At 38.7% G+C, this 922,746-nt stretch carries 729 protein-coding genes, 9 tRNA genes, 1 other RNA gene and 2 pseudogenes (2 of these 741 cut by a window edge); 285 read left to right on the plus strand and 456 right to left on the minus strand.

Features of this window, described 5'->3' with window-relative positions; translation table 11 throughout:
• Window positions 1-10: the start of a transaldolase gene (gene tal, locus R2Q84_RS03445; protein WP_316815131.1), read on the minus strand. 1,097 nt of this gene lie to the left of the window's left edge; the window shows 10 of its 1,107 coding nt (coding positions 1-10); its start codon is at window positions 8-10; its stop codon lies beyond the left edge, outside the window.
• Window positions 11-364: 354 nt separating this feature from the next.
• On the opposite strand from tal, the gene R2Q84_RS03450 reads away from it, so the two are divergent.
• The gene (locus R2Q84_RS03450; RefSeq protein ID WP_316815132.1) at window positions 365-2,746 is read left to right on the plus strand and encodes an LTA synthase family protein; all 2,382 of its coding nucleotides are present in this window, start codon (window positions 365-367) and stop codon (window positions 2,744-2,746) included.
• 59 nt (window positions 2,747-2,805) lie between these two features.
• On the opposite strand, the gene R2Q84_RS03455 is transcribed toward R2Q84_RS03450, so the two are convergent.
• Together R2Q84_RS03455 and R2Q84_RS03460 are read right to left on the minus strand one after the other, a co-directional pair.
• Entirely contained in the window at window positions 2,806-5,430 is a 2,625-nt protein-coding gene (locus R2Q84_RS03455) for a zinc-dependent metalloprotease (RefSeq protein ID WP_316815133.1), read from the minus strand.
• Window positions 5,431-5,633: 203 nt separating this feature from the next.
• Window positions 5,634-5,870: a hypothetical protein gene (locus R2Q84_RS03460; protein WP_316815134.1), complete on the minus strand. Its 237-nt coding sequence runs from the start codon at window positions 5,868-5,870 to the stop codon at window positions 5,634-5,636.
• 192 nt (window positions 5,871-6,062) lie between these two features.
• Between R2Q84_RS03460 and R2Q84_RS03465 the strand changes: the two genes are divergently transcribed.
• Window positions 6,063-6,263: a dodecin family protein gene (locus tag R2Q84_RS03465; protein ID WP_316815135.1), complete on the plus strand. Its 201-nt coding sequence runs from the start codon at window positions 6,063-6,065 to the stop codon at window positions 6,261-6,263.
• 173 nt (window positions 6,264-6,436) lie between these two features.
• Here the strand turns inward: R2Q84_RS03465 and R2Q84_RS03470 are convergent, their stop codons facing one another.
• From R2Q84_RS03470 to R2Q84_RS03480, 3 genes are all read right to left on the minus strand, one after another.
• Window positions 6,437-7,135, minus strand: a complete 699-nt coding sequence (locus R2Q84_RS03470) for an alpha/beta hydrolase (protein WP_316815136.1) — start codon at window positions 7,133-7,135, stop codon at window positions 6,437-6,439.
• 72 nt (window positions 7,136-7,207) lie between these two features.
• Window positions 7,208-7,762, minus strand: a complete 555-nt coding sequence (locus R2Q84_RS03475) for an MCP four helix bundle domain-containing protein (protein ID WP_316815137.1) — start codon at window positions 7,760-7,762, stop codon at window positions 7,208-7,210.
• A gap of 197 nt (window positions 7,763-7,959) precedes the next feature.
• Entirely contained in the window at window positions 7,960-8,790 is an 831-nt protein-coding gene (locus R2Q84_RS03480; RefSeq protein ID WP_316815138.1) for an AraC family transcriptional regulator, read from the minus strand.
• A 113-nt stretch (window positions 8,791-8,903) separates the two neighbouring features.
• On the opposite strand from R2Q84_RS03480, the gene R2Q84_RS03485 reads away from it, so the two are divergent.
• Window positions 8,904-9,815 (plus strand): AEC family transporter, encoded by a 912-nt coding sequence (locus R2Q84_RS03485; protein ID WP_316815139.1) that lies wholly within the window; start codon window positions 8,904-8,906, stop codon window positions 9,813-9,815.
• Window positions 9,816-10,136: 321 nt separating this feature from the next.
• Here R2Q84_RS03485 and R2Q84_RS03490 read toward each other — a convergent pair whose 3' ends face one another.
• The 18 genes from R2Q84_RS03490 to R2Q84_RS03575 all read right to left on the minus strand — a co-directional run bounded on the left by R2Q84_RS03490 (window position 10,137) and on the right by R2Q84_RS03575 (window position 38,858).
• A complete protein-coding gene (locus R2Q84_RS03490) occupies window positions 10,137-11,114 on the minus strand; it encodes a DUF5007 domain-containing protein (protein WP_316815140.1) in 978 nt (325 codons plus the stop codon).
• Between the two features lie 18 nt (window positions 11,115-11,132).
• Complete coding sequence (locus R2Q84_RS03495; RefSeq protein WP_316815141.1) at window positions 11,133-11,810, minus strand: fasciclin domain-containing protein; 678 nt, start codon at window positions 11,808-11,810, stop codon at window positions 11,133-11,135.
• Window positions 11,797-13,332, minus strand: a complete 1,536-nt coding sequence (locus R2Q84_RS03500; RefSeq protein ID WP_316815142.1) for a RagB/SusD family nutrient uptake outer membrane protein — start codon at window positions 13,330-13,332, stop codon at window positions 11,797-11,799. The genes R2Q84_RS03495 and R2Q84_RS03500 overlap by 14 nt, the downstream gene beginning before the upstream one ends.
• Window positions 13,333-13,353: 21 nt before the next feature.
• Complete coding sequence (locus R2Q84_RS03505; protein ID WP_316815143.1) at window positions 13,354-16,767, minus strand: SusC/RagA family TonB-linked outer membrane protein; 3,414 nt, start codon at window positions 16,765-16,767, stop codon at window positions 13,354-13,356.
• Between the two features lie 238 nt (window positions 16,768-17,005).
• Window positions 17,006-18,133: a FecR family protein gene (locus tag R2Q84_RS03510; RefSeq protein ID WP_316815144.1), complete on the minus strand. Its 1,128-nt coding sequence runs from the start codon at window positions 18,131-18,133 to the stop codon at window positions 17,006-17,008.
• A 92-nt stretch (window positions 18,134-18,225) separates the two neighbouring features.
• Entirely contained in the window at window positions 18,226-18,795 is a 570-nt protein-coding gene (locus R2Q84_RS03515) for an RNA polymerase sigma-70 factor (protein ID WP_316815145.1), read from the minus strand.
• Window positions 18,796-18,993: 198 nt separating this feature from the next.
• The gene (locus R2Q84_RS03520; protein WP_316815146.1) at window positions 18,994-20,124 is read right to left on the minus strand and encodes a TlpA disulfide reductase family protein; all 1,131 of its coding nucleotides are present in this window, start codon (window positions 20,122-20,124) and stop codon (window positions 18,994-18,996) included.
• 6 nt (window positions 20,125-20,130) lie between these two features.
• Window positions 20,131-21,378 (minus strand): thioredoxin family protein, encoded by a 1,248-nt coding sequence (locus tag R2Q84_RS03525; RefSeq protein WP_316815147.1) that lies wholly within the window; start codon window positions 21,376-21,378, stop codon window positions 20,131-20,133.
• Window positions 21,365-22,759, minus strand: a complete 1,395-nt coding sequence (locus R2Q84_RS03530; protein ID WP_316815148.1) for a RagB/SusD family nutrient uptake outer membrane protein — start codon at window positions 22,757-22,759, stop codon at window positions 21,365-21,367. The genes R2Q84_RS03525 and R2Q84_RS03530 overlap by 14 nt, the downstream gene beginning before the upstream one ends.
• A gap of 31 nt (window positions 22,760-22,790) precedes the next feature.
• The gene (locus tag R2Q84_RS03535) at window positions 22,791-26,264 is read right to left on the minus strand and encodes a TonB-dependent receptor (protein WP_316815149.1); all 3,474 of its coding nucleotides are present in this window, start codon (window positions 26,262-26,264) and stop codon (window positions 22,791-22,793) included.
• A 184-nt stretch (window positions 26,265-26,448) separates the two neighbouring features.
• On the minus strand, window positions 26,449-27,561 hold the full coding sequence (locus R2Q84_RS03540; protein ID WP_316815150.1) for a FecR family protein: 1,113 nt from the start codon (window positions 27,559-27,561) through the stop codon (window positions 26,449-26,451).
• Between the two features lie 109 nt (window positions 27,562-27,670).
• Entirely contained in the window at window positions 27,671-28,240 is a 570-nt protein-coding gene (locus R2Q84_RS03545; RefSeq protein WP_316815152.1) for an RNA polymerase sigma-70 factor, read from the minus strand.
• Between the two features lie 61 nt (window positions 28,241-28,301).
• A complete protein-coding gene (locus R2Q84_RS03550) occupies window positions 28,302-29,999 on the minus strand; it encodes a putative Ig domain-containing protein (protein WP_316815153.1) in 1,698 nt (565 codons plus the stop codon).
• Entirely contained in the window at window positions 29,917-31,608 is a 1,692-nt protein-coding gene (locus R2Q84_RS03555; protein ID WP_316815154.1) for a right-handed parallel beta-helix repeat-containing protein, read from the minus strand. Before R2Q84_RS03555 ends, R2Q84_RS03550 begins: the two co-directional genes overlap by 83 nt.
• Before the next feature lie 280 nt (window positions 31,609-31,888).
• A complete protein-coding gene (locus R2Q84_RS03560; RefSeq protein ID WP_316815155.1) occupies window positions 31,889-32,365 on the minus strand; it encodes a DUF5018-related domain-containing protein in 477 nt (158 codons plus the stop codon).
• A gap of 25 nt (window positions 32,366-32,390) precedes the next feature.
• Window positions 32,391-34,298, minus strand: a complete 1,908-nt coding sequence (locus R2Q84_RS03565; protein WP_316815156.1) for a RagB/SusD family nutrient uptake outer membrane protein — start codon at window positions 34,296-34,298, stop codon at window positions 32,391-32,393.
• 18 nt (window positions 34,299-34,316) lie between these two features.
• Complete coding sequence (locus R2Q84_RS03570) at window positions 34,317-37,664, minus strand: TonB-dependent receptor (RefSeq protein WP_316815157.1); 3,348 nt, start codon at window positions 37,662-37,664, stop codon at window positions 34,317-34,319.
• Between the two features lie 180 nt (window positions 37,665-37,844).
• Window positions 37,845-38,858, minus strand: a complete 1,014-nt coding sequence (locus R2Q84_RS03575) for a FecR family protein (RefSeq protein ID WP_316815158.1) — start codon at window positions 38,856-38,858, stop codon at window positions 37,845-37,847.
• Between the two features lie 146 nt (window positions 38,859-39,004).
• Between R2Q84_RS03575 and R2Q84_RS03580 the strand changes: the two genes are divergently transcribed.
• Window positions 39,005-39,586 (plus strand): RNA polymerase sigma-70 factor, encoded by a 582-nt coding sequence (locus R2Q84_RS03580; protein WP_316815159.1) that lies wholly within the window; start codon window positions 39,005-39,007, stop codon window positions 39,584-39,586.
• A 69-nt stretch (window positions 39,587-39,655) separates the two neighbouring features.
• Here R2Q84_RS03580 and R2Q84_RS03585 read toward each other — a convergent pair whose 3' ends face one another.
• From R2Q84_RS03585 to R2Q84_RS03620, 8 genes are all read right to left on the minus strand, one after another.
• The gene (locus R2Q84_RS03585) at window positions 39,656-41,461 is read right to left on the minus strand and encodes a metallophosphoesterase (protein WP_316815160.1); all 1,806 of its coding nucleotides are present in this window, start codon (window positions 41,459-41,461) and stop codon (window positions 39,656-39,658) included.
• Between the two features lie 49 nt (window positions 41,462-41,510).
• Window positions 41,511-43,058 (minus strand): RagB/SusD family nutrient uptake outer membrane protein, encoded by a 1,548-nt coding sequence (locus R2Q84_RS03590; RefSeq protein WP_316815161.1) that lies wholly within the window; start codon window positions 43,056-43,058, stop codon window positions 41,511-41,513.
• A 19-nt stretch (window positions 43,059-43,077) separates the two neighbouring features.
• Window positions 43,078-46,473 (minus strand): TonB-dependent receptor, encoded by a 3,396-nt coding sequence (locus R2Q84_RS03595; protein ID WP_316815162.1) that lies wholly within the window; start codon window positions 46,471-46,473, stop codon window positions 43,078-43,080.
• Window positions 46,474-46,577: 104 nt separating this feature from the next.
• Entirely contained in the window at window positions 46,578-47,504 is a 927-nt protein-coding gene (locus R2Q84_RS03600) for a FecR family protein (protein ID WP_316815163.1), read from the minus strand.
• A gap of 72 nt (window positions 47,505-47,576) precedes the next feature.
• Window positions 47,577-48,170 (minus strand): RNA polymerase sigma factor, encoded by a 594-nt coding sequence (locus tag R2Q84_RS03605; protein ID WP_316815164.1) that lies wholly within the window; start codon window positions 48,168-48,170, stop codon window positions 47,577-47,579.
• A gap of 187 nt (window positions 48,171-48,357) precedes the next feature.
• A complete protein-coding gene (locus R2Q84_RS03610) occupies window positions 48,358-48,891 on the minus strand; it encodes a GNAT family N-acetyltransferase (RefSeq protein ID WP_316815165.1) in 534 nt (177 codons plus the stop codon).
• Window positions 48,892-49,113: 222 nt separating this feature from the next.
• Window positions 49,114-49,617, minus strand: coding sequence for a DinB family protein (locus tag R2Q84_RS03615; protein ID WP_316815166.1), 504 nt, complete (start codon window positions 49,615-49,617; stop codon window positions 49,114-49,116).
• 83 nt (window positions 49,618-49,700) lie between these two features.
• Complete coding sequence (locus R2Q84_RS03620; protein ID WP_316815167.1) at window positions 49,701-51,419, minus strand: DUF4157 domain-containing protein; 1,719 nt, start codon at window positions 51,417-51,419, stop codon at window positions 49,701-49,703.
• 159 nt (window positions 51,420-51,578) lie between these two features.
• Between R2Q84_RS03620 and R2Q84_RS03625 the strand changes: the two genes are divergently transcribed.
• Entirely contained in the window at window positions 51,579-52,052 is a 474-nt protein-coding gene (locus R2Q84_RS03625) for a YdeI/OmpD-associated family protein (RefSeq protein WP_316815168.1), read from the plus strand.
• 54 nt (window positions 52,053-52,106) lie between these two features.
• Here the strand turns inward: R2Q84_RS03625 and R2Q84_RS03630 are convergent, their stop codons facing one another.
• From R2Q84_RS03630 to R2Q84_RS03685, 12 genes are all read right to left on the minus strand, one after another.
• Window positions 52,107-52,691 carry a hypothetical protein gene (locus R2Q84_RS03630; RefSeq protein WP_316815169.1) on the minus strand — a complete coding sequence of 195 codons (585 nt, stop codon included), beginning with the start codon at window positions 52,689-52,691 and terminating at the stop codon, window positions 52,107-52,109.
• A 451-nt stretch (window positions 52,692-53,142) separates the two neighbouring features.
• A complete protein-coding gene (locus R2Q84_RS03635) occupies window positions 53,143-54,651 on the minus strand; it encodes a TlpA disulfide reductase family protein (protein ID WP_316815170.1) in 1,509 nt (502 codons plus the stop codon).
• Window positions 54,652-54,673: 22 nt separating this feature from the next.
• Window positions 54,674-56,206: a PKD-like family lipoprotein gene (locus R2Q84_RS03640; RefSeq protein ID WP_316815171.1), complete on the minus strand. Its 1,533-nt coding sequence runs from the start codon at window positions 56,204-56,206 to the stop codon at window positions 54,674-54,676.
• Window positions 56,207-56,218: 12 nt separating this feature from the next.
• Window positions 56,219-56,968, minus strand: coding sequence for a DUF4843 domain-containing protein (locus R2Q84_RS03645; RefSeq protein ID WP_316815172.1), 750 nt, complete (start codon window positions 56,966-56,968; stop codon window positions 56,219-56,221).
• Between the two features lie 11 nt (window positions 56,969-56,979).
• Window positions 56,980-58,419, minus strand: coding sequence for a RagB/SusD family nutrient uptake outer membrane protein (locus R2Q84_RS03650; RefSeq protein WP_316815173.1), 1,440 nt, complete (start codon window positions 58,417-58,419; stop codon window positions 56,980-56,982).
• A gap of 18 nt (window positions 58,420-58,437) precedes the next feature.
• Window positions 58,438-61,830, minus strand: a complete 3,393-nt coding sequence (locus R2Q84_RS03655) for a SusC/RagA family TonB-linked outer membrane protein (protein WP_316815174.1) — start codon at window positions 61,828-61,830, stop codon at window positions 58,438-58,440.
• A 235-nt stretch (window positions 61,831-62,065) separates the two neighbouring features.
• On the minus strand, window positions 62,066-63,187 hold the full coding sequence (locus R2Q84_RS03660; RefSeq protein WP_316815175.1) for a FecR family protein: 1,122 nt from the start codon (window positions 63,185-63,187) through the stop codon (window positions 62,066-62,068).
• A gap of 112 nt (window positions 63,188-63,299) precedes the next feature.
• Window positions 63,300-63,893: an RNA polymerase sigma-70 factor gene (locus R2Q84_RS03665; RefSeq protein ID WP_316815176.1), complete on the minus strand. Its 594-nt coding sequence runs from the start codon at window positions 63,891-63,893 to the stop codon at window positions 63,300-63,302.
• Between the two features lie 254 nt (window positions 63,894-64,147).
• A complete protein-coding gene (locus tag R2Q84_RS03670) occupies window positions 64,148-65,293 on the minus strand; it encodes a glycerate kinase (RefSeq protein WP_316815177.1) in 1,146 nt (381 codons plus the stop codon).
• An 11-nt stretch (window positions 65,294-65,304) separates the two neighbouring features.
• A complete protein-coding gene (locus tag R2Q84_RS03675; protein ID WP_316815178.1) occupies window positions 65,305-66,264 on the minus strand; it encodes a D-2-hydroxyacid dehydrogenase in 960 nt (319 codons plus the stop codon).
• Window positions 66,265-66,365: 101 nt separating this feature from the next.
• Complete coding sequence (locus R2Q84_RS03680) at window positions 66,366-68,729, minus strand: glycoside hydrolase family 95 protein (protein WP_316815179.1); 2,364 nt, start codon at window positions 68,727-68,729, stop codon at window positions 66,366-66,368.
• 498 nt (window positions 68,730-69,227) lie between these two features.
• Window positions 69,228-71,729: a hypothetical protein gene (locus tag R2Q84_RS03685; protein ID WP_316815180.1), complete on the minus strand. Its 2,502-nt coding sequence runs from the start codon at window positions 71,727-71,729 to the stop codon at window positions 69,228-69,230.
• Window positions 71,730-71,979: 250 nt separating this feature from the next.
• On the opposite strand from R2Q84_RS03685, the gene R2Q84_RS03690 reads away from it, so the two are divergent.
• A complete protein-coding gene (locus R2Q84_RS03690; RefSeq protein WP_316815181.1) occupies window positions 71,980-72,648 on the plus strand; it encodes a hypothetical protein in 669 nt (222 codons plus the stop codon).
• Window positions 72,649-72,939: 291 nt separating this feature from the next.
• On the opposite strand, the gene R2Q84_RS03695 is transcribed toward R2Q84_RS03690, so the two are convergent.
• The 3 genes from R2Q84_RS03695 to R2Q84_RS03705 all read right to left on the minus strand — a co-directional run bounded on the left by R2Q84_RS03695 (window position 72,940) and on the right by R2Q84_RS03705 (window position 75,723).
• On the minus strand, window positions 72,940-73,701 hold the full coding sequence (locus R2Q84_RS03695) for a hypothetical protein (RefSeq protein WP_316815183.1): 762 nt from the start codon (window positions 73,699-73,701) through the stop codon (window positions 72,940-72,942).
• Window positions 73,702-73,712: 11 nt separating this feature from the next.
• A complete protein-coding gene (locus tag R2Q84_RS03700; protein WP_316815184.1) occupies window positions 73,713-74,297 on the minus strand; it encodes a hypothetical protein in 585 nt (194 codons plus the stop codon).
• A gap of 346 nt (window positions 74,298-74,643) precedes the next feature.
• Window positions 74,644-75,723, minus strand: a complete 1,080-nt coding sequence (locus R2Q84_RS03705) for a helix-turn-helix domain-containing protein (protein ID WP_162988873.1) — start codon at window positions 75,721-75,723, stop codon at window positions 74,644-74,646.
• 140 nt (window positions 75,724-75,863) lie between these two features.
• On the opposite strand from R2Q84_RS03705, the gene R2Q84_RS03710 reads away from it, so the two are divergent.
• Window positions 75,864-76,055 (plus strand): hypothetical protein, encoded by a 192-nt coding sequence (locus R2Q84_RS03710; protein ID WP_316815185.1) that lies wholly within the window; start codon window positions 75,864-75,866, stop codon window positions 76,053-76,055.
• A 53-nt stretch (window positions 76,056-76,108) separates the two neighbouring features.
• Here R2Q84_RS03710 and R2Q84_RS03715 read toward each other — a convergent pair.
• From R2Q84_RS03715 to R2Q84_RS03725, 3 genes are all read right to left on the minus strand, one after another.
• Window positions 76,109-76,182 (minus strand) — tRNA-Pro (locus tag R2Q84_RS03715).
• A 57-nt stretch (window positions 76,183-76,239) separates the two neighbouring features.
• Window positions 76,240-76,313, minus strand: a tRNA-Pro gene (locus R2Q84_RS03720).
• 57 nt (window positions 76,314-76,370) lie between these two features.
• Window positions 76,371-76,444: transfer RNA gene (locus R2Q84_RS03725), tRNA-Pro, on the minus strand.
• A 599-nt stretch (window positions 76,445-77,043) separates the two neighbouring features.
• Between R2Q84_RS03725 and R2Q84_RS03730 the strand changes: the two genes are divergently transcribed.
• Entirely contained in the window at window positions 77,044-77,472 is a 429-nt protein-coding gene (locus R2Q84_RS03730) for a hypothetical protein (RefSeq protein WP_316815186.1), read from the plus strand.
• A gap of 151 nt (window positions 77,473-77,623) precedes the next feature.
• On the opposite strand, the gene R2Q84_RS03735 is transcribed toward R2Q84_RS03730, so the two are convergent.
• A complete protein-coding gene (locus tag R2Q84_RS03735; protein ID WP_316815187.1) occupies window positions 77,624-79,249 on the minus strand; it encodes an alpha-L-fucosidase in 1,626 nt (541 codons plus the stop codon).
• A 452-nt stretch (window positions 79,250-79,701) separates the two neighbouring features.
• Here R2Q84_RS03735 and R2Q84_RS03740 point away from each other — a divergent pair, with 452 nt between their 5' ends.
• From R2Q84_RS03740 to R2Q84_RS03755, 4 genes are all read left to right on the plus strand, one after another.
• A complete protein-coding gene (locus R2Q84_RS03740; RefSeq protein WP_316815188.1) occupies window positions 79,702-80,523 on the plus strand; it encodes a sugar phosphate isomerase/epimerase family protein in 822 nt (273 codons plus the stop codon).
• Between the two features lie 155 nt (window positions 80,524-80,678).
• The gene (locus tag R2Q84_RS03745; protein WP_316815189.1) at window positions 80,679-81,971 is read left to right on the plus strand and encodes a family 16 glycoside hydrolase; all 1,293 of its coding nucleotides are present in this window, start codon (window positions 80,679-80,681) and stop codon (window positions 81,969-81,971) included.
• Between the two features lie 33 nt (window positions 81,972-82,004).
• Window positions 82,005-84,116 (plus strand): plastocyanin/azurin family copper-binding protein, encoded by a 2,112-nt coding sequence (locus tag R2Q84_RS03750; protein WP_316815190.1) that lies wholly within the window; start codon window positions 82,005-82,007, stop codon window positions 84,114-84,116.
• 32 nt (window positions 84,117-84,148) lie between these two features.
• Complete coding sequence (locus R2Q84_RS03755; protein ID WP_316815191.1) at window positions 84,149-85,120, plus strand: PmoA family protein; 972 nt, start codon at window positions 84,149-84,151, stop codon at window positions 85,118-85,120.
• Window positions 85,121-85,158: 38 nt separating this feature from the next.
• On the opposite strand, the gene R2Q84_RS03760 is transcribed toward R2Q84_RS03755, so the two are convergent.
• Window positions 85,159-86,139 (minus strand): AraC family transcriptional regulator, encoded by a 981-nt coding sequence (locus tag R2Q84_RS03760; RefSeq protein ID WP_316815192.1) that lies wholly within the window; start codon window positions 86,137-86,139, stop codon window positions 85,159-85,161.
• A gap of 135 nt (window positions 86,140-86,274) precedes the next feature.
• Here R2Q84_RS03760 and R2Q84_RS03765 point away from each other — a divergent pair, with 135 nt between their 5' ends.
• Window positions 86,275-86,460, plus strand: coding sequence for a hypothetical protein (locus tag R2Q84_RS03765; RefSeq protein WP_316815193.1), 186 nt, complete (start codon window positions 86,275-86,277; stop codon window positions 86,458-86,460).
• 67 nt (window positions 86,461-86,527) lie between these two features.
• Here R2Q84_RS03765 and R2Q84_RS03770 read toward each other — a convergent pair.
• Window positions 86,528-86,614, minus strand: a tRNA-Ser gene (locus R2Q84_RS03770).
• Between the two features lie 69 nt (window positions 86,615-86,683).
• Window positions 86,684-88,765 (minus strand): HD family phosphohydrolase, encoded by a 2,082-nt coding sequence (locus tag R2Q84_RS03775; protein WP_410478408.1) that lies wholly within the window; start codon window positions 88,763-88,765, stop codon window positions 86,684-86,686.
• 338 nt (window positions 88,766-89,103) lie between these two features.
• Between R2Q84_RS03775 and R2Q84_RS03780 the strand changes: the two genes are divergently transcribed.
• The 5 genes from R2Q84_RS03780 to R2Q84_RS03800 all read left to right on the plus strand — a co-directional run bounded on the left by R2Q84_RS03780 (window position 89,104) and on the right by R2Q84_RS03800 (window position 95,712).
• Window positions 89,104-90,282 (plus strand): acetyl-CoA C-acyltransferase, encoded by a 1,179-nt coding sequence (locus tag R2Q84_RS03780; RefSeq protein ID WP_316815194.1) that lies wholly within the window; start codon window positions 89,104-89,106, stop codon window positions 90,280-90,282.
• Between the two features lie 132 nt (window positions 90,283-90,414).
• A complete protein-coding gene (locus tag R2Q84_RS03785; protein WP_316815195.1) occupies window positions 90,415-91,209 on the plus strand; it encodes a hypothetical protein in 795 nt (264 codons plus the stop codon).
• Window positions 91,210-91,441: 232 nt separating this feature from the next.
• Window positions 91,442-93,214, plus strand: coding sequence for a peptide MFS transporter (locus R2Q84_RS03790; protein WP_316815196.1), 1,773 nt, complete (start codon window positions 91,442-91,444; stop codon window positions 93,212-93,214).
• Between the two features lie 85 nt (window positions 93,215-93,299).
• On the plus strand, window positions 93,300-94,853 hold the full coding sequence (locus tag R2Q84_RS03795) for a peptide MFS transporter (RefSeq protein ID WP_316815197.1): 1,554 nt from the start codon (window positions 93,300-93,302) through the stop codon (window positions 94,851-94,853).
• Between the two features lie 103 nt (window positions 94,854-94,956).
• Window positions 94,957-95,712: a polyprenol monophosphomannose synthase gene (locus tag R2Q84_RS03800; RefSeq protein WP_316815198.1), complete on the plus strand. Its 756-nt coding sequence runs from the start codon at window positions 94,957-94,959 to the stop codon at window positions 95,710-95,712.
• A 4-nt stretch (window positions 95,713-95,716) separates the two neighbouring features.
• On the opposite strand, the gene R2Q84_RS03805 is transcribed toward R2Q84_RS03800, so the two are convergent.
• The 5 genes from R2Q84_RS03805 to proS all read right to left on the minus strand — a co-directional run bounded on the left by R2Q84_RS03805 (window position 95,717) and on the right by proS (window position 100,725).
• On the minus strand, window positions 95,717-96,229 hold the full coding sequence (locus R2Q84_RS03805; protein WP_316815199.1) for a YdeI/OmpD-associated family protein: 513 nt from the start codon (window positions 96,227-96,229) through the stop codon (window positions 95,717-95,719).
• Between the two features lie 241 nt (window positions 96,230-96,470).
• Complete coding sequence (locus R2Q84_RS03810) at window positions 96,471-97,334, minus strand: TIGR02757 family protein (protein WP_316815200.1); 864 nt, start codon at window positions 97,332-97,334, stop codon at window positions 96,471-96,473.
• Between the two features lie 80 nt (window positions 97,335-97,414).
• Entirely contained in the window at window positions 97,415-98,554 is a 1,140-nt protein-coding gene (locus R2Q84_RS03815; protein ID WP_316815201.1) for a cystathionine gamma-synthase, read from the minus strand.
• Window positions 98,551-99,246 (minus strand): hypothetical protein, encoded by a 696-nt coding sequence (locus R2Q84_RS03820; protein WP_316815202.1) that lies wholly within the window; start codon window positions 99,244-99,246, stop codon window positions 98,551-98,553. The genes R2Q84_RS03815 and R2Q84_RS03820 overlap by 4 nt, the downstream gene beginning before the upstream one ends.
• 6 nt (window positions 99,247-99,252) lie before the next feature.
• Window positions 99,253-100,725 (minus strand): proline--tRNA ligase, encoded by a 1,473-nt coding sequence (proS, locus tag R2Q84_RS03825; protein WP_316815203.1) that lies wholly within the window; start codon window positions 100,723-100,725, stop codon window positions 99,253-99,255.
• A gap of 104 nt (window positions 100,726-100,829) precedes the next feature.
• On the opposite strand from proS, the gene R2Q84_RS03830 reads away from it, so the two are divergent.
• Both R2Q84_RS03830 and R2Q84_RS03835 read left to right on the plus strand, forming a co-directional pair.
• Window positions 100,830-101,798: a hypothetical protein gene (locus R2Q84_RS03830; RefSeq protein WP_316815204.1), complete on the plus strand. Its 969-nt coding sequence runs from the start codon at window positions 100,830-100,832 to the stop codon at window positions 101,796-101,798.
• A 20-nt stretch (window positions 101,799-101,818) separates the two neighbouring features.
• Window positions 101,819-103,357 (plus strand): hypothetical protein, encoded by a 1,539-nt coding sequence (locus R2Q84_RS03835; RefSeq protein WP_316815205.1) that lies wholly within the window; start codon window positions 101,819-101,821, stop codon window positions 103,355-103,357.
• A 109-nt stretch (window positions 103,358-103,466) separates the two neighbouring features.
• On the opposite strand, the gene R2Q84_RS03840 is transcribed toward R2Q84_RS03835, so the two are convergent.
• Together R2Q84_RS03840 and R2Q84_RS03845 are read right to left on the minus strand one after the other, a co-directional pair.
• Window positions 103,467-105,299: a UbiD family decarboxylase gene (locus R2Q84_RS03840; protein WP_316815206.1), complete on the minus strand. Its 1,833-nt coding sequence runs from the start codon at window positions 105,297-105,299 to the stop codon at window positions 103,467-103,469.
• Window positions 105,300-105,471: 172 nt separating this feature from the next.
• Complete coding sequence (locus R2Q84_RS03845; protein WP_316815207.1) at window positions 105,472-105,951, minus strand: DNA starvation/stationary phase protection protein; 480 nt, start codon at window positions 105,949-105,951, stop codon at window positions 105,472-105,474.
• Between the two features lie 189 nt (window positions 105,952-106,140).
• Here R2Q84_RS03845 and R2Q84_RS03850 point away from each other — a divergent pair, with 189 nt between their 5' ends.
• The gene (locus R2Q84_RS03850; RefSeq protein ID WP_316815208.1) at window positions 106,141-107,298 is read left to right on the plus strand and encodes a LysM peptidoglycan-binding domain-containing protein; all 1,158 of its coding nucleotides are present in this window, start codon (window positions 106,141-106,143) and stop codon (window positions 107,296-107,298) included.
• A complete protein-coding gene (locus R2Q84_RS03855; RefSeq protein ID WP_316815209.1) occupies window positions 107,288-107,929 on the plus strand; it encodes a uridine kinase in 642 nt (213 codons plus the stop codon). The genes R2Q84_RS03850 and R2Q84_RS03855 overlap by 11 nt, the downstream gene beginning before the upstream one ends.
• 36 nt (window positions 107,930-107,965) lie before the next feature.
• Here R2Q84_RS03855 and R2Q84_RS03860 read toward each other — a convergent pair whose 3' ends face one another.
• The 5 genes from R2Q84_RS03860 to R2Q84_RS03880 all read right to left on the minus strand — a co-directional run bounded on the left by R2Q84_RS03860 (window position 107,966) and on the right by R2Q84_RS03880 (window position 113,528).
• On the minus strand, window positions 107,966-108,622 hold the full coding sequence (locus R2Q84_RS03860; RefSeq protein WP_121271651.1) for a CoA transferase subunit B: 657 nt from the start codon (window positions 108,620-108,622) through the stop codon (window positions 107,966-107,968).
• Between the two features lie 17 nt (window positions 108,623-108,639).
• Window positions 108,640-109,341, minus strand: coding sequence for a CoA transferase subunit A (locus tag R2Q84_RS03865; protein WP_316815210.1), 702 nt, complete (start codon window positions 109,339-109,341; stop codon window positions 108,640-108,642).
• 50 nt (window positions 109,342-109,391) lie between these two features.
• Window positions 109,392-110,495 (minus strand): PQQ-dependent sugar dehydrogenase, encoded by a 1,104-nt coding sequence (locus tag R2Q84_RS03870; RefSeq protein ID WP_316815211.1) that lies wholly within the window; start codon window positions 110,493-110,495, stop codon window positions 109,392-109,394.
• 79 nt (window positions 110,496-110,574) lie between these two features.
• Complete coding sequence (locus R2Q84_RS03875; RefSeq protein WP_316815212.1) at window positions 110,575-112,947, minus strand: endonuclease MutS2; 2,373 nt, start codon at window positions 112,945-112,947, stop codon at window positions 110,575-110,577.
• Window positions 112,948-112,949: 2 nt separating this feature from the next.
• Complete coding sequence (locus tag R2Q84_RS03880) at window positions 112,950-113,528, minus strand: DUF4296 domain-containing protein (protein WP_316815213.1); 579 nt, start codon at window positions 113,526-113,528, stop codon at window positions 112,950-112,952.
• Window positions 113,529-113,598: 70 nt separating this feature from the next.
• On the opposite strand from R2Q84_RS03880, the gene R2Q84_RS03885 reads away from it, so the two are divergent.
• From R2Q84_RS03885 to R2Q84_RS03910, 6 genes are all read left to right on the plus strand, one after another.
• The gene (locus R2Q84_RS03885) at window positions 113,599-114,291 is read left to right on the plus strand and encodes a YggS family pyridoxal phosphate-dependent enzyme (RefSeq protein ID WP_316815214.1); all 693 of its coding nucleotides are present in this window, start codon (window positions 113,599-113,601) and stop codon (window positions 114,289-114,291) included.
• Complete coding sequence (locus tag R2Q84_RS03890) at window positions 114,292-114,756, plus strand: GNAT family N-acetyltransferase (RefSeq protein WP_316815215.1); 465 nt, start codon at window positions 114,292-114,294, stop codon at window positions 114,754-114,756.
• A gap of 31 nt (window positions 114,757-114,787) precedes the next feature.
• Complete coding sequence (locus tag R2Q84_RS03895; RefSeq protein WP_316815216.1) at window positions 114,788-115,591, plus strand: DUF3298 and DUF4163 domain-containing protein; 804 nt, start codon at window positions 114,788-114,790, stop codon at window positions 115,589-115,591.
• A 2-nt stretch (window positions 115,592-115,593) separates the two neighbouring features.
• The gene (locus R2Q84_RS03900) at window positions 115,594-116,868 is read left to right on the plus strand and encodes an aspartate kinase (protein ID WP_316815217.1); all 1,275 of its coding nucleotides are present in this window, start codon (window positions 115,594-115,596) and stop codon (window positions 116,866-116,868) included.
• Window positions 116,869-116,875: 7 nt separating this feature from the next.
• Window positions 116,876-118,060 carry a methyltransferase domain-containing protein gene (locus R2Q84_RS03905; protein WP_316815218.1) on the plus strand — a complete coding sequence of 395 codons (1,185 nt, stop codon included), beginning with the start codon at window positions 116,876-116,878 and terminating at the stop codon, window positions 118,058-118,060.
• Window positions 118,061-118,174: 114 nt separating this feature from the next.
• Complete coding sequence (locus R2Q84_RS03910) at window positions 118,175-121,168, plus strand: DUF2723 domain-containing protein (RefSeq protein ID WP_316815219.1); 2,994 nt, start codon at window positions 118,175-118,177, stop codon at window positions 121,166-121,168.
• Window positions 121,169-121,234: 66 nt separating this feature from the next.
• Here R2Q84_RS03910 and R2Q84_RS03915 read toward each other — a convergent pair whose 3' ends face one another.
• The 5 genes from R2Q84_RS03915 to R2Q84_RS03935 form a co-directional block, all read right to left on the minus strand.
• On the minus strand, window positions 121,235-121,870 hold the full coding sequence (locus R2Q84_RS03915; protein ID WP_316815220.1) for a peroxiredoxin: 636 nt from the start codon (window positions 121,868-121,870) through the stop codon (window positions 121,235-121,237).
• Between the two features lie 74 nt (window positions 121,871-121,944).
• A complete protein-coding gene (locus R2Q84_RS03920; RefSeq protein WP_316815221.1) occupies window positions 121,945-122,889 on the minus strand; it encodes a DUF72 domain-containing protein in 945 nt (314 codons plus the stop codon).
• Window positions 122,890-122,928: 39 nt separating this feature from the next.
• Window positions 122,929-123,522: a hypothetical protein gene (locus R2Q84_RS03925; RefSeq protein WP_316815222.1), complete on the minus strand. Its 594-nt coding sequence runs from the start codon at window positions 123,520-123,522 to the stop codon at window positions 122,929-122,931.
• 238 nt (window positions 123,523-123,760) lie between these two features.
• Entirely contained in the window at window positions 123,761-124,849 is a 1,089-nt protein-coding gene (locus tag R2Q84_RS03930) for a serine protease (RefSeq protein WP_316815223.1), read from the minus strand.
• A 7-nt stretch (window positions 124,850-124,856) separates the two neighbouring features.
• Complete coding sequence (locus R2Q84_RS03935; protein WP_316815224.1) at window positions 124,857-125,423, minus strand: sigma-70 family RNA polymerase sigma factor; 567 nt, start codon at window positions 125,421-125,423, stop codon at window positions 124,857-124,859.
• A 671-nt stretch (window positions 125,424-126,094) separates the two neighbouring features.
• Between R2Q84_RS03935 and R2Q84_RS03940 the strand changes: the two genes are divergently transcribed.
• The 3 genes from R2Q84_RS03940 (at window position 126,095) to R2Q84_RS03950 (ending at window position 128,404) form a co-directional block, all read left to right on the plus strand.
• Window positions 126,095-126,307: a hypothetical protein gene (locus R2Q84_RS03940; RefSeq protein ID WP_316815225.1), complete on the plus strand. Its 213-nt coding sequence runs from the start codon at window positions 126,095-126,097 to the stop codon at window positions 126,305-126,307.
• A 99-nt stretch (window positions 126,308-126,406) separates the two neighbouring features.
• On the plus strand, window positions 126,407-127,753 hold the full coding sequence (gene purB / locus R2Q84_RS03945) for an adenylosuccinate lyase (protein WP_316815226.1): 1,347 nt from the start codon (window positions 126,407-126,409) through the stop codon (window positions 127,751-127,753).
• 99 nt (window positions 127,754-127,852) lie between these two features.
• Window positions 127,853-128,404 carry a NifU family protein gene (locus R2Q84_RS03950; protein ID WP_316815227.1) on the plus strand — a complete coding sequence of 184 codons (552 nt, stop codon included), beginning with the start codon at window positions 127,853-127,855 and terminating at the stop codon, window positions 128,402-128,404.
• A gap of 105 nt (window positions 128,405-128,509) precedes the next feature.
• Here R2Q84_RS03950 and R2Q84_RS03955 read toward each other — a convergent pair whose 3' ends face one another.
• The 5 genes from R2Q84_RS03955 to R2Q84_RS03975 all read right to left on the minus strand — a co-directional run bounded on the left by R2Q84_RS03955 (window position 128,510) and on the right by R2Q84_RS03975 (window position 135,710).
• Window positions 128,510-129,298 (minus strand): inositol monophosphatase family protein, encoded by a 789-nt coding sequence (locus R2Q84_RS03955; RefSeq protein WP_316815228.1) that lies wholly within the window; start codon window positions 129,296-129,298, stop codon window positions 128,510-128,512.
• A gap of 12 nt (window positions 129,299-129,310) precedes the next feature.
• A complete protein-coding gene (locus R2Q84_RS03960; RefSeq protein WP_316815229.1) occupies window positions 129,311-130,465 on the minus strand; it encodes a prolipoprotein diacylglyceryl transferase in 1,155 nt (384 codons plus the stop codon).
• Window positions 130,466-130,496: 31 nt separating this feature from the next.
• Complete coding sequence (gene mtaB, locus R2Q84_RS03965; RefSeq protein ID WP_316815230.1) at window positions 130,497-131,816, minus strand: tRNA (N(6)-L-threonylcarbamoyladenosine(37)-C(2))-methylthiotransferase MtaB; 1,320 nt, start codon at window positions 131,814-131,816, stop codon at window positions 130,497-130,499.
• Between the two features lie 40 nt (window positions 131,817-131,856).
• The gene (locus R2Q84_RS03970) at window positions 131,857-132,426 is read right to left on the minus strand and encodes a UbiX family flavin prenyltransferase (protein ID WP_316815231.1); all 570 of its coding nucleotides are present in this window, start codon (window positions 132,424-132,426) and stop codon (window positions 131,857-131,859) included.
• 611 nt (window positions 132,427-133,037) lie between these two features.
• Window positions 133,038-135,710, minus strand: coding sequence for a TonB-dependent receptor domain-containing protein (locus R2Q84_RS03975; protein WP_316815232.1), 2,673 nt, complete (start codon window positions 135,708-135,710; stop codon window positions 133,038-133,040).
• A 231-nt stretch (window positions 135,711-135,941) separates the two neighbouring features.
• On the opposite strand from R2Q84_RS03975, the gene R2Q84_RS03980 reads away from it, so the two are divergent.
• Both R2Q84_RS03980 and R2Q84_RS03985 read left to right on the plus strand, forming a co-directional pair.
• Entirely contained in the window at window positions 135,942-136,811 is an 870-nt protein-coding gene (locus R2Q84_RS03980) for an AraC family transcriptional regulator (RefSeq protein WP_316815233.1), read from the plus strand.
• Between the two features lie 15 nt (window positions 136,812-136,826).
• A complete protein-coding gene (locus tag R2Q84_RS03985; RefSeq protein WP_316815234.1) occupies window positions 136,827-138,689 on the plus strand; it encodes an alpha-L-fucosidase in 1,863 nt (620 codons plus the stop codon).
• A 9-nt stretch (window positions 138,690-138,698) separates the two neighbouring features.
• Here the strand turns inward: R2Q84_RS03985 and R2Q84_RS03990 are convergent, their stop codons facing one another.
• The 5 genes from R2Q84_RS03990 to R2Q84_RS04010 all read right to left on the minus strand — a co-directional run bounded on the left by R2Q84_RS03990 (window position 138,699) and on the right by R2Q84_RS04010 (window position 143,824).
• On the minus strand, window positions 138,699-139,802 hold the full coding sequence (locus tag R2Q84_RS03990) for an SGNH/GDSL hydrolase family protein (protein WP_316815235.1): 1,104 nt from the start codon (window positions 139,800-139,802) through the stop codon (window positions 138,699-138,701).
• A 134-nt stretch (window positions 139,803-139,936) separates the two neighbouring features.
• The gene (locus tag R2Q84_RS03995; protein ID WP_316815236.1) at window positions 139,937-140,707 is read right to left on the minus strand and encodes an SDR family oxidoreductase; all 771 of its coding nucleotides are present in this window, start codon (window positions 140,705-140,707) and stop codon (window positions 139,937-139,939) included.
• 29 nt (window positions 140,708-140,736) lie between these two features.
• Window positions 140,737-141,864: a DUF4861 family protein gene (locus R2Q84_RS04000; protein ID WP_316815237.1), complete on the minus strand. Its 1,128-nt coding sequence runs from the start codon at window positions 141,862-141,864 to the stop codon at window positions 140,737-140,739.
• Window positions 141,865-141,882: 18 nt separating this feature from the next.
• Window positions 141,883-142,725 (minus strand): 5-dehydro-4-deoxy-D-glucuronate isomerase, encoded by an 843-nt coding sequence (gene kduI, locus R2Q84_RS04005; RefSeq protein WP_316815238.1) that lies wholly within the window; start codon window positions 142,723-142,725, stop codon window positions 141,883-141,885.
• 55 nt (window positions 142,726-142,780) lie between these two features.
• Window positions 142,781-143,824, minus strand: coding sequence for a LacI family DNA-binding transcriptional regulator (locus R2Q84_RS04010; RefSeq protein WP_316815239.1), 1,044 nt, complete (start codon window positions 143,822-143,824; stop codon window positions 142,781-142,783).
• A gap of 145 nt (window positions 143,825-143,969) precedes the next feature.
• Here R2Q84_RS04010 and R2Q84_RS04015 point away from each other — a divergent pair, with 145 nt between their 5' ends.
• Genes R2Q84_RS04015 through R2Q84_RS04025 form a run of 3 tightly spaced genes read left to right on the plus strand, consistent with a single transcriptional unit; the run spans window position 143,970 to window position 146,688 of the window.
• Entirely contained in the window at window positions 143,970-144,704 is a 735-nt protein-coding gene (locus tag R2Q84_RS04015) for a (Fe-S)-binding protein (RefSeq protein ID WP_316815240.1), read from the plus strand.
• A 30-nt stretch (window positions 144,705-144,734) separates the two neighbouring features.
• Window positions 144,735-146,114: a lactate utilization protein B gene (locus tag R2Q84_RS04020; protein WP_316815241.1), complete on the plus strand. Its 1,380-nt coding sequence runs from the start codon at window positions 144,735-144,737 to the stop codon at window positions 146,112-146,114.
• Window positions 146,107-146,688, plus strand: coding sequence for a lactate utilization protein C (locus tag R2Q84_RS04025; RefSeq protein ID WP_316815242.1), 582 nt, complete (start codon window positions 146,107-146,109; stop codon window positions 146,686-146,688). Before R2Q84_RS04020 ends, R2Q84_RS04025 begins: the two co-directional genes overlap by 8 nt.
• A 3-nt stretch (window positions 146,689-146,691) precedes the next feature.
• On the opposite strand, the gene R2Q84_RS04030 is transcribed toward R2Q84_RS04025, so the two are convergent.
• Both R2Q84_RS04030 and R2Q84_RS04035 read right to left on the minus strand, forming a co-directional pair.
• Complete coding sequence (locus tag R2Q84_RS04030) at window positions 146,692-147,933, minus strand: MFS transporter (RefSeq protein WP_316815243.1); 1,242 nt, start codon at window positions 147,931-147,933, stop codon at window positions 146,692-146,694.
• A gap of 110 nt (window positions 147,934-148,043) precedes the next feature.
• Window positions 148,044-148,367, minus strand: a complete 324-nt coding sequence (locus R2Q84_RS04035) for a hypothetical protein (RefSeq protein ID WP_316815244.1) — start codon at window positions 148,365-148,367, stop codon at window positions 148,044-148,046.
• 221 nt (window positions 148,368-148,588) lie between these two features.
• Here R2Q84_RS04035 and R2Q84_RS04040 point away from each other — a divergent pair, with 221 nt between their 5' ends.
• Window positions 148,589-149,329 carry a DUF2625 domain-containing protein gene (locus R2Q84_RS04040; protein ID WP_316815245.1) on the plus strand — a complete coding sequence of 247 codons (741 nt, stop codon included), beginning with the start codon at window positions 148,589-148,591 and terminating at the stop codon, window positions 149,327-149,329.
• A gap of 113 nt (window positions 149,330-149,442) precedes the next feature.
• Window positions 149,443-150,006: a dihydrofolate reductase family protein gene (locus R2Q84_RS04045; RefSeq protein ID WP_316815246.1), complete on the plus strand. Its 564-nt coding sequence runs from the start codon at window positions 149,443-149,445 to the stop codon at window positions 150,004-150,006.
• Between the two features lie 61 nt (window positions 150,007-150,067).
• Here the strand turns inward: R2Q84_RS04045 and R2Q84_RS04050 are convergent, their stop codons facing one another.
• Entirely contained in the window at window positions 150,068-152,263 is a 2,196-nt protein-coding gene (locus tag R2Q84_RS04050; protein ID WP_316815247.1) for a beta-N-acetylhexosaminidase, read from the minus strand.
• Window positions 152,264-152,472: 209 nt separating this feature from the next.
• Window positions 152,473-154,608: a response regulator gene (locus tag R2Q84_RS04055; protein WP_316815248.1), complete on the minus strand. Its 2,136-nt coding sequence runs from the start codon at window positions 154,606-154,608 to the stop codon at window positions 152,473-152,475.
• Window positions 154,609-154,884: 276 nt separating this feature from the next.
• On the opposite strand from R2Q84_RS04055, the gene R2Q84_RS04060 reads away from it, so the two are divergent.
• From R2Q84_RS04060 to R2Q84_RS04070, 3 genes are all read left to right on the plus strand, one after another.
• On the plus strand, window positions 154,885-155,076 hold the full coding sequence (locus tag R2Q84_RS04060; RefSeq protein ID WP_121271601.1) for a cold-shock protein: 192 nt from the start codon (window positions 154,885-154,887) through the stop codon (window positions 155,074-155,076).
• 85 nt (window positions 155,077-155,161) lie between these two features.
• On the plus strand, window positions 155,162-155,497 hold the full coding sequence (locus R2Q84_RS04065) for a DMT family transporter (RefSeq protein ID WP_316815249.1): 336 nt from the start codon (window positions 155,162-155,164) through the stop codon (window positions 155,495-155,497).
• Between the two features lie 25 nt (window positions 155,498-155,522).
• The gene (locus R2Q84_RS04070; RefSeq protein WP_316815250.1) at window positions 155,523-156,893 is read left to right on the plus strand and encodes a hypothetical protein; all 1,371 of its coding nucleotides are present in this window, start codon (window positions 155,523-155,525) and stop codon (window positions 156,891-156,893) included.
• Between the two features lie 26 nt (window positions 156,894-156,919).
• Here the strand turns inward: R2Q84_RS04070 and R2Q84_RS04075 are convergent, their stop codons facing one another.
• The 5 genes from R2Q84_RS04075 to R2Q84_RS04095 form a co-directional block, all read right to left on the minus strand.
• Entirely contained in the window at window positions 156,920-157,822 is a 903-nt protein-coding gene (locus R2Q84_RS04075) for an alpha/beta hydrolase (RefSeq protein ID WP_316815251.1), read from the minus strand.
• A gap of 25 nt (window positions 157,823-157,847) precedes the next feature.
• Window positions 157,848-158,324: an SRPBCC domain-containing protein gene (locus tag R2Q84_RS04080; protein WP_316815252.1), complete on the minus strand. Its 477-nt coding sequence runs from the start codon at window positions 158,322-158,324 to the stop codon at window positions 157,848-157,850.
• A 5-nt stretch (window positions 158,325-158,329) separates the two neighbouring features.
• Window positions 158,330-158,647 carry a metalloregulator ArsR/SmtB family transcription factor gene (locus R2Q84_RS04085; RefSeq protein ID WP_316815253.1) on the minus strand — a complete coding sequence of 106 codons (318 nt, stop codon included), beginning with the start codon at window positions 158,645-158,647 and terminating at the stop codon, window positions 158,330-158,332.
• 128 nt (window positions 158,648-158,775) lie between these two features.
• Entirely contained in the window at window positions 158,776-159,135 is a 360-nt protein-coding gene (locus R2Q84_RS04090; RefSeq protein WP_316815254.1) for a PKD domain-containing protein, read from the minus strand.
• Between the two features lie 118 nt (window positions 159,136-159,253).
• Window positions 159,254-159,330, minus strand: a tRNA-His gene (locus R2Q84_RS04095).
• A 178-nt stretch (window positions 159,331-159,508) separates the two neighbouring features.
• On the opposite strand from R2Q84_RS04095, the gene rnhA reads away from it, so the two are divergent.
• Window positions 159,509-159,982 carry a ribonuclease HI gene (rnhA, locus tag R2Q84_RS04100; protein ID WP_316815255.1) on the plus strand — a complete coding sequence of 158 codons (474 nt, stop codon included), beginning with the start codon at window positions 159,509-159,511 and terminating at the stop codon, window positions 159,980-159,982.
• Between the two features lie 97 nt (window positions 159,983-160,079).
• Here the strand turns inward: rnhA and fbp are convergent, their stop codons facing one another.
• From fbp to R2Q84_RS04115, 3 genes are read right to left on the minus strand one after another with little or no spacing between them, the layout of a single operon-like run.
• Complete coding sequence (gene fbp, locus R2Q84_RS04105) at window positions 160,080-161,165, minus strand: class 1 fructose-bisphosphatase (protein ID WP_316815256.1); 1,086 nt, start codon at window positions 161,163-161,165, stop codon at window positions 160,080-160,082.
• Between the two features lie 21 nt (window positions 161,166-161,186).
• On the minus strand, window positions 161,187-161,678 hold the full coding sequence (locus tag R2Q84_RS04110) for a metallophosphoesterase family protein (protein ID WP_316815257.1): 492 nt from the start codon (window positions 161,676-161,678) through the stop codon (window positions 161,187-161,189).
• 9 nt (window positions 161,679-161,687) lie between these two features.
• On the minus strand, window positions 161,688-162,392 hold the full coding sequence (locus tag R2Q84_RS04115) for a tRNA1(Val) (adenine(37)-N6)-methyltransferase (protein ID WP_316815258.1): 705 nt from the start codon (window positions 162,390-162,392) through the stop codon (window positions 161,688-161,690).
• A gap of 389 nt (window positions 162,393-162,781) precedes the next feature.
• On the opposite strand from R2Q84_RS04115, the gene purL reads away from it, so the two are divergent.
• The 7 genes from purL (at window position 162,782) to R2Q84_RS04150 (ending at window position 174,853) form a co-directional block, all read left to right on the plus strand.
• Entirely contained in the window at window positions 162,782-166,471 is a 3,690-nt protein-coding gene (gene purL / locus R2Q84_RS04120) for a phosphoribosylformylglycinamidine synthase (protein WP_316815259.1), read from the plus strand.
• Window positions 166,472-166,667: 196 nt separating this feature from the next.
• Window positions 166,668-166,904: a hypothetical protein gene (locus R2Q84_RS04125; protein ID WP_316815260.1), complete on the plus strand. Its 237-nt coding sequence runs from the start codon at window positions 166,668-166,670 to the stop codon at window positions 166,902-166,904.
• Between the two features lie 109 nt (window positions 166,905-167,013).
• Entirely contained in the window at window positions 167,014-167,745 is a 732-nt protein-coding gene (locus R2Q84_RS04130; RefSeq protein ID WP_316815261.1) for a head GIN domain-containing protein, read from the plus strand.
• 89 nt (window positions 167,746-167,834) lie between these two features.
• Window positions 167,835-170,303, plus strand: coding sequence for a DUF2339 domain-containing protein (locus R2Q84_RS04135; RefSeq protein ID WP_316815262.1), 2,469 nt, complete (start codon window positions 167,835-167,837; stop codon window positions 170,301-170,303).
• Window positions 170,293-171,207, plus strand: a complete 915-nt coding sequence (locus R2Q84_RS04140) for a hypothetical protein (protein WP_316815263.1) — start codon at window positions 170,293-170,295, stop codon at window positions 171,205-171,207. The genes R2Q84_RS04135 and R2Q84_RS04140 overlap by 11 nt, the downstream gene beginning before the upstream one ends.
• A gap of 191 nt (window positions 171,208-171,398) precedes the next feature.
• Window positions 171,399-173,585, plus strand: a complete 2,187-nt coding sequence (locus R2Q84_RS04145; RefSeq protein ID WP_316815264.1) for a glutamine synthetase III — start codon at window positions 171,399-171,401, stop codon at window positions 173,583-173,585.
• Window positions 173,586-173,671: 86 nt separating this feature from the next.
• Window positions 173,672-174,853: an AIR synthase related protein gene (locus R2Q84_RS04150; protein ID WP_316815265.1), complete on the plus strand. Its 1,182-nt coding sequence runs from the start codon at window positions 173,672-173,674 to the stop codon at window positions 174,851-174,853.
• A gap of 29 nt (window positions 174,854-174,882) precedes the next feature.
• Here the strand turns inward: R2Q84_RS04150 and R2Q84_RS04155 are convergent, their stop codons facing one another.
• The 4 genes from R2Q84_RS04155 to R2Q84_RS04170 all read right to left on the minus strand — a co-directional run bounded on the left by R2Q84_RS04155 (window position 174,883) and on the right by R2Q84_RS04170 (window position 183,670).
• Window positions 174,883-176,124 (minus strand): sugar MFS transporter, encoded by a 1,242-nt coding sequence (locus R2Q84_RS04155; RefSeq protein ID WP_316815266.1) that lies wholly within the window; start codon window positions 176,122-176,124, stop codon window positions 174,883-174,885.
• A gap of 31 nt (window positions 176,125-176,155) precedes the next feature.
• Window positions 176,156-178,606: a glycosyl hydrolase family 95 catalytic domain-containing protein gene (locus R2Q84_RS04160; protein WP_316815267.1), complete on the minus strand. Its 2,451-nt coding sequence runs from the start codon at window positions 178,604-178,606 to the stop codon at window positions 176,156-176,158.
• 27 nt (window positions 178,607-178,633) lie between these two features.
• Window positions 178,634-180,913 (minus strand): GH92 family glycosyl hydrolase, encoded by a 2,280-nt coding sequence (locus R2Q84_RS04165; RefSeq protein WP_316815268.1) that lies wholly within the window; start codon window positions 180,911-180,913, stop codon window positions 178,634-178,636.
• A gap of 207 nt (window positions 180,914-181,120) precedes the next feature.
• Window positions 181,121-183,670: a galactose oxidase gene (locus R2Q84_RS04170; protein ID WP_316815269.1), complete on the minus strand. Its 2,550-nt coding sequence runs from the start codon at window positions 183,668-183,670 to the stop codon at window positions 181,121-181,123.
• A gap of 239 nt (window positions 183,671-183,909) precedes the next feature.
• On the opposite strand from R2Q84_RS04170, the gene R2Q84_RS04175 reads away from it, so the two are divergent.
• The 8 genes from R2Q84_RS04175 (at window position 183,910) to R2Q84_RS04210 (ending at window position 196,799) form a co-directional block, all read left to right on the plus strand.
• Entirely contained in the window at window positions 183,910-185,184 is a 1,275-nt protein-coding gene (locus tag R2Q84_RS04175; protein WP_316815270.1) for a glycoside hydrolase family 71/99-like protein, read from the plus strand.
• A 301-nt stretch (window positions 185,185-185,485) separates the two neighbouring features.
• A complete protein-coding gene (locus tag R2Q84_RS04180; protein WP_316815271.1) occupies window positions 185,486-188,635 on the plus strand; it encodes a TonB-dependent receptor in 3,150 nt (1,049 codons plus the stop codon).
• Window positions 188,636-188,646: 11 nt separating this feature from the next.
• Complete coding sequence (locus tag R2Q84_RS04185) at window positions 188,647-190,491, plus strand: RagB/SusD family nutrient uptake outer membrane protein (RefSeq protein WP_316815272.1); 1,845 nt, start codon at window positions 188,647-188,649, stop codon at window positions 190,489-190,491.
• Window positions 190,492-190,510: 19 nt separating this feature from the next.
• Window positions 190,511-191,224 carry a DUF3823 domain-containing protein gene (locus R2Q84_RS04190; protein ID WP_316815273.1) on the plus strand — a complete coding sequence of 238 codons (714 nt, stop codon included), beginning with the start codon at window positions 190,511-190,513 and terminating at the stop codon, window positions 191,222-191,224.
• Between the two features lie 123 nt (window positions 191,225-191,347).
• Window positions 191,348-192,676 (plus strand): glycoside hydrolase family 71/99-like protein, encoded by a 1,329-nt coding sequence (locus R2Q84_RS04195; RefSeq protein ID WP_316815274.1) that lies wholly within the window; start codon window positions 191,348-191,350, stop codon window positions 192,674-192,676.
• 74 nt (window positions 192,677-192,750) lie between these two features.
• Complete coding sequence (locus R2Q84_RS04200; RefSeq protein WP_316815275.1) at window positions 192,751-194,403, plus strand: hypothetical protein; 1,653 nt, start codon at window positions 192,751-192,753, stop codon at window positions 194,401-194,403.
• 72 nt (window positions 194,404-194,475) lie between these two features.
• Window positions 194,476-195,507: a family 43 glycosylhydrolase gene (locus R2Q84_RS04205; protein WP_316815276.1), complete on the plus strand. Its 1,032-nt coding sequence runs from the start codon at window positions 194,476-194,478 to the stop codon at window positions 195,505-195,507.
• A 26-nt stretch (window positions 195,508-195,533) separates the two neighbouring features.
• Window positions 195,534-196,799: a glycoside hydrolase family 71/99-like protein gene (locus R2Q84_RS04210; RefSeq protein ID WP_316815277.1), complete on the plus strand. Its 1,266-nt coding sequence runs from the start codon at window positions 195,534-195,536 to the stop codon at window positions 196,797-196,799.
• 194 nt (window positions 196,800-196,993) lie between these two features.
• Here R2Q84_RS04210 and R2Q84_RS04215 read toward each other — a convergent pair whose 3' ends face one another.
• The 6 genes from R2Q84_RS04215 to R2Q84_RS04240 all read right to left on the minus strand — a co-directional run bounded on the left by R2Q84_RS04215 (window position 196,994) and on the right by R2Q84_RS04240 (window position 203,946).
• The gene (locus tag R2Q84_RS04215) at window positions 196,994-198,424 is read right to left on the minus strand and encodes a Gfo/Idh/MocA family oxidoreductase (RefSeq protein WP_316815278.1); all 1,431 of its coding nucleotides are present in this window, start codon (window positions 198,422-198,424) and stop codon (window positions 196,994-196,996) included.
• 151 nt (window positions 198,425-198,575) lie between these two features.
• Window positions 198,576-199,019 (minus strand): SRPBCC domain-containing protein, encoded by a 444-nt coding sequence (locus tag R2Q84_RS04220; protein ID WP_316815279.1) that lies wholly within the window; start codon window positions 199,017-199,019, stop codon window positions 198,576-198,578.
• A gap of 123 nt (window positions 199,020-199,142) precedes the next feature.
• The gene (locus tag R2Q84_RS04225) at window positions 199,143-200,105 is read right to left on the minus strand and encodes an SGNH/GDSL hydrolase family protein (RefSeq protein ID WP_316815280.1); all 963 of its coding nucleotides are present in this window, start codon (window positions 200,103-200,105) and stop codon (window positions 199,143-199,145) included.
• A gap of 68 nt (window positions 200,106-200,173) precedes the next feature.
• Window positions 200,174-200,512 (minus strand): hypothetical protein, encoded by a 339-nt coding sequence (locus tag R2Q84_RS04230; protein ID WP_316815281.1) that lies wholly within the window; start codon window positions 200,510-200,512, stop codon window positions 200,174-200,176.
• A 44-nt stretch (window positions 200,513-200,556) separates the two neighbouring features.
• Window positions 200,557-201,429: a hypothetical protein gene (locus R2Q84_RS04235; protein WP_316815282.1), complete on the minus strand. Its 873-nt coding sequence runs from the start codon at window positions 201,427-201,429 to the stop codon at window positions 200,557-200,559.
• A 354-nt stretch (window positions 201,430-201,783) separates the two neighbouring features.
• The gene (locus tag R2Q84_RS04240; protein WP_316815283.1) at window positions 201,784-203,946 is read right to left on the minus strand and encodes a S46 family peptidase; all 2,163 of its coding nucleotides are present in this window, start codon (window positions 203,944-203,946) and stop codon (window positions 201,784-201,786) included.
• 282 nt (window positions 203,947-204,228) lie between these two features.
• On the opposite strand from R2Q84_RS04240, the gene R2Q84_RS04245 reads away from it, so the two are divergent.
• Window positions 204,229-205,452: an ROK family transcriptional regulator gene (locus R2Q84_RS04245; protein ID WP_316815284.1), complete on the plus strand. Its 1,224-nt coding sequence runs from the start codon at window positions 204,229-204,231 to the stop codon at window positions 205,450-205,452.
• Window positions 205,453-205,567: 115 nt separating this feature from the next.
• Complete coding sequence (locus tag R2Q84_RS04250; protein ID WP_316815285.1) at window positions 205,568-206,794, plus strand: ROK family transcriptional regulator; 1,227 nt, start codon at window positions 205,568-205,570, stop codon at window positions 206,792-206,794.
• Here R2Q84_RS04250 and R2Q84_RS04255 read toward each other — a convergent pair.
• The 12 genes from R2Q84_RS04255 to R2Q84_RS04310 form a co-directional block, all read right to left on the minus strand.
• Entirely contained in the window at window positions 206,791-208,134 is a 1,344-nt protein-coding gene (locus R2Q84_RS04255) for an MBL fold metallo-hydrolase (protein ID WP_316815286.1), read from the minus strand. The genes R2Q84_RS04250 and R2Q84_RS04255 overlap by 4 nt on opposite strands.
• Window positions 208,135-208,147: 13 nt before the next feature.
• Window positions 208,148-208,561: a DUF6691 family protein gene (locus R2Q84_RS04260; protein ID WP_316815287.1), complete on the minus strand. Its 414-nt coding sequence runs from the start codon at window positions 208,559-208,561 to the stop codon at window positions 208,148-208,150.
• Window positions 208,562-208,565: 4 nt separating this feature from the next.
• Window positions 208,566-209,123: a YeeE/YedE family protein gene (locus tag R2Q84_RS04265; RefSeq protein ID WP_316815288.1), complete on the minus strand. Its 558-nt coding sequence runs from the start codon at window positions 209,121-209,123 to the stop codon at window positions 208,566-208,568.
• A gap of 21 nt (window positions 209,124-209,144) precedes the next feature.
• On the minus strand, window positions 209,145-209,936 hold the full coding sequence (locus R2Q84_RS04270; protein ID WP_316815289.1) for a sulfite exporter TauE/SafE family protein: 792 nt from the start codon (window positions 209,934-209,936) through the stop codon (window positions 209,145-209,147).
• Between the two features lie 68 nt (window positions 209,937-210,004).
• Entirely contained in the window at window positions 210,005-210,649 is a 645-nt protein-coding gene (locus R2Q84_RS04275; RefSeq protein ID WP_316815290.1) for a Crp/Fnr family transcriptional regulator, read from the minus strand.
• A 12-nt stretch (window positions 210,650-210,661) separates the two neighbouring features.
• A complete protein-coding gene (locus R2Q84_RS04280) occupies window positions 210,662-210,961 on the minus strand; it encodes an RNA-binding protein (protein ID WP_316815946.1) in 300 nt (99 codons plus the stop codon).
• Between the two features lie 68 nt (window positions 210,962-211,029).
• Entirely contained in the window at window positions 211,030-212,298 is a 1,269-nt protein-coding gene (locus R2Q84_RS04285; RefSeq protein WP_316815291.1) for a sugar MFS transporter, read from the minus strand.
• A gap of 362 nt (window positions 212,299-212,660) precedes the next feature.
• Entirely contained in the window at window positions 212,661-212,828 is a 168-nt protein-coding gene (locus R2Q84_RS04290) for a hypothetical protein (RefSeq protein ID WP_316815292.1), read from the minus strand.
• Window positions 212,829-212,924: 96 nt separating this feature from the next.
• Window positions 212,925-213,062, minus strand: a complete 138-nt coding sequence (locus tag R2Q84_RS04295; protein ID WP_316815293.1) for a hypothetical protein — start codon at window positions 213,060-213,062, stop codon at window positions 212,925-212,927.
• 375 nt (window positions 213,063-213,437) lie between these two features.
• Window positions 213,438-213,971: an ORF6N domain-containing protein gene (locus R2Q84_RS04300; protein ID WP_316815294.1), complete on the minus strand. Its 534-nt coding sequence runs from the start codon at window positions 213,969-213,971 to the stop codon at window positions 213,438-213,440.
• A gap of 195 nt (window positions 213,972-214,166) precedes the next feature.
• Window positions 214,167-215,327 carry a hypothetical protein gene (locus R2Q84_RS04305; RefSeq protein ID WP_316815295.1) on the minus strand — a complete coding sequence of 387 codons (1,161 nt, stop codon included), beginning with the start codon at window positions 215,325-215,327 and terminating at the stop codon, window positions 214,167-214,169.
• Window positions 215,328-215,332: 5 nt separating this feature from the next.
• Window positions 215,333-217,897: a TonB-dependent receptor gene (locus R2Q84_RS04310; RefSeq protein ID WP_316815296.1), complete on the minus strand. Its 2,565-nt coding sequence runs from the start codon at window positions 217,895-217,897 to the stop codon at window positions 215,333-215,335.
• A gap of 332 nt (window positions 217,898-218,229) precedes the next feature.
• Between R2Q84_RS04310 and lpdA the strand changes: the two genes are divergently transcribed.
• From lpdA to R2Q84_RS04335, 5 genes are all read left to right on the plus strand, one after another.
• Window positions 218,230-219,618 carry a dihydrolipoyl dehydrogenase gene (gene lpdA, locus R2Q84_RS04315; RefSeq protein ID WP_316815297.1) on the plus strand — a complete coding sequence of 463 codons (1,389 nt, stop codon included), beginning with the start codon at window positions 218,230-218,232 and terminating at the stop codon, window positions 219,616-219,618.
• 210 nt (window positions 219,619-219,828) lie between these two features.
• Window positions 219,829-220,671, plus strand: a complete 843-nt coding sequence (locus R2Q84_RS04320; RefSeq protein WP_316815298.1) for an MBL fold metallo-hydrolase — start codon at window positions 219,829-219,831, stop codon at window positions 220,669-220,671.
• Between the two features lie 177 nt (window positions 220,672-220,848).
• Window positions 220,849-221,178: a YegP family protein gene (locus R2Q84_RS04325; RefSeq protein ID WP_316815299.1), complete on the plus strand. Its 330-nt coding sequence runs from the start codon at window positions 220,849-220,851 to the stop codon at window positions 221,176-221,178.
• Window positions 221,179-221,675: 497 nt separating this feature from the next.
• Window positions 221,676-222,536, plus strand: coding sequence for an RNA polymerase sigma factor RpoD/SigA (locus R2Q84_RS04330; RefSeq protein ID WP_008242129.1), 861 nt, complete (start codon window positions 221,676-221,678; stop codon window positions 222,534-222,536).
• Between the two features lie 152 nt (window positions 222,537-222,688).
• On the plus strand, window positions 222,689-224,137 hold the full coding sequence (locus R2Q84_RS04335) for a glyceraldehyde-3-phosphate dehydrogenase (protein ID WP_316815300.1): 1,449 nt from the start codon (window positions 222,689-222,691) through the stop codon (window positions 224,135-224,137).
• 228 nt (window positions 224,138-224,365) lie between these two features.
• Here R2Q84_RS04335 and R2Q84_RS04340 read toward each other — a convergent pair whose 3' ends face one another.
• A complete protein-coding gene (locus tag R2Q84_RS04340; protein ID WP_316815301.1) occupies window positions 224,366-225,349 on the minus strand; it encodes an aldo/keto reductase in 984 nt (327 codons plus the stop codon).
• A gap of 142 nt (window positions 225,350-225,491) precedes the next feature.
• Between R2Q84_RS04340 and R2Q84_RS04345 the strand changes: the two genes are divergently transcribed.
• A complete protein-coding gene (locus R2Q84_RS04345) occupies window positions 225,492-226,430 on the plus strand; it encodes a M20/M25/M40 family metallo-hydrolase (protein WP_316815302.1) in 939 nt (312 codons plus the stop codon).
• A 2-nt stretch (window positions 226,431-226,432) separates the two neighbouring features.
• Here the strand turns inward: R2Q84_RS04345 and R2Q84_RS04350 are convergent, their stop codons facing one another.
• From R2Q84_RS04350 to R2Q84_RS04370, 5 genes are all read right to left on the minus strand, one after another.
• Window positions 226,433-226,699, minus strand: a complete 267-nt coding sequence (locus R2Q84_RS04350; RefSeq protein WP_316815303.1) for a hypothetical protein — start codon at window positions 226,697-226,699, stop codon at window positions 226,433-226,435.
• Window positions 226,700-226,859: 160 nt separating this feature from the next.
• Window positions 226,860-228,500, minus strand: a complete 1,641-nt coding sequence (locus R2Q84_RS04355) for a S41 family peptidase (protein ID WP_316815304.1) — start codon at window positions 228,498-228,500, stop codon at window positions 226,860-226,862.
• A 41-nt stretch (window positions 228,501-228,541) separates the two neighbouring features.
• Complete coding sequence (locus R2Q84_RS04360) at window positions 228,542-229,150, minus strand: HAD hydrolase-like protein (protein ID WP_316815305.1); 609 nt, start codon at window positions 229,148-229,150, stop codon at window positions 228,542-228,544.
• A 5-nt stretch (window positions 229,151-229,155) separates the two neighbouring features.
• A complete protein-coding gene (locus R2Q84_RS04365) occupies window positions 229,156-229,470 on the minus strand; it encodes a hypothetical protein (RefSeq protein WP_316815306.1) in 315 nt (104 codons plus the stop codon).
• A complete protein-coding gene (locus R2Q84_RS04370) occupies window positions 229,467-230,117 on the minus strand; it encodes an ABC transporter ATP-binding protein (protein WP_316815307.1) in 651 nt (216 codons plus the stop codon). The genes R2Q84_RS04365 and R2Q84_RS04370 overlap by 4 nt, the downstream gene beginning before the upstream one ends.
• Before the next feature lie 121 nt (window positions 230,118-230,238).
• Here R2Q84_RS04370 and R2Q84_RS04375 point away from each other — a divergent pair, with 121 nt between their 5' ends.
• From R2Q84_RS04375 to sucC, 6 genes are read left to right on the plus strand one after another with little or no spacing between them, the layout of a single operon-like run.
• On the plus strand, window positions 230,239-230,868 hold the full coding sequence (locus tag R2Q84_RS04375) for a hypothetical protein (RefSeq protein ID WP_316815308.1): 630 nt from the start codon (window positions 230,239-230,241) through the stop codon (window positions 230,866-230,868).
• Window positions 230,868-231,164, plus strand: a complete 297-nt coding sequence (locus tag R2Q84_RS04380) for a transcriptional regulator (protein ID WP_316815309.1) — start codon at window positions 230,868-230,870, stop codon at window positions 231,162-231,164. Before R2Q84_RS04375 ends, R2Q84_RS04380 begins: the two co-directional genes overlap by 1 nt.
• A gap of 50 nt (window positions 231,165-231,214) precedes the next feature.
• On the plus strand, window positions 231,215-231,529 hold the full coding sequence (locus R2Q84_RS04385) for a hypothetical protein (protein WP_316815310.1): 315 nt from the start codon (window positions 231,215-231,217) through the stop codon (window positions 231,527-231,529).
• A 37-nt stretch (window positions 231,530-231,566) separates the two neighbouring features.
• Window positions 231,567-233,186 (plus strand): DUF4173 domain-containing protein, encoded by a 1,620-nt coding sequence (locus R2Q84_RS04390; protein ID WP_316815311.1) that lies wholly within the window; start codon window positions 231,567-231,569, stop codon window positions 233,184-233,186.
• A gap of 17 nt (window positions 233,187-233,203) precedes the next feature.
• Window positions 233,204-233,959: a ferritin-like domain-containing protein gene (locus tag R2Q84_RS04395; RefSeq protein WP_316815312.1), complete on the plus strand. Its 756-nt coding sequence runs from the start codon at window positions 233,204-233,206 to the stop codon at window positions 233,957-233,959.
• Between the two features lie 41 nt (window positions 233,960-234,000).
• Window positions 234,001-235,191, plus strand: coding sequence for an ADP-forming succinate--CoA ligase subunit beta (gene sucC, locus R2Q84_RS04400; protein WP_316815313.1), 1,191 nt, complete (start codon window positions 234,001-234,003; stop codon window positions 235,189-235,191).
• 30 nt (window positions 235,192-235,221) lie between these two features.
• On the opposite strand, the gene R2Q84_RS25245 is transcribed toward sucC, so the two are convergent.
• The 6 genes from R2Q84_RS25245 to R2Q84_RS04425 form a co-directional block, all read right to left on the minus strand.
• Entirely contained in the window at window positions 235,222-235,377 is a 156-nt protein-coding gene (locus tag R2Q84_RS25245; RefSeq protein ID WP_410478403.1) for an IS3 family transposase, read from the minus strand.
• Window positions 235,378-235,677: 300 nt separating this feature from the next.
• Window positions 235,678-236,637: a BT_3987 domain-containing protein gene (locus R2Q84_RS04405; protein ID WP_316815314.1), complete on the minus strand. Its 960-nt coding sequence runs from the start codon at window positions 236,635-236,637 to the stop codon at window positions 235,678-235,680.
• A gap of 38 nt (window positions 236,638-236,675) precedes the next feature.
• Window positions 236,676-238,547, minus strand: a complete 1,872-nt coding sequence (locus R2Q84_RS04410) for a RagB/SusD family nutrient uptake outer membrane protein (RefSeq protein ID WP_316815315.1) — start codon at window positions 238,545-238,547, stop codon at window positions 236,676-236,678.
• Window positions 238,548-238,565: 18 nt separating this feature from the next.
• The gene (locus tag R2Q84_RS04415) at window positions 238,566-242,000 is read right to left on the minus strand and encodes a TonB-dependent receptor (protein ID WP_316815316.1); all 3,435 of its coding nucleotides are present in this window, start codon (window positions 241,998-242,000) and stop codon (window positions 238,566-238,568) included.
• Window positions 242,001-242,117: 117 nt separating this feature from the next.
• A complete protein-coding gene (locus R2Q84_RS04420) occupies window positions 242,118-243,245 on the minus strand; it encodes a FecR family protein (protein ID WP_316815317.1) in 1,128 nt (375 codons plus the stop codon).
• Window positions 243,246-243,313: 68 nt separating this feature from the next.
• Window positions 243,314-243,892 carry an RNA polymerase sigma-70 factor gene (locus tag R2Q84_RS04425; protein WP_316815318.1) on the minus strand — a complete coding sequence of 193 codons (579 nt, stop codon included), beginning with the start codon at window positions 243,890-243,892 and terminating at the stop codon, window positions 243,314-243,316.
• Between the two features lie 365 nt (window positions 243,893-244,257).
• Between R2Q84_RS04425 and R2Q84_RS04430 the strand changes: the two genes are divergently transcribed.
• Window positions 244,258-244,449 carry a hypothetical protein gene (locus R2Q84_RS04430; protein WP_316815319.1) on the plus strand — a complete coding sequence of 64 codons (192 nt, stop codon included), beginning with the start codon at window positions 244,258-244,260 and terminating at the stop codon, window positions 244,447-244,449.
• Between the two features lie 92 nt (window positions 244,450-244,541).
• Window positions 244,542-245,990, plus strand: coding sequence for an asparagine--tRNA ligase (gene asnS / locus R2Q84_RS04435; protein ID WP_316815320.1), 1,449 nt, complete (start codon window positions 244,542-244,544; stop codon window positions 245,988-245,990).
• 70 nt (window positions 245,991-246,060) lie between these two features.
• Here asnS and R2Q84_RS04440 read toward each other — a convergent pair whose 3' ends face one another.
• Entirely contained in the window at window positions 246,061-247,728 is a 1,668-nt protein-coding gene (locus tag R2Q84_RS04440; RefSeq protein ID WP_316815321.1) for an FMN-binding glutamate synthase family protein, read from the minus strand.
• 77 nt (window positions 247,729-247,805) lie between these two features.
• On the opposite strand from R2Q84_RS04440, the gene R2Q84_RS04445 reads away from it, so the two are divergent.
• Entirely contained in the window at window positions 247,806-248,426 is a 621-nt protein-coding gene (locus R2Q84_RS04445; RefSeq protein ID WP_316815322.1) for an L-threonylcarbamoyladenylate synthase, read from the plus strand.
• Window positions 248,427-248,455: 29 nt separating this feature from the next.
• The gene (nhaA, locus tag R2Q84_RS04450; protein ID WP_316815323.1) at window positions 248,456-249,640 is read left to right on the plus strand and encodes a Na+/H+ antiporter NhaA; all 1,185 of its coding nucleotides are present in this window, start codon (window positions 248,456-248,458) and stop codon (window positions 249,638-249,640) included.
• Here the strand turns inward: nhaA (R2Q84_RS04450) and trpA are convergent.
• The 6 genes from trpA to recR all read right to left on the minus strand — a co-directional run bounded on the left by trpA (window position 249,633) and on the right by recR (window position 254,902).
• Window positions 249,633-250,397, minus strand: coding sequence for a tryptophan synthase subunit alpha (trpA, locus tag R2Q84_RS04455; RefSeq protein ID WP_316815324.1), 765 nt, complete (start codon window positions 250,395-250,397; stop codon window positions 249,633-249,635). The genes nhaA (R2Q84_RS04450) and trpA overlap by 8 nt on opposite strands.
• A gap of 6 nt (window positions 250,398-250,403) precedes the next feature.
• Window positions 250,404-251,585: a tryptophan synthase subunit beta gene (trpB, locus tag R2Q84_RS04460; RefSeq protein ID WP_316815325.1), complete on the minus strand. Its 1,182-nt coding sequence runs from the start codon at window positions 251,583-251,585 to the stop codon at window positions 250,404-250,406.
• Window positions 251,582-252,220 (minus strand): phosphoribosylanthranilate isomerase, encoded by a 639-nt coding sequence (locus R2Q84_RS04465; RefSeq protein ID WP_316815326.1) that lies wholly within the window; start codon window positions 252,218-252,220, stop codon window positions 251,582-251,584. Before R2Q84_RS04465 ends, trpB begins: the two co-directional genes overlap by 4 nt.
• Before the next feature lie 35 nt (window positions 252,221-252,255).
• Complete coding sequence (gene trpD / locus R2Q84_RS04470; protein ID WP_316815327.1) at window positions 252,256-253,245, minus strand: anthranilate phosphoribosyltransferase; 990 nt, start codon at window positions 253,243-253,245, stop codon at window positions 252,256-252,258.
• A gap of 218 nt (window positions 253,246-253,463) precedes the next feature.
• Complete coding sequence (locus R2Q84_RS04475; RefSeq protein WP_316815328.1) at window positions 253,464-254,279, minus strand: SDR family oxidoreductase; 816 nt, start codon at window positions 254,277-254,279, stop codon at window positions 253,464-253,466.
• Between the two features lie 5 nt (window positions 254,280-254,284).
• Complete coding sequence (gene recR, locus R2Q84_RS04480; protein ID WP_316815329.1) at window positions 254,285-254,902, minus strand: recombination mediator RecR; 618 nt, start codon at window positions 254,900-254,902, stop codon at window positions 254,285-254,287.
• Between the two features lie 83 nt (window positions 254,903-254,985).
• Here recR and R2Q84_RS04485 point away from each other — a divergent pair, with 83 nt between their 5' ends.
• Both R2Q84_RS04485 and R2Q84_RS04490 read left to right on the plus strand, forming a co-directional pair.
• A complete protein-coding gene (locus R2Q84_RS04485; RefSeq protein WP_316815330.1) occupies window positions 254,986-256,464 on the plus strand; it encodes a sodium:solute symporter in 1,479 nt (492 codons plus the stop codon).
• A 17-nt stretch (window positions 256,465-256,481) separates the two neighbouring features.
• Complete coding sequence (locus R2Q84_RS04490) at window positions 256,482-257,189, plus strand: TIGR00730 family Rossman fold protein (RefSeq protein ID WP_316815331.1); 708 nt, start codon at window positions 256,482-256,484, stop codon at window positions 257,187-257,189.
• 219 nt (window positions 257,190-257,408) lie between these two features.
• Here R2Q84_RS04490 and arsC read toward each other — a convergent pair whose 3' ends face one another.
• Window positions 257,409-257,756: an arsenate reductase (glutaredoxin) gene (gene arsC, locus R2Q84_RS04495; protein ID WP_316815332.1), complete on the minus strand. Its 348-nt coding sequence runs from the start codon at window positions 257,754-257,756 to the stop codon at window positions 257,409-257,411.
• Window positions 257,757-257,868: 112 nt separating this feature from the next.
• Here arsC and R2Q84_RS04500 point away from each other — a divergent pair, with 112 nt between their 5' ends.
• Window positions 257,869-258,786 (plus strand): bestrophin family protein, encoded by a 918-nt coding sequence (locus R2Q84_RS04500; protein WP_316815333.1) that lies wholly within the window; start codon window positions 257,869-257,871, stop codon window positions 258,784-258,786.
• On the opposite strand, the gene R2Q84_RS04505 is transcribed toward R2Q84_RS04500, so the two are convergent.
• From R2Q84_RS04505 to R2Q84_RS04520, 4 genes are all read right to left on the minus strand, one after another.
• The gene (locus tag R2Q84_RS04505) at window positions 258,776-259,552 is read right to left on the minus strand and encodes a GDSL-type esterase/lipase family protein (RefSeq protein WP_316815334.1); all 777 of its coding nucleotides are present in this window, start codon (window positions 259,550-259,552) and stop codon (window positions 258,776-258,778) included. The genes R2Q84_RS04500 and R2Q84_RS04505 overlap by 11 nt on opposite strands.
• Window positions 259,553-259,605: 53 nt before the next feature.
• The gene (locus tag R2Q84_RS04510; protein WP_316815335.1) at window positions 259,606-261,852 is read right to left on the minus strand and encodes a response regulator; all 2,247 of its coding nucleotides are present in this window, start codon (window positions 261,850-261,852) and stop codon (window positions 259,606-259,608) included.
• A gap of 25 nt (window positions 261,853-261,877) precedes the next feature.
• Window positions 261,878-262,471 (minus strand): TlpA family protein disulfide reductase, encoded by a 594-nt coding sequence (locus R2Q84_RS04515; protein ID WP_316815336.1) that lies wholly within the window; start codon window positions 262,469-262,471, stop codon window positions 261,878-261,880.
• A gap of 180 nt (window positions 262,472-262,651) precedes the next feature.
• On the minus strand, window positions 262,652-263,338 hold the full coding sequence (locus R2Q84_RS04520; protein WP_316815337.1) for an arylesterase: 687 nt from the start codon (window positions 263,336-263,338) through the stop codon (window positions 262,652-262,654).
• A 100-nt stretch (window positions 263,339-263,438) separates the two neighbouring features.
• On the opposite strand from R2Q84_RS04520, the gene R2Q84_RS04525 reads away from it, so the two are divergent.
• The 4 genes from R2Q84_RS04525 (at window position 263,439) to R2Q84_RS04540 (ending at window position 269,513) form a co-directional block, all read left to right on the plus strand.
• Complete coding sequence (locus tag R2Q84_RS04525; RefSeq protein ID WP_316815338.1) at window positions 263,439-264,125, plus strand: ABC transporter ATP-binding protein; 687 nt, start codon at window positions 263,439-263,441, stop codon at window positions 264,123-264,125.
• The gene (locus R2Q84_RS04530; RefSeq protein ID WP_316815339.1) at window positions 264,118-266,700 is read left to right on the plus strand and encodes an ABC transporter permease; all 2,583 of its coding nucleotides are present in this window, start codon (window positions 264,118-264,120) and stop codon (window positions 266,698-266,700) included. The genes R2Q84_RS04525 and R2Q84_RS04530 overlap by 8 nt, the downstream gene beginning before the upstream one ends.
• A gap of 72 nt (window positions 266,701-266,772) precedes the next feature.
• Window positions 266,773-268,779, plus strand: a complete 2,007-nt coding sequence (locus R2Q84_RS04535) for a sensor histidine kinase (protein WP_316815340.1) — start codon at window positions 266,773-266,775, stop codon at window positions 268,777-268,779.
• A gap of 20 nt (window positions 268,780-268,799) precedes the next feature.
• The gene (locus R2Q84_RS04540; RefSeq protein WP_316815341.1) at window positions 268,800-269,513 is read left to right on the plus strand and encodes a hypothetical protein; all 714 of its coding nucleotides are present in this window, start codon (window positions 268,800-268,802) and stop codon (window positions 269,511-269,513) included.
• 65 nt (window positions 269,514-269,578) lie between these two features.
• Here the strand turns inward: R2Q84_RS04540 and guaB are convergent, their stop codons facing one another.
• Window positions 269,579-271,048: an IMP dehydrogenase gene (gene guaB / locus R2Q84_RS04545; protein WP_316815342.1), complete on the minus strand. Its 1,470-nt coding sequence runs from the start codon at window positions 271,046-271,048 to the stop codon at window positions 269,579-269,581.
• 197 nt (window positions 271,049-271,245) lie between these two features.
• Between guaB and R2Q84_RS04550 the strand changes: the two genes are divergently transcribed.
• The 4 genes from R2Q84_RS04550 (at window position 271,246) to R2Q84_RS04565 (ending at window position 279,362) form a co-directional block, all read left to right on the plus strand.
• Window positions 271,246-273,495 carry a S41 family peptidase gene (locus R2Q84_RS04550; RefSeq protein ID WP_316815343.1) on the plus strand — a complete coding sequence of 750 codons (2,250 nt, stop codon included), beginning with the start codon at window positions 271,246-271,248 and terminating at the stop codon, window positions 273,493-273,495.
• Window positions 273,496-273,568: 73 nt separating this feature from the next.
• Window positions 273,569-275,404, plus strand: a complete 1,836-nt coding sequence (locus tag R2Q84_RS04555) for a PQQ-binding-like beta-propeller repeat protein (RefSeq protein ID WP_316815344.1) — start codon at window positions 273,569-273,571, stop codon at window positions 275,402-275,404.
• Window positions 275,405-275,460: 56 nt separating this feature from the next.
• Window positions 275,461-277,464, plus strand: coding sequence for a DUF3857 domain-containing protein (locus tag R2Q84_RS04560; RefSeq protein ID WP_316815345.1), 2,004 nt, complete (start codon window positions 275,461-275,463; stop codon window positions 277,462-277,464).
• Window positions 277,464-279,362 carry a DUF3857 domain-containing protein gene (locus R2Q84_RS04565; RefSeq protein WP_316815346.1) on the plus strand — a complete coding sequence of 633 codons (1,899 nt, stop codon included), beginning with the start codon at window positions 277,464-277,466 and terminating at the stop codon, window positions 279,360-279,362. Before R2Q84_RS04560 ends, R2Q84_RS04565 begins: the two co-directional genes overlap by 1 nt.
• 11 nt (window positions 279,363-279,373) lie before the next feature.
• Here the strand turns inward: R2Q84_RS04565 and R2Q84_RS04570 are convergent, their stop codons facing one another.
• Window positions 279,374-280,648 (minus strand): pitrilysin family protein, encoded by a 1,275-nt coding sequence (locus tag R2Q84_RS04570; RefSeq protein ID WP_316815347.1) that lies wholly within the window; start codon window positions 280,646-280,648, stop codon window positions 279,374-279,376.
• Window positions 280,641-281,885 (minus strand): pitrilysin family protein, encoded by a 1,245-nt coding sequence (locus R2Q84_RS04575; protein WP_316815348.1) that lies wholly within the window; start codon window positions 281,883-281,885, stop codon window positions 280,641-280,643. The genes R2Q84_RS04570 and R2Q84_RS04575 overlap by 8 nt, the downstream gene beginning before the upstream one ends.
• 112 nt (window positions 281,886-281,997) lie before the next feature.
• Here R2Q84_RS04575 and mqnC point away from each other — a divergent pair, with 112 nt between their 5' ends.
• Entirely contained in the window at window positions 281,998-283,122 is a 1,125-nt protein-coding gene (gene mqnC / locus R2Q84_RS04580) for a cyclic dehypoxanthinyl futalosine synthase (protein ID WP_316815349.1), read from the plus strand.
• Window positions 283,123-283,215: 93 nt separating this feature from the next.
• Here mqnC and R2Q84_RS04585 read toward each other — a convergent pair whose 3' ends face one another.
• Together R2Q84_RS04585 and R2Q84_RS04590 are read right to left on the minus strand one after the other, a co-directional pair.
• The gene (locus R2Q84_RS04585; RefSeq protein ID WP_316815350.1) at window positions 283,216-284,067 is read right to left on the minus strand and encodes a ferritin-like domain-containing protein; all 852 of its coding nucleotides are present in this window, start codon (window positions 284,065-284,067) and stop codon (window positions 283,216-283,218) included.
• Between the two features lie 17 nt (window positions 284,068-284,084).
• Entirely contained in the window at window positions 284,085-284,813 is a 729-nt protein-coding gene (locus R2Q84_RS04590) for a ferritin-like domain-containing protein (RefSeq protein WP_316815351.1), read from the minus strand.
• Between the two features lie 210 nt (window positions 284,814-285,023).
• Here R2Q84_RS04590 and R2Q84_RS04595 point away from each other — a divergent pair, with 210 nt between their 5' ends.
• From R2Q84_RS04595 to R2Q84_RS04610, 4 genes are all read left to right on the plus strand, one after another.
• Window positions 285,024-285,803, plus strand: a complete 780-nt coding sequence (locus tag R2Q84_RS04595; protein ID WP_316815352.1) for a LytTR family DNA-binding domain-containing protein — start codon at window positions 285,024-285,026, stop codon at window positions 285,801-285,803.
• A 16-nt stretch (window positions 285,804-285,819) separates the two neighbouring features.
• Window positions 285,820-288,744, plus strand: a complete 2,925-nt coding sequence (locus R2Q84_RS04600) for a two-component regulator propeller domain-containing protein (RefSeq protein ID WP_316815353.1) — start codon at window positions 285,820-285,822, stop codon at window positions 288,742-288,744.
• A 471-nt stretch (window positions 288,745-289,215) separates the two neighbouring features.
• Entirely contained in the window at window positions 289,216-289,401 is a 186-nt protein-coding gene (locus R2Q84_RS04605; RefSeq protein ID WP_015807401.1) for a hypothetical protein, read from the plus strand.
• Between the two features lie 71 nt (window positions 289,402-289,472).
• Complete coding sequence (locus R2Q84_RS04610; RefSeq protein WP_316815354.1) at window positions 289,473-290,591, plus strand: GNAT family N-acetyltransferase; 1,119 nt, start codon at window positions 289,473-289,475, stop codon at window positions 290,589-290,591.
• A 2-nt stretch (window positions 290,592-290,593) separates the two neighbouring features.
• Here R2Q84_RS04610 and R2Q84_RS04615 read toward each other — a convergent pair whose 3' ends face one another.
• The 8 genes from R2Q84_RS04615 to mce all read right to left on the minus strand — a co-directional run bounded on the left by R2Q84_RS04615 (window position 290,594) and on the right by mce (window position 296,267).
• Window positions 290,594-290,923, minus strand: a complete 330-nt coding sequence (locus tag R2Q84_RS04615; RefSeq protein ID WP_316815355.1) for a helix-turn-helix transcriptional regulator — start codon at window positions 290,921-290,923, stop codon at window positions 290,594-290,596.
• Between the two features lie 29 nt (window positions 290,924-290,952).
• Window positions 290,953-292,320 carry a UDP-N-acetylmuramate--L-alanine ligase gene (locus R2Q84_RS04620; protein WP_316815356.1) on the minus strand — a complete coding sequence of 456 codons (1,368 nt, stop codon included), beginning with the start codon at window positions 292,318-292,320 and terminating at the stop codon, window positions 290,953-290,955.
• Between the two features lie 15 nt (window positions 292,321-292,335).
• Window positions 292,336-293,175, minus strand: coding sequence for a 50S ribosomal protein L11 methyltransferase (gene prmA / locus R2Q84_RS04625; protein ID WP_316815357.1), 840 nt, complete (start codon window positions 293,173-293,175; stop codon window positions 292,336-292,338).
• A complete protein-coding gene (gene tpiA / locus R2Q84_RS04630) occupies window positions 293,175-293,936 on the minus strand; it encodes a triose-phosphate isomerase (protein WP_316815358.1) in 762 nt (253 codons plus the stop codon). The genes prmA and tpiA overlap by 1 nt, the downstream gene beginning before the upstream one ends.
• A gap of 57 nt (window positions 293,937-293,993) precedes the next feature.
• The gene (locus R2Q84_RS04635) at window positions 293,994-295,169 is read right to left on the minus strand and encodes a putative sugar nucleotidyl transferase (protein WP_316815359.1); all 1,176 of its coding nucleotides are present in this window, start codon (window positions 295,167-295,169) and stop codon (window positions 293,994-293,996) included.
• A gap of 70 nt (window positions 295,170-295,239) precedes the next feature.
• The gene (locus R2Q84_RS04640) at window positions 295,240-295,488 is read right to left on the minus strand and encodes a type B 50S ribosomal protein L31 (RefSeq protein WP_099437417.1); all 249 of its coding nucleotides are present in this window, start codon (window positions 295,486-295,488) and stop codon (window positions 295,240-295,242) included.
• A gap of 87 nt (window positions 295,489-295,575) precedes the next feature.
• Complete coding sequence (locus tag R2Q84_RS04645; RefSeq protein WP_316815360.1) at window positions 295,576-295,863, minus strand: hypothetical protein; 288 nt, start codon at window positions 295,861-295,863, stop codon at window positions 295,576-295,578.
• Window positions 295,864-295,865: 2 nt separating this feature from the next.
• Window positions 295,866-296,267, minus strand: a complete 402-nt coding sequence (gene mce / locus R2Q84_RS04650) for a methylmalonyl-CoA epimerase (RefSeq protein ID WP_316815361.1) — start codon at window positions 296,265-296,267, stop codon at window positions 295,866-295,868.
• A gap of 126 nt (window positions 296,268-296,393) precedes the next feature.
• On the opposite strand from mce, the gene R2Q84_RS04655 reads away from it, so the two are divergent.
• The 6 genes from R2Q84_RS04655 to R2Q84_RS04680 all read left to right on the plus strand — a co-directional run bounded on the left by R2Q84_RS04655 (window position 296,394) and on the right by R2Q84_RS04680 (window position 302,556).
• Window positions 296,394-297,605 (plus strand): IscS subfamily cysteine desulfurase, encoded by a 1,212-nt coding sequence (locus R2Q84_RS04655; RefSeq protein WP_316815362.1) that lies wholly within the window; start codon window positions 296,394-296,396, stop codon window positions 297,603-297,605.
• A 25-nt stretch (window positions 297,606-297,630) separates the two neighbouring features.
• Window positions 297,631-298,044 carry a Fe-S cluster assembly scaffold IscU gene (gene iscU / locus R2Q84_RS04660; RefSeq protein ID WP_316815363.1) on the plus strand — a complete coding sequence of 138 codons (414 nt, stop codon included), beginning with the start codon at window positions 297,631-297,633 and terminating at the stop codon, window positions 298,042-298,044.
• Between the two features lie 41 nt (window positions 298,045-298,085).
• The gene (locus R2Q84_RS04665; RefSeq protein ID WP_316815364.1) at window positions 298,086-298,412 is read left to right on the plus strand and encodes an iron-sulfur cluster assembly accessory protein; all 327 of its coding nucleotides are present in this window, start codon (window positions 298,086-298,088) and stop codon (window positions 298,410-298,412) included.
• A 78-nt stretch (window positions 298,413-298,490) separates the two neighbouring features.
• Window positions 298,491-300,404 carry a long-chain fatty acid--CoA ligase gene (locus R2Q84_RS04670; protein ID WP_316815365.1) on the plus strand — a complete coding sequence of 638 codons (1,914 nt, stop codon included), beginning with the start codon at window positions 298,491-298,493 and terminating at the stop codon, window positions 300,402-300,404.
• Between the two features lie 128 nt (window positions 300,405-300,532).
• Window positions 300,533-302,254, plus strand: a complete 1,722-nt coding sequence (gene lysS, locus R2Q84_RS04675) for a lysine--tRNA ligase (protein ID WP_316815366.1) — start codon at window positions 300,533-300,535, stop codon at window positions 302,252-302,254.
• Between the two features lie 86 nt (window positions 302,255-302,340).
• On the plus strand, window positions 302,341-302,556 hold the full coding sequence (locus R2Q84_RS04680; RefSeq protein ID WP_316815367.1) for a hypothetical protein: 216 nt from the start codon (window positions 302,341-302,343) through the stop codon (window positions 302,554-302,556).
• A 45-nt stretch (window positions 302,557-302,601) separates the two neighbouring features.
• Here the strand turns inward: R2Q84_RS04680 and R2Q84_RS04685 are convergent, their stop codons facing one another.
• A complete protein-coding gene (locus R2Q84_RS04685; RefSeq protein ID WP_316815947.1) occupies window positions 302,602-303,141 on the minus strand; it encodes a DUF2892 domain-containing protein in 540 nt (179 codons plus the stop codon).
• 153 nt (window positions 303,142-303,294) lie between these two features.
• Here R2Q84_RS04685 and ung point away from each other — a divergent pair, with 153 nt between their 5' ends.
• The gene (gene ung / locus R2Q84_RS04690) at window positions 303,295-303,972 is read left to right on the plus strand and encodes a uracil-DNA glycosylase (RefSeq protein WP_316815368.1); all 678 of its coding nucleotides are present in this window, start codon (window positions 303,295-303,297) and stop codon (window positions 303,970-303,972) included.
• A 77-nt stretch (window positions 303,973-304,049) separates the two neighbouring features.
• Here the strand turns inward: ung and R2Q84_RS04695 are convergent, their stop codons facing one another.
• Window positions 304,050-304,520 carry an Lrp/AsnC family transcriptional regulator gene (locus tag R2Q84_RS04695; protein WP_015807383.1) on the minus strand — a complete coding sequence of 157 codons (471 nt, stop codon included), beginning with the start codon at window positions 304,518-304,520 and terminating at the stop codon, window positions 304,050-304,052.
• A 137-nt stretch (window positions 304,521-304,657) separates the two neighbouring features.
• On the opposite strand from R2Q84_RS04695, the gene R2Q84_RS04700 reads away from it, so the two are divergent.
• From R2Q84_RS04700 to smpB, 3 genes are read left to right on the plus strand one after another with little or no spacing between them, the layout of a single operon-like run.
• Window positions 304,658-305,311: a metal-dependent transcriptional regulator gene (locus tag R2Q84_RS04700; RefSeq protein ID WP_316815369.1), complete on the plus strand. Its 654-nt coding sequence runs from the start codon at window positions 304,658-304,660 to the stop codon at window positions 305,309-305,311.
• 1 nt (window position 305,312) lies between these two features.
• Window positions 305,313-307,184, plus strand: a complete 1,872-nt coding sequence (locus tag R2Q84_RS04705) for an Nramp family divalent metal transporter (RefSeq protein WP_316815370.1) — start codon at window positions 305,313-305,315, stop codon at window positions 307,182-307,184.
• Between the two features lie 23 nt (window positions 307,185-307,207).
• Complete coding sequence (gene smpB, locus R2Q84_RS04710; protein ID WP_316815371.1) at window positions 307,208-307,657, plus strand: SsrA-binding protein SmpB; 450 nt, start codon at window positions 307,208-307,210, stop codon at window positions 307,655-307,657.
• Between the two features lie 23 nt (window positions 307,658-307,680).
• On the opposite strand, the gene R2Q84_RS04715 is transcribed toward smpB, so the two are convergent.
• The 3 genes from R2Q84_RS04715 to R2Q84_RS04725 form a co-directional block, all read right to left on the minus strand.
• Window positions 307,681-308,337 carry a protein-L-isoaspartate(D-aspartate) O-methyltransferase gene (locus tag R2Q84_RS04715; protein WP_316815372.1) on the minus strand — a complete coding sequence of 219 codons (657 nt, stop codon included), beginning with the start codon at window positions 308,335-308,337 and terminating at the stop codon, window positions 307,681-307,683.
• A 100-nt stretch (window positions 308,338-308,437) separates the two neighbouring features.
• A complete protein-coding gene (priA, locus tag R2Q84_RS04720) occupies window positions 308,438-310,939 on the minus strand; it encodes a primosomal protein N' (protein WP_316815373.1) in 2,502 nt (833 codons plus the stop codon).
• 2 nt (window positions 310,940-310,941) lie between these two features.
• Window positions 310,942-311,328: a DUF423 domain-containing protein gene (locus R2Q84_RS04725; RefSeq protein WP_316815374.1), complete on the minus strand. Its 387-nt coding sequence runs from the start codon at window positions 311,326-311,328 to the stop codon at window positions 310,942-310,944.
• Window positions 311,329-311,437: 109 nt separating this feature from the next.
• Here R2Q84_RS04725 and R2Q84_RS04730 point away from each other — a divergent pair, with 109 nt between their 5' ends.
• Both R2Q84_RS04730 and R2Q84_RS04735 read left to right on the plus strand, forming a co-directional pair.
• Complete coding sequence (locus R2Q84_RS04730) at window positions 311,438-313,012, plus strand: hypothetical protein (protein ID WP_316815375.1); 1,575 nt, start codon at window positions 311,438-311,440, stop codon at window positions 313,010-313,012.
• 16 nt (window positions 313,013-313,028) lie between these two features.
• Window positions 313,029-314,459: a DUF5723 family protein gene (locus R2Q84_RS04735; protein WP_316815376.1), complete on the plus strand. Its 1,431-nt coding sequence runs from the start codon at window positions 313,029-313,031 to the stop codon at window positions 314,457-314,459.
• A 30-nt stretch (window positions 314,460-314,489) separates the two neighbouring features.
• On the opposite strand, the gene R2Q84_RS04740 is transcribed toward R2Q84_RS04735, so the two are convergent.
• The 12 genes from R2Q84_RS04740 to R2Q84_RS04795 form a co-directional block, all read right to left on the minus strand.
• Window positions 314,490-315,479, minus strand: coding sequence for a hypothetical protein (locus R2Q84_RS04740; protein WP_316815377.1), 990 nt, complete (start codon window positions 315,477-315,479; stop codon window positions 314,490-314,492).
• Window positions 315,480-315,796: 317 nt separating this feature from the next.
• On the minus strand, window positions 315,797-316,480 hold the full coding sequence (gene tsaB, locus R2Q84_RS04745; RefSeq protein ID WP_316815378.1) for a tRNA (adenosine(37)-N6)-threonylcarbamoyltransferase complex dimerization subunit type 1 TsaB: 684 nt from the start codon (window positions 316,478-316,480) through the stop codon (window positions 315,797-315,799).
• Window positions 316,481-316,515: 35 nt separating this feature from the next.
• Window positions 316,516-316,746, minus strand: coding sequence for a membrane protein insertion efficiency factor YidD (gene yidD / locus R2Q84_RS04750; protein ID WP_316815379.1), 231 nt, complete (start codon window positions 316,744-316,746; stop codon window positions 316,516-316,518).
• A complete protein-coding gene (locus R2Q84_RS04755) occupies window positions 316,733-317,149 on the minus strand; it encodes a ribonuclease P protein component (RefSeq protein ID WP_316815380.1) in 417 nt (138 codons plus the stop codon). Before R2Q84_RS04755 ends, yidD begins: the two co-directional genes overlap by 14 nt.
• Window positions 317,150-317,213: 64 nt before the next feature.
• Window positions 317,214-317,372, minus strand: coding sequence for a 50S ribosomal protein L34 (gene rpmH / locus R2Q84_RS04760; RefSeq protein WP_316815381.1), 159 nt, complete (start codon window positions 317,370-317,372; stop codon window positions 317,214-317,216).
• 111 nt (window positions 317,373-317,483) lie between these two features.
• Complete coding sequence (locus tag R2Q84_RS04765) at window positions 317,484-318,221, minus strand: LytR/AlgR family response regulator transcription factor (RefSeq protein WP_316815382.1); 738 nt, start codon at window positions 318,219-318,221, stop codon at window positions 317,484-317,486.
• Entirely contained in the window at window positions 318,199-319,260 is a 1,062-nt protein-coding gene (locus tag R2Q84_RS04770) for a sensor histidine kinase (RefSeq protein WP_316815383.1), read from the minus strand. The genes R2Q84_RS04765 and R2Q84_RS04770 overlap by 23 nt, the downstream gene beginning before the upstream one ends.
• Complete coding sequence (locus R2Q84_RS04775) at window positions 319,257-319,622, minus strand: DUF4288 domain-containing protein (RefSeq protein ID WP_316815384.1); 366 nt, start codon at window positions 319,620-319,622, stop codon at window positions 319,257-319,259. The genes R2Q84_RS04770 and R2Q84_RS04775 overlap by 4 nt, the downstream gene beginning before the upstream one ends.
• Before the next feature lie 11 nt (window positions 319,623-319,633).
• Window positions 319,634-320,434, minus strand: a complete 801-nt coding sequence (locus R2Q84_RS04780) for a LiaF transmembrane domain-containing protein (protein ID WP_316815385.1) — start codon at window positions 320,432-320,434, stop codon at window positions 319,634-319,636.
• A gap of 205 nt (window positions 320,435-320,639) precedes the next feature.
• Entirely contained in the window at window positions 320,640-321,068 is a 429-nt protein-coding gene (gene mscL, locus R2Q84_RS04785; protein WP_316815386.1) for a large conductance mechanosensitive channel protein MscL, read from the minus strand.
• A gap of 86 nt (window positions 321,069-321,154) precedes the next feature.
• The gene (locus R2Q84_RS04790; protein ID WP_316815387.1) at window positions 321,155-321,334 is read right to left on the minus strand and encodes a hypothetical protein; all 180 of its coding nucleotides are present in this window, start codon (window positions 321,332-321,334) and stop codon (window positions 321,155-321,157) included.
• Between the two features lie 14 nt (window positions 321,335-321,348).
• Entirely contained in the window at window positions 321,349-322,191 is an 843-nt protein-coding gene (locus R2Q84_RS04795; protein ID WP_316815388.1) for an Rpn family recombination-promoting nuclease/putative transposase, read from the minus strand.
• A gap of 488 nt (window positions 322,192-322,679) precedes the next feature.
• Here R2Q84_RS04795 and R2Q84_RS04800 point away from each other — a divergent pair, with 488 nt between their 5' ends.
• From R2Q84_RS04800 to rpoN, 3 genes are all read left to right on the plus strand, one after another.
• The gene (locus R2Q84_RS04800; RefSeq protein ID WP_316815389.1) at window positions 322,680-323,321 is read left to right on the plus strand and encodes a DUF6266 family protein; all 642 of its coding nucleotides are present in this window, start codon (window positions 322,680-322,682) and stop codon (window positions 323,319-323,321) included.
• A 25-nt stretch (window positions 323,322-323,346) separates the two neighbouring features.
• Entirely contained in the window at window positions 323,347-323,985 is a 639-nt protein-coding gene (locus tag R2Q84_RS04805; RefSeq protein ID WP_316815390.1) for a DUF6266 family protein, read from the plus strand.
• Between the two features lie 121 nt (window positions 323,986-324,106).
• Window positions 324,107-325,579 carry an RNA polymerase factor sigma-54 gene (rpoN, locus tag R2Q84_RS04810; RefSeq protein WP_316815391.1) on the plus strand — a complete coding sequence of 491 codons (1,473 nt, stop codon included), beginning with the start codon at window positions 324,107-324,109 and terminating at the stop codon, window positions 325,577-325,579.
• Window positions 325,580-325,584: 5 nt separating this feature from the next.
• Here the strand turns inward: rpoN and R2Q84_RS04815 are convergent, their stop codons facing one another.
• The 3 genes from R2Q84_RS04815 to R2Q84_RS04825 are packed head-to-tail and all read right to left on the minus strand — an operon-like array spanning window position 325,585 to window position 330,594.
• Window positions 325,585-326,604, minus strand: coding sequence for a type IX secretion system membrane protein PorP/SprF (locus tag R2Q84_RS04815; protein WP_316815392.1), 1,020 nt, complete (start codon window positions 326,602-326,604; stop codon window positions 325,585-325,587).
• Window positions 326,605-330,114 carry a PKD domain-containing protein gene (locus R2Q84_RS04820; RefSeq protein ID WP_316815393.1) on the minus strand — a complete coding sequence of 1,170 codons (3,510 nt, stop codon included), beginning with the start codon at window positions 330,112-330,114 and terminating at the stop codon, window positions 326,605-326,607. It abuts the gene before it with no gap.
• Between the two features lie 24 nt (window positions 330,115-330,138).
• Entirely contained in the window at window positions 330,139-330,594 is a 456-nt protein-coding gene (locus R2Q84_RS04825) for a response regulator (protein ID WP_316815394.1), read from the minus strand.
• Between the two features lie 118 nt (window positions 330,595-330,712).
• On the opposite strand from R2Q84_RS04825, the gene R2Q84_RS04830 reads away from it, so the two are divergent.
• Genes R2Q84_RS04830 through R2Q84_RS04850 form a run of 5 tightly spaced genes read left to right on the plus strand, consistent with a single transcriptional unit; the run spans window position 330,713 to window position 337,434 of the window.
• Complete coding sequence (locus tag R2Q84_RS04830; RefSeq protein ID WP_316815395.1) at window positions 330,713-333,028, plus strand: Rv1355c family protein; 2,316 nt, start codon at window positions 330,713-330,715, stop codon at window positions 333,026-333,028.
• Window positions 333,015-333,731 (plus strand): hypothetical protein, encoded by a 717-nt coding sequence (locus tag R2Q84_RS04835; RefSeq protein WP_316815396.1) that lies wholly within the window; start codon window positions 333,015-333,017, stop codon window positions 333,729-333,731. Before R2Q84_RS04830 ends, R2Q84_RS04835 begins: the two co-directional genes overlap by 14 nt.
• Complete coding sequence (locus R2Q84_RS04840; RefSeq protein ID WP_316815397.1) at window positions 333,728-335,947, plus strand: 7TM diverse intracellular signaling domain-containing protein; 2,220 nt, start codon at window positions 333,728-333,730, stop codon at window positions 335,945-335,947. Before R2Q84_RS04835 ends, R2Q84_RS04840 begins: the two co-directional genes overlap by 4 nt.
• Window positions 335,948-335,960: 13 nt before the next feature.
• Window positions 335,961-337,040 (plus strand): hybrid sensor histidine kinase/response regulator, encoded by a 1,080-nt coding sequence (locus R2Q84_RS04845; RefSeq protein WP_316815398.1) that lies wholly within the window; start codon window positions 335,961-335,963, stop codon window positions 337,038-337,040.
• Window positions 337,030-337,434 carry a two-component system response regulator gene (locus tag R2Q84_RS04850; protein ID WP_316815399.1) on the plus strand — a complete coding sequence of 135 codons (405 nt, stop codon included), beginning with the start codon at window positions 337,030-337,032 and terminating at the stop codon, window positions 337,432-337,434. The genes R2Q84_RS04845 and R2Q84_RS04850 overlap by 11 nt, the downstream gene beginning before the upstream one ends.
• Window positions 337,435-337,562: 128 nt before the next feature.
• Here R2Q84_RS04850 and R2Q84_RS04855 read toward each other — a convergent pair whose 3' ends face one another.
• Together R2Q84_RS04855 and R2Q84_RS04860 are read right to left on the minus strand one after the other, a co-directional pair.
• Window positions 337,563-338,198 (minus strand): HAD family phosphatase, encoded by a 636-nt coding sequence (locus tag R2Q84_RS04855; protein ID WP_316815400.1) that lies wholly within the window; start codon window positions 338,196-338,198, stop codon window positions 337,563-337,565.
• A 64-nt stretch (window positions 338,199-338,262) separates the two neighbouring features.
• Window positions 338,263-339,777, minus strand: a complete 1,515-nt coding sequence (locus tag R2Q84_RS04860) for an arylsulfatase (RefSeq protein ID WP_316815401.1) — start codon at window positions 339,775-339,777, stop codon at window positions 338,263-338,265.
• Between the two features lie 195 nt (window positions 339,778-339,972).
• Between R2Q84_RS04860 and R2Q84_RS04865 the strand changes: the two genes are divergently transcribed.
• The 5 genes from R2Q84_RS04865 (at window position 339,973) to R2Q84_RS04885 (ending at window position 348,049) form a co-directional block, all read left to right on the plus strand.
• Window positions 339,973-340,587 carry an RNA polymerase sigma-70 factor gene (locus R2Q84_RS04865; RefSeq protein WP_316815402.1) on the plus strand — a complete coding sequence of 205 codons (615 nt, stop codon included), beginning with the start codon at window positions 339,973-339,975 and terminating at the stop codon, window positions 340,585-340,587.
• A gap of 113 nt (window positions 340,588-340,700) precedes the next feature.
• Window positions 340,701-341,909, plus strand: a complete 1,209-nt coding sequence (locus R2Q84_RS04870) for a FecR family protein (RefSeq protein WP_316815403.1) — start codon at window positions 340,701-340,703, stop codon at window positions 341,907-341,909.
• Window positions 341,910-342,192: 283 nt separating this feature from the next.
• Complete coding sequence (locus R2Q84_RS04875; RefSeq protein WP_316815404.1) at window positions 342,193-345,492, plus strand: SusC/RagA family TonB-linked outer membrane protein; 3,300 nt, start codon at window positions 342,193-342,195, stop codon at window positions 345,490-345,492.
• Between the two features lie 11 nt (window positions 345,493-345,503).
• A complete protein-coding gene (locus tag R2Q84_RS04880) occupies window positions 345,504-347,015 on the plus strand; it encodes a SusD/RagB family nutrient-binding outer membrane lipoprotein (protein WP_316815405.1) in 1,512 nt (503 codons plus the stop codon).
• Entirely contained in the window at window positions 347,012-348,049 is a 1,038-nt protein-coding gene (locus R2Q84_RS04885) for an endonuclease/exonuclease/phosphatase family protein (protein WP_316815406.1), read from the plus strand. The genes R2Q84_RS04880 and R2Q84_RS04885 overlap by 4 nt, the downstream gene beginning before the upstream one ends.
• Window positions 348,050-348,057: 8 nt before the next feature.
• Here the strand turns inward: R2Q84_RS04885 and R2Q84_RS04890 are convergent, their stop codons facing one another.
• Both R2Q84_RS04890 and R2Q84_RS04895 read right to left on the minus strand, forming a co-directional pair.
• Window positions 348,058-350,373: a glycosyl hydrolase family 95 catalytic domain-containing protein gene (locus R2Q84_RS04890; RefSeq protein ID WP_316815407.1), complete on the minus strand. Its 2,316-nt coding sequence runs from the start codon at window positions 350,371-350,373 to the stop codon at window positions 348,058-348,060.
• Between the two features lie 31 nt (window positions 350,374-350,404).
• Window positions 350,405-351,238, minus strand: a complete 834-nt coding sequence (locus R2Q84_RS04895) for a glycoside hydrolase family 16 protein (RefSeq protein WP_316815408.1) — start codon at window positions 351,236-351,238, stop codon at window positions 350,405-350,407.
• A gap of 497 nt (window positions 351,239-351,735) precedes the next feature.
• Here R2Q84_RS04895 and R2Q84_RS04900 point away from each other — a divergent pair, with 497 nt between their 5' ends.
• Window positions 351,736-352,497, plus strand: a complete 762-nt coding sequence (locus tag R2Q84_RS04900) for a hypothetical protein (protein WP_316815409.1) — start codon at window positions 351,736-351,738, stop codon at window positions 352,495-352,497.
• Window positions 352,498-352,587: 90 nt separating this feature from the next.
• On the opposite strand, the gene R2Q84_RS04905 is transcribed toward R2Q84_RS04900, so the two are convergent.
• Window positions 352,588-353,031: a DinB family protein gene (locus R2Q84_RS04905; RefSeq protein ID WP_316815410.1), complete on the minus strand. Its 444-nt coding sequence runs from the start codon at window positions 353,029-353,031 to the stop codon at window positions 352,588-352,590.
• A gap of 193 nt (window positions 353,032-353,224) precedes the next feature.
• Between R2Q84_RS04905 and R2Q84_RS04910 the strand changes: the two genes are divergently transcribed.
• Complete coding sequence (locus R2Q84_RS04910) at window positions 353,225-353,395, plus strand: hypothetical protein (RefSeq protein WP_316815411.1); 171 nt, start codon at window positions 353,225-353,227, stop codon at window positions 353,393-353,395.
• A gap of 107 nt (window positions 353,396-353,502) precedes the next feature.
• On the opposite strand, the gene R2Q84_RS04915 is transcribed toward R2Q84_RS04910, so the two are convergent.
• Window positions 353,503-354,366, minus strand: coding sequence for a DUF808 domain-containing protein (locus R2Q84_RS04915; protein ID WP_316815412.1), 864 nt, complete (start codon window positions 354,364-354,366; stop codon window positions 353,503-353,505).
• A gap of 96 nt (window positions 354,367-354,462) precedes the next feature.
• Window positions 354,463-355,581: a serine hydrolase domain-containing protein gene (locus R2Q84_RS04920; protein ID WP_316815413.1), complete on the minus strand. Its 1,119-nt coding sequence runs from the start codon at window positions 355,579-355,581 to the stop codon at window positions 354,463-354,465.
• 234 nt (window positions 355,582-355,815) lie between these two features.
• Between R2Q84_RS04920 and R2Q84_RS04925 the strand changes: the two genes are divergently transcribed.
• Window positions 355,816-356,289, plus strand: a complete 474-nt coding sequence (locus tag R2Q84_RS04925; RefSeq protein WP_316815414.1) for an isoprenylcysteine carboxylmethyltransferase family protein — start codon at window positions 355,816-355,818, stop codon at window positions 356,287-356,289.
• Between the two features lie 96 nt (window positions 356,290-356,385).
• Here R2Q84_RS04925 and R2Q84_RS04930 read toward each other — a convergent pair whose 3' ends face one another.
• From R2Q84_RS04930 to R2Q84_RS04965, 8 genes are all read right to left on the minus strand, one after another.
• Entirely contained in the window at window positions 356,386-358,623 is a 2,238-nt protein-coding gene (locus tag R2Q84_RS04930; RefSeq protein ID WP_316815415.1) for an alpha-L-fucosidase, read from the minus strand.
• Between the two features lie 145 nt (window positions 358,624-358,768).
• A complete protein-coding gene (locus R2Q84_RS04935; protein WP_316815416.1) occupies window positions 358,769-359,314 on the minus strand; it encodes an RNA polymerase sigma-70 factor in 546 nt (181 codons plus the stop codon).
• Window positions 359,315-359,409: 95 nt separating this feature from the next.
• The gene (locus R2Q84_RS04940) at window positions 359,410-361,416 is read right to left on the minus strand and encodes a DUF255 domain-containing protein (protein WP_316815417.1); all 2,007 of its coding nucleotides are present in this window, start codon (window positions 361,414-361,416) and stop codon (window positions 359,410-359,412) included.
• Between the two features lie 21 nt (window positions 361,417-361,437).
• The gene (locus tag R2Q84_RS04945) at window positions 361,438-362,994 is read right to left on the minus strand and encodes a hypothetical protein (RefSeq protein WP_316815418.1); all 1,557 of its coding nucleotides are present in this window, start codon (window positions 362,992-362,994) and stop codon (window positions 361,438-361,440) included.
• A gap of 29 nt (window positions 362,995-363,023) precedes the next feature.
• Window positions 363,024-363,743 (minus strand): DUF4843 domain-containing protein, encoded by a 720-nt coding sequence (locus R2Q84_RS04950; RefSeq protein WP_316815419.1) that lies wholly within the window; start codon window positions 363,741-363,743, stop codon window positions 363,024-363,026.
• A gap of 23 nt (window positions 363,744-363,766) precedes the next feature.
• Window positions 363,767-365,200 (minus strand): RagB/SusD family nutrient uptake outer membrane protein, encoded by a 1,434-nt coding sequence (locus tag R2Q84_RS04955; protein ID WP_316815420.1) that lies wholly within the window; start codon window positions 365,198-365,200, stop codon window positions 363,767-363,769.
• A gap of 14 nt (window positions 365,201-365,214) precedes the next feature.
• A complete protein-coding gene (locus R2Q84_RS04960; protein WP_316815421.1) occupies window positions 365,215-368,679 on the minus strand; it encodes a SusC/RagA family TonB-linked outer membrane protein in 3,465 nt (1,154 codons plus the stop codon).
• 74 nt (window positions 368,680-368,753) lie between these two features.
• Window positions 368,754-369,827 carry a FecR family protein gene (locus tag R2Q84_RS04965; protein WP_316815422.1) on the minus strand — a complete coding sequence of 358 codons (1,074 nt, stop codon included), beginning with the start codon at window positions 369,825-369,827 and terminating at the stop codon, window positions 368,754-368,756.
• Window positions 369,828-370,020: 193 nt separating this feature from the next.
• On the opposite strand from R2Q84_RS04965, the gene R2Q84_RS04970 reads away from it, so the two are divergent.
• Both R2Q84_RS04970 and R2Q84_RS04975 read left to right on the plus strand, forming a co-directional pair.
• The gene (locus tag R2Q84_RS04970) at window positions 370,021-372,180 is read left to right on the plus strand and encodes a TonB-dependent siderophore receptor (protein WP_316815423.1); all 2,160 of its coding nucleotides are present in this window, start codon (window positions 370,021-370,023) and stop codon (window positions 372,178-372,180) included.
• 6 nt (window positions 372,181-372,186) lie between these two features.
• Entirely contained in the window at window positions 372,187-373,191 is a 1,005-nt protein-coding gene (locus R2Q84_RS04975; RefSeq protein WP_316815424.1) for an ABC transporter substrate-binding protein, read from the plus strand.
• A gap of 40 nt (window positions 373,192-373,231) precedes the next feature.
• On the opposite strand, the gene bioB is transcribed toward R2Q84_RS04975, so the two are convergent.
• A complete protein-coding gene (gene bioB / locus R2Q84_RS04980; protein ID WP_316815425.1) occupies window positions 373,232-374,218 on the minus strand; it encodes a biotin synthase BioB in 987 nt (328 codons plus the stop codon).
• The gene (locus R2Q84_RS04985; RefSeq protein ID WP_316815426.1) at window positions 374,218-374,853 is read right to left on the minus strand and encodes a hypothetical protein; all 636 of its coding nucleotides are present in this window, start codon (window positions 374,851-374,853) and stop codon (window positions 374,218-374,220) included. The genes bioB and R2Q84_RS04985 overlap by 1 nt, the downstream gene beginning before the upstream one ends.
• Window positions 374,854-374,914: 61 nt before the next feature.
• Here R2Q84_RS04985 and R2Q84_RS04990 point away from each other — a divergent pair, with 61 nt between their 5' ends.
• Entirely contained in the window at window positions 374,915-376,429 is a 1,515-nt protein-coding gene (locus tag R2Q84_RS04990; protein WP_316815427.1) for a PLP-dependent aminotransferase family protein, read from the plus strand.
• Window positions 376,430-376,441: 12 nt separating this feature from the next.
• Here R2Q84_RS04990 and R2Q84_RS04995 read toward each other — a convergent pair whose 3' ends face one another.
• Window positions 376,442-376,846: a hypothetical protein gene (locus R2Q84_RS04995; RefSeq protein WP_316815428.1), complete on the minus strand. Its 405-nt coding sequence runs from the start codon at window positions 376,844-376,846 to the stop codon at window positions 376,442-376,444.
• A gap of 70 nt (window positions 376,847-376,916) precedes the next feature.
• A complete protein-coding gene (locus tag R2Q84_RS05000) occupies window positions 376,917-377,489 on the minus strand; it encodes a Crp/Fnr family transcriptional regulator (RefSeq protein ID WP_316815429.1) in 573 nt (190 codons plus the stop codon).
• Window positions 377,490-377,566: 77 nt separating this feature from the next.
• On the opposite strand from R2Q84_RS05000, the gene R2Q84_RS05005 reads away from it, so the two are divergent.
• Both R2Q84_RS05005 and R2Q84_RS05010 read left to right on the plus strand, forming a co-directional pair.
• Window positions 377,567-378,262, plus strand: a complete 696-nt coding sequence (locus tag R2Q84_RS05005) for an HAD family hydrolase (RefSeq protein WP_316815430.1) — start codon at window positions 377,567-377,569, stop codon at window positions 378,260-378,262.
• Between the two features lie 11 nt (window positions 378,263-378,273).
• Window positions 378,274-378,804, plus strand: a complete 531-nt coding sequence (locus R2Q84_RS05010) for an N-acetyltransferase (RefSeq protein ID WP_316815431.1) — start codon at window positions 378,274-378,276, stop codon at window positions 378,802-378,804.
• 139 nt (window positions 378,805-378,943) lie between these two features.
• Here R2Q84_RS05010 and R2Q84_RS05015 read toward each other — a convergent pair whose 3' ends face one another.
• The 5 genes from R2Q84_RS05015 to R2Q84_RS05035 form a co-directional block, all read right to left on the minus strand.
• On the minus strand, window positions 378,944-379,843 hold the full coding sequence (locus R2Q84_RS05015; protein ID WP_316815432.1) for a hypothetical protein: 900 nt from the start codon (window positions 379,841-379,843) through the stop codon (window positions 378,944-378,946).
• A gap of 6 nt (window positions 379,844-379,849) precedes the next feature.
• On the minus strand, window positions 379,850-380,749 hold the full coding sequence (locus tag R2Q84_RS05020) for a DUF6175 family protein (protein WP_316815433.1): 900 nt from the start codon (window positions 380,747-380,749) through the stop codon (window positions 379,850-379,852).
• 1 nt (window position 380,750) lies between these two features.
• On the minus strand, window positions 380,751-381,239 hold the full coding sequence (locus R2Q84_RS05025) for a hypothetical protein (RefSeq protein ID WP_316815434.1): 489 nt from the start codon (window positions 381,237-381,239) through the stop codon (window positions 380,751-380,753).
• A gap of 12 nt (window positions 381,240-381,251) precedes the next feature.
• A complete protein-coding gene (locus R2Q84_RS05030) occupies window positions 381,252-382,202 on the minus strand; it encodes a CsgG/HfaB family protein (RefSeq protein ID WP_316815435.1) in 951 nt (316 codons plus the stop codon).
• A 264-nt stretch (window positions 382,203-382,466) separates the two neighbouring features.
• Window positions 382,467-383,738 carry a LuxR C-terminal-related transcriptional regulator gene (locus R2Q84_RS05035; protein WP_316815436.1) on the minus strand — a complete coding sequence of 424 codons (1,272 nt, stop codon included), beginning with the start codon at window positions 383,736-383,738 and terminating at the stop codon, window positions 382,467-382,469.
• 184 nt (window positions 383,739-383,922) lie between these two features.
• Between R2Q84_RS05035 and R2Q84_RS05040 the strand changes: the two genes are divergently transcribed.
• Entirely contained in the window at window positions 383,923-384,744 is an 822-nt protein-coding gene (locus R2Q84_RS05040; protein WP_316815437.1) for an SDR family NAD(P)-dependent oxidoreductase, read from the plus strand.
• A 10-nt stretch (window positions 384,745-384,754) separates the two neighbouring features.
• Here the strand turns inward: R2Q84_RS05040 and R2Q84_RS05045 are convergent, their stop codons facing one another.
• From R2Q84_RS05045 to R2Q84_RS05110, 14 genes are all read right to left on the minus strand, one after another.
• Complete coding sequence (locus tag R2Q84_RS05045; RefSeq protein ID WP_316815438.1) at window positions 384,755-385,420, minus strand: class I SAM-dependent methyltransferase; 666 nt, start codon at window positions 385,418-385,420, stop codon at window positions 384,755-384,757.
• A gap of 279 nt (window positions 385,421-385,699) precedes the next feature.
• Window positions 385,700-386,917 carry a thioredoxin family protein gene (locus tag R2Q84_RS05050; protein ID WP_316815439.1) on the minus strand — a complete coding sequence of 406 codons (1,218 nt, stop codon included), beginning with the start codon at window positions 386,915-386,917 and terminating at the stop codon, window positions 385,700-385,702.
• A gap of 23 nt (window positions 386,918-386,940) precedes the next feature.
• On the minus strand, window positions 386,941-387,813 hold the full coding sequence (locus R2Q84_RS05055) for a DUF4465 domain-containing protein (protein ID WP_316815440.1): 873 nt from the start codon (window positions 387,811-387,813) through the stop codon (window positions 386,941-386,943).
• A gap of 26 nt (window positions 387,814-387,839) precedes the next feature.
• Window positions 387,840-389,318, minus strand: coding sequence for a RagB/SusD family nutrient uptake outer membrane protein (locus tag R2Q84_RS05060; protein WP_316815441.1), 1,479 nt, complete (start codon window positions 389,316-389,318; stop codon window positions 387,840-387,842).
• 6 nt (window positions 389,319-389,324) lie between these two features.
• Complete coding sequence (locus tag R2Q84_RS05065) at window positions 389,325-392,750, minus strand: SusC/RagA family TonB-linked outer membrane protein (protein WP_316815442.1); 3,426 nt, start codon at window positions 392,748-392,750, stop codon at window positions 389,325-389,327.
• A 345-nt stretch (window positions 392,751-393,095) separates the two neighbouring features.
• A complete protein-coding gene (locus R2Q84_RS05070) occupies window positions 393,096-393,662 on the minus strand; it encodes an RNA polymerase sigma-70 factor (protein WP_316815443.1) in 567 nt (188 codons plus the stop codon).
• A gap of 43 nt (window positions 393,663-393,705) precedes the next feature.
• On the minus strand, window positions 393,706-394,878 hold the full coding sequence (locus tag R2Q84_RS05075) for a FecR family protein (RefSeq protein WP_316815444.1): 1,173 nt from the start codon (window positions 394,876-394,878) through the stop codon (window positions 393,706-393,708).
• 184 nt (window positions 394,879-395,062) lie between these two features.
• Window positions 395,063-395,932: a hypothetical protein gene (locus tag R2Q84_RS05080; protein WP_316815445.1), complete on the minus strand. Its 870-nt coding sequence runs from the start codon at window positions 395,930-395,932 to the stop codon at window positions 395,063-395,065.
• Window positions 395,933-396,265: 333 nt separating this feature from the next.
• On the minus strand, window positions 396,266-397,387 hold the full coding sequence (locus R2Q84_RS05085) for an AAA family ATPase (protein ID WP_316815446.1): 1,122 nt from the start codon (window positions 397,385-397,387) through the stop codon (window positions 396,266-396,268).
• Window positions 397,359-398,066, minus strand: a complete 708-nt coding sequence (locus tag R2Q84_RS05090; protein WP_316815447.1) for an RNA ligase family protein — start codon at window positions 398,064-398,066, stop codon at window positions 397,359-397,361. The genes R2Q84_RS05085 and R2Q84_RS05090 overlap by 29 nt, the downstream gene beginning before the upstream one ends.
• Before the next feature lie 322 nt (window positions 398,067-398,388).
• Window positions 398,389-398,595, minus strand: a complete 207-nt coding sequence (locus tag R2Q84_RS05095) for a hypothetical protein (RefSeq protein WP_316815448.1) — start codon at window positions 398,593-398,595, stop codon at window positions 398,389-398,391.
• Window positions 398,585-399,424 (minus strand): class I SAM-dependent methyltransferase, encoded by an 840-nt coding sequence (locus tag R2Q84_RS05100; RefSeq protein ID WP_316815449.1) that lies wholly within the window; start codon window positions 399,422-399,424, stop codon window positions 398,585-398,587. The genes R2Q84_RS05095 and R2Q84_RS05100 overlap by 11 nt, the downstream gene beginning before the upstream one ends.
• A gap of 415 nt (window positions 399,425-399,839) precedes the next feature.
• A tRNA-Ile gene (locus R2Q84_RS05105) sits at window positions 399,840-399,913 on the minus strand.
• Window positions 399,914-400,037: 124 nt separating this feature from the next.
• Complete coding sequence (locus R2Q84_RS05110) at window positions 400,038-401,219, minus strand: proline dehydrogenase family protein (protein ID WP_316815450.1); 1,182 nt, start codon at window positions 401,217-401,219, stop codon at window positions 400,038-400,040.
• Between the two features lie 96 nt (window positions 401,220-401,315).
• On the opposite strand from R2Q84_RS05110, the gene R2Q84_RS05115 reads away from it, so the two are divergent.
• From R2Q84_RS05115 to aroC, 6 genes are all read left to right on the plus strand, one after another.
• Complete coding sequence (locus R2Q84_RS05115; protein ID WP_316815451.1) at window positions 401,316-401,522, plus strand: RNA-binding S4 domain-containing protein; 207 nt, start codon at window positions 401,316-401,318, stop codon at window positions 401,520-401,522.
• A complete protein-coding gene (aroB, locus tag R2Q84_RS05120) occupies window positions 401,522-402,589 on the plus strand; it encodes a 3-dehydroquinate synthase (protein ID WP_316815452.1) in 1,068 nt (355 codons plus the stop codon). Before R2Q84_RS05115 ends, aroB begins: the two co-directional genes overlap by 1 nt.
• Window positions 402,590-402,983: 394 nt before the next feature.
• A complete protein-coding gene (locus R2Q84_RS05125) occupies window positions 402,984-403,817 on the plus strand; it encodes a prephenate dehydratase (protein ID WP_316815453.1) in 834 nt (277 codons plus the stop codon).
• A 54-nt stretch (window positions 403,818-403,871) separates the two neighbouring features.
• Complete coding sequence (locus R2Q84_RS05130) at window positions 403,872-405,011, plus strand: chorismate mutase (RefSeq protein WP_316815454.1); 1,140 nt, start codon at window positions 403,872-403,874, stop codon at window positions 405,009-405,011.
• Window positions 405,012-405,013: 2 nt separating this feature from the next.
• Entirely contained in the window at window positions 405,014-406,273 is a 1,260-nt protein-coding gene (locus R2Q84_RS05135) for a 3-phosphoshikimate 1-carboxyvinyltransferase (protein ID WP_316815455.1), read from the plus strand.
• 50 nt (window positions 406,274-406,323) lie between these two features.
• The gene (gene aroC, locus R2Q84_RS05140) at window positions 406,324-407,412 is read left to right on the plus strand and encodes a chorismate synthase (RefSeq protein ID WP_316815456.1); all 1,089 of its coding nucleotides are present in this window, start codon (window positions 406,324-406,326) and stop codon (window positions 407,410-407,412) included.
• A gap of 55 nt (window positions 407,413-407,467) precedes the next feature.
• On the opposite strand, the gene R2Q84_RS05145 is transcribed toward aroC, so the two are convergent.
• On the minus strand, window positions 407,468-409,891 hold the full coding sequence (locus R2Q84_RS05145; RefSeq protein WP_316815457.1) for a thiamine pyrophosphate-dependent enzyme: 2,424 nt from the start codon (window positions 409,889-409,891) through the stop codon (window positions 407,468-407,470).
• A gap of 131 nt (window positions 409,892-410,022) precedes the next feature.
• Between R2Q84_RS05145 and R2Q84_RS05150 the strand changes: the two genes are divergently transcribed.
• The 5 genes from R2Q84_RS05150 to R2Q84_RS05170 all read left to right on the plus strand — a co-directional run bounded on the left by R2Q84_RS05150 (window position 410,023) and on the right by R2Q84_RS05170 (window position 413,895).
• Complete coding sequence (locus R2Q84_RS05150; protein ID WP_316815458.1) at window positions 410,023-410,415, plus strand: DUF1573 domain-containing protein; 393 nt, start codon at window positions 410,023-410,025, stop codon at window positions 410,413-410,415.
• A gap of 139 nt (window positions 410,416-410,554) precedes the next feature.
• Window positions 410,555-411,757, plus strand: a complete 1,203-nt coding sequence (locus tag R2Q84_RS05155) for a pyridoxal phosphate-dependent aminotransferase (RefSeq protein WP_316815459.1) — start codon at window positions 410,555-410,557, stop codon at window positions 411,755-411,757.
• Window positions 411,758-411,822: 65 nt separating this feature from the next.
• Window positions 411,823-412,187, plus strand: a transfer-messenger RNA (tmRNA) gene (gene ssrA / locus R2Q84_RS05160).
• 625 nt (window positions 412,188-412,812) lie between these two features.
• Complete coding sequence (locus tag R2Q84_RS05165) at window positions 412,813-413,409, plus strand: hypothetical protein (RefSeq protein ID WP_316815460.1); 597 nt, start codon at window positions 412,813-412,815, stop codon at window positions 413,407-413,409.
• A gap of 192 nt (window positions 413,410-413,601) precedes the next feature.
• The gene (locus R2Q84_RS05170; RefSeq protein WP_316815461.1) at window positions 413,602-413,895 is read left to right on the plus strand and encodes a hypothetical protein; all 294 of its coding nucleotides are present in this window, start codon (window positions 413,602-413,604) and stop codon (window positions 413,893-413,895) included.
• Between the two features lie 170 nt (window positions 413,896-414,065).
• Here the strand turns inward: R2Q84_RS05170 and R2Q84_RS05175 are convergent, their stop codons facing one another.
• On the minus strand, window positions 414,066-415,460 hold the full coding sequence (locus tag R2Q84_RS05175) for an AcvB/VirJ family lysyl-phosphatidylglycerol hydrolase (protein ID WP_316815462.1): 1,395 nt from the start codon (window positions 415,458-415,460) through the stop codon (window positions 414,066-414,068).
• Window positions 415,461-415,471: 11 nt separating this feature from the next.
• On the minus strand, window positions 415,472-418,054 hold the full coding sequence (locus R2Q84_RS05180; protein ID WP_316815463.1) for a phosphatidylglycerol lysyltransferase domain-containing protein: 2,583 nt from the start codon (window positions 418,052-418,054) through the stop codon (window positions 415,472-415,474).
• A gap of 126 nt (window positions 418,055-418,180) precedes the next feature.
• Here R2Q84_RS05180 and R2Q84_RS05185 point away from each other — a divergent pair, with 126 nt between their 5' ends.
• Entirely contained in the window at window positions 418,181-418,753 is a 573-nt protein-coding gene (locus R2Q84_RS05185) for a dihydrofolate reductase family protein (RefSeq protein WP_316815464.1), read from the plus strand.
• Between the two features lie 107 nt (window positions 418,754-418,860).
• Here R2Q84_RS05185 and R2Q84_RS05190 read toward each other — a convergent pair whose 3' ends face one another.
• The 9 genes from R2Q84_RS05190 to R2Q84_RS05230 all read right to left on the minus strand — a co-directional run bounded on the left by R2Q84_RS05190 (window position 418,861) and on the right by R2Q84_RS05230 (window position 431,217).
• On the minus strand, window positions 418,861-419,313 hold the full coding sequence (locus R2Q84_RS05190) for a hypothetical protein (protein ID WP_316815465.1): 453 nt from the start codon (window positions 419,311-419,313) through the stop codon (window positions 418,861-418,863).
• A 78-nt stretch (window positions 419,314-419,391) separates the two neighbouring features.
• Complete coding sequence (locus R2Q84_RS05195) at window positions 419,392-420,456, minus strand: ferredoxin--NADP reductase (RefSeq protein ID WP_316815466.1); 1,065 nt, start codon at window positions 420,454-420,456, stop codon at window positions 419,392-419,394.
• Between the two features lie 7 nt (window positions 420,457-420,463).
• Window positions 420,464-421,888 (minus strand): MFS transporter, encoded by a 1,425-nt coding sequence (locus R2Q84_RS05200; protein WP_316815467.1) that lies wholly within the window; start codon window positions 421,886-421,888, stop codon window positions 420,464-420,466.
• 87 nt (window positions 421,889-421,975) lie between these two features.
• On the minus strand, window positions 421,976-423,319 hold the full coding sequence (locus R2Q84_RS05205; RefSeq protein ID WP_316815468.1) for a TolC family protein: 1,344 nt from the start codon (window positions 423,317-423,319) through the stop codon (window positions 421,976-421,978).
• Entirely contained in the window at window positions 423,316-426,435 is a 3,120-nt protein-coding gene (locus R2Q84_RS05210) for an efflux RND transporter permease subunit (RefSeq protein WP_316815469.1), read from the minus strand. Before R2Q84_RS05210 ends, R2Q84_RS05205 begins: the two co-directional genes overlap by 4 nt.
• Before the next feature lie 20 nt (window positions 426,436-426,455).
• The gene (locus R2Q84_RS05215) at window positions 426,456-427,526 is read right to left on the minus strand and encodes an efflux RND transporter periplasmic adaptor subunit (protein WP_316815470.1); all 1,071 of its coding nucleotides are present in this window, start codon (window positions 427,524-427,526) and stop codon (window positions 426,456-426,458) included.
• A gap of 169 nt (window positions 427,527-427,695) precedes the next feature.
• The gene (locus tag R2Q84_RS05220) at window positions 427,696-429,957 is read right to left on the minus strand and encodes a heavy metal translocating P-type ATPase (protein WP_316815471.1); all 2,262 of its coding nucleotides are present in this window, start codon (window positions 429,955-429,957) and stop codon (window positions 427,696-427,698) included.
• An 85-nt stretch (window positions 429,958-430,042) separates the two neighbouring features.
• On the minus strand, window positions 430,043-430,645 hold the full coding sequence (locus R2Q84_RS05225; protein ID WP_316815472.1) for an AraC family transcriptional regulator: 603 nt from the start codon (window positions 430,643-430,645) through the stop codon (window positions 430,043-430,045).
• A 77-nt stretch (window positions 430,646-430,722) separates the two neighbouring features.
• A complete protein-coding gene (locus R2Q84_RS05230) occupies window positions 430,723-431,217 on the minus strand; it encodes an AraC family transcriptional regulator (RefSeq protein WP_316815473.1) in 495 nt (164 codons plus the stop codon).
• A gap of 357 nt (window positions 431,218-431,574) precedes the next feature.
• Between R2Q84_RS05230 and R2Q84_RS05235 the strand changes: the two genes are divergently transcribed.
• The 9 genes from R2Q84_RS05235 to R2Q84_RS05275 all read left to right on the plus strand — a co-directional run bounded on the left by R2Q84_RS05235 (window position 431,575) and on the right by R2Q84_RS05275 (window position 446,796).
• Window positions 431,575-435,303: a DUF3857 domain-containing protein gene (locus tag R2Q84_RS05235; RefSeq protein WP_316815474.1), complete on the plus strand. Its 3,729-nt coding sequence runs from the start codon at window positions 431,575-431,577 to the stop codon at window positions 435,301-435,303.
• 99 nt (window positions 435,304-435,402) lie between these two features.
• Window positions 435,403-436,029 (plus strand): RNA polymerase sigma-70 factor, encoded by a 627-nt coding sequence (locus R2Q84_RS05240; protein WP_316815475.1) that lies wholly within the window; start codon window positions 435,403-435,405, stop codon window positions 436,027-436,029.
• A gap of 85 nt (window positions 436,030-436,114) precedes the next feature.
• Window positions 436,115-437,224 (plus strand): FecR family protein, encoded by a 1,110-nt coding sequence (locus tag R2Q84_RS05245; protein ID WP_316815476.1) that lies wholly within the window; start codon window positions 436,115-436,117, stop codon window positions 437,222-437,224.
• Between the two features lie 123 nt (window positions 437,225-437,347).
• A complete protein-coding gene (locus tag R2Q84_RS05250; protein WP_316815477.1) occupies window positions 437,348-440,938 on the plus strand; it encodes a SusC/RagA family TonB-linked outer membrane protein in 3,591 nt (1,196 codons plus the stop codon).
• Between the two features lie 11 nt (window positions 440,939-440,949).
• The gene (locus R2Q84_RS05255; protein WP_316815478.1) at window positions 440,950-442,470 is read left to right on the plus strand and encodes a RagB/SusD family nutrient uptake outer membrane protein; all 1,521 of its coding nucleotides are present in this window, start codon (window positions 440,950-440,952) and stop codon (window positions 442,468-442,470) included.
• A 23-nt stretch (window positions 442,471-442,493) separates the two neighbouring features.
• Window positions 442,494-443,786: a M43 family zinc metalloprotease gene (locus R2Q84_RS05260; RefSeq protein ID WP_316815479.1), complete on the plus strand. Its 1,293-nt coding sequence runs from the start codon at window positions 442,494-442,496 to the stop codon at window positions 443,784-443,786.
• Between the two features lie 16 nt (window positions 443,787-443,802).
• The gene (locus R2Q84_RS05265) at window positions 443,803-445,008 is read left to right on the plus strand and encodes a thioredoxin family protein (protein ID WP_316815480.1); all 1,206 of its coding nucleotides are present in this window, start codon (window positions 443,803-443,805) and stop codon (window positions 445,006-445,008) included.
• A 31-nt stretch (window positions 445,009-445,039) separates the two neighbouring features.
• Window positions 445,040-446,200: a TlpA disulfide reductase family protein gene (locus tag R2Q84_RS05270; protein ID WP_316815481.1), complete on the plus strand. Its 1,161-nt coding sequence runs from the start codon at window positions 445,040-445,042 to the stop codon at window positions 446,198-446,200.
• A gap of 59 nt (window positions 446,201-446,259) precedes the next feature.
• Window positions 446,260-446,796, plus strand: coding sequence for a hypothetical protein (locus R2Q84_RS05275; protein ID WP_316815482.1), 537 nt, complete (start codon window positions 446,260-446,262; stop codon window positions 446,794-446,796).
• Window positions 446,797-446,883: 87 nt separating this feature from the next.
• Here the strand turns inward: R2Q84_RS05275 and R2Q84_RS05280 are convergent, their stop codons facing one another.
• Window positions 446,884-447,348, minus strand: coding sequence for an Lrp/AsnC family transcriptional regulator (locus R2Q84_RS05280; protein WP_316815483.1), 465 nt, complete (start codon window positions 447,346-447,348; stop codon window positions 446,884-446,886).
• A gap of 150 nt (window positions 447,349-447,498) precedes the next feature.
• On the opposite strand from R2Q84_RS05280, the gene R2Q84_RS05285 reads away from it, so the two are divergent.
• From R2Q84_RS05285 to R2Q84_RS05310, 6 genes are all read left to right on the plus strand, one after another.
• Entirely contained in the window at window positions 447,499-448,641 is a 1,143-nt protein-coding gene (locus R2Q84_RS05285; RefSeq protein ID WP_316815484.1) for a histidine decarboxylase, read from the plus strand.
• 153 nt (window positions 448,642-448,794) lie between these two features.
• The gene (locus R2Q84_RS05290; RefSeq protein WP_316815485.1) at window positions 448,795-449,379 is read left to right on the plus strand and encodes an RNA polymerase sigma-70 factor; all 585 of its coding nucleotides are present in this window, start codon (window positions 448,795-448,797) and stop codon (window positions 449,377-449,379) included.
• Between the two features lie 82 nt (window positions 449,380-449,461).
• Window positions 449,462-450,607: a FecR family protein gene (locus R2Q84_RS05295; protein ID WP_316815486.1), complete on the plus strand. Its 1,146-nt coding sequence runs from the start codon at window positions 449,462-449,464 to the stop codon at window positions 450,605-450,607.
• 165 nt (window positions 450,608-450,772) lie between these two features.
• A complete protein-coding gene (locus R2Q84_RS05300) occupies window positions 450,773-454,135 on the plus strand; it encodes a TonB-dependent receptor (protein WP_316815487.1) in 3,363 nt (1,120 codons plus the stop codon).
• Between the two features lie 11 nt (window positions 454,136-454,146).
• Window positions 454,147-455,658 (plus strand): RagB/SusD family nutrient uptake outer membrane protein, encoded by a 1,512-nt coding sequence (locus R2Q84_RS05305; protein WP_316815488.1) that lies wholly within the window; start codon window positions 454,147-454,149, stop codon window positions 455,656-455,658.
• Window positions 455,659-455,665: 7 nt separating this feature from the next.
• Entirely contained in the window at window positions 455,666-457,684 is a 2,019-nt protein-coding gene (locus tag R2Q84_RS05310) for a beta-N-acetylhexosaminidase (protein WP_316815489.1), read from the plus strand.
• Between the two features lie 57 nt (window positions 457,685-457,741).
• On the opposite strand, the gene R2Q84_RS05315 is transcribed toward R2Q84_RS05310, so the two are convergent.
• Window positions 457,742-457,915 carry a hypothetical protein gene (locus tag R2Q84_RS05315; RefSeq protein WP_316815490.1) on the minus strand — a complete coding sequence of 58 codons (174 nt, stop codon included), beginning with the start codon at window positions 457,913-457,915 and terminating at the stop codon, window positions 457,742-457,744.
• Between the two features lie 389 nt (window positions 457,916-458,304).
• Between R2Q84_RS05315 and R2Q84_RS05320 the strand changes: the two genes are divergently transcribed.
• The 4 genes from R2Q84_RS05320 (at window position 458,305) to R2Q84_RS05335 (ending at window position 460,921) form a co-directional block, all read left to right on the plus strand.
• Window positions 458,305-458,970 carry a DUF6266 family protein gene (locus tag R2Q84_RS05320; protein WP_316815491.1) on the plus strand — a complete coding sequence of 222 codons (666 nt, stop codon included), beginning with the start codon at window positions 458,305-458,307 and terminating at the stop codon, window positions 458,968-458,970.
• Between the two features lie 2 nt (window positions 458,971-458,972).
• Window positions 458,973-459,611, plus strand: coding sequence for a DUF6266 family protein (locus R2Q84_RS05325; protein ID WP_316815492.1), 639 nt, complete (start codon window positions 458,973-458,975; stop codon window positions 459,609-459,611).
• Window positions 459,612-459,736: 125 nt separating this feature from the next.
• A complete protein-coding gene (locus tag R2Q84_RS05330; RefSeq protein WP_316815493.1) occupies window positions 459,737-460,327 on the plus strand; it encodes a DUF4230 domain-containing protein in 591 nt (196 codons plus the stop codon).
• Window positions 460,328-460,411: 84 nt separating this feature from the next.
• Entirely contained in the window at window positions 460,412-460,921 is a 510-nt protein-coding gene (locus R2Q84_RS05335; protein ID WP_316815494.1) for a hypothetical protein, read from the plus strand.
• Between the two features lie 22 nt (window positions 460,922-460,943).
• Here the strand turns inward: R2Q84_RS05335 and R2Q84_RS05340 are convergent, their stop codons facing one another.
• From R2Q84_RS05340 to R2Q84_RS05380, 9 genes are all read right to left on the minus strand, one after another.
• Complete coding sequence (locus tag R2Q84_RS05340; protein WP_316815495.1) at window positions 460,944-461,108, minus strand: hypothetical protein; 165 nt, start codon at window positions 461,106-461,108, stop codon at window positions 460,944-460,946.
• Window positions 461,109-461,135: 27 nt separating this feature from the next.
• On the minus strand, window positions 461,136-461,588 hold the full coding sequence (locus tag R2Q84_RS05345; protein WP_316815496.1) for a DUF6934 family protein: 453 nt from the start codon (window positions 461,586-461,588) through the stop codon (window positions 461,136-461,138).
• A 954-nt stretch (window positions 461,589-462,542) separates the two neighbouring features.
• On the minus strand, window positions 462,543-463,457 hold the full coding sequence (locus R2Q84_RS05350; protein WP_316815497.1) for a hypothetical protein: 915 nt from the start codon (window positions 463,455-463,457) through the stop codon (window positions 462,543-462,545).
• A 3-nt stretch (window positions 463,458-463,460) separates the two neighbouring features.
• Window positions 463,461-464,729: a hypothetical protein gene (locus R2Q84_RS05355; RefSeq protein ID WP_316815498.1), complete on the minus strand. Its 1,269-nt coding sequence runs from the start codon at window positions 464,727-464,729 to the stop codon at window positions 463,461-463,463.
• Window positions 464,730-464,734: 5 nt separating this feature from the next.
• Window positions 464,735-465,133, minus strand: a complete 399-nt coding sequence (locus R2Q84_RS05360) for a hypothetical protein (RefSeq protein WP_316815499.1) — start codon at window positions 465,131-465,133, stop codon at window positions 464,735-464,737.
• 49 nt (window positions 465,134-465,182) lie between these two features.
• Entirely contained in the window at window positions 465,183-465,389 is a 207-nt protein-coding gene (locus R2Q84_RS05365; protein WP_316815500.1) for a hypothetical protein, read from the minus strand.
• A 92-nt stretch (window positions 465,390-465,481) separates the two neighbouring features.
• On the minus strand, window positions 465,482-466,150 hold the full coding sequence (locus R2Q84_RS05370) for a response regulator (protein ID WP_316815501.1): 669 nt from the start codon (window positions 466,148-466,150) through the stop codon (window positions 465,482-465,484).
• 6 nt (window positions 466,151-466,156) lie between these two features.
• The gene (locus tag R2Q84_RS05375; RefSeq protein ID WP_316815502.1) at window positions 466,157-467,839 is read right to left on the minus strand and encodes a tetratricopeptide repeat protein; all 1,683 of its coding nucleotides are present in this window, start codon (window positions 467,837-467,839) and stop codon (window positions 466,157-466,159) included.
• Window positions 467,840-467,900: 61 nt separating this feature from the next.
• Window positions 467,901-468,053, minus strand: a complete 153-nt coding sequence (locus tag R2Q84_RS05380) for a hypothetical protein (protein ID WP_316815503.1) — start codon at window positions 468,051-468,053, stop codon at window positions 467,901-467,903.
• Window positions 468,054-468,296: 243 nt separating this feature from the next.
• Here R2Q84_RS05380 and R2Q84_RS05385 point away from each other — a divergent pair, with 243 nt between their 5' ends.
• On the plus strand, window positions 468,297-469,148 hold the full coding sequence (locus R2Q84_RS05385; protein WP_316815504.1) for a hypothetical protein: 852 nt from the start codon (window positions 468,297-468,299) through the stop codon (window positions 469,146-469,148).
• Window positions 469,149-469,594: 446 nt separating this feature from the next.
• On the plus strand, window positions 469,595-469,972 hold the full coding sequence (locus tag R2Q84_RS05390; protein WP_316815505.1) for a helix-turn-helix transcriptional regulator: 378 nt from the start codon (window positions 469,595-469,597) through the stop codon (window positions 469,970-469,972).
• On the opposite strand, the gene R2Q84_RS05395 is transcribed toward R2Q84_RS05390, so the two are convergent.
• The 9 genes from R2Q84_RS05395 to R2Q84_RS05435 all read right to left on the minus strand — a co-directional run bounded on the left by R2Q84_RS05395 (window position 469,969) and on the right by R2Q84_RS05435 (window position 479,315).
• Window positions 469,969-470,757 (minus strand): tetratricopeptide repeat protein, encoded by a 789-nt coding sequence (locus tag R2Q84_RS05395; protein ID WP_316815506.1) that lies wholly within the window; start codon window positions 470,755-470,757, stop codon window positions 469,969-469,971. The genes R2Q84_RS05390 and R2Q84_RS05395 overlap by 4 nt on opposite strands.
• Window positions 470,735-472,549, minus strand: coding sequence for a BatD family protein (locus tag R2Q84_RS05400; RefSeq protein ID WP_316815507.1), 1,815 nt, complete (start codon window positions 472,547-472,549; stop codon window positions 470,735-470,737). Before R2Q84_RS05400 ends, R2Q84_RS05395 begins: the two co-directional genes overlap by 23 nt.
• Window positions 472,550-472,566: 17 nt before the next feature.
• On the minus strand, window positions 472,567-473,301 hold the full coding sequence (locus R2Q84_RS05405; protein ID WP_316815508.1) for a tetratricopeptide repeat protein: 735 nt from the start codon (window positions 473,299-473,301) through the stop codon (window positions 472,567-472,569).
• Window positions 473,302-473,303: 2 nt separating this feature from the next.
• Window positions 473,304-474,338, minus strand: coding sequence for a VWA domain-containing protein (locus R2Q84_RS05410; RefSeq protein ID WP_316815509.1), 1,035 nt, complete (start codon window positions 474,336-474,338; stop codon window positions 473,304-473,306).
• A gap of 4 nt (window positions 474,339-474,342) precedes the next feature.
• The gene (locus R2Q84_RS05415; protein ID WP_316815510.1) at window positions 474,343-475,347 is read right to left on the minus strand and encodes a VWA domain-containing protein; all 1,005 of its coding nucleotides are present in this window, start codon (window positions 475,345-475,347) and stop codon (window positions 474,343-474,345) included.
• The gene (locus tag R2Q84_RS05420; RefSeq protein WP_316815511.1) at window positions 475,334-476,314 is read right to left on the minus strand and encodes a hypothetical protein; all 981 of its coding nucleotides are present in this window, start codon (window positions 476,312-476,314) and stop codon (window positions 475,334-475,336) included. The genes R2Q84_RS05415 and R2Q84_RS05420 overlap by 14 nt, the downstream gene beginning before the upstream one ends.
• Window positions 476,315-476,318: 4 nt before the next feature.
• Entirely contained in the window at window positions 476,319-477,194 is an 876-nt protein-coding gene (locus R2Q84_RS05425) for a DUF58 domain-containing protein (protein ID WP_316815512.1), read from the minus strand.
• A gap of 2 nt (window positions 477,195-477,196) precedes the next feature.
• Window positions 477,197-478,120 carry an AAA family ATPase gene (locus R2Q84_RS05430; RefSeq protein WP_410478409.1) on the minus strand — a complete coding sequence of 308 codons (924 nt, stop codon included), beginning with the start codon at window positions 478,118-478,120 and terminating at the stop codon, window positions 477,197-477,199.
• 409 nt (window positions 478,121-478,529) lie between these two features.
• Complete coding sequence (locus R2Q84_RS05435) at window positions 478,530-479,315, minus strand: DUF3050 domain-containing protein (RefSeq protein WP_316815514.1); 786 nt, start codon at window positions 479,313-479,315, stop codon at window positions 478,530-478,532.
• Window positions 479,316-479,550: 235 nt separating this feature from the next.
• Here R2Q84_RS05435 and R2Q84_RS05440 point away from each other — a divergent pair, with 235 nt between their 5' ends.
• Window positions 479,551-480,684 carry a histidine decarboxylase gene (locus R2Q84_RS05440; RefSeq protein WP_316815515.1) on the plus strand — a complete coding sequence of 378 codons (1,134 nt, stop codon included), beginning with the start codon at window positions 479,551-479,553 and terminating at the stop codon, window positions 480,682-480,684.
• Between the two features lie 194 nt (window positions 480,685-480,878).
• Here R2Q84_RS05440 and R2Q84_RS05445 read toward each other — a convergent pair whose 3' ends face one another.
• From R2Q84_RS05445 to R2Q84_RS05460, 4 genes are read right to left on the minus strand one after another with little or no spacing between them, the layout of a single operon-like run.
• Window positions 480,879-484,259: an efflux RND transporter permease subunit gene (locus R2Q84_RS05445; RefSeq protein ID WP_316815516.1), complete on the minus strand. Its 3,381-nt coding sequence runs from the start codon at window positions 484,257-484,259 to the stop codon at window positions 480,879-480,881.
• A 20-nt stretch (window positions 484,260-484,279) separates the two neighbouring features.
• Window positions 484,280-485,380 carry an efflux RND transporter periplasmic adaptor subunit gene (locus tag R2Q84_RS05450; protein WP_316815517.1) on the minus strand — a complete coding sequence of 367 codons (1,101 nt, stop codon included), beginning with the start codon at window positions 485,378-485,380 and terminating at the stop codon, window positions 484,280-484,282.
• 21 nt (window positions 485,381-485,401) lie between these two features.
• Window positions 485,402-486,751, minus strand: coding sequence for a TolC family protein (locus R2Q84_RS05455; RefSeq protein WP_316815518.1), 1,350 nt, complete (start codon window positions 486,749-486,751; stop codon window positions 485,402-485,404).
• A gap of 7 nt (window positions 486,752-486,758) precedes the next feature.
• On the minus strand, window positions 486,759-489,014 hold the full coding sequence (locus R2Q84_RS05460) for an excinuclease ABC subunit UvrA (RefSeq protein ID WP_316815519.1): 2,256 nt from the start codon (window positions 489,012-489,014) through the stop codon (window positions 486,759-486,761).
• A 160-nt stretch (window positions 489,015-489,174) separates the two neighbouring features.
• Between R2Q84_RS05460 and R2Q84_RS05465 the strand changes: the two genes are divergently transcribed.
• Window positions 489,175-490,122: an AraC family transcriptional regulator gene (locus R2Q84_RS05465; RefSeq protein WP_316815520.1), complete on the plus strand. Its 948-nt coding sequence runs from the start codon at window positions 489,175-489,177 to the stop codon at window positions 490,120-490,122.
• 1 nt (window position 490,123) lies between these two features.
• On the opposite strand, the gene R2Q84_RS05470 is transcribed toward R2Q84_RS05465, so the two are convergent.
• Window positions 490,124-491,827 (minus strand): ArnT family glycosyltransferase, encoded by a 1,704-nt coding sequence (locus R2Q84_RS05470; protein ID WP_316815521.1) that lies wholly within the window; start codon window positions 491,825-491,827, stop codon window positions 490,124-490,126.
• A gap of 12 nt (window positions 491,828-491,839) precedes the next feature.
• Window positions 491,840-492,286, minus strand: coding sequence for a GtrA family protein (locus tag R2Q84_RS05475; protein ID WP_316815522.1), 447 nt, complete (start codon window positions 492,284-492,286; stop codon window positions 491,840-491,842).
• A 44-nt stretch (window positions 492,287-492,330) separates the two neighbouring features.
• Here R2Q84_RS05475 and R2Q84_RS05480 point away from each other — a divergent pair, with 44 nt between their 5' ends.
• From R2Q84_RS05480 to R2Q84_RS05505, 6 genes are all read left to right on the plus strand, one after another.
• Entirely contained in the window at window positions 492,331-493,653 is a 1,323-nt protein-coding gene (locus tag R2Q84_RS05480) for a HAMP domain-containing sensor histidine kinase (protein WP_316815523.1), read from the plus strand.
• Window positions 493,654-493,756: 103 nt separating this feature from the next.
• Window positions 493,757-494,974 carry a FecR family protein gene (locus R2Q84_RS05485; RefSeq protein WP_316815524.1) on the plus strand — a complete coding sequence of 406 codons (1,218 nt, stop codon included), beginning with the start codon at window positions 493,757-493,759 and terminating at the stop codon, window positions 494,972-494,974.
• Between the two features lie 202 nt (window positions 494,975-495,176).
• Complete coding sequence (locus R2Q84_RS05490; RefSeq protein ID WP_316815525.1) at window positions 495,177-498,704, plus strand: SusC/RagA family TonB-linked outer membrane protein; 3,528 nt, start codon at window positions 495,177-495,179, stop codon at window positions 498,702-498,704.
• Between the two features lie 4 nt (window positions 498,705-498,708).
• Window positions 498,709-500,169 (plus strand): RagB/SusD family nutrient uptake outer membrane protein, encoded by a 1,461-nt coding sequence (locus R2Q84_RS05495; protein ID WP_316815526.1) that lies wholly within the window; start codon window positions 498,709-498,711, stop codon window positions 500,167-500,169.
• Window positions 500,170-500,194: 25 nt separating this feature from the next.
• A complete protein-coding gene (locus tag R2Q84_RS05500) occupies window positions 500,195-500,878 on the plus strand; it encodes a hypothetical protein (RefSeq protein WP_316815527.1) in 684 nt (227 codons plus the stop codon).
• Between the two features lie 13 nt (window positions 500,879-500,891).
• Window positions 500,892-501,845: a DUF5007 domain-containing protein gene (locus R2Q84_RS05505; RefSeq protein WP_316815528.1), complete on the plus strand. Its 954-nt coding sequence runs from the start codon at window positions 500,892-500,894 to the stop codon at window positions 501,843-501,845.
• Between the two features lie 72 nt (window positions 501,846-501,917).
• Here the strand turns inward: R2Q84_RS05505 and R2Q84_RS05510 are convergent, their stop codons facing one another.
• From R2Q84_RS05510 to R2Q84_RS05520, 3 genes are all read right to left on the minus strand, one after another.
• Window positions 501,918-502,532, minus strand: coding sequence for an RNA polymerase sigma-70 factor (locus R2Q84_RS05510; RefSeq protein ID WP_316815529.1), 615 nt, complete (start codon window positions 502,530-502,532; stop codon window positions 501,918-501,920).
• 133 nt (window positions 502,533-502,665) lie between these two features.
• On the minus strand, window positions 502,666-503,355 hold the full coding sequence (locus R2Q84_RS05515; RefSeq protein WP_316815530.1) for an MCP four helix bundle domain-containing protein: 690 nt from the start codon (window positions 503,353-503,355) through the stop codon (window positions 502,666-502,668).
• Window positions 503,356-503,375: 20 nt separating this feature from the next.
• Entirely contained in the window at window positions 503,376-504,818 is a 1,443-nt protein-coding gene (locus tag R2Q84_RS05520) for an ATP-dependent RecD-like DNA helicase (protein ID WP_316815531.1), read from the minus strand.
• 52 nt (window positions 504,819-504,870) lie between these two features.
• Between R2Q84_RS05520 and R2Q84_RS05525 the strand changes: the two genes are divergently transcribed.
• The 3 genes from R2Q84_RS05525 to coaD are packed head-to-tail and all read left to right on the plus strand — an operon-like array spanning window position 504,871 to window position 506,695.
• A complete protein-coding gene (locus R2Q84_RS05525) occupies window positions 504,871-505,701 on the plus strand; it encodes a DUF3822 family protein (protein WP_316815532.1) in 831 nt (276 codons plus the stop codon).
• Window positions 505,692-506,228: an RsmD family RNA methyltransferase gene (locus R2Q84_RS05530; RefSeq protein ID WP_316815533.1), complete on the plus strand. Its 537-nt coding sequence runs from the start codon at window positions 505,692-505,694 to the stop codon at window positions 506,226-506,228. The genes R2Q84_RS05525 and R2Q84_RS05530 overlap by 10 nt, the downstream gene beginning before the upstream one ends.
• A gap of 5 nt (window positions 506,229-506,233) precedes the next feature.
• Complete coding sequence (gene coaD, locus R2Q84_RS05535) at window positions 506,234-506,695, plus strand: pantetheine-phosphate adenylyltransferase (RefSeq protein ID WP_316815534.1); 462 nt, start codon at window positions 506,234-506,236, stop codon at window positions 506,693-506,695.
• On the opposite strand, the gene R2Q84_RS05540 is transcribed toward coaD, so the two are convergent.
• Both R2Q84_RS05540 and R2Q84_RS05545 read right to left on the minus strand, forming a co-directional pair.
• Window positions 506,690-507,313 carry an NUDIX hydrolase gene (locus R2Q84_RS05540; protein WP_316815535.1) on the minus strand — a complete coding sequence of 208 codons (624 nt, stop codon included), beginning with the start codon at window positions 507,311-507,313 and terminating at the stop codon, window positions 506,690-506,692. The two genes, coaD and R2Q84_RS05540, sit on opposite strands and share 6 nt — an antisense overlap.
• A gap of 186 nt (window positions 507,314-507,499) precedes the next feature.
• Window positions 507,500-508,360, minus strand: a complete 861-nt coding sequence (locus tag R2Q84_RS05545) for an RNA polymerase sigma factor RpoD/SigA (protein ID WP_316815536.1) — start codon at window positions 508,358-508,360, stop codon at window positions 507,500-507,502.
• A gap of 395 nt (window positions 508,361-508,755) precedes the next feature.
• Between R2Q84_RS05545 and pyrE the strand changes: the two genes are divergently transcribed.
• Window positions 508,756-509,415 (plus strand): orotate phosphoribosyltransferase, encoded by a 660-nt coding sequence (gene pyrE, locus R2Q84_RS05550; RefSeq protein ID WP_316815537.1) that lies wholly within the window; start codon window positions 508,756-508,758, stop codon window positions 509,413-509,415.
• A 5-nt stretch (window positions 509,416-509,420) separates the two neighbouring features.
• Window positions 509,421-509,819 (plus strand): SRPBCC family protein, encoded by a 399-nt coding sequence (locus R2Q84_RS05555; protein ID WP_316815538.1) that lies wholly within the window; start codon window positions 509,421-509,423, stop codon window positions 509,817-509,819.
• A 40-nt stretch (window positions 509,820-509,859) separates the two neighbouring features.
• On the opposite strand, the gene R2Q84_RS05560 is transcribed toward R2Q84_RS05555, so the two are convergent.
• Both R2Q84_RS05560 and R2Q84_RS05565 read right to left on the minus strand, forming a co-directional pair.
• Window positions 509,860-510,465, minus strand: coding sequence for a hypothetical protein (locus R2Q84_RS05560; RefSeq protein WP_316815539.1), 606 nt, complete (start codon window positions 510,463-510,465; stop codon window positions 509,860-509,862).
• A 70-nt stretch (window positions 510,466-510,535) separates the two neighbouring features.
• Window positions 510,536-511,906, minus strand: a complete 1,371-nt coding sequence (locus R2Q84_RS05565) for an MFS transporter (protein WP_316815540.1) — start codon at window positions 511,904-511,906, stop codon at window positions 510,536-510,538.
• 122 nt (window positions 511,907-512,028) lie between these two features.
• Here R2Q84_RS05565 and clpB point away from each other — a divergent pair, with 122 nt between their 5' ends.
• Both clpB and R2Q84_RS05575 read left to right on the plus strand, forming a co-directional pair.
• On the plus strand, window positions 512,029-514,623 hold the full coding sequence (clpB, locus tag R2Q84_RS05570) for an ATP-dependent chaperone ClpB (RefSeq protein WP_316815541.1): 2,595 nt from the start codon (window positions 512,029-512,031) through the stop codon (window positions 514,621-514,623).
• A 238-nt stretch (window positions 514,624-514,861) separates the two neighbouring features.
• The gene (locus R2Q84_RS05575; protein ID WP_316815542.1) at window positions 514,862-517,132 is read left to right on the plus strand and encodes a glycosyltransferase; all 2,271 of its coding nucleotides are present in this window, start codon (window positions 514,862-514,864) and stop codon (window positions 517,130-517,132) included.
• Here R2Q84_RS05575 and R2Q84_RS05580 read toward each other — a convergent pair.
• Entirely contained in the window at window positions 517,129-518,613 is a 1,485-nt protein-coding gene (locus R2Q84_RS05580; RefSeq protein ID WP_316815543.1) for a glycoside hydrolase family 130 protein, read from the minus strand. The two genes, R2Q84_RS05575 and R2Q84_RS05580, sit on opposite strands and share 4 nt — an antisense overlap.
• A gap of 378 nt (window positions 518,614-518,991) precedes the next feature.
• Between R2Q84_RS05580 and R2Q84_RS05585 the strand changes: the two genes are divergently transcribed.
• Window positions 518,992-519,597, plus strand: a complete 606-nt coding sequence (locus R2Q84_RS05585; protein ID WP_316815544.1) for an outer membrane beta-barrel protein — start codon at window positions 518,992-518,994, stop codon at window positions 519,595-519,597.
• A gap of 71 nt (window positions 519,598-519,668) precedes the next feature.
• Here the strand turns inward: R2Q84_RS05585 and R2Q84_RS05590 are convergent, their stop codons facing one another.
• A complete protein-coding gene (locus tag R2Q84_RS05590; protein WP_316815545.1) occupies window positions 519,669-522,182 on the minus strand; it encodes a S9 family peptidase in 2,514 nt (837 codons plus the stop codon).
• Between the two features lie 125 nt (window positions 522,183-522,307).
• Here R2Q84_RS05590 and R2Q84_RS05595 point away from each other — a divergent pair, with 125 nt between their 5' ends.
• Window positions 522,308-523,204, plus strand: coding sequence for a polysaccharide deacetylase family protein (locus R2Q84_RS05595; RefSeq protein WP_316815546.1), 897 nt, complete (start codon window positions 522,308-522,310; stop codon window positions 523,202-523,204).
• Between the two features lie 46 nt (window positions 523,205-523,250).
• Here R2Q84_RS05595 and R2Q84_RS05600 read toward each other — a convergent pair whose 3' ends face one another.
• The 3 genes from R2Q84_RS05600 to R2Q84_RS05610 form a co-directional block, all read right to left on the minus strand.
• Window positions 523,251-523,697 carry a 3-oxoacyl-ACP synthase gene (locus R2Q84_RS05600; RefSeq protein WP_316815547.1) on the minus strand — a complete coding sequence of 149 codons (447 nt, stop codon included), beginning with the start codon at window positions 523,695-523,697 and terminating at the stop codon, window positions 523,251-523,253.
• Window positions 523,698-523,700: 3 nt separating this feature from the next.
• Window positions 523,701-524,279 (minus strand): nitroreductase, encoded by a 579-nt coding sequence (locus R2Q84_RS05605; RefSeq protein WP_316815548.1) that lies wholly within the window; start codon window positions 524,277-524,279, stop codon window positions 523,701-523,703.
• 93 nt (window positions 524,280-524,372) lie between these two features.
• A complete protein-coding gene (locus R2Q84_RS05610) occupies window positions 524,373-524,930 on the minus strand; it encodes a hypothetical protein (RefSeq protein ID WP_316815549.1) in 558 nt (185 codons plus the stop codon).
• Between the two features lie 90 nt (window positions 524,931-525,020).
• Here R2Q84_RS05610 and R2Q84_RS05615 point away from each other — a divergent pair, with 90 nt between their 5' ends.
• From R2Q84_RS05615 to R2Q84_RS05635, 5 genes are all read left to right on the plus strand, one after another.
• A complete protein-coding gene (locus tag R2Q84_RS05615; protein ID WP_316815550.1) occupies window positions 525,021-526,646 on the plus strand; it encodes an ABC-F family ATP-binding cassette domain-containing protein in 1,626 nt (541 codons plus the stop codon).
• 400 nt (window positions 526,647-527,046) lie between these two features.
• Window positions 527,047-527,676: an ABC transporter ATP-binding protein gene (locus R2Q84_RS05620; protein WP_316815551.1), complete on the plus strand. Its 630-nt coding sequence runs from the start codon at window positions 527,047-527,049 to the stop codon at window positions 527,674-527,676.
• Window positions 527,673-528,950 (plus strand): ABC transporter permease, encoded by a 1,278-nt coding sequence (locus tag R2Q84_RS05625; RefSeq protein ID WP_316815552.1) that lies wholly within the window; start codon window positions 527,673-527,675, stop codon window positions 528,948-528,950. The genes R2Q84_RS05620 and R2Q84_RS05625 overlap by 4 nt, the downstream gene beginning before the upstream one ends.
• Window positions 528,951-528,972: 22 nt before the next feature.
• Window positions 528,973-529,416 carry a hypothetical protein gene (locus R2Q84_RS05630; RefSeq protein WP_316815553.1) on the plus strand — a complete coding sequence of 148 codons (444 nt, stop codon included), beginning with the start codon at window positions 528,973-528,975 and terminating at the stop codon, window positions 529,414-529,416.
• A 2-nt stretch (window positions 529,417-529,418) separates the two neighbouring features.
• A complete protein-coding gene (locus R2Q84_RS05635) occupies window positions 529,419-529,838 on the plus strand; it encodes a Fur family transcriptional regulator (RefSeq protein ID WP_316815554.1) in 420 nt (139 codons plus the stop codon).
• Here the strand turns inward: R2Q84_RS05635 and R2Q84_RS05640 are convergent.
• Window positions 529,835-530,335 (minus strand): peptidylprolyl isomerase, encoded by a 501-nt coding sequence (locus tag R2Q84_RS05640; protein ID WP_316815555.1) that lies wholly within the window; start codon window positions 530,333-530,335, stop codon window positions 529,835-529,837. The two genes, R2Q84_RS05635 and R2Q84_RS05640, sit on opposite strands and share 4 nt — an antisense overlap.
• Window positions 530,336-530,342: 7 nt before the next feature.
• On the minus strand, window positions 530,343-532,358 hold the full coding sequence (locus tag R2Q84_RS05645) for a thioredoxin domain-containing protein (protein WP_316815556.1): 2,016 nt from the start codon (window positions 532,356-532,358) through the stop codon (window positions 530,343-530,345).
• 50 nt (window positions 532,359-532,408) lie between these two features.
• Here R2Q84_RS05645 and R2Q84_RS05650 point away from each other — a divergent pair, with 50 nt between their 5' ends.
• Window positions 532,409-533,506: a dipeptide epimerase gene (locus R2Q84_RS05650; RefSeq protein ID WP_316815557.1), complete on the plus strand. Its 1,098-nt coding sequence runs from the start codon at window positions 532,409-532,411 to the stop codon at window positions 533,504-533,506.
• Between the two features lie 11 nt (window positions 533,507-533,517).
• Here R2Q84_RS05650 and R2Q84_RS05655 read toward each other — a convergent pair whose 3' ends face one another.
• Window positions 533,518-533,700 carry a hypothetical protein gene (locus R2Q84_RS05655; RefSeq protein ID WP_316815558.1) on the minus strand — a complete coding sequence of 61 codons (183 nt, stop codon included), beginning with the start codon at window positions 533,698-533,700 and terminating at the stop codon, window positions 533,518-533,520.
• 114 nt (window positions 533,701-533,814) lie between these two features.
• A tRNA-Leu gene (locus R2Q84_RS05660) sits at window positions 533,815-533,898 on the minus strand.
• A gap of 227 nt (window positions 533,899-534,125) precedes the next feature.
• Between R2Q84_RS05660 and cls the strand changes: the two genes are divergently transcribed.
• Window positions 534,126-535,577 (plus strand): cardiolipin synthase, encoded by a 1,452-nt coding sequence (cls, locus tag R2Q84_RS05665; protein ID WP_316815559.1) that lies wholly within the window; start codon window positions 534,126-534,128, stop codon window positions 535,575-535,577.
• 14 nt (window positions 535,578-535,591) lie between these two features.
• Here cls and R2Q84_RS05670 read toward each other — a convergent pair whose 3' ends face one another.
• Both R2Q84_RS05670 and R2Q84_RS05675 read right to left on the minus strand, forming a co-directional pair.
• Window positions 535,592-536,017, minus strand: coding sequence for a GNAT family N-acetyltransferase (locus R2Q84_RS05670; protein WP_316815560.1), 426 nt, complete (start codon window positions 536,015-536,017; stop codon window positions 535,592-535,594).
• A gap of 39 nt (window positions 536,018-536,056) precedes the next feature.
• Entirely contained in the window at window positions 536,057-536,974 is a 918-nt protein-coding gene (locus R2Q84_RS05675; RefSeq protein ID WP_316815561.1) for a glycoside hydrolase family 25 protein, read from the minus strand.
• Between R2Q84_RS05675 and R2Q84_RS05680 the strand changes: the two genes are divergently transcribed.
• Window positions 536,973-537,149, plus strand: a complete 177-nt coding sequence (locus R2Q84_RS05680; protein ID WP_316815562.1) for a hypothetical protein — start codon at window positions 536,973-536,975, stop codon at window positions 537,147-537,149. The genes R2Q84_RS05675 and R2Q84_RS05680 overlap by 2 nt on opposite strands.
• A gap of 1 nt (window position 537,150) precedes the next feature.
• Here the strand turns inward: R2Q84_RS05680 and R2Q84_RS05685 are convergent, their stop codons facing one another.
• Complete coding sequence (locus R2Q84_RS05685) at window positions 537,151-538,521, minus strand: dipeptidase (RefSeq protein WP_316815563.1); 1,371 nt, start codon at window positions 538,519-538,521, stop codon at window positions 537,151-537,153.
• A gap of 107 nt (window positions 538,522-538,628) precedes the next feature.
• Here R2Q84_RS05685 and R2Q84_RS05690 point away from each other — a divergent pair, with 107 nt between their 5' ends.
• The 5 genes from R2Q84_RS05690 (at window position 538,629) to murA (ending at window position 545,402) form a co-directional block, all read left to right on the plus strand.
• Entirely contained in the window at window positions 538,629-539,144 is a 516-nt protein-coding gene (locus tag R2Q84_RS05690) for a PH domain-containing protein (RefSeq protein ID WP_316815564.1), read from the plus strand.
• Entirely contained in the window at window positions 539,144-540,679 is a 1,536-nt protein-coding gene (locus tag R2Q84_RS05695; RefSeq protein WP_316815565.1) for a PH domain-containing protein, read from the plus strand. The genes R2Q84_RS05690 and R2Q84_RS05695 overlap by 1 nt, the downstream gene beginning before the upstream one ends.
• A 120-nt stretch (window positions 540,680-540,799) precedes the next feature.
• Entirely contained in the window at window positions 540,800-543,112 is a 2,313-nt protein-coding gene (locus tag R2Q84_RS05700; RefSeq protein ID WP_316815566.1) for an ATP-dependent helicase, read from the plus strand.
• Between the two features lie 253 nt (window positions 543,113-543,365).
• Complete coding sequence (locus R2Q84_RS05705; protein ID WP_316815567.1) at window positions 543,366-544,037, plus strand: DUF4290 domain-containing protein; 672 nt, start codon at window positions 543,366-543,368, stop codon at window positions 544,035-544,037.
• Between the two features lie 39 nt (window positions 544,038-544,076).
• On the plus strand, window positions 544,077-545,402 hold the full coding sequence (murA, locus tag R2Q84_RS05710) for a UDP-N-acetylglucosamine 1-carboxyvinyltransferase (protein WP_316815568.1): 1,326 nt from the start codon (window positions 544,077-544,079) through the stop codon (window positions 545,400-545,402).
• A gap of 209 nt (window positions 545,403-545,611) precedes the next feature.
• Here the strand turns inward: murA and R2Q84_RS05715 are convergent, their stop codons facing one another.
• From R2Q84_RS05715 to R2Q84_RS05730, 4 genes are all read right to left on the minus strand, one after another.
• On the minus strand, window positions 545,612-546,973 hold the full coding sequence (locus R2Q84_RS05715; protein ID WP_316815948.1) for a pyridoxal-phosphate dependent enzyme: 1,362 nt from the start codon (window positions 546,971-546,973) through the stop codon (window positions 545,612-545,614).
• 152 nt (window positions 546,974-547,125) lie between these two features.
• Window positions 547,126-548,217: a DNA-processing protein DprA gene (dprA, locus tag R2Q84_RS05720; RefSeq protein WP_316815569.1), complete on the minus strand. Its 1,092-nt coding sequence runs from the start codon at window positions 548,215-548,217 to the stop codon at window positions 547,126-547,128.
• A gap of 64 nt (window positions 548,218-548,281) precedes the next feature.
• Window positions 548,282-548,908, minus strand: coding sequence for a 16S rRNA (guanine(527)-N(7))-methyltransferase RsmG (gene rsmG / locus R2Q84_RS05725; RefSeq protein ID WP_316815570.1), 627 nt, complete (start codon window positions 548,906-548,908; stop codon window positions 548,282-548,284).
• A complete protein-coding gene (locus tag R2Q84_RS05730; RefSeq protein ID WP_316815571.1) occupies window positions 548,905-550,050 on the minus strand; it encodes a glycosyltransferase in 1,146 nt (381 codons plus the stop codon). The genes rsmG and R2Q84_RS05730 overlap by 4 nt, the downstream gene beginning before the upstream one ends.
• A 161-nt stretch (window positions 550,051-550,211) precedes the next feature.
• Between R2Q84_RS05730 and tgt the strand changes: the two genes are divergently transcribed.
• From tgt to R2Q84_RS05755, 5 genes are all read left to right on the plus strand, one after another.
• Window positions 550,212-551,342, plus strand: coding sequence for a tRNA guanosine(34) transglycosylase Tgt (tgt, locus tag R2Q84_RS05735; RefSeq protein WP_316815572.1), 1,131 nt, complete (start codon window positions 550,212-550,214; stop codon window positions 551,340-551,342).
• Window positions 551,343-552,446 carry an LptF/LptG family permease gene (locus R2Q84_RS05740; protein WP_316815573.1) on the plus strand — a complete coding sequence of 368 codons (1,104 nt, stop codon included), beginning with the start codon at window positions 551,343-551,345 and terminating at the stop codon, window positions 552,444-552,446.
• Entirely contained in the window at window positions 552,446-553,333 is an 888-nt protein-coding gene (locus R2Q84_RS05745; RefSeq protein ID WP_316815574.1) for a DMT family transporter, read from the plus strand. Before R2Q84_RS05740 ends, R2Q84_RS05745 begins: the two co-directional genes overlap by 1 nt.
• A gap of 484 nt (window positions 553,334-553,817) precedes the next feature.
• Window positions 553,818-556,628, plus strand: coding sequence for a hypothetical protein (locus R2Q84_RS05750; protein WP_316815575.1), 2,811 nt, complete (start codon window positions 553,818-553,820; stop codon window positions 556,626-556,628).
• A 3-nt stretch (window positions 556,629-556,631) separates the two neighbouring features.
• On the plus strand, window positions 556,632-556,904 hold the full coding sequence (locus R2Q84_RS05755; RefSeq protein ID WP_316815576.1) for a hypothetical protein: 273 nt from the start codon (window positions 556,632-556,634) through the stop codon (window positions 556,902-556,904).
• An 85-nt stretch (window positions 556,905-556,989) separates the two neighbouring features.
• Here R2Q84_RS05755 and R2Q84_RS05760 read toward each other — a convergent pair whose 3' ends face one another.
• From R2Q84_RS05760 to R2Q84_RS05790, 7 genes and pseudogenes are all read right to left on the minus strand, one after another.
• Window positions 556,990-558,156, minus strand: coding sequence for an O-succinylhomoserine sulfhydrylase (locus R2Q84_RS05760; protein ID WP_316815577.1), 1,167 nt, complete (start codon window positions 558,154-558,156; stop codon window positions 556,990-556,992).
• A 5-nt stretch (window positions 558,157-558,161) separates the two neighbouring features.
• Window positions 558,162-558,578, minus strand: coding sequence for an OsmC family protein (locus R2Q84_RS05765; RefSeq protein WP_316815578.1), 417 nt, complete (start codon window positions 558,576-558,578; stop codon window positions 558,162-558,164).
• A 29-nt stretch (window positions 558,579-558,607) separates the two neighbouring features.
• Entirely contained in the window at window positions 558,608-559,411 is an 804-nt protein-coding gene (gene ispE, locus R2Q84_RS05770; protein ID WP_316815579.1) for a 4-(cytidine 5'-diphospho)-2-C-methyl-D-erythritol kinase, read from the minus strand.
• A 90-nt stretch (window positions 559,412-559,501) separates the two neighbouring features.
• Window positions 559,502-560,458, minus strand: coding sequence for a hypothetical protein (locus tag R2Q84_RS05775; protein WP_316815580.1), 957 nt, complete (start codon window positions 560,456-560,458; stop codon window positions 559,502-559,504).
• 20 nt (window positions 560,459-560,478) lie between these two features.
• The gene (locus R2Q84_RS05780; RefSeq protein WP_316815581.1) at window positions 560,479-561,924 is read right to left on the minus strand and encodes an MBOAT family O-acyltransferase; all 1,446 of its coding nucleotides are present in this window, start codon (window positions 561,922-561,924) and stop codon (window positions 560,479-560,481) included.
• A gap of 85 nt (window positions 561,925-562,009) precedes the next feature.
• Window positions 562,010-562,678, minus strand: a pseudogene (locus R2Q84_RS05785) (Uma2 family endonuclease).
• 21 nt (window positions 562,679-562,699) lie between these two features.
• A complete protein-coding gene (locus R2Q84_RS05790; RefSeq protein WP_316815582.1) occupies window positions 562,700-563,371 on the minus strand; it encodes a Uma2 family endonuclease in 672 nt (223 codons plus the stop codon).
• A gap of 427 nt (window positions 563,372-563,798) precedes the next feature.
• Here R2Q84_RS05790 and R2Q84_RS05795 point away from each other — a divergent pair, with 427 nt between their 5' ends.
• The 6 genes from R2Q84_RS05795 to R2Q84_RS05820 all read left to right on the plus strand — a co-directional run bounded on the left by R2Q84_RS05795 (window position 563,799) and on the right by R2Q84_RS05820 (window position 571,474).
• On the plus strand, window positions 563,799-564,605 hold the full coding sequence (locus R2Q84_RS05795; RefSeq protein WP_316815583.1) for a hypothetical protein: 807 nt from the start codon (window positions 563,799-563,801) through the stop codon (window positions 564,603-564,605).
• Between the two features lie 77 nt (window positions 564,606-564,682).
• Window positions 564,683-565,477 (plus strand): thymidylate synthase, encoded by a 795-nt coding sequence (locus R2Q84_RS05800; RefSeq protein WP_316815584.1) that lies wholly within the window; start codon window positions 564,683-564,685, stop codon window positions 565,475-565,477.
• Entirely contained in the window at window positions 565,474-565,959 is a 486-nt protein-coding gene (locus R2Q84_RS05805) for a dihydrofolate reductase (protein WP_316815585.1), read from the plus strand. The genes R2Q84_RS05800 and R2Q84_RS05805 overlap by 4 nt, the downstream gene beginning before the upstream one ends.
• Before the next feature lie 113 nt (window positions 565,960-566,072).
• Entirely contained in the window at window positions 566,073-569,051 is a 2,979-nt protein-coding gene (secDF, locus tag R2Q84_RS05810) for a protein translocase subunit SecDF (protein ID WP_316815586.1), read from the plus strand.
• A gap of 244 nt (window positions 569,052-569,295) precedes the next feature.
• Entirely contained in the window at window positions 569,296-570,621 is a 1,326-nt protein-coding gene (locus R2Q84_RS05815) for an NAD(P)/FAD-dependent oxidoreductase (protein WP_316815587.1), read from the plus strand.
• Window positions 570,599-571,474 (plus strand): hydroxymethylglutaryl-CoA lyase, encoded by an 876-nt coding sequence (locus R2Q84_RS05820; RefSeq protein WP_316815588.1) that lies wholly within the window; start codon window positions 570,599-570,601, stop codon window positions 571,472-571,474. The genes R2Q84_RS05815 and R2Q84_RS05820 overlap by 23 nt, the downstream gene beginning before the upstream one ends.
• 8 nt (window positions 571,475-571,482) lie before the next feature.
• On the opposite strand, the gene R2Q84_RS05825 is transcribed toward R2Q84_RS05820, so the two are convergent.
• From R2Q84_RS05825 to fbaA, 3 genes are all read right to left on the minus strand, one after another.
• Window positions 571,483-571,908 carry a GNAT family N-acetyltransferase gene (locus tag R2Q84_RS05825; protein WP_316815589.1) on the minus strand — a complete coding sequence of 142 codons (426 nt, stop codon included), beginning with the start codon at window positions 571,906-571,908 and terminating at the stop codon, window positions 571,483-571,485.
• The gene (locus R2Q84_RS05830) at window positions 571,886-572,368 is read right to left on the minus strand and encodes a low affinity iron permease family protein (RefSeq protein WP_316815590.1); all 483 of its coding nucleotides are present in this window, start codon (window positions 572,366-572,368) and stop codon (window positions 571,886-571,888) included. The genes R2Q84_RS05825 and R2Q84_RS05830 overlap by 23 nt, the downstream gene beginning before the upstream one ends.
• Before the next feature lie 113 nt (window positions 572,369-572,481).
• Window positions 572,482-573,561, minus strand: coding sequence for a class II fructose-bisphosphate aldolase (gene fbaA / locus R2Q84_RS05835; RefSeq protein ID WP_316815591.1), 1,080 nt, complete (start codon window positions 573,559-573,561; stop codon window positions 572,482-572,484).
• Window positions 573,562-573,689: 128 nt separating this feature from the next.
• Between fbaA and accD the strand changes: the two genes are divergently transcribed.
• Window positions 573,690-574,535 (plus strand): acetyl-CoA carboxylase, carboxyltransferase subunit beta, encoded by an 846-nt coding sequence (gene accD / locus R2Q84_RS05840; RefSeq protein WP_316815592.1) that lies wholly within the window; start codon window positions 573,690-573,692, stop codon window positions 574,533-574,535.
• Between the two features lie 93 nt (window positions 574,536-574,628).
• Here the strand turns inward: accD and R2Q84_RS05845 are convergent, their stop codons facing one another.
• Window positions 574,629-575,777 (minus strand): cysteine desulfurase family protein, encoded by a 1,149-nt coding sequence (locus R2Q84_RS05845; protein WP_316815593.1) that lies wholly within the window; start codon window positions 575,775-575,777, stop codon window positions 574,629-574,631.
• A 25-nt stretch (window positions 575,778-575,802) separates the two neighbouring features.
• Entirely contained in the window at window positions 575,803-577,191 is a 1,389-nt protein-coding gene (gene glmM, locus R2Q84_RS05850) for a phosphoglucosamine mutase (RefSeq protein ID WP_316815594.1), read from the minus strand.
• A 170-nt stretch (window positions 577,192-577,361) separates the two neighbouring features.
• On the opposite strand from glmM, the gene R2Q84_RS05855 reads away from it, so the two are divergent.
• From R2Q84_RS05855 to R2Q84_RS05865, 3 genes are read left to right on the plus strand one after another with little or no spacing between them, the layout of a single operon-like run.
• Window positions 577,362-578,093, plus strand: coding sequence for a class I SAM-dependent methyltransferase (locus R2Q84_RS05855; RefSeq protein ID WP_316815595.1), 732 nt, complete (start codon window positions 577,362-577,364; stop codon window positions 578,091-578,093).
• The gene (locus tag R2Q84_RS05860) at window positions 578,090-578,653 is read left to right on the plus strand and encodes a phosphatase PAP2 family protein (RefSeq protein ID WP_316815596.1); all 564 of its coding nucleotides are present in this window, start codon (window positions 578,090-578,092) and stop codon (window positions 578,651-578,653) included. Before R2Q84_RS05855 ends, R2Q84_RS05860 begins: the two co-directional genes overlap by 4 nt.
• Entirely contained in the window at window positions 578,653-579,393 is a 741-nt protein-coding gene (locus R2Q84_RS05865) for a ZIP family metal transporter (protein WP_316815597.1), read from the plus strand. The genes R2Q84_RS05860 and R2Q84_RS05865 overlap by 1 nt, the downstream gene beginning before the upstream one ends.
• Here R2Q84_RS05865 and R2Q84_RS05870 read toward each other — a convergent pair.
• The 7 genes from R2Q84_RS05870 to R2Q84_RS05900 form a co-directional block, all read right to left on the minus strand.
• Complete coding sequence (locus R2Q84_RS05870) at window positions 579,390-579,839, minus strand: MarR family winged helix-turn-helix transcriptional regulator (protein WP_316815598.1); 450 nt, start codon at window positions 579,837-579,839, stop codon at window positions 579,390-579,392. The two genes, R2Q84_RS05865 and R2Q84_RS05870, sit on opposite strands and share 4 nt — an antisense overlap.
• Before the next feature lie 11 nt (window positions 579,840-579,850).
• Window positions 579,851-580,009, minus strand: coding sequence for a DUF5522 domain-containing protein (locus R2Q84_RS05875; protein WP_316815599.1), 159 nt, complete (start codon window positions 580,007-580,009; stop codon window positions 579,851-579,853).
• Window positions 580,009-580,950: an exonuclease gene (locus R2Q84_RS05880; protein ID WP_316815600.1), complete on the minus strand. Its 942-nt coding sequence runs from the start codon at window positions 580,948-580,950 to the stop codon at window positions 580,009-580,011. Before R2Q84_RS05880 ends, R2Q84_RS05875 begins: the two co-directional genes overlap by 1 nt.
• Window positions 580,947-581,543 (minus strand): dephospho-CoA kinase, encoded by a 597-nt coding sequence (gene coaE, locus R2Q84_RS05885; RefSeq protein ID WP_316815601.1) that lies wholly within the window; start codon window positions 581,541-581,543, stop codon window positions 580,947-580,949. The genes R2Q84_RS05880 and coaE overlap by 4 nt, the downstream gene beginning before the upstream one ends.
• Complete coding sequence (locus R2Q84_RS05890) at window positions 581,543-582,490, minus strand: YbbR-like domain-containing protein (protein ID WP_316815602.1); 948 nt, start codon at window positions 582,488-582,490, stop codon at window positions 581,543-581,545. Before R2Q84_RS05890 ends, coaE begins: the two co-directional genes overlap by 1 nt.
• Before the next feature lie 119 nt (window positions 582,491-582,609).
• Window positions 582,610-585,033, minus strand: a complete 2,424-nt coding sequence (locus R2Q84_RS05895) for a glycoside hydrolase family 95 protein (RefSeq protein WP_316815603.1) — start codon at window positions 585,031-585,033, stop codon at window positions 582,610-582,612.
• 51 nt (window positions 585,034-585,084) lie between these two features.
• Complete coding sequence (locus R2Q84_RS05900) at window positions 585,085-586,530, minus strand: alpha-L-fucosidase (protein ID WP_316815604.1); 1,446 nt, start codon at window positions 586,528-586,530, stop codon at window positions 585,085-585,087.
• Window positions 586,531-586,785: 255 nt separating this feature from the next.
• On the opposite strand from R2Q84_RS05900, the gene R2Q84_RS05905 reads away from it, so the two are divergent.
• Window positions 586,786-587,667, plus strand: coding sequence for an AraC family transcriptional regulator (locus R2Q84_RS05905; RefSeq protein WP_316815605.1), 882 nt, complete (start codon window positions 586,786-586,788; stop codon window positions 587,665-587,667).
• Between the two features lie 77 nt (window positions 587,668-587,744).
• On the opposite strand, the gene yajC is transcribed toward R2Q84_RS05905, so the two are convergent.
• The 4 genes from yajC to R2Q84_RS05925 form a co-directional block, all read right to left on the minus strand.
• The gene (gene yajC / locus R2Q84_RS05910; RefSeq protein ID WP_316815606.1) at window positions 587,745-588,074 is read right to left on the minus strand and encodes a preprotein translocase subunit YajC; all 330 of its coding nucleotides are present in this window, start codon (window positions 588,072-588,074) and stop codon (window positions 587,745-587,747) included.
• Window positions 588,075-588,095: 21 nt separating this feature from the next.
• Window positions 588,096-588,554 carry a DUF1573 domain-containing protein gene (locus R2Q84_RS05915; RefSeq protein WP_316815607.1) on the minus strand — a complete coding sequence of 153 codons (459 nt, stop codon included), beginning with the start codon at window positions 588,552-588,554 and terminating at the stop codon, window positions 588,096-588,098.
• A 4-nt stretch (window positions 588,555-588,558) separates the two neighbouring features.
• Complete coding sequence (gene nusB / locus R2Q84_RS05920; protein ID WP_316815608.1) at window positions 588,559-589,452, minus strand: transcription antitermination factor NusB; 894 nt, start codon at window positions 589,450-589,452, stop codon at window positions 588,559-588,561.
• A 90-nt stretch (window positions 589,453-589,542) separates the two neighbouring features.
• The gene (locus R2Q84_RS05925) at window positions 589,543-590,631 is read right to left on the minus strand and encodes a Glu/Leu/Phe/Val family dehydrogenase (RefSeq protein ID WP_316815609.1); all 1,089 of its coding nucleotides are present in this window, start codon (window positions 590,629-590,631) and stop codon (window positions 589,543-589,545) included.
• Between the two features lie 112 nt (window positions 590,632-590,743).
• On the opposite strand from R2Q84_RS05925, the gene R2Q84_RS05930 reads away from it, so the two are divergent.
• Window positions 590,744-592,534 carry an ABC transporter ATP-binding protein gene (locus R2Q84_RS05930; protein ID WP_316815610.1) on the plus strand — a complete coding sequence of 597 codons (1,791 nt, stop codon included), beginning with the start codon at window positions 590,744-590,746 and terminating at the stop codon, window positions 592,532-592,534.
• Between the two features lie 69 nt (window positions 592,535-592,603).
• Window positions 592,604-592,933: a DUF3276 family protein gene (locus tag R2Q84_RS05935; protein ID WP_316815611.1), complete on the plus strand. Its 330-nt coding sequence runs from the start codon at window positions 592,604-592,606 to the stop codon at window positions 592,931-592,933.
• A gap of 61 nt (window positions 592,934-592,994) precedes the next feature.
• Here R2Q84_RS05935 and R2Q84_RS05940 read toward each other — a convergent pair whose 3' ends face one another.
• The 35 genes from R2Q84_RS05940 to R2Q84_RS06110 all read right to left on the minus strand — a co-directional run bounded on the left by R2Q84_RS05940 (window position 592,995) and on the right by R2Q84_RS06110 (window position 649,458).
• Window positions 592,995-594,104, minus strand: coding sequence for a TlpA disulfide reductase family protein (locus tag R2Q84_RS05940; RefSeq protein WP_316815612.1), 1,110 nt, complete (start codon window positions 594,102-594,104; stop codon window positions 592,995-592,997).
• Between the two features lie 14 nt (window positions 594,105-594,118).
• Window positions 594,119-595,513, minus strand: a complete 1,395-nt coding sequence (locus tag R2Q84_RS05945; RefSeq protein WP_316815613.1) for a RagB/SusD family nutrient uptake outer membrane protein — start codon at window positions 595,511-595,513, stop codon at window positions 594,119-594,121.
• A 9-nt stretch (window positions 595,514-595,522) separates the two neighbouring features.
• The gene (locus R2Q84_RS05950; protein ID WP_316815614.1) at window positions 595,523-598,909 is read right to left on the minus strand and encodes a SusC/RagA family TonB-linked outer membrane protein; all 3,387 of its coding nucleotides are present in this window, start codon (window positions 598,907-598,909) and stop codon (window positions 595,523-595,525) included.
• Between the two features lie 177 nt (window positions 598,910-599,086).
• A complete protein-coding gene (locus R2Q84_RS05955; RefSeq protein WP_316815949.1) occupies window positions 599,087-600,253 on the minus strand; it encodes a FecR family protein in 1,167 nt (388 codons plus the stop codon).
• A gap of 69 nt (window positions 600,254-600,322) precedes the next feature.
• Entirely contained in the window at window positions 600,323-600,916 is a 594-nt protein-coding gene (locus tag R2Q84_RS05960) for an RNA polymerase sigma-70 factor (RefSeq protein WP_316815615.1), read from the minus strand.
• A 152-nt stretch (window positions 600,917-601,068) separates the two neighbouring features.
• Window positions 601,069-602,274 carry a thioredoxin family protein gene (locus tag R2Q84_RS05965; RefSeq protein ID WP_316815616.1) on the minus strand — a complete coding sequence of 402 codons (1,206 nt, stop codon included), beginning with the start codon at window positions 602,272-602,274 and terminating at the stop codon, window positions 601,069-601,071.
• Window positions 602,275-602,276: 2 nt separating this feature from the next.
• Window positions 602,277-603,467: a hypothetical protein gene (locus tag R2Q84_RS05970; RefSeq protein ID WP_316815617.1), complete on the minus strand. Its 1,191-nt coding sequence runs from the start codon at window positions 603,465-603,467 to the stop codon at window positions 602,277-602,279.
• A gap of 5 nt (window positions 603,468-603,472) precedes the next feature.
• Window positions 603,473-605,161 carry a PKD-like family lipoprotein gene (locus tag R2Q84_RS05975; RefSeq protein WP_316815618.1) on the minus strand — a complete coding sequence of 563 codons (1,689 nt, stop codon included), beginning with the start codon at window positions 605,159-605,161 and terminating at the stop codon, window positions 603,473-603,475.
• Between the two features lie 32 nt (window positions 605,162-605,193).
• Window positions 605,194-605,931 carry a DUF4843 domain-containing protein gene (locus R2Q84_RS05980; protein WP_316815619.1) on the minus strand — a complete coding sequence of 246 codons (738 nt, stop codon included), beginning with the start codon at window positions 605,929-605,931 and terminating at the stop codon, window positions 605,194-605,196.
• A gap of 10 nt (window positions 605,932-605,941) precedes the next feature.
• Window positions 605,942-607,375, minus strand: a complete 1,434-nt coding sequence (locus R2Q84_RS05985; RefSeq protein ID WP_316815620.1) for a RagB/SusD family nutrient uptake outer membrane protein — start codon at window positions 607,373-607,375, stop codon at window positions 605,942-605,944.
• A 10-nt stretch (window positions 607,376-607,385) separates the two neighbouring features.
• Window positions 607,386-610,661: a SusC/RagA family TonB-linked outer membrane protein gene (locus R2Q84_RS05990; protein WP_316815621.1), complete on the minus strand. Its 3,276-nt coding sequence runs from the start codon at window positions 610,659-610,661 to the stop codon at window positions 607,386-607,388.
• Window positions 610,662-610,978: 317 nt separating this feature from the next.
• Window positions 610,979-612,178: a FecR family protein gene (locus tag R2Q84_RS05995; protein ID WP_316815622.1), complete on the minus strand. Its 1,200-nt coding sequence runs from the start codon at window positions 612,176-612,178 to the stop codon at window positions 610,979-610,981.
• Between the two features lie 67 nt (window positions 612,179-612,245).
• On the minus strand, window positions 612,246-612,848 hold the full coding sequence (locus R2Q84_RS06000; RefSeq protein ID WP_316815623.1) for an RNA polymerase sigma factor: 603 nt from the start codon (window positions 612,846-612,848) through the stop codon (window positions 612,246-612,248).
• Between the two features lie 140 nt (window positions 612,849-612,988).
• Window positions 612,989-614,173, minus strand: coding sequence for a thioredoxin family protein (locus R2Q84_RS06005; RefSeq protein ID WP_316815624.1), 1,185 nt, complete (start codon window positions 614,171-614,173; stop codon window positions 612,989-612,991).
• 24 nt (window positions 614,174-614,197) lie between these two features.
• Window positions 614,198-615,394, minus strand: coding sequence for a thioredoxin family protein (locus R2Q84_RS06010; RefSeq protein WP_316815625.1), 1,197 nt, complete (start codon window positions 615,392-615,394; stop codon window positions 614,198-614,200).
• A gap of 67 nt (window positions 615,395-615,461) precedes the next feature.
• Window positions 615,462-616,901, minus strand: coding sequence for a RagB/SusD family nutrient uptake outer membrane protein (locus R2Q84_RS06015; protein WP_316815626.1), 1,440 nt, complete (start codon window positions 616,899-616,901; stop codon window positions 615,462-615,464).
• 10 nt (window positions 616,902-616,911) lie between these two features.
• Window positions 616,912-620,538, minus strand: a complete 3,627-nt coding sequence (locus tag R2Q84_RS06020) for a SusC/RagA family TonB-linked outer membrane protein (protein WP_316815627.1) — start codon at window positions 620,536-620,538, stop codon at window positions 616,912-616,914.
• A 245-nt stretch (window positions 620,539-620,783) separates the two neighbouring features.
• Complete coding sequence (locus tag R2Q84_RS06025) at window positions 620,784-621,950, minus strand: FecR family protein (RefSeq protein ID WP_316815628.1); 1,167 nt, start codon at window positions 621,948-621,950, stop codon at window positions 620,784-620,786.
• Between the two features lie 52 nt (window positions 621,951-622,002).
• The gene (locus R2Q84_RS06030) at window positions 622,003-622,581 is read right to left on the minus strand and encodes an RNA polymerase sigma-70 factor (protein WP_316815629.1); all 579 of its coding nucleotides are present in this window, start codon (window positions 622,579-622,581) and stop codon (window positions 622,003-622,005) included.
• A 92-nt stretch (window positions 622,582-622,673) separates the two neighbouring features.
• Complete coding sequence (locus R2Q84_RS06035; protein ID WP_316815630.1) at window positions 622,674-623,804, minus strand: TlpA disulfide reductase family protein; 1,131 nt, start codon at window positions 623,802-623,804, stop codon at window positions 622,674-622,676.
• A gap of 59 nt (window positions 623,805-623,863) precedes the next feature.
• Window positions 623,864-624,784, minus strand: a complete 921-nt coding sequence (locus tag R2Q84_RS06040) for a hypothetical protein (protein ID WP_316815631.1) — start codon at window positions 624,782-624,784, stop codon at window positions 623,864-623,866.
• A gap of 22 nt (window positions 624,785-624,806) precedes the next feature.
• The gene (locus tag R2Q84_RS06045; RefSeq protein WP_316815632.1) at window positions 624,807-626,264 is read right to left on the minus strand and encodes a RagB/SusD family nutrient uptake outer membrane protein; all 1,458 of its coding nucleotides are present in this window, start codon (window positions 626,262-626,264) and stop codon (window positions 624,807-624,809) included.
• Between the two features lie 12 nt (window positions 626,265-626,276).
• Window positions 626,277-629,792, minus strand: a complete 3,516-nt coding sequence (locus tag R2Q84_RS06050) for a SusC/RagA family TonB-linked outer membrane protein (RefSeq protein WP_316815633.1) — start codon at window positions 629,790-629,792, stop codon at window positions 626,277-626,279.
• A gap of 195 nt (window positions 629,793-629,987) precedes the next feature.
• The gene (locus R2Q84_RS06055; RefSeq protein ID WP_316815634.1) at window positions 629,988-631,181 is read right to left on the minus strand and encodes a FecR family protein; all 1,194 of its coding nucleotides are present in this window, start codon (window positions 631,179-631,181) and stop codon (window positions 629,988-629,990) included.
• A 64-nt stretch (window positions 631,182-631,245) separates the two neighbouring features.
• Window positions 631,246-631,839, minus strand: coding sequence for an RNA polymerase sigma-70 factor (locus R2Q84_RS06060; protein WP_316815635.1), 594 nt, complete (start codon window positions 631,837-631,839; stop codon window positions 631,246-631,248).
• A gap of 179 nt (window positions 631,840-632,018) precedes the next feature.
• Window positions 632,019-634,547 (minus strand): family 20 glycosylhydrolase, encoded by a 2,529-nt coding sequence (locus R2Q84_RS06065; RefSeq protein ID WP_316815636.1) that lies wholly within the window; start codon window positions 634,545-634,547, stop codon window positions 632,019-632,021.
• A gap of 144 nt (window positions 634,548-634,691) precedes the next feature.
• Entirely contained in the window at window positions 634,692-635,813 is a 1,122-nt protein-coding gene (locus R2Q84_RS06070; RefSeq protein ID WP_316815637.1) for an acyltransferase family protein, read from the minus strand.
• 20 nt (window positions 635,814-635,833) lie between these two features.
• Entirely contained in the window at window positions 635,834-637,618 is a 1,785-nt protein-coding gene (locus R2Q84_RS06075; protein ID WP_316815638.1) for a RagB/SusD family nutrient uptake outer membrane protein, read from the minus strand.
• Between the two features lie 12 nt (window positions 637,619-637,630).
• On the minus strand, window positions 637,631-641,203 hold the full coding sequence (locus tag R2Q84_RS06080) for a TonB-dependent receptor (RefSeq protein WP_316815639.1): 3,573 nt from the start codon (window positions 641,201-641,203) through the stop codon (window positions 637,631-637,633).
• A gap of 155 nt (window positions 641,204-641,358) precedes the next feature.
• Entirely contained in the window at window positions 641,359-642,405 is a 1,047-nt protein-coding gene (locus tag R2Q84_RS06085) for a FecR family protein (protein ID WP_316815640.1), read from the minus strand.
• A gap of 71 nt (window positions 642,406-642,476) precedes the next feature.
• Window positions 642,477-643,058 carry an RNA polymerase sigma factor gene (locus R2Q84_RS06090; RefSeq protein ID WP_316815641.1) on the minus strand — a complete coding sequence of 194 codons (582 nt, stop codon included), beginning with the start codon at window positions 643,056-643,058 and terminating at the stop codon, window positions 642,477-642,479.
• Between the two features lie 138 nt (window positions 643,059-643,196).
• Complete coding sequence (locus R2Q84_RS06095) at window positions 643,197-645,962, minus strand: beta-sandwich domain-containing protein (RefSeq protein WP_316815642.1); 2,766 nt, start codon at window positions 645,960-645,962, stop codon at window positions 643,197-643,199.
• 55 nt (window positions 645,963-646,017) lie between these two features.
• On the minus strand, window positions 646,018-646,893 hold the full coding sequence (locus tag R2Q84_RS06100) for a hypothetical protein (protein WP_316815643.1): 876 nt from the start codon (window positions 646,891-646,893) through the stop codon (window positions 646,018-646,020).
• 214 nt (window positions 646,894-647,107) lie between these two features.
• On the minus strand, window positions 647,108-648,127 hold the full coding sequence (locus R2Q84_RS06105; RefSeq protein ID WP_316815644.1) for a cytochrome d ubiquinol oxidase subunit II: 1,020 nt from the start codon (window positions 648,125-648,127) through the stop codon (window positions 647,108-647,110).
• Entirely contained in the window at window positions 648,124-649,458 is a 1,335-nt protein-coding gene (locus tag R2Q84_RS06110) for a cytochrome ubiquinol oxidase subunit I (RefSeq protein ID WP_316815645.1), read from the minus strand. The genes R2Q84_RS06105 and R2Q84_RS06110 overlap by 4 nt, the downstream gene beginning before the upstream one ends.
• A gap of 140 nt (window positions 649,459-649,598) precedes the next feature.
• Here R2Q84_RS06110 and R2Q84_RS06115 point away from each other — a divergent pair, with 140 nt between their 5' ends.
• The gene (locus R2Q84_RS06115) at window positions 649,599-650,402 is read left to right on the plus strand and encodes a hypothetical protein (RefSeq protein WP_316815646.1); all 804 of its coding nucleotides are present in this window, start codon (window positions 649,599-649,601) and stop codon (window positions 650,400-650,402) included.
• On the opposite strand, the gene R2Q84_RS06120 is transcribed toward R2Q84_RS06115, so the two are convergent.
• Window positions 650,399-652,990, minus strand: coding sequence for a M1 family aminopeptidase (locus R2Q84_RS06120; protein ID WP_316815647.1), 2,592 nt, complete (start codon window positions 652,988-652,990; stop codon window positions 650,399-650,401). The genes R2Q84_RS06115 and R2Q84_RS06120 overlap by 4 nt on opposite strands.
• A gap of 160 nt (window positions 652,991-653,150) precedes the next feature.
• Here R2Q84_RS06120 and R2Q84_RS06125 point away from each other — a divergent pair, with 160 nt between their 5' ends.
• The gene (locus R2Q84_RS06125; RefSeq protein WP_316815648.1) at window positions 653,151-653,999 is read left to right on the plus strand and encodes a DUF2911 domain-containing protein; all 849 of its coding nucleotides are present in this window, start codon (window positions 653,151-653,153) and stop codon (window positions 653,997-653,999) included.
• 63 nt (window positions 654,000-654,062) lie between these two features.
• On the opposite strand, the gene R2Q84_RS06130 is transcribed toward R2Q84_RS06125, so the two are convergent.
• From R2Q84_RS06130 to R2Q84_RS06160, 7 genes are all read right to left on the minus strand, one after another.
• Window positions 654,063-654,284, minus strand: a complete 222-nt coding sequence (locus tag R2Q84_RS06130; RefSeq protein WP_316815649.1) for a hypothetical protein — start codon at window positions 654,282-654,284, stop codon at window positions 654,063-654,065.
• 313 nt (window positions 654,285-654,597) lie between these two features.
• Window positions 654,598-656,307, minus strand: coding sequence for a sodium:solute symporter (locus R2Q84_RS06135; protein ID WP_316815950.1), 1,710 nt, complete (start codon window positions 656,305-656,307; stop codon window positions 654,598-654,600).
• Window positions 656,308-656,469: 162 nt separating this feature from the next.
• The gene (locus R2Q84_RS06140; RefSeq protein WP_316815650.1) at window positions 656,470-658,908 is read right to left on the minus strand and encodes a PIG-L family deacetylase; all 2,439 of its coding nucleotides are present in this window, start codon (window positions 658,906-658,908) and stop codon (window positions 656,470-656,472) included.
• A 130-nt stretch (window positions 658,909-659,038) separates the two neighbouring features.
• Window positions 659,039-659,641, minus strand: coding sequence for a hypothetical protein (locus R2Q84_RS06145; RefSeq protein ID WP_316815651.1), 603 nt, complete (start codon window positions 659,639-659,641; stop codon window positions 659,039-659,041).
• A 38-nt stretch (window positions 659,642-659,679) separates the two neighbouring features.
• Window positions 659,680-660,111 carry a DoxX family protein gene (locus tag R2Q84_RS06150; protein WP_316815652.1) on the minus strand — a complete coding sequence of 144 codons (432 nt, stop codon included), beginning with the start codon at window positions 660,109-660,111 and terminating at the stop codon, window positions 659,680-659,682.
• Window positions 660,112-660,175: 64 nt separating this feature from the next.
• Window positions 660,176-660,778: a TetR/AcrR family transcriptional regulator gene (locus tag R2Q84_RS06155; RefSeq protein ID WP_316815653.1), complete on the minus strand. Its 603-nt coding sequence runs from the start codon at window positions 660,776-660,778 to the stop codon at window positions 660,176-660,178.
• A 99-nt stretch (window positions 660,779-660,877) separates the two neighbouring features.
• Window positions 660,878-661,738: an RNA polymerase sigma factor RpoD/SigA gene (locus R2Q84_RS06160; protein ID WP_316815654.1), complete on the minus strand. Its 861-nt coding sequence runs from the start codon at window positions 661,736-661,738 to the stop codon at window positions 660,878-660,880.
• 179 nt (window positions 661,739-661,917) lie between these two features.
• Here R2Q84_RS06160 and R2Q84_RS06165 point away from each other — a divergent pair, with 179 nt between their 5' ends.
• Window positions 661,918-662,385 carry an Lrp/AsnC family transcriptional regulator gene (locus R2Q84_RS06165; protein ID WP_316815655.1) on the plus strand — a complete coding sequence of 156 codons (468 nt, stop codon included), beginning with the start codon at window positions 661,918-661,920 and terminating at the stop codon, window positions 662,383-662,385.
• 135 nt (window positions 662,386-662,520) lie between these two features.
• Here the strand turns inward: R2Q84_RS06165 and R2Q84_RS06170 are convergent, their stop codons facing one another.
• The gene (locus R2Q84_RS06170) at window positions 662,521-664,056 is read right to left on the minus strand and encodes a glycoside hydrolase family 10 protein (protein WP_316815656.1); all 1,536 of its coding nucleotides are present in this window, start codon (window positions 664,054-664,056) and stop codon (window positions 662,521-662,523) included.
• 82 nt (window positions 664,057-664,138) lie between these two features.
• The gene (locus R2Q84_RS06175) at window positions 664,139-664,585 is read right to left on the minus strand and encodes a KTSC domain-containing protein (protein WP_316815657.1); all 447 of its coding nucleotides are present in this window, start codon (window positions 664,583-664,585) and stop codon (window positions 664,139-664,141) included.
• Window positions 664,586-664,732: 147 nt separating this feature from the next.
• Between R2Q84_RS06175 and R2Q84_RS06180 the strand changes: the two genes are divergently transcribed.
• Genes R2Q84_RS06180 through R2Q84_RS06205 form a run of 6 tightly spaced genes read left to right on the plus strand, consistent with a single transcriptional unit; the run spans window position 664,733 to window position 672,781 of the window.
• Window positions 664,733-665,071 carry a hypothetical protein gene (locus R2Q84_RS06180; protein WP_316815658.1) on the plus strand — a complete coding sequence of 113 codons (339 nt, stop codon included), beginning with the start codon at window positions 664,733-664,735 and terminating at the stop codon, window positions 665,069-665,071.
• 30 nt (window positions 665,072-665,101) lie between these two features.
• The gene (locus R2Q84_RS06185) at window positions 665,102-665,842 is read left to right on the plus strand and encodes a response regulator transcription factor (RefSeq protein ID WP_316815659.1); all 741 of its coding nucleotides are present in this window, start codon (window positions 665,102-665,104) and stop codon (window positions 665,840-665,842) included.
• Between the two features lie 4 nt (window positions 665,843-665,846).
• Window positions 665,847-667,202, plus strand: a complete 1,356-nt coding sequence (locus R2Q84_RS06190) for a HAMP domain-containing sensor histidine kinase (RefSeq protein ID WP_316815660.1) — start codon at window positions 665,847-665,849, stop codon at window positions 667,200-667,202.
• Window positions 667,203-667,260: 58 nt separating this feature from the next.
• Entirely contained in the window at window positions 667,261-668,526 is a 1,266-nt protein-coding gene (locus R2Q84_RS06195) for a TolC family protein (RefSeq protein ID WP_316815661.1), read from the plus strand.
• A 7-nt stretch (window positions 668,527-668,533) separates the two neighbouring features.
• Window positions 668,534-669,643, plus strand: coding sequence for an efflux RND transporter periplasmic adaptor subunit (locus tag R2Q84_RS06200; RefSeq protein ID WP_316815662.1), 1,110 nt, complete (start codon window positions 668,534-668,536; stop codon window positions 669,641-669,643).
• 27 nt (window positions 669,644-669,670) lie between these two features.
• A complete protein-coding gene (locus R2Q84_RS06205; protein WP_316815663.1) occupies window positions 669,671-672,781 on the plus strand; it encodes a CusA/CzcA family heavy metal efflux RND transporter in 3,111 nt (1,036 codons plus the stop codon).
• 35 nt (window positions 672,782-672,816) lie between these two features.
• On the opposite strand, the gene R2Q84_RS06210 is transcribed toward R2Q84_RS06205, so the two are convergent.
• Entirely contained in the window at window positions 672,817-673,338 is a 522-nt protein-coding gene (locus tag R2Q84_RS06210; RefSeq protein ID WP_316815664.1) for a hypothetical protein, read from the minus strand.
• A gap of 398 nt (window positions 673,339-673,736) precedes the next feature.
• Between R2Q84_RS06210 and R2Q84_RS06215 the strand changes: the two genes are divergently transcribed.
• Window positions 673,737-674,435: a zinc metallopeptidase gene (locus R2Q84_RS06215; RefSeq protein ID WP_316815665.1), complete on the plus strand. Its 699-nt coding sequence runs from the start codon at window positions 673,737-673,739 to the stop codon at window positions 674,433-674,435.
• A gap of 3 nt (window positions 674,436-674,438) precedes the next feature.
• Here the strand turns inward: R2Q84_RS06215 and R2Q84_RS06220 are convergent, their stop codons facing one another.
• The gene (locus R2Q84_RS06220) at window positions 674,439-676,439 is read right to left on the minus strand and encodes a urocanate hydratase (RefSeq protein ID WP_316815666.1); all 2,001 of its coding nucleotides are present in this window, start codon (window positions 676,437-676,439) and stop codon (window positions 674,439-674,441) included.
• Window positions 676,440-676,482: 43 nt separating this feature from the next.
• Window positions 676,483-678,060 carry a histidine ammonia-lyase gene (gene hutH, locus R2Q84_RS06225; protein WP_316815667.1) on the minus strand — a complete coding sequence of 526 codons (1,578 nt, stop codon included), beginning with the start codon at window positions 678,058-678,060 and terminating at the stop codon, window positions 676,483-676,485.
• Window positions 678,061-678,136: 76 nt separating this feature from the next.
• On the opposite strand from hutH, the gene R2Q84_RS06230 reads away from it, so the two are divergent.
• Window positions 678,137-679,033, plus strand: a complete 897-nt coding sequence (locus R2Q84_RS06230) for a LysR substrate-binding domain-containing protein (protein ID WP_316815668.1) — start codon at window positions 678,137-678,139, stop codon at window positions 679,031-679,033.
• A gap of 3 nt (window positions 679,034-679,036) precedes the next feature.
• On the opposite strand, the gene R2Q84_RS06235 is transcribed toward R2Q84_RS06230, so the two are convergent.
• From R2Q84_RS06235 to R2Q84_RS06285, 11 genes are all read right to left on the minus strand, one after another.
• Window positions 679,037-682,234: a PAS domain S-box protein gene (locus R2Q84_RS06235; protein WP_316815669.1), complete on the minus strand. Its 3,198-nt coding sequence runs from the start codon at window positions 682,232-682,234 to the stop codon at window positions 679,037-679,039.
• A 219-nt stretch (window positions 682,235-682,453) separates the two neighbouring features.
• Window positions 682,454-682,906: a carboxymuconolactone decarboxylase family protein gene (locus R2Q84_RS06240; RefSeq protein ID WP_316815670.1), complete on the minus strand. Its 453-nt coding sequence runs from the start codon at window positions 682,904-682,906 to the stop codon at window positions 682,454-682,456.
• Window positions 682,907-682,972: 66 nt separating this feature from the next.
• A complete protein-coding gene (locus R2Q84_RS06245; protein ID WP_316815671.1) occupies window positions 682,973-683,815 on the minus strand; it encodes a sigma-70 family RNA polymerase sigma factor in 843 nt (280 codons plus the stop codon).
• A gap of 5 nt (window positions 683,816-683,820) precedes the next feature.
• On the minus strand, window positions 683,821-684,342 hold the full coding sequence (locus R2Q84_RS06250) for a TlpA disulfide reductase family protein (protein WP_316815672.1): 522 nt from the start codon (window positions 684,340-684,342) through the stop codon (window positions 683,821-683,823).
• 71 nt (window positions 684,343-684,413) lie between these two features.
• Entirely contained in the window at window positions 684,414-686,738 is a 2,325-nt protein-coding gene (locus R2Q84_RS06255; protein ID WP_316815673.1) for a glycoside hydrolase family 65 protein, read from the minus strand.
• A 13-nt stretch (window positions 686,739-686,751) separates the two neighbouring features.
• Complete coding sequence (locus R2Q84_RS06260) at window positions 686,752-687,768, minus strand: SusE domain-containing protein (protein WP_316815674.1); 1,017 nt, start codon at window positions 687,766-687,768, stop codon at window positions 686,752-686,754.
• A gap of 16 nt (window positions 687,769-687,784) precedes the next feature.
• Window positions 687,785-689,383 carry a RagB/SusD family nutrient uptake outer membrane protein gene (locus R2Q84_RS06265; protein ID WP_316815675.1) on the minus strand — a complete coding sequence of 533 codons (1,599 nt, stop codon included), beginning with the start codon at window positions 689,381-689,383 and terminating at the stop codon, window positions 687,785-687,787.
• Window positions 689,384-689,399: 16 nt separating this feature from the next.
• Window positions 689,400-692,351, minus strand: coding sequence for a SusC/RagA family TonB-linked outer membrane protein (locus tag R2Q84_RS06270; RefSeq protein ID WP_316815676.1), 2,952 nt, complete (start codon window positions 692,349-692,351; stop codon window positions 689,400-689,402).
• A 50-nt stretch (window positions 692,352-692,401) separates the two neighbouring features.
• The gene (locus R2Q84_RS06275) at window positions 692,402-693,979 is read right to left on the minus strand and encodes an alpha-amylase family glycosyl hydrolase (RefSeq protein WP_316815677.1); all 1,578 of its coding nucleotides are present in this window, start codon (window positions 693,977-693,979) and stop codon (window positions 692,402-692,404) included.
• 70 nt (window positions 693,980-694,049) lie between these two features.
• Window positions 694,050-694,874, minus strand: a complete 825-nt coding sequence (locus tag R2Q84_RS06280) for a phytanoyl-CoA dioxygenase family protein (protein WP_316815678.1) — start codon at window positions 694,872-694,874, stop codon at window positions 694,050-694,052.
• Between the two features lie 140 nt (window positions 694,875-695,014).
• Window positions 695,015-695,887 (minus strand): AraC family transcriptional regulator, encoded by an 873-nt coding sequence (locus R2Q84_RS06285; protein ID WP_316815679.1) that lies wholly within the window; start codon window positions 695,885-695,887, stop codon window positions 695,015-695,017.
• Window positions 695,888-696,044: 157 nt separating this feature from the next.
• Here R2Q84_RS06285 and R2Q84_RS06290 point away from each other — a divergent pair, with 157 nt between their 5' ends.
• Genes R2Q84_RS06290 through R2Q84_RS06305 form a run of 4 tightly spaced genes read left to right on the plus strand, consistent with a single transcriptional unit; the run spans window position 696,045 to window position 700,547 of the window.
• A complete protein-coding gene (locus R2Q84_RS06290) occupies window positions 696,045-697,184 on the plus strand; it encodes an alpha/beta hydrolase-fold protein (RefSeq protein ID WP_316815680.1) in 1,140 nt (379 codons plus the stop codon).
• A 27-nt stretch (window positions 697,185-697,211) separates the two neighbouring features.
• The gene (locus R2Q84_RS06295) at window positions 697,212-698,330 is read left to right on the plus strand and encodes a zinc-binding dehydrogenase (protein ID WP_316815681.1); all 1,119 of its coding nucleotides are present in this window, start codon (window positions 697,212-697,214) and stop codon (window positions 698,328-698,330) included.
• Between the two features lie 3 nt (window positions 698,331-698,333).
• Entirely contained in the window at window positions 698,334-699,143 is an 810-nt protein-coding gene (locus tag R2Q84_RS06300) for an alpha/beta hydrolase (RefSeq protein WP_316815682.1), read from the plus strand.
• Window positions 699,144-699,194: 51 nt separating this feature from the next.
• Entirely contained in the window at window positions 699,195-700,547 is a 1,353-nt protein-coding gene (locus tag R2Q84_RS06305; RefSeq protein WP_316815683.1) for an MFS transporter, read from the plus strand.
• A gap of 18 nt (window positions 700,548-700,565) precedes the next feature.
• Here the strand turns inward: R2Q84_RS06305 and R2Q84_RS06310 are convergent, their stop codons facing one another.
• Window positions 700,566-701,021: a hypothetical protein gene (locus R2Q84_RS06310; RefSeq protein ID WP_316815684.1), complete on the minus strand. Its 456-nt coding sequence runs from the start codon at window positions 701,019-701,021 to the stop codon at window positions 700,566-700,568.
• Window positions 701,022-701,138: 117 nt separating this feature from the next.
• Between R2Q84_RS06310 and R2Q84_RS06315 the strand changes: the two genes are divergently transcribed.
• A complete protein-coding gene (locus R2Q84_RS06315) occupies window positions 701,139-701,387 on the plus strand; it encodes a hypothetical protein (RefSeq protein ID WP_316815685.1) in 249 nt (82 codons plus the stop codon).
• 53 nt (window positions 701,388-701,440) lie between these two features.
• Window positions 701,441-702,139, plus strand: a complete 699-nt coding sequence (locus tag R2Q84_RS06320; RefSeq protein WP_316815686.1) for an SRPBCC family protein — start codon at window positions 701,441-701,443, stop codon at window positions 702,137-702,139.
• On the opposite strand, the gene R2Q84_RS06325 is transcribed toward R2Q84_RS06320, so the two are convergent.
• Window positions 702,120-702,590 carry a hypothetical protein gene (locus R2Q84_RS06325; RefSeq protein WP_316815687.1) on the minus strand — a complete coding sequence of 157 codons (471 nt, stop codon included), beginning with the start codon at window positions 702,588-702,590 and terminating at the stop codon, window positions 702,120-702,122. The genes R2Q84_RS06320 and R2Q84_RS06325 overlap by 20 nt on opposite strands.
• A gap of 98 nt (window positions 702,591-702,688) precedes the next feature.
• Here R2Q84_RS06325 and ychF point away from each other — a divergent pair, with 98 nt between their 5' ends.
• Complete coding sequence (gene ychF / locus R2Q84_RS06330; RefSeq protein WP_316815688.1) at window positions 702,689-703,783, plus strand: redox-regulated ATPase YchF; 1,095 nt, start codon at window positions 702,689-702,691, stop codon at window positions 703,781-703,783.
• 192 nt (window positions 703,784-703,975) lie between these two features.
• Entirely contained in the window at window positions 703,976-704,452 is a 477-nt protein-coding gene (locus tag R2Q84_RS06335) for an FKBP-type peptidyl-prolyl cis-trans isomerase (RefSeq protein ID WP_316815689.1), read from the plus strand.
• Between the two features lie 221 nt (window positions 704,453-704,673).
• On the opposite strand, the gene mgtE is transcribed toward R2Q84_RS06335, so the two are convergent.
• The gene (mgtE, locus tag R2Q84_RS06340) at window positions 704,674-706,044 is read right to left on the minus strand and encodes a magnesium transporter (protein WP_316815690.1); all 1,371 of its coding nucleotides are present in this window, start codon (window positions 706,042-706,044) and stop codon (window positions 704,674-704,676) included.
• 263 nt (window positions 706,045-706,307) lie between these two features.
• Here mgtE and R2Q84_RS06345 point away from each other — a divergent pair, with 263 nt between their 5' ends.
• Window positions 706,308-707,531, plus strand: coding sequence for a TCR/Tet family MFS transporter (locus R2Q84_RS06345; RefSeq protein ID WP_316815691.1), 1,224 nt, complete (start codon window positions 706,308-706,310; stop codon window positions 707,529-707,531).
• An 81-nt stretch (window positions 707,532-707,612) separates the two neighbouring features.
• Here the strand turns inward: R2Q84_RS06345 and R2Q84_RS06350 are convergent, their stop codons facing one another.
• The 7 genes from R2Q84_RS06350 to R2Q84_RS06380 form a co-directional block, all read right to left on the minus strand.
• Complete coding sequence (locus R2Q84_RS06350; RefSeq protein ID WP_316815692.1) at window positions 707,613-708,296, minus strand: DUF4998 domain-containing protein; 684 nt, start codon at window positions 708,294-708,296, stop codon at window positions 707,613-707,615.
• Between the two features lie 39 nt (window positions 708,297-708,335).
• The gene (locus tag R2Q84_RS06355) at window positions 708,336-709,529 is read right to left on the minus strand and encodes a DUF5000 domain-containing lipoprotein (RefSeq protein WP_316815693.1); all 1,194 of its coding nucleotides are present in this window, start codon (window positions 709,527-709,529) and stop codon (window positions 708,336-708,338) included.
• A 61-nt stretch (window positions 709,530-709,590) separates the two neighbouring features.
• On the minus strand, window positions 709,591-711,498 hold the full coding sequence (locus R2Q84_RS06360; RefSeq protein WP_316815694.1) for a RagB/SusD family nutrient uptake outer membrane protein: 1,908 nt from the start codon (window positions 711,496-711,498) through the stop codon (window positions 709,591-709,593).
• Between the two features lie 27 nt (window positions 711,499-711,525).
• Window positions 711,526-714,984: a TonB-dependent receptor gene (locus R2Q84_RS06365; RefSeq protein ID WP_316815695.1), complete on the minus strand. Its 3,459-nt coding sequence runs from the start codon at window positions 714,982-714,984 to the stop codon at window positions 711,526-711,528.
• A gap of 22 nt (window positions 714,985-715,006) precedes the next feature.
• Window positions 715,007-715,972: a FecR family protein gene (locus R2Q84_RS06370; protein WP_316815696.1), complete on the minus strand. Its 966-nt coding sequence runs from the start codon at window positions 715,970-715,972 to the stop codon at window positions 715,007-715,009.
• 31 nt (window positions 715,973-716,003) lie between these two features.
• Window positions 716,004-717,410 (minus strand): alpha-L-fucosidase, encoded by a 1,407-nt coding sequence (locus R2Q84_RS06375; RefSeq protein WP_316815697.1) that lies wholly within the window; start codon window positions 717,408-717,410, stop codon window positions 716,004-716,006.
• Window positions 717,411-717,580: 170 nt separating this feature from the next.
• Window positions 717,581-718,144 carry an RNA polymerase sigma-70 factor gene (locus R2Q84_RS06380; protein WP_316815698.1) on the minus strand — a complete coding sequence of 188 codons (564 nt, stop codon included), beginning with the start codon at window positions 718,142-718,144 and terminating at the stop codon, window positions 717,581-717,583.
• 151 nt (window positions 718,145-718,295) lie between these two features.
• Here R2Q84_RS06380 and R2Q84_RS06385 point away from each other — a divergent pair, with 151 nt between their 5' ends.
• A complete protein-coding gene (locus R2Q84_RS06385) occupies window positions 718,296-719,273 on the plus strand; it encodes a lipid A deacylase LpxR family protein (RefSeq protein ID WP_316815699.1) in 978 nt (325 codons plus the stop codon).
• Window position 719,274: 1 nt separating this feature from the next.
• Here the strand turns inward: R2Q84_RS06385 and R2Q84_RS06390 are convergent, their stop codons facing one another.
• The 8 genes from R2Q84_RS06390 to R2Q84_RS06425 all read right to left on the minus strand — a co-directional run bounded on the left by R2Q84_RS06390 (window position 719,275) and on the right by R2Q84_RS06425 (window position 730,631).
• Window positions 719,275-720,519, minus strand: a complete 1,245-nt coding sequence (locus R2Q84_RS06390) for an MFS transporter (RefSeq protein WP_316815700.1) — start codon at window positions 720,517-720,519, stop codon at window positions 719,275-719,277.
• On the minus strand, window positions 720,512-721,600 hold the full coding sequence (locus tag R2Q84_RS06395; RefSeq protein WP_316815701.1) for a zinc-binding dehydrogenase: 1,089 nt from the start codon (window positions 721,598-721,600) through the stop codon (window positions 720,512-720,514). Before R2Q84_RS06395 ends, R2Q84_RS06390 begins: the two co-directional genes overlap by 8 nt.
• Before the next feature lie 27 nt (window positions 721,601-721,627).
• On the minus strand, window positions 721,628-721,825 hold the full coding sequence (locus R2Q84_RS06400; protein ID WP_316815702.1) for a hypothetical protein: 198 nt from the start codon (window positions 721,823-721,825) through the stop codon (window positions 721,628-721,630).
• A 549-nt stretch (window positions 721,826-722,374) separates the two neighbouring features.
• A complete protein-coding gene (locus R2Q84_RS06405; protein WP_316815703.1) occupies window positions 722,375-723,511 on the minus strand; it encodes a TlpA disulfide reductase family protein in 1,137 nt (378 codons plus the stop codon).
• A 38-nt stretch (window positions 723,512-723,549) separates the two neighbouring features.
• Window positions 723,550-724,992 (minus strand): RagB/SusD family nutrient uptake outer membrane protein, encoded by a 1,443-nt coding sequence (locus tag R2Q84_RS06410; RefSeq protein WP_316815704.1) that lies wholly within the window; start codon window positions 724,990-724,992, stop codon window positions 723,550-723,552.
• Window positions 724,993-725,003: 11 nt separating this feature from the next.
• Entirely contained in the window at window positions 725,004-728,702 is a 3,699-nt protein-coding gene (locus R2Q84_RS06415; protein ID WP_316815705.1) for a SusC/RagA family TonB-linked outer membrane protein, read from the minus strand.
• 169 nt (window positions 728,703-728,871) lie between these two features.
• Window positions 728,872-729,981, minus strand: a complete 1,110-nt coding sequence (locus tag R2Q84_RS06420) for a FecR family protein (RefSeq protein ID WP_316815706.1) — start codon at window positions 729,979-729,981, stop codon at window positions 728,872-728,874.
• Between the two features lie 89 nt (window positions 729,982-730,070).
• Window positions 730,071-730,631, minus strand: a complete 561-nt coding sequence (locus tag R2Q84_RS06425) for an RNA polymerase sigma-70 factor (protein ID WP_316815707.1) — start codon at window positions 730,629-730,631, stop codon at window positions 730,071-730,073.
• A 383-nt stretch (window positions 730,632-731,014) separates the two neighbouring features.
• On the opposite strand from R2Q84_RS06425, the gene R2Q84_RS06430 reads away from it, so the two are divergent.
• The 3 genes from R2Q84_RS06430 to R2Q84_RS06440 all read left to right on the plus strand — a co-directional run bounded on the left by R2Q84_RS06430 (window position 731,015) and on the right by R2Q84_RS06440 (window position 735,560).
• On the plus strand, window positions 731,015-732,718 hold the full coding sequence (locus R2Q84_RS06430; RefSeq protein ID WP_316815708.1) for a tetratricopeptide repeat protein: 1,704 nt from the start codon (window positions 731,015-731,017) through the stop codon (window positions 732,716-732,718).
• A 91-nt stretch (window positions 732,719-732,809) separates the two neighbouring features.
• Window positions 732,810-734,507 (plus strand): tetratricopeptide repeat protein, encoded by a 1,698-nt coding sequence (locus tag R2Q84_RS06435; protein ID WP_316815709.1) that lies wholly within the window; start codon window positions 732,810-732,812, stop codon window positions 734,505-734,507.
• Window positions 734,508-734,672: 165 nt separating this feature from the next.
• On the plus strand, window positions 734,673-735,560 hold the full coding sequence (locus R2Q84_RS06440; RefSeq protein WP_316815710.1) for an AraC family transcriptional regulator: 888 nt from the start codon (window positions 734,673-734,675) through the stop codon (window positions 735,558-735,560).
• Window positions 735,561-735,606: 46 nt separating this feature from the next.
• Here R2Q84_RS06440 and R2Q84_RS06445 read toward each other — a convergent pair whose 3' ends face one another.
• From R2Q84_RS06445 to R2Q84_RS06525, 17 genes are all read right to left on the minus strand, one after another.
• Complete coding sequence (locus R2Q84_RS06445; RefSeq protein WP_316815711.1) at window positions 735,607-737,379, minus strand: TlpA family protein disulfide reductase; 1,773 nt, start codon at window positions 737,377-737,379, stop codon at window positions 735,607-735,609.
• A 10-nt stretch (window positions 737,380-737,389) separates the two neighbouring features.
• A complete protein-coding gene (locus tag R2Q84_RS06450) occupies window positions 737,390-738,790 on the minus strand; it encodes a TlpA disulfide reductase family protein (protein WP_316815712.1) in 1,401 nt (466 codons plus the stop codon).
• A gap of 79 nt (window positions 738,791-738,869) precedes the next feature.
• The gene (locus R2Q84_RS06455; RefSeq protein WP_316815713.1) at window positions 738,870-741,392 is read right to left on the minus strand and encodes a zinc-dependent metalloprotease; all 2,523 of its coding nucleotides are present in this window, start codon (window positions 741,390-741,392) and stop codon (window positions 738,870-738,872) included.
• Window positions 741,393-741,428: 36 nt separating this feature from the next.
• Window positions 741,429-743,927 carry a zinc-dependent metalloprotease gene (locus R2Q84_RS06460; protein ID WP_316815714.1) on the minus strand — a complete coding sequence of 833 codons (2,499 nt, stop codon included), beginning with the start codon at window positions 743,925-743,927 and terminating at the stop codon, window positions 741,429-741,431.
• A gap of 30 nt (window positions 743,928-743,957) precedes the next feature.
• Window positions 743,958-745,610, minus strand: a complete 1,653-nt coding sequence (locus R2Q84_RS06465) for a PKD-like family lipoprotein (protein ID WP_316815715.1) — start codon at window positions 745,608-745,610, stop codon at window positions 743,958-743,960.
• A 37-nt stretch (window positions 745,611-745,647) separates the two neighbouring features.
• On the minus strand, window positions 745,648-746,436 hold the full coding sequence (locus R2Q84_RS06470; protein WP_316815716.1) for a DUF4843 domain-containing protein: 789 nt from the start codon (window positions 746,434-746,436) through the stop codon (window positions 745,648-745,650).
• 29 nt (window positions 746,437-746,465) lie between these two features.
• On the minus strand, window positions 746,466-747,932 hold the full coding sequence (locus R2Q84_RS06475) for a RagB/SusD family nutrient uptake outer membrane protein (protein WP_316815717.1): 1,467 nt from the start codon (window positions 747,930-747,932) through the stop codon (window positions 746,466-746,468).
• 4 nt (window positions 747,933-747,936) lie between these two features.
• Window positions 747,937-751,128: a SusC/RagA family TonB-linked outer membrane protein gene (locus R2Q84_RS06480; RefSeq protein ID WP_316815718.1), complete on the minus strand. Its 3,192-nt coding sequence runs from the start codon at window positions 751,126-751,128 to the stop codon at window positions 747,937-747,939.
• A gap of 36 nt (window positions 751,129-751,164) precedes the next feature.
• Window positions 751,165-752,526, minus strand: coding sequence for a RagB/SusD family nutrient uptake outer membrane protein (locus tag R2Q84_RS06485; RefSeq protein ID WP_316815719.1), 1,362 nt, complete (start codon window positions 752,524-752,526; stop codon window positions 751,165-751,167).
• Between the two features lie 10 nt (window positions 752,527-752,536).
• Window positions 752,537-755,683, minus strand: a complete 3,147-nt coding sequence (locus R2Q84_RS06490) for a SusC/RagA family TonB-linked outer membrane protein (protein ID WP_316815720.1) — start codon at window positions 755,681-755,683, stop codon at window positions 752,537-752,539.
• A 192-nt stretch (window positions 755,684-755,875) separates the two neighbouring features.
• A complete protein-coding gene (locus R2Q84_RS06495) occupies window positions 755,876-757,156 on the minus strand; it encodes an acetyl-CoA hydrolase/transferase family protein (protein ID WP_316815721.1) in 1,281 nt (426 codons plus the stop codon).
• Between the two features lie 37 nt (window positions 757,157-757,193).
• Window positions 757,194-757,961 (minus strand): ABC transporter permease subunit, encoded by a 768-nt coding sequence (locus R2Q84_RS06500; RefSeq protein WP_316815722.1) that lies wholly within the window; start codon window positions 757,959-757,961, stop codon window positions 757,194-757,196.
• Window positions 757,962-757,963: 2 nt separating this feature from the next.
• Window positions 757,964-758,668: an ABC transporter ATP-binding protein gene (locus tag R2Q84_RS06505; RefSeq protein WP_316815723.1), complete on the minus strand. Its 705-nt coding sequence runs from the start codon at window positions 758,666-758,668 to the stop codon at window positions 757,964-757,966.
• Window positions 758,665-759,813 (minus strand): nitrous oxide reductase family maturation protein NosD, encoded by a 1,149-nt coding sequence (gene nosD / locus R2Q84_RS06510; RefSeq protein WP_316815724.1) that lies wholly within the window; start codon window positions 759,811-759,813, stop codon window positions 758,665-758,667. Before nosD ends, R2Q84_RS06505 begins: the two co-directional genes overlap by 4 nt.
• Before the next feature lie 86 nt (window positions 759,814-759,899).
• A complete protein-coding gene (locus R2Q84_RS06515; RefSeq protein ID WP_316815725.1) occupies window positions 759,900-760,931 on the minus strand; it encodes a nitrous oxide reductase accessory protein NosL in 1,032 nt (343 codons plus the stop codon).
• A 78-nt stretch (window positions 760,932-761,009) separates the two neighbouring features.
• Window positions 761,010-763,004: a Sec-dependent nitrous-oxide reductase gene (nosZ, locus tag R2Q84_RS06520; RefSeq protein WP_316815726.1), complete on the minus strand. Its 1,995-nt coding sequence runs from the start codon at window positions 763,002-763,004 to the stop codon at window positions 761,010-761,012.
• 16 nt (window positions 763,005-763,020) lie between these two features.
• Entirely contained in the window at window positions 763,021-763,500 is a 480-nt protein-coding gene (locus tag R2Q84_RS06525) for a cytochrome c (RefSeq protein ID WP_316815727.1), read from the minus strand.
• 171 nt (window positions 763,501-763,671) lie between these two features.
• Here R2Q84_RS06525 and R2Q84_RS06530 point away from each other — a divergent pair, with 171 nt between their 5' ends.
• Window positions 763,672-764,925, plus strand: coding sequence for a hypothetical protein (locus tag R2Q84_RS06530; RefSeq protein ID WP_316815728.1), 1,254 nt, complete (start codon window positions 763,672-763,674; stop codon window positions 764,923-764,925).
• A 35-nt stretch (window positions 764,926-764,960) separates the two neighbouring features.
• Here R2Q84_RS06530 and ric read toward each other — a convergent pair whose 3' ends face one another.
• From ric to R2Q84_RS06575, 9 genes are all read right to left on the minus strand, one after another.
• The gene (ric, locus tag R2Q84_RS06535) at window positions 764,961-765,926 is read right to left on the minus strand and encodes an iron-sulfur cluster repair di-iron protein (RefSeq protein WP_316815729.1); all 966 of its coding nucleotides are present in this window, start codon (window positions 765,924-765,926) and stop codon (window positions 764,961-764,963) included.
• A gap of 99 nt (window positions 765,927-766,025) precedes the next feature.
• A complete protein-coding gene (locus R2Q84_RS06540) occupies window positions 766,026-766,355 on the minus strand; it encodes a metal-sulfur cluster assembly factor (protein ID WP_316815730.1) in 330 nt (109 codons plus the stop codon).
• Window positions 766,342-767,634, minus strand: a complete 1,293-nt coding sequence (locus R2Q84_RS06545; RefSeq protein WP_316815731.1) for a hypothetical protein — start codon at window positions 767,632-767,634, stop codon at window positions 766,342-766,344. Before R2Q84_RS06545 ends, R2Q84_RS06540 begins: the two co-directional genes overlap by 14 nt.
• Window positions 767,634-768,446 (minus strand): DUF2249 domain-containing protein, encoded by an 813-nt coding sequence (locus R2Q84_RS06550; RefSeq protein WP_316815732.1) that lies wholly within the window; start codon window positions 768,444-768,446, stop codon window positions 767,634-767,636. The genes R2Q84_RS06545 and R2Q84_RS06550 overlap by 1 nt, the downstream gene beginning before the upstream one ends.
• A gap of 10 nt (window positions 768,447-768,456) precedes the next feature.
• Complete coding sequence (locus R2Q84_RS06555) at window positions 768,457-769,164, minus strand: anaerobic ribonucleoside-triphosphate reductase activating protein (protein WP_316815733.1); 708 nt, start codon at window positions 769,162-769,164, stop codon at window positions 768,457-768,459.
• Between the two features lie 136 nt (window positions 769,165-769,300).
• Window positions 769,301-769,897, minus strand: a complete 597-nt coding sequence (locus R2Q84_RS06560; RefSeq protein ID WP_316815734.1) for a Crp/Fnr family transcriptional regulator — start codon at window positions 769,895-769,897, stop codon at window positions 769,301-769,303.
• Window positions 769,898-769,919: 22 nt separating this feature from the next.
• Window positions 769,920-771,902, minus strand: a complete 1,983-nt coding sequence (locus R2Q84_RS06565) for a TonB-dependent receptor domain-containing protein (protein ID WP_316815735.1) — start codon at window positions 771,900-771,902, stop codon at window positions 769,920-769,922.
• Window positions 771,903-771,945: 43 nt separating this feature from the next.
• A complete protein-coding gene (locus R2Q84_RS06570) occupies window positions 771,946-772,764 on the minus strand; it encodes a FixH family protein (RefSeq protein ID WP_316815736.1) in 819 nt (272 codons plus the stop codon).
• 119 nt (window positions 772,765-772,883) lie between these two features.
• Window positions 772,884-773,258, minus strand: coding sequence for a hypothetical protein (locus tag R2Q84_RS06575; protein WP_316815737.1), 375 nt, complete (start codon window positions 773,256-773,258; stop codon window positions 772,884-772,886).
• Between the two features lie 197 nt (window positions 773,259-773,455).
• On the opposite strand from R2Q84_RS06575, the gene R2Q84_RS06580 reads away from it, so the two are divergent.
• From R2Q84_RS06580 to R2Q84_RS06625, 10 genes are all read left to right on the plus strand, one after another.
• Window positions 773,456-773,878 (plus strand): hypothetical protein, encoded by a 423-nt coding sequence (locus R2Q84_RS06580; protein WP_316815738.1) that lies wholly within the window; start codon window positions 773,456-773,458, stop codon window positions 773,876-773,878.
• A gap of 124 nt (window positions 773,879-774,002) precedes the next feature.
• Entirely contained in the window at window positions 774,003-774,464 is a 462-nt protein-coding gene (locus R2Q84_RS06585) for a YciI family protein (protein WP_316815739.1), read from the plus strand.
• A gap of 200 nt (window positions 774,465-774,664) precedes the next feature.
• Window positions 774,665-775,258, plus strand: a complete 594-nt coding sequence (locus tag R2Q84_RS06590) for an RNA polymerase sigma-70 factor (protein WP_316815740.1) — start codon at window positions 774,665-774,667, stop codon at window positions 775,256-775,258.
• 61 nt (window positions 775,259-775,319) lie between these two features.
• A complete protein-coding gene (locus R2Q84_RS06595; RefSeq protein ID WP_316815741.1) occupies window positions 775,320-776,426 on the plus strand; it encodes a FecR family protein in 1,107 nt (368 codons plus the stop codon).
• 156 nt (window positions 776,427-776,582) lie between these two features.
• The gene (locus tag R2Q84_RS06600; RefSeq protein WP_316815742.1) at window positions 776,583-780,053 is read left to right on the plus strand and encodes a SusC/RagA family TonB-linked outer membrane protein; all 3,471 of its coding nucleotides are present in this window, start codon (window positions 776,583-776,585) and stop codon (window positions 780,051-780,053) included.
• Between the two features lie 92 nt (window positions 780,054-780,145).
• On the plus strand, window positions 780,146-781,477 hold the full coding sequence (locus tag R2Q84_RS06605; protein WP_316815743.1) for a RagB/SusD family nutrient uptake outer membrane protein: 1,332 nt from the start codon (window positions 780,146-780,148) through the stop codon (window positions 781,475-781,477).
• Between the two features lie 9 nt (window positions 781,478-781,486).
• Window positions 781,487-782,173: a DUF4843 domain-containing protein gene (locus R2Q84_RS06610; RefSeq protein WP_316815744.1), complete on the plus strand. Its 687-nt coding sequence runs from the start codon at window positions 781,487-781,489 to the stop codon at window positions 782,171-782,173.
• A 43-nt stretch (window positions 782,174-782,216) separates the two neighbouring features.
• Complete coding sequence (locus R2Q84_RS06615) at window positions 782,217-783,665, plus strand: PKD-like family lipoprotein (RefSeq protein ID WP_316815745.1); 1,449 nt, start codon at window positions 782,217-782,219, stop codon at window positions 783,663-783,665.
• Window positions 783,665-784,816 carry a TlpA disulfide reductase family protein gene (locus tag R2Q84_RS06620; RefSeq protein WP_316815746.1) on the plus strand — a complete coding sequence of 384 codons (1,152 nt, stop codon included), beginning with the start codon at window positions 783,665-783,667 and terminating at the stop codon, window positions 784,814-784,816. The genes R2Q84_RS06615 and R2Q84_RS06620 overlap by 1 nt, the downstream gene beginning before the upstream one ends.
• Window positions 784,813-786,072, plus strand: a complete 1,260-nt coding sequence (locus R2Q84_RS06625) for a redoxin domain-containing protein (protein WP_316815747.1) — start codon at window positions 784,813-784,815, stop codon at window positions 786,070-786,072. The genes R2Q84_RS06620 and R2Q84_RS06625 overlap by 4 nt, the downstream gene beginning before the upstream one ends.
• 163 nt (window positions 786,073-786,235) lie before the next feature.
• Here R2Q84_RS06625 and R2Q84_RS06630 read toward each other — a convergent pair whose 3' ends face one another.
• From R2Q84_RS06630 to R2Q84_RS06675, 10 genes are all read right to left on the minus strand, one after another.
• A complete protein-coding gene (locus R2Q84_RS06630; RefSeq protein ID WP_316815748.1) occupies window positions 786,236-786,589 on the minus strand; it encodes a DoxX family protein in 354 nt (117 codons plus the stop codon).
• A gap of 49 nt (window positions 786,590-786,638) precedes the next feature.
• The gene (locus R2Q84_RS06635) at window positions 786,639-787,394 is read right to left on the minus strand and encodes an SDR family oxidoreductase (protein WP_316815749.1); all 756 of its coding nucleotides are present in this window, start codon (window positions 787,392-787,394) and stop codon (window positions 786,639-786,641) included.
• Between the two features lie 154 nt (window positions 787,395-787,548).
• The gene (locus R2Q84_RS06640) at window positions 787,549-788,868 is read right to left on the minus strand and encodes a TIGR00341 family protein (protein WP_316815750.1); all 1,320 of its coding nucleotides are present in this window, start codon (window positions 788,866-788,868) and stop codon (window positions 787,549-787,551) included.
• A gap of 35 nt (window positions 788,869-788,903) precedes the next feature.
• Window positions 788,904-791,306 (minus strand): multicopper oxidase domain-containing protein, encoded by a 2,403-nt coding sequence (locus R2Q84_RS06645; protein WP_316815751.1) that lies wholly within the window; start codon window positions 791,304-791,306, stop codon window positions 788,904-788,906.
• Window positions 791,307-791,328: 22 nt separating this feature from the next.
• On the minus strand, window positions 791,329-791,796 hold the full coding sequence (locus R2Q84_RS06650; protein WP_316815752.1) for a heme-binding domain-containing protein: 468 nt from the start codon (window positions 791,794-791,796) through the stop codon (window positions 791,329-791,331).
• A gap of 7 nt (window positions 791,797-791,803) precedes the next feature.
• A complete protein-coding gene (locus tag R2Q84_RS06655; RefSeq protein ID WP_316815753.1) occupies window positions 791,804-792,376 on the minus strand; it encodes a DUF3347 domain-containing protein in 573 nt (190 codons plus the stop codon).
• 96 nt (window positions 792,377-792,472) lie between these two features.
• Window positions 792,473-792,961, minus strand: coding sequence for a DUF3347 domain-containing protein (locus R2Q84_RS06660; protein WP_316815754.1), 489 nt, complete (start codon window positions 792,959-792,961; stop codon window positions 792,473-792,475).
• Window positions 792,962-793,068: 107 nt separating this feature from the next.
• A complete protein-coding gene (locus tag R2Q84_RS06665; protein ID WP_316815755.1) occupies window positions 793,069-793,497 on the minus strand; it encodes a hypothetical protein in 429 nt (142 codons plus the stop codon).
• Between the two features lie 79 nt (window positions 793,498-793,576).
• Window positions 793,577-794,140 carry a putative glycolipid-binding domain-containing protein gene (locus tag R2Q84_RS06670; RefSeq protein WP_316815756.1) on the minus strand — a complete coding sequence of 188 codons (564 nt, stop codon included), beginning with the start codon at window positions 794,138-794,140 and terminating at the stop codon, window positions 793,577-793,579.
• A gap of 101 nt (window positions 794,141-794,241) precedes the next feature.
• On the minus strand, window positions 794,242-794,661 hold the full coding sequence (locus R2Q84_RS06675) for a hypothetical protein (protein ID WP_316815757.1): 420 nt from the start codon (window positions 794,659-794,661) through the stop codon (window positions 794,242-794,244).
• 106 nt (window positions 794,662-794,767) lie between these two features.
• Here R2Q84_RS06675 and R2Q84_RS06680 point away from each other — a divergent pair, with 106 nt between their 5' ends.
• From R2Q84_RS06680 to R2Q84_RS06735, 12 genes are all read left to right on the plus strand, one after another.
• Complete coding sequence (locus R2Q84_RS06680; RefSeq protein ID WP_316815758.1) at window positions 794,768-795,454, plus strand: Crp/Fnr family transcriptional regulator; 687 nt, start codon at window positions 794,768-794,770, stop codon at window positions 795,452-795,454.
• Window positions 795,455-795,753: 299 nt separating this feature from the next.
• The gene (locus R2Q84_RS06685; protein ID WP_316815759.1) at window positions 795,754-796,281 is read left to right on the plus strand and encodes a hypothetical protein; all 528 of its coding nucleotides are present in this window, start codon (window positions 795,754-795,756) and stop codon (window positions 796,279-796,281) included.
• A gap of 184 nt (window positions 796,282-796,465) precedes the next feature.
• Window positions 796,466-797,407, plus strand: a complete 942-nt coding sequence (gene metA, locus R2Q84_RS06690) for a homoserine O-acetyltransferase/O-succinyltransferase family protein (RefSeq protein ID WP_316815760.1) — start codon at window positions 796,466-796,468, stop codon at window positions 797,405-797,407.
• A 113-nt stretch (window positions 797,408-797,520) separates the two neighbouring features.
• A complete protein-coding gene (locus R2Q84_RS06695; RefSeq protein WP_316815761.1) occupies window positions 797,521-798,351 on the plus strand; it encodes a helix-turn-helix domain-containing protein in 831 nt (276 codons plus the stop codon).
• 107 nt (window positions 798,352-798,458) lie between these two features.
• Window positions 798,459-799,064: a hypothetical protein gene (locus R2Q84_RS06700; protein ID WP_316815762.1), complete on the plus strand. Its 606-nt coding sequence runs from the start codon at window positions 798,459-798,461 to the stop codon at window positions 799,062-799,064.
• A gap of 822 nt (window positions 799,065-799,886) precedes the next feature.
• Complete coding sequence (locus tag R2Q84_RS06705) at window positions 799,887-800,489, plus strand: RNA polymerase sigma-70 factor (RefSeq protein WP_316815763.1); 603 nt, start codon at window positions 799,887-799,889, stop codon at window positions 800,487-800,489.
• Window positions 800,490-800,587: 98 nt separating this feature from the next.
• Window positions 800,588-801,766: a FecR family protein gene (locus R2Q84_RS06710; protein WP_316815764.1), complete on the plus strand. Its 1,179-nt coding sequence runs from the start codon at window positions 800,588-800,590 to the stop codon at window positions 801,764-801,766.
• A 132-nt stretch (window positions 801,767-801,898) separates the two neighbouring features.
• A complete protein-coding gene (locus tag R2Q84_RS06715) occupies window positions 801,899-805,267 on the plus strand; it encodes a SusC/RagA family TonB-linked outer membrane protein (RefSeq protein WP_316815765.1) in 3,369 nt (1,122 codons plus the stop codon).
• Between the two features lie 6 nt (window positions 805,268-805,273).
• Window positions 805,274-806,701: a RagB/SusD family nutrient uptake outer membrane protein gene (locus R2Q84_RS06720; protein ID WP_316815766.1), complete on the plus strand. Its 1,428-nt coding sequence runs from the start codon at window positions 805,274-805,276 to the stop codon at window positions 806,699-806,701.
• Between the two features lie 33 nt (window positions 806,702-806,734).
• Window positions 806,735-807,511 carry a DUF4843 domain-containing protein gene (locus tag R2Q84_RS06725; protein ID WP_316815767.1) on the plus strand — a complete coding sequence of 259 codons (777 nt, stop codon included), beginning with the start codon at window positions 806,735-806,737 and terminating at the stop codon, window positions 807,509-807,511.
• 23 nt (window positions 807,512-807,534) lie between these two features.
• The gene (locus tag R2Q84_RS06730) at window positions 807,535-809,106 is read left to right on the plus strand and encodes a PKD-like family lipoprotein (RefSeq protein WP_316815768.1); all 1,572 of its coding nucleotides are present in this window, start codon (window positions 807,535-807,537) and stop codon (window positions 809,104-809,106) included.
• Window positions 809,107-809,182: 76 nt separating this feature from the next.
• Window positions 809,183-810,568, plus strand: coding sequence for a TlpA disulfide reductase family protein (locus R2Q84_RS06735; RefSeq protein ID WP_316815769.1), 1,386 nt, complete (start codon window positions 809,183-809,185; stop codon window positions 810,566-810,568).
• Between the two features lie 255 nt (window positions 810,569-810,823).
• Here the strand turns inward: R2Q84_RS06735 and R2Q84_RS06740 are convergent, their stop codons facing one another.
• The 15 genes from R2Q84_RS06740 to R2Q84_RS06810 form a co-directional block, all read right to left on the minus strand.
• Entirely contained in the window at window positions 810,824-812,272 is a 1,449-nt protein-coding gene (locus tag R2Q84_RS06740; RefSeq protein WP_316815770.1) for an ATP-binding protein, read from the minus strand.
• Between the two features lie 503 nt (window positions 812,273-812,775).
• On the minus strand, window positions 812,776-812,898 hold the full coding sequence (locus tag R2Q84_RS06745; protein WP_316815771.1) for a hypothetical protein: 123 nt from the start codon (window positions 812,896-812,898) through the stop codon (window positions 812,776-812,778).
• A 237-nt stretch (window positions 812,899-813,135) separates the two neighbouring features.
• On the minus strand, window positions 813,136-815,685 hold the full coding sequence (locus R2Q84_RS06750) for a family 20 glycosylhydrolase (RefSeq protein WP_316815772.1): 2,550 nt from the start codon (window positions 815,683-815,685) through the stop codon (window positions 813,136-813,138).
• Between the two features lies 1 nt (window position 815,686).
• Window positions 815,687-817,663, minus strand: coding sequence for a hypothetical protein (locus R2Q84_RS06755; RefSeq protein ID WP_316815773.1), 1,977 nt, complete (start codon window positions 817,661-817,663; stop codon window positions 815,687-815,689).
• 2 nt (window positions 817,664-817,665) lie between these two features.
• Complete coding sequence (locus R2Q84_RS06760; protein ID WP_316815774.1) at window positions 817,666-818,730, minus strand: dihydrodipicolinate synthase family protein; 1,065 nt, start codon at window positions 818,728-818,730, stop codon at window positions 817,666-817,668.
• Window positions 818,730-819,746: an NAD-dependent epimerase/dehydratase family protein gene (locus R2Q84_RS06765; RefSeq protein WP_316815775.1), complete on the minus strand. Its 1,017-nt coding sequence runs from the start codon at window positions 819,744-819,746 to the stop codon at window positions 818,730-818,732. Before R2Q84_RS06765 ends, R2Q84_RS06760 begins: the two co-directional genes overlap by 1 nt.
• 15 nt (window positions 819,747-819,761) lie before the next feature.
• The gene (locus R2Q84_RS06770; protein ID WP_316815776.1) at window positions 819,762-820,967 is read right to left on the minus strand and encodes an Nramp family divalent metal transporter; all 1,206 of its coding nucleotides are present in this window, start codon (window positions 820,965-820,967) and stop codon (window positions 819,762-819,764) included.
• Window positions 820,968-820,971: 4 nt separating this feature from the next.
• Complete coding sequence (locus tag R2Q84_RS06775) at window positions 820,972-822,459, minus strand: PQQ-dependent sugar dehydrogenase (protein WP_316815777.1); 1,488 nt, start codon at window positions 822,457-822,459, stop codon at window positions 820,972-820,974.
• A gap of 3 nt (window positions 822,460-822,462) precedes the next feature.
• Window positions 822,463-823,923 (minus strand): BNR-4 repeat-containing protein, encoded by a 1,461-nt coding sequence (locus R2Q84_RS06780; RefSeq protein ID WP_316815778.1) that lies wholly within the window; start codon window positions 823,921-823,923, stop codon window positions 822,463-822,465.
• A 120-nt stretch (window positions 823,924-824,043) separates the two neighbouring features.
• Window positions 824,044-825,513, minus strand: coding sequence for a RagB/SusD family nutrient uptake outer membrane protein (locus R2Q84_RS06785; protein WP_316815779.1), 1,470 nt, complete (start codon window positions 825,511-825,513; stop codon window positions 824,044-824,046).
• Window positions 825,514-825,526: 13 nt separating this feature from the next.
• Window positions 825,527-829,003 (minus strand): TonB-dependent receptor, encoded by a 3,477-nt coding sequence (locus tag R2Q84_RS06790; RefSeq protein ID WP_316815780.1) that lies wholly within the window; start codon window positions 829,001-829,003, stop codon window positions 825,527-825,529.
• A gap of 186 nt (window positions 829,004-829,189) precedes the next feature.
• On the minus strand, window positions 829,190-830,359 hold the full coding sequence (locus R2Q84_RS06795; protein ID WP_316815781.1) for a FecR family protein: 1,170 nt from the start codon (window positions 830,357-830,359) through the stop codon (window positions 829,190-829,192).
• A gap of 74 nt (window positions 830,360-830,433) precedes the next feature.
• On the minus strand, window positions 830,434-831,018 hold the full coding sequence (locus tag R2Q84_RS06800) for an RNA polymerase sigma factor (RefSeq protein ID WP_316815782.1): 585 nt from the start codon (window positions 831,016-831,018) through the stop codon (window positions 830,434-830,436).
• 72 nt (window positions 831,019-831,090) lie between these two features.
• On the minus strand, window positions 831,091-832,362 hold the full coding sequence (locus tag R2Q84_RS06805; protein ID WP_316815783.1) for a glycoside hydrolase family 88 protein: 1,272 nt from the start codon (window positions 832,360-832,362) through the stop codon (window positions 831,091-831,093).
• A 90-nt stretch (window positions 832,363-832,452) separates the two neighbouring features.
• Window positions 832,453-833,478, minus strand: coding sequence for a Gfo/Idh/MocA family protein (locus tag R2Q84_RS06810; protein WP_316815784.1), 1,026 nt, complete (start codon window positions 833,476-833,478; stop codon window positions 832,453-832,455).
• Window positions 833,479-834,118: 640 nt separating this feature from the next.
• Here R2Q84_RS06810 and R2Q84_RS06815 point away from each other — a divergent pair.
• From R2Q84_RS06815 to R2Q84_RS06825, 3 genes are all read left to right on the plus strand, one after another.
• Window positions 834,119-835,534: an alanine/glycine:cation symporter family protein gene (locus tag R2Q84_RS06815; RefSeq protein ID WP_316815785.1), complete on the plus strand. Its 1,416-nt coding sequence runs from the start codon at window positions 834,119-834,121 to the stop codon at window positions 835,532-835,534.
• Between the two features lie 56 nt (window positions 835,535-835,590).
• Window positions 835,591-836,907, plus strand: coding sequence for a Na+/H+ antiporter NhaA (nhaA, locus tag R2Q84_RS06820; RefSeq protein WP_316815786.1), 1,317 nt, complete (start codon window positions 835,591-835,593; stop codon window positions 836,905-836,907).
• Window positions 836,908-836,982: 75 nt separating this feature from the next.
• Entirely contained in the window at window positions 836,983-837,792 is an 810-nt protein-coding gene (locus tag R2Q84_RS06825; protein WP_316815787.1) for a 4-hydroxy-tetrahydrodipicolinate reductase, read from the plus strand.
• Between the two features lie 34 nt (window positions 837,793-837,826).
• On the opposite strand, the gene R2Q84_RS06830 is transcribed toward R2Q84_RS06825, so the two are convergent.
• Window positions 837,827-838,915 carry a mechanosensitive ion channel family protein gene (locus R2Q84_RS06830; protein ID WP_316815788.1) on the minus strand — a complete coding sequence of 363 codons (1,089 nt, stop codon included), beginning with the start codon at window positions 838,913-838,915 and terminating at the stop codon, window positions 837,827-837,829.
• A 211-nt stretch (window positions 838,916-839,126) separates the two neighbouring features.
• Window positions 839,127-840,476: a TIGR00341 family protein gene (locus R2Q84_RS06835; RefSeq protein ID WP_316815789.1), complete on the minus strand. Its 1,350-nt coding sequence runs from the start codon at window positions 840,474-840,476 to the stop codon at window positions 839,127-839,129.
• A 277-nt stretch (window positions 840,477-840,753) separates the two neighbouring features.
• Here R2Q84_RS06835 and R2Q84_RS06840 point away from each other — a divergent pair, with 277 nt between their 5' ends.
• Entirely contained in the window at window positions 840,754-841,128 is a 375-nt protein-coding gene (locus R2Q84_RS06840) for a response regulator transcription factor (protein WP_316815790.1), read from the plus strand.
• A gap of 16 nt (window positions 841,129-841,144) precedes the next feature.
• On the opposite strand, the gene R2Q84_RS06845 is transcribed toward R2Q84_RS06840, so the two are convergent.
• On the minus strand, window positions 841,145-841,369 hold the full coding sequence (locus R2Q84_RS06845; RefSeq protein ID WP_316815791.1) for a hypothetical protein: 225 nt from the start codon (window positions 841,367-841,369) through the stop codon (window positions 841,145-841,147).
• 140 nt (window positions 841,370-841,509) lie between these two features.
• Here R2Q84_RS06845 and R2Q84_RS06850 point away from each other — a divergent pair, with 140 nt between their 5' ends.
• The 3 genes from R2Q84_RS06850 (at window position 841,510) to R2Q84_RS06860 (ending at window position 844,888) form a co-directional block, all read left to right on the plus strand.
• On the plus strand, window positions 841,510-843,093 hold the full coding sequence (locus tag R2Q84_RS06850; protein WP_316815792.1) for a BCCT family transporter: 1,584 nt from the start codon (window positions 841,510-841,512) through the stop codon (window positions 843,091-843,093).
• Between the two features lie 23 nt (window positions 843,094-843,116).
• Entirely contained in the window at window positions 843,117-843,998 is an 882-nt protein-coding gene (locus tag R2Q84_RS06855; protein ID WP_316815793.1) for a universal stress protein, read from the plus strand.
• A 65-nt stretch (window positions 843,999-844,063) separates the two neighbouring features.
• Window positions 844,064-844,888 carry an ion transporter gene (locus R2Q84_RS06860; RefSeq protein WP_316815794.1) on the plus strand — a complete coding sequence of 275 codons (825 nt, stop codon included), beginning with the start codon at window positions 844,064-844,066 and terminating at the stop codon, window positions 844,886-844,888.
• Window positions 844,889-845,254: 366 nt separating this feature from the next.
• Here the strand turns inward: R2Q84_RS06860 and R2Q84_RS06865 are convergent, their stop codons facing one another.
• The 4 genes from R2Q84_RS06865 to R2Q84_RS06880 all read right to left on the minus strand — a co-directional run bounded on the left by R2Q84_RS06865 (window position 845,255) and on the right by R2Q84_RS06880 (window position 848,141).
• On the minus strand, window positions 845,255-846,013 hold the full coding sequence (locus R2Q84_RS06865) for an outer membrane beta-barrel protein (RefSeq protein ID WP_316815795.1): 759 nt from the start codon (window positions 846,011-846,013) through the stop codon (window positions 845,255-845,257).
• Complete coding sequence (locus R2Q84_RS06870) at window positions 846,010-847,074, minus strand: PCMD domain-containing protein (RefSeq protein ID WP_316815796.1); 1,065 nt, start codon at window positions 847,072-847,074, stop codon at window positions 846,010-846,012. Before R2Q84_RS06870 ends, R2Q84_RS06865 begins: the two co-directional genes overlap by 4 nt.
• A 434-nt stretch (window positions 847,075-847,508) precedes the next feature.
• Window positions 847,509-847,580: transfer RNA gene (locus R2Q84_RS06875), tRNA-Arg, on the minus strand.
• 45 nt (window positions 847,581-847,625) lie between these two features.
• A complete protein-coding gene (locus tag R2Q84_RS06880; RefSeq protein ID WP_316815797.1) occupies window positions 847,626-848,141 on the minus strand; it encodes a DUF2911 domain-containing protein in 516 nt (171 codons plus the stop codon).
• 172 nt (window positions 848,142-848,313) lie between these two features.
• Here R2Q84_RS06880 and R2Q84_RS06885 point away from each other — a divergent pair, with 172 nt between their 5' ends.
• Genes R2Q84_RS06885 through R2Q84_RS06900 form a run of 4 tightly spaced genes read left to right on the plus strand, consistent with a single transcriptional unit; the run spans window position 848,314 to window position 853,001 of the window.
• Window positions 848,314-849,618, plus strand: coding sequence for a PAS domain S-box protein (locus R2Q84_RS06885; protein ID WP_316815798.1), 1,305 nt, complete (start codon window positions 848,314-848,316; stop codon window positions 849,616-849,618).
• A gap of 40 nt (window positions 849,619-849,658) precedes the next feature.
• Entirely contained in the window at window positions 849,659-850,132 is a 474-nt protein-coding gene (locus R2Q84_RS06890) for a TspO/MBR family protein (protein WP_316815799.1), read from the plus strand.
• A 59-nt stretch (window positions 850,133-850,191) separates the two neighbouring features.
• The gene (locus tag R2Q84_RS06895) at window positions 850,192-852,474 is read left to right on the plus strand and encodes a patatin-like phospholipase family protein (protein WP_316815800.1); all 2,283 of its coding nucleotides are present in this window, start codon (window positions 850,192-850,194) and stop codon (window positions 852,472-852,474) included.
• Window positions 852,471-853,001: a hypothetical protein gene (locus tag R2Q84_RS06900; protein WP_316815801.1), complete on the plus strand. Its 531-nt coding sequence runs from the start codon at window positions 852,471-852,473 to the stop codon at window positions 852,999-853,001. The genes R2Q84_RS06895 and R2Q84_RS06900 overlap by 4 nt, the downstream gene beginning before the upstream one ends.
• A 9-nt stretch (window positions 853,002-853,010) precedes the next feature.
• Here the strand turns inward: R2Q84_RS06900 and R2Q84_RS06905 are convergent, their stop codons facing one another.
• Window positions 853,011-855,404, minus strand: a complete 2,394-nt coding sequence (locus tag R2Q84_RS06905; protein WP_316815802.1) for a BamA/TamA family outer membrane protein — start codon at window positions 855,402-855,404, stop codon at window positions 853,011-853,013.
• Between R2Q84_RS06905 and R2Q84_RS06910 the strand changes: the two genes are divergently transcribed.
• The 3 genes from R2Q84_RS06910 (at window position 855,395) to R2Q84_RS06920 (ending at window position 856,471) form a co-directional block, all read left to right on the plus strand.
• Complete coding sequence (locus R2Q84_RS06910; protein ID WP_316815803.1) at window positions 855,395-856,144, plus strand: RNA methyltransferase; 750 nt, start codon at window positions 855,395-855,397, stop codon at window positions 856,142-856,144. The genes R2Q84_RS06905 and R2Q84_RS06910 overlap by 10 nt on opposite strands.
• A gap of 48 nt (window positions 856,145-856,192) precedes the next feature.
• Window positions 856,193-856,266: transfer RNA gene (locus tag R2Q84_RS06915), tRNA-Cys, on the plus strand.
• A gap of 28 nt (window positions 856,267-856,294) precedes the next feature.
• Window positions 856,295-856,471 carry a spore protein gene (locus R2Q84_RS06920; RefSeq protein WP_084286839.1) on the plus strand — a complete coding sequence of 59 codons (177 nt, stop codon included), beginning with the start codon at window positions 856,295-856,297 and terminating at the stop codon, window positions 856,469-856,471.
• A 222-nt stretch (window positions 856,472-856,693) separates the two neighbouring features.
• On the opposite strand, the gene R2Q84_RS06925 is transcribed toward R2Q84_RS06920, so the two are convergent.
• A complete protein-coding gene (locus R2Q84_RS06925; RefSeq protein WP_316815804.1) occupies window positions 856,694-857,725 on the minus strand; it encodes a quinone-dependent dihydroorotate dehydrogenase in 1,032 nt (343 codons plus the stop codon).
• Between the two features lie 156 nt (window positions 857,726-857,881).
• On the opposite strand from R2Q84_RS06925, the gene R2Q84_RS06930 reads away from it, so the two are divergent.
• Both R2Q84_RS06930 and R2Q84_RS06935 read left to right on the plus strand, forming a co-directional pair.
• Window positions 857,882-859,795 carry an ABC-F family ATP-binding cassette domain-containing protein gene (locus R2Q84_RS06930; RefSeq protein ID WP_316815805.1) on the plus strand — a complete coding sequence of 638 codons (1,914 nt, stop codon included), beginning with the start codon at window positions 857,882-857,884 and terminating at the stop codon, window positions 859,793-859,795.
• Window positions 859,792-861,060 carry a DUF5103 domain-containing protein gene (locus R2Q84_RS06935; protein ID WP_316815806.1) on the plus strand — a complete coding sequence of 423 codons (1,269 nt, stop codon included), beginning with the start codon at window positions 859,792-859,794 and terminating at the stop codon, window positions 861,058-861,060. Before R2Q84_RS06930 ends, R2Q84_RS06935 begins: the two co-directional genes overlap by 4 nt.
• A 1-nt stretch (window position 861,061) precedes the next feature.
• Here the strand turns inward: R2Q84_RS06935 and R2Q84_RS06940 are convergent, their stop codons facing one another.
• On the minus strand, window positions 861,062-862,546 hold the full coding sequence (locus R2Q84_RS06940) for an alpha-amylase (RefSeq protein ID WP_316815807.1): 1,485 nt from the start codon (window positions 862,544-862,546) through the stop codon (window positions 861,062-861,064).
• A 90-nt stretch (window positions 862,547-862,636) separates the two neighbouring features.
• Between R2Q84_RS06940 and R2Q84_RS06945 the strand changes: the two genes are divergently transcribed.
• Window positions 862,637-863,158: an acyl-CoA thioesterase gene (locus R2Q84_RS06945; protein WP_316815808.1), complete on the plus strand. Its 522-nt coding sequence runs from the start codon at window positions 862,637-862,639 to the stop codon at window positions 863,156-863,158.
• A 200-nt stretch (window positions 863,159-863,358) separates the two neighbouring features.
• Window positions 863,359-863,781 carry a response regulator transcription factor gene (locus R2Q84_RS06950; RefSeq protein ID WP_316815809.1) on the plus strand — a complete coding sequence of 141 codons (423 nt, stop codon included), beginning with the start codon at window positions 863,359-863,361 and terminating at the stop codon, window positions 863,779-863,781.
• On the opposite strand, the gene R2Q84_RS06955 is transcribed toward R2Q84_RS06950, so the two are convergent.
• From R2Q84_RS06955 to R2Q84_RS06975, 5 genes are all read right to left on the minus strand, one after another.
• The gene (locus R2Q84_RS06955) at window positions 863,778-864,182 is read right to left on the minus strand and encodes an EVE domain-containing protein (RefSeq protein WP_316815810.1); all 405 of its coding nucleotides are present in this window, start codon (window positions 864,180-864,182) and stop codon (window positions 863,778-863,780) included. The two genes, R2Q84_RS06950 and R2Q84_RS06955, sit on opposite strands and share 4 nt — an antisense overlap.
• 125 nt (window positions 864,183-864,307) lie before the next feature.
• Window positions 864,308-866,362: a RagB/SusD family nutrient uptake outer membrane protein gene (locus R2Q84_RS06960; RefSeq protein WP_316815811.1), complete on the minus strand. Its 2,055-nt coding sequence runs from the start codon at window positions 866,360-866,362 to the stop codon at window positions 864,308-864,310.
• A 62-nt stretch (window positions 866,363-866,424) separates the two neighbouring features.
• Window positions 866,425-869,748 carry a SusC/RagA family TonB-linked outer membrane protein gene (locus R2Q84_RS06965; RefSeq protein WP_316815812.1) on the minus strand — a complete coding sequence of 1,108 codons (3,324 nt, stop codon included), beginning with the start codon at window positions 869,746-869,748 and terminating at the stop codon, window positions 866,425-866,427.
• Window positions 869,749-870,319: 571 nt separating this feature from the next.
• Window positions 870,320-872,488, minus strand: coding sequence for a cation:proton antiporter (locus R2Q84_RS06970; RefSeq protein ID WP_316815813.1), 2,169 nt, complete (start codon window positions 872,486-872,488; stop codon window positions 870,320-870,322).
• Between the two features lie 17 nt (window positions 872,489-872,505).
• Window positions 872,506-873,069, minus strand: a complete 564-nt coding sequence (locus R2Q84_RS06975; RefSeq protein ID WP_316815814.1) for a hypothetical protein — start codon at window positions 873,067-873,069, stop codon at window positions 872,506-872,508.
• Between the two features lie 92 nt (window positions 873,070-873,161).
• Here R2Q84_RS06975 and R2Q84_RS06980 point away from each other — a divergent pair, with 92 nt between their 5' ends.
• Window positions 873,162-874,253 (plus strand): acyltransferase, encoded by a 1,092-nt coding sequence (locus R2Q84_RS06980; RefSeq protein ID WP_316815815.1) that lies wholly within the window; start codon window positions 873,162-873,164, stop codon window positions 874,251-874,253.
• Between the two features lie 286 nt (window positions 874,254-874,539).
• On the opposite strand, the gene R2Q84_RS06985 is transcribed toward R2Q84_RS06980, so the two are convergent.
• Genes R2Q84_RS06985 through R2Q84_RS06995 form a run of 3 tightly spaced genes read right to left on the minus strand, consistent with a single transcriptional unit; the run spans window position 874,540 to window position 880,262 of the window.
• Window positions 874,540-877,728 carry a multidrug efflux RND transporter permease subunit gene (locus R2Q84_RS06985; protein WP_316815816.1) on the minus strand — a complete coding sequence of 1,063 codons (3,189 nt, stop codon included), beginning with the start codon at window positions 877,726-877,728 and terminating at the stop codon, window positions 874,540-874,542.
• 24 nt (window positions 877,729-877,752) lie between these two features.
• A complete protein-coding gene (locus tag R2Q84_RS06990) occupies window positions 877,753-878,904 on the minus strand; it encodes an efflux RND transporter periplasmic adaptor subunit (protein ID WP_316815817.1) in 1,152 nt (383 codons plus the stop codon).
• Between the two features lie 8 nt (window positions 878,905-878,912).
• Complete coding sequence (locus R2Q84_RS06995; protein ID WP_316815818.1) at window positions 878,913-880,262, minus strand: TolC family protein; 1,350 nt, start codon at window positions 880,260-880,262, stop codon at window positions 878,913-878,915.
• Between the two features lie 271 nt (window positions 880,263-880,533).
• Between R2Q84_RS06995 and R2Q84_RS07000 the strand changes: the two genes are divergently transcribed.
• A complete protein-coding gene (locus R2Q84_RS07000) occupies window positions 880,534-881,625 on the plus strand; it encodes a sensor histidine kinase (protein WP_316815819.1) in 1,092 nt (363 codons plus the stop codon).
• Window positions 881,626-881,635: 10 nt separating this feature from the next.
• The gene (locus tag R2Q84_RS07005; protein WP_316815820.1) at window positions 881,636-882,394 is read left to right on the plus strand and encodes a LytTR family DNA-binding domain-containing protein; all 759 of its coding nucleotides are present in this window, start codon (window positions 881,636-881,638) and stop codon (window positions 882,392-882,394) included.
• A 23-nt stretch (window positions 882,395-882,417) separates the two neighbouring features.
• Here the strand turns inward: R2Q84_RS07005 and holA are convergent, their stop codons facing one another.
• Window positions 882,418-883,443, minus strand: coding sequence for a DNA polymerase III subunit delta (holA, locus tag R2Q84_RS07010; RefSeq protein ID WP_316815821.1), 1,026 nt, complete (start codon window positions 883,441-883,443; stop codon window positions 882,418-882,420).
• Window positions 883,444-883,508: 65 nt separating this feature from the next.
• On the opposite strand from holA, the gene R2Q84_RS07015 reads away from it, so the two are divergent.
• The 3 genes from R2Q84_RS07015 to R2Q84_RS07025 are packed head-to-tail and all read left to right on the plus strand — an operon-like array spanning window position 883,509 to window position 885,065.
• Window positions 883,509-884,168, plus strand: coding sequence for an RDD family protein (locus R2Q84_RS07015; RefSeq protein WP_316815822.1), 660 nt, complete (start codon window positions 883,509-883,511; stop codon window positions 884,166-884,168).
• A gap of 11 nt (window positions 884,169-884,179) precedes the next feature.
• The gene (locus R2Q84_RS07020; RefSeq protein ID WP_316815823.1) at window positions 884,180-884,578 is read left to right on the plus strand and encodes a zinc ribbon domain-containing protein; all 399 of its coding nucleotides are present in this window, start codon (window positions 884,180-884,182) and stop codon (window positions 884,576-884,578) included.
• A gap of 25 nt (window positions 884,579-884,603) precedes the next feature.
• Window positions 884,604-885,065, plus strand: coding sequence for a type I restriction enzyme HsdR N-terminal domain-containing protein (locus R2Q84_RS07025; protein ID WP_316815951.1), 462 nt, complete (start codon window positions 884,604-884,606; stop codon window positions 885,063-885,065).
• Window positions 885,066-885,376: 311 nt separating this feature from the next.
• On the opposite strand, the gene R2Q84_RS07030 is transcribed toward R2Q84_RS07025, so the two are convergent.
• From R2Q84_RS07030 to R2Q84_RS07040, 3 genes are all read right to left on the minus strand, one after another.
• Window positions 885,377-886,753 carry an efflux transporter outer membrane subunit gene (locus tag R2Q84_RS07030; RefSeq protein ID WP_316815824.1) on the minus strand — a complete coding sequence of 459 codons (1,377 nt, stop codon included), beginning with the start codon at window positions 886,751-886,753 and terminating at the stop codon, window positions 885,377-885,379.
• A gap of 80 nt (window positions 886,754-886,833) precedes the next feature.
• Window positions 886,834-889,971 (minus strand): efflux RND transporter permease subunit, encoded by a 3,138-nt coding sequence (locus R2Q84_RS07035; RefSeq protein ID WP_316815825.1) that lies wholly within the window; start codon window positions 889,969-889,971, stop codon window positions 886,834-886,836.
• Window positions 889,972-890,001: 30 nt separating this feature from the next.
• Window positions 890,002-891,126, minus strand: a complete 1,125-nt coding sequence (locus R2Q84_RS07040) for an efflux RND transporter periplasmic adaptor subunit (RefSeq protein ID WP_316815826.1) — start codon at window positions 891,124-891,126, stop codon at window positions 890,002-890,004.
• Between the two features lie 256 nt (window positions 891,127-891,382).
• On the opposite strand from R2Q84_RS07040, the gene R2Q84_RS07045 reads away from it, so the two are divergent.
• Entirely contained in the window at window positions 891,383-892,009 is a 627-nt protein-coding gene (locus tag R2Q84_RS07045) for a metalloregulator ArsR/SmtB family transcription factor (RefSeq protein ID WP_316815827.1), read from the plus strand.
• A gap of 314 nt (window positions 892,010-892,323) precedes the next feature.
• Here R2Q84_RS07045 and R2Q84_RS07050 read toward each other — a convergent pair whose 3' ends face one another.
• From R2Q84_RS07050 to R2Q84_RS07070, 5 genes are all read right to left on the minus strand, one after another.
• Window positions 892,324-894,987, minus strand: a complete 2,664-nt coding sequence (locus R2Q84_RS07050; protein ID WP_316815828.1) for a valine--tRNA ligase — start codon at window positions 894,985-894,987, stop codon at window positions 892,324-892,326.
• Between the two features lie 55 nt (window positions 894,988-895,042).
• A complete protein-coding gene (locus R2Q84_RS07055) occupies window positions 895,043-895,309 on the minus strand; it encodes a Txe/YoeB family addiction module toxin (RefSeq protein WP_316815829.1) in 267 nt (88 codons plus the stop codon).
• Entirely contained in the window at window positions 895,300-895,560 is a 261-nt protein-coding gene (locus tag R2Q84_RS07060; protein WP_316815830.1) for a DUF2683 family protein, read from the minus strand. The genes R2Q84_RS07055 and R2Q84_RS07060 overlap by 10 nt, the downstream gene beginning before the upstream one ends.
• A 320-nt stretch (window positions 895,561-895,880) precedes the next feature.
• The gene (locus R2Q84_RS07065; RefSeq protein WP_316815831.1) at window positions 895,881-899,048 is read right to left on the minus strand and encodes a glycoside hydrolase family 2 TIM barrel-domain containing protein; all 3,168 of its coding nucleotides are present in this window, start codon (window positions 899,046-899,048) and stop codon (window positions 895,881-895,883) included.
• A 380-nt stretch (window positions 899,049-899,428) separates the two neighbouring features.
• Entirely contained in the window at window positions 899,429-901,600 is a 2,172-nt protein-coding gene (locus tag R2Q84_RS07070; RefSeq protein ID WP_316815832.1) for a S9 family peptidase, read from the minus strand.
• A gap of 77 nt (window positions 901,601-901,677) precedes the next feature.
• Between R2Q84_RS07070 and R2Q84_RS07075 the strand changes: the two genes are divergently transcribed.
• The gene (locus tag R2Q84_RS07075) at window positions 901,678-902,550 is read left to right on the plus strand and encodes a DMT family transporter (RefSeq protein WP_316815833.1); all 873 of its coding nucleotides are present in this window, start codon (window positions 901,678-901,680) and stop codon (window positions 902,548-902,550) included.
• Between the two features lie 237 nt (window positions 902,551-902,787).
• On the opposite strand, the pseudogene R2Q84_RS07080 reads toward R2Q84_RS07075, so the two are convergent.
• Window positions 902,788-903,620, minus strand: a pseudogene (locus R2Q84_RS07080) (Rpn family recombination-promoting nuclease/putative transposase).
• 138 nt (window positions 903,621-903,758) lie between these two features.
• Window positions 903,759-904,094: an MmcQ/YjbR family DNA-binding protein gene (locus tag R2Q84_RS07090; protein ID WP_316815836.1), complete on the minus strand. Its 336-nt coding sequence runs from the start codon at window positions 904,092-904,094 to the stop codon at window positions 903,759-903,761.
• A 55-nt stretch (window positions 904,095-904,149) separates the two neighbouring features.
• Between R2Q84_RS07090 and mnmD the strand changes: the two genes are divergently transcribed.
• From mnmD to R2Q84_RS07120, 6 genes are all read left to right on the plus strand, one after another.
• Window positions 904,150-904,827, plus strand: a complete 678-nt coding sequence (gene mnmD, locus R2Q84_RS07095; protein ID WP_316815837.1) for a tRNA (5-methylaminomethyl-2-thiouridine)(34)-methyltransferase MnmD — start codon at window positions 904,150-904,152, stop codon at window positions 904,825-904,827.
• 94 nt (window positions 904,828-904,921) lie between these two features.
• The gene (locus R2Q84_RS07100; protein WP_316815838.1) at window positions 904,922-905,875 is read left to right on the plus strand and encodes an aldo/keto reductase; all 954 of its coding nucleotides are present in this window, start codon (window positions 904,922-904,924) and stop codon (window positions 905,873-905,875) included.
• Window positions 905,876-905,965: 90 nt separating this feature from the next.
• Window positions 905,966-907,078: an AI-2E family transporter gene (locus tag R2Q84_RS07105; RefSeq protein ID WP_316815839.1), complete on the plus strand. Its 1,113-nt coding sequence runs from the start codon at window positions 905,966-905,968 to the stop codon at window positions 907,076-907,078.
• 19 nt (window positions 907,079-907,097) lie between these two features.
• Complete coding sequence (locus tag R2Q84_RS07110) at window positions 907,098-907,394, plus strand: hypothetical protein (RefSeq protein WP_316815840.1); 297 nt, start codon at window positions 907,098-907,100, stop codon at window positions 907,392-907,394.
• A gap of 7 nt (window positions 907,395-907,401) precedes the next feature.
• Window positions 907,402-908,208, plus strand: coding sequence for a nucleoside triphosphate pyrophosphohydrolase (mazG, locus tag R2Q84_RS07115; RefSeq protein WP_316815841.1), 807 nt, complete (start codon window positions 907,402-907,404; stop codon window positions 908,206-908,208).
• 299 nt (window positions 908,209-908,507) lie between these two features.
• The gene (locus R2Q84_RS07120) at window positions 908,508-910,535 is read left to right on the plus strand and encodes a gliding motility-associated C-terminal domain-containing protein (protein WP_316815842.1); all 2,028 of its coding nucleotides are present in this window, start codon (window positions 908,508-908,510) and stop codon (window positions 910,533-910,535) included.
• Window positions 910,536-910,538: 3 nt separating this feature from the next.
• Here R2Q84_RS07120 and R2Q84_RS07125 read toward each other — a convergent pair whose 3' ends face one another.
• The 5 genes in view from R2Q84_RS07125 to R2Q84_RS07145 are tightly spaced (at most 45 nt apart) and all read right to left on the minus strand, a layout consistent with a single transcriptional unit that may run on beyond the window.
• Window positions 910,539-912,920, minus strand: a complete 2,382-nt coding sequence (locus R2Q84_RS07125; protein ID WP_316815843.1) for a hypothetical protein — start codon at window positions 912,918-912,920, stop codon at window positions 910,539-910,541.
• Between the two features lie 16 nt (window positions 912,921-912,936).
• Window positions 912,937-915,726, minus strand: coding sequence for a hypothetical protein (locus tag R2Q84_RS07130; RefSeq protein ID WP_316815844.1), 2,790 nt, complete (start codon window positions 915,724-915,726; stop codon window positions 912,937-912,939).
• 40 nt (window positions 915,727-915,766) lie between these two features.
• The gene (locus R2Q84_RS07135; protein ID WP_316815845.1) at window positions 915,767-918,223 is read right to left on the minus strand and encodes a hypothetical protein; all 2,457 of its coding nucleotides are present in this window, start codon (window positions 918,221-918,223) and stop codon (window positions 915,767-915,769) included.
• Window positions 918,224-918,268: 45 nt separating this feature from the next.
• Window positions 918,269-920,692: a hypothetical protein gene (locus R2Q84_RS07140; RefSeq protein WP_316815846.1), complete on the minus strand. Its 2,424-nt coding sequence runs from the start codon at window positions 920,690-920,692 to the stop codon at window positions 918,269-918,271.
• 44 nt (window positions 920,693-920,736) lie between these two features.
• Window positions 920,737-922,746: the 3' portion of a hypothetical protein gene (locus R2Q84_RS07145; protein ID WP_316815847.1), read on the minus strand. 423 nt of this gene lie beyond the right edge of the window; the window shows 2,010 of its 2,433 coding nt (coding positions 424-2,433); its start codon lies off the right edge, out of view; the stop codon is at window positions 920,737-920,739.

Below are 922,746 nucleotides of genomic sequence, written 5' to 3' on the forward strand. Positions count from 1 at the left end.
TTGTTTCCATGATTCAATTCTCATTTTATAAACCTCTTAGGAGCTTTTAACACATCAATTCCAGAGCTTAAACAGATGTTTTAACAACAATCCCGAATCGAATTAGTTCAAAAAAAATAAACAAAAGTCACCCCCCGGTTGTCGCTTATTTTTTCTATCGTTTTATTACACAAGTCACGGCCCTCAAAAATTGTATTTATGAAATTACTGATCCACGCCCTCCAGCGGACACCGAGTCCCTACTTTGTGCTAAAAATACATCCTTAAGGATATTTTTTGTCAATTCAAAATACTATATATTTGAGAATACCTTTTAATCTAAACGTCAAAGAAATCTCTTTATAAATACATCTAATAATTTGTAATGCTCAAATATTTAATATTTATTACGCTTTTGCTGAACGGCTTTTTAACTAAAGCGAATACCATTGAAATAAGATATCATGCACCAAATGCAACTTATGTTAAGATGATTTGGGGGATAAACTATTGGAAACTGGCAGAAAATAAACCCGCTGGTACCACAATACAAGATAAAGTAATGCACTCTCCTATGGTAAAGGAAGGCGATGATTATGTTTTAAAGCTCGACGTTCCAGATAGCTGTACCATTGAATATCTTTTTCAATTTGCAGAAAAAACAGCCCTGTTTAAAGCGAATGTTGATTTTACAGATCACAACCAACTCGCCAATGAGCGTTTTTATCAACGTACGATTATAGGTAATACTGTTATTAGAATATCACCAGATGTTGACAAATTAAAACCTACCAAACACATTTCTTTGTTAAAATATTCTGTACTGTGTTTCTTAATGATTTCTACCCTGGCATTATTTCTTTTTATTGCTGAAAAATTTTTCATAAAAAAAGCTATTGCTCCTTTAAATCCAAGGGCTTTATTTTTTTCAATTCCCATTGCACTTTTAACCATTCTAATCATAATCAGAGTAATGACTATTGATGAGTTAGGCCGGTTCTTAGCTGCTCCTTTGCTTAGTTTACCCCTGTTATTAAAGGCTTGTCTGCAGGACTTTATATATACGACCATTTTGACAGTTCTCTTTGGAGTTTTATTCTTTATAAAAAAGAACAACCCACGCCCAATCTTATGGACATTTGCGGGCTTTGCCATCATATCTATAGCCATAGCAATTGCAAACATCAAAATAACAGCCTTACTGGGAAGACCTTTTAATTACAGATGGCTATATTATTCTGACTTTTTAATGAGTTCTGATGCTTCAAGAGCAATAAGCGATAATATTGATAAAAGTTATTTGTTTGCTTATTTGGTAATGATTCTTGCCGCAATTCCTTTGGTTTGGCTTATTTATCGGTTGTTGTCTCAGCGTCCAGTCATCACAGTTACTTTTTTAATTCTGGTTTTCAGTACGGCCTGTATTACCCAAACCAATTTATCAGTTGATGAAGGGAAAAAAGAGAATCCGGTTATTTATTTTATTTCCTCCTTATTTCAACAAAATGGTCTATCAGGCATCTATAATAAAAACGTTAACATCGATCAATTTGCCAGAAAGAATAAGAATGTTTTAGAGCCTCAATACGCATCTGCATTTAAAAATTCAAGCATAAAAAATGTGATCATTTTTGTATTGGAATCAGCGGCCGCTGAGTATATTACTCCTTACAACTCTATATATCAAGCCACTCCATTCCTTGATTCCATTAAACATTCGGCTGTACTATTTGATGCCGCCTATGCACATGCCCCTGCAACTAATAAATCGATGGTATCTCTTCTTTGCAGCAGTTACCCGTACCTATCCTATAAGTCTATTACGGCTGAAAAACCGGGTATCAAATGGCCATCCATCTCTTCGGAGCTTAAAAAAGCTGGATATAGAACTTCTTTTTTCAATTCAGGCGACAATCGTTTTCAAGGTGCTGATTCCTTTTTAAAATATAGAGATATTGATGAGATAAAAGATTTTAGACAAAATGCTTGTAATGTGCCTATTTTTTCTGATCCTCAATATGCAAATGAAAATCTTGAAGGAATCACTGACGCCTGTCTGCCTACGGTATTTTTTGATTGGATAAAAAAAGATCATTCTACTCCATTTTTTTCGATGATGTGGACCTACCAGACGCATTACCCTTATTATTCAATAAGTAAAAGGATAAATTTCAATACGAATAATGAGTTGAAGGAAAGATACCTAAATGCTTTACACGATGCAGATAAAACATTACGGGAACTGGTAGAAGGGCTGAAAAAAAGAGACCTTTTAAATTCAACGCTAATTGTTGTCTTAGGCGATCATGGAGAAGCCTTTGGACAACACGGACAAACTTCTCATGCAGGAGGAATATTTGAAGAGAACCTTCGCATCCCTTTGATTTTTATTAACAAGCAGCTTTTTAATGGAGAACATCTAACTAAGGTAGCCGGTATTAGCGATGTGGCTCCTACAATTTTTTCCATCTTAGAAAAACCTATTCCAAATGAATGGCAGGGAGAAAACTTGTTTAGCAAAAACAGAAGGGAAAAAGTTTATTTCTTTACTCCATATTCAGATTGGCTTTTTGGCTGTAGAGAAGGTGATTATAAATTTATTTATAATGCTACAACTAATACCTCTTATTTATACAATTTAAAAACAGATCCACATGAAGCTGTAAACATCGCCAGTGAACAACCAAAATATACTGAAAAACTGAGTAGCGATTTAAATTCATGGATTCAATATCAGATCCAGCATGTAAATTCTTACTTAAAGTAGGTTATTTTATAAAAAAGCCTGAACCATGGGCCCAGGCTTCTTTATACAGCATTGTAATTTTATTTAACTACCAAAGCTTTGTCAATTAAGAAAATCAGGTTTGTACGATGTGCTTTTGTTTGCTCATTTGTTGAAACTGCAGTTCCAAGCTGAGTTTTTATCTTCTTCAATGTGAAAAGTGCTGCTGCTTTACTTGCATTGTCATATCCTCCTGGTGCAGAAACGATACTTGCTGAAGCTTTTACAAATTCAGTTTGCAGATTTTGGCGGAACAGGTTCACATTTGATTTGAGATCTGCTACAAAAATATCATTTGCCAAATCGCTCATTACACTAGCTACAGAATAAGTGTTGCCATAAAGTCCACTATTGTTTATTCTGGTTAAAGTATTTGGATGCAGAATTTGGGCAAGCGTACTCAATTGCATTCCCATAAAAGTATTCTGAGGTTTAAAATCCTCACTAGTTCCAAAGAATCCAAATCCACGCCTTTGAATCTGAAGATAAGGGAACAAAGGAATATCAGCATCAAAAGCATCAGGTGCAAACACATATTTACCCAACAATGCCATTGCCTTTTTTTGATAAGCAACCGGAACAGGGGTAAATGGTGCAACAGTTGTTTGTTGTCCTACAAAACTTCTGTCAACATACACGCCGCCAATAAAACGACTTACTGCTGCAGCCATGCTTTGACGCTGACCATTAAGCTGCAGATAACGCTGACGTAACTCCTGGTAACTCTGACCTGGTTTACTAAAGCGGGATTTTAGCTTTGGCATCATTGTGTTTACCAGCTTAAATCTGTCTTCACCATAAGCCACCATATCGTTTGTCTGATCATTAACGTTCACCCTCGGATCAATCCCGCCCCCAGGACTGCGCATATCATCGGCATCATTACCAAAGGTCAGTTGTGGATCTGTACTGCGACTTAAAATTTTATTTAATCCAGCTTCTTCTTCCGACTCACTAAATGAAGTGTAACCATATTCAATTGCCCATAAATCATACGGCCCTGCTTTAGTAGTATAATAATCACCTTGCTTACTTCGATCACTACTTACATTTATTGCAGGATAATCCATTACAGACCCCTGTAATCCAATTTTACGGGTAAGTGCTACATCATTCATCTGAGCAGGGCTTAGCATTTGACTGGATTTCATATTATGATTAAGCCCTAGCGTATGTCCCATTTCATGCATGATAAGGTAGTACAGGAACTGTTTGTGCATTTCACGGACAGTTTCTGCTCTTTTTGCCTCTGGCATATCCGCATCAAGCGCTTCAATAGCAGTTAACCCCGTCTGATACTGCATACTTAACTCCTGGGCCAATGCACAGGAAGCACTGTGGTTTTTATCAAAACCATGTAAATGATCCGGCTTTGCAGTAACCGCTTCAATTGGATTTTCCCAGGGTAACTTTAATGAGGAATGGCCAGCATTAAACAGGTCATCAGTAACAACCGTACCCGCTCCGGAACGCCATTCAACAGTAATATCAGCGCCTAAAATCTGGCCAGTTAAAGGATTAAAAAAGCTGGGACCTATTGCTCCGTAAGAAGGATAAGCCGACGATACCCAACGGATTACATTATATGCGATATCAGCAGGGTCCCAGCTGGCTGTATCAGACATTTCTTTCATTACCACGGCGTTTTTGAAACCGGCTTTCTCAAATGCTTCATTCCATTTCTCACCTGCCTCTTTTATAATCGGACGATACTCCAATGGAGTCGTATTTTCAATCCAGAAAACAATCGGTTCAACCGGTTCACTTAAGGTCGCTGACGGATCTTTCTTTTTAAGATTCCAGCGACTGATAAAGTCTTTATATGGTGTTGGAGATAAAGAAGTCAGGTTATCTACTTCCGCACCAAAATAACCTACCCTTGGGTCATCACGACGTGGGCGGAAATCATTTTTAGGTACTTCGAGAAAAGAATGCTGCATTTTAACCCTTACATATCGGGCATCAGTGATATCCTTTCCTCCTCCATTCAGCGGTACCGGATTGTCATAAGCAAGCTCCACCACTACATCTGTATTTCCAGGAAATGAACGGATCTTTTGATACTTTGACTTGGCGACATTTAAGTTCCCTAAATTAAACACTGCACCTGGAGGCAATGTTGGAGGAAAAACCGGCTTTACCGGGTCTAATTTATCTCCAAGAAAAAGACCATCAACAGAAATTAAATAACCCACCGAATCTTGTGCGGCAACTTTATCACTATAAAAAACAGCATCTGAAACATCAACATTTGCAACTTTACTTACAGGATTTGATTTATCGTAATAAAAATTTGTATTCTTTTGAAGAAGTTCAATTTTATCATCAGACTTCTGAATATAAAATAACCATGTGGTTCTAATCATATTCTGATTAAGGAACAAGGTGGTTGGCCCGCCCATTGAAAAACTCTGATAAATATAATCTTTACCCAACTGATCTTTTTTAACATACATCTGAAGACTACCCGTTACAGTATCTCTATACATTGTAAAAAGACCATCAATTTTTTTACTGGATTTAATCTTGTCTTTAATACCTGGTTTAGGAGGAACTACCTGGGCTTTCTTTAAGGAATCAGCGGGTAATGCTTTTTTCTTCTTTTGGGCAAAGGCCCCACTGGCCAAAAACAGGACCAGCGATAGTAAAATAATGCTCTTTTTCATCTGGAATAATGGTTCGTTATGGTTGTTAATTTATCTTGTATAGGATTGTTTCAGGCAACAAATGTTACACTACACTAATATACTCATTATCAACAACTATAACTTCCATTTCATGCATCATCTTTTTCTACTTTCTCCGATACTTTTTCTCAATACTTCGCCATAATAATACATTTACGTATTGCTTATTATTGGACATATTGTTAAATCTCAAACTTATTTGCAGGTTTAGAAATTGCTTTAGATGCAATCACTTTCGACTTACCCCAATCCCAATCTTCTCTAAAATCTTCATCTGCATGAAAATAATATCCCTTACCTTTTTTCAGGCCAGGTTTCCCAGTATTAACCGGCTTACTCGTTCTACCTGTAGTTTTCATCTTTTTATAGTCTATTGTTCCCAGCCCTTTAACAATATTGAGAAACAAAAGGTTTGTCATAAAAAACTTTAGCATTTAAAAAAAATAAACAAAACCAATTCCTACTTGTTTTACCATCTCAAAAGTAGCGCTTACTACAAATCACTAAATAGACACTATGGGATATCACGAATGAAAATCTTGTATTGATGCATATTTAGAATGTGCTGCAATATGTAATCAACACTATCTAATTTATAAAAAACAAATATTATGAGTATTGTAAAAGTAATTGAAGTTATCTCTTCATCAGAAAACGGATTCGAAGATGCCGTGAGAAATGCAGTAATTGAAGTATCAAAAACTGTAAAAAACATTGACTCAGTCTATGTAAAAGACTTTAAAGTACATCTTAAAGACAATAAAATTATATCTTATGGTGCCATCTGCAAAGTATCTTTCCGGGTGGAGTAAAATTAATCAAACAAAATTATTTTCCACGTCCCGTCGGTTCACACCTTCCCTCTGCAGTCTCCAACCGCATAAAAAAGAGAGAATATCATCGCTGGAATTCTCTCTTTCTACTGTACCCTTTTATGGACGTTTTATTTGCCGTTTTACCGTTACAAGGGTAAAAATTCTGTATTTTATGCATATACGCTTTCGGCTGCCTTAACAATCATTTCTGCAACAATTTCGGGTTGCGACATAAAAATGACATGGCTTCCCTTAACCTCTTCAACTATTGTATTCGAACGACTATACATGTTTCTCTGAATATCGGGATTGATACTTTTATCCTCAGTTGCAATCAGTCCATAAGACGGTTTAGATCTCCAAGCAGCCTTTGTAATTGGGGTTGCAAAGCCTTTGGCATAAAAAGCCCCTTGAGAAGCATACATAAATTCGGCATCCTCCGCATCTATGTCCGCACAAAAACCTGCATGAAACTTTTCTTTACCGTAATATACAATTCCCTTTTCATCTGGTGGCAAAATACCATTTTCCGGTGCTGGCGGAGCACTTTGAAGCCATTGTAGAGCAGTTTCCCCGCTATCCGGCTGGAATGCTGCGATATAAACAAGAGCTGCTACGTTAGGGTGATTACCTGCTTCGGTAATCACAGCTCCGCCCCAGGAATGGCCGGCAAGAACCGCAGGTCCTTCAATCCTATCAAGTGCTACGTGGGTAGCCAACACATCATCCTCCAGCGAGGTTAAGGGATTTTGTACTACTATTACATTGAAACCTTTTTTTGTCAACTCGTTATAAAGTGCTTTATAACCAGAACCATCCGCGAATGCGCCATGTACTAATACGGCATTCTTAACATTTAAATTTTCCATGTCTTTAATTTCGTTTTGTTTATGGGTGAGATAACAAAACAACAATAAACAACGATCTGTTTTTCAGAGACATTACAATTCTATAAAATCTTTCTGAGATTTAGCAATCAAATCAGGCAGGTTTACTATAAGTGAAAATAGTAGTAAAAAGCAAATGGAAGCTGCCAACACAAGATAGGTTGCAGCTTTCTCTATACCTTCTTGTGCTACAGTATTTTTTCGGACCACAGCATTCATATTCAGCTCTTCAATAATTCTTATTTGCAAACGTGCCTTATTAAGCGCTTCCTGTTTAGCGGGAATGTCTGCCGCCGGGTCTATTATAGTTTTGTAGGCTTGAGAGAGTGCAGTTACCGCCTCCCGCTCCCCTTCTTCAGTGATGTTGTTTCTTTCTTTCTCCAGTTCGAGACTAAATTGCTTAGCCGATACACTAGAAAGGGGTAATGCACTATCATCAAGAACCTTTCTCATCTTTCCCAGGTAACTCAAACTTTCATAATTATCCTTAAGAATGCTTTTTGAACTTGAGGCCATCCTATTCATAAAGTACAGGGAAACTCCTCCGAAAATGAGGACTATTGTAAACAACAATCCAAATGCAAGGCGCAATTTTGTCTTTGCTTTCATGTCTTTATTAATTTAACAGAACTAAATAATATTACACACAAAAACTATGCTGATTTTTTGAGGATTAAGCCCTTAATCTACAGACCCATTCGTCAAATTTAGAACTATTTAGGATGAATTCAGGACCAATGATCACCTCTTTCTGAAAAAACTGAGTCAACTATTCTACAAAATTTGGCCACTCATTGTACCTAACTTTATTTTTTTTCTTTACGATATTGCGTAGGCGAAATCCCCACCCTCTTCCTGAAAAAATGGTAGAAATGGCTCTGGTCACTAAATGAAAATTCATTGGTAATCATTTTCATACTAAAACCTGGGTTTAGAAGTCTTTTTTTGATAAGTTCTATTTTATAGTTACTTAAATATTCGCTGTAAGCAATTCCAAATGACTTCTTAAAATAAGTTCCGAAATATCCAGCCGATATATTAAAATGAGATGCCGTATTTTTAATCTGTACAATTTCGGGATAATATATATTTTCATGTATGTAGGCGGTTAACTCTTCTGGTTTGGCCTGCTGTGCGGTAAGCGAGATATTGATAGAAATCAGATAGTCAATAATGAGCCCAAGAATAGACGTGATCTGACTGTTTATAAATGCTGATGATTCCAAATTGGAACTATTCCTTTTCGTATATTGGAGAAGGTTCTGCATCGTACTCATTAATATTTCCTTGGTATCTCTACAGAATTCCAATTTGATTTCTTTCAATATTTTACATTTCAATAAATTTTCAGGGGACATTTTAAATTGATAAGGGATATAACCACCAAAATAACTATCTGTAAACAGAATAAACAGAAAGCGCGTCTCAAGTTCTATCTCAAAATAATGCTCATCACCTGGACATACTGTAAATAAATCGCCTGCACTATACCGAAAATTAGTATTATTTATAATATGGAGTCCACTACCTTCCAGGATATACACCAGTTCATAATAAGTCTGCCCATGAAAAGGAAGATGGAATGCTTTCTCTTTAAACTCTACTATAGTTAAAGGCTGAAATTGCTTTTTCTTCATAACATACCATTCATACGGATTTCATCAACTGATTATACAAATTCATATAGGCTTTATACCAATAAACACGTACGTAAACATCAGAAATTCGCACGATATCTTGGCAATTTATTATGGTGAATTTTGTAATGATCGCGTTCTGCATATTTGCGGGGTTGCTTTTCAAAAAATATAAATTAATACCTGCTGACGCGCATAAAGGTATAAACACCTGGATTTTATATGTGGCATTACCCGCGGCTTCGTTTAAATATATTCCTTATATAGAATGGTCAGCAAATATGTTATTTCCCATCGCATCAATGATCGTAGTATGGTTAGGAGGATGGTTTTATTCGGAAGTGTTTTGTTCAATTAAAGGTTATAATCAACGCACCAGAAGTTCCATTGAGCTGGCAACAGGGTATAGTAACACTTCCTTCATAGGATTTCCTTTAATAGCCGCCTATTTCGGTGAATCAAAATTGGGCATAGCAATTATATGCGATCAGGCTACCTTTATACTGTTATCAACCGCGGGTATAATATGCGCCATTAAAGGAAACCGAAGTGACAATGAGGGTATAAATACCAAAGTTCTTTTTAAGAGATTCCTTACATTTCCACCATTAATTGGTTGTATCCTAAGCTTAGGACTAAGCTCGTTTATTGATCTAAAATTTACGGAACCATTTTTTGATAAACTTTCGGCAACATTAGGTCCTTTAGCCTTATTTTCTATAGGCCTGCAATTAAACTTTAAGGGCTGGAAAAAACAATCCCTCCAAATTGCTATACCTATATTTTACAAATTACTAATAGCACCAATATTAGTAGTGACATTTCTTTTTTTATCAGGGATAAAGGGAGATATAGCCAAAATAAGTATTTTCGAAGCCGCGATGCCTACATTACTATCAACAAGTATTGTAGCAGAAAGGTATCGACTAAATACAAAACTAATCAATCTTATTATTGGGATTAGCATACTTATAAGCCTGCTTACTACTGCATTCTGGCATTTATTTCTCAATATCTATTTATAAAATAAACCATCCTTTTCCGAACTCTGTCTGGAAAAACGAATAGCAGTCAATACTCTTTTACTACCAGTGATTTTTTGATACCACAAGCGTAAGGAACAGAGTTTGTACTTAATTAGATATTAACTTATACTTAACAGGGCGTTACTAGGGCCTTACTAGGGCTAGGGGGTAAAGCAAGGCCCTAGTAACGCCCTAGTAACGCCCTAGTAATGCCCTACTAATAGCGAAGGCAGACAGCTAACATCATTAACTTTAAAGAAAATCCGTTCTTTACACATTTAGTACAATGTAAAGAACGGATTGATACAGTGATTATAGCGTTTAGATTCGTTTTATTCCTTTAATTTTTACCTGAACAAGATATGTTCCCTCCTGCTTTATCTGAAAGCCGATTGCAGGATTAATATTAAACTTGGTGTTAGGAGGATAGATCGCTTTTGGATTAGTTACTTTTACATAGTTACTTGGTATCCTGTAAAAAATATCAAAAGATCCATACCCGGTAATCTGTTTATAAGGAAAAGGTATTACTTCAAAATTGAGACTCATTTCAGTATCCGTTTTTATTACAGGATTAAATTTCGCGTAAGAATCTAAAGTTGGTCTGTCACCCCGTACTATCAACTCTCCTGCTTTAGGATTGAAAGGAACACCATCCTCATCAACATATTTTACAGTAACATTAGTCCCCTGTCCGGATGTCCTGGTAATGGTAATTTCAACTGGTGGCAATGGCTCGAAAGTAGCTCCTCCATCCTGCAGATAGGTTGCTGAATTCCGGTTAATCGAATAAGGCTGGGATTCTACAAAATCCAGTTCACCAATATTTTTAAAAGTCTTTGCCCCACTTTCATTACTTACCTCAATATCAAAAGTATATTCAGAGCCAGTGGGAATTACGTTGGTTCCACTAGTGAATAAAAACTGGCCACTGGGTAAAAATTCAAATATTGGTTTCGACTTTAACTCTCTGATAGAATTTAAAAGTTCCAGCGTGGTATGTACTTCCGGATCAAATGCTGTCTTATAGACATACACATTCTGGTTCTGATACAATTCATCAGCGCGCTGCTCAGTCCCCTTCTTTTTGATCTGTAACAATTTAATTGTTAATGGAACTGTTGAGCCGTCTCCCTTTAATTCGGAAGTAAGAAATCCATTCTTACCTTTTTCAACCTGAAATGGGGAGCCAACATAGAAAACACTATCGCTCAAAAAACCCACGGTTATTTTTTTGCATCCCGCCCAAATGACAACTGATAATACTAAAGTCATCATTATATATATATATTTCTTCATGAGATTATCTGTTTTTAATTACCAGTAAAACCTGTGGATGTTGTGCAATACATGCAGTACCCCTGTCGTAGTTTGAATATTTGAAGTTTGTGCTAATGCAAACTGATCCTTATTTTCATCAGGATAATTGTCGGGCATCGGATCAGGATCCAGCCCATTTCTCAATTTTACAAGGAATAAAAGCTTTGGTTTTGTACTCACAATATCCAGACTTTCGACTTCAATTAATCTTATGGAGAAGGGCTCATTCGACTTACTGGTAAACAATTTGTTTGATAAACTTAAACTCTCCCGGGTGATCTTGCCATTGAAAAGATGTGAACGCAAAGAATCTCTCAATTCCTGAACGGGCAGGTCGTTAAGCGTATACTTTAAACTCTCATCGTTCATATCCTGCTGAAGCTTTTCCTCTCTTCTTTCAAGTAAAGCTTTAATAGAATAATCAGTTGGGGCGAAAAAAGTAACATTTCCATTAATCTCGTCCTTCATACCAGCCTTATCAATCAATACCAATAGCGTATCAAATAACCGGTTTGTTTTTAAATAATCGTACGTTGTCATGTTTACATGGGGATCATGCAAACTGCCACCTATAATATACTTGTCCTTTTTACAGGATGTTGCCGCAATGGCCATTACAAAAGCCAGAAATAATATATACTTTATTTTCATGTTCTTCTTTTTATAGTTTTCCATTCCAATATTTGTTTTGAACCAATAGCTGATTCTTTTGTAGGATAGATCTTGCTATGGGCCACTTCCAACCTTCCTGGTCAAAACGGCTTTGAGGGAATCGGCCTTCAGTATAGGCAGGCATCTGGTTATTTCTGATCATAACATACCATAACTGCCCTTCGAAAGCGATTTCTCTATAAGTTTCTTCAAAAATCTCAGTTTTCAATTCGCCATCGCCCCCGGTAAAGCCAAGCACATTAGCGCGTTGTCTTACGATATTCAAATCTGTACGTGCGCCCGAAAAATTGCCCAGCAATTCTTTACACTCCGCTCTCAACAACAATTGTTCACCCAATCTGAAAATCGGGATATTACAATCGACCATTGGATTGGTACTGTTTTCCGGATTTCTGAATTTTACATTTTCGGAATTACGTCCCGTGTATTTGGTAAGGATCCAATTCTCTTCGTCGCTTTTGTCAAAATTATAAGCCATACGGGCATCACTACCGTATTGATAAATACCATCCAGTAAATCAACATTTAATACAACTGGCATTTGAAACCTATCCTTTATGTAAGGCTGCATACTTGTTACATAAAAGTATCCATCTCCCAATTGAAATTCATTCTGAACAAGACTGGTAGCAATTTCAAAAATTGCTTCTGAAGAACGTCCTTTGTAAAGCTTATCGAAGTTTGCTGCCGAAACTAAACTATAAGTACCTGCGTTGGTAATAGAATCTATAGATGCTACTGCTTCCGTTAAAAGTGCATTATCCGTGTTTTTATTCAAAAAGTATTTCCAGCGAAGGATGTTTGCTTTTAGTGCAAATACTGCACCTTTATCTGCGCTTACAGAATGATCATTACCAGTTGTAAACTTCAAAAACTTCTGTGCTTTTGCCAAATCAGCCAAAGCCGAATCCAACACAATCTTTTCAGATACACGCGGAAGATTTTCTGACTTAACAGGATCAGCACTATTCTTCAACACCAATGGTACATCCCCCCAAAGCCTAACCATATAAAAATAGTTAAATGCCCTTAAGAAATAAGCTTCTCCTAATATTCTGTTTTTCCTATTGTCAGTAAATAGATTATTTGGCATCCCGTTTACTTTCTGAAGAACAGTATTAGCCATGTTAATGGTTTTATAATAGGAGCTCCAATCTCCCAGATCTTCAAGATAAGGCCCGATAAAGTCGCCTATATTGATCCCGGTTCCATAATAGGTATCACCTTCCACCAAAAAGCTCAACACAAAATCAGAGTTCACTTTATTAAATTGTCCGGTCGAAAGATCTCCGTAACTAAAGTGCGACATATAATGAGTGTATTCACCTCTGAACATAGATTTTCTGGATAGTGAATAAACACCTGCCAATGCAGATATTGCATCGTCCTGCGTTTTCCAGAAAGATCCTTCATAAGGAGCATCTTCAGGTGCAAAGTTTAAGAGTTTCTTACAGGAAGAAAACAGAACAGTTGAAGCTACTATCAATAATAGCATGACGATAGCATATATTTTTTTAGTATTCATCTTTAATAATTCTAATGGTGATTAAAATGTAGCTCTAAAACCTAAAGTGAATTTTCTTGGCAGCGGATACCCATTACCAGAGTATATTCCCAATGCATCAACAGCCTCAACATCCGGCAAATTCGATTTCTGAATTGTGTATACATTATCAATAATTCCATAAACCTGAAGTGTTGTCAGTTTAACCGAGCTCAACCATTTAGCAGGAAACCGGTATCCAAGATTGATGTACTTTATACGTGCATAACTGCCGTCTTCCATATAAGCAGAAGAAAAGGTATTGAACTGATAGTAATAGCTATTGTATGGATTAATATCGGCATAGTCAGCCACATCTCCTGGCTTACGCCAGATAGACAGCTTACTAAGGTCCATTAAACCTTGCGTATAAAAGTTTCCGATTTGCTTATAGTTAGTCAGTAAGTTTGCCACATAAGTATTGTAAACATCTCTACCCAATGCGAAGGAAGTAAATACTTCCATTGAAAAGTTTTTATACGTGAAAGTATTACTGAACCCACCTGTCACTTTTGGATTTGGATCACCCGTTCTAACCAGGTCATTTCTGTCCCACACATCATAATCACCATTCTGATCTATCCATCTATAAGTACCTGCTGAAGCATTTACAGAACCATCCCAGTAAGTAATAGGATCTCCGCTACGTGGGTCGAATGGAACATCACTTTGATTGGCATAAACCCCATTTGATTTTACCTGATAAAACTCATTAATAGGACGTCCTTTAGACAAGATATAAGTAGTACCATTGTAGTCAATAACAATGTCTCTGTTTCCATCCGGAAGTTTAGTGATCTGATTCTTGTTGAAAGACATAATTAAACGTGGATTCCATTGGAAGCTCTTATCTGCTGAGAAAACTTTACCTGAAATATTAAATTCCAGACCTATATTCCTAACCCCCACAGAATTGGTAAAAACTTCATCATAACCACTTGTGGATGGCATTTTAAGCTTAAAGAAAATATCCTTTGTACCGCGGTTATACAAATCGGCAACTACCTGAAGCCTGTTGTTGAAAAAATCGGCATCAATACCAATATTTCCCTGTAATGCCCTTTCCCAGGTTAGATTGTCTTGTGTAACAGTTCCAGGATTATGAGTAATAGCTGTAATACCGTTATAGGTATAAGTATCATTATCCGGATGCAGACTTCCATTTCCTACAAGATATGAATTATAGGGTGCATAAAAATCGTCTGGCAGATTACCGCTGACCCCGAAACTACCTCTTATTTTTAATAAATTGATCCATGATTTGGCTTTGGACATAAAGGCCTCATCTGAAACAATCCATCCGCCGGAAACTGCGGGAAAGTATGCCCAGCGATTGTTTTTTCCAAAGCGTGACGAAGCATCAGTCCTGATGGAAGCAGAGAGCAGGTACCTGGACTTAAAATCATAGTTTACACGACCAAAGAAAGACAAAAGACCTGCCTGCGCATTAGTTGACCTGGTATAATTCATATCAAAATTACCCGGCTTAATTGCATTTACCGTTGATATGGAGTTATTTCCTGTCCCATATCCGCCAACACCGGAATAACCTACATTAATGTAATTAATGGTATTACCTACCAAAAAATTTAAGTGATGATTATCCTTAAGGTTCAGATTGTAGGTTAACATATTATCCAGGTTGAAATTCTGATAATTGGATCGCATTGCATAAGTGTAAAAAACACTATTAGCATCCAATGCACTCGGCCTGAACAGGTCTCTGCTCGAATTGGTCAGTAATAATGAGCCCTGGCTCGTAAATTTCAGGTTTGGTGTAATCTCATAATTGAGGGCAATACTGGCAGAAATGTCATCATTTATGTTTTTATCTTTCGCCAGTTCATATTGTCCCAGATAATTCAAACTGTCTGCCTGGCTAAGCGCAAGCAGAGATGTTGGAAATGCGCTATTACGGATCGGTAGTGGATTGGTATAATCCGCATTCGGATCAGGAATTACCCCTCTTCCTCTTGACCTGTCTGTCCTGGAAGCACGGAATGCCAGATCAATATTTAACTTAGGACTCATCTTATAGCCCATATTGGCAGCCAGGTTATAGCGTTTAAATCCTGTTGATTTAACAATACCTTCTTCGTTGTAATAGTTACCGCTAAGCCGGTAGTTAACATTTTCACTACCTCCAAATGCAGATGCATCTGCATTAATTATTCTTGCCGTCTGGAAGAAAAGCCCCTGCCAATCGGTATTGGCATTAAAAGCCGGGTTCAAACTATCCGTTAAGACAAGAGGAAGGTTGCTCAACTGCTCATAATTACCAAGGGAACCCAGGTAATTCATTTTATACCTGCGCTCTTCTGCACCCACATAGTAAATTTCACTACGTGCCCTGGTAGATAAGCCCGAATAAAAGTTCACATTTACTTGTGGTTTTTCACCATTTTTACCTCTTTTAGTTTTGATAACGACTACACCATTTGCTCCTCTGGAGCCATATATTGACGCAGAAGCCGCATCTTTTAAAACGTCGATGCTTTCAATATCATTCGGATTTATACCCGCTATAAAATTAGTTTGCGTTACATCGGTAAAACTTGATATATCATCATAAGATACCGGCACACCATCAATAATAAACAAAGGGCTGCTTAATGCATTTGCGGCATTCACAGTTCTGCTCATAGAGGTATTTCCACGAACAGTAAATGTTGGCCTGGAACCAGGTTCTCCGGAATAATTCTGAATGTTTACTCCAGCTACCCTTCCCTGCAATAACTGATCGAAACTCGGAGATGGAAGATTCTCGATATCCTTTGCCCTCACCGTTGATACCGCTGCCGTAGATGTCCGTCGCGAAACAGTCTGATAACCGATCACAACAGCATCTTTAAGTACGTTCGGGTTTGGTTGTAATTTTATGGTGATTACATTTTGCTCTCCAACTTTAATCGTTTGAGCGATATACCCCACAAAAGAAACATTGAGCGATGATTCGGGACCTTTTACATTCAGTTTGAACTCTCCTTTAGCATTGGTTTGTGCAGCATTTGATGTTCCAACCTCTTTTACTGAGGCGCCTGGTAAGGGCTGTCCGTTTTCATCCAGTACTCTTCCGGAAATGCTTATTGCTGCAACGGAGAGTTCTCTGTTTTTGTTGTTGCTTAATGCCTGTACAATTAACGTTCGTGTGTCAAGGGAATATTCAAAAGGCTGACCGGAAAAACTTAATTTCAAAGTTTCCTCTAAAGTCGCATCCTTTACATTAATGGTTACTGGCTTAGCAATGGAAATATCTGTTGAGATAAACACCAGATCATAACCTATCTGTTTGGTTATGGATTTCAAGACCTTTTCAAGTGTTGCATTCTTCTCTAACAATGTAACTTTCTTTTGTGCTAAAGTAGCAGCACTCACCTGTAACATTGTCAACAATACTAAAGTTGCTGAGAGTTTCATGGCTAATAGAATTTTCTTTTTCAAATAGGGGATCCTATATGAATTAAAATCATACAATTTCATACATTTGGTAAGTTTGGGTTAATGAAAATGAGCACAGTGTCAGAAGCCGTCTCATCGTCACGTTCGGTTGATAACTTTTTAAATACGAGATATAGAACCAATAATCCACACTCTTAAATGCCAGGGGCGCGACAACGCTCCTGGTTATTTTTTTTGTGAATTACGCTAAGTAAAATTATGGCATAGCGAAAATCCTCCTTCCTTCGACTTTAAATTTAATTTTTCTGGTTAGTTGTAGTACTCTTAAGACTTCAGAAAGGCTTTTAGATCGGGAAATTGACCCTCCGATTTTCATTTGACCAAAGTTGTGATCACAAATAATATCCACGTCATACCATCGTTCCAGCTTATTCAGTACCGTACGCACATCATCCTTTTCAAATACAAAATAGCCATTTTTCCAGGCAATAGCTTCCTCAACATCTGCCTCACTAATCTGAAAATGCAGATCTTCCAATGCAGCTTGTTCACCAGGTTTTAACATACTTCCCGATTTTGAATTTTTCAAGCTGACTTTCACACTTCCTTCCAGCAAAGTTGTCAGGACTGAGGCCTGATTGGAATAAGCATTGACATTAAACTGGGTGCCAAATACTTCAACCTGCTGATTACCACTTAATACTTTAAAAGGCTTATTCTTGTCTTTCGCCACATCAAAATACGCCTGCCCTACTAATTCAACCTTACGTTCATCACTAGCAAACTGAACCGGATATTTTAATGAAGAAGCAGCATCTAACCATACGGTCGTTCCATCGGGCAACAGGATTTGATATTTTCCTCCCCTGGGTGTTGCGATGGTATTGTATTCAATAACCTGTCCGGCCTTTACGTCCTTATTCTTTGGAACTACCGTATAACCAATCTGTCCATTTGCTGTTTTGGCTACCTTTAAGCCTGATTGTATAGCAATTTCTCCGTTCTCCACATCATTTAAACTAATCTTGGTTCCATCGGAAAGGGTCAGCGTAGCCTTGTCAGTCCCCGGGCCGATATTAGCATAGTCATTAGCTATATATTGCTGGTCTTGTCTTACAGAATAATAATAAAAAAATGTAACCGATAAAGTAAACAGGACCAGTGCTGCAATAGAGATGCGTGTCCAAAGACCATTTTTCGTTGGCCTACGGTCAAGGTTTTCCTGAATCATACGGATATCAGTATCATACTCCTCCTCAGACAGTATTTTTTGATTTACAACTTCATGTTTAAGGTACCAGGTTTCCACTAAAGCTTTTTCTTCTTCATTGCAATCACCAGAGAGATACTTGTTCAATAATTCTTTTACTTTCGTTCCTTGCATAAAGATTTAATTAGCCTCTAATTAAAACAAAGACAGGGAACTCAGGCTTAGGGCCCAGATAAAAATAAAAAAAAATTAAAATAATGACTTTTTTAAAAGATCATTGTTGCCAGAATAGAATCAAACTTCAGCTTCAGCACTTTTAAAGCACTATTAATCTGATTTTTAACTGTTTTCTCAGAGAGATTAAGCTGCGCCGCAATTTCTTTGCGGGATAAGTTCGATTTGCGGCTTAACTCGAATACCTCCCTCATTTTAGAAGGTAAGCAAGCGATTTCTTTTTCTATTAAAATGGCGAGCTCATTTTCGCGGACCCGGTGATCAGTAATTGATTCAAACTTATTAAAATCGTCCTGTATACTTACAAAATAATTAGAAGCCACACGCCTATGTGAAATCGTATTTAAAACACGGTTTCTAATAGCACAGTAAAGATATCCAGATAGATTTGTTTCAATGGTAAGGTTTTCACGCTTCAACCATAATGTGGTAAAGAGTTCCTGGATAGCATCCCTTGCTTCTTCCCGATCCTGAAGTTTTGAATATGCATGACTGTATAAAATTGCTGTATATCTTTTATAAATTTCGGTGTAAGCAGCGCGATTGCTTAACCTCAACATAGAGATCAGTTCTGAATCTGAAAATGTACTATATGCTAACATGAAAATCTCTCCCCAGAACTAATGTAACATTTTTTATACAAGTTTTATATTTATCAAATAAAAAAGCTCAAACATTTTTAAGAATGTTTGAGCTTTTTAAAACTTGCATCATTAAATTAGTCGTTGAAATTTCAGGAATATCCTCGAATTCCAATCGAAAAAGGTGGTTGAATGCAATTCAACACAACAATAGTTATTTTACTTGATTACTTCCTTTAATTTCGCTTCCAGTGTTTCAGCTCTCAAATTACTGGCAATGATTCTTCCGTCCGGACCTATTAAATAGTTCTGAGGGATACCTCTAACACCATAAAGTACAGCAGCAGCATTTTTCCAACCTTGTAAGTCACTCAATTGCGTCCATTCCAGTTTATCCTTTTCTATAGCTTTCAACCAATCTTCCTTTTTCCCTGGATTATCTAAGGAAACACCTAAAACCGTAAAATTTTTATCTTTAAATTTATGGAAAGTAGCCACTACATTTGGATTTTCAGCACGACAAGGGCCACACCAGCTTGCCCAAAAATCTAACAATACATATTTGCCTCTAAAATCAGAAAGCTTTACATCTTTGCCATTTACATCGGCCTGGGTAAAGTCCGGAGCAATTGCACCATTAGATGTAGCTTTTGCTGATGCGATCTGCTTTGCAAATGCTTGTCCGGAAGTACTATTTTTAACTGAAGCCGACAGGCTATTAAAAATTGGTTCTACTTCATCCACCACAAACTTTGAGCCCGCAATACTTTTTAATGCCACTAAACTAAAGTATGAACCCGGATTTTTTTTAATATACTCCTTTTGGATCCTTTTCTTTTCGCTGTTAAGGGGTATACTGGTTGCCGTTAAACGTTTAGCCAAACTCCCATCTTTCTTCTCTGCCTCATTTCCAGCAGCCCACTCTTTATCTAAACCTGCCAAAGCCAAAGTTTGTGCAGCAAAAAGCTCATTATAACGCGCGTACTCTACACTCAGTTTAGCCCCCGAAATAGTGGCATTTTTAATCGAGTCCTTTGCTGTTAAAACAATTATACCCTTATCTAAAAACACCGTATAACTGTCCGGATTGTTAGCAGACCTACCTTTTCCATCATGCGAAAGCATCAGTGTTCCGGTACCGGGAGTTGCAACTTTTCCCAGGAACGAAAACTTCCCACCTTTCAGTTGAGCAGAATCAATACGCCCCTTATTCCCCTCATACATATACGTCAAATAAACCTTAGCATTCTTTTTAGGGTTAGCTAATTTCCCTTCTATACTAAATGTATCATTTTGTGCCCAAACCAAAAAAGGGAAAGACATCGCTACTATTAAAATTAATTTCCTCATTGTTTTTTAAGCTTTATTTTTCTGTTCTTCCTTAGCCTTTTGTTTGGCTTTTATACCATTAATCATTTCAATTTGCTTATCTATTGTTTCTGTTGAATCATTATTTTTAATAACCGTCTCACGTATCTGCTTTCCTACTTCCAGTGCTTTATCCAATTGAAAATTTCTCCATAAAATATAAAAATAAGTTTCCAGGTACCTCTGATTAGAACTGCGCTTTAACAAATCCTCCATCCATGTAATTCCCGCAGCACCTTCATTAGGTCTTCCCGTCAAATTACCCAGCAACATAGTTAATGAGGTTGTATAACTGTCATTATTTTTACCATACTTAGCTAAAAATTCAGTTCCACGATCCATATACGCTTTAATATCCTTTTTAGGCTCATAAGCTAAATACACGCTATAAAACATTTCAAACTCATCATAATAAGGATACTTCTTCGCTTTAAATTTTTGCATGGCATTATCATATTCTGCTCGTGTTCCTCTGGCAGCTATACCCTGAAGGTGCCATAAATACCCGTTTGAAATGAAACTATCAACCTCTTTTTTTCCTGCTGATTTATAGTATTGACTTTTATTAGACTCCAGATAACTAAACAACGGAGAGAAAGGTGAGGCACCCACTATTTTAATTAGCTCAAAAGTATTTTTGTCCGTTTTATCCTTATCACTTAATTTGTTAAAATAAGCTGAAAAATCTGTTGCAGCCTTATCATTACGATACGCTTCTTTCAAACGTTTAAAATATTTAAGTACAAAATCCTTATCCCTGTCCCCTGAATCCCATCTTTTGGTGATGGACATCAGATTTTTTTCAGGGTTCAGTGCAGTTTCAGCTAATTCAATTAATCCCTCTGCACTTGGTCCGCCGGCAGCTGAATGAATCATTTCTCCTTCACCGTTTAAGAACATTAGTGTCGGGTAAGCTATTACTTTATACTTTTCTCCCAGCTTAACGCCTTCTCCTTTATCATCACATTGTACTTTACAGTTAATGAACCTGGAATTAAAAAAACTACCAACCTTCTCCTGTGGAAAAACTTCTTTATCCAGCACTTTACAAGGGCCACACCAGGAGGTGTAAAAATCTATAAATACTAATTTACGCTCGGCTTTTGCCTTTGCCAATGCCTGATTTAAATCGTGCATAAATTCAATCCCCTGTGCATGTACGGTCTGGGCCGAACATGCACATAAAATTAAAACAGATAAAAATAACCTCATAGCATCATTTCTATATTCCTTCATAACCTGGATTTTGTATCATTAATTTATTCAGTTCTTTTTCTTTTTGCGGGATAGGCCAAATGAATTGTTTTATCTCTTTTACTGCCGGTTTAAGGGTAAAGATCAAATTGCGACCATCGGTTCCTTTAAGCCGGATAGCAGCAAACCACTCGTACCCATTTTCAAGTCCCATTTCTCTAGCTGCTTCATTAAAAACAACTGTTTGCAGCTCAGCATCAGCAATTTCCGATGCATTTAATATGCCTCCACCAGCACGCAGTCTCAAAACATTAACTGCGTCTACGGCGTTACTCTTTTGGTTTAACCGGGCATAAGCTTCTGCTTTTATCAAATCCATTTCACTGGTGCGCATATAATAAGGCAAACAATTGCCATCCGCTTTATAAAGCTTTGGCACTCTAACTACGTTCGCACCATTAACTACATCAATTCGTTTATAAAAGGAAGCTCTGTTATCGCCGGCAAGGATATTTTCAAATAAAGGAGTTGGTGCAAATGTTCCACCAAACATTCTTACAATACTACCTACATTACTGAATACACCACTTAGCATTTGCTGATCCATGAAACGGGTGAACAGCAGCTCTGTTGAACTATAACCTTTTGAAAAAATGTCGGCATACGCAGCTTCCTTTTTACGTTTTGGATCGTTTAACACTTCATTCGCCAGCGTTATCGCTTTTTCCAAATCAGCATTCGTTCCACGCATCAAATGCACTTCTGCTTTATAAGCTTTTGCCAAAAGTTTGGAAGGTCTGTAAACAGTGGTAAAATCCGGGCCTTTTTCAATTACATGATCAAGGTCTTCAAATAACAGGCGATAAGTTTCTTCAACAGTAGACCTGGCGTAGTTGTTCGTGGATACCTTTGCAGGCTCACGTCTCATCAATGCACCATATTTAGAATTTAAATCCCAAAACTGTCCGTAGTAGCGAAATATATAGTACTGTGCAAAAAAACGCATAAACCTGGCCTCCGCAATAATTTCATTTTTACGGTTGCCAACAAATTTACCGTCGCTAATTTCGGCCGTTTTTTGAATTACCGCATTTGTAGCATTTATAATTTCAGAACATTCATTCCAGCCATCTCCTGTATTAAAAGCATTCAATTCAAGCTGCTCATCAAAAGCTCTGAAGCGACCGGTTGTAAATCCCACCATTTGGCTACCGTTGGAAATATAATTAGCCCCGAACGGAGATGGGTTCATATTTTTTAAAGGTACAAAAGCACCAATTAAAGCAGCCTCGGCACTTGCGCCATCAACGATAGCATTGTCTTCCACTAGACTATGGGGTGGAATTCTATCCAGGTATTTTTCACAAGATGTGGTTACGGCCAACAAACATAAACCTGCCACATACATTATCTTTTTTTTCATTATTTTTCAGTATTAAATGTAAATAATTGAATTAGAACATTAACCTTGCGCCTATTTTAAAGGTGCGTTCATTAGGGTATGAGGAATAATCCATCATACTTCCTTCAATTGGATTTTGGCTAAAACCTTCAACATTATAACCTGGATACTTTGTGAATGTGAACACATTATTAAGTGAGGCATAGACACTTAAACCAGAAATTATTTTTGTTTTCTCTAACAGTTTTCTAGGCACGAGATAAGAAATATTGATCTCCTGAATTTTTAAAAATGACGCATCGTACAACCAAAAATCATTGATTTTATTGGTGTAATAAAGACTCCTAAAAACAGGATATTTAGCATTAGGATTTTCTGGTGTCCAACGGTCTAAAGCTATGACATCGACATTATCAGGTGAAATTGCGTTCATTTGAAATTGAGTTTCACCATATTTCCAATATTTAACCCCTCCCTTTTGGAAAGTCCCTCTAATATCTAACCTTAACCCTTTATACTGTAATGTGGTATTAAAACCACCCCAAAAATCTGGCTGCGTTTTACCGATCACACGACGATCTTCATGAGGATCATCATCTTTACCAGTTCCCGAACTGATATAACCATCTCCGCTCATATCTTTAAATTTGATATCGCCAGGCATAGAAAAAAAGCTTGGTTCCTGGTATTTCCTGTTAGGATCTAAGGCTTCAGCAGCATCCACCTCAGCCCAGTTTTGAAATAAGCCATCAGTTTTATATCCATAAACCAGCCCCAGTGGCTTTCCTTCTTCAATCACATAATAAGACAACCAGGTTTCTCCCGATGTAGTCGACGCCCTGTCAATTCCCAATTTGGTTAGCAAATTGCTATTCTTAGAGATGTTCATTCCAATATCCCAGCTGAACTCACCTTTCTGAACAACCAGGCCATTTAGACTAAATTCGATCCCCTTATTGGTCAAATTACCAAAATTCTGATAAACTGAAGTTACGCCGGTGCTTGGTGCCATTGGGATTCCAATCAGCATGTTTTGAACATTCTTTTTGTAGATATCAATTGATCCCCGGATCCTGCTATTTTGCAGGAGGCCAAAGTCTAAGCCCAGGTTATATTCTGTTGTTGATTCCCACTTTAAATTATCATTACCCAAATCGGTAGGTCTAACGCCAGGCAAGTCCATATAACTAACCCCACTTTGATACTGTGCCCTCCAGTTGTAAGCACCCACTCTGTCGTTCCCCGTTTTACCTGTACTGGCACGAAACTTCAACATATCAACGGTATTTTTTAACGGAGCAAAGAAAGGCTCTTCTGATACGATATATGCGGCAGAAACTGAGGGGAAAAAGCCATACCTGTTTTTTGGTGCAAAACGGGAAGAACCATCAACTCTGAATGAAGAGGTTAATAAATAGCGGTCTTTATATTTATAGTTCAATCTACCATAATAACCAACAGCGGCGGTTTCACTCGCATCTCCAGTTGCCCACTGATATTTTGCAGCTTGCCAAACTTCATTTTGTATTTTATCGTCAGCGAAATTCAGGTAACGCTCTGTTACAGTTTCGAATGAAGTGCTATTCATCTCTGTACCTACAACTGCGGTGATATCATGCTCGTTAAAGGCTTTTAGATAAGTCAAGTAGTTGGTAAAGGTAGAATTGGTATTTTTATTTTGACCATCAATCAAACTTCCTGTGGCATCACTATAGTTTTGCCCCCTTCTTGTGGTTCTCGGATAATATTCTCTTTGATTTCCTAAGCTTAAATAATAATTGTACCTCGTTGTAAATTTAAAATCTTTTAAAAGTTGAAGCTCTGCATACGGACTAACACTTAACACCTTACCTCTTGTTCTATTGGTTACATCATTTGCAAGAATTAAAGGATTATCATATTGATTGACTACCCCATTGTATACATATTTAAAAATATGATAGCTGCCATCGTCATTATATGCAGGAGCATCCGGACGCATTTTGGTAGTAGTTGCGATATCTACAGTTCTATTGGTTTCATTGAAACCACCCATCATACTAAACCCTACTTTTACTTTATCACTAAAGCGTTGGTCGTAATTCATATTTAATGTATTTCTATCGAAATTACTTCCAGCGAGCATCCCATTTTCAATATTCTTTCCATATGAAAATGAATACTGGGTTTTCTGATCACCACCACGCAAAGACAAATAATGGTCTTGCGTAATTGCAGGTTTAATCATCAAATCAACCCAATTTGTATTCCCATTCCCAAATTTGCCCTCAGGCATATACAGTTCGAAATAATTAATGTTATTAGCAGGGTTTCTAAAATTCCTAACAGACTGCTGATCTCCCCTAAGATTAAATCTACCTCTCACATAATTATATAAACCTTCTTCAAAAAGCTCCGTAAACTGATCTCTGTTTAGTGATTTGATTTCATTCTCTAGAGATTTACGGCCAAAATTATAACTGTATGATATTTGAGGTTTTGTATATTGGCTTCCTCTTTTAGTTCTGATTTCAATTACACCTGCTGATGCTCTTGAACCATAAATAGCAGTAGCCGAAGCACCTTTTAAAATATCTAAAGCTTCAATGTCATTTGGATTGATGTCATTCAGATCATAATCTTCAGGCATTGGCACACCGTCAACAACAATTAATGGATTTGCCCCATTGCTAATCGTTGCATCTCCACGAATCCGAATCCGAACCGGGGCACCGGGAGCACTTGAACCACTTAGTACATTTACACCCGACAACTGTCCCTGGATCATGTTCCCAATAGAAATAGCTGTAGAGGACTGTAATACCTTTGGATCAAGACTGGTTACTGCATCAGTTAAATCCCTACGCTTCAAAGTTCCATAACCGGCACTAACGGTTACATTCACATCGTTTAATGTAGACTCATCCTGATCTAAGGTGATTGTTCCCATGTTGGCCTTTGCTTTTAATTCCAGTGGCTTGTAACTGATAAAAGAAACGACGATTGTCGCATCTACTTCGACGTCAGACAAGGAAAACTCCCCATTCTTATCAGTTTGTGTACCTTGTTTTGTACCCTTAACTTTAACTGATGCTCCTGGTAATGCTTTACCATTTTCGTCTACAACCTTTCCTTTAACATCTATTTTTTTTAATAAGCCGGGGTCGACAATTTTCTGCGTAAGCGTTTCCTTCTTTTTAAAAGCAACAATACGGTTATCTATAGAATAGGAAATATCAGTAGCAGAGAAACATGCATCCAATGCTTCCTCAAGACTAACTTCTTTGATTGAAATCTTAATCGGATTTGCTTTATTGATCAGATCGGCATCACCAATAAAATCATAACCACTTTGTATTCTTATTTTTTTAATTATCGTTTTAAGTGAAGCATTGGTTTCTGACAGGGTAATCTTTTGTGCAAAACCAGATGCATTTACCTGCAATAAACCTGTCGTGAGCAAGAGAATAATTAGTCTCATAATGAGTAATAATTTCTTAGTTATAGGCGCATACCTCACTAACCAAGAATGGTAGTAAAATTTCATACATTTGTATTTATTTGGGTTTATACTAATAAGTTATTCGAAAAATTTAATGACGGGTGAATCCAAAAAAACTTCCGGGTGTGTTCGTTGCACACTCGGTTTTTTTATTGAATTACCTCAGCAAATCAGGGAGGTAATTTTATACTCATATTGGTTGGTTTAGGTTATTGATTTATTTAAACTATTATCTGAGAACCGTTATTTTTTTATCTTCAATTTTAAACTTGATTTTTCCTGTTCGTTCTAAGGCATGGAGAACTTCTGAAACATTTCTTGATCTGGAAACCGTGCCAATAAAAGATAAACCAGCAGGTTTTTGTTCGTAAACAATCTCTACGTCATACCATTTAGCTACTTTCATCAGGATACTTTCCAGGTCCTCATCATCAAACATAAAATAACCATTTTTCCAGGCTAAGGCTGATTCGGGATCAACTGTATCGACTTTAATTTTATCTATACCACCTGTAATTGTACTTTGCTGGTTTGGTTTCAGGATTGCAATGTTATTTGTTTGCGCCTGGACAACTTTAACACTGCCTTCAACTAAGGTAGTCTTAATTGCACCCTCATCTGGGTTGGCAGAAATATTAAAGTGTGTACCCAGAACTTCAACTACCTGTCCTACACTTTCGACAATAAATGGCTGTTTTCGATCTTTATGAACTTCAAAATAAGCTTCGCCATTTAAAACCACCTTACGTTGATTAACCCCTGCAAAATTTGCCGGAAATTTAAGAGAAGAAGCTGCATTTAACCAAACTTTTGTACCATCGGGCAATATGAGTTGATACTGTCCGCCACGAGGAGTATTGACCACGAGATCTTTCCCAGTTTGCCCCGATGAGTTGGGGGTGACTAAACTGCCATCGTTGTAAGCCAATTTATCAGCATGAATAACCACTCCAGTTTTTGCATCGCTAAGCGTAATGGTTTTACCATTTGCTAATGTTAGTGTTGCAATATTTTTTCCGGGGGCAACATCATGCTGGCTTAAGCTTAAGTTCGTGCCTCTGTTAGAATTACGAGCGTTATAGAACCAAATACCAGTACCTATTGCGAAAACAATAGATGCTGCAGCGGCAAAACGCGGCCAAAGTAGATATTTACGCGGCTTACCAGCTGGTAACGACTCGGCCAAACGCAGGTGTAAAGCTTCATAGTCTGGCTCAGCAATAGGATCTGGTGTAGCCTTCATACGTTGATTGTACCATCCTTCAAAAATGGCATTTTCCTCGGGGCTACATTTGCCTTCAAGGTATTTTTGCGTAAGTTCCCTGGCTTGCTTAATGTCCATGTGTATTTTAGAGAGTTTTAGTTCCCATATAATACATGACAAAACAGAAATCTATTTGGGGGACAAACGTTAAAAATAATTTAACATTTTAGGAATGGTCCTTTCTATTTTACAAAAATGGCAAAGTAAAATTAGCACCAAATTTACCTCTTAATGCCTTTAGTGCACGGGACACTTGTGTTTTCACGGTTTCATCACCAACACCAAGTTGCTGTGCAATCTGCTTATAAGAAAGCCCTGCTGTTCTGCGCAACTCAAATATTTCTCTCATTTTGGGAGGCAACTTGGCAATCTCTGCTTCTATCTCTGCTTCAAACTCTTTATAACGAACAGCTTCATCTGTAACATAAGCTCCTTTGTTGATGTAGTCTTGCAAAGATTCCATATAAACCTGCTGAAGCTTTCCTTTATTGATCACATTAACTGTACGGTTTCTAACCGAGGTATATAAATAAGCTGATAGAGAGACATTAAAATCTAGCATAGTATGATTAAACCACATACCCGTAAATATATCCTGTACAATATCCATAGCCTGTCCCTCATCATTCAACATTTTTAGCGAATGACGAAATAAAAATGGCCAGTATCTGGTATAAATCTCTGTATAAGCTAACTCATCCCCCTGCTTTAGCAAGACAATCAGTTCCTGATCGGTATGTGCGTTATAAGCAGTCATGAATAATAATCCTAAGTGTAAACTTAGTAAAAACTAACGCAACCGCAATAAATGCTTTTATCTATTTTTTTAAGCGATCAGACGCAACAATAAAAACAACATCACGGGGAGGAACCGAAATCGTATATCCCTTTTTAAAATTTCCAAGATTCTTTTGATGCCAAATGTCCCTTACCCTTAATTGATCGCCTTGCATTCCAGTTTCCCACCACTTTATCTCTACTGCAGCAGGTGTTTTACCCTTGTTGAACAGCCCTATCGCCCTGCTGCCATCTTCCAGTTCCTTAACCATCACAAAAGTATCTTCTGTTCTATTGATCACCGCAGCAGGTTTTCCAAGCGGATCCTGATTAACAGCGATCACTTCCGTATTACAGAGTATATTTAGTGTAAACTCATTTAACCTGGAAAAATCTCCACTGTAAAATAAAGGAGCAGAAAGTAAACACCACAACGACATAAATGAATATTGTTCTGCCGGACTTAATTTTGTCAATTCTGGTATCCTGCTGCCATCGGGATTCCCAACATAACCAATAAGGATGTAATCCAAATCGTTCCAGGCACTGGGCTTTGACCATTTACCAAAATTATCTGCACTTTTTTTAGCGATATCATAAAATTTGCCAACCTGCCCCCCCAGGTCGCTACCTGTTCGCCAGGAATGACCAGCCTCCGGGCCCCATTCCCAAACTTTCCTTCCGTACTGACATAAATTGAAAATGATGTCACGTTTCTGACTTCGAAGTATCGCCCCCATATTAAAATAAGGCTGCTTCATGATTTGCTCAGGTGAAAGGTCAAGGTTCATTCCTTTAATTTCTTTTTCAATGCTGGAATAAGAGCAATAGTCATACTTAAGAAAATCAAAACCCCAATCCGCAAATTGTTTAGCATCCCTCCATTCATAACCAAAGCTACCCGTAAATCCTGCACAAGTAGTTATTCCAGGCGAGGTATATATTCCTGCTTTCAATCCCTTGCTATGGATATAATCGGTTAAACCTTTCATATCTGGAAAGTAACTATTTGGCAAAATGGCCCCGGTGGAATCGCGAGCCGGTCCAATCCTTCCCGGGTCTTTATTTTCCTTCGCATTCATCCAGCAGTCATCAATACTCACATACTGATAGCCTGCATCTGCCATTCCTAAACGTACCAGGTGATCGGCGGCTTCTCTCATCATTTTATCAGTAATACGTTCATAAAACGCATACCAATTGTTCCATCCCATTGGAGGTGTAAGGGCCAATTTGTCACCACTCACAATTTTTAACGGACGAACAGATTTACCGTAATTGTTTTGCGCTGTTATTTCTACTGTAAATTCTCCTTTGCCAACCAATACACCCGTAATTATACCAGTATTTTTATCTAAACTAAGACCAGCCGGTAAGTATTTTACTGCAAATATCATTGGTCTTTTTCCTGTTGTTGGAATCCGATATAAAAACGGATTACCTGGCCTGGCTCCATATACTTTGGGGCCATTGATCTTTGGAACAAGACCAGGTTTAGGTGTACGGATAAGCGCATATTCAGAAGATGCGCCTATAGCCACCGGGATTTTAGTACCCCTGACATAAATGGTATCAGTCTGCTGCTCCATAGCTGCTACCTGATTCGCAACAGCTATCATTGCAAAAAGAAAGATAAAGTTCAGCCTATTAACTTTCTTAATTCCCTTTACCCGCTTCAATATAAATATTTGAGCTTTCTGTAATTTCAAACGGTTTTGCATTCGCGTATCTATTTTCATATTGATTGGATTTTTTTATACTGTTGTTTTGGAAAACGAGTGAATCAATTGAATAGCCATTAATAATCCTCGGGTCGAAAACAATGAAATTATTTTTTTCAATAAGGATATTTCGATTATATCGACTTATTGCTTTTTTAGATTTCTCAATGCCAGGCCCAAATTGTATCACTGCATTTCCCCAAACACCATAATTACAGTTATCGAATATATTGTTGATTATTTTTACATCTCTTACACCAGCTTGCTCATACCAAAACCTGGCATCCCCCTCAAACAGAATCGCTGCCCCAGGCGTATGAAATGTGTTATTCTCAATGAGTATCTTACCTCTGGAGCCAAGCAAAATACCTCGTGCCCTATTTTTTCTTATTATACAGTTTCTTAGTACCACATCAGGCTGGCATTCTACAAGAGAAATAACGTCACCGATTTTCAGTTGTTCAGAAACCTTTTCATCAAAAATGATGTTTAAATACGTTTTGTTCACACTGGAAACATTTTTAACAAATGCCTCAGCATAAGACACCATGCTTGCACTATTCAGGAATTCTACTTTTTCGCCTGCACGAACAAGATCAAAGCCTGCCTGAAGTTCATGTTTTAGTTTAATTTCTATGGATGTTGGAGAAATTTTGCCAGTAACCAATCCATAGATACCATGTATATTTGTAGCATCATCTTTTTGATTCTCGAACAGGCAGTTCTGCATCACAATTTTTCCGCTACACGAAACAAAATGTGTTGCATCGGCCGTAATACTAATCATGCGACCGCTAACTGGCGAAGGTGTTACCCGAACATAATCCAGATCAATATCCCTACTTCTCTGGGCAATCACTCCCATCCCTCCGCAATGAAATATATCGAGGCCAGCTAATTTAATTTGAACACTATGGGTTATAGTAATTGCCGGACAGTCGCGATTTAAGGCACCAAAAACCAGTACATTTCCTGGTGTTCCTTTGATTCCGGGAACAAACAGCCGAACTTTTCTTTCAGCTATTTTTTCAACAATAATATCGGGACCGCAATAGTAATCTTTAGCCATAAATGCTGTTTCCATTTTATTTGAATCAAATTCCAGTAAACTGCTAAATGGGTAAAGCCTCTTTTCCTCATCAGTAAATAACAATCTACTATTTTCGACTTTAAAGGGGAATGTTTCAGAAAATTCTACATCGATGGCGTTTTCATGTACTGCCATTATAATACCTTCACTATGAAACGTCCTTTTCCAATCTATAGAGAAGTTTATTAATTGTATATTTTTTGATCCGTCAATAATAAAGGGGCATATATAGCCGTGAAATACAAATTCTGATCCCTGACCATTGATCACGAGATTTTCAAAACCGTTTAAAGGAAAAACAACACGCTTTAATCCATCACCATTGTTGCTGATAAACATGTATTTTTCAGTTGCTTTATCAGGCCAGAAATTATACTTTCCCTTCGGAAAAATCAGTGTATCTGCCTTGCTTTCCTTACATGCATTCAAAGCAGAAAGAACTGAACTTGTAGCATCGGAACCATCACTTTTAATACCAAAATCAGCTACATTTATGACTTTCTTTTGCGCATTAACATTTCCTGCAATCAGGAACAAAAACACTATAAGGCATTTATTAAAACAATTCATAACAAGACTTACTTCTTTATCTCGAATTTCAAATCTGATTTTAGGTCATCGTTGAACATTTGATTAATCTGAATAATGACACTTACTTTCTATATAAACTAAGTTCATTTGGCTCCCATATCCCTGCCCACAAAGTCCTTTCGGAAAGCTGTTCACATTATAAAATACTTTCCCAAATGTTGCATTAAAAAGAGCCGCTAAAGTTTTAACGGCTCTAATCAACCTAAGTATAAATAAACTAACCTATTTACTTGTTAAATGCAGTCACATTAACTGTCCATACTTTACTTGCGCCATTTGCAGCCTTAACACTGTATTTCAGCGGTTTTGTAGCATCGGTAGGATCGGCTAATGCCGGAGTTCCGTCAATGGGAGCAACAGTAGCAGCCGTTGAAATGTTTAAATAGAACCACAGTTTACTCTGAACTACTTTAGCTCTTTCTTCGGCAGTAAACGTACCTGCCGCTGGAGGTACAGTTATCACTACATTTATTGTCGAACTAGGTTTATTAATAGTTTGCGCAACTGTTAACTTTTGATACGCAACAACTGGCTGGCCATGCATCATCTGACCACTATTAAAACGGTGCTCAACATTTACCAATGTAATTTCATTTCCATCAAATTCCGGGTAATCTGGCAAGTCTTTCTTCAAGCAGGAAGAAAGCATCGTAATTATAAAGGTAGCCACTAAAGCTAAATTCAATTTTATATGTCTTTTCATAATCTTATATATCATAAAATAAATTCTACCATTGAGGATTTTGAGGCCCAAATTTAGGGTTGTTGTCAATGAAGCCTTGTGGAATAGGGAATAAATAGCGTCTCGAAGCATCAAATCTTCGTTGGTTATAGCCGAAGTTGAACGACCCTGTAACTATCGCAAAAGATTTACGGTCTTTTGATATATCTAATACACGGATAGGTTCAGTTAAATTTATAATGGTTCCCCCCGAAGGTGTGCCGTCATTGGCATTTCCGCCATACCTGCCCCATCTTAACAAGCTATAATAAAAATCATTTTCCTGGGTAAGCTCCACCCTTCTTTCTCTTTTATAATCTTTCCATGCATCGGTTAGATTACCAGCGGTAGAGGCAGGCAAAGCACCGTGCATCACACGCGTTTTATTCAAATTTGTTAAAGCATTGACCAAATCTCCTTTCAGTAAATATGCTTCTGCCAAATTCAGATAAACCCTTCCCAGGCGCATACAAACATAATGATAGTCTGTCCTAACCGAATTCAAATAGCTGGGAGCTACATTCGTGTACATTCCTTTTTTGAAATACATATTTGTTACAGTTGAGCCCCAATCACCACCATACACACTAATCCAGCGATTAGCGTTCCCCTTGGTGTTTGTAGTAAACAGTTCATTCGCAAAACGCGAAGAATCGCTAACAATAGAGCTTTTCCATCTGGCATCCCGGTTAACATTTGTCAAGGTCCAGAAATCCTCCGAACTACCGGCTTTTATTCTACCCTGCTTTACTACAACCTCGTCACCGCCCGAGGGAACTTTATCATTAGGGAATCCTCTTCTTGCATAAGGAACACGCACATTTACCCCCTCATCTACAGCAGCAAGATATTGAGAAGTCTGGTTCCATGGCAATACTTTTGTTGGATCTGCCTTGTCAATAACCAGATAATCGTCAGCTAGATTTTGACTTGGAAAGTACTCCGGCCAAAGTTCAAAAGCTACCGGCTTACTAAACAAAGGACTTCCATCAAATTTTTTCACTTTATCATTAGAGATATTTGGAAAAGCATTTTGCATAGGTGTATTTTGGACTATGTTATCTATTGACTTTTTGTAAATCCCAAAAATAATCTCTGCTGATGTGCTTTTAGTCTCATTGAACATTCCCTCGTAATCGCTTTCCAATGCATACCCTCCAGCGATTACCAATTCTGCATTCGTGATAATCTTTTCAAGAAGTGGGTCAGCGGGGTTCACATTAGCTGCCGCAGGATAATTTTTATAGGCTAAGGCTTGCAGACATGCCTCAGTTAAAAAGGCAGCAGCAACATATTTATTGGCTCTTCCCGAAACTTTAGTTGCAGACATATCAGCTACAGCATCTTCTAAATCCTTGATAATATAATTATAACTGTCTGAAGGTGTGGCCACGGATGGCAGTTTAAAATCATCATTTTCAGTTAAAACATCATCTATCCATACAATTCGGCCCGTTTTTCTTGCCACTCCCAGATAAGACATGGCCCTTAAAAATTTACCTTCCGCAATTAACATCTTCTTATCCTCATCAGTTATCCCAGTTGATTCTCCAACTTTTTTGATAATGAGGTTACAACGGCGAATCTCTGCCCAATTGTTAAAATTGTCTAGAATTTTGCTATCACCGTGGTCGTTCCAATCATAGCTATTCGTTAAACTTTCACTAAAGACAGTAAATGCATTTCTTGCAGTACCATCGGTTGCCAGGATGTTTGAAGTTCGAACATCCGGTCCGGGGCCACTACGATAAACATCCATGATTCCATATGTACCATAAATGAATGTCTCAGCATTAGCCTTGGTACTCCATACAACATCTTCTTTTACCTTATCTAAAGGCTCCACATCCAGAACCTTTTTACAGGAACTTATTACGAACGCGCAACCAATTATTACAAATATTTTTATTTTCATCTTGCTAAAAATTAATAATTAAAACCCTGCGTTAATACCTATTGCAAACGTGCGCTGAATGGGATAGCCGTAATTGCTGGTATCCGATTCCGGATCTATAAAATACTTCTGACTCTTTGCTGATGTGAGCAGATTTGTTCCCGATACAAATAAACGCAGCTGCTGGAATGGCCCTTTCTTCAATACACCTTGCGTAAAGTCATATCCCAACTGCAAATATTTTAATCTTATATATTTTGATTGTACCAACCAGAAATCACTTTGCTGGAAGTTATTGTTCCCGTTTATAGATCCAGAAGTGATTGCTCTTGGAAATAACGCATCGGTATTGTCCGGGCGCCAGTAATCCTCCTGAAAGCCATACGTCATTAATGTTGCAGATTCATTTCCTTGTACAGAGCTACCCAGTAAACGGTCTCTTGCACCAGCCCCCTGAACAACAACGTTAAAAGAGAATCCTTTATAGCCTAAATCAAGAGTAATACCATAATTTGAACGAGGGAAAGTATTCTTGCCGATCCTGGTTTGATCATCAGTCGTAATCTGTCCGTCACCATTTGTATCTACATACCTTAAATCTCCCGCAACAACCCCATTAGCCCCTGGTAAACGGGCTCCTGATAATAATTGACCGTTGCTTGTAAAAAAGCCATTGTTAGTATACCCATAAACAGCATTACCATCCGCATCTAACATGAAATTTCCGACTGTGCTGGACCGTCTTCTATAAGGATTTCTCAAATCAGCATCACTATCATCTTTATTACGCTCCCATGCTGTATTAAAATAATTATAGTTAACACCTAGTTTATAAGATAGTGCGCCTAAATTATCTTTCCAGCTAACACTAAAATCAAAGCCCTCTTTTCTTGCTGCTCCTTCATCAAAATTGATAACCGGTAAGCCAATGCCCAATGTTTGGGCAAATCTCGGATCACTTGTTACGTAACCTGTAGTACGTGTATAGAAATAATCTATTGTTGCCGACAACCGGTTATTCAGGGAAGCCATATCTATTCCAAAATCCCTGCTTCCGATTTTCTGCCATGAATACGACTGGCTTGGGATAGATAGCGGTTCAGAAGTACTTTGAACAGCCCTTCCATCAACAATCAAACCTAGTGGATTTACAGAATAAGCCGAAACATATTGAAACGGGTTTACACCATCTTTGTTTCCTAAAACACCATATGAGGCTCTTAATTTCAGGAAATCAAGAATATGTCTGTCCTTTAATGATTTCATAAAATTCTCTTCAGACAGGATGTATCCTCCGGAGAATGCGAAGAAAGTTCCCCACTGCCTGCCAGGAACAAAAAGATAATCACCATCTCTCCTCACAGATGCCTCAATGAAGTATTTTGATTTATAGTCATACGAGATACGCCCCAGTAATGCTGCCCTGGCACTTTCGGCTTCACCACTAAGTAGTTTTCCATTAGTATCAAAAATGTTGATAGATTGGCTTTCTGCCGGTCCGGCTACAAGCTGGTCATATAAAATCTTATAATTTGACCGGGTCACATTCAACATATTAGAATTTGTCTTGTTTTGCTCGTAAACGCCTGTAAAGTCGATGGTATGATCCCCAATCTTTTTATTATAGGTAACATAGCCCTGAAGAGTTGTAGAATTTATTTTACCGCTCAGCACATTCAGACTAGGAGCATTACCATATACAGGGACTCTGCTTCCGATCAAATAACCAGGAGCCAGGAAATCCCAGATCTTTCCGTCGTTATTTAAGGTGTTGTAAACTCCGTTGAACTTAAATTTCAATCCTTCCAAAAAATGTGCGCTGTATTCAAGTCCTAAATTTGCATTGAGCGTATTATTAGTCCCTCTTCTGTAGCCAGACAGGGGATCAAGTTCTCTAACAGGGTTATCCGGTATTGGAGTAGGCAAACCAAATTCATTTCTAGCCAATGCAGTTACACCTTGATTTTGTATATGGCTATAAATACCATAGAAAGTTGAGGCAGCGGCATTAGAAGCTGAGTTAGGAATCACGTTCTTTTCAATAAAACCATCTAAACCAAGCGTTACCTTTAAATTAATTTTTTCTAAATCACTAGTGGTGTTCAATCTATAAGTAGTTCGCCTGTTGTAGTTATTATCTGTTTTCAATATCGTTCCCTGATCGTAATAAGACAAACCGCCATAAAAGCTGATTAATTTGCTTCCACCTGATACAGATAGGTCATGTCTCATCTCAGGTGCGAATTTTTTCATCGTTAAATCTTGCCAGTCAGTATTTGGAAACCTTAATGGATCAGATCCGGTACGATATTTTTCAAGATCTTCAGCAGATATTGGTGCATTCTTTCCCTCATTGACATATATTTTGTTAACTGCCGATTGCTGTTGGAACGAGCTCAATTTTTCACCAAACAAGGTAGGTTGTGAAAAGATCTGGTTATAGGCATAATTAATATTAATCTTTCCATCACGGCCACGCTTAGTAGTCACAACTACAACACCATTAGCCGCCGAAACACCATAAAGTGCAGTAGCAGCAGCATCCTTTAATATAGAATAATCTTCTATATCATTCGGATTCAGGTTTGTGAAATCACTCTCAGAACGGATCACATTGTCAATAACAAATAGAGGCGTACTACCACCGCGGATTGAAATCACACTTTTTGTCCCCGGCGCCCCATTTGTTGCCGTTACTGTAATACCGGGCAAACGACCAGCTACTCCATCATTGATGGATTGTACCGGTAGCTTTGCCACCGTGGCCATATCCAAACTGGAGATTGCACTGGTGGTTTTTCTTTTAGTTGTGGTACCATAAGCCTGTACTACAATTTCGTCAAGGTTGTTACTTGATGGTTTTAATACGACCGTCATAAATGAACCTGAGGCAGGTATTTCCAGTGGCTCATACCCTACAATAGAAAAAACAAGTATTGCATTATTCGGTACACTTAATGCGAACTTTCCTTCTGCATCAGTTGCGGCTCCCCTTTTTGTACCCTTTACCGTTACGCTAACGCCCGGTATAACCATGCCTGTAGTATCCCTGACAACTCCAGATACCGTGATATCATTTGATACTACGCCCTGATTTGAAATGGCTATTAAATCGCCATTACAAACACTAAAGCTAAGCTCGGCATCTTTCAAAATCCGTTTTAATACATCTATAACCAACAGGTCCTTAGCTTCAATCGTTACATTTTTAGATACTGAAACAAAACTTGAACTATACACAAACCGATATTTACTTTGTTTTTCGATAGTCCGTAAAACTTTTTCCAGGGAAGTGTCTTTTACATCAAGAGATATTCTATCCTGAGAAAAAACACCTGCCGTAACATGGAGACAAGTAAGGAACACTAGAAGAAAGGTGAGCTTCATTATTCTAATGATTTTTGAAAACGGCCTTATTTTCAACCGTTTTTGGTGGAAGTAATAATTAATCATATTTTTGTTTTTTGGTTAAGTGAATTTTGACAGCACATTGTTTGCGCAGTAACTGTCATTAATTAATTAATTAATGATCAAAAAATTAAGGGCGGTGGCTTCAACACCGTCCTTTTATTTTGATATAGTGATTGTCTTTTCTTTTATCTCATAGTTAAATTTCGCTGTTTTTTTAAGTGCAATTAATACGTCAACTATACTTTCATTTGTGAATGTTCCAGTAAATTTATAGTTCTTCACTTCCTCGGAAGTAAAAATGATCTGTACATCAAACCACCTTTCGAGAACACCTTTCATGTCAATAAACCTTTGATCAAATATTTCGAGATTATTTTTAGTCCATGCTGTTTCAACTACCGTAGTATCGCGAACCTCCTGGTAGTTTTTAACAATGATGTCCTGAATTTTACCGGCCTTATGATCTGGTTTCAGTTTTTCATTTTTTACAAAAATTACTTTTTGACTCGGCACCATAGTAATGGTCTTTTTGTTATCCGATGTAGGCTGCATATTAATTGAACCCCGAATCAAAGTTGTTTCTGACGTCTCGTCATCGGGATAGGCTTTAACATTAAAAGCAGTTCCCAAAACATTTATGCTAAAGTCGGCAGTATAGACTTTAAAAGGTTTATCTTTTTTATGGGTTACATCAAAATAGGCTTCACCAATAAGGTTTACTTCCCTGGTTTTCTCATTGTAACCATCATTTAGCGTCAGAGAGCTGAGAGAGTTTAACCAAACCACAGTTCCATCACTTAATGTGATTTGCTTTTTCTGTCCCTTTCTGGTTTCGAATTTAACTACTGCCGACGTACTGTTGCTTATCTGATCTTTATGCTGATAAAAGAAAACCACAGCTGTGCTTATGATGATTAGAACGGCAGCAGCTGATATCCAGCGAACGATTGGATTAAGCTTGTATACACTATCCTTTTCCGTCGCGGTCTCCTCTTTCAGTCTGCTATATAAAATTTCGTGGATTTGCGTTTTGTCACCCATCTCTGGCGTCCATTCATAATCCTCCAGTTTATAATCATCCTTAAAATTCTCTAAGAATTCTTTTTCTTCTGGTGAACAATTACCCGACTTATACTTTTCGTAAAGTTCTATAAACTCATTTTTGGACATACATTTATATTTGGTATCACTTATATAGAGCCATTTATATGCTAACACACACATAACTATTTTATATTTTTTTTTGTAACTTTTAGCTAATTATGCAAAGCCTACTTATCAAAAAATAAGCTACTTTTATACATGGGATATTCTGTATGACAAAAAATCTACCTACTGATTCTGAATTATGGGAACAAATACGATTAGATAACAACAAGGCCTTCGAAGTGTTATTTAACCGGCATTGGTCTGCTGTATATACTACCTCCTTCCGTTACTTAAAAGATCAGGAAGCATGTACAGAATTGGTACATGATATTTTCATCAACATATGGCGCAACAGGGGTAGCTTAGAAATTTCTTCATTTAAGAACTATCTTAGTATGGCCTCAAGATATCAGGTTTATAAATTGGTAAGAAAAGGGAAAGCTAATCCGCTTATGTTGGTTGAGGAATACGACACTCTTCCAAACTCAAGCTATGCCCTGAACCTGGGTGAAGAGAAAATCAGCTACCAGGAAATGGAAAGCGACATTGAGATGATCCTCGATAAACTGCCGAAAAAATGCAGGGAAATTTTTATACTGAGTAGATTTGACAATCTATCTAATCAGGAAATTGCCGATAGATTGGATATTTCAAAACGTACGGTAGAAAATCAAATTACTATCGCATTAAGAGCGCTTAGAGTTTCTATTAAAGTTGTAATTTATTCAATTCTCTTTTTCAATATATAACGAAGGAGCCTTTAAATCTTACGATATAAAGGCTCCTTCGTTACAGGCCCAAACCGGCCTTCTATTTGTTTACTTAATAAATTGTTTAACGCTTGATTTTACGTTAACTAATTCAGCTAATTTACCATCCTTAACCGGTATTTTCTTTCCATCAATAGTTAAAATATTCCCATCCCTATATACTGCGGGAATGGTTTTTCCACCTTTAGCATAGTTACCCGGAACAGGTATATCTCCTGCCTGGCCAAACTTAACCGGCGCAGCAAAATCAATAATCCATTCTCCCGTACCTGGACGGAACAATGCCATTTCGGCTCTGCCATTGCCATCATAGTCCGCGGGGACAGGAATATCGCCAGCAACGTGAGGTAATTGAAGCGGAATATTTCCTAGAGCGGTCTGCCACATCGAGTTATCGGTACGGAAAAAACCAACATCCAGTTTACCGTCACCATCGTAATCTGCAGGAACCGGGATACCATTCTTATGACCAAACCTGATATTATCCAATCCATCAAAATACCAGGTCAACGTTGAAGGACGATAAACAGCAACATCGGCAAAACCGTCACCATCCCAATCACCACAAACTGGAATATCACCTGCTTGTCCGAGTAAAACTTCTTTTCCACCTTTAATCAGGAACTTACCTTCTTCAGGTCTGAATACAGCGATGTCTGTTTTCCCATCTCCATCGTAATCAGCTGCCGCTGGAATATCTCCTTCTTTTCCAAATGAAATATTTGCAGCCCCTCCTATTTTCCATTGCCCCTTATCAAAAAAAGTAAGTTCAGTCAATTGATCATTGTCAAAATCCATAAACCTGGCTACACTGGTATGGTGTTGCCAAGGCATTGTAAACTCGCTGTCAGCATCATTTTCTACTTCACCTGTATAAGGAGAAAAAGTTCTGAATTTTAATAAGTCTTTTGACTTTGAAAAAGTAATCAGGCGCATAAGGCCATTACCTCCCTGAGGTCTGCTTTGATAATCGGTCAGGTAAGTCTTAATGATATTACCAGCATAGCCATCCATTCTAAATCCCTCTCCATTATCGCCAACATGACCTGATAACATTAAAAATACATTTGGATAACGTTTAAGTCTATCAAAAATCCGCTGACCTTGTCTGCCAAATTTAGCGAAGCCCTTTTCGTTGGTATTCCTGGTTGCATTATTAGCGATCAGGTAATGACTTACCACAATGACTTTCCTGTCCTTATTTTTTTCGATCAATTGACTCGCCCAATCATTTAGCTTCTCAATATCCTCATCAAAAGAATCATATTCTAAATACAAAGTCATAAACTTTGTTCCCGCAGCGGTGAAAAGATCGTAATGGCTATCATTGTCATTTCTATAATATCCGCCATACCATTTCTTCCCTTTAAAGTGCTTTATACCAAAATACTTATTATACTGAGCTGTTACACCTGTTAAAGGATACTGACTCTTGGTTTGATCATGGTTTCCAACAGCCATTCCATAAGGGATTCCTTGTGGATAGCCTGGTTGAGGTTTTTCCAATCGGTACATGGCTTCGGCTGCATTTACCCATTGCTGTGGTTTTAATTCACCATCATCAGAAATATCGCCCAGGTGAATCACATACTGAATATTTTCCTTTTTCGCATTTTTAGCGATCCAATCTGTCTGGGCAAAAAACATCTCCTTTTTACCGCCATTCTTTTCACTGGTGTAATATTGCGTATCGGGCAATACAGCAATAGTAAATTCATCATTTTCTTCTATTACCTGGTCCGCAGCTTTAGAAATAGTTGTGGCACTACTGGTGAATAAAACTTGCGCAGATAAGAATAGACAAAATGCTCTTCTTACTATATTACTTTTTGATTTCATTGTTTTCGTTAACATATATCTTGTCTTAAAACTTTTCATTATTTACGGATAATTTCCCTGTCTGTTAAAACGGATACCCTGGGTTTTGGCTCATTCCAGGATTTAAGTTTCGCTCAGGCAGAGGAATCGGAAATAAAAACTTGTACAGCTGTATATCAAAGGCATTATTTTCTAAATGGGTATAGGTAGCCTTAGCTTTAACGGCATATGCTTTCATCGTACTCAATCCGTCCTCACTACGCTGCAAATCATGAAAGCGCTTGTTTTCAAATGCCAGTTCAACTCTGCGCTCATGTAAAATTAGTGCTCTGAGTTTTGCCTGATCGGTTTCCTCTGATGGTAATAAACCAGCTCTAAGCCGCACTTCATTCAATGCGGTTAATGGAGATTTCCCCTGCTCATTCTGAGCTTCTGCCAATAAAAGTAAAGCTTCTGCGTAACGGTAGATTGGCCAGTTTACATTAGAGTTATTTGCTGCTACATAAGGACCATGAACATATTTTTTAATAAAGGCTACACTAGCCTTACCAGCTGGTGTAGTGTAGCCTACGGGGCTTTTCACTGCAGTAATTTTCATAATCAAGCTGGCATCATTGGTCCCTTCGGCAATACCAATAGAAGCCTCCAATCGCTTATCTCCCGCTTCATAACTATTGATCAAATCGAACGAAGGCGTGTTCCAGCCAGCTCCACTCGTATTGCTCGGGAATGCCGTACCGGTAATGGGTGCAGTTGATGTGGTTTTAGGCATAAATTGAAACACAAAAGTGTTTGGCTGACTACCCACTGCTGTGCCTTCAAGATACTGTATTTCAAAAATGGATTCTTTACTATTCTTATTACGTGGTGAAAAGGCATCGGCATATTCCATATTTAATCCATACCCCATAGCTGGAAGTGTATTCAATAACGCTTCGGCTTCTGCATATCGTTTTAGGGTGAAATAAACGTCGGCCAGCAACATTGTTGCCGCTCCCTTTGTAACCTCACCTGTTTGAGGAAACTTTGAAACTGGCAATAGCTCATTAACTGCATCTTTTGCATCAGCAATAATCTGGGCATACACCGCTTCTGCTGAGGAGCGGTCTTTAAAAGCATCTTCTGCTTTTATTACTTCTTCCAGGTAAAGCGGAACTCCGCCAAATAAACGAACCAGTTTAAAGTAATTCCAAGCCCGGAGAAATTTCGCCTGACCATCTGCTCTGGTCTTTCCCGCTTCAGTGGCCTTTTTAGCATTGGGTATACGTCCGATGACGATATTGGCACGTGAGATACTTGTATAACAATGATAATATACCGCGTTCACATAATCATTATTGGCATCGTTATTCCAGTCTGATACATTTTCGCGATATACAGTGGCCGTACCACGGTTTACCGGATTAGGAATGTAATGGGTATTATCCGATCGCATTTCTGAAGTATGGTAGTCGTTCACAAGCAGATCGCGTATAGGGACATACGCTGCGATTACCGCCTGTTGCAGTTGATCGTCCGTTTGAAAAAAATTCTCCGGCGACAGAGAGTCTTCGGGAACAAGATCAATAAAACTTTTTTGGCATGATGCACACATCAATAATGTACATATCATGATCATTAATTTATATTTCATAACAAATATTATTCAATGTTTATTTAAAGGTTGCGTTTATACCGAAAGAGAAGGTACGCGGTACAGGATATGCATTTTCATCAACACCTATTCCACTAAGGGCATCTCCACCCGAGAGGCCAATTTCCGGGTTACCCCCACCTGTGTAGCCTGTAATTACAAATGCCTGTTGCACCGAGCCGAAAAACCTCAGATTTTTTAGTAACCGGGTTTCCTTAAGCTTTAAGGTATAACCAAGTGAGATGTTTCTTGCTGTTAAGTAACTACCGTCTTCTACCCATTGACTATTTACAGAGCGACCAATTGCCGTAGTTCCTGTTTTAGTACGCGGGTATATTCCGGAACCGGGATTTTCTTCAGAACGCCATCTATCGGCAGCAGCAGCCAAAGGTACCCGGGAACCGTCAAGATTTGTATGATATGCCCATTTACCAGCGGCAAGTATTTTTCCGCCAACCTGACCAGACATAGCAATATTGAAGTCAAACTGTTTATAGCTAAAACTATTGTTTAAGCCAAAGGTAAATGTCGGTGTGGGATCTCCTATAAAAGTCCGGTCGTTTACATCATCAATAATTCCATCATTATTCAAATCTTTCATTTTCAATGTACCAATATCTGAGGCACCATTGTCCGACAAACCTGTACTTTTATATTTGGCAGAATTGGCCAGATCATTGGCATCTTTATACAGTCCAAGATTTACGAATCCATAAAACTCTCCTAAATGACGACCTACCTGATTGCGGAAATAATCTGAAGAAACGGTATTGTTCCTTCTCAGATAGCCCGGATCAACCAATTTTAAAATGCGGTTTCGTTCAAATGTTAAATTCAGGTTTGTGTTCCATGTTAGCTGACCTGTTGTATTTACCGTATTCACCGTAAACTCATGCCCCCAGAACTTTAGCTGACCTATGTTATACTGTATGTTTGAAAAACCTGAAGCTCTTGGCACTGGTCTGGATTGAATAAGACCAGCTGAAATTTTATTATAGTAATCATAAGAAATGGACAATCTGTTGTTAAACAGCGCCATATCCAATCCAACGTCAAATTGCTTATTTCTCTCCCATGCAAGATCCGGGTTACCTAATGTACCTATGGTTTGTCCTTGCATTAATACCCCATTGAAAAGGTAATTATATTTGACCAATGTTGGAATTGCAGTAAAGTTTCCAAAACTATTGTTTCCGGTTATACCATAGCTTACCCTTAATTTCAACAGGTCAACTTTGGTAAAATCTTCCATAAAAGACTCTTCATTAATAACCCAACCTGCAGACACAGACGGGAAATAACCAAATTTTCTATCGGAACCAAATCTCGATGATCCATCCTGACGAATAGCACCCTGCAGTAAATATTTACCTTTGTAATTATAATTCAAACGTCCAATAGCCGAAAGCATCGAATGCTGTGTTGTTCCACTGGTTCCTGCAGATATAATAGAAGCGGCACTTAAATAAGGAATTTCATCACTCGGGAAACCGGTTCCACTTACAGAGTTGCTTTTCGACTCGTATCTGTGCACCGAATAACCAGCCAGCGCCTCGATATGATGATCATTTAAAAATGTCTTGTTAAAGGTCAGGTAACTCTCGGCAGTGTAAGAAAAATTATCGACTGATGAACTGAGACCTGTTGAGGCTACTGGTGCGGTTGATGAAGTAGACAATGTTATAGACGGAGAAAACTGATTTCTGGTTTCAGCTCCTTTATCTACCCCAAAGTTTGTCTTTAAAGCAAGTCCCGGAATAAATTCGTAATTCAGGTAACCGTTAGCCAATATTCTTGTCGTGATATAATCGTCCTGTGTTTCTAACAACAGTGCAAGTGGATTAACATAAGTAGTCATTCCCGTTGAGAATGCGCCTACAGCGTAACTTCCATCCTCATTGTAAGGCTTGTTGATAGGGCTAGCCTCAAATATACGCTGGTAGAAACCGCCAACACCGTCACTATTTAGCCTGTTGTTATGATCTTTCCTGTAACTTGGTGCGAGGTTAAACCCAATTTTTAACTGATTTCGACTTCCAATACTGATGTCGTTATTGACACGTAGCGACAAAAGTTCTGTATTGGTATTGATCACCACACCATCCTGTTTTTCGTAACCCAGAATTACCGCCGATGAAGATTTTTCCCTGGCCGACAATACGCTTAAACTGTATCGTTGTACAGGTGCTACCCTGGTGGTTAAATCAAACCAATTGGTACCTTCGCCGTATTGTTCTGGATTCCGGTAAATTTCGGGCACCACGGCATTAAATGGCGGTTCATACAACTTAGCATCACTAAACTTTTCTTTCATGAATTGAGCCCATTCGGTTCCATTCATCATATCAGGTCTACTTCGGCCAGCAATCTTTTGCAAGCCTACATTTGCACTAAAATCAATTTTTGGATCTCCAATTTTAGCATGCCTGGTGGTGATCAAAATTACCCCATTTGCTGCTCTGCTCCCATACAATGCGGTTGCAGAAGCATCTTTTAACACTGTCATCGTCTCAATCTCCTCAGGATTGATGTTATTTACACTACCCGTGATTGGTAAACCATCAATTACAAACAATGGTTGGTAATCTGTAGCCAGCGATGCAGCACCACGAATACGGAAAGCAATCCCTCTCCCTGGTTGACCGCTGGTTTGAGCAACGTTTAGTCCGGCTACTTTACCTTGCAGTTGCTGTCCAAACTGCATGACCGGCATATCTTGCAACGGTCTCATTTTAACCTCCGCAATGGCACCCGTAACCTCTTTGCTTTTCTGTTTTCCATAACTAACAGTAACTTCATTTAGCGTGTTACTACCAGTAAATTGAATATTTAACAGGTACGGTTTATCTGCGTCAACGCTGACATTTCCGAATTCGAGCATTTGGTAACCAACAAAAGTTGCCCGAATGGTGTGTTTACCTTCTGGCAAATCCAATGAAAACTTGCCATTTCCATCGGCAACAGCTCCTGATGAACTGCCAACTGCTTTTACTGAAGCACCGGGCATTGGCAGTCCCGTTTCGTCGGTAATTGTACCATAAACCTTTCCTAATCTGATTTTCTTCGTTAATATGATATTTCCCGACGATTCTTTAAAGGTTATTGCCGTACCTTTAAATAAGGTAGACAACACTTCGCGCAAAGGCTGATTATGGAAACTAACCGGTCCTACAATTTTTTCGTTGAAACCCAGGTAATCGCCGTCATAAGCAAACACAAGTTTCGTTGTCGTTTCGATTTTTTTTATCGCTTGCTTTAGGTTTTCACGTCCAAAGGAGATAGCTACTTTAGTATCTAAACCTTGTGCTCTTGCAATAGCCGCGTTCACAGGGAGTAGATTAATGATTAAAAATGTATAGAATGATAAGAGGCTTACTCTAATAAATTGTTTAAAACAATTTTTATGATAATTCATGATTTTAGTTTACTTTACAAGTTCAAATAGTAAATATTGCATACCAGGATTGCCGTCCTTTTATATGCAGATCTTAGGCGGCACTCAAAAGGTTCCGCCTTGTTTTAATAGAGTATCAGATCATTCCCCTCCTTTCTAAACTCGCTATTGTGAAGTTGTTCAATTAATGCAAGTACTTCCTGTTGTGACAGGCTATGAATTATTTTAAGGCTAAACCGATATGTTTTCACCTGTTCGCTACCTGCTTTAATATTCAATCCATAAAGGTTTTTAATGAGTACCGATAGTTCATCAAAGTCAGCCTGTTCCAGATAGGTACTTCCTTGCTTCCAGCTTACAATTTTATCGCTATCAATCTCTTTTAACTGAAATTGATGGTCATTAAGATTATAGAGCAACTGTTGCCCGGGTGTAAGTGTACTCAGTGTTTTGTTGGCCTGAATAACAGCTACTTTTCCTGTAACAACTGATACACTAACTGTTTTAAACTCCTTATAGGCTTTAATATCAAACGAAGTACCTAGTACCTTCACCTGCAATGAACCAGCATGAACTATAAATGGGTGTGCAGCATCTTTTTTAACCTTAAAAAACACTTCACCTTGTTCAATTGAAACCTGTCTTAATTCACCCTTAGTTCCCTTTGGCGTCTTTATTTGGGTATTTGCATTAAGCCAGACGCTTGATCCATCAGCCAGAAGAATCTCCTTAGTTTCTTTGGTGCCTGTACTGTAAACCGAATATTCAATATTCCCCCTGTTTTCTTTTAATACAAAAAATAGCGCTGTGGAAACCAGGATAAGTGAGGCTGCTATACCTGATAGCTGTGTGTACAGTTTTCTTCTCCTGCCTATAGATTTTTCAATATTTTCTAATATTGAACTACGCAATTGTTCCACATCCTTATTGTCAACAGGAGTCTCTTCCCGGGCATATGACCGGTACCAGGCCTCAACAAGTGCGCTTTCAGTTTCGTTCGCCTTTCCAGTTGAAAAACGTTTTAGTATCTTCCTAAATTTTAATATATCCATTTGATTGGTCTTCAGTTGTAAGTAGCTGAAAACGGCAAATGGTACTTTTAATTAAGATAAAGTTTGTATTAACTAATTGTAAAGCATTGCGGCCAGAACGGCCATATACGTAAGATGTTTTTCAGGATATTTCTGTGCAATTACAATTCTTAAACGACGTAAAACTTCTGATATATAGTTTTTTACCGTTTGCTCGGCAAGTCCAAGTGTTCCGGCGATTTCCCGTACAGACAGATTTTCACTTCGAAGCTGATATATTTTTTTTAGCATTTCCGGCATCAGTTCTACAGCTTCTGTCAAAGTCTGCTCCATATCAAGATAGTCGGTCAGAGACTCAATAGAGTCCTCTAAAATATTGATGCGATCAAGGGAATCCTCAAGCAGCACCTGATTTACTTTCTTACTGTTGTAATGACTAATGACACTTAATCGAACGGCACCTTGCAGGTAATTTTCAAGGGGACCTTTTATATTCAGGTCCGATCTTCTTTGCCATAGCTTGATAAAGATTTCCTGAACAATATCTTTGGCAGCATCGTCGCCCCCTAACCTGGCTTTTGCAGACTGAAACAGTCTTTGCCAATATCTATCAAACAAGGTAGTAAAAGCATCCTTATCATCATGCCTTATTAATATCAATAAATCTTGATCTGCTATACTTTCCATCACCTTTGGGCAAAAGTATCCCTCTAATGTTAACGCAATCTTAAATTAACATTACGACGCAGTTTGCATCATTAAAATTACGGAAACGGTGAAGCGGAGAATTGGTAAACTATATTATGCTAGTTCCTTATACTGCGACAAAGTTTGCAGAAAAAGATATATAAATTTAAACGGATCTTTGATCAACCTAATTCATGGATAACGATTTAAAGAAAAAAGTTGTGTTGCAAAGCGATCCGTTCGGATACAATGCGTAAAAGGGAATTTCGCCTACACGCTTCCAGCCATGACTGGCATATAATTTTTCCGCCGGACTACCTGTTGCCGTGTCAAGCACCAATAAAGATTTGCCAGCTTTGACGGCTTCATCTTCAATTGTTTTTAACAGCATCCCTCCAACCCCCTGATTACGTGCATGGCTCAGCACTTGCATCTTTGCCACTTCAGCGCGGTGCGGTTGGTTTTCAGGTAAATCTAAAACTAGTTGAACAGTTCCAATTATGGTATTTGAAATGGTATCCCTTGCTATAATCAAAATTATTTCGCCTTGTTCAACTCTAATTAATACTCTTTTCCAAAAGTTAAGAATTTTCATCTGCGAAACCGGTAACATAAAACCGACAGAAGCCCCACCCTCTACGACATTGGTTGTGAGCTCAACTAATCCGGGAACAAGATTGCGCTGTGAAGTAACCCTTTCGATATAATAAGTCGTTTCCATATTATTTTGTGAGATTTATTTTTTCTTTTACCAAATTAATTTGCTGTTTACTGGACTATCCTGGCCTTAATCATATATTATGTCATCGATAAAATTAAGCGCTCGCGACTATAAACGTTTCCATGCTGTTCATCTTTAACAATAGTAAAGAGGTTGTCCTTTTTTTTCTAAGACAACCTCTAATAAGCAAGTTTGGAAAATATCAGCCTTATTTTACAAAGTTTAGGATTGCTGAGATTCCTCATAAGTAGGACCATACAGAGATGGCACTTTATTTCCCGTCGCCCTGAGGTGCGAGATAAGCTCTCCGCGATGATGATACAAATGATTATAAAGGAATCCCCTGACTACCTGAATCTTCGGCATTGATGGCATAACTGGGTTGCCTCCTGCAGACATTGTCCAGGTATTCATATACTGTGATTCATCAGAATTTTCTATTACAGTCTTTGCTTTTGCAACATTTTCCTCAAACTTTTCCAGGATGTTAGCGGCTTTGCTAATATCACCTTTGTCATAACTATAGGACCCCATATCAAATTCATCCTGTGCAAATGTAGGTCCATACCAGTTGTATACTTCGGCAATATGCGAAGCTAGCTGACCTACCGACCAAAGATGTGGTTGCGGACGGTATTCCAATGCACTGTCCGGAATCATTGATAATAACTTTCTGGTGTTTTCTGCTTCATGCATGAATTCACCGATTAATGCTTGTTTTATCATTTTTATAGTATTTATTACATATAAAAATAAGGATTTTTTTCGTGCACTTATCCTAAAATCATACAATCAGTTTTAGGCACATTTCAAGACTCCGAGTCTTCGTCACTATCGGAATATGAAGAGAAATCGTCATCACTTTCGGAAGACGAGGAAGACGAATCATCATCGTCAAACTTAGGATTAAAGAGATCATTTAGTTGTGTGAAAGCATCTATAGCAAAAGGTACCCATTCCGAAACATTTTTAACAGGAACCCTACGCAACTCCAATACAGCACCTAATTTGTTTTTGTCGTACTGAGATACTCTCGCAGCTCTTGGATCGTCATATAAATTTGTATGCATGTCACCAGCCTTCGTTTTAACACCGAACATATTTCCTATTGTTTCAAGTAAGCTATTGCTTTGTTTTAAAAAATAATCTTCGGCCCCAATTAGATGCCCCCCGCTTGATTGATCATGACGCGCTATATCATCTATAATTGAATCTACTAGACTTTTAGTATCTGTTTTTAATAATAGGTGTACGTCTTTCGTTAAACCACCACCTTCTTTTTTATCAGATTGATAATTTTGAGTGAAACGCGCTGCTAAATACGCTCTAATTTTAGCATACAATTCAGAAGGCCAAATATTGCCATTTTTTATTTTTCCGTATTGCGAATTTATTACTTTATCGGGAATAAACTCTTCTGTTTTAGCCAGAAAAGATATCATCTTTTTTATATCTTTTGATGTTTTTTCTTTTGACCAACCAAATCCCGGCATATCTGCATCGAAATAACCCTTTCCCATTAGTTCCTCTGACTTACTTGCCAAATCAGGACCAAAAGAGGATAGGGCCAAATCAAATGTTACCTGCGGTTGCCCTGAATTATCATTCTCTTTTACGGTAATTCTATGATTTCCGATGTCAATAACGTCTCCTTTAGTTGAATCTTCGACCCTTTTCCCTAAAGTGGCCATTTCCGTAACTGTTCTTGTTAATTCAGACTCATCCGTAAAAAATTCAGTTGTTTCCATCTCCAGATTTCTTTTCGCTCCACTTCCGTCATCACTCAGTTCCCAACCATTTAACTCATCTCCACCCTGTAGCTCCTCCAGGGTAATATCGCTTCTCAACATCTGAAATTCCAACCCAATAAATCTCTGAACAACTGAGTTAGAAAAGGTATTCTTATTCAAACCAACTGATCCCTCCTCATGTGAAGAACCCATCACTCGATTCCCCCCATTCTCATTAGACATAACTTGAATAGCTTTTGCCCCCATTACATCAGCTTCCTTCTCTAAGCCAGCATCATCATTAACATTCACCTTACCTTTCATTTGCATTGTAGGATTTACCCTGCCTTGCTTTTGTTGAACAACATGCCAAGCTTCGTGAGGAAGATGTTTTTCTTGGCCTGAGGCTATATGGATATCCGTTCCTTGTGCATAAGCATATGCTTGTAATTGTGCAGGATTTGCTGAATTATAATGTACCTTTACGTCATCCATTGAATACCCAGAAAGGTTTTCAATTCCAGATTTCAGGTTATCAGGCAATCCCGTATTATTTTCTTTCTTTTGAACAGACTTCCCTTGTTGGACAGAATTGTTGTTAGCATTGTCCTGAAAAGCTTTTAGTTGAGCTACAGCTGGGCTATTATTTGCCATCTCTTGCAGCTTTCTTTGGGCAATCGCTTCAGCTCGATTATCCACAAACGGAAAAGTAGATTCACTGCGGCCTTGTATTGTCGTAACTAAGTTCGTTACAGATTGTTTTTTAATCTCTGGTGTTTTGTCAGCGTAAGTGTTCATAATTTACTTTTCAAGTTTGGTCTATTGCCAATAACATTTGGTTGTGCATAATAAATATAGGAAAAGTTTCGCTTAACCATAAAAACCTCAAATTGATTACATTTGCATTGAATACAGTAAGGGCTCGCCTTTCTTTTTTAATCAAATTCAATATTATATATGAAGCCATTGATTGAAGGTACATTTTTATTGAAAAAAATACCGGGGAAGGGTGGCTGGACATATATTAGACTACCGGGAGTTGACTCAGGTTATAAAGGCAAGTGGGGAACTGTTAAGGTAAGTGGTACAATCGATAATTATGAGTTAACCTCCTACAGTCTGATGCCTATCCGCAACGGAGGATTATTTCTGCCTGTGAAAGCAGAGATCAGGAAAAAAACGGGTAAACAAGAAGGCGACCAGGTACATATTATACTCTACGCGGATGAACAAAATATTCCGGTAGCTACTGCTGAGGACTTACTGTTGTGCTTACAGGACGAACCTGAGGCTCATCAAATTTATATGAGTTATACCGAGGCCGAACGAAAAGCCTTTCTGGATTGGATCGATGAAGCAGCTCTAGACGATACTCGGGTTCAGCGCATTGCACAAACCATAGATATGTTGCTTAACAAACAGAAAAAGTAGTCAGTGGGAAGGGGCATACGGACTATGAACACAGCTGTAATTTTCAATTCATCTTCAGCCATATACTATCACCTTATCATTCCTATTCATCCCAAACCCAAGGGTCACACTTAACGGGAATTTTTTACAGGGTATATCCGTAGGGAACCATTCCCTACCGGTTTCAGACAAAATGAGCAAAGCCTGCTCATCTCCCAAGACAGTAAATTTCTCATGGGGAATCTGTTTAGCAAAAACAGGGACCTGATAATCGGCCATCAATTGATCTGCATACCCCAGCACATCATCTGCGACCAAACCGATTTCACTGATACATTTCACGCTCTCCCCCCTAAATGACAGGTAGGTTTCATATTTCAAGTCATGCCTTGCAATCCATTCCAGCACATTTTGGTTGTTGTCATAAAAATATATAGAATGTGCATTCCATCTTGGGAAATCAACTATTTCCAGTCCATTTACAGATAACAATTTAATTCTGGCTTTCAACCAGATTAGTGCCTCCTTAAACTGATGTCCGGGGATGTTAAATGCAAAGTGATAAACCGGATGTGATACGTACTCATTCTTAACAAAACACAGGACAGAATTTCCGGCATAAAAACTAATGCTATGCTGGCCCTTGTGTCGAATCTTCAACTCTAGACTTTTAGTATAAAATAACTCGGTCTCCTTAAGATGATTAGTACTTAACTGTATTTCTTTGATGTACATCTCTGCAAAAAACTATGTCTTATTTAAATAAATGAGTAGTAATCTCAAGCGTTTCAGCAGATGGTATAATCTATAACAATCTACCTCGTTTTTGGTTCAGAAATCTTTGAACAAACCCCAGTCCATGTTTGCTTAAGCAAGGAAAATGACGTGAAACTTCCCCTTCTTTTAATTACAATTTTCAGCAGATTTTTTGCGCTTCAGGATTTTCGGCAATTTTTTAATTAATCATTCTAAATTATGCCAAACGAACAGTCACAAATTTACCTTAATGCAAAAAAACTATGAAATACGGTGATAAGAAAATAGCTATCCTTCTTTTTACTTTCATAAAAAGAAGGATAGCTATTTAGTCATACTACTAAGTAGTTTGAAATTATTTTAGTGTTTTCTCTAACAATGCTTTTAACTCCACGCTCGACGGACGTGGAGCATCAATTGCAACAATTTTTCCTTCTTTATCAAAAACCATAAAACGGGGAATGGCATTTATTTGATAATTTTTAGCAATTGCCGATGAAAACGCAGCTTCTCCAATTAGCTGTACCCCTCCAAGTTTTTCTGATATAACCATGTCCTCCCATTTTTTCTTATCCTTCATATCATCTATTGAATAACTCACAAACACAACATCTTTTCCTTTCATTTCTTCTTCCAGTTTTTTGAGATGTGGTATTTGAGCCTTACAAGGTGCACACCAGGTAGCCCAAACATCAACCAATACGACTTTACCTCTTAGATTACTTAGTGAAATCACCTTACCCTCAGGAGTTTTCCCTGAAAAATCTGGTGCCACATCGCCGTCACCAACCTTCTTCATATCTAAAAGATGCACCTGAAGCAATTGCTTTTGGACGTCTGTTAAAATATAAGGTTTATAATTCTCCAATTTTTCACGATACAAAGGATCATTCTTTTTTGCAAGCAATAAGTCCTTCTTTAAAAAAATCCAACCCTTAACGGTATCATTCTCAATATTCTCTTTACAAATTTCAGAAAGGGTTTTATTGTTCTTTTTAATTTCACCATTTACTTTAGTTCGATTGAAAACAGATAAATAGTCTGCATAAACGGACAGAAATGACTGACCAAAGTTATATTTAAAAATATCTGTGTTCTTGAAATGCTTAACAGAAGATAACCTTCCGTAAATAGCGGGATACTCTTCATAGGTCGGATACACATACCTACCTATAAAAAGGAAACGGTACATTTCAAATTCAAATTCAGCCTCAGCCAAACCTTTCATCAGGTGGTCAAATGAAGTATTACCAGTTTTAAGTTTTGAAACAAAAGCATTTTTCTGTTTTTCTATTTCAGGTAATAATGGAAAAATGTCCTTATAAGTCCTAACATTTTGGCCATAAGAATTAGCAAATGTTAACGGACGCATAATTTCACTCCACTGCTGTAACTTCTTATTTTCTTTATCGTTTGCAGTTTCTATAGTATAGCCTTCCTCTACAATATCAAGCGTAATTTTCTTTAAGGGTGGACTTGCAACACCATCTCTGGGAGGAGTATCATTTATCCATGAGGTCTCCTTACGCGTTTCCCCTTCTTTTATATGAATAGAAGTACTTTTACCAGCTGTCAGGTATAAACGATAGAGCGGTTTAATACCTTTTCGTTCATCTATGCTGATCATGTAAAATCCACTATATGGAGCGGCAAAATAAAATCCAAAATCACCACCTGCGTCTAAGTTAACCTTTGAATGCAATACTGTATCCCCTTCTCTCACAGTATATAGTGCAATTTTATTAGGCATTTTCTTCATAGAGACCTTCCCCTCTATCATTGCCATTTTACTTTTTTGTGCAAATGTATTTTGTATAAATAGAACAACGAATAACACCGTTGCTATTTTAATTAGTTTTCTCATTATATGTAATTTTAATTATTTCCTAATACGAATTATACAGGTATGTAAAAAGCGAAGGAGAAGTATAAATTATATCTCCGATGTTACCACTACCATTTAATGTCATAACTGGCGTAGCATTAAGATTTCCTGCTGTTTTACCAAACATCCTTACCTTGTAATTGCCACCCAACGATGAGCCAACTAAAATGTAATTAAAAGAATAGGCTGATTCTTCTCCAAACCCATTATATACCTTGTGGCGTATATAAGTAATTGTCTCACCAACTGGAGCAATATATTGTAACTGTTCTACATTGCTGACTAGATTGCGAGACCATAACTGATTACCTCCGACCACAAAATAGATCAAGGATTCGTCATTTACATTACTGGTAATTAAAGTTGCATCATTCAACTTTTCAGTATTCAATATTGGAACAAGACTGGTGACTTTAAAAACTGCTGTACTTACGGTAAAAACACCTAACCTTTTTACGGAAGTAGTTTTATCCTGAAACAATGCAACTCCCTCAGTGTTGGACTTCACACCCATATACAATAATGACTGATTATTTTTATTAGCAGACAATAATGTACCTGGTGCATCTACTACAGACACCAGCATAGAAGATGCTCCAGAGGTTGAAACAAAGGAACTGCTTGTTTCATCAAAAAAATACTGGCCTCCAAACGCATGAGAAAAAAAGTATTTTGATAAATGATAACTATCATTAGTCGTATTCCGTTGTTGAGCTATGTTAAACAAGCCGAGATTTGCAACATTGGACTGCAGTGCATGCAACTGCCCCGCATTCACAAAGAGATATGAACTAGTCCCCGGCCCTATAAAGGTCGGCGATTTAACCACTGGTGCAGGTCCTTGAAACATCCCGTCGAAATCATGAATTTCTAAAAGTGTATTGACATTCAAAACACTAGCACCTTTATCTGTGGTCATAAATAATACTCTTGTAGCTGCCAGCGGATATTCAGGACTTCCATTCACTGTTGATTGGTATTCAGCACTAAAACTAAGATAGCGTGCTTTTCCTTCAACTTGTTTTCCATTTATACTACTAAATACGTTATTCAATTGAGATGAAGGTACAAGAGAAGTTGGGGTTAAATAAAGATCCAGATCAGTTTTAGCACCATTATCCTTTAAAATATACCATCCACGGGTAAACTCTGTATCAATACTGATTGGATAAGTAAACTGCTGCTGAAAGCCGGTTGCTATATTTTTTGCACCAAACACCAGCACATAACTTCCTGGATTTTTTGTAACCACATAATCCAGATTTAAAGTTCTGCCAATCGTATCTGCAGGTAGCTGAGCTCCTCCTTTATTATAAATTGCCCAAAAATATTCAAATTTTGCCTCCGCTTTAGATGATGATACCACAGGGTTGATCTTAAAATTTGAATTAAATAAGACAGTATAAGCAGGTTCGATTCCTTTAGCAGTTATGACTTCATTAGGTGTATATTCGTAATTACCTTTGTCTTTATAACATGACATAACAAGGAAAGATATAGTTATCCCAAGTAATAATATGATTTGTTTTTTCATGTCTTTTCTAAATTAGTATATGGGAAAGGTGATCAGGTCTTTGTTTTCATCTCTGAGTGGCTCCTCATGAGTGTTGTTATATTCATTCAAAGCCTGAACAAAGAGTGCATTATAATAATAAGCATTGGAATAAGCCGCAAGGATTAAAGCGATATCCGCGCTATCCCACCTGAGATCAGAATTGGCAATAATAAATTTATGCTTTTCTACACTGTAGGTTCCTAAAAAGCTAGGCCAGTTGAATGGTTTACTCAACTGTTCTGTAAATATAAGTTTACGCCATAAATACCCTGACACCCCCACTTCAAAGTCCCCATTGGCGACTACATCGAACATCAAGGTAAGATTCGTTGTTTCTAATTTTTCCGTACGAAGCATTACAATAGGAATACGTGTTTTTACGGCTCCGGCCTTCATCACATACCATTTGCTTAAGTCAGGATCGGAAAACTCCTTATAATCAACCCCAGGAAGCGCATTTATTACACCCGAACCTGTTGTTGCTACTTGTCGCAAACTGATTTTCCTGTCCTTTGCAACAGGCCCACCTAAGGCGTAAATATCAAACCAGGCTGTATCTTGAGTTGCACTGGTTTGGCTGTAATAAAAAGTGAAATTTTGTGTGCTATCAACCAGGCTTCCAACTACAGCAGAACCAAAGTCAATCATCTGCTTACCTGAATATTGTTTAATTTCTTCTTTTTTACAGGCACCCGTGGTTAAAATGACCAGGGCCATTATGAAATATTTAATGAGTTTCATACAAATAATTTTTATGGTTGTAATTCCGTATTTGGTAACGGAAACAAATAGTTCACATTATAGGTCGCTGGTGTCCATTTAGGCACCATACTCGCTGTTGGCGTATTCAATCTTTTATAAGCGTAAAAGGCTTGTCCTTCGGCAAAAAACTCCTTCCGATACTCAGCCAATAACGCATTTTTCACTAAGACAGGATCATTAGATAATGTGTTTGGAGCCAAACCACGTGCAGCGCGGAAATTATTCCAGAGTACTTGTGCATCCGACAGATTTGTCGCAGTTTCAATTGCAATAAAATAAATTTCACTCAAACGTAACATCGGTATTCTGTTAAAATCAGATAGATTCGTTGCAGCCGGAACATTATACTTTTGAATAACATAAGCATTTCTTCCACTAAGCTGGGGAACCAATAGCCATAACTTCGTCTCACGTATATCCGTTCCTGTAGCACCGTACAATTGGTTGGTTACAGTAGTTGCGGTAGTCCCACGCTTTAATATTCCATTGGCAAACGTATTGTTATATACCGTATTCAGGTTACTGTTATGCAGGCCAAAAACCTGTTCTGCACTCAATTCATTATCTTTCTGACCAAAATCTGCAGAAGTCCCTAAACGAAATTTAAAATTACCATCTGGATCCTTTGCCGATATTACTGATGAAGCACTTTCATAGGCTTCCTTTGTACTTCCAAACCATAAATACGCGCGTGCCTGTAAAGCTTTCACTGCGTAATAGTTCATCTTTAAATGGCGATAATTAAAAGGATTGTCTTCACCTGAAGATAAAGATTTTAAAGAAGAGGTAAGTATCGGATCTACTCCTTTTAATAAGAATTCTGCTTCGGTCAGGTCCTTGATCAGCATGTTTTGAAACTGAGTAAAACTAATCAATGGATTAGATTGTGTGGAGAACGATGTAACATAGGGCGGTAATTTACCCCCTGTTGATGATGTCGGAACAGGGCCCCATATCCTCATCACATCAAAGTGACAATAAGCCCTCAATGCCAGGCATTCCCCTTTTACGATTTCATATAAACCGGGTGTTTTAAATATCGCTTTGTTCTGATCAATCTGATCAAGTATTGCATTGATATTAGCAATTATATTATACTGCTGTTTATAGATGGCGAGCATCTGTGTCTGAACGTCGGCATCAAGATAATTTCCCTGCGTCAGCTTTTGTTCCAAGGATCCATTTGTTACATCCCAGTTAGCAATTAAATGCTCTATAGTTGTCATACTTAGTGCCTGCCCATAACTGGATGCCGAATTCATTGTGGTATAAATACCAACAAGAGCCTGTCGGAAACCAGTTTCTGTAGTTAACAAATCATTAAGTTGTATTGATGTTTTAGGCTCTACTGTAAGCCATTTTTTACAGGAAGTAAAAGTAGTTAAGGTCAATACCATGACTACGACCGACATAAACCGTATATTGTTCATAATATAAGTTTTTTAATATTAAAAGATCACTTGTAAATTCAATGAGGCGTTCCTACTGAAAGGATAACTCGTTCCCCGCTCCTGTTTAACTGTAGAGAGATAAAAGGGGTTACTGATATTGATCCCTGCAGAAAAACGCTGAATTTTTAGTTTATTTGTTAAGGCACCTAATGCAAAATCATAGTTAAGAAAAATATTATTACAGGTTAAAGTACTTTCATCCTGAACAAATCTTGAAGAAACTAATGTTGGTGTAGTATTATTTAAGCCTTTGTACCCTACAATATCCCCTGGCTTTTGCCAACGATCATTATATACACGTGAATCTACATTATAACGATAGTTAGCGTTTTCGACTTTATTAATAAGTGTAGCATTGTATAATTGTCCGCCAAACTGATAACCGAAGATAACATTAGCGGTAAAAGATTTATACCGGAACATCGTGCTGAAAATCCCATTTATATCAGGATTGGTATTTCCAACTGCACGTAAGTTTGCCGCACTCCATATATAGGTAGGCATACCATCTTTATCCAGGTACATTTCCTTACCATTACTCGGGTCGATTCCTAATGATGGAACCGCCCAGATGGTATTGATCGAATAACCTTCTATATAGGTATTTCTAGGCTCGGTAACCTGACCAACAGTGCTTGTCAGAGCTTGTGAAAGCGCCGCATTCTGTGCTGCGACTAAAGCAGGTGAGAGTTTAAGAATCTTATTGTTATTGTGTATAAACGAAGTTGTTAAGCTCCAGCTAAAATGATTAACGTCTCGTAAAACAAAAGCTGTAGCAGCAATTTCATAACCAACATTCTGCATACTCCCAACATTGTTAATATAGCTATCAAAGCCATTTGAAGGTTGCAGATAGGCTGAGGACACCATATTAGTAGTTTTGGTTCTATAAAAATCACCTCTTAAAAGCAAGCTTCCTTGCAATAAAGAAGCATCAAAACCCAAATTATACTTTTTTTGTTGTTGCCAACGTAAATCAGGATTACCATAGCCTACAAGCGTAACACCAACTGAATTGTTATAACTGGTACCAACCATATAATTGTAAACGGTTTGTGCCTGATATGGACTAAAGTTTTGAGAGCCTGTAACCCCTACAGAACCACGTAATTTTAAACGATCTATAAATTTCAACTCCTTAAAAAAGGATTCCTTTTCCAGATTCCAGCCTGCACCTGCAGACCAAAATGGAGCCCAGCGTTTTTGAGAACCAAACTGTGAAGCACCATCCTCGCGAAAAGCAAAGTCAACAAAATACTTTTGGTCATATACATAGTTTGCATTAGCAGTAATTCCAATAGTCCTCATTAAACCCTCTGCGGCTAATGGCGCCGCTCTGTTAGCAGGGTATTGCAATGCACCTCCTAAAAACCCATCGAGCGGATTCCCATTATACCCCACAGCTAAAAAGCTATAATTAGTATTGTTATTTTGACTTATATCATAATTAAGACCGGTAAAAATCAGGTGTTTTTCTCCTATAGTCTTAGAATAAACAAGATTTAGTTGTCCACTATACCCCATTACATCCCCCACACCATAGGTATAATCGCCTTTCAATGCCTGATCGGCGACGGAATAACCAAGAAATGCGGTATTATTTGCAGACCTGAATACATCACTTTGGCTGGTAGTTTTCGTAACACTCAATTGACCTCTTAGTTTTAGTCCTGTAGTAATTGAATAATCTATAGCCGTGTTATTAGTCAAATTAAGACTTTTAGCTTTATTGAATGAATTGGTAGAAGCATTAAACAATGGATTTGCTGGTAAAAAAGCTTTCTCTCCCCAAAAACCATAGAGTCCATCATAATTACCATACTCTTCTCCTAATTGCCGGGTTACTTGTCCATAGTTGTCTGTAGGCACATAATAAGGAGCAGCTCTCGCATAATCACTAAAAGACCCATAAGGGGATTCTGCATTATTGACAATTCCCAGAAACAAACTATTCGTAAATTTCACGTTCCGGGTTAAATAGGACAAATTGATGTTTTCATTAAAAGTATTCCTTTTTGATCCCTTCATTACGCCACTTTTCTCAATATAACTTGTGCTTAACGAGTATCTGATTTTATCCCCCCCTTCAACAACTAAATTATGGCGTTGATCAACCCCTACTTGTAATGGTTTTGATAACCAATAAGTATTGACTCCATTATTTACTGAATTTAATACATTATTATAATACTGTGTTAACCGGACATCTGAAGCCGGAACAGCTCCTTTAAACAAACCTACTTCTTGTTGCAGACTCAGTAATTGCTTTGAATTTAGCAGTTCATAAGAACTGAGGTCAGGTAACTCCACAAATAAGTCAGTTCTATAGCTCACCCTTAACTTTCCGGCAAGAGGAGGTTTAGTCGTAACGACCACAACACCATTAGAACCTCTTGATCCATAAATTGCGGTGGCGGAAGCATCCTTCAAAATAGTAATACTAGCTACAATATTAACATTCATATCCATTATTCTTTCCTGAGGAACCTCAAAACCATCCAGGATAAATAAAGGCGTATTCAAAGCTGCAGCTGTTTTTTGATCCTGCAACTGGGCAGGAGTTGGATTTCTTACTTGCTGAGAGGAATACTGCTCGGCAGTTGGTAAACTGGAAGCCCCACGAATTGTAATTTGCGATAATGCATTAGGATTTGACCCGACAGCATTATTCACAACAAGATTAAATGCCGGATCAATATTCCTTAATGCTGATAAAATATCACCGCTACCAGATTGCAGTATTTGTTCTGAACTAATGGTTGTGGCTGCGCCAGTAAAGGACTCTATAGGTTTTTCAAAGATACCAGTACTAATAGATACACCTTTGAGCTCTAAAACTGATTCATCCATTATTAAATTAATACTGTTTTTTGCTGTTAAAGTAAACTCCTTTGATTTATAACCTACAAATGTGAATACTAAAACATCGCCTTGATTAGCATCTATACTGAAACCGCCTGATTTATCAGTTACAACGGTCTTCTTCGTCCCTTTAAGTAGTATGTTAACACCGGCTAACGGTATTCCTTTAGCATCTTTTACTGTACCGGCATATCTTGTTAGTTGAACAGCTACAACCTCTGATTTTAAAGGTTCAACCTTTTTTCTTACAAGAATTGCTTTGTTTTCAATGGAGTATTCTAATGGTTGCCCGGTAAAAATCATTTTCAGGACATCCCTTAACTCAACATCTTTAGCTTTAATGGTTACCGGTTTTATATTTTTTAAAGTAGCTGTTGAGAACAGAAAATCATATCCTGTCTGTAAACTAATTTCCTCAAAAACTTTTTCCATTGACGCATTTTTCTTCGTTAACGAGACCCTTTGGGCAAAGGTAGACGCATTAACTTGTAGCAATGTGGTGATCAAAATGAAGGTGGTCAATTTCATTATGAATAGAATTTTAGCTGCAAAGCGCCTATAGGGCAGCCTTACAGAAATTTTAGAATAAAATCTGTACATTCGTTTGGTTTGTTTTTTATGCACTGCACCTTTCATTGTCCAGATGGGTAGGTACACTGCTGGTTATCGTTGATTTTTATTATTGATGATTAAATTCCGACCATCTGCCCTTCTGGATTCAGTCAGAAGGGCTCCTTTGGAATCCTTAGTTTAGTATATACTTTTACATAACTACGACCTTCCTTTCCTCTAAAGTAAAACGCACTGTCCCGGAATATTCCAGCATCTTCAGTACCTGGCTAATATTTTTATATCTGGAAATTTTACCACTAAAGCCTTCTTCCGGAACCTTCCCTTTATATATTACCTTTATACCATACCAACGAGAGAGTTCACGCAGGATACTTTCAATCTTTTCATCATTAAACCGGAAATAGCCATTCTTCCATGCGACAGCTTTATCGGTATTGACTTCAACCACATTTAAAGCGCCACCATTTACCACTGACTGCTGGCCAGGCTTAAGGATTACACTTTTCCCTTCTTTAGTTACGTTTACACGCCCTTCAAGCAAGGTGGTTATTATTGAAGGTTCATCATTGTAAGCATTGATGTTAAAATGCGTGCCTAATACTTCTACAGTTTGCCCGGCAGCTATCACACGAAATGGTTTTAATTTATGATGAGCTACTTCAAAATAAACCTGACCAGTTATCTCAACTCTTCTTTCACCACCAACAAAACTTACCGGGTATCTTATCGAAGAGGCAGCATCTAACACTACATTTGTCCCATCGGATAAAACAAGCTTGTACTGGCCTCCAAGTGGAGTAGTTATGGTATTATATTCAAGATCAGCATTTATTTTTTTTGCTTCTGTATCTGAAGAATAAACCACTTTCCCATCTGCAGTTTTACGGATTTCAATTTCATTCTCCGATGCCAGTTTCCCCTTCCTTGCCTCTGTTAAAACAATTTGCTTACCGTTTGACAACGTCAAAACAGCCTTATTCCCTCCTGGTCCTACATCATACTTCTGAATTTGAGCATATTGTTGATCCGGGAGTTTCTTATAATTCAGGAAATAAGTACCAATTGATAAGATTAAACCAATAGCAGCAGCGGCAGCTACAAATTTCGGCCATAATCGAGCTTTACGGCGCTTAGCATGTTCTAGTAATTGAACATTAATGTGCTCTAAGTCAGCAGAAAGTTCTTCAATAGAGAAATTTAAAGATCCTGTTCTATGATTGATGTACCAGGTTTCTACCAAGGCCTCTTCATCAGGCGTGCACTCCCCCAGACTATACTTTTTTAATAATGCGATAATGTCGTTATTGTCCATAATTGCCGTCAGACGGAATTAATTATCCGACTTGATACAGGTATTGACCCTTAACTGGGGCTCAGGATGTAGACAATGCGCAATAAAAAACACAAACAACTAAAAATCAACATTATAAAATTTTAAAAAACAATAAAAGCCAGACTATAATTCCCAATTTTTCACGTAAAATTTTGAGGGCATTACTAATCTGCCGCTTCACAGTTGTATCTTCAATTCCCAATTGTAAAGCAATTTCTTTATGATTTAAGTTGTGTTTTCGACTTAAAATAAAAACCTCCCTCATTTTTTCTGGAAGTTCTGCAATTTCTTTTTCTATAATTGCAGCAAGGCTTTTCTCCCTTATACTGTGGTCTGTAATGCACTTCCCTTCATTTAGCGTTTCTTTAACAGAATTAACATAAGCAGACTCCACCTTCTGATGGGCGATATATTTAATGATACGATTACGCACTGAGGTATACAAATAACCTGATAAATGACTTCTCAAATCAAAGTTGGCCCTTTTGTCCCATAGCGCCAAAAATAACTCCTGAACTATATCTTTTGACTGTTCTCTATCTCCAATTCTTCTTAATGCATGAAGATACAAAACCCACTTATACCTATTATAAATTTCAGCATAAGCAATATGATCATCTTTTTTCAACAAAGAGACTAATTCTGGATCAGTATAAGTAGCATATCCCGCTTTTGTATCCTTCATAATTATACTAAAGAGCCAATATAATAATAGAAAAGAATTTATCCCTAAATGGAGAACTTAAAAAACATCAGAAATAAAAAAAACTGCAAATTATAACTCGCAGGTTTAGTAATTATATAGGGGTGGCAGGATTAGCCAACACCAAAATATCTAACTGATAATAAACACATTACAGATAACACGTATTTAAAACACCTCAGTGAACATCTCCAAATTCAGTATTTCTTCTACAAAGAACTACTGAACCTTTTATATCAACATCTTTTCTCCTGCATCAAGGCCAGCATATTACCCAATGTTTCAGCTGTCCGCGTAAGGTTATCTGCTGTACATGCCAACGCAGTTGCGAGATCGCTGGGCTGGTTTCCAATAGGCATTAATACATCAAAATACGCCTGTAAATTTATATTCCGATCCAGTGGCACCTTTCCCGCGAAAGCAACAACAGGCAATCCTTTAAGTTTGGCATGGTACGCTACGCCAAAAGGCCCTTTTCCCTGTAAGGTTTGCTCATCAATACTCCCTTCCCCGGTAATGACCAGATCTGTCCGCTCCAGTGCCAGATTAAAATCTGTAAGTGAAAGAAAATGATCTATCCCATTTACGAGTCTCGCATTCAAAAAAGCATATAAACCTGCTGCTGCCCCTCCTGCAGTACCTCCGTACTTTATCGCAGCCATATCCCTACCTGTATGGTGTAAAGCCACGGCCGAGAGTTTGTTAAGCGCCTGATCCAATTTTTTCACGTCATCCGGGGATGCACCTTTTTGCGGGCCGAATACAGCTGCAGATCCTTTGTCACCTAATAGCATATTGTCTACATCGCACAAAACAATCAGCTCACATTTCAATATTCTTTCGTCTAGTGCTGAAAGGTCAACAGTAGCCAACTCGCCAAGATCTTCAGGAAGAATGGTTAACTCATTGCCGTCCGCCGCTAAGAAACGGACACCAAGGGCACGCAAAATACCCGTACCGCCATCTACAGTAGCCGAGCCACCCATGCCGATTATAATTTTTTCAACGCCCTGGTCAAGTGCTTTTCTGATCATTTCCCCTGTACCGGAAGAATTGGCATGCAGAGGGTTAAACTCTTCAGGTTTAAGTAACCTTATACCCGATGCGTCTGCCATTTCTATAACTGCAGTTGCACCATTATCAATCAGGCCAAATACAGCATTTATTGGTCTGCCTAGCGCGTCGTGTACTGCCGCATCCAACAATGTGCCATTACATTTTTTTATAATTAAAGTTCCTGTACCATCCCCGCCATCGGCTATCGGGAAACATTCAGTAGTAATATCGGCCTTACTTCGCCTTAAACCTTCCTGGATAGCAAATGCTGCTTTTTCTGCATTCAGAGCGTGTTTAAAAGCATTGGGAGAAATCAGTATATGCATAATGCCTTCAGTTAGAGATTCACTACGTTTACAGGATTCCCATTTTTATAGGCATTCAGGTTGTCAATAGTTATTTCCATTAACCTGGCTCTCGCTTCTTTTGTTGCCCAGGCGATGTGAGGGGTAATGATGCAGTTTTTTGCACCAAAAAGCGGGTTATCCTTTGCAGGCGGCTCAACAGAAAGCACATCGAGGCCCGCTCCGGCAATTTTACCATTGTTCAATGCTTCGGCAAGATCCTCTTCAATAATGACAGGCCCCCTTGAGGTATTCAACAGGAAAGCGCTGCTTTTCATTCGCTGTAAGTTTTCTTTATTGATCAGTCCTTTGGTTTCAGGTGTTAAAGGGCAATGGATACTGACAACATCTGACTGCTCCAGCAGTTCGGGTATTTCTGCCCACTTAAAGTTACTTCGGTGAGACTGATCTGTCCGGTTCCGGCTTGTTCCAATAACTTTCATTCCAAATGCAGTGGCCACATCAGCAACCTGCCTGCCTATATCACCAAATCCGATAATCCCCATCGTTTTTCCTGTCAGTTCAACCAGCGGATAATCCCAGAAGCAAAAGTCTGTAGCGGAAGCCCAGCGGCCGGACGTCACAGCATCACTATGGCGCTGCACACGCAGACAAAGCTCCAGTAAAAGGCCAAAGGTCATTTGCACTACAGATGGCGTGCCGTAACCTGGTACATTACTTACTATTATCCCCTTTTCCCTGGCCATTCCGGTATCCACTATATTATAGCCAGTGGCCAGCACTCCAATGTATCTTAAGTCCGGAAGACTGTTTAATGCCTCTGCGTTTACCGGTGTTTTATTGGTAAATATGACATCCGCCCCTTTTGAGCGTTCAACAACTTTATCTACCGGGGTACGATCGTACAGGGTTACTTCACCGAATTGTTTTAAACCGTCCCAGCTCAGATCCCCGGGATTCAATGTATATCCGTCTAGTATTACGATTTTCATATATAATTTTAAATAAGTAATGAAGCTATCACAAACTTAATATTAATTATAATATCAGGAGCCTGTTTATCGAATGGAAGATAAATTGGGTGTCTGCAATTTTAGGATTTCAGACTTTTTAAAACCAATGGCTTGCTACGACTTACCTTCACTTTTTTCACCTTATCCTTATAACGAACACGCACCTCTTTATTTTCATCTGCATATAAAATGGCAGAGATCAATTGTCCATCACTCCATTTTAAATCTATGGTTAAACCGTCACGTGCTCTCAATCCTTTGATTTCACCAGTATTCCATGAAGCAGGGAGTGCAGGGAGAAGATGAACTTCCTGGTTATGACTTTGTATCAACATTTCGGCGATACCTGCTGTTCCTCCAAAGTTTCCATCAATCTGAAAAGGAGGGTGGGTATTAAACAAATTATTAAGGGTCGTTTTCTCCAGTAACAACTGTACATTGGCTCCAGCTTCCTCCCCATCTAACAAACGAGCATAAAAGTTAATCATCCAGGCCCTGCTCCATCCCGTATAGCTCCCCATTCGGTTACCTGCATTCTCATTATAAAATCTACGTCTCTCAATCGTCCTTTTAGCTGCCTCAAAAATATCCTTTTGATCTTCGGTGATTGTCTTTCCTGGATATAACCCAAAAAGATGGGATATATGCCTATGACCCGGTTCTACTTCTTCATAATCTTCAATCCACTCCTGAATGGTATTGTACCTGGCACTTATCTTAATCGGTGGCAATTTAGATTTTACCGTTTTCAGCCTTTTCGTAAATTCAGCTGTCTCTCCTACTACTTTACCTGCTTGAAGGCATGCATCTAAAAGCTCATTGATAATCTGTGTATCCATGGTTGCTCCATAAGTCAACATGAAGGTTTGTCCATCTGCCATTCTGTATTTATTTTCAGGCGAGTTGGATGGTGCAGTTACCAAATATCCATTTTTATCCTCAACTAAATAATCTAAAATAAAATCTGCAGCTTCTTTCATTGATGGATAAGCTTCCTTCTTCAAATACTCCTTATCCTTGGTAAATAAATAATGATCCCATTGATGTAGTACCAACCATGACGCTGCTATCGGGAAGGTTCCCCAACCTACCCCATCTGCAATGGCTGTCCGGCCAAATGCATCAGTCAAGTGATTCATTGTCCATCCCGCAGAATTATACGTTTTTGCTGCCGTTACTCTGCCTGGTTTACGCAAGGCTGTTATAAAATTTGAAAAAGGCAGAACTGTTTCTGACAGGTTTGCAACCTCGGCTGGCCAATAGTTCATTTGAATATTGATATTCGTATGAAAGTCCGAGCTCCAAGCGGCATTCATGTCCTGGTTCCAAACGCCTTGAAGATTTGCAGGAAGCACTCCTGGTTTACGTGAAGACCCCATTAATAAATAGCGACCGTATTGAAAGTATAAACTGATTAAAGACGCGTCTACCTCTCCCGCTTTCACCCGCTCAAGGCGTTCATTTGTTGGTAAACCAGAGACTTCACCCATGTTGAAAACAACGCGATCAAACATTTTCTGATGATCCTGCACATGCCTAAGCTTAGCATTTTCAAAGGAAAGGCCTTCTACATTAGCCAGAATTTCTTTACAACGAACCAGAGGGTCAATATTGCGATCATAATCGAGCTTTGCAAAGTTATAATCTGTTGCTGCTGTAAAATAAAACAAGACCTCATCTGCCCCTTCCACAAAAAAAGAATTGGCATTGGTTACCATTGTTCCTCCCTTATTAATACCCCGTACCAGACCTCCAAATTTCATATGTAATCCAGTATCTCCGCCTTCATGCATGGGTAAATCAGCAATCTGTCCTTGTATCGTCAGTTCTTTTGCTCCACTTGGAAAAGCTGTAGCATCCTGTTCCCGTTCATATGCAAACCGAAAAGTAAGCCGGCCAGGTTTACTGGCAGATAACCGCATCACCAGAGCATTGTCGGGTGCGGAAATAAAGACTTCTCGTTTATATTGTACGCCATCAATATCATACTGCACTGCAGCAATTCCAGTTTGCAGATCCAAAGATCTCTTATAGTTTCCAATTTGTTTGGATGGTATACTATTATTTAAAAACTGGATTTGAAACTGTCCAAACGACTGATTGGATCGAATCCGCAAAGGATCACTTCTTAAATACTTTTCCGAAAGTTTGGCGGCCTGGGCAATGTTGCCCTCTAGGAGCAAACGCTGTATTTCAGGCATCTTACTTGCTGCATCGGCATCAGCTTCCGTTTTTGTACCCGCCCATAAGCTTTCTTCATTGAGCTGAATGGTCTCCTTATTCCAGTCGCCATACACCATAGCACCCATACGTCCGTTCCCAACAGGTAATGCCTCGTTCCAGTCTTTAGCAGGGGCTTTATACCACAGTATGTGATCTTGATGTTGCGCCTGAACCTGAATTGCCAGCAATAAGAGTATCAACACATACAATTGTTTCTTCATTTCTTTAAATAATTTATTTTCTATCATTCACGATTGTTTTCTAGCTATAAACCTGCTGTTTCAGGTCTTGAATAATTAAAAAGATCAAGTAGCACAAGGCATAACAGCATATCCGTTACTCTCTTTATAGAAAACCTAAATTAATGGCAACTCAGACCAAAATCAATGGATTAAACTACTTTTTTGTTGGACTATTGACTTATTAAAGGTTTCTGGCAAAAAGCATTAATGCTTCGAATAATAATATCTGGAGATATGGCATTTAAGCAAAAAAGGCCTTAATAGATAAGGCCTTTTGTTCAGAACGATAGTTCTGTTTGTCGGGGTGACAGAACAATTTTCGAACCATTTCTCACATGATCTGAAAAAGTTAGCCTTTATATAATTCTAGTTAACCTGGGACTTTCTATAAGTTGGCAGGTTTCATTTTTATCCCCATTAGTGTTCCGACCAGCACGCCGACGATTAATCCCGAAACATAGTAATAAATTGCTTATATTATGCTTCTATAGCTTTATCTGGCGTATAATGCCCTTTAGGCAAAAAGGGCTTTTTATAATTCAGCCCGGTAAGCGGCCTGATTTTAAGTAATCCTCCCATTTTAGCAATAAAACCAAGCAATCCGAAGTAATGCATTTGCTGTAACTCATTCTGTGTTAAAAAACGTTTGTATTCAACACATAATTGCCCATATTCTTTAATGGCATTTTCTCTTGTGTAAAATCCCTTAGGTTTGTACATAATTTTAAGATTCAGTTTTTGCGCAACTTCATAAAATGTGCCATGGTATTTATATACTCCGTATATCAGAGAGGCTTTTCTTTCTTTTCTCAACTCCCGGTCAAAAGGAATCCTTCCATATTTCTTCACTAAAGGCAACAATTCCTTTTTTACATTCTTCAGATCTTTCCAGTAATGGCAGGGAATAATATCATTGTTGGTTAAAACATTTTTACGAGTCGGGGTTGGGAAAGCATCCAAAGCTATTGCTAAAACATTTTTTTCAATTGTATCAAAATCCCTGTAGAAGAAATTCTTCGCAATAATCCTGTAAGTAAGATTCTGTTTTTCGTAGAGTGCCTTTTTTAGCTCAAGTTTTTCAAAATAGTCTGGATGTTCTTTGGGGTCATACCCACATATTTCAATATAAGTGTCACCGATCAGAAAATCATAGCGGTAGTTGGTTGATGGAAAAATACGTTCGTTGACAGAATGGGGAATATTATGTTTGAAAAGGATATTGTCAAAAAGGCATTCATATCCACTATTAAGATAATGATTGTCATTCGATCTGAAATATCCGATGGACGGAACGTTCAATAGATCTATATATCTTCTCACGCCACCCTGCCTCTTTATGGCACATGCAACATCACCCTTTCCCAGTGCCTTTAGTACATTGTTGCTTGGAATCCGGCCAAAGCTTTTGATAATAGGCTTTAAAGTCTTTACAATCCGTTGATCTGTCCAATAATTTTGCCTGTTAACAGTTAATCCTAATTTATATTTAAACACATTAAGGCCTCCGAATTTTGCAACTGCCCCCAGCAAATCATTTCTTCCTAAATCGGATAAATTGTTCTGTGTCATTACAACTCCATTATTACTTAGGGACTTTAACTCCCGCAGCACTTCTTTTTTAGACCACTCCTCTTTCTTCATTCCTATATTCAAGCCAAACTTTTCACTGATATTTCTCAGACCTTTATGCTTATATATGGCGCCTATAAGATCATGTCTATTCTGCTGCCGAAGCTTATCAATAATCTCCCCTTTAGATATGATGTTCTCATCGATAAATTCTTTCAACTCCTTTCCTGTATTGCTTAGCGTCCAGTAGTTTTGGGATTTTCGATCAGTGGGAATATTGAGTATTTCCTTGATGGCATTAATATTTCCAAAGAACTTAAAACCCGCGCTAGCCAGACCACTCTTGCCCATTTTGCTTAACTCTTGTACTTTCGGAAATTTTCCCGTCTGTAAATAAATGTCGCTATATTGCGCTATAACCTTTTCCTCTGTCCACTCTTCCCTTGGTCTCTGACGGACTCCTACTCTTTCTCTATAACCCGGTAGCTGTAACTTCTTCATAATAGCAGCCTTCAAACCAAGCATATTCAATTTTCCCAGATTCTTTTCAGTTATCGCCATTCCGGAAGACTTAAGTTTTCTTATTTGAGCAGATACTTCTCTCTCTGTCCAATCGTTGCTATTTAATTTTAGCCCTAGTTTTAATTTTTTGTTCAGTCTATTGAATCCTCCGGCTTCATTTACAGCTGAAAATAGTTTAGGGTTCCTCTTTTTCAATAGCACGCCAATAGAGTTATTTTTTAGTTCGCTCTTATTTTCAGTACAGAAAGCTATGAATGATGTAATGACTTCCTCTGTTGTCCAGTAACCGGGAGGTTTACGGTCGCCAACCAGGTTGGCAGCAACTCTAAGTGCACTAAGACTTCCAAATTTTTCATAGATAGCCTTTTCCATCTCCTGGTAGCCATTTGCTCTAAGTTGTTGGACCGTAGGAATCGTTCCCAGCTTATGAAATAGCCCTTTGTAGGCTTCAATCATTCCTTCCTTACTCCAGTTCACTTTCTCTTTAGCGAGTCCCATCTTCCTTTTGAAGTAGTTGATTGAACCTCTTAAAGCTATTGCGCCAGACAAGTCATTCCGCCTAAGTGCCCTTAACGTCCGATCCGTTATTTTATGTCCTGCGTTGTATATTAACCAGAGCTCTTCCAATATCTTTTCTTCCGTCCAATAATTTTGTCGTAATAGCTTCAATCCCAGGCCAAATTCTTCATTTACCTTGTTTAATCCTCCAAATTTTTGTGAGGCATGATATAGGTAGGATCTATTCTTTTCAAATAGAAGTGTTGTAAGTGAATGCTCCTTCAATGCATCTTCATTTTCGATGCAGAATTGTTTTAATTCCTCCAGGAAATTATCAATCGTCCAGTATGATTTAGTACATGGAATTCGCTTCTTTGTTACTTTTTTCATTGTTGTAAAAAATCTAGCTATAAATAACCAGGGAATAACAATTTGGTTTGCACATTCTTATTGATATAAAAAAGGAGAAAACCATTAATTCGTTTCTCCTGGAGTCGACTTGGCGGGACAATTTCCGAATCTTTTTCTGCACGATTTGAGGTTATTGGCTGCTTTGGTACTCCCAGAACAACAATAATAACTTTCGCTTTTCATTGAAAATAAAATATTCAAATTATATTAGCTTAATTAGAGCCCTCTTATGTTTAGATTATTTAAAAAGAAAGTAAAAGAATCGGAAACGTTCCAAAACGACCACCCAGAATATGAATTTACTTGGCATGAGATAAGTGAACATAATCCATTTAATAAGCGGATTCTTGATATTAGAAGTTTTACTCAACATATTCTTGCTTTCACTAAAGATAAATATGTGGCTGAATTATTTAATAAGCAAAGACATAGCATTGGAAAAGAGTTGACTAATACTAAAATACCTGAAAGTAAAACTATTAGTGTTAACCTTATCTATCCACATAATGGTTCGAAAATCGAAGGAGCTGCTTATAAAGCAAAATGTATGGAGGATAAATGGGATATTTACGGATGGGACAACATTATTTATTTTACCAGAAGCTGGACAGGAGAAGTTGTCTATAAGGCATTTATCAGTGTTTCAGACAATAATTTCGAAATCAATAAAATAGAATACATACCTGATGAGTATAATGAGCATGATCAATCCCTTGTGGTAAGCAATGTTCACTTCCTGATTAAGACACTTGCTTTTAATGCCATTTATCCTCATAAAGTCCCTACGGTTTTAATAAATGACAAAGATATAGCTCTATATTCGTTTAGTCAGTTTGGTCATAATTGTTGGTATGCAACTTATGACGATATTGCAGACGTAATAGTAAAAAATAGTTAATAAATTCATAGAGAATTAGCCTATTATAACAATAAAAATTATCAAGGTAAGGTAACACGATTACACTCGTAATGAGATTTAAAATATTCAACTCAAAAAACGTCAAAACAAAAAAGCCTTTAAATCTTACGATCTAAAGGCCTTTAATGTGTCGCTGTGGCAGGACGCCTAACCTGACCATTAACACATTGATTGTTAATTATATGTCAATTTAAAGATCAATGCAGGCAACCGAATATGCACATATCATTAAATACGCATTGTCCCTGTTTAATGTCCCAATGATCTTTATTAATACCAACTCAGGTCATTCAGTTTTACTGTGCCACTTAAGTTGAGCGTTTTGATATTCGAATCATAGCACCTGCAGGTTTCAAGATTGGCAAGGCCCCGGATATCCAGCGCAGGGATGGGATTGGAATAAGCTCTGAAGAATTTCAACCTGGGCATTGCTCTAAGGTCGATAGGGTGTGCTATTTGATTCCTAGACATCCAGATATCAAGCATTTCAGGGCAATTGTTGAATTTTATTTCCTGGAGTGAATTATCATTCACCTCCAATTGCAGTAGTGAGTTATGATTACTTACATCCAACCGGGTAAGGAGATTCCACCCCAGGCTTAAAACAACTAATTTTTTCAGGTGAGAAACATCGATACTCCTGATCTTGTTCTTGTGGCAACTGATATTCACCAGGCTATCGCAGCCTTTTGTCAGAATGGTTTCCAACTGGTTGTCAAAACCATATATAAATTTGAGTTTTTTCATACCCGAAACGTCTACCGTTTTCACTTTGTTTTCGTGAAAGCCAAAATCCACCAGATTGACAAAGCTTTTGATGCCTTCCAGTGAAACAATATCGGATTTGGTAGTATACAATGTAGTCACCTTTCTGGCTTCTTCTACCTGGATTTCTCCATCTCCATTGGTATCGACACCTTGCTCAATGATACCTCTTTTGAAATTCGCGTCAGGTATACGGACAATCTGTGCCATGGTTCTTATCGATAAAGCCATGAATAAGGCATAGCCTGCTATTATTTTTGTGGTCATGTCTGGTAATTTTAGAGTGTAAGGTTAATAACCTGCCCATTGGCGTTGATCTCTACAATTTTCGCGAGGTTCTCGTCGGTCTGGTACAGGTAGCGGGTCTTTTCCATGATAGCCCGGCTGCCTTGTCCCACCTGTACCCCATAACCATTGTAAGTGGTAGTGGTTTCAGTGCCTACTTGCTTTTCACCGTTACCTACCTTCGTTTGTACGACCCGTGTTTGCAGATAATACTTGCCCGGATTCAGCCCTTTGAATTCAAAGCTGCCATCTGCACCAATCATAGTCAATATCCGGTAGCTGAAGGCTTCGTCTGACAGGTATATCGCTTTCTTACCCTTTTTATCTTTCTTTTTGAGTTCGAGAAATTCGAGGAAATAATCGGTGCAGGGATATAGCTCTACCAGGTTGACCATGTAGTTGCTTTTTTTAGACACAAGGCCGTTGATGGTGCAGGTACCGTCTTTGCCGATCATGGCTTCAGCTGCTACTTTGTCAAAGGGGGTGTTCGGGCTAATTACTTTAGGTGTCTTTTGCGCCTGTAACTGGAAGACTATCGGGACCAAGATGGTTACCAAACCTATAGATCGTGTGTTCATATTTTAGCGGGTTATAAATTAGATAGTTACAATATGTGAATGTGCTGTTATGCATTTTTTGCAGGATACGAAGGTCAATATCATTGTAGAGATTAGCGCAGAAAATAAAAAAAGTTTTGTTTTCATAATTATCGATCTAAAATTTCAGAGTTTTAAAGGCAAAGGTGGAACACTGAGAAATCATAATCGCCCCACGAGGCTTCGTGGCACCTCTTATTGGTTTGTAATAATGAGTTGGTTAAAGCGGATCCCCACTTTAAGTGGCTGACAATAAATGAACTAAATCAATCTCACAAGTATATATTGTCAAGAAGGAATAATTGAGTATAAGGAATGAATGGCGGAACTATAGCGCCTTGGGATATGTTATTTCGGCTGGTTTTCTGAAAAAATCTGAAGGGGACTTACCTGTAAATTTTCGAAAATTACGATTGAAAGACGATTTGGAATTGAAGCCGCAATCAAAGGCGATAGACAGCAGTGTATAATTTTTATTTTTTTCATCAGCAATCATTTTTACACATTCATCTACCCTAAGCGAATTGATATAGTCGTAAAAACTCTTCTTAAATTTAGAATTGATGACTTGCGATAGCGCAGCATCTTTTAGCTGTAAGGATTCCGCTAATTTGCTCAGCGTTAATTCCGCATTTTTGTACAGTTTTTCTTGCACCATTATCCTGTTTAGTTGCAGGAAAATACGTTCAACTTCGTCTTCGGTAAGTGAAGACCAGTCGTATTTTATTTTATTGGATAATAAATCTATATTAACGGGTTCTGCTAAAGGGTTTCTGCTTTGAGGAGATGAAGTGTGATGCTCTGTTGCTGAGGAGGATAAAGTATTGGTGGTTTTGAAGATTTGTTGTTGACGTACACCAAAAAAGCCAATGAAACAGATATATAGCGAGGCACTGAAATAGATGCTCTCTGCTGTAGGATAAAAAATAACAAAGACCCAAATTCCAGCTATGCCTGCGATGAGGTAGCGCAGCCAATTCAAGCTGATTTTATCTGTATCAGAAAATTCTTCGCTTATTTTTTTCTTATATCGATGCAGTAAAACAACTGAGGCTAAGACATAAACAATTCCCGAAATGATGATGCCAACATTGGTAATGATTCCAATGATCTTATAGTAAGAAGAGGAAAAGCCCTGGTCATAAAGCAATAGCTTTTGCTCCGGGTTTTGTAGTAAAAAAGATATCCATAAAAGATAGGCAAAAGCAATAGGTAAGAAATGAAGTAGCTTTTTTTTACTGAATTTTATTGGTGTGGTAAGATAAAAGATATATAAATACAGGAAAGGCCCATGAACAAATGCTAATAAATCTCCCCATCCTATTAAATTGGGAAATTGGTGATAGTTTCCTGAAACCAGTAGATACAGACTGGCTAAATGAAGCGTTGCTACCAGCTGCCAAATCATTAGTAGTTTATCAGCAGTTATTTTATGAGGCTTGACTGCTAGTAGTATGAACAAGTATAATGAAATTGCAATACCGGTAAAGTATAACATGCTGTTGTTTTGTATGGGTAGACTGTGATGTTATTGATCAGGTCAAAAATATGAAATATCTCCAAGTTCTGACCAATTGGTTACAAACACTAGCTTATAATCAAACATTTTTCGGAGTCTTGCTACTAAGAATTTATGGTGGTCAATTAAAAATAGATAAGATCAGGACTTCGAATGGAAAAGAATATACCCTACTGAGTTTACCATCTTATCTGGCAGGGAAGAATAGAAGACTATATTGATTGGTTACAAAAAAGCCTTTAAATCGTAAGATTTAAAGGCTTTTAATGTTGTGTCGGGGTGGCAGGATTCGAACCTACGACCTCCTGCTCCCAAAGCAGGCGCGATACCGGGCTACGCTACACCCCGAACTGGTATCTTCTTTTTTACTGGTCATTATTCAACTACTTTTCCAAGTAATTGTTGTCGGGGTGGCAGGATTCGAACCTACGACCTCCTGCTCCCAAAGCAGGCGCGATACCGGGCTACGCTACACCCCGAACTGGTATCTTCTTTTCTACTGGTCATTGTATAACTACCTTTCCAGGTAGTTAGTGTCGGGGTGGCAGGATTCGAACCTACGACCTCCTGCTCCCAAAGCAGGCGCGATACCGGGCTACGCTACACCCCGAACTTGGTATCTGTTTTCCCTCTTTCGAAGGGATTGCAAAGTAACAACTTTTAAATGATAAATCCTACTAATATTATTCAAATAAATTTACTGTGCTGCAGTGTTAATTACTACGGCGGCAAAGATAGAAAAAAAACATTCCGGTGTAAATTAATTAATAAGCATTTCATCAAAAAAAGCATCTTCTAAGTAAAGAAAAAGCCCATTTAACCACTAAATCAATGGCTTACGAGAATAAAAATATTTCATAAAAATTATCAAAAAAATCAAACCATTCGAAATTTCGGTTGTTTTAGCCGAACAGCAATTCAACTGACCAAAAATCTCCTATCACTCTCAACCCAAAATTCCCTTCTCCCCGAAAAAAGACTGGGAACGATACCTACATAAGGATCAGACCAGATTCGATCTTGCAAATCAGAAAGAAACTACTGACGCTGTACAATATCATATCATCAATAAACTAAAGTTTATAAATGCTAAAAATAAATTTAATATTTATTAACTTTATTTTACCATTATGTTTTAAACGCAATCCCTCTCCTTCTCTATTGTGGCGGCATCCTGAAATCAATATTCATCATTTAAAAAACTCAAACATGAAAAGAACAATTTTATCAGCAATTCTACTATTAACTATTAGTTTTATTGGCTTGTCAGCCAATGCTCAGCTCCCCCCAAAACCTACTTACATAAACATGGACAGTGCAGATTGTCCTGAATACTTTTTTGGAACTGATTTATTTTCAGGTGTCAGGTACACATGGAGGTTCTATAAACGACCTAGCGGCCCTGAAACAGTCATCACCAATAAGCCATCTAATACGAGGCTTATATTTACAGAGGGTAGTGGCACCTACAGGATAGGTGTAAATACCTATAATGCGAATGGCGTAAGCGAATTATATTTCGAAGATTTCGAGATCACCTGTGACATGTCATCAAATATAATCTCTATGAAAGCTCTTAAAAAACCAAAGATAAAAGAGAAATCGTTAGCTAAAACCACCAGTGAGGTATTAAATTAAAACAGTTTGCCGCCCAAATAGAAGTTTCACACTTAGCTTAAACTAGTAATTTTCTGTATAAAAGAAAAGGGCTACGGGTTATCCGGGAGCCATACATCTTTTATATACCTAAGGATTACAAAAGATCTTTTGTAATCCTTCAATATCCGTATTATAGTGCCCCTTTTACTTCGAAAACAGCAGCATATTTCGAAGGACGATTGGCGGGAACTTTGAAAGTTAGTTTTTCATCTGTCTGTTTGAACGTTACTTTTTTGCCATCCATCATTTTTATCGACTTGATTTTCTTTGGTAGCTGATTCGATTTCAAACCTAGTGCTGGAAGTGAAATCTCGCCTTCTGTTGGATTCAAGACGAAAACATACAAAATATTCCCTTTAGTCGTAAATCTGACTTCGTCATTTCCATACGGCGCGCTTTTAACTGTTCGCTGATTAAACTGCTCAGATTCTGCTTGTTTTTTCAATGCTTCCAAATCGGCATTGGCAATATTACTGGCACGTTTTAAAATCGAATTCAAATTATCCCCATATACTTTCCAAGGTTTACTTGCATAAATTGCAGCACTATTTTTATTTACCCAGGCACCCACTTCGTCAAGAATTGCCTTTTCATCAGTAGAAAGGCTTCCATCAGGTAAAAGTTCTACATTGAGCATTAAGTTCCCATTTTTACTATTCACATCTGCCATCATTTCAATAATCGTCCTGGCGTTATGAACCATTTCTCTATCCTTTTTATAAAACCAATGGGGACCAGTTGTGATAATCGACTGCCAAGGTTTCGGGTTGATTTTGTTTGAAGTACCACACTCAATATCTTTTACGACAGCTTCATCATCAGCAATTTTACCTGCAACAACAGCCATGATTTTACCATTTTTCTTTAAGCTGTTTTCAAATAAAGTGCGACTAACTTCTTTCCCGGGAGCTCCATAAGGAAAACCGTAACCGTCATACCAAATCATGTCCACATCGTACTTGGTTACTAATTCTTTGTGGCGCAACACCCATGTTTTTTTCATATCGGCAATCCACTCCGGAGTTCTTTTAGCAGGTGGCATTCCATACAAATCGGCTGGATCAAGCCCTTCCCACCATAAACCTTTCCCGTCTTCTTTAGTCAGGTTTCCATCATAGGGAACTCCCTTTAATGGACCGGAAATATCCGAACCAAATGCTGGAAGCCACCAGCTCAAATAACGGTCATCGTGCGAACTCACTGCAAATGGCATCTTGTATTTTCGCGCTGCTTGTCTAAAATCACCTACTATATCTCGTTTAGGGCCAATATTTACCGAATTCCATTTTTGATAGGTTGAATTAAAGTCATCAAAATGATCATGATGAACAGCCAAAACCATAAAATATTTAGCCCCCATTTCTTTAAAATACTTCATCAAAGCATTAGGATCTAATTTTTCAGCCTTCCAGGATTGCAACACCTCCTTATAACCGAATTTGGAAGGATGTCCATATTGCTTTAATTGATTGGCATAGGCTTCTTTACCGAAAGTTTGGCCACCTACATCCTGCATGTACATGTGACGGGCATACCAGCCTCCTCCGTTATCGGGCTGAGATTGTCCCCCCCAATGTAGCCAAATCCCAAATCGGGCCTCGGTATACCATGCCGGCAACTCATAGCCTTGTTTCAGCTCTTCCCAAGACTTTTCTTTTTCCTGGGCATAAGAAGAAATCGAGAATAAAACAGTTAAACTCAAATACAAAGCATATTTGAAATATATAACGTTAAGAAGCCAGTGTGCTTTTTTCATTTTTTGTTTATTATTATACACCTAAAGTGTCAAGCGATTAAAAAAACAATAGTCAAACCTTCATCGAAAGGCAAACTTGTTTCTCTTACAAAGTACCGATTTTTAATAATTTTATATTGATGGTAAATTGCTTATTAGTTCTGTTTTTTTTGCTTTGACTAATTACTCAAATAGAAAAAAATCACTATTTGAGCCATTGACAAATCAATATTAGAGATTGATAAAAAATACCATGTTCAATTTCTTTCAATGAAAAGAAATGCACAATCAACTATATTATATTCTTTAATATTGCCTCAATATACCTTAACCAAAATATAGGAATCCGTATAGTTTAGGCTTAAATACTCCGGTTAAAAACCTATAGTTCAGGTAAACAGGCACTAAAAACTCTATAAATATTAAATCAATTACTGTAAATAAAAATGGCTAAATTTAGAATAAGTCTCAACATGGAATACTGCCGAAGCGCTGATATGAGCTTTGAATCTGGTGTAAAATTAGCAGCGGAACTGGGGTACAAATATATTGAACCAATGGTTCACACTGGTTGGGAATTACTTAGTGAAGTAGATTACTTTCATTCATTTTCTATGGAGGAAGATACACTTTTAATGAAGGAGATTTGTGACAAATATGGCATAAAAGTAAGTAGTATCAGTGGTCACAGTCCTTTAATGAAGCCCGAAGCAGCAGTTACCCGTCTAACCAGAGCTATCATTTTTGCAGATGCTGTTAATGCAAAATTTGTTAACACAGATGAAATGGTTAAACCCGATTGGATGGATGATGACTTTGCACATCAGGTAATGAAGTACACCTTAACAAAAGCAGCTTTAGTAGCAAATCGCCATCAGATTAATGTATGTATTGAGCCGCACGGGATATATACTAAGACAGCTGAGGGACTTATGCGAATAGTAAGTCTGGTTGATTCGCCTTGGATTGGTGTAAATTGGGATACAGGAAACTCCTATTTGGCCGGCATTGAAGATCCATACGATGGGCTCAATGCTGTAAAAGATAAAATTTTGCACATACATGCTAAAGACATAAGTATGGAGCAAAGCGATGAGCAACGTGGCTCTGTAACAGGTACTCCTGTCGGATGTGCTTGCGGTGAAGGAGTTGTAAACTGGGATAAAGTAATCGAGATACTGGAACCTGTAAATAAAGATATTTTTTTGAGCGTGGAATGTGGTAAAATTGATGAAGCAGAAAGAAGTATCGCTTTCCTTAGGAAAACGCTGGGTCCTTTGTTAATTAATGACTAACAAAGAGCTGCGAGATATGCCAATAAATGAAGCTTAACATAACGCTAATGAGAACTTATATTAGAAGATCAATTGTACTTTTTTTGGTTTGCTGTAACTGTTTACCCAGGTTACAGGCACAAACTAATACTAAATCTGTTTTTAAAACCTTATCCTTGAACGATCTCTCCGAATTTAAAACAGTTCCACAGCAATGGAAACTTGTTGGAGATATTTCTTATGACCTCAACAAACCTAATAAAAGTGAAATAAAGAATGGTACAGGAATTCTTGTCCACACACCTAAAGGTCAAAGCAAAAACATACTTGTTTCAAACCTGGAACATCAAAATCTGGCATTGGAGTTTGAGTTCATGCTTGCTAAAGGATCCCAGACAACCCTATACTTACAAGGCAGATATGCTATAAAACTTAATGATAGCTGGAGCAACTATGAGTTAGTTTCTGACGCTAGAATGAATGTATGCCGCGCCCCTGGTTTATGGCAAAAAATGCAAATATTTTTCCAGGCTCCAAAATTTAATAATTCAGGTAATAAAACAGATGACGCAACGCTCTTGAAGGTAGTTTACAATGGTGTAACGATACAAGAAAACGTAAGCTTTAAGGAACCATCTATCAATAGTCCGCTAAGAGAAGAGGCAACAACAGGCCCCTTTATGCTGTCTTCTAACGGTGCAATCGCTTTGAAAGATATTCATTATCTGCAATTCGAGAATCCCGGTAATATCAAAAATCTGTTAATTACTGCGCCCGCAGAAAATATTCTGGACAGGCAAATCATAGTCAATCCCCAACTTAAAACAATTGTCCAGAGGTGCTTCATCGAATATGCTAATAAAAAAAGAACTTTCTGCGCAGCAGTTGGTGATCCGGATAACATCCATTACGCAATAGATCTTTCACAGGGTACATTAATTAATTTTTGGAAAGGTGGATTTATAGACGCGACATCTATGTGGACAAGCCGTGGACAAATCCAAATAGCTGTACCGCTCGGAAGCAAATTTGAAATTACGCCCTCCCCTAATTTCGCTATGTTATCTAATGATAAAGAAACCTGGCCAGAAAAACAATCTGATAAATTTAAATTTAAAGGATATAAACTTGACGCTAGTGGCAAACCCACATTCCTTTATGCAGTGAATGACTTTATCATTGAAGATAAAATTGATCCCCAGGAAAAAGGCAGACTTCTATTAAGAACATACAAGATTTCCTCAGGCAATCACACAAATATGTTATGGTTTAAATTGGCAGAAGGCACAAGCATCAAACAAGTTGGCAAGGATATTTATAGTATAAATAACGATAGTTATTACATAAAATACACAAATGATCAAAGCTCAAAGGCGATTCTTAGAAAAACTAGTTTAGGCAATGAGTTGATCGTGCCATTATCCCCATCTAAAAATCAAGCGGAGATCAAATATTCAATCATCTGGTAATTCTAAAACGATTAATTGTGTTAAATAAAATTAATGAAACATTTTAAAAACTATTGCCCTATATTTTTTAGCTTAAAAAATATAGCAACATTCATTCTGCTTGTTACTTTACAACTACTTTACTGCCACAATAATGGCTATGCACAACACGCCGGCCATGGGAATAAAGTCAAAGCCTTAACTGAGAATGATTTTTATAAGATCGTTACTGTTATGGCCCCTACTGGTGCCGAATTAGAAGTTGGGGGGCTGGCAAAATTACCAGACGGCAGATTGGCGGTATGCACACGATTAGGTGAAATATGGATACTGGAGAATGCAGCGATGATGAACAATTCAAAACCTTATTTTAAATTGTTTGCATCCGGCTTGCACGAGCCACTAGGCCTTGCCTATAAGGATGGCGCCCTTTATGTAGCACAAAGAGCTGAATTAACAAAAATATCAGATACCAATGGTGACGATATCGCAGACCTGTTTGAAACAGTTACGACCTGGGAACTATCTGGAAACTATTGTGAATATAACCATGGCCCGGTAATTGGAGCAGATGGTAATTTTTATATCAATTTTAATTTAGGCGACAATGGTATGGGCAGTGGTGCAGAGCCATTTTTCGGAGAAATGGGAAGTCATGCCTTGTGGCGTGGATGGATGGTACAGGTTACTCCCACTGGGGTTCTTACACCGTTTGCTTCAGGTTTCCGATCACCAGCCGGAATTGGGACAAATAGTAAGGGTGAGCTTTTTTATACTGAAAATCAGGGAGGATGGGTAGGTACAGGATATATTACCCATGTACAGAAAAATGATTTCTTTGGTCACCCTTCTGGATTAAAATCTGCAGACAAACCTGGCTCAACTTTAAAAACAAGGATCACAGATATTCCAACCGACAACCCATTGTTTCATGATGCAGTGAAACGGATACCAGGCATGAAGCTACCTTCTGTACGGCTTCCTCATGGGATTTTAGGGGTCTCTCTTTCAGGTCTTGTTGAAGACAATACAAATGGGGGATTTGGCCCCTTTACTGGTCAATATTTTGTAGGGGACGAGGGCCATGCAAATATAATGCGGGTATTTATGGAAAAAGTAAATGGAGAATACCAAGGCGCGGCTTTCCCATTTCGAAAAGGCTTTATGTCTGGAATACTCCGTCTGGAATGGGGAAATGATCGATCTATTTTTGTAGGGATGTCAGACAGAGGATGGAACTCAAATGCACCTTTTAGACATGGGTTACAGCGTTTGGTATGGACAGGTAATATGCCATTTGAGATTAAAACAATAAAAGCTAAACCAGATGGGTTTGAACTTGAATTCACCTCTCCTGTAAATAAGGAATCTGCTCTTGATCCTGCAAATTATAATATTTCTGGTTTTGATTACAAATATCATCAAGCCTATGGCAGTGAGGTTTATGATAAAAAAGAATGCAAAATAGAAGCTATAAAAATAGCGGACGATGGCTTAACTGTTCGCCTTGTCCTTAACAACTTAAGAGAAGGCTACATTCACGAGGTAAAATGTACAGGTTTAAGATCTGTTGATCAGACACCGCTTTTACATGATTTTGGTTATTATTCTTTAAATGCAATTCCAGCTGGAGAAAAATTATCCCTTCAGGATAAAGATGTAATAAAAATATCTTACTTAAAACAAGAAGAAGATAACGTTAAAAAACAGCTGAATGTAGGTAGTAAACCAAATGCGATAAAGAATAAAAAAAATGAAACCTCAAATACACTTCCATCTTCATGGGTAAATGGTCCGGATATGACAATTGTCATGGGAACCAAACCGGGGTTAAAATTTGACATTGATAAATTTAGTGTAAAACCAGGGGCAAAAATCAAATTGGTTTTTAAAAACAATGATGATATGCAACATAATTTCGTATTGGTTGAACCAGGCACTGCAGATCAGATAGGTAAACTTGCAATGGAGCTGGGCCTGGAAGCTCCCTCCATGCACTATGTACCAAAGTCGAATTCTGTTTTGCAACACACCAGATTATTACAACCCAATACATCTGAAACCATATACTTTACTGCCCCTGAGAAAACAGGGACTTATCCATTCATATGCACCTATCCAGGCCACTATACCATAATGAAGGGTGAAATGGATGTGGTACAATAAAATATTGATTTTAAATTTGTTAAAATATTAATATGAGAATCAGAGCAATATTATATCTGTTTGGTTTGTTGAGTTTATGTATATCGGATACTAAAGCCGGCATTCTGGATACCTCTTTAAAAAATGAATATAGCTGGCGTAAGTCAGATTCTACCTTTGCACTAGTCAAAGATGGGCAAATAGTATGGCAACTAAATTTCAACAAAAATCAGGATAAACCCTATTTTCATCCATTAAGAGTAAATGGTCAGGATCTGACAATGGAGCGACCTGCAGACCATGGGCATCACCGTGGTCTGTGGTTTGCGTGGCGCAGCATTAATAAAATCAATTATTGGGAAGAAGTACATGGGCGAGGTGTCTCCGAAGGAAGAAGCAAAATTATAAAAGTTGACATTAAACCTAAAAAAGACTTTTCAGTAAAAATTAATATTCTCCTGGAATATGCTCCTGAAGGTAAAAAGACAATTCTAAAAGAAAATAGGGTATTGTTGGTATCTTCTCCAGATCAGTACGGAAATTACACAATCGACTGGTCTCTTAACTTTACCTCACAAGATTCTCCACTTTTATTTGATTGTGCACCTACCCTTAAACGAGGTGGCTCTATATCTGGTGGATATGCAGGCTTAGGGTATAGAGGGGCTAGTTCGATAAAAGACCCCGTTTTCAGAGATTCAAATGGTTGGGCTAACAAAGAGAACTTAACAGGATATGGAGAAAACGCAAACTGGATGGATATGACTGCAAATTTAGGCTCAGAAGAGCGTTCAAAAGTAGGAATAACCATATTCGATCATCCAGCCAATCCCCGTCACCCCTCTCCGTGGTATATCTGGTATAAAGCAGGTCAACATGTTTTTTTTATGCCTGCTATTTTATACAATGAACCCTTAAGTCTTGCTGCACATAAACGTATGGAGTTGAAATATAGAACTTATATCCATAGTGGAGATGTCGAAGATAGGTTACTTAACCAACTCTTCATCCAATTCAAAAACTAAAAACCTGAATATAAATAATGGCATTAATATCAATGCCATTATTTATATTCAGATGGTGAACATCCATATTTTCTAGCAAAAACTGTAGAAAAATATTGTGTACTGCTAAAGCCACAATCATAACAGATCTTACTGATACTCTTTTGAGGATACTGCTTTAATTGTTTTTGAGCGGCTTCTAACCTGATTGAATTTAGATATTGCATCGGTGTCCTATTGGTCAGCTGTTTAAAGTAGTGAGTGAACCTTGTAACACCAAGACCAACATGAGAAGACATCAATTCTAGTGTCCAGGGCTCCGAAAAATTTTCATTCAGCTCCTTTAGAAAAAGGTCTACCGTACGCGTGCTGTTGGTTAAAGTATCGTTTAAGGCATACGTCCCTGTTTGATATAATTCTAACAACAACATAAGTAACTCATTAACATAGATTGCAATCCTGGATTCAATATTCTTTGAAGATTCATGTATCAGGTTACCTATTTTTTGAAAACATCTCTTGATGTCAGAATTCGCTTTGAGAATTGGCTGTTCGTTTTGTCTTAAAAATTTGGTTAATTCCCTTAAATCATCCTCAGCCAGGATAATCCATGAGGGCCATTTCCAATTCTGATGCGGTTGCCTAACGTTTACATCCAAAATCAACCAATGTAATTTACCTACTCCAATCATTGGATTTCCAACTTTATGAATTTGCCAGGGACGGGTTACAGTAAGGTCTTCCGGCAACATTGTATAAACCCCATCTTCTAAAAGAAACGGCATTGTACCAGTTTCAAGAAAAGTTATTTCAATCCCCTCATTTCGATGCCAGTCTAAGCCCCATTCTTGTTCGGTTTTTGCATTCCAATAACCAATGGTATTAATGCCAGGAATCATCTTAGGATCCATTTGATAACCAGGGTAGTTATTTCTAGCCAAAGCATCTAACTGGATCCTACCTTCCTTCCATGCATTTGTTAATGTTTTACAGTTGTCGGCGTAATAAATTTTACCATCTTCTTTGTATGTTCTTTTCACAATACTAACATTCAATAAATTATGTTGGGAAGCCTAATTTAATTAAAAAAATCTTTATCGCATATTTCATCATTTTTTATTGTTTAACCAGTTTTTCATTTTTCTAGTCTAAAAAATCATCAAAGGAGATTGGGGTTGAGAAAGAAATGTCGTGTTCCCGACAGCACTTTAAATATTTCCGGAGCTATACTACTTGTCATCCTAAAAAATCAATTCACTGCACTTGAAACAAAAATAGAAGGAGTAGAAAATAAATTATTTGAGGAATCAATAAATGATGTGACTTATAAAAAATGGACGAAGAAGTTTGACGCCAACTGATACCCAAAGAAAAAGGGCTGCTCTTTATGGAGCAACCCTTCAATTTTCCTGAGATTTCAAATCTCTGCGGAGGAAGAGGGATTCGAACCCTCGGTACCGTTACCAGTACGACAGTTTAGCAAACTGTTCCTTTCGGCCACTCAGGCATCCCTCCGTTTTACCTCATCATATCCGTGCTGAGGGAGTGCAAATATAGCAATTCATTGATGTTTGCAAAAATAAATTACACATTTTGTTGATAATCTATCCGCACATGATAAATACTCATCAGCATCGTCTTGAATATCAACTTTATAGTTTCAATATCTTTTAATGTAATATCGCAATTGTCTAACTGATTTTGTTCCAATTTGTAGTTAATGATCCGTTCGACCAGGTCATTTATGCTCTGGGCATCCGGATTTTTTAGGCTTCTCGATGCAGCTTCGACCGAATCTGCCAACATTAAAACTCCGGTTTCTTTTGAAAAAGGTATTGGTCCTGGGTACCTGAAAATATTTTCATCAACAAATTTCTCCGGAGAATTCTTTAAAAAAGATTGATAAAAATAATCAACCCGCGTATTTCCATGGTGCGTCCTGATAAAATCAATCACACTTTCCGGTAATTGATGTCGGCGTGTAATTTCTATGCCTTTATGAACATGTTTAATGATGATCTGGGCACTCTGCTCATAAGGCAGCTTATCATGCGGACTAAGCGCTGTATTTTGATTCTCGATAAAATACTGAGGGTTCTCTATCTTACCAATGTCATGGTATAAAGCGCCCGCTCTTACCAATAATGAATTCCCTCCTATCTTAAATATAGCCGCCTCTGCAAGGTTAGCCACCTGCAACGAATGCTGAAAGGTGCCCGGGGCTTTAAAAGCCAGCTCACGTAAAAGTTTATTATTGGTATTAGTCAACTCTATCAATGCAACATCCGAAGTAATGCCAAACATTTTTTCGAAAGCATAAATTAAGGGATAAGCCAATAAGGAAAGTAATACGCTAATTACGAAAGGCACAAAATTGACCCATTCAATTTGGGCAAAGGAACCTTCACGTAATAACGAAATACCAACAAATGAAACAAAGTAAGCTGATAAAATGAACAAAGCAGACAACAACAATTGCTCACGCTTAATTAAATTACGGATACTATAAATAGCAACCATACCAGAAGTAACCTGGTAAAACACAAATTCAAAACTATTGGGCACAAAGAAACCCGAGATCAATACCACAAGTAAATGCAGATAAAGCGCCAGCCTTGTATCAAACAAGATCCTGATGATAATGGGTACAATACAAAATGGAATATAGTATAAACTAGGAAAATTAAGCTTAATGGCCCATGTTAATGCAAGGAGCATCGTTGTAATCACCAATAGGATCAACGATAGCTGCCTGTTATCAGCAAAAATATCTTTCCTAAATAATTTAAGAAAAACCATCAGTAAGCTCACAATAAAACCAACAAGCAGGATCTGACCAAAATAAACCACCTTACTATCGCCAATAGTTTTGGTCTGGGCCTCGTATGCTTCTTTAAATGACAACAACTTCTGATAGGCCTCATCGTCAACCACATTATCCTTAGCAATAATCAGCTCCCCCTTTTGTACCATTCCGCGAGTGGTAGACAAACTACTGACAGTACTGTTCTGAACCACTGCCGTCAGTTTTTCATCAAAAATAATATTAGGTTGTAAATGATCCTCAACCAGGTTCTCAACAACCTCTTCTTCCTTCAGATTGATTGATTTAAAGTTGTTCTTAAAATAAGCAAGGGCTGATGGCACTGTAAATACATCCTGAGTATTTACAGTTTTAGAAATATTGTTATTGAGTAGTGAAAAATCGTAATTACCAGAACTCCCCTTCTGATGCTTTACATTTAATGCGATGATCCCTTTGTCGTAGATATATTTTAATAGTTTAAGGGACGACTGTTTATTAGCAGCACTTTCATTTTCAGGAAAAACGCTTGACCTCCATTTTACATCGAATTCATTCGAGTAGGCCTCCTCAACTACATTAAACAAATCTTTATTTAGCTTATATATAGGTAAAACATTGTCGAGCGCATCCTTCTTGTCAATAATAACCTGTGGACTGGTTTTCAAAATAGCAAAACTAAAGGGAGATACCAGGTCCTTATTTTTCCAGATTGTCCCCTTTTCGAATTCATACCGAAAACGTGGTTGTTTGGGTAAAAACACCGTTATAATCAAAACCGAGAGTACCATCATGACGTACTTAATATTTGATGAATACTTTCTGTACAGTACCTTATGGGAGTTTTTTCTGATCTTAGCCAATGTGATATAAATTGATTTTTTATTCAAAAATACTATATTTTTAACAAGTATATCTTTGTTTCTGTCTTTAATAGCACCTCACTAAAGACAAGTCCCCGCATAGTCCGCATATCTTTCAGTAAAAGAACGCTTCGGCCTTACATAAAGGTTTGGTGCACATTGCGAGCACCTTTCTTCGGAAAAAAGTACCCTTTTTCCGAAGAAAACCTTAACCAACCTACAATCAACCTTATTTCAGTGCAACACCTGTATTTGTAAAAGTTAAATTAACTCTATTTTGACCACCCATATATGGTAATTAATTAACTTTGCTCTTAACTAACTTAAAAAAACATTTAATGAAAGAAGTAGTAATTGTATCTGCTGTACGTACCCCGATAGGAAGTTTTGGAGGCGCTTTGTCAAGCTTTTCTGCCACTCAACTGGGAGGTTTTGCAATTAAAGCCGCAGTAGAAAAGGCTGGAATAAAAACCAGCGATATTCAGGAAGTTTACATGGGCAATGTTTTATCAGCCAATGTTGGACAAGCACCTGCAACTCAGGCTGCAAAGTTTGCCGGCCTTCCAGATGTTCCATCAACTACCATCAATAAAGTTTGTGCATCGGGAACCAAAGCAATTATGCTTGCTGCACAGAGTATAGCATTAGGCGAGAACGATATTGTTGTAGCAGGTGGAATGGAAAGCATGAGCAACGTCCCCTACTATCTTGATAAAGCCAGAAATGGTTACCGTTTGGGACACGGACAAATAACCGACGGACTGGTTAAAGATGGTTTGTGGGATGTGTATAACGATTACCACATGGGCTCAGCAGCCGAACTTTGTGCTACAGAATGTGGTTTCAGTCGTGAAGAGCAGGACGCTTTTGCCATCAGCTCTTATAAGAAATCACAGGCAGCACAAATAGCTGGTAAATTTGATTCGGAAATAGTTGCGGTAGAAGTTAAAGACCGCAAAGGCGATGTTACGCTGATCAATAAAGATGAAGAACCTTTTGCAGTTAAATTTGATAAAATACCAGGATTAAAACCTGTGTTTCAAAAAAATGGAACAGTTACCGCAGCAAATGCATCAACGTTAAATGATGGTGCTGCAGCTTTGGTATTAATGAGTGCTGATAAAGCAAAAGAACTGGGTTTAAAACCGCTGGCAAAAATACTTTCTTATGCTGATGCACAACAAGCTCCTGAATGGTTTACAACAGCCCCGTCAAAAGCTATCCCATTAGCGCTTAAAAGAGCAGCAAAAAACATCAATGATGTAGATTACTTTGAAATCAACGAAGCTTTTTCTGTAGTTTCGCTGGCAAACAATAAAGAATTGGGATTAAACAACGAAAAAGTAAACGTAAATGGCGGTGCGGTTTCCTTAGGTCACCCACTTGGTGCCTCTGGTGCCAGGATCGTTGTAACGTTACTTTCTGTTTTGTCACAAAACAATGGTAAAATCGGCGTTGCAGGAATTTGCAATGGTGGTGGCGGTGCCAGCGCAATAGTTATAGAAAACATGAATTAAATGATGAAGGCTTTAAAACCTTTAATAATACTTTTTATAATATGCTGTGCAGGAACAAAGCTTTCTGCACAGCATAGTTTTAACCTTACCAATATATCGAGTCTGAAAACCTATCAGGACTCACTAAAAAAAATGTCTGAAGCAATTTACAATGCTTCAAATGATGAGGAACAGGGTTCGATCAATGCTGAGTTCATCAAAACACTCGTTACCGCCCTAAAAACTCCTTCCTCTTTTAACTTCACGTTCGATTCCCTGCAAAGGATATCTATCATGAAATCGCCCGACAACACATTTAGAATATTTTCCTGGTATTTACCTCGCCAGGATGGTACTTATCGCTTTTTTGGTTCAGTTCAAATGTCAACAAAGGACGGAAAACTAAAAATGTTTCCACTGATTGACGGCACCGACGCAATTAAAGATACGGATCAGATTACCGACAATAAAACCTGGTATGGTGCCCGTTATTACCAGATTATTCCAATGTTAATGAATGGCAGGCAACCTTACTATATTTTACTGGGTTGGAAAGGGAAAAATGCCCGATCTTCGAAAAAAGTAATTGAAATACTTTCCTTTGATAAAGCCGGTCAACCTGTATTTGGAAAAGCAGTAATAGACGGATTAAAAGGAGAAAAAACTAAAAACAGGATTGTATTTGAATACAATAAGCTCAACACAATGACGCTTAACCTGGATAAATCAACAGGTATGATCGTATTTGATCACCTTGCCCCACTTTCTTCCGAAATGGAAGGAAACTTTGAATTCTATGCTTCTGATTTAAGCTTTGATGCTTACAAACTCATAGGAGGCAGGCTTAAACTGGTTGAAAATGTGGAAATGAAAAATGAGCCAAATGCTAATGATGAATATTTTGCAGATCCGAAGGACAAACAAATCAAACCTCCAAAAAAACTTTAACGGAGATGTTACAAACTCAATCAACACTTTAAACTTGTGAGTTTGCCTTAGTGTACCTATCTTGCGCGATCGTTTAAACGGCCTATATGTCATTAGGAGGAGAAATGGGTTAGTTTGAAACAATCAAAACAACTCTTTAAGAATCCGAAGACTTGCCCAAAAGTGCTTAAATACATAAAAAAATAAATATTTAATAAAAACTAACTAAACTTCATTACACAAAAAAACTAATATGAATACACAAAGTTTGGACACACCAAATAACTTTTTCGAGAGTAAGGTGATGGGACATCCTTCCGGATTGTTTGTACTTTTCTTTACGGAAATGTGGGAGCGCTTCTCTTTCTACGGGATGAGGGTATTATTAATTAATTTCCTTACTACCGCTGTAATATCTGGCAGTCCTTTCTCTGGCTGGGGTTGGGGAGCTGAAAATGCCGGAGCTCTTTATGGTACTTACGCCATGCTTTTGTACATCACTCCTATTTTCGGTGGTATTCTTGCCGATAAATTTTTAGGTTACCGTTGGGCCGTAGTTATTGGCGCAGCAATTATGACTGTTGGACATGCCTTCATGGCCATCGAATCATCCTTATTCTTATATTTAGGATTAGCTTGCTTAGTTATAGGTACTGGTTTCTTTAAACCAAACATGACTTCTATCCTATCTCAGATGTATAAAGACTTCCCTGAGAAAAAAGATGGGGCTTATACCATTTTCTATATGGGTGTAAATGCTGGTGCATTTTTCGGAATGATGCTTTGCGGTTATCTAGCTGAAAAAGTAGGCTGGCACTGGGGCTTTGGTTTAGCCGGAGTATTTATGCTTTTAGGCACACTTCAATTCTGGTTAGCTAAACCTATCTTTGGTACAATTGGTGATAAGCCGACAAAAGCGTCAAGATTAGCTGCCGATAATGCAAGTAATGCTTCAACTAATGCAGAAGACAAATTAAACCCGTTCACATTAGTAGACAAAATTCTTATTGTTGTAACTACCCTTATTGGTTTATTATACGCTTTCGGAGATCCATTGGCAAAAATCGGTAATATCAACCTGTTCCCGTTTGAAGTAGCTGGTTTAGCTGGACAATCAGTAGTTGTTATTGTTGGTCTGATCTTATTCTTTATCCTGATCATCTGGAGATTGGTTCGTTACACTCAGGTTATCCGCGATCGTATGATTGCTGTAATTGTATTCGCTTTCTTCACCATCTTCTTCTGGATGTCATTTGAGCAGGGGGCCTCTTCATTGGTTATTTTTGCCCGTGACAACGTTGACCGTACTTTAGTAGGAAACTCTTTAATGATGTTCAATATAGCGAACACGCTACTAACAGTAGTTCCACTTATACTCATCACTTATGTGGTAATTAAATTGTCTCAGCAGACTTTCAAAAAGGCTCCGGGTTCTAACATTGCTCAATTCGTATGTTTTACCTTCGTTTGGGGTATTGTGATCTGGATGCTTTACCGTGAGTTCACTGCAACAAGTTCTGAAATCACAGTATCGTGGTTCTCTATTTTGAACTCCTTCTTTATCATTGCCTGCGCCTCTACAGTTTCAAAAGTATGGGATAGTAAATTTAATCCGCCGGCAGCCGTAAAGTATGGTTTGGGATTAATCATTATGTCGATTGGTTTTGGATTACTGGCATTCGGTTCACATGGTGTAGCTGCAGGTGTAAAAGTATCGATGATCTGGTTAGTACTTGCTTATTTATTCCATACATTGGGTGAATTATGTTTATCGCCTGTTGGACTTTCTTATGTATCTAAATTGGTACCGGCACGTATGATCGCTTTCATGTTTGGTATGTGGTACCTGGCCATAGCTATTGGTAATAAGCTGGCTGCGATTATTGGCGGACAAATTGAAAACATCACTAAGGAATACTCACTATCTACTTTCTTCCTGATTTTCACCATCGTTCCAATGGTGGCCGGTGTATTGGTAATGCTACTGCACCCGGTGCTGAAGAAACTAATGCATAACGTAAGATAGCATTTCAATAAACAAAACATAAAAGTCTTTAGAGCATATTCTAAAGACTTTTTATTTTTACATTTATATTTAAATATACATATTTATGGCTGATCGGTTGTCATTGGACGAAATCCAGGACTTTAAGGGAAAATACCCTAAACAACTTTGGGCGCTCTTCTTTTCAGAGATGTGGGAGCGTTTCTGTTTTTACGGAATGCGCGGAATGCTCACTTATTTCATGGTTACAGAATTATTCATGAAAGATGTGGACGCAAACCTGCAGTATGGTGCTACTCAGGCTTTCGTTTATGCTTTTACCTTTGTTGGCGGTTTATTTGCTGATAAAATATTAGGGTTCAGAAAGTCCTTGTTCTGGGGCGGAATTCTGATGATTGTGGGAAGCGGTATTTTGGCTTACGATCCACATAAATTCTTTTTCCTTGGTATCAGCTTTACCATTATAGGGACGGGCTTTTTTAAACCAAATATCTCGACCATGGTAGGAAAACTGTATAGGGCAGATGATTCACGCAGAGATGCCGGTTTCTCGGTATTTTATGCAGGAATAAATATTGGCGCTTTACTTGGTGGTTATGCCTGTATTGCCATTGGTAAAGAATACTCATGGCACCTGGCCTTCGGACTTGCTGCGATTGTAATGGGGATCAGTCTCATTACCTTCCTATTCACACAAAAAAGTCTGGGTCCTATCGGCTTGCCGCCGGGACAGGATGAAGAGGTGACAGACATCAGTTTAACCGGTATTGACGACAAAGTACAAACACAACCCACCGTCATACAACGTAAATCTGCCAACAAAAAATGGTACGATTATGCGGTGTATGCAGGTTCACTTGCTATCATTCCGGTAATCATGATTATGGTTGCAAAAACGCAGTATACCGACTGGTTTATGTATATCATTGGTCCGGCAACATTGCTGTACATCCTTTTTGAAATGACACGCTACGGATGGGCGGAACGCAAAAAATTATTAGCGGCACTCATATTCATCCTGTTTTCTATACTTTTTTGGGCATTCTTTGAGCAAAGTGGAGGCTCACTAAGTCTGTTTGCAGCAAGAAACCTGGATAACAATTTATTAGGCCTGGTAAAACTGGATCCTAACGGTGTAAATAATTCGGCCAATTCATTTTTCGTCATTGTTTTCGCCTTCTTATTCAGTCTGATCTGGATTGGCCTGGCTAAGAAAAAGATCGAACCCAATACTGTTATTAAATTCGGACTAGGCTTTTTGTTCCTTTCAGGTTCATTCTTTATTTTCTACAGCACCCGTTTCTTTACTACTTCGGAGGGCGTTGCTTCACTTGATGTCTTTACAGTAGCTTATCTGGTGATGACTTTTGGTGAACTTTGTCTTTCTCCAATCGGGCTCTCCATTATGACAAAATTATCGCCCGTAAAACTTCAGGGGGTAATGATGGGTATGTGGTTCCTGGCTAGTGCATACGGACAATATGTTGCGGGCTTACTTGGTGCAGGCATGGCCAAAGCGAGTGAAAATGATAGTCCGCTACAAAAACTAACCAGTTATACCGAAGGCTATAAACAACTGGCAATTTATGCACTTATTGCTGGTGTAATACTGATAGCAATATCACCACTTGTAAAAAAACTGATGCAGGAAGTGAAGTAAACCTGCAAAACATTGTCATTTAACAATATTTAACCCTTAGTATCCTTTTATACTAAGGGTTTTTCATTTAGTTTCCATAATTTTGCATAATAATATATTTTACGTGTCAGACAGCCTAATTATAATTCCAACATATAACGAAAAAGAAAACATTGAAAAAATCATCAGAAAGGTCTTTTCACTAAACGACTTTTTTGAGATTTTAATCATTGATGATGGCTCCCCTGATGGCACGGCAGATATTGTTAAAAAACTTCAAGCTGAATACCCGGCACTACACATAGAAGAACGTACAGGAAAACTTGGTTTGGGCACCGCCTACATCCACGGCTTTAAATGGGCGCTGGAACGACCTCAATTCCAATACATATTTGAGATGGATGCCGATTTCTCACACAATCCTGAGGATCTTATCCGTTTAAAAATGGCTTGTGTTAATGGTGCTGATTTGGCCATAGGTTCCCGCTATGTAAATGGTGTAAACGTAGTAAACTGGCCGATGAACCGTGTACTCATGTCATACTTTGCATCCATGTATGTAAGGATAATAACCCGTATCGACATACAAGATGCTACAGCAGGCTTTAAATGTTATACCCGCAAGGTTTTAGCCACCATACCATTGGATAAAATAAAATTTGTAGGCTATGCCTTCCAGATCGAGATGAAGTTTACCGCTATTAAATATGGTTTTAAAGTGGTTGAAGTACCTATCATATTTACCGATCGCACTGAAGGAAGTTCAAAAATGAGCACCCGAATTTTCAGAGAGGCCTTTTTAGGCGTAATACAGATGAAAGTATGGAGCTGGTTTAGAAAATACGACAGACCTTCGGAAAACAAGCAGCTGGCAAACTAAAGCGTTATTCTTTTCTCGGTTTCCCGTCTCGCATCATCATCCCAAAGTCCCAGTCCTTATCCATAGCAGAAACAATCTTTACAATTCTTTTCGTTCTTGTAGCTTCTGTTTTTGCTGTATTCAACCAATTGATGTACCAGTTTTGATGTGATTTGGGTTGCTTAAGGAAATTTCTAAGCAAATGCGGCTCATCTGTTAAGCAAAGCTCCAGGTCTTCCGGCATTTCAATCTTAAAAGCTTTATCTTCTTCCAGTTGCAACTCCAGTACTCCCCCTAATTGTTTCTTTAGCTTCTTCCGAATTTCACCATTTAAAGCGATAATGAAATTACCCTCTCCCATTGGCACTAATGACATTCCTTCTATTTCAACCTGATCCAGTTTGCCCCTTACTCTAAAACTCTTCCGGCAATCTGGTTTAATGTCATTGGCTATAGCTTGAGGAACAAAAATGTATGTCCAACCTGTCTTCTCGCCTTTTTCGGCAAACCGCTCTATTTCCGCTTTGAAAGTAATCATACAGTGTTAAAGTTAGAAAGAATAATAATTTCGCACAGCATAATTGTTAAACTATTATGTTGTCTACACTTCGTCATCCTGAGAATTCACCATTAGAAAACTACAAAAAAGGTAATGACAGGCATGCTATATGCAACTCGTCATCCTGAGTTTAGCTCAGGATCTCGCATAAGAAGGGTGGTCTTTCCAGTGCGAGGTCCCGGTCTTCACCGGGATGACGACCGCTTTACAAATAACAATATTAAAACTTCTCTTCCACACCTAATCCAAACAAAGCAAAATCGTATTTAACCGGATCCAGCGGATCTAACTCCAGCAACTTGCCTGTTAACTCTACAGCTGTCCGCCAATCTGTTTGCTTCCTTTCAATTAGCCCCAATCTGCGGGCTACCCTATCCACATGCACATCACATGGACAAATTAAATCAGCAGGCTTAATCGTTTTCCAGATACCAAAATCCACGCCTTTATTATCACTTCGAACCATCCAACGTAAAAACATGTTTAAACGTTTACAGGTTGATTTCTGCATAGGTGAAGACACGTGTTTAATGGTTCTTCTGGGATAATCCGGCAAAGAGAAAAAATATGCCCTGAAATAATTAAGTGCCCTTTCAATTTTAGGGACCTGCTGGTTCAGTTCAGTTAACATGCAACTGGAAGAAGCATACCCTCCACCATAACTCCCTATTACCTGATTAGAAACAAAATCTGTTTGAAACATATCTCCCGGCGGCAAAAAAGCGGCTTCCAGACTATCAAACTGCTGATAATGCTGATGGAAAAAGGACACGAAATACAAAAGATCAGTATCGTTAAAAGTTCTGTGTTTAAAATCCAGCAGTCTTTTCAAATCTCCATCCTCATGGTGCAGCATAAAGTTATGAGGATCATTATCCATCCTTGTAAATAACTCATTGCATTTATTGATAATTGTTTTACGCTGCCCCCAAGCTAAAATTGCCGCAAAAAATGCGGCAATTTCGATATCTTGTTTCTTAGTATACTGATGTGGAATACAAATCGGATCGTTTTGAATAAAGTTTGGGCGGTTATACTGGTCAACTTTAACGTCCAGAAAATCCTTAAGTTCTAAAAATTCCAATGTTATTTATTTTAACTGTCTAACAGGTGCGAAATACTGAACCCAGCATAACGACCGGCTTACTATTTATAGCCTGCTTATTATTTAAGTGCCTGTTCCAGATCGGCAATAATGTCATCAATATCTTCAACACCAACGCTTAAACGCAACAGATTATCGGTTACTCCTACCTTTTCACGCTCTTCTTTTGGAATAGAACCGTGTGTCATAGACACCGGGTGATTGATCAATGACTCAACCCCACCTAAAGATTCTGCTAATGTAAATACGTGAAACGAACCTGCTACTCTAAACGTTTCCTTCAGATCAGCACCTTTTAAAGTGAAAGATACCATCCCTCCGAAATCGCGCATTTGCCTTTTGGCAATATCATGGTTAGGATGATCTTCAAAACCCGGCCAGTATATTTTATCAACCTTAGGATGTTTTTTAAGGAAATGAGCCACCTTAGCACCATTTTCGCAATGTGCTTTCATACGTAAATGCAAGGTCTTAATTCCCCTAAGCACTAAAAATGCATCCTGCGGACCTGGTGTTGCACCACAAGCATTGTAAATAAACCACAGGTTTTTATACAACTGCTCATCATTAACTAACAAAGCACCCATCACCACATCCGAGTGTCCGCCAATATATTTGGTAACCGAATGCATCACGATATCAGCACCAAGATCCATTGGGTTCTGCAAATACGGAGAAGCAAAAGTATTGTCGACCGTTAACAGCAAATTACGTTCTTTCGTAATTTTGGCCATTCCTTCAATATCCACAATCTGCATGGTTGGATTAGTTGGTGTTTCTATCCAAACCAACTTGGTTTTATCATTGATATAAGGCAAGATATTTTCTGGCTTAGATAGATCCAGAAAATGGAACTTAATGCCATATTTAGCATAAACCTTAGTGAAAATCCTATATGAACCACCGTAAAGGTCATTCCCGGTAATCACTTCATCGCCTGGCTGCAATAACTTCATCACTGCATCCGTAGCGCCCATACCACTTGAAAATGCCAATCCATGTTTTGCATTTTCTAAAGCTGCCAGGCAGGCCTCCAACGCCACACGTGTTGGGTTGGTACCTCTTGAATACTCATAACCTTTATGATCTCCCGGCGATTTCTGCCAATAGGTAGAGGTTTGATAGATTGGGGTCATTACTGCTCCTGTTGTAGGATCAGGTTCTTGTCCTGCATGGATCGCTTTTGTCGCAAATTTCATATCTCTTTATTTTGCTCTAATTCTGCTTTAAACTGATAGCCCAGGTTTTTACCTGTAGGGTAACCACTTGCGGCAAGCATCGTTTGTTTCTGATTTAAAGTTACGTCTTTTATCTGGGCAAAAGGTGGTAGAATTAAGTCAGAATTCAGACAGAATAAAATAGAACGTTCAATGATATCCGTCAGTTTTTCTTCTGTAATGATGTTATCTGCCATGTTTTGGTATAGAAAATCCAACGCTCCCTCACCTTCCACGATAAAATGCATATCCTTATTCACCAAAATTCTGGCAATTAAAGATCCTTCATCTGCCAATCTGTTATACTTAACAGAATCTGCAAGAAAATTATGGATGTAAATTGCGCCACAGTAAGCCAGTGACTCGTCTTCCTTTATATACTTAGTCTGAAACATAGACGAGGACCGCTCAAAACTAAAAACGTTACTGTGCATGGATACCATTAACATATCACCAGAGAATTTAAGTTCGGCTTCAAACTTGCTGCTCTCTTTGAAATGAACCTCCACCGAAGGATCTTTTGCAGTGTAGTCACTCTGTAGTTTTGCCGCAATCTTAAAAAGCTGCTTTTTCAATAAAGCAAATGCTTCTGTTGTATTTCTATAGATGGCTTGTTTTAAAGAAGCCTTGTTTTCAAATTCGCTTAAAATCTTGCTGTAGTTACTGGTATCCATATTTATTTAATAAGCCCTTGCAAATAATACACGTTGTTTAGATGGTTTACCTGAATAGATACAAACTCCATCTTCCAGTTTATTGTTTAATGGCACACATCTAATTGTTGCTTTTGTTTCTTCTTTAATTTTTTGCTCAGTTTCAGAAGTTCCATCCCAATGCGCAGCAATGAAACCAGTTTTAGTATCTAATAATTCTTTCAATTCATCGTAAGAATTCGCTTCAGTAATGTGTTCATCTCTGAAGTTCAATGCTTTATTGTAGATGTTTTCCTGAATCTGGTCTAACAATTGTGCGATGTAGATCTCCAGTCCGTCTTGTAAAACAGTTTGTTTCTCACGTGTATCTCTACGTGCAAGTTCAACAGTTCCGTTTTCCATGTCACGACCACCAATAGCCAAACGAACAGGTACCCCTTTCAATTCGTATTCTGCGAATTTAAATCCTGGGCGTTGCGAATCACGATCGTCATATTTAACAGAAATATCCATGCGTTTCAATTTCGCACTCAGTTCATTTACAAAAGAAGAAATCTTTTGCAACTCTTCATCGTTCTTATAAATCGGAACAATTACTACCTGAATTGGTGCCAATTTTGGAGGTAAAACCAATCCTGCATCGTCACTATGTGCCATAATCAAAGCGCCCATCAAACGTGTAGATACACCCCATGAGCTGGCCCAAACGAATTCCTGTTTACCTTCTTTACTGGTAAATTTCACATCAAATGCTTTTGCAAAGTTTTGTCCAAGGAAATGTGACGTACCTGCCTGTAAAGCTTTACCATCCTGCATCAATGCTTCAATGCAATAAGTATCTAATGCGCCTGCAAAACGTTCATTAGGTGTTTTAACACCTTTCACTACAGGTACCCCCATCCAGTTTTCAGCAAAATCAGCATAAACATCCAGCATTTGCCTGGTTTCTGCAATAGCCTCATCTGCCGTAGCATGTGCGGTATGTCCTTCCTGCCATAAAAATTCAGTAGTACGTAAAAACAAACGGGTACGCATCTCCCAACGTACAACGTTAGCCCATTGGTTAACCAGGATTGGTAAATCACGGTACGACTGAATCCAGCCTTTATAAGTGTTCCAGATAATCGTTTCTGAAGTAGGTCTAACAATTAGTTCTTCTTCTAACTTAGCAGTTTCATCAACAATAATGTTTCCATTTCCATCATTTTTAAGACGGTAGTGTGTCACAACGGCACATTCAGTGGCAAAACCTTCAACATGGGAAGCTTCCTTAGAAAAAAATGACTTGGGGATGAATAAAGGAAAATAGGCATTGCTGTGTCCGGTATCTTTAAATTTTTGGTCTAAAACCGCCTGCATCTTCTCCCAAATGGAATATCCATAGGGTTTTATAACCATACATCCCTTAACAGATGAATGCTCTGCCAGATCGGCTTTTATAACAATGTCGTTATACCACTGGGAATAATCTTCGTTTTTGCTTGTAATACCTTTGCTCATAACTGTTTGGAACGTTTTTTGTGTTAAATGACTTGTAAAGTAGGCTACAAATCTATAAATTTATACCTACAAAATAACACAACACACAAAGAAGGGATATAGTTATGAAATCAAATTATTTATTCACGAGTATGCTGGCGCTTACGGCTATGGCTATAGCGTCATGCTCTGCGCCCAGGTTAGCGCAGCAGAATTCGAATGATGATGTCTATAACTCTGTAGCGCAGGCCAAAGAGTATAGACAACAAGTACCCGTACGGGATACTGAGTATAATGATAACGATCAATATGAGCAGTATGACGATTATGGTACAAGCGATCCTTTTTATGATATGGATTATTCTTCCCGCATCAGTAGGTTTTCCTATGGAAACCCATCTTGGAGAGGTTATTACGACCCATATTTTGATAGCGGATGGTATGGCAATTATGGCATGTCGTTAGGCTTTGGCTTCGGCTTTGGATATAATCCTTTTTACGGATCTTTATGGGGCTCTCCTTACAATTCATGGGGCAACTACTATTCTCCATTCTGGGGATATAACAATTACTACGGCGGCGGATATTATGGCGGCGGTTTATGGGGCGGTGGCTACTGGGGTGGCGGTTTTTACACCGGCAGAACAACTCCTGTTGATTACAGGCCAAGACCCAACAGAGGTGGCAACAGTTATATTGGCAGAAACAATGGTATCATGACGCCTAGAGCATCAAGAGGACAATCTAATGTAAACGGTACGTCAGGAAGACCTTCAAGAGGTGATGCTGGTGTAATCGGCCGGCCAAACACTGAAGGTTCAAGACCATCCAGAAATGAAACTTCGAGGCCTCCAAGAACAGAAGGATCAAGACCGGCAAGAACAGAGTCGTCAAGGCCAGCTCCAACTGAAAGACCTAGCAGACCGGCAAGAACAGAGTCTTCAAGACCTGCTCCGGCTGAAAGACCCAGCAGACCAGAATCAAGACCAACAAGAGAATCTTATTCTCCACCTCCATCGTACAATCCACCATCAAGAGGTGGTAGTTCAGGCGGTAGCTATGGCGGCGGCAGACCAAGCAGAGGCGGCAGATAATTTAAGCGAAATACATACAGATGAAGAAATTTTCACAAATGCTTATGGTAGCTATGGTAGCTACCACAGGCACAACATATGCGCAATATGCGGGTGACGCTATAAAATTTGGTAATACGAATTACGGGAGTTCCACAAGATTTAAAGGGATGGGTAATGCCCAGATCGGAGTTGGTGGTGACATGAGTTCACTTAGTGGCAACCCTGCCGGATTAGGTCTTTTTACCAGATCTGAATTTAGCTTCAGTCCTGAACTTAACAATTCAACATCAAAAGCAAATTACCTGAATAACAATACTAACGACTCCCGTACAAAAGTAAACGTAAATCAGGCAGGAGTTGTTTGGTATAACCCGACGTACAAGCCCCAAGGTCAAAATACAAGTAAAGGTGTTTTGAGTACGGTTTTCGGGATCGGCTTTAGCAGGACTAACGATTTCACCCAACAGTACAACTACGGAGGAAGTAATGCCAATACCTCTATGCGCGATTTCTTTGCCGAAGAAGCAAATAGAAATATGTATAGTGATGGTTCGCTGGATGAAGTTTCATTAGAGAATTACGCTTACAGCGATTATTTAATCAATAAAAATACACCAACCAGTCCTGGGCGTTTTGAGTCTACTCCTTTCAGCACCAATGTGCAGAGCCAGTCTGCGATAATTTCAGGAGGAAGTTCTGAAATAAACTTTGCAGGCGCCTTAAATATTTCAAATCAGTTATACATCGGGGCAAGTATAGGCATGGTAAATGTCCGCTATGACCGTATTGCCACCTATACGGAGAAAGGACAGGTAAATGTGTATAATAACGGTAATCCGAATGACCCTAATGATATACCAGGATATGCCGGACCGGAAGATTATAGTTTCAATTATACACAAAATCAGGAAACACAGGGATCTGGTATCAATGCAAAATTAGGTATTATTTACAGACCCGTTAGTAATTTCAGAATTGGTTTGAATTATCAGACGCCAACATGGTTGTATATCGAAGATCAATATTCAGAAAATCTCTTTACTTCCTTATCGGGGGAGAAACCGATTGTAGGAGATGCAATCTCGTCACTTTATAATTATCGTTTAAGAACACCTTCTAAAGCATCAGTTGGTGCAAGTTACGTATTTGGCGGACAAGCCATTCTTTCTGCTGACGTTGATTTTATAGATTATGCAGGTACGCGCTTTTCTATGGACGGCGGTGGCATGAATGACCAGACCATTATTAACAACAATGCGGACATTAAAAATGGTTATACTTCGGCTGTAAACTATAGAGTTGGTGGCGAATACAGGATCAATAATTTCAACTTACGGGCGGGTTACGGATTAAATGGAAGTCCGGTAAAGAATGATACAGATAACACCTATGAAACGCAGTATTATAGTGGAGGTCTGGGTTACCGTATTAATGAATATTATATTGACATAGCTTATCAACGTGTACAATCAAAAGAACGCTTAAGCTCTTATACGTTGAACAATGGTTCAGAACCTGTTGCAACTATAAAAAATGCAAACAACAATGTATTCCTAACATTTGGTGTTCGGTTTTAAATAAAAGCTTCTTATGGCAAAAAGCTCCTGATCAAATTATGACCAGGAGCTATTATTTTGTCGTCATCCTGAATTTATTTCTGGATCACCCGCATACTATTAACACCTGCTAAAGAATCCCGTGCAAAGAAGCTCCTTTAACGCCTAGTCTTTCTATATTCCTTTCCACAACTTCATCTTTGATTAATTCTGGTGCATGATGGGGCTTTTTACGGGCATCAATAATAACAGGCCCGGTACACCCCCAATGCTTTTCTCGGATAAAGTTCCCTACCCCATGAATATCTGCAGCCGGATTGCTTCTGGTAAAGGTTATCCACACAAGGTTATTAATAGTGGCTGATGTAAACTCGTGATCATCACATAAAACAATTAAAGCCAGGCCATCTAATTCCTTATGTTTCAAATGTTCGTTCAACAGCACCATTTCCTGCTCCGCATGTGCTGCATCAACATAAGCACGTCCTTTTAACGCCAATACACCAGGAATAGCCATTTTATAGTGATTAAATGGTTCCGGTACGCTAAAACCTTTGGGTAATTCGCTTGTCAGTATTCTTTTTGGTGCGCCCGCAGCTGCAAAAACAACTTTAGAGCCACTATTTAAACCATCTCCGCTATAATCCAGCGTATCGATAGTTGTATGCGTGTGGAAATGAAGATCTGTTTTAAAATCCATCCTGGAAAGCACATGCTGCATAAATGCAGAAAGATCGTGCGTATCTAAATGTTCATCGTCCTCTCTGGCCGCAATAAACAGGTACTTAGCCAGGCTCAATTGGTTTTTTCCTAAAATATGATTCGCAATGGTTAAGATTTCCTGTGGCCTTCGCTCCTTAAGAAAAGGCGTATACCTTTCGCTCCCTATCGCAAACAATAAGGGATGCACACCGGCAGCGTCAACAGCATTCACTTCTTTTAATCCATGTATTTCTTTAGGCAAGGCAGAACCCGCTATTTCATGAATCAATGCACCAAAGCTGGTATCTTCCTGTGGAGGACGGCCAACAACAGTAAATGACCAGATCGCGTCCTTACGATGGTATACATTATGTACCTTCATCAAAGGGAAAGGGTGTGTAAGGCTGTAATAACCTAGATGGTCACCAAAAGGACCTTCGGGTTTATTCTCCTGTGGATAAACCGTACCTGTAATTACAAAATCTGCATCCGCAGAAAGGCAAAAGCCTTCTTCGTCATAAAAATACCGGAATCTTCGGTTACCTAAAGCACCAGCAAAAGTCATTTCCGACAACCCTTCCGGCAATGGCATTACTGCTGCCAGTGGATGAGAAGGCGGACCGCCCACAAAAATACTCACTTTTAAAGGTAAACCTTTAGCATTGGCTTTAGACTGGTGTACTCCTATTCCTCTGTGAATCTGGTAATGCAAACCAATTTCTTTGTTCAATTCGTAATCGTTACCGGCCAGCTGAATCCTGTACATCCCCAGATTAGCATTTAAAATACCCGGTTTATCTACATCTTCTGTATAAACCTGTGGCATAGTAATAAATGGACCGCCATCCATGGGCCAGTTTACGATTTGAGGCAAAGCATCAATCGTAGTTTTACTAAATACCGATTTAAATGTCTGTTTTAAGGGCAATGCGGTAAGTGCGGTTAAACCAATACCTGGTAACTTTAATGGATTTTTTAATGCTTTAACCGGATCAGAACGCAGGTTAACCAGTTGTTCTACCTTCGGCAGACTGTCCCTGAACATAAATTTAGACCGTTCCAGTGTTCCAAATAAATTGGATACAGCAGGAAACTTACTTCCTTTAACATTTTCAAAATACAATGCTGGTCCCTGTTGCTCATAAACGCGTAGATGAATCGCCGCCATTTCAAGGTAAGGATCTACCTCTTCTTTTATCCGAATTAAGTGACCGTGTTTCTCTAAATCAGCAACACAGTCTGCTAAGCTTTTATATCCCATGTGAGCCAAAGATATTAAAGAATGGTGTAAAACGCGTCATATTGGTATAAAACACGTCATGCTGAATTTATTTAAACATCTCCCAGGTATTAAACCAATTTAAAAGAGATGCTGAAATAAATTCAGCATGACGATCGTATTATTTAACTAAATATCTACTGTAATTAAGCTGTTATCTTTTTCCTGCAAACGAACGCAACATCCAGGTGTTTTTCTCTTTAAATTGCATAAACCTGTTTACCATATCATTGGTACCATCATCCCCTGCTTTATCTGTCGCATCCAACAATTCCCGTTCCATCTCGATTAACCTGGCCATATCGTCTAAAATCGCATCAACCATATCCAAATCTTTCATGCCTATGGTATCTATTTCTTTAATTGTAGATTCCTTGATATAATCTGCAAAACGACTATGAGGCGGTTTACCTAACGTAAGTACACGTTCAGCAATTTCATCTATTGTTAGTTGAGCATTGGTATATAACTCTTCAAATTTAAGGTGTAAGGTAAAGAAATTCTGGCCTTTAATATTCCAATGACATCCTCTTAATTTCTGATAATGAATATGATAATTTGCCAGATAATCGTTCAACATATCTACCACTGGTTTTACTTTTTTTTCACTTAAACTTATTTCTTTTGCATTCATGATATTAATTTTATTTTCTGTCTTGAAACTTTGTTATTGTCACTATTCATAACAGTTAACTATAAAAATGGTTTTCACAAATATTAATAAACCAAGCAATACGTGTTAAAAACGAACGTTTAATATTCGAATTCGACGCCTTATTTTTATTATTCGTATAATTGCGGTTTAAATTTTACAAAGATATTAATGCATAAATATTATATAGCGTCAGTAGTCGCCCTTCTTATGAACCTGTCGGCAGCAAGTGCCATTACCAGGGATTCCATAGGGGTAGAGAACAATAAGGGAAAGAAATTAATCATCCATCAGATAGTAGCTAAAGACACGTATTACTCCGTTGCAAGACGCTACAATGTGCTTCCAAAGGACATTATGAGTTTCAATGACAACAAATTCTTACAGATTGGGGTCATCATTAAAGTCCCTACTAACATCCCCTTCACCAGTGCTCCTGCTACTGGAAAAGCCAGTCAAGCTCCGGTTACAGCAAGCAATACAAGTACAGAATTAACAGAGCATACCGTACAGAAAAAAGAAAATCTGAATATGCTTGCCGAGAAATACGGTACAACGGTAAACGAAATTAAAAGAGTAAATAACTTAAGCACCATCAATCTTAGAATTGGTCAGTTATTGAAGATCCCGGGAAGAGCTGAGGAGCAAACCGAACCAGAACGCACACCAGTAGCTACAGCACCTCCGAGAGTCGAAGAAACAGTAGTAAAAACACAGATTCCGCCAGAGAACAGGTATAAGAAACCTGCTCCTTCACAGGACAAGAAAGAAGCAACAAACAACAGCAAGCCAGAAGAGTTTATTGAGCATACTGTGTCTTCAAACGAGACCATGTATTCCATTGCCTCCCGTTATAAATTAACAATGGATCAATTGAAGGCTAAAAACAACCTGACTGACAATTCATTGCGCGTTGGACAAAAGTTAGTGATTAGTGGAGAACGTCCACCTAAAAATGCTCCGGTTGCGGAATCCAGTACCGATACTTTAAATTCCATCAAAGATCCGGCATTAAGATACCCTGCAAGCAGGTACGGGTTAAACCAGATAGATGAAAAAGGAACGGGTGTGTGGATTGCCGATCAGGATCTGGATCCTTCAAAAATGCTGGTATTACACCGTTCGGCCCCAATTGGAACGGTAATGAAAATTACCAACCCTATGACTAACCGTTCTACCTTCGCTAAAGTTGTTGGTAAATTCACAGAGAACGAATCCACAAAAGATGTGATCATTGTAATGACTAAAGCTGTGGCTGATGCACTTGGTGCTTTAGACAAAAGATTTTATTGCAATTTAACATACGGCGGACAGGACAATGAACAATAAGCCTTTCATTATTGGTATTGCGGGAGGAAGTGGCTCAGGCAAAACCTTTTTTTTAAATTCCTTCCTACATCATTTTAAACAGGATGAAGTAACCCTGGTTTCGCAGGATGACTATTACTTCCCTGCAGGAGAAATGACCCAGGAAGAAAATAAGTTATATAATTTTGATTTGCCACGCACCATCGATCATGAACAGTTTTTACTGGATATCAAAAAACTCATGAAGGGCGAGGTGATTTATAAAAAAGAATACAATTTTAACAACCCTCTTGCTGTCACAAAAATTCTTGAGATTAATCCAGCTCCTATTATTATTGTTGAAGGACTTTTCATCTTACATTTCAAAGAAATTGCCGCATTGCTTGATCATAAGATCTTTGTAGAAGCTGAGGACGATGTTGCACTAAAACGTCGTATAAAACGCGATGGAATGGAACGCGGGTATCCTGAAGAGGATGTGGTTTATAAATGGCACAATCATGTCGTACCTGCTTACCTGGAGTTCTTGCTTCCTTATAAAAGCATATGCGACACCGTAGTCATCAACAACAACGATACCCCTGATGACATTATTAAAGTAACGGAAGAGATTTCTGAAGACCTGAAAGAAAAATATTGCAGGACTAAATAAAAGTAAAAAGGAGCTTTATCAAGCTCCTTTTTACTTTTAAAACACCATTTCAGGTACATTATCATCTGCAAACAGCTTTCCTAAAGTTGCCTGTCTAATGAAGTCCACACTTACACCTGGTGCACGCTCAATCAGTTTAAAACCACCTTCTGGCAATACATCCAAAACAGCCAGTTCTGTTACAATCTTTTTAATACAGTTTACCCCAGTTAAAGGCAACGTACATTTTGGCAACAATTTACTTTCACCAGCTTTGTTTACATGCTGCATGGCTACAATAATATTTTTAGCAGAAGCCACTAAGTCCATAGCCCCTCCCATACCTTTTACCATTTTCCCAGGTATCTTCCAGTTGGCGATATCTCCATTTTCAGATACCTCCATAGCACCAAGTATAGTCAGGTCTATTTTCTGACTTCTGATCATTCCAAAACTCAGCGCAGAATCAAAAATTGATGATCCCGGCAAAGTTGTAATAGTTTGTTTTCCGGCATTAATTAAATCAGCATCTTCTTCTCCTTCAAAAGGGAAAGGCCCCATACCCAACAGTCCATTTTCAGACTGTAGCACAACATTTATTCCCTCGGGAATATAATTGGCCACCAGGGTTGGTATACCAATACCTAAATTCACATAGTAACCGTCACGTATTTCTCTTGCGATGCGTTGCGCAATTCCATTTTTATCCAGCATATAAATATTTTATAGGATTATCCTTTAGTTCTCACAGTACGTTGTTCAATTCTCTTCTCGTAATCTGCACCCTGAAAAATACGGTGAACAAATACGCCAGGGGTATGGATCTGATCAGGATCAAGCTCACCAGCTTCAACCAGCACCTCTACTTCAGCAATGGTAACTTTACCTGCCATTGCCATTACAGGATTAAAATTGCGACTGGTAGAACGATAAATTAAATTACCGGCAGTATCACCCTTCCAAGCCTTTACAATTGCAAAATCGGCATCAAAAGCATACTCCATCAGGTAATCCTTACCGTTAAAATTCCTTACTTCCTTACCTTCGGCAACTTCAGTACCCACACCGGCAGGTGTAAAAATAGCTGGCATGCCATAACCTGCAGCCATGCATCTTGTTGCCAGTGTACCTTGTGGAATTAACTCCACCTCAAGTTCGCCACTTAACAACTGACGTTCGAACTCAGCATTCTCGCCCACATAAGAAGAAACCATTTTCTTTACCTGACGCTGTTGCAACATCAGTCCGATTCCAAAATCATCAACTCCCGCATTGTTGGAAATGCAGGTTAATTCTTTAACACCTTTTTTTACCAGCGCAGTAATGCAGTTTTCTGGAATACCACACAATCCGAATCCGCCAAGCATTAAAGTGCTACCATCTTTAACATCTTTTATAGCTTCCTCAGCACCCGAAACAACTTTATTGATCATACAATTTGATTTTGCTACTAAATTATACTATATCTGCCGTACCGACCAACTTATTTGGCAATTTCTATGATCTTATCGTTGTTACCGTTGCTGCTGCCAATATATATTTTGCCATCAGGCGACTGACATATAGCTCTTAAGCGTCCAAATTCATTGGCAAAAAAATCTTTACTGCCCAGAATTTTATCACCAGCCTCATTCAGCTTTAACTGAGTAAACTTAGATCCTTTTAAACTAAGCAGCAATAAAGAGTTTTTAAACTGCGGAATAAGATCAGCATTATAATAAGTTAAACCCGAAGTAGCTATAGTAGGTGTCCAGGCCATCAATGGCTCTACCACATTGTTGGCGGCACAAAAAGCCTGCTCTCCCGACTTATCACAAAAACCCTCCACATTGGGCCAACCGTAATTACGACCTTTGACAATTAGATTTACCTCGTCGTCGCTATTGGCACCATGCTCTGAAGCATACAATTTATTCCCGACCAGCACCAATCCCTGGGGGTTCCGGTGACCAAAAGTCCATACCCTGCTATCTGGAAACGGATTATCAGAAGGAATAGTTCCATCAAGATTAATACGTAATATTTTACCCGATAAAGAAGTCATATTCTGTGCATTCCCGGCTGTACTTGCATCACCGGTAGTGATCAGGAGTTTTTGATCTGAAGTAACCAACAGTCTCGAACCATTATGTATAGAGGAAGCAGGGATCATATCCAACAACGTCATTGGAGAATTTAACGCGCCACCTGTATAAGTATATCTAACGACCTTCTCCCTATAACCCGATCCTGAATTATAATTATAAACAATAAAGACCCAGGGATTGGTAGCGAATTGTGGGTTGATCGCCATACCTAATAAGCCTCCCTCACCATTGCTTACCACACCAGGTACATTCAGCAATAAAGTAACGGCACCTGTTTCGGGGTTAACCCGACTAATTTTACCTCCACGTTCTGTAATCCACAACTGCTGGTCCGGTCCGTAGATCAATTCCCAAACGTGAGACAGGGAACTACTAACAACCCTGGTTTTCAACTCCACGTCAGGCAGCTGCTCCCCCTGCTCCTTACCGGCAGATTTGTTCTTTTTACACGAAGCAGTAGCAAGTATAAGAGCGAAAATACCTAAAGCAAGTGTTTTCATGATATTATGTTATATGGATTAATAAAGCTACCTACAGCTTTCACTATCCATATAACACACTCATTTTAAATATGTTTACTTAATTAAAATAAACATAGGTAATCCCATCACCGCCCCTGTCAGCATGTTCGTCCTCAACCCGGTTTACCTGACTATATTTTTTAAGATACTCTCTGATCATTTTTCTGAGGATTCCATCACCTTTACCATGAATAAGTTTAACTACTGGAAAACCAAGCATAATAGACTTATCTAAGTACTTTTCGACCTCGTGTATCGCATTTTCTCCACGCATACCTCTTAAATCCAGTTCAGCGTTAAAGCTACTGATGGCCTCAGAAATACTGCCTGTATAAGAATTACTCTGAGCAGCTTTTTTAGCCTGTTTATTGCTGATTTTAATAGCGCGGTTTTTCTTTACAACTGAACGTAAATCGCCCAAAGCCAGTACCAGGTTATCTCTATTTATCTCTAAAACCTGTCCGGTAGTTTCACTATCCTTAAGCTGCACCCAATCCCCTACTTCAATTGGCGTATTTAAAGGTATCACCACTTCCGGTTTCTTTTCTTCCTTCACCTGATTTTGCACCAACACCTTTTGCAGGTTTTGCCTAAGTTCTTTAGTTACTGCTTTGTCAGCCTGTTTTTCTTTAATTTCAGCAATGGTATTTTCAACCAGCTTGTTCGCATTCTTAATAATAGCCTGCGCTTCCAGCTTGGCTTCTTTGATCAGCACCCTTCTGTTCTCATCCAAAAATTCCCTCAGCTTCTCGTTCTCTGCCACCAGGTTTTTAACCTTATTCTGTTGGGTAGATAAATGCAGTTTAGTATCATAAATCTGCTTTTTCTCACGTTCCAGATCAACCAGCAAACTATCTATACGATTTTGGTTCGTACCAGTCTTAGCCCTGGCAAGTTCCAGCACTTCTTTCTGCAAACCTATATTTTGTGCGATTTCAAAAGCGTAAGAACTTCCAGGTTTACCGATTTCCAGTACATACAATGGCTTCATTTTATCATTATCAAATAACATCGAAGCATTTTCCAATCCTGGTGTATTACCGGCAAACAACTTTAAATTAGAATAGTGAGTGGTGATAACTCCCCTTACCTTTTTATTGTTCAATACTTCCAGCACAGCTTCGGCCATAGGTCCGCCAAACTGCGGATCGGTACCAGTACCAAACTCATCAATCAACACCAATGACTTTGGCGTAGCATGCGCCACGAAAAACCGCATCTTGGTCAAATGAGCACTATAAGTACTCAAATCACTTTCAATGGACTGGTCATCCCCAATGTCAGCGAATATGTTATCAAAAATCCCCACCTCACTTGATTCATGAACAGGTATCAGTAAGCCCGATTGTACCATCAGTTGTAACAAGCCAACAGTTTTCATACAAACAGATTTACCACCGGCATTTGGCCCTGATACCAATACAATCCTCAAATCATCGTTGATATGTATATTAAGCGGCACAACGGTCTTTTTATCTTCTTTAAAAGAAAGATACAACAACGGATGCCTTGCATTAATCAATTTTGTTTTCGCACCAGTGATGAGCACAGGCATATCGGCCTCCACATCAATAGCAAACAGTGCTTTTGCCCTTACAAAATCTAATTTGGTCAAAAATCCATGATAAGACAGTAATAAAGGGGTGTAAGGTCTTAAATCATTGGTCAGCGCGATCAATATTCTGATAATCTCTCTTCGTTTATCGAATTCCAGATCACGCAACTTGTTGTTTAATGTAAAAACCTCTTCAGGCTCAATATAAACCGTCTGCCCACTGGCCGATTCATCATGGATAAAACCTCTTAGTTTCCGTTTATTTTCTGCAAGGACAGGAATACACATCCGGCCATCGCGTACGGTTAAACTACCATCGGCTACCCAGTTGTTGCCAACGGCCTGTTTGTAAATCGAATCCATTCGCTTACGCACATCCTGTTCTGTTTTGGCAATATCACCAATTATATTTTGCAGGGCTGGCGATGCATTGGGCTTGATCTTTCCCTTCGGATCCAGTACAGTTTCAATCTTTTTAAGGATATTTTTCTCTACCGGCAGATGCTCAAACAAGGCTTCCAGATTAGGATATACACCTTCCCGTTCATCAAAAAAGCGAAGTACCGAAAATACAGTTTGTAAAGAAGCATACATTTGATGCAACTCATCTTCTACCAGATAGGTACCTTCTACCCTTATCTTCTCGGCAAGACTTTTTATATCAAAAAAGGTGCTGATCTGTAAAGGCTCCTGGTTTTCAAGAATACTCTTAAACTCATGCGTTTGCCTTAAAAACTTATTGATCTGGTCAAACTTGGTCATCACCTGCATCTTCCCAACCATCTGTTGTCCCATCGGACTTAAACAGTGTTTATAAATAAGTTGCCTTACCTCATTAAACCCCAAACGCTCCAAACAATTCTCCGGATATAACATACTTATTTTAAATCTTTCAGACTTTTATAGTCCATTTTTAATTTCATCACGTCGACACTTTTTTTAACCGTATCTTTTAATAGTGCTGTATCTTTTAACAATGTGGTATCTTTTATTCCTAATGCTTTCAACCTTGCAGAAGGCTTCAACAGAAAGTTAGCCCAGAAAGTTGAATCCGCAGCCCTGGTCGAATCCCTCACCATCTTCACTCTGTACTTCATTATTTCGTTGGCATTTAAGATAGAGTCAGCCTTTACAATTGCATTTTTCTCTTTGGTCAGCTCGGCAGTCACTTTCACGTAAATATCATTCATTACTTTAGGTTCCCTCCCATAATAATCCATACTTCGCATATATAATGCCGAGTCTATGTCATACTTTTTATAAATCCCCTTATAATACTGCGCAGCCTTTATTTTAACAGAATCAGGGCGCGTTGTCATTCCAAGGTAGCTATCAGCAATATGAATATCGTGTAATACCTTAGCCATCTCATCGGGCTGTATAATATCCTTCGGTATACCCGGTTTGCAGCCAGAAAGAGAAAAAAAGACAATTGTTATATAAAGAAAGTTCCTCATTATGTTAAAACATCATTATTTCTTAGACAAAGTTCGCTAAGGTTGTTAATTTTACCAAAAATACTGATAAATGAGTATAGCAGATAACTTATTAAAATATAAAAGCGAATTAGAGCCGATATCCGTTAAATTAATTGCGGTATCTAAATTCCAGGAAGCTGACGCTGTTTTAGAAGCCTATAATGCCGGTCAACGCATTTTTGGAGAAAATATAGTACAGGAACTGGTTGATAAACAAGCTAAATTACCACAGGATATTGAATGGCATTTGATTGGCCATCTACAAACCAACAAGGTTAAATATATTGCTCCTTTCATTAATCTGATCCAATCCGTAGATAGTTTAAAATTACTGAGCGAAATCAATAAACAGGCTTTAAAAAACAAAAGGGTTATCGACTGCCTCCTTCAAATTTATATTGCTGATGAAGATACCAAATTCGGGCTAGGCTTTGATGAGGCTATTGAGCTGTTACGTTCGGAGGAGTATGCCGCTATGCAAAATATACGCATTGTTGGCGTAATGGGGATAGCCAGCAACCATGCTCAGGAAAAACAGACCAAAGATGAGTTTAATGAGCTAAAAGTACTTTTTGATGGCATTAAAGTTAGTTTCTTCAGAAAAGTGGATTATTTTAAAGAAATATCCATGGGTATGTCTGGCGATTATAAGCTCGCCATTGAACAAGGTAGTACCATGGTGCGTATTGGCAGCAATATTTTTGGAAAAAGAATAATTAAACATTACAAAACTGAAGCATAAATGAACGTAAATATTAGGGTAGCTGTTAAGGAAGATTGTGAAAGATTACTGGAGCTGGTTAATGAGCTGGCAGTATTCGAAAGGGCACCCGAAGAAGTTACTGTAACACTGGAAGAGTTTGTTGATGCCGGCTTTGGCCCGAATAAAGTCTGGGATGCAATTGTTGCCGAGGAAAACGGTTTTATCGCTGGCTTTGCGATATATTACACCAGGTATTCGACCTGGAAAGGCCGCAGGTTATACCTTGAAGATTTTATTGTTACTGAATCTTACAGAGGTCGTGGTATCGGAAAATTACTTTTTGAGGCCGTTTTGAAGGATGCTAAAGACAAAAATTTTAACGGCATGAACTGGCAGGTGCTGGACTGGAATGAGCCAGCCATTAATTTTTACAAAAAATATGGTGCAGACCTGGATCCTGAATGGCTTAACGGCTCATTTACAAAAGAACAGATTATGAAATAACCCCCATACCTCATCAGAAAAACAAAAACCAATGAAAAAACTAGCCTTATTTTTAATTACTATTAGTTTCTTGGCTTGCCAGAACGAGAAAAAGTCTGTCGGTACAACCGATACTACAAACCTTGAAAAGCATACTGATCTATCCGTAAAATATGATTCAGTAAAAGTATACAGCAAAAATATGGTTACTAACGAAAATGTAACGGACACCACAAAAGCAGTAATTACTTATCCAGTATTTTCAGATGAGAAAATAAACCAGTTCATTGAGCAAAAAATGATGGGCTTTGCCGATGAGGGCGAACATTTCAATACTTATCAGGATTTTGTCACTGCCTTTATTAAAAACTTTGATGATTTTAGAAAAGAAAATAAAGAGTATGGTCAGACCTGGTTTATGGATGGAAAAATTGATGTGGTAGCACAGCAACCGCAATATCTTTCGGCATTAGTAACCTATGTAAATTACGAAGGTGGGGCACACCCGAATAGCAATTTCACATACCTTAACTACAATCCCGCTGATCATAAAGAAATTACGTTAGATAGTCTGATTGATCCGAAAGCAATGCCTAAGTTAACAGCAGTAGCAGAGAAAATCTTCAGAAAAAATGAAAAGCTGTCTCCCACTCAAAGTCTTAAAGACAGTTATTTTTTTGAGAACGACAAATTTAGCTTAAATCAAAACTTTACCATTACAAAAGAGGGCTTAAAATTCCTTTATAATCCATACGAAATTAAAGCTTATGCTTTTGGAATCACAGAATTATTGATTCCTTTTGCAGAGCTAAAAGATATAGCAAGGCCAAACAGTTTATTAAATCGGGCGAATTAAAAATGAAGATATACAAATTTGGAGGGGCATCTGTTAAGGATGCTGAAGGAGTAAAAAACGTTTCATCGATTATCCAAAAGCATAAAGGGAATGAACTGCTGATCGTTGTTTCAGCAATGGGTAAAATAACCAACAAACTGGAAGAACTAACCACAGCATATTTACACGGACAAGAAGATGTTCAGCAGATATTTGAAGAAGTAAAGCAGTATCATTTCAATATTTTAAACCAGTTATTCCCCGATCACAATCATCCGGTATTCAATGACATCATCAATACCTTTGTAGAAATCGACTGGTTACTTGAAGATGAACCTGAAGATGCACCTGACTATATTTACGACCAGATCGTTTCAATTGGTGAATTGGTTTCTACTAAGATAATCGCTGCTTATCTAAGCACCCAAAACAGCAATGTAAAGTGGGTTGATGCACGCAATTTTGTGCATACCGATAATACTTACCGCGAAGGATTGGTAAACTGGGAGAAAACAGAAGCTGAAATACAGAAGAACCTTGCTCCTGTTTTAAAGGATAATATTGTAGTTACCCAAGGCTTTATTGGCAGTACAAGTGAGAACTTTACCACTACACTGGGCCGTGAAGGCTCCGATTATTCTGCAGCCATATTTTCTGCCTGCCTGGATGCTGAATCGGTTACCATCTGGAAAGATGTGCCAGGTGTTTTAAATGCAGATCCTAAATGGTTTGATGAAACTGAAAGAATCCCTCAGCTTTCTTATCATGATGCGATAGAACTGGCTTATTATGGTGCCACAGTTATCCACCCAAAAACCATTAAGCCTATCCAAAACAAGAACATTCCTTTGTATGTCCGTTCATTCCTGCATCCGGATGCACCAGGTACTGACATTACAGATGTTAAAAACCATTTACCTGTACCTTCCTTTATTTTTAAAGTAAACCAGGTATTGCTGTCTATATTCCCTAAAGATTTTTCTTTCATTATTGAGGAAAACCTGAGCGATATCTTTAGTCTGTTCCATAAACACAGAGTAAAAATCAACACGATGTTAAATTCTGCCATCAGTTTCTCTATCAGCTTTGATTATGACGCAAAAAAACTGGATAAGCTAATGACAGATCTATCTAAAGATTACAAAGTTAAATACAATACAGGGGTAGAACTGGTTACAATCAGGTATTATAACCAGGAAACAATAGACCGCGTAACCGTAAACAAGAGTATCCTTTTAGAGGTAAAAAGCAGAAATACTTGCCAGGTTGTGATGAGGGATAAAAAAGAAACGGAGTAGTTAAATATTGAATAAGCGCATTTTAGATCAACCAGTTCAGGAATACATCAACAATCATTTAAATGATGATGTACATAAAATTGCTATGGCAAAAAGTCCCTTTGGGGATGTTGAAGCTAAAGAACTAGCCAGTCAGATTGCTGCTAAAAACAAATCACAGCGCAAATTACCAAGCTGGTATGCTGCAAATAACATTTATTACCCGGCACTGCTTTCTATCGAGCAGTGCTCATCAGAAACTACAGCATGCTATAAAGCTGAATTAGTTAAGGGAAATAGCTTAATTGACCTGACAGGTGGTTTTGGTGTCGACAGTTTATATTTTGCAAAAAAAACAGCTACAGTTACGCATTGTGAAATCAATGCGGAACTTTCGGAAATTGCGGCACACAATGCGCAGGTATTGGGACAAGACAATATTTCTTTCTTTACGGGAGATGGTTTAGCCTGGCTACAGGAAACAAATGCGACTTTTGATACCATTTATATAGACCCTGCCAGAAGAAGTACCGCAGGAAAAGTATTCATGCTGAAAGACTGTACGCCCAATGTTATAGAAGATCTGGACTTACTTCTTGCTAAATCCAAAAGAATCATTATAAAAACGGCCCCTTTACTCGATTTAAGTGCCGGATTAAAAGAACTTAAAAACGTTGCAGAAATCCATATTGTAAGTACTAAAAATGAAGTAAAGGAATTGTTGTGGGTACTTGAAAAAGATACTGTAGCTCCTGTTAAAATTAAGTGCGTAACTTTAAATGAGGAGGACAAACATTTCACTTTTTTAAAAGGAGAAGAAGAACAAACCGAATCACCTATACTTACAGGACCTCTTGAAACTTATCTGTACGAACCAGATGCAGCTCTGCTTAAAAGTGGCGCTTTTAACCTCATCGCCAAAACCTATGGTTTAAAAAAACTGGACACACAAACCCAGCTTTACACTGCTGCTGTCTATAACAACCTTTTTCCTGGAAGAATATTCAAAATCAACAGGGTCATTACTTCAGGTGAACTAAAAAAAGAGAAACAACTTAACGGAAACGTCATCGTAAGAAATTATCGGGACAAAGCCGAAAACCTCGTCAAAAAGTATAAGATTAAACCGGATCAACATCAGTTTCTTCTTTTCACACAAAGTCGTACTGATGGCTATATTGTAATTGATGCCAGGATCATCCAGCATTACTAGTCTATATCAACCAGCTGAGACAATTCTGCAAGTCTGTTTTAACATAAATTAACATTTACAAATAACTGTATGGCAATAATTTAATTATTTTTAATTAAACAAAATTGCCCACTCATGAAGAATTTTAAAAGCATCAATAACCTGACCGGTTTCATCCTTTTTGGACTGTCTGGAATGGTTTACTGGCTTACTATGGAGCCAACAGTAAGCTTTTGGGACTGTGCTGAATTTATTACCGCAGCAGATAAGCTGCAGGTTGGTCACCAGCCCGGAGCACCTCTATTCCTGATGATCGGAAAGTTATTCTCCATGTTAAGTGGCGGCGACACCGCAAAAGTAGCTTACTGGATAAATTTCAGCTCTGTCGTTTTTAGTGCTGCTACAGTGATGTTTCTGTACTGGACCATTACTTTAATCGCTGCCAAGCTATACAAACAGGAAAAAACCACCACCGATATGCTGACCATCATGGCTACCGGAATAGTCGGCGCACTTGCCTTTACATTCTCTGATACCTTCTGGTTTTCGGCAGTGGAAGCGGAAGTGTATGCTTTATCTCTATTTTTCACCTCACTCGTTTTTTGGGCCATCCTAAAATGGGAAGCAGAATCTAATGACCGCTGGCTGATCATTATCGCCTTTATCATTGGCTTATCTATAGGTGTACATCTGTTGAGCCTGCTTGCGATCCCTGCGGTTGTACTGGTATATTATTTCAAAAAAACTGAAAAACCATCTGTCTGGGGCTTTATCAAAGCGATAGGAATTGCAGGCATAATATGGGTAACCGTACAATATGTTATCATTCAGTATGTGGTATTACTGGCAGCAAAATCTGATTTATTCCTGGTAAATACCCTGGGTTTTGGATTTGGATATGGAGCAGTGATTTTTTTACTTATCCTGGCTGCTACTATTGCTTACGCCATACACTACTCCATTAAGCACAGGAAATACCATCTCAATCTTGGAATGACCTGTCTTACATTTGTGTTGTTTGGTTTTAGTGCTTACTTTTTGATTATCATAAGAGCCAATGCGAAGCCTAGCCTTAACCTTTCAAACCCCGATAACCCATTCGGATTATATGGTTATTTAGGCCGGGCAAATTATGCCGATACTCCGCTATTGTACGGACAAACTTTTGACGCTGAACAAACAGGATCAAAAGATACCTACACCAAATACAGAAAAGGAAAAGATAAGTATGAAACGGCCGGTAAAGGACTCAGTATTGAGTACGACAAAAACATGCTTTTTCCACGCACTTACAGCACCAGGACTGATCATGTTAACTTCTATAAACAGTGGCTAAATATTGCTGACGGACAAACACCATCCTTTATGCAAAACCTGGAGTTCTTTACAACCTATCAAATGGGCTTTATGTACTGGCGATATTTTTTATGGAATTTCTCGGGTAGGCAAAATGACAAACATGGACAAGGAAGCAGTACCGAAGGCAATTGGATTACAGGGATAAAATCAATAGATGCTTTACGTCTTGGAAATCAGGATGCCTTACCTCCCAGTATAGTTCAGAACAAAGGATATAACAGGTTTTATGGCTTACCTTTGATACTGGGAATTGTGGGGTTACTATTTCTATACCGTAAAAATAGAAACGATGCGATTGTCGTCACCTCATTGTTCTTTTTTACGGGCTTAGCCATTATTCTTTACCTAAACCAGGATCCTTTGCAGGTACGGGAAAGAGATTACGCTTATGTCGGATCATTTTACGCATTCGCTATTTTCATAGGATTTAGTGTTTTCGCCCTTCGGGAAGCTTTGTCGCGTATCAGCTCACCAAAATTAAGTCTTGCACTGGCTACAATTACCGGTCTCCTGGCGGCACCCGCGATTATGGGTTTCCAGGGTTGGGACGACCATAACCGTTCAGGAAAAACAACAGCACTGGATTGGGCGAAAAACTATCTCAACTCCTGCGCTCCGAATGCCATTTTGTTTGTAACCGCTGATAACGATACTTTTCCTTTATGGTATGCGCAGGAGGTAGAAGGTATTCGTACAGATATCCGGGTAGTCAACATCCAATACCTGTCGGACGATGCTTACATCAACCAAATGAAAGCTAAATTGAATAAATCGGCTCCTCTTCCTATCACTATGGCTGAAGAAAAATATGTAAACGGTGTGAGAGATTACCTGCATTATTTTGATTATGGCTTTAAAGACAGTGTAGAACTGAAAGATCTGCTTGCCGTAATGACTTCTGATGATAAGGGCGACAAGCTGGAGTTGTCAGACGGGACTTACCAGAATTTTCTACCTTCCAAAAAGTTCAAACTAAGTGTTGATGCTGATCAGCTGGTAAAAAATCATACCATTACGGATAAAGAAAAAGACAAAGTCGCCCCGCAAATGGAATGGTTTTATAACAAAGATGTTATTTTTAAATCTGATCTGGCTATGCTGGATATTCTCGCCAACAACAACTGGGAAAGACCTGTTTATTTCGAAACAAATGTTCCTCAGGACACCTACATGGGCTTAGATAAATATCTATACCTGGAAGGTTATGCATTGCGCTTACTCCCTTTCAAAACCGATCCCAAAGATACGCGGGATAAGATGGAACGTCCAAATACAGATGTGATGTATCATAACATGATGCATAAATTCGATTACAAAGGATTCCAGACCGCGAAATACATAGATCCTGAAAGTAAGAGGGTTGCTGAAGGAACCTGGGCCATTAGCAATGTGCTCACCGCAAACCTGATTACAGAAGGAAAAAACAATCAGGCGCACAATCTACTCGTTAAAAACATCAAAGAAATTCCTTTAAGAAGCAGCTCAATTGATGATACCCTGAGCAGATACCAAACCATACAACATTTATACGCCTTAAATGAAACCAATGTAGCCAATAAACTCACTGCTGATACTTTGACTTTTTTAGATAACGAGCTGAACTATATTGCTTCATTAGAACCTGAAAAACTCAACTACTATGGCAGAGATTTACAGATTGCATTTTATGTTTTAGATAACCTCTATAAAATGACTGCGGATTATGGACAGCATCATTTAAGTAAAAAGATAAACACCAGGTTCAAAGAGCTTCAGGCGAAGTTTAGTTAGCCAATACTCATGAAAAAAGCCATCCTGTTGAGATGGCTTTTTTGTATTTCTATATGCTTAACAGCACTACTTATTCGGCTGAGGAGTCATCCTCAAATAAGGTTTAATTACTTTATGTCCCTTAGGAAACCTTGCTGGAATATCTTCCGTTTTGATGCTGTTCATCACTACAACATCCTGTCCATCTTCCCAGTCGGCAGGCGTAGCCACACTGTAATTCGCAGTAAGTTGCAAAGAGTCGATTACCCTTAATACTTCGTTAAAGTTACGTCCCGTAGAAGCAGGATAAGTTAGCATCAACTTCACCTTTTTATCCGGACCTATGATGAATAGAGAACGTACAGTTAAAGTTTCAGAAGCATTTGGATGGATCATATCATACAGATCAGCAACCTTCTTATCCTCGTCAGCTATAATAGGAAAATCAACTTCTGTATGCTGAGTTTCATTGATATCATTAATCCAGCCTCTGTGCGACTCCGCTGAATCAACACTTAAAGCCAAAACCTTTACATTTCTTTTTTCAAACTCACCCTTTAAAGCCGAAGTACGGCCAAGCTCTGTAGTACACACTGGTGTATAATCTGCCGGGTGAGAAAATAAAACACCCCAACTATCTCCTAAAAATTCATAAAAATCAATAGGACCAATAGAAGTATCTGCTTTAAAATTGGGCGCTATGTCCCCTATTCTTAAACTCATAATGTTATATTTTTAATAGTTAAAAACTAAAATTACAAAATAAAATGGCAAAGTCTATTAAATAAGTATACTATCTAAAATAATTTACTTTGTTTTGTATTTTCCTTTTTGTCTTCAATAAAATTAATAGTTGGCACATTAGCTCCCAGATGTTTATTGAACTGACGAATCGTATAATCAGCCAAAATCGGCGTGTCTTTTTCATCGTGCTGGTGCAGAAAAAAGTAAACCTTCTTTAATCCTTTATCCAGCCAGTTTTTAATCCTGCCCACCCATTCATCAATCCGGGCAAAGTCAGATTCCTTAAACTCCTGTCCATTACCAACAAACCGAATGAATATTTCCGGGATAGTCAATTCCATGTGTACACAATCCCGTCGTCCACTGGCATCAGTAATCACTGCTCCCTTCTTTAACCTGGCCAACATTTCAAAAAGTCGGGCACGCGCAATTTCATCAGTAAACCACTCTTCATGTCTCAATTCTACAAAAACCTCCAGATCAACAGGCAGTAACTTTAAATAGTTCTCGAGTACATCAAAGTTTTTCGGTCCAAAATTATCACCCAATTGCAAAAAACAAGGGCCAAGAAACTGACCAAATTCGTGAATACTGGAAAGGTAAAGATCCGTCGGAACTTCGGCATCTTTTAATCTTTTAATATGACTGATAGTCCTCGAGAATTTAGGACAAAAAACAAACCCATTGTTAGAATTTTCTTCTGCCTTCTGTTTCCATTTCCGAATCAGATCAGCACTTGGAATACTATAAAAAACGGCATTGAGTTCTATGGAATTGAAATGCTTTACATATTGGTCCAGAAAATCAACTTCCTTCGTCTTCAAAGGATAAATCATATTTACCCATTCCTTTCTGCCCCACTTAGCACAGCCGACATAAAATGCAGGTTCCTTTACAGATTGATGTCCTGAAAGTGTTAATGCAGTCTGTTTCCCATCTTTGGGAAGTGTAAAATCAACAGACGCAATTTCATTTGCTGCTACTTTTCCGAAATCCATATTTAAAAGCTTATATAAAATACCCCCGAAACTACTGAATTAATATAAAGTGAATCTTATAAAAAATGCAAAAACAAATAAAGACGCAAAAACACGCCAGAAAAGCTTAATTTTATCTTCATGGCTAACAATCTCCTTTTGCGCTTTATTTTTTTCAAGAACGATCTCCTGATTTAGTTTAGTCAATTCGACAGACCTGCTTAAATCAGATATATCTTCATTTGATATATTATTCTCATCTATAAACTTTTTAAAACTTTTATCGGAATCAAAACCTATACTCTTTAAAAAAGGTATCATATACTTCCAGTTTCCGTTCCATTTATGCTCAACACTGTCAGCTTGCGATACAGCGTATAATCTTTTAAAAACCTTTTCTGGTGTATTAAGCGGAGTAGATATGCCCAATTTCCCGAAAAACCAGTTTTGCTTCAATTCTTTCTTCTGATAGGAATTGGATAAGCTATCAGCGGTCATCTTATTAGAAATAGAGATTAAAGCCAATTCATGAATTTTACGATTGTAGTACCAATTATATACATACGTTAATAGAAACGTGGAAACAGACAACAATAAGACAGCTGTAAAAACCAGAAATTCTCTTACTATAGTGCGTTTTTGAGTTATATCCATAAAAGCATAATTATTACGTTAGATATAAGTTCAAACTAATTTAAGAAAATAGCGTAACCTTTTAATACATAGCTTAGTATTTTTTTATACTCGGTTGCAGATTAAACCTATTTAGCCAAAAATGACTATTATTTTCAGGTGTTCTTTTTGTCTTCTAAATAAAAATCCCCTTAAATATTAAACCTAAGGGGACAATCGAAACCACTGAATTAATTTCAGATTTTAATGTTTTATCCTGTTATTTATAAACCTTGATCATAAATACATAATCTTTTATTTTATCAAGCTGTTTAGGCTTACTCATGCCCTGCATAGAATTTCTCTTACTAAATGCTACTTTTTTGCCTAGAGAATCATTAGGGATAGAATTTAATGCTTCCTGGATATATTTAGATTTAACTGCAAACGTAGCACCATCAACCTGGCTTTGTTTAGCACTTATTACCCCTATAATATTTCCTTCGTGGTCTAATAATGGGCCACCACTATTTCCCGGGTTAACAGGAATAGAAACCTGATATTGTGTAGTATCACCATTGTAACCAGTTTTGGAGCTTACGTAACCTTGTCCGTATACTGCATCATCTTTAGGAAAGCCAAGCGTATAAACCGACTCGCCCATGCCAATTACATTTTGTTTTAAACGGTATGGCAAATTAGATAAAGAAGTAAATGAATCATCTACAATTTTAAGGATAGCCAAATCATATTGAGAATCTTTACGTTTCACAACCGCTTTATATGAATTGCCTTTATTATCCTGAACATAAACAGAATCTGCGCCATCAACTACATGTAAATTAGTTAAAATATAACCGTTCGCAGTTAAAGCAAAACCAGTTCCACCGTAGTTCGCAGGTTTTAAATCCTTTTTTTCGTTTGTAGAATTGATCTTTCTGATCAGACTACTTTGAGAATTTCTAATTTTAGCAAGCTCCCTGCTTACCAGCTCCACACTTCCGCTTTGTTGTGTAGTTTGCTGTATAGAATAAAGTGTAACTACAGTAAGCAGAATAAATGATGCGGCAACAGCAATAGCCGCTTTATTTTTACGCCAGATGTTAATGATAAATGATGGATGCGGACCAACCTCTTTACTTAATGCAGCAACATTAATTTGTGCATGTGCCTGATCCATTTTATGTTTAAGGTCAGAAATTACGGCATAATCGTTTAACGATTCCAGAAAAACCTTATGGGCTACAACTTTATGATCCACAGTAGCATCCTTTAAACGCAATTCTTCAAAAGCTTTTAATTCTGCATCATTCAGTTTCCCATTCAGATAATCTTCAATTATCCCCTCTAATTCGATCTCGTTCCTCATGTCAATATTAAGATTGAAAAAATAACTTCTTTAACCTTTGTAGGCATTTATACTTCTGTGTTTTGACGTTATCCGTATTGGTATAGCCAAACTTTTCACAGATGTCCTGCATAGAAAGATTATGTATATAAAAATCCTGAATAATAGTTTTACAGGGTTCTCCAAGCTGGAGTAGTGCCGACTGCATTTTTTCAAACTGCAGCTCCTTCTCCTCATGCTGTTCTAAATCTACTTCAACAGCTATCACATCTTCAAAGTCTGAGAGATCATTTGATTTCCTGCTTCGTTGTGAAAGCTTTTTCAACCAAATTCTCCTGCAAACCGAGTATATGTAGGTTTTTAGTTTACTGCTCAATTCAAAATCACCGCTCTTAATCTTATTGTATAAAACAATGATTCCCTCCTGATACACATCTTTTGCATCATCCTCATCACCGTTATTATTCAAAATAAATTGCAATACCATCGGGAAATACCCGGTATACAGCTTATTTAGCGCTTCTTCTGAGTTATTTAAGATACCTAAAACAACCTCTCTATCTGTTGGAACTGAACTGCTTAACTTATTACTCACCAATTAATACCTTTATACGTGAATGGTAACCCAATGTTAACTAAAAAAAATATTTTTTTTTGCTATTATATTTTCAAGGCCTGTTTTATGGTCCCGGTATCTCATAACGTCTAAATATTCGTTATCTTATTCTGAAAAAAAATACAAAGCTCTCCATACACCAGCTCTATGGCGAATTACAGTAGTATGTGTTCCTGTCCTGAGTTTACATTTACCTGAGCATTAACTTATACTTAACAGGGCATTAGTAGGGCCTTACTAGGGCTAGGGGGTAAAGCAAGGCCCTACTAACGCCCTAGTAAGGCCCTACTAACACCCTAACAATACCGAAGCCAGATAGTCAGCAAAATTAACTATTAAGAAAATTTACATTCTGATAAATCCGGACTAAGATTAGGTATGAACAGCACATTTAAGAAGATCTTTTTTCTTTTCTTTCACAAACCGAATAAAAAAAGAATAAATAAACTTGAAAATAATAAAGAAATGATGATATATTTGCGGCTCGGAATTAGGACCTGAAAAACTTATCCGACTGTAAAACAGAACAATAACACTAAAAAGCACTTTTATTAAAAATAATTTTACTTTTTTTTGAAATGACTGGGTTACCTTTTAAACTTTCAGGTATTAATCAGTAAAATTAATTAATTATTTAAAATAGAATCAAAATGAAAAACGCATTTAAATTTGGCTTTTTAGCTTTAGCAATCTCTTTATCAGTAGCAGCTTGTCAATCATCAGAAAAAACTGGCGAATCTACAGACACAACTTTAACTGATACTTCAGCTGTTGTTACTACTGTTGATACTACAGTTACTGATACAACTGTAAAAGATACAGCAGTTACTACAACTACTACTGAGACTGCTCCAGCTCACTAAGCTAAGTTAATCTTATAAAAAAAGGCTTTGGGAATCCCAAAGCCTTTTTTTATTGCCGTCAGGAATGTTACCTTTGCGTTTGCAAAAACAGTTACATTCATGAATTTATCTCCTCTTCAAGCCATATCTCCTGTAGATGGCCGATACAGAAATACTACAGAAAGTCTTTCTAAATACTTTTCAGAGTCAGCATTGATCAAATACAGAGTATATGTAGAGATTGAATACTTTATAGCGCTTTGTGAAGCAGGTTTACCGGGCTTAACAGACTTTGATAAATCTAATTATAATAAATTGCGTGCGATCTACGAGCAATTTAGTGATAGTAATGCACAAGAAATAAAGGATACAGAGAAAATCACCAATCATGACGTTAAAGCTGTAGAATATTTCATCAAAAAACAGTTTGACGAATTAAGTCTTGAAAACTACAAAGAGTTTATCCATTTCGGATTAACCTCACAGGACATCAACAATACAGCTATCCCATATACCTTTAAATTAGCACTGGATGAAGTTTACTATCCTAAAATCAAGGAATTGATTGCAAAAATTAAAGATTTAGCATCAGACTGGCAGGAGGTTCCTCTATTAGCACATACACACGGACAACCGGCCTCTCCTACTAAACTAGGTAAAGAGTTTATGGTATTCGCAGAACGTTTAGAAGTTCAGTTAAATACTTTGAAAAGCATTCCTAACAGTGCCAAATTTGGTGGTGCTACAGGAAATTTCAATGCACACCACATTGCTTATCCTGGAACCAATTGGGTAGATTTCTCTAATAATTTTGTAAACCAGATCTTAGGTTTATCCCGTGCACAATACACTACGCAGATTGAACATTACGATCAGTTTGCTGCACAATGTGATGCGTTAAAAAGAATCAACAACATCATTATTGATTTAGACAGAGATATCTGGGCTTATATCTCTAAAAACTACTTTAAGCAAAAAATTAAAGAAGGCGAAGTTGGATCTTCAGCTATGCCACATAAAGTTAACCCGATAGATTTTGAAAATGCTGAAGGTAATGCCGGAATTGCAAATGCTTTATTTGAGTTCTTTGCTGCAAAATTACCTATCTCACGCCTGCAAAGAGATTTAACGGATTCAACCGTACTTAGAAATGTTGGTGTTCCGGTTGCACATACTGTAATCGCTATAGCTTCTACATTAAGAGGTTTAAACAAACTTTTGTTAAACGAAGAGGCGATTCACGCGGATCTGGAAAATAACTGGGCAGTGGTTGCTGAAGCGATACAAACAGTTTTAAGAAGAGAAGCTTATCCAAACCCATATGAGGCACTGAAAGACCTTACACGTACCAATCAGAAGATTACCGCCCTTACAATGGCCGACTTTATCGATGGGTTGAATGTAAGTGAAGAACTTAAAAATGAGCTGAAACAGATCACTCCTTTTAACTATACTGGTATTTTTTAAGTAAACAGAAATCTGTTTCAGATATAATGACCTAAAACAGACACCTGTAACAGCGATTGCACCAATGAATTATTTATTTTTGTATAAAAAATTAAGACAATGACTATCAACGTATATACAGAACAAACACCAAACCCTGCTACAATGAAGTTCATGGTCAATAAATTATTGATCAATGGCAGTGAAGATTTTGCAACTAAAGAAAGCGCAGAGCATTCTCCCTTTGCTAAAGAACTATTTAAATTCAACTTTGTTAATGGTGTGTTTTTCGCTAGTAACTTTGTGACCATCACTAAAACAGAGGATGCAGAATGGCCGGATATTGAGCCTATTTTAAAGGAATTTGTAAAAGGCGCAGTTGAATCTGAATATAAAATCAAGGAAGATACTTCAGCAGAAGCTCCGGCATTTGAAGGGACTGAACTAGAAATTAAAATTCAGCAGATTCTGCATGATTATGTTCGTCCTGCTGTTGAACAGGATGGTGGTGCAATCAGCTATAAATCATTTGATGAAGGTGTAGTAACTGTTGAACTTAGAGGTTCTTGCAGTGGATGCCCGTCTTCTACCATCACTTTAAAATCAGGCATACAGAACTTATTGCAACGTATGGTACCAGAAGTTAAAGAGGTTGTTTCTGAAGCACTATAAAAAGGATTTCTTCTTTAATAGCATAAACAAAAAGAGGCCCGATTTTGAAATCGGGCCTCTTTTTGTTTATGCTGGAATAACCGTCTATCCATCAGCAGATATACTTTAGAAATATCTTTTGATGGTTGTTAAAATCTCTTCAGTGACATGGGAATTCGTCGCTAAAATTTCACGTTTCTCAATAAATTCATCACCACCTCCAAAGTTCATAATTTGTCCCCCGGCCTGCTGTACCAGGTAAGCTCCGGCGGCAACATCCCAAGAGTTCAGGTTATATTCGAAATAAGCATCAAAGCGCCCACAAGCCACGTAAGCAAGATCTACGGCAGCAGAGCCAATTCTTCTCAAGCCATGACATTTACGCATCATTTCAGCGAAAAGTTCCATATACTGCGCTTGTTTATCAAAATTATAATAAGGGAATCCTGTAGCCAGCAAACAATCAGCAAGTTTAGTTCTTGAGGAAACTACAATTGGTTTATTATTCAGGTAAGCTGCCCCACCTTTGTATGTATAGAACATTTCCCCTCTGTTGATTTCATAAACCACACCAATTACAGGATGGTTATCTTCGTATAATGCAATACTGATAGAATAGGTAGGAATACCGTGAATGAAATTAGTAGTACCATCCAGAGGATCGATGATCCAGTTGTATACCGCACCCTTAGTATTTACGGTCTCTTCTTCTGTTGTAAAACCTGCTTCAGGAAGAATTTTATACAGGTTTCTCACCAACTGTTTTTCAGCAGTTTTATCAACATAAGATACCAAATCATTTAACCCTTTAAACTCAATAGCCTGCGCATCAAAGTTCATGGATTCCTTTCTTATAAAATTACCTGTCAGTCGGGCGATTGCTACAACTTTGGAGCACAATATTTCGTAATTCAAATCCTGAAGATTTTAATAATTAGCTAATTTTTCTTTATTTCTTACAGAATAAAGTACAAGAAGCAAGCCAGATAAGAACATTAAACATGAAATCAGTTCAGCCTGCGTAAATTGTATTCCCGCAACATTATACTTTGTATTTACCCTGATCAACTCGATGAAGAAGCGTTCAACACCATTCATCATCAGGTAAATTCCAAACATCATTCCCGGTAACTTAATACGATCACGTAATTTCCATAAGATCATAAATAACCCGAAACAAACGATCACCTCATAAAGTGGTGTTGGATAAGCCGGTTGAGCAAGTTCATTACAAAACTTACCTACACATCCCGGTATAGGTACACCTTCGTTCGCAACGTTATTAGGATAAGTATATGCCCAAAGCCAGTCGGGAAGCCATGAAACTGGCTTAGGATTTAAGTTCGAAATACCCCAGTCACCGTCACCAGACATGTGGCAGCCAATACGGCCGACACTGTAAGCCAACATCATTCCCGGGCCACCAATATCCAGCATATGCAATGGCTTGATACCATTTTTACGCGCGATATAAAGCACTGCTGCACCACCACAAATAAGCCCACCATAAAAAGTTAAGCCACTAAATGAAAGCAGACTGTTAATCGGATCGGCGATAAAAGAATCCCAATGTTCAAGGTTGTCAAATATCTTAGCGCCTAAAAAGCCCCATACCGCAGCCCAAACAATCAGATTCCCCATCAGCTCATGTGGATGTTGGGTTACCTGTACTGTTTTAGGTTTATCCAGTTTTACTTTACTCTTTTCCTGATAATCCCAGTAAGCAAATAATCCTGCGAAAAATAACCCACCCAGAATATTCCCCTTAGATGACAACAGCACTGTCTGCGCATCGGCTACAAAGAGTTTATAATTTAGCAAGGCATAAACCAGCTTATAACCAATAAGAAAGCCAAAAATACCATTCGTAATTAATTCAATAGCAGTGGCAGGTTTCCCAATGGTAACCATTTTTTTAATCGGATGTAAAATCCCTAATGCTTCCTTTCTTTTAAATTCTTTCGTAAATGCCCAATAACCGGCTATAAATGCCAGCGCTACAAAAACACCAAACGTATTAAATGGAAGCGGAACCTGTACACCAAAAAGGTATTCTATAAAATGAGATACGGTAGGAAACATATGATAAAAAAGTTTTTATGCGAATATAGGATTAATGCGACAATACTTCTTGCGTTTCTGCAACTTCTACTTCGCCGTCTGCCGTAAGTTCAACCAGTTTAACGGTTTTTATTTCATTAACCATTACCGGATCGTACTTCGCTTTAACTTTCACATAGTTTTTAGTGAAACCATGCATAAAACCATTTTTCTTCTCGTCTTCAAAAAGGACTTCGCCAATAGTATCAATCTGCGATTGATAAAATGCCCTTCGCTTTTTATCTGATAAGATATGAAGCATTTTACTACGATCTGCGCGCGTACTACCCGCAACACGTCCCTTCATTTCTGCAGCTTCTGTTTGTTCCCTTTCAGAATAAGTAAATACATGCAGATAAGAGATCTCCAGTTCGTTTAAAAACTGATAAGTATCCAGAAAGTCTTCATGCGTCTCACCTGGAAAACCCACTATAACATCAACACCTATGCAACAGTTAGGCATCACCGCTTTTATTTTGGCTACCCTTTCTGTATACAGCTCACGCTGATAACGGCGCTTCATCAGGCCAAGTATTTTGTTAGATCCTGACTGTAATGGAATATGAAAATGAGGTACAAATCGTTTCGATCTAGCCACAAATTCAATAATTTCATTACTTAGTAAATTAGGTTCTATAGATGATATTCTAATTCTCTCGATACCTTCAACTTCATCCAGTGCTTTTACCAGATCGAAAAACTTATCTTCCCTCTGACCATTTCTGATACCAAAATCGCCTAAATTCACACCTGTTAATACGATTTCTTTCACACCACTCTCCGCAATTTGTTGAGCACGGTTCACCACATTTTCAATGGTATCGCTCCTACTACCGCCACGGGCAAGGGGTATAGTACAATAAGTACAAGGATAATCGCATCCATCCTGTACTTTTAAAAAAGTACGGGTACGGTCGCCAATTGAATAGGCTGCAATAAAATTATGATTTACTTTTTCGATGTTCTGCTGATGAACTACAGCTTTGGGTTGCTTGGTCAAATCAGATATAAATTCTACAATCCTGAACTTCTCGGCAGCACCAAGAACCATATCAACACCTTCAATTTCTGCAATCTCTGCAGGCTTTAATTGAGCATAGCAGCCAACAATGGTAATGTATGCATGAGGAGCATACTTTAAAGCCTCTTTTACAACCTTTCGGCATTTTTTATCTGCATGTTCTGTAACAGAACATGTATTGATTACATATACATCCGCTGCGTCTGTAAAATCCACTACAGCATATCCTGCGTCGGTAAATAAGCGGCCTATGGTTGAGGTTTCAGAGAAATTCAACTTACAGCCTAATGTATAAAATGCAACTTTCTTCATCAGTATTAATAAGCCTGCAAAGATAAGGTTTTAGATGATATTATTCTTCATTCCAGCGGTAACTATCCTGCTCAAACCCGGCCAGGTCTATTACCCTGCTCACAACTGTCTGCGCTACTTCCTCTATGGTTTTAGGTATGCTGTAAAACGAAGGATTTGCCGGACAAATGATGCCACCCGCTTCAGTAACAATTTTCATATTATTGATGTGAATGAGGCTAAAAGGCGTATCTCTGACTACTGCTATCAATTTTCTACGTTCTTTAAGGATCACATCCGCTGCTCTTGAAATCAGATCGTTTGAAATTCCATGTGCAATTCGACCAAGTGTTCCCATTGAACAGGGAATAATAATCATGGTGTCATATTTTGCGGAACCCGAAGCAAACGGAGCATTAAAATCCATTTTTGGGTAAAAAGTAAAGGGATAGTTGTCGTAATCTTCATCACCCAATTCAAAGCGCCAGACCTCTTTCGCATTGTCAGACATAACAACGCCAACTTTCTCTATCTGATCCGACAACCCCAATAAACTATCCAACAACAACTTAGCATAAACCGAGCCACTGGCTCCGGTAACGGCTACTATTACTTTCTTCTTCTTCCTCATAGCAGCTGTAAAGATACGGAAGCAGGTTAAACAAAAAAGGGCCGAAAATTAATTTTCGACCCTACATCTACCTATGAAAAACATACCCTCGAAAGGGTAAGCTCAAATGTAACTATCTTTTTTAATAAATGAAAGTTTAAACATATTAATTTTAAAATATATTTAACTAAGGCAAAACATCATCCTCTATTTAAATGCTTTAAAGAAGGTTTTTTTAATTATCAGTTGACTTTTAAAAGGGTTTTCCAGATCTTTTTTCCTTTTGTAGAGGGTATTAAACAACTTTAGATAGTAAATCACATTCCAATTTAATTGTATATACTTCACCTAGCGAAGAGCGCAATAAAGCCACTATTAATTATGGAGCATACAAATCTGTATTGAAAACTGAACGTAATAAAAAAAGAAGGGGCGTAAATCATACCGACTTACACCCCTATAAATTAACGCTCTCGTCACAAATATAGCAATTATCACATTAAAATCAAAAACCCCACACTAACCAAGTGCAGGGCATGTAACGGCTTCCTCAAAACCGTTAAGATTTAACGCTATTCAAATCTAGCATTAATAAATTAACTAACTATACAAAACTACGCTATGATACATTTTTAACTCTTTTTCTTACCTCCAAAATTTTGTAGCCTCATTGAAAAATTCATAGACAAAAAACGTGTAACCTGGTTGCTCCTGCTGTCAATAATTGAATTATTGGTTACAACCCGATTAAAAGTGTTTCCCTGATTTAGCAGGTCATTTACCTGAAGTGTTAACGACGCAATTTGATTCTTTAAGAATAAAGTCTCCACACTGGCCCCTACCAGCAATGGGTTGCTTGCATTTAACGCGTAACCATTATTTATTGTTTTAGACGCGTTAACGTTCATAGATAAGAATTTCACCGGCCTCACTCTGGATTGCATCATAAATGACCAGTTTTCGATATTTCGTGTGTTGGATGTAGCTAACGAGTACTCATTGCCATTATAACTATAAGTTACGCCGGTTTCCATAGAAACTTTCTGGGTATTCATACTGGCTCTAAGCGACTGATTGAAATTCAATGCCGTGTTAAAGTTCTTAGCGTTATCCGTAAAAAGCACGTTATTAGCATAGCTAATATTTCCATTAACAGAGAGGGTATACTTCCGTTTTGCAAAAGGCAGTGAAAGCGAATAATTACTCCCAACCCGATAATTCCCATTTGCATTTTCGTAGCGGGTTTCCTGTTTAAAACCATTCAATGTGTCTGGTATAAGCCGCACGTTACTCACTACCTGGTTCTGGGTTGTATTTCCGTTTAATCCAATCTGCAACGCTCTACCTGTTGTACTGCCAAATACCCGGTACCCAATATTTACCGAATGTGCAAAAGACGTTTTCAAGTCTGGATTTCCAATAATTACATTCTGCAAATTCCGTGTATCGGGCACTGGCTGCAATTGCTCAAAACTCGGCGCATTGCTTGAACCGCTATAATTTAAATTAATGGACTGGCTTTTATTAAAAACAAACCTGGCATTAGCCATTGGACTCATGTTTGTCGTTGTTTGACTAATCTTATCTGCTCGTCCTTCATAGCTTCCTGTAAGTGTACTGGGCTGGAAACTCATTCCAATGCCATATTCCAGCTTTTTTGCACTGTACCTGTAATTCAAATTCAGGTTATGATTAATAAACAATGAGGTATAAGTATTACTCAGTGAATCTACATAGCTTTTTTCTCCCCCCTCATTTATAACATTCGTTTGCAAACTATTATTTGTTGAAGTGACTGAAGTCATATAACTGAGGTCTATAGATGTTCTTTTCACCGTATCTGTAGCCTTAGTTAAAGGTTCACTAAAATTAATCCCCACTGAAAAATTGTTATTTCCATTCCTGGTATCCACTAACCTGTTCAACAGGGAGTCTTTAACCAACTCGTTTGTCACTTTATCATAGTACCCTGTACGCGTTAAAATATCTTCCTCATTGATGGTTTTATTAAGCCCCCCACTAAAATTCATCATCAGCATCCGCTTTTTCTTTTTACCGAATTTCTTACCCCAGCTAACATTTGTACTAATGTTGGGATTACGATTCGAATTTCCGCTTTCTGTAATAAGATCCTGGCGAATAACACCAGTTTGCCGAGAGGACGAATTGTTAGTAAAACTGTTATTTGAAAGACTTCCGTTTACAGACAGGTTTAAAAAATCATCGCGCAATCGACTGTTCAGACCTAAATTAAAACTGTTATTTCCTCCCTTTTGATTCGATCTGTTGTGGTTATCACTATAAATAGTCCCCAGTTCGTTAAGCGTCTCTACATAACTGTTCATCTCATTTTCACTGGTATTTTGATTATAATTATAGCCGCCATTCAACGTCAAATTTTTACTTATCGGCCTGCGGAGACTCGCACCTGCACCAATACTCTGATTTACTCCAGCGCTGTTATTCGTATTATTCAAGTTGCTGTTTGCTCCGATCTGTTGATCGCCATTCCAGAGATTTAATGCAGCGTTAAGCCCATAACGCCTATTTGTACCAGCGCCACCACTAACATTTCCGAACTTACCTCTATTACGCCCCGGCTTGGTAACCAGATTCAGAATCTTAGCAGGCTCCCCTACTTTTATTCCGGTAAAATTAGCTTCATCACCATAATCATCTATTACCTGTAAGTGAGATACCATGTCGGCCGGAAGCTGTTTGATAAACTCTGTAACGTTTCCCGTAAAAAAATCCTTCCCATTTACCCTGATTTTAGTCATCTCTTTTCCCATAGTGGTCACCTTCCCATCCTGGTCCACCTCCATTCCGGGTAACTGTTTTAACAGATCTTCCACCCGATCATTCTCGCGAACGACATAAGCACCCGCATTATATTCGATAGTATCTTTCATGACACGTATGGGTGTAATTTTCCCCTGAATAACCACCTCGTTAAGCATTGTAGTTTCTGATTTTAAAATCACCGGAGCCAACTGCAACTCAACTTGCTGATCACCAAAAGCATGGCTACTACTATGTGCTTTATAACCAATACCACGGACCTGTATATTGAAAGTATTGAAACTAATTCCGCTAAAAGAAAAACGCCCATCATTGTCCGCACTCGTATTAAGCGTATCCTTGCCAGAAACCAGGCGTACATGAGCACTTGGGATCCCCACATCAGTGCTATCTTTAACCACACCGCTTACAGTCTTTTTTGTTTGTGCGATTAAAAGGGTACCGAAAACTATATTCATCAGTACGGCCAATAATACAATTACAGTTGTTTTTGAGTTCAGCATTAATTTTATTTATGAATACATGTAAGTTAAAGATGTTTAAACGAGAATTAACACGTCTTTATTACAGATGATAAAAAATATAACAAACATACTCTTTTTATACCAATCCGTTAAAATTGCAACACGGGCACATATTAAGCGAAATTGGCATAATGTATTACATTTTCTACATATCAATGTATTTATAAAAGATTTTTATATATTTAGTCCGTTAATATCTAACCAAAAATAATGAAACCTCAACTCCTAAAAGTGTCTAACAACCTGGTCAATTCTTTTTGCGCCAGGAGAGACAAACTACCTTACATCAACAGCCGCTGGCACTACCATGCTGAAGTTGAACTTATTTACTTTAAAAAAGGAAGTGGCACACAGTTTATAGGTGATAGTATTAGTCGGTTCAGTTCGGGCGATATTGTCATGGTAGGTGCCCACTTACCACATTACTGGAAATTTGACGACACTTACTTTAATGAAAATGAAGAGAACCTGGCTGATATCGTAGTGGTTCATTTCTGCGAAAACTTTTGGGGAAGTCATTTTCTCTCTTTGCCGGAAAATAAAGGGATTAAGCTAATACTTGAAAAAGCGCAAAGAGGCATTCAGATTTTAGCCAATAGCAAAGCATATATTGGTTCGCTGATGGAACAAATTCTGGAGGCTACCGGCCCAAAGAGGATTATGTTACTAATGGAAGCAATAATCAATACTGAGGAAAGCTCAAAAGAAAAGCCATTGTCATCAATGGGTTTCCGAAATAACTTCGAGGAAACAGAGAATGACAGAATCAATGCAATTTATAATTATTCATTAACCAACTTTAAAAGGAAGATCCAAATGGAAGAAATGGCTGCTGTAGCCAATATCAGTCCCAATTCCTTTTGTCGGTATTTTAAAACAAGGACCCGCAAAACCTATACCCAGTTTATCAGTGAAATACGAGTGGGCCATGCCTGTAAACTATTAATTGAAGACAGTCTGAACGTTAAGCAAATTTGCTATGAAAGTGGTTTTCATAACTTTGCCAGTTTCCATAAACACTTCAAAATAATTACCGGACAAAGTCCGCTGAACTATCAAAAATCCTACCTTCGCAAATAATATAATCATACTTTTATGAACAAATACCCGCAAATCAAAACCTTACTTTTATGTTTACTTTTTTTCCCCTTAAGTAAGGTAAGCGCTCAGGAAGCCAGTAAAGAAACTACTGCAGAAAAAGCTAAAAAAATGGAGTGGTTTAAAGATGCTAAACTTGGCATTTTCATCCACTGGGGTATTTATTCTGTTAACGGTATTTCAGAATCATGGTCATTCTTTAACAACTACCTTAGCCACGACAACTACATGAAGCAATTGAATGGCTTCAATGCTGCAAACTACCGTCCACAGGAATGGGTTAAACTAATAAAAGAAAGTGGGGCAAAATATTCTGTAATTACCAGTAAACACCATGATGGTGTTTCCTTATGGGATACCAAAGCAGAAAAGGCAACAACAACCTTAAAAAATAGTGCAGCAAAGAAAGACCTGATTACCCCTTTTGTAGCTGAACTTAAAAAATCAGGATTAAAAACAGGAATTTATTTTTCGCTACCAGACTGGAGTCATCCTGATTATGATGTATTTACCAGGGAACGCAAAAGATATAAGTTAAGCGAAGAACCGGCACGCTGGGACAAATTTACAACCTATTTCCAAACACAACTTAATGAATTGTCTGGTAATTTTAAGCCAGATTTGTTGTGGTTTGACGGTGACTGGGAACATACAGGTGAAGAGTGGCAAAGTAAAAATGTATTGAGTCTTTTAAAAAAGCACAATCCGAATATTATTATCAACTCCAGATTAAACCATCATGGTGATTACGAAACCCCGGAACAAGGTATCCCTGTTTTAAAACCAGATAACGATTACTGGGAACTATGTTATACAATGAACGATTCCTGGGGCTATCAACCTTATGACTACAAATATAAATCACCTAACATGATCATCAGAACGTTAGTAGATTGTATCAGTATGGGTGGTAATTTATTGCTGGATATTGGGCCTAAAGCTGATGGAACTATTCCGCAGGAACAAGTAAACATACTTAAACAATTAGGCAGGTGGACAAATAAACATGCTGAAGCAATATATGGTACACGTGCTGGTATTCCTGCATGGCATTTCAGTGGAAAAACTGCATTATCAAAAGATGGAAAAACACTTTATTTATATGCAGACTGGGCGGTTAACAATAATGATGAACTACTGTTAAGAGGAATTAAATCGCAACCAGTGAGTGCAAAAGTTGTAGGAACAAATGCGGCTGCAAACTTTAGCAGGAAAGGAAATGACCTTACGCTTAAAGTTCCTTCATCTGCTTCAGACAAAGACGTAACCGTAGTTGCGATCAAATTTAATGAACCACTACAGCTAAATGCGCCATCAGTAGAAACCGTTAGCTATGAAGACCTGAAAAAAGGCACAGATGATCAGCTTCACTTAAAAAAACTAGCTAATTCAATACAGGCAGGTAATAATCCTTTTTTAAATACCTCGCTTTCTGTGGACGGACAAGGACTTGAAAAAGACAAGGCTGTTTTCTCATCTGAAATGTATAACTGGATTACTAAAAATTCAGAAGCCTTATACAAAACAGGTAAAGGTTTGCCTACCGGACATTACCAGGGTGCAAGTGCGTTATCAGCGGATAAGCAAACACTGTATCTGTTTGTTGAAGGAAAGCCCACAGGTCCTATTGCTTTAAAAGGACTTAAAAATAAAATCAGCCGTATCAGAATTGTGGGAGAAGGTACCATGATTGAGCCTATGCTATTCAATAAACTGTACTGGAGCGCTGTTCCAGGTATCTGTTATATAGAAATACCGCAACCTCGATTGGATAAAAACCTAACCGTAATTGCGGTATTGCTGGATGGCCCTATAGACCTTTATCGTGAAAAAGTAGGTGCTATAGAAAGTAATCTATAGCATTACTTTTTAAAGAATCTTTTTGATTATTCTTTCATAAGCATTGGCATAATTCATCATCCCGATATCATTTGGATGTACACCATCAACTGTACTTTCAATATCCTGATTAATTGCTGCTTTTGAAAGGTGATAAATTCCCTTTACTCCGTTTGCTTTTAGCTGGGAAAGGGCTGTTTTTAATGCAACATTTACCCGTTCGTAATCCATTTTACTGATGGGGTTTATCCCCTCATCAGTATACCCGTCATGATCTGCAAGCAGAATAGGCACACCGGGCTTTTTCTGCTGCAGATAGGCAACTGTAGCAATAATCCGTTTTACAATTTCTTCATTGCTGTATGTCGATGGGGTTAGATTTGGAAGACAGTCCAGCACATATAAGCTGGCATCAATTTCCGGAAATAATTCATAAACTTCCTTTTCCAATCTTCCGTTCCCTGAAAATCCAAGGTTTATAATTGGCAGGTTTAATTTACGGCTAAGAATGGATGTCCATGCCAAACCTGGTCTGGTTGCGCAAGCACCCTGGGCAATAGAGGTTCCATAAACCACAATTGGCTTTTTCGCCGATACAGGCAAGGGGGTTAACGTATTTTTCTCAGGCACACTAATTTGCAACCCCTTTACTGAATTATATAAGGGCAGGTACAAGGTATATTCTATTTCTTCACGATCAGCAATTTTCATATTAGCAAACCTATACTTAACGGTATCGCCAAAAGAATAATTAGCTGATGCCCACAACCATTTACCGTTTGCATCTTGAGCATATAAATCAATACCACTCACTCCTGTTGCGGGCATATGTGCCATTTGCATTGAACCCGATACCACATATTTAACGATGATTTCTGAAGCGTCGGATTTAAACCGAATATTTAACCCTGCACTATTTTTAGATAAGTTCCATACATCTTTGCGGACCACTCCTTTTGCCTTTTCCGGAAAGCGGTCATAATAATTTTGCAGACCAGTGTGCCAGCCCTGTCCGCCGATTACACTTTCCTTTTCCTGCTCCGGGTTCCAGCTTTTGTAACCTGAATTCTGCTGTGCTAAGACAATATTTGTACACATCAGTACAAAAAAGCCTAATAATAAAGATTGTTTCATGTGTTTTGGTTTATTTAGTTCAGCCTCCCATGTACCTCATAGTTACATACCTAACCCTGGGAGATTTCCCGAATATAAAAAAAGCAGACTAAACTGGAGTCTGCTTTTAATTATTATTTAAAACGTAAGTTCAGTTACCTGCCCATCCATCCCCCATCAACCGTCATCACTGTTCCATGCATATAATTGGAAGCTTCAGATGCAAGGAACAATACTGGCCCTTTAAAATCTTCTGCTTCGCCCCATCTTCCAGCTGGAATACGTTCCATGATAGAACGGCTACGATTTTCATCAGCCCTTAGCGCGGTTGTATTGTCTGTAGAAATATATCCTGGAGCTATAGCATTTACATTGACCCCTTTTGCTGCCCATTCATTAGCAAACGCCTTAGTCAACTGGCCAATTGCACCTTTACTGGCTGCATAACCTGGAACGGTAATACCTCCCTGGAACGTCAGTAATGAAGCAGTGAAAATAATCTTTCCGCTTCCTCTTGCTACCATATCACGACCAATTTCCCTGGTCAGGATAAATGGTGCAGTTTGATTTACGGCTATAACCTCATCCCAAAATTCATCAGGATGCTCAGCAATCGGCTTTCTTAATATAGTACCTGCATTATTTACCAGGATATCAATTACAGGATGATCAGCTTTAACTTTTTCACAGAATTCTTTTAAAGAATCTCTATCGTTAAAATTGCACTGATAAGCATAAAAATTCTTACCTAATTCTTTTACAGCCACTTCCACTTCACTTCCATTCAGTTCAAGATTTGCAGATACTCCTATAATATCTGCTCCGGCTTCGGCCAAAGCTTCAGCCATTGCTTTACCAATACCGCGTTTACAACCGGTAACTAAAGCTATTTTTCCTTTTAAATTGAATAAATCAAGTATTGCCATTTTTTCTATTTGTTAAACATCTTTTTAAATTATTGAACACTAACTTTTAAAGGTTGTTCTAATTGTTGCTTAAAATTACCCAGGTAATTAAACCAGGCTTTTGCATTGGTAATTTCATTGCCTTTGCTCCATGCAGAACCATTGTAGTAAACCACAGCCTCGTTATTTTTTGCGGAAGTATAAGTAAGCAAATGTGCTTTATCTGTACCCATTTTCACTGGCTCACCAGTTACAATTGTTGCTACTCCCGTAGTACCATCCGGACCATGTTGTGGTTCCCAGTAAGCAACAATGCCCTGAAGCTCATCCATCAATATGGTTCCAGGCTCTTTTCTTTTCACAATACCAACGGCAACAGGCAAAACATCACCTGTATAAGTGTAAACTACCTCTACCCTGTTCATATGCGATCCGGCATCCAGAGAAATAGTTTTTGTTACCTTAACCGATTTCCCTGCCACATCCCATGCATCATATCCCAATTCAAATGTGGTACGTAACGGCCCATTATCCAATACCTTCCAATAATGATAATTCTTAGAGAATACGATCGAGTCCTTTACTATCGGTGCAATATCTCCTGCACCTAATGTAAGGCCAACACTATAATAGTCCATTCCATCGCCATGATCAGTATGGTAATCTCCTGTTTTATACCATTCGTTAATCACCAGCTTGCTTGTCCTTTTTACCCATACATCTGTTCCAAATGCATTATCTTTTCTACCTTCCAACGCTTTTCCGTACATGCGGAAAGCTACTTTGTCATTTTCCCAGGCAAAATCGTCAAAACGTTCAGGTACATAACGACCATAAGTTTTTTTAACAGCGGTCAATGGTTTACCCGGAACAATAAACAACTTAACGGTACCAGCTGCTTTAACGCTTAACTGTACAAGTAAATTTTGCACGTCAGCTGCTCCGCGACGCTCCAGCTGAAAAGGGACTTCCTTTTTTGTCAGGGCATTTACAACTTTAAAATTAGCCGTATCAATCTTCGGATATCTTGCAGTTATTGCACTCCAGCTAAACTGAACAACAGTATTTGTTCTATCCAGTTTTGAGGAATTATTTACGGTTAGCGTAGCTTTAGTTTGCGCCATTACAGGTGCATATAAACCAGGAAGCAGCAATAAAAAGCTAATTATTCGTTTCATTATATTCTGGTTTTATAACTATTTTAAATCATTAATTGCACAGTGATCCATATCGCCATAATCAAGGTTTTCACCCGCCATTCCCCATATAAAGGTATAATTACTAGTTCCTGCACCAGAATGAATAGACCAGTTAGGTGAAATTACCGCTTGCTCATTTTGCATCCAGATGTGTCTGGTTTCCTGAGGATCGCCCATAAAGTGACAAACACTTTGTCCTTGAGGCACTTCAAAGTAGAAATAAACTTCCATCCTTCTATCATGCGTATGAGCCGGCATAGTATTCCACACGCTACCGCTTTTTAGTTCGGTCATCCCCATCTGTAGCTGACAAGTAGGCAATACACTATTTACCAACAATTTATTGATCACACGGTGGTTTGCTGTTTCAGGCGATCCCAACTCAACAACCTCAGCATCAGCTTTAGATACTTTTTTATTAGGATAAGTATGGTGTGCAGGTGCAGAATTGATATAAAACTTAGCCGGATTATTTTTATCATCCGAAGCAAAACTTACTGCCTGCGTACCTTTACCAAGATATAAAGCTTCTTTAAACTCCAGTTCATAAGTAACACCATCGGCAACTACCGAACCTTTTGCACCAACATTAATGATACCTAATTCTCTTCTTTCAAGAAAATAAGCTGCTTTCAGATTTTCTGGATTTGACAACTCAACAATCTCGTTTACCGGCATTACCCCTCCTGTAATATAGCGGTCAAAATGAGATAAAGTAAGCTTAACAGCATCTGCTTCAAATAAGCTCTCCATTAAAAAATTCTTGCGTAAAGCAGCAGTATCAAACTGTTTCGCTTCACCCGGACTAACTGCATAGCGGCTTTCAAAAGATGTCTTCATTATTCTGTATTTGTATTTATTCGCACACCTAAAAAGGTGCAATTCTGTTTATTAGTTAATTTATAGCTGTTGATTCTCTGACAATTAATTCAACAGGGATAATGACAGGCTCTGTTTTATAAGCAAGCCCTTCAGCCTCCTGGCTCAGCAGCTCAACCAATGCTTCTACAACCTTTTTCCCTACCAGATTAGGAAATTGCTCAACTGAAGTTACAGAAGGTGTAATGATGGAAGTACGTGGATCATTAGAATACCCTGCAATCTTTAATTCCCCAGGAACAGCTATTCCATTCTGTTTAGCATATCCAATCGCAGCAATTGCACTGGTATCATTATCAGCAAATACCCCATCAGGCCTTGTTGTATCATCAAACATCTTTTCCATTGCCCTAAATGCATTTTCATGATACAGTTCCTGATGAAAAATCCATTCTTCCCTGACCGGCAAACCATGTTCATCCATGGCCTTTAAAAACCCGGCGGCACGGGCCTGATAAAGATTAGACGTTAGTGGCCCAGAAATATGGGCAATTTGTTTACATCCCGCTTCAATCAAATGATTTGTAGCCAGGTATGCTCCTTCAAAATCATCTCCCTTAATGAAGGTTGCTTTATAATCTCCTACAGGCACCCGGTCGTAAAAAATTACCGGTTTATTTTGATCTATAAATTTATCAAAATGACTAAAGTCCACCGTCTGTAAAGTACATGCAACAATTAGAGCATCCACCCTCGAAGCATACAAGGTTTCGGTCAGCTCCCGCTCCATACTAACGGTATCATTGGATTGGCAAATGATCAGACTATAACCATGCTTATACAAATCATTTTGAATCGAGGTGATCACTTCAGCATGAAAAAACATAGAAACCCTCGGAATAATCAAGCCCACAGTTCGTGTCTTATTACTTCTTAGCCCCGAAGCCATTTGATTTCTTCGGTAACCTAACTTGGTTGCCATTTCCATCACATCATTTCTCGTTTTTTCCTTAACATAAGGATGGTTGTTTAATGCCCGTGAAATGGTCGCAGGAGAAAGTTTTAATGCCTCTGCAATATCAAGAATAGTATTTTGATAAGTCTTTTTACCCGTAGTCATAACGCAATAAATATTTGGCAAGCTAACACTTTTTTCAGTCACATGAAAACGTTTTCATAAATTAGCAATATTGTGACTGGTATGACAGCACAGGATGGTCCGATTATTTAAAAATACTATCTTTAACCCTATTAACCCTATACACATGAACGTAGGCCTTTTTATACCTTGTTACATCGACCAGTTTTATCCCAATGCAGCTATTGCTACTTTAAATTTATTAAGCAAACTTGGCATAACAGTAAAATATCCTGTCAACCAAACCTGCTGTGGACAACCTATGGCCAATTCAGGATTTGAACATTTGACGCAAGGTTGCAACGATTTATTCATTGACAATTTTGCTGAATTTGACTACATCGTTTCACCTTCCGGAAGTTGTGTCTTACACATAAAAGATCATTTGCATTCGCCCAAAGCAGAAGACAAAGCTTTGGGTATCCGAAAAAAAGTGTACGAATTAACAGAGTTTTTAACAGACGTTCTGAAAGTTGAAAAACTATCGGCGCGTTTTCCTCATAAGGTAGGGATGCATCAAAGTTGTCACGGACAACGGGGCTTAATGCTTGCACAAATGACAGAACTGGTAGATGCTCCATTTTCTAAACCTTTACATTTATTGAAAATGGTTGAAGGGTTAGAACTTGTTGAATTGAGCAGGCCTGATGAATGCTGTGGTTTTGGTGGGACTTTTTGTGTCGCCGAAGAAGCAGTATCCGTAAAAATGGGCAAAGATCGTGTATCGGATCATGTAAACCATGGCGCTGAATACATCACAGCCGCAGATATGTCTTGCTTAATGCATATGGAAGGTATTTTGCGCAGACAAAGTAGCCATGTGAAAGTGCTGCATATTGCAGAAATATTAAATGCCGAATAAATTAACCGGAAAGTACAGCAATAAAGAAACATGAGTTCAGAAAGAAAAGACCACGCAGCCTTATCAGACGTATTTAATAAAGATGAAGCAAGGGTAAACTGGCACGACGAGACTTTATGGTTTGTGCGTGCTAAACGCGACAAAGCAGCACACAGTATTCCCGAATGGGAAGCTTTACGGGAAACTGCCTCGCAGATCAAGAACAACGTACTTTCTAATCTGCACGACTATTTAGTTGAATTTGAAGCGCAGGCGACTAAAAATGGAGTTACGGTCCACTGGGCAGCCGACGCAGCGGAACATAATCAAATTGTTCATTCCATATTACAGAAACATAAAGTCGACCGACTAATTAAGAGCAAATCAATGCTGACTGAAGAATGTCACTTGAATGACTACCTTCAGAAAAATGGTATTGACGTAATTGATACGGATTTAGGTGAACGAATTGTTCAACTAGCCAAAGAGCCGCCAAGTCATATTGTACTGCCTTGTATTCATAAAAAGAAAGAAGAAATAGGTGAATTGTTCCATGAACATCTGGGTACCCCTGAAGGTATGGCGGATCCTGTTTTTTTAACCGCAGCTGCACGTGAACATTTACGAGAGACCTTTTTAACGCGCAAAGCCGCCATTACAGGTGTAAACTTTGCTGTTGCTGAAACCGGTGAATTTGTGGTTTGTACAAATGAAGGAAATGCAGATATGGGCGCACACCTTGCAGATGTACATATTGCGTGTATGGGAATAGAAAAGATCATCCCAAAACGTAAAAACCTGGGGGTATTTTTAAGATTACTGACAAGGAGTGCAACGGGACAGCCTATCACTACCTACTCCAGTCACTTTAGAAAACCAAGACCCGGACAGGAAATGCACATTGTACTGGTCGACAACGGTAGAACGACACAGTTAAGCCGTCCGGATTTCAGAAATTCATTAAAATGTATCCGATGTGCAGCCTGTATGAACACCTGCCCTGTCTACCGCAGAAGTGGTGGGCATAGTTACCATACCGCAGTTGCAGGACCAATTGGTTCTATTCTGGCACCAAATCTGGACATGAGAGAATACTCAGATCTCCCGTTTGCATCAACATTATGCGGTTCATGCAGTAACGTTTGTCCTGTTAAGATTAACATTCACGAGCAATTGTATAAATGGAGACAGGTGATTGTTAAAGAAGGCTATGCCGATCCTAAAAAGAAGCTGGCTATGAAAGCAATGGAATTCACGTTATCCAGTCCGTCTGTCTACAAAAATGCCGGTAAAGCGGGGCGTTGGTTTATGAAACATGCACCTTTTACTGTAAACAATAAACTAAACTTATGGTATCAGCATCGCGAAATGCCTCAAGTACCTAAAGAATCATTTGGAGAGTGGTATAAAAAAAATAAAAAGAATGACTAGCAGAGAACAGATATTAGCAAAGGTATTGAGCAATCAACCCAATACACAACCACTCCCCCTGGACTTAACAACGGCATTTCCGGCTGCTAACCCAATAGCAGCTTTTGCTTCTGTATTAACCACTATTGGTGGCAACTTTATTGAAGTTAACGACTACACTGATATTAAAAATTATATCAGCGAGCACTTTGCTAACCAACGTATTGTATCAACCTTATCAGAATTAGCTGAAGTATCAGAGCAAGATTGGGAAAACCAGGATCCTCATAGCTACGCCAATGTAGACCTTGCAGTAATCAGCGCCCATTTCGGCGTTGCTGAAAATGCTGCGTTATGGATCACAGAAAATCTGATGCATCAACGTGCAGTCCCTTTCATTTGTCAGCAACTGGCGGTAGTGATCAGCAAAAAAGATATCGTACAAACCATGCATGATGCTTACGAAAGAATAGGCACTTCAGATTATGGTTTTGGCAGCTTTATTGCCGGTCCTTCAAAAACTGCCGACATTGAACAATCGTTGGTTCTTGGAGCCCATGGGCCAAAAGGGATGACTATTTTTGCACTGGATTAAAAATTAATCCTCAATAAAGTCAAGATCTTTATGATGGGTTTCAGGAATTGTTTTGATACAATAAAAACCTATTCCAAAACAGATTAATCCCAATATACCGGCTGCATGCAATTCAAAAACATAAGGTTTTAAGGTTGCATATATGGTTGTCATCAAGACCACTGTTCCCCTAACCATATTGGGGATGGTTGTCGCTGCTGTTGCCCTGACATTGGTACCAAACTGTTCTGCACCAATGGTTACAAACATCGCCCAATAACCAATACCAAAACCTATCCAGACACACATACTGTAAAGACCTGTCGTCGTGTTTATTCCAGCATAAAGATATATCAATGTGCCTATTGCAGTAAAAATCATCATATAAGCTACGGCACGTTTTCGCGATTCTAACCAGTAGCTAATCAACCCGCTCACCAGGTCTCCTGCCGAAAGTCCAACATAACACCACATTACCGCAAGTCCGGGTTTTATAGCCTCACTAATGCCCAATGCCTTGCCGAATTCATTGCTAAATGTAGCGAGAATACCAATCACATACCAGGTTGGCAAACCAATTCCAATACATTTCAGGTATAGAATAAGCCTGCTTTTCTTAGTAAAAAAGGATAAGAAATTACCTTTCGCTACGTTGTGTTTTTCTTTCATCGTATGGAACATTCCCGACTCAAATACACCAACTCTCAAAAATAAAAGCAAGATTCCCATGCCCCCACCGATAAAATAAGCATTCCTCCAGCTAAAAAGCTCAACTGTAAAATATCCGACTACAGCACCTAAAAGCCCTACCCCCGCCACAAGCGATGTCCCTATTGCTCTTAGTCGCTTGGGTAAACTTTCCGACACCAGGGTAATTCCAGCACCTAGCTCCCCTGCCAGGCCAATACCAGCTATAAATCGAAGTGCCTTGTAAATCGTTACATCATGTACAAAACCACAAGCAAAATTTGCCACAGAGTAAGTAATGATTGAACCAAACAACACTGACAAACGTCCTTTTTTATCGCCAAGAACTCCCCAAAGTATCCCCCCTAAAAGTAAACCTGTCATTTGCCAGTTTAAAATACTTGCCCCCTCACGAGAAACAGCAGCTTCATCAAGGCCAAGTTCAGTTAAACTTGGTATACGTACAATACCGAATAGCAGCAGGTCATATATATCAACGAAATAGCCCAGGGAGGCCACAATAACCGGAGCACTAAGCAGGTAGGCTGCCGCGCTTTTTTCTTTGGTTGGGTTGGTCATTTAATATTCTTAGTTTGGTTTTTATATCACTAATATATACAACTATTGGTTTTCTTTTCGATTTACTTTCCAATAGATTTGTTATACAATGAAAGAGACCCCATGTACCCCTATTCTCTTAATTCAACCAATAATTCCATATAAAGCCAGTATAAACTTAAGAGCCCTTTCTCAATAAACTCCATTGCATTTTTCTGCTTTTCACAAAACTTAGCTTGATCGTCGGTTATTTTAGAAATAATTCTATACACAATCAATTTTCGCTGGAGCAGGTAATACCCGGATTTATCAGGGTTCAACGCAGCATATATTTCTGCATCTTCTTTTAGTTCTCTACATTTTTCAAGAAATAAACTATCCGCTATTTCTTCCTCGTAAGTACCATCTATTATACTGGCTATAAGATCTTCAAATACTTCCAAATCTGTCGTCATGCTCTCTTTTAGTTACATTTAAACGAAATAAGATAAAAAGTACAGCTTTGCAAAAACCAATAACACACAGCACTTTAAAGTATCTACGAAAAAGAAGAAACCACGGATTTCAAACTGGTAAATTATTTTTATTTTTTTTTCATCATTAAATCTTCTGATAATCCCGGCACTATTTTTATTGACATCATTTGTATATTTATCGGCAAATAAGCATCTGATTAATGAAAATCACCATTAAAAATATCCTGTTATCGGGATTTATTCTGCTCTCTTCAACTGTCTTTGCACAAAATAAGATGCAAAGTCTTGAAGAACTCATTAACCAAACGGACCCGGCCTGGCCCCTTCTTCAGAAATGGGCGGATTCGGCAAAAAATAAAGTAGAGATTCTTAGTGTTGATTCTGCTAAGGCTAATGAAGCATTATACAATACCCAGGTTTCAACCTACGCAACTTTAGGTGCTGTAATTTACAATACAGGTGGTATTATGGTCGATAATGGCTGGCTAAGGATTTTAGGATCAGGGAGCGAAAAATTAAACCGCTCTGTCCCTGAATGGAACAAAGGAAAAACAATAACCGCGTATGGAGATAAGCCAGCTTATCTTTTAGTGGCCGATGATGCTGTCGGTGGATTCTTTGCCATAAATTATGGTGCATTTGGAGAGGACTTAAAACACATTTTTTACCTTGCACCCAATAGCCTGCAATGGGAACCTCTTGGTCTTGGCTATACGGAGTTTATCCGTTTTTGCTTTGACAGCGACCTTTCAGCATTTTACAAAGGTTTACGATGGTCAACCTGGGACCAGTTTATCGCGAACCTTGATGGGAACAAATCCTATAGTTTTCGTCCATACTTGTGGTCGGAAGCAGGCATGGATATAGATAAGTGCACACGCAAACTGGTCACAACAGAAGAACTTTTCAAGTTTAACATCAACAAACAAAAAGAACTTTAATATCTCCTTATTCTTATTAACTTCTGTCGCATCCTCCCCTTTTTTTGACGTTTCTTCCCCGTGTTCATCAGTGTTATACATTGTAAATTTGTTACAAACTAACAATGAAAATTATGCGAAGAGTAATTGTTCAAGAATGGATAACGATTGATGGCTTTGCTGCAGGTGAAAATGATGAATTGGATTTTATGCCCAATCAATTTTCAAGCACTTCTAAAAACAGTATTGAAAATCATCAGTTACAATTTATACAGACCATTGACACGATGTTACTGGGTTTAAAAACCTACAGAATGTTTGAAGCATATTGGCCAAATTCTGGAGATGCTATCGCTGGTGGATTAAATGCACTAAACAAATATGTGTTCTCTGAAACACTTGACCAGGCACCATGGGGCAATTCTCAGAAAGCCGCTATTATCAACACGGGTGCCGAAAAGAAAATTGCTGCACTTAAGGGCAAACCGGGCAAAGATATCGTCATATGGGGAAGCCTTTCCTTAGTACAATCACTTTTCAATACTGATGTAATTGATGAATACCAATTCTTCCTATGCCCCACTATCTTAGGTAAGGGAAGAAAATTATTTACGGACGATAGTAAATTAATGAATATGCACCTAATGGAATCCAAAGCTTTTGATGACAGCTGTGTTTTCCTCAGGTATTGCCGTTAATAAAAAAAGGGGCACGTATCATTATCTGATACTGCCCCCTCTTCGATTTATTCTTCAGGAGCTAGTCTCTCGTTATAAAAACAGCTCCTGACGAATCTTTACCCCTTACCTTAGCTTTAACCAGGTAAGCAGCACCGGTTTCATAATCCGATATATTAAACTTATAAATGTTGTCTTTTGCCGTTGGGCCGGCAAAACCCTCATGAATATCCTCACCTATTTTTTTACCATTTTTAAATATCTCTATAGACTGGATATTCAAGCCCGAAGTACCTTTTACATGTAAAAATGCCAACTGATAAGCTCCGTTCTGATTCACCTTTCCACTTACGCTAATTTCAAAATCAGCATAATCGCTTTTTATCTTCTCGGGCTTCCATTCAGCAACCAATTGACCATAAGCTTTAAACCTGTCATAGTTTTCAGGGAAGAATAAAGGCAATGAATATTGAGCACGGTTAACCACGGTAATGGCATAAAAATCGCTCAGGTTATTAACCTTTACAGGCCCGGTATAAACTGCAGAATAAACATTTGGTCTTGTTCCATCAGTAGTATAACGAATTTCAGCACCTTTAACAGGGTTTTCTAGCTTAAAGGTAAAACCATCGCCAACATTTTCATTACTAATCAAATTAGGTAAAGGTACACGGTAACCATAGCCAGCATGATCATACCTTTTATAATGTGTGCTCAAACGCTTTTCAAAGCTTTTAAAATCTTTCTTATTTAACGGCGTCCAGCAGGCTTCCGCTAAGGCTGCCAAACGTGGAAAAGTAAGGTAATCAAAATATTTTTCTGAACGGTTCTCATTCAGCTGAGGCAATTCCTGTAAAACAGTACCATGAATAAACTGATCAGACCATAATGCACCCTGTGCACCTACAATCTGCGGACGGTATTTCTCGTCCAAACCATTCATCATCGGGTTTAATGAATATGATTTTTCTAAAGAAATTGGGGGAAGCCAGCCTGCAGCTTTTATTTCTCCTTCAATATTACTTTCTGCCACATCCAGATAACTATTTTCTGTTAATGCCATAACCGCGTAATGACCAGCTTCAACAGCCTTGAGTGTTTTTTTCTGATCGTGCCAGATCATACCTACAACCTTGTCTTTAATGCCATCTTCAATCATTTCATCCCAACCCACAATGGTTTTGCCATATTTCCCAACCATTTTTTGCACACGTATTGTAAAATAGTTCCGCAGTTCCTTTTCGGTAGTCAGGTTTAAATCTTTTTTGCGTTTCTGACAATGTGGACAAGCTTTCCAGCGGTCATACCTGGCCTCATCACCACCAATATGTACATACTTAGATGGGAACAATGCAAAAGTTTCAGCAAATACATCAGCAAGGAAATCGAAAGTTGATTCCTGACCAACACAATACAATTCACCGCTGATAGAATGTTGAGTTTGAACAATATATTGTTCACCGGTACAGCACAAGTATGGATAAGCAGCAACGGCAGACAGCGTATGTGCAGGCAATTCAATCTCAGGAATCACATCCACATTACGTACCGTGGCATAAGCTATTATTTCCTTGATGTCTTCCTGGGTGTAATAACCACCCTGACGGTTAGCACCAAGCCCGCTCCACGCACCGATGGAAGTTAGTTTAGGGTATTTTTTAATTTCCAATCTCCAGCCTGAATCATCTACAAGGTGCATATGCAGCACATTCATCTTGTACATAGCCATCATATCTATATACTTCAATACATACTCTTTACTAAAAAAGTATCTGGCAACATCCAGCATCATACCACGCCAGGGATACAAAGGTGCATCTTCAATTTCAACACCTTTAACTTTCCAGGTAGTTCCTTTTTGGCGTTCTTTATCAAAAATTGCCGGTGGCAACAGTTGCAAAACGGTTTGAATACCATAGAAAACACCCGCCGGGCTACCACCATTTATACTAACACCAGTATTATTTACCGATAAACGATAACCTTCTTTATTGGCAGCGATGTTTTTATCTAAACGCAATACAATAGCATTTTGAACAGGCTTTTTCAATTCAGCAACGACAAAATCAAAACCTGTTGCCGGAGAAAGTGCCGACGAAAGTAATTCCGCCTGTTTTTTCAGCCCTTTTTCATAATATATTGGAGTTGATTTGCTAATGGTAAAAGAATTCTTTGTTTCTTTTATTTGCCTTGGAAGCGGAACAATATCCAGCTGCGCAAAAATGGGCAAAGCATTAAAAAACAACAAAGAAAGTAATAGCCATTTATTTAGTTTCATGTGTATAAAATTTGGTTAAAGTATCCAATAAAGATTTTAAAGAGCACGAACATTCAATCTCTTTAGAACAATAATAATGAAATATTTAACTAAAAAACATTCGGGAAATGCCGTATTGACTGTGCAACCGTTTGATTCGATCATAACAAACGTTTGCGCTATTTTCAATCTCAATAGCTGAAAATAATATAATCCTGACCTTATTTGTATTAATCGCTATAATCCAGAATTTTCTCCAGCAATTCCATTTCCGTAAAAGGCTTGATGATGTAATCATTTAAACCTGCAGAAAGGTAAGCCTCATGTGATTCTACATTTACCTGACCAGTAATAGCGATCAAAGGTATCTTAGCTTTTTTATGATCTGTATGCGCCCTGATACGACTGGCTAATTCCATCCCGTCCATTTCCGGCATCTGTATGTCTGTCAGTATCACATCGTATTTATTCTTCTCAATCAGCGCAAGTGCTTCTTTTCCACTTTTAGCTATATCAAAACTGATCCCATATTTTTTAAAGATCATTTTTATAACCAGCAGGTTCATGTCAGCATCATCAACAATCAGAATATGAATATTTTTAAAGCGATCACTATTGATGATCTTTTCTTTATGATGATCAAGATTTTCTTCCTGTTCTACTGCAATTTGGTAAGGCAATTCCACGCTAAAAGTAGTCCCTTTCCCAACAATACTATCCACTGTTATTTTTCCCTTATGCAAATCAACCAATCGCTTACTAATCGTAAGCCCCAGCCCGGAACCAACCTGCCAGTCACTGCGCTCCGCATTAATCACCTGCGAGAATTCATTAAAAATCACAGGAATATTTGCCGCAGCAATCCCTATCCCCGTATCTTTAACCTTAATGAACAACAGTACATTTTGCTCATCCGTTTTCTTAAGATCTACCTGAATAGTCACTTTTCCCTTGTCTGTAAATTTGATCGCATTTGCCGTCAGGTTCATGACAATCTGTTTCAAACGATAAGGATCCCCGTCAAGCAGCAAATCAGGGACTTTATCCAAAAGTAATTCCAGTTCCAGTTTTTTCTGATCGGCAAGCACTTTAGTCGTATCGGCCACTTCCTTCAATATACGCTTATACCGAAAAGGAGTTTTAGCGAGCGATAATTTTTTAGTCTCTAACCTCGAGAAATCCAGCACTTCGTTAACGGCAGACAACAACATCGATGACGAGGTATCCAGCAGTTCCGACATCTTTCGCTGGTCTTCGTTCAGGGTAGTAGACTTAAGTTGCTCAGATACGCCCATAATTGCATTTAAAGGAGTTCGCATTTCATGGCTGATACTGGTAAAAAAGCGTGACTTACTGGCTACCTGTTCTGCAGCCAAATTGTTTGCAACCACAGTTTTACTGTAAGCACGATATAGTTTGTACAGTAAAAAAATAATGATCAGGTAAGAAAACAAACTGATTGCGAAATTCAGTTTCCCAGACCAGTCTATATTATCTAATGAGTGTTTTGCTTTATTTTTAAGGGCAATCCTTCTGGAGGCCTCATTTTGAGCTATGTCATTTTTATAATCTGTAAAAAGTAACTTTATATTCTCAAAAATCCGCTCATTTAGCAACAAGATTTTCTGTTCCTTTTCAGTCAGTTTAACATGATTTTTTTTCTGGTCCTCTAACAGTCCTTTATAATAATCACCTATCTTTTGTAACTGCTGTTTATTGTAGGCCTCTATACCATTATCAAGCGGTTCATAAGTCGTCTCCGTCTTTCTGAGTTTAGAATTATCTACAACATCCGGCTTATTTAGAATTGCATTTTTAAGTCTTTGAAAAAGCTTCTTTTTTTTAACCTCCGGTTCAGCTTTTATTTCTTCTACTTCAACTACTTTTTTTACAATTGGCTTAGGGAAAGATTTCGCAGGCAAAATACTTCTGCTAATCTTATTAATATTAAGTTGTAAATTTATATTGGTTATTGAATCTGCCAGTTTTTTAATTTGTCCGTACAACAACATTTGTTTACGTTTATTCGACAGGTCACCAACAATACTTCCCGAAATATTTTTATCATCTTGTGCTGATAAACTACCCAGCATTGTATTAATATACTTTATCTCCTCTGTATACTTCTCAAAATATTCAGAATTCCACGATGAGGTATACATTCGAAAATTATTTTCGGCTACCTGTAAACTTAAAGTAATCGTATCTAACTTCAAAAGCTGACGGTTATTTACCTCAAATTCACTTAACGTAGTCACTAATGTTTTTTGCTCTGATCTCTGGATAATCGAATTGCGGAACAGCAGCGTTATAAAAACAAGGATAACAACAAATATGACCAGAAAAGATCGTTGCTTTTTTTTCATTCAATTTTCACGTATAATTTAGAAGCATATTTAAATTGCAACTTATGTCCCACATGCCAATAAGCATGCCAAAACGGTACAAGTCGAATCCATCTGCCAAAGTTATTTTCATGGTCTATCTTATGTTTAAAAGCATCACATCAGACTTTTTTAACAAAAAAACATTAAAAAAGCATTATTATTTATTTTAGATGAACCAAAAGCGATTGTTTTTCAATAATTGTTTTTACTTTTAACTATAATAAAACCCTACACTTAAATTTAATTGACATTACAATGCCAGAAGGAACAGTAAAATTTTTTAATGAGTCAAAAGGATTTGGATTCATCATACCTGAAAACGGTGAACCAGAAATCTTTGTACACGTTACAGGCCTTATTGATAAGGTTAGAGAAAACGACCACGTTACTTACGAGGTTGAAAACGGAAAAAAAGGATTAAACGCTACAAAAGTAAAACTTAGCTAAACAAAACTCCGTAATAAGAAAAGCATCCAATTCAAGGATGCTTTTTTTTATGTTGTAAACTTGTATGTTATCTTAAAAAACAGAGATGTTAAAAACCTATATATTTTTGTTTATCGCCATAGTTTTCGAGATCATTGCCACTTCTTCATTAAAAGCCTCGGATCAATTTAGTAAATTATGGCCTTCGATATTAACAATTCTTAGTTATGCAACAGCCTTCTACTTTCTAAGTCTGAGTCTGCATAAACTTAACCTCGGTATCGCTTACGCCATCTGGTCCGGTATCGGAATAGTAATGATCTCCCTTGTTGGGTTGTTTCTGTTCAAACAAAAACTCGACCTTCCAGCAATTATAGGTATTATTTTAATTGTTAGTGGTGTTGTAGTCATCAATGTATTTTCAAAATCTGTTAGTCACTAAAATACTTCTCAGCCTCTATAGTGCTATGTTGAACAAACTAAAAAAACATCTTACAAAGTATAAATTACCATTATCTATAGTAATAGCTCCTGCAATCTTTCTAATTTCAGCAGGTGCTGTATCTAAAATTAATAACGAAAGAGAACTGATTGCCTACCTTACTAAAACTATTGAGGCCGATAATCTCATAAATCCAGATGTAAGGTATTATAAGCAAAAAATAAAGCCTGAAGAATTACCAAAATACAGATTAGTGCTTTGGGATTATTGGAAGCAGGCAAATAAAAAGAGGTTAGCGACCTGGCCATCTCTAAATAATGCTACGACGCTCGATTCTGTGAAATGGCAACTACCGGACGATAAGCAAATGCTATTCTCAATTTCTAAAAAAGGAGAAAAACCAGCCGCAGGCTATCCCCTATTTATTAATCTGCACGGAGGAGGTACCTTTCCACAGGAACCAGGTCCATGGACATCTAAAGCAAATGACCGGGAATGGCTTGCCGCAAAAACATTGGGCAGCAGGTATGATGATGCAGCAAGTCTTTATTTTGTTCCAAGGATGCCTGACGACAGAAGAGGTAGATGGTACCATCGTGCAGCTGCAACTGCATGGATAAGAGCCTGGCAGCTGGGGGTCCTTTCGGGAGATATTGATGCCAGCCGAACTTACATACTTGGAATTTCTGAAGGCGGCTATGGTAGTTTTAGAATGGGCATTTTCTTTGCCGATTATTTTGCCGGTGCCGGACCAATGGCCGGATCAATATGGAAAGAACAGGAACATATTGAAAACCTCAGAAACACGGCTTTCTTTATAGGAATGGGAGAAAATGACTTTGCTTATGACCGCATTACCAATGCCCGGAACTGGAAGATCATGCTGGACAGTGCCGCATCAAAAAACAGAGGACAGTTTGTACATAAGGTAGACATACAAGCCGGAAAAGGTCATGGCATAGACTATTTCAAAGCCAGCCCCTGGTTAAAGCAATTTAAGAGAAAATCGTATCCGGATACTTTAAGCATGGTGTACTATGCGCAATGTGATACGATTTATGGTGGTGAACTTAACAGACCCTGTACTTACCGTAATGGCTTTGGTTATGTAAGGCTTGACGGTTTGTCAAAAACCGGCGAACGTAGATTCTATATAGAAAAGGAAGCAAATACTTATCACATCAACTCTGATGACATTAAAGGGCATGTTCAGGGAAAAATCAGATTATATATAGATCGTATAGACTTTAAGAATGCAGTAAAGGTAAATTACAACGGCAAATTGGTGTTCAATAAAAAATTAACACCAAATATTGGAACAATGGCAGAAAGCCTTGCGCTATTTGGTGACCCCGAACGGATATTCCCGGCATCAGTAGATCTTAATGTACGTTAAGGAATGTAATTAAAGCCAGATAAATATTATTGACTTGCTTTTGGTGGGTCAAGAAATTGCTTGATCATCGGAACAACAAAATCTTGTTGTCTGGAATTAGATTTCAGTGTGGTAATTTCCCCAATATACTCGCCATGTACGCCCGGAATAATCGCCAATTCAGATCCGGCTATATTCCTATGCATTTCAATAGCGTGTTCAGGACTTACAACATCTTTATCAGCAATTATAATTAGCGTTTTAGCTTTAATTGCTTTAATCTGCCCGTCAGGAATATCCTTGAAATCAACCATTCTTTTTGCGTCCCTATCATGCATAATTTGAAGCCCTTTAGGATCTGGTGTTACATCCAGATATGCATCTTTTAGCTCCTGGGGCATATTGGATAAATTTGCCTGTTTCATAAAATCCCAAAATTGTGCAGGAACACCATTTCTTTTGTATAATGCGGAGCCTAGAATCATTTTATCGACGATTTCAGGATGACGAATTGCGATTTGTAAGGTCGTTGTCCCTCCATTGCTGAAACCAAAAAAATCTGCTTTATCAACATTTAGATTTTTAAGAAGCGTAACAACGTCGTCTGCATCCTGCTCAAACGACGAATCCTTATCCCTGTCGTTGGTTCTACCGTGAGCTTGCAATTCCATTGCAATCACCTTTCTGTTTTGAGCGAACATTTTAATAACCTGACCGAAATTCGACTGAATGGTCGACCCACCACCATGGATTAAAACAAGAGGCTTCCCCTTTCCGTAAATTTCAAAGAACATTTTAATCCCGTTGACTTCAGAATAACCACTTTGAACCAAAGTATCATCCACATTCTTTCCCATAGATTGGTTTTCGTTTTGTTCCAATTTATTTACCTGATTGCAAGATAATAATATCAATACTGATAAAATAGAATATAAAAGAGTCCTTTTCATTTTTTAATTTTTAAAAAATCATCCCTTAGTTTAATAGCAGATTAAGCTTAATCAGCATTTTGATCCAGCTTTGGTAAGCACCAGTTTTTTTAGCTTCTTCTTCTGAAACAGTTTGATGTATCGAAACTTTGGTTTGGTTTCCAATCGATTCAAAGGTAACCGTTGTGATTTGCGTTTCGGGCCAGTCTTCAGTTTTACCAGCAACAACTGAACTTACAGAATTACCTGCCTGATCTGACATCACCATCGTAAAAACTAGTTTTTGATTTGGGATTACCTCAAGGTAGATACCTTTAACCCAACATTCCCCATGCACAGGATCATGGATGCAGGAGTGAAAATTACCTCCTTGTGTTGTGTCTATAGTTTTAAATTCAATTGTGCACCCATCAGGAGCATACCATTGCTTTAATTGTTCAGGATCTGTCCAGGCACCGAATACAATATCTCTCGGAGCATCGAATAGATGGCTAATTAAAAGTTCTTTTTTGTTCGAATTCATAGCTGTTATTTTTTTATTTCATTAAGAAATCTGTCCAACTTTTCGAATCGCTGGTTCCATAATTTACGTGATTCTGTTACCCAATTGGTCACTTCGTCCAATGAGCCAAGCTGTGCTTCACAAATCTGTTCCCGTCCCTTTTGACTCATCGACACAATACCACACTCGTTAAGGATTTTAATGTGCTTGGCAATCGCTTGTTTACTCACGCCAAAATCCTCACCAATCTGAGTAATATTAAGCGGTCCCTGAACCAGCTTACTAATAATCTTCCTCCGTGTAGGATCGGCTATCGCCTGAAATACATCTCTTCTTTCTATCATAACACAACCAAATGGTTGTCAAATATAAGAACAACCATTTGGTTGTCCAAATATTTAGTTAAAAATTTTTAGATATGATTGAAGTAATACAGACTAACCAGAAAGAAAGCTCTAAATGTTATTAGCGGCTACTGAATGTTTACATTTTTTGTAGGATCGACTTCACAAGATGATTTACCATCCGTAAATGAAACTCTTGCCTTCACTGTATAACTGCCGGCCGACACATATGTATGATCACCCGTTAACCCAGTGGTCGACTCGGTACTTCCATCACCGTATTCCCATTTAACCCCACTTATCGTTTTTGAACCCAAATATTTTACTTCGGTAGTAACTTGCTTTCCATTGGCAGCATCTATCTTCACATGCACACTTACCAATAAACTCTCTCCAAAACAGTCGATAACACGCTCTGAAGTTTTTTTACAAGCAGCAAACGACGTAACAACAATTAACAAACAACCTATTAACTTCTCAATTTTCATTATCTCTGAATTAAAACCTATATAGACCTCCATCTGACGGATCCATCATCTGCGAATTTTTGCAGCAAAAAAAGCGCCACAAACAAAAAAAGCAGTCTTTTCAGACTGCTTTCAAAACTGGGGTGGAATATGGGGCTCGAACCCACGACCCTCGGTACCACAAACCGATGCTCTAACCAACTGAGCTAAAACCACCATGTTTTTTTCAACGCTACAAAAGTACGATTAAAAACATTTTATTCAAATATTTTCGCCTATTATTTCTCACTTTTTTTTAACCGATTATATTTCAGCCAATTAATTTTTCATAAAAATTTTAATTGTTCTACATAAATTGGTTTTAAGCCTTAAAAAGCTAGATTTGCTTAACATTATGATAGAAATTTATACAGACGGAGCAGCTAGCGGAAACCCAGGACCAGGTGGATATGGTGTTATTTTAAGATCAGGAGCACACTATAAAGAATTGAGTGCCGGCTTTAGAATGACCACCAACAACAGAATGGAACTACTAGCGGTAATAGTGGCACTACAGGCTTTAAAAACACCCGGACAGAAAGTCACCATATTTTCCGACTCCAAATATGTAATTGATTCTATTGAAAAAAAATGGGTATTTGGTTGGGTTAAAACAGGCTTCAAAGGCAAAAAAAACAAAGACCTCTGGATGCGCTTTTTAAATATATATAAATTACACGATGTAAAATTCGTTTGGGTAAAAGGACACAACAACCACCCGGAAAACGAACGCTGTGATCAGCTCGCTGTAGCCGCGTCAAAAAACAAAGCCGCACAGAGCATCGATGCAGAGTTTGAAGCAGAAAGGAACAATGCTTCATTACTTTAGGCAAAGGGTTCGAGCCCCATATTCCACCCTCATAAAATATAAAAGGCCATATCATTTGAACATGATATGGCCTTTCATTTAATATTTAAAGATCTATTTAATCAATACCGCCAACAATCCCTAAAGATTCCAATGCCCCATTAGCTGAAGTTCCGTTTACACGTTTATTGTTTTTCTCCGATGAAAATTCCGTCATCAGATCTTCCGCAACTTTAACCATCGCCGGCGAACCGATAAAGATTGAAGTACGCTGATGCAACTCAGTTGGCTCAATTTCCAATATCCGGTTAAATCCATCAGAAGCTACCCCTCCTGCCTGCTCCACAATAAAAGCCATAGGATTGCACTCATACAGTAACCTTAACTTTCCATTTGGTGAACTTGAAGTTGTAGGATAAATATAAATACCACCTTTGATTAAATTCCTGTGTATATCACCCACCATCGATCCAATATATCTTGACGTATAAGGACGATTAGTAGCTTTATCCTCAACCTGGGCATATTTAATGTATTTCTTTACCCCCTCCGGAAAATGAACATAGTTACCTTCATTAATAGAATAAATATTACCCGTCTCCGGAATTTTCAAGTCCGGATGCGATAAACAAAACTCACCAATCGAAGGATCCAAAGTAAAACCGTTCACACCTTTACCAGTAGTATAAACCATCATCGTCGACGATCCGTAAATCACATAACCCGCAGCAACCTGTTCTGTCCCCTTCTGCAACACATCGGCCAAAGTAGCAGTACCCTCTACAGATTTTCTGCGAAAAATAGAAAAGATGGTACCAACAGCCACATTCACATCAATATTCGAAGAACCATCAAGCGGGTCAATACAAACAATATATTTTGCATTTTTTGATACCGGTGAATCGATCGGAACAAAATCATCCTCTTCCTCAGTAGCTACAATACAGCATTCACCACCACTCGTTAGCGCACTAATAAACTGCGTATTGGCAAAAACATCCAGTTTCTGTTGCCCCTCACCTTGTATATTTACGGTTCCTGCTTCCCCCAGAATATCAACCAAACCGGCTTTATTCACCTCACGGTTTACTATTTTGGCTGCTATTCCAATATCTCTCAGCAACCTGGAAAGTTCTCCTTTTGCATAAGAGAAATCAGCCTGTTTCTCGATTATGAATTGACCAAGTGTTTTTATACCCGACATATACTTAGTGTATTTTATACGTTATCTATTTCCTATTTCTATGGCCGCTAAGGTATGTATTTTTTCCTCCGAAACACAAAATCTAATTAAAGTTTTTATCTTATGCCAGCCTGAATTACCGGCTGCACCGGGATTTATGTGCAAACATTTTATTTTCTCGTCATACATCACTTTCAAAATATGTGAGTGTCCGGAAATAAACAACATCGGGGGCTTAGTGTAAATTTCAGGCTTAACCTGCGGTGTATATTTACCAGGATAACCACCAATATGAGTCATCCACACATCTAGATTTTCACAGTTAAAACGAAGATGCTCGGGATACACCGACCGAATCTCTTTACCATCAATATTTCCATATACACCTTTTAAAGGCTTAAAGGCTGCCAGTCGTTCAGCCACATCAGGACCAAAGTCTCCGGCATGCCATATTTCATCACAACTATCGAAGTGTTTAAAAACTGCATCATCCAAAAAACCATGTGTATCAGACATCAATCCAATCGTCTTCATCTATATATATTAAAATGCAAGAAAAAAATCCTTTAACAGTAATTTATAAGCTTTGGTATGAACACCTCTGTCTGCATAAATACATAACTTCTGATGTTTTATCTCAGCACCAGAATAACCCAGACAAACAATCTGCCGGAATTCTTCTTTAGTTTCATCAGAATGCAAATGAACAACCTTAACCGGAAACAAACCATAATCAGCCGCAATACGGATAGTACTTTCAGCCTGCTTAACGGGCAAAACAAACCAAAACCGTCCCTCCCTACTCAACAACAAACCAACCTTACGTAACAACACCTCAAAAAACACTGCGTCCGTATGCCGCGCCACTCCTTTCCTATACTCAGGATTCTTCAGGTCGTTCACAAAAAAGGGCGGATTGGAAACAATAAGATCATACAAACCAGTAGAAGTATAATCTTCAATAGCAGTATGTATCACATTTAAACGTTCAGAAAAAGCAGCATTCTCTGCATTTTTTGCAGCAGCAACAGCAGCCGACTCGTCAATTTCCACAGCATCAACCAGTGCATCAGGAAAACGCTGGGCAAGCATCAACGCAATTACCCCTGTTCCTGTGCCAATATCAAGTATCCTTGAAGCATTCTTTTTCGTCGCAATTGCCCCCAACAACACGCCATCCGTATTGATACGCATAGCGCAACCCGTCTGGTCTATTTCAAACTGTTTAAACTTAAAAGCGTTCTTCATCGTACATCAACGGTCTTTTTCTTCCTATTAAAAGATAATACAAATGTAAAAGTTTATATTCGTATAAAATCTTAATGTTTTTGGTTGTCAAACTCAACACTTAACTAAAAACTAAATAATTAACAACAAATTAACAACAACCCTATAACTACATCCAAAATCAGCTGGCCCTTACAAGGGCCCGACAGGGAAATAACAGGGGGTCAACAGGGACTTAACAGGGACAAATCCCTGTAAACTCCTTATTATCCCCTAGTGAGAATCGTTTTCTTTATATGCAACCTATAAACCATTTATTTTGAAGTTACCTCGTTGGCATAAACAACATTCCATGTTGAAACGATTTTATTGCATTCTATAATAGTCCTTTTGAAATTTTAACGCTAAATTTGCATCTTCAAAAAAAAAGCATGATTTATTTCTTCTCAAGCCCATCCAATACAGTTTTCGCTTTACAAATAGAACGAGAACTGAGCAATACAGATATTACAAAGCTAGAATGGCTGTTTGGCGGCGCCAAATTACAACAAGAAACGACTTTAACTGATTTTTTTGTTGGCCCGCGCGCAGCGATGGTAACACCATGGAGCACCAATGCTGTGGAGATTACACAGAACATGGACATCCAGGATATCATCCGTATTGAAGAATTTCAAAAGGTAGCAGAAGATTTCACTGATTTTGATCCAATGCTTTCTCAGAAATACAATCTGCTTGATCAGGACATCTATACCATAAATATTAAACCTGAGCCGATTCTTCAGATTACTGACGTTGCAGCATTTAATAAACAAGAAGGACTCTCGCTGAGTGACGAAGAAGTAGATTACTTGAACTCGTTGGCAGAAAGACTAGGCAGACCGTTGACAGATTCTGAAGTATTCGGTTTTTCACAGGTTAACTCAGAACATTGCCGTCATAAAATATTCAACGGTAAATTTGTAATTGATGGTGTAGAACAACCTACATCATTGTTTAAACTAATCCGCAAAACTTCAGAAGAAAATCCTAACGATATTGTTTCTGCTTATAAAGATAACGTAGCCTTTGTTAAAGGCCCTACAGTTCAACAGTTTGCACCTAAACGTGCAGACATTCCTGAGTATTATGCTTTGAGCGACTTTGAATCTGTGATCTCGATTAAAGCAGAAACACACAATTTCCCTACTACTGTTGAGCCATTTAATGGCGCAGCTACTGGTTCTGGTGGTGAAATCAGAGACAGGCTGGCAGGCGGACAAGGTTCATTACCACTTGCTGGTACTGCAGTTTACATGACTGCATTATCCAGATTGGAAGAAAATCGTCCATGGGAAAAAGGTGTTGAAGAAAGAGAATGGTTATACCAGACTCCAATGGACATCCTGATCAAAGCTTCGAACGGAGCAACAGATTTTGGAAATAAGTTCGGTCAACCGCTCATCACCGGATCGGTGCTAACATTTGAACATGAAGAAGATTCACGTAAGTTAGGATTCGATAAGGTTATTATGCTTGCCGGTGGTGTAGGCTACGGAAAAGCGAGCCAGGCTAAAAAGCACAAACCATCAACAGGAGATAAAATCGTTATCCTGGGTGGTGAAAATTATAGAATTGGTATGGGTGGTGCGGCAGTTTCATCTGCTGATACCGGTGCATTAGGTACGGGTATTGAATTGAATGCAATTCAACGTTCAAACCCGGAAATGCAAAAAAGAGCCGCCAATGCTGTTCGTGGTATGGTTGAAAGTGAAAACAACACCATTATATCTATACATGACCATGGTGCTGGTGGTCACTTAAACTGTTTATCAGAACTTGTTGAAGAAACAGGCGGTAAGATTGACCTGGATAAATTACCTGTTGGCGATCCTACCCTATCCTCAAAAGAAATTATTGGCAACGAATCTCAGGAACGCATGGGATTGGTAATCGGCCAAAAAGATATAGATACCCTGCAAAAGATTGCTGATCGTGAACGTTCTCCTATGTATACTGTAGGAACTGTAACTGGCGATCATCGCTTTACTTTCGAATCTGCAACCACTGGCGTAAAACCAATGGATCTGGAATTGAAAGATATGTTTGGCAGCTCACCGAAGGTAGTGATGGACGACAAAACTGTCGACAGAAAATACCAATCCGTAACTTATGATGCCAGTTTACTAAATGAATACCTGGAGCAGGTATTACAACTAGAAGCTGTAGCTTCCAAAGACTGGTTAACCAACAAAGTTGACCGCTGCGTGGGTGGCCGTGTTGCTAAACAACAATGTGCAGGCCCGTTGCAACTACCACTAAACAATTGTGGTGTAATGGCATTGGATTTCCAGGGAAAAGAAGGCATAGCGACTTCAGTTGGTCATGCTCCTGTTTCTGCATTAATTGATGCAGCAGCAGGAAGTCGTATCGCGATCGCCGAATCACTTTCAAACCTCGTTTGGGCACCACTAAAAGACGGACTAAAAAGCGTATCCCTTTCAGCCAACTGGATGTGGGCTTGTAAAAATGAAGGTGAAGATGCCAGATTATATGAAGCTGTAAAAGCTTGTTCTGATTTTGCTATTGATCTTGGCATCAATATCCCGACTGGAAAAGACTCCCTGTCGATGAAACAGAAATACAAAGATGGTGATGTAATTGCGCCAGGTACCGTTATCATTTCGGCCGCCGGTAATTGCGATAATATTACACAAGTAGTAGAGCCTGTTTTACAGAAAAATGGTGGTTCGATTTATTACGTAAATCTTTCTAATGACAGCTACAAATTAGGCGGATCGTCATTTGCTCAGATTTTAAACAAAATAGGTAATGATACTCCTGACGTAAAAGACGCAGCACAATTTAAAAATGCATTCAATACCATTCAGCAATTAATTAAGGAAGAAAAAATACAGGCTGGTCACGATATAGGCAGCGGTGGTTTAATCACTACCCTATTGGAACTTTGCTTTGCAGACCGTAACCTCGGTGCAAACCTTGACTTATCTGCCCTTGGGGAACAAGATATCATAAAATTACTCTTTGCAGAAAACATTGGTATTGTTTTCCAGGCTGATGTTGCTGTTGAAAACATACTTTCAGCAAATGGAGTTGCTTTCCATAAAATCGGCGAAGTAAGTAACACTGCTACATTAAGCATTAAAAATGGAGCTGCTGCAGCTTTAAACTTTGACATCGATCACTTACGTGATGTATGGTTCAAAACTTCTTACCTGCTGGATAAAAAACAAAGCGGTCCGGTTAAAGCCAAAGAACGCTACGACAACTATAAAAACCACGTTTTAAAATACACCTTCCCTACCCAGTTTGACGGAAAGAAACCAGTTATTGACGAAAGTAAACCACGTCCCAAAGCTGCGATCATCCGTGAAAAAGGAAGTAACTCTGAACGAGAGCTGGCTAACTCCATGTACCTTGCAGGTTTTGATGTAAAGGATGTTCACATGACCGATTTGATTTCGGGACGTGAAACACTGGAAGACATCCAGTTTATTGGTGCTGTAGGTGGTTTCTCTAACTCAGACGTTTTAGGATCAGCTAAAGGCTGGGCCGGAGCATTCATGTACAATGAAAAAGCCAGAGTTGCTTTAGAAAACTTCTTTAACCGTCCTGATACTTTATCTGTAGGTGTGTGTAATGGTTGTCAGCTTTTTGTTGAGCTTGGCCTGATCAATAAGGACCATGCTGAAAAACCAAAAATGCTGCACAACGAAAGCCATAAACACGAAAGTATATTCACTTCGTTAACGGTTGCTGAAAACAATTCAATCATGCTTTCTACATTAGCAGGCAGCACATTAGGGGTTTGGGTATCACATGGTGAAGGTCGTTTCCATTTACCTTACGCAGAAGACCAATACCGTATTGTTGCTAAATATGCTTACGAAAGCTATCCGGCCAGTCCTAACGGATCTGATTACAATACGGCAATGATGTGCGATGAGTCTGGCCGTCACCTGGTTATGATGCCTCATATTGAGCGTTCATTATTCCAGTGGCATTGGGCAAACTACCCTCAAGGTCGTAAAGACGAAGTTTCGCCATGGATGGAAGCTTTTGTGAATGCCCGCAAATGGGTTGAGCAACACGCTAAATAAATCTATAGTATTTATAAATATCATAACGGGCTGTATCCTTAATCATAGGTACAGCCCGTTTTGTTTATAGTCTAGTCGGGAAAAGTGCTTTTTCAGGTCGATTGACAGTTCTTTTAAATTTTATTTAATTTTTTTTCAAAAATCACAAACAAACTGTTTTTCAATTTGTTAAGTCCTAGCATCAATACCTAAAATAATGAAAAAATTCAATATCGAAGCAGCCGGAACTGATGGAATCGGCCGCTCGTTTATTATCAATCAACTCAACAAAGAGCAATACCAGATTTTTAATGAACAACAGGAACGCCTCGCCACTATTGAAATAGATGATCAGGATCCTGGCTATTGTCGACAAAGCCTGGACTGCAAGATTGATCTGACACTAATTAAGGCCATAAGGCACGGCATACTTTATCATGATGGGCCACTGTAAATAAAATATTTTTTTCTTCAGCTACATGCAACAAACTACCAAATCATACGTCTTATAGGTACATTTACGGAAAATCACTATAGTTTTAAATTCAATTACAAATAAGACCATGAAACCATTATTAGCCATATTATTAGTTGCCGCATCATTTACACAAATCAACAACATTAGTGCTGCTTCACCTACGAGTATAAAAACCATAAACTTTAGTTCCGACGAACGGGAAGTAAAGAATTTTAACGGTATAGTTGCAGGCGGTCCAATTGAAGTTATAGTTAAATTCGGCACCAAAGAAAGCCTGAGGTTTGAAGGCGACAAAGAAGCCATCTCTACATTGGTTAGTGAGGTAAAGGGAGACAAATTGGTTATTCGTCCGCAAACCAGCTGGGTAAGCTGGGCTAAGAAATATGAAAATAAAAAGATTACCGCTTATGTAACTGCCAAACAACTGAGCAGTTTAACCATGAGCGGAAATGGAAGCATCATTGTATCCGGTACAATTACCGCGGCAGAATTTGCAACAACTTTAAGCGGATCAGGTATTATAAAGGCAAATGTAGAAGCCGACAAAATTACCGGTGTAATTAGTGGCTCCGGAGCAGCTAACATTACTGGTAAAGCAGAAACAGCAAGCGTTACCTTAAGCGGTCCGGGTAGCTTCGGCAGCAAAGCCCTTAATATAGATCAGCTTTCAGCGAGGATAAGTGGAAAAGGTAGCATTAACATCAGCACCAATGGTTCCATAAAGGCTGTGATCAGCGGCTCCGGACATGTATACTACAGCGGTAATCCTGAGATAGAAAAAACTGTTTTAGGCTCTGGTGGTGTCATCGAAAGATAGACAACACCAGGCTTTCTAAAAAAATAATACTTAGCAGACAAATAGTTTAGGTTTTTATTACCTTTAAAGTCAAACCAAATCTGCCCTTTATGTTTTTAGAAACGGTAATATTCATTCTCGTTATTATAATTCTGATTATTGTACTCCAATTAAAAAGGAATTTAACCGAGAAACTTGAATTTTTATACCTAAAAATTGAACATCTATCCAGCCAGCTGGCCAATAAAGAATCTAATACTACTACGGAAAAGACTGTCGAAAAGCCTCTTGAACCCATCGTTCAAAAAGAGGCTTTTCAACCTTTCACACCTTATAAACCTAAGGAACCAACCGAAGTTAAACCAGTAGATATCACTGAACCGTTAATCTCTCCTGAACCAGAGTCAATAACCACTCCTATTCAGGAAACGCCTCCGATTGAAGAACCGGAGATCCTGGTTGCAATTGAAGCTACAACACCGGTTGAACAGATTTCAACACAGTTTCCCCCACCTCCTATTGCACAAAAACCTTCTTTCAGTGAACGTAACCCTGATCTGGAAAAATTCATCGGCGAGAATTTATTCAATAAAATAGGTATCGTAATCCTGGTACTGGGCATGGGCTTCTTCCTAAAATATGCAATTGATAAGGACTGGATTAATGAAATTGGTCGTGTCAGCATAGGTTTCTTATGTGGAGGAATTTTAGTAGGACTTGCACACCGACTCCGTAAATCATTCTCAACTTTCAGTTCGGTACTGGTTGGTGGAGGTGTAGCTATCCTTTATTTTACAGTTGCCATTGGCTTTCACGAATATCAACTGTTTAATCAGACACTGGCTTTTATACTAACCATCATAATTACAAGTTTCACCGTGTTACTTTCGCTCAGTTACGACCGTAAAGAACTGGCGATATTTGCCATATTGGGTGGCTTTGGTGCGCCATTTATGGTAAGCACGGGCGAAGGAAATTACATTGTTCTTTTCACTTATATATTAGTACTAAATATAGGCATGCTGGTGTTGGCGTATTACAAAAAATGGCCAATTATCAATATCATCTGTTACGCTTTTACAATTATCCTATTTGGTGGATGGCTAACAACAAGCGTATTGACCGAATCACAAAAACCTGTTCCATATTTAGGTGCATTAATATTTGCTTCATTATTTTACCTGGTATTTCTATTGATGAATATCATCAACAACATCAAAGAGAAAACGGATTTTAATGCACTGGAAATCGGAATCCTGCTGAGCAACACCTTCCTTTATTATTCGGCAGGTATGCTGATCCTGAGCCACCTTTCAAATGGAGACTATCAGGGACTCTTTACAGCATTACTAGGACTTGTAAACTTGGCCTTTGCTTATGCTCTATATAAAAATGATAAAATAGACAGAAACCTGATTTATCTACTCATTGGATTGGTACTTACCTTTATCAGCCTTGCAGCTCCTGTACAGTTAAAAGGTAACCACATTACCCTATTCTGGGCTGCAGAAAGTGTATTACTGCTTTGGTTATCTCAAAAATCAGGCATTACCCTTATTAAACAATCGTCCCTTATCATATTGGTTTTACTCGGTATCAGTCTGACTATGGACTGGCAGCAGGTTTACGGAAGCAATTTATACGACACAAATAACCGGCTTATACCTTTGGCAAACAAAGGGTTTATTACAGGTTTAGTAGTTGTTTGTGCACTATTATTGTATTCAAAACTTCTTAAGTCCGAAATCAAATCAATACTTTTCCGGGAAATTAAAACCTCCAGAACCATTTTGGCTATTGCTATGATCATCATCAGCTATATAGTTATTGCTTTGGAATTGAATTATCAGGCGCACATTTATTTTCCTTTACTAAGAATACTTGCATTAGGTTGCTTCAGTTACTTGTTCATTACCGTTTTACTTATTGCTATACGCAGCACAGAAAGAGAAGAATTCAAATACCTCGTTGCAGCCATCGGAATCGTTTCACTACTCTGCTTCCCATTACTCTTCAATCAGGAAACCATTTCAATAAGAAACGGATACCTGGATTTACAAAACATCAGTTTAGGCACTTATCTTTTCCATTATTTGCTGATCACTTTAATCGCCACTACACTCTATGCACTTTATCAAAATGAAAAGAGTATAAACTCTTCTAAAGGCCTGGTTACCTTGCAATGGTTTATTGCGTTTATGGTGCTTTATGTTGCCAGCGCTGAACTGGATCATTTAATGGTAATGTCGCAGCACTCAAAAGAAAAATCTATGGCTATGATTTTAAATAACAGCCATAAATCCGGCTTTGCCATTTTATGGGGCTGTTTTGCATTACTATATATATACATAGGTATGAAATGGAAATCTAAAACCATCCGGATCATATCCATCTCCATATTGGCTATTACCTTACTTAAATTATTCATTTTCGATTTACGAGGACTATCCGAAGGAGGGAAAATAGCAGCCTTTATTTCTCTGGGAATACTACTGCTGGTCATTTCATTTATGTATCAACGTTTAAAGAACTTACTACTTACCAGCGACAAAAAAGAAACTGAACACAATGAAATTTAAGTTTTTTGTCTATGCATTAATTTTACTGAACTGGACCGTTGCCTCCGCGCAATCTTTTAAATGGAGTGGCAGTCTGGATCAGGTAAGTGCCAACGGATTTTATAAAATAGCACTTACACCAGAAATCGTTTCAAAAACTGCAAATAAAGATCTTTCTGATATCAGGATCTTTGAAAAACAAAAAGAGATCGCTTATTTGCTCAGGCAATTACCTGACAGTATCTATTTACAAGACACGACAGCTTTAAAGCTTCTGGATTACACCAGTGTACCTGTTTCATCGGTAACGACGGCAGAAGATAAAGAAAACAAACGCACAATCGTTTCTATTACCTTTAAAGCCCACTATCAGATAGATAAATTAAAATTAAACCTTGAGGGCTTTCAATATTACAGGAGAACAGCATGGATATCCGAAAAAAATCCGCAGATAAAGCAGAAAAGAAGGAATTATTCTGAAGACAAGCTTACAAACATCATAATTTCCTCCGAAAAACACCCTGTAATAGATCTTTATGGAGAAAACAGATATAAACAACTGTTCCTGGTCATAGAAAATGAAGATAGTTCACCATTGTTGATAAAAAATATTGAGGCGTATCAAAAAAATATGGAGTTGATTACCTATCTTGAAAAAGATAAACAATATGTAATTAAAACGGGACAGCAAAACCTGGAACTACCAAGGTACGACCTGAGTTATTTTAAGGATAGCATAAGTAAGACTATACCTGCGGTAACTGTTCTCAATTTTAAAAAGAATACCAACGAATCCTTGGATAAGGGGCCGAACTTCATTAAAAAGAGCTGGATGTGGGGAGTGATAGTGCTATTAATCGTATTTATTGGCTATTTATCTTACTATATGGTCAGAGAAATGCAATCAAAAAAACAAGCCAATTAACAATACCGCTAAAACAGCCCCTCGAAATTACGATTTTCGTAAAAATTGCAAATTCTAACGCCATTTCACCACCAAAACACGAAAACTGACAATAATTTCTTTGAATACTTGCCAACATTTGTATTTTTACAAACAATTTATTAAAAACAATCAATAAAAAACCTATTTTTGACCAAACTTTAAACAAATAGATGAAAAGCTTAAGAACAATTGCATTAAAAGAGGCACAAACAAGAATTTCACCAGAAGTAAAGTCTCCTTCGACTAAAATCTCTGATTTTTTTGGCGTGAATGTTTTTGATAAGAAAAAGATGAAAGACTACTTATCGAAAGAAGTATTTCAGAAACTTATTTCCTCAATTGAACAAGGTGAATTAATTAACCATGAAGATGCCAATCACATTGCAACAGCTATGAAAAGCTGGGCAATGAGCAAAGGTGCTACTCATTACACCCACTGGTTTCAACCATTAACAGGCACAACCGCTGAGAAACACGATTCGTTTTTTGAGCCAAGTGGAGATGGTGCAATTGAAGTATTTGCTGGTAGTGCATTAGTTCAACAAGAGCCAGATGCCTCAAGTTTCCCTAATGGTGGTATCCGTAATACTTTTGAAGCACGCGGTTATACTGCATGGGATCCTTCTTCTCCAGCTTTCATTATGGAAAGCAAAGCTGGTAAAACACTTTGTATTCCTACCGTATTTGTTGCTTACACAGGTGAAGCATTAGATTATAAAGCTCCTTTATTAAAAGCACTTTCTGCTATGGATAAAGCTGCTGTTGATGTTTGTCAGTATTTTGATAAAAGCATCACTAAAGTTAGTGCATCTTTAGGTATCGAGCAGGAGTATTTCCTGGTTGACCTTGCATTATATAATGCCCGTCCGGATTTAGCTTTAACTGGCCGTGCATTGTTCGGACACATGTCTGCAAAAGGACAACAATTAGAAGATCATTACTTCGGATCTATTCCTGAGCGTGTATTTACTTACATGGTCGACTTCGAAAACGAAGCTTTAAAACTGGGCATTCCTTTGAAAACCCGTCATAATGAGGTTGCTCCTTCTCAATTTGAGTGTGCTCCTATCTATGAAGAAATCAACCTTGCAATTGACCACAACCAATTGTTAATGGACTTAATGGAAAAAGTTGCTTTAAGACATAACTTTAAAGTGCTTTTACATGAGAAACCATACGCAGGTATCAACGGATCAGGTAAACACAACAACTGGTCGTTAATTACTGATACTGGTAAGAACTTGTTATCACCAGGTAAAACGCCTAAAAATAACCTGATGTTCTTAACATTCTTCATCAACACCATCAAAGCGGTACATGAGCATGCAGATTTATTGAGAGCAAGTATTGCTTCAGTAAGTAATGACCATCGTTTAGGTGCTAACGAAGCGCCACCGGCGATCATCTCCATCTTCCTTGGATCTCAATTAGATGAAATCCTTGACGAGATCGAATCATCAAGAAGCATCATTAAGAAAGTTAAAAATGAAGACTCTTTATGGTTAGGTATTCCAAAGATCCCTCAGATCTCTTTCGATTCAACTGACCGTAACCGTACTTCTCCTTTTGCCTTCACTGGAAACAAATTTGAATTAAGAGCAGTTGGTTCTTCTGAAAACTCTTCGGCACCAATGACAGTGTTAAATGCTATCGTTGCTGATCAATTGAATAAATTCAAAGTTGAAGTTGACAAGCTGATCAAAAAAGGTGAGAAAAAAGACGTTGCTTTATTAACGATCTTAAAAAAATACATTAAAGAATCTAAAGATATCCGTTTTGAAGGTAATGGTTACAGCGACGAGTGGGCTGCAGAAGCTGAAAAACGCGGTTTATCAAACATCAAAACTACACCTAAAGCACTTGATGCTTATGTAAGTGAGAAATCTGTAGATTTATTTGCAAAATTAAACATCTTCAGTGCACGTGAATTACATGCACGTCATGAAATTTTATTAGAAAGCTATTTCAAAAAACTTCAGATTGAAGCAAGGGTAATGGGTGATGTTACCAACAGTATGATTATCCCTGCTGCTATTGCTTACCAAAACACATTAATTAGTAACGCAAAAGGATTAAAGGAACTTGGCTTGGGAGAAGAAGCTTTAGCGACACCTCTTTCCATCATCAATAAGTTATCTACACACTTAAATGTTGTAAAAACCAGTATTGATGAAATGCTTGAGCAACGTAAAAAAGTGAACGCTATCGAGGAAAGTCGTGAAAAAGCAATTGCTTACGATGAGAAGGTTAAATCACACTTTGATACCATCCGTTACCACTGCGATAAGTTAGAACAAATTGTGGATGACAGCGTGTGGCCTCTACCTAAGTTCAGAGAGTTGTTGTTTTTAAAATAACCAAACCCTAAATACTTAACTATTTTTTAGTTTTATAACCTCTGTCATAATTGGCAGGGGTTATTTTTTTCTATCTTTGCATCAACATGAGTGATAACAGGTACAACCAGCGTGGCGTTTCTGCCTCGAAAGAAGATGTGCACCAGGCCATCAAGAATATAGATAAAGGTATTTTTCCACAAGCCTTCTGTAAGATTATCCCTGATATTTTGGGTAATGATGAAGCTTTTTGCAACATCATGCACGCCGATGGTGCAGGAACCAAATCTTCGCTGGCTTATGTATACTGGAAAGAAACAGGTGATATTTCAGTATGGAAAGGTATTGCGCAGGATGCAATTATCATGAATATTGATGACCTGATTTGTGTTGGCGCTACAGATAACATCTTGTTGTCGTCGACCATTGGCCGTAATAAAAACCTGATCCCAGGTGAGGTTATTGCAGCCATTATCAATGGAACAGAAGAAATTCTTGCTGAACTGCGTTCTCAAGGCATTTCAATCTACTCTACAGGTGGGGAAACTGCTGATGTAGGTGATTTGGTACGTACCATTATTGTTGACTCAACAGTTACTTGTCGCATTGAAAGAGATAAAATCATTAGCAACGACAATATACAGGCAGGTGACGTGATCGTTGGTTTGTCATCATCAGGACAAGCAAGCTACGAAACTGAATATAACGGTGGCATGGGATCTAATGGATTAACTTCTGCCCGTCATGATGTATTCGATAAATCTGTTGCGAATGCTTATCCTGAGAGCTTTGACCCTGCTGTACCTTTCGACCTTGTATTTTCTGGCGGTAAGAAACTGACAGATAAAGTTCAGATTGATGAAAACACCGAAGTAACTGCAGGTAAATTGGTGTTATCTCCTACGCGTACTTATGCTCCGGTAATTAAAAAGGTTCTGGAAAGCCACAGAAAAAAAATTCACGGTATCGTTCATTGCAGCGGTGGTGCGCAAACTAAAGTGCTTCATTTTGTGAACAACGACGTACATATCATCAAAGACAATTTATTCCCTGTTCCTCCCCTGTTTCAATTGATCCAGGAGCAGTCGGGCACCGACTGGAAGGAAATGTACAAGGTATTTAATATGGGTCATCGTATGGAGCTTTATGTTCCTGCGGAAATTGCGGAAGACATTATTGCGATTTCGAAAAGCTTTAATATCGATGCACAGATTATTGGCCGAGTTGAAACTTCTGCACAAAAGCAAGTAACCATCAACAGCGAAAAAGGAAACTATACTTATTTTTAAGTAACGGTGGTAAGTCATTAGCCCCGGGGCTAATGACTTACCTTATAAAATTTCTTTCCAAAAAGAAAGATCACTACATAACATATAATGGGTAGATAGTACGCCTGTGCTACCCCAAACTCATCTGCCGCCGCGCCCATCAGAAAAGGGAAAAACGCACCGCCGACTACACCCATCGAAATGAAAGATGCCGCTTGTTGTGTATGTCTACCCAGATTTTTAAGTCCTAAACTAAATATGGTAGGAAACATGATGCTAAAGAAAAAATTGACCATTAACAGGGCAATATAAGACGGCCATCCCAAACCTTGCGCAACAATAATGCACATCAGAATATTGCCTGTCGCAAAAGCAGCCAGGAGTTTATTCGGTGCGATTACACGCATCAGAAAAGTCCCTGCAAAACGTCCGGTTAGCATCATCCCCATAAAAAGCACCATGTAATTTGAAGATTTAAGTTCGCTAAAGCCCATGATTTCGTGCCCGTAATTGATAAAGAAAGCCCAGGTACCGGATTGCGCGGCAACATTAAAAAACTGGGCCACAACAGCCCATACAAAATGTTTGTGTTCAAAAAGTTTTTTACCTGGTGCTGTATCTATGTTAACAGCTTCCTCATCCACAACAGCTGAAACATGCGGATCGGTAGTTTGCGGGACACGAACAAAAGAAAAAGAGACTGCAATCAATGCGATTACAATTCCAATAGCCAGGTACAAAACTTTTACCGAAGTCAGGTCTGTACTTCCCGCCACATGGGTCCGGAATAAAAAATATCCGCCGATTGCCGGGCCGAGCATAGCCCCGACAGCATTAAAAGATTGTGCAAAATTAATCCGCTGATCACTTGTCCGCTGATCGCCCAGCGCAGCGACAAAAGGATGCGCAACCGTTTCCAACGTTGATAAGCCGCAGCCTAAAATAAAGAGGGCGATACCGAAAAACCCAAAGGACGAAGCATTGGCCGCGGGTACAAAAAGAAATGCGCCCAGTGCAAAAAGGGAAAGGCCAAGCAATACTCCATTTTTATAACCAAATCGTTTCATAAATAACCCGGCGGGAATTCCCATTACGGCATAAGCGCCGAATATTGCGAACTGGACAAAAGCAGATTGCGATTTACTTAAGCTTAACACAGATTGAAAGTGTTTGTTCAATGCATCAGCCATGGTAATAGCTACGCCCCAGAGCATAAAAAGTGAAGTGACAAAAATGATGGTTACCAGAAATTTTTTCTCAGTAAAAGCTGGTTTGGTTTTTATTTGGTTCATGGTTTGGTTTATTTTTTACAATTAAATAGGGTCATTTGACAGACAAAAGATAGGTTTTACCCGGCTTAGTAGCAAAATCATATAGAAAAGATTCTTTTGTCCCCGGACTTTTTAGCTTCGCCTGACTGGAAATTATAGGATTAGCGACTTTATCCACCTCAAAAAATTCATTTGGGTTATCGCCGGTCGCGATTTTAAGAACCCCATTTTCTTTTAAAGGACGGGACACACGGATTCTGCAATTCCCGCCTAAGGCCGATCTGATTTCCAATCCTTTAATAACTCCGTTTTCCCAGCTTAAGTTCACAATTTCGAAGCCTCCTTTTGCTCTAAGACCGCTTACATTTCCTTTAGTCCAGGCATCCGGCAATGCAGGCAGCAAGTTAATTTCCCCGTCGTAGCTTTGCATCAGCATTTCTGTGATACCTGAAGTACAGCCAAAGTTGCCATCGATTTGAAAAGGAGGATGTGCATCAAATAAATTCGGGTAACTCCCCCCGCTTTCTCCTTCGCCAGTTGCTGGCGATAACTGGTCGCTAAGCAATTTATACGCACGATTTCCATCAAGGAGCCTGGCCCATAGATTCACTTTCCATCCCATAGACCAACCGGTAGACCTGTCGCCTCTATAAATTAAAGAAGTACGTGCCGCATCAAACAATTCCGGTGTACGGTACGGCGAGATTTCTCCGGCAGGAAACAGGCCAAACAAGTGAGACACGTGCCTGTGTTTATCCTTAGGATCATCAAGGTCCTGCAGCCATTCCTGTAGCTGTCCGTACTGTCCGATCTGCATTGGCGGCAGTCGCTTTCTAATCACCTTTAATTCCTCAGCAAACTCCTTGTCTTCCCCGAGAATTGCTGAAGCCCGGATCACATTAGAAAACAGTTCAAAAACAATCTGATTGTCCATAGTGACACCAGCAGCTATTGATTTACCATTGGCAATTGCCGGGGCATTTTCCGGAGAATTAGAAGGTGAAACTACCAGCCATTGATGTGAAGGCTCCTCTATAAGGAAATCTTTATAGAATTCCGCAGCACCTTTGATCGCCGGATAAACGGACTTTAAATAGGCTTTATCACCACTATAAACATATTTATCCCAGAGGTGCCTGCTTAACCAGCCACCTGCCATTGGCCACATTCCCCAATAAACACCGTCAACGAGCCCGGAAATGCGCCACAAATCAGTATTGTGATGCGTCACCCAACCCCCGGCTCCATACATAGACCTGGCGGTTTCCCTTCCTGTTACAGAAAGGTCTTTTACCATTTGTATCAAAGGCTCATGCATTTCAGTCAAATTGGTAGGTTCCGCAGGCCAGTAATTCATTTCGGTATTGACATTGATGGTATACTTACTTCCCCAGGGTGGACTGATCTGATCGTTCCATATCCCCTGCAGATTAGCCGGCTGTCCGCCCGGTTGTGAACATGCTATAAGCAGGTACCGGCCAAACTGAAAGTACAAGGCGGCAAACTGAGGGTCTTGTGCTTTTGCGAAGTTTTTTAACCGTTCATTAGTCGGCACTTTTGAAAGATCAGCGCCGTCAAGGTTCAGATGAACCCGGTTAAACAGCTTTTGATAAGCCTTAATATGATTTTCCTTTAAAATGCTGTAACTTTTTTTATCGGCCCTAGCCAGGTAATCCATCATTCTTTTTTGTGCGTCACCACTTAAATCCTTATAGTTATTAAAATTGGTAGCTATGGAAATAAATAACGTAACAGCATTGGCCTTAACTACGTTTATCCCATCTTTCGTAGCCTGGTACGAACCTCCATCCAATTTAAGTTTTACAATGGAATTGAACTTAACCGCACCCTTTACCCCATCTTTATCGCCGGAAATGCCTGATAAAATAATTTCGCCGTTTTCACTGGTACGGATCTCAGACTTTTGCAGACTACTCATAGCTGCTGAAAAACTAAGCTGCCCTGGTTGATCGGCCGTCAGACGCAGCACAATCACCTGGTCAGGCTGTGATGCAAAAACTTCCCTGGAGTACTTAACCCCATTGCTTACATAGTTCGTTTTAGTGATGGCTGTTTGCAGGTCCAGCTCCCTGTAATAAGCGGCATAACGGTCATGTCCGGGAAAAGAAAGGTTAAGATTTCCCAGTAACTGATAATTCATACCATTAATACCGGATTCGATATTGTCAGCAGTCAGCTTACTGGCTTCATCATATTTCCCTTCAAAAATCAACTTCCTTACCTGTGGCAACACAGCCAGTATATTGGGATTATCATTTCGGTTTGGCCCGCCAGACCATATGGTAGACTCGTTTAATTTAATGGTTTCCCGTTCGGGGTTTCCATAAACCATCCCTGCAATCCTGCCATTTCCAATAGGTAATGCAGCCTCCCATACCTGATGTGCAGGTTCGTTATACCAGAGCTTCAGGTCACCATGTTGTGCCTTGCTTTGAAAAACAATCAGCAAGAGCATAAAGAGCAATAATTTTCTATTTGCCATATAAATTGTGTGTATATCTGGTAATACCTATTTGCTTTTCAATGTTTGTTTTACTCCCCATTCTTTATTAGGTAAAGGCCCCATTTCCAATTCCAGTTTTCCTCCTGCCATCAATTGCTCATGGCTAAACCACGGCGTGTCGAGTACACGGCCATCCAGTTTGGCACGCTGGATGTATTTATTAACTACGGAACTGCCATGAGCAACCAGTTGAAATTGTTTTCCACCAGGAAGATCGATGGTCACGTTTTCAAACACAGGACTTCCAATCGTATAAACGGGAATTCCCGGTGTTACCGGATAAAATCCCATTAATGAGAACACCACAAAGGCAGTCATTCCTCCCCCATCTTCATCTCCCGGGATTCCAAATTCATTATCTTTAAACCAGGTATCCAGTAAAAAACGTATCCTCTTTTGCGTTTTCCATGGCGAAGCGGTATAGTTGTACAAATATGGAATATGAAAACTAGGTTCATTTCCCATAGAGAATTGTCCTACCAATCCTGTTGCATCCGGAAAAGTAGCCTGCAGCTCATACTTACTTCTACCAAGAGGTTCTCTAAAGAGCTGATCTAATCTGTTCTCAAACGATTTTCTGCCACCCATTAAACCGATCAGGCCTTCCACATCCTGCTGTACCTGCCACATATAAGTCCACCCGTTATTTTCATCGTAATATTCTCTCCCTCCCATTCCGCCATCAAATTTCGGATCAATATTCACCCAGTTTCCTTTACTGTCTTTAGGCATAAACAAACCTTCTTTATTACTCCATAGGTTCCTGTAGTTTTGTCCGCGCAGGTTAAATTTCTTATAATCGGCATCCTTACCAAGATCCTTAGCGAGCTGTCCTAATGCCCAGTCATCATAACTATGTCCAAGTGTAACCGCCACAGCCTGACGTTTCTCAAATTGGTCAACGGTTTCCACGTATTCCTTCTCTCCAATCTGTAAAGCAGGAAAATAGCCTTTATTGTGATAAACGTCATCCAGAACTGTTTTAGGCCCATTTCTCCAGGGAATCATCGTTGCGCTATTCGCATTTTTAGCCATCCCCTCATAAGCCTTTTCCATATCAAAATTTTTCAATCCTTTACGGTGGGCGTCAAGGAAACTCACAGTAGAGTGGAAACCATTCATGCATGCATGATCACCAAACAGCACTGGAAAAGTAGGCATCCAACCACTTTGATTATACATTTCCACATAAGAGTGCAACATATCTTCCTCCTGACCAGGATTTAGTATTGTTCTCAAAGGATGGTGTGCAAGATAGGTATCCCAGGCCCAGTCATCGGTATAAAAAGGACGACTACTCTGATGTACTTTATTGTCAAAACCACTATAATACAACCCGTGCTCATTCACATCTATCATCCGTTCATAGCAACGATAAAGTGATGTGTAAAATGATCTTTTTTGTGCTTCCGTTCCGCCAATAGTTTTGATCTGGTTAATTACGGCAGCCCAGGCTTTCTCTCCCGACTCGACTTGCTGATCAAAGCTCACATTTTCCAATTCCAAACGATAATTCATTTTCGCTTGTTCAGGACTGACATAAGAAATGGCATATTTAAATTCCACATCCCGTCCGGTACCGGCAGCAAATTGTATCCAGGCTTTTGGTCTTTTTCCATCAGCATTTCGTGCAGCAGACAATTCATTTCCTTTAACAGTCCCTAACGTTGCACCTTTGCTAAAAACCCCATACATATACACGTTAATGTTGCCATGATATACTTCTCTACCTGCTATTTCTGTTGCAGATATAAAATTAAACTCATTCAACCCTTCGTTATAAACATCAAACAGAATAGATTTTTCTACGTTTGAAGGAAATGTAAATTTGTAAAACCCAGTCTTTTTACCGGGACTAAATTCCACCTTAATATCATCATCAACCAGATAAGTACTATAGTACCAGGGCCTGCTTATTTCCAGGTCATGATCATAGGTCAGTTTCTGCTTCCAGCTATTTAATGTGAGGCTACCAGCGTATGGTTTTACAGCAAAAACTTCTCCTAAACGATGAGAAACCACATTTAAGGGAAAACTAGAGATCTGATCGTCCATATAATCCACACGCTGAGGAAACATTCTGATCATTTGATTTGGTAATTGAACTGTTGGCCTGGTGGGCTGCAAAAGATGTCCTACATTTCCTATTCGGGGATCTACATATTTCAGGTTCCCCACACCTTCATACTTATTGGTCTGGGCATTGCTGTGGTTCAATACAAAAAGAAATGCAGCGCATAGGCCTATTTTCAGTTTAGGCAACCTCTTCCATAGTTTCAATTTCATGTGTTTATATTTAGTTTTTAAAATGCTCAAACGCAAAAAAAACACCCGTTTGGGTGTTAAATTCCAGTTGGCAATTTAGAAGCCTGGGATTAATAAAAACATAACAAATGATTAATCAACCATTAACGCGGCCATTAATTTCAAAAATTTACAGAAATTATGAGTTTTTCAATTCATTCCCTTCTACATTAAAAAATGCAGACTTCGTTATTCCAGAATTTCCTGAAAACTTTGCTTAAAGTCTTCACCGTAAATCACTTTATAATCTTTGCTAAAAGTTTCAAACTTTGTCTTAGCTAATGAATGCTTACCTAAATGAACCAAAGCTTTACATTTGATCACCATAGCCTCTTCATTTACAGTGTCAAAATAAGAAATGTAGTTGGACAGGTTAATTAAGAACTCCGGATCTTCTGCAATTTTAATAGTTGCGGCAAAATGCAGATAAGTATCTATAATTTCATTGGAAACTTCAGATTTAAAAAGATCCAGCCAGTCATATTCCAGATTAGAGAGAAAGCTTCCTCTGTGTACGATGTTTGTAAGTCTATTTATTCTCTCTTTGTCTACCTCAAGCTTACTGTTCACAATATTTAAGTATTGTTTATAATCTACCTTAACAACGTTCGGGTCAAAATCTATCATCCAATACCCGGTGTTTTTAGAAATCTGACACCCTTCCATCCGATCCAGAATTAGCTTAAGCTTAGCAATATTTACAGATCTGTTGTTTCGGGCGCTATCTGCCGACTTGTCAAACCAGAGTATTTCAGTAAGCTTTTCAGAACTAATACCTCTGCCCCACTTTATAGTGTAAAGCAAAACCACCAAAAACAATTCTCTGATTAATGGAGAAAGATGTTTAGTAATATCTTCGCCATCCTTGTCAAATAACTGTAGATTGCCAAACAGGAAAATCGTATTCCTAATATCTTCCTTTACATTGGCGGTTTCGGTCTCTACATTTTCATGAACAGATTCTGTTTTCGTTAAAGCAGGCGCCTCGATAATTTCTTTCTTTTCAATTTTTCGACGACTATGATACCATTTGTATACAAAAAAGCCCACAATTATCAATATCGGTATCAAGATAAAAAAGTACCAGCTTCTTCCTGATGCTAAAACTATCGGTAATTCAGCGAAAGCTTCTTCCGGAGGTCCGTATAAAGTATATATCTTAACAGATGTCTTATTTTCCTTCTCATTATGCAGTAATAGAACAGCGACAAAACGCTTACTTCCCGGACAATAATACAAATCAGCAAAGGAATGAATATCATGAAAAGCGTAAGGAACGGAATTCCCCATTAATTTATAGGACGGAGAATTTAATGAGCCTTGTATAAGTTGCAGGGAGGAATTATACTTATAATTAGGAAATGTTAAAGCGTAATAAGACCCCGTCTCTTCATTAATAATCATAGAGTTGGCAAATGCAAACTCTTCATTTTTTGGTTTGATCTCGAAAAGTTTCTTAAAGCTTCTGCTTTTAACATCATAGAAGTTAAGGTCATAGATATTCTTTGAGTTCAGTATTTGCTCTCCTGTGGCGCTTCCATAACCGCCCAAAATATATGCGCCGTTCTTTACAGCACCCAGTGCCGAAAGATAACGTGGTGTAAAATCACCGGAAGTTTTTATCTCAGTCCATTTTTTTTCTGGAAAATGATAGCGAAATACGTTCCGTTTATACAGATACTGTCCGTACCCCCCAATCACATACAAAGAACTATCCGCTGCCGAATAAAACTTATTTGGATGCCAGAAAAGTGTAATCACATCCGGACTAATGTATTTTCTATCCCAGGTTTTACGCTCAAAATCAAAACCTGAAACTAATTTCTGATCCACATAAAAATTTAAAAGCTGTTGCCGGCCTGCGGCATAAATAGACTGGTTTCCACTAAGCAAATCCTGATTACCTGATTGATAGCCCAGGTAAGATAACTGATGAGAAACTATGTTATAGGTAACAAGGGAATCTTTTGCAATAACATAAAGTTCTTCCTTTTCGGCATTCATAGCAATACTGGCCGCCCCCTTAACATCAAAAAAATTCACCAGTTCCCAGTCGTGATGCATCTTTTTTATCCATAAAGGATTAGTAACCATTCCATCTTTTCCATTAATAATTTCTGATGCTTTTAAACCAGCCTGCTCATTTAATGGCCAATGGTAAGATAACTTTGTATCTTCAGTTATTTTGATATCCCTTATTTTCATCGGAGGTACATCCTTAACCTTAAAATCCTTATAGCTATTCGCTCCCATCAGGATTCTATAACATTCTTTATTTAAACCGGCCTTTTGACGGTAAGATTTACCATCAGCAAAAAGGACAATTTCCTGACGGTCGAGATCAAACTTAAACTTTAAGGTATGCCATTTAGCGTACAGTTTATTGATGTCAATATCAAAAGCGATGTCCGAAATTTTATTTCCAACAATTAACTTGAAATGCTTGTTCTCCATGAAACGCATGTCATATATCAAATCAATATTGCGTTGTTTTTCATCGATTAACCGAAATATATACCCAAAATAATCCGTGTAGCCAGGCATAAAAGAGAGGTCGAAAGACAATTCGAAATTATGATCCAGACAAATTGATTGTCCGGAATTGAGATCAAGACTTGTTCTTTTATCCTTTACTACTCCATCTCCAACAAAGCCCAAACCATACGACTGGCTTTTGACTGGTGACCATATCGTGAACAGAATAAAAATACAAATCGCGTTAAATTTTACTACCATCATATAATTAAGCAAGAACGCCTTCACTCATTAGGTGTTCAAATCCTTGGGATCACTTGAACATTCCTAAAAACTAATGTAACGCATTTAATTGACCTTTTATTAAAATTTAACCGAATAACTCAAATTAATTGGGCCGTTAATTCAAAATTAATTGATTATTAATCGTCAAACAATAAGTTTATACTTTATACCGGCAAAGCCAATATTTTAATACCAAACAACTAACCAAATATTTACATATGCGTTCAAACAGAATCATCATTTTTATTGCGTCTTGTTTTTTCTTCTTTAATGTACAGGCACAATCCAAACACAGTAAGCAAACAAATTACCCGTCTTATAACGGATTAGTAATGGCCGGGTACCAGGGATGGTTCAGGGCCGAGGGGGATGGAACGGGAAGCAAAAGATTCGCTTACGGTAATGAGCAGGTAAGCAATATAGATATGTGGCCCGACGTCAGTGAATATGAGGTAACTTATAACACTCCCTTTAAACTAAAGAACGGTGAGACCGCAAAATTTTTCAGCTCCCATGATAAGAGCACCGTTGACCTCCATTTTAAATGGATGCAGGAATATGATGTTGACGGAGTTTTTATGCAACGTTTCTTTAGTAATGTTAAAGATAAAGACCAGGCATCGGTCAACATTCTTAAAAATGCATTCGAGGCCGCCTCAAAATACAACCGGGCAATTGCATTGATGTATGATCTGTCGGGCCTGAAAGCTTCAGGAGAAGACTGCTCTGTTATTATTGAAGACTGGAAACGTATGGTGGATGAATTGAAGATCACCAATCAGACCGGTAAAAAAACATATCTTCATCACAACGGGAAACCTGTTGTGACCATTTGGGGAGTTGGCTTTCCGGACAGGCCCTATAACATTCGCAACATCGGCCTGGAACGTTTGATCGATTTCCTTAAGTACGATCCTGTTTATGGTAATTGCTCGGTTATGCTGGGTGTACCTACCGCCTGGCGTAGTTTAAATGCCGACTGTATTAATGATTCTTATTTACATGAGCTGATCAAAAAAGGTGACCTGCTTTTACCATGGACGGTTCAACGTTATACGGGGTTACTACATAATGATATGGAACGCCTTCGTGACAATACCATAGAGGATATGAAATGGTGTAAAGCAAATAAGGTAGATTACGTGCCTTGTGTTTACCCGGGCTTTAGCTGGCACAATCTGAGTAAACAGGAATTTCCTGATGATGTAAAACCTGTAGGTTCTATTCCGCGACAAGGCGGACGTTTCTTCTGGCAGCAAATTGTAACTACCCTTAATGCCGGAGCAAGTATGCTCTATGTCGCGATGTTTGATGAAGTTAATGAAGGCACTGCAATATTTAAGGGAAGTAACAACCCTCCACCGGGAAATACAGTGGCTTTTATTGATATGGATGGAAAGCCTTCAGATCATTATCTGTGGCTGACAGGGGAAGCAGCGAAAATTCTGCGGAATGAGAAACCACTTTCGGTTAAACTACCGGAACGGAAATAATTTAAACAAATCAGTTTAACCGATTAAAATAAATAAAATAACAAAAATCAATAAAAAAACATGTTTAACAGCCTTTTAGTAATGTTTTATTAATCTTTTATTAGTCACTAACTCATTTAATTGCTAACAAATTATAAGCTGGTCATCTGTTTACCGAACCAGGGGACCGGCTACCCAATCAACCGAATATAAATTATGAATAACCACCAGTCTAATTCGCCATGACGATTAAGGGCAGCGCAAACTCCATACCTATTCAGGTACAAAATCAACTAAAAACAAACCGTATAAACTAAACAGTATGAAAAAAATTAAATACTTATTTACATTATTTTTTCTTTTTCCCCTCATCTTGCTGGCTCAGCAGCCTGTCAATATCTCCGGGAAAATAACTGATGTCAGCAACATTGGCCTCCCCGGCGTAAGTGTCAAAGTAAAGGGCAGTAACAAAGGTACCTTTACCGACAGCAAGGGAAATTTTTCGCTTAGTGTCCCCTCTGCTGACGCCTTCATCCAGGTCTCTTTTGTAGGCTATCTTTCGCAGGAGCTACAGGTAAACGACAAAAGAAACTTTGCGATCACACTACAGGAAAATAACAATACACTGAATGAGCTGATTGTAGTAGGCTATGGTACGCAGAAAAAAGCGACTGTAACAGGTTCAATTGCAACCTTAAACGCTGAACAAATTACGGTAACGAAAAATGAAAACGTGGTTAACATGTTAACCGGAAAAGTTCCCGGTGTACGTATACTACAAAAAACGAGTGAACCAGGCGGTTACGAAAACGCATTTGACATCAGAGGATTTGGTAGCCCTTTAATTGTTATTGATGGTGTACCAAGAGGTGGTGGCGATTTTTCAAGGATGGACCCAAACGAAATAGACAACATCTCCGTATTAAAAGATGCCGCAGCAGCAATTTACGGTGTGAGAGCGGCAAACGGGGTTGTTTTAATTACTACTAAAAAAGGTAAAAAAGACGGAAAATTCGACATCAACTATTCCGTTAACCAGGGATGGCAACAATTTTTAGGAATGCCAGAAGGCGTAGGTGCTGTTGATTTCATGTTGTTAACGAATGAAAAAAATAAAAGGTCATTTGCCAGTAACTTCCCCAATAACCAGGAATCTACCTATTCTTATGGAGATATACAGCCCTGGCTGGAAGGTAAATACCCATCCGCAGACTGGATAGGTGCAGCATTTAATACCACTTCTCCCCAAATCCAACATAACATGAACGTAGATGGTGGTACAGAGAAAGCAAATTATTTCTTTAACCTGGGCTACATGAAACAGGACGGTCTTTTCAAAAGTGGCGACCTGGATTATGACCGTTATAATTTCCGTTCAAATGTTAATGTAAATATTACTAAACGAATCAGGGCCCAAATATTAACTTCAGGGCATATAGATCAAAAAAAACAACCGTTCCAGGATCTTTGGACCATTTTCAAATATGCATGGAGCCAGGTTCCCATTAATCAGATCTATGCAAACAATAACCCGTTATATCTTAATAAAATGCCAGATGATGCCAACCCTGTTGCTATTACAGATGCCGATCAGGTAGGTTACAAAAAACGTACACAAAAGAACTTCCAGGGACAATTAACCTTAGAATATGACATACCAGGTATTGAAGGGTTAAAAGCAAAAGGAATGTACAACTACGGATATAATGCTGATGACAACACAGACCATAAAAGGGCATATAGCTTATATACCTATAATGCAGAAAAAGACACCTATGCTCCTACTTTAGTGGGTTCGCCTGCTTACATTAATCGTTCTTATGCAAACAGTGTTTCCTCACTTAGTCAGATCTCTTTAAACTACGCTAAAACTTTTTATAATGCACATAACGTATCAGCTTTGCTATTATTAGAAGAAAGTCATTTCAAGTCTGATAATTTTTATGCACAAAGAAATGTGACCATTCCCATAGATTATTTATTTGGCGGTGAAGACTTCCAGCAACTTGGGTCAATGAATGTGAATGGATTACGTGAGGAGGCAACAAGAAGTTATATAGGAAGGTTAAATTACGATTACAAAGGTAAGTATCTGGTAGAATTTAGTTTCCGCAGAGATGGTTCTAACAAGTTTAAACCTGGAGCAGAGCAATGGGGATTCTTTCCCGCCGGCTCTATAGGATGGCGCATTAGTGAAGAAAATTTCTTCAAAAAACTAGTTTCACCGGATATCATTAGCAATTTAAAGATCAGGGCATCCTATGGCAGGACAGGTGATGATAATGCCACAGCTTTCCAATACATTTCAGGATTCAACTATCCAACACTTAACCCTAACGACAACAGTGTATGGGGATATTTTTTCGGCGGCAAGTTTTACAATGGTGCAGCTGCCCGTCCGCTTACTAACCCCGATCTTACCTGGTTTACCGCTGATTCCAAAAACCTCGGTCTGGATTTCAATTTATTTAAAGGAAAAGTGGATGGGGCCCTTGACATATTCAGAAGGGATATGAAAGGTTTGTTGGCATTTAGAGATGTTCAATTACCAGGAACTGTTGGTGTGGGTTTACCTCAGGAAAACTTGAACAGCAATAGAACCGAAGGTGTCGAGATCATATTAAATTACAGAGACAAAATAGGTCAGTTTGGTTATAATATTGGTGGCAACTTTTCTACCACGCGAACCATGGATAGGGATGTTATACAGGGACGGGCTGGTAACGAGTACAGCAACTGGAAATCGTCAAGGACCAATCGCTACACAAGTATATGGTGGGGCAAAACCTATGCCGGACAATTTAGCAATTACAACCAGATTTTTAACCACCCTATAAATACCGGAGGAGGAAATAACAATGCTATTCCCGGAGATTATTACTACCAGGACTGGAATGAGGATGGTGTGATTAACGAGAAAGATGATCAGCCAATTGCTACTAAAGACATCCCATTGGTTAATTACGGTATCAACCTCGGTTTAAGCTATAAAAACTTTGACCTGAATGCATTGTTTGCCGGGGCAACGAGCTTTTATGTACAATATGATGAACAATACGCGGAACCATTAATGTATGGAAGAAGTGCTTTAACCAAGTTTCTTGATAGCTGGCATACCGTCAATCCAGGCGACAATGTATTTGATCCTAATACCCAATGGGTTCCGGGCAACTATCCGGCAATGGGCTCACCAATTGCAGAAGGAACCAAGGCTGTACAAGATGCCAGCTACCTAAGATTAAAGACTTTAGAATTAGGTTATTCTATTCCGGCACTCACACTGGCAAAAGTGGGTATTAAAAGAATGAGGGTTTATGCAAATGCTTACAACCTCTTAACCATTACCAAACTTAAAGACAGCGATCCTGAACATCCTGGAAAAATCCCTGATGCTGGTTTCGAGCATGGTTTAGGTGGTTATAAATATCCCTTAAACAGAACATTTAACCTTGGCGCCAGTATTTCCTTTTAAAATTATCAAAGATGAAAAGATATATATTAACAATAGCTGTATTAGCAGGGATATTTGTTTCCTGTCAGAAGCTAGATATAAAACCAACAAATGTTGCAGGAGAAGAGGTAATATTTGGAGGAGAGCCAGGTATGGATGTATACATGGCTAATATTTACCGCAAACTACCAATTGAAGACTTTAGATATAGACCAGGAGGAGAAGACAGGGCTGGAATGAACCTACACCACGAATGGCAGAATTTCTTTCATGCGGGAGCAACAGTTGGCGAAATGGTAGGGCCTTTCGGTGGAATGGATATTGGTGGAGGTTTTGGCTACTGGCCATATGATGACATCAGAGCTGTAAATTATGTGATAGAAAACATCGCTAAGTATGCCGGTAACTTTACTGGAGTTCGTAGTACCGAATTACTTGGTGAAGCTCATTTCTGTAGGGCATTCTTCTATTTTTCTTTAGCTAAACGTTATGGTGGCGTACCTATTATTTCCACAGTACAAAACTATCCGCAGCAAAGTATAGAAGAACTACAAGTTCGTCGTAATAAAGAAGAGGAGGTATGGACATTCATAGGTGAAGATCTGGACAAGGCCTATGAAATGATGGCAGCTTCAAGTCCGAGAGGAAGAGCAAATAAATATGTAGCACTGGCATTAAAAACAAGGGCTATGTTGTATGCAGGTTCTATTGCAAGATATGGATCTGTAAATTTTGTGGACGGAGAAGCAAAAACCGCCGGTTTGGTGGGCATTCCTGCCGATAAAGCAAGTTCTTTCTTTCAAAAAGCATGGGATGCTGCAAAATTATTTGAAGGTACAGCGTATAAATTGTACAATAAATATCCGGATGATAAAGTAAAGAACTACACTGATTTATTTCTTGATCCAGCTAGTTCTGAAAATATCCTGGTAAGGGACTACTCTATAACTACAAGAACAGCACATAGCTGGGATGCGACTTTCTCTCCGGGATTCATGACCGTTGGACCAGAATCAAGGGCCTATCCTACCCTTGAATTTGTAGAACGCTGGGGCAAACTACCAGTACTTGATGGAACAGATCATCCTATCAAATTTAATAACCTTGCCGATTTAATGAACAACAGTAATCTTGAACCACGCTTACTTGCTACAGTTTATTTCCCTGGAGCTACATTAAGAGGTAAAACTTTTGACACACAAAGAGGCCTTTATGAAAATATGTTTACCGGAACGGTTACCCAGGAAGTTGCAAAACCTCTTGACTCAAGGGCCAGCATTACAACTTCTGATCCCAATACTCTACATAATGGTAGAAGAATTATTGGTGAAGCAGGAATGAAACGTCCAGGCGCTCCTGACAATGCCACTCGTACAGGTTTTTTTGTAAGGAAATACATCGACTATAATAAAGCACAATCAGTCACAGGCCTATTTCAAAGTGAACAAGCCTGGATAGAATTCCGTTATGCTGAAGTACTGTTAAACAGAGCTGAAGCGGCTGCCGAATTAAACAAGCCAGATGATGCACTTACTTGTTTGAACCTGTTAAGAGAAAGAGCTGGTGGTGCGCAGCTATCCTTAGCTGATGCGACTATAAACGAAGTGCGCAACGAAAGGTGCAAAGAACTTGCATTTGAAAATCACTATTACTGGGATTTAAAAAGATGGAGAATTGCCGATGTATTGTTAAACAATGCAAAATTCAAAGGCCTAATGCCTTACTACGTGATTAGTGAGAATAAATATATTTTCCTGGCCGAGCGTGAAACCTTTGACCGCAATTACAATTTCGAAAAGAAATTTTATTATGAACCAATTCCTGGAGGCGAGCTGGGCAAAAATCCAAATCTATATCCAAATAATCCTAATTATTAATAAGATAAATTTTACAATTATGAAGAAGATGATGAGCAGAATCTTGTTAGGAGTAGGTTTACTGGCAAGTGCTGCATGTACAAAAATAGATAATTACGACGGGCCTAACGCATCTTTTGAAGGCCGGCTAATTGACGCCGTTACGGGACAGAACTTCCAGACTGCTACCGGAAACATACAGGTAAGGTTGTTCCAGGTGAGCTGGAGTGCGACGCCTGCCCCACAGGAAATACCCAGTAAAATGGACGGCACCTTTAAGGATTCCAAACTATTTGCAGGAAAGTACAAGGTGATTCCGGTTGGAGGTGCATTCTGGCCGGTATTAGATACTGCACAAGTAAATATAGGTTCTGCCAGCAAGCATGACTTTGAACTTACCCCCTACCTGGTAATCAACAATTTCACCTATGCGCTGGAAGGAAAAACCCTGAAGTTAAATTTTGATATAGACGCACCTATTGGAGCTGGCTTGCCAACAATCATTGAAGCACAACCTTACGTAAATACAACCAAAATGGTTGGACCGGGAGCGTCTATTTTTGACTATTCCGATGCCCAAAAGATGGTGATTAACAAAGAGTGGATAAACATGACTCCCGCCAATAAATCTATAGAATTTACTATTCCGGAACTCGCTGCCGGAAGAACATTCTATGTAAGGGTTGGTGTGCGTTTAAACGACAGCTTTAAAAGCTCCAATTTGTCACAAATTGTAGAAGTAAAAGTTCCCTGATTTAACCACGACATCGTTGAGGATTAAGCCAAGCAGGGAGACTTTGGTTTCCCTGCAAAAAATAAAATTGGTATTAAGATCCCTGATGAACATAAGCTAGATAGATCCTTTAAAGAAATAACCATGAAAAAAATAAAATCCCTGTTCCTTTTCCTGATGATAATGGGTTCAGTCATCGCCTGTTCCAAGAAGACTGAAAAACCCGTAACCCCTCCAGTTGATCCTGTAGTAGACGAGAAAGAAACAGGCTATGATACCTCAGGATTACTATACCCTTCTTATACAGGATTGGTAATGGCGGGATATCAGGGCTGGTTTGCTGCCCAGGGGGATGGATCTAACCGGGGCTGGTACCATTATCAGGGCCCGAACAACACGTTCGCACCTGGAATTACCAATGTTGATTTCTGGCCTGATATGACAGAATACACCAAAACATATAAATCACCTTTCAAATTTGCCAACGGATCTGACGCCTATTTGTATAGTCCGTACGACGAAGAGAGTGTAGATCTTCATTTTAAATGGATGAAAGATTATGGCATAGATGGTGTACATATGCAACGCTTTGTTGGAGAAATAAAATCTTCCAATCCATCTGGAAAAAGGCATTTTAACAAAGTACTTACCAATGCTTTAAAAGCAGCAAAAAAGTATGGCAGGGCCATTAGTGTAATGTACGACCTGAGCGGATGCTCCAGTGCCGATGTTGCCTACCTGGAACAGGATTGGAATGAATTAGTCACTACTTTTAAACTATATGATAAAGTAGAAAACCCTACTTATTTGTGGCACAATAAAAAACCACTGATGACCATTTGGGGAGTTGGATTTAATGACAAAAGGAATTACACCATTGCAAACGTAAATACGCTTGTTGATAAGTTAAAGTCGGCCGAAAAAAAGGTATCGATCATGCTGGGTGTTCCTTATTACTGGAGGTCTTTTGGTTCAGATACAGAAAATAGCCCTGCATTGCACCAGCTGATAAAGAAAGCTGATATCATTATGCCCTGGGCGGTGGGCAGATATGGTATGGATAACTACAATCCAAACAACCTTAGACAGGATATGCAGTGGTGTAAAACCAACAAAGTAGACTATATTCCGTTGATATTTCCAGGGTTTAGCTGGGGCAATATGCACAAGGACCCTACACTTTACAATTCCATACCAAGAAGAAAAGGAGACTTTTTATGGACACAGGTAGCCGGGGCAGTACAATTTGGTGCAAAATCGCTGTATGTCGCCATGTTCGATGAGATTGATGAGGGAACTGCAATTTTTAAATGTGCAAGAGAATCAGAAACGCCATTAAACGCAGATTTAAGATTTATGGGCATTGAAAACGATTTACCTTCTGATTATTATCTATGGCTAACAGGTCAGGCCGCCAAATGGATTCACGGACAGCCAGGCTACAACTACCAGAAACCAGTAAGAACCCCTTAAACAACCATAAAATTTAGCAAAGATTTAATAGAGTTTAATAATAGAACAAATCAACAATTTTAAACCTAAAAGAAATGAAACTAATAAAAATAATGATAGCATGCTTCATTTTTACACTGGCACTTACATTTGCCAGTTGTAAAAAAGCAGAGTATAGCTCCAGGGATACAAGTGGTATTGTACCTGAGCCAGTAATACCAGAGCCTGTAGATCCCACACTTGTGGTATTCGATAATTGCGAAAATGCAACTGGCTGGGATGCCGCAGGCGGAGCTTCACTAGATCCTTCAAGCAAAAAAGAAGGAGAAAACTCTATAAAAGCAACGATTGGTGGTGGCGATGCCTTGCGCATGCAAAAAGCGCTGGCACAGCCAATAGATACGAAACTCACGAAAGAAACCGGACAGCTAATATTCTGGTTATTTGTAGAAGATGCCGGTAAGGTAAAATTAAGTGACGGACAAATTGAAGTAACCAGTTCTGGTGTTCCAGATCAGCAGGAGTTCAACTGGCCTACAAGCGCATTAAACCCTTTACAAACCGGATGGAATTTGGTAAAGCTCAAACTAGCCGATGCCGGAGAATCCGGTGGTGGTGCAGATCTAAGTAAAATAAACTTCTTCCGTATCTACATGAATACCACTGCAGCAGCAAGTCCTGCGGCAACGTTTACAATGGCTTTGGATGCGATAGGTTTTTCCGCAGCTTCATCAACACCAAGCAATTTTGTTCCCTTTTTAAATTGTGATGTTTTTGACGAAGAACTATGGGAAATATCTGGCGGATCAGGAAAATTAGATGCAGTAAATAAAAAAGAAGGCGCAGGTGCACTCTTTGGAAAAACACATCCAACAGGTGGATATCTGCATATGAAGCTTAAAAAAGCACTTACACCAGCTATAAGAACCAATGTAACAAAGCTAACCGGACAACTTTCATTTTGGCTGTATTTAGATAAAGTTGTACCTCTGGGCGGACAAATTGAAATTACCAGTTCAGGAGAACCAGACAAAAAAGAATACAATTGGGATCCTTCAAAAATAACTGGTTTAAAACCGAATGCTTGGAATCTGGTAAAACTAAATCTAAGAGATGCGGCAGTATCAGATGATGGTGCCCCCGACTTAAATGCCATAAATTTCTTCCGTATGTATTTGGAAACCGGGGAAGATGGTATAAACATAGGTATTGATGACATTAAATTTGGTGCTATCCCTCCGCCAGATGACGTGATGTTTGATAATGCAGATGTAAAAGATGGCTGGGAAACAGTAGGCGAACCTGTTATAGAAATCAGCAGTCCCAGAGCTAAACAAGGCACAGGTTTTTTAAAAAACACCATAAAAAAGGGTGAAGATTTTATGCAGTTTATCAAAAATGCTCCTGCACCAATAAATTCAACTTTTACAGAATCCAATGGCCAGTTTAAATTCTGGTGGTATATTTCTGATGTTTCTGCACTTAAAGCGGATGGCTCAATTGAAATTACAAGTTCAGGGAAGTCTGACGAAAAAGAATCTGCCTGGGATGTAGCTCCTTTATTACCACAGCTAGTTAACGGATGGAACCAGATTACACTCGACTTCGATAAATCCAATAAAACTGCAGATGGCGGAGCTGACTATAAAGCTATAAACCACTTCCGCATTTTCTTCTTCACAAAAGACAAAACCCATGAAGATCTCATGACGGGTATAGATGACCTTAAATTTGTTATAAAGCCATAATCATCGTATACATAAAGGCAGGGATAAGTCTTTTCTCTGCCTTTAAAAACCATAAATTCAAATCTAACTAATATGTACAAATTAAGTAAGACGGTTAAAAAAGAACGGTCGTATTCTACACTGGCTCTTTCAGCACTAATGGTAATTAGTGCTGGCTTAAATAGCTGTTCTTCAAAAAAGGAAGTTGCTGTAGTAAGCGCATTAGCAGAAAATCCGATCATCCGTCATATGTATACTGCAGATCCTTCGGCCAGAGTCTGGCAAGACGGCCGTTTATACATTTACAGTTCACATGACATCGCTCCGCCAAAGGGCTGCGACCTGATGGATCAATACCATGTTTTTTCAACCAACGACATGAAAAACTGGACAGATCATGGGGAGATATTAAGGGCAAGTAATGTATCATGGGGAAGAAAAGACGGTGGTTTTATGTGGGCACCAGACTGCGTATACAAAAACGGCACCTATTACTTGTATTTCCCTCATCCAAGTGGGGACGACTGGAATAAAACCTGGAAAATTGGGGTAGCAACCAGTAAATACCCGGCAAAAGATTTTAAAGTACAAGGATATATACCAAACCTTGAGCCTTTAATAGATCCGCATGTTTTCATTGATGACGATGGTCAGGCTTATTTCTACCATGGCGGAGGAGGTACCTGCATGGCAGGAAAGCTAAAGACCAATATGATGGAAATAGACGGAACCATGAAAAAAATGGAAGGCCTGGAAGATTTTCATGAGGCAGCCTGGGTGCATAAGAAAGATGGAATATATTACCTGTCGTATTCAGACAATCATGACGACAATTCGAAAGACGGTGTAAAAGGCGACAATAGGATGCGTTACGCAACCAGTAACAGTCCTTTAGGCCCATGGAAATATCGTGGCATCTATATGGATCCCACCAATAGCTATACCAACCATGGATCCATTGTGTCTTACAAAGGCCAGTGGTATGCTTTCTACCATAACAGTGAGCTCTCGCAAAAAAACGGAGAGTTTAATGACTGGTTGAGATCTGTAGCTGTAGATAAATTATACTATAATCCGGATGGCACTATTCAAAAAGTTATCCCAACCGGACTGGGGACTAAATAATGAAAATTATTAAAACAGTGAACACCATGAACAAAAAATTAAGCACGTTAATACTAATCACGCTGATTGCATTGATGAGTAGCTGTTCAAAAAAGAAGTCTGGCGAGGTGCCTGTTGATCCCCCGGTGGACCCGATTGACCGTACTCCCTCTCCCCCAGGCGATGTAGTAGGGAAAGTAACCGTTGGGTATCAAGGCTGGTTTGCAGCAAACGGAGATGGTTCTCCGATTAACGCATGGTGGCATTGGACACAGGACTGGGCAAAATCTCCCGGGACTAACAACTCAGGAATAAAGTCATGGCCTGATGTACGTGATTATACCGATACCTATGCTACTTCATTCTCAAACCTGGGCAATGGACAACCGGCAAAACTATTCTCTTCGTATAATGACCAGACGGTAAACACACAGTTCTTATGGATGAAAGAAAACGGGCTTGATGTTGCCGCACTTCAACGATTCAATCCAAATGGAATTGAAGGCCCTGTTAGAGATGCCATAACCGCCAAAGTGAAAACCGCAGCGGAATTGCATGGACGAAAGTTTTACATCATGTACGACATCAGTGGCTGGACAAATATGCAATCGGAAATAAAGACAGACTGGACCACGAAAATGGCGGTCTACACTTCTTCTCCCGCTTATGCTAAACAAAATGGCAAACCTGTAATCTGTATATGGGGTTTCGGATTTAATGATAATAACCACCAGTTTACTGCTGCGGCATGTATAGATGTGATCAAATGGTTTAGAAGCAAAGGCTGTTATGTCATCGGTGGCGTACCTACAAACTGGCGGACGCAAACCAGTGATTCCAGATCAAACTTTATCAGCGCCTACAAAGAGCTCGATATGATATCACCATGGATGATTGGAAGAATTGGAACCATCAGTGAAATTGACGAAAAATTCAGAACCATTAATATGCCCGATATGGCTTATTGTAAAGCCAATGGAATCGATTATCAACCCTGTGTACTACCTGGCGATTTACAGAAGCATCAGCGGCTTCATGGCGACTTTATGTGGAGACAGTTTTACAATATGAAGAGCCTGGGTGTACAAGGACTTTATATCTCTATGTTTGATGAGTACAATGAAGGAAATCAGATTGCCAAAACTGCGGAAAACTCAGCTTTTATTCCTACGGGATCTTCGTTTGTAACACTTGATGAAGATGGCACCCCCTGTTCTTCTGATTATTACTTACGGCTTTCGGGTGATGGAGCAAAGATGTTCAGAGGTGAGATTGGACTAACTCCAATTCGTCCAACAAAACCAATTTTATAAAAATCTATTTAACACATCTCAAACACACACAATCAGGCATTATTCAGTAGTATGAATAATGCCTTCTTTACTTTATTTACTCAGATTCAGTCTTAAATTAAGTTCAAAACTACCAAACTGTGCACCTGCACCCTAAATATTGTCGAAGCCCTTTACCCCCTTATAGGCTACACAGGCATTTTAATTCCTGATTCTTATACTTTATAATATTGTTCCCAACCTTTTCGAGGTGGAGGCCCAACAAGCAAGGCATTGGCAATTTTATTGTTCGTAATAACCTTCTTTTTCCGATCAAATTCAAGGTTTGTATTTAATTTCTGCGCGAGTACCCCCAGACAAAACACCTGACTAAGTGGTCCGGCTATAGCAAATGGGGACCGTGTTTTTTCTTCACCTTTACAGGCCTGAAGGAAATTCTTAAAGTGGTTTGACGGACTAACTGGTACTTCCGGTAAAGAAGCGGCCATTGCTTTAGCTTTTTCCTCAGGTATAATCGACAATGTACTACCATGCGATCCCCCTTTAAAAGTCAGCTCCTTACTGTAAATGATCTTCCCAGGATTTAATTTTGCCGGCTCAATTTTCCCTGTACTTGGTGGTGGGATATTGGGATCTAACCCAGAAACACCATAACCTTTTGGAATTGGTGGCAAATTATCGACACCGTCGTACCAGTTAACGTCCAGAGCAGGCATCTTCCCTCTCTTTGGAAACTTAAATGATAAAGTTGAGGAAGTTGGGAAAAAGAAATCGTTATGTCCTTTCAAAACAGGATTGATCTGATACGGTAAACCTAAATCAAGAAATTCATGTGCAGTATCCAGGATATGTGCCCCCCAATCTCCAAGCGCCCCCATACCAAAATCGAACCAGCAACGCCATTGACCATTCACGAAATCCTTATTATAGTTATGTCCGGTTGTTGCCATTTGCCAGATATCCCAGTCCAGACTATCAGGTAAACTCTCGGCTGCTGGAAATGACGTTATATTGGTATTCCAACCATGCCAACGTCTGGGCGAATTCATATGGGCTGTTATTGAGGTTACATCTTTAATAATACCAGCTTCCTTCCAGGCTTTAAACTGAAAATAATTGGCTTCCGAATGTCCTTGATTACCCATTTGCGTAACCACCTTGCTATGCTTTCTGGCGGCTTTCATCATCAACTCAACCTCATTAAAAGTACGGGCCATTGGCTTCTCCACATACACATGTTTTCCCAGGCCCATAGCCATCATAGTGATCGGGAAGTGAGAAAAATCTGGTACGCCAACCGTCACAGCATCAATCTGATTGCTCATTTTATCAAACATCTTCCTGAAATCCTGAAAACGTGGCACATTCGGAAATTCCTTTAAAATACCTGCTGTATGTGCTGCACCCATATCAACATCACACAAAGCAACTATATTAACGAGACCGGTTTTATATAAGTCGCGGATAATTTCGGCACCCCTGTTACCGATTCCTATACAAGCCAGATTTACCCGTTCATTAGGTCCTGCAAGTTTTACATCTCCTTTGTGCATCCCCATAAGTACCCCCGGGGTAATCGCAGCCAGGGCCGACAACATTGCAGTTTGTTTTAAAAAGTGTCGTCTTGAATATTCGTTTGTCTTCATTTAGATAATTGTAACACGTTTATATTTGGTAGTAGCTATCATATTCGGCAATCTATTGCCTAAAATAGCGCTTTATTTTAATTCTCAATATAGAAAAGTGGATTTCCGAACAACGTGTTTACTAAAATAAAAAATGATTTATTTCCAAACATCAATATCCATTTTCCGCCATTTCTTTTACTTTTTCCTGGGCTTTTGGCCAGGTATCATTCATATAATCAATAAAATCCGGTGTGACGTCAATTTCTGTTTTCCAAAGCGTCTGACCATCAATAGCCTGTAGTGTATAATTTTCATGCGCTCCCGCCCACTCCTTAACCTTTTCGCTTATTGTATCCTCTACTCCATTGTTTATTTCACCGAGATGTTTTATCGACAAAAATTCATTTGGGATATTTTCTTCTATTTCTGCAACCATTCCTGAGCCTTTACCATCCAGGAACAACGCTTTACTACCTTTTTTCCAATCTGTTTCTACAGCTGATCCCTCACAAAAAACAGCAGTCCATTCCGGATAGGTATCCTTACCAATAATAATACTCCAAACTTTTTCAGGAGTAGCATCAATCTTAATATTAAATTCCAGCTTTTTCATAATTTTATCTTTTTAGGATTTACTAATACGATCAAATTTAAGCATCAAATAAAATTTAAAAGATGGTGGTACACGACATTATTAAGGGCTGAATGCGTCAAAAAATCACAAAATATAAATAGGTTATTGCACTAACAAGACCTTGATTTGTTTATCTATTGCTACAGCTTTCTCTTTAGCTTCGTCCAAAGGTAATCCTGCATTCATAGGGCGCAAATGTCCAGCGGCCGACAACCAGGCATCCTTCATCACCGCTTGTTTCTGTGCAATCAGTTTAAACAATTCACCTTTTTTTGGATGATTAACTGCAGCGAGTACACCAGGTGCTCCAGCAACCTTTTTCTCCCCCATATAAAGCAGTAGTGCTTTCGCCATGATCCAATGACCGGCGGCTCCCGGATGCACCCCATCACTGGCTAACTCAAAACCATCAATCCCCATAGCCCTATCAACCTTTCGATGTGCTTCAAGATACTTCTTCATTGGATAATGGAGATCAGCAACCTCCCATCCTAATTTGCGTTGAGCAATCAGCCAGTCCGAGTATCGGTCCAGCACCCCCGCATAGCCTTTCTTTCCTGCTCTCAATTCATCAAAAACTGGCGGGGTTACATGGATAATTCTTATTCCTGCTTTCACATACTTATCATGCAACCAATTTATACCAGCCTTATACTTTTCAAAACGTTCCTGGTCAAAAGGCATATATATTCCATCATTCATTCCATAACAAGCAAACACAAGATCAGGTTTAACAACATTCATTACCCTATCCAAACGTTCATGCAAGTCCGGCCTTGGAAACTTCCCATCCGCATGGCCTGGCTCCGACAAGCCCGAAACCGTTTCACTAGGCAGCCCCATATTAATAAATTCTATTTGTTGACCTGGATAATTCATGGTACAGTAAGCTTCTATATCAACTATGTACTGTCCACCATAAGTAATACTATTTCCTAAAAACAGAACCTTTTTGGTATCAGAAGAAAAAGGCTGTGCCTTTGAAACTACCGTAATACACAACAAACCAAGCAATACAAGTCCATAAATTTTAAAATACCTAACGATTGACTTATCTAGTTTCATGATCCTAAATTAAGACTTTAGTATGATTTAGAATTGGCTATTTATTCAGCGATTTTGGTGTATCCTTCCTACTTTTTCTTCGTGATCGCCTGATATCCGGTTTCAAGAACCATTCTCAAAACTTCCAAACTATAGCCTTTTACGTACATACAGATGTACGGATAATCGATATAATGCGGTGTAATAAAGCACATTTCCGGATATTGTTCCAGGAAATTATTCCGGCTTTCGAAATCTGTTCGTATTGCAAAGAATTCACCATTTTCATGTAACCTTGCCAGCAAATTTTTCCTGATCTTAACAGACGGGGTATCATAGTGCGACAAGCTATCAGAGGAGTCTGGAAACTGAAGTGCAATCTGCCTTACAGGCTCAAAATCAACAGGATTGAAATTAATCTCTTTCATACATTTTTCTGACACGGTCGCCCGTTTTTATATCTATAACGAAACTACAATGTTTCAATTTCTTCAATAGACAACTTTGTGTATTTAGCAATTCTCTCCAAAGGCTCACCTTCAACAAGCATCTCTTTTGCTATCTCTAAGGCTTTTTTAAGCTGTCCTTCATGAACGCCCTCTTCCTTCCCTTTCTCTATTCCTTTCTCTATTCCTTTTTCTATTCCTTGTTCTATTCCTTCTCTTTTTCCCCATTTAAATAAAACATCACGTTCTTTTCTCCAAAATGTACTTACAGCCTCCATAGCTTTTTCTAATTGTTTGTCTAATTTACGTAACTGAACAATTATGCGCAATTGCTCATAATATTTGTTTACTCCTTCAGGAGTATCTTTACCTATTTTTCTTAGTACTTCCTGTAATACTTCAAAAGGATCTTTATCTCCAAAATTTGCCAGTACAGCAAGTACTTGTTCCCCGGGTTCGTCTGACGATAAGAACAGCTCGTACGGCAATTCAAAAAAGGATATCAATTCATACTCGTATTTAAATCCCGGCAAATCAATCTTACATGGCGTATTCAATGCCTCTTTCCCCATGTACATCACATACTGTTTTACAGGTTCATCATACATCTGATGTAACATTGCCCGATATTCAGCCATTCTGAAATTCATTTTCGGCCTATTGCCAGATTCAAATTCAACCTGGAGGATGTAAGAGCCCCCATTAGCGTCTGTTACCATACACAATGCATCCACTTCTTTTTGCCGGGTAATCTGTATTTTATCTTTAAGTTCTTTACTTTTTACAACATCCAGCTTAAATACCTTTTCCATAATGCCAGGTAAAACAACCTGCATATTTTCCCGAAGTATTTTATCGTACTTACTTCCTTGTAAACGACTACCAGCATTTTCCGGCATAATTGCTTTGAAAAGTATCTATACAAATCTATCGTGAACAATAGCTACCATCCACAATTTCAGTAAAATCAACGTTATTCACTGCTTTACGGAACTTTTCCGATACAAAATATGGAAAACAGCATAACTCAAAAGACCATACAGGATTTTATTTTCTATGTATAATTACACACAGAAAATAAAGTCAAATGCACTACATCTATAGCAACAAAAGAAAGAAAGAAGGAAGGAACAAAAAAAGTGGCCAGACAATCTTGCCTGGCCACCCTGTTTGAAGAAAAAATTACCTTCTCAGAAGAGTCCTCAGGCGCTTTTGCTTTTTCAGCAAAAGATGCCAGACTCTGAAGAGAACGGTTATTTTTTTATGTTTAATTCATCAATAATATTCTTCGCACCACCTAACACATCAATACACCACAATACGTAGCGAATATCCACATTAATAGTGCGTTTAAACTTCTTATCAAAAGCGATATCGCCACTCATTGCTTCCCAGTTACCATCAAAAGCAAGACCGATCAACTCACCCTTACCATTAATTACCGGGGAACCAGAGTTACCACCTGTAATATCATTATTTGTAATAAACCCTACAGTTAAGGTACCATCATTACCGTACTGACCGAAGTTCTTTTTATTATAATTCTCGATCAGGTTAGCTGGTAAATCAAACTCACTGTCACCTGGAATATACTTTTGCATTACGCCGTCAATGGTAGTTGTAGTTTTATACACAATACCGTCCTTAGGTGAATAATCCTGTACATTCCCGTAAGAAAGTCTCATCGTTGAATTCGCATCAGGATACATCATTTTACCGGCATTCTTTTCAAGAACTGCTTTTAAATATAAATGATCAAGTTCTGCCTTTTTCTTTTCGAAATCAGCCACCAGAGAACCAAAGTTAGCTTTAACATATTCGGCAGGAATAATATTTAAAGCATACTGATAACCTGGGTCACTGGTAACAGCATCAGCAGTAGGATTACTGGCAATAAATGCTTTTAACTTTTCAGGCTTGATGAAATTACTATTTTCCCAAAGGTAACTGGCATACTTCTCAAACGTAGTTTCCGGATTCCCCGTCCAATATTTCTCCGCGATTTCAGCGAAAAACTTAGGTTGTGATTTCACAGGAACATCAGTATAGAAAGCACTCAGAATTTTAGCGAAGATCTTTTTGTCAGCAGTTTCATTATAAGTCTCCTGGTAAGCTGAAATAGCATTATTCAGGTTTTCCTGAACCTGTTTAACATAGGCAGCATCATCCTTTTTCTTAGTCATAGCAATTAATGCTTTCCCCATACCAGATGCATTTGCAGCCCATTGCGAAGCATTAAAACCTTCGTTTATATATGTACGCTGTACAGAAATAGGATCAATAGCCGCATAAATCTGATCATACTGCTCCATTATACCTGCAAATTCAGTTTTCTGTGCAGCCCATTCGGTAAAAGCTTTTTCTTCTGTTCTTTTAGCGTCAGACACCTTTAAACGTTTCAACTGCTCCGTTTGTCCGATAAAATACTTCCAGTAGTTTGCGATCTGCGCATATTTCGAAGAGAGTTTCAAACGTAAGCTCACATCTTTATCCATTTCGGCTTTCCATGCTTTTAAACGGATATCACGAAGTTTAACGATAGTCGGACTTACCTTTTCTGTAGCCAAATCTACACCATAAGAAGTCAGATATCTGTCTGTACGCCCCGGATAACCATAGATCATTGCAAAATCACCATTTTTAACTCCTTTGATAGAAACCGGAAGAAATTTCTTTGGTTTATAAGGTACATTTTGAACATTGTACTTTGCAGGCAGGTTACCTGTTGATGAATACACACGGAAGACAGAGAAATCACCAGTCTGACGTGGCCATTCCCAGTTGTCTGTATCACCACCAAATTTACCGATATTTTGCGGTGGCGTACCTACCAGACGAATGTCATCAAAACGCTCATAAACAAACAAAATAAACTGGTTTGATTTATAAAAGTCTTTGACATTAGCTTCAATAGTTGGTCCTGAAGATGCAGCTTTAGCAATGGCATTAAACACCTCAGTCATTTTTGCATCTTTCTCAGCTCCACTTAAGCCTTTTGTAGCCTCGTTAACCTGGGCAGTTACGTCTTCCATTCTTTGTAGAAAACGGACGAACAAACCTGAGATCGGTTTCTCTTCACCATAATTCTTTGCATAAAACCCATTATCTAAGATGTTGTCCTGCGCAGTAGAGTTTGAAGCGATAGCATCATAACCACAGTGGTGATTGGTAAAGATCAATCCTTTGTCTGATACAATTTCACCAGTACAAAAGCCGCCAAAGTGAACGATTGCATCTTTTAAACTTGAACCATTTGCATTATAAAGATCTTTAGCGGTCAGCTTGAATCCTTGTTTTTTCATTTGTTCATAGTTTTTACCTATCAACATCGGGATCCACATCCCTTCATCTGCCTTTACCGTATTGGCAAAAGACAATAACATTACGCACAACAGCAAATAAACTGTTTTTTTCATATGATAATATATTAGTTAGTGTTGATGCAAAGGTAAAAAAATAACCGTGCTAAAAGGTAGCGCAGCGCAACCATAACAACCATAATACACAGCCACATTGCTTAAACAGTATTTTAAATTATTTTAATAACAAATCAAAAAAAAGAGCTCAGAAGCTGAACTTATTCATCATTTTTTCAAATAAAATACACAACTCACCACCTAATGTTAAATTTTCACTATGTTTATAAATAAAAATAAAATCTAAACCAGAACCACGCAAACAAATAACATAACTATTTAATGAAAACAACTTTTGAAGAGCAAAATGATCAGCTAAGCGGAATGGCTTACAAAAACATGAGCGTCAAAAAAATAATAATAAGCTACTTAGCAAATAAAAGTAGTGCAACCATTGCAGACCTCTGCAAGGAAATGAACCTCAGTATACCTAAGGTAACTACATTAATTTCCACATTAATTAAAGAAGGTATAGTAAAAGACTTTGGAAAAGTAGATTCTACCGGAGGGCGCAAACCAAATGTATATGGGTTAATTCCTGATTCAGGTTTCTTCCTTGGTGTCGATGTAAAACATAGTTACATCAATATAGGCTTAATTGATCTTCAAAAAACAACCATAAAAGTAACTAAACGTATTCCTTATCAGCTCAGCAATGATAAAGAGGCCTTCGATGAACTTTGCAAACTTATCAAAGAATTTATCCACGACACTTCGATACCACAGCAGAAAATATTAGGGATGGGAATTAATCTCCCTGGCCGCATTAACCATGCTACTGGTCACAGCAATAGTTTTTTCAACTTTTATGAAGTCCCGGTAACTGTTATCATCGAAAAGGAACTTGGCATAAAAACGATTATTGAAAACGACTCCAGAGCGATGGCCTACGGGGAGTTTAGTGCCGGTGTAGTGATGGAAGAAGAAGAGGAAGATGTTTTATTCCTAAATCTGGATTATGGTATTGGGATGGGTATTGTACTCAACAAAAAACTCTACTACGGGAAATCTGGGTTTTCCGGAGAGCTGGGGCACATTCCCCTACTTGACAATGAAATCATTTGTCAATGCGGAAAAAAAGGATGCCTGGAAACAGTTGCATCCGGACAAGGATTAATCAGAATGTTTAAAGCCAGTGTGGCAGCCGGCTATTCAACGACAATTGAAAACGATAAATTAGCAAAACTTCAGGTGGCGGATATCATCCATGCAGCAAACAACGACGATGTGCTTTCCATTGAGCTTCTAGCCAAAATGGGCGAAACGCTTGGACGGGGCATTGCTACATTAATCAACATATTTAATCCGGAGTTGGTTGTACTAGGCGGCGTACTTGCCGAAACAGGTGAATTGATCCAGTTACCCATTAAGAGCGCACTAAATAAGTACTCTTTAAGTATGATGAACAACGACACCAAGATAAAACTTTCCAAACTAGGGGAAGAAGCCGGTGTAATAGGTAGTTGCCTGCTCATCAGAAACAAACTGTTGGCACATTCGGCATAATAAAAAATTCTCATCCGATCAAAAGTTTCCCTTGATTATAAATAAATTAACTTTAATTTGCGACAATCTTACTACTAAGAACCAAAACGAAAGCATAAACTTATAAAATAATAAGATGGCGAAGACTTTTTTTGAAGAAATAAACAGTGAAAACATTACTGGTGTTGCATATAAAAATGTTAGCCTAAAAAAAGACGTACTTAGCTATTTCGCTCATGTAGGCAATGCAACCATAGCAGACCTTTGTAAGGAATTAAACTTAAGTGCTCCTAAAGTTACTGCGTTACTTGGAGACTTAATAAACGACGGGCTAATTAAGGATTACGGAAAAATAGATTCTACAGGTGGGCGTAAACCTAATTTATACGGACTTGTTCCCGACTCTGCTTTTTTTATAGGTGTTGATATTAAACAAAACCACATTAATATCGGTTTATCTGATCTGCAAAAGAACTTGCTTACAGTCTCGGAGAAACTTCCCTATAAATTAGACAATAACAAAGAATCGCTCGAGGCCTTATGTACCCTGATTAATGACTTCATTGCTGAACTGAGTACACCGAAAGAAAAGATACTGGGTATCGGTATCAATTTATCAGGACGCATTAACTACACCACTGGTTATAGCTACAGCTTCTTTTATTTCAATGAAGAACCATTAACTAAAATCCTCGAAGCGAAAATAGGCATACGTATATTTCTGGAAAACGACTCAAAATCAATGGCCTACGGAGAGTTTTCGGCTGGTGTAGTTACCTGCGAAAAAAACGTATTGTTCCTTAACCTTGACCATGGCATTGGACTAGGTATATTAATTAACGGACAACTGTATTACGGAAAATCAGGTTATTCAGGAGAGTTTGGGCACATCCCATTGTTTAACAATGAAATCATTTGTCATTGCGGTAAAAAAGGCTGTCTGGAAACAGAAGCTTCCGGCTGGGCATTAACACGTATGTTTAAGGAACGCCTAAAAGAAGGTTCTTCTTCTATTTTGACGCAAAACGACATCAATCCAGATGATTTAAAAATGGAGGATATTATTGACGCTGCCAACCACGACGATGTATTGGCTATTGAGCTGATTGCCAAAATCGGTGAAAACCTTGGACGTGGAATTGCTTTGCTTATCAACCTCTTTAACCCTGAATTGGTTATATTAGGAGGAAGCCTTGCTGCAACCGAAGAATACATCAGGCTTCCTATAAAAAGCGCGATCAATAAATACTCATTAAGCCTGGTTAACCAGGATACTGTTTTAAAGATGTCTGAATTAGGTGAACGTGCAGGGCTTATTGGCGCATGCCTGCTGGTTCGTAACCGCTTATTCTCGCTTAGCTAGTTAAAATCATTTATTGCTTCACCCAGGTCGTAAACAAGTGCTTTACGACCTACAGCACTTGCCAGAATACTACTTCCTGCAGCACTTCTGTATCCACCAGCGCAATGCACCACTATTGGTTTATCAACTGGCACTTGATCTATATGTGCTCTTAAAGATGCTAATGGAATATGAATTGCATCTTTAAATATTGGATTTGCATTCACTTCATCTTCATTTCTGACATCTACTATGGTAAACAAAGCCGGGTTCCTTTTAAATTCAGCCAAAGGCATCTCAGCCATCGTCTCCTCACCCAATACCGAAATAAATGCAGCTTCGATAAAAGATTCATAACCGATACTAGCTGTACGTCTAATCAGATTATTCAAAGTCCCCATATCAGGAGCTGTAAGATAAAAATGTTCTCCAGGTTTAATGATACTACCCAGCCAGGTTTCGAACTTCTTACCCTGCATCAGGTTAAATGCATTTGGTAAATGTCCTTTTTTAAATACCTGAGCGCCCCTTGCATCAATTACGACAAGATTAGCATCCAACTCTTTTGGATTAACCTGATCCAAAATTTTAACTTTAGCCAACTGTTCTCCAAAACTCTCCGCTCCCTTACGGTTCAAATTTACATCAAAACCGAAATATTCAGGGATAAAAGGCTGATTAGCGGTTAACTCTTTCACAAACTCATCTTCCGTCATCTTTTGCAGCGACCAGTTTCCTATCTTTTCGTTGCCGATTGTACCAGAACCAGCGCTACTTAAAGCCTTACCACACAATGAACCAGAACCATGTGCCGGATACACCAACACATCATCTGAAAGCACCATTAACTTGTCTCTTAATGAATGGTACATTTGCCTCGCTAACTCATCTCTTTTGGCATGGGTATTACCTGCATTCTCTCTTAAATCCGGCCTGCCACAGTCGCCAATAAACAAGGTGTCGCCAGTAAAAACAGCCACATCTTTTCCTTTATGTTCCAATACAATGGAAATACTATCGGGTGAGTGCCCTGGAGTGTGTAAACTTTTTAGTTTTATCTTGCCAAAGCTAAGTTCTGCACCTTCATCAAAAATTGTTTGCGGATAATCGACGCCAGTTAAACTATGCGAGTAAATCTTTGCGCCGGTAGTTTTATGGATTTCCATATGACTACTTACAAAATCTGCATGCGGATGTGTTTCAATCACGCCGATAATCCCGGCACCATGCAACTTTGCAAAATCATAATAAGGTTGTGGATCTCTGGATGGATCAATCAGCACAACCTGCTGTTCACACTCACTCAATATTGCATAACTATAATGCGCCAGGTATTCATCCTGAAATTGCTCTATCTTCATAACATTATTTTTTTTAATGTGGTAACTTATTTTTTAATACACCGTATAAATAGGTTCCTCCCAATGCACCGACAATCACGATTGCAATCACCAGGTATCCATACCCCAGGTTTACAAACATCGGCCCCGGACAAGCGCCTGTTAAAGCCCAACCCAGTCCGAAGATAATACCTCCTATAATATGGCGTGAATATGACTGCTCCTTATCTTTAAAAACAACAGGCATTCCGTCCGTATCTTTTAATTTCCACTTTTTAATTAACCATACACTGATTGTCCCAAGGACTACTGCTGTACCGATAATACCATACATATGAAAAGATTGGAAGCGAAACATTTCCTGTATACGATACCAGGATACAGCTTCAGATTTTGTCATCACGATACCGAAAAATATCCCGGCCAAAATATATTTTACTGATTTCATTCTCTTAAAAAATTAAGGGCATAATTCCCCATGTCATGATTAAACCACCAATAAAGAAACCTACAACAGCTACTAACGAAGGTAATTGCAGGTTAGACAAGCCAGAAATGGCATGTCCCGATGTACAGCCACCAGCATACCTGGAACCAAAGCCTACCAGGCCACCGCCAACTAACAATAAGAGCCATACTTTGGGATCTGAAAGCGCTGCTACAGAAAACAACTCATCAGGATTCAATCCTCCTTTGAAACTAAATCCTAAGGCTTTAAGATCCGTTACCGTGGCTGCCGACAAATCAAGTGCAGCAGGATTGCTCAGAAAATTTGCCGATAACCAACCTCCTAAAACTGCACCTACCAGAAAAAGAAGATTCCAGCGTTGTGATTTCCAGTCGAAATTAAAGAAGCTATTTCTTTTCCCTGCTCCCGCTATAGTGCAGATAGTCCTTAAATTAGAAGAGAAACCAAAACTCTTGCCCCAAAAGATGAGCATCAGCATGATCAGTACGATCATAAGACCAGAAAAATACCACGGCCAGGGTTGTTTAATCAATTCTATCATATTTATTATTATTTAATTCTATTATAAAAGTTCTTTTATTAATATAAAAATACCCATAATGAGCACAAACCATCCAAAGCCTGTCTTCAACTTATTTCCGTTGATGTATTTTCCAATTACACTCCCTGCAAAAACTCCGGCAATAGCCAAACTGGTTACGCTAAGCAACAATGTCCAATCCATTTTAAAATGCCCAACATCCGCAGTAAAACCTATTAAAGAGTTTAAGGCAATAATGAACAGCGATGTCCCTATTGCTTCTTTCATTGGTACCCGCATCAATACCACCAATGTTGGGATCAACAGAAATCCTCCTCCAGCCCCCAGCAATCCCGTAGTAAAACCTATTGCTATACCATAAACAACCATCTTTGGAAGATTTAAACCATTATCCTCTGCACCTGCTTCTTTTTCCTCATTTCTGCCTTTAATCATGGAACCAGCCGCAGCCACCATTAGTACAGCAAACAACATCATCAGCAACATATGCGATGTAAATACAAAATGGTCAGTTGTAAAAATCTGTTGTGGAATAACAGGAATAAGAAACTTTCTGGTTAACCATACAGAGGCAATGGAAGAAAGACCAAACAAAAAAGCAGTTTTCACTTGTACCAAACCTTGTCTATAATTCAGAAAAGCACCTGCAAGACTGGTAAACCCTACAATAAATAAAGAGTAAGAAGTTGCCGGTAAAGGATCCATCCCAAACAAATATACCATTACAGGAACCGTTAAAATAGAGCCTCCTCCTCCTGTTAGTCCTAACGAAATACCGATAAATGCCGAAGCAATATAGGCCAAAATTTCCATGCTGTTTTTTTATGTACAGCAAAGATGAGGAATGTATAAATGAAATACGGTGACATTTGTCACACGCATTATTTTACGAGTTCAATATAGTTGCGATTGAGTTTAATTTGCCCGGCTTGCTCCATTTTTTTCAGTAATCGCGACACCACTTCTCTTGAAGAATTTAAGTCGTTGGCAATCTCCTGGTGAGTTAAATTTAACTGATGGGTATTTAAGTGTTTACTTTGGTTGTTTAGATAAGCGATCAGTCTTTCATCAAGCGCTTTAAAAGCAATGCTATCTATCACCTGCAACAGTTCTTCAAATCGACTGCGATAGGTTTCCATTACAAAATAGTACCAGCTGGTATAAGTTTTCATAAACTCATCCATTAGTTGTATGGGCACCATTAAAATGACGCTATCATCAATTGCCTTACCTATAATTTCACTGGTTTCCTGTTTATCGGCACATATCATAGACAATGCACAGGCGTCACCTGGCTGCAGATAATACATAAAAAACTCATCACCTTCAGCACCGGCTCTATATAGCTTAACCCTACCTTTTACGATTAGGATAGTAGAACGGAAATATTGGCCGGTTTGCATGAGTACATCACCAGTTTTAACTTCTTTTAAAACTGCATGCGCAATTAACTTCTCTTTAAGCGCTGGCTCAAACGAAGGGAAAAGCTCATTAATGTAATCAACCTTACTTAAACCCGCCTCCATATGCTAACCTCGTTATCTTTTTTGATACGGTTTATTTGACTTCACAAAAGCCTTTGGTGGTGGAGCAACCTCTTCGGCCACTTTAATATTTAAGGTTTGTCCTTGAAATTCTTCTCCATTTAGCAACGAAACCGCTTTTTCTGCTTCTGCCTGACTAGCCATTTCTAAAAACGCATACCCTTTGCATCTTTTGGTTACTTTATCACGTACAATTTTTATGGTATTTACATTGGCACGCAGACTTATGTACATCAAAAGATCCAATTCAGTAATATCGGGTCTAAGCCCACCAACAAAAATTTTAACCATGATAACCGAGTTTTTGTGCTATAAAAGTATAAAATATATTGTTATCGCGTGCAATCCAGGGCCATAATAAGTTACCAGCTTTTCTTTTTATGCCCGGCAATTGCATAATATAGAATAAAGAGGTAACATACAATTATAACCCAAAATCCCCTTTGCGGATTGGTTTCTCCGCCTAAGGAGGCATATAGTAAGGGTACTAAACCTCCACCCGGGCCTATTGCCATGATCAGCATTGCAGCACCAACCTTTGTAAATCCACCAAGACCACTTATTGCTAAAGGAAAAATGGTAGGCCACATTAAGGCATTTGCTAATCCTAGCAATGCTATAAAAATGATAGAGGTATAGCCAGTAGTGAAAATCGCAACCAAACAAAAAATTATCCCGATTACAGCAGAATACTTCAGTGCCTGTTCTTGCGTAAGGTATTTAGGTATCGCAATTATTCCAATAAGGTATCCAAAGAGCATTGCTGCCATAGTATATGAAGTAAAGTGTTTCGCCTCATCTAAACTTATACCTATATTTTTTCCATATTGTCCTATCCCGTCCCCCGCTATTACTTCTGCACCTACATAAAATACTAATGCAAGAACACCTAGTATAAGGCTTGGGAAACTGAATATACTTCTCTTCTTATTTTGATGCTCGTCTGCATCTTCTTCGGCTTTGATTTCTGGAAGTTTAGAAAAGAAGATGATTATTGCGACTATAAATACTACAGCAGCTAAAAGGATATAAGGTAATTGGACTCTGCTTGCCATTTCGGAAAGGATTTCATTTCTGGCAGCAGAATTGGTTATGGAAGCGAGTTCTTTTTCCAGTCCACCAGCTCCTTTTAATATAATCCCCCCAACCAATAAAGGTGCGACAATTCCTGCAGATTTATTTGCAATTCCTACCAGGCTTATTCTGCTTGCCGCACTTTCTATAGGACCAAGAATACTAATATAGGGGTTTACAGCAGTCTGGAGTAGGGCTAATCCCGTTCCCTGAATAAATAAAGCAGTTAAGAATAGTCCGTATGTTCTAGAATTGGCTGCAGGAATAAACAATAATGAGCCGACTATAATAACGATCAATCCTGCTATCATTCCATTCTTAAAACCAAGCTTTTTTAACACCATAGCAGACGGTAGCGCCATAAAAAAGTATGCAAAATAAAATGCCGACGTTACGAAGAAAGCCTGAACATCGGTTTCTAAATTACAAACGATTTTTAGATAGGGTATCAATGGACCGTTTGTCCAGGTGATGTAGCCCATCATAAAAAAGATTAGTGCCATCACAAGCATAGGAATAAAATAATTGTCGCGTTTTGTCATTTCCTGGTTCATCATTTAGCTATGGTTCAATTAGTTGAAGATATAAAATTTTCTAACAAATTCAAGATTGACTATATAAGGCAAACTGTAAGTAGTCTAATGCCATTTGAGATAATTACAAGATAACTACAGCTAAACAACAAGATAAATACAAGGTTGCGCTATCCTTACGCTATCATTGAAGTATCATTAAGCTATCGTTACTATATCTACTATGATAGCTCAATGATATCGTAACGATATTGTAAGGATATCGCAACCCTATATTTTAGTAGTAATCATCTTGTAATTATCTTATTATTATCTCGAAAGCAACCTGATATGTGTCCAGCCAGTCCCAATCAACTCCCTTCTTATGTTAATGACGAATATTCAAACTAGTGAGATCCAATAAACTTTTCCTTTACTTTACGAGCCATCTTAAGGGCTTCACTTTCATCCACTGCTATTGCATAAACACAGATCTGATCTCCTTCAATAAAGGAATGTTCCCTGATGGCCATCTCAGATTGTTCCAGATCATTAACAAGAGAAATAACATACACGTCATTGTTTCTATTGAGCTGGATAAAAAAGCAGTCTCTTCTAATGTCGGTATAGAAACTAGGGTTAAGGTGACATTCTACGATCTGTGCATCGCTTTATGTCCTAAATCTGTTTAAGTAAGCTTTAGCCATATCGAAGTCTTCAAATGCAACGTGGACCGGAGCCTCCAGTTCGCAATTTGGTTCTAGAATGAAATAAGCTTTTTCACTTGTGTCTGTTTGATAGAGTTTCATATTATTGTTTTTAAATGTTAATAACATGAGTCACGAAGGGGAATTTAGAAGGAGATCAAATGATCTGTTTTATCACAGAAGGTAAATAAAACGAAGATGCACTATAGCGGGCTCTAAATACCGGACTGCAGGCTTCCAACGGCCATCGGAACGGATTAACAATAGAGCCCATAACGCTACAGTGCACCTGCGAAAGTACAATATTATTCGTTACGGGCATCAATCTACTGTCTCTCCGATTTGGCAATTGTTGGAATTTGCAGTCGAGACTCTTTAAATTAATACCTCATTTAGAAGTAATTGACAAGTTGTTGTTTTTCTTTATTTCATCAGCGATTAGTTTTTAGTGTTAAAATTTCACGTCTTATTTATCATTTAAAGGTTATCAGATACTTTGAAACCTATTTTTTGTCTTGGCTCGTCATTCTTATCTATAAACTTACTCAGGTAATTAAACAGTAGCTCTATTTTCTGATCTTGTTTGACTAGTTTCTTCTCAACTTGCTCAACAAGAGCAGCTACATCTTTATGTAACAATATCATTTCACGCAACATCACAAACATTTCAATAATCCTTACACTTACCTGAGCAGCTCGCTCACCCTTTAATACATTTGATAGCTGGAGTACACCAAATTCAGAAAAAACATAAGGTAAAGTGCCTCCTAGCGCTTGTTTAGATGGTATCGCATTTTGCGATACCATATCTTCAACCTCTAAGTCCGTCAACTGAAACATAAATCTTTCAGGGAACCTATTTAAGTTACGCTTTACTTGTTCCCTTAATCGAATTGCCTTAACTCCATAAAGTTCCGCCAAGTCTCTATCCAACATTACTTTTTCGCCTCTTACCTGGTAAATCTTACTCAAAACAATTTCATCCGGAATTCCAACAAATTTATCTGTCATAATTCATCATTCAATTATAAGCGTTTCATTCTAGCCTTCTTTCTCTCAATAACGTTCAATCGAACGTCCTGATAATTATCAGAATAACAAAATTATATACGAACTATTTTCAGGACTCGACCAAGCAATAAAAAACCCTGCTTCAAATGAATGAAGCAGGGTTTGTGAATAACGAAATATTTAAAAAAGATCGACTTAAGGTGCAACAGCAAATCCCGTTGCTGTTTTTACAAATTTCTTAGTAGCTGGTCCGGTAGAGCCGGTATAAACCGTATAAGTGATATTATAAAAAACAGTAGGATCTGCCGGGGCGGATTCAAATTTTTTATTTATAATAAAAAGAATAGCCGCCTGAACATCAGCGCTTGTCCAGGTAGTAGTCTGAGAAGCAACGAGGTTAAAGTTATTGAATCTCTTTAAATTAGCTCTATTATCTACATTACCAATAGTTAGTGCCTCATCTGCGATCTTCGTATAATCAGCTGGCACAAAGGTATAATACACTGTAGGATCGGGAATCCATGTCCCATTCTTTTTAAGAAATCCTAATGTATTGGTTGAAGGAACAACCTTGTAAGCCCAATTTGTACCATCAAAAACAAGAGTTCTGATTCTTTGAGACGTTATTCTCGATGATGAGAAGTAGGTAAACGAAACGTACTTTACATCGCCAGTTTTAGCCGTTGCCGAGACCACGGCATCAGACTTCAAGAAAGTGTTAAAATATGAATTCAAGTTGGCATCATCAGCAGATCCAAAATTGAACACTGTCATTTTGCCTGCAGACTTATATTGAGCTTCTGAAACATGATAAGGTTTCATCCAGGCTCCATCTTTATAAAGAAAAGTCTCTACTACAGGTGCACCTGCAGATGTAGTTACACCACTCTGGAAATAAACATAGCTAAGTACTACCAATTGATTTTCTGATTTAGTAGCAAACTTGGTATTTAGAAATTCGACGACCTTAACGGCACTAAAGTTTTTAAAAGAATTACCATTTGTTACAGCATAATCCGCGTCTGTTACTGTGTACTGGGTAACTGCCTTCCCATCTACACTTACATTTGTAAGCACACTATCAGCTGGTTTAATTTGGGCCGGCAATAATGCTGAACTATTGTATGTAACATTGGCCGAAGAGCCATCACCTAACTGTGCATAAGAAGTATTAAGTGTTTTGGCAATGCCGGTTTTAGCAGCATCAATTGTAGGGTAAGCAGTTGTAATGGTAATTGCCATTCCCTCTTTTTTATAGTTACCCGGTTTTACCTCGTTATAGGTATCTTCAAGCGGATCACAAGAAGCAAATATTACTGTAATAAATGCTAAAAAGTACAATATATTCTTTTTCATAAGAATTAGAAGTTAATTTTTAAACCAGTAGTAAATGTTCTTCCAGTACCAAAATATACATTTGAGTTACCAGAGTTACTTAAACCTGTTGTTCTGTCAAATGTGGCATACGCGTCAGAGATATACTCAACATTAAACAAGTTATTTACATTTCCAAAAAGAGATGCGTCAAATGTTCCGATTTTGAAACGGAAAACAGCGTTCACATCAAACAATGAGTAATTAGGCACTTTCCATGGAGTTAGGCCCTCTTGGTTTAATGTTGTAGGATCAAACTCCGCATTAAAATTCGCATAATAGTTATAATCCATGCCTAGTTTTAATTCTTCCGTCACATTATAATTAACACCGATGGCAGCTGTTGTCTGAGGAGAATCTCCGACATTTAATCCTTTCATATAGACAGGCCCAACTGTACCAACGGATTGCTGATTCTCATCAAATACTGTTACTTTATCTAAATTATTTTTCCATTTCCAGTCACCAACAGATATCATTCCATTGATACTTAAACTCTTCACAGGTTTTGCAACAAAATCCAGTTCAATACCTTGATGTAAAGCATCAACACCTAAAAGGTTCGCAAAATATCTTCCACCATCCTGGCCTCCGGTAAACGATCTTGTAAATGAACGATCATTCCAGCCGGTACGGTATAGATTTACATTTGCTGTGATCCATTTACTTCTAAAGCCATAACCAAGCTCATAACTCATAATTTTTTCGTTAACAGCATCTTTATTCGGAACGTTCTGATTCCCTATAAATACGGCATTGAAAAAAGGAGCTTTTTCAAAATATCCCACATTGGCAAAAACATTATGCTGATCATTTATATTATAATTAGCACCACCTTTGGTTTGGTATCCCAGGAAATTTTGCCAGCTACTTTCGCGAAGTGGGTCTGTTGACAGATATCTAAAATAATCTATCCGTTTATAAGAAGTGTTTGATCCTGCAAGAGAGATAAATGCGGATAAAGGTCCGTCGCTATATTCACCTTGAACAAAAACACCTTCCCAGTTTACCAGGCCATCATTATAAAATCCAATTTTATCACCTGTCTTAGCCATGTTAATTGGATTGTTAATGTTAGCAGCATCCAGTACATAGTCGGCACTAAGCAGGTTTTTCACCGAATTATAATGTACACCTTTAAATGATCTCAGATCAAGACCACCCAACAAGTTAATTTTATCCGTCAGCTTTCTGTTATAAGTACTTAAAACACCGTACCACTGATGGTCATTTCTATTTGACTGCAAATATGCAATGGCCTTTCCATCGGGTGTAGCTGCATTTAGCTTCGAAATCGCATCCAGATCGATAGGAGAATATCTACCTGCTTTTTTATATTGAGGGTCATCAAAATTCACACCACCAGTCACATTACTATCAAACTCATTACCACCCCGACCTATTGAATAATAAACAGCAGTTGACAATGAAGATTTTTCATCAATCGTCCAATAGTGATTTAACGAAAACTGTGGCTTATGGAAAAAGTTACCACTTATAGTCTTCTCTTTTCCATTCAGGATACCCCAATTTGGGTTGTACTTTATGCCTTGTGGAGCATCTCTATAAGTTTGAATAGATAAACGATCAAATCTTTGTGAATGATACTGAGGAGCACCAAATCCTGTTAACGACAAAGTGTGATGTTCGTTAATAATTTTAGACACATTGAAGAAATAAGTATAAGCTTTATAAGCTAATCCTTCTGCCCATCCGTCTCCTCCTTGTTTTGAACCTAAAACAGTAAAGGCCCAATTTTTATCAGTTAAACCCGTAGAATAAGTAAGCACTGTTTTGTTGAAATCATTATTACCAAATCCCTGATAAATAGATCCCCCCTTCTTAATATCTGTTGTTCTGGTCATAACGTTAACCGTCCCCCCAATTGAAGGAACAGCAACTTTAGATGCGCCTAAACCTCTTTGTACCTGAGTACTGCGCATCACCTCCGACAAACCAGACCAGTTTGACCAGAATACCCTGCCACTTTCAGGATCGTTAACAGGCACACCGTTTACCATCACAGCTACGTTGTTACTTTGAAAACCACGTAGATTCATTCTCGAATCGCCAAAGCCACCACCCGCTCTTGTTGCATACACACCAGGTGTTGATTTCAACATCTCAACAAATTCCTGGTTACTTAGTTTTTCTTCTAATCTAACGGCATCTATTGTTGAAACTGCCACCGGAGTTTTTCGATCAATAGCAACGTTATTAGCAATAATCATTACCTCGTCCATCGTATTTGAACTTGAAGTCAAAGCGATGAAACCAAGGTCTGTTTTACCTGCTGGAATTACCACTTCTTTCCGGTTATAACCGATGTAAGAAATAACAAGGACATTGTTCCCCTCTTGTGTTTTGATGGAAAAACTTCCATCCATAGCCGTTGAAGTAGTAACACCTCCCCCTTTTAATGCTACCACTGCACCGGGTAGCGTTTCCTTTGTTAAGGAATCGATTACTTTACCTTTAATTGTTTGCTGGGCGTAAACGCCTATTGCAAGAAATTGTAGCAGTAAAGTGAAAATAAGTAAAGATTTCTTCATTCTTTTTGGAATTAGTTAATAATGTTTCTTTTAAATGATATCACTAAAAATTTGACAGCAAAACTAAATATTTATTATGCATGCATTGCTTTTTCTATGTTAAATAATTATTAAGAATGACAGAATTTCTCAACATTTAACAGACAGATAAAATATATAACCAACGGTTTGTCAGTTATTTGAATCAATTCCATATAAGAATATGATTTGGAATTAAGCGTTAAGTATACCGTTTATAAACAAATCGCACAATCCTACGCAGTAACGCAGATTTAATGAACATTTTTTTTTAATTTTGGCGCTTTACTAAGTTAAATTCCTTTATTAAAGATATGAACTACGATGTAATTGTAATAGGCAGCGGTCCTGGTGGATATGTAGCTGCGATCAGAGCTTCTCAGTTAGGTTTAAAAACTGCAGTAGTTGAACGCGAATCTTTAGGTGGAATATGCCTTAACTGGGGCTGTATACCGACCAAAGCATTATTGAAAAGCGCTCAGGTATTTGAATATATTAACCATGCTGCTGAATATGGCATTAAGACTGCCGAAGCTGAAGCAGATTTCGCTGCCGTTATTAAACGCAGTCGTGGTGTTGCCGATGGCATGAGCAAAGGTGTTCAATTCTTGATGAAGAAGAACAAGATTGATGTGATTATGGGTACCGGAAAAGCTAAACCAGGCAATAAAGTTGAGGTTAAAGCTGCTGATGGTACACAAAAAGAATATACTGCAACCAATATTATATTGGCCACTGGCGGAAGATCAAGAGAATTGCCTAACCTGAAACAGGATGGTAAAAAAGTGATTGGATACAGACAGGCAATGGTATTGCCTGAGCAACCGAAATCGATGGTTGTTGTTGGTTCTGGTGCAATCGGTGTAGAGTTTGCCTATTTCTATGCAACGCTTGGCACTAAAGTTACCATCGTAGAGTTTATGGACAATGTGGTTCCGGTTGAAGATGAGGATGTATCTAAACAATTGTTGCGTAGCTTCAAAAAAGCTGGTATCGAGATCATGACTTCTTCCAGCGTTGAATCTGTTGACACAAGTGGTACTGGCTGTAAAGTTCAGGTTAAAACTGCTGCTGGCATGCAAACTTTAGAATGTGATATCGTTCTTTCTGCAGCTGGTGTTGTTGCTAACATCGAAAACATTGGTTTAGAAGAAACTGGAATCAAAACTGAAAAAGGTAAAGTTGTTGTTGATGAGTTTTACAATACTTCTGTAAAAGGATATTATGCTATTGGTGATATCGTAGCTGGTCAGGCCTTAGCGCACGTAGCTTCTGCAGAAGGTATTATTTGCGTAGAGAAAATTGCTGGCCACAAACCAGAGCCTTTAGATTATAACAACATCCCTGGATGTACTTACTGCAGTCCGGAAATTGCTTCTGTAGGTTACACTGAGAAAGCGGCTAAAGCTGCTGGTTACGAACTGAAAATTGGTAAATTCCCTTTCTCTGCTTCTGGTAAAGCAAGTGCTGCCGGTGCTAAGGATGGTTTCGTAAAACTAATATTTGATGCTAAATATGGCGAATTATTAGGTGCACACATGATTGGTGCAAACGTAACTGAGATGATTGCTGAGATTGTGGTAGCCCGCAAACTGGAAACTACAGGCCACGAAATGATAAAATCGGTACACCCACACCCTACAATGAGCGAAGCGATTATGGAAGCTGCTGCTGATGCATATGGTGAGGTGATCCACTTGTAATAGACAAATTAAGTGATCTGCTCGATGGCTACATCTTTCGATGAAAAAGCGAAAGCGCTTATGCCATCTCCCAGACACTAAATTTGTTGGTCAAAAAACTTAAAGGGGTAGTTATTAGCTACCTCTTTTTTTATATTTACATTTCTATACATAGATCTTTATTATTTACATTTCTATATTTACTAGTCACATTCCTAACTTATTGAAAAAATGAACTTACATACGATAAACACAGGCTTGTTTAAATTAGACGGTGGTGCAATGTTTGGTGTTGTACCTAAGACGATCTGGCAACGCAGTAACCCGGCAGATGCAAATAACTTATGTACATGGGCAATGAGATGCTTGCTGATTGAGGATGGCGACAGACTGATATTGATAGATAATGGAATTGGTGATAAGCAGGATGAAAAGTTTTTAGGACATTATTATTTACATGGCGACGATACACTTGATAAATCATTAGCTGCAAAGGGCTTTAGCAGAGATGACATTACCGATGTATTTTTAACACATTTACATTTTGACCATTGTGGTGGCTCTATTGTAAGAGACGCTAGCGGCAGACTTCGCCCTGCCTTTAAAAATGCTTTTTACTGGAGTAATGCACAGCATTGGGATTGGGCTGTAAATCCTAACGACAGGGAAAAGGCTTCGTTTTTAAGAGAAAACATATTACCGATACAGGAAAGTGGGCAGCTTAGGTTTGTAGCAGATAAAGATGGCGTAGAATTTCACGATGGAATAAATATTCGCTTTGCTTATGGACATACAGATGCGATGATGTTACCGCAAATACAATATAAAGATCAGACAATTGTTTATATGGCCGATCTTTTGCCATCGGTAGGACATATTCCCCTACCTTATGTAATGGCTTATGATATGTTTCCATTACAAACGCTAAAAGAGAAAAAGGCCTTTTTACAGGAGGCAACCGACAAACAATATATTCTTTACCTGGAGCATGATCCAATTCATGAATGCTGTACTTTGCAACAAACCGAAAAAGGCATAAGATTAGACAAAACGTTCGACCTAAATAGTATTTAGGATAACAGTCTGCGACTTTGCTTACGGGCTGATCTTTAAGCTAAAACACCAGACTATCTCAGTTGGGATTAACTGGCACTTAAACAAAAAATAGCAGTTGATATTTTCTGTTTAATATTTCTTTTTTTTATATTAGTTTACAAAATCAACCTAAGTAAAAATATAAAAAAAAGAATTATGGGTAAATTTGAAATCACGACAAGAAAAAACGGAGAGTTTCAGTTCAATCTAAAAGCGGGTAATGGTCAGGTAATTTTATCTAGCGAAGGTTATTCAAGCAAAGGTGCTTGTCAGAATGGTATCGAATCGGTTAAAAAGAATTCTCAGGATGACAGTAAATTCGAAAGAAAAACTTCATCTAACGGAAAACCTTATTTCAATTTAAAGGCCACCAATGGTCAGGTTATCGGCAATAGCGAAATGTATGAAAGTGAAGCCAGCCGTGAAAACGGAATTGAATCGGTAAAGAAAAATGCACCGGATGCCGAAACTTCAGATCTGAGCTAATACGGATCCCGATACAACTAGGAGACTGTTTAAAAATACGTTTACTGTCTTGTAAATATTCCTTTATTTTTACTCAGTCTCTTAATATTTTGCCCGATTGATAGTTTTTTGTTGTCAGGTTGACAGATTTTACCTAACTTTATCAATAACGTTACACCTTTGCGTAGCCTTCTCTACAAGACCTGACTTAATATTTGGACATCAGCGTCAGGTCATTTCTCCGTCGCCAATATTTTTCACAAAATATTATTTCGCGGCTTCCATTTCCCGTATATGATTATTAATCAATCAACAGTGTACTATATTACCTCTTTTTTCACTATCTTACTTAGGCAAAATAAGCACTGACAAAAGTATTTTGGAATAATTTTTGCTGCAATAATATTATAGAAATTACTGCTGTAAAGTGTAACATTTTCAGGAATTTATGTTTCAAAAATACCTTTAAATTGTTACTTTTGCACGTTCAAGAACATAACGAGTACCAAAACACATAAATGAGACAACTCAAAATCACGCAATCAATTACCAATCGCGAAAGTCAATCATTAGACAAGTACCTTCACGAGATTGGTAAAGTGGATTTAATCACCGCAGAAGAAGAAGTAATATTAGCAAGGAAGATACGCGAGGGAGATCAGGCTGCATTAGAACGCTTAACAAAAACTAACTTACGTTTCGTGGTTTCGGTAGCTAAGCAATATCAAAATCAGGGTTTAACTTTAGGAGATTTGATTAATGAGGGGAACCTGGGGCTGATTAAGGCTGCTAAGCGTTTTGATGAGACTAAAGGTTTCAAATTTATATCATACGCCGTTTGGTGGATTCGTCAGTCAATTTTGCAGGCTATCGCCGAACAAAGTCGTATTGTACGTTTACCTTTAAACCAGGTAGGCTCTTTAAGCAAAATCAGTAAAGCATTTTCAAAACTAGAGCAGGAATATGAGCGTGAGCCTTCTCCTGAAGAACTAGCAGACATTTTAGAGACTACAGTTGATAAAATCTCTGACACACTGAGTAACTCTGGTCGTCACGTATCTATGGATGCTCCTTTTGTGCAAGGTGAAGAAAATACATTACTTGATGTATTGGAAAATCATGAGCCAAATACTGACAGTTCATTAATCAATGAGTCACTTTCTGAAGAGATCAAACGTTCACTGTCTACTTTAACAGAACGCGAACGTGAAATCATCGTTTTATTCTTTGGCTTAAGCACTAACCACCCACTTTCATTAGAAGAAATTGGTGAAAAGTTTAACCTTACCCGTGAACGTGTTCGTCAGATTAAAGATAAAGCATTACAACGCCTTCGTCACACTTCAAGAAGTAAGATCTTAAAATCATATTTAGGATAATTTTAGATAAAAAACATCCTTTTACGTCATAAATCCCTGACTTTCGTCAGAATGATGACATCTTAAAAGATTCAAGAAATATAACACAAAAAAGATTGGGTACTCGCCCAATCTTTTTTACTTTTGCAGCATTCTAACCAAAAATTCCTGACATGTTAAACAAGTACCAATCCGAGTTTCAAAATTGGATTGAAAAAGAAAAAAAAGCAATTGAATTAATCAATATCGTGGGACAGCTATGGTTCGACAGATCGGTTGAACTGGTATTATTCCGTAAACCTTTATTTGACGTTGGCAGCAGCGAAATCCTCGCACACCACCAGTATGCAAAAGAAGTAAGTGGTAAAGACATCAGCATTTACACTACACTGGAACTTGCTGTAACCATTGCAAAATGTAACCTCGCCCCTTCAAGAGTAGATATTGGCAGACTGGCTTCAGAATGGCTGGCAGACAATGACAACTACCCTTCTATTCATGACTTTGTAGTAAGTAAACTGAGCAAACACATCGGAAAAGATAAAATAAACTTAACTCCGGTTGACGTGGTATTATTTGGTTTTGGTCGTATTGGCAGAATTGCAGCCCGCGAACTTATTTTACAAGCAGGAAAAGGCGAACAACTTCGCCTGAGAGCAATTGTAACCCGCAGCTACAGCGATGAAGAACTAATTAAAAGAGCTGAACTTTTACGTACAGATTCTATACATGGTCCTTTTCATGGTACCATCGTTGAAGATTTTGAAAACAAAGCACTCATTATAAACGGACAAACAGTTAGCTTTATCAAAGCTTCTTCTCCTGACTCTGTTGATTATACCGCTTACGGCATCACCGATGCATTGTTAATTGACAACACAGGCATTTATCGTGATCGTGAAGGATTAAGTAAACACCTTAAATCGGCCGGTATTAGTAAGGTGCTGCTTACCGCTCCTGCTAAAGGTGATATTCCTAATGTTGTCGCGGGTATCAATGATACAGAATTTGATTTTGAGACAGAAAACATTCTTTCAAATGCTTCCTGTACAACTAATGCAATTGTTCCGGTACTGAAAATTGTTGACGACGCCTTTGGCATTGAAAAAGGACATATTGAAACTGTTCACTCTTATACAAACGACCAGAATTTACTGGATAACTATCATAAAAAATACCGTAGGGGTCGTTCTGCAGCCTTGAACCTGGTGATTACTGAAACAGGAGCTGACAAAGCTGTAGCGAAAGTAATTCCGCATCTGGGTGGTAAACTGACTGGCAATGCTGTAAGGGTTCCTACTCCAAATGTATCACTGGCTATATTAAACTTATCGCTAAATACCGTGACTTCAAAAGAAGAAGTTGCAGAAATATTAAAACAAGCTTCGTTGTTTGGCGACTTGTCGGAGCAGATTGAATATTCAATCTCTAATGAACTGGTAAGTACCGACCTGATTGGAAACAGTCATGCATCGATAATTGACGGACCTGCTACCATTATTGCAAAAGACAACAAATCGGTTGTATTATATGCGTGGTATGATAACGAATATGGTTATACGAGACAAGTGATTCGACTGGCTAAGAAAATGGCCGGAGTAATCAGACTGACTTACTACTAAGCATATTTACAGACTTATTACGAAGCATATATAAAATATAAAAGTCCCGTTCAATTAAACCTGAACGGGACTTTTTGCTCCTCCTCATCCTGAATTTATTTTGTTTCGCAGCTACTTCTTGGTCAGGACCCCTTACCTAAAAGGTCTTTCTCTTGCAAAATCCTGAAATAAATTCAGGATGACGACCGTATGATAAAGTCTTATTGTTTGTTATAAAAAAGCACTTTATTAAAACTGAACAAGTTTCGGTTTAGTCTGCATAATTTCTTCAATTTTATCCATTACTTCATCTGTAAGCAATGGAAGAACCTCTAAAGCAGTCAGGTTTTCTTTCAACTGTTCTGTCTTGGATGCCCCTAAAATTACCGTACTTACGTTTGGATTTTTAAGGCACCAGGCTAATGAGAGTTTAGCCAAAGAAACATTCAGCTTATCAGCCAATGCCTGCAACTGTCCTGCTTTCTTCAATTTTTCTTCGTTCAATACAGCATCTTTTAACCATTCCATACCTTTCAATTCTAAACGTGTATCAGCCGTCTTTTTAGAAGTGTATTTACCGGACAGTAAGCCAGAAGCTAACGGCGACCAGATAGTAGTACCTAAGCCATATTCCCTAAACAGGAGCAAATATTCTTTTTCCAGTTTATTCCGCTCCATCAGGTTATACTGAGGCTGCTCCATTGTTGGCCCAATCAGGTTGTATTGTTTAGCCACACCTATTGCTTCCATAATTTCGGAAGCATCCCACTCTGAAGTACCCCAATACAAGATCTTACCTTGCTGCAAAAGTGTATTCATAGCCCATACTGTTTCCTCGATTGGCGTATTTCTATCTGGGCGATGACAGAAATATAAATCAAGGTAGTCAACCTGCAATCTTGACAAAGCTCCATTACAAGCTTCTATCACATGTTTACGTGAAAGCCCAACCCTATTTGGACCTTTGTGCTCTGTACCAAAAAACACCTTACTGGATACCACAAAAGATTCGCGTTCCCATTTGTGTGCTTTCAATACTTTACCCATTACGATTTCCGATTTTCCAGCAGCATACCCTTCTGCATTATCAAAGAAATTCACACCCGCATCGTACGCCATGCCCATCAGCTCGTCGGCTGTTTTATCACTAATCTGTTGTCCGAATGTTAACCAGCTGCCTAACGACAATGCGCTTACCTGCAAACCAGATTTTCCTAAACGTCTGTATTCCATTTTAAATTATTTTATGATTAATAAGGCTAAATTTACCTTGATTACATTACAACAGCAGTACTAAGCTTAAGTTTTACAAAAATAGGATGGTAAGTTTGTCGCTCAATATATTTACCTTTATATGATGTTTAGATCTATTCAAATGAACACTTACCTCCTCATATCATTGGGATTACTGTTAAGTTGTGGTTCGGTAAAACAAAACAGAAACACGACTACTGATGCGCAGCTATTGAGTGACGTAGAGATCCTTTCTTCTGATAGTTATGAGGGGCGTAAAACAGACACCAAAGGAGCTGAAATGACCAGAGCATACCTTACCAAACGTTTTACAGCAATTGGATTAAAATCCTTTCCTGAATTGAATGGTTATGAGCAGGCTTTTTCTTTCGAGACTGACAAAGGAAAAGTTAATGGTAAAAACATGATTGGCTATATCGAAGGAAAAACCGATGAAATCATTGTTGTTTCTGCACATTATGATCATATAGGCATCATTAATAATGAAGTGTATAATGGAGCTGACGATAATGCATCAGGCGTAGCTGCCCTATTAAAATTTGCTGCTTATTTTAAGCAGAACAAGCCACAGCATACTTTAATTTTTGCTGCTTTCGATGCAGAAGAAATGGGCTTAAGAGGCTCAAAAGCATTTATAGAACAGCCACCTATAGCACTTGAAAAAATCAATTTGAATATTAACATGGATATGATTAGTCGCAGCGACAAAAACGAACTTTATGTTTGCGGTACTTTTAAATACCCTGAATTAAAAAAGTACTTCACTACTACAAATCCGACAATCAAGATCTTGTTTGGGCATGATGATCCTAAAACCGGGCATAACGACTGGACCAATCAAAGCGACCACAGTTCTTTTAATGCCAGGAATATTCCTTTTTTGTATTTCGGAGTAGAAGACCATAAGGATTATCACAAGTCCTCAGATGATTATAAGAACATCAATAAAGAGTTCTTTAACAATGCTGCTAGCGGTATACTTGAAATCATTAACAACATTGATAAAGAACGTGATATTCAAAAAATATTCCACGAAAAGGTACGAATGAAAAGGCAGTAATTCTAAAAATCTATATCTAGTAAACTGCTTATCGGAATATGAATTCCATTTTTAAGTTGAATGTATTTCTCTGTTACCTGCCATACCGTTGTTGAAACGGTTTTTGGTCCTTGCTTGGTATTGAAAGTAATGTCTGCCTTTGACTTGAACTCATTGCCCAATCGCTGTGCACTATTTAGTTTATCCCTTAATTCTTCGCTATGATTTTGATCAGCAGGTATAATTTGGCTGATGTCTATTGCTTCTTTCTCTATTAATTCCCCTAACATAATTATATTGGCTATTATCCTAATTAAACATTCGTTTAATCTACTAAACAACAATAAAACAAAAAAAGAGCCATATTTCAAAAGTAAATACACAATTATGTAAATAAAACTTCTGTTACATATTAAGACTACTGATTAACAGTTTATTATTTTCTGATTATTATTTTTGTTTTCTTGTTTCGATCATACCAACGAACCCATTGACTTTATTTGCGCCACCTAAAGGTGATTTATTTCCTGACCCCAATGTCTCAGCAGATGTACTCATGACTCTGTTTCTGGACACTACACCGGTTGTAGCAGCTTTAGGAACCAACACATCTATTGAAGCGGCTAGCAAAGCTTCAGCTGGATCGCCAAAATCTCTATCACCATAATCCTCATCAAGTATAACATTAGGTGTCATGCCACTATAATATCCACCCTGATCTAATGAATTCTTTGTTTCGAACATCGAATAGAATACATCGTATTTATTTTGAATACGTATCGGGAAGAATCCTACTGGCTTACCATAAGTTTGTAGCCCTACCAATTTCACATTCATTTTAGGCTTTAAACTATTGATCACCAACTCACTTGCCGAAGCGGTATTACCACTAACAATAAATACAATATTAGTTACACCAGTCAATGCACCTACTTTGCCAAATGAGTAGGTATTTCTTGCTAAAGTATAGTCTATATCATCGAAATAATTCAACATTCTGCCATTACTAGCGTAACGCACTTTATCGTTTGCATCCAATAAAGGCTGATTTTTTAAGATGGTAGCCTGGCGATTTTGCATAGTTGAATTATAGTATTCTTTGTACATTACTCCCGTTGCAGTTGAGGGAGCAATAAGGTTAACCAAATGCTCAGCCATATCTACATACCCTCCCCCGTTATATCTTAAATCGATTACCAGATCTGTAACAGACTGAGACACGAAATCTCTGAATGCAGCATCTAAAACAGCTTCAGAGTTTTCTTCACTTGAAAAGCGTGCATAAGCCAGATAACCTATTTTTTTTGCGCCAACGGTTAATACATTGGTTTTAAATATCGGGTTACTTTTATAGGATTTTTTTGTCAGCGTAGTTGAAAATGGCGTGCCATCAATTTTAAAACCATTGATTCTTATAGAAGATGGATCTCCATAAATAGCCGGGTCAAAGGTATTCTTCTCTGTCTGGAAATTAGCGACACTACCAATGGATACTCCATTGATGTTCGTAATATAAGCACCACGGGTAAGCCCTTCTACATCGGCTGGTGATCCTTTATCTACCGCTAAAATAAAGAGTTTATAATCTGGAGAAGTAGAGGTATTTTTAATGGCTCTCACTGCTAAAATCCCCACATCATTTCCGTCACCCTCTAAATTCACACGAGCTTGTTCTTTGGCCACCACAGCAACGGGGTTACGATTGGCCACATCATCGATATAAGAATACTTAGGACTACCTGGATCAGATGCTCTGTATTCATATGGCCTGCTTGTTGTTGGATCTACTTTAAATCTTGTAATAGCAAACAACTCGTTTTCGAAATCACTACCATAATTTCTAGGTGTAAAATCATCATAAGATGGCAATGCATCATTCCAAAAATATACCTGCTTTGCATAAAGAAACAACGAATCATTGGTTAGCTGTGTTCTATTTGTCGTAGGTGTTTGCTTAGTATTTGGCCCTGAAGAAGGCGGAACAGGATCCGGTTCTGGCGTAACTTTTGATTTCTTACACGCTCCCAGAGCCAAAATTATAAATAGCAGGTAGATATAATTGGCTTTCCCCGACCAGAAAATGGATTTCATTTTGAATATTTTAAGTAAAGATAAGAAAATTATAAACGGAATTACGCTACAAATAGTGTATCCACATTCAAATAATCTACATTACACTTTGATGCTGACTGCTCTGTAAATGAAGAAGTTCCTATTAATAAGGCCTTCGATGCATCCAGTTGTTGCTGTTCAATGATCAATTTCAAAGCATCCTGCTCTGGTTCAAATTCTTCGGTAAAGAATACGGTTAAATACTGTTCCAACCCATTCCATTCCGTTTGCTTAATTTTATTGAGCTGCATGGCAGGATTTCCGCTTACCAGCAAAAAGATTTGTTTACGTTCTAAAACGATAGCCTGCAAAAATTTCAGCACTTCATCATATATCAACAGTTTTAGTGGCAAACGCACACTGTTTAATAACATATCGAAATTAACTTTGTATTTATCAGGGATATTAAACTTCACTGCCGTCTTCTCAAAAATATCCTTTTCGCCATCTTCCAGATAAGTTTCCTGCATGTACTTAAGGATATCAACAGCACTAAGTTGCTCTCCATATTCAATAAACTGCGCAAACAGATAATATACTTGTAACAGATAATCCTTTTCGGGATAAATTACATTGTCCAGTTCAAAAATAAAGAACTGCTTTTCTTGTAAGTATTTTTCGGAAGTCATTTTAATTAGCCTTGTTCGCTGGTTCCAGCTTTCAGTATTTCTATATTAAATTCATTAAACAGCACTGCCGACTTTAACAACTCCACCATTTCGAAAGGTTGAAGTGCCAAAATAGCATCAGCGCCTTCATTAAGACAATGATTTAATAAATTGTGTGCAATGATGTCATCATTCCTTTCTCCTAATGAAAGGAATTTATATTTAGCAGATGGAAAACTAGGCATATCACCATAATCGGCCAGTACAATACTATCATTTTCAAATTGGTTAGCCAGTTTAATGGCCTGGGCAGATTTCCCGCCGGTTATTAATATCCTCATATAATTAAACCATCTTTCATGGTTACTACCTTATCACTTATTTTTGCAAGCTCTTCATTGTGGGTAACAATGACAAATGTTTGTTGAAAATTATCACGGAGTGTAATGAAAAATTCATGCAATGCATTGGCATTTGCAGAATCTAAATTACCTGATGGTTCATCGGCAAGGATTATAGCAGGACTATTGATCAATGCCCGGGCTACAGCTATACGCTGTTGTTCGCCACCTGATAACTGGTTAGGCTTGTGGTTTGCACGATCTTTTAATCCCAATAAGTCGAGCAATTCAAAAGCCCGCTGTTCAGCTTGTTTTTTGCCTGTTTTAGCAATAAAAGCAGGAATACAGATATTTTCTAGTGCCGTAAATTCGGGTAACAGGTGATGAAACTGAAATACAAAACCAATATTAAGGTTACGAAAAACACTCAACAACTCTCCCGACAACTTACCGACCTTAGTCGCTTTCAATTCCACTTCACCTTCATCAGGCTTATCTAATGTGCCTAATATGTGTAAAAGCGTACTTTTACCTGCTCCTGAAGCGCCTATTATACTGACAATCTCACCTTTTGATACTTCAAAATCCACGCCTTTTAATATAGGCAGGTTTCCATAAGCTTTCTTTATACCTGTGGCTTTTAGCATAAATGCAAACTTACAAAAACATAGGAGAAGGTTAAACAAATATACCAGAACAAATAATCCAAAATATTTTCTTGGAAATTCAGATATATAATTTAACTTTGAAAAACAAAGTACTTTTAAAATGAACAAGCAGGAAGAACAACTCAATGCACTGAACGACATCAAAAAGCTGATGGACCGTTCGTCCCGATTCATTTCATTAAGCGGATTATCCGGAGTGTTTGCAGGATTCACAGCCCTGGCAGGTGCTTATCTTGCAAATTTAGAAATCACGGATTACATCAGCGGTACTTACACAAATGGTTCTTCAATAGAAGATCTGGAAGCGAACTTACTTAAAATAGGCTTTGGTGTATTGTTTATTGCATTAGCCGGAGGCTTGCTCCTAACATTAAGACAAAGCAGAAAAAAGAATCTCCCGTTTTGGGACAGGACAACCAAAAACCTGTTATGGAATTTGGCTATCCCTTTGGTTTCCGGAGGGCTCTTTATCATCGCCTTATTACTTGCACACCCGGGCACCTATGGATTAATCGCACCTTCATGCCTCGTATTTTATGGACTAGCCTTAATTAATGCCAGTAAATACACGTATACAGATATCCGATTTTTAGGATACTGCGAAATTATACTTGGATTGATTGCCATGTTTAACATTGGCTACGGACTGTATTTCTGGGCAATTGGCTTTGGCGTCCTACATATCTTTTATGGAACGCTGATGTATTTTAAATACGAAAGGGGGAACTAATGAAAAACCCTATAGAAGCCCTTAACAAGATATTCGACAGCCGGATCAGACTGGGTGTGATGTCGGTACTGATAGTTAACGACAGCATTAGCTTTAATGAGCTGAAACAATTACTGGAACTAACCGATGGTAACCTTGCCTCCCACCTCAATACCCTGGAGCAGGCAGAATACCTGAAAGTTCAAAAATCATTTATAGGCAAGAAAACAAATACTACATACATTATTACAGAATTAGGCAGACATGCCTTTAAAGCACATTTAGATGCTTTAGAAAAAATGATTAAGGCTATTTAAATTTTTTTGCACATATACTTTGAAACACAAAGTACTTTTAAAACATGAAAATGGAAGCAACATCAATCGATCAAATTACCGTTTACGGTAAAAATTTCGCTAAATACTCTTTCCTTATCGGGACAGCATTACTTATCACCTACTGCATAACCCGATTTGATCAGCTTATCACTTTAGGCCTTTTTTATGTTGCCCTTGCGACAATCTTTAATTCGATCATTCTGCTTACTACATTGATCATGATTATTATTTACCCTAAACATTACCTGCAGCTATTAAAGACAGCTATTATCATATTATTAAACCTTCCAATTGCTTTTCTATACTTCCTGATCGTTACAAACCTTCCCTTCAATTGGTTTTAAATCATTTTAACAGACTATAAAAAACAACCATACTCCCATGAAACAGCGAATAGACCTACAGCTCTTAGCAAGCATTGGTGGCGGCATCCTTTTCAATTACCTTTTTTGGATGGAAAAACAAGCCCTCAACCTATTTATTTACAGCTTATTTATATTTATCATTATTCTCCTGGATCCGGAGAAACAAAAAAGTAAAAAGATATACCTATCAGGTTCAGCTCATCTGCTGGCAGCCGTGTTGGTGATTATGAATCAATCCGTTCTTACCACTATAACCTGGTACGTCAGTCTGGCCATCATGATAGGGTTTGTTCATTTTCAACTATTAAGAAGTATTTTCACCAGTTTACTAGCTGCTTTTTTACAATTCATAACAGCCCCGCTAAACCTGGTAAAAAAAATGATGTCACCATTTTTCAAAGATTTTTCCTTTAAGCCTGCATTCAAAATCATTAAATACACCTTTATTCCATTTATTGCCCTCCTGTTTTTCAGCGGGCTTTACAGTGCAGCCAATCCTGTATTTTCAAGCTATGTAGAACAAATTACTTCAAGCATAGGCACATTCGTCGACAATATATTCTACTTCTTTTTTGACGACTTAAGCTTTCTTCGCCTTATGCATATTGTTTTAGGAACGCTAATCGCTTCAGCAGCATTCATCAGCCTAAAAGGCATCAACTTAGAAAGACTTGAAGCGGGTTTCAATGAGCAATTGATCCGTAAACGAAGGGACCTGAAAAACGTCTCTTTTGTGTACGAGATTATAAGCTTTTTTGTAGGCGGTATCATAAAACGGACGATGGCCCTAAAAACAGAAAACGTCATAGGTATTATCTCCTTTCTCGTTTTAAACCTACTGTTGCTTTCTTTAAATGTAATTGATATCACCACATTATGGCTAGGTAAGGATGAAGGCTTAAGTAACGCCAGCTATTCTGCTGAACTTCATGATGGAACGAATGCCTTAATATTCAGTATCGTTATGGCTATGATGGTAATCCTTTACTTTTTTCGGGGAAATCTAAACTTCTACCAAAAGAACAAAACCATTCGCACACTGGCATACCTCTGGATTGCCCAGAATATTTTTCTGATTTCCTCTGTGTTAATTAGAGATCTCAACTACATAAATGCACTTGGTCTAACCTATAAACGTATTGGCGTTTTAATATTTTTATTGCTTTGCGCTATTGGCCTAATTACAGTTTACCTTAAAGTTGCTAAGCAAAAAACGCTGTTCTATTTGTGTAAAGTAAACGGTTTTGCATGGTATGTGCTTTTGCTGGCATTTGGTTTCATAAACTGGGATGTATCCATCGTGAGGTATAACCTCAACAACAGGAACACCATCGCTTTAGATCTGGATCATCTACTTAGCTTCTCGGACAAGACCTTGCCTTTGCTAAATGAGAATAAACAATTGCTTACAAAATATCTCCATAATTCCAGTTACGCTTATGAAATAGTACGTGATACCACCACCGAACGCAACATTCGTAAAACGAATACAGATATAGAACAGATTATTCGTTTCGAAAAGGAACTGCATCAGCGGATCAAAGATTTTAAAGAGCGCTATAATCAATTAACCTGGCTTTCCTGGAACTACCGCGACTGGCAAACACATCAGTATTTCATTAAAAACCAGTTGTAACCTTTAGACCTGAACTTATGCACAATTCACTAAACTGGATAAATTATTTTAGCCAAAATCTTAAAAAAGAAAGAATAGATTGGAATATACCTCCTTCTATAACGCAAACCGAAAAAAACAACATACTGGCGTCCCTGCAAGCGTGGCAACTCGGTGAAACATCTGAGGGAACTAACCTGATAAATGCTGCAACCAAACATGCAAAACAATTGAACGACCCCAATTATACGGATGCTATTAAATTATTTATCAAAGAAGAACAAAAACATGGTAATAACCTGGGGAGATACATTGACATTATAGGTGAGCAACGAATAAAAAAAGACTGGGGAGATAGCATGTTCAGAAAAATAAGGGGTTTAAATACACATATGGAATTTTGGACTATCGCTGTAATAACTGTTGAAAGTACTGCACAGATTTTCTATCAATGTTTAAAGGACGCTACCAAATGCAAACTACTAAAACAGATATGCACCGACATTTTGATTGATGAAGCCGCACACATCACCTTCCAAACTGAGCGTTTGAGCTTATTGTACAACAACAAAAATGCTTTTATGAGGGTCGCCTCTTATTATTTTTATACGGTTTTCTATTTCTCGACCTCCCTTATAGTATGGTTTGTACACAAAAGATTATTTAAGGCTGGGCATATCGGTTTCTCAAATTACTGGATGAAGATGAAACTGAAATTTAAAAAGACCATTAAAAAACTGAAACCAGAAACTGAAAATATAAACGCCGAAAATACCTTCAGCCATTTGTTATAAAGCTTTTGAAGTTGTAGATTTGAACAAATTTTTTCAGCATAATGAATATCCACGAATATCAAGGTAAAGAAATACTTAAAAGTTTTGGAGTAGCCGTACAAGAAGGTATAGTAGCCGACACGGTAGAGCAGGCTGTAGAAGCTGCTAAAAAAATGAAAACTGACTACAATTCTGACTGGGTTGTAATTAAAGCTCAGATCCACGCAGGTGGAAGAGGTAAAGGCGGTGGTGTAAAGCTGGCTAAAAACCTTGATGAGGTTAAGGAAAGAGCTACTGCAATTTTAGGAATGCAGTTGGTTACTCCACAAACTGGTCCTGAAGGAAAGAAAGTAAACAAGATTTTAGTTGCTCAGGATGTTTATTATCCGGGAGCTTCAGAAACTAAAGAATTTTATGTAAGTGTATTGTTAAACCGTTCGAACGGAAGAAACATCATCATGTACTCTACCGAAGGTGGTATGGACATTGAAGAAGTTGCTGAACACACACCTCATTTGATCTTCAAAGAAGAAATCGACCCTAAAGTTGGTTTGCAAGGATTTCAGGCACGTAAAATTGCTTTTAACTTAGGTTTAAGCGGTGGTGCTCATAAAGAAATGGTAAAATTTGTTACTGCTCTTTATAAAGCTTACGACAGCACTGATTCTGCAATGTTCGAAATCAACCCTGTGTTAAAAACATCTGATGATAAAATCATTGCAGTTGATGCTAAAGTTGATTTAGATGAGAACGCTTTGTTCCGTCACCCTGATTATGCAGCAATGCGTGATAAACTGGAAGAAGATCCTACTGATGTTGAAGCAAGTGAATCAAACCTTAACTATGTAAAACTTGACGGTAACGTTGGTTGTATGGTTAACGGTGCTGGTTTAGCTATGGCAACTATGGACATCATTAAAATTGCTGGTGGTGAGCCTGCTAACTTCCTTGACGTTGGTGGAACTGCAAATGCTCAAACTGTTAAAGCTGGTTTTAACATCATCCTTAAGGATCCAAATGTAAAAGCTATCTTAATTAACATTTTTGGTGGTATTGTACGTTGCGACCGTGTTGCTCAAGGTGTTATTGATGCATACAATGAAATTGGTAATGTACCCGTTCCAATCATTTGCCGTTTACAAGGTACAAATGCTGAAGAAGCTAAAAAACTGATCGATGAGTCAGGATTGAAAGTTTACTCTGCAATTGCTTTGCAAGATGCTTCTGATTTAGTAACTAAAGTATTAGCATAGATCTAAACTTATTGGACTTCCTCCAATAGTTTAGATAAATTTAATTATTATATTATAATGAGCCCGATATTCCATCGGGCTCATTTCATTTAAATTCAGTTTTATTCGTTTCTTGATGTAGCAACTTATATATTCTGCTATATCTTTTCTTAACTGACACCTTTTCATTTCCCCAATCTTTATCATAAAAATGCACCCAGAAAACGGCTAACTCTTTGGGGGCATTGCATAAGAAAAATGGCTTTTTACTCCTTACATGCTAACTTCTTTAAATAATCCCAATTCAGAAATCGTAGGGTTTAAACGTGATTGTTCTATTCTTAACCTGACCTTGTTAGCTGTAATGGCCTTAAATTTAATCATAAGTCATTGGAGAAAATCAGTTGCAACATTTTGCCAGTTTTGCATAGTCAAAAAACTCGCCAGCCCAATTTCAATTACACAATTACCCTGGGGGCAATTGTGTAATTTTGATTCATGTGATAACTAAGGCTTTACTCCTGTAGCCGTTAATTCAGCTAAAGTAAGACTTGCTGAAGTTGTGTTTTGAAGCCTTATGTAACGGCCTGAGACTTTTGGAAGCACTACTGTTGGTAAACCGGCTTTACCATCGTTATAATAATTGTAAACCCCTGGTTGGGCTAATGAAGCTGCCACTGTTTTTCCTGTAAAAGGTACATCCGAAATAAATAAATAGAACTTCGCCGTACGGTCATCACAGCAATCGGTCCTGTTCCAGATTTTAACATCATCAATTCTTGGAGAAACACCACCCAGATCTACTTCCCAATATTGTTCCAATCCTGCACCTGATTCACAGACAGAAGCATTTCCCCATTCTCCATCAGTATTACCATCATTTCCTCTGAAGGGATTATAGGATTCATCCGGATTTTTCCAGTAGGAATTTTTGCCATCTGATAGGTTACCTATAATTGGTGTTGGTGTTCTGATAATATAATACTTGGTTGCTATTGCCGAGTTTAAGGTAATCTCATTTGATGAAACCGATGAAACTTTTACTGGCAACAAATAAGACACATCATTTGTTAACAGATTGGATTTTACGACAAGGTTTGTCTGATTAGAAGCAATTTGATCTTTGTTTATCTTCAAACTAGTTGCCTCTAAAGAATAACTACCTTCAGGCATCACTGCATACGTAGTTTTTTGTGCCTTATTAAAGGTACTCACCAGACTGTTATCTACTGCAATGTTCAGGTCAACATCAGTACCAATGGCAGATGAAATAGCCGCAGCCAAAGCAAATTTATACGGTGTGGTAGAATATAGTAATGTTTTATTTTCACTGGTAGATGCACCAGATAATGGTACAATGTAAATACCATTTAATTTTTTACTATTAGTTTGCTTTTTACATGAAAAGAATATTAAAATAGAAGAGACTATTAAAACACCCAGACAAAATATGATTTTCTTATTCATTATCTTGATTTTAGATTCTTAAAAATGATAGATATTAATTACCACAATGGATTTTGTACCAATAACTTACTTTTCTGGATTTCAGTAAGCGGAAGTGGGTAAAGATACATCGACTTGTTGAAAATCCTTGTTTCATAAGTAGTCCGTGTATAGAATCCACCAATGGTTAACTGGTTCGAATTCATGTTCATACCGGTAGAAGGCCCACCTTGCTTATTACCAATTTGATCAGCAATCATCCATCTCCTTACATCAAAATAACGTTGCCCTTCGGTAGCAAGTTCTACCCTGCTTTCAGCCTGGATAGCTTTTCGTAGCCCTTCTTTATTACCCGACAAACCCGGTTTAATTGCCGACAACTTGGGAATACCTGCCCTTTCCCTTATCTTATCTAAATAAACAAAAACATTTGGATCGGCAGGGTTTACTTCATTACATACCTCAGCATAAAGCAGATAAAACTCTGCTAGACGAAAAATGATAGAGGGCCTATACTGCGATTTTGGATTGGTACCTTCGTTGCGCACATTACGTGCAAATCTTTTATGCAGCAAATAACCTGTATTAGGATTATCGGCAGCACTATTATCGTTTCCGCTTCCCTTTTGGAACTGTATCTGATTGTTACTGATGGGCCATCTCCTATTTTGGTAAAATACAGTTTGATAGAACCTTGGATCTCTTTTAATCCACATTTTAAAGGTTCCTGTTTCTGTTCTTCCAGTTGGATCTTCTCCCTCTACAGAAAAACCATTTTCACTGTAAAGGGGCGACTCACTAATAGGCAGACCATCGATCATTGGGAAGGCATCAACAAGTTCCTGTGTTACCCCTATACTAGCCAAACCGACTCTTTCAGTTCTTGGGGTTACTCTTCTGTCGGTACCATCACCATCTACTGATCCCCAGGATGCTGTAGGGTTGGCCCATATAATTTCCTTATTATTATCCACATCAATAAACAAACGGTACAGGCTTTCATCAGGGTTATAAGTACCCCCCGGACCTGTGTTCAATTTAAACAGATCAAATTTTCCATTGGCAAAAGTTAAAAAATCTTCAAGCGCCAATTTTGCTTTTTGCCATTTTGATTGATCTGCAGCAGAAAACAAAGATTTACCGTCCTTGTTTTTTAAGCCAAGCGCTTCAGAAAATCCTCCATTGAATAAAGGACTGGCAGCATAAACCAATAATTTAGCCTTTACTGCTAAGGCTACTCCTTTGGTAGGTACCGCTGCAACCGAAGGTGATGGCGACACATCATCCAATCCCGGTGTTACCGCTGTAAGCTCATCAGCAATAAACTTCACCACTTCATCAACACTGTTCCTGGCAAAGTCAAGATTCGGATTGCTTGGGTCTATGGCTTTATCCATTACGGGAACAGGTCCATACTGTTCAAACAACAAATAGTGGTAATAAGCCCTGAAAAACCTTGATATATTTTTCATTTTGGTCATTTCCTGCTCATTAATAAAGTCTGAAGAGCCTGTTTGAGGAATCGTCTTAGCGTTCTCCAGAAAAACATTTGCCTGCCTGATCAGCTTATATAAAGGCACCCATCTGCCGAATTCCGCATTTCCAGCATTGTAACCATTGGCAGCCACATTTTTTGGACTACCCCATGCAATTTTGACTTCATCGGATAAGGCGGTCCATGGATTATCGGTCCCGGTAGGTGCACCTTCACCATTTTGATTAATGGATATCCAAGAAAAATTGGGCATACCCGATAAAATTGTGGCATAATACTGGCGAGTTAGGGTGGGATTAGAAAAAACCTTCTCCATCGTAAGTTCCGGAGCCAATTGGTCGGAAACTCCCAGGTAATTCTTTTTGCACGATTGCATCGCCACAATGAGAACCATAAAAAAAAGAACCTTGATATATTTTGATAATATTTTTCGCATTGTAATAAGATTTAATTTTTATAATGATAATTCCAGACCAAACGTAAAGCTTCTTGACTGAGGATAACTTACGCCGGCATTTAAATTACCCTGCTCGGGATCCCAATATTTAATGTTATCCCAGGTCAACAAATTATACCCCTGTACATATATTTTGGCATTGTTAAGTTTAGCCCTTTCCATCCATCTTTTTGGCAACCTATATCCCAATTCCGCTGTTTTTAACCTTAAAAACCCTCCATCTCTCATCCACCACGTACTTGATGCCTGATTATTCGGAAAACTACTTGTTCGTATGCGAGGGAATAATACATCCTGACTGGGGTTTGATACCGTCCACCTGTCTCTCACTGTTGCACGTACACTTGATTCATCTACACCTAAAGAAAATGGGAAAAAACCCGTGTCGTTACTTTCACCCAAAACTGTGGAGGTGTTAGCTACTCCTGTGAAGAATAAACTCAAGCTAAAGCCTTTATATTCATAGCTGGCACCAAATCCAAAATTAATTTCAGGTGTTGAAGGCTTGCCTTCATATTTTGTCTGGTCAAATTGATTGATGACATTATCCTCATTCAGATCCTTATATTTAATATCGCCAGGTAATACATTACCAAAGTAACTTTGACTGGCAATATTCGTTTTTAAAGCATAATCCTTAGAACCATCCGGATTGGTCGTAATATCAAAATCTCCATCTTGGAATAATCTATCCGCCACAAAAACATTGTTAACATTCAAGCTGTTGCCTGTACTAGCCATCCAGGGATAAAGCGGGGAAATCTCATCAATTTCTAATATCTTATTCTTCGCATAGGTAAAATTCCCTCTCAAACCCAACACTGAATTTAAACCTATCCTGTGTTGATAGGTTAAACTAGTCTCAAAACCTTTATTGGTTACTTTTCCGAAATTTTGAAAAGGCGACTGGTTAAAGCCTGCAGCAGCAGAAACGGTGGCTCTTTGAACCAGGATATCATATCTGTAATTATCGAAATAATCCACAACAAGGTTTACCTTATTACCAAAAAAACCTAGATCGGCTCCAAAATTCTTTTTCCTTTCTGTTTCCCAGGAAAGGCTTCGTGCACTGAACCTACCTTCGGTAAAACCTGAATAACCGTTAACGCTTGCCCCAGAGTTATAACCAAGACTAGCACCTCTGGTCTCACCAAATCCCCCCCTGTACAAAAAGCGCTGCGCTACACCATTTACAACGTATTGATCATTACCTGTAAGACCATAAGAAGCTCTTAATTTAAAGCTTGAAACAATATCTTTTAAGCCTTGAGGATAAAATTCTTCGTTGCTAGCATTCCAGGCAACGCCTATTGCCGGAAAAACACCATATCTATTCCCTTCAGTAAATGTTTCTGAGCCACTAATTCCAACATTTACTTCCATTGAATACCGTCTGTCATACGAATAAGTTGCACGGCCCACATAGGCTAATTTCCTAAATGGAAGTCTGTCTGTCGAGATCTGGGACTCTTTTTGGTACATGAGTGCCATGCCTGTCACCTCATGTTTTTCGGCGAATATCCTGTTATAGTTTAATGATCCTTCGACATATATGTTTTTAGTAGAACTTAATCTTGAATCTAATTCGCTTACCTGATCAGTACCGCTTTTGATCTGCGTATAAATCAAATTACCGTTGATATCTCTGCCTGTAGCATAAAAAGAATTGATAGATTTTCCATTAGCTATTGTATAAATACCATAATAATCATAGCTGGCACTTAGTTTTGCAGATAAACCTTCGGTCAATACATCAAGCCTTTGTTCAAGATCTACCTTTGTCTGGATATTAGTCCTGAATTCATTGGTATAACCTGAATTATTTAACAAGTTATATGGATTGGCACGATTATAACTTGTACGGGGATGGTCTGCAAGTTTACCATCAGAATAAACAGATGGATACAGATAAGGAGGAGCTGTAGTAGCCAGGCTAAAAATCATGTTGGTTGCTACACCAGGATAATTTGTTTCCAGATACTGCCCACTCATATCTACTCTTAAGAGAGTGGTTGGTGTAACTTTTAAATCAATATTACTTCTAAGATTGTATCTTTTCAGCCCGATATTACTACTATATTGCTCCAGAGCATTGTTTTTAAATAAACCGCTTTCTTTATAAAAAGCTCCCGAAACAAAAAATTTTGCTTTTTCGGTACCACCCCTGAAGCTCAGGTTGTGCCTTGTATTATAGGTATTATCTCTCAATAACGTTTTAAGCCAATAATTATCAGGATATAAATCGCCGTCAATCCCACTTTTATATTTATCAATAAGTGCAGCATCAAAAATAGGTGCTTTACCTTCGTTAGTAAGCGCCTCATTAAAAATGCTCAAATATTCTGCAGAGCCTACAAACTCAGGCATTCTCAGGGGTGTTAAATTACTATATTCGCCCCTGTAGGTAATTTCTGTTTTTTGTACCATGCCCCTTTTTGTAGTTACCAATATTACTCCATTAGCACCTTCGGCTCCATAGACAGCTGTGGCAGCAGCGTCTTTCAATACACTAAAAGTCGCGATTTCGTTAGGATCGATATCATTAAAGCTACGTGGAACGCCATCAACAAGGATCAATGGATTTTGAGCGCCATTATATGTACTAATCCCTCTGATCCAAAAAGTAGCATTGTCATAACCAGGTTCACCACTTCTTTGGAATGAAATAATACCTGGTAACTGGCCCTGCAAATTATTACTTAGGTTTCGCCCCCCAAACTGTAAGCCTTCCCCGCTTACAGAACTTATAGAACTTACCATGCTTTCTTTTTTCTGTTTAGCGAAGCCAACAACTACAACATCATCAAGTGTAGAATTGTCGATAACCAAAGTTACTTCTAACACTTTACGGTTGTTAACAGCAATTTCCTGAACTTTATAACCTAAAAAGGAAACCAGTAATGTAGCATCTTCTGCAATGCCATTTAATTGGAATTCGCCATCTGAATTGGTACTTACTACTTTATCTGTGTTTTTAACCCTAACGGTTGCACCAGCTAAAGGCTTTCTCTTTTCATCCAGTACGCGTCCCCCCACATCTATGTTAGCAAAAACAGACAGCATTTTAGACGCTTTAACATTTACGATTACAATTCTGTCTTTTACAGAATAGCTGAGTGGTTGTTTCTGAAAAAGTTCTTTTAAAACCTGTTCAACCTCTGCATCCTTAAATCTCACATCTACGGGCCTCGCTTTTTCCAGCACTTCATCAGAATAAATAAAGTCGTAACCAGTCTGCTTGCGGATTTCTTTAAAAACATACTGGATTTTCACATTCTTTTGCGTTAGAGTTACCCGTTGTGCAACTCCCGCGGCACTAAGCTGCATAAATGCGGCCAATAATATTACGGTGGTTAATCGCATAATGAGCAATATTTTCTGGAAATTCCGGCGCATAAAGACACCCGGTTTCCTTACATAATTTTTATACATTTGTCTTGGTTGTTTAGTTGATACTGAGTCGAATTAATATGAGCATAACGACCGTTTTGCTGGCTCCGATTGCCGTCGGGGTCAGCTTTTTATGGTCTTATGGTATAGGTAGTTTTCTTACATAACCATAATCCTCCTTCCTTCTCGTTTAAATGTTAAACCACCGGCCTGCTGCAGCGCTTCCAAAACAGATGATATATTCTTGGAACGCGATACACTTCCGTTCATTTTTAACTGGCTGTAGCGCCCTTTAGAATAGATAAATTCAACGTTATACCATTTCTCTACTTTACGAATGATACTTTCAAAATCTTCATGGTCAAAAACAAAATCACCATTTTTCCAGGCAATAACCTCTTCAGGAATTACCTGGTTTACAATGATCTCATGGTTACCTGCAACGACTGCTTGCTCGTTCGGTTTTAGGAGAATATTTTTCTCAGCATTTGAGGATATCCTTACACTTCCTTCCAATAAGGTCGTTTTCACGTTCGCCTCATCAGGGTAGCTATTGATATTGAAATGCGTCCCCAATACTTCTACCTTTTGCCCCGCACTTTCCACGATAAATGACCGCTTTTTATCTTTCGCCACTTCAAAATACCCTTCACCTTCAAGCCTTACAATCCTCTGTTTTTGGTTCTTATAATCCGGTAAAAACTCAAGTTTACTATCCGCATTCAACCAAACCTTCGTACCGTCCTGTAAAATAAACTGATACGTACCACCCCGGGGGGTTGTAGCGGTTACCATACGGCTCTTTCCATCTGAAAGAATTTGCCGAAGGTCAGAAAGGGCACTACTGTCATTATAAGTAACTTTACTTGCGTCAATAACTACTCCGGTCTTGGTATCACTAAGCTGAATCAGTTTACCGTTGATGCTTAGTGTTGCAGAGTTTTTACCGGGGGCGATGTCATTCACCACCACATCATTCTGCTGTTTCAGTATCCCTTTGTTATGATAATTAAAAAACCATATCCCGAAAACTATTGCTGTTACCGCAGCTGCTATACCAGCATAACGGAACCATAGTCCTATCCTGCTGATTTTGCGATCAGCTGATATATGCATATTTACGTTACTGGAAATATGCTGATAGGCAGCTTCAAGTTCCTGTGCAGATACATCTTCGTAATTCTTTTTAAGGTCAGCAACAAAAAAAGCCTCCACAATCAGTTGTTCCTCAGCACTGCACTCTCCTAAAGCATATCTGTTCAGTAAGTCTTCGGCAATATTTTCCATACTTAATTTCCCCCTTTTTAAGTATGTCAGTCGTCTGAGACTTAGGGCCTAAATAAATTTGAAAAAAATTATTTGCTCAACAGATAAAATAGAATAGAAGCGAGTTCAAACTTCCCTCTAAGTATCTTCAAGGCGTGATTAATGTGGTTTTTAACTGTTTTTTCCGCAAGATTTAATTGCACCGCAATTTCTCTATGAGATAGTCCGGCATTTCTGCTCAGCTCAAATACTTCCCGCATTTTTTCGGGCAATTTAGCGACCTCTTTTTCAATGAGCGACCGCAATTCCTTTTCGTTAATGTAATGATCGGTAGTATAATTACCCAGGTCAATTAGTTTTTGAAAAGACGCCGCATAATCGGTACGTACTTTCTTTCTGACTACCAGATTAATAAAGCGGTATCTTACCGCACAATACAAATAAGAAGATAAGGTACTCTTCAGATCAAGTTCTCCTGCTTTATCCCATAAGGAAGTAAAAATATCCTGTACCAGATCTTCGGCTTCATCAGCATCTCTCACCAGGTTTTTTGCATAGACATACATGACGCGACTGTACCGCTCAAAAATTTCCTGAAAAGCCTTTTTATCCCCAACTATCAGCAGGTCTGTCAGCTCCTGATCAGAAATGTCATCGTAAATGCTCATTGGAAATCTATATGCCCGATTAAGTTAAATATTCCTTACGAACTTAAATAATAATTTGGCTATATCACAAAATAGGAATTAATAATTCTTAATCTTTTCAATTCCACCTTCTATTTTGTTATACACGTTACCAGCGACTCCACTTCCTATTGGTTAGCACCTCCTACTGCAAAGCGTGTTCTGGAATTGAACCTTAGAGGTATGCCGCGCTTAGCACACAATGAAGAGGCCTACATCCATCCAGATGTAGGCCTCTCTAACCAAATATAAATTAAACGAGCATTACAAATATAGATATATTTCACAAAAACACACCAAAAAAATCAATTAAATAAAAATAAAACAATAAATACACACAAAAACCCATGAAACAACAAAAAAAACAAATAAACAGACTAAAAATCATTAAAAAATCAAAAATAACAACAAAAAAAACACACAAAAACAACAATAAAACCAAAAACACAAAAATAAAACAACAAAATCAAATAAAAAACATAAATAAACAACAAAAACACACAAACAAAACACATAAAAAACCAAAAAAACAATACTAAAACTACAAAAACATCAAAAATAAAACTCAAAAATAATAGACTGTTATTTGTTCATGATTTTCCTTATTTTTGACCCTCTCCATAATAAAATCATGATACACAGAGAAAAAGTAAAGAGTCTACTAGAGACAAATGAATTTAACAGAGAAGTAACTGTTATGGGTTGGGTGCGTACATTTCGCAACAACCAGTTTATTGCTATAAATGATGGTTCCTGCATGGGAAATATCCAGATCGTAGTTGACTTTAATAATACGCCGGAAGAATTGCTAAAACGCATTACTACCGGAGCTGCAATAGCAGTAAAAGGAACTGTTGTAGAATCTCTTGGAAAAGGTCAGCGTGTGGATATTAAAGCCGAAACTATTGAAATATTAGGAGATAGTGATCCGGAAAAATTCCCTTTGCAACCTAAAAAACATAGTCTGGAATTTTTAAGAGAGATTGCACATCTCCGTTTCCGCACGAATACTTTCAATGCGGTTTTTAAAGTCCGTCATGCTTTAGCTTTCGCCATACACCAGTTTTACAACGAAAGAGGCTTCGTGTATATGCATACGCCTATCATCACAGCTTCGGATGCCGAAGGTGCCGGCGAAATGTTTAAGGTTACTACATTAGATTTAGAGAACCCTCCTCGTAATGAAGATGGTAAAGTAGATTATGCTGAAGACTTCTTCGCCCGCTCTGCTAATCTAACGGTATCTGGTCAGCTGGAAGGTGAACTGGCCGCTATGGCATTTGGACAAATTTATACTTTTGGCCCTACATTCAGAGCCGAAAATTCAAATACAACACGTCACCTTGCCGAGTTCTGGATGGTCGAACCTGAAGTAGCTTTTGCTGACCTGGAGGACAACATGAACCTGGCAGAAGACATGTTAAAATATTTAATCGACTATGCGCTTAAAAACTGTAAAGAAGAATTAGAGTTTTTAAACAACCGCTTACTGGAAGAAGAGAAATCGAAACCACAAAACGAGCGCAGCGATCTGTCGTTATTAGATAAATTGAACTTCTGCCTGAGTAACGATTTTGAGCGTATCACTTACACAGAAGCGATCAAAATCCTTAAATCATCGAAACCAAATCAGAAAAAACAGTTTAAGTACTTAATTGATGAGTGGGGTGCAGATTTACAATCAGAACACGAGCGTTATCTTGTAGAAAAACACTTCAAAAAACCTGTGATCTTAACCGATTACCCTGCTGATATCAAATCTTTCTACATGCGCCAGAATGAGCCAGATGAACAAGGAAGAAACACAGTAGCTGCAATGGATATCCTTTTCCCTGGAATCGGTGAAATTGTAGGTGGTTCACAAAGGGAAGAACGCTTAGACAAACTGACCCAAAGAATGGAGCAAATGAACATCCCTCAGGAAGAATTATGGTGGTTTTTAGACACCAGACGTTTCGGTTCGGCACCACATGCGGGCTTCGGATTAGGTTTTGAAAGACTTGTCCTGTTTGTTAGCGGTATGACAAACATCAGGGATGTAATTGCATTCCCTCGTTTCCCAAAAAACGCCGAGTTTTAAAATCACTATAAAAAAGAAAGGCGCTAAACTATCATAGTTCAGCGCCTTTCTTTTTTATAACAACTAAATCTTAAGGCTTACTCTTATTTTCATCCAGGTTATCTGAATAAGAATTAGCATGTGCATAATCGACCAGCGACACCTTATAATCCGTCGGAGTAAAACTAGCCGAAGTACTTAATGCCATTCCCAGCTCAAATCTTAAAGGATATGGCGTCTGTAATAAACTTCCTTCAGGTATATAAGGAAAACTCTCCAGATACGATTGCATTACATTTGGAGCAATCCTACGGTTGATATAAGCCCTTGTCAGCTGATAGGGATGATGTAAACCCGCAGCTCCCAATAATTCAACAGCACTCGCCACAGTAAGTCTGTGAAAATTAAACACCCGTACTTTTTTATCTTCAACAACCAATCCCTTCATCAGACTCGGATCTTGAGTAGCTACCCCCGTTGGACAGGTGTTGCTATTACACTCCAAAGCCTGAATACAGCCTAATGCAAACATCATTCCCCTGGCGGAATTACATAAATCAGCACCCAATGCAATATTTTTCACCAGATCAAAACCAGATGCAACTTTACCCGAAGCAATGACCTTAATATGCTGCTTTAAGTCAAACCCCGACAACACATCATACACAAAAGCAATCGCTTCTCTTAAAGGCATACCAACCGCATTTGAAAACTCCTGCGGAGAAGCTCCGGTACCACCCTCTCCCCCATCTACAGTAACAAAATCTACATAAATACCCGTTTCCACCATCGCTTTACATATGGCAAAAAACTCACTTCTTCGACCAATACACAATTTTATACCAATAGGTTTACCGCCAGACAGGTCACGCAACTGCTTTACAAAGCCAAGCATTTGAATTGGCGTTTTAAAAGCCGAATGAGAAGGCGGAGAAATCACATCAAATCCTTCTTTTACCAACCTGATCCTGGCGATCTCTGGTGTAACTTTACGGGCGGGTAAAATACCGCCATGTCCGGGTTTTGCGCCCTGAGAAAGCTTAATCTCAATCATTCTTACCTGATCAGACCCCGAACGTTCAGCAAAAGCCTCCGGATTAAAAGTACCATCGTGATTACGGCAACCAAAATATCCTGTTCCAATCTGCCAGATTAAGTCCCCACCTGGACTTGCATGATAATCACTTATCCCTCCCTCTCCTGTATTGTGTGCAAAATTACCAAGCTTAGCACCTCCATTTAACGCTAATATGGCATTCTGACTCAATGAGCCAAAACTCATAGCAGAAATGTTATAGATACTCGCATCATACGGCTTTAAACAATCCGGACCACCAACCAACACACGAGGATTAGGATTAAGTTCATGATGGCTAATAGCTGAAATACTATGACTCAACCATTCATACCCGTTTTCATAGACATCCAGCTGCGTTCCAAATGGTATGGTATCATTTTCCATTTTTGCCCTTTGGTAAATCAGCGAGCGATTTAAGCGGCTAAAAGGTTTACCATTCGTATCACTTTCTACAAAGTACTGATACACCTTAGGCCTTAAGTCTTCCATAAAATACCTCAACCTCCCCACGACAGGGTAATTTCGTACAATACTGTGTTTGGGTTGATACAGGTCATAAATCCCGAGTAAAACAACCGGACCGGTAAAAATAAACAACCACCATAATGGAGGATAAGTTAGCCCTAACATTACAGTAAGCGCCACTAAAAATGCCGCAATAGCGATAAATGCTTTTCTCATATCTATCAATTTACTAAATACATACCAATAGAACAATAATTATCCAATTTCGGTCTAAGATTTGTGTAATTTTACATATGCTTATCAAAATCTATCCCGAAAATCCAAATCCTAAAGCAATTGAACAGATTGTTGAAGTACTAAAAAAGGGCGGCTTAATCATTTACCCTACAGATACTGTATATGGATTAGGCTGTGACATCAGCAATCAAAAGGCTATTGAAAAGATCTGTCGTATAAGAGGTATTAAACCCGAAAAGGCTAATTTCTCTTTCATCTGCTCTGACCTGAGACACATTTCTGACTACATTAAACCTATTGACACCGCAACCTTCAGGGTATTAAAAAAAGCACTACCGGGACCTTTTACGTTTATTTTAAATGCCAATAACAACGTCCCCAAATTATTAAGTTCCAACAAAAAAACTGTAGGTATAAGGGTTCCTGATAATGATATTGCCAGAGAAATTGTAAGACAGCTAGGAAATCCAATCTTATCCACATCCATCCGTGACGACGATGAGGTTATTGAATACTCTACCGATCCGGAATTGATTCACGAAAAATACGAAGATACTGTCGACGTTGTCATTGACGGTGGCTATGGTGACAATGAGGCTTCTACAGTTGTAGATTGCACATCTGGTGAATTTGAAGTCATTCGTGAAGGCAAAGGAGATCTTAGTAGTTTTCTCTAGTTTTATTCAAAATAGCTATATTTACCAATATGGCTAAATTAATAAACCTGCAATCTTTTAAAGACTTTTTCCGTTCGGGACAAATTGGTGGCGTAATTTTATTGTTTTGTGTTGCTGTTTCTCTTTTTATCGCAAACTCTACTTACGCTCCGGCATTTTCAAGTTTGCTAGCCACAGATTTCGGTTTTACCTTTGGCTCCCAGGTTTATGCTTTTAGCGTATCTGCATGGATAAACGACGCCTTAATGGCGGTGTTTTTTCTTTTGGTTGGTCTTGAAATTAAACGCGAAATGGTTGAGGGGGAATTATCATCCCTTAAAAAAGCATCATTGCCTGTAGTAGCTGCAATGGGAGGAATGCTGGTGCCGGCATTTATTTACTTTTTGCTTAACAAAGGAGAAACTACTGCTTCTGGCTGGGGCATCCCTATGGCTACCGACATTGCTTTTGCACTCGCCATTATCTCAATGCTTGGAAAAAGCGTACCCACTTCTCTAAAAGTATTTTTAGCTGCTTTAGCTATTGTAGATGACCTTGGCGCCATATTAGTCATTGCCGTGTTTTACACCAATGAGGTTCATTTCGACTATCTATTGATGGCCGGAGGGATTATTTTATTACTACTTGCTTTCAACTTTTTCAATATCAAACCACTTTTCTTCTACCTGATCCCAGGTGTATTTCTTTGGTATTTTATTCATCATTCGGGTATACACGCAACTATTGCAGGGGTATTACTGGCACTAACCATTCCAACAAATAAAACAACTATAGAGTCTCCTCTGGAAAAACTAGAACACTTACTGAATGGCCCTGTAAATTACTTTATCATGCCGATTTTTGCTTTAGCAAATACCAACATCACATTTCAGAAAGAAATGATTACCGGACTAGCCTCTCCTTTAGGGTTGGGTATTATCATAGGCTTATTTCTAGGAAAAACTATTGGCGTAACCCTCTTTTCATGGGTAGCCGTAAAACTTAAATTAGGTAGCCTGCCTTCAAGGTCCGGCTGGAAACATATTATTGGATTAGGAATGCTTGCCGGTATAGGCTTCACCATGTCGATTTTTATATCACTGCTTTCTTTTAGTGATGAACTTCATGTTACAGAAGCCAAATTTGCAGTTCTTTGTGCTTCTGTAATTTCAGGTCTTATTGGTTTTATCTTCTTGAAGTCAATCCACAAGAAGAAAGCAGTGACGACTACTTAAAATTTTGCATAAAAGTTTTCACACTTCCGATTAAATCATTCGAATCAAGCGCTTTAACAAAAGCACTACCAATAATGGCACCATTGGCGTACTGACAAGCTTTATCAAAAGTTTCTTTACTGTTGATACCGAAACCTATCATAGTTGGATTGTTAAGCTTCATTTCAGCAATCCTTGAAAAATAACTTTCGGTATTTTCTGACACCTGTAAATGCTGGCCTGTAGTTGCTGATGAAGACAACAGATAGATAAACCCAGTACTTAACCCATCAATTTTGCGAATACGGTCAGGAGAAGTTTGAGGAGTAACCAAAAAGATATTGCTCAGTCCATTTTCTTCAAATATAGTTTGATACAGATCTTCATATTCAACCATCGGAAGATCCGGCACGATACAACCGTCCACTCCTACTTCTACACAGGCTTTACAAAAGTTTTCTACACCAAATTGCAGCATAGGGTTTACATAACCCATTAACAATACCGGAATACTAACTTTTTCACGTAAGTCTTTAAGTTGCTCAAACAACAACTTCAGATCCATGCCCTGGTCAAGCGACTGCTTACTACTAGCCTGGATTGTTGGACCATCAGCTACAGGATCCGAATAAGGAAAACCAATCTCCAAAAGATCCGCGCCCGACTGCTCAAGGGCTTCTGCAATTTTAACTGTATCATTTAACCCCGGATAACCCGCTGTATAATAAATTGACAATATGTTTTTCTTTGTCTCAAAAAGCTCTTTTATTCTGCTCATACTAAATTATAGATTAAAGTATTTCATATACGTATCCATGTCCTTGTCGCCTCTTCCCGACAAACAAACCACCACATTTTCGCCTCCCTTAAAGTTCATTTTTTCCAGGTAAGCCAAAGCATGTGCACTTTCAATTGCAGGAATAATCCCTTCCATTTGGGTCAGTAATAATCCTGCCTGCAACGATTCATCATCGGTAATAGACACATATTGTCCACGCCCCGTTTTAAACAAATGAGCATGTTGAGGACCAATACCAGGATAATCTAAACCAGCCGATACAGAGTGTGGTTCTACTACTTGTCCGTCATGCGTTTGCATCAGGATACTTCTGCTACCATGCAATACTCCTTCTTTCCCCAAAGCTGTCGTCGCGGCTGAAAAACCACTATCAACCCCTCTACCTCCAGCTTCTACAGCGATCAGTTTTACTTTTTCATCATCAATAAAATGATAAAACATCCCCATGGCATTACTACCACCTCCTACACAAGCCAAAACATAATCAGGCTGATCATTTCCAGTCTGTTCAATCAGCTGTTTTTTAGTTTCTTCAGAAATAACAGACTGAAAAGTTGCCACCATATCCGGGTAAGGATGAGGACCTACTACAGATCCGATAATGTAATGGGTATCTACAGGATTGTTGATCCAATCACGCATCGCCTCGTTAGTCGCATCTTTTAATGTTTTACTACCGGAAGTAGCAGGTACTACTTTTGCACCCAGCATCTTCATCCTCGCTACATTAGGAGCCTGGCGCTGAATATCAATTTCACCCATATAAACCACACATTCCAATCCACGTAAAGCACAAACCGTAGCTGTTGCCACCCCATGCTGACCAGCGCCTGTTTCGGCAATGATACGTTTTTTACCAAGACGCTCTGCAAGCAGAATCTGTCCGATGGTATTATTGATCTTATGCGCACCAGTATGGTTCAGATCTTCTCTTTTCAGAAATATATTGGCATTGTATTTTTGAGAAAGACGCTTAGCCAGATATAATGGTGAAGGGCGGCCAACATAATCTTTAAGCAATTGCTGAAACTCCTTTTGAAAGGCCTCATCTTCAATTATTTTCAGGTAATTCTGTCTCAGTTCTTCAACATTAGGATAGAGCATCTCTGGAATGTATGCTCCTCCGAAATCTCCATAATAACCTTTTTCATTTACAAAATAACTCATAGTGCTAGTTTATGCTTAAAATCTTTTAATTTATCTATGTCCTTTAAACCCGGTGCCAGTTCAAACATACTGTTCACATCAATACTATACAACCGGGGATCATTTATTTCTTTCAACTGTTCAACACTTTCCAGTGCTATACCACCACTCAAAAAGTAAGGTTTGTTTAATGTATAGTTTTTAAGGAGTGCCCAGTTGAAGGTTTTACCAGAGCCACCATGACCAGATGTCTGGGTATCAAACAAGAAGTAATCTACCACATTTGCGTAAGCATTTACAACATTGAAGTCAAAATTCTCATCTACACCAAATGCTTTGATCAGCTGTATTCCTGCATCAGCTAGTAACCCTTTTAAGGCAATACAATACTTTACCGGCTCCTGACCATGGAGCTGAACAGCATTTAAACCATACAAAACGGCGAGTTGGGCCACCCTGTTAAGTTCTTCATTTACAAAGACACCTGTCTTTATTATTCCAGCGGGAAGGCTTTTAACAAACAATGGTGTCAACCCCTCTACAAACCGTTTGGAATCCCGATAAAAAATAAAGCCTAAATAATCGGGTTTTAAACTACTTACAGCCTGTATGTTTTCAGGCAGTTTCATTCCGCATATTTTCAGTTTAACATTCATATTGCTTGTCCCTTGTTAAAAGTTAAAACCTCTGTTTATCTTCCTGTTAATTTTTTAAACCGCTCAAGTGCCTGGTGCCCCATTAATGATGCCTCGGCCTCGTAAAAGCAATCAGCAAAACTCTTTGTGTCATCTATTGTCCGAATCGCTAATGCCGCGTTACACAATACCACATTGTTCTGTTCATCTGTTCCTTCACCATTTAAAACGTCCATAAATATCTTTGCGGAAGATTCAACTGTATCTCCCCCTTTTATTTTATCTTCTGTGATCTGTTCAAACCCCAAATCAGCTACTTTCACCAGCGCCTCCCCTTTTTTACTAAAAGTTTTAATATCGCAGGTTAATGAAACTTCATCAAAACCATTAACAGCATGTAGTATGGTATAGTTTTTATCTGTATCCTGATACAAATAGGCATATAAACGTGCAAGCTCCAGACTAAACACACCTACGATCTGATTTTTCGGTTGTGCTGGATTTACCATTGGCCCCAACATATTGAAAAATGTTTTCACCCCCAATTCTTTACGGATAGGCGCAACAGTTTTCATCGCCGGGTTAAACAATGGTGCATGAATGAAACAAATACCTGCATAATCCAGACTTTTCTTCAATACATCCTGGTCATTGGTAAATGAATAGCCCAGATACTCCATTACATTCGATGAGCCACAACCCGAAGAAACGCCATAATTACCATGTTTAGCTACTTTATACCCTGCACCTGCGGTAACAAAAGAAGCCAGCGTAGAAATGTTAAACGTGTCTTTACCATCCCCCCCTGTTCCACAAAGGTCTATCAACTCGAAATCAGAAAAATCAAGTTTTATACAAAGGTCAAGCATTGCATCACGAAAGCCCTGCAGCTCTTCAACCGTAATATTACGCATACCATATGCCGTAATGAATGCTGCAATTTGCGAACTATTAAATTCTCCAAGCGCAATAGCAGTCAAAATCCTTTGAGCCTCAGTTCTGCTAAAGGTTTTATTTTCAAACAGGTGGTTAAGTATCTTCTTCATATCGGGTATTATAATTGAAGGTTGTAAAAAGGTTGTAAAACAAAAAAGGTTGCCTTAAAGCAACCCTCAAATATTATTATATAAAATAAAAACGTTCAATACAGGGTTACACTACGCATTTGCGTTGTGCCACCACCAGCTATTAAGTCCGTTTGTTAGTATCATTAAAGCAAATATGGAATTGTTTTTGCAAATGAACAAATGTTTCTCAAAAAAAATTATTTGATCAACGCTTTTTTCTCCTTTGTAAAGTGATTGAAAACCAGCTTATCAGCCAGCGCAGGCAACAGTTTATTGATCCAGACTGTCAATTTCCCCTGACCTGTCATGATCAGCGTGCGCTTACGTGCAACTATCCCATTAGCAATAATCTCTGCCACAGTATCGGCACTCATCATTTTACCTTCTTCCATGCTCGTCTCCCCGTGCGATGCTCCGTCTTTAGACAAAGCAGTAACACGTATATTAGATGCAGTGAAACCAGGGCAAGCTACCATAACATGTACTCCTGTTTTCAACAGCTCTGTCCGCAACGATTCCATAAAGCCATTCATGGCAAACTTAGATGACGAATATCCTGTTCGTCCTGGCAACCCTCTGTAACCAGCAATTGAAGAGACGCTGACCACACTTCCTTTTGTTTTCAGAATTTCAGGTAGCGCATATTTTGTACAGTACACCGTTCCCCAAAAATTTACATCCATCAGTTTTTTTAAGACAGAAAGATCGACCTCATTAAATAATGCACGCATAGATAAACCCGCATTATTGATCAATATGTCAATTTTATTAAAAGTAGCCAGCGCCTGTTTAACTAATAATTGGCAGTCTTCTTCCTTGCTCACATCAGTTTGAACAGCAACAGCTTTTACTCCATATTTCTTTTCCAGATCTGCAGTAATTTCGCACAAGGTTACATATTGTCTGGCCGCCAAAACAAGGTTAGCTCCCCTTTTTGCAAATTCTTCGGCACATGCTCTACCTATACCCGACGACGCACCGGTAACTATAATAACTTTATTCTTAAAATCCATACGGGTTATTTGATTAATGAAGACTGATAAGGTACACGGGTAACAATGGATCTGCCTAGTGTAATTTCGTCAGCATACTCCAGCTCTCCGCCAAAAGCAATTCCTCTGGCGATGGTGGTAATGGGAATCTGAAAATCCTTTAGCCTTTTATACAAGTAGAAAAGTGTAGTATCGCCTTCCATTGTAGCGCTTAAAGCCAGGATAACTTCCTTTACCGGAGTAGTCGACACACGTTGAACCAATGAGTCAATAAACAGATCAGCAGGGCCTATTCCGTCCATAGGTGATATTAATCCACCCAGCACATGATACACACCAAAATACTGTCCGGTATTTTCAACCGCCATTACATCTCTCGTATCCTCTACTACACAGATAATATCCTTATCTTTTTTATTGGCAGAACAAATATTACAAATCTGATTATCAGAAATATTGTGACATACGCTGCAATGTTTGATTTCCTTTCTAAGCCTGATTATCGCATTTCCAAAGTGTTCAACTTCTTCCTGCTCCTTATTCAACAGGTGCAAGACCAACCTCAACGCAGTCTTTTGCCCCACACCGGGCAGCTTTGAAAATTCATTAACAGCGTCTTCAAGCAGTTTAGAAGAAAAGTTCATGTTACAAATTTAAATAAAATAGCTCAACAAGCTGATAAACTCATCATGGTTTCTTACATTTAACAGCTTATTAAAACCACAATATGAGTCCCATTATACTTTTATCCTTCCTTATCGGTTATTTTGTGTTATTGATTGGGGTGGCATACCTTACGTCCAGAAACAACTCTGATAATGCCGCCTTTTTTATCGCAAACAGAAATTCCAAATGGTATCTTGTTGCCTTTGGAATGATAGGAACAGCGTTATCAGGTGTAACTTTTATATCTGTTCCCGGAGCGGTCGGCAAAAGTGAATTTGGATATTTTCAGTTTATATTGGGAAATGCCGTAGGCTTTATCATCATTGCAACAGTATTATTACCTCTGTATTACCGCCTAAACATTATCTCTATATACACCTATCTGGAGCGTCGCCTAGGCTTCTGGAGCTACAAGACAGGCGCGGCTATTTTTCTTGTATCACGCACCATTGGCTCTGCTTTCAGACTTTACCTTGTTGCTATTGTCTTACAAAAGTTCATTTTCGATGCATGGAATGTTCCATTCTGGCTAACCATTATCATCTGTCTCGTACTAATATGGCTATATACCCATAAAGGAGGCCTAAAAACTATCATCATTACCGACACATTGCAAACTGTTTTCCTGCTGCTTTCAGTTGTCTTATCTATCGTTTTTATTGCCAATTCATTAAATCTAGATCTGGCAGGAACCTTCGAGGCTGTAAAAACAAGCAGCTATTCAAAGATTTTTTTCTGGGAAGACTTTATGGGTAGCAAAAGTCACTTCATTAAACAGTTTTTAGGGGGAATATTTGTAACGATTGCGATGACAGGTCTGGATCAGGACCTGATGCAAAAAAACCTAAGCATGAAAACGATAGGTGAGGCACAAAAAAACATGTTCACCTTTACCCTGATATTTGTCATCATGAATATCTTCTTTTTAAGTGTAGGCGCTTTGTTATACCTTTTCGCAGCGAATAATGGTATTGATGTTACAGCCTTGAAAACGCCTGATCATTTGTACCCGGAAATAGCATTGAACCACTTGAATGTAATCCCGGGAATTATTTTTATGCTGGGATTAACCGCAGCAACATTTGCCACTACAGACTCTGCATTAACTGCATTGACAACCTCTTTCTGCGTCGACTTTTTACACTTCGATAAAAAAGCAGATCAGAATGCACCAAGCCTGGTTCGTCAAAGACATATGGTTCACGTAGGCTTCTCTGTTTTGATGGTTTTGGTTATTTTAATCTTCAAAATAATCAATGACGACTCTGTGGTAAACGCTATTTTTAAGGCAGCCGGTTATACCTACGGCCCATTGGTTGGTCTTTTCGGTCTGGGTATGCTTACCAGAAGAGCTGTAAACGATAAACTTGTGCCTTATCTGTGTATCCTTTCTCCAATATTATGTTTTATTATTGATACAAATTCCTTAAGCTGGTTTGGTTATGCTTTAGGATTTGAACTGATTATATTAAACGGTTTGATTACATTTATCTTGCTTTGGGTTACCGGAAAAACTTCTACGGCCCAAACCAAATTCTAATATTTAATACCTATAGAATGACAAGTGAAGAGAAAATAAGAAGCGCTTTCGAAAACAAAAACTGGCAGGAAATAAAGGTTACTGACTCCTGGCAAATCTTTAAAATCATGGCTGAATTCGTTGATGGTTTTGAAAAATTAGCTAAAATTGGTCCTTGTGTTTCCATCTTTGGGTCAGCTAGAACTGCCGAAACAAATAAGTACTATGAAATTGCTGTGGAGTGCGGAAGGCTCTTAACAGAACGTGGTTACGGTGTAATTACCGGTGGTGGCCCTGGCATTATGGAAGCGGGGAACAAAGGGGCTCATACCAATGGAGGTAAATCTGTAGGTTTGAATATAGAGCTCCCTTTTGAGCAGTTCCACAATAAATATATCGATCACAACAAGTTGTTGGAGTTTGATTACTTTTTCATCAGGAAAGTAATGTTTATGAAGTATTCTCAGGGCTTCATTGTTTTACCTGGTGGAATGGGAACTATGGATGAGTTGTTTGAAGCGATTACGTTAATCCAGACAGGAAAGGTTGCACGTTTCCCAATTGTTTTAGTGGGAAAAGAGTATTGGGGTGGCTTAATAGAATGGATCAAAGGAACTATGCTGCAAAAAGAGCATAATATACATGCTGAAGATCTGAACCTTTTCAGACTGGTTGATACAGCTGAAGAAGCGGCAGAACACATCTTCAGGTTCTATGAGAAGTATGTACTGAAACCGAATTTTTAAACGATTTATTGAGTTCTTTGAGCTTAAATATCCATTAGCTAAAAATATTCACCCCTTAACTCAAAAAAGTCAAATATTGTTCTCCTCCTCGTATATTTAGCCCTGAAGAAGGGCAAATCTACGCATGTCGGCTCACAGCATTTGACTTTTTTATGAGTATTATTACACCATGCAAAGACGCAATAAACTTATATAGTGCTTTTTCTAGACGTTAGAAGGTTATTCGCCTAATATCTCGTTGATTTTCTCGGTAGGCCTTGCTATAACGGCCTTATCACCGGAAACTAATATTGGTCGCTCAATAAGAATGGGATACGCTACCATCGCTGCAATCCACTCTTCATCAGAAAGTTCTTTCCCTTTATAGTCAGCTATATAAATCGATTCATTTTTACGAATAAGCTCATGGGGCTTAACACCTAACTTGTCAACAATTTCACGCAATTCTTCTGCAGTAGGTACTGTTTGCAAATAATTAATAACCTCAAATTCTTGCCCACTTTCTTCTAAAGCAGTCAATGCACACCTACTTTTACTGCATCTGTTATTATGGTAAATCTTTATCATATTAAAATTTTGATAAAAATATCGATATTTTGGAAAAAGGCACCAAGGCGATTAACAATTTCTATGTGGATGCAAACAGAGTTTTACCTTTGCTTAGTAAACAATTTACCAAATGATAATAAGAAAGAAGGAACACTGGTTTAAAATGCTCTTTATATGGCACGGATCTGTACTACCAACAGTTCTCCCACGATTAATTTTACTTCTTATTATATCTATGTGTGTAGTATGGCTTCGTGGAACTATTTTTTCATTCAAAATCCCCCTCAATCCTGTTCCATTAACTTTGTTTGGATTCGTACTTGCACTATTCCTCGGTTTTCGCAACAATGTTAGTTATGATCGTTTTTGGGAAGGCAGAAAACTTTGGGGAGCTTTGTTAAATGATACCCGATCGTTAGCACGTCAAGCTATGACCCTGCCGAATATTACTGCAGACAACAAGCTTACTACTAACTTTATTCAGTTATTGATATCTTTTACTTACGCATTAAAACATCAACTAAGAGGTACAGATGCTAGCCTGGATTTAAAGACCCGCCTTACTGAAGAACAATTTAAGGTTATAGCACCAACAAAATTTAAACCTGTCATGCTCATGAAACTCATGGCCGAATGGATAAAAAATATTAAAAATGATAATAAAATTGATTCCATTCAGCAAGCCCGATTTGACGAAAACCTGGATAAGTTATCTGACATAGTAGGTGGTTGTGAGAGAATTATATCTACACCTATCCCGTATAGCTATCGTGTTTTATTACATCGCACCGTTTATTTATACTGTTTTCTATTGCCTTTTGGCTTAGTAGATAGTTTACAGTGGCTCACACCCCTTATCGTCGTTTTTATAGCTTATACGTTTGTAGCCTTTGAGGCTATTGCAGATGAGATTGAGCAACCATTTGGAACCGAAGCAAATGACCTTGCTCTTAATTCAATGTGTTTAATGATAGAGACTACATTATTGGAATTAGCTGGAGAAAGACTACCTGAAATTGAACAGCAAAATAGTGGAATTATTGATTAATTGCTTTTAGAATTCCCTTTGCCCAAAATTCAGCTAAAGCTTTAGAGCCCTCAGCATTGGGATGCAAATAAAAAACTCCATGCTTGCCATTCTCAGGTTTAAATAATTTTTTATGGCTCTTTTGAAAAAATCTAAAAACACCATTATCACCCAGATAAACCTTGTTTGGATGGCTAAGTTTATACTCCCCATATAAAGTTTCTATTTGTGGAAAGTAACTGCTTAAACGATCGAGACCTTCCTGCATGTATCCTGTATTATTGTCTGTATTTGGGCTGTACCAAAGCGGATATTGTATAACAAATTTGGCGTCGGGATATTTCTCGATCAAGGTATTGATTAGGGCACTTAAATTATCTTTGTACTGAACTGCCTGGACAGGTGCACCATTTGGTCCGAACATGGCGCTATCATTTGTACCCAACATGATAGAGAACAATAAGACGGCTGTTTTATCTTGCGCAAAGAGATCGGCGACCTTCACTACTTTTGGGAAATCAATGTCGTTCTTTGGCAAAAAATCTACAGTAGTATGTCCACTAAACCCCTTATTATTAACATTCACAGAACTAATACCTTTATGTTGTTTCAATAGTTGCGCCACATAGATTGGTGGAGCTTCAGTTTTTGGATTTGCTAAAGCACCGCCCTCAGTAATACTGTCACCTATAAAAACAATATTTATCTTTTGCTCTTTTTTTCCTGAAAAGGAAGTCAAAACGAATAGCAAGAACAAACAGGTGTAATTAAAGATAGCTTTCATCATTTTTATACGTCAATAATTTCAAATTAAGGAAAATCTAATATAAGGTTTTGTGTTTATTTACACCATTTTTCAAGTTTATCCATCAAGTCTTCCAGGCGAATAGGTTTACTAATATAATCGTTCATCCCGGCATCTAAACAATCTTGTTCATCACCTTTTAATGCATTGGCCGTTAACGCAATAATAACTGGTTGTTTCAATTGCTTTTTTCTGATCAGTCGGGTTGCCACTAAACCGTCCATTACCGGCATTCGCATATCCATTAAGATAATGTCATAATCTTTTTCATTAACAGCGTTAATGGCCTCTTCTCCATTTCTCACCAGATCAGGTTTATAACCCAATCGATCAAGAATATTAACGATTACCAATTGGTTTATTAATTTATCCTCTGCGATCAGCAATGTGCAAGGGTAATTTGTTGAAAAATCAGCAGACATTCTTTTATAAAACACCTGTTCTTCTATTTCTGCATGCCTTCTTGTTTGCAATGCACTTGAGACTTGTTTACTAAGTACATGCTGGCGGATAGGCTTTGTCATGACCGAATAAAACAAACCTCGTTGACTTTCTTCAAATTCTTCGCCAATAGAACTCAGCAAAAGAATCGGAATAAGTGGATAGCGTTGCTTCATCAGCTTGGCCAGCATTACACCATCCATTCCAGGCATTTGCATATCTGTAATCACTAAGTCAATTGCCGGATCAAGCAACAGCATTGACAATGCCTGTTTAGCCGAACTGGCCGATATAGGTTGTAAGTTCCAATACCCAAGCTGCTTATTCAAAATGGTCAGATTTGTCGCGTTATCATCTACAACCATTACTTTTTTGCCTGCATGTTCCGTCATGCTATAATTGGTATATGGCTTCAGTAGCTTAGTTCCAATTTGTGTACAGATCGTAAATGAGAAGGTCGTCCCCTGATTCAGCTCACTCTCCACATTAATTTCGCCTCCCATAAGCTTGACAAGCTTTTCTGAGATTGCGAGGCCCAAGCCAGTACCACCATACTTACGGGTTGTAGAGGAATCAACCTGCGAAAAAGCGTCAAACAAATTATCCAATTTATCAGCCGCTATTCCAATACCTGTATCACGCACTTCAAATTTCAGTTCGAACAGTCCGTTTTGTAAAATATCCCCTACAGAAACAGCTACAAAAACCTCACCCTGTTCGGTAAATTTCATAGAATTTCCAACCAAATTAATCAATACCTGCTTCAACCGCAGCTGATCACCAACAATTTGCGAAGGAACATCTTCTTCAATATGATAAACTAAATCCAACTGAAGTTCAGCAGATTTTACTGCAAATATATCAAGGACATCTTCTATACATCTACGCAAATTAAAATCTTCGGACTCTAATTCCATATTGCCAGACTCTATTTTAGAAAAGTCCAGTATATCGTTGATAACATTAATCAATGTTTCGCCACAATTAGCAATCACATCTGCAAACATATACTGCTCTTTATTCAGATCTGTTTCTTTTAAGAGCATCGCCATCCCCATTACCCCATTCATCGGGGTGCGGATTTCATGGCTCATGGTAGCAAGAAAGATGCTTTTGGCCTGATTGGCCCGATCAGCTTCAGCTCTGGCTTTTTCCAACTCTAAATTAGATACCTTAAGCTTCTCGTTAGCTTTTTCCAATACCTCTTCATTCTGTTTCCGGACCAATGATAGTTGAGCTTCTTTTTGTAGTTCGGCCATTGCTAAGGTCTGAACAACCTGCCTTTCATTAGACTTTCTTAATAAGTAGGCCCATAATCCACAGATAAAAAAGATCATGTCGGCCAATAATATATGAATTATGAAAGTCTGCAAATCAAAAGAATCCAACCGTGTAAAATAGATTTCACTTACCCCACTATTTTGCAAATAACCAAATACCGCATGATGGACCATCACCACGATAAGCATGGGTATCTGTAGTTTCCATTTCTCATAGGTAATTAGCAACGTGCTCCCAATAAAGGCAAAGAAATGCATTTCGAATAGTCCATGCATCTGGTAAATAAACTGTGCCATAAAAATACCCAGCACTGCGCTTAAAACGTATTGATAAAGATTGGATGACGGTAAAAAATATTTCACGGAATAATAGGCCAGCAAAGAAAGACCACCTACTCCAAATGCAATTAACCAGGTATCATAAAATTGCGCAAAGATCAGCCCCACTATGAAATAACCCCATAAAAAGTAATTCATTAAACGATCCGTTCTTTCTTTAACTCCCAGGAAAAGTAAGCGGTTTTGGTTATCAGAAATAGTCATATGATTGTTTGAAATCATTGCTTAATCAGTTCAAAATTTTTAATTATTTACAGTCTGGCAAAGTACAACCATAGGATTTCAGTGCTGCCTCACTAAAAACCAGATCAGTTTGCTTTTTCAACAAACCGTTCAGAGCTATTTTTGCGAAGCTGGTTTTTTCATCTGTACAATAACGGGTGGTGTTATAGTTTCCTCTGTAATATAAATGTTGCTCCTGATCTAATAAAACAGCCTGAGGAGTAGAATACACACCACAAGCTGTGGCAAGCGTTTCATCAAATAGAATAGGGATTTGGAGATCAAACTTACTTTGGATAGTTTCCGAAGTAAAAGATTTGGGACTCAATACTACCACTCTAAAATCAATACGATCGCCATACTCTTTAACAAGTGATTTAAAATGTTTCATGTTAAATCGTGAACAGGGACAGTCTGGATTAAAAAAATGAAGAAAAATGGGTTTACCATGCTTATTGTCCAAAGTTCCGTTAGAGGCTATCAAACTTCCTATCTCAACTGATTTATAGTTTTTAGGAATTGGGGTTGGCAATTGGTAAATGATATCGTTGTACCAAAATAGATATCCAATGGCAGAAAACAAAAGTATTAGCCAAAAAAACACGAAAGCTTTCTTCATATTGAAATACAGAGTATTAGTAGATTGTGTTTATAAGACCAATAACGTCATTTATTATATTAATCGGAAGGAAATATAAAATTTATTTGATGTTTCCTTCCGATAATAAATGTTAAAAATCAATTAAAAGATGTCGTCATAGATCAGCCTCTTCTTGTTACTTAATATGTTTACTTAAAACTAAAGCTGTTCTTTAAGCTTAACCCAAACGTTTTCTGCAAGTATTTTTTGTCCCTCAGCTGTTGGATGAATGCCGTCTTCTTGATTTAGTTTCGCTACACCCCCCACCCCTTCAAGTAAAAAAGGTACATAAACCATCTTATTTTTGTCGGCCAAACTGCTAAAAACAGCTTTAAAATCACCCGTATATTTTGCCCCCATATTGGGTGGCATTTGCATGCCTAGCATCACCAGTTTTACAGCCGGATATTTAGCCTTTACCTTATCAATTATAGACTGAAGGTTTGCCTGCGTTTCGGGAATAGATAAACCTCTTAAACCATCATTAGCTCCTAATTCCAGTACAAAAATATCAACCGGCTGTTTCAACAGCCAGTCAATCCTACTCTTACCACCTGCAGAGGTTTCACCACTTAGTCCGGCATTAATTATCTTATAGCTCAGACTTGCTGAATCTATTTTTTTCTGAATCAGCGCAGGATAAGCGTCTTTAGGATCAAGACCATAACCCGCTGTTAAGCTGGTCCCAAAAAAAAGAATATGCTGCACATTTGGATTCGAAGATCTTGTAGCAGATTCTCCTTCTGCAGCTTTTACTGTTGACTGATCTGTCTTTTTTTCATTGTTTCCGCAGCTCATTAATAGGCTTGTCAAAATTAGTGTACTGATGATGTTTATACGTAACATATATAGGATATATAATTCTAAAAGTAGTGATTTACTGTATATTTAACAGTGGATAATCCGTTAAGTTTAAAATAGTACTTCCTAATTATAAATATCTTCCATGCCTACAGAAAACATCCTCGAAATTCAAAACGTTAGCAAAACCTATAAAAGTGCAGGAACAGCTTTAACTGTACTTAACGACATTAGTTTTAGCGTGAGTCAGGGTTCAACCATGGCCATTACTGGTCCTTCGGGTAGCGGAAAAACAACGTTATTGGGACTATGTGCAGGATTAGATCGTGCAAGTTCGGGCAGCGTGATACTGAATAAAGTAAGACTTGATCTGCTGACGGAAGATCAGCGAGCTGCCGTTCGCAACCAGTATGTAGGTTTTATATTTCAGAACTTCCAACTGATGTCAACACTTACCGCTATTGAAAATGTAATGGTTCCGATGGAGCTGCGAAGGGAGAAAAATGTACGCACAAGGGCAATGGAACTATTAGACAAAGTAGGGCTCGCAAACCGCGCTCATCATTACCCGGTTCAACTTTCCGGTGGCGAGCAGCAGCGTGTATCTCTTGCAAGGGCATTTTCAAATAAACCGGCTATTTTATTTGCAGACGAACCGACAGGTAATCTGGACGGAGAAACAAGTGAAAAAATTGAGAAACTACTTTTTGAGCTCAATCAGGAAGCCGGGACTACCCTGATTATTGTCACCCACGATCTCGAACTGGCGTCCCGGACAAATCGCATCATCAAATTAAAAGGTGGAATCGTTCAATCAGATTTGTATGCTTAATGAAAACCAACTAGCCAACAGGCCTTTAAATATCAGCTGGTTATTTAAAATAGCCTGGAGAGACAGCCGAAAAAACAGGTCACGCTTGTTCCTTTTCATTTCTTCAATTGTACTGGGGATAGCTGCCCTGGTTGCAGTTTATGCATTCAAAGACAACCTGCAAAAGGATATAGATGAACAGGCAAAAATACTAACGGGTGCAGATCTGATCATTGAAAGCAGGAAAATTCCTGGCAGGAAGGTGCTGGCTATGCTCGATACACTTGGAAACCAGCGCGCAGTAGAAAACAGCTTTGCTTCTATGCTTTACTTTGTAAAAACCCAACAAAGCAGATTGGTGCAAATCAGAGCATTAGAAGGCGGATACCCCTATTATGGTGAAATCGAGACCACACCTTCAACAGCAGGAAAAAGCTTTAGAATGGGACAAAGAACGGCATTGGTAGACAAGACACTGATGCTACAGTTCAATGCAAAAACCGGGGATTCTATTAAAGTAGGCGAACTCACTTTTAAAATTGAAGGTGCGATTGATAAAGTACCCGGACAAACAGGAATAGCAGCTACCGTTGCACCTGTGGTATATATACCGTTGAAATATCTGGAACAAACCGGCCTTACTAAAATTGGTAGTCGAATTCAGTATAAATACTACTTCAAATACAACAACCCTAATGCTGTTGATAAAGCATTAAAAAAGATTCAGCCCACACTGGAAAAAGAAGGTCTTGATGCGGAAACCGTAGCGTCTAAAAAAGAGGATACCGGTAGGTCATTTAGAGACGTCAACAGGTTTCTTTCTCTTTCTGGCTTTATAGCACTACTGCTGGGCTGCATTGGTGTAGGTAGCTCGGTACAGGTATACATCAGAGAAAAGTTGGCCGCCATCGCTACCCTTCGCTGTCTTGGTGTGAAATCCTCAGAGGCTTTTCTTATTTACCTGATTCAGATTACAGCCATTGGACTTATCGGCGCCCTTGGAGGGGCCTTATTGGGAACAATGATCCAGTTCCTCCTTCCTGCAGTATTAAAAGATTTTATTCCTGTTGAAATTAGTGTTCAGATATCCTGGTGGGCTATTGGACAGGGAATTTTGCTGGGGGTAATCATTTCCATATTATTTGCACTTCCTTCACTCTTATCAGTACGACACATCTCGCCATTAAACGCATTGCGTATGTCCTTCGAAAGACATACGTTTAAACCAGATCCGTTGAAATGGGTGGTTTATTTACTTATCATACTGTTTGTGCTTGCCTTTACAAAGCTGCAAATGAACAGCTGGAAACAAGCGCTTGCTTTTACAGGGGGAATTCTAATCTCATTTGCATTGCTATTTGTACTCTCCAGGGTATTGATGTGGATGGTGCGTCGCTTGCTCCCCGAGCAAGCTGGCTATTTATGGAGGCAGGGATTCGCCAATCTATACCGCCCAAACAATCAAACGTTAATGCTCACAGTCTCTATAGGCTTGTCTACCGCCTTTATCGGAACCCTGTTCTTTGTACAAGGAATACTAATCAACCGCATTACCCTATCTTCTGGAAACAATCAGGCCAATATGATCCTGTTCGATATCCAGAATGATCAGCAGGCAGCTGTCGCAGCACTCACCAAGTCTTATAAACTTCCCGTCATAAACCAGGTTCCAATTGTTACTGTACGCATTGAAGAGATAAACGGAAAAACGGCAGCCACTGTTGCTGCGCTCGACAGTGCAGCTTCCACTGATAATGAAGGCCCGTCCCAACGTGCCTTTAAAAGCGAGCTCAGGGTAACTTATCAGGACACTTTAACCAGTGCTGAAAAAGTGACTGATGGCAAATGGATTGGCCAGGTAACCCCTTCCGAAAACAAAGTGTATGTATCCCTCGAAGAAAACTATGCCCGACGAATCCATGTAAAAGTTGGTGATCAAATCGTTTTTAATGTACAGGGAATGCTCATTCCGACGGTAGTTGGTAGTTTAAGAGAGGTAAACTGGAACAGAATGCAGACCAACTTCAGGGTAGTGTTCCCGACAGGAGTACTCGAAGAAGCTCCTAAATTCCATGTATTGATGACGCATGTACCTTCAGGCAAGGTATCTGCAAATTTTCAGGCTGGTGTGGTCCATGCCTTTCCAAACGTATCTTTAATAGATCTCGGTCTCATTCTAAAAGTTCTTGATGAATTGTTATCCAAAATAAGCTTTGTGATTAGGTTTATGGCGGCTTTTAGTATGGCAACAGGATGGATTGTGCTACTTTCTGCAGTCCTGACCAGTAAAGGACAGCGCCTCCGTGAAAGTGTATTGCTGCGAACGCTTGGTGCCAGCAGAAAACAGATTTTAACCATCACGGCTTTAGAATACCTTTTTCTAGGTGCTGTAGCAGCCGGGGCCGGTTTGATTCTGGCTATTGGAGGTAGCTGGGCACTGGCCACCTTTAGTTTTGACGCCAGCTTTACACCCCCTATATGGCCGGTCATCATCTTCTTTACATCAATTGTATTACTTGTAGTGCTTACAGGAGTGCTAAGCAGTAGAAATATACTTAACCACCCTCCCTTAGAAGTATTGAGAAAGGACAATTAATTGAATTCAAAAATACTGTCTCAAGATAATTTAGTATAAAATGTTTACATTAGAATATCCTTATTGATTTGTATGCGTTTTCTAATCTTCCTATTTATCCTGTTTGGGCAATTCACTAATGCTCACTCTGCCGCTACACCCATCATAAATCTGGATAGTAACTTGAATTATCGTAATCTTGGTAAAAGTGTTACTTATTATGAAGACAAGTCTGCAAGCTTAACACTGCAACAAATGCAGATCCTTTCTGGCGCAGGACAATTCAAACCTGGCAAAACAGACATTCTTAATCTTGGAAACACCAAATCTGCAATGTGGATCAGGTTGGAATATACTGGTAATATAGACGAAAGAAACTACATGGTACTGGATGTTCCCAACATCGAACAAATTGACTTTTATGTTAGTACTGTTAACGGGTTGATACACAAAACTGCCGGTTCTATCAAGCCGCCCTCTCCCGGCGTAACTGTTACAAACAATTTCATATTTGATCTGCCGATCCAAAAAGAGGCGCAGAGTTCAAATACCATATGGCTTAGGTTAAAAACAAACAATATCCTTATTGTTCCAATTAAGATGGCCACCTCGGAAAATTTTGCCCAGGGTAAATCTGTTAAAAACAGTCTCGAGGTGATGTATATTGGCATACTGTTAACCCTCTTCCTGTTTAACCTTTTTCTTTATTTCAGTATCAAAGATAGGACTTACCTCTACTACTGCTTCTATGTTTTTTCGATTGCCATTTATGTAGTAACTTATCTAAGAGGTTACAGTTATTTATTTGGTTATGAAGCCCGTATAATTCTTAATCTTTACCCGCATATTTTTATTAGCATCTCTCTCATTGCTTCCATTTTATTTTCACAGAAACTCCTCAACCTTAAAACTCTTGCACCTGAATGGACTAAAATCTGCAACTTCCTTTTAGGATGTTGCATCCTAATGTTCTTTACAAGCTTATTGGGCTTTAAAAGTATTTCCGCAACATTGGCGCAAATTATGTCCCTCGTTTGCGCAGTAGTCTTATGGTATTCAGGAGTGGTAGCTTACAGAAAAGGGCATAAACAAGCAAAATACTATCTCCTGGCATGGTCATTTATTTCGGTTACGGTTGTTGCGGTTGTATTGAGTATGGCTGGAGTATTCACCTACCATGAATATACTTTTGAATTTGTACCCATAGGATCTACAATCGAGCTCCTTCTATTGGCTTTTGCTTTAGGCGACAGGTATCGGGTCATTCTTACCAATGAACAAAAGGTACGGGATGAGAACTTTTTACTGATCCAGACACAAAACCAGCGTTTGGAAAAACTGGTAGAAGAAAGAACAATAAAATTAACAGATACCATTTTGCAGCTGGAATCGTCAAATGCTGTCAAAAACAAATTGTTCTCGATTATTGCGCATGACCTGAGAAGTCCTTTCAACAGTCTGATGAGTATTTTTTCATTAAAGGACATGAACCTGCTTTCACTTGATGAACTGAAAATGCTCCTAAATGAAAACAAGAAAAATATTGACACCATACACAATACATTGAATAACCTTCTTTACTGGGCAAAAAGTCAAATGGAAGGTATAAAAACGCAACCAACAAATTTTAATCTGAAAGAACTTGTTGAAGATCTGCGATTGGTTTATTCTCCCCTTATTCAATCCAAAGGCATTACCATTAATCTACAGTATACAGACAACTGTATCGTATATGCCGATGAAAACCAAATACAGTTGGTGTTGCGTAACCTGATCGACAACGCTATAAAATTTACACCTGCTTCGCACAGCATTGGTATCAATATGGTAACTGAGCAAACGCACATGAAAATTTGCGTTAGCAATACTGTTTCTAATGCAAATGAACTAAATCTGGAAGGCATGTCCAACACGGAGGCATTTGAATTTGAAGCCACCTCTGGTACCGGGAATGAAAGAGGGATAGGTTTAGGCCTGCATTTATGCCGCGAATACATTAAAAGTAACGGGAGTGAACTACATCTTAATATCAATGACAATGAGGTTGCTTTTTGCTTTGAGCTACCACTTGCTTATGCCGACAACACTATTCTAGCATAATTATCGTTTATAAGCATGTTATGAAGACTAAACTGATCCTCCTTTTTTTACTTTTCCATACTGCTATATATGCACAGCCATTTGTATTTCCAGAACTCCCTGAATATGGAAAATCAATAGCCACACTGGTCCCTCAAAACTGGAAGATACTGGATAGCGTCTCGGGTGATTTAAATAATGATAATATTAAGGATATTGCATTTGTGATTGAATTTTACAGACCGGTAAAAGAAAATCGTGCCTACGGCGATAATGAAACAGAAATCATTACTGAAATTCAAAAACCAAGAATATTAGCGGTGTATTTCAGGCGGTCTGAAAAAGGAGCCTACCGATTATCTACTCAAAACAACAATTTCATATTACGGTCCGAAGAAGGCGGAGAAATGGGAGACCCCTTACGCCCCATGAATATTACGGCCAACAATCTTACTTTATCCTTTGAGGGCGGAGGAAACTGGCGCTGGAAACTCAATTATAGTTTCAAATATCAGGACAAAGACTGGATGCTGGCTAAAGCCAATAATTATGCATATCAGGAAGGAACCGGGGAAATGAACGATAAACAATACGACTTCCTGAATAACAAGAGAACGGTTGTTAGTGGTACAATTAGTAGTGGAACGCTTGCCAGCGAAACTTTTGAACAGCCGTTGAATGTTAAGACCATGCGTACATTTAACAGCTTTAAAAAGCCCTGGACCTGGGAAATCAGGTCAGATGAGTTCTTGTAAAAAAATAGACATAAAAAAAGGTGTGTTATAGCTAACACACCTTTTTTTATGTCTGGTTATTTATTTTACCTTGAATAATTTGGTGCTTCTTTAGTGATAGAAATATCATGTGGATGACTTTCTCTCATACCAGCAGCAGTGATACGAACAAACTTAGCTTTTTGTAAATCCTCTATTGTTGAAGCACCACAGTAGTGCATACCCGCTCTTAAGCCTCCTACATACTGATAAATAACTTCTGCTAAAGTTCCTTTATATGGTACGCGACCTACAATCCCTTCAGGAACCAGTTTAGTTACTACATCTGTCTCATCCTGGAAATAACGATCTTTAGAACCTTGTTGCATCGCTTCTACAGAGCCCATACCACGGTACGACTTAAATTTACGACCTTCATAAATAATAGTCTCACCTGGCGACTCCTCAACTCCTGCGAACAATGAACCTGCCATAATTGCGCTTGCTCCTGCAGCTATTGCCTTAACAATATCACCAGTCTGCTTAATACCACCATCAGCAATAACCGGAATTCCTGTACCAATAAGCGCCTGAGCACATTCAAAGACTGCATACAATTGAGGTACACCGACTCCTGCAATGATTCTTGTGGTACAGATAGAACCAGGACCAATACCTACTTTTACAGCGTCAGCACCTGCGGCAGCGAGTGCCAAAGCAGCATCAGCTGTAGCAATATTACCCGCTATCACCTGTAGATCAGGCCATCTTTCTTTGATGGCTTTCACCATATCAATTACACCTTTAGAGTGGCCATGGGCTGTATCAACAGTCACAACGTCAACCCCCGCCTGTACCAACGCAGCTACACGCTCAATGTTGTCGGCCGCTACACCTACTGCAGCACCTACGCGTAAACGTCCGCGTTCGTCTTTACATGCTTTAGGGTAGTTTTTATATTTTTGAATATCCTTGAAAGTGATTAGTCCAGCCAAACGACCATCCTTATCAACCACAGGAAGTTTTTCAATTTTATAATCCTGTAAAATCTCTTCAGCCTGTAAAAGTGTTGTTCCTTCAGCAGCTGTGATCAGATTTTCACGGGTCATTACTTCAGATACGTTACGTTGCATATCTTTCTGGAAACGCAGATCTCTGTTGGTAATAATTCCAACCAGTTTGTTGTCGGCATCAACAACAGGTATACCACCTATTTTGTAGTCCTTCATGATCTGGAAAGCATCAGCAACCTTCGCATTTGCATTTAAAGTAACCGGATCCTGGATCATCCCACTTTCGGAGCGTTTTACCTTTCTTACCTCCTCTGCCTGACGCTCAATGCTCATGTTTTTATGCAACATGCCAATACCACCCGCCTGAGCAATGGCAATAGCCAGACCAGATTCGGTTACAGTATCCATAGCAGCAGAAACTATAGGAACATTAATACGTATTTTTTTTGTTAAGAAACTTCCGGTATCCACATCGCGTGGCAAAACTTCAGAATAGGCTGGTACTAATAATACGTCGTCGTATGTTAGTCCTTCGGCAATAAATTTATTGGGATCGAGTTGCATAGCAAATAATTTAAGAGTTACTATTTGCCGGGCAAAAATACGATTATTATTGATACTGCACAACAGTTTTATGAATAAAACCGGATAGAGCTAAAAGATTACAATCAGATTAACTATCCATCCACCAATGTTAAAGATTGTTAACGTGTTTTAATCGCTGCCTTTATTTTTTAATTTTATAATTAAACACCTAACAAATGAAAAAACTATTACAAGTGCTAACTTTATTACTTGCTGCTTTACAAGTATCGGCCCAATACATCAATAAAGAGCAAAAAATTTCAAACCTTAGTAGTTTTGCTAAGCTATATGGATATGTAAGGTATTTCCATCCATCTGATGAAGCAGCAGAAATAAACTGGGAAAAATTTGCTTACTATGGGATAAAGCAAGTTGAAAATGCCAATACCCCTGCCGCATTAACAAAAACCTTAAATGATCTTTTTTTGCCCATCGCTCCTTCCTTGCTCATTACACAGAGCAACTCGGTTAATGGATTCAACATAAAAACAATTACCCCTCCGGATACAACATCGATGCAAGAAATAAGCTGGCAACATTATGGACTAGGAACCACATCCGGGCTTTATAAAAGCATACGTACTAATCGCCCCAATCTAATTGTCGATCCTAACTCAAAAGGTTTTGGAACAGTAAGCAACTATATAGATGCTATTCCTTACAGAGGGCTGAAAGTTCGGCTTAAATCGTCCATAAAAACAGATGCCAATGGGAAAGGACAGATGTGGATACGGGTTGATCTGGAAAAAGGTAAAATGGGCTTTTTTAATAATATGGACGACCGCCCCATAAACAATAGGAATTGGGATAATTATGAAATTATTGGAAAAATTAATGAGGATGCAGTAGGAATCGCGTTTGGTACTTTTTTAGCTGGACTTGGTAAAGTATGGACTGATAACTTTAGTTTAGCGGTTGAAAAAAATGGCAAATGGATAGACATTCCAATTAAAAACAGCTCATTCGAAGAAACTGAAGAAGGACTTCCAAAAGAATGGTACGCTAAAGCAACTGGATATAAGTTCGAAATTGTTTCTGGAAATGCTCCAGATGGCAATAATTCAGTTCTTATCCAGGATAACTCTGTATCCAAAACAGAAAAACAAATCTTTGACACGAAAGCAAGCTTTGGTAAATATTTCACAAAGAAATTAGGAAACGGCATTAGCTGTGCAGTACCAATGGTCTTAATGGGAAACCAAAAAGCGACCTACCCAAAGGCAGATACCCTGAAATTGAAGAAATTGATTACCGATATCAATACATCAATCCCAAAATCTATGGTAGACACTGATCTTTATACCCGTTTAAACGGGGTAATCATTACGTGGAATGTTTTTCAACATTTTTATCCTTATCAGGATGAAATAAATACAGACTGGGCTAGCCAACTATCTATAGCCTTAAATGCTGCTTACCAAGCTAAATCAAGCAACGATTATACAGTTTTATTAAAGGTCATGACCGAGAAATTGAAAGACGGCCATATTTATGTCAGCAAACGTGTGCTTGACGATAATTACAACATACCGGCTGGCTTAGCGCTAATTGAAGGAAAAATGGTGGTTCGTGTAGTGGATTCGGTAGTAAATGAGGCAAAAGTACCATTAATGCCAGGTGATGAAATTACCTACATAGACAACCAACCAGCTTTAGAAAAGCTGGAAGCCTTGAAAAAGGAAATTTCAGGTTCAGAACAATGGAAAAATACACGCGCACTTACTGATGTACTCAATGGAGCAAAAGATTCATCCTTATCACTTCGCATAAAAAGAGATAACAAGGAACATATTTTAAAGCTTTTGAGGAAGAATCACAGAACTACAAAGGATACCACAACAATTAAAAGACTAGGTACTGATATCTATCTTATCAATATCAGTAATGCCAAAATGGAAAAAATTAAAGCAATGTTACCTGAATTAACTAAAGCGAAAGGTATTATCTGCGACTTAAGAGGTTATCCGACCAATAATTCCGAATTTATTACTCACCTTTTATCAACAAATGACAATAACAAGTGGATGTTCATCCCTCAGATTATTTATCCAGATTATGATCAGGTAACTTATGATGGTTTAGGTTGGAACCTGAAGCCAGCTTCACCTCATATAGCTGCAAAAATTATATTCCTGACAGGCGGCGGTGCAATCAGCTATGCCGAAAGCTATATGGGCTTTATTAAGCAATACAAACTAGCAACAATTGTAGGGCAACCTACGGCAGGTGCGAATGGAAATGTAAACCTATTTAATGTCCCAGGCAATCACTTAATTAGTTTTACAGGAATGAAGGTTAAACAACAAGACGGTAGTTTGCTGCAAAGTATAGGTATACAACCAGATGTAATGATAACTGAAAGTATTAATGCGGTAAAGGAAGGTAAAGATGAATACATGGAAAAAGCGTTGGAACTTTTGAAATAAAAGTAGCTCCATAAATAGCTTCTCTTATATTCAAAAAGATGTAACTTAACCCACCACAATTATTAACTGGAACATGAAGCTATTTTTCTCCGCCATCACCTTTATTCTCTTGTTTTTTAATGTAAATGCCCAGACCTTTAAATATGCTTTTGTTACCGATACCCATATAGGAACACCTGGCGCGGAAGAAGATTTAAGAAAAACTGTTAAAGATATCAATCAGCAGCATGATCTGGATTTCGTTGTAATAACCGGCGATGTAACTGAGATGGGTACCCGGTCGGAAATTAAGTTGACTAAAGAAATTTTAAAGCTCTTAAAAAAGCCCTGTTATGTAATACCCGGCAACCATGATACAGGCTGGTCAGAATCGGGAGGTGTAGATTTCATTAAGGCCTTTGGCGATGACAAATTTACTTTTGATCACAAAGGTTATAGATTTATTGCATGTGCTTCCGGTCCTTATGTAAGAATGTCTGACGGGCATATTCCACGTGATGCAGTTATTTGGCTCGACAAAGTATTACGAAATACCCCTAAGGATATGCCAATCGTTTTTATAAACCACTACCCTATTGACAGCAGTTTAGACAACTGGTATGAAGCAACCGACAGGATAAAAAAGTACAATATTCAATACGTTATATGTGGACATGGCCACAACAACGTTGCCCTTGATTTTGAAGGCATACCTGGTACTATGGGACGTTCTAACTTAAGCAGAACAGATGAATTGGGCGGCTATAACGTGGTAACAATGCGTACTGATTCTGTATTATTTGCGACAAAACAACCAGGACTCCCTGTTGAGGAACCCTGGAGAAAAATTTCTTTAGGAAAATTTAGCCTGTTAAATACACGAAATGTAGACCGGCCGTCATACCTGATCAACACCATTTACCCCGAAGTTACGCAGACCTGGACTTACCATGCTCCGGCAAATGTAGTACTGACACCGGCTACAGATGGCCGAATGGTCATATTTGGGAACAGCATTGGACAGGTAGAAGCCTTAAGTCTACAGGATGGCAGCAAAAAATGGACTTTTAAAACAAAGGGAGCAATTTATTCTTCTCCGGCAATCGCCGATACCATTGTTGTAGTAGGTTCTGGGGACGGAAGTATTTATGCCTTGCACACTGGTACAGGTAAAAAAATATGGAGTTTTAAAACACGTGCGGCAGTACTGGGTTCACCTGTAATTGAAAAAAACACGGTTTATATAGGTGGCAGCGATCATCATTTCCGTGCCCTGAATCTAAAAACCGGCAAACAATTATGGACACTTCGTGGTGTGGAAGGAGCAATTGTTGGGAAACCATTACTTTACGAAGGAAAGGTGATTTTTGGATCCTGGGGCCGGCATCTGTATGCAGTTAATCAGCTAACTGGCAAATTACTATGGAAATGGAACAACGGGCATCCAAACCGTATGTTCTCTCCCGCTATGTGTACGCCTGTAGCGCATAATGGAATCGTATATATCGCTGCACCCGACAGAGTACTAAGTGCTATTGACGCAAATAAAGGCACCACCCTCTGGAGAAATAAAGAAGCAACAGTAAGGGAGTCGATAGGAATCGCAGAAGATGGCAGTATGATTTTTGGAAAAACAATGAACAATGAAGTTGTTGCTTATAAAACACAGGCTACAGATCCGGGCATAGCCTGGAGATTAAATATGAATTTTGGATATGAGCATGTTCCATCCATGTTGATCGCAAAAGAAAATCATGTTTTTTTCGGCACAAGAAATGGCATTGTATATACGTTTGATCCTATTCTTTGTAAAATGGTATGGGCACACAAAATTGATAACTCCATGATAAACACAGTAAATGTGCTTAGCAAAAATGAAGTATTGGTTGCTACTATGGACGGAATTATTACCCTGCTGAAAATTAAATAAACAAATTCTTTTCTTTTCGTGATATATGTTATAATTGTATAAAAATTATCGCAATCATGAACAAGAAAAAATTCCTCTTAGCAGGCTTTTTACTATTCAGCATCTTCTCTTATGCGCAGGAGAAAGCTATTTCTAAATCTAAATCTTTCAAATACGGTAAAGTTGATATAGCCGAATTTGACACCAAAGTACAAGGCACAGATTCGGCAGCTTCAGCTGTTACCTTGTTTGACGTTGGCAGAGGCTATTTTGAACTGAGTTCAAAAACAGGGGATTTCGTCTATGTTTTTGAACGGCATACCCGTTATAAAATCATCAATAAAGGAGGTTACGACTATGCCAATATGGAACTTCAGTTCTATAAGCAAAACAACGGCGAATCCAAATTAGATAATATGGAAGCCGCTACCTATAACCTGGAAGGTGGTAAAATTGTAGTCAGTAAACTCAGCAAAGACGCTAAATTTTCGGAGAAACAGGATAAGAACTTTACTCTTAAAAAATTTGCTTTACCCAATGTAAAAGAAGGTTCAATTGTAGAATATAAATACAGAATAAGCTCTGATTTTATTTATACCCTTGGTCCATGGTATTTCCAAAGGTCCATCCCTACCCTATATTCCGAATTTACCGTTACCATCCCGGAATATTACAAGTACAAACCCAGCGCAAGTGGTTATGTATTCTTAAACCCCAAACAGGAAACTGTGAATGATACATTTTTGTTAAATGGACAAACACTAACCGCAACATCTGCAAAAATGCACTACCTGGCTGAAAACGTCCCCGGACTTAAAAAAGAGAATTTCGTTACTACAATGGACGACTACATCAGTAAGATCGGTTTCGAGCTCAGTTCAATCACTGTACCCGGACAAGTTTACAGAGAGTTTAATACCTCATGGCCAAAAGTCGTTAAGCAGTTAAAAGAAGATGAAAACTTCGGACTATTTTTGAACAAGAGAAGCTATAGCAAAACGATATTAAAAGATATTGTGAAAGGAGAAACTAAACCTGATACCGTTGTGATGATGATTTTTGATTATGTTAAAAACAACATCAAATGGAATGATGAACATAGAAAATATACTTCTGAAACTAATCCAAAAACAATTTTCGAAAAGAAAACAGGAAGTTCCGCGGATATTAATCTTTGTTTATTAACCCTCTTAATGGAGGCAAATATTACCGCTTCTCCGGTTTTACTGAGCACACGGGAAAATGGCAGTCACCCAGGTTTACCGATGATCACAGATTTCAACAACGTGATTGTACAAGCAGAGGTTGGCGACAAAACCATACTTTTGGATGCAACAGACAAAGATCATAGTCTTAATTTAATTGCCTACCAAAACCTTAATCACCAGGGTCTAAAATTAAGCCTGAACGATGAAAATGCGGAATGGATTTCTCTTGAGGAAAGTAAAATGAGCAGAAAAAACATCAATCTAATGCTGACTTTAAATAAGGAAAACCAGTTTAGTGGTAAGTTGTATTTATCCTCTACAAATTACGAGGCCCTACACCGAAGAGACCAATATCGCTCCGCGACAAATGAAACTGATTTCCTTAAAGAATATAAGTCGGGAAAAGCCGGACTTGGCATCAGCAATTACAAAATTGAACATCTTGATAATGTTGGTGAATCTTTAGTAGAAAGCATGGATGTAATGCTTGAGGACAACATAGAAGAAGCTGGTGATCTGATCTACTTTGCTCCCTTGCTTTTTGAAAGGACCAAAGAAAACCCGTTTAAATTAGAGGAAAGAAAATTCCCCGTTGATTTCGGTTTTCCGAGTGAAGAGAATTTCCGTATCACTATAGATTTCCCAAAAGAATACAAATTAGATAAAGCACCAAAAAATGAGAAAATAACCCTACCAGAGGATGCTGCTGCTTTCACTTTTATCTTTGCTGCAGAAGAGGGAAAGCTGATGATTAACAGCAAAATTTCTATTAAAAAAGCCTATTTTACACCTGAAGAATATCATCATTTAAAAGAACTGTTCAAAAATATTGTAAGAAAACAGGCTGAACAAATCGTATTTAAAAAGGGCTAATGATGAAAAGAACCGTATTTTTTGCAATTGTATTCTTTGCTTTTGCAAAGTTAAACGCACAAGGAGTTTATGATGTAAATAAGATACCTGCTGAATTGAAAACTAATGCAGCTGTTGTGATTAGAAATGAAGAAATGGTATACGAAGTTAAAGACCCTGGAAATGCGGTTATGACTTACAAAACTGCCATGACTATTTTAAATAAAAATGGTGAAGATGCTTCAAACATGAAGGAATATTATGATAATTTTTCAAGTATCTCTGGCTTAAGGGCTGCACTATATGACGGCAATGGGAATAAAATAAAAGACTATAAAAGCAGTGATTTTAAAGATAGAAGTGCAGTTTCCGAAGGTACATTGTATCAGGACACCAGGGTTAAATACCTTGAATTTTTACACACTAGTTTTCCATATACAATAGAATTTAGCTATACTGTCGATTTTAAGGGCATATTAAGCTACCCCACCTGGTATCCAGCAAGTACCTGGAGCCACGCTATAGAAAACTCCAATTACACTTTTAAAATACCTGAAGCAATGACTTTTAAGTATTTAAAAAGTAAAGGTCTAAAAACAGATTCAATAAAGATTAAAGACAAAACACATTACAAATGGACTTGTTCAAACGTCCCGGCCATGGAATTTGAACAAATGAGCATAGGTTTAAGAAATGTAATGCCATGGGTAAATCTTGCTCCCAATCAATTTGAATATGACAACTCCAAAGCAAATATTGAAAACTGGAAAAACCTGGGTTCCTGGCTATTTACATTAAGTAATGGTGGGCAGGTACTTCCTGAAGCAACAAAAGCCAAGGTTCAAAGCCTGATTAAAGATGCGAAAACACCAAAAGAAAAGATTAAAACACTGTATAACTACCTGCAATCGAACACCAGGTATGTAGGCGTACAATTAGGAATAGGTGGTTTTAAACCTATAACTTCAGAAAAGGTCTCTGCTGTTAATTATAGCGACTGTAAGGGCTTGTCTAATTACATGAAAGCATTATTGCTGGAGGCTGGAATTAAGTCCAATCTGGTAGTTATTGGCAGTGGTATACCATCTTTAAAAAAGAATTTTGCCAGCATGAACCAGGCAAACCATATGATACTTTGTGTACCTATGGAAAAAGACACACTCTGGTTGGAATGCACGAGTCAGTCTAAACCGGCTGGTTTTATTGGCAATAACAATTCTGATAGAACAGTGCTACTGATTACCGAAGAAGGTGGCAAGCTGGTACAAACACCGGCGTATTCTCCAAACAGCAATTTTCAAAAGAGAAAGGCGAAAGTTGATCTGGATGAAGAAGGGTCAGCAAATATTGGGATTGAAACACAATATGGAAATTCGCAGTACGAAGACAACGTAGGAATGTTATTCATAGAACCCTCCGAAAAAAGAAAACGGGTAATGAATAACCTGAGCATACCAAATATGCAAATTACAGAATTAAACTATGTACAGCCTGACAAGGATGTTCCGGTTTTAAATGAAAAGATAAACCTGAAATGTACACAACTACTGACAAAAGGTGGAGACAAATTGTTTCTGACTTTAAACCTGCTGAACCGACAGGAGAATAGCATAACACCAATAGAAGCGCGTAAAACATTTTTCGGCGTTGAATATGGTTTTAATGATGAGGATGAGATTACTTATACCATACCTAAGGGGTATAAAGTAGAGTTTGTTCCTAAAGACATTGTCATTGAATCTGAATTTGGCACATATACTGCAAAAGTTACGGCTAAAGATAATACACTTGTATATACCCGTACAAAGACTATGGTTAACAAGCAGTATCCACCAGAAAAGTATAATGATTTCGTAGCCTTCTATAAAAAGATTTATCAGGCTGATAAGCAAAAAAGTGTCCTGGCTAAAATAAATTAGCCAGGATAACATTATTTTTTACCTACAACAACTTTAGTAAAGTTGTCTGTATTCAGATATTTGTTTGCCAGATCTTTTAGATCAGTAGCAGTAATTGTTTTAACCGTCTTAATGTAATTCTCATAGTAACTGTAATCCAGTCCGGAGAAATAAACGTTTTTGAATTTATCAGCATGAGAGAAAGCATTTTCAAGGCTACCTAACATAGCTCCTAACATGTAGTTTCTTACTAAAGCTAATTCTCCGTCCTGCACCAATTCATCCTTAAGAATACTGATCTCTTTTTCTATTTCTGTAAGTGCACTGCTACAAACTTCAGCCCCTACTTCTGTAGCAATAAAGAAGTAACCTGCATCTTTTAAGGAAGCTACCGCTGAGCCAATACCGTAGGTATAGCCTTTGTCTTCACGGATATTCGCCATCAACCTGGAACCAAAATACCCCCCCAGCAGGCAGTTCAACACCTGAAATCCAGGAAAATCAGGATGGCTTCTGGTAATCGACAGGCTACCCATTCTTATAGCCGACTGAATGGCATCAGGTCGTTCTACTAAAATTTCTCCTTTATGAACCGCAGTAAATTCAAATTTATTTATCCCAGCAGGTTCGTTATTGTCCCAGCCCTTACCAATAATGTTGTTTAGAATATTAAACTCTGGTTCTTCAAACTTACCGGCCACAAAAATGGTACAATTCTCAGCTTTATATGCAGCTTTAAAATAGTCAAGTAAATCTGTTCTTTTTATCGTTTCATAGTGAGAAGGCTGAATATTAGAACCATAAGGCGTATCCCCAAAAAGTGCATTGGCAAAATGTTTCCTTGCCAGGAAATCGTTCTTTTGCAAGCTTACTTGCAACGATTGTTTTTGGTTCTGTATAAAAATTGCCAATTCCTGTTCCGGAAACACACTGTCATTTAAAATAGACCGTAGAATTGGCAACACTGAATTCAGGTGTTTATTTAAAGTATAGAGCTTAATACAGGTTTGGTCTGCACCATATTCCGTTTGCAAAAAGGCACCGTAGTAATCTACCTTATCGGCAATTTCCTTTGCACTAAGTGTACTGGTACCATTATTAATTAAATGACTTACAGCAATAGCATCCAAAGGTTTTGAGGCATTCCAGTTTACATTTTCAAATATAAATTCTATACGAACAAGTTCTTGTTTACCAGCATTAATGGTAAAAACAGGTATACCATTATCCAGCACTTGTTTTAAAGGTTCTATGAAACTAATTTCATCAACCAATTTTGATTCAGGGGCTAGTGTACGGTTAAGCATTTTGGGTAGTTAAATATTGTAAAACTGAACATTGTTCTTTCGTAAAAGTTGCTTTTGCTGCCTGTTGTATATTTGACGGGGTTACCGCAAGATACTTGTTGATCTCTGTATTCAATCCGGCAGCATCACCTAATAACTCATAGTAAGCAAGATTCATTGCTTTATCTAAAAGGCTCATCTCAGCAAATACCATAATAGATTCTGATTTGTTTTTCACCTTTGTAATTTCGACATCCGTAACAGGTTCCTGAACAAGCTTGTTTAATTCTACCCAGATTGCCGCTTCAGCCTGTTCCAGACTTACACCTTCAACCAATTTACCTTCAACAATAAATAACCCTTCGTCTATACTACTTGTTATGTAGGCATGAATATCACTAAACAACTGCTGTTCTTTTAACAGACTATTGTACAAACGTGAAGACTGTCCCTGCGACAGTACATCCGACATTAAGTCGTAAGCCTGATATTCAGAGTCCATTCTCGCAGGCATTTTAAAGGCCATATAAATGGCATTTAAAGGGACGTCAGCCATGACTGTTTCTCTACGTTCTGCTGTTTGAACAGGTTCCTTAGGTAAATTTCTTACATATTTTTCTCCGGCAGGAATCGGCGCAAACCATTTCTCGGCCAATGCTTTTATATCCTCGGTTTTAACATTCCCTCCTACTACCATAATGGCATTTTGCGGGTTGTAATGCTTTTGGAAAAATGCTTTTACATCTTCCATCTTAGCATCTTCTATTTGCTTTAAATCCTGTCCGATTGTTGCCCAGCGATAAGGATGTGTAGTATAGGCAAGTGGTCTTAACTTTAACCATACATCGCCATAAGGCTGATTGAGATAACGCTGTTTAAACTCTTCACACACTACATTCCTTTGTGTTTCCAGGCTCTTTTCAGAAAAGGCAAGACTCAACATCCGATCACTCTCCAGCCAAAATGCTGTTTCCAGATTTACTGCAGGTAAAGTGATGTAATAATTCGTGATATCGTTGCTGGTAAAAGCATTGTTCTCACCACCTACTCTTTGCAGGGGCTCATCATAACTTGGAATATTTACAGATCCACCAAACATCAGGTGCTCAAACAAATGTGCGAAGCCGGTTTTCCCCTCCTCCTCATCTCTGGCACCAACATCATATAAAATGTTTAACACCGCCATGGGCGTTGTATCATCTTCGTGTACCAGTACACGTAAACCATTGGCTAATGTAAAACGATTAAAATCTACCATAATTAAAAATAATTGCGCCAAATATAGGAATAATGGGGAGTCGAAAGCAGATGATATTTAATTAAGACAAACAAATTATATTGATAAAAACAACTTATGGTATATTTGTCCTATGAATACTGCCGAATTATTACACAGGGCCTTGCATTTCGACTTTTTAACTAAAGAAGAGGGCGTTTTTTTATATCATCATGCAGCAACTGCTGAACTGGCTTATGTAGCCAATGAACTGAGAAAAAAACAAGTACCCAGTGGTAAAGTTACCTGGCAGATTGACCGGAACGTAAATACCACCAATGTATGTATTGCCAACTGCAAATTCTGCAACTTTTTTAGAAGACCAGGGCATGACGAAAGCTATATCACAGACATTGAGACTTATAAACAAAAAATAGAAGAGACGTTTAGACTAGGCGGCGATCAGTTACTTTTACAAGGCGGACACCATCCCGACCTGGGGTTAAAGTTCTATGCCGACTTATTTAAACAACTTAAGGAGTTATATCCTGATTTAAAGCTGCATGCTTTAGGTCCACCCGAAATTGCACATGTTGCCAAATTAGAAGGTCTTTCCCATACCGAAGTTTTATCGGCCTTAAAAGCTGCTGGAATGGATTCATTACCAGGTGCCGGTGCCGAAATATTAAACGATAGGGTAAGAAGACTAATATCTAAGGGCAAATGCGGAGGCCAGGAATGGCTGGATGTAATGAGGGCTGCACATCAGTTACATATGACTACTTCTGCGACAATGATGTTTGGCCACGTAGAGACTATTGAAGAACGTTTTGAACACCTGGTGTGGATCAGAGAAGTGCAAAGTGAGAAGCCGGCAGATGCAAAAGGATTTCTGGCATTTATTCCATGGCCTTTCCAGGATGATGGTACTTTACTGAAACGTTTAAGAGGTATAAGTAATAATGTTTCCGGAGATGAATACATCCGTATGCTCGCATTAAGTAGAATTATGCTGCCCAACATTAAAAATATACAGGCTTCATGGCTTACCGTAGGTAAAAATGTTGCAGAACTTTGTCTTCATGCAGGTGCCAACGACTTTGGTTCCATCATGATAGAAGAAAATGTAGTATCCGCAGCTGGTGCACCACACCGTTTTACCGCAAAGGGTATACAAGACGCGATTAGAGAAGCTGGTTTTGAGCCTCAGCTTAGAGGACAACAGTACAACTACAGAGATCTGCCTGATCATTTGGAAGAGCAGATCATCAACTATTAGTAAAACCAATAAGGCATAAAAAAGGGAAGGCAACATGAAACTACCTTCCCTAAAACTAAACAAACAATCCTTATAATTTTAAACAAACAACTGTTACAATTTGAACCCCGGTCTAAGGAACAAATTGGCAATAATTACTACTTCAGCTTTTGACAATGGTTCATCGAAAGATTCCACTGCTGCTGCTTTAGTTACACCAGTCGCAATACCTGTAATGGTAATACCCGCCTGTGCATCAGTACTTTCACCGGCATAAACAGGATCTACTGCCCCCACACCAGTATCATTGGCAATACCTCCCGATCCTAAACTAATCCATGGTTTTAAACCTGTAGCACCATTTGCAGCCAGCATTTGACGAATGTGCGAAGCATGACGTGCCTCTACAGAATGGATCTGCAATGCTGTTGTCAACACCGCATTTCCTTTTAAAACAGTTGCCTGGCCTTTATAAGCCCTTACTCCCGTATCTTCAAATCCCAAAGCAACTTTTAAGAAAGTTACGTAATCTGAATAAACCAATGGAAAAGTTCCACCAGCTGTGAAGTCAGTCATAGCATAAGTAATTTCAGCTCTCGCTGAACCTCCTAAAGCTCCTTTTAATAAGTTTACATGAGCCAACTCATGGTCGCGAATCGTAGTAATAGCTCCTTTTGGTGCACCTGCAGGTACTAAAGTTGGCGCTGCTACCAATGCATGATTATAAAAATGATACTCCAGATATTCAAGTGCCAGTGCAAAATTCAGTACATCTGTCACCGCACTTGGTGTACTTTGGCCATAAGCTTTTTGAAATACTGAACCCAGCGCCAGCGGTAATGCCGCTAAAGATATTTTTTTACCCATGCTAAAAAAATCTTTCATAGCAGCCCTTCTAGGGTTTAAACGCTCATAGATCTCTCCATCAACCTTTTCAATTTCCTCCAATATATTTACGATATTCATGATTTGTGGTTTTAAGATTAAAGATTGATAACATTAATTTTTGTTTTAACATAAGCACCGGCAATTGCCAGTACTTTATCAGGCATTAAAGCACCATCCAGTCCCAGGGAATCTTTGGCCCCCAGCGCATTCATACTCGCCAGATCGGCAAAACTTCCATTTGAAATTAAATCCCTGATATAAGCGGCATGACGTGCTTCAACTGAAACAATCTTTCCGGCCAGCGTTAAATAAGTATCGCTTTTTAAACGAACACCAGCCCCATTGTATGCTGCAACACCTAAATCTTCAAATGCTTTCGCGGCATTTAAAACACTGGTTCGATCGGTAAAGTTGATGCTTGAAAAATTAACTTCAAGTCCGCCAATCGCTGCCGGCCCCAATGCCTTTTTAAAAAACTCACGGTGGGCAATTTCATGAAACTGAATATCCTGGAAATAAGCCTTTTCGGCAGCACTAAACGTAGATGGTGGATTAGAGGCCACCTGAATGTAAAATGCGGCTTCCAGCTGCTCTAAAGCATACGCATAGTTCAATACACCAAAATCATCTTTAAAATCTAAAGTAACGCCAGACATCATAGGTTCATTATGACGGTCTTTTTTACACCCCGCGGCAATTAATGCAATCCCAGCTGCTCCAGCACCTGCATATTGCAAAAAAGAACGACGCTGCAAACGTGCATTAAATATGCTACGCTCTTCCTCCAGCGTATCGCATCTTTCTTGTTCTTGTAAATTTTTCATAGTTTTAAGTTTTAAGTTTTTCAGGTACTTGGTTTTCTTATTTCTTCGACATTTCAATGCATTTGTATAGGACGTTCAGGGATCCAATGAAACGCTTCCCTTTTAATTACGAAAGAAAAAGGCATGCAGTTTTTGACATACGGATTATATTTTGTGAGAAAACCCGGATTTACTTTTTTTTTGATAAATTGAGCCTATTAAATAAAAACCGTGTTAAATACTATTATTGTTGACGATGAAGAATTCGCACGTTCTTCATTATACTTTCTTTTACAGGAAAATTGCGAAAGCATACATATTGCCGGCATCGCAAAATCCGTTGCAGAAGCACGTGGTTTGCTTACAAGCAATACTATTGATTTAATTTTTCTTGACATTGCGATGCCGGGAGAAAATGGCTTTGAGCTGATACCTTATGCCCAGGCCGGCAAAGCTCATGTTATTTTTACAACGGCTTATGATCAGTACGCTTTAAAAGCAATTAAAGCCAATGCCCTTGATTATCTATTGAAACCAATTGACATAGACGAATTAAAAGCAGCAGTAGACAAAGCCGAAAAGTACATCACACTAAATAAAAATGAAAACGGCCGTAAAGAAAGCCTGCAAAACCTGGCCCTGAATCTTTCTGAACGAAATGAAATTAGAAAAATCAGCTTACCAAACGGACAAGGATATAGTTTGATTAACATTGATGATATCATTCATATTGAAGCTGACAGCAATTATTCTGTTTTTTATCTGCAAAACAAAGATAAAATCACAGTTTCCAAAGTATTGAAAGAATATGAAGAGATTCTACCTGATAACCAGTTCGTAAGAATACATAAATCAAGCATCATTAACCTTAATTACGTTAAAGAATACAATTCGAAAAACGGGTTGGAAGTTATTCTAAAGAATGGAGATAAAATTGCCGTATCGAGAAGACGTGCCAGTGATTTTGCCGACAAAATTAAATCCTATACAAGCTTTGATATTGACAAATAAACAAACATATCTGGCTGTGAAGCTTTTAACAACGGTAATTATACTGCTGGCATGTAGTTTTTTCGCTTACCCACAAACTACACACCTGCAGCACTTTAGTACAAAAAATGGATTACCAAGCAACAACTGTTATTATACTTTACAAGACACTAAAGGTTATTTATGGGTGGCAACTGATGCCGGTGTAAGCCGGTTTGACGGTAAAGTGTTTGAAAACTTTTCCATTGATGACGGACTGCCAGACAATCAGATTTTACAGTTAAAAGAAGATAAGAGTGGCAAAATATGGTTCTTAGCTTTAAACGGACAACTCAGCTATTTCTTTAACGGAAAAATATACAATGAGAACAATGACAAGCTACTCAAACTGTTAAAATTTAACGCCGTAGTAGTCTCCTTTCTTGAAGATAGTAAAGGTAGAATCTGGTTTGGAACCAATAAAAATGTATTGGTGATGTGGGATGGAAAAACAGTGATGAAATACGTTTCTGCAGATCCCGTACACCCTTATACGAGTACTTTTATACATGAAGATAAGTCGGGAATGATATGGGCGTTTAGCAACCAATGTATTCGTATTTTCAAGAACAACACCTTCATTATAGCTTCTCATGGCACACTTCCTCTATCTTATAAAACCATTATTAACCTGCCTGATAAAAAACTCGGTTATCTGGACAGAAGCGGGCTCAACATCAGAGAAGGTTTTAACCAGCATCTGCTCCTAAAAATTGATACTACTTTACTGACCAGTGATCCAGGCTACTTTTATCTGGACAAAAATGATGATCTATGGCTGAGCAATAGTAACGGTGTATATTGCGTTGAGCCTTCCGGAAAAACAACAAATTATCTAAAGAACGTTCCTTCCAGTCAGGTGATCAAAGATTCAAAAAATAACATGTGGTTTACCACTAGTAGCGGCATTTACATGTTACCTCAAAAAGACGAACGCCTGTATATTGTCAATAAAGCAAACGGATTAAGTACTGACATCGTAAAAAGCCTGGTTAAAGATGACCACAATAATTTATGGCTTGGTATGGATGAAGGTCATATCAACATCCTTAGCCTAAATAATTACGAACTAAATAAAATCCAGTTACCAGATAAAAAAAGATACAATGCCATTAAGCAAATGGTATATGACACTACGCATCAGGCTATATATTTTAGTTCTGATTATGGTTTGGGGAGGATAAACCATAGTGACAGCAAAAGAGCTATCAGCTATTTGAAAGAAACAAACAACAGTATGTTTGTCATTAAAAGCTTTAGCATATCTAAAAACAATACGCTGGCAGTGGCACTCTCTTCAGGTGTGTTCATTTTACCTGATCGGATGAATACGCTTCAGTTTACATCCAGGTTTTTTAAACAGGGAGTAGATTTCTTCAACAACAGAGCGTATAGTGTCTTTTATGATAAACAGCAAAACTTATGGTTTTCAAATATCAATGGACTTTCCAAATTTTCAAATGGCATATTGTATAATTACGCTGACGATCATGTACTGCTCACCAAAAGGATCAATGATATCCAGGAACTAAATGACGGAACAATTGTACTGGCTACTGATGGGTATGGAATTGTTTTCTTTAAAAACAAAAAGGTAACAAGAGTAATAACACAAAAAGATGGACTCGCTGACAATATTTGCAAAAAGTTATTTGTAAAAAACAATTACCTATGGATCGTTACCAATAATGGGATTAACCGAATTGATTTGAATGATAAACAATTTGCAGTTGAGTCTTTTGAATACACCAATGCGCTGTTGGTCGATGATGTGAACGGTTTGTATATTGACAACCGCTATGCCTATTTCGCAACGAATAATGGCCTTGTTTATTTTTCTTACCACAGAACAAGCAGTGTTCATGAAGCCCCGAGAGTACTGATTTCGTCCATTATAAGTAATAAAACTAAACTGGGCCTTAACTATGCGATGCATACACTTGCGCCTTCCAACAACAACATTACGTTTACCTACAGTGCTATTGATTTCCAACATAAAAGTATAACCTATCGCTATCGTCTAAAAACAGAGGCAAACTGGACAGAAACTAAAAACAGAAGGCTTGAATTTTCTTCGCTCGAACCTGGCGATTATACATTTGAAATCAGTGCAAAATCCCATTCCAATAACTGGAGTACGCCAGCCAGGGTTAATTTCTCCCTGAAACGGCATTTTTGGCAAACAGGTTGGTTTTTAGCAGGTATCTTTCTTTTAGCAGGCTTCGCCTTCTATAAAGCCGCTGTAATCATTACTAAAATCCAGAAAAACAAAGAACAGCAGCAATTGCTGTTAAAGAATAAAATTTTAATGCTAGAACAACGTGCCTTACAAGCCATGATGAACCCCCATTTTGTTTTTAACGTAATGAACTCCATCCAGCATTATATCAATACAAAAGATACCAATTCAGCAAATAAAATATTAACCGGCTTTGCCAAACTAATTAGGAAAAACCTGGAAATCTGTACCAAAAGTTTTATCGGCCTGGATGAAGAACTCGAGTATCTTGAATTGTACCTTAGTCTGGAAAAGAAAAGATTTGGTGAAAAATTCAAATACAGAATACAAGTAGACCCGGCAATTGACAAAGAAGAAACGATGATACCATCGATGATCCTTCAACCTTATATTGAAAATGCTATATGGCACGGTTTAATGCCTAAGGAAGATGGCGGCCAGCTAAGCATACATATAAACCTTAAGGGCGACAAGCACTTATTAATTGAGATTGTTGACGACGGTGTGGGAATAAATAACTCTCTGAAAAACAAAAAGGGACAACATGTAAGTAAAGGTATGAGTCTCACTAAAGAACGTATTAACTTGCTAAACCAGGTTGAACCAAATCCGATACAAATAGAAATTAAACAAAATGGAATTTCGGGCACTTATGTGTCGATATTGGTACCTTTAATCCACTAATTTACCGTTTACTCAATTATTCATACCACTTACTAAGTTTAAAATAATCATTGTGAAATTAGCATTAAACTTGTTATAGATATTAAAACAAACAGAAGTTTGTAAAAAGCGTTCTTATAGGATTGATCAAAGATATTTTTACCTAACCTAAAACTATATCTCAATTCAGGTTTCATTTGTGTGTTAAAAAATGGTAAAGTTCATAGCTTTACCATTTTTTTTTTAAGTATCTTCAATACCAGATCCACATACCCCAGCACTTTTAACCCTCTACTCCCCATCTCATCTCCAAAACACTTCAATAAAAAAAGATTTGTAAGATTATTTTGTAAAAAATTCTTTGTGATTTTTCTTTTTGTCTTACTTTTGAACAGCTAAAAATTTAAAAAAAACATCGTTCTTTTGATTTAAGAAGATTTTTAGTAAATTTAACTTATCAAATAAAAACCTTACGGAATTATATTTTTTGTAATGAAAACTCCAAAAAAACCAATCAACAAAAGCCAAGCAGAAGATCCAGAGAATGACCTGGATGATTCGTATGAAGGAACAAGCAAAAAGAAATCATACGATGATGATGATGACGACCTCGACATGCCATTAGATGATCTGGACTCCTTTGATAGTTTTTCGGATGATGACGATGACGACTATTAACAATTAAAAAAATAATGATTAATAAAGCATCCTGAGAAGGATGCTTTTTATTTTAAATTCCATCAGGAAAAATGCAAATAACCACAGTATCCGGAAAGCGTTCCAGGAAAGATTTTTTAGCCACTGCCCGTTTTATATATAAAGATGATAAAAATTGGATCTGTCCGCTCGATCAGGATATTGAACAAATATTTGACATAGATAAAAACCCGTTTTTCCAACATGGAAAATGTATAAGATGGATACTTCAGGACAACAATGGAAATTGTATCGGTCGGGTTGCCGCCTTTATCAACGATAAAAAAGCATATCAATACGAACAGCCTACTGGTGGCATGGGCTTTTTTGAATGTATAAATAATAAAGAGGCTGCATTTTTACTTTTTGATACCGCAAAATCCTGGCTTCAGGAAAATGGGATGAAAGCAATGGATGGGCCTATCAATTTCGGAGAAAATGATTCTTTCTGGGGCTTACTTGTTGAAGGCTTTACACCTCCTTCTTATGGCATGAATTACCATCACCCATACTATCACTCATTTTTCACAGACTATGGCTTTAAAACAGCTTATGAGCAAATCACCAACCATTTGGCTGTTAGAAATCCTTTTCCGGAACGTTTCACTAAAATAGCCAACTGGGTCGCAAACAAACCCGGTTATACATTTGAACATTTTTCCAAAAAAAATGCGGCGAAATATGTTGCCGATCTGATGGAGATTTACAATGACGCATGGAAGAATTTTGAGAACTTCGTTCCGATTAAAAAGGAAACACTGGAAGAAAGCTTTGAAAAAATGCAGACTATTATGGACGAGAAACTCATCTGGTTCGCATACGTCAATGGAGAACCGGCCTCATTTGTAGTGATCATCCCTGATGCCAACCAAATGATTAAAGGATTTAACGGAAAACTCGGACTGATAGAAAAATTAAAATTCGTATACAGAAGATGGGCAGGCGTAAACCGTATGCGTGCTATAGTAATGGGAACCAAATCAGCCTATCAAAAACACGGGCTCGAATCGGCACTGTTCATTAAACTTAAAGAGTATGTTCTGCCAATGGATCAATATGATGAGCTGGAACTTTCCTGGGTAGGAGATTTCAATGATAAAATGCTCTCGATTCATCAAGCAACAGGTGCCACTTTTGGAAAGCGACACCTGACTATGCGAAAAGTATTTTAATTCTATTTCTCTCTGATTTCTTCGTAAAGATCAATAACCTTCTTCTGAAGTTTGATAATCTCTTCCTCTCTTTGAGCAAGCTTTTCTTTCAGATTATTGATTTCTTCAAAATTAAGTGATTGAGGGTTCTCGCCCTCTTTAGAGATAATATCCATTGTTGAAACTTCAAAAAGGTTTGCAATCTGTGCAAGCCTTGAAATGTTTATATCTGTAATACCAGTTTCGATTTTTGAGAACGCAGGGATTGAAATATTTAGACGCTTAGCCACTTCTCCCTGGCTCCAGCCATTTTTTTGGCGCAGTTGTCTAATGTTTTTTCCAATGATATTCATATTTTAAATTTAGGTGTGTAATCTTGTAATTATATTCCTTGCTCTACTATATTCAACTCACGTGCCAATTTAACGAGATCAACTCCTCCAAAATTACCCGAACTCATTAGAAGTAAGTTCGAACGATAAAAATTTACTTTAAGCAGATATTCTTTTAACAGCTCTGAATTATCAAAAAAGAGCAATCCAGGGCAATTAAATGCTGTTTGAACATCTATTTTCGTAAAAGGATCCAGTTTTTTATGCTGAAAAGTTTTTTTATCAATATATACAATTGCTATATCAGCAGCCGACATGGTGTCCGCATATTGAACCAAAAAATCTTTATTTAGACTACTAAATGTATGTAACTCTATACACGCAACTAATTTCCTATTGGGAAACTGTGCTTTTACAGCTTCAATTGTAGCCTTTAATTTAGACGGCGAATGAGCAAAGTCTTTATAAACGTTTGTCTCTGCTTCACTCAACAAAAGTTCCAGTCGTTTTGCTGCTCCGGTAAAAGAACCAATGGCAGCATCAAATTGTTTACTGTCGATCCCTAATTCTGCACAAATTGATTTGGCAGCATTGAGGTTCATAAGGTTATGATCACCAAATACTTTCAACGGTGTCTCATCAGGTAGTAAATAAGTTATACCATCCTTCACTACGTGTGCAGGTATTGCATAAGCTATCTTCTCTATATCCGCCTTGCTATTTTTTACAATAGCCTCAAGATCTTTATCAGCACTACAGTAAATTAATTTTCCGCCCGGTTCAATGGTATCTATAAACAATTCAAACTGCCTGGTATAATCTGCATAAGTTTTAAACACGTTGATATGATCCCATGCAATACCACTTATGACCGCAAGATTTGCTTTATATAAATGAAACTTAGGTCTTCTATCAATAGGCGAAGCCAGGTATTCATCTCCTTCAATAACGATCAGTGGCGCTTCATTGGTGATTTTAACCATCGTATCGAATCCAGCAAGCTGGGCCCCCACTAAATAATCAAAATCACGCTCATAAAAGTTAAGTACATGCAATATCATCGAAGTTATAGTTGTTTTACCATGACTTCCACCAATGACAACCCTTAACTTATCTTTAGTTTGTTCATAGATATATTCAGGATAAGAATATATTTTAACCCCAAGTTCCTGCGCTTTCAGTAGCTCAGGATTATCTGTTAATGCATGCATCCCCAAAATCACAGCATCCAGGTCGGCGGTAATATTTGCCTCATCCCATCCCATCTCCTCAGGCAAAAGACCATGTCTGGCCAATCTGCTACTCGACGGCTCAAAAATCGCATCGTCTGAGCCGGTCACCCTATACCCCTTTTTGTGCAAGGCAATTGCCAGGTTGTGCATAGCACTACCACCTATAGCTATAAAATGTATACGCATTTGATATATGTACTTTTAATTCTTTTTAAAGTAAGCCGCCACCCACTCACCGTTTTTTTTGTGATTAATATATTCAATTCCGAATGGTACACAGGCCGCTTTGATCATCTCCAGATCAGGTGACTCATAAAATCCACTGAAGAAAATACTTCCCCCATCTTTTAGAACTTTTGCATAAGTAGGAATTTGGTCTAAAAGAATGTTCCTGTTAATATTAGCCAGAATAATGTCGAACTCAACTGACGGAATAACTTCCTTTCCACCACAAATAGCTTCCAGGTTCTCTACTCCATTTAAGGCTGCATTTTCTACTGAACTCTGATAACAGACCTCATCATAATCTATAGCAATAAGCTTTGACGCACCTTTTTTTGCGGCAAGAATTGCCAGTATGGCCGTCCCGCAGCCCATATCAAGAATTTCCTTATCCTTAACATCGGTTTCCAGAATATACTGCATCATCATTGTTGTAGTTTGATGATGTCCTGTACCAAAAGCCATCTTAGGATCTATCACAATTTCGTACCGATATGCAGGCTGCGCCTCGTGAAAGGTAGCCCGCACATAACACTGATCATTTATGATCAAGGGTTCAAAATTCTTTTCCCACTCTTCGTTCCAGTTCTTACCTTCGATCTCCGAAATCACATAACTACATTCGAATTCTCCCTCAAACTGTTTCAGTACATTTTTTAACTGATCTTCACTATATGTGTTTACATCAATAAATGCCAGAAAACCACCTTCTGCCTCTTCAAAAGTATTAAAACCTATATCTCCGAGCTCAGCAATCAATAGATCCTGCTGATACTCTTCAATCGTCTTAAAACTGAAAGTTACCTGTATATATTTCATTAAGAATTAAACGTTTTAACGATATCAACAAAATCTCTTGATTTTAGAGATGCCCCACCAATCAAACCACCATCTATATCTGTCTGAGCAAAAAGCTCTGCTGCATTTTTAGGATTACAGCTACCACCGTATAAAATAGTAGTTTCATCAGCAACTTCACTGCTATATTTAGCCGCAATTTCTTTTCTAATGTAAGCATGTACTTCCTGTGCCTGATCAGATGTAGCGGTAAGTCCTGTTCCAATTGCCCAAACCGGCTCGTAAGCAATAACAATTTTTGCAAAATCATCTGCACTCAGACCAAAAACACCTTGTTCCAACTGAGTTTTAAGCACGTCAAAATAAGTTCCGTTGTTTCTTTCTTCAAGCGTTTCACCTATACAAAAAATAGGAGTAAGTCCGTTTGCCAGTACTTTAACTGTTTTCTCTGCAAGTAGTTCATTGCTTTCTGCAAAATACTGACGTCTCTCAGAGTGACCAATGATTACATATTCGCAACCAACAGATTTAACCATTCCTGCAGAAATTTCTCCGGTATAAGCACCGCTATCATTTTGGTGACAGTTCTGCGCACCTATTTTAACAACATCTCCACCTAATTTAGCCAGACTGTTTAAATGAATATATGGGGCGCAAATGATTGCGATCTGATCGCCTTTTTTCTCATCTCTTACCATATTAACGATTTCCGAAAATAAAGATATGCCTCCAGCATAATCCAGATTCATTTTCCAGTTTCCTGCAACTATTTTTTTTCTCATTGTATATTGTTATTTAGTAGGTTTTATTTAAAAATTGATTTTGTTGAGGCTACACACTTAAAAACGTCTGTATTTATTAGTCTCCTCGAAAATAACTGCTAATATATCCTTTTCCGTTTGATCAAATGCTATATTTCTGCGTTCATAAACCTTTTCAGAAGTTTCAAACATTTTATCCAGCTTATACACATCAAATCCACTGGATCCTCCCCAGGCAAAATCAGGGATAAAGTTACGAGGGAAGCCTGAACCAAAAACATTTGCACTAACACCGACTATAGTACCGGTATTAAACATGGTATTGATACCACACTTAGCATGATCAGCCATAATCAATCCACAAAACTGCAATCCTGTTTCCCGAAAGCTTTCTGTTTCATAATCCCACAACTTTACATCAGCATAATTATTTTTGAGGTTAGAATTATTGGTGTCAGCACCAATATTACACCATTGTCCCAATACAGAATTCCCCAAATACCCCTCATGGCCCTTAGAAGAATACCCCCAGATTACAGCGTTATTGATTTCACCACCAACACGGCTAAATGGGCCAATCGTGGTTTGTCCATAAATCTTCGTGCCCATTTTCACTTGTGAATTGTTACACAAGACAAATGAACCACGTATATGACAACCTTCCCATACCTGTGAATTCCGCCCGATATAAATCGGGCCACCTAAACTATTGAAAGTAGAACATTCTGCCTGCGCACCTTCTTCAGCAAAAATCTCTTCACCCAAAAAAGTATTTGTTCCGCTTAAGGTTACCGAAGTTCTTCCTTTAGTAAGCAAAGCAAAATCCTTTCTCAGCTCTATATCATTATTTCTAAAAATATCTTCCGGCACCGATATCCTCACCAAATCATGAGTATACTCCTTTACATCAAACCGTTTATATAAATCACTATGAAAAGTTTCACCCAAGCCTAGTCTGCTGGCGATATGGAGCCCATCTTTTGTCAGGACTTCTCCGGATTTAAGTTCAGCTACAGCTTCAGTTAACCGCTCGTCCGGACAAACGGAACCGTTTATATACCATTCTGCATTTTCAGCTGAAGAGTATTTAACAGACAAATAAGTTTGTGTGACAAAACCGTAATCTGCATTCAAATACTTTTGCCATTTTTCTGCAATCGTCAGAATTCCTATGCGAAAATCTGCAACTGGCCTTGTAAAAGATAGCGGTCGTAACGACAGCCAGGCCATATCATCAAATAAATTGATTATCATAAGCTACAAAAATAAAAAAAGTCCCGAAGCAATAGCATCGGGACTTAAATAATTTCTTATTTCTGTATAATTACTTTTTAGCGTAACGTGTTTTAAATTTATCGATACGACCAGCAGTATCAACCAATTTCATTTTACCAGTATAGAAAGGGTGAGAAGTGTGTGAGATCTCTAATTTATATAAAGGATACTCGTTGCCATCTTCCCATTGGATAGTTTCTTTAGTATCTACACAAGATTTAGTTAAAAAAGAATACTCGTTTGACATATCTTTAAACACTACAAATCTATAGTTTGATGGATGCAGATCTTTTTTCATAATATTATTATATACTTATTTGTCGCTTATTTTTAAGGATGCAAATATCAACATTTTATTTTTCAATAACAAGTATGTGTTGAAAAATTATCTGCTATACTTTTTTCTGGTCTCAACTTTTTCCTTCTGCCTGCTGATATATGCATCTGCTATAACTTCTGCAGAAGGCAAATTTGAATTACTGATCAAAAGTGCTTTGAGTTTTTCCTCGTTCACATCTGTACGATAAAGAATATTCATCATTTTAGAAATGTTGTTGTCTAATAAATAGGCAAAAGCCTCAATCAAACGCGCACGCAACGCCTCTTCTGATAAAATATCATCTACTTCAAAATCCGTACTTACAATACGGCTGAGTGATTTAAAATCTTCCATTTCTATTTAATCTCCTGACATAACTCTATTAAAACACCATTGGTTCCTTTTGGATGCACAAAACAAACTAGTTTATTATCAGCACCCCGCTTAGGCATTTCATTTAGCAATACGAAACCTTCAGATTTTAAACGTTCCATTTCTGCAAGAATATCTTCTACATCAAACGCGATATGATGTATCCCCTCCCCCTTCTTTTCCAAAAATTTAGCAATCGGACTATCCGCCGTACTTGCCGTCAGCAATTCTATTTTGTTTTCTCCTGTTTTAAAAAAGGCAGTATTAACCCCCTCAGAAGCCACCTCCTCCTTTTTATAGCAGGCTGTTCCCAACAGTTTCTCATAAAGATTACAGGAAATATCCATATCCTTAACTGCAATACCTATATGTTCTATTTTATTCATATCTAACACAAACGTTAAAAAAATGTAAAAATGCATGTTTTACCTATACCGTCATAGGTATTATTTATAATTGTTGGCAATCTTTTTTCGTATCTTTGTATATTAATAAAGAACAAATATATTATAATGGAACTTCCTATTTACTTAGATAATAACGCAACTACCCCTCTTGATCCGAGAGTGTTAGAAGCGATGTTGCCCTATTTCACCAACAAGTTTGGTAACGCCGCAAGCCGTAACCATGCATTTGGATGGGTTGCTGAAGAAGGTGTTGACTATGCGCGTGAACAAGTTGCCAAACTGATTGGCTGTACTGAAAAAGAAATCATTTTTACTTCAGGAGCTACAGAAGCAGACAACCTGGGTATTAAAGGTGTATATGAAATGTACCAGGACAAAGGCAATCACATCATTACTGCCACAACTGAACATAAAGCCGTTTTAGATACTTGTAAACATTTAGAAAAGCTAGGTGCAAAAGTTACTTATCTGAAAGTAAAAGAGGATGGGTTAATTGATCTTCAGGAGCTTGAAGCTGCTATGACAGAACAAACTATCCTGGTTACCATTATGTATGGGAACAATGAGATAGGTGTAATTCAACCAATCAAAGAAATTTCTGCCATTGCCCATAAATATGGTGCTTTGTTTATGTCTGACGCTACACAGGCTGTAGGTAAAATACCTGTAGATGTAAATGCCGATGGTATTGACTTAATGGCCTTCTCTGCACATAAAATGTACGGCCCTAAAGGTGTTGGTGTACTTTATGTACGTCGTAAAAACCCAAGGGTTAAGGTTACTGCACAAATTGATGGCGGTGGTCATGAGCGTGGTATGCGTTCTGGTACATTAAACGTTCCCGGTATCGTAGGCCTTGGTAAAGCATGTGAACTTTGCCGTTTAGAAATGGACGAAGAAGCAAAACGTTTATCGGCTTTAAGAGATAAACTAGAAGCATCACTTAGTCAAATGGAAGAAAGTTATGTAAATGGTAACGTAGAACACCGTTTACCACACGTAGCAAACATCTCATTTAAATATGTAGAAGGTGAAGGATTGATGATGGCTATGAAAGACCTGGCGGTTTCTTCAGGTTCAGCTTGTACTTCTGCTTCGTTAGAGCCTTCTTATGTTTTGAAAAGCTTAGGCCTTTCAGATGATTTGGCGCACTCTTCTATTCGTTTCGGACTTGGTCGTTTTACAACTGAAGAAGAAATCGATTACGCAATTGAAAATACTAAAAAAGCAGTTAACCACTTGAGAGATCTTTCTCCACTTTGGGAAATGTTTAAAGAAGGAATTGATTTAAGTAAAATTGAATGGGCCGAGCACTAAGCTAGGCTCTTAAAAAAGGAACAAAATGGCATACTCAGAAAAAGTAATGGAACATTATACCAACCCTAGAAATGTTGGTACTTTAAATAAAGATAGCAAATCTGTAGGAACAGGATTAGTTGGCGCACCGGAGTGTGGCGACGTAATGCGTCTACAAATTGAAGTTGATGACAACAACATGATCACTGATGCCAAATTCAAAACATTTGGTTGCGGATCTGCAATTGCTTCATCTTCTTTAGCTACAGAATGGTTAAAAGGTAAAAGTATCGATGAGGCATTAGCTATCGATAACATGGACATTGTTGAAGAATTGGCTTTACCACCAGTAAAAATCCACTGCTCAGTATTGGCAGAGGATGCAATTAAATCTGCAATCAATGATTACCGTGTTAAAAATGGCATGGAACCATTTGAACTGGCTAAATCTCATCACTAATTAGATATGAGCAGCTTGCTCATTCTTAAAACGATAAGAAAATGATAACAATCACTGATAAAGCAAAAAGCAAAATCGACCAGTTAATGGAAGAGTCGCAAATGGATACCACCTATTTTTTACGTGTATCCGTTAAAGGAGGAGGATGTTCAGGATTATCATATAACCTGGACTTTGATGATGAAGAAAAGCCTGGAGATCAGTTTTTTGAAGATAGAGGCATCAGAATAGCGCTAGATATGAAATCCTTCCTTTACCTGGCTGGAACTGAGCTGGACTTTTCAGATGGTTTAAACGGAAAAGGATTCAATTTTAACAATCCTAATGCAAGCCGCTCCTGTGGTTGCGGCGAAAGCTTCTCTGTTTAAAATAGAATTATTATATTTACATAGGCCGGTACAGTTCATCTGTACCGGCCTATTTTTATAAGCAAGCAAACCTTCCAAATGGAATTATTTAACGAGCATTCTACCATCCCGACCTTATTACGGAATGTAGTAGCAAACATTCATAAACCTGAAGAGACGTTCCTCATTCATAAAAAAAATACGGAATGGGAAGAGATTTCTTATCAGCAAACCCTCAATAATGCTGATGCGGTATCTGCTTTTTTCTTAGCCAAAGGCATAAAAAAAGCAGATAGAATGGGCCTGATGATAGAGAATTCTCCGGAATACGTTTATTACGACCAGGGTATACAACAAATTGGAGCAATTAATGTATCCATTTACCCAACCTTATCAGAACAAGAAGTTACCTATATTGTAAACGATTCTGGTATTCGGGCTATTCTGATTGGCAATACCTTTCTCTATAAAAAAATCCTAAAAATAGCCCCCAACTGTAAACGTCTGGAATATATCATACCTGCCTTTCCTGAGTATCTGAAAGTAACAGTCCCTGAAGATTTACATGTAAAAATCATCAGCTTTGATGAAATATTAAAGAGCGCAGGTAAAACAACACAGGTTGACCTCGATAAAATCAGTCAATTACGGACTGAAGTGCTGCCTTCCGATATATCTTCTCTGATTTACACCTCAGGTACTACCGGAACACCAAAAGGTGTGATGCTTTCTCACAGTAACTTCGTTGAAAACGTAAAAGTATGTTTACAACAAATCCCCGTTATTGATGAAACGGAGACTTTCCTCTCCTTTTTACCTTTATCACACGTATTTGAACGTACAGCAACCTATCACGTATGCTGCGCGCAGGGTTGTAAAATAGCCTACGCACAAAGTCTTGAACTTTTAGCTAAAAACATGGGAGAAATCAAACCTACTGTAATGAGCTGCGTACCAAGACTACTCGAAAAAATACACGACAAAGCTATTAAAAGTGGTACAGCAGGCGGAGGCTTGAAATCCAGAATATTCCTTTGGGCATTAGAAACTGGTCAAAAATACAGACAAAAAAAAGAAGCTGGTAAAAATACAGGTATCTTTCTTTCAGCCGAAAAAGCTTTGGCAGAAAAACTGGTATTCAGCAAAATCAAAGAAAAAACAGGCGGTCGCTTAAAATTCATGATCTCAGGTGGTGCAGCCTTACCTAAAAATGTTGGTGAGTTTTTTGGAAATCTGGGGATTAAAATCCTTGAAGGCTTTGGCCTGACAGAAACCTCACCCGTAATGGCTGTTACAGAATACCACAGACAGGTATATGGTACTGTAGGTAGGGTTATACCAGGTATTGAAATTGGTATTCAGGATGTAGAAACTAAAAAAATCATTAACATTCAAACACATGAATCTTTTCAGGAAGATTTTGAATGTGAAGAAGGAGAAATCATTGTAAGAGGACACTGCGTAATGCAGGGCTATTTCAATAAGCCTGCAGAAACAGCAGAAGCTATTGATAAAGACAACTGGTTTCATACCGGTGATATTGGTCGTTTTTACAAGGGCAATCTGCAGATTACCGACCGTTTGAAAAACATGATCGTAAATGCTTATGGTAAAAACGTCTACCCTACCCCTGTTGAAAGCGTTTATATGAAAAGCCTTAAAATAGATCAGCTCTTTTTAATTGGAGACAAACGCGAATATCTGACTGCAATTGTAATCCCTAATAAAGAAAATCTGCAGGAAGCTTTCAATCTTCCCGAATCTTTTTTCCAGCTGCCAGAATTGTTCATCACTGAAAAGGAGATTGTTGACTGGATCGGACAAGATTTAAGGAAACTATCAGGAGAACTCGCTAAGTTCGAACGTATTAAAAACTTCAAAATAAAACGTACCCCATTTAGTATTGAAGAAGGTGAAATCACCCCTACGTTAAAGCCTAAACGAAAAGTGATTGAAGCAAAATATGCTGAAGTCATTAACGAAATGTATGCAGAAGCTGTTGACACAGATTAACATCCTGAAAATATTTTACGTTTCTTAATCCAAACCACATAAAGAACTAAGGTAAATCCCTATTTTTGCCTAATTTTAAATTAATATACAAAACAGCTATCAGGCTTGATGCCTGATACATAAAATATATGAGTACAGGACTATCAGAATTAGAAGTATTGCGCCGTAATTCGCTAAACCAATTACGTGAGCTTGGAATCAATCCATACCCTGCAGAAGCATTCGAGATCAATGCCAATGCTGCAGATATATTAGCAAACTACGAACGCGATAAAACAGCCTATAAGAACATCAGCATGGCTGGCAGGATCATGAGCCGCCGCATTATGGGAAGTGCTTCTTTTGTAGAACTACAGGATTCAACAGGTAGAATACAGGTTTACTTAAAAAGAGACGACCTTTGTCCGGATGAAGATAAAACCCTATACAATACAGTATTTAAAAAACTGATGGACCTGGGTGATTTCATCGGCGTTAAAGGATATGTTTTCACTACACAAACTGGAGAAATATCTGTACACGTTACAGAACTCACCTTATTGTCCAAATCATTAAAACCACTTCCAATCGTTAAACGTGACGAGGAAGGCAATATTTATGATGGATTTACTGATCCGGAAATGCGTTACAGACAACGTTACGTTGATTTAACGGTTAATCCTGGTTTCAAACAAATCTTTATCAACAGGTCTAAAGTAATCAATACTATGCGTGGTTATTTCGATAACCAGGGCTGGATGGAAGTAGAAACTCCAATCCTTCAGCCTATACATGGTGGTGCTGCTGCACGCCCGTTCGCTACGCATCACAATACACTGGATATGCCACTTTATCTGCGTATCGCCAACGAATTATACCTAAAAAGGTTAATCGTTGCTGGTTTTGATGGAGTGTATGAATTCGGAAAAATGTTCAGGAACGAAGGAATGGACAGAACGCACAATCCTGAATTCACTTCCATGGAAATCTATGTAGCCTATAAAGACTATATCTGGATGATGGGAATGGTAGAAGAATGTCTGGAAAAAGTAGCTTTAGCTATTCACGGAACAACAGTAGTAAAAGTTGGTGATCATGAGATCAATTTTGAAGGTCCATACGAAAAACTGACCATGTATGAGTCTATCCAAAAATATACTGGTATTGATGTGTCAGCCATGACTGAAGAGGAATTGAAAGAAACCTGTAAAAGTCTGAATATTGAAATTGATGCTACCATGGGCAGAGGAAAATTGATTGATGAGTTGTTTAGTGAAAAAGTTGAAGCCAACCTGATCCAGCCAACATACATTACTGATTATCCGATTGAAATGACTCCACTTGCTAAAAAACACAGAAGCAAGGAAGGTTTGGTAGAGCGTTTTGAGTTATTTGTAATGGGTAAAGAAATTGGAAATGCCTATTCTGAACTAAACGATCCGATCGACCAGAAAGAACGTTTGGTAGAACAATTGAAACTTGCAGAAAGAGGTGATGATGAAGCGATGGCTATGGACGAAGATTTTATTCGCTCACTGGAATATGGTATGCCTCCTACTTCAGGCTTAGGTATCGGTATTGACCGCCTGGTGATGTTAATGACTAACCAGTCGACGATACAGGAAGTACTATTCTTCCCTCAGATGAGACCAGAGAAAAAAGCTAAAGTAACTACAGATGAAGATTTCGTAGCTGTTGGCGTTCCTGCGGAATGGGTACAGGTAATCCGTAAAATGGGTATCAATACAATCGAAGAGTTAAAAACTGCCAACCCCAACAAGGTATTCAATGATCTTGGTGGAATGCGTAAAAAAATGAAGCTTGAGCTAACTATGCCTTCGAAAGAAGAAGTTACAGCTTGGTTCGCTTAACATAAACATAACAAAAAGTTAAAGGCCTGCTACACAAATTGTAGCAGGCCTTTTTTACTTTTATACAGATTTAAAATTTAATAATTATGAACAGTTCAAGTCTAGAAATTACAGAAAACGAATACTGCATTAAACTAAGCAAAGAAGCTTTTGATTTGACCCTGATCCGTCAATTGATTACCAGGATTCAGTCGGAACAGAAGTTCTTTAACAGGAAGAAAGATTACATGGAGGATGATATCATCAGCAGAGGGGCCTATTCAGAAGCAAGTGAGAATTTTGACAGATTAAGTGAAAAATAAAAGGCCACATTCGCATGTGGCCTTTAGTTATTTCATTAGGTTTAATTACCTGTATCTTACTTGCTGTTGTCTGTCCATCATCCCCAGCTGATCTTTCATTTGTTTAATCTGGTCAGCCAGCAATTTATTCTTATCAGCTTTCTTAGCTTCTGTTAAATACATCTGAGCTTCACGTTTATTTCTTTTAGCCATTGCAATTCCAGCAAGACTTAACTTTGCCAGGGCAATGTTATGGTCCATGTTCATTCCTAAAGAAAGTGATTTCTTAAAATACTTTTCAGACTGCATAGGTGTTTTTCTTGATTCAATCAATCCGATTAACAAGTTGTAATAACCATGCTGACCTCTGATTAACTGTTTTTCATAATCAGTTATTCTTCTCAGATAAGCTTCAGCCTTAACCATATTATCTTTTCTTAAAAACCACTGAGCCAGCAGCATATTCTCATTAAAGAAAAAAGTAACGAAAACAAAAATGCTAATAAAAACGGCCAGAATACCCCATCCCCATAAACCAAAGATCATAAGGGCTATAGCACCACCCAACACTGCAAAACCTAAAATAAGACGAACTACATTTGGCATATTATATTGTATTTTTTTTTGCAAATATCGTGTTTAAATACCAAAAATCAGATTTAATTTATAATTTCAGCAAAAAAAAGAAATAGCAGATCACGCAATCCGCACTGCTGAAAAAACAATTGATTACAATCCTCCTTAAATCATAAATTACACATGTCTGTTTCAATAGAAGAAAGCTGGTTAAAAGTGCTGAACGATGAATTCGAAAAACCTTACATGAAATCATTAAAGAACGCTTTACTGGAAGAAAAACAAAAAGGCCATACGGTTTATCCGAAAGGCGCAGATATCTTCAATGCACTAAATCATACACCTTTTAATAAAGTTAAAGTAGTTATTTTAGGGCAAGACCCCTATCACGGAACCGGACAAGCACATGGACTTTCTTTTTCTGTACAAAAAGGCGTTGCCGTACCACCTTCATTAAAAAATATCTACAAGGAGTTGGCTACAGATATCCCAGGCTTCACAGTCCCTGCACATGGCAACTTGACCCAATGGGCAGACGAAGGTGTTCTATTATTAAATGCAACTTTAACTGTAAGAGCTCATGAAGCAGGATCTCATCAGAAGTTAGGCTGGGAAACGTTTACTGATAAAATCATTAGCGAACTGTCTCAACAAAGAACCGGGCTTATTTTTCTTTTATGGGGCAGATTTGCACAAAATAAAGCCGCACTCATCGATCAGAAGAAGCACACCATTATTGCTGCAGCACACCCATCTCCTTTCTCGGCATACAATGGGTTTCTGGGTAGTGGCCCATTCTCTAAAACTAATGCAAAACTAATTGAGCAGGGAGAAAGCCCGATTAACTGGCAAATTGATTAAAAAATCAACAAAATACGCATAAAAAAAGTGCCTGTATCAAATAATGATACAGGCACTTCGGCTTTTAATTCTTAACATTAATATTCCAAAGGAACAATTGGTTCTTTCTTAGTTGTAGACATAATCATCATCGTCTGAAAAGTTTTCACTACAGAGATTTTACTGATTTTATCCATAATCAAACGCTCATAAGCTTTGATGTCATTCACATAAACTTTCAGCAGAAAATCGGCCTGGCCAGTAACGTGATGGCATTCCGTAATTTCTTTAATCTGGTTTACTTCATCCAAAAAGATTTGAATGGTATTGTTCTTATGAAAATCTAGTTGAACCTGTATAAAGGTCTTTATTCCCAATCCAAGTTTCTCCTCATCAACCAGAGCATGATAACTCTTAATAAAACCAGAAACCTCAAGTTTCCTAACTCTTTCCAATGTTGGGGCCGGTGAAAGTCCAATCTCCTGGGATAAAAGCAAGTTTGTCATCCTGCCATTTTCCTGTAACAATTTAAGAATTTTAAAATCTGTTTTATCTAGTTCTGTCGCCATTATTTATAAGTATGCCCAAAGATAGAATAACAATGCATTACACACCAAATTTTATTCTAAAAAAAAACCTATAATTTATCGTTTATTTCTCTTCTATTTTTTTAGATTTGTCTAAACATATAGTTAGGCAAACAAAAATGCAATCATTCACTGAAGAGAACTACCTGAAAATCATATATCATCTGTCTCAGAATAACGAGGAGGCCATACAAACCAATGCCATTGCAGAAAAAATGCAGACCAAGGCAGCATCGGTTACAGACATGATAAAAAAACTGGCAGAGAAACAATTGATCAACTATAAAAAATACCAGGGGGTTACCCTAACCCCTGCCGGCAAATCTGCCGCTATTAATATTGTACGAAAACACCGTCTATGGGAAGTCTTTCTGGTAGAAAAACTAAATTTTAAATGGGATGAAGTCCATGACATAGCAGAAGACCTTGAACACATAAAATCTACAGAACTGATTGAAAGGCTGGATGAGTTCCTTGCATTTCCGAAAAGTGACCCACATGGCGACCCCATTCCCGACAAAAACGGACAATTCGACACGATCCCTTTTACAAAACTAAGCAAGCTGAAATCAGGTGAAAAAGGTTTAATCATGGGCGTTAGCGAACACTCATCAGCCTTCTTAAAACATTTGGAAAAACTAGGATTAACTCTTGGAAAAAAAATTACCATTACAGAGATTAATGATTTTGACAGCTCTGTAGAATTGATGGTGGAACAAAAAAGAATAAGCGTAAGCCGAGAAGTCGCCAAACATATCCTTATTAAACTATAGTATGAAAGCCGAACATAATGCCCCCCAATCCCTAAGCGAAGTTCACCGTAGTGTAGATACCAGCAAACGCACAGGCTGGCGGCGTATCCTTTCCTTTATCGGTCCTGCTTACCTGGTCAGTGTAGGCTATATGGATCCCGGAAACTGGGCCACAGACCTTGCAGGGGGCAGCAAATTCGGTTATCAGCTCATCTGGGTACTGTTAATGTCAAACCTAATTGCATTACTCCTGCAATCACTTAGCGCACGTTTAGGCATAGTTAGAGGACTTGATCTGGCCCAGGCCTCCAGAAATGCTTACCCAAGCTGGATTAACATTCCTTTATTCGGCCTTGCACAAACTGCAATTATCGCCTGTGACCTCGCCGAAATCATTGGAATGGCTATTGGATTAAACCTTCTTTTCGGCCTGCCATTAATATGGGGGATCAGCATTACAATTTTCGATACGGTACTGCTCCTCTTTCTACTAAACAAAGGCATGCGAAAAATGGAAGCATTTATCGTTTCCATGGTATTTATTGTCGGCATTTCCTTCCTTGTTGAAATGTTCATTGTCGAACCCTCAATAAAAGAAATTATTGGCGGGTTTGAACCCTCTATGTTATCTGGCGAAGCACTTTACATCGCCATCGGTATTATAGGCGCTACAGTAATGCCACACAATCTATACTTACACTCATCCTTGGTACAAACCCGTAAATTCGAGCGTGACGAGAAAGGAATGAAAGAGGCTATAAAATTTAACTTCATAGATACTGCAGTCGCACTAAATCTGGCTTTTTTTGTAAATGCAGCTATATTAATCCTTGCTGCAGCCGCATTTTATAAAAATGGTCTCCATGAAGTTGCCGAAATACAGGATGCACATAAACTCCTTCAAAATATTTTTGGAAACGTGGCCCCAGCCCTATTTGCCATCGCACTAATTGCAGCCGGACAAAGCTCAACCATTACCGGCACCCTTGCCGGACAGATTGTAATGGAAGGTCACCTTAAATTACGAATCCAACCCTGGTTACGTCGTTTAATCACACGCCTGCTAGCCATTATCCCTGCATTTTTTACCATTCTCTGGTATGGAGAGGACGCTCTCGGTGGACTACTGATCCTTAGTCAGGTTGTCTTAAGCTTACAGCTTGGTTTTGCTGTAATCCCTTTAATACACTTTACATCCGATAAAAAAGCGATGAAAGGATTTGCGATTAAGACCTGGGTAAAAGTACTGGCCTGGACCAGTTCCATTATCATAGTATCCCTAAATGTCAAACTCGTTATTGAAGAAATTAAGACCTGGGGTGCAGAAGGAGGCTGGTACGTTTATGTGTTGGTCATTCCACTCGCCATATTAATTGGATTACTTTTACTTTATATTTTTATATATCCACTGACCCGTCGCCTAAAAGACGAGAACAATAATGTTCCACATGGTAAAGCACTGGACATCGAAAATGTAGAGAAGATCAACTATACCCGTATAGGCATTACTGTCGACTTTTCTAAAAATGACCGCAACACAATCCGTCATGCCCTTATCCAGGGAGGAAAACATGCCCATTATTACCTGATCCACGTGGTAGAAACAGCGGCAGCCCGGTATTACGGAGAATCAGCTTTAGACCTCGAGACAAAAAGTGATATAGAAAATCTTCAGAAGTACTGTAACAATCTGGCCGAACTAGGTTACAAAGCCAGTCCGCATATTGGTTATGGAGGAACAGTAAAAGCAATCGTGACCATCAGCAACGAAAGTAACCTTCAGCTATTGGTGATGGGAGCTCATGGACATAAAGGCTTAAAAGACCTCATATTGGGTACTACAGTGAATTCTGTACGTCATAAAGTATCTATTCCTGTATTGATTGTGAGATAAAATTGAGATATTAGCCGATTCTTATGAAGAACGATATCCAGATAAAAAACAAAAGGGCCTTTTTTGACTACCACATTATTGAAAAATATAATGCCGGACTGGCCTTATTAGGTACCGAAATCAAAGCAATCAGACAGGGTAAGGCCAATATGACCGACGCTTTCTGTATGTTTATCGGCAATGTACTTTATGTAAGAAACCTTCACATCTCAGAATATAGTCACAGTTCATTTCATCATCACGAAATTAAGCGTGACCGCATTTTATTACTCCATAAAAAAGAGCTCAAAAAACTAAAAGCAAAAAGTGAAGAAAAAGGCTATACCATTGTCCCATTACGCATCTTTACAAACGAAAGGGGCTTTGCGAAAATAGAAATTGCATTGGCACAGGGTAAAAAGGAATTCGATAAAAGAGATAGCATCAAGGACAGAGAATCAAAAAGAGAAATGGACCGGGCAATGAAAATTTAACCGGTCTCTAATCCTTTATCTTCCTACCAGGCCTGATCACCTACCAGCGGTACAAATCTGAAAGTATCCAGTTCAATCCGGTCATAATCTGTTTCACTAACACGGATTACCGTTACCATTTTTTGCGAATGTTCATCTCCTACCGGAATCACCAATATACCACCAACTTTTAATTGTTTCAATAAGATTTCCGGTACAAATGGCGCACCTGCAGTTACAATGATCTTGTCGTACGGAGCGTGTTCTGCAATCCCCTTTGATCCATCACCAAAAAAGAAATGCGCATTATACCCCATTCCAGGTAACACTCTTATGGTATGTCGATATATGCTTTCCTGACGCTCAATGGTATACACATTAGCACCAAGCTCCATTAAAATACAGGTTTGATACCCCGATCCTGTTCCGATTTCCAGAACTTTATCACCTTTTTTGATATGTAGCAATTCACTTTGATAAGCAACCGTATAGGGTTGAGATATAGTTTGCCCGTCGCCTATCGGGAAAGCGATGTCCTTATAAGCCTGGTTCCAAAAGGTTTCATCAAAAAAGAAATGCCGTGGTACCTTACCTATTGCCTTAAGTACTTTTTTGTCAGTAATCCCTCTTGATTCAAGATGAACCACCAAACGCTTCCTTGCCCCCTGCTCTCTGTAATTATCAACAAACTTGTATGCCATTTCACATCAAAAATAGCTATTTGAAAACTAATAATTCAATATTTCCAACGCCAAATAGAATTGAAAAGCCTAATCAACACAGGATCAATCGTAATAAAATCTAGTAAGGATCAACATCTACCTGGATGTTTACTGCTCTGTAATCCTTTTCAGATTGAAACTGCAGGATAGTTTCCTTAAGGATAGATTTTACTTTCTGGATGGACGTATCTTTATCGCTTTTGATGATTACCTGTTTGATATAGTAATTCCTGATTCTGCTCACTATTGGCTGCTCAGGTCCCAATACCCTACGTCCCAATTGCGCCCTTAATGCCGACGCGAAACGTTGTGCAGCTACATTTAAAAGATCCTGGTCCTTATGTTTAATATTGATAAAAATCAATCTTGTAAAAGGAGGGTATAGAAACTGCCTGCGTTCCGTAAGTTCATCATTATACATTTCAAGATATTTATTTTCAATTACCTGTTTAATGATGCGGTGCTGATCATCATAAGCCTGTATAATCACCTTACCTTGTTTATCTCTTCGTCCAGCCCTACCAGCCACCTGTGCCAGCAATTGGTAACTACGTTCAAAAGCCCTGAAATCCGGATAATTAAATAACGTATCTGCGTTAATCACTCCAATCAGGGTTACATTATCAAAATCAAGCCCCTTGGCTACCATCTGCGTGCCGATCAGAATATCTGTTTTCTTCTCCTGGAAATCGGTAATAATCTGCATTAGGCCGTTTTTAGTACGGGTACTATCCACATCAAGCCTCGCAATTTTTGCCTCCGGAAAAACAAGACTCAACTCTTCCTCTACACGCTCCGTACCAAAGCCTTTTTGCTCTATATGTACCGAGCCGCAAGCCGGGCAAACGTTCACGCTACTTTGGTGATAACCACAATAATGACAATGTAATTTACCACTGGTTTTATGGTAGGTTAAAGAAACATCACAGCTAACACATTTGGGTGCATAACCACAAGTTGCGCAGATTAAAATTGTCGCATAACCACGTCGGTTCTGAAACAGTATAACCTGCTCCTTTTGTTCCATGGTATAAGCAATTTCGTCAATCAGCTTACTGGAGAAGTAAGAAACCATCTTCTTCTTTTTCGTTTCTTCGGAAATACTAACCACCTCATGTAAGGGCAATTCCACTCCACCAAAACGCTCAGTTATGGTAACCAATCCGTATTTATGATTTACAGCATTGTAATAACTTTCTATTGAAGGAGTAGCCGACCCAAGCACAGCTTTAGCCTGGTGTAAATGTGCCAGGTAAACAGCTACATCTCTCGCCTGGTAGCGTGGCGACGGTTCCTGTTGTTTGTACGATGATTCATGTTCTTCATCAACTACAATCAATTTTAAATCTTTAAAGGGTAAAAACACGGCAGACCTTGCGCCTAGTACAACCCTGTATTTACCATTCAGGACCTTATTCCAGATCTCCACCCTTTCATTGTTATTAAACTTCGAATGATATACACCAATAGCATCTCCAAAATAACGCTGTATACGCTGAACAATCTGTGTTGTTAACGCAATTTCAGGAAGCAGAAATAATACCTGCCCTCCTTTCTCGATTGCCTTTTCAATCAGTTTAATATAAACCTGTGTTTTGCCAGAAGCAGTAATACCATGCAACAGTACCACATCCTTCTCCTCAAACCGATCTTCAATCTCTGTTAAAGCTTTATGCTGAACTTCACTCAATTCAAAATTCAGAACAAAGTCGTCCTCATTTTCCTTCAAACGACTTACAGGACGCTTCTCGACTTTAAAAATATCTTTATCGAGCAGTGTTTTAAAGGCAGCCTGTCCACAACCACTCTCTTCCAGCAGCTGATGCTTAGGAATTAAATTCTGTTGCCTGTAAAGCTTAATATAGGTCAATAAAGCATTCAACTGTTTAGGCGCCCGTTCCAAAATTGAGAACAACTGTTTCAGGTTCTCTTCTTCCTGGTAAAAAACATTCAGGGTAACAAAAGACTTTAGCAAAGGTCTGTATTTCTCAACCACTTCCTCCGCTATATAAATCAATCCTTTTTCTATTAGAGAATTGATAATCGGATAAACTGTTTTTTGTCCCAATAAAGCCGAGACCTCATCAACAGTTAAGCGCTTTTGACTATTTAAAGCTGCAACAAGGATATTTTCCTTGTCTGTCAACACCTCTTCTGCTTCAGCATCTTCCCTTAGCATAATGATGGTTTCGCTGGCCAGTTTTAAGCCAGTCGGTAATGCGGCCGACATTACATCCCCTTCATTGCACAAATAATACCCCGTCATCCAATCCCATAACTGCAATTGCTGAGCAGTAATAATCGGGTGCTCATCTACCACATCAATAATATACTTTGCCTGGTATAGTTCCGGTGCAGTTTTACTAATGCTCTTTATTAGGGCTGTATATATTTTGTTCTTCCCAAACTGTACGACTACCCGTTTCCCTACAGCTACCTGATCATTTAAATCAAAGGGCACCCTGTACATATAGTTTTTAGCTAATGACAAAGGTAAAACGACCTCTACAAACAAAGTTTCCCGCTCTTGAAAGCCACCACCACTAATGTGCGCCCCAAACTCCAACTCACCAGTCTCCATTGTTACTTACGTTTTGAGGCTGCAACAAATAACAAGGCCCATCCAAGTATAAAACAAAGTCCGCCAATAGGTGTAATCGGACCAATAAAATTCAAGAAACCAATATTCAAAATCTCACGGGTTGCCAACAAATAAAGCGATCCGGAAAAAAACACAATACCCAGTGTAAAAAAAATATAAGACCATTTTGCCAGTTTATCATGATCAACAGCAAACAGCGAAAGGAAAAGCAATGCAAAAGTATGGTAAAACTGATATTCCACCCCTTTAGCCCAAATTTCAAGTGCTCCGACACTCAGTACATTCTTTAAACTATGGGCACCAAAGGCACCAAACATTACGGCTATAGCACCAAACAATGATGCGGTTAAGATGATACGTCTGCTCATGATAGATCGGCTTTAATACAACAAATTTAGCAAAATGCAGGTATTTCCCCAGTAATCACAACGATTAAATTAAATAGTCAAACTATTCAGTTAAATTTGTAAGTAACACATGAAAAAGATTATAATTATTATCAGCCTGTTGGTTATGGCCATTGTAACAATGGCGTATTTATATTTTTCTAAACTAAATGCAGACCATAACACAACTGATGTTGGTTTACATGCCGCTACTTCTACCTCCGGTCTGATCTTCTCTTTTGAAAACCAAAAAGAAATTACAGACATTTTAAAAGAACAACCTTTGTTCAGTGAAATTCTGGGTGCAAAAAAATACAAGCAACTGTCTGCTATAAAAAAATACCTGCTTATGCTACCCAGCGTAAACCAGGAAACAGAAAACCAACAAGCATACATAACCTTTGTTCCCGGGACGGCGCAAGAGATAGATTTCATATGTTTTACGCAACTTCAAACTCCTGTGCAGAAAACGCAGATGCTACAGTCAATAAAGCAAAGTGGAACCCAGGTACAAACCTTAAAGAACCTGAGTAAGCTAAGTCTGGCCGACAGTACCATTTGCTACCTGGCTGTTAAAGAAAACCTGATTGTACTTTCCAATTCACAAGAACAGGTAACAGCATTTTTATCTAAAAAAATACAGGATAAGGAAGACAAATTTGCCAACTATATTCAAACGGGCAATAAATTCAACAAAAATAGTCTTGCGCAACTATACATCAACTTCAACACCATCCCACTGCTGTTAAAAAACATAGTGGCTGGGAAACTAAACGGAGAACTTTCTGTGTTGGATAACCTTGATGCTTTTGCCTCCTTAACCTACAATTACAGTAAGGAAAAGGTATTACTTACCGGAACTACAATTGACAATAATCCAAACAGCTATTACAACCTATTCTCCGAACTACAGGCAAAAAAAATGAGCATACAAAATATGCTACCTGCCAACACTTCCTCCTATACCATATTTGCAATAGACAACTATCTGCCCTGGAGAAAAAAACTTTTGAACTGGCAGGCAAATAATAAAGAAAACAAAAAAGCTAATCAGATCATTGAGGAAATCAATGCAAAGTACCACCTGAACCTGGACGACATACTCCCTAAATACTTTAAAGACCAGCTGATTACCTTTCAACTGAGCAGCACTGAAAAAATCGGTGCAATAAACCTAAGCAACGGCGATAAACTGACACAACTATTAATTGACCTGAGTAGCGACTACAATGGTGAAATAAAAGTACTTAAAGAAGCCGGAATACTTAACGCGTACTTCGGGCTACCATTCGAGGGCTTCAAAAAACCTTTTTACGTGATTTTTGATAACTATATGGTTTTCGCAAACAATGCAGCTACTTTACAGGATTTTTTAAACAATTATGACAACAACCTTTTACTGATCAATACACCGAATTACATCAATGCCAGCAATCAATTACCAGTCAATGCTAGTATCAGCATCTATATTGACCATTCCAATTCAAATGAACTCTTTAGAAAAAACATCTATTTACCGTACTATAAACACCTTCAATCCGATGAAGGATTAAAAAAATATGATTCTTTCACCTATCAACTTAGTGGCGACAATGGTAAGTTTCAAACCAATATCTTAATCAATAAACAGCCCGAAGTTTTACAAAAAGATTCTTTAGCTTTATAGCGTCCAATCATCCCACATGGCAAAAAAGTACCTTATCCTATGCGCTTTATGTATCTGTATCGCTCCTTTTGCAAAGGCACAGCAATATGGATTATTCAATACCAGAACCCTCTTTGATGGTTTTGAAAATCCAGCACAAAGAACATTTGTAGTAGACTCGTCCCGAAAGTTTGCCTCCAACTTTTTCCTGCCGAATTTAGGTATAAATGCAGCGAACAAGGGCAATTCAGATCTTATCCGACGAGCCATTAATGAAGGGACTTACAGTGCCAAGGATCTGGTATTAGGGAGTGGCGATATAAATACCATACATCAAAACACAAACATTTACCTACTAACTTTCAGAATATTCCAGTCGTACAAATTCCAGAAAGAACTCGGCTTTGCATGGCAATTGCGTAGTGATGCTCACCTGGATTATACCAATGAAACACTGGCTATACTTGATTCGTACAGACGCTTTGTCGGCAGAACTCCATATGATGATGTTTTTAATAACGATGGATACGAACAATCTTATCATCAGTTTAGCGTAACCTATCGGGAAAACATCAATAAAAGACTTGCATTTGGAGCTAAAATCAGTCTCTTAAGTGGCGTTACTTATAACAGGTTAAATATTACCGATTCTTACCTGTTGATGGATCCTACAAATAATCTGATCAATGTAAGAGTAAAGGGCGCATACAAAGCCAGTTTCCTGGAGACGGATGAACTTTCGCATAAAACTGCAGCACCTAATTTCAGAAATCCAGGTATATCTTTAGGTTTTGGCACCAGCTATACGGCAAAAAACGGAGTCTTCATGATGGCTAACATCAAAGATCTTGGCTTCATCAAATGGGGAAAAACAGCTTATGTAAATAACATCAGCTCAGAGGTAAACATTACAGACCTCAGTCAAAAATCCTCCTCCCAGATAGAAAGTGAATTAGCTAATATCGCAACTGATGAATCGGTGAACAAAAGTTTCTACTCATTAACCAATGCTAAAGCAGATTTTATGATCTCAAAACCATTTAGCATCACTTATTCGTTTTCTTATACACCTGGCCTTGTTGTTTCCAAAAATCTATTTTACAAAGGTGGAGATGCTGCTTTTGTGAATAAGTTCAAATACAATACGATGGCTTTAAGCGCCATCCCTACCTATAATTTTAATGGTTTATTTTTGATGGGAATACAAGGAATGTATCAGACTCCTAACTTCGAAATATTCCTGGGATCAGATAATCTTTTCAAAACCGTTACACAGATAAATGGAGCACTCAAACAAGACCACACCATAGGAACTGGCTATAATGGTGCATCGTTCTATATGGGCGTTGGTATAAAATTTGGAAATACAGTTGAACATGCTCAAAACACCAGCACAATCCCAGGAATTAACGATCAGGAAGCCAGCTTTTTCAAACGAATTTTCAGCGTATTTTCAAAGAAACGATGATATTAAAATAGGAGTAATAACAGATTCTTTCTATTTCCTGGAAATAATTTCTTGACGAACCTTCTTTACGAAATCTACAGAAACTTCCGCAACATCAGCCACCTGCTGATCAGAAAGCGTCAATTTTATAATTAGGTTCTCTACAACATCATGGCTTTTCCGCGCTTCTCCCTTCTCAATCCCTTTCTCAAATCCTTTTTCAATTCCGATTTTTTCACGTCTTTCCAGTAAAATCTCTTTAACGCCCATAGGGGTAGTCCTTCCTGTTAATTGTTCCACTTCTTTTTCAAATCTAATCATCATTTTCGGGTTTTCAAAATTCACATAATAGGCCAGAAAAGCCCAGATTTTATCATATTTTTCCTTATCCAGATTTCTTTTCATTAATTCATAAGTCAGATCAAGCTTGATTCGTTTTAACCCCTCATCGTCGATTTTCTTATTCTTTAATGCCATTAAAACGGTCAGTGCGACAACTGCAAACGGATTCGGATTTGCTCTTAGCATACCTTCATCCTGCTCTAAAAGCTTATAGGTGTTAAATTCATAGCTCAATCTTGTGCCTAAATATTCCTCCTTATATATTTTTGGATGATGACTTTTAATATCATCTATTAAAATGGCAAATGCAGTAATCGATACATTATGTTTATCCTTTGCTCTATAAAAGTAACGGAACATTCTTGAGCTTAGTTCTTCATGCCTTCCGTTCCCCTGGACTTCCACATGCACCAATATAAATTTAGAACCACCATTTTTCAAATGAACTTTCACTAATTTGTCTACGAACCGCACACCGGCAGTATCTTCTTCCGGCGGAAATAATCGATTGAACTCTTTATCCAAAAAAGCAAACTTCTTATCAAAGTCAAACAATCCACCTGCATCCGCAAAAAAGAAACGCAGAAAGTCCTCAAAAATATCATCTAGGATACCCTTCCAAAGTTCGTCATCGCGTTTATATGGCTTTGCATTAATTGCTCTAGCGGAGACTTCTGTTGTGCTTGTTTCTACTGCCATCTATTACTGAATAAAATATTTCAGTAAACGTCGTAAGATCAGCGATGAAAACTCTTGATTATTACAAATTCAACGGAAATCACGGAATTATCCATTTTAATCCATATAAAATTTGCTTGATTATAAGATGGACAATGAGGTGCGACACATAATTCTGCTCACGATTCTAGCTAACCTCTGCAATAGCAAGACCAACCTTCTCTTGCGAGATCCTTTGTTAAACTACCAATGACGAGGAGCATATAGCATATACCTGTCATTACCAATTTTTTGTATTTTTTCTAATGCCAGGTTCTCAGAATGACAACCGTATCATATTACTTCTTTTTGGGAGTAGTCAGCACGAAGTCCTTTAGATAAAATGGCTCAAAATAAGCTACATCTTCAAATTGACTATTATTGAAAGCTTTAAAAGCCAGGGCACTCATATTTGCAGCAGAATTAAAGTTTAACTCAGAAAATACCGCATTAGGGTGCTGTATTACAGCCGCACATTTCAAAGCACCATCGCCTACAAAGGTAACCGTACCAGAAGCCAGTTCAGCAGCAAAACTATGTTCATCAACAATCTTAGCTTCAGTAGCACCGGCATAATTTAAACCGGAGTCAAATACTGCAGTAAACACCTCCATCCTTCTTGCATCTATCATGGCGCAGGTTAAGCCATTATACCCCTTCTGTTGCGATAAAAAACCTCCGGCCATCATCTGCAGTGTATCAATAGCAATTAACGGCTTATCCATTGCAAAACACAATCCCTTAGCAGTCGAAACACCAATACGTAACCCAGTGTAAGAACCAGGTCCTTTACTCACCGCTACAGCATCCAGGTCAGCAAACTTTAAATTTGCCATATCCATGGCTTCTTTGATGAATAAAGTTAAACTACCTGCATGAATATTGCTGGCCATTTGTTCTTTTAATGCAACAGTTTCCCCATTTACGGAGATCGCTGCGGAGCAAACTTGGGTAGCAGTTTCAAGCTGAAGTATTGTAGCCATTGTATTGATATTTATAGTAATCGAAAATATTAAAATTAAGGAACCGGATCATGACCATGACTACCCCAGGGGTGGCAACGTCCAATCCGCTTTAAAGTAAGCCAGCCGCCTTTAAAAGGGCCATGTTTTTTAATGGCTTCAATGCCATATTGTGAACACGTAGGTGTAAATCGACAGTTTGCACCTAGTAACGGTGATATAAGCCATTGGTACAATTTAATCAGCACCAAAAACACCCAACCAATAACCAGCTTAATTACCCCCATCTGCTTTCTTTATTTCATTAACTTCAGCAATAGCCGAAGCCAGTCTTTTCAGGGCAGCAGCCAGCTTCTTCTCAAAAAAAGAATAATCGTAAATCTTTTTACCAACAAATTGAAGGGAAAGTAGCAGCAGTTCTTCAGACTCTGGCAATAAGTTATATAGTCCTTGCTCCTTCTGTAAACGGTAAGCCTCGCGACTGCGACGCTTAATCAGGTTTCTGTCTACCGCTCTTTTGTATCTCTTTTTAGCGACATTAATCACCACTTGTACTGGAAACTGATGTTCAACAGGTACATACAAATAAGATACGCGAAATGGGTACAACAAAAAAGAAGAACCGTTCTTAAATAGCAGGTCTAATAATTTCCTGCTACATAACCGTTCTTCTTTATTAAATGTGTTCATCCTTTTGATTGCAATTTTGCAGACATTTTGATCTGCTAACACATCAAGTGCTGCAATCAATGAATTATGATTTGTGGCGGCCTTCGCTTGAAACCGTTAATCTTTTTCTTCCTTTTGCGCGGCGTGAAGCTAATACTCTTCTACCGTTTGCTGTAGCCATTCTTTCGCGGAAGCCGTGTTTGTTTCTTCTCTTTCTTTGCGAAGGTTGGAATGTTCTTTTCATAACTGTATTATATCTTGACTAATATTTTTAAATAAGAGGTGCAAATATAGGTCGATTTTTATTTAATTGCAAATACATTTTGCTATAGTTTCCAATTTCACGAAAATCATCCTACATTCCCAATGCGGCTTTCAGCTTTATATAGCCTGTTTTGCTCACTGGCAGCCAAATATCCGTTTTTAAAAGGACAATATAACTATCTTTCTCTTTCAATTCAATCCTACTAACCTGGGCTAAATTTATGATATAAGAACGATGTATACGGATAAACTGACTACTTTCCAGTGTCCGCTCAAAAAAACTCATCGTTTTATTTTTATGAAAAACACCTTCTATTGTACTCAATTTCACATAATCATCGTCAGCCTCCAGGTAATGAATATCAGCTACAGCGATAATTTTAATTACTCCGTTCTTTTTCACCACCACCCTATTGCTCTGTACCGGACTTAAAGCAGCGACATCCAGCAATTCCTGATCTACAGCTGCAACGTTGTTCAATCTGGCAGGTATTTTATGCATAGCCTGTTCAAATCGGCTTTGCTCAATCGGTTTCAATAAGTAATCCACGGCATTTACTTCAAATGCTCTAATGGCATATTCGTCAAAAGCGGTCGTAAATATGACAGCAGGATGCTTATCTACCAGTTCCAACATTTCAAAACCACTGATCTTAGGCATTTGTATATCCAGAAAAATAAGATCGGGCTGATATGCCGCAATTGCCTTTATCCCCTCAAAACCATCGCTGCATTCGGCAACAACCACAACATCAGGAAAACTGCTCAAATAGTGCTTTACAACATCCCGCGCTAAAGGTTCATCGTCAATTAATATTGTTCTTATCATTTTGTTGAGGTATTTTAAGCGTGGTTTCAAACATATTATTATCAATTACTTTTGTTTGCAATAAGTGTTCATCAGCAAACAAAAGATATAATCGGCGCCGGATAGCTGTAAGTCCAAACCCGGTACCTTCCGAAGCCTTCATTTCAGGGTCAAAAGGATTCTGAACTACAATTACCAGATGACGGTGTTCCAGTTTTACAAACAAAGATATGGTAATCGGAGCAGCAGTATTATAAAGACCAAATTTAATGGCATTCTCTACTATTGGCTGTAAAAAAGTCCCTGGCAAACGTAAATTTAAAGTTTCTTCTGCTACTTCCAGCTCCACATTTAAGCGGTGGCTAAAACGCACCTTCTCTATATCGAGGTAAAGGCGAATGTATTCCATTTCCTCGGCCATAGATACCCAAACCTCATCATCTCGTTTTAAAGTCCCTCTTAAAAAAGCTGCCAAGCGGGTAATCATTGTCCCGGCTTCTTTGGGATTTACAATAGTAAGCGCGTACACAGAATTTAAACTGTTAAACAAAAAGTGAGGTTGCAACTGGTGGCGAAGTTTATTTAACTCTGCTTCTTTCGATAAATTCTGCGCTGCCAACAGTCGCTCCTGGGTTGCCGACTGCTCTTCCAGTCTATACCATAAAATGTTAGCCAGGGCACACCAGGCAATAAACACGAACAAAATTAAGAAGCGTATAATCAGTGAGTCTTTCAGAAAGCTGAGGTAATCCGTCTGATCTCCAAATAAAAACACGAGTAAAAATTTACTCATTAAAGTAATGAAAAGCGCCATGATAAAAGTTAGCGCCAGTACAAAAACTATAGTTTCATTTTTTGGCTGGTAAAACCCGAGCATATTGCTCAAAATGATACAGGCCAGGGCCAGTAACCCATTCGTAACTACACTATCGGCAACAGATATGGTTAAACTAAAGTTAAGTGTAGTATAAAAAAGACATATAAATACCACTACCCATCCCAGGAATATAAAGGAAGCTATTTTCTGAATTCTACGGACAGATAATGGTCTGTTTGTCAAAACAATTTAATTGAAGGTGTGGAAAATGGTAAAAGTTCCTGTAAATATGATTTATGTTGATTTACTGTATCTAAAAAAGCATTGACATCATCTGGCTCATGCAAAACTGAAGCCAACTCGGCGCCATCCGCTGGCGACTGAACTTCATAAAGATCTGCCACACAAATGAAATTCCAGGTCACCATATCTCCATTACAGTTTCTAAAAGGCTGGTGAAACTCGTCAGCCTGTCTTTCTGCTTTCAAAAGTGCTTCATCACAATTATCAGCAATGGTTAACCGTAACTGTTCATCAAATTGCGATGCATGATCCCCATCGCCGGTAATTATCTGGTAAATATATCTTACTACAAACCACTTCATTGTATTTAGTTTTAAAAGTTTCTGATATCAACCCCTCCAAACAAAGCCACCCCTTCAATTATTAATACTTTACGAGGCTCAACCGCAGCCACACCCAACGTCCTTTTATCATCAATACCACCAAAAATAGCGGCCACTTCCGATTTCACTTCCCATCCCGGGGGAATAACAATTTTCACTCCGCCAAAAACGGCAACCACATCTATTTTAACAACCCCCTCAAAATCAGCCTGCATTAGATTGATATCAGAGCCACCAAATACAGCAACCACATCTCCACCTTTAAAATTTTTGGAGTAAACCTTGTGCTGATTGCCTGCAAAAATACTTACAGACTCTATAATGTCGTTCCTATCCACAGCTGCATACCTGTCATCCTCTGTCCCATCATCTGTATCATCGCCTGGTATATTTAAATCGCCCATCGCAGCATACTTCCTTTTCATTCTGCTTTTCCACCTTGCTTTACACCTGTTGGTGCGATCTGCATCTGATTTCTTAGGTTTAAACAACAACAACAAACCGATAATGATAAACAACAATGGGAAGTAGTATTTCGAAATGTCAAAATCAAAAATTGCCCTTGCTGTGAAAAACACGCCTATTAACGTCATAATAAGCCATCCTGGTCCATTAAAATTCCGTTTATACCCAATCAGCAATCCAATAATAACCAACAATATATGCCAGCTAAAAATCCAGTCAGGAATATAAAATCCAAAATTCCTCAAAAGAAAAACCAGGCCTACCCCAATAATGATCAACCCTCCACATATCCTGCTCGAATTATTATTATTCCTTACCTTTTCCATTTATTATTTTATTAATGTCTTTATCCTTATTATGTATCCAAAATTAGTTCGTCTACCCATAGCTACAAACAACTGTCGTACCTTTAGCCAATTATAGTCGGTAAACGACATGATTCTGTCGGTAAAAATTTTAGACCATTACAAAAAAACCCGGACAGTTATCGAGATTAACTGTCCGGGTATATAAAAGATGATATACTTATATCTATTTTTTCAATAAATCTCTGATCTCAGTAAGTAATTTCTCTTCGCTGGTAGGTGCAGGTGGCGCAACAGGAGCCGCCTCTTCCTTACGTTTTAGTGAATTGATACCTTTCACCAACAGAAATACAGCTAGTGCCAATAAGAAGAAGTTAATCGCTACACTTACAAAACTACCGTAAGCAAAAACCACAGCTTCAGGAACTTTTCTGGCTTCCTCTAAAGGCAAGTTAGCCGCAACATTCCCTTTTAATACTACGTATAAATTACTGAAATCGACTGAACCGATAACTGCAGAAATCAGAGGCATGATTAAATCCTTAACTGCACTATCAATAATTTTACCGAATGCCCCCCCGATGATTACACCGACAGCCAGATCCATCACGCTGCCTTTAACGGCAAACTCTTTAAATTCTTTTACAAATCCCATATCAAAGTTTTTTAAGTCTATCTAATTTATAAAAATCATACCAAAAAACAAAGATTTTATATTCAGTAAATTTATTTTATTTCGAATTATTTAGCTCCATCCTTTGCTATCAGATCATTATATTCCGAAATCAGAGAGCGAATAAAGTCAAATTTAAACTTATCTGCTTTTTCGTAACACGCTGCTACATGTGCATTATCCTTTACCATGTTTAAAAAAATGTCTTTTCTGTCCTTTCTATTACCCCACATTCCTTTTATAACCATAGAATGCGGTTAGGTTATATTTCCTCTACTTTTTTAGCAGCGAGACCAGTCCATTTTACAATATCGGAAACAGCAATACCCATTTTCTTCAACTCATAAGCTACTTCCAACTTACCTTTTTCCATGCCTTCTTCAATGCCTTTTTCCATGCCAACTTTAATTCCATCCTGATAAAATGGATCTCTTTCAATTTTAAAAAATGTTTCTATCGAATCCATAACTTGTTTTAAATCTTTTTCTAAATTTCTTAATTGCACTAAAACATGTAGTTGTTTAATATAGCGTTCTGCAGTAAGAGAGTCAGGGGCCTCTTGCTTTATACTATCCAAAATATCTTTCAAAACCAATTTCGGATCTTGTTTATTCATATTCCCTAAAATAGCAAGCATTTTCCCCTCTATATTCTCCGATTTTAAGAGCAAATCATAATCCACAGAAGAAAGTGCAGTGAGGTTATACCGAAACTGCATATCTTTAGTATTAATCATAGTCTGCATGGCAGACTTACCTTTCCCTATATAAATTACATACTGAAGCACAGGAAGACCATCATACTTTCTCTGCAACATCACGGAATACTCGGCCATCCTGTAAACCATTCTCTTTTTATCATTCTTATACTGGAATTCAATATGAAGAATAAAAACGTTGCCTTCCTTATCTTTTACCTTTTTCAGCAGATCTGTTTTCCGTTCCTTGGTATATTGTACATCGTCCTTCAACTCCTCAACTGTTGTCAAGTCCAATCTCAAAACATTTTCGATTAGAGTCGGCAAATTCTCATGCATATTCTCCCGAAATATTTTATCAAACTGACTACCCTGAATTGCTTTGTTAACTGCGACTACCCTTCTCATTACAATCTATGTCTAAAGAACATACCGTTTCTATTAAATCCACAACATAGTCAAACGTAATAACAAAAACTTAAATTAACACAATTATCTAATAAATTAATTAAAACAATGAAAAAGTAGATTACTACAAACAAATTCAATATTTTAACGCTAAAACACAGAAAAACAAAATCAACTCCAGAAGGGCAATACGACACCGTTCGAGATCAATACAGGATAATTACTATTAAACTATAAGATAAATACTGGGTTGCGCTATCCTTGCGCTATCATTAAAGTATCATTTCGCTATAGTTGCAATATCTTTAATGATAGCTTAATGATATTGTAAGGATATCCTAAGGATAGCGCAACCCAGTATTTTGCTAGTAATTATACTGTCACCATATTGTAATTATTCCAAACACACACCTAAATCATATTGATTTTCAATCGATTAGGTGTTATTTTTAATAAAAAACTATTATTAACCTTTTATTAGAAAAACAATGGCAATCGCAAGTAATGGCCCTAATGGCTTTCATCGTGGACGAATCGGCAACGTCGTTTATTACGTATTAAATGGTCAAAATGTATCGCGAAGAATTGGCGAATACCCAGATCCTAATACTGAGAAACAGCAAGCTGCAAGGCTAAAAACAAAAATGTGCAGTGCTTTTTTACAACATGTAAATGATTTTATTGAAATAGGCTTTGGCAGGGAGGCTTTAAATACTCCCAAAAACTCCTTTAACATTGCCGTGGCTTACAATAAACCTAACATGTTTAACGGGACTTTCCCCAACCTTGAAATTGGATATGATCTTTTGATACTCAGTAAAGGCCCTTTAACACCTGCGCAAAACCCAAAAGTAATCCAAACTGAAGCTGGATTATCCTTTAGCTGGGATGCAGATCCAAAAATGCCCTTTCCCATGAACACAGATCAGGTGATGCTCCTGGCCTATTTTCCAAAAGTAAAAAAATCATATTATACACTTTTTGGGACAAATAGATCTTCAGGCACAGCGTTACTACAAATCCCTGAAAGTCTAAAAGACAAATACATGGAAACGTATATCACTTTTGCATCGGCCGATGGAAAAACAGTGGCTGACAGCACATACACTGGAAGTTTCAACAAACCCTAATCATTCCAACTTAAAACAAAAAATTATGGGAATATTAAGTTCGGGCCTACTTGGCCCTGTCCGTAAAAAAGTCGGTCCATCAGTTACACGCGTTCATAACGGTATTAACGTGGTTGGTGCAACGTACCGAAAAACAAAAAAACCAGCGACAGACAAACAACTCGAAGCACAGGCTAAGTTCGGTTTGTTAAATAGCTTTTTAAATCACATTGAGGAACTGGTAAAACCTGGATTCAAGAAATACGCAAAGAAAAAGAATGAAATCAATGCTGCTTATGAATACAATTACGAGCATGCTTTTATTAAAGAAGACGATCATTTCTTACTCAACTTTCCAGAAATTCAATACAGCCGAGGTAGAATTGCTACACCTGATGAGCCAAAGATTAGTGTGATTAATAACCAGCTTAATTTTAGCTGGTTGCCACAGCAACAATATTCAAGCTGCCAGTTTACTGATTTAGCTTCCATATTGGTATATAATGCTGATCGGGAAGCGTATCATCAATTGATTAACGTTACGGACAGGTACGCAGGAAACCACAGTATAGAAATACCCGAACATTATGCCGGCAATACGCTGCACTGCTATATCAGCTTTGCGTCGGCCAACGGCAAGTTGACTGGCGATAGTACTTACATTGGGGGCATTATTTGCCCCTGATCTTAAAATCAATTGTCTATGTGTATCAGCAACCTCCATCATTTATATTTTCGTAATTACTTTTATCTGTACTAAATGTGTATTTTTGGAACGGGTACATTAAATACCTGCTCATCATTTTATGCTAAAACAACATTTACAACAAAAATTACTTCAAAAATTATCACCTCAACAGATTCAGTTTATAAAACTGTTACAGGTGCCAACAGTTGCTTTAGATACCCGCATAAAAGAAGAACTGGAAGAAAATCCAGCTCTTGAAGATCCCAGCTTAATGATAGCTGATGAGCCTAAAAGTGAATACGACGACCTGAATGATACACCGGATGATTTCGATGCCGGTTCCAAGGAAGAAAATACGGATGAATTTAATGTTGATGATTATTTACAGGATGATGATGTAAATGACTACAGCACTTCATATAATAACAATGACGACGACGAGGAAAAAAAAGAAACTCCAATAGCCATTGAAAGTACTTTTTTTGAAAGTTTACAAGAGCAGCTTGACCTGGTACCGTTATCAGACACGGACTTTATTATTGGTAAACAGATTATTGGCAGTTTAGATGATGACGGTTATTTAAGAAGACCGATCACTTCCATGATTGATGATCTTGCCTTTTCTCAGAATGTAATGGTTGAAGAAGAGGATGTACTGGAAATGCTTAAGGTAATTCAACATTTTGATCCCCCAGGCATCGCCGCAAGGGATTTACAGGAATGTCTTACTTTACAGTTGAAACGAAAAGATCCAAATAATCCGATCATTCAGAAAGCCATTCTTATTGTCGAAAACCACCTTGATGAATTTACCCGGAAACACTACGATAAACTGGAGAAATCTCTTAACCTGAACAGTGAAGATTTAAAAGAGATTATTGCAGAAATACTTAGGTTAAACCCTAAACCAGGAGATTCTAACCAGGTAACTACTAAACAGCTGCAAATTATTCCGGATTTTCATGTATCAAATAATGATGGTGTACTGATCCTTACCCTCAACTCAAAAAACGCCCCTGAACTGCGTGTCAGCCGATCGTATATTGATATGTTTGATCACTACGACAAAGCAGCTCAAAAAGATAAAAAACTAAAAGAAGCAGTACAGTTTGTAAAACAGAAGCTGGACTCTGCTAAATGGTTTATTGATGCTATTAAACAAAGGCAGCAAACTTTATTAAAAACCATGAATGCCATTATGCAATACCAGTACGAGTATTTGCTTACTGGTGATGAGCGTAAAATGCGCCCCATGATTTTAAAGGATATTGCTGATAAAATAGACATGGACATTTCTACCGTTTCCAGGGTAGCTAACTCTAAATATGTACAGACAGAATTTGGTACTTTCCTGTTGAAATCATTCTTCTCTGAAGCCATTCAAACTGAAAGTGGTGAAGAAGTTTCCAACAAAGAAGTGAAGAAAATCCTGGAAGACTGTATTGGCAATGAAGACAAACGCAAGCCTCTGGCTGACGAAAAATTAACCGAAATCCTAAAAGAAAGAGGTTATAACATTGCGCGCAGAACAGTAGCGAAGTATAGGGAGCAAATGAACATTCCTGTTGCCAGGCTAAGAAAAGAACTTTAATGTAATTACCACATTCTTGTGGTGCTGAATACTTCGTAAATATTATTGAGCTGAATACCCAGTACTATTTCATGACTACCATTACTCACCTGATTTAAGCCTGAAGTAGTAAAGTCGTAAGCATAGGTAAGATTAAGTAACTTACTTACGTTTATACCAGCCAAAGCAGAAAAGGAATCGTCTTTACGATAACTTCCTCCTACCCAGAACCGATCTTTAAATGACATTTTCAAATTCACATCAATAGATGCCGGTGCCGGACTTACCTGCTTAAGCATAATGGATGGTGTCGCCGAAATAACGTCATCAATATATAAACGGTATCCTGCGGTTACAAAAAAGTGAGGAACTTCTTTTCCCGCTTTGTAATTACGATCGTTGGTAAAGGATAGTTTTTGTTGTAAAACCTGCTGTACGGAAGCGCCGGCAAAAAGACGACCGCTGTACAACCAAACACCAAAACCAAGGTCGGGCTTAAGCTGACTGGCTATACCATTTGAGATAGATGGGTCAGTACGTGTTTGATCTTCAAAAGTCAGGGCATTAATGTCAAGCGCTACCCTGCTTACTCCCGCAGCTACTCCAACCGAAAGGTTAAATGCATTGCTCAATTGAAGATGATATGCATATGTTAAATTAGCATCAAGTCTTGATAGCGGGCCAACTTCGTCATACACCGCTGTAACACCCATTCCATGATGCGCTGGTGATGAGGTGTAATTTTGCATATAGTTTCTACTCATTGGATCATCACCTTTATCTGGCAATGACAAGGCATTTTTCCATAAATAATCAGCACCAAGATTCCAATGCGCAGTAACAAACGATGTTTGTGGCGCATTGTCAATACCTGCCCATTGTTTTCTATAACCTACTTTTACATCTGCATAATTTTCTATCCCACTGATCGCCGGGTTTAACAGGTAATTATTGAAAATATATTGCGTGTATTGTGGTCTTTGCTGAGCGAAACAACAAATAGACAGCACCAATTGAGCGATGATAAGATATGCTGAGCGTGTCATTTATCTGATTAAAGTTAATGAACCAGTTATTATTTTTTTCCCGTTTTTTGGATTGATCATATAGTAATAAGTCCCTACCGGCAAAGCTTGCCCTTTGTAATTGCCGTCAAAAGGTATCGAATATCCTTGACTAAAAAAAACTTTTTCTCCGTACCTGTTAAAAATATCTACAGTTACGTTCGGATAAGTTTCTATGTATTTTATCGTCCATAGATCGTTTACCCCATCGCCATTTGGACTAAATGCATTTGCAGGTTCTATATTCTTGATCACATGAACAAAAACGCTTCCGGAAACAACACATCCGGTTACCGTGGTAACCTCAAGCGAATATACCCTATCACTAGTTGCAAAAAAAGTAGGATTTAACAGATCATCCCTGTTCAATCCCGTTGAAGGGCTCCACTTATAAGTATTTCCGGAATTACTTAGGGTTACTTCTATTTGTTTTTCCCCACCTTCAAGAATGTAAAGGTCTGAAGGGATTTTAACCACGGGAATTGGATAAACCACAACAGATTTGACTATAGATTCTTCACAACCACCATTATGAGCTATAAAAGAAAAGGTAATATCATGTGTACCTACTCCTGCTACTTCCGGGTCAAATTCGCCATCTACGGTAACGCCCGGCCCCGAATACCTGAAATCACCTGCAATGCCGAGTATTTCCCCGGCCTGGGTAAGCTGAACCTTTCCACCATTGACACATACCGCAGGGATGTCATCAAAAGAAAGTACGGGTGCTGGATTTAACAAAATATCAGTTGTAGCAATACTCGAGCAACTTTCGCCTGAATAAGCAACCATTTTAATCGTAAAAGGTTTTGAACCTGGACTTGTCAATTCGGGATAAGGCAGTTTATAGGTCTGATTGGGTGCAGGGTCTTCATACACGATAAAATGATCAGGTCTGTTTTCTGCATCAGGGTAAATATGTAGTTTAACAACATTTCCTCCAGACCGTATAAATGAAGTATTAATGATCTCCACTTCGCGGTTGCTACATAGTTTATCTTTGTCAACAATATCAAACCCAGCCACTACATCAGGTCCGTTTACCCTAAAGTTTTCCTTAATAGAACTAGAACAGCCACTTGCATTTGTAACCGTAAGCGTCACCGTATAAACTCCCGGTACCAGATATTTATGTCGACCGATAGCATCAGTAGAAATATTGTCCGGACTAGCATTATCGCCAAAATCCCAATGACTGGTTAAGTCCGCGGTACTTCCATCTATATGATGTGATAAGTTTTGAAATTCTGCGATGTTATCTGAAGAACATATTTTAGGCAAGGTAAATGCTGGTACTGGCAAAGCCATAATGGTAATATTCTGAGGAAAAGGTAAACTTTTACATCCATTGGCGGTTTCAGTTACTAATGTAACAGTAAACACGCCCAATGCCCGGTAAATATGAGTAACGGGGGAAAGCGTTGGACCTGTTGAAACCTGCGTACCATCCCCAAAATCCCAATACCATTTTACAATAGTTCCCGACTCTGCATTAGATTTATCGTTAAAGGTATGCGAGCTATTAATGCAGCCTATAGAAGTTGTTTCAAAGCTAGCATTTATTTTCGGCCCTATATTTATTACCTGAGGAACCGCTTCTGACATACACCCTTCATCCAGTCCTGCCGATAGTTTAATTGTAAAAGGCCCTGACTCACTAAAAATATGAACAGGATTTTGCTCCGTAGAAGTTTTACCATCACCAAAATCCCAAAGCCATCTGTTTAGTGTTTTGTTAGGTATATTAGAAGCACTCTTATCAAAGAACTGAATCTCTGTGTCAGCACAGTTCTCATCAGGAATTTGAAAATCTACTGTAGGCAATGGAAAAACATCAAATTTATAACTAAACTCTGCTGCTCCGCTCAAACACCCCGTACCGTCGTTGGGTAACTCTACGTTTATGGTAATCAAATGTGACCTAAGTTCGCTAAATATCTGATCCTTTCCATATTTGTATTCATAAGACAATGTACCATCTGCCGTAGGAATAACTTCATAACTTAAGGGTCCTGGTTCTTCAGGGCCATCATCTAATTTCCAGGTAATTTTAGCAACCTGATATGGAAGAATCATTTTGAAATCAGAAGTTTGTCCGACACATGCATTCTGAGTATCTCGATGTGTAATCTTATTAGACACTAAAAAATAGGTATTTGCCGCAAGATTTGTACCGGCAGAGTAAGCGTACGACTCATGATCACCATAACCGTATGCAATTGCATTAAAACCTTCATTGGCTGTTAAGTAAGAGCTTTCGGCATGAATAGGAATCTGTGTATAACTAAATTCAGGATTTGAAGGAACCGGTGTCCATACTGTATTCACAGCTATTCCATCAATCTTAAAAGTAGATGTAGCTGATGTTTTTATCAGTACATTAATGTACCGTTCAGTAATACGCTCCTTATTGGATGAAAATAGTGTAGTAGATTTTACGTTAAATTCGATAGGGTTTAGCAGTACCATCTCAGGATCCCCAAAAATTTCGTCCCCCACATTAGACGTACAAGCCTGTGTTAATGAATATTGTGCTACACTTATTTTTTTATCTGCAGTAATTAATGATGCATTAGTGAGCTCAGCACTGGTGTAATATTTGCCTTTATCAAGATTAATTGTATTACCATTAAACTGGACGCTGGTGTTGTCATCCTGGGCAAGTATCCTTACAACGTGTCTTCTATCACTAAATGGTACAACCCCATATTTTTTTCCCCAGCTCCCAGTGGGATAAAGCTGTTGAAAAAGTGGATCACGCGAGCCGTCGCAGCCGATACTAAGCGCAGTGCTACCCGAATATGCAGCAAAACGTTTATTGCAGTTATCCGGGGAACTTTTGTCTATCTCAACATACACCCCTGTGAGGTCTTCGTGGTTGTCAGGCATATACTCATACACTTCGCCGGCATTAGCGAAATTTACATTTAATATGCTCCCGTCTTTTTTATGAACAATAAGTTTGGTGTTTGGATCAGTAGCCACCAGAACCAGGAAATTTTTATTTACCTCTCCATTACTGGCATCCTGTGTATAATTCATGGAGTAATATTCCCTGCCGAGGGCTTCCCGGGGAAGAATAAGAGAAGCGGCAGACCTGGCTCCGGCATAAATATGCTCGAATACAGCCACTTTATCACGTCCTGGTGTAACCTGTATATGAATCCCCTTATTCGCAATAGGGTTGTTTGCGTCTGCGACATCAACGTAGGCATGTTCCCGGGGTACATCTACCCAAACAGCACTATTGCCGGGCACATCTACCAGTCCGGAACTAAAACCACCACAAGTTACAGTTACCTGTGAATTGGTTTTTGCGGTAATATAAATCCGAACATTAGCTAAATAAACAATACCATTTCTGGGTCTCGAAGGGTCATGTGTTGGGAATACGGCCCAGAAGTCTGTGCCTTCATTCGAAATATTCTGGGCTTCCGCATTAAAAAATGGGAAGAACAAGAGCGCCCATATTATTAAAACCCATCTAAGCATAAATTAGTTATCCCATTAGGATAACTAAGATAGCAGATTTTGTCTTAATAAAAATTCTAGTTGCTGATTTGCTAATAATAATTTAGCAGTTAGATCGCGATTTTCTTTTCTAAGCATATATATTTCGTATGCCTTTTCAATATTAATCTTCAAATCAGCTTCCATCCATGGTTTCTGGATATAGCGGTATACCTGTCCCTTGTTAATGGCATCAATTACTGCATCAATATCTGTATATCCAGTTAGGATCATCCGGATCGGGTCAGGATGTTTATCTAAAATAGAAGCTAAAAACTCTACCCCTGTAGTTTTCGGCATTCTCTGGTCGGTAATGATGACATGAATCTCTTCCTTATCTAAAATAATTCTGCCTTCGTCAGCAGATTCCGCGGTAAAAACATTATACAACCTTCTATAAGTGGCTTTAAACGCACTTAAATTATGAGGTTCGTCATCAACATAAAGGATATTCACATTCATTTGTCTGGAAATAAAAGTTAAAAATACTTTTTTATTATTACTCTTAAAAGCCTATTTTTAGTTCTTTCAATAATTTACCTATTTTTTTTTATTTTTATCGCATACATATATTAAAAAAATGCAGTCTAAAGCTTATTCAAATTTAAATTTTGAAGCACTTATTAACACCACGAAGCAATTAAATAAACTCTACAAGCCTGTATTATTTAATACCAAAAACAGTACCGAAAAGCAAAATCTGGAAAATATTTTAACTGAAAAACCTCATATACAAATATATGACACAATTGAATCTCAGTTAGAAGAATTAATTAAATGTTTAAAGCCTGGTATTCCTGCTGTTGAAATAAAAAAAGTTGCGGAGAATCACCGTGGTTCTATTTCGTTAGAAGACTATGGTGTATGGGTATATTATCCCTGGTCAGAAAAATTAGTACATATTTTAGACGAAGAAGAATTTATCATTGTTCGTACCAACAGAAACAAACATAAAATAACCGAAGCGGAACAAAAGACCCTTTCCCAAAAAAAAATTGGCGTAATGGGTTTGTCGGTAGGACAATCTGTTTCCTTAACCCTGGCTATCGAAAGAGGTTTTGGAGAGTTACGTATTGCGGACTTTGATGAACTGGATCTGTCGAACTTAAACCGTATCAGAACTGGTATACATAATATACATCTTCAAAAAACCGTTATCGTTGCAAGAGAAATTGCAGAAATGGATCCTTTCTTAAAAGTAATTTGTTTTCACGAAGGTATTACAGAAGGTAATATTGATAATTTCTTAACAGAAAATGGAAAGCTTGACCTGTTAATTGACGAGTGTGATAGCTTCGATGTTAAAATCAGTGCGCGGGAAAAAGCCAAAGCCTTAGGTATACCTGTTTTAATGGAAGGTAGTGACAGGTGTACGATTGACATAGAGCGATTTGATCTTGAGCCTAACCGACCTGTTTTACATGGTTTTGTTGAACACATGGACATGGCTGTTTTTAAAACGCTAAAAACCATGGATGAAAAGATTCCATATATCGCTCCTGTAACGGGTGTAGAAACCCTTTCGCCACGAATGAAAGCATCGGCAATAGAAATGATGACAACCATTTCAACCTGGCCTCAGCTGGCCAGCGCCGTTACCTATGGAGGTGGTATAACAGCAGATCTATCCAGAAAAATCCTATTAGGAAATTTGAAAGTATCAGGTCGCTTCTTTATTGATATTGATGAACTAATTGCAGATGAGTCTGCCACGAAAGAAGCAGTTCAGGAGCCAAGAATAAAACAGTTAAGTGCCGAAGAGATTAGCCGTTATTTCTCAACTCATCAGCTAACTGAAGATAAAAAAGGTGACATTATTTCTGAAGAACTGATCGGTAAACTGATCGCTTCAGCAGCTAAAGCACCATCCGGAGGAAACAACCAGCCCTGGCACTGGCATTACGAAAACGGAACTTTACACCTATTTTTAAATAAACATGTTTCTGGCGCTTACCTGGATCCGGATTACCTTTCATCTTATGCTTCATTAGGTGCTTCAATCGAAAATTTATTACTCGAGGCTGCCGTTAATGAACTGAAGGTAGATTGGAGGTTTACCCCGGAGTTTTTCCCTGATCATATTGCAGTTTTCAATTTCAATGGAAAACACGAACCTGATGCAATTGAACAAAAACTTGCTGCGCAAATTACAAACAGGCATACCAACAGGAAATTTGGCATATCACAGGAAATCAGTGCTAACGACATGCAACAGCTGAATGACATCATCAGTTCTTTCGGGTTAGACCTGCATTGGATTACAAACGACGAGGATAAAAAAGAACTGGGTGATATATCAGGACAAGCCGATTTATTGCGTATGTTTATTCCGGCGGCACATGAAGATTTCACAAAAAAAGAAATGCGCTGGAACCAGGAAGAAATTGTCGCAGCAGAAGATGGGATTGGTATAAATACCTTAGATTTGAGCAATAATGATCAGATTGGTTTAAGATTAATGAAAGATGAAAAAGCCGTACAGTTTTTAAAAGAAATAAAAGGCGGGAGCGCACTTAAAACACTTGCACTTAAGCAATTCCAATCATCCCCAGCAATTGGCTTAATGACCTCAACTGAGAACAGTCCGCTGAATTATTTAAAAGGCGGTATGGCGTTTGAAAAACTGTGGCTTGCGGCAACAGCATTAGGCTATCAAATCCACCCCGTAAATGTCCCTTTGATCTTCTTTTACAAGAATAATTTTCAGGAATTGAACGATCTACCGGAGGAAAGCAGAAAGCAAATTTTCAATTTACATCAAAAATTCAAGCATTTGTTTAAAATATCTGATAATTTTGTTGAAATATTTTTATTTAGAATATTTAAGGCCGAATCATCACCACAACGTACAATTAGAAAACCTTTAAATAAAACTTTATCCATTGGAACAAAATAAACCTCAGATCAATAAGCTTTATTTTAAAGCTTTCAGGGCCGTAGACGATCGGGCGGCCTGTATGAAATTTATTGAAGGGCACACACACGTATTAGAAATATTTGGCATTACTAAAATTACCTCTGCAAAAATAGACTGGGTACTTAACCCTGATGTTTATGCAGTACTGGTAAGTTCAGAAGAAAATGGTAAAGCATTGGCCGGTTCACGAATCCATAGGGCAAATGGCATTAACCCTCTTCCTATTGAAGAGGCTGTAGGTTTTATGGATGATAAAATCTATACCATGGTTAGCGAGCGCACAGCAAATGGTACCGGAGAGTTATGTGGTGTTTGGAATTCCTGGGAAATCGCCGGCCTTGGTGTAGGTAGCTTATTTTTAAGCCAGGTTAGTGTTGCATTATCAAACTTAATCGGTTTAACAACCCTTTTTGGTTTAACAGCTCCGGCTACCCATCGTAATGCGGTAAGGGGCGGGTTCAGGGTAATTTCGGAAATTGGTATAAACGGTCGTTTTTATTATCCAAAAGAGGATTTAACCGCAACTGCGGTAATTACTGATGAACTGGATACTTTACCTTTCGCTATTGATGAGGTACGTAACAATATTTTATCTTTCAGGGCTAATCCAAAACAAATATTCCAGATACCAAATAAAGCAAATGATGGTTTTATAGATGTTCATATTGATATTGCATTATGATCATAAAGCATTTTAGATATCTGCTTTTAATTGGCATTTTGCTGACGCTTGGAATGTACTCAAAGGCATCGGTACGCATTGAACAGCAAGTTTCCGAAGTCTTTTCAGACGATACATTGACAGATCCCGATATTCAAACACGGGATTCGTTAATTAATATCTTACACTTTTCTAAAGTATACATCAGTAGCTCCAGTTCACTTGGAATAAATTCGGTACTAACGAAAGAAGGGGAATTTAAAAAGCCTTCTTCCAATATGATCAATATCGGAAGTTATGCTGAAGGAGTTTGGATAAAAACAGAAGTTCCGAGCTCTATCAGCCTCAAAGACTATTCAAATATTTTGATAGACCAGCCAAGATTAAAATTGGCTGAGGTCTATTTTGTAAAGGACAAACAGGTTTTAAAGAAGTTTCAATGTAACAACTACAGCCTTTCAGCTCCACCAGAAACCTCTGGAAACCTTAAAACCTTTAAGATACCTAAAGAGATTGCTGCATTAAATCCGGTTATCTATATCAAATTGTATTCAGACGATGTAGTCATGTCACCTGTTTTTATCAGTAAAAGCAATAACCTACTGGAAATTTTTTCACTGAGAGACGTATTCTTTGGAGTCTATACGGGCATCATGCTGATCATGTTTGCCTATAACCTGTTTTTATTTTTCAGCATAAAAGATGTCAGTTATTTAAACTATATCTTTTGTATCCTCTTTACCTGGCTTACACAAACGACTATACAAGGCTATTTTGATAAATATTTTTATATCAACAGTGCCTGGTTTAATAGTATATCAGTCATTCTTTTTTCTAACCTGGGACTGATCGCTTCTATATTATTTACCAAGTCGTTCTTAAATACTAAAAAGAATATGCCCAAAAACAACAGGATGTTAAATGTTCTGCTTGTTTTAACGGTAATCAGTACATTCCTGCTTTTTATAGGTTTTAAAAAGATTTCTTTTGTTGGTATGCAGATCTCCATTTTTGGCGGTTCTATTATAGTCTTTATAATGGCATTACGTGCATATTTCAAAGATCGGTTTAAACCCGCTGGATATTATCTGGCATCCTGGTCATTTCTTTTTATTGGCATGATGATCTTCATTCTAAAAGATTATGAGATTATCAGCTATTCTCTTTTTTCTACCTATTCTGTTCAGTTTGCATCGGTACTCGAAGTGCTGTTACTATCATTCGCACTTGCCGACCGGATAAACTTCATTAAAAATGAAAATGAGATGGCACAGAAACAGGCCCTATTGGTATTAAAAGAAAATGAGCGCCTGGTAAGAGAGCAAAATATTGAATTGGAACAAAAAGTAAACGAACGTACTACCGAGTTACAGAATACCAATTCAAGTTTAAACGTAGCCTTGACTAACTTGAAGGATGCTCAATCACAATTGGTAGATGCAGAAAAAATGGCTGCATTGGGTCAGCTAACAGCGGGTATTGCTCACGAAATAAACAATCCTATCAATTTTGTAACCTCTAATATAAAACCGCTTCAATTAGATATTGATGACCTGAAGGAAATCATTACCAAGTATGAAAACGTTGATTTTACAGCTGCAAATGTTGAAGATCAGATTAAGGAAATAGAAGCTTTTAAAAAGCAGATTGACCTTGACTTTATCAACAATGAGATAGAATCACTATTGATTGGTATTACTGATGGTGCAAAAAGGACTGCAGAAATCATTAGAAGTCTAAGAAATTTCAGCCGTTTGGACGAAACTGACTTAAAGCCAATTGATATTAATGAAGGATTGCATTCTACCTTGGTTTTGGTTAGGAACTCAATGCCAGACAATGTAAAAGTCATTAAGAATTTAGGTAATCTACCAAAAGTAGAATGTTTACCGGGTAAGATTAACCAGGTATTCATGAACCTGATATCCAATGCGATCCAGGCCATCAAATCGAATGGAAAAAACCGGGATGAGGAATTCCTTACGATCGCTACTCATTATGAGAATGATAACGTGATCATTAGCATTAAAGATACGGGAACTGGCATGACGGATGAGGTTAAACATAAAATATTTGAACCTTTTTTCACAACAAAAGAAGTTGGAGAAGGAACAGGCCTAGGTTTGTCAATTGTTTTTAGTATAATTGAGAAACATAAAGGTCATATAGATGTCTTATCCGAATTAGGCCAGGGTACAGAATTCATCATTACATTACCTGTTAATACACCACAATAGCAAAACGCATAATATGAGTGCAACCAATGTAAGAGTTCTATATATCGATGATGAGGAAAATAACTTGCAGGCTTTTAAGGCAAGTTTTAGGAGGCAGTATGAGATATATACAGCTATATCTGCTGCCGAGGGGTTAAAAGTGCTGCAAAACATTTCTGTACATGTTATTCTTGCCGATCAGAAGATGCCCGGGACTACAGGTGTAGAATTTTTTAAAAGCATTACAGATACCTATCCTGACCCCATCAGAATACTGTTAACTGGTTACACGGATATTGAAGCACTGGCAGATGCAATTAACCATGGCGATATATACCGTTATATTACCAAACCATGGAACGATCTGGAACTTCATAACTCCATTAAAAATGCATATGACGCCTACAGGGCAAAGATTGACCTGAGGAATAAGGTTGCAGAACTGGAAAAAACCAATGATGAACTGAACCGATTTATTTACAGTATTTCTCATGAGCTGAGAGCTCCTTTGGTTTCAGCTATGGGTATTGTAAATCTTGTAAAAATAGAAGGCATGTACGAATCCAGTGGCGAATACTGGAGTTTGATAGAGACCTGTTCAAATAAGCTGGACTATTACATTCAAAAAACACTTCAGTATTATAAAAACAATAAGACTGTTTCTGAAAATACACTAATAGACTTCCAGAAACTGATACCCGGATTGATAGAACTTTATACCTATGCCGATAAAGAAACAACATTTACAATAAATATTGATCAGCAGGTAGATTTTTATGGTGATGCTTTCAGAATTGAAGTTATACTTGGCAACCTGATTTCTAATGCTATAAAATATCAGAAGGAAGATGAGGCCAATAAAAAGGTATACATCAATGTTGAAGTTAGAAGAGAACTGGCCGAGATTTCAATTACTGATAACGGGATGGGTATTCTGAACGAGCATCTGGAAAAAATATTTACGCAGTTTTTCAAAAGTAAAGTTAACCAGGGTAGCGGATTAGGTTTATTTATTGTAAAAGAAGCATTAAATAAGATTAATGGAAAAATATCTGTAAGCTCTGATCTGGCTGAAGGAACGACCTTTAAAATTACAATCCCTAATGTTAAATAACCCAAAAACAGTTTTATTGATAGATGATAATGTTGTTGATTTAAAAATCAACTCAAAAATCATACAGTTGTCTAAGCTGTTTGACGAGATTATTACCTGTCAATCGGGAGAAGAAGGCCTTGCTTATTTAAACAAGACCTTAAATGATAATGTCAAATTGCCTGATCTAATTTTGCTGGATATACAAATGCCCGACATGGACGGCTTTGAGTTTCTGGAAGCTTATAAACAACTACCTAAAGAACTGACAGAGGTTTGCCTGATTGCCATGCTCTCTTCGACACTGGACTTCGGAGATATTAAAAAAGCTGAAGCCAGCTTACATGTAATTAAACTTTTGAAGAAACCCCTCCTTCCTAAGGAACTGGAAGAGTTACTGCAAAAATACTTTTAAGATCAGGCTATATCTACATACTATCGTCATCCCTGTGAAAAGCGGGATCTCAAGAGAAAAGTAACCTCGCTAATGCGGGATACCGGCCTTCGCCTGTATGACGACAACTTAAAAACTATATATTCAGGTTACAAGATATGATGATCAATCAAAACCTGCTCTAATTCCCTTGGGTGTTTAGTCATTAACAAAGTATTTAAGCCAGCAAGCTTCGCTCCTTCTATATGCTGTGGACTATCATCTATAAACAATGTCTCTTTAGGGTTGAGGTTGTTCTCTTTAAGTACCTGCTCAAAAATCTCGACATTGGGCTTACGCAAAAACATTTGCTGCGAATAATAAGCCTTTTCAAACAGGCTACTATTATCTGGCATATCAAACTCTCTCTTCAGATAGTCTACGATGTAATTGTAATGGGTTTCATTATTATTGCTTAGCAAAAAGGTACGATACGTTTGTTTTACTTTGAGCAGCACTTCGTGAATACCCGGAGGAACCCCAATCAGCAAGCTATTCCATGCCCCATCAATTTCTTCATCAGTTAATTGATCATTATTCGCAGCTTCTCGTATTCCAGTCCTAAACTGAGCTGGCGAAATTGCTCCGGTTTCAAAATCATTGAAAAGATTATGGTGACTTTTGTGTGCAAAAAACTCAGTACTATTTGTAATTCCAAGCTGGGATAGTGCTTCTTGTGTTCTTTTAAAATCTATTTCAAAAATTACGTTTCCGTAATCAAATATGATGTTCTTAATATTTTGCATTAGGTACTTTTGGGAAATTATCAATTTATATTTTACGCTTCGAAATTAAGCAAATCCTTTAGGATTATTTTTTTTTACCCATCTTACTATTCAAAAACTCCCATTCGTGGATATGGGCATTCTGATGTTCTTTAACTTGTATACCTTTAAATTTCTCAATAATCTCAGGAAACTTCGCAGCCAAGTCGATTGTTTCACCTGGATCATTCTTAAGATTAAACAATTGCCAGGGGCTTTTGGCATTTTGACGAACATTTACACGTACCCCTTTCCAATCACCCATACGAATCGCGACCTGTCCACCGTTCTCAGGATATTCAAAATAAATATATGCTCTTTTCTGCTGTGCTTTTTCATTTCCAAGCAAAGTGGGCAGTATGGAGATTCCATCTGTTTGATTCGTTTTAGCGCCAGAAATTGCAGCAAAAGTGGCCATCATATCGAACTGTACGGATATCAGGTCGCTGACAGTATTGGGTTTAATCTTCCCTGGCCATCTGGCAATAAAAGGTTCACGAATGCCCCCCTCATACAAATCCATTTTCAATCCTCTTAAGCCCGACACGCTATTAAAATATTTAGGTTTTACCCCCCCGTTAAAAGTTGCACCATTATCACTGGAGAACATAATAATTGTGTTCTCATCTAATCCCAGGTCTTTAACTCTTTTCATAATTATCCCCACCTGTGTATCTAAATAAGTAATCATGGCGGCATAAGTAGACAATGGGTATTTAGATGGATTGTAGCCATTTTCCCCGTAATATGGCCGTTCATCAGGGAATTTCCCAATATATTCCTTAACATTCAAGTGGGGGGCCTGCAGCCCTACATGAGGAATGCTATAAGGCACGTAAAGGAAAAAAGGCTGTTGTTTATGGCTGTCAATAAACTTTAAAGCTTTTTCAGTGAACTTATCTGCGGCATAGTCCTGACCAATAAATTTCTCAAAATCCTGATCTGTTGCTTTAGCAGGATCAATATTTTGATGCAAAACAACGAATTTATTGTTTAGCATCTCTTTTTTACCATTCTCCCATAGATGTGTAGGGTAATAATTATGTGCTTGTTTCTGATCCAGAAAACCATAAGCATAATCGAAGCCTTGTTTGTTCGGATCGCCTGTAGTGTAATTCATTCCCAGTCCCCATTTCCCTGTAATTCCGGTAGCATAACCAACAGTCTTCAACATTTTCGGAATAGTAAAGGTCCCTTCGGGCAAAGGCATTTGTCCGCCCTCATTTTCATCCTCAAAGCCTCCCATTTCATAGTTCCCTCTAATGTAGGCATGCCCTCCATTCTTGCCTGTTAACAGCATACAGCGTGCTGGTGCACAAACTGGACTAGAAGTGTAATGTTGTGTAAATTTCATCCCTTCTTTAGCCATACGATCTAAATTGGGTGTTCTAATCAACTTCTGACCATAGGGACCGATCTCACCAATACCAAGATCATCAGCATATATATAAATGATATTAGGTTTTCTCTCAACACGCTTTTGAGAAAAAGCAACGAGATTAAACTGCAATAAACTTAATATACAAAGTGCCAATTTCCCAGCAAGGTTAACGTTATTCATATGATTTATTTTGATTAGGAAATAAATCTAACAAATTAAAAGCTCCTACAAAAAAAGAGGTGTTGAAATACTTTGAATTTTAAGACTAGCGCCAGCTTAAAACTTAATAAATCATTAAATTAACTACTAACGTATCAAAAATTAACATAAATTTGATATTATAGGTACTTAAATAATAGTGAAAATTCTCTAGGTTTGAAATTTTATAGCGATTGTATGCCACAACTGGATTTGTTAAATGATCATCAGTTTCTTATGGAAATTTCCGAAGGAAATGAGAAAGCATTTGAACATCTTTTCCGTACCCTCGCCCCCACGTTAAAACCCTTTGTTTTCCGATTTACCAAATGTAATGAGCATACAAGAGAAATTATACAAGATACCTTTATTAGGGTTTGGCTAAACCGTGACAAAATAATAGAGGTCACGAACATCAAGTCATGGATATTCAAATTTGCGGCCAATGAGTGTTTACACCATTTAAGAAATAAAACCATTCATCAAAAAGCTGTACATAAGCTTTCCGGACACCAGGAAGAATACAGCGAACATACCACCCAGACTATTCAGCTTAACGAAATCAAAGCTGTAATAGTCGATGCAATTGAACATCTCTCCCCGCAAAGAAAACTGATCTACCAATTAAGCAGAGTAGAAAACAAAACAATACCAGAAATTGCCGAATTGCTGAATCTATCTCCAAACACGGTAAAAAACAGCCTGGTAACCTCTCTAAAGCTAATAAGGGCACATCTTGCTTTAAATGGCTATGCCTTTCTGGCTTTTCTTTTTTTCTATATTAAAAAATAATTTCAAAGTCATTAGTCCTAGTCACCGAGTTGTGGATCTTATATATGTTTAACGGGAAAGAATGCTAAATCAAAGCCAAACATTTCCATTAAAAAACTGATCAATAAAGAAATATGGAAGAAGAAGAACATATAGCGGGTGTAATAAAGAAATACATGGAAGGCGGAATGACACCTGCTGAACAAGCTGAACTACATGAATTATTGTTAGCTGGTCAGGATAATCAGATTGTTGATCATATTCTTACTTTGATGGATAAAGAACAAGAGCAATCTCCATTGGCAGAAGAAGAAATTACCGGGATACTCAGAAACATCTTTACTCTTGATCAGATAGAAAAACCTGTACTTCATATAAGACACAATAGGTTTCCACTTATAGCGGCCGCTTCAGTAGCCATTTTGTTATCTATCGGTTTTTTCTTTTACCAATCTATAAATTCTAAAAGACAAGCAGAACAGGCTCTGCAAATAGCCAAATCTAAAAACACAATCATACCTGGCAGTAACAAAGCCACATTAAAATTACAAAATGGTCAATTAATTGAACTAAATGACAAGCCACAGGGAGAAATCGCGTCAATAGCCGGAGTCTCTATTAGAAAAGATAAAAACGGACAACTGGTGTACCAGGTTTCCAATAATACGGAAAAAGAAAGCCAAGGTATTAATACCATTAGTACACCAAAAGGAGGACAGTACCAAATCATTCTTGCAGATGGAACCAAGGTTTGGCTCAATGCAATGTCCAAACTGAGCTACCCTACGTCATTCAAAGGGAATAAACGAGAAGTAACACTAGAAGGAGAAGCTTATTTCGATGTTAAAAAAAATACAGCGCAACCATTTTTAGTAAATAGTAATGGGCAACAGATAGAAGTATTAGGCACCCATTTCAATGTTAATGCTTATGCCGATGAAGATGATGTAAAAACCACCCTGATAGAAGGTTCAGTTCGTTTAACCACATTAAACAAACAACAAAAGATAAATCGAAATTCTAAAATAGCGACGCTTGTTCCCGGACAGCAGGCGATAACAAACACAACTGGTAAACTATCACTTCAAGCAGCCGACATGGAACAGGCCATTGCCTGGAAAAATGGAGAATTTAGCTTCTCTGGTCGCAGGGTAGACGAAGTTATGAGACAAATTGCCAGATGGTACGATGTAGATATAGAATACCGTACAGACGTATCAAATAAGGAATTAATGGGTAGTGTATCGCGGTTCAAAGATATCAGAGAAGTGCTTAGAAAACTGGAGTACACAAGTGTTATTCACTTTAAAATTGAAGGAAGGAGGATTATTGTAACAGAATAATACTAATCTAAGAGAACATTTCTGGTATCCCGACTACAATCAGGACACCAGCAATGCGAATAACTAATAACAGGCGACTTTTCGACCGGCAGCCCGTTAAATAATTGTTTAAATGATTAATCCATATGCTATCAATCGTGTAATACGATCTGGATAACTTATGACCTAACAAACCAAATTTATGAATTTTTTTATTCATTCAGAAAAGCCCTTTCTGAATACGAGATTAATACTAAAACATTTAAAAATAAGAAGTGGAGTTCTCATGCGTATAAATATTGTGATGATTATACTCTTGGGAGGGTTGGTACAGCTGCAGGCCAAAAGTTTGGCTCAGACAGTCACTATTAATGTCCGTCAGGCTAAATTTGAAGATATTTTTAAAGAGGTAAAAAAACAGACTGGTTATCATTTTCTTTATAACAAAAAGATACCTGAACTAAACAAATCGCTTACAATATCTGTAAAGAACAAGCCTTTAAAGGAATTTCTGGCAGCTTGTTTTGCCAATAGACCTTTAGAATACACTGTAGATCAGAACACTATCCTGATCCGTGAAAAATCAAAAAAAGAGATCGCGGAGCGTAACATGAACAGTGAAAAGCAAAAGATTATTAAAGGTAAGGTTACCGACGAACATCAACGTCCGATACCTGGAGTCAGTATCAGAATAAAGAAAAGTAACGAAGGAACAATTACTAATGCCGATGGAGAGTTTTCCATTGAGTATACTGATGAAAGTGATATGATTATCTTCTCAATGATTGGTTACAAGACTATAGAACAACCTATAGCCGGCAAAACAACTATAAACGTCATTTTGCTGGAAGACACACAGCTCATGCAGGAAGTGGTTGTGACTGCACTAGGTATCAAACGTGATGAAAAAGCATTGGGTTATGCCGTACAAAACATATCTACAAAAGGACTTACGGAAGCCAAAACTGTAGATGTAGGCACAAAACTTACGGGTAAAGTTGCCGGTTTAAATGTAAAAAACAGCACAGAGTTTAACGCGGCACCTGTTTTAGAATTAAGAGGCGGTGCAGCATTGCTGGTTATTGATGGGGTCCCTTTCGCAAACCTTTCCCTTCGGGATATTGCTCCGGATGATATTGAATCCATATCTGTACTAAAAGGTGCTACGGCATCCGCATTGTATGGTTCCAGAGGTGGGAATGGAGCCATCATGATCCAAACCAAAAGAGGACATAAAAACGGTGGTCTGGATATCAGTTTTAACAGCAGTTCTATGTTCACCAGTGGTTTTTTGGCCATGCCGGATGTACAAACTTCCTATAGCAGCGGTAGTGCAGGGAAATACCGTATCGGCGATTATGTATGGGGAGATAAGCTGGATGTTGGTCGAAAAGCCAATCAATATAACCCTTACACCTACGAATGGAAACAAACTGAGCTGGTATCGAAAGGAAAAGAGAACCTTTCGAATTTTCTCGAAAGCAGTTATATCCTTAACAACAACATTAGTATCAGTCAACAGGGTGAATTTGGCGGAGTACGTTCTTCTTTTACCTATGTAAAGAACAAAGGACAGTATCCAAATACCATGCTTAATAAATTTACAGCTGCTTTGGCTGGTAACATGCGCTCCGGGAACTTCGATATGGATGCTGGTATTACTTATAACAAACGTTATTATCCAAACAACGTTGGAACTGGTTATGGTGCCAGTGGATACCTCTACAATCTTATTGTATGGTCAGGTACGGAGTTTGACATCAGAGATTATAAAGACTATTGGGTTAAGGGTAAAGAAAATTCTGAACAGAACTGGATGGATAAAGTATGGTATAACAATCCGTATTTTATTGCCAATGAAATGCTGAACGGTAGCGACTATGATTTCTCTAACGCATTTGTAACCGCTAATTATAAAATCAAACCATGGCTAAAAGCTACAGTGAGATCTGGTATTGATTACTTCGCTCAAAAAACAGAGAACCGGAACCCGATTGGTACAGTTGGTGTGGTAAAAGGTTCATATGGTAAAAGTAATAACTCAGGATACAGTTTAAATAACGATTTCCTTTTATTAGCCAATCACAAATGGGGCAATTTTGGGATAGATGGTCTGGCCGGTGGAACAATTTATTACTGGAAGGACAATTCTACAGGTGTATCCACACAAAATGGCTTAAGCGTACCCGGCTTCTATTCTATCTATGCGTCCGTTGATCCTGTTAGCGCTACACAATCTCAATCTCAACGTCAGGTCAACAGTTTGTATGCTAAGGCTACACTAAGCTGGAAAAGTGAACTTTTTGTTGATATCACCGGACGTAATGACTGGAACTCTACTTTAACCAGAGATCAACGCTCCTACTTCTACCCTTCTGTTGCAGCAAGCTGGGTGGTATCTGAAACTTTTGCATTACCAAAAGTAATTGACCTTTTCAAACTCAGAGGTTCGTGGACAGAAACCAAATTTGCTCCTGGTGTTTATGAAATCAATACGACCTATGGACTGAGCATCAATAGCTGGAACAATATGACGGGCGCCAGTTATCCTTCAACGATACGAAGCAAAGGCATTAAACCGCAAAGTGTAAGGTCTTATGAAACCGGTTTTGCCGCAGCATTATTAAACAACCGTTTAAAGTTAGACTTTGCTTATTATAATAATTTGTCTTACGACAATATCCGTGCAGTAGGTGTAAGCGGAACCTCCGGATTCAATAATACCTATATCAACTACGACGAACAATTGGTACGTAAAGGATTTGAGGTTACATTAAGCGGAACAATTATTAAAAAGAAAGATTGGAACTGGGAAAGTACATTAAACTGGTCGACAACCAGAAATTATTATGCTAAACTTGATGAAAGATATTCTACTGATCAACCCTGGGTACAAAAAGGCAATCGTTGGGATTGGATTTCAGTATATGATTATGATAGAGCACCCGATGGAAGTATTATCCATAGTGGAGGCTACCCGGTTATCAGCAAGTTCGCTTCATTGTTAGGATATTCATCGCCGGATTATATTGTCGGTTTGACCAATACAGTGCAATGGAAAGACTTAAGTTTATCTTTTACCATTGATGGACGTGTGGGGGGTAAACTATTCAACACCATGAACCAGGCATTGTGGAATTCAGGTACGCATATAGACAGTGATAACAGTTATCGTTACGACCAGGTTGTAAATGGACTAAACAACTACGTGGGCCAGGGCTCTATCGTCGTTTCAGGGACGGTTCAAAGAGATACCTATGGAAATATTATCCCGGGAACAGATACCCGTGTTTTTGGTCCAAACACCAGGGCCGTGTCTTATGAAAGTTATTCAAAAAACACTAACCCTTATATCGGTACACAAAGAATACAGAATTTCTATGACCAAACTTTCTTTAAGTTAAGGGACCTGAGCATTAGCTATAACATCCCGGCCTCGGCAAGTAAAAAACTAGGGATGAAAAATGCTTCTGTGAGCCTGATTGGACAAAATTTACTGCTATGGACCAAAGATTTCAGGTTCTCAGATCCTGATGTTGGTTCAGATAACCTGAATTCCCCATCGATAAGGTACATCGGAGGAAGTTTAAAATTTAGTTTTTAAATAAAAGAAAAATGAAAAAATCTATTTTATTTCTGATCATATTTGCTGTAATATCTGGCTGTTCTAAGTTCGAAGAAATCAACAGTAATCCCAATGCAACCGAAAAGGTAACACCTGCCATGCTGGCTACAAGCCTGATATTAGGCATTACAAAGAGCGCTACCGGCAAACCTTTTGCTACATCCGACTTCCTAACCAAAACTATGGCCTGGGGCGAAAATGGAGACGGTTATCAATACAATTCCTTTGGTCGCACAAGCATGGACTATACCAGTCTTACCAACATCAAAAAAATGGTGGACCTTGCAGTTGATGCCGATAAAAAGGCTTACAATGCTTTAGGCCTTTTTATTAAAGCCTATCGTTTATTTTATATGTCGTTAGATCTGGGCGATATTCCATATAGTGAAGCGCTTCAAGGTGAAGAAGGAAATGTAACGCCAAAATATGACACGCAAAAAGAGGTAATGCGCCTTATTCTGGCTGATCTGCAAGCAGCTGATGAGGGGTTTGCTGCCGGCAGAAACTTTACCGGAGATCCGATATTTAACGGTAACATCCAGACCTGGAGAAGAACGGTTAATGCGTTCAGATTAAAGGTATTGCTCCATTTGTCTAAAAAAGCAGATGATCCTGACCTGAAAATAAAAGAAAAATTTGCTCAGATTGTTCAAAGTAGCCCACTATTACAGAGCAATGCTCAAAATTTCCAATTGGTATTTTCTGATAAAGTAAACCAGTACTACCCTTTCAACAAAACCATACATAAATATGTAGAATATCCGATGATCTCCGATTTCCTGATAGATTCATTAAAGAAGATGAACGACTACAGGTTATTCCATTATGCTAATCCTTCTGTTTTTCAAACTGAAAACCAGGGCTTATCTGTAGATGACTGGGATGCTTATCTCGGTGTAGATCCTTCTGATGTATTTAGTAATTTGAAAGTACTTTGGACAGCCGATAAATTTTGTTTGTTGAACCTAAGATACTCCGATTATATCCCTGGAGAGCCTTTGGTTAGAATAGGATTTGCAGAACAAAACTTTATTATTGCCGAAGCAATAAGCAGAGGCTGGCTAACAGGTAATGCGAAAGAGTATTACGAAAATGGTATCAAAGCTGCTATGAAATTTGTGGCAGACAACACTCCGGACAATGTAAACTATCATCATAACCGTAAAATCACAGACGCTTATGTGCAGACTTATTTAACGGGTATTTTTGTTAATTTTGCTGCAACTCCAGACAAACAAATTAAACAAATTCTGCAGCAAAAATACTTCCTGAGGTTCCTTCAAAATCCTTATGAAGCCTATTATGAATACCGCAGAACAGGGTATCCGAACTGGCCAATCAACCCTGCAACCAGTTTGAATGAAGTTAAAGATAAGATTCCGGTTAGATGGATGTACCCAATGGTAGAATATACCAGGAATGAGAAAAATATAAAAGATGCTATTGCACGTCAGTATGGCGGTCAGGATAGCCCTAATGAATTAATGTGGATATTGAAATGATAAACAAGATTGTCTTTTTTAAGTTTTTGTTGCTTGCATTCCTCTTTACCGATGCTACTGCTCAGGAGAAAAACTTACGCGTACTACAGTTTAATATATGGCAGGAAGGTACAGTAGTACCTGGTGGTTTTGAAGCCATAGCAGATGAAATCGCAAACCTGTCGCCAGACCTTGTGGCATTTAGTGAAGTCAGAAACTATCAGGAAACCAGGTTCAATGAACGCATTGTGGCAGCACTTAAAGCAAGAGGCAAAACTTATTATTCTTTTTACAGTAACGATAGCGGGATTCTTTCCCGCTATCCTATTTTGTCGGCCGAGGCTATCAACTATCCCGCAGCAAAGGGTACCATACACAAAGCAATTGTTGAAATCCCAGCTCACGGGCAGCTGGCTTTCTATACTGCGCATCTTGACTACCAACACGCTGCAAATTACCTACCTCGCGGTTATCACGGCAGTACCTGGGCAAAACTGCCCGCACCGGTAAAAAACCTGGATACTGTTTTAAAAGAAAATCTGGGTTCAAAGCGTGATGAAGCTATCGCAGCCTTTTTGTCGGATGCAAAGACTGAACTGAAAGCAGGTAGAACGCCCATCATTTGTGGAGATTTTAATGAACCTTCGCGTCGGGACTGGACAGCAAGAAACAAACATGATTATGATCATCAAGGTTTAGTTGTTCCATGGACAACCACAGTTACTCTTGAAAAGAACGGTTTTGTTGATGCATTTCGCAAGGTATATCCTAATGAAATAACTCATCCAGGTTTTACCTTTCCCTCGTTCAATAAAGATGTACCCATCAACAAACTAATCTGGGCTGCTGATGCAGATGAAAGAGATCGTATTGATTTTATCTTTTACAAAAAGAACAAAAAGCTAAAGCCAAAAGCAGCCTATGTAGTTGGGCCAAACGAAAGTATTCTAAAATCAAAACCCGTAAAGGAAACAAGTCAGGATAATTTTATCATACCAAAAAACATTTGGCCCAGCGATCATAAGGCTGTTTTAATTGATTTTGAATGGCAATAGTTAAAGACCTAAAAAATTGCAGTCAGCTTTTGCCCTTTCGCTAGCTTAATCTCATAGATATCACCTGCTTTATTTACGTTTTTAACATTCCATTTCGGTACTCTCCCGTTGAAATTGTCTTTAATCTTAACCAGGCCGCCCTGAGCAGCTGTTATGCTAAATCCGGTGGTCAAATTGTTTTTACGGCTTGCAGAAACCTTGTATCCTCCTTCAGCTCTTAAATCTGTAAAAGAAGCATCGGCCCATTTTTTTGGTACTGCCGGAAAAATACGGATAACCTCTGTATTGATCTTACCGGGAGTTGAGCTCCAGCTTTGAAGCAACATTTCATGAACAGCTTGCGATGCCAGGAAGTTACCCTCCAAAGTAAACGGACGATAAGTGAAGCTGGAAAAACCACTTTTTGTCTGATCACCGTTCACATGAAAACCATTACGCAATATAAAAGCCTTCACGAAAATATCAAGATCCTTAATAGCCCCTTCAGCGTCCCCTACTCTTGCTTTTAAGCAACTCATCCAGGAGAAACTGTAACCACACCACTGACTTGTTCCCAATTTTTCCCAGCTGCGCAGACTCGCATCAATGACTTTTGTAGCTTTTTCACCGTTTTCAGCAGTGATTAAATTAAAAGGATACAACCCAATGATGTTAGACAAATGACGATGGCTTTGCTCCAATTCATTATTTTCATCCAGTAGCAACACACCGTTGGCATTGGTATGATAATCACCTAATGCGGCAGCAGCCTCAGCCCATTTATTTACTTCATTCCGTTTACCGCTAGCTTCAGCCATTTCCTTTAAAGCCAAGAACAACATTTTCAAACTCATCAGGTCGTAATTGCTATTCGGTTCCAGCCAGGATTTAGGACTGTTATCAAAAATTTCCGGAGATGAAGACAGTGGTAATTTCAAAATCCCTTTATCATCTTTTTTCAATAAGCCCAACATACATTCTCCGACTTCCGAACTCCATGGGTAAGCTTTTTCTTTCAGGAATTTATCATCAGCAGAATAGCGCCAATGAAGATAGAATAAATGTGCACTCCAGGCACTCATGGATGGCGACATACTATATTGCCCCCAACCACCCAGTGGTTGTCCACTATATGACATTACGCCTGGACAGGCCAAGCCTCCCGTACCATAAAAATCCCTGGCAAAAGCACGAAAAGAGTCGCGACGGTCCCAAAGAAAATTCAGATAAGACGAACCTTCATCAAAACGACCAGATCCCTGGTAAGCCATATAAGTCATCTGCGTATTCAGGTCATTATGATAGTCACCTTTCCATGGAGGTAATGAACCATTATCTGCTGTCCAAACTCCCTGTAATGGCATAGGCGGGGCGTTTAAGCGTGAGGCTGCTCCATAAAAATATTGAACCAGGTTATATTGCTTTTGAATTGCTGTATCCGGTACATTTACACTAGATTTCTGCCAAAATGCATTCCACCATTGTTTATGCGGTTTAAGTACAGCATCATATCCTTTTGTTAAAGCAGCTTTGGAACGTTTCTCTGCAAGGGCAAGAAAATCTGGTGCATCAGTTGTAGAGGTAATGCTAACTGCCAGTAACGTTTCTTTACCAACTATCTTTTTTTCGACATAAACACAATATTTTAATCCCTCTGCCGCTTCCTGTATATACCATTGTGCATTACCTTTTTTTCCTTTTACGGCTTCAGGATACCCCAGTTTACTTACAGAACCGCCACTGCTTGGACCACCCTTTTCACTTGTATTTCTACGATATACGTCCGATGTACTTAAAAGATCGACAGCGTCAGGAACCGCACCTTTAATAGAAAACAATGCCACTGGCTCACTCGCGCTATACAGTCCTTTTATCACCGCACCCGAGCTAAAACGAACGAAACCTTCAGCAGTTGCCAGTTTCAATTCAAAATCTTTTACAATTTGCCCCACCGGCAATTTGATTTCAACACGTCCCCCTGGCAATTTAGTAGGACTCACACCATTATATGGGGTATCCCACCAGCCATTTACTGTCGTAAATTTCTTTTGGCTCACCATTTCTACTCCCTTCTGATAAGTATACTTTTTCCACCACTCCTTTTCACCAAAAGTACGCTCATCCCATAAATCACCTCTGTCAAGCGACAGTCTGATCGTGTTATTCTCCCCCCATAATAAACCACCTGTTAAACCATTTCCCAATGGAATACCTTCATCCCAGGAGGTTATGGGAGCTTTTAGCAATAAATTATAACGGGCCTCAGGTAAGCCTGATACTTGTGCCCCAACTGTTAAAACACAACATAGGTTTAACAGTAGCAAAATAGTTTTAATTGGTTTCATTTTATTTGGTTTGATTTGTATGTTTCGTTGGTTACTGAAATACCTTTACCCAGTCAACAATCATTTGTACAGGTAATTGATCTGGATCTACTTTCCCTACCCAGCTACCCCCAAGCTGCTGATCGATCATCACATAAAAGGGTTGATCGTAGGGCCATTGACTAGGATCTACATCAAGTTTGCGAGGATAGCGGAATGTCTCTTTCCCATTCAATGTAAATACAAGTTTATCGGGGTACCATTCCAGGCCAAATACGTTAAACTCATTTATATCCAATTTAGCTGTACCGGAATGTACAGGGTTAGTCTTTTGCTTTAGATCAAGTGTATAATAAGAATGTGTGGTTTGATAAATAATTGAATCGAAATTAAGATGCTCCATAATATCTATTTCTCCATTTCGTGGGTACTTTCCGTACTTATCCTGCTCTGCCAGCATCCAGATAGCAGGCCATGCACCCTGTGCACTCTCCAGTTTAGCACGCACTTCAATTCTCCCATACTGATAGGCGAATTTGCCTTTTGAATAAATCCCTCCTGTCAGATAAGGTCTGGGATCCTTCAATGTATCCGGATTCTTAATTCCCCTTAAATATAACTTTCCATCAGATTGACGATAGCAGGCCGAATCACTGCTCATGTGCTTATTCCAATCACTCTTTCCCGAAGGAATTTTGCTCCATTTACTATTATCCAGAACACTCCCTGAAAAATCATCCTCCCATATAAGTTTCCACTTTTTATTTTCTCTTCCTTCTTTTTGAATGTAGATGTATTTGGACTGATCATTTCTTAAGGAATGCATCATTTTACATGATGAAAAAACAATACACACAAAACCTATATATCCTAACAATCTATTCATACATTAATTTTATTTTAAATCTATTCTCTATGTAAATGAGCATTCACCTCCAAAAGATACTTATCCTTAAATCCGTAACTAACCTTATAAAAGCCACTTCATGAAGTAAGCCAACAAACGAATCATCTGCAAAAATCTCGCCCACCGAGCCACTGATAGAAGGTAGATAATTAACCTTCTACAGACGTTAAAACTGGCAAAACTAAAATTACTCTTATAAGACTTTCGCAGGAATGGATTAAATGATTATTTACATGGATTATTATTAATAATTTTCAACGTTTCCTCTTTAACATCGTTCTTATCCTGCAATCTAAAGGAAAAATGCTAAAAAGCACTTTAAAAAGAAGCATTAACCTGATAATGTTTCAAAATTTGTGGGTAATACCCCCAACAAATCTGACTTAACCCTAAAAATAACAATGTATTTTATTAATTACAAACCAATTTCTGGGCTATGTTTTGTGTAGTATTTATTACACACAAATATAACCCGTATGAAAAAATTAATCATTGCTGCACTGGCTTGCTATGGCCTGAGCGCCCGTGCCCAGATGCACGAATCCAAAAACTTTCTGTATCTATATTCCGATTCCGTTATCTATGCAAAAAAGATAATGCTGCGACCCGATTTTGCAGGCTACTGGCAGCTTCGCGCTGATTCCCGCCGGGTCCCGACCGAACAGGTCAAATTCTTTAACAATGAAGAAGGCTTCTTTGCCAATACCAGAAAACTCCATCTTGGCGGTCTCAGCTCTTTTTCAGAACGAATTATAGACGGACGGATCAATGTCTTTCAGGAAATGACCTACGATCCTTTTTTTGACAACAGAGGTCCCAGATACATGGACAGAAGGCAATCTCGTGTCGACCTTAGAATGTACTACAACAAAGGCTACGGCAATCTGAAAAAGGTGAATTACAATAACCTGAAAAACGACATGAGTGATCATGCAGAAAGCATGGACTTGCTAAAGGGCTACAAGAAAAGTATGAATACCAGCAAAATCATGTATACCGCCGCCGCAGTTTCTGTTATAGCAGGAATCGTCTCTTTCCTGGCTGCAGATAAAAAGGTTGATTCTTCTTTTCCCGGTCATTTCGGCGATAGAACTTCCGGTATGAATACTTCATTTTCGGACTACACCCCAAGTTTAATTATGTTTGGTCTTGGTTTAGGATTTACGGCAGGCGGCTATGTGATACAAACATCGGGATCCCGACACCTGGAAAGAGCTGTAGATGCTTATAATAGATAATATTATCCATTATTAAACTTGTAATACTCAGAAAAGCCGTCTTCTTTTTGGACGGCTTTCAACTGCAATACAGATTTCAACAGCCATTTACTATTGTTGTCTTACAAACTGAATATAATCTGTATTAACAGGTTTAATGTTATGCATTTTCATTTCTTTGGCTATCTGTGCGCGATGGTAAGTACCATGATTAAAAACATGTAACAAAATATCAGAAACAGATGTTTCGTAGTAGTCGCCATTTGAAGTTGTATACTTTATGACAGGAGTATCTATCATTTCAAGGTATTCCAGATCTGATAGACCATTTGCACTTTCTTCCATCAACCTACCACAAGTTTCAAGATCATTTAATTGCCATACAGCGACATTCGATGCAATCCCCTTAATTCGGCAAAGCCATATCGTTTGCGCATTCACAATGTGACTGAACAGTGAGATACAGGATTCAGGGATTGAGTCAGCGTTTGCCTTTAAAACATCCAGCAAAAGTGAATTTGCCCAATTGTTGTATTTGCAGAATTGATTTAACATCGCAATTTCTATTTTAAATAAACATACCCTAAAAATACAGTTTTATCAGCAACACACCATTGGTCTAAATACAATCAAGGGAGACATGAAAAAAAATAAACAACATCAATAGCCCTTTTTCCGATTTGCTACCTCTTAGTAGTAGCCGGAATAAACCGGCAATCTAAAAATAGAAGTTTAAACACTTATAATCATGACAAAAAAACAAATATTAATAGTCGCTATTATAATAATTGTAACAAGCTTAATTTCCTTTTGGTTTGGAATGTATGTTGTAATCAACGACGTTGGCGGAAAAGAAGTAAAATTTAAAGAATCAATTAAAGTTGAAGCACCTAAGATTGATACGCTAAACAAGCGATAGTATAAACAACAACAAGCTTACCGCAAGTTTCAAGATCATTTTTGTTGTATTTGCAGAATTGAATCAACATAGTAATTCAAACTGTTTTCTTGTGTACAAGATAATCATTACTTAAATAATGAAACCACCTTTTTACCAGCCATTACAATTGCAACAATAATTAATCCGGCAACCGATCCAACTACAAATTCCTTAACTATCGGTGTTATTTGTGGAAATAGATGGTGTAAAAAATCAATGTTATGAACAAAAATTCCACCAGAGACCAAGATCAACGCGATTGTTCCGACTACACTAAGAATTCTAATGATGATAGGCAGTGATTTAACCAGCAAAAGTCCAAAACTTGCAACCACGCCTTTTTCATTTGCGCGTTTAATTAGTTTGTAGCCCATATCATCCATTCTTACAATCAACGCTACAATTCCATATACACCAATTGTAGCCAACAGCGCAACAACCGAAACCGTTAGGATCTGTAATGTTAAACTCTTTTCTAAAACAGTCCCTAAGGCAATAATTACAATTTCTACAGATAGAATGAAGTCTGTTGTTATAGCAGATTTGATTTTTGCTTTTTCTGCTTCATTACCATCCTGCTTAATTTCTTCGACCACCTCGTGTCCTTCCTTTGGACGATGAAAAAAGTATTCGACTATTTTTTCAACACCCTCATAAGCCAGGTACCCTCCTCCTAAAACTAAGATGACTTTAATAGCGATCGGAAAAAATGCACTAAGCAGTAAGGCGATAGGAACAATAATAATTTTGTTAATTAAAGAGCCCTTCGTAATTGCCCAAAGTACAGGGATTTCGCGTGAGGACAAAAAGCCAGTAGCTTTTTCAGCGTTAACAGCTAGATCATCGCCCAAAATACCGGCAGTTTTCTTAGTCGCTATTTTGGCCGCAATGGATACATCATCCATCAAAGCAGCTATATCATCCAAAATCGCAAAAATACCTGAAGCCATATTTATTAAATAATTAGGGTTGCAAAATATAAATACGATTTCAAATTATCACCAAAAACAGTTGTATATATTTAAACAAATAGAAATGATAATCTATTATTTTTTTAGTAACAGAGCCCCAATGTTCTGGTTAAAAGTCCTCCCCTGGTCACAATTTGTAAACAATACATATCCATTTCGATTGCTTTTATTAATCTTAAATCCCGATTGAAAGTCTCCATTATTCCCTCCATGCTCATATATAATTCCGAAATCTGTTGGTTTAATAGCAATTCCTAACCCCCAGCCAGTATCTCCATTGTATATGTAGTGCGGACTACTTTTATCTAGCTGCACTTGTTCTTTGAACATTTCGTCATTCAAAGATTTTGATAGTCCCTCTCCATTCATCAATCCTATAAGAAAATCAGAAAAAGCAATAGCTTCAGTATGCAGTCCGCCGGCGGCGTCAAACCATGTTGAATCTTGCTCTGGAAAAGCTATCGGCCATGCTTTAGACACCACCTTACCATTGGCATGTCCTTTTACCTTATGTTTTGTTATGTATTTTGCGGAACTAAACCATGCCCTTTTCATATGAAGAGGCTCAGCAACTTCCTTCTGGAATAAAGGGTCCAGCGTTTGAACAGTTAAATTACTCAACTGAGCAATGACTTTAGTCAGGTAGACATAGCCCTCACCGGAGTAAGCAAATTCTGTACCCGGTGTAAATTTAAGATACAATTCACCATACTTGTACCTGCTTTCATCACGTTTATCTGAATAACGCCAGTTTGGAAAGCCTGTCGTATGTGATAACACCATACGAGCCGTTATCAATTTATAGCGTTCATCTTTTTCAATATCCTGATAAGGCAGGTAACGATACAATGGAGTATCCAAATCCAAAACCTTTTTGTCTACTAATCTCAATACAAAATATGCGAACACAGTTTTTGACAATGATGCAGCTTCAAAAATGGATTTTGCATCAACCTTCTTTTTTGTCTCCATATTTGAAATACCCAGGGAACGATGATAAACAACCTTTCCATTGTTGATCAAAGCAAAAGATAATCCAGGTAAACCTAAGGAGTCTTTTTGTTTTGTAATGAAGGCATCTAAATCTGTAATACTTATTCCATTTCCACTCAGCGTTTGTAATTGCGAGTAGCCTTTAAAATTCACCAGGCAAAACAGAACCAGCAAACTGTTATAAAAAATATTCTTATTCATAATCAGGTCTCTTAATTTTAAATCAACTATTTCATAACCGGTTTTAAGACATACCATTATGACATTATGTTACAGTTCTTTTACATGAAGATATTTTCTGATTTGTATGATTATGACATCAACCCTAATCAGTTACACTGTCTGAATAAATTTATGTTAGAGGTTTATGAATACATTCAATTATAGGAAGTTTCGCATTTGATTTAAATTCAAAAAACACGAACTTAATGTATTATGAAATCGCTGGCCTTTCAAAATATATTGTTTGTGATTTTACAACCGGGCATTGTAGCCGGAGTAGTCCCTTATTTTCTGGTTAGACATAAAATTGTAAGTCTGCTCAATGCCCCCTTTCAAACCTTTCAACATATTGCTTTTTTAATACTTTTAATAGGATTGATCATTGTACTTCATTGTGTATTCCGATTTTTTAAAGACGGAAGAGGAACCCTTTCTCCCGCCGTCCCCACAAAACAATTGGTAATCAACGGCCTTTACAAATATTCCAGAAATCCGATGTATATAGGCGTGATGCTAATCCTGATTGGGGAAACGATTTTCTGCAATTCACTCCATCTTCTACTCTACTCAGTTTTTGTTTTTATAGCATTCAATCTATTCGTCATTTTTAGGGAAGAACCACGGTTAAAAAAAGACTTTGGCGAACAATACGATAATTACAAGCAGCGGGTTAAGCGCTGGATTTAGTGACACTCTTCTAAAATAAAAGAAGTACAACATTCAATAAAAAGGCCATTTTTCTTATCAAAAAATGGCCTTTTTATTTTTATTTCCGTGCGTTATTTATTTCTCCAAAAAATCTAACTCAGCAATAGCCAGTGATTTTTTATTGCCGGTAATGCCTGTTGCCTGTACCTGTATATACCTCGCTGAAATTGGTTGTTTGAAATACTTAGTTCTGGGAGTTGGATCATTAATCAGATTGCCAAACTCAAAATTATCTACAGTCTGCCAGTTTTTACCATCATTACTAACCTGAACAATACCTTTTTCCATCATGCCATCTAAAAAGTTTTTAGGCGGCGTATAAACAAAGGCGGTTAAATGATAAGTATTACCTAAGTCAATAGCGATCTGACGATTTTCATCAGCAACTTCAGAAAGCCAATAGCTACGTTTGTCTGCATCAAAGGCTTTTGCTCCTTTATTTGCATTTACCTCACTACTAACTGTTAATAATTTCCAGTCTTTTTTCACCAAACCAAATGTCTCTGCAGCAATACTTCCTTTGTCTTTATTGGCGATAGCAATGGCTTTGATTTCACCTTTGCTTATTGAAACCGGACCGGTGTATTTTTTTGACGCGGCAGTAGGTTCAGTACCATCTGTAGTATAGTAAATCACAGTGCCATTGCTCAGATTTCCCGTGGCATCCTGTCCATGCGGTTTCCATCCAAATTCATGTGTTTTTGGAGAAATGGTTAATAAACCATTAACATCTCTGTTCATTTGTAACTGAGGTGGTTTTGGACGGTAATAATGAGCTTCAATTGTAGCTATAGCAGGATTTTCCCTCGATGAAAGTACTTTTAATCTAAATTTTGAAGAAGTAACCTCAGGAAAACGTAATATACGTTTATAACCAACATTTGTTGCTGAAGCAATTTTTTGCCACTTATTTCCCAACCAGGCTTCTATTACATGCTCTTCCACCCTTTCACTATGAGAAGCTATGGCTTCCTGCAAAACAATTCTGTTTATCGTAACAGGTTTACCGGTAACAATTTCTATACTTTTTTCTGGCTTAGTCAACAACAAATAAGTACCCATACTGTTATCCAATACTTGTTTTGGCCCTTTTGCATTGGCAAATAAGTTTTTGCCATAAGTTTCGTTGATGCGTTTACCTACTTCATTTAAAACTTTTACATCCTCCGGCGAGAATTTTCCGTCACGGTTTGGCGGAATATTAAGCAAGAAGGTTGAATTACCACCAACAGCTCTTTCATAAATATCAAAAACATCATCCGTACTGCGTACTTTTTGTTTTTCATCATCGCGGTAAAACCATCCTTCACGTATGGATGTATTGGTTTCGGCCTGCTGATAGTGCAAATATTTTCCTTTGTACAAGTCCTCCCTGCTTCCCAAAGATTCGTTGGTCATATCTGGAAAGTTGCTGGCCGTATTCGGATTTTCAGTATAAGGAATCACATTCCATTCAGTATCCCTTGTTGCACCCGCTTCATTACCACACCAGCGGATATCCTCTTTACCAAAAATAACTGCCTTTGGTGCCAAAGTATGGATCAGCTTTTTCCAGGCCGCATAGTTGTAGGTTTGTCCGCCTTTTGTTTTTGGGTGCGCACCATCAAACCAAACTTCATCTACCTGACCATATTCCGTTAAAACTTCAAACAACTGGTTAAGGAAGTATTCATTATAATCATCAACCTCAAATTCAAATTTGGTTTTATTAGCAAAGGGCCTTCCAGAAACCTGACGTGGAATAGTACGTTTAGTCACCTTACTTAAATTACCATACAAACCTGTAGGACTTTCAATCTGAAACAGATCAGCAGGAGATAAATAGATACCTAGTTTCAGACCATGCTTTTTACAAGATGCTGATAGGTCCTTTAGAATATCGCCCTGGCCTTTTTGGAAACCGGTCGACATAATTCCATGAGTAGTGTAACGACTTTGCCAAAGTACAAATCCATCATGGTGTTTTACGGTAAGTATCACCATTTTCATACCGGCGGCTTTCATTGCCTGGCACCATTGTTCGGTATCCAGCTGCTTTAGATCAAAAATCTTCGGATCTTCTTTACCATTACCCCACTCCATTCGTGTAAAAGTATTAGGGCCAAAATGAATAAAAGCAATAAATTCATTTTTAAGGGCAGAAAGCTGGTTGGCTGTTGGTACTACATGTGCCGCCTTGGCTATGATTGTAGCCTTAGTGTCGCCTGCAGAAATTTCAATTGTGTTTTTCGGTTTTATTGATTCTCCACTTTGCGCACGGGCGTTCAAACAAAACATCGCCATTAAGGGCGCTGCAATAAATATTTTTTTCATAATTCATTTGTGTTAATCTAATATCGTATTTATATCAGAAAATCAACATAATTAGGTATGAAAATTTAAACTATTATTAGCTACAGCATCCAGAGATCTAATTGATACTTTAATCGTTACTGAAGAGCAGGCTGAAAACGCTTGCTTAAAGGAACCAGATGTAGTTCGAAATGCTATTCCTCAGTTTTTTTAGGGTAAGACTGATTTTCTTTTCTACGGTTTTTACAGAGATATTTTTATGCTTGGCAATATCAATATAGCGAAGTCCCTCTTCCCTGTTCATATAAAATATTTCCTGATAATCTTCAGGAAGCGTCTGTATGATTGCGTTAATTTGCCCCTGCAACTCATTAAATTCTATTCTTTCGATGGTAGAGTTTTCCAGGGCAATCAATTCTATTTTAGCCAGTACAGAGACTTGATATCTGTTGCTACTGGCCTTGTGACGTAAATGGCTGATACATGCATTTTTTGTAGCAGTAAAGAGCAGGCTCTTCCCGTCTTTGTTTTCTTCAATGTTGTCTATGCGGTCCCATATCTTTGAAAATACATCTTGTACAATATCTTCAGCGTCATCTTTATCTTTAAGGTAGCTCATCGCAAAGCCGATGAGGGCTGTTCGATATTTTTCAAACAGCTGATTAAAAAGCAGTAATTCCTTTTTCTTACTATCTGTATTGCTACTTTCCATTTTATATCAAACAACCTATATATACGCCAAATAATCCGAAAATGCAAAGCAAGCAGTTAACTCAATAACCGCTTGCCAGAGATGATGCTGAATACTTATTTTTTTAAATCATTAATCAAAATTTTCATAGATTCTGCCCAAACAATAGCTTGATCACGATCGGATGCTTTAACCAATTCATAGTTTGGTTCTAGTTCCTGAACATATTTTGTTCTCAGGTCTTTGTCATCGCAACCGTTTTCCAGGCGCGATCCCCAGTTCCAGGTCCACATGAGACTTGCCTTACCCTTTTTCTTTTTCATATAAGCAACAGCTTCATTAACGTAACTATTCCAATCACCTGTAAGATGATAATTTTCCATCGAAGAAGTCATTTTTACATAATCATCTTTATCAATTCCGCTAGCCTCTATTCGTTTGACAAAAGCATCATATCCTGTTTTATCTAATACTTTTTCCCCATCTTTTTCAGTTACAAATGAGGTCGCTTTGATTAACCATAACATTCTTTCATAGGTATCGACATCTGCTTTACCTACATTTTTTTCAAAGATTTGTTTGTTTGTCAATATTTTTTGCGCCAAATCGGAATCCAAATCCCGAACAAACTCACTAATCAGGTAAAATGTCTTTCTATTAGCCAGATCATTTACTGATAGTGTTTTCAAATATTCTGAAGCCAAACCAGATGCTCTTTGTCCCTCGTTGGCATTGGCAAGCAGGGTAATGTATTCATTCATAAAAGCAGCCGATCTTTCTCCGTCCTTGTATCTTTTGTGGAAGGAATTTAGGCCGGTATTTGCAAGTACTCCCTTATTCAATTCTGTTAAAAATGAAGGTACACTCATATAGCCTACAAATTTATGGATGAGTTCACCGTTTTTATCTATCAATAAATGGGTAGGAAATGCAGTAGAAATGTATTTGTCCCGGTAAACATTAGACAGCGCACTGTCTAAATCGCATTGAAAATATATGCTGATGAAATTCTTGTTTAGGTATTCTACTACTTGTGGATCTGGGAATACTTTCTCCTGCATCATTTTGCAAGGCTGGCACCAGCTGGCACTCATATCTACATAAATAGCCTTATTCTCATTTTTTGCCTTTGCCAACGCATCTTCGAGGCTTAATTTTTGAAACTGTACATTGTTAGGATTTGAACTATTAGTGGTCATTGTAACCGCAGAGCTAGTTGCCGAACTACTACCTGCAGCAACACTGCCAATCATAGGAACCGATGCTGCAGCTGTTGTTGCCGTCCCTGTAACCTGTGGACTTGAGCTACCGCCTGAAGTACTTTGAACGCCAGTTGTAGTACCATCTTTGTAAGCAGTCAATGCCTTACGTCCCAATGCCATGAAATCATCCGGAGCTTTAAAACCATCATCTTTTGTAATTAATTCACCCGCAGCATTGATGTACAAAAAGCCTGGAAATCCAAATACTTTGAACTTTTCACATACACCGTGAGGATCTTTATCACGATCAATTTGAATACAAATAAAGTTCTGGTTATAAAAGTCGGCCACCCTGTCCAGGTTAAATACATCAACAACCATTTTTTTACATGGGCCACAGCCTACAAAATGACAATCTACAAAAACCGGTTTACCAGTTGTTTTGGACATTTCCAGTGCTTTCTTATAATCTATATCCAAAAACTCAATCTTCTTAGTGTTAGCTTTTTTTTCAAGATCCGCTTTAATAGCCGCCTCTAATGTTTTGCTGAAGTTTTCGAACCCCATAGGTATCGCATCCCAATGACATGCTGCGAGCATATTCCCTTTTTGATTTAGGAATACCGTAACCGGATAAGATAGATTAGCGATATACTCAGTAAAATCTTCATTTTCTGGTTTCATCAAATCGATACGAACTGGAATAAAGTTTTTAAGCATACGCTCGGTAGCGGCTTTATCTGAAAGCACTTTATCGATATTCGCCTTATCTACCCTTCCGGATATCACATCAACGATTAACCCTTTGTTTTCCTTTTTTGCCCTTTCCAGTGCCTTTTTAATATTAGTCTCTTCAAATTTCACCTGCGCAATTGTACAAATGGGAAATAAAATCAGAAGGAATAGAATTATTTTTTTCATCTTTTTTAATTTAATAATATGTTACTTTTTTAATTTCAGGTCCAGGATCTTTCCGAAACCATTGAATGTTTTTTTTGTGTTAGTTTTTAATTGTCCACTTAGTGGATTGAATTCATATTGTAGTAGTGTCCCCTGATTTCCCAGGTTATAGGCGATATACAAAATCGCATTGTCATAGGCTGGATTTAGCTTATCCTTCAGAATTTTGATAACTGAGATCGTTGCAGTTGCTGGTATATCAGCTGTAGATAACTGCAGTGTTTCCTGCTCATAATTCAACGTATAAACCTTGTTACCTATTGCTGAAAAGGCTATTGGACCACGTTCTGAAATTGCCCAAAGACTTTGTTTAGTAAGCTGATTTGAAAGTGTTGACAGATCAATATTATGGGTACAGGTTGCAGCCATCGGATCTGTAATATCAAAACGAACATAGTTTATACTTCCAGGATTTTGCTCCATAACCGCATCGATATAATAGTCTTTTCCTTTATCCATATAGATTAAATCCATTTGGGTCGCAGATATATCTATATCCGATTGGCCCAGATCTCCCGGGGCGTAAAAAAAGGGACTTAGGAATCCGAAATTGTCGTATTCAAATCTTTGGAATGTTTTATTAAATACTATGTTGCTAAACATCCTAAAAGTCTGCATATCGGTTGGGATAGTCATCATATAGGGTGAATATGCCATACCTGGTTCACTTATTTCTACAAACTTGGGAAGTGCCCCACCAGCCAGATAGTCTATACCAAACACACGTTCATTCTGTACCAGATACTCTGTTTTATTACTGCCATTCATGTGTCCCTGTGGTACAAAACTACCATCAAGAGGGAAAGCAAAGATGGCCCCACTGTTGTTATGTTGCCATACATGGGTTCTATAATTGACTTGAGTTATTCCACCGGCGGAAATAGCAAATATTTGATTGTCAAATGAAAGGTCACCTACTTCCCTTAGCCATAATTGAGTTGGATGCTGTATAGGATGAGTTGGATTGAGTGTAGTATACACCTGATGCCTTACGCCCATTTTACTATCAGGTAAACCAAGGTTCATTTCGGTCGTACGCACTGAACTATAATCACCTCTACTGTTTGCATCTTCCTGATATACCAGTAATCCATTGATGGACTCTACTGTCAGTATAAATTCTGAGAAGTAAGCATCTCCATTATTTCTGTTCGTCAGCTTTCTATAGAGTTTGTATTTCCCTGGCCCTTTTGAAAAGCTTTGATCCAGATTTTTCGTTACGGCGATTTGAGCCGCAGGATCAGGCATTGCTCCAGGTTTGAGCACAGGATCTATCTCATACATCATCCATTGATATGCCGGATCAATCCCTGCTTCTATTTCTTCATTAAAACTAATCTGCAGTCGATCATTTGTATTGATTGTCAGATTAGCTACATCCTGGGCAGGTATAGGATTACCATTAACTTGTATGGTATAGCCCTTATCATTAACTCCCGGTATCTCGTGTAACTCGTAGTTGCCTTTGTCTTTAACGCAGCCCAGTAGCACTGTCATTATTACAACTAGATTGGTTACCTGTAATCGTATTTTCTTCATGCTTTTAAGGTTTAATTTAGCGCTCGAATCTAGTCCCATGGATCAAATCTGAAACTTAGTGGTACATCTCCATATTTATGCTCATATTTATCAGGATTGAGATTGTAGTCGTCAACTTTCTTGTTGAGATATTTCCCTATATTATTTAAGTCTCCGTATGGAACCTCTGCCAAATCATAATACCCCATCATATCGTAAAAGAACTGATACTTAATTTTACTGCAAGTACCTAAAACATATGCGGCAAAAGAATTATTTACCCACTCCGTGGGGATGCCATCCGACACATTAATACGGGCTTTGCTTGTGTCGGGCACCTCAAACAGGTCATCAGCCACCAGGCTTAGCATAATTCTTTTTTGTGTATCCATAAATGTTGGGTTACGAATGATCCGACAAGGAATAAGTACATAATGTGCTCCGGCTGGCAGTACCACGTTCTCATTGAGTTCATAATCCGTCCCTTTTGTTGCATCGCCCAAAATCTTGATTTTTACTTTTCGATCTTCTTTGGCCGGTATTCCCTGCAAACGGACCATAAAATTGATAGTAGTTTCCTGTAGATCTGAAAATCCAAATGCTACACTTCGAACCGAATCCATATCATTTTCAGGAGTACTTCTTTCATCCATTTTCACACCAACAAATAGTGCCGACTTTCCGTTAAACAATTCGATTTCGTCTTCTTTGCAGGAAGATACTATGCCGATCATCAAGATTAGAAAGCAGAATATTATTATCTTCTTCATAATTTTTTCTTTAAGGTTTATGCTTAGTTGGGACGTGGTCTATCCCCAAAATTGATTTCATCTTCCGGCATCGGCAACACATATTTGAATGGCTGAGTCCAGCTACCAGCATCTGTAGCATTATGTCTTTTGTAATAATAAAACAACTGTCCTTCTCCAAAAAACTCCTTTTTATACTCCTTTAAAATTTCGGTTTTCAGCATTTCCGGATCCGGGTCCACCAATCCTACCGGGATATTACGTGCCTGCCTTACTGTGTTCAAATAACTCAGGGCTTGTGTAGGGTTATCTGTCGTCTCAGCAGCTATATAGTACATTTCCGTAATGCGGATCATCGGCATTTTGTAGGTATACTTTTTCAATGGATCTACCTGCCAGAGTTTAGAAGGGACTGATTGTACCGTACCATCCGATTCGAAGAACTCTTTGCGATAGTCAGGATATCCCTCAAATAGATCGTTTAGTGGCTCACGCGGGATTAATGCCAATCCACTTTGTACCTGGCTTACATAACCAGTAATAAAAGTTTGAAGCGAGCGGATATTCAAAGTAAATACATGCTCTGTCGAGAAAGTTCTATCACGCTTGTTGCGTTCAACATTTGTAGCATCTACTACCTGGACAAATGGAAATAACCCTTTGTTCTGCTGTGCATCAATTACTTCCTTTGCACAATTAAAAGCTTCCTGTTTTAAATTGCCGCGATAAAGATAAGCGCGCGCCATAAGTCCTTTTACCGCAAAATAATTGAGATGATATTGTCTGTTTTTAAAATATAAATCTGTCAGAGTTTTACCCGTGAGTATTGGGTCTACCTTCAATAATTTTTCTGCATTACTTAAGTCAATCAATAACTTGTCCATAAAAGCATCGTAGGATAGCGACTGGGACGTATTCTTGCTGAATTCATCAACATAGGGCAACCATTTTTCAGTTGTGTTATTTGCTATTTTATGAGGAGCATACAAACGCAACAGATCCAGATGTAAAAAGGCGCGGATAGCTAATGCCTCTCCTTTAATCAATGCATAAGTGGTTTCTGATGTAAATACAGACTCATTCTTATCAATAAACGCAAGGATGTTGTTTACATTCGCAATGGCATTGAATTGCTTCTTCCATAGTGAATTACTTAGCTGCAAGCTTTGGTTAGACTTAAACTCGAAGTACTGCGTATAGAAATAAGGGCTCGTTTCGTGTAGCGATCCATATTGTTGTGCAATCACATCAGCAAAGCCAAAAGTAAGTTCCCGGCCATATAGTTCAGGCTCGCTCATTAAAGTATACACTCCACTTAAAGCCTCTTGAAATCCCCTTTCTGTTGAGAAAAGCGCTGTAGCTTCTGTCTCATTTTCAGGAAGTACATTCAGCCATTTCTTGCAGGCATAGAATTGAGATAAAATAGTAAGTATGAATATGCTTACAATAACTTGTCGTATAATTTCTTTGTATTTCATAATTCAGTTCTATTTTAAAATGTTGCCTGGATAGAGCCTATAAATGATCTCGCATAAGGATAAGAGATACCTCGTTCAGCTCTTACAGTAGAAAACCTTAGCAAATCGTTCACTGCAAAAGATACCCTAAGCCTTTCCACTAACCTGGCATTCTTTATAAAGTTTACATGGCGAAAATCATATCCAATATTTAATGAAGATAATTTCAACTCATTGTTGTCTTGAACAAATCTGGACGAGGGCATAGTTGGACTGACACCTCTGGATAGTCTCTTATATTTTGCCGGTACACCAGGTGTTTCCGGATTCCATCTTTCAGTAAATACACGCTGATCTACATTATATTGCAAGTCCGCATTTTCTACCTGATTTACCAGGGTTTGGTTATAGCTTTGACCTCCTAGTCTGTAAGATAAATTAGTAGAAACAGACAGTCCTTTATAATCCAGATTAAAACCTAGACTACCTTGAACAGTTGCCAGCTCATCACCAAGTACAACTTTATCTGCCGTATCCCATATATAGGTCCTGGTCCCGTCTTTTTTCAAAAACACTTCCATCCCGTTGAAAGGGTCAATCCCCAGTGAACGTACCCCCCAGATTGCACTTAGCGATTCTCCTTCAGCGTATTCTACGCGAGGTTGCCTTTTCCAACCGTTTTCCGGATTGGGATCAACATCAGACTGTGCCTTATCGGTAGCATCATTGATGGCCGATAGCGCGTCCCCTATTTTTAACAATTTGTTTTTGTTATGTGCCAAATTTCCAAATACCGATAACTGGATATCCTGTTTCGCATTGGATATCAAGAGTACATTTGCCCTTACTTCAATACCTTTATTTTCTGATTTCCCCAGGTTCTCAGTATAGCTATCGAATCCGGTTGATGGCACTACTTTAATTGGTGTCAGCAAATCTGATGTGGTTTTGGTATAAAAATCGAATGATAAGTTGAAACGCTTAAATATAGAAAGGTCCACACCTATGTTTTTGTCCAGTGTTTGTTGCCATTTCAAATCAGGATTACTCAAAGCCAATAAATTGGCGCCTATCACATCATCATATATACGATCATTGAAATAAGCATAGGTCGCCATGGCAAGGTAAGATTCGAAATTTTGAGAACCTGTATATCCGTAAGACCCTCTGATTTTTAGATTATCAACAACGGAACTTTCTTTTAAGAAATTCTCCTGGCTTACATTCCACCCTGCACCGATAGACCAAAAGTGTCCCCAACGATTATTGGCACCAAATAGAGAAGATGCATTGGCCCTGTAGTTGGCATCTAAAAGGTACCTGGAATCGTATGAGTAGTTAGTTGATGCAACGATACCCAATTCACGAGCTTTTGTATCTTTACCAAAGGGCTTATCGTTTTCCATATATTGCCTGGCTTGTGCTATCGAGGTAGCATTGTCGGCAAAGCCCTGGCCTTTGAAGCTCTCCAGCTTGCTTTGGTTTTCTGAAACCGTATATTGGTTGTTAAAGAAGATCACGTGTTTCCCTATAATTTTAGAATAACTCAAGCCTACATCTGAAGCCAGATTGAACCGGTTCTCATGCGATTTGGTATATTGTCCACGTTTGTAATAGGCGTCATTAGCCGCATCGGGTCGTACAGCCCGGAAATTATATGGGGAATTGGGATCTAGCGTTGCATAATTGGATGGGTAAAACAGATCTCCATCCGTTTTCAACTTCGTAATACCAATACGCCCCGTAAGCCTGAAACCTTTTGGTAATGTCCACTCTACATAAAAGTTATTGGTCAGATCAAGGTACTGTGATTGGTTTAAGTACCTGGTGCTCGCATTAAGCATAGGGTTATAGATAGAAAATTGCTGATCTAAAACCCCGTCTCCGTCAAGATCTGTAGAGTGATACCTGTCATACATACCAAGTATAGGAATTAAATGTCCTCTTTCGTCCCTCATTTTCCAATATGGGTTCATTTTTGCGTAGTCTTCAAATGAACCGTAAGGAGACTCCTTGCCTTTGTTAGATATAATGGAAAGCTGTTCTCTGAAAATGAGGTTCTTATAGCGATATTGAAAACCAAAGCCGCCTTCAAGGCTATTTCTGCTTGATCCCTTCATTACGCCTGCATTGTTATTGTATCCAACATTAATGCTATACAATACACTCTCATCTCCCCCATCTAATGACAACGAATGTTTGTTTCCTATCCCCACACGTGTAGGTTGAGCTAACCAATCTGTATTCACCCCTTTAAGGACATCACTATGTATGGCCTGATATTTTTGGTCGAGCGCCAGTTGCTGTTCAGGATAAGGTGAGGAAAACATACCTGCCAAACGTTCCACCTCCAGCTTCTGACTGGCATCGGTTAGTCTATAGTCGCTTAATACAGGAGCCTGTACATTTAGATCTACTTTATAGGAAATGCGTAACTTTCCCGGCAATGGCTTTTTTGTCTCAATTACGATCACTCCATTTGCTCCTTTTGAACCGTAAATTGCTTTTGCTGTAGCATCCTTTAATAATGTAATACTCTGAATACGGTTAATGTCCATATCAAATACCCTTGAAATAGATTGCTCAAAACCATCGATGATGAATAAAGGTTGATTAGGACTGGAAGTATAACGTGCTTTCATGTCCGAAAAGGATGAAGCACCTCGCATCTGTATATCGGGTATAGCATTAGGGTTAGATCCCAATTGATCATTTACCAATAATTGAAAAGATGGGTCCAGACGGCCAATTGCCTCTATAATGTTAAGACTACCCGTCCGTATTATTTCTTCTGCTTTAAGGGTATTGACAGCTCCGGTATAGGTACTTTGTTTACGCGTAAACATACCAGTAACAACAGTTTCATCTAATGCTGTTGTTACTGGATTTAAATGGATGGCGACAGTGGATTTATTCTGAATACCTACTTTTGTCGGCGTATAGCCAACATACGATACTGATAGTATACTCTCAGTAGCCTCGACAGGAATGCTGAAACTACCGTCCGCCTGGGTAATTACCTTGGCAGAATTAGAAGGTGTTGAGATTGTTGCACCGACCAAGGGTTGCCTCGTCACTGCATCAATCACTTGTCCGCTTAGTCTTTTACCTGGTAAAGAGCTTGTGGGTGCATCGCTGCCAGACATTTTCTGCTGGCGAAAAATAGAAATAATACCCTTTTCAATTTTAAAGCCAAGACCAATAGGTTTTAGGACTTCTTCCAAAACCTGGCTAAGTAGTTTATTTTTGGCCTGGTAGGTAATCTTTTGGTTTTCATCTAAGTCAGAACTCGTAAATACCAACTCTAATTTGCTAAGTCTTCCGATCCGGGTGATAAATTCTTTGATGGAAATACTCTTAACATTGATGGTAATACGTTCCTCTTGCTGCTGTGCTGCAGCTTGTGAGGTGAAGACTATTGCAAAGAGGAGCGACATGGTCAGTATTGCTTTGGCCCCCTTTAACAAAAGTTGTTTGCATAAGCTGGTTAAGTGGTTCATAATTAAGCTTAGTGTTTCATAATTAGGTTATTGATTCATAATTGGATTGTTAAAAGTTAATGCTACAGTTTCCGTCACGGGCTTACAGTGACGGTATTCCCGTTTTTCTTGAATTTGATACGATTTGTCTGTTCCAGGGCCATAAGTATATCCTCTAATTTTCTATCTTTTTTAATTTTAATATAGATTGGCATTGATTTCAGCGTATTATTACTGTATTTAAACTCTACCGGATACCACTTTTCGAGTTCAGACAGCACTTCTGCTAAACTTCTATCGTCAAAAAGAAACAGCCCTTCTTTCCAGGCCAATACTTCTTCCGGATCAAATGTTGATACTTTTATGGGTTCGTTTTTTCGAAGTAGAACCGCCTGACCAGGAATAAGGGTCATCACCTCATCTTCTTTTGTTACCTGAATCTTTCCTTCAAGTAATGAGATGGCATCTGCTCCAGTATCTTCATAGGAATTAATGTTAAAATGAGTGCCCAGTACCATAACTTCCCCTCGGTTAGTTTTTACGATAAATGGTCTTTTTCTGTCTTTGGCAACCTTAAAGAAGGCTTCGCCTGATATAGTTACTGTTCGATTGTCACTGCCGAAAATAGCAGGAAATATGAGTTTACTATCCGCGTTTAGGGTTACCGTTGTTCCGTCCGTAAGATCTATATCGTACGTCTTTCCTTTTGGCACAACTAAAGTATAATCCTTTTGTTTAGCTTCATTTTCTACCTCATGAATATTAAAAAGCTGACTTATTGAAGCATGGGGAACTTTGTTGTTTTTCTCCAGCTTTTCAGAAAGTTGATAACTCTTGTTACCAGAAATGAGCATAATCTTATCTTCTGGTCTTGGGAGTGTAGGCGACTGCCCCGACTTCCAGTAATTCAGCGTAATGGTTGTAAGTACAACAATAGCAGCAGCCACACTGCCCAATCGAAACATCTTATAGATTTTCTGTTTTGTGTTGCTTTCGGACTTATAATGTTGTTGAACATTTTGGAGGGTATCTATATCCCTAAGTTTCACATATAGCGTTTCATTGGCTTTACTTTCCTGAATCCAGGCATACAAAATATTAGATTCCTCTTCATTTAGTGTTCCATGAAGGGATTTTGTAATTAATTCTTTTAGAAGTTTATTTTTCAAGGGTAGCTTCTTTTAGTTTCAAATCCGTTTATTGGTAGTAATACGCAAAGCCCCTGGGCATACCCTACGCTAAAAGAGAAAAAACAAAAACTTTGGTTATTTCAAGCTCTCATTTCCTCTTAACATCGTTCTTATCTCCTCCTAATCTCTTTCTTTTTTCTTTGTAATAAATAAAAAAGCAACTCATAACAATATGAAGAAAAGAAGATTTATCATTCTTGCGGTAGTTTCAAGCATTTCTTTTTCAGCTAATGCACAGCAAAAAGAACCGGACAGTTTAAAAAATTTAAGCTTGGAGGAAGTCTCGATCTCCTCAAAATACTTCAAGAGATATAAGTCTTCTCAATTGTCTGATATGTTACGCTTACCGACCCCTTTATTAAATATGCCTCAGAACATTCAGATTCTAAGTTCAGAGATACTCAGAGATCAGGTCATTTACAATCTTAACGAAAGTGTAACCCGCAATGTTAGTGGAACGCTACGCGAAGAACTACATAATGGAATATCTCCCGACATTTATTCCCGCGGAGGATACATTAGTGCTCAGCGAAACGGTGTAGATATGCGTCCACTTGGCAAGGGTCCATTGGCAGACGATATCTCTATTATTGAAAGTGTAGAGTTTCTTAAAGGCCCTAGTAATTTTATGCATGCAATGAGCGATCCTTCCGGATCCTATAACATTGTGACCAAAAAGCCTACTGGCCAAACCAGGAGAACTGCAGACATCCTATTAGGTAGTTTTAACATGTTCCGTGCTGCACTTGATTTGGAAGGTAAGATAGATCAGCACAATAAACTTCAGTATCGCATTAATATAATGGGCATGAATACTAAAGGATTTTTAAAGTATGACCGCAACAATAAAATTCTCTTTGCCCCTTCCTTAAAATACAAATTCAATGATAAAACTTCTTTAACCGGAGAATACATTTACCAACACCTCAATTACCTGATGTTAAGTGAAGCACAAGCCTCTCCATATGGCTATGGCACACTTCCGCGAGATTTTACAATGACAGACCCTGGTATCAGGCCTTTCATCGGAAAAGATCATAATGCATTTCTTACCTTCCAAACCAAATTTAAAAAGAGCTGGCAACTTACATCTAAGGTATCGTATGTAAATAGTGGCTACGATGGTAGCCTATTCTGGGTGAACGGAGCTAACCACAATGATCAGGATATATTGAATCGAAATCTTGTTTACGATTCCAATAAATATACTGTTTTTTCTACGCAAGCCTATTTGAACGGGACCTTCAAAACAGGAAATATAAACCACAATTTTATTGCAGGGATGGATTTAAACAGGAAATCATCCAGAAGCTGGGATACCTGGGCAACTGCTACTACTATTTATCCACTAAGCATTTCCAATCCACAATACTCAGAGGTAATTCTTAACAATGGCATTGGTGGGGATTTTGACTCAGAGAACAGCATATCTTCTGATCTGAATAAAATCCACAGAACACTTAATTACACCTCCGTATATGCTATGGATGAGTTATCTTTAATCGACGAAAAATTAAGAGTCTCGGTCGGCTTACGTTTAACTTCATCAGACGGAAATACAAATGACTATGGCCAGCAGAGCCAATCCAGAGATTGGGCACTAACACCTCGGCTTGGTATAAATTATGCCCTCGATAAAAGCTCAACTTTATATTTTTTATACGACCAGACCTACCTTCCTCAAAGCGGTATCTCCGTAGACGGGCAGTCACTTAAACCACTAAAAGGAACCAGCTATGAAATTGGTGTAAAGAGAGACTGGGCAAACGGTAACTGGAATACCACTTTATCACTGTACAACCTTTATCGGAATAGATTGCTCACATCAGATCCAACCTCAAATTTGCAATATCAAACGGGCGAAAGCCAGTCAAAAGGTATTGAATTCGACTTGAAAGGCCGGATCGCAAAAGGTACAAATGTAGTAGTCAATTATGCTTATACCGATTCAAAAATCACCAAAGATGAGCTCAATCCTGCAAACGTTGGTATGGCCACACCTAACCGGGTAAAACACATTCAAAACACCTGGATAAACTACTTACTTCCAATAGAAAAAATTGAAGGCTTTACTGTTTCTCTTGGGTATCAACTATTACTTGGAAGAACCGAGCGTATGACGACCACTACTCCCGACAACCTGAAAGATATATTCAGACTGGATAGCGGAATAGGCTGGAGTAACGAAAAATACAACATCAATTTCCTTGTCAACAATATCCTGAATGCAAAAATTTACTCTACGGCATGGAGAAATCAAAGTGGAGACATGTACTATTGGGTACAACAGGCTCCTATGAATGCCAGACTCTCATTTCGTATTAATCTTTAAATAATCATGAACAAAATAATAGCAATCATATTCCTATCAATAACACTCTTCGGATGTACAACGGGTACAAAAGACAATACCCGGGGAAAGAAATCGATCTCTGTTAAGGATGCTTTGGGACACAGTATAGAACTGGATAAACCTGTTGAAAGAATTGTATCCTTATATGAGCCTGCACTTGATGCACTTTATATGTTACAGGCAGAAGACAAAATCGTTGGTATTTTTAACGACGTTTATAGCAGCAATGAATTATTTCCATACTACTCCAAACTAGATGACAGGATAAGACAAAAGCAACTGCCAACTCCCGGAAGTAATGGCAATGGCAATATTGAGAGCATTATGATGCTTAATCCTGACATTGTAATTCTACAAGCTTCACAGGCAGATCTTGCACAAGCTTTACGAGCTGTTGGCGTAAAGGTTTATACCACCAAAGTAGAACAATATCAGGAAGTATTTCAAACAATGCAGGATCTGTCGAAACTCACCGGGACAGAGAGAAGAGCGAACGAATTAATTTCCTATGTCAAAAATGAATATACAACGATGAAAAATAAGGCCGATACCATCCAGTCTAAGAAAAGAGTATATTTCTCATGGGCTTATGGCCGAATATTTTCAACTACAGGCAGGAATAGCATGATGCATTTTTGTCTTGAGGCAGCAGGTGTAGAAAATGTTTGCCCTTTTGAACTGGATCAGCCAAATATCAGTCCCGAAACTTTGGTTGAATGGAACCCGGATTTGATTGTTATGTGGAATGATAGTCCCAATGAATTCTACAAGAAAAAAGAATTAGGAGAAGTATCAGCAATAAAAAACAAACAAATCTACAATCTGCTACCCATGTTCTTTTATAACCCACATACTTTAAAATCCCTTAACACTGCTGTTAGTATCCACAATTGGGCTTATCCAAATGCGGATATCGACATCAAAAAGAAAGTAGAAATGAATATTTTAAAGCTATATGGGGAAAAAGGCAAGCACTTATCCCCCATTTGATAAAGACAATTGAATGAAGTATATCTTATCGGTACAACTTTTAATGTGTGCAAACCGATTTCACTTCTCTTACCATAGGCTTCAAACCTAAATTAGTCAACATCTGCATATCCTCTGTAACGCCTGGATTTGGCGTTACCAATAAAGTTTCGCGTTCTCCCGTGAAAATAGAATTTGCACCTGCCATAAAGCACCATGCCTGCTCCTCTTCGTTCATTTCAATTCTTCCTGCACTTAAACGTACCATAGAAGCTGGCATCACTATTCGTGCAGTTGCAATCATTCTGACCATATCCCAGATTGGCACTTTTGGATTATTTTCCAGAGGTGTTCCTTTTACACGGGCCAGCGCATTAATTGGAACTGATTCCGGGTGTTTTTCCATAGTTGCCAACGTACAAAGCATGGAAATACGGTCATTAGGTGTTTCTCCTAAACCAATAATACCTCCAGAGCAAACCGTGATACCGGCTTTTCGGACATTATTAATGGTATTGATTCTGTTGTCGAACTTGCGGGTTGAGATGATATCATCATAAAACTCTTCCGAAGTGTCCAAATTGTGATTGTAAGCATATAACCCTGCCTCTTGTAACCGAAGAGCTTGTTCCTCAGTCAGCATTCCCAGGGTACAGCACACCTCAAGTCCCATCTCATTTACACCTTTCACCATGTCGATAATTCTATCAAAATCGCTATTGTTACGAACTTCACGCCAGGCTGCCGCCATACAAAATCTTGAAGACCCGCTATCTTTCGCTTTTTTTGCATGAGCCAAAACTGTATCTGTAGGCAACAAGGCCTGAACTTTAATATCAGTATGATAACGTGCTGCTTGTCCGCAATACGAGCAATCTTCTGGGCAACCACCTGTTTTTACAGATAATAAGGTCGAAATTTGAACTTCCTCCGGATTGTGAAAAGCTCTATGAACTGTTGCCGCTTCATATACCAATTGTAGCAAAGGCATATTGTAAATAGCTAATATCTCATCTTTAGTCCAGTCGTTTCTTAAATTTGGTGTCATTATTTTATGGTAAGTTGTTCGGTAATCACTTCTAATACTTCTTTTGAAATCGCGGAAAACCAATTCGCATGTAATTCAGTTTCCATTTCCACTATTTTATCTGCATACTGTTGCCAATTAGGATGAAACCTTTCCAATTGCTGAATCATTTCTTCCAAATGGCCTTCTTCTTCAATAATGATAGATTTTACCATCACTTTACTCTGATTTCGTGTTAATACATCCTGATAAATCGGATATAGAGCATCCGCACGAACTTCAATGGCGTAGGTAACAAACAAATAAGCTGCATATTTCAAAGCATCCCCGGTCAAATCAAATTCTTTCTTCAAAAACCTGGCGCACTTCATATCCAGACTGTTCAAATAATGATATGTTTCCCGTGCCGCCAGCAAATCTTTAGCTTCATAAAACGGACAAGCCGATGCATCTATTTTATTAATTTGCTTTTTCAAATAATAGGCATGCCGATGTTCCTCCGCCGCGTGCTTCAGCTGAATTAAGCTTACCGAATGAGGTTGTTCACAGGCGGAAATTTTTCGAGCTCCAACATTTTCCAGAAAAGACAAGGTATTGAGCCATTTCACATGCAGATCAATATTTTCCACTACATATTGAAGTATTTTATCCATCATTTTTTGTTTGCATCAAAACTCGTAACTTTCGTCGCGGTTATCAGGTACCGGTTTTTAGATTATGGGTAGTCCGGTTAGGTTTTCTTTTGCTTCATTTATACAAATCCATCGCGATCTGGAAACTCCAATTTATCTCCAAATCGCTAATCATATCATTAGCGCCATTCAAAGGGGAATCCTGCTTCCTGAACAAAAACTCCCAGGCACGCGTACACTAAGCATTGACCTGGAAACACATAGAAATACAATAACTGCTGCTTATGAAGAGCTGAATCAACAAGGCTGGATAAGCATTCAACAAAACAAGGGAGCCTTTATCCTCCCCTTTTCAAACAAAAACATCAATAAAGAAGGAGAAACAAGACAATACGATTCAAGTTATCCTCAAAAAACAGGGTTTTCGTTTCAAAAGTCCAATCTATTAGACAACCCGTTTGAACACATTCCATGTGATTTTGTATTTAATGATGGTACGCCCGACATTCGATTGACCCAAATAGATGACCTATCACGTTTCTATTCTGCAAATATGAAACGTAAAAGTAATCGTAAAAAAATGGGTTATTACAACCAGGAAGGAAGTGAGTATTTTAAAAAACACCTTTCCAATTACTTAAATGTATCTCGTGGATTTCATATTTCTCCTCAAAATTTACTGATTACCCGCAGCATTGAAATGAGTTTGTACATCATTTCGGAAGTATTGTTACAAGCCAACGACTTGATTATTGTGGGTGAACTCAGTTTTTTTTCAGCCAATATGATTTTCCAAAAATCCGGAGCCAGAATTCAATCCATCCCCATAGACGAAGACGGTTTATGTATAGATTCGTTGAAAGATATCTGCGAACAAGAAACGCCACGAATGGTCTACGTTACTCCACATCATCATTATCCTACAACAGTTAGCTTATCATCTAAAAGACGCTTAGCGCTTTTAGAATTAGCTAAAGAAAAAGGCTTTATCATTGTAGAGGACGATTACGACTACGATTTTCAGTACGAGGTGCTCAACAATTTGCCACTTGCCACAACAGACACCTCGGGTATGGTTGTCTATGTAAGCTCCTTTGGAAAATCGTTGGCACCCGGATTCCGTACAGGTTTTATTGTAGCGCCCAAAAATCTAATGATAGAGATGCAGAAACACCTTGGAATTATTGACCGCCAGGGTGATATATTAATGGAACAAGCATTAGGTGAAATGATTGATGATGGCATCATTCATCGTCATTTAAAAAAGTCATTGAAAGTATATAGGGAACGCCGGGATCATTGCGTAAAATTATTGCATTTACATTTAAATGATTGGGTAGACTTTGACATTCCTTCCGGAGGATTAGCCTTTTGGTTACGCTGGAAAAAAGCAGTGAACTTAATGCAACTCAGTCAACAATGTCAGAAAAAACAGCTGTTTATTCCCAAAACACTACTGTATCAAAACAAAAACATTACCGCCATTAGAATTGGGTTTGGTCATTTAACCTTTGATGAAATGGAGAATTGTCTTTTGATCATCAAAAATGTATTAGAAGAGCTCCACCACATTAACCGGCTTCTTGTTCACAATGATTAAGCAACTTTCCTATTAGTTTGCGTTAAAAAATGCTCTTGCGATTCCGAAAATAAAAATAACCAGGCTTAGAAAAAACAGAAGAACGCCGGCTAACATAAATATTGGTGCTAAATAAAGTGAGTCAGTTAATATTTTTAAACCAAACGTGGATACTAAAATCAAAAATCCAGCTATAAAAACCCAAAAATGCCAGTATCCTGTTTTTAATTTGATGGGACGTTTAACTCTTTCTAATCCAAGATAAATCAAGCCAGTTAATCCAGTGAAGATACATAGCCAAACAGCAATATATAAGCCTTCAATAACATAATAGGTATCGTGAATGTTAATATCAATTGTTTGTTTCTGAGTCCAAAAACTAATTAACAAAGAAAAAAATGCTGTATACAGAAAAAGTAATGCGGGTTTTAATTTCATAAGAGCACATTTCAACAAGTAGAAATTCAATAATTTATTATACTAATATAGAAATTAGAAAATGAAAAGGTTATTTACTATGCCCTAAACTCTTTAAAGCTCTATTCAGACTTCTTATCGTAATACCTAAATAAGCTGCTTTGTCTTCTCTGGATATTTCGATTTCTTGTTTCGATTGCAATTCCAGTAATTTTGCTAAAGTATATTCCGTTGTGTATAATTGCTGATATGATGCTCTACTGGATGTATTAACAATGCGCTCCGCAAAAACCTCGAGTAATAAATTGTTTAAACCAATATCAGTTTTAAGTAAGGAAGTAAAGTAAGGGATGGATATGGCATAGACAGTTACATCTGTCATTGCTTCAATGCTGCATAAACAGGGAACCTTACGAATTAATTCTATTTCGCCCACGATTTCACCCTTGCTCAAAAATTCTAAAATATACTCTTTTTCATTTTCCTCTGTAAAGAAGCATTTTGTTATCCCATCTTTTATCAGCATTATTTTAGATGCATTTTCATTCTGTACTAATAGCCTTTTACCTTTTGGAAAGGACTTCACTATAATGTCTTCTTTACGTTGCTGCGCATTGTAAAGCTGTTCTAAATAGCTCAAAAAAGATTGATTGGTTCGTAACATAATTCGCTAAGGACAAATGTCCTTTCCTAATTAATTGTATATTCTGAATTTTGCCGGCAGTAAATTACAAAAGTAAAATGAATAACAATATAACAACCATTGCCTTTGATGCAGATGACACCTTATGGGTAAATGAACCCTATTTTCAGGAAGTCGAAAAAGAGTTTTGTGTTTTGCTTGAAGACTATTTGCCACAACATTCGGTATCGCAGGAGCTGTTTACAACTGAAATGCAAAATCTTCACCTGTATGGTTATGGTGTAAAAGGCTTTATGCTGTGTATGATTGAAACCATTAGTCGTATTTCTAACGGGACAGCTTCAATGCAATTGATAAACAAAACAATAGATCTCGGACATCAGCTATTACAAAAGCCTATCGAACTTTTAGAAGGCGTAACTGAAACTTTAGATAGTTTAAAAGGAAAATACAGATTAGTAGTAGCCACGAAAGGCGATATATTAGATCAGGAACGAAAACTTAAAAAATCAGGATTACAGAATTATTTTCACCATATTGAAATAATGAGCGACAAAAAAAACAGTGATTATCAAAAACTGTTAAAACATTTGGATTGTGAACCTTCAAACTTTTTAATGTTAGGAAACTCCTTAAAATCAGATATTTTACCTGTATTGGAAATTGGAGGATTCGCCGCCCATATCCCGTACCATGTTACCTGGACACATGAACAACACGACCATAATTTGAAACACGATAATTTCACAGAACTGGAAAGGATTGATGAAATTCTTAAACATTTATCCTGTTAAACTTTGAAAAAATGAATATCAATATTAGAGAAGAAAGACCCGACGATTACCGTTCAATTTTTAACTTGATTGAGAAAGCCTTTAGGGTTGAAAAATATAGTGACCATCAAGAACATTTTCTAGTAGAACGATTGAGAAATTCCGGAGCATTTGTACCTGGATTATCTTTGGTAGCCGAAGTAGAAGACCATCTGGTTGGGCATATCTTGCTAACGGAGATAGAGATTAAAACTTCCGAAGATAAGATCAAGTCGTTGGCATTGGCACCTGTTTCAGTCCTACCCGAATTTCAAGGTAAGGGAATTGGAGGGAAACTCATTGAAGCTGCACACGAAAGAGCCAGAGATTTGGGCTATCAATCGGTTGTATTGTTGGGGCATGAGAAATACTATCCAAGATTTGGCTATCGGCTTGCCGAAGAATTTGGTATATCTCTACCATTTGATGTTCCAAAGGAGAACTGTATGGCAATCGAGTTACAGCCTAATGCTTTGAAAAATATTCAAGGAGAAGTAGTTTACCCAAAGGCTTTTTTTGAATAGAGACACAAAAAAGCGCAGCCAGTCGGGTGCTTTTCGAGCCATTTCCCGGATGATTAACCAATAAGTACCTAAAAAAAATGGGCTATACCAAAATTGGTGAAGCCCATTTCAAAGTAATAAAAATGTTTATAACTAAACCTTAAGTATGAATATGTAATGTAATATCATCTGTATGTGCTACAAGAATTTTCATTTTTTCAATTTCACTTTTCTGTTCAAAAATATTTTTCTCCTTTTCAAACTGCATGATGGTTTCCATATTAACTTTAGTTCCAATTTGTTGGAGCAGTGTAGAAACTTCCTGATAACAATCGGCACGGGGATCCACAAAGCGGAGGCATGCTAAAGCTTGACTATAGCCTTCCTTAGATTCTTCCAACTTTGCTTTGAGCAACTGTTTGCTGCAATATTCATTTTTATGTTGTTGATAAATGGAAGTAATCAGCCCTTCAACTTCATTATAACAGCTCAATTCCTCAGGAACATAACGCAATAATGCAAAGGCTTTACTAAACTCCTTCCGATCAATATTTAGTTTAGCAGACTTTAAAATTTTAGGACAATTTTCCTGATAAAAATTATGGATCAATTGCTCTCCGGATTGTAAAAACTCATTGAGTTTTTTATCGTTGGGCCTTATTTCCTGAATAGCCTTTAAAATTGCAGCATCGACATTAGCGGCAGTGGTAATCGTGGTTTTATTAAAAGTATTAAATGTAACCTGAAGGTCAGGGTTTTCTACCGTAAATTGAACTTGTACTTTCATTACCTTGACATCGCCCATATCTCCCGCCGTCATATTACTTAAAATATTAATTTTAGGAACGATATAAAAAGGTGACTGATTGGAAAAACTCACACGATTCCTGAAGTTCCTTTTTAATTGCTCTACCAGGAATTCATAATGTTTTTTCTGAACCGGTGTATCTTCATCAGGAATGCTAAAACTGTAGCCTATGGAGCTTACCTTTATGTTTTGGGCGAAAGTCAATGAGCTTGAAAAAACCAGAAGCATTATATTTAACAGAATTCTATTCATAGTCCCCTACTTAATCGTAATAAACAAGCTCTGACCTTTAATATTCCTGGTTGCGTTTAAGTTTTTACTTTTTAAGAACCGGATGATTTCGTTTGCAAATTTGTTTGGATTAAAAGGCTTATCTGTCTCCTGATCAAACAATGGAATGCGAACTTCATCGAATATCATTTTATTTTCAACAATACCGGCCAAATTAGCTCTACCCCTAAATGCATTGGCAGAAACCCATTCTTCAATGGCCTCATTTAAAAAGTTGCCACCGTCAATTTCCGAATCAAAATCTATCGCACAATTTTCATCCAAATTGAAATGTATAACCAATGCTCTACCAATATCTCTGATCTCGTCAGTTTTTACCATCAGGTTATTCATAAACTCTTCCTGCATCTTTTCAAATGCCCGGGTAATGAGTTTCTCCACATCATTGGTTACAAATCGTCCACTTGATGCCGTTTGGTTTGAAAAACTTGCACCTGTATGAGTTTCAAATGCCGTTACGTTTAAGGTAATATTAGTACCACTATCATCCGTACTATTCTGCACATCTACCTGCACATAAAAATCAGCACCGGAGCCGCTCAACAAATCGGATTTGAAGTTGGCTTGCCTATCGGCTGTAAAGGCAGAATTAGCTTGTGCAGCACGTAAATTGGCGACAAAATCTACGGTAGACCATCCCCGTTGATCAAAAGCTTCTTTCACCTTAGATACAGCAGTACGTATAGCAGGATTGTTATCTAAAACAGTTTGAATGTTCTCATCCTGTTTATTATAGGGTACCACCATAATTTTTGCAGCAGCTCGGGTCACCTCACTACTTCTGGTCGCTGCTATTTGCGCCTTAGCATTTGGCACAAGGCATGCGGAGACTATGCAAAGTAATACAATTGCAAGAGTACTTTTCATATTAAAAACCTATTTTATTTAACACTTTATTACGTTCAAATTCCGTACGTAAGGCATTGTAATTCAATTTGAATTCTACGACAGCAGAAACACATTTTTTATTATCTGCACAGGTATAAAAAGTTGGATTTGAACTAGTGATAAACTGTTTATAATCACTTTCCCAGAACTTATCAAAAAATGCTTTTTTTTCATTTTCGATAGATTTTCCTTTGCGAATCATTGGGTTTTTGAAATCAGTACCGGGAAATCCCATATAAAATAATTGCTGCAAAGCTTTCTTCTGCGCATCCTTAAGTGCTACCTGATGTCCCTCATCTTTTTTATTGTTTGGAAATTCATCGCTAACTCCTCTCAGAGTCACCAGTCCCTGTGCCTCGTGCTTGATCACAGCAGAGTTTGAATATGGGTTTGTCAATAGTTTCTTTGTACAGCTAGACGATACGGATAAGCCTACAGCCAACAGTACCAAAAGTTTAGTTTTTCTCATGTTTATATTAAATTATTTAGTTAAGACTCCAAACGTTACTTTATCTGCAACGGCTTTTTTAATATTTTTCTCCCCATCGATTATCGTTGCGCTGGAGAAGTTTCCATCGTCTACGCTGAATACCCATGCCGTACCGATTTTTTGTTGCCTATCAATGGTTTTTCCACCTACATTTACCTTGTTCATGGAAACAATATCCAGTGATTGTCCTTTGTTGACCCCTAAGTTCGAACCGGCAGCAATGACAAAATCTTTAAACGGTCCTTTGAAATTCGAACCTGCTCCCTTTCCGGATTGCGATTTCCCACCTTTACCAATCCATTCCACAATCTCAATACGCATCGGAAAGTTTTTACCTGTAAAAAGCTTTACATTCTCACTTAAACGATCCAATGCAACTTTAAAGGAGGCATCCGAATTATCCTTTGATTGGGTTAATTGTATATTTCTATTTTCAAGAGCTTTAATCTCATCCTTGCTGTAATGCGCCTTGATAATAGCTTTTAAATTTTCCGCCTCCGTTACGGGTTCAGAATTTATACTTTCTGTCGTTACGATTTCACCCGTTGATACATCCAGTACTTTTAACTGTATGGTTACATTACTGTTCCATTTATCTTTCTTACCAATATGTTTTATTCCCAGGATATTGCCTTCAATCATGTAGCTGGCGCCCTTGCTAATACCATCTTTAAAAGACTCCTTACTATCCATAAAAGCTTCTGTTCTTTGAAGCTTCTTCTCTTTCTCCAGGCTTTCGAGATTATTGCGATCTACAACAGTAAATCTTTTAGAAGAAACAAATGAATTAATAATGGTTTCCTGAATGATTTTGACTTCCATCTTTGAAACGGTTTCCTCGTCATACGACATAGGAATAAATGCGACACTTATTTTTTCTTGTGCTTTTAGGTGTAAACTAAACAAGAACAAGGAAGCTAAGTAAAATGATTTTTTAATCATGATTTATTAAAATGGTAATGAAAATTTGTATTGAATAACTTGTATGATTACCATTAGGAATGGTCAATAATTATCCGGTAAATCAATGCTGCAAATTTTAGCTATTTAGACCGGCGATCCAAGGATGCAATAGGTAGTTTAAAGGTAGTATGGTGGTAGTTTACACAAGGCACAAAGGGTAGTCTACCGGGTAGTGAACTACACCAGCAATAGATAAACAGCTAGTTTTAAGCCAGTTTTATTGTAAAGACTAAAAATTAGCAATTACATCAAATCCGAGCGATTGTTAACCTCCAAAATATCATAAATAGTTTTGAGGTGATACTTTACTGTATTATCGGAGATAAAAAGTTCAGCGGCAATTTCTTTATTGGTTTTACCTTCACGAACGAGTTCAATAATTTCTAAATGACGCGGCTTTAATTTGGACGTATCAATAGTTTTTAATAGTTGTGTGCTTTCTTCGGTATCTGCCGATTTTGCATCTTTTAGTAAGCGGAAGCGTAATAATTCCAATTCTTTTTCAATAGAAAGACGACGTTGTTTATTAGCTTTATTCAACTTAAACAAAGCAATAATCAGCCCCAACAAAAGCACAATTACATAAATATAAAGCAAGGTTACTTTCTTTTGGTTCTTACTTTCTTCCAAATTGCGATCCTGTAAGAGTTCTTTCTCCAGCTGATTCAATTTTCCGCTACGATTAGCAGCATCATATTGACGTCTTTCTTCACTTACCTTTTTCTGTACTTCATACGCATTCTTATAATCATCATTCTCTACGTAGTAGAAGATCATACTTTCAAGCATCGTAATTCTATAGATATCTATACCGTATTTATTTGCGTAATAAAAGCCCTTATTAAAAGCTTCCTGTGCTTTTTGCTTATTTTTTAATTTGTTATATAATTCGATTTTGGCTTTGTATAATACCGGCAGATGCCTAGGGTTTTGTTGTTCTAAAAGCTTTATACCATCATCAAAGTGTTTTTCAGCAGCTACAGTATTATCTTTTTTTAACTCTAGTTGACCTAGAACACAGATATAAAACGCAAGTGTTTCTTTGTTTACATAATGGAGGTGACCAGGATCAATTTGTTTTATAGTTTCTAGCAACTCCTTCTCATTTTTTAAATCATAATGGATTAATATACGTTCAACTAATATGCGTGTCTCCGTTTCTAACTGATGCTTACTTTGTTGACCTTCCTGATAGGCCTTTTGGAGGTTTATCAAAGCGCCTGTGTAATTATACAATTGCTTATAGGTTAGGGATTTTTGCAGGTAGGCGTGGTACTTATCGTAGGCAGTAGACTTTGAATCGTTTATTATGGCTTCTAACCTGGTTAAGGATTTTTCATTTTGATTGTTGCCGTTTAATACAAAGATCTCTTCCTGTAATTTATCGTAGTTAATTGTTTGACCTAAGGCAGGTGTTAAAAGATTGAAAATACTAATCGCACAAATCAGTAATAGGAAACGTAAAAACATGGAGGGTAAAAGGGTATCGATTAGATAATTAATTTGAATCGACAAAGATAGAAAAATTAGCTAAAAATCATTAATATAAGCGTATACGATTTACTAAAAAAGATTTCAGATTAATTATAAGGAAAACAACGATGTATAATCACTGGCGCAAATGCCCCCTTATTTGTCCTGACTACACAGCATACACTGAATTTTTTACCACTAGATTTGAGTATCAAAGAGTTAAATTATGTTATTACAAGATAAAAACGCAATCATATATGGAGCAGGCGGATCTCTTGGGGGTTCTATAGCCGGCGCACTTGCAACCGCAGGTGCTCACGTATTTCTTACTGGCCACAATATGGATAGTGTAAGAAAAACAGCAAATATGATTGAATCAGCTGGTGGCAAAGTCTCAATCCATCGGGTCGATGCAAGAAATGAGAAATCCGTTAATTACCATATAAACGAAGTAATTCAAACAGTGGGATCTGTTGATATATCTTTCAATGCTATAAGCTGGCACGACACACAAGATATCCCATTAACAGAAATGTCTCTTGATGACTTTCTCCGCCCAATAAATATTGCTATGGAAACACAATTCATAACTGCTACTGCTGCCGGAAGAGTGATGAAACAAAATAAATCGGGAGTAATACTTTCGCTTACAGCAACACCAGGAGGTATAGGTTATGCCAATGTAGGTGGATTTGGTCCAGCCTGTAATGCTGTTGAGGCATTTTCCCGTAACCTGGCTTCAGAATTAGGTCCCTATGGAATTCGTGTCATAAACATCCGTTCAGCCGGATCTCCAGATTCAAGGGTTTTTAAGGAGGCAATAGATGCAGGTGGTGACGAAGTGAAGGCATTTCTTAAAAAAATGGAAAGTGACACCATGCTAAAACAGTTACCGCTTATGGAAGATATAGCCAATACAGCAGTATTTTTAGCATCAGCTATGGCAGGTAAAATAACTGGTGTTACCATTGATGTAACAGCAGGTACTACGAGTGCCCTGAATTATAAAGTGACAAACATTGCATTTCTGAAAAAAGACACTAAATAAAATCTTAATATCAAAAAACGGCTTTTCGCCCCAGGAACCTAACTACAGAACCTATTCCATTATGATAAAGTCCCTCATTGAGTTGAACCTCCACTTCAGCTAATTCAAGAATCTCAAAATCGGCGAAGTCGTCCTTAATCTCTTCAATTGAAAACAACATGGCAGGATCAGTAGGTCCTCCAACGTCCTTGTTTTTCGCGAGATAGTTGAGATGATTCTTACTAAAAGCTTCAAAAATAACGTGGCCGCCCTTTCGCAAATGCCTGCTCAGGATGTGGTGATAGGCTGATTTTATATCAGCAGGGAAATGGGCATAAATCAGTGCGATAGCATCGAAGCTTTCATCAGGATATCCCAGCTCTGGCAAAAACCCGATATGGTAATCAATCTTTACCTGATTTGCATCTGCAAGCAACATTGCTTTTCTTTTCCCCTCAGTGCTGATATCAAAAGCGGAAGCCTTCCAACCCTGACTGGCGGCAAATACCGCGTTACGCCCCTCTCCTTCGGCGGCAAAAAGGATTTCGCCTAGCGGCAATTTTTCCAACTGGGATTTTAAATAATTATTTGGGGTGATACCGTAGGCAAATTCGTCCTGTTTATAACGTTCTTCCCACTTTTGTAACCAGATTTCTTTCATATAACTCAAACTGACGAAATTAAGAGCTGGAATCATATAGGTATGTGCGCATTCTAAAGTCCAGTAAACAAATGTATCTTAATAATTTTCTTTTTCCAGGGAATCAAATAGAAATGACTTTGGTTAGATATAGCAGTTATTATATCCGGTAAGATATGCTTAACACCTGCTAAAAGAGCCGATTTTATAAAAAAATGCTAAATAACTTACCCGGGATATCTCGATATTGAAAACTTCACATGATAAGGTCACAACCGTTTTCCGTAACGAAAAACGGTTGTTTGGTGATGTAGCATAGGAATTTATCGAAGTCGCTTATTTTCCTTTTTTCATTTGATCAAGCGTAGCTTGATACTCATCTTTTTGATCCGCAGATGCTAAATCTACTGCTTTTTGTTGCATAGCGATGGCCTCCTCTTTCTTTTCCATTTTATAAAGCAGGTTAGCATAAGTATCTAAAAACGAAGGCTCTTTTTCCTGAGTTTCTTCCACACTGCGTTTGCTCCATGCCATTGCTGTGGCCAGGCAATTCGGATCTTTGCAGTTGTTAAAAAATGTCCGTGCAAAGCTGTTCAGCACTTCGGCAGTTACTTCAGTACCATATTTTTTTAAGTAAGTCAATACTGCTGGCTGAAACTTATCCCATTTTTTGGTACGCTGATAAAACTGCAGTTTCAGCAAACTGGTAGACTTACTAATATCAACAGTAGGGTATTTTGCCGTTGCCGCTGCGATCAGAGAATCTATATTGACATTCGGTTTTCTGAGTTGGGGATAAATGTTTTCACTAAGAATAACACTGGCCAGGAATTCATTTGCTTTCCCTTTTCCAAGTACAGCATCTACTTTTTTAGGGTCTTTTAACATCAATTCAAAGCCTTTGCTTTTGCTGTTTTTTGCATTTTGACTGATAAACTCCAGATTGGCTTTTGAATACGGATCTTTTTGTGTTGCCAAATAAGCGCTTGCAAATTTGGAGGCATTTCCTTCATCATAGGCGGCTTCTGCGAGTGCTACAAGCTCTTTTAATGTCTCAGGAGATGGGTTTCCGGCACCCTGTTTTTTTAACACCGTATAATACTGCGTTTCAGGATTCAATGCTTTTTGTGCACTTGCGATAAGGTCATCTGCCTCTCCACCACCAACAAACCGGTGTACCGGTTCGCCCTGAGGAGAGAAAATCAGAAAAGTAGGATAAGCCCTTACGTTAAATTCTTTGCGCAACGACTCTACATCAGCATACCAGCTTTTCACTTCTTCACTGTCATCTTTGGTTTTGTCGAACTGTACTTTTACGTTTACAAAGTTTTTGTTAAAGAAATCACCCACCTTTTCCTGGGGAAAAATATTGATGCTCATGTATTTGCAGGGGCCACACCAGGTTGTAAAACAATCCAGAAAAAGATACTTGTTCTCTTTCTTAGCTTTTTCTTTGACCTGCTGCAAACTAAGTCCATGTTCAAAATGGGTTCCTGTATTCTGGGCGGATCCAAGCAAAGGGATAAAAAGGAATAATAAAACTATTTTTTTCATATTGGTATAAATACAAGTTCTAATTATTTTTTTAACCGGATTCCATCTAAACAGAAGTACGGCGGTACCAACATATTTCCTGCGCCATCTTTATAGGATGATGAGATATTGAATACAACTTTGTTGACAACGCCAAGTGCAGTAAGGTCTACTTTGTTCCAGCTTGGTAAAACATAATCCAGGCCTGGGCTCGCATCAGGGCGAACTGCAAGCCAAAAATCGACACTTCCTGTAGCTGTAGCTCCGTTAAATCCTTGAATGGTCAGTTTAACATAACCAGTGCTCAGCTCTTCCAGATTTTGTCCGCCCGGCCCGGGTAGGGTAAACCTTCCATATAGTTGGGTAGAAGGATTCTCGATGTTGATATTTTTAACTTTTGTGTCTGAATAAATAGAGCCATAGCTCTCAAGCAGGTAGTTATAGGTGGTGTTGGCTACCAATGCATGTTCGATTACTGAGGGTTTATCCAATGTAAAGGAAGCATCCTGGTCCTTAACACAAGCAACCAGGAAGTTGTTGGTTTGATTGGGGACAGTGGTGTATACACTGAAAATGCAGGAATCAATCGCCGATTTTATTTTTGCAGGCGTAAGTCCACCAGCAGGCGGAAAATCCGGACTTAAAGTCCAGGGAAATGAGCGCCAGTTTTTATTAGATACCGCAAAACCTGAGAAAGTTCCATCTCCATTGTTTTTTACATTAAAGGTAGCTACTCCAGTTTTATCGTTCCCAGATTTGAAGGGTGCATTTGGAATATTAAACTTAAACCGACCCAGTGCCTGATCTTCAAAAGTAATATCTTCTGGATAAGGGATCAGGATTTTATCGTCCTTGCCACAGGAAAATAGCGCAATGCTGCTGATCGTGAACAGCAATATGATCATATTTTTTTTCATCTAAATATAAATTTGATAAGCAACTTCTATTTTAATTCTGGATTCTGTTCCATTAATGGATTGTTGATAATTTCCGCAGCAGGTATTGGCCTGCACATTTTGTTGATTTGAAGTGCGATTCCATTTTTGATCGTCACGATCCAGGGCTTGCCATTCTTTTGAAAACGTACAGAAGCATAGAATTCGCTGCCATTTTCCAGAAATGTTTCCATAACGATCTCCTTAAAGATCAGATCCATCAGTTCATTCTGACTTTCAGGGTTTAATGCTGTCAGTACCGGAGTGGTTCTTTTTGAACGCATTTCATTTATCGGTGCTATAGATTGCGCTATGGACGCCCCCGTTCTGGCCAGCAATTCTGCTTTCATCAGGTATAATTCTGAATAACGGAAATAATAAGCCGCATATTTTTCATCAGGTGGACTGGCTAGCTTACCTGCATAAGCACCCAATCTGGCAAGTTTTTTAAAGGTATAGCGAAAACTGGCATCCCAGGCTTCAGCAGCTCTTACCGGACCTGTTACCACTGGCCAGCGCGGATCAGAACCAAACCAGTCAAAGCCATATATCAAGCCTGCAGTAGCTACTTTACCTGCTGATAAAGGAAGCGCTGTTCCATAACTTTGAGAAAGAAAATAGCTATATTGCCTGCCACCTTTAGTGGTTCTGGAACCATCATTTTCAAGATACCTTACAAATAAGTTTTCTTTAGAGTCCCAGGCATTTTTATAGACATCTGCCAGATTGGCTTCCATACTAAATGTTGAAGGGTGGTTGGCAAGCACGTCATTTACCAGTACCAATGCAGCCTGCAGATCTGTAGTCGTATTTCTGTAACCACCTCTGTATAATAATACCTTGGCTTTTAAGGCTTTTGCAAATTGTTTGGATACGTAGCGCGGACTGGTAACATCGCCAAGATTGGCAATGGCAAAATCCAGGTCTTCATATATCTTTTGATAGCTTTCGCCTACGCTGATTCTTGATTTTCTGATGTTTTGAAGCGTAACCACTTCATTGCGGTAAAGCAAACCGAATTGATCTGAATCATCTGCCCACCAATGCGTATAATTCCACAATAAGTTGGCATTAATCCAGGCTCTTAAACACCGGCCTTCTGCGATTAGCTGATCTTTATCTGTTTTGCTAATTGCCGCATCAGATAGTTTATTTATGCCAGATATTGCAAAGTTTGCAGCATTTAAACTGCTATAAAAGGAGGCCCATAGGGAGCTTTGGGTATTCTGGTCATAAGACATGGCGTATTCAAGTGGATTGAATTTTACCAAACCAGATTTTGATGCCAATGCGCAGTATAAGCCCCCAGACCAGTCATTATTTTGAAAAGTAGCATACACGCCGCCTAAAGCAGCTTTAGCTGTTGGTAAATCTTTAACTGCATTTTCATCGGTAAGGGAGTGTATAGGTTGTAAATCCAGATAGTTCTTGCATGAAAATGCAGACAAGCTTGCTAATGTCAATAAGGTATAAAGTATCTTTTTCATGTGTAATTATTTAAAAGTGAACTTAACGCCAAGATTATAGATTTTGGCCGAAGGATAATAGCTATTGTCTATTCCCATTCCCGAACCTATAGCACTGTCTGACCAGTTTCCCTGCGGGTCAAATCCTGGATATTTGGTGATGGTAAATAGATTAGTTGTCTGGAAAGTAAGACTGATCCCCTGGATCAATTTATTTCCAAAGACCTTTTCAGGGAGCCTATAGCTAATGTTCAATGCATTTAACCTGATGTAAGATGCATCATGTAAAAAGAAATCTGAAAATGTACCATTTTCTCCATCACCATATGGGGTCATCCTTGGCATGCTTGCTTCATACGGACTCAATAAGGTAGCACTCTGGCCAGCGATGAGGTTACTGTGATTGTAATTGCCTACATAGCCTACATCGTCCATTGGCTGTTTCCATAATCTTTTATTGCCATAAGCATAGGTAAAGGTGGTGTTCACCATAAAGTTTTTATAGAACAAGCTGAGGCCAAAACCACCATATAATTTCGGATCTGCATATCCAAGATTGACTTTGTCATCATCATTGATTTCCCCATCTCCATTTTGATCAATAAAATAAAGGTCGCCCACATTTTCTGTTGTAGAACGATAAAATCGTTTGGAGCCATCGGCTGTTGTTCCCTGCAGTGCGATGATCTCCTCGGGTGTTACAAATAGCCTGTTTGCCGTTTTGAAACCGTACCATTGCCCTGTTCTATCCCCTTCCTTTACGTTCATATAGATTTCGTTATTGCCAGGGAAATTCAGTTCCTTGGTGATGCCATTAATTTTAACAATCCTGTTGATGTTATTGGCCATATTAAAATCGGCAGTTAAAGTGAGGTTGTTTTTCTTGATCACATCTACTTTAAGGTCGAATTCAAAACCATGGTTCTTTAAGGAAGCAACATTTGAAGTGATGCTGGTTAATGATGAACTTGGCGGCAGTGGCAAACTATAAATCAGGTGATCGGTATTTTTTTGATAATAACCAAATGTTCCTCTGATGCGGTCGTTCCACAATCCGTAGTCTACTCCAAAGTCTTTCATCAGGGTCTGTTCCCATTGAAGACCGTAGTTGCCTATTGAACTGGGTGCTATTGCTGGGATTTCGTTATACCTGGAAGAACCAATCCGTGTAATCCAGTCGTAATTCCCTAAATTCTGAGAACCTGCTTTACCGATAGAGGCACGTAATTTAAGATAGCTTACAATTTTATTTAAGGCCGTTTTTTTTACAAAATCTTCTTCAGAAATGAGCCAGGCTACTGCTCCGGAGGGGAATATGCCCCAACGTTTATCCGGACCGAACCTGGAGGAACCGTCACGTCTTATGGTTCCGGAAATGATGTAACGGTTGTTGTATTTGTAATGTGCCCTTGCAAACTGCGAGATGAGTGCGTTTTCTGAAAAAACCTCATTCAATGCACCCACGGTAGCCGCCGAACTAAAATCGTTCAAAATGTCATCATCGGGGAAATTGGTCGCTTTCATTGCATATAGCAAAGTACTGTTCTTTTCCATCGAGTAACCTGCAAGTGCAGTGATGTCATGTTTACCAAAGTTTTTGGCATAGGTTAATGTATTTTCCCAAACGTTGGTTTGTATTTTAGGGTTAGTCCATGATCTGCTGCCAGTCGTATTGTTCGTACTTCCTTTTCTCTTATACTCTAAGTTCTGAGCATTGCTGTAGCTGCTGGTATAAGATGACCTTAACATCAGACCATCCATAATGGTATAATCCAGGTATCCGGTACCATTAAACATCTGACCTTCTCCGTGTTTGGTATTTAATAGGGTTGTGTAGGGATTTTCCGTATAGACATCCTGGGTAAAGAGTGTACCATCTGGGTTATAAGGCGGGATATCCGGGCGAATCTGTTTCAAAACGGTCATCATATAGTCTTTGTCATTGGTCTTTCTTGATGATCCATTTAGGTTGAGCCCGAATTTCAGTGATTTTCTGATCTTAGCTTCCAGGTTAACCCTGCCGCCATACAGGTTACTGTTACCGGTTTTTATAATACCCTGGTTGTTGTTGTTATTGAATGAAACATAGTAAGCGATATTTTCTGTCCCTCCCCTTAATGAGAGGTCATATTGTTGACTGATTGGGTTTTGGGTCATTTCCTTCAGCCAGTTGGTGTTTCCTTCGTAATAAGCCCCGGGAAGTGTTTTAAATACACTTCGGTCAATTTCGCTGGTATTGAGGTTTAGAAATGCCTGTTCATCAAGATATAAACTTGTAAAATAGTCAAATGAGCCCCATCTGTAAGCTTCCTCTCGTGCTGCGGCATCCGCAAAGCGGATATATTCAGGGGCTTCCATATATTTATAGCCGTTAAAGTCCTGACGCATATATCCAATGCGGCTAGATAACTCAATTGTTGGCTTTTGACCGTTAATTCCTTTTTTGGTAGTTACCAATACGACTCCATTTGCGGCTCTGGAACCATATAATGCTGTTGCCGATGCATCTTTTAAAATGTCAATACTTTCTACATCATTCAGGTTCAGGTTATACAGCGAGTTCATGATGTTACCTGATAAGGAATTGGAAATTTTACCGTCAGTTTGAACGGTTGTTGAGGAGTAATCAGGAACGCCGTCAATCACCCATAAAGGCTGGTTGTTTCCCGACAACGATGAGGCGCCACGGACTACTACACTGATCGGAGCAGTGGGCGATGCCGATTGAATGACTACATTTACGCCTGATGCCTTTCCCTGAAGCAGACTCTGGATAGTAGAGCCCATCGGCGCGTTTTTAACCTCTTTTTCTCCAAGTCTGGATACCGCTCCGGTTACGTCTTTTGCTTTGGCAACGCCATAGGCCATCACGACCATTTCTTCCAGATCGGCAACTTCCGGTACCAATGATATGGTGATGAAGCTCTTGCCGTTTGTACGTTCTTCTTTGGTTTTATAACCAATGTAAGAGTATACCAATATGGCATTTTCCTTAACGTTTTTAAGGGTAAATTCGCCGTTAGAACCGGTAGCAGTGTGGTTGCCTGAACCTTTTTCTGAGACGTTGACACCGGGAAGCGGTTGTCCTTTTTCGTTCATTACGCGACCGCTAATGTCTGTTGCATTGATATATTCCGAGACACGATCCAATAGTGTTTTTGGCTTGTCTTTGATAACCACTGTCATTTCTTCGAGGGAATAGGTTAGTGGCTGGTTAGCGAAACATATGATCAGCGCTTGTTCCAGACTTACGTCTTTTACTTGAATGTTGACAGGTTTTGCAGATTTCAGCGATTTTGCATTTACGATAAAGTCATATCCGCTTTGTTTTCTGATCTCTGTTACAATCTTCTCAAGTGAAGCATTCTTTTCATTTAATGTAATCTTTTGTGCAAAACCAGCTGCGCTAACCTGTAAAAGGAAGGTGGTCATTATGATGATGGTTAACTTCACAATACGCAGTATTTGTCTAGGTCTGTTAGTCAGGGACACAGACCTAATTAAATGGTAAAATTTCATACATTTGTTAGGGTTTTGGGTTGTTGATTTTGTTGTTTCCGCAATAATATTCTAATGTATCCCAGAATTTTCCAGGTACCGGCTCGAACCCGGTTCCTGGCTTTTTTGAGTTACAGTTAAGATAGATTTAAGTCATAACTGTAGCCTCCTTTCTCCTTTTTATAGTTTTTGGTTTTTGTTGATTCATGTGGTTTCATTTCCCCAATAAAGGGGTGGTTATTAATATGTCGGCTCAGGAATGGCCAGGTATTAGAAAAAAATGAGAATATTGAAGAAATGTTAAAAAAGCAGGAAGATGATGAATTTACTGAGCTTTAATTTCAGTATTTTAATAGAATTGTTAATCTGTTTTTTAACGGTATGCTCTGAAATGTTAAATTTTTCGGCAATCTGTTTCTGAGATAAGTAGCCTTTTCTACTAGATTCAAATATTTGCCTCATTTTAGTTGGTAATAGATTGATTTCTTTTTCTAATAATGTGGCAAGCTCTTTTTCCCTAATGTAATTGTCGGTAATATACTCTCCCTGATCAATGAATTTCTGTAAAGAGTCAACATATCCAGATTTAACTTTTTTGTGCGCAAGGACGTCGAATATTTTGTATCGTACCGCAGAATAAAGATAGGAGGAAACTGTTTTTTTTATTTCCAGCTGTTCTTTTGTAAGTAGTGAGATAAATACTTCCTGCACAATGTCTTCAGCATCGTCTTCGTCATCTGTTAATTTTAAGGCGTAAACATATAACAAGCCACCGTAGCGCTTATAAAGCTCCTTAAACGAATCCTGGTCCCCAGATTTGAGCAAGTTAAGCAATTCGTTATCTAAAAGCGTGTTGTAAGCCGGCATTATTCTGTTCTAATTGCGAAAGTAATGATTAATTTATCATAGTTTAGTTGAGGATAATAATCTTTTTACCTTCTATTTTGAAATGAAGATCTCCCGCACTTTCCAGAATTTTTAATACACTGGAAATGTTTTTTGACCTTGAAACCATACCTACAAAAGATAAGCTTAAAGGTTTCCCCTGGAAACTGACATCTACATCGTACCATCTAGAAAGTTTACGGCTAATACTTTCCAAAGATTCGTCTTTAAAGAAAAACAGGTTGTTTTTCCAGGCCATTATACTTTCAATATCTGCTTTCACTATTTTTGGTAGTCGGTTATTGCCCACAATTGAGGTTTGTCCGGGCTTTAGAATTACCCCTTCAGTTTGAGGGTTATTCATTTGATTTTTAGTCTGTACACTTACAGATCCTTCCAGCAATGTGGTGTTGATCGTAGTCTCATCGTCATAGCTATTGATGTTGAAGTGGGTCCCAAGGACTTTTACTTCCTGCATTTTAGTTTTAACTATAAAAGGAATCTGATTTTTATATACTTCAAAATATCCTTCGCCCGATAGCTCGACTTCCCGCTCATTACCATTAAAGTGGATTGGGTATTTTAGCGAAGACTGTGAGTTTAGCCAAACTTTAGTGCCATCAGGGAGATTAATTTGATATTGTCCACCTCTGGGCGTAGAAATGGTGTTGATCAATGATGGTCCATTAGTTTCATTGATCAGCGTACTTTCCTTTGTGCTATAAATAATTTGTCCATCTTTTGTTTTTGAGATGGTAATGCCTGCTTGTTTGGCCAGATTTCCATTGGCTGCATCTGTTAACGATATTATAGACCCATCTGAGAGTGTTAGTATTGCCTTATTACCACCTGGAACAAAATCTTTACCGGTTTTAACTAAGAGGTCGTTAATTGTTGGGTGGCCAGATTTTCTGTTTACAAGAAGAAATAGTCCGGCGGCTACGGTGATGAAGATTATGGCGGCTGATGCATATCGATAAAGGGTCTTTTTTAGGGGTGCTTTTTTTTTAGCAAAAGCTTCCTTTGATATTTTGATCCAAATTTTTTCATATGCTGGTTCAATCTGACTTGACTGAAGTTGAATTTTTTTAATCTCCAATTCATTTAGATGCCAGCTCTCTACTATTGCCTTTTCTTCTTCTGTGCAATCACCCTGGAGGTACTTTTCTAATAGCTCTTTTGCAATATATTTGTTCATAGTTCCTACCCATATAATATTAGGTATACTTATATGTCGGTTCATGAAGGCCCAGGTATTAGAAACTCCATACGTTTTTTTGTTACTAGAGGCAATCCGGGCACTTCTCGAACCATTTACTACCTGACTTATATTTAAATAAGTGATTTAATTAAATAGGCTTAGATAATGAAATTTGCACATACTATTTCATTGTAATGATTTCACTTAAAATCTTTCCGTCCCAAATATATTTTTTCTGACTTTTTATTTCTTTATATTTTGGAGCATCCAGATTTTCGCTGCTATTTTCGGCCTCAATAATGTTTTTGTAGATCATTGATGGATCACCTTTGTGTTCGGACGGGAACAAGATATTCTCCTGATGATAAAAAACGCCAGCATCAGACACAGACATTTTTTCGGGAAAATGAATGAGGTTGGTCCCATTCCAGCCAAAGTAATAATACTGACTTGCAATGCCACATGCTTCGCCTAGAAAACCTAAACGGTGAATATTTTTGATATTTTGTAAGCCCATTCCGGGCAATATTTTGGTCTCTATTCCCGACTGACCATTTATATTAGCATAGAAAATCTCTTTTGTAATGAACACTTGTTCTTTATCGAAAATTTTCAATTCCGATTCATAATATGAGGAAGAATATGCTGTAGCAGGTCTGAATTTCTTAAAACCGCAAATAAACAATTCCCCTTCATTATTCTTAGAACCATTGAGGGCTAAAAGTCCTAACCAAACAAATCCTTTTTTCTGTTGATTATCTTGCATATAATTAACCTCATGCCATGGGGCATAGAAACCTCTAATGGTATTACCACGATATGCCGCGCTTTTAATGATAACTTGATTTCCTTGTGTTAAAGAATCAATTACTCGTGCCTCAAGATTTGGGTAGTCACGGATATAGGCTAGATCTGCAAAAATATAAGCGGTATCCGCTTTCTGGAAATTCCATAAATTATATTCATCATCTAAGGCGTAAGCTGCAGGTTTTTCCTGTGCTTTAGCAAATATGGATAATACACAAAACAGTAGTAAAAATGCTGATTTCATATCGCCAAATCTAAAATTTATAATTTGCTATTGAAATAAGACATATTCAAAAAAAAACTTCTGTTGAAGAAATTATTTTAGGCATAGTGCGTGTCGTAACTGGTGAAAAAATCTTCTCGAATCATTTCTGATCTGATTTAGGTTTAATGCCTGTCACCAGAATAAACATAAATATGGCTTAAATCGAATTTAGCAGCTGATAAAACGAAAAAAGCCGTTCTTCTTATCGAAAAACGGCTTTTTGATTTGTGGACCCAACTGGGTGCTTCTCGAACCATTTCTTGTCTGATTTAGGTTTAATCAATGATTTGGTCAAGTATGTCATAACAAATATTATCTGATTTGATAAACTACTTTATGTGCCTCCCACAATGCAGGTACCTCTAGTTTACGAACCAACTTATCTAACACTCCTGCTGGCACTACATCATCTCTGTTTTTATTCTGATTATGCAAACTATAATAAGGCACCTCAATATACACGATGTTAATTTTTGCTTTATAAGTTAAAAACAGATCAATCAGCTGCATACGCATCTGACTGGTTGTGTTAGTTGCATTCCATACAAAAGATTGTTGCTTTCTCAAGAAAACTCTCGCACGTTCTTTTGCCTCCTGTATCACACGTCCGTTACCTACCTTATCTGTTGGCGCTATCCCTTTTTCATTACGAATACCATCCAATGAAATGATCGGCCAATCATTGTAATGCGCTTTAATATAGCTATCCTTTCCTGCACCCGGCAAACCACACATCAGAATAACTTCCGCAACCGGTGTTTCAAACGGGATATAATCCAGATAAGTATCCGCATTTTGCATATAGTACATTTGCGCCTGATCTGACTCAAACCGTCGCGCGTTACCCCAACATTGATTTTCTTTACAGTACTCTTCAAAACAAGCGATACGATACAACATCTCTTCCTGATCGTTGCAAATACGTCCTAACATATCAGCCTTTGCCAGTAAGCATAGCAATTCCAAATTAACTTCCATACTTGCTTTTACTAAAGATTTTAAAGGATCAGGTTTTTCAAATAACCAGATAGGCAAGCCATGATACCTGACTAAACCTACAATTTGTTCGCGAATAGCAAAAGGTGCCGGTTCATTAAAGTACAACAGCTGCCTGGCAAACTGCGCTCCTTTGCGCGCATGCCCGTTCGAAGTAATGCTTCCATCAGTTTCATGAACCGTAGTGCTGTATTTCTCTACATCGTGCAACAAAGCCGCAGCCCACAAAATCTCCTGGTTCTGTGCAGATAGCTGCTGAAAATCTGATTGGTTTTCCAAAGCTTTCAATACCATTTGCGTATGTATTGCCACGTCACCTTCTGCATGATAACCGGAGTCTTGTGGAACCCCTTTCATGCGCTTCACCCATTCAAACCGGTTTTCAAGATCTGTCCATTGTTTATTTTCACTAATAGTCCACATAACTACCTCCTTCATTTCTTAATGACGCACGTTTCCAGTTTTTTGTCCAATGTTCATTTGTTTTAACATGCCCTTTACGTACATATTTAAATACATTTTGTGCAAAATTTTCAACGGCATGCCCGTAGATATTTCTGGTAACAATACCCTCCATAGTGGTTTTTGATCTGTGCTGAACATCGTAAGGATCAAACGCACCCGAACCATTAACCAATGTTAACATTTCCTCTTCAAACTGCTTTTGATTTTCCGGCTTCTGTTCTATTTTAATAACAGGAACTGTAGGCAAATCGAGTAGATTAGCATAAAACTCAGTTTCCTCCCAGCTTAACCAACGATCATACTCTCGAATTCCAAACACGTAAAAATGATGTTCTAAATTACGATATTCTATAGAGTGGATTGCGTACAAGTTTTCCATAAAGAACTCCAGATCACCAAGATCATATTTAACGAGTTGCCAAAACCGTCTTAGACTCTCCGTCCAGGGCGATGTAGTTGGAGCTGCATGTGAGCGGGCAAACACACCATGTTTAGACAAACAGTTATTCTCTCCATCTAGCTTTTCGGTATGTATTAGCGTTGGTATTTGTTGTAAGTATTTCCAATAATCGTACTGAATCCTATCGTCGCTTGTTGTTCCCGGCGAAAACGGATAATGAAAAGTACGACCATATTTTTGTGAAATAGCCATATTGTAATAAGTAAAATTAAAAAAATAGTAATTACTCCCTCCCCGGTTGGGAAAGGTCATTTAACATTGTATGCGAAATGATATTACATGACTCAAGACTTAACAGTTTGTATTTACAAATGTAAAAAAATTGATCCATCAATCCTAGATAGAGACTGATTTAGACACAAAAAGCCGTTCTTCTTATCGAAAAACGGCTTTTTGATTTGTGGACCCAACTGGGTGCTTCTCGAACCATTTCTTGTCTGATTTAGGTTTAATCAGCGATTTGGCTAAAAAAATTGAAACTAATTAAAGGTGATTATAGAACTGAATGATTAAGTTATCTGACTCTTCCTTTAACAGTTTTCATTACGCTATACTCGCAAAATCCATTTTCAACATATTCTATTTTATATTCTGATAGAAGTTGAGTAAGTATTTGTCTGGTAGAATTTTCATCTAGATCAAGTTTTTCTCCAAGCTCTATTTCGTTACAACCTCCATTACTTTCTTTGAGAGCCTTAAAATATTTATCTTTATTTCTCATAAATTGATTGTTTTTTTACCGCTATCATCATATGTGGGCTAAAAGGTAAAAGATTGCTGTCGTTTTCAGTAATCTGAATAAGTTCCATTAAGGTCTTTCTCCTTTTCATATCTAAAATATTCAAAAAATAGTCTTTATCCAACCATGCCATCCCTTCAATAGCATAGGTATTTATATATGTCAAGTCCTGTTTAACAAATTCATCTTTTAACTCATTCGGTTTATGATAATAGGCTTCAGCTAGAAGCCAGGGGAAATCATTTGGAGGATTATGAATACCTGTGGTGAGCTCTTCTTTGCACATATTAAAAAAAGTATTTTTATGAATTAGTCCTTGTAAAAGCCCAACTAGAGTTGATGCAGTATAATTTATAGAAAACCCTAAAATAATACCACCTCTTTTTACAACTCGTTTGGCTTCACGAATTGCTTTTTCTCTGTCTTCTTTTTTTTGAAGATGATAAAGCGGCCCGTGTAGAATTATGATATCAGCAAAATTATCCGGGAAATCTAAATTTCTGGCTTCTCCTAAATAAACAAAATATTTGTTTTTTAATTTACTAGCTCTATCCTTAGCTATTTGAATATGTTTAAGGACAGGCTCAATTAAGTATACCTCATGACCTTTTTTTGCAAGCCATTCTGAATATTTACCTGTACCTCCACCAACATCAATTATTGTAGAGGATGTGGATGGAACATATTTTTCTACGAGCGATTTAATTCTTTCAAATTCAAACACCCCCATACCTTTGTTCAGTCTAGTTTCTTCGGATGCTTTATTATAAAAGAGTTCTATATCTCTACTTATTAACTGTTTACTATTCATCTTGAATATTTTTAAACTTTATCAAATTGCAAGAGATATTAATCATTTTGCAATGTGATAAAGTAATTGATTTGATAATCAATCTCTTTTTTTATTAAAAATTGTTGGGTAAAAAAATGATGCGCATACTATCCATTACATTTAGAATCAGGCGGTTCCAATGCATTAGGTCTTCAACTTAAGGAGGATATCCTTACGAAGGATTGAATAATATGTCAGATATAGTATAACAGATCACAAAGGTAGAAATTAATGTTATTTTTTGACACCCTATCTGGTAACATTCAAATTATTTTCTCAATAGTCTAAAGGATACGTTAAGGTTTTTCGTAAAACCAAAGAAATTTTACTGACAAAATCAATGTTTAAAACGAAAAAAGCCGTTCTTCTTTATGAAAAACGGCTTTTTAAGCAGTGGGCCCAGCTGGGCTCGAACCAGCGACCAAAAGATTATGAGTCTTCTACTCTAACCAACTGAGCTATAGGCCCCCATTGTTTCTGCCTTAGCAGGGCGCAATATTAAGGCTTTTTCCTGATATCACAAAATTTCTTTGCCATATATTTCTTAAGCTTTTTGTTTCCTATTGATATCCTGCAAGTTGAATTTCAACGTTTATTTTCTACGCTGCTTCTCTTTTATAATCAATCCAAGCTCACGACTGGTTTGTCCTGCAATTGATGTATTCTCTTGTGCCCTTCTAAACAAATAAGGCATCACTGCTTTAATAGGTCCATAAGGCACATACTTAGTTACATTATAACCTGCGTCAGATAAATTGAAACTCAAATTATCACTCATCCCCAATAGCTGCGCAAAATAAACATGCGGATGATTATGAGGTATCTTATACTCATCCAGCAATTGAGCCAACACACGACAGCTATTTTCATTATGCGTACCACATACAAAAGCGATATCATCAATATGTTCCATACAATAGTGTAAGGAAGCATCATAATCACGATCAGAAGCCGCCTTATCGGGCTGTATTGGAGAAGGGTACCCCATCTCTTCAGCTCTTTTGCGTTCCTTTTCCATATATGCACCGCGAACCATCTTTACGCCTAAAATAAAGCCAGAAGCTTTTGCGATCAGGTGATCTGCCTTCATATCAGCCAATTTATCATGACGGTACATCTGATAAGTATTGTAAACAATAATGCTTTTCTGATTAAACAAACGCATCATATCAATCGCCAGTTCGTCAATCGTATCCTGAATCCAGGTTTCTTCCGCATCCACCATGATCGGCACATTTTTCTCAAAAGCAGCCCTACATATTTTCTCGCAACGCTGTTTCACTTTTTCAAATTCAGCTATTTCAGCTGCATTCAATTGTTGTTTAGCATCCAGTTTTTCCAGCAAACCAAAGCGACCGATACCGGTAACTTTAAAGACTGTAATCGGAATACGCTTGTCGCCCGCAGCACGCTCAATAGTCCTGATAATCTCCTCACAGGTAAAATCAAATACAGATTCCTCGTCCTCACCCTCAACAGAGTAGTCCAGAATAGTACCTACATTACCCGACGCCAGCTGTTCAATAGTATGTTCGCACTCTACAATCGTTTCACCACCACAAAAATGTTTAAATATTGTCGCCTTAATCGCTCCCTTTATTGGTAAACCAATATTCAGAAAAAAATTAGTGATTGGTGGACCAACTTTAGTTAGAAAGTTGCTGCTGATGATTTTAAACAGCCAGTATGCAGCGTTTAATTCTCCATTTGATTTGTTACGGAAAGCAATTTCGGTATTATCAAAATTTAATGCTTTCTTGGGGGATAGTTCCATTTATGAATATCAGTTAGTCATTTTGCATGCAAAAGTATAAATTCCGAGGCTATTGGTGGTAAAACACTTTATAATTAATTGTAAGTTTGCGTTGCGATGATAAAATTCAAATTAGAAGGCGAATTTATTCCCCTTATTCAACTGCTAAAAGCAACAGCACTGGTTCAAAGCGGTGGAGAAGCACAAACCGTTGTAGAAGACGGCCTGGTAAAATACAACGGAAAAGTTGATTACCGTAAAAGACTAAAAGTTCGTGCAGGCGATGTAATTGATTTTATGGGACAAAAAATAACAGTAATTTAATGAACAAATTAGACAGCGCTGGCCATACCATACATTTTGAAACTCAGCTGAGCCCACTTACCGAGGTATTTGAATCTGGAAAATACAGTAAAATATTTGTTTTTGCTGACAGCAACACTTCGGAAGTTTGTTTACCGCTGTTCCGGGAAATGCTGGATGACTTTAATGGTTTTGATCTTATAGAAACCGACCCAGGTGAGGAAAACAAAAACATTGATTTTTGTATAGGCATCTGGAAAACATTGCTGGATTTCGGGGCCGACCGAAAATGCTTAATGATTAATCTTGGTGGTGGTGTAATTACCGACATGGGTGGATTTGTAGCCAGTACTTATAAAAGAGGAATAGATTTTATCAATATCCCCACCACACTATTGTCACAGGTTGATGCCTCTGTAGGTGGAAAAACCGGCATTGATGTAGATAATGTTAAAAACATGGTGGGTACATTCACCCTACCTCAAGCTGTTTTTATAGAAACTGCATTTTTAAAATCGTTACCAGACAGAGAATTACTATCGGGTTTTGCTGAAATGATTAAACATGGTTTAATTGTAGACCGCAATTATTATAATGAACTTAAAAACAGTAATTATCTTCAAATTGAGCCACAAGCAATTTACCGCTCAGTAGAGATAAAGAATGACGTTGTAACCGAAGACCCTCATGAAAAGGGTTTAAGAAAAATCTTAAACTTCGGTCATACCATCGGCCATGCTGTAGAAACGTATGCACTCATTAACGACAAAAATCCCTTAACACATGGTGAAGCTATTGCTATTGGCATGATATGCGAAGCGTTCCTGTCGCAGAAGAATAATACCCTAAGCGAAGAGGATTTAAATGACGTTACTACTTATATCAGTAAACTCTACCCTTCTTATCATATAAAAGAAGAAAGTTTTTCACAATTAATGGAATTCATGCAAAGCGACAAGAAAAATGAAAATGGGCAAATCATGTTTTCATTGTTAAGTAGCATTGGCAAATGCGATTATAACTGTAGAGTATCTGAGAGCGACATTTTAGAAAGTTTTGCATACTTTAACCGGATCAGCGCAAAATAGAAATAGCTAAAGTTTTGAATGCCATGCGCCAACACTTTTGCAACAAAAAAATATTTTTTTTAATTAGCTATTGACAAATTAAATTTTGTTAGTACATTTGGAAAAATAAAATAAGAAAAGACTTGTTTGCAAGTCGGATCAAAAATAAAAAGGAATAGAAAAAACGATGAGACCTGCATAGCATGCAAGCCTCATCACAAATGAAAAGCAATAGAAAAAACGATGAGAAATATCACTACATATTGGTTTGGTTACTTCTACTATTTTAGTAAGAGCCGGGACTAATATGCACTGATATCAACACGATAAATGTATACGAAAGTCCCGGCCAAACGCCGGGACTTTTTTTGTTTTAACGCAATCAAAAAATAAAAAAAAAGGTAAAAATAATCTAATGAAGCAAGGAACCAGAGTAGCAATTCAAGGCATTAAAGCATCTTTCCACGAAGAAGCAGCCTTCAAATTTTTCGGAAAGGACATTCAAACTATTGAGTGTAATTCATTTAAACAAACTTGCGAAAGCCTTGAAGCGAAAGAATGCGACTATGTGGTGATGGCGATTGAGAATTCTATTGCAGGCAGTCTTTTACCCAACTATACGCTGATCAGAGAATATAATTTTGCAGTGGTAGGTGAAGTATACCTGGCTATCCAACTGCACCTTATGGCTTTGCCAGGGATAAAAATTGAAGATGCAAAATTTGTTACCTCCCACCCTATAGCGCTTCGCCAGTGTGTAGAGTTTTTCGACGAATTCCCTCACCTTAATGTAGTAGAAAGCGTTGATACTGCCGCCTGTGCAAAAAAGATCAGGGATGAACAGCTAACAGACACTGTAGCAGTGGCAAATGCTTTGGCAGCAGAGCTTTATGGCCTGAACATCATTGAAAGAAGAATTGAATCTAATAAAAAGAACTACACCCGTTTCCTGATCTTAAGCAAGGACAGGAATGAAGAAATTAAAAACACAAATAAAGCATCTATCTGCTTCCAGACAGGCAATCAGGTAGGTTCCTTATCTAAAGTCCTTAACATCTTTGCAGAACAAGAAGTAAACCTGAGTAAAATCCAGTCAATGCCGGTACTGGGGAAAAGAAATGAATATTATTTCTATGTCGACCTGGAATGGTCGGATACAAAAAAATATGATATCGCAATTCGTAAAGCCCTTAAATACACCGTAAACTTTAATATAATGGGCGAATACGAGAAGAACGACCAGGTATAATCTTCTATAAACACAGCCTTCGTAAAATAAAAACAACAATTTAAACCCCAAAAAATGAAACTACAATTGAACATTCAGCCATTAAACACTTGGCTTGACATTAAGAACGAACCATTAATCATTTCAGGTCCATGCAGTGCAGAAACTGAAGAACAATTATTAACCACAGCTCATTTATTAGCTGCAACGGGAAAAGTATCTGTATTAAGAGCTGGAATCTGGAAACCACGTACCCGTCCGGGAGAATTTGAAGGAATCGGCAGCATCGGTTTAGAGTGGTTAAAAAGAGCTAAAGCAGAAACAGGTTTACCTACAGCTGTTGAGGTTGCAAATGCAAAACATGTTGAAGAAGCATTAGCTGCTGGCGTTGATATCCTTTGGATTGGTGCCCGTTCAACTGTAAACCCTTTTACTGTACAGGAAATTGCTGATGCCTTACAAGGTGTAGACATTCCGGTATTGGTCAAAAACCCGGTAAACCCTGACTTGCAATTATGGGCTGGTGCATTAGAGCGTATCAACCGTGCAGGTATTACTAAATTAGGTGCTATTCACCGTGGTTTCTCATCGTTCGAGAAAAGCTCTTTCCGCAACGAACCAATGTGGGAACTAGCTATCCAGTTAAAAACATTATTACCAGATCTGCCAATCATCAATGATCCAAGTCATATCTGCGGTAACCGCGAATTGATCCCTTACATTTCTCAGAAAGCACTGGATCTGGATATGCAAGGTTTAATGATCGAGTCACACGTAGACCCTTCTGTAGCCTGGACAGATGCTAAACAACAAGTTACTCCTGCTGCTCTTGAAGAACTTGTAGAACGTTTAACTGTTCGTGAGCCAGAATCTAAAAACGAAGCTTTCGTTGACCAGCTTGCAGATTTACGTAAACAAATTGATAAAATTGATGACCTGCTATTACAAAAATTAGGTGAGCGTATGGCTATCGTAGGTAAAATTGGTGAGTTTAAACGCGATAACCAGGTAACAATTTTACAGGTTAACCGTTGGGAAGCCATTATCAACAAAGGTGTTTCATTTGCAAAAGCCTTAAAATTAGACTTAAACTTTACTGAGAAATTCCTTGAACTTGTTCATGGTGAATCTATCCGTAAACAAACTGAGATTATGAATGCTGGTAAAGCTGAAAAAGGCATTGCAGCAGAAGCACATACTGAAGTTAAGTCTTAACAATGGGCAAAAACGCAATTGTTTCTTTTAAAGGGATTAAAGATATAAATGCTGAAATAACCTTAACGGGTTCAAAAAGCGAAAGCAACAGGGCGCTGATGATCAGCGCCCTGTCTGAAGGCATTGTTAAAGTTGATAACTTATCTGATGCCGTAGATACAGTAACGCTTAACGGCATTCTTAATCAGGTAAAAAACAATCAGGATAACGATGCTTTCATCACTATTGATGTAGGCCATGCCGGCACAGCTATGCGTTTTTTAACGGCGTATCTTTCCATTGCAAATGGCATGTTCCATTTAACGGGGTCGGGTAGAATGAAAGAAAGACCTGTTAAACTTCTGGTTGAAGCCCTTCAGGAGCTTGGTGCAGGTATTACGTACGCAGGCGAAGATGGCTTTCCACCGCTTGATATCCGCAGTAACTTTAACCAAAGCAACCGTACCGTTAAAATTCAGGGAAATATCAGCAGTCAGTATCTATCTGCACTTTTAATGATTGCTCCTTCCCTTCCTTTAGGTCTGTCTTTAGAAATAGAAGGAGAACTAACGTCAAGACCATACCTGGAAATGACCTTAAGTATGTTGCAGGAAGCTGGGATTGAACACAAATGGGAGAACAACACCATCCATATCGACAACCAGCCATTTAAAGCATGCGAGCTGATTGTAGAACCCGATTGGAGTGCAGCTTCATACTGGTACAGCATTGTTGCGCTGGCCGATCAGGGAAGTGTAGCTTTACCATATCTGAAAGAGAAAAGCTTACAGGGTGATAGCAAAATCAGGGACATCATGGTTCCTTTTGGTGTACGCACTTCGCAAACACCTAAAGGTATTGCTTTAAAATCTGGTACTTCGGTAGCCATAAATGAAGTATTGAATTTAAAAGATTGCCCTGATCTGGCCCAAACCATTATCGTTTGTGCAGCTGCAAAAGGATTAAATCTTTCTTTTACAGGGCTGGAAACCTTAAAAATTAAGGAAACCAACAGGGTCCTGGCTTTACAGCAGGAACTGGCTAAAATCGGTGTATCTTTAATAGAGGATAATGAAGTTTATACTTTAAACTGTGATCAACTGAGTTTTCCTAAAAAAGTACAATTTGATACTTATGATGATCACCGCATGGCTATGGCTTTTGCCCCATTAGGTTTCTTTATTGATGAAATCGAGATGGAAGATTACCAGGTTGTTGAAAAATCATATCCCGATTTCTGGAAAGATTTAGAGAAAGCAGGCTTTACAGTAAAGGAAATTTAGAACCTTAAAAATCTAAATAGTACATTTAAATTCTAAAATCATTAATCTATATGGCAGGCAATACATTCGGTCACTTATTTCGCATTACCACCTTTGGTGAATCACATGGAGTAGCCATAGGTGTTATTTTAGATGGCTGTCCGGCACAGTTACCTATCGATCTGGATTTTATCCAGTCGGAATTAGATAAACGCAGACCCGGGCAATCAAAAATTACAACACAACGCAAAGAAAGCGATACTGTTCAGATTCTGTCGGGCACATTTGAAGGTAAAAGTACTGGAACTCCAATTGCCATGCTGATCCCTAATGAAGACCAGCGTAGCAAGGATTACAGTCACAATACAGACGTTTACCGTCCTTCCCATGCAGACTATACTTACGATGCCAAATATGGGATTCGTGATCACCGTGGCGGGGGCCGATCTTCTGCAAGAGAAACAGCGGCACGTGTTGCAGCTGGAGCAATTGCGAAACTGTTGCTGAAACACCATGGTATTGAAATTTTTGCACATGTTTCGGCTGTAGGCCAAATACAGGCACCTAATCTGAATCATGATGATATAGCTACGTTACTGGAAACAAGAGAAGAGAACATCGTTCGCTGCGCTGATCCGGCAACGGCACATCAAATGATTGAGTTTATTGATAGCGTAAGGAAAGATGGCGATACAGTAGGTGGAAAAGTTAGCTGCATCATTAAAAACTGTCCCGTTGGACTTGGAGAGCCTGTATTTGACAAACTACATGCCGACCTGGGCAAAGCAATGCTGAGCATTAATGCTGTACATGGTTTTGAATACGGATCGGGTTTTAGTGGTAGTGAAATGAGAGGTTCGGAGCACAATGATATCTTTCTGGCCAATGAAGGTCAGCCTAAAACACTAACCAACTTTTCTGGTGGCATACAGGGTGGTATTTCCAATGGAATGGAAATCAATTTCACCGTAGCCTTTAAACCAGTTGCAACCATTATGCATAACCAGCAAACCATTAATGCTGCTGGTGAAGCTGCAGAAATTAAAGGAAAAGGACGACATGATCCATGTGTTGTACCAAGAGCCGTAGTTATCGTTGAAGCAATGGCTGCATTGGTAATTGCAGATCAATTACTAAGAAACAAAACGAGCAGACTTTAACAGTCTGCTCGTTTTGTTGTTTTTTAAGTGGACGTCATCCATAAGCGCTTTATCTTTAAAAGATAGCTGGATATTTACCAGGGTTACTTTCATTCATCATACTGTATACAGCTTCAATGATATCATCAACAGAAGGTTTACTGAAATAATCACCATCTGATCCGTAAGGAGGGCGATGTGCTTTTGCACTTAACGTTTTAGGTTGCCCATCTAAATGGTAATATCCTTTTTGTTCTTCTAAAATCTGTTGCAACAGGAAGGCCGTTCCGCCACCCGGGACATCCTCGTCAACCACCAATAACTTATTGGTTTTAGCTAAAGATTGCGCACAAATTTGATCTGTATCGAAAGGCAATAGAGTCTGAGGATCTACAATTTCAATAGAAATACCCATTTGGGCAAGTTCGTCTGCAGCCTCTTCAACTATTCTTAAGGTAGATCCGTAAGACACGACAGTAAGATCTGTACCTTCCTTAATCACCTCTGCTTTTCCTAAAGGAACGGTATATTCACCTACGTTTTCAGGTAATTTTTCTTTCAAACGATAGCCGTTTAAACACTCAATGACCAATGCTGGCTCATCAGACCTAAACAAAGTATTGTACATACCCGCAGCTTGCGTCATATTGCGTGGCACACAAATGTGTAAACCTCTCAATGACCCTAGGATCATTCCAATTGGAGAGCCTGAGTGCCATACCCCTTCTAACCTATGACCACGGGTCCTGATGATGACAGGTGCCTTTTGCCCTGCTTTAGTGCGATAAGACAAACTCGCCAAATCATCACTCAATACATTTAAGGCAAACAATAAGTAATCCAGGTACTGAATTTCAGCAATAGGACGTAGACCGCGCATAGCTAAACCTATTCCCTGCCCTACTATAGTCATTTCCCTGATACCAGTATCTGTAATTCTCAGGTCACCATACTTAGCCTGCAAACCAGCGAAACCCTGATTTACATCACCAATAGCACCTAAATCTTCACCAAAGGCAACCAGTCGTTGATCACGTGCAAAATTAGAGTCAAAACAAGCGTTCAATAATTCACGCCCATCCACCATTTTACTTTCCTCACTAAACACAGGCTTCAGTTCGTTCACTAAAAATGGGCTTTCGGCACCATCAGTAAACAACTTTGAGTTGTATCGGTCTTCATTTAAACCTATTTGCTCATTATACCAGGTTAAAAGACTAGCTCTAGCTGCAGAAGTATCTTTTACGGTTAAACGTAAAGCCTTTCTTGCCGACGAGATCACCTCTCTTCTTTGTGCATCAGGCGTATTACCTAAAAGGTTTGTAATTTTTATCAATGCAGGATCTCCGTTGGCCATACTATTGATCAGGGTGATCACTTCATCTTTTTCAATTTTAATGGCCGCTAAAAACTCATTCCATGCTTCTTTTTGTACGTCACGAATAAATTTCTTAGCGGTAGTTTCCAGTTCAACGATTTCTTCCTCCGAAATGATTGCCGATTCAAGCATCCATTTACGCATTTGGGTAATACAATCATATTCCTTTTCCCACTCTAACCTCGCTTTATCTTTATAACGTTCATGAGAACCGGAAGTCGAATGTCCCTGAGGTTGCGTAACTTCAGTAACATGAATCAATACAGGAACATGTTCATCTCTGCAAACATCAATTGCACGCTGATAAGTTTCGCATAAAGCAGGATAATCCCAGCCTCTTACCTTAAATATTTCATAACCAGCACCATTTTCATCACGCTGAAAACCTTTCAATATCTCTGAAATATCTTCTTTAGTAGTCTGATATTTTGCAGGTACAGAAATTCCATAGCCATCATCCCAAACAGACATCGCCATAGGCACCTGTAAAACCCCAGCTGCATTAATGGCTTCAAAGAATACCCCCTCTGATGTCGAAGCATTTCCGATGGTCCCAAAGGCTACTTCGTTGCCATCTACAGAAAAATTCTTTAAATATTCCAGTTCAGGATTCTGTCTATATAATTTAGAAGCATAAGCAAGACCAACTAACCTAGCCATTTGTCCACCAGTAGGTGCAATGTCAGACGAGCAGTTTTTCATTTCTGTCAAATCTTTCCAGCTACCGTCCTCATTAATGGAACGCGTTGCGAAATGGCAATTCATTTGTCTGCCTGCCGATGCCGGATCAGCCTCAACACTTGGATTAGCGTACAATTGAGCAAAGAATTCTTTAATGGTACAAATTCCGGCAGCGAAAGCAAAAGTCTGATCTCTGTAATAGCCTGAACGCCAATCGCCATTTTTAAAGGCCTTTGCCATGGCGATTTGGGGAAGCTCTTTTCCGTCTCCAAAAATTCCAAACTTAGCCTTTCCTGTCAACACTTCCTTTCGGCCTAATAAACTGGCCTGTCTACTCTCAAACGCTATTTTATAGTCGTTTACAACAATGGTTTTGAAATCATCAAAACTCAGTTCTGAAGTGTCTATTGGATTTGTGGTAAGTTTATTATTCGGCATCATACGCAAATCAATTATGCGGCAAAGATACACAAAATCTAAAGTAAGGCTTAACAGTGGTTAGTAATTTATATAATGGAATACTTTTTGTTTTGTAAATGAAAACATTAAATTTGTTCTAAAACAACATTGAAATGAAAAAACTAATTCTGTTATTTACGTTAATCTTAGGTATAAGTGTTGCTGCTAACGCTCAGTCAAAAAAGGCTGAATTCAAGTTTGACAAAGAAAGCCATGACTTCGGAAAAATCCCTGTGAACAAACCAGCAACAGTTGAGTTTAAGTTCAGTAACGTTGGTGATGAGCCTTTAATTATTACTAAAGTTGAGACTACCTGCGGATGTACTGTTCCTGTATACACACAGACTCCTGTGAAAAAAGGCGATGTGGGTGTAATTAAAGTAACTTACAATCCTACAGGTGCTGCACTTCCTTTCAGCAAGAGCATTACGATTACTTCGAATGCAAAAACGACCACTAAAGTATTATACATTAAAGGTGAAACTGTAGCCGCGGCAACTAAATAAACTTCAAAAAAGATATTTTGATTAAAACCTCGTTAATCAACGAGGTTTTTTAATTTTGTACCCTCTCGAAAAAACTAACTTATTAAACCCGGCATTTTTAATGCCGGAAACTTTTTGGACTGAATTTTAATTTTGAACTATGCCAAATATTTCGGAAAAGGGCCTGCAAATGCCCGCTTCGCCTATAAGAAAACTTACTCCCTTTGCTGACAAGGCAAAAAAAGATGGTAAAAAAGTATACCATTTAAATATTGGTCAGCCAGACATCTCTACTCCGGAAGGAATGTTAAATGCGATCAAAAACATAGATTTCAATGTTTGGGCCTATACCCCATCCGAAGGAACGCTTAGTTACAGAACTAAACTTGCAGAATATTACAATAAATTAGGTTACAACATTACGCCTGAAGATATCCTGGTTACAGTGGGTGGATCTGAGGCCATCACTATTGCTATGCAAACCTGCGTAAATGAAGGTGATGAAATTATTATCCCTGAACCTTTTTATGCAAACTATAATGGATTTGCCTGCATGAGTAATGTTGTGGTAAAACCAATCTTATCTCATATCGAGACTGGTTTCGCCTTACCTCCTATTGCAGAATTTGAAAAACTAATTACAGAACGCACAAAAGCCATTATCATTTGTAATCCGAACAACCCTACAGGTTATTTATATTCAAAAGAAGAATTGGAAGCCTTAAAAGCATTGTGTTTAAAATACGATTTATTCTTATTTTCTGATGAAGCCTATCGTGAATTTTGTTACGATGGCAGGGAATTTATCTCGCCAATGCACCTGGAAGGACTAGACGAGAATGTGGTGATCATGGACACCGTATCCAAAAGATACAGTGCTTGTGGAGCCCGACTGGGATGCTTAATCACAAAAAACAAAGAAGTAATTAAATCAGGATTAAAGTTTGCTCAGGCAAGATTAAGTCCGGGTATGGTTGAACAAATTGCCGGAACTGCAGCAGTAGATACACCTGACAGTTATTTTGAGTCCGTTAATAAAGAATATACTTTACGTAGAGATACCTTGGTAAAAAGATTAAACAGCATGGAAGGTGTATTTTGCCCTAATCCGGGTGGGGCCTTTTATGTAGTAGCGAAACTACCTATCGACGATGCTGATCAATTCTGTCAATGGATGCTGGAAAGCTTCGATCATGAAGGCCAAACTGTAATGATGGCTCCTGCAACAGGATTCTATTCTACAGCCGGGTCAGGTAAAAATGAGGTAAGAATGGCTTATGTTTTGAATACAGAAGACCTTAATAAAGCTATGGACTGCCTTGATGTTGCTTTACAACAGTATCCTGATAGAAATATGGCATAATTTTCGTATATTTGTGTCCTGATGGTTGGAAAGGCGTTGTTAACCACACACCATCAGGACATTCTGGGGTCGTATGGATTTGACAGGGTGAAGCTAAGTATGTTAGCATGCAGTGCGTTGTACGGAGAGCACTTAAAAGAGAACGTTCACACTATAATTGGCGAAAATAACTACGCCTTAGCTGCTTAATTTAGAATTAAATAGCTTTTGTCCCTCTAACTGCTGCACTGTTAGGTTAGAATATGGGGCATCGAAATAACAGCGCTGGCAATTGTAAGGTACGGTACAGTTGCGAGATAAAGTACCTAAGGTGAACGGTTAGGTCGGTTTCCAGCCCGCCAGATCCCTACAATTAATTGGAAAATAAGCATGTAGAAGGCATAATTTATCGCACAACTGGACAAGGGTTCGAAACCCTTCGACTCCACCAAACACAAGAAGCAGCTCCAAAGAGCTGCTTCTTGTGTTTTATACAACTAATAACTTCGATACAAATCACTTCTCTAATTAAAATTACCCATATTTGTACTACTATAATGTTAGTAATCACTAAATAAATCACATTACTGCTATTATGTTATCACTTACATCTCCATCCAAAGCACAATAAAAATTAGCCGAAAATGTTCGGAATAGAAGACTGCCCATGGAGTTGACACAACGCCCCTTTGAAGGATTAACAGGTACTTTCAGCGACAGTTCGCCCGATGGATGGGGACAGTTATTACATCTTACGCATAATGCAGTAAAATAAGTGATCAAAAGCACACTCAAATTCATTAGGAAAAGTGTAACACAACACAAAAGTTCATTTCAATAAACAATAAATGTAAAACTTAACAAAAATTCATAAGTATATATGTAATTTAACCAGGGCTTCGATAATAAGCCCATCCCCGCCATGGAACTAAAAGCAAAGAGTGGAAAATAGCCCCTCTTTCTTATTTTACAGCGTTTTATCTATATTTAACAACAATCAACCACTAAAATTTAATGTTGTTGATCCATTTAATAAATTTGGATAAATTAATTAACGAACCTTAAACAAAAAAATAATGAAAAAATCATTTTTAACGCTTCTTGTAATATTCACAACTTTAAGTGTGTTCGGCCAAACTGCTATAGAGATTCAAAAAGCTAAATCCGCATGCTCAGCCTATTTAAAAAGAAACTTAAATAACCCGTCTAGCTATCAACCCTCTTCATGGAGTAAATTAAAAAAGACTTATACAGCATTTGAAGACACTAAAAAAGTAAAGCGAATTGATGACATATTAGAAAGTTTCACTAACGGAAAAGACGCTTTGCAGGGAAAAATATGGGATGCTAAACGACGTGCTGACGGAGATTATACTCAAGATAGTACCTATAAATATTATGTAAACATGCAAAATGAAGTAAATCTATCGACTGACAGCCTAAATGCACTTAGATCTTCATTAGAGAAATCATATAAGCCTATATTTGACGGCTATTCAATTGAACATTCGTTTAGAGCCAGAAACAAATTTAACGCTCTTGTATTGCAGAATCATATCTTTATTCTAAACAAAACATTTAAAGTTATCTCATCCGGCGACACCGAAGAGCTTGAAAGACAACGTCAGGACCTTCAGCGTAGGATTGATGAGTTAACAAATAAAAAATATTAAACCACACGCAACCTCCAAAACAACTAAAGTAGCCATCAAACGTGAAAAGTAGGAACGAAAACGAGGCATCAGAAATAAAGTTACGGAGGCTGCATTACATGTAATACATGGTAGCCAACTAAACGGTTTAATGTTGTTGACCCATTTAACAAATTTGGATAGATAAATAAATTAACGAAACTTAAACAAACAATGAAAAAACTATTAACGTTACTCGCGTTTGCGATACCACTAGCCTCCTATTCACAAGCAACCTCCTCAGGAAGCTTTACAAACGTACCAGGTAGTTTAGGATTAATACTATCCTTAGTAATTACAATCCTAATATTCCTTGCCTTAAGATCTATCATGCTTTGGTACTGGAAGGTTGAAACGATGCTACAGAACCAGGAGGAAACAAATCAATTACTAAGGGATAATTACAATCTACTCAATGAGTATATAGTATACATGAAGGAAAAGGAAGAAAAAACACCCAAATCTTAACCACATGCAACCTAACAACAAGATCTAACAAACAAATAATCATGGAAATACCCGCAGGAATAATTTCAATATTAATGATTATAGCATTTTTTGGGCATGCACAATAACATTTAAAAATTGAGCCTGCTATTCCGGCTGAACATTTCCTTGTTAAATTTCCAAGTTCTGGGTTATTTCAGGTTGATTTCTTTTAACATCGCACTAACTATCCTTGTGAAATCATCATTGAAATGATGGTTCCCTGGTATAATTCCTATTTTAACTCCTACCTTTCTAAACTGATTTGTGGTATCCTGATCTTCAGCAGCTCCAAAAAGGCAAACCGCAGGCATTTCCCGGATCTTTTTGTATTCTTCAGGTACATCGTATGGGCGAATGCCGCCGAAATTTAACATGTCTGCGATATGAATTTCAAAATCGGCCGTTACATCCGGTGAAAGAGAAATTATACCCTTTAATTTCGATTTAAGGTTCGGTGAAAGTCTATTGGCAATAAAAGGAACAATTGAAGCACCAAAGGAGTATCCAGCTAAAATAAATGCATCTTTACCGAACTCATTACTATACTGTAGAATCGCCTTGGAAATGTCATCCGTAGTTCCGTTTGGTGTTTTTTCTTTCCAAAAATACCGCTGTGCATCCAGTCCTACAACAGACAAGCCACGATCAGCAAGAGTTTCAGCCAGCGACTGGTCAAAACTAGTCCAACCACCATCACCTGAGATCATAAAAACCAATGGCAAGCTGGTTTTTACGGCAGATGCTACCACATTCAATGGTAAATTATCCAACATTTTGATATTAGCAAAACCAGCTGCCTTCTCTATTTTTTGATAAGCCTGTATCAGTGCAGGCTGCCATTTGTCCAGAGCAGAAAAACCATGACCAACGTTCAGCGAAAGCAGTTCAGCATTAGGCATCCCTTTCATAAAACTCTCAGTTGCAGCAAAAGGACAAGTCAGGTCCTTTTGCCCATTCAGCACAATAAATGGTGAGGTTAATTTCATACTAGGTTCCAGATAAAAAGAAACGCCAGCTTTTAGCACACGCTGTGTTAACCCATTTCCCTTACACAGCGGCTTTTTAAGATTAATATCAGGACAAAATCCCAGAGCAATGGCTCCTTTAAAAGTATTAGCGGGTGCTTGTGCTAAAATTCCATAAACCAACACCGCACCGTATGAATACCCCACCAATATGGGCTTGTAATAATTCCCAAACTTATATTTCTTTTGTACAGACAAACTCAGAGCTTCGAAATCTGCCGCAGGGTACAAACAATCGGAAGTTTGTTTTGAAAGATAGTAATCATAATGCCTCGCATCTATTCCCAGAACCATTGATCCTTGAGCAACCAGGATTTTTGCCATTTTCATCTCCCCGCCCTTCCAGCCGCCATCACCGGAAACAAATAAAGTTACCGAAGTCGGATTTCCCTTTGGATGATAAACCAAAATCTTACCAAATTTACTAAAGGTGACAGAACTGGTATCAATTTGAGCAGATACTTTACGATTAAGGCATAGCAACAGCAGCAACAATATCGACAATCGGATAACTTTCATAATAGTTCTGTTTAAGGTTTAATGACATGGTTCAATACTGCGGGTACTTGTAAAAGATCATAATCCTGGCTGTATATTAAATATTTATTGCTCCAAATTGGTGAAAACTTATCTTTAGCGTCTCTTAAACCTTTATATCTGGAAAATGCGTGGATTCTTTCATAGGCGAATTTCATAGAGCGTTCAGGTATATTTTTAGCATGACTGATGCCGGACATAGGTGCAAAACCGATGTTCACCTTTTTAAAGCCTTCCAGCCTTAAATGCTCAAACATAGCCACCATAATAAAATCTATAATACCATTTGGTGCATCTGCCGTTTTTCTGATCAGGTCATAAGTAGCTTCACCTTCTACATAATCTGGCACGAGGTTTAAAAAAGCAACAATCTTTTCTTCAGCATTTTCTACCGTAATAATAGTTTGTGTTTTGAGTTCATTCCAATCGAACATCCCCTGAGAAAATACAATTTCTGTTCTCCCGGTATCTTTAAGCCATTCATCGGAAACAGATTTCAGCCTTTGCAGGATTCCGTCTTTAATAGGTGCATGGTAAACTTTACTGGTATAACCGCTGTCTGATACTCTCTTGAGTGCATTGCGAATCGATTTACGCCCTCCCCCTGCTAAACTAAAAGTTTCCAGATCAACAATACCTTCCTGCCCAAGAAACAACTTCTTTTTATTCAGTGCTTCAAAAACGGTTGAACCATTTTCAGAAACACGGTAGTAGAGATTTTTTAAACCCTTTTCCTCACAATATTTGTCGAAAGACCGGATCAGCCGCATGCTGTCTTCCGGCGCGCAGACAGGGCTTTCCAGTACCACCGCAAAATTTCTTGAAAGACGGTAAGCCAAAAAACCGTCCCCATCCCGATATATGAGTTTATCTCCATAGGTCTTGAAATAGTCCAGTGAAGAATTTCCATGTTTTTCCAATTGTAGACTGGCCCATTCCAGTTCATCATCCTCAATGACAGACTTAGGAATATAAGGACGAATCAGCGTGTAGATCAGGACAGCGATGGAAAGAAATCCACTGATGTTAATAGACAATAAGAAGTTACGCGCAAACCTATCACTAGCCACCAAATCATTACTTCCGATCAGGATAAAGTTTTCCATGGTGTACCTGACTGACTGCCACAAACTAAAATCAATATTGAAGTGTTTTTTATCTAAAAAATAGAATCCGATAGTACCATAGAGTATCACAGCGCCGATGCTCAATAAAATAGCCTGGATACCTACTGATCGCGTTCTTGGGTTTGTCTTGATATAATACTCTCGTCTTGAGATAAATAGAATGACAATTACTAATAAGGCAAAACAGGATTCTTCGTAATCTATTGCTTTAGTTATATGACCAACCAAAGATATAAAACACAGTCCCAATGCAAAATACCAGGCAATGCGTAATCCCTTCAGCATAAATGCAGCTGTAACCAGCAGAAATAAACCCGCAGTAAACACAAAATAATTGGAGACCCTGATTGCCTCGACCGGAAGGAAATCTTTTAAAAAATGAAGACGGGAATGAATGGCGGGCGTAAGTACCGATATCAGATTTACAACCCCCATTAAAAAAAGCAACAATGCAGGAAGTATGCGCATTAAAAGCTTGTTGATCTTTAACAGAAAACTGAATGCCCCCAGCAGCATAGGAATCCAGAACTCCATAAATCTGTACACAAAAGTAATTGATATAGCCTCGGCACTGGAGTAGCCTAGTCTTATTAGCATATAGGTCATAGAGGCTTCGACTGCACCAAGACCTCTTAAAAATGGAGATATAATAAGAAAAACAACACCAATAATATAGGCCACCATTGCATTAATTATGGAAGATTCAATCGCTAATGCCAACATTGCGATGTAAATATGTACAATGCCAATCACTTCTATAAATATGCTATAGCCCAGAGTTTTTAAGAAACTATTCCTTTCTATCGCGTTGCTTCTGAAGTCAGCCAAATAAATCTCAATCGTCGGAACGTATTTTATAATGAGACGATAGATTTTCCCTTCACTGATGACTGATCTATAAAGGCCATAAATTGCAGCAATTAATACCAATACAGCAATTAAACCAAGCCCTTCGCCATTTCCTATGCTGCCTTCGAAGATTGCATAGATAAACACAGGTATGGCCACTACCACTACAGACAAGATCCCTACAAAACCATATATAGAAGAAGCAAAATTGATCTGGGATTGAGATATACCTTTTTTTTCAATGTCACCACTAAAAAAAGCCAATGAAGAAACCCCACCTGCTGGCAAAAAGATACTAACGAAATTTCTTTTTAAATATAGCAGTGTGCCATTGCCAACAGAAATTCTGCTCCCAATTGTTAAAAATGCCGATCTGTACATCATCCCATGGACAAACAGATATACTATACTTAAACAAATCCCCCATGAAATCCAAACCCAGTTGGCCCTAAGCAATAACTGTCTCACTTGCTTAAGTTCACCTTGTTCATGTTTGATGAACCAGATGAAAAGTGCAAGAAAAAAAACCGTGAATATAAATCCAACTATGATTTTTCCATTCTCCCGAATAAATGGGGGAATGAATTTAAAAGATTTCATAGGCACCATTTTTTACATCAATATAAGCAAATATTCTGAGTAGATAAACCATTTTCACATTCTCATATCATCGTAACCACGCGATTTCGTATATTTAAAAGGTATAATCAATTCAACAAAAACATAATGAGAAATTTAATTTTTTTCATGCATACTTCACTTGACGGTTTTGTAGCCGGACTTAATGGAGAGATGAACTGGATAAATGTAGACGAAGAAATGTTTGACTTTGTTGCCACTATGACGGACAAAGCCGACACTGCACTTTATGGACGAGTAACCTATGAAATGATGCAAAGCTACTGGCCAACCGCTGCTGACCATCCAAACGCGTCAAAACATGATAAAGAACATTCGGCCTGGTACAACAAAGTTTCAAAAATTGTTTTATCAAAGACCATCAGCGAAAAAGGGCTTAACAATACCACAGTTATTAGTGGGCAACTTGCAGACAACATAAATAAAATAAAACAGCAAAGCGGACAGAACATTTTAATCTTTGGAAGTCCTTCTGCTTCTCATTCATTACTAAGCGAGGGTTTAGTGGACGAATTTTGGTTATTTGTCAATCCAATTTTACTTGGACATGGAATTCCCCTGTTTAAAGATGTAGCTGAAATGACAAAACTGAATCTGATAGAGACAAAAACATTTTCTTGCGGAGTAATTGCACTTCACTACGAAACAAAACGAGATTAATAGGTAACGCCAGATGCCGATCCTGAGTTGAGAAAACAATTAGATAAGTTATTAAAAAAATACCGCTAACGTATATGTTAGCGGTATTAAAACATTTAAAAAAAATGTTAATTTAAGCTGTCTGCACTAAAACCAGCTTCTTTAACTGCAAAAATAATGGAACCTTCATCTACCTCATCGGAGATAACAGTCAATATTTTTTCAGGGGTATTAATGTCTACTTCCCAGTTGTCTTCTCCTGCTGTCTCATTGAGGTTCGAAGAAACTTTTGCCAGGCATCCGGCACATTTAATGTTCGTTTTAAATTTTAACGTTTTCATTGATGCTAATATTTGTGTTAATGAATTTTGTTGAATTATTTTTTTAATCTTATATCCGAGACGCGTTACCGATTTGACTATTTTTTCGACAGATGTGATCAGCGGTTCATAGGAAATCACCATAACACCTGGCAGTACAGCGATCAAATATGCTCCCGGAGTGTTTAATACCGAAAGTGTTACCGTTGATATGCAATAACCATCCTTCAGGTTGCTGATGTTTAAACCAAGTGTTTTCATAATCAATAATTGATAGTACAAAGCTATAGCGTTAAACAAGCTGGCTATTGTATAATTGTGGCATTCTTTTATGAAATTTTAGTCAAATTCAATAGTTACATCCTCAGTTAAAGGATAACTCTGGCACAGTAAAATCATACCCTGTTCTACTTCCTTTGACGTTAATGCATAGTTTTTAACCATCTTAACTTTTCCTGAGGTTAGTATTGCTACGCAGGAACCACAGCTTCCGGTTTTACAGGAATGCCCAAAAGCAATCCCTTCCTTCAAGGCAGCGCTCAATAGCGTCGTTCCCGCAGGTATTTCAATCAAATGGGTTTGTTCATAAAAATGAACCAATACCTCATGCGTGATTTCAGGCAGATTTAACTGCTCGTCCGATGCATCCCCGGCAGTAAATTGTTCCATAAAAACCCCTGATTCAGGAACCTGTAAAGACTCAAGTACTTCCTTATACATCTTCATCAGCCCGTTAGGGCCGCAAACAAAAAAATGAGCATTTAAAGGCATCCCCATAGTTGTCTGCTTTAATATCTTTTTGACAACTAACTTACTCAACCTCCCCTCAATTAAAGTACCTGCAAAAGGCAAGCTTGTGCCCTTCTTCCCCGACAGGGCATGGAATATGGTCAGCCGCTCTCCATATTGCATAGTCAGGGCTTCCACAGTGTCACCAAAGATCACGTCGTACCAGTTGCGGTTTGCATAAATTAAGGTAAGCTGAATACAGGGTGATTTAGCCAGCAACGATTTTGCTATGGACAGCAAAGGGCTTATTCCACTTCCTCCAGCCAACAATACAACATGGCTTGTCCGATAACTACTTTCATCTGGGACAAATGAACCAAATGGACCTTCTATTTCCCATTCGCGGATTTCCTCAGCATGGTTAACCAGATAATTGCTTACCAATCCTTCTGGTATCCGTTTTACCGTTATGGCAGGATAAGGGTCGATGTCTGGCGAAGAAGACATGGAATAAGAACGGGTTAGTTTTTCTCCATTTATCACAACGCTGATATTGATAAATTGCCCTGGCAAATATTTGAACGCGGATCCTCCTGTATCAAAGACAATGGTAACCGCGTCGTTTGTTTCCCAGGTTAAGTTCCGGGTTAACCAGATAAATTTACGTTTTTGCATCCTTCAACTACTTAAATCTCCTGATTGAAAAAACCGCAATCAATGCACCAATGCCACTTACTACAGCAGCAGATTTAAATGCCGTGCGGAAACCTTCATTCAATAATGCCGCATCTATTGTACTTTGAGCTTGCACCATATCAGTTTTTGCGGCTACAACAGCGACTATGATCGCAAGTCCCAGTGCTGAACCAATCTGATAACTGGTATTCACCAGGCCAGAAGCCAACCCTGTCTCTTCCGGTTTTGCACCCGACATAGCAGCAATCGTTCCAGGGATATAAGCGAGCGACATACCTAGTGCCCCCAACAGAGATGCGGGTAATACATTAACCATAAAAGATCCATCTACGGGAGCAGTACTAAAAAGAAGCAGAGACGCCGTCAGAGCTATAAATCCCGCTATCAGTGTGGTTTTAAAACCGAATTTAGCAACAAGCTTCCCGGTAACCCCCATCATAAAAACCATGATGGCAAAGGTCATAGGCAATAAAGCAAGGCCACTATTAAAAGCTGAATAGTTTAACACTTGCTGCAAATAGAGGTTAAGAAAAAACCATAGCGGAATCCAGGCTCCCGCAAGTAAGCCCATCACCAGGTTGCCACCTGAAAGATTAGGCACCTTGAAGATAGATAAAGGTACAAGCGGCTCCGTTTTATTTTTTTGCAGGGCTAAGAAGACGATAAATAATGCAACAGCTAAGCCCAGTAATCCTAACGTTTGAAGCGAAACCCAGCCCGCAGCTTCAGCCGAAACAATAGCGTATACCATCAGGATTAATGCTGCTGTGGCCAGGATAGCACCAAGAACATCCACTTTCCCTTTTCGTGTTGCGCCTTTAAGTAATAAACGAGGGCTTAACACCAACACGATCAGGCCCAAAGGTATATTGATCAGGAAAACCCATTCCCAGGAAAGCCATTGCGTAATGGCACCACCAAAAAATACACCGGCCGAACCTCCTGCAGCAGCGGCAGCACCCCAGAAGCCCAAAGCCCTGTTCAGTTCCTTTGGGTCAGTAAATTTGGTTAAAACCATGGTTAACGCAGCGGGCGCAATGAGAGCAGCACCTAAGCCCTGCAATGCTCTACCTGTGTTTAAAATTCCATCAGACCAGGCTATCCCCGCTAAAAGAGAGGAGCCAGTCAGAATGGCAAATCCCCACATAAAAACCTTACGAGAGCCAAACAAGTCCGACATACGGCCCCCTAAAAGAAGGAAACCGCCAAAAACAATAACGTAGGCATTAAATATCCATTGAAGGCCCGTTTGCGAATAACCCAGATCGGTTTTGATTGCTGGTAAGGCTACTCCGATTATGGACGTATCCATAATCACAATAAACTGGGCCATACATAGCAAAGAAAGCGCTGCCCATCGCTTAGGATAGGGCAGCGCTTCTATAATTGGTTGTGTTGTTTTTTTAGACATAAATTTTATTATTTATGCCAAAATTAGACAACACCTGGCGCCAGATTTTATACAATTACCGGAATATGTTATAGAGTTTTGGCAGGCCTATAACTTTAACAAACCTAAAGACCGTTGTAACTCAACATGCAATACTTTCAGATGATATACCGCCTGTAAATAATTGATCTTGCCTTGTGTCAGCGCCAATTCTGCATCTGTTAATTCAAGCCTGGAACTTAACCCGTTCTTATAACGATCGTTCATCATAGCATAATTTAACACTGCAGCATCAACCGTTGTTTTGTGAATATTGAGCTGCGCATTGGCTTCCTTCCACCTGCTGATGATGGCCGCCAGTTCAGCATTCATTTCTTCCTTTACATCATCTAACCTGATTGTTTCCTGCCGTACTTTGATCCTGGCCTGATTGATCTGAGCATTGGTACGGTTTCCGTTAAAAATCGGTACAGTAAGCTGAAATCCAAGAAATGAAGTGCGCGGTACCGTATAGCTGCCCAGACGCAGGTGATCTGCCTGTGCCTGTAACTGATACTGACCTATAATTGAAGCCTGAGGCAGATGTTCCGCTTTACTGGCAGACAATCGCTTTTCTCCCTGTTCTATAGAAAGTCTCTGCAATTTAATATCATGACGGTTCAGTTCCGCCGTTTTTAAAGCCTGGTCAAGCGTATAAAATTCTGCCCGATCGGATTCAACATTCAAACTGTCGGTAGGCTTTATCTCTATCGCTTCATTTAAACCAATCAGTCTTTTTAGCTGAATACCACTTACCTCGATATTGTTTCTTAAATAGGATATGGAAGACTTTAAGTTCTCAACTGCAATATAACTTCTTAAAGTATCCACTTTCAGGCCCCTTCCCTCTGCAAACAATGCCCTGGTATCTACCAGTGCCCTGATATTCCTCGACAAGCTTTGTTGCTGTAAGTTGAGCTGACTACTCATTAACTGCAGTTCAAAATAGCTGGCTGAGACCTGGAAAACCAATTGGCTTTCCAGGTCATTCGTTTTTTCCTTCTGAATTTTCTCATCAATCATAGCCGCTGCCTTTTGACGGCGCGCATTTTCCATAAACACTGGCTGATTTAACGATAAAAACCCATTGAAAGCATTTTTTCCACCCACTGTAATATCCTGTACAGGCTTACTTGTTCCTGCAAACGAACCTGGAAGGAAGATCACCTGGCGGTCAAAGTAACGTGAATAACCCATATTTGCTGAAATACCGGGTAACAACCTACTCTTCGTTTCCCGGGTAATCTCCTTAAAACGAATTTCTTCCAGCGTTTGTATCTGAAGTTCCTTATTACCTTTTGCGGCCATCGCCAATGCCTCTGCAAGACTTAATCCTTTTTCCTGAGCATGTAAAACTTTGCCCGAAAATAACAGCAGCAAAGCCAGTGGTATATTTAAAAATTTCTTTTTCATTGTCTTTGTTTTAATAGATCAGCATGATCTGATTCCATTTCTTCATTTTCTTCTTCAATCACTTCTTTCCGCTTAGTTCCCGACAAATAAGAATAAACTGCAGGGATAATAAACAGGGTAAGAATCCCGGCAAAGGTTAACCCTCCAGCTATTACAATTCCCAGTGACTGACGGCTATTCACAGTAAAGGCAATTGGTAACGCACCGAATATCATCGCCAGAGAAGTCATTAGAATTGGACGAAAACGTGATACTGCTGCTTGTATGGCTGCATCATATTTTGAAAGTCCTTCTTCTTTCAAATGATTGGCAAACTCTACGATCAGAATTCCATTTTTAGTGATCAATCCCACCAGGGTGATGATTCCGATCTGGCTAAACACATTTAAACTCTGGTTGAACCAGTATAAGCTAAGAATTGCTCCAGTTACGGCCATCGGCACAGTAAGCATGATAATCAGCGGATCACGAAGACTTTCAAATTGTGCCGCCATGATCATGTAAACCAGTAACAAGGCCAAAATTAGTGTAGAGGCTATGTTGCCCTGACTTTCCTCATAATCCCTGGACTGCCCCGCCAAACTCGTTTTGAAGTTTTCGTTCAATACTTCCTTTTTTATCCGTCCCATTTCTTCAATCCCCGCTTCCAGACTTATCCCCGGAGCAAGTCCTGCAGAAACTGTTGCAGAAGTATATTGATCATAGCGATAAATCGCAGCCGGACTGATCCCTTCATCAATTGTAACCAGATTATCCAAAGAGATCATCTGCTGATCAGCGGAACGAACATAAATAGAACGAAGATCACTGATATCATTCCTGTTTTTGCGTTCTACTTGACCGATAACTTCGTATTGCCTATCTGATCGTAAAAAATAACCATAACGCTGCCCGGAAAACGAAAGCTGTAAAGCCCTTGATATTTCCTGTACAGAAACACCCATTAACGCAGCTTTTTGCCTGTCTATATTGATTTTTAATTCTGGCTTATTGATTTTCAGATCGGCATCTACGAACATGAGCTTTTTACTCTGACGTGCCGCAGCCAGGAACTTCGGAAGTACCTTGTTAAGGCTATCCAGTGTTGGAGCCTGAAGTACATATTGAACCGGCATACCACCGCCATAACGTGTACCGATTGTTGGCGGCAGATAAGGGAATAAAAGAAAACCCTTGAACTGAGCAGATGCCATTGCATATTGATTGTATAAATCCTGGGTCGAAGGTTTACCTTTTTCAGGATCATTCAGATAAATACTCTGAACAGCAATGTTAACCGGTGCCGGCGCCGGGATAAAAGAAATGCCTACCATCGAATAGGTCTGATACAACCTGCTGCCCGTAGAGTCATTCACATATTTACCCACTTCGGTCATCCGCTTTTGCATATAATCAAAAGATACACCCTCGGGGGCAATAGCAATCAAACTCATGTTCGATCTGTCTTCTATCGGAGCAAGCTCGGACGGAAGCTTCTTCCCTACAAAATATATAAGACTGGCAGTCCCGATTAAGAATATTGGAGCCAACCAGCGGCGTTTCATAAAAGCGGTTAACAAATTCGCATAGCCATTATTTAAGCGGATAAAAAATGGCTCTGTGTTTCGGTATAACCAGTTTGGCTTGTCGTTCTTTTTTAACAACAAGGCACTCAACATTGGCGAAAGTGTTAAAGCTACAAAAGCAGATACCAATACAGAACCAGATACAACAATGGCAAATTCTTTAAACAACTGTCCGCTGATCCCGCCCATAAAAATAATCGGCATAAATACAGCCGCCAGGGTAATGGTGGTAGAAATTACCGCGAAATATATTTCTTTAGAACCTTTGAAAGCGGCCTGGACCGGCGACATGCCTTCTTCGATTTTTTTATAGATATTCTCCAGTACCACAATCGCGTCATCAACCACTAAACCTATCGCAAGTACCAATCCCAGCAAAGTGAGTACATTAATAGAAAAGTCTGCCACATACATAATGAAAAATGCGGAAAGAATAGAGACTGGAATTGCCAGCACTGGTATAATGGTAGAGCGCCAATCACGGAGAAAAAGAAAGATAATGAGTACCACTAAACCGAAGGCTATAAAAAGAGTTTCTTCTACCTCTTTAATGGATTTACGCACAGGACTGGTAAAATCGAAACCAACGATCAACCGGTATTCCTTGGGAACTTCCTTACGCAATTGAGCTAGCCTGGCATGAAATTCATCCACCACTTTAATCGCATTGGCACCTCGCTGGATCTGAACAGCAATACCCACTCCTATCCGGTTTAAATTACCGGTCTCGTTGATAATTGCCGTTCGCTCGTTTTCTTCTCCCAGCTTCGCTGAGCCAATATCTTTTAATCGTACTACGGTATTCCCCTCACGTTTAATGATCATTTCATTGAAATCAGCTACGGTAGTTAAGCGGCCAAGCGTACGTACACTTAGCTCATTGTTTTCGCCTTCTATTCTTCCAGAAGGTATGTCAATGTTCTCTCTTGATAATGCCTGTCGGATATCTTCGGGAGTAAGCATATAACCCGCCAGTTTAACCGGGTCAAACTGTAGCCGCATGGCATACTTGTGTTCACCAACGACGGCAACACTGTTAACACCGGGAATGGACTGCATTCTGTCTTTTATGACCGTAGCAGCCAGGTGACTTACCTCTCTGATATCCTTAGTATCGCTTTCTACTTCTAAAAAGGCGACCAGATTATCCGGTGAGGATGCCTTTTCAACAACAGGCGGATCTACATCAGCTGGAAGTTGTTTTCTGGATTTGGCAACTTTATCACGGACATCGTTAAGTGCATCTTCCAGGTCAATATCCCGGTTAAATTCAATAGAAATCACACTCACCTGCTCCCTGGATTCTGAAGAAATTGTTCTGACACCATTGGATTCAGCAATAGATTCTTCCATCGGCTTGGTAATTTTAGAAGCAATCACGTCAGGGCTCGCACCAGGGTAATAGGTAACAACCGAGATCACTGGTGGCTCTGTCAGCGGATATTCCCTGACCCCTAAATATTTCCATCCAACAATGCCCATAATCACGATAAAGGCGGAAAATACACCCGCCAGAACCGGTTTTTTTATACTTAATGATGATAAACTCATAGCTTTAAACTTGAAATTGATTACTTGGAAACAACAGCCTGAACCGGCATACCATCACCAAGGCGAAGAAGATTAGATACAATAACACTGTCGCCGTTATTTAAGCCGGAGGTAATGATAGCAGTGGTTTCAGTTCTGTTGCCAATGCTGACAGGTGCTGATTTTGCCAGACCATTTTTAACTAAAAAAACACTATATCCATCTCCACCCGGGATGAGTGCTTCAGTTGGTAAATTAATCGCTTTTGCATTTTCTGCTGATGTCGGAAAATAGATCTTAACAGACAAACCTGCCTTGAAATTTCCACCCGGATTAGCAGTGATTGCCTGTACCTGTACAGCCCTGTTTTGGGCATTAAGTCCGGCTTCAGTTGCCTTAATAACAGCAACCTGCGGATGATCAGAAAGTGCTGTTGTAAAATTAATTTTATTGCCTGTTTTAACCAGGGGAAGGTACTTTTCCGCCACAGAGAAATTTATCTTAATGGTGCGATGATCCTGCAAACTAACCAGCTCCGTACCTGGCGATACAAAAGCACCCGGATCAACCTTTGAAATACCAATAGTTCCTGAAAAAGGAGCCCTGATCTCGGTCTTAATCAATTCCACCAGGAGCACTTCCCGTTGTGCTTCCAGACCTTGTAATTTCATCGCAGCTTCATCGTATTGCTGCTGATTTACAGTTTCCGTTTTCAACAGATTACTCATCCTTTGTTCATTCAGCCGAGCTAGTTTCAATTCAGCATCCAATCCCTTTAACCGCGCCTTCAGGTCTGCGTCATTCAGTTTATAGAGCAATTGTCCTTTACTGACATATCCACCGTCCTGAAAAGCAACCTGAATAATCTTTTGGGCAATTTCACTAACAACAGCAACCTGACTGTAAGGGACCATAGTGCCCACAATCAGCTCTTCCTGGTTCAGGTTCTCTTCATTCACGAGAACTGCATCCACCTCTAATTTGCTGACACCAGCACCTTCTGCGGCCGACATTTTTTGTGTTTCTTCTTTATTACCCTCACATGCAACCAGCAACATACTGCATAGTACAGGAAGGAAAATAGCTTTTAATTTATTTGTATCTTTTAACATGATATGATAAATAATTTGGAACAAATAGTTGTTTATAACAGGGACAAAACTACCGGCATTGCTACCCTAACCTTTACACTATTGCAGGTAAGAGTTATAGAATTCCCATAGGGTTATTTTAAAAAAAAAGCCCGGCAAAACCGGGCAGCAGAAAAGGAGTAAATTAGTTTTACAATTTTGCAGTCTTTAACCGCAAACTATTGCTGACCACCGAAACAGAGCTCAATGCCATTGCTGCGCCAGCAATCATGGGGTCCAATAGAAATCCATTTATAGGATACAGCAAACCAGCTGCAATGGGAATACCAATGAGGTTGTAAATAAAGGCCCAGAATAAATTCTGTTTGATGGTGTTTACTGTTTTACCAGAAAGCTTTAATGCTTTGGGTACCATGTTCAAATCAGAAGTGATCAAGGTCATTTTCGCCACATCCATTGCAATGTCAGATCCCTTACCCATCGCTATACTCACATCGGCTTGTGCAAGTGCATGACTATCGTTAATACCATCACCAACCATTGCAACTGTTTTGCCTTTTGATTGCAGTTCTTTTACAAAATTTGCCTTATCCGAAGGCATTACTTCCGCTTTATAATGCTTTAAACCCACTTGTTTAGCAACAGCGGCAGCTGTTTGTTTGTTATCTCCGGTAAGCATGTAAACTTCAATCCCCCTGTTCTGGAGTGTATCAATAGCCTCCTGTGAAGTAGACTTAATTTTGTCAGCGATGGCAATTACTGCAAGTCCGTTTTTATGATCCGCAAAATAAATCACAGTTTTAGCCTCCCCCTGCCATACTTCAGCTTGAATGAGCAAATCCTGACTTACCGAGATCCCGGATTCATCCATCAATGTCTTGTTACCGATAAAATATGGTACTTCCTGATGAACAGCCTTTACACCCTTTCCGGTAACACTTTCAAATTGTGCCAGGCGAACCGTAATTACCCCCTCTTCTTTTAAATGGTTGATCACCGCCTCTGCAAGTGGATGCTCAGACTGGCCTTCCATGGTATATAAAATCTGTTTATTCAGGTCATGACCTGTATTTGTATCTGCCCAGATCACATCAGTCACCACAGGCCTGCCTTCTGTAATCGTACCCGTTTTGTCTAAGATAATTGCATTCACTTTATGACCAAGCTCCAGGCTTTCTGCATCTTTGATGAGGATATTATTTTCTGCACCTTTTCCTACACCTACCATGATAGCAGTCGGAGTAGCTAGTCCCAGTGCACACGGACATGCAATAACCAGCACAGTAACTGAAGTCAGCAATGCATGGGTGAAAGCAGCTTCACCGCCGGTTAGCATCCAGATTATAAAGGTAAGTATAGCAATACCAATAACTACCGGAACGAATATACCAGCGATTTTATCTACCAGTTTCTGCACAGGTGCCTTACTTCCCTGCGCTTCCTGTACCATCTTAATGATCTGGGCCAGAATGGTATCACCACCTACTTTTTCAGCTTTGAACTCAAAGCTACCCTTCTGATTAATGGTGCCTGCAAACACTTTTTCACCCTTTGTTTTCGCAACTGCAATAGGTTCACCGCTGATCATACTTTCATCTACATAAGAGCTTCCTTCACTTACCACTCCATCTACGGGTATTTTTTCTCCCGGCCTTACAACAATAGTATTTCCAACCTGTACCTGCGAAACAGGGACTTCCTGTACCACGCCGTCAATAATGATGTTCACTGTTTTTGCCTGCATCCCCATTAATTTCTTAATGGCTGACGAGGTATTGGATTTTGCTTTTTCTTCCAGCAATTTGCCCAAAGAGATAAAAGCAATAATCACCGCCGCCGCTTCGAAGTAAACGTGTGCATGGAGGCCGCGTTGATGCCAGAACTCAGGATAAATGGTATTAAAGGCACTGAAGATAAAAGCAATACCTGTACTCAAAGCAACCAGTGTATCCATATTCGCTTTTCTATATCTGGCCTGTTTAGCTGCATTGATGAAATAGCTGCGCCCTAAGTAGAAAACTACCGGTATCGTCAAGGTCATCATGATCCAGTTACCATAAGGCATGTCCATAAAGAACATACCGATCACCGATATAGGGATGGAAAGTACAACTGCCCAAATGGTTCTTTTTTTCAATTGTTCATAGTGCCTGACCTGCGCATCCTGCTGGACCTGTTGCGAATCCTCTGCATCAACAATCAGATCATAACCGATACCGCGCATTACATTTTGTAATTCTTCCGGTTTAACCGTTTCATCATATTCAACCCAGGCAATTTGATTCGCATAATTAACGCCAGCATCATAGACACCTCTGGCCGACTTCAACATGCTTTCGACACTTACCGCACAAGCGGCACAAGTCATTCCCAAAACAGGAAATGCTTTTTTTATATAATTATTTTGTGATTGTTTTTTCTTGTGTTTTTCATCTAAACCGAGTGCTTCCATAAATGTTATTTTTTACAACAAAATTAAAGAGGCACAATGCCGGGCTCATTATACAATTGGCGGAAAGATGTATATAATTGTAAGATTAATCGCCCTGGCTTTTTGGCTTAAGACTGTTCTGCATAATGACAAGTTTGTCCTGTCTTATTCTTTTATAATAAGCAAAATCGAAGCCCGTATGTTTCTTTAATTGCCGCGAAAGATAAGCCACACTACTATACCCCAGGATATTGGCTATATCCGTTAACGACTTTTCCGTATAAACTAAAAGTCCTTTTACTTCCTCAATTTTCTTTTGTATAATGTACTTTTCCAGCGTAATACCCTGGGTAAGAGAAAATATAGCACTCAGCGAATCATAGTCTCGCTCTAATTCTTCACTAATCCACTTTGAAAATTTAACCGGGTATCCAGTTTCCGATTGTTCGTTGATACCACTTTCAACTGCCAATTTTATCTCAGTGATCAACTGCTCATTCTTATCATATAGTAGTTCAAATCCATTCTTTCGTAAAACCACTTTCAAAGTTGGTTCATCCACAGGAGTTTTACTATTCTCTTTTAATATTACCTCTCCCAGATTTATACTCGAAATATCTAAACCGAGTTTGAATAATTCATCCTTTAATACGGTAATACACCGATTACAAACCATCCCTTTAATGAGTAACTTATTGTTCTTCTCCATAACAAAATATTTATACTCAAAAATAAAACAGCTTATTAATGTTGCTGTTACACGATTCAAGAAAACATTTATAGAATTTACAACTGATCTAATGGTCTGCGCGCATTTTCTTTTATATTTTTAAAATGAGAGGGAGTAAAACCCGTAGCCTTTTTAAACTGAGTAGAAAGATACTGGACACTACTGTAACCCAATTTATAAGCAATCTCACTCAATGTAAGTTCGTTGTATTCCAAGAATTCCTTAGCCCTTTCTATGCGCTGCAGAATGATATACTGTTCAATTGTAATGCCTTCAATATTTGAAAAAAGTGAGCTGACATAATTATAATCAATACTCAATTTTTGTTGAATCAGGTAGGATAATTTAATCGTTAAATCTATTCTGTCAGCCCCATGAATAATTTCAATAATGAGATTCTTGACTCTTTCTACCAACACCATTTTACGGTCGTCCAATAACTCAAACCCATTTTCTGACAACCAATTTCTTAAATCATTCATCTGCATATCAGAGAGATCCTCTTCTAGTTCAACTTCTCCCAGCTGTACACTTACAGGTTTTATATGCATCTTTTCAAACATCTGTTTTACAACAACAATGCACCTGCTACATACCATATTTTTTATTGACACCTTCATTTAAAAGGCTAATAAACTGACTACTAAAACACCCATTATACTATGTAATTAAATCCTGCACTATTAACTCAATTGATGAATATCATCAAATCAATTCCAGCAAACATACTTACTTAGTAATATTCGAAAACTACACAATTACTGAAAAAATTTATATAATTCCCTTATAAAAGGCGGGCCGTAATGCTCGCTTTTTTCGTTCCCGCCCATATTATAATTACTATGAATAACGCCTTTTTTTTCATATAATTGAATATACAATACCAGCCAAACCAAGCCTTTAAATAAATGAAAATTAAAACTCTTTTAATCCTCTCCCTGTTCTTTTCTTTAGAATCAAATGCACAGGTTACTGTCGACAATGCATGGAGTAAATTCTTACAAAATGACCGTCTATCATCACGCAATTTATTCTTACAACTCGCTAAAAGTCCGAAAACGCAGGATGATGCTAACATAGGTTTATGTCTTATTTCTGAAATGGACAAGCCAGAACATGAGGCTTTTACTTATCTCAATAAATTATATACAACCTCAAAAAAACCAGAGCCCTACATATTCGCATTATGGGGAAGTCCGGCAAATTACCTGGGCTACCGAAAATCACCAGCGCAAATGGCTTTTTACAACAGCCTCTACCAAAGAAAAGATCTTGATGGGACCTTATCAGCTATGGCCTTGTCTCTTGCTGGAAGACACCATCAGGAAAACAAAAATTATGAGATGGCCAATAAGGCTTATGGCCAGATTGGTCAACTTGAAAATTGGCTTATTACCGGTGAGTTTGAAAATATTTCTACAAGTGGGTTTGATAAATCGTATGAGGTGATTGATCATCCCGAACTGAATGCAATATTCTCCGGAAAACGTAATCGTAAGTTTGGCTGGCGAACAGTACCGTACAACCGATTGGATAAATGGTTTGACTTTTCCTATTACAACAATTACAAAAATGCCGTTCAGTTTGCACAAACTTTTGTTAAAAGCCCTGCAAATATGACCGCCGAATTGAGGACCGGCGTTTCCGGATCCGTTAAAGTATGGGTAAATGATCAGCTTATACTCAGCGAAGCTGAAGAAAGAAATAATGATCTCGACTCCTATATCAATTCCATAAAATTAAATGAAGGCTATAATAGAATCCTTGTTCAGATAGGAGAAAGTTATGCCGACAGGTCTAATTTCATGATCCGCTTAACAGATCAAAAGGGAATACCACTTTCCAACATTACGACAACCTCTACTCCTCAAAACTATACAAAAGAAAGCAGTTATGTTTCTATCAAAATAAAACCCGTCGCATTTAATTATTTTGAAACCGAACTAAAAAAATCTCCTAACAACTATCTGAACCAATTGATGCTGGCAAGACTTTACCTCCGACAAGGTAATGTATTTGAATGCCGCAGTTTACTCGAAAAGCTAAAACATCGCTTCCCAAAAAGCACCTATCTGAACATGATGATGATTGATCTTTTTTCGAAGGCTGGTAACAGAACAGGGGTTGAAATGCTCCAAGAAGCTATTAAAACAAATGATCCGGAATGTGCCTATGCGCTTGAGCTCATCTATAACGACTATCTTAACCAGAAAGATTACAACAACGCAACAGCAACCATCGCAAAACTGGAAAAGATATATGGAGAGAATGACAATATCTTCTTAAAAAAAATGAATGTTGCGGCAAAACTCCAGAACCAGCAGGAAGTGCTTCTATTGGCAGAAAAGTCGTACGCACTATTCCCTAATTCGGTTGATATTGTAGGCGTAAAATACGCAGCGGAAAAAGAAATTAAAAAAAATCCCAATGCAATCGCTGTTCTGGAAAAATACATTGCAGAAAATGACGATTATGCTTCTGCAAAATACCTGGCAGAAATTTATTTTGACAAAGGTGATAGTGAAAAAGGTCTGGCCATATACAAAGAAGAAATAAAAAATGATCCTATATCATTTGGTGTGTATTCAGATCTTGCCGCACAGTATCATAACCTTCAGCAATATGACAATGCCGAAAAAGTGTATTTACAGGCACTCCAGATTGATCCAAATCATGCCGATACCTACACCTCACTTGGTCTCTTATATAATGTAAATAAACAAAAAGAAAAAAGTGCAGAAGCTTACAATAAAACACTTCAGATTAATCCAAATAATTACGAGGCCATCCGATCCCTTAGACGATTACAGGAGAAAAAAGCTGTCTTCGATTATTTTGTACAACCAGATATTAAAGCCATAATCAGCGCTGCTCCAAAAGCATCCGACTATCCTGATGATCAGGTAATCGTTTTAAACAAAGAAGTACAAAAAGTTGTTTATGAAAACGGTGGATCCGAAGAAAAACATTTCGAAACGACAAAGATACTTACCCAAAAGGGATTAGAATCGTATACCGAATACAATATTCCATATAACAGTGATCAAAACTACAATATCGAAGTTGCCGAGGTTATAAAAGCAAATGGAACTAAAGTACCTGCGGAGCAAAATGGAAACAACCTCGTATTTACCAATGTTGAAATTGGTGATGCTGTTAACCTTCGATATACCATCGAGAATTATTTTACCGGGCAAATGGCCACTCATTTTTCCGATTCCTTTTATTTCGCAGATGGCCTGTCTTACATTAATAAAAAATATTCTTTGTTAATTCATCAGGAAAAGCCGTTCAAATATGTATTCTCCCAGGAAGTTATTGCACCTCAGAAAGATAAAAAAGATGAATTTGATCTATATGTGTGGCAACAGGGAAATCAAAAGGCTTTAATTTATGAAGACAAAATGCCCCCTTCAGAAGATGTCGTTAACAAATTGTATCTCTCCTCGATTCCCGACTGGCAATTTGTCTCAGATTGGTACAGCAACATTGCAACAGCAAAAGCACGCAGCAGTTACGAAGTTAAATCTACGATAAAAGAGCTCTTTCCAAATCAGAAAAATACAGATCAGCTTACTAAAGTTAAAATGATCTATAACTACATCACACGTAACATAGCTTACAGTTCGGTTCCATTCAGACAAAATGGAGTAATCCCTCAAAACCCAGCTACCGTGATCAACACACGTATTGGTGACTGTAAAGACGTCTCTACCCTCTTTGTTGCGATGTGTAAAGAAGCAGGAATAGACGCAAGTTTAGCCCTGGTAAGTACCAGGGACAACGGCCAAAGTACCTTACCCCTACCTAGTATAGACTTCAATCACTGCATAGCAAAAGCAACCATAAACAATCAGGATTACTGGCTGGAACTTACCTCGGGAAACCTACCCTTCAACACATTTAACACTGGTTTTATAAATTCAAATGTGCTCGAAATAGGAAAAAAATCTAATGAACTGTTCAAATTTAATCCGCGATTAAGAAGTTACAATACCTTGAGTTACCAGACAGGAGTAAAGATCGAAAATATGGATATGGTAATCAACGAAACCAATCAAAATACAGGTGCTGCTGTCAGCTATGTTCGTTCGTCTTATAATGACATGAGTAACAAAGATCAATTAAAAAAGATGAAAACCGACATCAGCTCTACTTATCCGGAGAATGAAGTCTACTCACTTAATTTTAAAAACCTGGACCCTTCCACCGCGACTTCAGATACCCTAAGTGCATACTCTTCCTATAGACTGATCAATGTATTTAAGCCTGTTGCAGGAATGTCAATATTCTCGATCCCATGGTCCAATAAAATCCCTGCTTCGATTTTACAAATGGTACCAAATAGAAAATTTGGAATTGACCTTACCCAGATCTTTAGTGTAGAAGAATCCAACGAGCAATTAACACTGGAACTCCCTACCGGTAAAAGCATCGTACAGTTACCAAACAACATAAATCTTTCAAATGATTTCATAGAGTTTAGTATTGAAAACCAGCACACCGGAAACAAAATCATCTTAAAACGAAGGTTCCTCTTAAAAAAGGATTTAGTGCCTTTAGCAGAAACAGAAGCCTTCTATGCATTTTTTAAACAAATAGTTAATGCAGATGATCAGCAACTGGCCATAAAATAAGTTACTTAAATAAGTTTTAAAGAATCCGCGAATTTTATTAAAAATTCGCGGATTTTTTCTTGTGTGCAGTTGTAATAATATGAGTTTAAATATTTAACCTTGCATAGACATTCACTAAACAAGTCAATTATTATCATGGTAGCCTATGGCGCATTTACTGACCAACAGTTGCTCGACCTGCTTAAAAAAGGCGATCAGATGGCTTTCAATGAAATATACGACAGGTATGCACCAAAAATATATTATCAGGTAAACCAAATGCTCAGAGACGGAGAAGCATCTAAGGATGTAGTTCAGGATCTTTTTATTACCATTTGGAATAAATGTAACAACATCAGAACAGAAGGTAATTTAGCAGGTTATTTATACATCGCGGCACAAAATAGCGTACTAAAGTTCATGAGAAAAAGTCGCCTAAAAAGCGACTATCTGAATTCGCTGGCACAGTTTCAGGATGAAATCATTGATGAACAAGGTCCGGAATATGATATCGAAGTCTTATATAACCTGATTGAAAAGGAAATTAAACAACTTCCCGAAAAAATGAAGATAATATTTGAACTCAGCCGCCAGAAAGACCTCTCTTATAAAGACATTGCCGCACAACTTGGTATTGCTGAAAATACAGTTAGAAAACAAGTGAGCAATGCCCTCAGGATCATTCGTACAAATGTAGATAAGCATGGTCCTGCCGCTGTTATTCTGCTGGCGCTAATGCGCCGTTAAAATTATTTTATTTTTTTTCTACTACTTTTTAAAAGTCATGGGTAATACTTATATATCGAACAATAAAACCGATTTATAAAATAGCATGAATACCAAAAAAGCAGCAAATCTTTTAGATAGATATTTGCATGGTAAAGTCAATAAGGAAGAGGAAGCACTAGTACAATACTGGTTGCTGAACAACATTAATAAAAATGAGCCGGAAGAAGAAGATCAAGCCTATCCACAAAACCACATTGAAATGTGGGACAACATTTCAAAAACTATAAACACTAAAAAAATTAACCTTTGGCCAATCATTTCTGCGACGGCCGCAGCGGCTATTGCTATTTCAGTCGGCATCTGGTTCTATAACCCGCGCCCGGTAGCAGTAATCCCCAATACTAAAATTGCAAATCACAGCGATATTGCACCAGGGGGCAATAAGGCCACACTTACCCTAAGTAACGGAAAAACGATACAGCTAAGTAATGCAAAAACCGGTCTGGTTATCGGTAAAGATTTAAGATATAATGACAACACAACCATCCTCTCTACAACGCAGCCCAGCGAGAATGAGATGGCCAGTATTGTTACGCCCCGCGGCGGCACTTACCAAATCCAACTGCCGGATGGCACCAAAGTCTGGCTAAACGCGGCCAGTAGTTTAAAATTTCCTGCTACATTTACCAATGCCACCGAACGTAGAGTTGAACTGAAGGGTGAAGCTTATTTCGAAGTAGCAAAAGATAAAAAACATCCTTTTATCGTTGTAAGTGCAGAACAGGATGTAAAGGTATTGGGCACACATTTTAACATCAATGCATACGAAGACGAGGAAAGTATAAAAACAACACTATTAGAGGGAAGTATTTATGTGGTCAATTCATGGAAAAAAACTGGAAAAACACTAACGCCAGGTCAGCAATCCATCATTTCAGAAAAGACCATTTCCGTTAATAGCGAGGTAGACCTCGAAGAAGCCGTTGCCTGGAAAAATGGATATTTTAATTTTAATGAGAGCCTGGAAAGCATAATGAATAAGGTATCCAGATGGTACGATGTGGATGTGATCTATGAAGTACAACCAGCATCAGATCCTTTTGTAGCAAAAATTTCAAGAGAAAAAAGCCTATCGGCCCTATTAAATATCATAGAAAAAACCGGAGATGTTCATTTTAAAATTCAAGGAAGGAGGGTCATAGTGACGAGATAACTACCTAAACATCGAAACGCTAAAATGCTAAAAAGCCAGAGGTGCTGCAAACACTCCTGGCCAATGATTGGCATTTAGTCAACAATATTTTCTACAACAGTATCAACTTTATAACCTTATCAAATGTATAAAATATATACCAAAAAACCGGGTATAGCTTCGTGCTATATCAATAAACTCCTGCTCATTATGCGACTAACCACCGTTTTACTAATAGCAACCGTTATGCAGGTCAGTGCCAGTAGCTTTGCGCAAAAAATAACCATCAATAAAAAGAATGCTTCTCTTGACAAGGTTATCAATGACATACGCGAGCAAAGTGGCTACGATTTCATTTACAAGCTAGGCTTATTAAAGAAAGCAAAACCAGTAAGTATAAATGTTAAAAATATCGATCTGATTGATGTTTTAAAACAATGCTTTAAAGACCAACCCTTTACCTTTTCGCTCGTTGATAAAACTGTTATCTTACGGGAAAACGAGCCTGAAAAGGCAGCCATAAATATCACCGTAGAGGGGAAAGTAACCGATACCCTTGGCAGCCCTATTGCAGGTGCAACAATTAAAGTGATGCAAAGCGATATATTTGCCAAAACAGATGCCCAGGGAAAATTCAGACTAACATCCGTACCTCAGGATGCGGTCCTGTTGATTTCTTACGTAGGTTACAATACCAAAAGAGTTCCTGTAAATGGCTTAAAAAAGCCCATTGTAATCGTATTGGTTGAAGGATTAACCCGTCTGCAAGAAGCTGTGATTATCAGTACAGGTTTACAACACCTTAGCAAAAACGTTGCTGTTGGCTCTGTCGCTGTTGCGACGGCAAAGGATCTCGAAAACTCTGGAATAACCACATTCGATAAGGCCCTTTCAGGAAAGCTCCCGGGCGTTTATGTAAGAAGTGTAACCGGTAGGCCAGGTGAAACCGGACAAATTATCATCAGAGGTGTAAATACACTTACCGGGAATGTTGAACCCTTATATGTACTTGACGGAATGCCTTTGCAAGAAGGAGAAGTTTCCGGAGGTATGAATTCGCTGATTTCAAATGGTATCGGAAATATCCCACCAGAAAATATAGAAACAATCACCATTCTTAAGGATGCAACAGCTGCAGCTATCTATGGATCCAGAGCTGCAAATGGAGTAATTGTAATCACTACAAAAACAGGTAAAGCAGGTAGCGATTATATCAATTACTCGGGTAAATTTGGCATCACAGAAAAGCCTGTAAATAAGTTCAAATTTATGAACAGTCAGGAAAAGATTGGTTTTGAACGTGATTTATATAACAATTTCCATACCTCATACGAGCGAAGTGGCCGTGTTGGACAGTTGTTAAACCTGGCCGAGAATGGCTCTATCACGTCAGCCGAAGCAGAACGCCAAATTGCAGAGCTTGGACAAACCAATACCAATTGGATTGACGAGTTGTATAGAAACGCCTTTAGCCAGTCGCACAACATTAGTATGAGCGGTGGAAATACCAAGACAACCTATTTTACCTCAGTTAACTACCAGAACTCACAGGGTAGTCTGATCGAAAATCAGTTCCAAACCGCTGGTTTTAACATGAAGCTTTCCAGGTTCATTACCAATAAATTATTAGTTAACCTGAACCTTTACTCTACCATTAAAAAAAATGTGGAGGGACGACCTAATGTACCTGGTGGGTCGGGACTAACTGGAATTGACCCTTTCAAATATGCGATATTTGCCAATCCTTACGAAAAACCATATAATGCCGATGGATCCTACGCCTCCGATATGTCCTACAGGGAAATCCCCGTTACAGTAGGATCTGCTCCTTCATTATATTATTCAAACTTTAATATCCTTCGGGAATTGAGGGAGAATCGGTTAACTAATAATTATGGCAATATACGTGGACAGTTCGCACTTGAATATAACTTTTTAAGTGGATTTAAATATACCGGAAACGTAGCTGGCTCTTATACAAGTGTACATGACAAAGACGAATCTTATGCAGGAACCTATAGATCGTGGGTAGGTAACTGGTTAAATAGAGCTTCTGCATCAGGCAATGTTTTACCAGACTATAACCGTGGTTTTCTGGAAGAATCCACTGGACGCACCATGGATTATACCGTCCGCAATACACTTGAATACTCAAAAAGGATAAAGAACCATTTTGTTCAGGCATTTACGGCTTTTGAGTTTGGCGGCGTAACAAACGACAGGTTCAACAATTTTAACCCAATTTATTTGCAGGAATATGCTATTGCTGGTTATCCAAGCTGGGACTTAGTTCCTGACACAAGGTTCATGAATCTTGATCTTTCCAGATTGGGTGGCACATCAACCCGTGAAAATAGAAATGCTTCTTATATTGGTTCATTGGTATATTCTTATAATGACCGTTATGTATTTAATGGAAATGTAAGGTATGACGGAGTGGATATTGTTGGTTCAGACAACCAGTTCTCTCCACTTTGGTCTGCCGGTGTTAAATGGAATGCACACAATGAGCGCTTCCTAGAAAGATACAATTCTGTAATCAGCCGTCTTGTACTTTCAGCAGGATTTGGATATCGCGGAAGTATCAACAGAAGTGCATTACCATTCCACACCTATACTTTAGGTACAGATGTTTACAATAACATTGCTGTAGCAAATAGCTTTGCTTATGGAAACCCTGTGATTAGATGGGAAAAGAAACAAGAAACCAATTTAGGAGCTGAACTCTCATTATTTAACGGAAGGTTCAATACCGAATTCAGGTACTTCGACGAAAAGGTTAAAGATTTATTAGACAATACCATCACCCCACCTTCTGTAGGTAGACCATCTGCTATTGTAAACGTTGGTTCGATGAGCAATAAAGGCTTTGAGATTTCGGCCAGAATTGAAGCCATTAAAACCAAAGATTTACTTTGGGAAGTAGGTGGAAACATTACCAAGGTTAAAAACAATTTGGATAATGTTTATGAGAAAACACTTCCAAACGTTGCCAGCGCCACAAATTCCACCAACTCAACGACCAGAAATATACAGGGTTACCCGGTAAATGGATGGTATGGTTATAAGTTTGCGCATGTAGATCCAGCTACCGGAAGTGTAATGGTTTACGCCCAAAAGAAAAAAACAGAACAGGTAGGTACTGAAGTCGTAACCTCTTATACCGAGGAATTGGTGGATTTAAGTAAAACTTCAACTGCTGTCCTTCAATCAGATTATGTAACCTCTTATCTGGGACATAGAGATCCGGAACTTTATGGAGGTTTTAGCACCCGTTTAGTCTACAAATCTCTTGAATTTGCCTCTACTTTCGTGCTTGCTACAGGCAACCAGATTTTAGGTTTTAGAGATAGACGTGAAGGACCGACACTGAATCCTGATGACGTTACCGCCAGTAGAACCAACAGACTAAAAGAAAACCTGAACAGGTGGACCCAGGCTGGTGACATCACCAATATTCCACTTTACAAAAACAGCCCGGCTGGTTATACCCAATACTTGATTTCGACCGACCTTGAAAAAGGAAATTATTTAAAATGCAATGAAATGTCATTCTCCTGGAGAGCGCCAAAAAGCATTTTAAAACAAACAGCGCTTAAAACGCTAAAGGCTACATTGGTAGCTAACAATTTATTTATGGTAAGTAACTATAGTGGTACTGATCCGGAAACTCAAACGGCTTTTGGATATCCAAACACTAAAGCTTATACCCTTTCATTAACTGTTGGATTTTAACATTGGAAATCATGAAACATAAAATATTTATTACGTATTTGATCCTGATTTTTGGACTATTTACAGGTTGTAAGAAATTCCTGGATCTTCCGGCAAAAAATCAACGTACAGTAACTACTATTACAGACGTTAAATCCCTTTTGGGTGCCCACCTTCGTGTGCTTGTTACCCCAAGAATTACAAAACCTTTATATGGTCAGCCAGTCCCTGCATGTCCAATCCTTGCAGCAACGATGTTCGGAGCTTATTCAGATGATATCGATTTCGAAAATGCACTTCCGAATTGCTACCTGGCATCTAACACGCTGATCAAAACTCCGGAAAAAACTTATGCCGATATGCTATTGTGGAACCAACAAGCTACTTCAGCTATGTTGTGGTCGCACCATTATGAGCTTGTTGGTTTTTTAAACAGCTTAATAGATCAGCTTGGCACCATAAAGGGTGTAAGTAACACAGATCAGGATCAATTACTTGGCGAAATGTATACCAACCGTGCCTACTCTTTGTTTAAGCTGCTACAATATTATGGTATATACAATAATGCAGATATGGGGATTCCTATTTACCTGCATACCGGAGAGGGTGTATTGGGTATCAAACCAAAGCGTGAAACCCATGCAAATTCATATAAAATAATTTTAGAAGACCTGAATAAAGCATTGGAAATGGTGAACCGTACCAGTCCTGCTGTAGGATATAATGTGTTGTACAATAAACGTTACATCAATCATTTACTCGCTCAGGTATATTGGTATAAGGCTGAATCTCCTGCTAAAGAAGCAAGTGACTACTCAAATGTTAAAACACATAGCCTTGCTGCACTTGAAGCAGTAGATGCATTAATACCTACTACGGCAGCGGCGCGCATCGCTGCTTATGGTGGACTAGACCCTAATTATCCAGTTATCGTTCAGCAGGCTTCTTCGAATGCCGACGTATCGGGTCTTTATGGAGGAGCCTATCAATATATAGGATTTGGTCCAATGAACATTCCTTTAAGTGCGGACTTTGCAGCTTTGTTTACCAGTACTGATATTCGTGTCTCAAATTACTTTAATACAGCTGGTGCAACTGGAAAAATCTTAAGTGCAGCCTGGCCTTCTGACGGTACAGCAAGTGGAAGTACCAAAGCCGGACAAACAGTTATGTTTAAACCCGAGGAGGCTTATATGATGCTGATTGAAGCGCAATTCAGACTAGGCGCTGAGGGAGAAGCGTTAATTACCTTAAATAAATTCCGTGCTTTTAGAAGTGCCGGAGATTTTACGGGCTTAAGTGGTACCGCCTTACTAACGGAAATCATCAATGAAAGAAGAAGAGAATTTTTTGCCGATACGGATAAACGTTGGTTGGATTTAAAACGCTATGCCAATAAAACCATCAACAGAAATATCAGATTTTTCAACAAGCAGTATAACATTACGGTTCCACCTAATGACTATCGTTATGCCTTACCAATACCGTTGGTAGAAATACAACAAAATAATAACATTGTTCCGAACCCGGGCTGGGCATTAATTGAATACTAATTTTTATTTCAATAACGACGAAGATGAATATTAAAAATTTTATTATAAGCGCAATCTTAAGCGCTACAGCATGTTTTACCGGCTGTAAACAGAGCGAATTTGATTATAAAATGGTAGAAATTAGTGCTGATGATGTCAGTTCTATAAACTTTTATACAGGCAGCGACATGCTGATTGCGGATGGCAAGGCTACCTTAAAATTTATTGTAGAAACCAATAAAACTATTCAGAATGCTGATGGCACTACAACTAATCAAGTATTTGATTACAGAAAATTGCCCGCTGGAACGGTTAAAATATATGAGGAGACGACCAATAAAGAAGTTGGTTTTACTTACAACACGTCAACCGCGGTTGCAGGATCAAAGCTTAAATTTTATGCTCAGGTAGGCAATATCAAATCGCCCATAAAGGAAGTAACCATCAGGGCCACTCCACCGGTTCTGCCAACGCTATATGTTGATGTGATCTTCCATGTATGGGAATTAAATCCTACCAATCCGGCTTATGACCCTTCTTCTTTTCAACCTACAAATTATGCGGATATAGTTAATGGTTTGAAAATCATGAACGATATCATTAACAATAAAGTGGGTAATGCGCCAAATGGTGCTGCCGCGAATGTAGTGTTTAGATTGGCGACTAAAAATGCCGCTGGACAAACCTTACAATTCCCTGGTTACGACAGGGTTGTCTACAGCGATGAAGTTAAAACCAATCCTTTGCTGGCTCCAATTAACCCAAATGATTTTACCGGTTTTATCAATAAAACCCCAGCTAACGTGGCTAAGTATATCTGGAACCCTAAATTATACTTAAACATTCAATTATTTCCATTCGGTTCTGGTAGTTTTTTAGGAGCTTTATTCCCTGCAAAACAGTTAGCCCCCGGCTCAGGTCAGGTATTAATCCCTGGTGTTGCCGGAACTGCAGTAGATGAGGATGATTTTGTGACAGCCACCCAGGCCCAATACACAAGTGCCCTCATGCCGTATTCAGTATTCAGACCTGGTTTTGAACGCAGAATAGAGATTTTTAATGCCATTGGTAACTTTTACGGCTTATACGGAACTTCATTTAATGCCAGTCGCCAGTACTCAGATTTTTGCCAGGATACGCCAGAATATGCCAGCGCTAATCAAGACAATACAACAACCATTCAAACAGCAGTAAACGGTGAAAAGTTTTTTCTTGAGAATGCAATGGATGATAACCGCTATCCAAGTAGCCGTAATTCCCTTACACTTGATCAGGTCAATAGAATGCGATCGGTTATGTTAAGATGTCCGGGAAGGATGAATTCTAAAACACAATAAAAGAAGGTCAGTAAAAATGAAACAAAGATTATTAACATTAGCACTAAGCCTCGGTATGATAACCGGGGCAACTGCTCAAACCCGAGAGATCACTTTTAGGGAAGCCGACTGGAAAACTCAGCTGGCTACAGCAAAAAAAGAGAAAAAGATCATCTTTTTTGATGCGTATACTTCCTGGTGCGGTCCCTGTAAAATGATGGCAAAAGACGTTTTCACCAAAGACAACGTAGCCGACCTGTTTAACCAAACTTTCCTAAATGTTAAGTATGATATGGAAAAAGGTGAAGGCCCGGCATTAAAAGACAAATATGGAGTAAGCGCCTACCCTACTTACCTGTTTGTGAATGGCGACGGCGAAGTTGTACATAAAATTGTAGGCAGTATGTCTGCCCCTGAGTTTATGGAGGAAGCAAAAAAAGCTCTAAGCCCGGAAAATACCACATTTGGACTGGCAAAGAAGTTTAATGGAGGCGATCATTCGGAAGCCACTGCAATAGCTTATATGGAGGCTTTGGATAAAGCTTATGAGTCAGACAAAATGGGTGCGGTAGCAAGGGTATATTTTGATGGCTTACCAAAAGCAAGTTTGATGGAAGATAAAAACTGGAACCTTGCCTTAAAATACCTCAATAACCCCGCTGCTCAATCCTTTGTTTATTTGTATGCCCATAAAGCGGAACTAGGAAAAAAATACGACACGGAAAAGGTGAACATGTATTTCCAGAGAACAATGAGTTCATCTGTTTATGCGATTAAAAGAGCATACGAAAAGAAAACTGATCTAAAAGAAGCCGCTGAGAAAATAGCATCCATCAGAAAGATGCTAAGTGCCGGAACTGATTATTCAAAACCAATGCTTGCTCAGCTTGAACTTGTTGAATTCGCGGCCGCAAATAAATGGGATAATTTTATAGCTAAAGTAGACGTTGTTATGGGAGATGCTGATTTTAAAAACAAATCTGGTTTTGTAATTGGCGCTGCTAATGATTTAGTTACTGCAGCTCCGGCCCAACATTATAAACATGCTTTGAAGTGGGCAGAACAGATCGAGCAAACAAACCCTAATTTATTTGCTAATATTCAACTGGCAGATCTGAGAAAAAGAACGCTAAAAAAACAAGGTAAAACTGCTGAAGCTGAAATAATGGCCACTAAAGCACAAGACCTTAGAAAGGAAGCGGCTCAAAAAGGCCAGATGACTCCTCCAATGATGAAAGATTAAAAATTAACTTAAATACATAATACAAAACACCATGATTAAAAAAGGTTTAACACTGGCAATCGCCGCGTTGTTAATGGTAAGCAGTAGCTTTGCCCAAAAAGGAAAAACTGTAAATTTTACAGGTACGGTTAAATTCCCCGATACACAGAACAAATACCAGATTTATCTGGGTAAATACGAAGGTGAGGGCTTTAACAGAGCATTTAAAGCTATTGATAGTACAAAACTTGATGCGAACAACAACTTCTCATTTAAAGTACCTGCTGAAAAGCCGGACTTTTACCAGGTACGTGTTTATTATATGGATCGCATTGATTTCTGGGCAGATAAAGACAATATCCATGTAAATGTACGCGGTATTGATACAGCTAAAAGAATCGTTAAAAATCCTCCATACATCTATATGGAGAATGCTTCAAGAGATAATGAAGTGATCAATGATGTGAACCTGGTAAGTTACCTTAATTATCAGCAGATGATTGCTGTAGGTCAGGAACAATACAGAGCAGGACTATCAAAAGATACGCTATGGATCAACTACGTGAAAGATGGCTTCGACCGTATCAATAAAGAACGTGAAATCCGCATCAAGTACCTGGTTAACAAATACAAAGACCAACCTACAGTACTTTATGCGCTGAATAACCTAAGTCCTAAAAGAGATCAGGAGCTGATCATGTCTACCCTGGATTACCTGACTAAGAAGTTCCCTGACCTGAAACAGGCGAGAGATAGAAAAAAAGAAATTCTGGATGGTATCGCTCAAGCAGAGAAAATTGCCAATGGTAAAAAAGCACCTCACTTTGCTTATCCTGATGTGAACGGTAAAAACTGGAGCCCTAAAGACTTTAAAGGTAAATACCTGATCATTGATTTCTGGGCATCATGGTGCGGTCCTTGTCGCCAGGAAATTCCTCACCTGAAAGAAGTTTACAAAAAATACAAGGATCAGGGTTTAGAAATTTTAGCGGTTTCTGTTGACGCAAAAGAAGCTGACTGGAAAAAAGCAATGGCAGAAGAGAGAATGGCATGGCCACAAATCAATGCTAAAGAATCTAAACCGGTAATGGCATCTTACTTATTCAGCGGCATCCCTTACCTGGTTGTTGTTGATAAGGAAGGAAACATTATCGAGAAAAACGTTCGCGGAGAATCTTTAGATAAAAAACTGAAAGAGATTTTCGGCAAGTAAAAATAAACGGGCTGCGCGAATTGGCGCAGCCTTTTTCAATCATTTAAACCCTATATCAAATGAAGAAGATTATATTATCATTGTTGCTGTTAACAGGTTTATCAGCTATTAAAGCAAATGCCCAAATGGAGGCCGCCCGAAAAGTCAAATGGGATGTGGAAAAAGATGTGGACATCGCAATGGAAGCAGATATGGCATGGGATATTTTTACCAACGATGAACTATTGAAAAAAGCCTCAAATGGTTATGTAAGTGCCATAGAAGTAATAGATGCGAACATGCCGGTATCCAGAAAGATTGTTTTTTCGAATGGAGGTAACCGTGTAGAAAATATCACTCAGCGTGAAGCGCACAATAAGCTGATATCAATCCATTTTTCTGACACCAACCTTCCTAAAGGAATTAAATCTGCACAGTATGCCATATTTATTAAAGCTAAAGACAACAAAACGAATGTAGCATGGAGAGCCTTGGTTAAAGGTGACGAAGAAGCGAGAAAGGCTTTGATCACACAGTTAACGGCAGAATTCGATAGTTATGCTGTAGGCTTGGATAAGATGACGAAAAAGTCTATTCCAGCTGCGCGTATGAACTAATACCAAAAGCTTAACCGGGACTAAATAAAATCCCACCTGCAAAGCCCTGAAAACTATTGTCTTTTCAGGGCTTTGCAATTATTAGCATTATCCTATTTCAATAGCCGTATCCTTTTTTAGCTCTTTCAACACAAAACTACTGCTTAAATTAGAGATGTTCGCAATAGATGAAACCTGTTCAATCACAAAAGTGTGATAAGTATTTACATCTTCAACGGCAATTTTAAGAATGTAATCACTGCTTCCAGCAATACACATTACCTCCAGCACCTGTTTAAATTTAATGATCGACTGCTCAAACTCTTTTAAGGCAGCTATTGATTGCTCCTTAAGCGTTACTGTACAAATCACCATTAAATGTTTCCCTAGCTTCTCGCGATTTAACAGGGCAACATACTTATCAATATACCCCTCATTTTCAAGCTTTTTAATACGTTCGTAAGTTGGAGACTGACTGAGCCCGATTCGCGATGCGATTTCTTTCACATGAAGTGAAGAATCCTGCTGGAGAAGGTTCAAAATTTTTATATCCATTGAGTCTAGTGCTGCCATAGTATTTCCTTTTAACTAATCATTTAAGCTTCAAAACAAGCCATTTAATCTGACAAAAATAGCAATAAAAGAAATATTTCCTGAATTTATCAGAATGATAGACAATTCATCTACAAATCATCAATTTTGCAATACCAAATAATAAAGAACATGTTGAAAAAAGCTGATAGTGATAGATTAAACGCCTACATGAAAAAGGCAGAAGAACGGGCTGACTATTTTATCGGTTACCCAATTGCACAGGATTTTGATTATTCAGAACTGTATCCACTCTTAAAATTGCCTTTAAACAACGTAGGTGATCCACAGGTAGAGTCTACATACGACCTCAATTCGAGATCACTCGAGCAGGAAGTACTGAACTTCTTTGCTGATCTTTTTCATGCACCTGTAAACAACTGGTGGGGATATGTAACCAATGGAGGTTCCGAGGGAAACCTTTACGGATTATACGTAGCCAGAGAATTGTACCCAAATGGAGTTGTTTATTATTCAGAAGCAACGCATTATAGTGTACAAAAGAACATCCAGCTACTTAACTGCCAAAGTATAGTAATCCGTAAACAGCCAAATGGTGAGATGGATTACGAGGACTTGCATCAAATGATACAAATGAACCGGGATAAGCCTGTTATTATTCTGGCCAACATCGGTACAACCATGACAGAAGCAAAAGATGATTTGAACCGCATTAAACAAACACTTGCTTCATTGGCTGTAAAAAACCATTATATTCACTGTGATGCCGCACTTTCCGGAACATACAGTGCATTACTTGATCTTAAACCAGGGTTTGATTTCGAATATGGCTGTGACAGCTTAGCCATCAGCGGACACAAATTCATAGGATCTCCTATCCCTTGTGGTGTGGTATTGGTAAAAAAGAATTACAAAGAACGTATCGGTAAAACCATTCCCTATATCGGAACAGTGGATACAACAATAACCGGAAGCCGGAATGGCCACAGCCCTATTTTTATGTGGTATGCAATTAAAACGCTTGGCACTGAAGGATTAAAAAGACGTGCTTTAGAAAGTATTGAAACAGCACAATATGTGCTTGGCAGATTTAAAGAAATGGGTGTTAATGCCTGGTGTAACCCCGATGCCTTAACGGTTGTCTTCCCTGCTCCTGCTTTAGCATTAAAAGTAAAATGGCAACTTGCTACCGAAGATGGCATGAGTCACCTGATCTGTATGCCAGGCATAAGCAGAGCTAAGTTTGATGAGTTTTTAAGCGAATATGAATTGCTTCACGCTTCAGAACATCTTCAGCCTGTTTTAACTTCGTAAAACGTTCGGCATATTTCGAGTTGACTGGTGACAAAAACTGTCAACTCGGAATATTCTTCCCTCCCTTCCTCAAAACACTTCTGCTCTATAATCAGGAAGTTGAAAAATAATCATACTTTGATCAGTTAAAAGCCTAAATTGTACTCGCCAAATATGACTGAGTATCCTAAACTGACTGACTTTGAATTAGCTCATTTGCTAAAAAATGACGATAGAGCTGCATTTACGGAAATTTACACGAGATACACAACCTTATTGTTTAGCTATGCGTATAAAAAACTCCGCAATAAAGAAGAAGCTCAGGATATTGTTCAGGAAGTTTTTGTAAACCTCTGGAATAAAAGAAATGACTTTCAACTCAACACAAATTTAGCAGGCTATCTTTACATTGCTGTCCGCAACAGGGCCTTTGATCTCTTTGCACATAAAAAACTTGAAATAAAATACGTCGATTCTATGCAAGCTTTTTTTGAACTCAAAGAATCTGCAACTGATCATTTAGTGCGGGAAAAACAGATCAGTGATCAAATAGACAGAGAAATCAATGCTTTACCTGCACGAATGCGCGAAATATTCGAACTAAGCCGCAAAAATTTTCTTAGTCACCGGGAAATATCAATCGAACTTGGCATCTCCGAACAGACAGTAACCACCCAGATTAAAAGAGCTTTACGTGTGCTCAAAGTTAGACTTGGTATCAGCATATATTTAATTCTACTGTCTGCAATTAATTTTTAAAAAAAAATTAATGCTTTGTACCCCCTACACCTAAGTTGTCCGTCTTGGTTATCAATTGGGTTAAAATACCCTAATGCCAGGTATGAACAAAACGGATCTGAATAAGCTAGTTGAAAAATATCGCGCAGGCAACTGTACGGAAGAAGAGAAAACCCAGTTAATGAATTGGTTTCATGAAGTAGGTGCTGATGAACAATTAGGCCTCACTGACGAAGAACTGGAAGAGGCTCAACAAAACATATATTCAGCTATCCAGGCGCAGACAAAACACACCACAATATATTGGCCCCGTATTGCCGCTGCCGCAGTAATTTTAATCGTATTTGGACTTGGCTTATCGTTTTACAAAAACAGGGACAATAAACAAAACCTGGCTGGCAAAGAGATTGCCAATGATATTAAACCCGGAAGTAATAAAGCTACTTTGACTTTAGCTGATGGTCGGAAAATAGTTCTTGATGATGCAAAAAATGGTCTCCTTGTAGAAACTAAAGGTGTAAAAATCAGTAAAACGGCCGACGGAGAATTGGGTTATATGAGTACCAATGCGACAGCTGCTAATGTGGAAATAAACACTATAGAAACCCCTTTAGGTGGACAATACCAAATCAACTTACCCGACGGCACCAAGGTTTGGCTAAATTCTGCATCCGTTCTAAAATACCCGGTTAAGTTTACCGGAAAAGAGAGAAAAGTAGAACTTTCAGGTGAAGGGTATTTCGAAGTTGCCAAAAATAAATCAAAACCATTTAGGGTAATAACCCAAAATAATGAAGGAATTGAACAGCAAACTGAAGTTCTGGGCACACACTTTAATATAAATGCTTATAGTGATGATATGAACATTAAAACTACCCTGTTAGAGGGAAGTGTAAAAGTAAACAGACTGCAGGCGGGGACTAAGAAACAGGAATCCGAAATACTCCGTCAGGGTCAGCAATCAGTGTTGAACACACGCAGTATGACTGTCAATTCTGTAGATACGGAAGCCATAGTGGCCTGGAAAAACGGACAATTTATGTTCAACAATGAAGAACTTAAGAATGCGATGAAGTCCCTTAGCCGTTGGTATAATGTAGATATAAATTATGATGGGAACTTCGAGGACATTAGCATAGGTGGTACTGTTTCGAGGAAAAACACCCTGGCCCAGACATTACGTTTACTGGAACTTACGGGAAACTTCAAATTTAAAATTCAAGGAAGGAGGGTCACAGTTATGAATTAAACTTACTTAACTGACCCAAAAAGAAAAACCGGATGTATCTCACCACATCCGGCTCAATAAATTTGGGTCGCCTGTTTATCGTACCATTAGACTACAGTATCAATTAAACCCGATGATATAGCTTTTAGGCTATATCTATCTTTTACTCACCAAACAACCAAATGTATGAAATTTAATATTTTTAATTCATGCGGGACCTCCTGTATGAAAAAGAAAATTCAACGAGCCATGAAACTTACCATTCTATTGTTAATGACTGCGATCCTGCAGGTAAGTGCATCGAGTTATGGTCAAAAAAGTATTTCTATTTCCGAACGGAATGCTTCATTGGAAAGCGTTTTAAAGAAGATAAAGCGGCAATCCGGATATAGCTTTCTATTTGTGCTTAAGGATATAAAAAAAGCTAATCCGGTAACCGTAGAAATGAAAGATGTAAGTCTGGAAACCGCATTACAAACTATCCTTAAAGGTCAGTCACTAAATTACACCTTAGAGCTAAATACAATTGTTATCAAAAAAGACAATAAAAAGCCCCTTACCGCTTTACCTCAAATCCTTCAAACAAATATTGATGTGAAGGGAAAAGTACTGGACGAAACAGGAAATGGTGTTCCTGGTGCCACCATAAAAGTAAAAGGTACCAACCAGGGTACCATGACGAATCAGGATGGTAGCTTTTCACTGAGTAATATCAGCGAAAATGCAACGCTGATCATTTCCTACGTAGGCTATACCCCAAAAGAAGTAAAGGTCAGCAATTCGGAAATGATCATCAGAATCCAGGCACAACCCAGTCAGTTAAATGATGTTGTGGTAGTGGGTTACGGCAGTCAGCGTAAAAAAGACTTAACCGGCGCTGTTGCTAGTATCAGCAGCGAAAAACTCAATACGCAAAGCAACGTCAACATAGGGCAAGCCTTGCAGGGAAAAATTGCCGGGGTAGATATTGTGTCCCAAGGCGGTGCACCGGGTTCGGGCAGCCGGATTTCAATCCGTGGTATTGGTACATTGAATAACGCAAATCCTTTATACATCATTGATGGGATTTACATGAATAGCATGGACAACATCAATCCGAATGACGTAGCCAGTATAGATGTTTTAAAAGATGCCTCCTCAGCAGCGATTTACGGTTCACGCGCAGCCAACGGTGTAATTATCATCACCACAAAATCGGGTACTGATACCAATGGAAAGCCAACTATTGAATTTGGGGCCAATGCTGGCGTTCAAACTCCTTCTAAATATCTGGAAATGCTAAATGCTGCGGATTGGGCAAACATATCAACATTATCCAGGGCAGCCATTGGAAAGCCAGTTCTTGAAATGGCGCAAAACCTTGATCAAAAAGAAGACAACGACTGGCAGAGAATGATGATGAAATCTGCTTTAATGCAGAATTACAATCTAACGGTTAGTGGAGGCAGTAAATACTTCACTTATTATACCGGACTGGGTTACATGGATCAGAATGGTACAATTAAAGGAACATCTTATCAGCGGATAAATGGACAGGTAAAGATGCAATACAAAAGAGATTGGCTGACACTCGGCAATAACATTATCCTGAGCAATCAGAAGAACAATCCTTTGTATGGTTTTAGCAGAGGTGGCTATCTTGGCATTATCCTGCAATCCATCCCTACTCTGGCCAAATATGACCCAAACAATCCAAAAGGGGGCTATGGTAAAGTATTTGGCGATGCAACCGACATTCCCAATCCATTGGGCATACTGGATGAAAACCTTACACGCAGAACCTGGGATGAAAACAAAGTTTTCCTGAATTTTTATGCTGAAGTAAGCTTACCGCTTAACTTAAAATACAAACTCAACGTTACTCCTGATTTTAGCATCGCAAGGAATAAGGTCTACCAGAACGTATTTGATTTTGGTTTAAGCAACAATAGCATTTCGTCTTTATCTGATGACCGAAGCAACAGCAATAACCTGTTGGCAGAAAACTTACTGACTTTTGATAAAAGCTTTGGGAAACATAAACTTACACTCCTTGGAGGATACGCCTATCAGAATTTTAAAAACAATTACATCCTGGCCTCGGGCAGAGCGCTGCCGCCTGGAATTTACGAAGTAGGCGCAGCAACAAGAGATCGGCTAAATGATGCAAATTCTAACGAAAGTGCTTTAACATCCATTATATCCCGGGTCTTTTATGGCTACGACAACCGCTATTTACTTACAGCAACTTTTCGTAGAGATGGTTCATCTAAATTTGCGCCTAAAAACCGTTACGGGAACTTCCCTTCCGTATCAGTGGGATGGAACCTGGCTGAAGAGTCGTTTTTCAAAAAACCAACATGGCTTGATCAATTAAAATTAAGAGGTGGATATGGTATACTTGGGAACCAGGAGATCAGCAATTACATGTACACCAGCACAGTAACCTCAAACATCAATTACCCCGATGGAAATGGTGGATTGCTACTAGGCGCTTTTCCAAAGGATTTTGCCAACCCATCAATTAAATGGGAAGAAACAGCTATGACCAATATCGGCTTAGACCTGTCTGTACTGGATAGCCGCTTTAACTTCACTATCGATTATTATAAAAAAGACACCAAAGATATCCTCCTGACCGTTCCAATTCCTATTTCTACCGGTGGTGCCAATGATCCCTTTAGAAATGCAGGGCGTATAACGAATACGGGTACAGAGTTCTCCCTAAACTGGAACGATAAAACAAGCGGGGATTTCTCCTATGGTTTTTCATTCACCGGAAACTTTATAAAAAACAAAGTAACTGCTATGGGCGAGGAACATCAAATTATCAATGGCGGTTCAAACCGTACAAATGTGCCCACAACAAGAACAATGGCGGGCTATCCGATTGGAGGGTTCTGGCTAATCCCTACAAGAGGCTTATTCCAAAGTATGGAAGAAGTTAACGCTTATCAAAAAAATGGGGTCCTGATACAACCGAATGCCAAGCCCGGTGATATACGTTTTGCGGATGTTAATCAGGACGGAAAAATTACAGACGACGACCGCGAATACAAAGGGAGTCCCTTTCCTACCTTTTCATCAGGACTGAATTTTAATCTCGCTTATAAAGGAATAGACATGATGTTAGGATTCCAGGGTGTGTTTGGAAATAAAATTTATAATGCTTCCCGACTAGAGTTGGAGGGTGTTAACAAAGGTGTAAATTATCTTGGAACAGTACGGGATTACTGGACACCCGAGAATCCGGACGCAAGCTTCCCCCGTTTAGTTTGGGATGATCCCAATCAGAATAGCCGGCCACAGTCCGACCGCTATCTGGAGAGCGGCTCTTTTTTCAGAATAAGAAACCTTCAACTTGGATACACCATTCCTAAAACCGTATTTGGCGACAAACTTCAGAAAGTAAGAATCTATGCAAGTATGGAGAATTTGTATACCCTAACCAATTACAGCGGTTATACGCCAGATATTGATAGCGGAGGTTCCAGTACCTCAAGGGGATTTGACAACTTCGTTTATCCTGTAAACAGAATAATAATGTTCGGAGCTAATTTTTCATTCTAAACTGATCAATCGTGAAAACTTTTAAAACAATAATATCTGCATTTTTCATCTTGCTGTTTGGCAGCTGTGAAAATAAACTGGATCTAACCAATCCGAATAGTGTAACCAGCGAAACTTTCTGGAAGACCGAAGCCGATTTTAACCAGGCCATGACCTCTTGTTATACTCCTCTGAAAAATTGGAATGGTGGTTATTATGGTACACGTGGACTTATGACGCGCATATCCAGAGCCGATGATATCGAATTCAGAAATGACATCAATGAAATCTATTCAATGCATAGGTTTACTAATGATCAATTCAATCAGGTGGCAACAAACTTGTTTTATCAATTCTATAATGCAATATACAGGGCTACCTCAATCCTCACAGAGATTGAAGGCAAAACGTTTACTAAAGAATTTACCGATAAAATAAAAGGCGAAGCTTTATTTATTCGTGGAATGTATTTTTTCCAGCTCGCTAAAGAATTCGAAAACGTCCCACTGCGACTTACTGCATCACAAGACCCTAAAACGTTTCCATTACAAAAATCAACACAGGCAGAAGTATATAACCAGGCGAAGAAAGATTTTTTGGAAGCAGCCAATTTATTACCGCTTACCAATGCAAAGGGTAAGCCAACAAAAGGAACTTCTCTGGCTTTTCTGGGCAAGCTTTACATTTATACCAAACAATGGCTACAAGCTAAAGAAACCCTGGAACCACTAACCAAAGCTCCTTATAATTATAAATTGATGGATGACTATTCCTGGAATTTCGACGAGGCACATGAAAACAACCAGGAAAGTATTTTCGAAATTCTATATGAACCCGTAGGAGGAACAGATCAATGGGACAATGGCGAAGGTGCAAATTCGGCACAATCGACAACAATAGCGGTTGAGTATGCAGCCGGAAGTGTAGGAGGATGGTATGAAGCTCAACCCACAAAGAAAATAATGGATCTATTTAGAGCTGAAAGAGCGGCAAATGGAGAATACGACTACAGAGTACTGACTTCAGTTGCGTGGGATTATCCAGGATGTATGTATTATCAGAAACCCATTCAACAGGTGCTTAATGCAACCGAATTAAAACAATTTTGGATCTTGAAATCTCAAAACTCCAAAACCCGTATCAGAGAAGTTGGTTCTGATCCTTCGTATATTAATGAACGCGCCATGAGATATGCAGATGTCATCTTACTACTGGCCGAAGCTGAACTCGAACTCAAAAATGCCGTTGGAGCAGTAAAATATATCGACCAGATCAGAACCCGGGGAAATAACCTTCTCCCCTACTCAGGCAATACAGATGACATCTCTGTAAAAAATGAACTCATCAAACAAAGAGCAATAGAGTTCTTTAAAGAGGGAGAACGTTTTTATGATCTGAGAAGATGGAACCTACTGGAAAAAGAACTCGGCAGCCAGGACCCAATACGTTTTGCGAATTTCGGAAAACGTCATTATTACTTACCGATACCTGCCAAAGAAATTCAAACTAACCCATTATGCAAGCAAAATGATGATTGGAAATAAAATAAAAATGGGGAAAATACTATTTTTCCTTTCTGTATCGATCTTAAGTATAGCCTCCGCACAAGAAAAATCTGCATGGTTAGCCCCTCATACTTTAAAGCAGTTGGCCTCAGCGCCAACTGCTTTAATTCCCTTTCCCCAAAAAGCCAAATGGAACAATGGGGCTTTTAGATTACAACAAAACATCACAATTCTTTACCAGGCTAATGATAGTTTAAAGAATTCGGCCATTGCCTTACAGGATGTACTGCAACAGGCTGGAATAAAAAGCAACATTAGCGCCATTAAAAAAGGGATTCCGCATAAGCCGGGCAGTATTGTTTTGAAAAAAGATGCAGGACTAAATATCCAAAAGGAAGGATATCACTTAAAAATAAGTAATTCTGGTATCGAAATTAATGGAAAAGACGCTGCCGGTGTATTCTATGCAGTTCAAACAATCAGGCAGTTAATCCAACAGGATAAAAGAACCGTCTCGCTGCCCACATGCGAAATTGAAGACTGGCCTGCTTTTTCATTACGAGGCTTTATGCATGATACCGGCCGTAATTTTCAGGAGATTAATTCACTAAAGCAACAGCTGGATCGATTAGCAGCTTACAAATTCAATACCTTTCACTGGCATTTAACCGACAATCCTGCCTGGAGACCAGAAAGTAAGATTTTTCCACAGCTAAACGATCCTAAATTCAGGAAAGCGGGAAGAAATCCGGATAAATCCTATTCCTTTGATGAAATACGCGAAATTATCAATTACGCCGCGGTAAGACATATCAAAGTTATCCCCGAACTGGATATGCCAGGGCATAGTGCTTATTTTGAACCTACATTTGGTTTTAAGATGGGATCGCCACAAGGCATGGATGTTCTCGAAAAACTAATTGATGAATTCTGTGCAGAAATACCAGTAAAAGATTGCCCCATTATCCATATTGGATCTGATGAAGTTCATATTGATGAACCAAAATTATTCATCACACGTATGTCTGCGCGATTGAAAAAAAATGGCAGACAACCAATGGTTTGGAACCCGGGTTTAAAAGCTGAAAAAGGAACAATTGAGCAATTATGGAGGGATGAAGAAACCAACGATTTTCAAAACATTACCAACCCTTATGTCGACTCTTATGCTGGGTATCTTAATTCTTCTGATGCATTAACTTTAATCAGACGCTATTTCTTTCAGCAACCTTGTAATCGGGAACAAAGCGATTCACTGGCCCTCGGTGGTATCTTATGCTGTTGGCCAGATACACGTGTCGAAGATAAATCCAAAATATTTGAGCATAACCCGGTTTGGCCGGGAATGATCACCTACAGTGAGGCATTATGGTGTGGCCGTCCACAATATGAACCTGTTTACATGGCGAAGTTACCAGCATCCGGATCCGACGCCTGGAAACATTTCAACGAATTTGAAAAAAGGCTGGCTAATCACCGCGACCGCTTCTTTAAACAAGATCCGTTTCCTTTTGCTGCATTTAGTAATGTAGAATGGAAAATCGAAGGCCAGGGCAATATAACCGGTGGTGTTTTAAATTTCGATGACCTGATCAACTCCGGACAGCTGAAAGCCCCTGAAAACGACACCATTAATCTCAGTACTTATTTATACAGTGACCGCGAAAAAGAGATCTATGCCTGGGTAGGGTTTGAAACAGCTGCAAGATCCACCCGGAAAAGTGCCGGGTTACCGGAACAGGGAAAATGGGATGCCAACGGTGGGTATATCCAGCTTAACGACAAAAACCTTCCCGGGCCAACCTGGTCTGCACCAGGTCAATATCGTTACTTAGAACACACCTGGTTTTCACCGCCCAACGAAATTCCATTTACAGACGAAGAATTTTACTGGAGTAGAAAACCTGTCAAAATCTCCTTAAAAAAAGGCTGGAACAAATTAAAAGTGCATTCCAAACGTTCCTATAAAGAACAAGATTGGATGTTTGCCTTTGTTCCCGTAAAATTAAACAATGAGCATAAATGGGTAGAAGATTTGTCAATATTCATTAAATCAACCATGTAAAATCAAACATTTTTTATAAAAGCGAGAGGACTCAAGAACCATGGCTCCTCTCCTTTTTTATTCCTCATTATCGCCCTCTTCTTTTTCTATTTCCTTATCTGCGGTAGATTGGTTGTAACCCTGCGTATATTTTATACTTCCCCAGGCGGTCAGCATCAACACAATATCCTCATCCTTAAGCGGCCCCGAAACCTGGCTCTGGCAGTATACTAAAAATTCATTTTCTGTCATAATCAGCGCAAAATAACACATAAAAAAAACAAAAACCGGAAGTGATTTGACAAAATAGCTATTGCCGAACCAAGCCAAAAAATAAACAAGATAAGACAGAGTTATAATAAAGACTACTTAAATAATAGTAAACTAGTGCTAAAAGACTGTATAAACATACCTTTTCCTTACCCTTGCTATAGGGTTGGCTTACCGTTGCTTTACCCTAGGGGTAAGGCAACGGTAAGCCAAGGGTATGTCAACGGTATATTAATCCTATATTTTATCACTGATATATCAATATTTAATCAGTAAATAAATCTATCTAATTCATTGGTTATTAACTATTTATATATTAACTTTATCATCCAGCCTAATTTTGGGCTGGATTAACCAAATATAAATTGATTATGGCAATCGCAGAAAATGGCCCAGGAGGCCATCACAGAGGCAGATTAGGTAACATTGTTTACTATGTGCTCAATGGAAAAAATGTATCAAGAACAATCGGTGTGAGGACTAAGCCCTTTACCGATGCGCAGCTTAAAAACCAATTATTGATTAAAATTCGCAGTGAGTTACTTCGCGACTTACAGGATTTTATCAAGACGGGCTTTAGTATTGAGGCAATTCTAGCTAGCGACAACGGCTTTAATATGGCTGTTAAAAACAATTCCGACCTTGTAAAAGGAACTTTTCCGGAACTGGAAATCGCTTTTGATCAGCTGTTGCTGAGCAAGGGCCCGTTAAAACCTGCGCAGAACTGGAGCGTAACACTAACCAGTGCCGGGCTTGACTACAAATGGGATACAGATCCGCAAATGGCCTGGCCGGATTCCACAGATCAGGTCATGTTGCTGGCTTATTTCCCGGTACAGAGGAAGGTCTTTTACACGTTATTTGGGAACACCAGGTTTTCAGGAGCTGATTCACTTGAAATCCCACCAAGTTTAATAGGCAAACCTATGGAAACCTATATGTCCTTTATTTCGGCAGATAGGAAACAATTATCAAACAGTATTCACACCGGAAGTTTCAATTCAGCAGTACCTGAACTTCCACAATCAAACATTTAATTATGGGAATTTTAAAATCAGGGATACTTGGTCCCTTTCGTAACAAAACAGGCTCGGTAGTAGGCCGCATGCACAGAGGAAAAAATGTCATTACCGGACTACCTGAAACCAGCAATAAGCCTGCTACTAAAAAACAACTGGAGTCGCAGCTTAAACTTGGCTTAATCAATGGCTTTTTGCAGGATATTGAGGATTTGGTTAACATTGGTTTTAAGGCCTACATTAAAAACAATAGTGCCGTAAACGCAGCCTTAAAGTACAATTACAGGCATGCCTTTATCAAAGATGGCGAGAGCTTTGTACTTGATTACCCGAAAATTGTTTACAGCAGGGGTCTAATTGATACACCAGAAAGTCCGCAGATTGATGCCGCCGCTGGAAGTATTACCTACAACTGGCTACCGCTAAAGCAATCGACCTATTGTCAGTTTACTGATATGGCCAGCTTTTTAGTATACAATCCTGTAAAGGAAATGGCTGTCATTTTACAAAATGCCACAAACAGATATGCACAGGGTCATACCCTGGAAGTGCCTGAAGGTTTTATTGGTGATACCGTCCATTGTTATATGAACTTCAGTTCGGCAGACGGGAAAAAGAATGGCAATAGCATGTATATAGCAGAAGCCATAGTGAGTTAATTTTTAACCATCGAAGTTGGAAGAATTAAGATTCCAGCTTCGGTGGTTTTTGTCAGAAATTAGCATCAACATAGCCTTAATCTCTGACACACTAAAATTGGCCTGTAAATTGGTTAGGTTAAAATATGGTTAAATTGTTAAAGGTAATTATAGTACTGGCAGTTATCGGACTTATTGGCTGGCTGATTGCAATGAAGTTCAGTTTAAATACAACGGTAGAAAGCAAACACCAGCTTTTACTGGACCGAGTGGAAGCCATGGGTAAACTGGAACTCGTAAAATATCGCATCAGCGATGTGCTCGAACATAAAAATAAAACTCCTTTTTTACCTGATGCCAGTGTACTGCTTATTATTAAAGCCGATGCTGTAGGTTGTATAGATCTGACTAAGATTAAGTCAGAAAACATCAAGGTTTATGGAGATTCGGCTGCCATTCAACTCCCCGAACCCGAAATTTGTTATATAAAAATAGATCATAAAGCTTCAAGGGTATACGATACTAAAATGGCCTTTTTCCGGGAAGCAGACCTGGTTGATGAAGCATACAAAAGTGCAGAGCAGAAAATCTCTGACGAGGTGCGTAAATCTGATATTCTTCAGCAAACGAAAACGAATGCATTGAACGTACTCCGCCCGCTATTAACAGGTTTAGGGTACAGTAAGCTTAGTTTATCTTTTGAAGAGCATTCCGTTCAGATTCTAAAGCCTATGTAGTCTGGCACGAAAGTAGTAACTGTATGTTCATTAAATCATGAGCATATGAATTTACCATCGTTGAAACGGGTTAATTTTAAAAAAATGAAGACGGATGTTCGGCAGGGCTTTAAAAATCTTGCTGAAGGTGGATTTAAACAGATCTTTAGTCAGATCGATCAGCTGAATATCAAAAAAGGCGTTGACACGATGGGCCTTGACAAATTCATTAATCAATGTGCCTTATTGGCAGCAGGCTCTGGTGTAGTTACAGGAGTTGGCGGCATTGGAACCATGCTCATCGGTACACCGTTAGACATTGTCAACTTAATAACTCAGCAGTTCAGGGTAACTTTAGCCATTTCTTATCACAACACTGGTGAGTACAAAATCAGCTTTGAGGATTTCTTTAAAATTGTAGCCAGTTCCGTTAAAGCAGATACTAAACTTGCCATCAGTAAAAATATTATGGAAGAGGTTGCAGAAAAAATGCTTTTTAGTTTAGGCTCTAAAGCAAGCAGACGCCTTGTTCCGGTAGTTGGGGGTGTAATTGGAGGTACTGTAAACTATTTGTTTATTAAGGGGGTTGCAAAAGAATTAAAGGAAAAGGGGTAACAAAATAGCATGTATTAGGGAACTAATTTTTCCAGAAATCGACAGGAATAGGGTGCTTTTTTAGGAATGCAATAGCCTCTTCGTCCTTTTTCTTGAAAAATGGCGCATTTGCGTATTTAACTACAGAACCAACATCTTCAGTTGAAACCACTTTTTCGGCTTTTTTCTTGTTTTTTATATTTCCCATTTCACAATAGCTTGATAACAAAGATAATCATATTTTTTTCCTTACAATAAATGCTTCAAAATTTATATCCTTTTGGAATGGTTTCCATTCTTTATTCAGGTAACCCTTTACAATAAAGGATGCGTCAGAAATTTCTTTCCAGAATGCAGAAATATTTATTTGGTATAGTCTTGTGCGAGATGTCGTGCTACCTCTGGCAAATACAGATACATCAGGATGGCTTTTTAAGAAATCCAAAACTGTATCTGCAACTGTAGCTAGAACTCTTTGTCTATCCTGATTATTGGTATTAACCATATCATCAACATCACTCTCAGTTTCATCCCAATCACCAAACCCCAGGTTATAAATTTTAAATGGTATTTCCTGAATAAGTCTGTACCGTATTATTTTTTTTATAATGCCTTTCGGACCTTCGCTATAAAATTCATAATAGTATTCTTCTGGTATTTTTAAATAACTGTATCTGTCTTCTGCCATCTAAAACTGAGTAATTTTGAATTAAAGGGATTGAATTTATTCAATATCAACAATGACCTTTTGATCCTTAAAAACACCGTTCAAAAAGCTAATCAGGAAATCCCGGTTTGAGATCTTGTTAAAAACATATTTAAAACTGAAGCAGCTGTAAGATTCAATAAATTGAGTAAGTTGTGTTTTATATGCATCGCGAAAAGTAGTTAAGGTTGGATCTTGTATTGACATCTTTCGTTAAGAATTGCTCAGTAACAAACGTAATAAGCTTTGGAACAGAAGCGCTACTTTATTAAAAATTTGGTGGATTTCACCAAAAAAACACGAAAAACCGATATAAAATTCTGAAAGCAATGACTTCAAAAGACCTTAACAGAAGATTATTTGGAAGAAAAAAAATATTAGAAAATAATTCTATAACTATGCTTGTATCTAACAAAATGTTATTCCCAGTTGTATAGATCTATCTAAAAGGTCTTCTCGATCTGCCCGAATATCAGGATAAGACACCATTTCTAGTGCACCTATTTCATTGTACAAGGGGCATAAAAAAAGATGCATATAAAACCATTTAAATGAATTTATTTTCAGTATTCTAAATCAACTATTGTTATTATGCATTTAAATTTTAAACTTTGAGATAACCACTTAAATTAAACGCAACTCCATCATGAATAACCTTCTCAAATCAATACTGCTCTACAACCTCACATCATCTATCTTCTTCCTACACTCCTTGCAGTTATAATTACAATAACTCTGCTATAGCAACCACCACACTACATATACTCACACAACAATCTCAAATCAGCAACATATAGGTAATAAAAACCACCACTAAACCATTTAAACCAAAACGTATGGACTTTAAAGATCAAATTGCTCAACTAGCAGCGCGTGTTGAAAAAATGATACGGCAGATTCAAACTGAACTTATATTATTCTTCATTAACTTAAAAATTAATGTCGATGAATATAATTTTGAATGATCATTTCCACATTGGAAGGAAGATCAGCTGGAATAGGTTTCATTACAGGATTTTTAACCTTCATCTCCTTAAGCCATTTTACCCAATATTCACTTATCACATCCCCTTCAAATGGATTCCCCTTTAACGGATTAATACCTATTACAACAACCTCCAGATTACTTAAGCTATCATTAGCTTTTACAAATCCATAATCATTCTTTCTTATGACTTCCTTATACTTCGAAGTATTCAAGTTTAGAGCTCTAATAAATTCGGGTGTTAAATAGGAACTTCTTGGTCCTTCCGTGAATTTAGAGTTGTTATGATATATATAACCATCTGTTAGAATAAACAGGATATTTCTATGCTTAGGCTTGATGCAGTAATCATTTACCTTATCCTTGAAAAACCCCCATATATCCGATCCTATAAACTTACTGTCCTTAATTGCAAGTTTGTAAATCTTATTAGAGGCTGATATATATTGTTGAGATATTTTTAAAATGGCATCCTTAGTTGTATTATCCTTCGTAAAGGATAATTTTAATTCCTTTGCGAGGTTATTTATCTCCGGACTTAAAGGTTCCGGTTCAAAATAGATTTGGATGTGATCATTGTCTTGTCTAATTGGCTTAGATCTCAAATGATTCTCAAACCCCTTACTAATCGATGTAATGTAACCGAGATCTCTTTTATAAAACTCCATACCTGGATTGGAATTTTTTACTGGATCTATCCGATCAGAAAGGTCTAACAGAATACTGATGTTTAAATTATCTTTCCGGCTGGATGACGATTTCATTGAATCTCCTTCAGAAGTTGCCTTTTGATCATCATCAAAACTACAACCTACAGAAAGAAAGACTGCAGTGTACACACACAATCCAATAATTTTAGTTTTCATAGCTTAAGATATTTTAGAGTAAACCATGTTTTGAACAGTTTGATTAACCAGATTGAGTTTCTGAAGGTGTTCCTGAGCGATATTTTCACATTGTTCTAAAATTTCCGTTTGCCTTTGTTGAGACAAAGCAATTTCAGAAGATACCGCCTGAAACCAGCCTTCCTTGTATTGCGCATGGTATAAAAGATATTGTCTGATGTTAAACACAAACCCATCTATGGTAGCCTGTAGTTCAGTAATCTTACCGCTGATTTCAACTGCTTTTTTTCTTAACTGCTCGATTTCTGCTACAATCTCGTTTTTTGAAACCTCTAATGATTTTACTTCTTCAAGCTTTGTTTTAATATATCCTCGGATTTTATCTAAGTTTTCATGTTCTTTCATTGTGATGTCGAAAACTAAACCCCAAATAATGTAAACTACAAAACCTGCAAAAATGATCATCCAAAATTCTGCTTCTCCCAACGCAATCTGTAAATTGTATGGTACTGAATCTGGTGTCTTATTGAACTCATAAATTTTCTTTTCAATCTGGTAGGCTAATAGTCCATCAAATAAAAAGGTCGTGATAAAAAGAGCAATCATTCTAATGACATTCTTAACGCCCTTTCCTTTTTGCATCATATGAATTATATACCCTAATCCAAGAAATACTGAAGGAATTGTAAAGATCAGTACACCTTCCAACCATCCGGCTTTCATGGCATTACTAAATGCCTGTGCATCGAAAATAGCTGCAGTAAGACTATCATTTGAAAAGTCTTTGAAAAAAGCCGAGTATGTTGCGGATATATAGAAAACAAACAAGTAAAGGGTAATAGGGATTAACAATAATAGCCCAATATAAAACTGTGCTTTTGGACGCTTTGAGCTCTCCACACCATATTTTTCAGGATGATGCTTCACATCTTCAATTTCGTTCCTTGCTTGATTGATTTGTTCAACCAGCCCTTGCTTCTTTTCCTCAAAAATTGATATTGCAGTCTCAGTATTTTTAAGTTCGCTCTGTTTTCTAGTTCTCTCATCAATGTAAGGTTGCTTCAATCTTGCCTGCTGAGTTTCCTGATCGCGACACTGTTGCTCAAAACTTTCGTAAACGTTTTCAAGACAAGCTCTAAAATTAATGGGACCTCCCATAGCTTTTAAGGCAGCTCCATATCCACTTTGATAATAGGTGATCCTTATTTCAAGATCTTCCTTTTCCTCGCTTGGAGAGATGCCTGATTCAGGAATCTCACTTTTTTTGGTAAGGAATAATTTTCTAATTTCCATAGCGTTTAATTTATTGATTGCAATACTTTTAGAAGGGACTTTTCCTGCTTAGCACAGTCAATAAGATAGTCACATATAGCAGGGATGTTCTCATCCAAGAACTCGAATATCTTACAGTATTTCTTTAGTAGATTGTATTCATCTTCTGTAACTTCATGATCCACCCATATCATTATCGCCAAGTCATATAGATATTCTATCCGCTTTTCTATAGAAGTAGGTACTTCCATTCTTTGAATTGGATTAGTCAATATGCCATTTAAATGTTCGATATCTACACCTCTTTGTTCAGCGAATCTATAGAGTTGCTTCATTTCGAGTTTATCAAAATTTTCATCTGAACAGGCCATTTGATAGAGTCTTAAGAAATGACTCTGTAATTCTGTATTAATTGTGCTCTCCATACTGTTTATTATTTTTTCAATTCTTTATAATAAATCGTTCTGAAATCACTTAACTAGTATGACAAGTTGGTGAGCAGTAATAACAACCATCGGCTTTTGAATAGTATCCTCTTGCTACTATGACAGCGCTTTTACATGAAGAGAATTCGCCTAAATACAATCGATTAGCCACATCTGGCAGACGATAACAATTTTCATCATGAACTTCATGATCACCATTTGGTTGTGCATTTTTGTTTACGTAATACTTTTTCATAATTTAAAATTTTAGTTCCTAATTATGATTCGAAAGTAGGTAGGCAAATAAAGTATTCCTTACGGGAAACCGTAAAAGCGGAAATTAAAGTATTAGATAATTTTAAAATCTTTACAATAGGCAATAAGCTGTTCGTTAGTTGAAAAGCCCAACACATCTCTGATCAGATTGAGGCGTTTTTCTATACTGCTCAAACCAGAAGGTTTGATGCCTTGATCCTGCAGATACTCAGGAATTTCTTTTTGCTTTACACCATTGGCTAGCAAAGCAATGATGGTGGTATCATAATTGGTAAAATCATAAGTATTTCTTTCTTTAATTGGTACCTTCATTTGTGCAGGAAAATACCTATTCCCTTTCGCAATTGCTTCTATGGCTAATCTAAGTTCCTTGGCATCATGCCGAGCTTTGCGTACGTATCCATTAATTCCCAGGTCTTTAATCAAGGCTTCTATCACCGCAGGATTACCTTCTGCCGAAAAGACCAAAACTTTAAGACCGGGCTGTTCATATTTAGCAGCCTTAATCAGCGCTGCACCATCTACAATTTTCTGAATATAATGATCTTCCTCGAATGAAAGATCTGTGATTAACAAATCATAAGGCTGACCTATTTTATTTGCCTTTTGGATTCTGGCAAAAGCATCATCGCAATAAAACACATATTCAGGATCTTCAATGTTTAGATCTTCAATTGTTTTACGCACAGAAATACTAGTGCTTTCCTGATCCTCTGCAATTAGTACGCGTTCAAACATCATATATCTTTAGGTAATTGTAAAGGAAATGTGAATTCTCAATCCCTTGTCGTTTTTTGTATCAAAAGTAATTGTACCACCAATACTACCAATACGGTTTCCCGTATTGGTCAAGCCATTTTTAAAATTTGGCTGTCCATTGATCCCAACCCCATCATCCATATAGTGAATATTCATCTGATTACCAATTTGCTCAAACTTCACTACCACATTACTAGCACCGCTATGCTTTTTCATATTCACCATCAGTTCCTGAAGAATGTGTGCGATTTCATGTTTTACATTGACACTCATCTGGTCCCACAATTCCTTTTCATTACCTACCAGAGAGATGCGCAGATCAGCAGCACCAAACGATGCAATTAAGCTGTTTATTTCCTCCTGAAAATCAGCACCTGCATGTGGGCGCTCATCATAAGTGATGTCGCGCGATTTCTCGTAAAGTAGCTCTATCCCATCCAAAATGGTTTCCTTGTCCATACTTTCCCCGTTCTCAATTTCCGACATCATCCTGTACAATCCATTTGCCACAACATCGTGTACTTTTTTATGGATCTTCAGTTTGTTGTCGCGAATGGCAGCCTCTGCTTCCAGCGCTAACTTTTGTTTTCTTTTCCTATACCAGAGTACCGAAATTACAGCCCCACCGATGAAGAGCAAAACCGCTCCACCCAGCAAAAACTTTTGTATGGTAATCTGATACTTCTTTTCAACATTCTCTTTTTGCAAATTGAGGTTATCTGCTTTATTTTTCTCCGTTTCATACCTGATCATGGCAAACTGGTTCTTAGCGGCATTCCTTGCCGTTTCTACGCTGTCCTGAAGTTTCTTATAAGTTTCAAAGTATTGCTTCGCTTGTTGGTTCGGACTAAGTTTAACCAATCGCTCCAAAGCATACAGCTGGTCATCTGCACTTTTTATCTGCCTGGCCAGCAAATGCATGCTACGGGTATAAAACAACGCAGAATCTGGCTTTTTGTCCATATAAAAATCTGCAAGGTGTGCTAAACTTGCATTTTGCCCTAACAGGTCATTGGCTTCCTGCCGTATGTGTAACGCTTTTAAAAAGTCGGGTACCGGATTATAATGGCTATTTTGAAGCCATTTCGTTTTCGAGATGTTAGACAAAATTCTTGCGAATGTGACCGGGTTATCCCTCACACTTTTCGTATGGATGAGCGCTCCAAAATATTGAAGTGCCTCTTTGTATTTGAGCTGGTCTATTAAATTAACCGCCAGATTATTTATATAGATGTTCTTAGAGTTTTGATCGCGGGAGAGTTCAATGGATTGATGGTAAAATTTTGCAGCCTCCTTATAATTTTTTAACCGATTGGCCATTTTACCAAGGTTATTATAGTTGGTGGATAAAATTTCCCTTTGATCATTCACGTCTGGATTTAGATAACTGATCGCTGAAAGCGAAATTTCCTGACTTCCGAAAAAATCTCCCTGATCACCACTTGTAATGGCCATATTGATTAAAGCTTTCGCAACTTTAACACTATCCCCTTCTTTGAGTGACTTTTCCTTGGCTTTATTAAAATATACGAAACTACTATCAAGAAGATTGTTGTCTAAAAAATACCAGGCCCGGTCATAATACGGGTTTTCTGAATATACCTTAGGTCTAACCTTGTCCTGATGACAAGAAATGAGAAACAGTAAAAGAAGCGTTAGGTATCTTTTCAAGATTTTATCTATTTCTCGAAAATAAAAAAATACGGGCATTTTATGCCCGTATTTTCAATTATTATCTTGGTCGGTTATTTCCAGTTTCACCACCCGGACCGCCAGCTGGTCTACTATTTACCGTAACATCTCCTTTAGCGTCGCATTTTGAAATTGTACCCGATTGTGAAGGAGATACTAAACCCATTAAAAAAAAGAAAATAATATTAAACATGATTCAAAAATTTTAGAATTGAAATACTTGGTAGGTCTCCGCGAATCCTATCGTGGAGGTTGCTACATTGGCATTCCAGAAGCGCTTCTGAAATTTTTGGGAAGAATTGAGATTCCATTGCGGGCGGCAGTAACTGCTTCCCAAACCGGTCATTACCTACCGCAACTTCCTCTCGTTTAAAATCTGTGTATACATGAACCTCATTAGCTAAGCGAGGTTCCAACCGTTTTCGAAAACAAATGTATGGCGACCAAAAGCACTCATCATCATGCGGTTCCGATCATTCCGATAAATCCACCGGAATTCTGGAAAACCGTAAAAGATTTCGAAAATTCCGGTTACATTTACTTATTAATTCATAGGATAATGCTCGATGATTATAAAAAAGCGGTGATTTCAGATTACCATCAAAAGAAGGTTAAGGGATTGCTTTCTTTAAATTTATCATATTCAACACCCGCCAAGTTGCGGCACGAATGTCTTCTCGTATTAAATGCGAGGCCACAGGTAAAGGATGAGAAAATTATCAGAGATTTCTTCAGTCTAGGTGTAATTTCAAATGATTATACTGATCGTATTGAAAGGTTTGACCCTGAGAAACTCAAGCCCCTGGATAACTATTTAAAAGGGAAAACTGTATCTACAGAGCCAAGAAACATTGAACTTTTAGCATGGCTTATCAATTTTGAACCCAGACCATACCAGTATGGAATAATCTATAATCTTGCAGAAGCAACACCTGCTGAAGTTATAAAGGATATAACAAAAAAACCTGAACCAGAAGAAATTGAGCTAGAGGAATATGAAATTCCTCCCAGCTCTCCTGCAACAACACGCAAACGTGTACCGTTAACCAAGTATGGAATTGACATCATGATTTTGTTTATAACTGTTATTGGTGGAGTAGGCTTATCTATGCGTAACGCTAATATTGAAAAAAATACCACTGCCTACATCTGTACCAGTAAGGTTGCAAAAAAATATCATCTAAGTAATAAATGTCATGGTTTAAATAACTGTAAAAGTGAAATTATCCCAACAACTATCGCAAAAGCAAAAGATGCAGGGAAAACCCTGTGTGAAATTGAACATTAGCCTCAGTATTTTAAATTAACCATTTTATTATGGATTCAAATTTTAAACTTTGAGATAACCACTTAAATTAAACGCAACTCCATCATGAATAACCTTCTCAAATCAATACTGCTCTACTACCTCACATCATCTATATTCTTCCTACACTCCTTGCAGTTATAACTACAATAACTCTGCTATAGCGCCCACCACACTACATATACTCACACAAGAATCTCAGATCAGCAACATATAGGTAATAAAAACCAAAACGTATGGACTTTAAAGATCAAATTGCTCAACTAGCAGCGCGTTGAAAAAATGATACCGCAGATTCAAACTGAAGAAACTACTAAAAACGCACTGATGATACCTTTTATACAAATATTGGGTTATGACGTAATTAATTAACGCTATGGCTTATTTCCATAAAATACTCAACAATCCTAAGGGATCTGTAAATCAATTTGACGCCTCACGGGGGGGACAATGAAACTGAAGAGGAAATTGATTTGGCGGAACAAATTGCTGAACGTGAAGACAATTTCAACCAGCATAACAAACAGTTGATCAAGTCCAAACTAAAAGAAAAGAAACTTACTCAAAAAGAACTGGAAATAGTTTTAGGACACTACAACGAAACTTACATGTCCGAACTAATCAATGGAATCAATCCTTTTACCCTAAACGATTTAATCGTAATCCACAAGCTTTTAAACATTGGGATGGAAGATCTCGTGCCTACAACACTAAATGCACAAACCATCATCAAAGTACAAAATGTGATAGCTCAATTAAACAATCCAAAACTCCAACTAAATATAGAGGAGCTAGTTGAAGTTTAAATCGTTTTAATATCGGCAAACTTTATCCATCCCCCATTTCCATTAACCAATACAACCTTAATCCAGTCGCCCTCCTGTTCCTGAATAGTGACTTTCGTACCTTCATGAATCACGAATAAGGTTTTCTGTTTACCATCTGGCCCACTTTTTACATCGGATGCTCCAGTAAACACGATACCTTGCCGACTCGCATTCAGGTAACTTGATTGTACACCTGCCATGATCATAAAGATCAAGCCCATTGACAGTACGGAAAGCCCAGCATAAAAAGCAGCTTTTTTAGGTGTCACAGCAATTAAAAACAAGTAAGCAATCACCAAAATAAAACCAGTGATAAAACAAGTAACGGTAAGCACAGATAATGTACTCAATGAAAAGAAGTAGATAAAAGCTTTCCACCATTTAGTGAGAAAGAACTCAGGTACAACTTCAATTCTATCCGTTATTTTAAGATTGGCAAGCTGCAGGTTCAACTGAACATCAGCATCACCAGGATTTAATTTCAATGCTTTTTCATAATTTAAAATAGCTTCAGGTATTTCGGCCAGCTTATAATTGGCATTGCCCAGATTAAAATAAACAGCCTCAGATTGATAACCTGCATCTAATACTTGTTGATAAGCTTTAGCTGCTTCCTGATATTGGTTTTTAGCATATGCAGCATTTCCCTGCTTAAGTAATGCTTCGGCATTAATCTCCTTTGCGGATACACAAAATGGCTGTACAAATAACAGTACGGCACATAAATTATATTTTAAAAGGTTACGCATTGTTTTCGATGTCATTAATGATACTTTTCGCTTTATCAAACACTTCTTGTTCGGCAATTCCTGTTACAGGTGCATACCTGGCCATTTCACACAAATCTAAAGTATCTGTCAGCTGATTGATCAATGGTTCTTTTACACTGGCATTCCTTAAGGTTTCTGTGATATTATCCTTGTTCAATTCTGCCGCAGGTATATTGAATTTGTCGCTCAGATATTGATACAAACCTTTATAAACATCCTGATAAAACAGTGTTTTATCGCCTGCAAGTAGTTGCTTCTGCGCATTCGCAAGATGTTTAGCTGCTATTTTGTTGGCATTTCTGCCTTTAACTTTTACCTGATCCTTGTTATTTTCTCTGTACTGTTTACGATAAGCCAAAGCACCTACAAACAGCAATGGCCCTAAACACATTAAAGCATAATAGGCTGCAGAACCATAAAAGACACTGTCTTTTTGATGCAAACCTGAAGTATCGGTTTTGATATAAGCGATATCTTTAGCCAGCATTTTAATATCCTGCTGATTTCCGGAAGAATAAGCCGTAACGTTTGAGCCCGGTGCACCTTTGGCTACTTTCAAATCAAAAGATGCTGCATTAAGGGTAACATATTTTTCAGTTGCAGGATTAAAATAAGAGAATTTTAACGGTTCAATGGTATAATTGCCTTCATGCCTTGGAATCAGTAAATAAGTATACTCCCTGGTTCCGCTAACGCCACTAAGACTTTCGGTAATACGGTCGTTAATTTTAGGATCGTACTTCTCCAGATCGGCAGGAAAATTTACTGTTGGTGCTTTTAGCAATTTCAAATTTCCAGATCCCGAAATTTTAAGGGTATAATTTAAGGCTTCATTAGCTTTTAATGATGATTTATCAACATTAGCATCAATAGAAAACTGTCCAACAGCACCTTCAAATCCTTCTGGTTTGCCAGCATCCGGCAATGGTTTTACATTGATAGCCACTGGTGCTGTCTTTATCTTATACTTTACATCTTCATAAGAACCACCACCAAAAAACTGCTCAATAGGATCATTGGAAGGCACATTTTTACGCACCACAAAAGTCATAATCAAGGGGTCCAATGTCAGCTTACCGAAGCGCTCAGGAAACAATATGATCTCCTTCAATACAGCAACATGGTACCTTTGTCCGTTATAAACTTCTTCTTTCCAATCTACGTTACCATTATTATTTTTGATTTCCTGACTCCAGAAACCGTTAAAATCAGGTAATTTATCTGGCGTATTACCCACAATACCTATGTTCGCGTATAGCTTGTAAGTCACCGCGATCTGCTCCCCCTGATAAACATTGGTTTTATTGGCGATTGCGCGCATAAACAGCTGCTTTGAAATATCGGATGAATTGCCAGTGGACATCCTATCGTTCTGTCCACCTGCCGGCCCCGATCGTGCCTGCTGTTGCGGAGCAGCCTTTCCCTTAGTGACCGTCATCCTGATGATGTTCGATTTGTACTGCTTACCACCTATGACCATGATTGAAGTACCAATAGTAAACTCACCTTCCTTCAAGGCCACCAAAACGTAACTAACAGATATACTGGCAGTAGTTTGTCCGTTAATGGAACTATAGCTGGACGACTGGTTCGGTCCACCAACTACCTGAAAACCCGCAAAGGTCGGTGGCTCAAATGCATCTGGATTACCATTAGTTGAAAAACTAATTTCAAACTGTTCTCCAACCGCTACCTGGCTTGAACTTACAGTCGCAGTAACCTTTATGTTTTGTCCAAAGCTAATGGCCGACCAAAAAAGTAATACCGATAATAAATAATATTTCATGTTCATTGTATACCCCTCTACCAGTCTTTAACAATACGTCCCTTTACCCCTTTTGCTTTTTTGTTTTTCAACTTGTCCTGGGTGTTTTTTTCTTCATTTTTTAAAGCTTCCAGCATACGCTCAGCATCTTCCTTCGATAATTTATCCGGTTGTGGCTGCTGTCCCTGCTGATCTTTTTTATCTTGATCCTTCTTATCCTGGTCTTTCTTGTCTTGATCTTTTTTATCCTGGTCTTTCTTATCCTGATCCTTTTTGTCCTGATCCTTCTTGTCCTGATCTTTTTTATCTTTATTCTTATCCTTGTCCTTTTTATCCTGCTGTTGCTGCTGCTTTAGCTTTTCCTGGGCATACGCCAGATTATAACGGGTTTGATCGTCCTTAGGATTATTCATCAGGGATTTTTTATAAGCTTCAATACTTTCTTCAAGCTTTTTAGATTCCAGCAGTGAATTACCAAGATTATGATAGGCCTGTGCTTTTACGGCCTTATCGCCGGATGTATTAGCTATTTCCGTGAATTTCTGCGCTGCATTTTCAAACTTTTTTTGTTTGTACAAAGCATCACCAAGGTTGAAGTTACCGGCTACTGATTCCTTTGTTTTCTCTACAGACTGGCGGTAACTGGCTTCGGCTTCAGCATATTTTTGTTGTTGATAAAGCTTATTACCGTTATGAATATATTTCTTTTCCTTCTGTGCGAAAACAAGGCTTCCCTGTAGTACAATGTATATAATAATGATCAACTGCTTCATAGCTACCTCACTTCAAATAAATTCAATTCACTTAATTTCAAGTTCCTGCGATTAGAGATAAAGAATTCCAGTATCAACAGCAAAAGTGCAAATCCCAGGAAAAACTGGAACCTATCTTCATAATTTTTGAATGTTTTACTATCGTAACTTTTCTTCTCCATTTTATTCACCTGATCCATCACAATGTTGAATCCGCTGTTGGCGTTGCTGGCCCTTACATAAACGCCATTACCTGCCTGCGAGATCTCCTTGCACATTTCTTCATTTAGCTTAGTCACCACAGTTTTCCCAGCTTCATCGGTATGAAAACCTACAGGTTGTCCATTTTTATAAATCGGTACAGGTGCTCCCTCAGGTAAACCTAAACCGATTACATGAATGGCAACGTCTTTGGCACTGGCTGCTTTGGCTGAAGCAATGGCATCGTCTTCATGATTTTCTCCATCTGTCATCAAAATCATGGCCTTACTCGTACCGTTTACAAAGTTAAAGGACTTCATTCCCATATCAATAGCAGCGCCAATCGCAGTCCCCTGGGTCGGTACAATATCAGTGGTAATGTTATTTAAAAACAACTTTGCCGCTGAATAATCGGTTGTAATAGGAAGTTGCACATAAGCCTCTCCGGCAAAAATGATGATACCAATTCTATCGTTATGGAGATTATCAATTAATTGAGAGATGGCACGTTTGGCATTTTCCAATCTGTTTGGCGCCAGGTCTCCGGCCAGCATACTATTGGAAACATCGAGCAGGATCATCAAATCAGCTCCTGCACGTCTGCCCTCTTCTATTTTAGTCCCTATCTGTGGATTTGCTGCTCCAATTACCAGCGAAGCATAAGCCAGGGCAAAAAGGCTAAATTTTAATGCAGGTCTGCTCAAAGAAACCTCCGGCATCATCCTTCTAACGGTATGTTGGTCGCCCAGCGACAACAATGCCTTCTTCTTCCAGCGACGAACCATCATGAAAACGATGATCATTAAAGGGATAAGCGCCAGTGCCCATAAATACCCTATGTGTTCAAAACGTAACATATTATTAAGTTAAGGCTCCTTTAAAAATTGTATTTCTCAATAAAAATTCCAGCAAGAGCAATACCATTGCGATCAAGACAAAGGGCAGGAAGCGCTCTGTTTTTTTATTGTATTGTGTAACGGCAACTTTTGCCTTTTCCAATTGGTCTATCTGCTGATAAATCTGTTTTAGCTTGGCATTGTTCGTTGCGCGAAAATACTGTCCACCAGTCGTTTTAGCGATTTCCGTAAGCACCTTCTCGTCAATAGTTACCGGTACCTGCTGATATTCAATTCCAAATGGTGTTTTCATCGGATAAGGTGCGTAACCTTTGGTTCCTACTCCAACAGTGTATACCCGAACCTTCATCTGTTTGGCAATTTCTGCGGCTGTTAAAGGTGGTATTGACCCGGTTGTGTTTGTCCCGTCTGTCAGCAAAATAACCACTTTACTTTTCGCCTCACTTTCTTTCAATCGGTTTACAGCTGTGGCCAAGCCCATACCAATGGCAGTACCATCTTCAATCATTCCGTTACTGATTTCGCTAAACAGATTAATCAGTACATCGTGATCTATGGTAAGCGGACATTGCGTAAAACTCTCACCACTGAAAATAACCAGACCGATACGGTCTTCCGGACGGTCCTTAATAAAATCGATGGCTATGTTTTTTCCTGCTTCCAATCTGTTAGGTTTCAAATCCTCTGCAAGCATACTACCCGAAATATCGGTAGCGATTACAATATCAATACCTTCGGTAGTAGAATTTTGCCAGCTGAAAGCTGATTGTGGCCGGGCTAGTGCAATGATCAGCGAGGTAAATGCCAGCACCCGTAATACGATCCCATAATGCCTTAAACTTGTATACTTACTCTTTTTTACGGATGAAAAACCTTTTACGGCCGACATACGTAAACTACCCTGAAGTTTGCTGTTTCTCCAGATGTACCAGCCGATCATCAAAGGGATGACGGCCAGCAGCCAGAAAAAGCCTTTATTGGCAAATTCAATTCCGCTAAACAGGTTCATTATCTTTATTTTGTACTTTATGATCTGTAGATGGAGCAGGTTTGGTATTCACTACAAAACTGATCGCATTTTCCATACTTTGTTCATTCTCATTATGCAAAGGCGTAGCTTTTGCAAATTTCACCAAATCAGCTAACAACAGCATCTGCCTTAGCTTATCCATGTTCCCGGCTGTAATACTCAGATGCTTTAACCCAGAAAATATCTCTTCCGAGGTTTGCTCCATTGCATTGATTTCATATCTTTTTTCCAGGTAATCACGAATGATATCAGTAAGTTCACTGTGGTAGGTTTTCACCTGGCCCTGTTCCCATAGCTTCTGACTTCTCAAAGCTTTCAGCCTATCTAGCACCATAACATCCAAAGGTATTGCGGGCTTGGCTGGAACTGCTTTAACAGGTTTGTTTTTAGCTTTTCTGATCAAGTACCAGATTAAGCCTATTATTAACAATACACCTAATACAGAAAATGTTACCAGTTTTGCGTTGTCCCTAAGCCAGTCCATAAAAGAATAAGAAACCGCCAGCGGCTCTTTAATATCATAGATTGCTTTTGTGGTATCAACCTTTACTTCTGTCACTTCCAAAGGAAGCGCTTGTGTATTTAACTTACCTTCTTTGCTATCGAAAGTATAAGCAGGAATCATGTGTAGTCCTGCATCAAAAGAGGTAATGGTATATCGTCTGCTAATGGTTTTAACCCCCGGGTTATTTTGATCGGTAAGGGTGTCGGTTTTACCCATCTCCACAATCTGTACTTTGGATGAAATGGTATCTGCGAGTACAGGGAAATCGACCTGTCCATTAGCAGGTACATGTGCCATCAAACGCAAAACAGTCTGATCACCTAATTTTATCTTCGTTTGATCCAGCTTTGCTTCTACCCTGATGTTCTGAGCCTGGGTTGTGTAGCTTAACCCCACTAAACACAGCATCAAACACCAGCTGAAATTAAAATATTGTTTCATATCCTTATCGTCTGGCCTCTCTTTTCTTAAACAATGTCATTAATGGTTTGATATAAGATTGATGGGTACCGATTTTAGTGAAGTCTACACCTGATTTCCTGAACTGATCTTCCAATCTTCCGTTCCTTTCCAGGGCAGCTGTTTTAAAAGCCTGGCGTACTTGCTTATCTGCCGTGTTTACCCATTCGATATGTCCTGTTTCTTCATCTTTGATAGGAATAAGCCCTAAGTTCGGGAACTCTTCCTCATGAATATCGTACAATCTTAAAGCAATCAAATCATGCTTTCTGTTCGCAATTTTAAGTTCATTTTCAAAAGGTCCGCTCATAAAATCCGAGATCAGAAAAGCGGTACATCTTTTTTTAATGGCACTTGTAAAATAGCGTAAACCTTCGGCAACGTTTGTTCCTTTGTTCTCCGGTTTAAAATCTATCAGTTCTCTGATGATCATCAGGATATGACTTCTGCCTTTTTTCGGTGGGATAAACTTTTCTACCTTATCACTAAAAAAAAGCACCCCCACTTTATCGTTGTTTTGTATTGCGGAAAAAGAAATCACGGCACAAAGCTCTGTAGCCAGTTCCTGTTTTAGCTGAATTTGGGTTCCAAAGTTTTTAGATCCACTCACATCTACCAATAGCATTACTGTCATCTCCCTTTCCTCATCAAATACTTTTACATAAGGATGGTTGAAACGTGCAGTAACATTCCAGTCTATGGTACGGATCTCATCCCCTACCTGGTATTCGCGCACCTCACTAAAGGCCATACCACGTCCTTTAAAGGCCGACTGGTATTCGCCTGAGAAGATCTGATTGCTTAAACCACGGGTTTTAATCTCTATCTTCCTAACTTTCTTTAAGAGGTCTTTGGTATCCATAATTAAGGTACTTCTACCGCATTCAATATTCCGGTAATGATCTCTTCTGAAGTAATGTCTTCGGCTTCGGCTTCATAAGTAAGTCCGATACGGTGCCTTAAAACATCATGACAAACGGCCCTTACATCTTCCGGGATAACATATCCCCTTCTTTTGATAAAGGCGTAAGCTTTAGCTGCCAGTGCAAGATTGATACTGGCACGTGGTGAAGCTCCAAAGCTGATCAGGTTTTTATAATCCGTTAGTTTATAATCGCCAGGGAAACGGGTAGCAAAAACAATATCAATGATGTATTGCTCGATCTTCTCGTCCATATACACCTCTCTAACCACCTTGCGTGCCCTCAAAATATCGTCGGTATGAATTACCACATTTGGTGTAGGCATTCCCTGAGGTGCAATATTGGCTCTCATGATGCGCTTCTCATCTTCTTTTTTCGGGTAACCGATTACAACTTTCAGCATGAACCTGTCTACCTGTGCTTCCGGTAATGGATAGGTTCCCTCCTGCTCAATAGGGTTCTGCGTAGCTAGTACCAGAAATGGTTTAGGCAATGGGAAAGTATTGTCGCCAATGGTAACCTGACGTTCCTGCATGGCTTCAAGTAAGGCACTTTGAACTTTTGCTGGTGCCCTGTTGATCTCATCCGCAAGGATAAAATTAGAAAACAAAGGACCTTTTCTAACTATAAATTCTTCTTTTTTCTGGTTATAGATCATGGTACCCAGCAAATCCGCTGGTAACAGATCTGGAGTAAACTGGATCCTGCTAAATCCTGCATCAATGGCTTTCGACAAAGTATTAATTGCTAATGTTTTTGCAAGTCCGGGCACACCTTCCAACAAAATATGTCCGTCGGCAAGTAAACCGATCAGCAGGCGTTCTACCATATACCGCTGACCAACAATAACTTTATCCATCTCCATTAACAAGAGATCAATAAATGCACTTTCTTTTTGTATCATTTCATTCAGCGCACGGATATCAGTTCCATACGATGAATGTTCAGTAATATTAGTTACTTCTTCCATTTATACCCATTTTTTTATTCGTTGCGAAAATTAGACAAACCTATTTTTTTTCACAACAGCTAAAGGTAGGATATAATGTTAAAATATGTTAAAAAGGGAAATTTTGGTTGACTCTTCGGGAACTGGAATAAGTTTTTTCTTTTTTGGGGAAGAAAAAAATGAATCCTAGGTTCCCTCTGAGCAACCAAAATTTCCGATCAACCCCGCCAGAGTAGAAGCAGCTTACTTTAGACCGTTTTCCTAGCTAAGATTTATAAGTACGAGCAACTTACCCTGAACAGTTCTATTTACTAAGCTTTACAAACTAAGTGGACTTTTTTATACTACAAATTTTGTTGTAGGCACCATCCCAGAGTTCGATACGTTTTTTTAAGGATTCGATGGTTGCTGCTTCAGCAGCTTTCCAATAGGCTTCGTTTTCACCACAAAGCTCTGAAGTCATAGCCAAAGCAAGATGACTGTGATGATCTCCATCAACCTCAATATGTCTGTCGAGGTAGTATTTAAATAAGGAAATTTGATCTGGGAATTTAGCATTCAAATCATTTACAATGGTCAGGAACATATTTGGAATCAGATCTTCTCTTCCAAAAGTAAAAGTACTGGCCTGTAAATGAGCTTCCCCGCTGTTAATAATTTCAAAAGTATAATCTACGAAACTTCTGGCTTCAGCAGGTGTATTTGCTACTTCATAAGCTTGTTCAAAATTAAGATTTACTTTTAAGCTTTCGATGAAATTGGTAATTTCAGCTGTGTTTGCTCCACATTGCTGCATTGCATCAAGGTACATTTCAAAATGGCTTTTCTTATCGCCGTTGGCGTCCAGGTCAGACTCTTCTCCGGCTACAATCTCATTGATCAACGCCCTCGTGCTACCCGATCCAACTGGAAACCAGGGAACGTTAGTACAAGTCAGATTAATCTGTAACGATTTCAACAGCGACATAAAATCCCATACCGCATACACATGATACTCCATAAAGATCCTCAAATCTTCAAGGTTTTCTATTACTGCGTATACTTTATGGTTGATGATTTGCTCCCTAAGCGGGATGATTGATGCTTGTATGTTTTCCAGAGGTCCGTTCATTGCCTTCCCATTTTTTATTTTCCGGCTGCAAATGTAAAAGGAAATTCTGGTTGACGTCTATAAGATCTGCAAAATTTCCTTAAAGCCAGATGAGATCCAAACACACCATTTCAAATCATTATTTCGAATACACAAAACAAACAACATAATATTCTTAATTAAACATTAATAATAGCGTTTTATTCTACTAAGTGTAATTTTGCAATTCAAACAGAACTAACTTACTTATAAATAAATGAACATAAATCCCTTGTCATCAAGCGAAAACGACGTACTTAAAAAACTATTGGAAGAAGTAAAGGTTAATACCAGTTTTTTTATGGGTTATCCCGTTTCCAAAGATTTCGACTATAGCGAATTGATGCCCTTTTTGGAGTATCCTATGAATAACCTGGGTGATCCTTTTGTTCCATCCACTTATGCTGTTGGTTCACGCGACATAGAAAAGGAGGTGGTACAATTCTTTGCTGAACTTTTCAGGGCACAAGCCGACGACTGGTGGGGTTACGTAACCAACGGTGGTTCGGAAGGTAATCTTTATGGTCTTTACCTGGCACGCGAGTTACATCCTAAAGGAATGGTGTACTATTCTGAAGCTACCCATTACAGTGTACAAAAGAACCTGCACCTATTAAACATGTCGAACATTGTGATCAGCACGCAGGAGAACGGGGAAATCGACTATGAGGATCTGGAAAATACCATAAGAATGAACCGGCATATGCCTGTTATCATTATGGCCAACATTGGTACCACAATGACTGAGGCCCGTGATGACATTAGCAAAATCAAACAAATCTTAAAAAAGCTGGCCATCAAACATTATTACATCCATGCCGATGGTGCTTTATCCGGTAGCTATAGTGCTTTAATTGAGCCCAGACCTGCTTTCGATTTTGCTGATGGTGCCGACAGTATTGCCATTAGTGGTCATAAATTTATCGGATCACCTATGCCTTGCGGTGTAGTGGTTGCCAAAAAATCAAACCGTGACCGTATTGCCCGCTCTGTTGCTTACATCGGCAGCATGGACACTACCATTTCTGGCTCCCGAAATGGTCACAGCCCCTTGTTTTTATGGTACACCATCAAAAAGCTAGGTATCGCAGGTCTAAAAGAACGTGCCCTTCATTGCCTGGAAACCGCAGCCTATGCCGAACAAAGACTCAAAGAAATCGGTATACCTGCATGGCGCAACACCAACGCCATTACCGTAAACTTTCCTGAGCCTGATGTAAAAATCAGACAAAAATGGCAACTAGCCGCCGAAGGAGGCTGGTCACACATCATCTGCATGCCCAACATCACAAAAATACAAATCGACCAGTTGATACAAGAAATCATTACCTGCGGAGTTCCTGTGCTATAAAGGGCATTCCGGAGCTATAAAACAAATTGCTGCACTATAAACATCCTGCTCTTTAAACGAAGTTCCTGCTCCATAAAAACAAATTAGGCGCTCTACAATAAAGCGCCCAATTTGAATAAAAAAATTACCTTCTCTGATGCGGCCTCAGGCGCTTTTTCCCTTCAGAAAAAGATGCCAGTCGCAGAAGAAAACGGTTATTTTTTCCCCGCCAACACCTTCTTAATCCGTTTGGAATTAATATCGGCAACCAAATACATACATGGAACCAGCACCAGGGTCAAGAAAGTGGCGAAACTTAACCCAAAGATGATGGTCCATGACAATGGTCCCCAGAATGCGACATTATCCCCTCCAAAATAAAGATGAGGATGCAGTTCAGTAAACATGGTTACAAAATCTATATTTAAGCCCACAGCTAATGGAATCAATCCAAGCATGGTAGCAGTGGCAGTTAACAATACAGGCGTCACCCTTGTTCGTCCTGCCTCAATAACGGCTTCCTTCACTTCCATCCCCTGACTAACCATCAGATCTGCAAATTCAACCAACAGAATTCCATTACGAACCACAATACCTGCCAACGCCACAATCCCAAGCCCAGTCATAACAATCGACAATTCCATTCGGAAAATCGTTATTCCCAGCAAAACCCCAATCACACTAAAGAGGATTTCACTTAATATGACTACCGGCTTACTGATAGAATTGAATTGTAGCACCAGAATAATAAGAATAATAAACAAAGCACTAATCATTGCCGTTCCAAGAAACGCTGCTGTTTCGAGTTGCTCTTCCTGTTCTCCCGCCATTTTAATCTCTACTCCATCTGGTGCTTTAAACTCATTGATCTCCGTTTGAATATTTGCGACCACTTCATTTGCATTGTATTCCGACAGAACGTTTGAAGAAAGGATAATAATCCTTTTCTGTTGTTTACGTTTTATGCCGCCATAAGTATTCACATAATCAATATCAGCAAAAGAAGAGATAGGCACCTGTCTGATTATACCGTTCATAGCCATATCACGATAGGTTACCTTCATATTTCTGAGCGCTTCCAGATTATTCCGCTGATCTTCCTGTGCGCGTACATTAATCTCATAATCTTCATTTTCATCTCTATATTTCGAAACTTCCTTCCCGTATAAGGCAGTACGCAAAGCAAGTCCGATCTGACCTGTTGAAACCCCTTCCCGGTTTGCTCTTTCCCGGTTTACATCAAAAAGAATCTCAGGTTTGTTGTTCTGAAAATCAGACTTTAATTCTTCCACACCGGCAATCTGCTTCCTGTCCAGATATTTCTTTAACCGATCGGATGTAACAGCAATAGAATCCAGGTTATCTCCTGTAATTTCAATACTGATTGGTTTGGCTGTCGGTGGCCCTCCCTGTTCCTGCGCAACACTAATCTCAGCTCCGGGGATACCCTTTACCGCATCACGTATCCGGCCCAAATAACCAGCAGTACGTTCTCCGGTTCGTTTTCCAAAAGGCACAAAGGCTACTGTAACTTTACCTTTATTGGTATACTCTCCCTGATCTTCGCCCTGGGGATCGGTAACACCTACGGTTACATTGGAAATAACTGACGACACATCAGGATTGTTCCTTCCCACTACTTTTATAACTTTCGCTTCAATCTTCTCTACGACTTTACTGGTATAAGCCTGATCGGTACCCACAGGTAATTCAATATACACATACACAAAATTAGGATCGGCAGTAGGAAAAAATACGATTCTCGGTGGTACAACTCCTACAAGAAAAATGGTAAAGAAAAATAAGCCAACGGTACTCCAGATCATGGTACGTGGACGCTTTAATGCCCAAACTAGTAAACTATGATAGGCATTAATCACTTTTGGCCAGGTTACCGTCTGGAATTTCTTGATTATCCTGGTCAAAACGAAATGGTTCAAAAGGTAGAGTAATGCCATCAACACCACGAAATTTCCTACTCCAAAATTAATGAGGTAGCCTAATAAAGCGATAATAGCAAAAACTGCTAAAGTACGTTTCACAGCCCTGTTAAAAGTTGGCTTATCATTTTCATGATCATCATGAGGCTTCATAAAATCAACCGCAAATACAGGGTTGATAATGTAAGCCACAATTAGCGAAGCGGTAAGTGTTACAATTAAGGTAACCGGTAGGAAATACATAAACTCACCAATAATCCCTGGCCAAAACAGTAAAGGAAAAAATGGCGCCAGTGTGGTTAATGTTCCCGATAACACTGGCATAAACACTTCTCCTGTTGCGGTTTTAGCAGCCTGCACAATGGGCACCCGACCATTGTCGAAAATACGGTGCGTATTTTCAATCACCACAATCGCATCATCCACCACAATCCCCAGACCGAGCAAAAAGGAGAACAGCACCATCATGTTCATGGTGAAGTTAAAATCAAACACTCCTCCCAATACTGGCATTGACAAGAAGGCGATAAACATAGAAAGTGGCACAGACAAAGCCACAAACAAGGCATTGGTTACCCCCATAAAGAACATCAGGATCAATGTAACCAATATAAAACCAATAATAATGGTATTGATCAGATCATGCAGGGTAATACGGGTCTGATCACTCTGATCGCCCGTAATGGTAATGTTCAGTTTTTCGGGCAGCAACTTTCCTTTCATGTCCTTCAACATCGCATTGATCTTATCGGAAGCTTCTATCAGGTTTTCACCACTTCGCTTGCGTACGTTTAAAGTAATTACATTCTTACCGTATAAACGGGCATAGCTGTTTTGCTCTTTAAATGAATCCTTTACCTCTGCAATATCTTTTAGATAGACAGAACCTCCGGTTGGTGTTTTAACGATCATGTTACCGATCTCCTCTGCGTTCTTAAACTCTTTCTTAACGTTTAAAGTCCGTAACATCCCATCCATTTTCACCGATCCACCTGAGATAGTCAAATTCTCATATTTCACCGCATTATCAATATCAGTGAAAGAAAGCTGGGCAGCTTCCATTTTACGCAGATCAACATTGATCTGAATTTCGGGTTCTAATGCACCGACAATATCCACACCGGCAATCTCTTTCAAGCCCTCTACCCTGTCTTCAATATCATCAGCATACTCTTTTAGCTTTTTCAAATCATAGTCACCAGAAATATTGATGTACATAATCGGAAGATCTGAAAGATTGATGTCCATGATCACCGGATCATCAGGTAAATCAGAAGGAAGATCTGTTTTTGCCTTATCTACAGCATCCTTTACCCGTTGTTTCGCATCCTTAATATCTACCCCGGTATTGAACTCAGCCGTGATAAACGAAAAATCCTGAAAGGAATTAGAAGTAATTTTCTTCAGCCCTAAGGTCCCCCTTATTTCCTTTTCCAATTGCTTGGTAACCAGGTTTTCCATATTGGAAGGCGAAGTACCCGGATAAATCGTCTGCACAAATATTTTTGGTATGATTACCTCCGGAAAATTCTCTTTAGGAAGGCTTTGATAGGAGAAATACCCCGCTATCATTAATAAACATGTAAACACGTATATCGCCGTCCTGTTATCAATCGCCCAGCTGGACGGTCGAAATTCTTTATTAATATCCTTCATATCGTTTTAAGAATAATCAATTACAACTTAACCCCATCGCCATCGTTCAGGTCCTGGAAACCAGTGATGATCACTTTATCTCCCGCATTCAAACCTGAAAGCACTTCTGCCTTGCCGTCCGACACCTTTCCTGTTTTAATTTCTATCTTCTTCGCTTTTCCATTAACAGCAGTAAAAACGTATTCACTGGTTTCTGATTTTTGTACTGAATTAACCGGTACGACCAATGCTTTATCGTTTTTATAGTCTACAATCTTTAATATAGCTACCATGTTGGGGCGATATTTTTTGCTGGAAGGCAATTTCACTTCAACATTAAAACCTCTGGAAACCGGATCAATTACCTTAGCGGCAAATGAAATATGAGCTGGCAGCGTTTCCGGCACATCAGGTAAAGAAACCTGGACCTCGTCACCCTGATTAACTTTTCCACCGTAATTTTCTGATACCAGTGCTTTAACTTTAAGTCTGCTTGCGTTCACAACCCTGATACCTGTAGGAGATCCCGGAGCCACTGAAGCACCCAGTTTCAAATCCATAGCGTCTACCGTTCCAGACACAGGAGATTTAATTTTATTCTGGGCGGCCTGTGATTTTAACCCCGCCAATTGCCTCTCCAACCCTTCCTTCTGACTTTTTGCCGTCAGGTACTGAACTTCTGTACCTATTTTTTGATCCCACAGATTTTTCTGGCGATTAAACACGGTGGTTGCCAGATCAAGCTGAGTCTGCAGCTGAGCAACACTCTGGCGCAATACCTTATCGTCTAACTGGGCCAACACCTGTCCTTTATTTACATTTTGTCCAACTTTTACAAAAATTGCAGTCACAGTTCCCGGAGATTCAGGCATAATTTCTACATTATCTTCTGCATCGACCCTTCCCTGCACTTCAACATAATTTCTGAAATGTACTTCTGCAAGTTCTGTTACCACAACATCCTTAAAATCAGCAGCTGTTTTCTTCTGTCCTAGTTCATCTTCCAGCTTATCTATCTTTCCATTTAGTGTGGTACGTTCCTTTTTAAGCTGTTCCAATTCTGCTTTTTTGTCCTTTGGTTTCTCCGAACCACATGATGCCAGAAAAATGGTTATTGCTAGTGTATATAATGGTGCTTTCATCGTTATATTTATATTTTGACGTTAATAATTGATTCTTCCTGCTGCTTTTTCCAGATCTACTTTACTGATCAGCATGTCATACAAAGCCGTGATGTATTTGTTTTGCGCTTCCTGTACCGCAGTTTCGGCCGTGGTTACTTCCAGACTTGAGCCTACCCCCTCCCCGTATTTGATACGGGTAACTCTAAGAATTTCCTGTGAAAGCGTAAGGTTGCGCTGCTGGTTTTCTACAGAGCGCAAGCTGTTCAGGTAAACTTTCTGGCTCGCTGAGATTTCCTGGGCAATGCCATTTTTTGCATTGATCATATCATTTTCAGATTTCCGGACTGCCAGCTTCGCATTTCGTACCTGATATATCCGCTGTCCGCCGTTAATTAAATTCCAGGAAAGCGTCAAACCGATGACTGAAGTTGGGAAACTCTGATCAAAATGCTTTGAAAATTCGTCAGACTGGAAGTTTTTAGAAGCACTCGCAAAACCTCTCAGTGTTGGCAGAAATAAACTTTTTTGCCTTTTTAAATCCAGTTCATTCAGCTTTTTTTGGGTTTCCAATAACGAATACTCTATTCTTCCTTTATAAGCAGTAGTATCAGTTTCCATAACCGGAACCGCTTCAGCCCTTACCTCACTAATCTTATCTGTAAGGCTAAGACTCGCCTGCACAGGCATTCCCATCTGGAATTTTAGCATATCTACATTCATCTGCAACAAGCGGACTACGTTCTCTTTGTCTGTTTCGAGGTTATTTTTTAATACCTGAAGCCGGTCTACATCTATCTTCTCTGCAAAACCATTTTTAAACAGGGCTTCGGTATCGTATAACGATTTGGTTAGCTGACTTAAATTGGCATCAATTAATGTCAGCTGCTCCCCATTTACCAATACGCCATAGTAAGCTTTAGTTACTGCTACTGCTGTTTCAATTTTAGTTCGTTTACTATTTCTGACCGATAATTCTTTATATGTTTTAGAAGCCTGTAAACCGACAATATAGCTACCGTCAAATATCAGCTGGCTCAATTCAATCCCTGCTGTAGAGTTGTATTTCGTTCCAAATTTAACTGGTATAGGTGTACTGGAAGGCGGGTTAGAAAACTCACCAGGCAACAGCGTAGTTGGTAATTTTAGAAAATCCTGAAAACTATAACTGGTTGAAACCTGAGGTAAACCTATGCCAACAGTTTGCTTGACCGTATTCCTTGCAATCTCCTCATCTACTATAGCATTCAACACGGTTGTCTGATGTGTTAAAGCGTAATCAATTGCTGCTTTCAGGCTAAACTTATAGCTTAGGGAATCGCCAGACTGCGCCTTAGCCATAATATTTGCCATCATAAGCAACATCATGATTATATAATTTATGTATTTCATAGTTGTATTAATTACTTCTCTTTAAATATTGCCCCGTTAAGGAGTCTTTTACATTAATTATTTGTGATGGTGTGCCGGTAAAAACAATTTCACCTCCATTTTTACCGCCATCAGGTCCCATGTCGATGATCCAATCTGCATTTTTGATTACACTCAGATTATGTTCAATTACGATTACCGAATTTCCGCTATCCACCAGATCGCCAACTATTTTCAACAAATGCCCCACATCAGACATGTGCAAACCTGTTGTTGGTTCGTCAAGTACATACACACTACCTTTTTTATGTAGGTTACCTGCCAGTTTAATGCGTTGACATTCGCCACCCGACAAAGTGTTTAATGGCTGTCCAAGGGTGAGATAATCCAGGCCTACATCATGTATGGCCTGTAAACGACGTTTCAGGTCTCTTTTATCAAAAAAATCTACAGCATCCTGAACTGTCATTTCTAAAACGTCACTGATGGACTTTCCTTTTAGTTTATAATTCAGCACTTCCTCTTTAAAACGTTTGCTGCCACAAATTTCACAGGGCGTTTTTACGGGCTCCAGAAAAGCCAGATCTGTATAAATAAAACCCAATCCCTGACAATTAGGACAGGCTCCTTTTGAGTTAAAACTGAATAAAGAAGCGCTAACGTTATTCTCCTGAGCAAAAAGCCGCCTGATGTCATCCATAATCCCGGTGTATGTAGCTGGATTAGACCGAATGGAGGTACTCACTGCAGACTGATCAATAAGAATTGCACCGGGATGCTGCTTTGCAAACACTTCATTAATCAGCGTACTTTTTCCCGAACCTGCAACTCCAGTTACCACGGTAAGTACGTCCTTGGGAATATCGACTGTTACATCTTTTAGATTATGTAACGAGGCATTACTTATTTTAAGAAAGCCATTAGCTAACCTATAGTTTGTTTTAAGGACTTCCTTTTGATCCATAAACTTGCCTGTAAGTGTATCTGCTTCCATCAGCCCAGCTACAGTTCCCTCATAAACAATCTCCCCACCATGTGTACCAGCGTTCGGACCAATATCTACAATATGGTCAGCAATTTTGATGACTTCCGGATCATGCTCTACCACCAAAACGGTATTTCCTTTATCTCTCAGTTGTAACAACAGTTCGTTTAGCCGGTGGACATCGCGAGGATGCAAGCCAATGCTAGGTTCATCAAAGATGTAGATCATATCAGTCAGACTACTACCCAAATGTCTCACCATTTTTATTCTTTGCGATTCTCCGCCAGAAAGACTTGTTGTAGATTGATCCAGACTCAGATAACCTAGTCCGATATCGATAAGATGCTGTATTCTTGCTTTCAAATCTGCCACCATAGGTCCTGCTCTACGGTCATTGATATTTGCAATGATATCGATTAACTCATCAACCTGCATAGCAGTAAGATCAGCAATATTATAACCATCGATCTTACAATTTAAGGCGGTCTGATTTAGACGGGTACCTTTACAAAGCGGACAGGGTGCAAACGAAATAAACCGTTCCAGTGTTACCCGTGTACTTTCAGACAGGATACTGGTATCCCTCTTAATATACATTCGATTAAATTTATCCACCAGCCCTTCGAAACTCACATTTAAGGGAACATTATCTTTTTTTACCTGAAACTTCTTTGGCTTTCCGTGTAACAAAAGCCGCCACTCTTCTTCGCTGTAATCATTCAGCTTTTTATCGTTATCAAAAAAATTAGAATAAGCGTAAGTATTAAAATACCAGCTGCCCACAGCAAACATTGGAAATAAAATGGCTCCTTCATTGAGTGATTTTGAACGGTCTAAAAACTTATCCAGATTCAGTTTCACCGTTTCGCCCAAACCATTACACTCCGGGCACATTCCTGCAGGATCATTAAATGAAAAAATATTTGAATAGCCTACAAAAGGATTTCCTATTCGTGAGAATAACAACCTCAATACGGCATAGATATCAGTAATTGTACCTACAGTCGAACGGGAGTTTCCCCCCAACCGTTTCTGATCTATTACTATGGCAGTGGAAAGATTTTCAATGCTATCTGCATCCGGCTGAGTATACCGGGGTAAGCGGTTTCGTACAAATGTAGAGAAGGTCTCATTCAGCTGCCGTTGTGCTTCGGCCCCAATGGTTTCAAATACTATAGAAGATTTGCCCGATCCCGAGACTCCGGTAAAGACTGTAATTTTGCGCTTGGGAATGCTCAAAGAAATATTTTTCAGGTTATTCTCCCGGGCACCTTTTATTTCTATGTACGCTTGTTCCATCTAAGATCAAAATTGAAGATAATTAGCCGCTACCTAACCGTTCAATAAGGAGTAATTACCATCCTAAAAGGAATTATTTTCCTGACCAACACCTTTATATTCATATTTTTTTCATTAATTTAGCTCATTCAAGCGTCAACATCATTCAATCCCTAATAATATGATCGACAATGAATTGAATACAATCATGTGTACCGAAATGCCGGAAATCCACAAAGCTGAATTTACTGACTATTTGGGTAATACAGGTTATCTGGACTTCAATGAAGTGAAGATCAATGGTGCGGCCATCTTCTCGGGAAATAGTAAACTAGCGAATGAAATAACTTTAAGGGAACAACATGAAACGCCTACGCTAAACATGTATTTTTCCATTCAGGGTATTAGTTCGGCCTGGGAAGCAGACAGCAATAAAAAGTACGTATTAAAAGACAATGAACATACTGTTGCGTTTGCCCCTGCTTTTGACGGATATTATGCGTTGAGCAGTCCTGAAGTACGCAACTTTGGTATTTCATTATATGAACCTTTTTTCAACAGACTTTACTCCACTGATCTGGAATGCCTGAAACGCTTTTGGGATAAGGTAACTGCTGGAAAAATGGCCGACATATCAGATCATGCCTTACCCATTACGCCGAAACAGCAATCTGTGATTAATGACATGCATCAATGTGTGTACAGCGGAAATATGAAACAGCTGTTTTATGAATCCAAAATCACGGAGCTTTTTTTACTCCAGGCTGAACAGGCCGAGGCTTTAAATGGTATTAAATCAGTAAAAATAGAACGGCATCACATAGATAAGCTCCATACCGTGCGCCATTATATACAACAAAACATGTTTGATCCTTTAACTTTAAGTGGTATCGCACGCGAAGCTGGAATTAACGAATTCATGCTTAAAAAAGGTTTTAAGGAGCTTTTCGGCATGACTGTTTTTGGCTACCTCAATGAGTTAAAAATGAATTATGCCAGGCAGATGTTACTTGAATCCGCATGTACGGTATACGAAGTTGCCTACACAATGGGCTACAATGAGCCTTACAATTTTTCAAAAGCATTCCGTAAACATTTCGGTTACCTTCCCGGAGAACTAAGAAAATAGACTATCTAATTTCTACAGCAATCATATTGCTATTTCGCGAACCTCCAAATGGCTCTGTGCGTAATGAGAAGATCATTTTATATTTCCCGGCATTCGCTGGCGCTTGTACAGTTCCTTTCACCACAACCGACTCACCTGCGGGTATTACTACATTTTCCAAATCGGTAATCACCGGTTTAAATTCGCTTAGGTCTGGCCCCAGTTTAAAACCATACTCCAGATAGCATTTCCATTTCTGTCCTGCATTACCTAGTGAAATCGTTTCATCATAAGGATTACTGATTTTCAATTCCAGCTCTTTTGACTCTCCCGTCTTCCAATCCACCGGCATAGCCACTGGGTTTACTGTAACTTTCTGGTACATTCTTACCTGTTCCAGCCATGTCCCATAGTACAAACCCTTAGTTGTTGATATGGTATCGGCTTCCCCTAATCCGATATCTTCCTGGGTCACAAAATATGCTTTTTTATTCCTCAGGCTATCTTCAAGTGGCCAAATATCATACTGGTTTTTCCTATAGTACCTGGAATCGTAACCAAAGCCTTTTGTACTTTGCGTATAGTAATTGTATCGGGAAGGGACCTGGAAACTGTCTGTAAAGATAACGGGCGCATTACCAGCTTTCTCTTTAATTCCTTTTGCCCAGGTTTCATTTCCAAAGTAGTAATCAACAATCTTTATTTTTCGCAAGGCATCAATAGGTATGATCAAAATCAACCTAACCAGAACAATCAGACAAATATTGACTATCGCCAGTCTTTCAAACCATTTAGGGATGCTATATCTAGCCATGGCAACATAAGCCAGAATAAGTAGACAAAGCATCGCAGGCAGTGTCCAATGTGCTTCTACTCTTCCTTTCAAGGTACTGATGAAAAAGAAAATGAATATCCCAACACAGTTAAATTTTACCGCACGGATAAAAGCATCATCGGGCATTAAGCTAACAGCCGATTTATACATGTACCAGCCAACCAATGGCCCGGCCAAGGCCAGTTGTGCAATTAAATATTCAGTAGTAAATTTAAACTTGTAAAAAGCCGAAGAACGGTCTATTACGTGATAGTAAAATGAGGGATAATTATTTTGAACCTGCCACCAGATATGTGGAATAAAGGCTGCAATTGAAACGACAACAACAAACCAGAATGTTGGTCTTTTTAGTAATTTAAAATTAGAAAGAATGGTAAAGAACAAGACCAATATTCCATGGTATTTGCTGTACAACATACCGGCAATTACCAGTGCCAGCAAAAATGCCCATTTAAACTTATCTTCTGCTACATAACGCTGATAAACGTATAAAAACAAGACAATAAAGAAAAACAAGGGAGCATCAGGCGTGGTAATGAAACCATAAACATGAAACAATACGATTGCGGAAAAAAGCAAAACAAACAGCTTAATATTAGATGCATACTGGCTCACTATTCTCCATAAAAGATAGACAGACATTGTACTGGTAATGACAGTCATTAATCTTAAGCCTAATGTAGAAGTACTAAATATATTACCTATTTTGATAAATAAAGCCACCATTGGCGGGTGATCAAAATATCCCCAGTCTAAAAATCTTGAATATACCCAATAGTAAGCCTCGTCAGCATGTACTTCTACAAAAGAAGCCTGAATAACATTAATGAATGTCCATATACCTAAAAAAACAAACAGGATTTGTTCAGTTTTTCTTTTTGTTTCCAACATGAATAAAGGTGATTAATTGGTAAATGTGTAAAGATAATTTGCAAAGAAATTCCATAACGACACAATTACTATTGCGCATGCTTTAGCAACGTAGAAATTCCATTTCAATTTATCATTTAATATATAGATAAGGATATTGCTTAAAGCGAGTCCGACTAAACAGATCATAAAATACTTACCAAACTGAATCATCGTTGCCGCATCGTGACTATTGAAGGTCCAAATTCGGTTTAACCCATAATTGGTTGCTGTGGCTACGATAAAGCCCAATGAACTCGAAATGTACTTATGAATTTTTAGTTTTTCTTTGCAGATGTAGGTTACCGTGAAATCTACAATCAGTCCGACAAAACCCACAACACCGAATTTTAAAAGTTTAATAAAGAAAGCATAATTAAATTCAATGGCTAAAACAGGGGTCATATCTACTACTTTCAGCAAAAATAATATAATAATCATACAACTTCGTTTCCTTTCATTATTTTTACTACCAAAATAAGCACGTGCTCAATTTATTTAGATACAAGATCCCAGGTAAGTATTCTGAAGAATTTAGGAATATTTACAGTTATACGAACGTTAAACAAGTATCCTATTTAGGTGCTGTTTTGTTTGCTATTGCTATGACTGTAAGATTGATTTCTATTTTTTACAGTAATGAATTGGCATCAATGCCCAATTTAGTTAATTATAACATATTAAACTGGGTACAGCTTTCGGGTTCAACTACATTTATTTTACTTAGTCTTTATGCATCGAGATCTTCTCACTGGAAAACAACAGGCAGAGAAATACTTGTACTTGTATTTTGTTTATTTGTCCTGACAACATCTTTTGCTGTCAGCTTCTTCTTCTCTCAATTTAACCCAAAAAACACGCTTACCATTTTCCTTACCGGGGTTGTTGCGGTAAGTGTTTTCTTTGCGCTTGATTTAAAAAAGATCCTTCTTATTTCGATTTATATCATTTGCCTCTTTATTGCGGCAATGGTTATTCCCGATATCAGTGCACAGCAAAAGGTACTCAACGTAATCATGTCGGGTGTGCTTGCATTTTTCATGTATGCCTGTTCCAGATATAGTTATTATTTTAAAGCGGAACAGTTTGTAAAAGTAAAACAGCTGGAAGAGAAAAACCTGGAGGTACAATTGTTAAACCATCAGAAAAGTGAAATACTTGGTTTTGTTGCCCATGACCTTAGAAATCCGCTCAATAACATTGAAGCATTAACAAGAATTGTGATTGAGGAGGTTCCTGAACAGGCAAGCACAGAAATGCAGCTTATTCTGAGTTCTACACGCCAGGCAAAGAGCATAATCGATGATTTGCTGGAGATTGCACAAAATAACCAGGCCCCTTTCCATCTTCAGAACATGAACATCATTACGTTTATGGACAACATTTGTAACAACTGGCAAAAGAACCTGAATAATGAACGTAAGATTGTGTTTAACTCATCTAACCAGGAGTTAGTTGCCGCGGTAAATCCGTCAAAACTAACCAGGGTAATAGATAACCTGATTGGCAATGGCCTGAAATTTTCAAAGTCATCGACGCCCATTAATATAGAAGTAACAAGTTCTGAGAACACCTGCATTATTCGAATCACTGATTTCGGCATTGGCATCCCCTCGAACTTACAACAGCATCTTTTTGATCAGTTCTCAAAAGCTGGAAGACCAGGACTTAGGGGCGAAAAATCGATCGGATTGGGACTTCATATCTCAAAACAAATCATAGAACAACATGGAGGTTCATTAACTGTAAGTAGCAGGGAAAATGAAGGTACAACCTTTCAGATTGCTTTGCCTTTTATTGCGGCATAATTACCTCTTATTTTAAAATAGGAATGTTATATTATTTTTTTTTTGTGCCGGGGGTATCCAATTGTAAACTCTTCCTGTCTTACTATTAAATCAGGTTATAATCATGAATTTACAGGAAGTAAAAGAATTATTAGCATTAATGCCATCAGGCAACTTTACAAAGCAACAAGAAGACGCTTTAGTAGAGTGGCTTGACAGTGCTGAAAAATCTGAATATCTAATTGTTATGAAGTGGTGGGAAGAAATACTGGAGCAGAGAAATGACCATGAGGTTGTAGATCCCGGATTAATTTCAAGAATAGAGGCAGGACTAAATCATATTGAAACATCATCTGTAATTCCCCTTCAAATCAAAAGACAGGAACCTCTGCAAAGGAGTTTTAAGATGGCCCTGGCTATTGCCGCGTCTTTATTTGTGGTTTTGTCTACAGGTTTGTTTTTTTATTTTACAAAAAATAGCACTCCTTCTCCTGATCAAATAAGTCGGAGTCAAATTTCAAATGATATTAAACCCGGGGGAAATAAAGCCATATTGACGCTTAGTGATGGAAGTAAAGTAGATCTTAACGATGTCCATACTGGTGGTATTGTAGCAAATCAACCAGGGATCAGAATTGTTAAGAACAAGGATGGCCAATTGATTTATAATATTATCAGTAATAGTAAATCAAATACAGCCGGGTTATACAACACTATACAAACCCCTTTAGGCGGACAGTATCAGGTAAATCTTCCCGATGGAAGCAGTGTGTGGTTGAATGCCTCGTCATCGTTACGATATCCAGTAAATTTCGAAGGTGATGAACGAAGAGTAGAACTTACGGGTGAAGGTTATTTTGAGGTTGCTAAGAATAAAGAAAGACCATTCAGAGTACAGACCAGGAATCAGGTTGTTGAAGTTTTGGGAACTCATTTTAATATAAATAGTTATGAAGAAGAGGAGCATACAAAAACCTCTTTACTGGAAGGAAGTGTAAAAGTTCGGTCTTTAATTAATGAAAGAACAACTGTTTTAGTTCCGGGACAGCAATCTCTGCTTAACGATTATTCTATAAATGTGAAATCGGTAGATGTAAATGAGGTTGCTGCCTGGAAAGACGGATATTTTGTATTTAATGCAGAAAGTATTCCATCCGCAATGCGCAAGATAGCCCGTTGGTATGGGCTGGAAATATCGTATGAAGGAGATATAAATGATAAAGATTTGGCGGGTTCGGTATCTCGTTCTACAAATGTATCTGAAGTGCTTAAAACGTTGGAATTAACAGGAATCGTGCATTTTAAGCTTGAGGGAAGAAAAATAAAAGTTATAGCGAATTAAGTGTTTTCTATGAAAACCAAATAATAAAATCAACTAACCGTAAACCTAAACCAAGTATAAATATGAAGAAATAGAGACCCACCACTCTTGGTTGTTCTGGTATAAACCGGGAGGTGCTTGGAACCACCTCACCGGCATAGTCTGGACCTAACCTAAATAATTTTCGAAGACCATTTATTGTCAATCCAAACTAAACAAAAGTATGAATAAAAATACTCATTGCAGGCCAACCTATGCACAAAGGTGGCCAGGCATTAAAAAACAGATCATCATGCGCATTAAGATCATAGCCGTGTTAATGATTGCTGCATTTTTACAGGTTAGTGCGAGCGGGTTTGCCCAAAAAATCACTTTATCGGAGAAAAATGCTTCTTTGGAACAACTTTTTAGTAAAATAAAAAAACAAAGCGGTTATACTTTTTTATATAGCCCGAGATTAATTAAGAATACAAAACCGGTTTCCCTTATAGTAACCAATGAACCATTGGTAGACGTTCTTGAAAAATGCTTTGATGGGCAACCACTGACATACGCGATCAATCAGCATACAATTGTTGTTAGAAAGCGGGAAGAGGAATCAACCCTGACTGATATTCAGTTTAAGCTATTCAAAGGAAAAGTTGTTGATACTAAAGGCATGCCTTTACCTGGTGTAACAGTTAAAGTAAAAAATAAAAATACGACAAAATTAACTGACGCTAATGGTGATTTCAGCATAGATGTTGAAGATAATGATGTACTGATTTTAACCTATGTAGGCTATAAAAGAAAAGAAGTAGCTGTAAAAGGAAAAGAAACATTAAGGATTAGCCTGGAAGAAGATGAATCAGAACTTAAAAATGTAGTAGTTATTGGTTATGGTAAACAAGATAAACACCTTAACCCAAGTTCCATTACCCGTGTTGATGGAGAAAAACTGCAAAACAGACCAAGTGGCTCTATTGAAGGCTTATTGCAAGGACTTGCGCCAGGATTGATAGTTCAAAACAATTCTGGTCAGCCTGGAGGAAGAAGCAAGATTTCTATCAGGGGGGTATCGGACTTTTCCAGTTCTGCTAATTCAAACGTGGTAAGTACGCCATTATTTATTATTGATGGAGTGCCAATGGATCAGGATTCTTTTAACCCATCAAACCCAAGACAAGCAATTTCGAGTGTTTTAGGAGGATTAAATCCTTTCGATGTAGAGAGTGTAGACGTATTAAAAGATGCCGCTGCAACAGCTATTTATGGTTCAAGAGGTGCTAACGGCGTAATCATCATTACTACAAAACGTGGAAAGGCAGGAAAACCTATCGTAACCTTAAACACACAATTTGGAGGTAGTACTCCGCCTCAACTGCGAAAAACATACGGTGGATCGGCAGAGCGTAATTTTAAGCTTTATTTATTTAATGCCTACCAGAGTTCGAAAGTTGGCGGTGGAAGTTCTAACCCGCCAATTGAATTGACAGATAGCTTGAATAGCTTTTACAATAACAACACCGACTGGCAAGAGCTCTATTTTAGAAATGCCGCATTATATAGCGTTAACCTTGGTGTTAGTGGCGCAACTGAAAACGCAAGTTACCGTTTAGGCGCAGATTACTATAACGAAAAAGGTGTGGTATTAAGCTCTGGCTACAAACGTTATGCATTATCCTATCAAGGTATTTTTAATCCCACAAAAAAGTTAACAATTACCGGTAGGGTTAATGTCAATCAACAAGATGCAGGTCAGCGCCGTGGAGAGACGTTTAATGCTGCTGTAATTGGCAATAACTTTTCTTCTTCATTTGCACCCGGACCGAAATCAGGTTATTACGACGCCTTTTTAGAATCTTACAATAAAGGTGTTAATATTGATTTAACGAGAAATTTATCTGCCCAATTAGAAGGGAGTCTTGATATCACAGACTATCTTAACGTATCGTCCAGAGGTTCTGCACGCTATAGTTTCTATCGGACAAGAAATTTTAACCCATCCGCGGCAAATTTAAATGGTAAGGCTTCAGCGTCATATTATGCTCAGGAAACCTTAGATCTTTTGAGTGTGACCAACGTTAGATTACATCACACTTTTGCGAATGCACATACTTTTGATTTCTTAATTGGTACTGATATCAACACAAATGGTATCGATAATATTTATGGTAGTGGAGTAAACGGACCAAACGATGCTCAGCAGGTTATTCAAGGCTATGCCCAATCAGACATTACCTTACAAACAAATAACATTACCTATGGATTGTTATCATATTATTCAAGGTTATCTTACGATTATAACAAAAAATATATATTTCAGGGTGTAATCCGGAGAGATGGTTCATCCAAGTTCGGGAAAGACAAACAATGGGGTGATTTCTTGTCTGCCTCCGCAGCCTGGGTTTTTACGAAAGAAAATTTCTTTGCAAACAACGTAGGCAGCTGGTTTAACTTTGGTAAGTTAAGGGGAAGTATTGGTAAAGCAGGACAACAATACCAGGATAATTATCTGGCTTTAGGTGCTTATAACACAGGCGCCGCCAGTGGTGCCCTTGGAACCTATAATGGCTCGCCTATATTGGCACCAAATTATGCTGGTGCTAACGGCTTACCAATTCCAGATTTGACCTGGCAAACTTCAAAAGACTACGGAGTAGGTTTAGATTTAGAATTTTTTAACAACCGTTTGAGTGCTGCTTTTGATTACTACCGTAAAACTAAAGACGGATTCTTGTTTACAACTCCTTTAAGTAGCACAAGTGGATATACTCAAAAAAGTGTAAACAGTGGGGCAGTACTGAACACAGGTTTCGAGGCTGGCATTACAGGATACTTGACTGCACCAGATAAAAGGCTGCAATATAGCATGACCTTAATTGCTACAACTAATAAAAATCGATTGACCAAACTTCCAGACTTCGGAAGAAGTATTTCGAGAACAGGTTATTCAATTGGAGAACCTTATTTACAGCTTGGTAAGCCATTAAATGGTTTTTATTTATTGGAATATCTGGGCGTTTTTCCTGATGAGGCCTCTGTGCCTATTAACCCTTACACCGGGGGTAAATTGCGTCCGGTTGGTCCTTTTGCATCACAGGATCCGTACCATGCAGGAGATATTCATTTAAGGGATGTAGACGGAGATGGTCGAATAGACGGAACCGGAAATAGTGATAGAGTTTATATGGGCGATCCTAATCCTAAGGTTACCGGAAGTTTTTCAAATACTGTTTCATTTCGTTTAAAAAACAATTCATCATTTCAGTTTAGTTTCCTTCTAAATTACTCCATAGGTAATAAAGTGTACAACAAAGTATTAGCAGACCGAATCAAATCGGTAAGCTGGACAGCTAGTAACAACGTAAATTATCCTGGAGGGCAACGTAACCTTCTGGATGTTTCTGATCTTGATGTGTGGACACCAACTCATACCAATGCGAAATTCCCTGTACTAAACCCTTGGCGCTACTACCTTTTCTCTAGCTACGATTTTATTGGTAATTACGAATCGAATACTTCTTTATTCTTAGAAGACGGAAGCTTCGTAAGGTTAAGTAACGTTACTTTCGGATACGATTTTTCGCCTAAGTTTTTACAAAAAACTAAAATTAGAAGATTACGTGTTTTTGCCGGATTAGAGAATTTATTTATCCTCACCAAATACACTGGAGTTGATCCGGAAAACGTGGATGATTATGGTTACGATGTTGGTAACGGATACCCTGTTCCGAAGAAATTTAATTTAGGTTTCAACTTTGAATTTTAATCACATGAAAAAAGATAATTTAAGAAAAATAGCAAGCCTATTTTTAATATACAGTTTGCTGCTGTGTTCATGCCAAAAAGCGCTCGATCCAGAAGTGATACAACTGCCTACGGCTGATAATGCGATTCAAACAGCGGCTGATGTTGATAAATCTGTCGCTGCCGCCTACTCATTTTTACGTTCGGTATTGCCAGATAAAATATTTTTAATGGGCGATGTCCGGGCAAACACATTCGAAAGCTATAGCCAATCGGTTAATACAAGACCGGAAACACCAATTGCGACCAATACAATTACAGCGCTTTTAAATGATAATAATAAAGGTGGAGATTGGAGTGGATTTTATAGGGTTATTGCACAATGCAATTTGGTGTTAGAGAAAATTCCTACGATTCAAAATTATGATTTGAGCGCTAAACGCAGGAGTTTGGGCGAAGCCAGCTTTTTAAGAGGATTGACTTATTTTTATCTTACCCGTTTTTGGGGAGACGTTCCAATGAGCCTTAAAGCTGTAGATGTTGACAATATTCCCAGAACGCCACAAGCAGAGGTTTACGATCAGATAAAAAGGGATTTAGATGTAGCAATTGCTAATCTTGATCCTTCCTATTCTGGAGGAGATAAGGCAGTTAGAGCGACAAAAGGTGCTGCCTGGGCAATCAAGGCCCATGTGCTGGCTTGGTTACAAGATTACAGTGGTTCAGAAAAACTTTGTGATAGTGTAATTAACAATGGGCAATACAGCCTTATTACCGATACGACCCAGTTGTTAAAAATCTTTATTGGAAAATCTCAGGAAGGTATTTTCGAATTAAATTTCGATGCTACTTTAAAAGAGGTACAAAAAAACAAAGTGTATAATCGTACGTTGGGAAGACCATGGTACAAAGACCAATCAGATGGTGGTGGTGGTACAGAATTATATTTACTATGTCCACCAGCGGCGTTATTAAAACAAATGTTCGCGGCTGGAGAAGTTGACGGACGTAGATCTACCTGGTTAACTAATTCTACTCTAAATAACAGCCCTACCCGTCCATATTTAGGCAAGTACAGAACTTTACAGGTTCAAGGTGACACCACATCTCAAAACATAAACGAATCCAATATTATAATCACCCGTCTGGCCGATATTATGTTGCTAAGAGCAGAGGCTTTGGCAAGCTCACAAGTAAACCGACCAGCAGACGCCATAGTTTGGTTAAACAAAGTAAGAGAAAGAGCAAAGGCTAGACTATATACGAGTGGCGGTAGTCTGCAAGACACCATTTTGCTAGAGCGTAGAAAAGAACTGCTGGGCGAAGGACAAATATTTTTTGATTACGTTAGAACCAGAAAACTTGCAGCTTATTCTAAAATAACACAGGCAGACTGGTACACTAAAGGTGCGTGGTTGCTGCCAATCAATCCGGGTATCATATCCCAAAGTGGTTTTATAATTACTCAAAATACCTTCTGGCAATAATTATTAAATTTTATTTAAAATTAGTATGAAAAATTATATATCAAAAAAGAACATCATAATAGCCTTTAGCTTTATATGTCTCGCAATTGCTTCATGCCAAAAGACAGACTATTTTAATGATGGTGGATTATCTAGGCAAACAGAAGCAGAAAAAAAAATGACTACGTATGATTTTTTGGCGAGCAGAAACAATCATATGTTCGATTCATTAATTAAGATCATCGACCTGACAAATGGGAAAGCACTCGTTAACCAACCTAATATTACATTTTATGCATGTCCAAATTCGGCAGTAATGAGGTTTCAACGGAGATTCCTGCCTTCAGATAAGCAAGCACCCAGACCTCTAAGTAAAATTGGTGTAGATACCTTAACTATGCTGCTGAAGAGGTTTATCCTTGTAAATAACCAGGTTTCTTTAGAGCGTGCCGTTGCCGATAAAAATAAAGCTTATAAGGATAATAATGCCGATAGTCTAATCATTTATGGTACAAGCGGCATTACCAATCCGGGCAGTTCGGTAAGAACCAGTGCGGACTATATGACTTATGAGCATCGAAAAATAAAAGTTATAGATTCTATCAATTATTCTGCAGGTATGCAAACCCACAATCTAATTACCGCAAATGCCATTTTACATGTTTTAGGTAACGGTGCGAATTTTAGCGGGGGTTTAAAATTGAAATATTTTAGAGTAAACGATAATTAATAGAAAATTATTTATGAAAAGAATTTATTTGAGTTCTTGTTTGCTATTTGTAACAGGAATGGCATTGCTTACAGCATGTAAGAAACAAGATAAAGTTGGGTTTATAAGCCCGACAATAGGATATACAACTAAAACTTTAACTGTAACCACCGGTCGGGGAATAATTATGTCGGCAGCTTTAGCCACAGACGATTCTACCAAACCGCTTGAAGTGAGTATCGCGTCTATCCACGATCAAAGCGGAAAAGTGCTCACAGAGTTGATGAATTATAAAGTGGACACCTATTATTGGACCGGTACACCTACAGGTTTAGAGACTTCGTTAGATCAAATTAATATGATCAGGATCCCGGCTAAAAAACCGGCGATAGATATTAATCCAACCAATGGTCAGATTATTATTTACGCTGAAGCCAATGATCCGAATATTTTTCCTCAGGGGCGTTATATTTTTGATATAAAAGTAAAAAATAGTGGTGGTGAAATGATCATTAAAAATGCATTAACCATAAATACAACGCCTGCGGGGCCTTATTCATACTCCTTCTCAGGCGTAGATAAAATAGATGGTCTGGATGTTAAGTTTGAAAAAACAGCAGCCTCAACCGGGCCAACTAAGCTGATTATTAAAACACTTAGAAATGATGACACCCCGATAGATCCCAAAACACTTTTAGGGTACGAATACGGTACAGCCGCAAATCCAAACTTAAAAGATTGGCATAATTTAGGACTTCAGAAAATAGTTAAATATACCGAATTTCCTGACCGTTTGGAGATTGAAACTGAGGGAACTCCGATTCCCGTTATTGGTGGTTTGCCAACAGGACAAGGTATTCCAATTTGGGGACAGCGGATAGATATGTACAACAACGGCAGCGCTATTGGAAGGTACTTCAACTATTGGTTCGATTTTGCAATTTTGGAGCCTGGAACCTGGAATATTACCATTAAACTGAAATACTAGCACTCATTTAGTACTTTAAAGTTCCATTTGCCCATCGATATAATATCGGTGGGCATTTTTTATATCTTTTACTTATTTACGAATTGCGGCAGCTATACAAAGCACAATAAATGCAGTCAGATCTGTATGTAAAAGGAGATATTCCTTTACATGCCTGGTAGCCGAATACAATTGTTTTTTAACCATTGATTTAGAGATTTGTAATTCATTCGCAATCTGATCCTGAGACAATTCCTCAAATGTACTCATTTCAAAGACTCGCTTACGCTTTGGTGGCAAAGCGTCTATTGCCTTCTTCATCACTTCCTGATATTGGGCATAGATGAAATTGTGATCAGCACTGTTTCCAGTCGTATCAGTATGATGAACAATATATTCTATAGCTTTTTGTTTTACTTTACTGTGTTCATGCAAATTAATCAACTTGTTCCTCGCCATGCTATAAAGATAGCTGTTAAAGGATTTTATCTTTGAAAGATCCTCTTTACGCTCCCAGATTTTCATAAACATATCATGAAGGATTTCTTCGGTATCCTCTTTGGAAAAACGTACAAACGGGTAGATGTACTTATATAATTTAGGAAGATAAAAAGTATACAAAGTCGTATATGCTGCCCTGCTGCCCGCCGAGGCTTCCTGAAGAAGTAGTAATTCTTCTTTAAGTGCAGTTCCCACTTTACTTTCCATATTTAGGTTAATTCAATAATTGCGTTAGTCTCAAATTCAAACATAATTAAAAATATGTAACAATATACTATACAAATGAATTTCTCTACGTGCTATATTTCAACCACATAGAGTAACCTATTGTTTCGACAGACTAATTCAGATTAAATTTATCATTGCTTATTTTAACCACATTGGATGTAAAAACGATTCCCACAATTAAAATACCAATAAGAATAGCTAACACCAACTGGAAGCTCGAGTAAATTTTATTTCCCGAAACCATAAATGCAGTATCTTTTGTTAGCTCTTCGCCAACCTGCCGTTGAATTCGCATCAATTCCGATAGCTTCTGAATGATCTCACCAGGTGCATTTCGGCCGAAAGTCTGATACATCATTCTGGCCTTCTCCAGTCCTTGTACGGAGGCCGCATTCAAAAGCCTGTCTTCTATCCTATTGTGCCCGGCTAACCAAGCTTTAAGTTCAGTGATTTTTAGTTTTTCCTGTTTTACCAGAAAGGTTTTTTCATAATCTTTAATCAGAGAGTCAATCGAAACATTTATTCTGTCCAGCTTTTGCTTCAAATCTGCTTCATTAAATGTTTGCGTAGTTGAAGAATAAAAAACCTCTTCTACTAAAGAACGTTTTTGATCAACATATTCTGCAATATAAAAAAGGTCAGTAGCTGGTATCAGTCTGTCGTTGTATAACGACACAAAAGATTTGTTCATACTTTTCACACTTTTATCTTCTAAAAACCTGATTAGTATGGTGCATGCCATGATGCAGAACAACAATACCGCGATCTTCATTTTTTGTTTTACAGAGTATGCAAATCTCATATAGTCTTTTATTTTAATAGTTAGTATTGATCCTCGGCAGGAGCTAAAAACAGATTAGCTGCAAAATTTACTAAAAATAATTCTCTTTTCGCTCTTGTGACCCCAGTATATAGCCATCTTAAAAAATCCATATCTACCATTTCGTCCGTTAAATATCCCTGATCTACAAATACAGCATCCCACTGCCCTCCCTGGGCTTTATGGCAAGTTACAGCGTAAGCAAATTTAATTTGCAGGGCATTGTAATAAGGATCTTCTTTAATTGCAGTAAATCTTTCTTTTTTATTTTTAATGTGCTCGTAGTCCAGATTAAGTTCTTCAAACAGTTTGTTGCTCTGCTCGTAGGACAAATTAGGCGCTTCTATGGTTAGCGTATCGAGCATTACTTTACAGGTTACGGATCCAACGTCAGGAAAATCCAGGAACTCCAGCTGTACTTCAGCAAAACGAAAACCATACCTTTCTTCTGTGCGCCTTACCCTAAGCACCTTGGCCATATCACCATTAGCGATAAAAGCTGCTGATTCATTTTCAGGCAGCCAAAAATAATTATTCCTCACCACCATAATCTGATCTCCACCAGTGAGTTCTTCTTCCCGGTAAAGTAAACGCGCACGGATCTGCTGGTTATACACATTGGCCGACTTGTTAGATCTGCAAACAACAAGCGAATTTTCAATTCCGAATTTACTATAGGCATACTCTAATCCTTCAACTAGTTTTACGCCGGTCATCCTGAAAATATCCTTGTAATTTTTAGTAATGAATTTCGGCAAAACCACTTCTCCGTTATCTTCCATTTCCAGCTCATTGATCAAACTCCTAAGCATAGTCGCATTTGCCAGGATACCTGATTTCTTTTCCTGCCTTACCACCTCCTTAAGCTCTACAGCTTTAACCATCATACCAAAATTTGCAGCCATATACTCCGCATTTAAAGCTGGGCTATCAATACTTCCTACTGGTGGCAATTGTGCTGTATCTCCAACGAATACAGCAGCACAGTTCTTCCCGTTGTAAACAAATTCCATCAGATCTTTCAGAAAAGAAGATCCTGTATGGGTAATCCATTCATCGGCAATCATCGATGCCTCATCAATAATAAATAAGGTATGCTCAGCCAGATTGGGCGCAATTTGAAAAGACAGGTCGGTGGCTACTGCCGAACGCTTTCTATATATTTTCTTATGAATTGTCAGTGCTTTTTTACCCGTATAATTACTCATTACCTTTGCCGCCCTTCCTGTAGGTGCTAACAATATGGAACGTAATTTAAATTTTGATAATGCCTTTACTAAAGCACCTACGGAAGTAGTTTTTCCAGTCCCCGCATATCCTCTTAATATAAAACACTGACTACCCAGGTCATGCGATAAAAAAGAGGCCATTTCTTCACAAAATTCCCGCTGTTCTGCTGTCGGATTGAATTCATATGAAGCCTCTATAATTGCTGCTTTATCCATTTAACAAATATGCAATGGTGATCTTATAGAAAAAAGGATTAATTTTGCTAATATGGATAATAAAAACAGCATACTACTGGTTGATCCGGAATTTGACCTGAATACGGCTGCAGATTGTGATCTGTTGTTAAAAATAACACCAGACAGTTTCTCTTATGCCATCATTGACAAGAGCTGCAGACAACTTAAAGCAGTATACGATGAACAGGAATGTGATAATGTTCCGGCAACACTAGCAGCCAGACTAAAAAACGATATTTATTTAACGCTGCCATTTAATGAAATTAAAGCTGCTGTCTATACAGAAAATACGATAAATATTCCAAATGATTTGTATGATCCTGCACAATTGAACCAATACGCCAGGTTCTTTACCGGGGATCAATCCAATAATTTATATACAAGACCTTTTACAAATTTCGGCTTTACTTCGATCTTCAGTCTGCAACAGTTTACAGAAGATACACTTGTTACATCGTTAAAAAATTGCAGGTTATACACACATAGTGCCCCGGCATTAGCACTGGCATCGCATCATGACAAAACAGTACTACTGCTCGATTTTACAGCCACATCTTTCAATGCACTCTATACAATTGGAGAGCAATTGATCTTTCAGAATTATTATCAGATTGATAATGCCGAAGAATTTAACTACTACCTGCTGCTGATTATTAGTCAGATGAATGTTGACACCTCAGTTGCTGAACTACACATAAGTGGGATTATCCATCCTGGTGATGAACACTACCAATGTATCGAAAAGTACTTCAATACCATACACTTCAATTTACCTCCTATTGAGGAAATTGACCACAAAATTTTAGATGATATGCCTGCTCATTATTACAGCAGTCTGCTAGCCCTTGATTTATGCGAATAATAGGAGGAAAATTAAAAGGTATTCGCCTTAATGCCCCTGAAAGTTTACCCGTTAGACCTACCACAGACATGGCCAAAGAGGCTTTGTTCAATATTCTATATAATACTTACGATTTTGAAGAGTGCGAAGTCCTCGATCTTTTCTGCGGCACTGGAAATGTAAGTATAGAATTTGCATCCAGAGGAATAAAAAAAGTTACCGCAGTTGACAAGCATTCTGGTTGTGTATATTGGGTAAAGTCTGTTATCAGTAAATATGATCTGACAGAAATTGATGTACAAAAAGCAGATGTATTTAAATTTCTGGAACTCCCTCAGCAAAGCTACCAGATCATTTTTGCGGATCCACCTTATGATTTACCAACCATTCCACGTATACCGGAACTGGTTATGAAGAATAACTTACTTACTGATAATGGTTTGTTAATAGTAGAACATCCATCTTTACTAAAAATGAAGGACCAACCTGGTTTTAAAGAGACCAGACGTTATGGAAATTCTTCTTTTAGTTTCTTTGAAAAAAATTAACCGCTATGAAGATTGCATTGTTTCCAGGATCATTCGACCCAATAACCATCGCCCACGTTGATATATTAAAACGTGCTTTACCTTTATTTGATAAGATTGTTGTTGGCATTGGGCTAAATAGCTCAAAACAAAGCTTTTTATCTGCAGAGAAGCGTGAAGAAATTGTAAATACAGTATTTGCAGACACCAGGAATGTAGAGGTAGAACTTTATGAAGGTCTGACCGTAGATTTCTGCAAAAAGATCAATGCAAACTACATGGTAAGGGGTATCCGTTCTGTTGGTGATTTCGAATATGAAAGGGCCATAGCACAGATTAACCAGACGATGATGCCTGAAATGGAAACCATTTTCATATTGAGCAAACCGGAGTATTCGGCGATCAGTTCAACCATTGTGCGCGATATTTTGCGCAACAATGGCGATGTAAGTAAGTTTTTACCAAAGGAAGCGATCCAACACCTATAAAACGCGTTGCGGTAATAATTCTCCTGCTTCCAAAACGTCCATAATTGACGGATAAGTATTGGCAACCACTGGTTCAAGCTCAGTTTTGCTTAACCAGCTTGCTTTGGTTATACCTTCTTCTTTTTGAGGGACCAGTTTTGGCTCGCCTTTCACTGTCATACGATACCAGTTGGTTTTCTTTAATACTATTTTAGCACCTAAAGTGTATACATGATAGGTTTTACAGAGTTTCTCATCATTGGTACTGATCTTCACACCGCATTCTTCTTCTACTTCACGTACCGCAGCCTCTTTCATTCGCTCTCCCTTTTCTACTTTCCCCTTCGGCAGATCCCATTTTTTGTTTCGAAAAATAAACAGGTAGTTCCCTTTTGAACTTGAGACCAATCCTCCCGCAGCCTTAATAATCAAGCAGCTTTCTTTAATTTTAGTAAATACTGCTTTCGGATCTTCAGTTAACAGCAAAAAAGATTTACCTGGCAAATTACCAAGTTGTTTGTAAAAAGTTTGAAAATTAAAACCCAATACAGTCAATTGCTCTATTTCTTCAACGAGTTCAGGTACGTTAGCTGCTATATATAAGGTATGGTCGTTGATGTAAATCCTATAAGTCTTCATAATAAATGGCTATTAATTTAAAAAGGTCTATCTATAACTATCCTAACGCAGATTCCACAGATGAAAAACCGAATTTTAAAAGTACAGAATTACACCGGAAAAATAATTCGATTTCTTAGAGTTTATTTAAACCATACATAACTATTTACTTCCAGATCATATTTTCTATACGCGAGAAGTCTCAATTTAGAGGTACTGCTGCATCATTTCGATTCCACTTATTTCCCGTAGTCTAAACATTGCTTTGCCTTTTGCACGGCGGATGGTTTCAGAACTCAACCCCATCACCTCACCAATATCGACATTTTCCAAAGGCCTGCCCCCTCCCATTCCGTAAGCCATACGAATCACTTCCTTTTCTCGTGGACTAAGCACATTCATCATCATTTCTATATTGATCCGCAGCGCATCCCGCTCAAGTTCCGAGTCAGGCCATATCGACGTTGGGTCTTCCATTGTATGAACCCTACACTCCTGATCATCATCATTAATTGCTCCATCAAATGAATAAGTATAACCCAAATAGGATAAACAATCGAAAATACGTTCATAGGGCAATTCCATAGATTTTGAAATTTCCTGTAACGTAGGCCGCCTCTGCAGACGCTGCTCCAGCAAATCGCCAACATTCCAGAAATCAGCAATTGTCTTTAATTGGTTCATTGGAAGCCGGATCATACGCTTATGCAAACCGATGCTGTGCAGGATAGCCTGTCTGATCCACCACACTGCATAAGAAATAAATTTAAAACCTTTGGTTTCATCAAAGCGTTCTGCTGCCTTAACCAGACCAATGTTTCCCTCCGAAATTAAATCAGCCAGCGACATGCCCGGCAGCTCATACTTTTTAGCTACTGAAACAACAAAACGTAAATTACAATTTACCAGTTTTTCTAAAGCTGCACCATCACCCGAACGGATCTTTTTTGCCAAAATAGCTTCCTCTTCTGCGTCGAGCAGTGGATACCTCCCTAAATCCCGTAAATAACGGTCAACTGAATCGCTACTGCGATTGGTAACGGATCTTTCTATTTTAATTTCTTTCATATAACGCTGAGTCATTTGTTATTGCCAAAAAACCAAAGTTCTAAAGACATTTTCTAAAAGACCTACATTCTAAAAAGATCAAGCCGTTCCACGTAAAACAACATAAAAAACAGAATTAAATTCCACGAGCTACGATAAAAAAGCAGCAAAACAAAATTTCATAATGAAAGCTACCGTTCATATACTTCAAATCCCGATCTACCTAAAAATTCTTTATCCTACTGATAATCAAGTGAAGCCAAAAAAACCTTTTATCAGCGGATTTATTTAACGATATTTGTAGCCATAGGAACTAATTATTTAACCGAGCATTTTCTTCAATTTCATATACTGTCTGACTACATAGTTTAGCATAGTATTAACACAAATTGTAAAGAATTCTGTATTTTTGAGCCATGTATAATAAAAGTGATATTGAATTAAAGGTAGCTGAATTTTTATTACAAATAAAAGCAATTAAGTTACAACCTAACAACCCGTTTACCTGGGCTTCGGGTTGGAAATCCCCTATTTATTGTGACAATAGGATCACTCTTTCCCATCCATCTGTAAGAACATACATCAGACAGAAACTTACCCAATTGATACAGGAAGAATTTGGCTCTGTAGACGTAATTGCCGGTGTTGCAACTGCTGGTATTCCACAGGGTGCCTTGGTAGCCCAGGAACTGGGATTACCTTTCGTGTATGTCAGATCTAAAGCCAAAGAACATGGAACAGGGAGTCTTATTGAAGGTGAAATTATTGAAGGACAAAGAGTAGTTGTAATAGAGGACCTGATCTCTACAGGTAAAAGCAGCTTACAAGCTGTTGATGCGTTGAGAAATGCAGGCCTTTCTGTTGCAGGTCTTGTAGCTATATTTACTTATGGATTTGATCAGGCTGATGAGAATTTTGCTGCTGCAAAATGTCGTTATGCTACCTTATCTAACTACAATACACTAATTGATTATGCTGCTGAACACAGTTTTATCGCTCAAAAAGACGTTGATCTTTTAACTAAATGGCGCAGAAACCCAGCAGAATGGGCTAATGAATTAGAAAAACTAACCTGATCAGTATGACAGTTATTGAAAGTACAACTGAAGTAAATTTGCCGGTAGAAAAAGTATATGCTTTTTTAGCAGATATGAATAACCACCAGCAATTAATGCCTGAAAATATCTACAACTGGTCTTCAACTGAAGACGAAGCCAGCTTTACGATACAAAACATGGCAAAACTAGCTATAAAAATAACCAGTCGTGTTGAAAACAAAGAGATTATTGCTGTTCCAACGGAAAAAGCTCCTTTTGATCTGGAGTTAAAATGGGCGGTAGCAGACAATGGTAATGGAGGCACAACCGCATCCCACATCATATCTGCCGATCTGAACATGATGATGAAAATGCTCGCCGCCGGTCCGCTGAAAAAATTAGCAGATCATCAAACCGAAAGATTAGCTGAAATATTAAAATAATATAAAAAAAAAGGTGCCTTAAAGCACCTTTTTTTTTATATTATTTATATTGTAAAGTATATTCAAAATCTATAAAAGGCAATAAAGTATTTGTACGGATATTAGACACGCTATCGCTTTGTAAAGGATTTACATCATCACTAAAGAAACCGTTGGCTAATGTAATTACATGCTGCTTTACCGGATAAATATACCCTCCTTCTTTACTGTTTAACCATCCCACACAATCGCTCAATTCTCCATTCGCATCAACGTCTAAGTAAGTACGCGTAATATAATAGGTTTTACCAGGTTCAATTACTACAGGTCGCTTTAATGGAAAAAATTCAATTCCATTCGTATTTTTCGGACTTATAAAACAAGTGCTTAATGCCCGGTCTTGCCCTACCTGCCATAATGAGATGCTATAAGAAAGCCCCGCTTTCCAGCTCCGGTATCCTACTTTTGTAATAGCAATTAGCTTTTCAGCATGAAACACACAACCATGCGTTTTCATATCCATAGCCAAAAGAGTTTTATAGCCATTTTGAAAAACAAAATAAGACAACACTGTTTTTAAGGCATGAAAGCACATAGGTGCTTCAGGAAACTGCTGTGCAATTATAGAAAAAGGAATGCCAGCCAGAGAAGAAATGAGCTTTTTCATAACATATAGGGTTAGGTTTACATGATATCAACCTAAGTCCGTATTTGTTACCCCTCAAATTACATTTATTCTAAAAATCTGCGAGTTTCATCTTTTTCATTACTATAAGAAATCCAATAGCGGTTAACAACAACACAATTGCTGTTCCATACCATAACGTCTCAAAACCATAAATGGAGGCAATCCGGGTTCCTACAAAAGGAGAAAACACATGAGCTGCCGAAAAAGACAAAGCATTAACACCCATATAGGCACCCCTCGTTTTTAAAGACGAACGTTGCAAAGTAACTGTTGCCATAAATGGCATGGCAAGAATTTCAGCTATACAAAGTACAAAAATAGAGACATACAGCACCCATATTCCATGGGTCAGATTAAGGATTAAAAATGAAAGACCACATAATAAAGTACCCCACACAATAACAGCTCTTGCTGTCATTCTTTTTTCAGCAATATGCACCAGTAACATTTCCAGCAGAAAGACCACCAACCCACTAAAGGCCAATATCACTCCGATATCTGCTTCAGTAAGCTTATAGACTGTTCTGTAATATAAAGGAAGTGTGCTCAGTAACTGAAAAAAACAAATAGCGAATACACAGCTCAACACACTAAAAAGCACAAAGAGCGTATCTTTATAGGGCGATCTGTTCGTGCCCGGATCTTCAGCGACTTCCTCATGCACGATAGCCTTTTCATTCCCTTTTCGGTTACGGAAGTAAACAAAAAACAACAATGCCGAAAAGAATGCTGCAATTGCGTTTCCATAAAATAGAAAAGTATAGGAGATTGCTGCCAAAAAACCTCCAAGCGCAGGTCCTATCGAGAATCCGAGATTTAAAGCCATCCTGTTCAAAGAGAATGACCTGATAATGTTATCGGGTTTTGAATAATATGCAATAGAAACAGAGTTTGCCGGTCTGAACGTTTCAGAAATAATACTCAGCATAAATACGCCAATTGCCAGTTTTACTACGGTATTTAGCTCAGGCAATAAAAAGAACATAGGCACAGTGAGAATTAAGCTGGTCAGCTGCACTTTAAAATGCCCAACCTTATCCGTTAACCAGCCACCCAGAAAAGAACCTGCTACCGCTCCCACCCCGAAACAGCTTAACACGGTACCGGTATCTTCCAGGCTAAAATTTAGATGATTAACCATGTAAACGCCCAGAAAAGGAATAACCATTGCCCCACTCCTATTAATCAACATCACCAGGGCCAACATCCACGCTGGCGTAGAAAGCCCTTTATAAGCATCCAGATATAATCGTATAAATTCTCTCATTTTTATGCCCGCGAAGTTCGCAAATTTAGCCGAGTTTAAAGTCATTAATAATGTAAATGCAAGGCTACAAAAAGCCATAATTTCTTTTACCCTCCCTCCAACACCCCTCTTTCCTGGCTGCATGATATCGAATTCAAACTGCCCTAAGTTCATTGTACAAACAAGGTAAAGAATTAGATTCCGGAAAAAAAGTCATAAACAAATAAAAAACAACGACAAAATTTCCGATTTTTAACTAAAAAACAAGCAGGCACTTACTTTGTTTATTAGTTGATATGAACTTTAACAACTTCACGATAAAAGCACAGGAAGCTATTCAACAGGCTTCCGAAATAGCTCAAGGCAATCAGCAACAAGCTATTGAAACAGCCCATATTTTAAAAGGGTTGCTTACTGTTGATGAAAATGTAGTTTCTTATGTTTTAAAGAAGCTAAATGTGAATCTGAATGTTTTAAATCAACAATTGGATGCACAGATAGAGAAATTCCCTAAAGTAACCGGCAGCAGTCCGTACCTTACTTCCGGAAGCAACTCTGCTTTGCAAAAAGCACAATCTTATTTAAAAGAATTTAAAGATGAGTTTGTTTCGGTTGAACATGTTCTGCTGGGCTTACTTTCTGTAAACGACAATACAGCTAAACATTTAAAAGACCAGGGCGTAACAGAAAAAGACCTGAAAAAGGCGATTATTGCTTTAAGGGGTGATCAACACGTAACCGGTCAAAATGCGGAGGCTACTTACAATGCCTTGAATAAATACGCACGCAATTTAAATGAGTATGCTGAATCAGGTAAACTGGACCCTGTAATTGGCCGTGACGAAGAGATCAGGAGAGTAATCCAGATCTTATCTAGAAGGACAAAGAACAATCCAATCCTGATCGGCGAACCAGGAGTTGGTAAAACCGCTATTGCAGAAGGCATTGCGCATAGAATCATTAAAGGTGACGTACCTACCAACCTGAAAACAAAAACGGTTTACTCACTGGATATGGGTGCGCTCATTGCAGGCGCTAAATACAAAGGAGAGTTCGAAGAACGCTTAAAAGCGGTCGTTAAGGAGGTAACACAGAGTGATGGCGATATCATCTTATTTATTGATGAGATCCATACACTTGTTGGTGCTGGTGGTGGCGAAGGCGCAATGGACGCAGCAAATATTCTGAAACCTGCCCTTGCCCGTGGTGAACTTCGTGCAATAGGTGCAACTACGCTCGACGAATATCAAAAGCACCTGGAAAAAGATAAGGCGCTGGAACGCCGTTTCCAAAAAGTTATGGTAGACGAACCGGATACACAAGACGCCATTTCCATTTTGCGCGGATTAAAAGAGCGTTATGAAACCCACCATAAAGTGCGAATTAAAGATGAAGCAATTATTGCCGCTGTAGAAATGTCGCAACGCTACATTGCCGACAGGTTCTTACCAGATAAAGCGATCGACTTAATGGACGAGGCTGCTTCCAAACTACGTTTGGAAATGGATAGCGTACCCGAGGAAGTAGATGAGCTAAACCGTAAGATCATGCAGCTGGAGATCGAACGTGAGGCTATTAAACGGGAAAACGACGCAAAAAAAGTAAAATCTTTAGCAGAAGAAATTGCGAACCTATCTGCAGAAAGAGATCAGATCAAAGCAAAATGGCAGGGAGAAAAAGACCTTGTCGACAACATTAACAATGAGATTGAACAGATAGAGAATTACAAACTGGAAGCTGAACAAGCGGAACGTGCCGGAGATTATGGAAAAGTAGCCGAAATCCGCTACGGAAAGATAAAAGAAGCTCAGGATAATGTTGAAAGACTAAAAGCACAACTGGAAAACCAACAAGCTGAAGGCCGAATGCTTAAGGAGGAGGTAACAGCAGATGATATTGCAGGAGTAGTAGGCAGATGGACAGGCATACCGGTAACGAAATTGATCTCGAGTGAGCGGGAAAAACTATTAAACCTCGAAAATGAATTGCATAAACGTGTAGCCGGACAACATGAGGCTATTGAAGCAATATCTGATGCAATTCGTCGTTCACGTGCAGGATTACAGGATAAGCGTAAACCAATTGGCTCATTCATATTTCTAGGCACTACAGGTGTAGGTAAAACTGAGCTGGCTAAGGCATTGGCAGAATTCCTTTTTAATGATGAAAATGCCATGACCCGTATAGACATGAGTGAATATCAGGAACGACATTCCGTTTCACGTCTGATTGGTGCACCTCCGGGATATGTTGGCTATGATGAAGGTGGACAACTTACAGAAGCAGTACGACGTAAACCTTATTCAGTAGTCCTATTAGATGAGATTGAAAAAGCACACCCTGATGTGTTTAACATTCTGCTACAGGTGCTGGACGATGGAAGGCTGACGGATAATAAAGGCCGTGTGGTAAATTTTAAAAACACCATTATTATCATGACCTCTAACATTGGTTCTCATTTGATTCAGGATAATTTTAAGAATTTAAATGAAGACAATCATGATGAAGTGGTTGCAAAAACAAAAAATGAACTGTTTGAATTGTTGAAACAGACCATTCGTCCTGAGTTCTTAAACAGGATAGACGAGTTGATTATGTTTACACCGCTTAACCGCACTGAATTAAGGGACATTGTAAATCTTCAGTTTAAACACGTTCAAGACACCCTGGCCGAAATGGGTATTGAAATTGAAGCCTCCACAGATGCTTTGGACTGGTTGGCAGAATTAGGTTATGACCCTCAATTTGGCGCACGTCCATTGAAACGGGTGATACAGAAACGTATCTTAAATGAATTGTCTAAGGAAATCCTATCTGGAAAAGTAGATAAAGACAGCAAAATAAAACTGGACATGTTCGATCATAAGTTCGTGTTTCTGAACAATCAATAAGATTGTTTCTTCCAATAAAAGCCTCGAAAGTTCCAAATCTTTAAGACTGGAACCTTTCGGGGCTTTTTTATTGCGAATAATCTAACTCTTTTCACACCAACCCAACAATTAATTAAACAGTTTAATAGAAATACATTTTTTTGTTTAACATTTTTCGACTTTTCATGAATAAAATAAAGCTAACGAGAACAATTCTATTTAAAAATTGTTGATAGAACAGGAAGAACCCCTATTGAATATGAAAATCGCTTATATTTCAACCTATCCCCCACGTGAATGTGGAATCGCTACTTTTAACCACAATCTCCTCAGCGCAATTAGCTGTGACAAAACAACTGTTTCTGGAGACAGTTATGTGGTTGCGATGACTGACGCTGAAAACCTTTACACTTACGAATATCCAGTCGAAGTCAAGTATCAGATCAGGCAGGAAAACCAAAAGGATTATATCCGGGCAGCTGATTACATCAATACAAGTCTGGTTGATGCCTGTATTATGGAGCATGAATTTGGCATTTATGGTGGTGAAAATGGCGTTTATATTCTTCTATTAATTGCACGCTTAAAAAAACCTTTGGTTACGATTTTACATACCGTACTGAAGGACCCTACTTATATGCAATTGACCATCATTAGGGAAATTGCCAAACATTCATCCAGGATTGTTGTCATGAGCCACAGGGCTGTAGGCTTTTTAACCGGAATTTATGGAATTCCATTTAGTAAAATCCAGTTAATTGAACATGGCGTTCCCGATCTGGAACCATCAATAAATAATCCGGTAAAAGAATCTTTACCATTCAAAAACAAGAAAGTACTGTTCACATTTGGACTTATCAGTAGAAATAAAGGGTTGGAAACAGTCATTGAGGCCTTACCAAAAATAGCAGCTAAAAACCCGGACGTTATGTATGTGATATTGGGCACGACACACCCAGGAGTTATCCGTAATTCCGGAGAGGAATATCGAGATAGCCTGAAACGGCTTGCACGCAAACTAAACGTAGAAGAAAACCTTACTTTTATCAATAAATTCGTTTCGGAACAGCAACTGTTTGATTACCTGACAGCCTGCGACATGTACATCACTCCATATTTAAATGAAGCACAGATTACAAGTGGTACTTTATCTTATGCGATAGGTGCCGGCGCCGCCGTAATTTCAACTCCCTACTGGCACGCACAGGAACTTCTTGCCGACAACAGAGGTCGTCTGTTTGATTTTAAAGAGGCTGATGCGCTCGCAAATATCGTTAATGAATTATTTGATGACCAAAGTAAGCTACAGGAACTTAGAGCCAGCGCTTACGAATATGGACTTCATTTACGTTGGCCCACAACAGGACAGGTTTTTATAGATGTTTTGGAAGAAGCACTTTCCAAATCGCTCCGGGAAAAAGACGACACAAATCTGCAGATCATTGATGCAGATGCCATGCCCTCTTTTAACTTAGCCCACATACAAAGATTGACCGATGATACCGGAATTGTACAACATGCAAAATATGGCATCCCAAATCTTAAGGAAGGTTATTGTCTCGACGATAATGCAAGAGCATTGATCATGGCTATTTTGGCCTATCAGCAAAACAAAAGTAAAGTTGCACTCGAATTGCTGCCAGTATACTTAAGCTACATTCAATACATGCAAAATGAAGATGGAAGTTTTAGAAACTTCCTGAGTTTTACAAGAGAATACCTGGATGAAGTTGGATCAGAAGACTCTTTTGGTCGAACGATATGGGCATTAGGATACCTGATCAACAATGCGCCAAACAATTCCTATCGCGAATTTGCCAGAGAAGTCTTCGATAAATCTATTCCACATTTTAAAAAACTGCAACACCTTCGTGGAATTGGGAATACGATGATAGGGTTATCGAGCTACCTCAAATCTCATCCTGATGATGAATACATCAGGGAGCAGTTCGATCAGCTTGCAACCCCTTTAAAACAATCCTACCTCAGAAATAAAAAAGGGCAATGGCATTGGTTTGAAGAAAAAATGACCTACGACAATGCCATTCTTCCATTAGCTTTACTTTGCCATTATCAAGGCACCAAAGACCGGGAATCGTTAGATATAGCTTTGGAAGGCATGGAGTTTCTTAGTCTGAAAACCCTTAGCAATGGCTACTTAAATCCTGTTGGAAACGACGGCTGGCTCTATAAAGATAGCGGCGATATGGCTTTATATGATCAACAGGCTATTGAGACTATGGCTATGGTACTCTTATACTTTAAAGCATACGAGATCACCAGAGACCTGACTTACATCAAACAAATGCACTTATGTTATCAGTGGTTTTTAGGAGAAAACAGCTTACACCTTCCATTATTTGATCATGAAACCAAGGGTTGTGGGGATGGACTAAAACCACAGGGAGTAAACCGTAATCAAGGCGCAGAAAGTACTCTTGCCTATTGGATATCACATCTTATTGTACTGAAGGCAATGGAGTATGAGTACATTCAAAATAGTGACCTCGCTTCAGTTCAGTCGACTTAGGACTCATGTTTAATGACACAGCTTGAACTCTTTAATTTTTCCAGTAAAAGTTCAATCTTAACAGTAGCGAAAGATGAACAGTAATCTGAAAGACCATAAGGAATAATCAATTCTCCATCATGAATAATTGCCCCGCAAGAATAAAGTACATTTGGCACATAACCTTCACGTTCGTCTGTATTTGGGATAACAAGTGGTTCGTTTAAACGACCAATTTCAATAGATGGATCGTCTAAATTGAACAGACTTGCACCAAGACAATAGCGCCGCATTGGCCCAACACCGTGCGTAATCAGCAACCAGCCCGCTTCAGTCTCTATAGGTGAACCGCAATTACCGATTTGAATAAACTCCCATGGAAATAACGGTGCCTGTAATTTTACCGGATTATCCCAAACTGTAAGTTTATCGGAGTACATCAGATAGTTATTCCAGCCATCAATGCGCGACATCATCGCGTATTTACCATTGATTTTACGAGGAAAAAGTGCGAGGTTCTTGTTCTGTGCACCGACGCCGTGCAAAGGACTAATTTTAAAATCATAGAAGTCTGTAGTCTGCAAAAGTTTAGGCATAATCATGGCACCATCAAACGCAGTATACGTTGCATAAAAGATTACGCTTCCATCGTCTTTAACAAATCGGACGAACCTGGCATCTTCTATCCCTTTACGTTCAAATTCCGAAATAGGAAAGAGTACCCTATCGGAGATATCTGTATCTCTTGAAAAGCTGATCTCATGATAAGTATCGGATAACCATAAGACCTTATCATATTGCAGTTTTTTAAGATCATCTTCCTGCACACTCTTACTATCCAGGATAATTTTCCGAAGTGTTGCATAATCAAACTTATCATTTAGTTTCGTACCTACTTCATCCAAAACATCTATATCTATCCTCGATTCGGCAGCTTTTTTCAAAAACAATTTCTTGTTGTAAATCGCATTTTTTACGACCTCTGCTTCATCAATATAATTCCCGGCAGGAATTACCGTGATATTATGATTGCGATCAATCATTGCACGCCTAAATACTACCGAAGAGATATGTCCCTCACCTACCGCCCTAAAACTAATGATCAATCTTCTTTCTCCTTCTACTAAATCGGACTGATCCGGATCTTCGATCACAGAAGGGTTAAAAAACGCCGCAGACTCGATGGAGTATTCATGCGTAAAATAAGAGCCAAGCAATAACATCTGATACTTATCAAGCTCTTCAAAATCATAACCTGCCCGCTCTATACAGTCCTTTACCTTTTTACAATGACGGGTAAGGATTTTTGTAATGTTACGATGGCGCTTGGAATATTCCTGAAGCAGCGGCGAAATGAGACCAAACACATCTTTGTCAGAGAGTGCCATCACCTGCTTTACAACCTCCTGGGCCCTGTCCTCCCCATTAAAAAAAAATCTTGCTATGACCCGTTTAGGATCAGGATACACCTTAACTGGTTTTCTTTCTATCAATAGTCTCATAACATCTACAACACATTAACACACTACAATGATTTATGAATTTCTATTTTTTCGAAGAAAAAATCCTGACAAGAAGAATATTACTGCCAAAATGTACATTAAAACAGACAACTAAATAGCTGACAAAATTACAACAATAGTCAGAGTGTCTATTTTAAAAGGCAGGTGATTTGTCATAATTTATGTTGAATTGTCACAGCAAAATAATAAGGAAGTCAGAATAGTGTTTTATACTATTAAAGATTAACGAGTTACAAAAATCTGCCATAAAGCACGATTCAGAGGGGTTACACTTTGGCATACACATTGACTATATACCATCAATGGTCAGAATATAAAAATTTTAAAAGACCTTATTATAAATTAAAAAACACAAATATGAAAAAGTTATTATTATCATTAGTTGCAGTTTCAGCATTAGCATTTAGCACTCAAGCACAAACAGAAAAAGGAAAAATATTAGTAGGTGGCGCCGTAGGTTTTAACTCTACAAAAGTTGAAGGTGCAAGCAAATCAGATTTAAGATTTAACATTATTCCTTCGGCAGGATATTTCATCAGCGATAACTTTGCAATAGGTACCGGAGTTGGTTACAACTACAACAAGGAAGTAAGCAAAGAACGCTTAACACAATCATTTGAAGTAGCTCCTTTCGGACGTTACTATGTAGGTTTGTCAGATCAGTTCAAATTTTTCGGACAACTATCAGTTCCTATGTCTTTTGGAAACGTTAAAAATGTAGACGATGTAACTGGTGATGTGGGTGATAAATTAGGTACCACTACTAAAATTGGTGTTCAGTTAGCTCCTGGTTTTGCTTTCTACCCAACAAAAAGAGTAGGTATTGAAGTTTCTGTAGACGGCCTAGGCTACAACAACTACACAGTAAAAGATGCAGCTACAGGAAATAAAGCGAAAGCAGATTCATTTGGCTTAGATGCAAGTACTATCGCCCCTAAACTAGGTGTAATGTTCCACTTCTAAGATTAAATATTTTCATAATTTAAGTTAAGTTTGATTAGAAAAGGCCTTTGCGATTGCAAAGGCCTTTCTTTTTAACGTTTCCGTTCGATATCTCTATCCATTTCTACAATATTCACCTGTTCAGTTTGTGAAAAATCTCCAATCAGATACCTGTTAAAATGATCTGCAAGTTTCCAGAATGCATATTCAGTTAAATCACCAAAAGCATGTCTTTGTCCTGGAATAAGTGCAAATTCAAATCTTTTACCAGCACGCATTAATGCATTAGCTACTCTTATCGTATTTGCAGGATGGACATTATTGTCCACATCGCCAGTCATTAACAACAAATGTCCTTTTAGGTTTTTCGCCAGATCCGGGTTTTTATCAATACTATATGTAAATGTAGTATCTCCTTTTGCTGAAACAACCTCTTTTACCCCGTGGTGTTTTTCACTCCACCAACGATTATAAATACTATTGTCATGGTTACCAGCATTAGATACTGCAACTTTGAAGAAATCAGGATATACAAGCATTGCTGCCGTAGACATGAAACCACCACCCGAGTGACCGGTAATCCCCACCTTAGTCGCATCGATAAATGGATGGCGATCTGCCAGCTGCTCTACTGCAGCTTTTTTATCAGCCAGACCATAATCTCTTAGATTTCCGTAACCATAAGTATGATACCATTTGGAACGGGCCGGATTTCCTCCACGGTTTCCTACAGTTACAACAATATATCCAAATTGGGCCAATCGCTCCGTTCTGTCCATACTTTTACTGAAAGACTTATTAACAGCTTCTGTCTGCGGCCCAGGATAAACATACTCGATAACCGGATATTTTTTAGCCGGATCAAAATCAAATGGCTTATACATCACTCCATAGATATCAGTAATACCATCATCAGCCTTTACTTTAAATGGCTCAGGAAACTTATAACCAGACTCCATAAGTAAAGAAAAGTCGGCCGTTTCCAGATTCATCACCACCTTACCGTTGTTATCCATTAACACCGATTTAGGTACTGTATTTACTCTCGAAAAATTATTCACAAAATACCTGGCCTCATCGTTCATGCTTATGGCATGATCAAAATCACCCGGATTTAATAGTTTCATTCCAGTTCCATCGAAATTAATACGATATAAATGCAAATAATAAGGATCTTCTTTCGCTTCACGACCATTCGCTGTGAAATAAAGCACGCGGTTCTTCTGATCTATATTTACAATTTCCTCGCAATGGAAGGCACCTTTGGTAATTTGGTTCTTAAGCTTACCATTACCATCAAACAGATAAAAGTGTGCCCAACCATCACGTTCTGACCAATGGATCAATTCTTTTCCATCATTTACCAACCCGGGACGGCTTACTTCAACGTAGGTATTAAAACGTTCATCGATCAAAGGAGTAACCGCTCCAGTATTGATATCAACCATACATACATCTATGCGTTTTAAATCTCTACTGGTACGTTGAAAATAGACTTTACTATTATTACCTAACCAAAGAGATGGTCTGAACTCATTGTCACGGTCTTTATTTAACAGCGGCGCAGACCACACAGATACTGTCTGATCCTTAAATGCGGCTGTATTTAGCTTTTTGTAGGTTTTAGCTGCGAAATTAAACAATAGAATTTCACTTACCGGTGCTTCTTTTTCACCAGGCATCTGGTATTTATAAGTTTCCAATGTGGGTCTCCCCGCAGCAACATTATTAATCACCCACAGATCTTTAACTTTACGGGAATCGTTTCTGTTGAGCACGAAATGTTTAGCATCTGGCGACCACATCACATAAGCCGACCTCCGCTTTTTATTGTTCTTTTCGTTTTCTTCATTATTTTCACCATCTCCATTGCCGCCATACGGGTAGAATTTAACGCCGTCTTTCGTCAACTGATGTTCTACAATAGTGCTGTCTTCTTCATTTTTAACAGCTTTTTTGTAGTTTTCTTTATCCATCCAATACAAATTATAATTTCTTGTAAAAATGATGGCAGAAGAATCGGGCGCTACAGAACCCCAGCTAGGTTTAGCCTTTGGTTTAGTATAATTAGGAATCTCTGTAAGCTTTGATTTAGCGATATCATAGTTGAAATAGAAGATCTTTTTCTGCATAGAATCTGCAGCCTTCTTATCCTTCCGATCTTTTTTCAATTCATCTATTGTACTCTGCATTTCAAAAGTAATCTGCTTTTCATCGGCAGAGAATTTAAGATTTTGCAAAGGAAGATGCTGCGCATCAAAGGGGTCTCTAACAATAGTAGTAATTTCGGCTGCAAGTTTCGCATTATCAAAAATTTTCTGTTTCCGTTTAGCAACAGGATCTACCAGATACCATTCCTTACCGGCAGGAGTTTCATATTCATACCAAAAACGGTTACTCAGCTTAAGCCAGTGTGGATCTACAGCTGTCGAATAAATCATTTTTCTCAGCTTATTAGGCGAAAATCTTGATGCCAGCTGATAGTTTGCTTTTGGTGCTTGCTGCACATTTTCAGTAATGGTATAAGTTTTTGTTTGCGCCTTTACACCAGAGTCAATAGAGAGCGCAGTAAGTACCGCGGCCAACGGCAGGTATAGTTTGTTCATTATAAATTATTGTTAAGCTGCTAAAATTATTGATTAATAACTTGCACAAAGGAAATTCTTTGTAATAAATGCGATAGCTATCTTTTATTCAATTGATTTTTTAGTTTTGTATTAAATACGGATCTATGAAAAAGCACTTTTTACCTTTTCTCACAGCAGCAATTTTCGCTGCAGGCTGTCAGTCTAAATCACAAACCAGTACGGCAAATTCAGACTTAAAAGATAGTACTTCTGCACCTTCTGCTACACATCAGGGGACTATGGAAGGCGGGCAGCCCCAACAGGTTGATGTTTCTAAAATAAAAGTTGCTGATGCTAAAACCATTTTGACCCGCAAACAAGTACCTATTTTATGCTACCATCAGGTCAGAAATTGGAAACCCACAGATGGAAAAGTGGGCAAAGACTATATCGTTGAAGTCCAAAACTTTAAAGATCAGATAAAAATGCTGGCAGACAGTGGATATCACTCTATTTTACCTGATCAACTGTATGCATATTTAAATACAGGTGCGCCGTTACCTCCTAAACCAATCATGTTTACTTTTGATGATACGGACATGGACCAATTTACTGTAGCAGCCCCAACATTAAAAAAATATGGATATAAAGCCGTTTATTTTATCATGACGGTTACCATAGGTAAAAAAGGGAAGTTTGTAGATTATATGACCAAAGAGCAAATCAAACAGCTTTCTGACGAAGGGAATGTAATTGGCAGTCATACTTACGACCATAAAAACTTTAAAAAATACCAGGGTAAAGACTGGGAAGAACAGCTGGATAAGCCAACCAAGAAACTTGAAGAAATTACTGGAAAGAAAATGACTGAGTTTGCTTATCCTTTTGGCTTGTGGAATGCAGAAGGTATTCCTGAACTTAAAAAACGTGGTTTCAGAATGGCTTTCTCTCTTGCCGACAAGCGCGATCAGAATGATCCATTGTTTACTGTGAGAAGAATCATTGCAAGCGGATACTGGAGCCCAAAAACCTTACACAATAGCATAGTAAAAAGCTTTTAAAACACAAACAGGCTGTATCAATATTAATGATGCAGCCTGTTTTATATTAAGCGATATCTTCGATTAGGTAAGTTTTTCCGTTAAAGCTAAAACTATCCTTACTTTTCTTGCCCAGCATTAATTTACCAATTGGCGATGCGGCTGAAATAGCAAATACTGTTTTATCACCTACATGCAGTTGTCCTGCACTGATGCTGATGTAAAAAATACCTTGATTGGTATAAACAAGACTCCCTCCCTTGATGTTATCAGATGGTACCGCATGCCCAATAGCTTCTAATATCTTTTTGTTTTCTTCTGCATCAATCAGCAGCCGTTTATTGCGATCAATATCCTGCTGCATCATTTCTCTGCTGGTTTCGTATTTATCGCCCGCACTGCTCTTCGTATCGTCGTTACTAGCCTCTCGGGCCTGTGTTAGCGCTGTTTCAGCGGTCTGAATTCTCTGTTCAATAAAGCTCAGACAAAGTTGGTATAATTGCTCCTTATCCATAAATTACGACTCTACCCATTTAATTTTCTCTTCTATTGGTGTACGTTTAGCAGCTCTTGGTTCTTCGTTATGGTAGCCCATATAAAATAACCCGAAACATTTTTCCGTTTTACCTAAGTTAAGATATTCTTTCAAATCTGCAATCATTCCTGGGGAGCTCCAGTAAGCACCGACTTTAAGGGCCTCAGCAGTAAGCGCCATATTTTGTACAGCACAAGCTAATGCCGCAAGTTCTTCCCATTCAGGTACCTTATCGCTATTCAATTGAGCGTTCAAAGTGATAACACAGCTAGATTGCGTGGCCTTTTCTATAATGCTGTCGTATTTTTTCTGCAAAAACTGATGAGCAGGTGTTTTTTCTTTATATAAACGCGCCAGTTCGTTGCCTAATTTTGTCTTACCTTCGTTTCTAAACACAATAAACCTCCAGGGTTCTGTAAGTTTATGTGTCGGTGCATAATTTGCGCTTTCCAAAATCTGTTTAATAACTGCAACAGGAATCTCCTCCCGGGTATAGCTAACAGGGAAAATGCTTCTCCTGCGTTTTATGATATCACTTAAAATTGTTATTTCTTCTTCCATAATTCATCTGATCGAGCGCCTCTATCTGCAAAAATAGAATTTCTACCCGGCCAAAGTGTATAAGCCATGTAATACTTTTGTGCTGCAAATTCTTTACTTTCTCTTCAATTGCTTTTTCACCATTTTCGCCCTGGCAAAGAAAGCAATACTCTCTATGCCCATCAAATAATCAATAGTTTCCAGTAGCTCATCCTTAATCCAATCATAACGCGGTGTTAAGTTTGCCAATGCCTGCATACAATGTACTTTAGAGGCAACCAGCGTCTCCGGATCAACCAGCCAGGTAAAAAGCACCTCAATAACAGGCTCAAAATTCAGGTTCACCGCCATCTCTTTGTATATAGGACCAGCCTTCCTATCTGTCAGTAAAACCACCATTTTTGCATAATGCCGCATTGCCGAAGGATTTTTCTGTTCTGACAACAATTGCAATAATTTATCCACATACGGAGCAAACTGTTCAGGTTTGTGCGTCATAAGGTACTCCAGCATCCAGGCTGCTCTAAAAGCGATCTCCTTCTTTTTATGGAAGCTGATATCAAATAAATCATCAATGTCCAGATCGTTACTTTCAATGATTGCAGTTGAGCTGGCTACCATTTGAAATTTGACTGGCGCATTCATTTGTGCTATTAATTCTTCTTTATCCAATGCGTAAAAATCTAAATATCAAAACTAATAAATCAGGGTTGAAATCATTTTATAAATTATGATTACCTTTGCGGCTTATTTTTCAGCAATATGATTTCAGTTTCTAATTTATCACTCCGTTACGGAAAAAGAACTTTATTTGAAGATGTAAACTTAAAATTCACGCATGGCAACTGCTATGGTGTAATTGGAGCTAACGGCGCAGGTAAATCTACTTTCTTAAAAATATTATCTGGTGAAGTGAGCCAGACTACAGGCAGTGTAGCTTTTACCCCCGGAGAACGTATGGCGGTTTTAAAACAAAACCACTATGAATTTGACGAATTTAGCGTAATTGAAACCGTAATGATGGGGCACAAGGAATTGTACGACATCATGAAAGAAAAAGATGCTATTTATTTGAAGGAAGACTTTTCTGATAAAGATGGTGAGCGTGCAGGTGAACTGGAAAACAGATTTGCTGAGATGGACGGCTGGAACATGGAAAGCAATGCTGCTACTATGTTAAGCAACCTTGGAATTAAAGAAGAGCATCATTATAAACAACTAAAAGAATTAGACGGTAACCAAAAAGTACGTGTGTTGTTAGCACAAGCCCTATTTGGCAATCCCGACATCCTTTTACTGGATGAGCCAACCAACGATCTAGACATCGATACCATTGCATGGCTGGAAAATTTCCTTGCAGACTATCAGAATATAGTTCTTGTTGTATCACACGACAGGCACTTTTTAGATGCCGTTTGTACGCATATTGTTGATATCGATTTCAGCAAAATGAGTATCTATTCTGGTAACTATACTTTCTGGTACGAGTCAAGTCAGCTTGCCTTAAAGCAACGCAGCGACCAGAATAAGAAACTGGAAGAGAAAGTTAAAGAGTTACAAGAGTTTATTCAGCGTTTTAGTGCAAATGCCTCTAAATCAAAACAGGCAACTTCGCGTAAAAAAGCTTTGGATAAAATCGACATTTCTGAGATTAAAGCCTCAAGCCGTAAATACCCTGCGATTTTATTCAATAACTTAGGAAGAGAAGCTGGCGACCAGATTTTACAGGTTGAGAATTTATCATGTACCCTAAATGGCGAGGTGATGTTTAAAAACATCAGCTTTATGGTTAACAAAGGAGACAAAATTGCGGTACTATCTCAAAACAGTTTAGCGACTACAGCATTCTATAACATTCTTACTGAACGTGAGAAAAACTATACAGGTGAGTTTAAATTCGGTGTAACCATTAACGTTGCCGATATTCCTAATGACAATACTCCTTATTTCGAAGGAAAAGACGAAAACCTGGTAGACTGGTTACGTGAATACTCTGGTACCGACCAGGATGAGCAATTCGTAAGAAGTTTCTTAGGTAGGATGTTATTTTCAGGTGAAGAAGTATTAAAAAATGTGAAAGTGCTATCAGGTGGAGAGAAAATGCGTTGTATGTTCTCTCAGATGATGTTGAAACATGCGAACTTATTGTTACTTGACGAGCCAACGAATCACCTGGATCTGGAGTCTATTACCGCCTTAAATAACGGGTTAAAAGACTTTAAAGGTACTGCTTTGTTTACCTCACGAGATCATGCATTAACAGAATCAGTAGCAACCAGAATCATTGAACTTACACCTAAAGGCGTAATTGATAAGATGATGAACTATGATGAATATATTTCCAGCCCTGATGTTGCTGAATTAAGAGCGCAAATGTATTCAAAATAAGCGGCAAAATAAGCCATTCTATTCACAGACTGGAATCTTTTGCCTGCTTCGCAAAAAAGGCAAAACCTTCCCAGGTCTGTTCGTAGAAAGCATATTTTGTATTAATGTTACAGACTAACGTTTTAAACCAAAATATTTCCCAGGTCTGTTAGTAGCGTATATATTTAGGTTAATGTTACGGACCGAAGCTTATTTTAATAGTAGTAGCAAATACTTTACACGAATAGCATATGCAATTAAATTGCATATGCTATTTTTGCGTAGACACATAACACAATTATGAATAAGAAACTACTCTTCGCCGTATTTTTAGCTTTTGTAAGCATGGTTAACCCGGGCTGTAAACACGAAAAAAAGCATTGTTTAAAACATATAGACAAGCATCTAAAGAAATAACAGTATGATTTCATTAAAATCGGTTTCTCATGACTATCCAGGTGGTCATCAGATATCATTTAAAGACTGGCAGATCAGCAAAGGCGACCAATGGTTGCTACTTGGAGAATCTGGCAGTGGAAAAACAACGTTATTGCATATTCTAACGGGTATACTTAAACCTGAGCAGGGTGATGTACAAATAAACGGCACTTCCATTTATAAGTTATCGTCTAAGGAACTGGATCAGTTCAGGGGTAGAAATATTGGTATTATTTTTCAGCGCCCGCATTTGATTAAAAGCCTAAACATTGCTGAAAATCTGGTATTAGCACAAAGTTTTGCAGGCTTACCTGCTGACTTAAACCGGGTGGATGAAGTATTAAGTTCACTTGATATAGCTAACAAAAAGAAATCATATCCGAATGAATTGAGCCAGGGGCAGCTACAGCGGGTCTCTATAGCAAGAGCAGTAATCAATAAACCGGCTTTACTTATTGCCGATGAACCAACATCGAGCCTGGATGATAAAAATGCAACAGCAGTATTGTCATTATTAATGCAACAATCGGGACTTAACCAGGCTACTCTTGTGGTTGCCACACACGATAAAAGAGTTAAAGACGCATTTACAAACACTTACGAATTAACATGAGTCCATTAAAAATAAGCTGGAAAAGTTTATGGTCTAAACCTTTATCTGCCGCCTTAAACATAATGCTAATCGCTTTTGGCACGGGGATTTTAACGATTCTTTTACTGGCGTCAACCCAGATTAGCGAAAAACTGGAGAATAATTCGAAAGATGTAGATCTGGTGGTAGGCGCTAAAGGCAGTCCGCTACAATTGGTACTAAGCAGTATTTATTATATCGATTTTCCAACCGGGAATATCCCTTTAAAAGCAGCTATGGAATTAGCGCATAGCCCTTTTGTTAAACGCGCAGTACCGTTAGCATTAGGCGACAACTACAACGGAGTCCGAATTGTAGGAACTGACACTAATTTTGTAAGCCTTTACAAACTAAAAACTGCTCAGGGAAAATTCTGGCAGAAAGATTTTGAAACCACCATAGGTGCTTCGGTAGCAAAAAATCAGGGTTTGAAAATTGGCGACACCTTTTACGGTGCACATGGATTAACCGGAAGTACAGATGTACATAAAAGTCATCAATATACAGTATCAGGAATACTTGAACCACAGGGGAATGTAACCGATAACCTGATCCTGACTAATATAGCCAGTGTTTGGAAAATGCACGATGAACATGAAGATCATGACCATGAAGCAGAAGAACATAGTCATGAGGGGCATGATCATGCAGATGGAACACATCATGATCACAAAGCCGAACATCAGCATAAAGAAATTGAAAAAGCTGATGAATCAAGAGAATTAACATCTTTGCTGATTCAGTACAGATCACCTATGTCTGTAGCCATGTTCCCACAAATGGTAAATCAAACTACCAACATGCAAGCAGCCTCTCCTGCTCAGGAAAGCACCCGTCTTTTCTCTTTAATCGGCGTAGGCGTAGACACATTACAATGGTTTGCAGTATTAATTATGCTAATCGCAGCTATCAGTGTATTTGTAAACTTATACAACTCATTAAAAGAGCGGAATTACGACCTGGCAATTATGCGTACGCTTGGCGCTTCGAGAACCAAACTATTTATTATTGTTATTGCCGAGGGTATAATACTAACTTTAGCTGGTACTGTAATTGGTATTGCATTAGGGCACTTGGCGCTGGAATTTATAGGAAGCAACCAGGAAAGCAGTCAGGCGCAATTAAGTGGATTTGTTTTACTTTACGATGAAATATATCTATTTGTTGCCGGGTTAGCTATCGGTATATTTGCAGCTATAATTCCTGCAATACAGGCATACCGTTCAAACATTTCAAAAATATTGTCCAAAAATTAAAAGCACATATAAGATACATAACATGATGATTAAGAAAATAGTGCTGGTTGTTTTATTATTTACAGGCTTTGCCGTTAAGGCGCAACACAACCCCAATGACCAGATTAATTCAGACAATTGGGATATTGTAGGAGGTATAGACTTTAAAATCGTTAATGACACTGAAATGCAGGCTGTTTTTACGCCTGAAATAAAAAAACATGCAAATAAAGCTTTTGAGCTTGAAGGGTATATTGTTCCGATTAAAGACGGGATGAAACAAACCAAATTTATGTTGTCTACCCTTCCTATTAATCAATGCTTCTATTGCGGTAAAAATGGTGTACCTATTATGGTGTTGGTAGAAATGGCAGAGCCCATTAAATTCACTTACAAAACGGTAACCGTTAAAGGAACACTAAAATTAAATCCGGGTAATGCGATGGACAACCCTCCTATTGCATTGGTTGGCGCTAAAATAATATAACAATGATCATCGATCCCGTAAACCTATTAAAAGAGCATGATTTAAAAAACACAAAACAACGAGTACGTGTTTTAGAAGAGATTGCTTTGGATACAGTGGCCATTTCGCAGCCTGACCTGGAAAAAAAACTGGGAAAGGAAATTGATCGGGTAACGCTTTATAGAATATTAAATACCTATGAGGAGAAAGGTATTCTACACAGGATTATGGATATGAACGGAACAGCTAATTATGCGATATGTTCCTCTTCCTGTTCTGAAGCTCATCATCACGATGAACACGTACACTTTAACTGTACAAAATGCTTTAAAATTTATTGTCTGGAAGTAGAAGTACCCCGTATTAAGATGCCTAAGGGATTTACCGCAAAAACCGTAAGCTCAACAGCTTACGGCATTTGCGAAAAATGTAATGCTATTTAGTGACCTGAATGGCCATCAGCGCCATGCGCATGACCATGAGCCAATTCTTCTTGTGTAGCTTCACGTACAGCTAAGATTTCACCCGCGAAGATCAAATCTTTACCTGCCATAGGGTGATTCAAATCAACATTGATCACATCCTCATGAATAGCAGTAACACCTGCTCTGAAATGATTACCTTGATTATCTTGCAAAGGAATTACATCGCCAACAGCTGGCAAATCAACATCCTTAAACATTTCTTTAGGCAGATCGGCAAATGCTCCCGGATCAATTTCTCCGTAGCCATCAGCTGCAGAAAGCTCAAAACTGTAAGCATCACCAACATTTAGACCAGCCAAATGCTCTTCAAATTTCGGTAACATCATTCCTGTACCATATAAGAAAACGAGTGGATTTTCCTTCTCTGTTTTCTCTACAAAAACCTGTTGTCCTTCTTCATTAGTCGTATGCAATTCGTACGTTAATGATACCACTGTATTGGGCTTAATACTCATTAGAATGTTATTTAGTTATTAATTTTAATGCTTCATCAACGGTTGTAACCGGCAACTGGCATACTTTATTTCGGCAAATATAGATTTTTGTTTCAATGCTTTGCTTATCTTTTAACAAAGGAAGCTCAGATTTTGTTCCTCCCAATGTAATTTTATTGGGAATATATTGTTTGTTGAGTGTTTGTGTTATTTTTTCAAAGTCATTCCCTGTTATTGCAATTTCATTTACACCAAATACAGCTTCCAAAAGCTGTATTGCCCAATTTGAATAGGCAGAGCCATAAGTTTTAATTTGAGGCAAGACCGCAGCAAGCATTCCTTCTGCTTTAAGAATGTAATTATCGTTGTCATAAAACAAGCCCAATTTATGAAGGTTTTGCGCCATTACTGAATTGGAGGCAGGAATTACATTATCCATAATTTCATGCTTACGGGCAATCAAAGCTTCTCCTTTAGTAGCTGTATAAAACAGCATAGGACTCGCATTATCTTCAAAATTGATCAGCACATAATCTGTAAGTCCCCTTGCCTCACTTAACCATCTTTCATCAAAATCATATTGATATAACGATATGAGTGCTTCTATAAAGAAAGCATAATCGTCTAAAAACCCGGGAATAGTTGCCTTATTGTTCTTAAAGTTGCGATACAAGCCGCCATCAGCTGTCCTTAAGTTGGTCAATATAAATGTCGCAGCTTTTTTAGCAACACTATAATAATGTGAATGATCGAATATCCCGGCACTCTCTACCAGTCCTTTAATGGCCATAGCATTCCATGCTGTTAAGCATTTATCATCCAGACCAGGGCGCACCCTTTTACTACGTTCACCAAGCAACTTACGCTTAGCTTCTTCTATTTTACTGAGCAGCACCATAACAGGCAGTCCTTTTACCTCGGCATACTCTTCCGCGTCAAATTTTCTAAGCAGAATATTCGTTTGCTCCTCTTCCCAGTTTCCTTCTTCGGTAATGTTAAAATAATCAGCCAGTAAATCAGCATCGTCACCAAGTACTGCATCAAATTCAGCTTTATCCCAAACATAAAACTTGCCCTCAACACCTTCGCTGTCTGCATCAAGTGCCGAATAGAATAACCCTTCAGCAGAAGTCATTTCTCTTTCCAGCCAGGTAATTGTTTCTTCAGCGACCTCTTTAAAGAGTTCCGATTTTGAATATTGATAAGCCTCCGCATATAAACTGATGAGCTGACCATTGTCATATAGCATTTTTTCAAAATGAGGCACATGCCAGTTCCCATCAACAGAATAACGGGCAAAACCGCCACCTATATGATCATAAATTCCTCCCATAGCCATCTTCTCCAGTGTCAACAATGCAGAAACATGTGTTCCATCATCTTCCATCAGGTGACTGTAGCGCAGCATAAACTGCCAGTTGTTAGGTAAAGGAAACTTCGGTGCACGATTATATCCGCCCTCTCCCATATCAAAATACCGCTTCCAGGGTTCAATAATTTCCGTCAGGTGTGTACGTGTATATTCTTCAACTTTAAGGTTCGGAATAATTTTCTCCGCATTATGTATTCCTTCTGTCAGCCGGTCTGCATACTGCGTTGCTTTTGCAGGTTCATTTTTCCACATATCGGCCACGCTCAATAATACATTTATCCAATCAGTTTTCTTAAAATAAGTACCGCCATAAATTGGACGCTGATCGGGCAAACAAATACAGTTTAAAGGCCAGCCACCACTTCCGGTCATCAGTTGTATCGCCAGCATATAAATCTGGTCAATATCCGGACGCTCTTCCCTATCCACCTTAATGCAAACGTAATGCTGGTTCATTACTTCAGCAACTTCATGGTTTTCAAAACTTTCCCGTTCCATTACATGACACCAGTGACAGGCAGAATAACCAATACTTACCAGGATCAGTTTATTTTCGTCCTTAGCTTTCTGCAAAGCCTCAGTGCCCCATTCATACCAGTTTACCGGGTTGTAAGCATGCTGCAGTAAATATGGTGAAGAAGCTTTAATCAAGCTATTAGGTTCAGTATTCATAGCATAAAGATAAAATTTATGTTGTACTTTTACGTTAAAGCATCGTCACAATGAAGATCACCCATACCGAAATATATCGTTTCTCTATTCCTATGGAACCCTTCATGATTGCTACAGGAACAATGCATTTTGCACAAAATGTACTTATTAGAATCTATACTGACGCGGGTATTTATGGTGTAGGCGAGTGTTCTGCTTTTCCAATGATTGTAGGCGAGACACAGGAAACCTGCCTGGCAATAGCTAAAGATTTCGCAAAAATCCTTATGGGCAAAAATCCTCTCGATATTCCGGAAAGGATGAATGATTTGTCTAACCACGTAGCAAATAACAACACCATAAAAAGTGCTTTCGACATGGCACTCTTCGATATTTCATCAAAAAATGCCGGAATGCCTTTGTACCAGTTTCTGGGCGGACAGAAAAAGAGTGTTGAAACCGACATGACAATTGGTATCGATACGGTGGAAAAAATGGTTCAATCTGCTCTGAATTTTAAAGAACAGGGTTGTAGAATTATAAAGATAAAATTGGGCAAAGACGTTCATGACGACATTGAGCGAGTAAAACAAATTAGACAGGCAGTTGGCAACGACATTACCTTAAGACTTGATGCAAACCAGGGATGGAGCTTTGATGATGCACTCCTGGCCCTCGGTGCTATGGAGGTTTTTAACATTGAATTCTGTGAACAACCGATGCGTACCTGGTATGACGACCAGTTGCCGGAACTCAATCTAAATTCCCCAATTAAAATTATGGCCGATGAAAGTTGCTATAGTCACCATGACGCAAGGAGACTAATCAACAGTAAATCCTGCGAATACATTAACATTAAATTTGCTAAATCAGGAGGTATTTTGGAAGCTCAGAAAATTCATGAAGTAGCATTACAGACGGGTGTAAAGTGTATGATTGGTGGTATGCTAGAAAGCCGCATAGCCATAAGCGCTAAACTCCACTTTGCTTTTGCCAGTCCGAATGTCAAGTTTTTCGACCTGGACAGTTGCTTGTTAGGACATTTGATTGATCCCGTTGTAGGTGGGCTCAACTATAATGGTTATTTTGTTGACATACCCGATACACCAGGAATAGGTGCAGATGCAGATCCTCTCTTTTTATTAAACTGCGAAAAGTGGTTTATTTAACCTAAGAAGCCTTATTTCTTTATAACAATGGTTCGCCCGGTTACCAGATTAAAAGTATAAATTCTATACAAACCATCGTCAAAAGTCTCAATACTTTCCACCAAACCTGTTTTACTAAAAGTATCCGTTACCAGATCTCCCTTTTTTATTTCTTGCAACACCTCTAGAGGCGTGTCTTTGTTTAATCTGATCATACTGCTAAATTATCGATTTTTTTTCGGGGTTAAGCAAGGTTGACACCCCGTTCACTTCAAAAAACAAAAAACCGCCTAACTTGTTGAAAATTAGACGGTCTTAAACATTAATTGTGCCCGAAGAGAGACTCGAACTCTCAAGGATTGTACTCCAACGGCTTCTGAGACCGCAACGTTTACCAATTTCGCCATCCGGGCATTGACAAGCTAATAATAATCCTTATTGTGCGGCAAATATAGCATTATTGAGCATTTCTACGAATAGTCTTCAAACAAAAAAGCACTTTTTTTTCGAGGCCATATAGGAAAGTACAGCCTTTGTCCTGATTACAAAAAGATTGCCTGATTTATGAACAATCCGATTTTATAAAAATTGACAGTATTTTCTTAACTTACATCACATCTACTATTGTAAACTCATCTATATGAACTGGCTGCTAGTTGCGGAAATCACGTATGCCCTCGTTTTAATTTTAGTTTGTCTGCGCATTGTTTATGATACCCGCAGCACTACAAAAACACTTGCCTACCTCCTTTTTGCCATATTTGTTCCTGTTGTTGGAATGATCTTTTATTTCTTTTTTGGCATCAATTACCGTCACAGAAAAATGTATAGCAAAAAGCTATTCGAAAATGACGACCTGGCCGCAAAATTCAGGCAAGATCTACTTCATTACTCTGAAAAAACTTACCAGGAAAACAACGCAGAAATCATCAGCAACAAAGAGCTGGCCTTTATGGTGTTAAAGGACTCTATGAGTCCGCTGACCTCTAAAAACGCAGTAAAATTATTGGTAAATGGAGAAAATAAATTCCCGGAAGTACTTGAAGCTATCCAAAATGCAAAACACCATATACATATAGAGTATTATATCTATGAGGACGATGAAATAGGAAGAGCATTAGCCGAAGCCATGATTACAAAGGCAAAAGAAGGGGTAAAAGTCCGATTTATATATGACGATTTTGGAAGCAGGGATATCCGTAAAAAATTAGTACCAAAACTTGTTGAAAACGGTGTTGAGGCTTATCCGTTTTTAAAAGTTCATTTCATGTTACTAGCTAACCGCCTCAATTATCGGAATCACCGCAAAATCATTGTAATTGACGGATATACTTCTTTTGTCGGTGGCATTAACGTTAGCGACCGTTATATAAATAACAACGGTAACGAACTATACTGGCGTGACACACACTTACGTATTGATGGCCCTGGCACTCAATATCTTCAATATTTATTCTTATGCGACTGGAACTTCTGTTCGGAGAGCGTCCTTGAACCCGAAAAACAATTCTTTCCGTCACTACCCCGGAAAATCGCTGAACAAAATAAAATTGTACAGATTGCTGCCAGCGGACCAGATTCAGAGTCTCCTACCATATTATTTTCTACATTACAGGCGATAAATCTCGCCACAAAAGAAATTCTGATTACCAGTCCTTACTTTATTCCGGGTGAAAGTTTGCTGGATGCACTCACTATATCCTCGTTGAGTGGAATTTCGGTAAAACTATTGGTACCGGGAAAATCTGATTCTATACTGGTAAACTCGGCTGCCAGATCTTATTATAACGATTTACTAAAGGCAGGTGTGGAAATTTATCAATATCAAAAAGGATTTATGCATGCAAAAACTATGGTTACCGATAAAAAAGTAGCTATTGTGGGTACTGCGAACATGGATTTCAGAAGCTTTGATCTCAATTTTGAGGTAAATGCAATTGTATATGATACACAAATTGCAACCGAATTGAGTAATATTTTTTATAACGATCTTAAGGATGCTACAAAAATTGATGCTATACAATGGGCAAACAGGCCATTGTACAGACAACTATTAGAAAAAGCAGCAAGACTGTTATCTCCTCTTTTGTAATAGTTCACAATAAGTTAGCTCAATTTTTTCACAAAAGCTTTTTGATATTCCTCATATCCTTGCTTTAAATAGAATCGGTGCGCATCCTTACGAATGATATTACTACGTACAAGAACCCGTTTACACTTTTTTTCAATTGCTAAAGCAGTGCAATAAGCTTCCAATGCTGCCCCAACGCCCCTGCTCCGTATTTTATCATCTACAACAAGATAACTGATCACGGCATAATCACCATCGAATGCAATCTGAGGAATAAAATGAAAAGAGATGAACCCAATCACAATTCCATTCTCTTCATAAACCAGGTCTAAATGATCCGGGTTACTGGAGAGTGTACGGATACGTTCTGCAAGAAAACCATCCTCTGTAGGATACCCCAACTGCAACAATAGCGCTTGAATAGTTGAGGCGTCGCTTATTTCGGCCTTACGGATATTCATAAATGCAATAAGTTGATTTACAAAAATATAAAACAGAAATTACTTTATCAGCAAACGATCAAAAGCAAGACTATCACCATTAAACGCGTTAAAATCCACGACATGATTGATACCAGATATTTTGGCCTTATCAGAATGCTGCCAGAAATGCCAGTTGGTTGTATTGCTCACCTTTAACTTGGGTTGGTAATAATGTGCAATCCATAAAGGATATTCATCAAAATGCCCCTTAAGATAATCCTTATAAAAAGACAAACCAGTATATATAATGGCTTTAACTCCGGTTTTCTTTTCAATATGTTTCAAAAATTCAGCAAGCTGAACCCTCATTTTTGAAGCAGGAACCCCGTCAAGCTCTTCAATATCTACCACAGGAGGTAAATCTCCTCTTTCAAAATTAACAGTCTGCAAGAAGAACTTCGCCTGCCATTCACCAGGCTTCTGTGGCCTAAAGAAATGATAAGCGCCACAAATCACGCCGGCTTTTGGCGCTTCACGCCAGTTACGCTGAAAATAAGGATCTACCTTAAATAAGCCTTCAGTAGCTTTAATAAATGCAAAATCGATCTTTACATCATCCTCTTTCATCGACTTTACCTGCTTCCAGTCTATTTTACCCTGGTAATAAGAAACATCAATACCATGAATATTATATCCTTTAGGTATCCTGATATCAAAACTACTGTAGGTACGGTAATTAGGGTCCTCTCCTATATCCCTAATCCACCTCCAGGTCGAACTAAAACCTTTAATGATATATCCATAATAAAATGGGGAAAGCAAAACCAGCAACAAAGCCGCAATAAAAAACCTGAGCCATACCGGCCACGGCTTTTTCTTTACCGTTTTTTTTCTTGGAGTAGTTTTTTTACGGGGACGGCCTGATGCATCAGATTCATAGGTTTGACGGAACGTAGGCTTTCGGGGAGTAGTTGTTTTTCTAGGTGCTGGCGGCATGATGTCGCAAAAATACACCTTTCAGGTAGGCATCCAAAATAAAAACACCAATGTTCCTGATCTACATGTGCAGCATTTCTTCAAGGCTGCGAGGAGAGAAGGAATATTGGTGTTTTTTATAAAATTTAAGCATCATGCAAAACGCAGAATGCCAAAGCAATTACTTGCTCATTAATCTATTTGCTCAATTCTGCAAAATACTTGTGGAACAAAGGCAATGTCTCTATTCCTTTATAATAGTTAAAAATGTCATATTTCTCGTTTGGTGAGTGTAACGCATCGCTATCTAATCCAAAACCAAAAAGCACAGATTTAATACCTAATGCACTTTCAAACAAAGCAACAATAGGAATACTTCCACCACCACGTGTAGGAATTGGTGCTTTACCAAAAGAATCTACAATTGCCTTTTCAGCTGCACGGTAAGCTATGCTGTCTGTTGGGGTAACAACCGGTTCTCCACCATGATGTGCCGTAACTTTAACTTTTACATACTCCGGGGCAATGCTCTCGAAATGCTTGGTAAAGATCTCTGAAATCTCCTCAGAAGTTTGATTAGGCACCAAACGCATAGAGATTTTAGCATTTGCTTTAGATGGAAGTACAGTTTTAGCACCTTCACCAATATAACCACTCCAGATCCCGTTAACCTCTAAAGTAGGTCTTGTTCCGGTACGCTCCAACGTAGAATAACCTTTTTCTCCCCATTCTGCATTGATATCCAAATCTTCTTTGTACTCGTTCAAGTCAAAAGGAGCAGAATTTAAAGCCTTTTTCTCATCATCACTCAGTTCGACTACTTTATCATAAAAAGCGGGGATAGTAATATGGTTGTTCTCGTCATGTAAAGAAGCAATCATCTTACATAATATTGTTGCAGGGTTAGCTACAGCACCACCATAAACACCTGAGTGTAAATCGCGGTTAGGGCCAACAACTTCAACTTCCATATATGCCAATCCTCTTAAACCAGTTTCAATAGAAGGATTTTCCATGCTGATCATTGAAGTATCAGAAATCAAAACCACATCTGCTTTCAAACGCTCAACATTAGCATTAACGAAAATACCAAGGTTTGCAGAACCTACTTCCTCCTCACCTTCAATCATGAACTTCACGTTACAAGCCAGGGTGTTGGTTTTCATCATCAGCTCAAAAGCTTTCACATGCATGTAAAACTGACCTTTATCGTCGCAGGCTCCACGTGCATAAATCTTTCCATCACGCACAGTAGGCTCAAATGGAGGTGTATGCCACAATTCCAAAGGATCTGCCGGTTGCACATCATAATGCCCGTAAACTAAAACCGTCGGTAAATTCTCATCGATGATCTTTTCGCCATAAACAATCGGATAACCTGCAGTTTCACAGATTTCAACCTTATCTGCACCAGCATCTTTTAGTTTCTGCGCAACAAAGTCGGCAGTCTTAAGCACATCTGCTTTATATTTTGGGTCGGCACTAACCGATGGGAAGCGCAATAACTCAAACAGCTCGTCTAAAAAGCGCTGCTTGTTGTCCTCTACATATTTTTTGATCTCTTGCATAACAAATTAGTTTGGACAAAGATACAAGGTAAAAGATAAACTGAGGTAACTAAACCACCTTAAAATATTTCGTAACTTGTGCCTTGTTATTGCGTCAAACCCATTAAATGATAGACTTCACAAACGATACAATAGACATCGGCAATTTGCCGAAATATGAAGAGGTACCCCTGAATTCAGTAAGTAAAAACTACTGGAAAGTAGTGGTAATCAACCTGATTATCTTTCTATTTATCCTGGCAATAGGCTTAACCGCGGTATTGTATTTTTCGGTAGCATTCAGACCTTATATATATGTAGTAATTGCGGGATTCATCGCTTTAGGCCTCATTTTATTTATGCTGTACAAAACAGACATCAGCAGACGCGGCTATGCAGTAAGAGAAAAAGACATACTATATAGAAGCGGCATCATTTCCATATCCACTACAATTATCCCCTTTTCAAGAATCCAGCATATTGCACTGGATGAAGGTTTGTTTTCAAGGATATACCATTTGGGCCAATTGAGGATTTTTACTGCAGGCGGTAGTTCAGGCAGTCTGCACATCCCTGGAATCGACATTCAAGAGGCCAGGCAAATTAAAGAAATACTGATGAAACAGATCAACGCTGCCGAGTAATGAATAAAGAAACCACTGCACAGCATGATTTTTCTATACCTCAAAAGCAATCCGCATCAGGTATTATCGTCTTGTTCATCAACAGTCTTCAAAAAACAGTAAGGGCAATTTTTATCCCCATCCTACTGATCATCTTCAAGTCTAAAGATTCGGGTAACCTGGCTACTATCATCATTACGGGGTCGATATTACTGGTTGTCATTTTAGCTATTCTTACCTATATAAGATATCAAAGGTTTAGCTTTTTTCTGGACGAAGAAAAGCAGGAATTTGTGATCAATGAGGGCATCTTCAACAAGAGTACACTGAGCATTCAACTCAATAAAATCCAACAGGTAAACATCAATCAATCCTTACTTCAACAACTGGTAGGCGTATATAGCGTGGAAATAGATACGGCTGGGAGCGAAAAGAAGGAAGCTAGTATCAAAGCCGTTGACCATACAACAGCAATAGAATTGAAAGAGCGACTATTGAGTAAAGAGGGGCTTTATGAAGAAACTCTATCCGACACTGAAACTGGGGTCAAAATACCCGTAACAGCCACCCCTTTTCTAAGTTTAAGTATACCTACGCTATTAAAAGTGGGTATTACTACCAATTACGGAGCAAGTTTTGTATTACTCGGTGGTTTTATACTGGGTTTAATCCAGCTTTTTAAAGATTATACTTCAGCATTTGAAATAGAAGACAGTCAGATTGACCAGGTATTGAACCGTGGGTTTACATTTTTTTCCATATGCGTACTCATCGTACTGGCTTTGCTGATTGTACTGGCTACCAACATTATCAGGACCCTGGTTAAATATTTTAACTTCAGGATATCCAAACAAAAAAATGCGCTTGCCATCAGTTCCGGCTTATTTACCCGAAAAAACGTATTGCTCAAACCGAATAAGGTACAACTGAGTGCCTATAGTCAGAACTATTTTCAGAAAAAATTTGATCTGCTGAACATCAAGATCAAACAGGCAACATATGAAACGGCCAATGAAGAGGAAAATAAAAAAACAGATATTGAAATTCCGGGCTGCGATGTAACAGAACGCGATGAGATCCTTAAAATGATTTATCAGCAAATTCCTTCAGCAGGAATTACCTTATTACCAAATTACAGGTTCGTGTTTTTACAGATAATGCGCTGGATTGTGTTACCGGCACTCATTTTTCTTAGCATAGGCCTATTCTTTCATCCACCTTTTCGTCAGTATTTTACTTTGATAATACCTTATGTTATTGTGGCCTCAACAATGATTTATTTCGAATTTAAACGCCATCGGCTCTATTTAAATGAAGATTTCATTATCAAACGAAGCGGTATATGGGATGTAACCCACGAAATTATTGAACCACATAAAATTCAGGCCATCACTGCAAAGCAATATTTCTGGCATAAAAAGGCCGATATAGGGCACCTGATCCTCCATACAGCAGCCGGATTAATCCACTTTAAATATGGCAATTACACCACAATAAACCAGATGATCAACTTCTGGACCTACAAAGTCGAAAGCACTAAAAAAGGTTGGAACTAGTCCATATTCCAGTTCAGTATTTTACCAACATATATCATTAAACACACATAATTTCTTAAATTTGTAAATTAATATAAGAATACACCATTCAACAGCATACTTAAATAGCAGGAACGGATTTTGGATTATTTAGCAGGTTTAAACCCCCAACAACGCGCAGCAGTAGAAAACACACAAGGACCGGCAATGATCGTTGCAGGTGCAGGCTCTGGAAAAACGAGAGTAATTACCTACAGAGTAGCACACTTGATTGAAAAAGGAGTAGATCCTTTTAATATACTAGTGCTTACATTTACCAATAAAGCTTCAAAGGATATGCGTGAGCGTATCATGAAAGTGATTGGTCCGGAAGCTAAAAATATCTGGATGGGAACATTTCACTCTGTATTTTCTAAAATCCTGAGAGTAGAAGCAGAAAAAATAGGCTATCCTTCCAACTTTACTATATATGATACTGATGACAGTAAAAGCCTCATCAGGACCATATTACGCGAATTGCAACTGGATGATAAACTATACAATGCAAACTTTGTTTATAACCGCATTTCATCAGCAAAAAATAACCTGGTTTCCTATACTGAATATATGGAAAATGCAGAGATTCAAGCCGAAGATATCAGTAATAAAAGGCCTTTAATCGGGGTTATTTACGAAACATATACCAAACGCTGCTTCAAAGCAGGGGCTATGGATTTCGACGATTTGTTGTTTAAAACCAATATCTTGTTAAAAACTCATCCGGATGTACTCAACAAATACCAGCAAAAGTTTAAATACCTGATGGTAGATGAGTACCAGGATACCAACTTTTCACAATATACTATCGTAAAAAAACTTGCGGCAGCTTATCAGAATATATGTGTAGTAGGTGATGATGCACAAAGTATTTATGCTTTCAGGGGTGCAAATATTCAGAATATTTTAAATTTTGAACGTGACTATCCTGAGCTTAAAGTATACAAACTGGAGCAAAATTACCGTTCAACACAAAACATTGTGCAAGTTGCCAACAGTATCATTGCCAACAATAAAAATCAATTGGAGAAAAATGTATTCTCTGATAACGAATCCGGCGATCGCATTAAGGTACAACGTGCATTTACCGACAATGAAGAAGGTAAAATAGTGGCCGATTCAATTGTCCAGGACCGTACAACTAAAGGATACAACTACAATGACTTTGCTATTCTTTACAGAACAAACGCACAGTCAAGGGCAATGGAGGAAGCTTTAAGAAAGCTAAACATTCCTTATAAAATATATGGAGGCCTGTCCTTTTATCAGCGTAAAGAGATAAAAGATTTAATCGCTTATTTCAGATTAACCTTTAACCCTGCCGATGAAGAAGCCATAAAAAGGGTAATCAACTACCCTAAAAGAGGACTTGGAGACACTACAGTAGAGAAAATCAGCGTTGCAGCTGACCAGCATAACATCACCATGTGGCAGGTAATTTGCAACCCTCAACAATATATACCAGGCCGTATAGCCAATCAATTGAATGATTTTGCAGTGATGATACAAAGCTTTGCCGCTGAATCAAAAAAACAGGATGCTTATGAAACAGCCTTATATATTGCGCAACATTCTGGCATATTAAAAGAATTACATGCCGATCAATCGGAAGAAGGTCGTGGCAGACACGAAAACATACAGGAATTATTAAACGGTATCAAGGAATTTGGTGAACGTGAAGACATTGAAGACCGCAGTCTTGCTGTATTTATGCAGGATATCGCCTTGTTAACTAACGACGATAAAGCCGACGATAAGAACAAGGATACTGTTTCTTTAATGACTATTCACTCTTCTAAAGGTCTTGAATTTAAAAATGTTTATGTTGTCGGACTGGAAGAGAACCTGTTCCCATCGCAAATGTCGCTCAATTCAAGAACCGACCTGGAAGAAGAACGCAGGCTGTTTTACGTGGCCGTTACCCGCGCAGAAAAGAAACTAACCCTAACCTACTCTACTTCAAGGTATAGATGGGGAACGCTGACCAATTGTGAGCCAAGTCGTTTTATTGACGAAATCGACGCCCGTTTCCTTGAAATTGAAGTCGCAAAACCTGTAAAAAGTAGTCTTGGAGAGAATAGTTTCAATGAAGAAAGACGTACCTGGACGCAACAGCGCGATACCTTTAGCAAACCAAAACCTAGTATGTCTGGCACTACCGGAACTGTGAGCGCTTCAGCACCAAGACCAAAAACAACTTCGATGTTACCAAAAGCACACGTACCTACCCCTGGTTTTGCACCAGATGCGGCAAGTGCTTTCCAGAATGGTATGGATGTAGAACACGAAAAGTTCGGTTTTGGAAAAATTATCAGTCTGGAAGGAACCTTACCTGACGTAAAAGCGACTGTATTTTTCCAGGGATTAGGTAATAAGCAATTGTTATTAAAATTTGCTAAGTTGCGAATTGTTAAATAACCCTTATATTTACAGCACTTAAACGTGCTCTTTTAGCATTTTTACAAACAAAAAACTGATTATAATATATTTAAAACCGGCTTTTTTCGTTATTTCTTAAATAACTATCCCGGTTTAAATGGTTCTGATTTGCTGATATATAAATGTATATTGATCATAAATAGTAGAGCCATATTGAGTTAAAAACGAATAATAAACTCAGGCTAGCCTCAGAACAATTAAAGAAATTAAAAATATTAACGAAAACATATAAATGAATTTCGAATATAACACCACAAGAAACGAGTTGATATTAGCCGAATATGGCCGTAATGTACAAAACATGGTGAAGTACATTATCGAACTTCCCGATCTTGAAGAACGTAATAAATATGCCCAGGCGGTTATAGACCTCATGGGTTTTCTAAACCCACATCTGCGTGATGTAGCCGATTTCAAACACAAGCTTTGGGATCATTTACACATCATTTCCGGGTATAAAATTGACGTTGACAGCCCATACCCAAAGCCAACTCCTGAGGATGCCATGGTAAAACCTCAGCATATCGGATATCCTCAACAAAGAATTACCTATAAACATTATGGTAAAACTGTGGAGATGATGATCGAAAAAGCTAAAGAGGTAGATGAACCTGAACGCAGGGCCGCTATGGTACAGGGAATTGCCAACTTTATGAAAATGGCATATGTTACCTGGAATAAAGACAGTGTAGCTGATGAAACTATTTTAAAAAATCTACGCGAATTATCTGGAGGTCAACTGGAACTGGATGAGAACATTAACCTGAATAAAGTTGAATTTAAACCACAGGCAGCAAGACCATCAAACAACAATAACCGCGGAAGAAATAACAACAACAAAGGCAGACAGAACAACAATAACAATCGTCCTGCACGCAATAACAACGCTAAACAGCGTCATTAATCTTTCCCGTTTTTTATATCCACATACCTTACGAATAACATGAACGCATTTGAAATAATTGGCGGCAAGAAATTAAAGGGCGAAATCCAACCTCAGGGAGCGAAGAATGAAGCTTTACAAATCATTGCTGCAGTTCTGCTAACCGACCAAAAAATTACCATCAGCAACATCCCCGACATCAAGGATGTAAACAAACTTATTGAATTGCTGGGAGATATGGGCGTAACCATCGAACGCCTGAATAAAGACACTTATACTTTTGAAGCCAAAAATATCAATCTTGATTTTTTCCAATCTGACATCTTTAAAGCTAAAGGTGGAGGATTAAGAGGTTCAATCATGATCGTTGGCCCCCTGTTAGGCCGTTTCGGAAAAGCTGCGATACCTAAACCAGGAGGTGATAAAATCGGTCGCCGTAGACTGGACACCCACTTCATAGGATTTGAAAAACTAGGTGCGAAGTTTGTATACGACAATAAAAAAGAGTTTTTTAATGTAGATGCGACCAACCTGCAAGGGGCATATATCTTACTGGATGAAGCCTCAGTAACCGGAACTGCGAACATTGTAATGGCAGCAGTACTGGCCAAAGGAACAACCACCATTTACAACGCTGCATGTGAGCCATACTTACAGCAATTGTGTAAAATGCTGAACCGAATGGGCGCCAAAATATCTGGTGTAGGCTCTAACCTTTTAACCATAGAAGGGGTTACAAAACTAGGTGGCACAGAACACCGTATGTTGCCCGACATGATAGAAATCGGCTCTTTTATTGGTCTTGCGGCTATGACAGAGTCAGAAATTACCATAAAAAATGTTTGCTATTCGGAACTTGGTGTTATCCCTGATGTATTTAAAAAATTAGGTATCAAATTTGAATTAAAAGGTGATGACATCTATATACCTTCTCAAAAACACTATGTAATTGAGTCATTTATAGATGGTTCTATGCTAACCATTGCAGACTCGCCATGGCCAGGCTTTACCCCTGACCTGCTCAGCATTGTGCTTGTCGTGGCTACACAGGCCAGAGGAAACGTATTGATCCACCAGAAAATGTTTGAAAGCAGGCTATTCTTTGTAGATAAGCTGATTGACATGGGTGCACAAATTATTCTTTGCGACCCACATCGTGCTTCTGTAAACGGAATCGATAAAAAATATAAATTAAGAGGAATCAGCATGACCTCTCCTGATATCAGAGCCGGAGTTTCCTTATTAATTGCCGCACTATCCGCCGAAGGAAAATCTACAATATTCAATATTGAACAGATAGAACGTGGTTATCAAGACATTGACACACGTTTACGTGCGCTTGGTGCACAGATCAAACGAGTTGAAGCTTACGCGCCTAGTCATTAACCGATAATATTAACTATTTATTAGTCAACTGTTTTCAGGACGTAACGATATAAAAAAAGCCCCACCCGGGGCTTTTTTTATATCGTTACGTTTATGCACTTCGTCATCCTGAATTTATTTCAGGATCCCACACGGGCTAAATTTGCCGTTCTCTTGAGAGATCCTGAAATAAATTCAGGATGACGACAGAACTAAAAATATATCGTTATTTACCCGGAAATCGCATTAATGATATCATATTGTGTAATGATTTCAATTTTTCCCTGCTCATCTTCAACCAGAACAGCACTATTCTCCTTATTGATCAACGACGAAATTCGGTCTATCGATGTATTCAGGTCCACAAAAGGGAACCCAGCAGACATAATCTGGTCAACAGGAGCCGATTTTAAAGATGGATTCTCCAGTAATGCTTTCAAAATATCGCTTTCAGCTAATTTACCAACCACCATTCCCTTCTGTGTAACGGGGATTTGAGAGATATTCAACGTATTCATATTGTTAATTGCCTCGAGAATAGTCTTTTCGCAATCTATAGTAATGATCTCCGTATTTTCCTTTTTAGCAATAATAGAACGGGCTGTTAACTTCTCATCCTTAAGGAAACCACGCTCTCTTAACCAGTCTTCATTATACATTTTACCCATGTAACGACTACCATGGTCATGAAAAATTACAACTACAACATCTTCAGGCTTCAATTTATCTTTCAATTGCAGCAGCCCTGCAATAGCTGACCCAGCAGAATTACCCACAAAAATACCCTCTTTACGGGCAATATCACGGGTCATCAATGCCGCATCCTTGTCTGTAACCTTCTCAAAAAGATCTATAACGTCAAAATCAACGTTCTTTGGAAGAAAATCTTCCCCAATTCCTTCAGTGATATAAGGGTAAATCTCATTTTTATCTAAAATACCAGTCTCCTTATACTTCTTAAACACAGAACCATAGGTATCTATACCCCAAACCTTAATGTTGGGATTCTGCTCTTTTAGGTATTTTCCTGTTCCGGAAATCGTTCCTCCCGTACCTACACCAACGACAAGATGTGTAATTTTCCCGTCAGTTTGCGCCCAGATCTCCGGTCCGGTTTGCTCATAATGCGCCAAAGAATTGTCCAGGTTATCATACTGATTAGGCTTCCATGAGTTTGGGACTTCACGCTCCAAGCGAGAAGATACCGAGTAATAAGAACGTGGATCTTCTGGTTCCACGTTAGTAGGACACACAATTACCTCGGCACCAAAAGCACGCAATGCATCTACTTTCTCTTTAGATTGCTTATCTGTCGTCGTAAAAATACACTTGTATCCTTTAATAATGGCTGCCATAGCCAATCCCATCCCCGTGTTTCCAGATGTTCCTTCTATAATTGTACCACCCGGTTTTAGCTTTCCACTCTTTTCAGCTTCCTCGATCATCTTCACAGCCATCCTGTCTTTTATGGAATTACCAGGGTTAGTTGTCTCGATTTTAGCCAATACCGTAGCGGAAATTTCTTTAGTAATGTTATTCAATTTTACCAATGGCGTATTGCCAATCGTTTCTAAAATATTGTTATACCACATGATGCAAAAATACATATAGAAGATTAGAATTCTACACAAAAACAAGTATTCACTATATAATATTACATTAACAGAATAAACGAAATAATATTTTACCCTAGTATTCCAATAGACTTACAAACCAACATTAATAATGAAGAACAAAAAATATGCTAATTCAGTTTGTAAATTTTACCAGGTAAAGAAATCAAAATCCCCTGCATTTCCAGGTTCAATAAGTGCATAGCCAGCTTACTCTGATTAAAACCAGCACGCATTCCCAGTTGATCTACCGAAAGTGTGCCCCCTTCTAATACTGCAATAATTTTTTGCTCTTCTTTGGAAAGGCTTATTGGCAACCGTGTCTGTATACTTTCTTTTTCAGGTAATACATCGTCCCATCCCAGATAATACAACAGATCCCTGGCATGATTAATCAGCGCAGCCCTATGCGTCTTAATCAGAAAATTACAGCCTTCTGAACATGGATCATTGGTTCTCCCCGGGAATGCATACACATCTCTATTATAAGAGTTTGCAATATCAGCTGTAATCAATGCCCCGCCCTTCGCCGTTGCCTCAACAACCACCGTGGCATCCGCAAGACCAGCAATAATACGGTTCCTTTTCGGAAAATTCTCTTTATCGGGATTGGTACCCGGTAAAAATTCAGTCAACAGTCCCCCATTCAATACCATTTTCTGTGCCACAGGCTTATGTAAAGGAGGATAAATCCGATCTAAACCGTGTGCCATCACACCAATTGTAGGTATGTGATACTGCAAACTTTCCCTATGAACAGCAACATCTATCCCATACGCCAAACCACTTACTATAATTACATTGTAAGATGCAAGTGTTTCAGCCAATTGCTGACACAACTGTCTTCCGTAAGCAGTAGCCCTTCTTGTCCCCACAACACTAATAATCCGGGAATGATTTAAATCCGCTTTACCCTTATAATACAATAGCACCGGAGCATCACAACACTGTTTTAATCTCTGAGGATATTCCCGATCTGTGTAAAAAAGTACCTGTATCCGATGTTTTTTAATAAATGAAAGGTGCTTTTCAGCTTCCGCAAGTGCATTGCTGTCTAAAATTAAGCTGGAAATTACAGTTCCAATCCCCTTAACCTTCATTAAATCCGCAGCTTTGGCTTTAAAAATAGCTTCAGGAGAACCAAAATGATTCAACAAATTGATGGCATGCGCATGCCCCACACTCTTAATTAGTGTAAGGGCTATTTTATAGATAAGACTCATTGGCTAACTTATGCATTTAATCATAAAGCAACCACAAATGAGTCTTTAAATAGGAATATAAAATCTATTGAGGAATGTAAACCACGTATTTGGTTTCAAAAAAATCTTCTTCGAAGTAAGCTGAAAGCGGATATAGTTCCGCTTTCAGGCGCGATTCAGCTATTTCTTCAGTCAAATCACCTCCTTTTAAATAAAGAATACCATTCTTTATCGAATTTTTCGACTCTTTATTAAATTTCCCCTGTATCCATGGGTAAAAGTCTATTAGCCTTGTTACTGCCCGAGAAACCACGAAATCATATTTATCAGGTACTTGCTCAGCTCTCAAATGGCTTGCTTTAACGTTCTTTAAGCCTAATGCCCCTGCCACTTCGACAACTACCTTGATCTTTTTTCCAATTGAATCTACCAGATGAAATTCCGTTTCAGGAAATAAAATAGCCAATGGAATTCCAGGAAACCCTCCTCCTGTTCCTACGTCAAGAACCTTTTCACCTGCTTTAAAAGTGCAAAACTTAGCAATCCCCAGGGAATGTAAAATATGACGTTCATAAAGTTCATCAATATCCTTTCTCGAAATGACATTGATTTGTGCATTCCAAAAGCTGTATAAATCATACAACTGATCAAATTGAGCAATTTGCTGCTCAGTAAGGTCCCTAAAATATTTCTGTATTAACGCTGACTTCATTTCCACTTTACTTTTTTAACAAATATAGACAGAATGCCATTAAACACTAAAAAAATGAATAATAGCATATCCAAAACCGGGAACCACCACCTCAAATCGCCGTAGCTCAATCGCTTCAGTATCCGCGGGTACACAAAACATCTGACGATGATACTTAAACCTAACACCCCTAAAGCAGGGTAAAGCGTTGATTTAAAACACAGCAGAATAACTAAGGTAACATAAAACAAGAACTGTATAATGATCTGGGCAGACAAAATAAACTTATGTTTTGCTTTATATAACTTACCTGCACCAAAATGACGCTTCTTTTGTCTTAAATAAGCACCAAAACTGGTGTTAGGCTCACTCCATACATGGGTATCGGGATGAATACAAATGCCCGTATTTCCTTCATGTGCATGGGCATTCACAAACAAATCATCATCTCCAGATGGGATATGCATATGCGCTGCAAAGCCTTTATTGTTAAAAAATAAGGATTTCTTATAAGCCATATTTCTACCAACTCCCATGTAAGGCATTCCTTTTATAGCAAATGAAAGGTAATTTACTGCAGTAAAAAAGGTTTCGAAACGAATTAACGCGTTCAATATTCCTCTTTTCTTCATATACGGAGAATATCCCAAAAGAATTTCTGTATCATCATCTTCAGGCTGCTGCATACCATACAACCATTTCGAAGAGGCTGGTACACAATCCGCATCGGTAAACACCAACCATTCATTAGCCGCAGCCTTAATCCCCATCGTTACCGCAAATTTCTTTCCGGCGATAAACTTACTACCTTCATTTACGGTCACAATTTTAAGACGTTTATATTGCTTTGAAAATGCCTCCAGCAAATCGTGCGTCCCATCCCAGGATCTATCATTCACTACAACAACCTCAAAATCAGGATAATCCTGTTCAAGTACGATTGGTAAATATTGTTTAAGGTTCTCTGCCTCATTACGGGCACAAATCACCACACTTAAAGGCCTTTTTGCAGTTTCAGGTAGCGGACTTACTTTTATAAGCCCTAGCTTAAGGTGAACAAACAAGCTAAAATATAGCTGAATGAGAAAACAAAAAATTAAAATGCCGAGCAGGTAATACTCAAAGCGCTCCAATAAAGCGCCCTCTAAAAAGGTTAATTCCACGATGTATTTTTGAAGGAGTCAAATTTCTGATTTTTAATCTGTAATGTTCCTTTATGTTGATAAAAAATTTAGCATGTTAATAGCGCGTTTTTTGCTACTTTTGCGCAGATTTTTAAAGAGATGATCTTTTACAACCTCTTTAAAACAATAAATACAGAGAGATGAAATTTAATTTACAAGCGAAAGATATACATTCGAAGGCTAGAGCGGGAACGATAACTACTGATCATGGAGAAATACAAACCCCTATCTTCATGCCTGTTGGCACTGCAGGAACGGTTAAATCCATAAATCAGCAGCAACTGGAAAATGATGTCAACGCACAAATCATCTTAGGAAACACTTACCATTTATACCTGAGACCAGGACTGGGTATTCTTGAACAGGCCGGAGGTTTACATAAATTTATTGGCTGGGACAGACCAATTTTGACCGACAGTGGAGGTTACCAGGTATATTCTTTAAGTAAAGTACGTAAAATTAAAGAGGAAGGTGTAACTTTTCGCTCACATATTGACGGTTCAAAACACCTTTTTACACCAGAATACGCAATGGATATCCAGCGTACAATTGGCGCCGATATCATCATGGCTTTTGATGAATGTACACCTTATCCTTGTGATTATAAGTACGCAGCAAACTCCATCAACATGACGCACCGCTGGTTAAAGCGCTGCTGCACACGTTTTGATACAACTGAACCAAAATACGGCTTCAACCAAACCTTATTCCCTATTGTTCAAGGATCTGTATACAAAGATTTAAGAAGAAAATCTGCGGAATTCATCGCCTCCATGGACAGAGAAGGAAATGCCATTGGCGGGCTTTCAGTAGGCGAGCCTGCAGAAGAAATGTATGGCATGACAGAAGTCGTTTGTGAAATACTTCCCGAAGAAAAACCACGTTATTTAATGGGCGTAGGCACACCAATAAACATTTTAGAGAACATTGCATTGGGTATTGACATGTTCGACTGTGTAATGCCGACCCGAAATGCAAGAAACGGTATGTTATTCACAAAAAACGGCGTCATTAATATAGGTAATAAGAAATGGGCAGACGATCTTTCTCCAATTGAAGCCGATAGCGATCTTCTTGCTGACAGAGTGTACTCTAAAGCTTATTTAAGACATCTAATGCACTCGAAAGAAATGCTCGGTGCACAAATAGCCACCTTACATAACCTACATTTCTACCTTTGGCTGGTAAAAACAGCAAGGGAGAAAATTATAAGTGGCGAGTTTTACGCCTGGAAAAACAAAATGGTTACTATCTTAGGTAATAAATTATAAATGAACATTATCAAAGACAGGATCAAAATTCTAGATTGGTACATCATCAGCAAATACCTGGGTACATTTTTATATACCCTAACGTTATTTGTAGTTATCATCATTATTTTTGATTTATCTGAGAAACTGGACGACTTTCTAAGTGCAAATCTGAGCTTCTGGCAAGTAGTTTCCTTGTATTACGCAGGTTCGATACCTTATTATGTAAATATGCTATCGCCATTGATCAACTTTATTGCTGTAATCTTTTTTACAGCAAAAATGGCCGATCAAACGGAGATTGTACCTATTTTAAGCGGCGGAGTAAGCTTTAACCGTTTCCTGGTACCTTATTTCGTTTCTGCGTTTGTCATATTCGCCGTCAATCTTGCTTCAAATTTATACGTCCTCCCCTATACCAATCAGCTTAAAAACAGCTTTGAGAACACCTACGTAAAGAAGAATGACCCTTCAAGTAAGAGTAATATCCACATGAGGCTGGATAACAACACTTACATTTATATGGACAACTTTGATAATAAAAGCAAGACAGGTACACGCTTTTCATTAGACAACTTTAAAGGTGATGTGCTAACAAAGAAGCTTGTTGCGGATGAAATCAAATGGGACTCCGTAAAACGCTCCTGGAAACTTTCAAACTACTCTGTGAGAGACATCAATGGTCTTAAAGAAACCTTTACCACCGGAGGCTCATTAACTAAAGATACGGTCCTGGATATGCGTCCAGACGACTTCTCTGCCTATGACAATATATTCGAAAACCTAACCAACAAAGAGCTTTCCGAAAAAATCAGAAAGGAAAGAATCCGTGGTTCAGGCATATGGAACGACTTGTTATTTGAGCAATATAAACGTTACCTGCATCCCCTTTCCGCTTTTGTACTCACCCTTATTGGCGTTGCACTATCTTCCAGAAAGGTTCGTGGGGGCGTTGGACTGCCACTTGGAATAGGAATCCTACTGAGTTTTGCCTATATTGTATTTAACCAATTCGCAAAAATGTTTTCGTTAAAAGGCGGCATGCCTCCCTTACTGGCGGTATTAGCACCAACAATTTGCTTTGGTTTATTAGGCTACTACCTGCTCAGAAAAGCACCTAAATAATGATAAAACAAACTGTAAACAACAACAAAAACCTGCTGATCCTCCATTTCACAGTGTTCATTTGGGGTTTTACAGGAATACTCGGGGCATTAATCTCTATAGATGCCGTTCAAATGGTATGGTATAGAGTTTTAATTGCCAGCCTGGCACTTTTCGTTTACTTCAGGCTTAGTAAAACCAGCCTTAAAGTAACAAAAAAGCAGTTTTTACAGTTCTTTTTTACGGGAAGCATCGTAGCTATACACTGGATATTTTTCTTCCATGCCATCAAAGTATCAACGGTATCAGTCACACTCGTATGCCTGTCCTCATTCACGCTTTTCACAGCTATATTAGAACCATTAATCAAAAAACAAAGGATACAGGTACCTGATATCATCATCGGACTAATCATCATTCTGGGCATATATCTCATCTTTAAATTCGAATCAAAGTACACAACAGGCATTATTTTCGGTCTCTCAGCAGCACTTGCATCGAGTCTTTTCGGCAGTATAAACTCTGTCCTGGTACAAAAAAGCAATCCTCTTGTTATCAGTTTTTATGAGATTACCGGAGCTTTTGTATGGATCAGTTTATATCGTTTAGCCGACAAAAGCCTGTTTGCAGAACGCTTCAATCTTAGCGCTACCGACTGGCTTTACCTCGGTTTATTAGGTACAGTTTGTACTGCATTAGCCTATGTCGCAGGGGTAGCTGTTATGCGTACAATATCGGCTTTTCAGGTAGCACTCATCACCAATCTTGAGCCCGTTTACGGCATACTCCTGGCCTTCATTTTCTTTGGGACAAAAGAGACCATGTCCACTGGTTTTTACCTTGGCGCCATCATTATACTTGGTGCAGTTTTCCTTTATCCGATCTACAAAAAACGCAGCAAACTTTAGCCCACATTCAGCTAAAATCCCATAGGGGAGGGGAGGAAACAGAGGCTAAAAACACCCCCTCAAAAATCAGCCTAACCGCTCCTTCCGGAAGACACAAACACCTCACAAAAACAAGGCGTACAAGCACCCGAAAATAGCCCCAAACCCGTCATAAATCACAGCTGATTTACTCCAAAAAATCAGACTAAAAATCAAATCCTTTGTATACAAAACCAAAAACCGTAGCAGAAATTTAGTTTTATTTATCGTCCAAATAGTGTATCTTAACAACGTATTTGAGCACATCAAGAGCAAAGTATAAAAATCAACAAAAACAGCTCAAAAATCAGCAAAAATAATACGGAAAAACAAAAACAACACCAATAACACAAAAACCAAATAACACTGAATATCAATAAAATAAAACAAACCAACTAAAATAAAAGATCAAATAAAATCAATCTAAAAAATTTAAAAATACTAATTATTTTAGCAAACAGGATAAATGAAGCAAAATAAACATCATAAACAACTGATAATCAAAATAAAAATAATCATAACATTAAGCTTAATTTCACATTCAGGTTTTTCACAGATTTTCAACGAAGAACAAAACCCACTTAGTGTAAAATGGCGCCAGATAAATGCATCCGGCTTTAAAGTCATCTACCCCGCGGAGTTAGAAAAAGAAGCGCAAAGAATGGCCAACACACTCCCCTATATTTACCCCCATGTCGGAGGAAGCCTGGGAGTAAAAAAAACGCGTATCCCTTTGCTCCTGCAGAACCGAGGCGTCATCGCAAATGGCTTCGTTCAGCTCGCCCCAAAAAAGTCAGAATTCTACACCACACCTCCGCAGCAGTTCGACAGTCAGGACTGGCTAAACAACCTCGCAGTTCATGAGCTCAGACACATCGCACAGTTCGACAAACTAACCGGAGGAAAGACCTCCCCTTTTCCTGAACTTGTGTACTTCGCATGGTTCGGTGCCAGCCTCCCGATCTGGTTTTTTGAAGGCGATGCCGTGACCACTGAAACAGCACTGACCAATGCCGGACGCGGGCGTCAACCTTCATGGATTATGCCCTACCGTGCAAGCCTGCTTGAAGGTGAAAAACTCTCTTACAGTAAAGCCAGTTTCGGATCAAACAAAGACGTCACACCAGGATACTATCAACTCGGCTACCTCCTATCTTCCAACATCAGGACCCAACAAGGGAAAGACATATTTGATGAAGTACTGACCGACATCCGAAAGCGTCCCCTCCGACTCTACCCTTTCTCAAACACTTTAAAAAAACTGACAGGTAAGGGAAGTCACCAATGGTTCAAAGAAACCAACACACTGCTCAAAGAAAAGTGGAACGAACAAGCTCAAAAAGAACCTGCAAAAACATACAGCTCATTAAACAAAGCGACAAAGTATGCCACCAATTATTTTACACCAGTAAAAATAACCGGCAACAGCATATTAACTTTAAAGCAAAGTAAGGCCGAAGTTCCTCACCTGGTTATGATCGACAGCAACAAAAAAGAAACACACCTGCTAAACATCGGCTACCAGGAACAACCCTGGTTCAGCTATGCCAACAACCTCGTGGTTTGGGACGAAGTGAGGTACGACCCGAGATACAGGCAACGCAGCTACAGTGTCATCTGCAGCTATGACCTCCAAACAAAAAAAGTAAAAAAACTTAGCGCAAGATCAAGACTATTCGCACCTTCCCTTTCCACGGATGGAAAAAAAATAATTGCTGTAAAGTTCGATCTCAGCAACCAGTGCAATCTTGTTGAACTGGATGCAAAAACAGGAAAAACTATTTACACCTATCCAAACCCGGAAAACCTGATTCTTCAAACACCTTCTTTTGATGAGTCCGGAAACACGATAGCCTACATCAGTGTCAGCGAAAAAGGCAAAGCACTTCACACCACCAACAGATCAGGAAAAACAGAACAACTCATTCCCCCATCACAACAGCAGTTAACAAGACCAACATTCATTAATCAGCAAATCGCATTTAACGCGCATTACAGCGGAGTTGACAATATTTACAGCATAGATATCCATTCAAAAAAAATAAGCGCTCTGAGCCGCGCAAAATACGGCGCCTTTAATCCGTCGTTTTCAAAAGCATCAGGCACACTAATCTTCAACAACTACACTCAAACCGGATACGAAATTGCCGAAACACCAATAAACCCTGAAGCACCAAAAGCAAACAACTTCGTTTACTTCGGTGCGGCAGCGGAAAAACAGGAGCACTCCGGAAATGTGTTTAGCAACATACCCGATAGTACATTCAGCTCCAAGCCATACCGGGCGCTCGGCAATTTGATTACCCTGCACAGCATCACTCCAGTCATCGAAGACGAATATCAATTCGGGCTCCAGTTAAATTCCGACAACCTGCTCAATACCCTCAGCGCATTTGCCGGAGCGGAATACTACCGGGACCTAAACCGATTCGAATACAATGCCGGATTTGTCCTAAAAAGCTTTTACCCAATCATCAGCACCACTTACAGAAACAGACCGCGAAGAACGTTTTACAACACAAACCAAGGCATTGTACAGGGCGACTGGCGAGAAAATAACATCCAACTACAGGCGCTGGTTCCGATTAACCTAAACACACTTGGAGACACCTACAGCTTCAATTTAAAAGCTGCCACCAGTTATACCCAAAGATACATGGGGCAAAACATGCCCACCAACTACATCACCCGTCTCAGGTTCCCAATGGAATACGGGTTTACATTCGCCCACACTATGCGACAGGCCGATCGGGACATTTTTCCTAAATGGGCACAAACACTCAGGCTAACTTACCTCCATCAACCATTCGACAAACAACTGGAAGGTCAGCTATTCGCAGCCGAAGCTTTTTTGTACTTCCCCGGCTTGTTTAAAAACCATTCCTTCAGCGCAAATTTTAATTATCAGCACGCAACAGGTGTCAGAAGATTCGACAATGAAATTAATGCGGTGTACGGCTACAACAACATCATGGCCCGGAATTTCCTAAGGAACACACTATTGTTCAACTACAGATTCCCTTTTGCATTCCCAGATGCAGAAATTGGCCCACTCGCTTACATCAGAAATATCAGGGGCGGCCTTTTTTGCCATTATGAGAATCTAAGTATCGATACCGATCTTGGCCAGCCAAAAACCTATGGTTTCGAAGTACGCAGCAGCATGAATTTACTGCGTTATCAACCCGTAGTAGATTTTGGCACGAGATTCATTTTCGTCAATAAGATTTACAATCAAAACCCTATATTAGAATTAATTTTAAACTACAGCTTTTAAATTATGCGCACAAAGACCATTTTCATTATCATTTTCACTGCATTAATCACCATATTTTTAATGATCAATACCGATCCGGTAGAATTTAATTTCATATTCCTGAAAAAAGACATTTCAAAGCTCGTAGTTGTAGGCGTGTGTACTTTTGTAGGATTTATATTGGGCTATTGGGCCGGACGCCCTAAAACGACTGTAAGCACGTATGACAGAGAGATTGATGCACACAGTGACAATAAAAATAATTTGAGCGACGAAGACAGAGAGTACATCAACTAATAGAATCATCGTCATGATGACCTTCAAAAAAAGCGCCGGATCAATTGATCCGGCGCTTTTTTTTATGTATTCAGTTTTTTAAAACTTAGCTCAATGCCTGTTTAATATCTCCAAGAATATCGTTGATATGCTCCAGACCAACAGACAACCGAACAGTCCCCTGCTCTATCCCCACCTCTAAACGTTCTTCCTCTGTCAGTTTTGAATGCGTACTCGTTGCCGGGTGCGTAGCAATAGATCTTGTATCACCCAAATTCGCCGATATAGAGAACATTTTTAATTTGTTCATAAAATTGCTGGCCGCTTCAACACCACCATCAATTACCAGTGTCACAATACCGCCCCCCTGTTTCATTTGCTTTTTAGCAATTTCATATTGAGGATGTGACGGAAGAAAAGGATACATCACTCTTTTGATAGCCGGGTGACTCTCCAAAAACTCAGCAACTTTCAAAGCACTTTCACAATGCCTGTCCATACGCACAGCGAGCGTCTCTAAACTTTTAGATAACAACCAGGCATTAAATGGCGACATTGCAGGCCCACTATGCCTGGCAAAACCTTCAATCTCTTTAATCAGCTTATCCGAGCCTAAAATAATTCCACCCAAAGTACGTCCCTGCCCATCAATAAACTTAGTGGCAGAATGAATTGAAACATCAGCACCCAGTTTTATTGGCTGCTGCAGGTAAGGCGTTGCAAAACAATTATCAACCACCAATAAAGCATTATGTTGCTTCGAAAACTTAGCCAGCCACTCCAGATCAATGATATCAATTCCCGGATTTGAAGGCGTCTCCACAAAAATCATTTTTGTGTTTGGCTGTATTCCATTTTCCCACTGTTCCGGCTTATCCAGATCAGCGTAAGTGTAAGTAATGCCCCATTTCGCAAAAATATTATTCAGCAGCTGATGTGTTGATCCAAAAACCGAACGACTGGATAACACATGGTCGCCAGACTTTAAAAAAGTAGCAAAGGTGGTAAATATTGCAGCCATCCCCGAAGCAGTAGCCCATCCAGCCTCAGCCCCCTCAAGCGCTGCCATTTTATCAATCAGCTCTGTCGTATTTGGATTTGCATACCTGCTGTAAACATTCCCTTCCTTCTCGTTTGCAAAAAGCGCACGCATATCCTCCGCATCATCAAACTTGTAACTTGATGTTAAATACAAAGGCACTGAATGCTCTTTAAATTGTGTTCTTTCCGCTTGTAAACGTATGGCCAGGGTTTCGAAATTCTCTTCTTGCATTTTGTTTATTGATGAATGGTATAAGTAAAGTTAATAGTAGCAGAACGGCCTAAAATATTAGACACTGAACAATATTTATCAAATGTCATGTTCAACGCACGTTCTACTTTTGGTACACTTAAGGCACCATAAAGATCGAAATGAATATCAATCACGTCAAATATCGGCGGCATCTCTTCGTCTTTCCTCGTTGCCTTTATCGCAATTTTAACGTCATCCAAAGGCTCCTTTTGTTTGGTCAACACATTCACCATGTCAATACCACTGCAACCTCCCAAACCGATTAAGAGCATCTCCATTGGCCGAAAACCTTTACCTTCACCTCCAATTGCAGGTTTAGCATCCAGCTCCACAGTAAAACCACTCGAATTTTCCGCTTCAAAATTAAACTTACCGCTTTTACGTACTAAATTAATCTCCATGTTCGTATCTGTTATTTTTTTATAGCTCGCTAAATATTATAATAAACTTTATGATCGCGTTCTAAATCCGGTAAACGAACCTGACGATCAAAAATTGCAAAAACACTTGAACCACTGCCACTCATTAAAGAGAATAGTGCGCCCGACTGATATAGCTTTGATTTGACCTGCTCAATCTCCGGATATTTTGAAAAAACTGAAGTTTCAAAATCGTTTTCCAGACCAGATCTCCATTCTTTCACAGGCAAATGTATTAAATCTTTTACCGATCTACTAGGAATTGTAGGCTTTATTCCAGCGTAAGCATCTGCTGTTGATACGTGTACCGCTGGTTTTACGAGCACAAGGAAATATTTTGACAAATCAATTGCTATTGAACTAAACTCATCTCCTTTGCCGAATGCATACACCGGTTTATTTTCAATAAAAAAAGCACAGTCGGCCCCCAAAGGCCGCACATAATTCTGCATAGTTGCAACAGACAAGCCCAGCTTAAATTTCCCGTTTAATAATTTCACCAGATGAGCGGCATCAGAAGACCCCCCTCCCAAACCAGCGCCGACAGGAATATTTTTAAGTAAGGTAATTTGCTGAGCAGGTAAATCGAAATCCTTTTGTAGTGCTTCAAAAGCTTTCATACAAATATTGTCACCTGTATCACCAGGCACATCAATGCCTTTTATCAAACAGGAGGTTTTATCGGCATCCGTTATTTCGACAACATCATATAGTTTTACGGGATAGAATACCGTTTCAAGATCGTGATACCCGTCGGATCTTTTTTTTGTAACATTCAGGCCAAGGTTTATTTTGGCATTGGCAAAAGCAAGCATCAGCTATCTATTTCTATTTCAAATACAAACTTACAAAAACGCAATCACAATGAAACAGCCACCCCGAGATGTAAATAAGCTAAACGAAATTTATCTATACCAATGCGGATCGAGTCCCTTTAATTTCTTTATTAATTTAGAAGTAAACAACTCAGCACCTGTAGTGTTCATATGTAGTGCGTTGTAAAAATACTTTTTATCAAAACTTAAACTGTCCGTCGAATAATCATAATAAGGAATATTATATTTTTTACTCAACCGGCTATAAATCGCCATCACTTCAGCTCTGTTTTCAATAAACCTTTGTCCTTCTATATATTCAGGAGTATAAACAAATATCACTTTGATGTTTGCTTTTGCGCATTCCTCCAGATATTTACTAAACAGTGCAATGGATGCCTGATCCAATTCCATTTTATAAGATTTCATTTTCGCCTTTGCGCGATCAAAATCAGAATTCCAAACCACATTTTGCCCCTGATACCCCCGTATCCTTCTCTTCCTGTTAGTTTCCGGAGCAACAACAGTTTGTACAACCCGCATAATTGCGTCCTTTTGACCATAATACCTGAGCAAGGGCACATTGTAATCCAAAATACCAAAACCTTTATAACTCCTGGTCGCGTTATAAATATCATCATTAAAAAGCATGTAGGGTAAAAACTGTTCAGAATTATACAACTCCGCTCTTTTTACCAAAGTCATCGGATCCAAAGTATGTATAATTAATTTCGGCTTCGTATTGTACTTCAGAAGCTGCTGATGTCTAAAATATTGTAACCAAAAGTTATGTCCATCAATCCCCAGGTTATAAGCTGTAGTATTTAAACTATCAGCAATTTTGGTTGGATTAACATGTACCCAGGCTCTCGAACTACCATAAATAACGACCTTGGAATTCACCTGACCGTCATAAATAGCCCTCCATACAGGGTTCTCCCTATACTCCGTTTTTTTCAGATTTTTCGAAAGAAAAACATCAATGCAGTAAGCAAACACCACAATTGGCATCAGAAATAAAATGACTTTGTATATTATTTTTTTCATTTATATACCGCTCTCCACTATTAAAATTGAAAATAAATGAATTCCTGACCAGAACCGGCAAAAACAAAAATGGCGATCAGCAAACTATAATAAAAACCCCACCTTAATGCCACAGGCCATTGGCCAATTTTAGCAATTGCATATTGTTCATCACGACCAAACCATTCAACAGTCATCATTACAAAAACAAACGCCATTGTAATCACTGCCATCTTCATTTTGGCTAACTCTGGTATAGAAAACAATGAACTCGAAAATATCTCGGATATATAACTCAAGGCATGACCGACGCTCTCGGCCCTAAAAAATATCCAGGCTATAGCAGTAAGTGAAAAAGTCAGGATTATAGCCAAAAACTCCTTTAAAGACGGAAAAAACCTTCCCGGAGCAACAGGCCCGAGATGATTCCTGTTTGTACTAAAAATGATAGATGGCATAATGTATAAGGCATTTAACAAACCCCAGACAATAAAAGTCCAGTTGGCACCATGCCAAAAACCACTAACGATAAAAATGATAAAGGTGTTTCTGATTTTCATCCACATACCACCTTTACTACCGCCCAAAGGAATATATAAATAATCTCTAAACCAGGTCGACAACGAGATATGCCACCTTCTCCAGAATTCAGCAATATCCCTGGAAAAATATGGAAAGGCAAAATTCCTTAACAACTCAATGCCAAATAACCTTGCTGTACCCAGCGCGATATCAGAATATCCTGAAAAATCACAGTAAATCTGAAAAGTAAAAAATAACGCACCGAGCACGAGTGTGCTTCCCGGATAAAAATCAGAATCGTTAAAAATCATATTGGCATATTCCGCGCAATTATCCGCGATCACTACTTTCTTAAAGAGCCCCCATAATATCTGCCTCAATCCATCCACCGCATTTGTATACCTAAAAGACCTTTTATGCTGAATCTGAGGAAGCAAATGCGTAGCACGTTCAATAGGACCTGCCACGAGGAGCGGAAAAAAGCTCACAAAAAGCGAGTAATCAATAAAGTTCAACTCAGGCTTAATCCGGTCTTTATAAATATCGATAACATAAGACAAACCATGAAAAGTATAAAAGGAAATACCAACAGGCAAAATAATATCTAAAGTACCAGCATTCACCTGAAAACCGAGGGCCGTCAGCCCCTCAGCAAAAGAACTTACGAAGAAATTGTAATATTTAAATACACCTAAAAAACCAAGATTAATGGATATACTAAGCCAAAACCATATCTTTTTAATGTGTTGGTTCTTTGCTTTCCCCATCATTATACCCGTATAATAATCCAGAAGGGTAGAAAAAAGGAGCAAAAACAAAAAACGCCAATCCCAGCAGGCATAAAAAAAGTAGCTGGCAACCAATAACAGGATGTTTTGAAGTTTTAACCGATCTTTTCCCAGAAACCAATATATAAAGAAAACTACAGGTAAAAATATAGCAAAGCTGATCGAGTTAAAAAACATATATTGATGAATGGTATCTATTTAGTGGCCTGGGCAGCAAACTTACTAAAAAGTGCAAACACCCAGAAACTAAACATCCTTCCTTTCAGCCAAAAACCTCTACCCCTCCAAATACGTCTTCCGACTTCAGACAAAAACCAGGTAAAATATCAGAAGTAAATGTCCTTCCAGTCACAAAAAGTTTCCCTGCAACGAATACACCATTCTCATTGAGCACATACTTCAACATCGAACGATCTGAGGGATTTAATATCCAATATTCCCGCACACCTGATGATTCATAAACATTGAATTTAAAATCAAGGTCCTTTCGGTTATTTCCGACAGAAAGTACTTCAACTACGATATCAGGAGCTCCCGCACAACCTTTTTCGTCAATTTTCCAATCATCGCAAACCACGCATATATCGGGTTAAAGCACTGTAAACACCTCCCGATCTGCCAATGATTTCCCGGGAAACCTCACATCAAAAGGAGAAATAAAAGCCCTGCACGGGCTCCGTTTTAAAAATTGATGCAGTTTTACAAAAACATTTCCGGTACAAACCTGATGTTTTGTAGTTGGTGCTGACATGGGAAATATCTTACCCTTAATCAATTCCACTCTTTCCTGAAATTGCCACTGAAGATAACTGGCATAAGTATAAGTGCCAGACATATCCATTTCATTGAGCGTCTGTACCTCTTTTTCTTCGATCTCATAGAACTTCGGTACTTTACCTTTATCGTCCTGTTTTACCTGATTCTCTTCCATATACTTTTTCAATAATGAACACTATACTTCTTCAACCCTCATCAAACTGAATAACTCTTCTACATTTAAACGAAAACCTGGCAGGATATCCGATGTAAACTCACTACGACCTTCATAAGGTGCACCGGAAACAAATACACCGTCATGACTAAGCATATACTTTAATAAAGTACGTTCCTGGGGATGCACGATCCAATATTCCCGCACCCCATACTCCTCATAAATATCAAACTTGTTTTTCAGTTCCTTTCTGTTATTACTGGGCGATAATACTTCTACCACTATATCCGGGGCACCGATGCAACCCCGCCGATCGAGCTTAGTCTCATCACAAATCACACAAATATCAGGCTGAAGCACTGTATACACCTTATTATCCGCCTTGGATTTATCAGGAAACCGAACATCAAATGGAGCTGCAAATGCCTCACAACGATGATTTTTTAGATAAACGTAAATTTCAGTATATAAAAACCCAAGCAAACGCTGATGGTTTACCGAAGGTGCCGACATTTGAAACACCTTGCCCTTAATCAACTCCACCCGTTCCTCAAATTTCCAACGTAAATAACTTGCGTAAGAGTAAGTCGCAGACAAATCAATGTCACTTACTTTACTAATCACCGGCTCTTTTATCTGATAAGTTTTCCCCTTAACAGCGCCATTCAATTCTGTTGATTTCTTATTCTTCATAATGACAAAAACCACACAACAAAGATAAAAATTATTCACAAAATATAAAAATACTTTATTTTGATTAAAAACACATCCTTTCAATTAAAACAACCGTTTTATAGAAACAATAAAAGAAATGTAAAATAAATACCAATAAACGGCGACACATCAAAATTTTACATTTCATCAAACAATTTAACTGGAAATTCCTTTTAACTTCTACTTAGGTTTTTATTCCGGTTCTATTTGATACTGATAATGTTAGGAAAGCTTTCGGTATGTCTGCGCAGTGAGAGCGCCATGAGTCCGCGGTGAGTCCGCCTTTTTCCAGTAAAAAGGCGGACTCACCGTGCTAGGATTAATGAATGAATGCGCAGGCATACCAAACTCAAACCGAACTTGGATAAAAGACTGATTAACTTAATAATTAACTAAAAATAAAAAGATGGCAAAATTCGATGGAAAATACCTCAAAGGCCTTATTGGCAAAGTAGTCGTAAGAAGAGGGAAAAAAGCACAAATCATACAAACGGTCCCACGTGATGTAAAACAAACTCAGGCTACGAAAAAAGCTGCAGGAGTTTTTGGACAAGGCAGCATATTAGCAGGGACGATCAGGAACAACCTATACGCACTTTTCGGTAGCAATTACGATGGAGAAATGATCAACCGGCTTAACACTCCTGTAAGGGCGGTATTGAGACAGTGTTATAACCTTGAATCCGAACAGTTCAATTTTACTGAAGACAGTTTCAGCAGATTAGCGGGCTTCGAATTCAACAGCAAATCTCTTTTAATCAATCAGCTTTGGGTACAGCCCAAACTACAATATTCAGACAATGTTCTTACCCTAAGCATTCCCGAAACCCAAATTCCGGCACAACTTAAATTTCCGGCAACAGCCAATATATGTAAATTCACCCTTGCTGTATCACAAATCGCATTACATGACGGACTAAATCACGATCCTTTAGTCCGACAGATAGAGATCCACAAAAACCAGGGATTTATACCTGCTCAAGAGTTCAGCTTTGATGTGGCAGACGGTATTTTATGCATTGCCGGCATTGGCTTAAATTATTTTGCATTAAACAACGATGTAAAAACGGTAATAAATAATAAAGTATTTAACCCCGCAGGAATTATCGGCGCAATTATTACCGATGGGACCTTTATATTACCGCCCCCGACAGCCACCCCAAACAGGATAGAAGCGTCTCCATGGCAACCGGTCTTTAATATGAAAATATAAACACTTTCAAAAACATTCATATATATGTACTTTTGTAAAATAGGTGTCTTGTTCAAAATGACACCTATTAATAAATTATGAAGCAATATTTAGATTTAATGCAGCACGTGCTTGATCATGGCACACAAAAACACGACCGTACCGGAACCGGAACAATCAGCGTATTTGGCTATCAGATGCGCTTTAACCTTCAGGAAGGTTTCCCTATGGTAACCACAAAAAAACTGCATTTAAAATCTATCATACATGAACTGATCTGGTTTTTAAGTGGCGATACCAATATCAAATACTTAAAAGACAATGGTGTAAAAATATGGGATGAGTGGGCAGATGAAAATGGCGACCTGGGACCGGTTTACGGTTCACAATGGCGGTCCTGGCCAAAACCCGATGGCAGTCATATCGATCAGATCACACAAATTGTAAATACCATAAAAAACAATCCCGATTCCAGAAGGATCATTGTTTCTGCATGGAATGTTGCGGAAGTTGAAAATATGGCCCTCCCTCCTTGTCATGCTTTCTTCCAGTTTTATGTAGCTGATGGGAAATTGAGTTGCCAGCTTTATCAGCGTAGTGCCGATATATTTTTAGGTGTACCATTTAATATTGCCTCCTACGCCTTGTTAACCATGATGGTTGCCCAGGTATGTGGTCTGCAATATGGAGATTTCATCCACACCCTTGGTGATGCACACTTGTACAATAACCATATTGATCAGGCAAACCTTCAACTGAGTCGCGAACCTAAAACATTGCCGGTAATGCAGATCAATCCTGAAGTAAAAGACATTTTCAATTTCAAATACGAAGATTTCACTTTAACGGGTTATGATCCACATCCGCATATTAAAGGAGCTGTAGCCGTATGATCGTATCTATAGTTGTTGCCATTGCCGAAAATAATGCCATCGGTAAAGACAATCAGTTGTTATGGCACTTACCAGCGGATTTAAAACATTTTAAACAGATCACTACCGGACGCACCATTATAATGGGCCGGAAAACATACGATTCTATTGGCAAACCACTGCCTAACAGGCGTAATATTGTCATTACCAGAACTACAGGACTACAGATCCCCGGCGTTGAAGTCACAAGCAATATTGAAGACGCACTGGCACTATGCAGCGCAGAAGAAGAGGTTTTCATTGTAGGCGGTGCAGAGATTTACAAAGCTACCATGGAGGTAACGGACAGGATATACCTGACAAGGGTACACCAAAGTTATGAGGCCGACACTTTTTTCCCGGAAATAGATTTTAACCTATGGAATGAAACGGATGTAGAAAAACATCTTCCCGATGAAAAAAATCATGTAGCTTACACTTTTTCGACACTTTCGCGTAAATAGTTGAGCCCCTATAATAAAAAATCAATAAGGTGGCCTATTATTTAAAAAAATAATTAGATTTGCCGACTTGTTAAAAAAATATATAGCATATATAGACTAATAATTACAAACAAATGCAGGGTAAAGGTTTTATTAAATTTATGGCAATACTATTAGGTATTGTCTGTGTGTATTCTCTCTCATTCAACTTTGTTACCTCGAAAGTTGAAAAAGATGCAAAGGCTTATGCTAAAGGAGATGTAGAAAAAGAAAAAGCATATTTAGACTCGATGGCCACTGTGCCGGTTTATCCGCTTTTCGGTTTTAATTATCAGTTCTGTAAAGCAAAAGAAATTAACCTTGGGTTAGACCTTAAAGGTGGTATGAACGTAACGATGGAAATCTCGTTAGGAGAACTGGTTAAATCTTTAGCTGGAAATACCGATGATGTTAATTTTAACAAGGCATTAGCAACTGCACAACAGCAGTTAAATGCAGGTGGTAAAGATTTCGTTAGTTTATTTGTTAACGAGTACGAAAAACTTGAGCCAAACAAACAACTGGTAGAATTCTTTTCTAACCAGGACAATGCAAAACTGTTAAAATCGAATGCAAGCAATTCTGAAGTAAAAAGCTTTTTATCTAAAGAAGCAACCAGCGCTATCGATCGTTCATTCATTATCATCAGAAGTCGTATCGACGGTTTCGGTGTAGTGAGTCCGAACATGCAGAAACAAGAAGGTACCAATCGTATCCTGATTGAGATGCCAGGCGTGCAGGACAAAGAACGTGTTCACAAACTATTACAAGGTTCAGCAGAATTACAATTCTGGCAAGTTTATGCTAACGAAGAAGTATATCCTGTTTTAGAGAACATCAACAAAACACTTGCTTCTACTTTAAAAGATACTTCAACCGTTACAGGTGCAGCAACAGACACTGCAGCTAAAACTGGCAGTAAATTAGCTGGCTTAGCTAAAAAAACAGATGCTAAAGATTCAACAAGCTTAAAAAATCAGGAGCTTTCTAAAAGCAACCCATTATTTGCAATATTAAACATCCCTACTTATCAGGCAGAGAATGGTCAGCCTGCATTACGTCCGGGACCAGTTGTTGGATGGGTAGCTCAAAAAGATACAGCTAAAGTAAACGCTTTCTTAAAAAGACCAGAAATTGCTGCTATCATTCCTCAGACTTACAAATTCATGTGGAGTGTTAAACCTGCTGATTTAGGTGCACAAACTCCAAGTAAGATTTTTGAATTATATGCAATTAAAGTTACTTCTCTTGATGGCAAACCAGATTTAGGTGGTGAAGCGATCAGTGATGCACGTGCTGACTTCGATCAGAAAGGACATCCGGAAGTTACCATGTATATGACAGGTGATGGTGCTGCAAAATGGAAAAAAATTACTGCAGAAGCTGCATCAGATCCAAACAATAAAAAAGCAATCGCTATTGTTTTAGATAACACAGTATACTCTGCTCCTACTGTACAGAATGAAATCCCTAACGGTATTTCTTCTATCACTGGAAACTTTACACAAAATGATACACAAGATTTAGCGAACATCTTAAAGGCTGGTAAATTACCTGCTCCTGCAAGAATTGTTGGTGAGTTCGTAGTTGGTCCATCTTTAGGTGAAGCAGCTATTCACAACGGTTTATTATCGTTTGTACTTGCCTTCGTGGTGATCCTGATCTTCATGGCATTATATTATAACAAAGCCGGATGGGTAGCTAACCTTGCTTTGGTGATCAACTTATTCTTCATCATGGGAATATTGGTATCACTGGGTGCGGTACTTACTTTACCTGGTATTGCTGGTATCGTATTGGTAATTGGTTTATCGGTAGATGCGAACATCCTGATCTTTGAGCGTGTAAGGGAAGAACTTAACCTTGGTAAATCAACTCCATTGGCGATCAAAGAAGGTTTCAAACATGCAATGTCTTCTATTATCGATTCAAACGTTACCGTATTGGTATTAGGAGTTATCCTTTATGTATTCGGTAGCGGTCCTGTTCAAGGTTTTGCAACTACCTTGTGTATCGGTATTTTATCTTCATTATTCTGTGCGGTTCTGATCTCACGTTTAGTGTTTGATACTTTATTAGATAAGAAAGTTGACATTACTTTTGGTAACAAATTCACTATCCACGCATTCAAAAACATTGCTTTTGACTTCGTAGGCCATAGAAAATTATATTACATCATTTCTACAGTAATCATTCTTTTAGGTACTGTATTCTACGTTAAACATGGTGGTTTAAACTTAGGTATCGACTTTAAAGGTGGAAGAACCTATATCGTTCACTTCGATAAGGGCATGCATACTGAAGATGTTAAAGAAAAATTATCTGCAGTATTCCCAGAGTCTGAAACCATCGTAAAAACCGCTGGTGGAGATGATGAGTTAAAAATTACAACTACTTACCACATTACTGATACCGATACTGAAGCTGACAAAATTGTAGAATCTGCATTAAAAGACGGTTTAGGTAAAACAGGTGTAAATTTCAAAATCGTAAGTAATGAGAAAGTTGGTCCGATCATCGCGAGCGACATTCTTTACAGTGCTTATGGTGCAATCTTGTTCTCTTGTTTAGTGATGTTTATCTATATCGTGGTAAGGTTTAAGAAATTAAACTACGGTTTAGGTGCGGTTATCGCTTTGTTCCACGACGTATTATTGGTATTGTCATTCTATACTATATTAGACGGTGTATTGCCATTCTCTTTAGAAATTGGTCAGGATTTCATCGCGGCAATCTTAACAGTAATGGGTTATACCATGACAGAAACGGTTGTTGTATTCGATAGGATCCGTGAGAAATTAGCAGAGCAAGGTAAAGAAGACCTACATGGAAAAGAAAGAGAAAAACTAATCAACTTTGCACTAAACAGTACATTGAGTCGTACTATTCTGACTTCATTAACTGTATTCTTTGTATTGTTGGTTATCTTCATTTTCGGTGGCGCAAGTATCAGAGGATTTATCTTCGCCTTGTTAATTGGTCGTATTATCGGTACATATTCATCATTATGTATCTCTACTCCTATTGTACTTGACTTAGGTGAAGCCAAAGTAAAAGACAAAAAAATAGCATAATTAAGTAATTACATATTTATGATAATTAAAGGCATCCTTTTTGGGATGCCTTTTGTGTTTATATTATATATAGCTATACATTTTGTTAGATCGGTCGTCATCCTGAATTTATTTCAGGATCTCACAACAGAAAGGCGGAATAGCGGATTCGAGGTACTGAAATAAATTCAGGATGACGACCGCGTTATGATAACTGGATTATAATATATTAATTTTATTATAATAATTACTGAAACCCGATATTATGGAGCAACATTTCCCAAAAGGCAGCAAACCAAGAATTGTAATTGTAGGAGGTGGATTTGGAGGCATCGAATTAGCTAAGAAACTGTGTAGTAAAGCGGTCGAAGTGATCATGCTTGATAAACACAATTACCATACTTTCCAGCCTTTACTTTATCAGGTGGCCACGGGAGGTTTAGAGGCTGATTCTATCGCCTTTCCATTAAGAAAGATCTTTAAAGGGCACAAAAATCTGAGCTTTAGGGTAACCGAAGTAAAAAAAGTGAACGCCAGCAAAAACACCATTGAGACCACGATTGGTCCAATTGAATATGATTACCTGGTATTGGCTACCGGATCTACAAGTAACTTTTTTGGGCAAAACAAAATTGAGCGCAATGCCATGCCCATGAAATCTATTCCGGAAGCTTTAAACCTGAGAAGCTTGATTCTGCAAAATCTGGAAGCAGCACAGATTCCCGGAAACCCGGAATTACAGAAACAGTTGATGAACTTTGTGGTAGTTGGAGGTGGACCAACAGGTGTGGAAACTGCCGGAGCATTGGCCGAGTTGAAGAAACATGTACTAAAAAGTGATTATCCAGATCTGAACATTAATGATGTAAATATATATTTGATTGAAGGTTCTCCGGAATTGTTAGGGAATATGTCTGTTCAGTCCCAGCAAAAATCAGCTGAATTTTTAACGGAACTGGGCGTAATCATCATGAACAATTCCAGGGTTCAAGATTACGACGGGAAAGTTTTAAGCTTGCTGGATGGTCAACATATCCCCTCTTCAACTGTAATCTGGTCGGCCGGTGTAAAAGGTGTAGTACTTGATGGGCTGAACACCGAAATCATAGTCAGAGGAAACCGTTTGAAAGTAAATGAAGTAAACCTTGTTGATGGTTACACTAATATTTATGCCATTGGCGATGTTGCGGCCATGATCACCCCTGAATTTCCAAATGGGCACCCAGGTGTAGCCCCAGCCGCCATACAACAAGGAAAATTACTGGCTAAAAACCTATTAAATGTCATTGAGAAAAGACCGCTAGAACCTTTTGAATATACCGACAAAGGCACAATGGCCACTGTTGGAAGGAACAGAGCGGTTGTAGACTTACATAAAATTAGATTTCAGGGTCTATTTGCCTGGTTTACCTGGATGTTTGTACATTTGATGACGCTAGTAGGGTTTAGAAATAAACTGGTCGTTTTTGTAAACTGGGTATGGAGCTATTTTAGTTACGACCGGGGTACAAGACTTATTATCCGACCATTTATCCGCCCGAAAGATTTAGAAGAAATAGAGACTCCTCATGACTCAACAACAAACCATTAAACTGATTGAATGTCCGCGCGATGCGATGCAAGGCATCCACGATTTTATAGATACAGATCTTAAGGCGGCTTATATTAATTTATTGCTGCAGGTAGGTTTTGATACGATAGATTTTGGCAGTTTTGTATCGCCGAAAGCGATCCCCCAATTGCGTGACACCGCTGAAGTTTTAGCTAAGCTTGATTTAGGAAATACCAATTCAAAGTTACTAGCTATTGTAGCCAATTTAAGAGGTGCCGAAGAAGCAACAGTTTATGAACAGATTAGTTATCTGGGCTTTCCCTTTTCCATCTCTGAAACCTTCCAGCAGCGCAATACCAATTCGAGCATCTCACAATCTGTTGATACAGTAAAACAACTTCTGGAGCTATGTGACAGGCATGATAAAACTGCAGTCATTTACTTATCAATGGGTTTTGGCAATCCTTACGGAGATGACTGGAATACGGAAATTGTAGAGAAATGGGCGAATGAGCTGATTGGCCATGGTGCAAAAATCCTGGCTTTATCTGATACAACCGGCATGTCGACACCAGAAAGAATTAAAGAAATTGTACCTGCTCTTATTAAACGGGTTGAAAACTTAAACCAGGGGATTGAAATTGGTTTACACTTACACAGTACGCCTTATACACGATTTGAAAAGATAGCAGCGGCTTATGAAAGTGGCTGCAGGCGTTTTGACAGTGCCTTAAAAGGTTTTGGAGGCTGTCCGATGGCTACTGATGACTTAACTGGCAATATGGCTACTGAAGACCTTATCAGCTATTTAAACAGCAAGGGCGAGGTATTAAACCTTAATATGGAAAAGTGGCAGGAAGCCCTTGCTTTCTCTGCCAGAATATTTCATTAAGCCTGTTTTTAACTCTTTTTCACCATTTTCATGTGTTGTATTCCTGCTTCATCAAAAGGCTCCCCTTCTGCAATAAAGCCAAAGCGGGCATACAGCGGCAAAGCATGTATTTGTGCGTTTAAGTAAATGTAATGGGCGTCATCAGGTAAATCAGCCAGGACTGCTGCCACAAGGGCCTGTCCTATTCTTTTCCCCCTGAATTCTTTAAGTACGGCAAAACGTTCCAGTTTATAACCTTTATCAGTTTTACGCCAACGACAGGCACCACAAGCTTCGCCATTTATCTCTGCAAGAAAATGAATTGATTCCTCTTCATTTTCCCACTCCAGCTCAGGTGGACAGTTTTGTTCATGTACAAAAACCTGTTTTCTTACTGCAAATACCTTCTCCAGTTCTTCCTTATTTTTAACCTTATTTATGAGCAGTGTTTCCATGACTTTTTATTCTTATTTTTTTAATACTCTTTTTTATTTCATTAATCTCCTGAGCAGCATCTATGGAATGTGAAGAATGGATATCGCTTTCTTTTTTGGCTAGGTCTGCTAAGGTTACATAAAATTTGTGTAGCTGATCCAGCTCCCTTTCTGTCAGATCCTCAATATCTACCATCCTGTTGCTGGCATGCTCATGGGCAGCAATCAGCTCATTTAGCTTTAACTGAATTGCTTTACCGTCTTTATTCTGTGCTTTTTGAATTAAAAACACCATTAAAAAGGTAATAATGGTAGTTCCTGTGTTGATAACCAGCTGCCAGGTTTCAGAATAATTAAATATTGGTCCGCTTAAGGCCCAGATGACTACAATGGCGGTAGCGGAAATAAAAGCTGCAGAACTACCTGTAAAAGTTGTGGCTGCATTCGAAAAACGCTCAAAAAAGTTATTATTATTTTTCATAAATTGGGATAAGTACAATTAAGTTTATTCAAGTTAAACAGATTCCTACTTAAGTACAAAAAAAGCGTCATAAGGTTTGACCTTATGACGCTTTAATTAAGTATATATTGTGACTACAATTTATCGCTTGCGTTTTTGCAGTTTAAATCTTCAAAAGCCTGTGTTAAACGTTTAACAAATTGCTCTTCACCTTTACGTAACCAAACGCGTGGATCATAGTATTTTTTATTTGGTTTATCATCTCCGTCCGGATTACCAATCTGTGCCTGAAGATAAGCTTCGTTAGCTTTATAATAATCAAGAATACCTTCCCACATTGCCCATTGCATATCTGTATCAATATTCATTTTAATGGCACCGTATGAAATAGCTTCTCTGATCTCTTCCTGAGAAGAACCAGAACCACCATGGAATACAAAGTTGATTGGCTTTTCAGCTGTAAGGTTAAACTTCTCTTTGATAAAATCCTGAGAGTTTTTAAGAATTACTGGTTGTAATTTAACGTTACCTGGTTTGTATACACCGTGTACATTACCAAATGCAGCTGCAACAGTAAATTTATCACTTACTTTACTTAACTCTTCGTAAGCATAAGCTACTTCAGAAGGCTGAGTATATAATTTAGAACTATCTACATCACTATTGTCTACGCCATCTTCTTCACCACCTGTTACACCAAGCTCGATTTCGATAGTCATACCCATTTTAGCCATACGAGCTAAATACTTAGCAGAAATCTCCATGTTCTCTTCGATTGACTCTTCAGAAAGATCAAGCATGTGAGATGAAAACAGTGGTTTACCATGTTCTGCAAAGAATTTCTCGCCGTGATCTAACAAGCCGTCAATCCATGGTAATAATTTTTTAGCAGCGTGGTCCGTGTGTAATACAACTGCTACACCATAATGTTCTGCAAGTAAATGAACATGTTTAGCTGCCGATACAGCACCTAATACACATGCATTTAAATTATCATTATTTAATGTTTTTCCTGCATAAAACTGCGCACCTCCGTTAGACAACTGGATCATAACAGGTGAATTAACTGCCTTAGCAGTCTCCATAACCGCATTAATGGTATTTGTGCCTGTAACATTTACTGCTGGTAAAGCAAATTGATGTTTCTTAGCCTGCTCAAACAATTCCTGAACAGCATCGCCGTAAATTACGCCTTTATAGCCTTTTAAACTCATTATTTTTAATTTTAGATATGCCGAAGTTATGAAAAATATAAGTTCAGGCAAATTAATTTAGGCTAAACTACCTTAAACTGTTCTAATTTTTTTTTGTTTCTTTGTACTCGCATTTTTCAACAAATAACATGGCTTGGTTTAAGAGAGAAAAAAAAGGTATCAGTACGTTAACGGAAGAAAAGAAAGAGGCACCAGATGGTTTATGGAACAAGTGCCCGAATTGCAAGAAAGCGTTACACAGTGCAGACCTAGTAGAAAATAAATATGTTTGTCAATACTGCAGTTATCATCTGCGTGTTGGCTCAAAAGAATACTTTGAAGTATTATTCGACAATAATCAGTTTACTGAACTGTTTGCAAACCTGACTTCAGGTGATCCGCTAAATTTTACGGATAGTAAACCATATACAGACAGATTAGTGGAGAGTCAGGCTAAGACTGGCTTAAAAGACGCTATTAGAGCTGCTCATGGGAAAATAGAAGGTGAAGACCTGGTAGTTGCATGTATGGACTTCAATTTTATTGGTGGTTCTATGGGTTCTGTAGTAGGTGAGAAAATTGCCCGCTCTATTGATTACAGTATTAAACATAAAATTCCTTTCCTGATGATTTCAAAATCAGGTGGTGCAAGGATGATGGAAGCAGCATTTTCATTAATGCAAATGGCTAAAACATCGGCAAAACTGGCTTTATTGAGTCAGGCTAAAATTCCTTACATCTCATTGTTAACCGATCCTACTACAGGTGGGGTAACCGCTTCTTATGCGATGCTGGGCGATATCAACATTGCTGAGCCAGGTGCATTGATCGGCTTTGCAGGGCCAAGGGTAATTAAAGAAACCATTAAAAAGGATTTACCTAAGGGCTTCCAGACTGCTGAATTTGTACTGGAACACGGATTTTTAGATTTTATTGTTGACAGAAGAGCGATGAAAGCAAAACTGGCGGCATTTATCAAAATGATGAAAAACTAATAGATCATCGACTCATCGATAAAGGCGAATCGAATATCAAAAAAGGGGATTGTGTTATACACAATCCCCTTTTATTTTTTATAAGAAATATTGCTAAACCACTACGTTCTTATCAACAATCTCTTTTATTTTTTCGACTACATAGTCCAATTCTTCCTTCGTATTGTACTTGCTAAAAGAGAAACGTACAGATGGTCTGTTCGGATCAGCTCCGATACCAGTAAGTACATGAGAACCGATATTAGAACCAGACGAGCAGGCACTACCACCCGAAGCAGAAATACCATTGATATCAAGGTTAAATAAAAGCATATCTCCCATATCCATAGCAGGGAAAGATACATTTAACACCGTATACAAACTTTTATCGGCATCTGTTTCCCCATTGAATTCGATATCAGCAATTTCATTGCTCAATTTATCTTTCAAATACGTCTTCAATCCCTGAATATGGTTCTGGTGATTTTCCATCTCGGCATAAGCAATTTCAAGTGCTTTTGCCAGACCAACAATTCCGTAAACATTTTCAGTTCCCCCGCGCATGTTGCGTTCCTGTGCACCACCAAAAATCATCGGACTGATTTTAATAGTGTGGTTTACAAATAAGAAACCTACACCTTTAGGCCCATGAAGTTTATGCGCAGCACAAACAATAAAGTGTGCTTTTAGCTTCCTTACATCATGAACATAATGTCCCATCGTTTGCACAGTATCACAATGATAAATGGCATTGTATGCTTCACAAATATCTCCTACCCTTTCCATGTCTGTTAAAGTCCCCAATTCATTATTGGCGTGCATTAAAGACACAAATGAACGTTCATTATTTTTAAGCAGTTCTTCCAGATGGTTGTAATCGATATTGCCCTTTTCATCAACATCTACAAAGCTCAGCTTATCAATTACACCTTCCTTTAACAACATGTTTAAAGTCTGCTCTACTGCATGGTGCTCTATTTTAGCAGTAATTGCATGCTTGATATTAAAAGCTGCAATACCACAGCGAATAGCAGTATTATCAGCTTCTGTACCACCAGAAGTAAAGAATATTTCGGCAGGGGTAGCATTTAAAAGTCCGGCAACTGCCTTTCTCGATTTTTCAATTAATGTCCGTACCTCACGGCCCTGGGCATGAATTGAAGATGGGTTACCGTAATAATTGCTCATTACGTTCACCATCTCTGCCATCACTTCCTTGTCTAAAGGAGTAGTGGCGGCATTATCTAAGTAAACCCGCTCCATTTTAATAAGTTAGTTAGTTTTTTTATTAATTCAGTTTTAATATGTCTTTGATGTCCGAAATGATCTTAGACGCCAGACCTTCGGCTACAGTTTCCGTTCCTGCTTCACTGTAAATACGGATAATAGGTTCAGTATTCGACCTGCGCAGGTGTACCCATTCTTTGTCGAACTCAATCTTTAGTCCGTCGATAGTACTGTTTGGCTGATCTTTATATTTCTCCTGAACTTTAATCAATAAAGCATCAATATCCATTTCAGGAGTTAAAGTAATCTTATTTTTAGAAATATGGTATTCAGGATAGCTTTTACGCAATACGGAAATAGACTTACCAAATTTAGCCAGGTGCGTTAAAAATAAAGCAATACCCACTAAGGCATCACGACCATAGTGTAGTTCCGGATAGATAATACCACCATTTCCTTCACCACCAATAACTGCATTGGTCGCTTTCATTTGGTTTACCACATTTACCTCTCCTACTGCTGAAGCATGATATTCACCACCAGCCAATTCAGTAACATCTCTTAAGGCCCTTGTAGACGACAGGTTGGATACCGCGTTTCCAGGGTTGTTTTTAAGGATATAATCAGCAACTGCTACCAATGTATATTCTTCACCAAACATTTCGCCGTCTTCACAAACAAAGCACAGACGGTCAACATCCGGATCAACAACAATACCCAGGTCAGCCTTTTCAGTTTGCACAACCTTAGCGATCTCTGTTAAATTTTCAGGTAAAGGTTCAGGATTGTGTGGGAAATGACCATTCGGCTCGCAATATAATTCATATATCGTTTCTACACCGAGTGCTTTTAATAAAGCTGGTACAAATATACCACCAGTAGAGTTTACACAATCAATAGCTACTTTAAAATTAGCTTTCTTTATCGCTTCAACATCAACTAAAGGCAAATCAAGAATAATATCAATATGTTTTTGCAGGTAAGTATCATTACTGATTACTTTGCCCAGGCTATCCACATCAGCAAATTCAAATTCGGACTTTTCAGCGATCTCCAACACCTCTTTTCCATCTGCATCACTAATAAATTCACCTTTATCATTTAATAATTTTAGCGCATTCCACTGTTTTGGATTATGACTTGCGGTTAAAATGATTCCACCACCTGCTTTTTCCATAGGAACAGCAATTTCAACTGTTGGCGTTGTAGATAAACCAAGGTCTATCACTTCAATGCCTAGTCCCTGCAAGGTTCCAATGACCAGGTTGTTCACCATTTCACCAGAAATCCTGGCGTCGCGACCAAGAACAATTTTTTTAATGTTGGTTCTGTTAATTACCCATGAGCCATACGCTGCGGTAAATTTAACAATATCGATGGGCGTTAAACCATTGCCGGCAATGCCGCCAATCGTGCCCCTAATGCCGGAGATTGATTTTATTAGTGTCAAGATTATTCTGTTTTCACCAAAAATAAGAAAAAATCAGGGAACGAATTATTTAACTTTAGTCATTATTACATCAAATGCAGTTAAATTGCATTTAGTATATAAATAATCTCGGCTGTTGCAGACCAAAACACTATATTTGTCTTTTTCTAAACATCAAAAATACTGGCTCTATGCAGCGTAAATGGTTTCAATACTGGTTCAACTCTCCTTATTATCACATCCTTTACAGTCAACGTAATGATGCAGAAGCTGAGTTTTTAATTGATAACCTTTCTGCCTATTTAAAGCCTGCAGCACAATCAAGAATACTGGATATTGCTTGTGGAAGAGGCCGACATGCCATTTACCTGAATAAAAAAGGTTATGATGTAACCGGGATAGACCTTTCTGAACAAAGCATCAAATATGCACAACAGTTTGAGCAGAAGCATTTGCACTTTTTTGTTCACGACATGCGGAAATTGTGTTTCATCAATTACTTTGATATTGCCATGAACCTTTTTACCAGTTTCGGATACTTTGAAACGGAGAAAGACCATGTCAATGCATTAAAGTCATTTAGAAAAAGTTTAAAACCCGATGGAACATTGGTTATTGATTATTTTAACACACAAAAAATAATCAAGAACCTTACCCATAAAGAAAGTAAAACTGTTGAAGGTATAGAATTCCATCTGAGTAAGTTTGTCGCCAATGGCAAAATCATCAAACATATTAATTTTGAACACCGCGACAAGCCCTTTGCATTTGAAGAACGTGTACAGGCTTTTGAACTGACTGATTTTGAAAGGATGTTTGCTAAAAGTGGTTTGCAAATTACAGCTATTTTTGGAAGTTATGCATTGGAAGAATTTGATGAGACAAAATCAGACCGCTTGATCTTAATCTGCAAAAAAGTATGATAGAGAGCTTACAGCAATTCGACGTTGAGCTTTTTTTAAAGATCCATAGAGGAATGGCTAATCCGTTCTTTGACTGGTTACTGCCATTAATGCGTAACAGGTATTTCTGGGCGCCTCTTTACTTATTTATCGTTATTTTTTGTATGATAGAATACAAAAAGAAAGGCGCATACATTATAGGGATGTTACTGGTTACCTTTGCAATGGGCGATCTTATTGCCTCCCGGCTGATTAAGCCTCTTGTGGGCCGGATCAGACCTTGTAATGAGGTAACGCTGATCGACGAGATCATCAGAAGAGTACCTTGCGGCAGCGGCTATAGTTTCCCTTCAGCCCATGCTACCAATCACTTTGCTATTGCTGTATTCCTGATTTTTGTTTTTTATGATAAATGGAAGCCAATTTTACCAATAGGTCTGGCCTGGGCTTTTATTATTTCTTTTTCGCAAATATATGTAGGGGTACATTATCCTATCGATACTATGGTAGGTGCCCTACTCGGCACTACAATTGGGTTAATTACCTCAAAAATTTATAAAAAAATACAACCGCAATTATAATGGAAATCTGGAAACTGGTCATTTTATTTTTTAGTGCTTTCTTAGGAGGTATAGCCATCTTTTTAGTCAAAAGCGACAAATCGCAATTATTAAAGTTAATTCTATCTTTCAGTGGGGCCTATTTGTTTGCGATTACGGTATTGCATCTGATCCCGGAAGCATACAGTGGCCCCGATCATGCAGATATCGGATTGTATATCTTAATTGGCTTTCTGCTACAGATATTACTGGAACAGTTTTCTGAAGGTGTTGAACATGGGCACATCCATAAACATAGTGATAGCAAAGCGTTTCCTTATGGCATTATGATCAGTTTATGCCTGCATGCGTTTCTTGAAGGTATGCCTTTGGCTAAAGACCAGCATAATGCGTTAATTTACGGTATTGCACTGCATCATATTCCCGCTGCTTTTGCATTGGCCAGTATCTTGTTGCAAAGCCATTTTAGCCGTAAGAGCGTTACCTTTTACATCAGCATTTTTGCCATCATGGCTCCCCTTGGCTTCTACGTAAGCTACGGATTAAGCAATGGTAGCATTGGAGGTATAGAAAACTATTTCAACAAGATTATGGGGATTGTAATTGGTATATTCTTACATATCTCTACAACCATTCTGTTTGAATCAAGTGTTGATCATAAAGTAAGCAAACGTAAAATGATAGCCGTATTATGTGGCGTAGCTATAGCCCTTATAGGTTTTTATAGTTCTGGACATAGTGGACACTCACACGTCCACTAGCCTCTCATTTTATCTAAAAGCTGGTTTAAGTGTCTGGCTTCCTCTTCTGTTAAATTAGGGGAAACCATGCCAGATAAATCTACTTCTTCGTCTATCCGCTTAAGAAGCGACAAGCCTTTTTTTGTGATCAGAATATCTACTGCACGCTTGTCTTTTGAGCTCACTGTTTTCTTTACATATCCTTTCTGGACCAGGCGTTCAACAATTCTCGAAGCATCACACATTTTATCCAGCATCCTTGCCTTTAACAAGTTTATGGTAGAAGGATTAGGATGCTGCCCTCTCAATATTCTCAAAATATTGAACTGTTGAGTAGTGATATCATAGGGTATCATAACTTGTTTCAACTGATCATTACACCAGCCATAAGTAAAAATTACATTTACCATAGCCATCTGGTAAACACTCTCAAATCGGGAAGTTCTTGTTTCTTTCTCCAACTCCATCTTTAATTCCTTTATTTATCTGCTTCAGGTTTTCTTTCTTTTTTCTTACCAAATCCCCAGGGGCAGTGTTTACATTTATTTTTACAGCAGTATCCACGTTTAAGGTGATAAGCTGAAGTAAACACCATCAAACCATCATCATTAAAATAATAGTCTTCTCCCTCTTTCATCAATTAAGCAATTTAACGACCAATTTTCCGTCAAAATGATTTTTTAATTGCAGCCCACTCCCGTGATTCGTCCATATTTGCGATGGTTTAACTTTTTCAGCTGTCAACAGGATGTCGTTCCAATCCGCATGATCAGAGATATACAATTGAATCTCATTGTTATTCTGCAAATGTTTCCATCCTGTAGCAAATACCCTGATTACATTAATAGCTTTAAAATAGCTTTTAAATACCATTGGAGGCACCAGGTATATCATATTGGTCTGATTATTTTTCATCACCTTACGATCGTATATTTCATAGCGTCCAAGATTAACCCCCATTTGCTCATATATCTTCACGAAAGGCAACATGCTATGATGTACCAAAATCCTCTTTTCCGGACAATGGTCATTCATTAAACTAATCAAACGCTGGCATTTTCCTAAGGCATAGGCGCCCAGCATGATGTTCGTTTGCGTACTATTCAGCTTAAGAATCTCCTCTTCTGCGGTAGGATGCTGTGTGTTTGGATCTGCAAAGGTTGTCTCAGTAATCAGTACATCCGCCCCTACAAATTCAATAGGCTCACAAGTCTTATCCGGCTGTAGCTTATAGTCGCCGGTATACAGGTACTTCACCCCCTTATACTCCATTAAAACCTGTGCAGAACCCAATATATGTCCGGCAGGTATAAAACTAATCCTGACGCCATTCAGATCAAATTCCTCATGATAAGTTTTAAGATGGAATTCACCTCCTGCAAACTTTCGGTAGCGGTGTTTCATAAACAAAGCCGTAGCTTCGGTACAAAAGACATTAAGGTTACCACCTATAGCGTGATCACCGTGTGCGTGAGAGATCACCGCATTTTTAACAATCTCTTTGGGGTCCAAATAAAAATCTCCATAACTACAAAACAAACCCGTTTTAGTTATTACTATAAAATCATCAAGTATCATTCAGCAGTATTTAAAAACAGTTGATGTAATTTGGTCACCTGAATGATCAATGAATCTGTTTCGTTGTTATAAATAATATGGTCAGCAAGTTTTATTTTCTCTTCATCGGGCAACTGCTTATCCATCCTTGCCCTAACCTGCTCTTCAGTTACCCCATCACGCTCCATTACGCGGTGCAATCTTGTTTCTTCCGGTGCAATCACCAAAATATTCTGATCGCACATTTTATACGATCCACTCTCAAACAATAAAGCAGCTTCTTTTAGTATATAAGGAACAGTAGCAGGGACCTCGTTAACCCAGTTGTCGAAAGCCCTGAACACAGCTGGATGTACCAGCTCGTTTAGCTTAGCCAACTGCTGGGTATTGTTAAACACAATCTCCGCAATATGTTTATTGTTTAAGGCACCTTCCGCGGTATAACTCTCGTCACCAAAGGCTTCTTTTACACCCTTTACCAGGATCTCATCAGTTATCATAATCTGCTTGGCCACCATATCGGCATAAAAAACCGGGATACCCAATGTTTCAAACACTTTACAAAGTGTTGTCTTACCACTTCCTATCCCACCTGTAATCCCAATCTTTAACATTATTTCTCGATAATAAAATCTACTTTTTCAGGTACGATCTGAACCAATTTACAAAAATCAGGGAAACGCACTATTTTAACCCTTAGTCTATTATGATTTAATTCTTTCCATTCGTTCATATCTACCACGGCCTCAATAAACTCTTCTGTGACCTGGTTATATTTCGACAAGGCAACCAAAAAAGTAATCTTTACTTTTCGGGGGTATAGTTTCACACTATAATACTCTCTGTTGTTCGTTACCTTTAGCGGTACCTCAAGTACTTTTTCCGTAAATTCATCCACAGGAACCTTTACTTCAACGCTTGCCGGAAAAATACTTACATTCTTCATCTTACTTTGCGTCATAGGCACCATACTTTTAGAAGTATGTTGCACTTCCTTAAGATTTAAAGAATCTGTCTTCCATTCTTTTATCTTATCCAATTCTTCCTCGGGGCCTGAAATTGTTACATAATCAGGCGTAATTTCAATAGGATTGGAAATACCATACTGGCTTACGAAAGTAATATCCGACACGAGTTTTACCGGCACTCTTTTTACTGTTTTTTCAGAAAAATCGAAATACAAGGTATCAGGTTTAACAGAAATGATCTTTTGCGATGTTTCCAGTTGGTTGTTAACATTATACAGCTGCTCCGAAAAAAGAATGAAATTTCTGTTGTTTAACTTTTCAAGACTAATGGCAATAGATTGCGGTTGGATTCTTAAACGGGCAAACAAAAGCTGCCAGCCAGTTCCTTCAACCTGAAGATCTACCGTATCAGACTGTAAAGGGTGAAAAGCCTTCTTTTGAGGAATATTATTGTATTTTAAAACCGTTTTTACGGTATAAGGATATTTGTTGTTTAATGCCATAAACAACCATGCTGCAACTGCAAGAAGCAGACAAGTGGTTAAAACGAGGAATCGCTTCCGCTCTATTTTTGTAAGTTTAATAAAGGGCATCGCCGTAAAAATACAAATAATCTATTACTATAAAGACAATCTGATCTTAGCTGCAAAAACGACTGTACTATTTTGGAGTTATCATGAGCAATATAGTCCATGATAACTCCAATGGAATGTTATAAGAGATTTTTTGTCAAATCATATCTTTTACCAGGTACAGTTTTTAAATCAACTTTTTTAACACCATACCTTAGCTGACAGCTACCACCACTTTTTGCTAAAAGCGAAGCCGAGGTTATTTTCCCATCCTTCCATTTTATATCAATAACAAAACCACCTCTTGCAACCATACCTTTTATTTCTCCATCTTTCCATGCCTTTGGCAGGGCTGGTAAAAGTGTAATAAACCCTTGATGGCTTTGCAAAAACATTTCTGCCATACCAGCTATAACACCAAAATTTCCGTCTATCTGAAAAGGGGGACAAGCATCAAAAAGGTTATAATAGGTTCCTCCACCACCGTCGTATTTGGTATCACGTGACATCGTAGGCTTCAACTGATCGTTTAATATGCTAAATGCCCGGTCGCCATCGCCCATTCTGGCCCATAAGGCTATTTTCCAGGCAAATGACCACCCCACGCCCCCATCTCCTCTTGCGGATAAAGATTTTTTTGCAGCTTCCGCCAGTTCGGGAGTTTGCTCCAGGGTAATTTCATTACCGGGATAAACAGCAAATAAATGAGATAGGTGCCTATGCTGAGGTTCAACTTCTTTAAATTCTTTTGCCCATTCCATTAACCGGCCATCCGAGCCAATTTCAGGACGGGCTAAGTTACCTAAAGCATCTTTTAGTTTATTTAAAAATGCTGCATCCTGAATATTTAAGATCTGAGCGGATTTTAGGGTATTTGTAAATAAATCAAAAATCACCTGCTGATCGTGGCTTGGCCCCATGCTAATCTGTGCCCGTGAGCCATCAGGTGCGACAAAAGAGTTCTCGGGAGAAGGTGAAGGCCCCGAAACCAATTTACCTGTCTCTTTATCCTTTACCAGCCAGTTTAAATAAAAAATGCTTGAACTTTTTAATATGGGATACAATTGTGACAGATAACTTTTGTTATTGGTAAAAGCATAATGCTCCCAAAGGTTAAGGCAAATCCAGGCTCCAGCCCCAACGTGCATACCCCAGCTAGGATGCTCACCAGGCGAAGTATAACCCCAAACATTTGTAATGGGATGCAGCACCCAGCCAGTTGTGTTATATTGTATTTTAGCGGTTTTTTTCCCAGGCTCCTGAAGTGATGAGATTAAGTCAAATAACGGACCGCTCGTTTCTGAGAGATTGGTCACTTCCGCTGGCCAATAGTTCATTTGTACATTGATGTCTGTGTGGTAATCCCCATTCCAGGGAGTTTGTATCTGATTGGCCCAGATACCCTGCAAATTTGCGGGTAAACTCCCAGCTCTGGACGATGATAACAACAAGTACCTCCCGTATTGGTAGTACAAAGTATAAAGGGCGGATTCATTTTTTGTTTTTACATTTTTATCCAACAACTCATTTGTCGGAATATCAGTATTGAAGCCATTACCTAAAACCAGATCAGATCTGCGCATAAATGATGAAAAATCTTTAACATGACGATCCCGAAGTCGTGTATACTGTTCTGCAACAGCCTTTTTCGTTATTTCGTTCAACTCATTTTCAAAATTATTGTTGATGTAATCCGGATAATGGAGACGATAATCTGTAGCAGCGGTAACTACAATGGTAACTGAAGTGGCTTTAGTTATGCGAATTGAATTACCAGTTGTTCTTACCGAGCCACCAGTAACAACTGGTGTGGCGTAGGCCTTATATTTCATTCCTTCGCCACCTTTACCATCAGTCATTGAGCCGGACATCACCAATTTGTTATTTTCGGCAACTGTAGTAAATTTTTCGGGCCTGTTGATTGCTAAATTAAAAGATAGCGCGTTCGGCTTACTTGCTGTAAGACGAACGATCAGGGCTTTATCCGGATTACTGATAAATACCTCTCTTTGGTATTTCACCCCGTTCTGTTCATATTTTGTAAGTGCTATTCCGTTAATTAAATCCAACTCACGATAATAACCGGAATAAGGAGCCTTTGTTTCAAAGTCTAACCACAGATCACCTAGTGTCTGGAAACAACCAAAAGGCACATTAGCACCAGAACCTTGCCCCGACCCTTTGTTTACACATATTTGTGTTTTGTTGGTCAGTTCAGTAGCTTCTTTATACTTTCCGGCAAATAGCAAGTCCCTGATTTGCGCAAGCGATTTATGTGCTTCCGGGTTATCACTTTCCTGCTGACTGCCACTCCATAAAGATTTTTCATTAAGCTGGATACGTTCTTTATTTACGTCGCCAAAAACCATGGCGCCCAAAAAACCATTACCGAGCGGCAAGGCTTTTAACCATTCCGCATCGCTTACCCATCCATTTGGATTATCCTTTATTGATGCGTTGGCGGGTTCATTGTACCAAAGCTTAACGTGGTTGTTCGATTGTGCAAAGCTATAATTAGAAATGGATGCTATGCAGATGGTAACTAAGAGACGAAATGATATCATATTTTTAATGATTTAACTTGTTTTATGAAATCTGTTTTTAACTTAAAAGTATCAATTACCCACACCAACTTCGCTGATCATAGGTTCTTCAATAGCCTCTAAAATCTCAAGCTTGATGTATCTCGTTTTTATAGGCGTAAATGTGGTTACTTTTAGATCGGATGTTTTTTTCCAGTTCGCTACTTTAATTTGCTGAAAAGTCTGGTTATCTGTTGAAGCGGATAATTCATATTTGGTGATAATCCCACTATAACCTTTTAACTGTGCGGGCAGGTAATAGAATTTGCTAACGGTGTGTTCAGTCCCCAGATCAAGGATGAGGTAACGATTTTTTACTGGTGAAAATTTCCAGTAGGTTTGAAAAGCCCCAAATCCTCCACGGTCTCCTACCAGATCACTGATCCCATCAATCATCACACTGGCGGTTTTTTGGTTAAGCAATGCAGCTATAGGAGAACCAGCGTTAGCCGGTCCAGCGGGTTCTATAAATGCCTGTCCGTTAGAAGATGAAATTGATTTCGCAGTAATATATTCCTGGGGGATCAGGGGTTGTATTGGCAATGGAAGTCTTTCTGAACGTCGTTTCCATATTTTCCCTACGGCTTCAAGATGTGCTACCACCTGTTCATCAAAAAGACCATCACGATTTGGGCCAATATTAATCATATAATTACAATATAGCGGAACCACACGTTGCAATTTATCTAAGGTATAATTTACGGGTTTTACCTGTTGTGCTGCTCCCGGATGCCAAAACCACCCGTTGGTAAGGGTAAGTGCCATTTGTGAGGGATAAACGTTATCGCCCATAGGGTAAACGCCTTTTGGGCCTTCATAATATACAATGTCTGTTTGTAGCGAACTGTTACCGTTATGTTCCGCAATCAGGCAATTGGGTTGTAGCTTTTTAACGTGTTCGTAAATACGTTGGTAAGATATCAATTGATGCCCCATTTTCCAATTCCAGCCATCAAAAATAATCATTGGTATCTCTCCATACCTGGTAAGTAATTCAGTAAGCTGGTCCATGACAAACTCTTCTTCTTTTGGCCCTCCATTTTCGACGCCATTGTGGCGGTCCCATATCGAAAAATAAAGACAGGGTTTAAGCCCCTGACTACGGAAAGCATTAACGTATTCGGCAACCACATCTTTTTTTACCGGGCTATTTGCTATATCATATTCAGTACGTTTTGAATCCCAAAGACAAAAACCATCGTGGTGTTTGGTGGTCAGGATACCATAAGTCATCCCAGCAGCTTTGCAGGCTTTTGCCCACTGGTTACAATCGAGCTTTGTGGGGTTAAATTGTTTTGGATCGTGATCAGGGCTCGCCCATTCTTCATCGGTAAAGGTCCCCATGTTAAAGTGTAACATTACCCCAAACTGCAAATCAACAAAGTTGGATTGCAATTGGTGTAAATTGTTTTGCGCGATTACATTGTTCACATATCCAAAAAGAAGAAGCGCTATCAGGGTTATCCTATATTTTCTCATTTTATGTGTTTTTATCGGCTATTTAAAAAATATGTACATGCGACAACAAATAAACGCTGGTAATAAAAAAGTAACACAGCTTTATTATGTAGCATAATCGGTTATTTGGTTAGCAATTGAATTACTAATCTATTAATCAAAAAAAGAAATAACTGAAAGATAATTCACCAATAATAACGCTATATTAGCCATAGTCAACTTCATTATAGGCAAGACAGCTAATAAAGTGTCTTTTTCTACTTTTAAATTAAAGATATGAAACCAGTATTGGCCAAAATACTTGACGGAAAAATTAATGAAGCTTATGGCGTAAAGGTGGTTAATGCGCCATACTTTTCAACCGACTTTCATTTCCATGAGGAATGCCAGTTGGTTTACAATATAGAAAGCCAGGGAAGAAGAATGATAGGTGACAACATTGCTGATTTTGCCAGTGATGAGTTGATTTTTGTAGGCTCTAATTTGCCCCATGTATGGCATAATAGTCAGCAGTATTTCAATAATGCACCTCCCGATGTACATGCGCACTCGGTATCACTGTTCATCCATCCAGAAAAAATACTGGATATTTTTCGGGAACCAGAAAATATCCAGCGGTTAAAAAATCTTTTTCAGATCAGTAAACGAGGCATGAAGTTTGGCAAAGTGGCTAAAAATGAGATCAAACAGCTGTTGCTACAAACGGCCAGCCAGACCGAAGAAATCGGACGTTTAACAGGTGTACTACAAATTTTAAATGCACTTTGTGTTACCAAAGATTACAGTTTGCTAACTACGCCCGGGTATACCAACAATTATCAGTTAAAAGATAATGACAGGATGGACAAAATACTAAAATATGTTTTTGATAATTTCAATAAAGAAATTCTGCTGAACGAAGCGGCTCAAATGACCAATATGACTAAAGAGGCATTTTGCAGGTATTTTAGAAACAGAACACAAAAAACCTTTGTAACTTTTGTGAATGAGATAAGAATTGGTCATGCCTGTAAAATGCTGGCCAATGATGAAGATCAGATCAATAACATTGCTTTAGAATGCGGCTATAACAGCTTATCTAATTTTAACAAGTTTTTTAAACAAATCAAAAACCTTACTCCGAAACAATATCGGGACGAATTGAGAAATACCCTATAATGGTTTGTACCGGTAATAAATAAAAAAGCCTATACCAAAAAATGGTACAGGCCTATCAAATGATTTTACTTTTAAGGTTATGCTTTCGGAGTTTCTTCAGTCTTAGGTGCAATTGCTTTTGTTGCATCCAAAGATACCGCAGATTTATCGAAACGGATTTTTGTTCCACCTTCAACTTCAATTAAGAATGTAGTGTCGTTCATATCAGCTATACGTCCATGAATCCCTGCAGTGGTAACAATTTTATCTCCTTTTTTCAAAGCTTCAACCATTTTCTTAAGGTCTTTTGCTTTTTTAACCTGAGGTCTGATCATGAAAAAGTAAAAAACTACCATGATTAAAACCATAGGTATTAAAGTGCTTAACATACCATTTCCCTGGGCTTGCAAAATTACTGTTGATATCATATTCTATTCTATAAATGTATATTAATTTGATTGTTCTTTAACCTCACCAGTCATGTGTAAACTGGCAATACTTGGCTGTGCATTTGAAGTAACTGTGATCACTTTATCCTGCATCCCCATTTTTCCGTTGCTGTCGAATACCACTTTGATTTCACCTTCGTCACCTGGCTTAATAGGCTCTTTCGGAACTTCAGGTACAGTACAACCACAAGTAGCTGTAGCGTTTAGAATGATCAAAGGACTCTTACCAACGTTTTTAAATTTGTAGCTGTAAGAAACTTTTTCACCCTGTGTTATTTTACCAAAATCGTAGTTCTCATCCTCAAAATTCATTACAGCTTCCTCACCTGCTGCCGCAACAGCAGCTTCATTACCTGATCCTGTAGTTACAGTAGTGCTGCTATCTGTAGTACTTTTCGCTGAATTTTGGCAGGCTGCAAATGAGATAGCCAGCAATGCCAGTACAAAGATTTTCTTCATAATGTTATTCTTCTATTAGTCCGCGACCGATTTTGTGAATGCTATTTGTTCTTTTCAGATCGCCTAAAATTTTATCTAAGATACCGTTTATAAATGAATTACTTTTCGGTGTACTGTAATCTTTTGACAGATCAAGATACTCATTGATAGTTACTTTAACTGGTATAGAAGGGAAATTTAAGAGTTCACAAATTGCCATTTTCATCAGAATAGTATCCATTAAAGCAATACGTTCAGACTCCCAGTTCTTAGTTCTTTCAGCAATCAGGTCCTGATATTCCTTATTATTTTTAAGGGTATATAGAAAAAGGTCTTGAACGAATTTACCGTCCTCTTCCCAATCCTGACTAATTGGTGTCAGCTTATTTTTAAACGGATCTTCTGAGGTGAAGTTCTTAATTGTTTTAGCCACCATCCCCTGCATCACTTCTTTATCTACAGACCAGTTGATAAACTTATCTTCAAATGCCTGAATGATGTTATGGCTTTTAAGAATGATCTTTCTAAAGATAAACTTGATAATCGTTTTTGATTCCTCTAAACTATTATCCTCATCCGCCAGGTATGCAATATACTCAGGTGTCACCTTTAAAGTGTTAAAAATAGCTTTTACAAATTCCGGGTCGGCCATCCAGTTGATTCTATACTTGTGGATTGCCGCGATGTAATCGGGATTTTGTTTTAGGGTAACCGCAAATTTATTGTTTAACAACTTTAAATTCGGGTTTAGGTCGTCTGCGGTAGGCAGATGTTTATTAGATCGCTCAATAGCGTCTATCTGCGTATACTCTGTAGTTTCTACCAATAGCGAAAGCATGCCGATGTACATTTCGTACACATCGTCAATACTTTGCATTAACGCCTTCTTTGATGACGCCAGATCTCTCTTGTCTGTCATTTGCCATGCAAAAATATTTTGCAAAGCTTTAATTCTTAAGTGCCTTCTGTTTAACATGAATGTAAGAACGAGTGGTAAATTACCTGGTGATTAAAATGATGATTTTATTTTTTTGATATCGATTATCCTTTGTTCTGCAATACGGTTTGCTGCCCATATTGTAGGTATATTATCAGCCTTAGACATTTTTATAACGTCTCTGGTTGCATTATATATATTTTCTGTAAGCTGCATAGTACGTTTTTTACCAAAGCCAGTCAGTTCCGAGTAACAACTGATCAATCCGCCTGCATTGATTAAATAATCAGGCGCAAACAAAATACCCTTATCCAATAACAACTTACCATGCACATTTTCGTCTGCAAGCTGATTATTTGCAGAACCTGCAATAATGGCGAACTTCATTTTATGGATGGTTTTGTCGTTTACTGTAGCTCCCAGTGCACAAGGTGCATATATATCTGCATCCAGTCCGAATATTTTATCTGCACTAATCGGTTTTGCTTTATATGTACGTGCTACATGCTGTAGTCTTTCTTCGTTGATATCGCTGATGTAAACTTCTACGTTTTCTGCTCTTAGTAAAGCAACAAGGTGTTCACCTACATTGCCTATACCTTGTACTACAACCGAACGTCCTGCCAGCATATCTGTTCCAAAAACTTCTTTAACACAAGCTTTGATACCCAGGTATACGCCTTTTGCAGTAGTTGGGGCAGGGTTACCTGTTCCGCCCAATGATTCGGGTACACCAGTTACATGGTTAGTTTCCATGCGGATATACTCCATATCTTTGGTTGTTGTTCCTAAATCTTCTGCAGTAATAAATTCACCGTTAAGATTTTTGATAAATCTCCCATAGCTACGCATCATGGCTTCCGACTTTCCTTTTCTGGAATCACCAATGATCACAGCCTTCCCCCCGCCTAAATTCAGACCGGTGATAGAAGCTTTGTAGGTCATTGCGCTTGATAATCTGAGTACGTCTTCCAATGCTTCAGCTTCGGTAGTGTAGCTCCACATACGTGTACCACCTAATGCAGGACCTAGAGTTGTATCGTGAATAGCAATAATTGCTTTTAATCCGGTATCGGGATCATTGCAAAATACTACTTTCTTGTGCCCCGATGCACTCAACTGATCTAAAACTGAATTCACAATAGAACTATTACCAGACATATAATTTCGTTTATCAGATATGTCGCAAAACTAGCATAAAAAAACATTATTTACATTGTTTTAACCAAAGAGTTTAAAAAAAATAGCTTCATTTGGATAACTTTACATCATAATGAAACACCTGCGTTTTTTAAACAAATACTTCTACAAATATAAATGGTGGATTATCCCAGGGGTTTTCTTTGTGATCATTTCCAATATTTTCGGTGTCATTCCTGCAAAAGTCATCGGCCATGCCTTTGACCTGATCACCGAGAACATAGAAATCTACCGTTTATTCAATGGGTTTGAACGCGCATCTATTGTGTACGACATCTTTAGTATAAGCCTGTTTTATTTTGGTGTGCTCGTGCTCGTGCTCTACTTATTAAGAGGACTCTTTCTGTTCTTTATGCGGCAAACCATCATTTTAATGTCGCGCCATATAGAGTTCGATATGAAAAACGAGATCTATGCACATTATCAGAAACTGAGCCTTGGCTTTTATCGTCGCAATAATACAGGGGACCTGATGAACCGCGCTACTGAAGATGTTAACCGCGTGCGCATGTATGTCGGCCCAGCAATTATGTATACCATAAATACAGTAGTACTTTTTCTGTTGGTTATTTATGCCATGTTTTCGGTAAATTCAACACTGGCCATCTGGTGTCTGTTACCTTTACCAATCCTGGTCGTGATTATTTATTTTGTAAATACACTGATCAACCAAAAGAGTGAAGAGATACAGGAACAACTCTCCAGATTATCCAGTTTTGTACAAGAAAGATTTTCAGGAATAAGGGTCATCAAGTCCTATGTCAGGGAAGACTATACGCAAAAGGTATTTGCGGTAGAAAGTCAGGGTTACAAGAAGAATGCAATGGGACTGGTTAAGGTCCAGGCACTCTTTTACCCAACTATGCTTTTACTGGTTGGCTTAAGTACTATCCTTACCATTTATATTGGCGGGATGCAGGTCATAGATGGATCGATTACGCCGGGTAATATAGCCGAGTTTATTGTATATGTAAACCAGCTTACCTTCCCCGTTTCTATGCTTGGTTGGGTAACCACTTTAATTCAGCGTGCTTCGGCTTCTCAGAAACGCATCAATGAGTTTCTACAGTTACAACCTGACATTATCTCTGGCAGTATTGAAACGCCTCAGTTAAATGGTAACATCAGGTTTGACCACGTAAGTTTTACTTATCCGGATACAGGTATACAGGCCATTAAGGATGTGAGTTTTGAGATTCAGCAGGGACAGTTTGTTGCGATCATTGGTCGTACAGGTTCAGGAAAATCTACGCTGGCGAATTTAATTATGCGCATGTATGATGTGGATAAGGGTCTGATCAGTGTAGATGGGGTATCCTTAAAGAACATCAATTTAAATAATTACAGGAATCAGATTGGTTTCGTTCCGCAAGAAGTTTTTCTATTCTCCGATACGATAAAAAACAATATTGCGTTTGGGCTTGACCAGGTTACCGACAGTGAAATCGAGACTGCAGCAAAAAATGCTGCTGTGTATTACAATATTATTGACTTTGACCAGAAGTTTGAAACCATGCTTGGCGAAAGGGGGATTACACTTTCTGGTGGGCAAAAACAAAGAGTCTCGATCGCCAGAGCCTTAATTAAGGAGCCACGTTTGTTGATTTTTGATGACTGTCTTTCCGCAGTTGATACGAGGACTGAAGAAGAAATTCTGACTAATCTCAGCAGAATTATGAAAAACAGGACAAGTATTTTGATTGCACACAGGATTTCCACCATTAAAAATGCGGATAAAATCATGGTACTGGATGAGGGTAAAATCATTGAACAGGGCACACATACGCAATTATTAGCCCTAAATGGCGCTTATGCGGAGATGTATCAGAACCAATTGTTAGAAGAAGAGAATCAAACTGTTTAATTTCATTTTGAACTTTAATAATTATTAGTTTATATTTACCCGAACCAAAAACCAAGATCAATACCAACCATGGGAGAATTTGACAACAAAGAGAGAGAAGAGGTTTTTTCGAAGAAAGTAAGGGCAGGTAAAAGAACTTATTTTTTCGACGTTAAAGCTACTAGATCGGGAGATTATTACCTAACGCTAACAGAAAGCAAGAAAAGACTGGAGGACGGCGTATTTGTAAAACATAAGATCTTTTTATACAAAGAAGATTTCGAGAAGTTTGCAGAGGGGTTAAACGAAACAGTTGACTACATCAAGAACCATCAGGATGTTGTTGAGAAACGTTACGAGTATTCCGAAAATCATGAAGGAGTGGGAAGTAAAGGCCATAACGACGATTTTTCATTCTAAGAAGATATAAAGCTCTATAAAAAAGCCCTGCTGGATTCAGCAGGGCTTTTTTATGTACAGATCAGTTTTCCCCAAGTAATTCCTTGAGTTTATTTTCCAGATCTGCACCACGTAAATTCCTTGCAACGATTATCCCTTCGGTATTTACCAAATAGTTTGAAGGAATACCACGGATTCCATAATAGGTGGACACTTCATTCTTCCAGCCTTTTAAGTCCGAAACCTGGGTCCAGGGCATCTTATCCTCTTCAACAGCTTTCTTCCATTTTTCAGCATTGTCATCCAATGAAACTCCCAATACAGTAAAGCCTTTACTTTCGAACTTTTGATAAGCTTTAAGGACGTTCGGGTTTTCGGCCCTGCATGGCCCACACCAGCTTGCCCAGAAATCTACAAGCACATATTTCCCTTTAAACGAAGAAAAGTTAACTGGCTTACCGGACATATCGTTCTGTGTAAAATCAATCATTTTCTGACCATTCCCTCCTCTTTTCAGAACTGTCAGTATAGTTTCTAATTCTTTACCCCGCTCTGTAGCCCTTAGTGCAGGATCAAGTGTCAGATAAAGCCTATTAATTTCGGAATAATCATTAGTGTACCCCATTCCTTTTATTTTGTCCAGACTGACATAACTCTTTAAATGAGTAGCAATAAATGACTTTGTCAGGCTTTCCGAAGTTAATTGTATCTCTTTCAACTCAGCCGTTATGCGCTTGATCGCCGTTTCGTCTTTCTTATCTTCAGCTACATCGTACTCAGTGTAAAGTTTTGTTCTTGCTAGTTCTACCGACTTAAGCTTTGCTTCCAATACATTTAATTCCTCTTGCGTCTTCCCTCCTTTAACAACGATGTTCTCCTGATCTGAGATCTTACCAGTGATAGTAACGGGAACATTTTCTACATAAAATTCTCTGCTAAACTTATGTTCCCTATCTGAAAGATATAAACTGGTAGGTGCTTTTACAGTTCCCTTATAGGTAAATTTACCATCTTTAACGGCCGCAGAATCACGTTTCCCCGACGCGTAAATATACACATAAGGAGATGTCAGACCTGTAATATTTCCCTTGATGATATATCCATTTTCCAGCGTCTTTTTTATTTCTTTTTGCTGGGCATTTGTTGACAAGCCAATGCCAATCAGTCCTAAAATGATGAGCTTATTTTTCATTTATCTTTTTTGATTTAATAACCAGGATTTTGTTCAACAACTTTATTTGAAGCTTCTACCGTAACCTGCGGAATAGGTAGAATCAACTTGTTTTCATCTGATAATGTGGCTTTAATTGTTGCAGCCTGTACATCACCATTTTTGATGTAACGAACAATATCAAACCAATCCTCTCCCGATTCTGCACCCAGTTCCAGTTCCTTTTCTGTTCTGATCAGGGAAAGCAATTGTGCTTTATTCGTAGCCGAAACTATACCTGCGCCCCGCTTCAAACGCAATGCATTTACTGCATCAATCGCATCTGAAAGGCTACCACCGTCTCTGCGTGCTTCAGCTTCTGCGTAAATAAGGTACGCCTCCGCCAGCCTGAAGTAATACTCGGTATCATTTCTACTTCCATCCACACCTTTCAGAAATTTGCCGTTCCCATGCCATTTCGTAGGATCGGCAGCCGGATCCCTTGAGGTTTTACCTATAATTGTTTTTCGTACATCAGTTCTCAACAATGCAATATATCGGTCAGATAGATTAAATCCCCCGGAAACATAATAGTAACTTTTACCATTTTCGAAATAGATGTTATTGTTATTGGCGAAAGTGATAGCGGCCAAGATCACCTCATCTGATTTATATTTTTCCGACTGGAACATGTTCAGGAAGTTAGACGTGAGTTCTGCCGGTCCGTCCATTACTTCTTTTGCCAGGGAAGCAGCGCCTGTATAATCTTTTTTATAAAGCAGCACTCTAGATTTCAATGCTTTTGCAGCGAGTTTAGTTGCATAACCTTTAGCTACACCAGTTTCATAATCCGGACAGTTTTTAATGGCTTCATCCAGATCAGAAAGTATCAATTCATAGGAAGTTTTAACATTAGCCCTGGCAGTAACAGGTAAATTTGGTTTATCCTTAAGTTCAATTCCATACTTAGAACTGATATCCCAAAACTGGCCGAATAAACGAAGAACATAAAAATGGCCTAATGCTCTTAAAAACTTAGCTTCAGCAATAATTGAACCCTTACGCGGATTTGTAACTTGTAAAGCCTGTGTTTTCTCAATTACAAAATTAGCAGTCTGGATAAGCTGATACGGACCTGCATACACATTGCCGTTCAGGGTATTATTATTAGGCAGTACATTATTATTGATGAACGATGTGTAGGTAGCAGATGTAGAAGTCAGATTTACCCCCATATACCCCGGTATCGCTGCGCAATAGAGTGCAAGCGGTTCGTCTCTTAAACTGTAATATCCTCCAGCCAGTAACTTTTCCGCTGATGGAATGTCTACCACTACGGTACTTTCGTCAAGTTTATGGTCTGGTTTCAGGTCGGTAACATCTGTTAATTTACATGCCTGTATGGACAAGGCCATGAAACAACAAGCAGTATATATCAATATCTTATTCATGTTCGTAGCTTAAAATTTTAAATTTATTCCAAAAGTGACTGTTCTCGATTGCGGGTAAACACCGGTATCCCTTCCATTATCGGTGAAGGAACCTTCACTATTTACTTCCGGATCCAAACCTTTGTACTTTGTCCAGGTAAATAGATTGCTCATTCCGGCAAAAACCCGCAGCTGTGAAATGTGAAGTTTTGTCAGCATGTTATTCTTAAACATATAGCTTAATTGTACATTTTTTAAACGCAGGAATGAGGCATCGTCGACAAACCTGTCACTGTTGTCATCTACGTTTTGCGATGGGCCATTAATTGCATTTCTTGGCTGACTCGTATTCGGGTTTTCGGGAGTCCACGCGGTTAAAACCAATGGCGAAACATTTTGACCATAGCCATAAAACTTATCAGGAGATACTTCCCTCTGCAGTTCACTGCCTACATCAAACTGAAACAAACTACTTAATTCAAGATTCTTAAACCTTAGTCTATTACTCCATCCCCCGTAATATTTTGGGTTTTGCGCATAACCCAACGTCGTCCTGTCGGCGATTGTAATTACCCCATCGCCATTCAAATCTACATATTGTACATCGCCAGGTCCTGTTAACGCATTATGGTAAAATGCGTTTGGATTTCCTGTTTTTATTCTGGCAGCTGCATTGAGCTGGTCTACCTCCGCCTGTGATTGATAAAGACCTTTTGTTCTATAGCCCAGGATTCCATTTAACGGTTCTCCCTCGGTTAACAAAATACTTCCATATAATGCTGTACCATAAGTCTTTTCAACTTTATTCTTATTAAAAGTAATGTTAAAGTCAGATGTCCACGTAAACTCACCAGTACGTAGCGGAACAGCCGATACAGTGAATTCCCATCCCTGATTACTGATATCGCCTAAGTTTTTTGTCTGAAAGGTGTATCCACCAGATACAGGGATCTTCGGACCGGTAATTAATCCTTCGGTATATTTTCTATAATAAGTTATCGACGTTGTCAGCCTCGATTTAAAGAAACTAAGCTCCAGTGCTGCATCAGTTTGCTGTGTACTTTCCCAGCGAATATCAGGATTTGGTTGCCCATCGCCAGGGTTTGCCCTCAAACCATTTACACCGTTGTAAAAATACCCTGTGTTAAACAACGTTAAAAAGCCGAAACCACCAAACGCTGAAGTCCCGGTTTTACCTGTTGTGAGCCTGATTTTAGCATCATCTACAAAAGACAGTCCTTCCATAAATTTCTCTTTAGAGAACCGCCAGGCAACGCCGACAGAGGGGAAATAGCCCCATTGATTTCCAGGCCCGAATTTGGTAGAATTATCTGCTCTCCCGCTTAACGTCAGGTAATATTTTCCATCATAATTGTAATTCGCCCGCATAAAGAATGACTCCAGCCCGCTGCTTTCTCCATCACTGGCATATGAGCTGATTTGTCCTGCAGAACCAAGATTGTTTAGTACGTCATCATTAGGGAAATTTATGCTGGAAACATTCAGATAGTTACTTTTGTTCAATGTCCAGGAAGCACCGGCAACGGCATCAATATGATGGCGCTTAAAAACTTTGATGTAACTTAATGTATTGTCAAAAATCCTGTTGTTATATTGAAAAGACTTGTCATTACGACTTCCCTTTTGATCATAAAAATACTCCGAAAGCATCCAGCTCGGCGAATAGGTAAACCCTGTATTGTTATTGATATCGTATGCAATTGATGATCTTAATTTAAAACCGTCTGCGATTTCCAGTTCAGCATAAACCGAGGCAAGAAAGCGGTTACTTTGCCCAAGGTCCGTTCCTTTTCTGGACGCCACGGGGTTATCATTACCTCCGTCATTTGCATAGGTACCGTCGGGATTAAATATTGGCAAATCCGGACGATAAGTTGGTGCTAAATAATTAGCATACAATGATGATGAAGTTCCGATCTGTTTAATGAAACTATAGTTCAAATTGGTTCCGATTTTAAATGCGTTAAAAATTTTAGACTCTACATTTGCACGTAATGAATAACGTTTAAAGCCTGTATTAATCAGAATTCCATTTTGATCTGTCAAACCCGATGAAAACCCATAATTGGTAGCTCCGTCTTTAGATGCACCAAGCAAACTTAGATTTAAATTTTGTGTTACACCTGTTTCGATTACTGCTCTTTGCCAATCCGTATCAGCATTACCAGGGAAAGTAACATCATCAATAGTTTCTCCGGCGGCAGCATAAGTTTCCTGCATAAACTTCACATATTCAGGTCCGGAAAGCACATCATAAAACTTGGTTTGCTTATCCAACGCAACATCATAATTTAAACTAAACACTGGTTTTTCTCCTGCCCTGCCTTTTTTAGTAGTAATAATAATTACACCATTTGCTGCTCTGGAACCATAAATAGCAGTCGCTGTAGCGTCTTTAAGCACTTCAATATTTTCTATATCATTCATATCAATACCAGCAAGTGGATCAAGAAGTCCATTAGCTGGTGCAGAGCGAAGTGCATCTGTCCCTCCTCCGTTATATAGCTGAACAGGAATTCCGTCAATTACAAACAAAGGATCATTTACACCTAATACTGTAGACATCCCACGTATCCTTATAGCCGCACCCCCACCCGGGGCTCCATTAGGTCTGCTCACCTGAACGCCGGCGGCCCTGCCTACCAATGCCTGTGTAAAGTTGGTTGCAGGTTGTTTGCGCATATCTTCAGCACTTATAGTTGCTACCGATCCCACAAGATCTTTTCTCTTTGTCGTTCCATACCCCACAACAACTACGTCATTCAGGTCTTCGGTGTCCTCTGTAAGGCTTACATTAACTACCGTACGGCCATTAATTGCGACATCTTTGGATTTATAGCCCAGATAAGAGACAATCAACACCGCTTTACTGTCTACACCAGCCAACAGATATTCACCACCAGCATCCGTGATTGTTGCCCTTCCGCCTTTTTTAACCATCACAGTTGCGCCTGGCAAAGGCTTCCCTCGTTCATCCGTAATACGGCCTTTAATTTCTATTACATCAAAGTAACTGATCAGCTTATCAACCATCGTCATTTCCCTTTCCCTAATAACTATTGTATTATTCTCAATCGTATAGGTTAAGTCCTGTCCGTCCAGACACTTTTCCATTACATTCGGCAAACTGGAATATTTAAATGCTACATCTAACCTTCTGTTAGTTAAACTATTGGAAGACCAGAATACGGTGTAACCTGTTTGTTTCTTTATTTCCTTAAAAATCTCTTCCAGAGATGCATTCTTCTGTCTATAACTCAACTTCTGGGCAAAAGTTGAGGCAGTTACATGCATAATGGTAGTGAGTAATATAATTGCAGTCAGCTTCATCGTCAGCAGAATTGTAGGGGCATGGCGATTTCGCCAACCTAAATTTTTAGTATATATTTTATACATTTGGTTGTCTGTTAAATTCCTTAAATCGTTGTTTGTCACACTTTTTAGGTTTTCAGATATTTCAGGAGCGTGTGCAGCGCTCCTGTTTCTTCTCTTAAACCAGTTTCGAATGGCCGCTAAGCGCTACTAATGGTCTTTTTCATGGTTCTAATTGGTTTTAGTTGATATATAAATTGGTTACTTTTTATCTGCTATAATATTTTCGTTTACTATTTTAAACTGTACTTTACCAGTAAGTTCGAGCATTTTCAAGAGTTCAGATGCCTGGGCAAAACGGGTAATCGTACCACTAAAAGGGATATTTTTAATAGATTCATCGTTATAGATGACTTTTACATTATACCATCTGGAAACCTTTCTCATCACCTGATCGAGAGGTTCCCGGTTAAAAGTAAAATAACCACTCTTCCAGGCGATCGCCTCCTCCGGATCTTCAAGTTGTTGTATCTTAATTCCAGATGAAGTAAATGTTGACTGCATTCCAGGTTTAAGGAGACTTGAAACAGGAGAATTGTGCCTCGACACCTTGACACTACCTTCCAACAATGTAGTTTTAATACTGTATTCATCAGCATAGTTACTGATATTGAAATGTGTACCCAATACTACTACTTCTTGTGTTGCTGACCTAACAACAAATGGATGCAAAGGATCTTTTTCTACTTCAAAATATGCCTCTCCAGTCAGTCCAACTTCCCGTTGTTTCAATCTGGTAAAAGTAGAAGAAAATGTAAGTGTAGAAAGTGCATTAAGCCAAACGTTAGTACCATCTGATAAACGCACATGATAAGTTCCCCCGGGAGGAGTAGTAATCGTTAACATGGCATCAGCTTTAACAGCCTCTTTAATTTCTGTACCATCGTTATAGCTTAGTTTAGCAGCATCTATCACAACACCTGTTTTAGCATCACTAAGATTAATGTGCTTGCCATTGGATAAAATTAAAGTAGCCGTATTGCGACCAGGTGAGATATCATTTTTACTAACCATTTTCGATTGCGTATTGATCATTCTTTCACCTATAAAAAACCAAAGTCCTACGCTGAGCGCAATTGCTACCGAAGCCGCTACAGCAATTTTCGGCCATATTTTAAACTTATATGTCTTTTTAAACCTTTTATCGCTAGCCAGCTTATGGTAAAGGGTATCCATTTCTTCGGGGCTATGTGTATCGTCAATGTGCTCTGGCGTCCATGCCCTATCCATTGCTAACAATACTTCATCTGTATCTTTATCACTTTTGAAATGAGCCATCAGCTCAACATAATCCTCTTTACTAATGATTCCCTCAGTAAATTGTTTAATTAAAGCGTTTAAGTGTTCCTGGTTCGCCATGAGATTCATCTTCAACCCAATTGGGTTGATATAAGGTATTACACGGCAAAATGAAATTAGGACTAGTGGGAATAAAATTTATTTTAGCAGCACAACCGAAAGGAGTAAAAAATAAGCGGCATCCGACTGGTTAAAATGAGTACGTAAGGTTTTCAAAGCAGCTACAAGGTGGTTTTTAACTGTATTTCTCGATAGATTTAACCTTTCTGCAATCTCATCATAGTTAAGTCCTTCGTAACGACTCATTCTAAAAACAAGCTGTTGCTGTACTGGTAAATGAATCACTGCACTTTCTGTAAATTGTCTCAAATCGTTCAATAAAACCAATTCTTCGGTTTCATTACTCAATCTTTCTATATTTAACCAGAGTTCATCCATCGCTTTTTGCGAGGTAGCAATATCTCTTAATGCATTTAATGCCAATCGTCTGGTTATAGTGTATAAATATGGTAACACAGACCGGTTTTCATCCAATTTATCTTTATTTGTCCAAACATTTAGCAATGCATCATGAACAATTTCTTCTGCATGCTGCTTGTTTTTTAAAAAGCGAAAGCAAAATGTATAGAGCTTTTGAAAATGTTGATCAAACACTTTTCTGAACGCAAGTTCGTCCCCTGCTTTTAAAGCACAGATAATCTTTCGCCCCTCAGTTTCTCTGTATCCCAGCATTTGTTTTTTGATTCCTCAAACGCTAAGATAAAAATCCATTCTATAATTATACTAAAGTTTAAAAAGGTCTGTTGGTTACATGGCCAAAAAAAAGAGTAGGATCGTTAAATGATCCTACTCTTTTTTTTGTTTTCAAACTTAATAAATTGGCGTTACAGCGCTTCGACTTTATCCAGCAACTCTTGTGCAAGTTTTTGAATTTTAGATGTCTCGGCATCTGCAAGTATTCTTGATTTCTTTGCAGCGGCAAGTGCTTCCGGTTTATTTTTCACGGCCAAACATGCATAAGCAAAAGTTGACTGTATACTATAATCTTCCGGTTCAAGCTCTACAGCACGCTTTGCCATCAGATACCCCTGTTGCAAAACAGCTACAGGAGCCACATCAGCACTTCCTTTTCCGCGTGATGTTTTCCTGGACAGAAAGCTTAATTTGTCAGCATCATTTTTCAGTTCATTTTTTAATGCTGCGCTGGTTAACTTTACATAGTCATCATTCCTTCCTGTATTCAGGTAATACTCAGCTTCCAACATTACACCTTGTTTTTTACGATCCAGCTTATCCGATTTTTTGAAGTAAACGAGCTTATCCATAAAGGCCTGCTCATTACTACCTCTCATCAAACCATACATCGTGTTGATAGTCAAACGATCTTTTAGCTGATCGCGCTCCTCTTCTTTGCTCCATTTATTAAAAGCAGTTTCATTAGTCATGAAGTATGCACCTAATTTATCACTTTCGCTTCTTGCTAAAGTCTTAATCGCGTTCCATCCAAATTCAGTATTTAACTGCTGTACAGAAATTTCACTAACGATATTCTTAGCAATTTTATCAGCATTAGCTCTGTCTGATTTGTTTAAAACAAGGTAATAGTCTAATAAGAAAGGAAGATCACGAACACCTTCGCTATATTTCTGACTTAAGAAAGAAAGATTTTTCTTTGGATCGGCAGCTTTTTGTCCTTCTTCCAGAAATTCCTGTGCCGACATTTTAGAAGCAGTTCTGTGTATCACCTCACCTTTGTCATTGATAAACAAAAAGGTTGGAAACGACTGTACGCTGTATTTTTTACGCAGCTCCACTCCTTCGCCTTTCTCCATATCAATTTTAGCATTGATAAAATTCCTGTTAAAAAACGCCGCTACTTTTGTATCTGTAAATACATTCTTGTCCATCCACTTACATGGAGCACACCAGGAAGTATAACAATCCACAAATATCAGTTTACCTGATTTTGCTGCAGCTTCCGTAGTTGCTTTCCAAGTAGTAGTTTGGTTGAATTTTATTTCAGTTTGCGCACTTAATTTATTGGCCAGCAAAGCACTAAGCAGTACAAAGGCACTAAATATTCTTTTCATTTTTATTTTTTGTTCAATGTAAATTCTACAGTTTTAGTTTGCGTACCTAAAGTACCTTCCAACACGATTTTACCTGCAACAGCCGTAGTTGACGCATTTATTTCCATATTGTTATTAACCAATGCAACTGTAAATCCCTGAGGTGCTGAAACAACACGAACATCAACTCCACGGGAGCTTTTATAGCCAATTGTATATTTCTGCCCAGGTGTAAAATTAATGGCTTCTACTTGTACGCCAAGATAAAGTCCGACAGGCTTATTGAAAGGGTGCAAGCGCATAAATTCCCACATTAGTGGCATAATAGTATTCCAACTTACACCATGGTCGGCTTCGGCGATAGAATAAAATTCTATGTCGCCATTTCCTCCATTCCATTTATAGGGCGTAATGTTGTAATTGCTCAATGTAATCACAGATAATCCTTTAACGTTATCTTTTGCATAATAATTCGCCATCTGATCAGCCCAGCTATTGATATTTGTCAATGCTGCAGTATGATTTACTGTGGCATCCAATACACCATTAAATGCCCGTATCGGAACTGTTCTGTTGGGGAACACAGGGTTAACCTGTCTCATCTGACCAGAAACAGGGCACGCGGCGGCAAAAACATCATTCATTTCTTTAGCCAGTGCGAACGAAAAATTCGCACCACTTGAATGTCCGCACGTATAAATCCTGTTTACATCTATAGCTGGTGTAGCTTTTTTAAAATATTCGATCATGGCTTTCACGAAAGGGATGTGTTTTTCCGTAAACTGCCAGTTTACCGCTCCAGGTTCGGCAGTCCCTGCCGGCCATACTGCAATCATATTAGCTGTATCGGCCACCTTATTTAAGGGATGACTTGGATAGACATCCAATATAGGGTCTGGCGGTACAGTCCCGTTATACAAATAACTTCCATGAAAATTGAACACCAGAGAAATCGGCTTGTTCGGGTTAATGGAAATAGGAAAATAATACTTAAAATTACGCATCACCTTTTCGCCATCGGGCATAATTACTTCCATATTAACCTTATTCATACCAGCTCTTAAACTACCGTCATTTGGGCGGTCAGGCCCATCTGGATTGAAAAGGTCAATCGGAGGAACGGCCTCCTTTTGCTGAGGTTCATACCCACTTTGATCTTTGGTGCAGCTAAATAAAGTACATAGCAATGCCAATATTATAATTTGTGCTTTCATATTTTCTAAATTTTATCTACAAGTTCCCCATCTTTATTAAAGCCATCACGATAGAATACCTGATATTTAATCTGAATATCTGCTGGTTTACCACTTACCCCTTCATATTTCTTTTTAAACTCAAGACTGATAGTCGATTTGTTAAAATCCATCTGAACTACATCTCCTAGTGGTTGTGTTCCGTTTAATTCAGTTTCATTCTTATATCTTGAAACGGCCATAAGTAGGGTTTTTTCCGTTCTTGATACCGTAAAACATGGAATAGTAGCTTCAGTACCATAATTCATAGTATTTAGATCTGCGATGATATCTGTGGGAGGATTGTTACCAATTGCACTCAGCACATTATAACGATAAATTTTACTGCCAGAGCTGAAAAGAAGGTAAGGTGAATACCTCATCATATAAAATTTACTGTCCTCTCTTAACACATCTTTAGATACTTCGGCTATACCTTCAATGGCAAAAGGCATTGTTTTAGCCTGAGTAGATGTTGCAGGTACCGTCAGATACACTATCTTAGCCTGAATGCCATTATGTAATATGGCTACACATTTATTCGGTGCAGAGGTATGCGAAGCATAAATCATTTTATAGCCAGGAAAACTTGGCAGGTACTCTATTGGATTTTTTTTATCAGAAGAAACAATCTTAGTTACGTAACTTCCCCCATTAGAATAAACAAATTTACCATTGGTATTATCAAATAACAGCATATACTGGGAAAGAACATACCCTTTTGTATTTAAGGGTCTTGTTGGATCCGGTACACTATTCGCAACCGAAGCATAACATAATGCCGGAGCCAGATAACCATTTTCGATTTTTTCATTAATACTAACCGTGTTTACGCTGTTACTCATTACACTATAATACATTGCCCCACCGGAAATCAAAAACATTTGTCCTGCCTGATTAATCCCCCCATATGGAGTGTATATCCAATTACCTACCTGATAAAGCACAAATTCCGGTTTAAAATTGGAAACATCTTTAACAGGATATGGTGGTAAGAATGAAGTAAATGAAGCTGCAGTAATTTTATCAGGGTTGGCATTTGGCCCCATGCTATTCTTATCAAGTATTTTGAGCCCCTCTGCCGTAAGCACCTGCACTCCCCCCTGCGTATTAACAAATGTAAAAGGTATTTTACCAGAGTTAAAATTGTAATTAACATACACGCTTTTTGGCTCTGTTCCCAGTGACTCACCAAAACGTTCCTTATAGTAGTTAATAGAAAACTCTCCTTCTTTATCTAAACGTTTATAAGACAATTCTGCCTCTCCCTTATACTTACTCAATACCACGATAAGGTCCCCTGCAGTTGAAGAACTGACCCTCAAAGAAAATCTGAAATATGATTTAGCACCATTGGCCTTATCAGTAATCGTAAAACGGGCAAAATGTTCACCTACGTTCATATTCACCTTAATTTTTAAATCTTTATATCTGGATACAATTCTGCGTGAAATTTCCCATTCGTAGGTAAATTTACTGCTATCGGAGTATTGCGTACCCGAAAGATCTACAGGAATATTCAGTGAATCATCCTGATCTCTTTCATAACGGTTCAACAAACCTTTAATTTCCAGTTCATTTATTTCGTGATAGACATCGTTACCCAAATCTTTATAACAAGATGTTAAAGCGGTGCTTAGCAAGCTTAGGCAGATCAATAATTTTATTATTTTCATCAGTATACAATTATAAATTCATTTGAATTATACTATTTGACCAAACGGTCCATCAATACCCTTTCATTGGTTTCTTTATCATAGGTAGGATTATCGTCCAGATATGATCGTAGAGAATTAAAATAAGCGTTTACGAGATTACGATCCATTGGATAATCACTATTGGGATTTTTAAAGGAATCGTGAAACTTCATCAGAACTTTCCATTTTTCCGGATGGTAATAATTTAATCCAGAGCTTAGGTAGGTCTCCCACCATTTCGGTTCAGAAAGGTAGTTGTTAATCAGGAGTGGCATACGCTCACCTTTGTTAATTCCGACATTAAAATCATCGCTTTGTTTGATCTTAAAATAAATCCTCTTCATTTCCCTGGTCAGGTGACTGCTGCCTAAATTTCCACGCAGTACCACAACTTTCAAGGTATCGACTAACCTGTTTGCTCTAAATTTCTGTAAAGGAGCAACGCTCTCATAATGCAGACCTTCTACAGCAGTGCTGGAATCCGCATCAATTGAAATGCGATAAAAACGATCTTTGTCTACAGCCTTCCCCATCAATTTCACTAAGAGCTTAGCAGTGTCCTTCATTTTTGTTTCTTCCAACATTCCGAATGAATAAAGGACCGAATCATATTCAATGACGGTTTTATAATTCATATAACTGTATGCAAAATACACCCCATCTTTTTCCGTATAGGAAAGTCCGGGATCCTTTGAGCAGGATGTTATTAACAACACCAATGCATATATTAGCAACAACAATCTTTTCATAATATTTTGATTAATTTCTGTGTCCGGTTTCAATTTCTTTATCGGGGATCGGGAATACGAAAATGCTGTTCGACGGTTCGATATTCATTGTCCCGGAATTATTTTTTATCCCTCTATTGAGTCTTTTATAAGCATAAAACAATTGCCCCTCACCTGCATATTCCCTCATCATCTCTTCAAAAATATTATCCCTGGTAATGTAAAACCAGTCTGCTGCATTTCGGATTCTTGATTTCCTCAATGTATTGATATAAGTTAAACATCCGTTCAGATCAGTATCATACAAACACTCTGCTGCAATCAGGTACATCTCACTTAATTTGATCATGGGAATTTTAGGAAAAAATGCCTTTACATCTCCTCTTGAATAATACTTAGTCATCTCGACATCAGACCAATGCTCGTATCTTGCATCATCTGCGTTAGAACCATAAATCTGATAGGCATCACTAAAAAGCAATTTAGCAGAAGCTGTTCCAGTATTAGTACGTACCTCAAAATGCAAGGCTTTAGACCAATCCGGAATGTCTTTATTACGGAGTGAGAATATATGTTCATCTGAAAAAAGTATATCTTTCTTGGCTTCTTCCACATCAATACCGGTCTCATAATCCAATAGTCTGAATTTCTTAGACTCAATTACTTCTTTTGCACATTTCAAAGCATTTGCTTTATCACCAAGCGTAAGGTAAACCCGTGCCATTAAAGCCTTAACTGCATATTTGTTCATACGGGCCACATCTTTATCAGCCTGATTTTTATTTGGCAGTGTATAAGGTATAACTTCATTAATCGGATCTACCTGATCTAAATTTGTATACGCATCTTTTAAATCCTGTAACACCAACTGATAACATTCGGCCGCTGTATACATCGGGGGCAACGAGACCCCAAACTGCTTATTATAAGCTATTCCTTTAGCATTGTGATTAAACTTAATGTCTTCACAAAACATGCGCAATAGGTCGAAATGAAGATATGCACGCAGTGCCATTGATTCACCCAGTACCTGTTTCCTTACATTAGGGCGCATGACGTCGCCGTTTTTCTGCTCCCACTTCAAAATATTATTGACACCCGAAATACCGCTGTACAGACCACTCCATATTCCATCAATTTGACTTCTGACTGTAGCATCTTTATAATTGTAATCGCGGGTACGTTTATACTCTTCAGCAATACTGTTGTAATTGTAATATTGAGCCAGTACATCCATAAATTCGAAACTCAGTCTTTCCCCATATAAATTCTGGCCTGAAAGCTGATTGTAAACCCCTGCAAGCGCATCATTAAATCCCTGTTCTTTGGCAAAAAGTTTATTTTCGTCTACCTGGTTAATCAGGTCAACGTCCAGCCATTTATTACAGGATGAAAAACCAAGAAGGGCTATACCTAAAATTATGATCTTAAATTTCATGTATTGATATTTTTTAATTGTCATCATGTTACTCGTTTTAAAAAGACACATTTAAACCTGCGTTAAAAGTTTTTGCATAAGGATACATTGTTCCACGCTCCGCTTTAACTGTCGCAATTCTGAAAAGGTCGGTTGTAGAAAACATTACTCTTACTCGTTCTGCACGCATTTTTTTTGTAAACCTAGCCGGCAGATCATAAGTAAGTGAAAGTGATCCTAAATTGAGTGAATTGTTATCTTGCACAAATCTTGTCGTCTGATAGGAATCTGAAGTATCATCAATACGCTTGTACTTTGCAGCACTTCCGGGACTTTGCCATCTGTCGTACAACACACGCCTGTCTGCATTGTAAATCGGATTAGCTCCCTCAACCTTGGTTTTTAGTGTAGAATTAAATATTTTACCACCAATACGATATTGCAAAAGGGCATAAAGGTTAAATCCTTTCCAGTTTATATTGTTACTGATATTTCCTTCAAGGGTTGGTCTTGTATCTCCTGCAATAACCTTGTCCCGATAATCGTAGTCAAATGTATACTCGCCGCTTCTTTTGATAAAAATTTCATTTCCGGTAGCCGGATCAATACCTGCCGAACGAACGACCATTAAAGCACTTTGTGAACGTCCAACTTCATAAGTTCTCAGAGGTTGTGGCCCAACAACATTTTCCAGCTTATTGGCTTCAGCATTCATCACCTCTAAAGCGTTAGATAATTTCTGAATCTTATTTTTATTAGTGATAGCGGCCAGGGTGATATTCCAGTTTAAATCTTTCTGTCTGTTTCTAATGACATTGAAACGTAAACGGAAATCAATACCTGTATTTTTCATTTGCCCCATGTTTTCTACATAACTTGCAAACCCTGTAGATGGTGCTACGTCAATTGGCAACAATAGGTTATCTGTTAATTTGATGTAACCATCAATATTTAACTGCATGAAATTCTGAAACAAACTCATATCCACCCCAACGTTATAAGAAAGTGTATTTTGCCATTTTAATGAAGAGTTTCCATACCCCATTAGCTGCGCACCCAGCACACCATTATAATCACTATTCTGACTATAACGATAAGTTGTCAATGCCTGGCTTGAAGAAAAGTTAGTGGTTCCTGTACTTCCTACAGACCCCCTAACTTTTAAGGTATTCACATTATCACCCCAGAATTTTTCACGGTTCACATTCCAGGCTAAACCAACTGCCCAAAAGGGAGCAAATCTTGAATCCCGGCCAAATTTACTCGAACCATCTGTTCTGTATGATGCATCGATAAAGTAGCGGTTGTCGTAACCATAGTTCAAATTGGCAAAAAGGCCGAGCATTCTCGATTTATCGAAAATACCTTTTGGCTTAGAATTCTCTTCAAATTGAGCCGCATATTCAATAAAGGTCATGTTATCATTTAAAAAACCAGTCGCAGTAAAACCATTTCCTTCTTTTGAATCAGACATTACGTTTGTTCCTATTCCGGCATTAATCACACTTTTATCGAATACTTTAATATAGGCCAGTGTCATATTTCCATCCATTCTGACCTGTTCGCTATTCATTCCAGTATACTTACCTCTCTTTTCGGGTAATAACTCACTGGCGAATTCTGATGAGCCAGGAGAACGGTAATATTCCGTTTTGTCCATACGCTTAGACAAACTCATTCTTCCCTGCAGGCGAAGCTCCGGAATGATACGCCAATCGATACTAAAGTTATCCTGGATAGAAGTGTATTTACTATAATCCTTCTGAGGTAAAGTTGCATTAATCAAAGGATTAAAGTTCCCGCTGCTTAAGGTCAGTAAATAGCCTCCATCTTGAGCAAAAATCCTATCGTGTGGGTTTTGTCTGGCAAAATTATCAAATGATCCATATGGAGAATTGTTTCCCTTAACTTCATCAATCAGTAAATCGTTCCGTACAAAAAAATTATCCCCAATGTCATAATTAAAAACAACACCAATGCCAGTTTTATTTCGATCAGAGCCCTTCATTATTCCTTTATCGTCTTCATTCCTCAATGAGATACCATAACGAAAATTCTGGTCGCCACCTTCCAGATATAAATTGTAACGCTGATTTACAGAAGTAGTTAAAGGCTTCGATAGCCAGTAGGTATCCACGCCTCTTAAAACATCTTTCATCTTTTCGTTATATTTGATATCCAGTGCCAGTTGTTCTTCGTAATTGTTAACCGGATTTGTCCATACACCAGCCAGCTTTTCATATTGAAGCTTTTCAGCAGAATTCATCAGGTTGTAATCTCTCAGATCGGGAGCTGATACGATAAAATTAGCATTCAGCGAAATCTTGATTTGTCCGGGCCGGGGGCGAATGGTACGAATCACAATCACACCATTAGCACCTCTTGATCCGTACAATGCAGTTGCAGCAGCATCCTTCAAAATTGTGATGTTATCAATTCTATTCATATCCAGATCATATATCCTTTCAGCCTCGGTTTGTACCCCATCCAAAATAAATAGAGGTGCATTTGGATTAGTTTTACCATCGTCGGCCAGGCCTCTTAAATCAAAGCTATTCTCCCCTCTTATGGTTAAATCCGGCACTCTGTTCGGATCTGATCCAAACTCAATATTTTCTTTCATTTGAATCGCTGGATCGTAAGCTGATAAACTCTGCAAAACATTGGCGTAGCCAATCCTTCTCAGGTCATCGCCTTTAATCGTTAACTCCGAGCCGGTAAAAGATTCTTTAGATTTCGTGAAGTAGCCTGTAGATACCGTAACTTCATTTAAGCCTGCAGCTTTGGGAGTCAATCTGATCAACATGTTCCTTTTTGGCAGGACTTCCTGTTTTTCGTAACCAATATAACTCACCTCCAGAATGCGCGTTGAATCGGGAATGCTCAATTCAAAAGTACCTTTATCATTAGTTTTCGTACCTGTTTTCGTATGTTTAACTTGTACCGTAGCACCTGCTAAGGGCTCCCCCTTTTCATTAGTTACCCGGCCTTTTACCACAAAAGGTGCTACCATGTCTGTAAAGCTTATTGATGCCCCAGCAGGTAATGGGCTGATCAAAATGGTTTTGTCAACAATTGAATAATTTAGTGCCTGCCCGTTCAGACATTCCGCAAGCGCCTCTTTTAAGGGCACGTTTTTCAGGTTTACACGAACCTTAATATTTGAATTGAGCAGTTTTGGATTATATAAAAATCCGTAACCAGTTTGTGCCCCCATCTGTTTGAACACTTCTTTAAGGGTCATATTATTCCCTTTGATGCTTATATTCTGAGAAAATGTACTGGCGTTAACATGTAAAAAAGCAACGAGTATAAAAATAGAAGTGAGTTTCATTATCAATATCGTTCTATGGAAACGCGTCAAAGGCGTTTTATTTCCAAAATCCAATCCACTAGGGGGTTGGCGTTGCAAAAAACCTTGTTTACACAGGGATTTGCAATACATAAAAAGTTGCATACTTTTGTATTGGTTGAGGTTTAAAGTAAAATTAGATATTAAACGTGTCGTGATTTTTAGGTGAGCCTTAACTACTTAACGGATTCCGATGGCGATCGGGGTCCGCTTTTCGTTTCATAGCTACCCAATGTGGTTTTAGTCTAGGTTCGGATCATAAATTTGCTGGTTTTAGTTTAAGGTTTAATTATTAGTAATTATTTATAAGGAATTACCGTTATGGTTCTCCCATTGATTATAAAATCTATCTGCTTCGTTCCTTTTAACAACTTCAATACCTGCTCAGCATCTTCACCTCTTGATATATTACCTGTAAGTTCCACATTAGAGAAATCCCCCTTATAAAGCACATCAACATCATACCATCTGGTTACCTGCTGCATCACGTCCTTAATGTTAGTTTCGTCGAAGCTAAACCGTCCATGCTTCCAGGCTACAACAGCATCTATATCAACATTATTTGCAATCGAAATAACATTATGCGAATTATCTAAACTAGCTTGCTGACCTGGTGCAAGCACATAACTTTGTTTTCCCTTACTTATTTTTACTGCCCCTTCGAGTAAAGTTGTTTTGATCAGATTATTATCATTGTAAGCATTGATGTTAAAGTGCGTACCCAATACGGTAACTTCCTGTTCACCGGAAGCTACCACAAAGGGTTGACGAGCATTCTTTTTAATTTCAAAATAGCCTTCGCCACTTAACTCCACTCTTCGTTCTGCTCCCACAAAAGATGTCGGAAAACGAAGTGAAGATGCTGCATTAAGCCATATTGATGATCCGTCTGATAAAATTATCTTGTACTGCCCCCCCCTGGGCGTAACCACTGTATTATAAGTCACCTCTCCCCCCACCGGTACTTCTTGTTGAGTATCATAAACAAGTTTACCATCCGCTGTTTTGGTAACCGCTATTCCTTCTTTATTTTCAAGCTTTCCATTAGCGGCTTGCTCCAGATCAATTACGCTGCCATCTGCCAGTGTAAGCTGTGCTTTATCAGTTCCCGGTTTAAGTGATGCCTGTGTGACAGCATTATGGCCGACAGTATTTGGTTTGAATATTTGAGTAAAATAGAAAATGGTACAGGCTGCCATAAACAAAGTAGCTGCCACCGTCCATTTTACATAAATGGGCTTCAACCAAACCTTACGTTTAGAGGGCATTACTCTATTCTCCATTATGTTTTCAAGACAAATTTTCAACCTTTGCCCTGTTTCCACATCAACAGCAGATGTTTCCTGCCTGTTCAACACCTCTTCAACTAGTTGTCCAAGTGTATCCTCATCACTTTCGGACATGGCAAAGTAGTCCAAAAGTTGCGTCATTTCATCAGGACTACAACTCTGGTTAAGGTATTTTTGAAATATAATATGCAGCTGATCGGTATTTTTCAAAAGTTCTATTTATTATATTACGATTGAAAAAAGAAATCATACTACTCTACAATAAAAAAAAGTTAAATTATTTTAATCCTTTGGTTAACATCACAGAAACTATGATGATTAAAGCATCCTGCGAATTAATCATTGCTGAACGAACACTTCTTAGTGCCCTTACCAATTGGTTGCCTACTGTTGCCGCAGAAATTCCCAGAATCTCTGCGGCCTCTTCATAACTCCGACCTTCCATTTTACAAAGATTAAAGATCTTTCGTTGCTGGGGCGGTAAATTATCGATTGCAACATTTAAAATAGCAGCAGTCTCTTTATGGAAGAAAACCTCGTCCACATGATTGTACAGTTCGGTACCAACGGCAACCAGATGGTTTTGCAGATTCAATTCCCGTGCAGCACGGCGGAAGAAATCAATTGCCAGATTCTTCGCAATACTAAAAAGATATGCTCCAATACTTTTATCTATATCTATGGATGCGCGACTATTCCAAAGCTTTACATAAAGATCCTGAAGCAGATCCATTGCCATATCTTCAGACTTCACCAATCTTAACAAATTGTTGTAAAGCCTGGCGCTGTGTAAGTGATAAATTTCCTGAAAAGCCTCATCATCCCCCTGCTTCAATCGAATCAGCAAATCCCTTTCATTCAATACCGTGGGTGAAATCATATCAAAGCTAGTTGTGGGTTCAGCAAATGTATAAAATTTCGGGTAAATCGGTGCCCGGCATAAACTTAAAGAAATCAAACGCATAAAAAAGGGGTTTCCAACTTATTGAAAACCCCTCTTTTATAATAATCTTAAACTTTTTACAATGCCTCTACCTCATCTACCAACTGTTTCGCACGGTTCTGGACTTTAGAGCCTAAGGCATCAGCCAGCAGCCAGGCTTTCTTTGCAGCTTTTAAACCTTCTTCCTTATTTTTCATATACAGACAGGTATAGGCAAAAGTAGAAACGACACCATATTCTTCAGGTGCAATTTCAACAGAACGTTTTGCCAATACATAAGCCTGCTGTAGGAAAGCCGCTGAAGCTCCTCCTTTAAACCCAGCTCTATTAGCCAGAAAGCTCAATTTCTCTGCTTCGTTTTTCAACTCATTTTTTAATGCTGCGTTGGTCAACTTCACATAATCATCAATTCTTCTTTTCCCAAGGTAATAATCAGCCTCCAGCATTACACCTTGTTTTTTACGATCTGCCTTACCTGATTTCCTGAAAAAGGCCAGTTTATCCATAAACGCCTGTTCGTCATCACCATTCATCAAGCCATAAATAGCACTGGTAATTAAGCGGTCTTTAAGTTGCTCCCTTTCTTCTTCCTTACTCCAGCTATTGTACCTATTCTGGTTGGCTATAAAGTGTGCACCTAATTTATCGTTTTCATTTCTTGCTAAGGTCTTAATTGCTTTCCAACCAAATTCAGTATTTAACTGCTCAACAGAAATACCATTAACAATATCGTTACCGATTTTTTCAGCAGCTGTTCTGTCTGTTTTATTCAATACCAGATAATAATCTAACAAAAAAGGAAGATCCCGTGCTCCGCTATTGTATTTCTGGCTCAGGGATACAAGACCATTTTTTGGATTAACAGCCCTTTTTCCTTCTTCCAAAAACTCTTCAGCAGACATTCTCGAACCTGTTCTATGAACAACTTCTCCTTTACTGTTTACAAACAAAAAAGTTGGGAACGACTTTACGCTGTATTTTTTAAGTAACTCAATACCTTCTCCTTTTTCCATATCAATTTTAACATTGATAAAGTTTCCGTTGAAAAAAGCAGCGACAGTTGGTTCAACAAACACATTTTTATCCATCCATTTGCAAGGGCCACACCAATCGGTATAGCAGTCTACAAATATTAACCTGCCAGTTTTTGCAGCCGCCTCAGTTGTTTCTTTCCAGGTCGTGTTCTGGTTAAACTGAATTTCATTTTGCGCATTTGCCTTAAATGCGACAAACAGCATAATTAAAGCACAAATTCTTTTCATTCCTTTTTCTTGGTTAGGTTATCCTTAAAGTGCTTCAACTTTATCCAATAGATCCTGTGCTAACTTTTGAATTTTAGAAGTCTCTGCATCTGCGAGGCTTCTTGATTTTTTCGCTGCAGCTAATGCTTCCGGTTTCTTTTTCATCGCCAGACATACCCAGGCAAAAGTCGACTGAATACTGTATTCTTCAGGTTCAATTGCTACAGCGCGTTTGGCCATTAAGTAAGCTTGCTTTTGAATAGCTGCTGGAGCCTGATCATTTACACCTTTCCCTCCAGATGCTCTTCTCGCCAGAAAACTCAGTTTCTCTGCATCATTCTTCAATTCATTTTTTAATGCCTTGCTGGTTACTTTCACATAGTCTTTAATCTTTCCGGTATTCAGGTAAAAATCAGCCTCCAACATTATACCTTGCTTTCTACGATCAATTTGATCAGAATTTTTAAAGTAAGGCAGTTTGTTCATAAAAGCTGCTTCATCTTTAGTATTGATATAGCCATACATGGTACTGGTTACCAAACGATCTTTAAGCTGGTTTAACTGGGTCTGACTACCCCATTTTGTATACACACTTTCATTAGCGATAAAATGTTTACCAAGTTTATCATTTTCAGTTCTTGCCAGTGCCTCAATAGCTTTCCAACCAAACTCCGTATTTAGTTCTTGTTCCGAGATTTTATTGGTAATCTCCTTTGCTATTTTATCGGCGTTGTTACGATCTGATTTACCCAGAACCAGATAATAATCTAATAAAAATGGCAGGTCGCGCGCTCCCTCTTCATATTTCTTACTCAAATACGAAAGATTTGTTGTTGGATTTGCGGCTTTCTTGCCCTCTGCTAAAAATTCTTCTGCAGACATCTTAGAAGCTGTTCTGTGTATTACCTCTCCTTGATCATTGATAAACAAAAATGTTGGGAAAGACTGTACATTATATTTTTTACGCAATTCAATTCCTTCTCCTTTTTCCATATCAATTTTAGCATTGATAAAGTTCCGGTTGTAGAAATCAGCTACAGCAGGTACAGTAAATACATTTTTATCCATCCATTTACATGGTGCACACCATGAAGTATAACAGTCTAAAAATATCAGTTTACGCTCAGCAGCAGCCTTTGCTTTAGTATCGTTCCAGGTAGTGGTCTGGTTAAATTTAATCCCCTCCTGGGCATTAGTGGTCAAGGCTGCAATCAGCAGAAACAAAAAGGTTAATGATCTCATAGAATTTGTTTTTAAAAATGCGAACCGAAGAGTTTTGGCTCTTCGGTTCGCGATAAATTGATTAATACTAGCGGCTGTAAACCGGAATGCCTGGATTAAGTGCCAATACTTTTGGTGGTATTGGTAAAACATAACGTAAGTCGTTTGGCGGCAAAGTGAACGTTGTCGTTTCCGTTTTATGCGTAACAGTTTTTGCAAAACGAGGATCTTTGTTCAAACGTTTAAGATCTACCAATCTGGTTATACCCAAATAAGGCATTTCTCTTCTTCTTTCGTTAAGTGCAATTTTTAAAGCTTCATCATTTGTAGCAGCAACTAATGGCACATTACCAACAATACGTGCAGTACGTAATTTATTTAGATGTTCGAGTGCTTTGTCTTTGCTTCCTACCCTGGCTTCACACTCTGCCGCGATTAAATACAATTCAGGGGTACTGAAACCTATATTAAACTCTACGTAAGCGCCCCATAATACTCTATCTTTAAAGGAAATCACTTTTGATCCAAAATTAGCTTCGTCTTTAAGGAAAAACAGCGAAAAACGCTTATCTACAGCTCCGTTAGGCAAATCTGCTTTATAGGTTGCTAACAAATCTTCACTTGCGTATACTTCAGTGAAAATACTTGAAGAGCTGGAGCCTGATGGCCTTACCAAAATGTTCTCCTTGTTATCTTTAATTTTAGGAAAAGCAACAGCAGCGTTATCTATTACCCTTCCCCAGGTACCCGCTTTCGTAGTATAAGTGCTATAATCAATCAAATCACTATTTAATTTCAAAGCCTCCTCAGCATTTTTTAACGCCTCAGTATAATTCCCCATATACAGATTTAATTTACTTAAAAAAGCATAACCAACACCCTTTGTCGGGCGGTACTTATGAGGCGCTGTTGTACCTAAATTAGGTAACGCTTCTTCCAGATCATTTTTTATCAACTGATAAACTTCTGCAACCGTATTTCTTGTATACTTCACATTAATATCTTCAGTTAAAATCAAAGGTACCCCAAGATCTGTAGCAGCTGTGGCAGGGTCATAATGTACTGCATAGGCATTTACAAGGTTAAAGTACTCAAAAGCTCTATTAATCTGGGCCTCAGCTTTTAGTTGCTTTCTCTTGGTTTCCGTACCATCAAGTACTTTTTCAACATTATTGATCACTGTATTGTAAACGAATATATGCTCATATGCTGGTTCGTAAAAGCTATCAAACTCTCCCGACTCCAGAAGTGCACCATGTTGAAATTCATACATTTTAAGCTTTTGTGGCGCATAATTTGCATAATCTGACGCCAAATTCACATCTCCTACTAATCCAGACTGAACATCATCAGTTAGAAAATTCGGATAGGCCGCAGAAACACTATATAATGATGGGTCATTTAAGAGCTTATAATAGTCATCATAAAATTCAGGGATACTATAGCCCTTTGGTTTTATATCCAGGTATTTTTTACAGCCTGAAAGTGCAACTGTTGCTATTAGTATGGTAATAAATATCTTTTTCATTAGAGTTCAATTAAAAGTTAGCAGATATACCGAATGAATAGGTTGTTGGGACAGCCATACCTCTTGATTGTGCTACATAAGAACGTGTAGCTGTATAATATGCCCCAGTCCATGATTCTGTATCCAGATTTTGTCTATTCGCGGCCCATCTCCACGGGTTTTGTACCTGGAAGCTGAAACGCATACTTTGAATATGATTTCTTTTCAGTAACTCATTTGCAAGGTTATAACTTAAGGTAACATCTCTCAACTTAATGTAATCACCCTTCTGAATAGACTGATGTCTCGCTTCCCAGATGTTGGTAATAGTTGAGGGTGCTGCACTTAAAAAGCCTGGTGCTATGCCTGGAATATTTTCATCACCAGGCTTCTTCCAGTAATTCAAAGCACTTCTTTCCATATTACTGGTATAGTTTAACTCAGCAAACTTACTTAGATATGGTGACTGCACTTCACGCATTACATGACCTCCATAATAAATAAACATAAAGAACAAGTCAAAATTCTTGTAACTCATGTTGTTCATTAATGAGGCTGCAAATGGAGGTGTTGCAGTGCCTTCATAAATCAGGTCATCTACAGATAAATCAGCAGTACTTTTAACTTCCCTACCATCTTTTGTCAAAGCAATTGGCCTACCCTTATCGTCCAATCCTTTATAACGCACACTATACAAAGCATCCATAGGTTTACCTAACCTATTTTGTGCTTTATCCAGGTATGAATACATGCTATTGTCCGACACGTCTAATTTCGTCAATTTATTTTTATTGTAATTGAAGTTTAAGCCGCTGCTCCATTCAAAATCGTTAGTGGTGATGTTCTTACTTTTAAAAGTAAAATCAACCCCACGATTGGTCATACTACCATAGTTCAATTTAACTCTATCCCAACCAATCGTCGGATCAGAAGCCATTTCGCCTAAAAGGTCACTCGTAGATTTGTTATAAAGCTCGATACTACCTGTAAAACGGCTTTTTAACAAGCTAAAATCAAGCCCTAAGTTGGTAACTTTTGTTTTTTCCCATCTTAAACCCGAATTTGGCGGACTGTAAATATATGCACGTGCCTCTTGCGTTTGAGGATTGGGACTTGTATAATCTTTTATAATCATATATGGACCGCTATCCTTTGGTATGTTACCGTTGATACCATAGGTAGCACGAACGGCAAGACGATCCAACCATTCATTTTGATTCTCTGACAAAACATATAAAGCGCCAGCAGACCAGAGTGGTTTATATTGATATTTAGGATCCGTACCAAATAAGTTGGATTGATCCATGCGGATGCTTCCTGTCAAGGTTAATTTACGGTCGTAAGTATATGAACCATTCGCATAAAAGGAAACATATCTATTTTCACGATTACTGAAACCTTTTTCCTTTCTATCATATATAAAATTGCCAAATAAAGATTCAGTTCCATCCACAGTAGTAGACAAAATGCGCTCATCAATAAGACCATAACTCAAACTATTATCGTTATAACCATATCTATAGACATTGTTTGAAGTAGCCAATACCCCGCGCTGTTCAGCACCTGCAATCACATCAATTCTATGTTTTTCACCAAATAATTTATTGAAATTGACTTGTCCACGCAAGGTATGTGAATTCTGATCAGCACGGGTTTCATCTACCTGTCCACCTATTGGAATCAGAAAAGAATGCCCAACCTGCAATTTTTTAGTTGCATTGTTAATCATCGTTTTCACGTCATAAGCATCTTTAGTCAAATACTGCTTAGTATAATTATCAGTTCTTTCTTTTTGATAAAGGACATTTACTGATAATCCATCAATGATTTTAAAGTTTGCTGCGAAATTTACGTTCAGGTAATTGCTGGTATTGTTGTAATGCTTTTTATTCATCTCATCAAGCGGTGAATAACTTTCATCCTGTAGACCTAAAGCATTCAGACGATCAATTTCAAACTGAGATTTAGAATTATACCAATTTGCATTTCTGCCATTTTGGTCTTTCAGCATGAAATACGACGCTTTACCTGCATTCAACAAACTCATACCCAATATACCATTGTCGTAGTCTTCATTTACCTTACTACTGATCACCCCAACATCAACCTTCATCCATTTCGTAAAATTGAAAGTATTGTTCAGGTTAAAACCAACACGGCTGGAACTTTGCTCACGCTCGTATGGATTGTTTAACATATAGTTACCACTTAAGTTATAAGTGTAGAAATCTGAACCACCTGAAAAGGAGATATTATGTGTCTGATTAATGGCAGCTCTACGAAGTAGGTTGTCAACTACCTGATCGTACCTATCGTTATTTCTGTAAGGCTCCAAAGCAGACTGCAATTGAGCCTCAGTAATAACTTTTTCCCTCGCATCGTAATACAATCTGTACACATCATTCATCGCTTTACGTGGATCAATTGCAGCATAAGATCCAGATCTGTAATTAAACATCTCTCTCTGAAAATCAACCAACTCTGAACTGCTCATCCTGTTCGCATAGTCGCGGTCAGGTAACGGTGTAAATTTAGCAATACCATTGTAAGCAATTCTTACCGGACCTTTTTTACCACGGCGGGTATTAATTACAATTACTCCGTTTGCAGAACGGGCACCATAAATAGAAGCTGCAGTAGCATCTTTCAAAACCGTGATCGTTTCAATGTCAGCAGCATTGATAGACTGGATATCCCCTTCAAACGGAGAACCGTCTACCACATATAATGGTTTCGCCTCCCCTTCCAGCGTAGATACACCACGAATACGAACTGAATTTTGAGTATTTCCCGCTGATTTATAACTGGTCAAACCAGCCGACATCCCTTCAATTCTGTCTAAGATATTAGCTTGCAACTTACCTTTCAAGTCTTTATCGGCATTGATCACCTCAATAGAACCTGCAGCACGTTCTTTTGGAATGTTCTGATAACCGGTTGATACAATAGCAACTTCAGCCAATTCAGCTGGATTAGGTTGTAAACGAATCGTCAATGGTGAAGCCTCTTTTACAGAAACTTGTGATGCAGTATAACCAACAAATGAAATTACCAATGTAGCTTTCTCATCCAGGCCTTTCAGTTCAAACTCTCCTTTTTCATTGGTAAGCACAGTTTTGGTCGTATTTTTAACCTGAACAGTGGCACCTGGAAGTGGCAATCCATTCTCATCCAAAACTTTACCTCTCACATCAATTGCATTCAGGAAAGTAGCTACTTTATCCAGAAATCCAATTTCCTTCTTTTTAACCAATACGGTTTTTTCAATGATCTTAAAAGTAAGATCCTGGTTTTCAAAACAAGCTTTTAAGGCTTCCTCCAGCGATGCCTTTTCTAAATTAAGGCTTACCGGTTTAGCACCCTTTAATAACTTACTGTTATAAAGAAAGGTGTAATTTGTTTGGTTCCTGATTGTTTTAAGTACCTCATTAAGGTCTGCATCTTTTTTATGCAGCGTAACAGTCTGACCAAAACCACTGGCCGCAGCCTGTATTAAGGTCATGGTAATCAAAATAGCAATAAGATTAATTCGCATAATAATCCGTCTTCTCGTAGCGGGATTCATAAGCGCGAAACACTTATAAATGCCCTTAAATAGTTTAAAATATGGCGCAAACCAAGGTTTGTCCATACCGTTTGAAGTATTAATAAAATACATACATTTGTAAGGTTTGGTTGATAATTTAAGAAGTTGTTACATGTTTTTCATCCTGATCTTCATCGGGATAAACTGAAAAAGGAATTAACCGAACATTGACAAGGACTGCAATCCGAGTCTATACCGGGTAAGGTGCTTCAACACTTTTCCCGGTTTTTTATTCAGTTACCTCAAGGTCGTACGCTACTTTGGTGGTAAATTTATTTTCATTCGTTTTTATTTAAGTTTTATTGATTAATTCTGATCTATCTGGAAACAACAATTCGCCTCTTGTTTCCCCCAAGGCTTTCTATACTAAATTTCACATCCAGATATTTTAACATATCTAAAAAAGTAGCGGCATTTACACTTCTGGAGACTTCACCACTAAATCTGATTGTTGGAATTTTCCCTTCATACACCACATCTACATCATACCATCTCGAAGCCTGGCGCATAATGCTGCTCAGCTCCGTATCATTAAATTGGAACATTCCATTTTTCCAGCTCATTATCTCGCCAACATCGGCCTTTACAATATTAAACCCTTGGTCACCCAATACAGCTTGCTGACCTGGCTTCAATATAACCTCAACAGGATTCCCTAAATTAGAACGATAATTAAACGGAAGTATTTTCACCGCGCCCTCCAACAGGGTGGTTCTGGTTTCCTGCTCATCTTTAAAAGCATTGATATTAAAGTGTGTACCCAATACTTCCAGATCCTGTCCGGTAGTCTTAACGTGAAAAGGACTCTGCTTATTCTTAGAAACTTCAAAATATGCTTCACCACTCAATTCAACTCTGCGTTCATTTGCAGCAAAATTTACAGGAAACCTTAACGATGAAGCTGCATTTAACCAAACCTTAGTACCATCAGGCAGATTTAACTGGTATTTACCTCCTCTAGGTGTGGCAATCGTATTGTACTCCATTTTTCCACCCTGGCTTTTTCCAGGCGAAACATTACTATTGTAAATAATTGTACCATCTGCGGCCTTGGTAATGGTTATACCCGATTGCTGAGCAATCTGACCACTGGCCGTTTCATTAAGAATAATTTTTTGCCCGTTAGAAAGTGTAAGAACCGCATCATTTTTACCGGGAAGTAGAGATGAAGCCAATTTAACCTGTTCCTCTTCTTTTTTTACTCCTTGCAGATAAAAAAACAAACCCAGCCCTGCCACAAATGTTACAGCAGCGGCAACTGCTACTTTAGGCCAAAGCCTGGTTCTTTTTACTACAGGTTCTTCCTGTTCCTGCAAAGCAGCCCATACTTTATCCAGATCTTTTACCTGTTCGTCAAAATCAATATCCTCAACAGCATCAAGCGGATAGCTTAAATGCCAGCTTTCCAACAAAGCTGCTTCCTCCTCTGTACATTTTCCTTCGAGGTATCTGTTTAATATTTCTTTTGCGTTTGCTTCTTTCATTTTATAGAGCGTATTTGTTTGGCTTATAATATGGAAGACAAATGAAAAATCCTTAGGGGGTAAATAAAAATAAAAAAATAATTAATCCCAGTTTAGACTTCAGAATTCGAAGTGCATGCTGGATGTGTTTACGAACCGTCTGCTCCGACAGCTCTAATTGCTCGGCAATTTGTTTGTGGCTTAAGTTCGATTTACGACTGAGCTCAAATACCTCCTTCATTTTAGCAGGAAGGGCTGATATTTGTTTCTCAATAAGTTCAGACAACTGTTTTTCGCGAATGCGATGATCAGTAACACAATGTCCTTTATTAATAAACTCCTGAAGGGAATCTATATACTGCGCTTCAAATTTCTTTTTTGAAACCCTATTAAAAATCTTATTCCTTAGTGAAATGTATAAATATCCCGATAGACTGGAACTGAACTGAATGGTTTCCCGTTTGTCCCATAGCACTGTGAAAAGTTCGTGAATGATATCCATCGCTTCTTCCCGGTCGCGCATCCATTTATAAGCATGGGTATGTAGCACCAACTTATACCTGTTGTAAATTTCAGTATAAGCCAATCTATCACCAGACTTGAGTAAGCCGAGTAGTTCAGTGTCTGACGTAGATTCGTAAATAAGCCCCATACCGCGATTTCGGCACAAAGGTAGCAAATATGGAGGAATTGAATAGAACCATTACCCGATCACTCCAACCGACCAGGTAATGGCTACCTATATTAAAGTAATTCTTCTAATTTTTTATGTAAGCCTTCAGCTCTTAAATTTGAAGCAATGATCTTTCCATCCGGTCCAATCAGGTAATTCTGAGGAATGCCTTTCACCCCGTACAATTGAGATGCAGCATTAGCCCATCCTTTTAAATCACTTACCTGGGTCCAGGTTAATCCGTCTGCTTTAATCGCATTTAACCAGTTGTCTTTTTTACCTGGCATATCTAAAGAAACACCCAATACAGTAAAGTTTTTGTCTTTAAACTTGTTATAAGCCGCAACTACGTTAGGGTTTTCTGCGCGACAAGGGCCACACCATGAAGCCCAGAAATCAATCAGTACATATTTTCCGCGGAAGTCAGATAACTTAACAGGTTTGTCGTTCTCATCATTTTGCGTAAAATCAGGAGCAATTGCACCAATTGCAGTAGATTTCGCAATGTTCATTAGTTTCACGAAATCCTCACCCGCTTTACTTTTCTTCAAACGATCGGAAAGCTTATTGAAAGCTGGCTCGACTGTAGGGATATCCATATCATATTCAGACATGTCTTTTAAAGACATCAGACTAAAATAAGAATCCGGGTTTTCAGCAATAAATATTTTCTGTAACCTGGCTTTTTCTGCTGCCGCAGGTTTATGACGTTCGCGAAAGCCTTTTACAAAATCCTCATTTTGCTTCTGATCCATGCTTGCAGCAGCCCATGCTTTATTTAAATCAGTAATGATTTTTTCAGGAGCTGCAATAGCTTTTTGGTAATGCTGATATTGAGTGTTAATAGCAGAACCCGAAACTATTGCATTTTTAACGGAATCCCTGGCGTCAACTTTCACATCACCCTTATCCAGATAAAGAGAAAGTACATCGGGATTTTTTGTAGCCTGACTGATCCCTGCACCGGTATGATCTAAGCTCAGCTTTGCAGCCAATGGTCCCGGTACCGTTCCCTTAAACGAGAATGCACCATTTTTTACCAGGGCTGAATCACTAACAGTTGATCCGGCGGTACGGTAGGTTAAATAAACTTTGGCTTTAGGGCCTGCTTTGGCAATTTTGCCGGCTAACTTAAATGGTTCGCTTTGCGCATTCGCCAAAGCCGGAACGGCACAAAGTAGAGTCAATAGTAATTTATTCATGTGTAATTGTTATTTTAAAATAGAAACCCGTACAATTTCTTGTACGGGTAGGGCGGGAATTATTTATATAAATCCAGCTGTTGTCTGTACTTATTACCTGCAGCCTGAATATCCCAACCATAACTTTTAAAGTACTTGATCAGGATCTCATACTTTTTTGTCCTCCTTTGATTATTATCCAGATATTTCTTTTTGATATTGTCATAAGATTCTGTCGTTAATAAGGTAAGCCATTGCGGAAAATCCGTTTCAAATGAGGAGGATCCTGAACCTTCAATAAAGCCGCCAATAAAAGCTAATTCCGCAAGTGCTGCATCTCTTTTGTCCTGATCTCGATCTTCCAAATAAGCATCCTGAATCTTTTTCGAAGCAACACCATTATCATAAGCCTTACCTGCCAATTCAAATCCTTCTACAGGAGTGTCCATCCTCAAAGTAATCATGCTACCGACGTTACTCCATACAGATCGTGTCAACACAGAATCTCTGTAATAATGGTTTTCCGGATCAATTACCGGTTGTGCATTTCTCATCTGATTTGGCCAACAAATCACAAGTCTGCTACGACCAAGTGCCTGAATATCCTTTGCCCACCAGGAACCGTTGTAAGTTTTCACAAAGAAAAATTCAAGTGGAAAAAATGACTTGCTATATTTTTCTGACACATTGGATAATAATTTCTGAGAATAAGTAATGACTGCCTGACGTTGATTCTCATCAATTTTTGTTGCACCAAAACGATTGCCAACATCATTAAAAAGAATAGCGTTGCTCACCTCTTTTGGATTTGTAAAATCCATACGGATCCATAATCCATAGCCATTAAAAGCAGCCTTTACAGCAGGATCAGCATTAGCAGGTGGTTCAAACTGTTGTACAATACCCAGATCTTCCGAAGCCACCGGACTTTCTTCTTTTTTGCAGGCAGTAAAAAGCATGGAAAGGCCTAAAACTGCGAAACTTATATTTTTTAATTTCATGATCATGATTTCTAAATAAACATTACCTTGGGTTAATTGGCATATCCGGACTATTGTTATATTCCGATGGTGGAATCTGCAACAAGTATCTTGGATCGTCTTTTTTCAAGGTATATACCAGTCCATTTTTATAATTGTGCGTAATTTGAGGCTTCCCTAAACGACGCAGATCCAACCAACGTAACCCGGCATCCATTGCAGTTTCAAGCCTTCGTTCTTCCAATACCCTTTTTAAGAGCGCATCATTGTCAACAAAATCAGCTGAGGTTAGAGGTACATATTTATTCTTTTTTATCCTGGTTTTCAACAAACTATTTAAGTCATTAATAGCTAAACCTCCTCTGTTCGACCTTACATAAGCTTCAGCCCTAATCACATAAGCCTCACTTGATTTTAACCCTATGAAATAAGATGGATTTTCCTGCTTTGCAAACATATTATACATCGTAGCCCCGGTCTGTGCACCTTCCGAAGTATTAGGAATTGCAAAAGAATCAAAAATATACTGCCTGTAATCCGTCAGGTCACCATAACGCTTAGTCAGATTAAGCAGCTCCTCTGTAGGTTTACCAGCACCAGTACCAAAATAGAACAGGTTATTATTTGCCTTTCCACCCATGTAAAACAAAATTTCATTTTTGTAGTCAGTATCAATAAATCCTGTTGTACCAGTAAAAGCATATGAGTTACCTTTAGCATCTATATGTGGCTGTAAAGAATTCAAATCAGCAAGCGTACTTCCACCAATTGTCTCAGAAGCAGCATCAATAGCAGCCTGATAATTCCCCATAAATAGCATTACTCTGGCTTTTAGCAATTGTACAGAGGTATAATTGAACCTGAACTTCCCTGCATCCGGCTTAGCAACCAACAAACTTGAAGCCTGTTCAAGATCTGCCGCAATCTGCCCCCAAACCTTTTCAATAGTTTCGCGAACATTATTACTTTTATTGGCATTGATGTCTTCTGCAGTTAATGGCATCGGCACCCCTGGCAGCTGAAGATGTGCCGAAGTATAAGTATCAGCATATAAATTGATGAGATAGAAATAATTGAATGCTCTAAGCGCATATGCCTCACCTTTTACTTTTTCATAAAGCTGACGATCCTGGGCATCCGGCGTACGTGAATTTAAATTATCAAGTACTGTATTTGCATAAAAGATCGACTTATACATAAGTCCCCAATATTCATCTTGTTGAATACCATCAAGCAACATACTTGATGCCCATACAAACCAGGGCTCCTCTGCACGTGTTAATGTATAAGTGGTGACTAAATTTACCATTGCATTATCCGTCATCAGCTCTGTTCTATAATAAAAATCCTTTTTAGGATAACCACCAATAAGTACAGATTCATAATCTTTAATGGTGACTGGCATCATACTGTTAACGGGTTTAATATCTAGCAGTTTATTGCAGCTGCTTAAAGCAATTAGCATGAATGCCAATGTGTTTATAAAAAATATTTTCTTCATAGCTGTTAATGATTAAAACTGAACGGATAAACTGAGTGAATATGCCCTTGAGATCGGCAAAAAGGTATTGCCAAATGAAACCACACCTTCCCGGGTGTCACTATATTTAGACATAGAACCTGTCGATTCCGGGTCTTGGCCTTTTAGCCTACTATTTCTCCAGGTATAAAGGTTACTGCCTTGCAACATAAACCTGATGTTCTGAATACCATTTGCCCTTAATCTCGGTGTAAATAAATCATAAGCTAGTGAGAGGTTTTGTAACCTGACAAAATCGCCCTTTACTGTTCTTAAAGTACTTCTATCGTACATATTTCCATTGTACGGTGATGATCCGGTTACCGCTAACTCAAAAGGATCTTTTTCCAGCACTGGAATGTCTGTTTTAAGCTCATCACCAGGTTGTTTCCAGCGATCAACCCATTCTTTCGCCATATTTTGGGTAGCCTCCGGGTAACCTAAAGCCCAACCTTGTGATAAATTCCTTAGTCTGATTACATTACCAAAACTTCCAATAAATAAAGTCGATAAAGTAAATTTGTTGTAAGAAAAAGTATTGGTAAAACCACCTTGAACAATTGGCATGGTAGTTCCTGAATACTCAAGCCCTTTGACATTTCTCATTCCATACAGAACTTTTTGACCTTCCTTTTCAGTATAAAAAGTTGCCCTTCCGTCCGAATTAAGACCCGCATAACGGTAAGACCATAATCCATTAATAGGCTTACCCACCACTGCTGCAGATGAATAGTTTGAACGTTGGGCATCGGTCAGACTACCCACAGTTGGAATAGAATATACCTCTAAAACTTTATTTTTGTTATAACCAAAATTGACGTTTGTAGACCAACGGAACTTTTTAGTATCTATATTGATTGAACTTAGCGAAAACTCCATCCCGCGGTTTTGCATGGATGCCCAATTCACCTGAACGGTATTAAAACCTGTTACCTGTGAAACTTCTTTACTACCCAATAAATCTACCCCCTTTTTATTATAGTACTCCAGTGATCCTGTAAGTCTGCGTTTCCAGAAACCAAACTCCAATGCCGCATTTGTGGTGTAATTCATTTCCCATTTTAACGTTGGATTTTTAGGTGCTGTAATGTTTAAATAACCCTCGGTACTGATCACATCTACCGTACCTACATTAGCGACAAGATCCGAATAGGCTTGTGAAGCGACATTACCCTGACTTCCATAAGATCCTTTAAGCGTTAAATAGCTTAACCAATCTTTATCTCTTAAAAAAGCCTCTTCTTTAAGCTGATAATTTAACCCCACTGCCCAAAGTGGCTGAAACAATTCATTTGTTTTTACACCAAACCTGTTCGAACCATCTGTACGTGCATTCAAACTAATGGAATAGCGGTTATCATAGGTATAACTTGCCACTCCAAAATAAGATACAGCAGCAGTTTCGTTTAAGTTTTCAACCCAATATGGCTGCCCCATATATTTCATTAAATCGAATTGAGGTATCTGTTGATGTCCCCTATCGTGTGCATATCCATAAATTTGAGTAGCCTCTTCTTCATATTTTGAAGTCCGGATTTCCTGACCTGCCATTACGTTTAAATAATGAACATCATTGAATACAGGATTATAAACCAGCTGATTTCTAAAGGTAATTGAGCCGTTATACGTATTTTTATCTTTTCTATACCCCCCGGCAGTCCATATAGGCTGGTAAATATAGTTTATGGTGGTAAACATATCTTTTTGTCTACCCTTAACAAAATAACTATCTTCTGTAGCCACGTCCTGATCAGTGGTATGCTGCTTTGAGTAGGCAAATAATCCAGAATAAGTTAAATCTTTAGTTAATTTCCATTCTAAATCCAAGGTACCACGCATCCCAAAATTTCTGGAATTCCTCCATCCTTCTTCTCTGTTCTCTAGAAAATTGTATTTTAAACTATTATAATAAAGATAGTTGTAAGCCCCGTTTTCATCAAAAGCCCGCTGGGCACGTGTTGTATAAATGGCCCATTCATATGGATTTTCCCTGGAATCCGTTGCAAAAAAACTCTTGTTATCACGTGCATTTACATCTAACATTATCCCCAGGCGAATATTATCTTTAAGTCGTGTAAAAACTTTTAATGATCCTGTATATGTTTTTTGTCCAACTCCTTTTGCGGTAGCCTTATCATCCAAATAACTGCCCGATGCATAAAAAGTTGTTTTTTCATTACCTCCTGAGACGTTAATGCTATGACGTTGCGTAAATGAATTTCGGAAAAGGTACTTAAACCAGTCAGTATTTACTTCTTCTAATTCTTTTACTTTATCTTCAAACTGGGCCCAGCTAATTTTCCTGTCGTTAACATCTGCAAAATAACGCTCAAAATCAGTAGCGGTACCATATTCTCCTGCTTTAGGCGAAGTGGCATTCAGTATCCCTTTGCCCAACATCTCCATGTTTACATCGATGCGGTCTTTCGAGTTCATCATATAAGCATCTTTGATTTTAGGTCGCTCGCCTACTGAAAAATTAGTGGTATAATTGATTCTGGTTTTTCCCGCTGTACCTTTTTTAGACGTAATTACAATTACTCCATTTGCAGCCTTTGTGCCGTAGATAGCAGTCGCCGCAGCATCTTTTAACACACTAATGGTTTCTATATCATCTACGTTAACGCCGCCGATACCTGAAGCAATCAGGTTACGGTTATTCAAAATATCATCTACCGACCCGTTCACTGCGTCCTCAAGTATCACACCGTCAACAACCCATAATGGTTGAACATTTCCTGAAATTGTAGAAGTACCACGAATCCTGATTTGAGGGACTGCACCCGGAGCACCTGAAGTAGTCATTACCGTTAGTCCAGGAACTTGTCCTTGTAACAATTTATCAATATTGGGCTGATAAACAGATTGCAAATCTTTAAGTTGAACCGTTGTAATTGAAGCTGTTAATGTTTTTTTGTTTAAAGACTGATATCCGGTCACCACTACATCATTAAGGTCGCTTTCTGATACTGTCATTTTAACATTCACAGTAGTTCGCTGTTTAACTAATTCCTCAATTGGCTTATAACCTATGTATGAGAAGACTAATACCGCGTTTTGATCAGGCACCGTGATTTTAAACTGGCCAGAATTATCTGTTGCTACAGTTACCCTTGTTCCTTTTAGCTTGACACTTACTCCCGGAAATGGCTGTCCACGCTCGTCAAGCACTTTTCCAGTGATTTCTATAGCCGCTGGTGACAACGCTTCCGTATTTTCTTTCTTCTGGACAACCACCATTTTCTGTGTGATTACATAGGAAATAGGCTGATCCTTAAATAAAACTTCAAGGGCTTCCTGAAGTGTAACGTTTTTAAGTTTTACATGAACAGGCTTAGTCCCTTCCAGTGCCTGAGCAGTATATACGAAATTATAACCACTTTGATCCTGCAACTGTTTAAAGACGCGACTCATTGTGATATTGGTTTCAGAAATTGTGATTTTCTGCGCAAGGCTACTTGCACTTACCTGAAACAAAAAGGCAGTTATAATAATAGTGGTTAACTTCATTATCCGCAATATTTGGGTGGGCACAAAAGCGGGCAGCTTGCGCCTAATGACATTATAAAAATTCATTACATTTGTTTTGGTTTGGTTTGTTGATAAACTGTTTTCTGCAAATTATTGAGTAATCCAAACCTACGTCAGATCCCGATGGCAGTCGGGTCTGGCTTCTTTTTTGGATTACAGTTGTGTGGAGTAGATTTACGGCATAACTACAATCCTCCTTCCTTCAACTTTAAAATGAACTGTTTTGGTAAGTTCGAGAATCGCTAATGCTTCCGAGACATTCTTAAAACGAGGTACCGTACCTACAAAATCATTGTCTGTTATTTTACCCTGATATATGATTTCTACATTATACCACCTGGAAATTTTGCGCATAATGCTTTCGATCCCTTCGTTAGCAAATACGAAGTTCCCATTTTTCCAAGCCACCGCTTCTTCTGTATCTACAGTTAGTGTTTTCAATTTCTGATTACCGAGTATGGCTTGTTGTCCTGGAGATAGGATGACATCATCCTTTAAATGGACGTTTCCTCTATTTGTAACCTTTACAACGCCCTCTAAAAGAGTAGTCTTTGTTTCAGGCTCGTCATTGTATGCATTGACATTAAAATGGGTGCCTAATACTTCAATCTCCTGGGTTCTCTGTCCATCACCAATAGAACTCACAACCTTGAAAGGTTGCGTTTTATTCTTGGCTACTTCAAAGTAAGCTTCGCCGCTAAGCTCAACTTTACGATCTTTTAATTTCGCAAAAGTTGTAGGGAACTTCAACGCTGAAGCAGCGTTAAGCCATACTTTAGTGCCATCCGGCAAATTCACCTGATATTGTCCTCCTCTGGGAGTTGTAATTGTATTGAAATTCAATTCGTCGTCATTTCTTTTTTTATCTGCATCCAAAGTATAAACTAACTGTCCATCCGCCGCCTTAACGATATTTACTCCGCTGGTGTTCAAAAGTTCTCCCTGATCGGCATCAGTAAGGGAAATTTTAGATCCGTCGGCAAGCGTCAATACAGCATCATTCCCTCCCGGGGCGATATCATTTGCATATCCTGGGTTAATTTTATCCTGACTTGATTCCGACCCATAAAACCAAAATCCGATACCAATTGTAATAAGAATTGCTGCTGCAGCTGCCCACTTTGCAAATGACGATGATATTATTCTTTGGGAACTACGCTTGTCAACAGATACTACCCTCTCCAGCAAAGCATTCCAATCTTCGTTTTCTGTTACAACCGAAGGCACCTGTATATTTATCATTTCAGCGATAGTATCAGCAACCTCGGGCTCCCTTCTATCTGTTAATTCAAGTAATTCCGCTACTTCAGCCTTGCTGAGTTTTCCTTCTTCAAACCGAAGCAACAAGTAATTTATTCTGTTATTCATAAGACTCTGCTACTAAGAAACCAGAAACACCAATAAGGACTATCGGTGCTGAAACTTTTTTTATTTATTTTAATAAAGCGATATAAGTGAGTGCGGAGAGCACTATTCCATTTTTATTTAAATGTTCTCGTATAGTTTTAAGCGAAATTACGAGTGCGTTTTTAATCGTATTAGGAGAAAGTTCAAGTGCGGCAGCAATTTCCGGGATATTCATACCTTCCGATCTACTCATGAGATAAATTCTTTTACGTTGTCCAGGCAATCTATCAATCGCCTGCCCGACCAGATAATTGACGTCATTTAAATTGAGGGTATCTATCGTATCGTTGCTCTCTTTCGGGTACTCAATCCCGAGGTTGTCGATTGCTCTCGCCTCCTTAAGTTGTTTGCGGAGATAATTCAGGCACTCGTTAGATGCAAACTTATACAACCATGATTTTACATTTTCAATATCATCAAGCTTTTCCCTGTTTAGCCATACTCTCAAAAAGGTATCCTGAATAATTTCTTCTGCGGCATCTGAGTTTTTGGTAAACTTTAATGTAAAAGGCTTCAAAACGGGGAGGTAACGATAGAAAAGTACCGCAAATGCCTGCTCATTGCCTTCGGCAATTTGCTTCAATAGCAAGCGCTCTTCATTATTTCCCGATGATACCATCCAATTATTTTATGGACTTGAAATGTCCCCCCAATGTTAAATAAATATTTTTAATTCATCAGCATGTCTTAAAATTTTATCTGTGTGCGACACAGACTGTTCATAGCAGACACAAAAAAAGGGTATACCATAAAAATGATATACCCCTACTACATAAATATGAGAACTTAAATTAGGACTTATTTATTAAATACTTTAACTGCACGCCCTCCTTTTCCTGTTGCAGTAAACACGCGGAATTGTAATGTTCCTTTTGTCTGCACAGGTTTCGAGTAAACAGCGCTTTTTGCCGTTGGCATAGAACCGTCGGTTGTAAAACGGATCACCAGACCTGGTAAATTCACATTAGCCTTTACCACTCCATTTTCAACCGATACCCCAGGTGCTGGAATACGGTAATTATATCCACCCGAATAATAAGTCATTCTTGGCATTTCCTTTTTACCAACTATATTGGCAAACTCAGACCAGGCCTGGCTGTACAATTCTGCACTTCTAGCCGAATCTTCTGTTGTTGCCCATTCCGGGTCTTTGGCCCAGGCTCTTTCTGCAACGCCAAAAAGTTTAGGCAGCAACAGGTATTCAAACCTTTCAGGACTTGTAATGATCTCGCTCCACAATGGTGATTGCATCCCTACGATATTTGACTTCCCAAATTCTGTAAGTTTTTCTTTGCCCGCTAATGCGGTCTTGTCAATCGGGTTACCACGCTCATCTTCTTTTATATTCTTATACATATCATAAGGAATAAAATAAAAAGGTTTATCAACATCCAAATAACCACCCCAGTACTGTCCGATTTCCTCAAAGCTTTTGGTAGTGGCCATATCCAGGTATAGATTAGTTACCGGGGTCAGCACAACTTTATAGCCTGCATTTGCCATTTTATAAGCAAGATCTTCGTTTCCTTTTAAATTATTCCATACATCAGCATGAAAGTTTTCTTTGGTAAAACGCTCGTCCAATACCATTTTCTTTTGACCGTTTACCAGTGCTTTTCGCAAACCAATTTCTTCCCAGCCAGACAAATACAAGCCTTTAGATTTAAGCATGATGTTGATTTTATTAAAGTAATAATACCACATTTCATCAACTCCATTTATTGAAGTATCCTTATTCAACAGGTCAGCAACAGCCGGAGATTTTTCCCATACACCAACAGGTACTTCATCACCTCCAAAATGAACTGTAGCTAATGGTGCACCCGCAGCATCATACATTGCACGCATTTCATCGACTACCTTTTCCAGGAAAGTATAGGTAGATGGAAGCGCTACATTGATGATGTTATCATTAAAACCCTGAATGGACTCATATACCGACTTGTCATTTAAATCGCGCAATAAAAAACGTTCTGCTTCTTCTTTTTTACCTTCTTTCATTAAACGCGCATACCTGGCGTCCATTGATTTAATAGCAGCGCGAGCATGACCAGGCGTTTCAATTTCCGGAACCACACGAATGTGACGAGCAGTAGCATACTTCAGGATTTCAATAAAATCAGCTTTTGTATAAAATCCACTTCCAGAATTTACTTCTTTATCTGCACCAGACCCATATGATGGCATAATACTAGTCAGCTCAGCTATAGAATGTCCGCGTTGTGAACCTACAGTGGTTAGCTCGGGTAAACCCGGTATCTCCAGTCTCCAGCCCTCATCATCATTCAAGTGAAAATGAAGTACGTTCATTTTATAAAGTGCCATCACATCCAGAGCTTTCAAAACCTCCTTTTTAGATTGAAAATTCCGTGCAACTTCCATCATAAATCCCCTGAATCCGAACCTTGGCGCATCTTCAACTTCTACAGCCCTCACCGAAATTTCTTTCTGAATACCTTTCAAGACAGCAGCAGGAAACATCGTTTTTAAAGACTGTAATCCATAAAATGCACCTGCAGCATCAGGAGCCGTAATCAGAATCCTTTGGGGGGTCACGCTTAAAGTATACGATTCAGCTCCCTTTACAGTTCCTTTTTTAAGTATAACTGCATTACTGCCTCCCGTTTCTTTTACCAATGGCTTTTTACCAAAAATACCAGCCAGTTCATTTGCAAACAGCACCGCTTCTTTTTTAAATGCATTATCGGCAACAATCGACACTGTCGGTTTTAGCTGAAAAGTACCATCCGTTTCACGATAGGAAACTGGCGTTGGAAACACTTTAGGCAGCTTTGCCAAAGGAATGTCTTTGATTTCTTTGTTTAAATTAAATGCATGAGCTGCAACTTCAATTTCTCTCGTTTCTACCCTTGCCTTTGGATGAATATTGGTAAGGCCAATGTTATATCCTTTTGCAGGGGTTTTATCCCATACCAGGTAAAAACCCCAGGACAGATCTGTTTTATTTTTAACTTCAGTAGATAAGACATTGATCTTGATCGCTGCACCCGGCCCTAAAGACTTAAATCCATTTAAGGGGTTCAACTTAAATAGATCACCATTTACATGGCTTATTTTAGCCTTTCCCTCACTTCCCTCAGCAACATCAAGCGGCCTGGAATTAAAATAAATCGTCCAGCCAGCACCAGGTAATGTTTGTTTTCCTTTGTTTGAGAATGTTATTTCTGACAAAGTTTTACCTGAAACATTGTCTAATACCTTACGGGTAATGTGAAGGTCTTTCACGTTGAACTCAGGTACAGCCTGTGCAAAAGCGATTGCCAGATTGCAGCACATGACGAGAGTTAAAATACAAATTTTCTTCATTTGGTTAGTTTTTAAAAGCGTATATGTATTGAATAACTGAATTCGAGCAAAAAATCATAATCACTTATCATTCACATTTTTACCTACATTAAAAAACAAATTTAATAATATAATTGAATTAACGTAAAAAATTACAAAACTCCGTTAAACACGTATATATATTTTTCTTTTATCAAGAACATAGCCCACACACCAACAAATCAGCATAAAACAGATGGCAAAAAGCAATGAACCAAGAGGCCCCGGTGCGATAACCTGAAAAAAACTACGATTAATCCAATTGACAAAATCAGCATTAGGAAAGAGTATACGAATGGTTGTGAGTAAAATTTCTGACACGATATAAATAAACAATGGATTTTTGCCAAAAACAGTAAAAAAACCAGTCCATTTGGTATAACTCTTTACTTCTATAACATACATCAGGGAGCCGATAATAACCAGGTCAAGCCCACACGTAATCAATACAAAGGGGCTTGTCCACAGTTTTTTATTAATCGGAAATACCGGGTTCAGACAAATAGCCAGCAGAACCAATAATCCCCCTGTCAGCAATAATTTGGCAATACTCTCGTATCCCTTACCTCTTTCCTGAATAAACCGGCCAGCGTAATAACCGATAATAACATTAACACAAGCTGGGATTGTACTTAATATTCCTTCAGGATCAAACGCAATTCCCTCTCCATGATACAGGTGTTTATCGCCCAGAAGGAACAAATCCAGGTACTGACCTGCATTGCCTGTCATACTAAAAGGATCTGTTGTATTCCCAAATAGAAGTAACAAAAGCCAATAACCAACTAAAAACAACACGCTGATCACAATTACGCTACGTGTACTGAGGTAATGGATTAAAAGCGATGCTATACCATAACAGATTGCGATACGTTGTAAAACGCCAAAAATTCTTGTGTTCGCTATGGGAGATAAACTGATACCGCCATTTTCATTATAGCTAAAAAAAGGGAACCAATACATTAGGTAGCCCAAAAGAAATATAAGGAGCATCCGCTTAAATATTTTCATCAGAACGGCTGAATTTTCCATCTGTGCAAATTTCTTCATCGAAAAGCTCATCGCATTCCCCACTGCGAATAAAAAAGAAGGAAATACAAGATCTGTTGGTGTAAAACCATGCCATGCTGCATGTTCCAGCATGGCAAAAGGTTTGGCTCCGCTACCCGGTGTGTTCACGATAATCATGAAACATACGGTCATTCCCCTAAATACATCAAGGGACAAAAAACGTTGTGGTTGGTTCATTTAGTTGGTTATATTATGGGTTAATTATATCCTGGATTTTGTTTTAAAACTGCTGCACTTTGAACCTGACTTAAATCGATCTGCCGCTGTGGTATCGGGTAATAGTCATGTTTACCTTTAACAAACTTACCTTTTCTTACATCCGAAGTAAATTGTCCCTGATAACTAAAATAGGCATTTAATTCCTGTTCCGCTATTCCCCATCTTACAAGGTCAAAAAAGCGGTGTCCTTCCATAGCCAGTTCTATTTTCCTTTCATAATAAATAGCTTTTAGGGCTTCTTCTTTCCCTCTGATTACGAAATCTCCCGGAGGATAAGAGTTTATCTTATAATTGGCAGCCGGCACATTAGAAAATCCGGCCGAAGGATTTGCATTGTCTTTATATTTGTAAAGCCAGGTTACTGGATTTGCAGCCCTTGCCCTCACCAGATTAACATACTCCTCTGCTTTACCCAAACCGCCTGTCTGCGCCTCACATTCAGCAGCCATTAACAATACATCAGCAAACCTGATAATTGAATAGTTTATAGCAGTACCAGGGGCCCAGGTTCCCTGATCACCATCCGTATCTGCACTTTCACTCCAGTAAACGTTCTTTTTGGGGCCATAAGGTCCACCATAACTCTGGTCCCTTGCCCAGGGCTTCCCTGGATAAATTCCCCAATCGTGATATGGAATTCCACGTCGGCCAACTGTCCAGTCTAAACGCGGATCAAGCGTCCCGGCATCAGGAGTAAATGGTTGATTGCCCTCTATCCCCATATCCGTTTTCACAGGGAAATCATTATAGTTCGAAATATAAGGTAAACCTGTTTGAGGATTGGTACGAAAATGATTAACCATGTCAATAGATGGTTGAAAAAAACCGCAGCAGCTAAACGGACTACCATCGCCATAAGGGAAATTCAACATATCTCCGTTATTTGCGTGTGAAGGTCCTGAAGCATCTACATTTGCAGCCATCTGAATAACAAATACCGCTTCCGGATTATTTTCACGGCTTGGTCTCCAGTTGTCTTCAAACTCTTCGTTCAGCTCATACTTGAGTCCTGAGCTGGTGGTTCCCGATGTAATTACCAGATCAAATATCGGCTTCGCTTCTAAATATTTATGCTGGTACAAATATGCTTTGGCAAGGTACGCGCCTGCTGCCCATTTATTTGCACGACCTATTTCCGGCTGTGTGGGTGGAAGGTTTTCATAGGCGAACTTTAAATCGGCTTCTATTTTAGGCCATAAATCCAGGTTATTAGGCTGATTAAAGACAGTAGTACCTTCATCTATCCATGGCACCATGTTCCACATTTTTTTAAGCTCAAAATAATAATGCCCGCGAAGAAAACGTGCCTGCCCTTCAATATTTTTCCGTTCATCGTCTGTTAAATCAGTGGCCTTAGCTAAAAATTTCAACACGTTGTTCGTGCGAACCACACATTCAAACAGTGCTTTCCATTTCCCATTGTACAAAATGTTATTGGCATCTGAGTAAAAGTTAGCTATCGGATCTATCGCCGGTTGATCGGCACCATCACTACCTTTTGAAGCATCGCCACCAGCTACAGCACCAAACACCCAGTTTGTCGGCGATACCTGCCATGCATCACCGCCGCCCAGCGCCCGGTCTCCTCCTTCCATAAAATCGAGTGCGGCGTATGCACCAATAAGCAACCCGTTAACTCCATTTTTATTAGCGATGATATCCTCACTAAGCGAACCAAGAGGAGGTTGCTCCAATGCCTTTTTACATGCGTAAAATTGTGTTGTAAAAAACAGTACAATTAATATATATGCTGATCTTTTCATGAGTTCAAATAATTAAAAATGTAAGTTTAAACCTAACAGAAACGTACGCTGACTTGGATAAGATCCGTCATCTATACCATAGGCAGTTTGTCCCCCGGCCTCATCGTCATTATCGCTTGAAATGCCGATTTCCGGATCAACCCCAGAATATTTAGTAATCGTGAACAGATTCGCAGCGGAAAGATAAACCCTTAGCCTGCCTACGCCTAACTTCTGTAGCTTACCTGGAGGTAAAGTATAGCCAATCTGTGCATTTTTCAATCTCAGATAGGATCCCTTTTCAACAAAATAAGAGTTAGGAACGCTATTGGTACTGAACGACTGTGCTGTTTCCTGGATCGGAGCTTTCGCGTTCATGCGCGTAGGTGTCCATGAATCGTAAAGCGCTGTACGACTTTTCGCACCATCAAATGAAGGCATAAAATCGGTCCACCATTTCACCTGGTTCCAGATAGAATTCCCCTGAACACCATAAAAGAAAACACTAAAATCAAATGCCTTGTAACTCAATCCCAGATTTAGCCCATAACTAAAATTAGGATTCGCATTCCCTAAAAAAGTACGGTCATCCCCCGTAATTCTACCATCTCCGTTAACATCGGCATATTTAAAACGTCCAAGGCCGATATCATTCTGATAAATAGCCGTTGGATCACTAGTTGCAGCACGTGCAATTACATTCGCTGCTTCAATTTCATCTTCAGAATTCCAGAAACCGGCTACTTTATACCCGAAAAACTCACTAACCGACCTCCCTACTGCATTCCTTATGATGTTACTACCATCGAACCTGCGTGCATCAATTTCATAATAGTTTGCGTCAGCAGAAATCTTCTGGATTTCATTACGATAAGTAGTAATGGTAGCAGTCGCGTTCAATTTAATATCCTTACTCAAAAAAGTATTTCCGGATATTGAAATATCAAAGCCATCATTTTTCATCTGACCAATGTTCACAAAAGGTACCGTTGCTCCACCTATCGTACCAATCATTTCCGGATTATACAGAAGGTCACGGATATTTTTACGATAGTAATCTGCCGACACTTCTAGTTTTCCGCCCCATAAAGTAGCATCAAATCCTATGTTTGCATTGATGTTTTTCTCCCACTTCGCACCAGGATTTCCAATCTGGTCCTGGTAAAATCCTGCGAGTATATTGTTCCCTCCGTTTATAGCATAATAGGATTGGCCTATTGCACTGCCAAACGTACTGAATGAATTTCCTCCGGTAACATTAAGCTGATTGCCCATAATCCCCCAACCACCTCTTAATTTCAGATCTGTGATCCAGCTAACATCAGATAAAAAGCCTTCTTTTGAGATCCGCCAACCGGCACTTACTGCCGGAAACCAACCATATACGTTCTCTAAAAATTTTGACGAGCCATCTCTTCTGATTGTGGCCCCTAACAGATATTTATCATCAAAACTGTAATCCACCCTTCCGATCAACGAGAACAAGGCATCAGCAGTCCTCGAACTGGATGTCTCCATTGGCCCACTACCAGTCGATAAGTTGGTATAATCCGGATCAAATGAAAAATATCCTTTGTTAGTACCAGTCATAGTACTGTACCGGTTTTTAAAATATTCTGTACCCGCCAGCACTTTTAAACTATGCTTGTCAAAAGTTTTGTTAAAAGTCAGCGTATTTGTCCACACATATTCCAGTCCAGTATAGGAGGTTTCTGTATAGCTGTTATTGGTATTATTTTCTGCATTTTCATATTGAGGGTACACAAATGCATGTGACGAGCCAGAATATGAATCTCCACCAAACGAGGTCCGGAAAGTCAGCGAACCAAGAAAATCGGCCTCAGCAAAAACATTCCCGAACAACCTGTTATCACTAGCCCTATCATCTTTGGTACGTTGTAACATGGCAACGGGATTAAAGGCATCGCCGAGCTGACCGCCATATCCGCCTGCAAAATTTCCCATAATATCATAAACTGGTATAATGGGCTGTTCACGAAAGGCATGACCGATGGCATTATCTCCGCTCAAACCTCCTATCTGAGGGTTGTTTGTTATCGTATATGCAAGGTTTTCCCCTATTCGGATGTGTTTTCCAATATTGTATTGTGTATTTGATCTAAGTGTATATCTTTTTAAATAAGTTTCGGCTAAAGTTCCTTGCTGATTAAAATAGTTAGCCGAGAAAAGATAATTCCCCTGATCAGAGCCACCACTAACTGAGATATTCTGACTGTTAATGGGCGCCGGACTAAAGATCTCTTCATACCAATTGGTTCCGGCTTTATTTGCCCTATTTATTCGGCGAAAATTATTGTACTCATCTACCGAGGTAAATAATGGCTTTAGGTAATAGTTTGAAGGATTTACCTCAGGATCTCCTTCTTTAGCTTTTAAAGGGTAAATATAATCAGGCAACACATAGGTTGGCCCATCACCATATAAAGGATCATCAAACTCCTCAGCACCAGAATTTGTTTCTGCCAGTCTTTTCAGATCAGCCATTTCCTGTGGAGAAAGGATATCCCATACATTACCTTTTTTTGGTCGTTGAGTACCATAATAAGCATCATATTTTACGCTTACTTTTTCTTTCCCTTTCCGAGTCGTGATAACAATAACGCCATTTGCTGCTCTTGATCCGTAAATTGAAGCCGCACCTGCATCCTTAAGCACCTGCATAGATTCAATATCGTTCGGATTGATATCAGCAACGTTTAATGTAGGCACACCATCCACTACATAAAGTGGATTATTGTTACCGAATGTATTCACCCCCCGTATACGAACCTGTGGTTCTTCCCCCGGTTGTCCGGAGCCCAGAATCGTTACACCAGAAGCCTGCCCCTGTAGTAAATTATTAACGGAAGCACTAGGCTGTTTGATCATCTCTGATACGTTTACCACAGAGACTGCACCGGTAAGGTCTTTCTTCTTTTGAGTAGAATACCCCATTACCACAACTTCCCCTAAAGAAGTTTCCTCACCGATAAGTTGCACGTTTAACAGGCTCTGACCATTAACTGCAATTTCTTTTCGGACAAAACCGATGTAGGAAAAAATCAGGACAGCACTTCCGTCCGGCACATTGATCACATAATTTCCATTGGCATCCGTAATGGCCGTTGTTGTACTTCCTTTTACCTTTACACTAACACCAGGCAAGGTTTCGCCCTTACTGTTGCTTACTTTTCCCTTAACTGGGAATTGTATCTTCTCTAAGTCAGATTGATGGTTCTTTTTTGAGGTCTTATCATATAGAATGATTCGGTTATCAATCACCTTATAAAATATGCTAAGTGGATTAAGGGTTTCGTCAAGAATATCGCCAAGCCGCTTCTTAACATAGTTTGCAGATGTCTTCCGTTCGGCTCCGATTACCGAGGGGCTATAGATAAATTTAACTTTTGTTTTAGACTGGATATCTTTTAAGATCTCTGTTATTTTGCCCTTATTGATACTGATCGAAATTTCCTTATTCAGTATCTCCTGAGCACCGGCATTTTTTGCTGCAGCACTACAAGTAAACAGAATTACAAGAAATATTTGGGCTATAGATAATCTCATTGCTATTTTTATTAAAGCAACAAATCGCTTTTTTTTCATAACTTTAGAAGTTTTGTTCGTTAATGTGAAACTTTTCGTACAGAATTCTTTAACTGGCAATGTCCCGCAACATTGTCAGTTTTTTTTTGAGATTTGGTTAGTAAAATTCTTTTCTTTTCATACGTTGGTTAGGTTTTAAGGTTAGTTGATTGTATTTATTCTTTTGTCGAAATAATAATTTTTGTGCCTTTTACAGAATAACTGGCTTTAATGGATTCGCATAAGAAATCCAGCTGACTATACAGGTTTTGTTCCGATAAATCACCGGTGAATGTGTAATTGTATAATTCTTTATTATCTACGATGAACTCAATGCCATAGGATTTCTGCAATTGCCCCAGTACATCTGCTACAGGCGTATCATTAAAGACATAACTTTCTTTTACTTGGGCTTTTGGAGTCTTTAGGTCAATAGATAATGGCTGATCAACCAAACTTGTCGCGAATGTATTATCGATCGCATTATACACTGTTTTCTGGTTCGGTGTCAGTACTACGCCATCATCAGATTTCAAAAGGTCCTTAATGTTAAGTTTGCTGGAATTAGGTGAAACGATTACTTTTCCAGTTTTAACAATTACCTCTGTTTTATTGTGCGCTGTTTTTACAATAAAGCTGGTTCCTACAACCCTTGTAATTACATTCTTATTATATACCAGGAATGGTTTCAATGGATTTTTACTGATCTCGAAAAAACCTTCCCCTTCAAGCGAAACTTCGCGTAAAGAATCCGAAAAATGTATTGGGTATTTCAATACCGCCTTTGGCTGAAGCGTCACCAGACTACCATCTTCAAGTTTAATCGTTACCGGCTTCTGATCAGCGTTGATATATTGCTTAACATCATTTGACAGCACAAAGCTCTTTAATTCCGATTTGCTTCCATTATTCACAAAAAACAGGTAACCAACCGTCAATACCAGTCCTGCAAGTACCGCAGCAGCAGAAAACCGAAGCATACGAGAGAACCTAACAATTGGTTTAAGGTCAGTTACCAGCACTTCGTGCTGATCTGGAATAACCTCCCCGTGTATCCTTTCCCATAGCTTTTCCTCCAACGCATTTATTTCCGCTGTACCCGCATCTTGTATATCTTGCTTATCCAGCATTCCATACCACTTTTTAACAATCTCTTTTTCTTCATCTGTACACCTGTTCTCCAGGTATCTTTCCAACAATAGATGAAATGCTTCTCTGCTCATTTTTATAGCTTTTGAACTATAAGTAAGCTAAGTAAGTCCTATCCCTAAAAAAAAATTAAAAAAAATGAAATTTATGAAAACAGTATAAACAGCAGCACCAGAAAAAGGTACTCTTTGAGGTAAAGGCGGATAGACTTTAGCGACTGGGTAATATGGTATTCAACAGCCTTTTCGGAAATATTAAGCTGTTCAGAAATGTCTTTTATTGAACGATGTTCCATCCTGCTCATTCTAAATACTTCAGCAGTTTTTTTAGGCAACAAAGCAATTCCTTTAGCTAAAGCCTCCGAAAGCTCGTTCAGCATTAAAAGATAATCGGCATTATTTACAACCCCGAAATTATTAGATGCCTTGATATAATTGTGATAATTTTCCTGAACGAGCAAAGATTTGTAATGATTGATGATGCTGTATCGTAAACTCCCAAACAGGTATGCGCCCAGCGTATGGATGGCGAGTGTTGCCCTTCTTCTCCAAAGCTCAACAAACAAATTCTGTGTTAACTCTTCGGCCAGTTCTTTATGGTGTACTTTTCTATAGGCTACATGATATACCTGCCGCCAGTAACGAAGATATATTTCTTTAAACGCACGCTCGTCATCTCCTTTAAAAAGAACAATCAATTCATCGTCAGATAAGAGCTTATAATCCATGATCTTACAGGTACATAACACAAATTTAACAATATAATTGAAAGCGCCACATAAAAGTTACATTTGGAATATAATGCAAACACCCGATACAGTTTTGCTGTACCGGGTGTTTTATTGTTATAAAATATATTGGGTTACTTACATGAAACTTCCATCACCTCTGCGCATAATTCCTCTGCCGCCGCGCCCTTGTGCACCTGACCATTTTTGCAAGCGCATACTAAGCTTCAGCATAAAGTATCTGCTCGTAGGGTTTACTCTTGTATTCGTATAACCACCTTCTTCAAACTGCTCATACCTTAGGAAGTTATTCTGATTTAAAATGTCAAACGCCTGAAAAGTAATCTGACCTCTGCGGTTAAATAGTTGGCGTTCCAAACTTGCATTGATTACTAACGGGCTATTATTTGTGTTTCCGACTACCCCATCTATAAACTGCTTGCTACCACGGTACCCCAACATCCATACATCCCACAAATAGATCCTTCCATCTAAATTAAGAGAAAGCGTATTGACTGTATTATTAACAGTGTTCAATACCGAATTGTTAGATTTTTCAGTTCTATATCCTATATCCGCATTAATCTCAAACCAATCCGTAGGATTGATTTTCGGGCCAAAACGATGATCCAGTACGGTAATGTTAGTTGTATTCAAGATACCATCCCTCATACTTAGGTTATGGTTATAGCTCGCAGATCCGTTAAGCTGCAGGTTATATTTTCTGTTATTAAGCTGTTTACTGATGTTATAATTACCAGCCAATCTGTACACTCCACTAACGTTCAAAAAACGGGTTTCATTAATTTTACTTCCTGGTAGATCCGGGTCTGGGTTATCCACAGTCTGCACATTTCTGATTACCGCATTTTCCGTATAAGAACCATTTGCATTTAATGAAAAATTAAGCTTCGAATTTGCGATGTAATTATTATAATCTCCTCTTAAAGTATGCACAAAAGTAGCATGCAGATCAGGGTTACCAATAATCGGATTATTGGGGTTCGTAACATCCCTTACCGGCTGTATCTGATCAAAAGTTGGTTCTACCGCGTTCCCTGAATAGTTCAAAGACACTTTTTGTTGTCTGGTCCAGCGGTATTCAAATCTGGCAATAGGTATTAGGTTAAAACTACTCCTGTTTGTCGTTGTACCCAAACTTAATTTAGTACCAGATAGTAAAGCTGGCACACCTGTTAAACCGACAGAAAAACGAACTTTAGAGGTATTCGTCATTCCGTATCTAAAATTTAATGCAATCCTACCTTGTGTAAAGGAATAGTTATAGATATTACTTAATGAATCTACAATGCCGGAAAAGCCATCTTCTAAAATATCTCTTGTAGTCGCAGTATTATCATAACCATTATAATTCACCTGGGCATTCACTTCAAATTGAGTATTGACACCTAGAGGCTCCACATAAGTGAGACTTCCGCGATAATTATCACGCATGTTCTTGCGAGCGATAATCTGATTAGTTACCGAATCTATACCTTCCGGGTCAATTTCAGTATAAAAAGTTGTCCTGTTAAGTCGTTCCTGCACATTATCCTGATTATTCTTATTCAGATCTATCTGCGCAGAAAAATTCCTTCTGTATTTTTTAAATGTATGCTGATAAAAAGCAGAAATACCAAATTCAGGTGCTGTCCTGGAACTCAAACTACTTACGTTACGATACTGATCCAATCCAAGTGAAATGTCACTCGCCTTTTGATTTACTTCTGACCTATTGTTATTATTAGTAGAACCATACTTAAAACTTGGGATAACTTTAAGGTAATCGTTTGAGTCCAGGTTTATTTCAACTTCAAGTTTAAAATCATGATTGTTCGCTTTTTGCTGGCCACTGCTTGAACTGTTAGAAAACAATTGACCGTCACTGATATTACGCAATGACTCTGTCTCATTTACATTGTCCCCATTGGAATTAGTGAACTGATAATTCAAATTATATTCTATCTTTTTCCCAACTTTATCACGTAAACTAAATCTGGCATCGGCACTCTTGTTTGAACCGCTCAATGCATTGAGGTTGACTATGTCCCGGTAATTACCATTTATCCCCATCTGCTGATTTTCGTTAATCCGAGTCGTAAATACCCCAGCTTCCTTTCGTTCGTTACTACCACCAGCGGCATTCAAATTCATCATATTCCCTATCGACTTATCTGTCCTGGTGGTAATATTCAATACCTTTTGAGGATCGCCATCTTTAACTCCGGTCCGGGCTGCCTGATCACCATAATCATCTACAATCTGAATTTTATCAACGATCTCTGCCGGAAGGTTTTTAATCGCATTGGCGATATCACCCCCAAGGTATTCCTTACCATTCAGCTTAGCCTTGGCAACAGTTTCGCCTTGATGGACCAGGCTTCCGTCGTTACCGACTTCCATTCCTTCCATTTTCTTCAACAGTTCATCAACGGTCGCATTTTGTCTAACCACATAATCGCTCGCTTTGTATTCTACCGTATCAGTCTTATAAGTAATGGATGGAGTACCACTAATTACCACTTCATTTAAAGTGTTTTTTTGCTCTTTCAGGAAAATCGGATCCATCACAATCCGGGGTATCATGTCGTTTTGTTTAAAACGCATAACCGGGGATTTCTCATAACCTATACTCTGAATAACAAGCGTATAAGTTGCAGACTTTACATCTTTAAAGATAAAAATCCCATCGTTATTGGTCGATGTTTTTAAGGTATCCTTATCGGATGTAAGACTAACTGTTGCACCGATTACCCCCAAATCTGTACTGTCTTTAACAATACCGCTGATTTGTCTCGTAGGTAGTGGTGGAGGTGTTTCTTTCTTAGCAGGTTCCTGGGAAAACACCTCGGAAAAGCTAAGCGCCGTCAAAAATATGACCGCCAGTGTTTTTAAATAATTCATTTGTGTGTGTATGGATTGGGTTTGTTTGTGTGTGTTTCTTTACCCCTGGAGATATCTATTTTTTTGCGAGGGTATATTTTCCCCAAAAATCGGTAGGGCTTAACATGGCCTGGAAATCAAAACCTCCATGACCACCACCGCCAAAGCCTCCGCGACCGCCACCACCGCCGCCGCCACGGCCACCAAAACCTCCGCCATCAAGGCCTGGCATTTGTAAACCATTAAGCTTAATGTTATAAGCAAATTCTTTTGGTGCGTCTACCGAAATACCTAAGGCCTCCAATGGAATCGCTACTTCATAAAAAAAAACATTATCCTTATCGATATTGGCAAATGCTTTTATACCATATTCGTTGTAAATAGATACCAGTGTATCGGTTGTATTTTTAAATCCGCTTATTCTAATCTCTTTAGCGCTTGCCAATTGTGTTTTTTGTCGCACAACCATAAAGGAATCTCTTTGTTTTGCTCCCTGAGGGCCACCTCCCATAGCCATAGTCATTCCCATAGCCCTACGGCCACCTCCCCCGTTACCGCCGCCGCCACGACCGCCAAATCCTTGACCTCTGCCACTATTTGATGCAAGCGGATAAGTTAAAGTTATACTCTCCTTTTCCTTCTTTTTACCATCCGGATTCACTGAAAAAGTGATTCCACCCATCATAATTTTTGAGTTGTTGGACACATCCGCAGATTTAATGATCAGGTAAAGGTTCTTATCATCATTACTGACAATATAAGAAAGACTCGTCCGCTTATTTACAGAGAAGTCGGTGTCCTTCCACTCAAAGTTCTTGCCGTCGATTTTAACTGCGTGAGAAGCGAATATGCTAACTTCCTGTAAGTCCTTCGCCTTTTGAGCCTGGGCAACTGAGCCTAAACCGGCAAACATGACAGTACAAAATGTAATTTTTAAGAATCCAGATTTCATAATTGGTGTTTTAAGTGCAACATCAGGTTTAAGACTTGATAAATTGCTTTAGGTTTAATTTAAACACCACGAATTAAATACAAAATCTAATCTATTGCCTATTGTTCTCTTATTTTGTTACACAAACGTCCAATTTTCAGGAATTACATCCATTATTTTCAGAAGTATATACGTTACTTTTTTATGGGTATAAAGCAACCATCAGCTAATTTCATTAATGATCTGTCAATATATTTCTGGGCTTTTGAAAAATATAAATCAAATAAACCAAAGCAGGTAAAATAAACAAGCTACCAATCAACAGGGCATAGCCCAAAGTCTCAATAGTCTTAGCTTGTCCCTGATGCGCAAGTAGAGAAAGGTTGTCTCCATTTTTAAGCAGTACAATATCCGGAAAATGCGAATAAGTAGCTGCAAACAAAATCATTGTCACCTGGAAACCAGCAAGTAAACGTAACAATATCGGCTTATTATTATTCAATGCATAAAACATAACAATCAACGATAAGCTTGCAGCAATAATAGCGATCAGCCCAGGCACATCACCAAATATCCAGGTTGCCAATGGAACATGTTCTACCCCAGCGGCAATAAAAACCAAAGCACCGCAGCCCATTACAATAAAGATAGTGCGTTTTGCTTTTCCTATAAAATGCACCCTGTCGCCCTCGTCGTCAGTCTGCCCAATAATAAAAATCGTAGCAAGGAAAGCACATATACTCACCGTAAAAATACCCACGGCTACAGAGAACCAATTGAGCCAGCTAAAAATAAATGCCGATAAAAAATCATTGGCTTGTGGATCAATCTGTCCGGAAACAGCACTCCCAGCTATAATACCAAGAAAAAAAGGTGTAATTAAACTTGAATAAACAAAAATAGGTGTGTATACCTTTTGCATATCATCTTTTACAGCATCATAATTCCTGAATACAAAGGCTGTCCCCCTTGCAATAATCCCCAACAGCATACATACCAGTGGAATGTGCAGGTAAACGGAGATGGTTGTATAAATCTTTGGGAATCCCACAAAAAGGATCACGACCGCAATAATCAACCACATATGGTTGGCTTCCCAAATTGGACCTATGGCTTTATACATGGTTTTACGGGTTTTGGCCCTATTGCTTTTAGCCGTCATCAATTCAATAATACCCGCACCAAAATCAGCCCCTCCAAGCAGGATATACAACAAAATAGCGGTCCAAAGGAAAACGATAACTACATAAATCATAACGACTGGTCTTTTGAAGGATTTTCGGAATCATACAAGGTATCCACCATAGTAATCTGGCGGAACAACAATAAACATACAATGATCGACAGCGATATGTATACCGCTGTAAACAGGTAAAAGGAATAGGCTATACCAGGCATGGGGGTTACTGCATCGGCGGTACGCATCACCCCACGGATGATCCAGGGTTGTCGCCCAACTTCCGTTACTGTCCAGCCAGCTTCAAGGGCAATAAAGCCTAAAGGAGTGGCTATGACAAACAGTTTAAGTAACCAGCGACTGTTCAGCCATTGTTTTTTCTTCCACAAAGCAACAAAGTACAAAATGGCAATTAGCACCATAGCCATCCCCAGTCCTACCATAATCTGAAAAGCATAATGTGTGATGGCTACCGGTGGCTGCTCATCCTTAGGCACACTATCCAATCCTTTCACTTCCCCGTTAAAATCACCCGTTGCCATAAAACTAAGCAACCCCGGAATTCTAAGCGCGTAATCAACTTTCTTATTGGCTGTATCAGGAATTCCGCCGATAATCAATGGCGCATTACGTTCTGTATGAAAATGAGCTTCCATTGCAGCCAGCTTTTCAGGTTGTCGTTTCGCAACATCTTTGGCCGAAATATCACCACTTATGGGTTGTAAACAAGCTGCTACCGTACCAAACACAGCCGCAATTTTAAATGCTGTGCTATGGAACTTAATATTTTTCCCTTTAAGGATCATGAGCGCATGAACACCGGCAACGGCAAATCCTGTCGACACAAAAGCTGCCACACACATATGTAGGGCTTGTGAAAACCACGCATCATTAAACATAGCTTTTACCGGATCGATATTTAAATACTGTCCGTCAATGTAATCGAAACCTGCCGGACTGTTCATCCAGGCATTTGCAGCCACCACCAGTATTCCCGAAAGTAAGCCACTTATGCCTACCACCACTCCTGTTGCCCAATGAAACCATGGGTTAATCCGGTTCCAGCCATACAGGTAAAAGCCAAGTGCTATTGCTTCTATAAAAAATGCCGTTCCTTCTAATGAAAACGGCATTCCAAATATAGGGCCTGCATGTTCCATAAATTTAGGCCAGAGCAAGCCGAGTTCAAATGACAATACCGTACCCGAAACTGCCCCGGTAGCAAAGAAAATAGCAACACCTTTACTCCAGGCTTTGGTAACATCTCTGTAAACTACTTTTTTCGTCTTCAACCAATAAAAATGAGCAACAGTCATAAAAAAGGGCATCACCATACCTATACAGGCAAAAACAATGTGGAAGCCTAGGGAGAAAGCCATTTGAAGGCGGGCAGCTAAAAAATCGTCCATATAATAAACGTTATGTGCTATAAAGAAATCGTTCCGTAAAAGTAAGGCTTATAATAATGGGAAAATATGATTATTAATAAAATAATTCTAATTACGTTCACCAGCATACAGTATAAATGTCAACGTAAATAAACAGGACTATGAAACGTTTAAAATCTACACATTTATTAATGCTCTCCGTATTGCTAGTGGTATTCGCATGTAAAAAGGCAAAAAATCTTAAAATAGACGAAACACCTCCCCCGAAGCCTAGTGCCCCCAAAACTTATGTCCCTGTCAAATTTGAAACAGCAGGATCTAGCCTTATTCTAAAATATAAAGATCTGACCTCTTTACTCAGCGAAATTGCCGATGCAAACGGTAATAAAACTGTATTCACCTATACACAGGAACGACAGCCTTTCAAATTAGAAAAATACAGAAATGAAAAGCTGTTTTATGTGGTTTACTATGAGCAGTCGGATAAAAAAACAACAAGTAAAGCCAGAGCATTTGGTTACAATGTGATGGGGGTATTCACTCCGGTTAACGTCTATACACTGACAAACAACGATCAACAGAAAATCAAGCAGTTAGACTACTATGATTTAGACAACAAGCTGACCAACACTTATTCACTTTTCTATTCGGCTTCTGGGAATTTATCGGAGATGAATGCAAGGGCACACCCAGGCTCAACAACAATGACCACATATACTTTTGATCAGCAAAAAGGAATCAGCCGCTACATCAGTCATAGCGAACTATTCGCTTTCGAATCCGAACATTGGTTCTTCCTGTGCCCGGGCAACAACATTTTGAATGTCATGAACGAAAAAACACCACAGAAAAACATCAGTGTCAAATACGAATACAATGAAAACGGATATCCATCAACTGCGATTATAACCAGTAACGACCGTACTCAAAACATAAAAATAACTTACAAGCAACTGGAAACCTAAAATTTCAACAGCTTTTGTGCCCGGAACAGGTTATCTGCAGTCTGTAATATCTTTGCTTTTAACTTAGGATTATAGTTAGGATGTTTTTCAATAAAAGTCCTAACTATCCCTGCAGCTTCTGCGCTTTGATAATAGCCCAGGGTGGCTTGCAACCAACTCTGTGGAAAAAATATATCCCCTGTCACTTGAATTTCTTCCAGCAGATCCAGGCTTTTCGCCAGGTATTTTACGGATGTGGATTGTCGTAAAGGATGATGCAAGTAATACAGTGCTACGCCAACATTAGATTCTTTTTCACGATTGGCTTTCAGTTCTAAACTTTTAAAAAACAGATCCCTTTCCATCACATCAGCAGAAAGCGCAGGCACAATAAATTCAAACCTTTTCTTTCTGTCAGGATTATTAATACGCAGGAGCTGTTCGCCCAAAACAGCTGCATTCGCTACATCCTCAGCAGACTTTGTTCCGTTTGCTCTTAATGCAATCGAAAAAGCAAGCGCAGTATAATCGTCTTCTGAAAGCTTTACACCCTGAGGGGCTTTTTGTGTCTTCCAGATTTCATACAAACGGCTGTTCGCGGCTTTGGTTAAAAAAATGTCCTGGTAAGTCTTAAAAAGTAACTTCTTAACATTAGATTCCTGCTGCTCCTCCATCGCAGTCCATACCTTTGCTTCTATTAATCCACTTAACCTTTCTCTACTTTGTTTTTCGATAAATTCCCAGTAAATAGTCCCAATATAACTGCTGATCAATTTAATATTCAATTCCTCTTTTTCCTTACTCAAACCTTCCAAAAGTAGAGTTAACAATGCCTCTGGTTTTATACCTCTGCCGTTCAGCATATTTTCATACAGTGCAATATATGCCGCGGCACGGTTTAAAGGCTTATCAATCTGGTACAAATGATCAAACATATCCTGATCAACCGGCCATAAACCATACCCTTGTCCGGATGAATTAAAAAGAACAAACAGAGGTACGTCCAGGCCAACAACTTCCTTAAGATCAACCTCAGCAGCATTTAAATTAACCGTTATTTCTTTACTATACCCTTCGTAATACAAAGTCAGCTCAAAAAACTGTGGCCAGATTCTCTTCCTACCATATTCGGCAGTTTGCTTAACAGTAAACCGACTGATTTTATTCTCTTTCTTTTCTATGCTATAATCTATTATAGGCCGACCAGGCTCATTCACCCATACTTTATTCCATTCCTGCAAATCAGCAGTGGCATACTTATCCAGAATACTAATCAAATCCGGCCACGATGCATTACTATTGGCAAATTTCTTAAGATACTCCCTTACGCCTTGCTGGAACTTTGCCTTTCCCATCAACCTTTCCAGCTGACGCATCATAATCGGAGATTTATGGTAAATGATATTGCCATACATTGAACCTGCATCCTTCAGGTTATCCAATTGCTGACGTATCGGGTTTGAACCGGTAGTTCGATCAACCCCATAGGCTGCCGGAAAATGATCCACTAAGAACTTTAAGTCAAACACTTCCTTACCAACACTTCCCTCCTCACTTTTATCCGCCATAAAATTGGCAAATACTTCTTTCATCCAAACATCGGTAAACCAGTTCATCGTTACCAGATCGCCAAACCACATGTGTGCAGTTTCGTGTGCAATCAGATGACTTCGTGAATTGAGTTGGTCTTTAGTAGCTGTACCATCTAAAAACAAAGCTGCTGCTTTATATTGTATGGCACCAACATGTTCCATTCCACCGAACTGAAAATCCGGGATTGCAGCAAAATCAAATTTTTGAAAGGGATACGGAATCGCTGTCCATTCTTCAAAATACTTTAGTGCATCGTTATGGATCTTAAAGATCTCACTCATACTATGTTTTATTTTCGCAGTATCGGTTTCACGGTATAAAAAATCTGCCTTTTGATCACCTACTTTTCCAAACTGTTGTTCAAATTTCCCAGCTACAAACGAAAACAGATAAGTACTTAAAGTATCCGATTTCAGGAATTGGTAGGTTTTTCGATCATCAGATACAACAGCATTTTTTAACGGTGCATTGGCTATCGCTTTCCAGCTGGCAGGTACTTTTAAGGTTAAATCATAGGTAGCTTTAATGTCAGGCTGATCAAAGCAAGGAAAAACAGTCCTGGCTCTATCTGGCACAAACAAAGTATACAGGTAATCAGCGTTACGGTTCAGTGCACCTTCGCCCGACTGGAACTCTATTTTTACCTCGTTAGCTCCTTTTTTCAAGTACTTTGCCGCAATCAACAGATGTTCTTTTTCATGCTGCACAGGCACAACCTTTCCATTCACGATCAACTTCCGAAGTTTTGCCTTATCTTCCTTAAAATCCAGCTGCAAAATGCGGTCATTTGTACTCAGGTTAAAACTCAAAATCTCCCATGCATTAATTCCTCTTGCCCGTTCCGCAGGAATATCAAATTCAAGCGAATAATTAACCTTAGTGACAATTGATTTTCTATACTGGGCAAGCTGTTTTGAAACACCGGTTTCTACTTGCTGTCCATTTACAATTTTAGGGGCAGAACACCAGATCAAAAGAGAGATGCTACTGAATAAGATATTACGAAAATTAACCATGGCAGCTAATTTAAGTATGATTTTCTAATTTCTTCGTCATGTTTCCTTTTATACTATTTTTTAATATAGAATACACAAACAGAAATGTAATTTAGTACCAGCAAAACTTACGATCGGGTAATTAAAAACCTGAGCAATATTTAATAACAAAAGCAATCATATGAAAACAACATTTAAAACAATGTTATTGTTAGCACTAACAGTAGCATTGAGCTCTGATCTTCAGGCACAAGGCTTAAAAATGCCACAAGCCAGTACAAGTCAGACTGTCAGCCAAAACTTTGGACTGGGAAAAATTACACTTAACTATTCACGTCCAAATGTAAAAGGTCGCAAAATTTTTGGTGCAATGGAACCTTATGGTGCTGTATGGCGTACCGGTGCAAACTCGGCAACCATTATCAGCTTTACCGATCCTGTGAAAATTGACGGGAAAGAATTACCTGCTGGAGAATACGGCTTATTTACCATTCCTGGTAAAAGCGAATGGACTGTAATTTTCAACAAAGGTTCAAAACAGTGGGGTTCTTACGAGTACAAAGAATCAGACGATGTATTAAGAGTTAAAGTTAAACCTATCAACTTAAAGGACAAAGTAGAAACTTTTACCATACAGTTTGCTGATGTATATCCTACCTCTGCAAAATTGCAGTTGATGTGGGAGAATACTGCCATAAATGTAGAGCTAACTACAGAAATTGATGCAACTGTAATGGCTAGCATCGATGAAGCGATGAAAGGTGATAAAAAACCATATTTCCAGGCTGCACAATATTACTTCTCAAATGGTAAAGATCTAAACAAAGCTTTGGAATGGGTTAATGCAGCTGAAGCAGCAGACGATAAAGCTCCATGGATAAAACTTTGGAAAGGACGTATTCAAATGAAAATGGGCGATAAAGCAGGAGCAGCTAAAACAGCAGAAGCAGGCTTAAAATCGGCTACAGAAATGAAAAATGCTGAATATGTACGTTTACACACTGAATTGCTAAAAGAGGCTAAGAAGTAAATAAATAGTGCTTAAAGCTTTAACAGAAGCGAATGTTATTAATCAACATTCGCTTCTTCTTTTTTATAGCACTTCAATTTCCTCCACTGTTAATCCTGTAGCAGTAGAAATGGTCTCTAAAGAAACCTTTTCAGCTTTCAACTTGAGCGCTATTGCTTTACGCTCTCTTTTCCTCGCTTTCCGAATTGTAACTCGGTTCTCAAATTCCGATTTTTTGCTTTTCAGGTATTCACTCATCCCTTCCGGAACTATGAGAACTATCCTTGTCGCTGTGTCTTTTTCCATTTTTTATTGATTAGATCTATTTCAACAAACGTAATAAGGCTGCAAAGCAAAATCTTTACTTATCTGAAATTCAAGCGAAATCACGGATAAATTGCATTTAACCTATATAAAATAATGTAGAGTAAAAAAGCAGTACAGGCTTTCAAAATTTTATTTCGCAATCGATTTAATTAAAAATCGACACAACAAATTAATAATCAATACGATACATCAATCAGATTTAGGTTCGGTCTGGGACAAGCAGGTAGATCGTAGGTACCCTGATTAAAGCAGAGCGCATAAATAACCCCACAAACAACTGACCACTAGAAAATTACAAGTTTATTTGATTTTTCGTTTTACCTATATTGATAATCCGTTGCACAATTAGCGAAATCAACACCACTAATAAACATCCAATTACATTGAGCCATAAATAAGCGACCAAATCAGACCTTCCAAGAACAACAATAATGGTTTCCGTTAAAAGTGCTGCGATGAACACAGCTCTTCCGTTGACCTGTTTCACATAAAACGCCACAAGGAAAACACCCAATATAGTACCATAAATATAAGAGCCGAGTATGTTTACAGCTTCCAGCAGATTACCAATTTTACTGGCATACAAAGCCATTACAATACAAACCACTCCCCAGAATACCGTTGCGAGTCTCGATGCCTGAAGATATTCATGGTCTGAAGCATCTTTTTTAATCAGACGTTTATAAATATCAATAACCGTAGTTGAGGCCAGTGAGTTCAATGCGCTGGCAGTTGATCCCATTGAGGCCAGAAAAATAATAGCGATCAGCAGTCCGATCAATCCTCTCGGCAAATACTGCGTTACGAAACTTAAAAATATATAGTTGTTATCTTTTATATTCGCATCCGGATCGTTCTTTACCATTAAATCTGTCACTTCTTTTCTGATGGACTTTTCTTTCTCATCAGCTAGTTGTAATGCTATTCTTTGTTGATCAATAAATACTTTATCATTGGCATTCAACGCATCGTTCATCTTATTAACCTCAATCTGCTTTTCTTCAAACGCACGGTCATAGTCAACTTTAATCCTATCCAGTTCCGGAGCATACTTACTCTTCTCCAGTTTGTTCAATTCAAAGCTGTTAAAAAAAACAGGGGGACGATTGTATTGATAAAAAGCAAAAACAAGCACACCAATCAATAGAATTAAAAACTGCATTGGGATTTTAACAAGACCGTTCATTAACAGACCCAGGCGACTCTGACTAACAGATGCCCCCGACAAATAACGTCCAACCTGGCTTTGATCGGTTCCAAAGTAAGAGAGCTGTAAAAAGAACCCTCCGATTAATCCTGTCCACACTGTATACTGGTTGTTTAGATCAAGCTTAAAATCGATGGCATTTGTTCTCCCCATTTTGCCCGCGATACTGATCGCCCTGCCGAAGCCGATATCGCCAGGGAGTAGGTGTACCACCATTATTCCCGCAGCAAACAACCCACAAAAGATAATACTCATCTGCAACATCTGCGTATAAGAAACTGCTTTGGTACCACCATACACGGTATAAAATATGACCAAACTACCTATAAACAGTGTCGTATACGTGGTATTGATATTTAATATGGTCGATAAAATTATAGATGGTGCATAAATGGTAATTCCTGTGGAAAGTCCTCTTTGAATTAAAAACAGGAATGCTGTAAGCGCCCGGGTTTTTAAATCAAAGCGTTGCTCCAGATATTCATATGCTGTATAAACCTTTAAACGATGAAATATAGGTACGAAAGTGATACAAAGTACAATCATTGCCAGGGGCAGCCCCAGGTAAAATTGCACAAAACTCATTCCTGAAGAATAGGCCAGGCCAGGAGCTGATAAAAAGGTAATGGCACTGGCCTGGGTAGCCATGACCGACAAACATACATGATACCAGGGTAAAGACTGGTTACCCAGTAAATAACCTTGAATATTTTGTGCACCACGACTTTTATAAACGCCATAAACAACAATTACAACGAGTGTAATGATTAATACCGACCAATCTATAACACTCATCCGAAATACTTTGTAAAGGCGTAAAAAATTAAGATTAAAAATACCAGCCAGCCGATCAGCAAGCGGTAAAACTGCTTCCATGTTTTAACAAAAGGAGGCAGATCCTGTTCTTTGTCGGCCAATGGTTCTTTTTCTATCATATGCTAAAACCGTTATGGTTAACTATTTTTTGTGGGACAATAGATTCACAAACAAACGATATGCACCAGGGACACCTGCCGGAAGTTGTCTGAAAAAAGAAATGCCAGTATATACATATCTACCTTTACCGTAATCTGCAACAATCAGCGATCCTGTTTTAGCACTTTCTCCATTGTCGTTCATACTCAATATAGCTGTATATTTTTTATCCATATCACTGGTAAAATACAGGCCACGTTCCTGTATCCATCCATCAAAATCCTTGTCTGTAATTTTATTAGGGTAATTTAAAACAGGATGTTCTGGCGCCAGGACGCTTACTTTTGCATCTTCTTCCGTAACTCTGTCGCGTGACAACCTGAATGGATAGGGACCTAAATTTTCGATTTTCAAAGGTGAATTCACATTATACTGGATCACCAGGTTCCCTCCTTTTTCCACATACTTCATCAGTATCGGCTGCATGCTTTTAATCTGGTCGTTTACATTATATAACCTTACCCCTGCAACAATTGCATCAAAACCAGAAAGATCGGCACTTAGTACCTGCCCTTCGGTCAGATTAACCACCTCATAACCGATCTGCTTCAACGATTCCGGCATCAAATCACCGGCACCAGCAATATAGCCTATACGTTTTCCTGCAAATTTCAGATCTACTTTATCTAACCTGGCTTCGGCAAAAGGGAAAAGTGTTTGCACCGGAATATGCTCATAGTTAATTACACGCAAACCTTTATTATAGATTTTTCCATCGACAGTTGCATTGAGCAACAAACTTCCACCTGTTGTATTTCCTGCAGGTGTTATATTGAAAACAACGGACTGTTCATCTCCTTTTCCATCCAGGGTAAAATCAATTTTCTGCGGACTAACTTTCCATCCCGAAGGTACCTGAGGTTCAAGCACTCCGGTAGTGTTATCTTTAAAGCTTTTTAATACAATCGTAATGTTTTTAGCCTCATTTCCATTAAAAATAAATGCCTTTTCGGAAAGTGTAGCGGTTACCGGAGGCGCAATAACCAGAGGCTGATAAATTTCTCCACGAACCTGGTCGGTATATTTATACACCACGGGCCTTTTCTTTTCAATCAGCTGATCACCGATTTTGATTTTAAATATCGCCCCAACAGCAGGACCGTTCTCCGGCAATCCAATTTTTGATAATGAATCAACAACAAAGTATCCTAATGGATGTTGTTTTTCAAGCCAGTAAGGTTGTGCAATGCCAATGTTAGTTGTGGCAATTTCCTTATCCTGACTTACAAATTTATTAGGTAATAAGGCGAATGCAGCCCCACTATTGGTTTCCTCCATACTTATTGGTAATGAGAAGGCTGGGCTTACTCTTGCAATACCTTGCACCTTTACGTTTATAGGCTGTTTTAGTGCATATGAAGGATTTGTAGCCGCACTTTCGAACCAGATTCCGGCACACGCAAGAATAAGGTCATCTAACAGATCGTGTTTGAAGGCCTTTCCCTTTACAAAGGTTCTTAATTTCAACAATTTACCTACAGATTGCGAAGGATCGGCAGGGTTATATTCTTTATTGATTTCATTAAGTAATTGTTGTATAGCTGCAGTACCCGGTGTCCTCTTTAATGTAAAGTCGACACCATCAAATACATCATTATTTGCTTTTTCTCCTGCTACAGGTGTAAAATACTCGATTGAAGAACCGCGTTGTCTTGCTGCACCAAAACCCTGACTTCTGTGATTAGATCTGCTTTCTGCCGCTATCTCTCCATAACTTTTACCCAGTAGCGGATTGTATAGTCCCACATCGATCTTCATCTGATCATCAGCAGTTGTATTGTTACCGCCGAAGTTAAAGGTATTCCAAACAATACGTTTGGTTTTCCAGGGTTTTACGAAAGTCAGTTGTTCAGGAAATTGTTTAGGATCGGCAGCAGCAACAAATGCTTCACGTGCCAGAATTGCGGAACCCGAATGATGGCCATGCCCTGCACGTGCATCTTCCGGGAAGCGGGTAATGATAACATCGGGTTGAAATTTCCGGATCACCCAAACTACATCCGCAAGGATTTTATCCTTGTCCCATATTTTAAAGCTTTCTTCCGGATTTTTAGAGAAACCAAAATCATTCGCCCTGGTAAAGAACTGCTCTGCGCCATCCATACGGCGGGCAGCCAATAATTCCTGAGTACGGATTAATCCAAGTAACTCGGCCTGCTCGTTACCGATCAGGTTTTGCCCCCCATCGCCCCGGGTTAAGGATAAATAACCTGTTCTGACCTTTTTTTCTTTAGCCAGGTAACCTAATAAACGAGTATTTTCATCATCGGGATGTGCAGCGACATAAAGTACGCTCCCTGTAACATTTAAAGCTTCCAGGCCTTGTTTGATCTCGGCAGCGTTGAGTTGCTGCATATTTTGTGCCCTGGTAAAAAAGGGAATAATAGTCGTAAAAAGGAGCAGGGATAAACGAAACTTCATATTAAGATTTTAAATAACAATGTCAGAGAGTGCGGTTTATTACAACCTCCGAAAATAATTAAAAATCATTAATATGAAGTTTTAATTTTGGACTAAACTCCGTAACAATACTGCAAAAATACTACAGTTTTTATAGGAGAATTTTACTGCTTACTTCCTTATCTACAGTAATAAAGCCTGGATACTTAACTACAGTACCTCCTACTTTAATACTAGGTCTGATTTTAAGCGTTAGTATTCCTTTTTTTTCAGGGCCACCATTTTTTCCACTTTTAAGGAAATCCGTAATCTCTCCCATCACCTTACTATTGGAAACAAAAGGATAAACGTTAATTTCCATATCAACAGGTACTGTTGAGATTTGACCAGCACCAACGTTCAAAGCCTGGTTTACAAAACCGGTAGCTAGTTCCTGCCTGTTGATCAGGATCTTGTATTCAAATTCATTGATCGAAGCATCATTGCCTGTCGGATTTTTAACTTCCAGATTTAAACGAGCTCTTAAAGGCACATCCTTTCTGAGTAAACCAAGTGCTAAACCCGGCAAACTACCCAGGTTGATGTCCTGATTGGTAATCATTTTTTTCACATCAGCCCCACCCAGTGTAACCTGATCGGCCGATGTGATTCTATACGTACATTTTTCAAGGGCTTTAATCTGTTGCGCCTGTTTATTGATGCCACAACTTGATATAACGATAGCCGTAAGGCATAACAACAATATTTTCTTCATAACAGCTATAACGGTATTTGAGATAAAATAATATCTGCCTAGCGATTGCGACTATATAAACTTCTGCTGATCAACTGATCAATACTGTATTTCCCAGGACCAGAAACCAATAGAAAAACATAAGCCACCAGGAAATGTAATCCAAGTTCTTTCTTATCGAAACCATCCGGAGCATGCACAATAAATACAGCTACTATCATTGTAATGATCAACGGTATCGTGGCCAATCTTGTCGCAAAACCCAATAACAGAAAAATAGAACAGAAAAATTCTGCAAAAACTGCTAAATACAAAGAAGCCGCTGCACCTACGCCTATTGGATCACCAAATTGAATTTCACCACCTGCAGTAAGCCATCCCAATTTCTGATAACCGTGAACGATCATAAAAGAGGCAATACAAACACGTAATACAAGCAACATAAAATGAACTGCCTCATTGTTAAAATTGGTGTTAAATAGTTTTTTCATAAATAAATCTTTGTTTGATAATTGGTAAATATGGATAATTAAATATAATGAAATTGCACGTCAATCAGATCAACAGGGATTTGATAAATCCAGATATTGCATCTTGTAATATTCGCCGGTTCTCTTCAGTAGGCTTTCCATCATTTCGGATCATCTGAATCGAAACCAATCCATGAAGAATGGATAAATAGGTATGATATTTTAGAAAAAAATCAGCATCCGGGTTTGGACTAAGGTTGATCGTTTCCTGAATAGTTGAAATCATCACTGTGCTCATGTTCTTCATCTCTGCAATCTGATTCACCTTCTCGCAGGCAGGAATGCCCAGTCCAAACATCAACTGATAATATTCTTTATGTTCAAAAGCAAAATCCCAGTAAGCATGGGCTATGGCCTCCAGTTGTGCAGCAGGCTCCACATGTTGGGCTTTAACAAATTGCAGGGAATCGGCCAGCTTCTGAAAACCTTCTTTAGTAAACTCGAGCAATATAGCTTCTTTATTTTCGAAATGATTGTAAATAACGGGAACACTATATTCTATAGCATCGGCAATTTTGCGAATAGATAAAGACTGCCAGCCATCCGATAATACCTGGAGCCAGGCTGCTTCCAAAATACTCGCTCTGAATTCTTCTTTCTGTCTGATCTTACGTTCTGCAATCCCCATACGCTATATATTTTAGTTAACAGTGTTAACAAATATAATAGGTAAAATAGTTTTACAAAACCATTAAGTATTTTTCTGACTTAATTACAACAAATACGTTTAGATGTATTCCATCATATAAGCTCTCGGTTTTTCCGAACGGAGTGTTTTCAGCGCCTTATCCTTAATCTGCCTAACACGTTCTTTACCGAGGTTCATCTTACCTCCTATTTCGTCGAGACCAATTGCGGTATTACCACCTAAACCGTAAAACATAGAAAGAATTTCTTTTTCCCTTTCCGGCAATCTTTTCATTAATCGCTTAATATCGATTGAAACAGAGCTCTGCAATACTGTCGTATCTGTTTTTTCCGTATTTGCATCTTCAATGGTTTCTGCAAGTGTAAAGCCCGATTCTTCTGCTATTACCGCATCTAAAGAAGCTGTCATTGGTGCATAAAAAAGGTAATCTACCACCTTTTCTTCAGGCAACTCGATAAATTCACAAACCTCTTCCAGACTAGGCTGTCTTTCTAACTTTTGTTCCAATTCTCCCATTGCCTTATTGATTCTCATGATTCCGCCAATTTGGTTTGCGGGTAAACGTACCATCCGTTTTTGTTCAGCGATGGCAATCATAATGCTCTGGCGGATCCACCATACAGCAAAGGAAATAAATTTAAAGCCTTTGGTTTCATCAAAACGTTGTGCCGCTTTAATTAAGCCCAGATTTCCTTCCGCTATCAGATCTGACAAACGAATGCCCTGGTTCTGGTATTTTTTAGCTACAGATACTACAAAACGTAGATTAGACTTCACCAGACGGTCTAATGCTGCCTGGTCACCTTTTCTGATCTTCTTAGCCAGTGCGATCTCTTCTTCAACGCTCAGCAGGTCAATCCTTGCAATATCATACAAGTATTTTTCTATCGAGTCCGAATCCCGGTTGGTAATGGACTGCTCTATCTTTAATTGTCTCATCGTGGGCAAGGTCTGAAGAAATGAGTTTCAGATCAATGGATAGACTTTATTTCCGATTATTTTACGGAAAATCGATTAAAAATTTACAACTTTTACGGAAATTAAAGTCTATGTGTTCGTTTTTTTATTAATTTCGAAATCTCGGTGTAATAGGTACACTTTAAGCTAATTAACTTGTAATGAATAACACAGACCTGGACAAAACAGACATCGGCATTTTAAGACTTTTACAACAGGATGCATTGCTGAGCAATAAGCAATTGGCATTGGAATTAAACAAATCGACTGCCACCATTCATGAGCGGGTACGGAGATTAAAATCCGAAGGATATATCAAACGCTCGGTTGCTATTCTTGATGCAAAAAAGATCGGTAAAAGTCTCATAGCCTACTCTCAGGTACAGTTAAAAGAGCATACCGATAACGCTTTAAGTGGTTTTGAAAAAGAAGTTGTAAAATTCCCTGAAGTCATGGAATGTTACCATATGACAGGTGCTTTTGATTTTATCCTCAGGATTGTAATCTCTGATATGGATGCCTACCATCATTTCTTAAGAAGTAAGCTGGCGCAACTCAGTAACATCGGCACTGTACAGAGTTTTTTCGTAATGTCTGAGATTAAAACAGAATCGGCTTACCCGCTTTAACCTCTTTTTTCTTCAACAATAAAAATCACCTTCTCCGAAAAGGCCTCAGCACTTTTTCCCTTCAGAAAAAACCGACTGAAAGGAGCTCAACGAGACCATTAAAATTAACAACGGTCTCTGAGTTAAATGTCAGCCTTAGAGAAGAACGGTTATTTTTACACTTTCGTTGCCCGTACGATCAACAGCCGTAACCGCAATCTTACTTAATTTAATACCACCTTCAACTGCCGTTTTAATAAGAAACCGATCATTTCGGTTCAGTATTACAGACTTCCATACATTGCCGTACTTGTAATATACAACCCATCTGAATACGTCTTTAGCATCAATATGACTCCAGCTTATCTTCCACTGACCTTGCTTTAATTCCGTTTTTACATCTGGTGAAACCGGCGCTTTATCATCCAGCCATGAAGTAGCCGGCACAAGCGCCTGTTTTTTATATGGGCCGTCAGCAATCCCCTTTAGCAACTTTTCATGTTTAACTAAACCAGCGATACTCCAATGTGCTGCACCCGGACTATTGGGCAACATCCCACGGGTAATCATAATCTGATTTACAATTTCATCTACATTCCTATCATCCCCCCCGAGAGATATATTCATACCCGGCCAAAGATGTCTGTTCATGGTATTCTCATCTGCCCACCAACGGAGCAATACTGGAAAACTTTGCGCAGGGCTCTTAATGGTCCAGTATAATTGTGGCATAAAATAATCGATCCAGCCTTTATTTAACCAAAGCTTTGCATCGGCATAAAGCTTTTCAAATTGATCCATTCCCTGAACAGAGGCTGGATAACCTGGCTTCCAAATGCCGAAAGGACTCAGACCAAACTTTACATATTTCTTTTCCGCCTTGATTTCTTTATATATTCTCTCTACAAACTGATTTACATTTTGTCTGCGCCAATCGCCACGACTTAGTTTACCTCCAGTTTTCTGATAAGCGGTCCAGCTTACATCATCTGGGAAATCAGCGCCACCATTATAAGATTCATAGGGATAAAAATAATCGTCGAAATGTACGCCATCAACATCATAACGCTTTACGATGTCCTTTACTACGGCGGAGGCGTGATCCTGAGTACCTTTATTAGACGGATCCATCCAGTACTGCCCGTCTTTTAATTTCACAACGAGGTCAGGTCTTTTCTTAACGATAGACTGATCGCTGATTACCTTACCTGTGGTATGGTGTGCACGATAAGGATTTAGCCATACATGTAATTCCAGTCCACGATCGTGTGCAGCATCAATCCAAAACTGTAGAGGATCATAATATGGATTAGGTGCCTTCCCTTGCTTTCCAGTAAGAAAAACCGACCAGGGCTCAATATTACTTTTATAAAAGGCATCAGCCTGCGGCCTGACCTGGAATATCACAGCATTAAAATTATTCTTTTTTAAAAGATCAAGTAAAACGATGGCTTCCTTTTGCTGATCTGCCGTACTTAAACCTGGTTTAGAAGGCCAATTGATATTAGCTACCGAAGCAACCCATGCGGCACGAAATTCCCTGTCCACCTGCGGTGGTTTGTCAGTAACATTCTTTGTTTCAGAAACAGGCGCTACAATTTTCTTGCTGGTACCGCAGGAATAAAACAAAAACAGGCTGCAGCAAGATAATGCCAACAGTCTTTTTTCAAAATTCTTAAATGATATTTTCAATAGTTTGTCCCTTTATTGTATATAACAAAGCTACAAACTATTATCCGTCTTAACCTATAGGTAAAGAATTTATTACGAGCAGTTAAGCCGTTTGTAATTTGGCTATATTTCTGTAAGGAAAAGAGCCAAAAATATGGCGACGAGCAAAACGGCCTGGTGAATCTGCGTTTACCAGTTTCACATAAATAGCTTTAGGCACACCAAAATATTCATAAGCACTACCATCCAAAAATTGTACAGTAAGGACTAATCCAGCCCAGTTATAATCAGCAATACCGCAGTTTGCCGTAGTTTGCGTATATTCATCAATAGAAAGTGCAAGTGTTTCAGGTGCTATGCTCACCAAAAAGTGATAAGCTTCAATGATTTCCTTACTTTTAGTTTCGGCTTCCAGTTTTGCCTCTTCGCTGTCCTGAAACTTGTCAGGGTGCCAGTCTTTCATTAAATTCCTGTAAATGGATTTCAATTCTTTCAATTCGGCATCCTTTTGTACACCCAATAGTTTTCTGTAATCAGTGATCTTCTTCATAAAATTTGCGCAAAGGTAAGGAGATTAACTTGTAATTGCATTAATTTTCAATTATTTATCAGACACAGTCGTTCTTCATCTGTTCTTCATTCTATTACCTCAACTTTACATCAACAACTAACGATAAAAATTTAAATTAAAAACATCATGAAAAAGTTATTAGGATTAATCGCAATTATGGCATTAGGTTTAACAACAGCATTTGCTCAAACACCGGCAGCCGTAAAAACTACACCAGCAAAAAAAATGGTTACAAAAGAGGTAAAAACTGTTACTGTTCCGGCAAAGCATCATGCTAATGCTGCTACGACAGCCGCTGGCGCTACCAAAACCAAAGTAGAAACACTGAAAAAAGATGGTACACCGGATATGCGTTTAAAAGAGAACAAAACAAAAGCTGTTGCAAAAACCAGTGCTCATATCAAAAAAGACGGCACACCAGATATGCGTTTCAAAGCAAACAAAACTGCTAAAAAAAGTAAATAAGAGATTCAAAAACTACAAAAAGAGCTGCCAATGGCAGCTCTTTTTATTTGTAATAACCAATTATTAACACCTTCTGCTATATTTGCCAGTATGCCAAAAATTGGATTAGCAGAAGATGACTTGAAAATAGCCAGCCTGATTAAAACTGGTTTGGAGGAAAATGGCTATGCCGTAACGATAGTAACCGATGGGCAACTCGCACTGGAAACCTTCCATCTTATTGCGCCCGACCTTGTCATTCTCGACATTATGATGCCGGGATTAAACGGAATAGAAGTTTGTCGGCAATTGAAAGCCAGCAATAAAAAATTACCCGTTCTCATGCTTACCGCACTCGGATCTATTGATGATAAAGTTACCGGACTCAATGCCGGAGCTGATGATTACCTGGTAAAACCCTTTCATTTTAAAGAGCTCCTGGCTCGAATCGCTGCATTGCTGAGACGATATGAACCACAGGACATCGAAGTGAATAATCATTTACTAAGCTTTGAAGACATCACCCTGGATACCTCAAGTAAAGAAGTTCAGCGTGCAGGCATACCAATCACTTTAACTGCCAAAGAATTCACTTTACTGGAGTTGTTTTTACGTAACCCTAATCGCTTACTTTCCCGCCAATATATAGCCGAAAATGCCTGGGACGTTAATTTTGATACTGGCACTAACGTAATTGATGTATATGTAAACTTTTTACGCAATAAAATAGAAAAGGGGTTTGGCAGGAAACTGATCCACACCAAAATTAATATGGGGTACATCCTTAAATGATACCATGAAGATAAAAGACCGTCTGGCATTATATTTTACATTGATTAGTACACTAACACTGCTGATCGTTCTTTGTGCGGTTTATTTCATGTTTCTCAAATTTATGGAAGCCGATTTCTTTACCAGACTGAAGGACCGGGCGATGGTTACTGCGAAACTCTATCTGGAAGCAGATGAAATAACAGCGGATTCATTAGATAAGGTTCGCAGCCAATACCTTGAGAAACTAAATGGAGAGGTGATCAGAATTTATAATTCAAAAAACACGGCCATTTTTATTGGCGACAAACAGCAATACTGGGATAATGCAACTATAAACAAGGTTAGAAAACAAAAAAAACTACAGTTTAAAGACGGCAACAGGCAGGTTGTAGGTATTTTTTACAAAGATAACCAAGGCGATTTTATCATCCTTGCATCTGCCGTCGACAAGAGCACCTTCTATCGTTTAGAAAAGCTCCGTAATATTATGGTCATCACTTTTGTCATCATATTTATCCTGTTGCTGATTTCCGGAAGATGGATATCAAAAAAAATATTGAACCCCTTAGACCTCTTCATTGACGAGGTAAAACAAATCAAATCCAACAATCTCCATTTCCGCGTTCAGGAAGGAAAAAACAAAGATGAAATCTATTTACTTGCTAAGAATTTCAATGTACTTATAGAGCACCTGGAACAGGCTTTTGTACTTCAAAAAAGCTTTATTGCAAATGCCTCACACGAATTAAGGACTCCGGTAACGAGAATTATGATGACCTCAGAACTATCGCTGTCTCAGGAAAGGACCAACAAATCTTATCAGGAAGCACTGGTATCTGTAATGGAAGATGCTGAAAATATGGACAAGATCATCAGTGGTCTCGTTGATTTGGCCCAGGCGGATCTTGAATTCGGAAATCAACAATTATCTGCTATTCGCCTGGATGAAATGCTTGTAACCATTGCACAGGAATGGAACAAGAAGGGAAATAAACTTTCCATTAGCATAGAAGACCATCATGATCCGGAACGAAGTTTTCTAATCTTAGCCAACGCTACACTAATGCTCATTGCCATTAACAACATCATTTCCAATGCATTTAAATTCTCTGAGCAACAGGAAGTCAGCTGTCGGCTAAAACTTTCTGATACACATATTATTATTTCTGTTACTGATCTTGGTCCCGGAATAAAAACAGCTGTGTTACCTGAAATATTTAAGCCATTTTACAGCTTTTCGGAAAAAATGCCAAACACAGGTAACGGAATGGGCTTGTACATGGCGCACAAAATCATTACACTTTTTAAAGGAAGCCTGGAAGCATATAACGAAAAAGAACAGGGAGCGACATTCCTGATCCGTCTTCCAAAACTTTAATCCCATTTTAATTCCGTTTTAATTTGCGTTTAATTCCGTCGGAATAGTTTTGTTTCAGATGAAAACAACAACTATCCTGATCGGCTTTCTGATCTTCGGACTCGCAAAAGTTAGCTGGGCTCAAGACTCCTTAAGGCTAGATCTTCGCCAGGCAGAACAGCGGCTTATCAAAGAAAATTATCAGCTGATTGCACAGAATTACCAAACGGAACAAGCAAAAGCAGATATCATTACAGCGAGGCTGTTCGACAATCCGGAGCTCAGTTACGAAAATCTGTTTTACAACAGGGAGACCAAAAAATTCTTCGAAACCTCTATGGCCACCGGACAATATGCCGCATCACTGTCTCAACTTTTCAAACTTGCAGGTAAAAGGAATAAAAACATACAGCTGGCTACCGCAGGTGCAAAAATATCTGAATATGAGTATTTCGACCTCATGAGAACCTTACGTTATGAACTGCGAAGCACATTTTATAAGGCTTATTATTCTGGTCAGTCGGTCTTAGTATATCAGCAACAGATCAATGCATTAAAAAAGTTGCTAAGTGCCTCTGAACAGCAACTGCAAATGGGCAACATCGCCGTAAAAGATGTATTGCGAATAAAATCCCTGCTTTACAACTTACAAACTGAATACAGCACATTACTGAATGATATCGAAGACCTGGATAGTAAAATCAAACTAATGACAAATATTAAAGCAGACATCCCGCTAAAGCTGGAGCTTAGTACTACAAAACAAACCTTCGACCTTAAAGATCATCCTTATATCAGTCTGCTGGATTCCGCAAAAAACAATCGTGCCGACCTTCAATTGAGTAAAGCAACAATCCGTTATACTGAGCGTAATCTTAATCTGCAGAAAGCCATGGCAGTTCCGGATGTTGAGCTTTCTTTAAGTTATGATTTAAAAGGTAACTATCCTGAAAAATATACAGGTTTTGGTATAAAAATTCCCATCCCTTTGTTCAATAGAAACCAGGGAGAAATAAAAAAAGCAAGAGTCGCCATTGCAGCCGGCCAGAACAACCTTAATCTGCAGGAAGCCAGTCTCGAAAATGAAGTATATAACAGCTATAAATCTGCCGCAAGAATAGAGGAATTATACCAGAGTATGGATCATCAATTTAACGCCGACTTCCAGAAACTGATTACTGAAGTAACAAAAAACTTCAGCAGCAGAAATATCAGCCTGATCGAATTCCTGGACTTCTACGATTCGTATAAAGAAAACACGCTTCAGATGAATACGCTTAGCTACGAAAGAATGAATGCCAAAGAAGAAATCAACTATGTCACAGGATCATCCATATTTAAATAACAGCCTCATGCAAAGCCTCCAAAATAAAATCAAGCTATTCAATCAACTTTCATTACTTGGCGGACTAATAATCTGCTTACAAAGTTGCACCAGTTCAAAAGAAGCTCCTTTGGCAGCAGAAAAATTCAGTGTTGGGGATTCATTAATCAGCAAATTACTTATTGATACAGTTCAGGCGCCAAACAGTAAGACAGATCTATCCTTCTCCGCAAAAATTACGGCCAACGAAGAACGTAAGGCAGACGTATTTCCAATGTTAAGTGGCTCGGTCACCAATGTACCGGTCCGTTTGGGCGACCATGTAAACAAAGGACAGCTGCTTGCCATTATGGCCAGTTCTGATATGGCTGGATTAGACAAGGAGGCGATTAGTTCCTCAGCTGAATTGCGCAATGCAGAAAGGGCTGTTAAGCAGGCCCAGCAACTTTTCGACAGCGGATTAAGTTCAGCAAGAGAACTTGAAGAAGCAAAGAATGAATACCTGGTCAAACAGGCTGAAGATAGACGGGCGCAAAAAACACTCAAGCTGAATGGTGGCAGTACAAATGGAAATTACACGGTAAAAGCACCATTATCTGGCTTTATCATTGACAAAAATGTATATGCCAATATGCAGGTACGACCTGATAATGACAAGAGTTTATTCACGATAGCCGATCTTTCAACCGTATGGGCAATGGTGAATATTTATGAATCCGATATCTCCAGAATCAAAGAAGGTGATCTGGTCAGCGTTTCACTACTCTCCTATCCGGAAGAGGAATTCAATGGGAAAATCGATAAAATTTATAATATGATCGATAATGAAAGCAGAGTAATGAATGCCAGGGTAAGCATCCCGAACCCCGGTTACAAACTGAAACCAGGTATGATGTCTACAGTAAAAATCTCAGCGAGTTCAGGAAGTGACCTGCCAGTAGTCAATTCCAGAGGGATCATTTTTGATGAAGACAAGAACTATGTCCTGGTGCTGGACAATAACAATAAACCAAGAATTCAGCAGATTGAAGTCGGCCGCAAAACAGCGAACAAAACCTATATCAGTAAAGGCTTAAATGCTGGCGATCGTATCATCGCTTCTAAACAGGTTTTCATCTATGAGAGCCTGAAAAACTAATTCTATTCATCCATTCTAAAAATTGCAATGAATAAATTCATTAAGACCGTCATAGGCTTTGCACTAAAAAATAAGTACTTTATTTTCTTCGCCACATTTATTATGATGCTGGCTGGCTACATCAGTTTTAAGAAAACAACCATAGAAGCTTTTCCGGATGTAACCAATACAAACATCACTATCATTACACAATGGCCTGGCCGTAGTGCAGAAGAGGTCGAAAAGTTCGTTACCCGTCCGTTGGAGATTGCCATGAATCCTACTGAAAAAAGAACCAGTATCCGCTCCTCCTCTCTTTTCGGATTGTCCATTGTAAAGATCACATTCGACGATGATGTCGACTATGCATTTGCGCGGGTCCAGGTTAACAATCACATTGCAGAGGCTGATCTTCCTGAAGGACTTCAGCCAGAAGTACAACCGCCCTATGGCCCTACTGGGGAAATATTCAGATATACACTCAGCAGTAACCAAAAAACCATACGGGAATTAAAAACGATTCAGGATTGGGTAGTCCAACGCGAACTACTTTCCGTCCCTGGCATTGCGGACGTAGTGAGCTTTGGTGGTGAAGTAAAAACATATCAGATTACCGCGGATCCTCAAAAGGCCATTCAATATGGTGTAACTGCAAATGAACTTTTCGAAGCTGTATCAAAAAGTAATATCAATGTCGGTGGTGATGTTATTGTTCAAGGTGGTCAAGCCTATGTAGTCCGAGGTATTGGTGTATTGAACAACATCGATGAGATCAGGAATGTAGTGGTCGACAATTTTAACGGTACACCAGTATATGTTAAAACCATTGCTGAAGTTTCGGAGTCAGCATTGCCACGGCTGGGTCAGGTTGGAAGAGACCAGGATCCGGACGTTGTAGAAGGAATTGTGGTAATGCGCAAAGGAGAAAACCCAAGCGAAGTTATTGGCAGGTTAAAAGAGAAAATCACAGAGATCAATAATAGTGGACTGCCTGGTGATGTGAAGATCAATCCTTTCTATGACAGAGAAGATCTCGTCAACTATGCCACACATACCGTAATGGGAAATATGTTGGAGGGGATCATATTTGTAACGGTTATTGTTTTTCTATTTATGGCCGACTGGCGAACAACATTAATTGTATCTATCATTATTCCCCTTGCCCTGTTATTTGCATTCATCTGTCTCAAGCTAAAAGGTATGTCGGCAAACCTGCTATCTATGGGCGCCATCGACTTTGGGATCATCATTGACGGGGCCGTTGTCATGGTAGAAGGAATATTCGTAGCGCTTGATCACAAAGCCAAATTGGTAGGGATAACCAAATTTAATAAGATGAGTAAGCTTGGACTGATCAAAAAAGCATGTCTGGAAAACGGAAAAGGAATATTCTTTGCAAAGCTTATTATCATAACAGGCCTACTCCCCATTTTCACTTTCGAAAAGGTGGAAGGTAAAATGTTCTCACCATTAGCATGGACTTTAAGTTTTGCTTTACTGGGAGCACTACTGCTGACTTTCACCCTTGTTCCAGCAATGGCAAGTATACTGCTAAAGAAAAACGTCAAAGAAAAACACAACGTCTTCCTGGAATTCCTCACCAGATACACCCTCCGTTTTTATGAAAAATGCTTTAAATTCAGGAAACTGGCTTTTGGTTTATCCATTGTCCTGCTTCTTGCCGGATTGTTTAGTTTCAAGTTTCTGGGTACGGAGTTCCTGCCTACCCTGGATGAGGGCTCCATCTACGTAAGGGCAACTGGTCCATTAAGTATCTCCCTTGATGAAACTAAAAAGCTATCCAATGAAATGAGAAAAATCTTCCTGAGTTTTGAAGAAGTCAAACAGGTCATGTCACAAACAGGAAGACCAAATGATGGAACAGATGCTACAGGTTTTTATAACATGGAGTTCCATGTGGACATCTATCCGAGAAAAGAATGGAAACGCAAACAAACTAAAGAGGAACTGATCGCCCGTATGCAGGATAAGCTAAAGGGATTCCCCGGCATCAGTCTGAATTTCTCACAACCCATTTCCGACAACGTAGAAGAAGCGGTTTCAGGTGTTAAAGGGTCAATCGTTGTAAAAATGTTTGGTGATGACTTTAACTTCATTGAAAAAGAAGAAGAGAAGATTGAAAAAATTCTGAAGACTGTTGAGGGAATTGAAGATCTGGGCATCCTTCGTAACCTGGGACAGCCGGAACTGCAGATCAACCTGGACCAGAAAAAGATGGCACTTTATGGTGTAAGTACTGCCGATGCAAATGCCATTATTGAAATGGCCATTGGTGGAAAAGCTGCCACGCAGATATTTGAAGGAGAAAAGAAGTTCGATCTGATTATTCGCTACCCTGAAGATTTCAGAAATGATGAAATTGCCATTGGAAACCTGATGATCCCAACAATATCAGGTGCAAAAGTACCATTAGGCGAAATTTCCAGCATCCGGAAAATCACTGGACCCAGTATGATCTATCGCGATAAACACCAACGTTATGGAGCTATAAAATTTTCCATTCGTGGCAGGGATATGGGAAGTGTGATTGAGGAAGCACAACGTAAGGTAAATGCAGAGATTAAACTGCCTAAAGCATATAAACTGGAATGGGCAGGTGATTTCGAAAATCAACAACGGGCAACAAGCAGGTTATCACAAGCAGTGCCCATTAGTCTATTGCTCATTTTCTTTATTCTCTTTGTTTTGTTTGGAAATATTAAAGACTCCCTCCTTGTGCTTAACAATGTTCCATTTGCAATGATTGGAGGAATTATCGCACTGCTGTTGACTGGAGTCAATTTCAATATTTCTGCAGGGATCGGATTTATCGCACTATTTGGGATTTGCGTTCAGAACGGCGTAATCCTGATCACCAAATTCAAAAGTAATATGGCCGAACTAAAGCATCGCCCGGACTGGAGCTTTTCTGAAGCAATAAAAGATGGGGTGGCCAGCAGATTACGTCCGGTAATCATGACCGCAATGATGGCGGCAATTGGCTTAATGCCGGCTGCACTATCAACCGGCATCGGCTCCGAAGCTTCTAAACCATTGGCTATTGTTGTGATCGGTGGATTGATCACCAATACAATTTTTAACCTCTTTATTTATCCTGTTGTATTTTACTGGTCTTACCATAAAAAAGCAGAACAATAATACTTGCTTTGAATCAAAGCTAATTGAGAATTCAATTAGCTTTGATAAGCATAAACCATTCGCTTATTAGTATGTAATTTATCGTTTACACGTTTCAGATGGTCTTTAAATAAATTATGATCTGTATCACTGGCTGCAGTCAACACCGCCTGGCGATACTGTTCTTTCGCAACAGCCAAATCCTGTTGCATCTCTGCATTCAAGCCCAAACGCCCGTAAATCTCAGCCTTGCATACTCCCGGCACATTTAAAGCCTTTTCAGCAATAAGTTCCACCGTTTTATACATTTTCATGGTAATCAACAATTCCAGATAATGTACATATACATCTGGAAACTCAGCTTCCAGATCAATACATTTTTTAAAATTGTAACCAGCTGTCTGGTAATTTTTAAATTGATAGTAATAAAAACAGCCCAACTGATAGTATGCTCGTGCATACTCTGGGTCAATATTGATAATCTCGTTAAAAAAGTGAAGTGCCTTTGGCAACTCACCGTAATTTAGTTCTTCTACTGCCTGCAGATATTTTTCGTCTACAGTATATAAAATGTCCATAAGGATATATTTTTTGCTAAGCGTTATTGTCTTAACAATTGATTTTTTAAAATAATTAATTTGAAAACTGTGCTTGAAAGCTTGTTAAGCAGCAAAAGGCACTAGTGACCAGAGAGAAAAATAAAGCACATGCCCCTATCCATTAGCCAATAAGACTGGCTATTCTGGTTTTTCCGGATATGTTGTATACGTAACATGGCTTTGTATTTTTTTACAAATATAGACATTTATCTGTATCTGCAAGAATTTAAGCATGTTAAGCATATTTCATAACAAAACCGGTGCAGACCAAAGCTGAATTAAAACGTTCAACAAACCAGAGCGACTAATTTCCGTTAACTGAACGAAAACCAATTCTTAATTTGATTGTTATTGATGTAACGTTTAAAAATAAGAATATGGGATTAATGGGTTACTATCTGATTGCTGGAATCATGTTTATTGTTGGCCTTATTGTAAGCAACAGGCTCAAAAGTAAATTTAACGAATACAGTCAGATTGGGCTCCGGAATGGGATGAGCGGTAAAGAGATTGCACAAAAAATGCTTGCCGACAACGGCATTTACAATGTGCAGGTAATTTCAACTCCAGGTCATTTGAGTGACCATTATAATCCACAAGATAAAACAGTGAACTTAAGTCCAGACGTATACGAAGGACGAAGTATTTCAGCAGCAGCAGTTGCGGCGCATGAGTGTGGCCATGCGGTGCAACATGCTACTGCTTATCCTATGCTTGCTTTTCGTAGTAAAATTGTCCCTTTGGTAAATATCAGTTCTCAGTTATCACAATGGATCATACTAGCTGGACTCGGCTTTTTATTTGGTGCCGCAAATCCCACGATCTTACTTGTTGGTATTGTCCTGTTTGCCATCACTACCGCGTTTACCATTATTACGCTTCCTGTCGAATATGATGCAAGTAACCGTGCATTATTATGGCTGGAACGAAACAACATTACTACCCCTGCTGAACATGATAAAGCTGCAGATGCACTTAAATGGGCGGCCAGAACTTATGTTGTAGCAGCAATTAGTTCAGTTGCAACCCTGCTTTATTACATCTTGCTGTTCGTGAACAGCAGAGACCGTCATTAATATTTACAATAAACCATCCAATAGACCATCATTAACTAAGTGTGGAACTGTAATATTTAATGTTGGCGTCCTTTGCATTTCTCTTTCGATAGCAAAGCGGGCTTCTTTGTTCCTGGCCCAGCTTCTTCTTGCGATTCCATTGTTTACATCAAAAAACAACATATTCTTAAGCTTTGTAGTTGCTGCTTCAGTACCATCAAGCACCATTCCAAAACCACCATTTATAACTTCTCCCCAGCCTACGCCCCCACCATTATGAATGGAAACCCAGGTTGCCCCTCTAAAGCTATCACCAATTACATTATGAATAGCCATATCAGCTGTAAAACGGCTACCATCATATACATTACTGGTTTCTCTGAAAGGAGAATCTGTTCCGCTAACGTCGTGATGATCTCTGCCCAGTACTACCGGTGCAGATAACACCCCTGTTTCAACAGCTTCGTTAAAACGCTCTGCTATTTTAGCACGGCCTTCGGCATCCGCATATAATATCCTGGCTTGTGAACCTACAACCAGCTTATTTGCACCAGCTTCTTTAATCCAGGTCACATTATCCTGAAGTTGTTGCTGTATTTCTACAGGAGCTTCCGCTTTAATCTCTAACAATACTTCCATAGCAATCCGGTCCGTTGTTTTCAGATCTTCCTCACCGCCGGAAGTACATACCCATCTGAAAGGGCCAAAACCATAATCAAAGCACATAGGACCTAATATATCCTCCACATAAGAAGGGTACTTAAAATCTATGCCATTGGCAGCCATTACATCTGCTCCTGCTCTGCTGCATTCCAATAAGAATGCATTGCCATAGTCAAAGAAATAAGTTCCCTTCGCGACATGTCTGTTTACAACAGCTGCATGCCTGATTAATGAAGCCTGTACGGCAGCTTTGAAAGCTTCTGGCTCCACTGCCATCATATGATTGGATGCTTCATAAGTTAGACCGGCAGGATAGTATCCTCCCGACCATGGATTATGTAATGATGTTTGATCTGATCCGATTTCAACAAAAATCCCTGTCTCATCAAAACGCTCCCAAACGTCAACGATGTTTCCTATATAAGCCAAAGAAACTGTTTCCTTTCCATCCTGTGCAGTTTTTATCCTTGCAACCAACACATCCAGATCTTCAATCAGCTCATCAACCCAGCCCTGCTCATGCCTTTTACGGGCTGCAACAGGATTTATTTCTGCGCAGACAGTAATGCAACCTGTAATGTTACCGGCCTTTGGCTGTGCACCGCTCATTCCTCCTAATCCGGCAGTCAGAAAAATTCTACCGGCCGGGCTTTCAGCTGTGCCCAGTTTCTTTCTGAAAGCATTCATCAGTGTAATGGTTGTACCGTGTACAATACCCTGTGGCCCAATGTACATATAAGAGCCGGCAGTCATTTGTCCGTATTGTGTTACACCTAATGCACTATATTTCTCCAAATCATCTGGTGATGAATAATTAGGGATCATCATTCCATTGGTAACCACAACCCTTGGCGCGGCCGGCGACGAAGGAAACAATCCTTGCGGATGCCCACTATACATATTTAACGTCTGCTCATCTGTCATCCTGGCGAGGTATTGCATAGTGAGCAAGTATTGGCCCCAGTTCTGAAATACGCCACCATTTCCGCCATAAGTAATCAGCTCATGTGGGTGCTGGGCAATTGCCGGATCAAGGTTATTCTGAATCATCAGCATCACGCAGGCCGCATGAAGACTCTGGAACGGGTACGCTGAAACCGGGCGTGCATACATCTCGTAATCTGGTCTGAAACGATACATATAAATGCGACCATATGCTTGCAGTTCGGCTAAAAACTCTGGAGCCAGCGTAGCATGCCATTCTTCAGGAAAATACCTTAAAGCGTTGCGAAGAGCCAGTTTTTTTTCTTCCTTACTCAGTATGTCCTTCCTTACGGGGGCATGACTGATCTGTGTATCATATTTTTTTTGCGCAGGTAGTTCTTTTGGAATTCCCTGTAGTATTTGTTCCTTAAAATTCATTGTAGCCAGATTAAATAGATAAATAAGCTTCGGGTCCTATCGTTTAAAAATTTTCAAACTGACCTGAAAACGCAGTGGTATTAACAACATTTTCCTGCGCTGCTATTTCTGTTGCAATTTGTAATATCGTACCATTCTGCACCATCTCAATTGCTTTTTCCATCATTTCATACATGATCTGATCTTCCTCCAGGTGTTCAATTTTTGAACGTACAAAATCATGCACTGCTGTTACCATTTTCCCTGATTTTAAAGGTGCATGATAATCCATTGCCTGTGCTGCACAGAAAAGCTCTATACCTAAAATTTTCTCTACATTTTCAATCACCTGCAGCGCTTTTCTTCCACTGATAGATCCCATACTTACGTGATCTTCCTGGCCTAAAGAGGTAGGAATACTATCGGCGCTGGCAGGGAAACAAAGTCCTTTATTTTCACTTGCTAAAGCAGCGGAAGTGTATTGTAAAATCATGAAACCGGAGTTCAGACCTGTTTCACGCATCAGTAATTTAGGGACACCTTCCGTATTTCCTTCCAGAGAAAGATAAATTCTGCGGTCTGATATATTCCCAATTTCAGAAGCTGCAAGACAAGCATAATCCAAAGGCATTGCAATAGGCTGTCCGTGGAAGTTACCGCCACTAATCGTCAGGTCTTCACTAAATATAATTGGATTATCAGTTACCGAATTGATTTCAATTTCCAGCGTATCCTTCAAATGTAACCAGGCATTTCTGGAAGCACCATGAACTTGAGGTATGCAACGTAAAGAATAAGGATCCTGCACCTTTGCACAATCCAGGTGCGAGTTTACAATTTCAGAATCTGCTAAAAGATTCCTGATATTGGCAGCAACATGCTGATTCCCTGCATATGGCCTTAACTGATGCAACCCCTCATCAAAAGGTTTTACCGACCCCATTAAACCTTCCAGCATCATCGCAGCAGTAATATCAGCTGTAGCCAGCACATTGTGAAAACGGGCAACTACTTTTACAGCATGTGCCGCAATAAACTGGGTTCCATTAATTAAAGCAAGGCCTTCCTTAGCACTTAACGCTATCGGCGAAAGTCCAAATTCTTTTAACAGGCCTTCGGTTGCAACAATATTACCTTTGTAATGAACTTTACCCAATCCAATCAAAGGGAGAAAAAGATGCGATAAAGGAGCCAAATCACCCGAAGCACCTACAGATCCTTGTTTTGGAACCATCGGGATCACTCCTGTTTCCAGGTGCCAGATCATACGGTCAAGCGTAGCCTCCTGTATACCTGAGTATCCTTTGGCTAGCGCCTGCAACTTAAGTACCAGCATTAATCTGGAAATCTCCTCATCTATTGGCTCTCCAACGCCTACAGCATGGCTTTTAAGAATATTTTCCTGAAGTTTCTTAGTATCATCCGCAGAGATCATTGAAGTACACAACGGGCCAAACCCAGTATTAATGCCATAAACGGCTTTATCTGAAACAGCTATTTTCTCAACAATAGCACTACTCTCTTTTATTTTTTGACGGGTTTCAAGGTCTAAAGCACCTTTCAATGTTCCTTTACTGATTGCCAGCGCTTTACTAACTGTAAGGAAATCTGAACCGTAATTAAAAATCTGATTAACACTCATATCTAAAATCATTTACACAAATATAACCCCTATCTTTGATACTTATAAATACCAATTACATCATCAACCAATAACTATGAGTTATCAAATAGAACTCCGACACTTAAAATATTTTCAGGTTCTTGCCCAGGAATTGAAGTTTAGAAAAGCTGCAGAGCTATTGTTTATTTCGCAGCCCGGACTTAGCCGGCAGATCATGCAGATGGAAGAAATTTTTAAGGTAAGTTTATTTGACCGCAGCAAGAAAAAAGTGGAACTCACAGCAGCTGGACTATATTTAAAGGAAGAGGTCGACTTTATTTTCAATCACCTGGAGACAATCAGGCGTCAGCTCGACAACATTAGTCAGGGTAAAGAAACAGAATTGCGTATAGGATTCTTAGGTTCTGCTGCACAAAAAGTAGTGCCAGAGCTGGTGTTAAGGTTAAACCAGGAATATCCCGGCATCCAGACTATTTTAGATGAAATGCCCAATAAATTACAGATAGAGCAACTGGAAAAGGACAAATTAGACCTGGCCTTTGTACGTTTGCATCGCTTACCAGAAGGCATTTCCCGACATTTGGTACACCAGGATACCTTTGCCATGGTATTACCGATGAACCATCCGGTAACCGAGGCTAATTTTAACAGTGTAAGAGATTTTAGCCAGGAACCCTTTATCTTTTTTTCGAGTGAGGACAGTCCCTTTTATCATGACCTGATTACGAGTATTTGCGAGGATGCCGGCTTTCGACCTAAAGTTTTCCATAAATCCGTTAATGCGCTTACCATATTTAAATTAGTCGAAGAAGGTCTGGGTGTAGCAATTGTACCCACATCCTTGCAATATGGGTACAATTTAAATGTAAAATTCATTGAGCTAAAAGACATTCCGCAAAGAACAGAACTATATGTAGCCTGGAAAGAATCCAATAGAAATCCTGCTTTAAAAAACGTAGTAGAACTTCTGTTAAGGGAAAATGATATTTAATACTTAGGAATCCTTAAGTAGTTCCGGAATCGTAAAATAAAAAGTAGTTCCTATTCCTTCCTCACTTTCCACCCACAATGCTCCTCCATGTTTTAAAACGAAATCATTGCAAAGACTTAGTCCGAGACCAGTACCTTTTTCGCCCGAAGTACCAAAAGTAGTGTAGTTTGAATTCTTGTTAAACAACTCATCAATTTTATGTTTTGGAATTCCAATTCCGTTATCTTTAACAGAAAAGAGGACACCATTATCGTTACCCGCCACTTTAAGTCCGATCCTCCCTCCTGTACCGGTAAATTTAACTGCATTAGAAAGTAAATTTCGGATAATCGTTTCCAGCATCCCGGTATCTGCATGTAGCAGCAGATCCCCCTTCAGATTAGGGACAATGCTGATATTTTTCTTAACGGCCATAGGAGAAACCGTTTGAATACACTTCTCAATAAGGCCGTCAAGATTCTTAATTTCTACAGGATTAAAACTTACCGCATTGAATTGGGATTTCGCCCAGGTAAGCAAGTCTTCAAGTAATACATTCGCATTCGACAATTCAGTTTTCATCATCGAAAGGTACGAATGCACTTCATCGGCAGAGCTTGATTCAAAATCATCGAGTGTCAGATCCAGTAATTGCAGACTTCCTGATATAGGATTTCTCAAATCGTGCCCAATAATCGAAAAGAGTTTATTTTTTTGCTCATTTGAAGCCGTTAGTTCTGTATTTAGGGCTTGTAATGCATTCTCATGAAACTTTCTTCTTGTTACATCTCTCATACTGCCCTCCGTACCGATGATCACACCATTTTCTACGTTCAGTTTAGCGTTTACTGATGCATAACGCAACTCTTCGTCTTTGGTCTTCAGTCTGACTTCAAAATCAATAACAGTACCATTGATACGCAATTGTTCAATAATCCGCTCCCTGTCCTGAAGATAATAATAGAAATCACCAACAGGTCTTCCAATTATCTCGGTACGGAGATAACCTGAATGCTGGGCAATTGAAGGACTGATTTCAGTAACAATGCCTTCCTGGTTGGTTTGATAAAATACATCCTGTACATTTTCAAAAATGGTACGGTACTTCTTTTCACTCAATACCAGGTCATTTTCAATTTCTTTTCTTTTCGTAATGTCTTCAATCTGTGATACGTAATGGAGTGCTTTTCCTGTGCTATCATAAAGCATTGTGGCTGCGATAACTACCCAAATGGGGCTTCCATCTTTATGCAGGTATCTTTTTTCGTATTTTACTTCTTCAATTTTACCAAGTGCCAAATCTTCTAAAATAGCCTGACTACCTTTAAGATCATCAGGATGAGTCAAATGCTGAACGCTAAGCAACTTCATTTCGTTCTCTGTATAGCCGAGCATATGACATAAACTTCTATTTACCCTCTCCCATTTCCCCTCCGGACTAATCAGCGCCATTCCAACTAATGAGTGTTCAAAAGCCTGTTTAAACTGAGCTTCACTCTGATACAACTCTTCTTCAAGTTTAATCCGCTTCGTTACATTAAACGCTACTGCGCCGACCATACCTCCCTCTCCATCTTTAAAGGGAAATTTATAGGTCTTATAGTGTTGTGGATGTCCATTTCTATCTCTTACTGTTTGATGGTATTCCTTGTTTTCACCAGTTTTCAATACATCTTTATTCTTTATTAATGCTATCCTGGCTATCTCATGACCAAAAATTTCTTCAAGGGGCCTGCCAATTATTTCAGGAGTAAAATGAAGTGTATCAAAAAAGCATTTATTGGCATATCTTAAAAAATTATCATCATCCGCAATCCAGCACAATCCTGGCAATTCATCCATAAATGCATAAAATCTCTTCTCATTCATCGTAAAAACACTATGCTCTGTATTATTCGTAATATCAGAAATCACATGGTCCAGTTCTAACGCCGATTTTGAGAGGTATTCATGTAATATCACCTGGTCTTTCTCGGAACAATGGTCTTTCAATAATTCAACCAGTGACATAATTCGCGTTAAAGGCCCTCTAACCTTATGTGAATGCATCCAGGCAATATCAACCAGTTTTTTATTTTGATCTTCAATCTCCTTGATATAATTCCTGTTTTTAGTCATGTCTCTTTGGATAGAAACCCAATGTGTAACAGCTCCGGTATGGTCAGTAACGGGACAAATATTAACACTTACATCATAAGCTTTCCCATTTTTGGTATAATTGATCAGCTCAACATTACATGGCTGCTCATTTTTTACGGAGGTGTTGATCTTTTTTAATCCTTGTTGGGCATGGTTAAATCCATGAAAAATATCGGGAGTCTTTCCAATTAACTCTTCCCGACTAAAACCAGACATATCCACCAATGCATCGTTAACATAAATAATAACGGTCCCCGACTCAGCAGCGTCTGTAATTACAACTCCATCAGTAGTATTAATGACCACAGATTCCAGTAGCTTAGACCAATGTTCCTCTTCTACTACCTTTGTGACATCCTGCATCGCACCAATCATACGATAAGAACGTCCCTTCTCATCCAAACCTATGTATCCCCTATCTAAAATATGTTTGTAGCTACCGTCGCCACACAAAAAACGGTACTGATCTTCCCATCTCTTCAGTCCTTCCTCTAGGTGTCTGTCAAACTCTGCAACAACCCTTTCCCGGTCTTCCGGATGAATATTATTTTTCCACCAGTCTATATCTGTAACCGGACCTATCCCCTCATACTTGAGAATCTCGTTTATTCCCCTGTTCCAACTTAACTGACCTGTATTGATTGTATAATCCCAAATCACGTCGTTTGTTGCCTCCGAAACAATATTATACCTTTCGACGCTCTCCATGATCTCTTTCTGACTTTCTACACGCCTGGTAATATCATGTACAAGAACAACTCTGGCTTGTTTATCATCAAATTCAATCTGACTACTTTCAATTTCCACATAAAGCAGTTCACCACTTTTTTTTACATGTCTGAAAGTATTTTTATAGAATTCTCCCGTTTTAATATTTTCCTCCACGACACTTTTAGCCATATCTATATCTTCTGCAGGAATGATAGCCGTTATTGTCATGGTTAAAAACTCTTCCTTTGAAAATCCGTAAAGTAGTGTGGCGGCAATATTTACATCCAGAAAACAGTAAGTATTTACATCATAGACCCACATAGGTAGTGGGGACTTTTCAAATAAATTATAATAGCTCGCTTTTTTTTCCATTTTAGTCCTTAAACTTTCGCTTGTTACCAAACGAAATGTAGTATTATTTGAACTAAGAACACATCAGAAATTATATTGATTTAATTAAATTCAATTGAACAACCTTACAAAACACTTATTCAAAGAAAGTTACAGCATTAATATTTTTATTTTTTTTTAAGAATACTAACATCTACTGCTACTATTTAGTGCAGTAGATGCCATTGTAGCTTGCAAAAGCTACTGTTTAACCTGATAATTCCCTGCAATAGCTCCTGTTGATTTCACGATCCTGTTCCAGGAATTGATTTGTGCAATCGCCAACGTAAGACTGGCTATTTCCTGTTTACTAAAATGTCTGGATAATACTTCATGCGATTCATCAGCGTCAGTTTCCGCTTTCATATAAGTAAGCAATTCAGCAAAAGCTAAAACGGCCTGTTCTTTAGGTGTGTAATAGGGAGCCTCCCTCCATGCTGAAACAGAGATCATCCGTTGAATGGTTTCACCTGCATGCAGTAACTCTTTGGAATGCATATCCAGACAATAGGCACATCCGTTAATCTGCGAAACCCTAAGTCGCATCAACTCCAGCAATGAATGATCTAATCCGCAGTTACTTAGATAAGCTTCCACCTGGTGCATTGAAGCCATCAATCCATGTGGCAGTTCGTTATTTTTAATTCTTTCCATTGTAGTATATTTTTAAAATCAATAACAAGACAAAAAATAGCTACACAATGTGACAGGTATTTAAAATTAATTTAAGTTTTTCAATTTATCGGGATTTCTGATGATATAAGCGCTGGAGATCTGATCATTCACAAGTGTAAATATCATACACTTGGCAAGAATACCGTCCTGATAGTATAGCAAAGCTGGTTGTTGATTAATGATACCATAACGTACAACCGCATGCTCATAAAATCTGGTGTAAAGACCTTTCAGTAATGCCGCTACAGACTTTTTACCAAATACCGGTTTGATGGCCGCACGAGCTTTACCACCTCCGTCAGAAATAGACACGATATCATCGTTTAACATAGCTTCCAGCCTCTCCATATCACCCGAATGAAGGATATTGAGATAATTATTTAAAAAGGACTTAGACACACTATTATGAGTCACCGGTTTTGGGTCGCCAATGCTTTTCCTGGCCCTCGTTAAAAGTTGCCGGGAAAGATCTGGTTTAATATCAAGCACTTCGGCAATCTCAGCATGCTCATAATCAAACGCTTCTTTTAAAATAAAAACAGCCCTCTGCCTGGGATTTAGTTTCTCCAGCAAAACCAGCAGTGAATATGAAAGGAGTTCCTTTTTACTGATTCCACTATCCGCACTTTCCATCTCAACAGGCTCCGGAAGCCATTCTCCGGGATAATTAACAACACGCTTATTTAAACTCTTCTTTTGATTGATGGCCCGGTTAATAACCATTCGGATCAGATACGATCTAGGGTTGTCTATTTTAGCTTCATCCAGCCCCAGATATTTTATCAACACATCCTGAACAACATCGTCCGCGTCATCAACAGAGCCACAAATGTTGTAGGCATAAGTTTTTAATAAGGGTCTTAACCCCGCAATCAGTTCAGTATTCATTACAATTACTTACCTGCAGCTTGCTTTTTCAGGTTCTCATCGATCAGGGTTACCATTTCAGCAAATTCTTTTTCCGAATATCCGACTGACTGGTAAATGATCTTACCTTCCTGATTAACAATAATATTTCTTGGAATAGACTGTGTCGCAAACTGCTTAAATATATTGCGGTCAGCATCCGGAAGTATAGGAAAAGTAAAACCCTTTTTCTCTTTATAAGGAATCAGCTTATCCCATCCTTCTTCACGTCCAAATACAAAAAATGCGAACCCTTCATTATCGTTATGTTTTTCCCATATCTGCTTTTGAACTAAAGGTAATTCTTCATTACACGGCGGACACCAGGTGGCAAACAGGTTGATCAAAATCAATTTTCCCTTATAATCCTTGATATTTACCATTTTCCCCTTCTCAATTTCGAAACTGAACTGCGGTACAGTGTCACCAATTTTTATCAAAGTTGACTCATCTTGTTGTGCTATTGCAGCAAAAGGCAACAAAAGGAACAAGAAATATAAAAGACTCATTTTCATCGGATTTCCATTAAAGGTTCCTTACAAAATTAATAAAAAACATTTACTAGTACTCCCCAGAAAGTTTAAACCGACAAGATAACATTGTTGTCTGCCTCAATTTCGGCATAAGCAGCAAGCTTATAGTCCTTCTCCCTTAGCTTTACGATCAATGTAACTTTAGTTTCATTTTTGATGTTTATTCCATGCTCCGTAATCTTTATTTTCAAAGTAGCACCTCTAAATATTACCGTAAAGGAAAAAGCCTCCCACCTACCTGGTAAAAAAGGGTTAAACTGTAACTGACCATTTCGAACACGCATACCTGCAAAGCCTTCAACGATACTCATCCATGTTCCTGCCATCGAAGTAATGTGCAGACCATCTTCTGTGTCATTATTGTAATTATCGAGATCAAGACGGGCTGTACGCAGATAAAATTCATACGCCCTGGCCTCATCATTTAATTTTGCTGCCAAAATACTATGTACACAGGGTGACAACGAACTTTCATGTACTGTTTTAGGTTCATAATAATCAAAATTTCTTCTGATGGTTTCCAGATCATAATCTTCTTCAAAAAAATACAAACCCTGTAAAACATCTGCTTGTTTGATAAAACAAGAGCGCAGGATACGGTCCCAGCTCCAATTCTGATTAAGTGGACGGTCTGTCGCAGATAAGTGCTTTATTGTAAGCGGTTCTTTATCAAGGTAACCATCCTGTTGTAAAAATATCCCTCTTTTTGAATCCTCAGGGTAATACATATTTTCAACAATATAGTCCCAGTCAGCGAATTCCTTTTCTTTAATGTGCAGTTTCCTGAGCAACAGGTTATATTTTTCCGGTTGTTGTTGTTTTACAATTTCAGCAGATCTTTTCGCATATTTTAAACACCATGTTGCCATGAGGTTTGTGTACCAGTTATTGTCAACATTATTTTCATATTCATTAGGCCCTGTTACACCCAATATCACATATTGTTGTTTATGATTGCTCCAGTTTACCCGCTGTTTCCAAAACCGGGCAATGGCGACCAATACTTCAAGACCATAATCGGTCAAATAAGCTTCATCCCCTGTATAACGGATATAATTATAAATGGCAAAGGCAATGGCCCCATTACGGTGAATCTCTTCAAAAGTAATTTCCCATTCATTATGACACTCTTCCCCGTTCATCGTTACCATTGGATATAAAGCCGCTCCACCAGTAAAGCCTAACTTTCCAGCATTTTCAATAGCCTTATCTAACTGTTTGTAACGATATATCAACAGGTTCCTACTCACTTCTGGCACTGCAGTTGCAAGATAAAAAGGCAAACAATAGGCCTCAGTGTCCCAAAAGGTAGAACCTCCATATTTCTCTCCAGTAAAACCTTTAGGGCCAATATTCAATCTATCATCTTTCCCCGTATAAGTTTGAAACAACTGAAAAATATTGAACCTTATGGCCTGTTGAGCGGCCACATCTCCTTCTATTACAATATCACTTTCCTTCCATTTACTTGCCCATGCAGTGGCCTGAGCCGACAACAACAAATCAAAGCCCTCTAAAGCTGCTTTTTGTACCACAACTTTACATTGATCCATCAATATCGGCTTCGGATGGTTTTCAGAGGAAAGATTTGCAGCAACTTTATAGATGGTAATTTCGTCCTCGTATTCAGCATCAACAGTAAAAGTCTGTCCAACATATTTATCCTGATACACAGGCGCTAAAGCAAGTCTCAATTGTTCCTGATTTTTAAAAATACTAACACTGCTCCCCGTACAAACCTCAAACCCTGTTTTTTTCGTCCTTAAAGTTAAATAAGCTTCATTTCCACTAACTTCAGTAGCAACGGGCTCCCAGAATTTCTCTCCATAATTGCTATCCTGATTTTTAACATCGCCATCTATAAAAGCTGTAAAAGTTAGCTGTCCGCTAAAATTCAAAGGTGTTACACTGTAGCGCAAAGCAGCGACTTCATCATTAGCAATACTGCAGAAACGAGTAGCTTTTACGCTTACTTTTTTACCGCTCTTTAAACTAGCGGTAAAACTACGTTGCAGATAACCTTCCTGCATGTTCAGCTCCCGTTTAAAATCACTGACCTGCACCTGTGCCAGGTCAAGCACTTCTCCGTCAATAGTAACATCTAAGCCAATCCAGCTGGCAGCATTGATCACCTTGGCCAAAGATTCAGGGTAACCATTCTTCCACCATCCGACCCGGGTTTTATCAGGATAATAAACCCCGGCAATGTAATTGCCGGGTAAACTATCGCCAGTATAAACCTCTTCAAAATTGGCACGCTGCCCCATCCTTCCATTCCCCAAACTAAAAATACTTTCTGATATTTTGTTTAAATGTGGATCAAAGCCCTCTTCAATAATCCGCCATGCATCTGCTTTAATGTACTTCTTCATTTTTCTATTTTACTCAGTTTTTAATCATTATATAGCTCCCCGTTTTCCCATCCGCATTCACTGTTAATGTAAGCGTATAACTGCCAGCTGCCGTAACTTTAATATTTGCGGCCCCGACACCAATCGTTACACCCCAATCGTAATTTCTTCTGAATTTAAATTCCCCTACTCCCAGATTAGTAACCAGAACATATTGGTCTTTCCCGTCGTTTACGAACTTCATATCCGTATCGAAAAACCAGCCGCTGCCAGGAACAGCGTCACCTATAACAGACCAGCGGTTTGCAGGTTCAATAGTCCATACGTTGTTATTCAGATCAACCGTCAGCAGCTGCGGACCGGCAGCAGTGTTTTTGAGGTTACCTCCCGTTGTACTTAACTTTCCTACGCCACCATTTCCATAAGTAAAGTCCCATTTCTTGGCCGGCGCAATTTTAAATTCTGAATTTTCAGCCACAAAATTGATGACCCCCGTATAGATACCATTACCGGTAATCGACACCAGACTATCTGCCTTCAGAATATCCCAACCCTGGTAAGCACCGGGTACATATACCCAGCTGGTTAAAGGAAACGGCCGGGCACTGATGCCAACCACATTACTGTAAACAGGTGCCAGGTTTTTGGATATGGAAGATTTAACCCTGATTTCTACATCAGAATTATCCGTAGTCGGTAAATTTAGTGCCAGCAACAGGTTATTAAAATCAAAACCGTTGTAACTTTTAGTAGTGACTTTAGGGTCGAGCGTAATCTCTTTCGTTTTTTCTGCCGCGAAATTTTCACCTTTAGGTGATAACTGCAAAGTGTTTGTTACAGCTGCCTGATAACCGAAATCAGCCTCATTCATGGTAAAAGTAATCACATTGGTAGTCAGCATGGTTTTATCTAAAACCACAGTTGCCACAGATGCTTTTAAAGCTCCCCCATTGCCAGATGTAGCAACAACCGGGGCTTCATCTTTTTTACATGACCATAAACCAGTTGCGATTAAGCCGATGGCAATGGATTTTAAAATAAATGGTTTCATATCTATAGCTTAAATATTAATATCCTGTGTTCTGGGTTAGATTTGGATTGGCTACCACATCCGTTATTGGCAAAGGGAACAAAGCCCTGAAATCTTCCAGTGATTTACCTGCTTTAATACCACCTTTCCACGGCCATAGATAACCACCGCCTGTAAACTTCCTGAACCGGATCAGATCCGTACGGCGATAGCCTTCCAGATAAAGTTCTCTGCCACGTTCATTCAAAATATCGTTTAGTGTAATAGCAGTTACATTACCGGAAGTATTGCCATATGCTCTTTCTCTAAGTGCATTAAAATAGTTTAATGCCTGCCCCATTGTACCTCCGGTCCCGCCTCTCAGGACAGCTTCAGCATATATCAGATAAACATCTGCCAGTCTCAGCAATGGGAAATCCAATGAAGATAACATGCCGTCCTGGGATCCGGCCATTTCACCTGTAGAAGTTACGTTTCTGAACTTTGTGGTCCGAAGTCCATCTGTAGATACCGAGATATCATCATTTGCGGCTTTGGCACCAAAAAACATGGCCCGTTTATCTGTGTTACCGGAATAATCTCCGAATAACAAAGGCAATGTACTTTTGGCCCGATAACCACTCCATCCGCCGCCAGGCACACCAAAGGAAGCAGGATTCATACCTGGATCAATATTAGCGTTGATCAGAAATGTGGTACCGCCATAAGTCTGTGTTTTAAATCCATCGTAATTAATGGTTAAAATAATCTCCTTGCTGGTTTTATAGTTATCCGTCAGAAAGAGATTTTTATAATTTCCAGCCAGTGCATAACCCGCTCCGATCACTTTGCTCGCATATTTAATAGCTTCCGTATATTTGCCCTTACCAGTACCCAGATAGACTTCTGAATTGAGATAAATACGGGCCAGGATTGTCCAGGCCGCAGCACGGTCCGCCCTGCCATATTCATTCGTCATTGGCATAGCCAGCTCTCCTTCAATTGCAATCAGCTCAGATTCCACATAGTTAAACAAGTCCGCGCGTTTAATTTGCTTAGGATTCACCTTACCAATCTCATCAACCTCCGTCAGAAAAGGAGGATTGCCATATAGATCCATTAATATGTTGTACTGATAAGCCCGCAAAAACCTTGCTTCTGCTCTATACAGATTAATATCGGTTACCGCAGATCCCCTTATGCCACGACTACTTAATTTTTCAGGCGTGCTTTCTCTTAAAAATTCATTCGCCAGCGTGATCTGATAAATACATCTGGCATACAATCCTTTGATCATATTGTTATCCGGGCCAGGCATACCGTATACCGCCTCAGGAATACCCGGATCGGGCCATGCGCAGGTAGAAGCATCACTTGTGAGTTCCTGCAAATTCCAATACTGCCTTAAAAAATCTGTTTGGGCAGGATCAAATCCAGCCAGGTCCCCAATTAAATTAGTTGGGCCTTTAGTTCCTACCAATGCCCAGCTGGCATAAACTTTAGCGAATGCCTGCTTATATCCTTCGGCTGAGCTGTACACCTGGTCAGCAATGATATCATTTGTCGGAACCAGGTTTAAGCTATCTTTTTTACAAGCGCTGACTGCCATCACCAATATCAGTAAAGCAGCTCTATATATTTTATATCTATTGCTCATTTTCTTTATACTTTATTTAAAAACCAACATTTATACCCAGCGTATAAGTTCTGGGCCTTGGATATAAATTGTAATCGATACCTGAAAAGATCTCTGGGTCAATACCTTTATAATCGGACAACACGAATACATTCTGACAATTTGCAGAAATAGATAAAGTTGCTGTACCTGTTCTGGACAGCTTTCCTGCGTTAAAATTCAAGCCCAGGTTATCCATTTTCAGTAATGATGCATTCTTCAAATAATAGTCACTCTTGTATTGGTTGTTTACAAACTTACTTTTGTAAAGATCTGTACTGGCGTTATTGATATATTTCTCGTTTAACATAAAACGGCTTACACCAAACTGTGACGACACATTATCATAAATGTAACCACCGATGTTTGATCGCAATACCGTACTCAAAGTCCACCTGCCATAATTAAAGGAAGTATTAAAGCCCATCACATAAGCCGGTGTAGGTGATTTGAAAAACCTTCTGTCTTCATCACTTATTCTTCCATCTCCGTTCAGATCTTCGTATACGCCCTCCAATGGATTTCCTGAGGCATCGTATACTTGTTTATAGAGCAAATAAGCATAAGGCTCAAGTCCGACAGTATGGTATTGAATATAATTATCGATACCTCCCGTAATTCCACGTGCCTGCAGTTTAAAATCAGGATTATTATTGAGTGTTAAATTAGTCACCTTGTTTTTATTATAGCTAAGGTTAAAACCGATATCCCAGTTTACTTTATCACTCTTTAACACGGCGATATTGATGCTGGCTTCGATACCTTTGTTTTCCATGTTACCAACGTTGGTCAGCAATTGGTTACTAAAATTGGTACCAATAGGGATTTCAACTGTAGACAACAGATCCTTTGTTTTTTTATAATAGATATCTACACTTCCGTAAATTCGACCATCCAGAAAACCGTAATCCAATCCTGCATTATAGGTGGTAGTCGACTCCCAGCGCAAATCTTTATCATAGGGAAGCGGGCTATACAAATGGTAAAAGTTATCGCCCATCTGGTATTGGGCCTGGTCTACACTAGTGCTGTAATTTGGCAAATACGTATAGTTTCCTATCCCGTCTTTATTCCCTGTTTCCCCATAACTAAGCCTGATTTTCAAGTCAGACAACGTCTTGCTGTTTTTCAGGAAAGCTTCTTCTTTTACTCTCCAGGTAAAAGCTGCTGAAGGGAAATAACCCCATCGGCCTGAAGGATTAAACTTAGATGAGCCATCGGCACGCATTGTAGCAGACAATATATATCTGTCGGCCAGTGTGTAAATAAAACGGCCATAGTAAGAGAGCAGTTTATTACGCTGAACATCAAATGGGAAATTCGGCATCGCTTGTAATTCTCCCAATGCATTGTACGTTGGTAAAGCGTAGTTCTTTTTGGAATTATCGTAATTACCATATCCGGCAGTGATGTTAAAATTACTGTTGATACTTTCTACATCTTTCGTGTAGTTCAGATAAGCCTCGATAAATTTATCCTGCTGCGTACCCAGGTAGCCCAGCGAATATCCCTTAGTTAGATAATAATAGGCTGCATCCGCAGGAACCTTTGTCAGTCCCTGTCCTTTAGCTACATCATACCCTATGTTTACATTGGCATGTAATTCAGGCAGAAAATGGAATGAATAATCCAGTTGCAGGTTACCGTAACTACGATCTGCCTTACTATTATTCGAATAGTTTTCCAATAAAGACACCGGATTACGGGGGGTATTGACATTAGGAACAGTCCCGCTGATCCATTCAAAATAATTACCAAACTGATTATTGGCACGAACGGTCTGCGTAGGATCGAAAGCAATCGCATTCGGTACTGCCAGCTGATTGGCGAATCGTGAATTGGAAATCGTCCCTTTAAGATTAAGATCTACCTTTAAATGATTATCCAGTAAAGAAGGTGTTAAACGGATACCTCCGGTACCTCTTTTTAAACGATCCGTTAACAACAGCCCTTTTTGATCCAGATAACCTGCGGAAACCCGATAAGGCACATTCTGGAAAGTACCCGATAAAGTAAAGTTGTTATCTGTACCAAATGCATTGTCGTATATTTCATCCTGCCAGTCGGTATTTGCCGTCCCCGGTAAAGCCTTGGTTGCCGCAATTCCGTTCTCGTTTACATACGCCCTCACCTGATCGGCAGAAAGTACATTCACCTTTCTGGCAACTGTAGCATAAGAATTATTGGTACTGAAATTAAATGTCGGTTTGGCAGCCCCACCTTTTTTGGTAGTGATGAGTACCACGCCATTAGAAGCACGGGAGCCATAAATCGCGGTAGCATTCGCATCCTTAAGTACCGTAAAACTCTCAATATCTGCGGGATTGATTAATGAAAGCTGACTTGCAGCTCCAGATATACCTTCCCCACTCAAAGGAATTCCATCAATCACATAGAGTGGGTTATTACTTGCAGTTAAAGAAGCTCCTCCCCTGATTCTAATAGTTCCCGCCGAGCCCGGCTGTCCGCCGCCCGGTACGATGACCACCCCCGCTACTTTACCCTGGATCAACTGATCAGGGGTGGTAATCACACCTTTTTGAAAATCCTTACTGGTTACCGTAGTGACAGCACCGGTAAGGTTCTTCCTGGTTGTTGTGCCATATCCGATAACGACCACCTCAGCTAGTTTTTGAGCATCCGGTATAAGGTTAAAATCAAGCGTAATATTTCCGGAAACTGCAGCCGGTTTTTCCAGCGTCTCATACCCCACATAACTGGCTACGAGTACCAGGTTTCCAGCGGGCAATGCGCTTAAACTATAATTGCCTTTTGCATCGGTTGCGGTACTTCTTGTTGTTCCTTTAACAACTACAGAAGCACCCGGAAGACCCTGACCCGTTTCATCCAGTACCCTACCTGTTACCGAGCCATTTTGGGCACTGGCAGTAAGTACAGAGAAAAAAAACAGCACAAAGAGCCCCTGTTTTAAAGGGTAAAATACGTTCATACGTCAAGCTGGTTTAATTAATATTTGGTTAAAATTTCTTTTTGATTGTCTTACTTATCCGTACGCCAAACCTGTACGCCGTAAGCACCTAATTTGGATTCAATAGCTCCGTTTTTTACATTTCCAACCGACTGACCGAACAACTTAAGTGCTTGTTCAGCTCCTGCACCGTCGATGGTAAATTCCTGTTCCTGATCGGAAAGGTTTACTGCTACAACTACTTTTTGCCGACCTGAGACTCGACTAAAGGTGTATATCTTAGGGTTATTATTTTTTAAGGTGTGATAGCTACCAGCAGCTAATGCCGGTTGTTTTTTTCTAACTGCAATCAGGTTCTTATAAAAGTTCCATAGCGACAAGGGGTTAGCTTTCTGCTCTTCATAAGAAATACCGTCATTACTTTTTACAGTACTCGTATCCCACCATGGGCCACTATTTTTATACCAGAAAGTCATCCCTTTACCTTCAGCCTGCTTGTACCACTCAAAAGCTTCACGGGATGGGATCTCATTGGCATCGGTAATGCCACCATATTTACCGAACCAGGTGTCACCAAGCATGCCTATTTCCTGCCCATAATAAATAGATGGGATTCCTCCTATCAATAAGTTCAGTGCAGCGCCTACGCGTTCCTTTCCTGGATTTTGTTTAACCACTGTTCCAAATCTCGCGATATCATGATTTTCTATAAATACAATTTGCTGCTTATTTTCCGGTGTTCTGGAAAACGTGGTATCGGCAAAGGCGGCAATTTTTTCCTTGCTGAAAGTAGGAATGGCTTGCTGAATACGGAATGCAAAAACACGGTCAACAGCAGCTTTTTCAAGATAGTCAATCCCATACGAGCCCCAGTTGGCCTGCTCGGCCATGATGGTTAATTTAGGATTTACCTCTTTTAATTTATTAATTAGTGGTACCCAGAATGTGCTGAACAGATTACTTAATCGCTTTTTATTATCCAGATCATCCATCATATGATCTAACCGATAGCCATCTACCCCATCATCAAACTTGCCGTCGCCGTTCGGATCAAGCCAGAACTTAAATAGCTTATAATTGTAATCATGAACAGCTTTACTGTTCAAATTGACAGTGGTAATTTTACGCACTGTCCCGTCGTACCCCTTCAATTCTGTAATGTCATACACGATAGATGAAGGTTTGTTCTGCTCCTTATCATCATACAGGATATACTCCGAATATTTTGAGGCAGGGTTATTTAACGATTCTTTGTACCATGGGTGGTCCTCCGTTACATACTGAGTTTCCATGTCCATATAAATTTTCATTCCCCTGCGATGAATATCCTTTACCAAATCGATGTAGTCTTTCATTGTTCCGTATCTGGGATCTATTTTATCAAAATCGCTGGAATAGTAATTGTGATAGTAAACAGACTCATACAATGGAGTCATCAAAATAGAGGTCACCCCTAAATCCTGCAAATAGCCGAGCTTTTGTCTTAATCCTTTTAAATCGCCATGCTGATCACCATTTGCATCGTAAAAACTGCGTTGAAAAACATGATACATTACCTCTGCGTCAGATGCTTTTTTCTGTGCCAGACCATTCATTGCAAAGAGAGAAGCAATGAGTAAACCCACAATTTTGTGTGTAATTCCGTTCATAAATAATTTGGTTAGTGCTGTAATATTAAAGGGGGGTACTGTTTTTTAGAGGTAGCTGCATTGCTGTTGGTTACAACAGCAATGGATTCAGCTCAGAATCAGCAAGACTTCCAGGTGCTTTCCCCATTAGCCATTGCTGACGGTCATTTTCCTGCCATTTATGTTGTGGTTCGGTTACCCTGGCCCCATCGGCAAAATAAATAATAGTCATCACCTCGCGCATTTTATCAGAACTGTTGCCCGGTGCATTATGAATGGTGTAACCACGATGCCAGGTCGCATCACCAGCTTTCATACTGTTAGCTCTGGAAATTTCAAATCCTTTTTCCTTTACATGGTCTTCAAACGCATTTTCCGATTCATCAGATATGATAAAATCAAAAACATTGTCGTTCTTATGTGATCCTGAAGCAAAAGTAAGCATACCCATTTCTGGATTTGGTATATCAACCAATGGCATCCACATAGTAATCGTGTTATTCGAATCTAATGGCCAGTAGTTTTGATCCTGATGCCATGGTGTAGGGCCACCACCTGGTTCTTTAAACAATGCCTGATCGTGATAAAGACGGACATTATCTACTCCTAACAAATCAGCAGCTATTTTAGCGAAGCGTTTAGCCAATACAAATTTCTTTACAGCCTCGTCACCGCGCCATAAATTCATGATCTGTAAAAATGCCTTTCCATAAGTATCACGATCTTCAAGCTTCCTTTTCTCCTCGTTGTACTTAGCTGCAGCTTTACTGATTACTTTTTGATAAACATCAGCTTCTTCACTGCTAATTACGTTTTCAATCAGGGTGTGTCCCTTTTCTTTAAATTCCTCAATTTTATCCTGGGATATTGTTTTTAAACCATTAAGCTCGGGTAGTTGCATACTTTCAGTGTTCATAATCTTTAAATTGGTTAATCCAAAGTAAAGCCAATATGGAGGGAAAAAAAATGAACAAATTACTTGAAAAATGGTGTATTTTATCCAAATATGTTTAAATTAAAAATAATACTGATAAATATACCAATTCGAGATTAGAACTAAGCTTTGGTATCGTAGCCTACCATGAACTTTTTGCGATAGCTTAACGGGCTTAATCCCATTTTAGATTTAAAGACTTTATAGAAATGGGAAACATCAGTAAAACCACTGTTAAAAGCGATATCTGAAACAGGTTTATCAGTCTCAATAAGTTGCTGGGTGGCATAGTTGAGCCGATACTGTATAACCATTTCCATAAACGTTTTACGTGTAATTTTCTTAAAGTACTTACAGAATGCGTTAGTCGTCATATTGGTTAATGCCGCAGCTTCATTTAAAGATACCTGCTTTCTGAAATTATCTACCAGGTAAGCCAGCACGGGATTAATTCTTTTTTGTTCAACAAGACTTAAACGGGCTACGTCGGGTTCCTTATCTAACAAGGCCAGTTTGGAAGACTGGGTAAGCCTGTAAAGTATTTTTAAAAAACCAATCAGCATATGAAAATTATCCTGTTGCTGCATGGCTTTGATATCGGCGTATACCTCCTCAAAACTGTCATTATCAAACCATATTCCATTACCAGCCTTTTGGAACATAGATTTTATAGGCGCATTTTCAGGCTTTTCAAAAAAAAGCTCCCCGATAAAATCTGCCGTAAATTGTATAACAATTGCTTTCGCATCAGGCTGTTTTTCAGGTACGAGTTTCCAGCAGTGGGGCAGATTAGGACCAACAAGCACCATGTCGCCTGCTTTAAAATCGGCCATATGGTTCCCTATGTAACGTTTACCCTTACCCTTTAAAATCAGCGTCAGTTCAAATTCAGCATGAAAATGATAAGGCGCCCTAAAGGCCTCATCTCCAAAAGCGCGGACCAGGAAAGACTGTTCACTGGCTGGTTGTACAATTTCTGGCGTGGCTCTAATCATTGTTGTTTTTTAACACCAATATACATCTTTCGCAACAAATAAGATAATATACTCCATTTTTAAGCCAACTTGTGCATTGTATCTGTAAGTTATTAACCTTTATTTTGAAATCAACCAACCTCTTCGAAAAACGGATAGGAATATAAATACTGTACGAATGAGCAAGATCCCTCTTTTAACTATCGCATTGCTGGTGGGCATAAATTGTTATGCTGATCGTTTACTGGCACAATCTGTTAAACTAACCATCAAAGTTATTGAGCCTTTTAAAATGACGGACACCTTATTGGTGATCGGCGATCAGCCTCAATGGGGAAATTGGATTTATCCGCGCAGTCAGAAAATGCATAAAATTAACGATAGTACCTGGATCCAGGAAAACAACTTACCACAAAACACAAAAGTGAATTTTAAAATCACGCGCGGGTCTTACTACAAAGAGGCATTATACAACAACAGCGGACAAATTCCAACTGCTATCAGTTTAACGTTAACAAAGGATACCGTTGTTACACTCCGCCCAAGCAACTGGAACGACACCTATCAGCGCAGTATTAAAGGGACAGTAAGGTATTATCATAATTTTAGCAGTCCGCTTTTAAAAAACACACGTAATGTAGTGGTATGGCTACCTCCTTCTTATTTTAAACAGCCTGGTAAAAGATACCCGGTATTGTATGCCCATGATGGCCAGAATATTTTTGACCATACCAATGGTTCGGGAGGCGAATGGCGTATGGACGAGGTCGCGGACAGTTTAATGCGAAATGGTAAAACCGATGAATTTATTATTGTAGGCATTGCCAATACCAAAGACCGCTGGGTAGAATATTCCGGTACACCGGAAGGAATGAATTACATCAGGTTTATTGCGACGGAATTAAAGCCTTTTGTTGACAAAAATTTCAGAACGCTGAAGGACAAAGCTAATACAGCTGCCATAGGATCTTCTATGGGAGGACTAATCTCCTTTTATATGGTCTGGCAATATCCTGAAGTATTTTCTAAAGCAGCATGTTTATCCAGTGGCTTTTACTTTGATGACGGGAACATACTGGCGAAAGCAGCCAGACAAACCAGTAACCTGAACGGCAGCAGATTATATCTTGATTGTGGCGGACTGGATTTAGATAAAGATTTTTTACCTGCCAATGAGGAAATGAATAAAATATTATCGAAAAACAAGCTGATCAAATTGAAATACATGTACTTCCCGGATGACAAACATAACGAGATGGCCTGGTCTAAAAGACTCGATATTCCACTGACTTTTCTTTTTGGCAAACCTCAAAACTAATTCTATTTATATCATTATATCTATACAATGTCTATAACTTGTAAAGCAGCTATCACCAATGGAAATGGCGATTTTTATATCGGAGAAATACAGGTCGGAGACCCGGGACCAGATGAAATCAGGGTAAAGATACTGGCAGCAGGCCTTTGTCATACCGACTTTGATTCCTTAAACTGGGGAAAGCAAATGGTAATCGGTCATGAAGGCGCCGGTATTGTCGAAAAAACAGGCTCAGCAGTTACCGCATTTAAAACGGGCGATAAGGTAATTCTTAACTGGGCCATGCCATGTGAACATTGTTTTCAATGTACTGAGGGTAATCAGCACATCTGCGAGAACAACTCACCTGTTACCGGAGGGATGCACGGCCCTAATGGTGGTCATGCCCATAGTTCAGGTACAGTTATAGCAGATAAAGCCATCGAAAGATCTTTTAACCTGGGAACGATTTCCGAATATACTTTAGTAAAAGCTTCGGCTGCCATTTTAAATCCTTCGGAAACTATGTCTTTTCCTGCGGCCAGTATCATCAGCTGTGGCATCATGACTGGTTATGGTTCTGTTGTGAATGCAGCAAAAGTAAAGCCCGGAACAAGTGTAGTGGTTCTGGGTACCGGAGGAGTTGGCCTTAGTGTAATCCAGGCCGCAAGACTTTCTGGTGCGGTAAAAATCATTGCCATCGACATTAATCCCCAAAGACTGGAAATGGCTTTATCCTTTGGTGCTACAGCTACTATTTTAGCAGATAAGGCAGACAAAGGTTTACTAAATGCCGCCAAACAGGTAAAAACGATGACAAACGGACGAGGTGCGGACTATGCATTTGAATGTACAGCTATCGCTGATCTGGGGGCTGCTCCATTAGCCATGATTAGAAATGCCGGTACAGCTGTACAGGTAAGCGGTATTGAACAGGAAATCACTTTTGACATGAACTTATTTGAATGGGACAAGGTTTATATCAACCCCCTATATGGCAAATGCAGACCAAAAGTTGATTTTCCGGCAATCGTTGAGCTTTACGATAAGCAGCTACTCCAACTGGAAGAAATGATTACCAATACCTATGCTATTCAGGATTTGAAACAGGCATTTGATGATATGCTTGCGGGGAAAAACGCCAAAGGTGTAATTGTATTTAACTAAATTATGGAAAAAACATCTGCGTTCAGGACTATAGAAATATCAAATCCTGCTTTTGAAAAAGATCATCTCCGGTTCATGACCGTAGGTACAGCTAGTCTGGCCGGCCGCGCCGACATATGTGTATTTGTTCCCCCCGGTACAGACGAGCTATCTGATTTACCGGTAGTTATTTTGCTACATGGGGTTTATGGAAGTGCCTGGAGCTGGGCATACAGTGGTGGTGTACATTTACAAGCTATAGAGATGATCCGTAACGGAACTTTACCAAATATGGTCATTGCCATGCCTTCTGATGGCTTGTGGGGCGACGGATCCGCTTACCTTCCGCATCATGATCAAAACTTTGAACAATGGATCAGTAAAGATGTACCGCAGGCACTTAAGGAAACACTGCCCCAGGTATCCGATCAGTCGGCCTTTTTCATCTCCGGATTATCTATGGGCGGTTTTGGTGCCTTAAAAATCGGTGTAAAATACAACCAGATTTTCAAAGCTGTATCCGCACACTCTTCTATAACGGCCCTTGAACAAATGAGTTTATTTACAGGAACTGATATTTCAGCATATAGGCAAACCGATTCCACAGCAGAAAGCGTACTGGCGACTATTCTAAATAACAAAAGCAACTTACCTCCGCTCCGGTTCGACTGCGGCGATCAAGATCTTCTTACCCGCTACAACCGTGATTTGCATGATGCCTTGAAAGGTCATAAAATTAACCACCAGTATGAGGAGTTTGAAGGGCGACATGAATGGCCCTACTGGCAAAAACATGTCGCCCGGTCGTTACTATTTTTTGCCGATAACCTCTGATAATTATACCATCCCTGTTAAACTAACCAAATCATATCCCAAAGCCGACGCATGAACACTATACAGCAACGCATCACTAAGCCACAGCTATCCTTTTTACAGATTTTTAATATGAGCTTTGGCTTTCTGGGTATACAGTTCGGATTTGCTTTGCAAACTGGAAATGCATCCAGAATACTACAAACTTTTGGCGCTGATGTAGAGCATTTGTCTTTGTTCTGGCTGGCCGCACCAATAAGTGGCATGCTGATCCAGCCTATCATTGGTTATTATAGCGACCATACCTGGACAAGGTTGGGACGCAGGAGACCTTATTTCCTGGTAGGCGCTATCATTGCCGCTGTGTCGCTCGCCTTAATGCCCAATGCGGCATGGTTCACCATGTTCCTGCCTCCTTTACTTATTGGCGCAGGGATGCTGATGCTAATGGATGCATCGTTTAATGTCGCAATGGAACCTTTCAGAGCATTGGTGGCAGACAATCTGCCTACGAATCAACGTAGTGTGGGTTTTTCCGTTCAGACCTTTCTCATTGGTGCCGGGGCCATTATAGGTTCTTTTCTTCCTTATGTATTGGCAGAATACGGAGGTATTTCAAAAACCGCAGCCCAGGGAAAAGTGCCGGACAATGTGGTTTATTCCTTCTATGCCGGGGCTTTAGTATTATTAGGTACGTTATTGTGGACTGTATTTACCACCAGGGAATATACACCGGAACAACACCGGGCCTTTGAGGGTGAAAATCATAAGGAAGCGCCGAAAAAGGGTCTGATGGATATACTTACGGATTTTGGCAACATGCCTAAAGTCATGATCAGGTTAGGTATTGTACAGTTCTTTTCGTGGTTTGCCCTGTTCTCCATGTGGGTATTCACTACTCCGGCCATCGCGCAACATATTTATAATCTTTCTCCCAGCGATACTTCATCTGACAGCTATGCCGACGCGGGTAACTGGACAGGAATTCTTTTTGGAATATACAATGTGGTATCTGCCGTATACGCAGCTTTTCTTCCTTCATTATTCAGATTAATCGGGAAAAACAATACGCACATCATCTCATTATCTGCTGCCGGCATTGGTCTGCTTTCCATTTATTACATCCATGATGTTGATTTGCTGATCTACCCGATGATTGCTGTTGGCCTTGCATGGGGCAGTATCCTAACCACACCGTATGCCATCTTATCCAATTCCATCCCATCACATAAAATGGGCATATATATGGGGCTTTTTAATTTCTTCATTACACTCCCGCAATTGGTCAATGGATTTATTGGTGGATATATGGTAAAATACCTGTTTAACGGGCATGCGATTTACGCCTTGATAACCGCTGGCGGCTTTATGATCCTCGCCGCAGTCTCAACTCTTTTGGTTAAAGATCAGTACAAACAAACATAGTAAGTTTTCTGTCGATTTTTAAGCAAACTGCTGACAACACAAGCCTGCCTGAAATTCAAGTAGTGATTTCTTTCTTTTTATAAGATCCGTTTCCCGGGCCTTACCCACATCATAGCCTATAACTTCGAATTGTTTTAGCGTATGCTCCAACTCGTAAAAATCACGATATTTTGTCTTCAGTTCATACAAAACATGTCTTTGCGCAGCAATAAAATGAAAATACTTAAAAATGTGCATATCCCGCTCCCTCAGCTGAGCTTCCAGTATTTCACACTCATCTTTAAAATCAGGTTTGTTGCTAATTTCTTGTAATCTATAAATATCATTTATTGCCTGATCATTAAACAGTTCATCAATATGATAGATAGGAATTACTACAGGTCTCAGGTAAATATCCTCCAGATTTTCAGTAAAAGGTTCTCTGTAATCGAAATACCCTTTGTAAACATCTGGATATTTTTTATCATACTCCATAGAAATAGTTATTTGGTTCTGGTTAGGCCTGCAAATTAAATAAATAAAACATAATTTCCGCTAAAGTGTTAATATCTGAGGCATCTGTTAGTATTTAATAACCTTAATACAAACACAATGGGACAATCAGAAGTACATCAGGAAGAGTTTGAAATCAGCGTTGATTTAAATGGATCAAAAAAAACACTCAAGGTAAAACCAGAAGAAACCACAGACGGAGCTGAATATTTTAAATGTAGTCAGTCCGGCAAAAACATCACGCAAATCAGGCAGGAAAAAGACGGAAGCTGGGAACAGATTTGGGGCGATCTGGACGACGCCATGATTCAGCGCATTGGGAAAGCGATAAATGCACATACCAGATAAGAATTAAGTCAGCCCCCCCTTTCAGCGCACATTAGTTAATCAACCAAAATAGAATGAGCACACATCTAACTAACCTAAAACTACGTTCGGGCAAATTTTCAATTGAAAAGCAACATTATGAGAATATAGGACTAAATGAACGTATGGTATCTATGTTTTTGAGCGGCATATTGATAAGCCGTGGAATTAAACGGCCCTTTAGCGCTTCATTTTTATATGGTGGCTACCTCGCGTACCGTGCATTTACCGGTCGCTGTCTATTTTACGAACAATTAGGTATAGATGCAAGTAAGCCACATGCAATAAACATAAGAGGTGAATTTATTATTGCCAGGCCGGCAAACGAAGTATATACTTACTGGCGTAATTTAAATAACCTGCCGGCAAGTATAAAACATCTTTTAAATGTGGAAATGGTTGACGAAAACCTTTCCCGATGGAAATCAAATGTAATGGGTAACCTGTTTCCCGTAGACTGGCATGCTGAAATTATAAAAGATGAACCCGGCCGTCTAATCGGTTGGCGTTCTACACCGGGCACACTACTTCATCACGTTGGTCGTGTTGAGTTCGCACAAACACCAGATCCCCGGGAAACATTGTTAAAAATTGTTCTTTCTTATCATCCCCCCGCTGGCGGCATAGGACTAGGACTGGCTAAACTCTTAAATCCTTACTTTGAAAGCTTACTTAAAAAGGAGATCAAAACGTTTAAACATACTATAGAAACAGCTATGCCCCACCAATTTTAGCTACAATTGCCAGCAAGATGCTCAGTATGTATAGCGACAGTACAATGATAGCGATGATGCCCCAAAACTTAAATACGGACTTCATCTTTTTCATGGCTACTGTAAAGTTCTCCTGATCAGCATATAGTACGGCAGTAGTAGCTGCATTGGAATACTTAAACAGCATAAAACTTGGGTAGAACAGCATTAACGAGATACTTAAAAAGTAAATGGTTAAAAAAGCTGTCCCCATCTGGGCCAAAGGATTGTTTGGTGTTGCAACTACAAGAGCATCAATAATTGCATTTGCACTAAAAGCCATTAAAGCCAGGAAGACTGCAAATACAAGCCCTACAATGGAAAGAAATTTTGTCCACTTTGCGGTTTCATAAATATAACTTCTGATCTCTTCGGTTACAATCAGCTGCTCTTGCTCCTGCTCTGTTGATTCCGCTTCTTCAAAATTTTCCATAGTTGTTAATTATTATTCAATAATGTAAGTACCCCTAAACATAAAAAATATTTTTAAAAAATTGATACCTTTGCGCCAAATCAAGAAAAAAATCATTCATGGCATTACAATGTGGTATAGTTGGTTTACCAAATGTTGGAAAATCTACATTATTTAACTGTTTATCTAACGCAAAAGCCCAGGCGGCTAACTTTCCTTTCTGCACTATCGAACCCAATATAGGTGTAATTACCGTACCGGACGAACGTTTGACAAAATTAGCTGAGCTGGTTAAGCCAAACCGTATCGTTCCGAACACTATCGAAATCGTAGATATTGCAGGTCTTGTAAAAGGAGCTTCAAAAGGCGAAGGTTTAGGAAACCAGTTTTTAGGTAACATTAGAGCAACAAATGCTATCATTCACGTATTGCGTTGTTTTGATGATGGAAATGTGATCCACGTAGATGGATCTGTTGACCCAATCCGCGATAAAGAGATCATTGATACTGAACTACAGTTGAAAGACTTGGATACAGTTACCAAACGCATACAGAAAGTAGAGAAAATGGCTAAAACCGATAAGGATGCCAAGAGAACTTTCGATATATTAAGTATTATTAAATCGCATCTTGAAAGTGGTAAATCTGTTCGTTCAGCGGCAGTATCTGCGGAAGATTTTGAATATATACAAGACCTGGGCCTGTTAACACAAAAACCAGTAATGTACGTGTGTAACGTGGATGAAGGTTCTGTAATTGATGGAAACGCTTATGTTGACCGCGTTAAAGAAGCAGTAAAAGATGAGAGTGCTGAAGTACTGGTTATTTCTGCGAAAATCGAATCTGAAATTGCTGAGCTGGAAAGCTATGAAGAACGTCAGGAGTTTTTAGCTGATCTTGGCTTAACTGAGTCGGGCGTAAATAAACTTATTGTTGCTGCTTATCGTTTACTGGATTTGTATACTTACTTTACTGCTGGTGTACAAGAAGTAAGAGCCTGGACAATTACCAAAGGCTTTACAGCGCCTCAGGCAGCTGGTGTTATCCATACCGATTTCGAAAAGGGATTTATCCGTGCAGAGGTTATCAAATATCAAGACTTTGTAACCTTAGGCTCTGAGAATGCCTGTAAAGATGCAGGTAAGTTAGGCGTTGAAGGAAAAACTTACGTTGTAGAGGATGGCGACATCATGCACTTCAGGTTTAACGTTTAATCAGGGAAAATAAAGCATTACTCTTCGAAGACTGGAACTTTTTGCCATGAAGAATGTCAAAAATTCCTCGGTCTTCTCTGAGAACGCATTATTTTCTGCTCAAAACAGGGAACAGATCATTTCAGAAGGCTTCGAGCAGCATTTTAAATGCAATTAATGATAGAATTGTTTAGGTTTTTAAAAATAAAATTAATGAAACAGATTAAATATTTAGTACTTCTTGTAGCTGTTGCAGCGGGTTTAACAGCTTGTAAAAGAGACAGTTTTGATACAAAGGCCCAATTTTCTGCAGATACTACTGCAATTAGAAAATATGTTACTGCCAACAACATACCAGATGTTAAAAAGGATAAATATGGCGTATTTTATCAGATTATCACTGCTGGTTCAGGGAACACTACATTTACTGGAAATACTCAGGTTACTGTAGATTACTCAGGTAAAGTATTAGGTGGCTCACAAAACTTTGACAGTAGTGCAGGTACGCCAAGAACATTTGGATTAGGTGGTTTAATTGCAGGCTGGCAAATTGGAATTCCATACATCCAAAAAGGTGGTAAAATCAGACTTTTTATTCCTTCGGAATTTGGTTATGGTAATAACGGACAGCCGGGAATACCAGCAAATTCGGTACTTGACTTTACTATTGAACTTAAGGATGTTCAATAATTAGCAATATTTATTGCTCAACAAAAAGATAGCGTCTCCTGAGTAAAAACAGGGGACGTTTTTTTTAAACAATATAACTACCCCCATATAGAACCCAAAAATTAGTCGTAAATAATAAATTATGCGACTTTGGTACGACTCTGTAGCGACTCTGCTACGACTCTGTACGAGGTAAAGTCAATAAGACCCACCTGAAACTCATCTTTTAATCAGTTGTGGGTTTAAAGTAGCACTCCCCGTAAAAACAACAATGCCATCGAGAAGTAAATGATCAGGCCGGTTACATCAACCAGAGTAGCTACGAATGGTGTAGAGGAAACAGCAGGGTCAGCCCCTAGTTTCTTTAACAATAAAGGTAGCATAGAGCCCATTAAAGTTCCCCACAAAACTACACCAACCAAGGAACAGCCAACCACCAGGCCGATTAACACAGGCTCAGCCAATGATCCTGAAATTAATTGCCAGCAGATGATCACGGAAAAGCTAAGGAGGCATAAAGTTGCACCCAGAAAAATACCCGAAAATATTTCCCTTCGCATAACCCGCCACCAGTCTTTAATGGTAATCTCTCCAAGTGCCATTGCCTGAATAATCAATGTCGCAGCTTGCGAGCCGCTATTACCCCCACTTGATATAATTAATGGAATGAAGGTCGCTAAAATAACTACCTTTTCTATTTGTCGCTCGAAATTCGACATAGCAAAAATGGTGAGCAACTCTCCAAAGAAAAGTACAATTAACCAAACTACCCTTTTTTTATACAATTGAAATACGGGAACGTCCAGGTAAGGTTCGTCGAGCGCCTGGGTCCCCCCTATTTTATGGATATCCTCAGTATACTCTTCATTGGCAATCCATAAAATATCATCTACCGTTACAATACCCAGCAATACGTTGTTATCGTCCACAACTGGTAAAGCCACCCTATTGTTCATCCTAAACACATTAATGGCTTCCTCCTGTGGATCGCTTACCTTTAATGAAATTAACCTGTGATCGGTTAATGTTCCAATTTTAGCCTCAGGATCTGCGAGTAACACCTCTCTGATCCTGATGTCGTCCAGCAATATGCCGTCCTTATCAATTACATAGATTACATCAATGGTTTCCGAGTTTTTCCCATAACGTCTGATGTGCGACAATACACGGTTAACTGTCCAGTCCTTTTTAACAGCAACATAGTCAGGAGTCATTAAACGCCCAACACTATCCTCTTCATAGCCCAATAAGGAAAGTGCCTCTATCCTATCTTTTGCAGGCAGCAGAATGATCAGTTTTTTTACAGCGTCACCTTTCAGCTCGCTAAACAGAGAAGTACGGTCATCCGGTGGCAGCAAGTTAATGAGTTCTGCCAGTTTATTTCCGGGAAGTTTTTTAATGATCCTTTCCTGGGTTGGAAAGTCAAGGATTCTGAAAACATTGACAGCCCTTTTTATAGATAAAGTGTCAATAAACTTTACTGCATACTGGGGAAGTTCATCTATCAGGTGCTCAACATCCGAAATGTTAAGATCATCCAGGTAAACTTTTAATTGAGCGTCGTTATCCTCTTCTATCAGCGTAACGATCTCTTCAACAACTTCCTCTTCCATATATCTGCAGTTCTTTTTTACATCATTATTCCATTCTTTTCAATTTTGCAAAAGTGCCTTTTATTTTTTAAAAAGCCAGTTTTTTCACAACAAATCTTCTATTTTAACCATAATGTCCCTATACCCGTCCTGACGACTGGTATTTCATTCGTAATTGTATAAAATTCTGTTCCAGAAGCCCCTATTTAAGCCGGTGCTCACATAAAAAAACGATCAAAATTACTACAGTTTCATCAGTAGTATTTATTGTTAACTTTGGCCCCATGAATCTGGTAAAACAAGAAAAGAGACCTGCAGCATTAAGCTTCATATTCTTTACGCTACTCATAGATGTTATCGGTCTGGCAATTATCATTCCGGTTTTTCCGAAGCTAATTGAAGGGCTTATCCACGGCGATATTAGCGATGCTTCTAAAATTTCAGGGCTTTTACTGGTTGCCTATGCTGTGATGCAATTTCTTTGTGCACCATTGGTAGGGAACCTTAGTGATAAATATGGTCGTAGGCCTGTTTTACTATTCTCCTTACTCGGTTTTGGGATTGATTATCTTTTTCTGGCTTTTGCGCCCACTATAGGCTGGCTGTTTGTAGGCCGGATCATTGCAGGTGTCACTGGTGCCAGCTTCACCACCGCATCTGCTTATATTGCTGATGTAAGCAGCCCCGAAAAACGGGCACAAAACTTCGGCATGATCGGCGTTGCCTTTGGCCTTGGTTTTATCATAGGACCTGTTATTGGCGGAATTTTGGGTAAAATGGATACTCATTATCCTTTTTATGCAGCCGCGGCTCTTGCTTTATTAAATGCCGCATATGGTTACTTTATTTTACCGGAGTCCTTAGCGAAGGAAAATCGCAGGGAATTAGACTGGAAACGCTGTAATCCACTTGGATCACTACTTCAGCTAAAAAAATACCCTTCAGTGATTAGTCTTTCGGTTTGCCTCTTTATCGTCTATTTTGCTGGCCATGCTGTCCAAAGCGTATGGACATTTTATACCATGCAAAAGTTTAAATGGGATGAAGATTTAGTCGGCTATTCTTTAGGCTTTATTGGTTTAATGATTGCATTGGTACAGGGAGGATTGATAAGAATTGCCATTCCCAAACTCGGACAGGAACGTAGCATCTGGATCGGGCTGATGCTTTATGCTATCGGCATGGTATTGTTTGGATTAGCCAACCATGGCTGGATGATGTTTGCATATATGGTTCCTTATGCATTAGGTGGAATAGCAGGACCAGCTTTACAAGGCATTATGACCAACCAAGTGCCAGCAAATGAACAAGGCGAACTGCAAGGTGGCTTAACCAGTTTAATGAGTTTAAGCTCCATATTTGGACCTTGGTTTATGACTTATATCTTTTATTATTTTACAAATGCAAATGCTCCATTTTATTTACCGGGGGCACCGTATTTTGTTGGTGCAGCATTGATGATGTTGAGCGCTATTTTAGCGATGAAAAGTTTTAAAAAGAAGGCTTAACCTGAACCGACTATAGATCGCTCTTAACTTCTGGATAACTGCCCCAAATAACATCTGATCTTTGGGGCAGTTTTATAAAACTTAAAGATTACTGATATCTATTGTATTTGACCACTCAGCGGCAAATGTATCAATAGCCTTTAATCCAGGATTGTAAATTGTCCGAAATTTTATCGGTTTTGAAAAATCAACAGCACCTGAAATTACAGTCTCGTTACTATCACCCAATGTAGTTTCAGAAAGCACAGTATTTGAAGTGCTGGTATACTGCACCTCTACCCCTATCATTTCTTTCTCAGGCAGGTTCCAGTTAATTACCAACTGACCATCCCTTTTACTGATTTTAATATACAATCGGTTTAACAAACCTTTGCGGTATACCTCTCCATAAGCTACAGTGTTCGTAGTATTCTTCACCGAGATATTGTTTTCCTTATCAAAAGTATATACATCAAATAAATATGATGCTTCAGGCATATTTTCAAGTATATACGCATAGGTATTATCAGCACCTTTTATTAACGGGATCTCTCTTGACTTGGTTTTATTGTCCCAATAAGCAATCGCCTTGACCGCAGAATTGTTAGCAGGTAATAACCAGGTTAATTTGATCCTGTTGTTACCGGGAAATGCTTTTAGAGAATCTATTCTGGTCGCATAAATAATTTCTCCGTCTTTGGTATATGGACGGGTTGGATCGTCCATTTTAGAACAACCCATAAAAAGCAAACAAACTAATAAAACCGGCGTAATGATTTTTTTCATATCGTTCATAATCATAGTACAAAAATTAAGTAAGACACATTATTGAAGATTTCCCCAAAACTGGGCTTCCATTATCTGCAGAAAACCTCCACCCGACCAATTGCTGAGTGCCTTTATCCTGATATAGCTTACTGCCGGTGAACCAATTGGCATGGTATAATCTTCACCATCATTGGCTTTTGCCCTATCTTCAGCAGTATTCTGTCCGACCGGGAGTCCTGAAGGTTTAATGGATTCAAAACGGCCCATAAATACCCAATTATCCCAATTTCCATCTGGCGAAGGATTATTGGATCCCCAAATTTCAAAAGTCCTAATGTTAAAGTGACTAAAAATAAAACTTTCATCAGCAGTACGTTGAAATAACTTAAAGCGGCTCAATTGTGCTTTCACACCCAGGTTAATAGAAACCCACTGTGGAAACAAAATAGTAGGGTCATCATAAATACTATGAAAGCCACTCCAGGTAGAATTGTCCCATATTTTTGCTACACCCCAGCTGCCCTCATCGAAAGATTTCATATCGTTCGGGAATAATGGAGCTGAAAACAAAAACCGATCTAAACGAACTTCTTCTATGGGTGTTACCTCCTTGTATATCATGTCAGATACGTTACCAAATTTATCGCGTACATATGCTCCAAAAACTACTGGTTCGGGCTTATAACCCCGTATATTGAAGACCTCATTTTTTGATCTGGTATAAAAAGTATTCAAAGTCTTATCAGAACCATTAGCAACCTTCTCAACCATCACTACGGCAACTTCCGCCCCGGTAGGATTGTTGGTAACCACACCGACCCCACCAAAGTCACTAATTAAATTCAATGAATTTAAAATGGTAATTACGGGTGGTAAGGTCGGATTTACAGTTACAATTACGGGGTCGGATTTATTTTCGCCATTATCAACAGCATACAATTTAACCTGGTACTCTTTGGCTTGTCCGAAGCCATCTACAATCAGAGAATCGTTCGTTTTAGAAGATTTAACTTCCCTAAACACACCGGGCCTGATTTCATACTCGGCCTTAATGTAAGACAAGTCATTATCGCCTGGTATCTGATAAACAATCTTAGCGGTTCCCGGCCTGTTGGTTACAGAAACGCCGGAAACAAGTCCTGGAGCAGCGCCATCATTAACTAAAGGCTTTGAAATACCAAGATCTTCCTTACAGCCGCCCAGGTAGAGGAGCACTATAAAACATGTGGTTATTATACTAAGCTTTTTCATTGGAATATATTTGTCATTTAATCATCTATTTTTAATTATCAGGAGTACTTTTATTTATTCCTTACCATCCAATATTTTGAACCAGCTTATCATTCACCAGAACATTATTGGTTCTTATTGGCCAGAAATAGTCTTTAAGCTGGAAGGTTTGTGTAGCCAGGATCTTTTCCCTATAATAGTTTGAAGCCTGTTTTTGCTCTATGTCCCAGCCTTTTATAGTACCTCTATATACATTCTCCGCTTCTTTCCAGCGCCTGAGGTCCCAGAAACGGCTTCCTTCAAAAGCCATTTCTATCATTCTCTCCTGATGAATAATACTTCTCAGTCCTTCTTTTCCTAATGGTTTATTCGGATTGTTACTGTTATCTGCCCAGGATTCAACAACGCCTTTCAATCCTGCTCTCTTTCTTACTTTATCCAGATAATTGTATGTATCATTCCCTGGTCCGTTAACCTCATTAGACGCCTCTGCATAGATCAGGTATAAATCCGCCAGACGAACATTTGGCCAGCTGTATTGTTGTGTAATATGACCTGAACCTACATTTTGGGTATTTAAATAACTTACCAGCTTTTTAGGCCAGTAACCTGTTATCGAAAAGTTTTTAATTTCAACCCTACCGGCAGTCTGCCCGAATTTAGCCTGAACATGCCAAACATCCCCTCCGGCTTCATTGTATTTCCCTAAACCGTACCAAATTCCACCGTCAAAAGCCATATCAGCATAAAAGCGTGGTTCTCTGTCAAAATTAATTTCAGCGGTTTCATAGCCTTCTTTAATGTAAAATTTTTCAGCAGCAGTCGCAGTACGCAGTTTATTTTTATTGGCCAGATTCCATGTCTTATCCTCTGATATGGGAACTCCATTTTTACTATAAAACAACTCTGCCATTCGTTGGGTAGGCGCCAGCGCAGATATCACCGTGATATTATTTACGATTCTGGGCATCGAAGCCGATTGCAGCAATGCGGTATTGTCATTAGCCAGGCCCCAGATAATCTCCGTATTCCATTTATCTGTAACTGCGTTTTGGATACTTAGTCCCATTACCGTTTCATTTGATAAAACACCAAGGGAGGGCGTAGGAACAAACTCGTATAGCCGCGCACCTGCACCCTCGGCAATAGTAATCGCTTCTTTTGCGGCCAACAATGCAGCATCCCATTTTTTTGGGTCATTTACCTGGTTAAACAGTTGTAACCCATCCTTATTCCTGAGGCTGGAAAAATCAGTGTTTCCATTATAAAGCGGACTGGCCGCCATTAATAATACTCTTGCTTTAATAGACAGCGCGATCGGTTTTGTAATCCTCCCCATCTCTTCCAAAGGCTTTTCAATTTTAAGAGGCAAACCACTTGCTGCCTCATCCAGCGTTTTAACAATGTATGCAACACATTCATCGATTGGTCTTCTGCTTACCCTTACCTCTTCTGCTGATGAGGAAGCCGGTAAATTCTTATCTGTAACCGGAATCGGCCCATACATTCTTAAAAGATAAAAATGATAATATGCTTTTAAGAACTTCACTTCTGCAATCCATTTATCCCGTTCAAAAGAATTAAGATCTCTCACAGTACCTATTTTCTCTAAAAAAGTATTACAATCCCTGATTCCTTTAAACAAGGCTTTACCATTCTGTAATCCATCCCAATAATTAAGATAGGGCTCACTTGAGGTTTGTTCACCCAAAGCAATAAACCAGCTTATTGGATTTAGAAAATACCTGTTATTCCGTATATCTGAATAGAGCCACAGTTCATCCCCAGCCAGCATAGCCGGATTACTTTGGGGATCAGCATCCGCTGGTAAATAGGAATAGCAGGTAAACAAAAATTTTTCTGCCTGCGTACGTGACGTAAAAGCATCATCAATGGTGGCAATGTTATCAGGCACCACATCCAGGTATTTTTTGCAGGAACTGGTTATCAAACAAACCGACATCAGCAGAAACACAATATTTTTCTTCATAATATTTTGATATAAAAACACTTATTGTTAAAAGCTTACATTAACACCCATATTGAAAACACGTTGTACCGGATAGTTAAGACCACTTCCGCCTAACTCAGGATCCCATAATTTAAACTTACTGAAGGTGAGCAGATTATTTGCCGTAGCATAAAAACGAACTCTTTTAAAGAAGAGCCTTTTAGCTACTTTTTCATGTAAAGTATAGCCCAGTTCTAATTGTTTTAACCTTAAAAAAGCCCCATTACGCATGAACCAGGTACTGGTTTGTGCATTGTTCGAGATGACATCAGGGCTCAATCTAGGCCAAAAAGCATATAAATCCCGATTATCCTCAGACCAATGGTTGTCTGCAATAACTTTAAGCAAAGCTTTTTGATTATTGATAAATGGAGAGTTGTCGGAATTAATCCAAAAGGACTCTCTTCCCAGGCCGCTGAAAAATGCGGATAGGTCAAAGTTTTTGTAACCAGCAGAAAAACCAAAGCCATAAACGATTTCTGGATTAGTAGGAAAACCAAGTGCAATTTTATCAGCTTCATTGATGACGCCATCGCCGTTAAGGTCCCGATATTTAATATCTCCAGGCATATATTTACCGAAGGTCTGTACAGGAGAATTTTTGATATCCTGCTCGTCAATAAATAACCTTTCCGCAATATAACCGCGTTGCTGACTAATCGAACTACCCACAACACTTCTATAAGCTTCCGGATAATACGGTTCCTCATATTTTGAGTATTTATTGACAGCATAAGTAAAGTTTGCTCTTAAACTGATCCACATTGAATTCTGGAAATTCTTTGTATAATCAACCGATGCCTCAAATGATTTTGACTTGGCTGCGCCTACATTCGCTCTTAATGATGCAGGAAGTCCCATCGTAGTGGGAATGTAAGCCCTGGTCATTAATATATTACTGCGATCATCCGTAGAATAATCGGCAGTTACATTAAAATCTTTAACACTAAAATCAACCCCCAGGTTTAAACGTTTAGACCTTTCCCAGGTGATTTCCCGGTTATCAAACCGGTTAACAGATACACCCGCCCGGGAATGATTGAAGTTCTGTCCAAATAAAGCGCCCTTGCCCCAATCATTTAAATTAACATCAGACAGGTAGAAAAAGCGATCGGTCTCATTACCTATAGCATCATTTCCTATTAAACCGTAGGTTGCCCTGATTTTAAAATTGGATACCGTACTTTTCAGGCCCTGCCAGAATGCTTCATTAGATACATTCCAGGCCAAACCGGCAGAAGGGAAAAAACCAAAACGTTTGTCTTCATAAAAGCGTTCCGTACCATTGTAACCGAAGTTAAACTCAACCTGGTAACGGGAATCAAATCCATAACTAAAACGGCCTGAAAATCCAATGTTCCGGAATGGCAGGGATGCCTGCAGCGAACCAGCGTTTGCCTTCAAGCTATTATTCATGATCCCCACCAACAGCCCACTAATGTTATGTTTAGCTCCAAATGTCCTGTCATAATTGAGTGCGAATTCCATGTAAGATGAAGTAGAAATTTCCTTTGGTCCCTCATAGTAACTTAAAGTTTCCTGACCCAAAGGGATCTGGGCTCCGTTGAGCTCTGTACCTGTTTCGTTAAGTGGGTTTAATACATAAGGTTCATCAATACCACTGAAAGCTGAAAGCGAATAATAAAACGGGGTATAGTTTCTAATGATATCAAAATAAGACCTGCGATTTGTACTCGCCATTAACCTTGCACGTAAACCACTGGTAATTAAACCAGAAAGATCCTGCTTAAGTTCTATTTGCGCAAGCATTAACGATCTGGAATAATTTTTATACCCTTTTACCATTTCCGCATAAGGATTTAAATAATTTCCATTTTCACTGTTACCAAACAAGATATGATTGGTAAATTCATGTGCTTTATCCGGATTATAGTATGGGAGGAACATCACCGGATTACTATTCATGATCTGCCTGTACACCTCACTTCCACCATTGATCGGCCCTGTATAGTCATCAAAATTACCGTAAAGCCTAACGGCCATGGTGGTCGTATTCGTTAAATTCACGTCTACATTTGATCTCAAAGCATAGGACTTCAATTTGATGTTGTTGTTAAAATTATTTCTTTTATCAACTTTTAAAATTCCATTATCGGTATTCATCGTTCCGGTAACGAAATAAGTCGCTACCCGACCTCCTCCTCTGACACTTAGGTTGGCTTTAGAATTATAGGTCTGATTTTTTAATAACATATCCATCCAGTCTACAGCCGGATATCTTATAGGATCTATGCCGGCAACTGTCCCATCAATTTTCGACTGTGGATATAGCTGTATACCCAAGGGGTCCCGGGTGCTAATCGCTTCGTTGTGCAGTTTCATATAAGTTATCGGATCAGCGATTTTTATGTTATTTGTCGGTTCAGACATAGAATAATCATACTGGAAACCAATCTCCGCTTTCCCTTCTTTACCTCTTTTGGTAGTTACCAATATCACTCCGTTTGCCGCTCTTGCTCCATAAACAGCAGAAGAGGTCGCATCCTTTAAAACAGAGAAACTTTCAATATCATTGGGCTGCAAACGCGCCAGATCCGTTGATGTCAGCTCCAATCCATCAATTAGAATCAAAGGATCTTTTTTATATCCAAAAGTTGCTGCTCCCCGTATAAAGAAATCCGCATTATCCTGTCCGGGCTCCCCGCTACGCTGATAAGCAACCACTCCGGCAATCCTGCCCTGTAACGCAGTAGTTAAATTACTGGAAGGCACTCTCAATTCTGATGGCTTGATGGTAGTTATTGCACCGACCACACTTTCTTTTTTCTGTGTTCCGAAAGCGACAACCTGCACTTCGTTCAGGTTAGAGTTATCTTCTCTCAGAGAAACATTAATCACAGGTTTATTAGCTGACCTTTCTTCAACCTGGAAGCCTATCATTTTAAAGACCAGACTTGCATTTTGCGGAACTTTTAAAGAGTACCGGCCATTGAGATCGGTAGTGGTACCAATATTTGTTTTATTTTTAACAAAGACTGTGACACCCGGCAGGCCACTATTTAAACTATCCGTTACCAATCCCTGAATTAAGGTATCAGTTACAATAGCTTTCAATTTCGGCTGCTCTATTTTTTTAGGGGGCTGAAAGCCTTCCATAGGCGTAACACCAATTAACAATCGCGAAAGATTAAATTGCAGTCCCGATTTACTACTTAAATCTTTCAGCAGCGCGATGATATCCCTTTTTTTGGGTTCGAGTGTAATTGGTGCTACAGACTTGATATCTTCAGGGCTATAAGAAAATTTTAATCCTGACAGCTGTTCAATTTTAGCAAACACTTTAAGAATCGGTTCCTTATTAAAGCCAATCTGATAGGTTTTATCTGGCTTATAAAGTCTGGCCTGTGCTGAAGTAGCATTCATAAGGGCAGGCCACATCAGCATAAAAACTAAGACAAAAAAGCATGGGGAACCGTGATAAAGAAGTAAAGTTCTTTTATTCATAGTTTATTTGGTTAGGTTAGGTTTATTTGGTTTTAGCAGTAAATACTACTTTTTGATTGGTCAGCTTCCAGCTCAAATTATTGATATAACTTATTGTATTTAAAACAGATACAAGGGAATGATTTGAATAATCACCATTGATTTTTTTAAACTTACAATTACAGGAGGCCAGGTCTATCTCGATACCGTAAAACAACTCCAGTTTTCTTACAATATCAGGCATATCCGCCTGGTCAAAATATAGTTTCTGTTCTGCCAGAGCGAGCAGTTCGTTCTTATCAATAACCTTTTTAACAGCAGTAAGTGTTTGCTGGTTAACTTCTATAGCTGTACCCGGTTCCAGGTATTGTATGGATTTACGGTTCGGTTCCTGAACTTTCACCTTACCTTCAATCAGCATAACCGAGGACTTTTGCGCACGCTCAAAATCACGTACATAAAAGGCCGTCCCAATCGCAGTAGTTGCGGTATGTTTACTATATGCAACAAAAGGCTTATCTTTCTGATGAAAAATTTTAAGATAAACCTGACCATAGACAGCAATCTTCCGGTCTGTTTCATTAAAATCATTGGCAACAATCAGCTTACTTCCCGGGTATAAAACGACTTCTGTTCCATCAGTCAGCACAATCGTTTTACGCATATTATAAGGTGTTTCAAATTTCTTACCTGCAATTTGCTCAAACGTATAAGATTTAGGAGCAACATTAAAATTAAACAACATGTAAAAAGCGGTTACAATCAACACTGCTGCAACCCCTATCAACATTCGGGGCCACAGTCGTACAGTTCGTCTATTTCTGATGCTGGTATAGATGTTATTTAAAAGGTAGTTTTCCTTCTCAGTAATGGGACCAAGTTCCTGTTCGTTCCATTTGTCCTCTATCTTAAAGGAATTATACCAGGTATTGTAAAGCACAATATCCTCATTGGTGGCACTACCATTGCTGATTTTTTCTGCCAGCGTGATTAATGTTTGTCTATCCATCTTAACGAACAATTATTTCTGATTAAAGAAATTATCCAACTATTTTTAACACTACAGCATATTTATTAAACACATTTTTCTGTGCCGATTCAGGAATAGTGATCTGATTTGTTTCTGCATTATGTTTCAGCTTTATAGTGGAGCCCATTATGGATATTTTACTATTTTTAGAAATCACTCCTGTAGCCAAAGAAAGTGTTTTAGACAACATCACCCGATTATCCCCATCCGACAGTAGAAACACATATTTAACTTTTTTGTCTGCTGATTGTGTGTAAACTATTCCCTTACTTTCATAGGGAGCTAAAGCTGTTGACTCATAAATTGCTGTTCCGTATACATTCATCCAACTCCCTATCTCCTTTAAACGGCTTAGTGCTTCAGGAGGAAGTTCTCCCAAAGGCGATGGGCCGATGTTTAATAAAAAGTTCCCGTTACGTGAAACAATTTTGATGAGCGTATGGATTAGTTCGTGTGCAGGCTTATAGGTATCATCTTTAACGTAGCCCCATGAATTACCCATTGTAATACAGCTTTCCCATGGTTGGTCTAGCGGCTTATCTGGAACTGTTTGCTCTGGTGTTTGATAATTTTCGAATTCACCCGGCACCGTCCGGTCTACAATCAGTATACCAGGTTGTTTTTTTCTTGCCATAGCAGCAATTGCAGACATATTGAGATCCTGATTATTCTTACCTGTTGGTTCAGGACGAACCCAGCCGCCATCAAACCACAGAATATCAACTTTTCCATAGTCGGTCATCAGTTCTTCTATCTGATTATAGGTGAATTTTTTAAATGCATTCCACTTTTCAGGATGCTGGGCTATCTTATAGTTTACATCTCTGTTTCTAGCTGGAAGGTATGGCCACCAGAAATGCTCACTGTGCCAGTCGGGTTTAGAAAAATAAGCCCCTATCATAAATCCATCGTTTCTGAAAGCACTGAATACTTCTTTTGTGATATTACTTCTCGGATTGCTTGAAAAAGGACTCTTAGCCGAAGTGATTTTATAATCCGTTTCCTTCGTATCAAACATAGCAAAGCCATCATGATGTTTTGTCGTAAACACTACGTATTTCATACCCGCATCTTTAGCGGCGGCAGACCATTTTTCCGGGTTAAAATTCACCGGATTAAATTGAGTCTGCAAGTCTTCATAAGCTTTTACATAGCCACTGTAACTTTTGCTAAACGGTCCTTTACGGGCTGTGTATTCGTCATCTTCCGGACAAAGGCTCCAACTTGCTTCAATGCCCCATTGGCTGTACGGCCCCCAATGCATTAATAGTCCAAATTTCTTTTTCTTCCAATCTTCGAGTTTTTCTTGTACTAACTTATTTTCAGGTGATGAGTATTCTTTAGATTGTGGGTGTGGCTGGGAAATGGCAGACTGCCCCAGGCAAAGCAGCATAATTAGGATAAAGTTTTTCTTCATGTGTTTATATATGGTTTTATTTGGTAATAAAGTAATTCGTACTTCATACTTATAAGCGGTCTTTTACTTGCGCCTATATTAACATAGCACTTCAAGATGGCCTAGCACCCAAGCCTGTTAAAAATAAATCACAAAAAAATCCATATACAATTAATACACAATAAGATAAATTAAACAAACACACTCCAAAATGAGAGTCTGCCTAACGAACCTTTCAATTTTTTCAGGTTAATGTTCATTTGATTTTCGACAGTCTTTTCTGATATCCCCAATCTGTCAGCAATTTCTTTGTTACTCAACAGTTCGTTTCTACTCAAATGAAAAATCATTTTTGCACGCTCGGGTAAACTGGAGGTAAACTGAGCAATAATTTCTTTTAATTCTTTCAGTTCCACAGTGTTGTCGTCAGCACTTAGTTGATTCAAATAAGCTGACCGTTCAAAAAATGCATCTTTAACTTTTCCATGTCTGATCAGATTAGCTACCTTATACTTAACCGCAGCGTATAAGTATGGCTTAAAAGAATCTGTGATATGCTTTTCCTTGTTTGCCCAAAGCCAAACAAAAATTTCCTGTACTATATCATCGCAACTATCGCTATCCTTTAAAATGGAGTAGCAGGATTGATATAAAAATTCCCAGTATCGTTTATAAATTTCAGTAAATGCCAACTCATCTCCTTCTTTTAACAAAGAAGCCAGCTCCAGATCTGAAAGGTGGGAATAGGTTATCATGAGATATAAAATGGTGAATATCTATAATTTTATCTGAACAGAGGCAAGATCCCTTTGTAATAAATACAAAAGATTAAATTAATCAATCGAAGTTGATTATTTCTGGAACATTGTACTGAGATAAATGTTTAATCTTTACGGGACCAACACAATGAAAAGGCTTTTGGCTTCACCTGGCTTATTATTCATTATCCTACTTCATGTAGTTTCCTATTCATATGCTCAACACGACACGCGAAACCGGCTATTACAAGCTTACTGGGACGATGATTATATAAATTTTTATGGGAACGGTACAGATAAGGCCTATACAAATGGTACACGGTTTACGCTGTTTTATACTAAAAATAAACCTTCCCATTTTCTGTTTGAACGTGTTTTTCCTAAAGCCGGAGACAGTAGTAAGAATGTATTCGGCTTTGGACTTTCGCAATTGATTTTTACTCCCAGGGACATTGCAAATCCGAACTTTCAACCAAATGACTACCCTTGGTCTGGTGCCCTATACGCTACTTACAGCCACTACTCCTACAACGAAAAAAAGAAATATGATTTACAAACGGAGTTGGATCTCGGTGTTATCGGGCCTGCTTCTTTAGCCGAGCAGACCCAAAAAATGATCCACAAGTTTGTCAACTATCAGGAACCAAACGGCTGGGATAATCAGTTTCGGAATAGTTTGATGCTAAACCTGAATTTCACTGCAGAGAAACAATTACTTACAAAAGGAAATTTCCTGGAAGTGATTGGAGGCGGACAGGTGATGATAGGAACGGGAACAAACGCTGCCGCAGTTTATTCCCTTATCCGGATTGGAAAAATGAGCCCTTATTTTCAAGGTTTAATCAGGCACTATAGCCGCTCAGACGCATTGAACAAAACTCAGTTATATTTCGTTTTCAAACCCAGGGTCCAGTGGGTATTGAGTAATGCCATCCTGCAAGGTAGAACAACCGCTAATAAGGAATACTATCGTCCAATTAACAACCTCCTGGCCAGTTATTCGTTTGGAGTTGTCCTGGTTATTAATAGGTTTAGCGTATCTTCTATTCAGACCACTTCAACGCCCTGGCTGCAAGGCCTATATAGTCATACCTGGGGAAACTTTACCTTTACTTATTTATTCTAAGTTAACCTGGAGTAATTACCTTTTCTACGTTTAAAGAGGGTATAAGTCGAACAGCCCCAACGCTTACTGCCGATAACAAACATAATATAGCAACAACAATAAAAATACTATTGGTATTACCCGTAGCATCAATTGCATAACCAAGCAAGGGTTCCCCAAAAGCAGCAAAAAGATATCCTGTCATATTCATGAAACCTATACCAGTACCGGTAAGGCTGCTACCAAGTAAGTCTGGACTCAGGGGCCAAAAACATGCCTGCGGACCATACACAAAAAAACCTGCAAGCAACATTAGTCCCCCGCCTAGCAAGAGGTTATGTACAGGAGAAATATAAATCAAAACTGCTATTACCGCACTAACCAGCATTCCAAATGAAATAGCCTTTATTCTGTCTTTTTTAAATAGGCTATCCGAAAGCATACCGAATGTCAGCGCCCCCGCAGCCATTCCAACAGGTAGTAAAAAAGTAACCCACAGATTTCCAGGATTATCCTTCCAGTTGTTACCAAGATAATGAACAGGAACCCAGAGAATAAGCCCGTAACGTGCCATACTCTCAAATCCAAACCCTAAAGACGCAACCATAAATTTTCTGTTACGTAATACCGCCCGATACTGTCCGATCCAGCTTACTGACGCTTTTACCGGAGCAGAAGGAGCTATTTTGACTTTTGGTTTATCCCGGGCGATGATCAGAAATGCAGTGGCAGATATCAATAGCAGTAGCACCGGCAATCTAAACAGCATACGCCATTCATATCCCTGCTGCAATAAAATGATGGAGAGCAGGTAGGTAACTACAGAGGATAGTCCTGCTGCCATAGTATAGAAGCCAAAGGCCTTCCCACGTTCTTGTTCATTCCACCAGTTGTTAATCAACTTAGCGCCGGGAGCCCAGGCCATAGACTGAAAATATCCATTCAAGGCCCAAAGTACCATAATCATGATTGCGCTATTGGAAAAGCTAATTGCAATATTGGCCAGAATAGACAAATATGCCCCGACGGTAACCATTAATCTGGCACTAAACCGATCGGCCAGGCTTCCATTGATCAATTGACCAATGGAATAACCGATTAGCATCGAAAAACTAATCCACCCGATAGTTGTAAATGGGATAGCTAAATCAGCTGCCATTCCCTTTGCTGCCCAACCGAAATTGTGCCTGCCAGTATAAAAAAACAGGTAGCAAAACATGGTAATAAGCAACATCTTCCACTGCTGTCCCCTAAATCCCTTATCCATTGGATTGACCTGTTTGCTGGTCTAAATTAATGCCCACCCTTAATGGCTTATTTGCTACGGCATATTTAAACGCTTCATTGGTATCCAATAGGCTAAACTCTTTTGATACGACCTTTTCAAAAGGAAACACCTGATGATTTTTGCTGATAAAGTTTACGGCATAAACAAAATCTTCAAAATTGTAATTGTGCAAGCCCTTAATGGTGATCAACCGGCGAACAATTGACTCAGCATCAACTTGTACTTTTCGGGTATTAAATACCGCCCCAATCCATACAGCCTTTCCTCCAATTGCCAGTGCACTCAAGCTATTCTCCATTGCATCAGCAGAACCGCTCATATCGAATGCTACATCAATTCCTCCAGGTAACTGAACAGATGAATCTGTTAATAAATGTGTTTCGTTTGCACCAAAGTCACTCGCTTGTTCCAGGCGCAAAGGATTAATATCTGCTATGTGTATAAATCCTGCTCCCGCAACCTTACACATTGCCGCGCAAACCATCCCCAATAACCCACTCCCTGTAATGAGTATTGTTTTTTGCGAAAGGTTTCCGGCAAGTCTTAAGGCACCTGCAACTGTAGCTACAGCACAGTTTATAATCGCCGCAACAGGCAAAGGGACTTCTTTTGAAATTCCCAGGATAGCGGTACCAGGTTTAAGGATACAGTGGGTTGACAACCCGCCGTGAAGCGCGTCATCAATAGTAACCTGTGCGTGGCCATATTTAAAAAGCCTTTCGCCTTTTTGAGGCATCCCTGCTTTCGACAGTTCAGAATCGGGATCAGAGGAAAATATACTCCAGGTAACACGGTCGCCCACGTTTAATTTATTTCCAAGATGGTCTGTTTTACTGTGATCATCTGAAAATGATATAATCTCTCCAACAATCTCATGGCCTAAAACAGTAGGAACCTTTTCCTGGCGCAAACCACAATAGGTGTGCAGGTCGCTTCCACAAATAGAAGTATATAGATTTTTAACTAAAATCTCTCCGGATTTTAAATCAGGGATCGTCTGTTCCTGTAAAGACATTGGCTGCCCTTGTCCCTCAAAAACCATTATTTTTGCCTTGTTCATAATCATTTCTTTTTTATCGTTCTTTAATCACCAGGAGATACCGAAGGTTGTGGCATCAATAGTAAATGTTGCAGTCTTTTGCTCATTGGCTTCCCTTGTAAGCAAATTATCTACAAAATAATAATTCGTTTGGAATCTTTTTTTATTAATGGTGGCTATAAAATAGCCATGACTTTTGATGTCAGCAAAGACCAGGTGAGGATTAACATCCTTGTCATGTAGCATCTATTGATTAAGGTATCTACCCGGCGGTAGTCTACCATTGAGATGGAAACCTTATGTTGTCCTTCAGGTAAGGATAGAGAAAATGTACCATCAAGGCCCGATATTGTTTGCGCCTTTATTTGGCTGACACTGATTGTTGCGAAGGCAAGGGAAATATTCAGACCCAGGAACAACATGATTATTGTTAGATAAATGTGTTTCATGGTCATTAGTAATTAAGTGTTTTTAGTATGTGCGTGAATAATCCAGGCATGAGTTTTACGATTAAATATTGTTTAGCAAAACTAAACTTTGTTTATTAATGATATACTAAACTTATGTTAAGCTTCAGTTAACCAAAACAAACAACACGCTTAAAATCAACACAATAAAAAATAAACAGATAAAAAACCAGGTACTCGCTATATCCTATCTAGCAGAGGTCTTTACAAATCCAATCAACAAAAAAAACCGTCTCTATGAAATAAAGACGGTTTTCTTAAACAATATACAGTCCGCGACAACTGATTTACAGCAACGCTTTTTTGGGAGATTTTAAATGAGTAATGTTTAATTTTTAATCAGCTCGTTCAGTTTCTTTTCCAGTTCATCACCACGAAGGCTTTTGGCGATGATCTTTCCTTCAGGATCAATCAAAAAGTTTTGCGGAATAGCCGACACACCGTACATTAGCGTCACCTGATTTTTCGTGCCTTTCAAATCGCTTACCTGGGTCCAGGGCACACCATCCTCTGCGATAGCTTTTAACCATGCGTCTTTTTTATTATCCATGGAAACTGCGATGATCTCAAATCCCTTATTTTTAAATTTCTGGTAGGCCATTTTCATGCTGGGGTGTTCATTCCTACACGGCCCGCACCAACTGGCCCAGAAATCCAGCAGTACATACTTTCCTTTGAAAGAAGATAATGACACGGGTTTCCCTTCGGTGTTATTCTGAACAAAGTCTTTTGCGGACTGCCCCACATCAACACTTTTTATAGCATTCATTGTGGCGATAAGTCCCCTGCCCATTTCTGAATTTCTAATGCGCGCACTAAGCTTGTTAAAATTAGCCTCAAATGATGGGTTATCAGTCCCACCATGATTATTGAGAATATACAGACTCACATAAGAATCAGGATTTTTTTTGAAATAATCATCTTCCACATCATTTTTGGCCTTAGCCAGAGCCTGAAGTTGTGGAAACAACTCCTCTCTGCCCTTTTCATTCCCTTCAGTATAATATTGTGTCATTTTCTCCGTGAGCGGCCGCATCTTGTCTTTCACCAGTTTGAGTTGCGCTTTCAATACCAGGTAATCTGCCTGAACGGATCCGCCTTTAATCATCGCCCGTTTTATATTTGGCCCCGTAGCCGTAAATACTTTATTTTCAAGATAAAATTCCTGAAGGTCCATTTCTTCAAATCTTCTCCAATCCGCCCGGTCTATTTCTTTTCCCGGGGCACTCATAACCAGCTCTGCGGCTACTACACCCGCTATCTTACCCTTAAATGAAAAACTGCCGTTTTTTACGATAGTAGAGTCTTTAATATTTTCTTTGAGACCTGCCTGATTCGGATAGCTAAGTATCACTTTTTTTCCTTCATGATTTCCGCTGATTTTTCCTTTGATCAAAAATCCTTGCTGGGCATTTACAGACATAGCCAACAGGCTAATTACTGCAGTAATTAGTGTCTTTAACATATTTACAATTATTTATAAAAATTATGGGTTATTTCTCCTTATGGATTATTCTGCATGCCTGGGTTTTCATCGATTACCTTTTTCGGAAAACGCAACACGAACCTTTCCGGCTTAAGTGTGAAAGTGCTGACCACGGTACCTGTTTCTGAATATACTGTATGGCTAAATGTGCTGTTGCTAAAAAGCGGATCAACAGAAAGTCTTCTCATGTCAAACCAGCGATAACCATTCATAGCAAATTCCCGGATACGCTCTTCCAGAATAAATTTAATGAGTGGTAATTGCTCACCGGCAATAACCGCTGGGACATCTGAACTGGTTGATGGCATTCTTTTTATACGTAAGGCTTCTACATCTGCTTTTGCACCTGGTAAATCATTAAGCCTCGCTTTACACTCCGCCCTTAGCAAGTATAGATCCGGTACCAAGACGCCTAATTGCGTGTTTCCCGGACCAATTTTCCTAAGTAAACCATTCGGATAAACAGGGCCGAAAAAGGCCGCCGGAGAAAAGAATTTTAATCGTAAATCTGATGAACCATACAGGTCTGCAGTTTGTTTGGTGATCACCAGTTCATTTGCCGAAGATGTCCAGTAAGTATACGACTGCTTTCCAAATACACTCTCCTTAATATTAGGATAATAAGGATAAGCAGGGCCAAAAAGACCGATAGGCATAAATTCGCCTCCCGGTGCGAAAGTTACATTATAGTCGTACAGACGTACAGGGATCTCGGCATTATTTATGCCTGTTAATGCTGCATTTAAATGTGGTAAAGCCTCATTAAACTTACCCATAAACATATACACCTTACCCAATAAACCTTCTGCCGCTGCTTTAGACATTCTTAAACGGTGTGATGTTTTTAACGGAAGATCAGGCATGGCCTTAATCAGATCATCCACAATAAATTTGTAGACCTCCATTACACTGGCTCTTGTAAACTTAGTTTCTGTCACATCCGCCTTCAGAATAATTGGAAATCCCGGGTCGGTTGCAGCAGTACCAGGGTGATAGGGCTTGCCGAAATAGTTTATCAGTAAAAAATACGTCCATGCCCTACCAGCCATCGCTTCCGCCTGTATTGAACGTTTTTCCTGCGCTGTGCCATCAGTTGCATCAGGCACTTCATTTATGATTTTATTAAATGTGTAAATATTTTTTAATGGAACCTCCATCTCCGCAGCATTTTCAGTAGGTTCATAAGTCACATCGTCCCAGCGAAAAAGCCTTTGTGTTTTTACAGCAGCTCCGTTAAAATAGGTCGCTATAGCAGCTACTTCGTCACCCATTGGTACCTGCGCAGTCGCATTCATATTCACCAGTTCCAGATTACTCAGTAGTAAATTATAATCGGATACTTTTTGTGCAATCAATTTCCCTTTTGGCGTGATCTCCAAAAAGGACTTTTTACAGGAGAACATCATGTTACATAGCATGGCTACAACAATTGCTCCGGTAAATTTATATATCGTTTTCATGTCCCTTTAAATTAAAATTGTACATTAACTCCAAATGATATAGTACCCTGATTAACAAGTGTACTCCGCAAACCAGAAATCGCATCCATGTATTCCGGATCAATATCATCTTTATTGGCTTTCCAAAGCATCAGATTAGACAATTGAACCCGAAAAGTAACCTGTTCTGCCTGCACTTTTTTAACCAGCAGTTTGGGTAAACTGTAGCCCAGTGTAATGTCTCTCAGTTTAACATAAGAGGCGCTCACGACATTGATATCGGAAAAAGTATAATAATCAACTTCTCTGCGCGTATAGCTCAATGAAGAATTAGACACATACGATGGAATATTGGTTCGCTCCTCATCTCCGGCCTCCTTCCATCGATCAGCAAAATCGGCATGAAGGTTTCCGCTTGTAAAGCCATCATAATTAATATTTGAATGTGTTAACCTGTTTGTGAAAGTCTGATTAACATCTTTCCTCATCTTATGGCCCAGATTAAATACTGCATTTGCACTTAAACTAAAGCTTTTATAATAAAACATATTGGCTATCCCACCGCTCCAAACCGGTTGATAAGTTCCCATAAAACGTACATCTTCAACCTTAGTCGAATTAGGCGCTTTGGTTACTGACCCATCCGCGAGCTCAATTTGCGGATCGCCGAGCTGATCTAGTCCCGCAAATTTATAAGCAAATAAAGCGAAAGCAGGAAAACCTTCAACATACTGCTGATTAATCCGCTGCTTACCTGTAGTTGCAGGTGCGTCAAGGTTTAAACGGGTAATGGTATTTTTATTATAGGCTATGTTGAATAAAGTATTCCATTTAAAATTTCCTTCACCAACATTAACCGTATTTAAATTAAGTTCCACCCCCCTATTTTTAAGGTCGCCGAGGTTACCGACAATACTTGAATAACCTGTATAAGTGTTCGTCGGCACATTGGCTAGCAGATCGCTTGTCTTTTTCTGATACACATCTATACTACCACTAATCCGGTTGTTCAGCAATCCAAAATCAACGCCCAGGTTGATATTTTTAGTGCTTTCCCAGGTTAGCTTTTTATTGGATGGTGTGGAAATCCGGACACCCTTTCCACCTGGTAAAAAGTAACTTCGCTGTGCTTCTAAAATATCATAGGAAGCAGCTGTTCCCGGATCAGGAGAGTTACCTGTAAGGCCGTAAGTAGCCCTGAGTGCCAAATTGTTTAACCATGGCAGATTTTTCATAAACTCTTCTGAACTGGCTATCCACTTTCCTCCTATACTCCATACCGGCCTGTTTTGCGCCGATTTATCCAAACCAAAAAGATTGCTCTTGTCTATTCTAAAACTTGCGTTGACCGCATATTTTCTATCGAAGGTATAGGCCAGATTAGAAAAATAGGATGAAAACCGGGTACGGCGTTCAACCTGGCCGAATAGATCATTAATCAGTAAACTTGAACCGTAACTATTGGGCATTACGGGTGATGATACACCGTCTACGCCCAGGGTAGCATAATCTACAGCACCGAAAGTCTGCAGCAACTCATTGTACCCTCTTAATGTATTGAAGCTACTGGATTCCAGTTTTTCATTTGCTTCCTGTCCCAATAAAACACTCAACTGATGAACATCTTCATCCCAGTTTTTGTTGTAACTCAATTGATTTCTGATGGTCCAGTGCTGCTGGTTCAAGTTCATCTGGCTATACCTTCCTCCCTCTTCCGGCAGATAATAAACCGGTGTGGAATTGATATCAGGTGCGACTGTAAACTGCACCAGTTCACTCCTTACCATGTAACTTTTGGTATCGTCGTAAATATCCCGCTTACCATTCCCTTTAATGAAGCCGTAAGATCCTTCAAACTTTAAACCATCCAGCAGTTTAACATTCAGCCCCAGAACATTTCTGCTCAACAAGTCATTGCTGTTGGTATGCCCGTAATTAAATTCATCCAACGGATTGTAATCCAAATCAATGCGGCTAAGATTTTGAAAATCCGTCCTTACATCTTCGCTCAGGTATCCCATATAAGGCATAGAAATATTATTGCCCCGGGCATCCTTAAACATTTGGTACGGATAAAAATTACGATTGACCTGGATATTACGTTTAGAACCAGCTGTGTTATTATTCAGATCAGTAATCAGGTTTAACTGGATCAACTTACCGATAGAAAAATCTTGCCTCAGGTTAATTTTATAAGCATTATTTTTTTCACCTGGCCGGTTACTAATGGTATTGGTATAAGCTGCTGAGCCATAAAAAGAATATTTATCGCTGCCTCCCGACAAAGATATGGTATGGTTCATTACAGAGGCATTCCGATACCACAGATCCTCGATTTGCTGTCTGTTATCCATGCCAGCCAGACTATCCAGACTTGTTTTAGCCTGTGCATCCGTAATAAGTCCTCTAAACAAATTATATTGAATCACTTCGTGTGGTGCCACACCCGCATTCCCCATATTCGTGAAGCTTGATGCTTCCTCCCATGGATATATTACGGGATCAAAAACTTCGGTAGCTGCCTGAATAAATTGCCTGCTGTTTAATGTTTTAAAATAATTCTGATCGGGCTTACCTTGAAAATTGACAAAGGCATCGTAGCTGATTCTTAATCTGCCACCTCCCCCTCTTTTTGTAGAAATAACGATTACACAGTTGGAAGCTCTGGCACCCCATATTGAGGCTGCTGTGGCGTCCTTAAGCACAGTAATATCGGCTACATCCTGGGGATTAATGGTAGAAACATCGTCGATAGGAATTCCGTCAACCACAAACAATGGGTTTCGGCTTGTACCGGATAGAACGCCCGAATCATCCCTCACGCCAATTGTAGAAAGTCCGCGCACTATAAAAGGATTTTGACTGGCATTTGGTGCGTTATTTATAGTTAAACCTGCAACCAGTCCGTCAAGACGTTGCAAAATATTCATACTACCGGTACGATTTTCAACTATAGTCATATCAGGTTTCGCGAAAGAACCTGCGCTTCTTTCTTTGGCTATGGTTTGATATCCGTTATTGATACTAACGCCTACTTCTTTTAACTGAGTGGATTCAACTTCCAGTCTGATGTTCTTTAAATCTGTTTTAGCACTAAGTTCTTTGGTTTTAAAACCAATATACGAAATGACCAATACGGCTTTTTCATCTTCAATACTGATGGTGAACTCACCCTTAGCATTGGTCATCACGATTTTGTTGCCTCCCTTTACAGACACAGAGGCTCCGGCAAGCGGCAAACCTTCGTTGTCATACACTACACCTTTCACAATCTCATCAGCAAAGAAAGAAGTTTTTTTATCCGGCAGGACTGGCGTGTACTGCTTTAAAATGATGGTTTTATCTTCAATGGTATAGGAAACAGACAGGCCTTGCAAGGTATTGTCCAATACCTCCTTTAAAGGGGTATTTGTATAATTTACATTTACTTTTTTACGGGCATCCAGTTCTGCAGAAAACCAAAGTACATTGTAGCCGGTTTGTTTTTTGATTTCCTTAAACACCTGACTTAAGGAAACATTTTTCTGCCTGTAAGTTAGCTGCTGCGAGAAACCTGAAGCACTTACCTGCATCATGGTAACAATTAATAAAACAGTTGTAAGGTTAATTCGCATAATCAATTTCTTTTTATCTGCTTTGCTGAGCCAGCGGAACGGTGGTCCCTCCGGAATCAGCATTTTGGGCATACGCTGGCCTGACCAGCACAAAATTTTAGTATAAATTTTATACATTTGGTTATCTGTTTTAAATTAAAAAAGGGTTCACATACTCACATTGGTTTATCAGATATCTGATCAGGAGCGTCGCAAGCGCTCCTGATTATCTATAAGATAAACGATAGGTTCGCACTAAGGTTCTGTTGGTCTTTTCATCATCTTGTTGGTTTATATGGTTTAGTTGTTAATTCAATACGGTTATTACTTTTCCTTCTATTTTAAAATGGACATGTCCTGTTAATTCAAGCATCTTCAGTACCTTAGAAACTTTCTCAAAACGGGCAATTGTTCCATTAAAAGTTTTGTGCTTCGTATCAACTGACTGAAACTTTATATCGACATCATACCATCTGGACACTTTGTTCATGATACTTTCGAGCGGTTCATTATTAAACATAAACTCACCGTTTTTCCAGGCGACAGCTTCGTCTATATCAGCATTACTTATGGTAAATGTATGATCATGTAAATAAGTCTGTTCTCCAGGTTTAATTTTCAGTTTATTGCCACCGGCAGCTACCACTTCAACTGAGCCTTCGAGTAAAGTCGTTTTGGTTACATGTTCGTTGCGATAGGCAGCAACGTTAAAATGAGTTCCTAACACTTTTACCTCTTGTTTTTCGGTTTTAACTATAAATGGACGGCTTTTATCTTTAGCTACTTCAAAATATGCTTCACCTTCCAGTAATACTTCTCTTGATTTTCCCGAAAACTTAGCGGGAAAAATCATTTTAGAATCTGCGTTCATCCATACCTGGCTACCATCGGACAAAGTAATCTGGTAAGTCCCGCCACGGGGCGTGATTGTTGTTAACATATTACCTTCCTTAATGTCGCCACTTTCAACAACACTACCATCGTTATACCTCAAATTGGAATCACCAATAGTTACTCCATTTTTCGCATCACTTAACTGAAGGATTTTTCCGTTGGCAAGCGTTATGGTTGCAGTATTTTTCCCCGGCGACACATCATTGGCAAAATGAGATGAAGTACGCAATTCAGATTGATGGTAATGATCAGACACATAGAAGAACCAAACCCCAACAACGACCGCAATTACCGCAGCTATTGAAGCCACTTTATAATAACGCAAACGAATGGTACGGGTATGATCTATTTTTTTATTAATATTGACCAGCATGAGGTCTTTTACAGCAGCAAAGTTTTTAACAGGCAAATCTGCTGTCTGACAGGCATTACACCATGCGTTATACCTGCCCAGTTCTTCGTCGTTCGCAACTCCACTTGAAATACGCCCGATTAGCTCGAACCATTCTTTATCATTCATCATGGCTTATTCGTATCTTTTAATATATAGGGACATCAACAAGGCCCAGCCCCCAAAAGAAATTACAATTTATTTTAAAGTCAATCTCCTGATCAGATCAGGGTAGACCAGAATGACATTTTACCTAATCCCAATTTAAGTTTTTTCAAAACAATGGTCATCTGATTTTCGACAGTTTTTTCGGAAATGTTTAGCCTGGCGGCAATTTCCTTGTTAGAAAGGTATTCATTACGGCTCATCTCAAAAATCATCCTGGCTCTTTCCGGAAGTCCCAGTACAAACTCATGAATGGCTTGCTTAAGTTCTTTAATTTCTAAACTATCTTCGATAAATGATTCTTCCTTAAAAGGATTTAAAGACAGAATCTCTGATCTCCTTTTACTGCTCTGAATTACCCTTGTTAATTTATATTTTACCGCAGAAATGAGATAGCCCTTCAAAATACTGACATTAATCTTTCGTCTATTTTCCCAGAGCCAGACAAAAATATCCTGCACGGCGTCAGTGCATTCATCTTCATCTTTCAGAATATTAAAGGCGTATTGATACAGGTATTGAACATAACGATTGTAGATCTGATTAAAAGCTTCCCGATCGTCCTGTTTCAATAAGTCCGTTAATTCCTGGTCTGTGTATTCACTATAAGCATCCATTGTGATATAAAGTAACAAACTTTACAACAAACATATAGAACAAACATGCTATTATGCAATAAAACTTATTCGGGAAGATTAGATTAACAATTTAGTTTAGACACTCTTTACTCTGAGTTAAATTAGCTAAGGAGTTAAACCATATATAAACAGGGTCTAACCTCGGTCTAAACAGGGTGTAAACAGGGTCATTTACATAGTTTACACCCTATATAAACATTGTAACTATAAAGAAAACACAAAATAACACCCGATCTCTTATAGAACCCTTATCGTACCTAATCTTAAGTTAGACGGAATTTTTCTTTCTAAACATTACTACAACCAAAACCACTATTTATTCCGCTAAAAGATTTGTAATTTTATACCTACAAACATTTCCTGTGATTTTTAAATTTATTGTTCAATGCTTTTGCATTAAAAATGCAGCTGCAGGCATTAAACTAAAAGCATACTTTATTTTAATTGCCTTTTTTTTATTTCAACAAATCGTAAACGGGCAGTCTAATGTATACGCAGACAGCCTAAAAAATCTTTTGAACCGGACAAAATCTGTAGAAGAAAAACTCAGGTTAACCATACAACTTTCAGAAGAGTTTTATAAACCGAATCCCACGCTTGCACTTCTATATGCCAAACAATCTGAACAACTTGCAAATCAAATAAATTCCGATTCCATGTTAAATAAAGCCTATGTAAACCAGGCTACCTCTTATTTACATATGGGAAATTATCCACATGCACTCCAGCTTTACTTTAAAGCTATTCCGGGCGCCCAAAAATTGGGGGACTCCTATACACTTTTTTCCATTTACGAGAGAATGGGAATCCTTTATCATTTTGAAAATGATAACAACAATGCCCTTAAATACTTTTTTCAGGCGCTCAAACAATTCTCTCTCAAAAAGCCGGAAAATAAGAAACAAACAGAACGTAAAGCAGCACTATTGAAAAATATTGGTATCGTTTTTAATGAAACAAAAAAATACGATGAATCGGCGCAGTACTTTAACGAAGCGCTGAACCTTGCCAGGCAATTAAATGACCATGAACTTATAGCAAATGTTATCAATGATCAGGCGAGCCTATATCTTAATCTAGGCAAAAGTGATCTGGCCTTTAAGCAATTTAAAGAAGCCATGGAGATCCGCAAGAAATACAATGACGAATGGGGGCTTACACGCTCCTATCTCAATATCGGACAGTTTTACTTAACCAGAAAGGACTATAAATCTGCAGAAGCCTATTTAAAGGATGCTATTGCACTTGGGAAAAAAGTCCAATTTTGGCAAAATGTAAATACGGCATCCTTATACCTATTCCAATTGTATAAGGAAAAAGGTGACCTTAGCAACGCCTTAAACACACTGGAATTAAATAAGACAGTAAACGATACCCTTTACGATGAGGAACGAACACGCAAAATAGGTCAATTGGAAACCCAATTCGAATTCGAGCGAAAACAACTCGAATTCGAAGTCAAACAACGGGAAAAGAATTTATATTACTGGCTGGCCGGAGTTACCCTTGGCCTTTCCCTGATTATAGTAACACTGCTTTTCTATTTGCAAAAAAATAAAACAAGAAACGTACAACTGGAACAAGCCCATTTAACACTTGAAAAAATAGAGCTGGAACGCAATATCGAGTTAAAAGATAAAGAACTAACCACAAACATCTTACAGCTTATTCAAAAAAACGAACTTATTGAAGAGGTTTCAGAAAAGTTATATGATTATAAACGAAATGCAAGCGAAGAATCTCAGCTTGTTATCCAAAAAGTACTGGCTGACCTCCAATCTAATCTCCATCCTGAACTTCTACAGGAATTTGAATTTAGATTCCAGCAGGTACATCAGGAATTTTTCAACATTTTAAATGAAAAATATCCAAACTTAAGTCCCAGTGAACGAAGACTATGTGCATTTTTAAAATTGAATATGACGACTAAAGAGATTTCTGCCATAACATACCAAAGTACCAAGTCCATTGAAATAGCCAGAACCCGGTTGCGTAAGAAGTTAAATCTGACAGGTACGGACCTGAACCTGGTGAATTTTCTTATTCAGTTAGATGCGAAAAATTGAACATAAATTTAATTTAATGTAGCATTTCAGATAGTTTTATCGTCTTCAGATTTGTATGTTTACGAGACCAAAACCCTAAATATTGATCCTTTTGACTATCCATAAAATTTTATTACAGCATAAAAAAACGCTACGCCGTATTATAAATAATGTATCTATTTTAATCGCTTTCATTTTACTGTCATGTTTAGGTGTTAATGGGCAGTCTAAAAAAGTAGATAGTTTAAAATCTCATTTAACTAAAACGGAATCTAAACTCGAAAAGATAAAGACGACACTTGCTCTTTCGAAACTAACAAGCAAATCGGATATTAAATCGGCTTTAACTTATGCCGAAGAGTCTAAGAAACTGGCGAATGAGATCCAATTACCGGACTGGATAAATAAAGCTACCTTAAATCTTGCTAAAACTTATCTGCTGATCGGAAATTATCCAAGGTCTTTAAATTTTTATCAGGAAATCATTCAAAACAAAACCGCAAACTCTAATGATCTTTTATCAGCTTATAACGGGATAGGCATCATCAACTATTATCAGAGAGATTATAAAACTGCTATTAAATATTACAACCAGGCGCTTAAAATTTCTTCTACGAAAAAATCAGAAATCGGTATTGAAAAGACATTAAAACAAAGCCTTTTTAATAATCTGGGGATAATTTATGAAGAAATGAATGACTTTAGCAAGGCAAATTTCTTTTACACAGCATCGTTAAACCTTTGTAAACAATTAAAAGACGAGAGTAATTTAGTACATGTATTAACGAATCAAGGCCGATTATTTCATAAACAAGGCAAAAATGAACTTGCGCTTAAATATTATTTAGAAGCTTTAGCTATCCGCAAAAAAAACAATGATGAATCCGGCATATCTATATCTTACGATGGCTTAGGAGAGTTTTATTTTGAATTGAAAAACTACAGTATTGCTGAAACGTACTTAAAAGAGGCCATTAAGCTAGGACAACGTACAGGAGATCTTTTAACCATACGTCGTGCTTCGTCTAACTTGTACAAATTGTATCAACAACTGGGGAATTACAAACCGGCATTCGAGGCCCTTGCATTAAATAAAGAGGTAAGCGATACCTTATTTAATGCTGAACGCTCAAATAAAATCGCTCAACTGGAATTACAGTTTGATTTCGACAGAAAACGTGACGAAGAACGGGCCAGACAAAGAGAAAAAGAGCTTAGATACTTATTGGCAGGAATTGCCCTTACGCTATCACTGATTATTGTAAGCCTGTTATTCTTTATGCAGAGAAACAAAGTAAGAAATTCATTACTTGAACAAGCCCATTTGAAATTAGAAAAAGAAAACCTGGAAAAAGACATTGAGCTAAAAGACAAAGAACTTACAACCGGCATTATGCACCTTATGGAGAAAAATGAACTCATTGATCATATTTCGGAAAAGCTACATAAAATTAAGCAGAGCGTAGATAAAGAGGTGCAGCCTGAGATACAAAAGGTTGTTACGGATCTCCAGTCTAACCTTCGGCCGGAATTATTAAAAGAATTTGAATTCAGTTTTCAACAAGTTCATGAAGATTTTTTTAATATCATAAATGAGAAATTTCCAAATCTCAGTCCTAGTGAACGGAGGTTATGCGCCTTTTTAAAGTTAAATATGACAACTAAAGAAATCTCGGCCATAACACATCAAAGTACAAAATCTATAGAAATAGCCAGAACACGGTTACGTAAAAAATTAGACCTAACGGGTACGGAACAGAATTTAGTAACCTTCCTATCTCAGTTAGATCAAACTCGAAACAGAAGCTAAAAGCTTACAAAAAAAACATCTCTATTGGAAGATTAAACGGCTGTAGTGGTAAAAACATGGCAAAAACAACACTATGTAGTGGTTTTGTAGTGGTGCATTTTTCCTTAAATGCTGATTGAAACACCATTTTTGATCCATCAATTAAAACCAAACTATTTAAGGACTATGAAAGACATCAGGCGTACAACAAACTTGTACATTAGAAAAACACCTTTCAGAAACGCTCTCTACATAAATGGAATAGGCAATTCACCCAATGCCCAGTTCCATTCCCACGTTCAGGAAAGAGGCTGTCCGGATTACATATTGATTTATTGTGTGGATGGAAAAGGCTATTGCCAAACTCAAAAGAACAACTTCGCTGTTCTTGCAAATCAATTTATTCTGTTACCCCGTGCACAATTCTGTTCTTATCAGAATGATATTGAAAACCCATCCACAATTTACTGGGTACACTTTAGTGGAAGTATGATCAATGAGTTAAAGGCTGATTTTGATCTGGAAAAATATGAAGTTCCTACAAGCTTAACCTACAATGAGCAAATCCTTGAATTATGGCAGGAAATGTACTCTAGTTTAATGGATGGTTATACAAATGAAAATGTTGGATATGCCAGCCTTTGCCTGTATCGTTTTTTTTCCTTCTTTATTTTTCCAAACCGCGCCAATAAAAGCATAAAGGAAGCCCGAAGTAAAGACCGGTTTGTTCAGTCTATCTCCTATATGAAGGCAAATGTCCATAAACGTCTTACCACCGATGAAATAGCTGAACTATTTAACTATTCTTCAGCCCATTTTTCTGTGTTGTTTAAACAAAGAACCGGCCTTTCCCCAATTGATTATTTTATCAAAATTAAAATCCGACATGCCTGCACGCTTTTAACTGAAAGTAATCTGATCATAAAGGAAATTGCCGAAAAAGTTGGATACGAAGACCCTTTTTATTTTTCCAGAATCTTTAAAAAGGTTACAGGAAACTCACCCCTTGAATACAAAAGAAATCATGATATCGGAATGAAAATGGAGGTTCCGGAGATTGAGCTGGCTTGTTAAAAATATATCCGCTATAAAATAAGAATGGCCCCAATTGGGGCCATTCTTATATACTTTTATTCAGTTCGCGATCAATATACTTTTTAAGTTTATCCTTATTTTCCGGTAACGGGCAACGTACCTCCGCCCAGTTTCCTTTCTTATCAATTAAAAAGAAACGTGGAATAGATACCGCTTTGTATTTTCTACCAAAAGATTTCCCTACATCATCCAAAAGCTGTATTCCCTCTAGTTCTTTCTCTTTGATCATGTTAAGCCATTTCTGTTTATCCTTTTCAGCATCTAATGAAATGCCAACGAAAACCACATTATCATTCCCTTTATAAGACGCTTCTACTTCTTTTAAGAAAGGCATTTGTGCCTTACAAGGTCCGCACCAGGTAGCCCATACGTCAATTAAAACTACTTTACCTGCAAAATCTTTCATGCTCACCATTTTACCGTTTACATCGGGCAGAGTGAAATCATAAGCAGACTTCCCAATAAAGGCTGTATCGGCAACAAACTGTTTTAAAAGGAGGTCATACTTTTGCTTAACCGAAGGTAGTTTGGCATACTTTTGATAAGGCATAAATGTTTCTCCAAACTCACTATAATTAGATACACTCAGTTCCAGTTCCTCCAATTGAGATTTTAATACAAATGACTTTAAAGTATCATTCGTAATTGAATTCATCATCAATTTCACCCTGTGGGCATCATCCATTTGTCTTCTTTCTACCTCATCCAAACTGCATAAACTAAACTTCGCATACAGATTAACATAATCATTTGCTTCTGCCAACTGAAGAATGTTAGCCGATTTCAATCTGTTCTCCTTAAGAAACGACCTGTAATAATCAGGGACATTTAAGAAATCCCTGGATGGCATCATAAATGCACCTCTCTTCTCCAAAGAAGATTTTAACAGCACGTTTAGCGCCAGCAAGTTGTTATCCAATTGAATCGCGGATTTAAAAAGCGAATTGAATTTAGTATCAGTCGTGTTAACCTGTTTCATAAATGCACCAATCTTTGGCTGTAAGTCCTTATAAACCGCAGAAAAGGCTTCGCGGTCAGGCTTAGCTCCCATAGCAACGAAGGACATTAATGGAGCCTTCAGCTGTTCCCATTGAGCGATCAATTGATTTTCAACAGTTGATTTTGACGCACTAAGCTCATTTCCGGATTTAGGATCCAGTACCAGATTGATCTGATCATTTGGTTTAAGATACAACCTCTTTTTAATCCTCACCGTAGAAAGGTAATAGAAACCCGCTTTTTCAACAGGTACCGAAAAGCTAAAAGACGAATCACCTTTAGCGATACAATAGGTCTGGATTGTTTTTAGCTGCCCCTCCACAACCTTCCCGATAGAGAGGTCCATACCCATTGGAATCCCTTTTAACCAGCCGGAAACAGAAACTCCAGCAGTTTTTGCTGGTAACTTCCCAATAGTAAGGCCTTTCCCCGGCTGTTTGAATAATGCAGGATTAAGCGTTACATGCAGACGCTGACTTGCAGCCGCTTTCAACGGAAAACTTGCAACAAGGTCAACCTCCAGTCTTCGATTACCTTTCTTCATTACCGCAACCCGCATTTCATAGGTCGCACCCGTACGAAATGGAAAAACAATAGAAAAATTATTTGTAGTTGTATCTACAAAATACTGGGCAGCCCTGAAAGACCCTTCATTAGTTTTCCCGGCTATGGTAATCTCATAATTTTTCTTTTGCGTAAACGTTCCTGTTATTTTAACAGCTCCCTGTTGGCCGAAAGTACTTATTGCACTTATTAAACAAAAAAAACCAACCAGAAGACTTTTCATATACTTTTTCATGTGTATCAGATTATTTTGCTGCTAATGCATCGTCTACTATTTTTTTAAACCTACCGGATGAAGGCATAGGAGCATCAACCGATACAATTTTGCCCTCTCGGTCAAAAATCAAAAAACGTGGGATGCCTTCAATCCTGTAATATTTTTGAATGGATTCAGTGGCATTTGATAAAAGTTCAATACTGGTAAAACCATTTTTTTTGACAAAGCCTTTCCAGATCTCCCTTCTGTTAAGGCCATCAACCGATACCCCTACAAAAACGATATCGTTCCTATCCTTAAGTTCGTGGGCAATTTTTTCCATCACCGGCTTTTCAGCCAAACAAGGAGCGCACCACATCGCCCACATATCAATTACTACCACTTTACCTTTAAAACCAGCTAAAGTATAGGTCTTATCGTTCACATCCTTCAACTCAAAATTATAGCCTGGCGTTCCTTTAGCAAAAAGGTACAACTCTTCGTATTTTTTCTGATAAGCAGCTTTATGTTCCTCTTTTATCAGTAAAGCCTTGTATGGCTGAACCTGTTTAACAAAATCCTCATAGGTCTTGATCGGCTGCATCTTGTAAACTAAATAAGCCGCTTTTACTTCATTGCTGGTAATGAACTTCAGATTCTCAGAGAATGGCGCCATGGCCAGCCCATCCCCGCTTTTCCTCTTGTTAAATTCCCAGTAAGCAAAAACATAGTTCAATAAATCCAGGCCGTGCTCAGAACGCAGCAATCCCGGATTGGAAACAATTCCTTTATCCAGCAAAGGTTTGTAAAAGTTTTTTACCACAGCACTGCTGTCGTAATATCTATTTAAACGCTTTCCAAAACCAAAAAAATTAGCTGCTCTCAGATATTTTAAATCTGTGTTCACTTTATCCTTCATCCAGTTATTAAAAAAAACATTAGAGGTCTTATTGGCGGTTAAGAATGAACCAGCTTTCTTTTCAAATGCGGAATATTTAATATAAGTGCTATCGCTTTTTACAAATACGCTTTTAGCGTAACTATTTAAAGCAGTTGTCCATTTCTGGATAACTGCAGTTTCAGGATTGGGTTTATTCACCACACAGCTGTCATAGTCAACAGAAGTCTGCTCCAGGTAAAAATCTATTTGTTTTTTGTCACCAGCTTTAAGATAAATTACAAATTTATAATCTGAGCTTTTACCACCTGCTTTTGCAAAAAAATAGACCCCCTCTTTTTTTTCAGGGACATTGAACGTACAATTTCCATTGGCATCAGGCTGTTGAGAGCCTACACGCGTAGTATTGCCATCCTTTAATGCATACAGATTCATACTGCTCCCTTTTGGACCATGAACCGTACAGTTAATGGTTGTTTTAATTTCGGCTGCATAGGCCGTAATTATATTTAAAGCGCAGTATGTAATGACTGCAAATAACTTCTTTATCATCCCTTTTTTAGAATTGTTTTCTAACAAAAAGGCTGTATTCAAAATTTTCATTTATGGATACAGCCTCTTCATTTAAAATTTATTTAACATTAAAACGGTTATCTAACGCTTTCTTGATATAATTTGCAACATATTGCAGATGTTCCTTTGAATCTGTATCAGCTGCAGCTGGAATAGCCTTCAGAATATCTTTACGTAAATCTTCCAAATGAACTGCAATTAATGCACCTATGTCAGTTGCTGTAGTTATCGGCGCCATTTCTGCAGCCTGATTACCTCCAAACAATAAGCCGATGGCATTGTTACCAACCTCAGCCTCTTTCATGCTTCTCAAAAGTGCATTGACATAAGATTTCTGAACATCACGACGGAACTGGTCAACCGGCTTATGTGTATTAAGCTCACTCCATACACCTGCCTTCATGTCCGCCAATAATCCAGAGATCGAATAAGTATTCTTTGTACCGAAACGCTCCTGCATCATGTATAAAGTATTAAATACGCGATCATTGAACACAGCCTCCATCTGTCTATCCTGAATAATTTTAACACTGCTATTGCGCATTGGGTTACCTATTTTATTCAAAATATCCTGATTAATCAACCAATATGGCGTTTCGAAAAGCTCCTTATTTAAAAATGCTACAGCGAACCTTTGTTTTTCGATCGGGGCAGATTCATATACATCCCCTTCCTGGCCCGGATACTTTATGGTTTCATATACACTCCCAATATTCTTAGTAACATGATTAAGATAACGGTTATACTGGTTAATCAGCTGAACATACATCTGGGTAAGGTTTTTGTATAAATCTCCCTCTTCTTTTGTCCATTCCGGTAAATTCGCCAACACATATTTCAGGTTTTTGATACCATAGGCACTTGCTTCCATACTGTTATCACCAACATCTTCGGTTTGGCAACGGGCATCATGGTTTAACCCCTCACCACCAAACCATAATTTTGGATTAGCAGCTAAACTATCAACAATCCACTTCGAAACAATTTTTCGGTCAGCCTCAATACTCTTTGCGCCTGTATAAGCGTAGCCCCATTTAATTGCCCATTTGTCATAGTCGTTGATGCGTGGCATAATACCTTCAGGGCTAATTCCATCTTCAGGCTGCGCTACATAGTTAAAGCGTGCATAATCCATAATCGAAACACTATGTCCATGTTTCTCCACCCAGGCTTTGTCTCTCAACTTTTCAACCGGGGTCTGGGAGCTTGCCCCCATATTATGCCTTAAGCCAAGTGTATGCCCAACTTCATGGGAAGATATAAAACGGATCAACTCGCCCATCAACTCATCACTGAACGTCATGGTACGTGCTCTTGGATCATTTGGACCTGCCTGAAGCATATACCAATCGTGAACTAATGTCATTACATTATGGTACCAGCCTATGTAACTTTGCAGGATCTCTCCACTTCTTGGATCATGAATATTAGGTCCATAAGCATTGGCCGTCTCCGAAGGCAGGTAACGTAGCACCTTATAACGCGCATCTTCGAGGCTCATGGTCGTATCGTTTTGAGGCCATTCTTTACCGATAATGGCATTCTTAAAACCAGCAGATTTAAATGCTTCATTCCAGTCATTTATCCCCTGGATAAGATAAGGGCGCCACTGTTTAGGTGTAGCTGGATCAATATAGTATACAATAGGCTGTTTTGGTTCAACCAGTTCACCTTTTTTATATCTTTCCATATCCTCAGCCTTAGGCTCCATCCGGTAACGGACAATAAACGATTTAAAGTTGACATTTTGCTGATCGTCAGTAAGCGGAATATACCCATTTGCGAAGTAGCCCACGCGCAGGTCAAATTCGCGACCAACCATTGGCTTTTCAGGCATCAACAAAATGGATGTTGAAACTTCCAGCGTAACTGCATTACCAATTCTGGCAGCATCCAGAACCGGAGCAAATGGAGTAGGCTTTGCCGGCGGAGTAGCAGAGTAAGTGCGAACCGATTTCATTGTAAGGTTGATCGGATAAGCTGTGATGCTCTTTAAATAACTTCTGTCAGCAGCAATAGCACCTAAACTCAACTTTTTTGTTACTTCTTCTCCTAATTTGGTAAAAGGGTTTTCTTTTTGAAGAAAATCCGTTACATCAATAAAAGAGCTCTTATCATCTTTACCTCTTGCCTTCAGATCAAATACCGTAGCAATCACATTGATGTTTGAATTTTCAACAGCCTTTGCGATAACATTATTCGGATCAGCTTTCGTAGATATACCAACTATTCGCAAATTGATTTTTTTCCCTAAGCCCTTGTCAAACAAAATGGTCTTTTGGTCCATCTGCTCACCACCATATTTCGGACTTCCACCGGGAACTTTAACCAACCAGTTAGTTAAAAGCAATTCCCTGGTTAAAAGGGAATCGGGGATTTCGAAATAATATTTATCCCCGGTTTTATAAATATTAAATAAACCTTTTTGAATTACCGTATTATTGGTAATGATCGCTTTCAGTGGGTCTATTTTTTTTACGGTATCAGCTTTTGAACCCGATTGCTTTTCTTTTTTATCCTGTGCAAACAGCGACGTACTGCACAATCCAAGCACCACTATACCTATGAATTTTAATCTCATTATTTACTTGTTATCTTGCTTATAAAAGTCAAATTGTTAATTCTTCGGGTTTAAAGCATTGTTAATCTTTTCCGAAATATATTTAAGGTGCGACACCATTAATGGGTCTTTATATGCAGGAATGGCTGCTTTACATTGCTCCATAATAGCATTCAATTGCGACCTTAAGACTACCGGAACATCTGTACCGGCAATAAGACCATCCTTGGTTGGATCAGGAAGCTGTTCTCCCTCTGCCAGGGCTTTAAGTAAATAGGTTATTGCCGACTTCTGCAGGTACCGTTTGTTTCCGTCAACCAATTGGCGGTTTTGTACCTCTGCAAAAAGACCTTTTCTTAAATCAGTAAGCATCTCATCAACCGTATATGCTTTTTCTTTTCCATAACGCATGGTAACTGCATTCATACGGAAAAGCCTTGCAGTCGAAACAAGATAAAAAATCGCATCTTCCTGCATTTTTGTAACTTCCCCTTTTTTAGCCGGTTTCTGGAATTTATTTAACACTTCAGGATTCATAATCCACTCCGGAGTATTAAATACCTCTTTGTTTAAAAAAGCAACTGCCGCCCTTTGTGTTGCTTTGGGAACTGGTGCATAAACATCACCAGCCTGATTTATGCTTTTAATATCCTCATTTACTCCACCAACCTGAGTAAAGGCATGACGCATAAAGAAAGAATATTGACTCACCATCGTATAATAAATATCAGAAGTATTATAATACGTATTTTCATCGGTTGTGGTCCATTTAACCAGGTTTGTCATCAAAGACTTCAGGTTCTTTATTCCATATTCTGCAGCCTTAACCGGATTACTGCTTAAATCCTCCCACTGCGCAGAAGGGTCTGTAATTTCCTGGGGTTTTATTCCGGCAGGCTGATTAGCATATAACAAGCCCGAACCTGGCTTCACATTTTCGTTGATCCATTTCAAACGGATTTTTTTATCCTGTTCAAAATCAGTTGTACCTGTATAGCTATAGGCCCATTTAATTGCCCATTTATCATAAGCACCAATCTGAGGGATTAACCCTTTACGCGGAACCATGTCACCAGGCTGTGCCACATAATTATAATGGGTATAATCCATAATTGAATTGTTGAAAGGATTGTTTGCCAGCCAGTTTTTATCCCTTAAACGCTCCACCGGGATAGTTGAACTACTGCCAAGGTTGTCGGTTAAGCCAAGTGTAAAGCCTACTGTACGGCTAATTTCAGCTGTAATCAGTGCCCCCATTAATTCTTCGCTAAATTTCATGTTCCGTGCGCCTGCATCGGCAGCACCTGCCTGTACCATGTACCAATCATGAAGTGTTTTAACCTGACTATGAGACCAGCCGATATAGGTCTGTACAATTTCACCTGTACGCGGGTCTGCTATCTGGTTGTTATCCACAAATGGAGTAGCTGAAGGCATGTAACGGATTACGCGGAAACGCCCGTCTTCCAGGTCCATAGATTTGTCATTTTCAGGCCATTCCTTACCGATAATCGCATTTTTAAATCCTGCGCCCTTAAATGCTTCGTTCCAATTGTTTATTCCCGCAATCATATATTTCCGATATTGTTTTGGGGTAGCCGGATCTATATAGTATACCAGCGGTTCTTTAGGCTCAACCAGTTTACCAGCTTTATAACGGGCTAAATCTTCCGGTCTGATTTCTAACCTGTTCTTGATGATAAAACGTCTCTTGTCAACTTTCTGCTGCTGATCAGAAAAAACCAGATAATCATCAGATTTGAAACCCACACGTGGATCGTGAGCCTGAAGCTGCATCGCGTCCTTAGGCAATACCATTACTGAATTGCTGATCTCAAATGTAACACCGGCATTTGAAGCTGTTGGAGCAGCTGCACCTTCCGCGCCCTCACCTGCAGGTTTTGGTGCCGCCCCCAATGAATAAGTCTTCATTGATCTTACCTCAATATTTACAGGATAAGCTTCCATTGACAAAATAGCTGACCTGTCTGCAGCCGGTGTACCGGTGCCCATTTGTCTTTTAGCTGCCGGATGAAAACCTGAAATCAGGTTGTCCTTCAGGAAAAAATCAGTCATATCTATAACCGATGATTTACCATCATTACTTCTGGTTTTTAAATCCAACACCATTATGATCGGATCAATCGTCGAATTTTTAACCGCTTTGGCCAACTCATTACTATCATCACTTTGTGCAACATTGGTTACTGCACGTACATACAATTTATCACCAGGTGCTTTTTCAAATGAAACAATCATAGTATTCATCAAGTCGCCACCAAAACGAGGACTTCCCGTAGGTACCTTGCTTAAACGTGTAGAGAATAAAAACGTTCTAGACAAGAGCTCATCAGGAATTTCAAAATAATAGCGTTCATCCACTTTATGAACTTTAAACAAACCGGTTTTTGTAACAGATTTTGCAGTAATAACCTCTTTATATGATTTTAACTTGGCTACAATTGCAGGCTTTTTAACCGCAGCAGAATCTTGTGAAAAGCCTGTTTCAACTGCAAACACTGCAAATACAAAAACAGGAATAAATTTTAATTTCATTATTAATTATTAAAAGGTGATTATTTATTTTTATCGGCCAAGGGCCTTTTTAAATACGATATCAGTAATTTTATCAAAGCCTGTATATACATCGGCCGGAGATGACGGCGAACCAAGGATAGCTCCTGTCTGAGCATTCAGGTTAAAGAAATAAACTTTATTCCCTCCCCCATTCGCGGTCTCATCTGTAGCTACCACCAGTACTTTACCTTCCGGTATAGCAAGTGAGATAATATTAGCAGCGGTATACCCCGAATTGAATACCTTCATTGCCTTGATGACTGTCCCAGGCGCGAAAGTCAGACCCGGTGATGCCGCAGAACCAGCCAAAGTATTTACTGTACAGGTATATACCTTATTCTCGTTCACATAATAAAATACGCCCCTTGGCATAGGAAGAGATGTGGGATTGGCAAAGATGGTTGCAGAATTAATTCCCGGACAGGATGCTTCTTTTAACTGGAAGCGGCCTGTAGTAAAATCATTTTTATAGGACAAATTACGAAGGAACTGAACCAGGTATGTATTGTTCCCTGCATCATTTCTAAAGAAACAATTCCAGTAAATTGCACTATTGGCTGTCATCGGTTGCACATTTTCAGCGTAAATCATGTTATCTGTCATATTCCTGAGGTCAAACCCACTACCCGTTACAGGATCCAGATTTGTCGCTGCCGCTGCATAAGCAGGTGGAACTGTAAGTGCTGATGTGGAGGCATTAAAGAGCACAAAACCCTTGTTCACCTTATCAAAAAGTGTATAGAACTGATCACTAGCAGCTGCATGAATTACAAAAGGGGCAACTGAAAGTCCTTCAAAAGGAGGAAAGAAAAGTGGTGGATTAGCTAAATGAGCTACACTTCCAAACTGACGATAGGCAATTTGATTATTTACAATTACATATTCCCATCCTGCGCTTGAGCCACCAGCAGAGCCATTTGCCTGTAGGTTCATTGTTGTGATCGCCCCGGCAAACCAATTCTCCGCTCTTGTAGAATCTACAAAATCGATACTTCTGGTTTGCAAGCCACCATTCGGATAAAGGAAAGACACTTTTTGTGCACGTAAAGCAGTTCCATAATTGATGACATTTACTTTATATGTACCTACAGGCAGTTTATGACCATTCATTGTAGAATAAACATCATTAAAAACTTTTCCTTTTACAGTTCCATCCCTGGTTGTAATTACCGAAATATCAGATCCTCCGGCCTGCTCCTGTAAAACTACCCAGCCTTCAGCGCCCCATTCAGACCCGGAGACATTCAAAGAAAACGTTTTATAGTAAGACACGTCCGTACTTTTATCTGTTACTTTAGCCACCAAACGGTATAAATTGGGCACCAGGGTGATCTTGGTTTTTAACTCTTCAGTATTACCAATTAAATACGAAGGTGGATTGGCATTAGATTGTTCATATTGGGTAATGAACCATTGGTAAGACAGTCCCTTTGAAGTTGCCAGTGACTGATCTATTTTTAACCTTACCTTTAAACTGTCGTTCTGTCTTAAATCAATAGAATCCGGTGTAATAAATACATTCGGATCTGTTCCGCTCATATCCGTTGAGAGCTTAAGTGTATTAATATCATGGTAGTTATAATCTCCCTTATCCTTTGCACAGCCCATAAGCATTGCTCCAAAAATTACCAAAGCGAGGAAAACATTTAAAATTCTTTTCATCCGTATATGATTTATTTTTTAATAGTGATGACCATCTTTAATAGTTTGCCGGACCAACCTGGACAGGCATATTATCATTATCAGGATCGATTAAAACCGCCCCGTCCAAACCATAGTTGCCAGGATATTTCACTTTGATATAATTTCTCACAACTGCTAAGTATTGGTTATAATTTGGAGGTAGTGGAGCGAATCTGCTTCCCGGAAATTCAGTTATAGTTGAACCAGTTTCGGGATCATACAACGCATCCAGGATCAATTTATATTTTGTAGGAGTCCAGGTTCCAAAATTAGTTCTATAGCCGGCCCAAAAACCTGTAATAGAGCCTGTAAACTCGCCCCATGAGGCCGGTTTCTGCAAATATGCCAGGTTAATTGTCAATTTTTGCCTTGTAGTAATGCCCTCGGCCGGGAAATTCTCGTCTTTCTTTATCCTTAAGGCTAATTTAACCGCCTTATCTGATTCCAGGTCGGCAGTACGATACACAACAACCGGAATAACACCGGCAATTGCCTTAGCCGGAATTACCGCTCCACCAGGTATTTTAAAGTGCGTTCCTTCGATTGCTGCGCCATCGCCAGATTCGGGAACCAACTCAAAAGAAATCGGCCTGTCACCGGAAGTTGAGCTGCCCAATACATTAACCGGCACCTTAATGGTATCTGTGGTCCTGTTCGGATACTTAGCAAACAAATAAGAAATTGCCGTATCTGCTGTGCCAAAATAAAGGCCATCCTTTTCTACAAACAAAGCGGGATCTTGTTTACATCCGAAAAGAGACAGGGCAATGAAAAATGTACATATATGTTGAAATCTAAGTTTCATATCTTTTCCTTAATTAAATGGATATACTATTATTTATTATTTTCGACTTCCTTATCAGGTATCGGAAATACATAAGCATTTGCAGGTACGGCAACTGTTGTACCCGATTCTATCTTTAAATCCTTGTTCAGCCTTTTGTAGTAAAAAAACGTTTGCCCCTCCTGGATAAACTCTTTTTTATATTCTTTGGTGATCTCATTTGAGAGTGCAGCTTTATCAGGCACATTGGTTTCCGTTAAGGAGTTCAGGCCCCTTGCATTTCGTACCTTATTTAAGTACAATAGCCCTGTCGGCAGATCGCCCATAGCATTAGCACATTCGGCAACGATATAATACAGTTCAGAAATGCGGATTACAGGTGCAATATTTTGCATAATATAAGGCAAGTTGGCATCCTGAAAATACTTAGATGGCACATTAACATTTTTCGTATTGTTATCAAACCAGGATAAACGCCAATCTAATGGTGCCGTATTCCCATAAATTGCATTCTTGCTATTAGCAGCAAGCTGAAGCGGCGTACCCTCGCTCACATTAAACAAACCTTCATTAATAATCTTAAGGTTTGAACTGTAAACTGAAAAAATCAATTCTTTTGAAAACAGACGGTCCCTGACTGTAGCGGTTGCAACAGCGACATTCTCAGTTGATAGAGGAAACTTATTACTTGCAATAACCTGCTTTGCCATCTTCATCGCATTTTCATAATCGCCTTTATACAAATAAACACGCGCCAGCAAAGCTTTAGTAGCCCAGTAATTCATATGATTCTGCGTATACCCCGAAAAGAGATCTAAATTACCTTCATGCACTTTCGAAGTATCTGTCTTTGCCAATATTTCATTGGCCTTGTTCAAATCCAGAATACAAGAATCCAAAGCCTCATGAAGTGGTATAAAGCGTGTTGAAGTTGACGTGAATTTTTTCACATAAGGTATCGCCTTTTCATTCATACCCGTTAACGGCGGCTGACCAAACGTACGGGCCAGATCAAAATGAAACAGTGCCCGCAATGCCAGCGCCTCTCCTTTTACTTTATTGTAATGATCAAGAGAAAAAATACTTGCTTTGGCATCTATCTGTTCAAGCATATTATTTAAGTTCGCGATATTGTTATACATACCACTCCAGAAAAACGCAATCTCCTGTTTTACGCCCACCTGTTCATAGTCATACCTTGCAGCATTGGCATAAAGGCCATCCGCTATTGAAGAGCTTAATGCATTGGTATAATTATTAGCCATAACAGATAACATCCCAACAGAAAGGTCATTGGTGTAAAGCCCTTTGGTAGAAACCGTAGCAGGTTTATCCATACCCAGGTAAACCCCGGTCAAAGCATCAATAAATCCTTCTTCATTACTAAACAATGCTTCCTGAGGCACCTTATCTTTTACGGGCATCTCCAGAAACTTCTTGCAGCCACTTAATGAAATAAGCAGCACAAAACAGAACATTAAATTAAATTTCCAGGTATTTTGATTGATTCCAGACATAGTTTTAAAAATTTGTTGATATGCCAAAATTTAAGCTTCTGGAGAAAGGATAACTTGTCCCCCTCTCAGTTTTGATGGTCGCAAAACGAAGCAGGTTATTTTGAGTGATCATTAAACGGGGAGCCGATAAGCGGGCCGCTCTTACCCACTTCAGATTTGGAGGGATATTATAACCCACGCTTATACTTGCCAACTCCAGAAAATTATCCTTTTGAACGAAACGCGAAGTTACATTTGTTTGTTGCAGGCCTAAAGCTCCATTAGCAGTCAGCGCTTTAAATGAAGAATGATCACCAGGTTGCTTCCAACGCTCTGTTAACACCCTTAAATCAGCATTTCCCTGCATCAGGTTTACATTCTCTACCTTGTCTACCAGCGTTTGGTTATACATGTAACCACCATACTGATAGCTAAAAATAAAATTGAACACAAAGTTTTTATAGGTAAGGTTAGAACTCATGCTTCCTTTTATTTTCGCAGTTCCGTCAGCTATAGGACGTTTATCTTTTGCATCCCATACAAAGGAACGGCTGCCATCCAATTTCACAAATACTTCTTTACCAGTTGCCGGATCGATTCCTAAAGAAGGTACGGCCCAGATCCTCGACATCGACTGACCTACTTCAAAACGAGGCAGCGGACTGGTCTGGTATCTTGTGTTTGTTGCATTATTCGGGTCCTCCTTACTATTAAAAGCATCATTGATGGCAATAATTGCTGGCGACAACTTCGTAATCACATTGGAATAGTGCCCTGCATTAAAAGCAACTGTCCAGAATATGTTACGCTTAGAATCTTTAATTACCGGGGCAGACAAGGCCAGTTCATACCCCTGATTGCTTGTTGCTCCCAAGTTATTCTGATAACTGGCAAAACCTGTAGAAGGTGCGAGGTCTAATGGCAGGATCAGGTTATCCGTTGTTTCTTTGAAAAACTCGAGGTTTACATTTAGCTTGCCATTTAACATTCCTAAGGTTAAGCCAATATTCTTTTTCAACGTTTGCTGCCATTTTAAATCGGGATTAGCATAATTAAGTGTTGAAGAACCTACCATCAAACGGTAATTGTTCTGATAATTATACTGATAGATCTGCTGCGCCATATCAGAAGAAAAATTCTGATTGCCGGTAGTACCTATACTCGCATTCATTTTTGCGGTCTGTATGATGTTATTGGGTTTAAAGAATGGTTCATTGGTAATGTTCCAGCTAAGACCACCTGCATAAAAAGGAGCAAAACGGCTGTTAGAACCAAATTGAGACGAGCCACTTTGGTTAAATGTAAATTCGGCTGTATAGCGGTTATCGTAATTATAGCTTACACTCAAAAAGTTAGAAAGGTTCTTGCTCATATTGGTGGTAGACCTTGGTTTAGTACTCTGGTAATCAAAGCCATTGGCCAGTCCTATTTCCCCCAGATAATCATTAGGGATACCATAAACAGCTACGGCAGTAGAGTTACTCGAAGTTTTTTGCATCTGGGCACCAAGGTTCGCAAGGATAGTATTCTTACCAAGCCTTAAATGGTAACTTGCATTCAGCCTGCCATTTATTGCACTGTTCCGCCCATTAAGCTGTTGATAATAGCCCAGATTAGGGAATAAAGCCAATGGATTTGAAACAAAGCGGGTATGATCTGCAGGATAAAATGTTTCAGCTCCCGGGGCATTTGAAGTCCAGCCCAGACTACCAGTTATTTTCAGGTCTTCCGTTAAAGACCACTCCAAATTGGTATTGTTGGTCATATTCAGTATCGTAGAATAATCCTTTACGTTTAATGTAGAGTTATAGGAAGGATTGACAAATGTCCCACCCGGCGCAGAAATACTGAAACCAAGTTCAGATTGAGCAGGCTCAAGAATTTTTATCGGCATCCCCGTAGCATCTGTATTTCTGAAATACGGGAATAGTTTGACATACGATTCAAAACTCCCCCAGGGTGTATTATTTCCTTTCATATAGCTAACAGCAATGGAATTGCTCAGCTTAACATTCTTAATTGTATAAGAGACATTATAGCTCATTCCATAACGATCTCTCCCTGACTCTTTCATCACACCTTCAGCTGAATTGTAGTTCAGGCCAAAAGAATAACGTAAAGCCCCACTACCACCGGATAAAGAAAGACTGTGGCTTAAACCGAACCCTGTTTGTACCGGCTGGGAGAGCCAGTACGTATTTACCCCGCTTCTTACCTGCCCCAGTCTGTGATCATACCACTGTTTTCTGGCCAGATCAACAAACTGGTTGTTTGGATCACTATAAACTCCGGTTAAACGCTGTGCTTCTAAAAGCTGTTCTGCATTCATCATGTTGTAAGATGAAAGGTCAGGCAATTCCAGACTGGCATTTACCGAATAAGTAACTCTTAATTTACCGGGAACCGGCTGTTTGGTATCTACTACAATTACCCCATTAGCGGCCTTCGATCCATAAGCAACAGTTGCCGCAGCGTCCTTTAATACCGTAATGTTGGCAATTAAATTGATATCCAAATCATAAAGCGTTTGCAATGTAGTTTCAAAACCATCCAGGATAATCAATGGCTGGTTAGGATTGGACAAGTAATTAGACATGATATCACCACTTGATACCGGATTTGCTGCACTACCCGGCGCCAGAGTAGAAAGGTTATTGGCCCCCCTTATCTGTAGATTAGGTAAGCTGTTCGGATCACTACCAAGTACATTGTTCTGTGCTATCCTTACCGATGGATCAACCACAGACAATGCCTGCAGTACATTTCGGGGATTAACCATTTTCAGTTCCTCCCCCGAATAAGTTTTAGCTGATCCTGTAAAATTACCTACCGGTCGTTTATATAAACCTGTATTTACTGTTACTTCCTTAAGAGTAAGGTTGTTAATTTTTAAAGTAAAATTCAGGGTTCTTTCACCTGCTTTTAAGGTTTTCTCCACCATCACCCGGCCAACAAACGATGCTCTTATCACGGCACCGGGGCTTACATTTCTCAATTCAAAAGAGCCATCTTTCTCTGTCCGTGTCGCATTTTTGGTGCCAACCTGTAGTATATATGCACCTACCAGCGGTCCTCCCATTTCATCCCTTACCATACCTTTAATGATCACATCTTGTGCAAAAAGTATGATACTAAAGAAGTTCAGGAACAGCAGCAACAGCATTCCTTTGCCCCGCCCCCTATTTATAGTTATATTATTGCTATTTATAACAATCATGTTGCAATTAATTTGTTGGTTCAGTTTAATTACCTTTTATTCAGGTTTTACAAATGTGTATGTCGCATTAGATGCCACCGGCAAGTAAGCCTCGCCAGGTACAGCCGGCACCTTTGGATAAAATGGTAGTGCGTTAAAGGGTATATTTTTACGTTTATAATAGAAAAACACTTGCCCTTCACCTAAAAATTCTTTACGGTATTCATTCATAATCTCTTTAGAAAGACTTTCCGGATCAGGTACATTAACTGCTGTTAAACCTGTCAGGTTTCTGGAAACCCTAACCTTATTGATATAGGATAAACCTGTTGATACATCAGCCGCACATTCAGCAGCGATGTAATACATTTCTGTTAACCGTACCATAGGGAATATATTTGAGGCCGTTACTGTAAACTTCTTAGGTAAAAGTGGCACACCTGAGGCCGCACCAGTGGTAGCATCAATGAAGCTTTTACGATAATCGGTAACCGTACTACCATACAAAGCACTCTGCCCTGATACAGATAAACCAATCAGTGACGGTGCTCCAAAAATAGCCTTGTAATAAGCGTAATAGTTATTGCTATAGATATAAAGCGTAAAAATGTTTTCCTTATTAAAAAACAAATCAGAATTTGTGTTTACTGACAATTCAAACTTTTTGCTGTCAATTACTGCCAGGGCATTTTCATTAGCCTTTCCTGTATCTCCTTTATATAAATAAACCCGCGCTAACAGACCTTTGACTGCCCATTTTGTAATCTGGGAAGTACTCATGTTATCTGCTGCGAGTAAAGCATCAGCTGCCGACAAGTCCGCGATACATTGTTCAAGGGTATTCCCAACGGTACCAGCCTTTGTTTCATTAAAATCAATAGTTGTTACATAGGGAATGCCAGGTGTCCCGGCATCAATAGAGGCAAATAACCGGAGCAGATCAAAATGCAGATATGCTCTTAGGGCCAACGCTTCTCCCTTATAAGTGTTGTAATTGTTACCCGTAAATATGGTTTTTCTAAGTTCCAGATTATAAAGCAGGTTATTCAGATTGGCAATAGCCTTATACATTTTATTCCATACGTCATTCGTATAATCCTTTATTTTTGGATCGGTAAAATTGTAGATTGCAGCATTATAGTACAATGGTCTTACTTTCTTTACACTAACACTATCATAGTTTCTCCCTGCAAGAGAAAGCACCCCCATTGTTAATTCCTTTCCATACAGGGTTGAATCGCCCATTTGCAGATATACGCCATTTAATACCTCACGAAATCCCTGCTCAGTAGAAAATACCTTAGCATCATCTACCCCTAAAGGCTGACGGGCATCGGAAACCCATTTTTTACATGCCATCATACTAAACAGGACCAGCAGACCTGCAATAACTGACAATTTCTTTCTCAAAATCTCCATTGTACTTGATTTAAAAGTTTGCATTTAAAATGAAGGTGTAACTGCGTTGGAACGGATAATAAATTCCACGCTGCATATCGGCCCCACCAATATCAAAAGCATTATTGACCATACATTTCAGTTCCAGTCTTTTGGCTTTAACCTTTTCGGCCAGTACCTTTGGCAACATATACCCCAGTAAAATTGATGAGCACTGGATTTTGTTATCATTTTCTACCAATCGGGTTGTTGCATAAGTTGACGAATTAAACAAGCCCTTATACTTAGCATTTGTCATACCTGGTACCCAACGTCCTGAATTAAAAACACGTGCATCAAGGTTATCATTCACACCAGCGTTTTCAATATCAGCCATAGTTTGATTATAAACTTTAGCACCAAATTGATAATTGAAAAATGCAGCAAAAGAGAACTGACGAAAAGTGGCCTCAGTACCAAAAGAACCAGACCAGTCAGGGGTTAAATTACCAGCGAATACCTTATCAGCTGCATCCCAGATCATAGTAGAGGTACCATCCTTTTTCTGAAAAATCTCTTTCCCCGACTGAGGGTCAATACCCAGTGATGGAACAGCCCAGATGGCAAATGGCGATCTGCCAACCACATACTTTGGCTGAATAATATTCTGAGGTTCAGCAACATCATTATAATCATTCTGATCATTTAAATATGGCCCGGAAGCGGTAATCTTATCCTTTGAATGAAATGCATTTGCCATAAGACTAACCCTCAGTTTATTCCTGTCTGATTGATAAACTCTGGCCATAACCCCCATTTCAAAACCTGTATTCTCTATTTCCCCATAATTGTCGTAATAAGAAAAGTTCTGGTATCCGCTGGAAGCAGGAGAATGAACAGGAAGTACCATTCTGTAATTCAACTGTCTGTATGTATTAAAGTTAAATGCCACACGGTTGTTAAAGAAAGCAGCATCTATACCAATATCTTGTTTAAATGTTTCGGGCGATTGCAGGTTTTTACTTGCATATCCTGTAAGGTAGGCACCTAAGCCAATTCCAATTGTCCCAAGGCCGCTACCAGTTGGTATATATTGCTGATTGGTATAATAATCGTAAGTAGTTCTGTTTAGATAAGATAAAAACCCCTGGTTACCGGAAATGCCGAAACTCCCTTTAATTTTTAAAAGATCGATCCATTTTACAGGTTTAAGAAATTCTTCATTGTTCACATTCCATGAAAAACCTATTGCACCAAAACCAGCACCTTTGTCCAGTCCGGAATAAAAGTCCTTTGACCCCGTAAGGTCAACCTGGTAACGACTATCATAGCTATAAGCAACATTACCAAAAGTAGAAGCATACCTGGTCATAATTTTACCACTTACCGGCTTTGGAATAGCATACCCGATCCCAAATCCAATGTCAGCCAGACGGTCGGCAGCAAACCCTCTTACAGCTATGCTTTCAGATTCACTGGATGTTTGCGACACGCTTTGGCCAACATTTACAAAAATGTGGTGCTTATTAAAATACTGCTGATACTGCAAACGGAGCCCTCCCTGAACATCCATAAATGAGTTGGAAGTATATTCATACAACCCTCTTTTAAATAAGTTATCGGGCGTAATGTCCTTAAATACGGTATGATTGGGTGGCAAAAAATAATTCAGTTCATCAGATTGTTTAGTAATACTTGCTACCCCATTCAATTGAAATCCGGAACCAATAATCCAGTTCAGATTGGTTAAATTGCTGAACCTTGCATAATCAATATGATCTAAAGTAGAAAGGCTTGCATTATAAGCCGGGTTTACAAAACTAAAAAGCTGGTCACCAATTGTATTTAACTCCACAATCTTTTGCACTTTTCCAGTTAAAGGGTCATTAGATTGCCAATAAGGGTTCATTTTCACATAACTATTAAATTCGCCATACTCAGAATTCGCCGCATTTGACCCCAGGTATGAAAATTTGTTATTGAAAGTCAACGCACCAAGACGGCCACCAAAATAGGCTCCCAGATCAAGGTTTTTTCTGGATGAACCTTTCATGACACCTTCTACATCATTGTAAGCTGCATTTAAACCATACACGATATCATCATTACCGGCATTTAAAGCCAGGGAGTGTTTTGTACCTACCCCATTTCGCAAGGGCATAGATAGCCAATCGGTATTCACATTATTATTATAGGCCTGATTATATCTGTTTAAGTAAACCGGTTCCAGGACTCCATTAAAAATTCCGGAGTTTTTCTCTATATCTAATTTCTGTTTTGACGATAAAGGCCTGAAGGAAGAAAGATCAGGACTGGCGATCTGAAGTTGTTCCGAGAAGGAAATTTCAAATTTGCCCTGAGGTTTATTGGTCTGCACAGCAATAACCCCATTACTGCCCCGCATACCATAACTTGCAGTAGCAGCTGCATCTTTTAACACGACAACATTATTTATACGGTTAAGATCGATATCAAGAATGGTTTGTGCTGAAACCTGGATCCCATCCAATAAAATTAAAGGTCCGCTATTTGAGCGTACACTGGAGGCGACATAATCTGCTGTCGACGGGGTCGTCTGCACCCCGGATATAACATTACCATTTATAATCCTGGCCGGGAAGGGGATACTAGTAGCACCGCGAAGCCGGATTTGAGGAAGCACATTAGGATCGTCCCCATTATTGTTGCTCCTCAACACAAATAGCGACGGTATATAAAATTTTAAACCATCAATCAGGCTAAGGGAGCTTACCTTCCGAAGGTTCTCTCCCGTTACGGTGGTTGCCGAACCGGAAAACAGCTCAACTGCATTTTGCGACAAACCAGTATTCACAAAATAGCCTCCTACTGATTTATCTGCTTTCATCAGGCGGACCGTTACAAAAGAGGACGTTATTTTTTTTCCAGTCTTGCTATATCCCGGTTTTGAAAGTATAATTACAGAATCGCTGTTGTTTTCAAAAACAACTATACCTTTACTATTGGAATATTTGGATTCCTTTCCCATTACAACCTGAACACTATCTAATAATCTAGAGCTCGAAAAATCCTTTACTGCGATAGTAATCTTTTTAGGGGAAAGAGTACCGACTACTTTTGAATCCGGCTGCTTTACCTCTGTCTCCTGAGCATCTGCTGATTGAACAGTCAGACAAGCTAAACCCGCAAGCGTTAATAAACAGTATACTTTTTGTTTCATTGAATCAAGTAATTGATAAAAGATTAATCCTCATGGTTTTCCCAAATCCATCAGGATATCAAAAGTATATTGCAGTGAAAGAAAATAAAATGGACAATAGGAATAATAGACTGGATTATCCTTAGAAAATAAAAAGCCTTTAGTCTTAAAAACTAAAGGCTTTTTACGAGGTTATTTTGGTTGATGAAGAATCTATATGGTTTTAAATCTGGTAAAATATGCCTGATCCAATTTCTCCCGATGATCCGGATGGGCTATTTCAATCAGCGACCTGGCTCTCTGTTTCAAGGATTGTCCGAATAAATTTACTATACCGTATTCCGTAACTACCCAATGAACATGCCCTCTGGTAGTAACTACTCCTGCCCCTTCCTTCAAAAAAGGTACAATCCTGCTGATACCTTTGTTGGTCTGAGAAGGTAAAGCAATAATCGGCTTTCCACCTTCTGACAACGAGGCGCCGCGCATAAAATCCATCTGCCCCCCAATCCCTGAATACTGATACGTTCCGATGGAATCGGCACAAACCTGACCGGTCAGATCTAATTCTATTGCGCTGTTAATTGCTGTGGCTTTAGGGTTCTGCCTGATGATACTGGTATCATTCACGTAACTAATGTCCATTACACGTACAGCAGGGTTATCATCAACGAAATCATATAGCTTTCTGGTGCCTGTTAAAAATGAGGTCACAGATCTTCCCCTATTCAATTTCTTTTCACTGTTATTGATCACGCCTTTATTGATCAGGTCAATAACACCATCTGAAAACATTTCAGTATGTAGACCCAGATTTTTATGATTGGTCAGATTTTTAAGGACCTGATCAGGAATACTTCCTATGCCCAACTGTAATGTTGCACCATCTTCGACAAGCGAAGCCACATTATATCCGATTTTCCCTACAATATCATTGACGTCTGAGCTGTAGTCTACCACAGGAAGTTCTGCATCCTGATAAACCAGGGCATTAAGCTTATCCACATGAATAAAACTTTCTCCATGCGTTCGGGGCATTCGATTATTTACCTGTGCAATTACAATTTTTGCAGTATCTACCGCAGCCCTCGCTATATCAACAGAAGTCCCTAAGGAACAATATCCATGAACATCCGGAGGGGATACCTGTATAAGTGCCACATCAATAGGCAAAATTCTTTTACGGAACAACTGAGGGATCTGGCTTAAAAAAATAGGTACATAATCTCCCCGGTCACTATTAGCTACATTACGGGTCGCAGCAGAAACAAACAAAGAATTAAAGAAGAAAGCCCGTCTCAACTCAGGCAAGTCAAAACCAACATCTCCCAGCGTAGTAATACTTACCAGTTCAACATTTTCAAGCTCATCAGCCCTTTGCTGCATCGCGTTAACCAAATAAACAGGGGTTGCGGCCCCTCCATGGATAAAGACCCGGTCTCCTGATTTGATAAATTGCGACGCCTCGGCCGCTTGTATAATTTTTGATTCCATATTTTACATCATATATTACTAATCTAAGATTCTAATCCTATAAATCTTTCTTGGAAAACTTTTTCAGCGATAAAAACAAAGGGATTACAATCCAAATCAACAATCCAAAAAAAGATAACAGAATTCCTGTCTGATTTCCAAAAAATTCTCTGAATATTGCTCCCGTATATCCCATCAAAGCCGAAATATCCATCTGCAACAAGATCTGAATACGACCTAAGTCAATTGGATTAAGAAAGCTAAAAAACACCATAGCCCTTTCCAGCGGATAATCCTGAAACTGAAACAGGAAGAATAAGACCAGGGCATCAAAAAGAAGTGAAAAATAAAGCCATAACAAAATGGAAAGGCCTATTCCCTTCGCCTTGTCACGGGTAACACCTGCAGCCAGCATCGCTATACTCACAAAAATAACGGTTAAAAAAAGTCCGGTTAAAATCATCATAATCCCGGTTGCATCACCATGATATAGCAAAATAGGAATACCTGCACCAATAAAAAAGGCGAGCGACAAAGAGGCCGCCAGTCCACCAAATAAACTTAACCAAATGGATTTCCTTTTTACAGGCTGACTAACCAGTAACTCTATAAATTCCGAACTATTATATATATATATTGTCGAAAAAATGATACTGATTAACGGAACGAGTATAAGAATGATGTTCAAAAGACTGAGCACCCCCTTAGCGGCATTACTTTCCAGGTTAAAAACACTTAAGGAAACCAATAGTAACAGAAACGTATAGATCAATACGATCTTATTCTGGACGATATCTAAAATTACATATTTTAATATTTTCTTCATCTCTAGGCGATCATAATTTTAGCGATTGCTTTTGCCAGCTTTTCTTCTCCTGTAGCTTGCATTAAAGCTGAAAGTTTTTTATAAAAAATCAACCTCCCATCCTGCATATAAAACACATCAGTGATCAGGTCGTCCAATTCACTTAAAACATGCGAGGTGATTAAAATCAGCTTTCCTTTTTCTTTCTCCAAAATGATTTTTCTCTTCAGCTTTTCAGAGGATACCGGATCAAGTCCTGCAGTGGGTTCATCCAGGATCAGCACATCCGGATTGAACAAAAATGCCAGGCAGGCACTAACCTTTTGCCGGGTACCTCCGGAAAGTGTATGCATTTTCTTATTCATGAGCGCATGCAGATCAAAACTTTCTATCAGCTCTTCATCCAGATGCCCCTGACACTCTTTTCTGATGTCTTTCATCATTTCAATGACATTCGCAATCGTCATATTCTCTGGATAACGGCCAATCTGAGGCATATAGCCTATCTGTCCGCGATACAACCACTGTTTACCAATAGATTGTCCATCGAACTCAATGGTTCCACTGTCCGGTACTACCATTCCCAGAATTGATTTGATCAAGGTCGTTTTACCACAACCATTAGGCCCCAGTAAAGCAATACATGCCCCTCTGTTAAAAGAAACAGAAATATCATTCAAGGCCTTTAACTTTCCAAATGTTTTCGTAATATTTTTTGCAGCTATCATAAAGCTATTGGTCTCATTAAGGGTTTATTATCTTTTAAATTTTCGGGTGTTACTCCGGGAAGGATTTTTTCTGTTCTATCCAGCAGGGAAACAATCAGGCTCCTGAAAAGCATCAGTGCGGCAGGGTTGCTGTCGATAATCATAGAGTACATACTTACCGGGTGATAAGGCACATCTCCGGTATTGTCCTTTAAGAGATCATATCCTTCATATTTGTCCCAATAGTTGCCAGTAAAAGTATTCAGCACCAATGAACCGTTCGTCCCGATGTCGAATGTATTTCCAATAAAATTATTTCTGGTAAAATCATTGTTGTCACAACTGGCCTGGATTTTAACAGCCCATCCGTTACGGCTAAAGCTATTTTTATACAACTTGATCCTGCTGCAGCCTTCCATGTGTAGCCCGACTGTATTTTTAGTAAAATGGTTACCTGAAATATCGCTGTCCGTGATGTCTTTCAATAAAATTCCATAAGCTGCATCTCCCCAGTTATCCAAAAAATGATTGTTATACATGTGGATGTGATTACTATACATAACCGCAACCCCAGCTTCATTGCGTTCAAAAATATTCGATACGTAGGTGTTGCGATTGGAAAACATAAAATGAATGCCATAACGTACATTTCGCGTACTTACATTTCTCCATATCAGGGAGTTTTTAACGAACTCAAAGTACAGCCCATCACGATGCCCTTTTATCTTATTCCCAATAATAACCAGGCTATCCGAACGCCAGCAATGAATTCCGTTTCCACTTTGCACTTCATCTTTCCCGTAAGCAGTTATGGCATTGTCTTTTATCGTACATCTTTTGCTGTTCTGAACGTAAATACCAAAATTGGTATCTTCCAAAATGTTATTAAGGGCTTTAACATTATAACTGTCGTAAATCATAATCGCCCCCAGGTCCCTGATCTCGGAACGTCCGGTATGCTGTAACCTGAACCCCTTCACCGTCGCATTTTTTGCTTTTATGGAAAGAATAGCGTATTTATTTTCGCCATCAAGAACCGGATAGTTTATACCACTTAAGATGATCTCTTTTTGAATAATGATGTTTTTCTCTTTGTATATTCCCGGATCAACAAGAATGGTATCACCATTATGTGACAAATCTACTGCCTTTTGGATCGACTTCACATTTCTCGTTTTACCGACTTTTATCGTCTTGGCACTTGTAGCAAAAACGCTGAAACAGCTAAACAATAAAATATATAGGAAGTTTCTCATTGGCTTGCCGGCATCAGTGTACTTAATTGTACCACACTCCCCTTTAAAGTCTGCGTAGCTGCCTTTAACTGTTTCTCCGTAAGGAAAGCAGCAACATCACTACCCATCGGCGACCTGAATGCTTCACTTTTAAACAAAAAAGCTTTCTCCAATTCAATAAAACCATGAGGTTCCTCATAGTCAACGAGGTACATCCGGGCGATATCAGCGTTTTTCTCTACATTTTCTTTCGTAAATGCTAAGAGACAATGTAAATCATCAAACTTATAAATCTTTCCTTTTTTGGTAATCAGTTCAGCTCCAAAGCGTTTATCTACCACTCCCATTTTACAAAAACTACAGGCATCCGTACCTACTTTAATAGGCTTAGGTTCAACGCTGCAAGAGGCCATTAATGTGATGAATGACAGGAGCAGCAGAACTGGCATTTTCGGTTTCATGATTGTGTGTTTTTTATTTTTAAATTCGAGTATCAATGTCATCATTAAACTAAGTCCTACAACGATAAATATCCAGCCACCTATATCCGGAACGGAGTAAGCACCAAAATTCAACAACTGTTTATAACCGATCAAAGGAGGTTGGTAACTCATCCCAGGGACATTAATGGCCGCATTAGGGTCCAGGTCATGTCCATACTGATATTCCCATCTCCAGAAGTCTGCCATAGCTACAACCCCAAAAATTACAAAAAGGATAAAAAGCCCCTTTAACCATTTCATAGTTCGCAGAAAACCGGCTACAGCCAATGAAAATACGGCAAAAAACGCGATGATATATGGCAATACCTTAAACTCCGGAAAATCTGCTGTGTGTAATGTTTTCATCCCTATATAGTGATTTAAACCATTGATAATGTCAACATTTCCTGCAAGCTTGTGCGGGTACATTTTAAGTACAAGTCCCTCAGGGTACTGCGGTGCCGCCAGTTCTATTTGCCATAGGGGAACAAAAAGTACAACCAGCAGGGCAAGTCCGCACACCAACACTATAATTCTGCTCACACCTGTTAATTCTGTAGATTTCATCGTTTAGGGTTCATGTTATTAATTAAACTTAAAACATGATGCAGGCAGTGAAAAAACACCGCCTGCATCATTAAGCTTTTACTTTTTGAGCGCTTCTTCAGCCGCTTCGGAATTTTTACCGAGGCTAAAAGAAATAGGTACTTTTGATCCTTTTGCCGAAACTCTCACATATCCCTGCATTTCCTGGTGTAAAGCACTACAGAAATCGGTACAGTAGATTGGGAATATCCCGGCTTTCTCAGGAACCCATTTTAAAGTAGTGGTTTCACCAGGCATGATCAGCAGCTCTGCATTTTTATTTCCTTTCACACCAAAACCGTGCGGCACATCCCAATCTTGTTCCAGATTAGTCACATGGAAATAAACTTCATCTCCAACTTTTATCCCTTCAATATTGTCGGGAGAAAAGTGTGAGCGCATCGCAGTCATATAAACATGTACTTTATTTCCGTCCCTGGTTACTTTAGAACTTTTCTCTCCCATAGTCACATAAGGATGTTTATTTTCTTCCAGTTTGAAGATCTTTTGTGAGTTTTTAGAGATCAGTTCAGCCGGAACCATCTGTGCGTAATGCGGCTCACCTATAGTAGGGTAATCCAGCAACAACTTCATCTTATCACCACTGATATCAAAAAGCTGTGCACTTTGAGATAATTCCGGTCCTGTTGGAAGAAACCTGTCCTTTGTGATTTTATTATATGCCACCAGGTACTTTCCATAAGGTTTTTTAGTATCTCCTCCAGGAATAGTCAGGTGTCCGGGCGAATAAAAAGTCGGCTGTCTATCCAATACCTTCAGTTCTTTTATATTCCATTTTACGATCTCAGAGGAGATAAAAAAGGTGGTGTATGCATTGCCTTTACCATCAAACTCGGTATGCAACGGTCCTAAGCCCGGTTTTTTAACCTCACCATATAGTGCAGCCTCATATTTTAACACCGGAATGCCCCCGTAGTCACCATCATATGTTTTATTTGTAATGGCCTTCTGGATTTTGCTGAAAGAAAATACCGGAATAAGTGCTGCCAGTTTTCCGCTGCCAACTATATATTCACCGGATGGATCCACATCACAACCATGAGGAGATTTCGGACAAGGAATCATATAAACCAGGTCAGGAAAGTCCCTCACATCAATTAATGTAGTTTCGGTTTCCATTTTTGATGTGGCACTATGAGTTACTTCGCTAAAGGTATTGTGTGCATAATTTGCTTTTACCTTTTTTCCTTTACCTTGTTTAACATACTCCTCTGCTTTCTTCCAGTTTACAGCAAGGATATAATCCTTATCACGTTTGGAAGCATTGACTTCCAGCAAAGTGTGTGCTTGTTCGGAATTATAGCAACTGAAGAAAAACCATCCGCTGCTGGGACCTTTGCCACTATGGCTCAAATCAAAATTCATACCTGGAAGTAGCATCTGAAAAGCAAGCTTCATCTCCCCGTTTGCAGGGGCAACACTGACAAAACTTAGTGTACCTTTAAAATTCTTTTTATAGGAATCAATGGGTACATCTCCGTCTTCATAATCCATAGGAACGCTAAAACGTGTTCCGGCAACTACGTACTCCGTATTTTCGGTAATAAAAGGTGAAGAGTGGTTTCCGGCACTGTTCGGGATCTCAATAATCTCTGCGGTCCGGAAAGTCTTCAAATCAATTCTGGCAATCCGGGGTGTATTGTTTTCATTTGCAAAAAGCCAGCGTCCATCAATCTCACCATTGGTTTGTGAAAGGTCAAGATGGTGCTGATCTCCCCAGGGAATTTCACCATGAGAGGTATTCAGCATAGGCTTGGTTTCTTCGCTGTATCCCCAGCCTTTTTCCGGGTCAACAGAAAATACCGGGATTACCCGTAGCAAGCGTCCGGAAGGTATACCATATACACTTACCTGACCGCTAAAGCCACCCGAAACAAAATTGTAAAGTTCATCGTATTTCCCGGGTGCTACATACACCCTTCCGGCAGCGTCGCTGCCTGTGGCATCTCCTGCATTCTTTGGTTTACAACCAGAAAAGTTCATCAGCATCAATAATGCCGTACATGAACACAATAGATATAAGGTCTTTTTCATATACATAAGATTTTTACTATTTAACACCGTCATTTTTTCTTAGAAACTCCAGAATGTCCCTGGCATCGCCATCGCTCAGATTCTGATTCGGCATACGCACCATGCAAATTTCAAGCATGGCCTGTACCTTTGGATCCTTATCGATCATGACATCGGTATTGGTCATGAAATTCATGATCCATTCCGGTTTATTACGCTTGGTAACACCTGCCCATCCCGGTCCCACTAACTTTTCGTCGGTAAGTTTATGACAGGAGATACATTTCAAATCCGCAAGTTTTTCACCACGAGCAGCCATTTCGGCATCCAGTTTATCACTAATCTTAACATCCGTAAATTTGCCTTCTCCCCTGTTTGGATCATAGCTACCTGTGCCTGCAGCCGGGGCTTCAGCAGCCTCGGATTGTCCGGCTGTACCGTTCGGATCAGAATTGCCTCCTCCTGCGCATCCTGCAACAAACAAGGCTATTGAAAACATTAAAAACAGCTTTTTCATAACATTTTATTGATTTATTTTATGATGTAATGTTACGGCTTTCACATCCCTCTAAATATGATCTCAATCATAATAAAGCCCTTTAAAAACATGATTCTGGTCATATTTTAAATGACATTTATTGTCTTAATTGAAGAAAATTAAAATAGCAGATTTATACTGCCCCATATCATGAAAATCATTGAATTCAACAGCAAAAAATGGATCAGGATCGCACTGATCAATTTCTTCATCGTCGCCCTGGCGGGTGTCATCTTAAGATACAAGATCAATTTCCCACTACCTTTCCTCAATCAAAAATTCCTGTTGCATGGTCATTCACATTTCGCTTTCGTTGGCTGGGTAACACTCGCGCTGATGGCTACGATGGTCAACTATCTTGACAAGTCCCGAGTGATGACCAGTTATAAAAAATACCATTGGTTACTAGGTGCCAATGTATTAACCGCATACGGGATGTTGTTTACCTTTATCATTCAGGGTTATGCCTTCTTGTCGATCACTTTTTCCACCTTATCTATCTTAGTATCCTACATTTTTATATATCACTACTGGAAGGATTTGCGTAGGATTAAAGAGAATAATCATATCAGCATCTGGTTCAAAGCTGCCTTAATTTTATGGGGAATCTCCTCTCTCGGTACATTCGGACTGGCCTATCTCATGAGCAGTCATACCAAGGTTCAGGAACTCTATTTTGCCTCCATTTATTTTTTTCTCCACTTCCAATACAATGGCTGGTTTATATTTTCATGTTTCGGATTGTTGTTTTCATACCTGATGGAAAATACCCCTTCAAACCTCATAAAAATTAGCAGAAAATTATTCCTGACATTGTCAATAACAGTTGGTCCCACTTACCTGCTTTCTATAACAGGCTTTAAAATACCATCATTTCTATTCTGGACGGGCGCAATTTCAGGTATAATTCAGCTCACAGCGCTTGTTTATGGCTATCAGCTTCTAAAAGCCATCAGAATTCGTCCCGATTTATCTTTAACAAAAATGACTACACTTTTATGGAGCCTGGCTTACACTTCATTTATACTGAAGGTCATTCTTCAATCATTATCCATTGTCCCTTATTTTGAAACTTTTGCCTTCAGCCTAAGGCCTGTAGTTATTGGCTACCTTCATCTGTGTTTTCTTGGCCTGATCTCATTTTTTATCCTGGGCTATTTCAATGCGTTATTAAGCAGTAAGCATATCAAATTAAACAAATCAGGATTACTACTTTTTATATTCGGAGTAATCTTACAAGAAGTGGTTTTAATGATCCAGGCTTTAAATGCAATCCTTAACGAACATTCCCCCAACACGGCTATTGTCTTATTTATCAGTGCCATCGCTATGGCGGTCGGTTTGGCAATGTTGATCAATTCCGGAAAACACAAAACATCAATTATAAAAAAAGCCATTGCTTAAAATGCAATGGCCTTCCCAAAACAGTTCTTCTGCAACTAATCTCTGTTGACTTCTAAATTCTTTTCGGCTGCAATGGCCCGGGGAAATAAGATGTTATTCTCAAGATGTACATGTCGGTGAAGGTCGTTCTCAAATTCATCCAATTTTTTATAGAGTATGGTATAAGAATTACATGCATCCGGAGGCAGACTGAAATTATTAGTAATTTCCCGGATCGTATGTAATGCCTCACCAGCCATCTCATGCTCCGATTCCATCATCTGGATAGGATTGGACACTTTTCCGAAAGTAGCCGCCGGAACTGCAGGCCCTCCCTGTTGCTGGACCGCAGACAACTGCTTGATAAATGGGAATAGAATTTTCTCCTCTTTGCTCATATGTAGCATCAGGTCTGCCCCTACCGCGCTGAAAAGCTCGGCTACACGTATCGCCTCAGGATGCTGACCACCGTGTACCTTCGCCACTTTATTTGCCAATTCCATAATGAATGGTGTATTTTCTTTCACATACTGATGATGGGTGTTGATGATGTAATCCGTTAAAAATCCGATATCCCATTTTGAGAAGTCATGTTCATTTGTTTTCGGATCATTGATCAATTTTTCCAGTTCTCTTTTTACTGCCGACGGATCAATCCCTTTTTTTTCACAAACCTCTGTGAGTGTTTTTTTTCCGCCACAACAAAAGTCAATCCCGAAATGCTTAAATATCTGTGCTTTTCTATAATCCTGAGTAACCATTTCGCCAATAGTTTCCTCATCATACTGGTGGTCCTTTTTAAAGATTTTCACTTTCCAGACTTCCGGACCTTTCTCCAGATAATCCCAGGTAAATGTTTCTCCCCGCTCCGCCAGCATCTGGTAATAAAGCGGCTTAGGATCATGGTCATTTTCAATTACAAAGGCTGATCCCGGTTGTAATTCATCATATATTTCGAAAATTCTGGGATGTTTTAAGCGTGGCTCCAAAGCCGTTACGTCTAATGTGGTCATTGCTTCCATATTCGTTGATTTTATTATATAGACACAAATTTACAGCGTGAAAAACCTGCGGTTTATGATCTCAATCACATTACACCTATTAAACCAACTTACTGATGATCAACCTCCGCGAAGTGCTTTTATACCTTCTGCAGGTATGGTACGGTAATTCCATTCCGGCTCCCAAACCAGATCGACCTGTACTTCGTAGCCGGGGAAACTACGTAATAAACAGTTTTTTACACCCGATAAAATGCTCTCACTCATAGGGCAGTTCTTTGATGACAATGTCATCTCGACCAAGATATGTATTAGATCCACCTTCACATGATAAATCAATCCAAGATCCATTACATTAACATGCAGCTCCGGGTCAATCACTGTCCTCAAAGCTGTCACAATAGGCTGCTGCATGGTAGCTAAAGATTCCGGAATATCAAACGTCGTCATAATCTTCGATTTTAGTTTCGTGTAAAAGAAGAGCAACCAGCTGCAACAAATAACTCAGGGCTGTTATCATCAAACTGACTGCGGCAATCATTTTAAGTGGGTAAGAATTCAACAGAAATCCAGCCAGGAAGCCGGTCAGGAAAAATAAGAAAGCAGCAAACTGCACGTAAAGTAAAATATTGTTAACCAAATCTGAGGGAAGTGGTGTTTTAACTTTACCCACCAACTGTTCATAGTGCTTTACCCATACAATAAAAGGCAGGGTTTTAAAAGTCTGCCCCTGGATCAGCATACTGATCCAGCCCATAAAAATCAAACCTCCGTAACAGGTAGATAACCTTACTGCAATTGCATCATTTTTTAAATGCCAGTATAGAATAAAAGGTAGGATCAACATTCCTGCAACAAGAAAAACAAAAGAGAACAAACTCTTCAGCATCGGCAAATCAATTTCCTGCCGGATGCGGAATTGAAAACATCTGAAAATATAAAACAGGTACGAAAAAACTCCAGTTGCCCCAATTGACAAAATCAGGTAGGTACGATAATTGATCCCATAAAGGTAGCCATCAACAAGGAACAATAACAGTGCTGCATTGATAAGATAATACGACCAGGAGAGTAAACCAGTTCTTACATATTCAGAAACCAGGAACATGGGCATCAGCTTTGCGCTGACACCAATGATGAGCATAAGAAACCAACCTGCGATCCCCATATGTGCATGCAACCTCAGGAAATGCAAATGGTCCTTCTGCAAGAACGGATACTGAAAATTAAAAACCATCAACGTTCCCAGAAAAGCAGTCAAACCAAGCCATAAACATGCTGTTAGTATAAAATCCTGAACAATAAATGACTGTTTTTTATGTCTGACGGTAAAAAAAACGTTTATATTTACCAATACGATTGCAGTCAAAATCAGCATAGCGGCCATCTGCATAAGGTGTCCGGGATCAAAAACCCAAAAGCAATAAATCAGCAGGATAATTCCGGATGTAAATAAAACCAGGCTATACCAGGCCAGTTTAGTGCTGTATAATTTCGTTTCCAGAATTACAGGCAGCAATTGGTACAATGCACCAAAAATGATCATGCTCCCCCATCCCAGGGCTGCCATATGGGTTAGCGCTAAAATTTTCGGCTGAAAATAATGACCTGACAATGCTTCAACCGAAAACAAAAGCATTACAGAAAGCGCCAGAAAGAACAAACCTGCGATTAAATAATGAGCCGTCACAAGCTTATAAAGGGGTTGATGATGACCGACAGTACTCATTATCTGTAAATTATAATATCAACTTCATGGTTCTCTTTTGGATTGAGCAGATAAATCAGTCCTTTCTTTTTGAGTTCCGGGAGTAAGTATACCGGAAGCTTTTTGTGGTAAACATACAGCAACTCATCCGTTTTAAGATTTTCAATAACACTCAGAATCCGTAACATAGGTTGTGGCATTTCCAGTTCGCGCACATCCAAATACTTAATTTTATTCTGGCGAAAGCGGCTCATAACTTTATCAAAAAGTTTAGATGGTACTTCAGCTGCAACCTCCTCCGTTGATCGCGTAACACAGAGTTCAGATCTCGTTTTTTCAAACCAGGTAATCACTAGTTTGTCACTCACTGTTTCACTAAAAACAAGAAATCCTTTTTCGGCCAGTAAATGGATTAAAGGTACCGGTTCAAAGGAGTTAATGATCTTCATTCGCTCACCTATGCCTATTTTTTTTGCCAACCTTAGAATTTCTTTCAGCGGATCTTCATTCCTGGAGAGGAAAGGACGGACATCCAGTTCATAAACTATTGTCTGCCGGATAAAATCAATTGCATTTTCATTTGCTGTCTCCGAAACAGCAACGTCCTCATCAATAACAAAACCTATGGCCCTCATGTTGTTGAAAAAGTCCTGCTGACTACAGCCTCCTATTTTACAAGCTTCAGCAATTGTTATGCGACTTGCCAGCAGCTTCCGCAGTACTGGATTGCGCAATTTTGAGAAATTGCTGTTCAGTTTAATCAGACTATCCATCACTCCTTTCATGTCGGCATCCAACAGTACTTTTATCCGTGTATTCAAATCAATTCTCATCGCTACTTTTTTATCTGAAAACCAAATCTATATGATATCTCGAATGAGCTGCATTTTCTAATTCACTGACGATGTCTTGCATGTTGAAAGTACTAATGGAATGTCCTACATTACCTACTGTAGGCACACCGTTAACAAATTGCTGAATGTAATAAGTCCCTTTGTATTTCATTAAACTCAGGTATCGCATCATACGCTCCAGGTCGTTCTCTTTGATCAAATCAGAATGAACAGTAGTTCTAACCTCAAATTTTTGCCCTGATGCAATCAGAAAGCTTAAGGTATGTTCAAAATTCTCAAACAGATCTGAGCCAGTTATCGCTTCAAACTTATCAGGCAGAGCCTTAAAATCCAACGCGATATAATCTGGCAGCTTCAAATTAACCAGGTGCTCTATCATCAGCGGTCGTGATCCGTTAGTATCGAGTTTAATCAAAAAGCCCATCGCCTTGATCTCTTTCATCAGCCAGATTATTTTACTGTGCATTGTGCATTCTCCACCGCTCAGGACAACGCCATCCAGGATCCCTTTTCTCAGTTTCAGGAATTCCAGAACCTTTTCAAAGTTGATGGTCCCCTTACCTAAAACAATCTCAGGATTGTAGCAGTACACACAACGCATATTGCAGCCCGCAAGCCGAATTATACATGCAACTTTATCCGGGTAATCCAGTAAAGTGAACGGGGTGATGTTATATATTGGTGTTTGATCCTTCATACATAGTAAAATTTTATCGTTTAAAGGGCAGAACTCATGTTAACGTTATTATCATCAAAGTTATCAGCCCCTGAAGCAGGCCTTTATGATCTCACTCATAAAAAAGAAAAAAATTAACCTCGATCGGTCACAAAATTTACCGGTAAACTTTACGGTTGCTGATCACCAGTTCTCCCTTCTTTTCCAGCGATTTTATAGAACGAATAACCGTTTCTACTCTCAGCCCTGTCAGATCAGCAATTTGTTGTCTGGTAATTTCTACCTTATAGCTCTCCCCTACGGGTACTTTATGGATCTTTGTCTTAAAGTAATCCATCAGCTTTAACACCCGGTGTTCAGGTTCCTGGGAAGCAATTTCTGAAGCCATTATAGACTTATAATAAAGTCTTTTCGCCAGAATAGTTGTTACATTCAGATGAATTTCCGGATTGGCCATCAGCAAATCCATGAACTTCTCTTTGGGTAAAAGAAAAACTTTGGAACAGACAATCGCTACTGCATTTGCGGGATAAGTGTCTTTAAGAAAAAGCGGGGGTTCACCGAAACTATCCCCCTCACTGAAAAGCCCCTGGACAAATTCCTTTCCCTCATCATTGAAATTATTCATTTTTATTGCTCCACTATGGATCTGGCAATAATACCTCGGCAGCTCTCCCTGATTAAACAAAACTTCCCCCTTATCAAAACTTGCAAGCCTGGCGCCAAAACGAGTCAATAAATGTTCATCAATCATAATTATTAAGGTTAGTCATTACTTAAAATTTTAATGTCAGCAAGCCATATATGTTCCTCCCTGGTCTTAGCACTTTCCCCCAGTCCAGGTGGTCTGCATAAGCTTTGTCAAGTAGATTTTCTATACCGGCAGAAAATTCAACTGTGTACTTCTTCATCACAAAACCATAGCCTGATCTGAAATGAAACAAGGTGTAGGCAGGGCTAACGCTTTCACCAAAGTCGACATTGATCTGAGTTTGACTGGTACTAACTTCATTCTCGGCCTGGAAAAATAAAGCCTGGTGCCGGAAACGGACGCTGGTCATAATTTTTAAGGGAGCAATCAGTGGTAACGGAATATTTTGATAGTCTTTCCCCCTCAGCCATTTCCAGGTGTTATTAACCGTCAGATGCCGATTAAACAGCTGATAATTAAAACTGCTTTCGGCTCCGAAAAGTCTGGCAGAAGGAATATTGACATACGAACGTACTGCACTCGCCCCAATCGTCATCACACTTAAATCGGATTGTGTTTTTCCGATGATGTAATGGGCTACATGACTACCAAAGGCACTCAACTTCCAGGATAAGTCTTTCGTAGTATACAACAGATTAAATTCCGCATTCCAGGCCTGTTCGTTTTTCAGTAGTGGATTTCCCACATAATCGTGATTGTCCATCTGGTTAAATAAATAGAAACCGTAACGTTCAGAAGTAGTAGGAAACCGTTCATTAAACCCGGCATTAAAATAAACACTGAACTTTGAACCTAAAAACCGTGTGTATCCGATGTTTGCATTTTTCAATATCCGGTTAACCGGTCTGCCGACATCATATCCCATCACTGAAAACTGATCCTGTCCCATTTCGTCTGTAACTCTTGCATGAGCAGCTTCAACCCTTAACTTTAATGCAAGGCGGCTCTGATCTGAAATATACATCTCATCCTCGACAAAGAGTCCGGCTACCACCTGGTGGTTTTTCGGCCAGGTCAGCATAAACATGGGCGCAGCCCCTTGAGGATACATTGTCATATCGGCCCGTACCCTATTATAATAAAAGTCAGATTTCAGCTTAATAGTATGTATTCCAATTCTTTGGAGCTTCAATTGTGCAAAGGCACCTAATGTGTGGCTTTGCCCTGGCATATCCATATGCATAGCCGTTGCAGGCCTCTGTGTGTCATCCATAGCATGCCGGATACTGTTGGCATAAGCTTTAACTTCCAATTCCTTAAAAAAACTCATTTGGTTTTTCCGCTCATAAGTGACAGAAGCAATTCTGGCTTTTGCATAGCCCACATCCATAGGCAATGCAGGAAACCCGATGTTCCAGCCATCGTCCCATAGTAAGTCTGCCTTTATCGTACTATTTTTGCTGATGAGGTATTTCCCGGAAATACTGGTATTCATTTTACCATACCCGGAGAATGCGACAGTATTGTTTCTGCCATCGGTATAATCTCCTCCTTTGCGATAAACCCCACTCAAGCGAACAGCCCATTTTTCTTCACTATAATTCATAGCCAGTACATTTTGGGTAGCGGCAGCAGCCGAATAATATCCAGTAGCTAAACTTCCAATTAGTCCGCCATCAGTACTGATCGATGCATCAGCCAGCTTTAAATTCAGTGTTCCGCCAATAGTCGCTCCCATTCCAATACCATCTCCACCAAAACTGAGATCTATACTTTTTAGATTTACAGGTTCTGTATAAATAGTTACAGGATCCATCTTATCCGTACAGGCACCAAAAATCCGCATTCCATCAATGACCACATTGATCTGTCCCGCTGAAAAACCTCGCAGAGTAGGCTCCATACCAATAGCCCCCCGTCTAACGAGGTTCACTCCTTCTATTCTGGCAAGGATATCCTCGGTACTGGCTAACATAGACGATTGGTAGAAGGCGGTTTTCGGTTGTTTACTTTTCTTAATCGTATGGATTTCTACTTCTTTTAATGACAGCTCCCTGACTACACTATCCTGCTTGTTCTGCGCTACAGCCAGGGATACCGAAAACATCAGCACAATTGTTATGACAGAAGGAAGAGCACAACACATATATTTAAAAACTAAGGTCAAAAAATGTATTGATTTTCTGCCTGTCCCTGGCCAGTTCAAGGTTGATCCTCCAGTCACCTGTCATCGTAAAATTGACCTTACCTTTATAAACCCCATTTTTAGCGTATACGGGATTAACATTATTAGGAGATCCGTGCCCCATGGCCGGCATTTCAGGGGTAACGCTTAGCAGATAGTCTTCAGTGGGGAGAAAATTCATTTTATCCTGCTGACGATAAACAATCATTTCAACCTCATTTATTCCGATTTTCGGAGTGACAGGAAAAAAACAAGCAACAACCAGTTTATCACTTTCAGCAGTTGTCAGCATTTTTACCCGCTCGGATGAGGAAGATCCTACATGCAATCCTAATGTGGCTGTACCAGCCTTGGATTGGCCGCCTCTTTTAACAGCGACTTCTAAAGACCACTTACTTTGCTGGGTATTACCTGGCATCGTAAAAACCGTTGCAAAAGGGAACAGAGTATTTTCAGCGTTATCACTTTCTGGTTGCACACAGGGGGCTGAATGAGACATTTTCATGCCATTCATTTCCATATCCATAACAGGCAGGATTTTGACAACTGCCTTATCAACCGGCTGATTGGAAACAGAATCTTGCAATAACAGAAATAATCGGTTGTACCCGGTTACAAGATCATTTTTTGACCATAATTCTACTTTGGTTGATATTCCCGAAGCATAAGCTTCGGAGATTTTTTTAAGACCATCTTTAGGGTCAGTCATATTTTTATTTTCTGCGTCTTTTTTGCAGGCTATTAAAATGGCCAGTAAAAAGACAAAAGCAAATAGTTTTTTCATTATTGTTTAATATTAAGGAGCATAAAACAGCCGCTTCGCAATGCGAAAAAGCAGACTAGCGTATTAAGATATTTCAGGTAACAATTTGTCAGCCTGCAATATAGAGCCACAAAAATCACTCAAAGGAAAACAGCCGACGGGGGATGAAATATATTGAAATAGATGATATGCATATAATGCACGGTTAAGGAGATATTGCCTTTTACCAGAGCAAATGATCTGACTGCGATCTGTTGAGCAACAACGATAAGGAATGAAGGAATCTCCAGCTGTTTTTCTATTCCGGAGGCTTGCCGTTCATTCTTTTCCGCTTCAGCCAATCTCTTTTTTAGGAAACACTTTCCTTCGCAATGCATTTCAGGTTTGTCCTTATTCTCACAAAACGAGGAAACTATATATGTTTTATGCAATTGATAACTAGCTACCAATCCCAGTTGGACCAGGCACTGTGCACCTAAGAGTAAAATTAACACGATACTTATTAATTGTTTCATCTTGTGATCACAACCTTTATTCCGGTGGTAAAAGTAATCACTGTATAGATGCGGCTTAATGATTAACATTGCTTAAAAAGCTGATCCTTATCACTTTTAAGTAGCAGTACCTTAGTGATGAACATCATATTAAAGTCTGATCACTATCAATCAAATTAAGAAATATTAACCCAAAATTTACGAATAATTTCTTAGCTATGACAACAACAATAGAAGACAATGAACTGAATGCAGAGTTACAAGAACTCTACCTTACAGGCAAACAATGGTTATCAGATCTGGACTTTTTTGAAAACGAGCTTATCTTTTTAAAAAAACTCAGTCAGTCCAATGTTAAACTTCCTGATGAAGATAATTTTTCAGAGAGACTAAGAACATTAACAGATCATTTTAGGAATTTAAAAACTGATATTCAACAATTCATTCAAACTCTAGGTATACTTACCGTAGCGACTCAGAAAAAAATAGAGCTGAGTTTTCTGGAAGACCATATACAATTAAAACTCAAAATTGAACAATTGCTAAAAACCTTCCGGACTGAAAGAAAAGCTATTTTCTCGCTCTCCCTGGGAAACCGGTCGACAAATAAAGCGGTGCAGGATAAGCCAACCGGAACATAAAAGAAATTGCCCCCTGAAAGTCTATTTTATCAAGTTCAGGACATAATGCATGGCCGGAAACGAAATCCAAAAAATATTTCCGTTCCGATTTTCAAATACTTATCTTAGTATTAAACGGAAGCGCATGAAAACAACCTGCCTACTTGCTTTTTTTTGTTTACTGGTATCCAACCAACTCCACGCTCAGGAAATCAATAAGAACTACGACGAAGCCCTGGCGAAAGAACTGAAGGCAGATGAGTATGGAATGAAAAAATACGTACTGGTCATTCTTAAAACAAGTAATGCACCAGAACTCCCGAAGTCGATAAGAGACAGTGTATTTAAAGGGCATATGGCTAATATCAATCGACTGGCCGCAGATGGCAAACTGATTGTTGCAGGTCCCTTGGGTAAAAATGAAGCTGGATACAGAGGTATTTTTATTCTTGACGTAGAACAAATTGACCAGGCTAAGCTTCTGGTTGACACCGATCCGGTTGTTAAAAGCAAGATGATGATTGCAGAATATTATAACTGGTACGGCTCTGCGGCCTTAAAGGAGACTTTAAAGATTCATAGTAAAATAGAAAAGCTAAAACATTAAGGCCATAGCATAGTTTAGTTTAAACTAAAATTGCTTGGGAAGCTGTCAAAAATGATTTAACAGAAAAAATAATGTTATAGAACAGAAAATGGGCTGTAGATATCGTTATGAAATATGGATTTTTGACCATTATTAAATATTTTCACAAATTTTCATTAACATTGGGCACCGTCTGATAATCCGGAGAATACTACTAAACCATGACTGTTTATGCTTCAAATTCTGATCTGGAACTGGCTACAAAACTTGTGACCGGGGATGAATATGCATTTGCCGCAGTATACCAGCGGTATAAGCAACAAGTATATGGTTTTGTAAAGAAAATTGTTCATGCTGAAGAGATGGCGGCTGATCTAACACAGGAGGCGTTTATTAAGCTTTGGGAAAACAGGCAAAAGTTAGCAGAAGTTCAATCTTTAAAAGCATATGTATTTACAATAGCCAAAAACCATACCCTTACTACGTTAAAAAAGACACTGCAATCTGATACGGCAATGTCTATAATAATCAATGAATTTAAAGAAGACAAAAGTAGCGTAGAAGACAATTTTCAAAGCAAGGAATACGAATCGTATTTTAAAAGAATCTTAGAAAGCCTTCCTCAAAGAACCCGTGAAGTATTCAAACAGTGTCGCGAGAATGGACGAAGTTATGATGAAGTAGCAATTGAACTGGGCATATCCAGAAATGCAGTTAAAAAACATATGGTCAATGCCATGAAAAACCTTGGGGCCTCAGTTAAAAAAGACTTAGGCATACCACTGGGAATACTATTAGCCCTTTTGTTAAAATAATTTTAATTCCGCGGTACCCTAAGGACTACATCTGGAGTCTATCTATTTGTAAGCCCTCAATATGGAAGAAAAAGATTTTTATCAAACACTGGTACAACGTTATCTAAATAAACAGCTTAGCGGCGAAGAGCTTGAAGTTTTTATTGAATTAACCCGTTCAGGAAAACTGGATGCGCAGTTCGATGCAGTTATGGACTTTGAAATCAACAATATGATGAATGTCCAGCCAAAACAGCCAATAACAAGAAAACTATGGTACAAATTTGCCGTAGCGGCGAGTGTACTGTTAGTTGTCGCCACCAGCATTTTCTTCCTTTTCAATCAAAAAAATGGGGTTTTAGTCCAGCAAGATATTGATCCCGGCAGCTACAAGGCTGTACTTACCCTCGCTGATGGCCGTCAAATTGCCTTAACAGACGCTGCAAATGGGAAACTCGCGGTACAAAACGGTATACAAATAACAAAAGCAGCAGATGGGCAGTTGATTTACGAGGTAAAAGACTCAGGGCAAAAAATAAACGATACTCCACTGTTTAATCATATTTCCACACCAAAAGGTGGTCAATACCAGATTAATTTACCCGACGGTACAAGAGTTTGGTTAAATGCGGCATCCAGTCTTAAATTTCCGGCCAGTTTCACAAATTTAAAAGAACGTAGGGTCGAATTAACAGGCGAAGCCTACTTTGAAGTCGCTAAAAACAAAAACCTCCCCTTCCTGGTGTCTACGCATAAACAGAAAGTCGAAGTGTTGGGGACACACTTTAACATCAATAGCTACGACAATGAATTGGCTGTAAAAACAACCTTACTTGAAGGGAGTATAATGGTAAGCACCTTAAACAACACGGTTAAGAAATTGCTTAAACCCGGAGAACAATCCATTTTACAATCTGGTCAGATAGAAGTTAATGCGGTCGATACCGAATCCGAAATTGCCTGGAAGGATGGGAATTTCAATTTTGAAGACACAGATATACAAAGCATCATGCGTAAGCTGGAACGCTGGTACGATCTGGAGGTAATTTATGAAGGTAATATTCCAAAGACCACTTTCGGAGGTAAGATATCAGTCCACAGACCACTGTCAAAAGCACTTAAGCTATTAGAATCAACCGGAGACGTACACTTTAAAGTAGAAGGAAGGAGGATTACCGTGATGCAATAGCTTTACCTTCCCGGTAATTAAACATTAACCAGGAGTGATTGAGCCCACCCCTGGTCAGTGGTTTAAATTATCATCGATTAACACGCTTAAATACCAATCAACTAAATCTTAACCACGCCCCTTTGCATCAAATACAGCGGGCCTAAATTCAAATATATGAATTTTTATTTGGTCAATTCGGTCTTATCCCGAATCCAAAAAATAGACAAGCGAAAATATATAATGCGGATTAACCTGACCATTATAATGCTGACCACATTTCTATTACAAATCAGTGCGGCCAGTCATGCTCAAAAAATCAATCTAAACAAAAGAAATGCTTCTTTACAAGAGGTATTCAAAGAAATTGGTAAACAAACCGGTTTCGATTTTGTGTACAGCACCCAGGTCATGCGTGCAGCAAAACCAGTCAACATCAAGGCAACTAATGTCTCCATTCAAGAGGTATTGAATGCATGCTTTAAAGATCAGCCATTTGAATATGAAATCAATGACAATAGCATATTTATTCGTGCGAAACCCGGTTCCATTAATGTAAATGAAGCCAGTCAAAATGCAGCCATTGTCATTACAGGTAAAGTAACAGACGAGCAGGGCAAGGCTATTCCGGGGGTAAATATTCGTTACCCCGGGCTTAAAGGTGCAGCAATCACAGCCGAAGACGGAAAGTATAGCATAGAAATCCCTGATGGAAATACGGAATTAACATTTACATATGTGGGTTACAAAATGTACAAAGTTGTTCCTAAATCCAGGAAGGTTATCAATGTCCAGCTGGAACCTGTAACCAGTGAACTGGATGCAGTTGTTGTAACCGGTCTCTTTTCACGCCCTACAGAAAACTTTACCGGAGCAGCTACAAGAGTTAGCGGTAAAGACTTGCGCAACATTAATTCAATGAATGTTTTTGATGCGTTAAAAGTACTGGATCCGGCGGTAAGAATGCCTGACAATTTAAACATGGGCAGCAACCCAAATACACTCCCACAAATTAGTTTAAGAGGAACAAACAATTTCCCGGTACGACAGGGCAATTCAAACATACCGGCATCTGGTGCCGATTTTATGTCGGCATATGCAACTAACCCCAGTATGCCGCTTTTTATACTGGACGGTTTTGAGGTAAGCTTGCAAAAGGTTTACGACCTGGACATCAACAGAATTGCCAACATTACCATCCTAAAAGATGCGGTTGGAACCTCTGCTTACGGTTCCAGAGCATCTAACGGCGTTATTGTTATAGAAACCCTGCAACCTAAGCCTGGAAAACTACAGGTAAGTTACAATACAACATTGCAGGTTACAGGTCCTGATTTAACATCTTATAAGCTATTGAATGCTACCGACAAACTACAACTTGAACAAATCGCAGGATTATACAATGGCCGTGACATTCCGGAAAACCAACTTTATTTCGACAAGTTATATTCAAAAAGAAAAGCTGATGTAGAACGGGGTGTTGATACCTATTGGTTATCTCAACCACTACAAACCGGAATTGGAAACAAACAGTCCTTGTTTGTAGAAGGTGGCGACGAATACATCCGCTACGGTGCCAATTTCGGTTATACCAATAACCGGGGTGTAATGAAAGGTTCTTCCAGAAAGAACTATGAAGGAGGAATGTCCCTTTCTTATAGAAGAAAAAACCTTTTGGTACGAAACCAGTTAAACATCAACTCAAACAGAGCTGACAATTCTCCATATGGAACATTTGCCGATTACACCAAACAGAACCAGTACTGGTCACCTTATGATGAAAACGGCAACATCAGAAAAATATTGGAAATCACCTCCAACCCCGGTATACTTGGACAAACCATTTATACCAACCCAATGTATAATTCAACTTTAGGAACAGTTGATTATGCAAAATATTTTGGTGTAAACAACAATACATTTCTGGAATGGCGTTTCAATAATGGGATAAAATTAACGGGCAAACTGGGGATATCCAATCAGAAAGATGAATCTGATGTATTTCTCCCTGCCGATCACACCAATTTTGCCAATATTACAGATTATGATTCTGCCGACTATTTTACCCGCGGAAGTTATGATAAAAAGAATAGCAGCTTCTTTTCATACGATGCCAGTTTATTAATGGACTATAATCGTACTTATGGTAAACACTTGATTTATGGAACCCTGGGTTTATCCGCGGCCGAACAAAATAGCCGTGCCAGCGGAGTTATAGTCAGAGGCTTTCCCAACAGTAAACTTGATGAATTGTTTTTTGGTAATGAGTACCTGAGAAGCAGTCGTCCAAGTGGCCAGAATAACATCAGCAGAAGGGCCTCAATGTTTACAAGCTTAAACTACACCTATGATAAACGTTACCTTGTAGACTTCTCTTTTAACGTTGATGGGTCAACCCAATTTGGCGCTGAGAATAGATTTGCACCATTTTGGGCCGCAGGACTTGGCTGGAACCTGCATGAAGAAAGCTTTATGTCCGGGCTAAATGGTTCCATCATTAACAGGATAAAGATTCGTGCCGGCCTGGGTACAACAGGAAGTCAGCAGTTCCCCCCTTACATGGGAATCAGCACTTACAGATACAGCACTGACCGGGATTACCTGGGTATGCTTGGGACTTCATTAATTGCCTATGGCAACGAGTCGTTACGCTGGCAACAAACGCTTAAACGTAATGTTGGTGCCGACATTTCGCTCTTAAAAGACAGGATAACATTGAGACTGGATGCTTATCTGGAAACTACAAACAATCTATTGCTGGATATCAACACACCTCCGTCATTGGGCGTAAGTTCCTATAAAGAGAATATCGGAAAATTACAAAACAAAGGTATTGAAGGTAATTTAAATGTATTTATTGTTCGCAATGACAAACAGTCTACATTCTGGAGCGTGTTCATTAACGCCATTCACAACAAGAACAAAATACAGGAAATTTCCAATTCCCTAAAGAAAATGAATGCAGCAAATGATGCCACCAAAAACCCGGATGGAACTACCAATACACTTCAGACCAGACCACAGCTCCGTTTTGAAGAAGGACAATCTGTAAATGCAATTTGGGCAGTTCGTTCAGCAGGTATCGATCCAAGCAATGGTCAGGAGATATTCATTAAAAAAAATGGCGCCCTTACTTATACCTGGGATGCATCAGACAAAGTAATTGTTGGTGACGCCCTACCGGCTGTCAGCGGAAACCTTGGTACAAATATCAGTTACAAAGGCCTGCAACTTGGACTTTACTTTAGTTATCAATTGGGAGGAAAGTTATACAACCAAACACTGGCAGACCGGCTTGAAAATGCCAGGATTGTTTGGAATGTGGACGAACGTGTATTGCTGGGCAGATGGAAAAATCCGGGTGATAAAACCTATTTCAAAGGTTTAACAAATCTGGATGGGGTTACCGTAACTACGCCAACAAATGCGACATCAAGATTCGTTCAACGCGATAACTTCCTGGACCTGGAAAGTCTTTCTTTAGGTTACCTCATCTCCGATAAAGCAACAGCAAAATGGGGAATTAAAAATACCCGCCTGAGTTTTCAGGTAAATAACCTGCTTAGACTAGCAACTATACAGGCGGAACGTGGGCTTGATTATCCTTTCGCACGCAACTTTACACTGAACCTAAGTACCTCCTTTTAAATCAAAAGATTATGTTTTATAACAATAAATATTTATACCTCCTGTTATTTAGCCTGATAATCCTGGGCCCTGGTTGTAAAAAATGGTTGAATGTGAACCCAAAAACAGAGGTTAGCGAACAATCACTATTTCAGGATGAGCAGGGTTTCAAAGATGCATTAATTGGAGTTTATACACAAATGGGTGCAAAACCCCTGTATGGCAAGGAATTTACCATGGCTTTTATGGATGTATTGGCGCAAAATTACAATGTAGGCATTACTTCCAACAAATACTATCAGCCTGGTCGCTACAACTACGCCGACATTGCAACCAAAAGTACGATAGACGGCTTTTGGAATAATTCCTATAAGGCAATTGCAAACATCAACAATCTATTAGCTCAAATTGATGCTAAAAAACAAGTATTTAGCAGAGATAACTATCAGATTATAAAAGGAGAAGCGCTGGCTTTAAGGGCTTTTCTTCATTTTGACCTGCTAAGGCTCTTTGGACCTATGCCAGTTCAAGGCTTAAATAGCAAAGGAATCCCCTATCTGAAATCATTTAAAATGAACGTGAGGCCATTTTTAACTTTGACCGAAGTAATTGATAAATGTATTCAGGATCTAACGGAATCCACACGCTTATTGTCGGTAGATAAAGGTGTCTACTATGGTACGAGTGATGTTTTCCGTTCACATACACGTAACCACATGAACTACTGGTCGGCAACCGGATTAATGGCCAGGATCTATTTGTATAAAAATGACCAGCAAAACGCATTGATTAAAGCTAAAGAAGTTATTGATGCAAAAGTTTTTCCGTTTGTAACCTCTGCCGGAATTAGTGGTGCTTTCCCAAGTCGCACTTTTACATCTGAGCATTTATTTGGCTTATATGTGGCAAACCTGCAGGATATAAACGCGGAACTATTTAAAACAGCTGCAAACTCAAGTGTACTAACCAATACCACTACTTTTATCAATAGCCGTTTTGAAGTAAGCAATGGCGGAAGTACCGATTACAGATACCTGTTTTTATGGAAAACTGACGGAACATCAGCTGCAAAATATCCGATAAAATATTGGAGTGATGACGTTAGCTTATCAAGTTCATCTATTAAGAGAATACCACTCATCCGTTTATCCGAAATGTATTTTATCGCAGCGGAAACTACGCCGTTAAGTGCGGACAAAATTAACTTTTTAAACGAAGTGCGCAGCCACAGGGGCATCGCCACCTTACCATTAACTTTAACGACCTCAGAAATAGAAACAGAACTATTTAAAGAATACAAAAAAGAATTCTATCAGGAAGGTCAGCTTTTTTACTATTACAAACGAAAAAACATGAGCCAGATTGAAGGTTATGGCACTCCGGTAGGTACAGCTGTTTACGTACTCCCTGTGCCAGATGATGAAATAGAGTTTAATAATCAATAAAATATTCAAATGAAAAATTATACATACCTACTTCTATTGGTACTGGCTATATTCGGTTCTGGATGTAGTAAGGATGAGTTGCTGTCCTTTCAGGAAAAACCTAAAGTTTACATTTATAAAAAAAGCAATGACCTGGTTAAGGACAGTACAACCTATTCCTTTGCGATCAGGGCAGTTTCAATAGTTCAGGATACTGTTTTCGTTCCATTACGGATTATGGGCGACGCAGCAGCACAAGACAGAACGGTAAATTATCAGGTGATGAGCAAATCTACCGCTGATGCCGATAGCTATCAGTTATTACCTGCAGTGATCAAAGCAAACCAGTTTACAGGGTACATACCGGTAGTGGTAAAAAAAACAGCCGCAATAAAAACAAAAGAAGGAAAACTCTGGCTGTCAATCGCTGCCTCCGATAGTTTTGAACCTGGTGTTGCAGATCAGCTGAACTACCTGATAAAAATCAATGATTTTTTATCCCGACCGTCATCCTGGAGCGATGTATATTTAGGCAAGTATAGCCGGGTAAAATTTGAATTGATTATCAAAGAAACAGGTTACACTGATTTTACAAATGTATCTTTTAGGGAATACCGGTTCATTTCCCAACTCTGTAAAAACGCAGTATTACTTTATCAGGCAGCACATGGTACCATGTACGATGAAGACGATGATGAGGTTATATTTCCCTTTTAGGAAGGGCGTAATCATTTTTTTAAATCACATTAAATTATAAATAATGAAAAGATACTTTTTAGGGTTAATCTGTCTCCTTTATGCTGTGGTATTAAGTTGCTCGAAAGACAAAGGGAACTATGATCTGACTCCGATTAATGAAATAAAAATTGAAGCGAAAGTAAAAGACACGATTACTGTATTTCAATTTGAAACCTTACAGATCACGCCAACGTTGCAGCAAACGATAGAGCAGGACGAGCGTAAACTAACTTATCAGTGGAGCATTTACCAATATCCAAATTCTTCAGGAAATAAAGCGGTTCTGGGACATGAAAAAAACCTGAATGCTGCAATAAACGTAAACCCGGGTAAGTATACGATACTTTATACTGTAAAAGACTCAGAAACCGGTGTCTCTTTTTTTAAAGAGTTTTATACTGAAGTGAATACGAAACTGAGTGAAGGATGGCTCGCATTAGAAAACCAACCAGGTGGCAAGCAAGACCTTGCTATCATCAATAGCAGTGAAGAAGTCATCCATGAACTGTACAAAGGTGCAAATGCGGGAGAACTTCTTCCAGCAGGCAGCTATGCAATCAGGGTATTAAATACCTATCTGGGTAGACAAAGTATGTTTGTATTGGCAAAAAACAACGGCGTTGAAGTTGATTATGTGAGCTTAAAAAAGTTCAATGAACTGAACAGCTGGTTTTTTGTTCCCCCAACGGTTATCAACCTGGAAAACTATTTCTACAACAAGTTTGGCGTTGCCGGATATATTGTAAATGACGGCGAGTTATATTCATTGTCATTTGCAAATCAGGGGCCCGAAAAATTCGGGGCACCAATTAAAGGAGATTACAAAATCTCGAAGTTTGCTATGCCTTTAACCAATAACGATTTCACCATATTATATGATACGAAGAACCAACGTTTTCTAAACCATGCCGCAGCAAAGATCACTACTTTTTCCAGTCCGGCAGGTTCAGCGTTCGACCTTAACAATGTTGGAAAACAGTTAATATATAGCGGAGTGAGTATCGGAGAATACTACAACTGTATCATGAAAAATAATACTGACGATCAGTATTATGTATATCGGATCAATACTACAGGTGCTATCATTGCTGCAGAGAAATATGATATTGAGGATGCTCCTTTCCTGAATAATGCAAATCTTTTTACTTCATCTGGATTGTATTTACATATTTATTATGCGGTAAACAACAAAATTTACTTACTGGATATTCCAGCAAAAAAAGCACGCCTGGTATACACCTTCCCTACCGGAGCTGAAATTACAGCCTTAGAACTAAAACAGGCACAAAGTATTTTAATTAGCTATCCGGACAACAACAAACAGCTGGCAGTAGCCACCTTTGAAAATAATGAAGGTAAAATTTACAAATTCAGCATTTCAAACACCGGTGATTTTGTAAATGGCACCTTTTCAAAAGAATACAGAGGTTTTAATAAGGTAATAGATTTAGAATACAAAAACAGAAAATAATGAAGCAATCATTTTTAAACCAGAGTAAATGCATTAGAGCATTTACTCTGGTCCTGCCGTTGCTCTTTTCGGCATTTACCACATTTGCACAATCGCAATACACCATTAAAATCAAAAAAAATAACGCTAATACTGAAAAAGCTTTTTTTACATATACATTAAACAATGTTCAGCAGATAGATTCTGTAACATCAAAAAGCGGTTTTTACATTTTTTCAGGGAAAGTCACAGAAGCCCGACCGGCTGTGATCAGTACCGGAAAAACGTTGAATGCAGCTAAAAAAGCTGCTTCTATTCCTTTTTTCCTGGAACCAGGAATAATCCAGATTAATATGACAACAGCAACTGTAACGGGTGGCAAACACAACCGGGATTTCAATTTACTTAAAGCGGAATCAGACAGCACAGAAAAAGCTTTAAAAGTGGCTACTGCACTAACACCAGAGCAGGCAAAAACACTAATGGAAGACAAGGTTTTGCTGAAAAAATATATGGAAACCAGTTCCGAACTCAAAGCAAAAAAAAGGGCCATACAACTTCGTTTTATAAAAGCCCATCCCAATACGATGGTAAGCTATTTCACGCTGCAGGATTATATGGGAAAAACATTTGATCTGCAAAAAATAGATTCTATGTATAAATTCCTTTCGCCAGATGTACTGAACAGTGAAACGGCTAAAAAATACTTCGAAGAACTAAAGCCCTTAAGGGCATTAAATGTAGGGAATAAAGCGCCTGACTTTACACAAAATGATACAGAAGGAAAACCTGTTCGCTTATCTGATTATAAAGGTCAATACGTATTGCTCGATTTCTGGGCCAGCTGGTGCGGTCCTTGCCGGGCAGAAAACCCACACGTAGTAAAGGCTTACCAACAATTTAAAGACAATGGATTTACCGTTCTAGGGGTCTCATTAGATAATCCCGGTGGTAAAGAAGCCTGGTTAAAGGCAATTAAAGATGATGGATTAACCTGGACCCATGTTTCAGATTTAAAGCACTGGAAAAACACTGTTGCTGTACAGTATTTTATAAACAGTATCCCCCAAAACTACCTGATTGATAAAAATGGTGTCATCGTTGCCAAAAACCTGCGTGGTGATGCCCTGATCAAAACTTTATCAAAATTATTTAACGAGAAAACACAATGAAAATCCAAATAAAATTTAAAAACAGATTGGCTCTAATTGCCACAACCTTATTCTTTTCTACCACATTTAACTCAGGTGCTTTAGCGCAGGAAGAATCAGTTTCCGGAAAAATCTTAAAATATATCGCCAGAATTGGAGAAGCCAAACAACTTGATTCTGCGAAGGCTATATATGCTCAGTTCTTAAGAGAATATCCGGAACAAGATCATAAAAACACTCCCTATTTTTTCAATATGGCGCGAGCTGGTTTAGCCAGAACAATGATTAAGACAAATGCACCTCAGGCGTTACAGATGATTGAAGCCGTAGCCCCTGGACAAATCAGGAGAAACTCTTTAGGTGGTCTTTGCAATGAGCTTCTTAAAATAGGTAAAGCTCAGGAAGCCGAGGCTATACTAAAGAAAGAACTTGCTCCCGGTAAGAGCGACAGTCTAAATTATTATACCTACAGTTACAACTACGCAGATTTACTGTACCAGCTGAAAAGATATCCGGAAGCCCTGCAGTGGATTACTCCTGTTAACGAAAAGAAAGGGCTTAAAGGAAATCAGCAAATGGCACTTTATGCTTATATCCTAACAGAAAACAAGCAGTATGAAAACGCTTTTGAAGTTCTTTCTAATTTAGTTAAAGAAGGTATGGCAACTGATGAAATGAAGGCAGGACTGAAAAAGGTATGGCTGGCAAAAGGGAACAAAGCGCAAAATTACGCTCCCTACGTGCAGGGTTTGATGAAATCCTTAAACCTCGCGACTGTTGAAGATCTCAAAAAACATGAGGTAAACTATGCTGCTCCCGATTTCACACTTACTGATTTGAACGGTAAAGAAGTAAACCTGGCTTCGTTAAAAGGCAAGGTAGTTATGCTTGATTTCTGGGCGACCTGGTGCGGGCCATGTGTAGGGGCTTTTCCAGCGATGCAGAAGGCTGTCAACAAATACAAAAACAACAAAAACGTTGTATTTCTTTTTATCAACAGCTGGGAATCTGAAACAAACCCTACAAAAAGAAAAGCCTTGGTCCAAAAGTTTTTTACTGGTAAACCCTATCAATTCGATGTGTTGTTAGATCCAAACCCTGGTACAAAACAGGGAGATTACGTTGTTATTTCCAAGTATGGTGTAAAAGGCATTCCTGCAAAATTCATTATTGATAAAAAAGGCAACGTACGTTATGCCTTAAAAGGATTTAACGGTGGCGACGATGCTACTGTGGAAGAAATCAGTATTGCAATCGATAATTTAGTAAAAATGTAATCTGGTACTTGCTTCCCTAACATCTTCTAAAATAAAAAACCGTCTAATATATTATATACTAGACGGTTTTAATCTTACTATCTGTCCCCGACGAGATTCGAACTCATATCATTGATGACATCCGCAATGCAGCTACAATAAAAAAAATCGATGAATTGTTATTCTAATTGGCTTTTGCAAACGGGTGCTGCATATAAATAATAATCAGATTGAGTAAAAGAAACGGCAACTCTATGATCATCCCTTTCATATCTTTATCTAAAATGTGTAAGCAAATAATCAGTAGAATTCCGGCTGCCATTAAAAAATTTCCCCAGAGAAATGTTTTTGGGTAAAGTATCAGCAATGCACTAATCATCGTGATGGCTCCGTTCATCATCAACCCTGTTCTGCTAAAATTCCATTTGTTAAACATTTCTATCATTTCCGTTTTTCCTATGAACATCGCCCAACCTTGCTTCAATCCCATAAAAACAGCTATGAGAATTAATATTGAATTGAAAACTTTCTGTATCATGATTTTAATAAAAAAAAGAAAGTCAGCGTATGCTGACTTTCTAAAACTACTATCTTGTTGTATAACCGCCATTTGCAAAAATGGTTTGTCCAGTGATCCACCACCCCTCAGTCACTAAAAACTCCACCAACGGTGCAATATCTTTAATGTCTGTTAATCCACCAAGAGCGGAAGCAGATTTATGGTAGGCTACTGCATCATCATTTTCCTGTCCATAGAAGAAAGGCGTATCCATAGGCCCGGGAGCAACTGCTGTTACAGAAATTCCCCTCACTCCAAATTCTTTAGAAGCTGCCCTTGTAAAATGTTCAACAGGAGCCTTTGCACCGGCATAGGTCGAATATAATCCCGTATAGGCAGCTAGCAAAGAAGTAACAATCGTACAGATTTTACCATTATCATTTATTTTTTTACCCGCTTCCTGTAAGAAGAAATAAGCCGATTTGGAGTTTACTCCAAACATAGTATCATATTCTGCTTCGGTTGTTTCAGTAAATGGCTTTTTCAATACCATGCCTACAGTATTAATCGCAATATCAATGCCACCAAACCTAGCAATGGTTTCATCAAAAAACCTGTTTAAATTGCTAATCTGGGTTAGATCGGCCTGAAATAGAAACGCTTCAGCACCCAATCTCTGTACTTCTGCTAACGTTTTTTCACTTTCTGCCTTTGCACTTTCACTATTGTAATGAATAGCTAGTTTTGCACCTTTAGCTGCAAAATCTCTGCTTAATAATCCACCAAGGTTTTTACCACCACCGGCGATTAAAACTACTTTCCCTTTTAAATCATTTCTTGCCATAACTTATCATTTTTATGCACTTTACCTACATGTTTAACAATATCAATTTACACACAGCATTATGATACAGCAACTAGAATGTACATTACAACAATAACATGTTATTAAATTTAAAAGAATGGCAATATTTTGTTAGTGAAAAAACAATTAGAAACTATTCTGCAAATACAACTTTTACCGAGTCTGACTTAATTCTATTTTTTAACCATTTTTGCATCCGTCCTACTTCAATATCAGAAACCTTTGACTTGAAACTCACCAGTGCTACAGTAATTGTATCTTGAAAATTTGCATCCAATCTTTTAGAGACAACGTGATTAATGCTATACCAGGAAAGCTGTGGATACAATGACTTCAATTCACCACTGATATCCGGGATGGGAATATCTAATTTACTAGTGGCTGTTTCATTCCTTTCCGGATCATTTTTGTATACAGCCTCCAGGATACTTGCTTTTATCTGGGAATAATCCAATTCATTTTTAGCATCAATTCCTTGCCTGATTACTAATTTTGTATTTCCTAATTTGTACTTTGGCAATTTACTCCTCAAAGAATCTATCTGACTTTCACTCAAACCATTACCAAACAACAATAAATCGATCTCATTTCCCTTACTATTGTATTTAAAATTTTTACTCATCACCTGTGTATTACGATAATGCATTTCTTTTTCAATAAAAGTATTGGCATTATTCTGAAATATACTTTTATCAACTATCCTATAGGCAAGATATACACTTGGGGTGGCAGTAATGAGTACCGTTAGAAGGATATATCTCTTTACTTTACGTTCTTGTCTTTCATCTTCAAATTCCTTTTTATGAAATTTCAGATACCTAACAATGAGGTATGTAGCCACACATATAAACACGCTATTTATAAAGTACAGATACATCGCTCCAAAAAAGAAATACAAATTTCCGGTAGCAATTCCAAAACCAGCTGTACACAATGGAGGCATTAATGCTGTTGCAATAGCTACCCCAGGAATGGCATTACTTTTCTCCTTACGGGTAGCAGCTACCATTCCAGCCAACCCACCAAAGCCCGCTATAAAAACATCCCATATAGTTGGAGAAGTTCTGGCTAATAATTCTGAGGATACATCACTTAATGGACTAATCCAAAAATAGAGCATGGAAGCCGTAACACTGATTAAGGTAGCAATAAACAGGTTCCTTAATGCCTTTTTTACAAGTTCAAAATCATTAATACCGATTCCTAATCCTACTCCCATTATTGGTCCCATTAATGGGGAAATTAACATGGCACCAATAATAACGGCAGTAGAATTGACATTGAGGCCAATAGATGCTATAAAGATCGCAAAAATTAAAGTCCACAAATTAGCTCCTTTAAATTCTACATTTTTACGAAGTGCCTCTACAGTATCCTGTTCATCGGCATTATCTTCGTGTAAATTAAAACGATAAGAAATAAAATTAGCAATTGTTCTTAAAACTTCTTTCATGACCGAATGTACAATGAACTTTCTATAGATTTAAGTTAATAATTAAAAGTTAGTCCAGCACCATACCCCATATCACTATCATAGTGGGTAGAAAGACCAAAATTTTTAGTAACTATATATCTGAATCCAGCCATATACTCTTTATCTGTATTTACCATAAATTGAAAACGCAACCTACTGGAAATAGGAATATCTTCTCTCATCAATTGAAGTCTTACATTTCCTTTGTGATCTATAGAGCCATCTGCGACAATTAACATAGGCAACGTATACTGAACACCTAAATGAAACACCTGTCTGAAATTCTTTGTATTACTCTGTCCGAAAAGATTACTTCCAGGTGCCAGAGATTGGCCAAAAATATTTTTTTCCATTGGATCAATAGTCCTTTTTCTAAAGTCCCATCCCACGTAAGGGAAAAGCCATTGATTCCTTCCTATATATCTTCCAAAATGACTTTCACTTTCATATCCCATTTCTTTATCAAACCCCACACGCCATTCGGTACTAAAACGATAGCGGGTATTGGCCAGCATGATCTCGCCATCACTACCGTTGGTTTCAATTCCTACTCTTGCCATTGGATGCAACGCTCTGTCGTCGCTGAACAACATCCGTTGTGCTAATTTCGGATCTGGGATTTCCGGGTTAGGTGGCGAATCCTCATAACTAAAAACGCGTCCCATACCACTCATCATGTGGTAAAGGATATGACAGTGGAAAAACCAATCCCCACCAGGTTCTGTAGCTGCAAATTCTATAGTATCACGTTCCATTGGCATAATGTCAATTACGTTTTTCATAGGAGCATATTCGCCTTGCCCATTCACTACTCTAAAGTCATGCCCATGAAGATGCATCGGATGACGCATCATACTATTGTTAAACAGAATAATCCTAACATTTTCACCCTTTTTAATCAGAATTTTATCGCTTTCAGAAACCGTTTTATTATCCAAAGTCCAAACATAACGGTTCATATTCCCTGTAAGATCAAACTTCAACTCTTTCCATGGTCCCTTAGGTAAAGTTGTTTTTTTAGGATCGCGAAGCATTCCATAATTTAATGTTACAATGTCAGGGTTATCGGCAGTCATATTCATCCCTACCATGCTTTCATCATTTCCCATATGCATACCTGGCATTTCTGCTTTTTTTAAATTCGCTTTTGAATTCTCTTCACCTGTTACTTCTGGGTACATCACCGTATTCATGTCCATTACCTGGTTCTGCATCTTCATACCTTCCATTTCAATCATATTGCCTTTCATGTCCATCATGTCGTTCATCATTTTCATTCCGGCGAAATATTTAAGTTTAGGTAACTGCCTGGCATGGATTTTTTCGCCTTTACCAAGCCACAGGGATGCTGTCTTGGTTCGATCTTCCGGAGTTACCAAAAACTCGTAACTCTTATTTTCCGGAATCGTGACTACAACATCATAAGTTTCCGATACAGCGATAATTAACCTATCCACTTCTACTGGTTCCACATCATTTCCATCTGAAGCTACAACAGTTATTTTACCGCCTGAATAAGTCAACCAGAAATAATTGGATGCCCCTCCATTAGCAATTCTTAACCTCACCTTATCACCAGCCTTAAACTGAGGCTGAATATTCTGATTCTTACCATTGATTAAAAATGTATCATAATATACATCACTTACATCCATAGCATTCATCCTTTTCCACTCGTTGTTAATTTTGGTTTTAAAATGCCCTGTTCTAATCGCCTCCGTATAACTTTGTGTTGTTCCTTTCTTAATAGCAAACCAATCGTTGGCATTTTTGAGACTTCTATGTACCTCCTCAGGCTTCATATCTGTCCATTCGCTGATGACCACAGGGATACTCGGAATGTCCCATTCTTTCCTTTTATTCATAATGAATGAACCATACATTCCAATCTGCTCCTGCAACTCACTATGGCTATGGTACCAGTGTGTACCATTCTGTACAATTGGAAATTTATATATATAGGTAGAATTTGGCTTTATAGGCATTTGAGTAACAAATGGAACTCCATCCATTTTATTTGGTAAAAATAGGCCATGCCAGTGCAACGATGTCTCCTCATTCAATTGATTATGTACATAGATCAATGCAGTATCACCTTCGGTAAAGGTTAATGTAGGCATCGGTATCTGACCATTTACAGCAATTGCTCTTTTTATTTTCTTGCCATAAGTTACGGTTGTATCAGCAATATAAAGGTCATAACGAACAGTTCGAGGTGGTACCGTACTTGAGGTAGTTTTAATTGGTCCTAAATTTATTTTTGCCCTTTTTATGTTTTCCATTGTGGCACTGTTATCCCCCATTCCCATCCCCCCCATATGCTCCATTTCGTTGGCCTTTTTGGGAATATCCTTCTTATCCTGAGCAAAAGCTATTGAATAAAGAATCAATAGAAAGGCTGTTATTATAGTTTTCATGTCGTTTAAGATTAAGAGTCAGTTAAAATTTCTTTTTGTCTAAACTATCCTTTGATTGTTTTACCCAATTGATGATCAGCAATTTTTCTGCTTCGCTCAAAATTGCATTTCTATGGATTAGCGTATATGAGAACAAAGGCATAGAACCATCATTTAAGCTATTTTCTATAGCCCGCAATTTGTTCCGCTGCCTCCTTGGCGTGTAGTTACCAAATTCATCAAAATTTAAGTCCTTTTTACCAGATTGTATATGATCATTCAGTAACCAGTGCATGGGCTGTATATAAGCATACCACGGATAATTTGTATTGTTACTATGGCAATCGTAACATGCCTTTTTCAAAATACCCTGTACCTGAACAGGCGTTGCAAGTATTTTAGAAATATCATTTGGCATAACCTGCCCGTTTTCATTACGGACAGGTTGTACAAATTGGATTATTACAAAGATTACCAATAATCCAAGAAGTACTTTTTTTATGCTTTTCATGGCTATTTTATTCTACTTTCTCTTTAACATTACCACAATTTGGCATAGCTTTTCCCAGATATGGATTTTTAATCTCCTTCATTTCGCTTAACCAAATTGCGCCCTTATTGTTATTGTACATTGGACAATGGTCAACGTACAAAGGCAAACTAGTTCCAAGAGCTTTGATCAGATCGTACATATCTACGCTCAACATATCAAAATGTTCTCGCTGATGAGCTAAATTGCCAATATTGGAACTAATATGTTCTGCATGCTCTTTGGCCGCCTCCTGAACATCCATATACACTTTACCCTGTTCTGAGTTTAAAGATTTTGAATCAAAATTGGTAAATCCAATAACCATTTCATTCCCTGCCGCTGCCGCGCCCTTATCGTTATCAGTTGCAAGGGCATTTTTTAATTTAAGGTATGAGTTTATTAGACTTGTTGTAGATGACCTCTTTTTAGAATTCACAGCCATAGTATTACTAGTATCCATAGAGGACATTTGAACTTTTGATTGGTCTTTCTGACTATTCTCTGAGCAGGCTGCTAAAAGCAATACAGAAAAGCTCAGACTATATATTAATGTTTTCATTTTCTTATTTATTTAAATCATTAAACAGATACTGAAATCGAAAAATTATATTCCTATTGATTATCAAATCTGTAACTATACTATTGAGAATAAGTTCTACTTCAAAGTTTCCTTAACAGTACCACAGGTTAACATTTCCTTACCGTAATAAGGATTTTTAATTGTTGCATTGTCAGTTAGCCAATAACTTTTCTTCATTGGACAATAGTCATAGTAAACGGGTTCGTTAGTAAGCTTAACTACTTTAGCAAGTTTAAATAGGTTTATTGAAAGATTTGCGAAGTATTCACGTTGCTTAACAATACTTTTTGCTCCAGAAATACGCTTGGAATCAGTCACAAGTTTCTCTTGAAACTCCACGAAGGTCATCATGTCTGATTTAGGCATGGACTTCATATCAATATTACCAAGTGTTTTCGAGAATTCGCTTGCTTTTAATGCAGCGGCTATTGCATCAGAGTTTACTAAAGCATTTTTGATTTCATAGTAAGAATTTAACAATGATTTTGTTTGGGTATTTTGAGCAAAACCTGGTTTCACCCATGCGATTGCAATTAAAGCAAAAGCTATAAGTATCTTTTTCATGATGTAATAATTTATGTTTTACTAATTTTTGATCATAGCTAAAGCTATGTGAAGATATTTTCACACTAACAGCAACGAGTTTGCTGTTTAGTTATTCACAATAAATCCTATATCTGAAAGCTTTTAATGATTATTCGAATATCCTGATTAGGTGGTCTATCTCTATGATCAATACAGACACCTTGGGCTGACTTTACACTTGTTTCATAAAAAAGAAAAGCGTAAGAGGATTCAAGAAGCCACAATACAGGTAAAACAACTGATACTTTACCAATTTCAGGCACTAACTTACTCTGAGTAACGAAGCTAGTTGATAATGACTGACAGCAATGATCCTCATTTGAAGGATTCTGATCAAATATATTGGTCTTGTTGTGTTTATGATTTGAATTTTGGTGATCATGATGAACATGATAAGCTGATTCTGCAACGGAATGATTTTCGTCGTCATTTACCACCATTGCCAAGGCACAAGCAAAACCTACTATGGTATTAAGTAAGAATGTAACTAACAGAAAGACAGCTTTACTTTTCATGACTATACGAATCTAATAAAGATTAAAAAAATAATTTTATATAATTCCGATGTTATTTTATAAGCACAATAATGTTTAATTATCTATCAGCAAAATAAATCAATTCAAAAAGATGCATATAACTTATCACCAAATCGTTCTCATCAATCAGCATCTCCGATTGGAACCCGCTATTAAGATTATAAAAATGATAATGTCTTTCTGAAATCTTAGCGTATTCATGTGCAACCCTTGATGCCTTTAATTCAGGGATCTTAATGTAAACAACATTTAATAAGTCCCACCCTTTTTTCCCATTACCAAGATTTTTTATTGCAAGTGTTTTAGTAAAAGGGGTAGCAGAGATGTCTATAACCAAGCAACCGTCAAGCTCAGGGAGGTGTTTGTTATACTCATTAAACCATCGTCCAAAACTATCTGATGAAAGAAATAGAAATCTATTGGGGCTTCCTAGTAATTCAATCTTAACGGATTCGATTTGGAAATTTTCATTCATATTAATTTGGTATTTCATCAACAATGCTACATTATCAATTGTTCCTGAAATAATTCCACCTCCAATTTTACGAAACGCGTGATCTTCGAGTGAAAAAACTTCAAGGGTTTGCTTTCCTTTCCAGATTCTTATGAATGCATTGGTCATGTTAATTAGGATTAATAGCTGTTTTTGACAAAGGCAATTAAGATATATCTATGAATATCCTATTTAACCCTTGTCGATAAACAGCTTAAACAATGATTATCCTATTTTGATTTCAGAATCACCATATTCCCAGGATAACTGATGGCAGCGTCATTTTCTGCAGTTATAAAAAATCCTACAGGCTTAAAAGACGTAATAGTCACAAGTGCCCCCTTTAAAAGTTTTGAGAATAATCCTGAATTACTTTGGAACTGGCCGATATTCTTAGTCCCATTGTTATCCGTTTCCATCCAGACTACATAGGTTTTCTTTGGAGGATTTAAATCTTTGGCAGGTGCCAGGTGTGTCACCTTAACCTCAACGCTATAATTATCATCACCCCCTTTATTTACTGTGGCTACTGCCCTTGCAGCAGGCGCAATCCCTGAATTTTGCATGATGAATTTTTTTGAACATGATGAGAATAATATCATCACACAAAACATCAGGCAAAATGTATAGGTAAAAGATTTCGTTTTCATTTTATTAAATTTTATACAACAAATTAATTTTTGTTTAGTACAAAAAAGCACTATTTTAAAGAAATGAAAGTTGACGACTGTCAACCTCAGTTAAAAATATTTCCATATGAATTTCGACATCTCAAAGTACCATTTCAGAAGCGATAAATTATTTAATTCGGTATTACCTCTCTATATCGATGAACTACAAGCTATTTCAAAAGTTGTACAATTAAAAAAAGGTGAAGAGTTATATCGTGAAGGAAGTATGCCCAAGGCAGTATACCGAGTAAAAAAGGGAAAAATAAAAATACAACAGACTAGTGCTGATGGCAAAAGCCGGATTGTCTATATTTATACTGTCGGAGAGTGCTTTGGTTTCAGACCTATTCTTTGTAATGAAATGCATCCCGTATCTGCACTTATCCTGGAAGAAAGTGAGATTGAAGTTTACAATGGAAAGGGATTTGTAGATATCGCTAAACGTTCACCGAACCTGTCTTTTAATCTTGTAGAAATTTTAAGTTTCGAGTTCAATGTTTGGATCAACCTGATCGGATCATTATCACACAAATCAACTAAAGAAAGAATTGCTCTAATACTTCTTATTCTAAATGAAAAATATAGAACATCTGATATAGATCCAATTATCACACTTTCTAAAGCCGACATTGCCAGCTATTCCGAAACCACAGAAGAAACAGTTGTACGGGTGCTTACCTTCTTCAAGGAACAGGGTATTCTTTCAAATGAAGCCAAAAAAGTCATTATAAAAAACAAACGGATACTTGAAATTATTGCTGAAGGATTTTAATAATACATTTGCTCTTTTTTATTGTTTTATTTTACTCCTATATTTCCTGTTCTCCTTCTTTGTTTATAAAAGATAGCTTTGCAAACAATGTAACTCTTCAATAATATGATTTCAAAATGGGGACAATTTATCCAAAAGAAAGGCAACTACACACAATCCTCCCCCATAATAATACATTAAAAATCTAAAAATTAATAGTAGAATAATTTAAATGTGAGTTGATCATGATCAACTTAAATTATTTTAAAACTGTGCTTATTTGTATTAATACAAAAATGAATTTGTTAATCTATAAAATTATGGCACAAGATCAGAATACAGGCGAATTGAAACGCATCTCCTTTTTTGTGGTTAAAAACAAGATGTTTCTTATTGTTTTAACAGCTCTAATCCTAATTGGCATACTATGGCTTTGGAAAGACAGTCAGATCAAGCATATCAAGGATAATTCCCATGATCAATATTCCAATAGGCAACTAGAAGAATTAAAATTACTAACCAGACCTTATGTATGGGCCGTTCGTAGAGAAATGCTGAACAAGAACTATCAGCAAATTGAACTTTATGCTGCAGAGATGATCCGCTATAAAGGATTTGAATCCATTATGGTCTCTGACGCTGATGATGTTGTAATAAGCGCTACAAATAAGAAATTTGAAGGGCAAAACATTCGGTTACTTGTAGATACAACCTTTACAGCTCCCGACTCTACTACTGTTAATAGAGTTAATGATAGCTTGGCTATTGTCAGTAGTCCAATTATGGGATTTAACAGCCGATTAGGAACCTTAATACTTAACCGGAAAATATATCGCATCAAATATTAATTAATATTTATATCCTTTCCAGGATTGGTCGCTTAGTGAGCCCCTTAATAGAGATTAAAAACCCAGTATTAATTGTAGTATTCACAGAATTGCCATAAGATAGGCACAGATCCGTCGCCTTAGCTTATAGTTCAATGTATTATTCTTATTTTTGGCTTTTAAATAAGAATAAGGGAGGTGATAAATGCCAGTTAAGATTCCGAATAATTTGCCAGCGATTGAGCTTTTAAAGAAGGAAAATATATTTGTTATGAGTGATCTGAGAGCGAATACTCAAGATATTCGCCCGATGCGTGTGCTTATCCTTAACCTGATGCCTCTTAAAATATCTGCTGAAACGGATTTTGTTCGTTTATTATCCAACAATCCCCTACAGGTTGAAGTAGAATTTTTAAGACTCGATTCCCACACTTCTAAAAATACATCTGAAGAACATCTGGAAATGTTCTATAAAGGTTTTGGCGAAATAAAGAAAAACTTCTATGACGGTTTGATCATTACCGGCGCTCCTGTAGAAATGCTGGAATTCGAGGAAGTAAGCTATTGGAATGAGATCACTCAAATCTTCGACTGGGCCAGAAAACACGTTACTTCAACGCTCTATATTTGCTGGGCATCTCAGGCTGCGCTCTATCATTTTTATGGGGTAGAAAAAAAACCATTAAACGAAAAATTATCCGGGGTTTTCAAGCATACTGCCACTGAAAAGGGGCACTCTTTGTTAAGAGGCTTTGACGACGAATTCTTTATTCCTCATAGCAGGCATACTACAATATTGAAATCGGATTTGGCTGATAAGGAGGATCTTCATATCCTGTCAGAATCTTCGGATGCAGGAGTAGCCGTTGTATATTCCCGAGGCGGGCGTGAATTTTATCTTACTGGTCACTCAGAATACGCTCCGCTAACCCTTCACGAGGAATATGTCAGAGACCGGGAAAAAGGTCTTGATGTACCTGTACCGAAAAACTATTACCGGGACAATAATCCAGAGAATGCGCCATTGGTATGTTGGACAAGTCATGCGAATTTACTCTTCAATAATTGGCTCAACTACTTTGTGTACCAGGAAACACCTTATAATTTAGAAGACGTGGGTAAATTGGGAGAGATACATCTACAGTAACGAACAGATATTGAATATTTTTTATTTACAAAGCTATTTTCAAAAGTAACATTAAGTTACACTTCCGGAAATTTCGTAATTTCATAGTATACTCAGTATAATGAAATGAGATTATGCACCACCAGCTACTTCCTATAACGGCTCCTCTAGGCAGATACATTGCCAACGCTTCGTATTTCCGACAAACCGTGGGAGATTTTTGTGCATTTAAGCTAGTTCCCAGGATTTTCTCAACCCTGTTTTTTGTAATAGAAAAGAAGCAATCTCTTGAAATGTGTTATGGCGGGACAAATCATAAATTCCAGTCCAACTCCATTTATGCTTTTGGTGTAGGCAATCTTCCCGCTGCATTTCACGTGACGTCTGAAATTGAAGTGATATTGGTACAGATGCACCCTGGCATTTCCTGTTTGTTCCATAATGATCAAGCACATATTTTCACCAATCAGCAGTTTGATATTTCGGATATAGACCAAAATACAGAACATCTGAACGAAAAACTGTCTTATGCTGATTCTTTGGCCTTGAAATGGCAGCTTATACAGGAGTATCTCATAAAAAAATTCAGCGTAAATTTTCCCCAAAAATACGGTACGGTTGCAAAAGCCATTGATATTCTCCGTAAAAATTCTGGACACTTTCCTATAAAGCGTTTGAGCGAACAAGTATTTACCAGTCATAGAAACCTGAATTACCTTTTTATGGAATATGTTGGTTTCTCTCCAAAAAAATATGCCGACATTATACGCTTCAATTCCTTTGTGAATCTTTACAATCAAAATCCTGAAATTTTATCTGATGTCGCCTTTCAATATGGCTATCACGATCTTTCCCATCTGAATAAAGATTTCATGCGGTACATTGGTACTTCTCCTTCCGATTATTTTGAGAACTTCCACTCTGATGTTAATAATTGGTGCGAACTGGATCATCTTAAGCCTTAAAAATTTCCATTTTTTACAAACAACATTGCTAAAAGCAAAAGTACCTTTGAATAATATGAAAGGGGTTTCTGTACTTAAAAGTGTTGAAAAGAAAAATTCGAAGAGAAATGAAAAAATATTATAAAATTATTCCCGCTGCATTTCTACTAATTATTGCCATATCATGTAGTAAGAATGATGATAAGGTAGAAAAAGTAGATTATCCTGAAGAAAATCCACTGGCAGTCTATCTTGAAAAATCAGGGTTTAGTAACATCCCATCGTTCTATACCAATGGAGAAATTTACGTAAACGGGTTTCAATTTAAGCCAAAAGTAAAAGGAAAAATAAAAACTGTAATACTTAAAATCCCTTCTAATGCAACTAATCAGCTCATTACTATTTGGGATGTAGAAACTCACGCCGCTGTTAGATCAATAAGAGTTCCGAAAGTAACAGCCAATATGGAAATGCGCCAGGAAATTGAGCATTTGGAAATTGTACCCGAGAAAAGATACAATATCACTTTCAATGGAATCAGTTATTATAAATATTCAAAACCGACTTTGGTAACTTATCCGATAGATGCAGGAAACATATCGATACTTGATATTGTTAATACGCTTTCTTATGTTGGTGGTGAACAAGATTATCCATGGGCTTCAACTGGCCATGGTGAAAAAAGAAATGCCTATTGGGGAGTTATCAGCTTCGTTTTTCAGCAGACTGAGTAATAATTACAATCTCAACAAGAAATACACCGTCTAATATTTCTAAAACAAAGCAAAAAAAGGCTGTTGAAACTGTATTTAATTCCCTCAGAAAATAAATTATTCAATAAAATACTAAAGTTGGGAGCCTGCTTTCCGGTACAGGCACTACCAAAAAACTTTCAATTTATCTTGAAAAATGGATTTTTGATGGCGAAATACATCGAACTCCTAAAATCGATGAAGCCGACAAGCTCATCTACCACATTAACAGAAATTTAAGGCATAAAAAAACCGGAGCAAAATCTTTAGCAGATTTTCACTCCGGTAGGGTGTTCCCCAACGGACTAAACTCAAAAAAATTTATCGATGATTTGAAGAAAATAGCAAACTTGAACACCCTTGTTAATAGTGAGCCCCTTAGTAGAGATTTCAAACTTCGATACAAACGGCATTATACCAGTCAGGAAAGGAAAGATAAGCCTTTAACGCAAGTATGGGCAGAAAATGGTTTTACAAAATACAAGATTGAGTAATCATTAAAAATTCATTTATTGTCTAAATGGGACGATTTTGCTAGTGATGAAACTTGAAAGTCGTCCCTACTAGAGATGTGATATCACTAGGTTATCTCTACTAGAGTAGTGAGGAATTATGAAATGAACTCTGATATCTAACGTTCCTTGCTGTATAGTTTAACCATTTACATCGAATGCGTTTAATATCGGCTTAATATAAGCGCCCTCTACTCAAAATTCAACCCCATAATTCTTACTTTAGAATCTCGAAAATAATTTACAGATTTGAAGCATAACGTTTCATTACTTATTTGTTTGCATTTAGGGAGTGACCGAGCTGAGTATGATTAATGGCATGAACAACTATAAAGCATTTACTGATCCCGAACTAATCGATTTACTCAAAGAGGGAAATCAGGCTGCTTTTACTGAAATTTACGATCGTTATAAAGATGTACTCCACAACTATGCATATCGTTGGCTACAAGACCGAGATGCAGTAAAAGATGCCATTCAGGAAATCTTTACTTTGATATGGACAAAACGCGATAGTCTGTTTCCGAGCCAAAATCTTTCTGGATATCTTTATACTTCAGTTCGGAATGGCATTTTGCGGAAAATTCAACAAGATAAACGTACAGAGGAATATATTTCTTCGCTGCAACAACACATAAACAATGGAGAGAACATTGCTGATTATAAAGTCAGAGAAAGCCAGCTCAAGTCTATCATAGAGAAAGAGATCAATGCCTTACCTAGGAAGATGAGGGAAGTATTTGAATTGAGTCGGAATGAACAACTGAGTCATTCAGAAATAGCAGAAAAATTAGGCATTACAGAACAAAGTGTTCGTTCACATGTAAAAAATGCGCTAAAAATTTTACGCAGACGTTTAGGAATTCTTCTCTTTATCTATTTATTATTACACTAAAAATCAACACATTAAAATCAATTTAAATTATTATTATATTTTTTACCCCCCTAAGACCTTTTTAAGTCTCTTATGCTTGAAATGTTATAAGTCAGCTTATGAATACAGAACAGGCGAAATCGTATCTAAAAAAGTATAATGACGGCACAGCCAGCGATGCAGAAAGAGTCATAGTAGAAAGTTGGCAGCTGAGTCATGCTTTAGATGACTACGACATCTTGGACGAGGAACTGAAACAGACTGACCTTGCTGAGGTCCGCGCAAACCTGGTCAGGCTTTCCCAGCCAGCGGGGTTTAGCAGGAGACCATGGCCGAAAATGACCATAACTGGTAAATCAAAAACGATAAAATTACTCCGTTCTAACTTAATTAGAAAAATTGCAGTAGCTGCAATTGCTTTGCTCTCTATCTCTATAGGCTACTATTTTATCCAGAAAAAGGAATTAAACCAAGGCAATACGATAGCTAAATATGAACAGATTTTACCTGGTGGCAATAAAGCTGTACTTACTTTGGCCGATGGTACTACAATAAACCTTAACAATGCTCGAAAGGGTAGACTTAAACATAGCAGTGGCGTCAATATCGTTAAAACCGACGAAGGAAAAATTGTTTACAACACCAATGTCACCCCAGCACAAGAAGTAACATGGAATACCCTAAGCATTCCCGCAGGTGGTTATTACAATGTTACCTTAAGCGACGGTACTATAGTTTGGTTAAATGCAAAATCTAGTTTAAAATATCCAACCGAATTTATTGGCGACAGCAGAGTTGTGGAACTCAGTGGTGAAGGTTACTTCGAAGTAACGCACAGAAAGCACCAACCATTTAAAGTAATTACTGAACATCAAACAATAGAAGTATTAGGAACTCATTTTAATATCAATGCCTATAAGGATGAACAAAGCACCACTACTACCCTATTACAGGGAAGTATAAGGGTTAACGCTCTTGGAATTCAGAAGATATTAATTCCAAACCAGCAGGCTAAACTAAATGGTGGTAATATGACCATTACACAATGTAATACAGAAAACGTAATAGATTGGGTAAACAACGACTTTATTTTTGACAATGAGAGTTTAGGTAGTATCATGAGAAAAATATCGAGGTGGTATAATGTTGAAGTATACTATCCTAAACAATTAGTCGATTTACAATTTTCAGGCTTTATCTCTCGTAAAATGAACATCGAAGAAGTGTTAAAAATAATGGAATTAACCCAATTAGTAACCTTTAAAATAGAAGGAAGGAGGATTACTGTAATGCAATAACTATACATCACAAACAATACAGTAGTTAAAAAAAATCCAGAGGTGGTCGCAATACCTCTGGACAAATTTTAGGCTAACTGTTTAATATTTTTCACTTAACTAACTAAACAACACCTAAACATAAACAAATGTATGAATTTTCACATGACATTTAAAAACGATTCTGATGGACGTTTTTATGCCAGAATTCTGTTAAAATTGAAACTAACCTTAATCATATTAGTAACGGTAATTCTCCAAAGCAGAGCTGTAAGTTTTGCTCAAATTACCATCAACGAGAAATCTGCCTCATTAGAAAGTATCCTGCAAAAAATCAGGAAACAAGGTGGGTACTATCTTTTTTATAGCAATGCAATGTTGAAAAACACCAAACCAGTGTCTATCAATGTAAAAAATGCAAGCGTAGAAGATGTTTTAAAAATAAGCTTCTTAAACCAACCGCTTACTTATATCATAGAGAAAAAAGCTGTTGTTCTAAGATACATTAAGACAACAGAAAATAGCCATGCAGAACAAAAAACAATAACGGGTAAAATAGCAGATGACCAGGGCCCCGTAGTAGGAGCTTCAGTGAGAATAAAGGGTATTGCAGCAAGTCCCATGGCTGTTTCGGATGGAAAAGGCTATTTTACGATTGCCGCTACTGAGGATCAGACCTTGGTAATCTCTTACATAGGTTACGAAACACAAGAAGTAGTTTTAAAAGGAAGAAAACTTCCCTTAACTATTTTCCTTAAAACTGCAGAAACAGAGATGAAGAATGTGGTGATTAACGGTATGCAAACGGTGAGAAAAGATATCCTAAGTGGTGCATCGGCACAGTTTAGCGGCGCACAGTTGAAAGCAATTGGGAATTCAAATATCATTCAGAGTCTTAAAACCCTAGATCCTTCGTTTATTCAGATTGAGAACAACATAATGGGATCGAACCCAAATGTCCTCCCAACGATTGAATTGCGAGGACAAACGAGTATCACAACTTCCGGTTTAAGAGATCAGTTTTCTACAGATCCCAACCAACCCTTATTCATTTTAGATGGTTTTGAAACTTCTTTACGCAATATAGTTGATCTGGACATGAATACGGTAGCCAGCATCAGCATTTTAAAAGACGCGTCATCAACAGCTGTATATGGTTCCAGGGCATCGAATGGTGTAATTGTAGTCGAAACTAAAAAGCCTGTACCAGGAAAGCTGAGGATAAATTACACAATGGATTCCCGTTTTGAACTGCCTGACTTATCATCATACAACATGATGAACGCAACCGAAAAACTGGAATTTGAAAGACTTGCCGGAAGATATAAACAAAGAAGCGGTATTGAGGACGTGCAATTGGTACTTGATACTTTATACAATAAGCGCTTAAAAGAAGTATTGAGAGGGGTTAACACCTATTGGTTAAATAAGCCATTACAAACAGGTTTTTCACACAGACACTCGCTCAGTGCAAGCGGAGGTGACGAAACTTTCAGGTACGATGTAGGTGTAAATTACAAAACAAATGATGCAACCATGATTGGTTCTAAACGTAATGATTGGGGTACAAATATTGGATTAAATTATCGTTCAGGTATTTTTAACATAAATAACCGTGTGTACATAAGTGGTGGTGATAACGCAGATTCACCCTATGGTGAGTTTTCGGACTGGGCAAAAATAAATCCTTATTACAGGTTTTTACCCGCATCTGAAAAATATCTGGATATAGCCATATCCGCATCGCCACAGGCAACTGGTTTATCAAAAGATGGTACAGAACGGATTCCAAACCCATACTATAACGCTGCTTTATTGAGCTTTGCAAAGGGAAAAAACTTCAATATCACTAATAATCTTCAATTCATTGCACAGGTCAATACTGCTTTCAGGATATCAGCTAACCTACAACTTTCAAAAAGTACAGATGAGACGCAGGACTTCGTTTCTCCGCTAAATACGAAATTTGATAATGTCTCAGATCCTCTTTTAAAAGGAACTTATGAACTCGAAAGGACTAATGGATTTGGATATACGGCGAATCTAAATCTAAATTATAACAAATTAATAGCGCAAAAACATAGTTTCGGAGCGATGGTACGAACTGAGTTCAGTGAAAGTAAAAGAGATGCAAACGGTTATACAGCAATGGGCTTTCCAGGCACAAGTAATGGGAATCCTGCATTCGCTTACGGCTTTTTGACGGATTCACACCCATCAGCTGCAAACTCTACATCGCGTCGTCACTCCATTATAGGTAGTTTGAACTATTCCTATGATTACAGGTATAATATTGATATGAACGCCAGTATTGATGGCACTACATCATTTGGTTCTAATAAAAGATACAAACCTTATTATGCTATTGGTGCAAGCTGGAACTTGCATAACGAGGCTTTTTTAAAGGAAAGTAAAGATGTTAACTCATTAAGGCTACGCGCGAATATTGGTTTAACGGGTAACCAGAATTTTGGCAGTGTAAGCGAGTCGGTTTATAACTATTACAGCAGTATAAGTAGTTTCGGTCAAGGAGTATTTTTAAGCGAACTTGGGGCTCCTTATTTGGAGCAGCAACAAACCTTACAAATCAGTTTAGGTTTAGATGGTGTATTCTTTAACAACAGACTTGACATTCAGCTCAATGCTTATCAGAAGACCACCGATCCTCAGGTGGTGGCCATCACTTTGCCATCGTCAACAGGTCTGAGTAACTATCCATTCAATGCAGGCGCATCTACAGTAAAGGGGGTCGAGTTGATTAGCCGGGTTACGGCAATCAGAAAGGAAAATGGGTTAAGATGGGATATTGGATTAACCAGTAGCTTGTACAACCAAAAATTCAGTAAATTTAACAATCAGTTAGATGGACTAAACAGTATCCTACGCGAAAGCAAGTCATTAACACGTTACCGTGATGGCTATAGTTCGTACGATATATGGGCTGTACCATCTTTAGGTATTGACCCGGGTACCGGACGTGAAATTTTTCTAAAGAAAGATGGTACCCATACCTTTGTTTATGATGAGAATGATATTGTTGTAGCGGGCTCATCTAAACCAACCGTGGAAGGGGTAATAAGTACAAATGTATATTATAAAGGCTTTACAGCTGGTGCATATTTTAGATACCTGGTGGGTAGAAGTAATCTCAATAGTGCATTGTATGAAAAAGTAGAAAATATTTCACTCGAAGCTTTGAGATACAATCAGGATAAACGGGCATTGGACGGCCGCTGGAAAAAAGCGGGCGACCAAACTCAATTTAAAGGGATTTCTATCACAGAGAGTACCCCTATCTCGTCAAGATTTATTCAGGAAGAAAATACGATTACCGGGGAGTCATTGAGCTTAGGTTATGAGTTTAGGAATAAGACCTGGCTGGATAAAGCATCGTTATCTGCTATTAGTATCACAGGGTATACGAATGATTTGTTTTATGCCTCAACTGTGCTGAGAGAAAGAGGAACAAGCTATCCTTTTGCCAGGTCATTTTCCCTGAGTTTAAAAGCAACCTTCAAATAAAAAGAAATGAAAAAATATATTTTAATATTATTAGGTTTTATAGGTATTGGCACCTTCACTGCTTGCAACAAGTGGTTAGATGTGAAGCCTGAAGATAAATTTATCGAGCGTGATTTATTATCTTCTCCCCAAGGGTTTGCAGATGTGATGAATGGTTTCTACATCAACATGGCTGGCAATAATATGTATGGTGCCCGTTTAACATCAACAACCTTAGATGCAATGGCGCAGTTATACCGGGTAGGCGATGGAAATGCCAGTTTCATGATGTCGAATTACACATACAACGAGAATAGTGCGAAATTAATGATTGACGCCATTTGGTCTGATTTTTATTCTGCCATTACTAACGCCAATAAATTTTTGGAAAATCTGGATAGCTATGGCAGCGTCTTGCCATCAAATACAAAAGCTTTATATCAGGGCGAAACTTATGGTTTACGGGCAATGTATTATTTTGATTTGTTAAGGCTTTTTACACCAACCTATAGTACCGCTGATTCTGTTGCTAGGATATTACCTTATTACGATAAAACCGGTTTTGGTATTTCAGAATTTCAACCTTCAAACTTTATCATGGGAAAAATACTGGAAGATTTAAATAAAGCGGAAGCACTTTTAGTGAATGCTGACCCGGCCGTAACCGCAGCGCGCATTAGCAAGGAATCTCTTGACAGAGATGGCCGTACCAGTAGAAATTATCGCTTAAACTATTATGCCATCAAGGCACTTAAAGCGAGGGTTTATCTATGGAGAGGCGATAAAGAATCGGCATTAAAAGAAGCAAAGTTTATCATCGAAAACCAAAGCAAATACCCATGGGTTGTTAACAGTGATTTTACTGCTGCCAACGCCGCCAATAGAATATTTGCAACCGAGATGCTATTTGGAGTAGAAAATTTAAAATTGGAAACCATTTTTATCAACAATTTCAGTCCTGCTATTGAAGATGCAACGCTGTTAGCTCCCGAGTCAACAGGCGCATTTGTTAAAAATACTGTATTTGAAGGAAAAGAAGCAGACTGGCGCTATACGCAATGGTTTAAAATTGAAGGCAAGCCATATCCTACCTTTTTTAAATATAAAGCGGTATCATCCGAGGGATTTATACCAAGCAGCGGTTTGACCCTCCCCATGATAAAAGCCAGTGAAATGTACCTGATTGCTGCAGAATGTGAGCCTAACGAAGTTACGGCTTTGGACTATTTAAATAGTTTACGCACCAACCGTAATATTTTACCTGTTTCAGTTCTAAATGCTACAGAGATTATGAAAGAGTACCGGAAGGAGTTTTATGGAGAAGGACAATTGTTTTACTATTACAAGCGTACTTCAGCTGGTTCTGTTATCTCGGCTAACAATAATGCTTCAAGAAGTATAAGTAAAGCCAACTATACCTTACCTATACCACTATCGGAAACCACACCAAGATAAAAGATTATGATAAACAAAAAATTATCGTACTTAATGCTGATAACAGTTATCGGTGTTATGGCTTCCTGTAAAAAGGAATCGTTGACTACTTACGACAATGATAAAACAGGTAGTTCAATTTATTTTAAACAGCTGGACCAATCCACTAATTACCGTTCTATTTCATTTGGATATGTTGAACCCTTTAAAAAAGATTCAATTGTAAATTTTATTGTTACTGTAACCGGAAAAGTTTATGATCATGACCGCGAGTACAAACTTGAAATTGCGGATAGCAGTACTATGGTTGCAGGCGTGGATTATGACCTGCTAAATACTAGGACCGCTATAAAAGCAGGCAAAATAGCAGATACGTTAAGGATAAAACTGCATAGAAATGTAAAAATGGCTAGCGACAGCCTTTCTTTGTATTTGTCCGTTAAACCAAATGAGCATTTTACCAACAACCTTGAGTACAGAGAAAAAACTGTAGCAGGGGAAAAAGTAAAGTTGTATTACAACTGGGTTAAGTTATCTGTAGATGATATAGTTGGGGCTCCTTATTTCTGGGATATAACAAAAAATGCAAACGCAAAAAATTATATAGGTTATTTAGGCAGTTATAGCGCATTAAAATTTCAATTGTGCATACAGCGGTTTAAATGGGACGTGGCTACTGTAACAAAAACAACTTATATGCCATCGCCAACGCTTGCCGTGGCCTGGGGCAATAACCTTAAAGCCTATTTAGATTATATGTCCTGGCTGAACACCCCAATTTATGAAGCAGATGGTGTCACACTAATGAAAGCAGGCACCTTTGCCAAATAAATAACCCCTTATTAGCAACAATTATGAAACATATAAAAACCAGAGTGCTTTTATTTCTTGTGGTTTTGGTTACCGCTGCGGCTTGCAGAAAAGATTTAGGGAACTATACTTATAATGAAATAAACAACGCAGAAATTAGTGGCTTAAATGATTCTTATACCGTATTCCGTAGCCAGGTATTGGAAATCACGCCAAATCTTTCTTTTTCAAAAACAGCTGAAACAGCTGATAACTACTCCTATGAATGGTTCTGTATAGATTTTAGCACTTCGTCTGTTACAAAAACTACCATCAGTACTACCCGTAATTTAAAATGGCCGGTAAATCTCCCTTCAACAAATATCGACTATGCCATATACCTGCAGGTAACTGAAAAAGCCACAGGACAAACATGGCGTAAATCGGTCAAACTACGTGTGAACACCAATGTGAATGATGGCTGGCTTGTTTTAAATGACGACAACGGTAAAGCAAGATTGGATTTCTTAAACTATCAGGAAGCAACTGCCAAGTTTGATCACATTACAGATGTGCTTGCAACTCAAAGTAAAATTGTACTTAATGGTGCACCAAAAATGCTTTATTTCTACAACCGTTTAAATAACCTTGTAAGCGGCCAAAGGTATCGCTGTATTGTGGTAGGCACAGATAAAACCTCCTATTTTATCAATACCCATAACAATAGCTTTGATACCTATGGTCAAATGACTGATGTCATGAGTGTATTTATTCCGCCTCCGTATTATGCACAAAAAATGGCGACGATGAACAAAGTAACTCCGGGCACACCATGTTACATGTATGACAGCAACGGCAATTTATTATTTGAAGACAATACCAGTGGTTATAACTTCGGCATTACAGTGAACAGGACCAGTGCGGGCGGGCCATTTAAAATGTCGCCCTATTTTGCGGCCAGCAATAATGAGACGTATCTTGGTGCATTAATGTATGATGTAGATAATAAACGCTTTTATCAGCACGTCAGAAGCAATACAACCTCATCAGTTGTACCTACTAAACCTGACTCCTGGACAAGTTATGACCCTGCAAATATGGGGATGGATTTACTATATATGGCACTTGTATCCAAATATAGCGGCGGGCAGGTATTTGCACTCTTAAAAAACAGTGCCGGCAAGGTTTTTCTAACCCGTATCCTCTTCGATGCCGGTGCAACAGCTGCCAATGTTTTCCTACCCCAAAGCTATCAAGAAGTTACCGATATCGCTCCTGAAATAGCCAATGCCACACAATTTGCCATCCATCAAACAGAGGGTTACATTATGTACCAAGTCGGCTCAAAAGTTTATCGCTATTCACTTGCAGATAACTCAAACAAATTAGTAGTAGATGCAGGCAGCAAAAAAATATCGTTGATTAAATTTCAACGTATGACCAATGGTGGAGGCAATACTGCACGTATTGCGGCTTATCAGGATAAATTAATGGTTTGCACCTATGATGAAGCAAATCCTTCAACATCGGGTCAGATAGATTTATATAATGTTCCCCCTTTAAATGGTGATGTGACCTTATTTGAAAGCTACACAGGCTTTGCCAAAATTGTAGACGTAAGCTATAGAGAACCATAAACATCAAATTAAAAGAGGTTGCCTTAAAATCAAGTTTTAAGGCAACCTCTTTATTTATAACAGATTTGAAAAACACATGAAACTAAAATTTTTATTCCTTACTATAATAGCTTTAACAACCTCTTCCAAACTATTCGCACAAAATCCTGTTCAGATAACTGCTTCTTTTTCAAGTTCCAGAAAAACCGCCGTGAAATTGTTTAAGGTAATTAATGGCAGAACCACTGAAATTGCAAATGCTATACCGGCTATAAACGGCAGATTCGGTTTCCTTTTCTATCCTGAATATGATGGAATATATGTAATTGGTACGGGTAACGATCTCAATCCGAATCAAAATAATCTATTTTATTTCAAAGGAGGAGATCAACTTGATTTCACCATTTCTGATACGTCCTATGTCTTAAACGGAAAACTAAATTCAAAAGAAAACATTGTTCTAAAACAGTGGCAGGATTTAACCAATCCTCTGTATCAAAAGGCAATAAATTTCATGGGCAAGAACAGTACTTTCAAGGATTATTTCCCTCTGCAAGAGGAAATAGTGGCCAAATCGAAAAAATTCCTTGCTGGAAAAGCTACCGGCAATGCTAAATTCGATAAACAGATCAAGGACATTATGGAAATGGACCTGACCAACTTCGCCACCAATTTCTTAAACACACCGCGTTCTGCACATCCATCCGTAAAAGAATATAGCGAGTTTTACAATACGCTAAAAGCATCTAAAATTGCTCAGACTACCGGAAAAGTATACAATTACCCTTACGGACAAAAGGTCTTATTATCCTTGGTCAGCGTGAACATGCGCCAAGAAGGAAAAGCCTACAAACCAGGTTTAGAAGGAATAGAAACCTTTGCTTCTTATGTCCCTAACGATACTTTGAAGGGAGACATCACTCTTGATTTTATTTCGAGGTACAAAACCTACAATGAGTATAAGGAAGCTATGAACCTTTATGGAAAGTATATACTGACCAAAGCTCAAAAGGACAAAAGCGAAGCATTGTTGTTGCCCTTGCTCACCTATAAAACCGGTACAGACGCTTTTCAGTTTTCTTATCCAGACAAAGACGGCAAAACCATTAGCTTGGCCAGTTTAAAAAACAAGGTAGTATTGGTTGATGTATGGGCAACCTGGTGCGGCCCCTGCAAAGCCGAAATTCCATTTTTAAAACAATTGGAAAAAGATGTAGAAGGCCAACCTATCCAAATCATCAGTCTTTCGACCGACAATCCTAAGGATAAGGAAAAATGGCTAAAAATGATCAAGGATGAAAATTTGGGAGGTCTGCAATTATTTGCTAATGGACCTGGCAACGAGTTTTCTAAGTATTATAAAATCAATGCCATTCCACGCTTTTTGGTATTCGACAAAAATGGAAAGATAGTAACTGTTGATTCCCCACGCCCATCCAATCCGAAACTAAAGGAACTATTGTTGGCCGAGGCCGCAAAATAAAGGTTAGAGGTTTAGGGCCTCTATTTGCGGTAGAGCAGAAAGAATGATTAAATACCAAATATATAAATAAAAAAAGAGGGAATCTCATTACTGAAATTCCCTCTTTCTGAAGTGTCCGTTGACATATTTTTAACGAACGACTTTATTGAAGATTTGAAACGAATAGCATCGTTAGGATCATTAAAGAAGCGTAATGACTAAGGCTACAAGACAACATCGAACTAATTCATGGGATATTACATATTTGTACGGCAACTAATAAACTGGATTTTTCATCTTAAGTGTAATCTCTCCAATGTTGTAGGCATATAAGGAAGAAGGGACAAAAGTAAATTGCAGGTCACCTATCTCTTTTACACCTTGCTTATCTAAGGAGGTTACTAAGGCTTTTTTGAAATCATTTGCTTTACAGAATTGAATTAGGCTACTCAATTCCTGTGGTTTATCAAAATAGCGATTACTCCATTTTATCTCAACGCCCCATACTGGTTTAAATTTTTTGTCATCCAATAGAACCAAATCAACCTCACCCTCTTTTCTATCTTTCCATCTGGCATAGGTAAGATCAAGATTTTCCCGATGCATCCATTGAGATAAGATAGCCGTTTCCACCATATTTCCCATTTCAGCATCTGTCTCAGATATTGGAGAAAATAAAGCTGTCCTTAGTGATGGATTTGTCAAATAAACTTTAAAACTTGTGATTCGTTTCAGTCGCTTCGCATTGATGTCTACTTTATTTAAAACTTTAATTAAAAAAGCTGATTCTAAATACTCTAAGTATTTTTTTAGGGTATCCTTAGGTATACCACTTTCCCTAGACATACTTTCGTACGAAAATTCATTACCAGTATTATAGGCTATGTATGTAAAAAAGCGGTTCAGTTCCTGTACATCTTTAATGCCATAAAGACTTGGTAAATCTCTTAAAAGCACCTTATCAACAATATCATTTTTAACATATCTCCCCATATCACTTTGAATTTTCTCAGACAAAACAACTTCGGGATAACCGCCAAAATTCAAATAGTTGACAAATTCTTTGTTTAATGCTTTAATGTCATGTGTTAGTGTGTATGGAACTTTGTGTTCACCATATTCAATTTCCCCACTCAACACCAGATGATCCATATTTTTTAAGTGAATATATTCCTGAAATGTTAACGGCGGTAACATGAAATCAGTAAATCGTCCAGCACCACTTTCTGTACTATGCCATTTTAAAGCTGCGGCGGCCGAACCTGATACTATAAATTTGGTGTTAGGATAAGAATCCACTAAAACCTTTAAATGGCGTTCCCAATCTTTTAAATACTGTACTTCATCGAAAAAAACATAACAACCATCCAGATTTTGAAGCTTAACAGCATCTCTACCTAAAAAAAGCAAATCTTCCAGGCTCAAACTTAAATAAATAGGATTATCAATACCTACAAAGAATATCTTCTGAGGATCAATACCTTCATGTAGTAGTTTATCTATAGCATGGAACATCATAACAGTCTTCCCTACCCGTCTTGGCCCCATTAGAACAACCGCTCTTCGAATATCTTTTTCTTTAACAAAAGGGAAAAACAAGTCAAAATACAACCTCCTTTGCATCCTTTTATATTCCTCATGTATCTGTTTAGAAATCCACCAAGGGTTTTCATAATGCAAGCGCTCAATAATTTTTTCAGGAGGAATAATACTTGAATTTTTCATAAAATCACTTATTTCACACAAAAATACAAAATAAGTAGATTCAAGACAGTCTATTTTACAAAAATACATGTAAATAAGAAAAATAACTTTAAAAAATCGCTTATACCAACACCACATAAGAATGACGTTCCTTGAGATATATTAAGTTGAACAAACGCACCTATTGGAGAAAGACAACATAAAAGGGCCACAGAATAACCTATAGCCCTTTAATAATTTTCCTGAAAAACTTTAACACTATACTAACACAGTGTTAAAAAAGTGTTCCCATTCGAACTGAACTCAAAAAAATTTATTGATGATTTAAAGAAAATCGCAAGAATTAGTGAGTTGGTTTCTCAGCCCCCCCTTAGTAGAGATTTTGCATTAAAATATAAGCGAACCTGGAAAAAGAAAAAAGATAAAAAATAGCTCCAATAGTGAAATTTGGCAGATAATGATTTTATCCAGGCTCCAAACAATTCCATTCAAATGACCCAAGGTAATCTCTACTATATAACTTATTACGCAGCCTCGTTTTTCAACCGTTTTAAGACCTTTTCCAGACTGGCAATTTTTGCCAGTCTGGATTTTTCTTTATACTGTTCATAGTCGTAAGGGGTAAAATCTTCTTTGTACCTGACCATTCTGTAATAGACAGTTGCGATTTTTCTTGCGGTTGCGATGATCTCGTATTTATGTCCGCCTTTTGCTTTGATTCTTCTGAAATAATCACCCAGCCAATTGTTACTTCGCTTATAAAGCCCTATTTTGATGCGTTTTATCAGAATATCAACTGAAGTACACTTTTCAAGAATAAGCTACCAGCCTCATGCGCCTAGTGGCCTTTTCTAAGAACACCCTTCGCTTAATCTTTATTGGTATCAAAAATGTTTAATACTTATGCTTCTACCTCCTCTGCCCATACTGTTAAATGCCCGAAAGACAATAGTTCCTTTTTCGCTGATTGGTGAAGTATAAATCCGACTATTCAAATCAGGTTCAGTCCCGTCTGTAGTGTAACGAATAGTAAAGCCGGGAAGCTGAAGATTGGCTTTAACCCTACCTGCCTCTACCTTAGCACCAACGGCCGGAATCCTGTAATTAAAACCGCCTGAATAGTGGTCCATCCTTGGGAGTTCACGATTACCTAACAGGTTAGCAAAATTACTCCAGGCCTTCTGATACATGAAATCACTTTTTACTGAATCTGACTCAATGTCCCAGTCGGATCTGGCTGCCCATGCGCGTTCTGCAAATCCCAGTAGTTTAGGAAGTAACATATATTCCAATTCGTTGGCTCCATGGATTTTTTCCGACCAGATCTGAGATTGAAGACCAACAATATTAGATTGTCCAAATTCAGTCAATCGCTCTTTCCCTTTAAAAATATCTTTGTCAACGGGTGATCCGTCAGGCATTTCTTTAGCGGTTCTGTAATAATCAAACGGACTGAAATAAAATGGCTTATCTACATCAAGGAAAGAACTCCAATACAAACCGGGTTCATCAGCATCCTGCTCGTAAGCCAGGTCAAAATAGAAATTGGTTACTGGGGATAACACAACCTTATATCCTGAATTTGCCAATCTATAAGCCAGATCCTCCGCACCCCATCCCCAAACATTATTCCAGACATAAGTATGGAAATTCCTGTTTAAAAAATCAGGATTCGGAATGTACCTGCTATTTCCATCCAGCTTTGTTTTCCTCATTCCCACTTCTTCCCAGCCGGATAGATATAAGCCTCTACTGTCCAACATCTTACTTACTTTATCCAGATAAAAATACCATAATGCATCAAAATCTTTGATAGCCGGCTGCTCCTTCATCAGTCTGTTAATTGCGGGCGATAACTGCCATACTCCAACCGGCACCTCATCTCCTCCCATGTGAATGGTATTTAAAGGACTTCCGGCTTCCCTGTACATTGCCCTTATTTCGTCAATAACCTGCTCTATAAAGGCATAGGTAGATGGCAACGCTATATTCATCACATTATCTTTATACCCTTGAACCGAACGATAAACGGAGTGGTCCAAAGTATCCCTTAACAGATACCTACGGGCTTCTTCTGGGCGCCCAAGTTTCATCAAACGACGGTAACGTGCATCCATCGCCTTAATGGCCGCACGTGCATGCCCGGGTGTTTCAATTTCGGGGATTACCTTAATGTGCCGTGCATTTGCATACTTCAGAATCTCTATAAAATCCAGACGGCTGTAAAAGCCACTTCCAGATCCTGCCTCCGGATCGGGACCAGAACCATATGCTGGTCTGAGATGATTATTTTCATCAATGGTATGCCCTCTTTTAGCACCAACTGTGGTAAGTTCTGGTAAAGAAGGTATTTCCAATCTCCAGCCTTCATCATCACTGAAATGGAAATGTAAAGTATTTAGTTTATATAAAGCCAAAAGATCAATCAGCTTGAATATTTCCTTCTTAGTCTGAAAATTTCGGGCAACGTCCAGCATAAACGAACGGTAAGAAAAACGAGGTTGATCTTGCACCTCCGCAAACGGAACAGTTACACTTGAAACCGGCATTTTCCATACCGAAACCGGAAACATCATTTTTAAAGACTGAATGCCATAAAACACACCGGCTTTTGTAGAAGCTCCTATAACAATCCCTTCCTGCTTAATACTTAAAGTGTAACCTTCTTCGGCAAGCCCCTCAACTTTCTTCAAAATCAATCTCCTTGACGGGACTTTGGAGTTAACTTTTATAGTCAATTTTTCACCTAGTATCTTTTTAAATGTTTCATTCAGTAACTCCGCTTCAGCTCCAAAAAAAACATCATAAACCAAAAAAACTTCATTATCTAGCTCAAAGCTACCTTTACCTGCACGATAAGCAACAGGTGAAGGCAGTATTGGCTGCAGCTGATCATCAGCAATAACTTTAGTCAGTTCGTTCTTCTCATAAATAACTGCCGGATTCAATTTTAAATTATCCCTTTCTTGCGCAGGGATATGTTTCACTTTGAAGTGAGGCCGCTGCAATGCCTTATGTTCATCTGAGTTGTGTACAAAGTACAAACCAGAAGGGGCATCCGTATAATTCTTTGACTTACCTTCAGCTATATACTTGATAATTAAAGACGCAGTAGGAGGAATGATTGCAGAACGGGACAAAGGAACTATCCGACAAAACTCTCCGCTTACATTCTCAAACCTAATGTTTTCAGCAAAGGTCTTAACAAATGTTCTGGGGTACGAAAAATACATTTTAAGTTCCCCCAGGTTGAGACTTACACTGCTATTATTGGTTATCGTAAAAGCAGCCAGGAACTGAGACTTACCCTGATAATTATTTTCAAGCAATTGCCACTCCACTTGTAATTTACCGGTATCAAACTTTGCCGACTGAGCGTAAACTGCGAAGGTAAGTCCCTTTAAAAGTAAACAAAAAAACAATAACTTCTTCATCTTATTTACCCTCTTTATTTACAGTATATCGCCAAAGTTCCTTTGTCCGTCTGAAATAAAGATTTCCATCCTTATCCATAGCTAGTAGGCTGGCTCCCTTAACCAACATCGTTAGTGTTTTTGTTTTCGGATCTATTTTAAATAAATGATCGTTACCAGTTCCATATACCTCTCCTGAAGGATGAACCACAAGTGCGCCTCCCCTCCAGACATGACTGGTAAGCGGAGGAACATCGTATAATTTATGAGTCGATATCACTGCTCTCTTTTCTGTATCAAAAATAAAAAGCATCCCTCCTGCAATTCCCCACACATGTCCGTCCGGGCCATTGATCATACAGGTAATGGCTGCCGCACCGGGTACAGGAACCAATTCAAATTCCTTTGTATTTGTAGTTGTGTTCCAACCAAAAAGTACAGCCTCCTTTGCAGTGGGTTTTACACCCAATCCACCTGAAATAGTAGTACCCGCCAATACCAGACCTTCAGATTCAACAAGACTGGCAATAGCATGTAAAGGGATAACTTCTCCAAATGAGGTAAGTTGGTCGCTTGTTTTATTGTATACCACCAATGCTCCTCCAAGCTTACCATACTCCGGAATCATACCGAACACCATTTTCTGCTCCTTGTCAAGACTGAGTGCAGCAAAAGAGCGGCTCTGCCCTTCAATTTCTCCAATTTTACGTGGATTATTGCTGTCAGGATTCCATTTCCCCTCTGTATTATAAACATAAAACCTACCCTTTGGATAAATTCCAAAATAAATAGAATTCCCCTGAACAGCCATTCCCTCTGTTTGGTCAAGTCCACTGTACCTCACATTCTTTCCCGTCGCCGGATCGTATGTAGCATGCCCGCCAGCAAGATAGCCACCCATCCATATTTTTTCATCAGGTCCGTATAAGATTGCATTAATTGGAATCGGTTGTTGCGGAATATTCAGCTTTTTCCGCTCAGCTTTGCCATTTTCCGGATTGTACTTCACCAAAGTTCCGGTAGCGGTTAAAATATATATTTTTTTATCCCTCCCCATGGCAATTGCATTCGCAGTCCCCATATCAAAGACCAAAGCTTTTGCCAACTGTACAGAGCCCGAGGGGTCAAAACTCATCAAATTGGATTTCGAAGTATAAAACACCTTACCATTTACCCTATCACTATAGACCATCTTCATGTCCATATCCTCGATTTCCTGCTCCACCTGCCGTGTCTGCAGATTATAAACAAGCGTTTTGCGGCCCGAGGTAAGCAATACAAACAATCTATCTACACCATCCTTTCCCCTTACCTGTTCAAGTCCATACACAAACTCCATCGATTTGTATTTTTCCGGAAGAATATCTTTTTTAATCCCGCTTACCGGATCTATTTCTATTAAATGCGCATGAGAGCCTATCCCGGCATATAACAAACCCGTTTCTTTATGAAAAGCCAGACTTCTGACATAATTTTCTCCAACCACCAAAGGCCCCTTACCTACATCCGAAAAACCGTCCTTAGGATGGTACCTGAATACCCTGCAGCCCGGATAAGTAGCACCGAATATTTCGCCTTCCTTCCCCACAGTCAAATTCCACACATAGGTCTCCCCTTTCAGAGCCATACCAAGATTCTCAACGATCTGTGTCCCGGGACGATGCCGGAACAAAAAACCACTTGCTCCGGGAATGTATAAATAGCCATCTGAAGAATAAGCCATGTCCCATGCGCCGTCAGCCCCCTCCAATTCTTTATCCAATATCAGCTGACCTGATTTAACTTCATAACCCAGCAAATGAGCGGGTTCCCCCCTAACAACTGTAAATACCAGTTCTTTCCCCTTACTATCGGTTAGGAAAGTACTTCCCTGAATCATTGCAGCGCCTACCTGCACGCCCAGGTTTGTTAATTTCCCGTCATTTTGCTGAGCTTTTCCAGCTGAAGAAAAAACTGTGGTTAGGCACATTAGCATCAGGAATCTTAGATATCTGTTCATGTTTAATTTTTATTTAGCTTAAGGAAATCCGTTACAAATTCATCATCAATAAGTCCAGGATAAGCCTTACATACCCTGGTTATTTCATCCGCCTGGCCATCAGAAAGTTGTTCATCAGGATTTAAACACCAGGTGCCTTTGAGCAGTCCCTGTCTTTTCAGTACTTCATGGATACCAGGAATACAGCCATGAAAAGCATGTGCAGGATCAAATATCGCCGCATTCATATCTGTAACCTGCAGTCCTTTACTCAGCAATGACGCCATGTTTGCATAGCCATTTGCTTTGCAGGCTTTAACTTCCTCAAACAACTGCACCGAGGCTTTTGTCCATACGGCCCAATGGCCTAATAAACCGCCTATAAACTCCTTTTCTACTGTTACTCCGTTTACCTCAAACCTATAGGTGCTGAGTAGATCGGCAACAATGTTGTCATCATTCCCCGTATATAAAGCTATTTTCTCACTTCGGGAAGAATTACATATCGCCCGCACAACATCTAATGTTTGATATCGGTTGAAAGAGGCTACTTTAATCGCCTCCACATTTTCAATTTCGCTGAATTGCAACCAGAAATCATAGCTAAAGATTCGTCCCCCAACACTCGGCTGCAAATAAAAACCGAACACCGGCATCACTGCGGCCACAGTTTTTACGCGTTCTAAAATCTGAGCTTCTGTCCAGCCTTGTAAACCACCCATACTCAAAAGACCCATATCATAACCATACTTCAGTGCTGTCTGTGCTTCTTCGACAGCCTGTTTTGTCAGACCACAGATACCCGCAATTTTGATAAATGGCCTGTCTAAACCAGCTTTATCTATTTCTTCAGCAGCCAGTTTAAGTACAATTTCATAAAGATTTATTCCCGGATCCCTGATTTCGAATTGTGTACTATGTACCCCTACGGCAATTCCTCCGGTACCCGCTGCCATATAATAACGAGTTAATAAGCGCTGTTGTGCTTCATCCAGCCTCCGCTCAGCCGTTAAAGCCAGTGGATGTGCGGGAATAATTGTTCCAGCGTCGAGGAACTGTTTCAGTTCAGGTTTAAGTTGCTGTGCCATTAGAATTGTCCCTTCCTTTCCTGAAAGTGTGTAGGCTTATTGGAAATTTTGCCACCTCCCTGTAACCAGCTGACCGTCATCTCCATCATTTCGCGGATCGTTACTCTTGGGTAACCAAACAGCTTATGTGCTTCAGAAGCATTATTTAATAATGCGGTAGGTTGAACTTCGTTTTCGAACAAAGGTATTTTCCCCATTAACAGTCCAAATTGTTCCGCCAGCCATTTTACAGATAGTGTTTCAGGTCCGGTTACGTTAAGAATTTTAGTCGGCGTACTGCAATGCAATAATGATCTGATCGCAATTTCATTGGCATCGCCCTGCCAGATCACATTTACGTTTCCGGTGGTCAGGTCAATCGGCCTTCCTTCGTTTACCGATTTAGCGATTTCCAGTAATACTCCATAACGAAGATCTATCGCATAGTTCAATCGGTAAATTAACGTTGGCGTATGGTTCTTTTCTGAGAAATATTGGAAGATCCGCTCCCGCCCCAAACAAGACTGACCGTATTCACCTACCGGTGCTACCGGATGATCTTCAGAAAAACCACCGCTGCTCACCTGTGTAAAAGGGTATACATTCCCTGTTGAAAACGCGACTATTTTTGAGTGCTTATAACGTTCTACAACACGTCCGGGAAGATAGGTATTCATTGCCCAAGTAAAAGCTTCTTTCCCTGTAGTACCAAATTTGGTACCGGCCAGGTAAATGATATTAGCGGCATCCGGCAGAGCCAAAAGGTCAGCTTCATTCAGCAAATCCGCAGATATGGTTTCTATTCCCGCAGCTTCCAGTTCTTCCCGTGCCGATGGATCAGAAAAGCGGGATACGCCGATGATTCTTTTCTTGATACCGGCCTGATCTACGGCCAGTTTAGCTAATTTAGCCATACTTGGCCCCATTTTCCCACCTACGCCAAGCAACATGATGTCGCCTTCAATTTTTTGTATATCAGCGATCAGTCTTTCAGATGGCTTTAATAATTCTTGTTCCAGTTGTTCTAGTTCAGTCATTTTCTGTGTATCAATTTATTTTAAAAACAGTTCTTTTACATTGCTTAAAGCAAGAAACAGGAGAATCAGCAAGCCTAGTCCAGCTAAAATTTTGGAGAACCATGTGTTTACCTGTGTACCCATAATTTTTCGATCATTGGAAATGGCATACATCGCTATACCTATAAAAGGAACCAGGAAAATGGTTACACTTTGCGCAAAAACGATGAGTTCCAGTGGAAGTTTACCAAATTTAATGGCTATTGCAGCGCCAAATATCATGACAAGGGCAATCAATAATTTAACAGGCTTCGAGTTCAACTGGCTGCCTTTACCCAGGGCATCACCTAGCAAAACACCGCCTACGGTAGCATTCCCCACCAGCGACGAAAAGGAAGCACCAAAAAGTCCAACGAGGAAAAAAGTAGCTGCGGCACTGCCAAAGAGCGGTTCGAGCGCCCTGGCCATATCTGAAGCATTGTTAACTTTAATTCCCTTGGTATTCAGTACCGCCGCCGCGCAAATCATGACGATAGCACTCATGATTCCCAATATGATTATTCCGGTAAGGCTATTACTTCTTTTTTCCCTGATTTCAGGATTAACTTTTATTCGTTCCTGTACCAGGTAGCTTTGATAAAAAGCACCAACGATAGAGAAGCAGGAAGCAAAAAAGGCAATTACCAATCCGGTTGATCCTGCGGGAAGCTCGGGTATGAATCCACCTGCAATTCCCGCAATACTCGGCCGCGCAAAAAACAAAGTGGTTACAAACGCAAAAAGCATCAATGCGACTAAAAAGATCATCAGTTTCTCAAGTACTTTATAAAAGGCACGAAAGAAAAGTAAACTGATTCCCAATAGATTAAATATGACAATCCAAAGTGTAGCAGAAGTGCCACTTGCTTCAGCAACTGCGATCCCTACACCTACCGAATTACCAGCCTGAAAAGAGGTGGCCACAAGAAAAATACCCATTCCAACAGCTACTGCGGCAGCGTTACCCCATTTCTGCCGGATGGTTGTCAATAAGGACTGCTGTGTTGCCACACCAATCCTTGCGCCAATCATGGTAAAAATGGTCATAAAAAAAATTGCAACAATAACAATCCACAATAAACTATAACCATAATCTGCCCCAAGCTTGGAGGTGATGGTCATTTTACTGGGACCGAATACCAGTGCCGCCGTAATGATTCCGGGTCCTAGTGAAAGAAGTCCTTTTTTTAGTTTTACAAACATTTCTTTATCTCTTTTGGTTAATCTGTTCTTTTTGAATTTCCATCCCTTTATTGCCCCAGCTGTTTCTGATATAATTTAGTACAGCCGCAAGTTCCGCATCAGGTAAAAATCCAAACGCAGGCATTTGCTGTGCTGATCCTGATTTCCCTTTGAGTACCGTATGGATAAGTGTAGTTGCTCTGCCTGTCACTATTGTCGAATTAACGAGCGCCGGGAATATACCTTCAACCCCTTTTCCATCCTCCTTATGACAAGACGCACAGTATTGAGTGTATAGTGCCTTTCCATCTACTAAAGCTGGTTTAACAGGTATATGACCCCTCAAGGCATCGGGTTTCAACGCCCTGGAAACACTAATTTTCAGTATCCTGTCATCCCCTTTTAAAGGAAAACCAGGGCCTGGATTCCAATCGCGGTTACTGGTACTGATAAAAACAGCACCATCGTTACCCACACAGACGTCCCGAAGTCGACCGTAGCGTTTGTCAAAGTATATCCATTCGTCTGTTATTTCCCCTCCTTTGTCATCCAGTTTCAACATCCTCAAACTCTGACCTTTTAGTGTAGTCATCAATAGACTATTGTGCCATTCAGGAATTTCATTGCTGCCATAGTAATCCAAGCCCGAAGGTGCGATTACCGGTGTCCAAGAACGCAAAGGTTCTATAGTTTTCCATTGTTGTGCAAACCACTTTTCTTCCGGCAAGTCATGCATACCTTCGATATTCGACCAGCCATAGTTTCGACCAGGTTCAATCAAATTCACCTCATCCTCAATGGCATCGCCATGTTCAGAAGTATAAAGTTTTCCACCAGTACTATAGGTAAGTCCCTGAATATTGCGAAATCCCAGGGCCCATACGTAACTTCCTGGATAAGGATTATCTGCAGGAATACTCCCATCTATGTTCAATCTTAAAACTTTACCGTTCAAGCACTTTAAATCCTGAGCGTTTTTATTGTCATGCGCATCGCCCGTAGCCCATATCAGTTTTCCGTCTGGGGAAATTTTAACGCGAGAACCGTTATGACCGGTGTTTCCATTAATCTCCAATAAAAGTTCAGGTTTGGTTAATACATGATGTGCATAGGTATATTTCATCAACCTGGAAAAAATGGAGCTATCTCTTTTGACCGTATAATTAAGAAATACGAAGGGATGTCTGGCAAAGTCGGGATGAACCGTTATTCCAAGCAGCCCCGTTGTACGCTTTTTAAATACGTCTTTGATATGCAGAACAAGGTACTTTTCACCAGTTTCCTGATCTATTCTGTAAACCTTTCCGGCCTGTTCAGTAACCCATAAAAACCCATCCTGCCCGAACTCCAAATCCCAGGGCACATCCATTCCGGTTACCAGTTCTTCCACCTGCAAGAAGGTATGCTCTAGCTCCAGGTGATCCACTATTTTTAATCTCGTCTTTTTAGAAGTCCGAGGTTCTCCACAGGAGAATAGCAGTACCGACAGCATCAAAATCCAATATCTGCCCATGAACTATTTTTTTTGAAGCTTTACCTTTTTTGGCTTAGCGAAATCGGCCTTCATTTCTTCCGGCAACAAGTAAACATTTCCTTTTTTATCTGCGAAATACAAGTGTGAGGCTGACTTTTTCCTTCCATGTCCATCAGCCCAGAAAGCATAAAACCCATCCTTTACATTTACAGGTTTGCGCGCATAAGAATGATTGTAAAGGCTATTTTGTGTCAAAGCTTTAGCTTTCCAGCTTTTACCTTGATTGTTACTCGTCCATAGCACCATCTCCCCTCCGGTATTATATGCCTGAGGTCCCTGAGCAGTTGGCCCGATGATTCGCCATACGCCTTTGTCGTCTACATACAAAGAGCCCATATCATAATTATTATCAGAGTCCGTTACAGGCAATATTTCCCATTCAGTCCCTGTAAATCTTGCCGTATGCCATGTCCTTGGACCATTTTTAGGACCAGCCTCATATCCTTTACCAGTTAGATAAAGAATAATTGGATGACCTTTTTTATCAAAAGCCAGGTCATTGATATACACGTTTAAACCCATACTATAATAATCTTTAACCAGCGCAGGGTTATCAATGGTGCTTAAAGGTAGTTGAAGTGTTTTACCCTGGACATTAGTCCAGCTTTTACCAAAGTCCTCACTTTGTATATAATATAGATTTGAACGGTAATTTAAACCATTCTCATTCAGTTTAACGGGATGGAAGTTAAATGAAGTAGCCAGTTTATGCTGATACTGACCACTGGTTTGATAATGTCCCTCTTCAATCGTAGCCAAATCAATCCATTCACCGTATTTGATTCCATCCGCTGAAGTCATGTAACTAATTGTCCTTCTTGGCTTGGTTGGTTGTCCAGGAATAACTTTCCTGTCGTAATGCGTAAAAAGGTTGATAAAACCATTCTCTGGTTGGTACCAGCTCTGTAAATAAGAGAAATTATCCATTGCCACAATTTCTCTATTTACGGTTTTGGTGGCTTGAACCTGCGTAAAAACAGAAATATCATAAGGTTTTAAACTTTTGTGTACATAAGCAGGACTATTGGTACCATGTGCAGTAGAAAACAACCATATAAAGCCCTCCTTATCTATGTTCATGACAGGATTGTCGTGTGCATTGTCAGTTTTTTTATCCAGCAAAATCGTTGGTTTCGGCACCATTCCTGTCCGGTGGTCAAAGTAAGAAACCATGTGCAATAATGTTTTTCCAGCTTTATCTGTTCCACCATAGCAGAAGAAGGTTTTGTCGACCGCCTTGACATATACTGAAAAAGGATAGTGATTTGCAGGATATGTACCTAAGCCCCCACTGTATTTGTAAACATATTCATCATTAGAGGGTTGATTGCTATACCAGATACCACGATAGCCCTCATCTTTTTGGTTAAGTGTTAATTTTTGGGCTTGTACGATCCCGCACCAGCAAACAGCAAAAAACAGCAAAAACATCAATCTCTTCATAGGGTTGCAGACAGTTAAAAACAGTAAAAACTAAACATTAAAATTCAAGTCAGACACTGCAGCAACAGTGTTGACGGATATAAAAGTATGGGGGTAAAAGATCCCCCAAACTGAAATAAGTTAATTAGGATACAGGGGGTTTTGAATAATCACACCAGGATTGATATCGATCTGACTTTGTGGTACAGGAAACACAACATGATGTGCCTGCATTCCAAGCGGGCCTAATACAGCTAATGCTCTGCCAGTCCTAACCAGGTCAAACCAACGGTGGCCTTCAAATGCAAGCTCTACCCTTCTTTCCTGCTCAATAGCTAATCTAAAGGCAGCCTGATCAGCAAGTCTTAAAGCAACGATAGGGTTATTGCTGGTCTTATTTGCAAGCCCGGCCCTTGCCCTGATCTGGTTTAAATAGCCAAATGCAGATCCATCAGGTACATAACCAATCTCATTTAAAGCTTCGGCATACATCAGCAAAACATCTGCATACCTTAACACAATCCAATTGTTATCACTATCCAAACTTGCTGCAGGCACACCAGCATACTTAACAACATAATTATGCATTACTGTGTTAGCACCCAGTACATAGCTGTTACGCATAGAAACTGCTTTCCTTAAATCATTCGTCTCGTAAGCATTGTTCATATCTGCTGTAGGGATATTCTGACCAAGCGGATTACCAATTGATACAACGGCGGTACCAGATCCAATAGGCGCGAATTGATTGGTGAACGGACTCCCTTCACCTCCCGAACCTTTCTTAAACTGAACTTCAAAAATAGACTCTCTGTTGTTCTCATTTGCGATTCCGAATACACTTGCATAGGCAGGAAGGAATTGATATTTATTGAGGTTAACCTGATCGATCACTTCTTTAAGTTTCTGAGAAGCCAGGTCCCATCTTCTTTGAGTTAAGTAAACTTTGCCCAGCAAACTCATGGCAGCCCCCTTAGTTGCACGTCCAATATCAGCGCCTGTATATTCGTAATTCAGACTCAGTTCCGCATCTTTAAGGTCAGCAATAATCTGATCATAGACTAGGTTTGCAGCTTCCCTTTTGTATTTATAACCTTCTTCAGGGTTAGTGATCACTTCAGTTACCAATGGAACATCCCCGAAAATCCGAACCAGATTAAAATACATCAGTGCTCTTAAGAACTTTGCTTCACCTGTATATCTGGCTTTTAGATTTTCATCCATGCTTACTGTCTTAATTTTCTCAATCACAATATTGGTAGACTGAATAGCCTGATAATGACCTGACCAGGTGGTACTGCTGATAGAGTTGGTCGCCAAATTCTGGAATTTGTCTACAGCATCCTGATCTGCACCAGCATTAACATTTGTGATTTCGGTATTGTCAGAACGCAAATCACCGATAATGTGTATAGAAGAATAATATAAACCTCCGTACTGTAAACCTCCATAAGCAGCTGTAAGTGCATTTTTCATATCCTCGGCCGTTTTATAAAAGTTGGTGCCATTTTGCTGCGCTATCGGAGCCAGTTCCAAAAATCCCTTTTTGCAACTGCTAGCAGAAAATAATACAATTAATCCTGCGGCGAATAATGTCTTAATATGTTTCATATCTATCATTGTATTAGAATCCAAAATTTAAACCAAACATAAACGTACGGGCCAGCGGATAACCTCCTGAGTCGACACCCGGCACCAGAGGATTCGCGCCCTCCACACTAACTTCAGGATTATAACCTTCGTAATTCGTAAATGTAAAGGCATTCTGAACAGTGAAACTTAATCTTGCATTTGCTACTTTTAAAGTCTTCAATACAGAAGAAGGTAAATTATATCCTAAAGTGATATTTCTGATCCTTAAGAAGGAGCCGTCTTCTACAAATTGAGAAGTAACACTGTTCACTACAGAACTGGCACCTACGGCGCCAAAATTACGATCAATCTGAGGACTTACACCATCCCCTGGATTAGATTCCGATTTCCAGCCGTTTGCGGTACTGCTCAGCACGTTGTAAGAACCCGCATAATTACCGTAAAAACGTCTGGCCGCATTTAAAACTTCAAAACCTTGTACCCCTTGTAAAGTAAAGGCGAAATCGAAGTTTTTATAAGAGAAACTATTAGTCATGCCATAAGTAAAGTCAGGAAAAGGACTTCCTATAGTTGTTCTGTCATTGGCCGTAATCACACCGTCACCATCCACATCCGCAAACTTAAGCTGACCTGGCTTAGAAGTCTTAACGCCGGAGGCATTTTGAAACGCCGCGTTGTTCGCTACATCATCAGCATTTTGATAAACACCTAAAACTTTATAACCATAAAAAGAACCCGGCTCAGCGCCAATCTCTGTAATGTGTGTAGAACCCGCCGCAAATGTCGTTTGTCTGGCCAGGATAGGCGAACCATCAGGCCCTAGTGCAGACACTTTGATATTATTTGTAGAGATATTAAAATCGGTTGTCCATTTAAATTCTTTTAACATATTTCTACTGGTAATTGTAAACTCGAAACCTTTATTTTTAATCTCTCCGATATTACGCAACGCATTGCTGTAGCCTGTTAAAGTTGGCACCGGCACATTCAGCAATAAGTCTGAAGTTGTCTTTTTATAATAATCGAAAGACATCGAGAAACGGTTCTGAAGTAACGAAAGTTCCAGACCAAGATCCAACTGTTTGTTTCTCTCCCAGCCTAACAATGAGTTTTCTATACTTATCAGTTTGATACCGTTATTCACACCACCGCCACTTGCACCGAAAACGTAATTCTCAATTCCGGTTAAACCAATAGATCCGTAGTTAGTGATAAAATTATTTCCGGTTAAACCATAGCTTGTTCTTAATCTCAATTCACTCAGCCAGCTCACATCTTTCAGAAAATTTTCTTCAGACATTCTCCACCCTAAAGATACAGACGGGAAAGAACCCCATTTATTGTCGCCACCAAAACGAGACGAACCATCGCGTCTGAATGTTGCAGTTAACAAATATTTGTCATTAAAGCTGTAATTGATACGTGCTAAATAAGAAAGCAATGACCATTCCTGCGGACCTGAACCCGGGCTGGTCGTCACTAAACCAGCGGCGTTAACGGTTTTCACTAAATCGTTAGCATAGTTGGTTCCGTTTAATACCGTTAAATCTGTCTTTTCCTTTTGAATCGTATACCCTGCCAATACATCAAATGAATGTTTGTCAATCTGCTTTTTGTAATTCAGCGTAAACTCTGACAACCAATTTTTGCTACTGGAGTCTTCATAAGTGCCTGTAGGCAATTTTGTAGCATTTACACTATTTGGATTAATTACAGAAGGGTTGAAAATATCTTCCTCGAAGTTTCTGAAATCAACGCCGACTAAAGTTTTAAAATTTAAATCTTTCAGGATGTTAATGTCTACAAAAGCAGTCCCCAATAACCTGAGGTTACCTTGCTGATGAAAATATTCCTTCGCAATTTTCACCGGATTGTCTACTTCGCTGGTACCAATACCCTGACCGGTTATTTTCGTATAATTTCCATTTGCGTCATAAGGAGTTAAGTGCGGACCAGCAGTCAGAGCAGATTGAATGATCCCTCCCCCCTGCCAGTTTCCTTCTACCAGCCCCTGGTTTGAGAAATTATAAGATGGCGTAATGTTAGCACCAACTTTTATGCTTTTATTTACCTGTGACTCTACATTCAGCCTAAAAGAATACCTTTTTAAATCTGTATTTAAAACTACCCCCTGTTGGGTTAAATAGCCACCTGAAAGGAAATATTTTGTTTTTTCGTTACCTCCGGAGAAACTCAACTGGTAATTGCTCATTGGAGCGGTTCTGAAAATTTCGTTCTGCCAGTCTGTACCTGTACCTAACGATTCCGGATCAGTAAATATGGCAGGTAAGTTATACATCACATTGTTACGGACTGTATTGGGATCAGTTATCAAGCGACCCGGGCCAGAATTCACCCAGGCATTATTTCTGGCTTCATTAATATACACCGCAAATTCTTTGGCATTTAATACATCCAATGTTCTTTCCACCTGTTGTACACCTGTATTTATACTGAAATCAATTTTAGAAGCTCCGGATTTTCCAGATTTGGTGGTGATTATAACTACCCCGTTTGAACCTCTAGATCCATAGATAGCCGTTGCAGAAGCATCTTTTAACACCTGAATATTGTCTATATCCGCAGGATTAATTGTACTCAACGGATTATTTCTCTGGTTGTAATCGTTCGTTACCGGAAAGCCGTCTACAACATATAGAGGCTCATTCCCTGCACTTAAGGATCCAGCCCCCCTAATTCTTACCGAAGCACCACCACCAGGAGCGCCTGTTGCCTGAGTAACCTGCACACCTGCCATTTGACCGGCCATTGCCTGATCCAGACTAACCACCGGCTGATCTTTGATTTTCTGGGCATTCATAGAACTGATTGAACCAGTAATATCTTTCTTTTGCTGGGTACCATACCCCACAACTACAACTGTATTTAAGCTCTGGTTATCCTCTTTTAAAGAAACCTGAATTACGGTTTTATTGCCAACAATTATTTCCTGCGGGATATAACCCGTATAAGAAATGACCAATACCGCTGTTTCAACTAAATCATTGAAGCTGAAATTCCCGTTGGCATCTGCAGCAGTTACTTTGCCGGTGCCTTTTACTTTGATCACCGCTCCCGGAAGCGGTTGTCCCTTCTCATCCACAACCCGGCCTTTAACCTCTACCGCCTTTTTTACCGGCTGATGATCAGCAATTTTGACAATAATCGTCTTACTGTCAATCGTATAAATGAAAGGCTGGTTTTTAAAACTCTCTTCCAATGCTTTCTGCAGGCTCACCCCCTTCAGGTTAAGCGTTACAGGCTTGGCCTTTACCAGCTCAGTGTATTTATAAAAAAAATAATAACCACTTTGTTCCCCTATGGAGATAAGAGCCTTTTCCAATGAAATATTTTTCCCTGTTAAGGTAATACTTTGCGAAAAGCTCTTTGCACTGATCTGCAGGCAGCCTAAAATTAATAAAGTAATGGTTAGTTTCATTGCCAGAAACATTTTTGAGGGGAGTAATCCAGACAATATCCGGATTTTACCGTAAACATTTAATTGCATACTTTTGTAAAGTTTGGGTTAGTTAGTAAGTTCTCACACAGATTTTATGGGCTTAATCCAGACGGTCTTTTCTTTTAGAATAGACAAAAAGCCGGTTGTGTTGGTAGCACGCCGGTTTTTTTTTTGGATTTTTAATTATCATGTAGCTATGTTTTCATATGCTCAGTCATTAAGTAAAACCATCAGTTAGTTGGAAATTATAATTGTTCTTCCTTTTATAGTTGTGTTGATATTACTCAACTTCAATATCCTCAATACACCAGAAACACTATCTGTCCTGTTAATTTTGCCTCCGAACAGGTCGTTTCCGAAATCACCTTTATAGACTACATCTACGTTATACCAGCGGCTTACCTGTCTCATAATGGTTTTAATATCTGCCTTACTGAATTTAAAGTAACCATTTTTCCATGCTATGGCTTCATCATCAACAGCCCGGGCAACCTTAATATCGACGGTACCTTTTGCTGCAATTGCGACCTGTCCGGGTATTATCGTTTGCGCATTTACACTACTACCCGCCTCATTAAGCCGATAAACTTTCACACTACCCTCCAATAAGGTCGTTTGGTCATATTGTTCATCTTCATACGTATTTAGGTTAAAATGCGTACCTAATACTTCTACCTCCTGGTTGCGGGAAAACACCTTGAAAGGCTTTTCTCTGTTCTTCGTCACTTCAAAATAAGCTTCACCAGTAATTTCCACATTACGTGACTTCCCCGCAAATACCGTTGGAAACCTGATAGATGAAGCTGCATTTAGCCAGACCTTAGTTCCATCGGCGAGCACCAGCTGATACTGTCCCCCTCTGGGCGTACTGATGGTATTGTAAACCTCAGCAGCAGCTTTACCTTCATGATGATAAACAATTTGTCCATCCTTCGTTTTACTGATCACTGCACCTTCCTGATTGGTCAACAGACCATTCTTTTGATCATCGAGTTTTATTGCCGATCCATCTGCCAGTGTAAGCACAGCATGATTTCCTCCAGGAGCGATATCCTTAACTTTAGCTTCAGCTATCTGCATACGAACATCATTCAGGCCTGTCAACTGCAAGTTTATAAAATATACGGCTATACCAACTACAAGTAATACGGCTGCCGCAGCCAGGATTTGGTTTAACCTCCATAGCTTGCGGCCTGCCGGAACGACTGTTTGCGCAATCTTAAAATCCAATTCTGACTTAATCTCTTCTTTCAACAAAGCTTTGGATGAATGGTCCATTTCTTCGAAAATATTTCCCTTGATTTCAAAGAAATTATAATAAGCATGCAAAAACTCCACTTCTTCTGCACTGGCTTCGCCTGCCCTGTATTTTCCAAGAATTGTTAAAAATGCCTCTTTATCCATTACTGTTAAAGCCCATTAGCAGACTCCTATAATACAGACCGCTGAAAAGCAAAAAGTCCCACGAAAAAAATAAATTATTTATCGATGTGGAGCAATACGAGTAAAAAGGCAACCGATCCAAGGGAGGAACGAAGCTGTACTACACTTTTACGCAATTGATTTTGAACAGTTTTACGACTTATATTCAATCGGTCAGCGATCTCACTGGTTGAAAGGTCTTCATGATAACGAAGTTTAAAGATCTCTTTCTGCCCGGGGGTCAGGGTGTTGATGATCACCTCGTACCTTGCCATGAGTTCATTTTTAAGCAGCAACCCGTCACTCTGGTCTTTGGCCGTTTCCAATTGCAAGAGCAATTCGGATATGGGTGTATAACGCTGTTCTTTATCCAACCATTTGAAAACATTATTCCTGACCGATGTAAATAAATAAGAGCCCAGATTCTCAATATCAATCTCAGCCCTTCTCACCCAGAGCTGAAGAAAGATATCCTGAGTAATATCTTTCGCATAAGCAGCATCTCCCAACCGCTTATAAGCTGCTGCATAAACGTGTTCCCAATATTTGTCATAAAGAGCATCAAAGGCGCTGCTACTCCCTTGCTGCATATGCAACAGCAACAACTTATCGTCGGCCTTATTGTCGTTTACATTAATCATACAGATCAGTTAACCAAATTTATCGAATAATTCGGTTAACACAACTTCCCGAACATTAAAAGATGTTCAAATTCACGATTTACCAGCTTTCAAAATATGACCATACTTCAATAAAGCCTCCAGATAATAATAGTCTGCATAAATTAAAGGAACATCAATTTCTCTGCCGCTTGGAAAATTACCAGTACTGTGTTTAAGCAAAAAATAAGGGTTCGCCTGACCTGTATTCAAATATTGATCGGTACTCAAAGACTTTAACATAAACCCCGCAGCACTAAAATAAGTCTTGCGCTTTTTACCCCTTACCAGTTGACTGAGTTCCAGTAAAGCAGAACTTGTTATTGCCGCAGCAGAAGCGTCCCTTGGAATCTCTTTGTACAGCGAAGGTTGGTAATCCCAATCCGGGCGATATCCGTTTTCTCCGGCATTGAAATCCCAGTAAGGCACTTTATCTGCCGGTAGTTTTTTATGGTTAAGATAAAAGTCAGCCATTCCTATCGCTGCTTCTAAAAACCGCTTGTCTCCGGTTTCTCTGTAGCAAGCAGCAAAGCCATAAATGCCCCACGCTTGTCCCCTGGCCCATGTAGAATTATCCGAAAAACCCTGTAAAGTTTGTCTGTGTAACACCTTACCCTTAGCCGGATCATAGTTCACCACATGAAAAGAACTGAAATCAGCTCTTAAATGGTTTTTCATTGTTAGCTCTGCATGGCTAATGGCCACATTCCTATAAGTCACATCACCAGTTTCTTTACTGGCATAAAACAACAGTTCCAGGTTCATCATGTTATCCATAATTACAGGATAAGACCAGGTATTAATCTCACCTTTAGATTTTCTTTCATTCCATGACTGTATGCTACCAACAACCGGACTATATCTTTTACATAGTGACTTCGCCGATTGAATCAGTATTTCCTTATACTTAGGATTTTGCTCAAACTTTAATGCTTTGCCATAGCTATTAAACATCATAAATCCGATATCATGATGCGCAGTATTAAATTGATTAGACTCCAACGATTCCGTCCAGACCTTAGCCTGTGTTTTCCATTTTTCATCCCCGGTATATTCATACATACTCCACAAGATACCCGGCCAGAAACCTCCCGTCCATTCATCAATCTGTAAATATTTAATCGATCCGTCCGGATTCAGGGAATGAGGGTAGTCCTTAGAATTACCCGCTGTAGTTTTAAGCAAATTTTCATACAAAGGTCCAGCAACGCTGAAACTTTTCGCGATAAAATCATTCTGACCAGAAGGTATTCCATTTCCTAAAATCAACGGGATCAGGATTGTAAAAAGCAATCCTGCAAATAGCAGTTTGGGTATTTTCATCATTATTCGGTTTATAAAATTTGGTCTCAGGCTATTGATATCAGTCACCTTATCTATTAGACCATTAAAACATGAAAACTCCCAGATTTATTTTCACTTTGCATTTTGAAGAATCTTCTCCAGTCTGACAGAGATACCTCCTCTGTCTTTACTTTCTTGGGCAGCAGCCATGAAAGTGTATATTTCTATCGTTTCCTCCCTGCTTACAGGAGCTATTCCCGTATTAAAAAATTCAATGATTTTTAAAAGCATATGTATGGTTCCTTGTGGTTGTCCAAGCGTTTTTACACCTTTCTCACCAAAAACTGTCCCACCGTATGCGTGCTGTCCATCCCTGGTTCCCCTAAACACTCCAATTCTACCATCCCTCCAGCTACCAACCACAACATCTGTACTCCCAGAGTAAGTTCGAACTACACGCTCACAACCTCTACCCATTAAAGCGAACAATGATTCTACACCATGAATCCCATACCAAAACAAGTCTGGATGACTAGGTTCAAGATTTGCCGGACTGTAAGTATCAGCCCCCAGGACTTTGCCTATAACATTACCTTCTAAGATTTCCTTCGTTCCAGAAATATAACGTAAAGATGAAGTTGAAAAAACCGGAACCCCATATTTTTCGGCAGCATCATAAATTTTAACGATATCTGATAAAGAAGCTGCTACGGGTTTATCCATAAACATCGGCTTTCCAGCCTTCAGCACCTGAAGCGCCTGATCCAATCTTGCGCGACCATCATTTGTCTCCAGGCAAACATAATCTACATCTTTTAACAATTCGTCAATTGAACCTACAATTTTCACCCCCATTGTTTGAGCCTTTATCGTATAAGCCGGAATTCTGTTAGCACTGCTTGCTATATCTGCGCTTCCCCTTGGGTAAGCAGCAACCACTGTATAACCTTGAAAGTCCTCCACCTCTGTTGTCCTACCATTTAGCGCATTAATGATCTCTATACTATGTGAAGTATCCAGGCCTATTAGGCCAATACGCCTACCTTTTACAGCTAACGATGCCCCATACAATGACGACAAGCCTGGAGCAAGACCAATGCTGAATCCTGCCGTTGACGCCATTTGAATAAACCTACGTCTGTTAAAAATTGATGTCATGATCAATTGCTTTTACTTATTATTAAAGTACAAAAGGGCAAAATTCACCTTATTGATGCCCTTCATCCCTAAATGAATTTTAAACACCTACACTCTTCTTACCCCCTCATTTCTATTAAGACCGACAAAACATGAAAACTCCCATATTTAAAATCAAAAAGCAGTTTTCATGCTAACATTATCCCGCGTATTCTTAAGCAATTTAAATTTTATCAATCCGCCTCTGTAAGTTTTTTAACATTTCCGCTACTTATAAAGGAAACTAGAAAATATGAATAGGTCTATAATACTGCTTTTCTTCACTCTTCTTTGTTTTCGTCAGCATAGTGTTACCTAATCCACTAATAATGCTGCAAAACTGCTTAATCAGTATCATACCTTGCTGGCTGTTATTGATTTAGTTTTTCTTATTCAATTCGGGATCATATGTAGCATATGGGCAAAGCGTTAAAAAAAACTTAGAAATTCATTAGAATCATTCTGTTGATTAATCACGTAATAAAAAGGTTTAAATCATAAACAACGCTGAGTAATCTTAAATCAATTCATAGCATTTGCATTAAAATATAGAACAGAGTTTTTCCAGCTTCTCTATGCTTTTTAGAAGTTCTTTTAAAAATATTCCGTTATTTTACCCCCCATGGAAGAAATCATTGGTAAAATAAACGATCTGGTCTGGAGTAATGCACTCATTTTGCTGTGTATGGGAGCAGGCATTTATTTTTCAATAGTCACCCGTTTTGTACAACTCCGATATATCAAAGAAATGATCCGTCTTCTGTTTGGAGGGAGCAGTTCATCCAAAGGAGTAAGCTCATTCCAGGCTTTCGCCATTGCCATTTCCGGCCGTATCGGAACCGGGAATATCGCAGGCGTTGCAACCGCTATTGCGATGGGGGGTCCAGGAGCAGTATTCTGGATGTGGCTGATCGCTTTTTTAGGAAGTGCCTCAGCTTTTATAGAAGCTACCTTAGGGCAGATATACAAACAGGTCAACAACGGCCAATACCGTGGTGGCCCTGCCTTTTACATTGAAAAAGGATTGGGCATCAAATGGTACGCCATTGTCTTCGCAGTAGCTACTATATTGAGTACGGCATTATTCCTGCCGGGTGTTCAAAGTAACAGTATAGCCCTGAGTATGCACAACGCTTTCCAGATTCCAGTTGCTTATACGGGCATAGCGGTAGCGGTTTTACTTGGACTGATCATTTTTGGTGGGGTAAAGCGGATTGGGAAAGTGGCCGAGATCGTTGTACCCTTTATGGCAGGAGCTTACATCCTGATGGCCATTATTATTATGGTGATGCACATCCACCAAATTCCATCTGTAATTATGCTCATCATAAAATCAGCTTTTAACCTTGAGCCAGCATTTGCCGGCGTATTTGGTATGGCCATAGCCTGGGGCGTAAAACGAGGTATTTATTCCAATGAAGCAGGTCAGGGAACCGCACCTCATGCAGCTGCAGCTGCCGAAGTAAGCCATCCAGTAAAACAAGGATTGGTGCAAGCTTTTTCAGTTTATGTTGACACCCTTTTTGTATGTACGGCCACAGCTTTTATGATCCTGTTTACCGGTCAATACAATGTCATTGACCCCAAAGGCGGTTTTATAGTTGAAAACCTACCGGGTGCAAAAATTGGCGCAGAATATACCCAATACGCAGTAAATTCACACTTCCCTGCTCTTGGTGCAGGATTTGTAGCAATCTCCCTGTTATTCTTTGCCTTTACCACCATTATGGCCTACTATTACATTGCTGAAACCAACCTGAGCTATTTGGATAAAAAAGGCAACAGATGGGCAGTATGGATTTTACGCGTTCTGATTCTTGCAGCCACTTTTTATGGCTCGGTCAAAACTGCCGAAGCTGCATGGACTTTGGGAGATATCGGAGTAGGTGTTATGGCCTGGTTAAACGTCTTAGCCATCCTACTACTTAGAAAACCTGCTTTAACGGCTTTTAAAGATTACCAACAGCAACGCAAAGCCGGCAAAGACCCTATTTTTAATACCAAATCATTAGGCATTAAAAATACGGATGAATGGTAACCATCATGGTAACTTGATGGCAACTACAATTAAACCAATTAGATATTTGACATACCATGATAGAAAAATCACCTATAGATAAGATCATCGCCCCGGTAAGCCGCTTCATACACCTGGAATACACCAGTGGGATCGTCTTGCTGATTAGTGTCATCGTTGCCATTATTTGGGCCAATTCCGCCTATCACGATTTTTATGAACACCTGTGGCATATTAATTTTTCTATTGGATTTGATGATTTTACCCTGAGCCACCCCCTTCACATCTGGATCAATGATGGCCTGATGGCAGTATTTTTCTTTGTCATCGGCCTTGAACTCAAACGGGAATTTATGGAAGGGGAACTTTCCTCATTGAGTAAAGCAGCTTTACCCATGTCTGCCGCCCTTGGCGGCATGATTGTACCTGCCTTAATTTATTTCACCATCAACAAAGGTACAGGTGCCGATCATGGATGGGGAATCCCCATGGCAACAGATATTGCCTTTGCACTGGCTTTACTGTCTATGGCAAGTAAACACATACCCACCTCGGTAAAAGTTTTTCTATCGGCACTGGCTGTGGCTGACGACCTGGGTGCAGTACTTGTAATTGCTTTCTTTTATACAGAACAAATACACTTTTTACCCTTAATTATCGCTGGCTGTTTTCTCACAGCACTCATTATCGGCAACCTAATGGGCATTCGCAATAGCACATTTTACCTGATTATCGGATTCGGAGTATGGGTAGGCTTCCTTTTGTCCGGCGTTCATGCCACTATCGCTGGAGTACTTGTTGCCTTTACCATACCGGCTGTTACCAAGATTAATGAGCATATATATTCTGAGAATCTGCGCAAACTTTCCTACGATTTTGAAAAAGACATCCCCGAAAGAGGAAACCTGATTACCGAGAAGCAAAACAAAACAATTCAGGAAGTAAAAACTTTGAGTATGGCAGCAGAAACGCCCCTGCAGACCATAGAACATGCCCTACATCCATGGGTTGCATTTGGTATCATGCCACTGTTTGCCCTATCCAACGCCGGAATTGTTATCGGATCAGATTTTTTCTCCTCGATCATTAATCCGGTTTCTATTGGCGTAGCAGCCGGCCTGTTGATCGGAAAATTTGTAGGCATCCTGCTATTCTGTTGGATCATGATCAAACTTGGATGGGCCACACTACCAGAACAGGCCAGCTGGAGTCACCTGATTGGAGTAGCCCTGCTTGCCGGAATCGGCTTCACCATGTCCCTGTTCATCAGCGGTCTTGCCTTTAAAAACCCCATCTTCATCGATCAGGCCAAATATGGAATATTAATAGCATCTGTAATCGCAGGAATTTTAGGAACCATAGTATTGAAAAAAGTCTCGAAATCCAGGGCGTAAGTTTATCACCCAGACGAATAAAATCAAAAAAATAAAATCATGAAACCACCATGATTTTTCAAACCACACAGTGGGATGAATAAATCTAGTAGCTTCATCACAATTGAAAACAAATTTATACTGATGAAAATTAAAGTAGGATTAATAGGATTTGGACGTACAGGGAAAGCAGTAGCTTCGGTGATTTTGCAGAACAGGGAATTTTCCCTGGAATGGGTATTTAGAAAAACATCCGTCTTAGAACACAGATCAGTTCCAGAGTTTCTAGGTTTGGAGAGTGACGAGCCAGGGCTCATCTTTTCCGGTGAACACATGAATATCAAGGAACTATTTGAAAAGCATCCGATCGATATTCTTATTGATTTCTCATCAACTGAAAGTATTCATCAATACGGTGAGGAAGCAGCAAAACAGAAAATCAAAATCATATCTGCAATTTCACACTACGGCGATAAAGAATTAGCACTTTTGGATCAGCTATCAACCCGGACAACTGTTTTCTGGTCACCCAATATAACCTTAGGAGTTAATTATCTTCTTTTTTCCGCTCAGTTTCTTCAGAAAATCGCTCCCGGTGTTGACATTGAGATTATAGAAGAGCACTTTAAACAAAAAGAGGGAGTTTCAGGAACTGCTGTAAAAATCGCGCATGCACTAGACCTTGATGTTTCCCAAATCAACTCGGTAAGAGCCGGAGGAATAGTAGGTAAACATGAGCTGATATTTGGTTTCCCTTATCAAACCGTCAGGTTGATTCATGAATCGATTTCAAGAGAAGCCTTTGGAAACGGAGCTATTTTCGTAGCCCGAAACCTCCTGAAGCTGCCGGATGGATTCTACAATTTTGAAGATATCTTAAGACCGTATTTTAACATTGAACAATAAAAAAAGAAAAGACCAATGCTAAGCTCCTAAAAATCTATATTAAAGAAGCATTTTGCGGACTGACAAATAGTGTTTGTGTCGGATAAGCAAATTCAATTCCTTTGCCCTCAAAAGCTTTAAAAATATCCAGATACACAGCCTGCTGGTTGTCCATGTATACCGTATAGTCCGGATCAAGCACATAATATACCACCTCAAAGTTCAGGCTAAAATCCCCATATCCAGAGAAATGCGCACGATCAAACTGAAGTTTTGTTCTTTTTTCAATGGTATTTTTTATTATTTCAGGAATCTCCGACAGTTGAGCATGTGTAGCCTGATAAGTCACCCCAAAAGAAAATACAATCCGCCGTTTTTGCATGCGCTTAAAATTATGTAATCTGGAGTTAGTCAGATCTGTATTCGAACAAATCAGCTGTTCGCCGCTCAGTGTACGAATACGGGTAGTCTTAACGCCGATATATTCAATCACACCATTCTTATCACCCACCACAACAAAGTCACCAATTTCAAAAGGACGGTCAAAAAAGATCACAAAATAACTAAACAAGTCTCCAAGCACAGCCTGGGCAGCCAATGCGATAGCGATTCCACCAACACCCAAACCGGCAATTAGTGTAGTCACATTGTAGCCCAGATTATCCATTAAAAAAATAATCCCAAGGATCCAGATGATCACATTAGCAATCACAATCAGTCCACCCGCCTGTTTCTCCTTACTCTCACTGTTTTCCTCACGCTGTATAAAAGAATAAACAAATTTTCTAAAAGCTGAACTGATGATCCTAAGTACAAAATAGGTGATAACCACCAGATAAGCCACATGAATGATCTTATCGAGTTTATCCGAAATATTCAACGTAGATAATGCAAAATAAAAAGAGCTAACGTAAAGTAGTGGAATAACCGAACTTTCAACGATAGCAATTAAAAAATTGTCCCAGGTTGTATTGGTAGTCAAAGCCCAGGATTTGACCTTTTTCACCACAAAAAACTTAAACAGTTTGATAAACAGGAACAAAAAAACAACAATTCCTATTGCGACAACCCATTGATAAACAGAATTGCCCCAGAAAACATACTCAAAAATGCTACTTGGTTGAATGAAGTTTGAATTTTTCATAATAAAATAGGACAACATTTCCTTAAAAATGGAAATATCATCATGCAAACACAGCTCCTTTATGCTGATATATAAGGATAAACCTCAGTAAGAAAAAAGATCATCCAGGCTATTTATGACAGAACAAATGTTCAAATGCCCAAAGCAATGATCTGACGGATTTAGCGTAAAAGTACAAAAAATAAAATAAACAAGAATTCAGCGCAATACGTTAAGGAATCAGCAACCTTAAAGAGTCTACCTGTAACCTTGTCTTTAGCCATTGGTTGAGCTTAACACGATCTGCACGCTTAACAGGCTTTGAAAAGCCTGCCACTACCATTGTTAGTGTATCCTTTCCAGGTCTATCCAACCTATCAACAACAACATTCGCTGCCGTATAATCCAGCATTTCCGGATAAAGCACCATAAGTTCTGAACGGATATCCGGCAGTTCCCTTTCCAATAAAGACACTTGAGGATTGGAGACCTTAGCTGAGGAATCCTTTTTAAAAACATCTTCCAGGATACTCGCTTTTATTTGTGAAAAATCAATTTCCTGTTTTGCATTCAATCCCTGGCGTATGTTTAATTTAGTAGTCCCAAGCTTATAATCCTCTAAACTATTCCTGATAGAATCCATCTTCGAGTTTGAAAGCTCATATCCAATTAGCAGCAAATCGATTTCATTACCTTTTGAGCGGTTGTATTTTAAAGATCTGTTCACCACCTGGGTATTTTTAAATTGAAACTGCTCAGCGATAAACCGCTGTGCATTATTCTCAAAGATACTTTTGTCCACAATGCCATAAGCCAGGTAAATACTGGGTAGTACTGCTACCGTAACAATGATCATAATGTAACGACTGACTTTTTTTTCAGTTTCCTGATCCTCAAAATGTTTCTTACCAAACCGCAGAAAACGTACGATTAAATAGGTGCTGATACAGATAAACACACTATTGATAAAATACAAGTAAATCGCACCAAGGAAATAATAAAAATTGCCTGAAGCCAGGCCGAAACCAGCTGTACATAAAGGTGGCATCAAAGCCGTAGCGATAGCCACACCAGGGATCACATTACTTTTCTCCTTGCGCGTTCCTGCCACAATTCCGGCGAGACCACCGAAAAAAGCAATAAACACATCCCAAATAGATGGCGTAGTTCTTGCCAGAAGCTCACTCTCAGCATCATGTAAAGGAGTTAACCAAAAATAAATCGTAGAAACTACAACACTGATCAGGGTAGCGATCAGCAAATTGCGTAACCCCTTCTTCACCAGCTCAAAATCATTGGTCCCCACCCCAAGTCCAATCCCCATAATTGGCCCCATCAATGGAGAGATTAACATAGCCCCTATAATCACAGCCGTAGAATTCACATTTAATCCAATAGATGCGATTAGAATCGCAAATATTAAAGTCCAGAGATTTGCCCCTACAAAATCTGAATTCTTTTTAATAGAAAGCACAACATCATCTTCATCGGCCTTATCCAGATGAAGGTTAAAACGTCTGGCCACCGACAATTTAATAATCCTAAAAAGCCGACCTGTTTTTTTTTGTTGAGGTTTCTTCAAAATAAATATGTTTAGTAGAAAAACAAGACAACAGCAAAATATAGTCCATTTTCAGTAAATAATGAAAATAACAAATTAATCTGTCATCATTATAAATTGGAGATAATTGAAACCTTAGGTAGCCTACTACTGTTCATCTTTTATAATCTAAAACTCTACACTATGGGATATCACCAATGGAAATCTTGTATTGATGACCACAAATAATAGCCCACTAATTGGGCTATTATTTAAATAAATTTTTGCTTTAAACTTTCTGATAAACTAAATTGGGCCGATGGACAAATGTGTATACTTAGTAGAAGACGATTCAGATATTGCCTATATCATACAATTTTTGCTTAATGAAGAAGAAATAAATGTAATTGCATTTTCTACCATAAAATCCTTTAAAAATTTTAACAGCCACCACTTACCAGACTTGTTTATTCTCGACGTTAGCCTTCCCGATGGGAACGGGATGCAGTTATGTAATGATATTAAAGCCAGTTCAAAATATCAAAATATTCCGGTATTGATGTTATCTGCTCACTGTAATACAGATGTAATGAAGAAAAACACAGCTGCAAACGCATACATTAGTAAACCCTTTAACCTTGACCATTTACTCAGCACAGTTAACCGCTTAATCGAAAAACAATATCCTCAATAGTTTAGCTTTAATGTTTTTAGTTCCGGATACCAAGATAATGGCTAAGAATCACTTTGGGGTTAAATGGCCGCAAAACTACTTTCAAAATAAAGCATATAGGTGTTAAAAGAAACAACAGCCAGGAAGAATGATGAAATACATAACTGGTTAACACTTCAGCAAGTAAAAACAATTTGGTATAAATCACAGCAATCAGTCCGGTAATGATCGAAGCAATCCAGAAAGGAATTGCCTGTAACATGTTGTTTTTTTTAACCGGTAAGACAAGCCTAAAGTATTGAATCTCCCAATTCAAGTTATTTTGTTTAATTTTAATATCTTACCAACCTTAGCTCTGACCAATTGGTCACAATTTCTTTTTAGCTATCATAAACTAACTATATGTTTAACAGTTATAACAAGAATTTTAAATTCGTCATCAATAAACCAGTTTTCTATACCTCAATTACATTGATTGTATGTAGCCTTATGCTTTGCATGATATTCCAGCATTCAATAGAAACCTGGTTCGATAACACCAAATATTTAATTACTGCAAATTTAGGATGGTTCTTAATCCTGACCGTAAACTTTATCCTTGGATTCTGTCTTTATCTGGCCTTTGGAAAATTTGGAAAGATCCGCCTTGGGGGTGACGATGCTGAGCCGGAATTTAGTAACTTATCGTGGTTCGCCATGTTATTCAGCGCAGGAATGGGGATAGGCATTATGTTTTTCAGTATTGCAGAACCCGTTTCACACTTTACACAACCTCCCAGGCCGGTGAGTTCTGATCCCGAGTTAGCCATACAAGCGATGAAATTTACCGCCTTGCATTGGGGACTACATGCCTGGGCCATTTATGCAGTAGTAGGCCTTGCACTTGCATTTTTCTCTTTCAACAAAAAATTGCCTCTTACCTTTAGGTCGCTATTTTACCCTTTCCTGGGAGAACGTATACATGGCTGGTGGGGACATGCCATAGATATACTATCGGTAATCGCTACCCTATTTGGGCTTTCCACTTCCCTGGGACTTGGCGTACAACAAATGAATGCAGGTTTAAACTTTTTATTTGGCTGGAGTATCTCAACCACACTGCAATCATTTATCATCATTATCGTCACCTCAATTGCAACGATCTCTGTTGTTTCCGGACTGGATAAAGGCGTTAAGCTACTTAGCCAGGGAAACATGATCATGGCTTTCCTTTTGATGGTGCTGATATTTGCATTCGGTCCCACTATATACCTCCTAAAAGGATTCATTCAGAATACAGGGGCCTATCTGGCAGATTTCATTGAAATCAGTACCTGGAACGACAGTTACCGGCAATCCGGCTGGCAAAATTCCTGGACTGTCTTTTACTGGGCATGGTGGATTGCATGGTCTCCATTCGTAGGAAGCTTTATTGCCCGTATATCAAAAGGACGAACGATTAAAGAGTTCATTCTGGGTGTATTAATCGTACCAGCCCTTATCACCTTACTATGGATGACCATCTTTGGAGGTACCGCTCTTCATTTTATATTGGAAGGAGACCGCAGTCTAATAGACGCTGTAAACTCTAATATTTCCACCGCATTATTTGTTTTCTTACAAAAAATTCCGTTTACTCCCATTCTATCAGGCCTAGCTGTACTTCTTGTCGCGTTCTTCTTCATCACCTCTTCAGATTCCGGCTCATTAGTGATCGACAATATCACCTCAGGTAATGCTACCTATACGCCCCCCTTACAAAGGGTATTTTGGGCATTCCTTCAAGCTATAGTAGCAATAGTTTTACTTTGGGGCGGCGGATTGGAAGCCTTACAAACGGCCGTAATTATCGCCGGTCTTCCTTTTGCAGTCATTATACTGCTCATGTGCTACAGTCTGAAACAAGGACTACAGGAAGAACTCAACAAAAACAAAAAGAAACTACGCTCCAAACAGGAAAAGAGCTACAAAGAAACCATTGCAGATCTTTTAGCTGACCAAAAGTAATTGATCAATTAATGACCAACACCATGACTTTAACCCATAAACTAAACATCCTGGTAGGCCTCGACCTTTCCGAAATGGACCATGCTTTGATTCAATACATCAAGCTTTTGGCACAATTACTCCCTTTAAATAAGGTTACCTTTTTCCATAACATCAAACAAACCGAACTACCTGAATCATTTAAAAGTCCAGAAAAATTAAATACCATTTCCACTACTATTAAAAATAAGTTAGCTGCGACCATACCTTCCATTATAGGCGATCAATTACCCTATGAAATTGAAGTTACATTTGAAGATTACACGGAATTGTCTTTTACTAAGAAAGCAAAAAAAAGCCACATCAACCTTGCTGTTCTGGGTAACAAACAAAACCTGGAAGGCAATGGTGGTTTAGCTCACAAGCTAATCCGCATGCTTCCATTCGAGACCCTTCTTGTTCCGGAAACCTATAATCCAGCACCGAAAGAAATCATTGGCGCCGTAGATTTCTCCAAATACACCAGCACAGTGATGCAATGGGGAAACCTCATTCAAAAATACAGCCAGCTACAACAGCTGTCTTTTCAACCTTTACACATTTCAAAATTAGCCTGGCAATTTTTCCCGGGGCTTCCGACTTCAGAGATTAAGGAAAACACCCGAGCTGACATCAAAAAGAAGTCAGAAAAATGGGCTAAACTCTATCCCGAATCCATTCCTTTGAAGATAATTCCAGCCGAAGATAAAAACATCGCATCTGCACTAATGTATCATATTAGACAAGAGAAAGCAGACCTACTGATAATGGGGGTTCAAGGTGTAACCTCGCTAACTACTCTTTTTATGGGAAGTGTAGCCAATGAAATCCTTCATTTGGAAAGCGATGCATGTTTGTTATTTGTAAAACACAATATTGAAGAATAAGATTCAGCCTTTCGTCAAAAATGGTTATTACATCCTTCCAATTTCGTAATATAAACTAAGAGAATATGCCAGAAAGAAGCCATGATATTTTAAGAAAAAAAATCTATATCATCATTTTCAGGTCGGACACTCCCGCTGGAAAATTATTTGACATGGTCCTATTGGTATTGATCCTGCTTAGCATACTTTCTGTTTTCCTGGAAAGTGTCGCCAGTTTCAAAAATGAATATGGGACATTAATCCAATCTTTAGAGTGGATCTTCACTGTCCTGTTCACCATTGAGTATGCACTGAGGGTCTATAGTAGTCACAAACCATTTAAGTACATCTTTAGCTTCTATGGTTTTATTGACCTTATTGCATTTCTTCCGACATACCTGAGCCTACTTTTTATGGGCACCCAATACCTGGTAGTCATTAGAGCATTCCGCTTATTGCGTGTTTTCAGAATCCTGAAATTGACCCGATTCATGTATGAAGGAAATATCTTGAAAAGTGCATTAAAGTCCAGCATGTATAAAATCACTGTCTTTTTAGCAAGTGTTATTACCCTGGTGACGATTATTGGCACCTTAATGTACATTATAGAAGATGACAATAGTGGTTTTACCAGTATACCCATATCCATTTATTGGGCAATCGTTACCATTACCACTGTCGGCTATGGAGATATATCGCCTCAAAGCCCTCTTGGCCAATTCCTGGCCAGCATTCTTATGATCATCGGCTACGGAATTATTGCCGTACCCACCGGAATAGTATCAGTGGAAATGGCAAGAGCTACCGAAGAGGCAAAGGAAAAGTGTCCCAGCTGCCACTACGTAATTCATAGTTCAAAAGACAAATTCTGTTCACATTGTGGTAAACACCTTTCCTCGCTAGAACCGTAAAATCAATAGCAAAAATCACTATTTCAGAATACTTTCGCAGGTAATCTTAACTTTCAACATTAACCACAGGTATTGCAATTGAACCGAGCATAAAGACAAATATCCATTTTGCGTTTTTTGTATCTATTCACCTTTCTACTCTCCCGGAATTTATTTTAGCTTTCCAACAATTTCTATATTAATGCAACCACCAAGTATTAGCTAAGCGCGATAAATCGGGCAAAATCCATTCCTGAACATCATTGTACAAACTATATACAATTCAATGGATTTTTTATATTTCTTGCTGTTCGCAAAAAACCTGACAATCTTATCAGAGTCATTAATCCTCCAAAAACAAACACCTATATATTTAATATCCCAAAACTAGAAGCTTCCCAGATTATAAGACGCAGCAATGTTCGTATAAATATTTCTAAGTTTATACCCAACCCCTTTGAAAGAATCGGGAAAAATAGGTTCCAATCCCAACTGTACATTAAAATTCACAGACCAATTGGCATCAAATCTACGCCCAACACCAGCATATACTCCCCAATCCCAGTCCTTCATTTCATTTGAAAAATCAAAAGAAGATTTATCAATTAAGACCTTTCCTCCCAGTGAATTTCCCTTGCGGATATATCCATCAGCTACAAATCCTTTGAAACGTTTAGACATTGCATAAGCCAGATAACCACCCAATTTAAAACTCCACAATTTAGATTGATAAACTCCATAAAGTGGGACTACTAAATAAGCGTTATACACCTGCGTTTGATTGGTGCCGCTAAAATCTCCTTCAAACTGTCCATCTTCCATCGTCAAAATAGTGTGAAAATATTGAACACTGTCTGTAACCTTCATTCCCTTAATTCCAAATTGGATTCCCCCACCTATACCCCAGCGATCATTGAAATGACGTTTCACCTCATAACCAATTGACGGCGTAAATAACAATTGATAGCTATTGATTTCTCGTATTGTATTTGGAAGGGAAAAAGGTGCGGTTGCTCCTAAGTTATAACCAAGGGTAACAGCATGTGAGAACTTTTTAATGCCGGAAGTTGGTTCACCCTGAGCAAAACTAATTTGGTTAAAAAAGAGCATTAATAAAACGCCCATTAGATACGATATATTTTTCATTGAGGGATAATCCTTAAACTGTCCAATGTTAACTTACTACCAATTGCTCCAATGTATTCATCACCTCTTGAGCTTGAAGAAGCTACAATTGCAACCATAATATTTTTTCCTGCTACCCCATTTGGAGAATAAACAAATGGAATATCAAAACGTGTAAACTGCTGTTTAGCTCCTCCATCTGCTAGTTCGGCCCGCGCAATCACCCGGTCAGAGGTCATGATGTTGGTTGCGTTTAACCGCTCTGTACCATTAAATACTACAGCATAGATAGAACATTTGTCAGTTTGTCCTGCAATAGGATTACCATTGCGGTCTTGAAAAACTGAGCCTGGTGAATATTTATAGTAGCCTGTAAATCTTGTGGGGAGCCCCGTTATGTAAGGCTGACCGAATTCTGTTGCAGCTAAGGGGTTAAGTAATGCCTGTGAAGCATTAAAGTCCCCAAGAAACAAAGAGCCAGCAAAAAGACGGATTCCTATAAATTCAGACAGCGATGTACCCTTAATGGTTGACAGTGAAGCAGCTTTTGACCCCAGGTATCCATCATCTGTGGACTGAGTTGGATAAGCTTCAGCACGTTGTGGAACCCCAGCTAAAGCTACTCCTGGATTACCTGAAGACCAAACCTGTGTATTATTTGATTCAATCGGAAATTCAAACTGATCAGAAGGACTTAGAGACCAATCTTCGAAATCAAAGTCCCAATGCCCGACATTAACTACTTTGACTTTATATATTTTTCTATTTTCACCCGAAGCCGAGGTGACAACATACTCAACATCCTTTTCAAACGTAATCCGAGATCCGGACTCAGGAGTAACTGATGCCCCCTGAGAAACTTTGATTAGCGGTACAATCCCATTGTTGAAAGCATTTTGAGTTAAATTAAGTGTGATTACACTACTTTCCTGATCAATAAATACCTCTCCGGTAAGTAATGCGTTATCAACGTTAAACAATTCTATATCGGCTTCTGGGTTTACCGGAGGATCTTTAATACAGGACTGGAGTAACATCGTTACAAATATGGCTACAACAAGAGTTCTAATAAAACTGTTCATATAGAATCGGAAATTATCGTGTTAGCTATCGCCTAAAGATAATCATTATAAAAATAAATTGGGTCTTGGTTCTTTTTTGATATTTTTATATCAGCTTACTCGCTTAATGACAATCCAAGGATTTATATTAAAATATAACTTATAGTCACCGACGACAGTGCAAATATTAACAATGAGCAATTAAAAAATCAAATAACTAACTTGTAACCCTCCCTGGAGATCGAACTTTTCTTTATAACTTCGATCAGAAAAACAAAATCAAACACCTATAAAACAAGCAATTACAAACAAAACAAACCACAAAACTAGCAATAAGTAGTAAGATTTTTGTGATCAAAAATCAACCAAACTATAAAAAGAAGAAAACACTGAAAATCAAATAATTGAATAAAAAAAAGAGGGAATCTCATTGCTGAAATTCCCTCTTTCTGAAGTGTCCCCGACGAGATTCGAACTCATATCGTTGGTACCGGAAACCAAAATTCTATCCATTGAACTACGGAGACAGGAGCGCAAATATATGGATTCATTTAATTAAAATCCACTCCAAATTACTTTACTGTGAAAGGAACCTGAATATTACCCCATATTAAGGCTACTTTTCCGCCTTTATCAATCTTAAATGTCATTTTTTCAGTGAAAGCAGCAGCTTTAACAGGCTTAACCTTAATACGTAAAGCATCATCGGCTTCAATATGCTTATCAGCAGATACATCTGGTTTTTTACCAAAAATAATCACCCATTCTTTTTCACCTGGAATAGAATACATACCATATTTACCAGCAGGCAGTGCCTTTCCATCAATTTTTACTGCTTTACTAACTTCAAATGTAGTTGGTTCGTTAGCTCCGGTGCGCCATATCTTACCTAATGGTGCAATTTCCTTACCTATTGTCCTGCCCTTTACAGAAGGCTGACTATAATCTATAGTCACCGTAGCTCCTGAATTCAGTGTTTCTTTTACAACGGCAGGCGGACTTGGTCTTTTGCTTTTATCCTGTTGCGCAGAAAGTGTTAAAGAGCTAAACATTCCTGCAATCATTGCCAGTACAATTATTTTTTTCATAATCTATTTTTTTTACTCCTAAGATAAGTAATTCATTCTCATCCTACAAGTCACAATAAAGCGAATAGATCTATTCAATTGCAATATTTTTATACGAACAAAATTTTGATGTCTGCATTAATTTGAATAAATTCAATAGCTATATGACTAATTGGTTTTAACGTAACCTACAATGTTCGATCAAAATGTATTAATTGTTAAGGAAAACAACCACAACGAGGACGAAAATTTTCTTAGCCATCAGCTCTTAAATATCGGCTACCAACTATCTCAACTGACTGTATGTAGGGAATCAACTCACAATAAAGGCCGGACTTCAGGCTACGAAATCATTTTATTCCTTACAGAAAACATGGAAAATACAGCTAAGCGAGTGCTACAGCTACATTCAGATTTTCCAACAGTACCTATAATTATCATTACGAACACTGTTTCTTCAAGACAGTTACTACCAGTGGGGGCCGATGATTGGTTGCTCAAATCATGGACTGAGCCTTTACTGTTAAAGAAAACCATCCAGCTTGCCATCTACAGAAAGAAAAACTCGCATAACTATTTAAACATTTTCAAGGAAAACCCTAGTCCAATGTATATCTATGAAAAGGAGTCCTATCGCTTTTTGGAAGCAAATGTGGCTGCATTGAAACAATATGGCTATAGTAAAACAGAGCTCCTTCAGCTTACTGCAAAAGACATTCGACCGGAATCAGAATTAGACGCTTTTTATAAGATCAACGAAGAGTTACCCCCCGACTATTCAAACGCCGGAATCTGGTTACATACCCGTAAGAACGGAGAAATATTTTACGTCCATATTTTTACCCATCAGATTCTGTTTGCTGGTAAAAGCTGCAAATTGGTAATGGCTATGGACATCGATAAAAGTGTTAAAGCTGAACTCGCAGTAAAGAAAAAAGCTGAGGAGATTGAAAATATACTGGAGAGTATCACCGATGGCTTCTTTACCGTCAACAAAAATTGGAATTTTACTTATATCAATAAAGAGTTTGAAAGAATACTGAAACGTACCAGGGATGAATTATTGGGAAAAAACCTATGGGAGGCTTTCCCTGAGCTGGCAGATCTTGATTTCTTTACACAATATCATAAAGCAATGAATGAAAATATCTCCGTTCATTTCGAAGAATTCAACCCTGTTCTAGGCTCTTGGCTGGCAGTAAATGCTTATCCAACGGATACAGGACTAGCAATATATTTTATTGACAATACTGATCAAAAAAATTATCAGCAAAAAATTGAAAGTCAGAACAAACAGTTTAAAGAAATTGCATGGGTACAGGCACACCAGATCCGCGGCCCGGTATCTAATTTACTTGGCCTGGTCGACCTATTTAACATTAAACAGCCAAATGATCCCGATAACCTGGAACTCCTGGCCAGGGTTAAGCATACAGCTATACAAATGGACGAATCCATCAAAGAAATTGTATACCTAACCCGTAAGCTTGAATCCTAACCAAACCAATCTTACCTTTGCCATTTCCAATCAACCATATATGAAATTCAATCCCATCGCTTTTGTCGTAAATATTGCTATTCCACTTGCTATTGGAGCATTAGGCGCCTTTTTTACCGCCAGCTCTGTAAAAACCTGGTACATAACACTGGCAAAACCTTCATTCAATCCTCCTAACAGCATTTTTGCTCCGGTATGGACTACCCTCTACATTATAATTGGCATAGCCGCATACCTGGTATGGCAAAAACGACATACCATTAAACAGCTTCCACGAACTATTGCCATTTATTTAATTCAGCTGATCCTTAACCTGATGTGGTCCTTTATTTTTTTTTATACGCGCCAAATAGGCGTTGCATTATTCGAAATCATATTCCTGCTGCTCGTAGTAATCATTAATGCCATCATGTTCTATAAAATAGATAAAACAGCAGGGCTTCTCTTTATTCCATACATCCTATGGGTAAGTTTTGCTACTGTGCTCACCTATAATATCTTCATTCTAAACTAATTTCCCTATTTTTAGGGGTGATGTTATTAAAAAAGATACTTGTATTTATATTAGCTTTTTTGACATTCCCCCTATATGCCCAAAAGGTAGGGCTTGTATTGAGTGGTGGTGGTGCCAAAGGCATTGCACATATCGGTACATTAAAAGCCCTCGAAGAAAACAATATCCCTATTGATTATATCACCGGTACCTCTATGGGCGGTATCGTAGGCGCCATGTATGCAGCTGGATATTCCCCATTGCAAATAGAAATGGTAGCTTTAAGCCCCGAATTTCAAGACTGGGTAAACGGTCGGTTTCGGAGTGACTACAGTTTTTTCTTCCAGAAACAACCCGTTAATCCATCCATTTTAACAGCAAAACTGTCCCTCGACACCAGTCTACGTGTAAGTTTCAGGTCCAATATCATCAATGATATCCCTCTAAATTTTGCACTCCTTGAACTGTTTTCGCAAGCGTCAGCCATTTCAAAAGACAATTTTGACAACCTCTTTGTCCCTTACAGGTGCATGGTTTCTGATGTATTGTCGCAAACCAGTATCACCGTAAAGAAAGGAAGTTTAGCCGAAGCTGTAAGGGCTACCATGACAGTCCCGCTGATATACAGGCCCATAAAACTGGATGACAAATATGTATTTGATGGTGGCCTGTACAACAATTTCCCGGCAGATATCATGAAGAAGGAATTCAACCCCGACGTCATGATTGGTGCCAATGTGTCCTCAAAAAATTATAATGAATACCCAAAAAATCGCGATGAAAGATTGATGAACAGGCTCATGTTGTTCATGTTCCTTTCCAAGTCCGACTCAACTCTTATTGGCGATAATGGCATCTACATCCAACCCAACCTTAAAGATTATACTTCAACTAACTTTAACCCGGTCGAATTGCTCATAAAACAAGGATATGAAGCAACGATGGCCGATATGGATGAAATTAAAAAGAAAATAAAAAGAAGAGTAAACAATGCTGATCTGATCAAAAGAAGGAGCGATTTCAATCAGAAAAAACCAGATCTGATATTCAGCAATGTAACGGTAACCGGCGTAAATACGCAACAGAAAAAATATATAGAGCGCCTTTTTAAAAGAGACCAGGCAACATTTGATTTGACCGATATTAAACGTGGATACTACAAACTGGTGGCAGATGAAACTTTTGAAACCATATACCCTAAAATATCTTACAATGCAGCTTCCGACAGCTATAACTTTGAAATATTGGCACAGCCGACCAAAAGCTTAAAAATCGACTTCGGAGGCAACATCTCAACCAGACCCATCAGTAATGTCTTCTTAGGGGTGCAATACAATTACCTTAACAGAAAGTCCTACACCTTTGGCTTAAACCTTTACTCCGGACGTTTTTACGAATCTGTGCAAATGACCGGACGTATAGACTTCCCTACCCGTTTACCACTGTTTCTTGGCGCAGATGTGACCTACAATCACTTTAACTATTACAAAACAAGTTCAATCTTTATTGAAAACCCTCATCCGACTTATATTGAGCAGTCCGACCGGAAAATTGATCTCAAAATAGGCATGCCGTTAAACAGAAATACCAGGATAATATTAGGAACCGCTTTTATCAACAATAATGACAGGTACAGTCCCAACAACACATTTTCTGTAGGTGATGAATTAGAGAAAACTGTGTTCAACGGTTCGAGATCTAGTTTATCATTTGAACAATATACCTTTAACCGGAAACAGTATGCCAACAGAGGGCGAAACTTCTTGTTAAGCCTAAATTATTTCGCTGGCCGTGAAAGTTACACACCTGGCAACATTGTGGCTATCAGCGGTACGGTTACTGCTGCCCAAACATTGGTTAACAAACAATTCAGACATTGGCTTAACCTAAAAATAAGCGATGAAAACTACTTTTTAAAAATCAACAAATATACTTTGGGCTATCAGGCAGAAGCAGTAATATCTAACCAGCCTTTGCTTTCCAACTACTACTCTACATTACTTGCTGCTCCAGCGTTCTATCCCCTTCAGGATAGCAAATCACTCTTCCTTGAAAACTTCCGTGCAAGCAGCTACCTGGCCGGCGGACTTAAAAATGTTTACAATGTGAGAAGAAACCTCGATCTGCGTGTAGAAGGCTACATTTTCTTACCCTACAAGGAATTTGAAAAATCAGGATTTCAGAATGTACAGTACCAACCGTCCTTTACCAAATGGCATTACGCAGGTACTGCCGGATTAGTTTACCATACACCCATCGGCCCAATAAGCCTCAGTTATAATTTATATGACGATCCGATAAAAAGAAACGGCGTTTTATTACATTTGGGGTACCTAATTTACAATAAACGATCTTTAGAATGAGACAAATTTATTTGTTCCTCCTGTTTTTGGCTTGCAGCAGCTACACCTTTGCACAAAAGGCAGACATTAATAATTTTATAGTAAAAGAAAGTTTACTTAAAAACAGTAAACTAGCCATCATAGCAGCCGATACACTAGACAATCCCATTGAAAAGATAAACGGTGCTTATACATTTACAGTAAGCGGCTTCACACAACCATTAAATTTTCATGATGGCGTCGCTATTCTTCCGCTACAACTGGAGCGTTCTGCCTTCGTTTATATCAAACATCAAAACGAAACTGGGACACACAGTAAGCTCCTATATGTATACAAAAAAGAAGGAACATTAAGTCCTTATGCGATCAATAGCATGTGGCTGATTATCTTCCCAGCCATCATTGTATTCCTGGCCTTTGCATTCAGAAAATTTATCATTGCAGCTGTAATTATATTACTCGTTTATATCTATTTCAATCACAGTAACGGATTAAACCTCTCTACTTTTTTTGAAACAATATTCGACGGTTTGAAAAGTATGTTCTAAGCGTTAAGCCTAAAATGGCATACCTATACCGAAGTTGTACTGCACAAAACGATATCTATCCGGAGCATAAGCAGCTTCATAAGCATCTTTAAAGGCCCTTCCGCCATTAAAAAACTTACCAATCACCCATTGGTCGGAACTGGCAAACTGTGGATCCTTAAGCTTTAAACCTACGTCAAATCTAAACACGAAATACTGTACATCATACCTGAATCCAGTACCAGCTCCCAATGCGATTTGATTTCCCAGCGATTTAACATCAAACCGGGTGTTGTATGCTCCACTAGATACATTCCAGATATTCCCGGCATCTAAAAAAATAGCACCTTTTAGTTTTGCCCCAAAAAACTTATTCAGCAACTTATATCGGTACTCCAAATTTGCTTCGATGTGCAGCTCACCGGTCTGATCAAAACCATATAAAACCCGGCGTAAATACTCCGTTTCTAAGGCCAGCGACCTGTTATAATTCCCTGGCCCCAAAGTTCTGGCTTGCCAGGCTCTTACACCACCTGATCCACCCGCATAAAACAATTTTTCAAATGGAACACCGTTTTCCCTTGAATTTCCGTAAGCATAAGCTACCCCGGCATTTATACGGGCAACAAACTGTTTATCCCCTCCCAGGCCTTTATACCAGCGGATATCAATCTCCGGGCGCACATATTGATTAAAGGGAACGCCAAATATTGTTGAAGCACCAGTTGAATCCACTCTCGTCTTTAGAATTTTTGTGATTCCCTGTAACGCATTACCTGCCAAATCCAAATCTCCTTTAAGATAAATAAAGTTGTTATCGGCTGCCAGCTTCTCAGCATTCAGGGAATAGGAGTATTTTATGCCGAATGTGACATTCTTTCTTTCCAATAGGATCAAGCTTACAAAATTATTGCTGATCAGGGGATAGTTAACATTAGACGTATCCGTCTTGTCGAAAAGCAAACCACCAAACCTATATTCAAAGTTTAAAGGAGTAACTGTATGAAATTTAGACCTCGTTTCTCTAAATTCATATGCTACCGAGGTTAAAACCACCTTACGCTTGAAAAAATCCTTTTGCAAAGCATAAACATAACTTGCCGAGAATATAGTATGTGGCATACCTCCTCTTCCCGGCTTCGATCTTGCAAAGGGAATCATCAAACGTGGTACCGTCAAATTTGTACTTACCGAAAAATCACGTTGATAAATCTCGTTGATAAAAGACTGCCCTTGCCCAAGTCTGGCCTGTAAGCCTCCTTTAATCTGAAACTCAAACTTCTCGGCTCCTTTAAACAGATTATTGTTCGTATAAGTATTACTTAAAGTAAAACCAACAGTTCCGGCATTAAACGGCACCTCGCCCTCAACCCGGTTGCTCATCATCTTCTGTGGAATCAACTGAACTACCGGATTTACAATATTGGTACTATCCTTTGGTTTATTGTAATCTATTTTAACATTTTTAAAAACATTAAGCTCATACATCCGATCGTAGGTTACATTTTCGTTTGCAATGTTATATTGCTCTCCCGGATGCAAAAAATTATACCTGGTAATGGGATTTCTTCTGAATTTCCCCGAAAGGTCTGTAAACCTCACATTCTTATAAACCCTGTCATTCATTTTTATAGAATCAGGAAAACCGTCTGAATTAGGTGCGATAATAATATTCGTTTCCCCTAGCTTATATTGCAAATGCCTGGGCTTATCTATCGGGTTGTCAATAATTAGTGTCACATTAGCTTTACTCGCATTCAAATTTGAATCAACCAGAAACTTAATGTAGGGACGGGCGAAATCATAATACCCCTTCTGTTTCATTACCTGGTAAATCTGATCGCGCTCGTAGCCCAGCGAGTCATCATCATAACGTTTCCCTTCTTTCAGATGAGAAAAATCAGCTTTCCCGGATAAATACATTTCCTTAATTTTTTCGTCAGGAATCTCATAGATAATCTTATTGATCGTAAACATCGATCCTGTATCTGCCTTAAAAAAAACCTCAGCACGCTGGTTTTGCACTTTTATCTCAGACTGCACCTTTGCATTAAAATATCCCTTACTCATCAGATATTTTTCTATCTGACTACGAGAAATTTCAACAAGGGTACTATCTAAAATCGGGGGCGGTGTACCCAGGGGCTTAATGTTGCTCGTTTTATACTTACCATCCTTAGTATTAAACATATTATAGATTAATACATTGATTCCCAACTTGGCAGTTGGCCTGATATCTTTTTGTATATAGTTCTCTGCTTCTTCCGCAAAAGCCTTCGGAATACTATCAATTTCTACCCTTTTCACAATAGATTGATAATCGGCTATGTACTTTGTTGATGAACATCCTGTAACAAAAACAATAATAAATAGTAATATTGCACGAAACAGGACATTTCTTTTATAATCGTGGTATGGTTTCAAAATCACAGATAAGTTTTATAAAATCGTTACATCAAAAAAAGTACCGTAAAGAAAACGGGATATTCATTATTGAAGGTATAAAATCTATTGAAGAATTTATTCAATCCAATTACCAGGTTCATAGCATCTATTATCTGGCACAATATCAATCTTTACTAACAGCTTTGCCAACAAATATAAAGTTATTTGAAATAAACAACGCTGAACTGGATAAGATTAGTACGTTGCAAACTCCGCAGGGAATCCTGGCTTTAGTACACCTACCTAAACCTACGGTTTTAAATACAGCGACTTTAAAAAATGCTTTTACATTGGTACTTGATGGCGTACAAGACCCCGGAAATATGGGAACGATTATCCGCACAGCCGACTGGTTTGGTTTTAATCAGATCATCTGTTCCCACAACTGTGTAGAAGTTTACAACCCTAAAACCGTTCAGGCTACCATGGGATCTTTAAGCAGGATAAATATTTTTTATGAAGAGCTGCCTTTGGTCTTAAAAGACATTAATTTACCTATTTTCGGGGCAGTATTGGATGGGAAAAGCATGTATAAAACAGATTGGGGTAAGGAAGGATTAGTCATTTTGGGGAATGAAGGACAAGGAATCACCCCGGAAGTGATAAAATTAATTACAAATCCTGTAACTATTCCACGCACGGGAAGTGCTGAGTCTTTGAACGTTGCAATATCTGCAGCAATTTTGTGTGCAGATATTAGTAGAAATTTGCAGAAATAAATTGCATACTAATTTATAATTGCTATTTTTGCATCCTGAAATTTAACAGGTCGAGTGGCCGAGTGGCTAGGCAGAGGTCTGCAAAACCTCCTACAGCGGTTCGAATCCGCTCTCGACCTCCAGATTTATTAATAAATAAAAAAGATTGACATGGCAGTTACCAGATTAAAAAGAAAAGACAGAAGAAATAAAACATTTGCTAAACTAGATGTTAAATTCTTAAAATTAGCTACTAACATCGAATTAGGTAGCAGATCAAGACAGTCTAGCAAAGATCAGTTAGCTAAAAACAATGCTGTTTTAGCTCAACTTACTGCAAAAGCCTAAGCTTTTCTTAAAAAATTTAAAGAACACTTCTGTTTTACAGAGGTGTTTTTTTATGCTTTTTCTACGGGAAGATACCGGTCTTCGCCGGCATAACGACAAACAATTATACACTTCGTCATCCTGACGCAGGTCAGGACCTCACACTAGTTGATCTTTTACACAGAGAGATACCGGCCTTCACCAACATGACGAACACCTTAGATCAACACCGAAAAACAATTATTACTTCACCAGCTCCTTGCAAATTCTTTTTACAATTGCAGGGCCTTCATAAATGAAACCAGTATACAACTGTACCAAAGAGGCTCCGGCTTCCAGCTTATCCTTAGCATCCTGTGGCGAATGAATACCCCCCACTCCAATAATAGGAAAAGCTTTATTCGATTTATCAGACAGATATTTAATAACTTCTGTAGAACGTACAGTTAAAGGCTTACCACTTAACCCACCAGCTTCACCTGCAACCTTCTCTGTGGTTTGCAACCCACTTCTATCTATAGTTGTGTTTGTCGCAATCACACCAGCTATTCCGGTCTGCAACACAATCTCTACAATATCGTCCAGTTGTTCATTCGTCAAATCTGGTGCAATCTTTAACAAAATAGGTCTGGAGATATCATTCTTCTTATTTCTCTGCTGTAATGTATTTAAAAGATTCATCAAAGGTTCCTTCTCCTGCAACTCCCTTAAGCCAGGTGTGTTAGGAGAGCTCACATTCACTACGAAATAATCAACCACATCAAACAAGCGGTCAAAACATTTGATATAATCACTTACAGCATCTTCATTAGGGGTATTTTTATTTTTACCGATATTACCACCTACAACTATATCACTATGTTTATTCCTTAATAACCTTAGTCTTTCAGCAAGCGTATCCACTCCCTTGTTATTAAAGCCCATTCTGTTGATCAGGGCACTATCCTCTTCCAAACGGAACATCCTCGGCTTATCATTACCAGGCTGTGGCAGTGGTGTTACTGTACCTACCTCTATAAATCCAAAGCCCAGGTTACTCAAAGCCTCTATATACTCACCATTCTTATCAAAACCTGCTGCCAGTCCAACCGGATTTTTAAATTTAATCCCAAAAACCTCTCGCTCCAACCCCTTGATGTTGACATCAAAGCTGCTACGCAGAATAGTCTTACCCAAAGGAAAATGATCATGAAACCATTTTAAATTTTTCACAACAAAATAATGTACTTTTTCAGGGTCAAACTGGAAAAATATAGGCTTGATAAGTTGATACATGCTGCGAAGATAAGCAACGTTTTGATGTATCACAAAAGTGCAACAGGCATGTTTTTATATAATATTTCAAAGCTGTGGCAAAAAAAGCTATAAAACTACCGCATAGCTTACTAAAATCCCCAGAATTAACTGTTAAAATTGTATTTTTGCAGCCAAATGATTTCTATAAACGACTTAACATTCCTGCTGGGCTCTAGAGCCTTATACGACGAAGCAGACTGGCACATTAAACCGGGAGAGAGGATTGGACTGATTGGTGCCAATGGAACGGGAAAATCAACATTACTAAAAATAATCGTTGGAGAATATGCGCCTTCTTCGGGTTCGATTTCTATGTCAAAAGACTTAAAAATCGGTTACCTGAACCAGGATTTACTTTCATACGATTCGCATCATACTATTTTACACGTGGCCATGGAGGCTTTTGAGCGCCAAAATCAGCTACACGATGAAATTGAAGACCTGCTAAAAAAAATTGAAACAGATTATTCTGAAGAGGTTTTAAACAAACTGAGCGATAAGCAACAGGAATTTGAAGCTTTAGACGGCTATAACATCGAATACAGAGCCAATGAGATCCTTGCTGGTCTTGGATTCAGTACTCAGGATCAACACCGACCATTAAACACCTTTTCAGGAGGTTGGCGGATGCGGGTAATGCTAGCGAAGATTCTACTACAGACTCCTGATATCCTATTACTGGATGAGCCTACCAACCACATGGATTTACCTTCCATCAAATGGCTGGAAACTTACCTCCTTGGGTTTGAAGGCGCCATCGTTATCGTTTCTCACGACAGGTACTTCTTAGATAAAGTAGTTAACAAAATTGTAGAATCCCGCAAAGGAAAACTTACACCTTACGCCGGCAACTACACTTACTATTTAGAGGAAAAAGCCTTAAGGGGTGAAATCCAAAAAGGAGAATTTAAAAACCAACAGGCTAAAATTAAACAGGAAGAGCGCTTAATTGAACGTTTCAGAGCTAAAGCATCTAAAGCAAAAATGGCACAATCCAGAATGAAAGCCTTAGATAAACTGGAACGTGTAGAAGATGTAGATGATGATAACCCAACGGTTAACTTCCAGTTCAAGTTTTCTAAACCATCCGGCCGTCATGTTGTACGCATTGAAGAAGCAAACAAAAGCTATCCTAATGTAGAAATCCTTGAAAATGCAGAAGGCGTTATTGAAAAAGGTGATAAGATTGCATTAATCGGTGCTAACGGTAAAGGTAAATCTACCTTATTGAGAATTATTGCCGGGGCAGAAGGCTTTGATGGTAAATGTGAAACCGGTCACAATGTTACAACAACTTTCTTTGCACAGCATCAGTTGGAGTCCCTGCACCTTGAGAATACCATTCTCGAAGAACTACAGGCTTTTGCCCCTAAGCATACCGACACCGAACTTCGTGGAATCTTAGGTTGTTTCCTGTTTACAGGTGATGATGTTTTCAAAAAGATAAAAGTACTATCAGGAGGAGAAAAATCCAGGGTGGCGCTGGCCAAATCTTTAACTACAGATTCTAACTTCCTGATTCTGGATGAGCCTACCAACCACCTGGACATACAATCAGTAAACATCCTGATTCAAGCCTTAACTCAATACGAAGGTACATTTATTGCTGTATCCCACGATAGGTATTTCCTGGATAACGTAGCCAACAAGATCTGGTTCATTGAGGACAAAGATATTAAAGAATACCCGGGTACTTATGCTGAATACGAAGAATGGAACGCTAAAAGAGTACAACCTGCCGCCACAAGCATTCCTGTAAAACAGGAAAAAGAGGTAAAACCTAAGGTTGTAGAAAAATCGGCACCTAATGCACAGCAACAACTTAAAAAGCTGAATGATCAGCTGCAAAAAATAGAACAGGAAATTGCAGCTTTCGAACAAAGTGTAAAAACCGTTGAAGCCAAAATTGCTGATGAAGAAGTTTATTCAAACTCAAATAAGTTAGCAGAAGCTAACAAAGAATATACTACAGCTAAATTCTTACTGGATACCGCACAGAAAAACTGGGAAGAACTGGCTTCACAAATTATGGAACTGGAGACAAAATGATAAAACGGATAGGATTGTTCTTTTTGCTTGTATTGAGCATTCAACTTGCCGGGGCACAAACTCAGCAATTTGTTTATGACAACAAGGTATATCTGCCGCAAATAAAAACGGTGCAGTGCTACAACACAAAAAAAGAACAATCCATTCCCATCATTACATTGAAATCAAGTGAACAACTGCTCTTTTCATTTGACGACCTGAATGGAGGTAGCAAAATTTACTGGTATACTGTAGAGCATTGTACATCCGACTGGAAGCCTTCCCGTCTCTCCCCTATCGATTACCTGGAAGGGATATCGGAAGACAGGATCAATGATTACAAATACTCATTCAATACGCTGCAAAAATTCACACATTACCAGCTTACTTTACCCAACTACCAGGTCAAACCTAAAATATCCGGCAATTACCTGTTAAAGGTTTATGAAGATGGGAACCAGCAAAAGCCCGTAATCTCCCAGCGCTTTTACGTAGTAGAAAACCTGGTTGAAGTAGGGATAGAAATTATGCCCAGTACCCAGGTACCCCTGCGCTTTAGCAACCAGAAAGTCAATTTCACCATCTTTCATAAAACACCTATTCAGAACCCGTATACAGATCTGAAAGCTGTGGTCATGCAAAATTTCATTCCGCAAACAGCTATCGTAAATACCAAACCGACTTTTATCAAACCAGGATCTTTAGTATATAATGAACTTACAGCTAACGATTTTCCGGCAGGTAATGAATTCAGAAAATTCGACATACGTAGTTTAAGGTACAAAGCTGAAAATGTACAGGATATTGTAAGAGGTACACTTATAGATGTGGTACTTTTCCAGGATGTAAATGGCAATAAGCCGAAATATACAAACCTGGTAGACGAGAACGGCAACTTTTTTGTTCGCAATACCGATGGCAGGGATAACAATACAGATGCAGATTATGCAAACGTAAACTTCACCTTAAATGCAACTCCTCCAACAACCAATGGTGAAGCTTATGTGATAGGACGCTTCAACAATTACATTATGGACGAAAGCAGCAAAATGCGTTTCGACCCTGCTAAAAAAAGATTTTTCGGGAACATTTTACTTAAACAGGGATTATACGACTATAAATATATTTGGCTAAACAAGGCCACCGGACAGACTGACCCGACCATTTTTGAAGGCTCCTACTTTGAAACAGCCAATACTTACCAGGTATTTACTTACTACAGAAAACCTGGTGCAAGATGGGAAGAACTGATCGGCTACAGTAGCGTAAACACACTGAGAAAGTAATTTAAACGGAAAATACCCATACAGAAACACTCCCGGCATTACAATAGAACTCAGCCCAACCCTTTTCATCTACCAACACTTCTTCTTTTCTACCTCCCAAGGCATCCACCATCTTTTTCCCTGCGTGGATTAACCCTATTTCCATCAGTTTTAAACCAATATCTCCGTTACTCATTAACACAGCTATTCCCGATTGCGGTTTTTCTTTGCGCCCCTCCCTGGTCCAACCAATACAATTGGGGAAATCCAGGTAATCACGCTGTGCCCCGTAAGCCAGATCCTTTCTAATGCCGATCATTTTAGGTAAAACGTGGAGTGCAACAAGCTCAACACCAGTCTCATATCCTTCGTCGGTCTTATCAGTATATTTTGCCCCATATAAATCGGGATAAAACACACAAGGCATCCCCTGCTCCCTTAACAAAATCAATGCATAAGCCAAAGGCCTGAACCAGAAGTCTACATACGATTCAAGCGCCTGTAGTGGTTGTGAATCATGATTATCCACAAAAGTAACCGTTAACAAAGGATGTGTCTGCACCAATGTATTATCGAAAATCGTTGTGAGGTCATACCTCTTGATAGTAGATGCAAGAAACAGGTTATGATGTAACAACGAATCAAACAATTGCATTCTTCCTTCAGTAACATCCAGGTAATCCTGCAAGTGCTCCAAACTGTCAATGTTCCAGTTTTCTGCCACGATAAAGAAATCCTGTCCACAAGCCTTTTTCATGTGATCAATCCAATCAATCAAAAAATCCGTGGATATATGTTTTACCGCATCCAGGCGGAATCCTTTCATGCCACAGGTGTGATAATACCATTCCCCCCAGTATTTCAATTCTGCCCTAACTGAAGGATTTCGAAACTCAATATCATTAAACATCAGATAATCATAATTCCCCAGCTCGGTTGAAGGGACTTCTTCCCAGCCCTCACCGTACTCATTCTGAATAGAATAAATTCCCATTTCCTTTATATCCTCAGCCCAATCTACACCACTAAAACAACTTTTATCCCATATAAAGCCGGAATACTCTCCATTTCTCCCCGGAAATGTAAACCTCGTCCAGGCTTCAATTTCAAATATATCAGAAATAAACTCCAATCTGTTTTCCGGATCTACACTTCGTACAGCCACCTTTTCCAGCTCATCACCACCTGCCTTATGGTTCAGCACTACATCTGCAATTGCGGCTATACCGTTTTCCTGGAATATTTTGATAACTTCCAGATACTCATCTTTGCTGCCAAATCTGGTTTCAATAGTATCTTTCTGATCAAATTCACCAAGATCAAAAAGATCGTAAGGATCATAACCTACAGACGCAGCCCCAGATTCTGCTTTATATGCTGGCGGCAACCAAACAGCTGTAATACCAACTTCGGCCAATGATGCAACATCCTTTTTCGCCTTAATCCACAACTTATCTTCATCATTGTAATACCAGTGAAAATACTGAAGCAATGTTTGATTATCCATATATCTAATATATACATTCACAAACGGGAATTGTTTCCTTATTTCTGAATTGGTGATCTCTCTTCATTTTTAGTTACTTTTGCAAAAGTTATGAGTACAAAAATTAAAAGCCCGAAAGACTCCTTCACAATTATGAACGAGTTGGTATTGCCTAATGATACCAATACCCTGAACAATTTAATGGGAGGCCGGTTGTTACATTGGATGGACATCGCCGCTGCCATTTCTGCTCAAAAACACTGTAACCGGATTGTCGTAACGGCGTCTGTTGATAATGTTTCCTTTAAACAACCTATTAAACTGGGTGATGTGATTACAATCGAAGCTAAAGTAACCCGCGCTTTTAATACTTCCGTTGAGGTAAGACTTGATGTCTGGGCAGAAAATATCCCATCCGGCAGCAGAGCAAAATCAAATGAAGCTTACTATACTTTTGTTGCGGTAGATCAAAGTGGCAGAACCATTCCTGTTCCAGAGTTATCTCCGGGAACTGATGAAGAAAAAGAGTTGTTTGCAGGTGCATTGAGAAGAAGACAGCTTCGCTTAATACTTGGTGGAAAAATGAAACCAAATGACGCTAAAGAACTTAAAGCATTATTCTTCCCTGAATAAGGGAGAAAAATAACCGTTCTCCTCAGAGCCCGGCATCTTTTGCCGAAGAAGCAAAAGCGCCTAAGGTCTCCTCTGAGAAGGTGATTTTTCTTGTTAATTATTCAGGAGAAGAGTGACATTATCAGAAAAAACTGTATTAATGTTGTCATAAAACTGCTTTTTCAAATCTGTGGTACCACTTTTGTTCAAATTGATCAAATATGGAAAACCCTAAAAATGCCGTTGCTATTCACGATTCCGGAGCAAAACAAAAGAAAATATTAGTCATAGAAAACGACACCTCTATTGCAGATGTGATGGGGGAATTTTTAGAAGATGAAGGTTACAGCTATGTGATTTATAGTGATGCCGTTGAAATTCAACCACTGATACAGGAACATCAACCTGATTTAATATTATTGGATTATCTGCTAGACAGCACCAACGGTGGGGAATTGTGCAGTCAGGTCAAAAAAACACCTGAAACTGCACATTTACCGGTTATTATTTATTCAGCTGCGCCTAAAGTACTACAATCATTAGGCTATTATGGCTGTGATTTGTTTATCGCTAAGCCCTTTGACTTGGATTACCTGGCAGAGCAGCTTAAGCTCCTCCTCATAAGTGACGAAGCAATAGCCTAACTTCCCATTTCAAGGATCTTGTCGAACTCCTCCGCTTTAAGGGGCATTACTGATAAACGGCCTTGCCTAACCAACGAGATGTCTTTAAGACTTTCCTCAGCTTTGATCTGTTCAAGGCTCACAGGATGCTTAAGCGCTTCAACTGGCGCAAGGTCTACCACTACCCAGTTGGCATCATCAGTAGTTGGGTCCTGGTAAAACTCCTTTACAACTTTGGCAATACCGACTACGTTTTTCCCCTCATTGCTATGGTAAAATAAAACCAGGTCGCCTTCTTTCATTTCTTTAAGATTGTTACGTGCCTGATAGTTGCGAACACCATCCCAAAAAGTACGTTTATCTTCGTTAAATTTAGTCCAGCTGTATTTGAAAGGTTCCGATTTTACTAGCCAATGATTCATTTATTCTATATTTAAAAGGGTTCTGTTATTTTAAACCCAAAGCTAACAAATCAGAGAGAATTAGAAAGTAAAAAAATGGGCTGCATCTTGATACAGCCCATTTCATTATTTTAGGTCTTATTTATTTAATAACCGTTATTACCAAATTCGTTTCCATTGTTAATTGTATTCAGGAAAGAGAAAGGAATAGGCCTGTTATAGTGTTTTGCCGGATTAAAGCTTGCTGAAGCCCTGCCATTGTATTGCGCTAAGCGTGTCTCGAATGCTTTATGACGTTTCAAAAGCGCCCAGCGGTTAAATTCACCACAAAGCTCCCTGGCGTACTCATCAAAAACATCGTTCATCGTCGCCGAAGATAACATCATTCCCGTTCCCGCATTAAAATCGGCAGGATTACGGCAGGCACGTTTGCGCAGCTCGTTTAAATATCCCGCAGCAACACCTCCATTTCCACCGGATTTAAGGGTAGCTTCTGCAGCAAGCAAATAAACTTCTGCCATACGCATCACCATAATATTACCTAGTTTTTGCTGGAAGTTACCCCCTAGCCAGCCACCATCAAAATTATGATTAAACTTACTTAATGCCGGGAAAAGATTTGCCATACTTATAGGGGTCAATCCATTACCCGTAGGATTTTTATATTTGGCACCTGTTGGATCTGCCGGATCGAAAAGATCGTTGATATTAACCACAGCATATTTGCGAAGTGCTTTATCTTCAGGGCTTAGCTGATCTTTACTTAAAAATGCAAAAAACCTGTCTTCATCAACATCCAGCGGATATGGATGCACATTGGCATTTGCAACGGCAACCAAAGCAGAAGTTGCCCCGGTAGTTGCACCTTTCGGCCATACTTTTGGAATGTATTGCCAGGTTGCATTCGCTGAAGCATTTTTGGCATCAACATCTGCGTAAGGATAAATTTTCTGACCAATAAATGCGGGATTAATGCCATACTTGGTACACATTGCAGCCGTAAGAGTAACCGTAGCGCTGGCATAAGTCACATTTGCAGGCCCCGGAGGAGTTGGATTACTTGCTTTGGCCTGTTCGCCCGAATAGTTAGTAAATGCTGTAACGAATGAGTTTTCCCACCGCTTATCATAGGTTGCATTAAAGCAATTGATCAGGTATTTTGTAGGTGCAATAAATGACTGGTTCAGGCGTCCATAATAAGCATTTGATGTATTTGAACCTGCAGCCCGCTTAAAAAGATCTGTACCTGCACCAAATGCATTGTCGAGCGACGGATAATAATGCAAATAAAGGTTAGGCTTATTATTGGATGTAGCCACATCGTACGAAGGGCTATACGGGTTTAACCCATATGCAGTAAATAATGCTTCAGCATTATTTCTATTGTTAGCAGAAGCAAACACCTGGGCGAAGTCAGTGTACATGGTAGCACCGTATGCTCCTTTATTTAAAATCAGGTCTTCAGCAACTTCTTTTGCCCTCAACCAATAGCTTTTAGTTCCCTCCATTAATCCTTCGCCACCTCCTTGCGCATAAGCACGGGCAAGCAGACCCAGCGCAGATTTTTTGGTTACGCGCTGAAGATTGCCCTGATAAGGAGTTACCGACAAATCCTGGGCAGCTGTAGTCAGATCAGAGATAATCTGGGTATAAATCTCTGCAACGCTATTGCGTACAGGGTTTAAATTCTTTACAGGATCGTCAGTTGTAACCAATGGAATGGGGCCAAATTGAGCAACCAATACGGAATAATAATAAGCTCTCATTACCTTCGCTTCTGCTACAAGCGTTTTAATATCCGCAGCATTTCCATCTTTTATCAGTGGGGCAATCTGTATGGTTTTATTACAGTCCTTAATTGAACTCCAGGCATAATCCCAGGTATTGGTTACCAGGTTAAAATTATTGGTAAATTCTTCATAGGCCATTACCTGCCTGTTACTTACAGAATTTGTAGGTGAGGTCCATAAATCAGTCCCAACTTCAGATACAATCCCGTACGGCATACTGATCAAGGTGCCCCAAAGTCCTGTATAAATATTGGATTGAAACGATCTGAAACCGTTAAAATCCCTGAGCACTTCCTCTTCCGCCAGAGAAACAGGATTATACTCGTCCAATTTACATGATGGTATACTCAATATCATTAGTACGCCCAATCCACATGTACAAAATACTCTCTTTATAAATTGATTTTTCATCTTTAATTTTTTATTTGTTATGGCCACAGAACAACCATTCCCAGTCATTTATTATTTAACAATTAAAACGACACATTCAAGCCGAATACAAACTGCTTAGTCAATGGGTAATCCATCTCGCCATTCATTTCCGGATCATAATCTTTTAACAAATGGCTTTTCGTAATCACTAATGGATTGGTAAGCGTACTATAAAAACGCACTTTACGCATAGCAATCTTTTTTGCAATATTTTCAGGCAATGTATAACCCAGCGTGATGTTCTTGATTTTGAAGAATGAACCGTCCACATAATTTAGTCCTGAAAACCCTAACATACTTGAAGGTGAAGCAAGAACATTCATTACAGGAAAGTCATTGGATGGATTTTCCGGTGTCCAGTAATTAAAATCCGAAAGGAACGTTCTTGGTGGACTGGCAACAGTGGCCAATGCGCTTGGATTATACCATCCGTTCATCACATAGTTGATCGTTTGTCCCCAACGCAAATAAGAATAAATGCCCAGATCAAAATTTTTGTATTTAAAACTATTTTGGAAGCCAAGCGAAAAATCAGGTGTATTATGCCCAACTATCTGATAATCGTTAGTGTTGTTATAAGTATAAAGAGAAGATGCAGCAGTTAATGCAGGATTAAATCTTTGCGCATCAGCAAGATTGGTATAATAATATTGGTTCGTACCTTCCCTCATAAATACCCCGTCAGCCAGTTTAACAATACCAGGTGTATTGACTTTCAAGTCTCCGGGGCGTCTTCCAAATGCACCTGCATCTGCTTCCTCTCCTATTTGCCAGATTCCGTCGATCTTGAAGTTTCTGAATGAAGCAATCGGCTCGCCAATGGTCAATGAATAGTTTCCGGGTGTGCGGTTTTCTCCTGCCGCCACGTTATTGGTAATATTGTTTGCAAAACCATCAGTCAACTTTAAAATTTTCTCGTTATTACGGGCAAAAGCAATAGAAGATGTCCATTCAAAATTCTTGCTCACGATGTTACGTGTATTCATGGTGACTTCGAAACCTTTGTTATTGGTCTTTGCTAAATTGAGATAGGTTTGATAATATACATTACCGGCCCTGTATGCGCCATAAATAACTGGTGAGTTAATGTTATAGATTACCCCGTCCGTATTGGTATTGTAATAATCTATTGCCATATCAATGCGATTATTAAATAGTCCCAGATCCAGACCAAGGTTCAAACTCTTAGACTTCTCCCATCCAAGGTTTTGGTTAGTAATAAATTGTGAATTACGGTAAATAGGAACCAGTTCACCACCTAACGCCATATTAACTTGTTCAACGGCAGCAACAGAAGAATAAGGATCAATTTTTGCAGTTCCTGTAATACCCCAGGCAGCACGCACTTTCAGGTTATTGATATATTTCTTCGTACCCGCCATAAAGTTTTCATCAGAAAGCCTCCAGCCTGCAGACACCGCCGGGAAATTATCCCATCGATTAGCTTCATACAATACCGAAGATCCGTCTCTGCGTACTGAAGCCGAAAAAAGGTATTTGCCTTTATAAGCATAATTAATACGCCCCATCAAGCCAAAAGTCTTAGACATCGTATAAGATGATGTCGATGTAGTGTTCACATCGCCGCTAAATCTATACCATTTAAATTTGTTGTTCGCGATGTTGGTCTGGTTCATTTCCGTGTTCGTATTCTGGTTGTGAAAGTAAGAGGTAACACCGGTAAATGTAAAGTCATGATCGTTTCCAAGCAGGTAATTATAAGTCAAGACGTTCTCCCACTGATACTGCTGATAACGGTTTTGATTGATCCTCGCCCTCGCTGTGTTCGCATTTACGTAGGTATAATTTACCGAACCCACACCATCAAAACGATAGGTATTAGAATAATCCATACGTACACCCGCACGGCTTAAAATAGTTAACCCCTTAATTGGCCTGATCTCTAGATATGGATTAAAAAACATTTTAGTGTTATTATCTACGTTTCCATAAACTCCAGGCTGATAATCGAGTAAAAGATTGTATACGTTACTACCCAGATCAGGATTCAAAGAGCCATCAGCTTTATAGGGCTGCACCAGGGGATCGGTAACAATAGCATTTTCTAACTTATCCTGCGCTTTATCTTTATTTACATAAGACGCCTGAAGGTTAGCACCAATAGAAAGCCAGCTTCTGATCTTATGATCCAAACGCATACTTGTCGAATAAAGCTTATACTGGTCTCCAATATACTGGCCTTTCTCATCAGTTAAATTAAAAGAAACGTATGCTTTCGTAGCATCAGTCCCCCCCGAAGCAGCCAAACTATAGTTTTGCAAAGCCGCGTTTTCTCTCAGGAAAACATCCGCCCAATTCACAAAATTGCCTTCACTGAACAATTTGTACCTGGCTTCGCCAAAAATCGCTTCATCATTTGCCGGTGATTGCCATAGCGGCGGACCAGCCGCAGGAAATCCATTTGCTGCAGCAACTGCAGTGGTCACCCACTTTCTGGTTGCACCATCAAAGTTATATTTATAAGCCTCTCTTTTCGCCTCCAGATATTGGTCTTTACTAAGCGCCTCAGGAGTCACCGACCAGCCATTATAACCATAATATGAGTTGAAATCGATGTTTAATTTTCCTGCTTTACCAGTTTTTGTGGTAATGATGATTACACCATTTGCACCCGCAGCACCATATACAGCAGTTGAAGCAGCATCTTTTAATACATCTATGGTTTCAATATCATTAGGGTTCAAAGTCGCATAGTCACCAGGCAAGCCATTGATAATAAATAAAGGCAAGCCGCTGGCAGTAAACGATCTGGTTCCACGTAACTGTAAGTTAACACCCTCTCCGGCTTGTCCGGATGAACGGGTAATATCCAAACCTGCGACCCGTCCCTGCAACGATTCCATAGGATTCGGACCCGGCCTGGCGGTTATTTCCTCTGATTTTACCGACACCACAGATCCTGTAAGATCTCGTTTTTTGACAGTACCATATCCAATCACGACAACATCATCCAATTCGGAAATATCATCTCTCAGTACTACTTTCATGTTATTCGACGCGACAACCTCCACAGTTTTAAAACCAATCATACTGAACACAAGTACGCTGTTCTGATTTTCCAGGTTAATAGTAAATTCACCTTTACTATTGGTTGAAGCTGCAGCTTTAGCATTTTTAGCCTTAACGCTTACACCCGATAAAGGAAGCCCCTTATCATCAACAACCGTCCCTTTGACAGTTATTCGTTGCTGCACAAAAAAAACGGAGCTGTTGTATTTATTAGTTCCAGGCTTTCCTGCTGCGAAAGAAGCGCAGGGTAAAATTGCAAGGGCTAATAGCAATTTAGTACCAGACAGTGCCCTCCAATGGCATTTACTGAGTAATGTTTTTTGCATAATTTTCATCAATATTTGGTTAAACGTTTTGGTTTATAAATCGCAAAATTCAATACCTTATCAACCAGGAGAAAAAAACACTTCATACTTCTTATCATGAACAATACGTTCATAAATAACGCCGCAAAGATATTTATACTTGGTTTTAAGATTCCGAATAAAGCGGAGTCCTTAGTAACAAACTTAACTTTATTTATTTTTATTTTCTATTATTTTCGATTATTTTTTATTCACACAAAACAAAAGCAAACTCATAAAATCTCAACTACCAATGCCAAAAAGGAGGAATAAAGCCCAAAAAAGCGAATTAAAACAGTAAATTTCATCATTTTTTCGAAACCTAAAAAATCAACATCCCCTTATTTTTACTCAGATTTTCAGCAAATAATATTTGAATATACTAAACATTTCGATATTCCAATTATCAAAATCTTCTTTTTTCTTCTTTTATTTTCTTTTATCTTGTTTTTACTTTGTTTTGCGCGTTTTTAGAAAAACGCCATGCCATTACCGGCTAAGCATCAATCTATTGATGTCAGAAGAAAACATTTTTATTAGATATATAGGGTTGAATGAAAGCCTATTTACTTTTGAAAAGATCTTTTACAAATTTCCCGGCTTTACCAATCACACCAAACTGTTCAGTAATCGTTTCGATCAGATGACTGTCAGCCTGTTCGATATTGCCCATATTGATACCAGACTCCAACTGCTTGGGATACAATACAATCAAACTTTGCTCAGCAAAATAGTTAGATAAATAATAAGGCAGTTTGTTCAATTGTGGAATATGAGAATCATAGCCTTTACGGGATGACACAATGATAAACAGATCATTAGGCTTCAGTTCACGACTAAAAATAAGGAAATCATCCCAATTGTTAAACTCATTGAAACTTACTTTAACCACATCAGGACTTCTCTCAATAACCTTTAAGATCGCATCATTTGTAGCAGGTACACCATAGAAATTAACTGATATCCCGGCTTCCTTTGCAATCATCATCAGTTTTCTCAGCCAATGCAAAAATCCAGGTTCTGTTTCCGCGTTTGGAGGCATCGCAACCACAATTCTTTTAAAGGTATTTAGTGGCTGGGTCGGTTTATAAATATAAATCGTCTCATAAACCTTCCTGATAATATTCTCGGCCTTAGTCCCAAGGAAACTATGCTGATCGGCTTGTTTGTGCATGCCAATAACAACATCAGCTACGCTATGTTCCTTAATGGTATATACAATCCCATTACTAATGCTTGAGTCATACCTTGTTATTGGGATGATACTATTTTCAGAAGCAGCAGCATGAGCAGTGGCTTTTTCTATAATCTTTTTGGAAGCCCCTGTATGCTGATGCGTAGCAACCTCGTCAGCAATTACATTCAATGCATAAATAGAAGTATCACTTTTTTTAGATTTCAGCATAATCCCAAAATCCACCAGTTGTGTCACCATATCCGGGTAGGCCAAAGATACCAGGATCTTTTCGTTAACCTTTTCTGTAACGGCATTTGCATCCTCCTGATCCTGGTCAAGCGACATTTTTTTAGACGCCCCCTCCACCACAAAAGAACTCACACCACAACTTACCAGTATCAACAGAATGGTACCGTTTAACACATCTTCGTTCAGCAACCTGATTGGCTCCCCCGATGCGGTCTCTCCCGTGATGATATTATACCCTACCAAAATAATTGCTAAAGTCGCAGCAGCATGTGAAGAGCTTAACCCGAAGATCATTGTACCTTCTACCTTCTTTAACTTAAATATTCTTTGCGTTAGCCAGGCCGCCAGGTATTTAGTCGCCAATGCAACGAAAAGAATTACCCCTGCAACTTTCAGGGCACCCCATCCCTTCACCAATACTGTCACATCTACCAGCATGCCTACACTGATCAGAAAAAAAGGAATAAACAATGCATTACCCACAAAATCTATCCTGTTCATTAAAGGAGAACTATGCGGCACAAACTTATTAAGGACCAGCCCCGAGAAAAAGGCTCCAATAATGGCTTCAATGCCAGCTGCTTCCGCAAGGAAAGAAGCCAGAAAAACCATCGCCAGCACAAAAATATACTGAGAAATACTATCGTCAAAATGCTTAAAAAACCATCTGATAACAATAGGAAACACAGCAAAAACAATCCCTACAAAAATAAGGGTCGACACCCCCAACTGAACCCAAAAAGCAGAAGAGACATTTTCTTTGGTCATCCCCGCTATACCTGCCAGGATCAACAAGGCCAGAATATCAGTAATCATAGTCCCGCCTACCGTCATACTTACCGCTCTGTTTCTAATCACACCATATTTACTGGCAATCGGATAAGAAACCAGAGTATGAGTAGAAAACATACTTGCCAGCAATAAAGACGACAAAAAACCATAGCCCAATATGTAGTAACTGGCCAGAGAACCAAACACCAACGGAAATATGAAAGTAAGTAAACCAAATACAAGGATCCGCTGCCTGTTCTTTTTAAACTCTGCCAGGTCAATTTCCAGGCCCGCAAGAAACATGATATAAAGCAAACCCACGGTTCCAAACAAAACAATACTACTATCCCTTTTAAGCAGGTTCAATCCATAAGGTCCAACAATTACACCGGCTATAATTAAACCGATAATATGAGGGACTTTTATTTTATTAAATAGTATGGGAGCAAACAGAATGATAAACAGAACCAGTGAAAAAATAATAACCGGGTTCTGTAAGGGTAAGGAAAAATCTAAAGAAGATAATAAAATCATAAGCTACAATGTGAACACTACTTTAACTTCCTGGCATTTAACACATAAACTATTTTACACGATTTCTGTCGGATTTCCCTGATGCCATCCATTCTACCCTCAGTAATAAAATTAAGGGTTGCACCAATGAGCGCATCAGCATTGGGCTTTTCATCAACAATTTTCAACGTATTGTTTTTGTAGGTACCTACATATACCCTGATCAGTACCGGGCCGGAATAAGCCCGAACCGTAAATGTATTTTGTTTATAACTGATATGCCACTGTTCCGTCTTTGTATCGCCTATTGCCGAACCATCACAACTGGTTTCCGTACAGCTCATCCTTACATTCCATTTACCCATGATTGCCGGATTATAAACCGCCCCCGAATCGAGATGGTTCTTTACGCTATCAAAAGATACCTTTTCATTCTCCAGCTCCTGCTCCCTCGCCTTTAACTGCTGTTCCCAGGCCATTAACTCCTGCTCTTTTTTTGTAATTTCTTCTTGTTGCAGTTTTAATTTCTTTTCACGCTCATTCAGTCCGCAACTCTGCAAAAAAACAATCATTATAAACAAAAGGATGGAAATTGGCTTCATAGGCTTACAGTTAAATTCTTCAGTCATGGCTATAAAACTACAAAAATTCGACCAATACCTGATTTTTTCAATAGAATGGCTATTATTGTAGAATGCACACACATGAATTAAACCCGGAAATTTTAAAAACCAAACATCATTTTGAAATCCTCGACGGATTAAGAGGAGTAGCAGCAATAGCAATTGTCGTATTCCACTTTATGGAAATAGTATACCTGCCCGACAAAAACTTCATTGCACATGGCTTTTTAGCCGTAGATTTCTTCTTCTGTTTATCAGGATTTGTAATTGCCTATGCTTATGACGACCGGATCGGCAAAATGGGTATCAAAGAATTTTTCAAGTCCCGACTGATCAGGTTACACCCATTGGTAATCATCGGAACAGTTTTGGGATTACTGGCTTTTCTCTTTAATCCATTTGCAGGCATACCTGAAGGATATACTGCGGGAAAAATAGCATTGATTTTTTTAGCAACACTCCTGATGATCCCTAACCCGGTGATGGCCGATCGTTATTTTAACGTTTTTGGGTTAAATGCACCTGCCTGGTCACTATTTTGGGAGTATATAGCCAACATTATATACGCCTTGGTGCTTTATCGGTTAAAACGTAATGTTTTACTGGTCCTGGCGGCAATTGCAGCAATTACGCTTTGCTACGTAAGTCACCGTGCTGGCGGCAGCTTGTTAGGTGGATGGGCAGGTGAAAACTTTTGGGACGGCGGTGCCAGAATAGCTTATTCATTTCTTGCAGGAATGCTCATCTTCCGTTTCAACTGGATCATCAAAAACAAACTGGGCTTTTTTGGACTATCGGTCTTATTGTTACTGGCTTTTCTATTGCCACATAGTGAATGGAACTGGCTTACACAATTAGTGGTAGTACTTGTTTACTTTCCCATGCTTGTCGCAATAGGTGCGGGCGCAAACCTTTCTCAACACTTAAAAGCTATTTGTGTATTTTTAGGTAAGCTATCCTATCCGCTATACATGACACATTATGCCGTAATGTGGATCTTCGCAAGTTACTACACCACTTACAAACCCAGCTTCACATTATTGGTAACCATTATCATTGGTGGCACAGCCTTGTTAATTGGTTTTGCTTATCTGGTTATGAAATTTTATGACAGTCCTGTTAGAGCGTATTTAACCAGCAAAAGAAAAAAGGTCAGCAACTAAAAGCATGGTCAGGGAAGGGTTCGGTAAGCCTTTGTAATGACTGCGCCCTGCCTGAATAATTCCAACGCGGTGAGTCCACCTTTTTCCTGTAAAAAGGCGGACTCACCGCGGACTCATGGCGGACTCACTGTGCTCTCACTGCGAACTCATACCTAAGCCTTCCTTACCCTTGTCTTATCCTGTTATAGCTCCTATACAAAATGTAGGTAAAAAATAAAAAGGCTGCATCATCGTCATGATGATACAGCCTTCCATTACCGCTAAAAATTAGCGGATTTATTAATATTTATGCTTCAATATCCGGATCTGCATGCAAAGTATCTTTGTGTGCATCTGCGTTGTAACCAGTTTCCAGCTCGGCCAGCTTCTGCTTTCCATAAGCCAGTTTTGTAATCAACACAAACAATACCGGTACAATAAACACAGCCAGAATAGTTGCCGACAACATACCAGCTGCCACTGTCCAGCCAATGGTTTGTCTGGATACCGCTCCTGCTCCTACCGACAACACCAAAGGAATAACCCCTAAGATGAATGCCACAGAGGTCATCACAATTGGCCGTAACCTCAGCTTAACAGCCTCCATTGTTGCAGGAATAAGTCCCATTCCCCAATCTACACGTTCCTTCGCAAATTCGACAATCAGAATCGCATTCTTTGCAGAAAGTCCGATCAGCGTAATTAAACCTACCTGGGCATAAATATTATTATCCAGATGAGGAAGGAACATCAATGCCAGAATAGCACCAAATAAACCTAAAGGAACACTTAGTAAAATTGAAAAGGGAACAGACCAACTCTCATATAAAGAGGCTAATAAAAGGAATACGACAACAATAATTAGTGCAAATATAACTGTGGTACTGTCCCCTGCTTCTTGTTCCTGCTGACTCATTCCAGAAAAGTTGTAATTGTAACCGGTCGGTAGGTTTTCAGCAGCTGCTTTCTCTAAAGCCGCCAATGCCTCACCACTACTCTTACCCGGTTTTGCAGCACCACTAATCTCAATGGATCTGAACAGGTTATAATGGTTAATAACAGAAGGGTTCTCTATCTTTTTATAAGAAACCATTGTACTCAATGGAACCGGAACCCCTTTTATGTTTTTCACATAAATCTGGTTTAAATCCTCAATCTTACTTCTGTAATTCGTATCGGCCTGGGCAACAACCCTAAAGCTCCTACCATATTTGGTGAAATCATTAATATAAGCACTACCAAAGTAAGAAGATATCGTACTGTAAACTGTACCGATAGATACGCCCATCTTCTTCACCTGGTCCCTGTCTACGTGAATCTTATAGTTCGGTGTGTTGGAATTAAATAAAGTATAAGCCATACCAATAGCCGGATCCTGATTAGCAGCTCCTAAAAACTTACCAACAACCTCCTGGAATTTTTTAATATCACCAGTTTGCTGCTCCTGAATCTGCATGGTAAAACCACCGCTGAAACCTAAGCCCGGAATTGGAGGCGGTTGTACCGCGATCAAATGACCTTCCTTATCACCAGCAAAAGCCCTTTGTACATTAGCTACAACAGCTGACACATCTGTTTTACGGTCATTCCAATGGTGTAACTGCACAAAGAATGTAGCTGCATTGGATTTAAATGAACTATTCAAAATGTTCATTCCCGAAATAGAGGTTACGTTTTTAATTTCAGGGTTCTCCTTACGGATCGTCTCAATAATCCTGGCTACATAAGCATCAGTTCTTACTGCAGATGAACCTTCTGGCAAAGTAGCACCCATAATAAATACCCCGGCATCCTCATTAGGAATAAACCCTGATGGCTTTGCACTAAACATACCAACAGTACCTACATAAATACACACCAGTAATACCATTACTAAAGGCGCCTTTTTCAAACACCATTGTACACCTTTAGAGTACTTACTGGTTACACGGGCAAACCATGCATTAAACTTGTAGAAAAATTTATTTAAGCCTTTTGAGTTTTTATCAATGTTCATCGGCTTTAACATCAATGAGCACAACGCAGGTGTTAACGTCAATGCAATAAATGCCGAGATCAATACAGATATCGCAATGGTGATGGCAAACTGCTGATACAACTGCCCAACCATTCCTGGAATAAATCCTACCGGAACAAATACCGCAGCCAGAATTAAAGCGATAGCAATAACCGGTGCTGTAATGTCTTTCATCGCTTTCATGGTTGCTTCCTTCGCAGACAAGCCCTCATGGTCCATATAATGCTGTACCGCCTCCACCACAACGATAGCATCATCTACCACAATACCGATGGCGAGGACGAAACCAAACATGGTCAATACGTTTACCGAGAAGCCTAGCAGGTTAAAGAAGATAAAAGTACCAATAATCGAAACCGGGATCGCCAATACAGGGATTAATGTTGCCCTCCAGCTTTGAAGGAACAGGAATACGACTACGGTTACCAATATCAGTGCCTCAATCAGTGTTTTAACCACACCATCGATAGACACATTTACAATAGATACCGTTTCGTATCCGATCGTATAATCCAAATCCTCAGGGAATGATTGCTTTAACTTATCAAGTGTTTTTATAATCCCCTCATAAGTTTGTACAGCATTACCACCTGGAGTCTGGTTAACACCCATCATTGCTGCCGACTTACCATTAATCTGCGCATTGATACTATAAGCAAATTCGCCCAGTTCAATTCTTGCAACATCTTTCAAATATACTGCTGAACCATTTTCAGAAGTCTTTACAATAATGTTCCTGAATTCTTCTTCAGTGCTCAGGTCACCATCCATAATTACCGAGAACTCGAAAGTCTGGTTACCTTTCTGAGGTGGCCCACCTACACTACCACCGGGAATACGGGTGTTCTGCTCCTGAATAGCTGCAGAAACCTCTGCCGGGGTAATGCCCATTGATGCCATTTTATTTGCATCTAACCATACACGCATACTGAATGGCTGTCCAAAAGCCATTACGTCCCCTACTCCTTTAACCCTTAAAAGGGCATCTTTCAAATATAAATTGGAATAATTAGACAAGAACTTTTGGTCGTAGGTACCCTTAGGAGAATACAAACCAAGTACCATCAACATATCTGTATTGGCCTTTTTAGTCGTAACCCCCAACCTTCTTACCGCTTCCGGCAATGAAGGTTCAGCAATACCAACACGGTTCTGCACATCCAGCGCAGCAATATCAATATCTGTTCCTACTTCGAAAGTTACCGTAATGGTCGACCGCCCATCGGCAGTACTTGACGAGGTCAGGTACTTCATACCTGGCGTGCCATTAATCTGGCTTTCAATAGGTGTTGTTACCGTTTGTTCAACGGTCTGTGCATCCGCACCGGTATAAGTGGCACTCACCGTTACTGTGGGTGGTGCAATATTTGGGTACTGGCTTATAGGTAGCCCGGTGAGTACAATGATACCCACCATAACGATCAGTATGGAGATAACAATCGCCGTTACCGGACGTTTTATAAAAACTTCTGAAATCATAATGTCTGACTAATATTTTAGAAACTATTTTTTTGCAGATTGCGTACTGGCAACCTCTGGAGCAGCTGTTGTTGGCTGAACTACTGCACCTGGTCTTAGGTTCTGCGCTCCTTCCGAAACGATTACCTCACCAGCCTGCAAACCATTCAACACCACAATCTTTTCTCCTGCTTCTGGTCCAAGCTTAATGATACGTTGCTGCGCTTTACTACTGTCACCAACTACATATACCATATACTCACCCAATTGCTCCGATACGGATTTATAAGGAATGGTCAGTTGTTTTGTTTCGGCTTTATTTAAAACCCTTACGTTACATGTCATTCCGGTCAGCAGCATACCTGATGCATTAGGATAACTGATCCTTACTTTAATCGTTCCTGTTCCAGGGTCTACTGCGCGATCTACCGCTACAATTTTACCTGCCATTTTATACACGCTTTTATCCTGAAGCTCGATACTGAAAACAGAATCTTTTACAGTCGACTGCGATTGTTGCAGCTTAATAAAACGTGGAATATCTTTTTGATTTACCGCAATATCAACTGCAATCGGGTCATTCGTAGATACCGTATTTAACAAGGTAGATCCCTGAACCACCAATGCACCGGCCTTTACCTGCGAAATGCCAATCGTACCACTTAGTGGCGAAACGATAACCGAGCGGTTAAGGTTTGCTTTTGCGGTAGCTAAATTCGCTTCTGCAACAGCAACCTGAGATGCCGCATTGATCATATCAGTTATTGCATAATCTACACGTTGTTTGGCAACAGCTTCCTGTTTTGCTAAGTTTGTATAGCGCTCTGCATCCTTTTTAGCTTTGCTGTGGTTTGCTTTAGCAACTTCAACATTTGCTTTTGCTGAATTATAGGCCGCCAGATAATTGGTGCGGTCAATTTCATAAAGCTTTTGTCCTTTAGTTACTTTCTGCCCATCCGTTACAAAGATCGCTGTCACATAACCACCAACTTCAGCTCTTAGTTCAACTTCATTTAGAGCTACAACCACACCTGGATAGGTGTCAACAGTGGTAACGTCGTCTTCAGCTACCGTATAAACACTTACCGGAGTAGCTGCCGGAGCTGCCATTTGCGCAGGTTTTTCTGAACTCCCGCATGATGCTAGAATAGCAGCGCCTAATATTAAAATGCCTGGTTTTATCGAATTGAATTTCATTGCTGATTTTATTGAGTAATGGTTATTGTTCCTAATGCTTGTTGCACGTCTAATTTTGCCGAAAGCAAGCTGTAAAGTGCGTTGAGATAATTGAGTTGTGAAGTTCTTAGATCCGTTTCCGCTGTCATCAGATCCAGGTATGTTTTAATCCCCTCATCATACTGTAACTTAATCGTTCCATAAACTTGTTTAGAGATTTCAACATTTTCGTTTGCTGTTTTCCAGTCGTTTAAACCTGCTTTGTACGTAGACAATGCCTGTTCATATTGTGAATTGATCTGATTTCTGGTATTCTCCAAATCATAGTCGATGCGTTTTTCCAGCAACTGCGACTTACGAATTTCCTGTGTACGCTTCGTTCCCTGAAAAATAGGGATGTTCAATTTCAATCCTGCAACCGATCCGGGGAATGACTTGTTATATAAATTACCAAAATCATTGTTCAGATAATTCCAGCTATAATTTACAAAGCCGGATAACTTAGGCATATAAGCCAGTTTATTATAAGAAGTATTGATCTGTTGTAGCTGACGTTGCGTTTCCAGTTGTCTGTATTCGATTCTATTTTGTGGATTAAGTACCTGTGCTGTATCTAACAACACATCTTGCTCCATCCCCTTATCGTTAAAAACGAGGCTCAGATCTCTACCTGCATCATAACCAATAAGGGATTTTAAATAAGCATACTTATATTTTAACAACTCCTGCGTCCTTTTTCTGTCCGCCTTTGCATTACTTAAACTAATCTGGGCTCTTTGGAAATCAGTTTTATCAACCAGCCCCACATCAAACTGAGCTTTAGCATCTCTGAATTGTTTTTCTAAACGTGCAATGTTTTCAGCAATGATTTTAAATTGCTCCTGACTGGTCAGGATATCATAAAATGCTTTACTTACTTCTACTACTGTAGTAATCTTAGTGTTTTCAGTACTTTGTTTGTACTGTTGCCTGTAATACTTTGCCGATTTTGAAGCCTGAATTAAGCCCGCATTTAAAAGCTGCTGATCAGCTTGCAAAGTAAGTCCAGAGGTATTTTTAGTACCAAATGTCATGTAACTAGTCTCACCATTGGTAGTCAGCGCATTTACCTGCTGCTTAATGTTGTGGTTAAAATTAGCGTCGGCATTCACCTGTGGCATCCAGCCGGAAAGTGCTGATTTGATATCGCGCTCGCCAATTTCTTCATCCAGCAAAGTCTGCTTTACACCGGGTTTGTTTTTAAGCGCATAGTTAATCACATCCTGCAACGTAGCCTGCTGCAATACTGTCTTTGTGCTGTCGGTCTGCGCAAAAATATGCGAAGGAATGAGGACTGCGCCCAGCACACAAAGTAAAAATGATATTTTATTAAGATTCATAATGTCTTTCGAATTGAGAATTTTGAAGCTGCAAAAGTAATTTTATCTCAAAGCGTCGATTGTAAAAGTTGACCGAACTCCTCTATTTCGAGACTGAACCGACACATGAACAAACTCAAATGAAAATTCATTTATGTAAATTTATATATCGTTAAGGGTGGCGTTTGAGTAGCAGGATTATCCGTTCTGGCTTTAAGTTTCAGGGCATTCAGTTAATTTTACGAATCAGATTGGCATTTAAGTGGTATCCTTGTATATTAAGTTCGTAAAAATGACGTTAAAGAAAGATTCACAAGACTTCTATAAGTATTTCAGGTTTATCATTATCCCTGTGATATTTATTGGCTTTTATTTACTGGCCTATATGATAGACCCGTACAGGCCATGGTCGGACTTCTTTAAAAGAAACACTACCGAAATCCTTACGGAATGGGTATTCGTTTCAATCTTCTGCTTACTGATTACTGAGATCAGTTTAGCCATTGCAAGGGCACTTGACCGTAAACTACCCTGGATGGAGTATCCACTGTCCAGGTTCTTTCTTCAACTTAGCATCCAGATTCTCACGTCTATAGTATTCCTTTACATCTATTTACAAATCACATTAACGTTTTTTGGAGGAGAAACAAGACTGGACGATTTGAATTCACTGGCATTGAGACAGTCGTTTGTAGTGAGCACAATCTTATCTGTACTGATCAGCTTGATTTTTACGGGCAATTTCTTTTTACAACAATGGAAAGCCGCTATGATCGAAACTTCAAATTTGAATTTAAAAGCTGCAGAACTTAAGCAGATTGCGCTCGAATCCGAGTTGCAATCGCTCAAAATGCAGCTTGACCCCCACTTTATGTTTAACAACTTCAGCACACTTTCTGCGCTGATTGCTGATGATCCTAACGCTGCCCAGCATTTTCTGGAAAACCTATCTCGCGTATATCGGTACATGATCATCAATGTTCATAAAAATATCATTTCCGTGGAAGAAGAGATTGGTTTTGCTCATGCCTATTTTTACCTCATCAAAATCCGTCTTGGCGAAAACATAAAAATGCAAATCACTTTAAGTGATGAAGTGCTAAAAAAAGGAATTCCCCCTATCACCCTACAACTGTTGATAGAAAATGCGATTAAACACAATACTGCATCCCGCTCTAAACCATTGACCATAAACATTGATGAGGATGAAGAGAAAAACCTGGTGATCACCAACTCGCTGCAGCGACTAAATTATAACATCCCCTCAACAGGTACCGGGTTAAAAAATATTGAAAGCCGCTATCGTTTACTATCCGACAAACTACCAGAGGTTACGGAAACAGAGAATCTGTTTATCGTGAAACTACCACTAATGAACATTTAAAATACCAGCAATGAAATTACTGATTATCGAAGACGAGATACATAATGCAAATAGATTACAGGCGATGATTAAAGAACTTAATCCGGATGTTTCTATTGTTGGTGTTTTGGAAAGTGTGGCCGACAGTATTGAATGGTTTTCACAAAACCCACAGCCAGATCTCATTCTAATGGATGTTCGGCTGGCAGATGGCCTTTGCTTTGAAATTTTTCCGGCATGTAACATTACAACCCCGGTTATATTTACCACTGCATACGATGAATATGCCATACGAGCTTTTAAAGTAAACAGCATTGATTATCTGCTGAAACCTATTCACAAGCAAGAACTTGCAGGAGCATTGGCAAAATACAAACAGCTTACAGGTCAGCAGCAAGCCGATCCTATGATTTCTGACCTGATCGACATCATTAAAAAACAGGATCCTGTTTATCGCTCCCGCTTTTTAATTCAGATAAACGATGGTTATAAAACAGTTGTTGTAAAAGACATTGACTACATCTACTCTGAATTTAAAATTACCCACCTGGTGCTTAACCAGGGACAGGAACATGCAGTTCCTTATACCATGGATGAAATGGAAGAGCAGTTAGATCCCACGTTATTTTTTAGGGCAAACAGGCAACACATCATCAGCATCAACAGTATAAGAGATATCCATAACTTCTTTAACGGGAAACTGAAAGTAATTTTACACAAATATCCAGATGCTGAAATCTTTATTAGCAGAGAAAAGGCCGCCGCATTTAAGCAATGGCTTGATCAATAAGAAAATTGACTTGATAGTTAATGCTAGTGCAGCATTTTAAACAACAGTTCTTTCAACAGCTCCCCATCAGTGGTATTTCCTGTACTGTCTACCCCCTTGCTCTTTAAATCATACTCCCGCATCAGGCTGATGATATCAAAAGTTTTGGGTAAGCTGTAACTACGCGCAGCGGTTTCAAAATCCTTAACAAAAAAAGGGTTTACTCCCAGCTCCTTAGCTGCATCGCCTTTGTTGGGCAGGTAATGATATTTCAATATTTTGGTGAAATAAGCGTTAAGGTTGGCCATTACCATCACCATAGGATTAGCCTTCGGATTATCAGCAAAATAATTGATGATCTGGTTACATTTCAACACATTCTTTACCGCTAGGGCTTTTTGCAGTTCAAATACATTGTACTCCTTACTGATACCTATATTTTTCTGAACGATATCTGTATCAATAGTGGTTTCTTTACCAATATTTAAAAGCAGCTTTTCTACTTCGTTGGCAATTTTAGAAAGATCAGCCCCAAGGTATTCTGCCATTAAGGCCGATGCCTGTGGTGCTATTTTATATCCTTTTTCCTTTACCAGCTCATCAATCCATTGTGCAAGCTTATAATCACGCACCAGGTCTGACTGGAAAACCACGCCATTCTTGTCAATCGCTTTATAGATCTTTTTACGTTTGTCAAAATTAGCATATTTATAACCCAGCACCAGAATGGTACTTGGCAGTGGCTTTTCGAAATAACTCAATACAAACTCAGCCGTTTTACTGCTACCTTCAGTTTCCTTGGCCCACTTCAAATCCTGTGCTTCTTTTACAACGATCAGCTGATAATCAGACATCATCGGATAGCGCTTTGCAGCATTCATAACCGTAGCCATATCGGTATCCTTCCCATACAAAACGGTTTGGTTAAATCCCTTCTCCATATCATTCAGAATGTGTTCTTCCATATAATGGATAATCTGATCTATATAGTAAGGTTCCTCACCATGTAACAGGTAAACAGGCTTAAATTTCCTTGCTTTAATGTCTTTTATTATGTCCGCAGCACTCATATAATGCCGTAAACTTAGATAAAAAATTTGTCTACTTTTGCACAATCTTCATTTAAACCTACGCTATGAATAATTTATGTCCAATATGTAAAAACAGCTACCCGCCTGATGTAAAATTCTGCATCAACGATGGTGCAAGATTGATTGCGACAGACAGTTCAACAGAACAAAACGGACCACAAATTCACAATCCTTTTGAACCAAAAATCCGCAATCCTTTTGAACCCGAAAAAGATGTACCTTTTGAACGCAGGGTACAAACCGGCCAAACTTATTACAAGGCCCAAATTGGCAATAGGATAGCAGCGGCACTATTAGATGGTTTAATTTTCGTCGGATTGACCATCCCTGCCTTAATCGCTTTCCTTTTTGCTTTTATTAGCGCCTATGGAAACGAAGAGGAGGCCGCAATTGCATTATGTGTGCTGGGGGCGATATTAACACTTATACCTTTAGGTTTTCAACTTGCAAAAGATGGATTCGGAAAAGGGCAGAGTCCGGGAAAAAAGGCAATGAAGCTCATGGTTATCGATCTGGAAACCAATATGCCCTGCAACAAACAGAAATCTTTTTTAAGAAATATCATTGTCCTGCTGATCAGCTTAGTACCAGTTATTGGCAGCCTCATTGAGCCTATTATGGCACTGGCTACTAACGATGGCAGAAGATTAGGCGACCGGGCTGCAAATACTATGGTTATCGATAAAAACCAATACTTTAGCTAAACCTACCTCATATGAACTGCATAAAATGTAATACACCCAATATTCCTGAAGCAAAATTCTGTAAAAACTGTGGAGCAAACATCATTACTCCCGAGATACAGGCTAAAACGGATAATCACACCATCAAATCGTTGTTGATCATTATTGGAATAGATTATCTGCTTTCCACGATCATGTTCCTTATTCAAAAGCTGGTAACCCCATATATATCAGACAGTGGAGGAGATTTTGCGCGAATCGATCTGATCTATAAAGTATATGGCTGGACATCAGACATTGTCACTTTAGCCGCAATGATATTCTTCCTGGCTACCATTAAAAATAATACCGTTAAAACCGCCTTGATTGCATTCATCGTTTTAAGGTTTATATTTATGATTGGCTATAGATTAACTCCATTTATAATGTAGTAACCCAATGCAGCGAAGCAAAAGTATGTCGTTTACCCCCACACCTCTTAACTTACCTGAATACCCTTTTAAAATAACATTAAAAGACGCGCAGCATTTTATATTTGATGAGGTAAGAAAGAAACACCTGGTATTAACACCTGAAGAATGGGTCAGACAGCATTTTATACAATACCTTGTTGTTGTAAAGAAATTTCCTAAAGCCCTCATTCAAATTGAAGGGGGCTTAAGCCTCAATAAGCTTCAAAAAAGAACCGACATTGTGATTTTCAACAACCAGGGCGAAAGGATCATGGTGATAGAATGTAAAGCCCCCGCTGTAAAATTATCACAATCGGTATTTGACCAGGCAGCGAGATATAACTCTGTACACAAAACCAAATGGCTGGTCGTAACGAATGGTTTAATGCACTGCTACGCAATTATTGATCATCAGGCCGGACAGTTTGCTTTTATTGAAGAATTGCCGGAGTATAGTCTGCTGTAATGTGTCAAATTAAGGCACAAAAATAAAGGACAAAATAAACCATTCTACTCTAAGGCTGGCATTTAACTCGGAGACTGTTGTTAATTTTAATGGTCTCGTTGAGCTCCTTTCAGTCGGTTTTTTTTGAAGGGAAAAAGCGCCTGAGGCCTTTTCGTAGAAGGTATATTTTGTTTCAAAGCATCACGCAACCTTTCATAACACCACTGTTCTGGCCACTCTCATTGAACGGAAAAATTACCTTCTCTGAAAGAGCCTTAGCGCTCTTTGCTCCCCTTCAGGAGCCTAAGAGATGCAGCTCTTGAGGAGAACGGTCATTTTTCACCCCCACCCAAGGAACGATACAATGCAATTACCGCCTGCCATTGCTGCAGCTTATCATCAACATCTTCAAGCTGTGCAGCAAGCAAATTCTGCTCAGAAGTTAATACATCCGTATAATTTGTTGCAGAGCTATAACGCAAGAGCTTCTTGGTAAAATCAACCGACTTTTGAAGTGCCGCCAATTGTTTCACACGAATACTTTGTTGCGTGATGGCCGTTTGATAAGCAAAAAGGGCATTTGACACTTCTTCACCTGCTGTTAATAGTGATTTCTGGAAGTTCAAAGCAGCTTCTTGTTGTACGGCTTTAGCAGTCGTTAGCCTTGCTTTGTTTGCACCTTTACTAAATATAGGCTGCGCAATTCCTGCTGCAATATTGCCGAACAAACCATCAGGAGTTAACCAATCCTTTAGACTAAAGCTGGTAAAACCACCTGCGGCAGTTAAGCTTATAGAAGGATAGAATAATTTACGGGCCACATTCGTATTTTCAAAAGCAGCCATAAAAGCGTATTCAGCCTGTTTTACATCCGGTCTGTTTTGCAACAGCTGAGCAGGAACCCCTGCTTTCAAATCTACCAGCAGGTGCTGATCATTTAAAGCGGTTCTTTTAATCGGACCTGAAGGTTTTGCAAGCAAGCCATTCAAGCTGTTTTCCACCTCCCTGATCTGCTTCTTTAACTTTGGAATAGCTACTTCAGCTGCATACATACTGGCTTCACTCTGCACTTCCGCAGCACCAGTCACAATGTTCGCAGCTTTTAATGACTTCATCGTATGTACATCGGTTTTCCTGTTGTTTACAGTTTGTTCCAGGATAATTAACTGCTGATCCATAGCCAGCAACGTAAAATAACGATTGGCGATGTCAGCTATCAATTGGGTTTGAATCGCTTTGCGCGCCTCGTCTGTTTGTAGCATATTCGCCAGGGCAGCACGTTTCGCACTTTTCAGTTTTCCCCAAATATCAGCTTCCCAGCTTGCTGTTAAACCTAAATCGTACTGAGTAGAAGAATTGATAATCCCGAACCCTTGTGGAAAGGCAAGTTTAGATTGTTTAACACTTGCACTCCCGTTCAAATCAGGTAAAAAAGCAGCTTTACTTTGTCTATGACTAGCCTCAGCAGCAATAATGCGCTGATAAGCGATCTTCAGGTCAATGTTTTGCGCCAATCCCCGTTCTATTAATCCAGATAATACAGTATCCGAAAACAACTTATTGAAGGGCAATGAAGCTACATTACTCGTATCCGTGCCGGTATAATCCCGGTACAGATCTGCCGTATTTAAATGCGGCTTTTGGTAGGGTTGCGACACCTTGCAGGAAGCAAGAATGAGCAACGATAAAATTCCTATATATGGTTTCATTAATCTATATTTTAATTTGATTAAACTGCTCCGGATAAGACATCGTCCATCCTCATCCGGAACAGCTTAAATGATTCGTTTTATGCTTCAGCTTCCCTGGTTTTCGGAGCACCACTAATCTTTTCCTGCAGCGATTGAAAAACCACAAAAAGTACTGGAATTACAAACACCCCGAATACAGTTCCGATCAGCATCCCTCCCACAGCCGCAGTTCCAATTGAGCGGTTACTAATCGCACCGGCCCCTGTGGCCAGCATCAATGGCAATAAACCAAAAATGAAAGCAAAGGAAGTCATCAGGATAGGTCGTAACCTCGCTGTTGCACCTGCAATGGCCGATTGGATCAGGTTCCTTCCGCTCAATCTGTGCATCAGGGCAAACTCTACAATCAGGATCGCATTTTTAGCCAATAGACCGATCAGCATGATCAAACTGATTTGCAGGAATATATTGTTATCCAGGCCAAACAAACGGGCAAACAGGAATGCACCTGCCAAACCAATTGGTAAAGAAAGCAGCACGGAGAAAGGTAATATATAACTCTTATACTGCGCACTCAGCAGGAAGTAAATGAACAACAAACTCAGGATAAAAATCAGGAGCGTTTGATTTCCACTAGAAAGTTCCTCCAGCGTTAAACCCGAGAACTCAAAAGTATATCCCTGTGGTAATGTCTGTGCCGCAACTTCCTGGATAGCTTTAATTGCATCTCCGGAACTGTAGCCAGGCTTTGGCGCCCCGTTCACCGCACCTGCGGTAAACAGGTTAAAGCGGTTGATAAACTCAGGCCCATAAGTCTTTTTAAGCGTTACAAATCCGGTAATCGGGGCCATTACGCCTTTATCATTCCGTACAAAGATTTTGCTCAACGATTCCTTATTGGTCCTTTGCGAAGCCTCAGCCTGGATCATTACTTTGTATTGCTTACCAAAGCGGTTAAAATCCGACGCATAAATACCGCCAAGATAACCTTGCAAGGTTTCCAGTACCGTATTTACCGCCACACCCGCTTCCTTACACTTCGCTACATTTACACTCACTTCATACTGAGGGAAACTCGTATTGTAAGAAGTTGCCGCATACATGATCTCCGGACGCTGGTTTAAAGTTCCCATAAACTTACCGATTACGCCATCAAAAGCTTTATAACTTCCACCTGTCTTGTCCTGCAACTGAAATTCAAAACCATCATTATTACCAAACCCCTGTAAGGTAGGCGCCGCAAAAAAGATAATATTAGCTCCTTTAATATTTGCCGTTTTGGCAAACAATTGTCCGACAACAGATTTAATGTCCTGTCCTTTTTTTGTACGCTCAGCCCATGGTTTAAGGCGTATAAAAATAGCCGCATAAGAACTTCCCGTTCCACTCATCAGGTCCATACCTGCAAGTCTTGACGACAGTTCTACTTCGGGAATGGAACGCGCAATACTATCAATCTGATTCGCAATCAACTCTGTACGCTCCAGCGACGTTGCCGGAGGAAGGATCACGTTTCCATAAATAGAACCACTATCTTCATTTGGCACAAAACCCGTTGGGGTAGTTTTTACCAGGAACCAAAACAATACAGAGAACAATGCAATACCTGCAAAAGCAATCCATTTTTTGTTGATCAGAAATACGACCGACTTTTTATAACGGGCAGTCATCGCTGTAAACGAAGCATTAAAACTATCGTAAAACCTTTGCATGAAACCCTTTTTAGGCTGGTCATGTGCCTGGTGGGGCTTCAGCAATAAAGCACATAAAGCAGGGCTCAAAGTCAGCGCATTAACTGCTGATATGATAATTGCAACAGCCAACGTTAAACCGAATTGCTTGTAAAATACACCGACCGATCCGGTCACAAAAGTTACAGGAACAAATACCGCAGCCATAATCAAGGTAATGGAAATAATAGCGGTACTAATCTCACTCATCGCATGCATAGTGGCCTTCCTGGCCGATTTAGCCCCCTGATCTAATTTCGCATGCACAGCCTCGACCACTACAATCGCATCATCTACCACAATACCGATGGCGAGCACCAGGGCAAATAAAGTCAGCAGGTTAATCGTAAAGCCAAACAGCTTCAGGAAAAAGAAAGTTCCGATAATAGCAACCGGCACAGCGATAGCCGGGATCAATGTAGAACGGAAATCCTGCAGGAAAATAAAAACCACGATAAACACCAGGATAAATGCCTCTATAATGGTAAATATCAGCTTAGAGATGGAAGCATCCAGAAACTCATTGGCATTGGCAAACACTCCTATCTTAATCCCTTTAGGGAAAGTCTTTTCAGCATCCTTCAATATCTGCTCACACTGCTTAATGATTTCATGCGCATTGGAGCCGGAAGTCTGACTAACCGCTACATACGGCGACTCCTGTCCCTGTGCGGTCAAAGTACTCGAATAAGTAAATGAACCCAGGTTAATGTCGGCCACATCCTTCAATTTAAGCACCTGTCCGCTGCCAACCGATTTAAGGATAATATTCTCAAATTCCACAGCCTTTTCAAACCTGCCTGTATATTTTAAGGTATACTGAAAACTCTGATTACTGTTCTCCCCTACCTTACCTGGTGCGGCTTCAATATTCTGTTCAGCCAATGCATTCACAATATCGCCGGGGATAAGACCATAGGCAGCCATTGCATCCGGTTTTAACCAGATGCGCATGCTATAATCCTTGCCACCATACACCTGGGCATCTCCGATTCCCTGAATCCTTTTAATCTGAGGAATGATATTGATCTTCAAATAATTGTCCAGGAACTTCTGGTCGTACTTACCATCTTCACTATATAGCAGGAAACTAAAAACCTCACTATTCAACCTTTTGCTGGTCGTAATCCCCATTTTTATCACCTCTGCAGGCAATAAACTGGTTGCTTTGGTAATCCGGTTCTGCACATTAATGGCAGCCATATCTGGATCTGTACCTTGCTTAAAATTAATGGTAATACTTGCACTTCCATCGTTACTGGCTTTGGAAGTCATGTACGTCATATTCTCTACCCCATTGATTTGTTCTTCCAACGGTGTAATTACACTTTTCATCACCACATCGGCACTTGCTCCCTGGTAAGCGGTGCTTACCTCAACTGCGGGCGGCGCAATATCCGGGTACTGGGATATGGGCAGCGAAAACAAACCCAGCAAGCCCAGTATGACAATGATTATCGATATGACAGTCGATAATACTGGATTGTCTATAAACTTCTTTAACATAATTGTTTAATATTTTGTATCAATTATTCTCTATTTCTTCTCGGCAACAGGCTTTATTTTTGTGCCTTCCTGCAACGTACCCATTCCTTCGGTTACCACCTGGTCGCCGGCATTCAAGCCTTTTTTCACCACGTAGAATTCTCCGGATGGAACGTCCATAATCTCTATTTCCACAGGCTTCACACTGCCGTCTTTATTCACAACCACGGCCATCAGTTTTTCCTGCATTTCGTAGGTTGCCTTTGCCGGGATCAGTACCGCATCTTTAACAGGAACAGGAATACTGATGGTTGCACTGGCGCCACTTCTGATAATGCCTTCAGCATTTGGGAAAGCGGCTCTTAAATTCACCGCACCTGTTTCAGTATTGATCAATCCGCCAATACTTTCCATCTTTCCTTTTTCCTTGTAAGTAGTTCCATTGGCAAGCATTAAGGTTACCGCTGGAAACTGCTTCAGTTTATCGTCCATCTTCGTACCTGCAAAACGTTCTGTAAAATCTAAAAACTGTTTCTCATTGAAAGAGAAGTAGGCAAAGACCCTTGCAATATTTGATACTGTGGTTAAAGGTTGAGGAGACGAACTGCTCACCAGGCTACCTGTTTTATAGGGAATACTCCCCACAACACCATCTGCCGGACTATTGATCTGTGTATAACCCAAATTTGTACGCGCATTGGCAAGACCAGCACGTGCTTGTGCAAGGTCCGCTTCTTTAGCGTGTAGGTTAAAGGTGGCCGATTTCAGCTCGTAGTCGCTCACAATACCTTCCTTTACAAGCGGCAGCGCTTTCTCTACCTGCATCTTTGCGGTATTAACTTCCGCTTCTGCATTTTTAATAGCTGCCGAGGCAGTTCTCACTTCCTGTTCGTACTGAGGTGCATTGATCCGGAATAAAGGTTGTCCTTTTTTAACAGATGCCCCTTCGTCAACAAAGATCTGTGCAACGAAACCGTCTACTTTCGGACGGATCTCTATATTCTGTTGTCCTTGTATCGTAGCCGGATATTCGGTATTGATGATAGCTTCTCTACTTTCTATAGTAATTACAGGGTACTCCTGGATGCTGTGCTCCTGGGCAACCTGTTGTTCAGGTCCACAGGCCTGCAATAAAAACAGCAGGGTTATAAATAGTGGTAATTGTATTGGTTTCATAATAAGTATTTGTTTTGTATTAAAAAAAAGCCACAACGGTCCTTTCACTCCCAAAAACCAAGGTTTCCGGACAGTCGGCTGTCATTAAAATTGCTACTGGATAGCCGCTACGGCCAGGTTAAAATTAGCGGTGGTCCGGTATGATAAAGGAGTATATTAACTTGCATGGCGAAACTATAAGTCCTTATATTCTTAATTGTTCGACAAAGTTAGTACTTTTGTTAATAAAACAACTAAACACTTGTTTTATTAGATTATGAAGACAAATCGTTTTTTAATGTTGTTGAAGACACGGGGTGCTTTAACGGCGGGAGAGATTGCTAAAGAATTGAAAATCACAACAGAAGGAGCGAGAACACAATTACTAAAGCTAACGGAGGAAGGGTTAATAGAATCTGTGCACGAATCAAAAGGTGTAGGCAGACCCACACAATATTTTAGTTTAAGTGAGCTGGGCAATAAAAGCTTTCCAGATACACATGCAGAGCTCACAGTGAAACTCATTCAACAGGTTAAAGAAACGCTGGGAGAAGAAGCACTGGAAATGGTAGTGTTCGCTGGTGAGCAAAAAGCGAAACGCCGATACCATCAACAATTAAACCAGGCCAGCACTTTAGAGGATAAAATTCGACTATTAACAGAAATACGTAGCCGGGAAGGCTACATGGCTGAATATACGAAAGAAGACAATGGATATCTGCTTGTGGAAAACCATTGCCCCATTTGTGCTGCCGCGCAAATTTGTCAGGGCTTTTGCACCTCCGAGCTCAACACTTTTAAGTTTGTACTAGGCGAAGATGTGGATATCACACGGGTAAATCACATTATTGCTGGCGACAGAAGGTGCGCTTATAAGATCATTCCAAATAAAATGGTAAAATAAAGGGGCAAAATAAACCGTTCTACTCTAAGGCTGCATCTTTTTCTGAAGGGAAAAAGCGCTGAGGCCTTTTCGCAGAAGGTATATTTTGTTTCAGCGTGATGCAAAGACAAAGAGCATACCAGACCTGAAGAATATCGTTTCAGCATGATGCAAAGACAAAGGGCATACCAGACCTGAAGAATATCGTTTCAGCGTGATGCAAAAACAAAGAGCATACTGTACCAGAAGAATATATGTAGACAAAAAAAGGTGATGTTTTTAGCAAACATCACCTTTTCTTTAATTCAAAATGTATGAGTTCAAGACTTTATTAATTAGTTCAAAGCAGTCAGACTTTCTTGAATAATCTTAATCTTTCCTTCAGCGTCAGCTTGTTTATTCCTTTCATTCTGTATAATTTCAGGTTTTGCATTCTGTACAAAACGTTCATTACTCAGTTTTGCATTTACTGACTTTAAAAAGCCTTCTAAGTAAACCAGTTCAGCGTTTAAACGTTCCTTTTCAGCATCAGCATCAATTGCTTCATTCAGGTGAATAAAGAACTCATCCTTCCCTACCATAAAGCTTACTGCGCCAGGAATTTTATCGTTCACTAGCTCAACCTGACTGATGTTAGCCAGTTTGAAAACGATGTTTAACCACTTTTCGTAGTCTAATCCCGAGTTCACTTTTATAGCCAATGGCAATCCTTCTTTTGGAGAGATCTGTTTGGTATTTCTTACATTTCTGATTTCGGCAACCAAAGCTTTGATCACTTCAACTTCTTTAAGTAAAGTAGCATCAGCATCTCCAACTTTAGGGTAGTTGGCCACAATACAGCAGTCCAGCTCTCCTCTTTCACCAAACAACTCATCATGCCACAATTCTTCTGTTAAGAAAGGCATAAACGGGTGTAGTAAGGTTAATATTCTTTCGAAGAAGCCTGCAGTTGCTTTTAAAGTTTCTGCATCAACAGGATGCTGATATGCAGGCTTAACCATCTCCAGGTACCAGGCACAGAAATCATCCCATACCAATTTGTAAGTCGCCATTAAAGCTTCCGACAAGCGGTATTGTTTAAAGTTATCTTCTATTTCAGCTAACGCTTCATTAAAGCGGTTCTCGAACCACAAAATAGCCTGCTGATTTGGATTCTCCAGGTTATCATTTACTTCCCATCCTTTTACCAGGCGGAAGGCATTCCATATTTTATTGGCAAAGTTACGTCCTTGTTCACAATAGCTTTCATCAAACATCAGGTCATTTCCGGCTGGAGAACACAAAAGCATCCCTACCCTAACACCATCAGCACCATACTTTTCAATCAATCCGATAGGATCAGGTGAGTTTCCTAAAGACTTAGACATCTTACGTCCCAGCTTATCCCTAACAATACCTGTTAAATATACATTGGTAAAGGGTTTCTGACCTCTAAATTCATGTCCTGCCATAATCATTCTGGCTACCCAGAAGAAAAGGATTTCCGGTGCAGTAACCAGGTCATTCGTCGGATAGTAATAATTGATATCCGCATTATCCGGATTTTTAAACCCATCAAATACCGAAATTGGCCATAACCACGATGAAAACCAGGTATCCATTACATCAGGATCTTGTTTTACAAAAGGAGCAAGTTGTTTTTTACAACCGGCAGCCTCCTCAGCTGTAAAGTTCCCGTCAGGATCTTTAAGTTTTAACAACTCATTCAAAGCCTCATCTTTAGTTTTGGCAACTACCCAATTCCCCTGGTTATCATACCATGCAGGGATCTGTTGTCCCCACCACAACTGGCGACTGATATTCCAGTCACGCACGTTCTCCATCCAGTGACGGTAAGTATTCACAAATTTCTCCGGGATCAACTTCACATCACCATTCAACACATCTTCCAGAGCAGGTTTCGCCATCTGGTCCATTTTACAGAACCACTGCATCGACAATTTAGGCTCAATAGCCGCATCTGTACGTTCAGAAAAACCTACCTGCGATTTATAGTCTTCAACTTTATCTAAATGACCGGCCTCATCCAGCAACTTGGCGATCTTTTTCCTCGCGATAAAGCGGTCTTCACCAACCAGGATTACAGCAAGTTCATTTAATGTACCATCTTCATTTAAAATATCTATAACAGGCAGTTTGTGTTTCAGGCCAAGCTCATAATCATTCAGATCATGTGCCGGTGTAACCTTCAAACATCCTGTACCAAAATCCATAGTCACATACTCATCCTCAATTACCGGAATTTCACGGTTAATTAAAGGAACAAATACTTTTTTACCTTTCAGATGTGTATAACGTTCATCATTAGGGTTGATACAAATTGCAGCGTCCGCCATAATAGTTTCCGGACGTGTAGTGGCAATGGTAATAAAATCATCAGATCCTGAAACAGTATACCTGATGTAATACAACTTCTGGTTTACTTCTTTACGGATTACCTCCTCATCAGAAACAGAAGTCTTACCTGCCGGGTCCCAGTTAACCATACGGATACCACGATAAATCCATCCTTTTTTGTACAGGTGGATAAAGCTATCAATAACGGCATCAGACATATCGTCTTCCATCGTAAAGCGTGTACGGTCCCAATCACAACTTGCACCCAGCTTTTTCAGCTGCTCAAGAATAATCCCACCGTATTTTTCTTTCCATTCCCAGGCATATTTCAAAAACTCCTCCCTGGTAATATCAGCTTTATTGATTCCTCTTTCTTTAAGCATAGCAACTACCTTCGCTTCAGTAGCGATAGATGCATGGTCCGTTCCCGGCACCCAGCATGCATTTTTACCCTGCATACGTGCTTTACGAATCAATACGTCCTGAATGGTATTGTTCAGCATGTGTCCCATGTGTAAGACACCGGTGACATTTGGTGGAGGGATTACAATTGTGTAAGGCTCACGCTCATCTGGTTCAGAGTGAAAAAATTTCTTTGAAAGCCAGTAACTATACCATTTGTCTTCTGTCGCCGCCGGATCGTATTTTGTCGAAATGCTCATTATTTTGAAAGTATCAGATTTATTTTAAAACTATTTAAGACCTTACCAGATATAGTTACCTGTAATGTCCTTTTAAAGAGTGTATCTTTATTACTGATTGATCTTCTGGTATTTCATAAATCAATCGATGTCCCTCATCAATACGCCTCGACCATTTCCCATTCATTTCATATTTTAAAGCTTCCGGCTTATCAATACCATTGAAAGGGTCATTTTGTATTGCATTGATTAGTTGTGTAATTTTTGTTTGTATTTTTTTATTGCCAGATTTTAGCCAGAATTTTATATCAGATTGAGCTTGTTGAGAGTAAATTATTTCCACAAATCTTCTGTCTTAATTGCAGTAAACTTCCCGCTCTTAAACTCATTATCACTTTTGTTTATTTTCTCAACAAAGCTTTTACTATAAGGCTCTTTAGCTTCTTTTACCTGGCTATTTTCACTGACGACTTCAGAACCATAAGTCGGTAGATCACTCTTGCTTTCCTCAAACGAGATCTTAAGCGCTTTCATAAATGCTTTCAGCACCGATAACTGCTCTTTATTTTTCGGATGTACAATTAGTGTTCCCATTTTACAAATTTAAAGTTTATTGCCCACAAAATGAAAAGGAAAAAAATACAGATGCTGTTCGCTTCCTCAAACCGACCAACGGGAGCTCCCGAGTACAAAAAACAATAAAAACTAACGAGAAATCTTTTGCGGAAGGGTAAAATCTTTGCATGTCAGCTCACTGCACTGATTTTTTTAGAAAAAGAAAAGAAGGCAGTACATTTTGCACTGCCCCCTTTGCCCCTTGTGACCAAAAAAATTACCTACTCCGAAAGCGCATTGGAAAATTTTTTCCTTCTTCAGGAAAAAAGGTTCCCGCGATTGAGGAGTATGGTTATTTTTTAAATTGGTTTAATATAATAACTATACTTATAATCTTTAAATGGAATCTGGTATTGGATTAAAGGCATTGCACCCCAGCTGTCGATCCCCTGCACCCCTAATTGCTGCAAATCCATATGTACATAAATTTGGTTACGCTTTACCAGCTCACCCGAATGGTATTGCTTTTTCTCGGCTTCAGGATCTAAATCCTCAACAGCATATGGCAAAGCATTAAAACTTAACAGCTGATCCGCAAATTCAAAACGCAGTCCTCTACCTTGTTTATTAGTAAAAGCTACCCAACGCACATCAGTCTTATTACCACTTTCCTGCGGACGGGCATAAGGAAAATATTGCTCCGCAACAGTAGATTTATAAACACCAATCAATGACGCCGTTTTTCTATCCACGTAATTCTCTCCGGGCCCGCGGCCATACCATTCAATATTGCTATAGTTTTGGTTCAGTTGCAAGTCATTCCCAATACGCATTAAGGTTTTATAATTACCCCTAACAGCTTTAAATTGATTGTCAACCTGAATGGTACCATCTCCCGATACATTAAAAACCTGCGTGGTTTGCTCATCTCCGTTTAACAAATTGGCTGTTACAGTAAGCTTAAAACTATTCGGAGTCGTGCTCACCACAGATTGAATATGGTTTGCACCTGTTTCCTGATAAACATTGCGCCACATACGCAAGCTTTGGTTCAAACCAGCACCGATATCGTTATCTGTTGGTGCACGATAGAAGCCTGGCTGAGGCCCTGAGGCCAGGACTTCCTGCCCCTTAGAAATGTAGCTAACCAATGTTCCTTTAGTTAAGTCAAAAGTTGCTGTAAAATCAGTCCCCTTAACAATAGCCTTACCTGGTGTCTGTTCAACTTTTAAAGTCTTTTTAACTTCAGCATAAGTATTCACCTTCGGCATACCCGACAGTACGATTTGCTCATATGCAACCTCATACCCCTTCTCCAAAAATGGCTCAGGTGTTTTTAGTCGATAATAAACATTCAAGAAATATTCCTTGCCTTGTTTATAATTTGTTTTGAATGGCAACACCATAGTCTGCACTTCACGCGGACCAATATTCAAATTATTAACTACACCACGTTGAATGACCTTCCCGTCTTCCGACACTTCCCAATTCAATTGCACATTACTCAGATCTTTAAAGAAATAGCTGTTATTTACATTAACCTGGTTTGTTCCGTTAAAAGTCGTTTTTATAAACTGATGCACTTTTTTAACTTCCACTGCCATAGGCGTCATTCCGCGGTAAGCGGTCACCACACCTTTAACACAGAAATTATTATCGCTAAAATTCTCATCAACAGGTCCGGTTAATGGGAAATCCCCTCCATAAGCCATAATACGCTTACCATTTTTAACGGTATCAATAGACTGATCTATCCACTCCCAGATAAAACCACCCTGCAGTTTAGGGTTATTTTCAATCGCATCCCAGTATTCCTTGAAATTACCCAGACTATTGCCCATAATATGCGCATACTCACTCATGATAAACGGCCGTGTATTTCCCGATTTCGAATAATAAGGCAAATCATCAGGCGAAGGATATTGAGGTACAATCATATCTGTATTGAAATCATCTTCCGCTCGTTCATACTGCACCGGGCGAATATCATTTTTCTTCAACCATTCATAAGCCTCATAAAAATTAACGCCGTTGCCCGCTTCATTACCTAAACTCCAGGTAACAACCGAAGCATGGTTCTTATCACGTTCATACATGCGCTGGATGCGTTCCAAATGTGGCACTCTCCATTGCTTATCATTCCCAAGAGTGGTTTCTAAACTGTAGTATCGACCATGACTTTCGATATTTGCTTCATCAACTACGTATAAACCATATTCATCACAAAGCTCCATCCAGTAAGGATCTGGCGGATAATGAGAATGACGGACAGCATTCACGTTCAGCTTTTTCATCATCTCCATATCCTTTTCCATGTCGGCATGCGTTAAAGTATGACCTTGTTTAGCATTGTGTTCGTGTCGGTTTACCCCCTTTAAAAACACACGTTTGCCATTCACAAGGAAATCACTCCCTTTGATCTCTACGGAACGGAAACCAATTCGTTGAGGAATCACTTCAATCACTTTCTGGTCTTTATCCTTTAAAGTGATATACAAAGTATAGAGATAAGGGGTTTCGGCCGACCATGGCTTAACCTGGTCAACTTCTGTTTTAAAAGATAGCTTACTATGAAAATTACCCAAAACAGTAGTCAGCTTCGAATCTTCTTTCCAAACGCTTTTACCTTTGGCATCAACCAGATCTAAAGCTACATAAAAACTATCCGGGCGACTGTGGTTCGTTCTTCTGTCAATTTTATAATTGTCGACTATAATCGTTGCACTCAACAAACCATTTTTATAGGTCGGGTCAAGCGTAGCCACCGTTTTAAAATCCCTGACATTTAATTTTGGTGTAGCGTACACATAAACATCGCGTTCGATACCCGAAATACGCCACATATCCTGACATTCCAAATAAGTTCCATCACTCCATCGGTAAACCTGCAGTGCGATTAAATTCTCTCCCGGTTTTACATATTTAGTGATGTCGAACTCTGCCGCCAGCTTACTATCCTCACTATAGCCCACCTTTTTACCGTTTACCCAAATAAAGAAGGCTGACTTTACGGCACCGAGGTTTATAAAAACCTGACGGCCGTTCCAGTTCTCTGGAATCGTGATTTTCTTACGATATGAGCCTACCGGATTGTTGTCCACAGGAATATCAAAGGGGGGATTCATCTTTGAACCAGTTAACTGCCTGCCTGCAAATTCATAAGGCTGATTTACATAAATTGGTGTTCCATAACCATTGGTTTCCCAATTAGCCGGCACTTTAAAATTGTCCCAATTGTTGTCATCAAAACCTGTCTGATAAAAATCAACCGGGCGCTTTCGCGGATCCTTCACCCAATTAAACTTCCAGGTACCATTTAAAGAAATGAAAAAGGTCGACTGCGCTTTAACTCTTTTTTCCGCCAATGTCCTGCTTTCAAAAGCGTAAGACTGGGCCCGCATCGGCATGCGGTTTATAGAAACAATTTCAGGAGTTTGTAATTCCACTGGTAGTTCCTGCATCTGTACCTGCGCTTGTGCCTGCCAGGCTAAAACTGAGAAAACTAATAAAAAAAAGGTCTTTTTCATCTGTATGTACGGTTATCAATTTCGGCTGCAACGACATATCCCTATCCGCTCAAACCAAGGTATTTAGATTGTGTTTTTGCAGTGATAAAAATACAATAAAATCCAATTGAAAATAATACTTCTATAAACAAGCAAAAGGGGGAAGTACATTTTGTACTTCCCCCTTTTTACTTCTTATAACTTTTTTACTTCTTATAACTTTTTTACTTCTTGTGACCTTTTTACTTCTTGTGACCTTTTTACTTCTTGTGACCTTTTTACTTCTTGTGACCAAAAAAATTACCTACTCCGAAAGCGCATTGGAAAATTTTTTCATTCTTCATGAAAAAAGGTTCCCGCGATTGAGGAGTACGGTTATTTTTTTCCGTTATTTTTTTCCGTTACTTTTTATCTTTCAAATACAGATCAAAGTAATCCGTTACTTTCTGATACAGATGTACCCTATCTTTCCCCATTACATTATGTTCATGGCCAGGATAAATCATGTAATCAACCTGCACACCTTTATCCACTGCATGTTTCACAAAATCAACAGAATGTTGCTGTACCACAACAGGATCCTGCTGACCATGGATCAATAACAATTTACCTTTCAGCTGATCCACTCTGTTACTTAAATACGTTGCAGCATAACCTTCAGGATTTTCCTGAGGCGTATCCATATAACGTTCCGTATACATTACTTCATAAAAAGCCCAGTTAATTACCGGACCACCCGCTACAGCAGCTTTAAACACACCAGGGTGAGTCAACATGAAGTCAGTAGTAGCAAAACCACCGAAGCTCCATCCAAACAAGCCCATATTGGCAGCATCCACATAAGGTTGTGCTTTCAGGTAATCTACCGCACTCATCATGTCTTCCATTTGTACCTCACCAGCACGACGGAACATTGACTGCTCAAATGCTTTACCTCTGTTATCACTACCCCTTACATCAACAGTAAGTACTACATAACCGTTTTGCGCCATATATCTCGACCAATAGTCGCCCGCACCGGCATTCCAGCCATTCATAACCAACTGTGCATGAGGGCCACCATACCAATATACCACTACCGGGTATTTTTTAGTCGCATCATAATTTACAGGTTTATACAAATTCATGTACAAATCGTCACCTGTTTTGCTTTTGATGGTAAAAATCGATGAATTTTGAGTAGCATAAGCCGCCAAAGGATTTGCAGCTTTTAACAACACCTTTGCTTTAGAAGTAGCAGTTTCTACCAGTTGAATTACTCTGGGCTCCTCAGGCGTACTGTAACTATCAATTACCGTATTTCCCGAAGTACTTACCTGTGCATTGTGCACTGCAAAGCCCTGTGTAATTCTACGTGATTTACCAGACTTCACGTTTAAAGCATATAAATTCCTTGTTATCGGCGACTCTTCAGTAGACACATAAAACAACTGATCACCTTTAGCATTAAAACCCTTTACGTCCAGAACTTCCCAGGGACCTTTAGTTAACTGCTTTAAAACTTTACCTTTTAAATCATACAGGTACAAATGGTTCCATCCATCACGACTACTTTGCCAGATGAATTTTGAAGGATCATTTTTCAAGAATAACATAGGCACTTGAGGCTCTACATACTTCTCATCTTTCTCTTCAAATAAAGTTTTCACAAATTCGCCAGTTACTGCATCATACTGATTTAGCTTCATGTGATTTTGTCCACGGTTCAATACCGCTATAAAAACATATTTATCATCCGGACTCCAGGCAATATTTGTTAGATATTGTTCAGAACGCTCTCCAGCCTCAGCCGTTTTTAAATAAACCACAGCTTTGGTTTCCGCATTATAAACACCTACAGTTACCTGATGACTTTTATCTCCAGCCATAGGATATTTGATATTTACATTCTGTGCAGGTCTGGTTGTCCAGTCAATAATCGGATAATCAGTTACCATGCTTTGGTCCATTCTGTAAAAAGCAAGCACCTTTCCGTTATTGCTCCAGAAAGTTCCTTTGCTGATCCCAAATTCTTCTCTGTGTACAGTAGAAGCATATACGATATCTTTAGTACCATCTGTAGTCACTTGCTTTTTGTCGCCACCCTTAGCTACAAACAAGTTGAAATTATCCAGGTAAGCTACATAGCCTGCGCTACTTTCCTCAACATTTGACTTCGACATCAACGATTGATCAACCAATACATCTACTGTATTTTTAACCGGATCAAGTGCAACTTTACTACCATTAAGGTTTAAAATCCATGCCGGTCCCTGGTTAAACTGAATCATCGGAAGCATTTTTAAAGTATCCTTTTGGGCAGCTCTTAATTTCTGGTTTAACTGTGTTAAGGTAAGAAAAGGTTTATCGGTTGCAGATTTAGCATTTCCGGTTAACCATACCGGGTTATTACCCATACGTTTTGCATAAACGTAATCTTCCGTTCCGTAAATAAATTGAATTTGACTTAGGTTTTCAGGGGCAAGCGTTGTTCGCGCATTGCTCATCGCATCCTGCATGGTAAATTGTTTATTTTGTGCAAAACCACAAAAAGCAATTGCTACCAGGCACGACAGCAGAATCAGTTTCTTCATTCGTATAAAAAATTAGTTTGGACAAACTTATATAAAATGCTGCAAATAACGTTACTTCTTACCTTACCTTTGCTGTAATGAAAACGATACTTGCCGGCTTACTTTTTGCCATGTTATGGGCTTCTGCTTCGGTTGCTACCAAATTTGGTGTTCTGTCGGCTCCTCCACTTATACTTGGCAACCTTCGTTTCTTTATAGCTGGGGCTGTTTTACTGGGGTTTTGCTACCTGATCAGCAGGGATAAACAATACAGGTTCCCAAACACAGAAGAATGGCGGCAATTAGCCATTTTTGGCTTCCTCAATACCACGGTATACCTGGGGATGTATGTGGTAGCTATGAAATATACCGCTGCAGGGATTGGCAGTCTGTCTACGTCCACCAATCCTTTACTTATTGTTTTACTATCCTCATGGTTAATGGGGCGCCGACCTGCAAAAGCTGAAATACTAAGCATCATTATCGGAATGTCTGGTATAGCATTGGCTACCTATCCCTTACTTAAAAGTGCCAATACCAGCATTTTCGGTGTAAGCTTACTGATGTTAAGCATGGTAGCTGTTTCCTTTGCAAGCGTTTACTATGCAAGGGTAAAATGGACATTACCAAACCTATTGATTAACGGATGGCAGGTAACACTGGGCGGACTATTTTTACTCCCCTTTACTTTTTTCATGAGTGACTTTAGCGCCGTACAGTTCGATAATCGCTTAATATTTTCTGTATTATGGCTCAGTCTTTCTGTTTCTGTAGTTGGCCTAATCTGCTGGTTCTATCTCTTAAAAATAGACACAGTGAAAGCTTCGTTATGGTTATTCCTTTGTCCACTTTTCGGTTTCTTCTATGCCTGGTGGCTTTTAGATGAGCCTATTACCTGGTATACCATTGCCGGAACCTTCCTGGTGGTTACAGGACTTTACATTGGCCAGCGCAAGAAATTAGGGGTGTAATAGTAGCAATCCGACATCCTGCCAATAACACTTTTTTTTCGGTTAACACAATATTTTTTGTTAAAATATGTTAAATACATATAAAAAGAGCAGAGATGAAGACGATAAATGTATTTTCCCTTACTGGCACCATCCTACGGAGACTTGGAATAGCGAAAATCTATTACTGGTTTAACAAGTAGTAATTTCAATATAGAAGGGCACTTACTCTTACTTAAATCAGCCCTACTTTAGGAATTAAATTTTTTCTATTTCTTCAATAGAAAGACCTGTAAGTTCTGCAATGTCATCATTGGATGAACCTTTCTTTTTCATCTTTAATGCAATTTCAATCTTCGTCCTTTTTTCAGCTTCTTTCTCAGCGTAGCGAATGCCCGCATTCCAATCAGATTTTGCTTTCACATCTGAATGGTACAACTCACGCTCTTCCTTAGTCATTTTACTCATCTCCGCAATTTTAAACACTTTCTGGAACACCCTTTTATCCAGGAAATCAGGAATTTTATCCAAACGGCTCAGGTTCTTTAATAGATAGAACCATTTGTCCAACTCTGTTATCAGTTCACTTTCCTTTTTATCAAAGTTAGGCAATTCCAAAAACTTATAGCCCATTCCTTTGTAAAAAACCTTCCCGGTATCCCTATTCATCAGCGCAATATTGTGCAGGTAATTACTATTGATATTATTGAACTGAAACTCCATAATTCCGATCAAGTAGACTTCTTTTAGAGGAGCATCCCAATTGGAACTTCCTTTTGGAAGTTGGGAACTAATTAATCCGGACATATAAAATACGCACCTGTCCCTAAAAAATTCCTGATCTGTGCGTTGCATCTCAATAATAAATTTCTCCCCATCCACACCTGTACAAGTCAAATCAAAGAGCACTTTTTTTCTTTTGAATCTTCACCGGAATACTCAGTAGGGCTATATGTAATGTCGGCAACAATTTTTTCGCCTTCAAACAAAGCGTTCAAAAAGTCAATCATAATGTCTTTGTCCGGCTCACTGCCAAACAAGCGCTTGAAACCATAGTCTGTAAGCGGATCAATAAAACGTGCTTTTGTCATAAATAAATAAAATTAGTTACGACAAATCTATATTGGTTTCATTCTAAGGGCCACAGTATAACCGGATATAAACGGATATAAACGATTAACACGGTTAATTAAGTACATCCTCAGGATTCTCCCTTACATTACAAGGTCCTACGCATACTTTGCCTGCGTTTTTTTAGGCAGTTTAGATAACACCAGTCTCCGGGATTCAGCGATCCTGCTTTGTAGTTCGGCAGATGGAAGTGCATCGATACTTTCCAGCACTACCCATTGTCTTTTTGCAAAATGCGGTGCCTGCTTAATGCCATGTCTAGCTGTCAGCTCATCAAAATCTTCCGGATCACACTTCATACACAGGTGTCCATCTTCCAATGAGGCCAGTACAAAAATCTTTTCTTCGATCATAAAGCAAAGGTGGTCCCATTTCATCCCTTCGGTGCTTCCGTTTAAACTCAGACAATAGTCTCTCAATGATTCAATATCCATACCCGGTAATTAATAAGCACTAAAGTTAAAAACAATTTTCTCTAAGTTTGCAGCAATGAATAAGATCACTTTAACTGCCGACGGCTCGAATACTTTATACAATGAAACCATTGGCGAGCATTATCACTCCAAACATGGCGCTTTACAGGAAAGTAAACATGTATTTATTGATGCAGGTTTAAAACATGCCATCAGTAGCTTCCCTGATCAGCAGATTAGTATTTTAGAAGTCGGATTTGGCACCGGGCTTAATTTTTTACTTAGCGCAGCATACGGACAAGAACAAAAGGTTGATCTGAACTACACCTCCCTGGAAGCTTTCCCCCTGCAAATAGAAGAACTGGAATCAACGGGTTACAGTAGCTATGTTCCCCAGGAGATATGGAATGGAACAGTCAACAACTACGGCAAAGCCTTACAACAGGCAGTACAGGTTGTGCCGGGGCAGCAATTAAGGATCGTACATACTTACTTACACCGGTACGAAACGGACCAGCAATTTGATCTCATTTATTACGATGCCTTTTCGGTACAACATCAGCCAGAAATGTGGACGGATGAAATCATTGCACATGTTTGCAAATTCCTAAAACCTGGAGGAATCTTTGTAACCTATGCCATTACCGGAAAATTAAAACGCGCACTAAAAAGTGTTGGTTTTAGCATTGAGAAATTACAGGGAGCACCAGGTAAAAGAGAAATGTTAAGAGCAACAAAAACTCCGTTCGTTTAATTTTGTTAAATATACGTTCGTCATCCCGGTGAAGACCGGGATCTGGCAACTGTATAACAAAGCTGTACAATAACACCTTTTTAAGAAAAAACAAATGGAGAAAAGAAAATTAGGTAATTCAGACTTATTCGTTTACCCCATCACTTTTGGGGGCAATGTATTTGGCTGGACCATAGACGAGAGAAAATCATTCAAAATACTAGACGGTTTTACAGATGCCGGCTTTAATTTTATAGATACCGCAGATTCCTATTCGCACTGGGCACCCGGCAATAAAGGCGGCGAATCAGAAACCATTATAGGCAACTGGATGGCAGACCGTAAAAAACGTCAGCAGGTTATTATCGCCACCAAAGTAGGCTCTATTCCAGGTTCCAAAAAGAAAAGCCTGGCAAAAGACTATATTCTTAAATGTGTTGACGATTCCCTTAGAAGACTAAAAACGGACTATATCGATCTTTACCAATCGCACTATGACGATCCCGATACGCCTATTGAAGACACCCTTGAAATATACGATCAGCTCATCAAAGCAGGAAAAATACGCTGGGTCGGTGCATCTAACTTTTCTGCAGCACGCTTAACTGAAGCACTGGAAACTGCTCAAAAATTGAGCTTACCAAAATACCAGACCTTCCAGCCCGAGTATAATCTATACAAACGCGAAGGTTACGAAAAGGACCTGGAAAAAGTAGTGACAGAAAACCAGCTGGGCGTAATTAACTATTATGCATTAGCCAGTGGTTTTTTAAGCGGAAAGTACCGGTCGGCAGCCGACCTTAATAAAAGTCAGCGCGGTGAAGGTGTTAAGAGCTACCTGGACGACCGCGGCTTTAAAATATTAGCTGCACTAGATCAGGTTTCGGAACAATACAACGCTAATCCGGCAAGTATTGCTTTGGCATGGCTCATTGCAAGGCCGTCAGTTACCGCACCAATTGCCAGTGTAACCAACCTTACGCAACTGGAAGATCTGGTTAAAGCGGCCAATATCCGATTAAATACAGAAGACATTGCTATTTTGGATCAGGCCAGTGCCTGGTCTTAATCACAAAAATATCGTTCAAACAAATGGCCTGTCAAATATTTGGCAGGCCATTTGTTTTTGGTTAATTTACATCATAATTAACCCGGACATATGAAAAACATCTCCCTACCCTTTTATACAAAGCTGGCGATGGTACTGTTCTCTATTATCTGCCTCGGCTACCTGGCAATATTAGGACAAACCATTCTTGCTCCGCTACTCACCTCCTTTCTGCTGGCCCTGTTACTATTGCCTATGGCAGATTTTATGGAGCGTAAATGGCGTTTCAAAAGAAGCATTGCTTCAATCATCTCTGTGGTACTGATGATTGCTGTCATTTCATCTATCCTTTTTTTCCTGGCTAATCAACTTACAGACCTATGGGAAGACTGGCCACTGTTAAAACACCAGGCAGAAACCTCTTTTCACGACATCCAACATTGGATATCCAGGACATTTGATGTCAATACGCAAAAACAAATAGACTACCTCAAAGATAGCGCAAGTACAGCAGTAGCAACAAGCGCTTCCGTATTAGGAGCCACCCTGCTTACCTTGTCTTCCACCCTACTGTTCCTCTCCTTTCTTTTACTGTTTACCTTTTTCATTCTCAATTATCGTGGTATCCTTTTCAGCTTTCTAACCTCTGTATTCGAAGAAAAACACAAACAAAAGGTAGGCGAAATTGTACGTCAGGTTCAGTACATCATTAAAAAATACATAACCGGACTGTTTTTACAGATGTTTATTGTTACCATATTAATGATTTTCACCCTTTGGATACTGAATGTAAAATATGCAGTATTGCTGGGTTTAATCTCCGGGATTTTCAATATTGTCCCTTACATCGGCATCTTTACAGCTTTGCTCATCAGTGTACTCATCACTTTTGCCACTGCCGGAGCAGCCAAAGTTTTACTGGTAGTTGTTGCTTTTGTAAGTATCCATGCCCTTGATGGCAATGTGCTGATGCCGTTAGTAGTAGGTTCAAAAGTAAAGATCAATGCCTTGTTTGCCTTTATTGGTATTGTTGTAGGCGAAATGATCTGGGGAATTTCCGGTATGTTCCTCTGTATTCCGTACCTGGCTATGCTTAAAATTATCTTTGATAAGGTCGACCAGCTGAAACCCTGGGGCATTTTACTTGGTGGTGAAGAGAAGCCCGAAAAGAAACGAAAGGTATACCGCATCACCAAAAAAATAAAACTGGAAGAACAGGAATAAAGCCCAGGAAAATAAACAAATGGCAAAAAACAAATCTCCCCATATACTCAACACCTCTGCAACCTTGCTGGGCCTTTGCTTTGTAGTACTTACTTCTATCAAAGTATCTAAAATGGAGGACAGTACATTGATTGATGAAACCACTGCACTGGCTATCATTTTATTTATGGCGAGTTCTATTCTTTCCTTTCTATCTATACGTAAAGAAAGAAATACACATGACCACCTGGAAAAAATTGCGGACTTTATATTTTTATCAGGCCTCATTGTTCTTTTTTTAACCACAATGATGGTTACCTTTAACGTCGTAAAATAAAACTCAAATGCCTAACAATATACCTCCTGTTACCGCTGCTGATCCAGCATCCGCGTTCACTCGTCTTTTAACTGTTTTAGATACCTTACGTACACAATGTCCCTGGGATAAAAAACAGACTATGGAGACTTTAAGGCACCTCACTATTGAGGAAACTTATGAGCTTTCGGATGCTATTTTAGAAGGCGATCTGGACGAAGTGAAAAAAGAACTAGGTGACGTTATGATGCACCTGGTATTTTACGCACGTATTGCTTCTGAAACCAATGACTTTACAATTGTCGACGTATTAAATAGTGTTTGCGATAAACTCATCAGTCGCCACCCTCACATTTACGGTGATGTAGAAGTTCAGGATGAACAGGATGTAAAACGCAACTGGGAAAAGCTTAAACTAAAGGAAGGCAATAAATCCGTTTTAGCCGGAGTACCTGCCGGACTACCGTCTCTAGTGAAAGCTAGTCGCATCCAGGAAAAGGCCCGTGGTGTAGGCTTCGACTGGGAAGACAAATCACAGGTATGGGAAAAGGTGGAAGAGGAAATGCAGGAATTTAAGGATGAATTTAACGTGGTAGACAATGAAGCTATTGACACCGAAAAGGCGGAAGCTGAATTTGGCGACCTGCTGTTTTCATTGATCAATTATGCCCGTTTTATCAATATCAATCCGGAAAATGCACTGGAAAAAACGAATAAGAAATTCATTAAGCGCTTTCAATACCTGGAAGAGAAAGCGAAGGAAAATGGTAAGGAATTACAGGATATGACATTGGCGGAAATGGATGTTTATTGGAATGAAGCAAAGAAAAAATAACCGTTCTTTTCGGAGCCTGGCATCTTTTAGGCTCCTGAAAAAGGAGCAAAAAGCGCCTGAGGTCTCCTCGAAGAAGGTAATTTTTTCGGTTAAACAGGGTGGTTAAGTAGGATGGTTATGCAGGATTGTTATGCAGAGTGCTTAAGCAGGGTTACTATGTAGGGTGGATGAGCAGGGTGGTTATGCAGGATTGTTATGCAGAGTGCTTAAGCAGGGTTACTATGCAGGGTGGTTATGTAAGGTGGTTATGTAGGGTGGATTTCCAAAATTAGATACTTTGCCTTATATTTAGTTCAAATATGATACGCGCTCTTCTTTTGCTTTCGGTTGTACTTTTTTTCTGTCGCGATTCATTTTGCGCAGTTCCGGATAATGACCAGATAAAGGATGCTAAAATTTTAACTGACATCATAGGCTATTGCTCTGGTGATGCGGCATATTCCAATATCGATGCTACGGCAAGTAGCTTCCAGAAAGCGTCATTCTGGCTTTCTGAAGGAAAAGACATCTGGTATAAATTTACAGCACAAAAAACGGACATCAATATTTCTGTAACGGGTAAAACCAGTGGCACAAGTACCAATACGTTAATTGCTCCGCTAATTGCTATTTATACTTACGACGGCATCAAATTAACGGAGATGATCGGGTCAATGGTTACAGCAAACAACTTAACCACAGCTTATAAAGGGGGACTCATTGTAGGAACGGAGTATTATATCCGAATTAGTGCAGAACAAAACAGCACAGGTACATTTAAGTTATGTATTAACAATTATACGCCTCCAACCAAACCTGGACAGGACTGTGCAACTGCAAGTCTTTTATGTACTAAAGAAACATTTTCGGAAACAAATATTACGGGTGCAGGAAACAATAACACGGAAACAGCCGGCTCATGCCTGGCTATTGAGTCGAACTCTGCATGGTACAAGTGGACCGCCGCCAACAATGGCACCCTGACTTTCGCCATCACGCCAACATCTAATACTGATGATATCGATTGGGTGCTGTATGACCTGGGGCCGAATGGTGATTGCTCCAGGTTGATTCCCGCAAATGCCATCAGGTGCGCTACCGGAAATGGTATAAACTGTACACCGTCCTATTTTGTTACGGGGCTAAACCTTACTTCTGTAGATATCAGTGAACAAAGTAATTGTCCACCCGGACAAGATGGATGGCTCAAATATGTAGATATGATTGAAGGGCATACCTATGCGCTGCTGATCAACAATTTTTCTAGCGGAAATAACGGCTTCACACTTTCCTTTGGTGGAACAGGAGAATTTGAGGGACCAAAAACAGAAATACAGATCGACAAAAACAGTTTATGTGAGCTCGACCAGAGTTATACCTTTTCGGCTGACTTAGATAATTCCAGGACTCTGGACTGGGATTTTGGAACGACCGCAAGTATAACCAGTGCTACCGGCCCCGGGCCACATTTGGTAACTTATAATTCCGTCGGACAAAAGAGTATCAGCTTAAAGGCTACCAACTCCCTGGGTTGTTCTGTCATCAGCTACTATAATCTTTATGTGGCATATACACCCGAAAAGCCTATTATTACCGCCTCAGCTACAAAATTGTGTGTAGATGATGTTTTAAAATTTAATACACCAGATGTTAAGGATGCCATTTACTCCTGGTCTGGGCCCGATAATTTCAGTTCTTCCCTTCAAAATCCTGAAATTATAATCAGAGGTCCGCAAAATGCCGGAGATTATAAACTAACTATACAGGTTGGAGATTGTGTTAGTGAAGAAGCCATATTTAATATTCCTCCAATTCCACCAAAGGCCTTTGCAGCATTTCGTACTGATACCGATTTTTCATTAAAATATGTATCCCCTACCACCATCACTTTCATCAACGAATCTGTAAACGCATCCGCATACATCTGGGATTTTGGAGATGGCAGATCTTCTACAGAAATCAATCCCCGTCATACCTATACCAGTCCGGGGAACTTCAACATTTCTCTTACCGCAATTACCGACAATGAATGTTCCAATACAACATTCAGGGGTAAGCTGGTTATTTTAAAAGACGCTTCTATATTTGTTCCAGATGCCTTCTCGCCAAATGGCGATGGAATAAATGATGAACTGAATGTCAGTATCCCTAATTTAAAGGAGTATCGAATCATCATTATTAACCGCTGGGGCACCAAGATTTTCGAAAGCACAAATATATTTAAGAACTGGGATGGCCGAAAGGATAACCAGGACCTGCCAACAGGAGTTTATTATTATGTGATTAACGGAAAAGATGTCCATAAAAATACCGTAAAAAAAACAGGATCAGTTATGCTGCTTAGGTAAAACCTATTTTGTGTTTTTTTCTATTTTATCCACTCTGCTTTTTAACGTTTCATTTTCTTTCTTTAACTCAATAAGGTACAACGTTAATTCTTCAATTTTCTGTAGAAGTTTAGCATTCATCTCTCCCACGTCAATACCCTCTTTTTTCACCTCGGCGGCATTTGGAATATTTGGTAAGTGTTTATTTTTCAAAACGAACTTTTCCAGTTCATTTAAAGGAAGAATGGGATAATCTTTTTCGAAAACATAATCAGGCCATTGTGCCTGTGGTTTAACTTTTACACTTTCTGCCATGATACCACCACCTACAGCTAACTTATAACTGTGTACATTAGTGGTTCCGATACCAACACTTGTACTAAAAAGTTTGACACCAGCTATTGTTTCATTTCCTGTTTTGTGAACCGCATTCGCGTCCAGCGTAGCAACCGATGCCTGAGTCGCAGCATCAATAGTAATATTTGCAGATCCATCAAATGAAACTCCATTAATTGTACGAGGTGTGGCCAGCTTTGTAGCACTTGCAGCATTATCCCCCTGGTTCATTAAAGTTTTCCAACCAGTCCATGAGTTACCCGAATTAACGGAATAGTTACCAAATCTTACTTGTAAATTGTCTCCACCATTAATTGTTCCATAAGGAGTATACAACTGTAAAGTACCTCCTCCGGCACCATAAGTTCTCATAGTCATTACAGAACCATAATTTTGCCATCCACCGGGTGCTCCTGGCTGAACAAATGATGATTGGATTCCTAATGAGTAATTATTAGGTAACATATCATGGGTCCAGGTGTATTGAGGTATGGCTGAAAGCACCTTGGCACTTGTTGCAGTTGTCGCATTACCAGTTACATCTGCAACTACTCCAAAAGGAACTGTCACCATGCCATCATTTCCAACAGTCAGTACATCTCTATTTGTTGTGCTATTACCTTGCTGTAACTTTAGTTGAAGGTAATCAGCTGTTAATGGGTTTTTACCTAATATATTTCCAGTTCCTCCTTCCGCATCTATTTGCATATATTGAAGTGAGGATGTTCTTTCTATTTTAGTAATACCTTTTGCACTTACCCCTCCTTTGAATAATTCTAATTGATAACCGCTAGGTAAAGCTTCTGTACCAAATGTAAATCCTCTTGTTCCTACTCCAAAACCATCAATCTGAACAGCTGCATGATTGGCCATTTTGCCAATACCTATAGCGTTATTATCATATACTGTTGCTGCACTAGATTTAAATAGATGCGCGGAAGCCACATATGCATTACTGCCTAAATCACTTACTATATACATATTGTTATTCGTGCCAGAACCTAAACCTACATATCCCAATCTCGTACCTACATTATTATGATAAGACATATAAGTATTTCCTGTTCCTGTTGTGCTGTATAACTGAAGAGAGTTCCCTGCATTTGTTAACCTCGTTATCCCAAGAACTTCCAGTTTAGCACTAGAAACTGCATCAGTCCCAATACCTAAATTTCCTACTAAATAATTTCTGGCAGTACCACTCATGTAAAGGTTATAGTTATTAGTTCCAGCAGGGATGCCACTACTAAAGCCTCTATTTGTAGCCCCACCTACTAAAGTAGAACTCACTTCAAACCCTGTTTGAAGCGACACTGATGATCCTGCGCCAAACGCACGTTGAGCCGCACTAAAATGAGTCAAATTACTTAAAACTGTAGATGATGGAACAGTGCTTAAGGATGTTCGAAATCCATATCCACCACTAGTTACGTCGCTGCCTATATTTGTTGTCATTTGATAACCCACAGCACTTGATGCACCTTCTAAGTTTGCAGTATGGTTAATTCCTACGTTATTTGCCGCACCAGCCGTACCTACACCTAACCTAAGACCATATAACGATCCACTGAATGCTCCAACAGTTCCATTTAATTGACCTGTCATGGTATCACCAGACTTCAAGACATAATTACCACCTGCTGTTGGAGCATTCATGACTTGAAAATTAGTTCCATCATAATAAACAGCATACACTTTATTCGCCAATAAATCACCTGAGACCAAAACTGCACTAGCGTCTTTAACCAACGTCTTAGCACCTAATCCATTTAAATTTAGGGTCGAAGCGCCCGTATTGGCGGTTGTTATTTTGATATAAAACACCTGTCCCATACTGTAAGCAGTTATCGCAGGGTTTATACTAGCTGTATACGTATTAGCCCCTGCAGCTGTTACAGCAGAAACTTTAGCCCCATTTTGGTCTAAATATTTTGAGCCTTGTAATGCCAAAGCAGTTGCAAATTTATCATCATCTGTACCGGTATTAATTTCAGACGAAGTCGCCTTAACCTGCCCATAAGTAGAATTTAAAGTAAGTAGCGCAAAAACGGTAAAAAAGAATTGTTTCATGAGGTTAATCTAATTTCTATTTGTTCTTTATTGAATTTACTTCGGCACTTAATTTTTCAACTAACTCCGATAATTTCGTCATTTCATTTACTTTGCCCCTCAAATCCCTTATCTCCTTTTGCTGATCCATCATACCTTTTTGCTGATCTATGATATAGAGTGTTAACTCCTCAATTTTCTGCAAGAGTTTAGCATTCATTTCCCCGACGTCAATACCATCTTTTTTTACCTCGGCTGCATTTGGCACATTAGGTAAATGTTTGTTTTTCAAAACGAATTTTTCCAATTCATTTAATGGGAGGATTGGATAGTCTTTTTCAAAAACATAGTCAGGCCAGCTCACCTGTGGTTTAACTTTTACACTCTCAGCTATAATTCCACCTCCCACTGCTAGTTTATAAGTATGCACATTAGTAGTACCAATGCCAACACTTGTACTAAAAAGTTTCACTCCTGCAATTGTTTCATTCCCCGTTTTATGAACAACATTCGCATCCAGGGCAGCATCAGTAATGCCATAACCTACAAGCGTTGTAGGTTTACTGGCAACACCTGCCCAGGGCACTGAAGAAGCAGTACCAGTTAAATTACCTATAAAGGTTGAAGCCGTGACCGTTCCATCATTTCCAATAACTAAAGCGTCTCTATTAGTAACATTATTGCCTTGCTTTATTCTGAATGAACTAAACACGGCAGAAGTCGTATTTTTGGCTAACAGATTACCTTCCCCATTTTCATGATCTAACTGAACATACTGAGTTGTATTTGTTCTTTCGATTTTAGTAGGACCTTTGCTATTAATTGGTAAAGTAGAACTTAGTAATGTTGATGATATGCCAACTCTATGAGTTCCGCTTACAGTAAAACCTAATATACCTGGGTTATTCCACATACCAGTACCAGTATCACCACTAAATGAATGTGAAGGTGCTGCTGCTGAACCTGCTGAAGTAACTACAGGTACAGTCGTCGTAATTCCTGTTGTAGCTACACTAAACTGATTAGTTCCAGCTACTCCCAAGTTTACAGTTGTTCCAGGTAAATCTGATACTATATACATACTAGTACTAGTAGTACTACCATGACCGATGTAACCAGTTCGGCTAGATCCCTCATCTAAAAAATTTATGTAGTTATTTTGATTACTGGCAGTTTTTTTCATGGTAAATTTTGCTCCTATCGCTGAAGATATGGCTAAAGGTCCAGTCATAGTCTCGCCAGACTTCAAAACGTAATTGCCCAATCCCATGAAAGTGCTTAACCCTAAACTATTAAACTGATAAACGTCTCCATTTGAATGTCTTCCTAAAATTGATGCCATACCAGAACCTTGTAAAGCTTCGCTAATTCTACCCACTACCCCGTTCCATTGTATGGAGTTTGTAGCTAAAGTTGCCGTGGACGCGTTACCAGTTAAATTACCTATAAAGGTTGAAGCCGTGACCGTTCCATCATTTCCAATAACTAAAGCATCTCTATCAGTTGTACTATTTCCTTGTATAAATCTAATAGCTGAATATACAGCACTAGTCGTATTCTTAGCTAAAAAGTTGCCTGAGCCGTTTTCACTATCCATCTGGATGAATTGACCTGTATTAGTCCTCTCAGATCTAATTTGCCCCTTAACATGGAATGGCACAAGGGGAGCCACACCGTTAACGCTCCCAACACCAACCCATCCGCCTTTAGGATTTAAAATAAATGACGGAGTAACTGTGGCCCCGTTGAAATACCCACTTTGAAGCCAGGTTATACCATCTGAATTTCTAACTCCCATTTGGATTCCGTATAGTCCTGTAGATGTGTTAGCTAAAGTTAGTGCACCTGTAGGTAAATCACCCAATACAGGAAAATCACCCGTTCCAGATTGCCGCCCTATGATAGGGCTATTAAATACATGAGAAGACCCTATATAATTTACAGAGCCCAAATCACTTGCAATATACATATTGTTATTAATGCTAGAGCCTAAACCTACATATCCCAATCTTGTACCTACGTTATTATGATAAGACATATAAGTATTTCCTGTTCCAGTTGTACTATACAGCTGAAGAGCACTACCTGCATTTGTTAACCTCGCAGTTCCTAACACATCTAATTTAACAAGTGGACTTGCAACCCCTAAACCAAGGTATCCAATATTAGATAAAGTCATATGAGTATTACCCATAGTACCGAACTCCAAATTAGTCAACTGTCCAACTGCAAAATGTCTATTAGCATTTATAAATGCTCTTTCTGCACCTCCAATAGAATAACTAATTCTTCCTATACTTCCGATTATATCACTGCCGTTTAGGCTTAATTTAGGAAGCGACTTAGTAATACCTAAATCTCCCGACATTATATCACCTGACTTTAGTACATAGGCTACACCACCTATATTCATGACCTGAAAATTAGTTCCATCATAATAAACAGCATATACTTTATTCGCCAATAAATCACCAGCATCCAAAGGGCTGCTGGCGTCTTTAACCAATGTCTTTGCACCTAATCCATTTAAATTTAACGTAGACGCCCCTGTATTCGCGGTTGTTATTTTGAGATAAAACACTTGCCCCGAAATATATGCCGTTATTGCCGGCGTTATACTGGCAACATATGTATTAGCGCCTGCGGCAGTTACGGCAGATATCTTTGCACCGTTCTGGTCTAGATATTTTGATCCTTGTAACGCAAGAGCTGTTGCAAATTTATCATCATCTGTACCGGTATTAATCTCTCCCGAAGTTGCCTTAACCTGAGCATAAGTAGTATTTAAAAATAGTAAAACTAAAACCGTAAAAAAGAGCCGTTTCATGAGCGTAATATAATGTGATGGGGTTATTTTCTGTTTCTGTCTATTTGTTCTTTAACAAATTCATTTCTGCACTTAACTTTTCAATCTCCATTGACAATCTTTGTTCATTTGTTTTTAAATCTTTTATCTCCTTTTGTTGATTTATCATACCTTTTTGTTGATCAATAATATTTTTTTGCTGATCTATAATGTAAAGCGTTAGCTCCTCAATTTTCTGGAGTAGTTTAGCATTCATTTCACCGACATCAATTCCATCCTTTTTCACCTCGGCTGCATTTGGCACATTAGGTAAATGTTTGTTTTTCGAAACAAATTTTTCCAGTTCATTTAAGGGAAGGATGGGATAATCTTTTTCAAAAACATAATCAGGCCATTGCCCTTGTGGTTTAACCTTTACACTTTCTGCGATAATTCCACCACCTACAGCTAATTTGTAAGTATGCACATTAGTTGTTCCAATGCCGACACTGGTACTAAAGAGTTTTATTCCAGCTATTGTTTCATTTCCGGTTTTATGAACGGCATTGGCATCAAGGGTAGTAACTGAAGCCTGAGTCGCGGCATCAGTAATACCATAACCTGCAAGGTTTGTCGGTTTACCTGTTACACCCGGCCAGGCCACAGCAGAGGCAGTAGCAGCATTACCAGTTAAAGCACCTACAAATGTGGGAGCAGTTACCGTCCCAGTGGCTATTATGGATCCGTTAACATCTAAAGCAGCGACTGGAGAGGATGTTTTATTTATTGCAACAAACCCTTCACTCAATAAAACCTCACTACCTCTTATATGTATAGGCCTATGCGTTGACGCTACATAATCATAAGCTTGTATGGTTCCTACGCCTCCTGTGTAATAAGTAGACAACCCCACCCCTGAAGTTGGTAAATTCCCGGCGGCTGTAACTCTAATCAGATTAGATGTAGAGTTATTGCCCGCTCCAGATGTGACACTTGTAAGGTTGAAAGTAGGTACGCCTGTAACTCCGGACCATGGTACAGATGATGCTGTTGAAGCATTACCAGTCAATGCACCAATAAAGGTAGGTGCAGTTACAGTTCCTGAAGAAGTAACATTTCCTGTCGCCCTGTTAATTGACAAAGTAGTAGCTATAGCAGCACCGGCATCATCATATCTAACGATATCAAAGTTACTTCCTGTGTTACTTCCCGTTTCGGCAATTGAATTAGTCCTCAAGTACCACCTATTAGTCGCGCCTACTCTTGAAACAAACCCTTTATCTTGACCTGATGTACCTGCAGATATAAAAATCGAACCTTGAACATTTCCACTAAACGTACCGGCTGTGCCGTAGTATGGAATTGTAGAAGCTAAAACTGTGGGTGATACTGTTAAACGTGTTGTACCTGCAGCTGATAGCGCCACATCTCCTGTTGCAGATCCAATAGACATAGTATTGCTGGCATTAATTAGCTTACCTACATACCCTATTGAAATTCCTGTCTCATTTATAAAATCTATGAAATTTGATTGCGATACAGCAGATTGCTGTAGTTTAAGTTTATTTGCCACTGAATTAGTAATTTTAACACTACCTACAACATCCAGTTTTTCTGTAGGAACTTGCACACCCAAACCGAGATTACCTGCCATATAGTTCTGAGCAGTTCCTCCCATATATATATTGTGATTATTTGTTCCGGAAGGAATAAAACTACTGAATCCTCTATTGGTACCAGCGCCAATTAAATTAGAACTTACTTCAAACCCGGTTTGAGTTGTTACTGAAGATCCGGCACCAATTGGAAGTTGATATGCAGAGAAATGAATTAAGGTAGGTAATGTTGTAGATGATGGAACAGTACCTAAGTTTGTTCTAAATCCGTATCCTCCTGTGGTCACATCACTGCCTATATTCGTTGACATTCTATAACCTAACGCATTAGTACCACCTTGTATCGTAGCTGTATGATTAACACCAATGCTTGGGTCTGTACCAACCCCAACACCTAGTCTATTACCCACTAATCCTGCACTAAATATTCCATTAACACCATTTAAATTACCTGTCATGGTATCACCAGACTTCAAAACATAGTTACCACCTGTTATTGAAGCATTCAAGACTTGAAAATTAGTCCCATCATAATAAACAGCATATACTTTATTTGCCAATAAATCACCTGAAACTAAAGCTGCACTGGCATCTTTAACCAACGTCTTAGCACCTAATCCATTTAAATTTAGGGTCGAAGCACCCGTATTGGCAGTTGTTATTTTAATATAAAACACCTGTCCCATACTGTAAGCAGTTATCGCAGGGTTTATACTAGCCGTGTATGTATTAGCGCCCGCAGCTGTTACAGCAGATATCTTGCCTCCATTCTGGTCTAAATATTTAGATCCCTGCAATGCCAAAGCCGTTGCAAATTTATCATCATCTGTACCTGTATTTATTTCGGAGGAAGTTGCCTTGACCTGCCCATAAGCAGTATTTATAATAAGTAGGGCAAAAACAATGAGGAAGAGCTGTTTCATAAGGTTAATCTGGTCTGTGATTGGTTGTTTTTATATTTGTTACTTCTACTTTTTCTTTAATAAATTCATTTCAGCACCTAATTTCTCAACCTCCTTTGACAATCTTAATTCATTTGTTTTCAGATCCTTTATCTCCTTTTGCTGATCTATCAGGCCTTTTTGCTGGTAAACAATGCTTTTTTGCTGGTCTATAATATTTTTTTGTTGTTCTATTATATACAGCGTCAACTCCTCAATTTTCTGAAGTAGTTTCGCATTCATTTCACCAACATCGATTCCGTCTTTTTTTACCTCTGCCGCATTGGGCACATTGGGCAGATGTTTATTTTTCGAAACAAACATTTCCAGTTCATTTAATGGGAGGATGGGATAATCTTTTTCAAAAACATAATCAGGCCATTGCCCTTCCGGTTTCACTTTTACACTTTCTGCGATAATTCCACCACCAACAGCTAGCTTGTAGCTATGCACATTAGTAGTTCCAATGCCGACACTAGTGCTAAAAAGCTTTGTTCCTGTTATTGTTTCATTCCCTGTTTTATGCACAACATTGGCATCCAAAGTTGAAACTGATGCCTGCGTTGCAGCATCAGTAATCCCATAACCTGCAAGGTTTGTCGGTTTACTTGTTACACCAGACCAGGCCACAGCAGAAGCAGTAGCAGCATTACCAGTTAAGGGCCCAACAAAAGCCGGTGCTGTTACCGTATTAGAAAATGTTGCATTACCTGATGCTCTATTAATAATTAAAGCATTACTTAAATATACTCCGGCATCTGAATATCTGGCTATATTAAAATTTGAACCAACATTACTTCCGGTTTCGGCCCCTTGATCTGTGTATACATACCACCTGTTTACATTGTTAGTTTGATAGGCTAAAGATCTTATGGTAGCAGGGGCTCCATTTAACAGGTAACTAGTAGTAGCTCTGACTGTACTGCTAAAGCTTGCAGCTGTAGCAGTCATAGGAACCAGGACATCAACAGATGAACCGGTAACACTAAGTCTGGTTGCTCCATTAGCGTACAAACTTATATTCCCTGCGTTTGAAACTAAAGCAATATCATTTGTAGTTCCACCATGTCCAACGTAACCAGTTTGGACATCAGTACTATTTGTAAATTGTACATAGTTGGGTTGATTATCTAATTCCTTTTTTAATTTTAGCTTATTACCCATAGATGACTGCAAAGTACCTCCAGTTAAAGGTAAATAGGCACCACCTGTAGCAGGAGCGAACATCGATGATGCTACTTTTTCAACGGCTCCAGTAGTTGTATTACGTGTTAATAAATCGTAAGTTCCGGTTGACGTAATTGGAGCATTTAGCAAATTCAACCTTCCAGCATTATCTATAGAACTTATAACAGTACCACTACTGTTTTGCCATTCTTGCAAATTAGCTGTTTGTGTAGGACTAAATCCTCTTACAGTCAGCCCTCTTTGAGTATTACTACCCGATCTAATTGAGTGAGTAGGACTACCGGAACCTGTACCTGTGAATTCAGTTTCTCCTACTACATTAAGTTTGTATATATCCAAATTATTTACGGTCCCTATACCTAGAGATCCATTTAAGTAATTCACAGCATTTCCAGCCATATATAAATTATAACGACCTGTACCAGCAGGAATTAAACCATAAAATCCATAGTTATTAGTAGCACCGATTAAACTTGGATGTGCATAAAATCCAGTTTGGGTAGTAACTGCAGAACCAGCTGGTAATACTAATTGAGCTGCTGTATAATGTATCATATTGGTCAACGTTTGACTAGTTGTTGACAATGTCATCTCAGACCTAAATCCATGAGCTACATCAGTCACATCAGGAGATACAGGAGATTTATTGAATAAACCATATGCGATTGCCCCTCCAGTTATAGGTAAAGTTTGATACAATCTGGCAGACAATGAAGTCGAAGCGCCAAAAAATAGCCGTTCTCCTACAGTCCCCTTACCCGAAATATTAAAATTAGAACCAGGTTGAACCAAATTAGAGTTAGATTGATTTACTATATAGCTTGTACTGTTTATACCAGCTATATTCATCACCTGAAAATTAGTACCATCAAAATAAACGGTATATACTTTATTGGCCAATAGGTCACCAGCAACCAAAGCTGTACTAGCATCTTTAACCAAAACCTTTGCCCCTAAACCATTTAAATTTAAGGTAGAAGCCCCCGTATTAGCAGTTGTTATTTTAATGTAAAACACCTGCCCCATACTATAAGCCGTTATTCCAGGAATGATACTGGCAATGTACGTGTTGGCACCAGCAGATGTTACCGCAGATACCTTGCCGCCATTCTGGTCTAAATATTTCGATCCCTGCAATGCCAATGCAGTGGCAAATTTATCATCATCTGTACCTGTATTGATTTCAGCGGAAGTTGCTTTGACCTGTGCATAAACATCATTTAAAATAAGCAGGATGAAAATGGTAAGAAAGAGTTGTTTCATGAGGTTAACTAGACTGTGATCAGTTATTTTTATACTTGTAACTTCTATTTATTCTTTAATAAGTTCATTTCAGCACTTAGCTTTTCAACCTCTTCTGATAGTTTCGTCATTTCATTCACTTTGCCTTTCAAATCTTTTATCTCCTTTTGCTGAGCGATAATACTTATCTGTTGATCTTTAATATTTAACTGCTGATCTACAATACTTTTTTGTTGTTCTATGATATACAGCGTCAACTCCTCTATTTTCTGTAGTAGTTTAGCATTCATTTCACCAACGTCAATACCATCTTTTTTCACTTCAGCTGCATTTGGCACATTCGGTAAATGTTTGTTTTTCAAAACGAATTTTTCCAGTTCATTTAATGGAAGAATCGGGTAGTTTTTTTCAAAAACGTAATCAGGCCAACTACCTTGTGGTTTCACTTTAACACTTTCGGCAATGATGCCTCCAGCTACCGCCAGCTTATAGTTATGTACATTAGGAGTTCCAATGCCAACACTTGACGCTTGAACTAATCCTGAAAAAGTACCGGATGTGCCGCTGTATGGAATTGTAGAAGTCAAAAGTGTGGGTGATATGGTTAAGCGTGTTACATCAGCGGCGACAAATGTAACGTCTCCCGTCCTGGAAGCAACACTCATATTATTACTAGCAGCGCTAGGTTTACCTATATAGCCCATTGAAGTACCCGATTCATTTCTAAAATCTATGATATTTTGTTGGTTAACCGCTGATTGTTGTAATATTAACTTAGCGTTTTCGGTACTGGAAATAGTCAATTTTCCGGTCATAGCATCACCCGCTTTTAAAACAGTATTACCCAAAACAGGTTTATTGGTAAGATTATTATAATTTAACGCATAACTATCTCTAACAAAACCTGAATTCAATATAGTGCGAGTATGTACATAGTCAGTATCATCAGTTGCCAAACTCATGTTGTATTGACTGGGATCTTCAAAAGCGGCAGCTGTATGCGATGTATGGTAAACGGTAAATTCTTTGAGATTGGCCTTGAGGTACTTTAAAGTACCATCATTGGTAGTAATCATCAGTACAGTTTTTGTATTTGCTGCATTTCGACCTATTCTTACTTGTGCAATTCTATCAGGCGCATTACATAACACAGAAAAATTAACATTAGAAACTGCATACCCTGTGATTATTAAGTCTGTAGTTTTAACATTTGCAAGTATTGTTTTATCATATTCCATCATAGTAATTCTAGCTACCCACATCGTACTTGTGCCGATTGGCAGGTCTACTCTCAATTCGCCAACAGGAGCTTCTGTACCATTATTGTAATATGTTATATCATAAAAACTTCTGGATCCCGTCACTGTTGTAGCAGGATCCCATATCCTTTGAGATAAGGTGTTATTAACTACCCTAACATTGTTGATAACAGCAGTTGGTGATGTACTTGCCACAACAGTTCCAGCGCTATTTTGAACCTCTAATAAATTCGCAGTACCACTAGCAGCACCTCTAACCACTATTCCTTTTTCTGCAATTGATTTTTGCCAAACTGTAAGTCCTCCAAGTTGTGCTGTAGCGCCCAAAGCTAAGTTTCCCGCTAAATAATTGGGTGCGGTTCCGTTTGCATAAAAATTCCAGTTTTCCTTTCCTGCTACTACTGGTATTCTACTTTCAAACCCTTTATTTACACCAGCACCGACTAACGATGCAGCCGCTAAGAAACCATACTGCGTCTGCACAACAGCATCTGTAGGCAATGCTACCTGATTAGCTGCATAATGTGCCAAAGCAGGTAAATTCTGCCCCGGAGTTTCCAGCGTTAATGAAGAATTGAACGCATAGGCAGCAGTAGTAACATTATTTCCAATTACCCCCGAGTTAAAAAATCCATAAGCAATAGTCCCTCCTGAAATAGGTAAAGTTTGGTACACCCTAACAGCTGCAGAACTGGAAGCACCTAAATGTAATCTTTCTCCAATTGTACCTTTGCCGCTAATGTTAAAGTTTGCAGTCGGTTGAACCACATTAGAGTTAGATTGGTTTATAATATAGTCTGTGCTGACTGTAGCACT

The sequence above is a fragment of the Pedobacter nyackensis genome, assembly GCF_032678475.1.
Classification (GTDB): Bacteria; Bacteroidota; Bacteroidia; order Sphingobacteriales; family Sphingobacteriaceae; genus Pedobacter; species Pedobacter nyackensis_A.

Bases quoted from the DNA above. Each gene is read 5' to 3' on its own strand.
- R2Q84_RS03450 (WP_316815132.1), top strand. From the start codon at position 365: ATGCTCAAATATTTAATATTTATTACGCTTTTGCTGAACGGCTTTTTA.
- R2Q84_RS03455 (WP_316815133.1), bottom strand. From the start codon at position 5,430: ATGAAAAAGAGCATTATTTTACTATCGCTGGTCCTGTTTTTGGCCAGT.
- R2Q84_RS03460 (WP_316815134.1), bottom strand. From the start codon at position 5,870: ATGACAAACCTTTTGTTTCTCAATATTGTTAAAGGGCTGGGAACAATA.
- R2Q84_RS03465 (WP_316815135.1), top strand. From the start codon at position 6,063: ATGAGTATTGTAAAAGTAATTGAAGTTATCTCTTCATCAGAAAACGGA.
- R2Q84_RS03470 (WP_316815136.1), bottom strand. From the start codon at position 7,135: ATGGAAAATTTAAATGTTAAGAATGCCGTATTAGTACATGGCGCATTC.
- R2Q84_RS03475 (WP_316815137.1), bottom strand. From the start codon at position 7,762: ATGAAAGCAAAGACAAAATTGCGCCTTGCATTTGGATTGTTGTTTACA.
- R2Q84_RS03480 (WP_316815138.1), bottom strand. From the start codon at position 8,790: ATGAAGAAAAAGCAATTTCAGCCTTTAACTATAGTAGAGTTTAAAGAG.
- R2Q84_RS03485 (WP_316815139.1), top strand. From the start codon at position 8,904: ATGGTGAATTTTGTAATGATCGCGTTCTGCATATTTGCGGGGTTGCTT.
- R2Q84_RS03490 (WP_316815140.1), bottom strand. From the start codon at position 11,114: ATGAAGAAATATATATATATAATGATGACTTTAGTATTATCAGTTGTC.
- R2Q84_RS03495 (WP_316815141.1), bottom strand. From the start codon at position 11,810: ATGGAAAACTATAAAAAGAAGAACATGAAAATAAAGTATATATTATTT.
- R2Q84_RS03500 (WP_316815142.1), bottom strand. From the start codon at position 13,332: ATGAATACTAAAAAAATATATGCTATCGTCATGCTATTATTGATAGTA.
- R2Q84_RS03505 (WP_316815143.1), bottom strand. From the start codon at position 16,767: ATGAAACTCTCAGCAACTTTAGTATTGTTGACAATGTTACAGGTGAGT.
- R2Q84_RS03510 (WP_316815144.1), bottom strand. From the start codon at position 18,133: ATGCAAGGAACGAAAGTAAAAGAATTATTGAACAAGTATCTCTCTGGT.
- R2Q84_RS03515 (WP_316815145.1), bottom strand. From the start codon at position 18,795: ATGTTAGCATATAGTACATTTTCAGATTCAGAACTGATCTCTATGTTG.
- R2Q84_RS03520 (WP_316815146.1), bottom strand. From the start codon at position 20,124: ATGAGGAAATTAATTTTAATAGTAGCGATGTCTTTCCCTTTTTTGGTT.
- R2Q84_RS03525 (WP_316815147.1), bottom strand. From the start codon at position 21,378: ATGAAGGAATATAGAAATGATGCTATGAGGTTATTTTTATCTGTTTTA.
- R2Q84_RS03530 (WP_316815148.1), bottom strand. From the start codon at position 22,759: ATGAAAAAAAAGATAATGTATGTGGCAGGTTTATGTTTGTTGGCCGTA.
- R2Q84_RS03535 (WP_316815149.1), bottom strand. From the start codon at position 26,264: ATGAAATTTTACTACCATTCTTGGTTAGTGAGGTATGCGCCTATAACT.
- R2Q84_RS03540 (WP_316815150.1), bottom strand. From the start codon at position 27,561: ATGGACATTAAGCAAGCCAGGGAACTTACGCAAAAATACCTTGAAGGC.
- R2Q84_RS03545 (WP_316815152.1), bottom strand. From the start codon at position 28,240: ATGACTGCTTATAACGCACATACCGATCAGGAACTGATTGTCTTGCTA.
- R2Q84_RS03550 (WP_316815153.1), bottom strand. From the start codon at position 29,999: ATGAAAATAGATACGCGAATGCAAAACCGTTTGAAATTACAGAAAGCT.
- R2Q84_RS03560 (WP_316815155.1), bottom strand. From the start codon at position 32,365: ATGAAAAGACATATAAAATTGAATTTAGCTTTAGTGGCTACCTTTATA.
- R2Q84_RS03565 (WP_316815156.1), bottom strand. From the start codon at position 34,298: ATGAAAATAAAAATATTTGTAATAATTGGTTGCGCGTTCGTAATAAGT.
- R2Q84_RS03570 (WP_316815157.1), bottom strand. From the start codon at position 37,664: ATGAAGCTCACCTTTCTTCTAGTGTTCCTTACTTGTCTCCATGTTACG.
- R2Q84_RS03575 (WP_316815158.1), bottom strand. From the start codon at position 38,858: ATGTCCAAAAATGAGTTTATAGAACTTTACGAAAAGTATAAGTCGGGT.
- R2Q84_RS03580 (WP_316815159.1), top strand. From the start codon at position 39,005: ATGACAAAAAATCTACCTACTGATTCTGAATTATGGGAACAAATACGA.
- R2Q84_RS03585 (WP_316815160.1), bottom strand. From the start codon at position 41,461: ATGTTAACGAAAACAATGAAATCAAAAAGTAATATAGTAAGAAGAGCA.
- R2Q84_RS03590 (WP_316815161.1), bottom strand. From the start codon at position 43,058: ATGAAATATAAATTAATGATCATGATATGTACATTATTGATGTGTGCA.
- R2Q84_RS03595 (WP_316815162.1), bottom strand. From the start codon at position 46,473: ATGAATTATCATAAAAATTGTTTTAAACAATTTATTAGAGTAAGCCTC.
- R2Q84_RS03600 (WP_316815163.1), bottom strand. From the start codon at position 47,504: ATGGATATATTAAAATTTAGGAAGATACTAAAACGTTTTTCAACTGGA.
- R2Q84_RS03605 (WP_316815164.1), bottom strand. From the start codon at position 48,170: ATGGAAAGTATAGCAGATCAAGATTTATTGATATTAATAAGGCATGAT.
- R2Q84_RS03610 (WP_316815165.1), bottom strand. From the start codon at position 48,891: ATGGAAACGACTTATTATATCGAAAGGGTTACTTCACAGCGCAATCTT.
- R2Q84_RS03615 (WP_316815166.1), bottom strand. From the start codon at position 49,617: ATGATAAAACAAGCATTAATCGGTGAATTCATGCATGAAGCAGAAAAC.
- R2Q84_RS03620 (WP_316815167.1), bottom strand. From the start codon at position 51,419: ATGAACACTTACGCTGACAAAACACCAGAGATTAAAAAACAATCTGTA.
- R2Q84_RS03625 (WP_316815168.1), top strand. From the start codon at position 51,579: ATGAAGCCATTGATTGAAGGTACATTTTTATTGAAAAAAATACCGGGG.
- R2Q84_RS03635 (WP_316815170.1), bottom strand. From the start codon at position 54,651: ATGAGAAAACTAATTAAAATAGCAACGGTGTTATTCGTTGTTCTATTT.
- R2Q84_RS03640 (WP_316815171.1), bottom strand. From the start codon at position 56,206: ATGAAAAAACAAATCATATTATTACTTGGGATAACTATATCTTTCCTT.
- R2Q84_RS03645 (WP_316815172.1), bottom strand. From the start codon at position 56,968: ATGAAACTCATTAAATATTTCATAATGGCCCTGGTCATTTTAACCACG.
- R2Q84_RS03650 (WP_316815173.1), bottom strand. From the start codon at position 58,419: ATGAACAATATACGGTTTATGTCGGTCGTAGTCATGGTATTGACCTTA.
- R2Q84_RS03655 (WP_316815174.1), bottom strand. From the start codon at position 61,830: ATGAAATTGACCACCTTCATTTTGATCACCACATTGCTACAAGTTAAT.
- R2Q84_RS03660 (WP_316815175.1), bottom strand. From the start codon at position 63,187: ATGGACAATAACGACATTATCGCATTATTAAAAAAGTATAGTCTGGGG.
- R2Q84_RS03665 (WP_316815176.1), bottom strand. From the start codon at position 63,893: ATGAAGGATACAAAAGCGGGATATGCTACTTATACTGATCCAGAATTA.
- R2Q84_RS03670 (WP_316815177.1), bottom strand. From the start codon at position 65,293: ATGCATATACTGATTTCTCCCAATGCTTTTAAACACGCTCTGAATGCA.
- R2Q84_RS03675 (WP_316815178.1), bottom strand. From the start codon at position 66,264: ATGAAAATCGTAATACTAGACGGATATACATTGAATCCCGGGGATCTG.
- R2Q84_RS03680 (WP_316815179.1), bottom strand. From the start codon at position 68,729: ATGAAGAAACAATTGTATGTGTTGATACTCTTATTGCTGGCAATTCAG.
- R2Q84_RS03685 (WP_316815180.1), bottom strand. From the start codon at position 71,729: ATGAAAAAAGTAACAAAGAAGCGAATTCCATGTACTAAATCATACTGG.
- R2Q84_RS03690 (WP_316815181.1), top strand. From the start codon at position 71,980: ATGTTTAGATTATTTAAAAAGAAAGTAAAAGAATCGGAAACGTTCCAA.
- R2Q84_RS03695 (WP_316815183.1), bottom strand. From the start codon at position 73,701: ATGACCACAAAAATAATAGCAGGCTATGCCTTATTCATGGCTTTATCG.
- R2Q84_RS03700 (WP_316815184.1), bottom strand. From the start codon at position 74,297: ATGAACACACGATCTATAGGTTTGGTAACCATCTTGGTCCCGATAGTC.
- R2Q84_RS03705 (WP_162988873.1), bottom strand. From the start codon at position 75,723: ATGATTTGGCAGCTGGTAGCAACGCTTCATTTAGCCAGTCTGTATCTA.
- R2Q84_RS03710 (WP_316815185.1), top strand. From the start codon at position 75,864: ATGAAATATCTCCAAGTTCTGACCAATTGGTTACAAACACTAGCTTAT.
- R2Q84_RS03730 (WP_316815186.1), top strand. From the start codon at position 77,044: ATGAAAAGAACAATTTTATCAGCAATTCTACTATTAACTATTAGTTTT.
- R2Q84_RS03735 (WP_316815187.1), bottom strand. From the start codon at position 79,249: ATGAAAAAAGCACACTGGCTTCTTAACGTTATATATTTCAAATATGCT.
- R2Q84_RS03740 (WP_316815188.1), top strand. From the start codon at position 79,702: ATGGAATACTGCCGAAGCGCTGATATGAGCTTTGAATCTGGTGTAAAA.
- R2Q84_RS03750 (WP_316815190.1), top strand. From the start codon at position 82,005: ATGAAACATTTTAAAAACTATTGCCCTATATTTTTTAGCTTAAAAAAT.
- R2Q84_RS03755 (WP_316815191.1), top strand. From the start codon at position 84,149: ATGAGAATCAGAGCAATATTATATCTGTTTGGTTTGTTGAGTTTATGT.
- R2Q84_RS03780 (WP_316815194.1), top strand. From the start codon at position 89,104: ATGAAAGAAGTAGTAATTGTATCTGCTGTACGTACCCCGATAGGAAGT.
- R2Q84_RS03785 (WP_316815195.1), top strand. From the start codon at position 90,415: ATGTCTGAAGCAATTTACAATGCTTCAAATGATGAGGAACAGGGTTCG.
- R2Q84_RS03790 (WP_316815196.1), top strand. From the start codon at position 91,442: ATGAATACACAAAGTTTGGACACACCAAATAACTTTTTCGAGAGTAAG.
- R2Q84_RS03795 (WP_316815197.1), top strand. From the start codon at position 93,300: ATGGCTGATCGGTTGTCATTGGACGAAATCCAGGACTTTAAGGGAAAA.
- R2Q84_RS03805 (WP_316815199.1), bottom strand. From the start codon at position 96,229: ATGATTACTTTCAAAGCGGAAATAGAGCGGTTTGCCGAAAAAGGCGAG.
- R2Q84_RS03815 (WP_316815201.1), bottom strand. From the start codon at position 98,554: ATGAAATTTGCGACAAAAGCGATCCATGCAGGACAAGAACCTGATCCT.
- R2Q84_RS03820 (WP_316815202.1), bottom strand. From the start codon at position 99,246: ATGGATACCAGTAACTACAGCAAGATTTTAAGCGAATTTGAAAACAAG.
- proS (WP_316815203.1), bottom strand. From the start codon at position 100,725: ATGAGCAAAGGTATTACAAGCAAAAACGAAGATTATTCCCAGTGGTAT.
- R2Q84_RS03830 (WP_316815204.1), top strand. From the start codon at position 100,830: ATGAAATCAAATTATTTATTCACGAGTATGCTGGCGCTTACGGCTATG.
- R2Q84_RS03835 (WP_316815205.1), top strand. From the start codon at position 101,819: ATGAAGAAATTTTCACAAATGCTTATGGTAGCTATGGTAGCTACCACA.
- R2Q84_RS03840 (WP_316815206.1), bottom strand. From the start codon at position 105,299: ATGGGATATAAAAGCTTAGCAGACTGTGTTGCTGATTTAGAGAAACAC.
- R2Q84_RS03845 (WP_316815207.1), bottom strand. From the start codon at position 105,951: ATGAATGCAAAAGAAATAAGTTTAAGTGAAAAAAAAGTAAAACCAGTG.
- R2Q84_RS03850 (WP_316815208.1), top strand. From the start codon at position 106,141: ATGCATAAATATTATATAGCGTCAGTAGTCGCCCTTCTTATGAACCTG.
- R2Q84_RS03855 (WP_316815209.1), top strand. From the start codon at position 107,288: ATGAACAATAAGCCTTTCATTATTGGTATTGCGGGAGGAAGTGGCTCA.
- R2Q84_RS03860 (WP_121271651.1), bottom strand. From the start codon at position 108,622: ATGCTGGATAAAAATGGAATTGCGCAACGCATCGCAAGAGAAATACGT.
- R2Q84_RS03865 (WP_316815210.1), bottom strand. From the start codon at position 109,341: ATGATCAATAAAGTTGTTTCGGGTGCTGAGGAAGCTATAAAAGATGTT.
- R2Q84_RS03870 (WP_316815211.1), bottom strand. From the start codon at position 110,495: ATGAAAACACTTGCTTTAGGTATTTTCGCTCTTATACTTGCTACTGCT.
- R2Q84_RS03875 (WP_316815212.1), bottom strand. From the start codon at position 112,947: ATGTTATATCCGGAGAATTGTTTGGAGCGTTTGGGGTTTAATGAGGTA.
- R2Q84_RS03880 (WP_316815213.1), bottom strand. From the start codon at position 113,528: ATGAGGAACTTTCTTTATATAACAATTGTCTTTTTTTCTCTTTCTGGC.
- R2Q84_RS03885 (WP_316815214.1), top strand. From the start codon at position 113,599: ATGAGTATAGCAGATAACTTATTAAAATATAAAAGCGAATTAGAGCCG.
- R2Q84_RS03890 (WP_316815215.1), top strand. From the start codon at position 114,292: ATGAACGTAAATATTAGGGTAGCTGTTAAGGAAGATTGTGAAAGATTA.
- R2Q84_RS03895 (WP_316815216.1), top strand. From the start codon at position 114,788: ATGAAAAAACTAGCCTTATTTTTAATTACTATTAGTTTCTTGGCTTGC.
- R2Q84_RS03900 (WP_316815217.1), top strand. From the start codon at position 115,594: ATGAAGATATACAAATTTGGAGGGGCATCTGTTAAGGATGCTGAAGGA.
- R2Q84_RS03910 (WP_316815219.1), top strand. From the start codon at position 118,175: ATGAAGAATTTTAAAAGCATCAATAACCTGACCGGTTTCATCCTTTTT.
- R2Q84_RS03915 (WP_316815220.1), bottom strand. From the start codon at position 121,870: ATGAGTTTAAGAATAGGGGACATAGCGCCCAATTTTAAAGCAGATACT.
- R2Q84_RS03920 (WP_316815221.1), bottom strand. From the start codon at position 122,889: ATGGATTTCGGAAAAGTAGCAGCAAATGAAATTGCGTCTGTTGATTTT.
- R2Q84_RS03925 (WP_316815222.1), bottom strand. From the start codon at position 123,522: ATGGATATAACTCAAAAACGCACTATAGTAAGAGAATTTCTGGTTTTT.
- R2Q84_RS03930 (WP_316815223.1), bottom strand. From the start codon at position 124,849: ATGAGGAACGAGATCGAATTAGAGGGGATAATTGAAGATTATCTGAAT.
- R2Q84_RS03940 (WP_316815225.1), top strand. From the start codon at position 126,095: ATGAAAAACGCATTTAAATTTGGCTTTTTAGCTTTAGCAATCTCTTTA.
- purB (WP_316815226.1), top strand. From the start codon at position 126,407: ATGAATTTATCTCCTCTTCAAGCCATATCTCCTGTAGATGGCCGATAC.
- R2Q84_RS03950 (WP_316815227.1), top strand. From the start codon at position 127,853: ATGACTATCAACGTATATACAGAACAAACACCAAACCCTGCTACAATG.
- R2Q84_RS03960 (WP_316815229.1), bottom strand. From the start codon at position 130,465: ATGTTTCCTACCGTATCTCATTTTATAGAATACCTTTTTGGTGTACAG.
- mtaB (WP_316815230.1), bottom strand. From the start codon at position 131,816: ATGAAGAAAGTTGCATTTTATACATTAGGCTGTAAGTTGAATTTCTCT.
- R2Q84_RS03970 (WP_316815231.1), bottom strand. From the start codon at position 132,426: ATGAGGAAGAAGAAGAAAGTAATAGTAGCCGTTACCGGAGCCAGTGGC.
- R2Q84_RS03975 (WP_316815232.1), bottom strand. From the start codon at position 135,710: ATGCTGAACTCAAAAACAACTGTAATTGTATTATTGGCCGTACTGATG.
- R2Q84_RS03980 (WP_316815233.1), top strand. From the start codon at position 135,942: ATGAAACCTCAACTCCTAAAAGTGTCTAACAACCTGGTCAATTCTTTT.
- R2Q84_RS03985 (WP_316815234.1), top strand. From the start codon at position 136,827: ATGAACAAATACCCGCAAATCAAAACCTTACTTTTATGTTTACTTTTT.
- R2Q84_RS03990 (WP_316815235.1), bottom strand. From the start codon at position 139,802: ATGAAACAATCTTTATTATTAGGCTTTTTTGTACTGATGTGTACAAAT.
- R2Q84_RS03995 (WP_316815236.1), bottom strand. From the start codon at position 140,707: ATGGCAATACTTGATTTATTCAATTTAAAAGGAAAAATAGCTTTAGTT.
- R2Q84_RS04000 (WP_316815237.1), bottom strand. From the start codon at position 141,864: ATGAAACGAATAATTAGCTTTTTATTGCTGCTTCCTGGTTTATATGCA.
- kduI (WP_316815238.1), bottom strand. From the start codon at position 142,725: ATGAAGACATCTTTTGAAAGCCGCTATGCAGTTAGTCCGGGTGAAGCG.
- R2Q84_RS04010 (WP_316815239.1), bottom strand. From the start codon at position 143,824: ATGACTACGGGTAAAAAGACTTATCAAAATACTATTCTTGATATTGCA.
- R2Q84_RS04015 (WP_316815240.1), top strand. From the start codon at position 143,970: ATGAACGTAGGCCTTTTTATACCTTGTTACATCGACCAGTTTTATCCC.
- R2Q84_RS04020 (WP_316815241.1), top strand. From the start codon at position 144,735: ATGAGTTCAGAAAGAAAAGACCACGCAGCCTTATCAGACGTATTTAAT.
- R2Q84_RS04025 (WP_316815242.1), top strand. From the start codon at position 146,107: ATGACTAGCAGAGAACAGATATTAGCAAAGGTATTGAGCAATCAACCC.
- R2Q84_RS04030 (WP_316815243.1), bottom strand. From the start codon at position 147,933: ATGACCAACCCAACCAAAGAAAAAAGCGCGGCAGCCTACCTGCTTAGT.
- R2Q84_RS04035 (WP_316815244.1), bottom strand. From the start codon at position 148,367: ATGACGACAGATTTGGAAGTATTTGAAGATCTTATAGCCAGTATAATA.
- R2Q84_RS04040 (WP_316815245.1), top strand. From the start codon at position 148,589: ATGAAAATCACCATTAAAAATATCCTGTTATCGGGATTTATTCTGCTC.
- R2Q84_RS04045 (WP_316815246.1), top strand. From the start codon at position 149,443: ATGCGAAGAGTAATTGTTCAAGAATGGATAACGATTGATGGCTTTGCT.
- R2Q84_RS04050 (WP_316815247.1), bottom strand. From the start codon at position 152,263: ATGAAACTAAATAAATGGCTATTACTTTCTTTGTTGTTTTTTAATGCT.
- R2Q84_RS04055 (WP_316815248.1), bottom strand. From the start codon at position 154,608: ATGAAAAAAAAGCAACGATCTTTTCTGGTCATATTTGTTGTTATCCTT.
- R2Q84_RS04060 (WP_121271601.1), top strand. From the start codon at position 154,885: ATGCCAGAAGGAACAGTAAAATTTTTTAATGAGTCAAAAGGATTTGGA.
- R2Q84_RS04065 (WP_316815249.1), top strand. From the start codon at position 155,162: ATGTTAAAAACCTATATATTTTTGTTTATCGCCATAGTTTTCGAGATC.
- R2Q84_RS04070 (WP_316815250.1), top strand. From the start codon at position 155,523: ATGTTGAACAAACTAAAAAAACATCTTACAAAGTATAAATTACCATTA.
- R2Q84_RS04075 (WP_316815251.1), bottom strand. From the start codon at position 157,822: ATGAAAAGGACTCTTTTATATTCTATTTTATCAGTATTGATATTATTA.
- R2Q84_RS04080 (WP_316815252.1), bottom strand. From the start codon at position 158,324: ATGAATTCGAACAAAAAAGAACTTTTAATTAGCCATCTATTCGATGCT.
- R2Q84_RS04085 (WP_316815253.1), bottom strand. From the start codon at position 158,647: ATGATAGAAAGAAGAGATGTATTTCAGGCGATAGCCGATCCTACACGG.
- R2Q84_RS04090 (WP_316815254.1), bottom strand. From the start codon at position 159,135: ATGAAAATTGAGAAGTTAATAGGTTGTTTGTTAATTGTTGTTACGTCG.
- rnhA (WP_316815255.1), top strand. From the start codon at position 159,509: ATGATAGAAATTTATACAGACGGAGCAGCTAGCGGAAACCCAGGACCA.
- fbp (WP_316815256.1), bottom strand. From the start codon at position 161,165: ATGTCGGGTATAAAAACACTTGGTCAATTCATAATCGAGAAACAGGCT.
- R2Q84_RS04110 (WP_316815257.1), bottom strand. From the start codon at position 161,678: ATGAAGACGATTGGATTGATGTCTGATACACATGGTTTTTTGGATGAT.
- R2Q84_RS04115 (WP_316815258.1), bottom strand. From the start codon at position 162,392: ATGAAGAACGCTTTTAAGTTTAAACAGTTTGAAATAGACCAGACGGGT.
- R2Q84_RS04125 (WP_316815260.1), top strand. From the start codon at position 166,668: ATGAAAAAATTCAATATCGAAGCAGCCGGAACTGATGGAATCGGCCGC.
- R2Q84_RS04130 (WP_316815261.1), top strand. From the start codon at position 167,014: ATGAAACCATTATTAGCCATATTATTAGTTGCCGCATCATTTACACAA.
- R2Q84_RS04135 (WP_316815262.1), top strand. From the start codon at position 167,835: ATGTTTTTAGAAACGGTAATATTCATTCTCGTTATTATAATTCTGATT.
- R2Q84_RS04140 (WP_316815263.1), top strand. From the start codon at position 170,293: ATGAAATTTAAGTTTTTTGTCTATGCATTAATTTTACTGAACTGGACC.
- R2Q84_RS04145 (WP_316815264.1), top strand. From the start codon at position 171,399: ATGAAAAGCTTAAGAACAATTGCATTAAAAGAGGCACAAACAAGAATT.
- R2Q84_RS04150 (WP_316815265.1), top strand. From the start codon at position 173,672: ATGAGTGATAACAGGTACAACCAGCGTGGCGTTTCTGCCTCGAAAGAA.
- R2Q84_RS04155 (WP_316815266.1), bottom strand. From the start codon at position 176,124: ATGAACCAAATAAAAACCAAACCAGCTTTTACTGAGAAAAAATTTCTG.
- R2Q84_RS04160 (WP_316815267.1), bottom strand. From the start codon at position 178,606: ATGGCAAATAGAAAATTATTGCTCTTTATGCTCTTGCTGATTGTTTTT.
- R2Q84_RS04165 (WP_316815268.1), bottom strand. From the start codon at position 180,913: ATGAAATTGAAACTATGGAAGAGGTTGCCTAAACTGAAAATAGGCCTA.
- R2Q84_RS04170 (WP_316815269.1), bottom strand. From the start codon at position 183,670: ATGATGGTAGTAAAATTTAACGCGATTTGTATTTTTATTCTGTTCACG.
- R2Q84_RS04175 (WP_316815270.1), top strand. From the start codon at position 183,910: ATGCGTTCAAACAGAATCATCATTTTTATTGCGTCTTGTTTTTTCTTC.
- R2Q84_RS04180 (WP_316815271.1), top strand. From the start codon at position 185,486: ATGAAAAAAATTAAATACTTATTTACATTATTTTTTCTTTTTCCCCTC.
- R2Q84_RS04185 (WP_316815272.1), top strand. From the start codon at position 188,647: ATGAAAAGATATATATTAACAATAGCTGTATTAGCAGGGATATTTGTT.
- R2Q84_RS04190 (WP_316815273.1), top strand. From the start codon at position 190,511: ATGAAGAAGATGATGAGCAGAATCTTGTTAGGAGTAGGTTTACTGGCA.
- R2Q84_RS04195 (WP_316815274.1), top strand. From the start codon at position 191,348: ATGAAAAAAATAAAATCCCTGTTCCTTTTCCTGATGATAATGGGTTCA.
- R2Q84_RS04200 (WP_316815275.1), top strand. From the start codon at position 192,751: ATGAAACTAATAAAAATAATGATAGCATGCTTCATTTTTACACTGGCA.
- R2Q84_RS04205 (WP_316815276.1), top strand. From the start codon at position 194,476: ATGTACAAATTAAGTAAGACGGTTAAAAAAGAACGGTCGTATTCTACA.
- R2Q84_RS04210 (WP_316815277.1), top strand. From the start codon at position 195,534: ATGAACAAAAAATTAAGCACGTTAATACTAATCACGCTGATTGCATTG.
- R2Q84_RS04215 (WP_316815278.1), bottom strand. From the start codon at position 198,424: ATGAAGACAAACGAATATTCAAGACGACACTTTTTAAAACAAACTGCA.
- R2Q84_RS04220 (WP_316815279.1), bottom strand. From the start codon at position 199,019: ATGAAAAAGCTGGAATTTAATATTAAGATTGATGCTACTCCTGAAAAA.
- R2Q84_RS04225 (WP_316815280.1), bottom strand. From the start codon at position 200,105: ATGAAACTAGATAAGTCAATCGTTAGGTATTTTAAAATTTATGGACTT.
- R2Q84_RS04230 (WP_316815281.1), bottom strand. From the start codon at position 200,512: ATGAAAGAGATTAATTTCAATCCTGTTGATTTTGAGCCTGTAAGGCAG.
- R2Q84_RS04235 (WP_316815282.1), bottom strand. From the start codon at position 201,429: ATGCCGGAAAATGCTGGTAGTCGTTTACAAGGAAGTAAGTACGATAAA.
- R2Q84_RS04240 (WP_316815283.1), bottom strand. From the start codon at position 203,946: ATGAAAAAAACAGTTTATTTGCTGTTGTGCGTAATGTTATTGTCTTTT.
- R2Q84_RS04245 (WP_316815284.1), top strand. From the start codon at position 204,229: ATGAAAACAACTTTTGAAGAGCAAAATGATCAGCTAAGCGGAATGGCT.
- R2Q84_RS04250 (WP_316815285.1), top strand. From the start codon at position 205,568: ATGGCGAAGACTTTTTTTGAAGAAATAAACAGTGAAAACATTACTGGT.
- R2Q84_RS04255 (WP_316815286.1), bottom strand. From the start codon at position 208,134: ATGAAGATAGAGCAATTTCAGGATGAATACCTGGCGCATTATAGTTAT.
- R2Q84_RS04260 (WP_316815287.1), bottom strand. From the start codon at position 208,561: ATGAAATCAGTAAAATATATTTTGGCCGGGATATTTTTCGGTATCGTG.
- R2Q84_RS04265 (WP_316815288.1), bottom strand. From the start codon at position 209,123: ATGATAGAATTGATTAAACAACCCTGGCCGTGGTATTTTTCTGGTCTT.
- R2Q84_RS04270 (WP_316815289.1), bottom strand. From the start codon at position 209,936: ATGGAAATTTTGGCCTATATTGCTTCGGCATTTATCGGTATTTCGTTA.
- R2Q84_RS04275 (WP_316815290.1), bottom strand. From the start codon at position 210,649: ATGGAGGCGGGTTTAAGTAAGGTTGATTACATTAATGAGCTTTTCCCT.
- R2Q84_RS04285 (WP_316815291.1), bottom strand. From the start codon at position 212,298: ATGATGAACCAGGAAATGACAAAACGCGACAATTATTTTATTCCTATG.
- R2Q84_RS04295 (WP_316815293.1), bottom strand. From the start codon at position 213,062: ATGAAACTCTATCAAACAGACACAAGTGAAAAAGCTTATTTCATTCTA.
- R2Q84_RS04300 (WP_316815294.1), bottom strand. From the start codon at position 213,971: ATGACAGATAAATTTGTTGGAATTCCGGATGAAATTGTTTTGAGTAAG.
- R2Q84_RS04305 (WP_316815295.1), bottom strand. From the start codon at position 215,327: ATGAAAAAGAATATATTGTACTTTTTAGCATTTATTACAGTAATATTT.
- R2Q84_RS04310 (WP_316815296.1), bottom strand. From the start codon at position 217,897: ATGAAGAAATCTTTACTTATTTTCACTTTACTGCTACAATTTCTTGCA.
- lpdA (WP_316815297.1), top strand. From the start codon at position 218,230: ATGAACTACGATGTAATTGTAATAGGCAGCGGTCCTGGTGGATATGTA.
- R2Q84_RS04320 (WP_316815298.1), top strand. From the start codon at position 219,829: ATGAACTTACATACGATAAACACAGGCTTGTTTAAATTAGACGGTGGT.
- R2Q84_RS04325 (WP_316815299.1), top strand. From the start codon at position 220,849: ATGGGTAAATTTGAAATCACGACAAGAAAAAACGGAGAGTTTCAGTTC.
- R2Q84_RS04330 (WP_008242129.1), top strand. From the start codon at position 221,676: ATGAGACAACTCAAAATCACGCAATCAATTACCAATCGCGAAAGTCAA.
- R2Q84_RS04335 (WP_316815300.1), top strand. From the start codon at position 222,689: ATGTTAAACAAGTACCAATCCGAGTTTCAAAATTGGATTGAAAAAGAA.
- R2Q84_RS04340 (WP_316815301.1), bottom strand. From the start codon at position 225,349: ATGGAATACAGACGTTTAGGAAAATCTGGTTTGCAGGTAAGCGCATTG.
- R2Q84_RS04345 (WP_316815302.1), top strand. From the start codon at position 225,492: ATGAACACTTACCTCCTCATATCATTGGGATTACTGTTAAGTTGTGGT.
- R2Q84_RS04350 (WP_316815303.1), bottom strand. From the start codon at position 226,699: ATGTTAGGGGAATTAATAGAGAAAGAAGCAATAGACATCAGCCAAATT.
- R2Q84_RS04355 (WP_316815304.1), bottom strand. From the start codon at position 228,500: ATGAAATCCATTTTCTGGTCGGGGAAAGCCAATTATATCTACCTGCTA.
- R2Q84_RS04360 (WP_316815305.1), bottom strand. From the start codon at position 229,150: ATGACTTCCGAAAAATACTTACAAGAAAAGCAGTTCTTTATTTTTGAA.
- R2Q84_RS04365 (WP_316815306.1), bottom strand. From the start codon at position 229,470: ATGAGGATATTAATAACCGGCGGGAAATCTGCCCAGGCCATTAAACTG.
- R2Q84_RS04370 (WP_316815307.1), bottom strand. From the start codon at position 230,117: ATGCTAAAAGCCACAGGTATAAAGAAAGCTTATGGAAACCTGCCTATA.
- R2Q84_RS04375 (WP_316815308.1), top strand. From the start codon at position 230,239: ATGAACAAGCAGGAAGAACAACTCAATGCACTGAACGACATCAAAAAG.
- R2Q84_RS04380 (WP_316815309.1), top strand. From the start codon at position 230,868: ATGAAAAACCCTATAGAAGCCCTTAACAAGATATTCGACAGCCGGATC.
- R2Q84_RS04385 (WP_316815310.1), top strand. From the start codon at position 231,215: ATGGAAGCAACATCAATCGATCAAATTACCGTTTACGGTAAAAATTTC.
- R2Q84_RS04390 (WP_316815311.1), top strand. From the start codon at position 231,567: ATGAAACAGCGAATAGACCTACAGCTCTTAGCAAGCATTGGTGGCGGC.
- R2Q84_RS04395 (WP_316815312.1), top strand. From the start codon at position 233,204: ATGCACAATTCACTAAACTGGATAAATTATTTTAGCCAAAATCTTAAA.
- sucC (WP_316815313.1), top strand. From the start codon at position 234,001: ATGAATATCCACGAATATCAAGGTAAAGAAATACTTAAAAGTTTTGGA.
- R2Q84_RS25245 (WP_410478403.1), bottom strand. From the start codon at position 235,377: ATGATAAAGATTGGGGAAATGAAAAGGTGTCAGTTAAGAAAAGATATA.
- R2Q84_RS04405 (WP_316815314.1), bottom strand. From the start codon at position 236,637: ATGAATAAGAAAATCATATTTTGTCTGGGTGTTTTAATAGTCTCTTCT.
- R2Q84_RS04410 (WP_316815315.1), bottom strand. From the start codon at position 238,547: ATGCGAAAAATATTATCAAAATATATCAAGGTTCTTTTTTTTATGGTT.
- R2Q84_RS04415 (WP_316815316.1), bottom strand. From the start codon at position 242,000: ATGTATAAAAATTATGTAAGGAAACCGGGTGTCTTTATGCGCCGGAAT.
- R2Q84_RS04420 (WP_316815317.1), bottom strand. From the start codon at position 243,245: ATGGAAAATATTGCCGAAGACTTACTGAACAGATATGCTTTAGGAGAG.
- R2Q84_RS04425 (WP_316815318.1), bottom strand. From the start codon at position 243,892: ATGAGCATTTACGATGACATTTCTGATCAGGAGCTGACAGACCTGCTG.
- R2Q84_RS04430 (WP_316815319.1), top strand. From the start codon at position 244,258: ATGAAACAACAAAAAAAACAAATAAACAGACTAAAAATCATTAAAAAA.
- asnS (WP_316815320.1), top strand. From the start codon at position 244,542: ATGATACACAGAGAAAAAGTAAAGAGTCTACTAGAGACAAATGAATTT.
- R2Q84_RS04440 (WP_316815321.1), bottom strand. From the start codon at position 247,728: ATGAGAAAAGCATTTATCGCTATTGCGGCATTTTTAGTGGCGCTTACT.
- R2Q84_RS04445 (WP_316815322.1), top strand. From the start codon at position 247,806: ATGCTTATCAAAATCTATCCCGAAAATCCAAATCCTAAAGCAATTGAA.
- nhaA (WP_316815323.1), top strand. From the start codon at position 248,456: ATGGCTAAATTAATAAACCTGCAATCTTTTAAAGACTTTTTCCGTTCG.
- trpA (WP_316815324.1), bottom strand. From the start codon at position 250,397: ATGAGCAGAATAAAAGAGCTTTTTGAGACAAAGAAAAACATATTGTCA.
- trpB (WP_316815325.1), bottom strand. From the start codon at position 251,585: ATGAGTTATTTTGTAAATGAAAAAGGTTATTATGGAGATTTCGGAGGA.
- R2Q84_RS04465 (WP_316815326.1), bottom strand. From the start codon at position 252,220: ATGAATGTTAAACTGAAAATATGCGGAATGAAACTGCCTGAAAACATA.
- trpD (WP_316815327.1), bottom strand. From the start codon at position 253,245: ATGAAGAAGATACTTAACCACCTGTTTGAAAATAAAACCTTTAGCAGA.
- R2Q84_RS04475 (WP_316815328.1), bottom strand. From the start codon at position 254,279: ATGGATTTTAAGAATAAAGTTATTATAGTTACCGGTGCGTCGTCGGGT.
- recR (WP_316815329.1), bottom strand. From the start codon at position 254,902: ATGAACTTTTCTTCTAAACTGCTTGAAGACGCTGTTAATGAATTTTCA.
- R2Q84_RS04485 (WP_316815330.1), top strand. From the start codon at position 254,986: ATGAGTCCCATTATACTTTTATCCTTCCTTATCGGTTATTTTGTGTTA.
- R2Q84_RS04490 (WP_316815331.1), top strand. From the start codon at position 256,482: ATGACAAGTGAAGAGAAAATAAGAAGCGCTTTCGAAAACAAAAACTGG.
- arsC (WP_316815332.1), bottom strand. From the start codon at position 257,756: ATGATAAAGATTTACCATAATAACAGATGCAGTAAAAGTAGGTGTGCA.
- R2Q84_RS04500 (WP_316815333.1), top strand. From the start codon at position 257,869: ATGATAATAAGAAAGAAGGAACACTGGTTTAAAATGCTCTTTATATGG.
- R2Q84_RS04505 (WP_316815334.1), bottom strand. From the start codon at position 259,552: ATGATGAAAGCTATCTTTAATTACACCTGTTTGTTCTTGCTATTCGTT.
- R2Q84_RS04510 (WP_316815335.1), bottom strand. From the start codon at position 261,852: ATGATTTCAAACAATCATATGACTATTTCTGATAACCAAAACCGCTTA.
- R2Q84_RS04515 (WP_316815336.1), bottom strand. From the start codon at position 262,471: ATGAAGAAAGCTTTCGTGTTTTTTTGGCTAATACTTTTGTTTTCTGCC.
- R2Q84_RS04520 (WP_316815337.1), bottom strand. From the start codon at position 263,338: ATGTTACGTATAAACATCATCAGTACACTAATTTTGACAAGCCTATTA.
- R2Q84_RS04525 (WP_316815338.1), top strand. From the start codon at position 263,439: ATGCCTACAGAAAACATCCTCGAAATTCAAAACGTTAGCAAAACCTAT.
- R2Q84_RS04530 (WP_316815339.1), top strand. From the start codon at position 264,118: ATGCTTAATGAAAACCAACTAGCCAACAGGCCTTTAAATATCAGCTGG.
- R2Q84_RS04535 (WP_316815340.1), top strand. From the start codon at position 266,773: ATGCGTTTTCTAATCTTCCTATTTATCCTGTTTGGGCAATTCACTAAT.
- R2Q84_RS04540 (WP_316815341.1), top strand. From the start codon at position 268,800: ATGAAGACTAAACTGATCCTCCTTTTTTTACTTTTCCATACTGCTATA.
- guaB (WP_316815342.1), bottom strand. From the start codon at position 271,048: ATGCAACTCGATCCCAATAAATTTATTGCCGAAGGACTAACATACGAC.
- R2Q84_RS04550 (WP_316815343.1), top strand. From the start codon at position 271,246: ATGAAAAAACTATTACAAGTGCTAACTTTATTACTTGCTGCTTTACAA.
- R2Q84_RS04555 (WP_316815344.1), top strand. From the start codon at position 273,569: ATGAAGCTATTTTTCTCCGCCATCACCTTTATTCTCTTGTTTTTTAAT.
- R2Q84_RS04560 (WP_316815345.1), top strand. From the start codon at position 275,461: ATGAACAAGAAAAAATTCCTCTTAGCAGGCTTTTTACTATTCAGCATC.
- R2Q84_RS04565 (WP_316815346.1), top strand. From the start codon at position 277,464: ATGATGAAAAGAACCGTATTTTTTGCAATTGTATTCTTTGCTTTTGCA.
- R2Q84_RS04570 (WP_316815347.1), bottom strand. From the start codon at position 280,648: ATGCTTAACCGTACACTAGCCCCTGAATCAAAATTGGTTGATGAAATT.
- R2Q84_RS04575 (WP_316815348.1), bottom strand. From the start codon at position 281,885: ATGGTAGATTTTAATCGTTTTACATTAGCCAATGGTTTACGTGTACTG.
- mqnC (WP_316815349.1), top strand. From the start codon at position 281,998: ATGAATACTGCCGAATTATTACACAGGGCCTTGCATTTCGACTTTTTA.
- R2Q84_RS04585 (WP_316815350.1), bottom strand. From the start codon at position 284,067: ATGAATATCGTAAATATATTGGAGGAAATTGAAAAGGTTGATGGAGAG.
- R2Q84_RS04590 (WP_316815351.1), bottom strand. From the start codon at position 284,813: ATGAAAAATTTACAAGAACAAGAAAGATGCGATACGCTGGAGGAAGAG.
- R2Q84_RS04605 (WP_015807401.1), top strand. From the start codon at position 289,216: ATGAAAACTCCAAAAAAACCAATCAACAAAAGCCAAGCAGAAGATCCA.
- R2Q84_RS04610 (WP_316815354.1), top strand. From the start codon at position 289,473: ATGCAAATAACCACAGTATCCGGAAAGCGTTCCAGGAAAGATTTTTTA.
- R2Q84_RS04615 (WP_316815355.1), bottom strand. From the start codon at position 290,923: ATGAATATCATTGGAAAAAACATTAGACAACTGCGCCAAAAAAATGGC.
- R2Q84_RS04620 (WP_316815356.1), bottom strand. From the start codon at position 292,320: ATGCGTATACATTTTATAGCTATAGGTGGTAGTGCTATGCACAACCTG.
- prmA (WP_316815357.1), bottom strand. From the start codon at position 293,175: ATGAAATATATACAGGTAACTTTCAGTTTTAAGACGATTGAAGAGTAT.
- tpiA (WP_316815358.1), bottom strand. From the start codon at position 293,936: ATGAGAAAAAAAATAGTTGCAGGAAACTGGAAAATGAATCTGGATTAT.
- R2Q84_RS04635 (WP_316815359.1), bottom strand. From the start codon at position 295,169: ATGATAATCAATTTATTTGATGATATGGCCTGGCTGTCGTTACGACCG.
- R2Q84_RS04640 (WP_099437417.1), bottom strand. From the start codon at position 295,488: ATGAAAAAAGATCTGCATCCATCAAACTATAGATTTGTAGTGTTTAAA.
- R2Q84_RS04645 (WP_316815360.1), bottom strand. From the start codon at position 295,863: ATGGAAGATTTTAAATCACTCAGCCGTATTGTAAGTACGGATTTTGAA.
- mce (WP_316815361.1), bottom strand. From the start codon at position 296,267: ATGAATAAAATAGAACATATAGGTATTGCAGTTAAGGATATGGATATT.
- R2Q84_RS04655 (WP_316815362.1), top strand. From the start codon at position 296,394: ATGGAACTTCCTATTTACTTAGATAATAACGCAACTACCCCTCTTGAT.
- iscU (WP_316815363.1), top strand. From the start codon at position 297,631: ATGGCATACTCAGAAAAAGTAATGGAACATTATACCAACCCTAGAAAT.
- R2Q84_RS04665 (WP_316815364.1), top strand. From the start codon at position 298,086: ATGATAACAATCACTGATAAAGCAAAAAGCAAAATCGACCAGTTAATG.
- R2Q84_RS04670 (WP_316815365.1), top strand. From the start codon at position 298,491: ATGGAATTATTTAACGAGCATTCTACCATCCCGACCTTATTACGGAAT.
- lysS (WP_316815366.1), top strand. From the start codon at position 300,533: ATGAGTACAGGACTATCAGAATTAGAAGTATTGCGCCGTAATTCGCTA.
- R2Q84_RS04680 (WP_316815367.1), top strand. From the start codon at position 302,341: ATGAACAGTTCAAGTCTAGAAATTACAGAAAACGAATACTGCATTAAA.
- R2Q84_RS04685 (WP_316815947.1), bottom strand. From the start codon at position 303,141: ATGCCAAATGTAGTTCGTCTTATTTTAGGTTTTGCAGTGTTGGGTGGT.
- ung (WP_316815368.1), top strand. From the start codon at position 303,295: ATGTCTGTTTCAATAGAAGAAAGCTGGTTAAAAGTGCTGAACGATGAA.
- R2Q84_RS04695 (WP_015807383.1), bottom strand. From the start codon at position 304,520: ATGGCGACAGAACTAGATAAAACAGATTTTAAAATTCTTAAATTGTTA.
- R2Q84_RS04700 (WP_316815369.1), top strand. From the start codon at position 304,658: ATGCAATCATTCACTGAAGAGAACTACCTGAAAATCATATATCATCTG.
- R2Q84_RS04705 (WP_316815370.1), top strand. From the start codon at position 305,313: ATGAAAGCCGAACATAATGCCCCCCAATCCCTAAGCGAAGTTCACCGT.
- smpB (WP_316815371.1), top strand. From the start codon at position 307,208: ATGAAGAACGATATCCAGATAAAAAACAAAAGGGCCTTTTTTGACTAC.
- R2Q84_RS04715 (WP_316815372.1), bottom strand. From the start codon at position 308,337: ATGGCATACAAGTTTGTTGATAATTACAGAGAGCAGGGGGCAAGGAAG.
- priA (WP_316815373.1), bottom strand. From the start codon at position 310,939: ATGGAGACTGGTGAGTTGGAGTTTGGGGCGCACATTAGTGGTGGTGGC.
- R2Q84_RS04725 (WP_316815374.1), bottom strand. From the start codon at position 311,328: ATGAGCAGACGTATCATCTTAACCGCATCATTGTTTGGTGCTATAGCC.
- R2Q84_RS04730 (WP_316815375.1), top strand. From the start codon at position 311,438: ATGAAAAAGATTATAATTATTATCAGCCTGTTGGTTATGGCCATTGTA.
- R2Q84_RS04735 (WP_316815376.1), top strand. From the start codon at position 313,029: ATGGCAAAAAAGTACCTTATCCTATGCGCTTTATGTATCTGTATCGCT.
- R2Q84_RS04740 (WP_316815377.1), bottom strand. From the start codon at position 315,479: ATGGCAGTAGAAACAAGCACAACAGAAGTCTCCGCTAGAGCAATTAAT.
- tsaB (WP_316815378.1), bottom strand. From the start codon at position 316,480: ATGGCTACAATACTTCAGCTTGAAACTGCTACCCAAGTTTGCTCCGCA.
- yidD (WP_316815379.1), bottom strand. From the start codon at position 316,746: ATGGGGGTAATTAAGCTGGTTATTGGTTGGGTGTTTTTGGTGCTGATT.
- R2Q84_RS04755 (WP_316815380.1), bottom strand. From the start codon at position 317,149: ATGAACACATTTAATAAAGAAGAACGGTTATGTAGCAGGAAATTATTA.
- rpmH (WP_316815381.1), bottom strand. From the start codon at position 317,372: ATGAAAAGAACATTCCAACCTTCGCAAAGAAAGAGAAGAAACAAACAC.
- R2Q84_RS04765 (WP_316815382.1), bottom strand. From the start codon at position 318,221: ATGATAAGAACAATATTAATTGACGATGAACCTTTAGCGCGGGATGTT.
- R2Q84_RS04775 (WP_316815384.1), bottom strand. From the start codon at position 319,622: ATGAAGTGGTTTGTAGTAAGATATATTTACCAGATAATTACCGGCGAT.
- R2Q84_RS04780 (WP_316815385.1), bottom strand. From the start codon at position 320,434: ATGGAAAAGGTAAGGAATAATAATAATTCGAGCAGGATATGTGGAGGG.
- mscL (WP_316815386.1), bottom strand. From the start codon at position 321,068: ATGGGATTTGTAAAAGAATTTAAAGAGTTTGCCGTTAAAGGCAGCGTG.
- R2Q84_RS04790 (WP_316815387.1), bottom strand. From the start codon at position 321,334: ATGGTTATAAAAGGAATGTGGGGTAATAGAAAGGACAGAAAAGACATT.
- R2Q84_RS04795 (WP_316815388.1), bottom strand. From the start codon at position 322,191: ATGAGAAGGGTAGTCGCAGTTAACAAAGCAATTCAGGGTAGTCAGTTT.
- R2Q84_RS04800 (WP_316815389.1), top strand. From the start codon at position 322,680: ATGGCAATCGCAAGTAATGGCCCTAATGGCTTTCATCGTGGACGAATC.
- R2Q84_RS04805 (WP_316815390.1), top strand. From the start codon at position 323,347: ATGGGAATATTAAGTTCGGGCCTACTTGGCCCTGTCCGTAAAAAAGTC.
- rpoN (WP_316815391.1), top strand. From the start codon at position 324,107: ATGCTAAAACAACATTTACAACAAAAATTACTTCAAAAATTATCACCT.
- R2Q84_RS04815 (WP_316815392.1), bottom strand. From the start codon at position 326,604: ATGACACGCTCAGCATATCTTATCATCGCTCAATTGGTGCTGTCTATT.
- R2Q84_RS04820 (WP_316815393.1), bottom strand. From the start codon at position 330,114: ATGCTTAGATGGGTTTTAATAATATGGGCGCTCTTGTTCTTCCCATTT.
- R2Q84_RS04825 (WP_316815394.1), bottom strand. From the start codon at position 330,594: ATGAATGTGAATATCCTTTATGTTGATGACGAACCTCATAATTTAAGT.
- R2Q84_RS04830 (WP_316815395.1), top strand. From the start codon at position 330,713: ATGCAGTCTAAAGCTTATTCAAATTTAAATTTTGAAGCACTTATTAAC.
- R2Q84_RS04840 (WP_316815397.1), top strand. From the start codon at position 333,728: ATGATCATAAAGCATTTTAGATATCTGCTTTTAATTGGCATTTTGCTG.
- R2Q84_RS04845 (WP_316815398.1), top strand. From the start codon at position 335,961: ATGAGTGCAACCAATGTAAGAGTTCTATATATCGATGATGAGGAAAAT.
- R2Q84_RS04850 (WP_316815399.1), top strand. From the start codon at position 337,030: ATGTTAAATAACCCAAAAACAGTTTTATTGATAGATGATAATGTTGTT.
- R2Q84_RS04855 (WP_316815400.1), bottom strand. From the start codon at position 338,198: ATGCAAAATATTAAGAACATCATATTTGATTACGGAAACGTAATTTTT.
- R2Q84_RS04860 (WP_316815401.1), bottom strand. From the start codon at position 339,777: ATGAATAACGTTAACCTTGCTGGGAAATTGGCACTTTGTATATTAAGT.
- R2Q84_RS04870 (WP_316815403.1), top strand. From the start codon at position 340,701: ATGGAAGAAGAAGAACATATAGCGGGTGTAATAAAGAAATACATGGAA.
- R2Q84_RS04875 (WP_316815404.1), top strand. From the start codon at position 342,193: ATGATTATACTCTTGGGAGGGTTGGTACAGCTGCAGGCCAAAAGTTTG.
- R2Q84_RS04880 (WP_316815405.1), top strand. From the start codon at position 345,504: ATGAAAAAATCTATTTTATTTCTGATCATATTTGCTGTAATATCTGGC.
- R2Q84_RS04885 (WP_316815406.1), top strand. From the start codon at position 347,012: ATGATAAACAAGATTGTCTTTTTTAAGTTTTTGTTGCTTGCATTCCTC.
- R2Q84_RS04890 (WP_316815407.1), bottom strand. From the start codon at position 350,373: ATGAAACCAATTAAAACTATTTTGCTACTGTTAAACCTATGTTGTGTT.
- R2Q84_RS04895 (WP_316815408.1), bottom strand. From the start codon at position 351,238: ATGAATAGATTGTTAGGATATATAGGTTTTGTGTGTATTGTTTTTTCA.
- R2Q84_RS04900 (WP_316815409.1), top strand. From the start codon at position 351,736: ATGAAAAAATTAATCATTGCTGCACTGGCTTGCTATGGCCTGAGCGCC.
- R2Q84_RS04905 (WP_316815410.1), bottom strand. From the start codon at position 353,031: ATGTTAAATCAATTCTGCAAATACAACAATTGGGCAAATTCACTTTTG.
- R2Q84_RS04910 (WP_316815411.1), top strand. From the start codon at position 353,225: ATGACAAAAAAACAAATATTAATAGTCGCTATTATAATAATTGTAACA.
- R2Q84_RS04915 (WP_316815412.1), bottom strand. From the start codon at position 354,366: ATGGCTTCAGGTATTTTTGCGATTTTGGATGATATAGCTGCTTTGATG.
- R2Q84_RS04920 (WP_316815413.1), bottom strand. From the start codon at position 355,581: ATGAATAAGAATATTTTTTATAACAGTTTGCTGGTTCTGTTTTGCCTG.
- R2Q84_RS04925 (WP_316815414.1), top strand. From the start codon at position 355,816: ATGAAATCGCTGGCCTTTCAAAATATATTGTTTGTGATTTTACAACCG.
- R2Q84_RS04930 (WP_316815415.1), bottom strand. From the start codon at position 358,623: ATGAAAAAAATATTTATTGCAGCGCCCTTAATGGCGATGTTTTGTTTG.
- R2Q84_RS04935 (WP_316815416.1), bottom strand. From the start codon at position 359,314: ATGGAAAGTAGCAATACAGATAGTAAGAAAAAGGAATTACTGCTTTTT.
- R2Q84_RS04940 (WP_316815417.1), bottom strand. From the start codon at position 361,416: ATGAAAAAAATAATTCTATTCCTTCTGATTTTATTTCCCATTTGTACA.
- R2Q84_RS04945 (WP_316815418.1), bottom strand. From the start codon at position 362,994: ATGAAGAAAATACGATTACAGGTAACCAATCTAGTTGTAATAATGACA.
- R2Q84_RS04950 (WP_316815419.1), bottom strand. From the start codon at position 363,743: ATGAAGAAGATAATAATATTCTGCTTTCTAATCTTGATGATCGGCATA.
- R2Q84_RS04955 (WP_316815420.1), bottom strand. From the start codon at position 365,200: ATGAAATACAAAGAAATTATACGACAAGTTATTGTAAGCATATTCATA.
- R2Q84_RS04960 (WP_316815421.1), bottom strand. From the start codon at position 368,679: ATGAACCACTTAACCAGCTTATGCAAACAACTTTTGTTAAAGGGGGCC.
- R2Q84_RS04970 (WP_316815423.1), top strand. From the start codon at position 370,021: ATGAAGAAAAGAAGATTTATCATTCTTGCGGTAGTTTCAAGCATTTCT.
- R2Q84_RS04975 (WP_316815424.1), top strand. From the start codon at position 372,187: ATGAACAAAATAATAGCAATCATATTCCTATCAATAACACTCTTCGGA.
- bioB (WP_316815425.1), bottom strand. From the start codon at position 374,218: ATGACACCAAATTTAAGAAACGACTGGACTAAAGATGAGATATTAGCT.
- R2Q84_RS04985 (WP_316815426.1), bottom strand. From the start codon at position 374,853: ATGATGGATAAAATACTTCAATATGTAGTGGAAAATATTGATCTGCAT.
- R2Q84_RS04990 (WP_316815427.1), top strand. From the start codon at position 374,915: ATGGGTAGTCCGGTTAGGTTTTCTTTTGCTTCATTTATACAAATCCAT.
- R2Q84_RS04995 (WP_316815428.1), bottom strand. From the start codon at position 376,846: ATGAAATTAAAACCCGCATTACTTTTTCTGTATACAGCATTTTTTTCT.
- R2Q84_RS05000 (WP_316815429.1), bottom strand. From the start codon at position 377,489: ATGTTACGAACCAATCAATCTTTTTTGAGCTATTTAGAACAGCTTTAC.
- R2Q84_RS05005 (WP_316815430.1), top strand. From the start codon at position 377,567: ATGAATAACAATATAACAACCATTGCCTTTGATGCAGATGACACCTTA.
- R2Q84_RS05010 (WP_316815431.1), top strand. From the start codon at position 378,274: ATGAATATCAATATTAGAGAAGAAAGACCCGACGATTACCGTTCAATT.
- R2Q84_RS05015 (WP_316815432.1), bottom strand. From the start codon at position 379,843: ATGAATAGAATTCTGTTAAATATAATGCTTCTGGTTTTTTCAAGCTCA.
- R2Q84_RS05020 (WP_316815433.1), bottom strand. From the start codon at position 380,749: ATGAAAAGTACTCTTGCAATTGTATTACTTTGCATAGTCTCCGCATGC.
- R2Q84_RS05025 (WP_316815434.1), bottom strand. From the start codon at position 381,239: ATGAGAAAAACTAAACTTTTGGTACTGTTGGCTGTAGGCTTATCCGTA.
- R2Q84_RS05030 (WP_316815435.1), bottom strand. From the start codon at position 382,202: ATGATTAAAAAATCATTTTACTTAGCTTCCTTGTTCTTGTTTAGTTTA.
- R2Q84_RS05040 (WP_316815437.1), top strand. From the start codon at position 383,923: ATGTTATTACAAGATAAAAACGCAATCATATATGGAGCAGGCGGATCT.
- R2Q84_RS05045 (WP_316815438.1), bottom strand. From the start codon at position 385,420: ATGATTCCAGCTCTTAATTTCGTCAGTTTGAGTTATATGAAAGAAATC.
- R2Q84_RS05050 (WP_316815439.1), bottom strand. From the start codon at position 386,917: ATGAAAAAAATAGTTTTATTATTCCTTTTTATCCCTTTGCTTGGATCC.
- R2Q84_RS05055 (WP_316815440.1), bottom strand. From the start codon at position 387,813: ATGAAAAAAAATATGATCATATTGCTGTTCACGATCAGCAGCATTGCG.
- R2Q84_RS05060 (WP_316815441.1), bottom strand. From the start codon at position 389,318: ATGAAAAAGATACTTTATACCTTATTGACATTAGCAAGCTTGTCTGCA.
- R2Q84_RS05070 (WP_316815443.1), bottom strand. From the start codon at position 393,662: ATGCCGGCTTACAACACGCTTTTAGATAACGAATTGCTTAACTTGCTC.
- R2Q84_RS05075 (WP_316815444.1), bottom strand. From the start codon at position 394,878: ATGAACAAATATATTGCAAAAGAGCTATTAGAAAAGTACCTCCAGGGT.
- R2Q84_RS05080 (WP_316815445.1), bottom strand. From the start codon at position 395,932: ATGAAATCAGCATTTTTACTACTGTTTTGTGTATTATCCATATTTGCT.
- R2Q84_RS05085 (WP_316815446.1), bottom strand. From the start codon at position 397,387: ATGAAGGAGGTAGTTATGTGGACTATTAGTGAAAATAAACAATGGACA.
- R2Q84_RS05090 (WP_316815447.1), bottom strand. From the start codon at position 398,066: ATGGCTATTTCACAAAAATATGGTCGTACTTTTCATTATCCGTTTTCG.
- R2Q84_RS05095 (WP_316815448.1), bottom strand. From the start codon at position 398,595: ATGAGAAATAAAGATAAATATTTTAAGGCTCTCAAAGAAAGTAATGGA.
- R2Q84_RS05100 (WP_316815449.1), bottom strand. From the start codon at position 399,424: ATGAATAGTAAACAGTTAATAAGTAGAGATATAGAACTCTTTTATAAT.
- R2Q84_RS05110 (WP_316815450.1), bottom strand. From the start codon at position 401,219: ATGGAACTATCCCCCAAGAAAGCATTAAATTTTGATAATACCGAAATT.
- R2Q84_RS05115 (WP_316815451.1), top strand. From the start codon at position 401,316: ATGATAAAATTCAAATTAGAAGGCGAATTTATTCCCCTTATTCAACTG.
- aroB (WP_316815452.1), top strand. From the start codon at position 401,522: ATGAACAAATTAGACAGCGCTGGCCATACCATACATTTTGAAACTCAG.
- R2Q84_RS05125 (WP_316815453.1), top strand. From the start codon at position 402,984: ATGAAGCAAGGAACCAGAGTAGCAATTCAAGGCATTAAAGCATCTTTC.
- R2Q84_RS05130 (WP_316815454.1), top strand. From the start codon at position 403,872: ATGAAACTACAATTGAACATTCAGCCATTAAACACTTGGCTTGACATT.
- R2Q84_RS05135 (WP_316815455.1), top strand. From the start codon at position 405,014: ATGGGCAAAAACGCAATTGTTTCTTTTAAAGGGATTAAAGATATAAAT.
- aroC (WP_316815456.1), top strand. From the start codon at position 406,324: ATGGCAGGCAATACATTCGGTCACTTATTTCGCATTACCACCTTTGGT.
- R2Q84_RS05145 (WP_316815457.1), bottom strand. From the start codon at position 409,891: ATGATGCCGAATAATAAACTTACCACAAATCCAATAGACACTTCAGAA.
- R2Q84_RS05150 (WP_316815458.1), top strand. From the start codon at position 410,023: ATGAAAAAACTAATTCTGTTATTTACGTTAATCTTAGGTATAAGTGTT.
- R2Q84_RS05155 (WP_316815459.1), top strand. From the start codon at position 410,555: ATGCCAAATATTTCGGAAAAGGGCCTGCAAATGCCCGCTTCGCCTATA.
- R2Q84_RS05165 (WP_316815460.1), top strand. From the start codon at position 412,813: ATGAAAAAATCATTTTTAACGCTTCTTGTAATATTCACAACTTTAAGT.
- R2Q84_RS05170 (WP_316815461.1), top strand. From the start codon at position 413,602: ATGAAAAAACTATTAACGTTACTCGCGTTTGCGATACCACTAGCCTCC.
- R2Q84_RS05175 (WP_316815462.1), bottom strand. From the start codon at position 415,460: ATGAAAGTTATCCGATTGTCGATATTGTTGCTGCTGTTGCTATGCCTT.
- R2Q84_RS05180 (WP_316815463.1), bottom strand. From the start codon at position 418,054: ATGAAATCTTTTAAATTCATTCCCCCATTTATTCGGGAGAATGGAAAA.
- R2Q84_RS05185 (WP_316815464.1), top strand. From the start codon at position 418,181: ATGAGAAATTTAATTTTTTTCATGCATACTTCACTTGACGGTTTTGTA.
- R2Q84_RS05190 (WP_316815465.1), bottom strand. From the start codon at position 419,313: ATGAAAACACTTGGTTTAAACATCAGCAACCTGAAGGATGGTTATTGC.
- R2Q84_RS05195 (WP_316815466.1), bottom strand. From the start codon at position 420,456: ATGCAAAAACGTAAATTTATCTGGTTAACCCGGAACTTAACCTGGGAA.
- R2Q84_RS05200 (WP_316815467.1), bottom strand. From the start codon at position 421,888: ATGTCTAAAAAAACAACACAACCAATTATAGAAGCGCTGCCCTATCCT.
- R2Q84_RS05205 (WP_316815468.1), bottom strand. From the start codon at position 423,319: ATGAAAAAGAAATTTTTAAATATACCACTGGCTTTGCTGCTGTTATTT.
- R2Q84_RS05210 (WP_316815469.1), bottom strand. From the start codon at position 426,435: ATGAGTTTATCATCATTAAGTATAAAAAAACCGGTTCTGGCGGGTGTA.
- R2Q84_RS05215 (WP_316815470.1), bottom strand. From the start codon at position 427,526: ATGTTAAAAGATACAAATAAATTAAAAGCTATTTTCCTTCCTGTACTA.
- R2Q84_RS05220 (WP_316815471.1), bottom strand. From the start codon at position 429,957: ATGGAAGCACTCGGTTTAGATGAAAAACACAAGAAAAAACAATCACAA.
- R2Q84_RS05225 (WP_316815472.1), bottom strand. From the start codon at position 430,645: ATGGAGAAGAACAATAAGTTACTCATTAAAGGGATGGTTTGTAATCGG.
- R2Q84_RS05230 (WP_316815473.1), bottom strand. From the start codon at position 431,217: ATGCATATAAAACCTGTAAGTGTACAGCTGGGAGAAGTTGAACTAGAA.
- R2Q84_RS05235 (WP_316815474.1), top strand. From the start codon at position 431,575: ATGAAAATTAAAACTCTTTTAATCCTCTCCCTGTTCTTTTCTTTAGAA.
- R2Q84_RS05245 (WP_316815476.1), top strand. From the start codon at position 436,115: ATGAATACCAAAAAAGCAGCAAATCTTTTAGATAGATATTTGCATGGT.
- R2Q84_RS05250 (WP_316815477.1), top strand. From the start codon at position 437,348: ATGTATAAAATATATACCAAAAAACCGGGTATAGCTTCGTGCTATATC.
- R2Q84_RS05255 (WP_316815478.1), top strand. From the start codon at position 440,950: ATGAAACATAAAATATTTATTACGTATTTGATCCTGATTTTTGGACTA.
- R2Q84_RS05260 (WP_316815479.1), top strand. From the start codon at position 442,494: ATGAATATTAAAAATTTTATTATAAGCGCAATCTTAAGCGCTACAGCA.
- R2Q84_RS05265 (WP_316815480.1), top strand. From the start codon at position 443,803: ATGAAACAAAGATTATTAACATTAGCACTAAGCCTCGGTATGATAACC.
- R2Q84_RS05270 (WP_316815481.1), top strand. From the start codon at position 445,040: ATGATTAAAAAAGGTTTAACACTGGCAATCGCCGCGTTGTTAATGGTA.
- R2Q84_RS05275 (WP_316815482.1), top strand. From the start codon at position 446,260: ATGAAGAAGATTATATTATCATTGTTGCTGTTAACAGGTTTATCAGCT.
- R2Q84_RS05280 (WP_316815483.1), bottom strand. From the start codon at position 447,348: ATGGCAGCACTAGACTCAATGGATATAAAAATTTTGAACCTTCTCCAG.
- R2Q84_RS05285 (WP_316815484.1), top strand. From the start codon at position 447,499: ATGTTGAAAAAAGCTGATAGTGATAGATTAAACGCCTACATGAAAAAG.
- R2Q84_RS05290 (WP_316815485.1), top strand. From the start codon at position 448,795: ATGACTGAGTATCCTAAACTGACTGACTTTGAATTAGCTCATTTGCTA.
- R2Q84_RS05295 (WP_316815486.1), top strand. From the start codon at position 449,462: ATGAACAAAACGGATCTGAATAAGCTAGTTGAAAAATATCGCGCAGGC.
- R2Q84_RS05300 (WP_316815487.1), top strand. From the start codon at position 450,773: ATGAAATTTAATATTTTTAATTCATGCGGGACCTCCTGTATGAAAAAG.
- R2Q84_RS05310 (WP_316815489.1), top strand. From the start codon at position 455,666: ATGGGGAAAATACTATTTTTCCTTTCTGTATCGATCTTAAGTATAGCC.
- R2Q84_RS05315 (WP_316815490.1), bottom strand. From the start codon at position 457,915: ATGACAGAAAATGAATTTTTAGTATACTGCCAGAGCCAGGTTTCGGGG.
- R2Q84_RS05320 (WP_316815491.1), top strand. From the start codon at position 458,305: ATGGCAATCGCAGAAAATGGCCCAGGAGGCCATCACAGAGGCAGATTA.
- R2Q84_RS05325 (WP_316815492.1), top strand. From the start codon at position 458,973: ATGGGAATTTTAAAATCAGGGATACTTGGTCCCTTTCGTAACAAAACA.
- R2Q84_RS05330 (WP_316815493.1), top strand. From the start codon at position 459,737: ATGGTTAAATTGTTAAAGGTAATTATAGTACTGGCAGTTATCGGACTT.
- R2Q84_RS05335 (WP_316815494.1), top strand. From the start codon at position 460,412: ATGAAGACGGATGTTCGGCAGGGCTTTAAAAATCTTGCTGAAGGTGGA.
- R2Q84_RS05340 (WP_316815495.1), bottom strand. From the start codon at position 461,108: ATGGGAAATATAAAAAACAAGAAAAAAGCCGAAAAAGTGGTTTCAACT.
- R2Q84_RS05345 (WP_316815496.1), bottom strand. From the start codon at position 461,588: ATGGCAGAAGACAGATACAGTTATTTAAAAATACCAGAAGAATACTAT.
- R2Q84_RS05350 (WP_316815497.1), bottom strand. From the start codon at position 463,457: ATGAAAACTAAAATTATTGGATTGTGTGTGTACACTGCAGTCTTTCTT.
- R2Q84_RS05355 (WP_316815498.1), bottom strand. From the start codon at position 464,729: ATGGAAATTAGAAAATTATTCCTTACCAAAAAAAGTGAGATTCCTGAA.
- R2Q84_RS05360 (WP_316815499.1), bottom strand. From the start codon at position 465,133: ATGGAGAGCACAATTAATACAGAATTACAGAGTCATTTCTTAAGACTC.
- R2Q84_RS05365 (WP_316815500.1), bottom strand. From the start codon at position 465,389: ATGAAAAAGTATTACGTAAACAAAAATGCACAACCAAATGGTGATCAT.
- R2Q84_RS05370 (WP_316815501.1), bottom strand. From the start codon at position 466,150: ATGATGTTTGAACGCGTACTAATTGCAGAGGATCAGGAAAGCACTAGT.
- R2Q84_RS05380 (WP_316815503.1), bottom strand. From the start codon at position 468,053: ATGTTTAATATTATTTTCTTTTTTTTAATGGGTTTAGTATCTCCTTCA.
- R2Q84_RS05385 (WP_316815504.1), top strand. From the start codon at position 468,297: ATGGCGACCAAAAGCACTCATCATCATGCGGTTCCGATCATTCCGATA.
- R2Q84_RS05395 (WP_316815506.1), bottom strand. From the start codon at position 470,757: ATGACATCGAAAACAATGCGTAACCTTTTAAAATATAATTTATGTGCC.
- R2Q84_RS05400 (WP_316815507.1), bottom strand. From the start codon at position 472,549: ATGAAATATTATTTATTATCGGTATTACTTTTTTGGTCGGCCATTAGC.
- R2Q84_RS05405 (WP_316815508.1), bottom strand. From the start codon at position 473,301: ATGAAGCAGTTGATCATTATTATATACATTGTACTACAGGGAAGCCTT.
- R2Q84_RS05410 (WP_316815509.1), bottom strand. From the start codon at position 474,338: ATGTTACGTTTTGAACACATAGGGTATTTATGGGCACTGGCGCTTATC.
- R2Q84_RS05415 (WP_316815510.1), bottom strand. From the start codon at position 475,347: ATGAACCTGTTTAGCGGAATTGAATTTGCCAATAAAGGCTTTTTCTGG.
- R2Q84_RS05420 (WP_316815511.1), bottom strand. From the start codon at position 476,314: ATGAAACAATATTTTAATTTCAGCTGGTGTTTGATGCTGTGTTTAGTG.
- R2Q84_RS05425 (WP_316815512.1), bottom strand. From the start codon at position 477,194: ATGGATACCAAAGACCTCTTAAAGAAAGTTAGGAAGATAGAGATTAAA.
- R2Q84_RS05430 (WP_410478409.1), bottom strand. From the start codon at position 478,120: ATGGAGATGGATAAAGTTATTGTTGGTCAGCGGTATATGGTAGAACGC.
- R2Q84_RS05435 (WP_316815514.1), bottom strand. From the start codon at position 479,315: ATGAACGGACCTCTGGAAAACATACAAGCATCAATCATCCCGCTTAGG.
- R2Q84_RS05440 (WP_316815515.1), top strand. From the start codon at position 479,551: ATGAACATAAATCCCTTGTCATCAAGCGAAAACGACGTACTTAAAAAA.
- R2Q84_RS05445 (WP_316815516.1), bottom strand. From the start codon at position 484,259: ATGAAGGATATTAATAAAGAATTTCGACCGTCCAGCTGGGCGATTGAT.
- R2Q84_RS05450 (WP_316815517.1), bottom strand. From the start codon at position 485,380: ATGAAAGCACCATTATATACACTAGCAATAACCATTTTTCTGGCATCA.
- R2Q84_RS05455 (WP_316815518.1), bottom strand. From the start codon at position 486,751: ATGAAATACATAAATTATATAATCATGATGTTGCTTATGATGGCAAAT.
- R2Q84_RS05460 (WP_316815519.1), bottom strand. From the start codon at position 489,014: ATGGAACAAGCGTACATAGAAATAAAAGGTGCCCGGGAGAATAACCTG.
- R2Q84_RS05465 (WP_316815520.1), top strand. From the start codon at position 489,175: ATGATCGACAATGAATTGAATACAATCATGTGTACCGAAATGCCGGAA.
- R2Q84_RS05470 (WP_316815521.1), bottom strand. From the start codon at position 491,827: ATGTTGGAAACAAAAAGAAAAACTGAACAAATCCTGTTTGTTTTTTTA.
- R2Q84_RS05475 (WP_316815522.1), bottom strand. From the start codon at position 492,286: ATGATTATTATATTATTTTTGCTGAAAGTAGTAGATATGACCCCTGTT.
- R2Q84_RS05485 (WP_316815524.1), top strand. From the start codon at position 493,757: ATGAATTTACAGGAAGTAAAAGAATTATTAGCATTAATGCCATCAGGC.
- R2Q84_RS05490 (WP_316815525.1), top strand. From the start codon at position 495,177: ATGAATAAAAATACTCATTGCAGGCCAACCTATGCACAAAGGTGGCCA.
- R2Q84_RS05495 (WP_316815526.1), top strand. From the start codon at position 498,709: ATGAAAAAAGATAATTTAAGAAAAATAGCAAGCCTATTTTTAATATAC.
- R2Q84_RS05500 (WP_316815527.1), top strand. From the start codon at position 500,195: ATGAAAAATTATATATCAAAAAAGAACATCATAATAGCCTTTAGCTTT.
- R2Q84_RS05505 (WP_316815528.1), top strand. From the start codon at position 500,892: ATGAAAAGAATTTATTTGAGTTCTTGTTTGCTATTTGTAACAGGAATG.
- R2Q84_RS05510 (WP_316815529.1), bottom strand. From the start codon at position 502,532: ATGGAAAGTAAAGTGGGAACTGCACTTAAAGAAGAATTACTACTTCTT.
- R2Q84_RS05515 (WP_316815530.1), bottom strand. From the start codon at position 503,355: ATGAGATTTGCATACTCTGTAAAACAAAAAATGAAGATCGCGGTATTG.
- R2Q84_RS05520 (WP_316815531.1), bottom strand. From the start codon at position 504,818: ATGGATAAAGCAGCAATTATAGAGGCTTCATATGAATTCAATCCGACA.
- R2Q84_RS05525 (WP_316815532.1), top strand. From the start codon at position 504,871: ATGGATAATAAAAACAGCATACTACTGGTTGATCCGGAATTTGACCTG.
- R2Q84_RS05530 (WP_316815533.1), top strand. From the start codon at position 505,692: ATGCGAATAATAGGAGGAAAATTAAAAGGTATTCGCCTTAATGCCCCT.
- coaD (WP_316815534.1), top strand. From the start codon at position 506,234: ATGAAGATTGCATTGTTTCCAGGATCATTCGACCCAATAACCATCGCC.
- R2Q84_RS05540 (WP_316815535.1), bottom strand. From the start codon at position 507,313: ATGAAGACTTATAGGATTTACATCAACGACCATACCTTATATATAGCA.
- R2Q84_RS05545 (WP_316815536.1), bottom strand. From the start codon at position 508,360: ATGAAAGAAATTAAAATAGAAAGATCCGTTACCAATCGCAGTAGCGAT.
- pyrE (WP_316815537.1), top strand. From the start codon at position 508,756: ATGTATAATAAAAGTGATATTGAATTAAAGGTAGCTGAATTTTTATTA.
- R2Q84_RS05555 (WP_316815538.1), top strand. From the start codon at position 509,421: ATGACAGTTATTGAAAGTACAACTGAAGTAAATTTGCCGGTAGAAAAA.
- R2Q84_RS05560 (WP_316815539.1), bottom strand. From the start codon at position 510,465: ATGAAAAAGCTCATTTCTTCTCTGGCTGGCATTCCTTTTTCTATAATT.
- R2Q84_RS05565 (WP_316815540.1), bottom strand. From the start codon at position 511,906: ATGAACTTAGGGCAGTTTGAATTCGATATCATGCAGCCAGGAAAGAGG.
- clpB (WP_316815541.1), top strand. From the start codon at position 512,029: ATGAACTTTAACAACTTCACGATAAAAGCACAGGAAGCTATTCAACAG.
- R2Q84_RS05575 (WP_316815542.1), top strand. From the start codon at position 514,862: ATGAAAATCGCTTATATTTCAACCTATCCCCCACGTGAATGTGGAATC.
- R2Q84_RS05580 (WP_316815543.1), bottom strand. From the start codon at position 518,613: ATGAGACTATTGATAGAAAGAAAACCAGTTAAGGTGTATCCTGATCCT.
- R2Q84_RS05585 (WP_316815544.1), top strand. From the start codon at position 518,992: ATGAAAAAGTTATTATTATCATTAGTTGCAGTTTCAGCATTAGCATTT.
- R2Q84_RS05590 (WP_316815545.1), bottom strand. From the start codon at position 522,182: ATGAACAAACTATACCTGCCGTTGGCCGCGGTACTTACTGCGCTCTCT.
- R2Q84_RS05595 (WP_316815546.1), top strand. From the start codon at position 522,308: ATGAAAAAGCACTTTTTACCTTTTCTCACAGCAGCAATTTTCGCTGCA.
- R2Q84_RS05600 (WP_316815547.1), bottom strand. From the start codon at position 523,697: ATGGATAAGGAGCAATTATACCAACTTTGTCTGAGCTTTATTGAACAG.
- R2Q84_RS05605 (WP_316815548.1), bottom strand. From the start codon at position 524,279: ATGGAAGAAGAAATAACAATTTTAAGTGATATCATAAAACGCAGGAGA.
- R2Q84_RS05615 (WP_316815550.1), top strand. From the start codon at position 525,021: ATGATTTCAGTTTCTAATTTATCACTCCGTTACGGAAAAAGAACTTTA.
- R2Q84_RS05620 (WP_316815551.1), top strand. From the start codon at position 527,047: ATGATTTCATTAAAATCGGTTTCTCATGACTATCCAGGTGGTCATCAG.
- R2Q84_RS05625 (WP_316815552.1), top strand. From the start codon at position 527,673: ATGAGTCCATTAAAAATAAGCTGGAAAAGTTTATGGTCTAAACCTTTA.
- R2Q84_RS05630 (WP_316815553.1), top strand. From the start codon at position 528,973: ATGATGATTAAGAAAATAGTGCTGGTTGTTTTATTATTTACAGGCTTT.
- R2Q84_RS05635 (WP_316815554.1), top strand. From the start codon at position 529,419: ATGATCATCGATCCCGTAAACCTATTAAAAGAGCATGATTTAAAAAAC.
- R2Q84_RS05640 (WP_316815555.1), bottom strand. From the start codon at position 530,335: ATGAGTATTAAGCCCAATACAGTGGTATCATTAACGTACGAATTGCAT.
- R2Q84_RS05645 (WP_316815556.1), bottom strand. From the start codon at position 532,358: ATGAATACTGAACCTAATAGCTTGATTAAAGCTTCTTCACCATATTTA.
- R2Q84_RS05650 (WP_316815557.1), top strand. From the start codon at position 532,409: ATGAAGATCACCCATACCGAAATATATCGTTTCTCTATTCCTATGGAA.
- R2Q84_RS05655 (WP_316815558.1), bottom strand. From the start codon at position 533,700: ATGATCAGATTAAACAAAGACACGCCTCTAGAGGTGTTGCAAGAAATA.
- cls (WP_316815559.1), top strand. From the start codon at position 534,126: ATGAACTGGCTGCTAGTTGCGGAAATCACGTATGCCCTCGTTTTAATT.
- R2Q84_RS05670 (WP_316815560.1), bottom strand. From the start codon at position 536,017: ATGAATATCCGTAAGGCCGAAATAAGCGACGCCTCAACTATTCAAGCG.
- R2Q84_RS05680 (WP_316815562.1), top strand. From the start codon at position 536,973: ATGATGTCGCAAAAATACACCTTTCAGGTAGGCATCCAAAATAAAAAC.
- R2Q84_RS05675 (WP_316815561.1), bottom strand. From the start codon at position 536,974: ATGCCGCCAGCACCTAGAAAAACAACTACTCCCCGAAAGCCTACGTTC.
- R2Q84_RS05685 (WP_316815563.1), bottom strand. From the start codon at position 538,521: ATGCAAGAGATCAAAAAATATGTAGAGGACAACAAGCAGCGCTTTTTA.
- R2Q84_RS05690 (WP_316815564.1), top strand. From the start codon at position 538,629: ATGATAGACTTCACAAACGATACAATAGACATCGGCAATTTGCCGAAA.
- R2Q84_RS05695 (WP_316815565.1), top strand. From the start codon at position 539,144: ATGAATAAAGAAACCACTGCACAGCATGATTTTTCTATACCTCAAAAG.
- R2Q84_RS05705 (WP_316815567.1), top strand. From the start codon at position 543,366: ATGAATTTCGAATATAACACCACAAGAAACGAGTTGATATTAGCCGAA.
- murA (WP_316815568.1), top strand. From the start codon at position 544,077: ATGAACGCATTTGAAATAATTGGCGGCAAGAAATTAAAGGGCGAAATC.
- R2Q84_RS05715 (WP_316815948.1), bottom strand. From the start codon at position 546,973: ATGTGGTATAACAATATTTTAGAAACGATTGGCAATACGCCATTGGTA.
- dprA (WP_316815569.1), bottom strand. From the start codon at position 548,217: ATGAGTCTTATCTATAAAATAGCCCTTACACTAATTAAGAGTGTGGGG.
- rsmG (WP_316815570.1), bottom strand. From the start codon at position 548,908: ATGAAGTCAGCGTTAATACAGAAATATTTTAGGGACCTTACTGAGCAG.
- tgt (WP_316815572.1), top strand. From the start codon at position 550,212: ATGAAATTTAATTTACAAGCGAAAGATATACATTCGAAGGCTAGAGCG.
- R2Q84_RS05740 (WP_316815573.1), top strand. From the start codon at position 551,343: ATGAACATTATCAAAGACAGGATCAAAATTCTAGATTGGTACATCATC.
- R2Q84_RS05745 (WP_316815574.1), top strand. From the start codon at position 552,446: ATGATAAAACAAACTGTAAACAACAACAAAAACCTGCTGATCCTCCAT.
- R2Q84_RS05750 (WP_316815575.1), top strand. From the start codon at position 553,818: ATGAAGCAAAATAAACATCATAAACAACTGATAATCAAAATAAAAATA.
- R2Q84_RS05755 (WP_316815576.1), top strand. From the start codon at position 556,632: ATGCGCACAAAGACCATTTTCATTATCATTTTCACTGCATTAATCACC.
- R2Q84_RS05760 (WP_316815577.1), bottom strand. From the start codon at position 558,156: ATGCAAGAAGAGAATTTCGAAACCCTGGCCATACGTTTACAAGCGGAA.
- R2Q84_RS05765 (WP_316815578.1), bottom strand. From the start codon at position 558,578: ATGGAGATTAATTTAGTACGTAAAAGCGGTAAGTTTAATTTTGAAGCG.
- ispE (WP_316815579.1), bottom strand. From the start codon at position 559,411: ATGCTTGCTTTTGCCAATGCCAAAATAAACCTTGGCCTGAATGTTACA.
- R2Q84_RS05775 (WP_316815580.1), bottom strand. From the start codon at position 560,458: ATGAAAAAAATAATATACAAAGTCATTTTATTTCTGATGCCAATTGTG.
- R2Q84_RS05780 (WP_316815581.1), bottom strand. From the start codon at position 561,924: ATGTTTTTTAACTCGATCAGCTTTGCTATATTTTTACCTGTAGTTTTC.
- R2Q84_RS05790 (WP_316815582.1), bottom strand. From the start codon at position 563,371: ATGAAGAATAAGAAATCAACAGAATTGAATGGCGCTGTTAAGGGGAAA.
- R2Q84_RS05795 (WP_316815583.1), top strand. From the start codon at position 563,799: ATGGCAAAATTCGATGGAAAATACCTCAAAGGCCTTATTGGCAAAGTA.
- R2Q84_RS05800 (WP_316815584.1), top strand. From the start codon at position 564,683: ATGAAGCAATATTTAGATTTAATGCAGCACGTGCTTGATCATGGCACA.
- R2Q84_RS05805 (WP_316815585.1), top strand. From the start codon at position 565,474: ATGATCGTATCTATAGTTGTTGCCATTGCCGAAAATAATGCCATCGGT.
- secDF (WP_316815586.1), top strand. From the start codon at position 566,073: ATGCAGGGTAAAGGTTTTATTAAATTTATGGCAATACTATTAGGTATT.
- R2Q84_RS05815 (WP_316815587.1), top strand. From the start codon at position 569,296: ATGGAGCAACATTTCCCAAAAGGCAGCAAACCAAGAATTGTAATTGTA.
- R2Q84_RS05820 (WP_316815588.1), top strand. From the start codon at position 570,599: ATGACTCAACAACAAACCATTAAACTGATTGAATGTCCGCGCGATGCG.
- R2Q84_RS05825 (WP_316815589.1), bottom strand. From the start codon at position 571,908: ATGGAAACACTGCTCATAAATAAGGTTAAAAATAAGGAAGAACTGGAG.
- R2Q84_RS05830 (WP_316815590.1), bottom strand. From the start codon at position 572,368: ATGAAAAATAATAATAACTTTTTTGAGCGTTTTTCGAATGCAGCCACA.
- fbaA (WP_316815591.1), bottom strand. From the start codon at position 573,561: ATGAGTTTAAAAGGCTATAAAGGCGTAATTTACGGCGATGCTGTTCAG.
- accD (WP_316815592.1), top strand. From the start codon at position 573,690: ATGGCTTGGTTTAAGAGAGAAAAAAAAGGTATCAGTACGTTAACGGAA.
- R2Q84_RS05845 (WP_316815593.1), bottom strand. From the start codon at position 575,777: ATGGAGCGGGTTTACTTAGATAATGCCGCCACTACTCCTTTAGACAAG.
- R2Q84_RS05855 (WP_316815595.1), top strand. From the start codon at position 577,362: ATGCAGCGTAAATGGTTTCAATACTGGTTCAACTCTCCTTATTATCAC.
- R2Q84_RS05860 (WP_316815596.1), top strand. From the start codon at position 578,090: ATGATAGAGAGCTTACAGCAATTCGACGTTGAGCTTTTTTTAAAGATC.
- R2Q84_RS05865 (WP_316815597.1), top strand. From the start codon at position 578,653: ATGGAAATCTGGAAACTGGTCATTTTATTTTTTAGTGCTTTCTTAGGA.
- R2Q84_RS05870 (WP_316815598.1), bottom strand. From the start codon at position 579,839: ATGGAGTTGGAGAAAGAAACAAGAACTTCCCGATTTGAGAGTGTTTAC.
- R2Q84_RS05875 (WP_316815599.1), bottom strand. From the start codon at position 580,009: ATGAAAGAGGGAGAAGACTATTATTTTAATGATGATGGTTTGATGGTG.
- R2Q84_RS05880 (WP_316815600.1), bottom strand. From the start codon at position 580,950: ATGATACTTGATGATTTTATAGTAATAACTAAAACGGGTTTGTTTTGT.
- coaE (WP_316815601.1), bottom strand. From the start codon at position 581,543: ATGTTAAAGATTGGGATTACAGGTGGGATAGGAAGTGGTAAGACAACA.
- R2Q84_RS05890 (WP_316815602.1), bottom strand. From the start codon at position 582,490: ATGCCCTTTATTAAACTTACAAAAATAGAGCGGAAGCGATTCCTCGTT.
- R2Q84_RS05895 (WP_316815603.1), bottom strand. From the start codon at position 585,033: ATGATATCATTTCGTCTCTTAGTTACCATCTGCATAGCATCCATTTCT.
- R2Q84_RS05900 (WP_316815604.1), bottom strand. From the start codon at position 586,530: ATGAGAAAATATAGGATAACCCTGATAGCGCTTCTTCTTTTTGGATAT.
- R2Q84_RS05905 (WP_316815605.1), top strand. From the start codon at position 586,786: ATGAAACCAGTATTGGCCAAAATACTTGACGGAAAAATTAATGAAGCT.
- yajC (WP_316815606.1), bottom strand. From the start codon at position 588,074: ATGATATCAACAGTAATTTTGCAAGCCCAGGGAAATGGTATGTTAAGC.
- R2Q84_RS05915 (WP_316815607.1), bottom strand. From the start codon at position 588,554: ATGAAGAAAATCTTTGTACTGGCATTGCTGGCTATCTCATTTGCAGCC.
- nusB (WP_316815608.1), bottom strand. From the start codon at position 589,452: ATGACAGACAAGAGAGATCTGGCGTCATCAAAGAAGGCGTTAATGCAA.
- R2Q84_RS05925 (WP_316815609.1), bottom strand. From the start codon at position 590,631: ATGTCTGGTAATAGTTCTATTGTGAATTCAGTTTTAGATCAGTTGAGT.
- R2Q84_RS05930 (WP_316815610.1), top strand. From the start codon at position 590,744: ATGAAACACCTGCGTTTTTTAAACAAATACTTCTACAAATATAAATGG.
- R2Q84_RS05935 (WP_316815611.1), top strand. From the start codon at position 592,604: ATGGGAGAATTTGACAACAAAGAGAGAGAAGAGGTTTTTTCGAAGAAA.
- R2Q84_RS05940 (WP_316815612.1), bottom strand. From the start codon at position 594,104: ATGAAAAATAAGCTCATCATTTTAGGACTGATTGGCATTGGCTTGTCA.
- R2Q84_RS05945 (WP_316815613.1), bottom strand. From the start codon at position 595,513: ATGAATAAGATATTGATATATACTGCTTGTTGTTTCATGGCCTTGTCC.
- R2Q84_RS05950 (WP_316815614.1), bottom strand. From the start codon at position 598,909: ATGTATAAAATATATACTAAAAATTTAGGTTGGCGAAATCGCCATGCC.
- R2Q84_RS05955 (WP_316815949.1), bottom strand. From the start codon at position 600,253: ATGAATCTCATGGCGAACCAGGAACACTTAAACGCTTTAATTAAACAA.
- R2Q84_RS05960 (WP_316815615.1), bottom strand. From the start codon at position 600,916: ATGCTGGGATACAGAGAAACTGAGGGGCGAAAGATTATCTGTGCTTTA.
- R2Q84_RS05965 (WP_316815616.1), bottom strand. From the start codon at position 602,274: ATGAAAAGAATATTTAGTGCCTTTGTACTGCTTAGTGCTTTGCTGGCC.
- R2Q84_RS05970 (WP_316815617.1), bottom strand. From the start codon at position 603,467: ATGAAAGCACAAATTATAATATTGGCATTGCTATGTACTTTATTTAGC.
- R2Q84_RS05975 (WP_316815618.1), bottom strand. From the start codon at position 605,161: ATGAAAATAATAAAATTATTGATCTGCCTAAGCTTGCTAAGCACCGCT.
- R2Q84_RS05980 (WP_316815619.1), bottom strand. From the start codon at position 605,931: ATGAAAAGATTGTTGTTGCTAATATATGCATTGGTGTTGTTAATAACA.
- R2Q84_RS05985 (WP_316815620.1), bottom strand. From the start codon at position 607,375: ATGATGACAATTAAAAAATATCAATACATGAAATTTAAGATCATAATT.
- R2Q84_RS05990 (WP_316815621.1), bottom strand. From the start codon at position 610,661: ATGAAACTCACTTCTATTTTTATACTCGTTGCTTTTTTACATGTTAAC.
- R2Q84_RS06000 (WP_316815623.1), bottom strand. From the start codon at position 612,848: ATGATTTCACCCACGGTATTGAATGAAAGGGATTTGCTGATTCGATTG.
- R2Q84_RS06005 (WP_316815624.1), bottom strand. From the start codon at position 614,173: ATGAAAAGAATTTGTGCTTTAATTATGCTGTTTGTCGCATTTAAGGCA.
- R2Q84_RS06010 (WP_316815625.1), bottom strand. From the start codon at position 615,394: ATGAGATCATTAACCTTTTTGTTTCTGCTGATTGCAGCCTTGACCACT.
- R2Q84_RS06015 (WP_316815626.1), bottom strand. From the start codon at position 616,901: ATGAAAAAGATATTTATTACCATACTAATAGCAACAGTTGCACTTTCA.
- R2Q84_RS06020 (WP_316815627.1), bottom strand. From the start codon at position 620,538: ATGTATTTTATTAATACTTCAAACGGTATGGACAAACCTTGGTTTGCG.
- R2Q84_RS06025 (WP_316815628.1), bottom strand. From the start codon at position 621,950: ATGAAAGAAGCAAACGCAAAAGAAATATTAAACAGATACCTCGAAGGA.
- R2Q84_RS06030 (WP_316815629.1), bottom strand. From the start codon at position 622,581: ATGGGGCTTATTTACGAATCTACGTCAGACACTGAACTACTCGGCTTA.
- R2Q84_RS06035 (WP_316815630.1), bottom strand. From the start codon at position 623,804: ATGAATAAATTACTATTGACTCTACTTTGTGCCGTTCCGGCTTTGGCG.
- R2Q84_RS06040 (WP_316815631.1), bottom strand. From the start codon at position 624,784: ATGAAATTAAAAAATATAAGTTTCGCAGTTTTAGGCCTTTCCATGCTT.
- R2Q84_RS06045 (WP_316815632.1), bottom strand. From the start codon at position 626,264: ATGAAGAAAATATTTTTTATAAACACATTGGCATTCATGCTAATTGCT.
- R2Q84_RS06050 (WP_316815633.1), bottom strand. From the start codon at position 629,792: ATGAAGTTAACCACTATTATTATAACTGCCTTTTTGTTTCAGGTAAGT.
- R2Q84_RS06055 (WP_316815634.1), bottom strand. From the start codon at position 631,181: ATGAATAACAGAATAAATTACTTGTTGCTTCGGTTTGAAGAAGGAAAA.
- R2Q84_RS06060 (WP_316815635.1), bottom strand. From the start codon at position 631,839: ATGGTATCATCGGGAAATAATGAAGAGCGCTTGCTATTGAAGCAAATT.
- R2Q84_RS06065 (WP_316815636.1), bottom strand. From the start codon at position 634,547: ATGAAGAAAATTTGTATTTTAACTCTCGTCATGTGCTGCAATCTGGCA.
- R2Q84_RS06070 (WP_316815637.1), bottom strand. From the start codon at position 635,813: ATGAACCAACCACAACGTTTTTTGTCCCTTGATGTATTTAGGGGAATG.
- R2Q84_RS06075 (WP_316815638.1), bottom strand. From the start codon at position 637,618: ATGAAAAGATCAGCATATATATTAATTGTACTGTTTTTTACAACACAA.
- R2Q84_RS06080 (WP_316815639.1), bottom strand. From the start codon at position 641,203: ATGAAAAAAAAGCGATTTGTTGCTTTAATAAAAATAGCAATGAGATTA.
- R2Q84_RS06085 (WP_316815640.1), bottom strand. From the start codon at position 642,405: ATGAGCAGAGAAGCATTTCATCTATTGTTGGAAAGATACCTGGAGAAC.
- R2Q84_RS06090 (WP_316815641.1), bottom strand. From the start codon at position 643,058: ATGGATTATAAGCTCTTATCTGACGATGAATTGATTGTTCTTTTTAAA.
- R2Q84_RS06095 (WP_316815642.1), bottom strand. From the start codon at position 645,962: ATGAATTATTTAAAAACACTGGCGGTCATATTTTTGACGGCGCTTAGC.
- R2Q84_RS06100 (WP_316815643.1), bottom strand. From the start codon at position 646,893: ATGAAATCTGGATTCTTAAAAATTACATTTTGTACTGTCATGTTTGCC.
- R2Q84_RS06105 (WP_316815644.1), bottom strand. From the start codon at position 648,127: ATGATTTATGTAGTTATCGTTTTCCTTTGGACCGCTATTTTGTTGTAT.
- R2Q84_RS06110 (WP_316815645.1), bottom strand. From the start codon at position 649,458: ATGGACGATTTTTTAGCTGCCCGCCTTCAAATGGCTTTCTCCCTAGGC.
- R2Q84_RS06115 (WP_316815646.1), top strand. From the start codon at position 649,599: ATGAAACGTTTAAAATCTACACATTTATTAATGCTCTCCGTATTGCTA.
- R2Q84_RS06120 (WP_316815647.1), bottom strand. From the start codon at position 652,990: ATGGTTAATTTTCGTAATATCTTATTCAGTAGCATCTCTCTTTTGATC.
- R2Q84_RS06125 (WP_316815648.1), top strand. From the start codon at position 653,151: ATGAAAACAACATTTAAAACAATGTTATTGTTAGCACTAACAGTAGCA.
- R2Q84_RS06130 (WP_316815649.1), bottom strand. From the start codon at position 654,284: ATGGAAAAAGACACAGCGACAAGGATAGTTCTCATAGTTCCGGAAGGG.
- R2Q84_RS06135 (WP_316815950.1), bottom strand. From the start codon at position 656,307: ATGAGTGTTATAGATTGGTCGGTATTAATCATTACACTCGTTGTAATT.
- R2Q84_RS06140 (WP_316815650.1), bottom strand. From the start codon at position 658,908: ATGAAGTTTCGTTTATCCCTGCTCCTTTTTACGACTATTATTCCCTTT.
- R2Q84_RS06145 (WP_316815651.1), bottom strand. From the start codon at position 659,641: ATGAAGAAAATATTGTTGTTATGCCTTACGGCTATCGTTATATCAAGT.
- R2Q84_RS06150 (WP_316815652.1), bottom strand. From the start codon at position 660,111: ATGAAAAAACTATTTAACACCAATTTTAACAATGAGGCAGTTCATTTT.
- R2Q84_RS06155 (WP_316815653.1), bottom strand. From the start codon at position 660,778: ATGGGGATTGCAGAACGTAAGATCAGACAGAAAGAAGAATTCAGAGCG.
- R2Q84_RS06160 (WP_316815654.1), bottom strand. From the start codon at position 661,738: ATGAGACAATTAAAGATAGAGCAGTCCATTACCAACCGGGATTCGGAC.
- R2Q84_RS06165 (WP_316815655.1), top strand. From the start codon at position 661,918: ATGAATAACACAGACCTGGACAAAACAGACATCGGCATTTTAAGACTT.
- R2Q84_RS06175 (WP_316815657.1), bottom strand. From the start codon at position 664,585: ATGAAGAAGATCACTGATTACAGAAAACTATTGGGTGTACAAAAGGAT.
- R2Q84_RS06180 (WP_316815658.1), top strand. From the start codon at position 664,733: ATGAAAAAGTTATTAGGATTAATCGCAATTATGGCATTAGGTTTAACA.
- R2Q84_RS06185 (WP_316815659.1), top strand. From the start codon at position 665,102: ATGGCAGCTCTTTTTATTTGTAATAACCAATTATTAACACCTTCTGCT.
- R2Q84_RS06190 (WP_316815660.1), top strand. From the start codon at position 665,847: ATGAAGATAAAAGACCGTCTGGCATTATATTTTACATTGATTAGTACA.
- R2Q84_RS06195 (WP_316815661.1), top strand. From the start codon at position 667,261: ATGAAAACAACAACTATCCTGATCGGCTTTCTGATCTTCGGACTCGCA.
- R2Q84_RS06200 (WP_316815662.1), top strand. From the start codon at position 668,534: ATGCAAAGCCTCCAAAATAAAATCAAGCTATTCAATCAACTTTCATTA.
- R2Q84_RS06205 (WP_316815663.1), top strand. From the start codon at position 669,671: ATGAATAAATTCATTAAGACCGTCATAGGCTTTGCACTAAAAAATAAG.
- R2Q84_RS06210 (WP_316815664.1), bottom strand. From the start codon at position 673,338: ATGGACATTTTATATACTGTAGACGAAAAATATCTGCAGGCAGTAGAA.
- R2Q84_RS06215 (WP_316815665.1), top strand. From the start codon at position 673,737: ATGGGATTAATGGGTTACTATCTGATTGCTGGAATCATGTTTATTGTT.
- R2Q84_RS06220 (WP_316815666.1), bottom strand. From the start codon at position 676,439: ATGAATTTTAAGGAACAAATACTACAGGGAATTCCAAAAGAACTACCT.
- hutH (WP_316815667.1), bottom strand. From the start codon at position 678,060: ATGAGTGTTAATCAGATTTTTAATTACGGTTCAGATTTCCTTACAGTT.
- R2Q84_RS06230 (WP_316815668.1), top strand. From the start codon at position 678,137: ATGAGTTATCAAATAGAACTCCGACACTTAAAATATTTTCAGGTTCTT.
- R2Q84_RS06235 (WP_316815669.1), bottom strand. From the start codon at position 682,234: ATGGAAAAAAAAGCGAGCTATTATAATTTATTTGAAAAGTCCCCACTA.
- R2Q84_RS06240 (WP_316815670.1), bottom strand. From the start codon at position 682,906: ATGGAAAGAATTAAAAATAACGAACTGCCACATGGATTGATGGCTTCA.
- R2Q84_RS06245 (WP_316815671.1), bottom strand. From the start codon at position 683,815: ATGAATACTGAACTGATTGCGGGGTTAAGACCCTTATTAAAAACTTAT.
- R2Q84_RS06250 (WP_316815672.1), bottom strand. From the start codon at position 684,342: ATGAGTCTTTTATATTTCTTGTTCCTTTTGTTGCCTTTTGCTGCAATA.
- R2Q84_RS06255 (WP_316815673.1), bottom strand. From the start codon at position 686,738: ATGAAGAAGTACATTAAAGCAGATGCATGGCGGATTATTGAAGAGGGC.
- R2Q84_RS06260 (WP_316815674.1), bottom strand. From the start codon at position 687,768: ATGAAACCATTTATTTTAAAATCCATTGCCATCGGCTTAATCGCAACT.
- R2Q84_RS06265 (WP_316815675.1), bottom strand. From the start codon at position 689,383: ATGAGCAATAGATATAAAATATATAGAGCTGCTTTACTGATATTGGTG.
- R2Q84_RS06270 (WP_316815676.1), bottom strand. From the start codon at position 692,351: ATGAACGTATTTTACCCTTTAAAACAGGGGCTCTTTGTGCTGTTTTTT.
- R2Q84_RS06275 (WP_316815677.1), bottom strand. From the start codon at position 693,979: ATGAACGGAATTACACACAAAATTGTGGGTTTACTCATTGCTTCTCTC.
- R2Q84_RS06280 (WP_316815678.1), bottom strand. From the start codon at position 694,874: ATGAACACTGAAAGTATGCAACTACCCGAGCTTAATGGTTTAAAAACA.
- R2Q84_RS06285 (WP_316815679.1), bottom strand. From the start codon at position 695,887: ATGATTAGAGCCACGCCAGAAATTGTACAACCAGCCAGTGAACAGTCT.
- R2Q84_RS06290 (WP_316815680.1), top strand. From the start codon at position 696,045: ATGAGCAAGATCCCTCTTTTAACTATCGCATTGCTGGTGGGCATAAAT.
- R2Q84_RS06295 (WP_316815681.1), top strand. From the start codon at position 697,212: ATGTCTATAACTTGTAAAGCAGCTATCACCAATGGAAATGGCGATTTT.
- R2Q84_RS06300 (WP_316815682.1), top strand. From the start codon at position 698,334: ATGGAAAAAACATCTGCGTTCAGGACTATAGAAATATCAAATCCTGCT.
- R2Q84_RS06305 (WP_316815683.1), top strand. From the start codon at position 699,195: ATGAACACTATACAGCAACGCATCACTAAGCCACAGCTATCCTTTTTA.
- R2Q84_RS06310 (WP_316815684.1), bottom strand. From the start codon at position 701,021: ATGGAGTATGATAAAAAATATCCAGATGTTTACAAAGGGTATTTCGAT.
- R2Q84_RS06315 (WP_316815685.1), top strand. From the start codon at position 701,139: ATGGGACAATCAGAAGTACATCAGGAAGAGTTTGAAATCAGCGTTGAT.
- R2Q84_RS06320 (WP_316815686.1), top strand. From the start codon at position 701,441: ATGAGCACACATCTAACTAACCTAAAACTACGTTCGGGCAAATTTTCA.
- R2Q84_RS06325 (WP_316815687.1), bottom strand. From the start codon at position 702,590: ATGGAAAATTTTGAAGAAGCGGAATCAACAGAGCAGGAGCAAGAGCAG.
- ychF (WP_316815688.1), top strand. From the start codon at position 702,689: ATGGCATTACAATGTGGTATAGTTGGTTTACCAAATGTTGGAAAATCT.
- R2Q84_RS06335 (WP_316815689.1), top strand. From the start codon at position 703,976: ATGAAACAGATTAAATATTTAGTACTTCTTGTAGCTGTTGCAGCGGGT.
- mgtE (WP_316815690.1), bottom strand. From the start codon at position 706,044: ATGGAAGAGGAAGTTGTTGAAGAGATCGTTACGCTGATAGAAGAGGAT.
- R2Q84_RS06345 (WP_316815691.1), top strand. From the start codon at position 706,308: ATGAATCTGGTAAAACAAGAAAAGAGACCTGCAGCATTAAGCTTCATA.
- R2Q84_RS06350 (WP_316815692.1), bottom strand. From the start codon at position 708,296: ATGAAAAAAATCATTACGCCGGTTTTATTAGTTTGTTTGCTTTTTATG.
- R2Q84_RS06355 (WP_316815693.1), bottom strand. From the start codon at position 709,529: ATGAAAAAGCTTAGTATAATAACCACATGTTTTATAGTGCTCCTCTAC.
- R2Q84_RS06360 (WP_316815694.1), bottom strand. From the start codon at position 711,498: ATGAAGAAAAATATTGTGTTTCTGCTGATGTCGGTTTGTTTGATAACC.
- R2Q84_RS06365 (WP_316815695.1), bottom strand. From the start codon at position 714,984: ATGAATAAAAGAACTTTACTTCTTTATCACGGTTCCCCATGCTTTTTT.
- R2Q84_RS06370 (WP_316815696.1), bottom strand. From the start codon at position 715,972: ATGGATAGACAAACATTAATCACGCTGGCAGAAAAAATCAGCAATGGT.
- R2Q84_RS06375 (WP_316815697.1), bottom strand. From the start codon at position 717,410: ATGAAGAAAAACTTTATCCTAATTATGCTGCTTTGCCTGGGGCAGTCT.
- R2Q84_RS06380 (WP_316815698.1), bottom strand. From the start codon at position 718,144: ATGATAACCTATTCCCACCTTTCAGATCTGGAGCTGGCTTCTTTGTTA.
- R2Q84_RS06385 (WP_316815699.1), top strand. From the start codon at position 718,296: ATGAAAAGGCTTTTGGCTTCACCTGGCTTATTATTCATTATCCTACTT.
- R2Q84_RS06390 (WP_316815700.1), bottom strand. From the start codon at position 720,519: ATGGATAAGGGATTTAGGGGACAGCAGTGGAAGATGTTGCTTATTACC.
- R2Q84_RS06395 (WP_316815701.1), bottom strand. From the start codon at position 721,600: ATGAACAAGGCAAAAATAATGGTTTTTGAGGGACAAGGGCAGCCAATG.
- R2Q84_RS06400 (WP_316815702.1), bottom strand. From the start codon at position 721,825: ATGCTACATGACAAGGATGTTAATCCTCACCTGGTCTTTGCTGACATC.
- R2Q84_RS06405 (WP_316815703.1), bottom strand. From the start codon at position 723,511: ATGTTAAAGACACTAATTACTGCAGTAATTAGCCTGTTGGCTATGTCT.
- R2Q84_RS06410 (WP_316815704.1), bottom strand. From the start codon at position 724,992: ATGAAAACGATATATAAATTTACCGGAGCAATTGTTGTAGCCATGCTA.
- R2Q84_RS06415 (WP_316815705.1), bottom strand. From the start codon at position 728,702: ATGTATAAAATTTATACTAAAATTTTGTGCTGGTCAGGCCAGCGTATG.
- R2Q84_RS06420 (WP_316815706.1), bottom strand. From the start codon at position 729,981: ATGATGAATGATAAAGAATGGTTCGAGCTAATCGGGCGTATTTCAAGT.
- R2Q84_RS06425 (WP_316815707.1), bottom strand. From the start codon at position 730,631: ATGGATGCTTATAGTGAATACACAGACCAGGAATTAACGGACTTATTG.
- R2Q84_RS06440 (WP_316815710.1), top strand. From the start codon at position 734,673: ATGAAAGACATCAGGCGTACAACAAACTTGTACATTAGAAAAACACCT.
- R2Q84_RS06445 (WP_316815711.1), bottom strand. From the start codon at position 737,379: ATGAAAAAGTATATGAAAAGTCTTCTGGTTGGTTTTTTTTGTTTAATA.
- R2Q84_RS06450 (WP_316815712.1), bottom strand. From the start codon at position 738,790: ATGATAAAGAAGTTATTTGCAGTCATTACATACTGCGCTTTAAATATA.
- R2Q84_RS06455 (WP_316815713.1), bottom strand. From the start codon at position 741,392: ATGAGATTAAAATTCATAGGTATAGTGGTGCTTGGATTGTGCAGTACG.
- R2Q84_RS06460 (WP_316815714.1), bottom strand. From the start codon at position 743,927: ATGAAATTAAAATTTATTCCTGTTTTTGTATTTGCAGTGTTTGCAGTT.
- R2Q84_RS06465 (WP_316815715.1), bottom strand. From the start codon at position 745,610: ATGAAAAGAATTTTAAATGTTTTCCTCGCTTTGGTAATTTTTGGAGCA.
- R2Q84_RS06470 (WP_316815716.1), bottom strand. From the start codon at position 746,436: ATGAAACTTAGATTTCAACATATATGTACATTTTTCATTGCCCTGTCT.
- R2Q84_RS06475 (WP_316815717.1), bottom strand. From the start codon at position 747,932: ATGTCTGGAATCAATCAAAATACCTGGAAATTTAATTTAATGTTCTGT.
- R2Q84_RS06480 (WP_316815718.1), bottom strand. From the start codon at position 751,128: ATGATTGTTATAAATAGCAATAATATAACTATAAATAGGGGGCGGGGC.
- R2Q84_RS06485 (WP_316815719.1), bottom strand. From the start codon at position 752,526: ATGGAGATTTTGAGAAAGAAATTGTCAGTTATTGCAGGTCTGCTGGTC.
- R2Q84_RS06490 (WP_316815720.1), bottom strand. From the start codon at position 755,683: ATGAAACAAAAAGTATACTGTTTATTAACGCTTGCGGGTTTAGCTTGT.
- R2Q84_RS06495 (WP_316815721.1), bottom strand. From the start codon at position 757,156: ATGGAATCAAAAATTATACAAGCGGCCGAGGCGTCGCAATTTATCAAA.
- R2Q84_RS06500 (WP_316815722.1), bottom strand. From the start codon at position 757,961: ATGAAGAAAATATTAAAATATGTAATTTTAGATATCGTCCAGAATAAG.
- R2Q84_RS06505 (WP_316815723.1), bottom strand. From the start codon at position 758,668: ATGATAGCTGCAAAAAATATTACGAAAACATTTGGAAAGTTAAAGGCC.
- R2Q84_RS06515 (WP_316815725.1), bottom strand. From the start codon at position 760,931: ATGAAATCTACAGAATTAACAGGTGTGAGCAGAATTATAGTGTTGGTG.
- nosZ (WP_316815726.1), bottom strand. From the start codon at position 763,004: ATGAAAAAGACCTTATATCTATTGTGTTCATGTACGGCATTATTGATG.
- R2Q84_RS06525 (WP_316815727.1), bottom strand. From the start codon at position 763,500: ATGAAAAAGCTGTTTTTAATGTTTTCAATAGCCTTGTTTGTTGCAGGA.
- R2Q84_RS06530 (WP_316815728.1), top strand. From the start codon at position 763,672: ATGAAAATCATTGAATTCAACAGCAAAAAATGGATCAGGATCGCACTG.
- ric (WP_316815729.1), bottom strand. From the start codon at position 765,926: ATGGAAGCAATGACCACATTAGACGTAACGGCTTTGGAGCCACGCTTA.
- R2Q84_RS06540 (WP_316815730.1), bottom strand. From the start codon at position 766,355: ATGACGACGTTTGATATTCCGGAATCTTTAGCTACCATGCAGCAGCCT.
- R2Q84_RS06545 (WP_316815731.1), bottom strand. From the start codon at position 767,634: ATGAGTACTGTCGGTCATCATCAACCCCTTTATAAGCTTGTGACGGCT.
- R2Q84_RS06550 (WP_316815732.1), bottom strand. From the start codon at position 768,446: ATGAGAATTGATTTGAATACACGGATAAAAGTACTGTTGGATGCCGAC.
- R2Q84_RS06555 (WP_316815733.1), bottom strand. From the start codon at position 769,164: ATGAAGGATCAAACACCAATATATAACATCACCCCGTTCACTTTACTG.
- R2Q84_RS06560 (WP_316815734.1), bottom strand. From the start codon at position 769,897: ATGATTGATGAACATTTATTGACTCGTTTTGGCGCCAGGCTTGCAAGT.
- R2Q84_RS06565 (WP_316815735.1), bottom strand. From the start codon at position 771,902: ATGTTTTCGGTATCCCTGGCTGTAGCGCAGAACAAGCAGGATAGTGTA.
- R2Q84_RS06570 (WP_316815736.1), bottom strand. From the start codon at position 772,764: ATGAAAAAACTATTTGCTTTTGTCTTTTTACTGGCCATTTTAATAGCC.
- R2Q84_RS06575 (WP_316815737.1), bottom strand. From the start codon at position 773,258: ATGAAACAATTAATAAGTATCGTGTTAATTTTACTCTTAGGTGCACAG.
- R2Q84_RS06580 (WP_316815738.1), top strand. From the start codon at position 773,456: ATGACAACAACAATAGAAGACAATGAACTGAATGCAGAGTTACAAGAA.
- R2Q84_RS06585 (WP_316815739.1), top strand. From the start codon at position 774,003: ATGAAAACAACCTGCCTACTTGCTTTTTTTTGTTTACTGGTATCCAAC.
- R2Q84_RS06590 (WP_316815740.1), top strand. From the start codon at position 774,665: ATGACTGTTTATGCTTCAAATTCTGATCTGGAACTGGCTACAAAACTT.
- R2Q84_RS06595 (WP_316815741.1), top strand. From the start codon at position 775,320: ATGGAAGAAAAAGATTTTTATCAAACACTGGTACAACGTTATCTAAAT.
- R2Q84_RS06600 (WP_316815742.1), top strand. From the start codon at position 776,583: ATGAATTTTTATTTGGTCAATTCGGTCTTATCCCGAATCCAAAAAATA.
- R2Q84_RS06610 (WP_316815744.1), top strand. From the start codon at position 781,487: ATGAAAAATTATACATACCTACTTCTATTGGTACTGGCTATATTCGGT.
- R2Q84_RS06615 (WP_316815745.1), top strand. From the start codon at position 782,217: ATGAAAAGATACTTTTTAGGGTTAATCTGTCTCCTTTATGCTGTGGTA.
- R2Q84_RS06620 (WP_316815746.1), top strand. From the start codon at position 783,665: ATGAAGCAATCATTTTTAAACCAGAGTAAATGCATTAGAGCATTTACT.
- R2Q84_RS06625 (WP_316815747.1), top strand. From the start codon at position 784,813: ATGAAAATCCAAATAAAATTTAAAAACAGATTGGCTCTAATTGCCACA.
- R2Q84_RS06630 (WP_316815748.1), bottom strand. From the start codon at position 786,589: ATGATACAGAAAGTTTTCAATTCAATATTAATTCTCATAGCTGTTTTT.
- R2Q84_RS06635 (WP_316815749.1), bottom strand. From the start codon at position 787,394: ATGGCAAGAAATGATTTAAAAGGGAAAGTAGTTTTAATCGCCGGTGGT.
- R2Q84_RS06640 (WP_316815750.1), bottom strand. From the start codon at position 788,868: ATGAAAGAAGTTTTAAGAACAATTGCTAATTTTATTTCTTATCGTTTT.
- R2Q84_RS06645 (WP_316815751.1), bottom strand. From the start codon at position 791,306: ATGAAAACTATAATAACAGCCTTTCTATTGATTCTTTATTCAATAGCT.
- R2Q84_RS06650 (WP_316815752.1), bottom strand. From the start codon at position 791,796: ATGAAAAGCATAAAAAAAGTACTTCTTGGATTATTGGTAATCTTTGTA.
- R2Q84_RS06655 (WP_316815753.1), bottom strand. From the start codon at position 792,376: ATGAAAACATTAATATATAGTCTGAGCTTTTCTGTATTGCTTTTAGCA.
- R2Q84_RS06660 (WP_316815754.1), bottom strand. From the start codon at position 792,961: ATGAAAAAGATACTTATAGCTTTTGCTTTAATTGCAATCGCATGGGTG.
- R2Q84_RS06665 (WP_316815755.1), bottom strand. From the start codon at position 793,497: ATGAAAAGTAAAGCTGTCTTTCTGTTAGTTACATTCTTACTTAATACC.
- R2Q84_RS06670 (WP_316815756.1), bottom strand. From the start codon at position 794,140: ATGACCAATGCATTCATAAGAATCTGGAAAGGAAAGCAAACCCTTGAA.
- R2Q84_RS06675 (WP_316815757.1), bottom strand. From the start codon at position 794,661: ATGAAAACGAAATCTTTTACCTATACATTTTGCCTGATGTTTTGTGTG.
- R2Q84_RS06680 (WP_316815758.1), top strand. From the start codon at position 794,768: ATGAATTTCGACATCTCAAAGTACCATTTCAGAAGCGATAAATTATTT.
- R2Q84_RS06685 (WP_316815759.1), top strand. From the start codon at position 795,754: ATGGCACAAGATCAGAATACAGGCGAATTGAAACGCATCTCCTTTTTT.
- metA (WP_316815760.1), top strand. From the start codon at position 796,466: ATGCCAGTTAAGATTCCGAATAATTTGCCAGCGATTGAGCTTTTAAAG.
- R2Q84_RS06695 (WP_316815761.1), top strand. From the start codon at position 797,521: ATGCACCACCAGCTACTTCCTATAACGGCTCCTCTAGGCAGATACATT.
- R2Q84_RS06700 (WP_316815762.1), top strand. From the start codon at position 798,459: ATGAAAAAATATTATAAAATTATTCCCGCTGCATTTCTACTAATTATT.
- R2Q84_RS06710 (WP_316815764.1), top strand. From the start codon at position 800,588: ATGAATACAGAACAGGCGAAATCGTATCTAAAAAAGTATAATGACGGC.
- R2Q84_RS06715 (WP_316815765.1), top strand. From the start codon at position 801,899: ATGAATTTTCACATGACATTTAAAAACGATTCTGATGGACGTTTTTAT.
- R2Q84_RS06720 (WP_316815766.1), top strand. From the start codon at position 805,274: ATGAAAAAATATATTTTAATATTATTAGGTTTTATAGGTATTGGCACC.
- R2Q84_RS06725 (WP_316815767.1), top strand. From the start codon at position 806,735: ATGCTGATAACAGTTATCGGTGTTATGGCTTCCTGTAAAAAGGAATCG.
- R2Q84_RS06730 (WP_316815768.1), top strand. From the start codon at position 807,535: ATGAAACATATAAAAACCAGAGTGCTTTTATTTCTTGTGGTTTTGGTT.
- R2Q84_RS06735 (WP_316815769.1), top strand. From the start codon at position 809,183: ATGAAACTAAAATTTTTATTCCTTACTATAATAGCTTTAACAACCTCT.
- R2Q84_RS06740 (WP_316815770.1), bottom strand. From the start codon at position 812,272: ATGAAAAATTCAAGTATTATTCCTCCTGAAAAAATTATTGAGCGCTTG.
- R2Q84_RS06745 (WP_316815771.1), bottom strand. From the start codon at position 812,898: ATGGTCAGGTACAAAGAAGATTTTACCCCTTACGACTATGAACAGTAT.
- R2Q84_RS06750 (WP_316815772.1), bottom strand. From the start codon at position 815,685: ATGAAGAAGTTATTGTTTTTTTGTTTACTTTTAAAGGGACTTACCTTC.
- R2Q84_RS06755 (WP_316815773.1), bottom strand. From the start codon at position 817,663: ATGAACAGATATCTAAGATTCCTGATGCTAATGTGCCTAACCACAGTT.
- R2Q84_RS06760 (WP_316815774.1), bottom strand. From the start codon at position 818,730: ATGGCACAGCAACTTAAACCTGAACTGAAACAGTTCCTCGACGCTGGA.
- R2Q84_RS06765 (WP_316815775.1), bottom strand. From the start codon at position 819,746: ATGACTGAACTAGAACAACTGGAACAAGAATTATTAAAGCCATCTGAA.
- R2Q84_RS06770 (WP_316815776.1), bottom strand. From the start codon at position 820,967: ATGTTTGTAAAACTAAAAAAAGGACTTCTTTCACTAGGACCCGGAATC.
- R2Q84_RS06775 (WP_316815777.1), bottom strand. From the start codon at position 822,459: ATGGGCAGATATTGGATTTTGATGCTGTCGGTACTGCTATTCTCCTGT.
- R2Q84_RS06780 (WP_316815778.1), bottom strand. From the start codon at position 823,923: ATGAAGAGATTGATGTTTTTGCTGTTTTTTGCTGTTTGCTGGTGCGGG.
- R2Q84_RS06785 (WP_316815779.1), bottom strand. From the start codon at position 825,513: ATGAAACATATTAAGACATTATTCGCCGCAGGATTAATTGTATTATTT.
- R2Q84_RS06790 (WP_316815780.1), bottom strand. From the start codon at position 829,003: ATGCAATTAAATGTTTACGGTAAAATCCGGATATTGTCTGGATTACTC.
- R2Q84_RS06795 (WP_316815781.1), bottom strand. From the start codon at position 830,359: ATGGATAAAGAGGCATTTTTAACAATTCTTGGAAAATACAGGGCAGGC.
- R2Q84_RS06800 (WP_316815782.1), bottom strand. From the start codon at position 831,018: ATGATTAATGTAAACGACAATAAGGCCGACGATAAGTTGTTGCTGTTG.
- R2Q84_RS06805 (WP_316815783.1), bottom strand. From the start codon at position 832,362: ATGATGAAAATACCCAAACTGCTATTTGCAGGATTGCTTTTTACAATC.
- R2Q84_RS06810 (WP_316815784.1), bottom strand. From the start codon at position 833,478: ATGACATCAATTTTTAACAGACGTAGGTTTATTCAAATGGCGTCAACG.
- R2Q84_RS06815 (WP_316815785.1), top strand. From the start codon at position 834,119: ATGGAAGAAATCATTGGTAAAATAAACGATCTGGTCTGGAGTAATGCA.
- nhaA (WP_316815786.1), top strand. From the start codon at position 835,591: ATGATAGAAAAATCACCTATAGATAAGATCATCGCCCCGGTAAGCCGC.
- R2Q84_RS06825 (WP_316815787.1), top strand. From the start codon at position 836,983: ATGAATAAATCTAGTAGCTTCATCACAATTGAAAACAAATTTATACTG.
- R2Q84_RS06830 (WP_316815788.1), bottom strand. From the start codon at position 838,915: ATGAAAAATTCAAACTTCATTCAACCAAGTAGCATTTTTGAGTATGTT.
- R2Q84_RS06840 (WP_316815790.1), top strand. From the start codon at position 840,754: ATGGACAAATGTGTATACTTAGTAGAAGACGATTCAGATATTGCCTAT.
- R2Q84_RS06845 (WP_316815791.1), bottom strand. From the start codon at position 841,369: ATGTTACAGGCAATTCCTTTCTGGATTGCTTCGATCATTACCGGACTG.
- R2Q84_RS06850 (WP_316815792.1), top strand. From the start codon at position 841,510: ATGTTTAACAGTTATAACAAGAATTTTAAATTCGTCATCAATAAACCA.
- R2Q84_RS06855 (WP_316815793.1), top strand. From the start codon at position 843,117: ATGACTTTAACCCATAAACTAAACATCCTGGTAGGCCTCGACCTTTCC.
- R2Q84_RS06860 (WP_316815794.1), top strand. From the start codon at position 844,064: ATGCCAGAAAGAAGCCATGATATTTTAAGAAAAAAAATCTATATCATC.
- R2Q84_RS06865 (WP_316815795.1), bottom strand. From the start codon at position 846,013: ATGAAAAATATATCGTATCTAATGGGCGTTTTATTAATGCTCTTTTTT.
- R2Q84_RS06870 (WP_316815796.1), bottom strand. From the start codon at position 847,074: ATGAACAGTTTTATTAGAACTCTTGTTGTAGCCATATTTGTAACGATG.
- R2Q84_RS06880 (WP_316815797.1), bottom strand. From the start codon at position 848,141: ATGAAAAAAATAATTGTACTGGCAATGATTGCAGGAATGTTTAGCTCT.
- R2Q84_RS06885 (WP_316815798.1), top strand. From the start codon at position 848,314: ATGTTCGATCAAAATGTATTAATTGTTAAGGAAAACAACCACAACGAG.
- R2Q84_RS06890 (WP_316815799.1), top strand. From the start codon at position 849,659: ATGAAATTCAATCCCATCGCTTTTGTCGTAAATATTGCTATTCCACTT.
- R2Q84_RS06900 (WP_316815801.1), top strand. From the start codon at position 852,471: ATGAGACAAATTTATTTGTTCCTCCTGTTTTTGGCTTGCAGCAGCTAC.
- R2Q84_RS06910 (WP_316815803.1), top strand. From the start codon at position 855,395: ATGGTTTCAAAATCACAGATAAGTTTTATAAAATCGTTACATCAAAAA.
- R2Q84_RS06920 (WP_084286839.1), top strand. From the start codon at position 856,295: ATGGCAGTTACCAGATTAAAAAGAAAAGACAGAAGAAATAAAACATTT.
- R2Q84_RS06925 (WP_316815804.1), bottom strand. From the start codon at position 857,725: ATGTATCAACTTATCAAGCCTATATTTTTCCAGTTTGACCCTGAAAAA.
- R2Q84_RS06930 (WP_316815805.1), top strand. From the start codon at position 857,882: ATGATTTCTATAAACGACTTAACATTCCTGCTGGGCTCTAGAGCCTTA.
- R2Q84_RS06935 (WP_316815806.1), top strand. From the start codon at position 859,792: ATGATAAAACGGATAGGATTGTTCTTTTTGCTTGTATTGAGCATTCAA.
- R2Q84_RS06940 (WP_316815807.1), bottom strand. From the start codon at position 862,546: ATGGATAATCAAACATTGCTTCAGTATTTTCACTGGTATTACAATGAT.
- R2Q84_RS06945 (WP_316815808.1), top strand. From the start codon at position 862,637: ATGAGTACAAAAATTAAAAGCCCGAAAGACTCCTTCACAATTATGAAC.
- R2Q84_RS06950 (WP_316815809.1), top strand. From the start codon at position 863,359: ATGGAAAACCCTAAAAATGCCGTTGCTATTCACGATTCCGGAGCAAAA.
- R2Q84_RS06955 (WP_316815810.1), bottom strand. From the start codon at position 864,182: ATGAATCATTGGCTAGTAAAATCGGAACCTTTCAAATACAGCTGGACT.
- R2Q84_RS06960 (WP_316815811.1), bottom strand. From the start codon at position 866,362: ATGAAAAATCAATTTATAAAGAGAGTATTTTGTACATGTGGATTGGGC.
- R2Q84_RS06965 (WP_316815812.1), bottom strand. From the start codon at position 869,748: ATGAAAATTATGCAAAAAACATTACTCAGTAAATGCCATTGGAGGGCA.
- R2Q84_RS06970 (WP_316815813.1), bottom strand. From the start codon at position 872,488: ATGATTTTATTATCTTCTTTAGATTTTTCCTTACCCTTACAGAACCCG.
- R2Q84_RS06975 (WP_316815814.1), bottom strand. From the start codon at position 873,069: ATGAAGCCAATTTCCATCCTTTTGTTTATAATGATTGTTTTTTTGCAG.
- R2Q84_RS06980 (WP_316815815.1), top strand. From the start codon at position 873,162: ATGCACACACATGAATTAAACCCGGAAATTTTAAAAACCAAACATCAT.
- R2Q84_RS06985 (WP_316815816.1), bottom strand. From the start codon at position 877,728: ATGATTTCAGAAGTTTTTATAAAACGTCCGGTAACGGCGATTGTTATC.
- R2Q84_RS06990 (WP_316815817.1), bottom strand. From the start codon at position 878,904: ATGAAATTCAATTCGATAAAACCAGGCATTTTAATATTAGGCGCTGCT.
- R2Q84_RS06995 (WP_316815818.1), bottom strand. From the start codon at position 880,262: ATGAATCTTAATAAAATATCATTTTTACTTTGTGTGCTGGGCGCAGTC.
- R2Q84_RS07000 (WP_316815819.1), top strand. From the start codon at position 880,534: ATGACGTTAAAGAAAGATTCACAAGACTTCTATAAGTATTTCAGGTTT.
- R2Q84_RS07005 (WP_316815820.1), top strand. From the start codon at position 881,636: ATGAAATTACTGATTATCGAAGACGAGATACATAATGCAAATAGATTA.
- holA (WP_316815821.1), bottom strand. From the start codon at position 883,443: ATGAGTGCTGCGGACATAATAAAAGACATTAAAGCAAGGAAATTTAAG.
- R2Q84_RS07015 (WP_316815822.1), top strand. From the start codon at position 883,509: ATGAATAATTTATGTCCAATATGTAAAAACAGCTACCCGCCTGATGTA.
- R2Q84_RS07020 (WP_316815823.1), top strand. From the start codon at position 884,180: ATGAACTGCATAAAATGTAATACACCCAATATTCCTGAAGCAAAATTC.
- R2Q84_RS07025 (WP_316815951.1), top strand. From the start codon at position 884,604: ATGTCGTTTACCCCCACACCTCTTAACTTACCTGAATACCCTTTTAAA.
- R2Q84_RS07030 (WP_316815824.1), bottom strand. From the start codon at position 886,753: ATGAAACCATATATAGGAATTTTATCGTTGCTCATTCTTGCTTCCTGC.
- R2Q84_RS07035 (WP_316815825.1), bottom strand. From the start codon at position 889,971: ATGTTAAAGAAGTTTATAGACAATCCAGTATTATCGACTGTCATATCG.
- R2Q84_RS07040 (WP_316815826.1), bottom strand. From the start codon at position 891,126: ATGAAACCAATACAATTACCACTATTTATAACCCTGCTGTTTTTATTG.
- R2Q84_RS07045 (WP_316815827.1), top strand. From the start codon at position 891,383: ATGAAGACAAATCGTTTTTTAATGTTGTTGAAGACACGGGGTGCTTTA.
- R2Q84_RS07050 (WP_316815828.1), bottom strand. From the start codon at position 894,987: ATGAGCATTTCGACAAAATACGATCCGGCGGCGACAGAAGACAAATGG.
- R2Q84_RS07060 (WP_316815830.1), bottom strand. From the start codon at position 895,560: ATGGGAACACTAATTGTACATCCGAAAAATAAAGAGCAGTTATCGGTG.
- R2Q84_RS07065 (WP_316815831.1), bottom strand. From the start codon at position 899,048: ATGAAAAAGACCTTTTTTTTATTAGTTTTCTCAGTTTTAGCCTGGCAG.
- R2Q84_RS07070 (WP_316815832.1), bottom strand. From the start codon at position 901,600: ATGAAGAAACTGATTCTGCTGTCGTGCCTGGTAGCAATTGCTTTTTGT.
- R2Q84_RS07075 (WP_316815833.1), top strand. From the start codon at position 901,678: ATGAAAACGATACTTGCCGGCTTACTTTTTGCCATGTTATGGGCTTCT.
- R2Q84_RS07090 (WP_316815836.1), bottom strand. From the start codon at position 904,094: ATGGATATTGAATCATTGAGAGACTATTGTCTGAGTTTAAACGGAAGC.
- mnmD (WP_316815837.1), top strand. From the start codon at position 904,150: ATGAATAAGATCACTTTAACTGCCGACGGCTCGAATACTTTATACAAT.
- R2Q84_RS07100 (WP_316815838.1), top strand. From the start codon at position 904,922: ATGGAGAAAAGAAAATTAGGTAATTCAGACTTATTCGTTTACCCCATC.
- R2Q84_RS07105 (WP_316815839.1), top strand. From the start codon at position 905,966: ATGAAAAACATCTCCCTACCCTTTTATACAAAGCTGGCGATGGTACTG.
- R2Q84_RS07110 (WP_316815840.1), top strand. From the start codon at position 907,098: ATGGCAAAAAACAAATCTCCCCATATACTCAACACCTCTGCAACCTTG.
- mazG (WP_316815841.1), top strand. From the start codon at position 907,402: ATGCCTAACAATATACCTCCTGTTACCGCTGCTGATCCAGCATCCGCG.
- R2Q84_RS07120 (WP_316815842.1), top strand. From the start codon at position 908,508: ATGATACGCGCTCTTCTTTTGCTTTCGGTTGTACTTTTTTTCTGTCGC.
- R2Q84_RS07125 (WP_316815843.1), bottom strand. From the start codon at position 912,920: ATGAAACAATTCTTTTTTACCGTTTTTGCGCTACTTACTTTAAATTCT.
- R2Q84_RS07130 (WP_316815844.1), bottom strand. From the start codon at position 915,726: ATGAAACGGCTCTTTTTTACGGTTTTAGTTTTACTATTTTTAAATACT.
- R2Q84_RS07135 (WP_316815845.1), bottom strand. From the start codon at position 918,223: ATGAAACAGCTCTTCCTCATTGTTTTTGCCCTACTTATTATAAATACT.
- R2Q84_RS07140 (WP_316815846.1), bottom strand. From the start codon at position 920,692: ATGAAACAACTCTTTCTTACCATTTTCATCCTGCTTATTTTAAATGAT.